Raw genomic sequence first — 792593 nt, forward strand, 5'->3', positions numbered from 1 at the left:
CACCCCGTCGGAAATGATGTGGTGCATATCCATCATCAGCACATGCTCATTGCCACTGTATGTGAGCAGTTCAGCACGGAATAATGGAGCTTCGTTCAGGTTAAACGGCTGGGTAAACTCCGCCATAAACCCTTCTACCTGATCAGCGGTCACCTGTCTGTGAACCAGACGGAAGGTTGCCTGATCCCACACATACTGTCTCATCTGACCATCTGTCCAGTCGAATGAGGTACGCAGACTTTCATGACGATCTACCAGTGTCTGGATAGAAGCTTCCAGACGAACCGGGTCAACCTCGCCACTCAGCTTCACCGCAAACGGCATGTTGTAGGTGAGCTCTGCGCCTTCGAGCTGGGTGAGGATCAGCAGACGTTTTTGCGCGGATGATACCGGATAGAATTCGCGTCGCTCGACCGGCTGGATCGCTGTGAAGGCACTCTTTTGCCCTTGCTGGATGATCTGTGCCAATTCGGCTACGGTCGGATGTTGGAAAATACTGCGGAGTGCGGTCTGCGTGTCGAATTCCTTATGCAGTCTGGAGAGCAATAACGTCGCTTTTAACGAGTGACCACCGAGTGCAAAGAAATCATCGTGCACACTGATGCGCTCAACACCGAGCAGATCTTGCCAGATCGCGACCAGTTTTGCTTCGGTCTCGTTGCGTGGAGCTACATATGCTACGCCTGTATCCATCATGCCGTCTGGTTTTGGCAGGGCACGCTTGTCGATTTTGCCGTTGATCGTGGTTGGCATCTTCTCCAAGGTGACGAAGTAAGCCGGAATCATATAAGCCGGCAGATCTTGACCAAGGTGCTGACGGAGCTCTGTAATCGTCACGTCAGTTTCTGTGACGATGTATGCGCACAGGTCGGTCTGTCCTCTTTCATCGGTGTGTGCGAGGACGATGGCTTCTTTGACCACTTCATGGGTAAGCAGCTTCGCTTCGATCTCACCCAGCTCGATCCGGAATCCACGGACTTTTACCTGATCGTCAAGACGTCCGAGATATTCGATCTGACCGTCTGGGAGCCATCTGACCAAGTCCCCTGTTTTGTACATCTTCTCTCCAGGGACAAATGGATTGTCAACGAACTTCTCAGCGGTCAGCTCTGGACGGTTGAGATAACCACGGGCCAGACCTACCCCGCCGATGCACAATTCGCCTGCTACTCCGATTGGCTGTAATTGATGCTCGGTACCTACCACATAGACTTGGGTATTGTCGATCGGGCGTCCAATCGGCAGTACTCCGTCTGTCCGCGCTTCGCGTGTATTCCATCCGGTTGCTTGGACGGATGCTTCGGTAGGACCGTAGGCATTGATATAGATGACACGGTCTTTCCACGTGTCGACCAGATCGGCTGTGATCGCTGAACCACCAGTGAACAGGAGGCGCAGAGATGTGAGCTTGTCTGGATCAACATGGACAAGGAAGACTGGCGACAGGGCGGTCACACTGATCTGGTGACGGCTCATGTACGCTTCAAACAGGGCTGGGTCTTGTGTCGTTTCCTTGGTTGGGATGTAGAGTGCCGCACCATTGAGCAAGCCCATGAAGATCTCTTTGACCGATACGTCAAAGGAAAAGCTTGCGTTCTGGAGGACACGGTCTTGTTCATTCACACCGTAGTGGTTACGGAAATAAGAGATCAGGTTCGGGATACCATGGTGTTCGACCATGACGCCTTTTGGTTTGCCTGTCGTACCTGACGTGTAGATGACATAAGCCATATCGGTCGTACGAACTGGCAGCAGGAGATTAGAATCGTCTCCCACGTACAGGCTTGGATCAGTCAGATCAAGAACCACACCTGCATACGCTACTGTGTCAGACGAGACGATTGGGCGCAGATGATCCTGAGTCAACACCACTTTTGCCTGACTGTCTTCGAGCATAAAGGCGATACGCTCTGCCGGATGGGCCGGATCGATCGGCACGTACGCTCCGCCTGCTTTGAGCACAGCGAGGATGGCGACGATCATTTCAAGAGAACGGTCGGTCATGATCGCGACGATTTGGTCGGTCACGACACCTTGTGCGACGAGTACCCGCGCCAATTGGTTGGCTTTTTCATTGAGCTGTCGGTAGGTCAGCTGCTCTCCTTCGAAATGGAGGGCCAGATGATCCGGCTGTGTCTTCGCCTGCTGCTCAAAGAGCTGGTGGATCGTCTGATCGGCTGGGTATGCAACCTTGGTCTGGTTGAATCCGTCTACTAATAGAGTTCTCTCTTCGCTTGTGACGACATCGATCTCTCTTAGCTTCACAGATGGGTTAGTAAGAATCGTGCGTACCACTTGGGTCAGGTGTGCCGCGATGTTCTCTACCAGCTGTTGATCATAGACGAGTCCGTTGTACATGAATTTGATAAAGAGCTTGTCACCCGGTCCTACGGCGATGTTGAAATCGTAGTTGGTCTGTTCGAATACTTCTGCCTGCTCGAAGTCCATCTCCAGTCGCTTGTCGAGTACGGCACGGCCATCTTCAGACGGGGTCGGATAGTTCTCAAAAGCGATCAGGTGGTCAAGCAGGCCTTGTCTCAGATCACTTGTCGCCTGAATATCTGCGAGAGACAGATAATCATAGGACGCCGAAGCGAATGCGGCTCCCTGTACCTGCTGCATCAGCTGGGCAAAGTCTTGGTCAGACCCCATCTGAATGCGGATAGGAACCGAGTTGATGAACAGACCTACCATTTGTTCGATGCCTGGGATATTGGCATTGCGGCCGGAGACGACTGCGCCAAATACGACATCATCCACCCGATTATAACGGGCAAGCAGGATTCCCCATACGGCTTGGAACAAGGTGTTCATCGTCGCATGGTGCTGCTTGGCGAGCAGTTCAAGTCCGCTTGTGGTCTCTTCATCCAAGTAGAAGACATGTGTCCGGTGATCGTACTCGCCTTCTTGACCGTGGCGCAGTTTTGGCAGGGTCGCGAGCTGTTCGTAGCCTGCGAGGTACTCGGTCCAGTAGGTGGTTGCTTCCGCTTTGTCCTGTTGCTCCAGCCAGTCGATATAGTCGCTGTACGGATAGACCGGTGCCAGTTCGAGCGGCAGGCCGTTGAGCAGCTGGTGATAGATATGGAAGAACTCTCCGATGATGATCGGGATGCACCAGCCGTCTGCGAGAATGTGATGGAACGTAAAGATCATTTGATACTCGCTGTATCCTGTCTGCAGGATGGCAGCACGGATCAGCATATCTTGGGTCAGATCAAAGCCGCGCTCTTTATCCTGTTGCTTGCAGGCTTCCAGATAAGCGGACTGTCCGTGATGATCTAGATGGCTAATATCTTCAAAAGTAATGCTGGTCGTACGCTCACCGAGGACAATCTGCAATGGACGATGCAGCCCTTCGTGAGCAAAGACCGTACGCAGTACATCATATCGGTCGATCACGGTGTTGAGGCTCTGCTCCAGGAGTCCAAGTTCCAATGTGCCACGAAGCGGTACACGGTATTGCTCCAGATAAGCAAAGGACTCATGATCCATCGAAGCATGGAACAGCATACCTTCCTGCATCGGAGAAAGTGGGTACAGCTTGGCGATCTCTGCTTCCCCTGCTCTTTCCTGGACAAATCGGCGGATGGATTCCCACTCGTCGATGCTGAGCTTGCCATAGCCGAGATCAGACGGAGTGCGTTCACTGGTTGTCTGGCTGACGCAATGCTCTACGACTGCCAGCAGATTCGCTTTGAGCTGGTCGGTGAAGCGCTCCATGTTGCCCGGATCAAACGCATGGTGATTGTACATCACCGAAAGCTTCAGCTGGCCGCCGACTGTCACGCCTGTGATATCGATCAACTGATCGCGCTCCATGTTCGGGCTGACCATCACACCACTGGACATCGGGGAGACACTGAATACACCTGTCTTAGCCTCCTGATCGAATTGACCGAGGTAGTTGAAGCTGATCTGTGGTTGCAGACCAAATGTGATATCTTGCTTCGATTCGGCTGGCGTGAGGTACTTCAGGATGCCGTAGCCAATCCCTTTGTTCGGAATCTGGCGCAGCGTTTCTTTGACATACTTGACGCGGTACGCTGTATCGGTCGCTTTGGACAAATCAAGCACGACAGGGTAGGACGATGTAAACCAGCTGATCGTACGGGTGATGTCGGCATCCTCGATGATGTCTTCGCGTCCATGACCCTCTAAGAGCAACAGCACTTGATCGTCTCCAGTCCAGTCCGTAACGGTCTTGCCGAGCGCTGTCAGGAGGATGTCATTCACCTCGGTACGGTATGCGCGGTGTGCATCTTTTAACAATTGCCCGGTATGCTCACGGGACAGCTCGATGGTCAGCGTGGTTGCTTCCTGCATGCGGTTGTCGCTGATCACATGATCGGTTGGAAGTGGGCGGACTTGAGCCTGTCCGACTTGGTTCCAGTAGCCTTTTTCTTGGAGCAGGGCTTTGCTGGTGGCATAAGCATCCAATTGTTTGGCCCACTCTTGGAACGAAGTGGTCTTCTCAGGGAATGTGATCGCTTCCCCTTGGCTTGCCTGGGTGTACGCGGAGGTGAAATCTTCAAGCAGGATGCGCCAGGATACCCCGTCGATGACCAAGTGATGAATGGCAATCAACAGATGATCTCCCGCACCGGTCTGGAACAGGCCAAGCTTGACCAGTGGACCGTTGAGATCGATGCTCGCTTGGATCCGACTTGCTTCTTGCTCGATTCTTTCTGCTAAGATGGTCTCGTCTGCGACTTGGGTCAGATCGATGACTTCGAGCTGCAAGGCATGTTCGTTGGTGTCACTGATGCCTTTGTTCACTTGTCGGAGGCTGTCCGCATCCATCGTAAAACTCATCCGCAATGCATCGTGATGCTCCACCAGTCGGGCGAAGACCTGACGTAATACATCCGGGTCAAATCCTTCTTGTCGGTACAGCATGTTCGCTTGGTTAAAATGATGCAGATCGGTCTGATGCTCCTCGAAGAACCAGCGCTGGATCGGTGTAAGCAGGACATCCCCCTCGACCGTTCCTTGGTCATGGGTCTGGGTGACGGTCTTGATGTACTTGCTCAGCTCGGCAATCGTCGGATTCTTGAACAGGTCGCTGATCACCATTTTGCAGCCTTGCTTGTTGAGGCGGGCAGAGATCTGAATCGCCTTGATCGAGTCGCCCCCTACTTCAAAGAAGTTGTCGTAAATACTGATGCGGGCTACACCCAGAACCGTTTGCCAGCAGTCTGCAAGCATCGCTTCGATTTCGTTGCGTGGTGCCGTGTATTCGGCGCCGGACGCCATGGCTGCTGCGTCTGGTTTTGGCAGAGCTTTCTTGTCGATTTTGCCGTTGACCGTCAGCGGCATCTGATCCAGCTGGACAAAAAAGGCTGGAATCATGTACGACGGCAGATGCTGTCCGATGTGGCTGCGCAGTTCTGCGACAGGCAGATTGCGGCTGGCCACGAGGTAGGCACATAGCTCGGTCTGGCCGCGCTCATCGGTATGCGCGAGGACAACGGTTTCTCTCACGTCTTCGTGCGTGAGCAGCTGGGCTTCGATCTCACCGAGTTCGATCCGGTAGCCGCGGACTTTTACCTGATCGTCGATACGGCCGAGGTATTCGATGTTGCCATCAGGGAGCCATCTGACCAAGTCACCCGTCTTGTACATGCGTTCGCCTGGGACGAATGGGTTTTGGACAAATGCTTGTTCAGTCAGATCAGGACGGTTGAAGTAGCCGCGTGCAAGACCTGTACCGCTGATGCAAAGCTCGCCTGGGATACCGACTGGCTGTAATTGATTGTCCGTATTCACGATGTAGACCTGCGTATTTGAAATCGGTTGGCCGATTGGGACAACGCCATCCGTACGGTCACGGGCGATCCATGCCGTAGCCATGATGGAGGATTCAGTCGGGCCGTACGCATTCCAATACGTCAGGCGGTCTTTCCACGTCTGGACGATCTCCTTGTTGGACGCGGAGCCGCCTGTGATGAGTAGACGCAGGGACTTGAATTGGTCAGGATCGACACTGGTGATGTAGACCGGCGGAATGAACGAAACGGTAATCTGGTTCGTCTCGACGAACGTACCGAATGCAGCCGGATCTTGTACGATCTCCTGTGTCGGCAGGTACAGTGTCGCACCTGAGAGCAGGCACATCATGATTTCTAATACAGATGCGTCAAAGGAGAAGCTGGCGAATTGAGTGAAACGGTCCTTCTTGCCAAGCTCAAACTGACTTTGCACATACGTGTGCAGGCTGACAATCCCGTGATGCTCCAGCATGACCCCTTTTGGTTTTCCGGTTGTACCGGATGTGTAGATCACATAGGCGAGGTCGGTTGCGAGTGCACCCTGCTCTGGATTGGATGTGTCGCCATGGTACAGGCTGGCATCGTCGAGGTTCATGACGCGGATGTCTGTTGGGACTTTTTCGTTGAGATGGCTTTGGGTGAGCAGCACCTTCGCCTGACTGTCTTCGAGCATGTATTGGATGCGGTCGATTGGATAGACCGGATCGACTGGTACATACGCCCCACCTGCTTTGAGCACAGCCATAATCGCAATGATCATCTCCAGGGAACGGTCAGCCATAATCGCTACGATGTCGTCTCTCTTCACTCCTTCTGCGATGAGAAGGCGGGCCAGTTGGTTGGCTTTTTCATTCAGCTCCTGGTAGCTGAGCTGCTGACCTTGGTAATAGAGAGCCGGATGTGCCGGATGGTTCGCCGCTTGCATCTCAAAGATCTGGTGGATCGTCGCCTCTTGTGGATAGTCCATGCTGTTCAGGTTGAAGGCTGTGATCAGCTGTTCTTTTTCTGCGTCTGTAACCATGTCGATCTCAGAGAGACGGATCTGATGGTTGGACACGATGGAACGAAGCACTTGGGTGTAGTGACCCGCCATTCGTTGCATGGTGTCTGCGCGGAACAGCTTGGTGCAGTAGTTGAGGTAGAAGACCAGCTCGTCATCGCCCTCTTCTGCTGCCAGTGTCAGGTCAAACTTGGCAAGCTGCAGGTCCCCTTCATACGGGGTGGCTGTTACGCCGTCGAGGCTCACGCTTGCCCGACCCATGTTTTGCAGGGTGAACATCACGTCAAACAGTGGATTGCGGCTCATGTCCCGCTTCACATCTAATCGATCCAGCAGTTCCTCGAACGGATAATCTTGATTTTCAAAGGCATGCAGAGCCGTTTCCTTCATCTCTTGCAGGAAGGTGTCAAACGTCTTGTGGCGCGCCGGATAGCCGCGCAGCACGAGTGTGCCGACGAACATTCCCACGATTGACTCCAGATCTGCATGTGGACGGCCAGCAATCGGGCTTCCGACGAGGATTTCCTCTTGACCGCTGTACTTAGCCAGCATCGCTTGGAAAGCACTGAGCAGTACCATGTACAAAGTCGTGCCAGTCTCGGATGCAAGTCGGCGAAGCTCCTGTACCAGTTCCTTGTCGATGGAGAACGGTACGATGTCACCCTCGAAGCTTTGCACAGACGGACGGGCAAAGTCGGTCGGCAGAGTCAAGGACGGGATTTCACCGGACAGTGCTTCTAACCAGTACGCTTCTTGCTGCTTCATCGCATCAGTCTGGTAGAAAGCTTGCTGCCAGGCGGCGAAGTCTTTGTACTGAATGCGCAGTTCTGGAAGCTGTCCGCCCGCATAGAGCTGGGACAGTTCTTCGAAAAGGATATTCAGCGAGACCCCGTCGGAAATGATGTGGTGCATGTCGATCATCAGCGCGTGATCATCCTCTCCGAACGTCACGAGCTCGGCGCGGATCAACGGCGCTTGGCTGAGGTCGAACGGACGGATGAAGCCTTGTACCGCTTGGGACAGCAGTTCGTCACGGGAGACGGTGTCGGATGCGAGATGAGTAAGTGGCATCTCGAAGCGTACTTCTGGATGAATGCGCTGCACAGGCTCACCATCGATCCAGTCAAACGACGTACGCAAGCTCTCATGACGCTGTACCAGCTCTTGGAGGGCAAGCTCCAGACGTGCGGCATCTATCGTACCGTTGAGGGTAAGCACGACTGGCATGTTGTACGCAGTCTCTGCGCCTTCCATCTGTGCGATGATCAGCACTCGTTTTTGTGTGGAGGAGACTGGGTAGTAATCGCGTGTCTCCACTGGTTGGATCGCCGCATAGGATTGCTTCTGAGACTGTCCGATCAGTTCTGCCTGCTGCTCCACGGTGGTATGTGTGAAAATATCACGCAGAGCGATCTTGGTATCGAATTCTTTATGCAGCTTGGAGACGAGTACGGTCGCCTTGAGCGAGTGACCACCAAGGACGAAGAAGTCATCACGCACGCCTACTTGCTCCATGCCGAGCAGTTCTTTCCAGATGGTAACGAGCTTCTCTTCCCGTTCATTACGTGGTGCGATGTACTCGGTGCCGCTGCCGATGAAGCCGTCTGTCGGAAGAGCTTTGCGGTCGATCTTACCGTTGGCTGAGAGTGGCATGCTCTCCAGTTGTACGAAGTGAGACGGGATGAAGTAATTCGGTAATTCTTCACTCAGGAACTCACGCATCTCAGACGCCGTAATCTCTCTGGTAGCGACGATATAGGCGCAGAGGTATTTTTCCCCGGCATGATCTTCGCGGGCGACTACGACGGTTTCTTTCAAGTCTGGATGCGCCAAGATTTGGGTCTCGATCTCGCCAAGCTCAATCCGGTACCCGCGGATTTTCACCTGATGGTCGATCCGGCCGAGGTATTCGATATTGCCGTCCGGCATCCAGCGGGTCAGGTCTCCGGTACGGTACATCCGCTCCCCTGGGACAAAAGGATTCTCAACGAATTTTTCAGCGGTCAGTTCTGGACGGTTCAGATAGCCACGGGCCAGCTGTACTCCTCCGATGCAGAGTTCACCTGCGACTCCGATAGGCTGGAGCTGGTTCTCTGGGCTGACGACGTAGAGCTGAGTATTGTCGATCGGTTTCCCGATTGGTACGGTGTCGAGTGCTTCCCCTGTGGAGCAGTCAAACACAGATACGTCGACGGTCGCCTCGGTTGGGCCGTACAGGTTGATCAGCTTGGTTCCGTGTGCTTCGTGAAGCAGTCGGTTGAACCGTTCGACATGTGCTACCTGCAGGGCTTCCCCTGAAGCGAAGACATGGCGTAGGCTGGCAAGGCGGCTGATTTCACTGCGGTTGATGTCGATATGCTCTAGGAAGGCATGCAGCATCGACGGTACGAAGTGCATCGTCGTCACGCGGCGGCGTTCGATCTCGTTGACGATGGTAGCCGGCTCTTTCTCCCCTTCTGGGATTAGGTAGCTGACTTGTGCCCCGACGAATGACCACCAGAACATCTCCCATACGGATACGTCAAAAGTGAACGGTGTCTTTTGCAGGATTACATCGCTTTCCCCAAGCGGATAAGCCTTGTCCATCCAGAGCAGGCGGTTCAGTACGGACCAGTGCTCGATCATGGCTCCTTTTGGCTTGCCGGTAGAGCCGGAGGTGTAGATGACATAGGCCATATCTGTCGGCTGATTGATATGTTCGAGGTTGGAGCCGTCTTCGTGGTAGGCATCCGGTTGATCCAAGTCGATGACCAGACCGTCAAAAGCAACCACACCGATCAGATGAGACTGTGTCAAGAGAACCTGTGCCTGGCTGTCTTCCAAGGTGAATTCCAGACGGTCCTGCGGATGCTTCGGATCAAGCGGCAGATAGGCACCGCCTGCCTTGATAATCCCCATGATCCCGACGATCATCTCAAGTGAGCGTTCTGCCATAATCCCCACGATGCTGTTGGCCGTCACTCCATTCGCACGAAGGGTACGGGCGACTTGGTTGGCACGGTGGTTCAGCTCGCCGTAGGTCAACTGCTGGTCTTGGAAATAGACCGCTGGCTGATCTGGGATGCGCGCTACTGTCGCTTCCATCAGCTGATGTATCGTCTTGTCACGCGGGAAGTCCGCTTCTGTGTCGTTGAACACCCCTAAGACTTGGTGCTTCTCGGCATCGGTCAGGATGTTGATGGTGCCGATATGGGCCTCAGGATTGGTCACAATAGCTTGGGCGAGTACGCTGAGGTGGCTCGCGATGTTCTCTACCAGCTGCGGATCGTAGACGACCGCATTGTATTTGAAGTTGATATATAACTCATCGTTAGGTGCGACCAATACGGTGAAATCATAGTTGGTCTGCTCGAACGCATCCATCTGAGCAAAATCAAAGCGGAGACGCTCTTCACCAGCTGCTGTCTCCTCTTCGTCCGGTGTCGGATAGTTCTCAAAGACGACGAGGTGGTCGAGCAGGTCTTTTTTCAGGCTGCTCAGTGCCTGGGTCTCTGCGAGGGACAAATAATCATAAGCAGAGGAAGCCAGACTTTGTGCCTGTACGTCCTTGAGCAGATCCACAAAGCTCATCGCTGCATTCGGCTGGACGCGCACAGGGATGGAGTTGATGAACAGACCGACGATTTGTTCAATTCCTTGCACATCCGCGTTACGACCGGATACGACTGCACCGAATACGACATCGGTCACGCCGTTGTAGCGTCCCAAGAGAATGCCCCAGAGGCTTTGGAACACATTGTTGAGTGTGGTCTGGTGCTGCTTCGCCAGACGCTCCAAGCCAGCGGTCGTCGCTTTGTCGAGGAAGAAGATATGACTGCCTTGCACATAGCTGCTGGTCTTCGGTGTGCGCCATTTTGGCAGGGTCGCCAAATGCTCATAACCTGCGAGGTACTGCTGCCAGTAAGCAAGCGCCTCTTCTCTGTCTTGGTTCTCCAGCCAGCCGATGTAGTCGCTGTATGGATACACCACACCAAGCTGAGCCTGTGTCTGATGGAGCGCCGCATGGTAGGTCCGCAACAGCTCATCGAGTACCAGAACGAAGCACCAGCCATCCAGAATGATGTGATGGAAGCTGATCAGCATCCGATACGTATCCACACCTGTCTGGAATACGCTGATCCGCAGCAATACATCACGGGACAGATCGAAGCCGCGCTGTTTATCCTGCTCACGGAATGCAGTAAGACGGGCCTGTTGCTCCTCTTCCCCAAGCGTTGACCAGTCTTCAAAATGAATCGTGGTGGTGCGTTCGCGCAGGACGATCTGGTGCGGACGTGCGAGATGCTCGTGGACAAACACCGTGCGCAACGCATCATAGCGGGCCAAGACAGCATGGAGACTCTGCTCCATCAGCGCAAGGTCAAACCGGCCTGTGAACGGAATGCAGTTTTGCTCAAAATAAGCAGGACTGTCTGGTTCGAGCATCGCGTGGAACAGCATCCCCTCCTGCATCGGGGAAAGCGGATAAGCCTTCGTGATCGCAGCCTCTTTGACCTGTTGTTGTACCGTCGCCTTGATCTGTTCGAATTCGGCAATCGTCAGGGTACGCGCCCCCACATCAGATGGTGTCTGTTCGCTGACCTTCTGTTCGGCACAATGCTCGATGATCGCAATCAGATTGGCTTTGAACTGATCTGCAAGACGCTTCATGGTCGCTTTGCCGAACGCATGGTGGTTGTACGCGAGCGCCATTTGCAGCTTGCCGCCAAAAATACCGCCATTGATCTCCACTTGTTGACCACGGACAAATTGGTCGCTGAGCGCTTCTCCACTAGGCATAGACGATGCGGCGAACACCTCTGTCGCGCTGTCCTGATCGAACTGCCCCAGATAGTTGAAGCTGATCTCCGGCTGCAGAGCAAATGTCAACGACTCACGGTACTCAGCTGGAGTCAGATACTGCAGGATGCCATAGCCGACCCCTTTGTTCGGAATCTGACGCAGGGTTTCCTTGACCTGCTTGATTTGGGCAGCGATGTCAGATTGATTGGTATGGATCACGACTGGATAGGCGGAGGTGAACCAGCCGACTGTCCGGGTGATATCCATGCCTTCCATGATGTCTTCACGTCCATGACCTTCGAGCAGGATAAGCTGGTGATCAGCCCCTGTCCAAGCCGAAAGCGTCATACCCAGTGCGGTGAGCAGCAGATCGTTGATTTCGGTATGGTAAGCGTGATGCACATGTGTTAACAGGCGTTTGGTATGGGCTTTGGAAAGCTGGATTTGCAGGGTAGAGCTGTCTTTTTTGCGGTTTTCTCCGGTATGCTCGTCGCGTGGCAAGGCTTGAATCGGGGTCTGCTCCAGTTGGTTCCAGTATGGGACTTCTTTGAGCAGGGCCTTGCTCGTCGCATACGATTGCAGACGGGTCGCCCATTCCTTGAACGATACGGTCTTCGCCGGGAACACGATCGCTTCCCCGCGCAATGACTGTGCATAGCCCGTAGAGAAATCCTCCAGCAAAATGCGCCAGGATACACCGTCCACAACCAGATGGTGGATGACGATGAGCAGATGGTCACCTTGCACGGTATGGAACAGACCCAGCTGTACCAGCGGCCCCTTCCCTGTCAGGTCGATGCCAGCGTGCAGGCGGTCGGCTTCCTTGGCGATGAGTGCGGCTGTCTCCTTCTCCTCTGTCACATGGGTCAGATCGAATTCTTCCAGATGGAATGGAGCATCTGTCACTCCTTGATTCACCTGTTCGATCACGCCGTCTGTGCCAAACCCATAGCTCATCCGCAGTGCATCATGATGCTCGATGATGCGTCCGAATACCTCGGCTACTTTTTCCCGATCAAATCCTTCTGCACGGAAAATCATATTGGCTTGGTTAAAATGATGACGATCCTGATCCTGTGTCGCAAAGAACCAGTGCTGGATCGGAGTGAGCGGTACCTCCCCTTCGACCATTCCCTGGTCAAATGTGGTGGTGACAGACTTGACGAATTGACTCAGCTCGGCAATCGTCGGGTGCTTGAACAGATCGCGCATCTCCAGCTTGAGCCCTTCTTTGTGCAGGCGGGCTGAGATCTGGATCGCTTTGATCGAGTCGCCCCCGATCTCGAAGAAATTGTCGTTGATCCCGACGCGGTCGATTCCCAGCACACTGCCCCATGCGTCAGCAAGAATCGCTTGTGTATCGGTGACAGGTGCGGTGTATTCCAGACCGGTTGCTTTGGAGCCTTCTGGTTTTGGCAGTGCTTTTTTATCGATCTTGCCGTTGACGGTGAGCGGCATCTCGTCGAGTTGGACGAAGTATGCTGGGATCATATAGCTTGGCAAGTGTTTTCCGATATGTTGACGTAATTCGGTTACGGACAACTCTCTTGTAGCGGTCAGATAAGCGGCCAAGTCGGTGGTGCCATGCTCATCGGTCAATGGGATGACGATGGTCTGAATGATCTCATCGTGAGTCAACAGCTGTGCCTCAATCTCACCCAGCTCAATCCGATAACCACGCACTTTGACCTGATCATCCAAGCGGCCCAGATATTCGATATTGCCATCTGGCATCCAGCGCACGAGGTCACCTGTTTTATACATCAGTTCACCTGGAACGTACGGATTGGTGACAAAAGCAGCAGCGGTCAGTTCCGGACGGTTGAGATATCCGCGGGCCAAGCCTACCCCGCCGATGCACAGCTCACCCGGTACGCCGATTGGCTGCAGCTGATGCGCGCTGTTGACCACATAGAGCTGCACGTTGTCGAGCGGTTTACCGATGGTGATCAGGCCGTCTTCGCGCTCCTCGGCGATCCATCCCGTTGCCTGTACGGATGCTTCGGTTGGGCCGTACGCATTGACGTAGCGTACACGCTTGCTCCAGGTGCGTACCATCTCGATGGTAGTAGCGGAACCACCTGTAAACAGCAGGCGAAGAGATGTCAGTTGATCCGGATTGATATGCACGGCAAAAACAGGTGGCAAAATCGCTGCCGTGATCTGATGCTCTCTCATGTACGCTTCGTAGAGTGCCGGATCTTGCGTGGTCTCTTTGGTCGGCACGTAGAGAGTGGCTCCGTTGAGCAGGGCCATGAAAATCTCTTTTACCGATACGTCAAACGAGGAGCTGGCATACTGCATGACACGGTCCTGCTCAGACATCCCGTAGTGCGTACGGATGTTCTGAATCAGGTTCGGAATCCCGTGGTGCTCGACCATTACCCCTTTTGGTTTCCCGGTTGTACCAGAGGTGTAGATGACATAGGCCAGATCGGTTGTCTGTACCTTATAATCTGGATTAGCAGTCTCTCCGCTATAGAGCGACTCATCATCAACAAGCAGGATATGCCCGTCAAAAGGTACGTTCTCTGCATAGGGACGCTGGGTCAGCAGAATCTGTGCCTGGCTGTCTGTCAGCATGTACCCAATACGTTCAGCAGGATAGATCGGGTCGATCGAGACATAGGCCCCACCTGCTTTGAGGATGGCGAAGATGGAGACGATCATCTCTACAGAACGGTCTGCCATGATCGCGACGAGCTGGTCGGCCTGTACTCCTTTTTCACGGAGATGACGGGCGAGCTGGTTCGCCTTTTCATTCAACTCCCGATAGGTCAGCAGCTGGCCCTCCACATAAAGCGCAGGGTGATCCGGGCGAAGCGATACCTGCTCTTCAAACAGCTGGTGGATGGTCCGATCAGCTGGATATGGGGTTGGGGCCGGATTGTACTCTTGTAACAGAGTCTCTTTCTCGGCGACCGTCAGCATGTCGATCTCAGACAGGCGAACGCTTGGATTGTGCAGAATGGCATGGAGAATCTGGACAAAATGAGCCAGCATGCGCTCAACGGTCTCCTGTTTGAACAGCTTGGTGCAATAGTTGAAAGCAAACTGATAATGATCTTCGTAATCTGCTACCTCAAAGGTCAGATCGAACTTGGCAATGTCAAAGCTGAGTGGATATGGACTCACTGTGGCATCGCCGAAAGCCAGGTCAGATCGCGGAGTATTTTGCAGGACGAACATCACGTCAAACAGCGGATTACGGCTGAGATCGCGCTTGATGCCCAGTTTTTCGATCATCGTTTCGAGCGGATAATCTTGGTTTTCGTTCGCGCGTAAGGAGGCTTCTTTCATCTCCTCTAAGAAGGCAGCAAAGGTCTTCTCTGCTTCTGGATAGCCACGCATCACGAGGGTGCTGACGAACATCCCAATCATCGACTGCAGGTCAGCATGTGGACGGCCGGCGACCGCGGTACCGACGAGGATGTCGTGTTGCCCGCTGTATTTGGACAAGAGTACTTGGAAGGCGGTCAACAGTACCATGTACATGGTTGTTCCTGTCTGTGCAGCCAAGTCACGCAGCGATTGGGTAAGCTTCGCATCTGTGAGGAAGGACACGGTCGCACCGTCGAAGCTTTGCACCGCTGGTCTTGGGAAATCGGTCGGCAGCTGCAGGACTGGAATCTCCCCGTCCATATGACGTAACCAGTACTGCTCTTGGATCTCCATTACATCAGTCTTGAACAGCTCCTCTTGCCATACCGCAAAATCTTTGTATTGCACACGCAATTCTGGCAATTCTTCTCCCACATACAATTTGGACCATTCATCAAACAAGACCGCGATGGAGACCCCGTCCGAAATGATGTGGTGCATATCGAGCATCAGCAAGTGTTTTTTCTCGCCGTACGTGATGAGTTGGGCCCGGAATAACGGGGCTTTTGCCAGTTCAAACGATTGCACAAATTTGCCAACAGTAACTCCAATTTCCTCTTCTGTTGTAACTTGGTGATCCAGTGTAAAATCAATACTTGGCTTGATCTGCTGCACAGGCTCCCCGTCTACCCAGACAAATGAGGTACGGAAGCTGTCGTGGCGGTCGATGAGGATTTGGATCGCGCGCTCCAGACGAGCCGGATCGATCTCACCTTCGATCTTCCACAAATTTGGCATGTTGTACGTAACCGATGCGCCTTCCAGCTGGCTGGTGATCAGCATCCGTCTTTGTGCGGCAGACAGTGGATAGTAGTCGCGTGTCTCCACCGGTTCGATGGAGCTAAAGGTGGTTTTTTCCTCCATTTGCGTGACCGCCGCTTCCTTCATCCCGCTCTCCAGCAGATGAATCATCTCTGCGATGGTTTGGAATTGGAACACATAACGAATCGACAAATGAATTCCGAACGCTTTATGGATCTGGGAAACAAGCACGGTTGCTTTCAGTGAATGTCCGCCTAACTCGAAGAAATTCTCATGGATTCCGATCCGCTCGATCCCCAATACATCCTGCCAGATCTCTGCAAGCTTGGCTTCTGACTCGGTACGTGGGGCGACATATTCCTTGCTTGCGGTCAGGGAAGTGTCAGGTTTTGGCAGAGCACGCTTGTCAATCTTGCCGTTGGTGGTAAGCGGCATCTTGTCCAAGCTGACAAAATGGGTCGGAATCATATAGTGCGGCAGGTCTTGACTCAGATACGCTTTCCAGTCGGATACGTTAGGGAGTTCCTGCTGATCTTGCTCCACGACGACATAGGCACAGAGATAACGGTGACCCGGTTCATCTTCACGGGCGATAACCACCGCTTCTTTGACCGCTTCATGATCGTTCAGCTTGGCTTCGATTTCACCCAGCTCGATACGGAAGCCGCGGATTTTGACCTGCATGTCGATCCGGTCGAGGTATTCGATATTGCCGTCAGGAAGCCACTTCACCAAGTCGCCGGAGCGATACATCACTTTTCCTGGGCGGAACGGATGCGGTACGAATTTTTCTGCGGTAAGATCTTCGCGGTTGAGATAGCCGAGTGCCACCCCGTCCCCTGCGATGCACAATTCACCGGCCACGCCGATCGGCTGGATTTTGTTTTGGGCATCGAGGACATAGAGTTCCGTGTTCGCCAGCGGTTTTCCGATTGGGACGGTAACGGCTTTTTCCGGTACCTCGTTGATCGGGTAATAGGTGGCAAATACGGTCGTTTCGGTAGGTCCATAGACGTGGATCAATACATCTGGCCCGAGGAACTCCAGTGCCTTGCGGATATGACGTACCGAGCAACGCTCCCCGCCGAACAGGATTTTGCGGACTCCCTGCAAGCTCTCAACGGCCACTTCTACCAATGTATTAAACAGAGCTGTCGTACTAAAGAATGCGGTTACACTTTCATCCCGGATGAGAGCCGACAGGGCCACAATATCGGTCACAGTCTCTTTTTTCATCAGAACCAGCTTCGCTCCGTTCAACAGCGCACCGAAAATATCAAAGGTGGAACCGTCGAAGGCGTAGTTGGAGAGCTGCAACAGGGTGTGGTCTTCGTTGATGTCGATGTAGTTGGTGTTCTTCACGACACGGTTGACGTTGGTATGCAAGGTGACGATCCCTTTTGGTTTACCGGTCGTACCAGAGGTGTATATGATATAGCAACGATCTTGTGAGTCGTTCACAAGCACAGGGTTCGTGGTATCGTTTGCATCGATGGCCGGGTCTTCCAGCTTGATGACTTGTCCATGGAAAGATACGAGGTCAGCCATGTGGGACTGGCTGAGCAATACGTTCGCCTGTGTATCTTCGAGCATGAATGAAATCCGCTCAGCCGGGAATTCCGGATCAATCGGCAGGTAGGCTCCGCCCGCTTTCAAAATCCCCATGATGCCAATGATCATCTCAAACGAACGATCGGCGATCAAACCGACGACATCCTTGCGCTTCACTCCCGCTTTACGCAGGTGGTGAGCCACTTGGTTGGCCCGTTCGTTCAGCTCTGCGTATGTCATCGTTTTGGATTCAAATACCAGTGCGGTACGCTCAGGGGTCAATGCCACCTGCTGCTCAAAGCATTCATGGATCGTCTTCTCACGCGGGTAGTCTGTGATCACTTCACTGAATTCCCCTAGGATCAGATCTTTTTCTGCATCTGTCAGCATCTGCAGCTCATCCACGCGCTTGTCCGGATGATGAATCGCATCCTCCATCAGATGGAATAGATGGTCGGTCAATTTATCAATATCAGCTTCTGTGAATACGTCTGTTATGTAGTCAATCTCGATGGTAAGCAGGTCTTTATCATGATGGTCCTGGACGTGAAGCGCGATCTCCTCGGTCAGATGTCCCATGAACAACTGGTCAAAGATATAGCGCACACCATCGATCTGTTCGAACCCAAGCACCTGGAATCCGGCAAAAAGTCGGAACAGACCGTTCACATCTGGGTGCTTCTCACGGACTTCCTGCACGAGTTGGTTGTATGGATATTTCTGATGACGAAATAATTTCGTTTGCTTCTTCGCTACATTGCGGATAAAGGAGAGGATGTCCTGCTCAGGTTCTCCCTGCACGCGGAATGGCATCGTACTTACCAGCATCCCGATCATATCTTTTTCTTTCCGCTGGGTGCGGTTATAACAGGTTGTCCCAATCGTGATATCGGACTGTCCGGTCAAGCGGTAGACATACACATGGAACATGCTCATGAACAAGGTAAAAATACTGATATTGTGCTCTTTGCAGAAGGCCTGTGCCTCGTCACGCAGCGCTTGTGGTACGATGAAGCGCTTGCGTCGTGCTTTTGTGCTGACCGTAAACGCATCCTGTGTCTTCAGTCCTGTAAACTCAGACAGCGTGTCGAACTCCGCATGCCAGAATGCCCGGTCTTTTGCAAAACGTTCGGACTGCTCGTATTCCATCTCACCCTGGATATATTCTGTATAGGGTGCCGGTATCGGATATTGCGTATTCTCTAATACATTCACATTGCGTACCAATTCCGTATAGAGCGTAATGATTTGGTTTACGATCTGGACGAACGCCATACCATCCATCAGGATATGGTGTACTTTGATGAACAGGTGTCCCTTTTGCTCGCTTTCTTTGATGACAGCGAACTCAAACAGATCCTGATCGATCATCGGGAGTGGCTGCTCGAACTGATTCTGTGCCCAAGCATCCAGCTCACTCCTATCTGCTGATCCACTGAAGTCGTAGTACGGAATGTTGACCGGCGTATAAGGTGCGAAATACTGGCGCGGCTCATTCCGTTCCTGATCCCATACGATGCGCAACCGGATGGAGTCATTCAGTTGGAGAAATGCTTGAATCGCTTGTTCCAAAAGCCCAAAATCCAATTGGTCTGCCTCTACATGCGCAAGACCCCCAATGTTCGAGATGCTGGTATTAGGAAAAAATTCCTCCGTAAACCAGATCCGCTTTTGGGGATGAGTTAGTTGATAAGTCTCGCTACTCCTCATTACTACCATTATCCTCCCCGGTTCTCTTTATTCTCTTATGAATATTAATGATGTATTATTCACCATTATAATACATAAGGCTTTAATTTTTGTAAATTCTTTGTTTATATTTTCCTATATTTCAATAATAACAGTGATAAGTTTAAACAAAAAGTCCTATTTTTATATATTTTTATCATAAATAAAAAAATCCTGGGTACAAAGAACGCTTTGTTTCCAGGATTTTATCGGTATGAATTTTCTATGTAGTTAAAAATTTAGTTTGCTGCAAATATAGGATGAACTTGGCCCGATCATTAATCCCTACCTTGCTATACATGTTACTGATATAGTTCTTGATCGTGCCTTCGGTCATCATCAGGGTGTTGGCGATCTGCCTGTTGGTCAGTCCCTGCAGCATCAGGGTCGCGATTTCACGTTCACGCTCGCTCAGCTCGATGCCTTGCTTGCGGATGTTGGTCATCTCAAGCTCACCCGTGGCGATGGCGGAGAGACTGTTCAGCTTTTCAGCCAGTTTTTTGGCTACTGGGACAGGCAGCATGAGCTGTCCGTGATAGGCTTTGCGGACGGAGTCGACCAGATCGCTTGCCCGCATATCCTTGAGCAAGAAGCCGCTCGCTCCATTCAGCAACCCTTCCACTATATAATCGTAATCAGAAAAAGTCGTCAGGATAATGACACACAGGTCAGGAGCAATCGCCTTGCACTGCTTGATGCTCTCAATCCCATTGAGCACAGGCATCTGAATATCCATCAAGACAATATCAGGGGAGAGCGTTCTGACCTGCTCGACCGCTTGCTGACCATCCTCAGCATAGCCGATGACTTCCATATCTTCTTCCAATCCAAAAATAACCTCCAGCCCGTCACGAAACAGTGCCTGGTCATCCACGATCAGTATTCGTTTTACACTCATTGATGAGTTCCTCCCCCCTTTGTCAGCCATCCCCACTCTCATCAGACTGGCAGCGTAATGGATAAGACACAGCCTTCTGTCTCTCCATCCTCGATATGAAACGACCCGTTGCACAGCTCGATCCTCTCTTTCATCGCCGTCAAGCCGAAGCCAAGCGATGAGTCACCGAAGCGGTTTCCATTGCTCTCCAGGCGGAACCGGATCTGTCCGTCCTGCTCCCGGAGCATAAAGGAAAAACGGGTGCTCTGTCCGTGGCGAAAGCCGTTGGTCAGCGCCTCCTGCAAGGCGTGGTACAGAATTTTGTGCTTCACAGCGCCAACCGGTGTCACGATGTCCATCTCGTAGTTGATCACAGCACCGGTATATTGCTCGGTTTCTTTGATCAGCGTTTCCAGTGAAAAAAGGATATCTTCGTCCAGATCCCCCTCTTTTAACATACGGACGGTGCGCCGGACCTCTGTCAGACTCTGGCGGATCAGCTCCTGTAATTTTTCCATCCGCTCTACGGCACGCTCGATATCTTTGTTCAGCAACAGCTTGACCGATTCCATCTGAATATTGGTAACGGTCAAGGTATGCCCGACGATATCATGCACATCGTGAGCAATCCGGTTGCGTTCTTCGAGGATGTTGACATTGGCCATCGCTTTGGCGGTCTCAACCATCGAGTCGCGGAGCTGGTGGTTCACTTCCTCCAGTTCGGCTGTCCGCTCGATGACCTTTTCTTCCAGCTCTTGATTCCAGCGCGCCAGCTGCAAGTGCATGCTGACACGAACCATCAGCTCATCCTTGCCGATCGGCTTGAGCAGATAATCATTGGCCCCGGCGTCGAAGCCTTTGATCAGATCGCTTACTTGGTTATTGGCGGTAAGCATCAGGATCGGCAGCTCGGTCAGGGAATACTGCTGACGAATCCGCTGACAGACCTCGATCCCTGAGAGCTTGGGCATCATCACATCCAGCAGGATCAAATCAGGCTTCATCCCCTCTTTGAGCAGACGGAGTGCTTCTGCGCCGCTTTGGGCCTCGTGTACGACACACGGCTCGTTATATAAATAGCTTTGCATCACCTGAAGATTGACCGGATCGTCGTCTACGATCAGAATCAACGGGGCTTTGGGTTGCAACGATGCGGCAGGATGCTCCAGCTTCTCCAGAGTGGCAGCCAATGGTATGAATGCAGGCGCAGCCTCCCTCAGATACTCCCCGTGCGCATGAGCGTACGTACCTGTACCCGACGATATCTTGGGTTCATGCAGCTCCAGCGTAAAATGAAAGGTGGAGCCTACTCCGACTGCTGATTCTACCCCCAGCTGTCCACCGTGCAATTCGACCAATTCCCTGCACACATGAAGCCCCAGACCACTGCCGATAAAATCCTGCTGCGCCCATACCCCTGCCTGCTCATAGGATTCAAAAATCCGCTCCATATGCTCCGGCTCAATCCCGCTTCCCGTATCACTCACCTGAATCTCGATACGTTCCACCCGATCCACCATCCGTACGGACACACTGCCCGTATCGGTGAATTTGATCGAATTGCCGATTAGGTTATGGAAAATCTGCTGAAGCCGTGCTTCATCCGCATAGACGATCGTGTTGGGCGGGATATGGTGGCGCAGGGTCAGCTGTTTTTTCGAAGCAAGCGGTTGCAGCACCAGCAGGACGAACTCCACCACCTGTGCGAGATCGACGGGAACTTTACGCAGGGTGATCTGTTTTTCCTTGAGCTTGGAGTAGTCGAGGATGTCATTGACCAGCTGGACCAAGCGCCATCCACTGCTGATGATCAGCTGCAGATGATTGTTGGCCGCCGCCGGCAACGACCCGGCTACCCCTGTCCGAAGCGATTCCGCCAAGCCGATCATCCCGTGCAACGGTGTGCGCAGCTCATGGGAGGTCTGGGCAAAAAACTGGTCTTTGGCCTTGTCTAGCTCCAGCAGCCGTTCGGACAGGTCTTCGATCCGGACGAAGGCCTGTGCATATTTTTTGGACAGCATAAAAGATTGCGCCAGCATGAACAAGAACAGTCCATCTCCCGACATGAAGGTTCCCTGCACAATCCCCAGCGTATACAATGCCTCGTTAATAAAGCCCAGGATGAGGAAAGCAAAGCCGATCATAAAGAGATACGTCCCCGGCGACTTCCTAAGCATCGCCTTCACCGCGACCCACACCGAATAGAACAAGACGAACAGGACAAACAGGATCAACACGACCAAAAACCGGTCAAATATTTTATTCGAAGTAAACAAAATCAGCGCGACAAATGGTGCACACGCAACCAAATACCATCGAACCAGCCTAAGCGAGGTCTCTCCTGGAAAGGTATAGCGGATGTACAGCAGCAGTGTCGAGGACGCCAACGGAATCGTCAAATACATCAGCTTGTTCCGAATAAACCAGTCGAACTCGGGGAACGCCAGACCAAGCAGACGGTCTGATCCGGTCATGAAAATACGCAGGGCCACCAGCAGACAGGTCAGACCGAAGTAAAGCCCTGATAAATCTTTTCTGCGTACCAGGAAAAAGGCGATATGCGACATCCCCATGAACAGGATGCCACCGAACAAAAGCCCGTCATAAGCGACTCCCCTCTCCCGCTGGCCGAGCAGATGCTCCTCTGTCCCAAAGACCAGACTGCGGGATTTGGCACTCCGGAAAAAATAATTGGAGACATGCAGGGTGATATGGACGGTATCCTGATCTAGTGTAAAAAACGTCACCTGTGTCAAAAAGCGCGGGACAGCCTCCTCTGCCGTCTTCCCTACCACACCTGCCTGTGACAGCAGCTGATCCTCGACAAAAAGCTGAAAGGACGTAAACATCTCCGTGGAGCGAATCCCATAACGCCCATGCAGCCCCTTGGTCTTGACCAAGAGATGCAGGGTGGCATATCCGTCTTCGGTAAGCTCTTGGCCCTCAACCTTTTTCCCGCGCCAGGCTCCAGGGACAGTAAGCGTTCCCGTTTTTGCCGGGGTGTTGGCGGCAGGGTCAAGGAATTGGGAAGTCGGCAACAGCGAAGACCAATAAAAGTCCCACTCCCCATCCAACGTAATCGGCCCATCCTTGGCAAAATCCCAATCGGTTGCATCCAGCACACCATTGATTGCTTTGGGCGGTTTTTTTGCTTGGGCGGCTGTGGCTGATGATGATGTCTGGGGATTTGATGTACTGCATCCCGAACCGATGAGACCAAGGAGTCCACACAGGATGAGGAGAATGGTTAATCGGTGAAGCACTCTCATCTACGTGGAATGGACGCTCTCAGTTGCAGGTGACAAAGGTGCGGCTACGTAGTGGAATTGGCCCAATGAACCAAAGAGGAGTTTCAAGGTACCTTTTGTATTCGTATCATCATCTGGTGACGCTGGAGTCGTACTGTTGGCAAAATCGTCAGGTGACAGTCCGTTCGGTACGGTAGTGGATGGAAGCAGTCCCATCGCGATGTAAGCCTGAGCGATTAACTTACTGCAAAAATAAGTCTCCATCGAAACGTACAGTCCGATCAGACCGGCCCCGTATTCACCCATCATGCGCACATGGCTCGCCTGTGGCGTCCCGTGTACATAGCTGATGAAGTTGGTTAGGCGGGTAAGCTGTTCGGTTGTCAGATTGGAGGTGTCGCTCGCTGGCTGTCCCACACATTGATAAGGACGATATCCGAATGTTGCTTCATCCAGATCACCAGCCACATCGGTATAGAAACGGTCTTGCAGCGGAACCAGCATGACGCCTGCCTTGTAGGTACCGGTCACGATATCAGGCAGGTTGTCGAGGTCAGTCGACTCCAGTACCAGCAGATCAGGCAGGGAGGCAGATGGAGTGAACCCGGCCAGATGCAAATCAGCTTTGCGGATGATCATTCCAACATGTGACCACTCGCCGTCAGATACGCGCTCGATGATTTTGGAGCCCGGTGATGTCCCATTGGCAAAAATCAGGTCTCCGGTTTTTGCAACTTTTTCTAAGTGGTTGTACTTCCAAGGATGGTGGGAATTGTTTTGATTGGTCACTGTCATCTCACTCCTGTAATTTATTGCATTACAAACATATCGTACCATAGAATATTTCAATTTGTCATGACTTTAGGTATTGGGTTATGGGTACATAGTCACATTCATGGTCTGTCATGGATAGATAGAGGGCCTCCCAAGCCACTCAGAAGACGCGTTCCACATGCAAAAGCCACTGTGCCAGGAATACTCCCAGCCAGTGGCTTTTGTCTGCAATCCGTATGTGTGTTGTGGCTGAACCGATTGGTATGTAGATGCTTACAGGATCGCTGGTACGATGGTGTGCAGGAACAGGTCGGCAGTCGCATGCGAGATGATCGCGTACTCCAAGCCCTTTCTCCAATACAGGTAACCGAACCAGACGCCCAACAGTCCATTGAGGATCAGTGCCCGGATGACCACCAGTGTCGTCAATCCACCCAATGCTGATGCTGTCGTCGGCAGGTGTAACGCGCCAAAAATCAAGGTCGCCGCCAAAATCCCGAACCAGTAGTAGCCAGCCGGCACCTGTTCGTTGGATTTCTTGGTCAGGACAGCCAGCAGCCAGACGAACAGCGTCATCAAAAACAGCCGCACCTGTACCTCTTCCACAATGCCCCCATACAGCAAGGTCAAGAGTCCGGTCCACCAAGGTCCAGTCTCGACTCCAGCCAATTGAGGGATGTTAGGAACGAATACAAACAGATCGAGTAAAGCAATCAGTATGGCCCCTAAAGCACCGAAGAGGATCGAATACCAAATCCATTGTTTGGAAATACTTGGAGAGCGTCTCTCATACAGCCATTCTCTGAGAATCGGTGTACCCAGTCCGACACGAGATGCCATGCGAAGGCCAAGTACGCTTGCAATCAAGACGAGCGCCCCTGTCTGCAGAGCCATCAGTGTATACAACACAGGCAACGGAACGGAAGCGCTTTTCGCGGCATCCCCACCGAGCAGACTTAATTGGTATGGGACAATAGCAAAGGCTGCAATGACACCAAGGATGGTAAAAAACAGGGCGATCCGAAGGTTTCTTTGTTTTGCCATGATAACCTCCTGTTTTTTATTTGCTATTGTACCACATAAAGGTTGATAGATAAAACATTTCCCGTAAAAAAGCTATTTTTCGATTCGATAGTACCTCTCGCCCGTGCGTGGATTGTAGTACACACGACGTTTGACTCGGGAGATTGGATCTATCGACACCTCTTCAGTCCGCTCAAATCCAGGCGGTACCTGTTCATTGTGGTCTTCATGTGAGCGCTTGTCTTTCCATCTGGACAGGAGCAGGAGACCTCCAAGAACGGTTACTTGGAAGATAATGTAAAACAAAATAAAGGTAGACATTCCTTATTCCTTTTCCACGACAACAGCCGTACCGTATGCCACGACTTCGCCCATGTTCCCCATCGTCCCCGAGTCAAAACGGAACATCACGACAGCATTGGCCCCCATCGCGTTCGCGTTTTCAATCAGGCGGTCGAGCGCTTGCATGCGGGCATCCTCGAGCATGACCGTGTATTCCTTGATCTCACCGCCCACGACAGAACGAAGACCGGCCATGATATCTCCGCCGATCCCCCGCGCACGTACAATCAGCCCAAAGGCTGTACCTTTTACCTCTTTGACTTTATAGCCAGGGATATTCTCTGTTGTAACGACCAACATCACGTATGCACCTGCTTTCTCATTATTTTTCGGATAACGACATGGTAAATCAAGTCGGTACTGATATGGCTGATGATTGCTGCCTCCAGCCCATATTCCCAATATAACCAACCGAACATCGCCCCAGCCATCCCGTTCAGAACAAGACCGCGCTGGATGACGATCGGGCTATTGCCGTAATCCTGAAACAGAATCGGCAGATGGGCCGCACCGAATACCAAGGCGGACAAGATGATTCCCAACCAATATGCAAACATGCCAAGACCCGCCAGACCTGCCACCCAGACGATGACAGACATCACCCCAAGCCGCATGAGAATCTCTTCACATACGCCCCCATACAGAGAGGCCCACAATCCGTCCGTGGATTTGGGCTCTTCTGTGTTTCGTTTCCTGGGCAATCTGGGTTGATAATAGAGCTGATCTACACATTCGAGCAACAGACCCATGACGACTCCAAGCAAGGCAGACATCCCCCAAGCTACTGTCATGGACGTAGGTATAGAGGTGCCTGTGTGCCATACATCCAGGAGCTGTACGTCAAGCTGGGTGTCTGGGATGATCCGCAGTCCGACGAAGGTGCTGATCCCAAGAAACACGTACAGCTGGACGAGTGTGATGACCATCATGACTTTGGCTGACATGATCTTGCGTCCGGGAAATGCCATGCGGAATAACTCTGTCTGCTGCTTGAGCTTTGGATACTGGAGGGGTATGACCGACAAGGCGCAAATCATGGAGAAGATCCAGATCAGCCAGAATACTTGCACAGCATTATCCCCCTATGTTTATTTACACTATATTTCTTGCTTTTCGAGCAGATACCATCCCATGAAAAAGAAAATGGCGATCAGCGAAAACACACCAGCCAGGCTGGGAGCGGCCGTAACCGATGCTTCTGTCAAAGCGCTGCCCCGAAGCACGGCCATGGATGCATTGGTCAAAGCATCAGGTGAGACCATGCTCAGGAAGGTGCCCAGAAACGGCGGTACCGTGAAGATGACGATGTTAAACACAAGAGATACCCCTCCGGCAGAGACGGCACTGCTGAAGTAGCTGGATGCACACAGCGTCGTCGTCACGACCAAAAGCAGGTTGGGGATATACATGAGCGTGCCTGTCCATACATGCAGCCAGCTCAGATCACCAAACAGGATTTCGGTGTAATAAGCCGTCACCCCCATCGCAATCAGCATGCTCACGATGGTCAGGATGTAGTAGGTGAAGGCTTTTGCCAGATAGTACTTGGCCCGGCTGATCGGTTTGACGAACACCATGGAGGCGACTCCAGATGCTCTCTCCCCTGCGATGCTTCCCATCACGATCATGATCAGGATGAAGGAGCCCAACGTACTGAATTTACTGACAGCTGTCGCCAATACTTCGGCTGCGGTCGGCGTCGGGATTTCGATGACGGTACCTTCCGGCAGTCCTGTGGCATTCTCCAGCAACGTGGGCAGCATTTTCATCGTGATCGGCTGGGTGATGGTCAAGGCGATAAACACGAGAGGAATGAATAGGATTTTGTAGCTGGTGAACAATTCGCGGAATTCTTTTTTTATCATCGGGAGTGCAGTCATGATTGGTTCACAACCTTTAAGAAAATGTCCTCAAGTGTCATCGCTGATACCTGATAGCTGGACAGAATCGATCCGGATTGGATGATAATCTGGGGCAATTCTGCCTGGGCCTTTTGCATGTCGCTTGACTGGACCTTGTACCGTCCACCGTTGTAGTTGACTTCGGTAACCCATGGGGTATTCTCCAGCATGGTGATAAGATCTCCTGCCTGATGGTCAAGCGTAAACTCGATGACAGGTTCTACATGATTCGCCCGCAAGTCTTCCATCGTAGATGATAGGACGACAGTTCCCTGCCGGATGATGACGATGTGATCCGCCACCCGCTCGATATCATCGAGGATATGCGTGGACATGAACACGGTCATCACTTGTTTTAATTTTTCGATGAGCAACAAGACATCGTATCTTCCCATCGGGTCGAGGGCGGACACTGGCTCGTCGAGGATGATGATCTTCGGTTGGTTGATCAGCGCCTGGGCAATCGCCAGACGCTGCTTCATCCCTCCGCTGTAACCGCCGACTGCGCGATCCTTCACTTCATAGATCCCGCAGAGATGCAAGAGCTCTTCGGTTCTCTCATGGATGGTTTTTTTGTCCAAGCCATACAGGGTACCGACCCAGTGCATCCACTCTGTTGCTGTCATGTAGTTATAAAACGAAGGAATCTGCGGTACATAACCGATTTCACGGCTTACTTTATTGCGGTCTTTGACGGCATCATAACCTGCCACTTTGACCGTGCCTGAGGTGGGTGCAGCCAGACCTGTCAGGATGCGGATCGTGGTCGTTTTACCGGCACCATTCGCCCCGAGAAAGCCGACACACCCGATTCCGTCAATGGAAAAAGAGACGTCCTGCAACACTTGGTTTTTTCCATATGATTTAGTGATTCTCTCGCATTCAAGTATACGCAAAGAAAGCAACCCTTTCTTACATCCTGAATTTTAGTCTTTACGGCCTGCAAAGAAGTAAGTGACTGGTCCCAAGGTGCTGATAAACACAATGACAAGCGCCCAAGGCCATTTTTTGCCGCCGCGTACGCGGGATGCATCACGTCGAATCAGGTCAAACATAGCAAGTACCAGCAAGATTACTTGTAAAATGATCAAAGGTAAAACGATTTGCATATTAGCGTCCATAGTTAAAGTCTCCCATCATCATTATTATTGGTATATTTATCATTATATTATCTACGTTTGGTATAATCTACATTTTTTATAGTCTTTAAATAGAGGGAAACATCTCTGGACAAGTGGTTTCTTGCCCAGAGACACTCCCAGAAACGAGAATCATGTGAGGTTATTTGGTTGTCTGAACAGGTAATTGCAGGTGTCCGGTACGGACGAAGTATTCCAGAATCCGGCGGAATACGGCTGCGTCGATGTCAGGCACCGTAATGGAAGCCTGTTTGAGCATTCTTGCTGTTTTGCGGCCGGAGAAGACGACGCTTCCTTGGCCTGGCTGGGAATCGGCGAAAAGGTCGCCCAGCGGTGCTGCTGCGTTGTCGCCTTGGTGCTTGGCGTTCTCTTGCAGAGCTTCGACCCACTTGGTCATCGATACCCGTTCGATGGTGAAGCCCATCTCTTCGATCGCGGTGATCAAATCCTCGTACTCTACTGCGTTTGGATTGAGCAAGTGGAAGTTTTGGTTGAGGGCTTCTTTTCTCATGGAGAGATTGACGATAGCCCGGCTGGTGTAATCGACAGGCATCATCTCCAGATCACCGAGAGCCTCAGGAGCCAGCTTCATATCGATGCAGCCTTTGGCGATTCGCATGATCAAATCGTCTGTTTGGCATGCGCCTGATTCGGTGTCGCCGGTGATTCGGCCACAACGGTAGATCGATGCTGGAATGCCGCGCTGGCGGGCCAGCTCGACGACATGCTCGGCTACCCATTTGCTCTCGGTATAACCCGTTGTGAGCGTCTTGCTGTTCTCCGGCATGTCGCCTTCGTGGACAGCAATGGTCTCTCCCTCTTCCGAGTTGACGAACGTATAGATCGTCGAGACGAAGTGCACCGGCTTGATTTTGGTGCGGGTAGCGAGGCGCAGGATCTCTTCTGTACCCAGGACATTCGGTTTTTTCAGTGCCGCGTATGGGTAGATGAAGTTGACCAAGGCGCCGTTATGGTAGATCACGTCGATCGTGCTTGCAAGCTGGTCGAATGCTTCGCCTGACAAACCGAGGAACGGTTGGGCCAGATCCCCGATGATTGGCACGATGCGGTGTGCCACGCTCTCATCCCACAGCTCGTACAGCTCCAGCGTCTGACGGATACGCTGTTCGCCTTGCTCGGTGGATGCAGCACGGACGAGGCAGTAGATATCGGCATCGGTCTGTTTCAACAGATCACGCAGCAGGAATGCACCCAAGAATCCGGTCGCCCCTGTCAAAAGAGCCGCGTCAAACGTACCTGGGTCTCCCTCATACGGCTGTTCGAGCTGGATAGCTGGATCGAGCTTGACTTCCTCTTCAAGTCCCTTCTTCGCGGTGTTCTCAGAGACTGCGTCGAGACCGTATTGGAGGATGTCTTCGATTTTTTGTGCCATGCCGGCAATCGTTGGTGTTTCGAAAAGAATCCGCAGCGGCACTTCTACCTGTACTTCTTCCCGCACTTTGAAGATCAACTGGGTCGCGAGCATCGAGTGGCCGCCGACTTCGAAGAAATTCTCATGAACGCCGATTCTCTCCACCCCAAGCAGGCTAGACCAATGCGCGTGCAGCATGAGCTCGGTCGGTGTCTGTGGTGCGACATACTCGACCGTGCTGCGGACATGCTCTGCATCCGGTTTTGGCAGGGCTTTGCGGTCTACTTTGCCGTTCGGTGTCATCGGCAGAGCGTCTAGCTTCATGAAGTGAGACGGGATCATGTAGCTTGGCAGACGGTCTGCGAGGAAACGATTCAGCTCGGATGCTGCGAACTCTGCTTCCGGCTGGCAGATCAGGTAAGCGACGAGGCGCTTGTCTCCCGGCTGGTCTTCGCGGGCCAGTACGATCGCTTCTTTCACATCTGGATGTTGTCTGATCGTTGCTTCGATCTCACCCAGCTCGATGCGGTAGCCGCGTACTTTTACCTGATAATCGTTGCGGCCCATGTACTGAAGCTCGCCATTCGGCAGGTAGCGGGCCAAGTCGCCTGTCTTGTACATGCGTGAGCCTGGTGCACCGTAAGGATTTGGTACAAAACGCTCTGCCGTCAGATCAGGACGTCTCCAGTAGCCACGCGCCAGACCGTCACCTGCGATGCACAACTCACCGATCACTCCTGCCGGTTGCAGATTGTGGGTAGTGTCGACCACAAAGACTTGTGTATTGGCAATCGGTCTGCCGATGGACACATCCTCTGTCGTGACTTCCTTCATGGTGGACCAGATGGTGGTCTCAGTTGGGCCGTACATGTTGAAGATGCGGGCGTTGCTTGCTTTGCGCAAGCCTGCGAGCACGGTCTCTGTGAGGGCTTCCCCCCCCACCAGAATGTCGCTGAGATTCATCAGGCAAGAGGAGAGCTCCTCGTTTTGCAGGATGAGCTGGTAGCGGGATGGTGTGGTTTGCATCATTTTGACGTCGTGCGCGATGATCACTTCTTTTAAGAGCTGTGGATCGTTCTGCTCGTCTTCGGTCGCAAGTACGACACATTGACCTTGGGTGAGCGGCAACAGGCTCTCCAGTACGAAGATGTCAAAAGAGATCGTGGTGACAGACAGGATGTTTTTGTCCGGTGCAAAATCAATCACTTCGGTCATCGCCGTGATGAAGTTGGTCAGGGAACCGTGTTCGAGCATGACCCCTTTTGGCTTGCCTGTGGAACCAGAGGTATAGATCACGTAGGCGAGATTGTCTGCTGTCGCAGTCTTCGGCGGATTCTCGGTGCTTGCCTGTGCGATCATGCTCCAGTCGGAGTCGAGGCAGATCACTTGGGCGGTATGCTCTGGCAGATGTGAAACCAGATGATCCTGTGTCAACAGAAGCGTGACTTGGGAGTCTTCGATGATGTGAGCGATCCGGTCTTGCGGGAAGGCCGGGTCAATCGGCACATAGGCAGCACCTGCTTTGAGAATACCGAGGAGTCCGACGAACATCTCGATGGAACGCTCGGTGGAGAGTCCGACCAGTACCTCTGGACCTGCACCGCGTGCGATCAGGGTATGGGCCAGTTGGTTGGCGCGGGCGTTCAGCTCAGCGTAGGTGATGGACGTATGGTTGACCACAAGTGCTTTATGGTCTGGTGTAGCAGCAGCCTGTGCGCTGAATTGTTCGTAGACGGATGCCTCACGAGTGTAAGGTTTGTCGGTCTGGTTGTACTCGTTGCGCAGGCTTGCGATTTCGTCTGCTTCCATCAGCGGCACGGTGTTGATCGGCTGATCGGCGCGGATCAGCACCTGCTCCAGGAAGGTGTTGAAATGCTTCGCCATCCGCTCGATGGTGGCTTTCTCGAAGAGCGCTGTGTTGTACTCGAAGGTAGCGAGTAATCCGGCATCCGATTCGACCATGGTGAGGGTCAGATCGAACTTGGACATCACTGGGCCTTCGCTTGCCTCCAGTGGAGCGATCACCAGATCGGACTGGTCCTCGGCCTGCATCGGTACGTTCTGCAGGATGAACATCACTTGGAACAGCGGTGAGTAGCTCATGCTTCTTTCGAGGTGCAGCTCATCGACCAGCTTTTCAAATGGGAGATCCTGATGTGCATACGCTCCGAGTGCGGTCTCGCGAGTGCGGGCAAGCAGCTCGGTGAATGTCGGTTGACCGGAAAGATCCGTACGCATCACCAGCGTGTTAATGAAGCAACCGATTAATCCCTCTGTCTCCTGCTTGTTGCGTCCGGCAATCGGGCTGCCGACGAGGATATCTTCCTGTCCGCTGTAGCGGTGCAGCAAGCCTTGGAAAGCGGCGAGCAAGGTCATGAACAGCGTAGAGCCTTGTCTGCGGCTAAGCTCACGCAATTGCTCCTGTAACTCTGTGGAGAAAATGGTGGTGAACTTGTCCCCGTCATAGGTCTGCACGGCTGGGCGCGGACGGTCTGTCGGGAGCTGGAGCAGTGGTTCACTGTCATGCAGTTTTTGTTTCCAGTAGTTCATTTGGTTGTCAAGGATCTCGCCCTGCAGCCAGTCACGTTGCCATACCGCATAGTCGGCGTATTGGATCGGCAATGCTGGCAGCTGTGGTGTCTCATCGGCACGGTAGGCTTGGTAGGCGGTCATCAGTTCGTTGATCAGAATACCGAGTGACCATGCATCCGCGACGATATGGTGGAGGGTCAACAGGAAGACATATTCCTGATCCCCGGTTTGGATCAATTGGGCGCGCAGCAGGTAATCCTGTGTGATCACGAACGGCTTGGCAGCTTCTTCTGCGGCCAGTCGCTGTACCTCTGCTTCCTTCTCATCGGCAGGCAGGTTACGCAGGTCGATCAGCTTCATGCTCCACGCTGATGCGTCGCGGATCACTTGGATTGGCTGACCATCGGCGACGGTGAAGCTGGTACGCAAGGTTTCGTGGCGTTGCATAATCGTATGCAGGCTCTGCTCCCATGCCCGGATATCGAGGTCTCCTGTCATGCGCAATGCATTCGGGATGTTGTAGAGCGTACTGCCATCCATGAATTGCTCGAAGAACCAGAGACGTTGTTGGGCAAACGAAAGCGGTAGGGCCTGATCGCGGGATGCCGGTTGGATCGGTCCACCTGTAAGACCTTGGCCTTGGAGGAGCAATGCAATCTGATCACTCAGCGCAGCTACAGTCGGATACTCAAACAGGGTGCGGAGCTGCAGGTCTACTTGGAATGCTTCACGCATGCGGGATACGGCTTGTGTCGCCAGCAGAGAGTGTCCGCCAAGCGCAAAGAAGTTGTCATGAATTCCCACCTGCTCCACGGATAAGACTTGGGACCAGATCGCAGCAACCATCTCTTCTGTCGGATTGCGCGGAGCGACGTACTCGACTCCTGACAATTGTCCCCAATCCGGTGATGGCAGGGCGCGGCGGTCTACTTTGCCGTTCGGTGTGATCGGCAGGCTGTCCATCCAGACGATGGCAGTCGGGATCATGTATTCCGGCATTTTGGTCTTGAGCCAGCTGGTCAGCTCGGCGGTATCTGCCTCTGTGCCTTCCTCGGAGGTTACATAGGCGACCAGTCGCTTGTCTCCTTGGAGATCACGGGTGATGACGACCGCTTCCCGTACGGCTGGGTATTGTCGGATGACCTCTTCGATCTCGCCAAGCTCGATGCGGAAGCCGCGGATTTTGACTTGTTGGTCGATTCGGCCGATGAACTCGATGTTGCCATCTGGCAGGTAACGCACCAAGTCCCCTGTTTTATACAGACGAGCTTCTGAACCTTCGGCAAATGGATTTGGTACGAAGCGCTCCTCTGTCAGATCTGGACGGTTGAGATAGCCTCGCGCCAGCCCGTCTCCCCCGATGTACAGCTCGCCTGGAACGCCGACTGGAACCGGGTTCATTTCTTTGTCGAGGATGTAGACGGTCGTATTTTTGATCGGGCGGCCAATCGGTAAGGAGAGCATCTGCTCTGGCAGCTCGGTCACTGCATAGCAGCAGGCAAAAGTGGTGCTCTCGGTTGGGCCGTAGCCGTTGACGACTTGCAGACCTTCGAGTGTCATCGCTTTGCGGACATGTGGGACAGAGACGACGTCCCCACCTGCAAGCAGGTAGCGTACGCTTCGCAGAGCGTTCAGATGATTGTCTACCATGACCGTGAACAGAGCGGCGGTGAGCCACAGAATCGTGACTTGATTGGATTCGATCGCCTCTCCCAGCTCAGCCAGTGATGGCAGGTGCGGCGGCATCATGACCAGCTTGGCACCGTTGAGCAGGCTGCCCCAGATCTCGAACGTCGCCGCGTCAAACGACACGGTGGATGCTTGCAGGAAGACATCCTGTTCGGTGATGGTCACGAAGTCATTTTCCTTGACCAGTCGGACGATCCCGCGATGGATGGTGCAGACGCCTTTTGGTGTGCCGGTGGAGCCGGAGGTGTAGATGACGTATGCCATGTGTTCGGCAGTCATCTCGACAGACGGAGCTTCCGTGGACTCCTCTGCGATCTGTGCCCAGTCGCGGTCGAGGCAGACGTGGGTAGATGACGTATTCGGCAGCTTTTCGATCAGATGCTCTTGTGTCAACAGAATCGACAGGTTCGCATCCTCCATCATGAACACGAGGCGTTCTTGCGGATAAGACGGATCTAATGGAACATAGGCCCCGCCTGCTTTGAGAATACCGAGCAGTCCGACGATCAGCTCGACAGAACGCTCTGCGCAGATCCCGACCATCGTGTCCGGCCCGACTCCCTGTTTGCGCAGGTAATGGGCGACTTGGTTGGCGCGTTGATCCAGTTCTGCATAGGTCAGCGACGTATCGCCAGCCACTACCGCAGTATGTGTCGGGAATTCGACTGCCGTACGCTGGAACAGCTCGTGAACAGTCAGCTCGCGTGGATATGGTACCGTGGTCTGATTCCAGTCGACGACCAGCTGCTCACGCTCAGCTTCGGAGATGAAGCTCAAGGTGGCGAGAGTCTGTTCTGGATGTTCTACCATTCCCTTCAGAATCAGGGCCAGCTGTTCGAGTACCCGTGTGATGGCGGCTGGTTCAAAACGGCTGGTATCGTAGATCAGTTTGAGAATCAGCTCTTTGCCCGGTCCTGCGACCAGTGTGAGCGGATAGTTGGTCTGCTCGACCGCATCCACAGTAGCAATCTCCAAGGAAAGACCTGTGCTGGAACCGGCATCTGCTTCACTCATCGCATTCACCGGATAGTTCTCAAACACCATGAGGCTCTCAAACAGCGGTGTGCCGTGCGACATCTCGCTCCACTTCTGAATCTCTACCAATGGAGTGAATTCATACTGGCGGATGGCGATCTGTTTTTGCTGGATGGATTGCAGCCAGTGCAGGATCGTCTCTTCCCGGTTGAGCACAATGCGGGATGGGGTCGTGTTGATAAAGAGACCGACCATCGATTCGACGCCTTGCAGATCAGCCGGACGTCCCGAACCCGTCACCCCGAACATGATATCTTCGAGTCCGCTGTAGCGTCCGAGCAGGATCGCCCATGCCCCTTGCACCATCGTATTGAGTGTGAGTTGGTGTTGGCGGGTGAACTGCTGCATGTTGTCGGTGATGTCTTCGGCTACATATTGGACTTGCTCTTCGTATGCTTTGGCCTGCCAGGTCGCGGTTCCCACTTTGCCCATATCAAGCGGTGTCGGTGTGTGGAAGCCTTGCAGATGCTCGCGCCAGAAGCGTTCGGCCTCTTGCATGTCTTGTTGCTGCAGCCAAGCGATATAGTTGGCAAATGGCTGTGGACTTGCGTCTGCCACCTCTTGTCCGGCGGCAATCGCCATGTAGGAGGAGAACCAATCGTTTAATACCAGTGGAATACTCCAGCCATCGAGCAGGATGTGGTGCATACTCCAGACAAAACGGTACGCGTCTTCACTTACACGGAACAGCACCCAGCGCATGAGTGGAGCTTGTGCGATATCAAAGTTGCGTTGACGGTCTGCTTCCATATAGGCTTCAAACTCAGCTTGTTGCTCATCAGCAGTAAGATGACGCCAGTCGTGTTGCTCGGCAGCCACTTTTACCTGCTTGCGTACCACCTGATGCGGCTGTTCCAGACCTTCCCAGATGAAGTACGTGCGCAGGATCGAGTAGCGGTCCACTACCTTTTGCCAAGCTTGCTCCATTACGTGGACATCGAGATTCTTGAAGGTAACGGCGAATTGTACGACGTAATCGCCGCCTTCTTTGGCATATAACGTATGGAAAAGCATCCCTTGCTGCAACGGTGAGAGGGTATAGACGTTCTCAATGGTGCGGTCTGCGCCGATGTACTGATCGATATGCTTCTGCTCCAGCTTCGCCAGCGGGAAGTCGGATGGCGTGTAGCTGCCGGCTTCTTCTGACGTGCAATGAGCGATAATCTGACGCAATGCCTCCATGTAGAATTGAGCGACGGCTTGGATCGTGCTCTCTCTATGAATCTCTTCATTAAATCGCCAGGTCATATGCAGCTGTTCGCCACTGATAATGCCGTTGACATCAATCAGGTGGTAGCGCAGTGCCTCTTCACTCATCGTCGCACCGCTCGATTCCGCAGCACCGCCGAAGAGTGAATCGCCTCCTACCATCGAGTCGACTTGACCCAGATAGTTGAAGCTGATCTGCGGGCGCAGACCGGAGAGCTTCTCGCGGGTCTCTTCATCTTGGCTGAGGTAACGGAGGATGCCGTATCCGACCCCTTTGTTCGGAATGCTGCGCAGCTCTTCCTTGGTGGTCATCAGGGCTTTGCCGACGGAGTAGGACTCGTCCCACTGGAGGTGTACCGGATACATGCTGGTGAACCAGCCGACTGTGCGGGACAGATCTACCGTCTCTACTAGTTCCTCACGTCCGTGGCCTTCGAGATGGACAAACGTGGAGCGGGAATTGGTCCAGCGTGACAGGGCCATCGCCAGTGCGGTCAGCAGCACGTCATTGATCTGGGTACGGTAGGCTTGCGGTACGGTTTGGAGCAGGTTTTTGGTGTCTTCGGTGTCAAGCGATAGCGTGAACGACTTGGCCGTTGCTTCCTTATTCTCACCGATGGCTTGATAGTCTACTGGCAATGGAGCGGCTTGGACGGCTGTCCGGTTGAGCCAGTAGGCTTTTTCCTGTGCCACCGCTTCTGAATTGGCGTAGTTCGTCAGCTCAAGTGCCCATTGTTTGTAGGAAGTAGATTTGGCTGGTGTCTGTACGTCCTGCCCTTTGGCGATCTGCTCATAGAAGTTCTGTACATCTTCCATCAAGATGCGCCAGGAAACACCGTCTACTGCTAAGTGATGAACGACGATCTGGAATCGGCCTGGCTGGTCTGCTCCCAGATTGTAGTAGACAAAACGGGCGAGGTCGCCTTCTGTGATGTTCAATGTCGTCTGGACGTGTGCTGCGATCTCTTCCACACGGCTGGATTGCTCGGATGCCGCTACCTCAGACAGGTCTTCCACGATAAATGGTACGTTGTCCGTAAGTCCGCCAAGCTCTTGTGTCCAACCCGCTTCGGTCTGGGTAAAACGCAGGCGCAGGGCATCATGCTGAGCCATGACGTGCTGGACGGCTTTTTCCATCGCGGTAGTGTCGATCTGCGGCGGTACGGAAAGCAGTACGGATTGGTTCCAGTGATTGCGGTTTTCCAGTGGCAGACCGAAGAACCATTGTTGGATCGGCAAAAGTGGTGCCTCCCCTGTCACGACTCCCTGTTCGGCGTGAACCGCTGCCTTCACCCCTACGACGAGGGCAAGCTCAGCGATGGTCTGATGCTCAAACAGCTGTTTTGGTGACAGACGCAGACCCGCTTGGTTGGCACGCGCGACGATCTGAATGCTCAGAATCGAGTCACCGCCGAGGGCAAAGAAGTTGTCGTGGATGCCGACGTTCTCGACATTGAGCACGCCTTGCCAGATCTCAGCCAGCTTCTTCTCCATCTCGGTAGCTGGAGCGACGAACTCACCTTCCAGTTCAGCCCGATTGTATTCCGGTACTGGAAGTGCTTTGCGGTCGACTTTTCCGTTCGGGGTCAGTGGCAGCTGTTCCATCACGACAAAAGCGGATGGGATCATGTAATCCGGCAGCTTGGCTTTGAGGTACATGCGCAGCTCGCCGGTCTGGATCTCTGTGCCCGCTTCGCTGACCAGATAAGCAGCTAAGCGCTTGTCGCCTGGTGTATCTTGGCGGACCATCACGATCGCTTCTTGGATGGCTGGATGCTCGTAGAGAGCCGCTTCGATCTCACCCAGCTCGATGCGGAAGCCACGGATTTTGACTTGCTGGTCGATCCGGCCGATGAACTCGATGGTGCCGTCTGGTAGATAGCGCACCGAGTCGCCTGTTTTGTAGAGGCGGGCTTCTGGATCATCACTGAACGGATTCGCTACAAAACGCTCCGCGGTCAGCTCTGGATTGTTCAGATAGCCTAAGGCCAGACCGTCTCCCCCGATATACAGTTCACCCGGCACGCCAAGCGGCACTGGCTTCATGTGTTTGTCGAGGATATATACGGTGGTGTTCTGGATTGGTCGGCCAATCGGCAGGGATGAGACCTGCTCAGGCAAGCTGTCAAATGGATAGCAGCACGCAAAAGTCGTCGTCTCGGTCGGACCGTAGCCGTTGATGAGTCGCAAGCCTTCTAGTGTCAGCGCCTTGCGTACATGCGGTACGGAGACGACATCCCCGCCTACCAGCAGTTGGCGTACGCCACGCAGGTATTCGAGTCGGTGATCTACCATGAGCGTGAACAGACCTGCTGTCAGCCACATGGTCGTGACCTGATGCTTCTGGATCGCCTCTCCCAGCTCATCGAGGGATGGCAGGTGCGGTGGCATCAAGACCAGCTTCGCCCCGTTCAACAGGCTACCCCAGATCTCAAACGTAGCCGCGTCAAACGATACCGTAGAGGCTTGCAGGAATACGTCTTCCTCTGTGATCGTCACGTAGTTGGTCGCGGTGATCAGACGGATAATCGCACGGTGCGGGGTGAGTACCCCTTTTGGCGTACCTGTCGAACCGGATGTGTAGATCACATAAGCAAGCTGATCGGCTGTGCTCTCGGCTTGTGGAGCTTGTTCGCTCTCTTGGGCGATCAGACTCCAGTCACTATCTAAGCTGATGATGGTACGTTCACCGGCAGGCAGCTTTTCGATCAAATGCTGTTGGCTCAATAGGATTGACACCTGTGCGTCTTCCATCATGTAGGAGAGACGGTCTTGCGGATAAGCAGGATCAAGCGGTACATATGCTGCCCCTGCTTTGAGAATCCCGATCAGTCCGACGATCATCTCCAGAGAGCGCTCTGCGCAGATCCCCACGAGTGAGCCTGCTTGCACACCTTGCTTTTGCAGGTAGTTCGCCACTTGGTTGGCACGGCGGTCCAGTTCAGCGTACGTGAGTGACTCATCACCTGTGATTACCGCAAGACGGTCGGCGTACAGTGCTTGGGTCTCATGGAACAGCTGGTGAACCGTCTTCTCACGCGGATAGGAGACAGCGGTCTGGTTCCAGTCGTTCGTGACCAGCTTTTGCTCCGCTTCGTCCAATAACGGGATGCCCGAGATCGACATTGCCGGATTCTCTGTGACGGCTGTAAGCATGTGTTGGAAATGTCCGATCATGCGGCGGATCGTGCTCTCATCGAACAAGGCCGTGTTGTACTCAAATGTCGCCACCAGACCGTTCGGCGCTTCTGCCATCGTGAGAGTCAGGTCGAACTTGGTCATCACCTGGTTCTCGCCAGACTCAAACGGCAATACCTGCAAGTCGGTCAGCGCTTGCCCTTCCATCGGGATATTCTGGAGGACGAACATCACTTGGAACAGCGGGGAATAGCTCAGGCTGCGTTCCAGCTCCAGCTCATCGACTAATTTTTCAAAAGGCAAATCCTGATGCGTATAGGCTCCGAGCGCGGTCTCTCGCACGCGGCCCAGCAGTTCTTTAAACGTCGGGTCTTGCGAAAGATCGGTACGCATCACAAGCGTATTAATGAAGAAACCGATCAAACCTTCTGTCTCTTGGCGGTTCCGTCCCGCTACCGGGCTGCCCACCACGATATCTTCCTGACCAGTATAGCGGTGCATCAGGGCTTGGAAGGCCGCGAGCAAGGTCATGAAAAGGGTAGCACCCTCCCGCTTGCTCAGCGCGAGCAGACGGTTTTTCAACTCTTCTGTGAACATCTCGTGCAGCACGGCACCCTCATAGGTCTGTACGGCTGGACGCGGACGGTCGGTTGGCAGTTGGAGCAGTGGCTCGCTGCCTTGGAGTTTATTTTTCCAGTAGGAGAGCTGTTGTTCCAGAACCTCGCCTTGGAGCCATTCGCGCTGCCATACTGCGAAGTCGGCGTATTGGATCGGCATGTCTGGGAGGGTCGGCTGCTCGCCTTTGCTAAAGCCCTGGTAGTACGTAACCAGCTCGCTTGTCAGAACACCCAGCGACCATCCGTCTGCTACGATGTGGTGCATGTTGAGCAGGAAGACGTATTCCTGCTCCTCCACTTGGATCAGGGAGGCGCGCATCAATGGCCCGTGGGTGAGATCGAATGGCTTGGTCGCGTCTTCCATCGCGAGGCGCTGTACCTCTGCTTCTTTTTCGGTGGCTTCCATGCCGCGTACATCGATAAAAGTAAGCTTCCAGTCGATCTCTGGATGCAGGACTTGTACGGCTTGACCATCCAGATCGGTAAAGGTCGTGCGCAGGCTTTCGTGGCGGTTGATGATCGCTTGGCAGCTCTGTTCCCACGCTTGGACGTTGAGATCGCCTTTGATCCGCATCGCGCTTGGAATGTTGTAGAGTGCGCTGTCTGGCATCAGGCGGTCGAAGAACCAGAGACGCTGCTGGGCAAATGAGAGCGGCAACGGCTTGCTGCGGTCTGCTGTCTCGATGTTGCCCGCTCCGACTCCTGCTTCGTTCTCAAGCAAGGTGGTGACGTATGCACTCATACCGACAACCGTGGAGTGGTCGAACAGCGCACGAAGCGGGATCTCTACGCCGAATGCTTCCCGCAGACGGGAGTTGGTCTGGGTCGCCAGCAGAGAGTGTCCGCCCAGTTCAAAAAAGTCGTCGTAGATGCTGACCTGCTCAACTGACAGAACCTGGGAGTAGATGTTGGCGACGATCTCTTCGGTCGGATTGCGCGGGGCGACATACTCTTTGCCCGCTCCTGTCTGACCCCAGTCTGGTGCCGGCAGGGCACGGCGGTCTACTTTCCCGTTCACTGTCAGCGGAATCGCGTCGAGCCACATAAACCCGCTCGGTATCATGTAAGATGGCAGGGTCTGCTTGAGCCAGTCGGTCAACTCGTCGATGGCTGGGGCTTGCTCGCTTGCCGTAGTCATGTAAGCGGCAAGTCGTTTGTCCCCTGCTCTGTCTTCGCGGGCGATCACAACCGCATCTTTTACCCCTGGATGCAGGCGGAGTGTGGCTTCGATCTCGCCCAGCTCAATGCGGTAACCGCGGACTTTGACCTGATCATCGATCCGTCCGACGAATTCAAGGTTGCCATCCGTCAGGTAACGGACGAGGTCACCTGTGCGGTACAGGCGCTCACCCTCCGCGCCGAATGGATTGGCGATGAAGCGTTCGGCGGTCAGCTCTGGACGGTTCCAGTAGCCACGCGCCAAGCCTACGCCGCCGATATACAGCTCACCCGGTACGCCGACCGGAACTGGCTGGAGGTGCTCGTCTAACACATAGACCTTGGCATTTTGGATCGGGCGTCCGATCGGCGGGGTCTGTGTGCTGTCTGTGCATCGCGCCAGTGTGGTAGTGACGGTCGCTTCTGTCGGGCCGTAGCAGTTGAAGAAAGCACGGTCTTGGGCATAGCGCTCGATCAATTCACGGCTTGGGGCTTCCCCACCGACGATCAGGGTGCGCAGATCAGGGAACTCTTCGAACGGCAAAGCAGCCAGTACGGAGGATGCCATGGAGACGGTGGTGACACGACGCTCACGCAGGATTCGGTTCAGTTCAGGACCCGGCAGGAGAGCATCGCGGTCTTCCATCAGCAGGGTTGCACCTGAGAGCAGTGCCATCGTGATCTCAGAGACCGATACGTCGAAGCTGAACGAGGTGAATTGCAGCACACGGCTGTCAGCGTTCACATCAAAAGCTTGGATCAGCGACTGGGCCATGTTGACCGCGCTGTGATGCTCGATCATAACGCCTTTTGGCTGACCCGTGGAACCGGATGTGTAGATCACATAGGCCAGATGACGGGAGGTGACACCGCTGTCAGGCGTGCTGGACGGCTCCTCTGTGAAGGATTCGCTGTCGAGGCAGATCACTTTTGCTTCTGTAGCTGGTAATATCGGCAACAGGGCGGATTGGGTCAACACCAGCTTGGCTTGGGTATCCTCCAGCATGTAGGCGATACGTTCCTGCGGATGGGCCGGGTCGATTGGGACATAGGCCGCGCCCGCTTTCATCACACCAAGGATACCGACGATCATCTCGATGGAGCGCTCTGTGCAGATCCCGATGAGCTGATCCGAACCAGCACCGTTCTTTTGCAGGTGGTGGGCCAATTGATTGGCTCGAAGGTTCAGCTCTGCATATGTAACAGACTGATCGCCGTGTTCGACCGCAATCGCATCTGGTGTCTCTTGGGCCTGTGTCTCAAACCACTCATGGATGCAACGCTCATGCGGATAATCTGCTTCGGTCTGATTCCACTCGATCAACAGCTGATCGCGTTCGTTCTGGCTGGTCATGGAGAGCTGACTCAGACGTTGGGTCGGTTCTTTGGCGATGCTTTGCAGCAAGTTGCCGAGATGCTTCAAGACTCGTTGGATGCCCTCCCTTTCGTAGTGGGTCTGATCGTATTTGATTTTGAGCACCACTTGATTGCTGGAGGCTGCGACGAGTGTGAGCGGATAGTTGGTCTGCTCTTCGCTCTCTACTTCCAGAATGGAGAGTCCTGTGTCATCTTTGGCCGCAGATTTCTGGATCGGATAGTTCTCGAAGACGAGGATGCTTTCAAAAAGAGACATCCCGCGGGCCACATCGCTCCAGCCTTGGATTTCGACGAGTGGGGTGAATTCATACTGGCGCGACTCGTTTTGCTGTTGTTGAATCGCTTTTAACCAAGTGGTCACAGGTTGTTCAGGGTCGATCTGGATGCGTACCGGCAAGGTATTAATAAACAGACCGATCATCGTCTCGACACCTGGCAGGTCAGCCGGACGCCCGGAGACGGTGGCCCCGAACACGATGTCGTCTTTGCCGCTGTAACGGTTCAAAAGCAATGCCCATGCCCCTTGGACGATGGTATTGACGGTCAGACGGTTCTGGCGTGCCAGTGTCTGCAGTTTCTTGGAGACGGACTCGTCCAGCTCCAGATCAAGTTCGACGTATTGCTTTTCTACTTGATTCTTATTTTTATAGCTTCTCTCAAAAACAAGCGGGGTCGGTTCATAAAACCCTTTTAGTTTTTGGCGCCAGTGTTCTTCGGCGTTCGCTAGATTTTGCTTTTTCAGCCACACGATATAGTCGCGGTAGGCACGTACGGGTGGTAATTGGACAGGCTTGCCGCTTCGGATCATATCATAGGTGCCAAATACTTCACCGAATACCAGCGGCATACTCCAGCCATCTAACAAGACGTGATGGCAGGTCCACATGAATTGACAGACGTCTTTATCAAGCAAAAACAGATTCAGGCGGATCAGCGGTGCCTCTTCGATGTTGAAGCCGCGCTTCCGATCCTCCATGCGGTACTCATGCAGAAAAGCTTCTTGCTCCTCTGTGCTCAGGTGTGTCAGGTCTTGGACGTTGACGCGGGCCTTGACCTCTTTGAGGACGACTTGCACATATTCTTTTACTTTTCCCCCGATAAATCGGGTACGGAAAATGGCGTGGCGGTCAATGACACTCTGCCATGCTTGTTCAAATGCAGGGATGTCCAGCGCGCCTTGCAGCTTCAGGTTCAATTGAACGATATAAGCCCCGGATTCCGGATCTAGCAAACTATGAAAAATGAGCCCCTGTTGCAGCGGAGTCACTGGATAATAGGTTTCGATGTTGTTCATGAATTATCTCCACTTCCTAATCGGATAAGGATGGTTCCAGGAAGGCGCCTTGCGTTATCCATGACGCCTTCTTGGAAGTTGTGTACTTACTTATCTCCCATTAAATCCAGGAGATCAGCAATCTCTGATTCATCCCAGCCGAATTCAGACAGATCATCGGATGGCTTGGAAGCCGTTCCTTCGATTTGGCCGGATTGGCTTTGTTCGATGATGTTGCGCAGGAATGAGGTATAGTGATCAGCCAGCGCCTTCATCGTTTCATGCTTGTAAACTTCTTCACTGAAGCTGATATTGACATGCATCTGACCGCCAGCGACCGAGCAGCCTACGTCGATGAGATGGGCACGCTGGGAGCCGCGGCTGAGGCTGTCCCCTCTCGCTTCGGAGGCAAAGCCAAACATGGATGCTTCACTGATGGTTTGGTCGAGCTGCCCCATGTAGTTGAAGCTGATCTCGGCTTTAGGCAGTGATTTCATGGTCTCTGCCAGTTCAGTGTGGAGATAACGGAGGATGCCGTAGCCGACGCCCTTGTTCGGAATCGCGCGCAGCTGTTCTTTGACAGACTGCAGGGAGTTCACGATGGAGTGAGCTTCGTTCAGATCAAGTCTCACTGGGTACATGCTGGTGAACCAGCCAACCGTGCGGGAATGATCTACTTCCTCGAACAATTCTTCCCGGCCGTGTCCTTCCAGATTGATCAGTACGCTGCGTTGACCGGTCCAGTCATAGACGGCTTCGGCCAGTGCGGTCAGCAATACGTCATTGATCTGGGTCTGGTAGAGGGACGGCAGGTCTTGCAAGAGTGATTTGGTCTCTTCCGGCGTGAGCGAGACGACAATCGAGGTCGCGGATTGCTCACGGTTGAGGCCTGTTGGGTGATCCTTCGGCAAGGCTGGCAGATCGCCTGTGAGCTGTCCGAGCCAGTAGGTGGATTCCTCTTGGAGTTCATCCGAGTACGCATGTGCGGCCAACCGTTCTGCCCAGTATTTGAAGGAAGTTGACTTCATCGGCAGCTGTACCGGCTTGCCTTGGAGCAGCTGTGTGCATGCTTTTTGCAGGTCTTCGAGGATGATGCGCCAGGAGACACCGTCGACAGCCAAGTGGTGCACCACGATCAGCAGGCGGCCTTCTTGCCCTTCGCCCAAATCCATGTAGACGGCTCTGAGCAGCGGCCCTTCTGATAAGTGGAGGCTCTTCTGGGCTTCATCGGACACCTCTTCGATCCGTCGTGCCTGATCATCGACCGGTACGTCGGAGAGATCCACCGTACTGAACGGAATGATGTCAGACCATTCAGCCAGATACGGCTTCCACTCCCCATCCTGTTGGAAGAAGCGCAGACGGAGGGAATCGTGATGTGCGAGCAGATGGTGAATTGCTTCCTGGAGGATCGCAGGCTCGACATCGTTGACCGTCAGCATCACGGATTGATTCCAATGATGCTTGTTGCCGATCGGCTGATCAAAGAACCAGCGCTGAATCGGTGTAAGCGGCAGATCGCCTGTGATGATCTCCTGTTCGGCATGGATGGCGACGGTATCGCCGACCGCTCCTGCCAATTCGGCAATGGTCTGGTATTCAAACATCAGCTTCGGTGACAGGCGGATTCCCGCTTGGTTGCAACGGGCCACGATCTGAATACTGATGATGGAGTCCCCGCCGAGATCGAAGAAGTTGTCGTGGATGCCGACGGTCTCGACACCCAGTACGTCTCTCCAGATCTCAGCCAGTTTTTTCTCGATAAAGGTCTCTGGTGCGACGAATTCGCCGTCCAGTCCAGGCTGTGCGTAATCTGGGACTGGGAGTGCTTTTCGATCCACTTTTCCGTTCGGGGTAAGCGGCAGGCTGTCCATGATCACGTAAGCGGACGGTACCATGTACTCCGGCAGCTTTTCCTTGAGGTAGAGGCGCAGCTCGCTGATCTGTACCTCCAAGCCTTCTTCGAGGACGAGGTAGGCTGCCAGTCGTTTGGTGCCCGGTACGTCTTCGCGTGCGATGACGACGGTCTCGCGGATCGCCGGATATCCATACAGGGCGGTCTCAATCTCGCCCAGCTCTACGCGGAAACCACGGATGCTCACCTGATGGTCAGCACGGCCAATGAACTCGATGTTGCCATCTGGTAGATAGCGGACCAAGTCACCAGCTTTGTAGATGCGTGCAGCCGGATCGCTTGAGAATGGATTTGGCAGGAAGCGCTCAGCTGTCAGGTCTGGACGGTTGAGATAACCGCGGGCCAAGCTGCTGCCGCCGATGTAGAGTTCCCCGGCTACGCCGATTGGGACTGGCTGCATGTTGTCATCGAGCACGTAGATCGATACGTTATCAATCGGTCTGCCGATGTGTGGCGCTGTGAGCTGACCTGCTTGGACAGGGACAGTGCCTGCTGTGGCGACGACCGTATTTTCCGTCGGGCCATAGTGGTTGACGAGTGCAAATGGCAAGTGCTCAGCTGGATAGCTGTGGAGCTTGTCACCGCCTGTCAGCATGTAGCAGAGAGCGGTGTCGGCAGGCCATTGCAGGGAGATCAGGTTCTCAGCCAGTGGTGTTGGGAGGAAGCTGATCGTCACCCCGGATTGAACCAGCCAGTCGCGCAGTTTTTCCGGTGCGAGACGGATGTCTTCGTCTGGGAGGTACATGGCAGCACCTTTGGTCAGGTACGGCCAGATTTCCCAGACAGAGGCGTCAAAGGCGGTACCGGCGATCTGGCTCGCGCGGTCTGCTTCGGTCACGCCGTAGGTGCGCTGGTGCCAATTGACGAGGTTCAAGAGTGAACGGTGCTCGATCTCGACGCCTTTTGGCTGACCGGTAGAACCTGAGGTGTAGATTACGTAGGCCAGCTGATCGGCGGTCGTCTCGACGGCTGGGGCTTGGTCGCTTTCGTCTGCGATCAGATCCCAGTCGACATCGAGGCAGATCAGCATGCTTTCCCCTTCTGGCATCTGGTCTAACAAGCGTTCCTGTGTCAGCACGATCGGCATGCTGGCGTTCTCGATCATGTAGGCCAGGCGTTCCTGCGGATAGGATGGATCCATCGGGACGTAGGCGCCACCAGCTTTGAGAATCCCGAGAAGTCCGACGAACATCTCCACTGAGCGCTCGACGCAGATCCCGACCAGTGTTTCGGTGCCGACTCCCTGTTTTTGCAGGTAGTTCGCCAGTTGGTTGGAGCGGCGGTCTAACTCGCTGTAGGTGAGCGATTGCTCCGAAGCGACGATTGCCAGCTGATCCGGCATCTCGGCTGCTGCTTGGGCAAACAGCTCGTGGACGCAAGCTTCCAGCGAATATGGTGCCTCGGTCTCGTTCCACTCCACCAGAATCTGTTGCTCTTCCTCTTCTTGCAGCATCGGCAGCTGGTTGACAGCACGGTCTGGCTGACGGGCTGCTTCCTCCAGCAAACGGTTGAAGTGGGAGGCCATCCGCTCGATGGTAGCTGGGTCAAAGAGTGCTTTGTTGTATTCAAAGGTTGCGATCAGACCGTCCGGTGACTCGGCCATGGTCAGGGTCAAATCAAACTTGGTCATGATCTCATCCGGCGTGCTTTGGAAAGGCAGGATGCTCAGGTCGGAAAGCTCCTCCACCTGCATCGGCGTATTTTGCAGGACGAACACCACTTGGAACAGTGGTGAGTAGCTGAGGCTGCGTTCTACATCCAGCTCATCCACCAGCTTCTCAAACGGCAGGTCTTGATGAGCATACGCGTTGAGTGCGGTATCGCGGACACGGGCGAGCAATTCGCGGAAGGTCGGTTCGCCGGACAGGTCGGTTCTCATCACCAAGGTATTAATGAAGAAACCGATGAGGCCTTCAGTCTCTTGGCGGTTACGTCCTGCGACCGGGCTGCCCACGAGTATGTCCTCTTTGCCTGTGTAGCGGTTCATCAAGAGCTGGAAGGCAGCAAGCAAGGTCATGAACAGAGTAGAGCCTTCTTCGCGGCTTAATTCCTGCAGTCGGGCTTGCAGCTCTACTGGGAACTGCGTGATGTGAAGCGCGCCGTCAAATGTCTGCTCAGCTGGACGCGGACGGTCGGTCGGCAATGCCCGGATTGGTTCGCTGCCTTGGAGTTTGTCTTTCCAGTAAGCGAGCTGTTGATCCAGTATGTCACCTGTGAGCCATTCGCGTTGCCAGAGGGCAAAGTCGGCATATTGGATCGGCAGGTCAGGCAAGGCTGGGACCTCTCCCTTGCTCACGGCTTGATACAGGGCGGTCAGCTCACCCATCAGAATCCCCATCGACCAGCCGTCAGAGACGATATGGTGCATGTTGAGGGCGAACACATACTCCTGTTCTGCCAGACGGATCAGGCTTGCACGCATCAGCGGGCCTTGGCTTAGGTCAAACGGCTGTGCCGCGTCTTCTGCGATCAGGCATTTCACTTCTGCATCCTGCTGTTCGGCAGGTTGGTCGCGCAGGTCAATCTGGGTCAGTGACCAGTTGATCCGGGAATGGATCACTTGGACGGCTTGTCCCTTGATATCGCTGAAGGTGGTTCGCAGGCTTTCGTGACGGGCGATCAGCATCTGGAGACTTTTCTCCCATGCTTGGATATCGAGATCGCCTTGCAGACGGATCGCCGATGGCATGTTGTACAAGGCGCTGCCCGGCATGAGGCGGTCGAAGAACCACAGACGCTGCTGAGCAAAGGACAATGGCAGATGTTCATCACGGCTGACCGGTACAATCGGTGCTGCCAAGAGCCCTGCTGCATCCTGCAAGACGTGTGTGATATGCTCGCTCATCTCTGCGACTGTCGCGTGTTCGAACAGGTCACGTAGCGGTAGCTCCACCCCGAATGCTTCACGCAGGCGAGAAATCGTCTGTGTCGCAAGCAATGAGTGTCCACCCAGTTCAAAGAAGTTGTCATGAATGCCTACACGGCTCACGGAGAGCACTTGTCCAAAGATGTTGGCAACCATCTCTTCGGCAGGATTGCGTGGTGCTGTGTATGGCGTATCGGTGCCGGTATGGCCCCACTCTGGTGCTGGCAATGCCCGGTAGTTGATTTTTCCGTTGACGGTAAGTGGAATCACGTCGATCCATACATAGCCGCTTGGAACCATGTAGGATGGCAGCGTCTGCTTGAGCCAGCTGCTCAACTCTTCTGCGTCCGGGGTGGTGTGTGTATCGCTGTTGGCGTTGATCATGTACGCAGCAATACGCTTATCGCCCGCTTTATCTTCACGTGCCATGACGACGGCGTCTTTTACCGCTGGATGTTGACACAGGGCTGATCTGATCTCACCCAGCTCGATCCGGTAGCCGCGGACTTTTACCTGATCATCGATCCGGCCGATGAAGTCGAGGTTGCCATTCGGCTGATAGCGAACCAAGTCACCTGTTTTGTACAGGCGATCCCCTTCTGCTCCGAACGGATTCTGGATGAATCGCTCAGCGGTCAGGTCAGGACGCTTCCAGTAGCCGCGTGCCACACCTACGCCGCCGATGTAGAGCTCACCCGGAACTCCGATTGGAGCCGGCTGGAGCTGATCATCGAGTACGTACAGCTTCATATTTGGTAATGGACGTCCGATCGTCGGGGTCTGGCCATTCGGTATGCAACGCTCGAAGGTGGTGGCGATCGTCGCTTCGGTCGGTCCATACGCATTGAGGAAATTACGACCTGGTGCATAGCGGGCAACCAGCTCACGGCTGAGCGCTTCCCCACCGACAACCAGTGTACGAAGATCTGGGAACTCATCCTCTGGCATAGCCGCCACGACAGCAGGAACGGTGAGGATGGTGGTGATGCGGTGCTCACGGATGATCCGATTCAACTCAGGACCCGGCAGGAGAGCATCCCGATGTTCCATGAACAAGGTGGCTCCTGACAGCAGGGTGGTCATGATCTCACCTACGGATACGTCAAAGCTGAAGGAGGTGAGCTGCAGGACACGGCTGGCCGCGTCCACTTCAAACGCCTGTCTCAACGCTTGTGCCGCGTTGACTGCGCTGTGGTGCTCGATCATAACGCCTTTTGGATTACCCGTGGAACCTGATGTGTAGATCACGTAAGCCAGATTACGGGAGGTCACACCGCTCTTCGGCGTATCTGTCGGCTCGGCTGCAAATGTCTCGCTGTCAAGGCAGATGACGGTTGCTCCGGTATCTGGCAAGCAGTCTGCCAGAGCGGATTGGGTCAGTACAATGCCAGTCTGTGTATCCTCGATCATGTACGCGATCCGTTCTTGTGGATGCGCCGGGTCGATTGGCACATAGGCCGCGCCTGCTTTCATCACACCAAGGATGCCGACGATCATCTCGATGGAACGTTCGACGCAGATGCCAACGAGCTTGTCTGGGCCTGCTCCCAGCTTTTGCAGGTGGTGGGCCAGTTGGTTGGCTCGCAGGTTCAACTCGGCATAGGTCAGGGATTGTTCCCCGCCATATACGACGGCTGTCTGATCTGGCGTCTCTTGGGCTTGCAGCTCGAACTTCTCATGCAAGCAGAGCTCGCGTGGATATTCGGCGTCTGTCTGGTTCCACTCCACCAGTACCTGCTCACGTTCGCCAGCGCTAAGGAAGGTGATCTCAGAGAGTTTCTGCTCTGGGTTCTTCGCCATGGACTCAAGCAACAGACCCATTTGATTTAACACGCGTTCAATGGTGTCCGCATCAAAACGGTTCTGTTCATATTGAATCTTGAGCTTGAGCTGTTTACCCGGCCCTGCGACGACGGTGAGTGGGTAGTTGGTTTGTTCGATCGCCTTGACATCTGCGATCTCGATGGAAAGCTCGGAATTGTTCACCGACTCATCGACTGGATAATTCTCAAACACCAGGATGCTCTCAAACAACGCGACACTTCGCGAGATTTCGCTCCAGCCGTGGATATCGACCAGTGGCGTGTACTCGTATTGACGCATGGTGATCTGTTGCTGTTGGAGCCCGCGGAGCCAGTCTTGGAGCACCATCTCGCTTGCGACAGGCACGCGGATCGGCAAGGTGTTGATGAAGAGACCGACCATCGATTCGACTCCGGCCAGATCAGCCGGACGCCCGGAACCGGTTGCCCCGAAGAGTACTTCTTCTTCACGGCTGTATCGGCCCAGAAGCAATGCCCATGCACCCTGTACGAGTGTGTTCATGGTCACCTGCTGATTGCGGGCAAAGGCTTGGAGCTTCTCTGTGATCTCTTCGTTCAGATCGACCGTGCATACGCCATAGGTCTTGGCTTGTTTGCCGGTTTCCAGTCCTTTACCAAAACCAATTGGTGTCGGTGCATGGAAGCCGCGTAGCTCATCACGCCAGTATGCTTTTGCTTCTTGGAGGCTCTGACGCTGAAGCCATGCGATGTAGTTGGCATATGGAGCGGTGGAAGCGAGCTTCGCTTCTTTGCCGCCTGCGATCGCCATGTACGCTTTGAGCCAGTCGGTAAAGACGAGCGGCATGCTCCATCCATCCAGCAAGGCATGGTGCAGACTCCAGACAAAACGGTACGCTTCGTCGCTTACACGGATCAGTACCCAGCGTAAAAGCGGCGGATGAGTCAGATCGAAGCTGCGGGAACGGTCTGCTTCCAAGTAGTCCGCGAATGCTGCTTCTTGTTCATCTGTGGAAATGTCACGCCAATCCAGCTGCTCGACATTGATCTTGACTTGCTTGCGAACCACTTGATGCGGCTGGTCAAGGCCGTCCCAGATGAACGAGGTACGCAGGATGGAGTGATGATTGATCACCTTTTGCCACGAATCTTCAAAGGCTTGCAAATCCAGGCCCCGTGTGAAGGTCAAGGCAAGCTGTACGACGTAGTCGCCGCCTTCTTGGGCATATAACGAGTGGAACAGCATTCCTTCTTGTAATGGGGACAGGGTGTATACATTCTCGATACTGCGCTCTGTGCCGAGGTAACGGTCCAGTGCCTTTTGATCGAGTTTCGCCAGCGGGAAGTCAGATGGCGTGTAGCCGCCTGCCTCTTCGGTACGGCAATGCGCGATGATCTCGCGCAGTGACTCCATGTATTCTTCTGCCACTACCTGAATCGTGCTTGGCTCATGGATGGTTGTGTTATACATCCAAGTCAGATGCAGCTGTTCGCCGGAGATGACACCATTGACGTCCAACAGGTGCTCGCGGAGCGAATCAGCGCTGACATTGGAGCCTCTGGATTCAGGAGCCGCCTCGAATTGAGAAGCTGTGGAGATGGCTTGGTCAAATTGGCCCAGATAGTTGAAGCTGATCTCTGGTTTTGGCTGGGATTTCAGCTGTTCTACCAAAGCCTGATCGCTGCTGAGGTAGCGCAGGATGCCGTAGCCGACCCCTTTGTTCGGGATGCGGCGAAGCTGTTCTTTGACCGACTTGAGCGCTTCTCCCCATGTCTTAGCCTGTCCGATCTCCAGGACGAGCGGATACATGCTGGTGAACCAGCCAACCGTACGGGAGAGGTCTGCTCCCTTGATGATATCTTCGCGGCCATGGCCCTCCAGATGGATCGCGGTCGCATTGGCACCTGTCCAGCGCTGAATCGCTTTGGTCAATGCTGTCAGCAAGACATCATTGATCTGCAGACGGTACGGAGCCAGTGTCTCTTGGAGCAACGCTTTGGTCTCTTCAGCGGTCAATGAGAGCGTGATCTGCCCGGTGTCTGCTTCGCGGTTCACTTCGTATGCGTGATCGGTCGGCAGGCTTGGGACATCTGTCGTCCGGGCTGTCCAGTACGCTTTTTCCTGTTGCATCGCGTCGGAATCGGCATACTGCTGTAGTTGTTGGCCCCACTCGCGGAAGGAGGTCGTTTTGCGTGGCAGCTGCACCTCTTCCCCATTCGCCAGCTGACGGTAGACGTTCTGGATGTCTTCCAACAGAATGCGCCAGGATACCCCGTCGATCGCCAAGTGGTGCACCACGATCAGCAGGCGTCCGTCTTGATCGTCACCGAGATGGAAGTATACCGCTTTGAAAAGCGTTCCTTCTGTCAGATGCAGGCTGGCCTGTACGCTCTGGGCAATCGCTTCGAGCTGTGCCGCTTGCTCGGCTGACGGTACTTGGGACAGGTCTTCGATCGTAATCGGATTCGGATCGATCTCTGCTGCATCACCGTAGTACTGCTCCCATGCTCCGTCTGTGGTGTGGACGTAACGGAGGCGCAGGGCATCGTGATGGGTGAGCAGGTGTGACACTGCTTTTTGCAGGCAGTCGAGGTCGACAGGCTGTTTCACGGCAAGCAGCAAGGATTGGTTCCAGTGATGCGATACTGACTGGTCGCGCTCGAAGAACCATTGTTGGATCGGCGTGAGCGGCAGTGCACCTGTGAGCGTTCCTTGCTCTGCTGCGCTGATCGCCATCTCTTCTGCATCTTGGCCCAGCAGTGTGATCACAGCGGAAAGCTGTGCAATGGTCTGATTTTCAAAGAGCTGTTTTGGCGTCACACGCAATCCTGCTTGATTCGCACGGGAGACGATCTGAATGCTCAGGATCGAATCGCCGCCGAGTTCAAAGAAGTTGTCGTGGATGCCGACTGTCTCAATCCCCAGCACCTGTTGCCAGATGTCGGCCATTTTTTGTTCGACAGCGGTCTCTGGTGCGACGTATTCGCCTTCCAGTTCCGGTTGGGAATACTCTGGTGCTGGCAAGGCTTTGCGGTCTACCTTGCCGTTCGGGGTGAGCGGCAGGCTGTCCATGATGACGAAGGCAAAAGGAACCATGTAATCCGGCAGTTTGTCCTTGAGGTAGGTACGCAGTTCACTTGCTTGTACCGAGTGCTCTGGGTCGGTGACGAGATAAGCTACGAGGCGTTTGACCCCCGGGAGATCCTCGCGGGCGATCACGGTGTTCTCGCGTACCGCTGGATGTCCGTAGAGCGCGGTCTCGATCTCACCCAGCTCGACACGGAAGCCGCGGATGCTCACCTGATGGTCGGCACGTCCGATGAACTCGATGCTGCCATCCGGGAGGTAGCGAACCAGGTCACCTGTACGGTACATGCGTGCACCCGGCTCGGTGGTGAATGGATTCGGCAGGAAACGTTCAGCGGTCAGGTCTGGACGGTGCAGATAACCGCGTGCCAGACTGCCTCCGCCGATATACATCTCCCCTGCGACACCGATTGGGACAGGCTGGAGGTTCTCGTCGAGTACATAGATCTTGACATTATCAATCGGTCGGCCGATCGATGGTGCGGTTGCTTGACCCGCCTGTACAGGGACGATGCCTGCTGTTGCGACGACTGTATTTTCGGTCGGGCCGTAGTGGTTGACGAGCACGAATGGCAGGCTTGCAGACGGATAGTTGTGCAGCTTGTCACCGCCTGTGAGCATGTGGCGCAGTGGTGTGTCTTGCGGCCAGTCGAGTGCCAGCATGTTCTCTGCCAGTGGTGTCGGCAGGAAGCTGGTCGTGATGCCGCAGTCGATCAGCCAATCGCGCAATTGCTCAGGGACGAGGCGGATTTCTTCTGCCGGCAGATAGAGTGTCGCGCCTTTGGTCACGTACGGCCAGATCTCCCAGACAGATGCGTCAAATGCTGTACCCGCGATCTGTGTCGCACGGCTGCTGGCGGTCACGTCATAGGTGCGTTGGTGCCAGCTGATGAGATTGAGCAGGGAACTGTGCTCGATCTCCACCCCTTTTGGCGTTCCAGTGGAGCCGGAGGTGTAGATCACATAGGCCAGATGATCGGCTGTCACGGTGAGTGTTGGAGTCTCTTCGCTTTCTTGGGCGATCAGCTCCCACTCGCTGTCCAGACTGATCAGGGTGCGGGTGCATGGCTCTAAGGCGGAGCGCAGGCGGTCTTGCGTGAGCACCAACGGCATGTTGGCATCTTCCATCATGAAAGCAAGGCGTTCTTGTGGATAGGTAGGGTCCATCGGCACATAAGCCGCTCCTGCCTTCAGAATCCCCAGCAATCCGACCAGCATCTCTACCGAACGCTCGACGCAGATCCCGACGAGAGTCTCTGTGCTGACACCCTGTTTTTGCAGGTAATGCGCCAGTTGGTTGGCCCGGCGGTTCAGTTCTGCGTAAGTGATGGTTTGTTCACCGCTTACGATGGCGATCTGCTCTGGCATTTCGCCGGCTACTGCCGCTACAAGCTCGTGTACGCACAGGTCGCGTGCGACAGGTACATCGGTCTCGTTCCAGTCAGTGACGACCAGTTGGCGCTCTGCATCCCCGAGGAATGGCAGCAACGCAACGGATTGATCCGGTTGTTTGACGATCTCTTCGAGCAGGTTGTGGAAGTGATCCACCAGACGTACGATCGTGCTCTGATCGAACAGATCGGTGCTGTATTCAAATGTAGCCATGATGCCATCCGGCACTTCCGCCATCGTCAGGGTCAAGTCGAACTTCGCCATGACCTGTTCTTGTGTCTGTTCATACGGCAGGACGGTCAATCCGCTGAATTCCTGCGCTGCCAGCGGGATGTTCTGCAGAACGAACATCACTTGGTAAAGCGGTGAGTAGCTCAGGCTTCTTTCCAGCTCCAGCTCGTCTACCAGCTTCTCGAATGGCAGGTCTTGATGCGCATAGGCATTGAGCGCGGTCTCTCGTACGCGTGCCAGCACTTCTCTAAAGCTCGGCTCGCCAGACAGGTCGGTACGCATTACCAGTGTATTAATGAAGAAACCGATCAGACTCTCTGTCTCCTTGCGATTACGGCCTGCTACCGGGCTGCCCACCAAGATATCGTCTTGGCCTGTATAACGCGACAGCAGGAGCTGGAACGCGGCGAGCAAGGTCATGAACAGAGTAGAACCTTCTTCACGGCTCATCGCCTGTAATTTGGTCAAAAGCTCTGTTGGGAAAACAGCGGAGTAAAGCGCACCTTGATACGATTGCTCAGCCGGACGTGGACGATCTGTCGGCAAAGCGAGTAATGGTTCGCTGCCCTGCAGTTTTTCTTTCCAATAAGAGAGCTGTTGGTCCAGTACCTCTCCTTGGAGCCATTCGCGCTGCCAGACGGCAAAATCAGCATATTGGATCGCCATCTCTGGGAGTACCGGCGTCTCATCCTTGATCAAGGCTTCGTAGATCGTGATCAGCTCATCCATCAGAATCCCCATGGACCAACCGTCTGAGACGATGTGGTGCATGTTGAACAAGAAAATAAAGCTGGTCTCTTCTTCTTGGATCAGGCTGGCCCGCATCAACGGTCCTTGGGATAAGTCGAATGGCTGTTGGGCGTCTTGCTTCGCCAGTTTTTCAATCTCGGCCTGCTTCTCTTCTGCTCCAAGATGGCGCAGATCGGTTACAGTCAGACTCCAATCCATCTCTGGATGGATCACCTGTACGGCTTCGCCATGATGATCAGTGAAGATCGTGCGCAGGCTTTCGTGACGGGCGATCAAGGTCTGCAAGCTCTGCTCCCATGCCTGTACATTCAGCTCTCCCTGCAGACGGGTCGCGGATGGAATGTTGTACAAGGCACTGCCTGGCATCAGTCGGTCAAAGAACCAGAGACGCTGCTGGGCAAAGGATAACGGCAGGTGCTCCCCTCGCTCTGCTGCTGTGATCGCTGTAAATGTCAGTTCGGACTGCTCGGCAAGCATGGTAGTGATCTCGGCGCCCATACTGCTGACGGTCGCATTCTCAAACAACGCACGCAATGGCAGTTCGACTCCGAATGCTTCCCGCAGGCGGGAGATCGCTTGGGTCGCTAAGAGAGAATGTCCACCCAGTTCAAAGAAGTGATCATGTGCCCCCACTTTTTCCACGGACAGCACTTGGGAGTAGATGTTGGCGACCATTTCTTCCACTGGATTGCGTGGTGCGACGTACACCTTGTTCGCTGTGGCTTGACCCCACTCTGGGGCTGGCAGTGCACGGCGGTCTACTTTACCGTTGACGGTCAGTGGGATGGTATCCAGCCACTTGTAGCCGGACGGTACCATGTAGGATGGCAAGGTCTGCTTGAGCCAAGCGGTCAGCTCATCGCTTGCCGGGATGGTTGTGCTCTCGGCGGTCATGTAGGCTGCCAGTCGTTTGTCCCCTGCTTGGTCTTCGCGGGCAATGACGACGGCTTCTTTGACAGCCGGGTGTTGTCTGAGGATCGACTCGATCTCACCCAGCTCGATCCGGTAGCCGCGGATTTTGACCTGATCATCGATCCGTCCGATGAATTCGATCTCACCATCCGGCAGATAGCGGACGAGATCGCCTGTACGGTAGAGACGTTCCCCTTCTGCTGCGAATGGGCTTTGGATGAAGCGTTCGGCTGTCAGGTCTGGACGGTTCCAGTACCCACGGGCCAACCCGCTGCCACCGATATACAGCTCGCCTGGTACGCCGACTGGGACTGGCTGCAGCTGGTCGTTGAGGACGTATACCTTGGCGTTTCGGATCGGTCGTCCGATGGTCGGAGTCGCTCCACCTGCGAAGCATTGGGCCATCGTGGTCGTGACGGTCGCTTCGGTCGGACCATAGCAGTTAAAGAACGCACGTCCTGGTGCATAGCGGTCGATCAGCTCCCGGCTTGGTGATTCCCCACCGACGATCAGCGTGCGAAGCTCAGGGAACTCTTCGAACGGCAATGCGGCCAGTACGGAAGATGCCATCGATACGGTGGTGACGCGGCGTTCGCGGATGATGCGTGCCAGTTCTGGACCCGGCAGCAGCGCGTCGCGGTCTTCGATCAGGAGCGCAGCACCTGAGAGCAGGGCCATCGTGATCTCGGAGACGGATACGTCAAAGCTGAAGGATGTGAATTGCAGCACACGGCTCGTCTCGTCCACACCGAATGCTTGAATCAGCGCGATTGCCATGTTGATGGCGCTGTGATGCTCGACCATGACCCCTTTTGGCTGACCAGTGGAGCCGGAGGTGTAGATGACATACGCCAGATGACGGGAAGTGACTCCGCTGTCTGGTGTGTCAATCGGCTCGTCGGACAAACGGTTGAGCGCTTCTTCCCCATCCAGGCAGATGACCATCGCTTCTGTCTCAGGAAGCACGGACAGCAGTGTGGATTGGGTCAGCACAAGGCTTGCCTGCGTGTCTTCGAGCATGTACGCGATTCTCTCCAGCGGATGGGCCGGATCGATTGGCACGTAGGCCGCTCCCGCTTTCATCACACCAAGAATCCCGACGATCATCTCGATAGAACGCTCGACGCAGATGCCGACCAGCTTGTCTGGGCCAGTACCCTGCTTTTGCAGGTAATGGGCCAGTTGGTTGGCTCGCTGGTTGAGCTGTGCGTAGGTCAGAGCTTGCTCGCCATGCTCGACGGCGATCGCATCCGGGGTCTTCTCTGCTTGTTGGGCGAACCATTCATGGATGCAGAGGTCTTGCGGATAGTCCGCTTCTGTCTGGTTCCACTCGTGGAGCACCTGCTCGCGTTCGCTTTCGCTTAGGAACGATACCTCGGACAAAAGCTGCTCTGGACACTCTGCCATAGAGGTCAAAAGGACAGCCATCTGCGAGAGGATTCGCTCGATCGTGTCTGGTTCAAAACGGGTTTGTTCAAATTGTAGGTTCAGCGTGAGACGCTTGCCTGGATCAGCTACCAGTGTAAGCGGGTAGTTGGTCTGCTCGTTGGTCTGTACCTCCGTAATCGTGACGGCGGCTTCGGAGTCTTTGACCGTTTCGTCTACGGGATAGTTCTCGAAGACGAGGATGCTGTCGAACAGAGATTCACTCGCCGGAATCGGGCTCCAGCTGTGAATGTCGACCAACGGGGTGTATTCATACTGGCGGTTATTCAGCTGGATCTGCTGTAATCCGCGCAGCCACTCCATCACGTTCTCTTGGGACTGCAATGGTACACGTACCGGAAGTGTGTTGATGAAGAGACCGACCATGGACTCGACACCTGGCAATTCAGCCGGACGACCAGAGCCTGTCGCACCGAACACGACCTCGTCTTCCCCGCTGTAGCGGCTGAGGATGAGCGCCCACGCACCCAAGACCAGCGTATTTAAGGTCAGATGATGCTTGCGGGCAAAATTCTGCAGCATCTCCGTCGTCTCTTGGGACAGGGAGAGGATCTGCTTGCTGTAGGTTTTTGGCTGGTGCACAGCGATGTTGGCTTTTCCCATTCCCAGTGGAGTCGGGCTGTGGAAGCCTTGCAGCTGCGTACGCCAGTATTGCTTGGCTTCTTGCAGGTCTTGACGTTGCAGCCATGCGATGTATTGGGCAAATGGCTGGGCTGTGGATACGTGAACCTCTTGGCCTTGGTTGAATGCCTGATAGTAATCCAGCCAGTCCTTGAGTACCAGCGGGAAGCTCCAACCGTCGAGCAGAACATGGTGGAAGCTCCAGAGCATCCGGTACGCCCGCTCACCCTGATCGTTGAGGTGGAGGATCGTCCAACGCATCAGCGGCGGCTGTAACAGGTCAAAATTACGTCTCCGGTCTTCTTCTACCCATGCCGCATATGCTGCTTCCTGCTCTTCCGCAGACAGGTGACACCAATCCAGATGCTCCATGGAAATCGCAGCGTGCTTGCGTACCACTTGATGCGGCTGATCCATGCCTTCCCAGATGAAGAAGGTGCGCAGGATCGAATGACGGTCCACTACCTTTTGCCATGCCTGTTCGCATGCTTCAAGGTTCAAGTCATCCGCAAAAGTCAGCCCCAGCTGGACAACATAGTCCCCGCCCTCTTCGGCGTACAGGGAGTGGAACAGCATCCCTTGCTGCAATGGAGACAAGGTGTAGACATTCTCAATCGTGCGGTCTGTACCCAGATATCGGTCGAGATTCTTCTGACTCAACCGGGCCAGTGGGAAATCAGATGGGGTGTATCCGCCTGCTTCCTCTGTCTGGCAGTGTGCCATGATCTCGCGCAGGGCTTGCATATAGTGAGCGGCAATCGTCTGGATTGTCTGCTCGCTGTGAATCTGTTCATTGTAGATCCACGTCATCTGCAGCTGTTCACCGGTGATTGCGCCAGTCACATCCAGCAGATGCTCGCGGATGGCTTGCTGATCGGTATGTGAGCCTCTGGATTCAGAAGCGAGGTTGAAAGTCGAAGTGCCAGAGATCGTCTGGTCGAACTGTCCGAGATAGTTGAAGCTGATCTGTGGCTTCGCCTGATTACGCAAGCGTTCCACGGTTTCTGCATCTTGGCTGAGATAACGCAGGATGCCGTAGCCAATCCCTTTGTTCGGAATCTGGCGAAGCTGTTCCTTGATTGATTTCAGCCCGTCTCCCCATGTCTTGGACGGCTCCAGATGAAGCTGTACCGGATACATGGTGGTGAACCAACCAACCGTACGGGAGATGTCTGCCCCTTCGATGATCTCTTCACGCCCATGACCTTCGAGATGGATGGACAGCGTGTGAGCGCCTGTCCATTGGTTCATCGCTTTGGCCAATGCGGTCAGCAGCACATCGTTCATCTGCAGACGGTATGGGGACAGTGTGTCTTGCAGCAAGGCACGGGTCTCTTCCACCGTCAGGGAAAGCGTGACCTGCTTGGTCGTCTCTTGTGTGTTGGTCTGTGCGTCATAGGCATAATCGGTCGGCAGGTGTGCCGCAGCTGGCTTTTGGCTTAGCCAGTAGGCTTTTTCTTGTTGCAGAGCCTCTGAATCGGCGTACTGCGTGAGTTGTTCTGCCCATGCTTGGAACGCGACGGTTTTTGGCGGCAATACGACTGCTGTACCGCTTGTCAGCTGTTGATACGCGGTCTGCAAATCTTCCAGCAGGATACGCCAGGAGATACCATCGACGGCCAAGTGGTGCACGACCAGCAACAGTCGGGCATCCTGCTCGGCACCAAGATCGAAGTAGACAGCTCTCATCAGCGGGCCTTCTGCCAGATTCAAGCTGGCTTGCACGCCTTCTGCGATCTCTTCGATGTGACTCACCTGCTCGGATGCAGGGATGCTGGACAAGTCTTCGATGAAAAATGGCACTTGCTCCGTCTCTGCATCATGACGGGCACGCCACTCCCCATTCTCTTGGACAAAACGCAGGCGAAGCGCATCGTGATGGGTCAGCAGCTGTGCAATCGCTTGTTCCAAGGCAGCTGCATCGACCGGCTGGCGAATCGACAGGAGCAAGGATTGGTTCCAGTGATGCGGCTGTGGCTGGTTCTGCTCGAAGAACCATTTTTGAATCGGTGTCAGTACGAGCTCGCCAGTCACAAGACCCTGCTCTGCTTCGATCTGCGGGCCTGCCACAGATGCGGTATCCGCGACGATGCGGGCAAGCTCTGCGATGGTCTGATGCTCAAAAATCTGTTTTGGCGACAGGCGAAGTCCGGCTTGGCTGGCCCGTGCGACGATCTGGATACTGAGGATCGAGTCCCCGCCCAGTGCAAAGAAGTTATCATAAAGACCGACCTGTGGAGCGCCCAGCACTTGTTTCCAAATCTCTGCCAAGGTTGTCTCCACATGGGTGGCAGGAGCGACGAACTCTGCTTCCGAACCGGTCTGGCTGTAGGTTGGGACTGGCAGGGCTTTGCGGTCTACCTTGCCGTTAGGGGTCAGCGGCAGGCTGTCCATCATGACGAAGGCAGATGGGATCATGTACTCAGGAAGCGATTCTTTGAGATACATGCGCCATTCGATGGAGTCGATCTCTTGCTTGCTTTCCGTCACGAGGTAGGCGGCCAGACGCTTATCGCCTGGTGCATCTTCACGGACCATGACGACTGCTTCTTGGACATCTTCGTGTTGGAGCAACGCTGTCTCGATCTCACCCAGCTCGATCCGGAAGCCACGGATTTTGACTTGGTTGTCGATCCGTCCGATGAACTCGATCGTGCCGTCTGCCAGATAGCGAACCAAGTCACCTGTTCTGTAGAGGCGTGCCTCTGGGTTATCGCTGAATGGATGCTCCACGAAGCGTTCTTCGGTCAGCTCTGGGTTGTTCAGATAACCAAGCGCCAGACCGTCTCCACCGATGTACAATTCACCCGGTACACCTGTAGGTACTGGCTGTTGCTGTTGGTCGAGGATGTAGACCGTGGTGTTCTGGATCGGACGGCCAATCGGCAAGGAGGACAGCTGCTTCGGCAAGTCGGTAACTGGATAGCAGCAGGCAAAAGTGGTCGTCTCGGTCGGACCGTAACCGTTGATGATCTGCAAGCCGTCGATGGTGAGTGCTTTGCGTACGTGCGGTACGGAGACGACATCACCGCCGACCAGCAATTGACGGACACCTCGCAGGTATTCAACCTGATGGTCAACCAATAGTGTGAACAAGCCCGCGGTCAGCCACATCGTTGTGACTTGATGCTTCTGAATGGTTTCGCCGATCTCCTCAAGCGATGGCAGATGCGGTGGCATCAGCACCAGCTTCGCTCCGTTTAAGAGGGCTCCCCAGATTTCAAAAGTAGCCGCGTCAAACGAAACGGTGGAGGCTTGCAGGAATACGTCATCTTCGCTGATCGTGACGTAGTTCGTATCTGTTACGAGGCGGACGATCCCACAGTGCGGGGTCAGTACCCCTTTTGGCGTACCGGTGGAGCCGGATGTGTAGATCACGTAAGCGAGTCGCTCACCAGCCGCACTGCTGTCGGTTTCGTTGGCAGGTGCTTGATCAGACTCTTGTGTGATTACGCTCCAGTCGCGGTCCAGGCAGATGACGGTGCGCTCTCCGATAGGGAGTTTCTCTACCAGATGAGCCTGGGTTACTAGAATTGATACGTCAGCATCCTCCATCATGTAGGCGAGACGCTCCTGTGGATAAGCCGGGTCAAGCGGTACATAGGCTGCACCTGCTTTGAGAATCCCGATGAGACCCGCGATCATCTCTACTGAACGCTCTGCAGAGATCCCGACGAGTGAGCCTGCAGTGACTCCCTGCTTGCGCAGATAGTTCGCCACTTGATTAGCGCGGCGCTCCAGCTCGGCATAGCTGAGGCTGATCTCACCTGCGACGACAGCCGGACGGTCTTGCCATTTGGATGCTGCTTCGTGGAAGAGTTGGTCTACGGTTTTGTCACGCGGATAGGCGGTTTCTGTTCCGTTCCACTCTACCAACAGCTGCTCGCTCTCCTCTTCTGGGAGAATCGCCAGCAATTCAATCGATTCATCAGGGTCAGCGGTGATCGATTCGAGCAAGGTGCGGAAGTGCTCTACCATACGCTCAATCGTCGCCTGATCGAACAGATTGCGGTTATATTCAAAAGTAGCCATCAAGCCGTCGGTGGTCTCTACCATCGTCAACGTGATGTCGAACTTGGATGTCACCTCATCCTGCTCCGTCTCATAGGAGCTGATGCGGATGCCTGCGGCTTGCTCAGATGCCAGCTGGAAGTTTTGCAGGGCAAACATCACTTGGAACAGCGGCGTATAGCTGAGACTGCGCTCCAGCTGCAGCTCGTCTACCAGCTTTTCGAATGGCAGGTCTTGATGGGCATACGCTTCGAGCGCGGTCTCACGCACACGAGCGAGCAATTCGCGGAAGGTCGGCTCCTCGGACATGTCTGTACGCATGACCAGAGTATTAATGAAGAAACCGATCAGCGATTCTGTCTCTTGGTGACTGCGGCCTGCCACCGGGCTTCCGACGAGGATATCCTGTTGTCCCGTATAGCGGTACAGCAAGGTCTGGAATGCAGCAAGCAAGGTCATGAACAACGTAGCATTCTCTTCACGGCAGAGTGCCTGTAATTGTTCGGACAGATCAGCGGAGAATGTGACGGTATGCCGGCTTCCCTCATAGGTCTGCATCGCTGGACGCGGACGGTCGGTCGGGAGTGCAAGCAGTGGTTCACAGCCGCTTACTTTTTCCTTCCAATAGGACAATTGCTTCTCCAGCACCTCACCTTGGAGCCAATCGCGTTGCCATACGGAGTAGTCCGCGTATTGGATCGGCAAGGCTGGCAGGTCTGCTGTCTCACCGTTCAGGGTCGCCTCGTAGATGGTCAGCAGTTCGTTCATCAGAATGCCCATGGACCATCCGTCTGAGATGATGTGATGAATATTTAATAGGAAGATATGCGTCTCTTCTTCCGTGCGGATGAGGCTGGCGCGAAGCAATGGGCCTTGGCTGAGATTGAATGGCTGGTCGGCATCCATGCTGGCTAAGCGCTGTACCTCTTCCTCTTTATGCTCCGCTGGCAGATGACGCAGGTCGCAGAAGCCCATCTCCCAGTCGATCTGCGGATGGATCACTTGGATCGCTTGTCCGTTGATATCAGAGAAGGTCGTACGCAGGCTTTCGTGACGGGCGATGACCGCTTGCAGACTCGCCTCCCATGCCTGTGCGTCCAATGCCCCGTCCAGACGAATCGCGGTCGGAATGTTATACACGGCACTCTCCGGCATAAAACGGTCGAAGAACCATAGACGCTGCTGGGCGTAGGAGAGTGGCAGATGCTCCGTGCGGGATGCCTGTGTGATCGGCGTGGTCGCAACCCCTGTGTCACCTTGGAGCATCAGCTTAATCTGCTCGCACAGTTCAGCTACTGTCGCCGATTCGAACAGGGTGCGCATCGGCAGATGGATACCGAATACTTCACGCAGACGGGACAGGGTCTGGGTCGCCAAGAGTGAATGACCGCCCAGTTCAAAGAAGTTGCTGTGAATCCCCACTGTCTCGACACCAAGCACCTGCGACCAGATGTTGCAGACGAGTTCTTCCATCGGATTGCGTGGTGCCACGTAAGCTTCGGATGATGAGAGCGTCCCCCAGTCCGGTGCTGGCAGCGCGCGGCGGTCTACTTTTCCGTTCGGGGTGAGTGGCAGTTCGTCCAGGCTTACCACAGCAGCTGGAACCATATAGTCTGGCAGTCGGTCTTTGATCCAGCCAGTCAGCTGGGCTGTGTCTGCCGCTTGCTGTTCGTGTGTGGTCACATAGGCAACCAGACGCTTATCTCCCGGTTTATCTTCACGGGCGATGACGACGGCTTCCCGTACAGCTGGATGCTTGCGGAGCTGTTCTTCGATCTCGCCCAGCTCGATACGGAACCCGCGGATTTTGACTTGTTGGTCGATCCGTCCGATGAACTCGATCACACCATCTGGGAGGTAGCGCACCAAATCCCCTGTCCGATAGAGACGGGCTTCTGGATCAGCCGCGAACGGATTGTGTACAAAACGTTCCTCTGTCAGCTCAGGACGGTTCAGGTAACCGATCGCCAGACCGTCTCCCCCGATGTACAGCTCTCCCGGTACACCTACTGGTACGGGTTGCATCTGTGGATCGAGTACGTATACGGTCGTGTTTTTGATCGGGCGGCCAATCGGCAAGGTGGTCATGCTGTCCGGCACTTGGCTGATTGGATAGCAGCAGGTAAACGTCGTGCTCTCTGTCGGGCCGTAGCCGTTGATCACCTGCAGTCCTTCGAGCTGTAATACTTTTCGCACGTGCGGGACAGATACGACGTCACCGCCGGCGAGCAGATGACGAACCCCGCGCAGGGAATCCAGATGATTGTCCACCATGACGGTGAACAGACCAGCCGTCAGCCAGAGAATCGTGACGCCATAGGTCTGGATCGCTTCGCCCAGTTCGGCGAGGGATGGCAGGTGCGGCGGCATCAGCGCGAGCTGTGCACCGTTGAGCAGGCTGCCCCAGATCTCAAAGGTAGCAGCGTCAAACGATACGGTAGATGCTTGGAGGAACACATCTTGCTCGGTAATCGTGACAAAATCATTATGTTTGACGAGACGTACGATCCCGCGATGTGGAACGAGTGTCCCTTTTGGTGTACCAGTTGAACCAGAGGTATAGATGACGTAGGCGACTTGGCCTGCTGTCGTCTCGTTGGCAGGTGCATCACTATTCTCCTGCTCGATCTCTGACCAATCACGGTCGAGGCAGATCGCCTTGCCTGCTGTAGCTGGCAGCTGCTCCACCAGATGGGATTGGGTCACGAGCACGGAGAGTTGGGCATCCTCCATCATGAAAGCGAGACGCTCTTGCGGATAAGTCGGATCGAGTGGCACATAAGCGCCGCCCGCTTTGAGAATCCCGAGCAGACCGACGATCATCTCGATGGAGCGCTCTACGCAGATCCCCACCAAGGTATCTGCCCCCACTCCCTGCTTGCGCAAATAATGAGCCAATTGGTTGGAGCGCTGATCCAGTTCGGCATAGGTGATCGATTCCTCACCGATCACAACAGCCCGCTGGTTCGGATAGTGGGCTGCCACTTCAGCAAAAAGCTCGTGTACGGTACGCTCGCGCGGATAATCGACAGCGGTCTGATTCCACTCGACCAGCAGCTGTTGACGCTCTGCTTCGCTGATCAGCGAAAGCTCGGACAGGCGCTGCTCTGGCTCTTGTACCATCCCTTCGAGAATCATCGCGAGCTGGCGAAGCAGGAGTTCCATCGCAGAGGTCTCGAATTGACTCTGGTCAAAAATCACCTTCAGCTTCAGCTGTTCACCCGGCATCCCGACGACAGTCAACGGATGATCCATCGTTTGGTAAAAATCAACGTCGGACACGGTGAATCCGAGATTATTTTCGGCCTCGGTCTCGCCTAACGGATAGTTTTCAAAGACGAAAATGCTGTCAAACAGGGAGCTTCCCCGCGGCACTTCACTCCAGCCTTGGATTTGGACAAGGGAGGCGTATTCGTACTGGCGCACTTTGGCCTGCGTATCTTGCAAGTGGGTCAACCACTCTGCGGCAGAGCGCTCAGCTTCTACCTGAACCTTCATCGGCAAGGTGTTGATAAACATCCCGACCATCTGCTCGACGCCCTGCAGATCGCTTGGACGTCCAGAGACGGTTACCCCATACGTCACAGCCTCTTCTCCACTCAGGCGTTGCAATAGGATGGCCCATGCCCCTTGGACGATTGTATTCATCGTCAGCTTATATGTACGCGCCATCCGGTTGAGCGCTTCTGTTGCTTCTATAGATAAAGGCAGATCGCGCTCCAGCGTGCCAGCTGATGTGTTGCTGTGCCCGGCTGACTGCTGTTGATAAGGCAGTGGCGTCGGATGGCTCATTCCTTGCAAAAATTGACGCCAGAACTGCTCGGCACTATTCAGATCCTGCTTGCGGATCCATGAGATGTATTCGCGGAAAGGACGAGGCTGTGGCAGCCTCAGTTCCTTTCCTTGCAAATACGCTTGATAGTAATCAATCACTTCCTGATAAACAATCGGGCTGCTCCAGCCGTCGAGAAGCAGATGGTGGAAGCTCCAGATCAGCTGGTATTGGTTTTCCGCTTTTTTGATCAGGGTGACCCGCATCAGGGGGGCTTCGCTCAAGTCGAAGCCCTTCTCTTTTTCTTCCTGCAGCAATTGCTCCAATTTGGCAGCCTGTACGTCTTGGGGATCGAGTGACCAATCCATGCGCCCAATGGAGAAGGAAACCTTTTCAAAGACAACTTGCAGAGGCTTTTCTACCTCTTCCCAGAGGAAGCCCGTCCGCAGGATTGTGTGACGGGAGATCACTTTTTGCCATGCTTTCTCATATGCATCTATGTCAAGGTGACCCGTGAAGACGGCCAGGTTCTGCACCGTGTAGGCCCCTGCACCTTCTGCATACAGGGAGTGGAAGAGCATCCCTTCCTGCAATGGGGAAAGTGTATAAAGGTCTGTGAAATCACTCATTGGAAAACTACTTCCCCTTTCTTTTCTTTAATTTGGAGAGAACCTTGTTCAGCGAAGCTTGACTCAAGTCAGAGTCTTCGAAATCAGCCGCGCTGAAGGTCTGTTTCTGCGCATCAAAACGAATGATGGAACGCAGTGCCTCCATGTAGCCGGCAGCCAGCTTTTCGATCCTGCTGCTGTCGAGTAGCTGTGTATTGTAGATCCACGAGACGATCAGCTTGCCTTCTTCCACCGCGCTTACCACGTCGATGAGGTGTGGTCGCTTGGCATCTGGGCTGATATTGGCACCTCTGGACTCGGAGGCGAATCCGAAGAGCGCCTTCTCATCATCCATCTGGTTGAATTGGCCCAGATAGTTGAAGCTGATCGGTGCATGCGGGATGGACTTCAATCGGGCTGTGACTTCTGCATCTGGACTCAGATAGCGCAGGAGACCATAGCCAATCCCTTTATTCGGGATGGATTGCAGCTGTTCTTTGATCACCCGCAATGCGTCAACCGGGGATGCTTCCCCCTTATGGTCAAGCAGGACAGGATACATGGAGGTAAACCAGCCTACTGTGCGTGAGAGATCGGTACTCTCCGATAATTCCTCGCGTCCGTGTCCTTCGAGGTGAACGAGGACGCTTGGCTGGCCGCTCCATTCCGCATGAGCCAAGGAGAGTGCTGTCAATAAGACATCATTGATCTGTGTACGGTAGCGGGTCGGGATCGTCTGCAGAAGCTCATTGGTCTCTTCGGCGTCCAGCTCCACCTTCCATGTGTCACTATGGCCTTCGAGGTTGAGTGAGTGATCGTACACAGGTGCTTGATAGGTTGCGAGATCTTCGCATGCCGCAAGCCAGTACGCTTGCTCAGGTAGTACCCGCTCGGATTGCACATAGGCCCGGCATTCTTCTGCCCATTGTTTGTAGGACGTGGTCTTCGGTGCGAGCTGGACCTTGCCTGTCGACTCCGCTTGTTCATAAGCAGCTTGCAGGTCTTCGAGGATGATCCGCCATGATACCCCGTCTACAACCAAGTGATGGATGACGATGAGCAGGCGTCCTTTTTGCTCTGGCCCAAGATCGAAGTGGACGATCCGGAAAATCGGCCCATCCGCCAGATTCAGGCTAGCCTGTGTCTCCTCGGCGATTCTCTCGATCTCTGCAGTCTGTTCGGCAAGTGCAAGCTGCGTCAGATCAACGGTACGCAGTGGAACCTGCTCAGACCATTCTGCGTGTACCTGCTTCCACTCTCCATCTGTCTGGGTAAAGCGCAGTCGTAGCGTGTCATGTTGGGCGGTCAGCTGAGCGATCGCTTTTTCAAGCAAAGAGGTGTTCAGCTGACGGTTGACGCTCACCAGCATGGATTGGTTCCAGTGATGCGGTGTAGGCAGCTCCTGCTCGAAGAACCAAGACTGGATCGGCAAGAAAGCCACTTCCCCGCTCACCAAGCCCTGTTCCCCTTTGCTGGCCATGCTTTGACCGACGACTTTGGCCAATTCTGCGATGGTTTGGTGATCAAACATATGTTTAGGTGTCAGGCGCAATCCGGACTGGTTGGCGCGTGCGACGATTTGGATACTGATGATGGAGTCTCCACCCAGTTCAAAGAAGTTATCATGAATGCCGATGCGGTCCATACGAAGCACCGCGCACCAGATCTCGGTCAGCTTTTGCTCGATTTGGCTGAGTGGCTCTGCGTGGTCTGGATCGGATTCCACACGTTCGATGACAGGTGCTGGCAATGCTTTGCGATCCACCTTGCCATTCGGTGTCAGCGGCAGTGTATCCATGAGGACAAAGGCAGATGGGATCATGTAGTCAGGCAGATGTTCCTTGAAGTAGAGTCGCAGCTCTTGGGTGCGTACTTCTGCTTCGCTCTCGGCCACTACGTACGCGACCAGTTGCTTTTTGGCCCCATCGTCTTGGCGTACGATGACCACGGCATCTTGTACCGCTGGATGCTTGACGAGCAGGGTCTCGATCTCGCCCAGCTCGATACGGAAGCCACGGATTTTGACTTGTTGGTCAATCCGTCCGATGAATTCGATCGTGCCGTCTGGCAGGTAACGTACCAAGTCACCTGTTTTGTAAAGGCGTGCTTGCGGGTTGTCGCTGAACGGATCGGCGACGAAGCGTTCGGCGGTCATGTCTGGATTGTTCAGATAGCCTAGCGCCAGACCCGCTCCCCCGATGTATAGCTCGCCTGGTACACCTGTTGGGACAGGCTGCATGTGCTTGTCGAGGATGTAGACAGACGTGTTCTGGATCGGACGGCCAATCGGCAAGGATGCCATCTGCTCCGGTAATTCGGTGACCGGATAGCAGCAGGCAAATGTGGTCGTTTCCGTCGGGCCGTAGCCGTTGATGATCTGCAAGCCGTCGATGGTGAGCGCTTTGCGTACGTGTGGTACGGAGACGACATCACCGCCGACCAGCAGTTGACGGACACCGCGCAGGTACTCGACTTGGGTGTCGACCAGCAGGGTGAACAATCCGGCGGTCAGCCACATGGTCGTGACTTGATGCTTCTGAACCGCTTCTCCGATCTCTTCAAGCGATGGCAGATGCGGTGGCATCAGCACCAGCTTGGCTCCGTTCAAGAGCGCTCCCCAGATTTCGAAGGTCGCTGCGTCGAATGAAACGGTTGACGCTTGGAGGAACACGTCTTTTTCGCTGATCGTGACGAAATTGGTATTCGTAACCAGTCGGACGATCCCACGATGCGGGGTAAGTACCCCTTTTGGTGTCCCGGTAGATCCGGAGGTGTAGATGACATAGGCGAGTCGGTCTGAAGTCGCGCCCTCGATGGACGGGGCTTCTGTGGACTCTTGCGCGATGGCGTTCCAATCACGGTCCAGGCAGATCACGGTGCGCTCCCCAACCGGCAGCTTCCCGATCAAGTCGGCTTGGGTCAGAAGAATGGATACCTGTGCATCCTCCATCATGTAAGCCAGACGCTCCTGTGGATAAGCTGGATCAAGCGGGACGTATGCGCCGCCTGCTTTGAGGATACCGAGCAGACCTGCGATCATCTCAACCGAACGCTCTGCGGAAATCCCGACCAACGAGCCCGTTCCGACGCCCATCTTGCACAGATAGTTCGCCACCTGATTGGCCCGACGCTCCAACTCTGCATAGCTGATCGTCTCATCACCTGCGGCGATTGCCGGACGGTCATGCCAGTTCGTTGCTGCTTCGTGGAAAAGTTGGTCTACGGTTTTCTCACGCAGTTCGTTTGTGCTTGTCTGACTCCACTCGGTCAACAGGGTCTCGTTCTCTGTGGTTGACAGTAGTGGCAAGCGATCAATGCTTCTCTCTGGATTCACCGCGATTTCGTTAAGCAGTCTGTCAAAATGCGTGGTCATCCGTGTGATCGTCTCTGCGTCAAACAAGGCGGTATTGTATTCAAACATCGCTCTTAAGCCGTCTTCTTCCTCATACATCGTCAGCGTCAGGTCAAATTTGGACGTAACCAAATGTTCACTGTTATCAAACGGAGTGAGGCTCACACCTGCTGTTTCCGGTAAGGCCGCATCGAAGTTCTGCAGGACAAACATCACTTGGAACAGCGGTGAGTAGCTCAGGCTTCTTTCCAATTGAAGCTCATCGACCAGCTTCTCAAACGGCAGGTCTTGATGGGCATAGGCTTCCAGCGAGGTCTCGCGTACACGCGCCAACAGCTCACGGAACGTCGGTTCACCGGACAGGTCGGTACGGAGCACCAGCGTGTTGACGAAGAATCCGATCAGGCCTTCTGTCTCCTGACGGTTGCGGCCGGCGACCGGACTGCCCACCAAGATGTCAGGCTGACCGGAGTAGCGGTACAGCAGGGTCTGATAGGCGGCGAGCAAGGTCATGAACAGGGTAGCGTTTTCGTTGCGGCTTAGGGTCTGGAGACGGTGCAGGAGGTCTTTTGGCAGGAGCACCGTATATTGGGCACCCTCGTAGCTCTGGGCGGCAGGACGCGGACGGTCTGTCGGCAATTGCAGGACAGGTTCACTTCCGCTTAATTTTTGCTTCCAGTAAGCAAGCTGCTGCTCCAGTGTCTCCCCGCTCAGCCATTCGCGCTGCCATGCCGCGAAGTCCGCATATTGGATTGGCAGAGCGGTCAGTGTAGCTTCTTCCCCTTGGCAGAACGCTTCGTAGAGGGCGGTCAGCTCCCGGAGGAATACCCCTATTGACCAGCCGTCTGAGATGATGTGGTGCATGTTGAACAGGAAGATGTATTCTTCTTCGCCGATACGGATCAGGCTGGTGCGAAGCAGTGGGCCATGGCCGAGATCAAATGGACGGCGGGCATCTTCAGCCATCAGGCGTTGTACCTCTGCCTCCTGCTCTTCACTCGCCAGGTCTCGCAGATCAACCAGCTCCAGTGTCCAATCGGTATCAGGGTGAATCACCTGTACGGCATGTCCGTCATGATCGGTAAACGTAGTCCGCAGACTTTCGTGACGGGCGATGATAGCTTCCAGACTTCTTCTCCATGCCTCGATGTTGACATTACCACTGAGGCGAAGCGCTCCCGGAATGTTGTACAGCGCATGTTCCGGCATGAAGCGGTCGAAGAACCAGAGACGCTGCTGGGCAAAAGAGAGCGGCAGCTGTTGCTCACGGGATACAGCTGGAATCGGTGTGAGTGCTGTCTCCTCATCACCTTGGATGAGTGAAGCTACTCTACGGCTCAGTTCGGCTACAGTTGCCTGCTCGAACAGAGTCCGCAGCTGCACATTCACACCGAATGCTTCACGCAGGCGGGAGACGACTTGGGTCGCGAGCAGTGAATGGCCTCCGAGTTCAAAGAAGTTGTCGTGGATTCCGACTTGTGGTACGAGCAGGATGTCCGACCAGATCGTGGCGATCATCTCTTCCATCGGATTGCGTGGAGCGACATATCCCCGCTCTGTCGTGACCGCGCTCCAGTCTGGCTCAGGCAACAGCTTGCGGTCGATTTTGCCGTTCGGGGTCAGTGGCATCGCTTCGAGCCAGACCAACAGCGACGGTACCATGAACTCAGGCAGCTTGGCTTTGAGCCAGCGATTCAATTCCTTGATTTCTTCAGCTGTTTGATCCTCTGAGGCGGTCAGGTAGGCGACCAGACGCTTGTCGCCAGTCGGGTTCTCGCGTGCCATGACGACGGCTTCCTGTACGACTGGATGCTGGCGAAGTACCGCTTCCAGCTCACCCAGCTCGATGCGGTAGCCACGGACTTTTACCTGATGGTCGATCCGTCCGAGGTACTCGATCTGGGTGTCCGGCAGATAGCGAACGAGGTCACCTGTCTTGTACATCCGTGCCTGTGGATCGGTGGAGAACGGATTTGGCAGGAAGCGCTCTGCGGTCAGGTCTGGGCGGTGCAGATAGCCACGTGCGAGACCGTCCCCTGCGATATAGAGCTCACCCGGCAATCCGGCTGGTACCGGCTGCATGTGGGCGTCTAAGATATAGACTTGGGTATTGCTGAGCGGGCGTCCGATTGTCGGTTCAGTATCCGCACCCTTTTGCACCAAGGAATAGGTGGAGTAGGTGGTATCTTCGGACGGGCCGTAGAGGTTGTATACTTTTTCGATATGGTCACGCTCGTACAGCTGTTGGGACAACGTGTTGGACAGTGGTTCCCCTGCGAGGTTGACGACCCGCACCGTTGTCGGGATCGCGTCGATTCGCAATAGCTCACGCGCGGCAGATGGTACGGTGTTGATCAAGGTCACTTCATCAGCGGCAGGCAGGCTGGCGAGGTGCAGCGCATTGTCTGCAAGAATCAATTTGCCGCCTCTGCTCAACGTGGAGAAGATCTCGAAGACGGACAGGTCAAAACAGATTGAAGTGACTGCCAGCACCCCTTGCATCTCCTCGGCTGAGAAGGTCTGTTCGGCCCATGCGAGGAAGGCGATCACACTGCGGTGCTCGATGGCGACCCCTTTTGGATTGCCAGTGGAGCCTGAGGTGTAGATGACATACGCCAGATTGTTGATCTTCGTCTGATTCTCCAGATTATCTGTCGGCTGCAGGGCGATCTGCTCCCAGTCGGTGTCAAGACGGATGATCTGTGCCTGATGCTGTGGCAGACCTGCCACCAGACTTTCCTGTGTGAGTAAGACAGGGGCTTTGGCATCTGCCAGCATGTAGGCGATCCGATCCTGTGGATAAGCCGGGTCAATCGGTACGTAGGCTCCGCCTGCTTTGATGATGGCGAGCAGTCCGACGATCATCTCTACTGTTCGTTCGGTGCAGACACCGACCAGTACTTCCGGCCCGATGCCTTGCTTACGCAGATAATGTGCCAGTTGGTTGGCCCGCTGGTTCAGCTGGTTGTAGGTCAGGCGTTCTTCCCCGACGATCAAGGCGATCTCATCAGGCGTACGCTCGGCCTGACGCTCCACCAGTTGATGCATCATCAGGTCGCGGGAATACTCCTGTGCGGTGTGATTCCACTCGACGAGCAGCTTGTGCTGCTCCTCCTCGCTTACGAGTGTCAGCGAAGAGAGCTTCTGCTGCGGCTCTCTGACCATCTCTTCGAGGGCGATGGACAGATGGGTGAGAACCTTCTCTACCGCAGACGGGTCAAAACGGTTGGTGTCATAGATCAGTTTCAGCAGCGTCTCTGCCCCTGGGCTTGCTACCAGTGTCAGCGGATAGTTGGTCTGCTCGACCGCCTGTACATCGGTGAGATCGAGATCCAGCTCCTGCTGTTCGCCGATCGGACCGACCAGATAGTTTTCGAAGACGAGAATGCTGTCAAAGAGGGACGTCCCGCGTGGCATATCGCTCCAGCCCTGTACATCCACTAAGGAGGTGAATTCATACTGGCGCATCTCCAGCTGATTGTTTTGGAGAGTGGTCAGCCAGTTGAGCACGGTATCTTCTGGATCGAGCCAGACACGCAATGGCAGTGTGTTGATGAACAGACCAATCATGTCTTGAACGCCGGCCAGATCGGTCGGACGGCCTGAGCCTGTCGCCCCGAACAAAATATCCTGCTCCCCGCTGTAGCGGCTGAGGATCAATGCCCATGCACCCTGTACAAGCGTATTGAACGTCACATGATAGGTGCGAGCAAATGACTGCAGTCGGTTGGTCACATCTGCTGGTACATAGATGGATTGCTCCGCGTAGACCTTTTCTTGCAGCGAGGTGCTTCCAGCCCTACCCATGCCAAGCGGTGTCGGAGTGGTGAAGCCACGCAGCTGGGAGTGCCAGTACTCTTGGGCTTCCTGCTGGTCGCGGCCTTGCAGCCATGCGATATAGTGGGCAAACGGTGGAACCGCCCCAAGCCCTGCTTCTCTGCCTTCGACAATGGCACGATAATAGGTCTGCCAATCACCAAGCACTAACGGTGTGCTCCAGCCATCCAGCAGCACGTGGTGGAAGCTCCAGACGAACCGATACTCGTCGTCACCAAAACGGATCAGCGCCCAACGCATCAGTGGTGCTGTGGTGATGTCAAAGCTACGCTTGCGGTCATCCGCCAAGTAAGCTTGCAGCTTCTCTTCCCGCTCTGCTTCCGGTACCCCACGCCAGTCGTGATGCTCGATCACGGCACTAACGTTTTTGCGAACGATCTGATGTGGCTGTTCCAAGCCTTCCCAGATAAAGGAGGTACGCAGGATCGCGTGGCGCTCGACTACCTTTTGCCATGCCTGTTCAAAAGCCTCGACATCAAGCTTGGTGCTGCACTTCATCGCCAGCTGGACGACATAATCGCCACCGTCTTGGGCGTACAGCGAGTGGAACAGCATCCCTTCCTGCAGCGGTGTCAGCGGATAGACATTCTCGATCTGGCGGTCTTGGCCCAGATAACGGTCGATGCTTCGCTGATTCAATCGGGCAAGTGGGAAGTCAGACGCTGTGTAGCCGCCAGCCTCTTCTGTGCGGCAATGCGCGATGATCTCACGCAGGGCTTGCATATATTCGTGTGCCAGCTTCTCCAGTGTGTCGCTCTGGAATGTTGCGCGGCTGTACATCCATGTCACTTGCAGTTGATCGCCCATGATTGAGCTGTTGACATCGATCAGATGGGCCCGTTGCTCTGCGCCGTACACATTGCGATCAGACCAGTTCGGGATCAGCTGGTAAAGAGCGGCTTCGTCTGTGCGTGCTTGGCCGAATTGCCCCAGATAGTTGAAGCTGATCGGCGGTTGCGGCAGGGACTGGTGATCTGCATCTGCGCTTTCAGCTTCCTGCGTTTGATCCCGCAGATAACGGCTGATGCCGTAGGTGATCCCTTTGTCCGGAATCTGGCGAAGCTGTTCCTTCACGGACTTCAGCGTATCGCCCCATGTCTTCGCTGGCTCCATCCGCAAAAGAACTGGATACATGCTGGTAAACCAGCCAACGGTCCGGGAGAGGTCTGCACCTTCGATGATCCCTTCGCGGCCATGCCCTTCCATCGTGAGATAGAGTCGGTTCTGATTGGTCCAGCCGCAGATGACTTTGGTTAATGCGCTGAGCAGCACGTCATTCATCTGTGTGCGGTACTTGGATGGGATCTCCTGCAGCAGTGCCTGCGTCTCTTCTGCATCGAGTGCGAGAGTGATCTGCACGGTATCTGCTTCTGTATTGAAACCCTCTGCATGATCGGCGGTCAGGGTCGGCAAATTGGTTGCATCCAGCTTGTTCCAGTAATCTGGCAGATCAACCGTCTGTGCATACGCGGTCAGCTGCTCCGACCACTGCTTGAACGATGTGGTTTTCGCCGGGAGTCGTACCTCTTGTCCGTTGCTCACCTGCTGATAGGCCAGTTGCAAATCTTCCATAATAATGCGCCAGGACACACCATCTACTGCCATGTGATGAATCGCGATAAACAGACGGTCATCATGTCCTGTACCGGACTGGAAGTATACGGCTCGTACCAGCGGGCCATCGGTCAGATTCAGACTTGCCTGTGCCTCATCTGCGATCTCTCTCATGCGGCTCTCTTGCTCCGTGACCGCGAGATCTGCCAGATTTTCCACCTGTAACGGAACTGTATCGGTAAGCCCGGCATTTACCTGCTCCCACACCCCATTGACTTGCTGGATACGCAGACGCAGTGCATCATGGTGTTGCAAAAGGGCTGCCAACGCCTTCTCCAGCTTCGCCGGATCAAGCGGGTTGTGGATGGCAAGCATCACGGATTGATTCCAGTGATGGATATTGGCATGCTCCTGATCTACGAACCACTTTTGAATCGGTGTAAATGGTACCTCACCCGTCACGACGCTCTGTTCGGCCAGTACCTGTGGTTTTTCTTCCACAGTCTGTACGGTAACAGCAAGCTCGGCGATAGTCTGGTGATCAAACACATGCTTCGGAGTGATCAGCAGGCCGGATTGTTTCGCCTTGGAGACGATCTGGATACACAGGATGGAATCCCCACCCAGTTCAAAAAAGTTATCGTGTACGCCAATCTGCTCGACGCCCAATACCTGCTTCCAGATCTCGGCCATCTGCTTCTCGATCAGGGTCGTAGGCTCGATGAACGCTCCGTCCAAGCCGGGAGTTGAGTAATCCGGTACTGGCAAAGCCTTGCGATCTACTTTGCCATTCGGAGTCAACGGCAGGCTGTCCATGATGACGAAGGCGGACGGAACCATGTAATCCGGCAAGGTTTCTTTGAGTGCGAGACGCAGGCTGCTTCCTTCGATCTCCTGCCCGGCATCCAAGACGATATAGGCAATCAGACGCTTGTTGCCCGGCATATCTTCGCGGACGGTCACGACGGTCTCACGGATGCCTGCCTGTGCGTACAGGGCGGTCTCAATCTCACCCAACTCCACGCGGAAGCCACGGATGCTCACCTGATTGTCAGCACGGCCGATGAACTCGATCGTGCCGTCTGCGAGGTAGCGCACCAGGTCGCCTGTCCGATAGAGGCTTGCACCTGATTTGCCAGCGAACGGATCTGCGACGAACCGCTCTGCTGTCAGGTCGGGACGGTTCAGATAACCGCGGGCCACGCTGCCACCCCCGATATACAGCTCTCCGACCACTCCGATTGGGACAGGCTGCCTATAATCATCGAGGACATACACCTGTACATGATCAATCGGTCTGCCAATCGTAGGCGCTGCCGTCTGACCTGCCTGTACAGGAACGATTCCAGCTGTTGCGACGACCGTATTTTCCGTTGGGCCATAATGGTTGATCAGGGTAAATGGCAGATGTGGCGCCGGGTATTGATGCAGCTTGTCCCCGCCGGTGAGCAGGTAACGCAGTGCGGTGTCAGTCGGCCAATCGAGTGTCAGCATGTTTTCTGCCAGCGCTGTCGGCAGGAAGCTGATCGTCACGTTCTTCTCGACCATCCAGTCGCGCAGCTGTTCTGGTGACAGACGGATTTCCTCTGGCGGCAGATGGATGGCGGCCCCTTTGGTCAGGTACGGCCAGATTTCCCAGACCGATGCGTCAAAAGCAGTCCCGGCCATCTGTGTCGCATGATCGGCTGGCGTCACGTCATATGCACGTTGGTGCCAACGGACGAGATGAAGCAGAGAACCGTGTTCGATTTCTACCCCTTTTGGCAATCCGGTTGAGCCTGAGGTGTAGATCACATAGGCGAGGCTCTCTGGTGTCAGCTTCGTCTCAGGCGCCTGTTCGCTCTCCTCTGCGATGATGGAATAATCACGATCCAGACAGATCAGCTTGGCTGCGCCCTCGGGAAGCTTGTCCAGCAGACGCTCTTGGGTAAGGACGATCTGCATCTGTGCATCCTGCATCATGTAAGCGAGACGGTCTTGCGGATACGCCGGGTCCATCGGGACATAGGCGCCGCCTGCTTTGATGATCCCAAGCAGTCCGACGAACATCTCGACCGAACGCTCGACGCAGATCCCCACCAGTGACTCAGAGCCGATCCCCTGTTTTTGCAGGTAATGGGCCAGCTGATTGGCACGGCGATCAAGCATGTCATAGGTGATCGAACCGCTTCCCTCGAGCACGGCTGGCTGGTTCGGATGCTGGGCGACCACTTTCTGGAACAGCTCGAGAACCGTATTTACACTCGCGTCTGTTGCCCCAGCGGCGGTTGCCACATCGGTATGGTTTAGGGTCTGGAGCAGATGGGCTTTCTCCGACTCCTGCATGATCGGCAAAAGACCGATTTTTTGCTTCGGCTGCTGCACGATTGAGGTAAGTAAGGTGGACATGTGTCCTGCCATCCGCTCAACCGTCGTGGTGTCAAACAGATCGGTACTGTACTCCAGCACACCCTGCATGCCATCCTCGCCTTCGATCATGGTCAGGGACAGATCGAACTTGGAGGTCTGGTTCGCGGTGAATTCCAGAGGTTGAATCGAGATGGTGTCTTGCTCACGTACACCAGTAGAAGCGTTTTGTACGGAGAACATCACTTGGAACAGCGGCGAGTAGCTCAGGCTGCGTTCCAGCTGCAGCTCATCGACCAATTTTTCGAACGGCACATCCTGATTAGAAAACGCATCGAAAGCCGTCTCACGCACGCGGGACATGACATCGAGGAAGGTAGACTCACCAGACATCTGTGTGCGCAAGGCCAGCGTGTTGACGAAGAAACCGATCAGCCCTTCGATATCTTGGCGATTCCGTCCCGCAACAGGAGTACCGACGATGATGTCCTCTGTGGATGTATAGCGGTACAACAAGCTTTTAAATGCTGCTAAAAGCGTCATGTACAGGGTTACGCCCTCTTGACGGCTCAGGGCATGCAGCTTGAGAGCTACCTCACGAGGCACGGTAAAGCGGACTTGCGAGCCCTGATAGCTCTGAACCGGCGGTCGTGGACGGTCTGTCGGCAGAGGCAGGATTGGCTCAGCGCCACCCAACTGCTTCTTCCAGTAACCCAGTTGATTCTCGACGACTTCATTCTGAAGGGTACCGCGCTGCCAAGCTGCGAAGTCCGCGTATTGGATCGGCAGCTCAGATAATGCTGGCTCTTGGCCTTTGGCATAGGAATCGTACAGGGCACCCAGCTCGTCGACGAGGATATCCATCGACCAACCGTCCGAGATGATATGGTGCATGTTCAGAAGCAGGATGAACTCTTCATCCTCCAGCTGGATCAGATGGGCGCGCATCAATGGGCCTTCACTGATATCAAACGGCTTGGCTGCATCTGCCAAAGCCAGCTGTTTCACATGCTCGTCCCGCTCTGCTGGGCTCAAGCCGCGCACATCATCGAATGGCAAGGTCTGCGGCAGATGATCATGGATGAACTGAACAGCGTGTCCATCCTGCTCGCTGAAGGTGGTTCGCAGAGATTCATGACGTCTGACGATCTCATTCAAGCTTTGTTCGATCAGCTTGGCCGAAAGCGCCCCTCTCAGGCGAAAACCAACCGGGATGTTGTACATCGCACTGTTTGGCAGCAGTCGGTCGAAGAACCAGAGGCGCTGCTGTGCGTAGGACAATGGCAAACCCTCATGAGCACCGCGCTCAATTGGCTGAATCGGTGTCGCTTCCACCCGTCCTGCTCCACCGCTGCGCACGTATTGAATCCGCTCAGCCAGCTCAGCCACCGTCGGGCAGGTAAAAATATCCCGCAACGGCAAGTCAATCTGGAAACTCTTCACAATCCGCGACAGCATCTGTGTGGCAAACAGGGAGTGACCACCCAGCTCAAAAAAGTTATCGTGAATCCCAACCCGCTCCACGGACAAAATCTGGGACCAGATTGATGCGACCAGCTCCTCTACCGGATTTCGCGGGGCCGTGTAGCCGACACCGGTCTGTACGCTTCCGTCCGGCTCTGGGAGTGCTTTACGGTCGATCTTTCCACTGGAGGTCAGCGGGAATTGCTCCATCCGTACAAAATAGGCTGGGATCATATATTCAGGCAGTTCATTGCGCAGATATTCACGCAGAGCGCCTACGGTCCAATCCCGGTCGGAGATCAGGTACGCACACAGGTAGGCCTGCTGCTGGTGATCGTTGCGGGCGACGACAATCGCGTCACGGATCGAGTCTGCTTGGATCAGCTTGGTTCTGATCTCATCGAGTTCGATCCGGTAGCCACGGATTTTTACCTGATGGTCGATCCGTCCGAGGTACTCGATCGTGCCATCAGCGGTGTAGCGCGCCAGGTCACCTGTTTTATACAGCTTTTCGCCCGGGTTGAACGGATGCGGCACGAATTTTTCATCGGTGAGGGCTTCATTCTTGAGATAGCCTCTCGCCAAGCCCGCTCCCGCGATACATAATTCACCCGGCACACCCACAGGCTGCAATTGGTCGTGGAAGCTGATGATGTGCATCTGGATGTTTGGCAGCGGCTTCCCGATAGGCACTGGGTTGGTCTGGCCTGTTCTTGGCAACGAATAGTAGGTGGCATAGATGGTAGATTCGGTCGGACCGTAGATGTTTTCCAGTTTTACATCTGGCAACGCTTCATACACTTTATCTACCAGTTCAGCCGGCATCGCTTCGCCCGCTGCGAAGATGTACTTCAAGCGGTTGGCCTGCGGCTGTACTTGTACATAGTCGATAAACGGAATCAGCATAGACGGAACGAAGTTAGTGTGGGTCACTTGCTTTGATGCGATCGTGTCCCACATCTGGCGCGGGTCTTTTTCTGCGCCCGGTGCAAGAATCACCAGTCGTCCATGTCCCATGATCCAGCCAAAAATCTCTGCAACCGATACGTCAAACGTGTAGGTCGTCTTCAGCAGATACGCATCATCCGGGGCAAACGGATACAGCTCCTGCAACGCATAGAGAACATTCGTCAGGCTGGCGTGCTCGATCATGACCCCTTTTGGCTTGCCTGTGGAACCGGATGTATAGATCACATAAGCGAGGTTGTCACGCTGCTGCACGGTCGGCAGGTCTAAGGCATCGCCCTGATACAGTTCAGCCGCCTCCAGATCGATGACCTGATCGCCGAACTCTGCGTGACCGAGGTAGCGGTTCTGGGTAAGCAACAACTTGGCGCCACTGTCGTGCAGGATATATTCCACACGGTCCCGTGGGAATGTCGGATCGATCGGCAAGTAGGCTCCGCCTGCTTTGAAAATAGCTAAGATCGCGATGATCATCTCAGGCGAGCGGTCTGTCAGCATGGCGACGATGCTCTCTGGGCCTACTCCGCGTTCACGCAGGTGGCGGGCCAGCTGGTTGGCTTTTTCATTGACTTCCCGATAGGTCAGTGTCGTATCTTGCATCACCAGCGCGATCTCGTCAGGTGTCTCGCCTGCATACTGGGCGAACTTTTCATGCACCTGTTGATCGGTCGGATAATCCCGGTGAGTATCGTTAAAAGTGTCAAGCAGCGTGCGACTCTCCGCTTCTGTCACGATCTGCAGGTCACGGACAGGCATCTCTGGCGTTGCGATGATCTGTTCCATCATGGCGGTGAGATGCTCGCTGATGCTGGTCAAAAACGCTTCACTTACGGTAGTAGCGTTGTAGATATATTTGATCGTAAGAACCTGACTTGGGATAATCATCACGTTCAGGTCATAGTTGGTCTGTTCAAAAGAATCAAGACCTTCAATCTGATAGCCCAGCTCCAAGTCATTCAGACGGCCTAAGAACTCAGGGCCCATCGGAAAGTTCTGAAACAGCAGGATATGGTCGATCAGGTTCTGGTTTTTCGCCTGAATATCTGCCAAGGAAAGATAATGATAGCTTTCGAGGGACAGCGATGCTTGCTGAACTTGCTGCAGGATATCGGTGAATCTCTGTTCCGGACTCGATTGGACACGTACCGGTACGGTATTGATGAAGAGACCCACGATTTTCTCTACGTTGTTCACCTCAGCAGGACGTCCTGATACGACAGAGCCGAAGACGGCGTCAGGTGTGTTGCTGTAGCGTTGGAGCATGAGTCCCCAGATGGTTTGGAAGAGACTGTTTAAGGTGACTTGGTATTTCTTCGCAACCTCGCTCAAGCCGCCAGTCATTTTCTCATCGATCACAAAAACACGCTCTGCCTGCTGATGCCCCTTGCTCACCCCTGCTGACGGGACAAGCACGGTCGGCTCACAATCGCTTATGTATTCATGCCAGGTGCGCTTGGCTTCGTCCTTGTCCTGTTCCTCCAGCCATTCGATATACGTGCTGTACGGATAGACAGGCTCCGGCCGAAGTGGTGCGCCCTGACGCAGCTGCCCGTAGATCGTGAAAAAATCATTGAGAATGATCGGGATGCACCAGCCATCCATGATGATGTGATGGTGGCTCCAGATCAACAGCCAAGCATCCGCAGACGTCTTCACCGCACTCAGGCGGATGAGGACATCCTTGGACAAGTCAAACCCTTTTTGCCGGTCGAGACGGATGTATTCATCGAGTGCCGACTGTTTCGCCGCTTCATCCAGTGCGGATATATCGTGCACCTGGATCTGCGTCGTTCTTTCCTTGAGCACGATTTGACGCGGCTTCTGCACCTTTTCATGGATGAAGACGGTCCGTAGGCTGTCATAGCGTGCGATCAGCGCATTCAGGCTGGCTTCCAGCACGGTGGTGTCGACGTCCCCTTGGATGTTGATCCGTAATTGTTCAAAATACGCCTCTGTTCCTTTGTCCAAGAGGGAATGAAACAACATCCCCTCCTGCATCGGTGACAGAGGATAAATATTAGCGACTTTGTTGCTTGCCACCAAAGCTCTCCTCCTATCCATTCATTACAGCAGATTACAAATCTCCAATGAGATCAAAAATATCGTCCATTTCTTCCATGGTCAGTTCTTTGTCCGACATATCGCTTGGGGTCAGTTCGGCGCTCTCTTTTCCCATGCAATGTGCGGTGACCGCTGCCAGATGTGCGGCAAATCGGTTGAGCAATTGGTTCATCGTCTGCTCGGCATATTCGTGGCTGTTGTAGTTGACATGGATGGTAAGCTGTCCGCCCACGGTCATAGCATACATGTCCAGCTTATGCATCCGTTCGCAGTTGGAGCCAAACACTGCTCCTGTGGATAACTCTGATCGGCTGAACAGCTCTGTATTCAGGTCTGTATCGAATTGTCCCAGATAGTTAAACACGATCTCAGGCTTCGGTTGTCCGGCAAAATCCCCTGTCCATTCCTGAGAGCTCAGATACTTCAGAATCGAGTAACCAATCCCTTTATGCGGAATCGCGCGAATCGTCTCTTTGACCTGTTTGATCTGATCAGACAGCGGCTGTCCGCTTGCCATATCCAGTGCTACCGGGAACAGAGAGGTGAACCAGCCGATCGTGCGGGCGATGGAGATTCCTTTGATCACATCTTCCCGTCCATGACCCTCCATGAACACCTTGACTGTGGAGCTCCCTGTCCACTCCTTGAACGTTAGACCAAGCGCGACCAGCAAGAGGTCATTGATCTCGGTCTGGTAAGCCTGATGAGCGTGACGCAACAGGTTTTGTGTCTCCTCTGCCGTGAGCTGCACGGTAGCTGTTCGGGTATCCTTCTCCAGATTGGAGGCAGCCGTCTGATCTGTCGGGAGCGGCTCGGTCGGGATCGCCTCGATGTTCTTCCAGTAGTCGAGCTCTTGCTGCATTTTTTTGCTGTTGGCGTATTGTTGCAGCTCTTGGGCCCATGTCTGGAAGGAATGAGTCTTCTCTTGGAAAAGAATCGGCTTGCCTTCCGCAGCCTGCTGGTAGCCCGTACCGAAATCTTCAAACAGAATGCGCCAGGACACACCGTCTACGACAAGGTGGTGAATCGCGATGAGGAGATGATCTCCATCTTGGGTCTGGAAAAGTGCAACCTTGACCAGCGGCCCTTCGTCTAGAGAGATACCAGCTTGTACACGGGTCGCTTCTTCCTCGATCTGTCGTGCTGCATCCAATATATCGCTATGGGTGAGATCATAAACCTGGCACGAGTACAATTCGCCTTCTTTCAATCCGCGGTTGATCTGCACGACTTCGTTCTCATTGACTCGATAAACCATCCGCAGTGCATCATGATGCTCCACGATCTTCTCCATCGTCTGCTTCACAAGCGTCAGATCGAAGCCTTCTTTGCGGTAGATCATCATCGCTTGGTTCCAATGGTGAGCATCTGTCTTCACACGGTCGAAAAAGTATCGCTGGATCGGTGTCAGCAGGACTTCCCCAGTCACAGCCTGTTGATCTATCGTCAATTGGCTGGATACGAGGTGTGGAACCAGCTGACTGATCGTCGGGTATTTGAACAGATCCTTGACAAGCATCTGCAGGTGCAGCTTGTGCAGGCGTGACATGATCTGGAGTCCCTTGATCGAATCTCCGCCGAGTTCAAAGAAATTATCCAGAATCCCGACCTTCTCTAGGCCCAATACATCTGCCCAGATCTGGGCTACCTGTTCCTCTGTTTTGGTTCGCGGAGCGAAATATTCGACACCACGTTGCACACTGTCGTTTGGTTCAGGGAGTGCTTTGCGGTCGATTTTGCCGCTGGACGTTAACGGGAACTGCTCCATCTGTACGAAATGGGCAGGAATCATATAATCTGGAAGCTCTTTGCGCAGAAGCTCCCGTAATTCTCCCACTGTCCACTCCCGGTCTGACAACAGATATCCACAGAGATAAGCTTGACCGTTCTGATCCGTACGGGCCATGACGACCGCATCCCGGATCGAATCTTCTTGAATGAGCTGGTTGCGGATCTCATCGAGCTCGATCCGGTATCCACGGATTTTGACCTGATGATCGATCCGGCCAAGGTACTCGATCTCGCCGTCTTCACGGAATCTGGCGAGGTCTCCGGTTCTGTAAAGCTTTTTGCCCGGTTCAAATGGGTGAGGAACGAATTTTTCATCGGTCAGTGCTTGGTTATTGAGATAGCCTCGTGCCAAGCTGGTCCCGGCGATACAGAGTTCACCCAAAACCCCAATCGGCAGCATCTGATCCTCTTTGCTCAGGATGTACATCTGGATATTGGCTAACGGCTTGCCGATTGGCACTGGATGCTCGACCAGACCTTTTGGCAACGCATATTTGGTGGCATAGATCGTCGACTCTGTCGGGCCATAGATATTTTCCAGCTTGACATCTGGCAGCACCTGATAGACGTTCTGCACCAGATCAGCAGGGATCGCTTCTCCGGCTGCAAAAATATAGCGCAGGCGGCTTCGCTCGGGCCGCTCCACATAATCGACGAACGGAGACAGCATCGACGGGACAAAATTCGTGTGGGTCACTTGATGCTCCACAATCGTCTGCCAGATCTGCATCGGATTCTTCTCAGCACCCGGCTCCAAAATGACCAGTCTGCCATGTCCCATCACCCAACCGAAGATTTCGGCGACCGATACGTCAAAGGTATAGGTGGTTTTCAGCAGATACGCGTCATCTGGCAAGAAAGGATATTCTTCCTGCAGTGCATGCAAGATGTTCATCAAGGAGGCGTGCTCGATCATGACCCCTTTTGGCTTGCCGGTAGAGCCGGATGTATAGATCACATAGGCGAGGTGATTCAGCTGATTGACCGTTGGCAGATTACTTGTCTCTTCTGCATAGGTACGGCTGTCGTTGAGATCGAAGACAGGTACGGTGACCTTCACTTTTGCCATGTGACGGTTCTGCGTGAGCAGGCATTTGCTCTGGGAGTCTTGGACGATATAGGCGATGCGGTCCTCCGGATTTTCCGGGTCAATCGGCAGATAAGCCGCTCCTGCTTTGAGAATCCCGAAAATCCCGACCAGCATCTCTACCGAGCGCTCTACCAAGATGGATACCAAGTCTTCTGGTTGTACACCGAATTCGCGCAGCGTGTGGGCCAATTGGTTCGCTCTCTCGTTGAGCTCACGGTAGGTGACGGTCTGGTTGTCGCAGACGAGTGCGATCCTATCTGGTGTCGTCTCTGCCAGTGATTCAAAAATCTGCTGGACAGTGCGGTCTGTCGGATACGCGCGTGCTGTATCGTTGACCAGCTGGAACAGCTCATCTTGCTGTCCGTCTGTGATCAGGCGCAATTCCTTAACCGGTTGACCTGTACCGCTGATCATCTGCTTCAAGATATGATGGAACTGCTTCATCAGCTGGATCAGCATCTCTTCGCTGAACAGGTTGGTATTGTATTCCCACATGATGTGCAGCTCGTTATGCTTCTCTTCGGCCTCCAGTGTCAGGTCGAACTTGCTGATGCCGTTGTTGATATGCTGCTGACGGTCTTCCAAGCCATAGCCCGGCGTATTTTGCAGGATAAACATCACGTCGAACAGCGGATGGCGGTTGTTCTCGCGTCGGGCCGATGAGACCTCGACGATTTTTTCAAACGGAACATATTGATTCTGCAAGGCTTGCAGGACGATTCTCTTGACCTGCTGCAGGTTTGTGGATAAGTCCCCTTCGTCATCGACTGTGACCAGCATCGGCAGGGTGTTGACGAACATTCCGATGACCGGAAAAATATCAGGATGCTGACGTCCATCCATGACCGTCCCGACCACTACCTGACTTTCATCTCTGCTGTACTTGGACAGCCAGGTCGAAACCATCGTCAGGAGCATCATGTACAGGGTCACATCGTGGGAAGCCGCCAGATCTTTGATTTTTTTCGTGACCTCGGCAGGCAGGATCAGTGTCTTCACCGCTCCGTCATAGGTCATCTCCAACGGCCTCTTTTTCGTCGGCAGTGCGGTGACAGGAAGCTCATCCTGCAGTCGGTTCTGCCAGTAGGTCAGTTGGTTTTGATAATCGTCGCTCTGCTCCCATTCCTGCTGCCAGTAGACAAAATCGGTATAGGTCAAATCGATTGGAGCCAGTTCTTTTTGATCGAGCAGCTCCTGCAATTCACGCAGAAAGATCGATTTGGACAGGCCATCCAGCACGATATGGTGAGAATCGATCCACAGGATGGATTGATGTTCGGTGGTGATCAGGCAGGCCCGCAGCAGTGGCCCCTCAGCCAGATCAAACGGTTGCACTAGTTTCTGCAGAATCGCCGGTACGCCGATGGTGGTGGTCTGCTCCCTCATCAGGGTAAAGTCGCTGTGTGTATTGATTTTCTTGACCACACGGCCATCTGCCAGGTGATATGTACTGCGGAAGCCTTCATGTCTGGCAACGATCTGCTGCAACGCGGCTTCCAGCGCCTCTGGAGTCAGCTCAGACGTCAGCTCCACTTGGAACGTGACATTATAGGCAATCGATTCAGGGTCTTGCAGCTGGATGGCATACATGCGCCGCTCTACCGAAGAGACCTCATAACTGGATTGTTCCAGGGCTTTTGTAATTGGCCGCACATTTTGAGTAACTTGTTGCTGAAGAACAGGTTTGAGCTTGCGAATGGAAGGGTATGTAAATAATTGTTCGTAGGTGAGTTCAAAACCGTTGGCACGCATTTGATGAATCAACTGAATCACCTTGATCGAATCACCGCCGCACTCCAAAAAGCTGTCCGTCACACTTATCTGGGCAACACCCAGTACCGCGCTCCAGATCGCTGCAATCTTCTCTTCCAGCTCATCTGTCGGAGCGATGTATTCTTGAGCCTGTTGGGCAAGCAGCCCTGCATCCACGTCCGGCAATGCCCGGCGATCCACTTTTCCGTTGGGAGTCAGCGGCAGCTCGTCCAACTGGATAAAGAAACGTGGCATCATATAGTCCGGCAGCCCCTCAGCCAGTTCCACCCTCAGCTCAGATGGCGACAACTCTTCATCTGTCACATAATAGCCGACCAGATACTTATGCTTGTTCTCATCCTCCTTCACCCCGACCGCACCGAGCTTCACCTTCGGATGCTGGATCAGGAATGACTCCACTTCTCCCGGCTCGATCCGATATCCACGGATTTTGACCAGATTGTCGATGCGTCCCAAGTACTCGACATTCCCGTCAGGCAGCCAGCGCGCAATATCGCCTGTCCGATACATTCTCTCTCCTGTATACGGGTTGGTGATGAACTTCTCATTCGTCAGTTCAGGACGATTGACATAACCATATCCGACCCCCTCACCTAAGATGAACAGCTCTCCTTCCACGCCGACCGGCTGAATCGCCAGTTTCTCATCCAAGATCAGTACCCGTGCATTATCAATCGGTTTTCCAATCGGTGTGTTCACATACGAACGATCTACATGATAGGTCGTGGTCCCGATCGTACATTCCGTAGGCCCATACCCGTTGTACAGACGATAGCTGCTGTGTTCGTTCCAGCCCTTGAGCGCATCCCCACCTGCGATCACTACCCGCAGGCTGTTATTTTGGAGCAGCAGGAACTGTTCACATACCGCTGTCGGGAAAAAGTTGATCGTGATTCCGTTCTCCTCGAAGTATTGATTCAGCGCCTCCAAGTCATATCTCATCTCAGTCGGGATGATGTAGAGGCAAGCCCCCGCGATCAGATACGGGAACACGTCCCACAAGAACCCATCAAAGCTAAAGCTCGAATACACACCTGTACGGTCCGCTTCTGTCACGTCAAAATAATCCGCATGCCAGCAGCTGAAGTTCACCAGATTGTGATGCTTGATCATGACCCCTTTGGCAAGCCCTGTGGAGCCAGAGGTATAGATCACGTACGCCAGGTCATCCCGCGTAGTGACAGGTGCAGGATTCTCGATCGATTCGGAATAGCTGCTCTCTTCCCACATGTCGATGATCTCACCTGAGAAGGGAGCCTGATTGATCAGCGGAGTCTGTGTCAGCAGCACAGTCGCACCACAATCCCCCAGAATATAGCTGATCCTCTCTTGCGGATATTCAGAGTCAATCGGTACGTAGGCTCCTCCAGCTTTTAAGATCGCCAGAATGCCGACGATGACATCCTGTGAGCGGTCCACCATGATCGCTGCGATTTTTCCCTGCCCGATCCCTTTTGCACGCAGATGATGAGCCAGTCTGTTTGCTTTTTCATTCAGTTGTGAGTATGTAAGGCTTTGATCTTGATAGACAACAGCCGTCGCGTCAGGGGTCCGCTCTGCCTGTTCTTCAATCAGCCGATGGATGGTCTTCTCTCTTGGGTAGTCTTTATCGGTCGATTCCTGGACAATTTGTTTTAAGCGCAACAGATCCTTGACGGTCGTAAGATTCAGATTTTGATAGAAGTCTCTGTCTCTTGAGTAGTGAAAGCTTCCACCTGATTCCTGCTTCGCCGGTTGTATCACACCTGAGATGATGTTTTCCCATTCCCGGATAAACAGCTGTTCGATCGCTTCGTTTGCTTTTTGATAGCAGTCAAGCAATGTCTCATCATCTGCAAAAGAAATCGATTCCTGTACCAAAATCTCCCCGGTGTCTACCGATTCATCGATCAGATGGATGGTGACGCCTTTTGGTGTTTCATCCCAGACGCTCCAAAATACCGGGTCACGCCCTTTATTCCACGGGAGCATGGATGGATGCAGGTTGATGATGCGGCCCTTAAACTGGGACACGATATCGCTGCCCAGGATGTAGCCATAGGCATAGCTGACAATGTAATCGACATCGAGCAGCTCTTCTGACGTAGCCTGCAGCTTGTCCCTGCAAATGTCGACACGATAATTCAAAGACTCTAAATACTGGACAACAGCATTATTCCTGTCGAGAAAAGTCGACAAAAACAAAATCTTCAAAAGGACCCCCACCTATTGACAATTTTTTTGACATAACCCTAGTTAATTTGACAAAAAAATCTAGATATATATATAATTAATATTGTTTCCTGAACGTAAACATATTTCCCATATCCGAAATATCAATAACATTAATATACTTAGCAAAAAATAGAAAGTAAAGATAATCATCTATTAATTTTGTTAGTTTTTTTGAAAAAAGGGTCTTTAAGGGAGGTGTTTTCTGTTACGATAGGACAAGCGGGTTACGATATTATTTAGCAACAAAGGAAAAAAGGAGGTCGTTATGATGGAAACTGTCATCCAAATTGAGAATCTATGTAAATCTTTTGGAGACAATCACGTACTAAACAACATTTCACTATCCATTCCGAAAGGTTCCGTTTTTGGACTGCTTGGTCCCAATGGTGCCGGTAAAACTACGACGATGCGTATCATGTCCTGCCTGATCGAGCCTACATCAGGTGAGATTACCATCCTCGGCAAAAAAATCAGCACCAACAAAGACGATATCCGCAGACTGATCGGCTGTGTCACGGAATCCCCAGGCATTTATGATAAATTGTCAGTCTGGGATAACCTCGATTTTATTGCGGCATGCCATGATATCCCTGAACCGAAGCGCTCGGCCCGCATCGAAGAGCTGCTCCGTCAGTTTGACCTGTGGGAAAAACGCGATGCCCATGCCAGCAGCCTGTCGAAAGGGATGAAGCAAAAGGTGTCGATTATCAGTGCCCTGCTGCATGATCCTGACGTTCTCTTCTTCGACGAGGTAACCGCTAACTTGGACCCTGTGAGCATCCGCAAGCTCAAAGACATGATCCGCAACTGGGCAGCCAACGGGAAAACGATTATTTTCTGTTCCCATGTTCTCTCTGAAATTGACGAGCTGTGCAACGAATTTGCGATCATCCGAAAACATGTCATCAGTCTGACTACCCCGCAGCAATTCAGGGAAGAATGGTCTGTCTATAATGTCGAGCTGGAGCTTGCCTCCCACCATGATCAGGCAGAGCGTATCCTTGCACAGATGCCGGAGGTTCTCTCCCACCAACGTGTGGACAATCGTTTCCAGATCAAAATCGACAATCCGGATACCTCGAATCAGTTGTTGCTCAAGCAGCTTGTAAGTGCAGATATCCCTGTTACGTACATAGAAAAACTATCGGTGTCACTGGAAGATTCATATCTATCCCTTTTACAAAAAGTACAGGAGGGAAAATAGATGCCTACACATGTCATTAAGCGTGAATGGAAAGAAGTCTTCGCTTCTAAATCACTGCTGGTCACCAACTTGTTGGCCCCGCTCATTATTCTGGGACTGGCCATTCTGACCACCAGCTCAGCTCAGAACGCTCAGCTTGAATTCATCCTCAATACGGTCAAGCTGATGAACCCGATGCTCAATGTCCTCGATTCCCAAGGTCCTATCGTGATCGGCCGATTCTACTTCCTGGTCTTCTTGATCGTTCCGGCGATGCTGCCGCTGACACTGGCGACCAGCAGTATTATCACCGAGAAAATGACAGGCTCTCTGGAGACGGTCCTCGTCACCCCGATCTCTACCAAACAGTTTTTGCTCGGAAAAATCCTGGCGTTCTCCATCCCGTCCGTCGTCGTGACATGGGTGATCCAGGCAATCTTCCTGGTGTTCATCTTCACCAGCTATGCTGATGCTGCCCTATTCTTCCCTGTCACGTTCATCGCATCGATGGTGGTACTCGCTCCCCTGCTCTCTCTGATTGCGGTTACGCTGAGTGTCATCGTCTCCTCCCGTGTGAGCAACATCTCTGCTGCTCAACAGTTCGGGATCATCATCGTCCTGCCGATCCTCGGTATGGCGATCAGCCAAGTGATCTTCTTGTCCATGATGTCCAATCCATTGGTCTATATGGCGATCGTGCTGGTCTGTTCTGTCATCGCTATTGTCACCTTCCAAGTGAGTGTCAAGCTGTTCAGCCGCGAAAACATCATCAGCAATTGGAAAGCCTAATCCGCTCCCATTCACTTGTGGTAGTATGATCGAAACAAAAAAAAGCTGGTATCTCGTCGAAGCTTACTCGATTGAGATACCAGCTTTTTTGTTGTGTGTATGTGATGGTTATTGGCTCTAGATGACCTGCTGGAGACGGTCTGTCAGCTTCTGCCACTCTGTCTCGCTCATAGAGAGGTCCAGCGGCTTTCTCAGCTCGGCTAAGACGTCTTCGACATAATTCTCCCTTCTCATCCCTACAAGGGCACAGTGGACCTCTGGAGTGGCTCTGAGAATGCGTACAGCAAGCTGACTCAGTGTCTCTGCGGCACCCCATGCAGGGTCAAGCTGGGCCACCTGTTGCTTGATCTCCTGTACACGCTGATAGTCTTTTGGCATGTAGTAGAAGTTCATCGCCTCAATCGTCTGGACGACTGTAGCCCGATAGAAAGAGATCCATGCCTGGACAGGTGCATCCAGTTTGCCCAGCTCCGCTAAGAGATTCTCCAGCTCATCGACGGCTGGAAGGAAAAAGCTGGTCTCCGTGGTTTTAACATTGAAGCTGGAGTACAGTTTTTTCCAGTATTTACGGATGAGGATACCCGTGGTCACCTTTTGTCTGATCTTCTTCTGTTCCTCTTCTGCTAGTTCGAGGGCAGGCAGCAGCTCTTCGATAAAGACGTCCTCTGCCTCTTCCACTTCCTCGATGCTTGCCATGACGAGCTGGTTGGCCTTCTTGTCATCCAGCTGCTGGGCAGGGTCCCACTTGACCTCGGTGAGGCGGAACGCTTTTTCACGTTGGATGACGTCAAAGGAACGATTGGTGATGACACCCAGCTGTTTCTCTTGGGTAAACTGTAGGACGCCTCGGTTGTCTGTCTGGTTTTTCTCCAGAAATGCCCCTGTTTCAATCAGGTTGAACGGAAATTGAACGATTTTGAAATGGTGGTTCGGCGAAATAGACTCCGCGATCTCCCACAACTTTTCCAGTGGGGTGAATTCGTACTCGGTTGACTTGATCGGGAAGGTGTTGGAGCTGACACCATAGCACTGGATGCGGCCGCGCTCTACTTCCTGCTCCAGATGACGGAAGGCCAGCTCCATGCGACGGAGGAACTCTTGTGAAGCTTCCTGTTCGTCTACCTTGTTCATTTTGGCCCACATCAGATAATATTCGGGATTGTGCAGCAAATAGCCGTCAAGCGTAGACAGCTGGAGACGCTCCAGGCTTCTCGTCAGTTGATCCTCAAGATATTCAGGATGGATACAGAGACTAAAGCCATTCGGAGTGGAGATCCAATCCGGATAGGGTGCCTCCTCGCCTCCTTTTGCGATGGAGAGCTGGTAGTCCTCCCCTTGGACAATCCCCGCTTTGGAGATTACGACTACCTGCTCGCGCGCGATCTTCTCTTCGCTGATCAGCGCAGACAGTACGTTGCCGATCACTTTTTCCGAGCTGCCGTTGGTATACATGGCGCTGGTGTCGATCAGATTGATGCCTTCGAGGATAGACTTGCAAAGTGACTGGTGATGGCGTTCATCGGACTCCTCGATCCGGTACGCACCATAACCGACTTGGCTGATCCAGACGCCAAAGCTTCCCAGCTGATTATAGGTTTGGAGCGGGTTCGCCTGTGCCAGACGAAGCGTTCCCTCCTGTGTAGCGATACCTGTGATCATATGTACCTCCTGATTGATCAATATTTTCGGAGCAAATCCTCCAAGATTGCGCGGATGATTCGCAGCACGTCTTTTTCTTGGCTATGGATGAAGAAGTGATCACCTTCGAGCATATAGGCACGGAAGGCTCCTGTGGTCTGTTCCTTCCACCCCTGAATCTCTTTGACACTGATATCGGGGTCCTGCCATCCGCCAAAAGCGGTGATCGGGCAGGTGAACGGCTCTCCCTGCTGATACACATATTGTTCGGCGAGGGTAAAATCAGCCTTGAGCATCGGCAGCATCAGCTCCATCAGCTCGGCGTGTTCGATCAGCTCCTTGGGAGTTCCATTGAGCTTGGTCAATTCGGCCATAAACTCAGGGTCAGGCAGATGATGGATGATCGGACCCGGGTCTGGCATATGCGGCGCATGAAAACCGGCCATAAGCAGATGTACCGGCTCTAATGCATATAGCTTCCTCACATATCTCGCCAGCTCGAAGCTGATCAAAGCTCCCATGCTATGTCCCATGAAGACAAACGGTCGATCTAAGAGTGGTCGGATCGCCTCTGCGATATCTGGAATCAGCGCATGCAGCTCATGGTACGGAGGCTCGTGAAAACGCGTGCTTCGGCCCGGCAGCTGGATCGGGCAGACCGCCACCTGTGCGGGCAGCTGCTTTAGCCAATCTTTGTACATGCCTGCATTCCCTCCGGCGTAATGGAAGCAAAAGAGAATCAGCTTCGTATCAGGCTGGATGTTGGAAAAGGGCATCCAGCTGTTTTTTTCCGTTTCAGTCGTTCTCATCGTTGTTCACCCCGTGCAGTTGGATTTCGTGTGGTTACATTTACGGTACAATACGGATTTTGGCTTTATCCTTGAGCTGGGACTGGCCTGTGATGACGACTTGGTCACCGGCAGATACACCGGATTGGACGAGAGCTTGGGAGGTTCCTTTGGACTGGATGGTAATCTCCTTCTGCACGACACGCTCCCCTTGTACGACGAATACGACACTCTTGCCAGCTTGATCAAGAATCGCTTCGGTCGGGATCAGAATCCCCTCTTCGCCGCCGTTGATCTGAACCTCGGCTTTGAGACCAGCCAACAGTTCTCCTTTTGGATTGGGCACTTCCAGCTCAACAGGGAACAGCTTGGATTGCTCGGAGGAGCTTAGCCCGATGTATTTCACTTTTCCTTTGATCTTTTTGCCTTTGGAAGCGATATAGATATCCAGCTCCGCACCTGTCTGGAACTTGGAGAGCATCTGCTCGGTCACGTTAATCTTGACAATCGCCGGAGAGAGATTGATCACCGTAGCGATTGCCTTCTGCGAGTGGACGGTATCGCCCTCCTCTACGCTGATGTCGGTGATGATCCCGTCTACCGTTGATTTGATCAGCGTGTTGCTCAGGGCATTTTTGGCTTTGCTCAGTTCCACTTGGGCTTGTTTGAGAGTCGCTTGGGTCACGCGTGAGTTTTTGCTGGCTTGCTGGTATTGGGTCTTCGCTTGAATCAGGGCTGTCTCTGCCTGTTCCCGCTGTGTCTCATACTGGGCCAGTGATTGCAGGTAGATGGTACGGGCCGAATCCAGCTCACCCTTGGAGATGGCTTGCTGGTTATACATCGCCTGCGCACGGTCGTATGTATCCTTGGCCAGACTGCTCAGATGCTTGGTGGAGTTCACGATATTTTGATAATTTTCTTCGGCGATCTGCACCTGCTGTCTCGCCAGTTCAGCAGAGGTGCCAAGACTTTGGCTCTGGTTGACCCGGCTGGATGATTCGATGTTGGCTTGCGCTACGCTTAGCTGGGCCTCTGCCTGCTGGACGGAGAGCAGGGTCTCTGCCTGATCCAGCTGGGCGATGACTTGTCCTTTTTTGACAGTATCTCCCTTTTTCACCAAGAGCGTGGCGATGGTGCCGGGGACTTTGGCATAGAGACTGATGTTGGTATTGGGAAACACTTCACCCAGCAGCTTTTCGGAGTCGCTTAATACCCCTGTTTTGACCTGGGCTACCTTGACGTCAATCGCATTTTCGGCGGTCACGATGGTAGCTTCGGAGCTTGAGGACTTCTCTTCTTTCTGTTGATTGTTGCTTGGATTCACGGCCGCTTCCGAGCACCCTGTCACGACAGTGGCGCAGACCAGAACGGCCAATCCTTTATTCAATAATGTTGGAAATTTCATACCAGGCCCTCCCCCTCATCAGCATTACACTGACTTTTTGTTTTCGCGTAAGGATTTGAGTACATCGATAAAACCGTCTTCTCCCACCTGCTCGGTTTCCTGTTCATGATCAGACGTGAAAAACTCTTTCTTGATCTTATAAAGCAGCTCATAGCCGACCGGCACAATGATCAGGGTCAGCAGGGTAGACGTCGTGATCCCGCCGATGACGACCACCGCCAAGCTCTTGGTCATCAAGGAGCCGCCTGACAGTCCAAGGCTCAATGGAATCAGGGCACCGACTGTGGCAATCGCGGTCATCATGATCGGGCGCAGACGGGTAATCCCTGCCTGAATCACGGCCTCCCGCATCTCTGCTCCTTCACTGCGGCGTTGCTGGATGTTATCCACATAGACGATCGCATTGGTCACGACGATCCCGACCAGCATCAGGAAGCCAATCAGAGCGGTCACATCAAGCACCGAATCCGTCACGAAAATCGCCACGATTCCCCCGATAGCCGCAAGCGGCAGGGAAAGCAGGATGGCAAGCGGTGATGTCGCATTGCCGAACGTAATCAGCATCACGAGGTAGACGATGAAGATCGCAGCCGCAATCGCCAGCATCATATCCTGGAAGCTTTCTTGAATATCAGACGATACCCCTTCGGTGGACAGGGTTACTCCATCTGGCAGCTCGACAGCTTGAAGTGTCGCAAAAACGAAGCTGCTCGCTCCCCCTTTGTTGTCGCTGGTGATATCGGCTGTGATTTTGATGAATTGCTGTTCGTCTTTTCTCATCACCTGGGCTTGTACCTTTTCTTGGTCGATGACGGCCAGATCGGTGAGTCGAACGGCTTGACCGCTCGGGGTCTGGATATAGATATTGTGCAGCTCTTCCAGTGAATGGGATTTGTCACCACTGATTCCGTAGAGCAGGTCATAATCTTGTTCACCCATGTTGATCTTGCCGATTCTCATATCAGAGACAAGCAGGTTCACCTCTGCGGCAATCTGTACCGGGGTGATGCCCCATTCGGCAGCCTTGTCACGGTCGACCTGTACCAGCACCTGATTTTTGATATCGTTCACGTTGTCACGCACATTGGCGAGCAACGGGCTTTGCTTCAGCTTATCCTTGATGGTCTCGCTGGCCTGCTCCAGCTTGTCAAAATCGGAGGCGTACAGGACCACCGTGAATTGATTGTTGGAGCTGCTGCTCGGTTTGGACAACGTAAGCTTCGTCCCGAGCGGCATCAATGGTTTTAGGCTCTCTTCAAACTTCTTCAGGGTAGCATCGACGTCCACATCATTATGCAGACGGATCAGGGTCATCGATTGGTTGGTGTACTTGATATCGGCTTGGTTTTCCGACCCGATGTTGCTTTGGATGTACTCCACGCCCGCTTCTTTACCGAGCTCCTGCTCCATTCTGGTTACGGTATCGTTCATCGTAGTAAGCGGCGTACCCGTCGGCATCTCCAATTGGGCAAAAATATACTTCACCTGAGAATCAGGCAGCATCCCTGTCTTCACATACGGAATCAAAATCATACTGCCGATGAACAGGACAAAAGCAAGCAGGGCAGCTACCGGTTTGCGCTGCAGGGACCACTCCAGCACACGCTTATAGAGCAGTGTGATTTTTCCTGGTTCATATTCTTTGATCGTCTTGTTTTTGAGAATCGTCAGTTTGGCCATGAGTGGGACGATGGTCACAGCCACGATCAGGGAGGCGATCAGGGAGCAGACGACCGTCAAGGCGAATGGCTGGAAGATCTCTCCGATCATCCCACCGACAAATATGATAGGAAGAAACACGGCGATGGTGGTCAATGTCGAGGACGTAATGGCATGGATCATCTCAGAGGTGGCAGCGAGAATCGTGCCTTCTTTGCGCTCTTGATTGAGCTGCAGATGGCGGAAGATATTCTCGATGACAACGATACTGTCATCCACGACCCGTCCGACAGCCACGGCCATCCCAAACAGGGTGATAATATTGAGCGTGATATCCATCCACGACATAAAAATTAAGCTGACCAGAATCGACATCGGAATGGAGATCAGGACGATCAGGGTGGCACTCAGATGGCGCAAAAACAGCCAGATGATCAGCGAAGCCATCACGGCACCGAGCAGACCTTCCTTGACCATACCGTTGATCGAGCTTTTGATGTCAATCGAGGTATCATAGATCGTGTCAAACTGAAGATCCGGATACTGCTTTTGCAGCTCGGCGATCTTTTCGTTGATCAGATCACCCGTCTCAACGGAGTTGGCCTCTTTGGTCTTATAGATGTTGATGGTGACACCTGTTCTTTCATTGAAACGGCTGATGGAATTGGCTTCATGGTCGAATTGGATCTCGGCCAGATCACCCAGTCTTATGTAAGAGAGGCCACTGCCGGATTCACCCTGCAAAAAGATCTTGGTATCCTTGATCTTCTCCAGGTCGGTATACCGGCTGACCACGCGCACGATCTGCTCCTCTCCATTTTCCGAGAGAATCCCGACAGGCACGGCCACATGGTTATCGATCAGCTGTTGCTTCAACTGCAATGGAGAAATGCCGTAATATTGCATCTCGTCCATCTTCGGCAGGATTTTGACCTGTTTGGTCTCTCCCCCGACGGTACTTACTTTTTCGATTCCTTCGATTTCTTTGATATCTTTGATGATGGTTTCATTCAGATCGTAGTTGAACTTGTCCACATCAGCGAGTGGATTCTTCGGTGAGACAAACAGATAATAGACAGGCTGATTGCTGAAGCCCTGAATCGTGACTTTGGGTCTGTTGGCGGTAGACGGCAAGGAGACATTGCCTGCCAGACGCTCTACCTCATCGCGTTTTTCCTGCAGGTCGACTCCTGCCTCCAGATACAGCATCAGAGAGGAGCTGTTATCACTGGAAAACGACTCGATGGCTTTCACGTCGGAGACCTGTGCCAATTCTCTCTCCAAGGGCTTGGTGATATCATCAACGACATCACTGGTGGCTGAGTTGGGGTAGGCTGTGTTCACAATCAGAACAGGAAAGGAGACATCGGGCATATTCTCTATCTTGAGGGATAGGGTTGCCACGATGCCTCCGAATACAAGTAAGATTGAGATAATAATGACAGCCATGGAGTTTTTCAATGAGAAATCTGTGATCCTTCGCAAAAATCATCACCTACACTACTATGTATTTTTAATAGTTGAAACTAATAGCTCACTTTTTTATATTAATCTCTATTATATGTCAATTATAATTAATTTTAGCTTACACTTATATGTTTTTCAAGTAAATATAAACCATATTTTTGATGCTCTCACTTTTGTTTTAGATGAATGGTAAAGGAAACAGCTTTTTGTAAAAAACGAACGAACTGTTACTGTTGTGACCAGCTGTGCTGTAGGGTAAATAAAAAGTGTAAACCCGGCTCATCAGGATTTACACACGAGTACGACTCTATGCTGTTGCCCCCTGCTTTAATGCAATGGATTGGACGTAATCTGGGAATACGTCTCTTTGTTGCAGATGACATACAGTTGGGCATCATCGGGAATCGGATCATTCAGCTTATGATTGATATGCAGGTCTCCCCTGTCGGCTACGAGTGTGGCGCCTTGATCCAGCAGGTCGATGAAGGCATCCCGGTAGGTGATCCACTCCCGTTTTTTCGCCACCTCATACATCCCTTCCTCAAACTGTCTGCTCATCAGCTCCGAGTACATCCGGGTCACTCCGTGGGAATAGATCGAGCGGACGGCGGCATGTGAGATCATCTCTTGGGTCGGGATGAATTCATCCACCTTGACATGCTTGAACAGCCGGATATGCTCTTGATTGATGACCTCGACGGTGACATGGATCGGGGTCTTCATTTTTTCTTCGATGGATGTGATCGCGGTGGCAATCAGCAGGGTTTTGCCGTCGACTAGCAGAGGGTCCTTCATCGCATAGCGCTCCTGGGTCAATTCATCGGCAAACACGATGACCCCTTTGGCTTTTGGCAGGTTGGCCCGGAGTAAGGTCGCCTCATCTGTCGCGTCACCCCGGACATAGAAAAGGCGTTCCTCGTCGATCGGAGATTTTTCCAGCTGATCAATGATCACGATTTCGGTCGTCTTATCCGACTTGATGATTTCCTCCACCGCCAGCCTCGTCTTCTCCCCCCAGCCGATCATGATGATATGGTTTGTTCCGGTATATTTCATCTGTCCGCCCACCCTCCGTTTTTCAATGTGGGATACTGAATCAATCACTTTCCCGATAAACACGCTGACAAGTCCGATCCCGGTGATGTAGAGGCCAATCGTAAATGCCTTGCCTGCATCTGTCACAGGGGAATAATCACCAAAGCCGACGGTAGCAAGGGTAGTCAGTACCCAATAGATCGAGGTTAAGTAGGATTCGAAGGTCTGCGGTTCCAACCAATATGCGATGTAGCTGGCGCTCAAGACATAGAACAGGACAAACGGGATGAAAATCCTACCCCGCAGCTTGATCAGATAGTACAGAAATCTCGTGAACATCATCCACATGGGACTCCCCCCGCACATGTGACTTAGCCTGTTGGCCTGATCATCAGGTACGATTAGATTTCCCCCATTTTCCAGTTTGCATGTGGAATCTGGCAAAGTAATGCTGGATCAACAGCTTTGTTCACCGATGCACTCCATGATGGCGGTACGCAGGATGTCACAGCCTTTTTCCAGCTGGTCGAAGCCAATCGTCAGCCGTGGCATCAGCTTGATCACCGTATACTTGCGTCCCACACAGACAATCACCAAGCCCAGCTCATTACAGCGGGCCGTGATCGATTGGGCGAGCGGCCCGGCATCCTCCCCAAAGCGCGACAGATCAATGCCCCAGATCAGTCCCTTGCCACGGACTTGGATGCAGGGGTGCAGAGGGGCGATCCACTCTGTCAGATATCGGGAGACGAACTGGCCCTTGGCCTTGACCTCTGTGTCGAGTTCCAGTTCATCCCGATATTTGAGCGCCGCGATCGCCCCGGCGAATGCGAGATGGTGAGCCCGGTAGATCGCGCCCGGTTGGACGGCCTGTGAGACATCCAGCTCTGATTTGACCAGCAAAAGCGACATCGGCTGCCCATACCCGCCGATCGAATGAGACAGCACCACCATATCCGGCACGATCGCCGCCTCCTCAAACGAGAAAAAAGCACCCGTACGCCCACAGCCCACATAGGAATCGTCACAGATCAACAGGATATCGTGCCGGTCACACAGCTCACGCAGCCGCCACAGCCACTCGGCAGGTGCGAGATGGATTCCGCCCTCTGTCTGGATCGTCTCGACAATCACTGCAGCAGGCTTGTCCACGCCTGAATATACGTCGCCGAGCATCTGCTCCATATACGCGATCGTATCCCACGGAAAATCGGTCGGATACGGCATGAACGTCACATTCGCAGGCTGTCCCCCTGCCGCCTGCCTACGCTCGCGATGAGCCGTGACAGCCAGACTCCCCTGTGACAGCCCGTGAAATCCGCCGGTGAAAGCAAAAATCCCGTCACGTTTTTTGATTTTTCTGGATATTCCTAGCGCATCTTCTACAGCACTGCTTCCGGTTGGCCCGCAGATCATCACTTGGTAGTCCAGGCTTTTGGCTTGCAGGATGGATGTATGAAAGGTGTGGAGGAACTCATCCTTGGCCACCGTGTAGAGATCCCGGCCGTGACCGATTCCGTTTTTCATGAGGTAGGCCATGATTTCTTTTTGGATGAATGGGTTGCTCTGTCCGTAATTGAGCGCTCCTGTCCCCGCAGCGAAGTTGAGGTATTCACGCTCCATCGTCGGTTTGGCCGCTTTTCCACTTGGGATCAGGTCGGGGAACGGACTGGGCCGTGGCGGGGCATTGGAATCTGCCTGATCGGACAGAGAAGTGGTTATGTTTCTCATTGTGATCCTTCCTTTTTATCAGTTAGGTTAGGAATGGTTAAATAAGGTAAAATGGCATATGTATGTTTATCATATATATCTTAAATCCTATACTATTAATTTATAGTAAAAAATACAAGTTAATTTTGTTACGAATTTACCAAAAACAGCCGACAGGCCCGCTCTGTACGAGGGACTTATCGGCTGTTTCGCTTGCTGTTCCTTGGGACTGCCCGACGAGACGATGCGACAGTCCTTATTCAATGAGACGCGTGATTTTCTTCTTCTGCCAGGACAAGCGGTAGTAGGCATATTGCATGATCAGGTTGGCGATGAAAGCGGCGGGATATCCAAACCAGATCCCTTTTAGACCCAGATCCGTGAAGCTGGACAGATAATAGGCCACAGGGACCTCCACCACCCAGATCGACAGAACGCTGAACACCGTCGGCCACAGCACGGTTCCACTGGCCCGCATGGTAGCGCCGATGATCATCGAATGCCCAAAGATCATGTAGCTCCACAGGGCAATATGCAGCAGCTCCAATGCGGTATCTAGGGTCACGTGATTCGTCAGGAATAGGGAAAGGATCTGCCGGGCGAACACATAGACCAGGGTAATCAATACACCACTGATCACATAGTTAAGCACCACACCTGCCCGGACCACCTGCTTGAGCCGGTCAAAGCGCTTGGCCCCAATCGACTGTGCGGCAAAGACAGAGACCGCAATGCCTAAGCTCATAGCCGGCATCGCTACATAGCTCACGACCTGATTGACCGCCCCATAGGCTGCGGTTGCATCAGAGCCGTACACATTGACAAAGGTGATGACAGCAATCCCCGCCAGCGAGCTGAGAATCATGTTGATACTCGCCGGAATCGCCAGACGAAGCAACAGCTTCAAGAGATCCCAATCCATCCGCAGGTTCTTGCGGACAGTGGCGTCGAACTTGAGCGGATGATTCGTTTTGTGCAGATAAACCAGTGTAAGGATGAAGGTCACGACGGTAGAGATCACGTTGGCATAAGCAGAGCCGTTCACCCCTAATTCCGGGAGACCCAGCCAGCCAAAAATCAACACAGGCAGCAACGCGATATTCAGCGTCGTGCTGACGATCAGAGAGTAAAACGGTGTCTTCGAGTCACCGATCCCCCGCATGAACGTCGTATAGGCAATGTATAAAAACAGGATCGGCATCGCCCAGAACAGGATACGTGCATAATGAACACTTACCTCAAGGATATTATCAGGTGTTCCAATCAGCCTCATAATATCCCACGTAAAAATACCGCCAATCAACGACAGCACGACTCCGAGAATAAACGTAAAGGTCAGGGTCGTACCGACAATCGCTTTGACACGTTCTTGATTCTGTGCACCGTGGGCCTGACCGATCAGGATCGAACTGCCCGATCCCACCCCGATGGTGAAGGAGATCAAGAGAAAGAACAACGGGAAAAAGGACGAAATGGCAGCCAATGCGTCTACCCCGATCCACCGTCCTACCACTACGCTTCCGACAAATTGACCAATCGATTGCAGGGCATTACTGAGAATGAGGGGGATCAGGAAGACAAGCATCATCCGCCAGACCGGTTTTTCAGCTGCTGCCATCCCCTGCATCTGCTTCTCTTCTTGTTTGAACTGCTGTGACGACTCCACTTTGATCATTTCTCCTTTTCACATAAACACAAATTAATATCGTTTGGTTTATTTTTAAACATATTACACTCTTGTTTGTTTTTCTTCAAGTCCTTTTTGTACATTCATCTCTAAAATAGGTATGGATTGGGATGAGCACGAAAAGAGATGTTGACGAGGACATCTCTTTTACGCAAGCACTCATTTGTTACGGAAGCATTTGGGAATTCGCGCCGAGGGCTTTTACCATCTCGGCGATTTCCCTGTAGAAACCGAGGTCACCTGTTACCATGTAATAATCGTTGTAGTCTTCGGATGGGACTTTAGGATCTGTCAGTTGTGTTGCTAGCTGTGCCAGACTGGCGGTGACAATCGTTGTTCCTAGACCGGGCACGGCCTGATTCAGCCCCTCTCTGATCTCGTTGACCGCCTGCTCAAACTTAAAGCTTGCGTCTACTTGATACTTCGCACTTTTCTTGGCACCTGTAGCCAGTTGATCATACCGTTCGGGTTTGATTCGGAAGTGAATGTTACTGGAATTACTATATCCGAGAGGCATGAGATGATCTGCGTTAAGCCTTGTTTTAAATTCCTTGGCAATTTCGTCATTGGCTCCTGCACTGTAGTCTTGATTGACCCAGCCGTATACTTTGTCTAAGCCCCCCTCCTTCGTTATGTAGTGATCATGAAATTGATCCCAATGGTCACTCCCATTGATCTTCAAGAGATTAGCCGTACTTGAACCAGCTTCTCGGTACGCCTGATAGTTGACCGCTTGTAAAAACCGTAAGTTATCCTTGAAATCTTTCATGTTATACTGCCTGGAATTCAGATACATTTTCAGAATATCCGTATTGATGGTGATATGAGTCTCTGCTTTGTTGTTCTGATTGATGGTGAGATGAAAAATGGTCAAGTTGTTGATCGCATGGCTTTGTTCGGCGTTGCCAGTGACGACCGTCAAGCTTCGTTTATAGTTCTCCTCCCAGGCACTGTTTCGTAATTGATCAAATCTTGTTTTGAGATCAGACCGTTTCTGATTTTGTTCTTCGGAACTTGGTGCGGGCTTTTGTTCTGTTTTCAGTTGCTTCTCCCACTTATTCATTTCAAAGTCAAGAACCCTTGTCTCTCCCACAGATGAAAGATTCGGCCTAAAGTTCTCATGGGCAGCATTGACGATGGCTTTGTTGTCGAAACAGTACCCGTTCCTCACCTCGTTTGGGGGAATCTCGATCTTCGGTGTTCCTTCATCCTCAGCGTTATACTTCGTCAGAGTGATTCCGTCGTCACCCACATTGGACACCCAGTAGATGGTTTCCCCCTTCTTTTTTTTGAGTTTGATCATGTCGCCTTTGGTCACAGGAATCCACTTGACGATGTCACCCTTCTCCTCCAGAGAGGTTCCTAATTGTTTGGTTGATTCCGTTTCAGTGTTGGGGGTGACTTTGTATCCGAGCATTCGCTGGATCACGGGTGTGGTGGTTACTGCCTGTGGCGAGGCTGTGGATGCTCTCTTTTGTTGGATTGGAGACTCTGGTGGTTCGCTGATCGACGCCGCCTTTGCCCCCATCTGGTCGGCCTCTTGCTCCAGGGCCGGGTTGTCATTAATCGGCAGGCCTTTATGCTCCAGCGTCGGCTTCACGCGTCCTTGGCGCTGTTGGATGACATGTGCGAGCTCGTGCCCAAGCAGGCTTTGACCGGCGGGGCTGTCGGGGTTGTATTGACCGGGAGCGAAGTGGATGTCATTGCCTTGGGTATACGCAAGTGCCCCGAGTTCTCCTGCTCTTCCGGAGTGGCGGTGGATGTTGACATCGGCAAAATTGTGCCCGAAGACCCCCTCCATCTTCGACTGCACGTAAAGCGGCATCTTGTTGGCTGCAGTCGGGGGCAGACTGGATGGTGGCTGGGACTTCATCAATTGGGCCGTAGCCTTGTTCCCGATGGTTTTCTGCATCTGCATGACCATCTGGGGCGTCATCTGTTCCGGTGAAGAAGCCAAGGCGCGCTGGGTCAATCCGCTTGCAGCTGAAGCTTGGCTGCTGCTCTCGACGTCATGCTTGGTCATGGGAAGGCTCTCACTGGAGGACTTTTTTTGAAAAGCAGAATCTTTTGACATGTAATCTCCCCTAATCAGTCATCTCGGTATGGACAGTCTCCTGTTGGGTTGGGGTTGTTACCTGTTGTGTTTCGGATGGAGTTGGCTTGACTTTTTTGATTAGCGTGCTGGGTAGTGGCTGTTGTTTCCGCTTGCCATCCTCCTCATCCTCATCTGAGTGATCAGGATCTGGCTTCCACGATTGCTTGTGCAAGTCAGCCTCATCGAACTTGCTGCTGCTCACTGATTCCTTGATCTTGATCATATGTGTCCGAATTGCTTCCATCGCTTCCGTCATGTCTGGTTTTTTTAGATAAGTGCCGGACTCTCGTTTTCTCTTCTTCTGTTCTCTGAGGGTTCGTTTTTTCTCCAGCCTGCTTGGCTTGCCAAAGCCGGAAGTCGTGCTGGTGGACGCCGCCATCTCCACATCGGCTTCTTCTTTTTCTTCTTTTTCTTCTTCTGATTCTTCCATCATCACGGTCTTGTCCTCGATTTCTTCCTCTTCCACATCCTCTTTTTCTTCCGCTTGCTGCACCTGCGCTTTTACCGGAAGTTCAATCTCATTGGAAATCCCTCTCAACTGATCCTTCTGATCCTCCCAGATCTGTGGGAAGCCTTCGCGGATGCTTTCCTCCCACTCGTAATAGATCATGGACATATACTTCTTCTTCGTCTCCAGACTATACTTCGTAAAGGGAGTCCACTTGATATCTAAGAGAGTAGCCGCACTAGCGTGGATAAGTTCTGCAATATCACGCTCGCCAGCCGACTTGGCTTCATTGTCCCGTAAATGCTTCATCGCATCTGCTTCCCCGTGCCCACGGGCTTCCCCATCGTTGTAGGTGGCAAGCGGTGATGCTTGATAGATGATGACATATTGGGAGATCATCTCTTGAACAAAATTCTGCCAAGTCAGATCCGTTTTTGCTCCGTTATTCAGCGCCTGCTTGATATTGTCCAGATAGTCGTTGATCTCGGATGGCTCTTCTGACCAGTCTTGATAAGAAAGCAACAGCCATTTGACATACATCGCCTCGAGGAACTGCTTCAGGCTCTTGCCCGCCGCCATGTTGCGCAGTGCATGGAGCATCAGTGTCCACGCGATGGTGTGTGATTTTTGCCCTTTTTTCGCCTTGGTCGGCGGTCGGTCATCAGAGAGCTTGAGTGATTCGATCATATAATCAGCAGCTTGATAGACGGCGCCCCCGTTAGGCTGTACGGCTTCTAATTCAAGCAAGGCTTGGAAATCCTGATTGAGACTGGGAACGGGATCGGTCTGCATCGACGAACTGCTGCTAGAGTTCACTGTGGCTGAATTGTCTTGGGGGAGCTGCCATTCCTCCATAAATGTTTTCAACACATCTTCCCCATACTGCTCCCAAATCGTAGGATAGGTGCGGCAGAATGCTTTGATATACTCTTCCCGCAGGATAGCCAACTGGGCTGGATTACTGATGCCGCCTGTCATCTCGATGCCGGGGTCCCAGTATTTTTTGGCATAGTGAGCGATGAAGCGGATCACTACATATTTGGTTTCATCGTTTGGCAGTTTGTCTTTTCTCAGGTTCATCTGGATTGGTGACGAGTTATCCATTTCGCTGAATGCTTTTAGACCCAGCTTGATAAATGCGCGGTTTTCCAAGTCAAGCTTCGCTTCATAGAGATGGATCAATCCGCTTTTTTTCGTAATATCGCTTTGGATTTTCTGGCCCACTGCCGAATCCGTTTTCAAGCTGCTGTCGTTGGTTTTCAGGTCTTTTTTAAGCCGATCGAGGTTGTCAATATCCGGAAGTACATCTCTGACATTTCGAAGCTCATTTGCAAGAAAATCTGCCTCGTTCTTGATTGGGTTTATGTCATTGACACCTTCGTACTCTTTCAATAATTCTTCAAGCTTTCTGCGAAATCGCTTCACTTGACCGAGATTTTTAACCTGTTTCCACAGCTTTTTGGTCTTATCTTTCGCTTCTTTGACATCTTGATACTTGGAGCCTTTCCATCGCCCGACTGTACTGGATATATACTGAGCATGATGCTTCACTTTCCGCAAATCTGGATGGCTCAGATCGTTTTCACACTCAAGCAGAGCATCGATTTCCAACTGGTCAAACGTATCCGTGTCCGCTCCAAGTACCTGTAGATCAAAATCTAACTTCTCCAGCAGATCGAACTGTCCCTCACCCATGAGCGCAAGATCAAATTGCTTGAACTTTTCCAGTCCGTTATAGCTGTTGTCCAGTTTGATCGGCTGGTTATTCAAGTTGTCGACCTGCGGCTTTTTCGCAAATGCCTTTTTTTCCAGTTGGCGGATTGCGTTAAAACCAAGCACCTGGTTGCCCAGCTTCTCTACAGCGGTCAGGTCATTTAGATCTTGGCTGAAACCGTCGTTGACTGCATTGGGGATCGTATCGGAGTTATTGTTGAGCAAATGCTCCTCGATCTTTTTGAGCACGCGGTTGGTGTCGGCTTCACCGTGCCCGGATGGTTTGGACTCTTGGACGCCGAATTGACCGTTGTCGCCCTTGATCTGGGTGAATCCGGTATGGGTGGAGAGCGGCGCGGCTTGCAGGGCGCAGAACATGTTGGAGATGGAAGCTTGGATTTTGTGGTGCCAGGACAAAGGGTCTGTCTGCTCATTCAGTGTCGATTCAGTGATCTGGTTCTGGCCTAGGTAATGCTGGAGCATTTCTTTCCCGACATTGGGCTTGGAGTATGCGGTCTGCTTTTGCAAAGACTGCCAATCGGTGATGAGGTACTCGCGGATGAACGTATCGAGCTGAAGATCTTTGACCTTTTCATAGGATTGGGTAAGCAAGGTCCATGAGATGGAGTGGGCTTGTTGTTTTTCGCCGAATTGAGTGGGGGGCCGCAGGTGGTGGGGGAGCTTGATCTGTCTGACCTTCAAGCTTGCGGGGGAGACGTCTGAGGTGCTGGGGCTGGAACTGGCGTTGGGACTGGGGCTGCTAGCGTTGGCGTTGGGGCTTGGGGTAGTTCGTCTGAGACGGATCGTGTTGGTGAATGTGCTGAATTTGCCTTGGAGAATCGGTGTCTTATCTGATCCGGCTGAGGATGTGGAGGGAGCTGCTCCTGCTGATGCGATGACCTGCTCCCCTCTGGCCGCCCGTGCGCCCCATTCGTCAGCCTCGCGTTCGAGGTGGGGGTCTGCGTTGATCAATTGATCGCTGGCTTTTCCCAGCCTATGCGTCGGTGCAACCCGTCCTCGCCGCTGCTGGACGACGTGGGCCAGCTCATGTCCGATCAGAGATTTCCCCTGCACCGTACCGGGATTGAACTGACCGGGAGCAAAATGAATCTGGTTCCCCTGAGCAAAAGCCAGCGCCCCCATCCCAACCGCAGCCGAAGAGTTGGGGGTTATGGCAACATCGGAAAAATCGGTTTGAAAAGATTGCTCCATCTGGGCTTGGAGTACAGGGGGCAGACCGTTCGCGTTCGCATTGGGGCTGGTGGACGAGTCTCGGCTTCCGTATTGGTTGCCGTTTTCATTGCTGTGTTCGTTGCTGCTTCCCATGATCTTACCATCGCTGTTGCCTTTCCCCCTCTCCCCATTCCGCATCATCTGCACGAGGGCACGGTTGCCGAGCGTCTTCTGCATATACGGGATCACAGACGAAGGGGCCTTAGCAGGATCTTGAAAAAACTGCTTGATTCCATAGCCGGACACACCCTGCTGAGACTCCTGCCCCTGTTCCGTCAGCTTCGTAAGCGGCTTGGAAGTGGAAGGTTTGTTATGGTGGTCTGGATGCGTCTGATGCTCGTCTCCCATGCGAATCCTCCTCCTTTTTGATATAAGATATTCAGCAGGATGAGGAACATGTAGACAGGAAAAAAGCGTGTAAGCTCCCGTACTTATCGGCACAGGGTTTACACGCTTTTGATGTTTCGTTTGATTAGGCTAGGCTTACTCCTTGCTCAGGTAATCAGCCAGCCCCATCGCTGATACCTCTATGTCTAATGAAAGGATGCCAAAGACTGGATGATCCCCCGGCACACCGCGCTGTCCCAGATACTTACGGACCTGCAGCAGGAGCGAATCGGTAATCTCACTCACCCCTCCGCCTTGGACCAGACAACGCTTGGCGGTCTCCACAAAAATCGGAATCCAATAGCGCAGCTGTTCATCTGCCTCATCCACCTGAGTCGTCATCCCATAGTGGCCAAAATAAATCCGCTCGATGCCAAGAGCACGCATCCGCTCCATCGATTTAAGCATCGCTTCTGGGTTGAACTGGTTGGGCGAGGTGGACGGCAGGTAAAAGGTTGCCAACCCGCAATCCTCTGCCTGATGATACTGCATCCCGTATGTATCCCCGCTGAACACTCCATTGCTGATCGGATCATAAATGCTGAAATGGTGGTTCGCATGACCCGGTGTATCGAGAAAACGAAGCGTACGCCCCGGTCCGATCTGCAGGGTCTCCCCATCCGCTTTGGTCACCAGGCGCTCCTGTGGCACAGGCAGGATCGGATCGAACAGACGGTCAAAATCATCACCGTACACCGCTTTGGCCCCTGCGATTAGGCGTTCTGGATTGGCGAGATGTCTCTCTCCTTTGGGATGGACGATCACCCGTGCATCAGGACACTGCTGGAGCAGCAAGCCAACACCACCAGCATGATCCAAGTGAATATGAGTGACGATGATATTTTTGATTTCATTGGGTTGGATACCGAGCTGCTCCAAGCCTTTTACCAGATGGGGAATGGACGGACTGGCACTCGTCTCCACGATGGTCACATCTTCCTCACGAAATACGAAACAGCCGGTTCTCCCCTCCATCCCCAGATCATACAGGTCTAAGAGAAAAATATTGTGGCCCAAGTCAATCGGTGGTTGAGTAGGTTGCATGATTTCACCTCGATGTGTGTTTTTCGGAAAAAATATCTGCCTCCCTACAAACCTTAAACGGGAAGGCAAGATTTTCCTGCTTCGATTGGGTTAAAAATGAGATGAATAATGACGGGACCCTTGTCGTGGTAGAAAAGGTAGGCTGGGATTGCTTTTTTTGATTACGTTCGAAGTATTTACACAAAAGAGGCTACTAGACCGTTTCATTCACCCAAACAAATACCATTTTTTACAATAAAATACTAGAATGTTGTATTTCATTCGTCTTCTATCGATACAGTTACGAATACGGTATTCAATGAAGCGTTTCACAATGACTTCCGCAAAGTAGATCTAGACTATTTTTTTCATACCCTTCCTGTATACTATTCACCAGGAGGGATTTTCCATGTTCGCAATTCTTACCCGTACTCAATTCGACTCCTTAGAACCGGATGCACTCAGCTGGGCCTGCTTCGAACCCACTGTCTTACAGATCCGGGGCAAAAGCACGACTGTCAAGTCACAGGTGTACGAACAGCTCAACACCGCACAGCAGGCACTCTTCATGTTCCGTGTCCTGTATGATCACGCCCGCGGCTCGGCGGTCGAGTTCTATAGCTGGGTCTCCCACTTGCTGATCGAATCAGGTACCTGGTCCGAAGTGAAGCGTGGACTGCGGTTCTTCGGTGATGCAGAGATGCTGCGGTTTCTTGAAGAGACGGAAGCTTATCTGGAAAGCCGGAATCGTCAGAATGATGGCACATGGCGCGAGGTCCGGCCAAGCGATCTGGAGGCTGATCCTGATCTGTCGGTATCCGTCGATCAGCTCAACACCGAGTTTCACCGATTGGCATCGGCTACGCTTGCGCGGATCGCTGCGTATATCCGAAGCCACCCGGATGAGTTTGTGCAGATCACAGACTAACCGCAGATGAATCACAGACTAGTATCTGGTTCACTCCAACCCACTCCTAATACGAAAAAGTCCCCTTCACACGGAGGGGACTTTCTTTTTATCCGATCCTATTGATTCACGATAGAGCGGGATTCACGATTCGCTCCCTCACTTCCAACACAGACTGAACGCTGGATCAATTGACGACCGACAGCCTGTTTCTGCCCATCTGCTTGGCTTGAAGCAGCAGCTGGTCAGCGCATACATAACCTTTTTCCATGGAGATCGGCTCATCTGCTGTACGGTAGTAAAGCCCAAAAGAGGCAGTATATGCAATAGCAGTCGTGCCCTCACCGTATTCAACGATGACTTGACTCGTAGCTACCGCTCTGCGGATCTGTTCGACCAGTACCGCGCATTGTTCAGCATCTCTGTTTCTCAGGAAAAACGTAAATTCCTCACCGCCCGATCTGACCAGCAGATCATCTTCCCGCAGATGGCTCTTGAGGATGGCGGCAAAGTTCTGGATGACCCTGTCGCCCACGGTGTGATTGTAAGTGTCATTGATTCTTTTGAACTTATCGATATCTGTTACGACAATTCCGACAGATTCTCCCAAACGGTTAAGCTCAGCCATCTGTTTGTCCATATAGGCACGGTTGTGGACGCCTGTGAGATAATCGGTATAGGCCATCTGTTCGTATTTGTCGCGTTCTATCTTATCCTGGATGCTTTGTGCTTTCGCCAGGTAGGATTGGCTGACGAGGTAGTTGAGGATAAAGATACCGATCAGCATATTCCAGTTTTCTTGTTGGAGAAAGTAGATCAGCAAGCCATTGGAAAAGGCTGTTTTGGCTGTATCAAAAATCGTTCGGTTTTTCCTGAAATCGATTGCTTCCTTCCGGGTCTTGATCTCTCCTAAGAAGTACAATGCTGTGATCAGCATGAGATCCGACAGCAATCCCGCAATGACCGCCAATCCAAACACGAGAATCCAGTTACCCGATGGAAATGAAAGCAGGAGTGGCGACAAGGTGTGATAGAGATAATAGCCGATCGAACCACTCAACGTGGCAGAGCCTATATTATAGAAAGTATGCAGTCCTTCATCTGGATCTGCTGTTTTCGTCCATTTTTTATTAAACCAGACCATCACACGGTAGACTGCTTCAAATAAGAAGATCCCGAATGGCCCTGCAAAATAAGCGAAGGAAAGTCCGTAGTTAATTCCGTAGTCTACGGTGGAGTTGCCTTTTTTGCTGGTAAATCGAAGGTGATGATACAGAAAGGAGAATATCAAGTACAATCCATACGCTTTGTAATACGCTGGGCTTGGGTGAAAAGACGAATAGGTCGGTAGGGCCACCGCCATTGAAAGGAAAAAGAGCGTGAAGATGTATACCCTCAGTCCAAGCATATCATTTATTCTCCTTTCTGATGATTTCTGCTGTCAGTCATACAAAAAGATTCTTACCCTTTAATCTAACTTGAAAATCATGACTTGGTCAATAGAATAAAACAACAAAACGAACAAGATTATTACAAGATTATTACAATGAAACGAGAAAAAGTCCCCATCCTGCACACAAGGGGACTTTTATATGTAAACGTTTTTTTTGTCAGATGATATGACAAGCCACATAATGCCCGCCGCCGACATCCCGATAGGCCGGAACCTCCATCCGGCAATGGGGTGTCACATAGGGGCATCTGGTGTGAAACTTACAGCCTGTCGGCGGGTCGGCCGGACTGGGGATATCCCCGGTCAAGACGATCCGCTCCCGCTTGAGCGTCGGGTCAGGGATCGGAACTGCCGATAGCAGTGCCTTGGTATACGGATGAAGCGGCTGGGCGAACAGCTCATCCCGTGTCGCCATCTCGACCAGTGACCCCAGATACATCACCCCGATCCGGTCTGACACATGCTCCACTACGCTCAGATCATGGGAGATGAACAGATAGGTCAGTCCTCTCTCTTCCTGCAGGTCACTGAGCAGATTGATGATCTGGGCTTGGATCGAGACATCGAGCGCTGATACCGGCTCATCGGCAATCACAAAATCAGGATTCAGGATGATCGCTCTGGCAATCCCGATACGCTGTCTCTGCCCGCCTGAGAACTCATGGGGAAAACGGTCATAATGATAGGAAGAAAGACCGCAAAGCGAGAGCACCTCCAGCACCTTTTCACGGATCTCGGCGGGTGTCGCCATCCCGTGATCCAACAGCGCTTCCCCGATTGCATCACCTATGCGCTGGCGCGGATTGAGAGAATGATACGGATTCTGAAAAATAAACTGCATGCTCGGACGGTACTCTCGCAGCTCCTGCTTGGACAGGGAATCCAGATCCACACCTTTGTAGATGATCTCCCCTTCTGTTTTGGGAGTGAGGCGAAGGATCGTTTTGCCGGTGGTGCTTTTGCCGCTTCCCGACTCCCCCACCAGTCCGAAGGTTTCCCCGCGCCGGATCGTAAAGCTGATATCATCGACAGCCTTGACATGGCCGACCGTTCTGCCGAAGATGCCGCCTGTGATCGGGTAGTATTTTTTCAAGTGCCGGACGTCCAGCAGAATCTCCTTGTCATTCTTGCTGTCATGCTTGCTCATGGCCAAATCCCTCCTCATACAGCCAGCAGGCTACCTTGTGTGTATCTCCATCTGTGCGAAGCGGCGGCTGCTTGGTGCGGCAGATCTCCATGCAGGATGCACAGCGCTCGTGAAAATGGCAGGATTCCCCCAGCTGTGCGAGGTTGGGCACTTGACCAGGGATGGAGTAGAGGCGTTTTTGGCGCTGGCCCATCACCGGTTTGGAGCGGAGCAGCCCTTGGGTATAGGGGTGCTTCGGCTCTCGGAACAGCTCGAGCACCGGGGCTTCCTCAATCACCTGGCCTGCATACATGACCACGACATAATCAGCCATCTCCGCTACGACGCCGAGGTCATGAGTGATCAGCATGATTGCCATGCCAAGCTCCCCTTTCAGCTGGCGAAGCAGATCGAGCACCTGTGCCTGAATCGTGACATCGAGTGCGGTGGTCGGTTCATCTGCGATCAACAGCTTGGGATTGCAGCATAGTGCGATGGCGATCATGATACGCTGGAGCATCCCGCCGGAGAGCTCGTGCGGATAGGATTTGGCGATCTTTTCGGGACGCGGGATACCTACTTTTTTGATCCATTCGACCGCTTTGGCCCACGCTTCTTTTTTGGTTAGAAGCAGGTGCTCCTGCAGTGGCTCGACGATCTGCTCGCCCACGGTCAAGACCGGATTGAGCGATGACATCGGCTCCTGAAAAATCATCCCGATCTCATGCCCCCGCAGCTGTCTCATCTGATCCCGGGTCAAGCCGAGCAGATTGCGTCCGTCAAACCAGATCTCCCCATCATTGATCTTGCCCGGAGCGGTGACGAGCTGCATCAGGGAGAGGGCTGTGACACTTTTGCCGCAGCCTGACTCGCCGATCACCCCGACGGTCTCCCCTTCTTTGATCCGAAAGCTGACATCATTGACTGCTTTGAAAATTCCTTCATCTGTATCGAAATGTGTATGTACATGCTTAAATTCTACCAGCGTATTACTCACGAAGTGCTCACCGCCTATTTCATTTTCGGATCTAAGGCATCTCGCAGGCCGTCTCCTAACAGATTGATCGCAATCACCGTGGAAAAAATCGCAAAGCCCGGTGGAATCCAGAGCCACGGTCTTTTCTCAAAATCAAGCAGCGAGTTGGCCGCGTCCATCATATTGCCCCAGGTGGGTGTCGGTGGTACCACGCCAAGTCCGAGGTAGCTGAGTACGGATTCACTCAAGATCGCCCCCGCGATGCTCAGTGTGGATGCCACGAGCAAAAGCGGGATGGTGTTGGGCAGCAGATGGTTGAGAATTTTGCGGCGGTCGCGCAGTCCCAGTACCTCTGCCGCCTGCATGAACTCCTGCTCCCGCAGCGTCAGAATCTGGCTCCGTATCAGTCGGGTCAAGCCCGGCCAGCTGATCAAGGCCAGCATCAGCATGACGATGTAGATGCGATAATCAGACGGTACCTTAAGATCAGACAAAATCGCACCGAGGATAATCAACAGCGGCAATCCCGGAATCGTCATCAGCACATCGGCAAACCGCATGATCACCTGATCCACAAGCCCGCCATAATAACCGGAGATCGCCCCCAACAGTGCCCCGATCACCACGGACAATGCCATCGACGCAATCCCCACCGTCAGTGAGATGCGCCCCGCCAGCATCAAGCGGGTCAAGACGTCCCGCCCCAGATTATCCGTACCAAGCCAGTGCGCCATACTCGGCGGACGGTTCATCATGGCGACATTGGTCTTTTCCGTCAGATAGGGGGAAAAATACGGGCCGATGAAACAGAAGAGAAACATGAACAGCAGATAGATCATGCCGAAAGTGGCTACTTTGTTCTGGAGCAAACGCTTGAGTGACTGTTGCCACAGTGATGTTGGCTTGGTTGGTCTGGTTGGCTTGATCGCCTTGGCTGTTCCGGCTGGTATGCCTTCTACAGTCTGGGTACTCGCTCCCGACTGCTTCTCTGCTTCCGTCAGCTCACTCACTCCGACTCGACTTCCCACATCGATCAGCTCACTCACTCCGTCTCGACTTCCCGCTTCGGTCAGCTCACCTACCTCAGTCTGCTTCCCCGAGTCGGTCGGCTCACTCCCTTCAGCTTGTTTCCCCGCTTCCTCCGACTCACCTACCATTGTCTCATCCTGCGATAACCGGATTTTTGTCTCCATCCTCTATCCCCCCTCTCATTTCAGCCGTACGCGCGGGTCAGCCACACCGTAAAGCACATCGGCAATCAGATTGCCCACCACCGTCAAGATCGCCAGCAGCATCGTCAATCCCATCAGCAACGGGTAATCGCGAAACGCCAACGCTTCCATATGAATCCGTCCAATCCCCGGCCAGTTAAAAATCTTCTCCGTAATAATCGCCCCACCAAACAGCGCAGGCAGCTCGAACCCTAAGAGCGTGATCGCAGGCAACAGAGCGTTGCGCAAGGCATGCTTGTAGACCACCACTTTTTCCTTCAAGCCTTTTGCTCTGGCTGTCCGGACAAAATCCTGCCTGATCACTTCCAGCATATTGGTCCGAAAATAACGGGTCAGTGTACCGACACTCAGCATCGTCAGCACCAGCACCGGCAGGAACATATGCTTCGCCACATCCACCCAATGACCGAAGCCTGCCAGCTCCGAGCCAGTCGTCGTCATCCCGCCGACAGGAAACACCTTCCAGTCCAGTGCAAAATACTTAATCAACAACAGCCCAATGAAAAACGACGGAAACGACATCGCGGCAAACACCCCAAGTGTCACCAGCGTGTCAAACCATGAGTAGCGCTTGATCGCCGAGAATACCCCGACAGCCACCGCGATGCACCATGTCAAGATGGACGAGACAAATGCAATCAAAAACGAATTCCACAAATAATGCTTAATCACATCAGACACCGGCTCCTGATACTTGAACGAAAAACCAAAATCCCCGCGCAGCACATTGCCAATCCAGATGAAATACCGCTCGATAATCGGCTTGTCTAGCCCATACAGCACCCGTAGCTCCTGTGCCCGCTGGGGAGTCAGCTTGAGATTGGTGTCGACGAAATCCCCCGGCGTCAGCGCAAAGACAAAAAAGATCAAAATCGACGCACCGAGCAAGGTCGGGATCATCAGCAAAACCCTGCGAATGATATACTGCCTCATCTGTCCTCCTCCTTTTGTCAAAAAACAGCCCAGCCACAGGAGGGCCGGGCTATGTTGGTCCTAACCACATTACTTTTCAATCTGGATTTGATTCAGGCTTGCGTCAAAGTTGGTGTAGGTGTTCTGCGTAAGCCCGGTGATTCTGGCGCTGTAAGCACTCATGATCTTGCGGTTGTAGAGGAAGATGTATGGCGGATCATCATTGAGTTCCTTGAACAGCTCTACATAGATCGGTTTGCGCTTCTCGATGTCGAGTGTGCTGATGCTGTCTTTGAGCAGCTGATCTACTTTTGGATTGGAGTAGCCGTTGTTATCCGGGTAGGTGGAGGAGAAGCTCTCTACCCCCTCAGACGGGTCGAGCAGCTGCGGCGTCGAGAAGCTGGCGAGGTCATAGTCACCCTTCTGCTGCTTGGCAATCAACGCATTGAAATCAAGGATTTCAGCTTCAAATGAAATGCCCAGCTCTTGGAAGTTCTCCTTGGCGATTGGGATCAGCGCATCGTGCAGCTTGCTTTTGGAGCCGAGGAACCTGATTTTCAGCTTCTGGCCGTCTTTTTCCCGGATGCCGTCTGCGCCGACCTTCCAGCCTGCTTCATCCAGCAACTGCTTCGCTTTTTCCGGGTTGTATTCGTATTTGTTCACATCATCGGTATAGGCCCAGGAGACCGGCGAGGATGGGATATTGGCGACGACGGCATAGCCTTGGTAGACGGCGTCGAGGATCTGTTGGCGGTTGAGACCGTAGATGAAGGCTTGACGCACTTTTTTGTCTTTAAAATAAGGCTTCTGGTGGTTGAAATCGATGAAGCCGTAGGAGCTTGCGGTGTACGTCTCGATGTTGGCAAAACCGAGGGCTTTGAGCTGTTCGAGCGTCTCTCCGTTGGCGGTGAAGCCCGCGTGATCCAGCTCCCCTGCCTGGAACAGCTGGTAGTTGGTGTCACGGTCGGTGACTTTGTAGATCAGGTTTTTCACTTTTGGTTTACCGGCAAAATACTTCTCATTCGCCACAAAGCGGACTTCTTGACCAGGGATGAAGGTATCCAGAATATAAGGGCCGCTCTCCAATGGCTTGCCGTGCAGCTCACGGATATAGGCGAGGTCACCTTGCTTGTAGCTCTTGCCATAGTAGGCTTTGGAGAGCACTGGACCGCCGAGCAGGAGCAGTGATTTCGCGCTTACTTTGTCTGTCGTGATCTGGATGGTCTGTGGATCGATCACCTTGATCCCGGAGATGGAAGTGGCTTTTCCTTCTTTATATTCTTGGCCGCCCTGAATATGCGCCTGACTGATATCAATCTCACCGTCATAGGACTTGTCGTGCAGGATCGTCAGCGTGAACGCGACGTCATCAGCTGTCAGCGGCGAGCCATCCCGGTAGGTCACACCCTTTTTCAGATGGAACGTATAGGTCAGCTGGTCGTCGGAAATATCCCATTTTTCTGCGAGCTGTGGAACCGGCTTGCCCTCTTTATCCACCGAGACGAGGGAAGCAAACAGTACATTGGTGACATTGCCGTCCCAGCCGTTATGGAAAAAATATGGGTTAAAAATCCCCTCCGGAGTGGAAATCGAAGCGATGAATGTATCCGTACGCTTCTTCGCAATCTCCGGCTGCTTGGATTTATCCGAAGCCTGGATCACTTGGTCCTGCACGCTTTGGAGATTGGTCGTAGCTGGTTGAGCCGTCTCTGTCGGTGTCGCCGCCTGCTCGACGCAAGCCGTGAGCAGCAATGCAGAACTAAGTATGGATAGGAAAACGCCTGATGCTTTCTTTTTCATGTGAATCCTCCCTAACACCTCTAATTTGATAATTCCTATCGGTTTACTAGGTATAATATCCAGTATGTAACAGCCTGTCAATCATTTTTCTCGTTAACAAAGAAATTGTCTATTTTGAAATCGCTATCAACATGGACATAATGCGATTTTTGTTGGCTCCCCTATTCTTTATGTGGATTACTTTTCCATCATGCCAACATAGACTCTTCTTAGCAAAAAATAGTTGATGCGAAAAGAAAAGCGGTTGTACATGACGATTTTTTTGGTCAGGAGGAATATGCATTGGGTTATTATGTCGGGGTACGAAACAAACCCGGCCTATAGAAAGGTCCGGGTTAGGAATAAAGTTGTTACATATTCATTGACCTTACGCCTCCCCGTTAGCTGAACAGGCTACCGAGCGGCAGCCTCCAAATTCTTAATAACCATAAAGTCATAAAATACATTTTCTATGCAAATAGAGTCAACTTTGTAAAGTGAAATATTTATTAAAAGGTAGGAGCAGGTGGTTCGTCTATTTTCATACGGAGTAAACTATAAGGCTTCTGCCGCAGGTCATTTCCATAATGAAATCTTGCCTGCCGATGAAGTTGGTTCACGATGAAATATAAGTATTGATCTGGACCAATAGAAAAAGTATCCGGCCATAAAATTCTCGGATCATGTGCGATGGTTTCCATTATTCCATTCGGCAATATCTTTCGAATACTATTGTTTTCATAGTCTCCAGCGTAAACGTTTCCTTTTGCATCGGTGATCATTCCATCTGAAGCACCTTTTTCTCCCCAATACTTCACGTGATACTGTAAATTCATATCCGGTATCGTTCGGTCTCTTAGGGCTTCCGTTGAAATCGAGTACAGATAACGACTGGAGAGAGGACAAAAATACAACATCTTGCCGTCCGGGGAAATCGCTATACCATCGGATGCCAATCTAAAGGGTGAAGTAGATCCGTCTTTGTTTCGATTCATCAGGATTTTACCTTCAACTTTCGGTAAAAGAAAGAGATCGGGCGAAGTTGAATTTGCCCCGTTTAACCGTCTCCAGGCATAACCCGTTTCTAAATCAACGACAATAATGGCTCCTGGTCCTCGGGAAGACGAATCCGTTATATAAGCATAACCTGCTTTACCAACACGAAAATCAAATCGGACATCATTCAGATAAGTGGTTGGCAGGACAACATCTTCCGTAAATGTATAAACACTTCTTATGGTATTTGAATTTAAATCTACAGCGACTAACTTCGCCCCCCCTTTGATGGGTTCTGAGAAATTAGGAGCTCCTGTATCCAGTACCCAAAGCGTACCATTTCCATCAGCAACGACACTTTGGACACTAATGAAGGACGTTGTGATATTCGATGGGCTTACCACATTAGCGTCTAAACTAGGATAAGGCTGTAATGTATCGTGAACGATTTCAGCCACCGTAAATTTAACGTCGTCTCCCCATTTCGGAAAGCAAATGAAAATACGCCCGGTTTCAGAAACAGCAACGCCTGTAGGCATGGCTCCGTAAAATAAAAAAACCGCCTCAAACTTACCGAAATACTTTTCACTCGGTAACATCACTTGTTTAAAATCCTCCTCACAGATTCGAACTGCTATCACCTATTTATATGACTGAATGTGGTTCAAGTGCCTGGATAATAAAATAATTTTACAGGAACCCCGCAAGTTCGTATCTATGACGGACAACGAGTAAACCGTGTTGTGTTTGCCTAAGTATCACCGCCCACGAAAGTATGAATAATAAGAAGTACACTATACATAGGAGCCTCCTTCCTTGTACAAGCTATGGCCATGGACATGGAACGAAATTTATTACTGCTAGTCTGGTTTGTGTGTATAACCACCATCTATTTTCTTGTTCCAAGAGCAAAAGCTCATGAATTTGTGTTGTGCTTTCTTGTGTGTCAGGCTGTTGGATGGATAGTAGATGTGCTGCTCGTTCAATTTGATTTGGTGGCCTACCCGTTACGTGAATTCCCCACAGCCTCGGATTTGAATATCACGTTCAAAGTGTTGTGGACGCCTGTTGCGAGCGGTCTGTATTACATCTATAGACCTCGTGCGAATAAGTTGACAAAGTGTTTTTACTTTGCAGCCTGGATTTCACTGCTCACCTTAATCGACGGGATGCTAGCCGCAAAAACCGAATTGGTGGTTTATGTTCATTTTCACTGGAGTCTGATGGCGATTGTGTACTCGATTATTTTTCTGTCCGTCCGCGGCCTCGCGAGCTGGTTCTTTAGAGACCGCAAAGTTTTCAGGGAGGAAGCGAATGAGCGATGAGTTTGCTGCTGCAATACTGCATTATTGTTTCAGTGTGGATCCTTTCATTGTTATTGATTCTCTTCATCCCGCGGCAGAAACGTCGATTGGCAATGGTCTCTTTTTTGTTCAAACAGTGGATTACGTGTATTTTCGGTCATGCCGTGGTCGAACTCCAACTTCTCGCCTATCCCGTAAGAGAGCTTGCCGACGTTAGCCGGACGAGCTTCACCTATGAATATATGGCTTATCCGATGACATGCGCGGTGTTTAACGCCTATTATCCGTCCCATCGGAGGCGCTGGATTCAATTCGGCTATTATGTATTATTCACTACTGTACTGACGGTGATCGAGGTGCTTATCGAACAATATACCGATCTGATTCGGTATGTTCGTTGGAACTGGTTTTGGTCATGGGCCACGATTTTTCTCACATTCCTGATGACTCGAGTGTTCTGTGTGGTCTACTTCGGAACCATGACACGAGTGGAAGCGGCAAAACAAAAGAACGCAGCCAGTACGACACGTTCCTAAATGTGGGGCTATGCCCCCTAGGAAGCAGAATAAAGAGGGAGGCCCCTTAAAGGCCTCCCTCTCGCTTGTCATGATTCGCTGCGCTGGTCCGGCAAATCAAGCGCCTTCGTCAGTGACTCTCCGTGTCTATGGCAAATACGATCCTCCGAGCGTCAACGCAGGTCATTTGCCCATGCGGAGAGTATCGGCGTAAATTCGGAAAACATCATACGCAGCGTCTACATAGACAGACGACCATACTTCGACATTAGTGAGTTTGACTCCATTTGTATCCGAAAAAGAAGGAGAATCTCTGCCACTACCAAAGCTACCGTTTTATTGTTGGTCTGGCAGACGTAATGCGTTTGCTGAAGTTTGCGCTTGATCTAAAAACTCCTCTGCTTGGGTCAATTGCTGCCGGGCCGTCTCCAAAGCTTGTGAATTTGTTGCCGCATTAGATTCACTTATCGAGCTTATCGCCTGATTTAAAGCCGTTTGCGCCTCAGAAACCGCGTTAGATGCATGCTGCTCCAGCGTATTGCCGCTCGAGTGAAGTGTACCTTCTACCGGTTTTCTTGCATTTTCGGTGGCTAGATCAATTTTGTTTTCATTGGGCAAGGTGAGTCCTCCTTCCGTGAGCAAAGATCAATAACTTTAACAGAAATAAGTATGCGGTTGAGATTTTGTTTATATTCTTACGACTGCATGGGAATATTCGGACCCCACATTTCCGGCAATCCATTTTAGTATAGGATCCAATGCTTAGGAAAATCTAACCTTGATGAAAGAAAGGAGGGGATAATTACCCAATGAATACGCCAACGCTAGCGCCACACGAATCGATGGAACTGCATGAAGCGTTAAACTTCAAAACGCTCTGCCTCGCTAAGTCAAAACTTATGCAAGGCTTGGTCTTTGACCAAGAGCTGAAAGCGTTAATGCAGAAGGACGTCATTCTATCCACGCAACAGATCACCGAGCTCCAGGCGATCTACGCAAGAGCCCCATTCCAAGCGCCTGTTCCGAATAGCCCGACACCTATCACAAATTAAAGGGGAGCGCCAATGAACACCGATTATTTAGACCCGATTAATTCGTTAAATATGCCGGAGATGGCAGATATGACATTTGCAATGGACTTCCTTATTCGTGCCAAGGAGGGTGTGAGAAATTTGTCCATCGCCCTGACGGAAACGGCTTCTCCCGATGTAAGAGCGCTGCTGCGCAATCATCTTATACAGGGGATTGCCCTGCACCAAGAAATCACGGAGCTTATGATTCGCAAAAAATGGTTCCATCCTTACGAGCTGAACGAACAGTACCAACTCGACCAGCTTTCAGCGAAAAATACGGTGATGATCGGGCAGATGAATTTGTTCCCGGATGATACGTCGCGTAAAGGGATGTTTGATCGGACCCCAGATCAACATATTGGAGGACATAAAGCATGAAGGCGGTAACGTATCAAGGGATTAAAAATGTCGTGGTCAAAGAGGTGCCGGATCCGAAGATTGAGAAACCGGACGATATGATCGTAAGAGTCACCAGTACCGCCATTTGCGGTTCGGATCTTCACCTGATTCACGGGATGATCCCTAACCTTCAGGAGAACTATGTCATCGGGCATGAACCGATGGGGATCGTAGAAGAAGTAGGCCCTGAAGTGACCAAGGTAAAGAAAGGCGACCGGGTGATCATCCCTTTCAACATCGCATGCGGACAATGCTTTTATTGTACGAATCAGCTGGAAAGCCAATGCGACAATTCAAACGAACACGGGGATATGGGCGCATATTTCGGCTACACCGGAACGACCGGTGGTTACCCTGGAGGGCAAGCCGAGTATTTACGAGTTCCGTTTGCTAATTTCACCCACTTCAAGATTCCTGAAAACTGCGAGCAACCGGATGAAAAGCTAAGCTTGATCGCCGATGCCATGACGACGGCATTCTGGAGCGTAGATAACGCCGGCGTCAAGAATGGAGATACGGTCATCGTGCTCGGCTGCGGTCCGGTCGGACTTCTTGCCCAGAAATTCTGCTGGCTGAAGGGAGCAAAGCGGGTCATCGCCGTTGACTATGTCGATTACCGCTTACAGCATGCGAAGCGAACAAACAATGTGGAAATCGTAAACTTCGAACAGGATAAGAATATCGGCAACACTCTCAAGGAAATGACCAAAGGCGGCGCCGATGTCGTGATTGATGCGGTAGGAATGGACGGCAAGATGAGCGATCTCGAATTTCTAGCCAGCGGTTTGAAACTGCAAGGCGGCACCATGAGCGCATTTATCATTGCATCTCAGGCTGTCCGCAAAGGCGGGACCATCCAAGTCACTGGGGTATACGGCGGACGCTATAACGGATTCCCGCTCGGCGACATCATGCAACGCAACGTGAATATCCGTTCCGGGCAAGCCCCGGTCATTCACTACATGCCGTATATGTACGAGCTGGTTACGTCGGGCAAAGTAGACCCTGGAGATATTGTTACGCACGTCATTCCGCTTAGCGAGGCCAAGCACGGCTATGAAATGTTCGATACGAAAACGGACAATTGCATCAAGGTCATCTTAAAGCCCTGAATATGGGTAAATACAGGGGAGGACAATCCGAATGAATTCCAATTACGCTTTGCATGAGATGCTGGAGGTTCATGAAATGGCTGCGTTCAAGACCGTTTGCATGACCAAATCCAAAACCATGCAAGCTCTGGTAACCGACCCGGAGCTCAGGCAAATTTTGCAGCAAGACGTGCAATTATCACAGCAGCAGCTTCAGGAGCTCGGTGGAGTGCTGTCTAAAGTGACCCTAACCTAAAGGAGATAGAAACATGAACACCCTATTAGAACACTTGACAGGGCTTCATACGCTGACCGACGACGTGATCGCAATGGATTTTTTGATGAACGCCAAGAGCGGAGTCAGAAACTACGCCATGGCCGTAACCGAATGTGCCACCCCCGAAATCAAGCAAATTTTGATGAAACAGCTCGACGAAGCTATAGACTCCCATGAAAAGATAACAAACTACATGATGCAGCGGGGCCTATACCATCCCTACCATATTCCGGAGCAAATTCAGCTCGATCTGAAAAATATTCAGACCGCTATTAACTTTATGTCCTGACACCGTATTCGTCCCGACAAAACGCGCAAAACCACCATGGTTCAGGCGCGTTTTTTTTGATTTTAGCCGAAGACTATAGAGAATAAAATGTTCCCCGTGTCAAGAATCCAACAATACAATAAGGGCAGACACGCTCCGCACTTTTTTTGGCTTCGTCACAAACACACTTGAATAAGCGTTCCTTCGTTTGTTTTGCTTCTGATTGTCATCGCCACGCACTCTGTGGATCACTGCTCTCACGTCTCCCCTTTTCTATAGGCATTCTTATGTTGCCAATCTGTGCAGATAACCTCTGATTTGTGATTTTAAAATACTAAATCCTCCGGCATTCCGTAGAATTAATTGAACTATTCTGACAATTTTGCACTCACATCATGATCTGGCTTCAGCTGCGCAAGGATACGTTCCACCTCCTTGCGCTTCATAATAGTAGGTGCTTCTGGGAAGTTGGAGGACTCTGCACATTGCTGATATCGAGTATTTGTGTTGATTGTTCCGGATCACATTTACTTTCCTCCTAGTATCAGCGCAGCTTGCTTTAAAATATCATTTTCCATCTGCAATTTTTTCAGTTCTTTTCGCAATTCGATGAGTTCTTGTTGTTCGGGAGTCGGACGGTGTTAGTTCATATTCACGGATAATGTCTTTTCTCGGCTTTCCACTTTTATAGAGCTGAACCATTTGTTCTGTGAACTCGGGCGTGTAAGTTCTTCTTGGTCGTTTTGTCATGTAAATTCTCCTTGGGTAGGTTAGTTGTAGACTACTTGACCTTAAAATTTCTGTCTAGGAAAGTGTAGCCGATCCAATCATATGCATTGAATTCTAAGCCAATAAATGACAAAGAGGGTTCTCCTCTAAGCATAGAACCCCTTCTTTCTACTTCACCTAATGTAAAATAATTAAGTCTGTTGACTGCTATTAACAACACCTATCCGGCCCGCAAATCATCCCCTCTTCGATCCCCCAGCCTTCGCCACTTTCCTACTCTCCACCTCAATCACCTGCTCCAACGCCTCTTTCGACCGAACCCCACGCAACACCGAGTCCCCAATGATAAAAGTCGGCACAGCCGTAATATCCACCTCCGCCGCACGCTCCAGCGCCTTTTTATGCGCATCCCGATACTTCTGCGACACCAACGCCTCACGGTACTCCGACTCATCCAACCCGATCTCCCCGGCCAGCTTAGTCAGCACATCAATATCCCCGATGTCCTGCTCTTCTTGGAAAAACGCTTGGAACATCCGATGATTGTACTCGTTCCCTTTTCCGCGCTCTTTGGCAAATTGGTAGCCCTCAAACGCGAGATGGGTGTGCGGCTGCGGGGAGACGTGCGGAAGCGTGATGTTGACGCCGTAGTGCTCAGCCATTGGGTAGACGGAATCCTTCCAGACGCGCGGGAGGTATTCGTCTTCCACTCTCAGCGTTTCTGCTGGGTAGGATCGCAGCTCGTAGGGCATCCACTCGACTTCGACATCTTTGCCTTGGATAGCTTGTTCGAGCGGCACTTCGGCGATGAAGCAGAATGGACAGACGTAGTCGGAATAAACTTGGACTTTTACGGTCATGTGGGATCGTGCTCCTTTTGGCTTGGAATTTTTACGTTACAAGTGTGGGCAATGCAGGAGCAAATGAATCAAGGGTCGGAGGGCAATTCGTCGCTATCATGGTCTTGGCCTTGATGGAAGAATTTGTGTGCGTTGTTGTGTGGGTTGTCGGTGCGGTTGCTCACTGTTTCAGCAAACTCGGCTGATTCAGCTTCTCCAATTAACCCCGTAACACCCGATACAACGCATCCGCCCCAAAATGCACCGCCTCCACCGGAATACGCTCGTCCGCCGCATGGATCAGTGAGGTGAATTTCATCGATTCAGGCAAATTCATCGGCAGAAAACCATACGTCTGAATACCGATCCGCGAAAAATAGCGCCCATCCGTCCCAGCCGGCAACAGCATCGGGACAGGGATTCCCTCTGGATCAGCCTGTCTCAGCTGGTCAGCCAGCTTGGGAAACAGCCCCATATCCGGCTCGCTTGGAACAGGGTCATAGCGGATCAGCTCGAACTCTATCATCTCCGCCTGTTGGCCGATCACAGCACGGAGCTCGTCATAAAACTGCTCAGGCGTAAATCCAGGCAGAAGGCGTCCATCCATCTCGACGATGATTTCGCTTGGGACGACATTGATTTTTTCTCCTCCACGGATGATGGTCACGGTGACAGTATTGCGCAGGAGCGGCTCAAATGTAGCGCCCTTCTCCCCCATCAGCTTGAGTATGGGATCGGTCAGCGCGGGATTGAGCAGCTGTCTCAGCAGAAAACTGGCTGGAAAAGGCAGATGGGAAGCCATGGATTCGATCATTAGTTTAGCGGCTGGGGTGATATGGACGGGTAGACGTGCTTCGTTCATTTTGGTTAAAAAGGATGCCAGTTGACCGATGCTGCCGTCCTTTTTGCCGAGTGAGCCGTGACCGCCTGTGCCTCTTATTTTGGCGCGAACCCAGCAGAGCTGTTTTTCGGCGATCATGATGGGATAAAAGCGTTGATTGTTCACCTGTAGTGAAAATCCACCAAATTCACCTATGGCATGACGTACCCCTTGGAACAGGTGGGGATGCTCTTCGACCAAATATTTGGCACCGTATTCACCGCCTGCTTCTTCGTCACTGACGATGGCAAGAATGATGTCACCGGACAGAGAGATCTGCTCGGCATGTGCCCGCAGGAACGCTGCCAGCATCATGGCGACGCCGCCTTTCATGTCTAACGCCCCTCTTCCCCAGACGAAGCCGTCATGAATCTCGGCGGCAAAAGGCGGGTGCGTCCACTTCTGATCCTGTGTGCCGACGACGTCGACATGACCGTAGAGCAATAACGGTGGTTGGCTTCCGTTCCCTTTTAATCTGGCAATCAGGTTGGGGCGCTCGGGGTCTTTGGCGACGATGGTGGTTTCGATTCCGGCGTCGTGGAGCAGGCCTTGGATGTATTGGATGCATGCCTTTTCGTGTCCGGGCGGGTTGGTTGTATCGAAGCGAATGAGGTCTTGCAGGATTTGAACGGGGTTTTCATAGATGGGCATAGGCTGTGGTGCTCCTTTCGCGGGTCGTGATTGTGGGTTGTGAATCATCGTGATGGATCGTGACTGTGAATTGAGAATGTGAGTCGTGGTGAATGGTTGTAGACGTGAGTCATGATGGTGAGTCACGGTTGTTCTACGTCACTCGCACGTATTTATGGTTGAGCAGAAATGATAAGGACAAACCCCCTCTGGTGAGAAGGGGTTTGTTTGGTTTGAATATGAACGGTGTAAATGGTCGTGCTGTACGCTTGCTACACTCCCTGTAGCGCAGTAACTAGCTCGCAGTAACTGCTGTGCCTTGGTGTGTATGTTACGGAGTTCGCTACTGTTTTTTCTGCTGGCTATATTGGTTGACCATCAGTTGGATGCATTTGACGTAGAGCTGGACGGTCTCCTTCATTTTTTCCTTGTTCAAGCGCTTGCCGTTGTATTCCCATCGGCATTGGATGCGGGACGGCTGCTCTTCTACCGTGAGGATGACATCGAAGAGCTGGAGCCAGTCTGGGTTGATCGTGAGGCCAGTGAGGTGTCTCGCGTGGTAAAGCGGGAGAATCGCGTCTTGGCTGGCGGTTGAGTTTACCAGCTCTTTCCATGTATATGCCTCTTGTCCGGCACTCTCTCCCTGCTTGTTCACGTAACGGAACAGTTGATCCAGCTGATTAAATGGCGCAAGGTCGATCTCCATTGCCTGCACGGCCTGTTCGTCAGTCATGGAGTAGGCGATCAATTGCGCTTGCTGGCTGATCTGTGACCAGAGGTAGACGTAGGCTGAGTAGCAAATATCGCTGACCAGCACGTTTTCCGCTTGGGCCATTTCCTTCAGCTGGTGGTAGACGGCTTGATCGAGCTGGAATTGATACGACGCCACATTCGACCCGAGCCGCGCTGCTTCTGCGGATGCGTGGAAATAGCCTTTGGGCAACGGCAGATGCGAGAGCGTAACGTTGCGGTTCTGCTGGGTAGTCAAGGTGTCTAAGTGTCCAGCCAGCTTGGAGATGGTCGGGTAGGCGAACAGGTCGGCTACCTTCAGCTGATTCGGGAAGCGTTCTTCCAGCTTCTGATGGGCACGCAGGATCAGCAGGGAATTGCCGCCGACGTCGAAGAAATTGTCGTGGATGCCGATCTCTTTTTTGCCCAACAGTTCTTGCCACAGCTCGGCGAGGAAGCGTTCGGTGTCATTGCTGGCTGCCACGAATTCTACACCTGTACGCAGGTTGTGATCGGGTGCTGGGAGTTGCTTGCGGTCTACCTTGCCGTTGGTGGAGAGCGGTAAGGCTGGCAGTTGCATGAAATGGGCCGGGATCATGTAGTCGGGCAGTTGCTTGGCGAGATGGGCTTTCAGTTCGAGCACGGAAAGCTCCTGTCCCGCCACGATATATGCACACAGATACGTCTCCTGCTGCTGGTCTTTCCGGGCGATCACCACAGCTTCGTTGACAGACGGGTGGAGCATGAGCTGGTGCTCGATCTCGCCGCACTCGATGCGGTAGCCGCGGATTTTGACCTGATGATCCAGCCTGCCGAGGTACTCAATATTGCCGTCCGAAAGCCATCTGGCGAGGTCTCCGGTGCGGTACATGTTGGTTGCGGGATCAAAAGGATTCGGGATGAACTTCTCTGCGGTCAGCTCCGGACGATTCAGGTACTCGCGGGCAAGACCGACACCGGCGATGCAGAGTTCTCCTGCGATACCGATCGGTTGAAGCTGGTTTTGTTCATTGACGATGTACAGCTGGATGTTGTCGATTGGTCTGCCGATCGGGATGACGGTCTCGCCGGAATCGGTGTCGGTGACGCATTCATAATAGGAGACGTCGACGGTTGCTTCCGTCGGGCCGTACAGGTTGATCAGCCTGGTCGGATGCCATGCGCCGATGGTCTGGCGGAATTTGTCCACTTGGCTCAGGTTGAGTGCTTCGCCGCTGGTAAATACGTGCTTCAGGGTGGCCAGCTGCTGTCGGGTCTCCCCTTTTTCCACATACTCAAGGAACAGGTTGAGCATCGACGGGACAAAATGCATCGTCGTCACCTTCTGCTCCGCAATGGTCTGAATCATCTGCTGCGGGTCTTTTTCGCCGCCTGGTGCAAGCATGATGACACGTGCTCCTGTGAAGCTCCACCAGAACAGCTCCCAGACGGATACGTCAAAGGTAAACGGCGTTTTTTGCAGGATCACGTCTTGTTCGGTCAGCGGGTACATCTTCTGCATCCACGCGATCCGGTTGATGACAGAATGGTGTTCGATGACGACGCCTTTAGGCTGGCCGGTTGATCCGGAGGTGTAGATGACGTAGGCACGGTTGCGGGAGTCGTGGACTTTTGGCAAGGTGCTGACGTCTTCATGGTTGTAGCTGCCGTCTTCGAGGTTGATGACCTCTGCACCAAGCTGTGCTGCGGTGGTGAGGTATTTTTCCTGGGTGAGCAGCCAGTGGGAACCGCTGTCCTGCATCAGGTAGCCGATGCGCTCTGCCGGCAGATGAGGCGCGATTGGGACGTAGGCGCCGCCTGCTTTGAGAATCGCCATGACGCAGACGATCATCTCCAGGGAACGGTCGAGCATGATGGCGACGAGGGATTCGCTCTGGACTCCTTTTTGGCGCAGGAGTCTTGCCAGCTGGTTGGACTTCTGATCCAGCTCACGGTAGGTCAGGGACTCACCTTCATAGCTCACGGCGATGTGATCCGGCGTCTGCTGAGCTTGGCGTTCCAGTACGGCATCGAGTGTCAGATGGGCCTCGTAGTCGGCCTGTGTCGCATTGAAGTCGTGCATGATGAGGCGTTCTTCCCCGTCTGTCAGCATCTTGATCTGTGCGAGCGGCGTCTGTGGCTGCATCACGGCCTGCCCGATGATCTGGCAATAATGTGCCACCATGCGAGAAATCGTCTCGGGGGTAAGCAGCTTGGTGCGATACTCCACATTCAGCTGGAGCGTATCCGCCTGCTCGACGAATTCAAAGGTGATGTCTACTTTGGAAGCACGATGGTTCATCTCATATGGGGTGAACTGCATCTCTTCGAGTGTCAGCTCGGGGAGTCCCATGTTTTGCAGGACGAACATCACGTCAAATAGCGGATTGCGGCTCAGATCGCGCGGGATGTCCAGCTGGGCCACCAGCTTTTCGAACGGGTAATCTTGGTGTTCATAGGCAGAGATCGCTGCTTCCTTCACTTCCTCCAGATAGGAGCGGAACGTCTTGTCCCCTGTCGGATGGCTGCGGAACGCGAGCGTATTGACGAACATTCCGACGAGTGGCTGCATGGCTGGATGCGTGCGTCCGCTGACTGGCAGGCCGACGATGATATCATCTTGATTGGTATATCGGTACAGCATGGTGTAAAAGGCGGTCAGCAGGGTCATGTACAGTGTCGTGCCTGATGCTTCGGCGAATTGCTTGATCTGTGTGGTCAGGTCTGCCGGGAGTGTGTAGCTGGATTTGCTGCCGTCGTACTGCTGACTGGTCGGACGTGGGAAATCGAGCGGCAGATTGAGAAGCGGCAGTTCCCCTTTTAGTTGATCAAGCCAGTATTTCTCCTGCTGTTGGAGTTCGGTGCTTTGCAGCCAGTTTTGCTGCCAGACGGCGATATCTTTAAGCTGTAAAGGAAGTGGCTCGACTGTGAGACCTTGGTACAGCTGGATGAATTCTCGGGTGAGGTTCACCATCGAGATGCCGTCGGAGACGATGTGGTGCATGTCGAGCAGCAGGATGTGCCCGTGTCCGCTCGGTTCGATGTGACTGCTTCGTTCCATGTCTGACTGGTCTGGGTGCGGCTGTGTATTCGGATGCTCGGACAGTTGGATGATCCCCGCACGGAAAAGTGGTGCTGTCCGCAGGTCGAACGGCTGGATGAACGTCTCCGCAAGCGCCTCTACCTGCTCTTCTGTCCCAGTCCATGCAGTGAGATGGAGTGTGACATCGTCGTGGATCTGTTGCATCGGTTCGCCGTCTACCATGACGAAGCTGGTACGGAGCGGTTCGTGACGCTGAACGAGTGCGTTGAGCACCTGCTGCAAACGCTCGATGTCCAATTTTCCGGTGATCCGCATCGCGACAGGCAGATTGTAGGTGGTCTGGCTCTCTTCCATTTGTTGAAGGATAAACAATCGGTTCTGAGCTGGAGAGAGCGGATAGTATGGCTGTGGTGCTGCTTGTGGGATCGCTGTCCATTGCTCCTGCTGTTGCCCCGGCTCGGTCTCGCTGATCAGGCCGGCCAGTTGTTCGATCGTTGGCGCGGCAAAAATCTGCTTGAGCGGGATGTGGACGGCGAAGCGTTCTTTGATTTTGCCGGTGAGCTGTGTCGCCTTGAGTGAGTGCCCGCCGAGCAGGAAAAAGCTGTCGCGTACGCTGATGCTGGTGATGCCGAGCAGCTCTTCCCAGATGTGGGCCAGCTGTTGCTCGGTTTCGGTGCGTGGGGCGATGTGTTCTTCGGTGCTGCTTGATTGGATCAGGTCTGGTGCGGGCAGCTGTTTGCGGTCGATTTTTCCGTTGGGGCTGAGTGGGAACTGGTCAAGCTGGACGAAAAAGCTTGGGATCATCACCTCTGGGAGATAACGCAAAAGGTGGTTACGCAGGTCGAGTCGGTCGATTGCTGAATCGATGTCGGCTTCGCTGAGTTGGTTGGTCGCAGTATCGGTAGCGCCTTCACTGATTTGGTTGGTCGCAGTATCGGTGTTGCCAACGCTCTTCTCGTTCGTCGAAACCGCCGTGAAGTATGCAACCAACGCCTGCTCCCCTGCGTGATCCTTGACCGCCGTCACCAAGACCTCTTGGATCGCCTCATGCTGCTGCAGGGCGAATTCGATCTCGCCGCACTCCATCCGCACGCCCCTGATTTTGATCTGGTGGTCGATGCGTCCGAGGTATTGGATATTGCCGTCTTGGGCCCATCTGACGAGGTCTCCGGTGAGGTACATGCGCTCGCCACGAGCAAACGGGTCGGCGACGAATTTTTCTTGGGTGAGCGGTTCGTTATGCAGATAGCCGCGTGCCAAGCCTACACCGCTGATCGCAAGCTGGCCGGGTACACCGATGGGCTGTAGCTGGTGGTTCTCGTTGATCACGTAGAGTCGGATGTTATCAATCGGCTTGCCGATCGGTACGTGGTCGATCTCCGTGTCCGTACACTCGTAGTAGGACACGTCGACGGTAGCTTCGGTCGGGCCGTAGAGGTTCACGAGCTTCAGGTCGGGATGCTGCGGGCTGGTGAACAAGGCTTTGAACCGTCTGACATGCTGGACCTGCAGTGCTTCTCCGCTGGTGAATACATAGCGCAGGCTAGAGAGTGCCTTGGTGTCGCCGGACTCTTGCTCCAGGTACTGTAAAAAGACATGGAGCATGGACGGGACGAAGTGCATCGTCGTGACTTTTTCCTGTGTGATGGTATCTAGGATGCATTGCGGGTCTTTCTCGCCGCCCGGTTCGAGGAAAACGACGGATGCGCCTGTGGTGCTCCACCAGAACAGCTCCCAGACGGAGACGTCGAAGGTGTACGGTGTTTTTTGCAGGATGACGTCTTGCCCAGTGATCGGGTAGGCCCGTTGCATCCAGTGAATCCGGTTGATCGCCGCCTCGTGTTCGATCATCGTGCCTTTTGGCTTGCCTGTGGAGCCGGAGGTGTAGATGACGTAGGCGAGGTTGCGGGAGGTGTGGATCGGCAGCAGATTGGTGGAATCGGCTTGGGATGCATGATGCACTTGGTCATCCAGCAACACCACTTCACCTGTCAAGCTATGCTGCTCCACCCACTTATGGTGTGTGCAGATCAGTACGGCGCGGCTGTCCTCCAGCATGTAGCGAATCCGTTCCTGCGGGTGGTGCGGGTCGATTGGCAGGTAGGCCCCGCCCGCTTTGAGAATGCCCATGATGCCGATGATCATGTCCAGAGATCGCTCCACCATGATCGCGACGATACTATCGGGACCGACGCCTTGGTTGCGAAGGACACGGGCGAGTTGGTTGGCTTTTTCATTGAGTTGGCGGTAGGTGAGTGTCTCTGCACCGAATTTGGCAGCAGGATTGTCTGGTGTCGCCATGACCTGCTGTTCGAACCACTCAGATAAAGTCAGACCAGTTGGGTATGGCTGTTCGGTCTGGTTGAACTGGTGTAGGATTTCTGCCTGCTCATCTGGTTGAATCAGGGACAGCGCCTGATAGGACTCTGTCGGATTGTCTGTGATCTGCCCCATGAGGTGGACAAAATGATGCATGAACCGCTCCATCGTCCCGCGCTGGAACAGGCTGGTGTTATACTCCAGCTCGGCAAGCATCTCGTGGGAATCAGACACGTAGACATCGAGCTTGAAGTCCAGCTTCGCCGACTGCTGGGTCACCTTCTGCGGGATGAGCTGCAGGTGCTCGCCCCGGATGGTGAGGTCTGCGTCCAGCTCGTTATGGACGATCAGCATGGTGTCAAACCAGAGATTGCGGGACAAGTCCGTCTGCGCGGAAGCCGGAACCGCTTGAACCAGTCTGTCATATGCCACATCCTGATGCTCGTAGGCGGCGAGCAGGGTCTGGTGCAGTTCTTTTGCATAGTCGATGACGGTAATCGGTGCTGTCGGCAACTCAGTGCGGATCGGGAGAAAATTATTAAACATTCCGACCATGGTCAAAATATCGGGATGGCTTCTGCCTGCCGTCAGGGAGCCGATGATGAACTCGTGCTGGCCTGTGTATTTGTGCAGGGTGATGGTGTAGATGGCAAACAGCAGGCTGTTGAGCGTGATGCCTTCTTTTTGCGCGATCTGTTCCAGCTTATCGGTGTAGGCTGGGGCGATCTGGAATGGCACGACATCGCCGGTGAACTGACGCTCTTGGGGCCTCACGTGGTCGGTCGGCATATCGAGTACGGGCAGTGGGCCTGCAAGCTGTTTTTTCCAGTAGGCAAGCTGCTCCTCCATGTGTGGGGAGGTGGCTTGGCGGCTGTACCAGACAGCGTAGTCTTTGTACTGGAGCGCCAGTGGTGAGAGTGTTTTTTGATCATAGAGGGAGATGAAGTCGTTCAACAGCACTTTCATCGAAATGCCGTCTGCGATGATGTGGTGCAGATCGACGAACATGTATGGACCTGCTGCGGTGGTGACGAGTTGCACACGGCAGAGTGGTGCTTGGGTCAGGTCGAATGGCTGGACAAATGCGGCAAACGATGAGTGCAAGTCTGCGCTTTGTTCTGGCTGTGCGACTTGTTGTGTGTCTTGTTGTACGTCTTGTTCTGTCTCTTGCCCTGGCTTTTGTACGTGTTCACCTTCACGATAAGCAACCACATCTACGCTCAACTCCACTTGCTCGTGGATGAACTGTACGACCTGCCCATCCTGCCAGCCAAAAGAAGTACGCAGCGGTTCATGGCGCCGGATGAGCTGTTGCCATGCGCTCTGGATCGCGGTGAGATCGGCGTTGCCTTCGAGCTTGATCAGCAGCGGGACGTTGTAGGTTGTACCGACTCCGTCGAATTGGGCTTGGACGAACATGCGCTGTTGGGCAGAGGTGAGCGGGTACGTACGGACGTTTTGGGACGCTTTTGGTTGCACCAGTTTTTGCGAGCCATGAGCTGCTTCTTGAATTGCCCCATGAGTTGCTTCGTCTGCTTCGAACGCTTCGGCTGGTGGTATCGGCTCGTATGTGCTTTTCGCCGCCAGTTCGATCTGCATCGCCTGCTCACGGATGGTCGGATAGCGGAAAATATCTCCGATCGCAAACCGTACGTCGAACTCTTTATGAATCTGCGCGGTCAAGGAAGTCGCTTTCAGCGAATGACCGCCTACCTCAAGGAAATGATCCTCGCGCCCGACCCTTCCGATCTGGAGGAGCTCTTGCCAGATCTGTGCCAAGCGCTGCTCGGTCACGCCAACTGGGGCAACATAGGCATCTGCTGTGACCCACTCTGGCTCGGGAAGCGCTTTTTTGTCGATTTTGCCGTTGCGGGTCAGTGGCATCGTGTCAAGCTGGACGAAGTAGGATGGCATCATGTAGTAAGGAAGTGTTTCGTGCAGGGCGGCTTTCAGTGACGCGATTGTACCGACACCACCGTCCGTATCGCCAGCGTCTGTTCCACTGGCAACAAAATAGGCACACAACACACGCTCACTGCCGCGTTGCTTCACATCCACCACGGCTTCCAGAACACCTGCCACATCCATGATCTTGCTCTCGATTTCTCCAAGCTCGATGCGGTAACCGCGGATTTTCACCTGATTATCAATCCGGTCGAGGAATTCGATATTCCCATCGGACAGCCAGCGGACGAGGTCCCCTGTTTTAAACATCCGTTTAAAAGGATCTTGCGGATGTGGTACGAATTTTTCGTTGGTCAATTCCGGTAAATGCAGGTAACCGTCTGCCACCCCTTCGCCTGCGATACACAACTCACCTGGAATCCCTACTGGAACAGGCTTCATAGCTGCGTCTACGACCAAAAGCTGGGTGTTGCTGATCGGGCGTCCAATCGGGATGGTGTGCTGCTTTTCATCCACCTGATTGATCTCATAGGCGGTGGCAAAAACCGTCGTCTCTGTCGGCCCGTACACATGCATCAACCGACCCGGCCCCATGAATTGCAGGGCTTTTCGCACGTGGGCAAGCGATACCCGCTCACCGCCGAACAGGATTTTGCGCACGGACTGCAAGGCTTCCACATTCACATCGACGAGCGTATTGAACAGAGCGGTCGTGGTGAAAAAGATGCTGACCCGCTCTGTCTGAATCAGGTCGGAGAGCTTTTTCATGTCAAGCATGGTTTCTTTATTCACAAGTACGAGCTTGGCACCGTTCAAAAGAGCGCCATAGATATCAAAGGTAGAGCCGTCAAAGGCATAGTTGGAGAGCTGGAGCAGCGCATCTTCGCCAGTGATGGTGATGTAGTTGGTCTCCTTGACGACGCGGCAGACGTTGGTGTGGGTGGTCAGGATGCCTTTTGGCTTGCCAGTGGAGCCGGAGGTGTACATGATGTAGGCGGTGTCAGATGCGCTTGGACTGGTTGGCAGGTTGGCAGTGCTGTAGGTAGTGAGGTCTGGCAGGATGTCGTCTAGTACATGAATGGAGAGCTTAGGATTCTCTTCTTCCCCTTTTCCTGCAAAACATACGGCACCTGCGATCTCGCTGCCCAATGAGGCATACGCTTTTTGCGTCAAAATAGCCGCTGCCCCTGCATCCTCTACCAAAAGCTGAATCCGCTCCATCGGATACTGCGGATCGATCGGCACATAAGCCGCTCCCGCCTTCAGCACTGCAAGAATGCTTACGATCATTTCAAAAGAGCGATCTACCAGCAATGCAACACGGCTCTGGGATGTGATCCCCTGCTCCTCCAGCCATCTCGCTACTTGATTCGCACGCGCGTTCAACTCGTGGTAGCTGAGCGTCTCCCCGTCCATGACAAGTGCCGAAGCATCTGGCGTCAGTGCCACCTGCTGCTCGAACAGTCGGTTGAGCGGCATATGTTTGGGGAAGGCAGAGGTTGCACTGCTGTATTGCTCCAGCTGTTCTTTTTCTGGTTCCGTCAACAGACGGATGTCCTCTACTGCCATATCAGACTGCGACACGATCTGCTGGAGAATATGTACATAATGACCGACCATTCTCTCCACTGTATTGCGGTGGAACAGGTCTTCCGCGTACTCGACCATCAGCTTCAATTCCTGCCCGGCTTCGTAGCATTCCCAGGTCAGGTCGAATTTGGCCGTATGGTTCTCTACAGGGTAAGGCACAAAGGTCAGCGTCTCCGTGTTCATCGTTGGCAGTTCCATATTTTGCAAGGTGAACATCGTATCGAACAGCGGATTGCGGCCTGGTTCTCTGCGGACTTTTAAGAGATCGAGCATATCCTCAAAAGGAACATCCTGATGCTCCAAGGCTGAATAAAGCCCGGTCTTCACCTTTTGGAGCAGCTCGGCAAAGGTCTTCGACTCACCTGACTGAATCAAGATCGGGAGTGAATTGACAAACAGGCCGACTACTTTTTCGCTCTTCCGCAGGGTGCGCCCAGCAACGGCCGTACCGACCACGGTCTCCTTCTGCCCGCTGTAACGGCTCAGCAGGACGTGATACGCACTAAGCAGGACGCTGTACAAGGTACATTGCTGTTCCTTCGCGATTCGCTTCAGCCCGGAAGCCAGCTCGGCATCGACGAAGGTCTCCAGACGGTCGCCTTGGAAGCTTTGGTTGGTAGGTCGCAGATAATCCGTCGGCAGCTGCAGGACGGGAATCCCATCGGCAAATGTCTCTTGCCAAAAGCTGTAGGATGGCTCAAGGTGGGCATTGGCTCTCTGAATCCGTTGCCACTCTACGAAGTCTTTGTGCTGCAAGTGAAGCGGTTCCAATGATTCACCCTGATAGAGACGGACAAAATCCTGAATCAGAATCCCCATTGATGTCCCGTCTGAGATGATATGGTGCATGTCGAACAGGAACAGGTGGCGATCCTCCGCTACGCGGATCAGTTCCGCTCTGAACAGCGGTGCGGTCTGTAGGTTAAATGGTTGGATGAACGCCTGGACTTTCTTTTGGAGTTTCTGTTCATCCACTCCGGATTCGGCTTCAGCTTCATCGCGGTACAAGACGGTAACATCAATAGACTCGTGGCATCGTTGAACCAGCTGCCCATCTATCATTTCAAAAGAAGTGCGGAACGATTCGTGTCGCTGGATCAGTTGGTTCCAGACCTGCTGGAAGTGTGCGGGGTCTAGCTGCCCTTCTACCAGCATCGCCTGTGGCAGATTGTAGGTTACGTGATCAGGGTTCATCTCTTGCAGTACGTAGAGTCTTTTTTGTCCGGATGAGGCGGGATAGACGTCTTGTTCGCGCTGCTCCTGATCCTTTTCCCATTGCCGCTCAAGGAGCGAAACCGCTGCGATCTCCTGATGCTCGACACGGTTGGCGTGCTCCACATAGGTAGCCAGCTTGCGGATGGTCGCATATTCGAAAATAGTGTGAAGCGGCAGCTTCAACCCGAAATCATCTTCAATCCGGGAGATGACCATCATCGCTTTGAGCGAATTGCCGCCGAGTTCGAGGAAATGATCGTCCAGTCCAATCGCGGTGGAGTCGAGGATTTCACGCCAGATTTGGTAGATTCGCTGCTCTGTTTCGGTCGTAGCGGTATGGGTGGACTGGTATCCCCGCTGTGAAGATGTATCGTCCCATACATGAGTGGTTGAACGAGCTTCTGCTGATACATGTTCCACACCATCCGCATTCCCGACACGCCCTATACCTTGGGCCACCAGCTCCTGCTCAATCTCTTCGATCACCTGTGCGAATTCACCCTGATGAAATCTCTCAACCAGCTTGTAGCGCTGGATTTTGCCAGAGGTCGTCTTCGGGATATGCTTGATTGGCAGAATCCGCTTCACTTCCAGACCAGACTGGCGGTGAATATGCTGACCGATTGTACGCATCAGGGGAACGAATTTTTCGATGGAGCCACGGAACTGGATAAAGGCCCAGATTTCATCGGTGGCTGACTCCGCGTCAGGAATCCCGCATACAGCTGTTTTCCCGGCTTCCACACCGTCCACCTCTTCGGCGAGGCGCTCCAGATCGTACGGATAGATATTTTGACCGTTGACAAAAATAATCTCTTTTCTCCTGCCTACCACGTGCAGACGACCATGTACGACCACGCCGATGTCGCCTGTATCGAGCCAGCCTTCCGCATCAATAGTCGCTTTTGTCACATCCGGACGGCGATAGTAACCGCTCGTGACGTTGCGCCCTCTGATCTGGATGCGGCCGACGAAGCCTTCCTCCAGCACCTCATCATGCTCCCCACAGATCCGCATCTCACAGTCCTGCACGGGATAACCCACGTCGACCAGACTGATGCTGCCGATCTCACCTGGCTGGCTCATCTTGATTGGCTCGCCGACCAGCACCTGTGTGCGGTCGATCTCTATGTAACGAAGGGTCTCCTCCACAGGTGGGAACGTAACGCCAAGACACGCTTCCGCCATGCCGTATACCGGGTACATCGCCGTCTGCTTCACCCCATATGGTTCAAGCAGCTTCAGAAAGCTGTGGCAGACACTCGTCGAGATCGGTTCAGCCCCGTTGAAAATCAAGCGGATGCACGACAGATCCCAATCGACCGCCTTTTCCGGCTTGAAATAACGGGCAAAATGCTGATAACCGAAGTTGGGCGAGGAGGTAATGGTGATGCGGTGCTGATTGACCTTTTGCATCCAGATCATCGGCTGGGTCACGAAGACGCTCGGTGCCATTAAGAATTGCGGGAATCTTGCCATCAGTGGTGTCAGGTGAAACCCGATCAGCCCCATGTCATGTGTCAGCGGCATCCAGCTGAGGGTCGAATCGTTCCCGTCCGTCCCAGCCCCTGCGATGATCGCGCGCAAGTTGGTAAGCAGGTTGTCGTGTGTGAGCATTACGCCTTTTGGGTCGCCGGTGGAGCCGGAGGAAAATTGGATGAAGGCGATATCGTGCGGATCTGCGTCATATGGGGTCGGGAAGGTGGAAGCGTTACTTGTTGCAGTCCCCTCCACCTCGCTTCTTGTCACGCTCGGAACCAGTTCATCCACGATGAACAGCTTACGCTCCATCTCTGCTAGCGTCTCTTGCACATCATGCTGCTCCTGTTTCTCGTAAAAAGCCAGAATCCCGTTCCATTCACTCTGGGTGATCGTGAGGTATGGACTCTCTAAAACCTCCCAAATCTTGATCAGCTTATTGCGCTGCTCATTGCTGCCTACGGTCACCGGCACAGGGATCATTCCGCCGAGGATCGCGGCCCAGAACATATATAAGAACTCTTCATGATCTTCCAGCTGGAGTACGAGCTGGTCTTTGGGCTGCATGCCTTTTGCCTGCAGATGGGCAAGCATCGCCAATGACCGAGTGTACAGCTGAGCATAAGAGATAAACCGTTCCTGTGATTTTTTAACGATGGTCAGACCGAGTGTGTGGTCTGCCTGTTGATGATAGGACGAGAGTAATTGGATTAAGGTTGTATATGTCAAATGAGTTCAGCTCCTTCCGATTCAGGTCGCATAAAAAAGTGGGGGCTTCGTCAGATGTTTCTTGGTCGTCGTTGATGTTGGCCGATTCGCCTGTCTGGTCCTGCGAAGCCCCTCCTGCTCTTTATGCGATCACTTTTCCAAGCAAATGGATCAAGTTAACGAGGTACTGCTGAGTTTTTCCTGAATCATGTTGGCCTGTGCTTGTACCGTTGTTCTCGTGAGGAAGGTCTTGAGTGGGATCTCCTCTTGGAAGACAAGCCGGATGCGGGATTGCAGGGTGAGTAGCAGCATCGAGTTGCCGCCAAGCTCGAAGAAGTCGTCTTCGGTACCGACAGATTCGACTCCCAGCAGCTCCTGCCAGAGTTGTACCAGCTTTTCTTCTATTTCATTGCTTGCCATAACAAAGGTACGGCCTGTTTTGATAGCTCCGTCTGGCTGTGGCAGGGCTTTGCGGTCGATTTTGCCGCTGGTGGTCAGTGGCATCTGCGGCACTCGGATGAAATAAGACGGGATCATGTATGCTGGCAACTGACCGCCTACATGTGCACGAAGATCAGGTACCGTCAAGTCTGTCGCGCTGGTGCTGACATAGTAGGCACACAGATGCTGTGTACCTTGTGCATCCTGATGAGGCACGATGACTGCTTCGCTGATGTCTTCATGTGCCAGCAGTACGGCTTCGATCTCGCCTGGCTCGATGCGGTAGCCCCGGATTTTGACCTGATTGTCGATACGTCCGAGGAACTCGATCTGACCATCAGGGAGCCACATCGCGAGGTCGCCGGTGCGGTACATTTTCTCTCCTGTTACAAACGGGTTCGGGACGAATTTGTCATGGGTCATCTCGGTATTGTTGAGGTAACCGCGTGCCAATCCGATCCCTGCGATGCACAGCTCACCGGGTACTCCGGCAGGCTGGGGCTGGAGGTCGGCATTAACGATATAGATCTGGGTGTTGGTAATTGGTTTGCCGATCGGAACGGTGTTTTTCATGAGAAGTGGCTGGGTTGAAGCGACAGACTCGGACTCAGACGCGATCTCGATTTTGGACGCGGACTCAGTCTCGGACGTGGTCTTAGACGAGGCCCCGACTCCTGCTCCTCCCCCAGCTTCCCAATAGGTGGCGCAGACGGTCGATTCGGTCGGCCCGTAGGCATTGGTGTACACGACATGCGGTCCCCATAGGTTCACCAGGTCTTGTGTCGCCTCTGACCCCGCCGTGATCAGCCTGCGCAGGGATGGTGCCTGCTCTGGCTGCAGATAGATGGCATAGGTCGGTGGCAATGTCGCGATGGTGATGCCGTTCTCTTCCATGTATGCTCCAAAACGGCGGTAGTCATGGATCGTCTCTCTGGAGATCAGATAAAGCGTCGCACCCGTCAGCAGCGCCATGAAGGTCTCCCAGACAGACGCGTCAAAAGACGAGCTGGCGAACTGAACGATCCGATCTTGGGAAGACACTCCCCATTGCTGTTGGAAAAAGGCTTGCAGGTTGGCGATCCCCCGGTGCTCCACCATGACTCCTTTTGGCCGGCCTGTCGAGCCTGAGGTGTAGATGACGTAGGCGAGATCATCCGGCGTGCTGGTGCATGGCAGGTCGTCGGTCTCCTCCTCATGCAGGATCAGATCGTCAAGCAGGATCACCTCTGCCGCAAGCTCCACCTCCTGCTTCGCCAGCTCCAGCAATTTGCCCATGGCGACCTCTCTTTGGGTAAGCAGCCAGCTTGCCTTGCTGTTGTCGAGCATGTAGAGAATCCGCTCGGCTGGATATTCAGGGTCAATCGGCAGGTACGCACCTCCTGCTTTGAGAATCGCAAGGATGCTTACCACCATCTCCACTGAGCGTTCTGCCATCAGGGCGACGAGCGTATTAGGCTGTACGCCTTTTTGCTGTAAGATGCGGGCCAGTTGATTGGCTTCTTCATTCAACTCTGCGTAGGTCAGCTCTTCGTCTTCGAAAACCAGTGCGGTCTGATCAGGCGTGAGTTGTACCTGCTGTTCGAAGAGCTGGGAGATGGTTTTGTCTCTTGTCATGCTGGCTTGCGTCTGGTTGTATTCCACGAGCAGCTGGTGAAGCTCAGTCTCGGTCATCAGCTGTTGCTTGTCGATCGGACGGTCTGGGTCTTGGAGGATCAGCTGGAGACTGCGTCCGAAGTAGTGGATGAAGCGATGGGACAGATGGGTCAAGCGGGTGTCGGCTTGGATATGGATGCCGAATGATTCGGTGTCGGTATGGATGTGCACGTTGAACATGGTGTGGGTGTGCTCGTCGTGGTGTTTGCGCTGTTGGTGGATGAGGTGCCCTCGCTCGGCAGATTCTAGAATTCGGGTGTCACTGAAATCGAACAGGGTGTCAAAGAACGGATTGTCTACACTCGCCGGTTCAAGTTCGGGTACAACCGCTTTTCCTTGGTTGCCGAGGGCTTGACCATCCTTTTCAAGATGTTCACTATGGTCGAACAATGCCACGATCTCCCGCAGCGGCAAGCATCCGAATGTCTCCACGTCCACTACTTTCCGATGCACGGTCTCTACCCACTCGCGCCATGTTGTCCCTTTTTGATGCTTCACTCGGACAGGTAACGTGTAGAGTCGGCTTCCGCATAACTCAGTTCCATCTTCGGACAGGTCATCTGGACGCCCATACTCATTCGCCCCAATCTCCCCAAGCCGCAGACCCGCCAACAGGTCCTCATCCTCATAGACGAACATCCGCAGCGCACTCAGATAAGCGGCGAAGCAGGCAGAACGAATGGTCATACCGTTTTGGCCCGCCCACTCCTCCAACGCTGACAGCAGGTCTGTATCATACGAGTGGCTCACCGTGGTGTTTGTGGACGTTTCCATCCCCTGTATTGCTTTATCTACTGGCAGTTGCAGACGTTTGTACTCCTCCAACTCTTTTTTCCAGAAGGCAGCTGCGGCCGAGTCCCCGTCAAAGACCCCACTTTTCGCTGCGGTTCCCACCTGCTCCACTGCCACTTCGATAGCGGACAGGGTCTGCTCTGGGCGGCTGATCATCTGGCTCATAATCTCCACATAATCCCCCGCCATCCGCTGAATCGTCGCTTCCTCAAACAGTGCCGTACTGTATTCGATCTCCAGCGCGACCTGTTCGTCGTCCTCTGTCGCCTGGAAGGTCAGGTCAAACTTGCTGACCCGGTGCTCATATTCATATGGAGTGAAAATCAGGCTGTCCCTCTTAATCGAAGCACGCTCCATATTTTGCAGGATGAACATAGTGTCAAACAGCGGATTGCGGCTCATGTCGCGGCGAAGCTCAAGCTTTTGGATCAGCTCCTCCAGCGGATAATCTTGATGCTCGAAGGCCGATAGGGTGCAATCCCGTACCTCCCGGATGAACTGCTCCACGGTCTTGTGTCCCTGTGGTTGATTGCGGAGCGCGAGCGAATTGATAAACATCCCAATCAGCCCCTGCACATCCGCATGGCTTCGGCCTGCTGTCGATGTCCCGACGATGATGTCCTCTTGACCGCTGTATTTGCCAAGCAGAATGTTGTAAGCCGTAAGCATCACGGTGAACAGGGTCGTGTCATGTTCTTTGGCAAAATGGCGAATGGCCTGTGTCAATCCGGCAGAGATATCTGTAGTGAGGCGGCTGCCTTCGAAGCTCTGTACCGCTGGCCTTGGATGATCGGTCGGCAGTTGCAGGACAGGCAGGTCCTTGGCAGATTCAGAGCCACCAAAAGTCTCCAGCCAGTATCGCTCCTGCTTCTCATACGCCTCAGACTGCACCCACGCTTTATGCCAGACAGCAAAATCTTTATAGTGAATCCGCAGGGACGGCAACTCTTCCCCCTCATACAGACGGATCAGCTCTTGGGTAAAGGTGCTCATTGATGTCCCGTCAGAAATGATGTGATGCATATCCACCAGCAGCGCGTAGCGCCCCGCATCCAGGACAACCAGTGCGATCCGTATGAGCGGAGCCTTACTCAGATCAAACGGACGGATGAAATCCTGTACGGTCTGCTCCAGCTTGCCCCCCTGCTCCCGTGCATCCAACACGGTAAACGGCAACTCCGCCACTGGATGAACCCGCTGCATCAGCACGTCGCCATTCATCTCAAAAGAGGTACGGAACACCTCGTGCCGCTCGATCATTTGCCCTACAGCGGTGCGGAATTGCTCTGTATCCACTACTCCCTCGATCAGCAGAACGGCTGGGATATTGTAATGGACGGCGGTCGGTTCGATCTGCTGCATGAAGTACATCCGCCGCTGTGCGGGTGATACGGGGTAGACGTCTTGTACGTCCACTGGTTCAATGCTTGTATATTGGCGGGTTTCCTGCGCACGGATCTGTTTTGCCATCCCCTGTAACATAGGCTGTGCAAACACATCTCGCAGGGAATATTCCACTTGAAAATGCTTTTGGATGCGGGTGACCAGCTGCATCGCTCTTAACGAGTGGCCTCCGAGATCGAAGAAGTGGTCATTACGCCCGACACGCTCCACACCCAAAAGTCCGCTCCACAGCTCAGCAAGCTGTGCTTCCACGTCGCCCTCTGGTGCGGCGTATTCGACTCCGCTGTGCAGCTGCCCGCTTGGTTCCGGTAAGGCTTTGCGGTCTACTTTTCCATTGGTAGTCAGTGGGATCTGCTCCAGCTGCACGAGAGCGGCAGGAAGCATGTACTCCGGCAAGCTAATAGCCAGATATGCACGAAGCTCTGACAGGCTCCAGCTGCGGTCCGATACGAGATAGGCGCACAGGATGTGTGTCCCCGTCTCGTCCTGCTTCGCAAGTACGACCGCTTCTGTGATCGAGTCGTGTGCGAGCAGCTGTGCCTCGATCTCGCCAAGCTCGATGCGGTACCCACGGATTTTGACCTGATGATCGATCCGTCCCACATATTCGATGTTTCCGTCTGGTAGCATGCGGGCCAAATCCCCTGTGCGATACAGCCGCTCTCCTGGTGCATATGGATGGTCGACGAATTTTTCGCGGGTCAGATCGGTGTTATTGAGATAGCCTCTGGCGACACCGTCTCCACCCAGATGCAGCTCACCTGTGATGCCGACCGGCAAAAGCTTCTGTCCGGCATCCATGACGTAGGCGGTCGTGTTGGCAATCGGCTTACCGATCGGCACCGGATCAGCCAAAGCCCCGTCGAGATCGTAGTAGGTGGAGAAGGTCGTATTTTCCGTTGGGCCATAGATGTTGACCAGGCGTAAGGACGGGAATTTGGCTCGGACTTGTTCAACATGCTGGGACAGCATCGCTTCCCCGCCGACGAGTAGCGTACTCAATCCGGCGAACATCTCTTCCTGCTGCTGAGACAAGGAGTAAAAGAGTGCCGTGGTCAAGAACATCACCGTAATCCCATGTTTCTCGATAAGCTGTTGCAATTGATGGGCATCCAGCATGATGTCGGTCGGGACCAGTACAACCTGCAGACCGTTGAGCAGAGCACCCCAGACTTCAAAGGTGGTGGCGTCAAAGACGGTTGCGCCTGTCTGAAGAATGGCTTTTTCGGTGGAAAAATCGACGTAGTTGGTATTCTGGACAAGACGTACCACATTGCGGTGTTCGACCATGACGCCTTTTGGACGCCCGGTTGAGCCGGAGGTGTAGATGACGTAGGCAAGATCTTGTGGGGAGGCTGGGGTTGGGCTGGTATGCTGGGCATGTCCAGCTTCCTCCGAGACTCCAGCATGCTCCACGCTCGCGTGTTTGCTAGAACACTGCGGATCATCCAGCAACAACACATCAAGTCTTGCGGTCAGCTCTGACAGCGCCGTCTCCTCCAGCCTTGCCGCCGTAGCTTGATGACACAGCATCCATTTGGCTTGGCTGTCTTCCAGCAGATAGGCGATCCTATCCACTGGGTAATCCGGATCGATCGGCACATAGGCCCCGCCCGCCTTCAAGATCGCCAGCATGCCGACGACCATATCGAGTGACTTCTCGACCATCAGTGCCACGAGTTGGTCACGAGCGACACCTCTGTCACAAAGCGCCTGCGCCATCTGGCTGGAGCGCTCGTCAAGCTCGCGGTAGGTGTACTGCTCCTCGCCCAGAATCACGGCCACCCGCTCTGGTGTCCTCGCCGCCTGTTCTGCAAACAGCTGGTGGATCGTCTTATCCCGTGGATACTCACGTGCCGTCTGGTTCCAATCGTGGAGCAGCATCTGCCCCTCCGCTTCGGTGATGATCTGCGTGTCCGCGATGGACTGCTCTGGACGAGCTGTCATCTGCCGCAGAATCTGCTGATAATGCTCTGCCATCCTGTAGATCGTATCCGGCTTGAACAGCTTCGTCGCATACTCGATGCCCAGCGCAATCTGCTCACCCTCTTCCATCGCTTCAAACGTCAGGTCGAACTTGCTCACCCGATACTCGTATTCAAATGGGCTAAACGTCAGGCCGTCCTGTTGAACCACTGCACGCTCCATATTCGGCATGGCAAACATCGTGTCAAACAGCGGGTTGCGGCTCAGATCGCGGTCGACCCCCAGCTTCTCGATCAGCTCCTCCAACGGATAATCCTGATGCTCAAAAGCCTGTATTGCATTCTCCCGTACTTCTTGCACGAATTCCCGCAGTGATTTTTGCCCCGTCGGTCGGTTGCGAAGCGGCAGGGTGTTAATGAACATCCCGATCAAGCGCTCCACATCTGGATGACTGCGGCCTGCGACCGGTGTGCCGACCACGATATCATCCTGTCCGCTGTATTTACTGAGCAATACGTTGTACGCCGCAAGCAGCACCATGTAGACCGTCGTATCGGTTTCTTTGGCAAAAGTACGGATCGCAGCCGTCAACTCCTCGTCGAGAGTAAGCCCGACCCTGTCGCCTTCGAAGCTTCTGACAGCAGGTCTTGGATAATCCGTCGGGAGCTGCAGGACGGGAAGCTCGTAATCAAAAGCCTGCAGCCAGTACTGCTCCTGCTTTTGATAAGCTTCGCTCTGCACCCAGCCCTCCAGCCATGCTGCATAATCCTTGTATTGAATCCGCAGTGGTGGCTGAGTTTCCCCTGCTTTCCCCGCATAGAACCCGATCAGCTCCTCGGTAAAGACAGCGATGGAAGTCCCGTCGGAGATGATGTGGTGCATGTCGATCAACAGCAGGTGCTTCTGGTCTGCTGTGGCATTTTCCGTGAGGTTGCCCTCTTCCGTAGTCTTGTCCGTGTCCCCAGTCACTTCAACCAGACCGACTCGGATCAACGGAGCCTGTGTCAGGTCGAACGGACGGATGAAGTCCTTCACCACCGCTTCCAGCTCATGCTCCCCTGCCTGTTTCACTTCAATAGAAAGCTCCACCTGCGGATGAATCCGCTGCATCAGCGTCTCCTCCACCATCTCAAACGAGGTACGGAAGCCCTCATGCCGCTCCACCATCATCTGGACGGCGCTCTGGAGCCTGTCCGTATCCAGCCCGCCTTGGATGGTTAAGACGAACGGGATGTTGTACGAAATCGATGCCGGGGTCAGCTCCTGCATCACATACATGCGCTTCTGTGCCGGAGATACCGGATAGACCTCTCTCTCGCTTACTGGCTCAATCATCTGGTAGCGATGCGAGCCGAGTGATCCGATCCGCTCTGCCATTTCGCGCAGGGTCGGCTTCACGAACACATCACGCAACGGGAATTGTACGTCGAGCTGCTTGTGGATTTGGGCCACGAGTTGGATCGCTTTTAACGAATGGCCGCCGAGATCGAAGAAATGATCGTGTCGGCCCACCCTTTCTACGGCTAACAGCTCACTCCAGATTGTCGCCAATACATGCTCGGTGTGGTTGACCGGGGCTTCGTATTCCACGCCGCTTTGCATAATTCCGGTTGGTTCCGGGAGTGCTTTGCGGTTGATCTTGCCGTTAGGGGTCAGCGGCATTTTATCCACTTGGACAAAAGCGGATGGCAGCATGTATTCCGGCAAGGTCTGTGCCATATGATGGCGCAGCTGTGGAAGTGTCCATGTGTCATCTGAAACCAGATAGACGCACAGATAGGTCTGGTTCTGCTCATCCCGCTTAGCCATGACGACAACCTCATGAATGGTCTCGTGTTTGAGCAGCTGTGCTTCGATCTCGCCCAGCTCGATGCGGTAGCCACGGATTTTGACCTGATTGTCCATACGGCCCAGATATTCGATATTCCCATCTGGAAGCAGGCGGGCCAGGTCACCCGTGCGGTAGATTCGTTCACCTGGGATGAACGGATGAGCAATGAATTTCTCTGCGGTCAGCTCTGCTTTATTCAGATAGCCTCTGGCAAGCCCGTCTCCGCCAACACACAGCTCCCCGACCAGCCCGATTGGCAAGAGATTCAAACTCTCGTCCAGCACATAGGCAGTCGACTGCTTGATTGGTCGGCCGATTGGGATCGGATCGGCTACAGGCTCTTCGATCTCATAGGTGGTGGAAAAGACGGTATTTTCCGTCGGGCCGTAGCCGTTGATCAGGCGAAGTGACGGGAACTTCTTCTTCACCCGCTCCATGTGTGGCCGTGATACCGCATCCCCGCCTACCATCAGGGTCTTGAGGTTGGTGAAGAGGTCGATGTTTTGCAGTGACAGCTGGTTAAACAGCGGTGTCGTCAGCCACATCGTAGAGATGTCGTGCTCATCGATCTTCTCTTGCAAAAGCTCGGCATCCATGATCACATGGTCAGGGACGAGTACCAGCTTCAGGCCATTCAACAGCGCGCCCCACACCTCGAACGTGCAGACATCAAAGACGATGGCACACGTCTGCAGCACGCTCTTTTCCTGCTCCAGATCGAGATAGTTCGTGTTCTTGATCAGACGCACAACGCCCCGGTGTTCTACCATGACGCCTTTTGGACGGCCGGTTGAGCCAGAGGTGTAGATGATATTGGCTAGGTCGGTCGCGGTATTGATGCACGGCAGGCGCTTCGCAGATTCTTCGTAGAGGCTCGGATCATCCAGCAAAAGAACTTCCGCGTCAAGCTGGCCGGAGATCACATCGGCGGCTCGGAGCTCATCCATGACCGCTTTTTGGCTGAGCAGAATCGGTGGTCGGCTGTCATCAAGCATGTACTGGATGCGGTCGGCCGGGTATGTCGGATCAATCGGCATGTAGGCCCCGCCTGCTTTCATCGTTGCGAGCATCCCGATGACCATCTCGGTTGATCGTTCCACCAGCAGAGCGACGCTTGTATCTCGCTGTACCCCTTTTCGGCGCAGGAGACGTGCCAGTCGGTTGGATCGCTCATCCAGTTGACGATAGGTCAGCACCTCTTCTCCGTATACGACCGCGACCTCATCTGGCGTCCGCTCCACCTGTTCGGCAAACAGCTCCGTGATGGTCAGGTCACGCGGATAAGGCCCTTTGGTGTCATTGAACCGGGTGAGCAGCAGCTCCTTTTCCTGCTCGGTTACCATGTTGATCTCCCGCAGACGCGCTTGTGGATTACGGCTGATCTCTTGGACGATCTGGACAAAATGCCCCACCATCCGTTGCATGCTCTCAAGAGTAAACAGGTGTGTACTGTATTCCAGCTGGAAAAAGAGCTTCCCCTCGCGCTCGACAGCGGCCAGAGTGAGATCGAATTTGGCCACTTTGGGGTTGAAGGAATACGGTGTTAGCGTGACGTCGGACATCTCGACTGCGTCTTGATCCATGTTTTGCAGGATGAACAACACGTCAAACAGTGGATTGCGGCTCACATCACGCTTGACGTTGAGCTTTTGCAGCAGTTCCTCCAGCGGGTAATCCTGATGCTCCATCGAGCGGATGACCATCTCTTTGACTTCCTGTACATATGTGGAGAAACGTTTCTCCTTGTCCGGGTAGCTCCTGAGTGCCAGTGTATTGACGAACATTCCAATCATCTGCTGGATGTCGGCATGATTGCGGCCTGCGACCGGAGTGCCGACGATGATATCTTCCTGTCCAGAATATTTGTGCAACAAGAGATAATACGCAGTCAGCAAGGTCATGTAGAGCGTGACACCGTGCTCCGCAGATAATTGGTGCAGAGCTTTGGTCTGTGCCTCGTCCAGCTCGAATTCGAGCAGATCCCCGTCGAATTGCTGGATCAGGGACCTGGTGTAGTCGGTCGGCAGTTCCAGCACAGGTGTCTCTTCATGAAATTGTTGCAGCCAGTAAGACTCCTGCTTCTGGTAGGCTTCTGACTGTAACCAGCTTTCAAGCCAGACCGCATAATCGGTGTATTGCAGGCGAAGCTCTGGGAGCTCAGCGCCTTGATACAGCTGGATCAATTCACGGGTAAAGGTGTTGAGCGATGTGCCGTCCGAGATGATGTGGTGCATATCGACGATCAGCAGATGGCTTGTCTCGCTTCTCTCAATCAGTCCGACGCGGATGAGCGGTGCTTGGCTCAGGTCAAATGGTCGGATGAAACCGCGTACGAGCTGCTCGACATCTTTGCCCCCTTGTTGATCTGCTTTCCTCTCGATCAGGGGAACGAGTGCTTCCGCCTCAGGCAACACCCGCTGCATCCATTCGTCGTTGATCTTTTCAAAATAGGTACGGAACGCGTCGTGTCTCTTCACCAACGACTGAATGGCGCCCTGGAGCCGTTCTTTGTCCAGATTCCCTTCGATCTGCAAAAGGGCCGGGATGTTGTAATGGATGGAATCGGGTTCTAACTGTTGCATGACGAACACGCGCTTTTGGGCTGGGGTGACTGGGTATGTATCACGCCAGGCGCGCTCGATGGTCACATATTGGCTGGAATCCAGCTTCATGATCCGCGAAGCCATCTCTTCCAAGGTCGACGCTGTGAAGACATCGCGCAGTGGATACACCACTTCGAATTGCTTCTGGATGCGGGAGACGAGCTGTGTCGCTTTTAACGAATGCCCGCCCAGTGCGAAGAAATCATCGTGCAGGCCGACTTGTTCCACTCCGAGCAGTTCGCTCCAGATCGCTGCCAGCTGCTTCTCCAGTTCGGTTCGCGGTGCGGTATACTCCGTCCCGCTCTGCATATGTCCTGTTGGTTCCGGCAATGCTTTGCGGTCGATTTTGCCGTTGATATTGAGCGGCATCGCTTCGAGCTGGACGAATGCGGCTGGGATCATGTAGTCCGGCAGTGCACTGCCCACCCATGCCCGTAGCTCGGCTAATGTCCAGGTGTGGTCGGATACGAGATAGGCACAGAGGTAGGTCTGATTGGATGCATCTTGCTTAGGGATGACCAGTACTTCGTGAATCGCATCATGACTGAGCAGCTGGGCCTCGATCTCTCCCGGCTCGATGCGGTACCCGCGGACTTTGACCTGCTGATCGATCCGTCCGAGGAATTCAATCGCTCCATCCTTGCGCCAGCGCGCCAGGTCACCGGTACGGTACATCCGCTCACCCGGAACAAATGGATTGGGTACGAATTTGTCCTCGGTCAGCTGCTGGTTGTTCAGATACCCGCGGGCCAGACCGTCACCGCCGACACACAGCTCACCTGCCACGCCTACCGGGAGCAGCCTCATATGACGGTCGACGATATATGCCGTGGAATGCTGAATCGGCCGGCCAATCGGGATCGGGTCGGTCACATCGGCGTCCATCGCAAAATAGGTGGAGAACGTCGTGTTTTCCGTTGGGCCATAAATGTTATGTAAATGAAGGGACGGGCAGTTTTGCTGGACCTGCTCGATCTGCTGCTTGACCAGAACCTCACCGCCGACAAGCAACGTACGAAGCCCCGCGAAGGTCTCAGGATTCTGCTGGGCGAGTTGGGCGAATAGGGCCGTGGTGATGAACATGACAGACACCTGATGGCGCTCGATGGTTTCCTTCACCTGTACCGCATCCAGCATCACATGTTCAGGAACCAGCACCACAGATAGCCCGTTTAGGAGCGCTCCCCAGATCTCGAAGGTGCAGGCATCGAACACGATTGAGCCTGTCTGCAAAATACAGCGTTCCTGCGAAAAGTCCACATAGTTCGTATTCTTGACCAGCCTCACCGCGCCTCGGTGCTCGGCCATGACGCCTTTGGGACGGCCTGTGGAGCCGGAGGTATAGATGACGTAGGCGAGGTCGTTTGGTTGGTTGATGAAGGTGAGACTGTCTGCGTAATCCTGATCATGATTCGCTTCATCCAGCAAAATCATCTCTGCTTTTGCCGAATGCTCAACGACCTGTGGCTCCTGCAGGTACCCGACGAGGTGTTGCTGGCTCAGAATCCATCTCGCCTGACAGTCCTCTAGCATATACGCCATCCGGTCAGCAGGATAGGCCGGGTCGATTGGCACATACGCCCCGCCCGCTTTGACCACAGCCAGCATGGCGACGACCATATCGAGGGAGCGTTCCATCATGATTGCGACGAGCGCATCACGGGTCACGCCTTTTGCCCGCAGTACATGTGCCAGTTGGTTGGAGCGCTTGTCCAGCTCACGGTAGGTCAGCTGCTCGGATTGAAAAATCACCGCTATCTCATCGGGGACGCGCTCCGCCTGCTCGGCGAACAGCTCTGGAATGGTTTTCTCCCGTGGGTACTCCGCTTTTGTATGATTAAAATCAAGCAGGATCTGCTCTTTTTCACTTTGGGTGATCATCTCGATCTCGTGCAGACCGATACCTGGGTGCGCGGTGACAGCCGAGATCACTCGGAGCAGATGCTGCTCGATTTGGGTCACAAGCTCTTCCTCATATGCAAGCGCATTGTAATTGAAGGTGATGCTCATCTGCTCACCCGGCACGATGATCAGGTTAAAATCATAGTTGGTCTGCTCTCCAACGTCCGCATCTTCAATCGTAAAACCGACCGCCCCTGCCTGCTGGAACCAATTGACATCCATCGGGTAGTTCTCGAACACGAACAGATGGTTGAACAAGCCTTGCTTAAGCTCGGTTTGGGACTGGATATCATACAACGGAACGTAATGGTACGGCTCCGATTCGAATGCCTGCTTTTGCAGGGAGGTGACCAGCTCTTGGAAGGTTTGCGGATGCTGGCTCTGGATTCGCACGGGGATCGTGTTGATGGTGAGACCGATCATTTTTTCGATTCCCGCTACTTCTGGTGTGCGGCCTGATACGACCGAACCGAACACGACATCGTGGGTGTTGCTGTAGGTTGTTAGGATCGTGGCCCAGATCGCTTGCATCAGTGTGTTGAGTGTGGCTTGACATCGGATGGCCAGCTCATTGAGGTGCTTAGTCATCTGCTGGTCGAGGGTGAAGGTGTGTTTTTGCTGGTGATACTCGGTTGGGGCGGACGATTTTTTCTTTTGCGGAAGGGTCGCCTGCTGGCTGTAGTCACTCAGTTGGTGACGCCAGAAGTCGAGCGCCTCCTCTTTATCCTGCTTTTTCAGATAATCAATATAATGGCTGTACGGCACAGACGGCTCCAGCTGAAGAGTCTGCTTGCCCAATCGTGCCGCATAGATCTGCAACAGTTCATAGAACAGGATGCCCTGACACCAGCCGTCCATGATGATGTGATGATAGCTGATGAGGATTCGATAGGTTTGTTCCCCTGTCTGTAGAATGCTCATGCGGAACAGGATATCTTTTGCCAGATCAAAGCCCTTCTGACGGTCCTGCTGCTTATAGTTCGCAAGGTAGGCTTCCTGTTCGTCTTGGGGCAGGTGTGTGATGTTTTCGAACAGGATGTTGCCTTTTCGCTCTTTGAGCACGACTTGTCTGAGGTGCTGGATCTGCTGATAGACAAAGACCGTACGCAGGATCTCATGCCGCTCGATCAGCTTGTTCAGGCTCTGCTCCATCAGATCGGCGTCGATGGCCCCACGGACACGCATCTCGGTCTGGGTCAGATAGGCAGCAGATGTCGGTTCCAGCAACACATGGAACAGCATCCCCTCCTGCATGGGAGAGAGTGGGTAGATTTTTTGTACATTGGATGGTTTGGAAGATGGTTTGGACATAGGCTCACCTCAACGCTTCTCTGATTACTTGCAAGATTTCCTCAGGATAATCATGAACGAAGAAATGCCCTCCCGGAAAAGCATGATCTTGGTATCTCTGCGTGGTATATTGCTTCCAGTTCCGTATCTCCGGTGCTACCCCTTTATCGTCAGTGCCATACAACACGGTAATATCACAATCCAGCATAGGTTCGGTACGCTCATGCTGATAGGTCTCCATGAGCTGCACATCGGCCTTCAGCATAGGAAGATACAAGTCTTGCAGCTCACTGCTAAAGAAAAAGGAGGGTGGCAGCAGGCTTTTGGCGACTTTTTTGAACTTCCGCTCGGGTAACAGATGAATCGTAGAGTCAAGTTGAACATGAGGAGGCATCCCTCCCGAGCAGAACAGATGTCTCGGAAGGGGATGTCCTTGTGCTTGGAGATGATGGGCCAGCTCGTAGGAGAGCAGGGCGCCCATGCTGTGACCGAAAATGGCGTAGGGCAGAGTATGAGTCGGACCACTGTCAGCAGGAGAGTCATCACTAGAATCCGAGCCTGCGCTAGAGATGATCTCTACCATTTTCGCTGCCAAGTCTTCTATCATACTGTGCATCTCCGTATAAAGCGGCTCCTCCACCCTTTTCCCATGTCCGGACAGCTCCAGAGGAATCACCTCCAGATCGTCGAACTCCATCCGGCTCCATTTGCCGTACAGCACGGCTGCTGATCCGCCCGCATAGGGAAGGCAGAACAGTTTGGTCTTGATTTTGGTCATCGTCATGATAAATCCCCCAGTAAATCCATCAGTTCATCCAGCTCCTCCATGCTCATCTCGTCTTCACCAAAATCGCTTGGGGTGCTTTCTTTTTCCTCTTGTCCCAGACAGTGGTTGATCACGTGCTGGAGATTGGCTTGATAGCTTGTGAGCAGCGACTCGATCGTCTCGCGGTGGAAGGCCCCCCGATGGTACGATATCTGCATCAGCAGACGCCCGTCGCGGATCAGTCCATTCCATTCCAGCTCACACCATCTCTCCCCATTCGGGCTCATCGCTTGGCCTGAGCCATATGGCGAGATGGTGAACAGGTCGGTCTGGATGTCGGCATCGAACTGACCGAGGTAGTTGAAGCTAAGCTGTGGCTTGAACTCGTTTTGGCCGAGGCCGAAATCTTCATTCGATTCTGTCCCCTGTTGCTGGACCGCCAGACTGCCTGCTTCGACACGAGCCGTTTCTTTTGCCGTCACATGCTTCAAAATTCCGTATCCGACACCCTTGTTCGGTATCTTTTTCAGCTGTTCTTTGATCCCCTTGATCAGTCTCGCGGTGTCTTCGCCTTCCTTGGCTTGCAGCACAACCGGATACTGGCAGGTAAACCAACCAATCGTGCGATAGATGTTGACATTCGGCAGGATCTCTTCGCGTCCGTGTCCTTCCAGCTGTACGACGATCCGCTCCTCCTCTGTCCAATTGCGCATGGTCATGGCCAGCGCCGTCAGCAGGATGTCATTGATCTCAGTGTTATAGGCATAGTGAACACGGGTCAGCAATTCGCTCGTTTCCTCTTGGCTCAGCTGGATGGAGAGTGATTCGCTTGCCCCTTGCTTTTGATCAGTCGGGTTGTACTCACTATCGTTAGGCAGCGGCTTGATTGGTGTCTGCTCGATTTCTTGCCAGTAGGCCCGCTCTTTTTGCATAGCACGGCTGTTGGCATACTCGTGCAGCTGCTTCGCCCATGTCTGGTACGAGTCGGTCTTGATCGGCAGTTCAATCGGCAAGTGGTTGGCCGCTTGTGTGTAAGCTGTCACGAAATCCTCGAACAGGATCCGCCACGACACCGCATCCACCACCAGATGATGAATCACGATCAGCAGATGATCCCCATGGCTTGTCTTGAAGAGCGCCAGCCGGATCGTCGGCCCATTCTCCAGATCAAGACTGCTCTGTACGCGGTTGGCTTCCCGTTCGATCACGCTCTGTTCATCGGCTTCATCGGATATCTCGATCACCTGCAGGGTAAACAGTTCCCCCTGCTCTTCCCGATAATGCGCCATGACGTTGCCATCCTCTGAGTGAAAAGCAAGACGGAATACATCATGATGCTCCACGATTTTCTGAAAAGCCTCACGGAGCAGCTGCTCCTCATAGCCTTGTGGATGATGCAGCATAACCGCCTGATTCCAGTGATGTGCATCGGTGAATCTCTGCTCAAAAAACCACGTCTGAATCGGTGTCAGCAGCTGCTCCCCTACCACCGGAGACTGATCTGTCACGCTCTGCTTCACCGAAATGAGCGGAGCAACCGCCTCGATTGTCGCGTGCTGCAGTAGGTCGCGCACCTGCAGTGTGTACCCCTGTGCCTGAAGCTTGAACAGGATCTGCAATGCCTTGATCGAGTCACCGCCCAGCTCGTAAAAATGATCCTGTATCCCAATCTCCCGAATCCCCAGCACCTCTTGCCAGATCTGCGCCAGCAGCTGCTCCATCTCGTTACGTGGTGCGACATATTCGGTACGGTGAAGCAGGTCGGCAGACGGTGCGGGCAGTGCTTTGCGGTCGATTTTGCCGTTGAGTGTGAGCGGCATCTCGTCGAGTTGGATAAAGAAGGCAGGGATCATGTACTCCGGCAGCTTTTGCAGTAGGAATTTACGGAGTTCAGAAATACTGCATGAGTGGTCAGCTACGTAGTAGGCGACCAGGTCTTTTCTGCGGTTCGGCTGTTGGGCGGATTCACTGGAATCAGCGCTCTCATGGGCAATCACCAGCGCCTCAGATACCCCCTGATACGCCAGCAGCTGTGTCTCAATCTCACCCAGTTCAATCCGATATCCCCTGATCTTGACCTGATGATCCACCCGTCCAAGGAACACGACATTGCCATCCGGCAGCCACTTCGCCATATCACCTGTGCGGTACATCCTCTCACCTGCAACGAACGGATCGGGGACGAATTTTTCTCGGGTCAGTTCAGGCTTCTTCCAATATCCATCCGCAAGCCCAGCCCCTGCGACACACAGCTCGCCAGCCACGCCGACAGGCACAGGCTGATTGCCTTTGTCCAGAATATACACGCGGTTATGATGCAATGGCTTTCCTATCGGCACATTCTGCCCCTTGGCTGATCCCGGTTGATAGACATACATGTTAGAGCAGATCGTGGTTTCCGTCGGGCCGTAGCCATTGACGATCTGTATCGCTGGATTGAGCCGGACGAACTGCTCCAAGGTCTCATCTTTGATCGGCTCGACGCCCACCAGCATTTTATCCAGTGCAACAGGTCTTCCTGTAGCCCGAATCGCCTCGCACACCTCTTTGAGAATCGTCGGCGGGATATAGGCAAATGTAACCGACTCGTCGACGATCACCCCAGCCAATTCCGCACAATCCAGTACCATCGGCGATGGGAACAGAACCAATGTCGCACCGAACATCAGCGGTACGAACAGCTCACACACGCTGACATCAAACGAGATGTTGGTCAGGCTCAGGAAGCGGTCACGCGGCCCGATCTCCCCCCGGTAATGCGCGTGCATGGAATAGGCAAAATTATAAAAAGCCTTGTGTGGAACCATAACGCCTTTAGGCTGACCGGTCGAGCCAGAGGTGTAGATGACATACATCAGCTGGTCTGGAGAAGAACTCCGTTCGGGATGGGAGCACTTCCCAGCCTCGGTTCCGTCTAAATCTCCATCTCTGTCCACCTGTCCATCTTCACTGAGGCCATCGAGATACACCCGCTCATCGGTTAGATCCATCCACTCTCCCGCGAATCCGATCTGCTCCAAGCCAGTCCCGGCCGTCAGCACGATCTGCGCCCCGCTGTCGGTCAGCATATACAAAATCCGCTCCTGTGGATGCGCCGGGTCAATCGGTACATACGCGCCGCCTGCTTTGAGAATCGCAAGCATCCCGATCATCATTTCTATGGAGCGCTCCATCATGATCCCGACGAGACTGCCCGTCTGCACGCCCTTCTTCCGCAGCTGTTTTGCCAGTTGGCTCGCTTTTTCATTCAGCTCACGGTACGTCATGCTGTCACCACGATAGCGGACGGCAACCTGATCAGGATACCTGATTGCCTGCAGCTCGAACTGCTCGGTAATCGTCGTCGCATCTCCGAAATCGGCCACTCTGACGTTAAAATCAACGGTCAGCTGACGTCTTTCTTCATTAGATAGCATCTCAATCTGTGACAGCTCCTGCTCCGGATTCTTGGCAACCTCAGCTAAGATCTGCAGGTAATGACGCATCATCTTCTCGACCGTGCCTGCGTGGAACAGCTTCGTTGCATACTCGACAACCAACCGAATCTGTCCATCCTGCTCCAGTGCCTGGATCATTAGATCAAACTTGGCTGTCCCGTGCTCGTACCGCTGGTGAATACATGTCACCTCACCCAGAGTAAGCGGCGGGATCTCCATGTTCTGCATGATGAACATGGTGTCAAACAACGGATTGCGCCCCTTATCCCCTGCATCCAACAAGGTCACCAGCTCTTCAAACGGATAATCCTGACAGTGGAACGACTGGTACGTATTCTCCCTGACTTCCTGTAAAAATTGCCCGAAGCTCTTATCCGCCTGCGGATAATTGCGCAGTGCCAACGTATTGACGAACATCCCCGCGATTGATTCCAACACTTTATTCGTCCGTCCGGCAATCGGCGTACCCACGATGATATCTTCCTGCCCGGAATACTTGGCGAGCAAAATGTTGTAGCCCGCAAGCAGCACCGTGAAAAGCGTGCTGTTGCTTTGCCGTGCCAGCTGATTCAGCTTTTTCGCCAAATCCGCATCAATCGTCACTTCAAACGTCGCACCCTCGTAGCTCTTCACCAGCGGTCTCGGGTAATCGGTCGGCAGCTGCAGCACCGGCAATTCACCGGCTAACTGCTGGAGCCAGAACGCTTTTTGCCTGTCCAATCCGCCCGCCACTAATTGGCTATGGATCCAGACGGCAAAATCTTTATATTGAACCGGCAATGGCGACAATTCCTTGCCTTCATACAGCGCCATCATTTCACTGAGAATAATCCCGCTGGAGGTCCCATCGAACACAATATGATGCAGGTCGATGAGAAGCAGATGCTTGTGCTCTTGTTGGGAGAGCAGTGTGACACGGATCAACGGAGGTTTCGTCAGATCGAACGGCTTGACGAACTGTTGGATCATCTCTTGTAGCTCATCATCGGCCGTCTGAATGCAATTGATCTGAAAATCGATATTCTCATGCACGATCTGGACAATCTCACCATCGATCACGTCAAAAGAGGTACGCAGAATCTCGTGTCTGTCGATCAACTGGCAAAACACCTGTTCCAGCCGCTCCACATCGACTTGCCCTGTCAGATGCAGCATCTCAGGCAGGTGATAGCTGGTGTTCTGTGGATCGACCTGATGCATGATATACAGTCTGCGCTGTGCTGACGTGATAGGGTAATAGGCATTCGGCGGTGCTGGTACAATGGCTGTAGCGTGCATGTCTGCCTGTGGCGTTTCCAGTGAATCAGCGTAAGCGCTTTTTGGTGTGTTGCTTACGTGATCCAGATAAACAGCCAGCCCCTCGATGGTCGGATAGCGCAGAACATCGGCAATCTCCACAGACGTGTTGAACTGGTCGTTGATTCGGTTGATGATCTTCAGTGCAATGATCGAGTCCCCGCCCAGCTCGTAGTAATTCTGATGCAGCCCGATTTCGGTGTAGCCCAGAACTTCGCCCCAGATCTGAGCGACAGCCAGTTCAACAGTGGTATACTCGCGGGTGGATTCTCCGGTCAAGGTGACTTGATGGCGTTGAGGTTTGGATAATCTGGCGGTATCTACGGCATGGAAGCAGGCATCGGTGGAACCTGTATTCTCCATCATGCTGGTGATGCCATATCCATCCCCTGTCCGATCCTCAATCCAACATCTTTTCCGTTCAAAAGCATACGTCGGCAGCGGTACCCGCCATCTCTGCTGACCGCGATACAATCCATGCCAATCCAACTGTTCGCCTTGGACATAACGGATACAGAAGGCGCGGACGGATTCGAGGTCACTTACAAGCTCCTCCTCGTCCCCGTGTTGGCGATCCCGTAGCACATCTCCCGTCTGTGTCCGTTCCTCCGCACCACCCGTCTGCTTCTGCTCCACAGCATGGCTGTAATACACATCCTCCAGCCCACCCTGCTTCAGCCGTTCCAGATCCAGGCCGCGTATCTTCTTCACGAACTCCTCTTCACTTCCAGCGATCAAGGCCAGCCGGTAACCGAAATGCTCCCGTCCGGTATGCGCCGTATAGCACAGGTCTGCGAGACTCCACGTAGAGTCCAGCTCAACAAATTGCTTATACTTCTCCACCATATTCCAGAGCGACAGCTCAGTTTTCGCGGAAAGACTGAACCAGTGGAGCGGCTTTTCCAGCTCCATTGCCAGTTCCGCACCCTGCACCGTTGTCCATTCTTTTTCCACTTCCGGCGCTTCTTCCAGCACCACATGACAATTCGTCCCGCTCATCCCAAACGCACTGACCCCGCACCGTCTCGGTCCCCCCTCCGCTTCCCAATACGCCAGCTCGTTGTTGACGTATACAGGCGACTGGAGAAAATCAATGTTGCTGTTAGGGTTCTGAAAATGAACGGTCGGCGGCAGCATGCTGTGCTTCAGACAGAGCACCGCTTTGAGCAGACCAGCGATTCCAGCTGCGTGATCGAGATGGCCGATATTGGTTTTCAGCGAGGAGATCGCACAAAACTGGTTTTGCCCGGTATATCTGCGGAACGCCCGCGTAATCCCGTCCAGCTCGATCGGATCACCCAGCGCTGTCCCTGTGCCATGTGCCTCGATATAGCTGACCGTTGTCGGGTCGATTCCCGCATCTTCCCACGCGCGGACGATCACATCTTCCTGTGCCAGTGCATTGGGGGCGGTGATCCCGGCGGAGCTGCCATCTTGATTGACCGCGCTGCCTTTTAGCACGGCATGGATGTGATCCCGGTCTTGCAGGGCTTTATCCAGCGGCTTGAGCAGCAGTGCTACGACACCGTCACCGATCCCCGTACCGTCTGCGGCGTCGTCAAAGGTCTTGGCCCGGCAATCGCTGGACTCAATCCCGATGCGGATGCCCTGATCTGCTGGCAGGAGATTGATCTTCACACTGCCGACCAGCATCATATCGCATTCGCCTCTGCGCAGTGCCTGACTTGCCATATGCACAGCCACCAGAGATGAGGAGCAGGCTGTATCGATGCACAGACTCGGTCCCTTCAGATCCAGCAGATACGCGATCCGTCCGGCGATCATCGAGCTGACATTGCCCGGAGCCGCAAGCGACATAGCCTCAGGGTCGAGCATCTCGATCAGCCGCTTATAATCGTGGACAGCATCCCCGTTATACCCGAGATACACTCCCGTCCTGCTCCCCGCAAGCCTTGCGCTGCTGTATCCCGCATCCTCCATCGCCTGCCATGCCGTCTCTAGAAACAGCCGCTGGTTCGGACTCATATAGCTTGCTTCATTAGGCGACAGCCGGAAAAAGGCATGGTCGAACTTGTCGATCTCATCGAGGTACGCCCCCTCATAAAAGGTGACTCTCGATGGATTCCAATTCAATTTCTTCATATAAGAAGCGAGATCAGCCTTGCGGGCAGCGGGAAATTCTTTGACAAAATCCCTGCCCTCGCACAGCTTCGACCAAAACTCATGTAAATCAGACGAGGCAGGCAAGCGGGCTGCTAACCCGATGATGGCGATGTCTTGCGTGGAGGTCTCTTCGATCTGGACCGTTTCTGTATGTGTTTCTTCATTAAAATTATGATCCATTAAATTGAGATTCAGCATAAGATCCCCTCTTTGCATGGCGGTTTAATGTCCACAGGCAAGCAGACAGCAGAATCACACCGACGGCGAGAAGCGACCCGATGACCGTCTGACTAAGCGATCCACCCTGCACCTGATACAGGACGATCAAGGTAGTCGTACTGACCATATGCGTGATGAGCGAGGCCCACATCGAAGCGCCCCAGACCCGGACGAGACCATAGACCACAGCCCCCAGTGCCGCGAACAGCACCAATGGCAGATTCATCAGCATCAGCCCGAACAGGAGCGCCTGCAATCCGATGGAGACAGCCAGTGAAAACCGTTTGTGAAAGGTCTGAAGCAGAATCCCACGGAACAGAATCTCCTCCAAGAGCGATCCCATCAAGACGCTTCCCAAGATCATCAGCAGCAGATTGCCCCCATTTCCCACCGTCTCCGTCAGCTGCACGATACCGGGAAAATTCGCGCTGACCGCATTCAAATGAGCAACCGCAAAAATACTTACCCCAAGCGACAGTCCAGCCGGAATCACCAGCATCACCGTCTGCCTGTCTGTCTTCACAAAACCCGTAAACGTAAACAGATTCTGCCCGCGCAAACGAAACAGCACACTATAGACAAGCAAAGCCAGACAATTCGCCAGCAACAGCACCACGACCATATTGTCCCGGATGAACTGCTTCATCGCCGGATCATGCACCAAGGCCCTGATCAAAAGCGTCGTCACCGTCATCACCAGCAGATACACCAGCAAATACCCGATGGCTGCACCGACTATTTTGAAGGTCTTCATGCAGAAATCCCCCGCTCCGGAGCCCCCAGATTCTCTTGTGCCGCCAGGTCTGTGCGGATTTTATACGAATAATAGAGACCTACCACGAGCAATACCGCCGAGACTACCATCCCGCTGGTCAATACTGTCATGCTGTTGCTTGCAATCGGTACATTCCAGAACACATACTGAATCCCCTGACAGAAAATCTGTGCCACAATCGGAGCCCAAATCGAGTCAAACCACACATACACCAAGGCAAACACAATCGCCCCTGCCGCCCCGAAAAGTGTCAACGGCGGATTCAGATAGAAGAACAGCGCCCCGTACAAAAATCCCTGCAACAAGAGCGACGCCACCAGCGGGAAGCCTTTTCGCACTTCATTAAAGAGCAAGCCACGGAACAGCAATTCTTTAAACGTATTGCCGACCAGCACAAACCCCAAGAACACATACCAGTTGGTTTCATTGAGCGCCTTGAACAATGCATGGAACTGATACTGATCAGATTGGATCGAAGGCAGCTGGGCGAAGAACGCGGTGAAGACCCCTGCCATCAGCCCGACAAAGATGGATAAATAGAGCGGCCGCTTTTCCATTTTGGTAAACTTGACCTCTTCAAAGAGATTGCTTTTGAACCCATAACGGAACATCAGGTAAAATACGCCAATCGCCACCAGGTCATTGAGGACGATCAGGGCCAGCCTGTTCTCGACAAACCAAGGATGAAGCGGCATCAAGACGAATTTCCACAATGCCGCAGAAGCCTGCAGGATCACAAAGTAAACCGCAATATATAAAAGCAATTTGCCTACCATAACACCATACTTTTTCATGAATAGTCCCCCTCGTATCAGATAGATTTGATCTGACTGTCAGATGTTTTGTCTGTTCTGCCCTGCTTCCAGATATGATAGGTGCCTCCCAGCAGGAACACCAGGCTGGCAATGGTCATCACATACAGAACAGGCTGTCCGAATGAGTAGAAGACCTCATACATCCCGAGTTCATGTGTCAGGTAAAGCAGACTCATCGCCGTGATCTGTACCGTAATCGGTGCCAGGATCGAACCAATCCGAAGATAAATAATGCAGTAGATAATACCAGAGAAGAAGCTGATGACAGAGATGATTGTACTCGGCTGCAGAAGTGCATAGCCAAACGCTTGGAGCAGTACCGCTCCGACGACTGGGACATGCTTGCGCAGCTCGTTGAAGATGATGCCTCGGAACAGGATCTCTTCAAAAGAAGGCATGATCATCCCACCGCCAATCAAGACGAACAGGAACACATCCGAACGGGAAAAATCCTTCACCATCTGAAGCAGCGACGGGAACATCTGTCCAGTCAGATCGATGTCAATCAAGCCGATACTGAACAGGCATCCGGCAATCCCCATCCCTACCAAGAGCAGAACGTTGGAACCACTTAGCTTTTTGACCTGCAGGGTGTTCACGAGTGAGATGCTCGGGTCTTTCTGTCTTTTTGCTTTGATTCTAAAAATCAGGACATAGCAAAGGGTGCTTATTGTAAACATCATGGACGTATAAAGCGTAATATTGCGCTTATGGAACTCCAGATAATCGGTGCCAAGGAACAGCAGGTTATGGACATTCATCACGATGAATAAGGTCCCGATGTACAGCAGGATGTTTCCCAGCAAGAGTGCGTACTTCTTTACCACGGCGATTTTCCCCCTAATCAACAAAATTAGCTCAGATGCCCGGTCAGGCTCTAGAGCTGGGACTTCATTTCCCGCACTCCCTCTTTTGGCGGGATTAAGTCAGAAAAGAATGGCATGGTACGGGTTTCCTGAAGAATCCGTTCCAGCCTGCGTCTCTGTTCCTCCACAGGTGTACGCTTGGTGCGAAACACCGATTGCAGCATCTCCAGCGAGAGCGCCATCTCAGACAGACTCGGCTCTCTACCGTCTGATACCATGATTCGTAATAATGTTTGAATATTCTGATAAGGATGCACAGCACTGCATACATATTCAGCATGATCTTCATTTCTGTTTTTAGTCGCGACTGCATTGGCGAGGCATTGTTGGATCAGATGTAATCCGTCTGGCTGCTTTTGTTGCTTTTGCACGGTGAGCTGCTGTCGGTCTTCCGCCTGATCAAAAGAGAGCGTATGTATGGATGACTCGTGATGCATCAACCGTTTCAATACGGTTTTGGGCCCCATTTCGATGCAGGTGGTGACGTCTTGCTCCCGCAGATACGTCATCGACTGCTCCCACATGACAGGCTCGGTCATCTGGCGGACAAGCAGGTCACGGATCTGTGCGGGCGATTCATACGGCTTGGCAGATACGTTGGAGAGAACGGGAACCTGCGGCATCTCGATACGGTAATGCTTAATCTCTGCCTCCAGCCGCTCTCTGGCATACGTCATCTGTGGACTGTGAAAAGGCGCACTGACCGCAAGTCTGCTGATACTCCCCCCCAGCTCCTCCAATCGGGATTGCACCTGCGAAAAGGCGGCTTCTGTCCCTGCGATGACCGTGTCAGTCGGTGAGTTACAGCAGGAGATCGACAAGCCAAGCTCCGACAAACCGACATTTTCCATCATTTCCCTGGTAATGTTACGGACCGCATACATCTGGCCTAAGCCATGCTGGGCAGACTCCTCCATCCAGATCCCCCTTTGTGAGACCAGGCGCAAGGCGTCGGCAAACCCCATGGCCCCGCTGCAGCAGAGAGCCGTGAATTCTCCCAGACTGTGCCCCGCCATGTACTGGATCGGCAGAGAATACTCCTGCTGATAGACCCGGTAGTACGCGACACTCACCGTAAAGATGGCTGGCTGAGTGTACCTCGTCTGTGTGAGCTTCTCCATCCCCTCTTCCCAACACAAACGGCCCATGTCCCATCCAAGTATATCACTTGCCTCTTGCATGGTTTCACGGGCAGTCTGGTACTGATCGCACAAGCTTTTCCCCATCCCCACATACTGTGAGCCTTGACCGGGAAACAGTATTGCTGTCTTTTCCATGTAAGTCCCCCTTCAATTCTGTGTCATGATCTATATGAACAGGGCATTGGCTGTTGGCTGACTGATGTGTGAACCTGGCCGCTGCCTGCTGTGGGAACCAAGTAAAAAGAACCAGAAAATAATATGTCATTATAACAATTTATTTTACAGATTGTCATTTAATGGTTAGTGAGAGTAAAAAAAAGAAGGGAAAAACCCTAGCAAAAAACACGGAATTGCATCGAAAAAACAGGTGAATTCTCTTACTATTATACAATTTATGATGATTATAGTATTTTTTTGTATATTTACAACTGATTAACCTCATAATAATATTTTATATTTTTAGCGTCAAGTTTATTTTATTAAGATTGTTTTATAAAACCGTAACATTACAGACGAAAAGCACCCTTGCTAACAAGGATGCCTTCTGTTCCTCCTAGTTCTGCGCGGTAATTCTCGCGTATTCCTCCTCGCCCAACAAGCTTTGATCGCCGCGCATCATCCACCAATATACAAGCATCGAGACGACCAAGCCGACCGTCCACGCATTTTCCCACAGGAAGCCAAGACCAGGAATCACCAAACCGATGAGGGAGGCGGCCAGACCGATGATGAGGGCATATACCCCGCTCCAGTTGAACCCGCCGCGGTAGGAGTAGTGCCCGTCTGTTTTGTACAGCTCTGTCAGATGCATTCGACATTTCCTGACCAGCCAATAGTCGGCGATGGCGATCCCGTCGATGGGGCCAAGCAAGGCTCCATATGTCCCAAGCCAGCCAAAGATATAGTTGCCGAAATTTTCTAAAATATACCAAGGCTGCATGGTGATCGCCACCAGCCCCGTAATCACGGCACCCATCCCGAATGTGATCCGTCTCGGCCAGAGATTGGAGATCGCGCGTGCAGGTGCAACGATATTGGCTCCGATATTGATCGTCACAGAGGCAAGCACGATCCCGATCGCACCGATCAGCACGACAATCGGGGGAAACTTGGTCAAAAGCACGACAGGGTCCCAGATCGGTTCACCAAAAATCACCACGGTTGCTGATGTCACCGCCACCCCGATGAAGGAAAATAACGCCATGGTCAGCGGCATCGAGAGAATCTGTGCCCGTGCCTGTGATTTTTGTGAGACAGCATAGCGGCAGAAGTCTGGGATGTTGAGCGCAAGCGTCGCCCAGAAAGCAATAATCCCTGTCAATGCAGGCCAAAAGACCTGCATGAACTCCCCAGTCGTATTGAACTTCGACGGCGCAGACAGCATCGGCCCGAAGCCGCCTGCCTTGACCCCCGCCCAGATCAGGAGTGCCACAGCAAGCACCGCAAGAATCGGTGCGGAGAATGCGCCCAGCTTCTTGATCGCCTGCGGTCCGCGGTAGGCAATGTACATATTCAAGCCCCAGAATAAGATAAAAACGATACCTGTATGCATCGGTACAGCTTGCCATCCGCTCCAAAACGAATGGATCAAAGCATCCAAGGCCGTTCCGCCAAACCATGCGTTGATCCCAAACCAGCCAGCCGCGACAATGGCTCTGGCTAACGCCGGGATGTGCGCCCCTCTGGAACCAAACCATAGCCGGGCAAATACCGGATACGGAATCCCGAACTTGGTACCTGCATGTGCATTCAACAGGATCGGTACCATGACGATCAGGTTGCCCAGAAAAATAGTTCCAATGGCCTGCCACCAGTTCATCCCCAGCGCAATCAATCCAGACGCCAGCATGTACGTCGGGATACAGATACACATGCCAATCCACAGCGCGGCAAAATGATAGCCCCTCCAGTTATGCTCCTCTATGGTGGTGGGCCGCAGGTCATCGTTCCACAGCGGTGAGCCTTCCACTTCCCTCACACCATCTGCGGTGAGGGTGACGATGCTGTTCATTTCCTGTTGGGTTTTCAATGCGAGTTCCTCCCTTCGATGTTCATTCATAGTAAAAATCTGCGGTAAAAAGACAGGGGGAGAAACGACGAAGCGTATTCATCATCTCATCCCCTTTTATGACTGCCGTTTAGGTGATTTATGGTAATAGCTCTACCATTTCCTGATAGGTCTCTGGTCTGCGGTCACGGTAGAACTGCCAGAGATTGCGGACCTCATGAATCTTGTTTTTATCCATCTCCGCCACCAGCACCTCATCCTGATCCCGGCTTGCCACCGCAACGAATTGCCCGCGCGGATCGACGAGATAGGATTGGCCATAGAATTCACCCATGTTCCATGGGGCTTCCACGCCGACACGGTTGATCGCGGCGAGGTAATATCCATTGGCGACGGCATGGGCAGGCTGCTCCAGCTTCCAGAGATATTCCGACAGACCTGCAACCGTTGCCGACGGATTGAATACGATCTCAGCTCCGTTCAATCCGAGTAAACGCGCTCCCTCTGGAAAATGGCGGTCATAGCAGATGTAGACCCCTACCTTGGCAAAAGCTGTATCAAACACGGGGTAACCCAGATTGCCCGGCTTGAAGTAGAATTTTTCCCAGAAGCCGTGGCCGTTCTCGCCTACACCGACATGTGGAATGTGCTGTTTGCGGTAGCGTCCGAGGTAGCTACCATCCGCATCGATGACAACGGCGGTGTTGTAATAGGTACCGATCCCGACCTTTTCATAGATTGGCAGCACGATCACGGTGCCCAGCTCGCGGGCCAGCTCCGAAAAGCGCTGGGTGGTCGGGCCGTTCGGGACCTCTTCGGCGGATTCGTACCATTTGGTGTCTTGCTCGGCACAGAAGTATGGGCCGTAGAAAATCTCTTGGAGACAGATGATCTGCGCGCCTTTGGCAGCAGCTTCACGCACCAGCTTTTCATGCTTGGCGATGGCCTGCTCCTTGTGGACTTGAACCGGCTGATCACCGTGGACATCGTTTTTCGCTTGGATTAAACCGATTTTTACTTTGCTTGGCATGGTGGTTTCCCCCTTTTATGGACGCTTGAACTTCGCTCGCTTGATGAACTGCCCTGCTCCTTTTTGACCGACGAACTGCTTGTCGCGAATGACGAACTCCCCGCGTGAGAGCACGGTGACAGGCTCACCGTGCACCTTCATGCCTTCAAACGGATTGTAGTCTACATTCATATGATGAGACTCGACAGACAGCGTACGCTCGATTCGTGGGTCAAAGATCACGATGTCCGCGTCTGAGCCGATGGCGATGGTGCCTTTTTTCGGGAACATGCCGAACAGCTTGGCGGTCTTGGTGGAGGTGATGTCGACGAACTGGTTGAGGCTGATTCGACCTTGATGGACACCCTCGGAGTACAGTACGGTAAAACGGTCCTCGATCAGCGGGCCACCGTTGGGAATCTTGGTGAAGTCGCCGCGTCCCAGCTCTTTTTGTTCAGCAAAATGGAACGAGCATTGGTCCGAGCCGACGGTTTGCAGAATGCCACTCTTCAGGGCGCTCCAGAGGACTTCTTGGTTCCACTTTTCGCGGAGCGGCGGAGACCAGACGTACTTGGCCCCTTCAAAATCCGGTTTTTCTAAGTACGTGATATCAAGGGCGAGGTATTGCGGGCAGGTCTCGCCGTAGATTTGCCAGCCTTTTTCGCGTGCTTCGGCGATTCTCTGTACCGCCTCGGCGCAGGAGACGTGTACGACATAGAGTTGGGCATCTGCGAGGGCGGTCAGGGCGATGGCGCGGCCTGTCGCTTCCCCCTCTGCGGTCGGCGGGCGGGTTAAGGCGTGGTAGATTGGATCGACGTTGCCTTCTGCCAAGGCTTTTTTGGTCAGGTAGTCGATGACATCACCGTTCTCGGCGTGGACTTGGACGAGTGCGCCCAGCTCTTTGGCCCGGATCAGGGTTTTGAACAGGGTCTCGTCGTCGGCTTGGAAGACGTTTTTGTAGGCCATGAAGACCTTCAGTGACGTGACGCCCTGCTCGACGACATCTTGCAGTTGTTCGAGGATCTGGTCAGTGGTCTCAGCAATCATCAGGTGAAAGCCATAGTCGATACAGGCCTTGCCCTCTGCTTTGGCATGCCAGAGCGTGAGCGCCTCCTGCAGGGACTGGCCCTTGGACGTCAGGCAAAAGTCGATGATCGTCGTCGTCCCGCCGAATGCCGCTGCACGCGTGCCTGTTTCAAAATCGTCTGCTGTGACAGTTCCGCCAAACGGCATGTCGAGATGGGTGTGGGGGTCGATTCCGCCGGGGAACACATAACATCCTGTCGCATCGATTACCTCGACGCCTTGGGCATCAATCGATTCCCCGATGGCGATGACGCGTTCTCCTTCGATCAAAATGTCGGCTTGGTAGGTGTCGGACGCGGTGACGACGGTGCCGCCGCGTATGAGCTTGGTCATGGGGCATAACCTCCGATCTTAGTTTTTTGCCTGACGCTGGTTCCACGTAAGTGACGCCTCATCTGTCGGAATTTCAACCATAGTGATCGCGCCTTCGACCGGGCATACGATGGAACAGAGATTGCAACCGACACAGTCGTCTTCGCGGACAACAGGTACGGTCTTGCCGCTCAGTGTGCTTGTCACGAGGTCGATACTTTGGTGAGACGTATCCTCGCAGGCGATATAGCACTTGTTACAGTTAATACAGATCTCCTCGTTGACACGGGCGGCCACCTTGTAGTTGAGGTTGAGATTGCCCCAGTCGGAGTAGGTGTGAACCGCTTTGCCGACGATGTCCTGGACGGAGGCGATGCCTTTTTGATCGAGGTAGTTGTTGAGACCATCGATCATGTCCTCGACAATGCGGAAGCCATGATGCATCGCGGCTGTGCAGACCTGTACGCCAGATGCGCCCATCAGCAAAAATTCCACGGCATCCTTCCATGTACTGATGCCGCCGATGCCAGAGATCGGGATACCTACCAATGGGTCGCGGGCGCACTCCGCTACCATGTTGAGTGCGATCGGTTTGACAGCAGGGCCGCAGTAACCGCCGTGTGCCCCTTTGCCGTCTACATGTGGGATCGGCAGCCATGCGTCCAGATCGACGCCGATTAGACTGTTGATCGTATTGATCATCGAGACGGCATCTGCACCGCCCTGTCTTGCTGCCCTCGCGGTAAAACGGATGTCGGTGATGTTGGGTGTCAACTTAACGATGACAGGTGTCTGTGCCACCTCTTTGACCCATTCGGTCTGCTGGCGGACCATGTCAGGCTGCTGCCCGACCGCAGAGCCCATGCCCCGCTCGGCCATCCCGTGCGGACAGCCGAAGTTAAGCTCCAGTCCGTCAACACCTGCGGCTTCGGTGGCTTTGACGAGCTCGTGCCATTTCTCCCGGTTGGGCTCCATCATGAGTGAGCCGATGATCGTATGGTTGGGGAAGCGTTTTTTGGTCTCTTCGATCTCGCGCAGGTTCACCTCCAGCGGACGGTCGGTGATCAGCTCGATGTTGTTGAGCCCAAGCACCCGCTGGCTTCCCAGATGAAGCGCGGCATAGCGGGAAGAGACGTTCATGATCGGATCGCCCAGCGTTTTCCAGACGGCACCGCCCCAGCCCGCTTCGAATGCGCGCTGAACCTGATACCCGGAGTTGGTCGGGGGAGCCGATGCCAGCCAAAACGGGTTGGGTGATGTGATTCCTGCCAAATTGATACGCAGATCAGCCATCGCTACTCCTCCTTACCTTTCCTTTTTAGAAGTGACTGCGTGAATCTCGTGTGCGACCCGCTTGCCTTGCTGGGCGGCGTCGACGACCATCGCATCTGTCTTGCCACCGCCAAAGATGAAGTCACCTGCGGCAAATACCTTCGGATGCGAGGTGCGGTATGAATTCTCCGACAGTACGGGGATGCCGTGGTGATGGGCGATGTCGAAGGCTTCGAGCAGCTGGGTGTGGCGCTTCTGCCCGATTGCTTTGATCACATAGTCGACGGGGATGGTGTATTCACTGCCGGGGATCGGGACGGGGCTTTTTCTACCTTTATGATCAGGCTCGCCCAGCTCCATGCGGGTCAGCTCGATGGCAATCACCCGTCCGTTCTCCCCGATGATCCGCTTGGGTGCGACCAGCCAGCGGAATTCTACTCCGTCCTGCTTGGCGAATTCGTACTCGAAATCATAGGCGGTCATCTCTTTGTCCGTGCGGCGGTAGAGCATCTGTACCTGTGCCGCGCCCAGCCGCTTGGAACAGGTGGCCGCGTCGATTGCCGTGTTGCCCGCTCCGATTACGGCGACCGTTTTGCCGAGCAAGGCATCGCTCAAAGGCTTGGTCTTGGTATCCTCGACAAAAGCAATCGCATCCAGCACACCGTCCAGCTCCTCGCCGGGGATGCCCAGCATCGGCACAGACGACATCCCCACCGCAAGCACGACTGAATCATACGTGTCGATCAGCTCTTGTGCGGTGATGTCTTCTCCGACGCGCACGCCATAACGGAACTGCACGCCAAGCGACTCGACCTGCTCCACCTCCCAGAGCGGGATCTCCTGCGGCAGTCGGAATGAGACGATGCCGTAGGTGTTCAGCCCGCCGCCTTTTGGCTTGGCTTCATAGACGGTCACCTCATGTCCGAGACAGGCCAGCTCGCGAGCCGCTGATAATCCGGCTGGGCCTGCGCCGATGATCGCTACTTTGTTGTTGATTTTTTCTGTTTCTGGCGGTGCGGTGAAAAGGCTGACACGGTTGGTGATGGCCCAATCCGTGGCATGGCGCTGCAGTCTGCCGATCATGATCGGCTGGGAGGCCGCCTCTCCGTTGAGCACACATGCCCCCTCGCACAGCTCAGATGTAGGACAGACGCGGGAGCAGCTCGCGCCGACGGGATTGGCGTCCATGATCGTTTTGGCGGAGCCGTACAGATTGCCTGTGGCGATTTTTTGGATAAAAGAAGGGATATCGATTCCGGTCGGACATGCTTTGATACACGGAGCGTCGTAGCAGTATAGACAGCGGTTGGCTTCGTCAATGGCTTCCTTCGGCTTGAGCGCAGGTACGACCTCGGCAAAATGACGGCTCAAGTCTGTGAGCGGGATCGTCCCGCTTTTTTTGTCAGTCATCCGGTTACCCCCTTTGTGCTTTCAAATGTGGTCGCGAGTTGCGGTTAGACCGCCCTACTGCCCAAGCGTATCGAATGCTTCCTTTACAACCCGCAGGATGAATGCCAAGTCTTCCTCCGTGGTCGTTAACGGTGGTGAAAGGGTCAAAATATTCTGATATCCAGGAATGGTATCTCCATTTTTCCCGATGATCAGCCCGCCCTTTTTGCACTCCCCGATGACGTGTGCCACCTTATCCGGCGCGGCAGGCTGTTTGGTCGTCCGGTCTTCTACCATCTCGATGCCGCACAGGAAGCCGAAGCTGCGGATGTCCCCCACGTTCGGATGAGACTCGATCGCTTGCAGTCCTTGGCGAAGTGCTGCGCCCATCTTTTCCGCGCGTTCGATCAAGGCTTCCTCCTCGATCAGCTCCATATTGCGGATCGCCACAGCGCAGGCGGTTGGATTGCCGCCGAAGGTGTTGATATGGCGGAAATGCTGGTTGGTGCCCGGCTCGTTGAATCGGTCGGCGATCTCGGCGCGGACAGCGGTGGCGGAGAGTGGCAGGTAGGCACTGGTAATCCCTTTTGCCATCGTCACGATGTCTGGCTTCACACCAAAATTCTGATGCCCGAATCTGCGCCCGGAGCGGCCCACTCCGCAGATGACCTCGTCGACGATCAAGAGGACACCGTGCTTGTCACAGATTTCCCGGACTTTAGGCAGGTACTCAGGCGGCGGCACGATCACGCCACCCCCGGTGATCGCCGGCTCCATGATCACGCCCGCGACGGTCTCGGCTCCCTCCCAGTTGATCACCTCATCATAGACGCTGGCACATTCGAGCGAACAGCTGCCATAGGTCTTGCCAAACGGACAGCGGTAGCAATAAGGCGGTGCGACATGCTGAAAGCCGGGTGCGAGCGGTTCGTATTTTTGCTTGCGGACGGATTGACCGCTGGCGGCAAGCGAGCCCATCGTATTGCCATGATAGGCGCGGTGACGGGAAATGAATTTGTAGCGTCCCGGCTGCCCGTTCTGATGATGGTACTGGCGGGCGATCTTAAATGCCGTCTCGTTGGCCTCCGAACCGCTGTTGGAGAAGAACACGCGGTACTCATCACCCAGCCACTCGCTGATCTTCTCCGCCAGCTTAATCGCCGGGACATGGCTTTGGGTCAGCGGAAAATAAGCGAGCGACTTCATCTGCTGATACGCCACCTCTGCCAGCTCAACGCGACCGTACCCGATATTGACGCACCACAGTCCTGACATGCCGTCGAGATAGCGGTTGCCGTCGACATCGGTGATCCACGAGCCTTTGGCCTCTTGGACGATCATTGGGTTTGGGTTATACGGGGACATGTGATGCCAGAGATGGGTTCGGTCGGCTTGCAACAGCTCCTCTTTTTCCGAACGGGGGGTCTGCTGGAGCTGTATTTCTTCGTTGCTCATGAAAAGAACCTCCTTTTGAATTGGGAGTGACGTTCACTATTACTTTACAAACTTCTGCTGGGACCCGATATTCAGATCGCCATCGTCAAACCAGCGGGAGGTGACGGTCTTCTTTTTGGTGAAGAATTCGACTCCGTCCCGGCCATTGGCATGCAGGTCGCCGTAGAACGACTCCTTCCAGCCGGAAAAGGCGAAAAAGCCAAGCGGCGCAGGTACACCCACATTGATCCCGACCATCCCTGCCTCAACGCGCTGTGCGAACTCACGCCCCAACCGTCCGTTGCCGGTATAGATGCAGGCTCCATTGCCAAAGCGGGAGCGGCGGATCGTCTCCAGCCCTTCCTCAAAATTAGCCACCCGAACCACACTCAGCACCGGCGCAAAAATCTCCTCCCGCACGATCACCATCTCCGGTGTCGCCCCGTCAAAGATCGTCGGGCCGAGGAAATAACCCTGAGCCTGCTCTGCCGCCGCATCCTGACGACCGTCCCGCACAAGTGATGCTCCGAGTGCGACACCTTGTTCGATGTAGCCATGCACCCGTTCGAGATGGGACGCACGGATCACCGGGCCTAGGTCTACGTTTTGCTCCAGACCGTTGCCGATTTTCAGCAGGTTGGATTCTTCTACCAGATGCTGGATGAAGGTATCTGCCACGTCCTCGACCACTACCGCCACGCTTGCCGCCATACAGCGTTCGCCCGCACAACCGAATGCAGAGGAGACGATGGTTTTCGCGGCCCGGCGCAGGTCGGCGTCGCCCATGACGAGGTGGTGGTTTTTGGCTCCGGCGAGTGCCTGCACCCGTTTGCCGTTGGCGGATGCGGTTTTGTAGACATGCTCTGCCACTGGCTGTGAGCCGACGAACGACACGGCTTTTACATCGGGGTGCTCCAGCAGTCCGTTGACCACATCATGGGCGCCGTTGACCACATTGAACACGCCGTCTGGGAGTCCTGCTTTTTTTAACAGCTCGACAATCCGCAGACAGGAGAGCGGTGTGCGTTCTGACGGTTTGAGCACAAACGTATTGCCTGCCGTAATCGCAATCGGGTACATCCACATCGGCACCATCAGTGGGAAGTTGAACGGCGTGATCCCCGCCACGACGCCAAGCGGAAAACGCAGGACCTGACAATCAATCTCGGTGGCGATATTGGGCAGATTCTCCCCCATCAACAGCGTCGGCATCCCTGCGGCGAACTCCACCATCTCGATCCCGCGCAGCACCTCGGCACGGGCTTCTGGGAGGTTTTTCCCATTTTCCAGCGTGATCATCTCAGCCAATTCATCCTGATGGGCAAACAGAAGATTCTGAAAACGGAACATCACCCGCGCCCGATCGACAACAGGTGTCTGGCTCCAAGCGGGAAAAGCAGCTTTGGCAGCCTGGACAGCGGCATCCACCTCTGCCCTGGTGGAGAGCGGCACGCGGGAGATCACCTCGCCCGTCGCTGGATTGGGAATCTCCTCATAGCGGCTGGTCTCTGAGTCTACCCATGCTCCGCCGATATAATTTTTCAGCTGTTTCGTCACATGGTCGGTTTTCAAGTGTTTCGTTCCCCCTTGCCTAACAAAAATGGTAAGATTCTTCATTCTATTTCGGACAACTGAATATCATTAAGCACGGTCTGTCAGGTTTTTCACGGGAACCCCTGACACATTGTCAAGGCAGAGGGAGGGATCACGGCATGAACAAAGGATGGATGCTGACGGTGGATGATGTGCTGAAGCGGTCTTATTGTGAGCAGGCGGAGGTGGTGGCGGGAGATCGGGGGCTGGGGAAGCCTGTCCGGTGGGTGCATGTGGTGGAGGTGGGTGAGGAGCTGGCTTTTTTGACGGGGGGTGAGTTGGTGTTGGTGGATGGGACGTTGGAGGGGGCATCGGGTGGGTATCGCGCAGGCGGTGATGGTCGGGACGGTGGTCTGGGATTTCTTCGGAATGATGGGCATGGGAATGATCCTATGAATAATCCGGTGAATGACATTGTTTTTGGGTGCGATGCGGATATGAGTCCGATTCTCTACTTTTTACAAAAGCTGATTACGTGCGGGGCTTCGGGTGTCTGTATCCGGCTTGGTGAGCGGGATATGGAATCATCGGTTTTTGCGTCACTTATGCCGGAAGTCATCATCTCCAATGCTGTCCGCGATCTGGCAAACCGCCACCAATTTCCCTTGATTGTTTTACGTGATGGTACCCCATCTCTTTTCTCTACAATCACCCGCGACCTGCACGAAACGCTCCTCCACCTGCACACCCAGCGGCTTCGTGACGCGGAAAGCTACTCTCGCGGCTTACAGCGGCTTGCCCTTGAGGCTCAGGAGCTTTCGCGCTTGCTGCGGTATTTTCAGGAGGCGGTTCATTTGCAGACTTGTTTTTTGCCGTTGGACGGCGCTCCGGTCTATGTGCCGAGTATGCCGCAGACCGTGCAGCACGAGCTGACACAACTCCTCCACTCCCCCCTGCTGACTTCCCCGATCCTTCCCGCCGAACACGGCCGCATCCCGATCTCCGAGCGAAAAGAACTGTTGTACCAGCCGATTCAAGCGATGGGACATGTACTCGGCTATCTCGTCGTCGTGCTGTTCGAGCGTGAACCCGATGAGTTCCTGCACCTGACCCTCGATTCGACTGCATCCGCAATGGCCCATCTGTTGCTCCGCTCTCTTTTGCTAGAGGAACAAACTCTGAGTCAGCAAGACCAGATGCTAGACGAACTGCTGCGGGGTCATGTCCCTGAAGAAGAGACCGCCCGCACGCTGCTTGGTGTGAAGCCTCACGAACTGAATCCGCCTGTTTATGTAGTGGCTGTCATCGAATTGGAGCGCGGACGAGATACAACCCGTTATGAAGGAGAGATCGAGTCACGAAGCGAACAGCTTCTGGCGATGGTGCGGACGGTATTGTCGCGACGCGGGTTCCGTGTGTTTCTGCGCCGTCAGGGTGAGCGGTTGCACCTGCTTTTGCTGGATTCCGATCTTGCATCTGCCAACCATCAGCCATACGATCACAATCATTCCACCGATCATCACCGTCACCGTTTTGAACCGATCCTGACCGAACTGGAACGCACCTTCCACAAAGCGTATGGTCTCGACACCACTGTCCGCTTCGGCATCAGCCGCGCCTCCATCCGCTACACCGAAATCAGCCGCCGCCTGCAAGAAGCAGAACAAGCCCTGCGCTACGGTAACCTCGGCAAAAATCCCGAGCAATCTGAGTACCCAGGTAGTCCGTTTTTTGAAGATTTAGGCTATTTACGTCTGATCCTTGCCACCTCCCCATCCATGGTATTAGAAGAGTTCGTAGAAGACTACCTCGGCCCCCTCCTCCGCTATGAGCAAAAACACAGCCACCATCAGCTCCTCTTGACCCTCCAGACCTTCCTATCCCATATCGATTCCAAGCTCGAAACCGCTGAACGGCTTTATATCAGTAGACAAACCCTCTACCAACGCTTAGAAAAAATCCGTGAGCTGCTCGGCGACGGCTATCTGGAGCCGGAGCGAAGGCTCTGCATCGAAATCGCGCTACGTACCCATCAGTGGTTGAATAACTTCAACTAAGCCCCCCACCATCTTTCTACCTTTTATATGAATAAATCTTTTCATCCCCCATTCCCTCCCCGGCGTCCTTTTTATCTTTTCCTCCCAACCCGGCAGAGAGCGAGAGGATCATCTGTTTGTAAGGCGACCGGCCGAACAAAGTGAGGGAAAGGCAACTGGAAAACAGATGATCCTCTCGCTCTCTCCCCTCCCCCCTCTTCCGAGGGGAAAAAGAAAAAGGCCGCCGATCTCTATCGATCGACAGCCTTTTATTCCTAAACACTCACATACAAAGTCTCCGTAAGCCACGTTCTGTTCTTCCCCGTGCTTCAAGTGGATTATCCATCCTCGCACATGAGAGGAGAATCATCTATCTTACAGCCCCTTTGCCGGCTGTACCGCTCATCCGTTCCGATTTTCCGTCCGAGCGGTTCCCCTACCAAATTTGGGTTTCACGCAGATGGGGTTTACCTCGTTCCACTCTCCCAGTTTCCTGGGAGATTACGTCTCTGTGGCACTTTCAAGGTAGTAGGGACATATCCCGTAGGACGTAGCCCCGTTCCCTGCCGTCAGTCTGATGAACAGACTGCCCGAAGTTATTAGCTTCGGCATCCGAACTCCAAGCATCTCAGCTTGGGCGTGCGTGGACTTTCCTCAAGACCGCCTGGAAGCGATCCTGCGATTCTCTTCGCAACTTTGTATGTGGTTGTTTGTTTGTGTGTTTCAGTGGGTGGACTCTTAATCTATCACAGAGAGATGTGTAAGATCAAATCCAATTTTTGTATTCCGTTCAAAAGAATTAAGGTGTCAGCTTCGGCAGGCTCGGAATCCACTGTCCGCAGTTCCCCGCAAGCGGCAGGTTGTTGCACACATATTGTCCTGCGCTGTTTTCGGTCGCGGCTCCTGCTGGCGCTGGCTGATGGACGCGTTGTTTCCAGAGCTGCCAGAGCATGAAGCCGTCGTTGGCTCTGCCCTTGTTTTTGATATACTTGACCATCGTCTCGACGTTGTAGTACTGGGTCGCCATGTTGTTCTGCCCGGTCAGCATGTCGGCATCATAGACGGTGCCTGCCGGAGCATTGACCTCAAGCACCGCACCGCCTGCCCCCTCGGGAGCGATCTCCATCCCCATGTTGATCGGGCCGTTATAGATCGCGCGGTACGATTCATAGCCTTCACGCGGATCATAGTAATCGCCCGCATCATAGGACATCAGATTGATAAAATCAATTTTGCTGCCGTGATCCTTCACGACCCTATACATCACCCCGCCGAATGGGGAGCCCCACTGCACTTTCCCCTCTTCAAAGGGCGTGCCCTTGACGTAGTAAGCACCCGTCGACCAGCCTGCGATGGAGATTTTGAGAGTAGCCCCGCGTGCCTTGATCTCGTTGTAGAGGCTGGAGATGATGCCCGCGACCTCACCGTCCTTGGAGCAGCTGAACTGCTCGGCTGTCAGCTTGTTACAGCTGTTGCCGTCGGACTCCCAGTCGATGTCGATCCCGCCTGCTCCGAGGTCTAACGCGAGGTCGACCACTCGTGGAGCATTGAAGCTGGCCCATTGACTGCCTTGGCTATAGGCCCAGCCGCCGACCGAGACCCATGTCTCTGTGCCGCGTGCTTTGAGTGTCGCGATGTTGTTGCGCAGATCCTGTGCCTGCTGGGCGGTGAACTTTTTCTGGCCGTTGTTGGTTGTCGCCCCTTCGACGAATTCGAATCCAGCCACCGCTTGGTCAAATGCATACGAGCCTCTCTGATAAGCAGTATCCGGACGGGCAAAAGCAAGATTGACGTTGGTGATATAGGTCGGAATATTCTCTGGCTTCAGATCATAGATGCTGGTATTCCATGTACTTGCATATGTGATATATTTACGCCCGGTAGGTTGTGGTGTCGTTCCACCGCTCTGGGTAGTGACGCTGAGCTGGTTGCTGGCCGCGCTGATATTTCCAGCTGCGTCTTTTGCTTTGACCGTGAAGTTGTACGTCGTGCTGCCAGCCAGGCCGCTGACCGTAGCGGTTGTGCCTGTTACCGTGGTCGCAAGCGCAGAGCCATTGTAGACGTTGTACCCTGCCACTCCCACATTATCTGTTGAAGCATCCCAAGCCAACGAGACACTGGAGGAAGTAAGCCCTGTTGAACGCAGATTAGCCGGTGTACTCGGTGGGAGGGTATCCCCACCTGTGCTGGTGCAGTCGCTGATGAATTTCCAAGCGCCCCATTCCCCGCTCAGGTCTGGACGCTCATTCTGAGTCCACCACTTCGCCTCGTAGATTTTGCCGTTATAATAGACACGATTGCCAGCGGTATAGACCGCAGTCGAGCTCCACACTTGGTAGCCGCAGGTGTCGGCATCTACCGTGACCGTCGTACTGGCTGCTTCTGCCGGACGCGCTCCCTGCTCCACGGCAAAAGCCATCCCTGGCAACAGACTCATCATCATCGTACCGGCAACCGCCATGCTGACCAGCTTCTTGGACGTGCCTGCCTGCTTGGTTCTGAACATGTTCATACCTACCCCTCCTGATATGTAAGCCTTTCCATTATTTTCATATAATCTGATTCGTCTGAAAAGGAAGAAAATTATACAGAGAGGGGATAAAATCTTCTATCTTCCTATAAAAAGAACACAGCTGTATCCAAGCAAGAAAAAAGCTGCCCCGCGCTGGAGCAGCCTTTTTCCTTATGGCTTGTTGCCTTAGCTCTTACTGTGTGCCATGGTCAATCCCTTACCATTTAACGGCAAAACACAGCTTATGCTTCGCAATCAAACCTGCCTCTACATTGAGCTTGATATTTTTCCAAGAAGAGAGGCTTTTGATTTTATCCCATGTTTCTTTTACTTTTTCTTCTTTGATCTCACCCATTTTTTCGGGCTTGAATTCATCCTCCATGGTGGCGAGATCGATCTCTAAAGGCCCAATCGTCAATGGCATCGTAAATTTGGTGTTGGAGCAGACACTGCCGCCATTGCCGATTGCCTTCATGTCGTACACTTCTTTGGCTTCCAGCTCGAGCAGACCGACTCCAGCCTTAAAGCCTGCTTCCGCTGTCCAGCTCTCGTTTTCCGGAAGCTCGCCGAATGGTTCTACTTCCAGCTCGGCTCCAACACCGATACCACCCTCAGCACAACCACCGAAGCCTTCCGTGTTCAGGCACCAGCTACCGCCCACACCGATCACGACAGAAATCCCACCGCCCATGCAGAAACGGCCACAAGGGTCACGGAGCAGGGTTGGGTTGTTGTTGACATAGCCATACAGATTGGCTTGCTCGGAGTCGAACAGAATCAGGTCACGTGCGGTCCAACGTCCGGACGCCGGATCATAATCACGGCCACCGAAGCGGATCAGACCTGTTTTGTCATCGGTAATCCCTCCTGCAAATCCAAGCTCTAGCGCGAACGCTGGGTTGGAATCAGAGAGTTGGACACCGTAGCTGTCATAGCGAAGCTCTTTGACCACTGTGCCATTCTGATCCAAGACCTGCTGCGGTGTGCCGACCACATCTGTGATGATGTAGTAGCGCTTGCCGCCGCGCTCCATACCAGTCAAGAGGTTGCGGTCATTATAGAAGTACGAGGTGACCACACCCTGTGGATCGACGGTATGTGTAATTTCGTAGGCATTGATTGGATTGCCGTAGAGGTATTGGGTCGTACCTGTGCTGTCTTTACGTGCTGTCCGTCGTCCAGCCGCGTCATAGGTGTAGCCGATGGATTCGCCTTGGGCGGTCGCTTCCAGCAGTTCTCCTCTGGCCGCATAGCGGAACGTATCGGCTCCACGCTGCTTCAGATTGCCGTCTTCGTCGAACTTGTAGGAGACATCTCCCACTTGCTCCAGCTGATCAAAATCCACATACGTGCTGATCTCTTTGCCGGAACCGGTCACTTCGCGGCTCTTACGGTTTTTGTTGTCGTCGTACTCATAGGTCTCACTGAATACCTTCCCGTCTGCACCTGTACGTGTCACAGTCTTCAACTGACCATCGTCATCGTACGTGTAGTCGTAGGTCGTGGTGCCCTCTTGATTCACGACGGTTTTCTGTTCGATGAAGCCACGGGTGTCGAACTTGTAGTCCTCACGATACACCTGCACGCCATTGAGCTTGTAGATGTAAGCATCCACGCGGCCGTATTCATCGTACTCCATGCTGACATCGAGCGCTTCGTCGTGATACGAGCCAAGACGGTGCCCCGGACCGTCGTAGACGTAGTGGAATGGGCCGTATTGCTTCAACGTATTGTCGTCATTCCAGTCAAAGGCAATATCCTGCTCAAACGTACCATACACGTCAGATGTCACCGTCGCATGGATGTTTTTCAGCTTCAGGTCATCGTAGTACCCAAAATCAAAGGTACCTTGTGCTTCGCCATACCATTCATGGCTTTTCACGGTCAGGCTGTCATCTTCATAGCCGAACTTGATGCCTTGAAGAGTACCTGATCCGTCTTGCAGCAGACTCTCCACCTTCTCTACACGTCCCATGGTGTTGCCTGGTTCATAGATGTAGCTGCGGTGAATATCTGGGTCATTGACACTGGTAACATTGGAATCGGTCTCATCACGGCCATATTGGATCACGCGGCCGCTTGCCAGCACCGATTTTTCTTTCAGTCCGCCGAGTGTGTACTCCACGGTAGAGCCTGTCGTCGCCTCTCCCAAGAAGAAGCCTTCGAATTGATCATCCTTGTTGAACGTCTGGTGATAGACCGTACCATCCGGCATGATCACTTTGGTCATGTTGCCGTTCTTATCGAATTCACGCAGGTACTGCTTGTTGCCCGGAGTGGTGATGCTGGTGATTCGGTTGGCTTCGTCATACCCCAGCGTTTTCGCACGTCCGGATTCATCTGTGATCGATTCGATGCGGTTGAGGCTGTCATAGGTGTATTCGATGAATTTGGTTCCTTGGCTTACCTTTTTGGTCCGTCCCTTTTCATCATACAGGTAGGAGATCGGAGCGATTACGCCGTTGCCCTCTTCCAGCCTGCTGACGCGGTCCTTTTCATCAAACGTAATAATGCTGACTTCATTGTTGCTGTCTGTTTTGGTCAAGGTGTTGGTGGCGGCATCATAATGCTCTTTCAGCGTTTTTCCATCTACAACTGTGGTTTTGGTCGTTGTTTTCGTGCTGAATGGGTCTTTGATGTCAGCCAGTTCTGCCTTGTACTCTACTTTGAGGTTGGTGACTTTGTTGTCTGCTGTGATGAATTGAACCTCGGAGACGCGTGGGACGGCACTTCCCCAGCGCGGGTCTGTGGTCATTTTAGTGGTTTGCTTGGAGCCGTCTGGATAGCTGATCTCAAGCGTGCCGTCCGGCTTGGTAGTGCTGATGATTTTGTTGCCGGCTGCATCTGTGACCGTGGTGCGCTGTGTACCGCTATCCTGCCAGTATTCATAGACAGACTGCTTGTTGTCCGGATCGGTAAAGGTCACGGTATGGCCTTTTTCCCCTTCCGTACGGTTCAGTCGCTTGATCCCGCCACGAGGCGTTTCCGCGTAGGTCAGATAGCCTTTTTCATCATAGTCATAGTAGCTCGTGTTGTTCTCTGGGTCGGTGAACTCTTTCATCAGACCATTGGTGTCGTATTTCATCTTGTGCATCTCACCCGCTGCATTCTCTACAGCAATCAATTGGCCGTTCTCCACGGTCAGCACCGTGCGTTGACCATACGGGGAGATGATGGCAGTCGGCACTCCAGCCGCATCACGCTCGATTGTAACGGTCAGATCGTTGTCATCCTTTATGCTGATCAGGCGTCCGTTGCTGTCATAGGTGAAGTCCATCAGTGTCTTGCCGTTGATCCCATTGAGGGTCTGGAGATGACGGCCTGTTGCCAGATTGAATACGAATGCCTGGGTACCGTCTGCGCTTGGTACGGTTACGGTGGCGGCAAGTGCTTTTTTGGTCTTTTTGCCAAGTCGGAAATAACGAGGCTCATCATATTGACCACCCGTATGCGTCGCGATGACCATAGAGCCGTCTGCCGCAACGTCGAGAATGTACATCATCGGATATTCGACAATGACCGTATCATCCATACCGCCTGCATTGGATACCTTCGCCAGCTTCGCGAACAGGTCAGGCTCATACATGTGAACAATTCCATCTGCGCTAATCTTGTAGTACTCCTCGGAGAATTTATCCAAGAAATAGATGTTCCCTTGAGCGTCCATATCGAAGGTCAGTGGAGCGAAAAATACTTCGGTCGCTTTGGCTCCATCATGGATATTTTCATCGACGAGTGGATATTCATTCCCCGGTGTATACGGTATGGTATCACCTGCGATTACCTTGATCACACCATCCGGGGTGATTTTTTTGATGACAGAGCTGGTATAGATATAGCCTGTCGGAGAAGCATCATCTGCGATGACTCCTGTTTGAATCGTGTAAATCGAACCATCTGGCCCTATCTCCAGTTCAAAATTCGTGTTACCGATGTTTTTCTTCGTGGCAGGACCGGATACTTTGCCGTTCATACGCAGGTAATCCAAGCGATCCTCTTTTTTAGGCAGAGACAACTGATAGACACGTCCTGCTGTGTCGATCCGTGTGATTACATAATGGAGGTCGACAAAATAAAGACTTCCATCCGGGCCTGCCTCATAGTCGCCGGGATTCGAGAAGCTGACTTTGGTGCCAAGCGTACCATCCGGGATACCATCCTCGGACTTCAGGGTACCGCCTCCGGCAAAGTGCGTCCAAGTAGTCTCATTCGGCTTCTTGCGCCAGATCTTGCCTTCCTTCGCATATAAGCCGCCGATATACATCGTGCCGTCTGCAGCTACTTCGCTGACCCAGCCCGGTGTACGGCCTGCTACCATCTCTTCGGTACCATCTGCTTTGATCCGATAGATACCATATGGGGTACTGGTGCCTACTCCATCCGGATCAGCTTTACTGTAATAGAAGTAACCGTCTTTACCGATCAGGAAGGTACTCCGGTACGAAGGAGCATAGACCCTGCCCATCGTTGACGTCCATTCTTCAAAATTCTGCAAATCGGCATCAGAGAGGAAATCATGGTTGGAGAGTCTCCAGCCCGCAATCCCCATATCGTCAAACGGATTGACCGGACTCTCGATGTCGCCGTCCCATTTGCGCACGCTCTTGATCTCTTGTCTACCGACTTGATACGAATTGTTGCCGGAATCAAAAGGAATCCGCGCCCAGATGCGGGCCAAATCCTCTGGCTCTGACCATGATGTAGGCAAAGTGTCTACGGTATTTTTGTAGTAGTAGTTGATATACGCAACATACGGATGGGTTCCTACCAGAGAACGTCCGTAGGAATCGGTTCCGTCCCATACCACTTCAAATTTCTGATTCGGCAGGTTCGGGAACGATTTTGCGTATTTTTTTCCTGCTACATAGACTTCTGCATCAATTCTCAGCAGGGAACCAGGTACTTCGCGGTCATTGGTAATCGGGACAATGATCGTGTTTTTCGCTTGGTAGCCCTTGTTGGACTTGCTGTCATAGGTGAGATTCAAGCCGGTTCCTTGGATCGGGATCGTCTGACCAAGAGACTGGTCTCCACAACCGATAATGGAACCCGGCTGTTGCTGCTTACACATCGCTTCTTCTGCGGATTCTGTTTTTTCTTTGTCGTCTGAATCCTTGTCTTGGTCTTTCTGGTCTTTATTAGCCGGAGTGTATGGTGGATCTTCGGGTGGATCGATGAAATCTTCCGGCAATGCAGCAGATACGTTCACGTTAAAATCATGTGCGGTAAAATGGTGGGTCGGAACACGCCACACGCTTTGCCCTTCTTTGTAAAGGGTGGCAAGACGGGTACGCTCTTCCACACTCAGTTTGATCCGGTTGAACTTGTCATCACCGTCCGGCTGGTTGTCGCCATCGACGTCAATCTGGGCGACTCCGTCTGTGATTCCGACGATTTTGATCACGACGCCGTTCGGTTCTGCTTCCCAGCTTCCTGTGGTCAGGTTGTAGTAGCCATGCGGCATCGCCATACCTGTCGGGAAATTCATGAAGTTGTCTACATAGATATAGACAGGCTGGTTAAAAGTAACCGAGGTGGCACCGGCAGCGATGGCTTCATCGACAGAGAATTCGGCCGCATAGGTATAGGCCACGAGTGGCGGCAGATTGCCCGGCATCGCTTCTGGTCCGCGATCGCCCACGGTGTACTCGGTTGCACGTACATTCATCGTGCTAAGATTTTGCGTAGAGCCATCTGGCATCTTCATCTGAGCGGTGGTGCCCGGTGTGAAGATGATGGTCGCTTGGCGTGTTCCATCCTGATCGGTGACAGGACTGCCTTGGGCGACCTGATACTCGGTTCCATTCACTTGGACAGGAGTTACGTTGGTGTCGAGCGGCGTCATCACGACATCAGGCAGGACGGTGTAATCTTGTGGATTGGTCTCTGCTTTGCGCTGGATCGTCATGTAGCCTTTCTTTTCATACTGAACGGTGATGGCATTCGAGCCATTGGCCGCGATGTCGAACATCCCGTCAGCACGGCTGTAGGTGCGGCCCACTTCGTTTTGATGCAGGACCGTTACCTTCACTCCCGGCAGTGCTTCTCCAGAAGTGTTCAGAACCTTTCCTTTCAGGACAACAATGCGATCTTCATCAATAGAGCCTGGTTGCATATCCAACTGGATCGGTTCTGCTCCCTCGAAAAGGAAGGATACCGCATCGTAGAAGCTGGTTCTGCTGGTGGTAGGCAGAGCTGGTGCTACCGTAGACGGATCAACCGGAAGATTCCCGAGCGATTCCGGTGTAGCAATCGCCACCTCTGACTTGGCTGATTCGCGTCCGCTCGTATTGACCGCGGTGATGGCGAAGGCGTAGGTGGTTCCATTGTTCAGTGCTTTGACCGTGTAGCGGGTCACTTTGCCTGCTTGAATCGCTGGCTTCCATGTCGTGCCTCCGTTATCGGAGACATACACCTTGTAGCCTGCGAGATCATAATCAGTGATCGCGTTCCAGCTGAGCAGCACTTCCCCGTCTTTTGCCTGTGCAAGAAGTCCGGTTGGAATCTTATAGGCAGATGGGGCAGCGGTAATCAAGCTGGATTTGGCTGACTCGTTGCCATTCTTATCTACAGCGGTCACGGCGAAGGTGTACTTCGTTCCGTTGGTCAGATACGTGACATTGTGAGTCGGTCCGTAGGCATAGTATTCTTTGCTCCACGTCTTACCGTTATCTTCTGACTGATACACCTTGTAGGTAGCCAAATCGCTGTCTGGCACAGGTGTCCAGTTGAGTGTGATGGCAGTATCCTTGGATTCTGCTGTCAGTCCGCTTGGCACTGCAGGTGGGATGCTGTCACCCGTACCTGGCTTGGCGGTGACTGGTGCGGATTTGGCTGATTGGTTGCCGTTCATATCGGTGGCAACAACAGCGAAGGTATAGGTGGTTCCATTGCGCAGGGATGTGAGCGTATATGTATTTTTCTTCCCTGCGTTCGCGGTGTTCTGATACCCGCTCGGCTCAGAAATATAGATGATATAGTTGGCGAGGTCACCGTTGTTGACAGGCTCCCATGTCAGTGTGACAGTGCCGTCCCCTGCTTCTGCCTTCAATCCGGTCGGCACAGCAGGTGGAATCGTGTCGCCGCCCATCACAGGTGTCTGGATCAGACCGCGTGACTTCGGTGATTCATTACCCGCCTTGTCATAGGCCGTGACCGCGAACAGGTACGGCTGGTTCAGCGTCAAGCCGCTTACCGGAAATCCTGTCGCCATCCCTACATTCAGACCTGGATTCCATGTCTGACCATTGTCCGCTGACGCATAGATCCGATAGCCTGCCAAGTCTGCATCGGTGACTCCCTCAAACATCACGACAACCCTTCCGTCAAACAGAGACATCGTCTGTGTGATGTTCGGAGTAGCAGGTGGTGTCTGATCGGTGTTTGGAGCAACCGGTTTCGCTTTGGCCACAGCAGATTTTGCTGATTCGTTGTCACTGTGGTCATACGTACTTACGGCAAACGTATACTCCGTCCCGTTGGTAAGTCCGCTCAGTACATACTCGGTCGCAACCCCAACGTTAAAACGGGAGACCCACGTCTGTCCGCCGTCCTTGGAGACGTAGACCAGATAGCCGGCCAGATCTTTATCCGTCACAGCCGACCACTTCACGGTCGCCTTGGCATCGCCTGCTGTTGCTGTCACATCAGCGGGCACGGCCGGCGGTGTGGTATCAGGGACAGGCACATCATTGGACACTTCAAAAGCACCTGCCTGGGAATTCCAAGCATATTGCTCACCCCAGCCCGGTTTGAAGATTCCGACACGGATAGCATACGTACCGAGTGTCGCATCTTCCGGCACGTTCCATGAAGCCAGATAGTTCGACTGGACATTGCCCGCCAGTGTCTGCTGGTCATAGAACTTTTGGAACACCTTTTTCCCGGCAGGATCGTATACTTCGATATCGATCAGCGCCTGTGAATCAGAAGATGCGGTCACAGGGACGACGATCTCCAACAGACTTCCCGGACGGACCTTTTCAGGAATCGCCACAGCTGCCGTCTGGTATGACTCTGCTCTGGTCTCAGGCGGTACGGTTACCGCTCCATTTACTTGTATAGACAACTTGTTGGTTTCTTTGACATACGTGGTCTTGCGGTCGGCACTCAGGACTTCGGCTCCAACCGTGTAGGCCCCCGCTGGAAGCGTACGTGGCACAGACCAAGTGAGGCCGAATGTCTTTGGTTGACCCGCTGGCAGCACCACTTCGGTATAACGCTGCTGGGCAACGATGAACTGATCCTCATCGTATACGCTTACTTCGACGATTGCATCCGTCAGCTCGGTTGTGCTGGTCGTATTCACGGTCACCTGCACATCTTCCCCGACCTTTGCCGGATTCGGTGCAGCCTCTGCAGCAAGACTCACGCTGGATGGATTCTCCACAATCTTGACTGTGGCTGCTCCCGCATGCCAGTGGAGTTGACTCTCCCAGCCAGCCTTGATAATCCCTAAGCTGACGGTATACGTACCATATGCCTGATCAGCCGGGGTTTCCCAAACGAATGGAAAACGTTTGGTCTCCCCATCATTCATCGGCTGATTATCTACGAATTTTTGAAAGACTTTGACACCATTGGCATCAAAAATCTCCAGGTCAACCAAGATGCTTTGGGTCACCATAGCTGTGACGACCGCCTCGAAGTTGACACTCTCCCCCGGCTTGATGGAGCTCGGGTTGGCGATAACGGATGTAAGATAGCTTGATTCGGCCAGGGCCGTGCTCGGCTGAACCATCGGGATCAGGTTGGCAACCAACACCGCCAAGATCGTGAGCAGCCGAAGCCATTTGCCTTGTATTCGTGAATTCATTGTTGTTAATCACCCCTACTTTTTTCCCGTTTTTTTAACCTGATGTAAAAACATATGCCTCCATCATCATGTCACCCCCTCATAATCAAGTGATTTTAATGCTATTTATTGTAAACGTCAATATAAACATAGGTATCAAGATGCAAAAAAGACCACGCATTTCCATCTACGTGGTCTTTTCCCTGCCCTGTCAGGTTCATTCTACAGAGGTGGTTCTTCTGTTATATTTCCGTTGCTGATATTGTCCCCCTCGACTAAAATCGGCATCTGGGTATACGTTCCAATCAGGGTGTTATACTCGACAAGATTACCTGTGTTATTATCGGTCGTCACCCGGATCCCGAAGTCACCGTAACCGTAGAGCGACTGTATCTGATTGCTGGCAATCCGTGAATTCTGAACATCAAATTCAACGAATACCCCATTGGAATCACTGTTCCAGTCATGGGTTTTTCCCCGCTCCTTCCACAGCCCGAACGTTGAGATTTGATTATCGGCGATCTCCAGATGGTTGGAGCGGATGATATAGATCCCATGAAAATCAGTATCTTGGATATCATTGCGTTGGACGTACACATTGCTTGACATCTGATCGACCTCAATCCCGAAAAAACGGGTGTCGTCGATCGTGTTATCTTGAATATACAGCCCGGTGTAGCGGCTGGTCGTGGGGATCTCGTGCTCGGCATTCCGCGAGATTTTAATTCCTGAATCCGCCGCACCTCTGATCATATTCGTTGCGATGATATTGTCATAGGAAGGCAGCGAATAATAGATGCCCGCGCCCGGTGAATTGATAATCGTATTGCCTGACACTTCTGAATCGCGACAGAGATAGAAGGCCAGCATCGTGTCCTCCAAGCGGTTGTTCCGCACCGTCCCACTTCGCTGCAACGAAAACGAAACACCGTCTCCTGTAAATTCCGAATAGACCTCATTGTTCTCAAACCGATTGTACGCATCCAATTCATTGCTCTCGACCGCTTCGATCGTCGGATCACCCGGTGTATAATGCGGCCCTGCAAAATAGACGGTAAAGATTTTAGGGAGAGCCCAAGAACCGCGAGTCTACGACAGTTACGTAGTTGGCACCAGACTCTACAAAAGCAGCCCATGCCTCATACGTCTGGGTATCCAAGGTCAGATTGGAGATGGTTACATAGTCGGCTTTTACCGCCAACAGGTCTGCCTCTGGATTGTTCTGGCGCAGGATCACCCCATTCTTGGACTCTCCCGTAATCGTCACATTCGGATAGTCGACCAACAAGGTTGTATGTACATCATAAACACCATTCTTGATATAAATATCAGTCTCTCGGGCCGCCAGCGCTGCTTCCAGACTGGTATAATCGCCTGTCCCATTCCCATCTACGATTTTGGTTGTTGTGGATGCTTTAGCAGAGTGCGGAATGACTACCAAAAAGCAAATAAGCGTCAAAAAAAGGCGGGTAAACAGGATCTTTGGCATAGGGAGGGCTCCTTTTCGCTTGTCTAATATTGATGTTCTTTATATATACCCTTGAAATATGGAGATGAAGCTTCAACTTTCAATATTTCTTTTGGCCCATTTATTAGGGCTTGAGCCTGATTCTTTACAGAAAGAATGATTCAGTATAATATGAATACTTATGGTAACATGTATGATTTTTCCACTTACCCATGACAGTCATATGATCGCGCAATGACGCGGTACCAGGAGGATGTTAGTCGATGACAACCGAGTACAAAAATCTGCACAATCCGAAAATGCTCAACCCTGTCGAAGCCCTTCTCGACAAAAAAGTGAAGCTCGACCCATTCGAATATCTCAACCACGCGCGGGAGAACACCCCGATCCGTTTTGACGAAAAGCGTGACTCATGGGAAATCTTCCTCTATGAAGACTGTCAGGCAGTCCTGTTAGACCCGGTTGTCTTCTCATCCCGCCGCTTTCCACCACAGATCCTGATCGCCCAATCGATGCTGTTCCTAGATCCACCCCGCCATACCCAATTGCGCAGTCTCGTGAGCAAAGCGTTCACCCCCAAAATGATCGCCAACCTCGCTCCCCGCATCAAACATCAGGTCAACCTGCTGCTTGATCAGGTGGCTGAGCGTGGTGAGATGGATATCATCGCTGACCTCAGTGATCCGATTCCAGTCACGATCATCGCAGAGATGCTTGGTGTCTCCTCAGGGGATCGCAAGGTGTTCCGCACTTGGGCCTCCCGTTTCCTGCAAAACGTAGAAACCACAGATCCGGATGAAATCTCCCGCCTCCTCGCCGAACAGAAAAAAGCGCAGGAAGAAATGGGTGAATACCTGACTCAGATGATCGCCACCCGCCGCCAAGACCCACAGGACGATGTGCTCAGCGAGTTGACCCAAGCCGAGATCGACGGCAAACGCCTGACCGACATCGAGCTTCTGGCTTTCTGCAACCTGTTGCTTGCAGCGGGCAGTGAATCTACGACCAACCTCGTCGGCAATGCGATGCGCTGCTTCCTCGACTTGCCACAGATTCAGGAGCAAGTAGGCAACGACCTGAGCCTGATCCCGACAGCTCTAGAAGAATCGCTGCGTTACCGTCCGACCGTACCGTTGCTCAACCGCGTCGCTTCTCAGGATGTGGAGTTCAAAGGCCACCAGATCAAGGAAGGCCAAGGTGTGATCGCATGGGTGGCTTCTGCCAACCGTGACCCGCGCAAATTCGATACCCCTGATGAATTCCGTCTCGACCGCGCTACCAACCCACATCTGACACTCGGTCACGGTGTACACTTCTGCATCGGCTCCGCACTCGGGCGGATGGAAGGCCAGCTCATGCTCGAAGGTCTCCTCTCCCGCTTCAAAAACTTCACCTATGCCCCTGGCACAGAGCTTCAACCTGTACCAAGCCACTTGGTACACGGTGTCAAATCTCTGCCCGTGCGTTTTGAAAAACGATAAACACACTCACATAAAAAAGAGACCCGGTTCCTATTCGGACTGGGTCTCTTGCTGTTTTTCGACCGTAATGGTCTGATTCCGACCGTTGCGCTTGGCATTGTAGAGATAGGCATCTGCTTGTTCGAACAGGCTATCCTTGTTCATCCCTTCGCACGCTTCCGCAAGGCCGATACTGACGGTGATCCGTCTTCCCTTCAATTCTTCGATGTCCATCTTGGCAATGTTGAGGCGAATCTGTTCTACCAATCGATAGGTCTGCTTCATCGTTTTGTGGGTGAACACGACCACGAACTCTTCCCCGCCTGCCCGTGCAACAAAATCGTGCAACGATACGGTCTCTTTGATCTGCTGGGCGACATGACGAAGAACGATATCTCCCACCTGATGACCGTAATCGTCATTCACGGTTTTGAAATGGTCGATGTCGATGATCGCCAGTTGGACAGGCTGGCAATCCATCTCCCGCTGTTCCATCAGCTGTTTCAAATAGAGGTGAAAGGTGGCCTGGTTGTTCAATTGGGTAAGCCCGTCTGTCTTGGCCGCCTGCTCCATCATCATACTGTTGACCATCAGTTCATTGAGATGCGTCAGAATTCGCGAACCGCGCCGCATGATCTGAATCGTAATCGAGCTTGCCGCTGCCATCATTCCAATGAAGGTGATAAAGTTGATAATCTCAAAATCCAGCCTGTACGGCTCAAAAAAACATTGAATCCCAACGTATGTCAGCACACTGATAAACATACTGAAATATACTTTTTTCTCATCAAAATAGACACCCGATGCAAAGATCGGGAACACAAACAGGGATTCTACCACCACAACCCTGTGATGAACCGTAGCAACCGTGGTCGCCAGCATGACGATAGCGGTCAGGATAATATAAGGCTGCCACCTTTTGGGAGCAAGCAGATACACCAATTCGGTCAACAGCATAATCCCCGTCATCAGAATCAGGGGACCGACAATCAGATAGTTCCAGAAGTAATCCAGATTTTGTTCCGTATAAAACATATTAATCCTCGCCACAATCGTGGTCAGGATGATCATAAACCAGTTCAGGTTCAAAATTTTACGATTCCAGTTATCCTGCAACGGAAGGGTGTTAGCCGGTAGTTTAGTCATAGTCGTCACTTACCTCTTCTGTCTTATAAATCAATTATTATTTATATACCACATAATTGCAGATTGAAAACGAGAATTTGTGTGAAATTTACACTTTATTCAGAAAAACAGGTTTGGATCACAGGATAATCCGTTGAGCGCGGGGTCTTTTCCTTTTATTCCCTGCATGCATTTGCCATTACAAGCATTTCGAAATCGATTTCGTAAACGTCTAAAACTGACCATCTCCCCTCCTGTTTTCTATGCCTGGACTGACTCCGACAGACAGATAAACTCGTGCCAACTTCCGCCAAAATGCTTGCTTCCCCACTCTTTTTCATTACTTTCACATAAAAAGGGATAAATTCCTATTATTACTTGTAAGAAATCTGAATAATGTGATAACATATGTTTGTAATCGTTTTCAGAAACCGTTTTCGTAAATAAGTTGGTTCGCTTTCATTTCCTGTCATTGATTTTGAATTCAGGGAGGGTTTTTTTGATGAAAACAAACAAAGCAAAGCTAGTCACCGTTCTTTCCTTGTGTGTTGGTCTTCTGTCCCCTGTAGCAGCTCCGATCAGCCAAGTGGCCCATGCTGGTGCAGCAGAGAATACACTGGCTTCTGACCGCGCCTATGCATGGTTGAAGGCACAGCAGGACCTGACAACTGGTCATGCGCTAAGCGGTCTGGTCGACAGCTTCGATGACTGGTGGAACGCGACCGACCGTAAGCAGATCGTCTACACCTACGATCAGGCCGTAGCCGCGATTGCTTTCATGGTCAAAGGAGACCGGGCGCGCGCCGAGCAGGTCCTCAATAAGATGGTGGCGATCCAAGACCCGGACGGCTCGTGGATCAACTCCTATTGGTGGAATGGCTACGGTGAAGAAATCCGCAAGCACGTAGGTCCTGTTGCATGGATGGCGATGGCCTTCATGACCCATGAGAAACTATACGGTGGTACTACATACCGCGCTCCAGCCAAGAAAGCGATGGACTGGATGGTCCAATTCAAAAAGCCGAACGGCGCCATCTCCGGCGGGAAAACCACATGGGACGCGAACGGGGCCTGGACCGATGAAGTCTGGAGCTCCACCGAACACAACCAAGATGTCTACAACATTCTCAAATATTACGCCAATGTCTTCCCTGACCGCACCACCACCTACAATGATGCCGCCAACGGGGTCAAGAGCTTCCTTGACAATGTCGTCTGGGATGACAGCAAAAAGAGATGGCGCGGCGGCTGGAAAAACAATACCAACCTGATCGACCCTGCCGTCCCGCTCGACGTCAATCCATGGGGCGTGCTGGCTCTCGGGTTGACGGGGACCCGCAGCTACAAGGATTCACTCGCCTATGTCGATAACGCCAATGGCAGTGGAACCGTCGACAGCCCCAAATACGTACACTCCCTCACCTATGACGGCTCTGGTCAGCTGCTCACCGCTTATGACTTCGACTGGCAATACGACTGCGCGAACGCCTACGACCAGAACGGCAATCCGATCGGGCAAAAATGCGCAGATGTCTGGTTCGAAGGCTCCGCATTCATGTCGCTTGCCCACTATATGAACGGCAACACAGCGAAAGCGGATTCGATCATCACCGAGATCATGAAAAAGCAAGGTACCAGCGGCTCTCTCTACGGCGGTGTGCCTTACTCGCTCAAAGGCTCCAACAACAGCTATTGGCGCATGGCGATGGAAAACTGCGTATCAAGCACAGGCTGGCTGATCATCGCGGCGCACCGTTTTAACCCATTCACCGGCTCTTATCTGACCGGTGGCGGCGGTGGTGGTGGCACGACTCCTCCTCCGACCACAGCCAATACTCTCTATCTGCGTGACGGTGCCTCTTCCACTGTCCAAGGAACACTGTCTGCCACAGCAGGTAGCTCTGCCAATACCGATACCATCGCCTCTGCGGGTGGCGGCAACTATGACGGAACCGTCCGCAATGCCAATGTCTACGTGATCAGTGGTCTCAACGGCACATACGACAGCACCAAATCCACTCAGTTCAATCTCTTCATCGACTCTGGCAGCGCGATTGCCAACGGCCTGCAAGCGAAAGTTTCGTATGATTTCAACGGGGATAACGTCTATGACCGTGCAGAGACGTTCAATTATTTTGCCACTGATGATGTGACAGGCTGGCAGAACTATTCCCAAGGCTCTGGCTTGAAATCTTCCAGCGGGTCATTCGCCAACCTGTCGAATGGTAAGGTAAAAGTAGAGATCTGGAGCGCCATCGGTAATGCCAACAGCACGGTGAGAACGGATGCGACGAGCACGCAGGGGTCGCAGTCTAAGCTTGTAATCCCGTATAAGTAAGCTGTTGATCATTGAGTTAGCATGAAAAGGGCTTGAGTCATGACAGAAGGTTTACCTCCCTGTCTGCTCAATCCCTTTTTCGTTTTCTTCTTCCATCGCTTTGTAGAGAGTGATTTTCTTCTCGATTTCGTTCATGTTTTTCTGAAGCTCCTGGATTTGTGCATTCACTTTGCTTTGGTGTGCCTCTAACATGTGGCGCCTTGCATGGATCGTCGACGCCCCCAACCGCCGCAAGTCTGAGTACTGCTTGATCTCGCTGATTGGCATCCCCATTCCACGTAGACAGACGATGAACTCAATCCATAGAATATCCGCTTCCGAGTACCGGCGATACCTGTTCTGGTCACGGGTAACACCTTCCAGCAATCCGATTTTTTCATAGTAGCGCAGCGTGTGTACCGTAAGTCCTGTTCGACTGGCAATTTGTTGAATCGTTCGTGTATTTTCCATATTTTGATCATAGCAGATATAAAAAAGGTTTGCTATAGAGTGCACTCTAATGTGTAGGATGATCCTACTCTCATTTATTACGAATGATTAGGAGGAATCAAAATGATAACAGAACGCTACCAACGTGGATGGGAAAAGCTGATGGAAGTGGACGGAACAGGCGGGGAACGTGTGATTGAATCCCTGCAAGACATCGCCCCTGATCTAGGCAGGTATGTGGTGGAGTTTGGCTTTGGAGACATCTACTCCAGAGACGGTCTGGATCTAAAACAACGACAGTTGGTAACCATCGCCTCGCTCACGACCCAAGGCGGTTGCGAACCGCAGTTGACTGTTCATCTTAACGCAGCGCTGAATGTGGGGCTTACTCCGAAAGAAATCATCGAAGCGATCATGCATTGCTGCCCCTATACAGGCTTTCCGCGTGTGTTGAATGCGATGTTGACAGCGAAGTGTGTTTTTCAAGAACGGAATGTATCGGAGTTACAGGGATAAGGTTACGGCCTGATGACACGTGCATCAGGCCTTCTTCTCCACCCCTCTGATATACGCCACCCAATAAATCATCGAGACAAATACAGTCCCGCCAATCGCATTCCCAATCCATACCGGGATAAAATTCGCCAGCCAGTCCCCCCATGTAGCCTGTCCTGCAAAAATCGCCGCCGGAATCAGAAACATATTGGCCACGACGTGCTGAAAGCCGATCGCGACGAAGCCCATGATCGGGAACCAGATGGCTATTATTTTTCCACCAATCGAATCGGCCGCATATGACATCCACACCGCCAAGGCGACCATCCAGTTACAGCCGATACCAGAGATGAGGGACTGGACGAAATTCTCCTCCAGCTTGGCATGGGTGATCGCCGTCGTCTTCGCGAGGAACGGGCCTGTTTCTGTTAGTCCGACGAGATGCCCGAAGAAATACGCGACGAATAACGCCCCGAGAAAATTGGTCAGCGTAATCCAGAACCAGTTGTGCAGCAGACGGCCTACCGTGATTTTTTTCGCCAAAGCGGCCATGCTGACAGCCATCATGTTGCCTGTCAGGAGTTCGCCCCCCGCGATGACCACGAGAATCAGACCTACCGGAAAAACAGCGGCCCCGAGAAAACTGGCGAAGCTCCCCCACTCCTTCGGGACATTCCCGATGACGCGGATGTCCAACAGAAACCCCAGTGCGATAAAAGCGCCTCCCAAAAATCCCAAGACCAGCATCGCCGGTAACGGTAAATGGGCCTTTCGCGTGCCTGCATCGATGGCGATCTCAGCCACCCGCTGCGGTGTATGGTAGGACATGAACGATCCACTCCCTCGTCAGATACAGTTAGGAGTAGGTTTCCAAAGCTTTCCCGGTACTATTCCTGCGTGCGGGCAGGCTATTCATCGTGTATGGCAGGTAGGTATCTGTCAAACGGTTATCTCCAGCAAATCATGGGCGACAATCACTTCACCACTGCGGAACACTTCACTTGCTTCCTGATATACCTGCTCCACATCAATTCCCGGCAAAAAGTGCGTCAAGACCAGCTTCTTCACACCCGCCGATACAGCTGTATGGGCCGCTTGTGCCGGTGTGCAATGCTCTTTCTGGAGGTTATCCCAGATCTTCTTAAAGTTAAAGACGGCAGAATCTTCATGAGGATTCTGCCGTTGCCCTATGTTTGACCTGTCTGCCTTACTTAATCCACTGTACGACTTGATCCATGCTGCGTCTGGTCTTCGGACGTTCCGGATCATTCTCCCGATAGCCGAATGCGACCATGACTGTTGCGTCAAACGCTCCATTCTCGAGCAGTCCCTCTTTTTCCAACAGCTCGTGTACACGGTCAAAATGGTAGCCTTCAATCGGGCAAGAATCAATCCCAATCTGAGCCGCCGCCGTCATCATATTGCCGAGGGCGATGTAGCATTGTTTACCGGCCCAGTCGAACAGAGTGCGGTCACGCTCGAACAAGCGCTGGTCATTTTCCTGGAATTCTCTGTAGCGATCCATCAGAGTTGCGAGTACATCATCTGGTACCTGCTTCACATTCTTTTGCAAATCCAGTACATACTCGGAGTCAAATCTGGCATTGCGTCTGGCGAGAATGATGACAAAATGGCTGGCGGTACGAAGCTGTCCCTGTGCGCCCCATGCTACTTCACGGAGTTTTTCTCTCAGCTCTTGGTTCTGCACCACGAGGAACTTCCATGGTTCATAGCCGACAGAGCTTGGGGAGAGTCTGCCTGTTTCTAAGATGAATTCAAAATCCTCATCGGAGATTTTTTTCGTCGGGTCAAATACCTTGGTGGCATGCCGGAACCTGTAGGCATCCAGAATTTCTTGTTTTTTCGCTGTATGATCCGTCATATTTGCTCATCCTTTTGTGCTGGAGTAGTTGATGTGATTTATTATATCGGTAATTCTAGATATGTCAATTTACCTTTTTGGGTAAAAGTGTCATTCTGGTGTAGTTCCCTTGAAGTATGCTTGTTTGAGTTCCTAACTATGTAAGATCAGGGTGCGTACATAGAAAAACCCCTGCCTGCCATACTGCACAGGAGGGGCTGGGAATCCGCTTTGCTTACCGATTAAAACGGATGATACATCGAGTAAGCGAAGTGATACAGGCTGCTGACGTTCATCGACAGACGTGTGTTACCATAGTAACCGTCAATTGGGATAATATCGTAGTAGTGTGTGCTGGCAGATGCATAGAAGCTGTAGTCACCGCGCGCTGGTGTGATGTTGCTGATTGGGATGCTGAAGTTGCCGTAGCTGTCCGTGATCGCGGTGCCAAGATGGACGGTGTTATTGAGGCGGGCGATGATGCGGATGGTCACTGGTGCGTTGTAGGCAGGCGTACCGGAAGCGGTTTTCGCTTGGCCGGTTACAGTGATATTACGGTAGATTCTCCACATGGAGCCATATCCATAGTTGATATACCCCTCTACGCCACCGTCTGAACTGATTCTGCTGACACTGATCTGGGAAGGAACTGTCGTCTGAGCGCTGGATAAGGTGTATACCTGTGTCGGGCTTACAGATGTAGTAGAGATGACACGGATGAAGAATGTGCCTTGCGGGAAGCCGATGTTATAGCGGGTGTTTTGATTCAGGGTAGCCAGGACATTCAGGTTGGTGTCGAGGATGTCTGTACGATACGCACCGCTTCCGTTGTTGGTGAGCTGCACCGCAAAGTTAGTCGCTGTCGTTACATTGTACTTGATCCAGTCTTCGTCAAAATCATTGTCAATCGTCTGTGATACGCTGAACTTGTCGCTTTTCGCTTTGGCATAATACGCGTTATCATCCGGTTCAGCAGCGTCATATTGGGAAGAATGCTTCACGATAAAAGCAAACGGGTTGGCTGCATCGAAGCCGGAAGCGGAGTTGACGGCGATGAAGTAGTAGCCTGGTGTGGCGATTTTGCTCAGGTTCTCATTCTGACCAGCCAGATACACAGAGGAAACCTGCTCTTCCAATGCGCCTGTCGTCTCGTTGTATTTAAACATATGTAAGTCATAGTCGACAGTCGTTGAGTCTACGGTGTCCATGTAGACGGTTACTTTGCCTGCCTGGTCGTTTCGGAAGAAGAACCATTGCTCCCCGCCTTCTTCGGTGATCACATCGGTGACAACGGTGTCTTTTTGGAAGTAGGTTGCCATCGCAGGTGTGTTGTTGTCGTCTGCGTCAATCGTGATGTAGTCGGCGTCCGAAGCTTTAGGCTTCTTCACTTTCTTTGTGGAAAATTCGGCTGGATCGACGGCTTGTCCATCTGGGAGCGTCAGTTTCCCGCTTTTCTCCTCTGCCCATTTGGCCTTGGTTTTGCTCAGATCGATGGACGTGACATCAATCTCCTTGTTCAGCGGCTTAGCCGAAGCAGATGCCACCGAGATACCACTTACTGCTGTGCTTGCGAACAGCAGGGTGGCTAGGAACAATTTTTTGAACAATGTTACCACTCCTTTAACTAATAGTAAAAATACGACTTCATTATACAAGAGATTAGCAAAATATTACATATATTACACCAAAATTTTCATTATGAAATATTTGTCACAATTCTGATAACAAAAGTTTTGCTACTGACATTTTGTAAGTGTTATGGTACGATCAAGACGGTTCGAAAACCGCCCGCCACAGATGGCTGGTGTATATGGAGGTTCTCTATGAAAGTAGAAATCTGGTCTGATTTTATCTGCCCGTTTTGCTATATTGGAAAACGTCGCTTTGAAGCGGCTCTGGAACAGTTCGCCCATAAACAAGAGATCGAAGTGATCTATCGCAGCTTTGAGCTTGATCCTAATGCCAAGCGTGAGGCGACTCAAGATATCCACAGCATGCTGGCTGGCAAGTACGGCATGAGTCTGGAGCAAGCCAAATCGGCGAATGCAGATGTCGGCAGACAAGCAGAAGGTGTCGGTCTTACCTATGACTTTGACAACATGAAGCCGTCCAACACATTTGACGCACACCGCCTGTCGCATTATGCTGCCAGTCATGGTCGGATGCAGGAGATGACGGAGCGTCTGCTCTATGCTTATTTTACAGAAGGCAAGCATCTGGGTGATCATGAGACACTGACCGCTCTGGCCGCTGAAGTAGGGCTTGATAGGGACGAAGTGGCGAAGATGCTGTCTGGTGAGGACTTCACCCAAGAAGTGCGCTCCGATGAACAGGAAGCTGTCGATCTTGGGATTCGCGGTGTTCCCTTCTTCGTGATCAACCGCCGCTATGCGGTATCTGGTGCACAGCCGAGCGAGGTGTTCCTCGACGCGTTGAAAAAAGCGTGGGACGAGCAAAGTCCGCTGACCATTCTCAACGAGGCCAGTGAGTCTGCGGACGATGCGGCTTGTGTGGACGGGGTATGTGCGACGGATGGTGATAAGCAGAAGCAGTAACAGGTTGCTTCACTTTTCGATTCACGAGCAAAAAGACCTAATCAATTACTGATTAGGTCTTTTTGGCTATCGAGAAAACCCTACTTTCATACCGGGAGTTCATTAACCATCATCCATTTTATACTTTTTATACGCTAATGGTGTCATATTCATCGACTTTCGGAATCTATCAATAAAATAGCTTGTACTATTAAATCCTACTTGATAGGCCACTTCCGTAACATTAGATTCTGCTTGTTGCAGGAGGAGTACGCTTTTTTGAATTCGATAATCCATTACGTAATTCAACGGTGTTGTCCTCAACATTCGTTTGAAATATCGACAGCATTCAGAACGGCTCAATTGACCAACTCTTGCAATATCATCTAACATGATTTTCTCAGCATAATGTTGATGGATCCAATTTAACATTTGCTTCATTCGTTGACTCTTCACTATTTCCGTCTGGTCGTATTCTAATGGAAAGCCATTCATGATTAAGTTTTTCCAAATGAATGTTAGCTGCACGGTGATATCGAATTCATAGTACGGTGATTTCTGTTGAATCCATTGATTAATATTTAGAATGGCATCTAAAATATTTTTCCCCCAAGGCTCATTTGCATCTATGTATAAGTACGGTAAATTAGTCGCTTGAATATAGGGACTTACATAGGTTGAATAAAGTTCTTGGGATAAAACGAAATGTGGAGAAACATTTAAACAAATATAGACACAACCTGATTGATTTTTCTCTTCCGCCATGTGCAGGCAACCACTATTGATAAATAGTCCGTTCCCCTCTCGAACCACTCGTTTTTCTTCATTGATCTGAAAGATTGCTTCCCCTTTTACAATCAGGACAAATTGAATTTCGTCATGCCAATGAAGTGGGATATGTCCATGTATATTTTGGGTAATGGTTGTTTGGTAACATGCAATCGGTAACACGACGGTACGATGTTCGGTTAGCTCTTTCAAGCTTTGGTCAACCATGAAATTTTTTGTTTGCAAATTCCCGCCACCTCAATATCTTTATATTTTTTAGCTAGATATGAGTATTATTAAATCAATTTTCCACTTACTATTACACTATTATTATAATTAAAGGTGGAGAATTAATCATGGATACACAAACGAGACGAACAGGGTTATTTCTCGTGATAACGGGAGCGATATTTTGGGGGATTGGTGGCACTGTTGCACAAAAGCTCTTTCAACAATACGCAATTGATGTAAATTGGCTTGTAACGACACGCTTGCTCATAGCTGGGTTTTTACTTTTAACCGTTCAATTTTTGGTGAAAGACCGTTCACAGATATTTGGTGTCTGGAAAACTAGAAGGACAGCCGTTCATCTGATTATCTTCGCGATACTTGGTATGCTTGCTGTTCAATACACCTATATGGCATCTATTAAACATGGTAATGCTGCTGTTGCAACGCTATTACAATATTTAGCACCTGTCATGATTATCATCTACGAAATCTTACGAAAACAATCCGTGTTAACACGAAGAGATTTGTTGACGGTATTGCTTGCTTTGTTCGGTTGCTTTTTCTTATTAACAAACGGCTCCATCTCTGAACTATCCGTGCCGACACTTGCAATCGTTTGGGGTGTTTTATCTGGGTTAACGTTAGCCTTTTATTCCTTATATGCTGTTCCTCTATTGAAGCAATACGATTCTCTTGTCATTGTTGGCTGGGCTATGATAATCGGTGGTACTTCATTAAGTTTTATCCATCCACCTTGGCAAATGAACACTGCAACCATGACGCTAGAAGCCTATTTATACTTACTATTCGTTATCATATTCGGTACAATGATTGCATTTTGGTTTTATATAGAAAGCTTACAAAGCCTTTCCCCTAAAGAATCAAGCCTCCTTGGTAGCTTAGAGCCACTAGCGGCTGTTTTAACAACGGTCATTTGGTTACAAGAACCTTTTGGATTTTTTCAATGGATTGGTACATCTTGTATCATTGGGATGATTTTATTATTGGCATTGAATAAAACGTCTTCTACACAGAATAACCAACCCCATAAAAATAAAAAGCCCCTCAGAGTGAGTTAATCGCTCGAGAGGCATTACTATGCTAATCTGCCATTACGAATCTACCAGCTCTCCCCCATTCGGGTGCAGGATCTGTCCGGTTATGTAACGAGAATCATCTGATGCGAGGAACACATAGCTGGTCGCCACTTCAAAAGGCTGGCCGGCACGCTTCATCGGGGTATCGGTGCCGAAGGTTTTGACCTGCTCTTCGGGGAAGGTGGCTGGAATCAGTGGAGTCCAGATCGGGCCTGGTGCTACACCGTTGACGCGAATTCCCTGCTTGACGAGTGATTGGGAGAGCGAACGGGTGAAGGCTAAGATCGCACCCTTGGTCGAGGAGTAATCGAGCAGCTGTGGATTGCCTGCATAGGCGGTGACCGATGTCGTATTGATGATCGCACTGCCGCTCTTCAGGTGTGGGAGGACGGCTTTGGTCATGAAGAAAAAGGCGTAGATATTGGTACGGAACGTCAGATCAAGCTGTTCGGCGGTGATGTCGAGGATGCTCTGCTGGACGAATTGGACGGCATGGTTGTTGACCAGAATGTCGATTTTGTCGAAATGCTGGATCGCCTGCCGCACAACCTCCTGTGACATCGCTTCCTGCTGCAAGTCTCCGGGAACCAGCAGGCAGCGTCTACCGTATTGCTCGACCCGCTGCCTCGTCTCCTCTGCATCCTCGTGTTCGTTGAGATAGGCGATCACCACGTCTGCGCCTTCTTTGGCAAACGCATACGCGACTGCTCTGCCGATCCCGCTGTCTCCACCTGTGATGATGGTGACTTTATCCTTTAGCTTTCCGCTTCCCAGTGCTTCGGAATTCTCGGAGATAGGTCGTGGAACCATCAAGGTTTCAAGGCCGGGCTGCTGATTCTGGTGCTGTGTGGGAAATGAGATCGGGACTTCCTCACACTTCTTCTTTTTACCATAGTACTCGTACTCAGGATACATGGGAGGGCATCACCTTTCTGTCACGATCATTATTCTTACAAGTTATATCCACAGTTGGCTAGGCAATATTTCACAGTCCTATGCAGTTTAGCCAAACGGAAAAAGACCTAATCCCCCCGACCAGGTCTGTGATACAAAAAAGAGCAGGGATCTCCCCCTGCTCTTTACTCTTTATGCTTCATTCATTTCATAGATACGTACGGCTTTTTAACTCTTATGAAATGTCACTTTGTTCTTACCCGTCCGCTTCGACACATACAGCGCTTCGTCTGCATATCGGATCACTGCAATCGGCTCTTGGTCATTGGTAGGCCATACTGCTCCCCCGACACTGCATCCCACGTGAAGCTGTTGATTCGCCAGATCGAACGGTTGATTCAGGCTCGCAATGATTTTTTCAGCGGTGACGGCTGCTTCCTGTACAGGATTAGCCGCAGACGTAAACAGCACGACCAAAAACTCGTCACCGCCCAGCCGGAATGCACTCTCGTCAGCACGGATACAGCGTTTGAGCCTGGTTGCCACCTCCTGCAATAACAGATCGCCGGTGTGGTGACCATGGGTGTCATTCACCAGCTTGAATCCATCCAGATCCAGATAGAGGAAGGTGAGGGTTTCGTCCATGGATTGTGCTTTTTTCATCGCAGTTTCCAAAAACGGATCAAGCGCAATCCGGTTCATCAGACCTGTCAGGTTGTCGGTATGAGCAAGATTCTCCATCCGGCCCAGATCAGACACGGTGCGAACCAGTGAGTCTACCAGCTCCCGGAGCGATAATGAGAGGATTTCGATATCTTTAATTCCTGAGTAATAAGGGATTTCTACCCGTTCACCTGCGCGCAGGCGGTTGGCGGTGTGGGAGATGTGCTGCAGTGGTTTGGTGATGAATCCTGCGATCAGCCATCCGATCAGTGCAAATACAACCGATGAGATGACCCCAATGAGCAGAAGCATGTTCTGCAATTCCCTCACAGGTGCATAGGCTGTCTCCTCAGGAATCCGAACCAGAACCGACCATCCCAATCCTGAGTAGTTCTGGTAGCCGTCGCCCAACGCATAGCCGGTCAAATACCGCCCTCCATCCGGCCAAGTCTCCAGTAACCAATTGTTCTGTCCTTTTCGGGCCAGATTGACACTGTCCAGATGCAGGGGCTTGCCGACCATTTTTTCGGGCCCCAAGATGACCGTGTCATTCTGCTTGCTGACGACGAAAATCTCTGCATCCCTACTATCATCCTTCAACGGCTGGACGATATCCTTTTCTACCTGACGGGACCACTCCCAGCTAAGATGGGCAGCCAGTACGCCGACCAGCTCTCCATCATCTCCTACGACTGCCTTGGATATATCGACAAATTGCAGTGGCTCACCAGTCGGATTGGGGAGCAGCTTCGCCAGCAGAACGGCTTCATGCACATCCCCGATAAAGTGTCCTTTGATCCCTTCCTGATAGACAGGGCGCTTGGATATATCCTTGCCTGCCAGGATGCGCTGGGTAGCGGCAAGCACCTTCCCGTCCCGATCGGTCAACCCTACCCACGAGAAGGAAGGAAAGCTTTTTTGCAGCTGGTCTAACAGCTCTTGAACCGAATGCAGATCATCAGGATTTTTGATATCTTTCAGCTGGCTGATTACGTCTATTTCGCCCGCACGCGCCCACATGAAAAAGTCAAGCTTATCGGCCATCTGATAAGCGGTGGTGGAGAGCTGGTTTCCAATCTCCTCTTTCATTTTTTCACCGGATTGCTTGCCGATCGTCAAGACCAGAACGGCAGTTAAGAGAAAAATGACAGCGGCAAAGATCACAGCTACATAGGTGCGGAGTTTCATTTTCAATAGGAACACGACCTCCTTATCTGACAGAAAAACCAAGTAGAATATGAAATGCAGCAGAACCACCAAAATAGATGGGTATAAAAATGAGCGGATGTAGTTTTTAGTACCACTATATTGTAATACTCAAACATGAAAATGTCTTCTGGCTGTTCGCAAGATTCGTTCCCATGGGTATGAAATCTTTTTGCGGAAAATGAATCCTTATCGGAATTTTATCATGAAAAAGCCGGCTCTCCTACTCTGAGAAGTTCCGGCTTCGTTTGTTGATATCGTATGGCCTTCAAGCATGGCCTACACGTCCAAAGTTGATTTCTACTGCAACGAGATCCCTACTTCCGTCCGCAACACGCCCCCGTCAGGCACCATCTGCAGCTGCTCCTTGCGATTCAGCTCATTCCCCAGTGCCATCCACGGCTCCACACAGACAAAATCCTGCCCTTCCTCCGTCCACAGCATGATGAACCGGAACTCCTCCCCGTACTCGATCACGACCCTCTGATTCGTATCCTCTAAGTCAAAAGCAATCTCCTGTGTCACCGCATCAAGCAACGCTACCGATTGTTTGAGATCGCTCAGATCGACGACCCCTTCGAAGGCCCGGATCGTCATATCCCGGTAATTGAGACAACGCTGGGCATCTGTCTCATAACGGATTTCTTTGTCCGCGACACGAAAATACGGATGAAATCCAGCATACATCGGCATGTCGGCCCCGGAGCGATTATGATACTCCTGCTGGATCGTCAGCTTCCCGTCTTGGAGAATGTACGTGAATCTCAGCTCAAAATCAAACGGGTAATACTTCCGCGTATCGTCGTCGCTTGCAAGCACCAGTGTAATCGAAGCCTTCTCTTCTGTGTCCGTAGCCGCTACCGTCCACGGCTTGTTGCGCGCGAAGCCGTGATTGGGCATGGGATAGGCTTGGCCGTTCCACTCGTAGGTGGCATTCTCCATTTGACCGCAAGCAGGAAACAAAATCGGAATGCCGCCTCTGATATTTTTCGTCGGGTCATAAAACGTCTCTTTGTTCAGAAACAACAGCTCCCGACCGCCGATCCCAAGGCTGATGATGATCCCGCCGCGCTCTGGGGCAACCTTCACCCACGAATTCGTGACAGCTTCTGTCAGCTCATAGATTTGATATTGTTGATCCATATAGGTGTTCACTTGATACGTCACGCGATAAACCTCCCGGATAATGGACTCTATCCATTTATTTTACACAGTCCTGTGCGGTTCTCCTAATTGGATTGGATTCTGGAGCGCGTCCCACAGGTTTTCCACCAGTTTTCCACATTGATTTAAAGAAAATCTAAGAATTGGCGTCTAGACTTAAACCTGCAACAACGAGTCACCTATACGGAACAACGAAAGGATGATCAATCATGATGAAAAATATCACGATGCTTTCTGCAATCGGCGCACTCGTAGTGGCTGGCGGTCTCGGAATCGCACACGCTGCAACAGAGACGACCACTTCCGGCACAGGTACAAGCAAAATCGCGCTTCCTTTTGTCAAGGCTGACGGCGACCACATCAAGGTCCGTGGGATCAAAGGCTTCGGGAAGGACAACACCGAGCTGCTCACCCTGCTCAAGCTTGACGAAGAAGGTCTGAAAACCCAGCTCCAAGCTGGCAAATCCCTCGCTGAGATCGCAGAAGCCCAAGGCGTATCCAAGGATTCCGTGATCGAGCTGATCAAAAAGCAAAACAATGAGCGCATCGATCAAGCTGTAACCGATGGCAAGCTGACTGCGGAACAAGCTGCTGAATTGAAAGCTCAATTCGACTCCAAAGTAGCTGAGATGATCGAGAAAACAGGCATCGGTGTTGGCAAAGGCGGCTTCGGCAAAGGTCACCGCGGCTTCTTCCACAGTGAAGAGCTCCACACCCTGCTCAAGCTTGACGAGGAAGGTCTGAAAACCCAGCTCCAAGCTGGCAAATCCCTCGCTGAGATCGCAGAAGCCCAAGGCGTATCCAAGGATTCCGTAATCGAGCTGATTAAAAAGCAAAACAATGAGCGCATCGATCAAGCCGTAACCGATGGCAAGCTGACTGCAGAACAGGCTGCTGAGATGAAAACTCAATTCGACTCCAAAGTAGCTGAGCTGATCGAGCAAAAAGGCTTCGCTGGCGGTAAAGGGAAAGGCGGTTTCGGTAAAGGGAAAGGCGGTTTCGGTAAAGGCCGCGACGGCAAAGGTACAAACAGCACCCAACAGCCACAAGAATCCACCACCACTACCTCTTCTACTACTTTGTAAGATACTCTGTAAAACGAACAGATAGCCACAAGAACACCACACATAGAATCAGCTTCCTACACATAAAAAAAGGAAACGGGCCTGCTCCCCCGTTTCCTTTTTGCGTTCTACACGTTTTCCTCCGCACGCTACACTCTACACGATCCATCTCATGCTCGCAGCAGAATCAATCATACCCGCCAAACATCAACAGCGGCAAATCCTCATCCGTGGTGTTGATCAAGGCATGCAGCTGCCCGCTTTTCAAAAGAACCATGTGTCCAGGGCGCAGGGTACGGATTTCGAGAGCACGTTCACGGTCTGGACGCTGCTCCCAGTCGCCTGTCACCATCAGTGCCTGCCCCTGCATCAGAAAGAACATCTCCTGATTATCCCGGTGGCGGTGCAGTCCGATATGACAGCGCGGTTTCATAATCGACATGTCAATATAGTCAACCGCGAAGAACGGCTCATAGGGATGAGGATGGTCTTTGCTCCCGAAAGCGTCCTGATTCCAAGACTCCAGCGGACGACCCAGCTCCTTGCTGTCCCGGAAGCGGAAGTAGTTGGAGAACAGATTGCGGTACTCCAAGAACCCAAGACCCCCATGCGGATTGGCGCTGACCCCTGCCGCGAGATAGTGATCCCATCCCCGCAGCAGCTGATTGAACTCATAATGATAATTGCGTCCATCTAACGAATCCCAGTAACGCCCCGTGTCATCTCCCACCGCCAGCTCAATCCGAAGCGGCAGGATCGGGTGCAGGGAATGCTCAGGCACGATGGTTCTCACATCTTGCTCATCGAGGGTTTCCCGCCGGAAGTCTTCCAGATGGCCCAGTAACAGGTCAGCACGCACTTGCAGCTCACCGCGCGCCAAGGCAGCTCTCCCCTGCTCATCCAGACATGCTTCCAGCTCTTTTGCCGTGCCGGGAAATCCCCACAGCTCTACTTCATAGCGGTCGGTCTCTTGGTTATACGGTACGGTGATCAGCTGTGTGGCAGCACGGTTGCCGACTTTGAGATAGAGCTGGATGTAGGAGCCCAGCTGGTGGTTGGAAGCTTTGGACAGCTTGGAATCCATACCTCCCCGATAGGAAAACCGCAGGAAGGTACCGCACCAGTTGCCTGCTGATGCGATCCCGCGCACCAGATAGGTGTCGGTTGTGGTGAAGTCTTCGACGTTTTGCTTTTGGAAATCTTCTTTATTTTCCTGCCGGGCAGGGTCTAAGACGTCCTGATTCGGTCTGCTCGGGCCGTATAAGTACAGCTGGTCATACGGAAATAGGTATTGAAGCGTCTCAGGGCGGTAATATTCCAGCTCGGCGGCCAGACGGACCGATTCGACGAGTGCGGTAATCTTTTGAACCGGATTCGCGCGGTTATAGGCAGGCGGCTGTTCGATACGGATGACGTGATCCGTGGTCAGAATGCTCATGCTCTCTCCTCCATCAAGGGGTTCTGGTGATCACGGGTAATCGCGGTCGCGGGTTATCACTGGATATCGCTTACGATCAGTTGCTGTGATACAGGAATGCTACGAACTTGAGCGGTTTGTCGCCAGTGTTGCGGATGCCGTGGATGCCCCCGCTTTTGGTGAAGATCACATTGCCCGGTCTGATGGGAAGCTCCTTCACCTGACGTCTGCCAATCGCAAAAATCTCGGTCTCCACCGTGCGGTACTTCGGCTCCCCGGTGACTGGATCGACCGCATCTGTAGCAGGGTCATCCCCCTCACCCATGTACGCGATTCCCTGCCCCTCTACGATATAATACAGCTCCTCCGAGCCCACATGACGGTGTGTCCCCTCGATCGTGCCGGGTGGGATCGTCACCTCATGGAAAAAGACGACCGACCCGCCCAATTCACGCTGCAACAGCCACCTCATCTCGATGATATTGTCAGGGAACAGTTCTGGATTCTCCCCCTGGATCATCATCGCATTACGGTAGCGCACCGGTTTGACTTCGTTGCTGTCGAGGAACCAGCCGCGCTGAAAGTCAATCCCATAGCTCTCGTCCGCAATCGTATTGGCCTGTGAGCTTGGTTCATCCACTCCCGGCTCTTGATGGGAGCGCAGGTAGTTGTTATCCCACTGCGGATCGTTGATCGTGTAGCCGTATGGTTGATCCTTGTCGTTTTCGCGGAATTTCAGCTCCAGCCGCTTGATTTTTTTCGGCTCAGCCAGCGCCTGACTGAACGGGCGTACACGGGTGATCGCTCCATTCTGCCCCATCTGTCCCAGGATCATATAGTCATGCTTGCTGCCCACAGGCGGGTTGAGACTCTCCCAGATTTCCACCTGATACGCTTTAATCCAGTTGCAATAATGCAGCTTGACTATCGCTTCCTCTTGAGTGCCATCTTCCGGGTGGATTTTGACCCATGCCAGTATCTCGTCACGCAGAAAACGCTGCTTCTCCCGCGCCACCTCGACTAAGCGGCTGGCCCGGTATTCGATCCGCATAAAATGGGTGAGGAACCGGCCGTCCATATAGACCTCACCCTTTAACACGGTCACATCATGCTTGCTTCGTACCTCCTGCACATTGTAACGGTAGCGTCCGCTGCGGGTCGCGTTGAGATACTGTGCATGGTAGATCCGGTCTGGAAAAAAGACCACCTTGAACACACTGTTCTCCGGCTTCGTATGAATATCGGCAAACTTAGGGTCCACTCTATAACCTCCCCAAAAGGTGATGAGCCACACGGAAGGCATTGGCCTCAATCGTATGCGTCGGGTTGGCTCCCCCCGATGTCGGCATGAACGAACCGTCTGTCACATACAGATTGTCAAAATCCCACGCCCGGCAGTTGACATCCAGTACCGAATCCCGACGATCCTTCCCAAAACGCGCTCCGCCCAAAATATGGTTGGCGATCCGTGCCAGACCATTCTCCGCCAGATAGACACCGCCGCCTTGTACCGAGCCTTCTGCCAGATCGCAGCCTTTTTCCAGAATCCTCGCACACTCGCGGGCAATCGTGTCCATCAAGGCGACATCGTGGCTGTGCCAGTCTTTGATAATATAAGCTGACGGCATCCCCCACTTGTCGCGGATGGTCGGATGCAGCTCGATGCGGTTGCTGTACAGCGGTACTTGATTCGCCATAAAAGCAACAGAGAGCGTCGTGCCAAAATCCTCTTTCAGCCACTCCAGCAGTTGATCACCTGTCAGCTCTGTCCGTTCGGTAAACGACTTCCAGATCGTATCCATATCCTGTGCATCAAGCGTCCGAGCAAGCGAGATCGGCAGCGCGGAGTCAGAGGTATTGTTGTAGATCGCCGCACCCGCCCACAAGCCATGGCTCTTGAGGTAATCATCGGTGGCGCAGAATTCAGTGGCCCAGTCGCTGTCTAATGAAAGCGACTTGTCAAACCGCTCCGGTACACGAACCCGCGCCCCACCGAAGCAGTGCGTGAGGAAATACTTGCCGAGCAGATCGTTCTGATGAATCCGACGGTCAAAATCATGGTTGGCGAGCGCAGAGACCTTGAGCAGCCGCACAGATTCGATAGCCGAGCAGGCGACGATCACGACTTTGCCACTGACCGTACGCATCGTGCCGGACGGGTCGCGGTACTGCACGCGGTTGACATTTCCGTAGCCATCTGACTCCAGCTGGGTCACCGTGCAGTTGGCGCGAAGCTCGATGTTGGGCAGATCCTTGATTGGTGCGAGCAGTGACACCCATGTGTTGGACTTGAGGCCGAGTGGATCGCCATAGCGGTTGACATACCCCGTCTTGGCGGTGTCTGGGTCTCTCGGTACTTTTCGTCCGCTTGGCTCATGGTCTTCCGTGATCACGGCAAGCGGGGTACGGAAGCGTTTCATCCCGAGTGCGTCCATGCCTTTGGCGATATAGCCGCTGATCGGATTGGGGTCAAGCGGGGTCTGGTAGTAGTCCGCCCGAAATGGCTTCGCTTGATTTTCGCTCGTTCCGTTGATCCCGATCAGCCTCTCCGTCATCTCATACCACGGGAGAAAATCTTGATAGCTAAGCGGCCAATCGCGCGCTTCCCGCCGTACGTCATCATTGGGGTCGTTCTTCAGATCGGTGCGCTGCTCGTTGTAGGAGTGCAGCTGGAAGTCCGTCTCGGAAAAACGCAGGCTCACCGCCCCGTACAGCTGTGTGCCCCCACCGACGACATGTGCCGTATAGCCCTCGATCGTCGCATAATCACCAGGCGTGCGGCGGTTGAACTTGCCAGTCTCGCGGTAGATGTGTGGTTCATCATTGAGATCTGGCTCGACATGGCTTGCGTAGTAGGATTGCCCCCTGTTGGCGACCGCCAGTGTGATGCGCTTTTCCGCTCCGGTAGCGAGCAGCTCATCCCTTTTGTAATCGCTTACACCACTTGGCGCATGTTGCTGCGGGAGGAATAGCGGGCCTTTTTCCAAGACCAGAACCGTCTTGCCTGCCTTGGCGAGTGTATGGGCGATCGGTGCTCCCCCTGCGCCGCTGCCGATTATCACTGCATCAAAATGGGTCTGCATGTGAAACCACCCTTTCTGTGAGCATCCTCTGTTCCTGCGAGGGCATCAGCCGCGTTGCTGTGGGCATCAGCCACATTTTGTGCGGGCATCAGCCATTGTACTCTTCGTTAAGACCCAGAGGATACTCGATGCTCCGCCGCCAGTCGAATAGAGTCTTGCCTTTGTCATCGCAGAACAGTTCGCCGAGGAACGCCCAGCCCGCCCCGCTGATATTGCCGCCGTACTTCGGATGCGAGAAGGCCCCCGTGATCGTGTGTCTGCGCACAAGCTGGAGAAAATAACGCGGATTCCCGTATTGATGATAATCCCAGCCCACTACATCATTGCAGGCCATCTGGCGGTACAGATCCATGTAGACCTCCCGCGACTGACGGTCAGGCTCCAGCCCGCGCCGACGCTGACGAAGCAGCTGGTCGATGATCGCAAGACAGATTTTATAATCAATCAGATGATGACGTTCTTCACGGGCAAGCACCTTGTCGATATAATTGACGACCCCTACCTGCTCATCGAGACGATAGACCGGTGTGTAGTTCTGCTCCTTGCTGTCCCGGTCGAGGTAGTAATAGTAGTTTTTGAGAAAACGCTCCCCCTCTTCGGTATGAAAAGGCAGGATATGGTCAGTCAGCCGCTCCAGAATCACCCGCTCCCAGCGCTCAAAGGTAAGCGGAACCGCACACGACTGGGTGAAAAAGCGGGACCACGTCACCCCATTATCCAGCTTCGCGGTCTGCGGATTGATCGGATCAAGCTGCCATTCCCCGTCCACGCAGAATTTGTAGGTGTGCACCTGCCCTTTTGGAACCTTGACCGACAGCGCATAGTAGCGGGTAGCCTCCCCGGCAAAGCGAATCTGCTGAAGCGGCAAGCGCTCGTATAGATTGGCAAACGTCCCGACCACACTGATCCGATGCTCCGTCTCCGCATCATCAGCCGCATAGACAAAGGTGACGAGATTGTAATCATAGCAAGCGGGATTTCCCGAACCGTCACCGTAGCTGTCGATGATCGGAAAACGCCATTGATCCGCAATCTTCGCACGCGGGTCACTGTCTGCCAGCTCCCCATTGTAATTGTGCCTTGGCTCCCCTTCTTTTCGGGCCAGGTATTTCGCGCAATGATTCAGTACGTACTGGTCAAAATTGTCCCGTTCGATGATCAAATCGGACTTCTTTGCCTGTTCGAGAATCAATATAGACACGCAAACTCCCCTTCCTTGTCGTTTCTTCGGCCAAACTGTAAGGATCTGGTAACCAAACACAAAACTACTGTAACAGTTATTTTGACGAATCGTGTTTTATTCCGCTGTGTAGGAAAATTGTCTGTCTTTTCACAAGGACTGAAGTGAGTCTATGGTCGTAAAACAAAAGTCAAAAAAACCTCTCTCCATCGGCTAAGGATGGTGAGAGGCTGGTGTAGATGGCCATGTATGCTGGATGTAACTGAGTTTACTGGTTCTATCAGGCTTGCTGATGCTGATTTGCTGATTTTGGCTATGCCTGCTGATCCAAAAAGATGCTTTCTCCGATCTTCATCACGGCCAACTGCTCCTTGGGCAATTGAAGTCTGTTCCATTCTGCATAGAGCCGTTCGAGAGCCTCCGGACCTGTATCATCGGCGAGACGGTAGGCCCCGTAGTGCATCGGGACGAATGTCTTTGCTTTCAGTTCCAGAAAAGCTTTTACCGCATCCTCAGGATTGATATGAGAGACTTTCATAAACCACTCAGGCTCATAGGCTCCGATCGGCATGAAGACCGTATCAAGCCCAAAGCGTGCCCCGATCTCCTGAAAGCCGCGGAAATATCCGGTGTCCCCTACGAAATAATGCGTCTCCTCCCGAGATTGGAACACCCAGCCGCCCCAGTGGGAGGTATTCATATCGGTCAGCGTTCTTCTCGTCCAGTGCTGGGCTGGGACAAAATGCAGCGTGAGTTCCCCATGATCGATACTGTCCCACCAGCTCGCTTCGATTACCTGTTGATAGCCTTTTCGTTGAAAAAGAGATTTCAGGCCAACCGGGACGTAATAGGTGGGGTTGCCTCTCAGTCTCTTAATGGAGCCAAAATCCAGATGATCGTAATGACCATGCGAGATAACCACGATGTCGATCTCCGGCAACTCATCAAAAGTAAGACCTGGTGCTGTCAGGCGTTTTTGAAAGCCCATCCGGTTGGCCCACACCGGGTCGGTCAGGATGTTGAGGCCGTTCATTTGGATGAGAAACGTAGAGTGACCGACCCAGGTATAGGAGGTGGTTTGGCGGTTTTGCCGGATTCTTTCGATCTGCCGGTTGGTCTCGTGCGGGATGTGTACGGTCAGGTCTTTTACCTTGGTCTTGCGTTCCTGTCTCCACTTGTACATGTCTTGAAACGTTTTTTTATTTTCGATTCCATCTAAATTGGTATAGCGTGTGCGCATGGCTTCACCTCTTCGTGAAGGTGGGAGTGGCGGGTAATGGTGTGTACATCTTGAGGTGTACGGCCTCTGCCGTACGGCGTTTATATGATGTAGCGTGTACGGCTTCTGCCCACTCGGGTGGGGCTAATACCGTACGGATCTGTGTTTACCTATCGACCTTTATACCAAGACAGGCTCACGGGACTCTGTGCTGGTGGTGTCCGTATTCTCGGACAACAGCTCTACCATATCCTCTACCGTGAACGGCTGCTCTTGCTTTTGACGCAGAGCGAATTGGGCTACGGTCTTCAGCGTCTCGACGCTTTGCACCGGATACTGGCCTGCGGCGCTTTCGGCAGAGAGCATCACGGCATCAGTGCCATCGAGAACGGCTTGAAAAATATCTGTCACCTCGGCACGGGTCGGCACAGGATGGTCAATCATCGACTGGAGCATCTGTGTCGCGGTGATGACATAGGTGTCTGTGCGGCGACATTCGTTAATCATCGCTTTTTGCAGGACGGGAACCCACTGGTACGGCAGCTCGACCCCGAGATCTCCGCGTGCCACCATGATGCCGTCGGCGGTGTCTCTGATGCCGGTAAAATTGCGGATGCCCTCCATCGTCTCAATCTTGGCGATCAGTCTTGGTGTATGACCGCGTGTGATGCCTGCATAGGAGCGGATTTCGTCGAGATGGGCCGCTTCCCGGATGAAGGAGCAGGCGACCATATCGACCTTTTCGAGCAATAAAAAACGCAGGTCGCTCTGATCCTTTTGGGTCATCGCAGGCAATCCGACACGGGTGTCTGGGAGATTGACGCCCTTGTGGCTGCTGATTGTGCCTCCTACGGTCACTTCGGTCTCGATGTGATCAGCATGAACATGCGTAGCTGTGAGACGTACCTCGCCGTCATTGATCAGGATGCGTGCGCCAAGCTTGACATCGTTGGTGATGCCGGGATAATCGACACTGGCTTCGTTTTGGTTGCCGATCATAGAAGTGGTGCGGATGATGAAGGTCTGTCCGGCCGTGAGTGTGACGGCGTTGGTTGGCGCGTTTTGACCTTTGATTTCACCAAGGCGGATTTTCGGGCCTTGCAGGTCTGCAAGGATTTTGACTGGTTTGCCCATGGATTTGCTCAGCTCGCGGACATGCTGGATCGTCGCCTGATGGGTCGGATGATCGCCGTGTGACATGTTGATCCGTGCGACCGTCATGCCGTGGGTGATCAATTCGCGCAGGACAGCAGGATCGTGGCTGGCCGGTCCGATGGTGCAGATGATGTCAATCGCCATAAGTTTTCCTCCGTTTCCTTGGGGAAGGTTCTTTTCCCAAGTGTGTCACAGGAGCGTTGGCGGTATGCAGACTCTTCACTTCTGTTAGGCTTGCAGCAATGCGAGTGCGTCGAGGGCGATCTCTGCTTCCCGCTTGACCGCTTGCTTCACTGCGTCATTGTGCGGGTCATATTCTTGGGCGAGATCGGCGTCGGCAAAACCGTCAATCGCCATGATCGCGCCAGCCTTGATTCCACGTAGCATCGCGATCACGAACAGCGCAGAGTTTTCCATCTCGACTGCGAGGACACCGGATTTTTTGTAGGTTTTGTGCGGGAACGGAATCGCCCCTTCGTAAAAGACGTCCAGTGTCAGAGTCAGCCCCGTCTGCACCTCTGCCTGTCTAGCTCGGGCGGCACTCTGCAAGGCTTGGACGATACCGATATCTGCTACCGCCGGAAATCCGTCTGGGACGAGCTGGCGGGTCAAGCCGTCTGTACGCACAGATGCGGTCGAGATCACAAGGCTTCCGGACGGCAAATCGGCATGGTAGCTGCCGGCAGTTCCCACACGGATGATGTGGGTCGCTCCCGCACGGATCAATTCTTCAAAACAGACAGCAGCACCTGAAGCACCGACACCATGACTGGTGATTGATACCGGCGTGCCCTGATACGTCCCGGTGAACGTGCGGTATTCACGGTTATACGCCACTTCTCGGGCGTCTTGCAGATGCTTGGCAATCTGTTCGGCGCGGGCTGGGTCTCCGCAGACGATTACGTGTGACGCGAGGTTATCCGGGCCGACGAGCAGGTTAGGGGTATGCATGGGCAATCTTCCTTTTTTCTGTATGGTTTGGTGATTGATAGGATCGTTTGCGGACAGATCGTATCGTGGTGAACGATCATTATGTCGTGGGATTGCGGGTTAGGACCAGTCAGCACGGCGGCGTTGGAGCTGTTGGGCGCGGCGCTTTTTCTTGAGCTTGGCTGCGAAGACGAGGATCATAAAAAGATTGAGCGTCAACCATATTCCGACGATCCCGTAAGAAGACAGACGGCTGTTGGAATCACTGTCCATCGCCCCTTCGAGCGCTCTGCCTGTCTGTGGAGAGATTTTGCGCTGGAGCTGGATTTCACGTACAAGGCCGGACGGGAAGCTGATCTGGAGCTTGCCGTCGGACGTAACTGCCTTGTGATACAGCTCGCCGTGTGGTGCGGTGACGTATAGGTTTTCACCTGTGTAGAACTTGTCCGGTTTGGCAGCTGACGTGATGCCAGAATCGGAGTTGCCTGTGGCTTGTTCGTTAGATGCGGACATTGTACCGGGTTCAGCTGTTGCACCAGTACCGGAATCGGAACCGGATGGATCGGCAGACGCTTCGGTTGGGACTGCTTTTTCTTGTGACGCGGATGCTGTGGTCGGCACGAATTCTTCCCCTGCTTGTCCCACTTGACGGGTCTCAAAGTGAGCAAAAGCATAGTCGAGCATCTTGGTCACGTCTTTGTACGCATAGGAGCTGCTGGCCGCTTTCATCGTGACGGCGATAAATTCGGAGCCGTGACGCTTGGCCGAGACGACCAGTGTATGGCGGGCTTGGTCGGTGAAGCCGTTTTTGATCCCTGTCGCACCTTCGTAGTTGGTCAGCATTTTGTTGTGGTTGACGATTACGGTCTGCCATTCCAAACCGTCCCATTTGAGGCGCTTGGTGGCTACGATCTCGCGGAACACCGGATTGCGCATAGCGTATTGGGCGATCTTGGACATGTCGGCAGCGGTCGTGTAGTGGTTCTCATCATGCAGGCCGTGCGGGTTGGTAAAATTGGTGTTGGTCACGCCTGTTTTTTCTTTGAGGTATTCGGTGACTTTTGCTGCGAAGGCTTCATTGCTGCCTTCGAGGTGCTCCGCGATTGCGGTTGCCGCATCATTGCCGGAATTCATCAACAATCCGTATTCGAGCTTGCGCAGTGGGACCTGCTCTCCTTCTGCCAGGTACACACGCGTACCCTCTTCCCAGCGGGCGCGGCGGGAGACGGTGACGATATCGTCGGGATTGCCTTTTTCAACGGCATAGATGCCTGTGGCAATCTTGGTGATGCTGGCCGGAAACAGCTTGAGGTCAGGATTTTTCTCAAATAAAACGGTTCCGGTTGTTCCATCTATCAAGACGGCAGATTCGCCGCTAATCATCGCTTCAGTAAGGGTGTTGACTGCTTCGCCTTCTGCGAAGACGCTGTGCGGTACAACAAGCTGTACCATCAGAAACAGACTGGCTAGAATGTATCGCATGTGTTTGGGTATCCTTTCTTCTATCATGCATGTCACTATCACTTTACCAATTTTACATACCTAAGGACAAGATGCAAAAGATATGAATGTGTATGAAAGAAAGGGTGAAAAAAGTTGCTGTTTCGAATCAGTCATGACACACTCGGTCAGGTCAAAGTCCCGCAAAGTGCTTATTACGACGCTCAGACGCAGCGTGCCGTCGAGAATTTCCCCATCAGCGGGCTGAGATTGCCGCGTGGATTTATCCGTGCCCAAGGTATTATCAAGGCCTCCGCCGCTACTGCCAATGCTGCTGTCGGTGCCTTGGACAAGCGCATCAGCCAAGCGATCGTCCAAGCTTGCGAAGAGGTGATCGACGGCAAATGGGACGAGCATTTTGTCGTCGATGCCTTCCAAGCCGGTGCGGGCACTTCGCAAAATATGAACGCTAACGAGGTCATCGCCAACCGGGCCAATGAACTGCTCGGCGGCCAGCGCGGCGAATTTTCCCCTGTACACCCCAACGATCATGTCAACATGGCACAGTCGACCAACGATACGATCCATGTGGCCATCAATATCAGTACGGTCGAAGCGATGAAGGAAAAGCTCCTCCCCGCGCTCAACGGCCTAATCAAAAGCCTCTCTGCCAAAGCAGAAGAATTCAATCCGATCATCAAATCAGGCCGCACCCATCTGCAGGACGCTGTACCGATCCGCATGGGCCAGGAATTCGGCGGTTATGCCGCGACACTGGTCACCTGCGAGTTCAACATTCGCTCCACCCTGCACACGCTCTACTCCATCGGACTTGGGGGTAATGCCGTCGGGACGGGTATTAATGCACATCCGCAATACGCCGAACGGGCGATTAATGAGATCGCACTGCGTACAGGCTATCCGTTCAAGAAGCCGCGTAACCGTTTTTCCTTCATGCAAAACACCTTGGGCGCGATTCAAGTCAGCCATACACTCAAAGAACTGGCGATCCACCTGATCAAAATCTCCAGCGACATCCGCCTGCTCGGCTCAGGCCCCCGCACCGGACTCGCTGAACTCACCCTGCCCGCCGTCCAGCCCGGCTCCTCCATCATGCCAGGCAAAGTCAATCCCGTCATCCCCGAGATGCTCTATATGGTCTGCGCCCAAGTGATCGGCAATGACGCGACAATTACCACAAGCGGCTTAGGCAGCCAGTTGGAGATCAACGTGATGATGCCCGTGATTGCCTACAACGTCCTGCAGTCCATCGAGATCCTGGCGAACGGTATGAACATTTTCCGCGAAAAATGCGTGGATGGCTTGGTAGCCAATGAAGAGAATTGCCTATATTACGTAGAAAACAGCCTCGCGCTGGCCACTTCACTGAACCCTGCGATCGGCTATGAAAAAGCGGCACAGGTAGCGAAGAAGGCTTATGCCGAGGGGAAATCGGTCAGAGAAGTGGCTGAAATCGTGACGAATCTGAGTGATGATGAGCTGGAGAAGCTGCTTGATCCGAAGCTGTTGGTGTAGGTGTCGAGGTAGTCATTGTAGTGGTAAGGAGAAAAAGGAGGATTTCTTTTGATGTCATAAGAAATCCTCCTTTCTTTATGGTTTACATCATTTATTTATTTTTAGAATATTCTGCTGTTTCTCGGCAGAGAGGGAGCGGCTGGCAAAGCGCGCGCCTCTTTGAAAATTATGCTCAGCGGAGAAAAAAGCGCTGGCGTATTTGTACATCTTCGATTTAGCTCAGTGGCAAACCCCTTCGCTTGAATACGCTTCATCGAACCTTTTTGACACGGACAAGCCAGCGCTTTTTTCGCAGCGGACACCTCCATCATCCTTGCAGATTTTCAAGAAGGTAAGCTCATTGCCAGCCGCTCCCTCTCCTCCACCACAGCAAAATCCATAAAAAAGAGGCGCTTGCAGCACCTCTTTTTCATTACTCATATACATCACGAAGAACTCCCTTCCGTTCATAATGAAGCTTCTTCGTAATCCATTTGTAAAACAGGATGTCGATGATATATACGACCACATAAACCAAGAAGGACCAAAGAATATGCCATTTGATATAAGTAAACACTCCGAATTGAACCGATACCCACTCCGCCGTCGTACTAAAAACAGCCCAGATCAAGACATGTGCCCAGTCCCGGAGCCGATTAAAGCGATCATAGAAGTGGAAAAACATATACCCATAAAGCGGATAAATCCCGTTGTAGTTAATAAAGTCAAACAGATCATTTTTTCCGGTATCAAAGCTGTCGTAGATGTTAAACGGTGGAATCGCCAGTACAATATCAACAGACCGACCGAAAAAAGAGTTAAACAACAATAAGTGAATCAATAACGCAGGAAAAAACCGTCTGGGCAGATAAATAAACAAGCCTAATAAAAACAAAAAGACAGCCAGCGTGAACATCTCATTACCGTCAAACTTCACAGGCAGCGGCATTATCATAGTTGTATCCCCGCCTTTTTTAACAGGTGCCGATAGCCCTTGCACAGGGCCAGACTAATCAATAGCAGAACGACCCAGTAAATGCAGGACATCCAGGGCTGCCACTGGGCAAACTTGATGATTTCCAAGTGTTCCATGAGCATCACAGACCCACAAAGCACCACATAAAAGAAGAGAAAATATCCGAGTTTCTTCCACATGGATTGGACAGATACGACCATTTTGAGAAACCCTACTATCAGGATTGGCTCAAGGAAAATGACATTGATGATAAAGCTGAGTGCTTTCGGAACTTCCGGCGAAATTTTGATTAATTCTATGTTCAAGGAAAGATCCAATGTACACTCCAAGCCGATGATGGATGTCACCATAAAGTAGAAAAAAGCCTCGGCGGGATGCAGTGGGTTGTACCGATAGATCAACAACAGCATGAGGATCAGCATCACAACTATATACATCCCCAGAATCAAGGGTCAACCCTCCCATCTGGTGTTTGATCGGGTGCTTCCTTCCTCTTAGTGTTTGACTATTGCTTGCAAAATATGCATGTAAACTGTTTCTTCACTATGTAAAAAAGCTGCTTGCCTATTGGTCAGAACAGGTCAAGCAGCTTTTGGTGCTGTTTATGGGGCGTTAAGGGCGTTGTAGGGTATTATGGAGTTGGTGTTGTTGGGGTAGGTACAAGCGTTCCAAGGAGTGCCCGAACAGCTGTCATCACTTGTTCAGCTTGGGCCATCTGCTCCGGGGTTATCGTACCATCTTCCGTAAAGATACGAATGCACAATGGGCAGATTTCCACGTTGAGACCCAGCAGTGTAATGCGGATCCCCCCTGGAATGTTAACGCAAAGGATATCCCCTGGTTGGCAACAGGTTTCACAGTTTGTTTGAAGTGCCATGTAATCATCACCTCTTCGATAGACTTACTGCATTGTATGGAGATGAGGGATAGCCTGTCATGGTTGTTTTCATTATATTTAGTTAAGTTAGGTAGAACGCCGAGTAAATTGATAGGAATTCTCCTGTCTACACGCAGAAAAAATGAGAGCACCCCTTATTAGGCATGCTCCCATCCCTTGTAACCAAGCCCTATTTCTCTTTTCTGGTCGCCAGTTCGATGATCATCACAATGAGCGTAAGCAACTGAATGAACACTTCCAGTGTCAATAAGTTCGCCTCCATGTCATAGATGATGCTCTTCCCCTGGCTTCTCCTCTTAGAAAAAAGGCTTACGTTTCCCGTTATTATGTATAGTAAGAAAACGGGAAACGTAGTACATTGAATTGAATATGGGGGTGTGATTATAGTCCAATACCTACCTGCCAAACCCAAACAATCATTCAGTCTCCTTCATACATTGTACAATCATTTGAAAAAGGAGAATATGAATGAAAATACCTGTGACTGGATTTGTTATGGAATCAAATGATTTCGGTTCTCAACACTCCCACACCCTATTTATCACAACCTGGGATGGCAGACCTGTCCACAGACATGCTTTCTCAGGATGTACTTCGTGTGATGATGGTCATACCCACTATTACGCAGGAATGACGGAGCCAGCTCCCACAGGAGTTCCACACGTTCATCATTATTATACAGTGACCGCGATAAGCCATGGTCATACGCACACAATCAAAGGAACAACAGGTCCTGCAATTCCATTACCAAATGGAGGCCATGTTCATTATTTCGAGGGATACACAACCGTTGACGGAATGAATCCACACTCCCATATGTATCGTGGAACAACGGGAGATGTAGGATAGTTGGAGTCGTTCGTTTCTAGTCAGTTGTCGTATGGCGATGGCAAGAGCTAACACCAAACCAAACAAAAAAGACTGCTGATGAATTCGCTCATCAGCAGTCTTTTGCTATATCAAAATTACTTCACAATCGCGTGGATCGGATGGCCAAGAGCCACTTCCGCTGCTTCCATGACCAACTCACCAAGGGTTGGGTGGGCGTGGATGGTGAGGGCGATATCTTCGAGGGTAGCGCCCATTTCAACAGCGAGACCTACTTCGGCGATCAGGTTGGATGCTTCTGGTCCGACGATTTGGGTACCGAGCACGAGTCCGGTTTCTTTTTCAGCGACGATCTTCACGAAGCCTTCTTTGGCGTCGAGGGAGAGCGCGCGGCCGTTGACAGCGTAGTTGAAGCGGCCGGTAACCACATTGTGGCCTGCTGCTTTCGCTTCTGTTTCGGAGAGACCTACGCTGGATACTTCCGGCTCGGAGAAGACAACCGCTGGGATCGCTTTGTAGTTAACTACAGAGTTCTGACCTGCGATAACTTCTGCTGCCACTTTCCCTTCGTAGGAAGCTTTGTGCGCGAGCGCCGGGCCTTCTACGAGGTCACCGATTGCGTAGACGTTCGGCACGTTGGTGCGGCATTGGTGATCGATTGCGATTTGGCCGCGTTCGGTCAGCTTGACGCCTGCATCTTCGAGCTTGAGGTCTTCGGTGTTTGGACGGCGGCCTACGGTTACGAGTACGTAGTCCGCTGTGATGGTCTTCTCTTCATCCTTGACGGTGTAGGTGACGGTCACGCTGTCGCCGGACTGCTCGGAGGACTTCGCCAGAGCATTGGTGACCACTTCTACGCCGTCTTTTTTGAGTTGACGGCCCACGAGGCGGGTGATGTCTTTCTCAAACAGAGGCAGGATGGAGTCGGAGCCTTCGAGGATGGTTACTTTGGTGCCGAACTTGGCAAAGGTTTGACCAAGCTCTACGCCGATGTAGCCGCCGCCGATGACCACCATGGAGGACGGGATCTCTTCGAGCGCAAGCGCTTCAGTGGAAGAGATGATGCGTCCGCCGAATGGGAACGGTTTGAGCTCGATCGGACGGGAACCGGTTGCGATGATGCAGTGGTTGAATTTATAACGGGCACCTGCTTCATCACTGTAGACACGTACTTCGCTCTCGTTGATGAAGAACGCTTCACCGCTGACGATCTCTACTTTGTTGCCTTTGAGCAGAGTACCTACGCCGCCAGTGAGGGTTTTGACGATGCCGTTTTTCCACTCTTGCACTTTGGCAAAATCCACTTTGACGTTCTCAGCGGTCAAGCCCATGTGGTCAGAGTGTTTCATGTTTTCATAACGGTGTGCCGCAGAAATCAACGCTTTGGATGGGATACATCCACGGTTGAGGCAGACGCCGCCCACTTCGGAACGGTCTACGATCACAACGGATTTGCCCAGTTGTGCCGCACGGATCGCAGCTACATAACCACCAGGACCTGCACCGAGGACGAGGACGTCAATCTCATGAGCCAAATCTCCTACTACCATCGATTACACCTCCATTAAGAACAACTCAGGGTCGGAAAGGAGTTGTTTGATGTAGTTGAGTGCGTTTTGTGCCGTTACACCATCGATGATGCGGTGGTCGAAGCTCAGGGAGAGAGCCATGACATTGCCCACTACGATTTCGCCGTCACGAACTACTGGCTTCTGGTCGATACGGCCTACGCCGAGGATCGCCACTTCTGGGTGGTTGATCACTGGAGTGAAGAACATACCGCCGGCAGAGCCGATGTTGGTGATGGAGACGGTGCTGCCACGCAGCTCATGTGGAGCCAGTTTACCTTCGCGGCCACGGGATGCAAGGTCTTTGATCTCGTTTGCGATGGTGAACATGTTTTTGCGGTCAGCATCGGTTACAACCGGTACGAGCAGACCGTTGTCTGTGTCAGTTGCAATTCCGATGTTAAAGTATTTTTTGTATACGATCTCGCCCGCTTCGTCGTCGATGGACGCGTTGAGCACTGGGAATTGCTTCACAGTAGCGGTGAGTGCTTTTACGATGAATGGCAGATAGGTCAGCTTGACGCCTTTCTTCTCAGCCAGTGGTTTTGCTTTCGCGCGAAGCTCGATCAGGCGGGTTACATCTACTTCGTCCATCAGGGTTACATGTGGAGCGGTGTAGACGGATTTCACCATCGCAGCAGCGATTGCTTTGCGGATCCCTTTGAGTGGTACGCGCTCTTCGAGTTGAACGGTAGCTTGGGCCGGTGCCGCTTTAGTCGCTGCTGGAGCAGCCGCCGCAGGTGCAGTGGTGGTTTCAGCTGCCTGAGCGGTTGGAGCCGCTGCTGGTGCTTCTGCCTGTGCTGCGCCTGGTACGAAGTTGAGTACGTCTTCTTTGGTTACTTGACCATGACGGCCGGTACCTTTGATTTGGGAGATCGCGATGCCTTTGTCTCGCGCTAATTTTCGAACACTTGGGGTTGCGAGCACTTTGCGGTCTGCTGCAACAGTCTGTGCATCGTTGATATCAGCGGTTCCTTGGGCTGCCGGAGCTGCAGTGGTTTGGGCGGTCTCCACCTGCACTTGCTCAGCGCGTGCGGTCAGGCTGTTGCCTTCGTTGACAGCATGCTCAGCTTTTGGTGCTTCAGCGGCTGGAGCAGCGTCTGCTTGTCCTGCGCCTTCCACTTCAAAAGTCACGAGATCTTGGTCAACGATCGCAGTAGCGCCTTCTGCCATGTGGATTTCGAGTACTTTACCATTGACAGGAGATGGGATTTCCATCACTGCTTTTACGTTTTGTACTTCTACGATTACCTGGTCTTCTGTTACGGTATCACCAGGTTTGACATGCCAGGTTACGATTTCACCTTCGTGAATCCCTTCCCCAAGTTCTGGGAGCTTAAATACGTATTTACCCACGACTGGTTCCTCCTTAGAAATCTAAGACTTCGTTCAGTGCTTTAACGACACGTGCAGGGTTTGGTACCCACAGGTCTTCCGCAAGCGGTTGTGCCAGGATGGTATCTGGACCCGCTACGCGCAGGATCGGTGCTTCGAGGTGCAAGATGCCTTTTTCAGCGATTTGCGCCATGATTTCTGGTGCTGCACCAGCTGTTCTTTGCGCTTCTTGTACCACGATGGCACGACCGGTTTTCTGGATGGAAGCCAGGATCGTGTCGGTATCGAGCGGGCTGAGGGTGCGAAGGTCGATGACTTCTACTTTGGCACCGCGTGCTTTTTCGATTTCTTCTGCTGCTTTGAGGGAAGTATGTACCATTGCGCCGTAAGTGATGATGGTCGCATCAGTACCTTCACGTACTACGTTGGCTTTCCCGATTGGAATCGTGTAGTCGCCCTCAGGCACTTCGCCTTTGAGTGCGTAGTAGAGCTTCAGGTGCTCCATGAAAAATACTGGGTCATTGTCGCGGATTGCGGAGAGCAGAAGACCTTTGGCATCTGCCGGGTTGGAAGGACATACCACTTTGATACCAGGGGTCTGCATGATGATCCCTTCCAAGCTGTCTGCGTGAAGCTCAGGTGCTTTTACACCCGCACCAAATGGTGTACGGAAGGTGATCGGGCTGTTGTAAGCGCCGCCGGAACGGAAACGCATACGGGAAGCCTGAACCGCGATGGTGTCGAGTACTTCAAAGATAAAACCGATAAATTGGATTTCTGCTACCGGACGGAAGCCTTGCAGACCAAGACCTACCGCCATACCACCGATACCGGATTCAGCGAGCGGAGTGTCAAATACGCGGTCTTCGCCGAATTTTTCTTGCAGGCCTGCGGTTACACGGAATACGCCACCGTTTACCCCGACGTCCTCACCGAAAATGAGGACGTTCGGATCTGATTCAAGCGAGATGCGAAGTGCATCGGTAATTGCTTGTTGCATCGTCATTACTGCCATGGTTCGTGCCTCCTACTGGGAAAAGTCTTTCTCTTGCTTCAGTGCTTAGGAAAAATCTTTCTTTTGCTCTTCGAGATGCTTCGGTGTGGTCTCGAACATGGTGTCGATCAGACCTGGAATCGTCATTTTTTCATATTCATCCGCTTTTTTGATCGCTTCTGCTACAGCGTTGCGCGCTTCTTCGATCACAGCGTTTTCGTCTTCTTCTGTCCAGAGGTTTTTGCCTTGGAGGTAGTTGCGGAAACGTACGAGTGGATCTTTTGCTTCCCATTCGCCTGTTTCTTCTTGTTTGCGGTAACGGGTTGGGTCATCACCAGACATGGAGTGTGGACCAAAACGGTAGGTCAGGGTCTCGATCAGGGTCGGGATGCCCTGGAGTGCGTATTCACGCGCTTCCTCTACTGCTTTGTAAACAGCGAGTACGTCCATACCGTCTACCTGTACGCCACGGATTCCTGCTGCTACAGCTTTTTGTGCGAGGGTCTGTGCTTTGGTCTGTTTCGCGATTGGAGTGGAGATCGCAAAACGGTTGTTCTGAACGACGAAGATCGCTGGGAGGTTGAATACGCCCGCGAAGTTGAGTGCTTCGTAGAAGTCACCTTGGGAGGAACCGCCGTCACCAGTGTAGGTGATTGCTACGGATTCTGCACCGCGTTTTTTCATACCCATCGCTACACCAATTGTCTGCACGTATTGTGCACCGATGATGATTTGCGGCATGAGTACGTTTACATCTTTCGGGATTTGACCGCCGTGCTGATGACCACGGGAGTACAGGAATGCTTGATAAAGTGGATATCCGTGCCATACGAGCTGTGGCATGTCGCGGTAGCCCGGCAGGATGAAGTCTTCTTTAGTCAGAGCGAATTCGGAACCGAGCATGGAAGCTTCTTGTCCGGATACAGGAGCATAGAAACCAAGGCGGCCTTGGCGTGCGAGGCTGACTGCGCGTTGGTCCCAAATGCGGGTATATACCATACGGCGCATCAGTTCGCGAAGCTGCTCATCGGTAAGTTTTGGCATAGCTTCTTGATTGACTACATTCCCGTCAACATCAAGAATCTGGAGCGGAGTGATTGGTTCAACTCTAGCTTCGTAGCTAGCTTTTACCATCGAAAGTTGTTCTCCCATCATGATCACCTCATGCAATGATTTCCTAACAGGTGTTGCTGTTATAGCGAGAAAAGGAACCTGTTATATATAAGGACGTTACATTTGTACTGTATTAGCGCAGTTTTTCTATGCGCGACGTATAGAACAAGATCCCCTATGTATATAATACAGGTTTTGAAAGGTGTGTCAATAAAGCTGTCAGCAATTTGTCGATTGTCCCAAGCCCAAAATGATTGAACACAAGTAAATCCCTACAACCTTCAATTTTCTCCATGTGTCCATGTTCTATTCATCCTACCAAGCACCCATCCACTCTTGTTCACATACACTACAATGGACTTTTTAAGAAGGAATATGTACCTAGGAGGAATGTCTCGAATGTACCCTTATTTTGGCACCCGGAAACAATGCAAAGAGGTCCCGGTTACCTTTCCCCCGCAGATCCAGCGCGTACATCCCGGCCAGGAATCGATGATGAATCCAAGACCCATAGCAGAAAACAAACGATACAGAGGCAGTGGTAAACTGAGCGGGAAAGTGGCGATCATCACGGGCGGCGACAGCGGGATCGGGCGAGCCGTAGCCTATGCATTCGCCAAGGAAGGCGCTGATGTGGCGATTGTGTATCTCTACGAATGCGGAGATGCCGAGGAGACCAGACAACGGGTGGAGGAGCTGGGTCAGCGGTGTCTGCTGTTGCAGGGTGACATACGGGATGAGGGGTTTTGTCAGCGGGCGGTGAATGAGACGGTACGGGCATATGGGAAGCTGGATATCTTAGTCAATAATGCAGCTGTCCAATACCTGCAAAAAAGCATTCTGGATATCACGGCGGAGCAGCTGGAGCTGACCTTTCAGGTGAATGTGTTTGGGATGTTTCACATGACCAAGGCTGCACTCCCTTATCTCGACCGGGGAAGCTCGATTATCAATACCACCTCGATCGTCGCCTATATCGGCTATGCAGAATTGCTCGATTATTCGGCTACCAAAGGGGCGATCACGGTGTTTACACGCTCGCTGTCCCTCTCCCTGTTGGATCAGGGAATCCGGGTCAATGCGGTTGCGCCAGGGCCGATCTGGACACCGCTGATCCCGTCGAGCTTTACCGCAGAAGGCGTGACAGAATTCGGTCTGCAGGTACCGATGCAGCGGGCGGGGCAGCCATACGAGGTGGCTCCGGCTTATGTCTATCTCGCGTCAGATGATTCGTCCTATGTGAGCGGGCAGGTCATTCATGTGAACGGTGGGATGATCACGGGGTCGTAGCCGTACACCTCCGTTCACACGGAATAAAAAACAACCCTGTGGCACGGGCATGGTGAACGGTCACCATCGTGCGTACAGGGTTGTTTTTTTTACCATTTCTTCTAACTAGCCGGATTGGATGGTTTGTGAATATCCACAAATGACGTGTCTTCCGACTGTGGTTGCTCTACAGGGCTGTCTTGCTTTTTCCGCCCAACGGTGACCAGCAGCACTCCTGCCACAATCAACGCACCGCCGATGAAAAATTGGCTGTCAAGCTGTTCACTGAGCAATAGCCAGCCCAAGACCGAGCCTACCAGCGGCTGGAAAAAGAAAAAGAGTGACCCGATCCCGGCGTCCATCAGTTCCATCCCCTTGTTCCAGAGGAAGAACGCTCCCGCCGTCGCGACGATCCCCATGTAGAGGATGCCCAGCAGGATGAGCGAATCCTGCAGATGAACCGGACTGTCGGTCGTCATGAGTTCCCAGATCATGGTAGGCGTAGTGAATCCCCATGCAAACAGGATCGCATAGGTAGTAATCGTCAGGGATGAGTGTCTTGCTGAGGCGACCTTGACATAGACCGACAGCAAGGCCCATGTGACTGCCGCACCAACCAGCAACAGACTGCCCCAGAAGGATGCGCCCATCTCCGAATCCCAGCCGACGACAATCCCGACGCCTATCGTAGCAAGCAGAAGCGAGATGATTTTGCGGGCATCCCATGCTTCGGACAGGATATAGCGGGCAAAAATCACGATAAATGCGGGTGTCGCCGAGGTGATCAGCGCCCCTGTGTGGGCATCAGACCACTTCGTCCCGATAAACTGAAGGCAGATCGACACGAAGTACCCGATAAAGCCGATCCAGGCGAACATCCACCAGTCTTTTTTCTCGATGTGTACAGATGTTGCGGTCTTTCGCTGGGCCAATTTGACGAGTGCATATAACACACAAAAGGCAACCGCATACCGCAGCCACATCAGCGTAATCGGCGGGACGTAATCCATCACATACTTACTGACTACATACATACCGCCCCAAATACTTGCCGCAAGCGAAAGACAGATCGCCCCTGCCCCTGTACTTTTCATTCCTGTCTGTTTCATCATCTATGACCTCCGTCTCGTTCTTTGAGAGTTGAATGGTGTTCTCAAAAAAATCTCAGACGGGGCTTACTCAGAACGTATCTGTTATTCCCCCCGTCTTAGGAAGCGAGGACTGGGGTATCATTTTCAAACAGAGTCATACCGAACATGCTGCATGCCTCCCTTCTCTTTTTAGCATGTGGTTTCTATTGTAACAGACAGATCGTTTTTGTAGTAGAAAAATTCTGTTTACTTATGAGTCAAGGAAAAAGAGAAGGCTTGTGGGCTTTCTCTTTTTGGGAGGAAGTCTGCTGCTAACGGTACGACAAGGCTTGCTTCCCAAGCGCGTTGTACGAGGCTTCCAGGCGTTGTTTATCTACCTTGACGTTCTTTTTTCCAGACAGTGGATCGTTGAGATAGACATGCTCCGGGTCGTAGCCTGTCAGGACGACGGCATGCAGGTCAAGCGGGGTCTTGATCTGCTCCTGACCATGCTTCCATGCCTCCCATCTGTCGGGGAGCCGGTAGTCGCCAGTGGTCCAGATCACGACGGGTCTGCCTTGCTCCAATTGGGTGAGCAGTGAGTGGAACGGCTGTCCGGTCAGGTTCAGTGTACGATCACCGAGATAGCGGCGCATAAGCTGTTCCATCGGTTGGTTGAAGACAGCGAAGCCAGGGCCGGTTTTGCCTGTCATATCGCCGACGAAGCCGTGGCTGGGATTGCCCCAGCGTGTGATATTGCCGCCTTGTCTGATGACAGGGTCGGGATCTTTGGGGAGCTGCTCGGCCAGTTGCATCTTGGTGACATCCTTGCCTGTGTATTGCATCAGCATGGCGAGACTGGTTACTTCGCAGCCGAATTTGAGCTCGGGGTTTTGGCGGATGAGCGGGACATTGAGCAGGACACCGGATTTGGATGGTGGGGTGTCAGATCGTAAGCCGCTTTGATCTACCCTTGGATGGATAAGAACCGATTGATTGCGGTTCGGCGACCCATCATTGCTCCGATCCGTTCTGGCCGCGCCTTCTGTGTTGGCTGTCGGTTGTCCTTCCAGAACACCGCCTCTGTCTATGTCTTTGTCTGCCGAATGTTCAGCTACATTCCTATTGCCATTGTTTTTAACCGTTGTGGCATTGTTATCTTCATTCCAACTGTTAACCTGCTCACCAGGATGTGCATGTTCACTGCGGACAGCCTGTTGGGTCTGTGCTTGAGAGGGCTTTGTCGCCTTCGCCGCTTGATTCTGTTCGTCACTCCGTCCGGTAGTGGAGCAGGCACTCAGGAGGACGGCCAACAGCAGGAGTCCTGTCTGTCTTTTCATGATGATTCCCTCGTTCCTTATTCGGTTTGACGGCTTTGCTTACATAATCCCTCCAAACCCAGCCTTTATGTTATGGAGTACCATCCAGTTTTTGGTGAAATGGATTTCCCGACAAAAAAAAAGATGACTCCTGATGAATTCAGAAATCATCTTCCGGCTGCATAGCTGCCATGGTTCTGTTTGATATGTATTACACCATATACCTCTGCTGATTCTCTTCCGTATCCATATAGATCAGATAGGTACACCCTTCTGGCCCGGCAACCGACGAATGGACGGTATGCTTGGGCAACAACAGCTGATCCCCGGATCTACAGGTCATCGCCAGCTCCCCCACCATAAACGTGATCGAGCCTTCCACGATCAACAGAATCTCATTGACCGGATGCGTGTGGGTCGGATGCTCCCAGCTTGGCAGGTCGCGCTGAATCTCGATGAAGCCCTGGGTGGGCAAAAGCTTTAGCACCGCCTGCTCCAATGTAATCTTTGTACCACGGATCACCTGCAATTGTTCAACCGTTTGGCGCATCATCATGTTATGCCCCCTTCCCTTCTGCTTTCTTCTCTTTATGCAGTGCGTGAAATGGACACTGTGTGGGGGAGCTGTTGTCATCCTTGAGAAAATACTGCTTCCATTCCAGCTTGTCCTCTTCCCCATACAGCCCCAGCGCCGGATGCGCCCCGACCTTATCATAGGAAGCGAGACGTTGGCGGACAGCCTGCACCGCTCTTAGCCCCCGCTCCCCTGTCAACTCGTCGAACACCCACAACGGCTGAAACGTAATCATGAACGTCTTGCTTTTGCGGCTCTTGCGTATCTCGTGCGCTGGTGTGTTGCACACGACAAAAATCGGCTCCCCGTTGAAACAAAACTCCCACAGATGACTCCCTGTGTCATGCGGAATCTGCCTGGGCCATGCTTGCGGATCGTGCTTATGCAGGAAATGAATCACATCCCAGAAAATTCGCTCATATTGGTCCATGGTCTGTATCTCCTGCATCGGCTGGAAAAAAGCGACCAGCGAGGTATTACGGCCCAACTGCCTGTACCCTTCTGTATAGCGGATCAGTTGATCACGCAACTGAAAAAGGGCCTGCTCCTCTGTCGGTTCGCCGATAAAGCTGTAGCAAAGCGTGTCCGCCCGAAACCCCTCTACCCCAAAAATACAGGGAAACGGACTCTCTTCCCCAAGCATGTCCTGCTTGAGTGCCTCATACGCCCCGACTCCCCAATCCGGTACACCAATTCCCTGTTCGATCTCATGTCTGCGCAGCAAACCCAGTTCGTTCCCTGTCGTCATATGTCCCTGGCTCCTTTTCGATATATAGGTGTTTGGTAATAGAAACAACAGGTGGGAGTCAGGAAGCTATCCATTTTGTCGTGCCACTATCGTCCTGTTTTTACCATTTGTATCACATTATATACGAAAAGAATATAGATTCCAATAATGTTAGAGTGTATTTTATTAATTTTCTGGTCTATTTACACGAATGGTACTAATGTGAATAAAAAAGGAAAGATGTACTATTCTCTTTTTTGGAATCGTGCTTGGAAATCAAGCGTCATGCCCCAGCATTCTTCAATTGGAACCGTCTTTTTGGAACGTGTATTCATGTCCGGCCCCTCCGCCCACAGATAGGGATAAACCGAGAGGGCTTGGTCACCGCCGATATTCTTGACATCCTCTATCCAGTTATCCCAGCGAAACGTCTCGTAAAAGCGATTGAGATCACCAACCAAGGCCCAATGGATAAAGGATGAGTAGCTCATCTCAAGGTTTTCCCACTCTAACGTATCAGGAGCAAGATAAAACACGTGACCGAGTTCCCCAGTCAACGCGCCTCCATTAAGGGCGAAGAATCCACCCAGGACATCGTCCGCGATAAGCAATACGCCGGGAATCCTGTGTGAGGTGATGTCCTCTGTCTCTGTTGAGAAGCCGTTCCATGACGCAAGATCACGCGGCAGACACTGATGTCCTGCACCAAGAATGCGAAGCCATCCATGTTGGATCAAGATTCCACCTGTATAGTAAGCGACAGCACCCAGGAGCGATTTGGTAGTCACCTGAAGTTGTAGGAGGACTTGATCACGGGTATTCCCTTCTGTTGGAAGAATTTCTACTGAGTGTTTGGCTTGGCTGTGCATGTCCAACAGGTTTTGCCAACTGCTGTGTGATGGATCGATTAAGTCTTGTAGAAGTTTCACGATTGCTCCCCCTTTACTCTGAATCTTCTTCTAAAGCTTTTGCATCAAACCAAATATCTGCCTGTTCCTCTGATTGGTAACTTTCTTACAATAATATTTTGATATATATATTTACATTTTTTTATTTTTACCCCAACAATCAGGAATACAATTGACCATCTCTCCACATCCACGTAAAATTAGTTGGTATACCAAATGTTGGGCTCATACATACAGATGCACCCGACGAGATAAAGGGAGTGATGAATGATGGCAGAAACAACGGTGTCGAAGGGCAACTTTTTCCAGAACAAATTTGTCCGCGTCATAATGACATCGGCCATCTTGTTGCAAGTGGGGGTATGGGTGCGAAACTTCGCAATCCTGCTGTTCGTCATGGAGCAGACCAATAATGACCCGTATGCCGTATCGATGATTTCGGTTGCGGAGTTTGCCCCGATTTTCTTGTTTTCGTTTATCGGCGGCACGTTTGCAGACCGCTGGCGTCCAAAGCTGACCATGATCTGGTGTGACATCTTAAGTGCGTTATCCGTCTTCTTCGTCTTGTTCACACTGATGTATGGATCATGGAGAGCGGTCTTTTTTGCGACACTGGTGTCCGCGATTCTGTCCCAATTTTCCCAACCTTCCGCGATGAAGCTGTTCAAGGTGCATATTCCTGCTGAACAGCTGCAGGCGGGGATGGCGATGTTCCAGACCATCATGGCGATCTTCATGATCATCGGTCCGGTGCTTGGGACGTACGTATTCCAGACCTTTGGAATCACGGTTTCGATTGCTGTGATGGGCGTGATGTTCCTGCTGTCGGCGGCGGTATTGTATTTCCTCCCCGCTGATCAGAAGGAGACAACGGATAAGCCTGCTACACAAGTCTGGACAGAGATGGTGGACGGCTTCCGCTATGTTCTCTCCAAAAAAATGCTGCGTCACCTCGGTCTCTGCTTTGCTTTTGCCGGGGTAGCCGTAGGGATTTTGCAGACACTGGGGATTTTTATCGTGGTGGAACGGTTAGGGCTGCCAAAAGAGTATCTCCAATGGATGATGGCCACTTATGGTACAGCAATGCTGATCGGCGGCGGTGTCGTCATGGGTCTCTCCAAACAGGTGGCTCCACAAAAGCTGTTGATGCTCGGTACTCTCTCCTCTGCTTTGACGGTTGCGGGAATTGGTTTGTCAACCAACCTTACCCTGACCCTCGTCCTGCAGTTCATCGCAGGCTTCTTCTTCCCATGTGTGCACATCGGGATCAACACACTGATGCTCAAATCCACCGAGGAAGCCTTCGTCGGTCGTGTCAACGGTGTGTTAAGCCCGCTGTTCATGGGTATGATGGTCATCTCAATGAGCTTGGCAGGATGGATGAAAGAGGTCTTTTCGCTCGTGGCTGTGTATGAAGCTGCCGGATTGTTCTTTTTCCTCGCGATGCTCTCGATGGTTCCGGTATTCCGTCTGAAGCCAGATGTGAAACCAACGGAATCAGAAAAAGGCGAACCGATGCCAGGCGTATAGCTAAAGCTTAAGGTTCACCCCCACCCTCTTCTGGATCTTCGGGCATTTTTGCTCTGGGACTGGAAGGGGGTTTTTTTACTGGCAAAAACAGCGTGACATGATCTCTCCCTAAGTACACACACTATACCTGTTCCTTACACGGACAAACTTCACGTTGGACGATGAGGAGGAGGCACCATATGGCGTACAAATGCTTTCACTGCGAACACGATTCAGAGTCCGGTCACGCAATCACCCTCTACAACACAACAGGGGACGAAGAGCGCTTCGAAGTGTTGTGTGACAACTGCTACGCCGATTGGTTGCTGTCGCTCAAAGGGTAAGGAAAACCGAAGGAGGCCGCCGATTGCAGCGGGCCTCCTTTTGGCTGTACATATGAAGAAAATCATGACAGATACAAAAACCCGTAGCAGGCAGACATCAGCAGAAGCACAAGCCCGACGAGCACAGCGAAGGTGACGGCGAATCCGTAGAAAATTTGCAGGAGCAGCTTTCCCCAATTCAATTTCCGCTCTTGTGGCGCATCGGCGGGGGTGACTTGGGATGGATCTTTCTGTTGAGAATCGTCCAAGCGTGATCTCTCCTTTTTGTCCGAATCCTGTGTTCCCACCCAAAGAACCACTCAACCAGGAAACTCAAAAATTGCCGCTGAAGAACAAGCCGAAGCATGCCGCATTCAACAAGAACGTAATCGCGGCGCCAATTAGAATTCCGTTGAACATATTGGTTCGGCCATTCTTGTAAAAATAGATCGCGAACGGGATGACATACACGAGCTGAGCCAAGCCGATGATGATGTATGCTACTGGAAATAAGAACCAGAAAAGATGGCAGCCAGCGACGATCAGCATCCCTTTTAACGTGCCGAATCTGTCTTCCGGCGGTGGATTGTGCGGGGAGTAGCCATATGGCTCTGATGACCAATTGGAATTTTTGTCATCCATAGGTGTGTTCTCCTTTTAATTGAGAATGCGTGTACATCTATCGGGATTAGATGAATACCTGTCCGGCCCGCTCGTCGCGGATTTTCATCAGTTCCTTTTCCTTGTCATCGCGGTAAAACAGGTTGTAGGTATCAAACGGAATGATCCGGCCGTCTGGATGGGCGATGTGGACGCATGATTTTTTCACGGAGCGGATGTCGAAGTTATGGGCATCTAAGAACTGCATGATGATGACGCGGAACACGTTGTCATAGCCGATCTGTCCCGGTACGACGACCTGTGGCAGACAGCAGAGCAGGTCTTTGAGCGAGAGTGCGGAGGACAGCGGGGAATGATTAAGTGAAAACAGCTTGAAAATCATATCGCGGACATTCTCATCCTGTTCGAACACGATGGTGTTGCGTCCGCCTTCCAAGAGGATTTTCGGGTCGATCAGGCCGGTGAGCGGCTGTACTTTGTCCCCCATCTTCAGTGCGTAGCCCATCGCGAGACAGTCTGGATGACATGGCACAGGGATGATGTCGGCGGCGCTGAACACCTCGGATTGGTCGATGATCATCTGGCGCACTTCGCTCAGGGTCAGACGGTCGGTGGACGGGTCGTAATCCTCCAGTCGGCCCGCTGCCTGGATCGGTTGGAACGTCACACCGCGCACAGCACGCTGCTTGAGTCCATATTGGATAATCTTGCCGACTTCGTGGTCATTGAGACCTTTTTTCAGGGTAACGACAAGGGTGGTCGACAGGTTGAATTCGTTGAGATGCTCAATCGCTTTGCGACGTACCTCGCGCAGATCTACACCACGCAGCTCGCGCAGAGAATCTTCCTCGAAGCTGTCGAATTGCAGGTAAATCTCAAAGCCCGGCGCGTAGCTCGCGAGCCGCTTCGTGAACTCGCGGTCTTGCGCGATCCGCAGGCCGTTGGTGTTGAGCATGATGTGCTTGATCGGCTTGGACTTCGCCATGTCGAGGATTTCGAAAAACTGCGGATGGATCGTCGGCTCTCCCCCGCTGATTTGGACGATGTCCGGCTCTTTTTCATTCTTCACGATGGCGTCAAACATCGCTTCGATCTGTTCGAGCGTGCGGAAGGTTTCTTTTTTCGGGCTGGACTCGGCGTAGCAAATCGGGCATTGCAGATTGCACTTGTCTGTCACCTCGACGAGCGTCAGACAGGAATGCTGCTCGTGATCCGGGCAGATGCCGCAGTCATAGGGACAGCCGTATTTGATCGGGGTGTTCCAGCGATATGGCATCTCGGAAGGCTTGATGAAGTCGCGGCACTGTTTGTAGTACTCGACATCGGTAGAGATCAGCACTTTTTCTCTTCCGTGTGACATGCAGTGCTTGAGCAGGTAGACCCGCTCGTCTTCGATAATGACTTTGGCCTCCACTTTACGCAGACAGGTGGAGCAGATGCTGTTGGTCAGTTCGAGAAACAGGTACGGTCGGTTATGGGGCATATGGCATCTCCTTTGCAACCATGGCTTTGTGCCGGAAAAGTTGGATGTAATAGATGAGACCAAGCACGCAAGCAATCTGGATGTTGTTCATCCCGAAAAAGACGTGCGGGGTCGGCTTGATGAAATCAATCGCAAAGCGGAAAAACAGGTAGCCCAGCATGAACAGCTGGAAGCGGCTTCCTTCCCACGGGTACAGCGCCTTTTTCTTGGCATAGATGAGGAATCCGGTCAACAGCATGAGAAAACCGATCTCATACAGCTGTGTCGGATGACGGTACACCCCATCTCCAAAATCAACGCCCGTCACCCATGTCGTCTCAATGCCGTAGGTGTGATCCGACAGCCCGGTGAGAAAGCAGCCGATGCGCCCAATCGCCATCCCGACAATCACGGGAATCGCGAAGTCGTCGCCGGTGGAGCTTTTGTGTCCGACCAGCTTCTTGGTCAGCTCCACCCCGATCAGTCCGCCGAGCAGACCACCGACAATGGTTTTGCCAGCCATCAGGTAGGGCAGATTGGTCAGGTTCTGCATGGTCTGAACAGGGTCTTCAAACCAGTACAGAATCTTCGAACCCAGTGCCGCTCCCACCGTCATCCCGGCGATGATCGACATGGCTTTGGTGAAGGGAATCTTTTCCTTGCGGCGCGTAAAAAAATACACCCGCGCTCCGATGAAGTAAGCCAATGCTTCAAACAGAAAATGCGGGTGAATTTTCATGAAACCGATGTCAATAAAAACGGGAAAGGTCATGAGCATTCTCCTGGTACATTTTTCTTTCCTCATCATACTAAAAATTCGGGCAATCTGAAATACTATAATCCTTTAAACCCGTGTGAAGTTCCGATCATTACCACGCTATCCTCTGCGCCGATCCATCCACTGGCACTCAACCGCTGTACGGCGGGCAGGACGGTGGCTGACGAGCTTTCGAGGAACAGACCGCTCCGGGCAAAACGACGGATCGCCCCCGCTGCTTCCTCTGCGTCCACCTCGATGGCACAGCCGCCGGACTCTTGCAGCGCCTGTACGGCTTGGTAGGCTACACAGTTGCCGCCGATGGAGAACAGGGTCGTGGAGCCGGGAAACTCGCTTGTGTACTTCATCCCTTCGTCCAACACACGGCTCAGGCGGGCAAATGGTTCGACCGAAACCATCCGAGGCAGACGGTTGATCCGGCCTGTCCGGTGCAGATCCTTGAAGCCCTGCCAGATGCCCCACAGCAGATCACCGCGAGAAGTCGGCACGACGACGACGGATGGCACGTCTCTGCCCCATTGCTCGAACAGCTCGTACGCGATGGTTTTGTAGCCTTGGATGCCATAGAGATTGGAGCCGACGGGCGGAAAAATGAAGTTGGTCGCCGGGTAGTAGCACTGTTCCTCGGCCAGCTGCCTGATCTGATCCCAGCGCTCCCGGTCAGTTTCTGTGATCCTCACCTCGCCGCCTGTCGCCTCGACCGTTTGGCGGATCGTCGGGCTGATCGCCGCTGTCGTAAACAGGATGCAGCGAAGACCCGCATGTGCCGCATAAGCCGCAAGCGACAGCCCTGCATTGCCGCTGGATGCAATCATCACGCCTTGTCGGCCCAGCATCAGCGCGCGGGCGATGACGAATGGGGAAAAACGGTCCTTGTGGGAGCCGGTGGGATTGACCGTCTCATTTTTGAGCCAGAGCTGGGTGAGTCCCGCTTCTTTCGCCAGATCAGGCAGTCTCAACAGCGGCGTGCCCCCCTCGCCTAGCGTAGGGAAGCTCCGGTACGGCAGCCAGTCACGGTAGCGCATCATCCGCTCGGCATCCGGATTGATCTGAAAATGATTCTGGTCATACTGCGGGTGCAGACTAGCTGGAGTCCCCTCAGACAGACAAGCCGGACAGCCTGTGGGAAAATCGCTGGTGGCGTAAGACCTGCCGCAGCGCAGGCAGGTGAGTTGCTGGATATGGTAGTTGATGGAGTACATGATTTGGTTCGACGCTCCTTTGGTCTGTTTCGTGTTTTTTCTGTCATCGCTATCCTTGCTGTCCCAACAGCTCCCAGTATCGGCACAGGGCACGCGTTCCTTTTTCCATATGAGACAACGACATATGCTCGTTCGGACCATGCGCATTGGCGGTGGGCAGAGCAAAGCCGATCAGCACAATCGGCAGGCCGAATTGAGTGGCGAACGTCTCCACGATCGGAATACTCCCGCCCGCGCGGATGAAGGATACCTGGGCCTCAAAAGCCTGCTCCAACGCTTGTGCCGCCAGTTGTACCGCAGGATGATCATGCGGAGTCACATACGGCAGCCCAGCTCCTGTCTGGGTGACGGTGACACGCACGCCTGGCGGGGTATGGCGCTCGATATGTGCCTGAATCATCGAAAAAATGCGGTCGGGATGCTGGTTCGGCACCAGTCTGCATGAGATTTTGGCATGGGCATCGGCGGGGATGATCGTCTTCTCTCCCTCGCCTTGGTAGCCGCCGTAGATGCCGTTGACCTCCAGTGTCGGTCGTACCCAGCGGCGCTCCAGCGTGGTGTAGCCTTTTTCCCCGTAGAGCTGCGGGACACCGAGATGGCTCGCTAACGCGGCATCATCCTGTGGGAGCGAGGCGATGACTTGCCGTTCATCCTCACTAATCTCGTTTACACCATCATAAAAACCTTCAATGGCGACCGCTCCGTCTGGTGTATGCATCGAAGCCACCAACTGTGCGAGGGCATGAACCGGATTGTGCACCGCACCGCCGTAGAAGCCGGATGCGAGGTCTTGCTTGGGCCCATCTACATCCAGCTGGAACGAAAGAAGTCCCCGCAATCCATAGCAGATCGCCGGCTGATCCGCTTCAAGCATCGCTGTGTCGGAGATGACCAGCAGATCGGCTTGGAGCATGTCCTGATGTGAGATGAGAAAAGCAGGCAGATTCGGACTCCCGATCTCCTCCTCACCCTCGATGACGAGCTTGATATTGACCGGCAATTCGCCTGCCGTCTTGAGTAGTGCTTCCATCGCTTGAAGATGCATAAAAATCTGGCCTTTGTTGTCGCTCGAACCGCGTCCGTAGAGCATACCGTCCCGAATTTCCGGTTCAAAAGGCGGGCTTTGCCACAGCTCCAGCGGCTCGGCAGGTTGGACGTCATAGTGTCCGTAGATCAGTACGGTCGGCCGTCCCTGTGCGTGAAGCCAGTCAGCGTAGACGACGGGGTGGGACGTGCTATCCCGGCCCTGTTGCGAAGTTTCAAATCCTGACATGTACTCCTGTTGCTGCGCCGTAGATGTCCGCACGTTCTCCAGCTCCTGCGCCGTACTCATCACCCGCACATGCTCCAATCCCACCCCTCGCAGGTGCTCCGCCAGAAAATGAGCGGCTCTCTCCATATCACCTCGGTGCTCCGACATCGTGCTCACACTGGGAATCCGCAAAAAATCCTTCCATTGTTCCAGATGCTTCGTCTGATTCTCACTCAAATACTGCTTCCACTCTCCCATAATGACTCCCCTTCAACGTGTTTACCGGTTCAGTTGTTACGCGATTCCATCTGCCCATCCACCTGTCCAACATTTGTACTTTTATAGTAATATAGAAACCTACGATGTAAAAATGAAATGAATCTATCGTTATCATCAAAAAAATCGATCATCATTATCCGACAAAGGCAGGCGACCTGATGGAACTGGAACAAATGAGGGCATTCCTCGCTGTCGTACAGACCAAAAACTTCACCCGCGCCGCAGCGCTGCTCCATGTGACACAATCCACAATCACCACCCGCATCAAACAAATGGAGCAGTCGCTTGGCAACCCGCTTTTTGTCCGTACCAACAAACGCGTCGAGCTGACCCCCACCGGACATGTCGTCCACACCTATGTGAAGCGGATTATGGAGCTGGTGCGGGAGTGTGAGGTGACCACCCAGCTGGAGCCGCGCTACCACGAGCGGTTTGTCATCGGCAGCACGCATTCGCTGTGGGATTACCTGCTTGGGCCAATCGTCCATAAGTTTCGCGAAGCACATCCGAAGACCGCTTTTCGCCTCGTCACCGGCCACTCCAATGAGATCATCCAGATGCTGCTCGACGGCATCTGCGACGTCGGCATCGTCTACGTACCACCGCAAAATCCGGGTCTGGAGGTCAATCTGCTCTACAGCGACGAGATGATTCTGGTCGCCCATCCTGATTTGGAGCTTCCCCCCACACCACTGACCGCAGCTGATCTGCACACCCTGCCGATGATGCACCTCGACTGGGGTTCCCCATATACCGAATGGTTTGCGGCGGAGATGGGGCATCCGCATATTCCGAGTATGGAAATCGATCACGCGTCCCTCTTGCTTGATTTTTTGACAAAAGGGAAAGGCATCGGGTTCGTCTCCCGTGCAGTGGGTCAGGAATATGTGGAGAGCGGCAAACTGGTGGTCGTGCCGTATCAGGCACAGCTGACAATGCCAGCACGGGAGCTGTATGTTGTCTACCCTAAGCATAGGCAAAAGGCGCAGGGGTCGCTGTTGCGGGATTGGTTGGATTTTTTGCAGGAGCGGGTCGAAATAGTCCGCAGCAACCAAAACGAAAAGAAGCGTTCCCCGTCTCAGTAGGATGGGAAACGCTTTTTTCGGCTGATTCTGGCCTAGCCGTTCGGATACATCTTCGCAAGTGACTCTCTCTGCTTCGGCTTGATATTAATCTCTGGACGGATCGCTTTCACCTTATCCTCCGCATCGGCAAGGCTGTCTGCCAGCCCGAGATTCAGCAACGTGCCCACCGCTACTGCGCCGGTGCGTCCACGTCCGCCGTTGCAGTGAAAGGCGACTTTTTTCCCGCTTTGGTAGGCATCGATCACTTCTTGAATCGCCCTTTGGAATAGTACATCCTGTGGCTCGGTCGCTTCATCGCCGAGCGGAATCTGCACCCACTCTGCTTTTGCCTCTGGATATGCGCATTCCTTTGCTTCGCCGCGAAGGTCAACGATCACGTCGATCTGCTCGTTCTCCACCATCGCTTGGACGTCGGCTGCTCCGCCGATGAAGATTTTGTTGTCGTGCAGGGCTTGGTATTTCTTTTCTTGTGTCATGGTTGGGTGGCCTCCTTGCTGTCGTTCGATATCCATATTATAGCACCAGAGACGCGGGTCATGGACATGTTCATAATTAGGCGAACGAGACAGGTAACCATTCCATACCATAAATCGAGCAAGATTAGCAAAATAGGAACCTTACGAATCAACCGAAGGAGGAATATCTATGCCAGCATTATGGTGGATGACCAGCCTCGGCAATGAAGGTGTCACCTATGGAGACTTTAACCGATTACAACTGCAAAGACAACGAATTGCAGAGGAATTGACGAGACGAGGCTTTACTAATGTACGTGTAGCTGCAGACATTTCGGGTACCAAAAACGGGTGTTTCATATCCATTGCTCACCTTTCTCATCCTGTCCCTAATCGATGGTGGGAGGTTATCATCGGCACTTGCGACGGTAACAATATTCAAACGGCCCAAACGGTAGTGAATCAAGCTTTTAATGCCATTCGTTTTACATGGTGATAAACGTCAAAAAAGCCCACATATCCAAAGGATAGTGGGCCAGAGTGCTTTTTGTTATACCTGTATTCTCTTTTTTTTAGCCCGTTTCTCTGTACATTTCAAAATCAATCCCTGCCATATCAGCAGTTCAGCAGACTTAAGCCCTTTGCGCTTTGGAGATATCACTGAACATCCCCGCGTAATATTTCACGTCGCCTGCTTCGTCGCGAATCGCACTGATGGTCAACCACTCCAGGAAGAGCTCTTGGTTTTTGCGGCGGTTCCAGATCTGCCCTTCCCAGTAGCCGTTTTCGATCAGTTCCTTCCACATTTGTTCGTAAAACTCTTTTCCTTGCTTGCCGGATTGCATCACACTTGGACGGTTGCCGATCACATCGGTATCTTCAAAGCCGGTGATGCGTTTGAACGCCGGGTTGACGTAGGTGATTACGCCTTGTGTGTCGGTGATGAGGATCGCTTCGCCGGTGTTTTCCATGACGTTGTTGGCGAGCACCAGCTTATCTTGGAAGTACATCCAGATCACGATGATGAAGCAGCAGAGTGCGAATTGGGACAAGGCCATGAAACCGATCGCGTAGTGACCCGTCATTTTAAACAGCGCGGTGAGGACGAGCGGCGGGAAGAAACCACCGAGACCACCCATCGCAGAGACGATTCCGTTGACGATCCCAGCCTGTTTGGAGAAGTAAAGCGGTACAAGCTTGAACACCGCACCGTTCCCAATCCCTGCGCACAGGGCAATCAGCAGACATCCGATCGTATAGAGCGTGATCGCCGGAGAGAACGCGAGCAGGATACCGCCCAAGGTCAGACCTGCGAACACCATCATTAAGACGCGGAACGGGTTCATTTTGTCACCAAGCCAGCCACCGATTGGACGGGCCAGGGTCGCCAGCAGGATGAAACCAGCTGTACGCATACCTGCATCGACTTTATCCAGTTCAAAATGAGTAACAAGGAAGTTCGGCAGATAAACCGTGAAGGCAACGAAAGAACCGAATGTGACGAAATAGAACAGACTCAGGAACCACAGCTTCTGATTTTTATAGACACTTTTGATCTGTTGGCCGAGCGGTGCGGTGACTTTCGGCTCGTTCTTATCACCAAACATCAGGTTGAGTGCACCAAATACCACGACCAGCACCAGATACAGCTGTACGGTTGCGCTCCAGCCGATCTGCTTGGCAATCACCGGGGCAAAAAACGTACTGATCGCCGTACCGATGTTCCCCGCGCCATAAATCCCGTTGATAGCGCCGTGCTTTTCTTTTGGATAATATTTCGGCAAAGAGGTAACACCGACTGAGAAGATCGCGCCGCCAATCCCCAAGAAGAGACCGCCTGCCATCAGCATCAGGGTGGTGTCTGCCTGACTCACGAGAAAAATCGGTATCAGGAGCAAGAAGAAGCTAATGCTAAACACCCGCTTCGCCCCGTATCGGTTGGTCCAGTACCCAATCGGGATACGCAGGATCGAGCCGAGCAGGACAGGGATGGCGGTAATCCAAGCGATATCGCCGGGAGCCAGTCCCAAATCTTCTTTAATAAAAGGCATCAAGGATGATAAAATAACCCAGACCATAAAACCAGCGACAAGACTCATTGTTTGCAGCGGTAATTGTAGCTTGCGTATCATGTATGTTCCTCTCCCTCGGATATTTCACATGGATGTGTTTTTCGTAGTTGTTAGTTTTCATTGTGTTGTTCGGGTGGCCACACTTATATCCTACTTGATCAGCAGAAGTCGTATTGTGATGTTCGTCACTATCAAAAAGCTAAAGGAGTAACAAATCATGGAAACCGAAACACTCACGATCTTTGACCACCAGCATCAGCCCATCGGCGTCGCTAGCCGCGGGGAAGTTCACCGGGTCGGACACTGGCATGAGACCTTCCAATGCTGGCTGACGGGTCAGGAGAATGGCGTCGATATGATTTATTTTCAGATTCGCAGTGCAGGCAAAAAGGACTATCCCAATCTCTTAGACATCACGGCGGCCGGACATCTGCTGTCAGATGAAACCGTGCAGGACGGTGTCAGAGAGGTGCAGGAGGAGCTCGGGATTGACGTGTCGTTTGACGAGCTGGTGTCCTTGGGTGTGATTGAGAATTGTCTGCGCCGAGAAGGATTTATTGATAATGAATTTTCGCATGTATTCTTGTACCCAAGTAAAAATGCGTTCGAGGATTTTTCATTTAAGCTGCAAAAGGAAGAAGTATCGGGTATGGTCCGGGTGGAATTCGGGAGCTTTTATCAGTTCTGCTTCGGGGAAGTGGACGAGCTGGTCGTGGATGGCTTCGAGATTGGGGAAGACGGTGAAAAGATTGCGATTCACCAGACGCTCGGACGGGAGCGGTTCGTGCCACATCAGCGGAGTTATTGGGAACGGGTGGCGACATTGATTCGGGAGCAGTTGGAGTTGTAAAACAAAAAAACCAGTTGTAGCAAACAACCAGTTTTTACGTAAGCTTATGAATTTCGTCTTCGAGCTGACGGGTCCGCTTGGCATTGCCCTCAGCAAAATTGCGCAGGCGGTGCTTCAGCTCCTCATCATGATGGATGCGGTCGGCGACGATCAGGTAGTTGCGCATCAGCTCGTTCTCCTGATCCAGCGAACGCTGCAGGATATCGCGCAGCATCTGTTCGTTGACCACATCTTCGCGGTCGTAGTCACGGTCATAGTCTTTATCGTGATTCATCGGCAGGTATCCCCCTCTTTTGGCCTTTTACCTCCATTGTTCGGCTAGGAGCGGGGTTTTTATACCTGCTTTTCTCACATTCGGTTGCGAGTTGATTCACAGATCCGTCTCCGGGCTCATTCACAGATTTGTCTCCGAGCTGATTCACAGATCCGTCTCCGCTGGCTTTCCTTTTGATACAACGCTGTAACGCTACGGCTCCAACGTGTCCAACAGATAGACCTCCACCTTGGCCCCCCGCTCAAAGCCGCGCGTACCTCCCGGCAAAAGCATCAACGCATTGCAGGAAGCAAGCGATGACATCACATTGGATTTGTCCTTGCCAGATGGCTCCACCATCAGCATGCCGCCTTGAAAAGAGACGTTGGCGCGGACATAGCGGTTGAACGGATTGGCCTTGGGAAAATCGGCAGCGAGGAACGCCTCGACCGCCTGCCAGCGCGGATCTGTGACACCTGTCAGCTTGCGGATCAGCGGGCGGACGAACAGCTCGAAGCCGACATAGCAGGCAGACGGATTGCCGGACAGGCCGATCAACAGCTTATCGCCGAGCCGCGCCGCACTGGTGACACTGCCTGGGCGCATCGCTACTTTGTCGAAGAGAAGCTCAGCCCCCAGCTTTTCATAGATCGTCGGGACGAAATCATAATCTCCGACCGACACACCGCCCGTGGTGATGACGATGTCCACCTCTTCCATCGCTTGTTTGATCTTCGCCGTCACGGCCCCGATCTCATCGTCGGCACGTCCGTAGTTGACCGCGACAGCACCGCTGCGCTTGATCTGCGAGACGATCATCGTGGCATTGCTGTTGCGGATTTTGCCCGCTGGCAGTGGTTCGTCCACGCCGACCAGCTCCGTACCCGTGGCAAGCACACCGACGAGCGGCTGCCGCATCACCGGAACTTGAGCATAGCCAAAAGCGGCGAGCAGTGCTTTGACACCTGGATTGATCACCGTGCCTTGGGTCACGAGCAGAGTCCCGCGCGCACATTCTTCCCCCTGATAGCTGATGTGATCCCCCGGACGAAACGGGCGCTTGATCAGCACATAGCGCTTCCCGTCGCGCTCAACCACCTGTGTCAGCTCCTGCATCACGATTGCATCACACCCCACAGGGAGCTTGGCTCCGGTCATGATGCGGCTTGCCTGTCCGGCTCGCAATGCACGCTGGGCCAGTCGCCCGGCTGGGATCTCCTCGATGATCTCAAGCGTAACCGGATGCTCCTGACTTGCCTCATATGTATCCTCAGCCCGCACGGCATATCCGTCATAAGGGGAGCGGTCAAATGGCGGCAGATCGTACGCAGCACACACATCCTCGCCCAATCGACGGCCATCACAAGCGCCGAGGTCTATTTTTTCTGTGCCAAGCGGTGAGATCGTATGCAAAATACGCTCCAACGCTTCCTCCACCTGTATCGGGGTTCCTCTCTCCTTCATCCCGCCGGTTCACCTCCGTTGAAAATGATACAAAAGCTTCTATCTTTATATGTATTCTACTTACCTCATTCTTCTGCCAGCAGTTTTTGATATTCGGTCTGATCGTTCACATTGCGGAACACGTCTGCGGGTACGCCGAGTTCCTGTTCGGTGACGTACTTCACGCGGCATTGGTTAAGGAATGCCATCATGCGGTAGTCTCCTGCGATGAGACTGGCGCGGATCAGCGGGTACGTGCGGTGGTGGTACAGAGCGGCGAGTGGTTGGTGTTTGCCTGCGATGAGTGGGACGATGGCGTCGTAATGGGTGTGCGTGTTGGGGTTCGTTGTGCCAGCGTTAGTGGTAATGCCAGTCTCCCTCTCGACTGTAAGGACATGCTCAGCCTCTAGTAACATGCCGCAACGACTCTCAGTCTGATTCTCGAACTCCGATATCCCTGTAAACTTTGCTATCCTTGCCATTTCTGCCATCTTGCCCATCACGTCTGCTGTCACCTGCGGCATGTCACAAGCCAGAACCGCGTACCACTCCTGCTTGCTCGCTTCGCCGCTGTTGTCTGTGGCAGGCTCACCACCCACATACCGCATCGCCGAATACAGTCCCGCCAGCGGCCCATTTCCCCGCACGTCAGGCTCGTCTTCGATGACCGTCAACCGTGCATCCCCGTCATACCTCTGTGTCAGCTCCGGCTGGCTTACCAGCAGAATCCTCTCCACATGCGGCTCCAACGCTTCGACCGCATACTCATAAAAAAACTTCCCGTTGTACTCCGCCAGCGCTTTTGGACGGCCAAACCGCCGGGACTGTCCACCCGCGAGAATGATTCCAATCATCTTGTTCCCTCCTTACCCAGCACAAAAACGGAAGCCAGCCCAGTCTATCACAGACCTCTGCCCTGCTTCCGCCGCCTAATCCATTTGGCCTTGCCCGTTCTCTCGCCCTCGCGTAAACATAAACTCCTCAATCGCATCCACATCATTGATGTCATACACTGGCACATCGATCTGATTGGAATAGTCGAACCAGCTCGCTACCGCGACACAGTTGGAGATCATCCGCAGCAGCTCGGTATCCTCCAGGCGGCGCAAGACGGCGATTTTTGGGTAAGTGGCTGTTTTGAAGCCTTCTATTAGAATAATCTCCGCCCCCGCAGCCTCCATCCGTCTGACCAACTGGGGCAGCTCTACCGATTGGCGCTCAATCCATGCTGTCTGGCTCTGCGACTGGATCGCTACCATCGACGCTCCGGCCATCCGGTAGCGATACGTATCTTTGCCCTCGTGATCGATCTCGAACTCGTGCCCGTCATGCTTGATCACGCCGACCTTGAACCCGCGTACCTGCAGGCGTTCGAGTAGCTTGACGATCAGCGTGGTCTTGCCGGAGTTGGAGTAGCCGACGAATTGCAGGATCACGGGTGTGTGGATGGCAGGCTTATGGTACAAATCGAATTTCATACTGTAGTTTCCCTCGCTTATCCTCTGCTGTCAATGTGTGTGTCCCGTCCTCCTGTACGGTCCATTCCACCTGTCCCGCTGCAATCGGCACCGCGATGAACTGATGCGGGTCCATGTAGAGGCGGACATGCTCACCATCCTCGGTCAGCCCCCACTTGACGTATTCGCGCTGGATCACCGGGGCTGGCTGTTGCTCGGCGTCCTCGGCGTGGTCGGAGATTTTGATGATCATCTGACGTGATACCAGTGCGGACAGGTGGCTGGACAGCTGTTGGATCGTGGTAGACTGGTCATGACGGTTGATGCTGTTCATAGCTTGCTTCACCTCCTGCTTCGATGTTCGTCCATTACGTTGATGATTGTTACCGATTATCTATCGGGTTGTGGCAACTTGTCTGCCGCTGTCATCTCACTCCGCCCTGATTTTTTTCCTTCTTATAAATCAACCAGGCAATCGGGAACAGTCCCACATTCCCCAGAGAGAGCAGAATTACGTTGATATATTTCTGCGCGTAAAAGAAATTGACCGCATACTGTGTAAAAATGATATTCATCAAAACCACGAGGCACAACAGCAGCACACCGACATAACTACGCTTCATACGGCTTCACCCCCGTTGCATAGATCACGCCATTTTCTACTTGCACCGTGATTTCTGGCAGCGGGCGGCGAGGTGGGCCTGCTACTGGCTTGCCTGTCATTACGTCGAATTTACCATGGTGGCACGGGCAGAGCAATTCTTTTTCCTCTTTGCCCCAGAAAACCGGACATTTCAGGTGGGTGCAGGCGTTTTGGTAGGCTTTGTACTCGTTTTCGCCGACACGGATGATCAGGGCGCTTTCGTGCTCAGACGGATAGTGGAATTCCATCGCTTCGCCTTTGGCCAGTGTGGCTACATCCGCGATCTTTTTCTTCGGAAACGGATTCTCTTCCTTGGCAAAAAGCTGCTTCGCCGCAAGTCCGCCCCATGGCAGTGTAGAGATGGCGAACAGACCTGCTGCCCCTACCATTGTCTTCATGAAGCCACGGCGGTCAAGACTGCGTTCGTTGAGCCGTACGATGTTGTGTGTATAGTTATCGTCCTGTTCGCGGACGGTTACTCGCTTGTTGTTGTCTTCCATGTTCCTTCCTCCTCTTTCAGCATGTCCGGGCATGGTTGCTGACAGACCTTTTGGATGCCCGGTATCTATTTGTTTCAACACGCATCGATTTGAATTTAGAACAGTTTTGCTTTGCCCTGCAGGATACCAGGCAGGCTGATCTTCACGTTGGTCTCACCTTCGAGCGCAGGCTCCATGCTGGCTGTCCATTTGCCGTTGGCGAGCTTGTGCTGGGCTTGTTTTTCGGCAAGCTCTTCTTCGCTGAGCCATTGCAGCGTGTTGGTCGGACATACAGATGCACACATCGGCGGAATGTCGTCTTTGGTGCGGTCGTAGCAGAGGTCGCATTTGTACATCAGGTTCTGCTCTTCGTCAAACTTCGGAATCCCGTACGGACAAGCGATCGTGCAGTTCTGGCAGCCGATGCATTTCTCCACCAGTGCGGAGAGGACGGCACCTGTGTCTGCGATCTGGATCGCTTGGGCCGGACAGCTGCGGGCGCAGGCCGGATTGACACAGTGCAGGCACATCAGCGGGATCGTCTGGCGGCTGTTGAACGGATCGACTTCATAGACATAGTTACGGTTGCGGTTGTCGTGTCCGCCGCACTGGGTACAGGCGGCGAGACAGCTGCGGCAACCGATGCAATTCTCCATCTCGATATATAAAACGGATTTACCCATTGTGTAGTACCCCTTCCAACTTGATGATCTGTGCCGCGCACGCCTTGAACTCCGGCATGCGGCTGTATGGGTCGAGCGCTGGGTTGGTCAGCAGGTTGACAGACTCCTCTTTGCCCCAGTGATAAGGGACGAACACGGTGTCTGGGCGAATCGCAGCGATGATTTTGACCTTGTAGCGGACTTCACCGCGGCGGGTCTTGAGCAGTACCACTTCGTCATGCTCGATGCCGTATTGCTTCGCGGTCTCTGGGTGTACCTCAAGCAGTGGATCTGGATACATCGCTTTGAGGAACGGGATGCGGCGGGTCTGGTTACCGGACAGATAGTGGAACACGACACGTCCGGTGGTTAAGCGGAGCGGATACTCAGCATCCGGCTCTTCCGCAGGTGGGCGGTATGGCAGTGCACAGATGAGAGCGCGTTGGTCTTTGGTGTAGAATTTTTTATCTAAAAACAGATGCGGTGTGCCTTGGGTGTTCTCATCGGTGCAAGGCCAGAAGACACCGTTCTGCTCATCAATTTTTTCATAGGTGATACCGGAGTAGTCGGCTGTACCGCCTTTGGACATGCGGCGAAGCTCGTCGAAGATGTCGGCTGGATTTTTCAGATGTTCAAAATATTGCCCACGGCCCATCCGCTTCGCGATCTCGATCTGAATCCACCAGTCTGGCTTGGACTCGGCATACCAGTCCTGTGCCTGACGGTGACGGATCACGCGGCCTTCGAGGTTGGTCGTCGTACCATCGTCCTCCGCCCAAGTGGACACAGGCAGTACGACGTCGGCATACTCTGCAGATTCAGAGAGATAAAAGTCGCAGCAGACCATGAAATCAAGGCTCTTGAATGCTTCACGCACATGGTGCTGGTTCGGTGCACTGACCGTCGGGTTGGAGCAGAGCAGATAGTTGGCGCGGATCGTCTTGTCGATCATCAATTGGAACATCTCGTAGGCAGAGACCCCTTTTTGCGGCATCTCTTCTTCTGGAATGCCCCACATGCAAGCGACCTCTCGCACATGATCCGGATTGTCCATCTTGCGGTAGCCTGGGAGCTGGTCGGCTTTTTGCCCGTGCTCACGGCCACCCTGCCCGTTCCCTTGGCCGGTGAAGGTCGCGACACCAGATTTCGGACGACCGATCTTACCGGTGATGAGCGCCATGTTGGTGTAGCCGGATACGTTGTCCGTCCCCTTGGATTGCTGCTCGACACCACGGCAGAACATCACGATGGCTTCTGGTGCGCGGCCGTAGATGTCAGCGGCGCGGATGATTTTATCAGCATCAATACCAGTGATTTCACTCACGTACTCAGGTGTGAATTCCTTCACAAGCTCAGCTGTATCTTCAAAACCATTGGTGTGATTGCGGATGAACGCTTCATCGATATGGCCGTTCTTGATCAGCAGATGCACCATCCCGTTGGCAAGTGCCAGGTCTGTACCCGGACGCAGGTCGAGGTGGATATCAGCACGTCGGGCCAGCGGAGTCTCACGCGGGTCAGCGACGATCAGGTAGCCGCCACGGTTCTGCACTTCCCAGATGCGGAACATGCTCGTCGGATGGCACTCTGCCGCATTGGAACCCGCGATGAACAGGCAATCCGTCTGGTTAATATCTGTCCACGGAACCGTAGAACCACGGTCAATCCCGAGACTGCGGTTAAACCCAGCCGCTGCAGATGACATACAGAAGCGTCCGTTGTAGTCAATATAGCGGGTCTGGAGCGCCACGCGGGCGAATTTACCGGTCAAGTAGCATTTTTCATTGGTCATGGATACGCCGGAATATACGGACAAGGTGTCTTTGCCATATTTGTCCTGCAATTCTTTGAAACGCTTCACGATCAGATCCAGTGCTTCGTCCCAAGATGCTTCGCGGAAACCGTCCGGCGTGCCTTTCAATGAAGCATCATCACGGATCAACGGGCGCTCAATACGGTCTGGGTGGTTCACCTGTTGGTAGGCGGTGACCCCTTTTGGACACATCTTCCCGAGGTTGACCGGGAAATCATAACGCGGCTCCACCCCGATGATTTTATTCTGCGTCGTATCGACACGCAGCTTCATCCCGCACTGCATCCCGCAGTAGGAGCAGTGGGTGCTGACCAGCTTTTCATTCGGGTGCACGACATTGGGAATCTCTTTGAAAAATTTATCCTTTGGCATTTTGGTTAGCCTCCTTCACTTGAACCATGTGGGTCTGAATACCGGTAAAGCGGGCCATGCGGTACTTACGGCGGCACGGGAGACAAAGCTCGGCCAGATGGTAGCCTTCCGGTGTTTTGAAGTTGATGTCATTCTGCTTGAGTACATCGATTACGTCATTGGACTGTTCAACAGAGACAAATGTATTGTTACAGCAACGGCAAGCCTTAGGCGCCTGCTCGGAATAATGTTCGCGGTAGTTGCGGGCCAGCACGCTCATCGGACGGAACGGGATGTGCGCCAGCTTCCCAAACGGCAGATAGATCAAGGTCACGATCACAGAAAACTGGTGAATGATGCTGATCACCGGATGAGCAAACCCATGCAAAAAGATGTTAGAGAAGGTCAGCGCCAAGCCAGTCACGGAGATAAACAGCAGCATATAAAGCGGCATAAAGTCGTAGATCACCGTCTGTTCAGCACGGGCCTGCATGTTCTTGATGCGGCGGTACAGCGCCATGCAGACACCCGCGATCACCATGAAAGCCGTGATGTTAAGCGCATTGTAGAACAGGAACGCGATGAATCCGTCTGCCTTGACTCTCATCAGGTCGATCCCGAAGCCGACGACGTGGTAGTAGCCGTTCTCCTCCATCGTGAAGTACATCCAGCCAAAAACCAGTGGGAAGGTCACCGCTGCGGACAACAGACAGCCCCAGCCGAGGAAAACGTGCTGCAAGGCGCGATACCAGCCGCGGTTCCAGATGAACTTGTACACGGCGAGGTGATCAACCGTTGTCGCTGGAGTGGATTTGCGGAACAGGAGCTTCAAGCCTTTTTTGATGATGATGTTCGTCGGTGGACGCTCGGCCCAGGCGGAGAAACGGTACAGGAAGCCGCCGATGAAGGTCAGGGTCCCGACCATGTAGCCGTAGAGGGCGAGGTCGATGTGGGTGAAGGCTCGGGTGGTGATGTAGGTCAGGATCAATAAGGCGATTACGATATAGAAGGCTCGTCGTGCGAGTTTGGATGCGAATGCTCGATTCATATGGTGTTCCCTCCTGAAAAGGTGTGGTGCGAGGATTTCGGTGAGTTGGTGATTTCACGTTGGTTTGTTCTTTATACGTTCGTTGGTGAAATCACGTCCATTGTTGAAATCTCGCTTCGTTGTGTTTTAAGGAGTGGCCATTTCCTTTTCGATGGGTTAAGTGTAACAGGGGTGAGCGGGTGGGATTGTGATTTTTATCACTGTGGAGTGGTGGGGGTTTTTGGGTGGGGGGGATGAAAAAAGGAGAAAAGCTGGGGGGCTTTTCTCCTTTTAATATTGAATAACCGTTCAGTTATACTGATAACTTAACCCTATTTCGAAACTCTTCTTTATTTTCAAATACATATCTTTCAAACCAGTTAATTTTTTTATTAGCACTGTCTAAAATATGGTTAATACTTAATTGAACTTCTGAACTAGTTAATATCTTTATTTCGCCGCTTCCAAAGCCTGTAATAATTTGATCTTTATACTCACTATAAGTATCCCTATCAAATTTTGCCCCTCTTAAGTCAGTACCATCAAAGTTGACACCCTTTAAGCATACGTTAATAAACGTAGTGTTACGAAGATCGGCGTTCTGTAGATTTGAGTTAGATAAATCAACTTTATAAAAAAATGCGTCTCTAAATGTGGAAAAGCGAAGTCTCGAGTTCCGCATAACTGTCATCCAAAAGATACTCTCATCAAAAGCGACACGATCTCCACTGATTCCAGCCATAATACTATCTCCTGAAATCAAACAATCTACAATAGAAGCACCATGTAGGTAGATCTTTGAAAAATCGGTATTCGTAATAATTGAATTAAAAAATCGTGTCCCATCTAAAGCACTCTCATAAAATACCGTGTCTTCTATCAAACATTCAGAAATCAATCCACCTTCAAAAGAACAATCAATTAATTTTATATTACTCACTAGACCACTAACTAGAGAAAATCTATTTAATTCTTGACCTTCGTATTTCAGACCAAATACATGTTGGTTCGCCCATCTGGGATCAGGGCGGCCCTCAGAAAAACGTTGCCAATTCAAGAACATCTCACGAAAATTGATAGAACTTATTTCAGTCTCTTTTATCGATCTTGAAAGATACTCTAAGGTGACTTTCGTTATCCACCTATCAATGTCAGGAGCCTCTTTATTCCGTTTAGACTTTAATTTCATTCTTATCTTTGTTAATCCAACGATTTCAGATTCACTATCATCATCAATCGATAGATAACTATAATCAGAATTCATTAAATCACGACAAAACTGAATTACTTTTTTTCGTTCGTGATCAGTAAAAAACCATTCACTAAAAAGTAATTTTTGAGGTATGTCTTTAGTCGAATTTTCTCCAATACACGTTATTTTATTAGAATATTCCTGTATCACGAACTGATTTCCGAAAGAGTTAACTCCCAACGACGCCAATATTGGAAACAAAAAACGTCGACATTTTATTACTTGCTCTTCTTTATCATTTTTACAAGATATCGTATTCAAAAGGAGGACAAGCAAACCTTTAAAAAAATCTATCGTTTGGTTGGTTGGTTCCCCAAGATTCAGCTCCGCACGCGCCTTTTCAACATCTCCACTTGGATCTAATGCATGATAAAGAATAACTTTCAGATAGTACTCAGCAAGTAAAATCTCTGCAATAGATTGATGATTAAAGTAGAACTCCTCTTTTTGATGACCAATATAGGAGTGAGCCAGATATTGATATACCGTGCTTGATTCTTGCTCCGTTACCTTAGACTCATAATTCCCTGTAATAATTTTTGGCAAGTTGTGAATAGAAAGGAGCGAATTATCGTTGTGATCTCTCTGACACATCCACAGCACGGCCGAAGCTTGCAATATGACACGGTGTTCCAGTTCTTTACGTAGATAAAACTTTCCGTAGCCTTTCATCTCCTCCCGATACTTGGCCTCTTTCGTCAGCAAATCAAGAAATGATAGATAGACCCCAAGTTTCTCATGATTCGGGAGTCCAACTTCATAGTTATTCGAAATCAATTTGTAAATCATATAGCCAAAAATCGGTCTACGCATCTCGCTAGAACTCAAAATGTTTTTCTCTTGAAAGAATTCAGCAATACTTGTATCCTCATTCTCTTTTACTCTTCGAATCACTTCACGGTTAAACTCATGGAGAATCAGTTCGTTTTCGATATGAATAGACGATAGAGTGTAAGCTAAATACTGATTAAATTGCTCTTTCTTAAACCCATAAAGAGACAGGAAACAAGCCTCTTCGTCTTGATTGATATAGGGTTGACTAGCTTGGATTCGTTCTTCCACTAACTGACCAACATGGATCGGACGTGTTGATATGATGAGACGATCACTGTCCTGACTATGATATTTCAAACCTTTGATCAACATCATATCTTTATATACTTCATCCAGGTCACTCTGCGTTAGTCGTCCTGACTCATCAAGCGAATCGATAAAGAAAACAAATTTCTTCCTTTGATAATATGGTTCATTTAGATCAATCTGTCGTTGTAATAACACCCGACCAATACAACCAAATTTAGATTCTCGATATACTTTAGTATCACTATATTCATTTAAATTAAAATAGACTGGAAACCAATCTGTTTGTTTCGAAAGGTATTGTTCTGCAAGAACCGATGCCCGTTTTCTAAAGTATGAAGATTTTCCCTTACCAAAATCCGATATTACAAAAAGTACCTTTTTTAGATTAAACCGAGGTTTCTCGGAAAAATATTGTTCTACCAAATCATCTAATGGTTGTAGATTCTCTTCATCATCTTTTTCCTGTCCCCCGTATTGGTCTAGTGGCAACCACTGACCAAAGGGTTCAAGGTACGGAATGTTTTCATCTTCCTCATACCCTATTTTCCCCAGTTCTTTCATACCAATTAAGAACTTAAACTCTTCTTCCCGAAACTCCCCATAATCTTCAAACCGAATCCCGGCTTCATCCAACCTTGAGCAACAATTCAACACACTTACTGCCCCAATAGCCCCACCTGGCATCTCATGACTCAGAATCCCTATAACTTTTTCATGTACAAAGATAGGTGAACCAGATGCTCCTTTTGTATCATATTCTGAATCACTGGTCTGCGGTTCAATACAAGTGAGATCAAGGTCTAATTGACCCTTTTCAGTTGCGACAGATATAACCTGTGATACACTGCCCTTAAATACCTGCCCATTTTTTCGTTTGGTCTGTGAAAAGCCAAAACTTGACCAATCGTCAGCATGTTTAATTGACCGGATACACAACGGCAGCGGCTCAGCATGCAAGACTTCCCGCTCCAACTCCAAAACCGCTACATCCACACCCTCTCTCGCTTTCTTCGGAAACAACACCCTCGCCGACATTTTCATCGGAGGATTCAAATTCGGAAACTCTATCTCAATCGGCGTACCTTCCGCCAAATTCTCATCAATCGCATGCCTCGCAGTCAAAGCCATTTTAGACGACACCAAAAAAGCCGTCGCAGGCCCGCCACATTCCAACCGTCCAATTGCCCCCAAATACTCTTCTTTCATCTCCGGCTTCCTCGCTTTACTCTGTCTTTTCCAACGTGATAACGACACTCTTTTCACTCTCAGGTACTACAAGCTCATAAGCAAACTCCTTCTTCCAATCATCCCGATCAACCGCTTTAGCCCCAGTTGTCGGGTAAGTCATATATAAGTTACGCATAAGCACAGCCTCATTCGTCTCCCTAACCACAATCCGCGCCAACGCTTCGGGATCAGGATGCCCATGAATTTTCCCATCAGTAGATACAAAATAGTGCGGAGAATCAATACAAGCTAGTAACTCCCTACTCGTATTGTTCTTACTCCCATGATGCGACACCTTCACCGCATCAAAATGAATCGGAAACTCATCCTCAGGAAAAACCTCCCGCAATTGCTGCTCAATCAACGTTGGCGGTGCATCCCCCAAAAACAACACTTTCATACCCCTATACTCCAAAATAAACGTAATCGAACTCCCATTGATCTCATCAGGGTCTTCAGCAAACTCCGACTCTGCCAATGCTTTTAAGCTACTCACACCCGACACCTTTTTCGCCGCATTTGGAATCCCCTTTGGCTTCATATAGTGAGAAAGAAACTCCACCGCATCGTCAAACACTTCATCCTCAGTCAATGGAATATCCGAAAATATGCTAGTAAGCTCTTTTTTCCACCTTTTCCGCAAAGCAACGAGTTGTGCTTGTGTCGGTGAAAGCACCGTAATCGTCACTTCCCCGATCTTCACAGGCTCGGTCCCAAATCCTACAGCTTTCCCACCAAAACTCTGATTCCACCGATACCCATGCTGATACAGCAACGCCCCAAGCCTTGTCCCTTGTTTACCGCTCACCGTACTGGAACTGGCTTCATCGTCCTTTTCCAGATAGCGGGATTGCCTCTGTACCTGTAACCGTTGATTCTCATCTAACTTTCCCTCGGAGTCCGCAACCCCCAAATGCCGATAACTATTATGCCAAACCTCCCCAATCTCGATTACCGTCGCCTTCCCACTCTCCCCATTCTCACTAAAAAACGTAATCCCACCCTGTATATGATCTTGATCCACATGGGTAAACACCACCAGATCAAGCTTTTCCCCATTGTTATGTAACTCCTGCAGCCTCGGCTTCACATGCTCCCGATACGTACTCGGATAAGCCAAATCCACCAGAATATTCGTATTCGTCTCGCCCAAGCAGCGAATCAAAAAACAATCCCCGTTCTTCGCTGGAAACATCTCAATCCCTATCTGTGAAATAACCGTTCACCTCGACAATATTCGTTCATCTTTTCCAAAATAATACCACATCCTTCTATCTATTAGGATATCTCTAGGTATAAAGCAGCGATTCCTCCAGCTCTTCTATGCTCCCCTCTCTTTTGTATTGAAAGCTGGCTACCCAGCCAGAGCGTGAGGAGCATCTGTTTGTAAGGAGACCGGCTGAACGAAGTGAGGGAAAGGCGACTGGAAAACAGATGCTCCTCACGCTCCTACCGGAGCCACCTCCAAACAAAAGCCCCCTTTATTTCCTACTAATATATACTTGACAACCCATACCTCTTTCTGGCTAAGATAATGTGTGGTGAAAAAATAAAGGGTAGTAGAAAACGAGGTGAAACATCCTAATGGAAGAGATTCGCGCAGTCATTGCAGACGACGATGAACTAAGCCGGGCGATCCTGCATAAGATGCTGCGGAATTGTCCTGGCATCCATATCGTGGGAGAAGCGGCAGACGGTGAGGAGCTGATCCGTCAGGTGATTATGGAGCAGCCGCACCTGATCTATGTGGATATCAGCATGCCCCGGATGGACGGTATGAAAGCGGTGCACGAGTGCATCAAGCTGCAGCCCAAGCTCAAAGTCATCTTCATCACGGCTTATGTCCACTATGCCGTCGATGCCTTTGATATCTCGGCGGTCGATTATGTCGTCAAGCCCGTCGAACAGCCTCGTCTCTTCCGTGCGACAGAGCGGGCGCGGCAGGCGATTCTGTCACAGGGGATGGTTCAGCAGATGGCCTTGGAATCCACAGTGGCACATACGGCCCCGACTGAGAAAGAAAAGGCAAAAGCCAAGCACTTTTTCATCCGCTCAGAAGGGTCTTACCACTTCGTCCCGCAATCCGATATTCTCTATATCGAAAAGCTTGGACGCAAGGCGATGCTGCACACCGCCAATAATATCTATGAGATGAATGAGACGCTTGGATCGATTATCAACAGGCTGGGGCCTGGTTTTCTGCAATGTCACCGGTCGTATATCATCAACTCGGAGCATGTGGAGAAGATCACTCCATTTGGCGAGACCAATACCGTGCATTTCCGCCACTCTGACAAGCATGCCTACATCTCCAAAAATAAACTCAATGAGATCATCGAGCTGATTGATGCCAGCCTCGACACATAAAAACAAGCCCTAAGCGGTACCGTTACCGGACGCTCAAGGCTTGTTTTTATGTGTCGAGGCTTTTTTTGATTGGAGGCTGATCGTGAGCTCTTATTGAATCAGGGCAAGCAAAGCTGTCTTGGTCTGGTCATAGAGTGAATCCAGCTGACGGACGGCTTCCCGCCAACTGAGCTCCTCCCCATCTCTTGCCTCTGCGCCATCTGTCTCCTGCTGCATCTGCAGCTCGATGGTCTCGCTTAGCTTGGCGATCTGGCTGGCACCGAAGTTGAGGCTGGTCCCTTTCAGCTTGTGAGCCTGTTCGCCTACCTGGGTCAGGTCGTTATCGTCGGCGGCCTGCTTGATTTTGTCGATATAGGTGGCGCTGTTCTTGAGATAGAGTTCCATCAGCTCGGCGAATGCTCCCTCATCTTCCTTACTGGTCTCCACCCAGCTTCTCAATTGCTCCAAACGATCCAGGTCTAACACATCTGACATGATGTTCTCCTCCTACGCGTCTAATCCGATGGAATGTTCGTGTGCGGTTCCTGTTGTCTTGGACTTCTTCTTGCTGCCCCTTTTGCGAATCCGTCTGGTCGGCCCCACATAGCGGTACAGCCAGTAGGTGACCGCAAAGCCTGCGAGCAGAACGAGGAATCCGCCGTAGTAAATCTTGCGCAGAACGATGGAGATCTCCCCTGCTCCATCTTGGTTGGTGATATAGCCAGTCGTAACACCGTTGACGACGAGCGTACCGCGTTGTTTATCGCCAAAGGTCATCTCCCACAGTGGATTCGGTGACTCATTGACACTCAGCAGAATGCGCTCTTTTGCAGGGTTTTCTACGGTAAAGACACGTTTCATCGTGTCGACGCGCTCATAGCCAACAGGCATATGCTTACTGGTGGCTGGGAAGAAATCGGAGAGGCCGCCCCCTTCTACCAGTGCCACTTGGTCGATCATGATCATTTCTTTGTATGGAATGAGGCTGTAGTTTTTGATCTCCAGCTTGCCGGATTCACTTTGGTGACCGCGCGCGAGGATATGCACCTGCATCGTCTTAGCTTTTTGCGGGACGCGGATGATCTGCTCGTAGGTGTTCCAGCGGTCTTTGTCCTTTTCCTCTACGTCATTGATATACGTGGTGTCGACGATCTCTTGGTGTTCATTCAAGAAGACGATCTTCATATGACGCTTGCGGATGTTTTGGGAGACGGCATCGGCATGGAACAGGTACTCGTCATCCGGCTGAACCGGAATTTTTTTGGATGCGGTGATGAACCAGTCGCAGGAACAGCTTGGTGGATAGGTGATGGTGAACAGGTCGCCTGCATTGTGCTGACGCAACAGGTTCGGATCATTCTTGACGCATTCACAGCAATCTTGATCGACCGGATCGCCTGTTGCGGGTGCAGGATCTGCTTTGATTTCACTCGGGTCTAAGCGATGCAGGTCGGCAAACGTACTGACTGATGGCACACGGCTGTCCACCGCAATCTCCAGCTGGTAAGCCCCTTTGGTCAAGGGGATGTCCTTGAGCTCAATCGTATTGGTATGGTCAAAATAACCGGGCAATTCCCTGAACTCCTGCGGGAACGTATCACGGAAAAGATTGTAGTCGATCACGACCTGCGAGGTGTCGGCCTTTTGCTTAAACGACTGGGAGGAGATCGGGTACGAGAGCTTCTGTCCGGTCTCTTGGTTGGTTAGCGTCACCTTGATCGAGCCGTTATGTGCAGGAATTGCGTTGGCCTGTAGGGCGAGTGTGTAGCTGGCATCCTTGACGATATCGAGATCACGGGTAAGTGAGCCTTGCTGGAGGCTGATCCCCTTGCCATAGCTCAGCTTAGGGAAGGCACGCTCGGTCTGCAAGCCGCTGCTTTTCTCGAAGTCGTTCTCTGCTTCCAGTACGGCAAATACCTTGGCCGTCTGCACAGCGTCGTCGATCACCTTCATCTGCTTGTCGTATTCATCAACTGGCACAACCGCAAGCAGGTTCACCCCGTTGAAGCCCTCCAGATTCTCTACCGTGATCGGCTGTTCACCCTCAGCGAAAGTATGCACGCCCAGGTCGTCCCAGACGAATTGGTTGAGCGTCTCTTCCTTGGTATCAACCGTGGCGGTCTGGCTGTCGGGAAGCGTCACCTTCAGCTCCCCGCCCTTTTGGCTCTTGAAGGTGCGGATGTAGACGTGCGCCTTGGTTTCTTTTTCGAACTTCTTATACATCGTGAAGGTGTTGGGCTTGCGGTACTTCTCCAGATCGTAGAGCTTCATGTCGTGAATCCACCAGTAGGTCTTCTCCACTGGCTTTTGGTAGGACAAGAGATCGATCCGCATGTACTTGGAGCCTTTTGGCGAGACATATTCGCCGTAGAACTCCAGCGCGTCAAAATTGGATTCTTCTGTCGGCGCCACCACATAACTGGTACCCAGCTCCTTCATCTGCTCATCGAAAAAGATCACTTTGAGGTGGAGCTTGTTGGTTCCGCGCCCCGATACGGTAATCGAGAATTGATACGGGTTGTTTTCCTTGGCGTCAAGCAGACCTGACTTGGCGACCTGCCAGATATTTTTCGGGTCTCCCCGGACGATCTCCCCGTGCAGCGTCGAGATATTATTGGCAGGGCCGCGCGGGTTGGCTTCGACGGTGAATAGCTCCTCGTTGTCAGGCACGAAGAATTTTTCCTTGCGTAACAGGGTATCGAAGTCGACGATCAGATCGCCCTTCATCTCTTTCATCTTGTACGGCAGCACATCTAGCTTGTTCGGGGCGAATGTGACACCCACCCCCGCTCCGTAATCGAAGTCAAACGGGAAATTCTTGATGTTCTGCGAGCTTAAGAACCAGAGCCAATCGCTGTTTTTGACCAGAGTCTTGGACCATTTGAGAAACGGATTGCCGTCCTCGATCGCCTCGAACGGGAGGACGAGGTTGTCTTTTGGCAGATTGGAGAGCAGCAGATCCATCTTGCGGTTCACTTCGATATAGTCAGCCTTGTCTACCAGATGCAGGTAGGGGGTCTCATCCAGCGTGGTGAAGATCACCCCATAGTCGTTGAACTGGTAGTTCGGCAGATTGTTGTAGCTCTCCATCCGCGAATAGCCGTACGGGCTGAAGATCTTGTGCGGAACCTGCTGGATATACGGACGGCGCAGAGATTCCTGTAGTGCATACAGCTGGAAGATCGGGTTCTCGTAGTGCTTGTCCCAGCCGTCTTGGCTGTCGAGCAGCTGCTCGTGGAACTTTTGCCGGATCTCCTGGCCTTTGTATTCCTTGTGATACGAGAGTTCATTGATTCCGAAGGCGCTGAACAGCTCGGCGAGGTTGTTACTCTGTCCTTTGTCCATCAGGTATTGCAGGAAGTTCATATAATATCCAATACTAAGTGAATTCCCCTCATGATGGAAGATCGTATTCTTCTGCGAGGTATAGACATGCACATCGCCTGTCGCTTTGTGGATGCCGTATGGGTCGGGGTTCTGATTCCACGACGGTGTCGCCACCCCGGTGTAGCTCTGGATCATATTATCCGCGATCGGGAAATAGAGTACACGGCTGTCGAAGCGCTCTTTTTCGATCATGTGATCCTGCACGTCGAGATACTCCTCTGGGATCGGCACCGGCTTGTAGAAGCCCGCGATAAAATGCTGATGGAACGGCAGGATGTACATCCAGAAGCAGACGACGATCGCTAAGACCGATGCGTATTTGATCAGGCGGTGATAGATATTGTTCTTGAGCGATTGCAGAAAATGAACCACCCCGAACGACAAGAGCACCCCGAAGTTGACCGCGAGCAACCCGCCGAACTTGTTGGGATCGCGAAATACCGGGCCGATCAGCGGTGTCTTGGTCACGATGAGGACGAACCAGTCTGCTACCGCCGAATAGGTGACCCCTGTCGCAAGCACGATGAAGACAATCGCGGACAAAGTAAAGAACAGGATGATCGGGTTGCGGTACGCACGGAACACCATCGCATACAGAATCGCCAACAGCAGCACCCCACCGCCGATCCAGAAAGTAACGGGCAAGGTATTGAGCTGAAACATCGGCCACCAGTAGCTGATCAGATAGACCACATTTTCAATCGAGCTGTGACGGCTAAACAGTGACAGCGTGTCCACCACATTGATATTGTGCTGGGACGCCTGTGCTTTGAACAGGATACTGCCTGCATACATCGACAGCCAATAGAAGCTGTACAGACCAAACAATAAGCCAAACACCACATAGCGAATGGCAAAATGCTTCATGATTTTCCACACATTGCCCCACTTACGCCCGCTGTCAGTGATCAGCGTCTTGATGATGATCAGCGCACTGAGCAAGACCAGATAGATCATGCCATAGAAGAAATAGTGAATCGCCGCCGCACACAGCGTGAAGACGATACTAAGCAACGCCATATCGACGACATTGCGCCGATACAGCTTCGGCTTCAATACGTCATAGTCGTGGATCAGCTGACGCTGGAACTTCGGGTCGAACGCATTGAAGAAGAACATCAGCACCAGCGGAAACAGACTGTAGCCGCACAGCAGATAAATATGCTGAATTCGATAGATCACCCACGGATTCAGCGCATAGAACAGCGCCCCCGTGATGATCCCAAACAGCGTGATAAATGTAAAATGCTTGGAAAAGTAGATACTCACCAAGCGCTTCGTAAACCAATACATCGAAAAAGCAGACAGCAGCAAAAGCGCCGTGATGAAGCTTTTGATCAGCACAGGCCCGCTGTATCCGAACGCAACTGACAGCAGATAGAACGGCAAAATGAACAAGAGACGCGGCACATTAAACAGCGTCGATGTGCTCCATCTCTCGTTCCATACTCCAAATATCTCTTCCATATACCGCTCAGATGTGAATCCGAACGCCATATCACTAAACACGATATGCCCCGCTGAGAAAAGCGGTCTTACCATCGCCACAATGATGGCAAAAAGAATCAGCAGGGAGGCAATATCATGGCGATACGTATAGAAAAAGTTTTCGCGTTCTACTTTTCTTGGTTCAAAGCTCATGATTTGGTCTCCCCCTCTCTTTTGCGTCATCTGGGCTGTCAGGCTTGGGTCTGTCTCTCTGGTGTTTCCCTTTTTAACCGTCTGGCTTCTTTCAGCGCATCTACGAGCACCTGTCTCGTATCCTCATTGACCATGAACGGCTTGGTCAGATAACGGTACACACCGATCTGATTGATGACCGCCAGAATCGTCTGTACCTGCAGGTAGCCGGACAGGATAATCCGCACCACGAGCGGGTGTCTTTCTTTTACAATCGAAAGCAGCTGGAATCCGTCCATATCCGGCATCCGCATATCACTGATCAGGACGTCGATCGGCAGACGGCTCAGCTTATCAAGCGCCTCTTCTCCGCTCTGGGCGAAATGGCACTCATACTCTTCCTGCTGCAACAATTTTTTCAGCAAAAACAACACGGTTTCATCATCATCAACGAATAAGATATGTCCCTTGCTCATCGTGAACTCACCTTTTGTTCAGTATCGATTTGCCCAATTCAAAGACCCCCACAGAGGTCAATGCTACATACATGAAGAACATGCCACCCGTCAAAAGCGGATGCTTCACATACTCCACGAGATTGCTTGGCCGATACAGCACCGAGCGGAAAAAGTACCAGCGGGAAAGCGCCTTGGTAAAGCCTTGCTTCTCTTCATTTAAGGTCTTGTCCATCACGGAGAAATAGTATCTTTTCTTCTCCAGAATATTTTTAAGCGTTACATACTTTTCATTATGTAGAACGCCTGTAAAAGTCGCTCTCTTGATCACACCGCCCAGCTCCAGATAGCGAATCGTCGGCTGTGTCTCTTCAAAGGCAATCTGCTTTTCGCTGATGCCGCCTGATTTCTCGTATTCGCTCACACGCCAGAAGCGGGCTGCCTCAATCGAGTTGAGCCCTACCTCTTCGCCGCCATTATTGATGATGTTGCGCTCGAATACCTTGACGTGGGAAAAGTAGTTGTCATAGGTGGTATAGGCCTTCTCCGGTATGATCAAGGCACCGACAGACGGGTTCTCGGCGAAATAGCTGAGGCAGTCGCGGATCAGGTTGGGCTGCATCACCATGTCCGAGTCGATCACGTACAGATACTCCGCCGCAAGCTCCTTGGCCAGTGCAATCGCGGTCGCTCTGGCAATCCCGCGTTCTCCATGCGGCAGCGGGATCAGGTGAAAGTTGGTGTAGCCTTGGGCCGCCTGCTGCATCACTTGGATGGTATTGTCTGTGGAGCCGTCATCTGCGACGATCACCACGAGGTCTTGGTCATTTTGTTCCAGACAGCTTCTTAAGCACTCTTCGACATAAGAAGCGCTGTTATAGGTAGAGAATATTACGGCCACTTTCGCCATTATGCACTCACCTCTTTTGTCTCTGGAGTAGAATCTATGGTTGTGGATGCTTCTCCCATCAGCCCGCGCATGAATGCTTCAAAGCTTGCTGACGTGTGATCCCAGTGGAAATTCAGCGAGAATTCATAGGCTTGCTGACGCATCAGCGCATAGCCTTCTGTATCTGTCATGACCTGCTCCATCAGGCGCTTGATCTCCGCCACCGTATTTTCCCGGCAGAGATAGCCAGCGCGCCCCTGATCGACCGCATCGACCAATCCGGCTGAGTGGTAGACGATACTTGGTGTACCGACAGCAGCGGCTTCGGTGATCGTCAGGCCCCAGCCTTCACGCAGGGACGGGAAGACGAGGGCATGGGAGCGGCTCATCAGCTCCAGCTTTTGTTCACTGGTGACGAACCCGTGGAAGCAGACATCTACATCCTCACCAGGCCCGCCGAAGCTGAGCTGATAGCGCTGCATGATCGGGATCAGTACCTTTTGCATGTAGGCTTCGTCTTTTTTGCCGACGATCCACAGGCAGGCGGTCGAGCGGGTCTGTTTGAGCTGGGCGAACGCTTCAATCGTGTCGTCAATCCCTTTGTACTGGGTAAAGCGCCCGACGTACATGAACACCGTCTCCGCTTCTTTGGCGAGGAACTGTTCCGGCTTCCAATGCGTGAACTCGATGCCTTCTGGGAGGATCGTGACCTTCTCCGATGGAAAACCGATGTTTACTAAATCTTGTTTAGTGGAATTAGATACCGTAATGGTAGGATCATGTTTGGAAAGCTGTAACAATGGTGTCTCCGTCCAATATCCAATCGAGTTAATCGGGAATCCGGCATTGCGGTACCAGATCTCACGGGTGAGCTGATGGATGAAAAAGATCCGCTTCTTCGCAGGAACCCATGCTCTGGTGAGGAACCGATGCGTGTTGCACTGATCGACCACGTAATCGATGCGGTCCTGATTCTTCCGGTAGTACTGCATCGCGTGCCAGATCACGGACAAAATACCGCCCCGGCGAAGGTAGGTGATACCGTCGATCACTTCTTGCCCGGCCAGTCCCTCGAATTGTGGAGCAAAATGGATGACCTCATACTTCTCATGGTCGATCCGGCTCAGCATCTCATGGGTAAAGACCTCTGCCCCGCCCTTCTGCGGTGAGCGGATGTCACGCCAAGAGAGGAACAGTAATACCGTGCGTTTTGACCCCGTCTTTTTCATATCGAATCCTCCCAAGTAACGTTTGATGTCGAGCAAGAGTCCCGTCAACAGTACCGCATAGGCAACCATCTGGACATACAGGACGGCCGGTACGCTATGATGATAGACCATGAGCAGCACGGTGATCAGCACAGACACAGCAGACAGATAGATCAGATGACGGGAACGATTGAGAATCATATTAAAGTTGATCAAAAACAGCGACAGAACAAACAGGCTGTATACAATCGCACCAAGGTACAGATACGGCTTCCCGCCGCTGTATGCCTGACCAAACATCCATTCGACCGTATACGGAAGCACCAGACGATACCCCGCCACAGCCACCAGACACAGCGCGAACATCCCGCCGAGTGCAAGCTTGAGACTTCGCTTGAACGAAACCGGATCACTCTTCTTTTCGCTTAACATCGGCACCAGCAGCGTAATGACACTCAGCGAGAAGAACAGCATCAACTGGGAATAGCGTAGGATCACCGCATACGTCCCCGATTCTTGCGGCAGATAATAGTTGACTGCAAGCATATCAACCGAAGTGAAAAAGTAGAAAAAGAACTGAGCCACACAGATCAATCCGATGGCTTTCATCACTTGACCAAGCCCCAATCCTTTGGTCTCGGATTGGAATAGCTTGGGGAGATGCTGACGGTTCTGATAGATTCCGACCGCAAGTGAGACGATCATCCCCACGAGGATAGCGATCAGGCCCTGCTCCACATGCGGGTTCGCTTTGAGCCAGAGCAGGAGCACCAGCATTTTCACCAGCACCTCGGTATACAGGCTGAGATTGATCAGGAGAAACCGTTTCTCTCCCTGAAAAATCCCCCGGTTCACGCACAACAGCAGATGAACTACAAAAATCAGCAATAGCAAGCCCTGTGACATCGCACTCATCCGCGTCAGGTGAACGATCATCGGCTGTGATGCGATAAACAGACCGATCAGGATCACCGCTGCGACCGCACTGACGGTCAACGTGCTCCGCAGCTGATGGACGCCCCCCTCTTCCGCAATCACCCTGGCTGTATAGGTCTGTACCGACAATCCCAACACGAACAGGATCGAGAGTAGCGACAGCACCGTATTGAGCATGCCATAATCGTCTGGCAGCAGCAGCCACGAGGTATAGATATGGAAGAAATAATTGACACCATTAAGCGCAATGTCCAACATCAAAAACAGGGGACGCTGAAACTTTTGCAAGCCATTTTGCAGCACTTTCTTCAATGAAACTGTCCCCTTCCCGGCGATACTCATTTGCTAGAATCATATCAGTTTTTGATTTCAAAAATACCACTATGCCCTGATCCCCTGTTTTTTTGTCATCAAATGTCGTTTTTTGTGCATCAATGTCGGAATCTGCGTATTTTGTCTCTGTTCCTGCATTTGATGACCGTTTCTGGGCCTTTCATGTCATTTCCACTCCTCTCCTTCTGTCTTTTTGCTAGAATCATAGTACCTAGTCATAGAAGAGAAAGGAGGATCACGATGCAATCCAAGGCTCTCGCCGTGAGCGACCATACTCGCCAAATACCTTATCCGTCCATCTTGCACTTTTACCAGCCGGACGTCGTCTCATGGGAGGAGGTGGAGCAGATTTCGGTGGCTCCCTACGCATTGGTGATTATTGATCTGATGGACTCCAAGAAAAGCAAGCAGATCATCAACCGATTGCGCACGGATAAGCCGGGTCTGCCCGTCTTGGTCTTGTTGGACTTTGATCTTCCTTTTCATACGGATTTTTTTACCGAGATTCATGGATATGGGCCGGTGCAGGTGCTGGACTGGAAGATCTCCTATCATGACCGTCTGCTTGAGGCGGTCGAGGGGATTCTGCATCCTGAGTATCCGACCCATCACACACGGATCGCTGTGATCGTGCCTGTATTTAATGAAGAGTCGCGTTTTCATCATGTGGATCACTTTTTGCGTAATCTCCAGATTCTGATGGACAATGGCTACCGCCACATCACCGTCTATCTGATCAATGACGGCAGCAGTGACGATACACAAGGACTTATCGAGCGGTTCGCGCAAGGCTATCTGTCTGGCACCAACATGATTCCGCAGTTCTTGTCCTACTCGTCTATCGTTCTGACGCAGAACACGCGCAAGGCGGGTACCTATATCGAAAGCCTGCGCCAAATCAACGCCGACACCTTTGTATTCGTCGATGCGGACAATTCGTTCTCGATTGAGGATATCTCGACCATGCTCAACATCCTGGGCAAAGGCTACTATGACCTCGTCATCGGCACCAAGGATCATAACGAGGACCGCCGCCTGATCCGCAAGCTCGTCAGCTTCGCCAAGCGCCTGCTAACCAAGCGGTTCCTCCCCGCCGGAGTCAATGATTCTCAGACTGGCTTGAAGGTGATGAACGCGGTTGCGGCACGCCACCTCCTCCCCTATCTGGAAGTGAGCACAGGTCTTGCGATCGACTTGCAGATGCTGTATGTCGCCAAACAATTTCACTTCCGTGTCCTCCAGCTGCCTGTCACGATTGTTGACCGGGAAGGCTCCCATGTGGATCTGTGGAAGGACAGTATTCATTTTCTGAAAAGTATCTACCGCATCAAGAATTCATATCATCAGATGATGAAGAGGAGTAATGAGCATGGAAAACACGATGAAAGCGATTCGGGTCCTGTTCGTTGAAGATGATGAGAGCATCCGGTTTCAGTTCACCCGTTTCCTGCGCAGACGTGTCCAGGAGGTCTATGTCGCGGCTAATGGACAGGACGGGCTGGAGATGTATCGGGAGCATCTGCCTGATGTCGTGATCTCCGATATCCGTATGCCTGTGATGAATGGGCTGGAGCTGGCGAAGGAGATTCGTGCGTTCCACCAGCATGCGCGCCTGCTGTTCATCTCCGCACAGGATGATGATCTGTTTATGGAGCAGATTCGGGCGCTGGGTGAGGATAATTTTATTAAAAAGCCGGTGCATCTGGATGAATTGCTTGCGCGGTTGAATCGGTTTGCCGATGAGATTGTGGCGAGTCGGGCTAGTTAGGTCGTTCATTTTGATAGAAAGAATTTCTCGATTGATAGAAAAAAGGAAGCTTCCGAGTTAGAGGAGGCTTCCTTTTTTGAGTTGGCTTGTAGTCGGTTTATTGAAGTCGTTTTTTGGGTTATAGAGGTCGCTCCGGCAGGAGCGTGAGGATCATCTGTTTTCCAGTCGCCTTTCCCTCACTTCGTTCAGCCGGTCTCCTTACAAACAGATGATCCTCACGCTCTCTGGTTGTGCCAGCTGACTTATAACAAAGCAGAAAAGCTTCTTTCAGTAAAACTCTGCAACTGGAAAACAGGCAAAAGTGATCTTCCTGAAAACGAACCGCTACTTCTACTTTTCTAGCAATCCGTCTCCTCCATCTCAATCTATCTGATCTTTTCTACCAATCATCTCTTCATACATAACAATCTCTTTTCTTCCTCACAAGACTTTCTTCCCCATAACACTCCCTCTAGCCATGCCTGCATTTTGAGATAACGACCCATACATCCGCACCTTAATCTGGATACGACTCAAGATTACGCACGACCCTAACTAGAGATTTTAGCGACACTCTCTCTGGCAACTTCACCTTCACCGTCCGACTCCGGCTGATACATCGGCAAGAATAGCGTCAATAACGCCCCTCGCTCGGTGTTGGTCGCGGCGATCTTCCCTCCAAGGTTTTCTTCGACGATGGTTTTGCACATGTAGAGCCCGATGCCTGTGCCCTCTTGTTTGGTCGTGAAATAAGGGTCAAACACCTTGCCGATGATCTCTTCGGGAATGCCGCCGGCGGTATCCTCAAATTGGATCACGACTTGGCCGCAGTACTCAAAGCCGACGATGTGAATCTCTTTTTCCTGGGTTTTGCGCTCTTGGAAGGCTTGCTTGGAATTCTGGAAAAAGTTGAGCAGGACTTGGTTGAACTCGTTGGGATTGCCTACGATACGCAGGTCGTCCTGGATGTCATAGGTGACATTGATCTCGCCGTGCTTGATCTCAGGGTTAAAGATCGAGACGCCTCGCCGTACCATCTCAGCAGGTGAGAGAACGTATTTTTCTTTATTCGGATTGAAAAAATTGCGGAAATCATCAATCGTATCTGACATATGCTTGATCAGGCGCATGCTTTCCCTGGTCGACTCTTCCAGATACTCTTGATCGATTTCGCCGTATTCATAGGCTTCCTTCACATCCTGGATAATCAGACCGATCGAGTTGAGCGGCTGTCTCCATTGATGGGCGATATGTCCGATCATCTCGCCCACCGCCGCAAAACGGGACTGGTGGATCAGCAGATGGTCTTTTTCCCGGTTCTTCTGGACTTCATCCTGGACACGTTGCTCCAGAATGCCATTGAGGATGGACAGCTCGCGCATCATCGTCTGCATCTTGGCTTCGGTCGCCTTTTCCTTAGTCATATCGGTGTTGATGCCGACAATACGCAGCGGCTTCTGATTCTGGTCACGGATCACTCTCGATTTGGAGTAGATCCATTTGACCTCACCAGCTGGACCGATGATGCGAAAACTAATGTTCAGCCGGTCGGTCTCTTGCAGTTCTGACATAACCGCAAGCACCTTGGCCTCGTCTTCCGGATGAATTTTTTTGAGCCAGCAGGCTGGGTCCAACACGACCTCTTCGGGTGAGATCCCCCATACCGATTCGACGGACGGGCTGATGTAGAGCACCCGGTCAAAATCAGGCGTAACCGACCAGACCACATCGTGCACCGAATCTAGAATCTCGGGAATCAGTTCCTCCAAGCGGGAACGCTCTGACTGGACCTCCTGCATATGCAGTTGGATCGTTTCTGTCATCTGCTTCATATTCCCGATCAAGCTGTGCATCTCATGTACATTGCTCTCTGGCCAGTCGATCTGCTCTTCCTTTTGCACCCGCTCTGGAATATTGGCGGTTGCTGCATGGAGATTGGTGAAGATGCGGCTCATATAACCGCTCAGAAGACCAGCCGCCAGAATCGTGCCGAATGTCCCCATCAGCGACAGCAGCAAAAAGCGGTTATACTTCTGGTAAGTCTCCTCCAGATACGGCCGGATCGAGATTTTGACGAACAGCGTCCACGGGCGTTCGCTTTTCCCTTGGATCGTCTGCTTGCTGTAATAGATTGAATCCGCCCATTTCATCAGAGCAGGGCGGTCGTCATCCGGCATCCAATGATAGATATTCAGGTCAACCTGTTCCACTCGTCCCTGCTCTTCGAACGCCAGCTCCTGCATCCCCTCCATTGAGGTAAGGCGGCTGGTGATCATTTTTCCATGCTCGTCCATCACCACGGCTACCATCTCAGAGGACTTGAGCGGGAGATCTGCCCCATACTGGAAAAACTGAGTCGTCGCCCACGTACTCTGCTGAATCTGATGGATAATCCGCTGCTCGATCAGGCGGTTCTCTTCCCGCCCCTCATACAGAGTGGCAAACATCGAAGGAAAAATCACAAACGACACCATAATGCCAAAAAACACCTGACGCAGCCCAATCCGACCACTGCTACGCACTCGATTTGGAAGCTTCATCCACCTGGTCAAGGGCAGATGATGCATCAACAGGTACGCCACCGTCGCATTCCCGATACTGCCAAGCATATCCTTGAGCATCTGTTGATTGGTGAGTACCCACGGAAATTCCAGTACGTGATAATAGAACAGATAGGCAAGCGGAATCCCCACGATCATCCAAAAGATCGACACCGACACAATCAGGTTGCGCGTCCGCGGGTCACGCATACAGATCCCGACGAACAAGGTCTCACACAGATGGATGAGCGCGGTGTACGGATGCCCGCTTATCAGTGCTGGCCCGATACTAGCCGCTACGGTCACCAATAGCCCCGCCCACAATCCGTAAAAACGCAGAATTAAGAAGACGAACACACTGCCAAAGAAAAAGTCCGCTCCCACACTCATTGACAATCCACTCATATTGCCGAGTACGGCCAAACAGGTTAAGAGCAGGAATCCTGCTGCCTGATGAAATTTCATATCAGTCCACTCCCTGTTTTCTCTCTATTTCGAAAGGATATTCAACTATTATATAGTGTAGTTTATCAGGTTTGTAACTGGTATTTTCAAATAAAAAAAAATCAGGGACGAGTGGTATCCCTGATTGTTCTATCTATTCAAATGGCTGGATGACCCCACGATCCCCGGCAAGACCATCTCCCGAAACATCTGCATCGGCCGCAATGACGCCTCATACATCTCACTCGTCACCACAACCACCATCTGCGCCCGTGGCACGACAATGATATACTGCCCGCCGAACCCCAAGGCAAAATAATACCGATTCTCCTCCGAAACATCCTCTCTCGCCGGATCAATCCAGTTCACCCACCAATGATAGCCATAATGCCCGATCCGCTCATAGGTGAAAAACCGCGCTTGGGTCGACTCTCTCACCCAGTCGCCCGGCACGATCTGCTGACCCTGCCACTTACCACCGTTGAGGTAAAGCGTTCCAAACCGCGCCATCGCCTCTGCCGTCATCACCAGACCGTCGCCGCCGTTGCTGATGCCTTTGCTGTCTTGGTACCAGTGAACCTCGGAGATCCCAAGCGGGGCGAACAGATGCTTCTTGGCATAGGCAGCTGCTGTCATCCCCGTTGATTTCTGCAAAATCGCTGACAACAGGTGCGAACAGCCCGAATTGTAGTTCATCTGCTCCCCCGGATTCACGGTCAGCGGACGCTCCAGCACGAACCGCACCTGGTCACTCGCATATTTCATATGGGAAAACGACTGCCACTCACCAAACTCCGGCCAGTGATAGCCTGGCGTCATCTCGAGCAGATGGCGGATGGTAATGTCCCGCTTGCGGGCATCATCCAACTTGGCATATTGATAGGGAAAATATTGTTTAATCGGTGTATCCAAGTCGGCAATCGCCCCCTGCTCCAAGGCGATCCCGATCAGTGCCGAGATGACACTCTTGGTGCAGGAGTTGAGCTTTTGCAGCTTGGTTTCGATCTTTTTATTTTTGTGGTAGCGAAAAAGGGTCTCACCGTCGCGGATGATCAGGAAGCTCATGATCTTTTCTTTTTGGATGGCCCGCTGCAAGGTGTACAGGACATCAGGGTGAATGGAGCTACCCACGGGATGTTCCCCCTATTTCAACACAAACTCGCTGATTCTCTCCGCCGTTTCCTTCGGATGAGTCAGCATTAAGAGGTGCAAGGAATCCTCCAACCGGACGGCTTCGGCTGTCTCTACCGTTTTCAGATAGGCCTGACGCGCTTCAAGGAAGAATTCGCGCTCCTCATCCCCCGGAATCTTGGTCTCATCGGCGAGCATCAGCAGCACAGGCACTTCTAGCTTCGCGAACAGCTTATCTACATCAAAGGTGGCGTATTCGTTAAAATACGCACGGAACGCATCAACAGGCAGGCGGTAGGAGTAGCTCCCGTCCTCTTTTTGCTCCAGCTCATGCTCGATCACAGGGAAATCGACGTGATAGGCCCCGTAGCGCCCTTGGAAAAACTCCTGCGCGTCCGCCATGCTCGCATACGAAACGGATTGGAAATGCTCAATCGCTCCTTCCAGATGAAAGCCCGGCACGTCACTCAGACGGAAGTAGCCACCGTCGAGCAGTACGATTTTGTCGGTCAGCTTCGGATACGTAACGGCAAACATCTGCGCCGGCACGCAGGAGAACGAGGCCCCGACGACCGTTGCCTTTTCTACCTTTTCATGTTCGAGCAGGCGGCGGATATCATCGGCAATCTGGCGGAACGAATACGGCTTCTGGCGGGAGGTGTTGCCATGCCCGCGCAGGTCGAGTCCGAGAATGCGGAAGTGGTCTGCCAGATGAGGAACAACACCTGCAAAAATCTCTTTGCTGGCACGAATCGAGTGCAGCAGTACAAGCACAGGTGCGTCCGGCTGGGTCGGCTGGTTAAGATCAAAATACTCGGTCGTGAAGCCTTCATAGGTGAACTGCTTGGTAATCGCTGATAGATCAATGGTAGTCATAAAAATTGGGTCTCCTTCTCGTGTTGTCCTATTATCTATTGTGATTCTATTTTGCTAATTCATACATGGCTTGGGCGTAGATTGCCATCGCCGCGACGAGGTCATCGATCTCAGCGTACTCGTCCTTTTGGTGGGCGAGGCATTCCTTGCCGGGGAAAACAGGGCCGTATGCCACGCCGTACTTGAGCGTGCGGGCATAGGTGGAGCCGCCGGAAGAAAGCAAGGTGGCAGGCTGTCCGGTGTGTTGCTCATAGACATTTTGCAGAATACGGATGCTCGGGTGATCCTGTGGGACATAGTGCGGATAAGTCGTGCGCAGGTGGGAGAACGCCCAGCCCAGCTCCGTGGTTTTCGCCTTTAGCATCTGCAGACGCTCGTCGAGAGAGACGGTCGCGGGATAACGGATGTTGAGCTTGATGGTCGCGCCCTCCTCTGGGCTGTAGCGGAACCATCCGGCATTGCTGGTCAGCGGGCCTGTCACATCATCCTCGCAGGCGATCCCAAGCCTCACGCCGTAGTCGTCACCGTGCAGATATTCCGCGACGAACGCAAGGAACGGGCGGGCCTCCCCGGTGAAGGTGACTCCAACTCCAGATAATCCGTGCAAAAAGGCTGCTAGAAACGTACCCGCATTCGTGCCTTTGAACGGCTCCATCCCGTGGGCGGCTTCGCCTTTGAGGTGGAAGGTCAGGGTGTCGTCGGAGGTGCGGTCTGTGTGGTCAATCAGATTGTGACCAGACGTGCGTTCTGCGTGGCCGATCAGATTGTGCTCGGCGAGGAACGAATTGTATGAGGAGATGAGTTGCTTGATGGTTGGAGATGGCTCGGCATCGGCACGCTCTTTTATAGTTGGTGATAGCCCGTCGTCGGCACGATCTTTCATGTCCGAAGACAGCTCGGTGCTCGTGTCCGCTGGTATTCTCACAACAGCCCGCGCCAGATCAGGAACCATGTTGCCCTGATCACCCGAGTAGAATTCAATCAGGGTGAACGCATTGTTGTCGGCTTGAGCTGGAGTGTACGGCAGTTGAACACCCTGCGTCCGATCCTGAACCGTTTGAGCTGTTTGAGTCACAGCAGCCCTCGCATCCTCCGCTCCTGCGATCACCAATGTCGGATTGATCTGCCCCTTCTCCGCATGAATCATCGGAAAATCAGCATCCGGCGAAAAGCCAATCTCAGGCAGCGTCTCAAGCTCCGCATACCGTTTCATACACAGCCAGCCGCTCTCCTCGTCCGTCCCGATGATGAACCGAATCCGCTTTGTGAGGGGCAGACCCGAGTCGCGGAGCATTTTTAAGGCAAAATAGGCGGCAAGCCCCGGCCCTTTGTCATCAATCGCGCCACGGGCATAGATGCGCCCATCGCGGATCGCCGGCTCGAACGGCGGACTCGTCCAGCCTTCGCCTACCGTGACGACGTCCACATGGATCAGCACGCCTACCTCTTCTTGGTCAGCCTCACCGTAATCGATGTAGCCTGCGTAGCCCTCCAGGTTCTTCGTGCGAAACCCATCCTGCTCGCCTTGTCCCAATATGTATTCCAGCGCTTCCGCTACCCCGTCACCGAACGGACGGCCTTCTGTTGCGGTCGTCATGTCTTCGATGCTGTTAATCGCAAGAAACGTCTGCAGCTGTGCCAAAAAAGCCTCTTTATGCGATGCCGCAAGCGCTTTCCAGTCATCCGGCGTCAACGGTTTTGCCGTTGGATGGTTCGTCAATCGGTTCAGCCTCCTTTTATCCGCTCTATGCTATGCCCCAAACGAAAAAGGAGCCTCGGCACGCGGCCATTCGCTCCCTTTTCTTCCCATTCTATTCGTTCATTGCAGGTGCTTGCAAGAGAATTTACATTACGCTCCGAGATACGTACGGATCACCCGCTCGTCATGCAGCAGATCCTGCGAATTCCCCGTCATCTCCACCTGACCGGATGACATCACATACGCCCGGTCTGAGATGGATAGAGCCGCGCCTGCGATCTGCTCGACCAGCAAGATGGTTTTGCCTTCCTGACGCAGCTGGGAGACGGTGTCGAGAATCAGCTTGACGTACAGCGGCGAGAGACCCATCGACGGTTCATCCAAGACGAGATACTGCGGATTCGACATCAGTGCGCGGGATAAGGCGAGCATTTGCTGTTCCCCGCCGGAGAGGGTGCCTGCTTGTTGGTTGCGGCGTTCCTTCAGCCGGGGAAAACGCTCGTATTCGCGCTCCATCTGCTGCTGGACTTGCTTGGGGTTCTTCTTGATCTGGGTGTAGGCGCCGAGCAGCAAATTCTCCTCAACAGTCTGATCCCCAAAAATCTGACGGCCCTGCGGCACGTGGCTGATCCCCTTTTTCATGATTTCATGGGCGGGCTGGCCGATCAGGGATTGACCGAGATAGGTGATCTCCCCTTCTTTTACCTTGACCAGTCCCGTGATAGCTTTGAGCAGGGTGGTCTTGCCTGCGCCGTTGCGGCCGATCAGGGCGACGATCTCCCCTTCGTTGACATGCAGGTCGACACCGCGCAGGGCTTGCGCCATTCCATAATTGACGTGCAGATTATTTACCGACAACAAGTTTGGTGACCTCCTCTCCGCCGAGGTATGCCTCGATGACGTGCGGGTGGTTTTGGATGTGGGCCGGGTCCCCCTCGGCAATCTTTTTCCCGAAGTCGAGCACGGTGATATTGTCGCAGACGTTCATGACGATCTCCATGTGGTGTTCAACCAGGATGATCGAGATGCCGATCTCTTTCAGGTTGCGGATGACCTTCATGATCTTCTCCACCTCGTACTGGCTCGCACCTGCGGCTGGCTCGTCGAGGATGAGCAGCTGCGGCTTAACCGCCATCGCGCGGGCGATTTCGACTAGACGCTGTTCCCCGTAGGAGAGGTTTCCTGCCTGCTCATATGCTTTTTCCGCGAGGCCGACGAAAGAGAGCAGACGCAGTGCCTCTGTCTCGAAGCGTTGTTCCTCCTGGTGGAAGCCACGGGTATGCAGCAGGTTGGCGACGAACCCAGTGCGGTAATGCAGATGGAATCCGACCATGACGTTCTGCACGACGGTCAGCTCTTGGAACAGCTGGAGGTTCTGGAACGTCCGCGTGATACCGGCAGTCGCCATCTGATGCGGGGAGAAGCTGGTCACATCGCGGTCTTTCCACAGGATGTTGCCGGATGTCGGCAGATAGACACCTGTCAGCAGGTTGACCGTGGTACTTTTCCCAGAGCCGTTCGGGCCGATCAGACCGCGTACTTCCGGGCCATTCAGCTGAAAATCTACTTCGTCCACGGCACGGTAGCCACCGAAGTCCATGACTGCTTTTTGCACGTTCAGCACGGTTTGGCTGCGCTCGGCTGCCCAAGTGACTTGGTTGGACGCTTTTTGCAGCTCATTGTCAATGGTGACTTGCTTGACGTTTTTGTTTTTGTGGCGGAGGCGGTTGAAGCCGCCGACGATCCCGTCTGGAAGCAGGATCAGGCTAAGCAGCAGAATCGCACCGAAAATCAGTGAGTGATAATCGTACAGGCTCTGGACCCATTGCGGCAGCAGGAAAATGATAACCGTCCCGATCACCGGGCCAAGACGCGTACCGGAGCCGCCTACGATGACACCGATCAGGAACAGGATCGAGCGGTCCCAGGTAAACGAGTCACTGTTGATATACGCATTCTGGAAGGCGAACAGCGCACCGCCGATCCCCGCAATGACTGCACTGATGGCAAAAGCAAGCACTTTCCAGTTGCGGACATTCACACCAACTGTAGCAGACGCCACTTCACTGTTGCCGATCGCGCGGAACACGCGACCGATGCGGGAGGTGAACAGATTGTCGGTCAGCACGGTGACGAGGATGGTGACCAGTGCGATGAACCAGTAGTACTCGACCACGCCCATCTTGAAGCCGAACAGATTCGGATCACTCAGATACAAGCCCGCAGGCCCGCCTGTCACATCTACCCAGCGGTTGGCGATAATCTCCACCAAGAGACCAAATGCAATCGTTACCATGGCGAGGTACGGCCCTTTTGCCCGCAGAGAGAGCATCGCTACGACTGCACCTGCGATCGCACAGGCCACCATCGCCGCGATCAATCCACCGAGAAAAGGCACACCTGCATTCGTCAACAGCGCGATCGTATAACCACCGATGGCGAGAAACCCAGCATGCCCAAGCGACAGCTGTCCAGACAGACCGACGAGGAAGTTAAGCCCCACCACGACGATATACGTGTAGAGGAAGCCCTGCGCCATGTGAATATAGTAAGAATTCGGAAAAATCCAAGGAACTGCATACAAGGCCAACCCGATTGCGGCGTAGATCATCCACTTTTTCATATCAGAACTTCTCCTTCACTTTTTTGCCCATCAGCCCCTGAGGCATGAAGATCAATACGAGCAAAATCAAAAGGAACGCACTGGCATCCTTATAAGCCGAATCCCCAAGTGCAATCACCTGCTCGATCACCCCAAGCAACAGACCGCCAATCAGGATGCCCATCGGATTGTCCAGACCGCCGATGATTGCGGCAGCAAAGGCTTTGAGCCCCAAGGTCGCTCCCATGTAAAAAGCGGTGTTGGTGATCGGGCCGACCAAGATCCCGCCGATCCCAGCCAGCACGGATGACAGAGCAAATGCGAGAATCGCCATCATGCGCGGGTTAATCCCCATCAGCGAAGCCGCGTCTGGGTTGAACGCTACTGCGGCGAGCGCTTTACCCAGCATGGATTTTTTCAGGAAAATGAACAGACATGCCATGATCAGGATCGCACAGACGGCGACGAACAGCTCATGCATGGTGATTCCCACACCGGCAAAGCGGAGCACTTCATTGCCAAAGGGGGACGGGAAAGGAATCACGTTCCTTCCCCAGATCAGCATGGCGATGTTGCGAAGCATCATAGATACCGCTACGGTGCTGAGAATCCAGGCGATTGACATAAAGTTGTTGTTCAGCGGCCGGATGGCGATGCGCTCCAGACCCCATCCGAGGATCGCGGTCAGTCCACTGATCACGATCATGGTAATGAGTAAGGCAACGAGCGGATTGATTCCCGCAGCCATCATCGTGGTGAGTGAGGTGAGTCCGAGCAGGGAACCCACCATCAGGAAGTCCCCCTGCCCGAAGTTCATCGTCCGGGTCGTAATATACGTAATGTAGTAGCCTTGGGCGATTATCGCATAGATACTGCCTACGATCAGCCCGCTTACAATGGCTTGCAACACGCCATTCCCCTCCTTTGGTCAACACATATCTCTATTGTTGGCTCACAGCTTACCTGTTTGGCTGGCTTATGGTTTTACGATAACCCCGTCTTTGTAAGTAGCGAGGAACATGTTTTCACTGGTGAGTGCATCGTGGTTTTCTTTGGTGAATGGCTTGCTGCCTGCTGCGGTGACTGCTTCGAATCCATCCATGTTTTCGATGGCATCACGTACGGCTTTTGGATCGGTGCCTGCTTTTTTCACACCTTCGAGAATCATACGGGCAGAGTCATAGCCTTGAGCAGTTGCGATCGGGAAGATGTCCTCGCCGAATTTTTGTACCACTTTTTCGTGGAAGGCTTTGGCTTTGTCACTTTGGTCGATGGTAAAGGATTGGACAAAATACACGTCTTTGTTGACCAGATCGCCGACCAGCTCTTTTACCGTTGGGTCACCCATGGTCCAGGAAGCAACAGTCAATGGATTATAGTTTAATTTTTCACGCGATTTGAGGAATTGAGCGCCCTCTGGAGCCAGACCGTAGAAAATCAGTGCTTCGATGTTCGCCGCTTTCATCTTGGTCAGCTGGGATTCCATGTTGGTGTCGCCTACTTGGAAGGAGTCGACCGCGGTCAGCTGGAGGTTGTATTTGTCTTTGAGCACGTTTTCGACGTCGGTTTTACCGCCTTGGCCGTAACCGGTGGTATCGTGCAGAAGACCGATCTTGCTGAATTTTTTCTCCTCGATCATCCATTTGAGCATGGTTTCGACTTGACCACGGTCGTATGGGGTGACGCGGAAGATGTAGTTCTTGTCTTCCTTGGCATATGGTTCGAGGATCGCCGTTGCAGTCGCGACCGGAATCACCTCAGGTACACCTGCTTCTTGGGCAAATTTGACGTGGGCTTTGGCGTTCCCGCTGTTAGCCGGGCCGACGAAGCCGACGACTTTGTCCTGCTGGATCAGGCGTTGGACGATCTCTACGGATTTTTCCGGTTTGGCTTCGTCATCGTAGACGACCAGCTTGGCTTTCGGCCCTTGGCCCGCTTCAGCATTGTACTCATCGACTGCCAACTCTACGCCGCGCTTGACCGCTTCACCGAACTTGGCTGTACCGCCGCTGAGAGAGATGGCGAGACCTACATTGAACTCAGATGCGGTCTGCTGCTGTCCACCGCTTGCCGGTGTGCTGCTGGCCTGCTGGTCAATCTGTGGGCCGCACCCCGCGAAGAAGAGCGATGTCATCATGACGAGCGGAAAAAGAAGATTGCGTTTTTTCATGTCTGGAACCCCCCGTGTTTTAAGAATGAATGATGGCTTACGGTGTGTAACCGCTTTCACACTTTTAATTAAGCAAGTGTCGTGCCAACTTAGAATTCAGGGGAAAATAGACGGATAAATAAGATGTGTCTAACCTGTGAACATAACGACGTGTTTATGTTGTCGCAAAATTGTGACGTTTTCGCTGTTTTACTATCGCGACATGATGCAAAGATGCGACGGTAGAAAAAAAAGGACAAGCCGGGCTGTTTTCCTAGTGCAACCCGTACTTCTCCAGTTTCCGATACAGACTTGCTCTGTGCATGCCTAACAGACTTGCAGCCTTCACCTTGTTGCCTTCGCTCTTTTGCAGGGCCATCTCCAGCACGCGTTTCTCGGTTTTGGCCATCTCTGCCTCCAGATTGAGGGTAAGCGTCTCCCCTTGTGCGAGGATCGGTCTGTCTTGCAGGTATGGCGGCAGATGGTTGGTCTCTAGTACCCCTTTTTCCGCCAGCTGGACAGCGCGTTCGAGGACATTGTGCATCTCGCGGACGTTGCCGGGCCAGCCATGTGAGAGAAAAATCTGCTCGACGCGTTCACTCAGACCGATGACTTGGGTGTAGAGTTCAGCGTTGAGCTTGTGGATCAGGTGGTTGGCGAGTGCGGTGATGGACTTGCCTTGGACGCGGAGTGGCGGGATTGTGATGGTGAAGACATTGAGACGGTAGTAGAGGTCTTCACGGAACCTGCCTTCGCGGATTAGGCTCTCCAGAGAGCGGTGGGTCGCGGCAATCACACGGATGTCCACCATGATCGGACGGGTCGCGCCGATCCGCTCCACCTCACGCTCTTGCAGAACACGGAGGAGCTTGACCTGCATATCCATCGGCATGTCACCGATCTCATCGAGAAACAGGGTACCCCCGTTAGCGAGCTCTACTTTCCCAGGCTTGCCGCCTTTTTTGGCCCCGGTAAAGGCCCCCTCCTCATAGCCGAACAGCTCTGCCTCCATCAAATCCTTGGGGATCGCCGCACAATTGACCCGTACGAACGGACCTTCTGCGCGCGGACTGTGCTCGTGGATCGCGTGGGCGAACAGCTCCTTGCCCGTCCCGCTTTCGCCGAGGATCAGCACCGAGGATTTCGTCTGAGCGACGCGTTTTGCCAGCTGAATCGCTTCCTTGACCAGAAAATGATCGGCAAAAATCGAATCGAACGAATATTTCGCCCCCATGATGCGTTTGAGCTCCTGCCGGTAAAAATCCAGCTTACGCTCCATGATATTGTAGCGGTCGACCAGATTGCGCAGGTCACGCAGGTCGGAGAAGACGACCTTGCCCATCGCCCCGACGATCGATTCGCCTTCGCGCAGCGGCATCCGGCTGACGATAATTTCTCTGTTGTTGATACGCATCAGCTGGCCCAGCTCGGAGCGGCCCGTTTCTAAAATGATGTGCATCCTTGTATTCTCAATCACTTCGGTAACATGCCGTCCGATGGAATTCTCGATGGTCGTCCCGAGAAAATCGCAATAAGCCTGGTTGATCATCGTCACGATTCCATTGGAGTCAATCATGATGATCCCATCGAACAGCTGGTCAACCAGATCTTTGAACTGCCGCAGCTCCTTTTCCTGCACGGATAGCTTCTGAAAGACATTCTCATAGACGGTGACATCCTGAAAGACGGACAATCCCCCGATAATCTCTCCACGCAGCGTTATCGGTGTCCGGTCGACCAAAAACATCTTATCTCCATAGCGAAACTCCCGCCGCAAAGACGGCTTGCCCTCGTTAATCACCTGTGTCATATCGCTGCCTGGAGCGATGCTGGTAATCGGCAATGACGTCATCTCGTCTGCGCGAAGACCGAGGATTTGACATCCCGCATGATTGATGAAAGCCATAATGCCCTCGGTATCCACAACAATCACGCCAGTCTGCATACAGTTGAGCATCTCGGTGTATTCCGGGGTCAGCAGGTGCGACAAAGCACTCTTTTGTTCCAGCATGGGCTTCTCTCCTTTTCTTTTTCATTCTTTTTTATAAAAATTTTAACAAATCATAGGTAAAATCCTCTTTTTTAGAGAAAAAAAGAAGCCCAACAATCCTGTGTAAAAGATTGTTGGGTGGTGGGGTGAGGCTCAGCCAGACGCAGTGGCTCGGTTCGAGGCAACTCGGATGGGGTTCGCCCCCAGCCCCTACATCGCTGTATAGCCCCCGTCGATGACAGCCGCCTGTCCGGTGATGCCCTTGGCCTTATCGCTGGCAAGGTAGACGGCGTAATCGGCAATCTCTTGGACGGCCAGCAGACGTCGTTGGGGAACGAGCGGATAGATGACCTCCTCCATCACGTCTTCGAGCGCGATCTGGCGGGTGCGGGCGAGGTCTTCGAGCTGGTTGCGGACAAGCGGGGTGTCGACATAGCCCGGACACAGGGCGTTGACCGTGATGCCGTGGGGCGCTCCTTCGAGTGCAGCCACCTTGGTCAGACCGATGACACCATGCTTGGCGCTGTTATAGGCTGCTTTTCCGGCAAAACCAACCAGTCCATTGATCGACGCAATATTGATGATGCGGCCTGACTGCTGCTCTTTCATCAACGGAAAGGCGTGCTTGATCGCTGTGAACGGTGCGGTCAGCATGACTTTGAGCATAAATTCGAATTTGTCTGTCGGAAACTCCTCGATCATCGAGACATATTGCAAGCCTGCGTTGTTGACGACGATGTCCAAGCGGCCAAACTGCTCTTGTGTGGCTTGGAGCGCAGCTTTGATCTGCTGCTCATCGGTTACATCACAGCGGATGGCAATCGCGTCAAATCCTTCCGCCCGCAATCCGTCGGCGGCCTGCTGGGCGGCCTGTTCGTTGAGGTCAGAGATGGCGACATGTGCCCCCTCTTTTGCCAATGCGCGGGCGATCTCAAGCCCGATGCCGCTGGCGGCTCCCGTGATCAGTGCGCTCTTGTCTTGTAATAGTTTTCCCATGTATCTCAGCTCCCCATTAGGTCGTTGTCAGACAGCGGCAATCCGCCGCTACAGCAATTTGGGTGGGAGCAAGTCTTGTGCCAAAATTTTTTTTAGGGCTTTTACGAGGCGTTTGCTTATGATTTTTGTTGATAGCGCTTACATTCCAAGGCGATTCGTTTCACAGGATTCATTCTGTTCCAAAACAGATACATGTCGCATTTTCACAACGAAAATTCGTCGCACTTTTGCATCATCCTTTTGAACCATGCCTATCCGATGTGCATATGCTTGACCATCCGTCACTTGGCATAGAAGTTGCTATCACATTTATTACACCAATATGTAAACGCTTACCTATCGAGGAGGAATGACACATGAACCAAAAATGGACGGCAATCGCTCTCACCACTTCCCTGATGCTCCCACTCGCCTCTTTGCCACAGGCTGCAGATGCTGCTTACTCCCCTGTCGTGCCCGGCGCGCACAGTGTCACGGTAACCAAATTTGACGGAGCCAACAATAACTGGCTCACCACCAAAAACCCGGCCCAATACGCGGCCGCCACTGTCTACGGCAACATCGCACTGACTCCATACGGCTGGGGCGAAGCAGACAAAGGCACAGGCTGGTACGAGATGTACAAACCTGCTGAAGTGATTGGCGTGCAGATCAACGGCATGTTCGAGGATGCCAAGTTCGTCATCCGCGTGCCTGAGCAATGGAACGGCAAGCTCGTCGTCGCCGCCGCACCGGCTACCCGCAACGAGACCTCCAACGACCTGCTGTTCAGCGACTATGTCCTAGCAAAAGGCTACGCCTACGCCTCCATCGACAAAGGCACCCAAGGCGAGATTGACCCCAAAGATCCTTTTGCCAAATCCAAAAACGCGCTCATCGCTGAAGAAGATACGATGAAAGAATGGCATCTGCGCTACCGCCAAATCACCAAAGCCGCGCAAAAATACCTGGCCACGAACTACGCCGACCGTCTGATCCAAGCAACGGACAGCAGCAACCCAGCAAGCGACCTCGTGACCAAAGACCACCTGATCCCGACTTATGCCGTAGGGATTTCCAATGGTGGCTATGTCGTGCGCTATGCGGTCGAGCATGACGATCCTAAAGTAACCAAGGAACCTCGCCTCTACGACGGTGCCGTTGACTGGGAAGGTGTCCTCTGGCGCTCCAAGGAAGACAACCTGATCTCTTCCCTGACCAAAGTCGTCAACAATACTGAAAAAGCGGTATATGGCACAGGTGAAGAACAGGCAAAAGCAAAAGAAGCCCTCTATGCTGCCGGTGTACCGAAAGGCTCTGAGAAGCTGTGGGTCTACCACGATCAATTTTACTGGTTCATCACCCTGAATATCTATCGAGACGAATTTGATCCAAAAGCACCAAAACGCCTGCAATGGCAAGATTACCTCAACCTGACCGCCCAAGGTGTGCGTGACCGCCAGTATGATGGCATTTTCAAGACCTATGACTACTTCAAGCGCCCTGCCACGGTGAAAAAAGCGGTGTCCGAAATCGAAAACACCGGTAACTTCAATGTGCCGATGATCTCTGTCTTCGGTTCCTGGGATTCGCTGATCTTCCCTGACCTGCATGCCAAAGGCTACGCGAAGCTGGTCGAAAAAGCCGGCAAGTCCGACCTGCACCGTCTCTATACCGTCGAAAAAGGCAACCACGTAGACGGTCTGGTCTGGAGCAAAGCCGCTGACGCGGACCACGAGCTGCAACCGCTGCTGCCATATGTACACCAGAGTTTTGATCTGGTTGTGAAGTGGGTGGAAGAAGGTCAGGCTGCTCCGGCGAGCAAGGATATCGCTGTTCCGAAAGAGACTGGGAAAGTGGTAGATTTGGTGACGGGTGAGGAGATTGCGCCTTACTAGTGTGGGGCAATCTTTTGAGGAGTTTCGCGTAAAACTTTTTGATAGATTGAAAATTTGTAACTGTTGTGAAGAAGTACAATGATGAATAAACGGGAAGCTGTCATGTGTATGTTTGACAGCTTCTTTTTTTGTATACGTTTTGTTAGATTATGTTGCCAGGTTATCGGTTCATCGCGTCTGAGAGGATCGCAGCTATTCCTTGATAGCCCCTGCTGACGGCGATCTCCATAGCAGTCTTCCCCTCATGAGTTTGGATATCTATTTTGCCCCCGTATTGTAGTAGTAACATCATCATTTCTTTGTTCCCTGCTCTTACTGCCTCAATCAATGCCGTATGACCAAAGTGGGATTCAGTAGCATCTATGTTTTTACAATGAGGCAGTAAGAGTCTGACAATCTCTTTAAAATTGAGGTAGGCGGCGTGGATTAACGGGGTGATTCCCAGATCGTTAGCTTTGTCCGGATCTACTCCTGCCGCCAAAAGAATCGTGACTGCTTGTACATTGTTAAAATGGGTAGCAATAAATAGGAGTGGACAGCCATGTTCCACATATTGATGTGGATCGTTCCCTTGGTTCAGCCAATCTATTAAAGTGCCTGTTTCTCCTCGTTGTAATGCATCGTAGAGAGATTGCTTTTGGTTACGGATTGTGCTTCCTCCTCGAATAAAAAAGAGACCTCCTCGACAGTGGTCTCTTTCACTTAGAATTCTGCAAGTAATATGGCGTTCTTAAAAACCTCAAAATCCGGTAAGTTCTTCCCGATAAACTGCTCGATGAATCCAACATCTATGGGATTGTAATTATGGATCACAATAGCACGGAAGCCAGCAATCACTGCCATCCTATCTCTCAGTTCTTTTGAAATGATCCTCTTATCATATAACATATCGAATGCGTCACGGCTATGCTGGGGTACACCCCATTTTTTCACATCTGCAATATGCATAGACAGATCAATAGAAGCTACACAGGCGCGCTGGATATTCAGGATAATCGACTCTAGTTTCGTCAGATCATGGAGGTGATCGGGGTTGTCCTCATACACCTCATGCACACGTCTTACACAGTGGTCGATCCATTCCAGTTGCTCATTAAGAAACTCACGCATATCGGTTCTCCATAATCATATGGCTCATCGTCCAGCCGATGCATGTTACATATCCCAACGCAGCTGACGTCCACCGATCAAGTGGAAATGCAGGTGGAACACGGTCTGCTGTCCATGCTCGCCTTTGTTGGTGACGATACGGAAGCCGCTCTCGCTGATCCCCATCTCGTCTGCTACTTTTTGCAGGGCGATGTGGATATGGCCGATCAGCTCTTTGTCTTCCGGCTGTGCGTCATAGATGGAGGCAATATGTTTTTTCGGGATTGCCAGCAGATGTACCGGGGCGATTGGGTTGATGTCGTGGAAGACGACGGTGTGCTCGTCCTCATATACTTTTTTCGCTGGGATTTCATTGTTTACGATTTTGCAGAAAATACAGTCCATGATTCATGTCTCCTTTGCCGAAATGGGATAATGGTGTTGGGATGGTTCTTATGTAGAAAACCGGTTTCTGTTGGCATAATATGCCTGTCTGATCCAGTATACCACAGCCTGCTGTCTCTTGTTTAGCACCTGCTGGGTTGGGTGAGGGTGAGGCGGACGCTGGCAAGATGTTCGCCTGTTTGCCTCCCTTCGGAGAAGGAGTGACTAGCCGCTGCGAAAAGAACAAGGCTGGGGCGTGGCAAAAATGTTCGGGGAAGCGGGTTCGAGCGATGGGGTTTGCCCCTGGGATTACTCGGGGAAGGTGGGGCCAGCCTTGTTCTTTCCTTCGCTGGGATGGGAGGCAAAAAAGGCTCGCTTCTTGCCAGCGTCCGCCTCACCCGCCAGCCGTAGTGTGCGTCAGCACGAGACATCAATCATAGTAGGCTAGATAGAAAAAAGAAAGAGATAAAAAAATAAGAGGAAGCCTTGATGCACCCTTTCTGATGGTACGATGAGGCTTCCTCATTCTTTTGTTTTCTCTCCACTCTCAGCCTAAGCCTTTTCTACCAGCTTTATCAGTCTCTCCCCCACATCCGCATCCGGCTCGGTCTCCAACAACTTTTTCATCATTGGTAGCAACTCCTTGCGCCAGACGTCCACTTCCCACTCTTCCAAGACGTGAATTGCCGCGGATCGGTTGCGAACGACCGGGCTCATGAGAGCTGTCTGAATCAGTTGGTGACCAAGACCTAGGAAACGGGAGAGGTGTTGCAGGATAGAACCCAAGCAGTTGTGATGGTTGAATCCTAAGCCCAAACCTAGTTCCCGTGCTGGGCCAGTGGCGATTTTTTCGAGCGGGAGATGAGAAATGGCGAAGGTGACCACTTTTTCGGCTTGATTGCGGTCGGAGGTCTGCATGAGATAGTCATACAGCATGGATTTATCCGGGTTTGTCAGGAGGGCGGCATACAGGTTGTCCCATACATCTACACGGAGGGCATGGGCAGCATTGATGATGATATGGGCATTGTCGTCGCTGATGGTGGCCGCTTCTTGTCGCAGGCGGTCATGCCAGCCCTTCCAATCGACCATCGTCTCGCACTGTTCCAGATGCTGAGCGCGGATGGCAGGTGTCCAGTCGTTGGCGCTCCAGTCCTGTTCACCCTCCGAACGCAGGTAGTTGCAGATCGTCACAAGCCACAGGAAATCGCGCAGTGTCTCCGCACGGTCGTACGCGTGACGGAGGTAGTGGCCGATGACCTCTGCCGCATGGTCGTACCCCGTGATCCCGACAGAAGGGCCTTCATGGATGAGGCTCGCGATGAGACTCCCCGCTGACTGATACAGCTCCTCATCGATGGTCTCTGCAGCCATAGCGGATCTCAAGTCACCTCCGACAGCACAGGTCAATGCCAAATATTCATCCATGATTTCATTTTTAAAACCTTCCCGCAGCATCCAATCCCTGATCTCCTGCGTCTGTGGCTCAAGCCGTTCGACCAGATGAATCCGCCCCCAGCCGTGCACCGATTTTGCCAGCTGGAACAAGGTTTCATTGGGTTCATGCATGCCAGATGTCAACGCAGCAGCGACATAGAGGGTGAATTCCTCATGCTTGCCTAGGGTGAGCAGCAGCTCCCGATCACGCCCGATCTCAAACAGACCCAACAGCGCTATGCCGAACTTCACCACTTCCCGATGCGCCCCGTGATAGATGAACCACAGCGCCTCTTCATACACATCCAACGGTCTGAAGTCCAGACGATTCCGCACCCGGTGCAAAAAATCATCGATCACACTCAGCACACCACGTTCCATCAGCAACACGTAGGTGGCCCGTCTGGTTTTGTTCGACGGATTGCGGAGTTGCTCTGAAAAGGTATCGATCAGGGATCGAAGCTTCCCTTCATCTGCTTCTGCACCCATATGATGTCCGAGGATGCCATCCATCGCACCTGCGGCGAAACGGACAGCTTTCCCCTCCACACCCATCTCGGCTGCATCGGGAAGCTCCTCATATTCACGCGGCATCTCTCCCTTTTCATTGAGATGGCTTCGGATATAGTCAATGATTGGGGTCTTGCCGTACCATGGCAGGACCTCTGATTTGCTTTTAAAAAAGGAAAACATACAAGAGTCACCTCATTCAACAAGAAAAAAGTAACTCTATCTTACTAAATACAGGCAGGGTTGGAAATACGAAAGCAGTGACTTCACACTGCCATTCGTACTTCCACTCCCTGCCCTCATCAGCCTGCCGTTCTCTCTCTTTTCAACAGCGCCACTACAGCACCGGCAATATACGCTGCCATAAGTCCGACGGTAAAGGTGTAGAGATTATAATACAGGAGGAACATCCCTGGATGAAGCCAATCCATGAACAAGCCATCTGCGCCTGGGATCGTGCCAGCCATCATGGAATCGGCCCATCCATTGAGCAGCCGCATCTCCCCTACCAAGGAGACAGCGATCGCCATCAGGCTGACAGGGATGACAGCGAGCGACCAGCTTTTGGTTTTGGCGTGGAGAATCTGGCTGCTTTTGACGGCGGTCATCGTGAGGAAGATAAGGAAGATCGGAACCATCGCGATCCCAGCCGCCATGATCATGCTGGAAAAATCCGTCCAGTGCTCTGGCTTCATGGTCAGTATCCGCGCGATGAGGAACCCGACGACGCTACTAATGAAGAACAGAAACAAAATCCCCCAGTTCGGGCGTCCGGAACCTCGTTGTGCCACTCCTCCCGGCAGACCTACCGCCAATGTCGCGCAGATCGCCACCACGATGATAAACGCATTCAAGTTGATGTTCATATCCATGTCTGTTTCCCCTGCTTTCAAGCTAGAGCTTTTGTTTGTGATACCCCTTCTCCCCGTATGGCTGGAGCTGTTCGAGCCATTTGGCTTCCATGTCCTTGAGCTCTGCCTTGTATTCATCCTGCACATCGTCGCGCGGCTTGACTTTTTCTAACACCTCAAACGCAAACGACTCTGCTCCGAATTGGTTGTAATCTGCTTGCAATTCCTTGTTCGGATGACCGCCGAGCTTGAGCTGGAAGAGGTGACGGTTATAGACCAAGTCGAGATTGGTACTGGTGTTAAGGAAGATTTTTCCGTTGGCGAGATTCTTAATCTGGAACACTCCAGTCGGGCGGTGGGTCATTTTATAATCCATTTTGATTTGTTTTCGTTTTTGCATTTCCATATGGGTGTGGCTCCTTCCTGCCTCGTTTTGGATTTTGTCACTTTTATACCTGTGACGTTTTATACCTGTTACGTTTACACGGTAAGCCAGTAGGCGCTGCCGTCATCTTTGCGGTCCATGAAACCGTATTCGATCAGATAGCGGCGCAGGGTGACATACTCTTCGGTGTGTACGGTTTTGAGGATTTCGTTGACCTCTTTTTCTGTGTACTGCTTGTTGGTCTCGAAGCGTTGGATGATATGGCGCAGAATCGCCACCTTGCGCTTCTCCTTTTTCGGGAACTCGGTGAGATGACCATCCGGCCCTTCCGGAAAATATCGGCGAATCAGGTCAGAGTTCTCTTCCTCGGTGATATTGAAGCGCTCATCTACCACCGTCGCGGTCTTTGGGATCGGGATGAACTTCTGCTTTTTGTGCGGACGGCTGTCCAGCAGCTCCATGATCGCGAGGAACACCTTGGCCTGCTTCTCTTTTTCACGCAGGGTGAAACGGTGGTTGCGGATCGTGGAAGTACTGCCCCCGCCCATCTCCTTGACGATATCGTTATCGCTTCGCCCCTCATAAAAGAACTGGAGCAGGGTCTTTTGCAGATCGGTCAGCCCGGTGAATTTTTTATTGAGGTCGAGCAGGTACTCAAACACGGATGAATGCGCCTGCTCGATATGCACCTGTGTATATTTGTGGGCCTCGTACAAGACACCGTTGTCCGGGTAGATGACTCCCTTGGTAAAACGCTCCCCACAAATCAGGCAAACATATTGCTCATTTGTTTGGTCTTCCATGTAGCCTTGTTTGATTTCTTCTACGGATGCACTCCAAAACAGTTCTGTCAGATCGCTCATTTCCACCAAACGCTCCTCTTTTGTATCTGTTTAATATATAGACATCTTACATTTACGTTTGGTTTTTGTCAACGTTCCCTCAAAAAAACAGACAGCCGCCCGCTCTCCATCGCAGGAGTTCGGGCGGCTTGTATGCCGCAAGCGTATGATTGCTGTCTACTTTTTATGAAAAATGAATTCGCGGAGTGCTCCCAGCTCAGCAATCTTTCGGTGAAGCCGTTTGATCTGATATTCCTGTCCGGGGCCGACGACAGAAAAGTGCTCCATCAGGTTGATCCTATGCTCATAGCTGTTGATGCCCAGGTCAAAGATTTCGTTGATATACGCCTGGGTGCGAGGGGTCAGCTTGGTATGTTCATACGTACGGATGATTTCGATACAGGTATTGCCGATCTCCTCCAGCGAGTTGAGGTACACATGTGGGGACGAGCGTCCATCGTCTGTGCCGCCGGTGATGAACCAGAGCGGGTTTTTCGTCTCAAAGGCCCCCATCTTTTCATAGGTGACGAGCATATCCTTGAGCAGTTGGCGTTTTTTATCGGGATCAGACACTTTTTTCGAGGTGTGGGCATAGCTGTCCCTCAGGTGAAGCAGCATGGTGATATAGATACGGCGAAGCTCGTCGTCATCGACCAGACTAAGGGAATTATTGCTGTTGTCCAGGATCAGCTTGTCGAGATAGACGGAGACGTGTTCATACGAGTTGATCGCTTCCTCATATTTTTCAAACTTAAACCAGCGCTCGCCGTCATGGAAAAGCTCCAGAATCCGCTCCTCGGTTTGCCGCTTTTCCTGCTGGGCGCTCAGTTCATAGGTGCGTTTATCCTGTTCATAAGCGACTATGTTTCCCGAGATGTAGCCGGTTGTCAGTCCAATCATGACACTTAGGGTGATGTTCAGGAGATACGGCAATCTCTTATTCAGGTTTCGCATAGAAGTGTCCTCCAACAGCAGATGGTCTCTCTTCATCCTATGTCGGTTGGGACAGGGTTACGCCAATTCGCGGGAAACACAGCTGTTTTTCCTCCGTACAGGCACATTTGCTTCGAATATGGACATAGCTACACCGAATATTTTAATAATAAATACCCTGTACCACCGGGGTTGCAACCAGCCCAATCCCATCACATCCCACGCTGTCTACTCCAGACATACCCGATCCATGTCCAGACCCCGCTGTATCCTACACATCCAGCCAACAGGACCAGCATCCACCACTGTCCAAAGCCCTGTTCATTCACCTGCATAGGTACAGGAACATCTGCCCCAAACGTCAAAATCACGATTCCTGCCATCAGACATAGCCCCCCGGATATGCTCACACTCCACGGATGCTGCCGGTACACAAGTCCACAGCCGACGACAAGCCCGAGCAATCCGATGGCAAAGTGAAACACCAATGCGGCTTGCGGCTGGAGCATATACAGAATCGGCAGTGTCAACAGGTACGTCATCACCCCGTACCTGATGCCCAGCATCGTACACCCCAGCAGGATCGGCAGTGTGCCAAGCAGCATGAGATAAGTGCCCTTCCCAGGCAAAAGTCCCGCCGCCAGCTGAATTGCCGCCGCGACTACCGCCAGCAAGAGCATCTTGATCACGTCATGCATCTGCGATCATCCTTCCCCTTTTTTTCAGTAATGTTCCTCTTATATTGGTATTCGTGCCGCTTCCCTTTCGATTAATGACACGAACCCTATTCCGAGAAAAGGAGGTCATCTGATGAGCCGTTGGGAAAGACGCGTCAGTATGCCGGATGGGAGTATGGCGTCCTATGAACAGCATTCGGGCGCCAAATATATCAAATTAGTCGTTTCGCCGATCACCCAATCGATTTTACCGGACGTATCGATCGAAGCATTGGGGTATAACGGAGCTACCCCCGGTCCATTGATTGTCGTGAATCAAGGGGAGTGGGTGATCCTCGAGGTGGAAAACCGCTCAGAGGAGCCGACCTCCCTGCATGTGCACGGGTTGACCAAACCCAACGAGCAGGACGGCATCCCCCAGATCGAACCAAGCCCGCCGATCAAGCCGGGTCACTCGCTCACCTACCAGTTTCAGGCATGGCAGGCCGGGACGTTTTTTTACCATGCGGCAGACCCGCTGCAGGTCAATCTCGGGCTGATCGGCGGTTTTATCGTATTGCCGTCAGAAGCCTTTTACAGCCGTCCCTTCGTCCCTGATCACGATTACACCTTGATTTTGCAGGAATGGCAGCTGGAACAAAATGAAATAGGCCAGGTTAGCCCCGGCCTCTACCGCCCGAATCGCTACGGGCTGCAACCTAATTTTTTTACGATCAACGGCAAATGCTTCCCCGCCACCAGTCCGCTCTACACGCACTATGGGAATCGGCTCCGCGTACGGTTTATCAACAAATCCAATGATGCCCATACAATGCATATCCATGGACACGATTTTCAGGTCGTCTCGGTGAACGGCTTCACACGCAAGGGCTGGATGGATGATACGATCAACATCGCATCCGGTCAGCGGTTTGACATCGAGTTCCATGCATCCAACCCCGGTGTCTGGCCGATCAACGGGACTAAAACGTTCCATCAGACCAACAATGGGGTCTCCCCCGGCGGGATGATGACACGGCTTATTTATCTGGAGCGTCTGATGTCTGCCGTCGATAGGCCAACAGGACGATAGCAAGAAACATTGCATAGATCGCCGCAACCGTAACAGCGCTGACCCAATCTGTGAACAGCTGATCCCCGACAAAAGCAAAGACCATCATCACCGGGAGCTTCCCGATCACCGTCGCCGCGCTGAAGGCAGCCAGAGACATCCGGCTCAGCGCGGCGTATATATTGATCATTGCAGCAGGCATCACCGGAATCAATCGGGCGAGCAGCACAGACGAGAAGGCGTTCTGCTCTACCATGCGGGTGAAGCGGTCGATTTTTTCAAAACGGGCCAAATACGCCCTCCCCTGCTCGGCCCACGCATACCGTACCAACAGAAACATCAGCACCGCCGCAAGCGATGATGCAATCAGACTGATCACTCCCCCAAGCAACGAGCCATAGGTCGAGCCGATCACACCAGCCACCACCCCATACGGCACAAGCGGAACCAATGCCAAGAGGGTCGCCGCTCCAATCACGAGCGGAATGTGGACAAGCCTGGCCTGGCCCATCCAGCCTGCGATTTCTTGCTGATATCGATAGACGAGCACAGCGATGATCGCATACAGCAGGATCATTCCCCACTTTTTCACGATGCGCCCACCTCCCCTGCCGGAAAACGTACCGTCACCGTCGTTCCTCTCCCAAGCGTACTTTCAATCGCCACGGTGCCGCCGTGTGCCTCGACAAAGCTTTTGACGATGGTGAGTCCAAGTCCTGAGCCGCCCGTCTCGCGCTGACGTGAACGGTCTCCACGGTAAAAGCGGTCGAATACAAACGGCAGATCCTCCTCGGGAATCCCACTGCCTGTATCCTGTACGGTCAGTACCACAGATGTCTCCTCCCGGCGGACGGTCAGATGGACGCTTCCTTGTGCTAGTCCTTGCCCTGATCCAGCCGTGAACTTCAACGAATTCCCCAACAGATTCGTAATCACCTGTGCGATCCGCTGCGGGTCACCGATGATCACTGCATCACGTTGCAGCTCGCACGCAAGCTCAATCCCATCCCGATAAAAGGAAGGCCTCATCGCAGCTGCCACTTCCCTTGCCACAGCGCTCAGATCCATCGGTACTTTATTCATTTTGGCCGTCCCTGATTCGGTGCGCACGACCTGATCGAGATCCTGTACCAGACGCGACAGCCGCAACACCTCATGCCGTGTCGACTCCAGATGCTCCTCATTGGCGTCCCAGATCCCGTCGATCATCCCCTCGATCTGTGCGAGGATCGTATTGATCGGCGTCCGTAGCTCGTGGGCGATGTCTGAGGTCAGCCGCTTTTTCAAATCTTCCTGCTGCTTGAGCGTGTAGATCAGCTGGTTAAAGGAACGTACCAGCTCCACCAGCTCATCCTGTCTTTTGGGGACCGGAACCTGTACCGTCAGATCCCCCTTCGCCGCTACGACAGATGCCTGCCTGATCTGATCGATCGGACGCACCACCAGCCGGGCCAGATAGATACTGACCAACACACCGAAGACGATCAGAAGCCCCATCGCCGACAGCATCGCACTGGTATGTGCCTCTTGGAAATGCTTTTCCAGTGTGCGCGTGGTCTCTGACTCGTAGTTCTGCACATTCACATAGCCGATGACTTGTCCGTCTGATTCGATCAGCAACAGGGGCTGTCGGTAGTAGTAATGGTGGTTCCCTTCACCGAGCTCCATATTATGTTCAAAATCGTCAAAAGTGGCGATGTGCTTTTTATCCTTATCATACAATTCGATATGCACTTCCAGCACCTTTGCCATCGATTCGGCCAGATGCAAGGTCTGTTCGCTCCATCCTCCGTATGACGCATACGCATCAGCGAGCGCCTCTCCCAGTTCTTTGCTGTGCTTGACCGTCACATCACCCACATATAAGGAAAAGTGATGCGATACCTGTTGAATCGAAAACGCAGTGGAAATCAAAATCCCGCTGATCATCACTCCGATCAGGATCAGAGCGAGCTTGGTCCAAATTTTGCGCATGGCGCCACCTCTACCTGGTTACTTCGACTTCGGATCATCCAGACGGTATCCCAGACCATAAACTGTTTTGACATAGACAGGATTTTTGGAATCTTCCTCAATCTTTTGCCGCAGATTTTTGATATGTGAATCAATCGTGCGGTCACTCCCGCCAAAATCAATCCCGAGCACCTCGCTGATCAGCTCTTCCCGGCTCCAGATGCGTCCCGGATAGCGGGCCAGCGTGATCAACAGACGGTATTCATTGGGGGTCAGATCGATCCATTCGCCTTGACGGGTCACCTTTTTGTCATGCAGGGAAATGATCAGGTCTCCAATCTGGATATCATCACTTAATGTCTCATAATCCCCGGTACGGCGCAAGATCGCCCGCACACGCGCAACAAGCTCACGCGGGCTGAACGGCTTGACCAGATAATCGTCCGCGCCAATGGATAGACCATGAATCCGCTCATCCTCGCCGCTTTTGGCGGTCAGCATCAGGATCGGCACGCGGGATGCCTTGCGTACCTCCCGGCAGATGTCTTCGCCGCTGATATCCGGCAGCATCAAGTCGAGCACGATCAGGCCGAATGGATACGACTGGATGAGCTGCAACGCTTCCCGCCCATTGCCTGCGGTCATCACATGGAACCCGTCTGCCTTTAGATACGAGGAGAGGATCTCCAAGATTTTTGGCTCATCATCAACAATCAGAATCATAGATGACATGTTTACTTTTCCCGCCTTTTTCACTGTTTTACTTGTGGAGGAATCCATCTGCTGAAAATGGAAAGCTCCCCGGGGTCAAAAATCCCCGAGGAGAGTGGTTACTTATTAGTGTGGGTTGTTGCCGGCATTCGGGTCTGGAACGAAGGATTTGTAGCCTTGGTACTTCACTTCGGAGACCATTCCTGCTGCCGCATGGTGCAGGTCGTGGCAGTGGAACATCCAGTCGCCTGGGTTGTCAGCGACGAATGCTACTTCGTAGGATTCGCCCGGTGCGACGTTGAGCGTGTCTTTCATCAGAGGTGCGCCGGTGATCGCTTTGCCGTTTTTGCTGAGAACTTGGAAAAAGTGGCCGTGCAGGTGCATCGGGTGGTTGGAGGTACCGACGTTTTGGAAGGTGACTTTGATTTTGTCGCCTGTTTTCACTTGCAGCGGAGGGATGTTCGGTGCTGTTTGACCATTGATGGTGTATTGGGCTTCCTTGTTTGCCCCTTCTTTTTCGCCAAGCGTCATTTTGTAGGTCAATTGGTATTGGGTGTCAGCAGAGAACAGTGCGTTGCCTGCCTGACCGTAGTTGGTGATGTCGATTGGCAGGGTGCCATGGTCGTGCTCTACTTTTGGTGCTGGTTGGCCGTTGACTTTGACGGGAACCAGCATACCTTTGGCGGCTTCGGTCTCGTCGAGGCTTTCGATCTTCCAGTCGTGATCGACAGAAGCGGTGAATTCGATGTCATAGCGCTCACCCGGTGCAATGATGAACGGAGAATCCTCGATCAGCGCTGGATTGTTGATCGGCTGTCCATCTGTGCTGATGATTTTATATGGTTGTCCGTGCAGACGGATTACATGCTTTTGGAAGCCCGCGTTGACAAAACGGAGTCGGACGGTCTCTCCTTTTTTGATGTCCAGCGGCTCGATGGAGGCACCGGATTTACCGTTAACGGTGTAGATGGAGTACATGTCCCGCATCATCTGATCGTGGATAGCGCCGACACCTGTTGCCGGAGTCGCTGCTTGGCCTTGGGTGCTGTGGTCAGCGTGACCGCCGGATGTGGTGCCAGCCGCTTGGTCATGTCCAGCATGACCGGATTGGGCTGGGGCTGCTGGGGCAGCGCTGCCATGGTTCATGCTGCTGTGATCCATGCCGCCGCTTGTGCTGCTGCCGTGGTTCATTTTGCTATGATCCATGCCACCGCTGTTGCTGTCCGTGCTTTGGCCGCTGCCGTGACCACTGTGGTCCATACCGCCGCCAGAGGAAGCAAACATCGCCGGATTCCACTCGTCGAGCACGAGCGTGTACTCCTTGTCTGTCTTCTTCACGTCTTTTTCCTCGACGATCAGGGTGCCATAAAGACCTCTGTCAGCCTGATTGGCACTGTCTTGGTGGGAGTGATACCAGTATGTGCCCGGTACTTTTGCCTCGAACTCATAAGTGAAGCTCGCACCCGGAGCCACAGCGTCTTGGGTCTGACCAGGGATGCCATCCATGCTGTTCGGCAGTGGATAACCATGCCAGTGGATCGTGGTTGGCACGTCCAGCTCGTTTTTGAGTGTGACACGGATCATGTCACCCTGCTGTACGCGGATCTGGCTGCCAGGTACAGAGCCTCCGTAAGTCATCGCTTTGATTTTGGTCTCATCGTTGAGTTCCCAGTTGACCTCCTTGGCCACCACTTCAAAGCTTTTCACCTGTTTGCCGTTCTCGGTGGTCACAGTCGCTTGGGCTGGTTGGCTGGCCTCGGCTGTCGCATTCATGTTCGTGATATAGTAAGCGCCCGCAGACACCGCTGCCATGACGCTGATCGCGGTCAGAATCAGTACGTTCTTATTCATGGGATAATCTCCTCCTCTGCAAGATTTCTTGCTCGCTTCATTTCTTATGTGCTTAATCTATCAAGAAATGTTGCAGGAAATATGGAGAAAACCACTTTGCTCATACTTTTTTTACCAGACGATACGGGTGAGCCAATCTGCTGTGATGGCCCGAAAAATCACATCTCGCTCCAAATACGCATGATGACTGGCCCCGTCCAGTACCGCATAAGTCGCGTGTGGATATGTATGATGGATCAATTGATAGGCATCATGATAACCTGCGATATCATCCTGTCTGCCCGTGATGATCGCGGTCGGCTTGGCAAAAGGCTGCGGCAGCTGATCCACGTCAAATGTGAAGGGATAGCCCCCTCCTGTGCGTAATCGCGTCAGAAAACCGATATCACGGATGTCGCGCCCAGGCATCACTTCATCACGGAACCGCTCCCAAGTCTCTTGGGTCTGTACCCGAATTTTGGAGTGAAAAAGCTCCGCATCCTCTGAAGACAAGCTGGCAAGGAGCTCCTGATTCGGCACGGTCGCATCCACACGTGGCAATGTCCGTTCATCCGCAAGCACGGCCGGACAGATCATCATCAGCCCCGCGACGTCTGCCATACGCCGATGCACCACGCCGCGTGCGATATAGCTTCCATACGAAAACGCTCCAATCGCATAGGCTTGACCCGGCAACACCTGATCGATAAAGTCCAGCACCACCTGCAGGATCTGATCCGAGCTGTCCATCCACGCTTCTCCCTTGGTATGTCCATGACCAGGTAAGTCGAGATAGATCCGCCGATAACCCGGTATTCCTTCAAAAATCGGTTCACATGCACCCTTCATCTGGCGTAAATCATAGGCAAAACCGTGGAGAAACAAAATCGGCTTCCCCTCACCGATCTCTTCATAATGTACGGTGATCTGATTGAGTTGGCATTTCATAGCTGTCATCTCCCAAAGTGTGTGGTTCGCTCTCTTTTCTTCTATATATAGCCGTTGACAATCCGCTCACAATAACCACTCATATCAACAGCTGATTTACCTCTGCCAGCACCTCACCGATTTTGCGGTCATGAATCACCAGATCGGCGTATTCGTCATAATCGGTCGGCTCCATGTTGACGATCACGAGCTTGGCCCCGTTGCGTTTGGCTTCGATCGGAAAATAGTTCGCAGGCGACACCTGCAGAGATGAGCCCAGCACGATAAACAGATCAGCCTGTGATGACTCCAGCTCAGCCTGATCCACCGCGTCATGCGGCAACGACTCCCCAAACAGCACTACATTGGGCCGGATAAACCCGCCACAGGTACATACCGAACCGTTTTCTTCTATATATTTGGTCAGATCATACGCTTGTCCGCAGTCAATACAATGCAACCGGGCAATCGTACCATGAAGCTCGATCACATGCTGACTGCCTGCCCGCTGGTGAAAGCCGTCCACATTTTGCGTAATGATCGAGTGAATCAGCCCGTCCCGCTCCCACTCCGCTAACAGCTTATGCCCTCTATGCGGCTGGCACGAGATCAGTCCCTTGATTCTTTTCTGATAAAACGCAAAAAACTCATCCCGATTCCGCATCAACGCATACGTGCTCGCAAGCTGCATCGGGTCTTTCTCCTTCCAGATGCCTTTGGCTGAGCGAAAATCAGGAATTCCACTCTCCGTCGACATCCCTGCTCCTGTGAACACAACGGTATGGTTCGCTTGCTTCAGATAAGCTGCCAACTGATTAATAGGCACACACTCCACCTCATTGTTTTGAAATTCTGGGTTCATCGTTTCTACTACTTATATCCTATCATGAAAAAGGAAAGAAAATCCTGTTTGGTATGGTTTTGGGCAAGCAAAAAGAGCGCATTTCAGCGCCCTTTTACGAAACATTCCGAATTCTCTCGTTCACCTTGTCGTGCAGCACATCTACGATTCCCGCAATCGTACTGATTTGGATCAGATCAACCAACGGCAGGCGGACATTCAGCTGTTTCATTGTCATCACCACGACCTCCATCGCGTCAATCGAGTTGACTCCCATGTCGATCAGGCAATCCTCCTGGGTGAATGGCTCGCTTTCCATGTACGGAACCACTTCAAAAATGTTTTCCTTTAATTGTTGGTAAATCTTCTCCTTGTCCATCTCAATCTCTCCCCGTTTGGCTGTGAAATCAGGCTTTTTTCTTCATCTAATCTTTATCTTTTTTAAACAAAAATTAACAATCTAAATAATATTAAAAGTGGTAAATCTATACTTTTTAACTATTATATTATGAATAACAAACGTGTCAATAGATAATTTGTAATAAAATGACATTGGTAGAAAAATATATTTATGGCTATTATTATGTTGGCGCTTTCATAAAAAATACCCACAACACCGGACGGATTCCTCCGAGATGTTGTGGGTGGCTTTCATTATGTACGTCTGCTGACTCTCATGGTGAGACCGTTGCGGATTCGCAGGGAAACGAGCGGTTCTGGTTCGACGGGAGGTTGATCCGGCAACAGTTGGAGCTGATACCTTTTTCCAATGGTCGCTAAGATCAGCACCGCCTCCATCATGGCAAAATGGCTGCCGATACAAGAGCGGGACCCGCCGCCAAACGGGAAGAAGGCGAAGCGTGGGATGTTTTTGATCTCTTCCCCGGCGAAGCGTTCGGGAATGAACGAATCGGGATCAGAAAAATAAGCGGGATTACGGTGAATGGCAAATGGACAGATGATCATCGACGAATGGATGGGAAAATGATATCCGCACATCTCCACATCTTGATTCGCTTCCCGCAGGATGACCCATGCCGCCGGATAGAGGCGAAGGGATTCCTGCACAATCTGCTGGGTATAGGTCAGCTTCTGAAAATCATCAAACTCGGGATCACGGTCTCCCAGTACGTCGTCGAGCTCCTGCCAAAACTTCTGCTCAACCTCTGGATGCTTGGCGAGTAAATACCATGCCCAACTAAGCGCATTGGCAGTCGTCTCGTGACCTGCGATCATGATCGTCAGTACTTGATTGCGGATGGCTTGGTCGGAGAGCGGACGTCCGGTTTCCCCATCGATCGCCTCGATCAGCATGGCGAGCAGATGGTTTTGCTCTGGAATATACTCGTCGCGTGCCTTTTGGATGATCCGATAGATCGCCTGATCGAGCAGCTGGACAGCTTCCTTGTGCTTGCGGTTCCATCGGGTCGGGAGAAAATGCGGAATACTCACCGGCGATAACAGACGGTTGGCACTGAACTCGATGCAGACCTCGACAGCCTTGGCCAGCTCATGGGTGGCATCAGCAGTATCAGTGTTAAACATGGTCTTGTTAATAATCCCAAGCGTCAGGTTCATCATATCATCCGTCATCGAGCGGTTGGCCCCATCTGAGAAGGTATCGACGAGCCGTCTGCTGTACTCCACGACATGTTCCGCATAGCCTGCAATCTGCTGCTTGTGAAACCCCGGCATCATCATCCGGCGTTGCTCTTCGTGCACAGCTCCTTCACTGGTCAACAGACCGTTGTCTAAGGTCATTCCCAAAATCCGGCTTGACCGCCCCTTGCGAAAATAGCTATCTTTGGAGACAAGGATTTCCCGGATCAGTTCTGGAGAGTTAATGACAAATGGCGGTCTTTTTTCCGTATCATATAATTTGACCGCATCTGCCAGGTCACGTACCTGAATCAGAAAATCTATCGGATCACGGCGAAAATGCAAATAGTTCTTCAACCGCGACCCGCCTACTACGGTTACATGGATGTTGTCCAAAAGGATTCACCTGCCTGATCATGGAACATGCTATATGCTTCATTATACATAAAAGAACGATGCGATACAGGCTGTTGTGCCGTCGTTCATTAGATTCGATCTGCAAGGAGGCCATGTTTCGTTATGGACATCACACATAAGGTTCCATCTAAGGTGCTGACACCGACCGGAGGATTTTTGACAGGCTACACCCATACGCTCAATCCGTATGTCGGTTGTTCTTTTGCCTGCTCATTCTGTTATGTACGCCAGATGCCCGTCTCCCTGTTTCGCAAAGCAGAGTGGGGAACCTGGGTGGATGTGAAGCAGCAAGCAGCGGAAAAACTGCGAAAGGAATTGCGCAGTGCGAAGAAAAAAGGGCCTGTCACGATTTTTATGAGCTCGGCAACAGACCCGTATCAACCAGTGGAGTATCGGGAACAGGTGACAAGGGGCCTGCTTGAAGTACTGGTGGAAGAGCCGCCGGCGTTTTTGTTCGTGCAGACGCGTTCGCCATTGGTCGTGCGTGACCTTGATCTGTTGGTTCGGTTGCGTGAGCGGGTCCGGGTCAGCATCACCGTGGAGACCGATTTGGAAGAGATGCGCCGTCAGTTCACTCCAGCCGCCCCACCGCTCGCGGCCCGGATCAAAGCACTCGCTGCATGCCGTAACGCAGGTCTGGACGTACAGGCGGCCGTCTCTCCGCTGCTTCCTTGCTCCGGTTCTTTTGCCCAAAAACTGCGTGGTGTGGTCGATCGGGTCGTACTGGATACCTATCAGATGGGAGACGGGTCTGGCGGCAAGCGGACACAGCGGCTCGGGATTGATAAGCTGTACCAGCAGCTGGGGGCAGAAGAATGGTACACGGGCGAGGCATTTCAACGGGTGCATGCTCAATTCCTGGAGGCGTTTGCTGATGGGACCGTGTTCGTGAGTCAGGAGGGGTTTTTGCCTAATCGGGATGAATGTGGGGGTCAAGCAGAATGATCTCGGTGAGCAGCTGGTCTGGATGCGGCTGTAGAATGGCATTGAGCAGGGAAAGCAGGATGTCCTTGTTCTCCTCTGTACCGAAAATGCGTTTGAAAATGAAGTCTACCTAATGTGAAAAACGGTCGTTTTTAGGATAATGGTTATTCAACTCTCGGGCAGGTTTGTGTAATAACAACTTTACATTTTGATTGTAACAGAAATAAACTAATAAATTTTGGTTAAATTGTTAAGGGGCATTCTAATTCCAAAATTAATTGATACTAAAAATGTAAAGGATGGGAACACATGCCGAAAATATACTGGTACTACGGATTGGTTATCATTGGCTCTATTATGTTAATCTATACGGTTTACAAAAAGAAAAATATACCTGATATTATTTCATTTTTTTCTTTTACTACAGCGGTGTCATGGATGATTGAAGGAGTTATTCTTTTCATTCTGGATGCTTATGCCTATAAACCGGGGCTTTTTCAAGACCCTTTTGCTGAAAATATTATTGGTCATATGATTGCTAATACAGCATTATGGGGTTCAACAGCTATTTTGGTTATGTTCTTTCAGATTTCAAACCCTTGGCTTTGCTTTGTATCTGTTTCTTTTATGTTGATTGAAGAATTTTTTCTTAAAATCGATGCCTACGAACAAAATTGGTGGAAAACCTATATGACAGGTATCGGGGTTTTTCTGTTTATGCTGGTTATGAAAAAGTGGTATTCGAGATTTTATAGAAATGGTCACAAACTCCATCGTGTCATCACATTTTGGATGATTGCATGGTTTTTTATTAAAATACCAACAAGCATACTTACAGTGTTGGGGAAGGTTTTTTATAATGTGGACTGGTACGATAACATCTATCGGTCAAGTGCACTTTATGGCGCGTTTGTTTACGATGCTTTTATGGCTTCCATTTTTACACTCTTTGTTAGTGTATTTAAAAAAACTTATTGGTGCATAGTACCGATTATCATAATAGTTGTAGGGGACATCTTTCTGTACTATATGGATATTTTGACATTTCACAATGGATGGAATTTAATCTACCTAATCATTTTCCAAACACTGTCTCTAGGCTTGTTTATATTATGCGAAAAATTTACGTTGAAACCTCTTCACAATTAACCCCTTTGCTCCTTCATCGGTGCAGTCTTCATACGATCCCAAAAAGCCTCAAACTCATCTTCGCAAAGCCACATGATACTCTCACTCTCTTCATCCGCCGTCCACACTACTTCATTGTCAAGCCAGCGAGCCTACCTTGTTTTCTACAATCACTTTCATGAAGGGTTCTGCCAAGTCTGCCTGATTAGTTAGGTTGTTAATTATTGTTCTTCCATCACAATCTGACCCAACGTATGCGAAATACGCTCCAACTCCCGCACACTCTCCACCATACTCTGCACGCGTTGGTTCTGCTCTTCCGCATTGGCAAGCATCTCTTCCGTCGCAGCGGATGTCTCTTCCGTAATCCCAAAGACCGATTCCACTTCACGCAGTATCGTGGTTGAGAACTGTTCCAGACTGCGTACCAGATCCTCCACAGCATTGGCCTGTTGTACGACCTGCTCGGTATTAACAGAGATCCGTTCAAAAATCGTCTCCACCCGCTTCGTCGCCATGCCGCTCGATTCAACAGCAGTTTGACCTGCATTCACCTGTTCGGCCACCTGCTCGGACTTCGACTTGATGCTCTCCAAGATCGCAGCGATTTCCCGCGTGGACTGTTGCGAGTCTTCTGCCAGCTTACGCACCTCATCTGCTACGACAGCAAAGCCTCTACCCTGTTCGCCTGCACGGGCTGCCTCAATCGCCGCATTGAGCGCCAACAGATTTGCCGATGATCTGGCTCACTTCTCCCATCGAGTCGGACAAGCTGCTCATCTCGCGGTTCCCCTCGTTGGTGATCTGTGCAGTAGACTGGGACAGCTCGCGCATCGAGTCAGACGCGCTTGCTACAGATTGGATGCTTTGATTGATCCCGTGCATGGAATCATTCATGCCGTTGACACTGATCGTCTGGGATTCGATGCCGTGTGCGATCTCATTGAAGGCCGTCGTTACTTCATTCGATATCTTTCCAGTGATAACCGCGTTTTCCCGCAGATGACCGCTCACCTGATTGAGCAAGGTCGCCGATTGTTGTACCTCTGCAAAAATACCGTCCATTTTTTCCTTAGCCTGCTGGGATTCCTTGGCATAATTCACCACATTGCGGAGCATCCCGTGACCGATTCTGCTCTGCATCACCAGAACACCTGTCACCAGAAAAAGAAACGAGTTGATCGTCAACAGCTTGAGATGATCCAATCCGATGAACATCGTGTCATGATGAGTGAAAAAGAAAGTATTGGTCAGGACTAGTGCGATAGTCCCGGACATGATAATCGGTTTTTGATCGTGATAAAGCGTCGAGATCGCCAGGCTGTAATAGACCATCAGATAGGTAGGCATGGTTGCTCCAGTGCCATCATCAGGGCAGTCAGAATCCCCAGCGCTGCTACCACTACATACTTGATCTGGGCAACCATCACTTTTCGCCAGATCAAAGCGTGAACACATAGGCAAATCAAGCTCCCTACGATCAGCAGAGACAAGATAATCTGCATACCCGATTGAGATATGATGTAAGAAACAAGACCAATAACAAGCGAAAACCAAAGGAGTTTGATAAGCAGCCGGTTACGTTGATGAATGAGTTCTAGTTGTTGATCCATGATGTTCTCCTTTGCCAAATAATGGAACAGGATGGTAAGCGCAACAAGTTCCCGAAAAAAACAGGGTAGACCAAAATGCTCATAAAACCTATATCTACATGCAAATCATTAACAGTGTTTCTATTATTTTCACTGCACATATGTCTTTTGATAGAGATGAAAACAAGCCTTTCTGCCTAGGAAAAAAACGGGATTTTTCGTAGAATCGTGGGGATTTATCAAGTAAAATGATAGAATACTAGAACTGACAGATTGGCTGGTGATGATGGTGAAAAAGTGCATGACGACCGCACTGGCTTTCGCCGCCTTGCTCTTCCCTGGGCAGGCTTTCGCATCTACATACGTGGTGGCTCCTGGAGACACTTTATATAAGATTGCTAAAATACATAATGTTTCGGTACAAGTCATTGTCCAACAGAATCAATTGGAGAATGAAACCATCCAAGTGGGACAGACCCTGCAGATCGGTGGAACAGCGGCAGCTACCCCGACGGCTCCGGCTGGTTCTTCTGTACAAACATCTTCCCCGGCTGCCCCTGCCTCAAACCAAGCAAAAACTGCCACCGTAACTTATGGCCAACATGTCTTGGTTCCCTCCCAGCAAGTGACGGCCAAATCCAGCGGGCCGATTCAATTGGTTCCGGCACCTGCCCATGTGTCCGCTGCAAGCAAAAACAAGACGACAGGAAGCACGGCAGCTTCTGCTCCTGCTAAGCAGTCTTCTTCTGCATCGCAGACATCTTCCGGGTCTTCTTCCTCTTCTACTGATGCAGCCTCATCATCGGTTGGCACAGGCACTTCCAACGGCTCTGCTCCATCCGCTCCGGCTACACCTGTCGTTACTCCGTCCACAGTAATCGAAGCAGGCAAACAGGCCCGCGTGTCCGCCAATGTGCTCAACGCCCGCCAATCCCCTTCTGTATCGGCTCCAATCGTGGGCAAGCTTTCAGCCGGGATGCTGGTCAAGGTACTCGAAGGCGGCAGTGAATGGACCAAAATCTCTTATAACAGCGGCGAAGCCTATGTCGCTACCATGTATCTTGACAGCGTAGTCTCGCTTCCTACAGATGGCTACACTGGCGCGGACGGCAATACCGAGCTTCTGGAAAAGCTCAATGAACTGACAAAGCCTCTGCTTGGTATCCCATATATCTACGGCGGCACCACGACAGCAGGTTTTGACTGCAGCGGTTTTACCAGCTATGTGTTCTTGCAGCTGGGGGTTACCCTCCCACGTACCTCTGATGAACAGTTCCGTGTCGGCCAAGAAATACCGATGGAGGAGCTCGTACCGGGCGATCTGCTTTTCTATGATGCGCTTAACAAGGGCAAGGTTTCCCACGTTGCGATCTACATGGGCGATGGGATCATGATTCACGCCAATGGCACCGAAGTCCGTTATGAAAAAGTAGTGAATATGCACAAGCTCTATCCGTTTTATGGTGCGAAGCGCTTGATTCCGTCGAACTAGACGGTTGACGGTTGAGCTAATAGAAAAAGAAGAGCCGAAGATGACCTGCCAAGCTGCGGCAGGATCATTTTTCGGCTCTTTTTTGGTAGTAACATTCCCCTGCTATTCCCGGCGCAGCTGCATGAACGTCCCTGTCGACGTCGCCACCAGGTCGCCTCGATCATTGTGAATCTCACAGCTCATCTGCAAGACGTCTCTGGCCCGGTTCAGCACGCGGGTCGTGGCAATCAGCTGCTTGCCGGTACCTGCGTGATGGTAGTTGATATGCATATCGAGGGTGATGAACTTGTCCCGCTCGGAATCAGCCAGATGCAGCTCCAGCATCCAAGCCATCGCCATGTCTGCCAAGGTCGCCGTGATGCCGCCATACACGATGCGGTACGGATTGAGCAGCTCACGCGTGATCGGCATCGAGCAGATAAATACGGATTTGGGATCGTCACTCGGCTCGATGCTGAGGTTGAGGAAGTTGCCCAGAAACGGATATTTGTTCGTCTTCATATTCTCCAAGGTCTCGACGATCCGCTCGAGTACTTTGGTATCACGGTCAGAGAGAGATTCGATTCTTTGGATAAGGGCTAGTTTGTCCAACGTCACAGCTCCTGTCAGTGTATTAGTCTATCTCATTGTAAAATTCTTTCTTCGGTGTGTAAAGAACAGACGGGCTTGCGAGTTGATCGTAAGCCCGTCTGTCTATGGGTGTGGCCTACTTACAACCAAGTAGATTTTTCGGTAAAAGCTGTGCGCTTCGTCGCAGGAGTCTTACCTTCGGCTGGGTAACCGATGAAGATGGTACCTACCACTTTGCGGTTTTCTGGAGCGCCGATGAACTGATGCAGGCGCTCGTCACGCACCAGCCCGACGCCACGGGTACGCCAGACGAAGCCAAGGTCAAGCTCCTGTGCAGCCAGCCACATGGAGTGAATCGCACAGCAGACGGCGTATTCGTTATCCTCAGAGGAAGCCTCATCGCCTGAGATGACATCTGCCGTTGCAACGATGATCAATGGGGTGTTGTCCAGGACAGCGATCGATTCCTTGACCAGATGCGGCTTGGTCGGAAAACGTTCGTTGAGATAGGCGAGCGCCATGTCGTAATAGCGTTGCTTGGCTTCACCTCGGATGACGTAAAAATGCCACGGCTCGCGCAGTCGGTCATTGGGCGCGAGGGTGGCAGCTTCAAGCAGCTGATGGATCTTGGCTTCCTCTACTTCACGGCCATCGTAGTTACGGACAGCGCGGCGGGTTTGGAGTGATTGCAGAATAGACATGGTGCGGGATCCTCCTTTTGATTAGATGATTATGAGTGAAAAAGGCGGCGGAATTCTTCGATGGTTCTGGGGGCTTTGGCTGGTATACATCTGGAAAATGATGCCGAAGCTGCCCCCGACGTTTCCATAGTTGGTGCTCCTGTTGTTGATGCCCCCACTGTACCAGCCTCTTGCAACGTCTCCCACACCTCATACAACAGCGGCACACCAAGATGTATCTCCTCTAGCACCTCACGCTGGGCGAACACTTCGTGCGGCTCCCCTTCGAGCAACAGCTTGCCCTGATGCATCACCAGCACCCAGTCCGCCCAGGCATAGGCAAGATTGAGGTCATGGGTCGCCATCAGGATGGTGGTTCCGCTCTCGTGAATCTGTTCACATTGGCGTAACAGCAGGTTCGTGTGGTGCTGGTCGAGATAGGCGGTCGGCTCGTCGAGGATCAGCAGCTTGGGAGCAAGCACCATGACTCCTGCGAGCGCCACCTGCTTCTTTTGCCCGAGGCTTAAGTGGTGCACCGGGTTGCGCGCGATGGCGGTCAGGTCAAATCGCTCCAGTGCCTGACAGACGCGCTCTCTGACTTCGGCATCAGACAGACCGAGATTGCACAGACCGTACGAAATGTCCGCCTCCACCGTGCTTGCGACCAGCTGCTGTTCCGGGTCTTGAAACACCAGACCGACTAAGCGGCGCAGCTCCATGAGTGATCGGCGGTCATAGCGAAGCGGCTCTCCCTTCCAGCGCACCTCTCCTCTGTCCGGACGGTGAATCCCGTTGGAATGCAGAAAAAACGTGGATTTCCCAGAGCCGTTTTGCCCGAGCAGGACGGTTTTCTTGCCTTCGGGGATGCGGAGGGTGAGCTGGTCGAGCGCCGGCCGGTCGGTGAGCGGGTATGTATAGGTGATGTCGATCAGTTCTAGTAGATTCTGTGTTGTTGTCATGTTGGTCTAACCTCCAATCCACCACTGTATGAGAAGCAGCACGACGGTACCGCTGCACGCCAGATAAAGAAAGCGGCGGGATGATGTATGCTCGCTTGAGGTCACCACGCGCAGTTCGCCTGTGTAGCCTCTCGCTGTCAGGGCGATGGATAATCCACGGTATCGTTGCATCGAGCGGGTAAAAAGCTGTGCTCCAAGCATTCCGACGTCGCGGATGCGGTGGCGAAGATGCTGATGGCCTCCCCGTGAGGCTTGGGCTACCCACAGCTCGTGTGCGCATCCCCACAGGACGAAGATAAAACGGTACGTAAGCAGGATCAGTTCGGTAAAAATAGCCGGAAGCCGAAGCATCCGCAGCGTATACAGAAGCTCGGTCAGCGGTACGGTTACGAGTAAAAACAGCATACAGGATACGGCAGCAATCGAACGAGTGATGAGATGAAGTGCGTTTTGCAAGCCATCGTAGCTGATGTATAGCGTAGTTGAACTACTGATGGTGAGACTGGCGAAGATGTGACTTGTATCGGCTTCCATCGAAACTGCTGATTGCACGGCGGTTACGGGTTCTGTCCCGCTCCCCCACTCCAGCAGCAGGGCTGGCAGGCTGACGAGTACGAACAGCATCGGCAGCAGCAGCATTTTTAGATAAAAGAGAGTAGGCACACGGGCCCCCCCGACGATCCAATAGCTCACCCAGACGAGTGCGGTGACCTGCACCAACGGACCGCTGACCAGCACGGCCAATAAGGTCAGCAGCGCAAAGGTGATTTTGTGTCCGGCCGTCACATCACGCAGTCCGTTGTTGTGTGAAATCGATTCAAGCGGAAAGGTCATTCGATGCTCCTGTTGGCTTGTGGGTGTGGCTGATGCAGTTGATCTTGCTGCTGGGCTTCTTTATGCGAGCGGCCTTTGTAAAAACCAATCGCATACCCGATCACCCCCGCACCGATGGCGGCTTGGACAGCAAACAGCAGGCTCTCCGTCTCCCCGCCCGGCGGCTCAAGCAATGGCTCAAACCATGCCTGATAGCCCGGTGCGAGTTCGCCGATCGCTTCCTGTGCGGTACCGTCTGATCCGCCAAATTCGGAATCCTTGACCAGAATCAACGGCAGAACCGTAATCACGACAACGGCGAGCAAAAGACAGATGTTGATCCATTTAGATGCGCGTGTCATTGGGTTCCCTCCCGTTTGAACAGTTGGAGCTGCTTGAGTTCAGCGGCATTGTACGTGTGAATCAGGTTCCAGACCAGCACGGTAAGCAGTCCTTCGCTGATCGCCAGCGGAATCTGTGTAATGGCAAAAATACCAGCGAATTTGCCCAGCGATGCAAGCATCCCCCCCTGCTCTGCCGGGAAAGCAAGCGCCAGCTGGAGTGAGGTGACGAGATAGGTGGTCAGGTTGGCAAGCATAGCCGCAAGAAAAACGGCTACGCGCTGTTTCCCGCCGAAGCGCATCGTCCAGCGATATACGCCGTAACCCACGAACGGCCCGACGACCGCCATCGAAAAGGCATTGGCTCCCAGTGTCGTAAGCCCGCCGTGCGCGAGCAGCAACGCTTGGAAAACAAGTACGATGGTACCAAGCACTGTCATCGCCTGCGGGCCAAACAGGATAGCCCCAAGCCCTGTTCCTGTCGGATGTGAGCTGCTGCCTGTCACAGACGGGAGCTTCAGCGCGGACAGGACAAAGGCAAAGGCCCCCGCGAGTCCGAGCAAGAGCTTCAGCTCGGGATTATCACGGACGATTTTTTGCAGGGAACGGATGCCCCAGATGAAGAACGGTACAAACATCGCCCACCAGAACAGCGCCCAGCCTAATGGCAAAAATCCTTCCATAATATGCATGGCGTGTGCGGTCTCTGGTGTGGTGAGTGTGATGTAGAGGGTGAGTGCTGTGATCAGAGTGAACGAGGTCATTGTGAGTTTTCGCATGACCGAACCCTCCTTTTTCATAGTGATAAATTTTTTGGAAAACAGGTTGCTTCTTAGATGGAGCATTCTTATTCGATCGTGCTTTTTACTATTGTTCTTGTTTGGCCTGGGTTTTGCCTGAATGTTGACTCGAGCCATTTTACGATCTAGCGGTTGATCACAGCGCTTGCTGTCGGCATGCCAAGGATTTGATAGAGCTTGTCCATATCAAGATGCTCTTCGACATGGCGGGCCAGCATATTGTAAGCTTCCTCACGGCGGACAGACTCGGGGACTACCTCGTCTGAGAGCGGCTGGAGTCCTTTTTCGACACGGATTTGATTGGTCAGCTGACGTGTCAGGTGGCGGTTGTGGAAGATGCCGTGCAGGTACGTGCCGAGCACACGGCCATCTGCGGAGATGGCGCCGTCTTCCCGACCGTCTTCGAGCAGAACAAAAGGCTTGGCCTGTGTGCGGTCAAGGGTGCTGACGCCGAGGTGGATTTCGTAGCCGGTGAGGGTCGACTCTGTTGGTGTTGGTGCTTCAAAATCCTGATCGGCTGGTGTCAGAAAGGACGGTTGATAGAGACGCCCCGCGATCTGCACGGTTCGTTTGGTAGGATTGAACACGGTTTCGACCGGCAACAATCCGAGTCCGGCATACTCTCCCCCTGTCCCCTCTACCGCATGCGGGTCATAGAGATGGGTTCCGAGCATTTGGTAGCCGCCGCAGATTCCGATGACGCGTTTGCCTTTTTCATGGTGACAAAGGATCGCTTGGTCAAGACCGGTCTGTTGCAGCCAGAGGTAATCCTCCACCGTGTTTTTCGTACCAGGAATGATGATCAGGTCGGGCTGGCCCAGCTCGCGCGCGTTGCTGACATAGCGCACACCAGCGTCCGGCTCGTCGAACAGTGGATCAAAGTCGGTAAAATTGGAGATACGAGGCAGGCGGATCACGGCGATGTCGATGGCAAACTCGCCTTGGCGCGGGCGTTTGAGCCGGAGCGCGGAGAGTGCGAGTGAGTCCTCTGCTTCGATGTCGACGTTCATATAAGGCAGCACCGCGAGCACCGGGATGCCTGTGCGCTCCTCCAGCCATTGGACACCGTCATCGAGCAGGTCGCGGCGTCCACGGAATTTGTTGATGATAAAGCCTTTGATACGCTGGCGCTCGTCTTCGGGCAGCAGCTCAAGCGTACCGATAATGGAGGCAAACACCCCACCGCGCTCGATGTCCGCCACGAGGATGACGGATGCATCAGCCAAATGGGCCATCCGCATGTTGGCAATATCTCGGTCGCGCAGGTTGACTTCGGCTGGGCTTCCCGCCCCTTCAAGGATAAGCAGGTCGTATTCGTTTTGCAGGCGCAAAAGTGCTTCGTGGGCGATCGGAAGCGCTTCCTTGACATAGGTTTCACGGTATTCCTTGGCATCGAGGTCGGCATGGCGGCGTCCGTGGACGATGATCTCGGCTACCATGTCTTGCTTGGGCTTGAGCAATATCGGGTTCATATCCGTCGTCGCCACGACACGGCATGCTTCGGCTTGGACGCCTTGGGCGCGGCCGATCTCGCCGCCATCCTGAGTGACGTAGGAGTTGAGCGCCATATTTTGCGATTTGAACGGGGCGACGCGGACGCCTTTATTGGCAAACATCCGGCACAGGGCGGTACAGATCAGGCTTTTGCCTACATCGGAGGCGGTGCCTTGGATCATCAGGGCGCGGGCTTGTGACGATGGAGTCATCTGCGCTCCCTCCTTTTTTTGGTAGAACGGCTTTGTTGCATAGCCTTATTTAAAACTCCAAGCCCTTCACGGCAGGAATTCCTTCATCGTAATAATGTTTGGTCGCGGCGATCGTGGAGACCAAGTCGGCAATCTCGATCAGCTTCGGCGATGCACTACGCCCAGTCACAACCAGATGCATGTGCGGCGGCCGGTTGCGGATCGCTTCGGCTACTTCGGTAATCGGAAGCACGTCATCGATCGGAAAAGTGGTGATCGCCAGTGCGTTGTTCAACTCATCGAGCACGAGCAGATCCAGCTCTGGGTTGTTGAGGGCTTCTTTTGTGATCGCCCAGGCTTTTTGCAGGGCCTCCCGGTGTTCCTCCGGGGTTTTCGTCCAAGTGAATCCGATGCCGAGCTGGCTGATCTCGACGCCCAGTTTTTGCAGGGCAAGCGCTTCGCCGTAGGTGCGCTGTGGGGATTTGATGAATTGCAGGATTTTGACCTTCATGCCCCGTCCGACAGCTCGCAGGCTGACGCCGAGGGCTGCGGTGGTTTTGCCTTTGCCGTCGCCAGTGTACATGAGGAAAAGCCCGCGGCGGTTGGTACGGTCTGGTTCAGCTGGTGTGGACGCGCCAGTTGGTGCGGATGATACCGATGCGGCTGAAGCCATGCTCTGCTGTTCTTTTTCCATGCTCATGCCTGTACCCTCCTGTTGCGATATTCGCGGCATTGATCAAGCCAACGCGCCACCATCTGTGGATGGGAAGCAAAATGCAGATGGGTGTAGCCTGCCAGCACGTTGCCTGTGGCATAGCCTTCCAGCTTAGTGCCGCGCAAGCCTGTGACTTCATAGGCGTGGTTATCTGACTGTTCGTTCACAAGGGTTGAGTAGTGGAACTCATGGCCGCGTGCGGTTTCACCTTTGTTCAACAGGAGTGAATCGGTCTGAGCGGTTGCTTCGCGGTAGCCGAGGGCGGCCAGTCGATCCTGCATGCGCACTTCATTCGGGATGAGTCCCACCATTTCGTAACGGTTGCCTGCACGGTCATGAATCGCTTCGGTCAGGAACATGAAGCCGCCGCATTCGGCAAAGGTAGGCAGACCTGATTGGATGCGCCGCTTCAGCTCTTGGCGCATGTCTGCGTGCATGGCGAGAGTGGCTGCGAACTCTTCCGGGAAGCCGCCGCCGATGTAGAGAGCGTCTGCCTCTGCCGGCGGGAGTTCACCTGCAAGCGGACTGAAAAAATGCAGGGTCGCGCCGTAGGCTTGCAGCAGTTCGAGGTTTTCCTGGTAGTAGAAGTTGAAAGCGGCGTCACGGGCGACGGCGATGTGGACAGGGTCTGGAGTGTAAGCGATGGACGGCGTGTGAGCCGCATGGGTTTGAACAGCATGTTCTTGGCCAGCATGCGTTTGGCCAGCAGATGCTGTGTCAACTGCCGTAGCACCAACCGCGTCACCCGCGTCACCACTCCAAGCAGCAACAGGAGCAAATAATTTCGCTTCCGGCTCCTCCACTGCCGAGCTGCCACGCGCGATCTCCATGAGCAGATCGAGATCGATTCCCGCCTCCACCTTCTCTGCGAGCTGGTCAAACCACGGCTGCATCTCACCGCGCTCAATCGCAGGGATCAGGCCGAGGTGACGCTCAGGGACGCTCAGGTTTTTATCATGCAAAAGGTAGCCGATCACCGGCACACCGCACATCTGCTCCACGGCGGCTTTGACCAGCTGATAATGCCCGGCACTGCCGCAACGGTTAGCGATGACTCCGGCGATCTTGACGGATGGCTCAAGCGTTTGGAAGCCTTTGACGATGGCGGCTGCACTGCGGGCCATCGCTTTGACATCAACGACGAGGATCACGGGTGCATCAAGGCAAAGGCTGATCTCGGCCGTACTGCCGCGGTTGCTCAGCGGGTCCTTGCCATCGTAGAAGCCCATGACACCTTCGATAACGCTCAGATCAGCGTCCTCACTTCCGCGCCAAAAAATCTCACGCATCATGTCCGGCTCCATCATCCATGTGTCGAGGTTGCGGGAGATGCGCCCGGTTGCGGCGGTGTGATAGGACGGATCGATATAGTCGGGGCCTACCTTGAAGCCTTGGACTTGCAGACCGCGCTTTTTCAAGGCCGCCATGATGCCGATGGTGAGGGTGGTTTTGCCTGCTCCGCTGTTGGTGCCTGTGAGGACGAGACGCGGGCGGTTGCTTGCTGGGGTCATACCAGCACCTCCTCTTTCGGCTGCCAGATCGCGATGGAGATCGTGACGTTGCCGCTTTTTTGTTTATCCAAAAGCGGCTTGTTCACTCCAGCTGACCGGAGTGCTGCCGGTTCACTGACACCGTACGCGCCTGTGTATTTATACACCGTCTCAGACGGTTCGCTAATCGGAATTTCGTTCAGCTCGGCTGGGGTGTAAGTAACTAACTCCCAGCCGTATTTTTCACAGACAGCCAGAAGGCCCTCCTCGTCTTTTTTCAGATCGATGGTGGCGAGGTGGCGGACGCTCTTGATCGAAAGCTTCTGCGTAGCCAGCGTCTCGGTGATGACGGATTCGATCTCCTCTGCGCTCGTCCCACGGTTGCAGCCGATACCGACGACCACGGTGCGTGGGCGATAGACGATGCCGTTGGTGAGGAAGCGCGCCTCTTCTTTTGGTTCGAGCAGACGGTGCGTGATGATTAGAGCCGCGTGAAAAGACTCCTCCCACGCAGCCTGCAAGGAATCATACACACGGATATGGGATGGAATCGGCTTGTCTGGGTACATCCACCAGTTGGGCTCCCCTGCTTCTTGAATGATCGCGATCGGTTCTTCATTGACGACACTGGCACTGACAGGCGTTGCCTTCTCGAAGCTGTCGAGTCTCCAGCCGAAAGATCGGCCAAACAGGTCGACCGGAATCGTCTGCTGTACGTCGGAAGCTGTGGTGATCACAGGCTTGGCACCGATCAGCCGGGCGATTTCGCGGGTCAGTTCATTGGCACCGCCGAGATGACCAGACAAGACGCTGATCGCATGTTCTCCACGGTCATCGACGACGACGACACCAGGGTCTGTCTTTTTATCCTGCAGGACAGGAGCCATCATCCGGACGACAGCGCCGAGCGAGATGAAAGAGATCAACCCTGTATACTGTTTGAAAAAGTCGGGAAACAACAGGCGGACAGAGCCGTTGAACAGGCGGATGCCGCGCTCGGCTTCGTCTCCTGTTGCGAATTTTTCCATGTAATAGAGATGGGAACCGTCGAGCTGTTCATACAGCTTGCGGGCTTTCTCCACGCCGTGCTTGGTGATGGCGACGATGGCGTAGGGGCGCTTGTCTGAGTTGGTGACCACAGATTGGGCCGCTGGGGCTGTTGTGTCGTGATCAGGTTGTGTACCCGTTTGGCTTACCTCGCTCACGGCTGTGACACTCCTTTGCGGAAGCGGTGCGTGAAGCTGGCATCATACAGCTTGGAGCGATGCTCGGAGTGGTCGTGAAGACCCGGATCAAGCGCCCAGCCAGCGAGAATCATCGCATGGCTGCGGATTCCGTTGGCGGCCATGTCGGCGTCGAGATTGGCGAGTGTAGTGCGGACGATTTTTTGATCCGGCCAAGAGGCGCGTTGCACGACAGCGACAGGCGTATCTTCAGTCCAGCCTGCATCGTACAGCTCTTTTACCACTTTTTTGGTCAAGGTCGCGCTGAGGTACAGGGCGATCGTGCTGTGGTGGCTGGCGAGGTCCTTGAGCTTTTCCAGCTCTGGCACAGGGGTACGACCTTCCGCGCGGGTGAGGATCAGGGTCTGGGTCAGTTCAGGGACGGTCAGTTCGGCCTGTACAGCGGCGGCTGCGGCAAACACGGAGCTGACTCCTGGGACGATCGTGTAGGCGATGCCTGCTTTTTTCAGCAATACCATCTGTTCGAGGATCGCGCCATAGACGGACGGGTCACCGGTATGTACACGTGCTACGCTTTTGCCTGCGCGGACGCGGTCGATCATGATGTCAACCATTTCATCGAGGGAGAGTCCAGCGCTCTTGATCACTTCGGCGTCAGGATGGGCTTTGGCGATCAGGTCGTCGTTGACGAGGGAGTCGGTGTACATGACGACGTCTGCGTTGGTCAGGATGTTGAACCCTTTTACCGTGATCAGGTCAGGGTCGCCTGGGCCTGCGCCGACAATATAGACTTGTTTTTCCAGTTGGATGGATGTAGACATGGTGCTATTCCCCTTTCCGTACGACCATCAGGGTGAGATATTCCAGCTCTTCACCGCGCAGCTCTTCTACGTTGCGCCAGATGGTTTCTTCGCCTGAGGTTACTTTGGTCACGACAGATGCCGCGCGGGTGAGACCCAGTTCGTCGAGCAGGTCGATGATCAGGTCAAGCACCTTGGCTACCTTCAAAAAGATCACGGTATCGTGGGACACCAACGCTTGGCGCATCGCTTCGCGGTCGTCGAGCGCCGGGATGATCGCCACCTGCTCATCACCGTCTGCGAGCGGTACGCCGATGCGGGCTGCAGCGCCGAGTACAGACGAGATGCCTGGGACGGTCACGATTGGTACGTCAGGGTGTTTGCTGTTCATTTCACGGGCCATGTGGATGAAGGTGCTGTAGAGATTCGGGTCGCCCTCGGTGACGAAGACGACGTTTTTGCCTTCGGCGAGCTTGGCGTAGACCTGCTCCACGGTTTTGCCCCATTGCTTCTGCAGGACGTTGATGTCGCGGGTCATTGGGAAGATCAGGCCGAGCATCTCTTTTTGCAGGCCGCGGGTGTAGTGCTCAACGATGCTATAGGCGTAGCTTTTGCTGCCGGAGCGTTTGCTTGGGTAGGCGATCACGTCGGCTTCCTTCATCATGCGGAAGGCTTTGATCGTGATCAGCTCAGGATCGCCAGGGCCGATGCCGACGCCGTACAGGGTGCCGACTGTGGTGGCTTGGGTGCTTGCGGATGTATGGGACGGCTGTGTGGAGCCTGTTGTGTTCGCGCTTGTTGGAGCTTGGGTGATGGTGCTTTGGTCGATGGTTGTCATATGGGGTACTCCCTCCCTTGGTTGGGTGCTGTTGCTTCGCTTTGATCTACTGGTGAGGTTATTGCATCGGGTTTTCGTCGCGGTGGCGGTTTATGCGTCCTGCGCTGTCTCTTCCGCCGCTTCTGGCATTGCTTTTTTCATCGTGATGATATAGACCGGATTCAATCCTTCCAATCGGGTCAGGTGCAGAATCGGCTTGCTCCGCGCTACGGATACCATCGTGACGGAGACGTCGAGGCCAAGTGATTTGGCGGCCTGCATCGCTTCGTACAGATTTTCAATCGTGACGGCATTGAGCACGATCCGCCCATTTTCGCGCAGGCGTCCGGCGCATTGGGCCAACAGCTCTGGCAGTTCACCACCGCTGCCGCCGATGAAGACCGCATCCGGGTCAGGGAATGAATCGAGTCCAGCAGGTGCTTTGGCATGGACAAAGGTGATATCGGTGCGGAACTTGTATGCATTGGCACGAGCATTTTCGAGGTCGGCTTCATTCTTCTCTACGGCATAAATCTGACCATACGGAGCCAGCTTCGCCGCTTCAACAGCAATGGAGCCGGTGCATGTCCCGATGTCCCAGACGATGCTGTCTTTTTGCAGGTTCAATTCAGCTAAACTGATGACACGTACCTCTTTTTTCGTGATCAATCCCTTGTCAGGCTTGCGCTGGATGAACTCTTCGTCAGGGATGCCGACCGTCCACGTGCGCGGAACGACTCCCTGCTTTCGGCGCAGGATCACGACATTGAGCGGGTCGATCTCGGTCTCCCGAGCCAGTTCATCCAAGCGAAACCAGCGGCAACGCTCTTCTTTGCTGTCCAAGCGCTCAGCGACGAAGGCATCGTACTCCTCCATGCCATAAGAAAGCAGGTACTTGGCGATCACGGACGGCGTATTTTCGTTGTCGGTCAAAAGCGCTACCTTTTCCTCGCCGTCGATGCGCTGAGCCAAGCCCAGCATCGGTCTGCCGTGTACGCTGTCGATGTGGGCGTCATTGCTGCTTTCCTTCATCCGGGCGAATGCCAGCTGGATGCTGGAAAAGTGCGGGATGATCGTCACGGTTTCTTTGCCCAGCTTGCTTGCAAGAAGTCCACCCACGCCAAAAAACATCGGGTCACCGGAAGCAAGCACCGCGACCTGTTTGCCGTCTTTTGCCGCTTTGCGGATTTTTTCGATGATGGATAATAATCCGCCCTTAAATACCCAGCGCTCGCTGAATACTTCTGGGAAAAATTCAAGATGCCGCTCTCCCCCTACGAGAACATCAGCGGCGTGTATTGCTTCGATCGCGTGCGGATGCAGGCTCGGATGCCCGTCATCCCCGATCCCGATCACGGTTACCGGTGTCTTCGTTGCCATCATATACCGCCCTCCCTAGTATCTCTCCCTGCAAAGTCGTAAGGATCGTCTCGATCTCTACGTCTTTGCCCACATGGTTATATATCTCTTTTCCACAATATATGGCGAGTCTGTCAAAAAACGAATGCAATCCCGCCGCCATCATCAAATCTCCTGCATGAGAGGCGGTATTGGCGGTGCGAATCTGCTCCTGCAGCTCCTCGTCCGCACCAGACTCTGCGGCGACCCGGGCGAGGAAGCCGAAGTCAACCGGGGCGCTTTTGGAGTGCACCATCATGACGCCTTGGGCTACCTTCGACAGCTTGCCCATCATGCCGACGACGGTCATTCGGTGAAAGCCCTGCTTTTTGCCGATCATCGCGCTGAAGCCGACGAAATCGCCCATCTGGATAAAGGCTTCCTCCGGCCAGTCCGGGTAGAGCTCCATCGCCTTCTTCTCGCTGCGTCCCCCAGTGGTGAGCGCGAGTGCTTGGCAACCACCTGCTTTTGCCACCTTGATCGCTTGGGCGACAGAGGCTTTGTAAGCTGCGGTGGAAAAAGGAACGACGATACCGCGCGTGCCGAGGATGGAGATGCCTCCGAGGATGCCGAGCCGTTCGTTGAGCGTCTTTTTGGCGATCTGTTCTCCGTCTGGGACCGAGATGATGACCGATACGCCATGGTTCGGCTCCAGACAGTCGATCTCTTGGTCTCGTAGTACTTCGTCGACCACCTCGGTAATCATCTTGCGCGGGACAGGGTTGATCGCCGCTTCGCCGACTGCTACGGCTAGACCGGGTTTAGTGACACGACCGACACCGATCCCGCCGTCCAGCACGAATCCCGGCTGCTCCTGCCATGCGACACGCGACAGGATCAAGGCTCCGTGCGTAGCGTCCGGGTCGTCCCCGCCGTCTTTGATGATGCCGGATTCGACCCAATCGTCGCCGCGCTCCTGTTGGACGATCTGAAAGGTGACGCGTTCACCAATCGGCAAAAGGATCTCCACCTCGTTGACGGGTGCCCCGGTGCAGAGCGCCAGCAGAGACGCTTTGGTTGCCGCTGTGGCGCATGAGCCTGTGGTGTAGCCGTGACGCAGTGGTTTGTCTGTATTTTCAGGTGCTGAAGCCTTCACTGATGATTGGCCCGCTGGACTGTTTGGATAATCCGGCTGGGTAGGACGGTCTGCACTCGCTTGTTCGTTCTCGTGCGCCTGGGCGTTCGCGGCGCTCTTTTCTTCCTTCATGTTTACTTAGTGCCTGCCAGTTCTTTGGCCATCAGGGACAGCGCATTGACGGAGGCTACGGCTACCGGGCTGCCGCCTTTACGCCCGATGTTGGTGATGAACGGGATGTCGAGCTTCGCCAGCTCTTCCTTGGATTCAGCAGCGCTGACGAATCCGACCGGCACACCGATGACCAGTGATGGCTTGGCGATGCCTTCCTTGACGAGGCGGATCAGCTCAAGCAGAGCGGTCGGAGCGTTCCCGATCGCGTAGATGCCGCCTTGGACTTCACGCACGGCCTTGCGGATGGAGATGATGGCGCGGGTGGTGTTTTCTTTTTTCGCTTCTGCCATGACATCTGCGTCGGAGATGTATACCTTCACATCACCGCCAAAAGACTCCAGGCGCGGCTTGCTGATCCCCACCTGCACCATCTGTACGTCGGCTACGATGGACTCCCCGCGTTGGATTGCTTGAATCCCTGCTTGGATTGCATCCGGGTGAAAAATCATGCTGTGTCCAAACTCGAAGTCAGCGGTCGCATGGATGACACGCTGTGCGACACGGTATTGTTCAGGGGTGTAGGCGTGTTCGCCAAGCTCCTCGGTGATGATCTCGAAGCTTTTTTCCTCGATCTCTTGCGGTTGGATGGTGAGCGGTTGGAATTCGGTGTGGAAAATGGATGACATGGGGGTGGCCTCCTTGGGAAAATGAGTTTTTATGTTTGGTTTTGGTGTTTACATAATGTTTTTATGTTTATCAAATTTATTTAGTAATATTTAAAAATTGATGAACGCTTTTTGGAGATGCTTTTGATGTTTCAGCCGTTTGATGTTTCAGCTTTTCAGTCTCTTCGTTGATCCTTGCGTTCTAAACATTGATTCATTCATTCATTCATGGCCTGGACGTATCCGCTCACAACGTCTTTTAACGGACAGCCTGCGCTTGTTTATTCGCAGCCAACGCCTGCAACACACCGTCAAAATCACTGTACAGCGCACCATACGTAAGCTTCGGACGGTCGATCATGATCGTGAAAATGCCCAGCTCCATCGCCGCCTCCAGCTTCTCGTCGACGGCACCGACCTGACCGCTCTCCTTGGTGATCATCGTGGTGACCCCATAGTGCTGATACAGCGCTGCGTTCATCTCCTTGGAAAAAGGGCCTTGCATGGCAACGATGTTTTTCTGCTCGACACCCAGCTCCTCGCATTTTTCCATGTTGTCCTTGCGCGGCAGCATGCGGGCGACGAGCCTGATGTCTGGGTCCCCAATCAGATGCTTGGCAAAAATCCCGAGTGTTTTGCTGCCCGTGGTCAGCATGACGACGCCTTTGCGTTCTTTGGCGGCGAGTGCTGCGGTCTGGTAGTCCGGAACGATCTGGACGTTAGGGTGATGGATGTAGCTGCGGGTCTCCCGCTCGTAGCGGATATATGGGACACCCAGCTCCTCTGCTGCGGCCATCGCGTTCTTAGAGGCTTCCTCGGCAAACGGATGGGAAGCGTCGACGATGGTGGTCACGCCCTGTTCTTTGGCAAAGGCGACCATCTCCGGCTGCGGCAAACGCCCGACGCGGACTTGGATCTGTTCATCCTGCAGGCTTTTCGCGGCGGAATCGGTGACGACGGTGGCGATCAGCGGATAGCCTTCGTTTTGGAGCAAAACAGCCAATTCGCGGGCATCGCTGGTTCCGGCGAGAAAGAGGATCATACGGAAACCTCCGTTTTTTTGGCTGGGTGGTGATCATGACCGTCTTTGTGATCGTGAGAATGATCGTGACTGTGGTCACAGGAATGGCTGTGCGTATGTTCGTGGCTATGATCATGGGAATGACTGTGGTTATGTTCGTGACTGTGATCACAGGAATGACTGTGCGTATGCTCGTGACTGTGATCATGGGAATGGTCGTGATCATGGTGGTGATCGTGGTCATGGTCGTGATGATGATGGTGATGATCCACAGGCGCCATCTTGCGGAACACGCACATGTCACAGTTCCCAACCGCTCTGCCTTCCAGTGCTTCCATCGCCCGTTCTGCCGTCAGATGGGCCAGCTGCTCATGGAAGCCGAGGAACTCGGTCATCTCAACGGCCACTCCCGGATGCTTTTCACGGAATGCCTCGATGGCATCCCGAAGGCGGTTCATCAGTACACCGGTAAAGAGCAGATACGGCATGACGATCACTTTTTTCATCCCGCCGCGCAAGGAGCGCTCCAAGCCTTCCTCCAGTGTCGGACGGGTCACGCCCATGAACGCCAGCTCCACCTCAGCCACACCAGCGGATTCCCAGAGCAGGCGGCCGATTTTGTACATATCGCTGTTGGCATCCGGGTCACTGCTGCCGCGCCCGACAAGCAGGATCGCCGTTTCTTCTTTGGCGATGTCTGTTGCATTCTCAGCACTTGCTGCCGCAACCTCAGCTTGCACCGCGCTCAGACGGTCCTGCACGATTTCCATCATTTTTTCATGCACACCAAACGGACGACCGTACGTGAAGGTGACATGTGGGTACTTTTCTTTCGCCTCGTCGATCTCATGCGGAATATGGATTTTGGCATGTCCGGCAGAGAACAGCATCAGCGGTACCAATGCTACCCGTGTCGCTCCGCGCTCCACACAGCGGCGAATCCCTGTCGCAATCGTCGGCGTCGTCAGCTCCAAAAAGCACGTCTCATAGATCGGCACATCCGACTGCCCGCGCAAAATCTCCTCCACCTGCTGGGTAAACGCCACCAGCTGCTCATTGCCCGCCTGCTCGCGGCTCCCGTGTCCGACAAACAAAATCGCTTCCATACTCAATTCCTCCCAGATGTCTTTTTTTTACTTACACCGAACCGAATACGCTGCCGGCCTTTAATCCCCACACACCGAATCAATCACCAGCGGCGCTACATAATCCTCATGCTCGAATTCTCCGATGCGGCCCACTCGTTTGAAAAATTTATGGAAACGCTCGTCAATATGTCCGCGCTTTTTAAACTCCATAACCACCTGCTCGACGACCTCGATGATCTGATCAGCCGGTACGCCTTCTGCCACGCGCTGTCCCGGATGTGCGTTACGCCCGATGCGCTTGCCTCCGAGGAACAGATCGTAGGCACCACGGCGATAGACCAGACCGATGTCCTCCATCACCGCGCCATAGCAGGCCATTCCACAGCCGTTGAAGCCGATTTTCAGCTCTTTTGGCATTTCTAATCCATCTAATTTTTGTGCCAATTCCTCGGCGATTGGGATCGATTCATCCTTCTCCAGATCGCAAAAATCGCACGCCTTCACCTGTGCTACCTGACCAATCGGGAAGACGAGGAATCCGACTGCTTCAAGCTGTGCCACCACCTCATCCGGGTTGACCTGCGGGATGCGCAGGATGATCTGGTGTTCGATGGTGTAGTTCATCTCGCCGCCATTCTCAGTCAGATCGGCGAGGACACGCATCTGGTCAGAGGTGAAGCGTTTGGTCGCGACGCCTGGAGAGACGCCCACTTCAAAAATGTCGATGACCCCGTTCACTGCACGTGGGGCGGTTGCCTCGATGTAGCCTGCGGATGCAAGCTCCGGATTGAGGTAGGAAAGAGCCTCCATCGCAGTGCGGAACAAGTCCTGCGGAGCGATAGTATCGGAGAGTGGCTTGGCGGTTGGGACGGATGGAGCTGCCTGTTGGCTAATCCCATTAACTGCGCTCACTACCGAACCCGGCTGTGTAGAAACTGCTGCAGATGCGGCGGATACCGCAGGAGCAGAAGTCACATACGCTCCATACGCTCCAGTTCCAGTTCCAGCTCCCGCACTCGCACCTGCTGCACGCTTTCCGCTTACACTCGGCTCGTATTCCTCCGCGTCATAATCCTCTTCTTGCTCCTCGTCATACCCCTGCGCGTACTTCTGCCCCGCACCTGACGCATCATAGCCTTCCGCACTGTGCAGTGCCCACGGTTCTGCAGCCTCCTGCAATCGCTCGTGCGGCTTCAGCGGCTGCTCTTTGCGCTTCAGCGTGTATTTGCGCTGGTACCCGCGCGGCGTAATCATCAGGTTCTCGTAGAAGAAAGTCGTCGAGTTCCCGATAATCACGGTCGTCAGCATCCCGATATCATGCTCCAGCATCTCCGCCAAGGTGGTCATGATCACACTCTGGCGATCACGGTATGCGCTTTTCACCAAGCCGACAGGGGTATCTGGAGAACGGTACTTCAGAAGAATCCGCTGCGTCTCCACGATCTGACGGGTCCGTCGTCCACTGCGCGGATTGTACAGGGCAATGACAAAATCAGCTTCCGCCGCCGCCTCGACCCGCTTGGCAATCGTCGCCCATGGTGTCAGATGGTCACTCAGACTGATCGTGCAGGCATCATGCATCACCGGAGCACCCAAGAGCGACGCACAGGACTGTATCGCCGAGATTCCCGGAATCACTTCTACCTCGATGCCTGAGCCTGGTTTCCAGCCTTTTTCCACCAGCACCTCGTAGACGAGGCCTGCCATACCGTACACCCCGGCGTCCCCACTGGAGATGACGGCCACTGTGTTGCCCATCTCTGCCTGACGAACCGCCTCCTGTGCCCGGCTGACTTCCTCGGTCATCCCTGTACGTACTATCTCTTGATCAGTCAAAAGGTCGCGGATCAAATCCACATAGGTGTTGTAGCCGATAATCATCTGCGACTCTTCAATTGCCGCCCGCGCCCGATAGGTCAGATGGTCAAAATGCCCCGGCCCAAAGCCGATCAAAAGAATTTTTCCGCGTTTCCCGTTCATGATTTTCCCTCCGCGTTTTTTATTTATGTACAAATAAAAATGCACGTCCCTCCCGTCCCATACGGAAGAGTACGTGCATGTTATGATTCGTTCTGTCACCTGTGAAATGCCTGTCCTGACTGTCATAGGATTGCTCCGACATCCCTTCCTATGAAAGGGCCATCGGTTAAGCAAAACAGGTTCAGCCAGGCAGCGGTCAGTCAGCGTAAGACTCGCTCATAACACCTCCCTATCGTCCGTAGGTCAAGCAGTGCGCCAAAATAAGGAGGATATCCTGACTTATGGTTCATCGCATTATCTCCTAGCCTTCCCAGATCGCTTTATCCAGTGGCGGCGGAGTGCTCCCCAATCACAGTGGCGGGACCGTGCCGGATTCTCACCGGCTTCCCCTTCGAACAGCAAGCATTGCCTGTCTGTTCCCTTATTTCCATGTATTATGAAATTGTTGGTTGTTCAAACAGTTTTGCAGGATCACATTTCCAAGTCATTATAGGTTATTTCAGCAAGCTTGACAAGAGAACCAACTGCAAGAAAAAAAGAACATGCAGCTGACCCGCATGTTCTGTATAGCAGACGATCTATTCGGATGAAGGTTGATTCGGGTTCTGGTTTGGGCGTTGGTAATACTTTTTCACGCAGGCCGAGCAGACTCCCCGGCGGCGTGACATCTCGCCGTACATCTTTTCTGTCCCGCACTTTTTGCAGGTGAGATAGAGCTGGCACGAATCGCCGAAATGATCATCCGGGACATTGGTTTTCAGCTCGATTTTGTCCAAATACTTTTTCAGCACAGCAGCGGTATTGCGGGCATCGTCCAAGGCAGAATGCAGGCGTCCGAGTGTCTCCAGACCTGACATCTCAATCGCCTTGTTGAGCCCCATCTGCTGGCGGTCGACGAGCAGCATCGAGATCGGCGGCTGTACGTCATTGTAGTTGCGAAGCCAGTTGAAGGTCACACCAAAACGGGCGCAATGCTCCATCAGCAAGCGTTTGTCGTCGGGTCCCCAGCTGCATATGTAATAATCCGAGCCCATCCACTCGATAAAATCCGTAAAGGCTTGCCGAAACGTTACGGCACTCGCTACATTCTCATCGGTAATCCCCGCGAATTTGCGCGTCCGGTTGTCAAAATAGCCACGAAGCGGTGGAAACACGAACTTCTGGAACTGCTTCTCCGCGCTGATGTCGAGTTGATCCAGATCAAATTTGACCGCACCGATTTCCACGATCTCCTGTGTCTGCCCTTTTTTATAAATCACCGTTGTTTCCAAGTCGTATACAATGACTTGCATGTATTGGATCTCTCCTCTGTCGTACCTCTATATCCCTGATAGGGTTAGCATGCCCGCAATGTTTCCTGAACAATCCATGAGCCTTTCCGAAGCGGTTAAGCTGTGGTTCTCGGATTGATTTGCTATTCGGCACCAGGACCGGTTAGATGACGCATGATCCCCATCACGTCCAGATCCCCCAGCTCGCTTTCTAAGGCATGCTGGTAGGTGCCATATACGGTTTCGGCGAGTGGTGTTCTCGCTCCGTTCTGGAAGGCCAGACGCAGATCCTTGGCCATGTGCTTCAAAGCAAAGGCCGCCGGGAATTCCCCTGCCAAAATAGCATGTGTCTTGAGGCGGGAGATCGCCGAGCCGCAAGCGCTTTCGTTGATGATCGTCATCATGTCTTCGGTGTCAATGCCTTTGTTTTTGGCAAACATCACAGCTTCGGCAATTCCCTGCACGGTGATGCCTAAGAACAGATTGATCGCGAGCTTCGCATTGCTGCCTGCGCCGTTTTCCCCGAGGTGCAGTGACATTTTGCCCAGAGCCTCAAAAATCGGCTTCGCCATCTCATAATCGCGCTCTTCCCCGCCGACGAGGATGATCAGCGTCCCTTCTGTCGCAGGCTTCACACTGCCCGATACCGGAGCATCCAGGAAGCCGATCCCGCGCTCTGCACAGCGCTTCGCGATATAGCGGGAAGTCTCCGGGGAGACCGTGCTCATATCGATCGCAATCGTGCCATTATCAGCACCTGCGAGGATGCCGTCTTCTTTGGTATAGACCTCACGCACTGCATCGTCATCGCTGAGCATGGTGATGACCACTTCACAGGTGGAAAACAGCTGGGCCGGACTCTCCGCATAGGCTGCGCCAAGCGCCAGAAGCGGTTCTGTTTTATCCAAAGTACGGTTGTATACAGTGACTTGATGTCCTGCTTTGATCAAGTTCGTTGCCATCGGTACACCCATGTTGCCAAGGCCAATCCATCCGATATTCATGTTGGGTACTTTCCTTTCTGTATTGTATTCTTATGTATTCTGCTTTCGTTAGTATAACAAAAAAAGACAGGCAGGGACGAGTTTTGTGGGGAGAAAACTCGTCGGCTGCTTGTCTTAGGACATTTTATAGTCAAATACCCGTATCCGGAGTCAAAGTAAAGTGAACATGTCTGCGGTTGCCAAAGGAGTCAATGAGTACAAGAGAGTAAAAACCCGGATCTGTAAACAGAATTTGATTGGCGATCAAGACATCCTTGATAGGAACTGGAATCAGTTGTCCATCCTTCATTCCAACTATTGTAAAAGGCTCTTTATGATAGAGAATTTCTAAGATATGAAAATGCTCCATTTCCTGAATGCCATTCAGGATATTTGCCCCTGATACTCCTAGAGTAAAGTAGAATTCATTAACCACACCGTTCTGATCTAGTATCGTTAGGATATAAGAACCCGCTTCGGTGATCTTACTTCCCAGCGTGTATCCTTCCAGAACCTCGCCATTCCGGGTTAATGAAACATTGGCAATCGTGGAATCCATGCTGAAAGGAATAACCTGATCCTTATACCCTTGTCCATTCACGATTCCTGTGATCGTTACGGTCTTAGCCGGGATGGCCAGCGCAAAATGAACAGTAGCGACTCGACTAGAACTGTCTGTTACCGTTAATACATACTCCCCATTTTCAAACAAAACATTTCCTAATCTATAGGATGGTACAAGAACTCCATCTTTGTATAGTTCTACACTTTGTAGATCTGTGTAGAGAGCAGTAGGAATAACCAATTTTTCGTATACGTGCCCCTCTTCCACTCCTTGAATGACTGGTGTTGGATCATTGGAGGCGATCATAAAAGTGAGTCTGGTTACATTTCCTTTTCGATCAGACGCAACCAGTTCGTAGTTTCCGTCTTCGCTGATCGTTGTATTAAGAAAATACCCATTGACAGGGACGCCATCCTTATTCAGGGTTACATTGGCGATATCGTCTATATTCCCGTACGGTCTGACCGCAGTTTTATACATCTGACCGTTGGATACCCCATAGATTTCTGGTGCGGTTGTATCTATCCGAATTGAGAACGGATAATAGGTGCGCACCCCTTGTATATCGACAGCAGTTAGGAGATACTGACCATTTTCTTGGATCGTAGTCCCTAATGTATACCCTTCTACCGGAAAACTGTCTCGGGTCAAGGTAACAGAATCAAAATTGTAATTTGTTCTGGTCGGTGTAACTGCACTCTCGTAGACCCCACCCGATTCGATACCAGTCACGGGGCTATACCAGGAAATAATGGAGAAACGGATGACAGTCGTATTCCCTTTGATCCCAGTCGCCGTCAGCACGTATTGACCCTCATCGCTAATGGTGGTTCCCAAGCTAAAACCTTCCACCTCCACACCATCTCGAGTAAGCGTCACACCGGTAAGATTCGGGTCACTACTCGTTGGTGTAACTGGAATCAGATAGATCTTGTCTTGCACACCCTCAATCACCAACGGCGGATGCGCTATATTCACCGTAAACGTTACAGTACTGATATACCCCTTCTCATTCGTTACCTTCAATACATAACTAGCATTTACATCGATGGCTGTTCCCAACTCGTATCCAGGGACAACCACACCGTTACGGGTCAATTCTACTTGAGTGATGTCTGTATCTTCTGTCGCAGGTGTAACCGATTCGGTATACTCACGATCATTCGTTACCCCTGTCAATAACGGGCTTCTCAGAATTGTGAATTCAATCAAGGTACCATTTCCCGCACGGTCAACCGCATAAATCGCATAATTGCCTTCCTCTGTAATCGGCTGTCCAAACGTAAATGGGATTGGCTCGATCCCATTTGTGATTCGAACCAATTCGACGCGGGCGATATCCGTATCAAGACTGACCGGTGTCACCGTATCACGATAGACTTTGAGGTGCTCAACTCCAGTAATAACCGGTGGCAAATCAGGCTGGTCAGGTACTGTAACTGGCGGCATGAAAAGAATCGTAAACGGTTTTGTACGAAGTCCTGCTTCCGCCCCTTCGACCGCTTTTGGATCGATCTGAATCATCACATTACTCACGCTGTCACTTGTATCATGCTTGCTGGCACGGCCCGTAAAGCGAACCATGACGATCTCATCCGAAATCCGCTCCACCTGCGCCTCTAGACCCGCAGGCAGATTTTCGGTGTTGAACCATTGTGCCTGCAATTCATTCGCCCATTTCCCATCGGACAATCGCAGTACAACTGGATCTTGCACACTTCCGTTATCGGCAGACGATTCATATAAAACCGAGCTTTCAAGTGTAATTGTTGGCTGTTTGGTCTCGGATACGGTAATCGGGATGCTTGCTTCCATTCCGTCTACGGCCGCGATGATTGCGGTATTGCCTTCTCCTACTGCTGTGACCCGCCCAGTATCATCGACGGTCGCCACGTCTGTGTCAGTAGAGCGCCATGTTACGGTGGCATCTGCGATCTGCTTGCGGCTTTGATCCGTGACGAATGCCAATAGTCTCAAAGACTCATCCGATGCAGAACCGACTGTCAGCTTCGCATCCGGTGCCGTATTGATGATAGTGACCTTCTCCGCCTTCGCCCCTTCGGCCGCCAAGGTAAAATAAACCGATGACTTCACGGCCCCGCCATAGGACGCACGAATCCGAACTTTCTGCTCCTTCTCCGCCTTCAGCGGTTCATAGGTAAATCGCGCTTCCCGCTTCGCCTGATCCCAGACAAAACCCGTGACCTCGATCCCTTCACTCTTTTTCCCAGACACGATCTGGTGAAAGGTAAAATCCTCTGGCTTGGGCGCTGTCTCTTGTTTGCTGCTCAGACGTACGGAGATATAACCATTGGAAGCGGTTACTTTCGTGATCAACGCTTCTTTGGCACTAGCCTGTTCGGTGATAAGAGCAGCTGTCTGATTGCCATTCATCGATGCAGACACCGGGCTTCCCAATGTAAAGAGCAGACTCGCCGAAGCAAGCGTTGCGATAAACCGCTTGGATTGCGGCTGTTTTTTATCTGATTTCATCTACTATTTCCTCACTTCTCATACTCATATCGTTCTTGGTGGGCGTCATGGAGAGGAATCTTCCGTTTCTCGAACCGTTAAACTCGTTATACTCGATAACTCAGATCCGTCAATCTTTCGAAAATTTTGGTTCCTTCTTCCATAGTTCATTATACCTAAATCTCATTTCCTATTTCTATCCCTATTTTTCCGTTCTTGCGAGAATCCCAGCCTTTTTTTACAATGATACAAGGACTAAGACCGAGCGAGGAGAGTAACAGATGGATAAAAAAGAACTGGAACAGCAGATTATCGCCAACTACCAACGCGACGAGGGAATGATGATTCTCGTTTTTGCTCAATGGTGTGCCAATAACGGAGTGGATGCACAGGAACTCTACCGCCAAGCCTATCCGCAACAGGCGGCCAATCCGCTTTTGCAGCAGATGGTAGATTTGACTGTGCCAAAGGAAGAGTCGGAGGAGATCCCGCACGAGACACTGCTTGCGGTTCTATCGATGTTTGGCAATGATGACCTGGCGTTCGTGGTCAGCGAAGAGATCGAGCGGCTGAAAAAAGCCGGGAAGTAGACTGGTTCATTAAGAGGGTATCGTAAGAACAGGTACCATTCGGATGAACAAATAGAGAGGTATCAAAACTAGGCTGGTGAACCCGATTGTGTTCCCGGCTTTTTTCCGTGTCACTACACAAAAAAACGAGCACAGACACATCGTCTGACTCGTTTTTCTTTCTACTCCTACGCCCGTTCCCGCTCTGTCGGATACCAGCAGATCCCCATCGTGCCTTGACCAGTATGCACACCGATCACCGGCCCCATGTTGGCTGTATCGACAGTCAGGTGCGGATAGACCGACTCGATCTCCTGCTTCCAAGCGGTCGCCTCTTCCTGTGCGTTATTATGCAGGATGCCGACGCGCAGGCGCTGTCCGCTCTTGGCTGCCTCTTCGAAAAATTGCAGCATCCGGGCCTTCGCCTTTTTCAGACCCCGTACCTTGTCGACGGAGACGATTTTGGTCTCTTGGAAGGATACCAATGGCTTGATATTGAGCAAGCTTCCGAGCAGGTATTGTGTCCCGCTGACCCGTCCCCCGCGATGAAGCAGCTCCAAGTCATTGACCATAATATAGGAACGGATTTGCGGTGGAATCGTGCGCAGATACGTGACGATCTCTTCCACGGTCGCTCCTTCCTTTTCCATCTGAATGCCCTCAAACAGCATGCTGGCCATCGGATAAGCGCCCATCCACGAGTCGATCACTTCTACGTTGAATCCCACCATCTCGGCCGCCATTTTGGAGGTCTGGTACGTCCCGCTGATCCCGCTCGATACGTGCAGGGCGATACCCTGTTCGTAGCCTTCTGCTTTGAGTCGTTCATACAGCGCGACGAAATCTCCGATGGCTGGCTGAGAGGTTTTTGGCATTTCTTTACAAGATTTTAATTTATCAAAAAATTCTTCAAACGTAAGGTCTACGCCCTCTTTATACTGCGCATCCGCAAAAATGATCTGCAGGGGAACAACGTGAATGTCGTGCTTTTGAATCTCTTCCGTGCTCAGGTAACAAACGCTATCCGTAATCCATGCTATTTTTTTCAGACATCATCACTCCTGATCATATATAAGCAAAACATAATAACCATTTGGAGTCTCCAATATACTATGAAAAAAGCAGGAGTACAAGCGAGTTCACCATTTCGGCAAATGAAAAAAGAACTGCCCCAGTAAAGGGTCAGTTCTCTTGTTTCGTCCGGGTAAACGGATTAGAGTTTTACCACGTTGGAAGCTTGTGGGCCACGGTTGCCTTCGGTTACTTCGAATTGAACCTTTTGACCTTCTTCAAGCGTCTTGAAGCCGTCACCGGTGATAGCAGAATAGTGAACGAACACGTCGTTGTTAGATTCTGTCTCGATGAAACCATAGCCTTTTTCTGCGTTGAACCATTTTACTGTACCTGTTTGCATAAATATAACCTCCAACTTTCATTCACTTATTAAGAAGAATTACTCACGTGGAATAACTCTTCATAATATTTGAATCATTTTAAACACATGTAGATGGTAAGCCTTTACAAATGTTACACTAACTATATCATTTTTTTACTAGACCGACAAGGAATCCGCCTTGAGAATCGTAGGACAAAATCTTCGAGAATTCGACCAAATATGCTGTTTCATACATAGATATACGTCTTCTGTGCAAAACTTGTTGCAAAATGTTGAAAGCGTAAAAACCCTATTGTTTAGTATCATTTACATTTATTATGAAAATATTACGATCTGATACCCGCTCCCGTATATTTTAAAACCATTAAATTTTTCGTTAAGTGTATTGACGCAGTTTATTCACGTTGATACCATACTACATAGAAACTTGTCACATCCTATTATTTTGAAAAAGATTCAACAAAATTGAAAAGGGGAAGTTAATAGATGAAGTCCACAGGTATTGTTCGTAAAGTTGATGAGCTGGGTCGTATCGTACTGCCGATCGAATTGCGCCGTACGTTGGATATTGAAATCAAAGATCCAATGGAGATTTATGTCGACGGAGAGCGTATTATCTTGAAAAAATATGCACCTTCCTGCATTTTTTGCGCAAATGCCGACAAAATCACCCATTTCAAAGGCAAAATGGTCTGCGTCGATTGTTTGGGCGATATGAACGTCACACAAGGCAACTAAGCTTCTTTTCAGCCAATTACATCGAACCGTTGATGGAAAACCAGGGACACCGCTGAGGCCCTGGTTTTTTTGTGTTTTGCTCCACTGGGTATCTCGTCCCAATCATTTAAAAACAATCTTTAATTATAATTATTATAAAAAAGTATTGATTTTTAACTGAGAGATGTTATCATTTCAATTATCAAAGGTTACATAAACTCGACGAGGTGATCTGAAATGACTCAACACAACAACAGACTTACGACAAGCTGGGGTGCTCCAGTCGGTGACAATCAAAACTCCATGACAGCTGGTATGCGCGGCCCAACCTTGATCCAAGATGTGCATCTCTTAGAAAAATTGGCTCATTTCAATCGCGAGCGTGTGCCTGAGCGCGTGGTTCATGCCAAAGGGGCTGGTGCTCATGGTTATTTTGAAGTGACGAATGATCTGACCAACTATACGAAGGCTGCTTTCTTATCCAAAGTAGGCAAGCGCACTCCGATGTTTATCCGCTTCTCCACCGTGGCTGGGGAAAACGGTTCTGCTGATACCGTGCGTGACCCGCGTGGTTTTGCCGTCAAATTCTATACCGAAGAGGGCAACTATGATCTGGTTGGGAACAACACGCCGATCTTCTTCATCCGCGATGCGATCAAGTTCCCTGACTTCATCCACACCCAAAAACGTCATCCGCAGACCCATCTGAAAAACCCTACAGCGGTCTGGGATTTCTGGTCCCACTCCCCTGAGTCTCTGCACCAAGTCACCTATCTAATGGGCGACCGCGGGATTCCTGCCACCTACCGTCATATGAACGGCTATGGCAGCCATACCTTCAAATGGGTCAATGCTCATGGTGAAGCTGTCTGGGTCAAATACCACTTCAAAACCGAGCAAGGTGTGCAAAACCTCTCTGAAGAGATCGCAGCCCGCATCGCTGGGGAAAATCCGGATTATCATACCGAAGACCTGTTCAATGCGATCGAAAACGGGGAATTCCCTGCCTGGACGCTGTATGTCCAGATCATGCCTCTCGAAGATGCCAATACGTACCGTTTCGATCCGTTCGATGTGACCAAGACTTGGAGCCATAAGGATTATCCGCTGATCGAAGTGGGCCGGATGGTTCTCGACCGTAATCCGGAGAACTATTTTGCTGAAGTAGAGCAGGCTACCTTCTCCCCTGGCACGCTGGTTCCTGGTATTGATGTCTCCCCGGACAAAATGCTGCAAGGCCGTCTGTTCGCCTACTCTGATGCGGCCCGTTACCGTGTCGGTGCGAACCACCAGTCCCTGCCGATCAACCGTCCACATCATGAAGTCAAAAACTATCAACGCGATGGTCAAATGCGTCATGACTCGAACGGTGGCGGCTCTGTCTACTACGAGCCAAACAGTTTCGGCGGGCCAACCGAATCTCCTGAGCATAAACAGGCTCCCTTCCCTGTCTATGGCATGGCTGATAGTGTCGCTTATGACCACGATGACCACTATACACAAGCAGGTGATCTGTACCGTCTGATGAGCGCGGACGAACGTACCCGTCTCGTACAGACGATTGTGAATTCCATGAAGCCTGTGACAAGCGATGAGATCAAGCTCCGTCAGATCCGGCATTTTTACAAGGCAGACGCTGAGTATGGTACACGTATTGCACAAGGTCTTGGTCTGCCGGTGCCGCAAGAGGTCAAATCATCCGAGTAATACAAATCATGTAGAATCAGGTGAACCATCATGACAAAACCAAAAGTGCTCTGCCCCGTCTGCCAGACTGAAATCAAGCAGCTCAAGCATAGCAGCAAGTGTGGTTGTGGCAGCAGATTTATGACGGTGAAACGATCCTTCAACCGATAAGGGAGTGACGCAGCTGCTGCCTTCAGTGCCGACTGGGTCATCCGTACGGAATAAGTAGAATCCATACATGAAAAAGCCCGCCTTTGCTCACGATCGCAAAGGCGGGCTTTCTTGCTGTTCTTGTATTTTCTGGGATGCATCCCGTTTCTTTTATTCTATTCTTTCCACCATGCATCAAATGGGGTCGTCGGGAGATGGCGCTTGTGGCGGGTCATGATGTAACGCGCATCCAGCTTAGCCGCTACTTCGGCTGGGACGGATTTGCCTTCGAGGTAGTCGTCGATCTGCTCATAGGTGATACCGAGTGCCTCTTCGTCTGGGAGGAGCGGCTTATTGTCTTCGAGATCAGCGGTCGGGACTTTCAGGTAGATCCCAGGGTCGGCACCGAGGTGTTGGAGGAGCTGTCTGCCTTGGCGTTTGGAGAGTCCTGTGAGTGGTGTGAGATCGCAGGCTCCGTCGCCATGCTTGGTGAAAAAGCCAGTGATCGCTTCCGCAGCATGGTCGGTACCGATGACCAGGCAGCCATGGTGACCGGCGATGTCGTATTGGACCTTCATGCGCTCACGTGCTTTGCGGTTGCCGCGCAGGAAGTCAGAGAGGGACTCACCGACTTGCTCGTTCCAGACCGTATCAGCGGCGTCGACGGCGGGTTTGATATTGAAGGTATAGGTTTTGTCCGGTTGGATGAAAGCCAGAGCGCGTTGGGCATCTGCTTCGTCTTGCTGTACGCCGTACGGGAGGCGGACTGCGATGAAAATATAGTCCTGCCCTGTCTCAGCGCGGAGCTGTTCGATAGCCAGTTGGGCGAGTCGTCCGGCGAGGGAGGAGTCTTGTCCACCGGAAATGCCGAGGACGTAGCCTTTGGCCTTGGTAGCGAGCAGGTAGTTTTTGAGGAATTGGGTGCGGAATTCTACTTCCTGCTTGGCGTCGATGACGGGCTTGACGTCCAGTTCTTTCATGATTTGCTGTTGGAGGCTCATGTGGGGGTTCTCTCCTTTTCTCTCTATCTTTTTATGTACGTGGGTATGTATTGGTTAGTGTAAGTAGGATGGTGAGGGATTGTCAACATCGGCGGTAGCTTTCGGGGTTTGGTGAGAGAGGCAGCGGCTGGCAGGTGGCGCGCCAGATTTAAACCCCTTCGGAAGAAGGGAAAGCTGGCCGCTGCGGGAAGAGAAAGGGCTTGTCCGCGGCAAAAAGGTTCGAGGAAGCGGGTTCAAGCGAAGGGGTTTGCCTCTGGGTGGTTTCAGGGAAGTATGGACGCCCTTTCTCTTCCCTTCGCTGGGTGGGGGTTTAAAAAAGGCTTGCCACCTGCCAGCCGCCGCCTCTCTGCCAGCCTATCGTGATTGAACCGCATGCGCTCAGTTGTTCCCTACGCTTCCTCTGTTCACTCACAGATTTTTTTAGATTCCGCTTACCTAAATCTGATTGATCGTTCAACCATTCACATAAATCCTATCTCCTACCGCTTCGAATGCTTCTGTATCAAATCCATCTTCATATCCCATACCGCCTGGCTCAGATCGACCGGATACTTCTCGGGGTTCAGCTTGCGCAGGTATTCATCCCAGAACAGGCTGAACTGACCTTTGTGATATTCTTTGATCTCGGCGAGGCTGGGTAATTCATACACTTGTTTACCAGCTTGGAAGACAGGGACGAGCAATTGGACCGCATCATAGTGGACGACGAATTTATGCAGGTAGGTATGGACGGGGTCGAACAGCTTGAGCTTGGGCTGGTTATGTACGTTTTCGTCGCGCAGGGCGATGTAGTCTCCTTCGGCTTTGCCGGTGTCGCGGTTGATGATGCGGTAGACGGTTTTGTTGCCGGGAGTGGTGATTTTCTCGGGGTTGCCGGAGATTTTGATGGTGGGGATGAACTGGCCGTCTTCTTCTTTTGCCACCACTTTGTAGACGCCTCCGAGGGCGGGATTGTCAGCGGCAGTGATCAGCTGAGTACCGACGCCCCATGTGTCTACCTTGGCTCCTTGGGCTTTGAGGTTGAAAATCACATGCTCGTCGAGATCGTTGGAGGCGACGATTTTGACATCAGGCAGTCCTGCTTCATCCAGCATCCGGCGCGCTTGGATGGAGAGATAGGCCATATCGCCGGAGTCGAGGCGGATGCCGTGCAGTTTTTTGCCTGCGGCTTGCAATCTCTTGCCTACCTTGATCGCGTTGGGGATGCCGCTTTTGAGCGTGTCATAGGTGTCGACGAGCAGGGTGACATTGGACGGCAGGGCATCTGCGAAGCGCTGGAATGCCTCCTCCTCGCTCTCGTGATCTTGTACCCATGCATGGGCGTGCGTACCCTTCGACGGGATACCAAACAGCATGCCCGCCCGCATATTCGATGTAGCATCAAAACCAGCAAGATACGCAGCACGGGCGCCCCAGACGGCAGCGTCAGCCTCCTGCGCGCGGCGGGAACCGAATTCAAGCAGGATTTCATTCGGAGCGACCTGGCGGATGCGGGCCGCTTTGGTGGCGACGAGGGTCTGGTAATTCATGAAGTTGAGAATCGCCGTCTCTAAGAGCTGCGCCTCGAACACACGGGCTTCAACCCGGACAAGCGGTTCATTGGGGAACACGAGTGTCCCCTCTTTGACACAATGCAGATCACCCGTGAATTTGAAGGATGTAAGCTCCTCTAAAAATCCCGGATCGTACTGCTCCTCCTGCTCAGCGAGATACTGGATCAGTTCGTCGGAAAAACGCAGGCTGTTGATATAATGCACGATCCGCTCTAACCCGGCAAACACGGCATACCCGTTGCCGAACGGTAGCTTGCGGAAATACGCTTCAAAAATGCGCTTTTTGTTGTGCGTCCCGTTTTTCCAGTGGGCATACATCATATTGATCTGATATTTATCGGTGTGAAGCGTGAGATTGTCGTAATCGGCATTGATGTTCATGGAGGATCCTCCGCCCTGTTTTATTGACCGATGATGGTTGCACCGAGGCTGCCCTTAAAATGAGCGAGTGCCCATGCATGGCCGTCCTGATTGAAGCTTTGCACCGCATCGGCGTGTACCGTGATCGCAAAGCCGCGGTTATACGCATCGACCGCTGTGTGCAGGACGCAGATATCGGTGCAGACGCCGACGAGATGCACTTCATGGATTCCGCGCTCACGCAGGCGGATTTCCAGATCTGTCCCGGCAAACGCACTGTATCTGGTTTTGGACATATAATAAATGTTGTCTTGGTTCGCTTGATAGACATCGTCGAGCTTCCCATACAGATCGCGGCCCGGCGTACCATAGATATTGTGCGGCGGAAACAGCTTGCTCTCCGGATGGTACGGATCGCTCTCCTCATGCCCGTCGACCGCCATCACGACGAACTCGCCTGCCTGCACGAATTCCTCTGTCAGCGCCGCGATCCGCTCCTCGATTGCTTGCCCTGGGGCCCCGCAGGTAAGCCGTCCGTCATCCGCGACGAAATCATATGTATAATCAATCACAATCAGTGCCTTTTTCATGACCAGATCCTCCCCTTTTTTTGTTACCATCATAACACCAAAAAAAATACACCGCTACAGAAGCGGTGCAAACAAACGGGCGAACGACTCCTTGTAACGGCGAACCAGGTTTTTGGATTGCAGCCGCAGCCGGACGCTGTTCGACAGATCCTTTTCGAACTGCTCGATCAGCCTGTGCAATACCGGCGTTCTTCCATATAAGAATACATTGGCCTCAAAATTAAGATTGAAGCTGCGGCGGTCGAGATTCGCTGTACCGACCGAGGCGAGTCGGCCATCGACGATCATCACCTTCGCATGCAGGAAACCCTTGGTATAATGATACACCTCCACGCCCGCATCAATCAGCTCATCAATATAACTTTGGGAGGCATAATAGACGAGGACACTGTCAGAGATGCTCGGCAGGATCATCACTACCTTGATGCCTGATTGAGTGGCCGTGCGCAGCGCGACAAGCAGGGTCTCATCCGGAACAAAATAAGGGGAAGCGATATAGACACTCTCTTCTGCTGTCATGATCATCTGCAAAAAGGTCTGACGGATCAGCTCCCATCTGGCCCGTGGATCTGAGGCGATCACTTGTACATCCTGCTCGCCCTGTTTTTGCTGGTTCAAGACGTCAGGAGCCAGATAGGCGGAGGGTTCCAGCCTCTCCCTGCTGACCATACGCCAATCCGCCAGAAAAATATGCTGGATACTCTCCACCGCAGGCCCCTTGATCTCCAGATGGGTGTCCCGCCAATAGCCGAGTTTCGGGTCCTCCCCCAGATACTCGTGGCCGATGTTGAAGCCTCCGATATAGCCGACTTCCCCATCCACTACGACCACTTTCCGATGATTGCGGTAGTTCACGCGCCAGAACAACAGCGGGTTGGATACAGGTAAAAAGATCCCCACATGACCCCCTGCTGCGCGAAGCTGGGCCAGCCACGGTTCAGGCAAATCCTTGCTGCCCAGCGCATCGACGATCAGCCGTACCTCCACACCTTCTTGGGCCTTTTCCATCAGAAGTTCCATCAGTGCCCGCCCCACATGGTCATTGCCGATGATGTAGAAGAGCACATGAACATGCTTTTTGGCCTGTCGGATGGACTGAAAGATGTGTTTATACAAGCTTTCGCCAATGTCAAAAATCTCTACCAGATTGCCTTGATGAAGCTCAGACTCCACATTTACCTGGATCAGGCGGATCAGCCGTCCAGTCGCCGTATGCTCGTCGTGATGCGGTTCTACGCTGATCTCGTGCGGCTTGGGTCTGTTGCGGTTCTCCCGCTTCCGCCATTTGCTGCCGATCAACAGATACAGGGTGATCCCGATCAGCGGCAAGCCGAAAATGGTCACCACCCATGCAATTGTTTTCTCAGGCAAGCGGTTCTCCAGCACGATCACACAGAGAAACCCAATCGTAAATAGAAAATGAAGGAAAAAAAAGATCATCCACCATGTCTGCATGCCAACCTCCAAAATTGCTACATGCGTTTGAAATGGTAGTATAACCGTAATGAGCCTGATTATACGCGTCCGTTCCAGATCAGGGATTCAACGCCTATTTCAGAAACGGATTGCGCCATTCAAAAATCACACCGTAGTCACAGGACTCAGGATCATCTAAGTAGTTGGGGACGATGCTAACCGGGATATGTCCGCAGCGCAGCAGGAAGGTGACGACAGGGTCATTGAGCTCACCCTTGAGTACCAGATCCATATAATCCTCTGGTGTCATCTGCTCCGCGTGGTGGCAGTACATCGGCATGCGGCAGCCGCCGAAAACCCGTTTTAACCCCATATGAATGACGAGGGAACAGATCGCATCGATCAGGATTTTACCGAAGCCGTATTTGCGGTACTTAGGTCTGACCGATATATCCACGGCATAGACAGAATCCCCTTTGGCATCGTGGTTACGGATGTAGCCATTGTCTGTGACATCCTCCCAGCTCTGGTGTCTGACCCCGCCATCCTCGCTTCCCACCATCAACGTCGTGATCGAGCCGATGATCATCCCATCAAACTCTACACAAAAAGCCCCTTCCGGAAACAGTGTCACATGATTGTGAAGCTGTTCCTTGTTCCAGAGAAGCTCCTCAGGAAATGGCGGTGGAAAACACTCCCGTTGAATCTCGATCAACTCGTCAAAATCAGCTTCTGTGTAATTTCGAACCCGGACCAGAACCGGCCGATTCTCCATAAACACATACATATCTCTCACAAACATTCTACTTCCTCCCTTTTCTATCTGTATTTGTCATATCAAAAGTAACAAAATTAAATATTACAATACACATATCTTACTAAAAATCTTATTCGATGAAAACAAAAAACGGGACGAAAATACTAATGATTTCCGCACTGTTTTGTGAAATTAAATATTTTATGGGAAGTTATAGGATATACCATACCCATATATTAGGTCATTAGGCTCATTTGAATTCGTGTAACAGCTCCAAGTCCAACCATTTTTGTTGGCACAAAAAGAGAAAAACGGAAATTTCCCAGCAAATGATACTGGGAAACTCCGTTTTTTTAGGTTGATTGTTTATTTTTTCTGATAAGAAGCCAGTGCGACCGCCAGTTGGTTCTGCACAGCGGTGAGGTTTGCTGCTTTGTCGGTGTAACCATTCATCATGATGGAGAAGACGAGCTTCTCGCCATCTTTGGTGGTGACATAGCCGGACAGGGAACTGACGCCTGTGAGTGTGCCTGTCTTGGCGTGGACATTGCCAGCGGCTGCCGTATCCTTCATGCGGCTGCTGAGTGTGCCGTCTACACCTGCGATTGGCAGGGAGCTGTAATAGGTCTCAAAGTTGGATTGCTTGGTCATCACTTCGAGTACGCTGTTGATGTGGCGTGGGGAGATCAGGTTGTAGCGGGTCAGACCAGAACCATCAATCATATCAAAAGAGGTGCTTACCCCAAGGGATTGGAGCCAGGTCTGTACAGCGGCTGCCCCTGCATCAGCACTGCCTGGTTTGCCTGGTGCTGCTCCGAGCTTTTTCAGGAGCATTTCTGCGTAGAAGTTATCGCTTTTTTTGTTGAGATAGGTGACGATGTCGCTGAGCGGTTCAGATTCAAGCGTGGTCAGCTTGATCGCGTTTGCCTTGGCTGTGCCCAGCTTGACAGTGCTTTTCGGGCTGACTTGGATGCCTGCAGCCTGCATTTTTTCTTTCAAGACGGTTCCGGTATAGTAGGCTGGCTCCTCTACCGGGACGCGCTCATAGTCTGCGGAAGCGTCGATTGGCAGGTTGCCTTTGATATGGATGATGTTTTTGCCGCGTTCACGCTCGATGGCAAAGGTATTTTCTTCATCAGCCCCAACGGTTTTGGATTCGTTGATGACTTGGACGTATGAGGTTTTTGGGAACAGCTCCACTTTGACTGGTTCGCCTGCTTGGGCTGCAGGTGCATAGTCGATCATAACCGTACCGCGGTTGATCGAGAGTGCGCCGATCAGTGCGTTGTAGTAGTAGCTCTCATCGTCCCACGCCCAGCCGAGGCCAAGTCGTTGGTTGTCAAAATACGTATCGTCCATGATCAGGTTGCCGTTCATGCGCTTGATGCCGTTTTCCTTGAGCACTGCGGCGATCTCTTCGACAGAGATCCCTTCCTGTACCTTGAGGCTGTCTTCGGTGTGCAGGGACGGGTCGCCATAGCCTTTGACGATGACGTCACCGTTGAGTACACCAGCAGAGGTGACCTTTTGAGACAGGTAGATTTCGGTTGGGTAGCGGTAATCCTTGCCCAGCTTTTGCAGTGCGGTTGCGCTGGTGAGCAGCTTGAGGTTGGAGGCTGGGGTCAGCAAGCGGTCAGCATCGCGCTCATACAGCACATTTTCGTTGGCTGCACGGTCGAGTGATTTGACGATGACTCCCGTCGTGACGCCTTTCATCTGAGCTTGATCGATGATTGGATCGAGCAGCTTGGAGAGTTCGTATGTTTTGTCCGCAACAGGCTTATATCCGGCAGGTACCTTCAGCTCCGGATAGGTCGCCATGAGGATTCCCAGTTTATCTTGGAAATCACGAGCGTACTTGGACTTGTAGATGCCGTTGATCAGGATGGAGAACGCCAGCTTGTCGCCGTTTTTCGCGGTTACATAGCCGGAGATGGTGTTGACTCCACCCATGGAGCCTGTTTTGGCGATCAGGTTGTTGGCCGCCGGGGTGTTTTTCATCCGGCTTTTGAGCGTACCGTCCACACCTGCGATGGGCAGGGATTTTTCGAACAGCTCTTTGTATTCTTTGCCCTGTACATGGATCAGGAGCTTCAGCATTTGATCAGGGGAGACAAAGTTCATACGGGACAGACCAGAACCGTCTGCATAACGGAACCCGCCGTTGATTCCTGCCTCCTGCATGAACTCAGCTACCACTTCGCCGCCTTTTTCAAAGCTGCCCTCACCCTTTTCCACAGCGCCAAGGTTTTTGAGCAGGACCTCCGCGAAGAAGTTGTCACTGTCTTTGTTCAGCTCCATGATGATATCAGAGAGTGGCCTGGAGTAGTGAATGTAGAACGGAACCCCTTTGGTCAGCACGGTTTTGCTGATCTTGGCAGTCGGCTGGAGCTTGATGCCTTGGGCGGCCAGTTCCTTTTTCAATACATTTCCGACAAAAAGAGTCGGATCTTCCATCGTGACGTCTTCCTCGTAGGCCCCTGCTGCTTTGCCAAGTGTGCCTTTGATGATGATCACGTTTTGACCGCGCGGACGCTCGATGGTGATATTGTCATCTTCACCTTCCACGATCTTCACTTGGTTGACCACGGTTACATAGTCGTTTTGCGGAGCCATTGTGATACTGGGTTTCTGGCCTACCGCCTGATCTGGATTGATGCTCAGCGTGATAAAATTTTTATGTAGGGCAAGTGCGCTGATCTGTGCGCTGTACCCCCATGGCTCATCGTCCCACATCCAGCTAGGACCCAGGCGTACATCGTCAAAATAGCTTTCGTCGAGCAGCAGATCACCATGAATTTCGTTGATGCCTTGTTCTTTGAGGTGTTTCACCAGCTTGGTCAGATCTTCCGGGGCAAAGCTTGGGTCACCGTAGCCTTTTAGCGTCAGGTTTCCTTTTAATACACCGTCTTCCTTGACTTCACCATCTGTGTACACTTCGGTTTTGAACTGGTAGGTCGGGCCAAGCTGATCCAGCGCGGTAGCCGCGACAAACAGCTTCAGATTGGAAGCCGGGACAAACGTGCGGTCTTGGTGGTGCTTGTACAGATATTTTCCTTGCGTCAAGTTGTAGACGGCAATCCCTGGATTGATCCCGAGACTGTTGACGTCTTTGGCAAGGTCGATTATCGATTGTTCAAACTGTGCCGTCAGCGGATCGATCGCCGTGACAGATGCCAGTAACGCTGATCCTGATGCGGTAGTCGGTTCTGCCGCATAGACCGGTACTGCTACCATGTTGCCAATCAATAGTGTCGATAATAAGAGTTTAAACATAGTACCTTTTGTTTTTACCATCGTATTCCCCCTTTATGCATGATTATTAATGAACGCTATATGTAAATTAAATCACAAAATTCTAAATATTATAAGGGTGTTTTTTTGGTTCGCGGGGGTTTTTTGTCGGTTGGGGTGCTTTCTTTTTTGATTTTGGCGTGGGGAGAGAGGGCGACTTTCAAGCTGCTTGCCTGGTTTGAATCCCTTCGTGTGAGGGGGGGCTGTCCGCTACGGAAAAGTTCATGGCTTGTTCGGGGCAAAACATCTGGGTAGTTCAAAGATGTGAGACTGTTGTCCTGAGCGAATTCGAGGAAGTCTGGACGCCATGAACTTATCCTCCGCTGGGCATGGGATTCAAAAGAGGCGCGCTGCTTGAAAGTCGCCCCCTCTCCTTCCGGCTTGAGTGGAAAAGAAAGCACTCCAAAAGAAAAAAAGACCCGGAAGATGGGTCAGGATGGTGGTGTGGGAGCCTAGTGTCTCGGCTCCACCACATTAGACGAGTCATCATAATCATAGCGGAAACCGTCCAAGGGAAGCTGCGCATTCGCCGACACATTTGCCTGATTTTGCGCCGATGCAGAACCTACAGCATCATAAGCCCCAGTGGTACCCGGGTCGCTTGCGTCGATCTGCATACCGGGATTGGGGTCAGGCTTTCCTTGCAGGCGGTTCAGTACTTCCTGATAGGTCATGATCGCTTGATAATCCGTGCTGTTGTTGATGGCATCGCGAAGCACCTGCTCGATGACGGCAGCATCTTGGTTGTTGACTTGCATGGGGAATCCTCCTCTGCTAGAAGCAATGATGTCTTGTTAGTGTAACCGTAGAAAAATTCCCCATGCTACTCTTTTGAGATCTAGACGGTACGGCGTTGTGCGGCTTCGAGGAGCTTTTGGTTGAACTCGCCTTCGAGTCGCTCCAGTTCTTTTTGTACCTCGATGCGCTGCTGTTTGCCTTGTTCGCGGATTTTCAGGATTTCTTCGAGCGCGAAAATGATATCGTCGTTGGATTTTTTGATCGCTTCGATGCTGACGAGGTCCTTCTCATTTTCCTTAGCGATGTCGATGGAGGTGTTTTTCATCATTTCAGAGGTTTCGGTGATCACTTGGTTCATCGTGTCACGGAAATCCTTTTGCAGCTCGTTGGCTTTTTTCATCCGGAAGTTGACGAGGGCCACGCCCATCTTGGTCTGGAACGCTGGAATACCGATGTCGATGGAGGTTCTGATCTTGTCGGTCAGCTGCATTTGTCCGCCTTGGGCCATGCGGGTCTGGCGAAGGGACTGCTCGTTGACCGTTTTGGCGATGATCAGGTCATGGACACGTTTTTCCAGACGTTCTGCGAAGTTGACGAGGTCATTGAGTTCTTGCAGCTCAATTGGGTTCTGAGTAGCTTCAGCTCTTGCACGGCGCTCTGGAATGATCACTTCGTTAAGCTCCTGTACTTTGAGCTTGCCTGCTTCGATGTGCAGGTTGAGATCTTGCAGGTTTTTCAGGCCCGCACGGTAGAGGTTTTCGAGGTAGGAGTTATCCATGATCAGCTGACGGCAGGCTTCTTCGAGCTTGACGGTGATCGTCTCGATCTGATTCTCCACCTTTTGGTATTTGGCCATCGTGCGTCTTACAGCGTCAAAATAGTTGCCAAAAAACGGAATACTGGCAAGGAAGCCTTTGTTCCCGCTTTGCAGGCTGGAGACATCGACGTCCTTGATTTTGAGCAGCAGGTCAGAGACGATCTCCCCTACCGGTCCTGCGTCTTTGGCACGGATGTGTTCGATGATTTGCCCCGATACCTGCTTCATATCTTTCTGGGCGCTCGTACCAAAAGTCAGGACAGCGGACGGGTTGTTCACGTCGATCATTCGGGCGATCTCGGTTACTTTGGCCTGCTCTTCTGTACTCAGTCCGTTGGTTGGGGCTGGTTTGGATTCTTCAAAGTTAGAAAAAAGGCTGATCTGGGTCATAGGTGAATACCTCCATGAATTCTGTTAGTTGCCATCGCCGTCTACATCATGTCGCGCTCCATCTTCATCACATCTTCGAGCGCCTGAATCCGCATGTTCAGGTTCTGGACTTTGTCTTCCTGTATATCGACGATCTGTTCCTCAATGGTCTGGGTCAGCTTTTGCAAAAAGCTCTCCAAGCCTTGGATGCCCTTCTCGATCTCGGGGCTGGAAACATTGGTATTGATAATGGAAGCGTAGTCGACGAGCAGCTCGGACGCTTCCTGCAGGTAGGAGGTCATCCGTTTGATCACGCTGAGCTTGACTGGTTTATGCTCAATCGACTTAAAAAGCTCTGTGGATTTGCCGCACAGCACGAGAATGCTTTGTTTCACATTAGCGTTTTGGATGTTGAGGCTGCTGCGTTGCAGGCTATGTACGTAGCCGTAGCCTTCCTGGATGGCCTTTTGGAATTCTTCGCGGGAGACACCGACCACTTTTTGATAGTCGATTTCGGTCTGCTGTTGCTGTGGTGTGGTGACGGCTTGGGGTTTTTTGTTGCCGATGATGCGTCCGAGGCCCCAGTAGGCCAAGGCTGCGACACCAAGCCCGATGATAAAGCTTCCGACGCCGCCCAATCCGCTGTCTTTAAAAATATTATAGTAGACGATAAATGCAACCCCACCTGCGACCCCTTGGAGTACTTCTGTTTTTCTTGTCATTTTGTCCTGTTCACTCACCTTCTGTCATTACGTCTGGCAGGTCATTACTTTGATCAACATGAAAAGCCTTCCTATTTATCCTATCAGCAACGCTAGTCCTGCTCAATCATAATTTCGGAAAATCTAGGAAAAAGGGATGATCTCGCAGTATGTTATACGTACAAAAATCGGGGTGGTTTCAAGAAAAACAGAACAAAGGCGGTCCGCTTTTGCAGTGGCCGCCTGTTGATGTCCTTCTATCCAGTTGTGCTAATGGTGCCACAAGCTAGCGGCTTTTTACCAGCAGATTGATCGCTTCATTGACAAGCTCGGAGGTTTCGCGGCCTTGTGCCATCTCTTCGCGGAGGCAGCTGGCAAGGTTGTCCGCTACAACGACAGCGATGGCTTTGTCCAAGGCTGAGCGGATCGCAGAGAGCTGGCTGACGACGTCACGGCAATCCTTGTCCTGTTCCATCATATTGAGCACGCCCCGGATTTGGCCCTCGGCGCGTTTGAGACGGTGTTTTACTTTATCATCGTATTTCATGGGTAGTTTCCTCCCCTTTTCTCTCACGTTTGGAAGGCGGCAACAGATGCGCGCCTGATTTCTTACCCCTGTGGGTATATGATAGGTGGATGGATGCCGTCTTGTCAACGTGAAAAAGAACGTGCGGAGATAGAAGAGATCCCCGCACGCAGCTGATGTGGCTGTAGAGTTGTGTAGGCATTGCTTGATTTACCGCCAAAGCTTCGTCACTGATACCAAGGAGAGCAGGTTGATCTTGCTCTCTTTTCCTTTTGCTTTGATCATCCCGAAGAATTCGCGCAGAAACGTCTCCCATTTCTGTCCGATCTCATTCTTACTGCTGGCATTGTTGGTGATCTGTCCGATGCTGACCTGCAGGGCTTCGCGCAGGTGGGCAAATGCTTGTTGGAGGTGGTAGTCCACTTTTTGTCCTTCCATGGTGAACCTCCTTTGAGGGTATGGTTAGTGCATGATATCGTTGTCGATCTGGTTTTTCATCCGTTCGAACTGGGCCTCGGCGATGATGTCTTCTACCTCTTCGCGGGCCGTCAGTAACGCATGGCGTGCTCCTTCCACCGCTCCGTTGACAGCGCGTCCGCCGACTCGTGCTGCGGTGGTGAGGCTGGTTTTGGCGATGGGCAGCAGGACGGAGGCGCCGAGCACCAGCGCCGTACCGACGACCACCCGTTCGACCAATTTCGTAGCTAGCATGTGATCACTTCCTCTATCCGTCTACATCATGGGTTTATGCGATTTGAGCCTGTATAGGGGCAAAAGCCGTGGTCGGTGCCTGTCGTCCTGTGATGGCAGCTACTAGCGGACGTGATACCAGACTGACCGAGCCGCCGACCAAGAGAACCGGAATCATCTGTGTCAGGCTGAGCGGTGCTGTATGGAACAGCGTGGACAAGGCCGGTATATAGATGACCGCCATGAGCGCAAGCCATGAGACGCCCAGTGCCCCGAGCATGAAACGGTCTTTGACCCAGTTGTTGAATGGCTGTCCGTTTTCCTGACGCCAGGAGAAGGTCTGGATCAGCTGGCCTGCGACAAGGGTAGCAAATGCCATCGTCCGTGCCACCGGAAGTGGTGTACCTGCTGCCATGCTTGCGGCAAACAGTCCGAGTGCGCCAAGACCGAGGATGAGACCACGGATCGCCACTTTTTTGTACAGCTCGCGATCGACGATATCCTGCCGCTCGGTGACCAGCTCCTTGTTGCCTGGATTGACAGCAAGTACGGCAGCTGGGAGCGCGTCGGTCAGCAGATTCATCAAGAGGATCTGGACAGGTACGAGCGGAATCGGCAGACCAGCGATGACAGCAAGACTGCTGACCATGATCTCAGCAAGATTGCCCGTCAACAGACAGCCGATTGCTTTTCGGATGTTGCTGATGATCGTGCGGCCTTCCTTCACCCCGTCGACGATCGAACCGAAGTGATCCTCCTTGAGCACCATGTCAGCTGATTGCTTGGTGACCTCGGTTCCTGTGCGGCCCATGGCGATTCCGACATTGGCCTTTTTGATCGCGGGTGCGTCATTGACACCGTCTCCGGTCATCGCGACGATATGGCCTGCCCGTTGGTATGCTTGGACAATCCGCAGCTTGTGCTCAGGGGTCACGCGAGCAAAGATGGAGATGTGGTTAACCGACTTGACCAGCTCGTCGTCGCTGATGCCATCCAGTTCCACACCTGTGACGACACGGTCGCCTGGCTGATACATCCCCAGCCGCTGCCCGATGGCAATCGCCGTGATCGGATGGTCGCCCGTTATCATGACTGGCTTCACCCCAAGCTGGAAGGCTTCTTGGATCGCCTTGTCCACCTCTGGCTTAGCCGGGTCAATCATGCCGACCATCCCGATGTAGATCAGGTCTTGGTCGTGTACTTGATCGGTGCCTTCGTCTTTTTTCAAGCAACGGTAGGCAAAACCGAGGACACGCAGGGCTTGGGAGGCATACGCCTTGTTTTGGGTGATGATGGTTTGCTTCATTTGGTCTGTCAGCGGGTGTACTTCTCCCCCGGATTGGTAGGAGTTACATTTGTTCAATACTGCTTCAATCGAGCCTTTGGTCATCAGGAAGCACGGATTGGATTCCACACCGTCATGACAGATCACGCTCATCGTACCGTGGTTGGAGTCGAATGGGATTTCATTTTTCCGTGACCAATCCGTCAGCTTCTCTGGATGGTAGCCTGCTTTTTTCGCCAGTGTCAGCAGGGCGCCTTCGGTTGGATCACCTTTGAGCGACCAGTTGTTGTCTCTTTGGGTCAGCTGGCTGTCATTGCAGAGCATGGCGATGTGGATCAGTTTTTTCAGTTCTTTGGAGTCCTGCACCGTTTTGCCGTTCGGGTGCGACATGGTGCCAACTGGTGCGTAGCCTTCGCCGCTTACGTCCCATTCATCATCGATGGTGGCGATTTTGGTCACGGTCATTTCGTTTTTGGTCAGCGTCCCGGTCTTGTCGGAGCAGATGACGGTGACGCGGCCCAGTGTCTCAAGCGACGAAAGCTTGCGCATCACGGCATTTCGCTTGGACATCCGGAATATACCGGCGGACAGGGCAATCGTGATCGTCACAGGCAAGCCCTCTGGAATCGCGGAGGCGATCAACGCGACAGAGGTAGAGATCATCTGGCCGATTGTGTTGCCGCGAAGGAGTCCGACCGCGAATACGACCGTCCCTACTGCCATGGCTCCTTTGACGAAAAATTTACTGATCGCCGTCGCCTTCTGCTGCAGCGGGGTCATCTCGAGTTCATCGTCTTTTAACAACGAGGTGAGGTAGCCGATCTCAGTCGTCATTCCCGTTGCGACGACGACACCGATTCCCTTGCCGCGCGTGATGCTTGTGCCCATATAGAGCATGTTGCTCCGCTCTGCCAACGCGGCTTTGGCGGATGTGACTCCTGTCTGCTTTTTCACGGAGAAGGATTCTCCTGTGAGTGCTGCTTCATTGACCTCCAGACTGTTGTCCTCGATCAGGCGCAGGTCAGCAGGGACACAGTCTCCGGCCTCCATCACCACCAGATCTCCCGGCACCAGATCAGTAGCGGAGACCTCAATCTGCTTGCCGTCCCGGATGACCCGACACTGCGGTGGTTGGAACTGATCGAGCGCCTCGACGATCCGCTCCGCCTTGCGCTCCTGGACGGTGGCAATCACCGCATTCGCTACGAGAACCGCTCCCATCGCCAATCCGTCGAAGATATCACCAGACAAAATCGAGAGCGTCGCCGTACCCAACAGAATCAGCGTCGTGAACTCGCTGAACTGTTTGAGGAAGACCATCGACCAGTGCTGTTTCTTGGCTGGTTGGATCACATTGGGGCCTACTTTGGCGTGGAGTTGCTTGACTTGCCCGGCGGTCAGACCTTGTTGGGTACTCGTGTTAAGCTGCGCGGACAGTTCGTGTTCTGACAGGCTGTGCCAAGCGGTTGCCCCTGTACGACCTGTGAAGCTGGGGGTATCCGTGGTAGTCTGTGATGAACCGATTTTCGTCGATATTGAACCAATATCCGTCTGTTCTGTATCTGTTTGTTCTGAATCAGAGTTTCTCTGCGGTGTAGCGAAATCCCCAGCCGATTCCACACCGGATGGTTGGTCTCTCTTCTCCCCCCATCCACCCAGTTTCCAGCCAAAAAAATCAGGCTCCGCTCCGGCTTCCCGACTGCGGACAGCCCGCTCGGCTCTAGACAGGAAGATCAGCTTCACACCATCCGCAATCAGATTAGTCAGCGGCGGGGAGATGCGGCCCATCATCACGAGCGGGGTCGCGATCACGTTCCACATGGCCGTGAACTTGCGGTGTTGGGTATTGAGCTGTCCCACCTTATGCGCATACTCAATCGTCTTGCTCAATTGGGAAAGCTCGCTTGCATAGATGAACGGTACTTCCGCTTCCAATGCGGATGGTGGACTGTTTTTGCGGATCAGCAGATGATGCTGAGCCTCTGAATGCTTGGTAGCTGACAGCCGATCCAGCTCGGAATTGGTCAAAAGACGCCATTGCGGCCGCTCCACCAATCCATCCCGGGCAATTCCGAGCGAATCTTGCAGGAATGACACCCTGATCCCCGGATAAGCCTCCTGGAGAGCTGCGAGATGCTGTACCTCAGCCTGTTCTGTAACCGGACATTTGTTGGTGAAAAGCGCACGGCACTTGCGGTCTTTGGCAAGATAATAGACCTCGCAGCCTTTTTTCTCATGGCGCTTGGCTTCCCACTCATAATCCTGCAGGCTGATCTGGTTGGCTTGCATCCAAGCTTTGTTGCCAAACAGAACATCATGTCCGCCGATATTGGCACGCACGCCGTCTTGGGTATGTTGTAGTTGAAAAGTTTGGCGTTTTTTCATCCTCATTGATACGGTATGGGTCAAAACCGCTTGCCGCAACGGATGATTGGTCTCCTCCAACAGATTGCGGACCAAGCCCCATGCATGCTCTTCGTCTTGCTTGCTGATACAGGTAAGTCCACCCTCCTGTTTGGTAAACAGCGTGGAGGTATCGTCTACGATCACCTGCTTGAGCTCGGACAGCTGACACAAGGTCATATGGCGGGGGAGCATGCGGCCCCCTTCGCGGGATACGTGCTCGGCTTGTTTCCACGCGTATTCCTCGGCGGCTAGTGCCGGACGTGGATTGGCTGCCAGCAGGATACCTAATGTCATCCATGGATTGCGCGTGTACAGATAGGTAGCCCCGGCCAAGCCAAATCCGAGTGTACTGGCCCGATTGGCATATCGCTTCGTCTCGGTGGCTTGATACAGGGCTGGGTCCATGTTCTTTTCCTGATTCTTGAGGCGTTGCCACTGGAGGAATTGAATCAGGGCGGCTCCGGACAAGGCCAGCAGGTTTTCGCGTACTAGACCCAGAGCAACGGCGGCCGCACCGAGGACCAGGTCGGTAGAGATCTGCCCTTCTCGGAAAAGTCGCTCGGCCCCCTGCTTGAGCATCGGGTAACCGGAGACGATCGACAAGACACCTGCCGCGGCGAACAGCCCTGAATTGGCGGCCAATGCCGATTTACCGGCAAGCAGCTGTTTGACCCCGAGTACGCCCACCCCAGCCACAGCAACCGCTGTCAAGGTCAGTGGTAAGCCCTCTTGCCTCTGGATCGGCTCATGTGGAACGGCTTCAAACGCAGGCGGTATTCCTCGCTCATCAACAGCGGCGGCATAGGCAGTAGCTGCGATCTGTTGTTCCGCGAGCGGTGTGTCTCCTTCGCGGTCTGACTTGATCTCAACGTTACGCCTGCTCTCTTCACCCGCTTCGAGTTGCGAATGCCGCTCTACAAAAACCTGCTCCTCAAACCGCTGGATGAACTGACAGATCATCTCTGCCGTCAACTGCTCTGGCTGATAGTGAATAAGCGCCTTCCCCGTCCCGTCGCATACCCGCACAGACGTGATCCCCGGCTGGCTGCTCAGGCTCTGGGTCAGCTGCCCGGCCCTGCTGCGGTCCCCTTTGATTCCATAGACTTCGACGCGCAGCCGGCCTGGCAATGCATGAATCGCTCTCTGTTTGAATGTGAATGCTTCCATGTCCTCACCCCATTTCTGTTGCCGAAAATAGAACAATTTGATGCTATTATGGGCGCGCCCCAAGCCTTTTATGTAATTCTCAAACGAATAACATTTGCCAATTGGGAGAGGGTAACAGATACAGTACATCTACAGAAACGAGGGATTGATGATGTTGCAAAAATTCCTGCCCCGTACCCCGCTGGGTATCGCTGTCACCGCCGCCACTGTACTCCTGTCCGTCTCACCGGAAGCCCGTAAGCTCACCCGCCGTGCAGCGGTAAAAGGCGTGGCTGCCCTGCTGTCTGTCGCTGACCAAGTCAAAGGCATGGCCTCCACCGCAACCGGCCAGATGAGGGAGCTGGTCGATGAAGCCCGCACCGCAACCACCCAGCAGGATCAAGCGTCCAGCCTGCTGCAGGAAACCGTGCCGCTTACCTATGACACCGGAGCGGCTCCGGAAGAATTTTACGCTGATCATAAGCTGACACCCAATCTGCCGTTTAATGTGATGAATGCCGAGACGATGACCAAAAATCTAGGGATGAATGAACAGCACCCCTCTCATTAGTCATTTCATATGAGAGCGCAACAAAAAACCCGTCCGATACCGTGTGAGCCTCGAACATGAGGTGCACAGCATCTGACGGGTTTTGTTTTTGATTCATTCAGCTTTTAGGGGTTGGTTTTTTCCTCTTCCATCTCGCGCTTCGGCAGTGTCTTCATATACGAATCACTGAGGAAAATCAATTCGACCGCCCGTTGATAATCAGCGGCGTATTTTTGGAAATCACTCACAGGTTCCCCTGTTTTTACATCAAATGCAGTACCATCTTCAAACCGGTTGCCCGGCAGGAAGAGAATATCATCATTAATGAACGTCCCGGTCGGCAGATAAAAACGCTCCCCGATCAGGTTATGCTTGGCATTGAGCAGGTCTTTTCCGAAATGGACGTGGTTGAGCTGATCCAGGTTGATCCCCAGGAGGTTGACCATGGTTGGCATCATGTCGATCTGACCACCAGTGATCTCTACCTTGCGCCCTTCCTTCATCCCTGGTACGTGGATGATGAACGGCACGCCATATACGTCGGTACGGCTGTACTTATGACCGATGCCCGCTTCGAGCAGTGCCTGCTCCTCTTCATTCTTACCATCGAGCGGCAGGCCGTAGTGGTCCCCATACATCGCTACCACCGTGTTATTCCACAAGCCTTTTTTCTTCATTTCCTCGATGAAGATACCCAGCTGCTCATCGACGTAATGCTGGGCCTGCAGGTAGTCACCTGTCATCGTCCCCTGAACTTCTTCAGGGATTGGGAACCGCTCATGACCCTCAGGCAACTGGAACGGATGGTGTCCAGACATCGTAATCAGCTGTGCGTAAAAAGCACGCTTGTTTTTCTGATGATCCTCAAGCACCGGAAGAACTTTGCGATACAGCACGGCATCAGATGAACCCATGCTGATGATATCTTCTACTCCGATGTACTCCTGATCATAATAACGGTCAAAACCAAGTGCCGGATACAGCTCGTCGCGGTTCCAGAAATCCACCTTGTTGGCGTGGAACGTCATCGTCTGGTAACCCCTCGTCTTCAGCAAGCGCGGCAGACTCGGGATCTCACGGTCACCAAATGCAAAAGACATCGCTGAATCCCCCACTGGGTACAGCGAGGTGTTCGCTAAAAATTCGGCATCAGACGTATTCCCTTGACCGATGTTTTGGAACAGGTGCGGGAAATAGATGCTTTCTTTCACCAGTTTGTTTAGGTTCGGCGTCACTTCCCGGCCTTCTACCTCAAGTCCGATCAGGAAACTCTGGAACGCCTCCAATTGAATTAGCAGCAGGTTTTTGCCCGCAGCCTTGCCGAACATCTGCGGTGGGTTGCTGATCTGATCCGCTGCCAGACCTTTGAGTACCTTCAGCCGTTCTGGACTGCTGTTTGCATCCCATTTCGGCTTTTTGCTTTCATCTTCAAACAGGCTGCTGACCTGAAAGCTGATCAGGCCCATCTTTTCTGCCTTTTTCTTTTCATTGAGGATCTCATCGGTATGCTCAGCTTTTACCTTCCCGACAGAGAAAAGCAGCAGGAAGACACAAACCAATGCCATATGCTTTTTCTGAAACGAAATGGCAGTAAATGTCTGATGGCTCAACATGCGCCGGACCACCATGTAGATGGCCAGATCGGCGAACAGGATGAAAAACTTCGGCTTGATCAGAGTCAGGACACTCTCGCCCACGTCTTTAACCTGCCCCACTTGGAACAGCGCCTGGTAGGTCATGATTTTGCCGTAATAGGTGTAGTACACCACTATCGAAAACATCAAAGTGGACAAAATCGCATTGCTGACCACATAGGCTGTCATGGTACGGCGGGAGAAAAACAGAGCCAACAGCGTAACGATCAAGACAACTGTGCTGGCTTCCGCCCACAACAGGTTAATTGGATTTTTATCATCGTACAGGAAAACACGAAACCAGAAAAACTTACTTAGCAGCAACGTTGACATGAGTAAGAAGTTATTTCTCCATTGCATCAGCAGTCGAACCTTTCGTCTTTAACTAATTTTTTCATGTATCCCCCATCTTATCATAAAGCTAAACGGGATTAAAATCGAAAATGTTGCAGAAAATCAAAACTTACTCCCTCAGATGGTGCATCCATATCGTTCGCAGATAGACAAAAGGTAACCCTGCTAAAAACCTCCATGTATAAAGCGGTTTACCTTCCATCAACAGGAAAAAAGACGGCCAACAGCTTATGGCTGTGACCGTCTTTTTTGTCCCGGGATTCACCGGAAGCTTGTATTCATTATTCTTACTTGTCAGTAGAAGAAACAGTTGGGTAACCGAAGCCAGAAGCGATGTCATCGCCAGTAGCTGCGTAGAGACCACCCAGGATGTCGTTTGCTTTTGCACGAGCTTGGAGTTCAGCGCGTACGCCTGCATTGGAGAGGTTCGGGTTGGTTGCCCAGATTTTTGCAGCGAGACCGGAGATGTGTGGAGTCGCCATGGAAGTACCGCTGATGGTGTTGTAGCCGCCATCGGACCAAGTGGACTCAATTGCACGTCCTGGAGCAGATACTTCTACGTCGCCTTCGCCGATTTTGTAGTCGCCAGCGCCGCCGGAGATACCACGGGAGGAGAAGTCAGCTACACGGAGAGTGCCGTTAGCTTGCACGTTCTCAAGAGCTGCAACCGCTACAGCGTCAACGAGTGCGCCTGGGTAACCGATGGTGCCTGGGTTAGGACCGGAGTTACCTGCAGCCGCTACTACCAGTACGCCGTTGTTGTTCGCATAAGTAACAGCGTCAGCGATCAGGCTAGCTTTGCTTGCAGAACCAAGGGACATGGAGATGATTACTTTGGAGCCGGTTGCTTTGCTTTGGTCAGCCGCATGTTTGATCGCATTCGCGATGTCATCGGAGTAGCCAGAACCTTGGTCGTTGAGTACTTTGTAAGCCCACAGGTCTGCTTGTGGAGCTACACCGTAGATACCCAGACCATCGTTACCACCGTGAGCGAGGATCGTACCTGCTACGTGGGAACCGTGACCGTTTTTATCGTTGCAAGTGTTGTATACGATGTTAGCAGAACGTTGGGTGAAGTCATTGCACTGTACAGATTGACCTACGAGGTCGTTGTGGTTGATGTTAACACCGGTGTCAAGAACAGCAACGGTGATACCAGCGCCACCTGTTGTAGCAGTGATTGCGGAGTTTTTGTAGATGGATTCGATACCCCATGGAGTACGGTCAGTTGGCACTGCACGAGTGCTGCCACCGCTTGGAGGTGCATCGATGCTTACGATATCAACCAGAGATACTTCAAGGTTTTTGTTTTGCTTGAGTGCTTCGAATTGTTTGACAGTTACTTCCGTTGTGAAGCCTTTGTCAGCAAAATCGTTACGCGCACCATATTCTTTTTTGAGAGAAGCTTTTTGTGCTTTGTCAGATTTGATCAAAACACGTACTTTCTCCTCGGATGCATTAGCATCAACAGATGCACTTACTACAGATGCAGAGAGAAGAAGGCTTGCGGACAACAAGAGGCTACCCATTACTTTCATGTTTTTCTTTGCCATTACTAGACCCTCCTGACATATTTTTAATTTTCACTCACATTTGTTTATGTGAGTACTTATTTGTAAATTATTATAAAGTTATATTCCACATTTGTCCATGTATTTTGATAATATTGTTATGAATTATTATAAATTAATACTCTTTTCCTAATTGATAAACTATTCGTCAAAAAGGTTATTCATGATTAAAGATTCTGAATAGAAAAAATCCTCCCTTCGACTAACCGTGAAAACAAGTTGATTTGATATCAACCCTTGTTCCTGTTTGTCTAGAGAGGATATTCCTGATTTATCGTTTTTTCTGTTGTGTTGGACGTGAATTTATCTGGTTGAAGTGATTTTTTACTGTAAGCGAAACGTCTCTTTTAGGCGGTCTCTTGTGGTATTTCGCTCTGAAATATAGCTGCTGGATGGAGATTAACCGATTGATATGGAGCAAGCTGTAGGGCCATTATGTCCCGGTCTGTACCTGGTCCATAGTAGTCTTTTTCTGTATGGCTATAAACAAATCCAAATGAGCGGAGCGCGTTGATGGAGGCTGTGTTCGTTGGATTTACGGTCACTAATACTCGCTCTAGAGTGGGATAGTGGCGTAGGGCAGCCAAACGCGCTTCAATCAACCTCTTCCCAAGTCCCCTCCCCTGATAATCAGGTGATACATTGCTGAACAGCAAATATCCTGTTGTCTGATACATATCCACCCCGGCACAGGCAAACCCGATGATTTTGTCTCCGGTTACTGCCTTAAAAACCAGTTGGGGAAACAGTTCAAAATACTTACGAAGCTCATGGACATTCATACGGTTCGGAAATGTGACGGAAGAAAGCTGAATCATTTCGTTTAAATCTGCTTTTGCAGCTAATGTGACGGTTGCCTGTTCACCCATAGCAATCACCATTCCCCGGAAAAAAATGAACGTGAATCAAAATGAACGCGTGAAACGTAGTGGTGCCAGTTCACATCAAGATGCAGCATTTCACACAGATATTAGGATAAGGGTTGAATGTGAAGCTAGGAGTGGGGTTTTTATTAGGGTTTTATTAAGGAATGTTAAACGTGGAGTGGATGGTATTGATCAGGTTTATTGGATGATTTTCAAAATGCACAGCTTGAGGAGAGCAGGCGTGTTGCAAGTGGAAGAGCTCCTTTGAAACCCCAACCCAGCGAAGAGAAAAGCAAGGGCGGCAATAGCTCCCCCGATCTACTCAGGGGCAAACCTCTACGCTTGAACCTTCTTCTGTGAAATTTTTGACCCGGACAAGCCCTTGCTTTTCTCGCAGCGGACAGTCAATCCCCCTTGCAGGGTTTCAACAGAGGTATAACACTGCAACACGCCTGCTCTCCCCTCCACCTAAACTACTGAAACATAGCAAAAAGGAAGCCCGGCTTATCATCCCCAGCCGGACTCCCCTCTTACAAACCTGTAACAAAGCCTATTCAAAGCAAACTACCCTATTGAGCAATCGCCTTATAAGATGTTTCTTTTTCATACACATTGACCAATTCTGCATTCGGATAGTAAGCGCGCAGGATCTGCTCTACTTTCCATCCTTTTGCACCGAGGCTGGATGCGCCGTATTGGCTCATACCTGCGCCGTGGCCGTTACCGCCACCGTAGAAGGTGACTGAAGTGATCGCGTCGTTAGCATCTTTTACGATGTCAAAGGTGGCGAAGGAAGACGGCAGAATGGTGTAGTTCTTCATGGTCGCAGTTGCATCGTAGGTAGTGGAGGCGCCTTTTGCACGATACAAGAGGACATCATTGCCCAGAGTGAATGATTTGCTTGGGCGAATGGTGAAACGGATGTTGTATTCTTTGACGATTTTGTAGGTGCCGGTGGAGCTTTCGATGACGAGTTCCATCATGTTGCCACCTTGGCCGCGTTTGGAGACGTAGAGGTTTTTCAAAGTGCCGATCCCTGCTGCCGGAATTGGCTTGGAGACGAATTGACCGTTGGAATCAAGGGTCAGGACGAATTTCGGATCAGCGGTGTAACGGCCTGCGATATTGGTGTTGATGCTGTTTTCCAGTTCTTGCTTGGAGAACGTCACTTTCCAGCGGAAGTAGAAAGAATCAGAATCGTAGCCGGTATAGCTTACGTTTTTGTAGAAAGCATTGAGTTGTTCTTCATTGGTAGTGTCGATCTGTACCATTTTGCTGTTATCAGCAGGATCGTAGGTATATGGCTGGCCTTGCAGGTAGGCAACTGGAGTGCCTGGGAACGCTCCGTTGGCATCTGCCCATACTTCGTGCTTGGCTGCACCGAAGCCGCCGGAAGTGGAGTAATAGCGGGCATCGACGAGATCACCGTTATGCTCCATGATGATTCCTTTGGTTTCGTTGACTGCTTGTGTGGTCAGGGCATTTTCTGCGCTGTTGTTGTAGACCTGGCTCAGGGTGCTGTCGTCTACGTGGAAGCCTTTGGTAGCATAGCGGTTGCTGTAGTAGTCGCTGAGCGCATAGGTACGGGCTGCTACGCTTTGTGCTTTCAGCGCTTCAATCCCAAAAGATGCTGGCATTTCGCTTGGAACGACTTGGTAGAGGTAATTTTCGAGCAATACTTCGTTGATGACATTGAGTTTGCCTGCGGCAGCGGCTGGGGTTACTTCAAAGAAACCACGGTAGAGTGGATTGCCGTAAGCGCGGGTATAGGACATCACTTGTACGAGGGAGTCTGCCTGTGCCGGCAGAACATAGAGGCGGTTGGCTGTCGTGTAAGCTTCTGTGCCGTTCACAGTCACTTTCAGTTGGCCTGCTGCTGGAGTGATGCTGAGGAGTGTGTTCGGTTCTACGTTGATGGTTTTGTCCGCTTTTTTATCGGTCAATTGGAGGCCGCCTGCGGATTTCACGTCAAATTTGGTGTGGTCAAGGGAAGCAAAGCCTTGGTTCATAATCCCGATGCGCATGGTTTTGGTTGGGGTTGGACCATCAAGAACGACCAAATCAACCTTGCCGTCTGCGGTGTAGTACGTTTTGATATTTTCAGCACCTACATAGACGTCTTGCAGGCTCTTTGCTGTTACTTGGTCGCCTTTTACCTGATAGACCGCGTATGGTTGGTTCAGTGAAACCCAGCCTTTCTTTTCGAGATCGAGCTGTTTTTTCGCGGTATCCTTCGCCATGATTTTTTCTTGGCTGGATGGGACGATTAGCTTTTCTTCGAATTTGACGATCATGTCATCATGGACTTTGGCATTGACGAAGTCGCCTGCATGGACATCTACAGACTTGTTGGCTGTTTTGAAGGTCTGAAGCTGGCCGTCAGTAATCAGTTGATAGGTTTGGAACGCCCCTTCATCTGTTACAGCAGCGACATAAGCGCGTTCGACGGAGTCTGTCTTGTCTGTGCCGACCGCGCCTGCTCCGCTGCCAAACATCATACTGAACAGGAGTGTAGTGATAGGAATGATCCTGTTTATTTTTTTCATCCGTAGTTCTCCTCTCATCTTATCTGTTTAGGATGTGGCGCATGACGCAACGAGGCTTCCCGCTTCCTCGTCGACGAAGATACCTACATTGTCATGCAGCTTGAGAAAAGAGGCCGGAATATCCGTCGTGATGCCTGTATGTATGAGTTTGTGGATAATCTCCGCCTTATCGCGGCCAGTGGCGAGCAATAGGATTCGCTTGGCCTTGAGAATGTTCTGCATGCCCATGGTGATTGCTTGTGTGGGCACTTGTTCGATAGAAGTGAAGAAACGTGCATTCGCTTCAATCGTGGTAGGCTTGAGACGGACGAGATGGGTGCCGGGATGAAGTTCTTTGGCCGGTTCGTTAAAACCGATATGACCATTGTGACCGATCCCGAGAAGCTGCAGGTCGACGCCTCCTGCCCGCTCCATCTCTGCCTCGTATTCGCGGCAGTATGCTTCCACGTCTGCCGGCTGTCCGGATGGGATATGGATGTTGTCCTCTTGGATATTGATGTGGGAGAACAGATGGGTCTGCATGAACTGATAGTAGCTCTGATCGTGGGAACGGTCTAACCCGTAATATTCATCCAGATTGAACGTCCTCACCTGTGAAAAATCGATCCGTCCTGCCTGATGACGGCGAATCAGCTCCTGATAGACAGGAATGGGTGTGCTCCCGGTGGCAAGTCCAAGCACTGCGTCCGGCTTACGCTTAATCAGATTTTCGATCTCATCTGCCACAAGTTGACTGATCTTTTGTTCGTTCTGGGCGATGTTCAATTTCATTCTGTACGTCCTCCTTTTACCCATTGGCCTGCTACCATTACATCCGTACATTCATTATCCCGAAAGATAACGACGTCTGCAATTTTTTCTGGGGCCAGTGTTCCCAACTGATCCTCCACACCAAGAATTCTTGCGGGGTTGGTACTCATCCACTGAAAACGGTCTACGATCGAGAGCGTAAGCTCATCCGCCAAAAAGCGGTACGCAGTCGCCATGTCGAGGCAGCTGCCTGCCAAAGTGCCGTCTGCAAGCACGGCTTTGCGATCTTTGACATAGACGGTCAGCCCGCCGAGATCGGTTACACCATCGCCCAAGCCGACTGCCCGGATGGCGTCAGTCACGATGGCAATCTCCGACTTTTTCTTGGCACGAATCGCCAGCTGCATGATCGCTGGATGTACATGCAGACCGTCCGCAATGAACTCCACCGTCATCCCGTCATGGTTGAGCGCATAGGTGATTGGACCAGGTGATCGGTGATGGATCGGCGGCATGGCATTGCACAGATGCGTGATATGGGTCGCGCCGTGCGAAAATGCCGCGTCCACCTCTTCATAAGTCGCTTCTGTGTGTCCGATGCTGACGACTACCCCATCGTTTTTCAACTGAGTGATCGTGTTCAAGTCGGGCAGACGTTCAGGAGCTAGCGTAATCAGCTTGACGCGGTGCTCGGAGGCTGTCTGGTAGGCATCGAACTCTTCCATAGAAAAAGCCCGGATGTAGTCGGCATTTTGTGCGCCTTTTTTCGCTGGAGCGATATATGGGCCTTCCAGATGGATACCAAGCGGCAATGCACCTGTCAGCGGCTTCCCCGCACGATTGGGGTTCAAATGCTTGCGGTCATGATCGTCACTCAGATCCGCGTCAGAGCCTTGCCCCTGTCCCTGACCGATCCCGAGCTGCCCAAACCATTCACGAGTCGCCTCGCAAACCTTCATTAATGCCTCATGCGAACCTGTCACGGTCGTCAGCAAAAAGCGTGTCGTCCCATACTCAGCGTGCGTTTTGGCCATCTGCTCATACGCTTCCACCGTCGCGTCCATCACATCTGCCCCGCCCCCGCCGTGTACATGCAGGTCGATAAAACCCGGTCCGACAACGGCACCTGTGCAGTCAACCGTCTGATACGTGATGCCCGACCCAGACGCATCGCGGAGATATTGCTCCAGCTCTGCCTGATTACCACTCTCCACGAACGCCTTGATCCGTCCTGCTTCGATCACGAGATGCCCTTCCCGTAGCTCTTCCCCGATCACACATTGTCCATGCTGCAAAATCCAGTGGCTCATCGCTTTCCTCTTCCCCTTTTACAAAGACAATTTCCCTAAGACGCAGGGGTGCGCGGCACCTGTCGCGGACGGTACATTGCTTGGATTGCCCATGATCGTCTCGTGCGCCAGAATGGCAAAGGCAATCGCTTCCTTCGCGTCGCTTGCGTAGCCTTTGTCCTCCTGAGTCGAGACTGGAATCGTCCCAAGCAGCTCGCGCAGACAACCAAGCAAGGTCGGATTGTAGCTTCCCCCGCCGCCTATGATCACTTCATCAATCGTGTCATGATCAAGCAAAAAGCGGCGATACTGATCTGCAATCGTCTCCGCTGTAAAACGGGTAATGGTCGCAACAATATCCGCATCCGAAATCCCGTCTGCCCGCATCTGACTCACGATCTCACGGGTATGCTGTACGCCGAATGTCTCGCGTCCCGTCGATTTTGGAGCCTGCATGGAAAAATACGGATGCGTGAGCCAACGCTCAATATATGCCATCTGAGCTTGTCCTGTCGCGGCGAATTGCCCGCCGTTGTCATAGCTTTCCCGTCCATCGGTGATGATCTGCATCGCTGCATCAATCATCATGTTGCCCGGTCCTGTGTCAAAGGCCATAACCGAATCCATCCTACCACTTTTCGGCAAGAATGTAACGTTCCCTATGCCCCCAATATTCTGGAGTGCAATATTTTTGTCAGGTTGAGCATAGAGAACATATTCAGTATAAGGCACAAGGGGTGCACCTTGTCCACCTGCCGCCATGTCGCGGACACGGAAATCAGAGACAACCGGACAGCCGATCCGTTCCGCGATGACCGAGGCTTCCCCGATCTGCAGGGTGGATGGGACGAGCCCCGTTTGGGAAGTGTCCATGCCTGGGGGAATGTGATACACCGTCTGCCCGTGCGACCCGATCAGATCAACCGCACTCTTGGGCAGACCTGTCTCCGCCAGCAGTTGTTCCACTGCATCTGCAAAATGCATACCGATCACAAAATTCATGCTGCACAAATGATCGACACGGCTTCTCTCTGGCGAAAACAGTTGAAAAATCTCCGCCCGCACAGCTTCCGGGTACGGGCGGCTGACATAATGAAGCAATTGGCACGACGTATCGCGTCCATGTCCGCTGACCTTGACCAAAGCGGCATCAATCGCATCCACAGACGTGCCGGACATCAGCCCGACGATCAGCTTTTCTGGTTTGTCCCACAGGGCTTGCAGTCGCTTCATGACAGGGACCATCCATAGGAAAATTCATCAGAGAGCGTCACCGGAAGCTGACCTAATGCTTGGAGCTGACCCGCAAGAAGCTTCGCTACGGTATCGAGCGCGAGCGGACGGCTTTCGTAAGTGGCGAGGAAGGTTGGGACTTCAGGGAATTGATGGAAGTCGAATGGATTGCGAAGAGCTACTACGATGAGACGCGGGCTTGTCGCGGTATGTTTCAACCCGTTCTGGCTTCCCCGCTCCATCAACCGTTTCACCAGCTCCACCTGTTTGGGATGAAACATCGCATTATACGTTGCCACGATAATCTGCCCCACGTGCTCGGTTTCAATCAAAATCTGCTCGATTTCCTGCTCGGTCGGATTGGTCTCGACGATCTTCTCGGTTACATCTCCGCCAAGATAGCGGGCCAGACGAAGGCCAAGGGTAGCTTTTTGCTCCAGCTGCTCATCCACTTCCGCCGTCACGCCAATCCGCGGGATGACCACATAGGTGGCTTCCGCCTTTTGCAATGGAATGGCTTTGTTCTCATCCTTCACCAGAGTCATACTGCGTTCACTCAGGCTTCTCGCCAAGCTTCTGCTGGCTTCTGTCGAGAGAATCTGCCGGGCTTCGAACCAGTCGGACACGCTTTGATCGATGTGACGGGTTGCTTTTAGACGCAATATTCGCTCTACGGACTGGTTGATCCGCTCTTCGCTGATCCGTCCGCTCTCGACCGCTTGTACCAGTGCTTCAATCGCCCCGACTTGGCGGTCCATCCGATGGCTGATCAGCACTTGGTCAACGCCTGCTTCGACTGCAAGCACAGCGGCACGCTCCGTACCGAAATGATCCGAGATCGCTTTCATCTCCATACAGTCGGTGACGATGACACCGTCATAGCCCATTTTCTCACGCAAAAGCCCTGTGATGATACTCTTCGACAGCGTGGATGGGAGTGGTTTGCCTGTCTCATCCGTCTCCTGATCCAAAGCCGTAAACACCACATGCGCTGTCATAATCGAATCGACACCCTCGTTGATGGCGCGTTGGAACGGCACAAGCTCGACTGCTTGCAGGCGTGACATCTCATGTGGAATCACCGGCAAGTCCAAGTGCGAATCCACCTGTGTATCACCATGACCGGGAAAATGCTTGATCGTTGCCGATACTCCCGCATCCTGATAGCCTTTGACCGCAGCAGCCCCCATCTGTGCGACCAGCTCCGGATTCTCGCCATAGGAGCGCACCCCGATTACTGGATTTTTCGGATTGTTGTTCACGTCCAGGCACGGCGCATAGTTGACATTGATCCCTAATACACGCAGCTCGGTACCGCTCACTTTTGCCGATTCGTATACGCCCTCTACATCACGGGTCGCACCGAGAGCCATATTTCCAGGCATCAGCGTGACGCCCTCTGTAATCCGCGCCACCATGCCGCCTTCTTGGTCAATCGAGATCAAGAGCGGGATGTCCGCCCTCTTTTGCAGGGCTTGGGACAGCTCAAATACCTGCTTGGGATTAGCGATATTGCGGCTAAAGTAAATAACGCCGCCGAGGTGATGCTGCTCGATCAGCTCCACAATCTCAGGCGACGGCTCTGTTCCCTCAAATCCGCAGCAGATCATCTGGCCGATTTTTTGGCGCAATGTCAGGCGGTTGATGTCTATATTCATGCTCGTGAGATCCCCCTTTTCGGTCTGGTCAGGACATCTGTCTATTTTCATACGCATTACTTCCATACACATAACCTTACATATCCACTACTTACACGGGCAAATCGCGGGAACGGTCACTCATCAGCACATTGCGCGTCAGGTTGTTCGTCATCGTCGTGTAGATCGCCGGATACAGGAACAAAAATCCAACCACGGTAAACAACAACGCAGCCGCCAGACACCAGAGCTGCAGGCAAGCCCCCAGCGTATACAGTGGATGACGGATGAACAGCTTGACACTGGCAAACATGCTGTCTTTGAGCGTGTAGCCATACTGGGTCAACAGCGGCATCGTATACAGCTGGCTGATGAAAATCATCCCGACAAAATACGTCTGAAAGCACGCCAGCACAAATGTCCACTGGCTTCCCGTATTGGCATGATACCACCACGCAGAGCCGACGATCAGCGCAAAGAAGCACATCGCACCCCCAAACAGAATGCCTTTTCCAGCGTATTTCGGGATGGTTTTCAAAAAGCCTTTGACCGTTACTTTCTCATAATCATCGAAGTTGCCTGTTTCATAAGTCAAGGCAAGCATCAGCGGCCCAATGAGCAAGATCAGATAAGCGACCGCAACATATACGTGCAGGAGGAGAACCCCAGGACTGAGCAAGATCAGTACCGTCAGATTGAGCAGGATGATGGTCATCAGGTTTTTGTAGGATTCTCGTGCTGTCAATTGCAGGATGTGTGTCAAACTGTTCATCGTGTGTTTCCTCCCCTGTTGCGCCGTAATGATGCGGCCGCATACTGTTGCTTGTAAGCAAGTACCAGACTCGGCTTCGACTTGACGCGTAGACTTGATTCGTTTTTAGATGCGTTGCTCAGTTGTTTTGTCAAAGAGATGCATTTTATCCATGTTAAACACGAAGGTAGGCGTGTCCCCTGTCGTGATCGAGCTTTCGCCAGCTACTTTGGCTGTGATCATGCGCTCGCCGACGCGGAAGTAGACGAGGTTTTCTGCACCCAGATGCTCCACCACTTCCACCTGTACACGGGCTTGGTTGTGGGTCGGGATGTTATAGGCAAAATCAATGTCGTGGATATCTTCCGGACGCAGACCGAGGATGATGTCTTTGCCATTGTAGCCTTGGTAGTCTGCTACGCGGTCAGCTGGAATCTCCAGAAGCATATCACCTACACGCAGCTTATTGCCTTCGAGGACTGCATCGAAAAAGTTCATAGGTGGTGAACCGATAAATCCAGCAACGAACATGTTGGCAGGATTGCGGTACAGTTCACGCGGGCTGGCGATCTGCTGAATGTGACCTTGGTTCATCACCACGATACGTTGGCCCAGTGTCATCGCCTCTACTTGGTCATGGGTGACGTAGACGATGGTCGCGCCGAGGCGCTTGTGCAGTTGCGCAAGCTCAATCCGCATTTGGACGCGCAGCTTGGCGTCGAGGTTGGACAGCGGCTCATCGAACAGGAACACCTTTGGATTGCGCACGATCGCACGACCTACCGCGACACGCTGGCGTTGACCGCCGCTCATCTCTTTTGGCTTGCGGTCGAGCAGATGGGACAGACCGAGGACGTTGGCCGCGTAGTCCACTTTTTCCTTGATCTCGGAGGCTGGACGCCCCATGTTTTTCAGACCGAAGGAGAGGTTGTCTGAAATCGACATATGCGGATAGAGCGCATAGTCCTGAAACACCATCGCGATATCGCGGTCTTTGGGATGGACGGTATTGACCACACGGCCATCGATCAGGATATCCCCGTCTGTCTGCCGCTCCAAGCCTGCGATCATGCGCAGTGACGTGGTTTTGCCACAGCCGGAGGGACCGACGAAGACGACGAATTCTTGGTCCTTGATTTCAAAAGAAGCTCCATGCACAGCGGTAAACATCCCGCCGTTCTTTTCATCGACGAATCGCTTCGTCACATTGTCAAAACGAATGCTTGCCATGTATGTTCACCTAGCCTTTCACAGCACCGATGGTAATCCCTTGGAGGAAGTAACGTTGAAGCGAGAAGAACAGTACGATCATCGGCAGTGCGGCAATTACCGAACCAGCCATCAGACCGCCATAGTCGACCGTCTCCGCGAATTTGAAGGTGGCCAGACCCACTTGGATCGTGCGCATCCCGCTGGAGTTGGTCACGAGGAACGGCCAGAAGAACTCATTCCACGTCGAGACGAAAGTAAAGATCGCAAGCACCGCCACCCCCGGCTTGGAGATCGGCATGATGACCTTGCGGAAGATTTTAAACTCACTGCAGCCGTCAATCCGCGCCGCATCGATCAGCGTGGACGGCAGTGTCGACATGTATTGCTTCATTAAAAAGATATTACCTACCGTCACCAAGAACGGCAGCATCACCGCTATATAGGTATCAGCGAGATTAAACACATTCACAACCATGATATAGATTGGAATCAGGGTCGCCTGCGCGGGAATCATCATCGTGGCAAGCAGCACCCAGAAAATCATATTACGTCCCGGAAAGCGCAGCTTAGCAAAGGCATAACCTGCCAGTGAAGCGAAAAGCACATTGCTCAAGGTGATGACACCTGAGACGAACAAGCTGTTGATCAGCCACTGCACCGCATCCGTTTTGGTGAAAAAGCGGATATAGGTCGCAATCGAAAAGCTGGACGGAAACCACTCCGGTGTAAATGTGGCAGAAAAGCCGATGTCACGAAACGAGGTGACTACCATCCAATACATCGGAATGATCGTGACCAACACCCAGAATGACAGGATCACGTAGCTGATGACGCGCCAGACCGTCCGTTTGCTTTCTCGTTTTTGTAGGGCGGCTGTGCTCATCTGTGTATCTGCTGTGCGGATTTCAGCCATACGGACTCCTCCCCTCCTTAGTACTCCACGTCGCTGGACATGAATTTGAACTGCGCAATCGACGCCAGGATAATGATGAAGCCCAGCACGAACGACTCCGCTGCCGCCAGCCCGAATTTATAGTAGACGAATGCATGCTCATAGATGAGGTACGCAATCGTTGTGGTCGCAAAGTTAGGCCCGCCTTGTGTCATCAAATAGATGCTCATGAAGACTTGGAAGGACAGGATAATGCTTGTTACCAGCAAATAGAGCGTAGTTGGTTTCAAGAGCGGCCACGTGATGTTTTTGAACTTGGACCATTCACTTGCATGGTCGATATCGGCCGCTTCATAAAGCGACTTCGGAATGCCGCCCAGTGCGGCGAGGTAGAGGATGATCCCTGCCCCATGGTTGATAAAATAAGTCATAAACATGATTGAGAATAAGGATGAGTTGCTTTTGCCAAGCCACATCACATTTTCAATGCCAAACAAGCCTAAAAACATGTTGAGCAAGCCTGACTCGGTCGGGTCATAAATCCAGAACCAGACGAGCGCAAGCGTCACCCCAGACATAACGGTTGGCAGGTAAAATGCCGCTTTGAAGAAGGTCTGTGTCCGAGTCGAGCGCGGGAAGATCAAGATAGCCAGTCCCAACGTAATAAACAGGTTGAGTGGTACCGTGCCTACCGTAAAGACAAAGGTGTTCCACATCGCCTTCCAGAACACTTCGTCCTGAAACATCATGCGGTAGTTATCAAACCCGATCCATTTGGGATTGAGGACATGGTACTTCTGAAAGCTCATCACCAGCGCAGCCAACACGGGATATAACGTGAAGACGAGAAAAAGGATGACAGGAACCGCGATGAAGAGGTAGCACCAGCCGTAATCCCGGAAAAATTGTTTCCATTTATCCACGATGTGGCCCCCTTTTGTGAAGGCAGGGGAGATCAGCTCTCCCCTGGTGATCCGACACAATTTTTTGCTGATTGTTATTTACCGAAAATCATTTTGCCTTTGGATTGGAACGTTTCAAGTGCTTGCTCCGGTGTGGTTTCACCGTTGAGAAGCGTCTGCACGGTTGGCAGGATGACTTCTGCTTTGAACTGGTCGTCTGCTGCCCCTGTTTCTACAGAGATCCCTGCAGGTGGGAGTACGTAGCCTGCGAGTACTTTAGCTGCTTCGTCGTTTTCTTTGGAGATGATTGGTTGGTAGGTTTCGCGTGCTTTCTTTTGAACCGGTGGCAGACCAAGTGTGATGGAAGCTTGTGCCGCTTCATCACCTGTCAGATGTTCGAGAACCTTCAGGGAATTTTGCAGATGCGCATCCGTGGTTTCTTTTTGCTTGAACAGCATGTAGCCTTCTGCGCCACCTACTGCGACTTGTTTTTCGCCTTCGTTGTGAGGAATTGGCAACAATACAAATTCTACTTTTTGTCCCTGAACTTTACCAGCATCAATATCGGCATTGCGGGTTTTCATCATTTGATCGAAATAAGGAATGGCGCGGCCCATGAATACGGCTTGATTGTTATAGAAGAGTTCCATACGTTTTTTCGGATCGATCGCCGCTGTTTCTTTTGGCAGGATGCCTGCATCGGACAGCTCGCGGATGTATTTCATGGTATCGAGGATTTTGTCATCATTCCATGTGAATTGGCCGTCTTTGGTGACGCGGTATGGAAGACCGTTATTGAGAGCGAGGTGGTTCAACAGCTCATCGGACGTATTCCCAGAGCCTTGGAACACGAGACCGTATTGATCTTCGCCTTTTTCATTTTTCTTGGTTACTTTTTGGGCGATTTCTTTAAACTCTTTCCATGTCCAGCCTTCTTTTTGGATCTTCACGTAGTCGATGCCCTCTTTTTCCATCAGGGCTTTGTTACCGCCCCAGACGTGGAGGAACATGTAGAGTGGCAGACCATAGAGGCCGTCTTCGTATTTCATATAATCGATGGCTACTGGCTCGTAGTTGTTGGCTTTGTCGCCTATCATGTCTTTGATGTCAACCAAAAGACCGGTGTCTACGTATTTGCCGAGCGGCTTGTCGAAGTAGATATCTGGTGGATTACCTGCGTTGAGGGCGATGTCAAATTTCTTCGGACCTTCTGCCCAAGAGAGTACTTCATACTTGACTTCGATGTTTGGGTTTTTAGATTGGAAGGATTCGAGCAGCTTTTTCAGCTCTGGCTCATAGTCGTTGTGAACCGGATACGTCCAGACGGTTACAACATCCTTCTCCCCGGACGCAGGGTTGGTCGTGGCTGTTGGTTCTTGGCTGCTACAGCCTGCAACCATAACCATTGCCGCTGAGAGCAGCGTCAGTAGTGCTTTTTTCATGATTGTCCCCTCTTTCTTAGATCGTATTTCTTTCTATTTCACAGGCTTGGATAGCCTTATGAACAAATCCTTGTGCTTCGCTGAGGAAGCGGGTCGCCTCGTCTCTATTGATCTGGCAAATATGCATGACGATGGCGGTCTTCGGGTTGCCGTCCGCTTCGGTGAAAAGACGCTCGGCCTCTTCTCGTGTGCAGTTGGCTGCGGTCATAATCATCCGCTTGGCGCGGTCGACCAGCTTGAGATTGAGCGGCTGGAGATCTACCATCAGATTGTCGTAGACCTTGCCCAGCTTGACCATGGAGGCGGTGGTGAGCATGTTGAGCACCAGCTTTTGCGCGGTGCCTGCCTTCATCCGGGTAGAACCGGTGATGACCTCCGGGCCTACCTCGACACTGATCTGGTAGTCGCCATGCTCATGCAGCTTGGCTTGGCGGTTGCAGGTAAAAGATACAGTGGTCGCACCAAGCTCACGTGCCCGCTTCAGTGCGCCGATCACATACGGTGCACCTCCGCTCGCCGTAATGCCGACTACGACATCGACTGGCTTGATCGCTTTGGCCTCGATATCAAGACCGCCTTGGGCCTCGTTATCCTCTGCCCCCTCAACCGCCCGGAACACGGCATCCACGCCGCCTGCGATCATCGCCTGCACCATCTCTGGGTCGGTGCCATAGGTAGGCGGGCATTCGGATGCATCCAAGGTTCCAATGCGGCCGCTTGTGCCTGCGCCTGCGTAGATCAGCCGTCCTCCCTGTGTAAACGCATGTACGATGCGGTCTACAACTTGGGAGATGACCGGGATTTCTTTTTGGATCTGCTCCGCCACGGTCTGGTCTTCAGCGTTGATAATCTCTAGAATCTCCTCCGTGCTTTTGCGATCAATCTGGTAGGAGCGGGCGTTGCGTTGTTCGGTGACGATTTGTTTTGTCTCATCCATTGGCGTATGGTACCCTCATTTCCTTCTGAATTCCTCCTGTATCGCTTTGCGCGTCTTGCGCAGGTAACTGATTGTTTCGTCATAATTTTGGCTGGCTACGCTCATGAACAGGATGTCGATTACATTAAGCTGGGCGATGCGGGATGAGGTGGCGGCACTGCGGATATCTGACTCAGTGGAGGCTGTAGCGAGCCGGATATCGACCAGCCCTGAGAGCGGATTGGCCCCGTACTTGGTGATCCCGATGGTCAGTGCTCCTGACTCCTTGGCCTGCTTGATTGCCGCAAGCACCTGTGTGGTCTCACCAGAATACGAGATGCCGACTGCTACATCGTCTGGCGTCAGTGTCACCGCTGACGTGAGCTGCAGGTGGGTGTCGGAAAACGCATTGCAGAGCTTGTTGATCCTAAGGAACTTCTGCTGGGCATCCTGACAGATCAGCTGGGAAGCCCCTACTCCATACAGGTCAATGCGCTTGGCACGGCTCAAAGCCTGCACGGCCTGCTCGACGGCAACAGGATCGATGATCTTGAGCGTCTCGCGGATAGAGTGAATGTTGTTGGCCGAGATCGACTCGATCAAGGTCGGGATGTCATCGTTGGGCTGAATCTCCTTGTACTCCTCGTCGCCTGAGAGACTGGATTGCAGGTCGGCAGCGATGCGGATTTTCAGCTCCTGATAGCCGTCGAGATCGAGATTTTTGCACAAGCGGATGATAGCCGCCTGGCTGGAGTTGCTTTTTTCCGCCAGCTCTTTGACAGATAAGCGGATGACTTCCTCTGGGTGTTCTAATATATAGTGGGCTGCATTGCGCTCCGCCGGCTTGATCGTAGGCAAGGCCTCACGGATGCGCAGGAGTCCTCCGTTGAGCATGGATTGGGTTCTTCCTCTCTGTTGCGGGTAGGTGTGGTTATATCAATTCTTTGGCAATAATGACAGCTCCGTGGATCGGTTCAGCCTGCGGCTCTTGGTAGAGGCCGAGGGTTTCGGCTTGGAGCTTTTGGATGAAATGTTGTTTCACGATGCGGGAGTGCTGGAAAATAGAACCTGCGACAGTGACGGGAATGGTGGAAGCTGTTTTGTCCAATCTCATCTGGGACAAAATACTTCGTACCAGCAAAACCAATTCGTCAGCAGCCCGCTCTAGGATTTGGATGGCGACAGGATCGCCTGTCTGATTGTGGTGCGAGTGAGATTCGCTCGTTCTCGATGATTCCGTCCTCTGAGGGCCACATGTTCCCATTCTGGATACGAAAACCGGGTATTCACTACTCTTCCACTCCGCAGCGTGTATGACGAGCTTCGCGATGGCTGCGATCTGGGTTTTATCCCTGAGGGAAGGCGTTCGGGTCGAGCGTGTATCTTCGTTGGAGTTTGGATTGATGTTTGAATTTTCGTTACTTTCTGATTTATCAGGTGCACCATAAACCAAATGAATCAGTTCCTTTTCACTCTGCAATCCATAGGCGTCTAGGATGAGTTGTGTCAATGCGGTCTGCGGCCCACGGTATTCTGCCGCACGACATACGGTCTGAAGTGCCTGCATGCCGATCCAATAGCCGCTTCCTTCATCCCCCAGCAGATGTCCCCAGCCGCCTGAGCGATATGCGTGACCATCTGGATCAAGAGCGTAGGCAATAGAGCCAGTCCCTGCGATCACGAGAATACCTGATGCATGGTCGGGTCGCAGCGCTCCACGCAGCGCGATGTGCGCATCGTGGTGGACCGTGTAGGGAAGGTTCGGGTGCAGGTGCAAATCCGTGATGATCTCGCGGACGATCTGCTCGACCCTCTCCCGCTCCGGCTGGCGTCCGACACCAGCGAGACCTACACACATGGCGCAGATTTCATCGGGTGCGATGTCAAAGCGCTTCATACCGTTGTGGATCAGGCTTAGCAGTACGGTCTTCATCTGTCCGTAGCCGACTGATTGAGGATTGCTCGCCGGGCCTGTCAGGTATAGCGGTTCTGCGATGGATGGCCCGTTGTGAGTCGGAACAGCATAGTTGGTGTTGCTCATGGTTGCTGTTTCCGCTTGATCCGTGTCCATTTCTGTTTTTATGTAAGCCCTTTCAAGCTTTGTAAAACAAATCGCGGTCTTACTGCCGCCGCCGTCAATACCGATTACATATGCCAAGGAACTTTTCCTCCAATTGCTAATGCTACCTTTATTATATGAGTTTAAAATAGAATATCAATGGTTTTTGTCGATTTTGAAATAAAAATTCAATATGCCACTTTCATTCTGATTCTTCCTATAATACTTTTATAGTAGAAATCGTCTGGACAAATACCTCCTGCTGCAAAATAATATTACGTACACTCTCTCGAAAAGCGAGCTGATCTCATCATGCCCCTCTGTTTCATCGGCGGTGGTAACCACTTCAATGACGAACTCCAACCCATCTACCAACGCCTCGCCCAATACCTCAAGCCCCACCATAAGGTTCTGATCATCCCCTTCGCCACAGAACCCGCCAAATACGACGGCTGGCACCGTACCGGCATCCAGACCTTTCAGGCGTTCGGCATCGATCATGTCCAGCTCCTCCCCTATGATCTCTCATCCGACGACATGATCGCCCAGATCAACGCACACGATGTCCTCTATCTCATCGGCGGCAGGCCTGACCGGCTGATGGAGCGCCTACATACCAAAGGGCTTGTCCCCGTTCTCCAAAGCTTCCCCGACCTGATGATCGGCTACAGCGCCGGAGCCTTAGCGTTTAGCCGAGACTGCCTCCTCTCTCGCTATGATGACTACCCACAGACCCGTGTCATCCCAGGGCTTGGCTTAGTTCCCTTTAGCGTAGACGTCCATTACCACAGTGAAAAAGATGAGGAACTGATGCCGCTCTCCACCACTACACCACTGTACGCCATTCCAGACGGGGCCGCGATCTTTTGGGACAACGACAAAATGACAACAGTCAATCCCATCACTGCCTTTCACAATGGAAATAAAGAAAGAATGCCATAAGAAAAAGGGGCTTCAAGTTCATCATGAACTTTAGCCCCTTCTCCATTACCAGCTATTCAAATATTAAGCACCAAGCGACTCCACATACTCTTTCGCTTGCTTCTCATCGTAATTCTTTTCCCACTTGGACATAACAACCGCCGCGAGGGAGTTACCCAGTACGTTAACAACCGTACGGGCCATATCAAGAAGACGGTCAATACCCGCGATGAACGCCAGACCTTCAACCGGAATGCCGACAGAACCGAGTGTCGCAAGCAGTACCACGAAGGATACCCCTGGCACACCAGCGATCCCCTTGGAGGTTACCATCAGGACAAGCATCAGCGTGATCTGTGTGCTGATCGGCATGTCAATCCCGTACATCTGCGCGATGAACAGTGCTGCGAGAGCCTGATACAAGGTAGAACCATCCAAGTTAAAAGAGTAACCGGTCGGTACGACGAAAGACGTCACCATCTTCGGACAACCGAACTTCTCCATTTTTTCAATCACTTTTGGCAATACAGCCTCAGAAGACGCGGTGGAGTATGCCAGAACCAGCTCGTCTTTGAGAATTTTGGCGATCGTCATGATGCGGGTACCCGCCAAGCGGGCGATCAGTCCAAGAACGATGAAAACGAAGAAGAACATCGCCCCATACACCGTGATGACCAGTTTGCCAAGCGGCACGAGGGATGCGATACCGAACTTGGATACCGTCACACCGATAAGACCAAATACGCCGATCGGCGCAAACTTCATGATCTGGTTGGTCACCCAGAACATCGCTTCAGAGACACCTTGGAAGAACGAAATGATCGGCTTGCCTTTTTCACCGACCGCTGCCACCCCAAGACCGAAGATCACCGAGAAGAAGATGATCGCCAGCATGTCACCATTCGCAATCGATTCGAAGACGTTCTTCGGTACGATATTGACGAAGGTATCGATGAAGCTGTGGCTAGTCGCGGATTCAGTTGTATCCACGTATTTCTGGATATCACCTTTGGCCAGATTCTCCATGTTGACTCCAGCACCCGGCTGGAACACGTTGGCGAACAGCAGACCGATGACGATCGCAACGGTTGTGACGATCTCGAAATACAGGATGGTCTTCCCGCCCAGTTTCCCGAGCGCCTTCATATCGCCTACCCCAGCTACACCAACGATGAGCGTGGAGATCACAATCGGAATCACGATCATTTTGATCAGACGGATGAAGATATCTCCCAATGGCTGCAGGTAACCTGCGATAGAAGGATTTCCGTAAAAAATCGCTCCCACCAAGATACCGAGAGCTAACCCGATGAGAATTTGGATGGCTAAGCTAGGCTTTTTCACTAGGCCACTCTCCTTTTTTCAAGTTTAATGTGAGGAATACATGAAAAGTATAAATCTATTGTAACATATTTGTCGATAAAGTTTACAGTAAAAAATTAATAAAAATAAAGAATCTTGCATAGTCGCAAGATTCGAAATAAAACGCTTACTTACAAGGTTTTCTAGTAGACCCGTTTTGCCCCAAGGTACTTCGGAGTCCAGTAACTGTTATCAAAAAAACTTTGCACATAAATTCCTTTTGAACTGATAGCGGAGATGAACTTGCCTCCCCCGATATAGAAACCAACATGCTGTACCGCACCCGAAGTCGACAAGGTGAAGAATACCAGGTCACCCGGCATAAGCTTGTCCACACTGATCGGAACACCCATTTTGAAATATTCCGCAGAGGTGGTGCGAATCATCGGAACGCCATGCTTGTTGAACATGAAGTAGACGAAGCCGGAGCAGTCAAAACCCGCTGGTGTGCTGCCTCCCCACAGATATGGCGTGTTCAGATAGTTGTAAGTGTCATCCATCAGGGTCTTCTTGGTTAGGGCATGTGCAATTTCTGTACCTGTCTTGGAGCCGACGATCCCATCCGCGCCAAGGCCATAAGCCGTTTGGAAATCTTTTACCGCTGTCGCCGTCACGGAGCCGAAGTAGTTCGTGTACGACCCATACGTAAAGTAGCCAAGGGTCTGCAAATCAGTCTGAAGCTGTGTCACCTCATTGCTTGTCATCCCTTGATATAACGTGGTGGAATACGGTGCGGCAGAAGCTTCTTGGGCAAGTGGTGCTCCCATTAATAAGGAAGAGATCAGAACAGCCGCCGTGAGAGATTTCATACGTTTTTTCATCTCGGTTGCCTCCTCTAAGATGTCTGAATTACCTCTATTACCTATTTCGGCCATAACAAAAAGGCTCTCCATACGCAAAATATGGCAAGTATGATATGATAAAAATCGCATGAAAAAGGAGTGTGTTCGAAAGATGATCAAAGTCATAGTAAAAATCCCGCATGAGCAGGCAGAAGTGCGTGAAGTCTCTGGAGCAGAAGAGATCGAGGAGATTCTGGAGGGAGATTACGAGGTTATCCAAGATGATACATTGGAAGGCATCAGCCTGTTGGTTAATGAAGATGCCCGTGGTGTCGCCGCCAACAACTTCCCCGTCACGTCTGACGGGTATCTGGATTGGGTGTATGGCCCATGCGTGATGATTGGTGCGAATGGCGGTTCATTGACTGACGCGGATGTGGAGCGGATTACAACATATCTGGCAAAGAGTAAATAAATCAGGCCGAAAACGAAAATGCTTTTGAAAAAGGACATATGTCCTTTTTTTATTTCCAAACGATCCCGTAAGATAGACATGTGTACGCTACTTCTTTGACATGAGGAGACCGAGATGAAAGAAATCGTGGATAAAGACCTGCTGGAATGGTCGGTGAAGAAGTATCAGCTCGGCGACATCTTTGACCGTGGTGTGATCAGCGAGATGAAGCTGATTGAGCTAGAAAAAGGAGAGATTCTCTGTACGAATGGCGACCAGATGAACCACCTCTATATGCTGGTGCAGGGTAAGCTCAAGATCTCTACCTTTCTGCCAAACGGTAAGTCACTCTTACTGAGGTTCAATGATCCGCTGGCCTTGATCGGGGACGTCGAATTCATTCACCAGTTTGAAGTGAAAAACCACGTCGAGGCGGTCAAAAAGTGCCTCCTGATCGGGCTTAGCTACAAGGTGCTGCATGAAACCTGTTCGGACAACCCGGCTTTCCTCACCTTTCTGCTGAAGACGGTCAGCTATAAGCTCTACACCTTCTCCCATTCTACCCGGTTAAATCTGTTAGTTCCGGTTGAAAACCGCTTTGCCAGCTACCTCGTATCCACGTTGCTTGACGAAGGTGCCTCCTCGTTCTCCCATGAAATCAAAACCTCCAAACTCACCGAAATCGCGGAGCTGCTGGGTACGAGCTACCGCCATCTCAACCGGGTCGTGCAAAAATTCTGCTCCGAGGAGATTATCGAGCGCAGAAACAAGAGCCTGTGGGTGAAAAATGGGGAGAAATTAAAAGAATTAGCCGATGGCAGTCTGTATGAGTAACGAGTAACGTAAGTGAAAGGGGATCACAATCCGTATGCAAGGAATCATTTTTTCTCTCGTAGCAGGTGCTTTTATCAGTCTGCAAAGCGTATTTAATACGAAGGTCAGCACCAAAATCGGGCTTTGGGAAACCAATGCCGTCGTCCACGGGGTTGGGTGTCTCACTTCTCTTCTTATTCTTCTGATGATGAGAGAAGGCTATGGTTCTTTTCATAAAATAACCGAGGTCAACAAGCTGTATCTATTAGGCGGTGTGTTTGGTGCAGTGATTGTCTTCTGTGTGATGAAGGGTGTCACCCTGATCGGGCCGGCCTACTCGGTGTCCATCCTGATGATTTCGCAGTTGCTGGTGGCCTTGCTGATTGACACATTCGGCTGGTTTGGGGTAGAAAAGGTTCCTTTTTATTCGAATAAATTGATTGGACTCGCCATGCTGATCGCCGGTGTGATCGTGTTCAAGTGGAAATAAAAAAACAGTCTAAACCGTGATTTTTTCACGAATTTAGACTGGTTTTTGCTTCGAACAGCCCTGCCTTCTCTAGCAGATGCCGCAATACATCGGTGGGAGTTGCTTCTACTCCATTGTACCGCTCTTTGGTATACAGGTCCATTGCACCGGGAAACGTATCATGCACCAACTTCCGAATCTTCTTCCCAGTCGAATCGTTGTCGGTCAGGATATACACATCCCGGTCTCTGGCCTGTTTTTTCAGCTCTTGCAGCTTTTTTTGATTGGGCACACCGTTTGTAAGCAGGATCAGTGTGTCTTCTGGCAGTACTTTTTTCAGCTGGGCACGGTCGTTTTTGCCTTCCACGATGATGACAAGATCATTCATACGCTGGCGGCTATAAGCTTACTGTGTCAGTTGACCCAGCTTGCTCAGTACGAATTCGCGCACTTCTTCTGCGGTCGCAAGTGTCAGTGCTTCTTCTGCCCACACTTTGGCTTCTGCGTAGTTGATCTGTTGCAGTGCTTTGCGTGCTGGGAGGATCGATGGTGCACTCATGGACAGCTCGGTCAGGCCAAGACCGACGAGGAGCGGCATAGCAACTGGGTCACCCGCCATCTCTCCGCACATCCCGGCAAAAATACCGTTGTTCTTCGCCGCGTCTGCAACCGATTTGATCAGGCGCAGAATCGCAGGATGGAACGGCTGATAGAGCGGCGCAATTTTCTCATTCATCCGGTCAACAGCCAAGGTGTATTGTACGAGGTCATTGGTTCCGATGGAGAAGAAATCTACCTCTTTGGCAAAGACATCAGCCAGAATCGCGGCAGATGGGATCTCTACCATCATCCCGACCTTCAGCTCGCTGTCGAAGGCGATATTGGCATCGGACAGCTCTTGGCGTGCTTCATGGAGCAACGCTTTGGCAGCACGAAGCTCTTGCAGATTGGAGATCATCGGGAACATGATCAAAAGTTCACCGAATGCACTCGCACGCAGGATCGCACGCAGCTGACGCTTGAACAGGTCAGTCTGATCCAGGCACAGGCGGATTGCGCGGTACCCGAGGAATGGGTTGGCTTCATGCGGCAGCTGGAGATACGGAAGCTCCTTATCCCCGCCGATATCAAGCGTACGGATGATCACCGGACGACCTTTCATCGTCTGGGCAACAGCACGGTATGCCTCGAATTGTTCCTCTTCGGTCGGCATCTCCGTACGGTCCATGTATAAAAATTCAGTACGATACAAACCGATGGCGTCTGCACCGTTTTCCATCGCTTTGACCGCGTCTTTCGGTGTACCGATATTGGCAGCCAGTTCGATGTGTACGCCGTCTTGGGTATTGGACTCAGCACTGATCAGCTGGCGCAGGGTCTCACGCTCCTGCAGATAAGCATCACGGCGCTCTGTATATGCTCTGAGAGTCTCGTCATTTGGATTGATGATCAAATCACCGGTAAACCCATCGACGATCACGAGGTCACCCTCAGCAACCACTTCGAGAATCGTACCGCCACCTACGACAGCCGGGAGATCCAGACTGCGTGCCATGATCGCAGAGTGCGAGGTACGGCCACCGATTTCTGCGGCGAAACCAAGCACATAGGAGTTGAGCTGGGCGGTATCGGATGGGGTGAGGTCATGGGCGAGTACCACGACCTCCTCTTCGATTTCAGCAAGTGAAACGGTGTTCACCCCTGCTATATTTTTGATCAGACGCGAACCGATGTCGCGGATATCACTTGCACGCTCACGCATATACTCATCATCAAGGCTGGCGAAGATCGCGGCAAACCCCTCTGTGGTATCCTGCACGGCGCTCTCCGCATTTTGATGACTGTCTTTGATCTGGCCCTCAAATCCGCCGATCAACTCCGGGTCTTGGAGCAAGAGCAGGTGAGCGTCAAAAATCTTCGCCTGCTCCTCCCCCATCTTCGCTGCGGTTGATTCACGGAGCTTACGCAGCTGTTCACCGGTTTTGTCGAGTCCCAGACAAAGGCGGCCAAGTTCCGTCTCCACCTGTTCTGCGCTGATGCTTACTCGATTGATAGCGGGCAGCTCGTCACGCAGGACGAATGCTTTCCCGATGGCGATCCCCGGTGAAGCGGCGATCCCCCGTTTTTGTACAGACAGCTTAGTCATGCAGACCACCTTCAATGAATGCTACGAGTTCTTCAACGGCTTTCTCTGCACCTTCACCTTCAGCAGAGACTGTGATGGTCTCACCTTTGCGCACCGCAAGTGCCATTACGCCCATGATGCTTTTGAGGTTTACTTTCTTTTCCCCTTTTTCGATGAACACTTCGCAGTTGAATTGGGAAGCTTTTTGTACGAGCGCAGTCGCCGGACGTGCGTGGATACCTGTTTCGTTCGTTACGGTTGCTTGTTTGGATGCTGTTGCCATGAGTAATTCTCTCCTTTTATGTTTGAGTATGGTTTTATTTTTGCAGGGTCAAAACGGGTTCCCCTGTTGTTACTTCGGTCTGGGTACCGCGAATCAATTGTTCGCTGCCCGGATTGGTGATAATCACAGGTGTGATCGTAGATTTCGCTTTTTCCCGCACGTTTTCAAGGTCAAACGTGAGGAGGAGGGTTCCTGCCTTCACTTGGTCTCCCTCGTTGACATGCGTCTCGAAGCCTTCCCCGTTCATATTGACGGTATCAATACCGACGTGGATGAGCAGCTCGGTTCCGTTTTTGGCTTTCAAACCAAAAGCATGCTTGGTCGGGAAGATCATCAGCACTTCCGCGTCAAACGGAGCGACCACCTTGCCACGGTCAGGATCGATGGCGAAGCCGTCTCCCATCATTTTTTGTGAGAAGACCTGGTCTGGTACCTGTTCGAGCGCAAGCAGCTTACCGCTGAGTGGTGCGTTGATAGTTAAATCCATTGCATCTATGTTAGTTGTTGTTCCCGTTGCTTCCCCTGTCTTATTCGATGGAGCAGGATCGCATGCAACAGGATCGGTATCTTTGACGACGACCTGATCGGCCTGACCGCCTGATGCGATGATCTTCTTGATCTGTTCTTTGAGAGAATCTGACTGGGTACCGAAGATCGCTTGGATGTTGTTACCCACAGTCAATACTCCGGCAGCACCGAGTGATTTGAGCTTATCTTTATCGACTTGGTTCACATCATCAACGGTGACACGCAGTCGGGTGATACAAGCGTCAAGCACTTGGATGTTCTCTGCGCCACCCATCGCAACCAGAATCTGACCTGGCAAGCCGCCCACAGCAGCAGCCGGTTTCCCGTCTTCTGTGACTTTGTTTTGGTTGGTGACCAGTTCGTCTTCGGCTGCATCTGCCTCACGACCCGGTGTCATCAGATTCCATTTACGGATGGCAAAGCGGAAGCCGAAGTAGTACAGTACCGCAGTAGCCAAGCCGATCGGGATGATCATCAGCGGTTTAGTGGACAAGCCGAAGTTGAGAATGTAGTCGATGAAGCCCGCTGAGAACGTGAAGCCGGTTCGAATCCCCATGAAATCGCATACAACCATCAACAAACCAGTGAACAACGCATGGATGACAAACAAGATCGGTGCAACGAACGCAAACGCAAATTCAATCGGCTCCGTGATCCCTGTCAGGAAAGAAGTAAGCGCACCAGAGATCATAATCCCTGCAACCGCTTTACGTTTTTCCGGTCTTGCTTCATGGATCATCGCAAGCGCCGCTGCCGGAAGACCAAACATCAGTACAGGGAACATCCCTGTCATGAAACGTCCTGCCGTCGGGTCACCCGCGAAGAAACGTGCGATATCCCCGTGATGCACATTGCCCGCTGCATCGGTGAACGATCCGAACACAAACCAGAACGGCTGATAAAAAATGTGGTGCAAGCCAAACGGAATCAGAATCCGCTGACCAAAACCAAAGGCGAACGGCCCAATCGGATTGTTCATCGCCCATTGTGCGACGATATCAATACCTGCCTGTATCGGTTGCCATACGAATGAAAAGATAACCCCAAGCACCAACGCCGCCAAAGATGTGATGATGGGTACAAAGCGTTTCCCGGCGAAGAACCCGAGATAAGGCGGCAATTTAATATCGTGAAAGCGCTTATATAACATAGCGGCAACAACACCGATAATGATACCGGCAAAAACCCCCATGTCCAAAGCAGGATCACCATTCACATTTTCCAAGCCAAGGACTGGTCCCATGTCAGTCAGTACGGATTTCAAGACCAGGTAGCCAACGATCGCAGCGACAACCGCTGTCCCTTCACCACCGGCAAAACCGAGCGCCACCCCAGCCGCAAACAATAACGGCAGATTGGTAAAGAGCACACCGCCCGCATCTTTTATGACGGGTTGATTGAGCAAGTCCTTGTCCCCGAACCGGAGCAATATACCTGCCGCAGGTAGTACGGAAACAGGCAGCATTAATGCGCGTCCGACCTGCTGCAACTTCCCGAAAGCTTTCTTCATAGACTCACCTTCCATCCTAAATTATGCATATGGGAGTAAAACATCAAAAAAGGCATAAGTCACCCCTCTCTCGCAGTAGTTTGCTGCTTAGAAAGAGTGCTTATGCCTAATCGAATTAGTAACACGCACTTCACGCTATTCTATTTTGCAGTCTTGATAAATGGATGGTCAGATAGCCAATCTCCGATTCATGCACGGGGAGCTCAAGCACCTGTGTGATTCTGTGGCCAACCTGCTCTGCTAAACTATACCACTTGGCGAAGTCTCTTTTCAAGAGGGAAACTAAATGATTTTCTGTGAATTCACCATTTTCCACACGCTCAATGGTAAAACGCAGGTCGGTCACCAGTCTCGCATAGTCCATACTGGACGGGTCCAGCATGATTCCCAGCCCTTTTTCAATCAGTTTTACCAAGTCAGATACGAGTTCAACCCCACGCAACAATTTGCCCACGGTAGCATTGGCTCTGGCACTGTGAATATGCATCGCGATAAAGCCTTCTTCCGCGCGGGGAAGCTCTGTGCCCAATTGCCGCTTCACCAGTTCTACCGCATGCTCAGCAATGGCGTATTCCTTCGGGTACAGACTACGAATTTCCGTGAGAGTGGTGTTCGTAATCGTCTGCCCCTTGCGAATCCGCTCCAAAGCAAAGGCAATATGGTCAGTCAACGAGATATGAATATGGGCGTGCAGCATCTCTCCCAGCTTCTCCTGCGCATACGCGATAATCTCTTCGCACACGGATACAATCCGTTCGTCCGTCTGAGACAGCAGTTCGCTGTAGCGTGTGGACTGGTTGGAATCTGTCAGCCGGAATTCCTTATCAAATTGACCATGTTCAATCCGTTCCCCTGCTTTTTTACCAAAACCAAGCCCTTTGCCGACGAGTACCACTTCCTGTTTGTCCGGTCCGACGGCAAAGACGACATTATTATTCAGTACCTTACTTACTTTGTATCCAGTACCTTCCATAAAGATCCCCCCACTTTGATTTACCTATTATAGAGAGTCGGGGTGGACTAGACAAGGTGTAAAATACGCTTTTCCTTATGGCAGAGTTACCTCTGCTTTTGTCAGGATGCGCTGGAACTCGGCGTCCGCTTGTGCTTTTTCAGTCAAATCCGGGCAGATGCTCTCTTTTACCGTGATTGTCCAGCCTGCTACCTTGGTTCCGCAGATGACCGCATTTTTCAGAGCTACGCCTCTGATCAGCGCCATAACTGTTCCGGAGAAGAAGGAGTCACCGGCCCCGGAGGAATCGATCAGATCAACCGGGAATACTGGCTGGTGTCCCAGTTCTTGGGTACGGCGGTCATAATAGACAGACCCTTGTTCACCCAGCGTCACCACTACGGATTGCAGACCCACAGACTGATCCACGTAGGTTTTCACCGCGTCAAGCTTGGCTTCCAGCTCCAGACTGGTAAACTCATGACCGAACAGCACATCTGCCTCATAATTGTTAAAAATAAAGCAGTCCAGACCGTCCAGTACGTCTTTATACTTCCCTGCTACATCCAGGTTCCCCGGAATTCCGTATACCGGTTTGTTGTGCTTTTTCGCCACAGCGATCACATGACGGGCGATCTCCACAGTCAGGTCAATTTCAAGCACGACATGGCTCGATTTGCTGATAAACTCCTCTGCGTGCTTGATGATCAATTCTTGCATCGTGTTCACTTGTGGCATTTGGGAGATGGAGCCTGCCAATTCACCGTTTTCATTCAGGATTGCAAGCCACATACCCATACCATTATCCGTTGCCTGTACGAAGGAAGTCTCGATGCTGTTGGCTTGCAGATGATTGATCACTTCAAGCCCCATCCCAGATGAGTCAACGGTAGAAACAAAACCCGTGTTGGTTCCCAGCTTTGCCAGATTTTCCGCAACGTTGCGTCCTACGCCACCATGTACAAATTGGATATTCCCCAGGTTACGTCCTGTCGCTTGGTAGTTTTGATTTGCAAATCCTTTTACATCCATGAAAACCGTTCCGATGACAGTTACAAACGAATTCATTCGATCCTTCTCCTATCATTTACGTAAGTATTTTGAAATTTAGAGTTAAAGTTAATACACCAAACCATCCAACAGTCTATCATTTCATAAGCCATTGATATAGTACCGCACATTGCTCCTTGCAACAATAGGAAATGGAAAAAAAAGACTCACCCGGTTGGATGAGCCTTTTCGGTACGAAAGCATACGGATGCCAGGTTTCAGGAAAATTAGTGCTTAGCTTCCCCTTCGCCAGCCTGTGCTGTCGCTGCAACGCCCAACTTCTCGATTTTCGCGTTTTTCTTCGCTTCTTCGAGCCATGCTGGGATTTTCTCGCTGCGTTTCATGTCCATCAAGATTTGGGTTACTTTTTCTTTAGCTTGGTCAAGGGTTGGAACTGGGTTGCCAAGAGTTTCTTTGTTTTCATCGTAGAACTTTTTGATGTCTGCATCAGTAGGAGTGATTTCTTTTTCAAACATTTTGTCGAGCAGAACGTTGAAAACAAGCTTGTCCTTCAATTTATCCTCAGTCAGGTTCGCTTGTTGCAGGAACGCTTGGAACTGCTCATCGGAACCTACTTGTTTTTTCATAGTATCGAGTGCTTTATTGAGGTCTTCATCGTTTGCACTGATGCCTTTTTTCGCTGCTTCTTGCTTGATGAGGGTCTCAACTACGAGACGGTCAAGAGCTGCCTCGCCGCCTTGTTCTTTCATCGCATCATAGTGTGCGCTCTTGGTGATCGCTTCACCGTTAACAGTCGCTACAGCAACTGGAGTAGCACTGTGACCTTGGTTGAGTCCGAGGAAACCGAGGCCCAAGATGCATACGGAGATCGTAAGTACAGACAGGTCAAACTTTTTCATAACTAGTCCTCCATTATTGAAAGTTTAATGAATTCTTATCATCACGAATGCTAACAACTTGTAGTATACTACGTTTTTGTGTAAAACGTGTGGAATAATGAAAAAATTTTTTCTGGGAAAAGCAGTAAAATTGTAAGAAAATTGCGTTTTCCCTCTTTACAAAACCGTAATATTTTGTTAAAGAGTCCGTAATGTTCGCACGTTATTCTATAGGTGTAAAGGATAACACCCCTACAACATTGGAGGCGTAAAAATGAGAGAATTTCTTGGTTGGCTGTTCGCAAATCGTAAGGAAGATTTGTACCAAGAGAAAAAGTACGTGCAAAACAATGAGGTTACGAATTACCTGATGAGTACCAATTACGTAGAAGCGTTTTATATAACTCAACACGGAGCATAATTAGTTAAACAGAACATTTTGATAAGCAAGAGGCCCCTTTTTTGGAAAAGGGGCTTTTTTGTTTGGAGAGAGCATGATTGTTGGTCGCAGGCTTTCTCCACTTGCTATTCATGCCGTTAGACAGTCGTCATCTTTCTCCACTTGCTTTTCGTTTTGGGCCGATTGTGATCCCGCAGTGAGCGGCGTGGCAGTCTCCAGTTGAAATAGACAGAGACCATACGTAGCGTGACACCAAGCGCAAACAGCAGATAAAGCTGTACCGGCTGGTCGTAGCCAACATTGCCAAGGCTGATGATCAGACCAAGCAGGATCGCCCATGCCGCATAGATCTCGTCACGCAAAACCAAAGGCTTGCGGCGTGCCAATACATCGCGGATAATCCCGCCGCCAATCCCGGTCATCATCGCCGCTACCATGACAGCACTGATCGAGTGATTCATGCTGGTGGCATACAGCGCACCTTGAATGGCAAAAGCAGAAAGACCGATGGCATCAAACAGAGTAAGCCAGCGCTTGCCTGCATGAATCCAATTGACTGGCAGCAGGAAAATAATTAAGATCGAGAAGATTGCCACTTTAAGCAGCAGTCCCTGTTCCCAGATAGTAGATACTGGTACCCCGATCAGCAGGTTCCGTATGATACCGCCGCCAAACGCGGTCACCAGACCTAACACGAGTACTCCCAAGATATCGTATTCTTCCTCCATAGCGACCAGTGCTCCACTGACCGCAAAGGCGATCGTTCCAATGATGGATAAGGCTTCCCAAGTCACGGGTAACATTCCTTCTTTCTTCAACTTTCTCATGAACATACATGTAATCCGTGACTATTATATGAGCAACCAAGAGAAAGTTCAATAACTTTTAATGATTAATATTCATAAAGAGAAAAGAGGGCTTGCGCCGGTTAGACGGAAGCCTCTTGAATTTGCCGTTCGAGTAATCCCAATGCATGAGCCAGCACCTCTTCGGCAGGTACGGTAGCTTGTCCGCCGCCTTGAGCGCTTTCTGGCTTGCCGCCGCCCTTGCCGTCGATTACAGTCAAGGTCTCTTTGAGGAGTGCATTCATTGGGATGCTGACTTCGGTACCACGTGCGAAGACCAGTTGGGTTTTGTCACCGCTGGCTGCGAGCAAAGCGATCGCTTTGGGATCGGCTGCTGTGATGATCTGAGACATTTTTTGCAGTTCTTGCATGGTCAGTCCTGGTTGGACAGTGGAGACGATTCGGTAATCCTGCTTCGCCACAGCACTCGCGACCAGACGTGCGGCTTCCTGCTCCAATAGCTGTCCTTTGGCTTGTTGGAGGGCGTGTGATGTCTCCTTCTGCTCGGTGATGATGCGGTCTAAGCTGTTCAGCATCTCGCTCTCACTGCTGTTGAGCTGGCGGCTCAGTTCACGCAGGGTGCGCTGTTTGTCATAGATGGCACGGATCGCCCGGTTGCCGCAGACGAACTCGATGCGCATACCGCCCTTGTTACGCTCCCAGCCGAGGATCAGAATCGGTCCCACTTCCCCTGTACGCTTAGGATGTGTGCCACCGCATGGATTGTAATCAAAATCCGGAATCGTCACGATACGGATGTTTTCACTCACCGTCGGGGCTTTGCGCAGCGGTAATGTCGCAAGCTCCTGGGGGTCGACGAAACGGGCGGTAATCTCACGGTTATCAAACACGACGGAATTGGCCAGTTCCCCCACACGCTGCACCATCTCGTCGGTGAGCACTTCGGTCATGATGTCAACCGTCACCGTCTCACGTCCCAGATGAAAACCGAATGTCTCTGCCTGATACAGCTCGGCAAAAGCAGCGGAAAGAATATGCTGACCGTTATGCTGTTGCATATGATCAAAACGGCGCTGCCAGTCGATCTGACAGACGGCCTTGCCCTCGCCTGCTGTGAGCGGCTGGGCTAATTTATGTAGGATCTTATCGTCCACTTCTTCTACGTCGATCACTTCAACACCATTGATCGTACCCAGATCGCATGGCTGTCCCCCGCCTGTCGGGTAAAAGACTGTCTCCGCCAGTACGACATAAGGCGTCCCTGCTGCATCTGTCCCGTGTTCCACAATGGTGGTCTCACATGACTGTAGATAAGCATCTCTGTAATATAACTTCTCTGCCGGATGAGTCAGCATGAAAATCATCTCCCACAACATATCCATAATTAGTTCCACTTTCTAGCATACAGAGAGACAGAGCGTTTTGCAAAAAAATCGTATAAAAAAACAGGAAGTGCCCTCGACACCTCCTGCTCTGCTTTTATAGTATTAGATAAGAAGAAGTAGTAGGTGAGAAGACATTGTCAGCAAGATACCTGTCAAATAAAACCCGGCCCGATCAAATGAGATGCGAACGATTGCTGGAAGATGTACTGCGCCCGCCGATTTTCCAGTTTTCAAACGAATACACCGGTTTGCGGTCTTTTTTCTTGCGCTTTTTCCCTCTCCATTTGCCCACGAATGTGAACAGATGTACCATTGGGTGTCCCCTCCATGATTGAGTTTGCACAGCTACTAACAGGTATAACCAGATTATACTCGCTGCATGCTTCCCGTATGTGCTTTTTCTCGATTGATCTTATCATATTTAGATGAAGAAACGATCCCGTAATCATGAATCTTTTGTAAAGCCGATGAATAAATAGGAAGGAAAACGCCTGATTATCTTGAATGTTCATCTTATTCCTTCCTTCCATCTAAAATTGAAAAGGTGCTGAAACCATGCCGCAAACCCAACCTGTCCAACAAGCCTCTGATCCCGGTCGCAAAGGGCTGGCTCTGTATTTCTCCCTCCCCATCTTCTCCTGGGCGATGTACGATTTTGCCAATACGATCTTCTCGTCCAATATCACCACGATCTTCTTTCCTTTTTATATACAAAAAGCGATGGGCGGCGATGCTGTCCTCAACCAGCTGGCGACGACATTTATCAGCTACACCAATGTGCTGGCAAGCGTTCTGCTGGTCATCCTGTCACCACTGTTCGGTGTGCTGATCGACCGTACCGGACAGAAAAAACGCTATCTCGTCCCATTCGCACTCATCTCCATCCTCTGTACGTTGATCATGGGTGCCGCCACCTACTGGCAGACGGAGCAAAGCATCATGGGGCTGCCGTTGTCGATTGCTTTGGTGCTGGTCGCATTTATGCTGGCGAAGCTGTTTTATCAGTCGAGCCTGATTTTCTACGACTCGATGATTACGGACCTCGGCAGCAAGCAGGAGATTCCGTTAATCTCTGGTTTCGGTGTGGCGGTCGGTTATCTGGGGACACTGATGGGGCTGGCGGTCTATCCGTTCATCGGTGGTGATCGGTTCGGGTTGGCATTTTTGCTGACCGGGTTGCTGTATTTGGTCTTTTGTATACCGATGATGGTGCTGTATAAGGAGCCTGCGCGGAGGGGGAACCCTAATACTTCCGACGGCCCAGGGACATCTGCAAGCCACGCATCACTGACTACCTCTCACAGTGACGCTCTTCCCACCTCCCCTGCAAGTGTTGCCAAACCATCCTTTTTCAGCGGATATAAAGAAATCGCGCAAACCTTCCGGGAGATCCGGCAGTATCAATCCCTGTTCTACTTCATGATCGCCTACTTTTTCTTCAATGACGCGGTGGCGACGGCGATTGCGATGATGGCGGTGTATGCCAAGGTCGTGGTTCATTTTTCAACGGGCCAGTTTATCGCGTTGTATCTGGTCTCCACGGTATGCAGCATCATCGGATCGTTCGTGTTCGGGCATATCACCAAGCGGATTGGGGCCAAGCGGGCAATCACATGGGTAGCCATCGTGATGATCACAGCGATTGCAATTGCGGTCGGAACGGTGAATGAAGCGATGTTCTGGGTCGCGGGAGCCTTGTACGGGGTGTCGATGGGTTCGATGTGGGTGACTTCGCGCACCTTGATTGCCCAGATGACGCCTGATGATAAACGCGGCCAGTTTTTCGGTCTGTTCGCCTTCTCCGGCAAGGTCTCAGCCATCGTCGGTCCGCTGCTCTACGGCAGTGTCACCTGGCTGTTGGCCGATTATGGCAACATCGCAAGCCGTGCCGCGCTTGGTTCGCTTGCTTTTTTAACGATTATTGGTCTTGTGTTTCATAAAAAAGTTCAGTTTGAGAAATAATGGGTAATGGCGTGAAATGGCTGTTTGGACCCGTGCATGTCCAAGGTGAAGAGCTGAAAAAAAACCGCTTGGCTCCAGTAGGATCGACGTTAATGTCATCTGCTGGATCGAGCGGTTTTTTTGTTCGGTTATTCGGCGTGGATATCAAGTGGCTGCTGCAGGTTCCAATAACGTCTGGCCCCGCAATATTCCGGTGCATAACGGGAGGTGCTGATCGTGATGATCTCGACGTTCTCCCCAGTCTTCGGGGCGTGGATCATCTGGTCGTCACCATAGTAGATTCCGACGTGGTGGACGCGTCCTTTGCCCTCTTCAAAAGCGAAAAAGACGAGGTCGCCCGGCTGCAGATCCTCCCGCTCGATAAAGGTGGAGAACTTCGCTTGGTTGGAGGCGTCACGCGGGATGGTGATGCCGTATGCCTTATGCATGGAGTGAGCAAAGCCGGAGCAGTCGTAGCCAAAAGCAGATGTCCCGCCCCACAGATATGGCAGTCCGAGGAACTGCTTGCCTGCCTCGACGACATCTTGGCCCGTGATGATTGCCGCCTGTCCGCGCTGCATGATGGTGGCTTCCGAGCGCTTGAGATAGCGAGTGCCGTCTGGGGTAGCGACGGTAAGCCATGTGATGTCGGCTGACGTATCAGAGGAGTCAGACGCATCAGAATCAGATCCAATTCCACCAACAACGGTTCCCTTAGACTCAGCCGCCTCTCCCCCGATCAATGGAAGACGGGTCAAGTAGCTGAGCTCGATGCCTTTGGCTGTTTCATCTTTTGCTTCATATAGGAACGCGGTCGGACGGGCAACCTGTACCAGATGTTCACTTGCAGTAAACAAAGCAACATCGGTCAGCTCTGTCAGCTGGACCTTCGGCATCCAGCCTGGATAACCCCGCTTGCCTTTGATCGATGGCTGCTCAGGGACAGCGACTTTTACCCACTCGCCCTGCTCTTCGGTGACCTCGACGATGGTTCCATAGAGAATCTGGGTCTGGGTCCGGTCTTTTTCCCATAGGTTAATGCGGTCTTCCACGGTCATCGAATCGAGCCATGCGCGGATATCGGTCGGATGAGAGACAGCAGGTGCATCCTGCCCGCGTGGGGATTCTGGGGACGTCCAGATGGTGGCGACTTGTACGTTGACCAGCATCAGACGGTTCGTGTTGTCAGATACAGGGTGGCTCATACGGTTGTTTCACTCTCCAAAATCGTTGTGACCCCAAGGCCCGGCGCATCGGTCAAGGTCATTTTACGGCCGTCATAGACCACGCCGCCCTGGACATAATCCTTGATGAGCATAAGCGGAGCGTCGAAGTCAAAACGGGTGATATTTTTCTTCGCACCAGCCAGATGTGCCGCTGCGGTAATGCCAAGTCGGGATTCGATCATGCTGCCGACCATACATTCTACCCCGCACAGCTCTGCCATGTGATTGATCTGCTGGGCCTGATAGATGCCGCCTGCCTTCATCAGCTTGATGTTGATCAGGTCAGCAGCGCGCAGCTTGAGCACCTCGAACGCTTGCAGCGGGGTAAATACGCTCTCATCTGCCATGATTGGTGTCTCTACGCTGTCCGTTACGGTTTTAAGACCTGCGATGTCGTGTGCTTTGACCGGCTGTTCGATCAGCTCGATGTCGAGCCCCATATCCTCCATTTTGCGGATGGAGCGGACAGCCTCTTTGGCCTCCCAGCCTTGGTTGGCGTCGAGACGGATTTTGATATCGTTGCCGATGCGTCGGCGGATTTCTTGGATACGCTCGATATCTTTTCGGATATCATCTTTCCCCACCTTAATTTTTAGAACATTAAAACCATTTTTGACGTACTCTACAGCGTCCTCACCCATCTCGTCCGGCTCGTTGACGCTGACAGTGTAGTCGGTTTCCAGCTCGTTTTTGTAGCCGCCGAGGAACTGATAGAGCGGCAAGCCCGCATTTTGCGCGATCAGGTCATAGAGAGCCATGTCGAGCGCGGCTTTGGCACTGGTGTTGTTGACCATGCCCTGCTTGAGAATATGGAAGACTTCTTCGTAATTAAGCAGATTTTTGCCTACGAGCTGTGGTTTAAAGGTATAGAGAATAGCACCCTCGATGCTGTGCAGACTGTCCCCTGTGATGACAACGGTTGCAGGAGCCTCGCCCCAGCCTGTGAGTCCATTATTCGTCGTGATTTTGACTAGAATCGATTCTGCGGTGGTAACGGTGCGGAGTGCGGTTTTGAATGGCTTATGGAGTGGGACGGCTTGGCGTCTGACTTCTATGTTCTCGATGATCATTAGGGTTGACCTCCTCTTCACAGTTAGCAAAAAAGGTAGAGTCGCTATTCGCTTCTCTACCTGTGTCTACATATGTATGGTGCGGCCGAAGGGACTTGAACCCCCACGGTGTTGCCACCACTAGTACCTGAAACTAGCGCGTCTGCCAATTCCGCCACGGCCGCATGTTATGGTGTTGCTGACAATTGATATTATAGCAGATGAGATATGGATTAGGCAATAGGAAATTTTGTTTTCTCTGAATAAAAAAACAGGCAAGCCGTATGAAGATGGAGCCTGCCTGTTTTTTCGACCTGTTTGTCTTAACCTGTTGCGCTACCTACCACTTACGGAGTAGCCAAAACCTCTTCAATATCCCGTTCCATATCAATCGGATCAGTGGTCGCTTCAAAACGCTTCACGACGTTCCCCTGACGGTCGATGAGGAATTTGGTAAAGTTCCATTTGATGGAGTCGCCAATCATGTAGTGTGGGAGCTGTTCGTCGATGATCGACTTCAGGATTTTTGCCACTGGGTGGAATGGGTTGAACCCTTCAAACGGCTTGGACGCTGCCAAGTACGTAAACAGCGGATGTGCTCCTTCATCACGTACATTTACTTTTTGGAACATCGGGAAGTTGACGCCGTACGTAAGTGTGCAGAAGGTGTGAACCTGCTCATTGGTTCCCGGTTCTTGTTCAGCAAACTGGTTGCACGGGAAGCCGAGGATTACGAAGTCCTGATCCTTGTATCGGTCGTACAGCTTTTGCAGATCTTCATATTGGAACGTGAAGCCGCATCGGCTGGCTACGTTGACGATCAGGACGACCTTACCTTTGTACTCTTCTAATGATACTTCTTTTCCGTTCATCGCTTTGGCGGAGTAATTATAAATAGTCATTGGGTCATAGCTCCTTAGGGGGATTCTTACACGTACCTACACTGCTTTTCTTCTCAACTGATAATACGTCACAGCCAACGCCGCCATCAATACCGTTCCTTTGACGATATCATGCGCGTAGTACGGCACGTTGAGCATGGTCAGACCGTTGAGCAGTACGCCGATCAGCACAGCGCCGAGGAATGTCCCGATCACATTGGGCTTCCCTGCACCAAACACTGAGTACCCGACGAACGCCGCAGCGACGGCATCCATCAAGAGCGGCGCACCACCGTCTACCTGACCGGTACCAATCCGGGCTGCGAGCAGAATGCCTGCAAGACCGCAGAAAAGACCAGACAGCACGTAAGCAAGCGTACGGTAACGGTTCACCGGAATCCCGGACAGACGCGCTGCCTCGGCGTTACCGCCTGTGATGTAGAGGATCCGGCCATGTCGTGTATAGTTGAGGAAAATATGCACGACGATTACCGCAACGACCATCAAAATAACCGGAACCGGCACGGATGCGATCTGCCCCTGACCGAGCCAGACAAACCATTCGTTGAGTTTACCCGGAGCGGTGGAGCCGTCTTGCATCGCCATGTTCGGATAGATCGAGTAGCCGCTGGTATAGGTCAAGTGAATCCCCTTCACGATGTAGAGCGTCGCAAGGGTCGCGAGCAGGTCGGGAATGCGGATTTTGACGATCATCAGCGCATTGAACAGACCGACCAAGAGACCTAGGATGACCGGGATGAGCAGGGTCAGCAGCAGGTTTTGCTGAAACCAGATCATCATCGAGGCGGACACCACGGTGGAGAGCGATACGGTGGAGCCGACCGACATGTCAAAGCCATTGACGATCAGAGAGAAGGTCACACCGATCGCGACCAGTGTCACGATGGAGATCGCACGAAGGATTTCGGTAAGATTGCTGTAGGTGAAAAAGTACTCATTGATGATGCTGAAAAAGAGGATAACGGCAGCGATCACCATAATCGTTGCATATTTATAGAGAAAATCAAGAACCTGTTCTTTCGAGCTTTTGTTCGTCATGCGCTTGACCTCCACTTGCGTAATACATGATGAGTTCCTGAGTGGCCTCGGCGCGGCTTAGTTCTTTGACGATGCGTCCGTCGCACATCACCAGGATGCGGTCGGCAATGCCCAGCACCTCTTGGAACTCGCAGGAAAAATACAAAATGCCTTTTTGTTCTTCGGCCAGCTTGCCAATCAGCTTGTAGATGTCGCTTTTCGCACCGATATCGACGCCTTTGGTCGGCTCGTCGAACAGGAAAATGTCCGATTCGGTGTTGAGCCACTTGCCGATGACCACCTTTTGCTGGTTGCCTCCGCTCAAGTGTCCGATGGATTGGGTCAGGTTGGCGGTCTTGACTCCGAGGCGCTGCACCAGATCTTGGGCGGCACTCTCTTCTACGCGTCTGCGGATGAAGCCGAAGTTAGTCCATTTGCGCAGCGTGGCGAGGGTCAGGTTGTTTTTGACTGATTCATCGACGACGATCCCCTCTTTGCGGCGCTCCTCTGGGACGAGTACGATGCCGTTGTCTACCACGTGCTTCGGTGATGCGAGATTCACCTTATTGCCACGCAGGGTGACTTTTCCGGCTTCGGCCGTGTCGGCACCAAATAACAGACGGGCTAACTCGGTCTTGCCCGCGCCGACCAGTCCGACAACTCCGACGATTTCTCCTGCGCGTACGGTCAGATCAACACCGCGGACTTTGCGGCCACGGGTGAGGTCTTGTACCTCTAGGAGTGTATCGCCGATCGGTACATCAAGCTTCGGGAATTCCTCGGAAAAGGTCTTGCCCAGCATGTGCGTGATCACTTCATCGATGTTGGATTCGGCGGTCGTCATCGTCGCTACCTTTTGGCCGTCGCGCATGACGGTGATGCGGTCACAGATCTGGAAAATCTCTGGGAGACGGTGCGAGATATAGATGATCCCCACACCCGCCTGCTTGAGATGGGCAATCCGTTCGAACAGCAGGTCACACTCCGTGGTACTGAGTGGTGCGGTCGGCTCGTCAAAAATGATATATTTCGCGTCCTGGGCAATCGCTCGGGCGATCAGCACCAGCTGCTTTTCAGACAGGGTCAGCTCCTCTACCTTTTGGCGGACAGAGAGGGCGAACCCAAGCCGTTTGACGAGTTCTTCTGCTTCGGCATAGAGCTTCGACCAGTTGAGGAAGCCCTTGCCTTTGGTGACGTGACGCTCCATCAGGATGTTTTCGGCGACGCTCAGGTATGGGACGAGCGCGGTGTCCACTTCCTGGTACACACATTGAATCCCGTGGGCTTTGGCGTCTTGTGGTGTTTGGATCGCGGCTTTCTGTCCGTCGATGATAATCTCGCCGCTGTCGCTCGTATAGGCGCCGGTCAGGATCTTCATCAAGGTGCTTTTGCCCGCTCCATTCGCACCAAGCAGGGCGTGCACCTCCCCCGCTTTCACTTCCAAATCGACGGAACGGAGGGCGGGAACGCCGGAAAATTGTTTTTGAATCTGTCTCATCTGTAAGGTTGCCAAGCTGCTTCCCTCCTCGTTTCCTCTTCTATACTCAATCTGCTCCACTTATCCTCTTGCTGTCTGTCTCTCTGCTCTACTCTTTGTTCTCTTGCTTGTTCCTTACTTCTTCGCTTCGGTTTCGGTCATCCATGGCTCCAGTGCCAGCTTGCTTTGGCCCCAGCCTTCGATGAATTTGGAGAGGTCAGTCATTTTCACTTGCTCTTTTGGCAGTGCTTCACGGGTAACGAGGATTGGGTCGAGTGCTACGTTGTCAGGAGTTTCCTCGCCTTTGAACTTTTTATAGAGGTAACGAACTTGCACGCGACCGATGTCAGATGGGTCTACCGCTGCGGATGCGATCCATGGAGAGTTCGGATCTTGGATCATTTGCAGGTCTTCGTCGGAGAGGTCGATCCCGTATACTTTGATCTCGTTGCGGCCTGCTTGCTGGATCGCGCGGGTTGCACCTTTTGCGAACTCATCCCATGCGGCCCATACTGCGGTGATGTCGCCTTTGTTCGGATATTTTTTGAGGATCGCTTCCATCTGAGCTTGAGTGTCAAGCGCGGTGTTGGCTGTTGCAGAACCGAATGCCGCTACCTCTTTGATCTCTGGATATTTCGCTTGGAAAGCCTTGTACGATTCCTGACGGCGTTCCATCGGGGCAAAACCAGCTACCCAGATTTTTACGATGTTCCCTTTGCCACCTGCGTCTGTCGCCAACTTCTCCAGTGTGGACTCGGCCATCTTCTGGTCGCCTTGCTCAAGGACGGTTACACCAGGGATTTTGAGTGCTGCGTCAAAAGCAACCACCGGGATGTTTTGCGCCACTGCTTTTTGTACACCCTGTTGAAGCGCTTCTGCTGTACCATGGTCGATGAGGATACCGTCGAAGTGTTGCACAACCGCTTGATCGAGGTTGGACGCCATTTTGGCAAGGTCGCTGTCAGAGTTGAAGACGACGACTTCACCGCCGAGCTTTTCAGCCTGTTCTTTGACACCTGCGACATATTGGGAGGAGAAGGTTCCGATGTTGAATTGCATAACGAGTGCGATGCGTTTTTTACCGAGTTCGCCATTGGCATGGTTCGCATGGTCACCTGCGGCTGGCTGGCTTCCTGCACCGCAGCCTGTTGTGAGTAGTGCCAAGCTTGTGACAATTGAGAATAGTGCGGATGCTTTGAGACGTTTTTTCATGTGAGAATCCCCCTTGAATCTTTTTGCTTGTGATGTAGTTCATTGGTGTTGGTTTGTGAAAATCAGAAAAGCCTCTTTTCACAATAGAAAAGAGGCACGCAAACACATAGGTACGGGCAGCCTCTTATCTCTCAGGTAAAATACCTGCAGGAGTTAGCACCTTGACACGTACACCGCTGTGTACATCAGGTTGCCGGGCTTCATCGGGCCAGTCCCTCAGCCAGCTCTTGATAAGAAGAGTTGGTATTCAGTTGAATTACTTTCCTGATTCAGAATATTACAGCCCATTTGTTGGACTGTCAATAGTTGAGCCACAAAAATAATTTTGATCAGAAAACGCCCAACGGTCAAAACCTATTGTGGGTTGGTTGTCCAGATTCCTGCTGTCTTGACGAATACGCGCTCTGGAAGCTTCAGAGTAGCCAGTGCCAGCTCTGCTACGTCTTCTGGCTGCATCATCCGGTCTTCATCACCGATCGGCAGTCCTGCTTTGGAAGCCAGCTCGGTGTTGACCGTAGATGGTGCAAGGGTGAATACGCGGATATTGTTCTTGCGCACTTCCTGCATGAGCGCCTCGGTGAAGCCGTTTACCGCGAATTTGGACGCGCAGTAAGCAGAACCAGTAGCAAAACCACGGTCACCTGCGGAGGAAGACACATTGATAATATTACCGCTGTTGGCCGCGATCATGTCTGGCAGGACAGCATGGGTCACGTAGTAGGTACCAAACAGGTTGACTTGGATGATGCGCTCCCACTCTTGCGGGTCCATCTCGGTTACTTTGCCGAAGGTGGCGATGCCTGCGTTGTTGATCAGGATGTTCACCGGGCCAAGCTCGCCCTTAATCTTTGCGTAAGCCGCTTCTACCTGAGCGCGGTCGGAGACATCTGCGACAGCGACAGCGGTCTTGACATCGTATTGTTGGTTGAGTTCTTGTGCCAGTTGTTCCAGATCGGCAGCAGAACGGGCTACGAGGCCAACTTGTACGCCTTCTTTCGCCAGAGCGTGTGCCATTGCGCGGCCGATACCCTTGCCTGCGCCAGTGATGAGTGCTGTTTTTCCAGTAAGATTCATCTCTTATCCCTCCTAGTTCTTTCCATAGGTACTATAGAAAAAATAGCGGGGGAAGTCAAATAAGTTCGGGCCCAAAAGTGTAGCGAGACGCAAAGAAGGAGCGGAGTTCCCCCCGCCCCAAACTTGGCTGTCTATTCGATTTTACCCATGAAGTTGGTTTTGTCCTTGCCGTATTGGTAGATGTATACGTCAGCGAATTGGTTGTCGCCTTTTTCGTCAAAGGTAACTTTGGTGAACTGACCTTGGAAGTCCTTGGTCTTACGTACCGCTTCGGCTACTTGCTCGCGGGTTGGTTTTTTGCCTCCGTTTTCTTTGATCAGCTTCTCGATCGCTTCGAGGATGACGTTAGCGGAGTCGTAGGAGTATACGGAGTAGAGCTCAGGCTTTTTGCCCATCTCTTTTTCGTATGAATCTGCCCACTTCTTACCGTCTTCCGTGGTGCGCACGTCACCTGCTGTAGAAGTGAAGTAGACGCCTTCTACCTTATCACCTGCCAATTTGTACATGTCGGAGGCGTCAAGACCGTCGCCGCCCATGATCACGCCTTTGAAGCCTTTTTCGCGGGCTTGTTTGACGAGGATACCGCCATCAGAGTAAATTGCGCCGAGGTAGATCATGTCAGGGTTGGCTGCAACAGCTTGGTTGAGCACCGCGCTAAAGTCTTTTTCGCCCTGGGTGATGCCCTCGTAGCCGAGTACTTCTACGCCGTCTTTTTCAAATTGCTTCTTCACTTCTTCCGCAAGACCTTGGCCGTATGCGGTTTTGTCGTGAATGAGGAATGCTTTTTTCACGCCGAGTGTATTTTTTGCATATGACGCCGCTTTAGGACCTTGGGAGTCGTCGCGCGCACAGATGCGGTTAACTACTTTTTTGCCTTCTTCGGTCAGCTTCACGCCTGTGTTGGATGGAGTGACCATGACGAGGCTTGCTTCTTCATATTTAACGGACGCCGGGATGGATACACCTGTGTTGAGATGGCCGACGACGCCGAGTACGTCTGGGTTGGAGAGCAGAAGCTCTGCGTTGGCTACGCCTTGTTTCGGGTCAGCCTGGTCGTCCTGTGGGCTGAGCTGGAGCTCAAAGCCGAGTGCTTTGAACGCTTCCTTTTTCTTATTGAGCGCGAATTCAACACCGGTCTTGAGAGAGTCACCGAAGTTGGACTGTGCGCCTGAGAGTGGGCTTTGGGTTGCGATGATGATTTTGCCGCCTTTAGCCCCAGCATCACCACCGCTGGATTCTGGTGTACCGCCAGTGGTTGCTGATTGTCCGCAACCTGCGAGGGCTGCACCTGCCACGAGGACTGCGCTGAGAGCTGTGAGAGTTGTACGCTTTTTCATAAATAAAAACCCCTTTCTCTTACTTTATCTGTGAATGAAAAAGTATCAGTTCTATTCCCTGTAAAGGATATGAGGACTAACATGATCTTAATTGTAAAATAAATTAGAAAATTTTCAAGAAAAATTTTATTTAGAATATATGAAAAAATAAAAGAGGCGCTGCGAGAGCACCTCTTTTTTCCATATAAATCTATCAAAGTGAACGTTACGTAAGCGAAATCCCTACTCCATACTTGCCCACTTGAAATCCACGAATCCGAGCGGGTCCATCACTACGCCCTTCACGTTGTCGTTTTTCACGTAGACATCGGTGAAGTAGTAGATTGGGATGAGCGGCATTTCGTCCATCAGGATGGTTTCCGCTTCGAGCATGAGCTTTTTGCGTTTTTCCGGATCGGTTTCTTTGGCAGATTGGTTCAGGAGTTCTTTGTACTTGGCATTTTCCCAGCGGGTGTCGTTGTTGCCGCCGGCTTTTTCCTTGAATTGCTCGAGGAAGTTGATTGGATCGTTGAAGTCACCGGTCCAGGTGGTGCGGCCGATCATGTAGTTGCCAGTGTGGAGGTCTTCGATGTGGACTTTCCACTCTTTGTTGAGCAGCTCTACTTCTACGCCGAGGTTGGTGCGCCAGAGGTCTTGGATGGCTTCGGCGATTTTTTTGTGCTTCTCGGAGGTGTTGTAGGACAGGGAGATCGGCGGGAGCTTGGTGATGCCGAGCTCTTTCATCCCTTCTGCGAGCAGTTGTTTGGCGGTAGCAGCGTCATTGTCTTTGAAGAAGCCTTCTGTCTGGAGCGCCATGGATGGTGGGACAAAACCAAGAGCTGGTGTTTCATTAGCCTGGGTGATGTTATCCACGAGGGTTTGGCGGTCGAGTGCGTAGGTGAACGCTTTACGGATTTTCGCGTTGTTGAACGGCGGCTGTTCGGTGTTGAATTTGTACATGTAGGTGCCGGCGATTGGTGCGGTTTGCAGGCGGCCTGCGTCTTTGAGCGCGGGGATCGCGTCAGATGGCAATGCGCCGAGCGGTTGACCTGCCCAATCGAGTTCACCTGCGTCAAACATGGAAAGCTCGGTGTTCTCGTCTTCGATCATGGCGAATTCGATGCGGTTCAGTTTAACCGCCTCTTGATCCCAGTAGTTATCGTTTTTTACGAGGACGATTTTGTTTTTATGCTCCCATGTGTCCATTTTGAATGGGCCGTTGCCGACATGGGTTGCAGCTTCGAGTGCCCAGTCTTTGTTGGCTTCGACTACTTTTTTGTTCACAGGGTAGTAGGTATAGAAAGCGGTCAGCTCCAGGAAGAATGGAGTCGGGTTCTCCAGCGTGACTTGCAGGGTCTGGTCGTCAAGCGCTTTGACCCCGATATCTTCGGCTTTGGCTTTGTTTTGATTGTATGCTTCCGCGTTTTTCACGTAGAAAAGCTGGTATGCATAGTTGGAAGCGAATGCTGGGTCGAGTACACGTTTCCATGCATATTCAAAGTCGTGGGCGGTCACTGGATCGCCATTGGACCATTTGGATTCGCGCAGGGTAAAGGTGTAGGTGAGCAGGTCGTCAGAAACTTTTACATCTGTTGCAACGGAGTTGATTGGCTTTGCATCTTTATCCAGACGGGTGAGTCCGTCAAAAGTGGCACGGGCGATGGCACCGGATGTGGAATCCTCAGCAAGACCTGGATCTGCTGTTGGCGGCTCGGAATGCATATTGATCCGCAATGTTTGTTCAGCAGATTTTTGTGAATCGCCTGCATCTGGTTTGGAAGCTTGCTCTCCACAACCAGCCAGCGCTGTACCTACAACCAACAGAGAACTCATCAGGATGAATACGTTCTTTTTCAAAGTGATTTCCCCTTTTCCTTCATTTGCGAATCAAGCATATTACAATTTAACAGGGTAAAGAACCCTTTTCGGGGAAGTTTTATTATGTTTTATCTTAAGTAAAATTCTTTAAACAAAAATGAAAAATGACGGATAATTATGCATGTTGGGAAAACAAAAAACAGATGCGTGGGAAACGAATTTCCGTTGCATCTGTTTGATGGCTCAATGATATTCGATTGGACTTGTTTGCCTTAGAATTGAATCAGACCGAGGGAGTGTGCGAAGATCAGCACAACCATGATCGGTGCCACATAGCGGAGCAGGAACATCCATACGTTGTACCAGAAGCCGCTGATGCCTGTCTCTTCCCCTACGCGTTTCCATGCGTAGCCGGTGAACAGGGTAACGATCAGACCACCAAGCGGAAGCATGATATTAGCGGTGATGAAGTCCATGAAATCGAAGAAGTTTTTGCCGAAGATGGTGAAGTCAGCGAGTGGTCCCATAGCGAGTGCGGATGGCACACCCAAGAGGAATACCGCGATGGTCACTAAAATGGTTGCTTTTTTGCGGTCCACATTCCATCTGTTCATCGCATATGCAACTGGTACTTCCAGCAAAGATACCATGGAGGTGAGTGCTGCGATTGCGAGCAGGATGAAGAACAGGAAGCCGAACAGGTTACCGAATGGCATAGCAGCAAATGCAGCTGGCAGCGCCATGAAGACGAGACCCGCACCTTGGGACGGCTCGATGCCGTAGGAGAAAGCGGTCGGGAAGATGATCAGACCTGCGATGAATGCGTAGAGCAAGTCCCCTGCACCGATCGCAAGCGTCGCTTTGCCAAGAGATTGTTCAGGTCGTACGTAAGCACCGTAAGTCAGCATCGCACCCATACCAAGTGACAGAGAGAAGAAGGCATGTCCAAGTGCAACGAGTGCGGATTCAGCGCCCAGCTTGGAGAAGTCAGGGTTCAAGAAGAAGTCGACACCTTGTGCAGCACCCGGCAAGGTCAGAGAGCGGATCATCAGAACGATCAGGATGATACCAAGACCTGGAATGAGGACTTTGTTGAATTTTTCAATACCGCCGGAGATCCCTTTGACAACGACAAAGCATGTAAGCGCCATGGTAACCACTTGCCAGAACAGCGGCATGTAGCCACTGGCAAAGCCGACAAATGCTTCTGTATAATCTGGTACGTTAAACAGTCCGCCGGTCAGTGAGATCGTCGCGTAATGGAGCGTCCACCCTGCTACGATTGCATAGAACGACAGGATCAGGAATGGTGTCAGGACGGTTAAGAAGCCAAGTTTACCCCAGATTTTGTTTTGGGACAAGGCGTAGAAGGAGCTTACTGCGTTGCCTCGGCCACTGCGACCAATCGCCATCTCAGCAAGCAGAATCGGTAGACCAACGAACAGAAGACAACAGAAAAAGAGCAGGAAGAAAGCAGCTCCACCGTATTGACCCGTAATGTACGGGAATTTCCACATGTTACCTAAACCGACCGCACTCCCGATTGCTGCCAGGATGAAGCCGGACGTCGAAAATTGGTCCGTGGCAGACGCCTTGGCGTTATTTTTTTGTGAACTTGTTTGCACTAAATGTTCCTCCTCAATCATTTCTTAAAAAAGATAAATGATCATGTTTTTATTGCTGTTTATAAATTTACATATTTCGAATTTGTTTGTCAATTCAATTTATGAAAAAACCAAATCAGTTTTTCCATAGCTTCCAGTAGCTTTTAGTAGATATTTATATTTTTTGGATAACCCATGTTGTCATGGAGCGTAATTCATGGACTTGAACGGTTTTGAGCGGCTCCAGCCAGCTTGCCCCCATTGCCTCTGTGATCCGATAAAGCTGTGATGCATCAACTAAATAACGGCTTGTACCGTCTGGCAGCAGACTGCGTCCATCCTTTGATCGATCAATTATTTTTTCCAAACCGATTTGGGAAGCAAGACGGGCCAACAGGAATCCGCCCGGTTTGAGGACGCGCCACAGCTCCCCTACCATCTCCTCGAAGTGAGCATCATCTTGGGCGAAGTGAAGCACTGCATTACAGATCACGGCGTCGAAGGTGGCATCGGAAAAGCTAAGGGTTTCAAGGGATTCTTGCCGGAATTGTTCGGTTACTGCTCGTTGTGCAATAGCGCTCGCCAGCTCCCTGACCTGCCTGATCGCGCTCTCGGACTGATCGACGCCATACACCCGATAGCCTTGCTGTAAAAAATAAACCAGATTGCGACCTGAGCCGCAGCCCGCATCCAGAATCGTCATATCCGGAGTAAAGCGCCCTTTCATGATCTGGTCAAACAGGTAAATGTCGATGTTGCCAAGGTATTCTTTTAACGTTTCGGGCGTTAGCTTAGGTGTTAAGGTCAAGGTGGTTCTCCCCTTTCGGCTGGTTATGAAGATTGGTTTGAATGAACGGTTGAAGCAATGCAACCAGATGCTCGATTGATTTCATCGCATAGACCTGATTGGTGATCTGTCCATTCTGCAGGAAAAGCAGGCATGGGACACTGGTGATTTTCCATGTCTGGACAAGCTTAGGGATGCTGCTGATGTTTACTTTGGCCAGCGGCAGGCCGGGCAGCAGCTCCTCTACGATCGTGAGCATTCGCTCAGTGAGCTTGCATGTACCACAAAGCGGTGTATAAATATACAGTACAAATGGCTTAGAGTTGGTCTGCTCCAGCCTTTGCATCAGTTCTTGCGGTGTCCATTCAACCATATGACTCTCCCCTTCTATGTAATACCTATCGCTTTACCGTATAATTAAACTTATGGAGGTGTGGGATTCAGATGGAGAAAAAAATCTTTACCTTAGATGAAGCCAATGAACTGTTGCCTTATGTAAAAGAAGAGCTTTCTTTTCTAAAGAAATCGAAAAAAGAATTCCAGCAAAAATACCAGGAGCTGCAGGAGTTCCTGCATCAGAACCGCTATCATGAGCATTCGCAAAGCTACAGGGATTATGTATTTGAGGCCGAATGCAGCTTAGAGTTCATTGAGCTGGAATTCAAAATGCACCTAAACAGCGTACAGTCCAAGGGAATTCAGATCAAAGAGATCGATTATGGTCTGGTCGATTTCCCTGCTGTCATCGATGGTGAGGAGGTGCTGCTTTGTTGGCGTGAAGGTGAGGAGGCTGTCAGCTACTACCATGGCTTGTACGACGGCTTCGCCGGGCGTAAATCATTGGACTAGGGGTATACTATGGTGGCGAATCACACGTATTGATGTTGGCAAAGGAGGATTTCTCATGTCTGGAAACAACAATGTGGACAAGCGCCCGACCACTGCATCCAAAGGCTCCCGCGCAACACCACCGAAAACCAATGAGAACACCAAGCATAACATTCGTAAAGACGAATAGCTGAACGGGAATTGGATTTCCCACAGCACCCAAAAGCCCTGAACCGGCAGATTGAGCCGGATACAGGGCTTTTTGTATGTTTATACACGCGGTCAGCTGTTCCAAGCTTTCTGTTCAAGGCTTTCTGTACAGTGCTGCCCCTTCCGAGTGCTCTGCTCAGCTACCGAGCAATTCCCGAAGCTTCTCGTCTCGTGCTGCTCTCTGCTCTGCGTCTGCCAGGTCGTATTTTTTTAATAAATGAAACACTTCGTTGAGTGTGGCCTGCGGCAGATCCTTCTCCAGGTATGCTTTCAGGCTGGTATGTATGTCTGCTGGCAAAAAGGCGGATTGCTCTACGCATTTTTTCTGTACGTCTTCACGGGTGTGGTCTAATTTGCATTCGCTCATCGTGTGTAGCCTCCTTTTGTTTCTTTACCTTACATGATTCACCGTCTCCCGAAAAAAATCCTTTGATCATTGACCAGTCAAATACCTATTTCATATGGATATAAGGTAAAGAGACAAATGAATCATAAAGGAGGAACTTTCTCATGTCCAGTCTGTTCAATGGTAAAGGTTGTGACGACGATTTCTTGCTGATCCTGGTGCTGTTCATCTTGCTGGTGATCATCGCGACTGCCCTTAACAACGACTGCAAAAAATGTTAGAAGATAAAAGACGCCCAGAGCAATCTGGGCGTTTTTCTTATGACTGGAGTTGGGGCTGGGGCTGGGCAATCTCAGGCTGGTTGAGCTCATGGTCGGTCACATAGCGGGCATATTGGATCGGAGTGCGGACTCTCGCTTCGGGAGTGGTGAGATGAAAGACGTCTTGGAATGGGATTTTCCCCGGCTTGATGTTAACTTCGATCAGCCAGATTCTGTGTTTGCGGTCAATGGCGAGATCAAGTCCCAGCTCGGCTTGCCGCCTGCCGTACAGCCTCTCCACGGTCTCGCAAAGATAGTGGGCGAAGCGTTCCAGCTCCCGCTTGATTTTCCGGGCTTTTCTGCGTCCCCATTGCTGTTTGAGATAGGGATCAAGCGGATATGGTGTGCCACGGTCCATCAGATTGGACGTAATCCGCCCCTCCTCTCCTTCGCGTACAGCCATCCCCGTGATCTGCCATTTTCCTGCTGCATTTTTTTGCATCAAGGCACGGACGTCGTGGATTTTGCCTTCCCTGTTGCGGATATCCACCCATTTTTGCAAAAGAAAGTTGCCTTTCGTTCGCAGTTGATCCGTGATCGTATTCCAGTCGCCATAGGTGAAGGAGATGGGCGGCTGGTCATTTTCCTCCAAAATCAGCTGTTCACCGTCACTGCGCAGACGCAGGATTCCTTTGCCCTCTTTTCCGTTGATCGGTTTGACCATCAGACTGCCATGCTGTGTGACCATCGATTCCAGTACAGACGGGTCTGTGAGGTGCTGGGTCGGGATCAGATATCGCTCCATGACGGGGTCTTGCATCAGCGTCTGTTGGATGCGCCATTTGTTCCCGAGACCGTATGTGATGAATGGAAAATCACGGGTTTCCTTGATTTTACGGACCATCTGGGTCATGGCGGGTGTCGTGTAGTAGCCGATGTCATAGGTAATAGAAGGAAATGGAATGCTTTGACGGGACCATCTTGTGCCGTTGTAGACGTAGCCACGGACGAGCTTATTTCTCAAATGAACTGAATGCGGATTAAACACGATGACGCGATCGAACCCTTCTTGGCTTGCTACCTCGGCATATGGCTGAAAACGATTTGGATCGAGGATGGGGTTGGCAACCATAATGCCGAGTGTTTTTATGTTATTCATCATGATCACCTAAGAGATATATGTCCTGATGGTAGCTTATTCAGATGGGGGGGCTGGGGCGCTAGGCAAATGGCGGAGAACACTCGACTGGCATGGGTGGGGCGGATGGGCAACTGCCGGAGAACACTCGACTGGCATGGTTTGAAAACCCACTGGAAGTGGGGGGTGTCCGCTGCGAGAAAAGCAAGGGCTGGGTCGGGGAAAAAATTTCGGGGAAGCGGGTTCAAGCGATGGGGTTTCCCCTGGGTATTTCAATGAAGTAACATGCGCCCTTGCTTTTCTCGCAGCTGGGGCGGTTTTCAAAAGATGCCGGTCGCGTGTTCTCCGCCATTTGCCTTCCGACTTGGGAGGGGTATATAAAATAAAAAAGAAAGAAAAAAAATAATAAAGATAAAATGCGGAAATGAAAATGAAGTTACAACAATGCATTTCTTAAAATAGGCGCGTCCCTATCCTGTGTACCATGGTATCTGTCCGTTGCAGTTGCCCTGATGGTTTCATTTCCTATAAAAAGACCATTGTTCTGATGATGAGGGGCTACTCGCTTGTGGTGCTGTGGTCATGATTGCTTTTGAGGAGGTATCGTGGGATGAGTAATGACAGGAAGGAACATGCGGTCAAGATGTGGGAAGCTCAGCAAAAGAGAGCCCAACAAGCCAGCTCGAACAGCGTCGTCTCGTCTGTCTCCTGTGACACTTGTGATGATACACCCTGTGTGCCTGTTGTGTTTGGTACGAGTCAGGCTGTGCTTCCAGAGGGTTTTGTTTTACTAGGTTCGATTGATGAGCACCACCCGTTATCATATGGATATGACTTATCGTGTCAGGTGGAGAATTGCCGGCTGCCTGCAAAAGTGATCAGTCCCTGTACAGGCATACCCATCGCAAATGCGTTCACAACTGTCAAACGGGTTCGATATGTTGGAAGCATTACTCATATCGCGAATACTCCAATCGTGTTCAGCGGGCTGACTGACTTTTCCTTGTTAGGGGGATATGCCCGAGTATCCAGTACGGACACCACTGAAGTGAACAACGTCATCTGTTATTCGGCGGCAGAGTCCCCCTGCCCCGAGTCATTTGCCGAATCAGTGATGGGATTTGCAACCATCACCGGATTGACGGAGCAAAGTAATGGAGAGACCACCGTCGATCTGAGAAGCACCTTTTTACTGCCACCTTGTAACGGGCAGCCGTTCGGATTCGATATCACCCTGACCAGTGATGGCGTGTTTCTTTGTCAGCCCGGCACCGGGGAGATTTCCAGTACGACGCTTTCCGGGAGAGTGGTTGATTTCAACGGGAATCCGGTACCAGGCTTGCCTGTGGTGATCGCCTTGCCTAATACACTGCGTGGGGACGTGGATCAGCCATTTGTGTTTACAGATGAAGACGGGAATTACAGCTTCACCTATCAGACGAAGGTTTTTGGCAACTTGGTAGCCTGCTTTCAAATTTTTGCGATGACCCCGTTTGCGATCTCTGAACCTCTGGATATCTGTATTGAACCTTGTGGAGCGTAGGAACACATGACATTAGAAGCAAAAAAACGCGGGACGCTGCTCATACACAGGCATCCCGCGTTTTTTCTATTTATTGACGTTTTGTTTTTCCAGCTGGCGCAGCTCGATGCGGCGGATTTTGCCGGAAGTGGTCTTCGGCAGCTCCTCCATGAACTCGATTTTGCGTGGGTATTTGTAAGGCGCGGTCAGGTTTTTCACGTGTTCCTGCAGTTCCTTGACCAGTTCATCTGATGGCGTGAACCCATTTTTGAGCACGACAAATGCTTTTACGATGGCACCACGGTCTGGGTCTGGGCTGGCGACTGCGGCACACTCGGCGACCGCTTGGTGTTTGACCAGCGCGTCTTCGACCTCGAACGGTCCGATGGTATAGCCGGACGAGATGATGATATCGTCGGAGCGGCCTTCGAACCAGATATAGCCGTCTTCGTCCATGCGGCCCTGGTCGCCGGTGACGTACCAGTTGCCACGGAAGGCGCGGGAGGTGCGTTCTGGATCATGCAGATATCCTCGGAAAAGTGCGACCATGTTGCGGTCGACCGCGATATCCCCCACTTCCCCTACCGGCAGCGGATTGCCTTCCTCGTCGATGATCGCGGTATTGACCACAGGGGATGGACGGCCCATGGAGCCTGGACGCGGTTCCATCCCGACAAATGTACCGACCAGAAGCGTATTCTCCGTCTGACCGTAGCCGTCGCGTACAGTCAGGTTGAACACACGGCGGAAGGTGTCAATCACTTCACGGTTGAGCGGTTCACCTGCAGAGCAGGCGGAACGAAGTGCTTGCGGCTGGAACGTCTCCAGATTCGGCAGTTTGGCCAGATAGCGGTATTCAGTCGGTGTCGCGCAAAGCACGCTGACCGGATATTTGGAGAGAATATTCATATAAGAAGCTGCGTCAAACTTGCCCTTGTAGACAAAGGCGGTTGCTCCACGGCCGATGGTGGAGACGAATGGACTCCAGATCCATTTTGCCCAGCCTGGGCCTGCGGTTGCCCACACAAGGTCTTCTTCCTGCACGTCAAGCCAGTAAGTAGCCGCTACAGCGAGATGCGCATACGGCCAGCCGTGGACATGCATGACACCTTTTGGCCCACCGGTTGTCCCGGATGTATAAGAGAGGAAAGCTAATTCTTCAGAGCCTGTCTCAACAGGCGCAGCAATTTCGCTGTCCTCTGTCTGTTCTACCAATTCTTCTAAGGAAAGCCAGCCGTCCTGCTTGGCGCCAACCAGGACGTAATGTTCGACGGTCGGACAAGAGGAGCGGATCGCTTCAACTTCACTGGTTACATGTTCAAAACCGATAATCGCTTTTGCTTCCGCATGCTTAACACGGTACTCGATATCTTTGCCACGCAGCATTTCAGAACCTGGCATGACGACGACACCCATCCGGTTGAGCCCGAGGTAGATCGCATATGCATCCAAGCCGCGCGGTACCAGTACGATGACTTTGTCACCGCGGCCGATCCCCAGTCGATAGAGCGCAGCACTGATCCGGCCTGCATAGCGGGTCAATTCCGCATAGCTGGTGCGTGTCTCCTGACCGGCTTCATCGAGCACCACCAAGGCGGTTTTATCCGGGTTTTGTTTGGCATAAGCCTCTACTTGTGCAGCAAAATTGTACTGTTCTGGCAGTTGCAGTGAAAATGATTGTTCCATCTTTTTCTCTCCCCTTCCATACTGGCTGACAATCTGTTTGCGATTGGGTAAGAACCCACATTTTTGATTATACTATCTTTTTGTATGCGTTTTCACCAAAAAATAAATTAATATTTTGACGATTAACACCATTATTATTTTTCCCTAACAGACATTGCTGATTGACAAGCTTCAACACGCTGATATATTCTAAGCATTGTTGATAGCTCAAAAAAATTGCATATGTTCAAAATCCTCATCCGTATCCAGGTGAGGTAGAGGTTGCGATGGATCAAGAGTACCGGACAGAAGTCTTGTGGGACTAATGAAGTCTACGGGAAAGGGATCATCGCCGAAGCGGTAAGTGCCACAGACGCTTACACGCTGGGTCTGCATCGAACAGGTGCAGGACTGTCACAAGTCTGCGGGCTTGTGAAGCGCTATCGAAGCATGTGGGTACTCGGATGGGTTTCTTTTGTTATAAGAGACGCCGTGCGATCATTCGTTCACTGCGTTTTTTTATTTACCCTTATATTTTCGTATGGTAAAGCATTACCATGATAGGAGGACTTATTCTTATGAATCAAAAATCTTGGGGTTTCTGGCTATTGACCGCATTTGTGGTCGGTAACATGGTGGGTTCGGGGATTTTTATGCTCCCAAGCTCCCTCGCCAACACAGCAAGTCCGCTCGGCGTGACGCTGGCGTGGCTGTTGACTGGTTTTGGTGTATTGATGATCGCGCTGGTGTTTGGTAACCTCTCCGTGCGCCGTCCTGATTTGACCGCCGGGCCGCAAGCTTATGCGAAGGCACTCTTCTCATCGCCTCGCGCCGGAAATGTCTCCGGTTTTAGTATGGTGTGGGGCTACTGGGTAGCCAACTGGGCTGGGAACGTCGCGATTATTACGACCTTTGCCGGCTATCTCTCCACCTTCTTCCCGATCATGAAAAATGAAGCTGTGCTCACCACCATTGGCAGCTTTGATCTGGAAGTCGGCAAATTAACAACCTTCCTCGTCTGCTCTGCCCTGCTCTGGGGTACGCATGCGATTATCAACCAAGGCGTGAGCGGTGCAGGTAAATTGAACTTTATCGCAACTGCTACCAAAGTTATCGGTTTTGCTCTGTTTATCGTAGCGGCTGTCTTTGCCTTTGACTCTGCCAATCTGGTTCCGTTCTACAACGATGTCGAAGTGGATGGTGCTACAGAAGGTCTGTTGAGCCAAGTCAATCTGGCTGCGATCTCTACTCTTTGGGCGTTTGTCGGGATTGAGTCTGCGGTCGTGCTCTCTGGCCGTGCCCGTTCCCAACGCGATGTAAAAATGGCGACCATCGTGGGGCTGTTGGTTGCGCTTGCAATCTATATCGGGATTACGCTTCTGACCATGGGTGTTCTGCCACAGGACGCTTTGAAAGCATCAGACAAACCGCTTGTTGACGCTCTGTCTATGATTATTGGTGATTCCGGTGCGACAATCATGGCGCTCTTGGCGATTACCTCTCTCGTTGGTTCTACCATCGGTTGGATTCTGATGAGTGCGGAAGTACCGTATCAAGCGGCTCTGACTGGTACGTTCCCTGCTTATTTTGGCAAACTCAACAAAAACGGCAGTCCGACCCGTTCCCTGACCGTAACCAACTTCATGTCTCAATTGTTCATCTTCTCCACCATCTCCGGTACGATTGCAGAAGCGTTTGACTTCGTAATCTTCGTCGCTACCTTGGCGTATCTGATCCCGTATTTGGTCTCTGCGGTGTACCAAGTGAAGCTGGTGGCAACCGGTGAGACGTATGCAGGTCAAGGTGCTCAACGTGTGATTGATGGTGTGATTGCTTTGATCGCACTTGGTTACTCGTTGTGGGTCATCAGAACAGGTACGTCTGATATGAAAACGTTCCTGTTCGGTATTGGGTTGTTCCTCGTAGGCTTCGTGCTGTATCCATTTATGGTGAAGCGCAATGCTGATGCGGTGCCTCCTGTGGATTCTGGTGTGGTACCGAAGGCGTAGTCGTTTGCTTACAAAAATAGCTCCCTTCTGGTCGGCCTGATTGGTCGGTTGGAAGGGAGTTTTTTTGTATATCTTAGGGTACTTTTTGGGGGATGAGAGAGAAGGCGACTTTCCATCTGGTCGCCTTGTTAGATTCCCTTCGTGAGAAGAGGGACTGTCCGCTGCGAGAAAAGGCATGGCTAAGTGCGGGGCAAAAACATCTGGGTTACTCAAGGAGTGAGACTGTTTGCCCCTGAGCGGATACAGGGGGGTTATACGCCATGCCTTTTCTCTTCGCTAGGTGGGGGAACCTAAAGAGGCTTCCAGCTGAAAAGTCGCCTTCTCTCTTCCAGCCATAGTGGAGCCCACATACAAAAAAACTTTGTTTTGGACCAACTGATGAGGTCGGTCCAATGTTCATTTAGAGTCTCCCTTTACCACCTCACTCAACTCGGCTGTCATCTGCTCCACTAACTCCGGTCTGCCGTGAAACTGTGCCGGGGTATTCTGAAAAAGCTGGATCTGCCAGCTCCCCTCTTTTTGCACTGCGATGAGGGTCTGGTGGGCGTTGACGTTGGGGTTGAGCTCTGACTGTCCGGGGGGAATCATACCTGCGATGGCCCGTAGCATGACAGCATCTGAACCAATCAGCCGGATTCCTTTTACTTTGGTTACAAAGGGGGCAGTCGGATGGTTTTCAAAGATGGGATGGACGTGTGAAAAGATATCCTCTGGTCCAATCGCCTGACTCCCGTCGAAGCCGATCATCTCGCCATCTGCTGCGAAAAGATCAGCCATGGCACGAGCATTGCGGTTGTTCCATGCATGTATGAGCTGTTGATACAGCGCCTGAACGGCTTTTTCGGCTAAAGCATTCATTCTATTGATCCTCCCTTTTATATACCCTGAGATTTATGGTAAAGTATCCCATGTAGTAGTATACCTGCGAAAAATCTATATGACCACCATACCAAGGAGGCCCTCCCCTATGTCAACCGCCGTATATGCGATCGCTCTATACCGCCCGCACGCTGGGCAGGAACAGGCTTTGATGGAAACCTTGAAGACTCACATCCCGACACTTCGCCGTGAAAATCTCATCACCGACCGCGAAGCCGTCAAGCTTCAGGCGGCAGATGGGACGATAATAGAGATGTTTGAATGGAGGTCTGTCGAAGCCAAGGATGCGGCTCACACGTCCCCTGCAGTGATGGGGATTTGGGAAAAGATGATGGAAGTCGCGGAGATGACCAGTCTGTCGACGTTGGCTGAAGCGGGTAGACCATTCCCTACTTTTACTCCGATTGAATAGTAGTGTGGATACATACTCGTAAAAAGCGAAAACTCCCTTTTTTGCGGTACTTCACATCGAGTACGCATAAGAAGGGAGTTTTTCTCTTTCATTTTATTTTCGGTGTTTTCGGCGATTGATGCTTGTTCTTCTTATAAGCTTCTTGTCCCGTTATTCATCCGGGAACTTCCACTCTGGCGGTTCTTTAATAATCGAAGACTGGTTGTCCGCGCGGTAGTAGGCCGTGTAGGTTTGCCCGTCTTTGGTGTAGTCCACTTTGTAGATGGTATTGCCTTTGCCTGCTTTGTCAAAAGGACTCTCCGGCAGGTCGACGACGGAGATCTGTTGCACGACGCCTTGGTGCTTAGCGATCTCTTCGTGGATCATCTCAGAGTTGTAGTCTTTGGCTGCGCGGATGCCGAAGAAGGCAGCGACCAGCGCGAAGACGACAAATCCGGCGAAGATGAGGATAATTAGCTTTGACTTGCGAGATTCATCCACTTGGATTCCCCATCCCTTGCATCGACGTGAACTTTGTCAATCGTACCGCCACCCAGGCACTCATCCCCTTGGTAGAAGACGACAGCTTGACCCGGCGTAACCGCTTTTTGTATCTCAGCGAAAACGACTTCGTAATTGTCATCGCCGCGATGGATTACAGTGACATCTTGGTCAGGCTGACGATAGCGGAACTTGGCGGTGCAGGTGAATTCCGCAGGCTTCGGCTGGTTGCTCACCCACTTGACTTGTGTCGCCAACAGCTTGCTGGAGTACAGGCGTGGATGGTCTGAGCCTTGTCCGACGATCAGGATGTTGTTCGCAAGGTCTTTGTCAACGACGAAATAAGGGGCGCCGCCGCTGCTTCCACCGATTCCAAGACCTTGACGTTGGCCGAGGGTGTAGTACATCAAGCCGTCATGACGGCCGAGCGGTCTGCCGTCGACATCCACGATCTCGCCCGGTTGTGCCGGGATATAGGATTGGAGGAACTCGCGGAAATTGCGCTCTCCGATGAAGCAGATCCCGGTGCTGTCCTTTTTCTTGGCGGTAGCCAGACCTGCTCTTTGTGCGATCTCACGGACTTGGGCTTTTGGCAGATGACCGATCGGGAACAGCGTTTTGGACAGCGGCTCTTGTCCCAATTGGTTCAAGAAATAGGTCTGATCCTTGTTGTTGTCTACACCGCGCAGTAGCTTGAACTCTCCGTCGCGCTGCTCGACGCGTGCATAGTGACCGGTCGCGACATAGTCTGCACCGAGGTCGAGTACTTTGTTCAGGAACTCGCCGAATTTGATCTCGCGGTTACACATAACGTCAGGGTTAGGTGTACGGCCGCTTTTATATTCATCAAGGAAGTACTGGAAGACTTTATCCATATACTCCTTCTCAAAATTGACGGTGTAATACGGGATACCGATCTGCTCCGCGACACGGCGCACGTCTTGGAAGTCCTCTTCCGCTGTACAGTGGCCGAATTCGTCGGTGTCATCCCAGTTTTTCATGAAGATACCGATGACATCGTATCCTTGTTCTTTTAACAGCAAAGCAGTAACGGAAGAGTCAACTCCACCGGACATGCCGACTACTACGCGTGTTTCTTCAGGTTTTTTCATCTATAAGACCCCTCTCGGATGTAAACATGCGGTTATGCACAACTTCGCCCACTCGCAAAAAAGAAGTGGGCGTAAGAAGTACGACTATTATACTAAAGTTTGCGCGTAAGAGAAAGTCAATATGTCGGCTGGGAGTGTTTACTCGTAGCGAAGGGCGTCGATTGGCTTGAGGCTGGCTGCTTTTCGCGCTGGATAGACTCCGAAGACGACCCCGACCAGCATCGAGGAAAGGAATGCATACAGCATCGGTTCCACGCTAAGCGAAGTGGCAATCCCCGCAAAGCTGGTCAGCAGCTTGGACATCAGGATGCCGATTAAGACCCCGGCGATCCCTCCCAACAAACAGAGTGTCACCGATTCAATTAAAAACTGCTGCATGATATCCCGGCGCGTCGCACCAATCGCTTTGCGAATCCCGATCTCGCGGGTGCGCTCTGTGACGGAGACCAGCATGATGTTCATGATTCCGATCCCGCCGACCACAAGCGAGATGGCGGCGATCCCAGACAGCAGGGTAGTCATCACACTGGTGACCCCTTGGGCGGTACTGAGGATATCGGATTGCGAACGGATCTGGAAGTCATTGTCTTGGCTTGGTTTGAGACCGTGCTCAGCCCGAAGCGTATTCTGTATATCGAATTGGGCCTGGAGCATGTTGTCCGCAGATTTGGCCGAGACATAGATCGTCCCTACATTAGGCCTGCCGATCAGGCGATTCATGGCGGTTGTGATCGGCACGACGATTTTGTCATCGTTATTGGTCATTCCGCTGCTGCCCTGACTTTTCAGCACACCGATGACCTCAAACGGGATTTGGTTGATCTGGATCGTCTCCCCAATCGGATTGGCATAATAGCTGCCGAACAGGCTGTTGACCACCTCAGGACCAACCACAGCCACATTGGACTTGCCCTCCACTTCAAACCGGTTGAAAAACCGTCCTTGCTGTACCTCGACATTGCGTACGTCTGGGTAGGCTTCGGTCGTCCCTTCCAGACTGGTCGAGTAGTTGTTGTTATGCCAGACGACCTGCCCACGAGTATTGACGCTTGGAGCCACACCTGCAACAGAGCTTTGTTGGCTGATCGCAACGGCATCCTCCAGGTTCAATGACTGCATCGAGCCTGCGCCCAGACTGATATTACCCTGCCTCGCCTGCCCGGAGGTGACGATCAACAGGTTACTGCCTAAGCCGTTGATCTGCGAGGCGACATTGGCAGATGCCCCCTCCCCGATCGACACCATCGTAATCACCGCAGAGACCCCGATGATAATCCCCAGCATCGTCAGAAAAGAACGCAAGGTATTGGTCTTGATACTGCGAAATGAGATACGCACACATTCTAAAAAATTCATAGCTCCACTTCCTCTAGCTTCGCGCTTCTTCGGTGAGAAACCGATTCATTGGATACAATCTGCCCGTCGCGGAACATCACGACCCGTTTGGCATATTCCGAAATATCCGGCTCATGGGTGACCAAAATGATCGTTTTCCCCTCTTCGTTCAGCTTTTGAAAAATCCCCATGATCTCGATGCTCGTCTTCGTGTCCAGCGCACCTGTCGGCTCATCCGCCAGCAGAATGACCGGATCATTCACTAGTGCTCTGGCAATCGACACGCGCTGTTGCTGACCGCCTGACAGCTCATTGGGCTTGTTGTGAAGACGCTGTCCGAGTCCTACACTCTCCAAAGCCCGGATCGCCCGCTCCCGACGTTCTTTTGCCGGGATACCAGCGTAGAGCAGTGGCAGCTCGACATTCTCGACCGCACTGGTACGGGGCAGCAGATTAAAGTTTTGAAACACAAAGCCGATCTTACGGTTGCGGATGGCAGCCAGCTCATCGTCGCTTGCCTCGGAGATCGGATGCCCGTCCAGATAAAACTCCCCGGAGCTTGGTTTGTCTAAGCAGCCAATTACATTCATCATCGAAGATTTGCCGGAACCAGACGGACCCATGATCGCGGTGAAATCCCCCTCTTCCATCTCCAGGTTGACACCACGCAGGGCATGAATCTCCTGATCACCGATCTGATAGGTTTTTTTCAGCTCTTGGATGCGGATCACCGATTGTCTCTTCATACGATCAGTTCCCTCTCGTTCCACGGGTCTGACCTGTGCCGCCGAAGCCGCCGCCTGCACCCATTCCCGGTGGCATGCCGCCCATACCTGGCATCATCCCTCCGCCATTCGTTCCGGTTTGGGTGGAACGGTTCGCCATCGAAATGATGATCTGGTCGCCTTCTTTGAGCCCGGAGGTGACCTCTACCACTCTGGAGTTATAGTAGCCGATGGTGATTGGGACAAAACGGCCAGCCGATGCGCCTTGGGCCTGATTTTGACCTTGGCCTGATGCTTGACCTTGTGCTTGACCTTGTCCTTGCGCTTGGCCCTGTGCCTGATCTTGGGCTTCACCCTGACCGTTAGCGACAAAGACCCCGTCCTTGCCGTTTTGACTCTTCAGCGCGGCGGTTGGGATGACGAGCACATTTTTGTGAGTGCCGATCTCAATCGTTACATTGGTGGACATGCCTGATTTTAAGAGACGTTCTGAATTGTTCACCGACAGCAGCACACTATAGGTCGTCACACCAGAGTCGGTGCTCGCTTCCGGATAGATCAGACGGACTTGGCCCCTGAATTCTTTATCCGTATAGGTACTGGTCGTAATCTTGACGTTCTGCCCCACCTTCACTTTGCCGATATCGCTCTCATTTACCTGTGCCATGACTTCAAGGTCGGCTGCGTGAGAGTTATCCATCGTGATGAACGGCTTGTTCGGTACCTCGCCCTCGTGGCCGTCGATGGAGAGGATGACACCGTCCATCGGGGCACGCAGGGTCAGATTAGCCAATGCCAGCTTTTGCTGCTCCACTTCTGCTTTCGCTTTTTCCACATCGGCGGTGGCAGACAGGATGGCAGAGCCTTCCGCAGATGCCTTGGCTTCGTTCATTTGAGCCACGGCGGTATCATAAGAGGCCTGCGCCTGCTCCAGACTGTTTTTGGTCTGACCCACTGTCTGATTGTATTGCAATATGGCATTCTCATAATCCATCTGGGCTTGATCCAGATTGGATTTAGCCTGATCGAACTCGCTTTGGGAGATCACACCCGCCTCAAACAGAGATTGCTGAGAACTAAACGTCTTTTTTGCCTGATCAAGGTCAGCTTTAGCCTGCACCTGCTGGTTATAGGCTTTTTTATCATCATAGGAGTTCTTCGCGGTCTCCAGGGAAGCTTTCGCTTTATTGACGCTGGCCTGAAGGATTTTCAGCTGGTCGGCGCTGACCGATTCTTTTGCCTCCGATAGTTTTGCCTGAGCTGTCAGTAGATTCGCTTCGGCATTTTTCAGCTGGATCTTGGCATCGGCGTCATTGAGCGTCGCCAAGATCTGACCTGCTTTTACCTGATCCCCGATCTTTACTTTGATCGACGTGATATTTTGGGTGGACTCTGAAAAGGACAAGGTGACCTTTTTGGAGGCCTGTACCGTTCCTGAGGCAGATACGCTCTCGGTCACATCGCCCCGTTCTACCTTTCTAAGTTGCACCACAGCAGAGGCCGTCTGTGTTGCCGTCATTTTTTCATAGGCGTAGACACCTGAGCCGCACAATAATAGGCCGGCAAGTGAGAAAATAACGATTTTCTTCGTTTTCCCCTTACCTTTGCGTACTTCCGACATAACCAATACCCTCCATACCATCCATATTTGCTTATCGAGTAAAGCTTGTTAGGTTCGATGATACGTCGGGAATGTGTCGGGAGGATGTCAAAGGAGACGTGAACAGAACAAAAACCCCGCGATTATTTGGGCAATCGCAGGGTAAACGTGGTTCTATTTTCATTACTTTCGGTTAATTGCAGGCTTCCTCCCAATGCGTGGGCCATCAGTCTGCTGAATGGCAGACCGAGTCCTAAGCCTCGGATGCTGTGTTTTTTCTTCTCACCCCGGAAAAATTTCTCGAAGATCAATTGCTGTTCGGCTTCGGGGATGCCTGAGCCGTTGTCGGTGACGTCGATGGTGATCGTCTGGCCGTTGTCTTGGAGCGAGACGAGTATCGTGCCCTGCTCGTTGATCGCGTGCTTGGCATTGTTGAGCAGGTTGTAGATGATCTGCTGGACACGCAGCGGGTCGGTGTCAGTCAGGATCGGGTCGTCTGGTATCTCCAGCACCAGTCTGCACATCTCGCCTTCCTGCTCTTGTGCAAGACGCCACTGCTGGGTGATCTCTTGGAGCAGGTCGTTCATCTCAAGCGATTCTTTGAAAATCGTAATATCTCCGACGGCAAACGAGTTGAACTCCAGCAGGTCTTCCACCATCTTTTGCAGCTTGCTTGTCTCTCTGGTGCAGATGTCCAAAAATTCCTTGGCTTCCTCTCCGGTGACGATATCGTCTTTGACCGCCTGGACAAGTCCGCTGATCGAGGTAAGCGGTGTCTTCAGCTCATGGGTGACCCCTGCCAACAGCTCGGTACGCATCCGCTCCAGCTGTCCGAGCCGGTCTGCCATGTCTTTAAACGAGTGGATCAGCTCAACCAGCTCTTTTTCCCGCACATCGCGTGTGTCCAGCAAGATATTGTAGTTGCCTGCGACGATCTCTTTGGCGGCGTCGGCCACCTCTTTGATCGGCTGGGCCAGCTTGCGGGTCAAGAGATAGATGACGATCCATCCCAACAGACCCAGACTGACTAGCATAATTACAAGCAGCTGGAGCTCGTCTGTTTTCATCGGGTTATCCCGCTCGGGTGACAACAGAACTACCCATCCGACTGTACGCTGGCGGCTTTCGATTTTGCGGCTGACATAGTAGATTTTTTCATTTTGCCGGACGGTGATCTGGTCGACACTGTTGGGCTGTGCGGTCGCGGTCTGTAGCACTGATGGGTTGAGAAAAGGCGGCAGCTTGCCAAAAACGAGTTGCTTGTGTTCATCCAAAATGAAAATCAGTGGCTTGTCCCGCATGTTGAGAAAATCCTGCCGCCTGTCAAAAAAGCGTGGGAGCAAGGGATCAAACTGTAGATTCCCTTCCGCATCCACGACGCGCTCGGAAATCTCGGCGGCGATGAATTTCATGCTGTTGATCTGTCTCTCGCGTTGGTTGTAGGTGATCCACATGGTAGAGACGATGCCGATCACCAGCAGGCCGATACAGAGTGTGATCAGATAACGGGTGGTCCAGGAGCGAAGCAACGTGTTTTTATTCGTATACACAGAATTTATACCCCAATCCTCGATAGGTTCGGATTTCCCCTTCGGATTCCGGCCAGTTCTCCAATGTTTTGCGGATGCGCTTGATCGCCAAATCGACCGCGCGATCACTTCCCTCATAGTCCATGCCCCAGACATTTTCGATCAGGTGCTCACGGCTGAACATCTGGTTCTGGTGCTGGGCCAAAAAAAGAAATAGCGACAGATCTCTCGGCGTAAAAGAAAGCTCCGCCCCGTGTAGCGTGACCGAGTGGGCCTTGAAATCGACCTTGAGACTGCCGAAATATTTGATTTCTTTATTCTCCATGATCTGTGTTGACCTGCGCAGAACCGCGCCCACCCGTGCCACCACCTCATCCCCGATGAATGGCTTGGTCATGTAGTCATCGGCTCCCAGATTGAATCCGTTAATCTTCTGATTGATATGTCCGAGGGCGGTCAGCATGATCACCGGACAGGCGCTGCGCTCACGGATCTGCTGCAGAATCCTCCAGCCATCTGTATCAGGCAGCATCACATCGAGCAGGACGAGCGCGGGTGTCATGGATTCGAATTTTTGCAAGGCTTCTGCACCGGTAAAAGCCTGCTCGACCTGATAGTTGGCTTTTTCCAGATAAGCCTTGAGTACGCGGGAGATCGGCTGTTCATCCTCGACGATTAGAATGGGCTTCATGGGAGTGTCTCCTTTCTTGTGGGGATGATCCGCATGTTTCCCTCTATTTTGAATCCCGTCTTCCCATGGGTCAACCTCTCATTTCTGCCCAATTGGGACAAAAAACGAAAAAAGGATGCCCTGAATCGGACATCCCGCTTATTTTCATCCGTATGAACTTTTTTATCTGAATGCTGATTAGCTGAGTTGGTTGTCGCGTACTTCGTCTTTGATCTCCGCGCGGAAGCCCTGGATGCTCTCTTCACGGCGTTGGTTTTTCGCCTCAATATCCTGGATGTCTTCTTGGCGCATTTCATTGCGGTGTGCATTGACGAAGTCGCGGGATTCGCGGATGTTTTCCATGGTGTTTTCGATCATGTTTTGCAGTTTTTCTACGTTGTCGGAACGGTCATCTGGTTTAGCCATGATGGTTTGCACTCTCCTTTTGTGTGGGAATCGTTTTTCATTGTGTACCGGGCGCGGGTGGTTTATGTATGTGAGGGAGTGCAAACTTTTACAGATAATAGGTTATTGGCACGTATATTTCTGTGCATCGAGCAGACGCCGGGCAATGGTGCGGTTGCGCGTCACAGTCGCTTCGGCCGGGTAGCGGTGCAGTTCTTTTTGTACGAGTGACAGGTAGGTATGAAGGGTCTCGCCTTGGAAAAGTCCGCTGAGAAGCTTGCGGGCGAGCATCTCCACTTCGAGCAAGGCTTCGTCTACATAGGTCAGGGTCAAAAGCTCTTTCATCTGCTCCTGCTCGCGGCCATTGCACGTGATCGCCTTGGCGGTACGCAGGACGGCGGATTCGGCGGCATAGAGGTGGATGGCGATGTCGGAGAGCTTCATGACGGTCTCCTGCTCGGTGTCGAGACGGTCGCCGAGGGTTTCGTTGGCGACTCCAAGTAGGGCGAGGAAAACGCGGCGGATCGAGGCGACGATGGCTTTTTCGCGAGTGAGCGGGGCGGCAGAATCGGCAAAAAGCTTCCCATCGTTGATATACAACTCCTTCACAGCCTGCTTGACCGCCTCCATCACTGGCAGATCCCCCGTCTTAACCTTACGCGCAAGGAAGCTCGGAACGATCAGGCGGTTGATCTCGTTGGTTCCTTCAAAGATCCGGTTGATCCTCCCGTCCCGATACATCCGCTCGATGGCATATTCCTTGATATAACCATAGCCGCCGTGCAGCTGCAGCGCCTCGTCGTTCACCCCGTCCAAGGTCTCAGAGCCAAACACCTTGCACATCGCACACTCAATGGCAAACTCAGCCAGCCGCTGGGTGATCAGCTTATGATCCGTCTCCTCGTACAGATCGCCAAGTGCCTGCTCCAACAGCTGTGCAGTGCGGTACTGCATCGATTCCGAAGCGTAGATGCGACTCGCCATGTTCGCCAGCTTCTCCTGTGTTGCGGGAAAAGCAGCAAGCGGCTTGCCGAACTGCTGACGGGTCAGTGTATAATCGATCGCCAGCTTGAGCGAATATTTCGCCCCGCCCATACAGGCTGAACCGAGATTAAAACGCCCCAAATTGAGCACGTTAAAAGCGATCAGATGTCCGCGCCCGACTTCACCCAGCACGTTTTCTACAGGCACGAGGCAGTCTTCGAGAATAACCGGACGGGTGGACGAGCCTTTGATGCCCATTTTGTTCTCTTCCGGGCCGAGTGAGAGGCCGGGGTAATCTTTTTCCAGCAAAAAGGCGGTGAACTTGTCGCCATCCACTTTGGCGTAGACGATGAAGGTGTCGGCAAATTCAGCATTGGTGATATATTGTTTGGTTCCATGAAATACATAGTGGGTGCCTGCATCGTTGAGCTTAGCAGTTGTCTTCGCTCCGAGGGCGTCAGAACCGGACGATGGCTCGGTGAGGCAGTAGGCGCCGATATATTCACCGGAGGCGAGCTTCGGCAGATACTTGGCTTTTTGCTCCGGCGTGCCAAAATAGGTGATCGGCAGTGTGGCGATACAGGTGTGGTTGGCATGGGCGACACTGTACGCTCCCGCGCGGCCGATCTGTTCTCCGACGATGCTTTTGGTGATCTTATCCATACCAAGACCGCCGTACTGCTCAGGTACACTATGGCCTAACAGCCCCAGTTCTCCTGCCGTATGTAGCAGCTCGACCACTTTGCCAAAATCCTGCTGCTCAATCGCCTCATAGTGGGGTGCCACGTGATGTTCGATGAATTTGTCCGTGGTCTGGGCGATCATGCGGTGCTCTTCGTTACAATCTTCCGGGGTAAAAACATCTTGCTCGTCCGTGGTAGCAACGAGGAATTGACCGCCGCGGATATGCAGGCGTGTGTGTTCCATCTGCTGATCCCTCCTGATTTCATCTCTATTAAAATCAAAGTGCAACGATTCGTCTTCTCGCATGATCCACGTACGGAACAACCGGATAAACCCCCAGCCGTGCCGTATACTCCAGATCCTCCTCCTGCCCGTAGCTGAGGATCATCTGCCCCACCCTAGCATCCTGCAGAATTGCGGCAGCATGAGCATCTGTCGAATGTCCGAGGTACAGATAGAGCGCGGCACGGGCGGCATCAGACAGCTCCCAACTGGGCTCGATCTGCAACAGCGAGTAGACGAAATACCCCGCCCCATAATAATCCTCCAGCGAAAAATGACCGGATGATCCGGAGCAGATCACGATCACACTCTCGTCATCGCGGTCGCGCGCGATATGCTCGGCAACCGCCCGGCCATTGAGCAGAGAGGAGATATAGGTGTGTCTGGCCGACTCTGTCTTGCTGACGGCGACGGTTCCATTGGTGGTGGAGAGGATGACGCTTTTGCCCGCGACCTTTTCGCGAAAAATCGTCGGGCTGGGCATCTCGAAGCCTGGGATCGGGCGTCCGCCGTCTTCGCCCGCTAAGATGTAAGAGGAGCGAAGAGGATGGTTCCCGCCGTCCGCTAACTCCTCCGCCCTCTCCATCCGCTCCCGAAGCACCTCCCGCGCCTCCTCCGCATTCCGCACCGGAATCACTTCCCGCGCCCGATGCTGCAGGCACGTCGTAATCGTCGTGGTCGCCAGCAATACATCGAGTACCACCGCAATCTTCCCAGCTAGCTTCGCCTCATCTACCTCTTCTTTTCGCATGATCACATGGACTTTTCTCATCGCCCGCATCGGTCAGCCTCTTTTCTGCGAGGCTTCACGCGCATGCTCGACCAAGCCACGGACAAACTGGCCCATCTTGGCAAACCGCTCATCCTGCGTCTGCCCCGCGCGGTAGCGGTAGTAGATCTGCTGACAGATCACCGCCAGCTTGAAATACGCGAAAGTCAGGTAAAAATGAATCTGTGACACATCACGTCCACTGCCCTCGGCGTAAGCTTGGATGAACTCGTCACGGGTCATGAAGCCCGGCATCACGGTGACGGTCGGTTTGCCCATGCCGTATTTGAGTATGTCTGGATCATCTGCCTGCATCCAATAGCTCATCGCAGCCCCCACATCGGCCAGAGGGTCCCCGATCGTCGACATCTCCCAGTCGAACATGGCTACCACACGGGTCAGATCATCGGAGGCCAGCATCGTGTTATTAAGCTTATAGTCATAGTGAATCAGTGTCGGTGTAGGTGAAACCGGTATGTTAGCAAGCATCCATTTTTTCAGCTCTTCCACCGCTTCGATGTCATCCGTCTTCGCCCGCTCGTAACGCTCGATCCATCCACTTACCTGCCGCTCCATGAAGCCGTCCGGCCGCGCGATCTCCCGCAGTCCGGTCGACGCCCAGTCCACCTCATGCAGCCTGACCAGCGTATCCACCATCGCCTGCGAGATTCCCCGGCACAGATCAGGCGCAGGCTCTATCCCCTGCGGAAAAACAGTATCGAGCACCACTCCACGCCGCCGTTCCATCACAAAAAAAGGAGCACCGATTATGTCCGTGTTATCACTGAACAGATAAGGCTTTGGAGCCAATGGAAAAATCGCATGAAGCTCGGACAACAGGCGGCACTCCCGTCCCATATCATGGGCTTTTGGCGCGATCTTGCCGAATGGCGGACGACGCAGCACCGCTTCCCACTCGCCAGCCCGCAACAGATACGTCAGATTGGAGTGACCCGCCGGGAACTGCTCGACCTCAAGCGGCTCGTCCGGTATCTCCACAATCTGTCCACGCAAAAAACGCTCCAGCAGCGGAATTGGCAGCTCCTCCCCTTTTCGTACCGGGATCGTATCCATCGCATCCGTCTTGTGTCTCGTCATGCCGTTACCCCCTCCTTATCGCCTATTCCATGCAAAATCAGCTCGGTATACAGCACCGCTAGCGCCTCATCCATCACTTCGCCGCACGGATCGTACCAGGTATAGCTCCAGTTGCACATCCCAAGAATCGCCAAGGTCACCAGATCAGCACGCAGCTCGGATCGGAATTCACCATCCCGCACCCCCGCCTCGATCAACGACTGGAATCGGATGCGGAACAGATCCCGCTTCTCTCCAATCGTCTCCAGATGCTCCGCGCCCAGATGACGCATCTCCCGGAAAAAAATCCGCGCCCGGTCCCCCTCTTCTGCAATGCTCCTGATCAGCATCTGGACAAGTCCTGTCAGCTTTTCGCGGCATGTCTGCTCCTTCTCTTCTACAATATGCTGCTGTTGAACCAGCATGCTCTCGATATAGTCCAGATGAATCTGGCACAGCAGTTCTTCCTTGCTCGTGAAATAGTAGTAAAACGCGCCTTTGGTCACCCCGACGGCATCGACCAGCTCTTGTACCGACGTCTCGCTGAAGCCTTTTCGCTCAAACAGCCGAATGGCATGCTCCATCATTTTTTCACGCATCGAAAATCCCCCCTTAGGAGAACCGCCCGCCCAGACAAGTCAGGACGAGCGGATTCGGGTTACAAGTCGCACAGAAAGACATAAGGGGTTCGCGACGATTACATCGCATGCATACCACCGTCAACGACCAGTACATGTCCGGTCACATAGTTGGAGGCTGGTGCGGCGAGGAAAAGGGCAGCACCCTTGAGATCATGGTCGGAGCCAAGACGCTTGAGCGGAGTCTGCGCGATGATCGTTTGTTCGGCATAGCTGAGTACGCCTTTGGTCAGTTTAGTCGGGAAAAAGCCTGGGGCAATCGCGTTGACATTGATGCCGTGCTTCGCCCATTTCACAGCGAGATCCTTGGTCATAGCGACGACTGCGCCTTTGCTGGCACTGTAGCCGACCGCACTGAGGATCGTCTCAGGAGAGCCGTCGAGACCCGCCACCGACGCGATGTTGATAATCCGGCCACCGCCTTGCCCGATCATCACCCGGCCTGCCGCTTGGGAGAACAGGAACGTACCTGTCGCATTGATCTCCATCACCTGGTGCCATTTTTCCAGCGGCATCTCTTCCGCCAACGCTCCCCATGAGGCACCACTGTTGTTGAAGAGGATATCGACACGGCCGAATCGCGCCACCGTCTCATCCACCACACGCTGCACATCGGCTGGCTTCGTCACGTCACATTCCATGGCGACTGCTTCGACACCCAGCTGCTTGAGACGGTTCGCCACCTCTTCACACGCTTCCAGCTTGCGTGAGCAGATGACCAGATTCGCCCCTGCCTCAGCCAGCGCCTCAGCGATCTGTTCGCCCAGTCCACGACCTCCACCTGTGACGATTGCCGTTTTGCCCCTCAATTGGAACAATTCTGAAATATGCATAGCCGCGTCTACCCCTCTCTATTTCTTGTTCAGTTCATCCCGTAAGGCTCGCTTCAAAAGCTTCCCGACCGCCGACTTCGGCAGCTGCTCGCGGATTTCGATCAGGCGCGGTACTTTGAAGGAGGCCAGATGCTTTTTGCAGTGCTCGATGAGATCAGCCTCAGACGCCGCCGCTACCTCTTTGAGCGCCACATAAGCCGCCACCGACTCCCCGCGATACTCATCTGGTATACCTAAAACGATGCACTCCTGCACAGCCGGATGCTCGTAGATCACTTCCTCGATCTCACGCGGGTAGATATTGAAGCCGCTTGCGATGATCAGATCTTTTTTGCGGTCGACGATATAGAAGTATCCGTCTTCGTCCATCCGGCCCAGATCCCCTGTGTACAGCCAGCCGTCACGCACTGTGATCTTGGTCTCTTCTTCGCGGTTCCAGTAGCCTTTCATCACCTGCGGCCCACGGATTACCAGTTCCCCGATCTCACCCACCGGCACCTCATGCTCCCCTGAGCCGACATCGACGATCTTCGCCTCTGTGCTTGGGAACGGCAGACCGATACTGCCCACTTTGCGCTCGGCAAACATATTGGTAAAATGCGTCACCGGAGCCGCCTCGGACAGTCCATAACCTTCATAGATCGGCGCACCCACCCGCTTTTCAAACAGATGCAATTGCTCCACAGGCATCGCCGCACCGCCAGAGTTGAAAATCCGCGTATTCCCCAGCCCATACTCCTCGATGTTCGGCACCGCATTGAGCGCGATATACATCGTCGGCACGCCGGAGAACTGGAACGGCTGCTCACGACGGAAGGTCTCCAGCACCTCTTTTACATCAAAACGCGGCAGGATAATCTGGTTGTACCCCGCGCGAATCCCGAAGAACGACACACAGGTCAGCCCGAAGATGTGGAACATCGGCAAGACGTTGATCACCTTCGCATTGTCCGGTACGCCCTCTACATCTTTTAGAATTTTGAAAATATAATCGTAAGACTGCTCACAGTTCGCGATGATATTACGATGGGTCAGCATGACACCCTTGGACGCGCCAGTCGTGCCGCCCGAGTATTGCAGCACCGCCACATCATCAGCCGGATCGATCTGAACAGGAGGAGCTTCATCCATTGGATACGCTTTCATAAAATCGTCGAACAAAATATCACCAGGAGCCAGCTCCACAGGTGTTTCGCTCGTGCCAAGGCTGACCACGATGATCTTCTTCAGCGGGGTGTTGGCCTGCACGCTTTTCACACGCGGGTAGAGCATATCCAGCACAACCATCGTCTCTGCACCGGAGTCATTGAGGATATATTCGATCTCGCGCTCTACATACATTGGGTTCACCTGCGTCACGATCCCACCGAGACGGAACGTCCCAAACAGCGCAAACAGATAATGCGGGGTATTCGGCAGCATAATGCCCAGACGGTCACCTTTCTTGAAGCCCGACTGGTGCAGACAGCTGGCAAAACGCTCAGAGATTCCGTACAGCTCCTGAAACGTCCACGAGCGGTTGTAGAACGTAATCGCCTTCCAATCGCCATACTCCCTCACATTTTTCAGTAAAAATTGCGTCAGTGAAAGATTCTCGATGTGTGTCTCTGGTTTGGCCAGCTCGTGGTAATGCTTCAACCATGGTTTGTTTGCGCTGCTCATGCAGAATGCCCCCTTTTATATGGTAAGTGGTGGATGCCTGTTACTTGAGATACTCTTTTAGTTCCAGCTTGGCTACAGCCGTGCGGTGGACTTCATCCGGCCCGTCCGCGAGCCGCAGTGTCCGGGCATTGGCCCAATGCGCCGCCAGCGGAAAATCCTCGCTCACACCTGCCGCCCCCAGCGCCTGAATCGCGCGGTCGACAACCGCCAGCGCCATATTGGGTGCGACGACCTTAATCATCGCAATCTCTTTTTTCGCCACTTTGTTCCCAACCGTGTCCATCATATAGGCCGCCTTGAGGGTCAAAAGTCTCGCCTGTTCAATCTCTATGCGGGAATTGGCGATCCATTCTTGAATCACGCCCTGCTGTGCCAATGCTTTGCCGAATGCTGCCCGCTTGACGACGCGCTTGCACATCTCCTCCAAGGCCCTCTCTGCCACCCCGATCAGCCGCATGCAATGGTGAATCCGCCCCGGCCCAAGCCGTCCCTGCGCGATGGCGAAGCCTTTTCCCTCTTCCCAGATCATGTTGGACGCAGGCACCCGCACGTTGTCGAATACGATCTCGGCGTGTCCGTGTGGCGCATGATCATAGCCGAACACCGGAAGCATCCGCTTGATGGTTACACCCGGCGTATCCAGCGGGACGAGGATCATCGACTGCTGCTCGTGCTTGGGTGCGTCTGGATTGGACTTGCCCATCACGATGGCGATCTTGCAGCGCGGATCACCTGCACCGGATGACCACCATTTGTGCGCATTGATCACATACTCGTCGCCGTCGCGCTCAATGCTGGCTGAGATGTTGGTCGCGTCAGAGGAAGCGACATCCGGTTCGGTCATGGAAAAACAGGAGCGGATCTCGCCGTTGAGCAGCGGAGTGAGCCAGCGTTCTTTTTGCTCGGGGGTACCGTAGCGTTCCAGCACTTCCATGTTGCCGGTGTCGGGAGCGTTGCAGTTGAAGACCTCGGGGGCGATCAGGGAGCGCCCCATGATCTCGCACAACGGTGCGTATTCGAGGTTGGTCAGCCCGGCTCCGAGTTTGCTGTCGGGGAGGAACAGGTTCCAAAGTCCGGCGGCTTTTGCCTTGGATTTGAGTTCTTCCATGATTGGGGGGATGATCCAGCGGGAGTCTGCGGCGTTGAGTTGTTGCTCGTACAGATGTTCATTGGGGTAGATGTGTGCTTCCATGAATGCGGTGAGTTGGGATTGCAGGGATTTGACCTTGTCGGAGTAGTCGAAATGCATGGGGAGCCTCCTTTTTTAGAGGTTAGTAGGTTGGGAGAGTGTCAGTTGGATGTGGGGGTTGTACTTGCTGCGGTGGTTACTAACCAGTCGGTATGTTAGGTACTTTTTAATTTATATGAAAATCCATATTTTTACAAGATAAACTATGTAAGCGCTTTATTTTATAGGGCAGAGCTTGAAATACGCAGACCTACATTTCAAAAACCAGGGCAAAATTCAACGTTTGTTAATCCATTTTTTAACTAAAAATACTTTATTTACTTATTGGTTGAATAGTGTTACATTCAGACTTGTTAATAAAAAATATTTAATCAGGTGGTGTTCTATTCATGAATAAAAAAGGTATGGTCTCCATCCTATCTCTCCTTGTTATTTCTACGTCTCTAGCTGCTCCGATCCAGGCCGCTGAGATCCAAACCGAAACGACTTCTCAGGAAGCATCAAATCTCCAAGAAGATGTATCCAAACAAGAATCCGTCTCCTCTGACTCTGTTGTAACGACTGATGAAACAACCCCTGCCTATGGAACCAGAAAAACAATCACGTTGCCAGGCTACATTCCAGAAGGTTGGGTGGTCGTCAGTTCGTTCAATGGGACCCTGACCATTGTCTATACGGGTGGAGCCAGCTATGGTGCCAGTCTGACTATCTTGAATACTTCACCAATCCCAGAAGGCTGGGTGATCACAGACGGTTATTATGGGAACGGGTTGCGTATCACTTATACCGGTGGCGCCAGTTATGGTGCTAGTCTGACTATCTTAAATACTTCCCCGATCCCGACAAGTTGGGTTGTGACGGACGGTTACTATGGGGACGGGTTGCGTATCACTTATACCGGTGGCGCCAGTTATGGTGCTAGTCTGACCATCTTGAATACTTCCCCGATCCCGACAGGTTGGGTTGTGACAGACGGTTACTATGGGAACGGGTTGCGTATCACTTATACCGGTGGCGCCAGTTATGGTGCTAGTCTGACCATCTTGAATACTTCCCCGATCCCGACAGGTTGGGTGATTACTGACGGCTACTATGGGAACGGTCTGCGCATTACTTGTACCCTCGGTGCTACCGTGGGAAGTACTCTGAACATCTTGACAGCTTCCCCGATCCCGGCAGGTTGGGTTGTGACAAGCTCTCATTATGGTGGCTATACGATTACATATAAGGGCTAGAAGCAAGCTAAGGTAGCAACCATACTGTTAAAATGAATGAAAACACCTGCTCTATCAGAGACGGGTGTTTTCATTTGCACTTGTGATATAGGGTCGCCTTGTCGTTTTTCTGAAGCAGTTTCTTCAATTAGTTGCTTCAATCAGATAGAGGGACTTTGTAAATGTAATACTCATTTATCATTCGGAAGATTAATTAGTGCTTGTTTTGGATATGACTACAAATTCTTCTACACCCTCACCACAAACCTCGTCCCTCTCCCCTCCACACTCTCAACCTCCATCACTCCACCCATCCCCTGCACAATCCTATTACACACCATCAATCCAAGCCCCGTCCCCCGCTCTTTCGTCGAGTTAAACGGCTGCCCGATCCTCATCCTTACCTCCTCCGGCATCCCAATCCCGGTATCCTCTACTTCCATCACGACCTCCTGCCCCACCCGCTCGGCGCGGATCGTCAGCACCCCGCCATCGGGCATCGCTTCCACCGCATTTTTACACAGATTAATAAACACCTGGGTAAATTTATCCGGGTCACCCGTCACATACAGGCCATCCTCCAGCTCTTCCTGGATCTCCACGCCTTGCATCAGGGCGTAGGAGGAAACGACGTTGCTGACATAGCGGAGTTGTTCTTTGACATCGAGGGGGATCTGTTTTTCATCTTGGGGTTTGGCAAAAGAAAGGTAGTCGTTGATAATCACTTGGGCACGATCGAGCTCTTGCAGGATCAGGTCGTGGAAGGCTTCTTTCTTTTCGTCGGGGAGCTTGGTCTGGCTTAAGAGCTGGACGAAGCCGCGGACGACGGTCAGTGGGTTGCGTACTTCGTGGGCCACAGAGGCGGCGAGATGGCTGAGGACTTGGAGCTTTTCGGATTGTTGGATGTGGCGGCGCAGGCGGTATCGTTCGACGGTGCTCTCCAGCAGGTAGACTACTAAGAGCAGGATCAGGATATTGATTACCATGAATTGCAGCAAAAAGGCAAAGTACGTCAGGTCGATCGTCTCTGTCATACCGTAGACTCCCAGATAGGAACCGATCATCACCAAGAGTCCTGTACAGAGACCGAGCAGAGTGGCGATCAGACTTTTTCTGCTCAGACGGCTCGTGAGATAATCTTTGCGGCAGGCCAGCGTGAACATCAGGATAACCAGATTGACCACCAGGACGATCCCAAACCCCTGCACGCCTAAAAACAAGCGGTACAGGGTGATCACGGCAACCTCGATCACACCTACAAACAGACCTCCGTACAGCGTACCGACGATGAGTGGCACGTAACGAAGATCATAGATAAGTCCGTGTGAGTGAATCGGAAAACTCATACAGACGAGAATCGAGAGACTGGCTACAGCAGCGATGACGATACGGATTTGCTGGAAAGTAATGACGCGTTCAGGCAGCACTCTTTCACATAGATAAAGCGGGACGATCATCATCAGGAATTGGATAAACGGGTCTTTTAACGACTCCACGTGATCACCTCTCTACGACAAGCTTTATGTTAACTGGAGCCGAATACTTCGGGATATTTCTACAGGTTTCTACTATGTTCTACTTGTGTTACTTTTTTCCTGCTACGATAGGTGCTTGGAATGTGTAAAAATGGAAAAGCCCATGGTTCCTTTGGAGGAGGAAAACCATGGGCTGGTGGTCTGGTAGGTCGAGATATGTAGTTGATGTTGAGGGGATGTTTGATCGGTATTTGATTGGTGTTGATTGATATAACGTTGCTAGCTTAACTACCAAGCCATACGCTGATCACAAAAAGACTTCGTCGGTACCACCTGCAGTGTGACTTCTTTTGGTGAAGCTTCCTGCAGTGTGACTTCTTTTGGTGAAGCTTCCTGCGGTGCGTCTTCATTCGGTGTGGCCTCTTTCGGAGTGATGGATTCCGATTCCGTACTTGTCTCTACCACTGGGAACGTCTCCTTCTCCGCAGATAACGTTCCTCTTTCTGTTTCTGTTAATAACAATTCCTCCGCCGACACACTCTGCATCTTGATTCCCTTCGGATTATCCATCGTCGTCTCGGTCATCATCTCCGGCGTGGCAAAAAACATCAAAAACATCGTCAGAATATATTTCACCGGGGGTTTCCCTCCTGTATGTACGATATCGTGCGGTTAGGTACGGTTGAGCTGCATGCACAATCGCTTAGACGGAAACCATTCCCATTTTGTTGCAGAACGGACGAAAAAACAGGCAATTGGCCGGATGAATCGGTCACAAGAGCCTGCTTTTTCGCTGTTCATTGTTCCTATACGATCTATCTCTGCTGATTCTTCCCCCTACTCACCTTCACCAAACACCCGCGAGCGGGTCAGAAACCGGACACCCTCTGGGTTTTCCAGCGAAAACATGCCACCGCGGCCCTGTACGACGTCGATGATGAGTTGAGTATGCTTCCAATACTCGTACTGGGAGGCACTCATGTAAAATGGTGCGCCTCCGATCTCACCAAGCTTCACATCGGATTCCCCGATGATCATCTCCCCGTGTGGATAGCACATCGGGGAACTGCCGTCACAGCAGCCGCCAGATTGGTGAAACATCAGCGGGCCGTGCTTGGCGGTAAGCTTCGCGATGAGTTGTAGTGCCTCTTTCGTTGCCAGCACTTTCTCTTTTTTATCTGCCGTTCCCATGAAAAACCCCCTGTTAACCGCCGCCTGACCGTACACAGATCATAGGTGTGCAAAATCTGCCGGGTCAAAAGCAGGTAGCCTTTCCCCGGCAGAATCCAGCTTCATACTTCAGATACCGCTCCTCTTTTAGAAGAAACCCATTTCCTTCGGGCTGTAGCTGACGAGCAGGTTTTTGGTCTGCTGGTAGTGGCCAAGCATCATTTTGTGACCTTCGCGGCCGATACCAGACACCTTGTAGCCGCCGAAAGCGGAGTGAGCCGGGTAGACGTGGTAGCAGTTGGTCCATACACGGCCTGCTTCGATAGCACGACCCATGCGGAACGCAGTGTTCATGTCGCGGGTCCAGACACCGGCACCGAGACCATAAAGCGTATCGTTGGCGAGTGCGAGTGCTTCCTCTTCATCGCGGAAGGTGGTGACACTCACGACCGGACCGAAGATTTCTTCTTGGAAAATACGCATCTTGTTATGGCCTTTGTAGACAGTCGGCTGGATGTAGTAGCCATCCTGCAGTTCACCCTCGAAGTGGACGCGGGCGCCACCGGTGAGGCATTCTGCGCCTTCTTGCTTGGCAATATCAAAATAGGAAAGGATTTTCTCCACCTGCTCAGCAGAGGCTTGTGCGCCAACCATGGTGGTGAGGTCGAGCGGGTTGCCTTGTTTGATCTGAGCGACGCGGGCGAGTGCTTTTTCCATGAACTGGTCATAGATGGATTCGTGGATCAGCGCGCGGGACGGGCAGGTACACACTTCGCCTTGGTTGAGGGCGAACAGGACGAAGCCTTCGACCGCTTTGCTGAGGAAATCGTCATTTTTGGCAGCCACGTCTGGGAAGAAGATGTTTGGCGATTTGCCGCCCAGCTCCAGCGTGACCGGGATGATATTTTGGGAAGCGTATTGCATGATCAGGCGGCCTGTGGTGGTCTCACCGGTGAAGGCGATCTTCGCGATGCGGTCGCTGGTCGCAAGCGGCTTGCCTGCCTCCAGACCAAAACCGTTGACCACGTTGACCACGCCTGGCGGGAGAAGGTCTTGGATCAGCTCGATTAGCACGAGGATGGAGGTAGGTGTCTGCTCGGCTGGCTTGAGCACCACGCAGTTGCCAGTAGCAAGCGCTGGAGCAAGCTTCCAAGTCGCCATCAGGAGCGGGAAGTTCCACGGGATGATCTGACCGACTACGCCAAGCGGCTCATTAAAATGGTAAGCGACAGTATGCTCGTCAACCTGCGAGATGGTTCCTTCATCCGTACGCGCACAACCGGCAAAATAACGGAAGTGATCAATCGCAAGCGGGATATCAGCAGCCAGCGTCTCGCGGATCGGCTTGCCGTTCTCCCAAGTCTCTGCGACAGCGAGCAGCTCCAGGTTGGCTTCCATGCGGTCAGCAATCTTATTCAGAAGATTCGCACGTTCTGCCGCAGAAGTGCGACCCCATGCGTCTTTGGCGCGGTGTGCGGCGTCGAGCGCCAGCTCGATATCTTCCGCCGTACCTCTGGCTACCTCACAGTACGGACGACCAGTGACCGGGGAAACATTTTCGAAGTATTGTCCTTGGATTGGAGCGACCCATTCACCGCCGATAAAGTTGTTATAGCGCTTTTTAAATTGAACTTTGGAACCAGGTTGGTTTGGTTGAGCGTAGATCATCTGTCAGCCTCCCTACAATCTTTTCTATGATTTTCTTCTATGATTGATTGTATGTAAGCGGTTTAAACAATAGAATCGACTCAAAGGAAAAAGCTACCATTATCTTTCGACAAAATGGTAGCCTGTTAATTTAAACGTTGTTGAAGTTGTTGACGCCATCGAAGGCATCCAGTGCGAGTGAATCCTCAGCCAACTGCTTCGGACTGAGTACAACGACCTGCTCGGGAAACTGGTTGTGCATCGCACAGACGCCTAGCTTGTAGGCAGGATCGACATCGTACTGGCGGAAATAACAGTCACGCAGCCGATTCTCGGTCTCCACCCGGATCGCCCCATCCTCCCGAAACTGAATGGTAAAAGACCCCAGCCCCAGTGAGAGACCCTTGCCGTCTGCCTTGATGTAGCTTTCTTTTAGCGACCAGTAGTCAAAAAAGCGGGAATGCCGCAACTCTTCCGGCAACGCAAGCAATTCTGCCACTTCCGCCGGTGAAAAAAAGCGCTGTGCGATCGCCAGCATGTTGCGCTTGTTGGGCTTGATCACCTCGACGTCAATGCCGATTGTCTGACTGTCGATGGCACATACGACCCATTCCCCCGAATGTGAGAGATTAAAATAAAAATCGTCCGCACCGATCAATGAAGGCTTCTCCTGATCATTGTAGGCGAAGCGAATCTCGTTGTTGGTAAGATTCAGCTTGCGCGCAATGATGGTCCGGATCAACAGCTCAGCCGCCAGCGAACGCTGTGCGTCCTCATAGCGTCTATAGCGGCCAAGCTTTGCCTGTTTTTCCGGTGGGACGAGTGAGATTAGCGTTTCGAACAGCTCAGGCTCCCAGTTCTCTGTGAGATGGACGCCGTAGACTTCCATCATAGCTTCTCCTCCATCTGCTGCTTCGCTTTGCGGCTGACTTCACGCAGAAAGGAAGAGAGGAACAGCATCGCTTCCGGCCCCTTTTTCCCCAAAAAGTCGGGCGAGCCCCATGTCAGTGGCAGACTGTCTGGTGCGACCAGCTCCGGATCGAGATTGACCTGGATGTCTGTAAAGATCGGGTTAGCCCTCCAGTAGGTCCCTTGGTCGACAGAGCGGCGCAGGAAGGAGGCGCCGATTTCGATGTCAGGGAGCGGGGTGCGGGTGACTGGAGCGGATGGAGTCGCGCTGGCTGTTGCGTTGGTTTGGACTGGTTCGGTTTGAGCTTGGATGGGCTCGGTTTGATCCGTTTGCGCTTGGGCGGTTTCGGTCAAGGCATGAGTTGCTTCGGCGGTCTGAACTTTTGCATCTGCATCCGCATCCCCGTCAGCTTTTGCTTCGGTTTCGTGCGGGATCGAGTTAGCCAATACCGTCTTACCTGCCGCCTCGGCATTTTCACCCCGGCGACGGACCCCAACGCTCCAGCTCTCCCGAAGCTTCGCCATCACTTCATCCTTATGCAGCCCACGCAGGCCAAACATCAGCATCGGATCATCGGTCATCATCTGTCCGACGGTGATCAGCACAGCGATGACATGCTTGCACGGTACGGCAAAGTCAGGACAGGTGCAGGCCGTGTGCAGCTCGTGCTTATCGCGGGGAAACAGGGAAACCCCTGCTTCCAGATAACGCTGCTCGATCTCCTCCGGCAATTCACCTGCGAGCAGCTTGGCAAGGGACAGCGGGGATTGGACAAGCAAGTCAACCGCTTTCGTCCGTTCATCCTGAGTGAAAACGGGCAGTTGCACCGTCACCTGATACGGCGTATAGCGCGTACCCGTGATGCGGGCATGAATCTCCCCAGGCTGTAGGCTGATCTCGCGTACCGCTCCGTCTTTGGCGTAGCTTTTACCGCGTTGGGAGCGGGCTTGGGCGTCGAAGGACTCGATCACCGCAAGCCAGCGCTGCGTCCACCAGGGCTTGGTTTGGGCGCTCTTGCTCATCTTAACTCAACTCCTCTTCTCCCCCTTGCAGGATATCTTCGCGCAGCTCGAACAGACTGGACAGCTCGCCTACAGAAAGCTCGGTGAGCCACTTCTCGCCTGTATCGATGACCTGATCGGCCAGCTCGCGCTTGGATTCGATCAGCGTGTCGATCCGCTCCTCCAGCGTGCCGGTACAGATGAAGGTGTGAACCTGCACATTTTTCTTCTGTCCGATGCGGAATGCACGGTCGGTCGCCTGATTCTCCACCGCCGGATTCCACCAGCGGTCGAAGTGAATTACGTGGTTGGCACGGGTCAGGGTCAGACCCACGCCACCCGCTTTGAGCGACAGGATAAAGATGCGCGGTCCATTCGGTGACTGGAACGACTCCACCATCTTATCCCGCTCGGTCTTGCTGACACCACCGTATAAAAAGAGCGGCTTCTCTCCCAGCTCTTCCTGCAGATAGCGGACCAGCATATGCCCCATCTCGACATACTGGGTGAAAACCAGCACCGCTTCTTCGTTGGCGATGATCTCCGTGACGATCTCCAGCAAACGTTGCATTTTGCCGGAACGTCCGCCTAAGCGGCTGTTGTCTGATAAAAAGAGGGCTGGATGGTCGCAAATCTGCTTGAGGCTGGTCAGGCTGGACAGTACCAGTCCGCGCCGTTGCATGCCTTCTGCCCCTTGAATCTGTTTGAGCATCTGCTGCACGTTCGCCTGATAGAGCGTCACTTGCTCTTGGGTCAGGCTGCAGTAGGTTTTGGTTTCGATCTTTTCCGGCAGATCGGTGATGATCGCTGGGTCTGTCTTGAGACGGCGCAGGATGAACGGGCGCACCATCTTCTGCAGCGCCCCTGCCCGCTCCGAATCCTTGCTCCGCTCAATCGGCAGTGCGAACTCCGAGCGGAACTGTGTAAGCGACCCGAGATAGCCAGGATTGAGAAAATGAAACAGCGACCACAGCTCAGACAGACGGTTCTCCACAGGCGTACCGGTCATCGCGATCCGGCGGGTAGCTCTAAAGCCCATGATGCTTTTGGTCTGCTTGCTGTTGCTGTTCTTGATATTCTGCGATTCGTCGAGGACGAGATACGACCAGTGGATCTGGTTAAAATCGGCCTCATCGCGCCCCACCAGTGAATAGGACGAGACGATGACATCATGCTCGCTCACCAGCTGGACAAATGCTTCACCGTGTTCACGCTGCACACCATGATGCACCATCACGCGCAGATTCGGGGCAAAACGGTTCAATTCCTTCTGCCAGTTGCCAAGCAGAGAGGTCGGGCAGACGATCAGTGCAGGCTGGTTCAGCTCTTTTGCCAGCAGCAGCGTGATCAGCTGTACTGTTTTCCCCAGACCCATATCATCAGCCAGACAGACCCCAAAGCCCATGTCGGTCATCGCAGTCAGCCAGGCGAAGCCTTTTTCCTGATAAGGGCGCAGGGTGCCGTTGAGCTGCTCGGGAACGTGGATATTCTCCAGATTCAGCTCCATCTTGCCCTCGATCATCTCGCGCAACTCCGTCGGCAGCGTGAAGTCGAGCACAGGCAGGTCGTCAAATCCGTTGGGAGCCTTCCCTTCGGCGATCAGGTGCAGCAACTCACCCAGACGGATCTCACCCTGTGATGCTTTGCTCAGATAATCGATGACGCTGCGCAGTTCATCGCTGTTCACCTCTGTCCACTCCCCGCGGACTTGCACGAGAGGAGCCTTGAGGTTGGCCAGCTGTTCCAGTTCAGCAAGGGATACAGACTCATCGCCCAGTGCGGCTTGGGCATCGAATTCCAATAGTTCTTCCAGACCCAGTGCCGGAGCGGCAGCGATCTGCCCTTCTGTCATCCACTCTGTGGCACGGCGCACCTTGAGCTTGAGTCCGAAGCGGCGGCGGCCTTTTTGTGTCCACCATGCAGGGAGCTGGACTCCGAAGCCGCCAGCTTGCAGGTCCTCAGCCGTCTCACGCAGGAACTGATAGGCATCGCTCACCGCAAGCGTCAGCGCATGTGGTCGCGGCTCCATCAATACCTGCTCCAGATCATTAAAAATCCGGGCAGCACGAGCCAATTGGCCGAGCAATGTCTCCTGTGCCGCCTCGAATCTGCGCTCCACGTACAGCATCTCAGCCCCGGTCTGCTCCCAGACTTCCTCCGCCGGGATCAGCAGGCTCGGATCATCAAGCGGCTGCAGGAAAAAGCGGAGCGTCCAGTCCTGTTCGAGCAGGTCTGGCGTGGTCGGGTCAGCTGACGTCTCCATCCCAGCACGCGGCGGCTCCAGTCGGAAAAACAACCGCAGGCTGTTTGATCCCAGCTTCCCGGCATTCGCCCGTCCACTGGTCCATTCTTTTACCTCATTAGCCAGCTCGGTCCACTCCGTCGCCCTAGCCAGCAGACGGTCTTCCTCATCCCGCTTGACCAGTGACTTGAGCCAGCGCATCGGCAGGGAGAGCTTGCCGCGGAACAACGAGGAATGCTCGCGCAAAAACGCATCATCCGCATACTCGCGCACCAGTGTATCCACCGTCTGCGTCAGATACGACATCACGATATCGCGCGGATCCGTATCGACCCAGCCCTCGCCCATTTTTTTCGTATCATAGGCACGGCAGGCAGGTGGCATCGCGTAGCCTAAGAGATGCAGACGGCGCTCGTCTTCTTCCATCTCCAGATTGGGCTGCCAGATCGCCACTCCTTCGCGGTTGCCGTACGAACTGCTTTTGCGAACCTCAACCGTAGGCGTAATCCGCCCGCGAATCATCAGTTCGAAGCCAAAGTGAGTCACTTTTTGCCAAAATTGAAGGTCGTCAGCGAGCTGCATGCCAGCCCGTTCGGCCTCCTCCTGCGACAGAGACAACAAAAAGGACATGGCAAAGCGAAGGGAGAGCGATACCCCGCTGATATTCTCCAGCGAGAGTTTCGGCTTGTTCGACTCGTAGAATTCCCCACGGTCGATCCAATAAGGGACCTGAAACGAACGCATGCCCACTTTGCCCGCTTCGCTAATGATTGTTCGGTTACGGATGGACAGCTGATCCACCCATTCTGTCACGGGTATCTGTTCCCCACCCCGCAAGCAGAAAAGAAAAAAAGCATCTGGCAGCCAGATACCGTGCAAAGTAATCATCCATGTCCTCCGTCTTTTTCTTTATCTCGGAGCCTGCTTGAGCAGGACGTTCGCTCTCTAGTTGTACAGTTCTTCGCGCAGGCGTTGAATTTCAGGGCTCTCTAGATATTCATCATAGCTCATTTGTTTGTCGATGATGCCTTTTGGTGTGATCTCGATGATCCGGTTCGCGATGGTCTGTACGAACTGGTGGTCATGAGACGTGAAGAGCATCGTGCCGTCGTAGTCGGTCAGACCGTTGTTGAGTGCGGTGATGGACTCGAGATCCAAGTGGTTGGTTGGTTCGTCGAGGATCAGCACGTTCCCGCCGGTCAGCATCATTTTGGACAACATGCAACGCACTTTTTCGCCCCCGGAGAGGACGCTTGCTTTTTTCAGTGCTTCGTCACCGGAGAAGAGCATACGGCCAAGGAAGCCACGGATGAAAGTCTCATCTTGATCCTTGGAGTACTGACGCAGCCAGTCAACCAGTGTCAGGTTGGAGCCTTCGAAGTACGCGGAGTTGTCTTTCGGGAAGTACGCCTGTGTGGTGGTTACGCCCCAGGAGTATTGACCCCCATCTGCTTCGAGTTCACCCATAAGCACTTGGAAAAGAGTGGTTTTTGGCAATTCATTCGGGCCGACGAAAGCAATCTTGTCACCTTTGTTGATGGTGAGGTAGAGATTGTCAATAACCTTCTCGCCTTCCACTGCCTTACTGAGTCCTTCGATAAGCAGGATGTTTTTCCCTGCTTCGCGCTCAGGTTTGAAGTTGATAAATGGATATTTACGATTGGATGGTTTGATGTCATCCAGTGTGATTTTATCAAGCAATTTCTTACGCGACGTCGCCTGCTTGGACTTGGATTTGTTGGCGCTGAAGCGTTGGATGAAGCTTTCCAGCTCTTTGACTTTCTCTTCTTTTTTCTTGTTTTGCTCACGCATGAGCTTCAGAGCAAGCTGGGAGGACTCATACCAGAAGTCATAGTTACCTACATAAACTTGGATTTTACCGAAGTCAATGTCCGCGATGTGCGTACATACCGTGTTGAGGAAGTGACGGTCATGGGATACGACGATAACGGTGTTTTCATAGTTTAAAAGGAAGTTCTCCAGCCAGCGGATTGTCTCGATGTCCAAGTGGTTGGTAGGCTCGTCGAGGAGCAGGATGTGCGGATTGCCAAACAGCGCTTGTGCCAAGAGCACGCGGATTTTTTGGCTGCCGTCGAGATCCTTCATCAGCTTAGAGTGATGCTCGGTACCGATGCCAAGACCGATCAGAAGCTCAGCCGCTTCCGCCTCAGCTACCCAACCGTTGAGCAGCTCGAACTCACCTTCCAGCTCAGACGCACGGATACCGTCTTCTTCGCTGAAATCCGGCTTCATGTACAGCGCGTTTTTCTCTTCCATAATTTCAAAGAGTCTCTTATGACCCATCATTACCGTTTTCAATACTTCTGATTCATCGAACTCGAAATGATTTTGCTTGAGGACAGCGATACGCTCGCCTGGTGTTACATGGACTTCACCGCTGTTTGGCTCGATTTCGCCGGAGAGAATTTTGAGGAAAGTAGACTTCCCTGCCCCGTTCGCCCCGATCAAACCGTAGCAGTTACCTGGTGTGAACTTGATATTAACGTCTTCGAACAATGGTCGTTTGCCGTAGCGCAACGATATTCCGTTTGTACTAATCATTTAATTTAACCCATCCTTTATTAAAAATACCCTGTCAAACTTATATTATAGCATCACTTCTATGAAAAATAACCCCTTCCCTCGTAGATTCAGAGGAAAAAGGGGCATTTTCCAAAAAAACTATTCTTTTGCGAGAATCAGGTTGCTGGCTTCATACGCGCTGGAGAAGGACAGCTCAGAGAGTTGCCCCTGACCTTGGCACCAGTCTCCCGCAAAGAAAAGATTGCGGTAATCCGGGAAAAACAGCGGCATCGGCTGCTGGTTCATCGTCCACTTGATCTCCTGTACGACAGCACGGGTGGAGACACGCGGTACGACCAGCTTGTCGCGCCAGCCTTGGAAGTGCTTATCATACATCTGCTCGATTTTGGCCTTGTACTCGTCAATGACCGCCTTGTTGCCGAGGTCGGAATCGCGCAGATAAGCGGTCGCCTGCAACAATTGGCCACCCTCAGGCACGCATGTTGTATCATAGTGCGAAATGTCTGTGATAAACATATTTTCTGCCTTGTCATAAATGTAGGTGTACGGCGTCTCGATCCGCTCAGACAGACCGATATCATATACGAGTACCACGGTTGGATCATAGCTTGCATAGTGCTTGATCGAGTTCTCTACCTTGGAGCCGGTGAAGATCTTATCCAGCTCTTTTGGCGGGATTGCGAAGACGAACTCGTCTGCTTCGAACACGTTCTCCCCTGCCGTTACAGACACGACACGGGTCTCATCGCAAGTGACGTTCTCAATCTTGGTCTTGGTAAAAATCTCACCGTTGTTGCTCTCGATGATGCGCACGAACTCGTCGATCAATGCCTGCCAGCCGCCCCCGATATACGCTACCGGTTTGTTGGTGGTAAAAATACGCTGATAGTACTTGAAGAATACATCAGACGGGATTTTTTCCGGTTCCTTGGTGAAGAAGTTGGAGGAAGCCAGTGTCAGCATCATTTCTTTGACATCTTCACTGATGTTTTGCTTTTCGAGCCATTTGCCGATGGACAAGTGAGGCTGGCCCGTTTCCATTTTGAGCATCGTTTTTAAAATGTTGAAGGTAAACGTAATTTTGTCGAGACCCTTTACGACTTTTGTGCGGAAAAGTCCTTGGATGTTTGCAGGGACATCTGTTAACGCGTCGCCTAGGTCGTATTTGGCTTTGTTCGGGTTGAAGTCTTGCCAGTCGATTTTGAGATCGAGCAGTTTTTGCAGCATACGCAGGACAGAGGTGTCACGGCCATAGATGGCATGTGCACCGAAGTTAAAATTAAACCCTTTAATTTTGAGCGTTACTGCACGGCCGCCGAGTGCTCCGCGCTCCAAAACAGCTACTTTTTTCCCTTTGTGCGAAAGAAAAGCCGCTGCGGACAGACCCGCCAAACCTCCCCCGACGATAATGACATCATATTTCACTGTTGTCATGACAGAATAGCCCCTTTATGTTTCTTCTTAGTACCAGTATATTACTGTACTTAGTTTACTTTAAGAATCGGTCACATAAGATTGTAACATCATTATCAGGGGTTGAAAAGAGTTTCATGTTTCTACTAAAAAAGCCACCTGCCCCCTCTTTCCCTTTTCATTGGGAAAAGTAGGTTGCAGATGGCTATCGAATGTGATGCGGAAGAAAGAATTACCAGGTTCTAAAGCCGGCAGATGCAGGTGGTGCGTGGTTGATCTGCTGTGCAAGCGGTACGCCGTAAGCAAGGACGATCAGGAATGCAGCGATACCGACCCACAGTCCCCAACGTTCGAGAACCTTCGGAGTTGCTTCTGCATTTTCGCTGGTCTCACCGATTGGGAATTCTTCTTCACCCTTCGGCGCAAAGAACGCGAGGTAGACAACAAGACCGATCAAGAGGATGGAAGAGAAGAACAGGATTTCGCCGCCCATCGCCATGAGTTTTTGATAAGACATCCAGCCGAGTGCTGTCTCATCATTGAAGTAAGTGGTGTAGTCGGTACGGCGTGGTGCACCTTGAAGACCGAGGAAGTGCATCGCACCAGACATCATGCTCATCCCGACAAGCCACAGTACAGTTTGTACGATACCGAGACGGTTAGCGGTTTTGGTCAATTTGCGGCCGGTCAGGTGTGGAATGATCCAGTAAGCCGCTGCGAAGAAGGTCAATGCAACAGAGGTACCGACGGTCAAGTGGAAGTGACCAGTTACCCAGATGGTATTGTGGATCACTTGGTTCAATTGGTTGGAAGCGTTGATGATACCGCCTGCACCAGCCGGGATGAAGTAGAGCATCCCCATGAATGGTGCGAAGAAGCGGACATCTCCCCAAGGAAGAGTTTTGAACCAGCCGAACAAGCTTTTTGCGCCCTTGGCACGGCCCGTGGTTTCAAAGGTAGCAAACATAGAGAACGCGGTCATCAGGGATGGAACAACAACCATGAGTGTCAGGATGACGTGGATCATTTTCCAAGAAGCACTGATACCAGGCTCCATCAGCTGGTGGTGGAAACCGACCGGCATGGACAAGAGAATGAAGAGGACAAAAGAAGTACGTGCGAGTGAATCAGAGAATACTTTCCCGCCGATGATTTTCGGGATGGAGACATACCAGACAGCGTAGGCTGGCATCAACCAGAAGTATACGAGCGGGTGACCGAAGAACCAGAACAGGGAACGGCTCAAGAGGATGTCAACACCATCGACCCAACCGAAGGACCATGGGATCAATTGGAAGACTACTTCGACAGCGACACCGAGTGTTGCGATCTGCCACAGAATCATGGTAGAGACAGCCATGTATTGGAACAGTGGAGACGTTTTGCCACGGTTGGCTTTTTTCCAAGCGGCATAGTTGGCAAAGATCGCATATCCGCCAAACCAGCTACCTACCACAAGCAATGCAGCACCTACGTAGAACCAAGGGGAAGCTTTCATCGGAGCATAGAAGGTATAAAGGACAGAAGCATCATTCATCAGGATGGTAACAGTCGCCATGCCTGTACCAATCGTCATCATCCACCAGCCGATCCAGCCAAGCTTACTTGCAGCAGGTGAGAGTTTTCCGTCCGAGGTGCGTGCAGCCCCCGCGAGGAACAGTCCGATAATAAAGAATGTTGTGAAAACCAGACCCATCATAACACCGTGGGTGGTGAGGAGTTGATAATAACCAAGCCATTTAGGCAGTGTAACGATACCACCGCGTACCAGACCCTGCAACAGACCGCAGAGTGCCGCGATTGCAAAACCGATGAAGGCGACATAGATGTGGGCGAGACTTAGCTTCGCTGCCGCACGATCCACCCTCACGTTATCTTCTCTATTCATACACTTTCACACCTTTCTGATTCCTGCAGCGGTCTACTTGACGATGACGTGTGTCGCCATGATTTGGTGACCGGCACCGCAATATTCGTTACATAAGATGAGGAATTTACCTGGTTCATCGAATGTGTGGGTAATCTTACTGACGTGACCTGGAAGCACCATGGTGTTGACGTTGGTACCTGGGATTTGGAAGCCGTGAACGACGTCTTTGGATGTGGTGATGAAGGTGACCTTCGCTCCTTTTGGAACCTCGACGTTACCCGGCTGATAACCGAAGGCGAAGGAGACCATCACCAGCTCATATTCGTTAGGTCCGATCTTTTTCAGCCCCGGCTTGTCAAAGGGTGCTGTCTGATCTACCTTTTTCGGATCGATCATTTCCATGTGGCTCGGCGGGGTCATCCCCATCGCGAACGCGTTCACTGACAGGATGACGATGAATAGGGCCAGTGCACCCGTTCCGAGCATCAACCAAATTTTTTCATAACGATGCAAATGCATAAGTCTTTCCTCCGTTCCGCAAACCGCTTCAATTGGTTAGCCTCTGTTTATGAAAAGATTAAACACTCCAAACCATGTGGCAACGATGAATGCCCCCAGCAAAAGAACCGAGATAAACGTACCTTTCAAGGATGGTTCTTGATTTGGCTGTGTTTTGGGTTGCGTTTTTTTCACTTTTTGTTGAGTTTGATGTTGAGATTGAAGATTCATGATTCTTCCTCCCTTCGTGTTCCGCATCACATTTTGTATGTTTTATTAGGACACTTTGATTAAACCATGCGGGCTAAATTTCCGAAGTGATTAAAATCACACCAGTTCCCCAATTGAAGCAGTGTTCAAGGTTCTGACAAAAAACAGCAAAAAAAGACCCTTACCACCCTTTTTGGACATGGTAAGAGCCTTCGTATCTGTAATCCTTTATGTATAGATCTGAAAACAGTTGCGTCCCCTGTTCTTCGCTTGATACAGCGCGATATCTGCCTTGCTCAGCAGTTCTGACATCGTAGTCGCATGCAAGGGACAGAGTGCAATCCCGATGCTTGCGGTCGTGGCAAACTTATGCTCCCGGAACTTCCACGGCTGCTGCATCACGTCAACGACCCGCTGTGCAATCCGCTCGATCTCCGAAATACTTGTCATATCGGTGAGGAGCACAATAAACTCATCTCCACCAAGACGAGCCACCGTATCCACCTCTCGCACACAATTGCTCAGACGCTTCGCAACACCCTGCAGCAGTTCATCCCCGATATCATGACCACGTGAGTCATTAACCGACTTGAACTTGTCGCAATCCACATACATCAGTGCAGCCAGCGTTCCTCCCTCGATCGCCAGCTCAATCGCCTGCTCGATGCGCTCCTGCAGCAGACGGCGGTTAGGCAGCCCCGTCAGGATATCATGATAGGCCATATAATGAAGCTTCTCTTCTGTCCGCTTCCGTTCCGTAATATCGCGGGTAACGGAAAAGACATGGGTACACTCGCCTTCCGCATTAAAAATCGGCGTCAGGATCGATTCCTCATATCCATCAAAGCCCTCGATGAATGACACTGGCTTCCCCACAAGCACAGCCTCACGATACTTACTGTTCAACAGCGCTGCCTTTTCCCCTGAATAGATATCGTCAATACGCTTGCCATAAGCCTCTTCGCGCAGCCCTGCTGTCCTCATCGCAGCCGGATTGACGATCACATAAGTAAAGGTTAAATCTTCTTCCACTTTCATTAAAAAAACCATATCTGAGACATGCTCAAAAAAATGAGACAGAATCGGGCCATACTGTTCGATCACAGTTGTGATATCTCTTCCTATCATCATCCAAAACCCCTCTTAGAACCACTGCTCTTTTTTTAACCAGAGCTTTCTCTATCTACAAACCTGTTTATCTCTAACATGGAACTTACCACTAAAACGAATTTTTTATCAAAAGACTTCTCTTACTACTATAAATTCAAATTTTATCGGAAACAAGGGAAAAAAAACAAATTTCCGACTTGTTCTGGAAAATACACAGTAGTCCCATTATCAGAATCGTGTTACCCTTTGAATAAGGGGGGATTTATATTCACGATAGATAGAACACAGTTACACCAGGATGGATTCATCCCATCCCTCATAGCTTACCTTCACTGAAAGCAGGAGTTTTGAAAGGAGTCACAGACCACATGACCTTTGGAGTTAGACTCGCGCGTGGTATTATGCTTGCCATCTTTTATGGAATCATCGGTTATATCATTTCCCTGTTTCTTTTTGCGGATGATACCCGGAGCACATGGGGAATCACTAATGCGGAGGGCTTGTGCTACGGCATGATGGCATACGGCTTTCTCAAGGGGCTGCTGAGCAAGTCTGCTAAGTCTGCACATACAGGCAACACAGGCAGCAGCCGCAGTAATTCAGGGCATCGATCTGTACATAAAAAAAGAAAATCCTCAGCGAAGTATGTTGCTGCAACGTCCGGCGGTGCAACTCATGGTACCCGTCATAAACATGATGATGACGACGACGACGACGATGATTATGATTATGATGATGACGAGTACGAATACGATGATGACGATTATGATGATGAATATGAAGAAGAATATACATACAGTAACTCCAACTCCAGCAATTCATCCTCCTATTCAAACTCTAGCAGCTATAGCAGCGGTTCCAGTTACAGTTCCAGCAGCAGTTCAGACTATGACTCCTCCAGCAGCTACAGCTCAAGCAGCAGTTCAGACTATGACTCTTCCAGCAGTTCTAGCTCTAGCAGCAGTTCCAGCTACGACTCTTCGAGCAGCTATAGTTCTGGCAGCAGTGACGATTAAGGATAAGCCCGCGTAGGCACAAAAAGAACCGTCTTCCTTCCCTGTTATGGTTAGGAAACAGACGGTTCTTTTTTCGTTCTCTATGTATGATGCATGTTGATCCTTGTAGGTCAATCCAGATGACTAATTGAGGATCTTCCCGATTAGCACAGCAGACACCGTTACCGGCGGATATCAACATGCAGCACGCCCTCCACTTTTAACCAATTTCATAGCGGTATGAGAGATCATTCAAGCGTTAACAAGGAAATCGAGTATTCGATTAACTCACACGATCGTTTATCTGCATACCGAACAGGGGTCGTGCAAACTAGAGACATTTATCATTTGCAATGCAGACAAAATACCCCATCCGATTCATCACTTACCCAATAATAATTACCATTTGCATTTAATACGAATGAACGACTAGTACTCTGAAGCTCATACCGAAACTTCCTATTCCCCCGAATCATCCTTCTATGATCAAAACCCATGAAACGATCAAAATAATAAAAAATCCCTTGAATGCCCTCAAGGGATTGTCTCTTAATTATGTATGGAGCGGGTGATGGGAATCGAACCCACGCTACTAGCTTGGGAAGCTAGAGTTCTACCATTGAACTACACCCGCAAATGGTTGGTGCCGGTAGAGGGACTTGAACCCCCACGGTTTCCCTCACGATTTTGAGTCGCGCGCGTCTGCCAATTCCGCCATACCGGCACATATGATGGCTGGGGTACTAGGATTTGAACCTAGGAATGACGGAGTCAAAGTCCGTTGCCTTACCGCTTGGCTATACCCCAACAATATGTAAGTTAGTTGATCGTAAAATAAGTGGTGGGGAGAGACGGATTCGAACCGCCGAACCCAGAGGGAGCAGATTTACAGTCTGCCGCGTTTAGCCACTTCGCTATCTCCCCACTATGAATATAACATGGCGGAGCTGACGGGACTCGAACCCGCGACCTCCGGTGTGACAGACCGGCGTGAACTCCAACTTCACCACAGCTCCATGTTATTATAACTGTCTGCCGTCTAGCGGCGACTTCTATACTATAGCATAGTGAACTTTCAGAAGTCAATATCTTTTGTAAAAAAGAAAGAGAGCTGTCAAAGGCTGTGTTGCTTCACAATCTTTGACCACTCTCTCTTTTTTCACCTTGGTTCAGGCGTTCACTTACCTGCAACCGCTTACTGATACTTTTTGAACAGGGAATGAAGCTTGAGTGCCAGGGAGATGTCGCCTTTTACCTTCAATTTGCCCATCATGAATGCGGTGGTCGGGTTGAGATCGTCGTTGACCAGCTTGATGAAGTTCTGATCGGAAAGCTGGAGTGTGCAGACTGGTTCGTATGGTGTGCCTTCTGCATACTCTACCTGCCCGTCAGCGATACGGATTTGCAGAGTGCCGCCATCGTCACCGGAAAGATCAAATTGATAGTTCAAGGAAAGACCTTGGATTGGTTCTGGGTTGGCGTTGATTTTTTCGATTAGTGCATGGAGTACTTCTCTGACTGCCATATGTAACACCTCTTCATGAAAGGATGCCCGGTCCGATGTAGACTAGCTCAAACGTAATTATATACAGGAAAGTCTGATGATTCAATCACCTTGAACGAATTGTGTCACAAGCGCAAGCTCCCGCTCCATCTGCTTAAGCTGCCGGTTTTTCTCGCGGGCATCCCAGCCGAGGAGCTCTCCCATCAGCCGGACGACACGATGTGTGATACGCTCCGCCTGTGGACGGTCGAAGTAGACCATTCCAGTGCGGCGGACGAGAAAATCAGCGGCGGTGACGGTCATCTCATGCGTGATACAGTATTGCAGCTGGGCTTTGAGCAGGCGGATCTCGGGGTCGCGCTCTGCGTTCTCTTTATAAAGCTGGTAGATCCTATTGGTATGGTCGCCAAACAGGGAAAAGAGCTTCTCACAGTCGGTCTTGGATATGCCCTGTCTGCTGCCTTCGCTTAAAATTTGCTGTCTCCAGCGTTTTACCTGTGCGCGTTGCGGTGGCCCGCTGGTGATCGGGGCTTGGGCTGTGGTGCAGGGCGGATATTTCTCGTCTTCGATTTTTTGCAGGCGTGCGGCGACGAGGTCGACGGTCTTCTCCGCCATTTTGCGAAAACCGGTCAGCTTGCCGCCTGCGATGGTGATCAGGCCGTTGTCAGCGAGGATAATCTCGTCTTTGCGGGACAGCTCAGACGGCCCCTTCCCCTCTTCATAGATCAGTGGACGCAAGCCGGTCCAGGAGGATACGATGTCGCTTGCTCCCAGTTGAAAGTCGGGAAACATCGTATTGACCGCATCCAGCAGGTAATCCCGATCGGCTATGGTAGCACGTGGCTCCTCCAACGAGGCTTCGTAAGCGGTATCCGTCGTGCCCACGTAAGTGATCTGATCGCGCGGAATCACAAAAATCATCCGGCCATCCGATGCGTCAAAATAGGCAGCTTGTTGGACAGGCAGCTTATCATAGGGGAAGACGAGATGAATCCCTTTGGTGATAAACAGCCGCTTGCCTTGCAAGGAACGGTTCGTCTCACGGACACGGTCTACCCAAGGGCCTGCTGCATTGACGATCGTGGTGGCATAAATCCGTTCGCTATCCCCTGTCAGCGTGTCCGTCACGATGACGCCATTCACATAGCCATAGCCATCGTATAAAAATTCAGTGACTTGTGCATAATTGCAGATGGTTGCACCGTTCAAGGCAGCGGTTTTGATCAGTTCGGTGGTCAGGCGTGCGTCATCGGTGCGGTATTCATAGTAGTAGCCGGAGCCTTTCAGCCCGTCGTCATGGAGATTCGGTTCTCGGCGCAGGGTCTCTTTTGCACTCAGCATCTTACGCCGTTCGTGGCGCTTGACTCCGGCGAGCAGATCGTAGACATACAGGCCGACAGAGGTGGATAGGTACCCCAACGACCCATGACGGTAGATCGGCAGGATCATCGGTGCGGGGATGACCAGATGGGGTAGTTTCTGATGCAGCAGCTCGCGTTCGCGGCCTACCTCCATGACCAGCTTGACCTCGCCTTGCTTGAGATAGCGGAGTCCTCCGTGGATCAGCTTGGTGGAGCGGCTGCTCGTACCGGAGGCAAAATCCCGCATCTCCACCAGCCCCACCCGTATCCCTCGCAGACTGGCATCCCAAGCGATCCCGGCTCCGGTGATGCCGCCGCCGATGACCAGCAGATCAAGCCTTTTGGCAGACATGGATTTGAGATAGGTTTTGCGTAAGCGTGCGTCACACCCTCGTTGCACCGTGAATCCCCCCGTTTTTCCGTTTTCCAATCAGTCGGTCACAACAGATTATGTATAAACAGCCCTATCCATTCGTCTCATCAGGGAAATAATTGAATTCAAGCAAACCATCGTTCTATAATGAAGAAAAAATAGAATGGGAGCCTGTCATGATCATTGACCAACAAGAATACCACGTAAATGGATTGGATTATATCATCCGCTCTGCCGTCGAAGCAGATGCAGAAGCATTGTCTGCCTTACGGTTACAGATTGACGGAGAGACCGAGAATTTAGACAGGGAACCGGGCGAAGCGTTCATTGATGCAGCAGGCTTTGCACAATTGATCCGCACTGATACAGAAAGCAGTAGAAACCTATTTTTAGTGGCGGCCGCAGGTGATCGGATCGTCGCCTTTTCCAGATGTGCGGGGACTTATTTGAAGCGATCCGCTCATAAAACCGAATTCGGCGTGGGTGTCTTACAAAAGTTCTGGGGATACGGCATCGGCAAGCATCTATTACAAGAATCGATCGCGTGGGCTGACTCCACCGGGATCCAAAAAATGACGCTGAATGTGTTAGAAACGAACGAAAAAGCGATTGCCCTCTATCAGAAGCTTGGCTTTGAAATCGAAGGAAGATTGAAAAAAGATAAAATCCTCTCTGACGGGAACTACTATGACACCATCTTGATGGGAAGATTTCGTGAATAAACATTCAAGAATAAAAAGCAAAAAGCAGATCAGTGAATGAATCGGTTCATCACGGATCTGCTTCATTTTTGTACGAAAACAGCTGTCTCTTCGGTGGATTCTGTGCCTTTTTCCTTGACCGGGTTCGGCATGGTCTCTGCCTTGCTCACCCTATTCTGTGGATTGCCGACGAACACGGCGAGGCAGAACAGAAGAAACGCTGCGATTTTGAGAAACTCCATGGCCTACTCCCCTTTCCCTAGTACATGCTCTCCATACATTAGACGTGGGAAAGGAGATTTCGTTGCGGCATTTGCCTACTCTTTTTGCTCGTTTTCTGATTTTTCTTTCGCAGCGAGTTCGGCCATCTTTTTCATCAAAATGTGTGGTGGCATGTGCATGAGCTGTTCGAGGGGAACGCCCAGCTGCTGGGACAATTTGACGGCTGTATCGGGTGAGATTTGCAGTGGTCTCATGGTGGGTGGGGACAACTCCTTGTCAGGTGGTGGTTGGGTCAGAATGGCTTGGGAGTCCTTCGGTGAAAGGTATACAGCCTAGAGAGCGCTGAGCACCCCGCGCAGCTCTTCGGTGATGACATGCTGGGCGTTGGTCTCGCCGTATTTGGCCAGCATTTCGCTGCGGGCTACTTGGATCTTGTCGTTGTAGTCTGGTGCGTTGCGGTCAGGGTTTTCTTGTTTGAAGGCGATCATCACCGCTTGGACATGCGCCGGGCGCGGGCCCCATTGTGCGAGTACTTCGCCTTCTGCATTGGTGAAGATGGCGATTGGGATCGCGCGTCCACCCATCGTGAGGAACTGATCCATCGTCTCTAGATGCTGCTCCATCACCAGCACTTCGGTCGGAATCCCTGTTTCATCCAGAACGCGGAACAGGACAGGCACATTGCGCACCACGTCACCACACCAGTCCGCCATCAGGATCAGGCAGCGCAGGTCATCACGGGACGTAAGACCAGTAAAAAATGCACGGGTCTCTTCGCTGTCCCATGTGAAGCTTTCGTACCAGTTGAGAAAGGCTTCTTTGTTCTTTTCCATGCCGTCGATGAATTGCTTTGGTGTGATGCCTTGGCCCAGTTTTTCTGCAAGGTTTTTGCTCATGTGGGTAATCCCCTTCCGTATCTTGTTATCAAGCAAATTATAGCTTTATTGCTTACCCAAATCTACCCATCTCTGCGCTTCGGCCTGCTTGGAAGTGTCATGGAGCAGCCAGTATTCAAAGAACGCACGGGAGTCAGCACCTGTCGCTTCGGTAAAAGCCTGCACGACCTCTACTCCGGTGGCAATGCGGTATTTGTGCCGGTCAAAATAGGCTTTGAGCACACGGTTCACCTTTTCTTCGCCCCATGCTGTACGCAGCTCCCAAAGCATCGTGGCCCCTCTGGAGTAGACATTTTGGCCATAGGTGGTCATATCGGGAAAATCACTGAGCGATTCGCTCCAGATATTCCACTTGCGCTGTGGATTTTTGCCGGATGTAAGGCGGCTTTCATTGCGGGCACGGTATGCTCCACCCTCGTAGCTGTCGAGAAATGACATAGTGACGTATGTGGTCAGGCTCTCGTCTACCCATGGCTCATCCACCTCATCATTGCCGATCAGACCATAGAACCATTGGTGGGCGGTCTCGTGGGCAATCGATTCGACGGTAAATGGCTGGAACGAGTCAAACAGCGTGGAGTCAAAATAAACCACTCCGGGATACTCCATGCCACCTGCGTTCATGCCTGTTTTGACTACATCGTATTCGCGATACGGATAGGTCCCATATGCTTTGCTAAAATACTCAAACGAACGAACTGCGGTATCATGCACTTTTTTCAGGGTCTCGCGGTCGTCTGATCGTTTCACCCAGGTACGGACGATGGTATTGCCGACCGGAGTCGTAACTGGCTCAAAGGTGTCGTTCATCACGATCATGGCAAAATCGCGCATATTGGGCGCCTTAATCGTGTACTCCAGCTGTTTGGTCGCGGGCAATTCCTTTTTCTCGGCGCGGGCATCATCACCGCTCGAAGCGATCTGGTAGTCATGCGGAATACGGGCTTTGACCTCATAATTAGCCGTCTCACTGTAGAACGGGTCGCCGATCGGCAGGTATGGGTCCAGATTCCAGCCTGTCTCGTCTTTTACGGCTAGGATCGGCAGCCAGTTGCCCAGCCAGAGCATGTCTGCATCGCCTGACATTCGGCCTTCGTTCATCGGCAGGGTCATGCCGAATTCGATCCGCACCTCTGCTTCTTTGGCGTTCGGGTCGGGCAGCGGTACTGCGAGGATCGTGTCTTGGAGGGTGAACGGGACTGGCTTGCCCGCCACTGTTACTTTTTTGACCGCTACCTCTTCGGTATGACCGTCCCCTGAGCCGAAGATCCATTCCCATTCGGGTGTTTCATGGCTTTTCTTTTTGTCGGCACGGAATTCATTGGGGTAAAAATGAAAATACGCCTTGTCGTCCTGCGGGGCAAATCTGGCGGTGAGACTTCCGTCGACTCTCATCTCAGATGGCTTAATCTCGACGTCGGCGAGATAAGTGGCGGGTTGCAGCGGCTTTTGATCCTTTGGCTGGTAGGCTGGTATAGCGTGGGAGGTGCTTCCTTCGCCTGTGGCTGGCGCTGGTGCAGATGTGTTTTCTTGGTTGGACGGCTGACTCTGTCCGGCTTCTGGTGTGGAACATCCGGCACTGAAAAGTACGGCACTGATCGTCAGACCGTGCAGAATCATTGGGATCTTCATTTTGCTGACTCCCCCTTTTGCCTTTTTTCTCTAGTTATGTAGGTTGTATGGAATTATAGCATTTCGGAATGTTCGCAGTAAAGAAAGTTCAATGGGTTTGAAGTTAAATGAGAAAAAGCCGATATTCCCCATCGTAGGAAATATCGGCTTTGTGTTTGTCGAAAAAGTGTTGCTGATTACTAGATTAGTTAACACCTACAGCGGAGTAAGCTGCTTTAACAGCTGCCACTTGAGTGGAGGTGGCGCCGTAGAGGTCAGTAGCCGCTTGGATTGCTGCTTGACGCATGTTCGCATAGTTGGAGGAAGCAGTCAGGTAGAGGGTCAGAGCGCGGTAGTAGATTTTACCGGTTGCTTCACGGCCCACACCGTTAACGGTTACGCCATAGAACGTGCCGCCTTCAGAGAGAAGGTATGCAGCTTTGTTGTTGATCCCAGAGTTGATGTGTACGCCACCGTTGTCTTGTGTACCGGTGTAACGTTTGCTGTAGTGGTCTGGGTCGCCGTAGAGAGCTGGGTTGGACATGGAACGCAGAGCGTCACCAGCAGTGCCAGGCGTGTAGATGTCTTCGCCTACTTCCCAGTTTTTGCCTTCTACGAGGTTACCGAAGATATCGGACATGGACTCGTTGAGTGCACCGGATTCGTTTTGGTAGATGAGGTCAGCGGAAGTGTCTGTTACCGCGTGAGTCAGCTCATGTGCTACTACGTCAAGAGCGCCGGAGAGTGGGATGAAGGTAGTGCCGTCGCCATCACCGTATACCATTTGAGTACCGTTCCAGAATGCGTTGTTATAAGCGCGGCCATAGTGTACGGTAGAGGTCAGTTTACCGCCATTGCCGTCGTAGCTGTTGCGGCCATGTACGTTGAGGTAGTAGTCATACGTCAGGGAAGCGTTTTTGTGTGCGCTTACTGCTGCTTTATCGGTCCATACGTTGTCAGCATCAGTCATAAGTGTACCAGGAAGCTTTTGACGGTTCGCTGCGTTGTAGGTTTCGATGCCTTGACCGCGAGTTGTGTCCTTCAGGTAGTAAGTACCGTTTTGGTAAGTAGTTTCGAATGTTTGGTCAACGCCGTTCATGTCAACGCCATGACCTGTTACGTGTTCGATTTTGTTGAATTTGTTAAGTACCTCGCCTGTTACAGCATCAATTACATACTCCCAACGGCCTGCTTCTGGAGAGAGGAAGCTGATTTCGGTTTTATAAGCAAGGTTAGCTTCGCCGTCTTGTGTGAAGATGACGAGTTGCGCCTCTTGTTTGCCTTGGAGATCGCTGATTTTGCCAACGTTAGCTTCTACGTCAGCGACTGCGATGTCAACTGCTTCGTTTTTCTTGATTTTTGCTGCTTTTTTCAGGTTTGCTTTGGTATCGAGGTCAGCTACCACTTCACCGAGGAACGCTTTTACGTTGCCTGCTTGGTCCAAGTGTACGGTTTGGGTTGCACCGTATACAGGAACGCCGTTGTAAGTTGCTTGCAGACGGAAGTGGGTGGTGCCAGTTGCTTTATCGTCTGTCTTTTTGGTGATTTGGAAGCTGTCTTTTGCTTTGCCGGAGAATTTGAATTTATCTTTTTGGGAATCGAGGAAAGCAAACACGGTATCTTCAGCAGAACCTGTTGCTTGGAAAGATTCACCTACATATTGAGAGTTCAGGCCACCGTTTTCTTTTGCGAAAGCTGGTGCTGCGCTGAGTACGCCTGTTGCGCCAAGTACTACGGAGAGAGTAAGAGCTGCTTTTTTGTTCATTTTCATTGATGTGTCCCCCTAGATAAATAGTCTGAATCTACTGATGTTTTTGAATCTGCTGATCTTTTTAAATATTTCTGATTGATTGATTTTTATTATAGGCATATATATTATTTTTGACAACATATTTTTTAATAAATCTAACTTATTTTTTTAAACTAATTAACGTTACGACAAAATAAACAAAAACAGAACGAGCGACCTTAATGTCACTCGTTCTGTTCTCTGCCAGCGTATTCTGTTCGTCAGGTAAGAAAGCATCACGTCGATGTTGTTTTGCCTGTGACGGCGTTGTACAGTCGGCGCAAGATCCACAACGGCCCGATGAGTAGGAAAATCGGATTTTTTAAAAAGGAGGGCGGATTGCCTTCGAAATAATGGCCCACGAATTGAAAGATCCAGCCAACGACAAACAGGACGAGCGCCCAGAACCACGACCAGAAGAACAGCGGAATGGAAACGACGATCATCGGAATTCCAATCGCGTGTGTCGCCTTGTTGACCGGATGCTGGTGATCACGCTTGTAACGCTCCATAAACGAAAGCTGCTCCTGTGCCATCCTCTCACCTCTTTTTGTTGGAATATTCTAAATCATAAACAAAAATGGATGTGGTGTAAAGGGTGGTGTGTGGGCGGCGCAGAGCGAGAAGATGACCTGTTTTCCAGTCGCCTTTCCCTCACTGGCGTTCAGCCGGTCTCCTTACAAACAGGTCATCTTCTCGCTCTCGGTCCGGGTAGCACCATCCTTTCGTGAGAAAGGAAAGAAAAAACCTTCAAAACCCGAGAGCGGCGGAGAAAGTGCCGCTCCAAGGAGCAAGAGAGTGAGAGATAACTGTTTGTAAGGAGACCGGCTGAACGAAGTGAGGGAAAGGCGACTGGAAAACAGTTATCTCTCGCTCTCTTGCTCTCCTCCGGAGAGGCAACCTAATTCTCCGCCGGTCTCGGCCCCGCCTCCATGCCAGATTCGCTGACGGTCATGAGGGGCTTGATCACCAGATCGTCATGGACAAAGCATTGACAGGAAAGACGGATGTGTTCGTCGGTGACGCCTTTGGCTTGGCGGGCGGTCTGCTCCAGTTCGTTGACGACACCAGGGTAGCCAGAGATTACTTCGACACGGCAAGTGGTGCATTTGGCTACGCCACCGCAGCGGTGCAGGATGTCAACACCGTTGTCTTCTAGTGCGAGAACCAGTTTGGTGCCAGAGGCTACTTCGAATGTTCCTTTGCCTGGGACTTCGATTTTGGGCATTAAAAAGCACTCCTTTTATCCATTGATAGCTATATCATATGGACATGGGAGCAGTAACATTCTTATCTTAATGCTTGTCAGGATAAAAGATGTGCTGAAGCTTGATCGTATCACCCAGTTCCATGATCCCATATGAGAATTGCGGCTGGCGGCGTTTATCGGTGGGAGAGCCTGGGTTGAACAGCAGGATACCGTGATGCTCTTCCTGATAAGGAATGTGCGAATGACCGAAAATGATGACGTCAGGCTTTACGGCTGGCTTGTCTCCATCACCCGTTGTCTGGTCTGCCGTGCCCAAGCCTGTCACAAAGGCTTCAATGGCTCGCTCGGGAGTCGATTTCTTTTTGCCGAGGTGTCCGTGGACGAGACCGATGTGAAAGCCTTTCAGGGTTAGCAATTGGCTGGCGGGAAAACGGGCTTGCATGTCAGGGCCATCGTTGTTGCCATATACGCCGTGGAGCGGGGCGATCTGTTGGAGTGCCTCGACCACATCAAATGTAACGAAATCACCGGCGTGCAGAATCAGGTCTACTCCGGCAAGGCCGTCACGCAGGGCTTGGGGCAGTTGTTTGGCGGCACGCGGCATGTGAGTGTCCGCAACGATACCGATCCGCATGAGGTCTTTCCTCCTTTTTTTGTCAGATGTCTTCCTATTATGGATGCATGGAGTCTATACACTCTGGGAAACAGTAAGAGAAGAGGTGAAATGTGACGATGAATGCATACCAAGCCAATCAAATCGAACAACTGCAACAAACGCTGACTCAGTGGGAAGGCTCCCAAGTGCTGATTGAAAAGGATGAGGTGAATGACCGCGACCGTGTCACGATCAACCTACAGCAGTCCATCATCCATGATCGTGCCCGTTCGATCGATGATTATGTATCCTCTCTCTCCATTCAGCTGCAAGGCACGGGGACGATTACAACCGACAATGCGAGTACGGCTCCCCTCCCCTACGACCGTTATGAGATCGCGGTGAATCAGGTAAAGAGTACGACAATCGGGGCCAACGAGATTCATCTGGAAACAGACCGCGGGCATTATACGCTGACACGTTCGTAATCAGGTTGAAATTTGTTTAGGAAAAGAGGACATCTCCCACCTTACGTGTAAGTACATAAGGAAGAACGTATATAAGTTAGAAGTAAGGTGGGGCGATTGTTCACATGAATCTGGTTCCAATCGGTAAAATCTTAATCCTCTGCGCCGCTCTGTTGCAGATCGTTGTTGTGAGTGAAGCATTTTCGAAAGAAGTGACACGATACAGTCAAACCGGCGCCTTGGTACTCATACTGGGGTCGCTTTATTTTTTGAAGGATGCAGGACAAGGGAAAAAAGGACGGAAACGCAGATCCCAAGCGAAGAGCAAGGGGTCTGGCGGGAGTTCAGGAAGCAAGTCTGGTACTGGTAATACCGCTGGCTCGGACAAAAAGACACGCACAGGTGGCGATCATGGGTCGGGAAGCTCCAGTGCAGGGAAGTCATCCAAGAGCAATAAGTCTGGAGGTTCTGAAGCTGGGTCTGCGGGTCGGGCTGATGAACGTTCCAATTCCGGTATACAGACGCGGAGGAAAGGTTCGGAGGATACAAAGGGATCGGCATCTACAGGAGTTTCAGGCTCTATGGCTTCTGGCTCAATATCTTCCGCTACATCTGGGCAGGCCATCTCTGGTGCAGGATCCTCCCCCTCTCCGACGGGTTCCGGTCGCCGGCCTAAAGAGGTAGATCTGCTATTGACTCGTGCCCAAGAAAAGTAGAGTGCAGATTGTCTGCACTACCCCCTATCCCTCGCTTGCGCGGATTAGCGTACATCCCCTATAATAACAGAATATGGTTTTGATTGGAGAGTGATGGACACATGTATTCCTAACCGCTTGTACCGTACGGAAACGTATATGTAACAAGTGCCTCTGCTTCGTGCGGAGATGTTGGGATACGTGTGTCTTTTTTGGTTGGTTCGTGCAGTGACTTCAGCTATGCTATGAAGTTATGTCCGGGACGTGACAGTGGGGGTGGACTGTCTGGTTCGTCTCAAGACGCAATGAACATGAATCCGATACACGAATGGAAAATGGATTGGTTAATCTAATCTGACAGATGCGATACAGCTGGGATTCACCACAAGGAGGCTTTGGCAGTCTGCGCCTCTCGCCCGTCCAGGTATCAACCTTTCCGCAAACCATACTCCTCAACATCCCGGACATACGAAGCACAGGCATGGACGATCCGCCTGTGTTTTTTTGCATTGTTTCACGTTACCTGCGTAATCCCTCACATTATTCAATAGGAGCTGATCTATCCATGAACCAACCTATGAATCTCTCCCTCTCCGGTCGCATCGCTGTCGTTACCGGGGCAAGCCGGGCAAAAGGCATCGGAACAGCCATCTGCCGGATGCTCGCTGCACAGGGGGCTGACATCTTTTTCACCTATTACTCGCCTTATGATGCGACGATGCCATGGGGGGCCAATCAGGAGGAGGCCGTCCAACTGCAACACGAGCTGGAGCAGATGGGTGTCCGCTGCGGGCGGCTGGAGTTGGATCTGTCCCAACCGGATGCTTACGTGCAGGTGCTCGATGCCGTGGAGCGTCAATTGGGTAAGCCTTCGATCCTTGTTAACAATGCTTGTCACTCGGTCAATCATGACTATGACCAAATGGATGCGACTCTGCTGGATGCCCACTATGCCATCAATTTGCGGGCTACGGCGCTGTTAAGTGTAGAGTTTGCCCGTCGGTTTGAACTGGGCAGAGGCGGTCGGATTATCAACCTGACCTCTGGGCAGTCTCAGGGACCCATGCTGGGAGAGCTGGCGTATGTGGCTACCAAAGCGGCTGTCGAGGGGATGACGATGTCACTGGCTGCTGAGGTTGCGCCAAAAGGGATTACGGTTAATGCGGTGAATCCAGGACCAACCGATACGGGCTGGATGACCGAAGAGTTAAAACAGGAGCTTCTCCCCCGCTTCCCGTTTGGCCGTGTCGGTGAGCCGCGTGATATGGCGAGGCTGATTGCTTTTTTGGCGAGTGAGGAAGCAGAGTGGATTACCGGACAGGTGATTCATTCGGAAGGTGGATTTATGCGAGGGTAAGGGACTGATATAACCTAAAGAAAAAGCCGATGAACCGCATTGCTTTCGTGCACGGTTGATCGGCTTATTTCGTCTACTCCTACTACTCCTCCAACAGCTTCTCGAACATCTCCCCAAATGCCTTCGCATCTGCACCGCCCATCAGCTTGTGGCGGATCACACCGTTTTTATCAATAAAAAACGTGGTCGGGATCGCAAGGATGCGGTATTGGTCGGCTACATCGGAGTTGCTGTCAAACAGGATCGGCATGGTCATCCCGTGTTTTTGCACGAAGCCGCCTACCGCGTCCATGTCGTCGCTGGCAAGCAGATTGACCGCCCAGATGTCTACTTTGTCCTTATATTGCTCGTAGGCTTTTTGCAGCTCCGGTGCTTCCTCTTCACAAGGGCCGCACCAAGACGCCCAGAAGTTGACTACGAGTGGTTTGTCGCGTTTGCCTTTGAATTCGTAGATTTTTTGATCGGCACCGTGGAGGGAAAATGATGGTGCATAGTGGCCCACTTCAGCTAATGGCTTGGTTGGGTCTGCTTTTGCGGCGATGCCTGCCATACCCGCTGCACTGTCGCCGGAACTCTCGCCAGATACCTGTTCGGTCGTCACACCATCCACTTGATTGGAGCCATCGACGACCTGCACACTCTCTTGCCCTGCGTATACGCCCGGTGCTTCCACCTGCTGGGCATCTGCGGCCTGCTGCTTGCTCATATTGGAGTAAACCGTGAATCCTACCATAGCGAGTACAAAAAGGGCAAGTATGGCGTTTTTCATGGACACTCTCCTTTTTCCATCAGGATGAATTAGAAGCCGGTGTAGTTAAACAAGTTGTTGAGATAGATACTGATCCAGCTGAGCTGGTCGGTGTACACCAGAATCCCGAACAGAATCATGATCGCTCCGCCGATTTTCATCAGGCGCTCGGAGTATTTCATGATCCAGCCGATTTTACTGATGAAGAAGGTCATGATGAAGAATGGTACGGCAAATCCGAACGTATAGGCGAGGGTATAGATCAGCGCCTGATCCGGGTTGCTGACGCCAAGCACGATGATCGCAGACAGAATCGGCCCCACGCACGGAGTCCAGCCCGCTGCATACGTCATCCCTACCAATACAGAACCAGTATAACCAAGCGGACGGCTTTTTAAATCAATTTTCCAAGTGCGTTGCAGCCAGTCCATCTGAAAAACGCCGGTGATCACCAGACCAATCACGACGAGCAGGATGCCCCCCAGCTGACGGATCAGGTCTTTTTTCTCGACGAAGAAGTGGCCCAGCCATGATGTAGAGACCCCAAGCGCGATGAAGATGAGCGAGAAGCCCAGAATGAAAAAAAGCGTATGAAGCAACGCTTGACGCTGAAAAACGGTTTTGCCCTTGCGTACCTCGTCTACGGTAACCCCTGTGATATAGGAGAGAAACGACGGGTAGAGCGGCAGACAGCAAGGTGAGATAAAAGAGAGAAAGCCCGCGGCCAAAGCCAGCCAGACGTTAATATTCGTAGCCATAATGTCCTCCAATCTGGTGTTGCAAGGTTTGCGTATCATACGTGCTTTTCCTATTGTAAGGGATAACAATGGGACAATAAAACCTCATTTGTGACCAAAGTGTAAAAACGTAAGAAAAGACGTACATCCGCTTTTGGCAGGATGCACGTCTTTGTGGGATTATCTGGTATCTATTCTATGCAGATACTTGGTCAAGTAGACCCAGTCCATTCAAAATTAATTCACGGTTATCATCTTGTTGAGAAGCAAGAGTCTGCAGGGTGCTGCGCAGCTCTGTTTGCTTGTCAGCAAGCAGCTGGTTCGTGATGAACAGCTCCAGGATCTCAAGGCGCAGGAGCCAGTCGTTTTGGTACTCCGCATCCAGTGTGGCCAGAACCTCGGTCAGCTTGGTCTGGAGTTCTTCGCCTTTGACTGCCTGTTCACGCAGGTCGCGTACAGTCTGATACAGTCCCTGCAGCTTGATCATTTGCGGGCTGTAGGTTGGGCGCTTGGTCTTCGTGTCAGATGGATTGTGGGTTCCGCTCTCGAAGTGCTCACGGTCAGCCGCACCCGCGAAGACGGACACGACCTTCTCCCCTACTGCCATATCATAGGTGCCCCACTCTGCCTGGAACAGGCTCTGATCACCACGGGTCACGGTGCAGTTGTCGAAACCGATCAGTACGATCTTATCATTTTCCCGGTGGATATACGCGACTTTCCCGGTCACAACGACGCCAGATGCAAAGGTAAGGGTCGTCTCTTGATCCACGACCAGACCCAGTGCCGCCAATTGCTCGTCATTCATCAGCTCAAGCGGTGTGGACTCACCTTGGAGCAGACCGATAGGAGAGCCGAAGCCTTCGTGGTGGTACGTTTTTCCGTGACCCGGCAACTCTTGGTTGTTGATTGCCAATGCAGTCGGACCGGTCGTGTTGAGGTAGATGGCTTCGTTGTTATCATCATATACCAGTCTAGTCACCATGCCGCTCACTTGCAGGCCGGAGCTGTAGACGGTGGTGGAGGTTTGACCCATGTTGAGCGCTTTGATCAGGCTTTCTGTGCCGCCGATATTGATCGCCATGCGCTTCGCGTACTCTTGCACCGCTTCGATCAGCTGGTCAAAATCACGGCAGACGAACAATTGTGGCTGTTGCTTGGTGATGTCAAAGTCGGTGGAGATGCAGGCTTCGAGGGAGAACGGGATCTTTTTCACCTCTGGCTTGAGGCAGTTCATGCTCTCCCCTACAGAAGAAAGCAGGCCCGCGCCGTAGATCTGTGGATTGTCGACGTCACCGATGAGGCCGTATTCAACCGTCCACCAGTAGAGGCGGGACAGCTCGGTTGCTTCGGAAATCTCTGTTACGGCCTTGGATTTGGCATCGAGATTCTCCTCGGCTGCCTTGATCTCTTCTTCGGTCGCATTCGGATCTTCTTTGACGATGGACAAAAGACGAATCGCTTCATATAATTCATAATCTTGGCGGGATGAGACCGCTTTGGAGCCGATATCACCGAAGATTTTCAGGTATTCACGGTATTTTTCATCCAGAATGATCGGCGCATGACCTGCCGCCTCGTGGATGATATCTGGTGCCGGAGTATAGGCAATATGATCATACGTACGGATATCGCAAGCGATCGGCAGGATGCCGTGCGCCTGGAAGTCAAAAAAGGCAACAGCCGGAATGAAGCCGTCGATGGTGACTGCGCCCCAACCGATTTGCGCCAGTGCTTTACTCATGTCCTCAGCAACGTTTGGGATTTTTTCAACGCCAATGCCGGATGCGCGAAGACCGCCAACGTACGCTTCGTGCGCCCGCTTGCCGAGGAAGTTGTAATTTTGACGCATGACATAGCGCCAAACAGCTTGGTCAATCGCCGTATATTTACCGTAATCCTGGTCAACAACGAATTGATGGAGATGAACAGGTACCCTTACAAGAGAAAATTCGGATTCAACGTTTTGCATCTTACATGGCCTCCCATAGTCAATAATTCAGTAATGAAAGCGTTTACTATACATTAGTTTCATAATAACATGAATGATCATAATTTTGTGCAATAAAAGTTGATTGAGCAAGAAATTAGGTAAAAAATAGTGCTCCGCAACATAGGCAAAGCACTGTCCGTCTTCATCTAGTCCCGTTTTCGGTTGGTCTGCTGCTCTAACATAATATCCATTAGCATAAAATCCTGCAACTTGTCCCGCGGATCGTTGGTCAAGAGTGCGGACACAGCCGCAATCGCCGCCCTGACAGTGGAATACGAGTAGAAGTTCTCCCACTCAGCCGCCGTCGAGTTGGACAGATCAGAACCATCCTCGAATGGATAAGGAAATTCCGTCTCCAATCCGGCCCGATCGAGTACAATCAAGGCTTGTTTGATCGCAAGGATAGCGGCACTGACACTGATCCCGTAGTCCGTACGCAGCTTGTCCCACACCTGAAAGGCGGTGCGCTCGATCCGCTCCCCATTGGGCCGGTTGATCACGCCGCGCTTGCGCCCTTCCTTGAGCAGCCAGTCCACTAGAATATCGGGACGGGGCGGAAAGGCGTAGTACTGCAGCTTCAGCTCCAATTCGGTAGGAAAATCCCTCGCAAATCTCGCATGTGTCAATGACATCTCATAGCGGCGCGACGGGTGCCCTGGTACGATCACGAACACGGTATCCTGACGAATCGCGCTGATCTCAAGCTTCGTGCGGGCCGGAATGCGGGCTTGCGGTGCCTTTTCCCTGCGGTAGTTGCCCAGAATCAATTCGTTGCCAAACAAATGATAGTCAATCGGCGAATCCAACCACGGAATCGGTTCGCGGCGGATGATCTGATAAGTACCTGAAAAGGTAATCCATTCGCTGGGACGCTGCTGATGGCGTACCAGGATGGAGTGCCGTTCTTTTTCCGGCGGCAGGTCTTCTTGCCCCTGATCGTCCGGTTCTTGGATAGATCGATGTTCGGCGAGATAACAGTCGGTTAGTCCGAGTCGTTCCAATAGTTCCCGCTTGCTGACCCGTTCGTAGCCGATTTTGTAGATGCGATTTTTCAACTCCTGTCACCCCCTCATCTATAGTAATCAGTTTGGAGGGGTTTGGCAAATCGGTGTGCCCTGATTGGAACAAAAAAGCAAAGCTCCCTGACCTGACAACAGCCGGGAGCTCCGCCTTGAACCCTTTTTTGGATGAATTACTCTACAACGTTCTTCATTACCTCATCCACCACTACATCCTTGCCGATCAGCTGCTTCTCTTTCATCCACTTGATCAGCTGTTCCCAATCTTCCTTCTTCTGATAGCCAAACGCCTTATCCCCCGCATCCATCAACGGAATCAGGATGTCCAGGCTCTGCTTTTCGATGTCGGCTTCGAGCGGGAATTCGCTGGATTGCTTGTCAAGCAGACTTTTGAGGGCTGCTTCTTTGTTCTGTTCTACATAGTCCTGGCCTTTGGCTGCGGCACGGACGAAGGCTTGCAGAGCGTCTTTCTTTTTCTCCAGAGTCGCATCGCTGGTCGCGAGGACGAGCTCATAGTAGTTCGGTACGCCAAAATCACTTGGCTTAAACACGTTCACAGGGATACCGTTCTTCTCCAAAATCAGCTTCTCGTGGTTGATGTAGCCGCCTACGACAGCGTCTACCTTTTTACCGGTGAGCGCAGGTACGATGTCAAATCCGATATCGGTAAAAGTCAGCTTGCCCGCGTCACCGCCGTCTGCTTTGACGACTTCGCGTACCTTTTGCTCGTCGATTGGTACGGATGGGTAGCCGATGTTTTTGCCTTCGAGCTGTTTGGGTGAGGTGAGACCGCTGTCTTCGCGGGTCATGATGATGTTGAGCGGTTCGCGGACGAGTGCGGCAATCGAGACAACCGGCACACTTTCAGAGCGAGCTTGCACCATGGTCGTCTGGTAGCTGATGGCGAGGTCTACCTGTCCGGCTGCGACCATCTTCAGCGGGTCATTGGCGTCAGATGGCATCTGCAGGTTGACTTTGAGATTCTCTTCTTTAAAATAGCCCTGCTCCTCGGCGGCATAGAGGAAAGAGTGAACCGCGTTCGGATACCAGTCGAGGGCGACGGTCAGCTCGGTCGGTGTCTGGCTGGATGCGGCAGGCTCAGCAGCAGAGCCTTGTTCCGGCGTTCCTGTGCTGGTCGTGCTGGTGCCTGCACCGCAAGCCGTCAAGCCGAGGGCCAGCGTTGAGGTCAGGAGGATGTTGCTGAGGCGTTTCCATGTAGGTTTCATGAGGTTGTGTTCTCCTTTTTTGCTATGGTTTCGTGCTGCGCTGATAGGTAAACCGGCGCTCCAGCCAGCTGGTCAGCATAAACAGGGCGACGCCCATAAAGACCAAGAGCAGGATCGTGGCAAACATCGTGTCCGCCCGGAAGTAACCCGAAGCACGGCGGGCAAAATAGCCAAGCCCCGCACTCGCCCCAAGCCACTCCCCGATGATCGCGCCTGATACGCTGTAGGTGGCCGCTACTTTTAGGCCGCTGAAAAAAGACGGGAGGGCGGCGGGAATCTGTGCCTTGAGAAAAATCTGGCGTCGCGTTGCCCCCATCGTGCGCAGCAGGTTGATCATCTCGGAATCGGCAGCACGCAGACCGTCGAAGGTGTTGACGACGATCGGGAAAAAGATAAACAGGATCGTAATCGCGATTTTTCCGGTGAGACTGTAGCCGAACCAATAGATAAAAATCGGGGATAAGGCCATGTAAGGAATTGTCTGCGAGATGACGACGTACGGGTAAAACAGCCGCTCGATCGGTCTGCTGACACTCATCGCCAATGCGACAGCGACACCGCAGATGATCGAGGCGGTGAGTCCGAGGATGACTTCGCTCGTCGTCACCCAGAGGTGCTTGCCGAAAAGCAGCTCGCGCTCGGTCCACATGGCAAGAAAAGCGGCGGACGGCGGCGGCAGGATGAACGGCGGGACGGCGAACAGGCGGCAGACCAGCTCCCAGATGAGGAAAAAGGCGATGATCGAAGCGGTGAACCAGAGTGCTTTGGAGCGGGACTCTGGATGAGGTATGGCACTCATGCTGTCCCACCTGCTTTCCATCCGGCTGGCTGCTGGTCGGAGACACCGTACAAAACCGCTGTCCCCTGCTCTCGTTCTTTTAACAGCTTCCACATCTGTTCCCGAATCACGGTAAATGACGGCTCATACCGCAACGCGGCACTGCGCGGATGTGGAAACGGGACTGGAATCTCGACCGGCTGTTGGATCGGCATCCTTTGCAAGACAAGGACTCGGTCAGCCAACAGCGCCGCTTCGTCCAGATCATGGGTGATCAGGATGACGGTCTTCCCGAGCTTTTGCCACAGGTCTAACAGCCATTCCTGCATTTCCATGCGCGTGATGCCGTCCAGTGCGCTGAATGGTTCATCTAATAATAGAAGGTCTGCCCCCGTCAGTATGGCACGCAACAGAGAGACACGCTGCCTCATCCCGCCTGAGAGCTTGTCGATGGTGGCGTCTGCATACGCGGCAAGGCCAAAACGGGGCAGTTCCTCCCGCACGCGGGCTAGCGCTGCTTTTTTCGGTACGCCTTGGATCTCCAGCGGCAGTGCAGCATTCTCTGCGACGGTGCGCCATGGCATGAGCAGGTCTTTTTGCGGCATATAGCCGACCCGTCCAAGCCTTGGCTTCACGGCGTCACCGTCCAGCGATATCGTGCCGCCTGTTGGTTCCAGCAAGCCCGAAGCGAGCTGGAACAGCGTGCTTTTTCCCACACCACTCGGGCCGATGATGCTGACGAACTCGCCCTGGCGGATCGTCAGGTGAAAATCCTGTAGAATCCGCTGCTCTCCGTAGGAAAAGTCCACTTGCGAAAAAACTAGCTTTGACATGCCGGCCACAGTTCCTTCCGATATGCCATCTCCCAGAAGAGAACCTCCATTTTGGAGGTGGTCAGGAAATGCTCTTCGAAGCGTGCCAGTTCCCGCTCGTTTTTGCCATCGGCGAGATCATCCATGACACCGATCAGCCATTGGGCCAACTCTCCGAATTCGTCTCCGCTGTAAGTGCTCACCCAGTCGCCGTACAGCTCGTGAGCGGTGGCTCCGGGGATCTCTGCGAGGCGTTTGCCGATCTCCCAGTAGCTCCACATGCATGGAAGCAGGGCACTGACCAGCTCAGCCAGTGAGCCTTGGTGTGCCACCTTGAGCATGTAGCTGGTATAAGCCAGCATGACAAAAGACGACTCTGTCGCCTCCAGCTCCTCGCGGGAAATGCCGAAGCGCTCCGCATACGCACGGTGCAGGGCCATCTCGGAGTTGAGCGTCGCTTCCTGCAGGGCGGCGAACTTGGCGCTGGTGTCGAGATCGTACGCTTTGGTGCTGGCGATGGCGAAAAGCTTGGCATAGTCGATCAGGAACACATAGTCTTGCTTCATATAGAAGGCGAACGTCTCGACCGGAAGCGTCCCGTCACCCAGTCCAGTGACGAACGGGTGCTGATGGGTGCGCTCCCAGATCGGTTTTACTCGGTCAAAAAGACGGGCGGTGAACGCACCTAGCTGTGTAGGCTGTGCAGGGGCTTTACTTGCTGAAGCCACAACGATTTGTAACAGCTCCACAGCCGCCTGTTCGGGATCTTCTGCTCTGGTAATCGCAGAGATCACGGCAAGTCCGTCTGCTCCCGCCTCCACTACAGGACGGCAGTTGGCAATAGAGATCCCACCGATACCTACCATTGGATATGACTCGCCAACCGCTTGACGGATCGCGCGCAGTCCTGCCGGGCCAATCGGTTCACCTGCATCTGCTTTCGAAGACGTCGCATACATCGCGCCGACACCTATGTAGTCCGCTCCTCCGTCCTGTGCGATACGGGCTTCCTCCGGCGTACCTGCAGAGATGCCGATCAGCATACCTGATGGCACCAGCTTCTGCACCTCTACGAGCGGCAGATCATCCTGTCCGACATGAATCCCATCTACTGTGAGACGGATCGCTAGCTCTACATCGTCATTGATGAAAAACATCGCTCCATACTCTCGGCACAGCTTTTGCATCTCACGAGCGAGCTGTTCCCGTTCGCCCTCGGTCAGCTTGCTGTTCTTATCACGCAATTGGACCGTACCCACACCGCCCGCGAGTGCTTGCCGGACGATAGTAAGTGTTCTTTCTATAGAAAAGTCGCAATCCTGACTGCCGATGACCAGATAGACGCGCAATTTTTCTTTAAGCTGTTCACCCGTGAGCTTTACTAAGGTTGTCATTATTCGATCATTCCTTCGACCGGGCTGCTGGCAGACGCGTAGCGTTTTTTCGGGATGCGGCCTGCGAGGAAGCCTTTGCGTCCTGCTTCGATCGCGAGTTTCATCGCTTCTGCCATCAGGACTGGATCATCAGCGAGTGCGACCGCTGTGTTGAGCAGTACGCCGTCAGCGCCCAATTCCATCGCTTTGGCTGCGTCGGCAGGAGAGCCGATACCAGCGTCGACGATGATCGGTACTTTTGCCTCTTCGATAATGAAGCGCAGGTTGTTTTCATTATTGATGCCTTGGCCGGAGCCGATTGGGGAGGCACCTGGCATGACTGCATGTACGCCGACTTCCTGCAGACGTCTTGCAAGGATCGGGTCGTCGTTGGTATAGGTGAGAACAGTGAAGCCCTCTTCCACGAGGATACGGGAAGCTTCGAGCGTGCCGATCGGGTCTGGGAGCAGGGTGCGCTGGTCGCCGATTACTTCTACCTTGATCATGTCGCACAGACCGCTTGCTTTTGCCAGACGAGCGATGCGTACTGCTTCTTCGGCGGTGTAGGCGCCTGCGGTGTTCGGCAGGAGCGTGTATGTTTTCAGGTCTAATTTTTCGAGGAAATTAGGCTCATCCGGGTTATCTAGATTCAGACGTCTCACGGCAAACGTCAGGATTTCTGCCTCAGACACCTCTACCGCTCTGCTTTGGGTATCGAGATCTGCGAATTTGCCTGTGCCAAGCAACAGTCTGGATGTAAACTCATAAGTACCGATTTTCAATGTATTCATCATTATCCGCCTCCTACAAAATGTACGATTTCGATACGGTCGCCATCCATGATCGGGGTGTCCGCATAGTTGCTTCGGTCGATGATCTCGCCGTTGCGCTCGACGACGAGGATTTTTTTCTCCAATTGATAAAAGGCTAGAAGCCCGGAAATATTGGTCACGTCGGTCAGCGTAATCGTTTTGCCGTTTACTTGAAGTGTCATGCTGTCCCTCCTTTGTCTAATGCCTCACGATAAGCGCGGGTGGCCGCTTCCGGGTCAGGGGCGTGGGTGATGCCGCTCAGCACGGCGATGCCTGCACAGCCTGCCGCCAGTGCCATGTCCACGTTGTCTGGGCGAATCCCACCGATGGCGATCACCGGAACCGACACCTGTGCCGTGATGCGTGCCAGCTCTTCTGTCCCCCGCGGCGAAAGCCCCGGCTTGGAGTTGCTTACAAAAAGGTGACCGTAGATCAGATAGTCAGCCCCTTCGGCCACCGCCGCTTCAGCCTCTGCCATCGAGTGAACAGAGCGTCCGGCCAGTTGTGAGTCGCTGAGCACCCGTCTTGCCAGTGGTACCGCCAGACTGTGATACGCCAGATGACTTCCCCTGACCCCCCACGCTGCTGCGACGTCTACGCGGTCATTTAGGAAGATTCGCTCTAGCGGGAATATTTCGCCGATGGCACGAACCCACTCGCTGATTTCGCGTGCGGTTCTTGTTTTCTCACGGATATGCAGGAAGTCAAGACCTCCACGAGCCGCTGCGGATACGATTGCCAAGACTTCATAAAGCGACTGACTGCCGCTGGTGATGAGATGCAGCTGTCTACGCCATCGCTCATTGTCTGTGCCGCTGCTCGACCTCACGGGTTCTGTCCCTATGTGTATCTGCTCTCGCGCCGCCTCTGTTCTTGTTCCCATTCCCCTTCACCCCCTGTTCCCGTAGCAAAATAAAAAAACCACCCGCCACCGGATGGTTTTGTACGTATTCCGCATGCACGACACCCACAACCATGCCACGCCACATGTAAAAATGGCACGACATCAGGTATCGCTTGCTCCTACTGCTACCTCTCCCTCCGCTGGTATGACCCAGATCAGGTTAGACGGTTAGTAACGCCTTCGTTACACTCTCAGCCGATAATCGCTCGGCTCCCGTTTGGTAATCATTATCAAGTTGTTTCGATTCATACAATAACACTTGTCAGCCCGTTTGTAAACGAGTCAGTTGCAAATTATTTCATCGCCTCGTCAAACGCGTGCTGGCACTCCTCCAGCCAGCCGATCATCTTTTCCTGACCGACGGCCTCTCTCATCACGCGCAGCATCTCAGCGACAATCTTTTGCAGGAAAAAGACCTGTTGAAAGGAAAGCTCAACCGTCACACTCTCAGGCGGTGTCTCCTGCTCGTGCAGGTATGCCACCCCTTTCAACAGCTCTTGGGCGGTATCCTCGACCACTTGTTCGAGCTTGGACTGCTGCTTGAGATCATCGTAGCAGCCGTCGAACAGGCGGCACAGAATTAAAAAGGCTTGGGCAGATAATGTAATCGTCAATCACAATTCCTCCACTCTTACATGCTCATGTCATTATAGCATGACTGCCCACATTTTGGGTTGTTTCTTTCTTGCGCGGGAATGTGATGTGAAACGAGGTGATACCATCAGCCGAGTGAATGTCGACTTGGCCTTGGTATTGATCGATCACCTTTTTGACGATGGCAAGACCTGTCCCTCCATCTCCGGAAGGCTTGGTGCTGTACCCCAGATCCCAGACACGATCTAGCTTTTCGGGCGGAATCGTCGCCCCGTTGTTCTCGATATAGAGCGAGTGCTTCTGCTCGGTTTCCTGCCAGATCAGCTTGACGTATGGCTGATCGGTGGCTTGCTGGGAGGCGCGGATCGCGTTATCCAGCAAGTTGCCAAGCACCTTGATCACATCATACGTCTTGATAAAATCAAGCTGCGTCTCAGTCCGCACTTGCAGATGAAACGAGATTCCAGCCGTATCACAGGCTGTCAGCTTCGCCTGCAAAAGAGCCGAGATTGCCGGATTTTTGATCCCGGACAAGAGCTTTTGGCTGGCGGTCGCATCCCGCAGCAGCTGATGGACATAGTCGCCCATCACCTCGTAGTCTTTCTTATCTAATAACTGATCCAACGTGCGGTAATGGCGTAATGCATCATCTTTGGTCAGGTTAATCTGCTTGATCAGCTCACGGATATTTTTCTCGTAAAAGAGTTGGGACATCTCCTCCACCTCATGCACCCGAACTTTCAGATGCTTGACGAACAGCGACATCATCAAAAGGAAAAAGATCAAGATCAGCCAGTATACCAGCGGCACACCGCCGACCATAACGAACTCATGGGACAAGTAATATTGCATAAAATTGTTCATCCACGCGAGGCACATCAGGAACAGTTCAATCCCACCCACGAGGATCACCAGAGACAGATAGCCGCTCGTTTTTTTGCGGGGCATGATACGGCGGATATCAAACCGATACCGGCGCATAATAGCACCCAAGCCCAGGCAGATCAGCAGATACAATGCCATTCCTGTGTAGCGAGTTACCGGATTCTGCGTCATCTGTTCGTAGGTGAAGCCCATCCATTCAAACGACAGAATCAGCAGCAATTCCATCAAGGTAATCAGCACAAACGTACTGATTGAGATCAGCAGGGCCATCCCCCACTTTTCTTTCAATAGAAAGGTAATCAACAAAAACACACAACTGAATAAGAAGAGCATCTTACTTTCATGATCGATATGGAAGAGATAAGCCACTTGGAAAGCCACGCCAAACAATACACTGACCGTGACGCCACGCTTCCAGTTGTACATCAGCGACCGGTTAAAGACCGCCATCCCAATGAATAAAGCCACATTGGCCTGCGGGATTCGTACCAGGATAAAATCAAGGATGGCTTGCATAAGTTGCTTCCTTTCTTTGGCATTCACTAACAGCAATCTTAAAATTCCTAGGTACCATTGTCAATCCAAAGCGTCAGAAAAAACCGCCTAAAAGCCCAATGTAACAGGCTTTTCAAGCGGTTTTTGCCTACTTGCTGTGATTTGCCGTTAGCCAGAGTTAACTAGCGGTCATTGTTATTGCTGTTGTATTCACGGATGTTTTTGTTTTCATCGGACTTGTCCTGTTGTTGGCCACGATTTTTACCGCGGTCTGCGGATTTATCGTTTTTACCCATGCGTTGACACCTCCTTTGAGATTCTGTTGTTAGATTGTGCATTGCGGGACATCTCTACTCATCGGCCTGCCGATTTCACTTATTTTGGCTGGAAGGTGATTCCCTTATTTCCAATCCGCTGGTTCCGAATTCCATTGGAAAAACCTTCTGCGCCCCTGATCGCCTCTTCTGCCCCATGCGATCCCCACGTTTCCCATAACCTGCCACAAAAAAAGCGTTGTGAACGGTGTTATGATTGTAATCGTTGAACGGCACACACCACACACAAACACATTCGAGGAGGATGAACAAGATTATGAAAAAGCTCAACATGTTTAAGAAAGCTACCGCAACTTTGATGATCGCGACGTCTCTCTTCGCATTTGGGAACGTCGGTATGGCCGCAAGTGCAGATGAGTACGATGCAGTTGGTCAAAAAATCGTAGACGCCGGTGAAAAATATTTGGGTACACCATATAAATACGCATCAAGCCGTGATACCAAAACCACGATGGATTGCTCCGAATTTACCATGTGGGCCTATATGGAAGGTGCAGGCATCGAGCTTGGCCGTAGTGGCGCACGCAGTCAATATAAGAAAGGTGAGTATGTGAAGCGTTCCGATCTGAAAGTCGGTGACCTGGTCTTCTTCTCCACGAAGAAAACGATGAAATACTCTTCTGACTCCATCAAGCGTATCGGTCACGTCGGAATCTATGCAGGTGACGGCAAAGTGCTTCACACGTATGGGAAAGGCGGCGTGAAATACAGTGACATGAACGATGGCGGCTGGTGGGATGACCACTATGTCAAAGCGGTGCGTATCCGCTAGTTTGATTCGCGTCAATTGATTTTGATAACAAAAGGCGCTTGCTGGCTACTGGCCCTTTTGAACCGTACTATCCCCCTTTTGACTTAACGATTGCCGTATATGGTATGTAAGAACGAGTATGTAAGAACGATATAGAAAGCAGAAGTAGGACAGAATCGCTGTGATGCGGTTCTGTCCTTTTTGCTGTGAACAATCAGCCGATTCACTCTTGACAGTTCCCCTCTTTCGCATTATCCTTGGAAAAATTTCTAGATACTGTTCTGTTTTGAACCAACAGCATAACAGTCGAGAGGAGAACCCACATGTTACACATCCAACCCGTCACCCTTGAAGGAAAACTCGTCCGCTTGGAGCCGCTGTCAGAGGCACATGCCGCTGGGATTTTGGAAGCGGCCCAGGTGGAGAGCATCTGGGACTACATGACATTTATCATCCGTGATGCCGATGATGTGCAGCAATATATCCAAAATGCGTTTGCCGCACAGGAAAAAGGCACCGATCTGGTCTTCTCGATTTTTGACAAGGAGAGTGGCAAGCTGGTCGGCGGCACGCGCTTCATGGCGATCTCGTCCAAAGACGGCGGCCTTGAGATCGGCACCACCTGGCTCAACCCTTCTGTGCAAAAAACCGGGATCAACACCGAGTGCAAATACCTGCTGCTTCAGTATTGTTTTGAAGTGCTGGGCTGTCTGCGGGTACAGCTTAAGACAGATGGCCGCAATCTCAACTCCCAGCGTGCGATCGCTCGGATCGGTGCTCAAAAAGAAGGCGTACTTCGCAAGCATATGGTCGTCCGTGATGGTTTTGTCCGCGATACGGTGATGTTCAGTGTCATTGATACCGAATGGCCACAGGTAAAAACCAATCTGGAAGCCAAAATGCAGGCATCTTACGCATAAAAAACTAGTACAGAAGAGGTTGTTCGTGTACAGTAGTAAAGGTAGACAGAGTGTTTAAACGAGGTGACCTCTTTTTTATGCATACGAACTTACGATCCTTCCTGCAACAGTTGCGCCAGAGCGGGCAACTCGTCGAAATCGATGCCCCGGTCGATCCGTATCTGGAGCTGCCGGAGATTCATCGCCGTGTGATTGACGAGCAAGGCCCGGTGCTTCTGTTTAACAATGTAAAAGGTAAAGATTTTCCCGTTGTAACGAACCTGTTTGGGACAGCGGCGCGTGTAGATATGGCATTCGGTCCGAAGCCGGAAAATATCGTCCAGCAGCTCGTCGGCAGTATCGACAAGCTGCTCCCGCCGAAGCTCTCCGCCCTGTGGGAGCTGCGTAATCCACTCCTCGGCGTGATGAAAACAGGCACGCGCACCGTACCGATGAGCCAAGCTCCTGTCACAGGTGTCCATGCGATCGGTGACGATGTCGACATCACCAAGCTGCCTGCACTGACCGGCTGGCACCTGGACGGCGGCCCCTTCGTGACCCTGCCGCTCGTATACACCGAGCATCCAGAGACCAAGGAGCACAATCTCGGGATGTACCGCATCCAGATCTATGATAAAAACACGACCGGGATGCACTGGCAGATTCAGAAGGGGGGCGGCTTCCACCACCACGAAGCAGAGCTGCGCAATCAGGCGCTCCCGACGACACTGACCATCGGCGGCCCGCCTGCGATGATTATCTCCGCGATTGCCCCGCTGCCTGAGATGGTACCGGAGCTGATTTTTGCTTCGCTGTTGATGGGTGACAAGCTGTCGATGACCGAGATTCCGAACCATCCACACCGGATTGTGTCTGAGGCAGAGTTTGTTTTTGCGGGTGAAGTGCCTGCCCATGTCCGCCGACCAGAAGGCCCGTTCGGTGACCACTTCGGCTATTATTCGTGGACACATGATTTCCCGGTGTTTAACATCAAGCAGAGCTTCCGCCGCAAAGACGCGATCTATCCGGCGACTGTCGTGGGCAAGCCGCGTCAAGAAGACTACTTCATCGGGGAGTATCTGCAACGTCTGCTCTCCCCGCTCTTCCCTGTGGTAATGCCTGGGGTAAAATCGCTGTTCACTTACGGCGAGACTGGCTTCCACGCGCTGGCTGGTGCTGTTGTGCGTGAGAGCTATTATAAAGAAGCGATCAGTCACGCTTTCCGAATCTTGGGTGAGGGTCAGTTGACGCTGACCAAGTTCTTGATGGTGACGGATGTGCCGGTTGATCTCGCTGATTTTACCACGTTCCTTGAGACCGTCTTGGCCAGATTCCAGCCAGAACGCGACCTGCTGATCGTCAATGATACTTCCAATGACACGTTGGATTACACAGGTCGCAAGTTCAACGCAGGCAGCAAAGGCGTCATGCTCGGCATCGGACAGCCGATTCGCGAACTGCCACGCACCTATGCAGGCGGCTCGATTCCAGAGATTAGCCAAGCGGAAGTCTTCTGCGGCGGTTGCCTGGTCATCTCCGGCCCGACCTTCGAGCAAGAGCCTGAGCTTGCCGAGCGTCTCATCGCGTATGCCAACGAGAATCTGAAACAATGGCCGATGATTGTGCTGACCGATGACGCGTCTATCGCAAAAAGTGAGCGCAGCTTCCTCTGGAGCGTGTATACGCGCTTCGACCCGGCGCATGATATTTATGCAAAAGGTACGATTGTCCGCAATAAGATCCGTTATGAAGGTCCAATCATTATCGATGCCCGCATGAAGCCGTTCTATCCGGATGTGGTGGAGACGCTGCCAGAGATCGATAAGCTGGTGACTGATCGTTGGAATGAGTATTTTGGTAAGAAAGTGTATTAAAAAGTTACTTGATTAAAAAATATAGCTGTTTTTGGAAGCTCGAGAGCTGTTTTAATCTCTCGAGCTTCTTTTTTGTTGATTTTTATCTACGGCAGGTCGGAGAGGCGGTGGCTGGCAAGTCGCAAGCCCCTTGAATCCCATCCCAGCTCCGGAAAAAGCAAGGGCGTCCCCACTTCTCCGATTCCACCCAGGGGGAACAGTCTCACTTCCTTGAAACGCCCAGATGTTTTCCCCCGCCCTCAGCCCTTGCTTTTTCCGGAGCGGACAGTCCCACCTTCTCCCGAAGGGGATTCTACAGGGCGCGCGACTTGCCAGCCACCGCCTCTCCCCACCACACGCAACAAAAAAACCAGAGACACCCTGTCCCTGATTTTCCTCTAACCCGTATGCGATTTTAACAGAGATACTTGCGCTCCATACATCTCGCGGAACATCCCCTCTTCTTGCAACAGTACATATGGATTGCCCGACTGAACAATCCTTCCATGATCCATCACCATCACCCGGTCGCAATTCATCACGGCACTGACACGGTGAGCCACGACCAGTACCGCTGCCCCTTCGTCTGATCGGGCATGGCGGACGACTTGGGTCATCAATTGTTCCTCGGTGATGGCATCCATCGCTGCGGTTGGCTCATCCAAGATGACCAAGCTGCTCCCACCGGAGAATGCACGGGCCACAGCAATCCGCTGCCACGTTCCGCCAGACAACTCTGTACCATCGGAATAACCGATCCCCAAGCGTTTTGTCCTCGTGCGTTCCAAGATATCCCCCGCAACCTGTTCAGCTATATCGGTCAGGTTATGGTGCAGGGTCACATTTTCTTCTGCACTCAGCGGATATTGACTATAGTCCGCATAGGTGACATGAACAGCACCGAGCCGGTCTGCACAGACAGATGGCTGACCATCTACGAATACCGCACCATGCTTCGGTTCGAGCAGACCTGCGATGATGTGACACAGCGTCGTTTTGCCTGCGCCATTGCGTCCGATGAGACCGATGACTTCTCCCCGGTGGATGGATAAGCTGATGCCGTCGAGGATGTTGGTCGTTTGGTTAGGATAGCGATACGTCACGTTTTGCAGCTGGAGTTCACTGGACATGACTTTGGGCGCAGGAGCGGTACTCATTGGGTATGGCCCGCTTGACCCACGTGTAGCGCCGGGAGCTGCTTCATTCCCATCATTCCCTCGCAAAAAAGCCGTCAGATTAGACGTAGCCAGCCATTCCTGATACGTAAGACGCACGTCTTGGATGAAGGAATTGGATTTTCCCAGCATCTCATTCACCAGCTGGAACGATATCAGCATCTCCCCCACCGTCGAAGACCCAGACATGATCACGAACAGATAGACGCCCGTGACCAAAAGCAACTGCCCAATCTGTAGCAACGCCGTGATCTTCTGCGATCGGGACAACAGCTTCAACCTCTCCTGATTCATCGCCTGGAAACATTCCTGCCACAGCTTCACCATGTATGGAGTGAAATTGAACAGCTTCCGCTCGTGTGCCACATCGAATTGGGACAGAATCCCACGGTAATACTCCTCTTTCACCCTCATCAATGCCTGCTGGTTGCTTAATTGGTGCAGGTTGGTTCCGATCCTAAGCTCCCGCCAGAAGATCAACAGTGAGGTAATCAGCATCACGATACTCCCCAGCTTTGTCACCGACCACAGCACAGCGAGATAGCCGATCAAAGTACTGGCAGAATAGATGATTCGAAAAGCATTGGTAAATAAGCGATGCCCATTCTCTACGGAAGCAGCCGCTTTTTGGTGCGCTTCGGTAAAAGTGGGCGATAATAACTCTTCATAAGCCGCGGACGTCACCCGTTGCATAACCGCCAGCTTAGCCTGCCGTATAATGGCGTACGTAAGGCCTTTTGACACCCACGAATAGATTGGCAACAATCCTTTTTCGAGCAACGTGATGGCGACAAATACGAGAGCCGTCGTCATAATCACGTCCACCGTTTTTTGCTCGACCGTCACTTGTACAGCCTGACCAAACCAATAAATAGCCAGACCCGGCAACGCACCAAGCCCCAAGGCGAGGAGCAAAAGCGGCACCGCCCAAGGCAATACGCTTTTGAGCCTATGAAAGCGGAACAGCCACATCAGCTTCCCCCCTGTTCTGATTCATAAAAGAAGCAGACGCACTCCACATCTGCTGATAGAGCTCACACGTTTGGATCAACTGTTCGTGGGTGCCGTAAGCGATCATCTGACCTTGGTCGATCACCATCACCCAATCAGCGAATGTACAGCCGACCAAGCGATGCACGACGAAAAAGACGGTCTGCTCCTGCAACTCATCCATGACTTGTTGCAGCAAGGCAAGCTCCGTTTCCGGGTCGAGCGCTGATGTCGGTTCATCCATGATGAACACAGAACCCTCCTGCTGCATCGTACGGAACAGCCCACGGGCAATCGCCAGCTTCTGCCACTGACCCTCGGAGAGATTGACACCGCCAAGCTCCGGCCAGAGGATCGTCTGCTCCCGCTCCGGCATCCCGGCGACAAAATCAGCTGCGGCCTTCTCTAAAGCGAATCGGACGGCTGTATGGTCATCCTGCCGTGTGATGTCGCCTAGATAGACATTTTCTGCGATTGTCATTTTATAGCGTCCGTATTTTTGGAAGCTGGCGCTTGTAGGTTGTGTGATGACACAGGTTCCCTGAGTAGGGGTGAACAGACCTGTGAGGATATTCATCAAGGTCGTTTTTCCAGCACCATTCGGTCCGACGACGGCTACCTTGGCCCCGTGGGGGATGCGGAAGCTGACGTGTTGCAGGACAGGGGCTGCTGTAGAGTCGTAAGCAAAGGAGACATCTGATAGCTCCACGGCATACAAAGACTCTGCTGCATGACTCAGAGACGGTGTTGGCTTCATCTCGATCTCCCCTAACACCGGTTCCAAGAAAAACCTTCGTCCCAACCAATACTTTCCTTGCTGTACCATCATCGCAAGCAAACTGTCCAGAAACAGTCCACCCATTAACAGCGCCGCCATGTCTCCCGGCTTCATCTCACCAAGCCAAAGCCCGCGAAGCCCAAGCATCAGCACCAGCGTGATTGCAATCCGGCTGCTTATACTTGCAGCCATCTGAATCATCGATGTTTGGATCGTATGCTTCATCGTCTTGTCATAATTGTATTGAAAATGCCCCTCCCACTTTTGCAAAAGCCAAGAGAAATGGCCGAACACCCGCAGCTCCTTCGCTGATTCCAGCTTGGTCAAGTGATTGAACAAGTTTTTTTCCAAACGGGTATCCTCCGAAGTCGCCTGCAAATAGCTCCTCTCCATCTCAGCCCCTTTTTGGCTGAAGTACACGTTTAGCATCACTCCGCCCATGATGATCAAGGGTGTCACGGGATGGATCATAAACAGCGGCACACACAAAATAAGGGCTGTCACCGCCGTCTGCAACAGAGTCAGCCCGCCATCCAGTCCCGTTGCGTACATATCCTTCAACGAGCGGAAGGTATTTTCGATGTGGTTCCGTTCGTTTGGGCGCATCAGCTCTTCCAAGCTTTTCTCTTCCATCACTCCAAACATTCGGGTAAGAAGAATGCGGTGGATTCGATCCTTTGCCTTCTGCATCAGATATGGCATCAAGACAAATAAAATGATAACGGCCGTCCCCACCGAAAACATCAGGAGGACGGTTTTAATTGCATCGGCAGTTCTGCCGTCATATAACGTATTAACAGCCTGTTGGATAAACGAAATCTCAATTCCGGGCCAGATCCCCAGAAGCAACGTCAACCCGACGATTTTGGCAAAGTCACTGCCGCCTGCACGGGCGATTGAGGTGATGATTCGGATGATTGCATTAATCGTTGCCAATCAGGATGTCACCCGCGGCTTCCTTTTTGGCTTCAAAAAAGGCCCGGTTCAGCTCAATATAGTGTTTCCACTGTTTCGGCACCATATCTTCCGGGAAGATCGCAGCGGCAGGACAGGTCAGGTCACAGAGACGGCACTCTGTACATTTGTCCGGATTAATGAAATATTGGTTGGCATGTTCATCTGTCTCAATTGCATTTTCTGGACAAACGCTGACGCAACGTGCGTATTTTTCATTGACGCAAGGCTGGGTGATAACAAAAGCCATGCTGCTCCCCCCTCTTTCTTCTATGTAATGTTTTCCGTAATGTTTTCCGTACAGGTAGTCGTAACGACTATACCTATATCTGTCAACTGTTTTAAAAATTCAATCAAATCTTCCCGGATCGGCTCATCGCCAGTCAGCGTAAAAATCTGACGGATCTGCTGTTCCAATTCATCGAGTGATTTGGTGCCTGCTGCAAGCTGCTCCCAGATCGTTCTAGAAACGGCATCGGTCAGGCGGTAGCTCTCGCCGTCAGTACCCATTACGAGAATCCCCTCGGCATTTTTGTCGAAAAAGATATCATCTGCTAATTTGTAACGGACTTCTGTACTCATTTGCTGCCCACTCCTTCTGCTCGGAAGTACGCCCACATTCTCTTACGATAGGATCGGCGGATAAACCCGCATTCCTGATAATGGGTGCCGTCCACTTTGCCTGTTGCCCCCCATTGAGCGCCACGACAGCCGCCGCCACACCATTCGCGGAACGTACAAACCTTACAATCCGGCAGGGTATGAACCGTTCTGCGGCGTGAGCTTGTGAAGACTGGGGAGTTTTCCCAGATTTCGCGCAGAGGTGTTTCGCGGATCGAGCCTGCGTGGAACAGCTCTGAGTGCATCAGTTTGCATGGGAACACGTTGCCTTTTCCATCGATAGAGAATTCGGATGTGCCGTGACCGCATTGCCATGTACGGTTAAACTGTTTGAGTTGGACCGGGGAACAGCCACCTGTGCCGCACGACGACTCGATCTCTTCCATTTCCAATTCCATGCGCCGTTCTTCGATGACTCTGCGTTCGAACAGGTCTAACCCGTGGGAGTTCTCATCTCCACGTCCCAGTGTTGTGACTGGCATGACATTAACCGAAATGCCTTTTTCACGGGCAAAATCGAACATCGGGTTCACCGAATCTTTGTTCCGATTGGTCACCGTTTGGTTAATTTTCATCGGGGCACCTAATTCAAGCAGCATGTCGATTGCCTTTTTGGCCTTTTCCCACGTATTAAGGCCGCGGTTTACCTCATGGCTTTCTTTATCCAGGGAATCGAAGCTGACCGTGATAAAGCTACATACGTCAGCCAGCCGCTTTGCTTTTTCCATGTTATTGATCAAGGTACCGTTGGTGATGATGTTGACACGCAGTCCCAGTTCTTTGCTGTATTCCATCAGTTCAAAGATATCCGGACGCAGCAGTGGCTCGCCGCCTGTAAAGATGATCGTTCTAGCACCCAATTCTTTGATCTGGCGGATCATGTCCAATGCTTCTTCGGTACTAAGGTCACCCTTGACGGAACGTTCGGGACTACTTTCTGCGTAACAGTAGATACAGCTTAGGTTGCATCGATAGGAAGTGACAAAATAGACTGAGTTGGGAATAATTTTGCCCAATCCGCCTTCTGTCATTCTTTCGTAATTCTCGTATTCGGCGGGCTTGTCTCCTTGGTACCCGATCTTGTACATCAAAAGCTTACCAAGCAGTCCTTTGACGAGGTTAGCAGGAACTCCCTCCTCGATCAGTTGATTCGGCGTACGGTGTTCATAGATAAAATCGGACACCACTTCGTACTCCTCAGGGGAAAATACAACCCAACTGTTTAGGGTGTGGTTATGTACGATGTAATCCCCACTTTCGGCGTAGACGGCAACACTTGGAAAATGCAGAGGCTGATTCAGATTCATCTAATCAACTCCATTAGAGGATTTATTTCCTGATAAATTTAGAATACTCGCCTGGTCGGCGACAAGGCGAGTATTCCGATGTAAAAAATGTTTAATTATTCCGGCTTATCTTCGCCGCCGCCACCGCCGCTGCCAGCGAGTGCTCCGCATGCGCATGAGCATCCTGCCATTAATGCTTGGACTGGGTCAATCAAACTCATGCTTGGTTTTACGTATGCCATAGTCTACACCTCCTTTCAAAAGAAGATCTACTATCTATTTACATTATATATCAATATATACCTATCATGTCAAACTATTTTAAATAGAAACATTAATGTTAATATATAATTGATTGGCTATATTATCTTTTTTCAGGCAATTGATGTAACGTTTTTCCACTCATGCCGTCTCATGAAATGAACCTATATAGGCAAAAAAAGGGAGTGTTTCCTTACATGTCGACTCTCAAAAAAGCATGGCTCCTCGCAACAAGTGCCATTCTGCTGGTCGGTACGGCTGCGGTCGGGCCTGCTGATGCAGCAAAAATGGCTGCCGTGAAAAAGCCAGTGTATACGTTTACATATAAGCTGCCGACCTATCAGGAGCTGGAGGAGACGTATTCGTTCCAGCTGTTTACGCATGGGATGGCAGAGCAGCAGCCGACTGAGTCGCACAAGGTGATCGATGGGGCGACCATCGTCTATGATATTTTGGAGCTGGAGTCGGAGACGGCACCGATGCAGGCGTTGATTGATCCGTTCGCGTTTTCGAAGAACGGTTTTTTGTTGGAGGTGTCCAATCTGCTCTCTTTTCTGCCTCCTGCCTATCCGGCTGGATATGACCCGACGATCCTCTCAAAACGGGAGCGCGGGATTACGGAGCTGAAGGCACGGATGCAAGCCTTGGTCCATGCGGGTTATCTGATGCCGGAGGAGCTTGATCTCGGCGGGTTCGGGGCCGAGACCATAGCAAGTGAGGAAGCGAGCAAAGAGTTTGCCGCTGAAGTGCTGTACCGGATTTTTAAAGAGGCACGCCCGTACAAAGGCAGTGGTGCGCCGAAGGATTCAACGAATGAAGCGGTTCGCTGGGCTGTTGAGGTAGGGCTGCCTGGGTTTGTGCCGGACAAACTGGGCAATGTCTATCCTGCCAGCGGCTACCACCCCTCTGATTATCAGAAGGCGATGGATTACATCCGGTATTTCCTGCCGAGCAAGAAGACCATAAGCGGCTGGGAGTACTACTCATTCGCACCGTCTGACCTCAACCAGACCGTCCAATTCTCAGGTGGCTGGCATATCTATGTGAACGGCTATCAGCTCAACTCAAGTCCGTACCACGCAGACATCTACAAGCTGCCAGCCCTCGCTACTACCCAATCCCAGCTGGCCTCTGCCCTGCAGCCGTATTTGCCTAAAGCACTGGAGCATATCCGCTCCGAGTTGAAAAAGCCGCGTGTATTTGACTGGCGCACGGATGTAATCCAGCATCCAACTTTTCAACAGGTCGTAGCCAACTACCGCAAGACCAAGAGCAAAAAGGCGCTCGATGAGGCATATGCAGCCATCCGGAATACCTACAACCTGACACTGATCCAGGATAATATCAACGGAATTAAAAGTGTGTTGGATAACATCAAATAATGGGATACAATACCAATAGCAATGGGGAGAGCGGTTGCCTCCCCTTTTCCGTATGCAAAACTCCCCGGAGGTCGATCTATCCATGAAACGTTTCCAAAACCAAGTGGTCATCGTCACAGGTGCAGGCAAAGGCATCGGCCGAACGGTTGCCTTGATGTACGCTGAGCAAGGGGCATCCGTCGTCGTGGCTGAACGCAACGAAAGCGATGGACAAGCAACCGTGCAAGCGATTCAGTCTGCCGGTGGTCAAGCCGCACTTGTCCCGACCGATGTGAGCCGTCCCGATGAGATCGTGCATCTGATGAATGAAACCAAGCGGCTGTACGGACGGCTGGATATCCTGATCAACAATGCGGGACTTGGTGCCTGGACTTCTCCCTATGATCTTACGCTTGAGGATTGGGATTACGTGATCCATACCAATCTGCGCGGTACGTTCCTCTGCTCCCGCGAAGCCGCCAAGCTGATGCGGGAAAACGGCGGTGGCGCGATCATCAACATGGCCTCCACCCGTGCGCACATGTCTGAACCCAACAGCGAAGCCTATGCCGCATCCAAAGGCGGGATCGTCTCCCTCACCCACGCACTGGCTGTCTCTCTCGGCGGTGACGGCATCCGCGTCAATGTGATCAGCCCCGGCTGGATTGAGACTGGAGATTACGACGCCCTCCGTGAGATCGATCATGATCAGCACCCGGCCCGCCGCGTAGGCAAACCCGATGATATCGGCAGAGCCTGCCTGTACTTGACCGATCCGGCCAATGATTTCGTCACGGGAGCGGAGATCGTCATCGACGGTGGGATGACTCGGAAAATGATTTACGTGGAGTAAACCATGGATAAGCAAAAACCCGACCAAGGCATGTGACTCAAGCCTGGTCGGGTTTTTTAGCTGTTCTTTTCTCAATCCTTTTAGAGCAGCACCGGATATACCTGCTTGCCGCCACCCTGTTGAGATGCTTCTACGTACACCACGTCATAGGTGACCGTACGTTCTTTCATAGAAAAGGTCAGCTGGAAGGTGCCGTCCGTTGAAATCTTCACTGGTTTTTTCGCCGATCCGATTCGGATATACACCTTTGTCTTGTCTGCTTTCTCTTTCACTTTTCCGCTCACTTTGTATTCAAAATAGCCGTCGCCAAGTGATGTCTTGCTGACCTTGACACTGCCATTTTCAAGGATTTGTGTCTGGGCCGCTTGAATATCTGCGGAGATCTGATTCGGTTCGCGTCCATAGGAGCTGTACAGCTGAACCTGCCATTTGCCGTCTTGATAGGCAAAGGATGGATAGTAAGGCTGGGCGAGTGCCTCTTCATAGCTTTTTTTATCGGTTTCGGTCCATTTGCCATTACGATAGACATAGTACTTGCCTTTGGTCACTTTGGCAATGCGGACGCCAGTGTGCGCATACATCCAGCGGCTGACGGCTGGTTGGAGCTTCGCCAGCGCTTCTGCCTGCTGTGGCGTGAGCATCGGTTGACCCTCGACGCGCTTGACACTGGCTGGCTTGACCTCAACCCATTTGCTTTCCCCATCGATATCGAGTGTCAGACCCGCAGTGATCTGGTAGGTCCCCAATGGAGCAATAGACAGGTTGGTCTCGCCGGAGCCGTGCATGGTGACAGGGTAGAACGTTTCGGTACGGGACACGCTTTCGCCCGGTGCCAGCTTGGCGTATTCGATCACCGGCGGGCATGGGGTCTGCATCTCATTCGTTAGCAGGTGAATCCCCTTGTCATTTTCCATGCGGATCGAAATCGGACTGCACGCGTACGTGTAGCTGATTTCCTTACCGGAGATATTGGTGACTTTCTCCTCCACCTGATAGTTGAGGTGCGCCGGATATTCTTCACCATGGAGCGTGGTTGTAAAACGCAATCCGTCTTTTTCGACTTCGATCACGTTCGCTTCGGACTGGCTTGGCGTCTCTGCCTGTGCGGCACTGGCGTCTACTGTCAATCCGCTCGTGCTGCCCAGCAAGGAGACGCTCAGCAGAGCTGGAAGCAGCCATTTTTTCATGTTCATCGCTCTGAATTCCTCCCTTAACTCTTTCTTTTTGTCTCTGTTTTCTGGTTGTAATTATAGCGTAAATATACAGATCATTCCAGTTAATTTGTCATAGATCGGTCTCTATCTGTCTGTAAAAATAGTGGAAGCCAGCTCTTCCTGTATGTTGGATGCATGCAGGTCTTCGCCGATGAGGACGAGGACAGGCTGGTATGCTTTTTCCGTCTGGTAGGGAGTAAAGCTCGCCTGACCGTAAGAGTATTGGAAAAGGTAGAGTTGGGATGGTGCTTCCAAATTAGATGCAGGCCCAGTCAGAGTGAGGAATCCTTTCGCTCGGTGAATCGTGAACGGTGTGGTTTGGAGCCATGATTCCAAGGCATCGCGGTCGACAGGCTTGTTGAGCGGGATCGTGACGGAGCGCAGATGGAGGTGGTCGTGGACATGGGCTGTGGTGTGCGTTTGGCTACTGGTATAGCTTGGCGTGGTTCTTGGCTCGGTTCTTGGCTCGTTCCCTGCCGTGTTGCCATTCGTGCTCCCTGTCGTGGTTTCATTCGGACTCCCCGCCTCGCTTCCCTTCTGCCCCTCCCCGGCCAACTCTGCCGGATCGATCTGAGCTTGAGTCGTGATGAACAGCCTCGCTTTAGCATTGAGCTGTTCAACGCTGTTGATCACATCCTGCTGTTGCTCTTCACTCACTCTGTCTGCTTTATTGAGCAAAATTACATCTGCGTACGTCACTTGTGCTTCCAATAGCTTTCTCACTGGACGCTTCAGTCTGTCACGCTCAAGCCACTGCCTGCTATCCACGGTTGTAGCGATGTAGCGCAGATTGACCAGCGGGGCAAAAGCCAGATTCGTCACCGCATCGACGATCTCCATCGGGTGGGCGACTCCTGTTGCTTCTATATAAACACCATCCAGCTCTTGCTCATGCAGCATATCGTGGAGTTGGGTCGCCAGCTCCCCTTGGATACTGCAACAGATGCAGCCGTTCAGCAACTCGCGGATTGGGCATTCCTCTGGGACAAACGACGAATCGATGCTCACCTCGCCCAGTTCGTTCATGATCACACCGATTCGTCTGCCTTGGGCCAGTTCGTGGCGCAGAAGATGGGCAAGCAGCGTACTTTTGCCACTGCCAAGAAAGCCAGTGAGGATATAGATATCAACGGTTGATTTCACCATGGTTGATGACGTTCCTTTCTTGTTGAAAAATTCGGAGGTGTTTCAGAAGCGTAGTGGTTGCTCTATTGAACAGGTTCGCCGTTATCAACGTGTTTCCCTTTGTTGAAAAGACAGTTCGGGGCTGGGGGGTGCAAGGAGAAAACAAGTAAAAGCAAAGCCCCATAACACGGTCCGCTACACAGGAACCAGTGCTTGGGGCTTTTTATTGGAGTATTGTATTACCCTTTACAACTGGTAAATACGCGCCTCATGCGGACGAAGCGTAACAGACTGGATCGGCTCCGCTCCCTCCACATCGGTGTAATTGGCGATGAGCAGACGTTTGCCTGCTTCGTCTACCTCCACACCTGCTGGCAGTGTAAAGCGGCTCTCATGGTCAGCATGGTTTAGCATCACAAGCCAGCGCACCCCGTCCAACTCGCGGGTGTAGACATACAGAAGCTCGTCCCCTTCAGTCAGGTCGTCGTAGGTCCCGTAGACCATGACCGGATTTTCTTTGCGCAGGCGAATCAGCTTCTGGTAGTAATAATAGACGGAATCCGGATCGGCCAGCGCCTGCTCCACGTTAATCCCCTTGTAATTCGGGTTAACCGCAATCCAAGGTTTACCTGTGCTAAAACCACCGTTCGGCTGGTCGTTCCATTGCATCGGGGTGCGGGAGTTGTCGCGGCTCAAAGCACGCAGGCTGGCGAGGACTTCATCAGGATTGCCGCCTTTTTCCACCAGCTCGTGGTACTTGTTCTTCATCGCGATGTCGCGGTAATCATCGATGGAATCATAATAGACGCCTGTCATCCCAATCTCCTCACCCTGGTAGACGTACGGGATGCCCGGCAAGGTGTGGACCATCGTCGCCAGCAGCTTGGCAGATTGGACGCGGTATTCTCGGTCGTTGCCATAGCGGGTGACTTGACGGGTATGGTCGTGGTTGTTGAGGAACTGCGAGTTGGTGCCTTTGCCGTACAGGCCCTCGTACCAGGTTTTTTGGATCTCCTTGTAGCGGAGCATATCCCAAGACGGCATGTCATCGGCCACTTGGAAATGGAACAGGGTGTGCAGCTCGTTGCGCCCCTCTCCCACGTACAGCAGGCCATCCTCTGGAGTAACGAACGGAATTTCACCTACTGTGAAAATATCATAGTGGCGAAGTACTTTTTCGTTCATCTCCTGCAGGTAATCGTGGATGCCTGGATTGTTGCCGAGGTAGTTGATTTTGTCCGGTTCATCGGAGTCTGGGAAGCCTTCGATTTTGGCCAGCAGATTGATGACATCCATGCGGAAACCATCGATCCCTTTGTCCAGCCAGAAGTGCATCATGGAAAAGATCGCTTCGCGCACCTCGGGATTCTGCCAGTTGAGGTCGGGCTGCTCAGTGGCAAACGAGTGGAAATAGTACTGCCCTGTCCGCTCGTCGTACTCCCATGTCGACGGGGTAAAATACGAGCGCCAGTTGTTCGGCGGTGCACCGTCTTTGCCGTCGCGCCAGATGTACCAGTCGCGTTTGGGGTTGTTTTTGGAAGAGCTGGACTCGATGAACCATGGGTGCTGGTCAGAGGTGTGGTTGACGACCAAGTCCATGATCAGCTTCATGCCGCGCGCGTGGACTTCGTGCAGGAGGGTTTCCCAGATGTCCATCGTGCCGGCCTTCTCCATGATGGAGCAGTAGTCGGAGATGTCATAGCCGTTGTCGCGGTCGGGTGATTCGTATGGCGGGTTGAGCCAGATGACGTCAACGCCGAGGTTTTTGATATAGTCTAGCTTTTGGATCAGGCCGTTGAGATCGCCGTAGCCGTCACCGTTCGTATCGTAGAAGCTGCGCCAGTAGACTTGATAGACGACGGCTTCTTTCCACCAGGTTCGGTTCATGGGGGGTGGCTCCTTTCGGGGTTAGGGAAGAGATTTTTCATCCTAACGATGTTGTTATAGATAAGTATAGAGCAGATGGGATCATATGACCAAGTTTTAATATATAAAGGGAGATTTTCATTTTTTTATGCTACTTACTTTAATTCTTCCTTTGTGTCAATCACACTTTGTTTTGATCAGGAGTCCGATAAAGTTATATTAAACAAAATAAAATAAGTAATTTAATGGTTATATTTATGTTAATATCCAAAAATATGAAATAGTTGATATATTAGGAGGAAAACCATACCATGAAAACCAACCATATGTTAGCTACTCTTGGATTAATTGGCGGATTAGTGGCTACAACTTCAGCACAAGCTTCTGAGCCTGCATTTCATTCGACTCAAAAACAGATTCCTCATGCTGAAAAAACAGAAGCATCTGTTACTGAATCCGCTATTTCTGCCATTGAAAATCAAGAATTAGATACTCTTAATCAAAAACTAAAGAGGTATGTCGCAGAAGCCATCCAAGGGAAACAGCATCTGACTAAGGAAGAGAAAGAAGTTATCAAACAACATGTGAAGCATTTAAAGGACGAATACAAACAATCATTGAAAAATAAGCTTAGAGATTTCCATAAAAAGAATGGCTGGGTCGAAGTTACTCAGGAATCGTTCGTTACCCCCGATTCTTCCAGTTCAGATCTTGACCTAACTGACACAACTATGTACTACAGTTCTTCAACTGGTCAATACAAATATACGGGCGAGTTCGACTTCAGTGATTATCAGGCTTGGGATCTGCAAATGGATACCCGAGATCTCATGGCTGTTCGCTCTCTGAACAAAGTTACAGTTGTCAGCTCATACGCCAAAACCTATCAGGAAGTGTACAATGAATTTACTGGTGAAACCATTGAGGTAAACGTCAGTGGATATGATGACAATGGCTCTGTCAGCGGGTTTGCCGTTACCAAGCGATTTGAAAACCAAAACGGGGTTGTTTGGAATATCGAGGATGATAGCTCTCTATATGGAATCCCGGGTGGTTTTGAATATACCTACGACACCGACCACGGCAGGGGTACGCTTTATTTTAAAAAGACTTCCGGTACAACCAGCAATAAAATGTTTTTAGATTTTGAGCATAACTGGAAAGAAGGAACTTGGAGTGGATCAGCGTCGTTCAGCGGAGTTAACCTCTCTGGAAGTTCATTAAGTGTCAGTTACACTTCCGAAAATGATCGCTATCAAAGAACGTCTACAGGAAAAACATTCTAGTTCTTTCTAACCTATCCTCAAAGAAGAAACTCCTTTATAATCAAAGGAGTTTTTTACATTTTGAACCATAAAATACTAGGAGGCAACTATACTCATGGATAATGGGATTAAATACGGGCTATTCTCTCTGGCCGCATCTATTCTGATCTGCTCTCTCCTCATATCTTATCCCTTACATCAGATTTCGAAAAGAAATTACATTGACAGTGGGTACTTGGGCAATATGATTTTAGAGTTGGCAAATGCCGTAAAGAGCAATGATGTAACCATTTCGCAGACCAATTCGTTAACATTAGCGGAAGCCTCCACTTACCTGAGAATTCCTGAAACGAACCTAATTGACTTGGTTAATCGTAAAGAATCAAAAATACCCTATTTCAAAGTTGGGAACGAGATATATTTTAGCAAAAAAGAACTTTCGGCGTGGGTAGATTATCTTGCGGCTAACCGTATTTCTTGGTAAGTCAATCTTGGAATTAATAGTAAGCCACCTTTGTTCAAAGAATAAAAGCTCTCTTTTTCCGCCTTACCATAGTGGAAAAGAGAGCTTTCATTTTTTATTCTGCACTACACTTTTTCACTTACCCTACTGAATCACCCGTACCGCTCTCACATAATGATCATCCCACCATCCCTTAGCCAGTGTGCTGTATCTCACGCCACCCTCGCCGTAGGTATGGAGAACTTTGTTATCCCCCGCATAGACCCCTACGTGACCGACACGATTCACAGAATCAGCCGCGTATTTCATCGTAGCCTTGGTGGAGAAGAACACCAGGTCACCGATTTGCAGGTCTTCACGGGCAACAGGCGTACCGATCTTGGATTGAGGACGGGCGGTACGTGGGATTTTGATGCCGTTTTGCTTGAAGATATATTGAGTAAAAGATGAACAGTCGAAGCGCCCGGAGGTCTCGTACTCCGCACCGAATTTGTACGGAATGCCCTTGAACTCCTCCCCTGTCGCGATGATTTTTTTCGCCAGGGCGATCTGTGCTGCGTTGTCGCCTGTCTCGACCGGAGCAGGAGTCGGGGTCGGGTCAACAGGCTCATCCACGACTGGGCCGCCCGGTGTCACCGGAACGGTACCAAGGATGCGGCGCACACCGACGAGATTGGTGCTGTAGCTGCCGGTGAGGCTTCTCTCCACCACTTCGTCACCGCCTTGATACGCATAGACAAAACGGTTGTCGCCTACATAAATCCCGGCGTAGCTTGGGTTGCCGTACTGGGATTTGAAGAACAGAATGTCACCCTGATGCATCTGGTTGCGATCGACCGCTGTTCCTGTCGTATTGAGCTGCTTGATGCTGTCTGGGAGCGAGATGTCCGCTTCGCTGTAGACATAGGAGATCAGTCCGGCTGCGTCGAAGCCGTCTGGGCCATTGCCGCCAGAAGTATAGTCTTTGCCAATCAGAGCGCGGGCTGCATTGGCGATGGCAGACGGTTCGATCTCGCTACCGCCGTCTGGTGCCGGTTGCTCAGTCGGTGGTGTGGTTGGGGTTGGATCTGGTGTAGGTGTAGGTATTGGAACAGGTTGCGGCGTTGGAGCCGGGGTTTCTGCCTGAACCAATGGATAACGGCGCGCCCCGATGTATTTGCCCCACAATTCGGACAGGTTGCGTTCGACCACCTGACCTTTGGACTGGGAGGCATACAGGAACTTCCCGCCGCCTACATAGACACCCGCGAAGTTGATCGGGCTGGTCTCAGAACGGAAGAATACGACGTCACCCGCTTGAAGCGCATCTGCTGCGATCGGTTCCCCGCCGCCGAAGAGCTTGGCGAGGTCGCTTTCAGCTTGTACACCAAAATGAGACAGCACGTAGCTGACATATCCTGCAGAGTCAAAAGAAGTCGGGCCATCCGCATTGGCACGGTATGGTTTGCCCACCAAATCAGTTGCAAAGGAAGCAACACTGGACGCATCCGCCTGTGCTGCCAAGACTTGTCCCGCTTCACCGAACATCATCAAAGAAGAGCTGAGAAGAACAGCCACTGAGGACTTCTTCAGCCAATCACGTTTCTTCATAAGTCCCTCCTGTTAGTCTTGTTGTATGTTTCGAGCTTACTGCCACTTTCTATGATAAAACAGGGTTCCGTCGCAGATAAGGGTTAAAAAATTACCAGTGAATTGGAGTGTAGATCTATTTCGAAAGCCGAAACGTAACACCTATCAACTGGATGAAGCCAGAGTTGCTGGGGATTCTCCCCCCGTTATTACATGACCCGGCCTACGGGATTTCGTGCTGCACAGCTGGTGGTTCCATTCCATTTTTGGAGACAGGTTACGGGGATAAATGTGCTTCTTAATGAAGACTTTTCTAGCCCGTCACCCTCTTTTCACCCCTTATTGTTTGCAAAAACGGCAGGAACATGAACCCTCGCCAAGTGCTGACGCATGGAAAATACACACATCTGCACAAGCCCGTCCATCCCGCCGCCTATCGCATCCTTTTTCAATGGATCGGGAAAACCAATAGGGACGTCATGTCATTTTTGCGAGGCAGGAGGAGTGAATGGTTCCGATCTATGCTGTCTATAAAGGGAAAGGTAGCACGATCAGTGATATCAAATGCGAAACCATCCGGCGTCGCGGCCAGCCCTTGGACGATGAAATAAAGTGTAAGTACGACCGTGGACTCACCCCCCACTACCAATTCCGCATCAGCACGGGGTCGAATAACCCGACGGAAAAAATCAAAGTGCTGATCAATGTGCGCTCCACGATCGAACCGTATCCGCTGTTTTGCTATTTTGCAGATGATTTCAAGCTTCCCGCTGACAGCCGCTTTTCTCTGGAGACGCTCAAAGCGCTGGAATATGGCGTGAAGGTCTTCGACTACGGGCAAAAGGAGAATGTGGGAAGCACGATTGCCATCGATTATCTCCGCAGTCATCTGTTCGAGCTGGATCAGTTCAAACCCGTTGTGGCCCCCGGCGAAGAGACGACCCCCGAGGAGGTCAATCTAAACGAAGCGCTGCATGAATACATCACCGAGGCGAAGGCCAAGAAGGGGGATGTCTATATTTTTGGGGATCTTATGCCCAAACAGTCGAAAGACATCTCCTATGTGGATAACGAGCGGGAACGGCGGGAGAAATTAGAGCTTTTGCAGGAAAAGGGCATCGAGGGGATTCATGATATCCATATGAATCAAGGAAACAGCGACACCAAAGAGGAATGGCTGACCGACAACGGGGTGTATCAGGACGGCGGGCTGCTTTTGCATTTTACAGAGGAGGACAGATGGGTCGGCATCTTCTTGCGCTTTCAGTCGCAGTGTACACTCACCGATCATGAAACAGGCTATTGTACCCAGGCGGCTGATACATAGAAAAACCAGTTTTGGTTACGTTATCTACTAGAAGACTTTGAAGTGACCACCATAACGCAGGTACAGAAAGGACATGGGTATGACACAAGTAAAATGTATAATCAATTCCTGTACGCACTACCTGTATGGCGACCGTTGCGGCGCACGTAACATCGACATCATGCATGAGCAGGAAACCGCGATGTCCCAGAACGTGGAGCAGACGATGTGCAAATCGTTCTCCCACAACGACCATCTGATGAACTACCTCGGCTCTGCTGACAATGTCAACTGGGGCGGAACCGCGATGGGCTTGGTCGATCCGGCTTACATGGTCTCCCCGTCCATCAGCTGCACCGTCTCCTCCTGCAAATATTGGGGCGAAGGCTCGCTCTGTGTTGCTAATGCGATTGAGGTCAACGGTCTGTCCAACAGTAACGAATGCCAAGACACCAACTGCGGCACTTATGAAAGGAGGAGCTGACACAGATGGAAAAGATCGAATACCGCATGAAGGTAAAAGAGCTGGATGACTATACGGATTATCCGGTGAACGTGCTGTCTGGGATGACCGGGCTTGGCGAGCATACGATCCGCAAGCTGGCGGGTGAGCAGAAGTTCGGGATTCAGGAGAAAAATGGCGAGGACGTTGTGAATGGGAAGGACTTTTTGCAGTGGGCGAATTCGGTGGGGAATATGGTGATGGTGGAAAAGGGGCAAGGGCATTAAAATACGGAAAGCCCACAGTAAGTAGGAAATTGGTCCTACTTGGTGGGCTTTCGTCCTTGTCAGCATGTGCCTTAACCCCATTGTTCTGCATCCTTTTGCATAAGTCACACCGCCTTTTCTTTGGTATGACCCTAGTATAGTGGTATTTTTATCCAAACATAGTGATTTCAATCATATTTTACAATAATTTTTGCAGCGTCTCCAACTCCGCCGCCAAGCTGCTCTTACACACCTCTTTATGCCCTTCCTCGGTTACCTCCCGCACCTCAAACGCCTCTTTCGTCTGCCAAAAGTGCTTCAGCTTCAGATAAGCCGTCAGTGGGAAGTCTTGACGGTACCACGTATCCCGATACCCCACCAACCCATGGTTTTTCAACAGCTGATCCAACTCCGTAACCACCGCTTCTACAAAATCAAACACATCCACCTCATTATCGATCTTAACCCTCGACTCGCCCGGATCTTTTTTATCCATATCATCAAACAGCACTACCTTAACCCGCAACCGGTCATTCCCTGCATAACTCAGATGCCACTGGGCCCCAGCCGGATCGAGATTCCAGTCAAAGGTCACGGAAGATTCTTGCTCATCTTGCTCATCCTCATGCATCAGCCCCGGTATCACCCGCAAAAGCCCATGACATAGATCATGCAACGGCTCATTCAAATAGCTGACAGCCGCATAGAACCGATTCTCCCCGATATCCAGCATGACATCTGCCCAGCCTGTCCCGATCAGCTCAAAGGTGAATTTCATCTGACCTTCCCTCCTCTACGTCAACTCCATCTCTTCCCGCAATACCGCAATGAACAGCTCCATCGCTTTCGTCTGAAACGGCATCGCCTGCGTCACCAGCGAAAACTGACGGATCATCGGCAAACCTTCGATCTCAAGCATGGTGAGCGATCCAAGTGTCCGTTCTTTGCGTACCACCCACTCTGACAGCAGGGTGATGCCAAGCCCTGCTTCGACCGACTCTTTAATAATCTGCGTACTGCCGAACTCCATGATTTTAGCGGGGGTAAACTCCAGTCTGGCAAAGAGCTTTTCCGTCGTCTCCCTCGTACCCGAACCCCGCTCCCGCACGATCCACGTCGCCTGCTCCAAGTCAGCCGCAGTGATCGGTTCGTCTTTCCGTGCCAGCGGATGATGCGGAGCGGCAATCACGTACATCCTATCTGTCGCAAACGGATCAATCGTCAGCTTTTCATGGGCAAAATCACCTTCGATCACGCCGACATCGAGCTGGTTGTGAATCACAGCCTCTGCGATCTCCCTGGAATTGCCGATGGTGATCGTCGGATTGATCAGCGGATAGCGCTGCTGCATGCTCGCTATAATCCTCGGGAGCACATACTCGCCATATGTATAACTGGCTCCAATAGATAGCTCCCCACTTGCTTTGTGCATCAGATCATCGACGAGACACTGCATACGGGTGTAGAGGCCGAGGATTTCTTTGGCGTGGTGATAGGTGATCTCCCCTGCTTTGGTCAGGCGGACGAACTTATTGGAACGTTCGAACAGCCTCGCTCCAATCGTGCGCTCCAAGGCTTGAATATATTGACTGACAGCCGGCTGGGACATGTGCAGCTCCTCGGCCGCACGCGAAAAATTCTCCTTGTCCGCCACTGTCACAAATACGAGTAAGGATTGATCCATGTCGGTACGTGCACCCCATCTTTTTATAACGTTCCACTCTGTAGGGTTTATTATATCAGTTTACTTATGGTAGTTATCAGAATGATTTATTTTTCTTATCCTATGATTTGCTTTATTCTGAAAGCACGAACAGCTGGTGAAAAAACGGCGGGCTACCTCGCCATGAAGTTCCGGATTCGGACGTCTGACGCTGACTTCGGAAATCTTATGACGGCTTCGGGCTTCAGTGCCCGGTACTTTTCCTTGGAGGGAATCAAACATGGAAACTCACATGACTGGAACAGATAAATTGATAGCAGCGACACCAGATCACACGTCAAAGCCGCTTTGGATATGGACAAAAGGGATTTTACTCCCGCTCCTGCTCGCTTTCACTGGAATCGGCTTGGCTTACGTACCAGGGTTCGCTGAGGCGGGGCCGCTGGCATGTGCGATCGTGATTGCGGTAGGTTATCGGCAGGTTTTTGGCTATCCGGAGGAGCTTCGCCCGGGAATTCAGTTCGTCGGAAAAAAGCTGCTGCGGGTGGCGATTGTGCTGTTTGGCTTGAAGCTGAACGTGGCGGTGATTTTTGACCAAGGCTTGGGACTGCTATTGCGGGATGCGGCGGTGATTGGCTTCTCCATCGGCGTGATGATGATCATCTCCAGATGGTTGCAAGCTGACAGAGGGCTTTCTCTTTTGCTTGGCATCGGTACTGGAGTGTGCGGAGCAGCAGCCATTGCAGCGGTCTCCCCGATTCTTAAGGCCAAACGCGAAGAAACCGCTATGGCTATCGGTTTGATCGCATTGGTCGGGACAGTGTTTGCCGTAGGCTACACACTCCTGCGCCCGTATCTTGGACTCTCTGCCGAAGCATACGGCATGTGGGCGGGGCTGAGCCTGCATGAGATTGCACATGTCGCACTGGCGGGCGCACCTGCTGGTCAAGACGGATTGGCGATGGCACTGTTGGCAAAATTGGGCCGTGTGATGCTCTTGGTTCCACTGTGCTTCATCCTGATGTGGTGGATGAGACGGCGGGAAGGAGCCGACAGCGGGAGCAAGGTGGATTTTCCGTGGTTTTTGCTCGGATTTATCGCCATGAGTCTCTTCGGGAGCTTCGTGCTTGGCAACCTCATCGTGATCCCGAGTGTCGTGCTTGATCATGTCTCTGTCGTGACCTCGTTCCTGCTGACGATGGCGATGGCGGCGATGGGCTTGGAGGTGAATCTGCGCGACCTGCGGACAAAAGCGATGCGGCCGCTTGTGGCGATGGTGATGACATCAGTGCTTTTAACAGGGTTGACATATTGGATGGTTTAGTGGGAGCCAGAGACACGCAGACGATGGAACCCCAATCCGTCCTACCTCCCCACGCTTGTCTGGCTGGGTATCCCTTCTTCATGAAAAAAGTCAGCCGGAGTAAAATCTGGCTGACTTTTTTACTGCCTTAGCCTTTTCGCCTTCTCTTCCCCTACTCATCAGAGCGGCGCCTTGCTCCCAGCAGCCGCCACTTTGTTTTCATCGCTTCTTCATACCCGGTTTCTTTGCACAAGACCGCTTCTTCTACCCGGATTCGTTCGCGCAGCACGAAGATATTGAGGACGGAAAACACCGCCGCTGTGATCACCGCGCCAAAAGCCATCGGCAAGGCCAACAGCTCCAGCACCACCACCATGTAATTGGGATGGCGCATATATCGATATGGCCCGTGCACGACAGGCTCACTCCCCGGCAGGACGATAATCCGCGTGTTCCAGAATTTCCCGAGCGAAAGCAGGCACCAAGCACGAATGAACTGCACGACAAGAAAAACCGTCAGCGGTGCGGCACTGGGCAATGCATTCTGCAGACCCCGCGCGTATACCTCGGCAAACAGACTGAGAAAAAAGCCCATATGTACGGCGACGATGTAAGGATAATGCTCGGACCCCACCTCGTATCCGCCGATGGAGCGCATAAAGGCGGCGTTACGCTTGGCAATGACCTGCTCAAAGAGCCGTTGCAGAATGACAAAAGCAAGGACGGCATGGAACCATGTCAGGGATAGAACGGATGGGACAAGTTCAGTTAACGTGTTGGACAAAACGGTCATGATGTGTAACACCTCCTTGGTTGGATATAGATCACCTGTTTGAATTGTCGGCTACGTACCACCTGACTTACCACCTGATAAGCACCTGCTCGCATGAGAACCCCGGCCCAAGGGACAGCACAAGTCCGTAATCCCCTTCTCTGTGTGCCGCCCCTGTCAGCTCCTTTTCCATCACGTACAACACAGTGCAGGACGACATATTTCCCCGCGTACGCAGGACTTCACGAGCATGGGTCAGCATCTCAGACGGAAGGCCCAGCGACTCTTCATAGGCCATCAGTACCTTCATGCCACCCGGATGAGCGATCACACTTGACAATTCACTGGCACAGAGTCCCTGATCAGCGAGAAAGCGGTGAATCTCCGGTTGAATCATCGTGCCGATGAGCGTCGGAATATCTTTGGAAAAAATCACTTTCAGCCCGTCGTCCCTAATGTCCCAGCCCATCACATCCATGGTGTCGGGAAATAACGTCGAGCGTGTAGCGATGATCGTCGGCTGTCCCTGTGGTTCTTGGTTCTGAGCAGTTGGCACCTCATCCCCTGTCACCAGTACAGCCGCCGCTCCGTCCGCGAACAGACCGGTGGCGATCAGGTTGCTTTTGCTCCGATCCTGCTGCATAAACGTAAGCCCGCAAAGCTCCACACAACAGATCAGCACCCGCTCGTGCGGATGAGCTTTGGCGAGATCATAGCCGCGGGCAAGTCCTGCCACACCACCCGCGCAGCCAAGACCGAAGATGGGTGTCCGCTTCACGTTGCTTTTCATCCCCAGCTCGTTAATCAGATGCGCGTCGATGCTGGGCGTCGAGATCCCCGTCGTCGACACATACACGAGATGGTCGATATCCTGCGGGGTTAGACCCGCTTTTTGCAGACAGTTCTGGATCGCCTGTTTGCTCATCGTGATGGCATGCCGGATATAGAGGCTGTTCTTCTCCTCCCAGCTGTGCGACTCAGCAAACCATTCGATCGGCTGGCAAAAATAGCGGGTATCAATCTGGGAAGAAGCAAAGATCGGCATCAGCCGCTCAATGTCGCGGAAGTCTTGCTGGAACAGGTTTTGGACGAAATCCCGTGCGGTATTCTGAGAAACCTGGTGAGGCGGCGTGACCACTCCGACCGAAGCAATCGCTGGCATAGTTCCCCTCCTTTTTTGCATCCGTACAGGTCTACCTATGATTAGCAAGCTTAGGCTTGCCATTTTTTAGGACGACTATGTATGATCAGTGGTAGAGCTTTTCACAGGTTTGTACGCAGGATTGTCGATATTTTGAGCAAAAAAGCAACGGAAATCGGTTATAGTAGGTAGAAGTACAGAATGTTGAAGACTGACAGAGGTGTGTACGGAACATGTTTATCATCGGAGTGTTGGTCGTTGTGGCCATCGTGATGGAGGTTTTCGACCGGTTGAACCCTTTCAAAAAGCCGGAGCCCAGTTATCAAGAGCTGGTCGACCGGATCAAGGCGGCGGCTTGGTACCAGGAGCTGTACCAAGAGGAGCGCTACCGCCGTGTGCTGGAGGAAGATCCACATGTGGTGGCCTTCTACAGCGGGCCGTATGAAGCGAAGCGGCTTTTGGAAAATGAGGGGTATCAGCTTGGGTTGATTGATTATGTGAAAGAACAAGCGGGACGGGGTTAGACCGGGCCGTTGTGCTTGAGCTGACAGCAATCACTGGGTGTTAGATTGCATGAATAGAAAAAGGCTTCCCTGTTCCATTTGGATAGAGGGGAAGCCTTTTTGATATTTGCGCCCAATGCCTACCATCGCAGCTCCTCGATGGCTTGGCATATTCAGAACCTTGGCTCGTTGAGACAACTTGACTCTGGCAGGCATCTTCTTTTTCTACTTTTCAAACAACCGTTTAAAATCATCCCAAACCAACTCGCTCAGCCGATCCCCGTCCAGCTGCTCCATCGGCAGCTCCGACAGTCGTAGCGCCTGCTCTTGAATCGCCTCGTGAACGAGGTTATAGGCCAAGCGTCCATTCCCCTGCAACCCTCGCGCCTCCTGCCAACGGTGCAGCTCCTCCGCAAGCCGCTCTTCTACGCCTGAATCCATCCGATATCCTGCGTCTGCCACCGCTTTTTGCATAATCGCCAGCAGTTCCTCCACGGTATAGTCAGGGAAATCAACATACTTCTTAAACCGCGACGCCAACCCCGGATTGCTCAGAATGAACTGCTCCATCTCGTACGGATAGCCTGCCAGCACCACGACCAGATTCTCACCGTGCCTGCTGATCTCATCTACGAGTGTCGTAACCGCTTCTTTGCCATAATCCTGACCGCCCATGCTCTGAGTGAGCGAGTATGCTTCGTCGATGAAGAGCACACCGCCCAAGGCTTCACGGATTTTGCGCTTCGTTTTACTAGCAGTCTGTCCTACATAGTCCGCGACGAGATCAGCCCGGCTCGCGGTGACGAGATGTCCGCGTTTGAGATAGCCTGTCTCGCGCAGAATCCCGGCGTAGAGCTTCGCGACCGTCGTCTTCCCCGTCCCCGGATGGCCGGTAAAAACAGCGTGGAGCTCAACTGGAACAGACGGCAACCCCTGTTCTTGACGGCGGCACTGGATGGTGAGGAAGGCGGCGATTTTTTTCATCTCTGCCTTGAGATTGGACAGACCGATCATCTGCTCAAGCTTGGCCGTGGCGGATAATTGGTCTCCTGTTGCTTCCCCGCGTCTTCCCCCCTGCATCACGTCCTCCGCTTCGATTACGGTAAAATCCCCAATCGTCAGCTGCCCTTCCCCCGCCTCAACCCGTCTGCCTTTTGCAAAAATCGCTTCCATCACAATCTGCTTGACCGCGCGAGCATTGCCGAAGGTCTCGTCAACCCGCTCCTGGCCGACACGCTGGCGAATGGCATACAAGGCGTCCGGCGTAATCGTATAGTCATTATACGCTGCCACCTTCACTGCAATCTGAAGAAGTTCATCGTCAGTAAAATCAGGCAGCTCATACTGTCCACTCTCAGGAAAACGGCTGCGCAATCCAGGATTGGCCTGCAAGAAATGGCGCATTTCCTCAGGATAACCTGCGAGAATGACAACGAATGTCCCGGCATATTCCCCGCCGGTCATCGCCGCTACCAACGTATCGACAGCCACTTGCCCATAATCACTGCCCGAGCTGTCCGCCCGCTTGAGACTGTATGCTTCATCAATAAAAAGTACGCCCCCTGCCGCACGTCGGATCACTTCCATCGTGCGTTGCTCGGTCTGCCCGACATAGGCCCCGACCAGATGAGAGCGGTCTACCTCAACCACCTCATCCCGCTCCAGCAGGCCCAGCTCGTGATAAAGACGGGCGATCAGGCGAGCCAAAGTGGTTTTTCCTGTACCGGGATTGCCCATCAGCACGAGATGCAGAGATGGCTGGTCTTGCAGCATCCAACCTTTTTCACTGCGGATCTGCTGATAGGTAAGATAGTGGGAAAGCTGGCGAATACGCTCTTTGATGTCGTGCAGGCCGATGAGTTCTTCGATGGCGTCCAGAGCGGAAGGGGGCGGTTCGATGTGATCCCAGTCGGCGAACGATTCATCCTCCATCTGTGCTGTGAGCAGCTCTGTAATCTTGTTCTCAGTCTCAGCTACGCTCTCTAATGCAGTCTGTAACCTGTCCATCAGCTCTGACGAATAGAAAATTCCCTGCAACGAATCGGAATAAGCCCTCGCCCGTCCGATCACTTCTTGGAGAAGCTCTACGGCTTGTACGGTGAGCTGGCGGAGATGGTGATAGCTTTGCTCCCGAGCTGTATCAGCCGCCAGTGAAGCCTCTTCCCCAGCCGCAATCAGATCCAAAAACCGCTCCCCTTCAGCCAACCTCCCCTCCGCTATGCTGATCAACGCCTCCACCTGCTTCTTCCGGTTGGCAGCGTTGTCCGTCTCGCGGATGGTGGGAAACGCTTGTTGGGCCCTACGAGATCGTACCAGCATGTGCAAATTGAGTTCACCGTACAACTCTGCCGCTTGTGGATAGCTCGGATCAAGCTGGCGCGCTCGGTGTGTCCACTCCTTGACCAGCGCCATTCCATCCGCGCCCGTCTTCCGCTTTCGTCCGTCCTCTGTCTGCTGACGCCCGTCCTTTGTCTGCATTCGTCCGTCCTTTGCCAACTTTCGCCCTTCCTCTATCTGCCTCTGTCCGTTTTTCCTCCGCACTTGCTCGTTCTTCCCCTGCTTGTGCCATCTCGCCTCTGCCAAAATCGTCAGCAACACAGCTTCCGCACGGTCCAACTGCGCCTCATCCACACTCCCCTGCTTCCGCGCCCGCTCCACGAACGGCAACAGCCGCAAAGCCTCTGCCTCCAGTTCCACCGCCTGTGTGCTCAGGTGATTTCGTAACCCTTCTATATCAGAAAGCCAATCCAGCTCCCGTGTCTGCATATCCATACCTCCGTGCTTACGTCCATGATGCCATTCAAGCTGCTTGTGGTTAATCAGTTCTCCCCTCAGTATATACGATTTGCACAGAGAAACAGGAAGTTTGATTGTATGTAGACGGCAAAAAAACCACCCTGTTCACCGAGGTGGTCATTCCCAATTCCAGCCTATCTTTTCTCAGTCCAACCCACATAAAAAAAGCGACCCGTCACGAGTCGCCATTCTTACAGCTTCAGATTACCCAGTTCGATATTCGCCTTAACCTCTGCAAGCGCTTCTTCGTACACATCGCTTTCGTGGTCGGCTGACACTTTGAACTGAGTGATCAGTTTTTCCCCGCTGCGCACCTGCACATTGTATTGGGAGTCACCATCATAGGTTGTTGCAAAATTGAGCTGACGTCCATTTACTTCCATCGTTTTTTCCATTCGCTCATCACCTCCACGCTTAGTTTTACCAATCGCGGGAAAAAAAATCGGGAAATGCGGCGAATTTTGCGCTTGCCGGGGAAATAACGCGGCAGGACAGACAGGTAAAACAACGAAAAAACCCGTTGCCCGCTTACGAACTGCCGGATCAACGGGTTTTCTGCAGCAACTACGGCTTACACCTCAGAAAAATCCGCGAGCACGGTTTCCTGTGTCACTTGCTTGCCATCAGGCAGAGTAACACGCACGAAGCCTTTTTCCTGAGCGGTGGCTTGCCCCTCGTTCATCCAGTCAAAGCAGAACGTATAGCGCTTTTTCTCAAACGCCTGCTCTTCACTCAAAGTGTCGAGGATCTCGCGCAGGGTGGAGGACAGTAGCGGAACACTGATCCGCTCGCCGTCTACGCTTGGCAGAGCGAGGTATTTAGGGGCATCTTCAAAATATTGAACGGTGTCAAGCAACAAGGAAACCTGTTGCCAGTTAAGCTCACTCACAAACTCTTCAAACGGCTTAGCCATCGGGAATCATTCCTTTATTGTTTGTCGGCAGTATCTGTATCCTCAAGCGGAATCGTCGCTTCTAACGAGATATCCTGTACACCATCGTCGATCACTTTGAGTCCGATTGAACCCGGATCATTGATTGGCACTTTACCGGCATCAAGCAACACTTCGTCACCTTTTGCCGTGAGGATATAGACCACTTCAGACGTCATTTGTTCGAGCTGGGCAAAGCGGACGACGTGTGCTTTGGTTTTGCGGCGGCGGATTAGAAGTTGCCCCTTGCCGCTGCGGGCCTGCAGGTTGAGTTCGCCCACGAAATTGCGTTTGACCACACCCTCTTCGGTGATGATACGCAGGACTGTGTCGTCGTTTTCTTCGCCTTTGGTGACGAACATGTGGATCACTTCATCACCAGCCGACAGGGTAATCGCCTTGACCCCGCTGGTAGCACGTCCGGTCGGTGAGACTTCTTCCTGTTTGAAACGGATGCTCATACCATCGCGGGTCACCACGAGGAAGGCTCCTGTGTCATCGACTAGTTCAACCGTAATGAACTCGTCCTCGTCGTTTTTCAGCTTGGCTGCTACGAAGGAACCAGAACGGCTGGTGGCGTAGTCAGTCAACGCTGATTTTTTGATCAGACCGGATTTGGTCATGTGAGTGACGAAGAGCGGCGTCTGCGGTGCAAAATTCTCCACGATACGCATCGCGATAATCCGCTGTCCTTTTTCGAGCGGGATGACGTTGACAAGTGCGGTACCGATATCCTTCCACTTGGCGTCCGGGATGGTATCGACAAGCACCGCGAAGTATTTCCCGTCTTGGGTAAAGAACAGGGCGGTGTGGGCCGTATTCGTCGAGACGAACTGCTTGACGCGGTCGCCTTCTTTGACCCCGCAGGAATCGATATCTCCGCCTGCTGACTTGAAGGAGCGCGGGCTTGTCCGCTTGATATAGCCTTGATTGGTCAGCGTAATGATGCAATCCTCTGCATTGATCTGCATCGCAAGGTCTATCTTAATCTCTTCGATTTCGCCTTGGATTTCGCTGAGGCGCGGTTCGGCGTACTTTTTCTTGATGTCGGAGAGCTCGCCGACGATGACGCTGATCAGCTTTTTCTCGCTGGCGAGGATCGCTTCCAGCTCGGTGATCTCTTTGCCGAGTGCTTCGAGTTCCTTTTCCAGCTTGACGATGTCGATACGGGTCAGGGACGCCAGCTGGATCGCAAGAATCGCGTCGGCCTGCACATCAGAGAAGCCGAACTTCTCGGTGATGTTCTTCTTCGCATCGGCACGGTCTTCGGAATCCATGATCGTATCGACGATTTCACGCAGGATGGAGCGGGCTTTGATCAAGCCTTCGACGACTTCCTGTCGGTGTTTTTTGCGTTCCAGATCATAAGCAGAACGGCGGGTAACGACTTCCTTCTGGTGCGTGATGTAGGCGTTGAGCAACTGTTTGAGCCCCATCTGCTTGATCGTACCCTCGTGAATCGCGTTCATGTTGTAGTTGTAGAAGATCTGCAGATCGGTGTTTTTGTACAGGTAGTTGAGGATCTGTTGTGGGTCAGCTTCTTTGCGGATGTCGATGACGATGCGGACTTTTTTCAGCTCCGCCTCTTTACGTCCGGTCTCGTCGCGAATGGTGAGTGCGCCTTCGACTTTACGCTCCATCAGGAGTTCATCGATCTGAGCGACCAGCTTGGACTTGACGACATCGTACGGAATCTCGCTGATGACGATGCGCTTGACCTTACCGCCTTTTGGCTCATCCACATCGGCACGGGCACGGATGATGAATTGACCGCGTCCTGTCTCAAATGCTTTCCTGATCCCGGACACACCCTGGATGATCCCTCCTGTCGGGAAGTCTGGGCCTTTGACATGGGTCATCAGCTCATCGAGGGTGATCTCCGGATTTTTCATCTGGGCAATCGTCGCATCGATCACTTCGCCCAGGTTATGGGTCGGGATATCCGTGGCAAAACCTACGGCGATCCCGGATGCACCATTCACCAGCAGGTTCGGAAAACGCGCTGGCAGCACAGATGGCTGCTGTGTGGAGTTATCATAGTTCGGAATGAACGTAACGGTATCTTTTTCAATGTCGCGCAGCATTTCATTGGCCAGCGCAGACAGCTTCGCCTCGGTATAACGCATCGCCGCAGGCGGGTCGGCGTCCAAGCTACCGAAGTTCCCTTGGCCTTGGATCAAGACATGGCGCATCTTCCACCATTGGGCCATACGCACCATGGTTTCGTAGATCGCGCTGTCGCCGTGCGGGTGATACGTACCCATCACCGTACCGACCGTTTTGGCCGATTTACGGTAGGCTTTGTCAAACGTATTGCCCTCTTCATACATCGCGTACAGAATACGACGCTGTACCGGCTTGAGGCCGTCACGGGCATCAGGAATCGCGCGTGAGAGGATAACCAGGTTGGCATAATCCCCAAAGCGCTTCCCCATGATTTCGGTGAAGCTTTGCTTAATAATCTGGTTGGAGTACATCCTTACTCATCCTCTCCCATCTCAAAGGTGACATGGTTCTCAATCCATTCACGGCGCGGCGGAACTTTATCGCCCATGAGAGTGGTGATGAGCTTCTCGCTGGCTGGCAGGTTTTCATCCAGCGCGATTTGGATCAGCTTGCGGTTTTCCGGGTCCATCGTGGTCTCCCACAGCTGCTCAGGGTTCATCTCACCGAGACCTTTATAACGGGTGATTTTCGCCCCGCGGCCTACTTTCTTAAGAGCAGCCTCCAGCTCGTAGTCATCCCAGCAATAGATCACGTCAGACTTCTTGCCTTCCTTGGTGACCGAGTAGAGCGGCGGCTGGGCGATATAGAGACGGCCTGCCTTGACCAGCTCCTGCATGTAGCGGAAGAAGAACGTGAGAAGCAGAGTCTGGATGTGTGATCCGTCGACGTCCGCGTCCGACATGATGATGATTTTGTCAAAAGCGCAGTTCTCCACATTCATCTCATCGCCGAGGTCGGTCTCGAGTACCTCCAGAATCGTGCGGAACTCTTCGTTGGCCAGCACTTCGGACAGCTTCGCCTTCTCGGTGTTGAGCGGTTTTCCCTTCAGGCTGAAAATCGCTTGGAATTCCGCGCTGCGCGCCTGCTTGGCAGAACCGCCCGCAGAGTCACCCTCGACGAGGAACAGTTCATTACGGCTCTTGTCCTTGTTTTGAGGTGGCGTATATTTTTCCGAGATGGATTTGCGCTTCTTGGCACCTTTGCCTTTTTTGTCGCCGCGCAGGGCTTCCCGCTGTTTGCGGAGCTCTTCACGGATTTGGGCGGATTTGACCGCTTTTTCGACGAGCAGCTTGGCGATTTCCGGGTTTTCCTCGAGGAAAAAGCCCAGCTTCTCACCGACGATCTGCTCTACTGTCGCACGCGCTTCTTCGTTCCCCAGCTTATCCTTGGTCTGGGACTCGAACTGCACGTCTGACATCTGCAGCGACAGCACGCCGAGGAAGCCTTCGCGCAGATCGTTCCCGGTCAGATTGGCGTCTTTTTCCTTGAGCAGCCCTTTTTTCCGGGCAAAATCGTTGAATACGCGTGTCGTCGCATTGCGAAAGCCAGTGACATGCGTACCGCCGTCGACGGTTGGAATGGAGTTGACATAAGAGACAAGTGTCTCGGTATAGCCATCGTTATATTGGAACGCCAGCTCAGCGTAAACGTTATCTTTTTCACCTTCAAAATAAACCGTAGGGTGCAGGGCGGCCTTGCCTTCGTTGAGATATTCCACATAAGTGCGGATGCCCTCTGGGTAGTGGAATTCGTCACGCTTGATTTCGCTGCCGCGTCTGTCTACCAGTACCATGCGGATGCCTTTGAGCAAAAAGGCGGTCTCGCGCATACGCTCACAGATCAGTTCATAATCAAATTTGGTCGTGGTAAAAACAGCTTCATCTGGCTTAAAGCTGACCGTGGTACCTGTTCGCTTGGTGGTACCGACGATATCAAGCCCGGTGACCGGTTTTCCGACGTGCTCTAGGCCGTTTTCATCGACCACATATTCATATCGTTGCTTGTAGATATTGCCTTCGCGGTGGATCTCCACCTCAAGCCATTTGGACAGGGCTACGACGACACTTGAACCTACGCCGTGCAGACCACCTGATTTTTTATAACCGCCGCCGCCAAATTTTCCCCCGGCATGCAGCGTGGTAAAAATAACTTCCGGCACAGGGCGTCCTGTCTTGTGCATCCCGGTCGGTATCCCCCGCCCGTGGTCCTCGACGCTGACGCTGCCGTCTTTGTATAACGTGACGATGATGGTGTCGTTGTAGCCGGCGAGACTTTCGTCTTTGGCATTGTCAACGATCTCCCAGACAAGATGATGAAGACCTCGGGTTCCTGTCGAACCTATGTACATCCCAGGGCGTTTCCGGACGGCAATAAGGCCTTCTAACACCTGAATGTCGTCTTCTGTATATGTCAGTGCTTGCTTTTCCGTCATTCGCTTCTCCCCTCTAAATCGTGTTACTGTTGTGAGCGAACACTTAATCGCTATTGTAAACCATTTGGCGGAGTAAAAAAACACGTTCGACAAAAAAAACGGGCCATCCCGCATGAGCAAGATGGCTTTGGATTGGCGTTCCGGCCTCTTTATCCCTGGATTTTTGCCAGTTCTTCTTCGTCGATTTCGTAGTTGGCGTAGACGTTTTGCACATCGTCGTTATCTTCGAAGGCGTCCATCATTTTCACCATTTTGACCGCATCTTCCCCTGTGATGCGAACGGTGTTTTGTGGAATCCACTGTACTTCCGCTTGGGCAAACTTGTAGCCTTCAGCTTCGAGCGCGCCTTTGACTTGGTCTAGTTCATGCGGGTGGGTCAGGATTTGGTAGTGGTCTTCGGTGGTTTCCATATCTTCCGCACCTGCTTCCACCGCTTGCATCAGCATGGTGTCTTCGTCGACTTCGAATTCTTCACGGTCGATCACGATGACGCCTTTTTTGTCAAACATAAAGCTGACGGAACCGGTCTCACCCATGTTGCCGCCGCGCTTGTTGAAGATCGCACGTACGTCTGCTGCGGTACGGTTGCGGTTGTCGGAGAGGCATTCGACAATAATCGCGCAGCCGCCTGGGCCGTAGCCTTCATAACGGATTTCTTCGTAGTTGTCTGCGTTGCCTTGATCGGTTGCTTTTTTGATCGCACGGTCGATGTTATCGACAGGCATATTGATGGCACGCGCATTGGCGATGACGGCTTTCAGCGCGAGGTTGGCGTTCGGGTCTGGACCGCCTTGTTTGGCTGTTACGTAGATTTGACGGGCAAGCTTAACGAATTGGTTGTTCTTCTTTTGGTCAGCTGCACCTTTTCTTCCGGCGAATAATTTAAACTTTGGCATGATGGATTCTCCTTACCATAGTGAATAAAGATGGTGAAAAACTAAAACTTTCGTCCAATCATATATTTTAGCAAAGACTATGGAACAGAAACAATATGGCTGGGAAAAAATTATCAGCAGCCGTTTGCCGTTAATCCCAAGTGAATCGGGCAAACTATCGGTTGTAGTTCACTACACGCAAAAGGGGGATTCTACGGTGCTTAGTGCGACGAAACCGTTTATCAAGCTGCATAAATACGACCAGAACCTCGTGTCCGACATTCAGGCGCTCAACTCTTCCGGTTACCACAAGGACGATATCTGGGTGATCAAGTGGAACCCGACGAAGAATCACTCTAACCAACGTAACAACTATTATAAATACAGCACCCATTTTGAGAGCGCGGTCGGCGATATTGACAGCAAAGCGCACTTCTTTGACAACGGTGGGGAAGAAATCCGCACCCGTCTGGAAAAGCTGGGTCTGACCAAGGACGAGGCTTCTGCGCTGTTCCGTGAGCTTCAGGAGACCGAAGCGACCTGCATTTTGGCGGTGCGTGATCTGAAGGATAACATCATCGAGATGAATACGCGGATTGCAGCACGATAACCAGCAGGGATGCCGGGCAGACTGTCAGTGGATTGGCGCTGACAGCCTGTCCCTTTTAGCGTTTCAACCAGTTTTTCACCTCATCTGCGACACGCTCAGGCGCATCCCAGTGGACCATATGGCCCGTGTTTTCGATGGCTACACAGACTGCGTCTGGATGATGGCTTTTCAAAAGATTCACACCATTCTCCCGTGCCAACTCCATCGTCGGAGGCATCGTTCCCCGCACAAGCAGGATCGGTGCGCTCACCCGATCATATACACGACGGAACGGTTCCTGGTAGAACGATTTCATGATCGCAAGCAGCGTCTCTTTGGTCACAATCAGCTGAATCCCTTCTGCTGTCTCCTGCATCGAATCACGGGTCATGTCATCCAGACGGTCGTTCCACCGGAAGGAAAATGCGCTGTAACGCGCAATTGCTTCTTTCCACGTGGCACAGCGAAAACTGCCGAGATACTCGTCCCACTCGCGCAGGCTCCGCTCCAAGCTGTCATGCGGGCGGTCCTGTGGTGCGACAAAGCCGCCGTCGAGCATGATCAGCCCTGTCACCTTATCTGGATAGGCAGCGGCGTAAAACAGGGAAAGGGCAGCCCCCCACGAGTGGCCCATCAGGGTAAACTGCGTCAGCCCAAGCACGGTCACGACGCCATCCAACCAAGCGGCGAGCGTAGTAAATAAGTATGAATTTTCAGTGGAGAAGCCAGGGGTGAGACCGTGCCCCGGCATATCTAACGCAACGAGATGATACTCGTCTTGGAGCAGCTCTGCCAATTCAAAAAAGCTGGCGGCACTGCCTGTAAGCCCATGGATGCAGAGGATGACAGGCTTATCGGGATTGCTCCAGAGATAGCCGTTAACGGTTTGGTCACCCAGCGTTAGGTTGATTTGTTGCATAGGACTTTACTCCCTTCTTTTGGTGATGGACATGCTTGTGAGAAGCCTATCGATCCAGTTACATATAGACGCAAAAACTCCCCAGAAGGTCAGGGGAGTTTTCACATGATGATGGTGGTTCTATTCTTCTTTCAGGTCAACGAGCTCGATGCCTTCGAGTACTTCGTTGAGTTTTGCGTGTGCTGCTTCTTCTTCGGATTCTTCGAGCTGAACGAGTTCGCCACCTTCGATTTTGAATACGAAAATGTCGATTTCGCCTTCTTCATCCATATCCTCTTCATCGATTGCTTCAGTCAGCGCCATGTATTGCTTGTTGTTGAGTTCGAACTTCGCGATTACTTCGAAGTCGCCGAGCTCGTCGCCGTTTTCATCGTCAAGGGAGATCAGGTCGCCCAATTCCAAGTCTTCGTATTTCATTTCATCTGTCATGTGTGTCCACTGCCTTTCTATTGTTGTTCTTTTTTATGTGAGATTTTCCCATCTGCAGCCAGACGACTGTCCCGGCGCGAAGCAGGACGTGAGTGTGTCCCAAGCGCAAAAGCGCCTCTTCGCCCTCGATGGTGCACTCGCCGTACATCAGGGTATGTACGATCTGCTTGACTTGCTTATAGGACAGACGTCCCAGGATCTGATCCTCCCCACGCAGAGAGTTCCGCAGCTTTTCGCGGCTGCGCAGATCCAATTGGTATGTAGAGAAATAGCGGAGCTTCCAAGCAAACTCCAGGTCGGTGGCATTTTTCTTCAGATGATTACAGCGGCTGCAGGCGTAATCGGTGTTCTCCGGTGAAGAAGTCCCGATGCCCTTGAGCCCGTATCGGTCCCGAAAGCTGGCCTGACGCATCTTGGTCTTGGGAATCAGATGCTCGATGGTCACTTCCTCCTGCTTGAGCGGACGGTGCCTACCCATGCAGACCGGGCTGATTTCACGATACCGACAGTATATCATATGAGCCACCACCTTTTTGGGTAAAGCGGGTTAGAACAAGGGGAGATTGTCCAGATTGTTCTCCTTGATGCCGTCTGGCTCACTGCGCAGGATGTCGCGTCCGTATTTGTGGAACACGTCAACATGGGCGAGTCTGCCTGCTTTGGCATCGGCGAGCGCGGTCTGGTAGTCCAGCTCCCTGCCTGTGTTGGTCCTAAAGGCGGTCAAGTTTCCGTCCTCGTTTTTGCGGACAGCGATTATCTGCTCTTGGGTGGATGGCTGCGGCTGTCCGAAACTTACCATAGCTTGATTGCTGTACGCATCGGGCTGGTACGGGGCACCGTAGCCCTGATAGACTTCACGGGCCATCTGAGCAAATCCGAGACCGGGGCGCGCTTGATTCATCCCTGCATATGGCTGACCCAATGCGGGATTCGGCATCGCTTGACCATACGCGTACGCCTGCGGCTGGTAGCTTTGAAAAGCTTGCATGTTCGCCTGCAGATTCGGCTGATAAACCTGTCCTTGTGGATAACCCATCCCCTGCTGCCCTTGATCACCTTGCCCAGCAGCTTGCGTATACGCCTGCGGCTGCAATGGTTGCTGCTGGCTCATCTGCTGCGTGTAGGACACCTGCTCTTGGGTCGGCATCATACTATACAGTGGGTCGACTCCCAAGGACTGCTGAGTGGACATGCCTTGATCAGCCTGTCGGTTAAACTTGTTGAAGACGTCGATAAAACCTGACTCATACATGTGGAATCCCCTCCTGTCAGGATTAGGATTCCTTGAAAGCTAGTCAATCATACACTTTCCATAAGAGAAAGTAAAGAAAGCCACCTAAAAAAAGATCCCGGAATTCGGGATCATCCACCTTTCCTATCCACCCTGTCTAAAAATAGACCGTTGTCCTCACCAAATCCTGAATACTGCCATCTTTCGCACTCCTTGTATATACCCACAGCTCCCCCGTATTGGCTGTAGGGGTCCGATCAAATGGCAGCGTTCCATAGGCAGGCGCCCCGATATCAGCGGTTGTGAAGCGTTCGTTCGATACAACCACACCGTTCGCATCCCGAAGCTGGTGCAATACGTTGGCCTCAAATGCCCTTGCCTGCCCTTCTATTCGTTGTCCTCTGCCCACTCTCGTACCCGGAAGTGGAGTCCACACCACGATATTGCGGGAAGTGGGCAACGGGAGGATGACATGATACCCCGGCCAGATCACATCTCCTTGAAAACCCGGCCGGCCTTCGTTGGCTTCCGAGATCCTTGCAGGCGGGATGCCGAACCTGCGTGAGACCGCGGCCAATGAATCCCCCTCCTGAATTTCGTAAATAAAGGCAGGAACCGTCAATGGTTGTGCCGGATTAATCAGATTCGGATTTTCGATCTGGTTAATCCCCGCCACTAAGTCAGGAGAGGCACCAAACCGAAGCGCTATACGAAAGAGTGTATCTCCAGATGCTACGATATAAGAAACCCGTCCTGTCTGCAAAAGAGTCGGTACAACCAGTACATCACCCGGGAAAATCAGGCCGGGGTCTGTCACTGGGGGATATAAATGATTGACCCGCAATATTTCTTCCGCCGAACTGTTGAACCGTTGGGCGATGGAGTACAGGGTATCTCCCTGACGTACGGTATAGATGCTGCTTTTCCTCAATACAATGGGCACAGTTCTCCCTCCGTTCTTTGTGTATGGGAAACGGACGATTCATGTATATGCGTATGAACAACCCGATTATTTATGCTCCCCTGCACCGGAGATGAACTTGAGCAAAAAAGCCTAGAGGAATCAGATCCTCTAGGCTCCATGGTCTCACTTTTCTACGATTTATTCCTCAATCACTAATTCCTCAATAATCCCCTTCTCTATCAAAAACGCCTCTTCTGCCTGGATGATCGTGATGATCTCATCGCGGCCTACTTTCATGCCTGCTTTGGCAAGACGGGCTTCGACGAATTGGAGCATCTCTTCGAAATCAACGACTTGTACGTCTTTGTTGTCTGGTGTGTTTGCCATGGGTTGTTCCCTCCTGGTTTTTTGGTTCGATTGTTGTTCCATCGACTTATCATACCATACCGAGGGCTATTTTTTCCAAGCAAACCAAGTGCGGCGGACAGGACGCAGCAGATACGCACTGCCTGCGATCAAGATCAGACTCAGCACCCCATAAATAATCGAAAAGTACGCCCAGACCGGCATGAACCAATCCAGCTTAGGTCCGATGTTCTCACCCAGAATCTCAGACAAGACATACGGCGGGTTCATCCCAGCCAAAAGCTTGATCCCAAGCAGGTTCCACACCGTCTCATCCACGTACACCTCTGGATACATCTGCTGAATCAGCATTCCCAGAAAAATGAAGACCAGACCCGTCCCCACCACGAGGAAAAAGGACAGACCATACGCCGTAATCGTACTGACACCTGTGCGCTTCATCCACGTGGAGCAGAATAGCCCGATCGAACCGAAGCAGATGATATTCACAGAGAAAAAGAGAAGCAGAAGCAACAATTGCGTCGGAGAAATCCCGCCGTACAGGATGACGAAGCTGTACAGAGGCAACGACGTAACCACCAGCAGGAAAATAAACGCAAGCGAGGTCACGATCTTGCTCATAATGATTTTGGCCGGGCTCAGATGGGTCGTCAACAGAATATTGAGTGTCTGACGCTCACGCTCGCCGCTGATCGCGCCTGCGGACAGTGCCGGAGCGATGAAACAGATCATTCCGTATTGGATCACCGCAAGCATGACGAACAGTTCGCTGTTGTCGCCCGGTGAGATGTAGCTGTTCATCTGCTGGATAAAAATAAACCCAAGCAGAATCGCCCCCATCACGAGCAGATAGAGACCAAGAATCCAAAAAGTTTTGGGGGTACGGAATCTCTCCCGCATTTCTTTGACGATCAGCGGGTTGGTAAAAAAGTCCGTCATTAGTTGCCCACTCCTTCCGTGATCGCTAAGAAGACATCTTCGAGGTTCTCTTTGGAATCGCCGAAGTGAAGCACCGGGATGCCTTCCTGTACCAGCTTCATCAGCAGACCAGCTTTGTCACTGTCATTGCCTGTGAAATGAAAACGGAAATGACTCCCCTTATTATCCAGTCGCTTGACCAATGGCGAGGCAGCGAGGATTCGCTCGGTCTCTTCAAGCTTGTCGAGGGTCTTCAATTGCATGACCGCAATGCCACGTGTCTCGACACTTACTTCATCGACAGAGCCGCAGGCGATCAGATTGCCTTTTTCGATCACACCGATATCGTCACACAGCTCAGCCAATTCAGGCAGGATGTGCGAGCTGATGATGATGGTTTTGCCCATGCTGCGCAGTTTTTTGAGGATCTCCCGCATTTCGATCCGGGCACGCGGGTCAAGACCAGAGGCAGGCTCGTCGAGGATCAGGACTTCCGGGCTGTGGACGAGGCAACGGGCCAGACCGAGGCGCTGCTTCATCCCGCGGGAGAGTGAATCGACATAAGCGTCTGCTTTGTTAGACAGATTGACCAGTTCGAGCAGATCGGCAATCAGATTGGATCTCTTGCTGTGCGGGATGTTGTACGCCCCCGCGTAGAAGTCCAGATATTCCGTCGCCTTCAGGTTATCGTAGACCCCGAAGAAGTCCGGCATATAGCCAAGCACCTGCCGTACATCCTTTGGTTCTTTGATCACATCATATCCGGCCACATAGGCGCGGCCGCTGGTTGGGCCAAGCAGTGTGGAGAGGATCATCATCGTGGTGGATTTGCCTGCGCCATTGGGTCCGATGAAGCCGAAGACCTTGCCTTTGCCGATCTCTAGGTTCAGGTCGTTGAGCGCGTGCAGTTTGCCATAATGTTTGGTGAGATTTTCTGTGCGAATCATCTTATTTCTCCTCTCCTTCCAAGCGGAAAGACGGTTCTGGCACGTTCAGACGCTGGTCGCTGCTGTTCGTGATGCGCAGACGCAGATGGCCTGCTGATGTGAGATACTGTTTTAGCTCCGCCCCTTCGAGCACGATGTGGGCCTTCTCATTTGGCACCTCGATCCACTGATTGGAGCTGGCGTGGAAGAGTTCTTTTTTGAACAGCAGGTAGGAACTTGCCTCCAGTGGGATCTCCAGCTTTTGCGCCTCGACCTGATCATCTGAGACAGCCAATCCAAATGTCACACTGCCCCGACCGATCTGCCATTGACCAGTATGAAGCGGATAGGCTTCTCCCTCCTGTGCGATGACATAAGGAGTGTGGATTCCGAATGGATAGACGCTGCGCTTGGTCTCTGTGTCCTTGAGCGTAATCTTTTGTTTGATCACTTGGAGGTGGTGCGCTTGGGTATCAGAGAGATCCATCGTCACGACCGGCATTGGCTGTGAGGACAGACCCACCAACCGGATGCTGTTATCCCCGTAAAAGGTGGTAAGGTCACGCTTGGAAATCTCCACCAGCTGATCTCGATCCATGACGGCATCTCGGTTCATCTCTTGTGGGGCAAAGAACGGTTGCAGGGTGAGATCCACCTGCTTTTCTTCTCCTTTTTTGATGGCACCGAGTGGGATTCGCTGCATTCCCATCACCAAGAATAATTCATCCAGATCAAAAGAGGTATGATTCTTCACTGTTCCACGTACTTGCTGTCCTTCCATGTTCAATTGGGCTTCAAAAGAACCGATATCTGTTTTTTCTCCAGAAGCGATCGCTTGACGGAGGGTCAGATAGGGAACGTGTTGGTAGTGAAACGTCAGTTGGCCCGCCTCATTCTGTTCCGTAGACGCATTCGTCAGCCATGTATTGTGGCTGGTTAACGCAATTGGTAAAGCCGTATACCCTTTCTCGATATGGACGGTATATTCCCCACCTGCCGTCGCGAGGAAGGAGGCCGCTGTCTGTACATCAGCCAGCTTGTGATCAATGATGTTGATCTCAGAGACACTGTAGCTCGAATTGCCGTCTGTCACCATCGATTTACCAATCACATAGACACCGATCATCAAAACCAGTGCAGACGCCGGAATGATCCCCCATGCCCATTCACGACGATCTTTTCGTTTTAGGATCACATACAAAAGCGGTGCGATCACAAGGATATAAACCAGCCAGATGACGGCCAGCCATTCTACCCGTGGCAGATTGACACCCGGAATTAATTTACTGAACTCTGGAAGCACCCCATTCACTGCTACTCCCTGATTCCCTGCTGTGAACAATTGATACTTGGTAGCAAGCTGTGACCACAGATCACGGTTGTACTGCCAGGAAGCGAGTGGCTCTGCGCTGACATCATAGTTAGCCAGCAGCACTTTCCCCCGCCCTACTTTTTTCAAGACGAACAGGGATTCGTCACGATTGTAGACTCCAAGAGAGGTCACTGGGGATGAAGTCTGCTTGGTCAGAAATTTTAATTCTTCTACGTTCTGGGTCGCGCCCGGATTCTTCTTCACCTGGATCCATTCAGCGAGATTGGCTGCGGCACCACTGGCTTTATCCCCGGTGGAGAGGAGTAAGACCCCGCCTCCCTGCACCCAACTCTTCACCGCTTCTACTTGTGCTGGACGGATTGCATCAGCAGCCAGATTCCCGATCGCCAGAATATTCATATGCCGCAGCATCAGAGAATCATCTGGCAGCTCGCTCGGGCTCAAGTGCACAGTCTTTGCTTCATTCCAGCTGCTGTCATAGCGGTATGCGACACCCTCATTGAGTAAGTTCATAAAGTGAAACGCGTTGCGGTTCTGATCCAGCACGACTACCGTTCTCGGGTCGCTTGTTCCTACCGTTTCCAATTTTTCTGTGGCCAGAACCTTGTTCCCCTCTACCACTTGGATGCGAAGCGGTCCCCTCATCAGATACACCGCAGGGAGGGTAAACTGGTAGGTCTTGGTCTGCCCCTTGCTTAGCGTGACCGCTTGTGCCAGTACGCCTGATTTCGCATTTGCATGATCATCGCTCTCCAACTGTAACATCCCAGAAATATCCTGCGTCTCACTGGTAAGTGTTACATCGAGCTTCGCCCACTGATTCTGCTTCAAAATCTCACTCAGCGGGATATCTACCTCTATCTCAACCTCATTATCCGCCCATGCCATCTGTGCGGGGAGCCCCGCAAACAGCAGGGCCAGGACTACGATCCATTTCCACATGAGTCTACTCTCTCCTCTATCTGTTAATCTCGCTTGGCAATCTTGAATTCGGTCCCTGTCTCCCCTTTGACAGCGAGCAACATCAGGTCACTGTGACTGGCCCAGTTGGCCCCTACTGGCATTTTCCCGGCAATCGCCGAACCATCGATCACCTCTTGATCCAATGGTGTCTGGTTTGGATTGACGCTCACGAGCTCACCGTTGGAATTGATATAGCTCAGATGCTCCTGATCCACCCACGACGGGGAATCCCCAGTTCCGATCCCCTGTTTTTTCCCGGTCGCAAGCGTCAGGACGAAGATCTGGTCATCCTGCATGTACGCAAGCTGTTTGCCATCTGGTGACCAAGCCGGGTAGCTCCCCTCAGCTACTTTTTGGTTCTCAAAGGCATTTAGCCGGATCAGCCAGATTTCATCTTGGTCTCCAACGGTTTTACTATAGGCGATCCGCTGGTCATTCGGCTCCCAGCTTACCGAATTGATCACCGCGCCCGCCTCTTGATGCAGCAGCATACTTCCGCCGCCAATTTTTTGATCGTGTTCAGAGGTAGTGGCATCAATGATCCACAGCCTCGCCTGATCATCGCTATTGTCGAGCAGGGCCAGGCGGTTGCTGTTGTTCGCCCAGCTGATTGCGTCATAGGTACCGTCTGTCTTCGGCAGTCGAATCGGTGTTTCCTGACGACTTTCTTCTATTAAATAAGTTTGCAGTCGCGAATCAGACGTGATCGTGGCAACCCGCTCACCTGAGTTGGAGATCGCCACCTGCTGCACCTTCGGCTGATGGTCAAAAGTCAGGGTCTGCTGATCCTCAATCGTGATCCCATCCCCATTCCAGAGGGCCAAGAGTGACCCAAGTCCCAGTGCGATCACTCCGCCTGCCAGCCACCCTATTGACTTGCGGGTCTTTTTCTGTGTAGGAACGGCTTGCAGGGCGCCGTGTCCCTGTGCCTGCTGGGCTTTCATCTGTTCCAGCAGCTTTTTCTTCAAATCCGCTTTTAGTTGATAATTGACAGGCACCGCCTTGCGCATGTGCTGTAAGTGCGACAAAAGCTCGGATACCGTGGAGTCATGGAGTTCATCTGTGAAGCGTGGCTCATCCTTCATGGCGGTCTGCCTCCTTGTACAGTTTTTGCAATTGCTGCAGGCCACGGTGGGTGATCATCTTGACGCTCGAATCGGTCTTGCCCAACACCTCTGCCACCTGTGAGATTTTCAGATCGGCAAAATACCGCAGGGTCAGCACGTCGCGTTGATCGGTCGACAGCTTATCCATCATCTCGCCAAGCAGGCGGACCTGTTCATTGCTCAGTGCCTGTTGCTCCGGCTGCCACGTATCATCTGTCTCTTGCCCAAAAAGCAGGTCCTCGTTCTCTGTCGGCAGCTCCCGATTCTTGCGGACGAAATCAACGAACGTATTATGGGCGATCCGAAAAATCCACGAAGCAAACGGACTCGTGCGGCTGTACTGGTCAAACTTTTCCAAAGCTTTGAGAAAAACGGTCGTCGTCAGATCATCGGCATCCCACGAATTATACACCCGACAGCGCAGATAACGGTTGACCCGGTCAAAAAACTCATCATATAGTTCAGGGAAGTCTCTTGTTTCGATCATCCCAGTCGTCCTCTCTTGCACAACCGGAGATGACTCTTGTTCATCCCCATATTTGATTGCCATCTTCATCACACATCCCCCAACCTCACGTTCTATCCCTTTTGACGGCTTGAACGAAAAAAAGGTCACGAACCAGCGAAAAAAAAAATCAAGCACCCGTACCTCCCCACTGTCCAAAAAGGGGAAACGAGTGCCGCAACACCTTGCTGTTATTGGTTTTGTAGCAGGTACCGCCATTCTGTAAGATTATGACTTGGCTCCGAGTCCCTGCTCCAGATCCGCGATGATATCACGGGCAGTCTCGATGCCGACCGATAGACGTACAAGTCCCTTTGTGATGCCCGTCGCCTGCCGCTGCTCCTCGGTAAAAGCACGGTGCGAGGTGGTCACAGGATGGGAGACACTGGTTTCCACTCCGGCAAGCGATGGAGCCAGCTTGATCCAAGACAATGCCCGGTAAAACTCATAAATCTTCTCCTCATCTGCCAGACAGAAGGAGATCATCGCCCCCTGTTTATGATGATGGAAGAATGCAGTCTCTTGTTCAGTCGGGTAGTATACCGCTTTTACCTTTGGATGGCTCCGCAAGAATTCAGCCACTTCTTTGGCGTTGTCACACTGTTTTTCCATACGAAGCGCCAGTGTCTTCAGACCACGTGCGGTCAGCCATGCTTCAAACGGACTGAGCGATGCCCCATAGGTCTCGACGATCTGCTTGGCCCGTGCCACCAGATCCTGACGCCCGACCAGCACACCAGATGTCACGTCACTGTGTCCACCGATATACTTCGTCCCGCTGTGTACAACCAGCTCCGCCCCATAGGTGATTGGACGCACCAGATACGGCGTCGCAAACGTATTGTCAATCATCGTCACCAGACCATGTGCCTTAGCCTGTGTAATCCAATGCGGCATATCTACGACAGACAACAGCGGATTGGTGATCGTCTCGAAAAAGAGCATCTTCGTCTTCGGCGTCACGAAAGCGTCCAGCGTCTTTTCTTCATTGAGGTTGATGCTGGTCATCTCAATGCCAAAACGGGAAAGCTCATTGTGCAACAGCCCATACGTCCCGCCATAGATCTCATGGGAGACCAGGATATGATCGCCAGGCCCAAGCACAGCCAGAAGCCCTGCCATGATCGCACCCATCCCGGATGCAGCACTGACGCCTTTTTCCGCTTCTTCCAAGGTGGCTACAGCATCTGCCAGCTCCGTCTGGTTCGGATTTCCATTGCGTGTATAGAGGTAACCGCGTTCGCCCGCGTAATATTGTTCCACTTCCTCCAAGCCCGGAAAGGCAAATACAGAGGTTTGATAAATCGGAGTTGCCTTGCTCACGTCTTCTTGTATGTGCGGATGACGGATATGAACTGTTTTGGTCTCAAATTGTTTCGTCATGTGTTTTCCGCTCCTGTCAGGTTTTCTTCCATCATATCATAAAAATTTTTTTTAGGTAAATGAATGCAAATAATAAACGTTAGTTTCGTCTTACGGGTGGTATAATGTGAATAAGAAAAACCGTGAGTGTTGGTAGCACCCACGGTTGATCAACAGTAAGAGTTCCCTTATAGGGTGCGGCTCACAACGTCAAGCGGGAATAGACCTCCAGCCTCGTCAGCTTAAGGGAGGTCTACTTCTTTTTATGAGACAGGATTGCTACGATGAGTGACCCGAAACCGAGCATCAACGAAATCGCTTCATACACTGTCATATAGCATCACCCCCTGATCGTATGACATAGGGAGTGAGCCGACCGCCCTTAAGGGAGCCAATCTTCTGTTGTACCAAAATCATAAGCGTGAATAATAGGTTTACAAGTTTATAAATTAGCTTTATTTTTACATATTTCTACATCGATCACGTTTTGGAGGCCCCGTCAGATGCTTGCTCTTTTCTCCTTTGCCCAGTTCTTGATCATGCAGGTCTGGTTCAGCTTCTCGGCTGTGTTGCCGCAACTTTCGGAAGAATGGCAGCTTAGCTCCACGCAAGCTGGACTGATCGTCTCTGTCTTTCATCTGGGCTATATTGTTTCCGTTTTCATTAATAGTTTTTTAAGCGATAAGCAAAATCCGCGGCGGCTGTTCATCTTCGGGGCGATTGTTGCCGGACTGGCCAGCCTGCTGTTTGCCTATGCGGCACAGGGATTTGTCTCGGCAATGCTGCTCCGGTTTCTCGCGGGGCTTGGGATCGGCGGGATATATGTACCGGGGATGAAGCTCCTGTCGGGAATCTATCCGCCTGAGCAGCGTGGACGGGCGCTTGGCATCTTTGTCGGTTCACTTGTGCTTGGTTCGGGTATGTCTCTTTTACTGGCGGGGATGTTCGTCTCAATGATCAGCTGGCAAGGTGTCATTATCATCACCGGGATCTCGTCGCTCGTCGGTGCGGCCGTCGTATCACTGGCTAAGATCCCGCCCATGACTGTCTCCAACCACCATTTTTCCCTTGCACTAATCAAGCGGGTCTTTACCAAAAGCAATGTGCTGATGAACCTGAGCTACGGTGGTCATATGTGGGAGCTTTATGCGATGTGGGCGTGGATCGGGCCGTTTTTCGTTGAGGTGCTGAAGCTGACCGGGTACCAGTCAGATCAGGCCGCATCCATCGGCAATATGATCGGAGCGCTGGTCATCATGATCGGGGCGATTGCCACCAGTTACGGCGGTCACCTGTCAGATCGGGTGGGCCGGAGCAAAGCGATCCTCAGCTTTATCCTGATCAGTATGGTCTGCTCGTTTGTCATGGGCTGGCTGATGTACGCGCCGCTTTGGATTTTGGTTGGGGTGGCTGTGATCTACGGCTTTACAATCATCGGTGATTCGCCGATCTACTCTACCGCTCTGACCGAGCTGTCTGATCCAGACGTGGTGGGGCTTGCGTTGGGTGTGCAGTCTGTGATTGGCTTTGGCATCACGGTCATATCCCCTGCCCTGTTCGGTCTGATCCTCGAAATCTTCGCCGGCAATCCCCTCTATCAATGGGGAATGGCCTTTACCTGCCTTGGTTTTGGCGCGGCTGTCACCCCGCTGTGTCTCGCACGTCTGCGCCGTCTTCCGGACAGCTATCAGATGGCGAATGGCAAACGATAACGTTTTGTGCTATAATCCGTCATTAGAACAAGACATGGCAACATCAGGAAGGAGAGTAGAGATGAAAAAATATGCACTTACACTGACCAGCCTGTTGCTTACAGCAAGCCTCGTGACGGGTTGCGGCGGCGGTAACCAGACCGACGAACACGCCAACCACAACGATTCTACCCAGACCGGGCAGCCGGCCGATCAAGCCACACAACCTGACCAAGCCAACCAGACTCCGCCTGCGGGCGATGTCGGCCCAACCGGTGAGAAAAAATGGGACAAGCCGCCTGCGATGCAGATCGACCCGAACAAATCCTACACAGCGACGATCACCACCACTATGGGCGACATCAAAATCGAGCTGTTCGCCAAGGACGCTCCGAAGACCGTCAACAACTTCGTCTTCCTGGCCAAAGAGGACTTTTATGACGGCATCATTTTCCACCGCGTCATGAAAACCTTCATGATCCAGACCGGCGATCCGCTCGGCAACGGGATGGGTGGCCCAGGATATCGCTTTGAGGACGAGCTGAACAATGGTCACAAATACGAAGTGGGTGTCGTCGCGATGGCCAACGCCGGCCCGAACACCAACGGCAGCCAGTTCTTCATCGGTTCCGGTGATGACATTACAGGTCTGGAGTTCTCCCCAGACTACACCATTTTCGGGAAAGTCATCGAAGGCCAAGACGTGGTCAACAAAATCGCTTCCGTCCCTGTCAAAGCAGGTGCAAGCGGTGAGGCCAGCTCCCCTGTGACACCGGTTTCCATGAAAGACGTCAAGATCGAAGAAAAGTAAATCAAGCATGCCAAAAACACCTGTTTCCCGCTATTTTCCGGCGGTGGGACAGGTGTTTTCCATTCATCCCCTGTTGCTTTTTCTCCTGTTCATCCCCTACACTTGGGTGACCGATCCGCTTTCACAGCCACAAGCCAAAAAAGCGAAAAGGAGACCGATATGAATATGATTTCTTGGTTGCGCAAGATGCTCACGGTCACTACAGGCATCTATTGCGCATTATTATTGTTTACGAATCCGACCGCAGCATCTGCTCCGGTTCACATATATACAGGCAGCACAGGTAATGACATTACGTATTTGCAGCAAAAGCTTCAACAGCTGGGTCTGTATCAAGGCACACTGGACGGCGTTGTCACAGAAGACATGATCGATGCCGTCAACATGTTTCAGCGGCTCTATGGACTCCCAGTCACAAGTGAACTGGATCAGGCAACCGTCCAACAGATAAAAGCCGCTCAGGTTACCACAAAAGAAATCGACCTGCTCGAACGGCTGGTCTATGCCGAGGGACGCGGCGAATCCTTGCAGGGGCAGACGGCCATCGCTGCCGTCGTACTCAACCGGATGAAGTCATCCCAATTCCCCAAAACGGTGCATGAAGTGATTTTTGAGAAAAACTCCTTCTCAACCGTCCAAGACGGTGCCCTGCCGAAGGAAAAGAATGAAATGGCGCAAAAGGCAGTTCGGGCCGCATTAGCAGGCAAAGACCCATCGAAGGGTGCGATTTTCTTTTTTAATCCCAAAAAGGTTACCTCTTCTTGGATGTGGTCACGTCCCCGTGCGGTGTTGATCGGAAATCACATTTTTGCCCACTAATGTTCACACCATCCTGTATATTTCATCTATTTTTATTTTTGCTTAATACCATCTTAATAAATAGCTGTTAGGATAATAACTGTAATCAACGTTTAACTTTTTGAGAAAAGTTCAAGGCTGACGCCTTTGGTAAGTATTCGAGATGTGTTCGACTACAGAGTACGCATAATCATGTCACAACCGACGTGATTGTCCATACTCTGTAGTACCTCTCAAGCGTAGCGGTAAGACCGGGTGAGAGCGGTTTTATCGCAGGAGATATTTACGCTTTTCTCAGCAAACCCCCATACTTGAGCATCCTACTTCTAAGTGGGGTGCTATTTTTTTGTGTTTTATGGGGGTTGTTGCTCGTGTCGGTGGATGGGAGAGCAGGCGGTGGGCAGGAGGCTTGCCTTGTTTGAAAAACCCGAAGGGGTTGGGACTGGCCGCTCCGGGAAAAGAAAGGGCTTGTTAGGGTCAAAAATTCCGAAGAAGCCCTTTCAAACGTAGAGTTTGCCCCTGGGAGGATTCGGAGAAGTATGGGACGCCCTTTCTTTCCCCTCCGCTGGGTGTGTTTTTCAAAAGAGGCGTGCCTCCTGCCCACCGCCTTCTCTCCTCCAGCCTTGGAGTAGCAAAGACCGCCATTAAAACATAAAGGGATTATGGAATAATAAAAAGATAAAAGAGGAAAAGGACTTTCCTCGCGATGAATCGCGGTGGGAAAGTCCTTTTGGTATGTTGTCATGCTAGATGATGGGAATACTCTTCCGTAACGACTTTACTTACATCCGATTAAAAACCGACTTAAAACCCGTAAATCGACATACCGCCATCCACCGAAATCGTCTGTCCCGTGATATAAGCAGCAGCATCCGAAGCGAGGAAGATCGTCGGCCCGACCAGATCCTCCAAGTCTCCGATTCGTCCCATCGGTGTATGATCCAGCACCTCTGCTACGAACGCCGGGTCATCCAAGAGCTTCTCGGTTAATGGCGTGCGGAAGTACCACGGTGCAATCGAGTTGATACAGACGCCGAATTTGCTCCATTCTAATGAAAGAACACGCGTCATGTGGATGATTCCGGCTTTGCTGGCACCATAGGCAACTCCGGTGCGGAGCGCGACTTGGCCTGCGACGGATGCGATGTTGACGATGCGGCCGTATTTTTGCTCAGTCATGACTTTTCCGGCGGCTTGGGCCATGAAAAAGTTGGCCTTGAGGTCGAGGTCGACGACGCGGTCCCATTCTTCCTGGGTGACATCGAGGGCTTTGGTACGGATGTTCATGCCTGCGTTGTTGATGAGGATATGCAGTCCGCCCAGTTCACACAGGGTGTCTTCGACGATGCGTTGTGGTGATTCTGGATCGGTCAGGTCGGCTACGATGCCGTGGGCACGGCGGCCAAGTGCCTGGATGTCGATGACCAGCTGTTCCAGCTCAGATGCGGTGCGGGAAACGACAGCCACATCTGCGCCTGCTTCTGCGAGACCGATCGCAAGCGCACGGCCAATCCCTCTGCCTGCTCCTGTGACAATTGCCGTTTTTCCGGTCAGATCAAAACGTTGTTTCATATCGATCCCCTCTTTTCGTTTCATTGGTGTTATAATAAAAGGCGTTATTTTACATAGGAGGCTTGTCATATGCGTTTATACAGTCAGTTTACGCTCGCTGAATTACAGGAAGAGATGGAGAAGCTTCGCAAAGCGATCGAAGAGAAGCGCGAGATTGGAGACATGGTAAGTGTCGGGATCTTCGAGCAGAAGTTCTTTTTGGCGAAGTCGTACTATATCGGCACCAGCGAGTTTTTTATCGGTAAAAGCTACAAGGTGCATGGGTTTGACGCACCGTTTACGATTGACTACTTCAATGGCGTATTTGCTTGGGGCCGTTTTGAAGGTTCTGAGGAGCAGACAGGCTATCCGGTCGGAATGTTGGAGAGCCTGTTCTAGTCAAAATAGGCACTCCCCTACGGCAGACGCTCGCCGCGACCAGCCACCCAGAGCTTGTACCAGTCTTCCCGTGAGAGCTGGATGCGGCATGCTTCTGCCCCTTCACGGATATTTTCCGGACGGTTGCTGCCTAAGAGCGGGATGATCTGAGCCGGATGGTGCATCAGCCAGGCGAGACTGAGCTGTGATGGGGTTGCATCATATTTGGCGCCCAGTTCAGCGAAGCACGCGGTCAGTGTACCATAGCGGTGGGCATCTTGGCCCTCCAGCTTGGATGGATCAGCTTTACCCGTCAACAGACCTCCGCCAAGCGGGCTGTACGCCAGTGGACGAATGTCGAACTGAGTAGCTTGATCCAGTACACCGTTATGAAGCGCTTCCATATTCCACAAGCTGATCGACGGCTGAGTCGTAACGATCGGCACATCGAGATAGGCCTGCAGGGCCGATACCTGTGACGGGAAATAATTGCTTACCCCGATCATGCGGACTCGACCATCGGCAACAATCTGGTTCAGCGCACGGGCTGTCTCACGTGGATGTGTCAACGGATCTGGACGGTGGATTTGGTACAGATCGATATAGGTGGTTTGCAGACGGTGCAGTGAACCCTCAAGGCTTGTCGTTATGTAATCATAAGTGAGATTGTAGCGTTGCGGCCCATGCTCATCCTCGAACAGAATTCCACATTTGGTCGCGATGAAGATTTTTTCACGCAGACCCGCATTGGCAGCGAGAAATTGACCAAAAATATCCTCACACGAACGGTTGCCGTAGATGTCCGCGTGATCAAACATCGTAATGCCAGCACCAAGCGCCGTATTCAACGCCGTAAACGCTGCTTCGATATTCTGAGGCCCTACTTCTGCCGGATTCCATGTACCGGACAAGCCCATGCATCCAAGGCCGATTGCGCTGACCGGCACTCGATCAGGCCCCAGCGTCACTTGTGGTAGTCGCTTCTCAGTCATGTTCACATCTCCTAACTATCATAGAAAGTGAGTCTTACTATGGATTGGACCAATCTTATTTTATTAGCACTGCTCACACTCGGAATCGTCAGCAACAACCCAGCCGTCTCCATCTCGGTCGGGCTGTTGCTGATGATTCGCCTGTTGCATGTGGAGCGGATCTTTCCTTTTTTGGAGCAGTATGGGTTGCAGGTGGGAATCATCATTCTCACCATTGGTGTGCTTGCCCCTGTCGCCAGCGGACGGATTCAGCCGGAGGCGATGGGACAGGCGTTTTTGCATTGGCAGTCGCTCTTGGCGATTGCGGTCGGGATCTTCGTCGCGTACCTCGGTGGGCGTGGTGCTGCCCTGATGGCTAGCAATCCGCTCATCGTCACCGGGCTGCTGATCGGAACAATCCTTGGTGTCGCCTTTTTCCGGGGCGTTCCTGTGGGGCCGTTGATCGCGGCTGGTATCATGTCCGTTCTGCTGAGCGGTTTGCCGAAATAACCACAGGCATGCCCCGACCAGCCTCTACCAGCGGTCTTTGAGCCGCAGACCGTACGCGATGATCTGTGCCGGCGTTGTCAGACGGTAGCCCTGATTATCGTAATACTCCAGCTTCACGCCAGATGTGTCCATGTACCCTTCAGTCTCTGGGTCAATCGCGAGGGTAAAGCCCTCCCCTTCGATCAGGCGGTCATTGGCCGCAGGCTCGTCCCACACCAGAGAATACTCGACCGTCATACCGCAGCCTCCGACGATTTCGCCAAGGATGCGGACAATTTTATCTTCAGATGGTTTCGCCGCCGCCTTCAGCTTGAGGGCGGCGCTTTCTTTGATCTCGATGTTCATAGGTCTCACTCCTTTACCTCTCTACTCTACATGAATGCACAAAAACAGGCAATCAACCAGGCATCAACCTCTCCGCTTTTGCATAGAATAAAAAAAGCAAAAGAAAGGCAGGGATCACCTATGACCATTTATGAACAAGACGGACTTTTTGTTGCAGAGATGGAGTACCAATCTGAAAAAATCGTAAAAACCGGCAAAACACGAGAAGAAGCCAAGGAACGTCTCCTGACCACCCTGATGGTACGTGAAATGATTGGATAAGTTGAGGCAGGCCGTATTCGGACCTGCTTTCATTATTCACTATCCAAAAAGGAGTGTTTGCGACCTTGTCACTCAAAACGGCTCCGGCCTCACTTGATCTGATCCACCACATCCGACAGACAACCAATCAGCTGAACCGAAACAATGTGACACGGACGCAAGCCTATCTGGACTTTTATCTCAGACATCCCGAAATCGAGTGGGCGCTGCTGGCGCACATGGTATCCCGAAATGGCGGCTATGGTATGACCGACCTGCGTGGCGACTGGCTTCCCCGCTTGATGCCGGAGCATGAGCTTCAGGCTTTTTTTGCTTTTCTGGAACGCTGCAACTGGCTGATCTTCCACGATGCCTATGCCCAGCTGCTGTTGTACGAGCAGATGAAAAAGACAGGTGAAGATCTAAGCTTCCTCATCCCCAGTCTGCATGTCTCTTGCTTCATGGAGCCGATCTGGCGCGACTTCTGGCAGACACGCGACAGCCGTAAGCTGACTTGGGCCCTGATTATCAACGAGCAGCAGTATATTGAACAACGCGTGGTCCAGCATCCTTTTTACCAGGAGGAAGTGCTCTCGACTTTTGCGTTTCAGGCGCAAGCAGTATTGTCGCTCAATCAAGTGTTCTTCCCCTACCGTGATCATCCAGACGATCCCTATCTCAAGCTCATCGGCTTGGATGTTCACCATTTCCGCTCCCTACCCAAGCGGATTCAAGTCGGGAAAACGCTTTATCATATCTTATTCACAGATAAACCGAGACTTGCCAAAATTGTGCAATTCGCCCGTACCACTCCACACACCGGTTCCCGTGCCGATTACTGGCCACACCTGTTCAGCAAAATCCGCCGTCCAAGAAAAGAAGGGTCACGGCTCGAAGATTACATCGAACGCTTCGACGGGGACAAGCTCATCCCCGGACGGGACAAGGTGTACAGTCCGATTCTTACATTTGCCTGGAAAGACACGCAACAAGCGCCCGCTGACGGCGTAGATTGGTTTCGTGACGACAAGTGGTTCGACGCCCTCAAAGATGACCCGCACCTGTCCACAATCACAGAGGAAAATGTAGTGGACGCGCTGAATTTAGTAGAAACGGGTTTGAAACTGGTGAACGTGTTCACGTAAGTCTGGAGTGCTGTCAATGGAAGAACCACAGCTTTTGCATGCCCAAGCGGCGTACATCTTGAAATGCCAACTGCCCAGCGGAGCTTTTCGCCTCTCTCCCAAAAGTGATGTGATCAATCCGTACTTTACCAACCTCGCCCTCGTCCCGCTTGTGCGGCTGGGTGAGACCGCTGCCGTCAAAAGGTGGATGGACTGGTTCGTCAACCACCTGACCCCGCAAGGCTTCATCAACGATCATCGCCTGAGCCAAGGCTTGGAGACCGACACCGGCAAAGCGGACAGTGAGGACTCCTATGTCACGACGTTTTTCACTCTGGTGCGCGAGTATATGGCAGTGACCGGGGATACCACCTGTCTCAAGTCGCTGTATCCGGCGCTGCGCCAGATGTTCTACGCGCTCTTGACGATCCAACAGGCTGACGGGCTGACCTGGGCGAAGAATTCATACCGGGTCAAATACCTGATGGACAACTGTGAAGTGCTGCGGGGTCTGGAGGATGCCACCGCCTTGTTCACCCTCGCGGAGGATCTCGACACCGCAACACTGTCTGCTGAGCTTGCGGTAAAGTGTCGCAACGGAATTCTCGGGATGTATGATTCACGGAAAAAATGCTTCGCGATGTACGACCGTGTCTACCCCAAGTGGACCAAATGGTATCCCGATGCGACCAGCCAAGCGTTTCCGATCCTCTATGACGTAGTAAGTCCCACTGATCCGCGAGCCCAATCGCTGTATCAGCAGATTACCGCGCGCTTTCCCCGCTTTGACATGTTTCAGACGGGTGACTTCTACCCGTGGATGTCGCTTGGATACTGTGCTTATCTGATGGGCGACCACCAACGGGCCAAGCGGATGCTGGATATGGCGGCCACGGTCTATATTTATGGGCCACGGTTGAAGTATTGGCTGATCCATGAGACGGGTTGGTTTATGCTGACGTATATGAAGGTGCATGGGTTGTGAAAAACAACGGATCTCTGCTCTCGTTTCATTTCGGGAGTGGGGATTCGTTGTTTTTGTGTTAATGGTTTTGTTGATCTATTCGCATCCACTTATGGCTCGAACCCAACAGGGAGTATTTGCCTATCAAATACTTCGTGACGCGAATAATTCTGAGATTTTTGTGATATTTATCACATTTTATATTGAAATATTTGTATTTTTATATAAAATAATGATCTATAGCCATAATAAACTACTGATGAGGTGACCCATTCATGAAACGATTCCTCCCTGTCCTCAGCGCACTTGCACTTCTATTAAGTGCAGGTACAACTGTATCTGCAGCAGAACCTGGCAATACTTGTGTCTACGTATTAGGCCATATCGATGGAAAAACGGTCACTACTCCAGCGAAAGCCGTTGTAATTCCTGACAGTGCGTTCTCTGTCTCACCTGCCAAAGTTCATGTGGACGAGACCCTGCAAAAAATCCTCGGCTACTCCCTTAACGTCCCAGGCGGCGATGTAGAGACTCCACCACTTGACGGGATCATCGTTCCTGGCTATTCCACCGAAATTCCTTCCTACACCTTCAAGATCCAAGATCTCAACATCGATGAATGCTTCTGCTACTCGAACGGGGTGGAGACTCCCGCTGTCCCAGTTCACATTCCTGAATCCGCCCTCACCGTGCCGGGGACGAAAACACTTTTACCTACCATTTCTATGAATATTCTCGGTCAACAAAAGCTCCTGAGCGGCTATCTCTTAGAAACGGAAGACGAGCAAATCGTCGTGCCTGAAGTTGATCTGGGTCTTCCGCCTCTCAACCTTGCAACACCAGATTCTACGATCATGCTCAACCTCAATGGTGGCTGGGAAACGGTCAAGTTTCTGCCGCATAACCAATAAGCTGATGAGATTACCATAGAAAAGAGGCTACCCTCTCTGTGCAGATTACTGCCATGAGGGTAGCCTCTTTGTTATCTTATTTCGGCTGACGCAGCCCCAGCTTCCGCGTGATATTCACAAACGTCTGATACGTCGCGTTCATCTCTTCTCCCGGCTTGGTCATGCGCTTGTAATCGGCAAAATCCTCGTACATGTCATCCAGCAGCTCTTCTAGCAGTTCTCGCTCCTGTCTGCTCAACACTTGGGATGCTTGCCCGGCGTGGTCACCATCACGGGATGGACGGCCTCCGCCGAAGGATTGGTTGCCGTTGCGGTTGCCGCCCAGATTTTGTGGACGGCTTTCATTTTGATAGCGGCCCTGCCCTTGTGGCTTACCGCCTCCATTGGACTGACGCCCATGATCCTGTTGACGCCCCTGTCCCTGCTGTCCGCCACCGCCTGATTTATAAGAACCGGCTGGTCTTCCAGAAGCCCCTTTTGCTTGATTCTGTCTCGAATTCGGATTCGATCTCTGTTGCATCTTTAGTGGTCATCCTTTCGCTTGCTGTTGCATGATAAAATACGTCTCCAACGCCCCATCCTGATAAAGAAACGGCAGCGGGCAGATCGGTACGCTTCCCTTGCTGGCGAAATCAAAGGTCAGCCGAGCCAAGAGCTGTGCCCCTGTTTCATTGTGAATGTCGACGAGCACCAGCACATCCTGATGCGGGATTGCGACACCGAGCGCCTTGCCGCTTTTGCTCTGGTTGTACTGCTCCAATAGCCCCGGCACAAAAATCCGGCTGGCTGCATACCCGTCACGCGGGCTGATAAAATGAACCGTGTTCTCGCCCACCTTCTCCGATTTCAGCGGGACAGGCAGCTTCTGCACATTGGCGATGGCACACTCATGCAGCTTCTCCACCGTCCAGCCTGCGGCATCCAGCATACTCTGGCTGATCAGCTTGTAGCCTTCTTCGCGGTCGAGCGCATAGACCATCACCGTCTCGGCCGTATGCGGGGCGGTGATGAGATCGGCAGCACCTGCATAGAGTGGGTTGGCTACGATGGATTTGTGGCGGGCGATGGGGTAAACAGCGTGTTCCTGGTCTGTCAGATCACCTGTGTCATTCATCCCGCGCACCAGCCCAAGGATATGGGCCGCGTAGCTATGTACCAGCTCCTGACGAAGTTCCGTTTTTTGTTCCACCTGCGCCTGAAGCTTCTCAAGAGATAGCAGTTGGGAAAAAGGCTTAGGGGCAGGCGCATCCCCACTGCCCGCCTCTTCCTTCGTCTGATAGCGAACCAGCCGGATGCCCTCTCCCTCCGCCTGACAGCTCCAGCCTCTCGGCAAATCGCGTTTGATTCGTTCCACAAGCTCATTCTGCACGGCTTCACGCTCTCGGTTGCGTGAGTCTGTCATAGACGTCCCCTCTTTCTTTTACAGGTTCCCCATTACCACGGCGGGGTATCATCATCTGGCACGGTCTGCGGTACAAAATCTTGTCGGCCCGGCTGCTGTTCATAGCCTGCAGAAGGCTGTGCCGGGGCCGGGGTCGTCAGCGTCTCATAATAATCATGCAGAGAACGCTCCTCGATTTCTTTTACCAGCTCCTCCAGTCCCTTGGGCTTGAGGAATTCGATCGGAGAGTGGCCTCTCTCGAATTGCAGGTAGTCGCCTTCAAGCACCACGACATAGCGGTTGTTCACCTTGGCGATATGCAGCTGGCTTCCGTAGTCGGCGAGCAGGGCGCGGACTTGCAGGTGGTCCAGCTTGAACTTCAGCTCGATCTCGGGCTGACGCTCGGTGAGGATCTGCATCGCTTCCATGACCGTCTCATGCTCCCATTTTTCCGTCAGCTCACGCTTCGGACTGGCGGCGATCAGCTCGATCTCCTCTTCGGCGCGAATCCGCTCTTGGGAATCTGCCTCTGGATAGACATACTCGATATGCTGACGGGCCAGATTGATCACTTCGTCTGAGATCAGCTGGGTGATCGTCTGCGGATACTCGATGAATTTGAGGAACTCTTCAAAATAGCGCGCATGGGAGAACTGATGGATTTTCACATGATAGGCATCCACCATCCCCTCTTCGATCAGATGCGGGTACATCACCGACTTCATATTCTTGGAGTTAATCGCCATCTCCACATTGCTGATCAGGCTGTTTTCATCCGTGATAATCGCTGTATTTTGCTCAAAATCACATTTGAGAATGAACAGGAACTTGTCATCAAACTTGTCCAGCTTGGCCCGCACCAGCAACAGCACGCCGCCGCGCACCTGCGGAGTCTTCAGATAGGATTGCACCAGTGGCATCGCATTGTGAAAGACTTCCTCTTTGCCGGTAGCATTGAGCAGCTTTTGAAACATCGCATAGTTTGGATTGGATTCCAGCGGGTGGCCCGGCTCGACGATGAACTGTCCGAGCTTCGTCGGTGCGCCTTCTGTCGCAGGGTTCAACTCTGCTTTACGCTTGGCAATCTTGGTGAATTCACCTTCTAAGAAGTATTTCAGTTCGCTTTTTTCATAGTCATGATAAGACAGGTAGCGGGACATCCGCACTTGTTTGCTTTGGTCGTCACTAAGCTGTTCGATCAGGTAAAACGCCAGCCAATCAACCTCAAAATTCATAGACCTTGTTTCCCCCAAGCTATACTTGATTATCCCATACACTTCCACTACATTTGTGATATAGGGTGTGAAACTCTATTGTAACATGTTCGTATAATTGCATGAATACGTTTCTTGTCGACGGAGGTACGCGAATTATGGCTATTTCAGGCTGGATTGCCGCAGTTGTTCTTGTTGGTTCAATTATTTGGTTATTTTACATGCTGACCTATTCCGGTCGAAGTCGTAAGTAGATGAGAATGGCTTACATGTGGGCACGCCTCCGTGCATGGTATCACAGTGTCTGGACAGACCGCCCATTGCAGGTAGGTCAGCACGTCCACGGCTATCGGATTGACACCATCCTTGGGGTTGGCAGCTATGGAATCGCCTACCTCGCCACAAAGATTTCTTCTGGCGAACGTGTCGTACTCAAACAGGTAAAGCCCAGCCGCGCACATGACGCCAAAGGGCTGCCTATGCAACAATATGAGATGAATGTGCTACTGTCTCTTCATCATCCCCGCATTCCGCGCGTGCTGGATCATTTTGTCTGGGAAGATCATTCGTTCATGGCGATGTCCTATATCCAAGGTCAGACGGTCGAAGATTATCTGTTCGAACAAGGTGGGACGTTCACCGAAGTGGATGCGGTACGCTTGGTGCGAAAAATTGCCATAATCGTACAAGAATTACACCAGCAGGGCATCATCCACCGCGATGTGCGGATTCCCAACGTGATCCTGCAGGACGGGGAGCCGTATCTGATCGACTTCGGGCTCGCCCGCTTCCTCGGTGACCCGCCTACCTATATCGCGGACAACCTCGATGACTACCCCGAAGAGAAGCAGCTCAAACGGCAGGTTCACGTCGAAAGTGACCTGTATGCGCTGGGGCATTTTCTATTGTTTCTATTGTATTCGACCTATGAGCCGACCGGTGAGGCGGAGAAGAGCTGGGAAGAGGAATTGACACTCACCCCAGAGATTCGCGGAATGCTGCACCGACTCCTGCAAATCGGGCAGGCTTATGAGAGTGTCGGAGGGTTTTTGCAGGATATGGATGCGTATTTGGCCGTCTATGATGCATAGGATTCGGTCGAAACATAAGGTCAGCCAGAACACTCTGGTTGGCCTTTTTGGCGTGGGATTCTGTAGGTATTGCCCAGCCGGCCACCGTCTGTCATCGCGCATAAATGTAACCTCTAATGGAAATAAATACGTTGAGAAAACAAGAGAACTGATTTGGCATCCAGGGGGTTAGGTCGTGATAGATTTTGGCTCGCAAAGAGACCTCGAAGACTACATCAAAGCCACCTTGACTACCGACGATTTATTGACCAAGCACCTGACCATTGACCAGTTGAATTTGACCATTTATTATATCGACACGCTCACCGATATCGACAAACTGAATCAACAGATCCTCTCTCCCCTTCTCCAAGAAAAAGGAGAGAATCTGTTAAATACGATCCATTCCATTGCCTCAAAGCAGATGGATTCCGCCGATCAGGCCGTTAAGTATCTTCTGCGCGGAAGCTCTGTCATCAGCCTCGAAGAGCAGGACGGACAACTCTCCTTATGGAACTTGGACACGGGCTCCGCTTTTCACCGCTCGATATCCGAACCGGTTGGGGAAAAAATTATTGAGGGTGGTCATGAAGGTCTGGTCGAGCGGCTGTCGATCAACCTGCACCTCATTCGGAAAAAAATAACAAACAAAGATCTCATCGTCCGATATTACCGTCTCGGAACCCATACCGATACCGAAGTGGCTCTGGTCTATATTCAGTCATTGGTGGATCAAGACGTGTTAGATGAAGTGACGGAGCGATTAGCCAACATCGAAACGGATTCGGTCATCAGCCAAGCCGTACTGGAAGAAATCATAGAAGACAATCCGCTCTCCCTGTTTCCGATGATGCTCAATACAGAGCGGGTAGACCGGGTTGCAGCCAATCTGGCAGAAGGCCGGTTCGCCATCCTAATCGATGGGTTGGCGTCGGTAATCATTCTGCCAGTGACGTTTTTTTCGTTGTACCAATCACCAGATGATTATAATGCACGGTGGATCAACGGCAGCTTCATCCGGCTGATCCGGATCGCGGGCTTTTTGATCGCTACGACTCTCCCGGCGTTTTATATCTCTGTGATTTCGTTTCATTTTGAACTGATTCCCAACGAACTGATTACATCCATCCATGAATCCGTACAGCATATCCCCTATCCCCCACTGATTGAAGCATTCATCATGGAGCTGACCATCGAGCTGCTCAGGGAAGCGGGTATCCGGTTGCATACAGCGATTGGCCAATCAATCGGGATCGTCGGCGGTCTCGTTATTGGGGATGCTGTCGTCCGGGCAGGACTCGTATCCAACATCATGATCATTGTCGTTGCATTGACCGCCATCTCCTCGTTCGTGGTTCCGTCCAATGAGCTACGGTTGTCTGTCCGGATTCTGCGTTTCCCGCTGATGGTTTTGTCCTCGATCTTCGGTCTGTTGGGAATCACTTTTGGCTTTACGATTTTGCTGATCTATCTTTGCAAGCTGGAGAGCTTTGGAAAACCGTTTTTCTATCCGGTTTCACCCCTTCGCCTCCGCAAGCTGAAAGATTCACTGGCTCGTTCCAGCTTCACGTTCAAACGATATCCCAAAGGATAAAACAGCCAGGTGCTCTCACAATCAGGCAGGGGGGGGAAACAGGTGGGGACCAGACAAGCTGACAAGATTAGTCGATTGGAGCTGTTTTTCTTTATCCTGCAGAGCGTCATAGGGATCGGCATATTGTCTCTCCCCTATACGGTTTTCTCTGAATCCAAGACAGATGCATGGATTGCTGTTCTATTGGCTGGAATAGCGATCACCATCAATATGATGATCAACTGGAAGCTGTCCAGCCATTTCCCATCAGCCAACCTGTTTGATTTTCTGCCGACACTGTTGGGCAAATATCTGTCAAAAGCAGTGTCGGTCGGTTATATCGTATATTTTCTCGCTGTCGCCTATCTGGTTCTGCTTCTCTTCGGAGATATCATAACGAGATGGGTGCTGCCCAGAACCCCGGTGCTGGCTATCTATTTTCTACTGGTGTCAACCAGCATTTATCTCGCTAGAGAAAGTCTGTCGGTTATCACCCGGTTCTGTGTGATTGTCTCTATTTTTCTGCCTGTGCTGTTAATCCTGATGCTCGTCCCCTTGAATAGCTCTCACTTCATCTATATCTTCCCAATCGGTCAAACTGGGCTGGAAGCCATCTTTAAAGGTGCCAAAGAAACCTCCTTCTCCATCATCGGCTACGAACTTTTGCTAGTCATCTATCCTTTTGTAAAAGGCAACCATACCCAAATCCGTAAAGTCATCCTTTTGTCCAGTGCGTTTCTCACCTTGTTTTATACCTTTTTAGTTTTTAACTGTGTGATCTTCTTTTCCAGTGAGGAGCTGGAGCAGATTCCTGAACCGATCCTCTATATGCTCAAATCCTTTTCCTTTCGGGTCATCGAGCGGATTGACCTCTTGTTCTTATCGATCTGGATTGTTACGGTGTTGACGACATTTGTAAATTACCTGTTCGCCGCTTCGATTGGGATTAAACAATTGTTCCACCAGAATGATCATAGACATTTCACGTTAGCCGCAGGGTTTTTGTGCCTGCTCTGTGCGGAATTTACCGGAGACCGGTTTTTGGTACAAAAAATCAGTGATTTCCTCGCCAAAGCTTCGTTTTTGTTCGTGGCCGGGATTCCACTGCTTCTTCTATTGATCATCTACATGAAAAAATTAAGGTGGCATGGAAGATGAAAAAATCGTACATCACCGCCATCCTACTCGTAGTATTCCTTCTAACCGGATGCTGGGATCAACGGCTATTAAAAGACGTCAGACTCCTTCTGGGTGTTGGAATTGATTACCAAAAAGGCAATAAGGTCATAATGTCGTCCGTGGTCACCCGAAATCTGGAAAAAAAGCCACCCGAACTGATCTCTACGACCGGAAGCACACCACGTGATGCCAGAATCAATCTGCAGCGCAAGCTCATCTATGTACCAGACGCATCCAAAAACCGAATTGTCATGCTCAGTGAAGCGTTAGCCAGAAAAGGCTCCATTTTGGAAGTGCTTGATGTATTTTATCGGGACCCCAGAAGTGCCCTGAATGCTAAAATCGCGATCGTGAAAGGGAAAGCAAAGGATTTTCTGGAAACCCAGTCAAAAGACAATCCGGACTTAACCGCCTTTCTTGACCGGCAAATCGTCACCTCAGAGGCAGCCACCATCGTACCCGATGTAGATTTGCAATCGATCCGTACCGGGATTCTCGATCCTGGTGAGGATATTATGATGCCTTATATGGGACTGAACAAGTCTAATGTGGAGATTCTCGGGGGAGCCTTGTTCCATGGCCAAAAGCTGACAGGCACCCTGACACCGGGAGAAACAACCGTCGCCCTCTTATTAGCCAACCAAAAAAACAAGCAAACCACCCTAACCTTGCCGATCGAAAAGGGAGTTCAGATGACCGTGAATATCTTACAATCAAAGCGAAAGCTGACCATTCAGCCCACAGGCCAAAGCCTGAAGGTAAGCATCGATTTGCAGATGAACGCGGAAGCGATTGAGATGCCATTCGGTGATTTCAGTGACCAGAAAACGGTAGCCAAGTTTAACCATACTCTCTCCGAGGAAATCAACAAGGAGGCGGACAAGGTGATCAAAAAGCTCCAAGCCGCCAATTGTGATGTACTCGGGATCGGAAGACAATTGATCGCCCATCACAGTTCCTATTGGAATCAAATCGATTGGAATAAAGAATATCCCAAAATCAATATCACATCGTCCACCACCATCAATCTGACCAGAAACGGAATACTGGAGTAAGGTGCGTGTTGCCCCCAAGTATGGCAAGCGATCAAAAGCTCCCCCGTCATGAAAAAAAAGCGGCACTCACGCCGCTTTCCTAATTGCTTCAAATTACTCTGCTATATCTTCCTTCTTCGCTGCTTCGATCCGCGCATCCAGCTCACGGGCTTGACTGCGAAGAGTGGAACGCTCATGCTTGGACAGTCGTTCACCACCGACATGGCCGTTTACAAACAGTTCTTCATGGGCCAGACGACCTTCTTTTCGTGCCATAGTCAAAAACCTTCCTTTCGTATAGCAGGAATGTGAGTGCACAAGATGACTCATTTCTACTATGCGCTTCGGAAGGTTTTTTGATGTCTGGAGCTTAGAGGGAATCAGCGTCTGCCGGATGGTCCCCGGGAGCCACGGCGGTCCCCTGCGTTACGGGGCTTGTCATAGCTGCCTTGACCTGCTCTGTCCGTACGCGGTCTGTACTCACGGTCACCGTTGCCCTCAGACCGGGCGTTTCCAGACGGACGAGCCGCATCAGAACGGCCGCCTGCCGGACGAGCCCCGCCTGCCTGTTTCGGTGCTCCACCACGCGGGCTGCGCGGACGGCGGTCTTCTTTTGGATCGAGCAGTGCTCCATGTGACATGTAGCGCTCCTCGATTGGAATGCCGGTTGCTCTCATGAATTTATCCACAATGAACTTCTCCTGCGGCACGATGATGGAGAACACCAGACCCGCCGCACCCATCCGCCCTGTACGTCCACTGCGGTGGATATAGCTTTCTGCATCTGTCGCCGGGTCGAAGTGAACGATCATCTCCACCTCAGGGATATCCAATCCGCGCGCGGCGACATCGGTTACGACCAGCACAGGGAATTTGCCGTCGCGGAAGCCCTGGATGGCATGGGCGCGGTCTTCCTTGGTCGTCTCACGGTGCAACAGGCGGGAATCGAGGTGATGATAAGTCAGCTTGTCCTGAATCTCGTCCACACGCTCGATGGAGTTGACGAACACGATCGTCTTCTTCGCCTCCACAAGACGGATCAGACGGCGAAGTGTGTCCACCTTTTTACGCCCTTCCGAGACCATATAAAAATGAAACACTTCGTTCTCACTCGCAGGCTTCTCTGCCTTGATCAACTGTGCGTCTTTGGTTAGAGATTGCAGCATGCCGAGCACCTGCTGCGGCACGGTTGCCGAGAAAAACAGGCGTTGTGTGTCGCGCAAGAGGCGCTTGAGCACGTCCTGGGTCGGACCGGCAAAGCCTTTGTCCACCATACGGTCCGCTTCGTCGATCACGACGCTTTTGACATTATGTACTTTCAGCTTGCGGGCTTCCAGAAGCTCTTTGGCACGCCCTGGAGTTGCTACCGCCAAGACCGGGTTGGTCTTGAGCTTGTCGAGCTGGCGCTTCACATCAGCACCGCCGATCAGCGCTACCGCTTTGCCGCCCAGCTTGGTGAGCAAATCTTCGGCCACACGGTAAATCTGCATCGCCAGCTCATGCGTCGGGGCCAAGACGAGCACTTGCAGGTCTTTGGACTCAATATCGATCTTGTCCAAGAGCGGGAGCAGGTACGCAAGCGTCTTCCCTGAACCAGTCGGTGATTCAGCGATCACATCTCGTCCACTCTGCACAGCGGGGATTGACTTGGCCTGCACCGGGGTAGGCTGTTTGAACTTGGAGTCTTGTATCCAATCAAGGACGGCTTGCCTTGTGAGCAGCTCGTTAAACGTGGTTTCCACTCAATAAATCCTCCTGACACGAGAAAAATGAAAAAAGTTCCGTAACGACTAGCTTATCACAGAAAAGGCGAACTCTCTACTTCGAGTTTCGCCTTTTCTTGGTGTTGCTATGCGTTTAACGGTTGTTGGTATCCAAACGCGTCTCGTTTTTTTCCATTTTATCGTGACGGTCTACCTGTGTGCGCTGGTGCAGGGTTCCCGGCGGATCTTGGCGGTACTCCTCAACTTGATTCTGGAACTCAGCGTCGTATTGACGTCCTTGTTTGCTCATGAGTCCTCACCTCCTTGGGATAGTCTGCCCCTGCGTTAGCAAAACATGCTTGCCCCACTTGACGGAAAACGGCGTTTTTTGACGAAACTTTTTGGTAGGTCATTCGTCTTATTGTACAGAGAGAAAAGCAGTGACGACAATGATTATGGGGATGAGAAAATGGCTGATACCAATCTAAATAGGAACCGAACCCGAAGGCGCAACCAGTCCTCTGGTCCTGTAGACCAAAGCGACTCGCCCAAGCGTACCCGACGCTCCAAAATCCGCAAGCAAAAAAGCAAACGCCGTCTGTTATGGACAAGCCTCCTTACAGCAGCAGTGCTGTATGGCGGTTTTGTCTTATCCTATGATGCACGCCTCTGGCTGGCCGGCTCTCTCCTAGTGACACAGCACTCCGACTGGGCCAAGTACACCCTCGTCGGTGACGAAGCGATCAACAAGCTGAAGGCACAGATCGCCCAGCCTGACATCGTCAATTCCCAACCCGCCATCGCGACCGCTTCTGCAGAGGAGCAAGACCCAGCCCATGAAGACACAACCAAACCGGCAGCAGATGTCCCGCTCATCCAGGTCGAACCGGTTGAGCGCCGTCACAGCGCCGTTCATTATTTTAAGGGACACGTGATGAAGGTATCCGATCCAAGCCGTGTCCACCTCGTGCAGACCATCGTCAAGACCAACCGGGGCAAACCGCGCGGCGAGTGGATCAGCGAGTTCAGTGAACGCACTCAGGCCCTCGGCGGGATCAATGCCAGCGGTTTTTACGACCCGAACTATATGGGCTATGCAAGCGAGGCAGCCGGACTGATCATCGTCGACGGCAAAATGCTGCAGGATTACAATCACACAGGCGGCGACACCGCGCTTGGCATCACCTACGACGGCAAGCTGGTGACGGGCAACTACTCCGGCCAACAGCTGCTCGACATGGGTGTGCGCGACGCGATGTCCTTCCGTCCACAGCTGATCGTCAACGGAAAAAATATGTTCGAAGGTCAAGAAGCCACCAGCTGGGGGATCGCTCCCCGCACCGCAGTCGGCCAGACCGAAGACGGCACGATCCTGTTCATCGTCATCGACGGACGCCGCGCCGGCCACTCCCTCGGTGCCTCGATGAAGGATATGGCTGACCTGATGCAGGAATACGGCGCCGTCAACGCAATGGCGATGGATGGCGGTACATCTGCGATGATGGTGCATGAAGGGAAGATTTTAACGAAGTCGAGTATTGATGACGAGCGCGGTCGTTGGATTCCGAATGCGTGGATGGTGTATTAACTAGCAAAACAGCCCCGACTCTACGGTTACATGTAGGTTCGGGGCTATGTTGTATAAGCATTTTATTTCTTGCAGTCCTCTTTCAAGCCCATCAATTTTTGAAGTGCTGTACTCTGCAGCAGACACGGATTGATCGTCCTGATTTCTTCAAGGAAACCTTCTGTTTGATCTATGATTTCACGTAAAAACTGTTCACGCTTGATTCTGACACCGCTCCAATCCGACTTCTGAAACTCCCCCAACGGCTCCACGATAAAATGATTGGTGATCTCCTCTCTCGGAACATCTTCCACCAAGCTCACGATCAGATCGTCTCCACTCCGCTTAAACTCCAGCCAAATTCGGCTCGCTTCCGGAAGTTTATACGCTACATAATCATGAGATAACAGGTATAGGGAGACGGTCAACAAATCTCGAAACCAAACAACCAGCCACTCTGGTATCGCTGGGAAATCGTCATCCAAAAATCCAACCGTTTTATCATGGAAACATAACTCTAATGAGCCTTCGATATCCCCGTGATTCGTTTCAAAATCACAGAGGTCTATCGTTCTGTAATCGACAAATTCGTCATGGATGATTTTATATCTGATGGTAAACAAGTTTTTTCCCTCACCCCTACCTGCAACACCCCGTCCGCTCGTACCCGCTCTCCCGATACAAATCAAAAAACCCCAGCCCCCGATACAGCGAATACCCCATCTCCGTCGATTGCAGTGTCGCATACTGATACCCCATCGCATGAACCCGGGACAAAAGCTGGCGCATCATCATGGTGGCGAAGCCCCTTCCCCTCGCCTGCGGAACCGTAGAGACCCAATAAATCCCCGCCACACCGGCTGCCTCCAGCACACTGACAGCACAGACCGGCTTATCGTTCCAATACCCGATATATACATGGGTGGGGAAACGGGCATGCTCCACAGACGAGTGCAGCAGGGTCATATACTCGGAGAGCTGGTGCTTTTGTACGTGGAAGCCCGCACAGGTCAGCTGGCACCAATGCTCCAAGCCAATCGCGCTGTTCACCTGTACGAGGGAAAAAGCCGGGCTGATCGGATCAAAAGAACTCATGGTACTCCCCTCACCCTTGTGGTCCAGCCATCCCAGTCGCTCCCACTCTTTGAGGTCAACCGCCATCGCCGGAAACTCGAATACCTGTGTAAATCCCAGACTCTCCAGCTTTTTTTCCAACTTCATCCGCTCAATCCCAGCCTCGTCCTGCGGATTCACCAGCCAGGTGGGGCATACGTGCCGCTGATCATAAAAAGACATGATCTCCTCCACACGCTGCTCCATTCCCTCCCCTGACAGATGCACAGCAAATACACAATTTAAGTAATTAAGACCTGTATATACCCATTTGACATCTTCCCCGCTGTAATAAGCGCTGCCAATCCCAGTCCCAAAGCTGAGCACATACTCAGCCCGATTGGCGATACAGGCGGCTGTAATCTCCTCCTTCGTAGCATTGCTGACGATTCCCCGCATGGTTGTTCCTCTCCTTTATGTGCGTGACGCTTGCTTGAGCTCCCGCAATCTGGCCAGCAGCTCCTGATACCTTGCCTCCAGCTGTTCCTTCACGTCCCCTTTGCGCGGAACGGACAGACGGCCAATCAGTTCCGCCAGTTCATTTTCACATTTGAGGATCGCTTCCTCGTGATCTTGTGTCTTGGTTGCCGCCTGCTTACGTGCCTGTTGGTGTTCGAGATATGCCTCATAGTTGCCTGCGAAAAAAGTACTACGCCCCTCATCGATGACCAGCACATGATCGGCCAGCTGGTTCATCAGACGGCGGTCATGGGTCGCAAACACGATCGTCCCTGGATAGGCTCCGAGCACATCCTCCAGCTCTTCCCGTGTGAAAATATCGAGATAGTTCGTCGGTTCATCTAACAGCAGCACGTTATAATCGCCAAGAAAAACCTTCGCCAGCGCCACCTTGACCATCTCACCCCCGCTTAACACGCCCACCTGTTTGTAGACGTCTTCCCGCTTGAACAGCAGCCGGGCCAAAACCGTGCGGACAAACATTTCTGGGTACGGGCTGGTCGCCATAATATTGGCAAGGATCGTTTTCTCGTCATCGAGGATCGAGAGGCTTTGGCTGAAATAACCGAGCTTCGCACTCTCCGCTACACGCACGCCGGATACACGGTTGAGAATCATTTGGAGCAATGTAGACTTACCTGTCCCGTTCGCCCCGACCAACGCTACCTTCATGCCCGGCTTGATCGTAGCGGACAGCTCGGTAAACAGTGTCCGTTCCCCGAAGCTCTTGCTGACCCGCTCCAATTGGATGGCGTGCTTGCTGGTCATCGGCGTATAGCCATTGACATCGAACTGTACGCTTGGCGGGGTCTTCGGCTTTTCTTTCACCTCCAGCTGCTCGATACGCGTCTCAATCGATTTGACCGACTTCTCCATCTTCGCTTGAAGCTTGGCATAATGCGGTTTAAACTCACGGCTCTCCGAGTTACTCATTCCTTTTGGCGGCTTGCCTACGCCTCTCGCTTTTTGCGTTTTTTCGATGGCAGCTTCGGTGAGGCGGGCTTTTTCTTTGGTGTATTGCTCGTATTCGAACTGGGCGCGGTTGAATTCGCGATCCTTCTGCTCCCGGAAGGCGGTGTAGTTGCCCTTGTACTCGCGGATCGTGCCGTTCTCCACCTCGATGATCCGCGTGCAGACCGCATCCAGCAAGGCACGGTCATGTGAGATCAGTACCACGGTGCCGTCATAGTCGCGTAGCGCGTCCTCCACCGCCATAATTCCGTCGAGGTCAAGATGGGACGTCGGCTCGTCAGCGAACAGCAGCTGCGCTTCCTGCTCCAAGGCATGTGCCATACGCAATCGGGTCCGCTCGCCGCCGCTCATGGTGGAATAATCCCGGCTAGTGGTGTCGATATGCCACTTGGATTGCATCTTCAGTAACGATGCCGAGTACGCAGAACGGCCCTCCATCTGCAGACCATCCCCATCCGGATCGCCTGCGTTCAGCCCAGCATCATCCTCCATCTGCTGCTCCTCATCAAACTGCCGCACCACCGCCATGCTCCCGTACCGCTTGACAATGCCCGCATCCGCCACATCCTCCCCGGTCAAAATCCGAAGCAGCGTGGTCTTCCCCGCTCCATTGAGACCCACAATCCCGATGCGTTCCTGCGAGTGGATATGCAACCCGGCAAACGCGAGGATGATTCGTTCTTTGTACTGTTTTTCAATATGATTCGCTTCGATCAATAGCATATAAAAAAACCTCCCTGTGTCCAGAGAGGATGTCGTGTGCCTATGGTGTCGGTGGTTATGTAAAGTGAATCTGCAAGTCAGGGACATCAAAAATGATAAGACGGACCAATCCAAGCACAGCTTTACTCGATCCGCACTTCTTCCCTGTTCTTCTTCACCATACAAAAAGGCACCGTAAACCGATTTTTGGGCAGACGTATCCTATCTCTGGAAAATAAATTTCTACACGATAAAACGTGAAATTTGATTTTCGCATGTGAGAATAGGATCTTACTCCATCGGCCTGTGTACCTTACCTTTCGTTATGGTGATCAAGATGTTCTCTATTGTAAAAGCGTACGGGGTAAAATGTCAAGGGGCAGAGGCGGACCCTCCACCCTTTCCACCCTTACCTTGGCCCTAACGGAAATGGCCAAACCTCAAGCAGATTCACCTGCGTGTACATGGGGACAAAAATATCAGGAAGAAAATACCAGATGATCAACGCGACAAAAGCTGCTTTCCGCTTTTCTCCCCCCCATCTTATGAATACGCAGCCTGCGCTCTTCAGGATCGTCGATCGACGGTATTGCTGCAATCTTTTTCTGAGCAAAACGATAGTAAAGATAAGAACCAAATACAGCGACAGGCACGCTCATCACGAACCTTTCAGCCCATAACATCCACGCTTCATGCAAACCCAATCCAAAGTGGACGACCGCCAATATCACGCTAAATGTAACAACCGACCGTACGAAATAACAAATGAGTGCATACCCATACATTCCCCGATTCACCAGCCAGATGAACGGGAAAAATAAGGCTACCCAGTTCCAGGCGAAGATTTTTCCCTCTGAAAAACGGCGGAAATGCTTGACGTAAAAGAGGCGGCCCTCCGTCTGTTGAAAATGACGTTGGACTCACCTCTTTTTGGTTACCGCGCATAGGAACTGGTATGTATGAACTTGCTTGTGAGGCTATGCTATCAAGTTAATCTGCACGACTAACTAGTGCTGGTACAGGGTGTAAGAAATATTAGTAGATGACAGCATCCCAGTACAGAGTGTAAGGAACATCAGTAGCAAGGGATGTGCTCAATTTGATGTAATAAGCCTTACCTTGAACCACGTTAAAGGTAACGGATTCAACACTAGTTCCAGAGCTAGAACCGATACCGGTCAGAGAAGAGTAGGAAGTTTGCTCGTAGATATTGATTTGACCACTATTTGCACCGAAACCAGCAGCTGAACGGATCTGACCGGTAATGGGTGAAATGAAGAAGAACCAATCACGATCGGTTGAACCTGCTGTGAGTACGCCATTCATAGTAATTTCAGGGCTCTTGATGTAGTCTGCATAACGGAACACATCGTTAGATTCTACCTCGGTCACATTGGCATAATCTGCCTCTACGACGGAATCTACTGCTACGTTAGCCTCATCTGTGACCGTTTCAGCAGCAAATGCGGATGACGCTCCGAATACCATGCTCAAAGCAAGAAGACCAGAAACTGCTTTTTTCATAAAACAACACTCCTATCAAAATAATAATTTATAGCATATTTTTACATTATTATAAATGTTAGTATATTTCAACCATTTTAAATATATTAGTGTAAATAAATATATTTTTTCAATAAAATTACATTTAAACAAGCTAGCAATTACACAAATACTAAAAAACCACTGAGTATGGGGGCTGATCCCAAACTCAGTGGCTTCTCTTGTAAAACGGAATAAAGAATCTTCAATATGAACGGCAAATCAAGCTTTGTTTCCTGATCAACAACTACGAACGAATCGAGCTGTTCGCTGCCTTATTCGCCCACTCTTCCACGTTCCATACCTTGGTGACCCAGCCTTCGTAGAACTCAGGCTCATGGCATACCAAAAGGATCGTGCCTTTGTACGCTTTCAGTGCGCGCTGGAGCTCTTCTTTGGCGACGACGTCCAAGTGGTTGGTCGGCTCGTCGAAAAGAAGCCAGTTGCTTTCGCGCTGGAGCAGCTTGCACAGACGTACCTTCGCCTGCTCACCACCGGAGAGTCCGGCCATGGAGCGGTTGATGTGGTCGTTGGACAGACCGCAACGGGCGAGCGCACCGCGTACTTCGTGGTTGTTGAGATGCGGGAACTCGTTCCATACTTCATCGAGGGCAGTGTGACGCTGTGCTTTTACCTCTTGCTCGAAGTAAGACGGGAAGAGGAAATCACCGCGCTCCACTTTACCGCCAAGAGCCGGTACGACGCCCAGGATGGTTTTGAGCAGGGTGGATTTACCCACACCGTTCATCCCGACAATCGCTACTTTATCACCGCGCTCCAGGCTCAAAGAGAGCTTCGGCATAAGCGCATGCGTGTAGCCGATCTCCAGATCCTCCGCTTGGAATACATAGCGGCCGGATGCACGGGATTCTTTGAAGTTGAATTGCGGCTTTGGTGCATTTTCCGGCTTGTCGATGCGGTCGATTTTGTCGAGCTGCTTCTGACGGGATTTTGCACGGCCGGAGGTAGACGCACGCGCCTTGTTGCGCGCGATGAAGTCTTCCATTTTGGAGATCTCTTCCTTCTGGGTCTCGTACGCGTCGATGTGCTGCTTGCGCTTCATCGCGGACTGTTCGAGGAAGGACTCGTAGTTCCCGGTGTAACGGGTCATTTTTTGGAATTCGAGATGGTAGATCACGTTGACGACATCGTTCATGAAGTGCGTGTCATGCGAGATCAGGATGAAGGAATACGGATAATCCTTGAGATAAGTGCGGAGCCAGTTGATGTGCTCGTCGTCGAGATAGTTGGTCGGCTCGTCGAGGAGCAGGACGGTCGGCTGCTCAAGCAACAGCTTCGCCAAGAGAACCTTGGTACGCTGACCACCGGAGAGAGCCGCTACGTCACGGTCCAGACCGACCGCAGTCAGACCCAGTGCACCTGCGATCTCTTCGACTTTGGCGTCGATCAGGTAGAAACCGCTGTTATCCAGACGGTCTTGAATCTCCCCCATGCGCTCCAGCAGCTGCTCCAGCTCCTCTGGGGAAGCTTCGGCCATCTGGTTGGCGATCTCCATGTTTTCCTTTTCCAGCTCCAAAAGCGGCAGGAATGCGTCTTTGAGTACGTCGCGGATGGTTTTACCCGCTTCCAGCTTGGTGTGCTGATCGAGGTAGCCGTATTGGATTTTTGGCATCCATTCGACTTTACCGTCGTCAGCCATCAGCTGCTTGGTAAGGATCCCCATCATGGTGGATTTCCCCGTACCATTCGCACCGACGAGACCAACACGCTCGCCTGGCTGCAGACGGAAGTTTACTTCTTTAAAAAGCACACGGTCAGCAAAACCGTGGCTGAGATTTTCTACGATTAGAACGCTCATGTTGTCCTCCCAATTTCTTAAAAGGCATATCTACTTTATTCTAGTAGATAACGCTCCATTTTGAAACTGGTAATTGATAAAAAAAGTTAGGGTTTTGATTCCATAGGGACAAAAAAGTCCGGCTGATAGACTTCTGGATAGCTTTTTCCACTTAGAACCAGCTCATCTAGCCGCTCGCGCATGTCTTGGACACTGACCCCTTCTGTGTACATATTGATCAGGGTGGCCCGTACGATTCGGCGCAGTATGGCGATCTCTTCTTTGAGCTTGGAGCCGAGGATTTTGCCGCTGTGGGCGATCTCGGAGCGGTGGTTGTAGGAGGTTTTGATGAAGGCAGCCAGCTTCTTACGCTCATCCGGGGTGGCACCGAAATAATAGGCAAGACGAAGGCGCACCTTGTAGGTAATCTCCCCTTTTTTCCCGTCTGGCACAAAAAGAGACTCCAGCGCGATCCACAGGTCAAGCAGCTGGTCTTCGTAGCTTTCTTTTTCCAGAGACAGCGCGTAGCGGCGGTATGGGACAGGAGGAAACGTATTTTCTGTGCGAAGCAGCCCTTCAAAAATCTCACGGGTGCTTCCGGTGTAGGTCAGCTTGTCCCCGTCCAGGGAGCGCTTGAGATAGGTGATGGCGTACTTGGTCTTGGATTCATCGATGTGGAGCAGATAGGGAATCGAGCCGACGCCATGGGTGGAGGCGACGTTGAGCCTGTTTTCGATCTCGCTGACGAACCCGCGGTGCTCATCGGTCACTTTCATCTCGGGATAATCAGCGAGCAGAAACAGACTGTTGGGCTTGATTTTATTTTCAAAATGCAGCTTGTTCTCGTTCATCGCGGTACGCAGATAGCGGCGGCAGAATTGGTACAGCCGCTCATTGCCGGAGATCATCTGAAAGCCCTGACCCAGATCGATCTGTACCGGTTCTTCTGTCAGGGAATTAAACACTGGGGCGAGCAATAATGGCATACGGACAGCCTCCCATACGGTGCATGAAATGAAGAGACCGACCAGGGAGATCGCCCCCTTAGTCGGTCTTGTGATGCCGGTTTATTTTTGGGCCGCCAATTCTTTGATGGCGTCTTCGTGTGCCTGCAGGTCAGTCGGATTGCCTGCATAGAGCAGATCATACTTGGTGACGCGGGCGACAACCTTGCCTTTTTTATCCTTGGTGACCGTCATGGTGATATTATTCTGGAAGTCATAGTATTCCAGACCCTCTGCAGATTCACGGTTCGGTTTTCCATAGGCTTTTTTCACGTCTTCAAAAGTGATAGTGGTGCCGCCGGCCAGCTTCTCCCGGAGATCGCCACGGGTCAGCAGGATGGAGGAAGATACCAGCGTCTTTTTATCCGGGGTGAAAAACATCGGAACGACTGACTTGATCTTCTCTCCGGTCAACGGGTTGAATTGGAACATCGCCACTACTTCTTCGATCTGCGGTGGATTCTCAGCACCTTTTGCGAGACCGGTGCGGAATGGAGACTTCACGTTTTTCTCAAAAACCGGTTTTCCATATTTTTTTACCATCTCATCATAGGTGGTTTTGCCCACGGTCAGGGATGGATTGATGATGAGCTCGCGGCGCAGATCCATCTCGGCAGTCTGTCCTGGCTTGGCAGGGGCTGGAGCCGGAGTAGTCTTGGCTGGTGTCTGATTGGCTGGCTGATTTTGTCCAGGTGCTGGTGTGGTTGTCCCAGGAGTGGTTGTCGCAGGTTTCTCGGTGGCAGGAGTGCCTGCCGCTGGATTCTCTGGTGTGGTCGTGGTTGGCGCAGGGGTTGTTGTGCCACCAGCCGGTTGCTGGGTATCTGCCGGCTGTGTCGCCTCTGGAGCCGGTGTTGCCTGCTCTTGGTTACAGCCCGTAAGCAGCATGAACCCGAGAATCACACCTGCGATCCGTGTTGTTTGTTTGTTCATTCTTATCTAACTCTCCCCTCTTTATCACACTAGCATACCAGTAGTATCGCTCACGACTCAACCCCTCATACGGTTTTTCCATCGGTTTTACACAAGATTTGGCTCGTATGACAGGCGTCTTGGGTCACATACTACTCGTGAAGGGAGGCGATCTTGAAGATGAAAGCAGAATCCCGTGAACACGCAACCATCGCGGAAAACCCACATTACACGTACAACAACCATGAAATGAAACCGTTGAAACAATCCGGGGAACCAGGTGAACCGATTACCGGCTCCAAGCGCATGAAGGATGAAAACCACACGCGCAAAATTGCAACACGCGAAGGCTAGGGACAAAATCCCTGGCTTTTTTATTTGAATTCTCCCTAATTCCTGCGTATGATGGAAGAAGTAACCTCAAGGAGGATTTCATAGATGATAACCATCGGACTCGCTCCGGGATACGAACTGGGACAGATGTGCCGCTTCAGCGTATCCCCGCTGTTTGAAATGGCGGCCAGCCTGCATACGCTTGCACAGCGCGTGCCGCACGCACTGCACCAGCAGTGGTGCCAAGAGACACGCGACAAGATGCAAAAGCAAGACATCCACACTGAATGGCTGTATTTTGCACCTGTGTTTGCCGAGAGCATCCCGACTATCTGTCTGCCGCTTGGCATTGAGGACGTCTTGGAGATGGAATTGTCCATCGAGACCGTGTATGATCAGGTTGGAATGATTCCCGATGATGTCTTCATCGAATCCGTCACCGAAAGCGTCAACCTGTACAAATGGGAGCGCCAACTCACCGTTTTGCCTATCGAGATCGACCTCGAACAGAACCCCGCCGCTGTCAAAAGCCGCTTCACTCTGTTCATCTCCTCTTATCTCCGTCTCATCTTTCACCCGCTCTGGGAAGAATTCGCCCACACGATCTCCACCGAATTGGGACAAGCTAAAAAGCGCACGGATCATCCAGAGGAGCTTGCCGTGTTTTTGCAGAATTTTGCACCTACTGTACGTTATCTCGAAGAAAGCAAATCATTTCGGTTGGCCGGCCACGGTGAAGAGCTGCAGGTGGATGCCCAGGAAGTGGTTCTATATGTCAGCTGGTTTCTGTCCCAGCGCGTGATTTATTACATGTCGCATGACGCCTTTTTTATTTTGTACAACACATTGCTGTTGCCAACTTCCGAACAGCAGGCAGAGTAAACCTCTGTCCGCTGGTCTTGTACCGGCAGATGATCTGCTGATGCCCCGATCCGTACGGGAAATAAAAAAACGACCCCTCTCAAGGTCGTTTCATCGTCTGCATATGAGCTACCATTAATTGGTCAAGCTGCTGGCTTACCTCTATCATGTACGGATCGAGAAAGTTATAACCCGCTTCCCGTGCTGCACTCTCCAGGTGGCGGCGCAACTCCTCAATTCTCTTCTCAATCGGTTTCCTCTCCATTGATGCAGACCTCCACAGCTGGATACCACTATTTTACAAGAAGTTGGTCGAATTTGTGAAGTATCAACTATTCCTATTATGTTTCAAGTGAAAAGTATGATAAAATGAGGCAACTTATTCTGTGGTAAAGGACTGAAGCGAAACGATGGCAGAACATTATCTTATCGATGAATTTCATCCCAGATTAGAACCCGTATTGCGTGAGCTGTATGACAATCACAAAGAACGGGCAGCAAAAATCGATTGGAGCTACCATGATTTCATTCCATGGGAAAAAGGTCGCTCTTTCAAAACAGAACCATGGGATATCAGCCAACGCACCCTATCCGATGGCCTGTATACCGCGGTAGAGACTGCACTCTTAACTGAGGTCAACCTGCCATGGTTCACCACCCACCTTGCTGTCACCTTCAAAAAATCCATCTCGGTCCTGACTGAATTCGTTCATACATGGACGGCCGAGGAAGATCAGCACTCCTCCCTCTTGGAGACGTACCTGATCATTACCCGCAACGCCAATCCGACTGAATTGAAGCAAATCCGCAAATTCGTCGTCGAGCAAGGGTACGAGCCTGATCTGGAGAACGCTCTGGAGACGATGGTGTATACCGCGATTCAAGAATTGGCTACCATGGTCTTTTACAATAATGTTGCCAAAATCGCCACGGATCATGACCCTGATCTGGCTGCACTGCTCCGCCGTCTGTCCAAAGACGAATCACTTCACTTCGCCTTCTACCGTGATGCGTGCCGTGAATATCTGGGTGTGGATCACAACTTCATTTATTACATCGAAAAAGTCATGACCAACTTCCGTATGCCAGGCGTGCAGATGCCAAACTTCGATGAGCGCATGAGCACAGCTTCCAAAGAAGCCAACTACGGTCCGGTCGCCTACTTCCGTCAGGTGTATGAATACTTGATCAACTACTGGGGTGTCAAGGATCTCCAACCTAGCCGCCCAGAAGCCCAAGAAGCGAAGATCCGCCTGCTGACCCACTACGATAAAATGAAGCGAATCACCGAACGCCTCGCAGCCAAAGGCAGCAGTTAAGTTAAATCATAGCGAAAAATAGACCATTTTCGATACGGAAATGGTCTTCTGTTTTCATTCTATTTGTTTCGGATAGACTATGGTAGGGTAATCTTGTACAACAACATCAAAGAAGGTGGTAGACTCATGAACAATTTGACAGATGTATTGAATAAACAAATTGCAAACTGGAGCGTCTTGTACATCAAGCTTCACAACTATCATTGGTATGTCACCGGTCCACAATTTTTTACCCTCCACACGAAGTTCGAAGAATTCTACAATGAAGCGGCCCTGCATATTGACGAATTGGCCGAGCGTCTCCTCGCATTGGGCGTGAAGCCAGTCGCTACGATGAAAGAAATCCTTCAGCTCTCCTCTGTCCAAGAAGCAGAAGGCAACGAAAATGCCGAACAGATGGTACAATCTACCATCAACGATTTTGCAACTGTGATCAAGGAACTCAAGGAAGGCATGGAAATCGCCGAACAAGCAAACGACGAGACGACCGGTGACATGCTCCTCGCGATCCACTCCAGCTTGGAGAAGCATGTATGGATGCTCAATTCGTTCTTGGGTAAATAATTACATAGGGTTCTGTACAAAAAAACCTTACTTCGGGGTTGTTAACCGAAATAAGGTTTTTCATGTGGCTGAAGTTATACAGCGACAGCTTACCAATTCTTCACTTTCAGTTGATCCATGCTCTTGAATTCGTACCCCTGCTTCCGCGCATCGTCGATGATCTGGCCCAGTGCCTCTGCATTATCCTTGGATACGGAGTGCAGCAGGATCACCGCGCCCGGATGGAGCTGGCTCATCACCTTGTCGTAAGCGTACTGCCTGCCCTTTTGCTTATCGACCATCCAGTCCATATAGGCGACCGACCAGAAGACATTGGTGTATCCCAGCTCACGGCTTTTGGCGAGTGTCTGTTCGCTGAAAATCCCGCGCGGCGGGCGCAGCCAGCGCATCTCTTTTTGCCCGGTGATCGTGGCTACTTCGGTCTTCACCTTCTCCAGCTCTTCTTTTAAGCGGACGTCATTGACCTTGGTCAGGTCGGGATGATGCCAGGAGTGGTTACCGATCAAGTGCCCCTCTTGTACCATGCGTTTTAACAGTTCCGGCTGGTCCTTGATGTACTGTCCGGTCACGAAGAAGATGGCTGGCACCTTTTTTTGCTTGAGGACATCCAGCACCTGGCTGGTATAGCCGTTCTCATAGCCGTTGTCAAAGGTGAGGTACAGCTCCTTCTTGGAGGTATCCCCCAGAAAGACCGCTTCTTGCTTCTTCACAATCGCATAGAATGGCTCTTGCGCGATGGATGCCAGTTTGCCGTTTTTACCCTTTTTGAATCCAAAGTGGTACGCGTCATTGGGCGCCGCCATCGTGTGGAACGGCAGCAGCATGACGAGCAATGCCAGACAAGCCGAAAGCAGCGTGTAGCGTTTCACCTGTGTCATCACTCCTTGCTTTTGGTGTACATAGCTGTTGTGTTTCGCGCTTCATTAGTGAGTAATGTCCCACCATCAGCGGAAAGTTATGTATGCAAGGAGCGTGGACTAGTGTTGACCCTTCGATGTTGGTATGCTATTGCGCGACCCGTCTACTGCTGTCCTTCGATAATCGTCTTCACCCGACCGACTTGTCCGTCTGTCAGGCGCACCTTGATGCCGTGCGGGTGGTTCGGGGAGTTGGTGAGGATGTCTTTGACGATGCCACGGGTGGTCTTGCCTGTGCGTTGGTCAGCCTTGAGTACGATATCGACGGCGAGACCGGGGCGGATATCTTTGCGGGTTTGTCCATTTTTGTTCATGGTTGTATGGGGTGCTCCCTTCGTTATTGGCGGTGGGTATTTTTTTGCCGTTCTTTTATCATACATTACTTTGCAGGAAGGAAAAATAGGAGCAGGACGGAATTGCGCCTGATGTGGTATAATGTACAACTGGCACAATTCACCAAAAAACTTTGAAATGTGAAATGCGGAGGACTTTACACGATGCTGACTTTTGATGAAAAACTGGCGATTCTCGAATCATTTCCGGAGCTGACCCGCAACAACGTATCTCTCGGGCGTGTCAACTTCCACTATGAGGACAGCTTGTACGAGAAAAAAACCGTAGCGTACCACCTGCATCCCAACGGTAATGGCTTCGTCTACGCTGGCTTGATAAAAGGCTACAAGAAGGACGACAAAGGGATGGTCAACATCCGCGACTTCCAAGCAGACGAGCTGCGTGAGATCGTGGAGAAGTCGATTCAGGCCCTCTCCACCCCACCGAAGGAAAAAACAGCGGCTGAGGCAGCGATCATCGGTGATGCAGTAGAAGAACGCTGGGTAGACAGGGATGGTCATACGCTGATTCTGATTCAAGAGGATGACCTGTGGAATGTGTATTCGGGGTTGAATCTGGATGGTGCGTTTGAGAGCTATGTGGAGGCCGAAGCTTATCTGAAGGAAGAAGGATTTCGGAAAGAGTAGGAAAAGAAGTGAGTTCAAAGGCTGTCGAGGCGATCGGCAGCTTTTTTCGTTTGAGGCGCTCGCTGGGAACTGCCCGCCGATTGTTTGTTACGATTCTTCTGATATCACAAATGCATCTAATTCCAACAATTGTTTGATCCCATTTCCTAAATTTGAATTGATCTCATTTCTTATAAATGATAAAATAATTATATATTAATTGAATACGTGCACACTTGGAGGAGCCTGTCAAACACGGGTGATTTCTGTGCTTTTTTAAGAGCCTGTGTTTCGCAGGCTCTTTTTTGCATGTTCAGAGAGATTGTTACAAAAACAGACGAAGGGTGGAAAAGAGATGCTTATTCTGCAACTGGCTTTAATTTTGTTGGCTTCTAAGATTGCCGGGGACATTAGTGTCCGGCTGGGGCAACCATCTGTACTGGGTAAATTATTGATTGGGATTGTGCTGGGTCCTGCTGTCTTAGGGCTGATCAACGATACCGATATTCTGCAGCAGATCAGTCAAATCGGGGTGATCCTGCTGATGTTTATCGCGGGGCTTGAAACCGATGTCGATGAGTTCAAACGCACAGGAAAAGCCTCTGCATTCGTTGGAGTGGCAGGTATTATCTTACCTTTGGCACTGGGATACCTGGCTGGCATATTCATGGGTCTTCCCGCTATCCACTCTATTTTCCTCGGCCTGTTATTGTCAGCCACAAGTGTAAGCATCTCGGTGCAAGCCTTAAAAGAGATGGGCAAACTGAATACGAGAGAAGGAGCTACCATCCTCGGGGCCGCTGTTATTGATGATGTGCTCGTGATCATCATTCTGGCTTTTCTGATGAGTCTGGCTGGTGGAGATGTCAACTTAGGCGTGGTTATTGTGAAAAAAGTGGTCTTCTTCGCGGTAGCGATTCTCCTCGGCTGGAGGGTGGTTCCTTGGGTTTTGCAAAAGTTCTCTACCCTTCGTGTGACTGAATCTGTCTTATCCGCAGGGTTAATCATTTGCTTTGTTTTTGCCTATATGGCTGAATATGCAGGTGTTGCCGATATTATCGGTGCCTATATCGCAGGTGTAGCGATCAGTGTCACGAAATTCAAGCATAAGATCAGTGAGAGTGTGGAGACGGTCAGCTACTCCATTTTTGTACCTGTTTTCTTCACTTCCATCGGTCTTTCGGTAGAGTTTGCCGGTCTGGGGAGTCAAGTATGGCTGATTGTTGGGCTGAGCTTGGTAGCGATCGTCACGAAGCTGATTGGTGGGGCACTTGGAGCCAAACTGGCTGGTTTTAACTGGAAGAGTTCCATGGGGATTGGTTCCGCGATGATTTCTCGCGGGGAAGTCGCCTTGATTATTGCGGGGATTGGATTAGGGGCGAACCTGCTGGACAAGGAGCTGTTCTCGATCCTCGTGGTAGTTGTCCTGATTACCACCATTGTTACGCCACCGATGATGAAATGGTTCTTTGCGGATCGGGAAGGCATGAGACAGAAATCATAGAATAGGAAGCAAAAAACCAAGCCGACCAGATGTGCAGGTGGCTTGGTTTTTTCATGCTTTCCAAATTACAGAGTAGCAATATCAATGACGAATCGATAACGCACATCACTGCGGAGTATACGCTCATAGGCTTCGTCTACTTGGTCAGCACGGATCACTTCGATTTTAGGGGCAACACCGTGTTCGGCAGCGAAATCGAGCATCTCTTGGGTTTCCCGGATTCCACCCACGAGGGAACCGGCAATACTGCGGCGTTTCATGATGAGGGAAAATACATGGTACTGATCCGGCTCAGCTGGTGCGCCCACATTGACAAGCGTTCCATCGACACGGAGCAAGGACAGATACGCATTCACGTCAAGATTGGCAGAGACGGTGTTTAAAATGAGGTCAAACTGATTTGCCAGCTCCGTGAAGGTAGCGGGGTCACTGGTTGCATAGTAATGATCTGCACCCAACTCCATGGCTTCGCTTTTCTTATTCATCGATTGACTCAAGACCGTTACTTCAGCACCCATGGCATGGGCAAATTGAACCGCCAGATGGCCAAGGCCTCCCATCCCCACAATGGCAACTCTCTTCCCTGGGCCGGCGTTCCAGTGTTTCAAAGGAGAGTACGTCGTGATGCCTGCACACAACAGCGGGCTTGCCACATCCAGTTGCAGAGCGTCCGGAATACGGACAACGAAGCCTTCTGTTACCACGATTTTTTGACTGTATCCACCGTAAGTCGGATTGCCATCATAGTCTAATGAATTATAGGTGGAGACCACGCCTCTCGTGCAATACTGCTCCTCGCCACTGCGGCAGTATTCGCATTCTCCACAGGAATCCACAAAACAACCAACACCGACGCGATCACCAACAGCATATTTGGTCACTTCTGTTCCGACTGCTTCCACGACTCCCGCGATTTCGTGACCAGGAACCATTGGGAAAATTCCGCCATCCCATTCACCATGGGCACTGTGAATATCAGAGTGGCAAATACCGCTAAACTTAATATCGATTAAAACATCGTGTGGTCGTAATTCTCTGCGCTCAATCGTGGTCTTTTCAAATGGTGCTCTGGCGCTTGCAACACTTAGAACATGGGTTTTACACATAGTTTTTCTCTACTCCTTCGCATTCATATGTGAGGCCGCTGGTTACACATTACTTTCGCAGCCATCAGCACTATTAGACATTGATGAATTATTAAACAGCTGTCTATAATTATAAGCAGATACAACATGTATTCAATTGTTAGATCAGCACGATCTGTTAAGTAATGAACAGATACTAGAACATTGTTAATTATTTCAGAAAGATTGGTGACCCCGCTCATGCCTAAAGTGGATCGACGAATACTCAAAACGCAAGAAGCGCTAAAGAAAGCCGTCATTGAACTGATGTATGAAAAAAATTTTGATGATATTACCATCCAAGACATTTCAGACAGGGCCAATGTGAGCCGGGGAACGATCTACCTTCATTACATGGACAAATATGATCTGCTCGATAAGCTGATCGAAAATCATATCCATGAACTTCGGAACATTTGCGTCTCGACAGCGGACATGGATTTTATCAATGGGACATTGGTCTGTACCGAATACCTCGAACATAATTATTCATTCTTCTCTATGATGTTAGCCAGTAAAGGAGCCCCTTATTTCCGCAATCGATTCCTAGACTTTCTGATCGAAGAGTTTCGTAATGAGATCGATGTAACCAAGGGAAAAAATCAGGGGTTGGATGAAGATGTGATCGTCAGGTTTGTTGCGTCGTCTTATGTAGGGGTAGTGGAATGGTGGTGCAAAAATGATAAGCCCATCCCCCACCATGTCTTGGCAGAGCAATTGGGGATCTTGTTAGAGCGGAATTTGTAGCCCACCGAAAAATGTTCATCCGGGCTACACCTATTACTGTTGCATCTGAGCACCCAGAGATAATGAAAAGCCCTTCTGGCGGAATCCGCAGAAGGGCTCTCTCTATTCTCGAACAGCATCAAACACAGAAACATATTCGCTTCTGGATTCAGCCGATCCATCTATATAAACCGTGGAGAAGGCTTGGGGAACCGCCGCCCGCCCACCGGACGGTACGAAAACGGTGCCAAGAGGGTGGCGGTTCAACCCCTCATGCTGCCCGAACCTCACACAACAATTAATTTACATCGCCGTGATTCATGAACTTAACTCCTTCCACTCTTACTGACATTTCTCCAGAAGGAATCACAAGCTGATATTGCTCTTTGGTCTGGGCCATCAGCAGCTGAAATCCTAGAGGAGACAGGAAAGAGATTAAGCTTCGATCGGGGTTAGCCCGATGCGGAAATACAATCGTAAAGGATTCTGTCGAGCCATCATCCAGATAGAGCAAGTCTACTTGGCTCCCTATTAATACAATCGATTCTAGACGCTCTTCGGTCAGATCGTTCATGATCCCCTCAAGCGTTGAACAATAGGCAGATATTTTCTTATCAACCGTATTGCGTTTTTGGCAGTGATCAGGGAAATACTGATCTAAAAAATGTATCTTTTCTTCGTCAAAATGAACCAGTTGACTAACCAGCTGCACCCGGGAACCTTGAAAAATTGGACTATGGCTCATAGTAGATCTCCCCTCCTCTCCGAAGCACTCCACGACCATCAAAAGTAAAACCACTTACCATGAAAATCCCTCCCATGTAAATATAGGCCTCCCGGAGGAGACCTACTATAATTTTACCAAATATTACTGGCAAATCAAATATTCTATTCTAGTTCATCAAGCTCGATAAAATAATGGTCCTTCCGATAGGATACAGCCTCCATGGTCGCGATCAGATTCTGCTCATGGAAGACGTCAATCCGATAGAATCCGGTACGAAAATTTCGTTTGATTTCGGTTGCCCGTACGACGATTCTGTCTCCTGGTTTCGCCGATTCCATAAACTGGATGGTTGTAGAGAGTCCCAAGGATGTTTTTCCATAGGCATTACAGGCTACGGAAAACGCGTGGTCTGCTAACGCATAGATCACTGCACCATGAACAGTCCCGTATGCATTGACCATATGGCTTCCCACTTCCAGCGTGGCTTCTGCCAAACCGGCCTCAAATTTGGTTAACTGAATCCCTAATGATTGGGCATACGGATCGTTCTTTACTTTTTGCAAGATTTCTTCGTAGTGCTTTTCATAGATTTGTGTTTCATCGATTTTCTTTTTCATGATGGATGCCTCCCTTATCATTCTGACTAAGCTAACACTCGGATCAAAAGCATATAGAGCAGGGTGCCGCTCGCCAGAGAAAGAAGCATCTTTCTCTTCCAAATATGCAAAAACGCGACTACCCCAATCGAAACAAACTCAGGTATTCCATGGGTACCAGAAACTAAGCTCACATCCCTGATACAATAGACAACAAGCATCCCCAATGTCGCTGCTGGCAATACCTTGCCGAGGTAACTCACATACGGGGGCGCAGCCCTACCTGGGGGAAACACAAGAAAAGGAACAAATCTCGTAGCCATCGTTCCCAGAACGACCATTCCGATCGTGATCATTTGCTCGAACAACGTCATTGACATACACTCTCACCTGTCTTCCCCAGCTGTTTTTTCAGCAATGTAAGGATGCAAAGAATCAGCAGCATAGACGGGATCATGAACTGATCGCCCCCAAACATCACCAGACATAAAAGAGATAATCCCAATCCCAATACCGCGCTGTGATGCTCATCCTCCTTCATCCACTGCTCAATAAAGATGACAACGAATAAAGCGGTCATCACAAAATCAAGTCCTTCCATGTCAAATTTCAAGAATGTTCCGAAAAAACCGCCGATTGTAGCTCCAATGACCCAATAGCTGTGATTAAGCAGGGTGACAAAGAACATGAACCACCCCTTGTCCACGCCTTTTGGCACTTCAGTCGTATAGTTAATCGAGAACGATTCATCGCAAAGACCAAAAATCAAATAGATTTTTTTGAGTCCGGTACCCCTGTACTTATCCAGCATGGAGATCCCATAAAACAGATGGCGAGCGTTTACCATAAGAGTCAGCATCAGAGCGCCTACTGGGTCAAATGCACCGAGCAGCAACGTGACCGCTACGAATTCCATTGATCCAGCAAAAATCGTGAGAGCCATGAGAGCCGCATACACCACATCGAAACCCGATGCGTCCATGTAGATTCCATAGGCAATCCCCAAAAATAGAAACCCGGCTAAGATGGGAATGGTATGGGGAAATGCTGCCCAAAGAGCAGGTAGTCCCTTTTGATCTGTTGTCATAGTTGCTTGCATCTCTCCTCGTTTCAATTGATTTACATACAATCCTACCAACACATATCCATACAATCAATGATATAATTGTATGGATTACAATTTTCCGACGAGGTGCAGCATGCCGATTAATTCGTTCACCCATTATCCCATGTCGTGGAAACCAGACCGACATGCATTAAAACGCCCGCTCTATCTCTCCATCGCCCTGTTGTTGGAGCATGACATTACGAACGGATTTTTAGCTCCCGGCACCAAACTTCCACCACAACGGGAGCTTGCCGATTTTTTAGATGTGAATTTTACAACGATTACACGTGCTTATAAGCTGTGCGAAATGAAAGGATTCATCTACGCCGTCACCGGAAGTGGTACATTTGTTTCACCCAATGCCGCACGTTCCATCACGATTTCAAAAGACAACATCTCCCGTGATGTGATTGACCTTGGCTTTGTTGCATCATTTGAGCAAAGCAATCATATCGTTGCGGATGTGGCCAAACAAGTCATGGAGAAAACATATGTAGAACAGCTTTTTAACTACCATGATCCCACTGGAATGCCACACCACAAAATGGCTGGCCTGAATTGGATGATGGCATTTGGTATCCATGCCGATCCAGATCATATGGCTATCGTTTCGGGGGCGCAGAACGCGCTGGCGATTACGTTGTTGGCTCTGTTTGAACCAGGAAACCGTATCGCTGTTGACTTGTACACCTATTCGAATTTTATTGAGCTGGCCAAAATGTACCGGATTCAATTGGTTCCGATCCCTGGTGATGATGACGGAATGTTGCCGGGTGAGCTTGAAAATCAATGCCGTCTGGTAGACATACAGGGCATTTTCCTGATGCCTTCCTGTTCGAATCCCACGGCTGTCATGATGTCAGACGCCCGCAAAAAAGAATTGGCTGCTATCATCACCAAGTACAGTCTGATCCTCATTGAGGATGACATCCACGCCTTTTTAACGGCTAGAGTGATCGATGATTATAAGCAGCCGATGTATCAGCTTTTGCCCGAACAAACGGTCTATATCTGTGGCACGTCCAAGTCCATCTGTTCCGGGCTTCGTGTGGCCTACATGGTGTTCGGAGCTTCTTTTAAAGAGAGCATTGAAAAAGCGATTTTTAATATCAATGTCAAGACTTCTTCATTGGATGCCGAGATTATCACTGAACTGATTTTATCCGGAAAAGCAAATGAAATTGTTGAGGAAAAAAAGCAGTTGGCTCAGTCTGCCAATTCTATTTTTGCTGAGTATTTTCCTGAAGCTTCAAGTATTGGTCATCCGCTAAGCTTTTATAGGTGGCTCCCCATAGCGAAGGATGCGAACGCGCCAGAGATGGAAACTCTCCTACAGCAGCAAGGTATTCGCGTTTTTCATTCCAATCGCTTTCTCAGTGGTGCCAGAATGCAGGACAAGTTTTTACGGATAGCACTGGCATCTACGAATTCATGGCAGGAGTTACAAACAGGGTTGGAAATCTTGAAACAAAACCTTTAATACAAGGTACCCTCGCCGATCTTTCCTAAAAATAAATGGTTCGACTGAACTGGTTGGTGATTGAGCAAAATATGTTCCGGGAGTGAGCTGGCTAAGTAACCGCGCTTCCCTAACACCAACGAGGGAGTGAGATGGATGACTGAAAACAACAATCGCAATCAAAACGGTGCACTTGGACAAAACAACAATCGTAATCAAAACAATGCAGGTGGAGGCAACCTCACCAACATGGGTGGAGGGGACACTGCTGAGGCGGTAGGAACAGTGGGCGGTGGTGTTGTAGGAGCTGCCGTTGGTTCCATGTTAGGACCGCTTGGCACTGTTGCAGGTGCGATCGCAGGCGGTGCGTTGGGCAACCAGATGGGTGAGAATGCCGGGGATGACAACAATAACGCGCAACAACAACAGCAACAACAGCGTTAACGATTGTGTTTCATCATAATCAACACCTGATTGGCTAAAATGGTGAACAACAACAGCTGATCGAACCATAAAAAGGCCGGTTTCCCCTTCGTATGGTGGAAACCGGCTACTTTTTGCTTGGACAGCTTCACTACCCTCGGACAGAACATCTAAGAAAGAGCACCCATGGTGTGATGAACTCACTTTTTGGAGCCTAACGTTCCATAATCGGTAATGGTCAATTTCACGTTGTACTTGATCGGAACCTTGCTGAATATTTGATCCCAATCTGCTTTCACCTTTTCCCATAGTTTCGGATGCTCGATTCTCAATTGGTTTCCGAAGCCGGCCACATCTGTTATGTATTCGTTTTGCATTTTTTTCGTTACATGATGTACCAAACGATTCACTTCTTCTTCGGCGGCTTTTTCTGCCCTTTTTAGAAATTCATTATCAAAAGGGTCCCCCGATTCCACCCAATCTTCGGAGAGACGTCCCTCTGATTCGATATTCACATCAAAAGAGATATTACTTCCATTAACACGAGGTGTGATTTTGCTCTTCATCGACTTGATCTCGTATACGATCAGCTGCTCTGTCTGTTTATCAAAGCTTTTCACCACGCCTCCTTTGCTCCCTTTGCCGGTTATCCACATGATGCCTTCTAATTCCGTTTCATTTAAAAAACCAATCAGCTTATTCGTCCGTCCTTTGATCACGGCTGCTCCTGCAAATTTTATCTCCCTATTCGCCGCGATCACATTTTGCAACATAAAACTTGATCCTGATTGTATCTTGCCTTCTAATTTAGCCAGCGACATAGGAGGCATGATCCTCGTTGACCGATATTGATTATCTACGATTCCATGCAGACGAAACGCTGGAACTTCTCCACCTTTCTTGGTTTCGAGTGTCTCACTGGCTCGACCCTTGCTGATCAATATAAGACTGCTTGGCCTAATTTGATTGTCACGAAGCATTTGATCAGTCAATGGTTCCAAACTAATCCTGCGTACAAGATCCTCACCGAAAACAATCACTTTTAAATGCTGGCTGACAAAGGGCCGGTCCGTTCTCAATGAAAATTCACGAACAATTTGATGGACGGAATCTCCGGTTTCAGAAACATTAAGGTAAGGTTTTTGTTGCGCCGCCCCCCCACCTCTCGTCCCTGCGCCTGATGCTTGTGGGTTAATGATTTGAAAGGTTGTCGTAATCAGGTCTTTTTTGGGATAACCGCCGCCTTTCTCCCTCAGCTCCCTCTCCACTTTTGACTCCATGCCTTTATCAAATGCCAGGCCCACACCTAAACTCACCTCTTCAATCTCGTTGCTGCTCCAACATCCTGCAAGAGACAGGGACAACAGAACAAACAGGGACAACAAGAAGCACCGTACCTGGCTATAGCTTTGCTTCATGCTTTCCCTCCTTCAACCTGGAGACAATGAGCAGGATCAGTGGTAATAAGCCAAATAAATACAACGCGGTATCACCGACCAGATCAGCGAATGTAAACAGGTCATTGATATTTTTCGGAGTCATGGCAATGATGTAAATAACCGGAAGCAAGTAAAACATACATCGATGGATATCCTTTTGGAAGAGTTGAGCAAGTCCCAAAGCAGCTGCATAGTAGGTAATCGTAAAAGTAGAAAAAATTTGCATGATCCATATCACCAGGAAAAAAGATTCAAACCGTTCGAATAACAAACCGGTGATTTCCAAACTTCGTATCAGGTCAATCGTCGGCCATGTTCGCGTGATCACCCCATCGATGGATAACGCTCCGATGACTATCACTACTGTCATCACATAGAAGAGCATGGGAACGGCCGTACCAATCAGAACGGCTTGTACTGCTTTATTTGGCTGTTTCATAAACGCCAAAATGATCAACATGATTTCTACACCTGTATACGCAAGAACCGTAGACTTTGTCCCTTGTAGTACCGGCGCTACTCCCAACCCCAGTACCGGGCGCAGATTATCCACCTCAAAAATTTGGAAGCTGATAAAGAAAACCAAAGTAAAAATGACGAGCGTAATGGGAAATATGATTTCATACAGACGGGCGATCGGGTTAATGCCCCCCATAATCAGATAGAGACCTACCCACATAAATGGCATGAGAAGGGCCCATGAGGGAGTTCCTTCCAGCAAAAAATAACTGGTTACTTCCACCAGCATTCTGGCATCATATGCGGAACTTGAGAAAAAATAAATGATCGTAAAGAGACTAAGCAGCCCGCCCACCCATTTTCCTGCAATCTCTTGACTGTATTGGTAGAACGTTTTTTCGGGATACCGTTGGCTTAATTTCACCATGATCACCCCTGCAATCATCGTGATCAGTCCACCTAAAATAACGGTGATCCAGACATCTGGTGTTTTTACCGCCTCCACAGTTACCCGGGGCAAGGTGAGGAACGTAACACCCAGAATATAATTGATGACGATGACAGCTGCTTGCGGAGTCGTAATCCGTTCTTCTGGTCTGGCGATCATCGCTGCCCCCACCTCTCAGTCATAGTAAGCTATCCTTTGCGTATAGAATCTTTCGTATGCATCATCTTCGGCCGGCGTTTCATCATCAGGAGCGGCATACGAACCAAAAAGTCTTTCCAGTCACTTAATCGATAAGGAACAGCAGGACTGGCGTAAGGTACACCAAAACTCTTCATTTTCACCAAATGACTGCCAAGCAAGAGAAAAAACAGAATGACCCCATATAATCCAAACACAGCAGCGCAAAACATGGACGCAAAGCGAAGGATACGCAATGGAATCCCTAAATTATACGACGGAATGGTGAAGGAAGAGATCGCGGTTATCGCCACTACGATCACCATGATCGGGCTGACAATTCCCGCTTGTACGGCAGCTTCACCAATGATCAGTCCGCCGACAATCCCCATCGCAGGACCAATTGGCTTAGGCAAGCGAAGCCCTGCTTCCCGCAAAATTTCGATGGCAACTTCCATAATCAGCGCTTCGATCAGTGCAGGAAACGGAACCCCTTCCCGCGTTCCAGCAACAGAAATGGCCAACTTGGTCGGGATCAACCCGGGATGAAAAGAGATAAAAGAAATATACAAGGCAGGTACGAACAACGAAATAAGCGCTGTGAAAAAACGCAATAGGCGGACAAGCGTGCCGGGAATCCAGCGCTCATAATAATCTTCAGGCGATTGCATCAGCATGCTGAATGTAACCGGAACGATCAAAGCGAAAGGCGTCCCATCCAACAGGATCGCCACCCGTCCTTCCATCAATGCACTCATGACGCGGTCAGACCGCTCCGTACTCTGTACCTGCGGAAACGGACTGAGATAATTATCTTCGATGAGCTGCTCTACATAGCCTGATTCCGGCACATCATCCATATCGATTTTCTTGATTCTATTCTTGACCTCTTCCACCAGCTCCGGGTTGGCAATCTCCTTGATGTAGGCGATGACCAATTCTTTTTTTGCTCGCTTTCCTACCTGGAATTTGATGAAGGTCAAGTCCTCATTTTCCCCATGTCTTCGCAATAGGGCCGTATTATCGCTTAATGCTTCTGTGAAACCGATCCGCGGACCTCTGACCAATGCCTCTGACGTTGGTTCATCCACATTCCGCGTTTTTGCTTTCGTTGTGCTAAGGATCAATACTTCCGACGATCCATCGATCAATAGAGCGGTCGAACCCCGCAATACTTGCGGCACCAAATCTTTTAAGTCACACGCTTCTTTTATTCCACTTATGGGAAGGACGTGATTTTTAAGAAATTCATTGGGGATAGCTGGTTTTACTTCCAATTGTCCCCTTCCATACTTTGGGGAGAAATCTGCCATCAGTGACTTCATAATATGTTTATCAATGAGGTCTTTATCCGACAACCCGTCCACAAAGATGATCGCCGCCCTGATGTCTGTCCCTCCTATGTAAAACTCCCGGAAACGAACATCCGAGTTATGGCCGATTTCGTTCCTGACAAGCTGCATATCCACGGTAAAATCGCCTGAAAAATGGTCTGCCGAAACTTCTGAAGGCTTTATTTCCTGCTGGTCCTCATGATCAACCGCTTTTATGTTAGTTGTCTCACGTTCCCCCGCTGACCGGATCCATCTAAACGTGAAAGCAATGACATACGGAACGCAAAACACAACAATCGCTTGCACAAAAACTTGCCAGTCTGCCAGATAGGAAACCATCGCTTGCCACATGTGAATCACCTTTTTCATTTCTCATAGCTGCCACTGATACCTAGAAGAACGTCCCCAATACCTCGGTTACCACCCCATTATTTCCCTCAAGATGAACGGCTAAACCAATCGAATACATTGAGGTACCATGAAAAAACACCATATTTGGGCGAAATCGATTCGGTACCATGATTTGCAGAGATCACACACAAAAAAACGACCGCTCTTCGTTACAGAGCGGTCGTTACTTCTATCGCTACATTCGTTGATTAGGAAATCTCACGTACAAGCTGACCCAGAGCTTCGTTAATCGGTGTTACCGGTCGGCCGAGCAGCTTTTCGAAATCGTTGCTCTCGATCTCCAAGGAACCTTCCCGAATACCTTGCTGGATAGCTACGAGAATCGGGATCACAAAGTCTGGTACGCCGGCCCCTTTCATGACGTCTGCATAGGTAGCGTCGTCAACCTGCTGCACGGAAACTTCCTTACCCAAAACCGTACCGAGAGCAGACGCCAGTTCTTCCTGTGTCAACAGCGGGCCGGACAACTCATAGGTCGTATTCTCATGTCCGTCGCCAGCGAGTACGGCTGCAGCCGCTTCGGCATAATCTTGGCGCGGGGCCCAGCCCACTTTTCCAGAGCCTGCTGATGTCAGCCAAGGTGCACCTGCCATCACAGCTTGAATGCTCGCGGTCTCGTTCTCCAGGTACCAGTTATTACGCAGGAAGGAATATGGGATACCGGTTTTCAAGATGGCTGCTTCGGTAGCTTGGTGTGTTGCTGCCAGGAACAGCTGGCTTTCCGTTGCATTTCCCAGACTTGTGTAAGCGATGAAGCCTACTTTTGCACGGGCTGCTGCTTCTACTGCATGGGTATGCTGACGAATTCTGGTTTCATTGTCTCCGTCGGCAGAAATGATCAATAGGCGGTCAATCCCTGCAAAGGCCGCATCCAAGGTTTCTGGATGGTCGAAGTCTCCATGACGAACCTCGACTCCTTGAGCACGGAGGTGTTCTGCTTTCTCCGGGTTGCGGACACTTACAGCCAGTTGGCTTGTCGGGACTGTTTTTAACAGTGCCTCGACCACTTTGCTGCCGAGCTTGCCTGTTGCACCTGTTACTAATAATTTCATGATCGATTCCTCCAAATTGGTTGTAATTTATTTTGTTATAACAATAATAGTTACAACTTGTGTATAAAATAAGAGCTCTATAAAAAGAGCTTTTATTTATTGAAACTTATGGATCAGCTGGTCGAGCGTCGTCTGTGCGAGCCTCTGTTCCATAGCGGATTGGGCATCTCTTAGCTCCGCTTGAAGAACCTGCTCGATATTGCGGCCGACCGGACAGGCTATATTGGGGTTTTCGTGAATGCGGAACAGTTGGTTCTCCTCTGTCACATTCACAGCCCGATAGACATCAAGGAGGGTAATCTCGCTGGGATCCTTGAGCAAGGAAGCACCTCCCACCCCTGGACGAACGTCTACTAGCCCCGCCTTCTTTAACATACCCATCATTCTCCGGATTACAACGGGATTGGTATTGACGCTGCCTGCGATGAAGTCTCCTGTACACTCATTCGGAGAAAAAGCAATGAGGGACAGGGTATGCACAGCCATGGAAAAGCGCGTACTGATTTGGCCCAATTGTATCACCACCGTTGTAACCATTATAGTTATAACCATTCAGTAAAGTCAAGCTCGTCTTCTGCCCCCGTACCTATCACCAATCAGGAATGTTTTGCTCCTGCTACAGCCCGGACATAAACCCGCTTTTGATGTTTTTCTACCGCCACAGGCGCATCAAAAAACTGGCTTAACGTCTCCTCATCCAGAAGTTGTTCGGTTTCCCCACTCTGGAAAACCTCCCCGTTACGCAACAGCAAGGTGTGGCTAAACACGGGAAGGATCTCCTCCGTATGGTGGGTCACATAAATCAATGTCGGAGCATCCTCCTGCTGTGCAAGCTCGTTAATGCTGTCCAGCAGCTTTTCGCGCGAGAGCAGATCAAGTCCGTTGCAGGGTTCATCGAGAATCAAGATACGCGGATTCGCCATCAGTGCCCGGGCAATCAGCACCTTTTGCTTTTCGCCCTGTGAGCAGGTCTTGAATTCCCGGTTCCACAGATGCTTGCATCCGAGTGTCTGCATCAACTGATGGGCACGGCTCCAATCGGCCTCGGACGGTTGTTCGTACAGACCGATGCTGGCGTATTTCCCACTGGCCACGATGGATTGCGCATAATCGTTGACATGCAGCTTTTCCTGCAGGGATTGGCTGACCCAGCCGATGGATCGGCGAAGTTCCCGCAGATCAATCTCTCCAAAGCGATGCCCCAATACGGACACCTCGCCACTTGTGGGCCAGAGATAGCCGGTTATCATGTTAAGCAGGGTTGTTTTTCCCGAACCATTCAGACCGAGCATGGCCCAATGCTCCTTGGGCTTGACTTGCCAGCTGACGTTATGGAGCAGTGTCGTGGTATCTCTTATCCAGGTAATTCCCTGTAGATCGATTACGTATTGCATACTCTTCACCCTCTCTGACATCTCTCTTTCGAATCAAATACGTCTATGATTTCTATCATAAGAGAAAGGTCATCGATTGTCGTTGTGAAAAGTGTCAGAAATATAGAATTTTTGAGAGTCAGATCCATTTTATTTCAGCTTGCGTACGTACTCAGATACTTTTTCAAGACCCTCCCGCAACACTGGGCTACTGCATGCATAGCCAATCCGTACATAGCCTTCCATGTCAAAGCAGGCACCCGGTGTGAGAAATGCCCCTGTATTAGCCAATAATCCAGTACAGAATGTAACAGACGGTACAGGCACATCCACTTTCAATAAAGCCGTTGTTCCGGCACGCGGTTTGACATAGGAGAAGTCAGGTTCTTTGTTCACCCAATCATCCAAAATAGCAAGGTTGTCTCTCACAATGGTACGGTTACGCTGTAGGATTTTGTCATAGTTCTTGAGAGCATGCACGGCAAGAATATCGTCCAGCATCCCGCAGCTGATCGTGGTGTAATCCCGGTGCTTCATACATTCGGCGATTACTTCTTGCGGTGCGGCAATCCAGCCAAGTCGCAGGCCTGCAAGCGAGAGGGCTTTGGAGACACTTGATGTGCTGATCCCTTTTTCATATAGATCGACGATAGAAGGCACATCGGCATCGTCAGCCTGCAGCAGATTTCTGTAGACTTCATCGCAAAGCACGTAAGCCCCGCAGGAACGCGCAATCTCAACGATACGCTCCAACATATCCCGCTCCATCACAGCACCGGAAGGATTGTTCGGATTGTTGATGCAGATACATTTGGTATTGGACTTCACAAGGGATTTCAACTCGTCAAGATCGGGAAGGAAGTTATTTTCTGGACGCAACGGGAGCAGATCGACTGTGGCCCCAAACGACTTAGGCACTTCATAAATCTGCTGATAGGTAGGATGCACAGAGATCACATGATCCCCCGGTTGAACCAGCGAGTAAAAAACCAAAAAGTTGGCACCGATCCCCCCGTTCGTGACGAGAACGTTATGCGGTTCAATCGATGAATATAGGTTCGCAGCCACCAGCTGTCTGAACTCGGGAGAGCCTTCGATGTGACCATACGTAAGTTTTACGTCATACAGGGAACGAAAAAATTCGTCCGGATTGGTGCCATCTAACGTGACCAGCTCCTCTAATGTGAGGGAGTCCACACACGTCTCTGCAATATTGTACACAGCGCTTGTTTCATATGCATTCATCCATTCTTCTACGGAAAATGCCTTGATTTCCATATGACAACCTCCTATGTTACAGGTGAGCGACGATGCCGAGCCCTTTCGCTTTCGCCTGCTTTAATATGTAGTCCGCTGTAATGATATCCTGAAGGGCAATGCCCGTGCTGTCAAAAATCGTGATGTCTTCATCCGACAGTCGTCCCGGTGTCTGACCAAGGATCACACTGCCGATTTCTGCGATAATCTCATTTTTGTTGAATCCCCCTTTTTTAACAGGGATTTCTGTTTCTCCTACGTGGATAGCTTGGGTGACGTCATCGACAAATACACGGGCTGATGAAAAAATGCTTTCATCAATTTCTTGCTTTCCTACCATATCCGCACCCACACAAGAAAGATGGGTACCCGGTTTGATCCAATCTTTTTGGATGATAGGTTGTCGGGAAGGGGTTGCGGTCATAATAATGTCTGCTTCCTCTGTTGCGGTTTGAATCTGGTCGGTTGCGACAACTTCGACCATCTCGATACGCCGGAGGTAGGTCTGGTAGATCTCCTCATCGGCCTGATATGGGGACAGGAACTTTTCCTTCAGCTTGGCCTTCATGGACGTGCAGAAGTGTGCAGCCTTTTCGTATGAGCGGGGGTTGATCACCGTCACCTTCTTGATCTGTTCCATGATCATCAGCGTGGACATGATCAGAAAAGGAGCCAGGTGGCCTGAGCCTATTAACAGCAGATTCTCTGACTCTTTTCTCGCCAGATATTTCGCGCCGATCCCCCCTGCTGCTCCTGTCCGCATCAACGTTACCGCATCCCCGCCCATCATACCGATCGGGACGCCTGTTCTGCTGTCGAGTACCAGGACAAAGCCGACGAGCGGCGGAAGATTTTTCGCTGGATTCTCTCCATACCACGACACGAGCTTTAATCCGAATATATCGGCCCCCATCAAGTGACCTGATTTGATGTCCATGTCTGCCACTCCGGGAGAAAATTCATGGAATACCATCGGGAACAGTGCAGCTTCTTTTTGCGCCTTCAGGGTATAAGCGCGCTCAACCAGTTCGATCACATGTTTCATATCAAGCAATTGTTCTACATCTTCCTGATGAATGACTCTGAAAGGAAACACGTTTTCCCCTCCTCCAAAATGATTGAAATGCCTTGGCTTTGACTTTACCATAGAGTCTATTGGCAAGAACAATTGATGGTTCTTATCGTTACTATCACAATTTTTTAGAGGCGGATAAGGGGGGAAAACACATGGAGCTTCGGACGCTGAAAACCTTTCAAGTAGTCGCTACCCATCTCAATCAGACGAAAGCTGCCGAGATCCTCGGATATACGCAACCGACCATTACCATGCAGATTCGGAATCTGGAGATGGAGATTGGTCATTCGTTATTTCATCGGGTCGGGAAAAAAACCTATTTGACACCAGCCGGAAAAGTATTAAAACAGCATGTCGATCAGATTTTGGACCGTGTGGATGAGATGAATAAAGCGATGAATCTATTGCATGGACCGTATGGCAATCTCGTCATCGCTGCACCTGAGTACTATTGGACCCATTTTCTCACGCTGCTCATCCATACGTATGTAGGGCTTCATCCACAGGTAAAGCTCAAGCTGGTTTCCTGTAACAGTGGCGACGTGATTCGTCTGATTACGGCAAACGAAGCAGATGTGGGAATCATTGCAGGTCATCATCATAGCGATGATGTACAAGCCACCAGACTGGACGAAGAAGAACTGGTGCTGGCAGGAAGAAGAGAGCTTTGTGAACAAGGTGAACTGCCTGCGATTTTCCGACATGCTCCGCTTCTCTATAAAGAAAGCTATCATCTGGATGGACTCTATGACCGCTGCATGGAGGAGCTTCCCACCAGACCAGTGTCTGTGATCGAAAGCAGCAGTGAAGAGGCGATCAAGCAAGCGGTCTTAAATGGCACAGGTGTCGGTCTCATCAGTGTAGATCTGATCAAGGATCAACTGGAAAAAGGAGAAGTTGTCTCGTTACACCGCTTTTCGCAGCCATTAGAAACCTTTATTATCACGCTAAAGGACCGTTCTGATGAGATTACTCTTCAATCGTTTACCGAACTGGTCGTGGAAGGCTGGGACGAAGCTGGTGAAGAACGATAACGCCGTACGACCTCACACATACAACAAACTCCCTCGCTGGTTGATGCGTTGCGTAACCAACAGGGAGTTTGTTTCCTTTCAGCAATCCAAGCCTCTTTTACATAAAAAACAGACCGTGCCCCGAAAGAACGGTTCCTTCGTAGACACAGCCTGTTACTGTCATCAAACAATCGGCTATGACACGTTACGGTCAGGGCCAATGTCTTGCCGCTTGTATTCTTTTTCCCAGAAATCCGCGCCTTTAATGCCCAGCTTGACCGGATCAAATACAGGGTCTTTGCCTTCTTTCCTCTGGGTATCGTAATCCTTGAGGACGCGAAGTGCCGGTTTGGTAAGAAGCAGGATCGCGATGATGTTGAGCCATGCCATGGAGCCTACCCCAATATCACCAAGCGTCCACGCGAGCGATGCTGTTTTGATACTTCCGTAGAACGTCACAGCGAGAATCCCGAATTTAAGCAGGTAATCCATCCATGGACGTTTCACCTTTTGGTTGATGTACGCAAGGTTCGTCTCTGCCATATAGTAGTACGCCATAATGGTGGTAAATGCGAAGAACAGAAGCGCAATCGCAACGAATGGGCCGCCATAACCTGGGAGCACAGTCTCCACCGCTTGCTGGGTATACATCGGGCCTGGTTCGATATCCCCGAGGTTGTTGACGATGGCTGGTGCCCCGTCTGGTTTGACATTGTACATACCCGTGATCAGAATCATGAATGCCGTAGCCGAGCAGACCAGCAACGTATCCACATATACCGAGAACGCCTGCACCAAGCCCTGCTTGGCTGGATGCGATACTTCCGCAGCCGCTGCCGCATGTGCACCCGTACCTTGACCTGCTTCATTGGAGTAGATCCCCCGTTTGACACCCCAAGAGATGGCTGCACCGAGAATCCCACCAAATGCAGCATCTACCCCGAAAGCACTCGTGAAAATCAGTGAAATGACTCCCGGCAATTTATCAATGTTTACCGCTACAATGAAAAGCGCCAGCAGAATATAGCCAAGAGCCATAAAAGGTACCACAATTTCCGCAACACCAGCAATACGCTTGACACCACCAAAAATAATAGCTGAAAGCAAAATAACAAGCCCAATACCGGTGATATAAGGACTAACCCCTAAGCCATTCTCCATCCCGGCAGCAATACTGTTTGCCTGAACTCCCGGAAGCAAAAGCCCGGTAGCGACCACCGTCACGATGGAAAACAAGACAGCATACCACTTGATGTTCAATCCTTTTTCAATATAAAAGGCTGGGCCACCGCGGAATTGGCCGTCTTGCTTGCTTTTGTATACCTGACCCAGTGTCGATTCCACGAAAGCCGAGCTGGCCCCGAGGAACGCCATCGCCCACATCCAGAAGACTGCACCCGGTCCCCCATAGGCAATCGCGGTTGCAACACCAGCGATGTTCCCTGTACCGACACGTCCGGACAGAGCCAGAGAGAGCGCTTGGAACGAAGAAACGCCTGCTTCTGAGCTTTTCCCTTCGAAAATCAGCTTCACCATATCCTTGATGTGACGGACTTGGAGAAAGCGGGTCGCGATGGAGTAGAACAATCCTGTTCCCAGACACAGATAGATCAGGGCCTGGCTCCAAATTAAGTCATTTAATCCGTTAACAAAAGCTTCCAAATAAACTCCCCCTTTTCTGTTCCTATGTTATGTACCACTAATAACTAATTATAGGATATTTATTTTCTTTTATAAACCTTTTTATTTTATTATTATCATTATTTTAGCTCGAGTGACTAAAAAAAAGAACCAAACGCATACATTTCATGCGTTTGGTCCTACTTTTGTACGGCTATTCTATTGGATCAGCTCCATCAGCTCACCAAGCTCCTTTGGCGTCAGATTGCGCCAATGTCCTACTTTTAATCCACCGAGCTGGATATTCATAATCCGTACACGCTGGAGCCGTTCGACCCGATAGCCGAACGCTTCACACATGCGGCGGATCTGGCGGTTGAGTCCTTGTGTGAGAATGATGCGGAACACGCGGTCACTCACCCGGCTGACTTTGCAAGGTTTGGTTTTGGTTCCTAAGATATGTACGCCACCAGACATCCCTTTGACAAACTCGGGGGTGATCTGCTTGTTGACGGTCACGATATACTCTTTCTCATGATTGTTCTCCGCCCGCAGGATTTTGTTGACGATGTCGCCGTCGTTGGTCAAGAGGATCAGACCATCGGAATCCTTATCCAACCGGCCGATCGGAAAAATCCGTTCCGGGTGATTGATGAAATCGACGATATTGCCTGCGATATGCTGCTCAGTGGTCGAGGTGATGCCGACCGGCTTGTTCAGGGCGATATAAACCGGTTTTTTCTTCGCTCCAATCTGCTTGCCGTCGATCTTAACCACATCGCCTGGCTCAGCGGTACTGCCCAGCTCAGCCAATTTGCCGTTGATGGTGACCCGCTTGGCCTCGACCAGTTTGTCCGCTTCGCGTCTGGAGCAGAAGCCTGTTTCGCTGATGAATTTATTGATGCGCATTCGTTCGAATCCCTTCCCTGCCAATGATCCTGTATCGATCATGTACTTGAATAGGCATCATTGTACCATATCTGGGCGCGGGAAGCACATCTATGCCAGCAAGAAATGGGGAATCGCTATTCCGCCTTCGCCGCCAAATGATACCCCTCGATAAAGCAATCGATCCACTTCAGCTCATCCTCGGGGCACTCCGCAAGCTTCATCAGACGGGCCAGATCATGCGCAATCTTGTCACGGTCACCACGGTGCTCCCGGGTAGAGCAAGCCACCCCACGGAATATCTCCAGCTCGAATTGCATCTCACTCTTGGTCAGCGGACCCCCATGCGAGGTGACGAAATACTCGGCATCGTATGCTTCAATCCGATCCAAAAGCGGCAGAAGCTGCTCATCCGTATAATATCTGTTCGGGCAATAGATGGCAGGCCCGATCGCATCGCCTAAGAACAGTACCTTGTCTTCTTTTACATAGATCAGGCAGGAATCGTGGGCATGATCGCCTCCCACATGCTCGATCGTGACCGTAATTCCACCCAGATCGATCTTAAGCTTTTCTTCAAAAAGAATCGTCGGAAGCTTGATCTTGATGTCGCGGTCACGCCCGGCAAACTCCTTTTTGATATATTCAGCACAGAATGGTATCTCGATCCCCTGCTTCACCCGCTCGTCAATCGCTTCGTCTGTCCACTCCCATGCCTGCATGATTTCGAGCTGTCTACGGGTCTCCACATGCGCGATGGAAGGCAGATTCAACCGGTCCATGCCAAATACATGGTCCCAGTGCCAATGCGTCAGCGCCACGAGTTCGGCTGGCGGCAGCTCGTGCTCGGATACTTGCTCCAGAAAAAGCGCAGCATGGGCGGACGAATTGCCTGCATCCATGATGAGAGAGCGCTCACAGCCGGAAATCATCGCGAGGACAGGCCGATCCACGGAGCCGTCAGGTGGCAGATAGAGAATATGATCCGTTAATCTGGTTAGTTGCAAATTCATAGAGTACTCCCCCTTTTACTTCATTATAGGTAGAGCGGTGGGGTCTGCCTACTCTCATCTGGAGATCTCTGATACTCATTTTTATGATAAGATAGTGATTATGGAAGGTTCTTACAGATCATCCCGAATGGAGAGGAAACTCCACTATGAAATATACCGTCGGTGCGTGATGACGGTCTCCCCTTCGATCCATGGCTTCGCACACATGTCCGCTGCGGTGGAACCCTGCTCAAAGCCTGCCACCGTGCCATGTATGTGCCTGCCAGTGTCACCGACTGGCAAGAGTGGACAGGGCTGATGTTCCCCGAGTCTGGCGAATACGTCATCGAGGGTGCGCTCACCCCGATCCGCATCGATCTGGAAAAAGACCTCGGCGAATACATCGAGCCGAATGTCTGGGTTACCTATCACCTGTAAGGAGGGAGCTTTTTTTGACAGAACTCTCACAAGTACTCGATCACATGCGCGAATTCTCTGACCCCCGCGCCGTCGCCATCTGGGCCAAGGTAGGGATGCCGACCGATACCTACATCGGTGTCAGCTTGACGAATCTCAAGACAATAGCCAAGACGATCAAGAAAAACCACGACCTCGCCCTTACGCTCTGGCAGACCGGTATCCACGATGCCCGCCTGCTCGCCACCATGATCGAAGAGCCGAAACAAGTCACCCTAGATCAGATCATCCACCAATCCGACGACTTCGACTTCTGGGACCTAGCCGATAAATACTGCAAAAATGTCATCGGCAAAACAACCATGTCCTCTCACTTCATCGACTTGTGGAAGGACAGCGACATCGAAATGAAAAAACGCTCCGCCTACATCCTGCTCTCCGGCTACGCAGGGCAGAAGAAAACCGGCATCGACGACTCCTACTTCGAATCCTTCCTGCGCGTGATCCAAGACTCGATCACCACCGAAAAAAACTGGGTCAAGGAAGCGATGATCTACGCCCTGATCGGCATCGGCAGCCGCAATCCCCATCTGCATGAGCAGGCCCTCTCCGTCGCCCGGCACGTAGGTACAATCGAGGTAGATTATGGTGACACCTCCTGCCAGACACCTGATCCCATCAAAATCCTGACCAGCGACCGTACGAAAAAGAAACTCGAGGCATGAAAAAATCCCTTTCTGTAGAGGCACAGCGGTGCACTTGAAACCAGCCTGCCATTCAGAAAGGGATTTTTCGTTCGTATCATCTATAGGGAGCGGGTCACGCTAGACTTCTGCGTTGGCCTTCTTCTCCACACGACCTGCTTCTACATCAGCTGCACGATAGCTCACCTGTTCTGGATGCTCCGTATCGAGACCATAACCGATGGTCGGATACAGATTGCCAGGGATCGGGTCAACCAGATCTTCATGGGTTTTATAGATACGCGGTGTCTTCCAGAGAGCCAGCATCGCTTTGCCGAACGACATCGAGTGATAGCGTTCCGGCCACATTTTGAGGATGTGCTCCTTCACCAGCGGATAGTACTTAGGGCTGATGCCTGGGAAAAGGTGATGCTCAGCGTGGTAAGAGAAGTTGAAGTGAAGGACATCCACCCATTTTGGTACGCGGACAGAGAGGCTGTTCGCAAGTGGGTCATTCACTGCGGTAAGTGGGTTTAAGTTATGGTTGGTCGCGATATAGGCGCTGAGGATGAAGTTCGCGATCAACGCTGGGATCAGGTATGCAAAGATCCATTTTTCCAGTCCTACCATGAAAAGGAGTCCAATCCACGTTCCCCACGGAATCAAAAACTGCATCCACAGCAACGGGCGTTTTTTGGCTTCGAAATTCTTCAGGTTCACGAAGAAGTTGCGGGTAGCGACGAAGGAAAAGTTGATTGTCAAAAAGCTGAAGTACCCGGTGGAACGGACAAAACGCGGCAGACGGTACATATGGCTCAGAAGTGGACGTTTCATCAGCTGCTCCAGTGTGGACCATGCGTCCGGGTCGTTCACGTCATGCTGGGTATGCACGTGGTGGGTGACATTGTGCCACTTGCGCCACAAGCCTGGGCCTGTGCTCATCGGGAAGAACGCAATCGCACCAAGAAAATCTCGAAGCCATGGTCTACGGACGACCGTACCATGCAGAATTTCGTGACCCAGAAAGCATTTACCTGCGAAACTGAGTCCCAGGACAAGGGCGATCAGCAGGTTAAGACCTGGGTGCAGATCTAACAAGCCAATGGTCAGAATCCCAGCCAATGAAACCAACAGGTAGGCCAGTCCTCCCCATAGTCGTGCGGGTACAGGTTGAAACACTTGTGCTGGGAGATGTGGAGAGATACGCGCAGCGTACCATCCGAAGGTGTGGAGATCTTTCATCGAATTGCTCCTTTGATAGTCCGGCTTTTTGAATAAGTCTGTCATTTACAAAACACATTACTGTTATCGTAACAAGACATAAGAGGTAATGCAATGTTTTTTTATTACCTGGTACTAACAATTGGTTCTATATGGAAAAAGCGCGTCGTTACAGGAATATTATGGCGTTGGAAGAGCTTTGTTATAAGTGGTTCACAAAAATGACAAAAATCTTTTTTGGGAAGCAACTTAGCTATCATATGCAGGGTTTATTCAAGTCGTTCCCTATTTTTGGATAAAAAATGTCCCTTCCAAGAACAGGATAGTGCTTGTATCTACCTGCCTGTAAGAAGGGACATTTTATCTAGCTGATTTATATACGTTTTGTGAATTAATACATCAATTTAAGCGCCAACATCGCAAACGCCACAACCGTAGCCACCGTACTCATGGTGATGAACTTGCTGATGCTTGGCTGGTAAGGCTGATTGCTCTCCGCCTGGCTGATGAGGACGCGCAGGGATTTCATCGTGATTCCGAGTGTCGCTGCGATCGCGAGGAACAGGATGAATACCGTGATGATCCACCAGTTGAATTCAAAACGGCCCCATTGGAGTACCCCGGTGATCAGGGAAATGATGAGGAACAGGTTTTGAATGCGGACGAAGGTGAAGGTCTTACGTGCGCGGGAGATGAGCTGCTGTTTGTTCAGCTTGGCGAACGTCATCCCGATGATCGGAAGAATGATGCTCAGGAGCGCGAAAAGCGCGGCGAGTGTATGTACGTGTTTCATGTGACAACTCCTTCGATATGGAATTACGTGGATAGAACATCCAACTCTTATCATACCGTTGGACTTGCCGATTTACAATAGCTGTCCGAGAGTTTCGGGCATTCTATCACTTCGATGTCACAATCATTTCGGTTTTGGCGATCTGATCATGCAAAAGCTGTCTTCTTTCGGTGACATCCAGTACGGTGACCATGTGCAAAAGTCCCACTGGCAAAAGCATGACGCGTACGAGAATCCGCCAAGCGGTAACCGGCTGTGTCTCGTCGGTTGATACCAGCTTCATCTTGAACAAGCGGTCGCCTACACTTTGACCATATACAAACAGTGTGAGGAACAAGCCGACAGCAAATACCACCCACACCACATTAGCTTTCACTAAGAGCGAAACTCCTACGCCCAGAATTAAAAATAAAATACCATCTACCATTCTTGCAAACAGTCTTCTCAATAAGGTAGGTCTGTCATTCGTTGTCATCATACGGATCAACCCCCATCAATAAAGGATAACAAAAGGTTTGGAAAAAAATAATATATCGTTATGTAATAATATATACCTTTTCACCTACCGATTGAAACTCTTTTCTGATAAAAAAGTACTAAAAACTTTTCGACAAATCCATATATTGGATGTTTTTTGATAGAATGATAGTTCTTGAGTCACGGTTTCCTTCTCTATTTCCTAGGCAATTATAGCCAACACAAAAAGCCCGCGTTTGCAGCTTACGCGAGCTTTTTACCGTTTCATGCAGGTTTGTTCCCATTTCATCCGGTTATGGTCGGACATACTTACGGCAAATCAATCAACATAAAAGTAGAACCAGTGCCTGACTGTATCTCAAGCTGGGTCAGATCGGTGATTCTTGCAGCATCCCGCCTGCGAAGCTGGGTCTCTTGGTTCAGGGTAAGCTCACCTTCGATCACGAACAGGTAGGTTCTGCGATCCTGTTGCTGGGTGAAGGTCAGGGCTTTGCCTGCTTCGAGCTCGGACAGATACATCGTCAAGTCTTGGTGGATCGATACGACACGCTCAGAAGGCGCTTGACCGGATACCACGGGCAGCAGATTATTTTTCATCGCTGTGGGGTCATATGCTTTTTGCTCATAGGATGGGGCTAAGCCTCGCTCGTTTGGCATAAACCACAGCTGCAAAAAGCTCAGTTCTTCGGTCGCGGAGGAGTTAAATTCGGAGTGAATGATACCAGTTCCGGCGGTCATACGCTGGATTTCACCCGGACGCAGGATTTCGGAGTTGCCTGTGCTGTCCTCATGCTTGATCTCACCGCTCAGCACGACAGAGACGATCTCCATCTCGCGGTGTGGATGGGCACCGAAGCCTTTTTGCGGGGCCACGGTGTCATCATTGAACACGCGGAGCGGGCCGAAGTTCAAATTTTTTGGATCATGATACTCGCCGAAAGAGAAACTAAAGTTGCTTTTCAGCCAGCCATGATCCGCTGAGAAGCGGGATTCTGCCGGATAGACCTTGATCATGTGGACGTCCTCCAATCGAAGTGCTTTATGGATGCATGATACTGTGATATACTTACTTTTGTCAAGTAACCATCAAAAGATAACCCGATCTTGATCATTCTGAATTGGAGTGTTACGAATATGTCTATGCAACGAAATCTAATGATAAAGCATATGGTTGGCAGCCGGTCTTTTTTGGATGCGGTGAAACAAGGGATTGCCTATGAGCTGCATGAGGTGACGGGCGGCTGGGAGTTTCTGATCCATACCGACCAGCGGGAGATTGTCGATGAGCTGGTAAGCAATCGGCATGAGCTGAACCTGTTCGTGGTAGAAGAAACCCCAGGCCAGCCTACACAAAAATGGTGGTACTACTCCAAAGACGGGGATGTCACCTATGATGAAGCTTCCCATGTCGTGCGGATCTTCGCGGATTCGAAAATGGGGTATCAATCTTAATCCCCCTTCCTGCATAATGGAAGGACAAGTTTTTTGTTATACTTCCCCAATAGGAGGCGCTTACGCTTGTCTGAATATCTGAAACGCACGATTAACAAAGAAGAGGTTCCCAGCGTGTATCTGGATGCACCACGCTCTGTGAAGGTGTATCTGCCGCCTGGATATAATGAAATGCTCTCATACCCGGTGGTGTACTGCCAGGACGGGAATGACTTTTTTACCATGGGCCGGGTTGCGACCCTGACGAACCATCTGATCCTTGAGGAAGGCATGGAGCCTGTCATCATCGTCGGTGTGTCGGTGGAGCGCAGCAAACGCACGAGCGAGTACTCCCCGATCGGTTCGCTCAATCCGGGGTATAAAAAGTTTTTTGCGGAGGAATTGATCCCGTATATCGAAGAACGCTACCCTGTCCGCCGTACGCCACAAGAACGTGTTCTGGCCGGTGATTCGCTGGGCGGTACGGTTTCCCTGCATCTCGCGTTGGATTATCCAGAGATGTTCCCCAATGTACTGGCGCTCTCCGGTGCGTTTTTTGAAGCGACACAGGAGCAGCTGAAGGCAGCCGAAGACTTGTCCTGGCTCAATCTGTGGATGGTTGTGGGCTTGGAGGAGACGGCGGTGGAGACGCACATCGGGACATTTGATTTTGTGACCTATAACCGGGATACGAAAGCCATTTTGGAGGAAAAAGGAGTCAAGCTGTCCTATCAGGAGGATCATGGGGATCATCTGTGGGGCTTCTGGCAACGGATGCTGCCGGATGGGCTGAAGCACTTTTTCCCGACGGCTGGGTTTTAGGGGCTTAGGGTACCTTGGGTTGACGGTTGATGAAATGGCAGATTGCAGGCATAAAAAAGTTGTGTGGGATGGAACGCCACACAACTTTTTTTGTTGGATATTCAGTTCTTGGGGACTTACAGGCCGTTGATCTCCTGAATGTCTTCATACGGGTAGTGACGTCCATCTGTCAGAAAGATACCTTCGCTCGTCGCCTTGTCGATCTCGCCGGCTACTTGGTCGTCGTCCTTGAGCACGATGTTGACGATCTTGCTTTCGTCGCTGCGCATTTTGTTGCGGACTTGCTCACGCTGTTTGGCAGATAGCATGGTCAAACACCTCGTTTTCCTCGAAATGGTCAGGTGTTAGTATCTTCCGAGTGCGGGTGATTTAGTCGTAAAATGTGTATTTATGTTTCAATCATATACAATCTGTGACGAACGATGGATAACAGGTGAAACGGTATGGGTATAGTAAGGAAAAAAGATTTCGGAGGATTTATGGATACGCAGAAACCCAGTGAAAAGTCGATCAATATTCAATTTACCTGTACGGAAATCGGTGGACTTTGGGGTGTTTATTTTCAAGAAAGTATGTCCACTTGTTTTCTGACCTACCTCCTGCAACACCTACAGGATGCGGATATCATCCCGTTAGCGAAAGAAGCGCTGGACATTTCTCAGGGCCGTATGGACAAAATCAAACAATTTTTCCGTGCAGAAAATTTCCCGATTCCCGCCGCTTTCTCGGAAGGTGATGTGAATACCGCTGCTCCCCAGCTTTTTCATGATTCGTTTACTCTCAGCTACATCTATATGATGAATCGGTTATCGATCATCAATCTCGGGTTTACCGCCTCCAACAACGTTCGACTGGATGTGCTTGACTTCTTCAATGAATGTATACATACATCCACCGAGATGTTCGGTAAAGCCGTCAAGATGATGTTGGAAAAAGGGATCTATGACCGTCCGCCCAAAATGAACTATCCGAACAAAATCGAGTATGTGCAGAAAGAGTCTTTCTTGACGGGTATGTTCGGAAAGAAGCGCCCATTGAATGCGGTTGAGTTATCCGAAATCTTTTTCAACATCGAGCGCAATTACTTCTCCGTGATTCTGATGCTCGGGTTTGCCCAAGTGCTGGAAGAGAAGAAATTGAGAGACTTCGTCCTGCGGGGAAAACAATTGAGCGAATCCCAAATCTCCTTTTTCAACAAATTGCTACTGGAAGAAGACCTGTTAGGCACCGTGACGACCAGCATGGAAGTGACCGCTTCTACGGTTTCTCCGTTTTCTGACAAGCTGATCCTGTGCATGATTCATGTGTTGAATTCGGTTGATATCACGTTACTTTCACATGCCTTGTCGCTTACCATGCGAACCGATCTCGTTGCCAATTACAGCAATATCATTGCCGGAGTGATGGTCTATGCAAAAGACACCTTTGACCTTTTAGTCGACCGAAATTGGCTGGAGCAGCCCCCTCTTGTGACAGATCGGCACCAGTTGATTTATTCGTAGGGGGTAAGGCTTAGATGTACATCATCGGACCGTTCGCTGCTCTGGGAAGGTAGCCGGTTTCGCCGGTTTCGAGGATCTGCACATAGTCAAAAAATTGATACCCCATCGCTTCTTCTTCATTTGGAACGGATATCCACCATCTGAGTATGATGATCGGGGTGCCTTCCGGGATATTGGTACTCGAAGCATTCGGAACCGGGTTATTATACAATCTCATAGGATTCATAGTGATATGAACTCTTTTGCCCCATCTCTGGACAAGTTGGTACCGTTTTAGTGCCAATCGCGCTTTTTGTACAACCAGGTCGTCTTGATCCAGCAGGGCCTGCTGTAAAGCAGAAGCGACGCCCCTCCCTCTTGCGATCCGACCCAGACTGGTGACTGCCGAGCTGCGCACAGTATCACATGGATGTTTCAGCAGAAGACGAAGGTAAGGCACGGCCTTTTCACCCAGCGCTTCCCATTGAAATGAACCGCGATAATAGATCGCCTCGTTCCAAGCCATATTGATCAGATCACATTGATCGATCGTGACATCAGCCCATCTCTTCAGCAGTTCTTGGGGATCGGGCATCTCCTGTTTGACCAGCAGTTCCATACCGGGAGTTAGACGGTTTGGGTGACTAATCTGATTGGTCTGGATAAGCGATTCCACACTCTGTGAAAATTGTCTGGCCAAACACAAGAGGGTATCCCCTTGGTTGACGACATAGTAGGGAGAGCCGCCTGCCTTTATCGTAACTCGTTGCGAATCAGGTGGTGCTGTGGGATTGGGCTCAGGGATGACAAGCGGTTGCCCGACAGGAAGATAATTGGGATTGCAGATCACATTGGCCGCCATGATGGACTCTGTCGTGACTCCATATTGATTGGCGATAGATTGCAATGTATCATTTGGCTTTACTTGGTGAACCGCCATAAAATCTCTCCTCCAGCCATAGTCTCATTTTCCTGTTCAGGGACGTTCCTACAGCAGCAGCGGCGCAGCAAATTGATAGCCCTCCCTGACCAGATACCCCCGCTGTCCCGTCTCAGCCACCTGAACGAGGTCATAAATATGCGGTTCAGAAAAGCCCCTCCCTTCATTCGTCGGGCTTGGAATATACCAGCGTATCGCAAAGACAGGCGTGCCTTTTTTAAGCGGTATCGAGTCAGAAGACAAATTCGGCTGTGACAACAGCTTCTGATCGGTTGTAAGCACATGGTATCGTTTCGTTTGATTCGCAGCTACGATCCGAAAACGCTGCAGTCCGAGTTGAGCCAAACTGCTCACTGACTGATCCCGGTCCTGCGAAGCCATCTGCAGTGCAAAAGCGGCCGCGCGCCCCTTCCCGATCCTCCCCAGGCTCATCACGGCGTAATAGCGGACATCGGGACATGGATTTCGCAACAGTCGTTCGAGATACGGCACAGCTTCTTCCCCAAACGATTCCCATGTAAAGCTTTCATACGTAAAGGTTCCCGGCAGATATCGAAGCGTCCTGAAACCGTCACACATGTCCGCAGGCAGATTCCATTCCTCAAATAACTGCTGCGGGGTTGTATTGGTCCGGTAACTGACATTCAGTTCCAGTCCTGAAGCAAGCTGATTGGGATCAGCGATCTGATTGGCTCTCGCCAATGAAGCGACACTTCTGGAAAATTGCGAGCCCAAACATTCCAGAGTGTCCCCGGTGAACGTGACATAGTAGGGAGTTCCCCCCGCTTTTGCTCCTGACCAATCCCGCCCTGGAATAATCAGGGGTTGCCCGATAAAAAGATAATTAGGGTTGCAGATCACATTGGCATTCATAATCGATTGGACTGTGGTTCTGTACTGATTGGCGATTTTGGTCAAGGTATCATCTGGTTTTACCACATGCAGCATAATAAAAACCCCTCCTCATTTGCCTATAGGTTATGCAGGCAAAAATAGGAGGGTTCGGCCCGATCCAGGTTATTCTTTATGTGGCTCATCGTCGTCCATCATCAAAACAGCTCTAGCCATTTCTACGATCTGTTCGCGCAGCTCCTGCGGCTGTATCGCCCTGACTTGGTCAGCAAATCCTAACAGATAGCCTGCCGCTTCCTCCCTTGTCTCAAAGCATAGGGTCATCGGGGTCCAACCATCCATGCATGGCTCATCCTTATGAATCATCTGCACAAAACGTCCGGTAAACGTCATTCTCGGCACGGCAGAAGGCGAAACCTCTACTTTCGCCTCATAGGTCGGCAGATGCTCCAAGAATTGCCGGGTCGAGTTCTCCCAGTATGCGGCTAACTGAAAGCCAACAGGTCGCAAAAAGGTATCCTCGGTCATGATAATCGACTTGATCCGAGTGACGCGGTATGTACGATATTCGTTGCTTTTCTCAGCTTGATCACCGACAGCCTCTGTTTCTCGTCTTCGCGATGCCACCACATACCATGTACTCCCCTTCGCCACCAGCCCGAGCGGCTCCACAATCCGCTCCACCATCTCCCCATCCGCCCGCTCGTATGTCATCTTGACTCTGCGCTCCATCCATACCGCCTGCTGCAACGCTTGAAACACCTCGCCCCCGACCTTCTCCCCAGACTGCCGCCAGGTGCGGGTGTCCACATGAAGCCGTTCCCAGACGTCCTTTGCCTGCTTTTGATAAAGACGCGGAAGCGATGCCAACAGCTTATGACGGGCGAGTTCCGCTCCCTTTTCCATGCCGAGGTCGGCGAGCAGATGGCTGGATGGTGAGATGAACAGCGCGTGGATTTCCTCTTCCTTAAGCCCTGTCAGATTGGTGCGGTAGTCGTCCATGAGCCGCCACCCACCGTGCTTTCCCCGCTCGGCCACCACGGGGATACCTGCCTGACCGAGTGCTTCGAGGTCGCGGAGGATGGTGCGTTCGGTGACCTCCAGCTCAGTGGCTAATTCTTTGGCGGTCTGTTTGCCGCGGTTTTGGAGCAAGAGCAGAATCTGCAGTAACCGGTCGGCTCTCATGTTTGGCTCCTCCTGCTTCTTTTTTAACATGACAATGGATGTCATATATAGGGATTATACTATGGGTATCAACGGATTGATAAGGAGTGTTGGAGATGACACAGGAAAAATGCAGCGGGCACTACATGGGAGAGCCAGATCAGAGCCAAGCACGAGGGGACAAGACGCATCCCGATCAGAGATCTCGCCTGCCTTTGCACGGAAAAGTAGCCGTCGTAGCAGGCGCGACACGGGGCGCAGGTCGCGGAATCGCCATGATGCTGGGTGAAGCCGGGGCGACCGTATACGTCACGGGCAGAAGCACACGTAACGGCGGCCCATCCCCCATGGGCCGGAGCGAAACCATCGAGGAGACAGCCGAGCTGGTCAATCAGTGCGGTGGTGTTGGGATTCCTGTGCGCGTAGATCACACGGTCGAAGCAGATGTGAAAGCCTTGTTCGAGCAGGTCAAGCGCGAGCAGAACGGACAGCTCGATCTATTGGTCAACGATGTCTGGGGCGGCGATCCTCTGACCAAGTGGGGCCAACCGTTTTGGGAGCACGATCTGCACAACGGTCTTTTGATCCAAAAAAACGCGGTGCAATCCCACATGCTGACCAGCTACTACGGTGCACCGCTGATGGTGGAGCGCGGTCAGGGGCTGATCATCGAGATCACAGACGGCGTGGACTACAAGTATCGCGGGAATCTGTATTACAGTCTGGCAAAAATCTCGGCTATGCATCTGGCGATGGCGATGGCGGAAGATTTGAAACCTCACAACGTTACAGCCGTGGCGCTGACTCCGGGGTTTCTGCGTTCGGAAGCGATGCTTACCCATTTTGGCGTAACAGAGGAGAACTGGCGGGATGCGACGAAGCAGGAGCCGCATTTTATCGCATCCGAGACTCCTTATTATATCGGTCGGGCTGTTGCGGCGTTGGCGGGGGATCCAGAGGTGGCTCGGAAGTCGGGACAGACGCTGAGTACGTGGGGGTTGTCGGAGGAGTATCCGTTTGTGGATCAAGACGGGAGCCGTCCGCATTGGGGGAACTATTTTGCCGAGCTACAAATTAACTAGGTTAGCTTGCACAACAAAGGTTCCCATAACAGAATGGAACCTTTGTGTCCTATTATTTAATTAAATTTAGCTCTCGAAGATATTTAAGATAAATAGGTTTGATACGCATCCGACTTCCATTATTCTCAAGCCATTCAAATACGTCTAACTGTTCATAGTTAGACACTTTCTTAAATTCTCTGAGTACTCTTATTGCCACACTTCTGGTAACACCAGCTGATATCAACTGAATTGCTATGGGTTCCATAGTTCCTAATTCAAGCATTATTGGCAAGGACAAAGTTAATTTATATTTTTCTTTTTCAGCTTCAGACATGATGAAATCTAAAATATCTGTTAATAACTTGTAATATTTAACAAGCAAAAACGTAACAATTTTTGAATGAACATTAACTACTTCGTTAATTTTTTTGTTTATTAACCGTTCATTGTCTAGTTCAATATTTGAAAAAGAGATTTCTTCATCAATAATCTCACGATAACTGTTGCTCTGGAGCCATCTAATACTAAAAAACGCAAAACGTCTAAGAGAATGCTTTATGTCATGCTTTCTAAAGGCCTCATTTTTAATACTAAAAATAGAATCCAACTTTTCAATTGTATTAACCAACTGCCAGTAAAAAGGTAATTCGTGATACTTCAAATCTTGAATTTTATCTTTATTCATTCTCTTATTAAAATTAGAGTTGGGTATAATTACCCATTTACTTAGACCATCCTTTAATATCTCTTTATACAACCTATCTTGTAGCATTGGGTCTATTGATGGATTTAATGATATTACCTTACTGTTAAGAGTAATATTTGAAAGTGTATCTTTAAATTTTTCTATGATCTTAGTTTTATCCTTAATATGAACCCCCTTCTTTTGTAAATATTGATTAAATTCCTTTTCTGAACTGATAAATTTATGTCTTAACAGGGATATCGTAAATCCATCACAAGCATTATTAATCTCTGTGGTTGGCTTATCTATGTTATTTAATATACTCTCTATATTTGACAACGACTTATTTGATGCAGGTATTACCTCTTTCTCGTATGCCCTATTAAGATATTCATCAGCCCATTCATTTTTTTCTATACAATAAATTGTGCCATATAAAGAATCTTTAATTCTTCCTGCTCTCCCCATTAGATTACCAAATTCAAATAAGGATAGATTCTCGGTTTTCTTTTTAGGCGAGACAACAAAAAGATTATTAGCAGGAAGATTGACACCCTGTATTAGTGTTGAGGTACAACATAAATACTTAATAAGCCCACGACTAAATTGATTTTCAATCTCTCTCCGAACAATATCAGGTAGTTTGCTATGATGAAAAGCAACTCCCGCTTTAAGACATTTTATTAAAAAGTACTTTGGATGTATTTCTTCAGTTAAGTATTCAATTAGTTCATCTATCTCGCTATTTCCATTAATTGTATCAATCTCCCCTGATAGTTCCATTGCCCAACGCTCGGCATAGTCAGCTCTAGCAGCATATACTATACTTTGCCCAACATTCCCCAAAACCTTAACTGATTTAGTTACAGATTTATAAACATGAGAATCAAACTCTTTCTTGACATTAAAATTCGCAGGTATATTTATATTCAGTTTCGAATTTTTTTCTGTGAGAGATTTATAAAACAGACAAATTTGATTTTTTTCAATATCTGGTTTTACAATGCATCTTATTTGGAAAACAGGAGATAATGTAGTTTGGACTTCCACACTATCTGTACCAAATAGATTAACAAATAATGCGTTATTACGTTTAATATATGGACCTGCGGTTACAATTTTGGAACTTCTCCATTTTTTTGATATCTCATCTAAAACAAATTCCATCAAAATGCCCCTACCATTTTCATCTTCTACATTTTGTATTTCATCAACAAAAACAAAATCTGGAACTATCGAATATTGATCTGCATTTTGAAGTAACTTCAAGCATCTTTCTGGCGTCAAAATAAAAATATTTTTTAAACTATTATTTTTTAGAAACTCTTTGTCTATAAATGCCGTTCTAACATTTACATCTCTATCAAGTGTACTTCTAAACTCTTCACTAACTTGATTTAATAAGGCTTTCGTAGGAGCTATATAAAGCACTGAATAACTTTGTTTCTTTGCAAAATTCATATTTATGAAACTTTTAATAACGAACGATTTACCACTTGAAGTAGGCGCTGATATAGAAATTTTATTATTTTCAAATAATATATCCCATAACATTCTTTGAAAATCGGTTGCCAATATACTCAATCGATTATTGAGCAAAATTGTATTGACATGTCTCTTATATCCTAATTCAATATCAAGTACCGCTCCAAAGTTATATCTAAATTTAGATGATGCAATATCACTACTATCAGATTCAAATAATGAATCTAAAAACTTAGTAGCAACTAAATTTCCAGTTCTTGAAAATATAATATAACTTAACTGATTACAGTTGATATCTTCTTTAAAGACGAGGTACAACAACGCAGCGAATATTTGTGCTTTTTGCTTGTGACTTTCATTGTCACTATCCGCAAGTATGGTAGCTAACCATCCTGCTTTTTGTATTTCTTCTTTAAAAGACATCTGTAAATTCAAATGCTTGTTAAGTTGAGTTTTATACAAATACCCCTTTTGTAATTCATTGATTACTCGATTTAAAGTTGGATGATTGTATATATTTTCATATGCCTGTTCCATATCTCATTCCTCTTAGGGTTCTGTTCCGTGTATTTGAAAGTAGACAGCGTTTCGAAACTTTGTTACATCATTAACTGGAATTATGAAAAAATCCAAACAAACACTTCTTAACCCACTATATATTTTTAACTTTTCCTGTATTGATTTAAGAAATACTTTCCCCTTCTCTTCTAAGTATTCCTTTATCATCTCTTCTGCTTCAGTTTTAAGATATGCGCTTTGTTCAATCACACCAATATGTTTTGTGTTATACATTAGGAAAACTGGATGGACTAATATATTGTTGTTGAATTCTTCTGTACCAGGCTTTAGAGAATTATACAAATATTCGATATCTATATCTTCGAGTATTAAATTATTTCTTGCCACATTAAACTCGAATGTACTAAATCTTGCAGAATTCAAATGATCGTGAAATCGATCTAAAGACTCTAGCGCATCGTCAACACATTTTGAAAAACCATCCATAATCTTCGATTCTCCAATTAAGCATGCTGTATTACTCTTTCCCGGTAAATATTCATAGTTTCCTAAAAAGATTCCGTCCCCACCCTTAACTTGATCAACCGGATTAGTCAAAGTAATAAGTTTTGTTGCAACCATAGGACATTTTAATACGCTCTCTACAAATAAAAACAACAACAATTCACCATATTTACCATCAGTTTTCGGATCCTTTTTTCCAAAATATTTTGATGCCTCTCTATAAGCCTTGACACTTCCTAATTCTTTTATTTTTCTCGGTCCAAAAACAAACTCTGCAATTTGACTTGCCGCAAAATCAGCTAGTGAATCAAATTTGTATAAATTACCCGAAAATTTAATACTGTATCCTCTAACTTTTAGCTTAGTGTCATTTAATACAATTTGGTTTACTAGGTGCTCATCAATCCATTTATCATCAATTTGTACCAATTTATCCCAGTCCAATTCTATCACCTTAAAAGATATTATTAACTATCAAGTTATTATTTATTTTCCTTTTATTATATCTTTTAAACCATAAGTTACAACATTTGGTTATCATTCTAAATAAATCTCTATAAAAAAGACCGCCTGAGCCTCCAGCTTCTGCACCGCCGTGGCCCACGTGGTCTTCTTTTTCACTCCTTACCTTCACGCAAACGGTACGTTTCACACATACGGCGCTTCCCACGCCTTTTTCCTCCAGCCAAACGAGCACTTCACTACACGCAGGTTCTTATCCAGCCGCACATCCACGCCGAACGGCAACTTGCGGTTGTGCCAAAAGCGCACATCGCTCCAGATCACCTCATAGCCGTCGTGCAGCTCTTTGTACGTCACATGGATCAGCTGCGCGATATGCAGGAACGCCCGCACACCATCTGTCTGAAGCGTCGCGTAGACGATCGGATCGGAGCTGGTCTTCCCGTAGGAGTCACGCACCAGCACCTGCTGATTGGCGACTTCCCCCGTGTAGTAGCAGTCCTCCCCCTCAGCGACAAACGACCAGCGGAACCAATGAAAGGTCGGCTGCACCTGACATGTACCTTTGATCACGTCGCCGAGGTGCTGCTCCACTCGTTTCACCACAAGGCGGTGCTGCCAGATCCGCATCCCGATATAGGCGAACGTGGCGAGATAGATTGTCGTAAAAATCGCTCCCGCCTCCCACACCCCAGACAGCCAGAGAACCACCCCGGCCAGATGCAGCACAAACAACAGCGGCTCAAAAATCGCCAGGATGTCGTAGTGAATCCACTTTTTCGTAACCGGGCGGTAACACTGCACGCCATAGGTATTGAGCGCATCGAGGAAGATGTGAAACACAACCGCGAGAAATGCCCACAAATACAGGGTCCAGATATACGACTCCAGATGCATGAAAAACGCAATCGGCAGCGCAATCACGGCAGGCCAGATGAACCACGCAGGGATCGAGTGGGTGATGCCGCGATGATACCGCACATAGGAAGCGTAGCCCTTGACCCGAACCACCGTGTCAAGATCGGGTGCGTTCGAGCCGATCAGGGTACACATCGCAACTGCTGTGACCAGCTCAGGATTTTGTGCTACGACGGGGTCTACACAAGCAAGACCGGCCAGACTGCAACCAAACAACAGATGACTTCCCGTATCCATCCTCGTTAATGCCTCCTGTTTTGCGTTTCATTTTTACATATAGGAACCTGCCCACCCTCCCGCCAGCACATAAAGGCTGACCCATGCGACGGCGCCAAGTGCTGAACTGACGAGGAAGGAGTGCAGGGGGAATCGTAATAATCCGGCCCCGTAGGAAATCCCGATGCGAACACCCGGAATAAAGTAGGAAAATGGAATCGACCAGAATCCGTATCGTCTCAGCCAGCGGATCGGCCGCTTATATCGCCTGACGGGAAACCGCCACCTTTTGGCGAGCCGCATCAGCTTGAGCGTTCCTAATCGGGAGGCGATCCAATAGTTGAACAGACTGCCGACCCAGACGGCCGCAAGACTGACCAAAAAGGTGGGGATTAGCGCCATCAGCCCTTTGACGACCAGCACACCGGCAAAGACAAGCACCGCTTCATCGGGTATGGGAAACCCGATAATTCCCGCGACCAAGACCACAAACAACAGCCACAGTCCATGCTCCTGGATCAGCGGGAATAGAGATTCAACCACCGCACACACCTCCAGCCTCATCCTCCACTGATGCTTGCTCCTGCCACCGTTCCTCTACGTTGAACCAATAGAACCAGTCCGTCGGCACACGCCGCACGATCTGTTCTAGAATCCCGTTCAGTTCATTGAGCGCTTCCGACAATCTCGACTTATCATATCGGGCATGTAGGTATAAGGGTGACTCAAACACCAATTTATGCTGAAAGCCCTTTTTACGAAACCCATAGAATGGAATAATGGGCGCTTGATTCTCCATCGCCAGCACCGCTGTACCGCTCGGCGTATTTGTCTTGCGGTTGAAAAAAGTGGCGGTAGGAAAGCTGGGCCGATAAAAGTCCCCAAATAAAAGCACAACCCCGTTCTTTTGCAAGTGCCGACGAATCTGGCGAAACAGCGTCAGCGGCGGTGTGGAGTCATAATCCAAGCCCTTGCAGCCCATGTCCTGAAACGCCAGATAAATCGGGCGCAGCTCTGCACTCCCGGCGGTAGCTACGGTCAGGCAATCATATTTTTGTGACAGGTACCAATAATACATAAAAAAATTCCCCATATGCGGTGCAAACAGGATCGCTCCTCTGCCCTTAGCCAGCTCGTTCTGCAGGTATTCCTCGCCTTCGAGCCAATAGGGACAATCTTCGGCCTGCTTACAACGTTTAGACTCAACCATCAGTTCATAAAGGATCATGAAAAAATTACGAAAATACCGCTGGGTTACCTGTTGAACCTGCTGTCGGCTGTATTCGGGCATGAGCTCTTGCATGTTTTGCTGTACGTTGTTGCGAAATAGGACGGCACGACTGTAGATGAGTCGCCCGCCGATCCAGCAGAACAGGAGAATAACAGGCTTAGGGATCCAGCCAAGATAGCGAACTAGTCTCTCCATCTTGCCTGGATCGGTGGTGACTTTTTCAATCCACTGGTACAAAACGCTTCCCCCTCTCGTTGTTGTGCCGATTCTGTCCAAGGGTACAACTACGGATTGCTCCTCTTTTCTCTCTGTAGGCAGGTTTCTCTCCAAGGCTTTACCTGCGCCCAACGCTAGTACTTTTTGAGGAAGTGTTTTTTGTACTTTTTCGAGATGTGTTCCCGATCCAGCAGAATGAAAAAGTCAGTCGTGCGAAACACCGGGTCATAGGCAGGCTCACCCGCAATCTGTGCGCCAAGCCAGTAGTAGCCCTTCATCAAGGGAGGCAGCCTGCGGAACAGTTCCTTTTCTTCGCCCGCTAATTCGATAGCCTGCAAGCCGTCGATGCGGTTTTTCGGTAGCGGCCGGATGCCATAGGTTTCGGTGATCGCGTCCTTCCTGCAAAGCATCGAGTACAGTTCGTTAAGCTCGGCAAGGGTGGGTGTCGGAATGCTGGCACAGCCGATCAGGTAGGACTGACCATGCTCACTAATATACTGCGCAATGCCTTCCCACAGCAGTTGAATCGCTTTGCCGCCGCGATACTCCTCGGCAATACAGCTTCTCCCCAGCTCCAGTGCCTGTTTTTTGCATGCCTCAAAGCCTGTGAGGTCAAACTCGGTCTCGGAGTAAAACCCGTTGTGCAAGATGGCCCGCTCGCCCGGCAACAGCCGATAGGTGCCGATCACTTGACTGGTTGCTTGATCCTTGATGATGAGGTGGTCGCAATAGACGTCGTATTCATCGGTTTCGATGCCGTGATCATTGATGAGATTGGGGTTCTGTTCCTCAACGACAAACACTTGATACCGCAGCCGCAGTGCCTGCTCGATCTCCTCACTGGTTTTTGCCAAAGAGACGGTCAGCTCCGGGTTCTGCATGTTCCAAGCGGGTGAAGATTGACTCATAGTCATCACACCTTCCGTTGAATGTCAAACCAACCCTGATTGATTCTCCAACTGATGGAATGTCTTCCCTTCCCATTGTACGAGGCAGGGTCGAAACTTAGTTGGGGGAGGGATTAATTTTTTTGTAAAACATTGAATGCATCGGGGAAGCGCTGTCATGGTTGCTGTTGTGCTATTTCTGACTATATGCTTTAAAAATTCCTTTATTTTTCTCCAAATCGACTCCATCTTTATGTACCTCCCTCCATCTCTGCGAGCTGCTTCTCCCCTCTTCTTTTGAATTCCCAACTCCCCATTCGTGCACCTCCAGCCCCATGATTCTTCACCCCATTGATCCCCTGCTGCCACACATGTTTTCCCGTGAATGGGGCAGACTACGGAAGAAAAAGGAGGGGATTGGAAATGTCTTTGCAACAATACGATCCAAACCGACTGGTCGAACCATCGGACGCGCTGCTGCAGGATCTGTATGAAATGTCTTATCCTCCGCGCGACGAGGAATATTATTACGACCTGATCGACTGGAGCGCCTGGTCTGACCCGATGTGATCTGTAGGCATGGATCGGTAAGCAGTGATCCCAAAGCGAAAGCTATAAAAAAAGAGTGCCCGATTTTCACCAAGGATGAATTTCCTCAGGAGAAATGGCACTCTTTTTTATCTGTCTATTTATTTCACCACGGTAGTCAGGATGTGCTCCACCGCTTCCACTGTACGGCGGATATCCGCTTCCCCGATGTGACGATGGGTCACGAAGCGCACCAGATAGTCGTCAAATCGGACAGCGCGGATGCCACGCTCCTCTAATTTTGCCAAAAAGTCGACCGCTGCAATCCCAGTCTTCGCGGTATCCATCAACACGATATTGGTCTCAACCGGCATCACCTCAAGGGAAAGAGCTTGCAGTCCTGCCGCGAGCAGCTTCGCGTGTGCATGGTCTTCTGCCAGTCGGTCCACCATCTCAATCAAGGCAAGGATTCCCGGCGCAGCGATAAAACCGGCCTGACGCATCCCGCCACCCAGCTTTTTACGCCACCAACGCGCATTTTCAATAAAATCGCGGGAACCCGCAAGGATCGAGCCAACCGGGGCGCTAAGGCCTTTGGACAGGCAGATCTGTACTGTATCGGTATATTGCGTAAAAGCAGTCACATCCACACCAAGCGCAACCGCTGCATTGAACAGACGAGCCCCATCCACATGCACAGGAACCCCACGGGAATACGCCACATCGTAAACATCTTTCATCTGCTCAGGCGTTACTACTGCTCCACCTGCGCGGTTGTGCGTATTTTCGAGACACACCAGACCGGTACGCGGTGCATGGATGTCTTTGGCACGAATCGCCTTGGCGACCTGTTGACCCGTCAGAGCACCGCGAACCCCTTGGAGCGTTCTCGTCTGTACACCCGCAAGCGCCGCAACGGCTCCTCCTTCGTAATAGAAAATGTGGGAATCCTCTTCCAAAATGATCTCTTCCCCGTTTTGACAATGAGACAGTACCGCGATCTGGTTGCCCTGGGTACCGCTGGTGACAAGCAACGCCGCTTCTTTGCCCAACAACTCGGCTGCCACTTGTTCTAAGCGGTTCACCGTTGGGTCTTCACCATACACATCATCGCCCACTTCGGCATTGGTCATCGCCTGAATCATTGCTTCTGTCGGTTTGGTTACGGTGTCACTTCGCAAATCAATTGTCATGAGGTACACTCCTTTTTTCTCTATCGGTAAGCCTTCAATTAAGCATTCGCTCTCTCATCAGGCATCATTTCTGCCAATCATTTCATCAATACAACAAAGGATCTATCAACTGAATTGCCAAGCTCATCTGACAACTCACCCGTTTTCCTATCATAGCAGATTTTTTCGCACTTGCGCGAGTGGCTCTGATTGCCAACTGCTTTTCAACTCTGGTATAGTGGGAATAACCTTTTTACACAGTAAAGGAGAATAAGACGATGAAATGCAAAATCACCCGCAACGCTGCTAAAAAATTAAGCGAAATCTTGGCCCAAGAAGAAGATAAAGATCTGAAACTTCGCGTCTACGTAACCCACAGCCACGGCAGCCATGCTCACTACGGCCTTGCTCTGGACAAACCAACCGACAATGACGAAGTAGTTTCTACCGATAAAGAAATCGACGTTGTTCTCGCAAAAGACAACGAGTTCCTCGACGGCGTTGTAGTTGATTATCTGTACGTTCCAGAAGAAGGCTTTGTCATCACCAACCCTTCTAAAGGTAACCACGGCGATCACTAAGAGTAAGTACATAACCATCTACGAAAAAAGCGTGGAGCGCCTGCTGGCATTCCACGCTTTTTTTATCTGTTACAATCCTAGGCGCTTTCCTTGGTCTCGTTTACGCTTCGATCCGTCTATGCTTCGACCTCGTATACGCTTTGACCTCGTTTATGCCTCGATCTCGTTTACAGCTCGATCTCCTGCACGCTCTCCCCTGCCAACAATGGTGTATGCTCACCTGTCACATAGATAAAGAGCTTGTGAACAGGACGAGTCATAGCAACATAGAGCAGCTTCGCGTCCATCTCATTGATCGTATAGTTCTCTGCGTCAACATCAAGTAGGATCACGACGTCAAACTGTAATCCCTTCGTCAAGTATGCTGGCATAACCGTGACTCCACCCGGATATTCCGTGTCCTTGACGCCGAGCAAGGCGAGGTCTTGGAGTTTGTCTTTCAGAGATTTGTGGATTTTCTTGCTTTGCTCAATGGTTTTAGTCACGATGGCGATGGAGGAAAGCTTCTGGCTCAGTTCTTCCACGCGTCTGACCACGTCAGCAAGCATCTCAGCACGACTTGTGCATGTGAACAGTTTCGGCTCCTCGCCATGGCGGACTACAGGTTTGGCAAACGTGAGACCTTCGATGTCAGTCTCCGCCTGTGCCCTCTCTAGCATTCGGTTGGACCAACGCATGATCTCAATGGTGGAACGATAGCTCTGCTCCAATGTATAGAAATCAACCCGCTGCCGCTTAAATACTCCCTCAATGATCTCTTCCCATGTATGCAGACCGCGATACGCATGGATTCCTTGTGCAATATCGCCCACAATCGTTACTGAGTTGCTTTTGGTCACAAGTGACACCACAGCGATCTCCATCACGCTCAAGTCCTGGGCTTCGTCCACGATGGTATGGTCAAACTGATCGGTCTCGATCCCGATGATCAGATTTTTCAAGTAGATCAATGCTGCCAAGTCCTCGACTTCCAGACGCTCCTGCTCATAGATCTCGGTGGACGAGGTGACTGTGTCAGCTACCACCTGATCTGCTACCTCAGCAGGAGTCAATTTGCGGAGCAACTCCTGATTGGTGACGATCTCACGGTACGTCGTGAACACTTCCATGGTCGGCCATTTTTCCAGATATCTGTCGAGTACCTGTTCGATCTGCTTTTCAAACTTGATCAGTCCGTTTTTATCCAGATCGATCTTGTTCTCGCGCAAATGCGTGTAGAACTGCTTGGTCATGACCTGCTTCAAATGCTTGCGCAAAGCATCCAACCGCTTTTGGAATGGAAGATGGGCAAACTCTTCGAGAAACAGCTGCTTGATCTCGGCACCCTTGATCTCAAATACATGCTCTGTTTTCTTATAGATGAAACGGAGTGATTTGTACTGGATCAGTTCTTCTAACAGATAGCGGGTGTACGCTTCCAACGTATCGCGGAAGGCGCGCGAACCTTTAAAATGCATGCGATTCCACGCGATCTCTTTTTCGCGGTCCTGATTGGATTTGTTTTCAAAGAACAGGTGCAATGGCTTACTCGGGTCAAGAATCCGCCAGCCTTTAGGCAGTTCGGACTTGATCTGTTTGGCCGCCCACTCGGTAAAAGTGGATTGCTGTACATCGTCTACACCCAGTTCTGGCAGTACGTCTGATATGTAATTCAGAAACAGTTTATTCGGGGCAAACACCATAAACCGCTTGGAAGCAATCTGTTGATAGTTGTAGATCAAATAGGAGAGACGATGCAAAGCGATCGTCGTCTTACCACTGCCCGCTACCCCCTGCACAACGACGGCACGATCTTTGTCAGCGCGGATGATTTCGTTTTGCTCACTTTGGATGGTGGCGACGATATCCTTGAGTCGGCTGTCATTGGTTTCATTGAGGCTTGATGCGAGGAATTCATCGATAAAGCCCTCATCGAGAAACTCGTCTGGGTCGCCCATCTCACGGTTAATCGTTTCTTTGAGCGCACCGTCGTAGATGCCTTTGATCTCGCCGTCCTCAATGGCGAAGTTGCGCTTTAATCTGACCTCTCCGCGCACAATGCCTTGGGGAGTACGGTAAAAAGCATCTTTGCTCTCACCGGTGTAGTAAAGACCTGCAATCGGCGCACGCCAGTCGATCACAACAGCGTCAATGGTGTCGCTGTCGACCACACCGCGCTTTCCGATGTAGACACTGTCTAACTCATATGTCTCATCTTTTAAAAAGTCGATTCGGCCAAAATACGGCTTCTGACGAGAACCCTCCAGATGAAACAGGTCTCTGGCTTTGGTCGCATTCACCATCTGTTTTACCGTATCATCGGTGGCTTCCTGCAGATCTGCCCGCAATTGGGTGATTTCCTTATCAATAATCTGCATGGTTTTGTCTAATCGCTGTTGTTCTTCCTCAAACGCCGCATGACGAATGGTCACGATTCACCCCTCCTAATGACGGCAATCCATCTTGTAGTCAGTCTTACTATGTTACCAGATGAGGGAGGATAAGCCAAGAGAATGCGGGAGTTATCAGCATGGATCAATGAACAGCCCCATCAAGACCGCATCATAAAAGACACCGTCGATCACCATGTCGCGGGTTAATACCCCTTCCCGCTGAAACCCGAACCGTTCGTAAATCGCGATCCCCCGCACATTATCCGGTCGCACACGAAGATTAATTTTGCGGATCAGTCCGGAGGCTTTGGCCCACTCAATCATTTGCTCCATCAAAATAGGGCCGATTCTGTGCCCCCAGTATTCTTTTAACACGCTGACACCGAATTCACCCACATGTGCGGTACGTGGACGATGCCCTCCGCGAAAAGTCAAATTCGCAACAATCTGACCATCCACAAGAGCCATCAGAGAAAGATGATTACGCACCGTACTCATGGCCGCGATGGAATCCCTGACATCCTCAGGCGTGTCGGTCAGCTCCCCCACTCCAAAAGACAGATAGTCACTCTCTCCCGAAATCATATGAAGATATCGCAAATATTCAGCACCATCGGCCGGGACTGCTGGACGAATCAAACAAGTCCTGCCATCTTTGAGTCGGATGATCTTATGTATCTTGTCCATCGGCTACACTCCCTATTGAATTATAGAACCTGACGTCCCGCTAAAACGCCTGCATAGGCCGCAAGCAGGCCGACGATGACGCTTCCTGTGGCATACAGGATTGCTTTTAACACGTTGCCTTGCATGGTCATAGTTACCACTTCGAGTGAAAACGTAGAAAAGGTAGTGAATCCGCCCATCATACCCGTGGTCAACAGGATGTACAGTTCAGGTGATATCCCTGCCTTTTCCTTACCCCATACGAAGAAAAAACCGATCAAAAACGAGCCAAGTACATTGGCGAGCCATGTGCCGTACGGCCAAGACGGTACATTCAAAGTCAAGCCCAGTGCGTAGCGTAAGAGTGAGCCTGCTGCACCTCCCACAGCTACCATCATCCAGTTCATCAGACAGCCTCCCTTTTTCCAATCAAAAAGGCAGAGAGATCGTGAACATCGACCTTCTGCCTTCTATGATGTCTGAAACTATTAGTGCTTCGGCTTGTTGTCTTCTTCGTCTACAAACTTGATATTATCCAAGTTGGCTCTGAGAGAAGTCTTCACAGCGTCGATATATTTTTGGCGGAGTGCCTGTTGTTCTTCCTTTTCACTGGCGGTTAAACCAGATTCTTTGGCTTTCTTGGCCAATTCGTTGATTCGTTTGATTTCAGCATCTGTTACCATCATGGTTCCCCCTGTCTTGCGGTGTTCAATCATTGTAGCATAGATTGGGGTTAGGGGAAATGGAAATGGGCCGTTATGATTCTACGGGGATGCGCAGATTCTTCCCTGGATAGATGAGGGCTCCGCTCAGTTCATTATGCTCCATGATGGCATCGGCCAGTTCTGACACACTCATCCCTGCTTTTTCGTGATAACGGCTGGCCAAATGCCAGATCGTATCGCCTCTCTGTACGGTTACTTCATGGTAGGAGAGTGCCTGCTCTGCCTTGGCCTCACCTGTGGCAAACAAGGAAATCACCCCTATATAAACCAACGCCATCACCAATACCAACAACAGAGCTTGACCGCGTGTCATACCTAAACGAATCATCATACAGCACCTCTCCAAACGTTTGTTCTCATCTCTTTTTTCTATCTTAATACGAACAAATGTTCAAGTCAAGCCCAACCACGAACTAATGTTTGTCGAACGCAAATTCCCATGCTATAATGGAGGAAATAATAGGTTCCGAGCAAATGAGGTGTCGATATGTCAAAACTATCAAATCGCCAGCAAGCTATCATTGATTTTATACGTAAAGAAGTAAAAGACAAAGGCTATCCGCCATCTGTACGCGAGATCGGAGAGGCGGTTGGACTTGCTTCCAGCTCCACTGTGCACGGACATCTGGCCCGCCTGGAGAAAAAGGGACTGATTCGACGCGACCCAACCAAACCACGCGCCATCGAACTGCTCGACGAAACCAGAATCCCAGAAGAACTGGAAGACCGCATCATACGCGTCCCTGTATTGGGGAAAGTAACTGCGGGTCTGCCGATTACGGCGATTGAATCGGTCGAAGAGTACTTCCCGCTACCTGAAAATATCGTCAGTTCCGACAATGTGTTCATGCTGCGTGTATCGGGTGAATCGATGATTGAAGCCGGTATTTTGGACGGAGACTATGTGATCGTACGTCAGCAAAACGTCGCGAACAATGGCGATATCGTTGTTGCTATGACCGAAGAAGACGAGGCAACCGTCAAACGTTTCTTTAAAGAAAAGACTCATTTCCGTCTGCAGCCGGAAAATTCTCAGATGGAACCGATTATTCTAGATCATGTGATGATTCTGGGTAAAGTCATTGGTGTCTATCGTCTGGTTCACTAGAATAAGAGATTCATAGAATCATAGAACGCTCAGGAAGAAGCTCATCAGCAGCTTCTTCTTTTTTTGTCCCCCTTTTTGTTTACTTGAATCAAACCCTGACCTGTTAAGCTAGCCTGTTATTGAAAAGAATTTAAAATGATAAAAAAAATTACATAAAGTGGTTGACGCCCCATTTTAACTTGATATAATCATAGCAAATCGGTGGGGATAGTTGGATTTGCTGCCGATCAAAAAAAGAACGCCCCGATTCACGTAATCGAGACGTTCTGAAACCTAGTCACATACATTGGGAGGTCTTATCATGAGTGAAGATGTGTTGTACAAGAAGTCCTATATCGGCAAGTTTTCGCAAGCGATCAAGGAAGCTCCTCAATTTGGACCTGCTTTCGTGACCTACGACCATGCCGTGTTTAAAGCTGGCAGCCTTGACTTGAAGACAAAAGAATTGATCGCGCTGGCTGTCGCCCATGTAACCGGATGCCCGTATTGTATCGAGGTTCACGTGGAGCGCTTCAAGAAAATGGGCGGCAGCTACGAAGAACTGATGGAAGCCGTCTCCGTCGGTGCAGCAGTCACCGCAGGCGGGGTCATAGGCCACGCGATCAACTCTTACAACGCGTTCAAAAGCCAGGAAGCACCGGTTGACCCACTCAGATAACCTGCTTTTATGTGACTACTGACAGTGGCCCCCTCCCCTCACTACGCCACTGCGATAAAGAACCAAATGATCATAATGATCTGCAAGATAACCTTCACTACGGCGCTGCTTAAAAAAGCAACGAGCGTACCCAGCGCCACTTTTACAGCCTGATCGGCCGAGCGCTTTTGACCCCCCATCTCAATTGCCAGGACGATCAAAAACGGGAAGATCAGCATACCAAACGGCGGGAACAAGAACACCCCCAAAATGATACCGGCCATTGCCCCGATGGACGACCACTTGGACCCGCCGTACTTCTTCACGAAATACATATTGGTCAACAGATCAGCTCCATACAGCAGGATACTGATGATCACCATTCCCCACCAAAAACTCCCCGGCAATCCCATTCCCGGTTCGGCCACGAGGAAATGGTACAGCAAAAACCCTACCCACAACAAAATCGTGTCCGGTATCACCGGTAAAAAGATCCCCGCAATACTCAGCAGAAATGCGAGTACGATAACTCCCCATAAAATCATTTCCATTGTAAATCCTCCTACTAACATGCTTGTAATCATTATTGTTCGAAAGTCACATTGGATAATACGAAGCAAGTCTGGTTAGGTTTCATTCATCTTCGGCTGGTGGGAGAGCAGGCGGCTGGCAAGATGCAAGCCTCTTAGATTCCCCCTGCTCAGCGGAGAAAAAATCAAGGATGGCATGCATCTCTGATTCGGCTAAGGGGCAAACCCCATCGCTTGACTATGCTTCCCCGAGCCTTTTTGACCCGTCCCCTCCTTGATTTTTACGGAGCGGACAGTCTTTTCTTCTCACGAAGGGGAATGTAGAAGGCGAGCAGATTGCCAGCCGCCAGCTCTCCCCTCACCAAAAAACATACAAAAAAACCGAGGTCAAAAATAACCCCGGTTTCTTCCAAACAATAACGTTTAAAGAGCTGTTTCCTATTAGTACGTGCTGAAATATTGGTCGCGCTCCCAGTTGTGAACACGGGTACGGAACATATCCCACTCGATTTCTTTTGCTTCTACGAAGTGAACCAATGCGTGCTCACCAAGTGCTTCGCAGATGATTGGGTCTGCTTTGAGGCACTCAATCGCTTCTTTGAGGCTGGACGGCAGGCTTTCGATCCCTACTGCTTCGCGCTCTGGTTCAGTCATCACGTAGATGTTACGGTCAACTGCTGCAGGCAGTGGAAGTTGTTTTTTGATACCGTCGAGACCAGCTTTGAGCATAACAGCCAGTGCGAGGTATGGGTTAGCTGCCGGGTCTGGGTTACGAACTTCGATACGGGTACCCATACCGCGGGAAGCTGGAATACGAACCAGTGGAGAACGGTTTTTCGCGGACCATGCTACGTAGCAAGGAGCTTCGTAACCAGGTACGAGACGCTTATAGGAGTTCACAAGCGGGTTGGTGATCGCAGCGAAACCGCGTGCGTGAGCCAAGATACCTGCGAGGTAGTGCTTCGCTGTTTGGGACAGACCCAGTTCGTCGCTCTCATCGTAGAACGCATTTTCTTTGCCTTTGAAGAGAGATTGGTGTGCGTGCATACCGGAGCCGTTTACGCCGAAGAGCGGTTTTGGCATGAAGGTTGCGTGCAGACCATGTTGACGAGCAACGGTTTTAACTACCAGTTTGAAGGTAAGGATTTGGTCAGCTGCGTGGAGTGCGTTGGCATATTTAAAGTCGATTTCGTGTTGGCCTGGAGCTACCTCATGGTGAGATGCCTCGATTTCGAAGCCCATTTTTTCCAGTGTGAGTACGATATCGCGGCGGCAGTTTTCGCCGAGGTCAAGTGGAGCGAAGTCGAAGTAACCACCTTGGTCGTTGAGGTCAAGGGATGGTTCGCCTTTTTCATCCAGTTTGAAGAGGAAGAATTCTGGTTCTGGACCAACGTTGAAGTCGGTGTAGCCCATATCTTCTGCTTCTTTCATTACTTTTTTGAGGATGGAGCGCGGGTCGCCTTCGAATGGTGAACCGTCTGGCATATAGATGTCGCAGATCAGACGAGCAACTTTACCAAACTCAGTACCCCATGGGAATACTACCCATGTATCCAAGTCTGGGAACAGGTACATGTCAGATTCTTCGATACGTACGAAACCTTCGATAGAAGAACCGTCAAACATCATTTTGTTATCCAATGCTTTTTCAAGCTGGGATACCGGAATTTCTACGTTTTTGATTACACCCAACAGGTCTGTAAATTGCAGACGGATGTATTTTACGTTTTCTTCTTGGGCAAAGCGCATAATGTCTTCTTTTGTGTAACGGCTCACGATTTCTTCTCCTCCTTGAACGTATCTCTCTTCTTCATTGGCAGACCCTATTTATTTAGTGGAAAAAGCGGGAAAGCTCTCCACGTAACAGCACGTTTTCGCCATGGCGAAACGCACCGGGGTTGGTGATTTGTTGCTTGAGCAGTTGATGCAGCTCTTTGTCAGTCAGTTCTTTACGTGTTTTCTCGGAAGTCTCGGTGATCTCTGTCTCCATGGTGATCGGAGCTTTCAGATCAAATACCTGCTTGATGCCGGCAATGTTCAGCCCTTTTTCGATCAGTTCTTTAATCTCTAACAGACGGTCTACGTCGTTAAATGAGAACAGTCGCTGCTTACCTTCCGTACGTGCTGGCTGAATAAGATCATTCTGTTCATAGTAGCGAATCTGTCTGGCTGTCAGATCAGTCAGCTTCATCACGATCCCAATGGGAAAGAGGGCCATGTTGCGACGGATTTCATTACTCATCATCCAGTCCCCCTTGCGTGCAATAATAGTGGGTTTAGCTTTCATTGTTCATGTAAGGAAACCTCACTTGCCCTTATTGTAAAACGAACACAACGCGTCTGTCAATGGACGTCAGAAAATATTACATACTTTAATTTCCGAATGTTTATGCCATCAACATGGTGGATCATCTGTAATCACTTGAACTTGCATGTGTATTTTCCAACTGAATCCACATTCGGCAACAATAAATAATCGTTATTGTTAAAATATTTTTTATGTACTGTTGCACGCAGGGCGATTTTTGTTATAATCCAATTAATTTTTTTCTCGGGGTGGTGGAAAAACCAATAAAAACGAAGGATGTACCGTATTTTTTAGTTTTTGGATATAGGAGTTTTTGTAAAAGGGGATGTTTTTGTGGAAAGTCAGACAAAAAAAGAAACCGTACTGATCAGCTTTATGCTCTTTTCCTTATTTTTTGGCGCAGGCAATCTGATTTTCCCTCCGTTTCTTGGATTTCAGGCAGGTGAGCATGTCTGGGTCTCCCTTCTTGGGTTTATTCTGACAGCTGTAGCGATGCCGATCATGGGCGTTGTCGTGTTGGCGAAGCTCGGAGATGTACAATCGCTGGCCAGCCGTGTGCATCCATGGTTTTCCTTCGTCTTCTTCTTGCTGATTTATTTGGCGATTGGGCCGTTTTTGGCGATTCCGCGTGCGGGAAGCCTGGCTTATGAGGTAGGGCTAAGCAAGTTTTTACCTGCTGAGCTGGCTGTGAGTCCGTTCTCGTTATTGCTTTATACCGTAGTCTTTTTCTCGATCGTTTATTGGTTGAGTCTGCAACCTTCCAAATTGGTGAGCCGCTTCGGTAAAGTCTTGACGCCTCTGCTGTTGATTCTGGTGCTGATCGTCTTTATCAAACGAATCATGATGCCAATCGGTGAGCTTCCGGCGGCACAGGGCAACTATGCTGCTTCACCGTTCTTCCAAGGATTTTTGGACGGCTATATGACGATGGACGGTCTGGGCTCTCCGATTATCGGGCTGGTGCTGGTGAGTGCACTGCGCTTGCGTGGGATTACGGAGCCGAAGCAATTGATGTCCCAAACGTTACGGGCTGGCGTCGGTGCTGCGATTCTCTTGACCTCTGTCTACTTTATCCTCGGGTTCCTGGGGGCGACTAGCCACATCTCAACTCCGATTGAAAATGGGGCACAAATCTTGAGTATCGTAGCTGACCAGCTGTTTGGGCAGGCTGGTGCGATTGTGCTGGGGGTTATTTTTACTGTTGCTTGCCTGTGTGTATCCATTGGTTTGGTCATTTCGTGCAGCCAGTATTTCTTCACGATGTTCCCGCGTCTTTCTTATCAGGTATGGGTCTCTGTCTTCTGCCTGGTCAGCATGATGATGTCCAATCTGGGCTTGACGCAAATCCTGAAAGTCTCTGTGCCGATTCTGGGTCTGCTTTATCCGGCGACGATTATGCTGATTCTGATGGGCTTGATGGATCACCGTCTGCGCCGATATCCGTACATCTATGTGAGCACGATTTCACTGGTCGTGATCTACGGTCTGGTTGAGTTGGCTCTGACCTCTCTGGCAGGTGAAAATGGCAAGGCGCTTCTCGCTGTCGTGCCGCTGTACGATGTCGGACTGGGCTGGGTGATACCTGCATTGGTTGGGTTCATCTCTGGGCTGCTGTTTGTACCGAAAAGACCAATGAAGACCGATTCAAGCGTCTCCACCACACCATCTGTTCAGTAAGCTGTTATGGTTGACCAATCAGTATCTAAGCCACTAGGCATATGAATAGGAAAACGAAAAATACCTCCGCTGAATGAGACTTATGTCCGTCATTTAGGGAGGTATTTTTTATGCCTATGCGCTTACTCGCTTATTCGGCAGGGAGCTCCAGCAAGCCTTTTGCCAGAAGACCGTCCAGTGCGGTGAGAATGCCTACTTTTACATGGCTATAGGTCAGACCGCCTTGGACAAAACCGAGGTATGGCGGGCGGATCGGGCCGTCTGCGGAGAACTCGATGCTCGCCCCTTGGATGAAGGTTCCTGCCGCCATGATCACCGCGTCGGCGTAGCCCGGCATGTCGCTTGGGTACGGGGTGACGTGTGAATCAACCGGGGCGGATTTTTGGATACCTTGGCAGAACGTGATCAGACGCTCGGCTGAACCGAATTCGATCGATTGAATCAGGTCGGTGCGTGGCTCGTGCCAGAGTGGATCGGTACGAAAGCCCAGGCGCTCCAGCATCGCGGAGGAAAAGACAGCGCCTTTGAGCGCTTCTCCGACAACGTGAGGTGCGAGGAAAAATCCTTGGAACATCTCCAGAAGCGAATACAGAGAGGCCCCCCCTTCTCCACCGATCCCTGGAGCAGCCATGCGGTAGGAAGCCAGCTCGACCAGTTCCTTTTTGCCGACGATGTAGCCGCCGGTTTTGACAATCCCGCCGCCTGGGTTTTTAATCAGGGAGCCTGCCATGATGTCAGCGCCCACTTGCAACGGTTCTTTATCTTCGGTGAATTCGCCGTAGCAGTTATCAACGAAAACGATTAAGTTCGGATTGATCTCCTTGACAAAACGGATCATCTCTTCCAGCTTGGCGATCGGGAATGATGGACGGTCCGCATAGCCACGGGAGCGCTGGATGCCGATGACTTTGGTGTTCGGCTTGATCGCTGCTTGAACCGCCGGGAAATCAATCTCGCCGGATTCGGTCAACGGAACGAAGTTATAGCCGATGTTGTAGTCTTTGAGCGAGCCTTGACCGTTGCCACGGACGCCGACGACTTCTTCAAGGGTATCATATGGTTTGCCGGTGATATAAAGAAGCTCATCTCCTGGACGCAACAGACCGAACAAGCAGATCGCAATCGCGTGCGTACCTGAGATGATGTGGTTTCGCACGAGTGCGGCTTCCCCGCCGAATACGTCAGCATAGATGGATTCAAGGGTAGCTCGTCCGGTATCGTCATAGCCATAGCCTGTGGATGGGGAGAAGTGGAAATCACTCACCTCATGCTTTTGGAACGAACGCAGTACTTTGAGCTGGTTGTAGTCGACCATCTGGGCGATCTCTCGGTGGCGGCTTTGGATCATTTCTTCGACTTGTTCGACGATTGGTTTTAGCTTGTCGCCGTGGGAAAAGAGTTGGAACATAGTTGAAAACTCACCTTTCTAATGAACAATGTAATCAAACGCAAAAAATTCACCTGCAGCGAACCACACAAGACGGTGGGGGCCGCAGGTGAAGGTCGGATCAAAGCTGTGAGTCAGTGAATCAGCGAAGTCAGGCTATTGTTAGGCTATCCTACCACAGTTCTTCTTGTCGCTCAGGCTTATCCTGGAGGAACGGGTAGATGCGTCCGTACAGAGGATCGTCGTTGTTGAGGCGCGTTTTGACGATATATTCACCTGCGTCCTCATCGAATTCCTGTGACATCTCCACTCCCGCACGATACAGCATGGAAATGATATCTCCGCGGTCTGATGGGATGCGAAGGGTCATTTCTTTGTACGCCTGCATGACGTAGCCTTCCATTCGTTCCATCAGGGACTGCAGGTCACGGTCACTCAATGCAGAGATGTGGATCGCGTTTTCGACACGCGGCAGGTATGTGCCTGGACGGACCAAGTCTTTCTTATTAAAGACGGTCAACTGCGGGATGTCGTCTGCCTTGAGGTCTTTGAGCACACGGTCGACTACTTCCATGTGAATTTCGAGGTCTGGATGATGACTGTCTACCACATGCAGGATCAAGTCAGCTTCCTGCACTCCTTCGAGTGTGGAACGGAATGCGGCGACAAGTGCGGTCGGCAGCTCTTGGATAAACCCAACCGTGTCCGTCAACAGGACATCCACTCCGGCTGGAAGCTTAAGCTGACGGGTCGTCGGATCGAGTGTAGCGAACAACTTGTCCTCTTGGAGTGTCTCGGCTTGGGTCAGGCGGTTGAGCAGTGTGGACTTGCCTGCGTTGGTGTAGCCTACCAGCGCGATCTGGAACACCTTGTTCTTTTTGCGGCGCTCACGGTGCAGGGCGCGGGTGCGTACGACGTCTTCGAGATGGGACTTCAGCTCGCTGATCCGGCGGCGGATATGACGGCGGTCGCTCTCCAGCTTGGTTTCACCCGGACCGCGTGTCCCGATCCCCCCGCCAAGACGGGAGAGCTGCTTGCCCTGTCCGGCGAGACGTGGAAGGATATAGTTGTACTGTGCCAGCTCGACCTGGATTTTACCTTCGCGGGAGTGTGCACGCCCCGCGAAGATGTCCAAGATCAGCTGTGTACGGTCGATCACTTTGCAGTCAAACAGGTTATCGAGGTTGCGGGTCTGACCAGGCGTCAGCTCTCCGTTAAAAATGACCACATCTACGCCCAGGTCATGTGCGCGGTGGGCTACCTCGTCGATTTTACCGGTCCCCAGAAACCATGCATTGTCGAGACGGTCGCGGTTCTGGATGATGACGTCGAGTACCTCTACATCTGCCGTTCTGGCCAGCTCGTGCAATTCCTCCAGAGACAGACGCTGACGTTCTTCGTCTTTATTATCGAGTACAGCTGCCACGAGGATGGCAGTCTCTCTCTTTTTGATGTCAGTCATATCGTGCATATGTTCACGCCCTTTCACGGTACTGCTTCCTATAGTATAGCCATTTTCGCTCGTCAGAATTGAATCTGTGAAAAGACGAAATCATCGGCACGCAGGGTCATCAAGTCTTCACGGCTCGGCTGCCCCGTCTGCAAGAGCCGAACCGCTTGCACGCGAATCGCCTGCTCAATCATATTGCGTATGTAGCGTGCATTGCTGAAGCCGTCGAGGAACGGGTCGCTTTTTTGCTTGTGCAGATGAACGCGGATTTTGTCCTTGGCGGCAGTTGACATCTGGTACTGCTTGACTGCAATCATCTGTTCAGCGATCTGCATCAGCTCTTCGACATCATAGTCATTGAAATAGATCTGGATCGGAAAGCGCGACGGCAGCCCCGGATTCAACATCAGGAAATCATCCATCTCATCGGTGTATCCGGCGAGAATGCAGATGAATTCATTTTTGTGGTCCTCCATCGCTTTGGTCAGCACATCGACCGCTTCTTTGCCAAAATCCTTTTCCCCACCGCGCGCCAGCGAATAGGCTTCGTCGACAAACAGAATACCACCTAGCGCTTTTTTTATCAATTCCCGTGTTTTTTGGGCGGTGTGACCGATGAACTCCCCGACCAAGTCAGCCCGCTCCGCTTCGATCAGATGACCCTTGCTCAAAATGCCCATTTCTTTGAGAATTCGGCCAAAAATACGGGCTACTGTGGTTTTCCCTGTTCCCGGACTCCCCTTGAAAACCATGTGGTATACCTGCTGTTCTATTTTGAGCTGGTGCTTGGCGCGTTCCTGGTTGACCCGCAATAGGGCATAGATTTCATACATGACTCGCTTCGCTTCCGCAAGTCCGATCATCGCCTCCAGCTCGTCGATGATCAGCCGAAGCGGGTCGCTTGCTGTCGTCCGTACCGTCTCCCCCAGTGATTCGGGTGCTTTATCTTTGATAATGGGTGTCGTCGGATGATGAAACACCACCTGAATTCGATTCGGCGATTCAACGGGATCGCGCACGAGCGTCGTAGCTGCACTTGCTTGTTGTTTCACACAGGTCACCTGCCTTCTGCTTGATGATCCACCCTGTTCATACAATCAATATACGCTTGGGCAGGGAAAAACCTGTATAATTTGTGCGTTTTCAAAACGACTTTTTTTGTCCCACGCACTGGTGGTATGATCATGAAAAAATTAAGACCTTTATGAAACGGAGATGATTCTTCATGCATGCTAAGATGGGAGCAGGGAGCGTGGGACATATGAGTGAAACGATTTTACTGGAACTTGTTAACAGCATTAAAAAATTGGACGAGAAGATGGATCAAGGCTTTCGTGAGGTGAGGGCGGAAATGAAGGCCATGAAGCAAGAGATGGCAGGCCTCCAGACAGCTGTCCATAGCCTGACGGATCGGGTAACCAATCTCGAAACACAGATGAGTACCGCCAATCAAAACATTCTTACACTGCAGATCGACCTACTCGGCGCAAAAGGCCCGATCGAAGAACTTCGCACCAAAAACCGCGAACACAGCGAAGAGTTCCACAAAATTCACCGCAGACTCGACGCCATCTCGAAGCAGACAGCCTACTTGGTGGAGCAGCATGCGTTTACGAAAAAATATCATAAAAAAGTGATTGAACACGACATGGATATTAAGATGATGAAGGTATGGATTACTTGTTAAGCTAAGATGTAAATCTTTCTTTTCCACTCCTCCATAATAGTTAGAGTGTGAGGATGAACTATTTGTAAGGAGACCGGCCCCTCTCCAAGGGGGAAAGGCGACTGGAAAACAGTTCATCCTCACACTGTCATCCCCAAAAGCAAAACCGTCCCCTTTACGGAGACGGTCGCATCAGGCTCAGCTATAGGGTATTACCGAACATTCTCTTTGGCACATCTACCTCCATGAAGAAGTTAGATACTCAAAGTGAACTGGTATTTCCACTGAGGTGAATCACTAAAGCATCGAAGGCACATCAACCTCCTAAAAGGTATCATCCTGTATGACCTTTGTGATCACCGAGCCCGATGATAATAGTATGGACAGATCGGCACGTTCTATACATCTAACTAAAAAATTGTTGACGGTACTCGCTTGCGCTGGCTCCGTATTTCTTTTTAAAAGCACGTTGGAATGCACTCAAGCTGCCAAAGCCCACTTCAAACGCAATCGCAGTAATATCCATCATCGAGTGAACCAAGAGCCACTCCGCCCGCTCCAAGCGTACATGATTGACGAATTGACTTGGTGTGACCCCCACCTGCTCACGGAATAGATGAATCAGATGAAATTTGCTCACGTTGACTTCCATCGCCAGGCGGTCCAGTGAGAGATCCGTGGTGTAGTCATCATAAATCATCTCGATGGCACGCTTGAGCGCCGGATGCTGTACATATGGCAATGAGCGATGGTAGCGCTCTGTCTGATTGCCTCTTTGCAGGGAGAGGAACAGATGAGCCACCTCCAGTTCAAGCTCCTGCAGTTTTAGCAGGTCTCCTCCTCCGTACATCGTCGTGGCAAAGGCAGCCTCGGCAAGCTTGCGGAATGGATCGATCGTTCCTTCATCCCAGCGGGCAAAATCAATCGTCCCCTGCTGGATTCCCAACTGCTCTGCCGCCACCTGTTCGATAAAGGGACGGTCGATCCCCACCAACATAATCTGAACAGTCTGGCCGGTTGCAATATGGCGGTGACGGTCGTGGGGACAGACCATCAGCCGGTCTCCAATATCGACGGGACGGATTTTATCATTTAATTGCATCAAGAGCCTGCCGGATAGTGGGAGGCTGATTTGGTATTCGTTATCATGGCCGTGCAGTTCGTCTGCCTGATCGGACTGTAATTGAAAGATCCGAAGACCCGCCCGGCCCAAATCCATATTGATTTCCATTGCGAATCATCACATCCACTTTCCTCTGCGCAAAAATTGTGGGTCGGTTTCGCAATTTTCGCAAGGTAAAATGTTTCCTTTTCTATAATTATAAAGAAGAACGGCTGGACTGGAAATAGCCTGGCACGACAAAGTATTGAGAGGAGCATCTTCCATGAGCGATCAAACCAAAAACGGCCTCATCCCCAAACAAGGTCTGTCTCCCGAGGATTTGGCTGAAATCAAAGCATTACGGGACATTTGCAATACATATGAAGATTTGACGATCAAGCTAAACTGGGATATGCTGTCCAACCGCCCGGCTGATCAGACGAATGACTTTTTGTTCTATCAAGATAATCAGTTGATTGGCTTCTTGGGTACGTATACCTTTGGCCGGCAGGAAGCAGAGATCAGCGGGATGGTTCATCCTGATTACCGCCGCCAAGGGATCTTCCGCCAACTGACAGATGCGGCCCGTGAAGAATACAAGCGCCTTGGCATCCCCAAGTTTCTTTTCATTGTACAAAGCAACTCGGTCGGTGGTAAAGCTTTTGCCGAAAGCTACGGAGCGACCTATACCTTTTCTGAGCATCGGATGAAATTAACACAGGATGTACCTGAGTTTGCCAAATACGACCTGGATATGCGTATTGCTACCGAAGAGGATCTTCCCATCCTGTCAAGGCTCAATGCAATCGGGTTTGATATGCCGGAAGCGGATGGTCAGGATTATGCAAAAGATGTGATGGCAAATGCCCACGACCGGACATGGATCGTATCGGAAGATGGCCAACCATTGGCGAAAATCAGTGCGATGGTCAGTGAGCCTGGCAAAGGGTTTATTTTCGGCTTCTGTGTAGATCCGGATTATCGCGGTCGTGGATATGGCAGACAAATCCTAAGCAAAACCATACGCGACCTGATCGCTGAGGAGCGTACGTTTATCGAGCTGGAAGTAGCCTGCGAAAATGCACGGGCCCTTACGCTGTATGAGTCCTGTGGGTTCGTAGTCACGAAAGCGGACGATTACTATGAAATCGGTGTGTAAGAAAACAGCGCACAAAGAAAAAAGTCAGGAATGTCGCGTACATTCCTGACTTCATTTTTTTCCGAACCGAAATTATTGATTGTTCTGTTGGTTATCGGAAGGCATCAAAGATACCGGACGTTGTGGGGTGAAGGTAGAGATGGCATGTTTGTATACCAGCTGCTGCTTGCCTTCGCTGTCAATTACAATAGTGAAGTTGTCAAATGCTTTGATGTAGCCGCGTAATTGAAAGCCATTCACCAGATAGATGGTGACCGCGATATTTTCTTTGCGAAGATGGTTCAAGAACGTATCTTGAATATTGATCGTCTGTTTCATGGACAATACCCCCTAAAAGGACTTGTAGTTTATATATTCGGCGTTTGGTGAAACTTTCCTTCCAGCAATTCGGTAATTGTTGCAATTACCTGTGGATAGTCATTCGGGTCTGTCAAATCGAACCACTGGATTTCCTCCATGCGGCGGAACCAGGAAAGCTGACGTTTGGCAAAATGGCGGGTACGCTGCTTGATGTCGTTGACCGCCTTTTCCAACGTGATTTCACCATAAAGATAGGGAATGAGTTCCTTATAACCTAAGCCCTGCATGGACACAAGTGCTGGATCATAGCCTTTGTCCAGCAGCTGGCGGACTTCTTCGATCAGACCTGCCTCGATCATCAGGTCGACGCGATGGTTGATGCGTTCATATAATTTGGCCCGGTCCATCGTCAGACCGATCATCACCAGATCGAAAGGCGAGGTAGCGGCACGGTTTTGGTGATCGGACATGCGCATACCGGTTTTCTCGTAGATCTCAATCGCCCGGATCAAGCGCTTGGTATCATTGGGATGAAGCCGTTCTGCCGTGATCGGGTCAAAATCGGCGAGACGCTTGTGCAAAACCTCGCTTCCCTCCAGATCGGCGAGACGCTGTAAGCGGTCTCTTAATTCTGAGTCTTGACTGGCTTCGGAAAACTCATAACGATGTGTCACAGATTGTATGTATAGGCCGGTCCCTCCGACGATAAATGGGATGTTCCCGCGCTGGTTGATTTCCGTGATCAACCGGCTTGCTTCCGCTTGAAAATGGGCTACGGAAAATTCTTCGTCTGGCTCCAAGATATCAATCATGTAATGAGGAACGATGCGTTGCTCCTCTTCAGATGCTTTGGCGGTGCCGATGTCCATCTGGCGATAGACCTGCATCGAATCACCAGAGATAATCTCCCCATGAAAACGCTTCGCAAGCGTCAGGCTGAGCGCTGTTTTTCCCACGGAGGTCGGCCCGATGATGACGACTAGCTTTTCTTTTGGCGGCACTTCACTCCCCTCCCCTTGCTTCTCTATAACTGTAGGTGACTTGGCCCATACGCCGGCGATAGGGCGTAAAACCAAACCGTTGGGACAGATTTCCTTCCTGTCCTTCTTTGAGCACGACACGGCGTCTTGCTACGCGCATTGCTTGCTCCACAGCCTCGTATGTCAATTCTGATTCGTTGGCGAACTGACGCAACGGCTGAATCCCGCTCGAAGCCTCCACGGTAGCCGTGAACATCGGGTCGAAATAAACGACATCAAACGATCCGTCCGGCAATTCGCGCAACACATCCAGATGGTGGCGACTGATCACTTCCACACGGCGCATGGCGGATTGCAGGTTGGTCTGTTCGATCTCATAGTGGCGCAGTCCGTCTGCGGTCAGGGCAGCCACCAACGGTTTAGACTCACATCCGACGACACGACCGGACTCACCGACACCATGGGCAAACACAATCGCGTCCGCACCAAGGCCCAGTGTAGCATCCAGCACTTCGTCTCCTGGCTGAATTTGGCAAGCTGAAAGCATAGTATCATTATCGCCGCGTTCCAGTCTCTTTATACGAAAGGCCGCTGTGTTGGGATGAAAAAAGAACGGCGGGGCGCCTGTTGTTTCGAGCCGGGCGCCCTTTGCCGAGACGACGATGATCCCGTCTGTCTGGTGGCGTTGCCGTAAGGTTGTCAGATTCTCTTCCTTGCGTGGAACGAGTGGCAGTCCCAGAGTCCGCGCCAGCTCTTCGGCGTGCGCCTGGGTAGCGGAAGATGGTTCGTAGCCGGTTGTTACGATCATTACATCACTCGCTTAAACATTTTTTCTAAATCATACGTCGTAAAATGGATCACAATCGGTCGCCCATGTGGACAGGTAAACGGACTGGTCGTCAGGCGCAAGCGGTTCAACAGCGCCTCCATCTCGGCATGGGTAAGATAACGGTTGGCTTTGATGGATGCTTTGCACGACATCATGATGGCTGCTTTTTCCCGCATGTTGATCAGGTCAACCGTCTCGCTCTCGCTGGCTTCGAGGACGAATTGGACCAGTTCATCGATGACCTCGATCTCACTGCCCTCTGGGAACCAGTGTGGATGGGCGCGGACGATGAAGCTGCGGTTGCCGAACCATTCGATTTCGAGGCCAAATGATTGCAGCATGTCCAACCGTTTGATCAGCTTGCCTTCTTCTTGTGTGGTGCATTCAATCGTATGCGGGAAAAGGAGCATCTGGCTGGTGACGTCCTGCTCGCTTAGTTTTTGCATGAAAAACTCATAGAAAATCCGTTCCTGTGCCGCGTGCTGGTCAACCAGATACATGCCTGTATCGTTCTGGGCGATGATGTAGGTGCCGTGGACTTGTCCGACGGGGTAGAAGATAGGGACGCCGTTGGATGATTGATCGGAAGATGTCTCGGCCGTGGTGGATGATGACGTGTCCGCAGAGCTTTGGGATGGATCGGCGGGCATGGTTGATACGTCCGCATGGTCTTGGAATTGAGCCGTGGGTGTGGATGAACCGACAAACGTAGATTCGGGCAGGTTTTCAACCTTAGGTACTCCATCCATCGTTGACCCAGAAGGCTTTTCCTTCAAGGCTGAACCTTCTAACAGAGAATCAGATGAAACCTGATTTCCAGCTTGTTCGAAGCCTGCTGACCCCGTTGATCCAATCCGGTCATGGTTGTCATCTAGCTGAAACCGTTGACTTTGCAGTTCATCCGGATGAACCAGTGCAACCGTTCCATTGTCGGAAGGCACCTTTGCCATAGACGCTGGCAACAGATGATCTTCTGTTGAACCTGCACTTGTCCCAACTGAACCCGCTTCGGTTTTTAATAAGGAAGAGATTCGTCCTTCTTCATCCTCTGCTGCCATCGATGGTGTAAGGTACGAAGGAGCATCCCACAGCTCGCGGACACGGGCGCTTGCGGAGGTTGACTGACCGATGCCCGGCTTGCCGTATACTGGGGACTGACCTATACTCGGCTTGCCATATATGGGTGCAGGTGACGGCTCCATCTGCATCTGTCCCGATACCGTCCCCAGATCAAACTGCGGCTGCTCCACGCGCTGAAGCGTGATTTTGGGGCGTTTTTCTGCATGAAGCGGTTGGATCACCTTAAGCCCTTGGCGAAGAGCGGTTTTAACCGACTCTTCGATCGCTTGGCACAGCTCCTGCTCCTTGGAGAATCGCACCTCCAGCTTGGCCGGATGTACGTTGACATCCACGAGAATCGGGTCCATCTCCACATGCAGGGCGACGATCGGGAAGCGTCCGACTGGCAAAAACGTATGATAACCGCGCATCACTGCATTAGTCAGGGCATAGTGCCTGACATAACGGCCATTGATCAGCGTGGAAATATAAGTGCGGTTGGCACGTGTCACCTCGGTTTTGGACAGGAAGCCGCTCCATTTGAAATCAAGCGTCTCCCCTTCAAACGGGATCAACAGCTTCGCTACCTGAACACCGTAAATCGCCGCAATTACATGAAGAAGTTTACCATCCCCCGAGGTTTGAAGCAAATTTTTACTATTGTGAGTGAGAGTAAACGCAATCTGCGGGTAGGTCAGGGCCAGACGGTTGACGTAATCCGAGACATGTCCCACTTCCGTGGAGATCGACTTCATATATTTGAGACGGGCTGGTGTATTGAAAAACAGGTCGCTGACCGTGATTTCCGTTCCTTGGACGGTGGCGAGATCTTCGACGCTTTTGATTTTGCCGCCTTCGATGAGGACCCGTGTCCCCACCTCACCGCTTGATTCGGAGCTTTTCAGTTCCATGCGGGAGACAGATGCGATGGACGGCAGGGCCTCTCCGCGAAAACCGAGCGTGCGGATGTGGAACAGGTCGCGGGCCATGCGGATTTTGCTGGTGGCGTGGCGTTCGAATGCGTTGACACAATCCTCGCGATCCATCCCGTAACCGTTGTCAACGATGCGGATTGAGTTGAGTCCGCCTTCTTCGATGTGAATCTCGACTTTGGTTGCACCTGCGTCAACCGCATTCTCCACCAGCTCCTTGACGACCGAGGCAGGGCGTTCGACTACCTCACCCGCGGCGATCATATTGCTCAGGTGGTCATCGAGGATTTGGATTTTTCCCATGGTGCCCCCTCCTTTCGTCCAAAATCATCAAGAAAGACGTTGTTTCCACTCCGAAAGTTTCATGAGGGCGTGAAGTGGTGTCGTCATGTTGAGGTCAAGCCTGCGAAGCTCTTCGAGGATTTCCTCCTCGGTTGGGTCTTTGATCACGATCGGTTCTTGGGCCTGTGCCGGGTAGGCTGCCGCCGCTGCTTCTGCGACCATAAGCGGTTCAGGTTCTGGTGCATCCCAGAGCATGTCGAGCGAGAGCTGTTCGCCTTTGGCAGGTGTCTTCTGCTCACTCTCTAAGCCTTGCAGGATTTGGCGGGCACGCAAGATCACCTGCTTCGGCATCTCAGCCAGCTCGGCGACGTGAATCCCGTAGCTTTTGTCGGCGCGGCCTTCGGCGATTTTGTGCAGGAATAACAGCTTGCCGTCGCGCTCTTCGCATCGGGCGTTCACATTCACCACACCTGGGATATGCTCCTGTAGATGGGTCAGCTCGTGATAGTGAGTGGAAAAGAGCGTCTTGGCACCGATATGCTCGTTGATGTACTCGATCACCGCTTGGGCGAGCGCCATCCCGTCATAAGTGGATGTACCGCGGCCGATCTCATCGAGCAGGATCAGACTGCGTGAGGTAGCTTTGGTCAGGGCGTTTTTGGTCTCCAGCATCTCGACCATGAACGTGGAGTAACCGCCGACAAGGTCATCTGCTGCCCCGATGCGGGTAAAAATCTGATCAATCAGCGACAGTCTCGCTTCCTTAGCCGGGACATAGCAGCCGATCTGGGCCATGACAGACATCAGGGCCATCTGGCGCATGTAGGTACTCTTACCTGCCATGTTCGGACCTGTGATCAAAAGAATTTGGCGGTCCTTTTGGTTCATCTCGACATCGTTGGCAACATATTTTTCCCGATCAAGGACAGCCTCCACAACCGCATGGCGGCCTTCGCGGACGACGAACTCGCCGTCGGTCGTAAACTGTGGACGGACATAGCCGCGCTCTTCACTCACAGTTGCAAAGGATTGCAGGACGTCGATATTCGCCACCTGCTCGGCTAACAGCTGCAGGCGCGGGATATGCTTGGCCACTTCATTGCGGACTTGGACAAAAAGCTGGTACTCCAGCTCCACCATTTTTTCCTCGGCTTCAAGGATGAGCGATTCTTTTTCCTTCAGGTCTGGCGTGATGAACCGCTCGGCATTGGCGAGGGTCTGCTTACGCTCGTAGCGTCCTGGTGGGATGTTAGCGAGGTTGGCTTTGGAGATCTCGATGTAGTAGCCAAACACCTTGTTAAACCCGACCTTGAGCGAGCGGATACCGGTCGCTTCACGCTCCGCCTGTTCAAGCTGGGCGATCCAGGTCTTGCCTTCGCGGCTGGCGACACGAAGCTTGTCCAGATAGTCGTCATAGCCTTGGCGGATCAATCCGCCTTCACGAACAGAGATCGGCGGTTCATCCACCAGTGTCTCACTGAGAAAATCGGCGATATCGCTGCACTCGTCCATGATCTCCGCCAGTTCAGCGAGGATCGGGGAGCCGCTTGCAATCAGCTGATATTTGAGATGTGGGATGGCTTCGAGCGAGTGGCGCATGTTGACCATGTCGCGTCCGTTGGCATTGCCGTAGGCGATCCGGCCTGCGAGCCGCTCCAGATCGTACACCTTATCGAGCGATTCGCGCACATCGGAGCGGAGTAGCAGGTCGCCTTTGAACGCTTCCAGTGCTTCCAGACGCTTCTCGATCTCGCTCTGATTCAAGAGCGGACGCTCAATCCAACGGCGCAGCATCCGGCCGCCCATCGCTGTCTCGGTTTTATCAAGGAGCCAGAGGAGCGAGCCTTTTTTGCTCTTGTCGCGGATCGTCTCAGTCAGCTCCAGATTGCGGCGGGAGAAGCCATCCATCTGCAAATATTCGCGCGCTTCGTATTGTTTTAACACCCGCATGTGGGACAGGCTTCGTTTTTGGGTCAGGCCGATATAGTGAAGCAGACAGTTGATCGCCGTGCGCATCGCAGAGTTCAGCGTCTCCGCCTGCTCGCCGTATTGTTGATTCACAGCCAGCTGGTCGAAGTCCCCTGCCATGATCACTGTCAGCGGCACATCGGTAGCGATTCCACGTGTGTCTTTTTGCTCATAGAATAAAAGTTCACTTGGACGGTACTGCAGTGCTTCTTCCATCACCGCCTGAGATCTGCCGAAAAACGACGTAACGTACATCTCACCTGTACTCATATCACAGGCCGCTACCGCGTCTTTGCCGTCTACATGGGCAATCGCCGTCATGTAGTTGTTCTCTTTATCCGTCAGAAAACGGCTTTCGATCATCGTCCCCGGTGTGACGACGCGGACGACCTCACGGCGGACGACTCCTTTGGCTTCTTTGGGGTCTTCCACCTGTTCGCAGACCGCGACTTTGTAGCCTTTTTGCACCAGGTCTGCGATATAGCCCTCGGCTGCATGGTAAGGCACGCCACACATCGGAACCTTCTCTTCTACCCCGGCATTTTTACCGGTCAGGGTAATCTCTAATTCACGGGACGCCTTGATCGCATCCTCGAAAAACAATTCATAAAAGTCACCTAATCGGAAAAACAGAAAAGCATCAGGATATTGACGCTTGATCTCTAAGTACTGCTGCATCATGGGTGTGTATGTTTGGGTCATGGTTCTACTCCTACATCCGCTTTTTGTACGCCCATCATTATAACATGGTTTTCTCGGTATTGTTTAGGTGAAAAGGCGGGACTCGCCATGCTTGACGTATATCACTTTTTGCCAACCATATCTCGCCCGAGAAGAGGGTGGAGAAGAACGGCTGGAGATCCTTTTTATAGGAAGCAAAAAGGGGTAAACGGTTGATTTCACGGTACACTCTGCGGGCAAAGGGAAGCAGGATGGATCGATCGGAATCGTAGTAGGCTTTTTGAATATTCAGGGGGAGTGTATCAATCGTCAGCAGTTCGTGATGCGTCGCGATGATCTTGGTCAAGGCGAGTACGGCTTTGGTGATGCGCGGGGAGACGAGCCAGCTGGGCAGTGTGCGGTATTCGAAGCCGCCATGATCTTGGGTGCGGAAATCACCGAGGAAGCCGTAGCGGGGACGGCGCGCCTGACAGCCTTCGTCTTCGATCAGGGCGAGCGGAAGACACAGATACGCGTCCAATTTGCGGATCAGCTGGAACGTCAGCGGAATCCCGCTCAGATGGATATGACCTCCGATCGGATAGCCGTCAAAAGGCATGCCACCTGCCACCCACTCCAGTGTATCGTCCGTGATTTTGCGGCTGGCGAACCGGAGCGCTTTGGCGATATGCAGAAAAAGCTCGTGCGGGTCTGTGGTGGGCTGCGGACGTACCTCCACCAATGGCCGCTGCTGGCTGAATCGGCCTTCTTCCCGCAGTCGGGCGGCGTCACAGCCGATCACACCCATTTTGCCGAGGAAGTCGGACGCAATCCCCATCGTGCCATCCGGCCGACGCAGGGCGAACTCAGGGTCTGCTCCAAGCATCACATTGCGTACGGTGCGGCGCGCTGCCTGAAACTCCGCGACAAAATCCCCTACCATCCCAGCAAAATCAATCCCGCTCTCTTGCGGCAGCACAGGGTCTGGATGCACATCCAGCACTCGCATCCGGGTCGGGGAAGCAGCCCCAATCGAGACAGAGCCAAAGTCCAGACCCATCGCATACAGACTGCGTACCGCATAATGGTGAATCCGTCTCGCTTCGGCCTCATCGAGCTCTTCGGTCACGTCCTCATAGACGGTCTCAGTCGGTGCATCGAGGGTATTGTTCAGCCAGACGGTCTGTTCCTCTACTTTGTAAATTTTCAGAATCTGGTGCTGAAATAAAAACACCTGGTACTTGCGCACAGCCTGTGCCGTGTCCTCACGCCACACCGGAATCCCGTGCATACGCAGAATCGCCCGCAGCTTCGGCATGTCGGCTGTCAAGGCAGCGGCCTGTGGCGGGTTGAGTATGGGAATCAAGTCGGTCTTTGCTTGGGGGCGATCTATCAGGTCAGATGACATGAACGTTCCCTCCCCTTCACCATTTTTCCTATAGGCTATGCACCTGTTGGGCGTTTGGTGAGGGGGAGGATAAACGTTATTGTGTTAACGTGAAAGCCGTGGTTCAAGCTGATCCATCAGCGTCTGCAACAGTTGGGCGTCCTGCTTACAGGAATGCTTGTCATTTTTATTTTTACTTGTGACCGCCGCGAGCTCCAGATCCACCTGATATTGTTTGAGGCTCAGGTACGCAAGCTGCATGAGGTCTTGTGGCGAGGAAGAGGACTGGTTAGGGTGCTGGGATGGTTGAGCCTGCTGGTTCTGTTGTCCTGGTTGGGACGGTTTCGCTGATTGTATCGACTGTTGCTGCTGTGACTGCTGTTGTTGCTGTGACTGCGTTTGCTGCCCCTGATATCCCGCTTTCAGTTTATCGTCATACATATCGAGCACGAGCTTTCCCTGGTCCGCCTGCCCAAAAAAGACTTCTTCCACGCTTACTCCCGCACTCTCCAGCTGGGCTTGCAGCCACTGTCGGTTGAATCCGGCTTTCGCCAATTCTTTGTCAATGATCGCACCATCGGTAATGACCGAATGTGTCTGTGTCGCAGCGGGAACCTGAATGCCCAGAATTTTTGGGGTGATGGGCTGTTGTTCACTCTTGAGCATCAGACTTAGGTCGCCGCTCGTCTCCAGTGCTGCGAATTCCACATCAGCCACTCGGAATACCTGTTGGACACGCAATTGTTCCATCAGATCATCTGCGGTGAGGCGCACTTTTTTCAGGTTATCTTCGAGGATTTTGCCATTTTCAATCAGAATCGTCTGTTTTCCCTCAAAAAAATCACGTGCGGTCTTACTTTTCATCGATAAAAAGTCCATCGTAATCGGAAATAATCCGAAGACCGTCATCGCCGCAATTCCATACCAGATCGGCTCCCCCTGCTCCATGATGGATTCCCCGGCAACCGACCCCAGTGTGATCCCGACAATGTATTCGATATAGGTAAGTTGTCTGATTTGTCGTTTCCCGATCATTTTCGTCAAGATAAACAAATAAATAAGTGCCACAATCGCTTTTAAAAAGTAAACCGCCCACGCCGGCATGTGCTGATTCCTCCCTGCTGACTGCTTCGTTTGCCTTCCCCCTGTAATGTCAACCAAACCAATCCCTGTTATGCATAGGCCAGCGAACCGTGAATCCCCTTACAACGGGAAAAAGAAAAAGAGAGGAACATCGTCCTCTCTTTTAGTCAAGATCATCCAGCAGGTCAGCAGAGTCAAAATCGTCGAAATCGTCATGGCTTTCGTCGTAGTCACCGGAGAAGTCTTCTTTGTGGTCATGGCAGCTGTCGCATACCACGACACAGATTTTGGTCTCCCCGATGATTTCGACTGCATATTCCTGTTCTACGCGGACACGAACATCCCCGCCCACAATCTCTGCTCTGACGCATTTTGGCTGTTCTACAGAGTGTGCGTGCACATCCAGGTCACCACGGCAGTTTTTGTCAAAGAAGGAAAGCGGCACAACCACCGTATAGTTGACTCTTTCTCTGGTGACTTCTGTCTGTGTGTTATCGGCAAAGGAGTACCACAAGTTGACATCATACGAACCACGGACTTCGACGGTGCTGCCAACCTTTTCTGCTTGGAATGTATTATTAATGATCCAGCATCCAAGGATGGTCGAAGGAGTGTTTGCTGGTGTAATGGTGTGTGTCATTTGGGAGAATTTATGTCCTCTACCGCAGACGGCTTTTGCTATGAGTTCCCGGCATTGCATATCTTTATCTGTACCCGACATTCTCTATTACCTCCTCCATACAACGTTTCAGTACATTTGTATGCAGGGTATTCGTCTAGGGTGCAAGAAAACGTGTCGGCTCATGTCCACCATTACAGGCAAATGGGTCGCTTAGGAGCAGCAGCCATCTCCGCAATCGCTTGATTTCTCTGGGCCGCCGCCTGTTTCGCCGGTCAGTGGATTGCCGCCGGTATCCAAAATAATTCTTTCAGAAACCGTGTTGGTAATCACCTGTGTGACCATCTGAAGCAGGTCATTGACATCCACTTGGGACTGTTTGAACTCGCCCACGATTGGAATCTGATCCAGCTCTTCGTTTAATGCATCGTATTCCGCTTCCACTTTTTTCAGCAACTCGGATTTGCCGGCAGACTCATACATCACGAGTTGTTTTTGTTTGGTTTTGAGCTGGGAAATCAGTTCCTGCACGTTATCGTTGTGCTTGATTTGGTTTTCCGCGCGTTTGTAGAAGTCCACTTCTTTGGTGCGGGCGATCATCGCAGCGAGATCGCGTGCTTTTTCAAGAATTTCTTTTTGTGTGTAGGTTGTGTTGGTATCGGACATGTTTTTACACCTCAACTGTTGTTTTTACAAGGTCTCCATACAGGGTATGGGTTTTGGCATCATGAATGGTTACGTGAACGAAGGTACCCACCAAAGACTGGTCGCCTTTGAAGTGAACCAGCTTACCTGTGCGGGTACGGCCGGAGAGCACCTCTGGGTTCTTTTTGGATTCGCCTTCAACGAGCAGCTCCACGGTCTGCCCCAGAAGCTCTTGGTTCTTCTCAAGGGAGATGCGGTTCTGTACGTCAAGGAGACGGTGCAGGCGGTTCTTCTTCACGTCTTCCGGCACGCTGTCTTCCATCACAGCGGCTGGTGTGCCCTCGCGTGGAGAGTACATGAAGGTGTAAGCGGAATCATAACGCACTTCTTCCATAAGAGAAAGCGTCTCTTGGAACTGCTCCTCGGTCTCGCCTGGGAAGCCGACGATGATGTCTGTCGTGAGTGCGACATTCGGGATCGCTGCTTTGATTTTGTTGACGAGTTCGAGGTATTGCTCACGGGTATATTTACGCGCCATACGCTTCAGGACCTCGGTGCTGCCTGATTGGGATGGCAGATGGATCATTTCCACCAGGTTGCCGCCCTTCGCAAGCACTTCGATCAGATGATCATCAAAGTCGCGCGGGTGGCTGGTGGTGAAGCGTATGCGGGGGATATCAATTTTACGGATTTCATCCATCAGGTCGCCTAAGCCGTATTCCATATCTTCGAAGTCTTTCCCGTAGGCGTTGACGTTCTGGCCGAGCAGCATGATTTCTTTGAAGCCTTGACGGGCGATGTCACGCACTTCTGCGATGACGTCTTCCGGACGGCGGCTGCGCTCCTTGCCTCGTGTGTATGGAACGATACAGTAGGTACAGAACTTATCGCAACCATACATGATATTGACCCATGCCTTAATGTTGCCTTCGCGCTTGCTTGGCATGTTTTCGATGATGTCGCCCTCTTTGGACCACACCTCGATGACCATCTCTTTGGAGAACATCGCTTCTTGCAAAAGAACCGGCAAGCGGTGGATATTGTGTGTACCAAAAATGAGGTCTACCTGTTGATACGTCTGAAGAATCCGATTGACAACCTTTTCTTCCTGGGACATACAACCACATACGCCCAAGATCAGGTTCGGGTTGTTGCGCTTGATCCGCTTGAAGTGGCCCAATTCACCAAACACCTTGTCCTCCGCACCTTCACGGATGGCACAGGTATTAAACAGCACCACATCAGCAGTCTCTTCGTCATCGGTAGACGTAAAGCCCATCATCTCGAGGATACCGGCGATGGTCTCGGAATCATGTTCGTTCATTTGGCAACCATAAGTACGAAGCAAATAATGGCGACCCTTCCCGATCTCCTTCATCTCTTCTGGGATAATGAAGTCATCGTAATGAACCTTGATCTCCTCTTTCCCGCGCTTCTTGGCATCCTTTAGACTCGGCGCCTGGAAGTACTGGGAGAAGTCTTTTTCAGGTTTGACTGTGGCAGACGTGGCGGATTTTAAGTCCGCTGCCTTGTTATCTGTTGTCATGATTTATTTCACCTCGAATTGCTGTAGATATGTGTAGGTTTACATCCATTGATTATAGCACATCTAACCCTGCTTGCTAAAAGAAAAACGATGTCTAAATTTAGGACAAAACAGCACAAAGGGAGCGATCACTCTTGAATCTCAAATCCGGAACCCTGCTCTGGCACGAAACCCTCCCCACTCCGCCGCAATATCCTGTGCTTGAGGAGGATATCACCTGCGATGTCCTCGTGATCGGTGGCGGTGAAGCCGGGACGACGTGCAGTTATCTGCTGACAGAGAACGGTGTCGATACGGTATTGGTGGAGAGGCGGCATATCGGATATGGCAGCACCAGTGCCAATACGGGACTGCTTCAGTTCGCCAATGACAAAACGCTGACGGCTTGTATCCACTCGTTTGGCGTGGAGGGTGGCGTACGTTTTTATCAGTTGTGCAAGGATGCGGTGGATGATTTGGAGACCATCACCTCCAAGCTTGATTTTTCATCCGATTTCATCCGCCGCGACAGCCTGTATTATGCAAGCACTCCAGATGATCTAGCTTCGCTTCGGACCGAGTACGATAACTTAAAAACGCACGGCTTCCCCGTCACCTGGATGGATGCCAATGCCATCGGCAAGTCCTTCTCCTTCAGTCGCCCAGGGGCGATCTACTCGACAGGAGATGCAGAGATCAATCCATACAAGCTGGCTAACGCCCTCGTCTCCACCGCATCCAAAAAAGGTCTGCGTGTCTATCAGGATACAGAGGTGCGCCACCATATCAAGGAAGGCGATGAACTCGTTTTTCACACCTCCACCGGCAAACAAATCCGCTGCAAGACCGCAGTGTTTGCGACAGGCTATGAGACACAGGAGATACATACCAATAAAAATGCTGTACTGACCAGCTCCTATGCGATTGCGACCCAGCCGCTTGCCGATTTTCCCGGATGGCCTAACCGCTGCCTGATCTGGGAGACAGCCCGGCCTTATCTCTATCTGCGTACGACCGCCGATAACCGGATTGTCGTCGGGGGTCTGGATGAGCCCTCCCCGCTGGCCGAAGCACGCGATGCCAAGCTGGTCAGCAAAACCCAGCAGCTTCTGGACAAGGTGGAGCAGCTGTTTCCGGGCGTGGGTAAGCTGCGTGCTGATTTTGCCTGGTCGGCTGCTTTTGGCGGAACTCATGATGGATTGCCGATGTTTGGAGTGCAGGATGAATTCCCCGGATGCTATTTTTTGCTGGGCTACGGTGGTAATGGCACGGTCTACAGTGCCATCGGAGGCCGGATCATTTGCGATCTGATTGTAAAAGGAAAGCATCCGGACGCCGACCTCTTTGCCTTTAACCGACGCAAATCTCCAACCTTCGTGTAAAGCCCTAGGCATTGGCGCTTCACAAAAGCCAGTGCCTTTTTGCTGTTTTCGCAGGCGATCAGCCGTCTGTATGAGAACCGGGGGATGACATGGAAGCATAGGCATAAAGTAGAAAATCATTTGGCACAATATAACTACTCTATCATTCGAAAGGAAGGGCGGGGGTGATCTGATGAGTTCTGAACATGATTCATACTTACTCCCACTCTCCGACTCGACCGAAGAGCTATACGAAAGCATCCGAGGGGAAATCCGTAACAGTGAATTGACGCGTAAACAGATCGGTACCGAAGGAATTGTGCTATCCCTGATTTATTTGCGGACGATGATCGACAATGACCTGCTGCAACGGGATATTCTCGCCCCTCTGCTGCACCTTTTAAATGAGATGACTGACTTAGAGAAGATTCCCGATGTGCTTCCTGTCAGCCAGCTGGATACGATCGAGACCATAGATACGGCGGTGGCGCGGATTCTGCAGGGCTGGGTGCTGATTCATATGGATGGTTTCACCGATGGGTATGCGGTCAATATCATGAAGTACCATCACCGCGGTCTGAGTCAGGCAGAGACGGAAAGCCAGATTTTCGGTCCACAGGTGGCCTTTACCGAGTCTCTTGACATCAATCTCGGCTTAATCCGCCAGACGATCATGACGCCTAATCTGGTGACAGAATCCATGCAGGTGGGCCTGCGGACACAGACCTCTATCTCCTTGATCTATATTGATGGACTCGCCTTCGAACAAAATATTAATACCTTTAAGCAGCGGCTGAATTCTCTTCAGATTGACGGTGTCTTTGATACATCTACCATCGGGCAATTAATTGATGACAACTCCTATTCACTGTTTCCGCATCTGATCTTGACGGAGCGGCCTGACCGTGTCACTGCTTCCCTGCTGGAAGGAAAAATCGTCATGATGGCAGCAGGCAGTCCCTACGCCTTGGTGGGTCCGGCAACCTTTTTTGATTTTTTTAAAGCGACCGAGGATCACTATGTACGCTGGGGGATGGCCTCGTTCATCCGAATGCTGCGTCTGGTGTCCCTGGCCTTCTCGACGCTGTTTACCCCTGTTTATGTCGCAGCTCTGACCCATCACTATGCGGTGATTCCTTCCGCTCTGCTCGTTTCTATCGTAGAATCCCGCTCCAAGGTTCCGTTCCCTCCGATCTTCGAGGCTCTTTTGCTGGAATTCATCATTGAGCTGTTGCGAGAAGCCGGGGCCCGTCTGCCGACCAAGGTAGGTCAGACCATGGGTATCGTGGGCGGTATCGTTATCGGACAAGCGGCAGTACAAGCAGGATTTACCAGCAATATCCTGATCATGATCGTTGCGCTGGGGGCGCTGTCCTCCTTCACCGCCCCGAGCTATATGATGGGCTCTGCGATCCGCATCGTCCGGTTCCCGATGATTATCCTCGCCGGCTTGTGGGGAGGAGTCGGGATTATGGCAGGGGTCTGCTTTTTAATCTTGCATCTCTTACGCCAGACCAGTCTGGACAATCCTTATCTATATCCGATCTATCCGCCGCGGATATCTGACATGAAAGACAGCATGATCCGCCTGCCCTTCTCCTTTTTCGCCAAACGTACCCAATTTACACGCGGGGCAGACCAGAACCGGTTTTTCTCGAAACGTTATCCACAGCACACAGAAATCGACGAGTAACATATTTTCTCAGACAGTCGGGTGAGGCATACCTATGAACCAACCAAGACCGCAGTGGATGTTTAGTTCGTTCCTCGTGTTCTTTGTCGTACATACCATACAGGTCGGGGTGGGTTTGCCCGGCTTTCAACGCTATGTCTATGAGCCCGCCGGTAACGATGCATGGATCTCTGTCATACTGGCGGGGATCAGCTCCCATATCAGCGCCTTTTTTATGGTCAAAATTCTGCAACGGTATCATTCCTGCGATCTGTACGAGATTCATGAGCATCTGTTTGGCAAATGGCTCGGAAAAGCAGCCAATGCGCTCTACACCGCGTACCTGGCAATGGCTTGTTTCATCATTGTCATTAACTACATTGACATCATACAGACTTGGCTGTTCCCTACCTTCACCTCTACCTCACTCTCCCTGATCCTGCTTGCGGTAGCCGTCTATGGAGTACTGGGCGGTATCCGTGTGATTGCCGGCTTTGGATTTATCAGCATTGTATTAACCGCTTGGATGGCTCTGCTCGTCTATTTCGCCAAGCCTTATATACAGTGGGATCAGTTGTTTCCCATCATGGATCACAAGCTGACAGACATACTGGAAGGTGCGCGGGTGATGTCCTATACACTGGCTGGATTTGAGATTGTCTTCTTCATCTATCCCTATGTCAAGGAAAAAGAAAAAACCATGCGCTACACACACCTCGGCTTGCTTGCGACGACGCTGATCTCGTTGGAGCTGATGGTGGTCGCGCTTCTTTACTTTGAGGGCGAGCAGCTGATGAAAACCGCCTGGGCTACCTTTACCATGTATAAGATCATTCAGTTTCCATTTCTGGAGCGTTTCGAGTTCCTCGCCGTCTCGCTCTGGATGCTGATCATCATGCCGAATATCCTGCTGTATATGTGGGCATCGATTCGTGGTTTCCGTCGTTTGACAGGACGAAGTCAACGGATGGGGATCATCCTGGTCTGTATCCTGATACTTGGCTTGTCCAATGTGTTTACGACTCGCATGAGGATTGATCAGCTTGATAGCGTGTTTAATCAAATCACCTTTTTCATCGCATTCCTCTACCCGATCCTTCTCTATCCGCTGGTTCTTTTCAAAACGAGAACCAAACCCGACCAATCTGCCACCGTGCCGGCTGCCCAAGGAGGCGAAGCAGACTGATGACAAGCAGATCCCGGTTATTTCGACTCACCGCTGTATTCTTGACCATCCCTCTGCTCTGTGCCTGTGTACGCGGCGTGCCGATCGAAAAAATGGGATTGATTGTCGCGGTAGGCTATGACTATCTGCCCAACCACAAAATTATGGGGACAACTACCCTATACCAGATCGATCCCAATGCCAAAGAAAAAGTAACCGTCCTCTCCAATACCGCTTATACGAGCAAGGGATCACGCAACAAGATGAACCAAGAGTCCTCGGTAACGCTCGTCTCCGGTCAGCTGCGCGTCGCTCTCTACGATGAAAAGCTGGCGAGACAAGGCATCTTAAATCTCGTTGACACCCTTGCCCGTGATAAGGATATCGGATCAGGCGTCTATATTAACATCGCCAAAGGACGTGCCCTGGGTATCCTCAGTCACCGCTATCCCGAGATCGGCAACATCGGCACCTTTTTGTATAACCAGAATGAACAGAATATCACCGGCGAACAGATCATCTCTTCCACCCTGCACGATTTCCTGCATGATTACTATGCACCCGGACAAGACCCGGCCGTCCCCTGTGTCACACGAGTTGATAATGAGGTTCATTTAGACGAGATTGCCTTGTTTCAGGGGGATCGGATGGTGACGAAGATCCCCAGCCGGAGCAGCTTTTTTCTAAAACTGTTACGAGGACGCTTTCACGCAGGAATGATTGAGTTGGCGGTTGACCTAGATGGACTGGAGGCCCAACAAAAGAGAAAAGGCGAAAGCAAACACACTCATTCGGTCATCGATAATATCAGCAGCAAGACGAAGATCAGGTTGAAGGGTCAGAATCCACCCCGGTTTCATATCCAAGTCGATATGTATGCCCGTCTTCAGGAGATCACCTCTGAGATTGAACTGTCCAAACCGGAACAAGTAAAAAAACTGGAAGTCCAGCTTGCCAAATCGATCACGAACGAAATCGAGAATCTGATCCGTACCATACAAAAATATAATGTGGATCCAGCCGGCTTCGGGCAAAAGTACAAGGCCAGCGTGCGCGGGTCCAATCTAACCAAAGACAAATGGCGTAAGATGTTCCCAAAGGCTCAATTTCAGACAGACGTCAAGCTCACCTTGGTTCGTACGGGTGTAACCGATTAATCCACATGGTCGCTCTGATGGCATGACAAAAGCCCGCAATCGCAATGATTACGGGCTTTTTCGCATGGTTTTGCGTTAGATTGAATATGAATTAGAAGCGTTTCGCTACGTCGCGGGCATTGTCAATCGCACGGGATTTGATGTTCTCAGCGTCTTGTGGAGCCGCTGCCATACCTTCTACCGCGATGGTTTCTACATCTGTGATACCGATGAAACCGAGGACCGCACGAAGGTGCTTGTCACCGAATTCCAGATCGCTGCCTGGAGGCTCGGAGTAAATACCGCCACGAGCTTGGATGTGAACTGCTTTTTTGCCTGCGAGCAGACCTACAGGACCATTTTCGGTGTATTTGAAGGTTTTGCCTGCGATCAGGAAGGTGTCGATGTATGCTTTGAGCAATGGGGTATAAGAAAGGTTCCACATTGGAGAAACAAATACGTATTTGTCAGCCGCTGCGAATTGATCAGTCAACTCACCGATGCGGGATACTTTTTGTTGTTGAGCCGCGGAGAGAGCGGTGAACTCTGTGCCTTGACGCAGTGCGCCCCAAGCGGTGAGGACATCCTTGTCGATCAGTGGGAGATCGATGTTGTAAAGGTCAACGGTTACTACTTCGTCTTGTGGATTCGCTTCACGGTATGCGGAGACGAATTCCTTACCTACTTGCAGACCAAAGGAGTACTCTTCTACTTGCGGGTTCGCGATAATGTACAAAACTTGTGCCATTATGAATTCAACCTGCCTTTCATTATATACAAATTAGTTAAAAAATCGTTTGTTACTTACCATATGTAAGTATCATAATTTGATAACTTACTTTTGTCAAGTAACTTTGTTGTTATTTGCTCCCTCTTTTTTGCAAGTTGCTTCTCAGACTTCTAGAAAGGGAGCTGACCTGCATATAATGTTTGCATTTCATGCTCGATTTAGCCATGAAAGTGAGGCGAAAGATGCATGCTTGTATGGAAAGATATCCCCATTACCATTCTCAACAAGGTACAGCGGTTGCGGCAGCGTCCGTTTGAACGGCTGGCGAACTTGTTTGAAGCAATCACCGGTCAGGAGGTGACGTATCACATCCGTACGTCTTCGCTGTGCTGGTTCATCTCGTACCGCAACGACCATTTTCGGCTGAGCCTGCAGGCAGATGACGCAGATGTGCTCAAGCTGCTTGATTTTGGCGTGACCAATCGGGGCCAAGGCATGGGAACCAAGCTGATCACCGCGATGCAAGTCGAGCTGGAGGCCCTCCCCTTTCACTCGGTTGCACTCTGGGCCGCCAACGATGCCGCAGCCCGGTTTTGGCGCAAAATCGGCTTTCTCGATATTTACGACGAACGGATGCCGGACGGGAGTATGCTCCTGATGCTCAAGGCCGACAAGATCCGTGTTACCTTTGCCCCGCGTGAAGATACTCAGCTATTTGCCGGTGCAAAAAGAAGGCACGGCTCTGCGTGAAAAAATCACGGCCCAACATGCCGCAACCTGAGCAGCCTCAACCTGCGTGAACGCAAAAAACACCCGAGAGTCCACACTCCTGGGTGTTTTCGTATAAACAATGCTTTTTATCTACTTCTTACACATCCCGCGTCGAAAAATTCCTCATCGCAAGCCCCAGCGCCACGAGACCATAGACAGCGATGTAAGCCAGCATCATGTTGCTGGGTGTCGATAGGCTCCCAAAAATCCCCTGTGCGGCAAAGGAAAACGGATCATCTGCACTGTCAAACAGATAGACCGTCATTTTCCGGAACAACGAATCGATGGGAAATAAGAGACTTGAGACAATACCGATATTTTGCAGCGCTACTTTTCCCATCGCGGCGCCGAGCTGTTCGATGAATCCTCCGATGAAGCCAATCCCATACAGGATAATGAGGACAATTCCACCGTTGATGGTGCTCATCAGGCTGCTGAGCAGAAGCCCGATGATGATAATGATAAGTGGCTGCAGCAAAAATACAGACAATGCCTTCACTACTTGTCCCATGCTCACATCCACGCGCAGAAAGGTGCCCCCCAGCCACTGATTCAAGAGAATAATCCCTACAAACAGGACAGCCGCATACACCAGCATCAGCATACTTTGTCCAATGAATTTTCCCATGACAAAAGAAGAGCGTGACAGCGGGCGGGCCAGCCACGTATCGATCTGATGGCTCTCGATCTCACTGGAGATACTGCTGACACTGCTTAAGATGGCGAGCAGAGAGACGATGAATGAGGAAAAATAAAGTCCCATGCCTAAGAGCTGCGTGGAGAAGAAGCTCTGCTCCAGCACATCCTGCATACCATTCTCGCCCGCTTCTTTGGCCGCATAGAACGTCGCGGTACCATACAGCAGCAGGAAGGCGATGGTCATGAAAATCGTGATGAGAAAAATACGTTTGGACAGGATCTCTCTAAACGACATTTTGGCGATGGTCCACATGTGCCCAAGCCTCCTTTTGACTGATGTAGTGGAAAAATACATCCTCCAGCCGCTGCTGTCTTTGGGTAACCCCGTAGATGGAAAGGCCGCGGGCGCTAAGCAGGTGAACCAGATCAGGGATGCTGTCTTCGTCGGCAAGTGTGATGAGCCATGTCTCGCGCTCACCTGTGGCAGACAACCGCTCCGACTCTCTGACCAATGCGGATGTGTCAGCCCACGGGTTGCCTCCTGGGCTTGAGCCGACTGTGATCTCGACCTGCGTCTTGACGGCTGAGAGCTTGCGCCATTCGCCTTGTGCGACCATTTCCCCTTTATGGATGATGGCCACATGATCGCATACATCCTCCACTTCGCTCAGCAGATGGCTGTTGAGAAAAACGGTTTTTCCCTGATTGCGCAGCTCCCTCATCAGCTCACGCACTTGCTTACGGCCAATCGGGTCCAGCGCCGAGGTAGGTTCATCGAAGAATACCAGTTGGGGATCAGACACAAGCGCACAGGCAATGCCAATCCGCTGCTGCATCCCCTTGGAGTAGCCGCGGATTTTTTCATCCCCGCGTCCGTATAACCCGACCAGCTCGATCAAATCGTTGCATCTTTTTTTGCGTTCGGAGCGTCCGAGGCCGCATAGCTCTGCATGGGACTCAAGCAATTGGGTTCCGGTCAGCCAGTCCGGGTATCGGAACAGCTCTGGCAGATAGCCGACCGATTGACGGGATTCAATCGTTCCGATGGGGGCGCCCAGCATTTCTGCCCGACCGGATGTGGGATGGATCAGTCCCATCATGGTGCGGACAAACGTACTTTTGCCAGCGCCATTGGGACCGAGAAATCCAAAAACGACACCCCGTGGTACCTGCAAGGTGATCTCCCGACAGCCTGCTTTGCCATCGTATTGTTTGGTTAAATTCCAGGTTTGGATGATGGTATCGGTCACATGAATCCTCCTTTTCTAGGGACAAACGCCAAGAGAGCCTCCCGTCTGCAGGGATGCTCTTTGGAACTCTTCTTCTACTTCTTACAGTTCTTTGGCGATCTCGATCAATTGATTGGTGTTAATGGATTGGCCATTCATATGGAGCTTATGAAGCTTGCCGTCCTTTTGCCAGACGAGCGAAGCGTCATGTTCGTTCTGATAGAGGATCGCTTGGGTACCATTGATCTTGATCTCTTTCAGGTGGTCCCCATTTCCTTCCATGTATGGGATCGGCAAGGTATGTTTCCAATCCTCGATGTCACCCAGCTGTCTTTTTACGTTTTCCGGGATGAATGGCAGTGAGAGGACGGTGTCCCGGAGTGAGTTCAGATCGACGTCTTTTGGTGCTTGGATCTCAGGTGCATTGATGACGTCATAGGAGATATGGGTCGTTGGAGCCTGATCTGCTTTGGTCAGCATCATTCCGATCGATTGGGGAACGGTGAGCGAGAATTCTTTTCCATTCAGCTTGTCGTCAAATTGGGTGTCTGCCTTGAGCTGGCGCAGGAGCTTGTTGGCCTTCTCGGTGTCTAGTTGGGCATAAACCGTGAAGGCTTGTGAGATAGAGAAGCTTCGGCCCTGATATCCCGCTGGAACGGCTGGAAGCGTATAGCCTGCTTTTTTCGCCTGTTCTGCGGTATCAAAGAATTGCGGCTCACGGTTCTTGGCTTCCTTCGTCCAGATCTTGCCAATGCCCTTGATCTCTTGTTCGCCGGCGGCATTGTTATCGAACCAGCTTGCGATATCATGCATATCTGATTCGGTCAGCTTGATGAACTCTACTTGATTGACGCGGAAAATGGAAAGGACGTCACTGGCAACCGCCTGCACCTGTGGAATGCTGAATGCACCAAACAATACAGCAGCGGCAGATGTACCGACGATCCAGTTTTTATAGGTCTTTTTCATTGTGTTCCAACTCCTGTTCATATGTTGATCTGTTTCATAGGCGGCACCTGATCCCTTATGGGTGTGGGCCAAGCTTGCCTGAAATCTCTCCCAGGCCGCTTTGGTGTCAATCTCTTGGGCAGACGGCTGATCATAGCGGCTCTCTTTGATCGCCATCTGTGTCCATTTTTCCAGCTGATCCAATTCACCCACCAGCTTTTGGCAGGACGGGCAGCGCTCCAGATGCCGGGCAAATTCCTTCCGTTCGTCGCGGCTCAACTCTCCGTCCATATAGGCCTGCACAAATCCGATCTCTTGGCATGTCATGCGTCATCCCCCCTCCATCCTTTATACAGGTTGCGAAATTTGGTTTTTGCCCGGGCCAGCAGGGTACCCACCGAGCTTTTTTCGACACCGGTTGCCTTCGCCAATTCGTGGTAGGGGAAGCCGGAATACTTCATCAAAAGCAAGGTCCGGTCGCGTTCGTCCATTTCCTGCAAGACTTCGCGTACAACTGATATTTCCTCTTGTTCCAACCATTTTTGTTCTGTAGACGGTGTAGTCACCATCTGTTGCGAAGACTCTTTTTCATCCCGTGCCTGTCTTCTCTTCTCGGCACGGATGTGGTTATAAGCAGCATACATCGCTGTTTTGGTCAGCCATGCGGGCAGATGCTCGATCACGGTGCGGTCTGCGTGGTAAAACTGCAGGAACACTTCCTGGGCCAAATCTTCAGCAATGGCCTGATCCTTGACGATCCCCATGATATATCTGGTGACATGGGGGTAGTAGGTGATAAAGAGCGCCTGAAAATCTTCGGTGCTTTGCCGATCGCGTGTCAGATCTTCCATCCGAATTGCCTGCACCTCCATTTTCGTCCCCCTTTCTGTCTGTTTATCTGATAGAAACCGCAGAGACGATTTTTGTGACAGGGAAACGAAAAAAAATAAAAAAAATCTCCTCTCGCACAAACAGGTAGTCAGAGTCATGATACCATGAACCCGTCAGTGCCTGTCTGTTTTGAGTGGAGATTTTCCCTGTTATTTATTGGTTGCCCAATGTGATGGGCTGATGCGATTGGTCTGATCCCATTGGTCTATGTCAACCACGTGATTTGTGCTTTGGTTCACCGTGTCTATTGCAATCGCGCGCTTCTGCTTCGCTTGATCTGATCTACCTTGAGCCGCAGATAGATCAGGAATCCGAGGAAGATTACGCCCTGCACCACGATCGCGCCTGAGATGGACAACTGCATAAAGGTGACGGCATAGTAGATCGCGGAACCGATGAGCATCAGCCCGTTTTCCACGAAATTCTGCACCGCGATGGTCTTACCCGCACCGACGAGCTTCATCCCCTCTTCTTGGAGCACCGTATTCATCGGCACGATATACGCTCCGCCCATAAACCCGACCGCAAGCAGGAACAGCACGGTCAGCCAGGTCACATGCACCCACGGGAAGATGAAGATTAAGACCATCATCAGCAAGCCATACCAGGACGAACGGTAAAAATACCGGAGCGGCACCAGCTTCGGAGCAAGCAACGCCCCTGCGATGATTCCGATGGAGGTGGTGGCCAAGATTAGAGAGACGGCAAAATCCTTCGGGTTAAACCCGAGTGCCACGGGAATCCACGCCAAGACCGCGATCCGAAGCACCGCCGAGCTCATCCAGAACGACCCGGTCCCCACCAGTGAGAAGTTGGTGGACGGGTGTTGCATCAGTACCTTGACACTGGTGAAAAACTGTCTGGCCTCGCTTCGGTAATCCATCGTCAGCGTCTGGCTGCGCGTCCGTGGAATCCAGAAGGTCATCAAGAAGGAGAGTCCGAACAACACCAGACACATGATCGACGAGGTAACCGTCGTGGTCGCTGCCGCAATCGCTCCACCCCCACCGATCCCAGCCAGTATCGCCAGAATAGTGAAGCCTTCGATCCGAGCATTGGCTTGGAACAGCTCCTCCTCATTCTCGGTCAGCTCAGGCAAAATCCCATATTTGGCCGGGGAGTAGACGACCGCGCCTACCCCCACCGTGAAGTAAGCCAGCATCAGCATGAGGATGCTGTTATGCGGCACGATCAAAAGCAGGACAACGCCGAGTGCTTTGATCAAGTTGCCGATCATCAGCACGACCGACTTGGGATGTTTGTCGGCAAACGGGCCAACCCATGGAGCGAGCAGCAGATACGGGATGAAAAATGCCATCGAGACCAATGCCAGCGCCCCTGCAGAAAAGCCGTTTTCCCCGAGCAGATTGGCGATCACGAAGAGGATCATGTTATCGGCAAATGCAGATAAAAACTGTGTCGTATAGAGAGCGGGCAATGGCTGCAAACGCATCATGACTGTTCCTCCGCCCACGCTTTGAGTGTGACATAGTCGGTTTTTCCGCTGCCCAAGAGCGGCAGATCCTTGACCGCCACCAGCTTATACGGGATCAGAAGCGGGCTGTAGCCTTTTTCCCGAATATAGTCCTTCAACTGGGTCAGGGTCGCTTCCGTGTTGCTCGTGTAGAGAATCACCCGTTCGCCGCGACGGGCATCCGGCAGGTTGACAGCAGCGAAGTTGGGATCATCGAAGCGCTGGCCAGCCAATTGCTCGATCAGATTGAGCGGGATCATCTCACCGGCGATCTTGGCGAAGCGCTTTTTGCGTCCTACGATCGTGATGAACTCTTCGTCGTCGATATGGACGATATCTCCTGTGTCATAGTACTCCCCTGCCGGTACGAAGCCTTTCTCGTGCAACAGGTAGCCTTTCATGACATTCGGGCCTTTCACTTGCAGATTGCCGCCCTGATCGATTCCTGGGATCTGTTCCAGATGATAATCGATGCCGGGGAGGAACTGTCCGACTGTACCGCGCTTGGTACTCAGAGGTGAGTTAAGCGACAGGATCGGCCCGGTCTCCGTCGCACCATACCCCTCTAGGATACGGATACCGAATTTGTCCATGTAGAGCTGGCGGACTTCATCTTTTAATTTTTCCGCCCCTGCCAAGACGTAGCGCATGGAGTAAAAATCATACGGCTTCGCCATCCGGGCATAGCCGGCGAGGAAGGTGGAGGTACCGCAGAGGACCGTACAGTTGCGGTCGTACGCGATCTCCGGGATCACCTTGTAATGAAGCGGTGACGGATAGGTAAAGACAGGTAAGCCGCCGATGACTGGCAAAAACGTGCCGACCGTCAGACCGAAGCTGTGGAACATCGGCAGGACATTGAGCAATTTGTCCTTGGCGGTGACATCGATCATGGTGCGTACCTGTAAGATGTTGTTATAAATGTTGGCGTGGGACAAAACCACGCCTTTTGCTTTTGCCTCACTGCCGGAGGTGAACAGGATGACCTCGTTGTCGGTGGATGTTGATTTTTTCTTGAACAGGTAGTTGGTCAAGGCGGTAAGCTTATCACCTGTGCCAACCGTGGCGCGGATATCTTCGAGATACAGTACCTGGGTCGTGGTCTGAAGTGCTTCGATGAGCGGCTCCATCTTTCCTTTTTCGACGAATTCACGTGAGGTTAGTACGGTCTTGATACCTGCTGTCTCACAAGCATCCAACAGGTTTTGCGGCCCCATCGTGAAGTTGAGGACGACCGGAGTCTTGCCGACATAGAACAGGCCAAACAGTGTGGCGATATGCCCGATGGCACTCGGGAGCAGTGTCCCGACGTTTTTTTCCGGGCCAAGCATGGAGGCGAACTTGCCGCCCAGCACATAGGAGGCGAGGATCAGGTTTTTGTAATTCACCTTTGACGAGATGTCCTCGACGATCTGCATCTTGGGCCCGTTGAGCTTGGCTGCTTCGAGCATTTCATTAAAAAGGTTCACTTCATTCTTTTGGCGGGCGGCAAACAGTTCGCGCTGCATCGTGCGGAGGATCTGTTGGGTCGCCTGCTCTTTGAGAATCCGCTTGGGGACATCTTCTTTTCGCTCGATCAGGTAGGGATCTCCGATCGTGATGCCGACTTGGGGGAACCAGTGGGTCTTCCATTTGTCACTCATATACGACAGCTTGGAGCGCTCTAAGCCCGTGATGGAGATCGGATAGATTTTGGCCCCAGTGCGCATCGCGATGTAGCCGAGACCGCTGTATATTTTCATAATCGTGCCTGTTGTGGTGATCCGTCCTTCTGGGAAGATCAGCAGGGGCTTCCCTCTTTTGACCTCCCGCAGAATCTTACGCATCGAATAGGAGTTGAGTGGGTCGATGGTAATATGCTTGCGGATGTTGAGGATAGAACCAAGCTGCTTGGCAATCTCCGTGTTGACGACGAAGACCACGTCATCCGGCAGATTGATGCCTAACAGCACGGCATCCCATAATGAAACATGATTGGGAGCAAGTATCACCGGACCGGAAAAATCAAGCTTTTCCAGACCTTTTATGCGGGTTCGGAACAACCCGTTCAAGATGTTACCTGCAAGTTTTTCTAGTATAGACACCTTGCTCCACCTCTCTGACCATAATAACCTCATTTTGAACATTCTTACTATTTTAGTCAACCAAAAATCGTTATAGGCTCGTCTAACTTTCCCATAGTATGCCAATTGTTGCTGATCCCCATACCTACATATTAGTATGTGCTTATGGGTCATATTCCCCAATTTCGCTCATGCCCGCAACATTCCAAATTTGTCCACCGTCTCTATCAGTGACTCAAACAAATGAACCCAACAACCAAAGGAGGAAGACCCTTGAAGAAACTAGTCAGTTCAATGCTGGCGACGATGACCTTGTTCACCATCGTACCGTCTCTACCAGCAGCCCAAGCCAGTCAATCGTTCCGCGATGTTCCAAAAAGTCACTGGGCTTACGAGGCGATCATGGAGATGGCGGAGCAGGATGTGATTGACGGTTATTCTGATGGCACGTTTCGCCCGAACAACCGGATCACCCGCTCGGAATTTGCCAAAATCATGATTGCCGCCGCCGACGTGGATATGGATGATGCGAGCCGCCTCACTCAGACCTTCCGCGATGTGCCGCGCAGTCACTGGGCATTCCGCTATGTGGAATATGCCAAACCTTATCTGACCGGCTACAAAACCGGCTCTACCTATACGTATAAGCCAGCAGAAGACGCGGTGCGCGAGGATATCGCCGTCGCTCTGGTACGTCTGCTCCGTTTTGACCAGACGCAAAAGGCAGACACAGACCTGCTCGACGATTTTACCGATGAATACCGCATCTCGAACAACCTGCGTCCTTATATTGCCTTGGCACTTACAAACAAGCTGATTTACGGCTTCAACGACAACACCTTCCGTCCACAGGCGGCGATCACCCGCGCAGAAGCGGCTGCCCTCCTGTATCGGGCCAAACTGGATGAGAGCGACAAAGTCGTCTTCCCACCCGCACCCAAGCCAGAGGAGCCGAAGCTGCCAACCGCTGTCACCGACACCTTCAGCGATGACAAACTGAGAAACTGGCTCACCAGCCAAAGCGCCGTCTCCTGGGGTGTCTACAGCAACCGCGTAAGCGCCTACTCCAACAACACTGACATCGATCACTATCTGCTCCCGCTCCGCTGGGATGAAGCCCGCAAGCCGAAAAACTACGAGCTGCAGACAGATGTCATCGCCACCGACACAGACGGTCTCGGCGGCCTCTATTTCAACGGAAAAAACGGCAAAGCCACCCTCGTCTACCTCAGTAAAAATGCGGTCAACATCCGCAAAATGCAAGACGTCAAGGAGCGCGACACCACAGCAGTAGCGACCGTCTCCTACACCCTGCAAAAGACCAACAAGCTCAAGGTTACGGTCAAGGGTGACAACTACTATGTCTATGTCAATGACAAACTCGTCTACGGCCAGCAGGACCGCGACCTGACCGGCACGTCTCTTGGCCTGTATCTGAACAAGGACGCAACCAAAGATCTGCCTGATAAAGCCACCTATTTTGACAACTTCTCGTTTAAAGTACTGCCTTAGATGGTTGGATGAAAAGAACTGGAGGCGGCCTCCCTCTCTGTCTTACTACCATCAGGCGATTTCCGCTGGGCCACAGCGTTTATATAGATTGAAAAGAGCAGGTGACCTCCTCTCCCCTGCTCTTTTCCGTGTGTTTACTTGTGTTTTCGTGTGTTTTCGTGTGTTTCTCGTGTATGTCTGTTTATCTCGTTACTCTAAACGCACTAGCTCGTTTTGTTGCGTCTGATCTCGCTGTCGATATCCGATTCCAACAGGCGGAAATGGCGTTCCAAATGGTCAAAACGTTTGTCCGATGAGTCGAAGCGGGCGTTCATTTCTTTGCGGAGGGCGCGGATTTCGTTGCGGTTCATGAGGCTTTCATCTTTGAGGATGGTTATGTCATACTTCATCTCTCGCATATCCTGCCTGATGCCTGCAATCTCTTGCTTCATCCCCGCGATCTCCTGCTTGATGCCCCCAATCTCCTGCTTCATCCCCACAATTTCATGCTGGATCCCCGCAATCTCTTGCTTCATCCCCACAATTTCATGCTGTATCCCTGCAATCTCTTGCTTCATCCCCGCGATCTCCTGCTTAATGCCTCCAATCTCCTGCTTAATGCCCCCAATCTCCTGCTTAATGCCCCCAATCTCCTGCTTCATCTCCACAATTTCCTGCTGTATATCCAACATCCCTTGCTTGATCTCCTTGGTCTCCCGATTATTCTCGGCCACCATCTTGATCAGCTGCTGAAGCAATTCTTCACTCATCGTCCCACCACTCCTTGGATTCCTGTTCTATTCTCTATCATAAAACACATAAAAAACTTTTCAGCGAATAAAATTCATCAAATGATTACCAAGGTTTAACAGAAAATTCCTACCTTTTCTATTATAATGGATCACGAATGTCATCATCCTGTTATCAGGCCTTTTTCTATTTATCATAAACAGCTAAATTCTGAACCTACGGAGGTTTCCCGATGAAAAAAAGCAAGATCGCTCTCGCATCCATCCTTAGTACAGCATTCCTACTCAGCACCATTCCAGCCATCCCAAGTGCGACCGCCGCACCGGATGAGTCCCACGCCACCAAGCCTTTTCACTCCAACATCAAAATTGCCGTGTTCTCTGACCCACACTACTATGCTCCTGAGCTGGGTACATCCGGCCAAGCCTACGAAGATTATCTGGCACAGGACCGCAAGCTTCTCTCCGAGAGCGAGCCAATCCTGCAAGAAATGGTAGACAAGCTGAAAAACTCAGATGTTGACGTCGTCCTCGTGTCCGGCGACCTGACCAAAGATGGCGAAAAAGTAAGCCATCTGGGCTTTGCCAACTACCTTCAAGAGCTTGAGGACGCAGGCAAAAAAGTCTACGTCATCGAAGGCAACCATGATCTCAACAACCCACATGCGGTTCGTTTTGACGGTGATAAAACGTATCCGGTCGATCAGATAACTCCTGAGCAATTCAAAGAAATCTACGCCGATTTCGGCTATGACGAGGCGATTGCCAAAGACCCGAACTCGATGAGCTATGTTGTCGAGCCAGTCGAGGGACTCTATATCGTCGTGATGGACTCAGCCCTCTATGCTGACAATCACGAACAGCATGCTCCCGAGACGGCAGGCGAGTACAGCCGTGACCGCATGAACTGGATCAAATACCAGCTCCGTAAAGCCAAGGCAAAAGGCAAGCTCGTCATCGGGATGACCCATCACGGTATCGTCGAGCATTATGCAGCCCAAGATGAGTTCTTCCCGGAATATGTCGTCCGTAACTGGGACAAAGTCTCCACCGATCTGGCCGACCTTGGCATGAAAGCGGTCTTCACTGGTCACTACCACTCCCACGACATCGCGAAAAAAGCAACGAAGAAAAACAACTTCATCTATGACATCGAAACCGGATCACTCGTCACCTATCCAATCCCGTACCGTCTCGTGGAGATCAACAAAAATCAGGAGATGACGATCACAAGCGTAACCATTCAGAACATTGATTTTGACACAGATGGAAAAGAGTTTCCGACATACGCTCACGAGTTTCTCGTCAATGGTCTGGCCGGTCTCGTCCCCCGCATTCTTTCCTACGAGCTAATCAAGCGCGGTGTTCCTGCTGATCAAGCCCTTCCTGCTGCAGAACGGTATACCAAAACCGAAATCGTCCCAGGTCTCACCGTCGGCCAACTGATGATCAACGCCATGGTCGCCCACTACCAAGGCGATGAAAAAATGGATGCCCAGACCGCGCAAATCATCCAAGGCATGCTCAACTCCCCTGATGAAATGGTCAAAATGCTCGGCGGCGCAGCCTACTCCCTCTTAACCGACTCCGAAGGCTCTGACAATCATCTGAAAATCGACCTCAAAACCGGAGAGGCGATTACCGACTAAACCGTTATTTTATTGATGAACCAAAATGAAACTGCGACAGAAGGCAGGCCGGCACGGTTGCCATTTGTCGTAGTTTTTTATTGGGAACAGGTGTATAATGAAATCCGATTCTGGCAAGTGGAAGGAGAAATACCCGTTGTCTACGTCTGAACCTTTTTCCCTGTTTCAATGGATCGATACAGGTATCTATACAGCTAAACCGATGCATCCCCTCGCCGTTGACGAAGCCCTGGTCAATGCTATGAGCAGACCAGACGCCAAGCCGGTGATTCACCTCTGGGTCTATGATCAGGCCTTCTACCTCGGCCGCCGTGACGCCAAGCTGCCGCATCTGGCTCATGCACTCCAGACATTCAGCAGGCCTGTTGCTCCACAGACGAAAGGCTATGGCTGTGTCCTGCGCTCCTCCGGTGGTGCTTGTGTGCCACTGGACGCCGGTGTGTTGAATATGGCGATCCAGCTTCCCACCACGGATATCTCGATTGATGGATTTTTCAAAATGGCTTCAGACATGCTCACCGTCGGCCTGCGGGACTATGGGACGATTGAGTTTGGAGAAGTGACGGATTCCTATTGTGTGGGGGATTATGACTTCGCCCTCTCCGGCAAAAAAATCGGTGGCATGGCCCAGCGCCGCACCCGCCACGGCTCTGTCCTGCAGCTCTGCATCAATATCGAAGGCAGCGGACAAGCCCGTGGAGAACTGATGGAGCAATTCTATCTCCACGCAGGACTGCACGAGATGGAGCCACAGCAAAAACCTATTCCAGGGATCAAAGCCGAGACCATCGGGAGTCTGACCCAGCATCATGGAAAGTTCGTTACCGTTGAGGAGGTAAAAGAACGGCTTTTCCGTTCATTTACGAGTGTTTGGGATGCGGAGCGCGCGCCATTGATTGTGAACGCTGATGAGGTCGGGGCCGCCAATGAGCACCTGACTGAGCGATTGCGATTGTTTTCATTTACGGCAGATGAGATTAGAAATCCGGAGTGGAAGCTTCCATTATAGTGGGGCCGGGGCATCAGGTGACTTGCCTTTTGCTTGCCTTCTTACATTTCTTCGATGAGGATTCACTGGCCGCTACGAAACAAGCAAGCGTGGGTCGGGCAAAAAGGTTCGGGGAAGCTGATTCAAACGAAGGGGTTTGCCCTGGGAGAATTCATAGATGCTGGCTACGCTTGCTTGTTTCGTAGCTGGGATGAAATGTAAAGAGGCTTGCAAACGGCAAGTCACCTGATGCCCGCAAGCTTGAGATGTTTTAAAAGATTTTTAAAATGATTTTAAAAACAAAAAGAGACAAAAACTTCAGCGCACCAGCCACCTGAAGCTTTTGTCTCTTCTTCTTTCTTCTTTATATCTTTTATCCTTTTTCTTTTCCTCCCATCCCCGTCAGAGAGAAGGCGATTGATCGGGGGTAAGCCTCCTTGACTCCCCTGCCCAGCTAGGGAAAAAGCAAGTGTGACCCGCTTCCCCGAATCCCCCAGGGGCAAACCCCTTCGCTTGAATCCTCTTCCTCGAACCTTTTTGCCCCGCCTCACACTTGTTTTTTCCTAAGCGGACACTCCTTCCCTCTTCGAGGGGGTGTCAAAAAGGCGCACCCCCGATCAATCGCCTTCTCTCTGCCCCGCCATCAATCGCCTTCTCTCTTACCCTACCAATTCGTACTTCCGCGTTTTTTCATTATATACTAGCACCTGATACGAGCTTTTTTCCGCCAAAATCGTTCCCGCAGCATCCATCGTCCGCTTTAATTGAAAATAGATCAGTTCATTTCGCTGCTCATCATACACAATCGTACCATCAACCGACTGGATCATCTCCCTCGCTTCATGTGAATGGGCGATGTCGCTCCACACCTCCGCATAGCCCTCCGGCGTATGCCGAATCACATGCAGCTTATTCTCCTGCACCCCCGTACCGCCCAGACCAGAAGTGAACGCAATCTGCTGAACCCCTCCACCAAGCACCTGCACTCCATATACGGGTTCCTCGAGCACATACACCTCTTTATATCCACCCTCCACTTGTTCATAAATGGCAAACAGGCCGTTCAGATGATCCAAAGCAACACTGACCGCCAGCTGTGGGACAAAGGAGGAACTCCCCTCAGGCCGATCCTTTAGATTCACCTGCAGCATCGTAATGTTATCCTTTGTGATATGCTCCTGTGTCTCCGCTGGGAAATGGTTTTTGATGCGGTGTAGGATCTCATCAGGCACGACACTGGGCCGATCTGCCTGAGTGCGTTCCGCCGCCATTGCATTGGCATGCTCCGGTGATTTTGGCGGCATATCCATCGTCAAAGAGCCAATCCCTGCCATTACCAGGCAAATAAACGGAATCAGCACCCACGTTTTGATCTTCATGCTGGTCACTCCCATGCAGAAAAGTTACGAACTCCATTAGGTAAGACGCAACCATCCCAAAAAGGTTACACAATTTTCTAACTTTACTTCCTGTAACCTCCTAATGTAATGCGTCCAAAAACATTGCATACTAAGGACAGGGACATTTGTTCCACACCTCGATTTTCTCTTGCCTGGCTCAATTGGTCAGGCCTTTTTCTTTTGCCAAGATAATATTTCCTTCCTTTATGAAATATAGTACGATGAAAAGGAAGTGACAACTGCATGGCAATTGTGCCATCTTACGCCAAAACGTAAAGAAGGAGACCCCCTTGCTGAATCCCCAAAAACACCAATTCCTCGAAGAAAAAATAAAGGATCTCATCGTACCTGCACACAAGGTCGCCCATGTGCAATTGGGAAATTCACTTGAGCATGCCCTGCTCGTCCTCATCAAATCACGCTATTCGGCTGTGCCTGTTCTGGACCTCTCGTATAAAATACACGGACAAATCAGCAAAACCATGATCCTCGAAAAAATCCTCGGCATCGAACGAATCGAATACGAAAAGCTCGACCAATACAAAGTCGAAGACACCATGGACCCGCAAATCCCCCGCCTCAAAGAAACCGACGACCTCTTCCGTGCCCTCGAACTGTCCATTAACCATCCGTACGTCTGCATCGAAGACAACGACGGCGTCTTCGTCGGCATCCTCACCCGCCGCGCCATCCTCGCAGCGGTGTATCAGTATTTGCGCACAGAGACGTAGGAAGGACAACAGACACGTATCATCAGCTTCATTACGTAACCATACAAAACGGAATCCTACCGCAAAAGAAGCCTGTTTCCCAAGACATGACGTCAGGAAACAGGCTTCTTTTTCTTTCCTCTTTTTTCTTTTCCCCATTCCTTCCCACCTTCGCCGGAAGAGATGTGGCGGCTGACCAGCCGTGAGCCTCTTAGAATCCCTTCCCAGCGAAGGAACAAGACATGGCGTTCTTACTTCCCTGAATTCACCCAGGGCAAAACAGTCTCACTTCTCCGAAGGATTCTACAAGGCATCACGGATGGTCAGTCGCCACATCTCCCACGCGTATTACCTTTTTTCGATCACCAACACAAACGGAGCTTGATTCTTCTGGTTCAAATACTGATACTTCAACACAAAATACTGTCCCAAATCAAGCTGCTCACAATAAGCTTCCACCGCTTCTTTTTCCACTACACCTGCCTGATGACCGACATAAATCACAATCGTCATCATCCCACCTGGTCGAAGCAAGGTAAGCCCGGCCTCAATCGCCTGAACCGTGGTCTCTGCCTGTGTCGATAACGCTTCATCCCCACCCGGCAAATACCCCAGGTTAAACATCACCGCCGCCACAGGACCCGCCAGCTGCCCCATCTCCACATGGCTTTCCAAGCGCAGCTCTACCCGATCGAGCATGCCTTCCTCTTCCAGACGCTGACGTGTTTTCTCAACCGCCTGAGCCTGCACATCATAGGCGATGACACGCCCCGTCTCCCCGGTCAGCTGGGCCAAAAACAAGGTATCATTCCCGTTCCCCATCGTAGCGTCGATCAACGTCTCGCCAGGCTTGGCACTTTCCCGGATATAGCGGCGAACCACTTCTAATACATTTGGCATCAAACTCATGGTGTTCTCTCCTCTTCTATGATACTGCTCTATCTAAAATTCCTTGCTTAACCCAATCTGCGCCACACGGCAGGTTCCCGACCGGTATGCCTTCGCTTCCGCAAGCACACGCTCTTCTGTATAGGCGGGCCAGAGGTGCGTAATCCAGAATTCTTTTGCCTCCAGCTGCTCAGCAGCCTCCGCAGCCAGCCCGACCGTCATATGGCCCATCACGGACAGATCGGCCGGTTTGTTTGATTCCAGATAGGTCCCCTCGCAGATGAACAGGTCAGCCCCCTTCGCATACGACGGCCATTTGACATTCGGCCCAGTGTCTGCTCCGTAGATAATTGTCTTACCATTATGCTCGATTCTCATGCCATAGCACTCTACCGGATGATCCGTGCAAAAAAAGCGTACCACCACATCTCCGATCACGATCTCATCGTTTTCATCAATCACATGATGCATTGTCGCGGATTTATAAGTGATCCCGACAGCCTGATTCTGCGTCTCTGCCGGTGCGTATACCGCAAGCGGTGCATCTTTGGCACGGTCGCCCATGCTTTGATGGGCCATCAGACCATACTGCAGCACACCCAAGTCAGCCACATGATCATGATGATAATGTGACAGCAAGAGCGCATCCAACTCAAAGGCCGGCACCAGCTTTGTCAGCTGGCTGATCACACCGCTCCCGCAGTCGATCAGAATATTCACCAAATCCGTCTGTAATAAATATCCGGCTGTCGCACCCCCAGGGCCTGGATAGGGCGACTGAAATCCAAGTACAGTCAAGCGCATGAAACCACTCTCCGTTTCATAGGATGGAAGTAAGTTGGGACAGGAGGTCAAAGATGCAAAAGTCGTGGAAGCATAGTCTGCAAATCGCCTTTACGTATATCGGTACAGTCGTAGGCGCTGGATTTGCCTCAGGGCGCGAGATCTTGGAGTTCTTCGTCCAGTACGGCACACAAGGCTTAATCGGAGTGATTCTATCCGCTTTTCTTTTTGTCTGGGCCGGTGTACAAGTCATGCTTGTCGCCCACCGGATTCAAGCCACATCCTACCAGGAAATGAGCGTCTACCTGTTTGGCAAAACCATCGGCTCTCTCTTCAACATCGTACTGCTGCTGGTCTTGCTTGGAACCACCTCGGTGATGCTCGCCTTTACCGGTTCCCTCACACACGAGACTTTCCACCTGCCGGCACAGATCGGAATCTGGGTGAGCATGATATGTATTTACATCGTGACCGCGCGGGGGTTGGATGCCATTCACTCGGTCAACAGTATTTTTGTCCCGATTCTGATTGGCTTTACGTTTTTGGTCTTCTTCTACACCAAGCCATGGGGAGCCGTTGCATCCACCAGCATGATGATGGTCGAGCCGATCAAGCAAGGTGCCTGGATCAGTTCCCCACTGTACTATGTCGCTCTCAATATTTCCCTGACGCAAGCCGTCCTGATCCCCATTGGACGCGAGAGCAGAAGTGAAAAACCATTAGTACTCGGCGGCATCCTCGGCGGACTCGGGATCAGCCTGCTGCTGCTGCTCTCTTACCTGTCACTGAACAGCAATATGCCACAGATCCAGCTCGTGGATGCCCCGATGATCCATATGCTCTCCGGTCTTGGAAAAGGAATCACCATCCTGTTCGCCATGCTCGTCTTTGGTGAAGTCTTCTCTTCCTTGGTAGCCAACGTCTTTGGTCTGGCCGAACAAGTAAAAAAATACGTGCCGGTACCGTCCACCCTGATTATCTCGTCCATCCTGTTGATCAGCTATGCGATCAGCTTCGTCGGTTTTTCGTCCTTACTCTCTTTATTGTACCCGCTTTTTGGACAGATCGTCGTCTTTTTCCTCTTCATGCTTTTGTACAGGCAGATCAGTGATCCATCCAGCCGACGTATCGGATCATAGAATCCTCTTCCCTAATGAAAAAGGATAAAAGAAAACCTCTCGCTAAGGAGAGGTTTTTCTTTCTGCATATCGGGGCTTTGTCGCTTACGCGAATTCTGCCACGAGTTTTTGGAAGTCTTCTTCAGAGATAGTGAGGTCAGCTTTTGCGAGACCTTCTTCTTTGAAGCCTTGTACGAGTGCCTCGTAAGACTTTCTAGTGGTATCTTGATAGATCAGACCAGTCAAGAGACCATTGTTTTGCATGGAGTAGGACATCGCTTTGATACGGTCGTGTGGGTCATAGCCCTCGATAGAATCAACAGATACGATGTGCTCTTTGAACCAGTCGTAGGTGTTTACTTTGTTAAAGGTTACACATGGGCTGAATACGTTGATCAGGGAGAAACCTTCGTGTTTGATCCCTTTTTCGATCAGATCAGTGAGACCTTTGAGGTCGTTGGAAGAAGATTGAGCAACAAAGGTCGCGCCAGCGGAGAGAGCTACCTCTACTGGAGAGAGGGATTGCTCGATAGAACCAGATGGAGTAGACTTCGTCACGAAACCAGCAGCGGAACGTGGGGAAGTTTGACCTTTGGTAAGACCGTAGATTTGGTTGTCCATAACGATGTAAGTGATGTTCATGTTACGACGGATGGAGTGAACAGTGTGACCCATACCGATCGCAAAACCGTCACCGTCACCACCGGACGCGATTACAGTCAGTTCGCGGTTAGCCATTTTCACGCCTTGTGCGATTGGAAGCGCACGGCCGTGGATACCATGGAGACCGTAGCAGTTGATATAGCCGGAGATACGGCCGGAACAACCGATACCAGAGATAACAGCGAGATTTTCTGGCTCAAGACCTACGTTTGCTGCTGCGCGTTGAATCGCTGCTTGAACGGAGAAGTCGCCGCAACCTGGACACCAGTTCGGTTTAATATTATTGCGAAATTCTTTGAACGTCGCCATGTTTAATCAGCCCCTTGACTTCGGTATAAACTTCGTTAGGAAGGAATGGGTTACCATCATATTTGAGTACGGATTCGATCTTATCTGCGTGACCAACGTTCAGTTTGAGAAGGTTGGTGATTTGACCGGTCGCATTGTTTTCTACCACAACTACTTTACGTGCTTTTTCAACGTAAGGCAGGATTTGTTCCACTGGGAATGGGTGGAGCAGACGAACTTGTGCACGGCTTACTTTTACGCCGTCTTGTTCGAGCAAACCTTTCGCCTCTTCGGTAGTACCACCAAGGGAGTTGATGGTTACGAGCAGTACGTCGGACTCTTCTGCTGGACCGTCAACAAGCACTGGGTTCGGGAAGTTTTTCGCCAGTACGTCGAGCTTGCGGAGACGTTTGTCCATTTGAGCAATACGGTTGGTTGGGCTCTCAGAAGGACGGCCTGTTTGGTCATGCTCAACACCAGTTACGTGGTGCAGACCATATTTTTGACCTGGGATGGTACGTGGAGATACGCCATCTTCGGTAACTTCGTAGCGTTTGAATTGGTCGTTTTGTTCCATCTCAGGCAGTTCTTGACCTGCGAGGAGTTTACCACGACGGATTTGGATTTTGCTGTAGTCGAAAGGCTCAACAGTTGCTTTACCGAGGGAGAGAGCCAGGTCAGTTGCGATGATAACTGGAACTTGGTATTCTTCCGCGATGTTGAACGCTTCGATGGTGTCGTAGAAGCACTCTTCAACAGTGGTTGGTGCCATTACCACTTTAGGGATTTCACCGTGGGTACCGTAGATCAGAGCGTTGATATCGGATTGTTCTTGTTTGGTAGGAAGACCAGTGGATGGACCGCCACGTTGGGTGTCAACGATTACAACTGGAGTTTCAGTCATACCCGCAAGACCGATTGCTTCCATCATGAGCGCAAGACCAGGACCTGCAGATGCAGTCATCGTGCGCACGCCACCGTAGTTACCGCCGATCGCCATGGTGATTGCTGCGATCTCGTCTTCGGTTTGGATTACAGTACCGCCGAATTTAGGCAGTTTTTTGATCAGGTATTCCATGATCTCGGAAGCTGGTGTGATTGGGTAAGCTGGCATGAAGCGGCAGCCTGCTGCTACTGCACCAAGAGCGATTGCATCGTTACCAATCATGAACAGACGTTTGGTACCATCTGCTTTTTCGAGTTGGAATTCAGGAAGTTGTCCGCCGGTTTGTTCGTTAACGAATGCAAAACCACGGGTAATCGCTTCCATATTTTTCTCAACCACTTTTTCACCTTTGCGGAGGAACATGTCTTCCACGATGTTGCGGAAGCCTTCCACCGGAATACCGAGGATTGCAGAAGTTGCACCGATAGACACCATGTTTTTCATGAGGGAGGTGCCGAGTTCTTCCGCGATCTCAGTCAAAGGTACTGCGAGAAGGCGTACAGGTTGCAGACCTTCTGGCAAGGTTGGATTGAATTTCGCATCAGCGATGATGACACCGCCATCACGAAGCTCGTGTGCGTTGAGATCGATTGTCTCTTGGTCAAACGCTACCAGAATATCCAGTACGTCAGAGATTGCACGCAGAGGCTTAGTGCTTACGCGAATTTTGTTGTTGGTATGTCCCCCTTTAATACGGGAGGAGAAGTGGCGGTATCCATACAGGAAATACCCCATTCGGTTCATCGCAATAGAAAAGATCTCACCAGTAGACTCGATCCCTTCACCTTGCTGTCCTCCAACTTTCCAAGAAAGTTGACTAATCATTACAATTCCACCCCTTCAGTGACTGTGAGAAAGTGTCTCCACCTGTCATCCATCCACCAATCCACTAACGATTCCGATACGGTTATCGACACAGAACGTGCAATGTGCACGGATGATATGTGAACAAAATGTGTACAAGCTGAGACAATTGTAGTCCTAGCCTTTCAAAATTGCAAGTGTTTTTTAACCAAAATTACTAATGGATTGGTTCGATGAATGAACCAAGTACATTAATTGCTTTAAGACTATTGTAGCACGGTTCTAAAAACACGCAACCAGTTTTTCGATAAAAATTTATCAACTTCCGCTAATGTGTACCTTTTGTGCAGTTCATCCACCAAAATCGTGTATTTCTTGGCGCTGGTCAGGTCTTGGAAGGTTGTCTCAATCCCATCAAAGTCCGAGCCAAATGCCACATGGTCAACACCGCCCAGCGAACATACATAGTCCAGATGACGCAGCACATCGTCTACCGTGACATCGCGGCGCTCCCTTGTATAGAAGAAATCCACGAAAGACAGACCGATCACACCACCGCTCTGGATCAGCGCCTTGATCTGCTCATCCCGCAGGTTACGGGGATGGTCATGCAGAGCACGGACATTGGAGTGGGAGGCGATTACAGGTGTTTTGGACAGCTCCAGTGTATCCCAGAAGCCTGGCTCGGCTACATGGGAGACATCAATCATCATGCCCAGCTGGTTCATCTCCTTGATCACCTTGCGCCCAAACAAAGATAAGCCGCTTGGGTTCGGCTCTTCACACCCGTCGGCCACTTCATTGCGAAAGTTCCATGTAAGCCCCATCCCACGTACGCCAAGGCGGTACAACGTCCGTAAGTTGGTCAAAGATTCTTCTAGAGGGTGCGCTCCTTCTACAAACAGAATAGCCCCTTTCTTTCCCTTTAATACGCATTCATCCAAATCATTTCGCGTATAGATCGGCATAAGATCAGGGCTTATCACCTTGTCATGGAAAATATCAATCATCTCAAGTGCGGCTTGAAACTTCTGACCGTACCGAATCCGTGTCGGTACATAGGAGGCAAATACCTGTATCCCGATTTTTGCCTGTTCCATCTCCGGAAAGCTTACCTGCAGCCGCTCATCCTCCTGATAAAACGACAACTCCTTATGCTCCCACAGCTTAGAGAGGGCATCACAATGCGCATCAAAAATGTTCATCTATGTACCTCCATCCTACTCTATTGACCTCATAGGTCCCCTATTGAATCGTATCCGTAAAAATGGACATGAAAAAACCTGTTTATTCTTCGTGGAACAAACAGGTAGGAATTCCGTGGTTTACATCTATCATCTGGGTTCTACAATCAACTTGATCGCTGTGCGCTCTTCTCCGTCAATTACGATATCGGTAAAGGCAGGAATGCAGATGAGATCAACACCACTCGGCGCTACAAACCCTCGTGCGATCGCTACTGCCTTCACTGCTTGGTTAAGCGCCCCCGCACCAATTGCTTGAATTTCAGCTGCTCCTCGTTCACGAAGGACTCCAGCCAGGGCACCAGCGACAGAGTTGGGGTTAGACTTTGCTGAAACTTTTAATACTTCCATCCTTTTGTACCTCCCGTCTGATAGATAGAATATCTGCTATCTCTAGAATGATATTCGCATAACCCCGAAAAATTCCTGCATTTTACGTTTAAAATTCAAAAAATTCCGATCTGTTTCCATTATTCCATAAAAGGAGAGTGTGCGTCAATTCTAATACGTTGAATCTTGACAGTTTTGCCAGAAGTTTTATCAAAAGTAAACAAGACGGCATTCAGTTGGGTCGGGCCTTCTGCCACTTCGAACCGGACTGGAAGTTGTGTCAGGAATTTCTTGATCACAGCGCCTCTCTCCATCCCCAGGATCCCGTCGCTTGGACCGCACATCCCGGCATCTGTGAGATAACCTGTGCCACCCGGCAAAATACGCTCATCCCCGGTCTGAACGTGGGTATGTGTCCCAACCATACCGCTGATGCGACCATCGAGATACCATCCCATCGCCTGCTTCTCGGAGGTGGCCTCAGCATGGAAATCTACAAAAATGAACTTCGTGCGCTTCCGTGCTTCCTCCACCAGCTCGTCCGCTACCGTGAACGGACAATCCAACGGCGGTAAGAAGGTACGACCCTGCAGGTTGATCACAGCTAATTCGCCTTCCGATGTCTTCACGTATGTAATGCCGTTGCCCGGTGTCCCCACAGGAAAGTTGGCCGGACGGATCAAACGGGTCTCACGGTCAATAAAATCGAAGATATCTCTATTATCCCACGTATGATTTCCCATCGTAAGGGCTTGAACTCCTGCTTCAAATAGTTCTTTGGTAATTTTTTCAGTAATCCCACGACCATTCGCAGAGTTCTCTCCGTTCGCTACGATCCAGGTCGGCTGGTATTTGCTTTTGAGACGTTTCAAGTATTCTTTTACCATGTCACGTCCCTGCGAACCTACGATATCTCCTAAAAACAACAAACGCATCTATTGGTCACCTCAATGTTTGATATCAAGTCTTTCTTACGTAAGCATAGCATAGTTATAAGTATGTCTCCAAAAATGGAGGAAAAAAAATAAAGTGGCAGGTTCGCCACTTTATTTTGCATACTCAACGGCACGAGTCTCGCGGATAACAGTCACGCGGATATGACCCGGATAGTCGAGTTCATTTTCGATCCGTTTGGTAATTTCACGAGCCAATCGTACGGCTTCCACATCGTCAATCTTCTCTGGCTGTACCATGACGCGTACTTCACGACCTGCTTGAATCGCGTAGGACTTCTCGACTCCTTCAAAGGACTCAGAGATTTCCTCCAGCTTTTCAAGACGCTTGATGTATGTCTCAAGCGTTTCGCGGCGTGCGCCTGGACGAGCAGCAGACAATGCATCAGCTGCACCTACGAGCATCGCGATCACAGAAGTTGGTTCAGTATCCCCGTGGTGGGATGCAATACTGTTGATCACTACTGGGTGCTCACCGTATTTTTTCGCTAATTCTACGCCGATTTCGACGTGGGAACCTTCGACTTCGTGGTCGATCGCTTTCCCGATATCGTGGAGAAGACCTGCGCGTTTTGCGAGTTTGACGTCTTCTTTCATCTCGGCTGCCATGAGGCCTGCGAGATGCGCCACTTCCATCGAGTGCTTCAATACGTTTTGACCATAGCTTGTACGGTAACGCAGACGACCCAAAATCTTGATCAGGTCTGGATGCAAACCATGTACATCTGTCTCAAACGTAGCTTGTTCCCCGTATTCACGAATACGCTCATCCACTTCACGACGTGCTTTCTCCACCATCTCTTCAATACGAGCTGGATGGATACGACCATCTGCAACAAGCTTATCAAGCGCTGTCTTCGCGATTTCACGGCGAATCGGGTCAAAACCTGAGAGAATAACTGCTTCTGGCGTATCGTCAATGATCAAGTCAATACCTGTCAGCGTTTCAAGAGCACGAATGTTACGTCCTTCACGACCAATGATGCGACCTTTCATCTCATCGTTTGGCAGTGTGACTACAGATACAGTCGTCTCAGCAACGTGGTCAGCTGCACAGCGTTGGATCGCTGTCGTGATGATCTCACGCGCTTTCTTATCGGCATCTTCTTTCGCTTGGGTCTCAATTTCTTTAATCATGATTGCCATATCGTGACGAACTTCATTCTCTACGTTAGAGAGGATGATATTCTTCGCTTCTTCCTCAGTCATACCAGAAATTCGTTCAAGCTCAGCCACTTGCTGTTTATATAATTGCTCAACTTTGGCCTCTACATCAGCGATAGCGCGTTCCCGGTCATTCAGATCGTTATCTCTGCGTTCCAATTGTTCCATTTTGCGGTCGAGAGATTCTTCTTTTTGAAGGACACGTCGTTCCTGACGTTGAATCTCGTTACGTCGTTCCTTCAATTCGTGCTCAGCATCAGAGCGAAGCTTGTACACCTCGTCTTTCGCCTCAAGCACTTTCTCCTTTTTCACAGCTTCCGCATCACGCTTTGCTTCTTCTACGATCTGCTTCGCTGCTTCCTCCGCGCTGGAAATCTTGGCTTCCGCAATTGATTTACGTAAGAAGTAACCTACACCAAAACCAATACCAAGTGCCACAATGAGCAAGAGAATCGTCAATAGATCCATAACCTTTTCTTACACCTCCCCTTTTTGAGACATCTCCCCGCTTTCCAAGCATTTGTTTTCCCTGTTAGTGTACTCTCTGAATTCTAGATGTGGTATGTCTAGGCTGCATTCAGCAGGTAAACAAGGTCTTCCATGTCGTAGGGAAGCCTAAAAAACAAGACCGATGCTACTCGGTCAGGCTGAATCCGTGTAAATGCTGAACACGGTCGTCCAGTTGTTGATTACGAATTAGCGAAAATATATGAAACACCACGTAATACAAACCTATTTTATTATTTGTTTGCAAGGGTTGTCAAGAAGATAGGGTTGGGTTTTAGTTGGGATGAACTGTAGGTGGGTGGTGGGATGAGAGGCTGCGGTCCGAGTGTTCGCCTTGTTTGACAATCTTTCGAAGATGATTAGACTGCCCGCTCCGAAAGGAACATGGGGGAACGGGGCAAAACATCTGGGTAATACAGGGAAGTGAGACTATTGCCCCTAAAAGCATTCCCCCATGCTCCTTTCTCCGCTGGGTAGATTGTCAAAAGAGGCTGTCACTCGGACCGCACCCTCTCATCCCCGCCAGCTACTGTGGTTCATCCCAGCTAAAAGATTGAAAGGGATAAAAAAAGATCGAAAAAACTTTAGAAGGACAAAATCGAGAAGAGTTTAATATGAGTGAAATACTATTTGAGCCGAACTGGTACAGGATTGTTTATTAATAGAATATATCATTTCCAAACAAAGGAAGCGTTTCCATCCGTGCTCCTTATAGTTCTCGGTTCATTTGAACTCATTTTATATTTTTTTAAAACCTTCCTCGAATTAGCTAACATCATTCTCTCTCCCTAGAACAACTGTTGGCAGAGAAGCAGGGTTCCGATGCGAACCTTTTTGAAAACCCTCCCAGCTGCGAAAAAAACGATGGCGCCCCATCTTCCTCGATTCCGCTCAGGGTCAACCCCATCGCTTGAATCCGCTTCCCCGAACATTTTGGCCCGGACAAGCCATTGTTTCTTTCGCAGCGGACAGTCACTCACCCTGCGGGTTTTCAATCAGGTTCGCATCGGAACCCTGCTTCTCTCTCACCCACACAGTTATTCCCCCCTTCGTAACTCACTACGTAGCTTTTGGATAATCGACAGGTTAAACCCCTTCCGCTGAAGCATCGCCAGCAGCTTCTGTTCCTCTTTTGCATCAAGCGGCAAGGTTTTTCTTCTCAGTTTCCCCTCCAGCAGCTGGCGGGCTGCATTCAGCTCTTCCTCGTATTCGATGTTGCCGATCGCTTGATCAATATGCTTTTTGCTGATGCCCTTTTGCATGAGCTCCTGCTTCAAGGCAAAAGACCCGCGTGGTCGTAGCCTCAGACGCTCCTCTACCCACTTTTGTGCGAAGGTGGCATCATTGATATAGCCTTGCTCCTCACAGCGCTCACGGATGCTTCTGGCAAGCTCAGGCGTGTATCCTTTTTCGATCAGGTGCTTCTCGGTTTGAAAGGCAGTACGTGGGCGGTAGCTGAGGTAGTTGATTGCCTGCATGTAGGCTTTGTTCTGTTCTTCCGCGAGAATGATCTCAGCAAACAGGTTGGGATCGAGCTCTGTTCCTTTGTACAGTTGATATTTGATGAAGATGTCTTCATGGACATCAAAAGCAAGCTCATCCTCTATATAAATCAGGTAGCGGTTTTTATGTTTCGGGTCTTTGTGTACGGAAGTGATCGTTCCGGTCTGCACTGAGGATTCCCTCCCGTATGTATTGGTTGTCTATGAAAGAATAGATAAAAGCAAGCAGAAAGCCTGTCGATGGGCGACAGGCTGTTTCCGCTTATATAGGGGTAAGCACTACTTATAGATGAATCTTATTCGAGCTCGAATTCTGGCTCCAGATCTTCCTCTGGATCGACCACAGCTTCGGTAGCAGGTACAGCACTTGGGTTGAGGCTGTAGTATTCACGGATTTTGTCTTCGACTTGCTGACGGATGTGTGGGTTTTCTTTCAGGAAGAGCTTCGCATTCTCACGGCCTTGGCCAAGGCGCTCATCGTTGAACGCATACCAAGCACCGGATTTGGATACCACATCGAGTTCTGCACCGATGTCGAGGATGCTTGCTTCTTTGGAGATCCCCTCACCGTACATGATATCGACTTCTGCTACTTTGAACGGTGGAGCTACTTTGTTCTTCACCACTTTGATTTTGGTCTTGCTGCCCACTACGTCATTGCCGGCTTTGATAGACTCGGCTTTACGGACATCGAGACGTACAGACGCGTAGAACTTGAGGGCGCGACCACCTGGAGTGGTTTCTGGGTTACCGAACATGACACCCACTTTTTCACGCAATTGGTTGATGAAGATCGCGATGGTTTTGGACTTATTGATAGCACCGGAAAGCTTACGGAGAGCTTGGGACATGAGGCGGGCTTGGAGACCCACGTGGGAGTCACCCATCTCACCCTCGATCTCGGCTTTCGGTACGAGAGCAGCAACGGAGTCAACTACGATGATGTCGACCGCACCGGAACGAACGAGCGCTTCTGCGATTTCGAGCGCTTGCTCCCCTGTGTCTGGCTGGGAAAGAAGAAGTTCTTCAATATTAACGCCAAGCTTGGCAGCATAGACTGGGTCAAGTGCGTGCTCAGCGTCGATGAATGCGGCTTGTCCGCCTTGTTTTTGTACTTCTGCGATTGCATGGAGCGCTACTGTGGTTTTACCGGAGGATTCTGGACCATATACCTCAATGATACGGCCGCGTGGGAAACCGCCAACTCCAAGTGCAATATCCAGAGCGAGAGCACCGGTGGAAACTGTGGATACCTGCATGGCTGCCATATCCCCAAGCTTCATAATGGAGCCTTTACCAAATTGTTTTTCGATTTGACGTAATGCACTCTCAAGTGCAGCGCGACGATCGGTCAAAACCGACACTCCCTTTCACATAACGATTCATTGTGTTTTCTATATTCACTATACAAGAAGATAAAGACGATTGCCAACCTTTTTTTACGAACAAACATTCGCTTAGGACAAAAAGACCATCCAAACCCTTATGGGGCGTGGATGGTCTGTGTTTTGCCAATTATTTGCGTCCGCGCGGCTTCGCTGGTTCGAGGTTGATGCGCTTGCCGTTGATCCGGGTCTGGCGCAGAGATTCGTAGACGAATGGGGCAACCTCTTCTGGTACCTCCACGAATGTGAAGCTCTCAAAAATGTCGATGCGGCCCACGGCTTTGCCTGGGATTCCGACGCTTTCGGAGATTTCACGGACGAGGTCCTGCGGCTTGATGTTGGCGTTGCGGCCTACGTTGAGGAAGAAACGCACCATGCCTTTGGCAGCGCCTGTTTCACCGAAGTTATAAGACTCGGCTTCACCATCTTCACCTGATTCGCTGTGGAAAGCGAGGTGGAGTGCGGCAGCAGCCACTTTTTCAGCAGGATACGTCGCAGTGAGATCCGCCGCTACCTTCAGATACATCTCTGCCATCGCGTCGTTGTCGAGCAGGGAGATGAGCTGTTCGCGCAGCTGCTCCTGCTTGCGCTCTGCCACTTCTTCAAGGGTCGGCACATTGCGGGAGAGCATCGCTGCTTTGGTTTGCTTTTGGATGACAACCATTTGACGCATTTCACGCGGGGTGACGAGTGTCATCGCAATCCCTTTGCGTCCAGCACGACCGGTACGGCCAATGCGGTGCACGTAGCTTTCCGGATCTTGCGGGATATCGTAGTTGATTACGTGGGAGACGTTGCTCACGTCAATCCCGCGCGCGGCTACGTCGGTTGCGATCAGGAACTCGATGCTGCCTTCACGGAACGCTTTCATAACCTTGTCGCGCTGTGCCTGGGACAAGTCACCATGCAGACCGTCTGCAAGATAACCACGGGCTTGCAGAACCTCTGTCAGCTCATCTACGCCACGCTTGGTGCGGCAGAAGATGATCCCAAGTTCCACATCCTCACTGTCCAAGATCCGGCAGAGAGAGTCCAGCTTGTTGCGGTCAAATACTTTGTAGTACACCTGTTCGATCAGCGGTGCGGTTACTTCTTCGCGGCTGACTGCTACCGTACTAGGGTTGTTCATATAACGCTGTGCGAGGCGCTTGATCTCTGGCGGCATGGTCGCAGAGAACAGGAGGGTCTGACGCTCGGCATTGAGATGGCTGATAATTGTCTCAATATCTTCGATAAAGCCCATGTCCAGCATCTCGTCTGCTTCGTCGAGCACCAGCATGTTGACGTTCTCTAAGCGCAGGGTTTTGCGGCGCAGGTGGTCCAGTACACGACCTGGGGTCCCAATCACCACTTGTACGCCTTGTTTGAGGGCACGGATTTGGTGGGAGATGGATTGACCACCATAGATCGGCAGCGTACGGATGCGCTTGTATTTGGAGATGCGGCGCAGCTCGCCCGCTACTTGGATTGCCAGCTCACGGGTCGGCGTGAGGACAATCGCTTGAATTTTGTTGGCTGGAGTGAGACGCTCGATCAGCGGAATCCCAAACGCGGCTGTTTTACCTGTACCGGTCTGAGCCTGCCCGATCAGGTCTCCCCCTTCCAAAATCTTAGGAATGCAGGCAGCCTGAATCGGTGATGGCTCTTCAAAGCCCATATCTTGAATGGCATCAAGGACGCTCTTATGCAGTGGAAAATCAGTAAATACGGTCATTCTTGTCACCTTTCTTTTAGACGTTGCAACATGTAGAATACAGCGAATTTGGATGTGCGGCCGATGATCGCTTTGCGTTGACCGGCCAATTGAATTTGGTGAACGGTGGTGGGCTGGCCTTCTGCTGCCAGACCTATGTAAACCAAGCCGACAGGTTTCCCTTCAGACGGATCGGGTCCAGCCACACCTGTTACGGAAATACCGTAGGTGGCCCCCAGCTTCTGACGGACATTCTCAGCCAAAAGTTTCGCTGTCTGTTCGCTGACAGCTCCATCGGTGTCAAGCACCTCTTGCGGTACACCAAGCAAATCGCGCTTGGCTTCATTCGTATACACGACCGTACCGCCACGATAAACCGACGAAGCGCCAGGGATGGAGGTCAGCAAGGCAGAGAGTGAGCCGCCTGTGCAGCTTTCAGCAAAAGCGATCGTCTCCCCCCGCTCCTTCAGCTGTTCGAACAGACATTCGTGCAGAGAGGTTTCGCCTGTGGCGTAAATATATGTACCCAGCCGATTACGGATCTCGGCTTCTACCGGTGCGAGCAGACGTTCTGCTTCTTCAACCGTTGCTGCACGGGCAGTGATGCGTAAGGTTACTTCAAACTCTTTGGCATATGGAGCGATGGTCGGGTTGCTCTGGGCCTCAATCAGATCGATGAGTCTTTCCTCCAAAGCGGATTCGCCAATCCCGAAGAACCGCAAGACACGGGAATGAAAGATCTGACTCTCCGGCATCAGGGAAGCCAGATGCGGCATCACATACTGATTGACCATCGGATAAAGTTCACTTGGCGGCCCCGGCAACAATACATAGGTCGTACCGTCAACGGTAATCCCCATCCCCGGTGCCATGCCATAGTCATTGGCAAAAACCGTTGAGCCTTCGATTACAAGTGCCTGCTTGCGGTTGTTCTCCGTCATCACAATGCCGCGCTGGACGAAAAACTGACTGATGCGGTCCATCGCCGGTTGATCGGTTACCAATGCACGCTTGAGATGTTCGGCCACAACATCCTTGGTGATATCGTCTTGCGTGGGACCCAATCCGCCTGTAAAAATCAGCAGGTCGGCTCGTTCCGATGCCTCCTGGATCACTTGCAAAAGACGTTTCCAGTTATCTCCCACCGTGGTATGAAAATAAACATGAATGCCCAATTCTGCGAGCTTTTGAGATAAAAACTGCGCATTGGTGTTGGCGATTTGGCCCAGCAATAATTCGGTCCCTACAGCTACGATTTCCGCTCTCATCCCTATTTCATCCCATCTTCATCAAGAATATTCAATGACATTACGGTTTTTCGCAAAATAGTCATAGCCTGAGTAAAGGGTGATGATAACCATGGCCCACATAGCGATGGTGGAGAAAGGAATCCCTACGTGCTCGAATGGTACGTTGCGAATCATCAAAGCGACGGTTGCGACGATCTGAACCCAGGTTTTGACTTTTCCCATCGCACTGGCTGCGATGACTTTTCCCTCTGCCGCGGCAACAAGCCGAAGACCTGTCACGGCAAACTCGCGACTGATGATGATAATGGCAATCCACGCCTCCAGCCGCTGCATCTCCACAAGGGAGATGAGCGCGGCGGAGATGAGGAGTTTGTCTGCGAGCGGGTCGAGGAATTTGCCCAGATTGGTTACGATTTTGCGTTTACGGGCAATGTACCCATCCAGACCATCTGTGCTGGCTGCCAAGATGAATACCAAAGCCGCAATCAGCTCGTTATAAGTCATCGTTATACCGCCAATATTGAACGAACCAAATTGGTAACGAACAAGCATGAAAAACATAACGACAGGAACTAGGAAAATCCTAGCCAGCGTGATGCGGTTGGCTAAATTCACCTACACTACCTCCCCGGCGAGATCGTATTCATAGGAGTGTGTGATCTTCACATTGACTACTTTACCCAGTTCACCTTTATAGCCAGTCACGAATACTTCCCCGTCAATCTCTGGGGCATCGTATTGGGTACGGGCTACGTAAATGTCATTGCGGCCTTCGTAGCGCTCGATCAGAACTGGAAGCACTTGTCCGACAAAACGACCATTGCGCTCAGCGGCGATCTCACGCTGGATTTCCATCAGGATGTTGGCGCGTTTTTCTTTTACGTCATCATCAATCTGGTCTGGCAGACGGGAGGCCGGGGTATCGTCTTCATTGGAATACGTGAACACGCCCAGGCGGTCAAATCGGATATCTTTGATAAATTCGCAAAGTGCCTCGAACTCTTCTTCCGTCTCACCTGGGAAGCCGACGATGAGAGAGGTACGCAGGGCTACATCCGGTACTTGTGCACGGATTTTGCCTACCAGCTCACGGATGTCGCGTTGGCGGCCAGGACGGCGCATGCGCTTGAGAATCGCATCGGATGAGTGCTGCAGCGGCATATCGATGTATTTGCAGACCTTTTTATTGGTCGCAAACTCTTCGATCAGTTCATCAGAGAAGAAGCCTGGGTACGCGTAGTGGAGACGAATCCACTCGATACCTTCCACTTTTTCTAATTCATGCAACAGGGTTGGCAGCATCATCTTGCCATCATAGAGATCGGTACCATAGTTGGTGGAATCCTGTGCGATCAGGCTGATCTCGACAATTCCCTGTGAGGCAAGGTGCTTGGCCTCTTCGACGATGGATTCAATCGTACGGCTGCGGAATCCACCGCGCATGATTGGAATGGAGCAGAAGGTACAGGCGTTGTCGCATCCTTCTGCGATCTTGATGTAGGCGGAGTATGTGCCTTCTTTCACTTTGCGCTTGATGACTTGTTCATAGTTAAACACCGGATTGCCGATCATGGCGGTACGGGTCCCGATCAGGGTGTCTTCGATCACCTTGGTGATGCTCATGAAGTCACCGGTACCTACAACACCGTCTACCTCCGGAATTTCGTTGAGAATATCATCTTTATAACGCTGTGTCAGACAGCCAGACACAATGAGAGATTTCAGCTTGCCGGTCTCTTTCAACTCAGCCATGTCCAAAATTTTATTAACGGATTCTTCTTTGGCTGCATCAATAAAGCCACAAGTGTTAACGATAACAACGGTTGCTTCTTCAGGATTATCGACCAGCTCATAGCCTTTTTCATCGATCAGGTGAGCCATCATATCCGAGTCTACAAGGTTTTTTTCGCAACCCAGGGTTACAATCGCGACCTTTTCACGCGATGTTACTTTCTCGGTCATTTCTTTTCCTCCAATATCGCTTTCAACAGCCCAGATTACACCTACTCAGTATAATATATGGTCTATAGTGTGTCAAAAAAGAAGTGGCTTGTGAGTTTTGCCAGCCATAAGAAAAACCGACTGAGTGGATCAGTCGGTTTATTGCACTTGCGTCGGAGTTGATGCGCCGATTTTGATGTCAAGATTGGCTGGCATCGACTTGATATCTGCAAGTGGGATATTCGCATTATTCACGGTAAATTCCACAACGCGCGGTGCTCCGAGACGGATATACGCGGTGGTACCTGCTTCAAAGACCTTCTCATCGCCTTTTTTCAGCGTGATTTCACCGATTTTTTTGCCGCCCTTGGCTTCGCGTACCTGTACCCAGCAATTGCCGCTGGTCGCTTTGACCTTGATCGTCATCTTGCTTCCAGCATCAAGGGTGTAGAGGTAAGTGGAGCCTTGTTGCTCAACGAATTTGATCTGGCCTGCCGCTTGCTCTGCAGCAAGATCAGGTGCTTCGGCCCCGATGTCAGGGGTCGTGGTGCCAGGTGTGACTGGCGTAACCGGGGTGACTGGTGTAACCGGAGTCACAGGGGTATTGGCCTTGGCTGGAGGAGTTTTCACAGCCGCTGGTTGTTGGTTGGGTTGAATCACATTGGTGTTATCCAGCACTTGGTTGCCAGGGATTGGCTGTGCCGGCTGGGCGTCTTGGTTGTTGACGACCGCCATGTAGATCACACCGATTACGAGGAAAACGAACAGAACCAAAAGTGTCTGAGTCACCCAACGTCCAGCCTGCAATGGTGTGCGGGCCTGTGCGACACGGCGGCGGCGAAGTCTTTCCAGCTGTTCCTGCGGGGGCTGGGCCGGCAAATCACCTTGGAAATGTTCGAGTATATGATTCGGATCTAATCCGACTGCTTCTGCATAGCTTTTGATAAATGCCCGCGCATAGAAGTGACCTGGGAGCACATGAAAATGCCCTCTTTCAATCGCTTCTAAGTAGCGTCTTTGAATCTTTGTGGTTTTCTGGATGTCATCGAGCGAGATTCCTTTTTCTTCTCGGGCTCTCTGAAGCACTTGGCCGAGCTCTGACACTGTTTACCCTCCTTACGTCACGTCAAAATCAGTTAGTCCGCGATTGATCAGTTCGTACGTAATCTCTTCTTCCGGATGATGGCGAAGCTCAATAATATAATGGAAGTCTGATAGTTCATATTCAGATTCGCGCACAAATATGTCCGGATGCTCAATTACCTTGGTCGCGGGGAAGTTCATCATCTCGCGTAACAAGCTGTGATGGCGTTCGGTTGAGCGCATAGTAGAGACGATCCCATCAATTAAATATACATGATCGGAGGACATCTCATCAACAGCGAGCGAGTTACGAACTGTCTGGCGCAGAAGGGTGGATGAGAGGAACGTCCAACGCTTGTTGGCGGAGACGCTTGCGGCGATCATCGACTCCGTCTTCCCTACGCGAGGCATCCCCCGAATCCCGATCAGCTGGTTCCCTTCCTTCTTGAAGATCTCCGCCATGAAGTCGACGAGAATCCCCAATTCATCGCGGATAAAACGGAACGTCTTTTTATCTTCGCTGTCGCGCTCAATATACCGCCCATGTCGTACCGCGAGCCGGTCGAGGAGCGTTGGCGGACGGAATTTATTGATGGTGATGTTGTTTACTTTTAACAGCATATTTCGGAGTACTTCAATCTTATCATTATCATCTGTGCTCAAGAGCATTCCTCGCGTGCTGTCATGGACGCCATTGATCGTGATGATATTAATGTTTAGCATACCCAACATGGAGGCAACATCACCCAAAAGACCTGGTCGGTTCTTATGGATTTTGTATTCCATGTACCATTCGTGACAAACTTTTTCTTCAGTCTGCATACGGTTGATCCCCTATCCCGATTCTTTTTCATCAGTATACCACTCAGACGCGATTCGACAAAGGACTAAAAATGAAAAAATGCCAAAACAAAAACAGCACCCGAAAAAAGGTGCTGTTTTGCTGATCCATTCTACTTGCTGTCATCTTTTACGAGCTTCACCATCATGTTGGCGAGAGCGTGTTGCTCTTCTTCATTTCCGTTTTTCCAAAGTTGAAGGAGAAGACGCTCTTGCTCGTTTTGTGGGTCAACTTGCTCAGCAAGATATCCACCGATTTGGTATGCAACGTTTTTGATAATGTCGGTGTCCATACCTGCTTGCTCTGCTTGTTGCACACGGTCGTGCAAGAATGTTTTCCAATCACCAAAGTTGTCAAGTACTGACATCTCCAATTCCCTCCTTGTGATAGCAACCGGACTAGGTGTCCGTATAGGGTTAGAGTGCCTTCAAATCCACAACTTTATGCATGCAAACGTGAAAATCAGGTGTACCAGCCACCGTTCAGACTGATCACCTGACCCGTGATGTAGCCAGCCTCTGGAGAGAGCAAGTAAGCGACGGCAGAAGCGACCTCCTCTGGCTTGCCCAGACGCCCGAGCGGTATTTCCTCGCTGATCGATTGGATATCCTCTGGGGAAAATTTGTTCATCATCCCTCCTGCCACTGCACCTGGAGCGACGGCGTTGACGGTAATATGGCTTGGCCCAAGCTCCTTGGCAAGTGCCTTGGTGAAGGACAGGATGGCGCCTTTGGTCAGTGAATACAACACTTCACAGGAGCTACCCGTCTGCCCCCAGATTGAGGAGATGTTGACGATTCGGCCAAAGCCTTCGCGGATCATCGCTTGACTGGCGGCTTGGCTTATGAAAAAGGCGGAACGGACGTTGACATTGACCAGATGATCAAACAACTGCGGGGATACATCGGTAATCAGGCCGAAATGATCCACGGAGGCATTGTTCACCACCAGAAGCGGCTTGACAGGCATCGCCTCGAACAGCTGATAGATGGCTTGGACATCAGACAGATCTGCCTGCAGCGCAAACGCAGGAAGGCCGCTTTCGCGACAATACGCGAGAAGCGGCTCCAGCTTATCCCCGGCCGAGTTGTAGTGCAGGTAAAGCGGAATTCCTCTTTGGGCAAGTGCAAAGCCGATTGCCTGCCCGATTTCTCCGGATGCTCCGGTAATCAAAGCCCATGGCGTGTGTGACGGTGCGATCATACAGTCTTACTCTCCTACTCCTTGTTGGCCGCTGCGGAACGGACGATGGATACGGCCATCTGGTCAAAGTTAAAATGCTCGCGCAGACGCTGGTCCACGTCTTGCTGCTTGATGCTCTCCAGTGTTGGAACAATCTGGAACAGGTCAATATCGTTGAATTTGTAGTTGGTGAACTGGTTGGCGATGAATTCAATCGAGTTGAGCGAACGCAGGAACTGACCGATCTTTTTGCGTTTGCTCCGCTCGAAATCCTCTTTTTGCACACCCTTGTTGATCGTGTCTTGGATTGCCTGTTGGATGCTCTCGATGTATTTGTCCGGATCTGGTGTATCACCGCCCACGATGGAGTAAGCATAATCCTTTTCACTGCTGTAGTCATAATCGAATGACTCGGTGATGATCCCTGCTTCGTAGAGCTTCTGGTACGTCTCTGAGCTGCTGCTGAACAGGACGTCCATAGCGATCTTGGTAGACAGCTCCCGCTTGAGCAGATCGGTTCCTGTCTGACCCAGCTTGGTTTCCTTGAAGCCGATGTAGCATTTTGGAATCCCGACAGAAAGCTTTTCTTCGATGCGCTTTTCTTTTACCGGAACGGGCTCCTGCGGGAAGATGCGCTCAATGTTTTCAGCTGGCTTGAACGTCTTCTTCCCCTGGTTGTCGCGGATCACCTGGAGCATCTTCTCCGGCTCAAATGGACCTACCACGAACAGCATCATATTCGCCGGGTGGTAAAAGGTCTCATAGCACTGGTACAGGTTTTCCTTGGTAATCTTGGAGATGGATTCGATCGTACCGGCAATCTCGATGCGTACCGGATGCTCTTGGAACAGGGCTTTGATCAGATTCATGTACACTTTCCAGTCTGGGTTGTCATTGTACATCTCGATCTCTTGCCCGATGATGCCCTTCTCCTTCTCTACGCTCTTGTCGGAGAACCAAGGCTCTTGGACGAAGTTGAGCAGAATATCAAGGTTCGCTTCTACTTTGTCCGTGGAAGAGAACAGATACGCGGTACGGTTGAAGCTGGTAAAGGCATTATAGGAAGCACCGTTTTGAGAAAACTGCTGGAACACATCCCGGTCTTCCTTTTCAAACATCTTGTGCTCCAAAAAGTGTGCGATGCCGTCTGGTACGTGGACCTCTTGGCCTCCGGCAACCTTAAAATGGCTGTCGATGGAGCCATAGCGTGTGGTAAACACGGCATACGTTTTGCTAAAGCCTGCTTTGGGCAGGAGATAGATATTCAGGCCGTTTTCGAGTTTTTCGTGGTACAGGGTTTCGTTGAGTTGTTCGAACGCGGTTGCTTGCATGTGTTAGGCTCCTCCCTTGTTATCTCGCAGCAGGTAGATGGTATCGAGCTGTACTTTAGCGGCCACACGCTTGACATCGTCTACGGTCACTTGGTTGAGCTGGTTGATCAGCTCTTCGAGTTCGCGTTTTTTGCCGGTTAGAAGACCGTTGTAGGTGAAGTCGATCATCAGACGGCTGGAGTCGAGGATTTCTTTGAACTGGTTGTTGAGCGTCGCCTTGGTCTGATTCATCTCGGTCTCGCTGATATTGCCTTGGCGCATATCCTCTACCTGTTCCTTGATAATGGTGACGGCCTTGTCGTAGTTGTTGGCGTCGATTCCGGACATCATCATCAGGACACCTTTGTGGCTTTCCAGACGGGAGACGGCATAGTAAGCAAGGCTTGCTTTTTCACGCACATTGATAAACAGCTTGGAGTGCGGGAAGCCGCCGAGAATTCCGTTCATCACGATCATCGCTGGGTAGTCGTCATCTTTGTAAGTGGTATTGGTGCGTGCCCCGATGTTGAGCTTCGCTTGGTTGACGTCGATGCGTTCCACCACTTCACGGATTTCCTGCACCTGTTTGCTTTCATTGGCCACGGGAAGCTTCTTCACGGCTTTGCGCTCTGGTGTGATATGAGTTTTGACATAGTTCTCAATCCGGGTGCGGTCAACGTCCCCGACGACAAAAATGTCGATTGGGTTCTCGGAGATCAGCTCTTTGTAATAATCGGTCAGTGACTGTGCGGTAATGCCCGCCAGATCTTCCACTTTTCCGTTGACAGAGATCGCGTACGGCTCCCCTTTAAACATCTCTTCGGTGACCCGTTGGTTGGCGTAGCGCATTTTATCATTCATGACGCTTTCGATGCGTTGACGGAGGGATTCTTTTTCAGTGGTCAGGAACTTCTCAGCAAAGACCCCATTCTCCAGATACGGACGGGCCATCACATCCCCGACGAATTGAAATGCCTGCTCTTCGACCGAGGAGGATTCTGAGAGGTACTTTTCATTCGGCACTTCCATGAAGATCTGGAGCAGCTGACGCTCCCCTTTTTTGGCTACATCGGCATCAAAAACAGCACCATAGAGGAAGTCGAGGTGTTCACGAAGCTTTTTTGATTCAGGGAAACGTGCAGTGGCGCGCTTCAACATCAGAGACAGCAACGCGGTCTTCGTCGCATACTGCAACGACAGCTCCTGTTCGATCAACACCACGATGGTCGTGGTTTTAAACTTATTAGTCTGCAAAATATGTAAATTCATCCCATTGACGTGAGACGTTTCAAAGGCAATTTCTTTCACCAAAGCCGCCATACCATCAATCCCTTCATCAAAATGTAGTGGAAAGCTCGTTTCAGGAAAGTCCTGTGAATATCCTTTCTTTATTTTAACCATAAAACAGCAGTTTCAGCAAAAACAAAGCACACTTACACTATTTTTCATGTGGGTATTATTAGCCATCATATGCAGGGGTGTGCATGGTTAGGTGTGGTGTGGTGCTTGAGAGGGTTCGGCTTTCCACTTCCTCGCCTTCTTTGAAAACCCGGAGGGGTATGACTGTCCGCTGCGAGGAAAACAAGGGCTTGGACAGGTCAAAAAATTTCGGGGAAGTGAATTCAAGCGGTGAGTTTGCCCCTGAGCTGAATCAGGAAGCAAATGTCGCCCTTGTTTTCCTCTTCGCTGGGTGTGTTTTCAAAAGAGGCTCGGCTGCGGAAAGCCGAACCCTCTCAAACAGCTATGGTGGGGAATAAAAGAGAAAGGGAAAACAGTAAAAATATAAAAAATACAAAGCTGATACATAAAAGCATGAGGGCAGGGCATCTTGTATTTACCTGTGGCGATATTCCTAATATCACAGTTTCAGGAACCTTTTCTTTTCTCATTTTTCTTTTCTCTTTTTTCTTTTCTCTTTTTATTGTCACTGTACCTTGCTCCCCACCAGAGCATGAGATGCATCTGTTTGTAAGGAGACCGGCTGAACGACAGTGAGGGAAAGGCGACTGGAAAACAGATGCATCTCATGCTCCTGCCGGAGCAACTACCATGACACAAAAAGAAAAAGAGCCGCCATGGTGGCAGCTCCCCTATCACAGATCAGATGAGTCAAAATCTGATGCCGTATTTTCGATTTCATGAGTCTCATCGAACCGTCCGCACTCTTGATTCAGACAGAGTACACCGTTCAATTGATTGTCTGAAAACACATGACCGCGGTCGTGACCGCAGTACGGGCATTTCCACATGGTATCGTCCCCCTTACCTTGTGTGACGCTACCGTTAGTGTACCCTGTTTAGACAACCTTATTTGATTCGATGTACTTCAAATAGTTGTATGGATTGACAGGTCTGTCATTTTTCGCGTAGTAAAGACCAAAATGCAGATGTGATACAAATTTTCCTTCTGTCCCTTTGACACCATAACCGCTGTCACCGACGAAGCCGATCAACTGACCTGCTTTGACATAGGTGCCGGTACGCAGAGCAGGGGCGTAGGCATCAAGATGGGCGTAGTAAAATTTATAGTTACCTGTATGATCGGTTATGTTGATACGCCATCCGCCGAATTGATTCCAGCCGATTCGATTGATTCGACCGGAAGCAGCGGCATAGACCGGGGTTCCTTTTTTGGCAACGATATCGATACCTTCATGTTGACGGGCTGCTGTACTGTTACCGTTGTAGGAGCGACCGTCGCCATAGGTGTTGTAGAACGGCTCGTACCAGCTATCGGCCGCAATGGGGAAATAGCTTTTTTGCGATTTTAGCTTCGGAGCAAGGGTGGCACCGTACTTCGCCACCTCCGCGCTGGCTGTAGGAGATTGGGTCGACTGAATTTTGCTCTCAGACGATTCTGACGCACCGCCTAATACGGGGATGACGAGGTTGCTGCCAACCATAATCATATCATCGGTAAGCCCGTTTTCCTGTTTGATCAATTCGACTGGCACACCATATTGCTTGCTGATCAGCGAAAGCGTCTCCCCCGCCGCAACCAGATGTTTGTCTGTTTTTGTACGGGTATAGATACTCGCCACTCGGGATATGTTGTCCCACTCGACCTGATAACCGAGAGTCTCCGACACAAATCGAATCGGCAGATAAGTGCGGTTGTAAAGAAGGATCGGCGCTGCTTCAAGCGTTACGGACTCGCCGTTTACCTTCGCTGTTTTATCATTGATGGTCAGAATGATCTCTTGATCCTTGGTTTCGATCGTGACCTGATCGGTCTCACTGTCGTAGGCGATCTGGTCCCCTGTGTTCTCCGAAATCGCCCGGATGGGGACGAGCATACGGCTGTTACGGATCACAGGCTGTGTATCGGTTGCGATTCCTTTTCTATCTATCATGAACGAGATGACTGGCCCTGGTGCCACAGTTGCAGCAGATGCAACCTCGCCAGATGCCATTCCCAAAAGTGTTGACGTTACCAGCACCCCGAACAATTTTGAAACGAAATGGTAGGGCTTGTTTCCCTTGCCTCCTGCCATTTGTATCCCTCCTTGTTGGTGTGTTTTCTACTGGATATTATCACATACTTATGAAACGTAAATCTATAGAAAATAACTGGTAAAAAAAGACCGCTCCTCTCTGTACGAAAGGAACGGTCCAGCCCGATTAACGGGAACCTGTATCGTATGGCTTACCGGAAGCTGCTGGAGCGCTGGAGCGGCCCACAAAACCGGCAAGAACGAAAATGGTCAGGATATATGGAAGCATGTAAATAAATTCAATCGGTACATACTTGGTAAGACCAAACACCTGCACCAGGGACTTGACCGCTTGTGCAACCCCGAAGAAGAGCGCCGCGCCCATTGCCCCTACCGGATGCCATTTACCGAAGATCATCGCAGCGATTGCGATAAAGCCTTGGCCGGATACGGTATTGTGCGAGAAGTTGGAGGTTGTGGTCAACGCAATGGTTGCACCACCCATAGCCGCCAGAGCACCGGAGAGAATCACGGCGATGTAACGGGTACGGTTAACGTTGATCCCCACGGTATCTGCTGCACGCGGGTGTTCACCTACGGCACGAATGCGCAGACCGAATGGAGTTTTGTAGATCACATACCAAGCAACGAAGACGAGGATAAACGCGATATAACTGGTTGGATACGCTTCAAAGATAGCGTGACCCAGAACTGGAATATCAGAGAGAACAGGAATTTCCCATTTGGAGAATACCACTTTAAGCGTTTCCGTCTGACCTGCACCGTTAAAGATGATTTTGGTCAGATAAACAGCCAGACCTACAGCGAGGAAGTTCAGCGCCACACCACTTACGGTTTGGTCGGATTTGAAGGTGATCGATGCAACCGCGTGTGGAAGAGAGAAAATCGCACCCGCGATGACCGCTGCCAAGAGACCAAACCAAGGAGCCAGCTCAGATGGTTGCATGAAGTAGGTAACGACCGCTCCCGCGAAAGCACCGATAACCATCATCCCCTCCAGCGCGATGTTAACCACGCCGGAACGCTCAGAGAAAACCCCACCCAGTGCCGCAAAAATGAGCGCTGTCGAGAACACGATTGTGTCATGAATCAAGTTACTGATAATCATTCCCCAGTCCATGGACTAGACCGCCTCCTTTTTCTTGCGGTTAAGCACAGGTTTGAGGAAAAGACGAACGATACCGTGTGCAGCAACGAAGAAGATAACAGAAGCGATTACGACACGGATCAATTCAACTGGTACCCCAGCACCGAATTTCATACCGGTTGCACCAAATGTCAGGATACCGAACAGTATCGCACCGAGTACGACACCAAACGGAGTATTACCACCGATCAGCGCCACCGCGATCCCGTCGAAGCCATACCCCGGAAGTGCAGCCATAACAGCTTGGTAATGGAAGACACCGAGTACTTCACACGCACCGCCAAGACCTGCGAACAAACCACCGATGAACATCGCTTTTACAACGTTTCGGTTAACGTTCATCCCTGCATACTCAGATGCATGCGGGTTAAGACCTACTGCACGAAGCTCAAAACCGGTTTTGGTTTTCCACAGGATGACGAAGAACGCAACCGCTCCCAAGAGAGCAATCGCAGTACCCCAGTGGAGACGCGCACTGTCAAACATTTGGGAGAGCCAGCCAATGGTCAGCACGGCAGAGTCCTTGATGTTTTCAGAGCGTTGTTGTCCTTCTGGAACGAGGAAGGTTTGCAGAACCCAGTTGGCAAAATACAGAGCAATCCAGTTCATCATAATGGACGTAATAACTTCGTGAACGCCACGGGTTGCTTTGAGCCAACCAACGAATGCACCCCACAGACCACCTGCGATACCGCCGATCAAAAGAGCGACAACCGCGTGGATTCCAGGAGGCAGATCGAACACCACGCCTGCGTAGACGGATGCGATCATACCGATAACTAACTGACCTTCTGCCCCGATGTTAAACAGACCGGTACGGAAAGCGAACGCAACAGACAAACCTGTAAAAATCAACGGTGTAATCTGTCTAATTGTTTCACCGAAGTTGTAGACATCACCAAATACTTTTTCGAGAAGCGATTGGTACGCCAAGATCGGGTCGAACCCGCCGGCGAGCATAGCAATCGCTCCACAAATCAGTCCAAGGAGAATGGCTACAAGCGGGACTAGAAACGAGTCCTTCGTAAAAATGCCAATCACCTTATTCAACGCTTGTCCCTCCTTGTGTACGTTTACTACCCGCCATCATCAGACCCAGCTCTTGCTCGTTGGTCTGTTTCGGATCAACGATACCTACGATCTGGCCCTCATAAATAACAGCGATGCGGTCGGAGACATTGAGGATCTCATCAAGCTCGAAGGATACGAGCAGAACCGCTTTTCCTTTATCACGTTGTTCCACCAGACGTTTGTGGATGAACTCAATCGCCCCTACGTCAAGACCACGAGTCGGCTGTGCTGCAATCAACAGTTCAGGATCCTTGTGAACCTCACGGGCAATGATCGCTTTCTGCTGGTTACCACCAGAGAGTGCGCGTGCCGGTGTGTGAATGCTTGGTGTACGAACGTCAAACTCTTGAATCAGCTTGGCTGCATGGCTCTCGATCGCGTTGTAATCCAGGAAGCCGCCTTTGTTGAATTCTTTATGGAAGTAGGTCTCCAACACCATGTTCTCACTCATGGTAAAATCGAGTACCAGACCGCGCTTATGACGGTCTTCTGGAATGTTAGAAAGACCAGACTCAGAGATTTCACGTGGTAATTTGTTCGTGATATCTTTATCGCGAAGCTTGATCGTACCGCCTTGTGACTTACGCAGACCGGTAAGTACCTCGATCAATTCACTTTGACCGTTACCGTCTACGCCGGCGATCCCGAGAATCTCACCTGCACGTACATCCAGGCTGATGCCTTTGAGTGCATTGACGCCACGGTTGCCCATTGCGGTCACATTTTGTACAGAGAGAATGACTTCTTTTGGCTTGGCTTCTGTTTTCTCAACGTGGAAATTGACTTCACGTCCGACCATTTTGGCCGCCAGTTCGTCAGGATTTGTATTTGCAACCGATAATGTATCGATGGTTTTTCCGCGTCGAATGATGGTAACGCTATCACAAACCGCCATGATCTCTTTCAGTTTGTGGGTAATCAAGATGATGGTTTTGCCTTCTTTCACGAGATTATGCATGATCTCAATAAGTTCGTGAATCTCTTGAGGCGTCAATACTGCGGTCGGTTCGTCGAAAATGATAATTTCTGCACCACGATAAAGGGTTTTGAGGATTTCTACACGCTGCTGCATCCCGACAGAGATGTCCTCAATCTTCGCGTGGGGGTCTACCATCAAGCCATACTGTTTCGAAAGATTCTCAACATCTTTTGCTGCTTTGGCAATGTCAATACTCATGCCTTTTTTGGGTTCTTTACCAAGTACAATGTTTTCAGTGACTGTAAACGGTTCAACAAGCATGAAGTGTTGATGCACCATCCCGATGCCAAGTTCGTTGGCTACGTTAGGGCTGGTGATATTGACTTTTTGGCCGTTGATGAGGATGTCCCCTTCTTCCGGCTGATAGAGACCGAACAAAACGTTCATCAGCGTTGATTTACCTGCACCGTTTTCACCCAGCAGGGCATGGATTTCACCCTTTTTTACTTTCAACTGAATGTTGTCGTTTGCGATAATCCCTGGGAACCGCTTCGTGATCCCGCGCATTTCTACTACGATATTTTCCTGAGTCAAGTGATTCACCCCGATTTGTGTGGGTTAGTAAACTACATAGGTTTTGAGGAAAAAACAAGGCTAGTTCGCAAACTAGCCTTGTCTCTTCTCGTCTGACAATGTGCTGCGGCTTACTTCTTTTCTGGTGCTTCTGGTACAGTGATTTCGCCTTTGATGATTTTTTCTTTGAACTCATCAACTTTTTTCAGAACTTCAGCAGGAACTGTGTCTTTAGAAGTTTCAGGGAGACCTACACCGTTTTCAGCAAGACCAAGACGTACGATTTTACCGCCTTCGAATTTACCTTCAGCATAGTCTTTGGATACACGGTATACCGCTTCGTCAACACGTTTCATCATAGAAGTAAGGGTGATTTCTTTACCAAAAGTAAGGGATTGGTCTTTGTCAACACCGATTACCCATACGTTTTCGCCTTTAGCTTTACGGTCTTTTGCTTCGTTGAACACACCGTCACCGGTAGCACCAGCGGCGTGGAACACGATGTCAGCGCCTTGGCCGTAGAGAGTGGATGCAGTAGATTTACCAAGGTCAGGCTTGTCAAATGCACCTGTGTAGATTGGTACTACTTGCACTTCTGGCTTCGCAGCTTTTACACCTGCGATGAAACCTGCTTCGAAACGGGAGATAACTGGGATATCCATACCGCCGACGAAACCTACTTTACCGGTTTTGGTCATTTCCGCAGCTACTACACCTACGAGGAACGCGCCTTCTTGCTCTTTGAAGAGTACGCTTTCAACGTTTGGTGCTTGTACTTCTGCGTCGATGATCGCCAATTTCGCGTCAGGGTTTTGCTCAGCTACTTGTTTCAAGTGGTCGCCCATGATGAAGCCAATACCCCAAGTGAGATCCCATTTGTCTTTAACAAATTGGTTGAGGTTAGGTACGTAGTCAGCATCACCAGCGGACTGGATGTATTGAACTTCGTGACCTGTATCGTTTTTGAGCTTGGTCAGACCTTCCCATGCGGATTGGTTGAAGGAGTTGTCGTTAACACCGCCAACGTCAGTAACCATACCAACACGGATTTTCTTTTGTTCGCCGCCTGCTTGACCTTGTTCTGCATTTCCACCGGCTTGGTTTGGTTGTTCTGCTTTACCACAACCAGCGAGAGCAAGGGAAAGGCTCAGGGTTGCAACAGAAAGAACGGAAAAGACCTTTTTCATTTTTCTTATACCCCCAGTATTAATATTTCAAGCTAGAAATAATTGGTCGTTATACTAATAGGATGTATAGTCATCTTTTTTGTCGAACGACCACGAATTTCCGCTAGTCCGTAGAAATTTTACCCTATGAAAGTAGATATATGCAAGCAAATATTTTTTGCTGATTTTTATTACACTGTATTTTAGGTAGTATGGTTGAAATTAGCCAGGGATCGAATTCTCCGGTGTCGGCCGTGGAATCCGCACCTCACGCGGTTTGCTGCCTTCATACGGCCCTACTACGCCCTGTGATTCCATCATATCTATCAACCTGGCGGCGCGGGTATATCCGACACGCAGACGGCGCTGTAAAAGCGATGCTGATGCGGTCTGAGCCTCTGCCACACACTGGACAGCCTGGTCGTACATATCGTCGTCGATCACAGGTCCGTTGTCTCCTCCGACTTCTTCTGGGATCATCTCTTCGTTGTACTTGGCTTCCTGCTGTTCCTTGACGAAGTTGACGACTTCCTCGACTTCTTTATCGGATACAAACGCACCTTGAACACGCACAGGCTTGGAAGCACCCATCGGTAAAAACAGCATGTCACCGCGTCCTAACAGCTTCTCGGCCCCTGCCATATCCAAAATTGTACGGGAGTCAGCCATCGCAGATACCCCGAATGCAATCCGGGACGGAATATTGGCCTTGATCACCCCTGTGATTACATCAACAGACGGGCGCTGGGTAGCGATGATCAAGTGAATTCCTGCCGCACGGGCCATCTGTGCGAGACGGCAGATCGCATCCTCTACCTCGCCTGGTGCGACCATCATCAAGTCGGCCAGTTCGTCGACGATGACGACGATATAAGGGAGCGGCGTGCCTTTTGCTCCTTGCTCGTTTTGGTCGCGGATCATCTGGTTGTACATCTCGATGTTGCGGCTGCCCGTCTTGGAGAACAGCGTGTAGCGGCGTTCCATCTCTACAACTACCTTTTTGAGCGCAACAGAAGCACGGCGCGGGTCTGTCACGACAGGAGCCAGCAGATGTGGAATGCCGTTGTAGACGTTCAATTCTACCATTTTCGGGTCAATCATCATCAGCTTGACTTCATTCGGCTTCGCGTTAAACAGGATACTCATAATCAGACCGTTGACACAGACGGATTTCCCGCTCCCTGTCGCACCGGCTACCAGCAAGTGCGGCATCTTGGCCAAGTCTGCCACAATCGGCTCACCGGAGATGTCACGGCCTAAGCCGACAGTCAGCTTGGAGCTGGCGTCTGCATATTTGCTGGTCTCTAGTACCTCGCGCAGCGATACTACGGCTACCTCTGTGTTGGGTACCTCAATCCCGATCGCGGATTTGCCTGGGATCGGTGCTTCGATCCGGATGTCCTTGGCAGCGAGGGCCAGTGCCAGGTCATCGGTCAGACTGACAATCCGGCTTACCTTGACCCCGACAGCAGGCTGCACTTCATAGCGGGTCACGGCCGGACCACGGTGTACCTCAGAGACCGTTGCACTTACACCGAAGCTTTTTAAGGTATTGACCAGCTTAATCGCGTTAGACGTATGGTCAACGTCCTTGCCTGATGGACTGGCTTTGGGACGGGCCAGCATCTTGATGTCTGGGATGACATAGGTATCGATGACTTCTTCCTCATCTTCCCCAAGGCTCAGATTGACAGAGACGTCCCCTTCCTCTCCTGCAGTGGCGGTCTTACGCTGTGCCACCTGAACGGTAATCTGCGGCGAAGCCTCTTGCGGAATCGGAGAAAACGGCAACTCGTCCTCTTCCCGATGAATCCGCTCGGTAAAGTCACGGATGACCGGCGGAGGTACCACCTCATCCTCCTCGTCATCGGTAAACACCGGACGCTGATGGTCCACGATGACCGGTGCTACCACAGCAGGCTTGACCTGTGCCTGCTGCATCGCCTGCTCCTCCTGCTGTGCTTCCTGTTCTTGACGGCGCCTCTCCCCCTCTTCATGGAGTAAGACAATGGATTCCTTCACCGAAGATTTGACACGCGTATAGCTATTACCTATCTTATTTCGGATAAACAAAAATACGTCAACATACGAAAAATTAAATAGAAACATGAGTCCAATCAGCATTAACAGTACGATAATCAGCCCGGTACCGATTGTTCCTACCAGCATATTGGTAAAAGCAAAACAAATGGCGCCTACCATCCCGCCGCCAAGACTGGTTGGCAAAACCTTTTGACTTTGGCCGGCCAAGATTCTGTCCCAAGTCACCCGGATAATCGACTGGTCAGCGAACCTGCCGTCCGCCGTAATCAGCTTGTACATCAAGAGATGATCCCAGATCAGCACAGCCACAAAAAACAAGAGACAGCCGATCACTTGCGGTGTCAGACGCGGCACTTGACGGGTAAACATCATCACAAGCGATAAAATGATCAATAAGAGCGGAATCATAAAGTCCCAGGAACCGGCAATAAACCGAAATAAAAACGTAAGGACTTCCTTGCCCAGCCAGCCGCTTTCCAACAGTCCGATCAAGCTGATGGCAATCACGATCAGCCCGGCCAGTTCAAGCTTTATCGTCTGCGCCCATGCTGCTTGTGAGCTCGCTTTTCTGTCTTTTCTGCCCATGGGCTTACCGCCTCCTGTGGATAAGAATGAAAAGGCAGCCGATGAAGTCTCGGCTGCATGTTCGCACATATCCTTATTATACCACAGGAAAATAGAAGAAATACAGAACCTATACCTACTACGACATGCTCGGACGGAAAAAAATCTTTTGCCCTGGCGCATAGCTGGGATTGAGATAATCCTGCGGGTTCGGGCTGATCAGCCGCACAATTCTACCCTCATATGCCCCTGTCGGCTCAACCAGCATGGTCATTCCACCCTGCTGAATCTCTTGAATCTCTTGCTTTTCTACCTGCTCCATGTTGGCAAAGATCAGCTCCATCGGCATCGCAGAGTAGATGATCATTGCAGCACACCCTCTTTTTTGGTACGTGCCTGTTCCATCAGCTGATTCAATTTTTTCAGAGCAGGTCCAAGTCCGCCTACTTCATCAATGAGACCGTACTTCACCGCATCATGCCCGATGACATTGGTCCCGATATCACGGGTCAACTCGCCGGTACGGGTCATCAGGTCACGGAACTGCTCCTCGGTAATCTTGGAGTTGCGGGCAACGAACTGAACCACGCGGTCTTGCATTTTGTCGAGGTACTCGAAGGTCTGCGGGACACCGATGACAAGACCAGTCAGACGGATCGGGTGAATCGTCATCGTCGCCGTCTCTGCAATGAAGGAATAGCTGCCAGACACTGCAATCGGCACACCGATACTGTGACCGCCGCCGAGCACGAGGGTGACAACCGGCTTGGAGAGCGAGGCGATCATCTCCGCGATGGCAAGACCTGCTTCTACGTCACCGCCCACGGTATTGAGAATGACCAGGACGCCTTCAATCTTGTCATTCTGTTCGGCTGCTACGAGCTGCGGGATGAGGTGCTCGTACTTGGTCGTCTTGTTCTGCGGCGGCAGCTGGATATGCCCCTCCACCTGACCGATGATCGACATGCAGTAGATGTTGTTTTCCATCGACGGCACATTGGTCTGGCCGAACTGGGTAATGGTATCCATAATGCGCTTTTTCGGGTCATCAGAAGCACCAGGTTCGGTTGCCGGAGCGGCCTGTGGCGCCACAGATGGTGCCTGCGGCTCTGGAGACATCGGCGGCTGCTGTGGAGGCTGCTCCTGATTGCGATCTTGGTTATTTGTTGTGTTGAATGGTGGCTTATTTAAAAATTCGTTTAGCGGCATATGTAGTACCTCCTGTTTGGACTCCCGCTTAGTATTGTTCGCCCAAGGGAGATTCATGCACGGTTGGTAGAGATTTCGGTATACCAAAAAGACATCGATCATGATGAACGATGCCTTATCTTTCAAAATAGAATTGTATACTTTATTTCGTTACAAACCACAAAATCAGAAAAACCATAGCAACACCAAGCCATATAAACGGCTCTATCTTGGTCCAAATTTTCAAACCACCATCTCTCCCTCATTCAATTAACATGCAGAATACCATTTTGTAGGTACATACATGATACAATCAAGATAAACACCACAGCCTTTGTCTTGATTGATAAATGACCACATACTGTAACCTGCTGTAGCTGTAATAAAGCTCCCTAACCATGATGGAGGAGTAATTGCAAAGTGTTTTAGTGATGCTAAAAGTGCTGCGTTAAATCCAGCAACACCAACTCCATATAAGTAAAGAAGAGCCAAAAACCTTGAATAACAAGGTTTTTGGCTCTTTGTACAAACAAATCAAACTACACTTCCATGATAATCGGCAAGATCATCGGACGGCGGCGCGTCTGCTCGTAGAGGAAACGGCCCAGTGTATCTTTGACGTTATTTTTGAGGGATGACCACTCGTTGACGTTTTCATCCATACATTTTTGCAGTGTTTGGGAGACAATACGATTCGCTTCATCCAGGAGCTCCTCGGATTCGCGTACATAGACGAAGCCACGGGAGATGATATCTGGACCAGAGAGGATCGTACCGTTTTGTTTGCTAAGCGTAACCACAACTACCAGAATTCCATCTTGGGAAAGCAATTTGCGGTCGCGCAATACGATGTTACCTACGTCACCAACACCCAGACCATCGATGAGGACATTGCCTGCTGGCACTTTCGGACCGTAGCGTGCTCTGCCACCCTGGATCTCGACGGTATCCCCGTTGTCTAAGAGGAAGATGTTTTCCGGTGCTACCCCTACCTGCTCAGCCAGAATGCCATGCATACGAAGCATACGGTACTCCCCGTGAATCGGGATGAAGTACTTCGGTCTGATCAGGTTGAGCATGAGGCGAAGCTCTTCTTGGCTGCCGTGACCGGATACGTGAACAGTTCCACTCGGACCATGACCGCCATAATAGACATCTGCGCCTGCTCGGGCAAGGGCGTCAATCGTACGCGCCACATATTTTTCGTTACCAGGAATTGGTGTAGCTGCGATAATCACTGTATCTCCAGGCATCATTTCAATTTTCCGATGGGCGGATCGGGCAATACGGGTAAGCGCTGACATTGGCTCCCCTTGACTTCCTGTAGATAAGATGCAGGCTTTATCAGCCGGTAATTTATTAATTTCATCGATATCAACAATGAGACCTTCAGGCACTGTGAGGTAACCCAAATCAATACTGATATTAATCACGTTGACCATGCTGCGTCCGACCAGGGCCACTTTACGGTCGTACTCCATGGCTGCTTCTAGTACAGTCTGGATACGGTGTACGTTGGAAGCGAAGGTGGAGACGATGATACGTCCTTCCGCCTTGTTGAATACATCACGAATCGCTGTGCCAACAGAACGTTCGGAGCCAGTAAAGCCCGGACGCTCAGCATTGGTGGAATCCGAAAGAAGCGCGAGTACGCCACGCTCACCGATCTCAGCCATTTTGGCGATATCGGCAGGCTCATTGTTCACAGGTGTCTGGTCAAACTTAAAGTCACCGGTGTGGACAACATACCCTTCTGGAGTGTCCAAGCATACCCCGACAGAATCAGGGATACTGTGGTTGACCCGGAAGAACGTCGCTTTCATGCAACCCAGCTTGATTTCGGAGTCTGCGTTGATGAGGTGTCGCGTCGTTGTGTTTAGTATGCCCGCTTCCTTCAATTTTGCATCAATCAAACCGAGAGTAAGTTTGGTAGCGTAGACAGGAACATTCAGGTGACGCAAAACATAGCTGAGTCCACCGATATGGTCTTCATGTCCATGCGTAATAATGATGCCTCGTACCTTGTCGCGGTTTTCCTCAAGGTAGGTGATATCCGGAATCACCATATCGATGCCAAGCATCTCCTCCTCAGGGAACTTCAAACCTGCGTCGATTACGACGATGTCATCGTCGCTTTGTACCACGTACATGTTCTTCCCAATCTCGCCAACTCCGCCCAGTGCGAAAATGAGAACACGATGATTTGACTTGGACAATGAATAAACCTCCTATATTTAGTTGTCGTTACACTTAAACAACCGCCCCAAATCACTTGGATTTATTATACTCTATGGGGTAGGAGGAATACAAGTAAGATGTGGAAAAAGCCTAATTCTCTTTTAACATCCAAACTGGAATGTTAAAGGTTTCCTTGCCTGCAAATTCAAATCTTTTTCTGAAACCAATACCATCAGGATCAGAAATAATACTGTGTTTGTCAAATAAACCTATAATTAAATGTCCCTCTGGATCATCTTCTCTAACTAATTTCAACCACCAATTCAAAACAATTTCCTTATCTTCAGATAACTTAATCCGTTTAATTAACTCATTTGCCTCTTTCCAATCATTATTTTGACTGATAATCAGCAGGGCTTTATTTACAATCGCAAATGGGTCTCCTTCCTCTAATCCTTGACGAAGAAGTATATCATATTCTGGAATATCGGATTCGTCCACGATCTCATTTCTTCTTTTTAAGTAACAAAGGTTAATTCCAGCACCAGAATGACCTAATTTAAAACTTTTTAATAGGGGACTCTTAGCCAATTTCTTATTTCCAATGTTTACAAAATTATATGCGATTGCATTATAAGCCTGAGATACAAAATATGTTAAAGAAGCATCTTTTTCACATAAACTCACTATTTCCTCATACAGAGTTATGGCCTCTTGATAATAAGATCTATTAGACAAATGGGAAGCTAATTCGATAAGAGAAGATGCAACTATTTTCTTAATATTACTATCTTCTTCATCTTTATTATTAGTTATTAGGTTTCTATATTCATTTATCCCCTCTGTTTGACATCCCATTTCTAATAATAAACTGGCTTTATGAAAGGAAGCTTTAATATTAACAATTTTTATATCAGAACTAAAATGATTTCCAAATTCAATTGTTATCTTCTCAAATATGGCTAATGCAGCATCTTTTTCTCCAATTTCCTCCAATATTAATCCTTTAGTTAACAGTGCCTCCGCTTTACATTGCACAAAATCTTCACTATTTTCATTTATAAGTCGATTTAATAAGTCTTCGTATGTTTCTAAAGCATTTGTATTTTCACCTAACTTATGATGTGCAATTCCTTTATTCATCAATCCTTGAGCTACAATTATCTTAATTGTAGGTTCTATGCTATCTTTATACAACATGTCCAAGAAACTTAACGTTTCAACAGCTCCTTGCATCTGATCATTCTCAAAATGTACTTGAGCTTTTTTAATTAATGAACTGGCAACGATTTCCCTAATTCCTACATCGTTTTCCTTGTTGAATTTGTCCACTAAATTATCAATAACTTCAAACATCTCTTCATTTCGACCGTCAGCTGATAGAACTATTGCTTGATTATGCATAGCTGCTGTAACATATTTTTTTAAATGTTCTTGTTCGGTATTTGAATAATTATTACTTATCTCCATATAAACATCAATTGAACTTTGATAATGCGCCATTTCATTAAACAATAATAAAGCTTTATTTACCATGGCTCTTAGCATCATCTCTTCTGTATACGAAGTGAAATTCGTTTTACAGTATAATATAAATGAATTAAATGTTTCGAGCGCAACTTCGTGATTTCCTAAACTTATATGTACCAAACCTTTAGAATTATATGCATTACAAACTGCTTGAACAGTGGTTTGGTCTTCATAATGTTGATTTTCTAAAATAAACAGCTCGTAAGCTTCAACTGCTTCTTTTTTATATCCCGTTATTTCCAATAGAGTCGCTTTATGCAAGTTGATATCGTTGATTAATTCTCTAAATGTGTACTTTGACATCTTAGGTAATATTACTTCAATTCTTTCGTAGACTTGTAATGCATCTCCAAACTGTTCTAGTCCTTGTAATGCAATTGATTTTCCATACAATAAACTAATATCAAAAAGAACGTTAGAACTATCAGTATATTCATGCTTTCCCAACAATTCATCGTAATAATTAATAGCTTCTTCATATCTTTTTGCCCGATTTAAACCATTCCCTTTTTCAATTAACGCTAATTCACTTACTGCTGTAATCTCTTGATATCCATTAATTACTTCATCCAAAGATTGCAGTGCCTCATCATGAAAACCTTGCTCCCCCATAGTTGTTGCTTTATATACCAAAGCTTTAGCAGCTTGCTCCTGAAGAGAAGGTACCTTAGAGTCTCCAAACTTATTAAATATGTTCTCATAAATCTCTATTGCTTCCGAATGTCTAGATAGTATATGCAAAGATAACCCTTTATTTCGCAATGCATTCGCTACTGTTTCCTCTAGCTTAGTGTCTTGTTCATTTTGATATCTGTCTATTAATGTTTCATAAATTAAAATAGCTTGTTCAGGAAGATGATTCCCATTTAATATTGAACCTTTAAATAACATAGCTTTAGCTACTTGTCTTTTCACTTCTATCTGATCTACTTCAATGTATGTTTGGATCATCTTATCTAATACTTCAAGAGATTCATCTGTCTTTTGAAAATCGAATAAAGTCATCGCTTTATTGTAATATGCTTTAGCAACATTCTTTACAATAGCACGTTCTTCTTCCTTATTGTAATTATTTATCATTACTTCGTACACTAACATTTCTTCAGTATGTTTTAAATTTTTATCCAGTGTCAAAGCTTTATTTAGTAACGCTTCGACAACAAGCACTTTTATAGTAATAATATTACTACTTGAAAACTGGTTAATTACTTCATCAAAAAGCATAATCCCTTCATCATAAACCTTCTTATACACAAGTATTCTTCCTTTACCGATTAAAGCCGCTGCTAAAAACTCATATAGAGTAACATCATTTGCTTCATGCAAATGCAATCTTAATCCGTTTATTATATCTATAACTAGATCGTACCCTGCATAATCTTCTTTTAATTCTTCACAAGCTGCTAATAATACCTCAATTAATTCTTTTTGATCTTGAATTGGTAAAGAAATATGATAGATGCCCTTCGCTTCATTAATGGCATTTTTATATTTTGACTGCCTAACCATCTCCCTTAGCTCTTCAATTAAAGGATTGGTATTATAATCTTTACTTTCCTTTGCTTTTTCTAGTCGGAGTATAGCTTGTTTCAAAAAGTATTTAGTCTCCTCTGGTTCATTACTATCTTTAATATCAAAAGCTTTAATTAGTTTTTTAACAAAGAAGTTAATAGGGTCTCTAGTGATTTCAGGAGACGAAATATTAAACTTTTTTATTAAAGCCTCAAACACTGTACGCGCGTCCAGAACGATTTCTTTATCCTCTTTATTTTTTACCTTATCACTTTGTTTTTGCAACTCGGCTTCTAAAACATTGTACTTACTATCTTTTAAAACATCTTTTTGCATTATCATATTTGGCAATTGCGATTTTAACGCAGGTATAACAAAATACACATCCGGATGTTCGATTAGCCATCCTGGTAATTGATTAATGTCAGATTGTTTATAACACATCCAATACACATTATATGGCAACGAACTCTCTAATCTCCGTTTTAATGAACTCATAATTACATCGTTTTCCCAACCACTATAGCCGACGACTATTGGAGACCTCCTGTAGAGAAGTGATTCAACAAAAAAGGACATAGTTTTATTACTCTGTAATTTTTTCTCTGCACGCTGAACAATCTCTCCCTTTAAATTACAGCAATCATAAAACCAATATGTTCCATGAACATGGACTATTTGTATGTCTTCACTTTCTGTATTAATTTTTTCAACCGTATGAGGGTGATCCGATACAACATGACTAATTCCAAATTCATTAAGGGCTCTTGATAAAAAATCATCAAAGTTGGGTGTGATAACTAAATTTGTTACAACTTTTTCAGATAACAAATGTGCCAGCTTAAAATTAGCAGTAGAAATAGGCTTTCCTATTATTAGATCTTTTAAGTATTTTTGTCTTTGGTATCTATTCGGATAAGCTAACTCAAACCAATCTGAATATGAATCCTCTGTAGACTTATCATCTGGTTCTTTAGTCTTATCAACCCGCCCCAAATGCCTTGCTTTTTCTTTACAATGATTGATAATATCTTTTGCCAATGGCGTAGATGGAACTGATATGCCAGCCCCAACCAGAAAAAAAAAGGGGGATTTTTCACCACTTCCAGTATCAATACAAGCTTGATAAATTTGGTTAATCGCAACGTCTAATTCAATACATTTTGCTAAATCGGTCTTTTCATTTTTACTCACAAGATCACCTCATAGTAACTACTGATTATGACTATTATACTGTTATCCTAGAAGAAAATGGTAGAGCGTTTGTTGTTATTCGATAAAAAGTGTATTCTCATATTCAGTTAAAAACCATAATTACATACCATGGAGTTGCATTGCGAACTTGAAGTACTAAATAAATATAGATAGTTCCACTCTTCCCCTCCTCCATCCGTCCAATCCCCTCACCCCTCCCCTACATACTCTGTAAAGTACTACGCAACCAAACCGAAAACCAATCAGGAGGGGATTGTACATGTCTCAATTCGAAGACAAAGTGTTTGAAGCCGCTAAGGCCAGCATGAAAAAGGTGAATGTTCCATCTGGATTAAAACCAGAGCCGTTCATCCGTGAAGACGGTGTGCTGTATAGCATGTGGCGCGGTGAGTCGAAAGCAGACGGCTCCAAAGACGTGTACTACCGCGAGATATACCGTCAGTCTTAACTGATCGGTATCGGGTAAGGTAAGGAACAACAAAGCGCTGTATGTACGCTCCGTAGTGCCTGGTCAGGCATCTCTGCGATAGTTTGCGAACGCAAAGGAAATGTAGGGCGGGGGCGATCATTGCTCCGTCCTCTTTTCTTTTTAGCTGCAATCTGGTTCCATTCGTTGTTCCGTGCATCCAACAACCACTTACACCGCTTGCCAAACTTCCCCTAGAAAACGCAAAAAAGAGCCTGTCATTATAACAGACTCTTTTCCATATACGATTACATCTTTTAAGGTACGTATGCTTCTTATCCGTACCTACTGCTTAATCAAAGAGAAAAGCAATACGGCAGGATTCCCCCACCATACTTATCCCAACAGGGAGTATACAAACGCCTTCTCTTCATCATTCAGCTCAACCAATGGCAGACGTACACCGCCAACATCCACGCCCATTTTGTTAAGCGCAGCTTTGACAGGTGTCGGAGATGGATACTTAAACATCCCTTCAAATACCGGTACGAGCTTGCGGTGGATATCCGCTGCTTTGCGTACTTCGCCGTTGAAGAAAGCGTTTACCATCTCTGTCATTTCTTTCCCAATCACGTGGCTGGTTACAGAGACGACACCAGCACCGCCGATTGCGAGGATTGGCAGAGTGAGGCCATCGTCGCCGGAGTATACTTCGAAGCCTTCTGGGGCGTGCTCGATGATCTGGGAGATCTGTGTGAGGTTGCCGGAAGCTTCTTTGGTGCAGACCACGTTCGGGAGCTCTGCGAGGCGCAGAGTGGTCTCAGCGGTCATGTTGACGACGCTGCGGCCTGGTACGTTGTAGAGCATGACCGGCAGCATAGTGGACTCCGCTACCGCCTTAAAGTGTTGATACAGACCTTCTTGAGAGGTCTTGCTGTAATACGGGGAGACGATCATGATCGCGTCTACACCTGTCTGGGATGCAGCTTGCGTGAACTCGATCGTCTGCTGGGTGTTGTTGCTGCCTGTACCTGCGACGACTTTGGCACGACCGCCGACGTATTGAGCGACGTGGCGGAAGAGCTTCAGCTTTTCTTCGCCAGTGAGGGTAGGCGATTCACCCGTGGTCCCGCTGACCACGAGTGATTCGCTTCCGGTTTCGAGGAGATGATCGATAAGTCGCTCTGTTTTATCGAAATCGATCTCCAATTGATCGTTAAACGGTGTAACCATAGCTGTTGATAAACGTCCGAACATTGCCACTGCCAATCATTCCTTTCCATACAGTTGACCCTGATTCCTGCTGTCTTTCAGTATTACCTTGTGAGATGGAGTGCAAACTGCTGGTGGAGGGCACGAACGGCATTCACCATATCTTTTGCATGCACCAATACCCAAATCGTCGTGTGCGAGTCAGCAGACTGGAGAATCTGAATATCCTGACTCGTCAAAGCTTCCACGATTTGCGCCATGACGCCTGGTACACCAGCGATACCTGCACCAATCACAGATACTTTTGCACAATGGGGCAGTAGTTGTGGTTCGTATTCCATATCAGTCAGGATCTTGGCTGCCTTTTGCGCCATGTGGTCATGAACTGTATATGCGACGCCGAGTGGATTCACATTGATAAAATCAACCGAGATTCCGTTGTTGGCCATTGCTTTGAATACTTGCAACTGTGTGTCATATTGCCCTTCTTTGGCAAATACTTTAATTTGCGTAATGTTTGGCACATGCGCGATCCCCATGACCAGTCGGTCGCGGACAGCGTCCATGACCTTGCCTGCTTCGTGCAGACTGGTCACAAGCGTGCCTGGCTCCTCGGTAAAGGTGGATCTGACACGGATCGGGACATTCCCCTGCATGGCAATCTCCACGGCGCGGGGATGGATCACCTTGGCTCCCAGATGCGCCATATTGCAAATTTCGGTATAGGTAACCGTAGACAGCGGTTGTGCTTCTTCTACAATGCGGGGATCGGCGGTCATAATGCCGTCTACGTCGGTAAAAATATCGACGATCTCCGCTTGTAAGGCCACACCAAGCGCAGTAGCAGAGGTGTCACTGCCGCCGCGTCCCAATGTGGTAATCTCCCAGTTATCGGTACGGCCTTGAAAACCGGGAACGATGACGACACGCCCTTGGGACAGCTCTTCTTTGATACGAGACGGATCGATGTGTTGGATCTGTGCGTTATTGAAATCGTCGGTAGTCACGATGTTGGCCTGACCACCTGTAAGTATAGTCGATTCGATGCCTTCCGCACCGAGCATGCTCGACATCACGCAGGCTGAGATTATCTCGCCTGTGTGAAGGAGCATGTCGTGTTCGCGGGGGTTTAGCGCATCGCCGTTTTGTTTGATCAGTTGCAGAAGCGTGTCAGTCGCATAAGGGTCACCTTTGCGCCCCATGGCGGAAACGACGACAACGAGGGCGTACCCTTCGGCAAGTGCCTTTTTGATATGTGTGATTGCCCTCATTCGGCAATCTTCTGTGGTGAGAGATGAGCCGCCGAACTTCTGAACAAGTATCTTCATGGTACTTCTCTCCTATTGGTTGGCCTTGATGAGTTCCTCCGCGATTTGCACTGTGTTCCAAGCCGCACCTTTGAGAAGGTTGTCGGAGACGATCCACATATGGAGGCCGCGTGGGTGTGTCAGGTCGCGGCGCACACGTCCGACGAAGACATCAAGTTTGCCTACGCAATCAGCCGCAAGCGGGTATTTTTGTTCATCGAGGTTGTCGACGAGCACAATGCCCGGTGCATTTGCGATCAGAGACTTCACTTCATCGAGATCGTAGTCTTCTTTGAGCTCCACATAAACGGATTCGCTGTGACCGCTCATGACAGGGATGCGGACGCAGGTTGCTGCTACTTGGATGGACTCGTCACCCATGATTTTTTTGGTCTCGTTGACCATTTTCATTTCTTCAAATGTAAAGCCATTGTCAGTAAACACATCGATTTGTGGAATCGCGTTGAAGGCGATTGGATAGTGAACCGGGAGTTTACCTACTGGCAGGATATTCGCTTGTGGCTCTTTACCGTCGAGGATGTCACGGGTCTGGTCAACCAGTTCGTTGATCGCAGATTGACCTGCTCCAGATACAGCCTGATAGGTAGATACGATGATACGGTCGATACCGTAACGGTCGTACAGAGGTTTCAAAGCGGCAACCATCTGAATGGTCGAGCAGTTTGGGTTCGCAATAATCCCTTTATGCTGATGAGCAGCATCCATGTTGACTTCAGGTACAACGAGTGGCACGCCTTCTTCCATGCGGAACGCACTGGTGTTGTCGATACATACAGCACCGCGTTTGGCCGCTTCTGGTGCCAATTGCTTGGAGATCGCGCCGCCTGCGCTGAACAGGGCGTAGTGGATGCCTTCAAAGCTTTCTGGTTTCGCTTCTTCGATCACAACTTCCTGGCCATTAAACGTAACGGTTTTCCCTGCGGAACGGCCGGAAGCGAGCAGTTTCAATTGGGCAATTGGGAAGTTACGCTCCTCCAACAAACGAATGATTTGCTGTCCTACTGCTCCTGTCGCACCAACTACGGCGACATTTACCTTCATCTGGTTCTCCATCTTCGTCTCCTCCTAAAATCGTGCTTCTAGCGTTAGTAGTTAAATCGTTCAATCAGCACAGGTTGCAATTGACGCCCCTCGAGAGCCGCTTCAATGGTCTCCTGGATGAGGTCCATGCGCGCCACGAGTGAGTTGGGCTTTTTCACTGGATCATCCTGACCATATGGAACGAAGTAGATATTCTTAGTGGCCATCAGTTTTGCAATATTAGCTGCGTTTAATCCTAAACCATCATTAGTAGAAATAGCAAGTACCACGGGTCTCAAATTGCGCATTGTCGCTTTTGTCGCCATCAACACGGCACTGTCTGTGATGGCATTGGCCAGGCGGCTGGTGGTATTCCCCGTGCAGGGGGCAATCACCATGACATCAAACAGCTTCGATGGGCCGAGGGGTTCTGCTTCCGGAATCGTCGAGATGATCTTCTCCCCGGTGATCTCCAGCAGCTGCTTCTGCCAGCCTTCCGATGTCCCAAAGCGCGTATCTGTCGTCATAATCGTATTCGTCACAACCGGAACCACCCGTGCGCCTGCATCGACGAGGCGCTGGATTTGCGGCATCGTCTCTTCAAAGGTGCAGTGTGAACCAGTCAACCCGAATCCAATGGTTTTGCCTGTAAGATCGCTCATTTTGATTCCCCCTGGTTATTATTTTGGGCCGCAAGCAAACGGGACAGGGTGTTGGCGATGATCTGTCCTGCGGTCTTCGGTGCTACGATTCCAGGTAAGCCGGGAGCCAAGAGTGCCTTCATCCCCCGTCGTTCCGCATAGCGGAAGTCCGTACCGCCTGGCTTGGAGGCCAGATCGATGATCAGGGTGGATTGTGGCATCTGCGCGATGATTTCAGCAGTTATCACTAGATGCGGTATTGTGTTAAAAATCATGTCAACATTTGAAACGTTCTGCTTTAAGTCTTGAAGGTGGAAGGCCGTTAAGCCCATCTCGTGAATGCGAGCGATATGTTCCGGACTTCTCGCCCCTACTCTTACACGCGCTCCTAATGCATGCAGGGCGCGTGCCATAGACATCCCCACACGACCCAGTCCGAGAACCATGCATTCGGAACCGTGAATCGTAATGTCGGTATTCTGAATCGCCATCATCAATGCGCCTTCCACGGTCGGAATGGAATTGTAGATGGCTACATCATCCCGCTCCAGCAGTTCGACGAAAGGTACTCGTTGGTTCGTGAGCATTGATTTGAGGTATGGTTTTGCGATTCCTGTATAAACGACGCACCCTTTTCGAAGGGAAGCGAAGTGCTCTTCTTCTAATTGGATTGGTTTTGAACAGAAGATGCTCTCAACAAAACCTCTGTCATCTGTACCGACGATGGGGAGGATCAGGGCGTTCACGTCCTTTAACGCTTCGCATGTCAAAGGTTTCTTCGTTGCCCCTGTAAAGCTGCTTTCGAGGTTATCGAAGCCAAACAGGGTAACGGTGGCGTCGAGCTGGATGCATTTTTTAATGACCTCCAACTGGCGCGCATCGCCTCCGACGAAGGCAACATGGATTCCCGTTAGCATGCTGTGTTCCCCTTTCCAAACATTTTACTGCAAGCAAACCTCGAAACGCAAAGGTTTTTCCAATCATCATGACCTACCCACATCGTATTCGACGCCCCATCGTTCGGTGACACACGGCTATTTCAGTGTTGCCTCATTGTTTTGGCCGTTCAGCTCGACGATGATCATCTCCGGCCCAATTTTTACGATAGATGACCACGGGATGACGATATCATCTCTTCTCTTGCCGAAGCCAAAAAAAGAGCCTCCAGGCAGGATAATCGAGCGGATCTCCCCTGTCTGTGGATTGATTTCCATATCAGATTGTCCAATCTGACCGCGTCGCTCCCCATTATCAAGATCAATGATTTCTTTTCCGCTAAATTCACTCAGCCGCATCGGATCGTCCTCCTTAGTTGTACTCGCTATGATATACGCAAAAAAATCCGGGCTATGCCGGATTTTTTCATTAAGAGAGCGTGAAGCGGGCTGTCGCTTCCTGAAGCTTTTGAGAGAGTTCGGACAGATACGCAGCAGATTGTTGAACGTTTTGCAGCGCACGCATCTGATCCTCAGTAGAAGCCGTTACTTCTTCGGCTGCTGCGGCTGCTTCCTGAGATACAGCGGAGATGTGCTGGATCGCAAGGAGAGCACCATCTTTGGCATGGCTGACGAAATCGACTTCACGGGTGAAGACAGAGACTTGCTCGACGATCTCTTGGATGGTGTCCTTGATATCGGCAAAAGCCTTTTCTGTGTCTTCTACCGAAACGTACTGAGTCTCTGCGATCGCGCGCCCTTTGGTCGACATCTCGCTTGCGGCACGGTCTGCTTCCTGCTGGATCGCCTCGATGCGGTGGCGGATATCTTCGGCGGCGCTGTTGGATTGGGCGGCAAGCTTCTGCACCTCACCTGCTACGACCGCGAAGCCTTTTCCGTGTTCACCTGCACGCGCCGCCTCAATCGCTGCGTTGAGGGCGAGCAGGCTTGTCTGGTTGGCGATATCGGTGATGACATTGATGATCACGCTGATTTCTTTGGCACGGGAGTCGAGCGAGTTGATTGCCTGACCGATCGATGCCATGACATCCATGTTCTCGTTGGTTTTTTGTTTGAGATTAGCGACTTGGCGCATCCCCTCCGTGTTGGCTTGGGTAACGCTTTGGCTCAGATCGCTCATTTTTTTGCTGGCTTCATGGAAATGCTCGATGGCTTCAGCCAACTGATTCATCTTCTCATGCCCAACCTCTGACTGCTCGGCCTGATTGACTGAGCCTGCTGCCACTTGACCGATTGTCCGGGTCACTTCTTCGCTCGTATTGACCGCTTGATTGGAGGAGACGGAGAGTTGAGCCGCTGAGGAGGAGACATCCGTAGCCGTAACCACTACCTGTTGGATGAGACCGCTCATCTGATCGGTCATCTGATTGAAGTAATTACCCAGTTGGGCCACTTCATCTTTGCCTTTGACGGATGCTTTGACAGTCAGGTCACCAGAGGCGACACGTCCCATCAGCTTGGTCAGCTGTACGAGTGGGTTGGTGACTCGGGTGGCCCCGAAATAGCTGATCACGATAGAGGCAATCAGCGTGATACCGAATACGAGCAGCACCAGATTGCGGATCTCGTAGAGTTTGGCATAGATCGCATCTGCTTCATAGGCAAAACCGATGATCCAATTCAGCCCGTCAATTTTATGATAGGCCAAAACCTTGTCCGCGTTGTCCAATTGGTACGAAACCATGCCTTCTTTTTCATTGGCATCATAAATTTGTTTGATAAAGTCGTACTTCTCATTCAGGTTTTCACCAACCAACGTTGGGTGAACGAGTGCCACCCCTTTTGGATCCAACAAGAAGACATAGCCGCCAAAGCCTGCTTGAATATTTTTAAAATCAGCCATTAAAGCGTCCAGACTGATGTCTGCACCAAGTACACCGGTTGGTTTTTGGGTAGCAGGGTCAATGACTGCTTTTGCTACGGTAATGATCATTTTTTTGCTGCCGTCTGCGGTGATGTATGGATCGGTCCAGATGGCTTCATCCGGATTTTCCAAGGCACGCTTGTACCACTCACGCTGGCGAGGATCAAAATCTGCTGGAAGGTCTGCCTTTGGCTCGGTAAACATCTTGCCGCTTTCCGTTCCTACATATAGCATCTCGGTGGAAGGATTGACGGTACGGTAGTCCTTGAATTTGTTGTTGAGAAACTGCCAGTTGATCGCTTTTTCTTCAATCTTATAGGCATCATAGTTCAACGCCCAAAGCTTAACCCCTTTAGCATAGTTGTCCAGATAGGTGATAACTGTGTTGCTGGTGGCTTGAAGATTGTCATTGGTTGAATCCATTACGTCACTTTCAATGAAGGTCTTCATTTCGTAGTAATATACAGAACCACTGATGGAAAATGACAGTACCAGGATGATTGCAATATTTAGCAACATTTTGAAACGGATCGAAGTGAATTTCACGGCGCCGTCGCCCTCCCTTTCTTGCTTGTATAACCATTACATTCCTCTGTTTTGATAGTATTAAACTTCTTTTTGTTTTGTAGTTTTTTACAGAAAAAAAGAGGGATTCTTCACAAGGAAGAATGTCCCTCTTTTTCCATTACTTGATCGTGTGGAGACCAGTGGAGCCAAAGCCGCCGCTGCCGCGCTCTGTTTCATCCAAATCGTTTACGACGCTCAGCTCGGCGCGTAGAACGGGCATGAACAGAAGCTGGGCGATCCGATCCCCTTTTTTCACCGTGAAGGATTCGGTCGGATCGAGATTCTGCAGGAGAACCTGTATCTCACCGGTGTAGTCGGAGTCGATCACGCCGACGGCATTGGTCAGCGAAATTCCGTATTTCCAAGCGTTGCCGCTGCGGGGAAAGACGAGTCCGACCACTTCTGGCGTGGGCATCTGAATGGCGATACCAGTCGGGATTTTGACCCGTTCACCAGGTGCAATCACGACCTCCTCCTCGATGGCTGCTGCCAAGTCGAGTCCTGCAGAGCCTGCAGTGGCATAGTACGGGATAGGCAGGTCGGTGCCGATCAGCGGCGAGACCGGTTTGATTTTGATGGATAGCATGGGAACCGTTCTCCTTCTGACTAGACTAGACAAGTACGTCGGTTTTCATATTGGCAGGGAAAGCTTCGAGCGGGCTAACCATGGAGAGGGCCAGTTGGTTTTTGAAGATGGATTGGGCGACCCGATGAACGCTCTCGTTGGTCACATCATCGATTCTGGCGGTGATTTCGTCTAAGGTGAGATGGTGTCCAAGAAGCAGTTCGTTTTTGCCGAGTCGGTTCATCCGGCTGTTGGTGCTCTCTAAACTCAGCATCAGGCTGCCTTTGAGCTGCTCTTTACCTTTATTCAGTTCGCGTGGGGTAATGCCGTTGTTGGTGACATCATGCAGCACCTGAGTGACGATATCAAACACTTGGCTGGCATGCTCAGGCGCCGTACCGGTATAGATGTTGAATGTACCTGCTTCTTTGTAGGAAGAGTGGTAGGAGTAGACAGAGTATGCCAGACCGCGCTCTTCACGCACTTCTTGGAACAGGCGGGAGCTCATAGAGCCACCCAAAATATTGTTTAAGATAATCAAAGAGTAGATATCCTTATGTCCCACTTGAAAGCCAGGGAATGCCATGCACAGGTGGGCCTGCTCGGTCGCTTTGTGATGGAGGATGGTTTTGCCGGCGAACTCCGGCTTGCCGACTTCTACAGGCTGACCGGCACGGGTATAGGTGGAGAACTTTTGTTTGATCGCTTCGATGAGTGCTTCGTCGAAGTTACCTGCTACGGTGATGACCGTATTGGATGGCAGGTAACGTTGGTCTATGTATGTAAGCAGGTCTTGACGGGTAAGGCTTCTGAGGACTTCTTCCGTTCCGAGGATCGTATAGCCCAGCGGATGGTTGCCGTAGGAGGCTTCTGCGATCAGATCATGCACGAGATCATCTGGTGTGTCTTGATACATGCTGATCTCTTCGATGACGACATTCTTCTCTTTTTCCAGTTCGTCACTGTCAAAGGTAGAGTTAAAATACATGTCGCTTAAGATATCCAGCGCGAGATCTGCATGCTGATCAAGAACGCGTGCGTAATAACAGGTGTACTCTTTGGATGTGAACGCATTCACATTGCCGCCGATTTCGTCAAAGGACTCCGCGATTTCTTTTGCGGAACGACTGGTCGTGCCTTTGAAAAACATATGCTCAAGGAAATGGGAAATCCCGTTGATCCGGTCATTCTCAAACTTGGAGCCGGTGCCGACCCAGACGCCTAAGGCGACGGAACGGACGGTTGGAATTTTTTCGGTGACGATCCGCAGACCGTTTGGGCAAGTATATCGTTGAATCACAAGGATCATATCCTCCTCTATCGAACAGCCTATCCTAATAAAAAATAACACTGTCTACTATAGCAAAAAATACCCCCTACTACAATAAGAGCGACTGTATCAATTCCCAGGGGGTTGGTCAAGCCTGCGTGTGCTCAGGACTTCCGACACGGTTGTCGGGGTGAGTCCACGCTGTTTCGCCATTTGGAGCATCTGTTTCAAGCCTACTGCCGATGATTCAGTCGGGTGCATCAGGATGAGCGTGCCGTTGCCGATCCGGGTGCGGATACGCTCCACCATCTGATCGACTGGCGGGTTGCGCCAATCTACGGTGTCTGCTGTCCACAGAATCGTCTTCATCTTAAATTCAGCATGGGCGATATCCACGGTGCTTTGGTTAAAGGAGCCGGATGGCGGGGCAAACAGGGTCGGTTTGATGCCGGTTGTCTTTTCGATCACGGATTGGGTCTTGCCAATCTGCATACGGATCGCTCCAGGCCCCAGTTTGCTCATATCCGGATGGGAATAGGCGTGATTGCCGATCTCATGTCCGCGGTTGGCAATTTCTTTGGCCAGCTCCGGGTATTTTTTGACCCATGAGCCATCGAGGAAAAAGGTTGTCTTCACCCCTTCTTTGTCCAGGATGTCAAGGATCTGTCCAAGCTCTTTATTTCCCCAGGCGACATTGACCATGAACGATACGACAGGTTTGCTCTGGTTGCCGCGATAGATCGGATGGGCACCGAGCGATTCCAGCTTCACATTCGGCTCCACCTCGCGCCAGACAATCTGTTCTTTCCCCTCCTTCCCCGTCTTCTCCATATTGTTCAGGGTCTCTTCCACGTCTATTACCCAGCCGTTGTAGCCGGGGGTTGCTTTCCAGACGGGATCGAGATAGGCATCCTGTGGCTTTTGATCCATCGTCTTCTTCCATTCCTCTACCTGTTTGCGTAAGTCTTCGTCCTGGTCGAGAGGGCGGTCTACCATCGCACTGTCGTGTTTGACCACGCTGATATACTTGTCGACGGGCTGAGATGTGACTACGTTCATCAGTACAAACACCCATCCCATGCTTACGACCAAAAACAGGCCTCTGTTCTTCTTACGTCTCACTCTTCCAATCACCCTTTGCGTGAATGCTTATCCCTATGATTATGCCCGAACCGGGATATTTTTTGCATGTGTCCGGCATTTCGTCCTTTGTCCCATGTTATGTACAAACCGTGCCCGTTAGAAGTAAGGCTTGTAAAGCCAGTCACATGTATGCAATTCGGCACGTATGCATGAGTGATTAGTTCCATCATCCACGAAAGGAGTTGGCTTCTCGTGCAACAGGAATGGGAGACAACAGGACTGTCGGTGCAACTTGAGCCTGTAGGTCCGAACGAGGAAACCTTTCAGAAGTTGCTTCGTACGATCAATAATCATCCCTTGGTGCAAAAATATCTGAGGGGAACACGTCATCTGCTGCTTTCTTTTGATTGGTTGGATGAGGAAAAAAAGGATGATAGAGGGCACGAATGGGGTTGGGAATGGGACTGGAATGAAAAAGGGCTTTTGTTTGAGGCATTTCGTGCTATCTATTATGACTATACCCATAATCGAAGTGTAATCGTGACGGGTAATCTGAGACAACCATACTTGCTCAGGGTGGAGACGTCCAGTATACAGCCGTTGCCCACTGATGAGGAGTTCGCGATGGCTGTGGAGATACTCGAACAAGATGAGGTATTCGGGAGCCTGCTTCAGCAAAATCTCCTGCGCCCGTATCGGCCGATGCCGCCGCTGATCGAAACGGAGTTACCTGACGGCAGGGTCGAACGAATTCTGGCGGTCGGTCTGCTTCCTTTGTCTGCAGAAGAGGTTCGGCATGAAATTGTCGGCGTGGACATGGTTCGAGCAACCGTGATCCGTTTTGAAGATGGCGCGCCACCAGGTGCCATTGCCTCAGATATTGTCTGTGAACCACCCGCGAGCGCTGTACAATCCACTACCAATAAAGGAATCACCGGGCAAGTCAATGTCACCTTCCGATCAGGCGGACAAGTGATTTGGCAATTCACTGCCATTCGTCCTTCTGCTTCTTCGGGTACCCGTGGCTCGGGAATCGAACTGCGTAATGTCCGCTATCGTGGCCGACTGGTTCTCGCTCGCGCCCATGCTCCCATCCTCAACGTCCGCTATCAAAACGATGTATGCGGTCCGTACCGTGACTGGCAATACGAGGAAGGGATGATTGAAGCGGGTCCAGCGCTCCAAGAAGTCAATTCGTTTCGTGTCACCGCCACCCCTCCCCGCACCATCTTGGATTCGGGGAGAGACGTAGGGAATTTTCGGGGCACGGTTATCTACGTTCAGGGCTCAGATCTGGTTTTAGTCAACGAAATGGAAGCAGGCTGGTATCGTTATATCAGCGAATGGCGCCTTTCAGCAGATGGCACGATTCGCCCACGCTTTGGCTTCAGTGCAGTCGCCAACTCTTGTACCTGTAACCGGCACTTTCATCATGTGTATTGGCGGTTCGACTTTGATATCGGTTCGGCTGGCAACAACATGGTGTGGGAATACAATAGTCCGCCCATCTTCCCGAATCAACCTTGGCATCGTAAATTCTACGAGATCAGACGACAACGCGACCGCCAGAGCAATCGCCAGTGGCTCGTGATGAACCGTTCAACGCGGAATGGTTATCGCCTCGTCCCAGGTGTTAATGACGGAACGGCGGACGAAGAATTCGGTGTCGGGGATGTGTGGATTCTCCGCTTTCATTCCGGCGAGTTTGATGACGGTGTTAACAGAACCTCAGGAAGTCCGGAACAGGTAAAAGCCCAGCTGGATCGCTTCCTCAACCGTGAATCCGTACTCGGTGAAGACGTCGTTCTGTGGTATGCAGCCCACTTCGACCATGCCCCCGGTGGTGAGGGCTCCGCGATCGTGGGCCCCACCTTGCGTCCATTCAACTGGTAAATTCATCTTACCTGCCATTTTTTTCACAAACCTACTTCTACGAAAAAGAAAAAAAGCTTGTGCACTCGAAGAATATCTTCGTGTTGCACAGCTTTTTTCGTTGTTGGTGCGTCCCGAACCGGGATATTCTTTTGTACGTGTCCTGCCTTTCGTCCTTTGTCCGATGTGATTAGAAGGAAAACAAACGGCAACCAATAGGCACCCGTACAGGACTATATGCGTACTAATGGAAGCAAATGGATCAGTATATAGCGAAAGGTGGTATTCTCGTGCAACGTGATACGGCTTTCGGAGAGCTGTCGATAGAGATCCGGCCAATCGGACCTAGTGAGCAGGATTTGGAGCAGCTGATTCGTATCATCGAAGAAAATCCCATGGTGCAATCCTATTTGCGCGGTACGCGGCATCTATTGCTTTCATTTGAATGGCTGGATGCAGGAAAAATAGAAGGTGAGACCGGGCCAGACACCGAGAATGGGAATGCGCCATATCCACCGGACAATGGCCGTGAGTATGGGTATATGGATGGCAGGGATGACCTATACGCGGAAGATGAGGATGAGGAGCTGTTCGTCGCATTCCGTGCGATCTATTATGACTATACGAATAACCGTAGCGTTGTGGTGACAGGCGATCTGCGCCAGCCTGACCTCTTGCGGGTGGAGACATCAAGCATACAACCGCTTCCCAATGCTGAGGAGTTCGCGCTCGCGGTGCGGATGCTGGAGCAGGACCCAGTGATTGGGCGGCAACTGCGGGAAAATCAGATCCGACCATATCGGCCGATGCCGCCTCTGATTGAGCAGCAACTGCCGGATGGTCAGACAGAGCGGATCTTGGCAGTGGGATTGTTTCCATTAGTTGAAGGAATCAGACATGAGATCGTTGGTGTGAACATGGTGCGTTCGGTACTGATTCGGTATCGGGATGGTGCGCCACCCCATGCGGTCGCTGGCGAACTGCTTTGTAATCCTCCTTTGCCTGAACGGCAGTCTACCACAAACCGTGGCATACCTGGGCAGGTGCAGATTATCTTTCGCATCGGGACAGAAGATATATGGAGATTTCTCGCCGTCCGCCCTTCCGCCTCTTCCGGAACCAACGGCTCAGGGATCGAGCTTCGCAATGTCCGTTTTCGTGGCAAAAAAGTACTCGCCCGCGCACATGTTCCCATCCTCATCGTCCGCTACGACCGGGATATCTGCGGTCCATTCCGCGACTGGCAATGGGAAGAAGGCATGATCGAAGCAGGCCCTGCTTTGCAGGAGGTCAACTCGTTCCGCGTGACAGCGACGGCCCCGCGCACGATTTTGGAGTCAGACAGTGATTTTGGGAATTTTCTTGGTACGGTTATTCATGTGGAGGGCGGAGACGTCATCCTGACCAATGAGATGGAAGCAGGCTGGTACCGCTACATCAGCCAATGGCGCCTGTCTGCTGACGGCATCATCCGTCCTAGGTTTGGCTTTAGTGCGGTTGCCAACTCCTGTACGTGTAACACCCATCATCATCATGTGTACTGGCGGTTTGATTTTGACATCCGTAATGCTGACAGCAACATGGTATTCGAGTTTAACGACCCGCCGATCATGGGTGACCGCCACTGGCATCTCATCCGCAATGAGGTCAGGCGCCCCCGAGATCCCGCTCTGAACCGTCAATGGATCGTGATGAACCGCGACTCCAGAGAAGGCTATTTTCTCATCCCAGGGCCCAATGACGGTACAGAGGATGAGTTCGGCGTAGGTGATGTCTGGGTGCTGCGCTATCACGGCAATGAAATCGATGACGGGCAGGGCTTCACCACTGATCCGAATAAAGCAAGAGCGAATCTGGACAAATTCCTCACAGGCGAGAATGTGTTTGATAAAGACGTCGTCCTCTGGTATGCGGCTCACTTCAGTCATGGCCCTGAGACGGGCGGGAGTCATATCGTCGGCCCGACCCTGCGCCCTTCCCGTTGGTAACTGCGTAAATACACTCGAATCGATTTTTCTCGATAAAAGTAAAAAAAGCTTGTGCACTCGAAGTTATCCTTCGTGTTGCAAAGCTTTTTGCTTGTTCTGCGTATATGGCTTCTGAGAAAAAATTACTCAGTCGCTTTGGTAGCTGCTTCCGCTGCTTGTGCCTGTTCTTTGAGCACCGCTTTACGGGACAGGTTGACACGGCCTTGCTCGTCGATCTCGGTTACTTTTACCATGATCTTGTCGCCGACTGCTACCACGTCTTCGGTCTTCGCTACGCGCTCTTCAGCAAGCTGGGAGATGTGGCAGAGACCTTCTTTGCCTTGGAAAATCTCGATGAACGCGCCGTATTTTTCCACGCGCTTAACGGTACCAAGGTAGGTCTGTCCAACAGCCACTTCACGTACGAGGTCTTCGATAATCTGCTTGGCACGCAGGTTAGCTTCATGGTTGACAGAAGCGATGAAGATACGGCCATCTTGCTCGATGTCGATCTTAACACCGGTTTCTTCGATGATTTTGTTGATGATACGTCCAGATGGTCCGATAACATCGCGGATTTTCTCTGGATTGATCTGCATGGAAAGAATTTTTGGAGCGTGTGGAGAGAGCTCTTTACGAGGCTCGGAGATGGCTGTGAGCATCTTGTCGAGGATGTGCATACGGCCCGATTTTGCCTGGGTCAATGCTTGCTCAAGAATCTCACGGTTGATCCCCTCGATCTTGATGTCCATCTGCAGGGCGGTTACACCTTGTGCGGTACCCGCTACCTTGAAGTCCATGTCGCCGAGGTGGTCTTCCATACCTTGGATGTCTGTCAGGATGGAGAAGTGCTCGCCCTCTTCACTCATGATCAGACCCATCGCAATCCCTGCTACCGGAGCTTTGATCGGTACACCAGCGTCCATCAGAGCGAGTACGCTTGCGCAGATTGATGCTTGAGAAGTAGAACCATTGGATTCCACAACTTCGGATACGAGGCGGATGGTATATGGGAAATCTTTTTCAGACGGGATGATTGGTTCAATCGCACGCTCACCCAATGCACCGTGACCGATTTCACGACGGCCTGGAGGACGCAGTGGACGTGCTTCCCCTACGCTGTACGGCGGGAAGTTGTAGTGGTGCATAAAACGCTTGGATTCTTCGAGACCAAGACCATCGAGGATCTGTACGTCACCGAGCGCACCAAGAGTACATACGCTGAGCGCCTGTGTCTGACCACGGGTGAAGAGACCGGAACCATGTGTACGGGACAGAATCGCAACTTCGCTTGAAATCGGACGGATTTCGTCGAGTGCCCGTCCATCTGGGCGGATTTTTTCGTGGGTGATCAGGCGGCGTACTTCTTCCTTCACGATGTTGTAAAGGATTTCGTCTACCACTTTCATCTGCTCTGCATAGGTTTCTGCAAAATGCTCGCGGGTCTCTGCTTTGACAGCATCGATCGCTTCTGCACGAGCATGCTTTTCTTCGATCCGAACAGCTTCACGGATTTTCGCATCTGCGAATTGACGGACAGCTGTATCGATCTCAGGATCTACACTGTGCAGAATCACTTCCATTTTTTCTTTGCCGATCTCTGCTACGATTTGGTTTTGGAAATCGACGATTTGTTGGATGATGCTGTGACCATACATGATCGCTTCAAGCATCACTTCTTCTGGTACTTCGTTCGCGCCTGCTTCAACCATGTTGATTGCATCACGGGTACCAGCCACGACGAGGTGGATGTCACTCTTCTCTTGCTGTTCAACGGTTGGGTTGGCGATCAGCTGACCGTCTACACGGCCTACGATGATCCCGCCGATTGGACCGTTAAACGGAATCTCAGACGTGCAAAGTGCCGCTGATACCCCGATCATCGCTGCCATCTCTGGAGAGCAATCCTGATCAACGGAAAGTACAGTCGCGACGACTTGTACATCGTTACGGAAGCCTTCAGAGAAAAGCGGGCGAATCGGACGGTCGATCAGACGGCTCGCAAGGATTGCCTTTTCGCTTGGACGGCCTTCACGCTTGATGAAGCCGCCTGGGATTTTCCCTACCGCATAGAGGCGTTCTTCGTAGTTGACGGTGAGCGGGAAGAAGTCTAAGTCCTTCGGCTCTTTGGAGACGGTTACGGCAGCCAGTACTGCTGTCTCACCGTAGCGAACCAGTACCGATCCTGCTGCTTGCTTCGCGATTTTACCGAATTCAAGCGTCAGGGGACGGCCTGCCCAATCAAAAGTGTATGTACGGAATTGTTGCTCCATGTGTTAGCAGTCCTCCTTTACTGATATGATGCCCTTAAGTTGATTTTCTTCTACTTCTATGTATTATTTCCTGCAAATCAGAAAATAAAAATGAATAACAGAAAAAGCGGGATGAACCCGCTTTTTTCTGTGACAGTACGCCTGCTATTATCGACGAAGGCCGAGCTTGTCGACAGTAGTACGATAACGAGCAACGTCTGTTTCTTTCAAGTAGTTTAACAAGTTGCGGCGTTGACCTACCATTTTCAAGAGACCACGACGGCTGTGGTGATCTTTCTTGTGTGTGCGCAGGTGTGCGTTCAAATTGTTAATGTTTTCGGTAAGGATAGCGATTTGAACTTCTGGGGATCCGGTATCGTTGTCGTGTACACGGAATTCAGAGATCAATTGAGTTTTGCGCTCTTGAGTAAGTGCCATCCTACTCACCTCCATAATTGTAGTTTGTCCATCAGCCGAGTACGCCGTCGGTGAGAATCGGTCAACCAAGCTGTGGCGGTGTTGTACGAGACAACAATCGGATTATAGCATATCTTTCTTTGAGAAGTAAAGGCGAATCTCCTAGATTAAGAAGGATTGCCACTAAATCGCTCTTTGGCATACAGCACGTCTTTTTGAATCTGGGCGATCAGGGCATCTACGCCGGCGAACTTCTGCTCTTCGCGGATAAAGAAGAGGAATTCTACTTCCATCTCCTGATCATAGATTTCCTGGGCAAAATCAAACAGGTGAACTTCCAGCGACTTTGCCTTCTTCTCCAGCTCAAAGGTCGGCTTGATGCCGATATTGATAACGCCATTATATGTATGCCCATTAATGGAACATTTTACACCATAGACGCCATTTTTTCCGATGAGATAGGGACGGACGGGAGACAGATTGGCTGTCGGGAAGCCGATGGTGCGCCCTCGCTTGTCACCGTGGACGACCGTGCCTTTGATCTTGTATGGACGTCCGAGCAGATGACGGACCTGCTCTACATCGCCGTGGTGAAGGTATTCACGGATAATCGTGCTGCTGACCTTCTCCCCGAGACGATTCACAGGGCCTACGATATCAAGCGTATAGCGCTCACCTGCCAACTCCTGCAGGGTCTGTGCGGTCCCTGATCCACGGTAGCCAAACGTATAATCAAACCCGACCACGACGTGTCTGGCTTGCAGCTTCATCAGGACCTCATCGACAAAATCTTCTGGGTAAACAGACGAAAAAGCGATGTCGAACGTCATCACGTAGACGAAGTCAACATCCAATTTTTCCATCTGTTCCAATTTGTCCGCAAGCGGTGTGAGATAGCTGGTATAGCCAGTCTGCCCCAACACTTCGCGCGGGTGCGGATCAAAGGTCATCACGGCGCTTTTGATCCCATGGGCTTTGGCGTGATCGACCGCTTTTTGGATGACGCGGCGATGTCCGAGATGGACACCGTCAAAGTAGCCGATTGCCACAGCGCATGGGTCAAGCTCCAGATCATCCAGCAGCGGATATTTCAGATGGATCGTTTTCATGTTCCCACCTCAAGTGTGAAAAACTTTTTCAGGCTTGGCAAATGGTCCTTTTGGGCCGAAGTGAACACGGTGGAGTCCGATCAGTCTGCCCGATGCCATGATCCGCACAAGGCTCCCCTCTTCTCCGGTAAAGCCAGGCAGTGCTGTGGTCAGCCCGTTAAGCACGGCTTTGGCACGGTCAGGCGGGATATCATAGCGCGGCAGATGACCAAGGGAGTCCTCAACCGGGATCAAAAGAGCTCCGAGGTCTTCCCCCTCTTGTGCCATCTCCTCCAGCTTGGCAAGCGGAATCGCCTGATCAAGGCCGAACGGTCCACTCTCGACACGAACCAATGATGCCATATGTGCCGGATACCCAAGCTCTTGGCCGAGATCGACACAGAGAGTGCGTACATACGTTCCTTTGGAGCATTTTACGTAAAAAGCGACCTGTACATCCTTGTCCGTCTTCTCGATGCGATGAAGCTTCAGCTCATAGATCGTTACGCGGCGGGATTGGCGCTCAATGGTCTTGCCTTCGCGGGCGAGGTCATAGAGGCGCTGTCCGTTGATCTTGACAGCGGAATACATCGGTGGTACCTGATCGATTTCCCCGAGAAATTTTTGAATGGCGGCAAGCACGGTTTCCTCGGTGATCGTGGATGGATCAACCGTCTTGGACTCGATCACTTCTCCGGAAGCGTCCTCCGTGGTAGTGGAAGTCCCGATGCTCATCACCGCTTCATACGCTTTCGGCAATTCTTGCAGGTACTCAACGATGCGGGTTGCATGTCCTACACAAATGGGCAGAACACCGGTCACATCTGGATCGAGTGTGCCGGTGTGGCCAACTTTTTTGGTCTGATAGAGGCGGCGGATACGGGCTACACAATCGTGGGAGGTCATCCCGGCGGGTTTGTGCAGAACGATCACACCTGATGCTGTTGTCATGTTATCGGTTCACTCCAAGCGCTTCGCCAAGCATACCGAGCAGACGGTCTTCCACTTCACTGATACTGCCTTTGACGGTGCAGCCGGATGCCCGTGCGTGTCCGCCCCCGCCAATCGACTTGGCGATCTGGGAGACGTCTACCTTGCTGCGGGATCTCAGGCTTACTTTGATCACATCAGGCTCTACCTCAGTGAACAACAGGCCGACTTCGACGCCTTCAATGTTGCGGCCGTAATTGACAAGACCGCTGACATCTTCGCCGGTTGCTCCTGTTTCGCGGATATCCTGCAGGGTGACTTTCAGCGATGCGACAAGATTGTTATGGGTAATGGAGAGAGATTGCAGGGCACGGCGAAGCAGCTGCACATGCTCCTTGGTAATCGCTTCTAGACAGCGTTCTGCGATTTCGGCAGGCTTCACACCGTATTCGAGCAGCTTGGATGCGATCTTCATCACATTAGATGTGGTGTTGGAGTAGCGGAAACCGCCTGTATCCGTCATCAATCCGGTATAGATGCAGGTCGCAATCTCAGGTGTCAGCTCGAATTCGCCGGCTTCCACCAGCTCATACATCATCTCAGCGGTCGCTGCTGCATCGGTACGGATGACATTGTACGTGCCGAACTTGTCGTTGGTGGGGTGGTGGTCAATGTTGAGGAGCTGAACATCTGGTGCAAACAGGTGCTGCACATCCCCCATCCGGTAGGAATCAGCCGCATCGACAGCGATCACACGGGAAAAGGTTTCATTCAGCTTAGTCTGAGACAAGTCGACGATTTCTTTGGCCTTTGGCAAAAAATCAAACTTGTCAGGAGTTTCCCCTTCATTGACAATCACATAGCTCTTGCCCAGCTGATCTAAGATCAAAGCAGTCGCGCAGGCGGAGCTTGTGGTGTCGCCGTCAGGACTGACGTGAGAAATAACGAGGAAGCGCTCGTTATCACGAATGAAACGAGCAGCCTCCTTCAAAGATTCTAGATATTGACTCATACTTGCTTTTCTCCTTGTGGAGTGGAGATATCGCGAAGGATGGTTTCGATCTTGTTGCCGTAGTCGATTGACTCGTCCAATTTAAAAACGAGGTCGGGGATATGGCGCAATTTGATGCGACGGCCAATTTCCGTACGCAAAAAGCCTTTTGCTTTGGTGAGACCAGCCAGTGTACCTTCACGCTTATCGGCATCGCCAAATACGCTGATGTAGACCTTGGCTTGCTGCAGATCGCTTGTTACCTCTACACCTGTAACGGTGACAAAGCCAATGCGTGGGTCCTTCATCTCACGTTGTAACAGGATGCTCAGTTCTTTTTTGATTTCTTCATTAACGCGGCTCATGCGTGTTTTGTTCATGCTCATAAATACGTCACCTCCAAAATTCCCGCCTCAATCGTAGTATTCCGCATTGACGGAGATCAACTCTGCATCAGGGGTGATTTCCACAAAGCGGACAATCGTGTCAAGTTCTCTCTGTAAAAATGACATTTCATTGGCAACGGCAGCGATACCTAGACCGGTACGCTGCCATTGTTCCAGATAATCCATTTCGGATACAGAGACGTTGAACTTGTTACGGATTTGCTTGGTTAAGCTTTTTACGATCGAACGCTTTTCCTTCAGACTATGACAGGAAGGTAGAAAAAGTTCAATACGCAAAACTCCAACCATTACGCTTTCACTTCAACCATGATGAAGGCTTCGATCAGGTCGCCTTCTTTGACATCGCTGTAGCGTTCGAGCGTGATACCGCACTCGTAACCAGTTGCCACTTCTTTGACATCGTCTTTGAAGCGCTTGAGGGTATCGAGCTTGCCTTCGTGGATGACGACGCCATCACGGATCAGGCGGGCACCAGCATCACGGGAGATTTTACCTTCGGTGACGTAGCAACCTGCGATATTACCCACTTTGGATACTTTGAAGACTTGACGGATCTCGGCTGTACCGATGATCTGTTCTTTAAATACAGGATCGAGCATCCCTTTGAGAGCAGCTTCGATCTCTTCGATTACTTTGTAGATGATGCTGTGCAGACGGATGTCGATTTTCTCTTGTTCCGCCATGCTGCGTGCATTCGGTTCAGGACGTACGTTGAAGCCGATGATGATCGCATTGGATGCGTTCGCGAGGGTTACGTCGGACTCGGTGATCGCACCTGCACCTGTGTGGATGACTTTTACGCGGGTACCGTTGACATCGATTTTCTCCAAAGAACCACGGAGTGCTTCGACAGAACCTTGTACGTCCGCTTTGAGGATGAGGTTGAGTTCCTTGATATCGCCTTCTTGGATTTGTTGGAACAAATCGTCAAGGGATACCTTGGAGTTGGCACGACGCTCGGATTCACGCTGCTTGCTTGCACGCGCTTCCCCGATGGCACGGGCTTTCTTCTCGTCCTCGAACACCATGAACTGATCGCCCGCTTGTGGGACATCGTTCAGACCGGTGATCTCGATTGGTGTAGATGGGCCTGCTTCTTTCACACGACGGCCTTTGTCGTTGACCATCGCACGGATACGGCCAAAGGTCGCACCTACTACGATTGGGTCACCGATTTTGAGCGTACCGGATTGAACGAGTACACGTGCAACCGGACCGCGACCTTTATCCAGCTCTGCTTCGACAACCGTACCACGGGCACGTTTGTTGCCATTGGCTTTGAGCTCTTGTACCTCTGCTACGAGCAGGATGTACTCGAGGAGCTCTTCGAGACCGATGCGTTGTTTTGCAGAGATTGGGCAGAAGATGGTCTCGCCGCCCCACTCCTCTGCTACGAGGCCGTAAGCCATGAGCTCTTGCTTGATGCGGTCGAGGTTCGCTTCTGGTTTGTCGATTTTGTTGACAGCTACGATGATTGGTACGTTCGCAGCTTTCGCGTGGCTGATCGCTTCGATGGTCTGTGGCATAACGCCGTCATCTGCTGCCACCACGAGGATAGTGATGTCGGTGATCTGTGCACCACGGGAACGCATGGTCGTGAACGCCGCGTGACCAGGGGTATCCAAGAAGGTGATCTTTTTGTTCTTGATCTCAACTTGGTACGCACCGATGTGCTGGGTGATACCGCCTGCTTCGCCTGCTACTACGTTGGTAGAGCGGATCGCGTCAAGCAGGGTGGTTTTACCGTGGTCAACGTGACCCATGATGGTAACAACCGGTGGACGTTCAGACAGATCGTCCGGTTCGTCAGTTTCTGCGATGGTTTCGAAGTTGGTTTCATCGATGATGATTTTCTCTTCAACCTCGACACCATAATCTGAACAAATCAACTCGATGGTATCCTTGTCGAGATCTTGGTTGATCGTCGCCATCGTACCGAGCATGAAGAGCTTTTTGATGATCTCAGCTGGCTCTTTGCGCAGTTTTTTCGCGAGTTCACCAACGGTCAGAGACTCGGTGAAGGTGATTTTGCTTGGTGGTTCCAGTTGTGGGCGTGGCTGTTGTTGAGGGAACGGACGACGGCCTTGTTGTCCGCCGCGGTTGTTGTTGCCGCCACGGTTGAGACCTGGGCCTTTTTTGTTGTCTTCAAAGGTTTTTTTCACTTGTGGGCCCTTCTTGATCTTTTCACGTTTTTCCAACCCAGCTTTGTTGTTAGGCAGTTTTACTTTGTCTTCGTAGTCTGGGGTGGTTGTTTCTGTTGATTCCACTGGCGTTGTTTCCGGCTTGGCTGCTTGAGGTGTGGTTTGATTTTGATTCTTTTTGGTCATATCGTTTGCTTTTCGCTCCTGATTCTTCCCCTGATTTTGGTGCGAGCGCGGGTCTTGTGATTTGGAAGCTGATTGTCCTTGCTGTTGCTCGCTTGTTTGCTTCCCTTTATCTTGAACCACCGGTTGTTGACCGGAGGCGTTTGATTTCAATTTGGCGAGATGCTGTTCCAGCTTCTCTATGGTTTCTGGTTCCATGATGCTCATGTGATTTGCCACTTCTATATTAATACGCTTTAAGAGGTTTAAAATTTCTTTACTGCTCATGTTATGCGTTTTTGCGTATTCATATACGCGTGTCTTCATGCAATCACCCCTGATTTAGAAATTAGGCGTGAGGAGTTCTTGGATATTTTTGGCGAAGTTCCCATCCGTGATGGCAATGGAAACCCGCGCCTCTTTTCCAATGGCTTGCCCAAGTTCGTATCGGGTTAAAAGCGCGTAGCATGGTACCTGATAATGCTGGCACTTATCCGTCACTTTCTTGGCGGTGTTTGCGGAAGCGTCGGTAGCCAGGAGCACGATCTTTGCTTGCCCCTTGCGAACCGCATCGACGACGAGCCCCTCACCTGTTACGATTTTGCGAGCGCGCATGGCGAGACCCAGCAGGTTGGAGACTTTTGGATTCATCGGCCCATCATCTCCATCCATGTAGTACGGAACTCTTCATACTGCTCTTGTGAAATGGAGGTGTTCAAGGCACGCTCAAGCACCTTTTTCCATTTCCCCGCTGCAAACGTGTCCGGCGTCAGGCAACTCTCTTGCCGGCATACATAGGTGCCGCGTCCGGCGGCCCGCCCGCTCTGGTCAATCAGGATCTGATCGTCAGGCGTACGGACAACCCGCAGCAATTCTTTCTTGGGGTACATGTTTTGGCAAACGATACATTTGCGCAAGGGTACCTTTTTTACTTTCATTGGAAGTCCACATCCGCAGAGCCTTCATGTGCGTCAGCATCGGTGTCCATGTCGGCCACCTCAGAAGTCTTTGGATATTCGATTCCTTCTTGCTCGGCTTGGGATTCGCTCTTGATGTCGATTTTCCAGCCGGTCAGCTTCGCTGCTAATCGAGCGTTCTGACCGCGTTTGCCGATGGCGAGGGAGAGCTGGTAATCCGGTACGATGACACGGGTTACTTTTTCTGCCTCGTTGACATCCACGTAGAGAACCTTGGATGGGGAGAGTGCGTTCGCCACGTATTCAGCCGGATCTTCGGACCAGCGGACGATATCGATCTTCTCACCTTTGAGTTCGCTGACGATGGTCTGTACGCGCATGCCTTTCGGGCCTACACAAGCACCGACCGGATCAACTTCTGGATTGATGGAATGAACAGCGATCTTGGAGCGGTCGCCTGCTTCACGTGCGACAGACTTGATCTCTACTACGCCGTCGTAGATCTCTGGCACTTCGAGTTCGAAGAGGCGCTTCAAGAGGCCTGGATGTGTGCGGGAGACGACGATCTGCGGGCCTTTTGTGGTTTTTTCCACCTTGATGATGTAGGCCTTGATGCGGTCTTGGGTCTTGAATTCATCGACAGGCATTTTTTCGGTGAGCGGCATGATCGCTTCTACCTTGCCAAGGTCGATGTAGTAAAAACGTGCATCTTGGCGTTGGACGATACCCGTTACGATATCTTCTTCACGCTCGATGAATTCGCTGTAGATGAGACCACGCTCTGCTTCGCGGATGCGCTGGGTAACCACTTGCTTCGCGGTCTGTGCAGCGATCCGTCCGAAGTCACGCGGGGTAACCTCGATCTCAACGATATCCTCTAAGCGGAAGTTCGGGTCGATCTCTTGTGCAGCCTCAAGGGAAATCTCAAGGCGCGGGTCAAATACTTCCTCCACGACTTCTTTGCGTGCAAATACGCGAACCTGACCGGAGTGGCGGTTTACGTCTACACGGACGTTTTGTGCGGAGTTAAAGTTGCGTTTATAACCTGAAATCAAAGCAGCCTCGATGGCTTCGATCAGCACCTCTTTGTCAATGCCCTTCTCACGTTCCAAATCGTGAAGTGCGTCAATAAATTCTGCGTTCATGGCTGAACTGTAGCCTCCTTTCAACTAAAAAACGATAGCCGTACGGGCCTCGTTGATTTGCCCCATCTCAATGGTGTAGGTCTTCTTCGCTTCTTGGACGGTCAGCTTGCCGTCCTCGAATGTGGTGAGTAATCCTTCGATGGTGCTCTCGCCGTCAACAGGCTCGGTAGTGGTGATATGTACATTCTTGCCGACCGCTTTGCGATAATCCTTTTCGTTACGCAACGGGCGCTCTGCACCCGGTGAAGACACTTCAAGGAAATACGCAGTTGGAATCGGGTCAAGTTCGTCCAGACGCTGACCAAGCTTTTCGCTGACCAGACCGCAATCGTCAATATCTACGTTGCCAGTCTCATTATCAATAAAGACGCGAAGGAACCAGTTGGACCCTTCCTTCTTGTATTCGATATCTACCAGTTCCAATCCTGTTTCTTCCATGATCGGTGCCAATAGGTCCGCTACAATTTCTGTTACCTTGCTCAAGCAAGTACCTCCTTTAAATCCTTCGCTGTGCGTTTTCGAATTGAGTTCAAGAAGAAAGAGTGGGTTTCCCCACTCTTAATCGATGTATCACCAGTATTTCCAAAAGAATTATATCATAGAACCCTTTGGTTTGACAACCTTTGGGGAATTTGGCTCACGTGACCGTGAATGCCCGAGTCTGCATTAGAATAGGGACAACTGATTGGATTCAGGCAGTCCGGTGAGTGCCCCCTGCTGCTCTAACAGCTCCAGATTGGTTTTGGAAATCTTCGCACGGGAGAGCAGGTCTTCTTTGGAGAGGAACTCGCCGTCTTCGCGTGCTTTGACCAAGCTCAACGCCGCGTTGTCGCCAAGACCGGCCAACGCATTGAATGGGGCCAGTAGGGAATCGTCTTCGATCAGGAACTTGGTCGCGTCCGAGCGGTAGAGGTCGACGTTTTTGAACTTGTAGCCGCGCTCCACCATCTCCAATGCGATCTCGAGTACGGTGAGCAGCGCTTTTTCTTTTGGCTGGGCGTCGTGACCCTTGTCCTCGATCTCTTCGATTTTTTGACGGATCGCGGCGGAGCCTTTGACCATCAGCGGGATATCGAAGTCGTCAGCACGGACAGAGAAATAGGTCGCATAGTACTCCAGCGGGTAATGCACCTTGAACCAGGCGATCCGTACCGCCATCATAACGTATGCGGTCGCATGCGCTTTTGGGAACATGTACTTGATCTGTTTGCAGGACCAGATGTACCAGTCTGGAACGTTGTGCTTTTTCATCTCTTCTTCCATCTCTTCGGTCAGACCCTTACCCTTACGCACGCTCTCCATGATTTTGAAGGCGAAGGATGGTTCTAGTCCGGCATAGATGAGATAGACCATGATGTCGTCACGACAACCGATTACGTCTGCCAGCTTACAAGTCCCTTGGCGGATCAGCTCCTGGGCGTTGTTGAGCCATACGTCCGTACCATGGGAAAGTCCGGAGATCTGCACAAGCTCGGAGAAGGTGCTTGGCTTGGTATCTTCTAACATCTGGCGTACGAATTTGGTACCAAACTCTGGGATACCAAGTGTCCCCATGTTGGAGCGGATCTTATCAGGGGTAACACCGAGGGCTTCCGTGCTGGAGAAGATAGACATCGTTTTCGGGTCATCCAGTGGAATCTTTTTCGGGTCAAGACCAGTCAAGTCTTGGAGCATCCGGATCGCGGTCGGATCATCGTGCCCCAGAATATCGAGCTTGAGCAAGTTATCGTGGATCGAGTGGAAGTCGAAGTGTGTGGTCTTCCACTCAGCAGATTGGTCGTCGGCTGGGAACTGGATCGGGCAGAAGTCCTCGATCTCCATGTAGTCCGGTACTACGATGATCCCGCCCGGGTGCTGACCCGTGGTGCGTTTGACCCCGGTACAGCCGTTGACAATCCGTGCGATCTCAGCACCGCGCAGCATCATTTTGCGCTCGTCTGCAAACTTGCGGACATACCCGTAGGCAGTCTTCTCCGCTACCGTACCGATTGTACCTGCACGGTATACATATTCTTCTCCGAAAAGTACTTTGGTGTAGTTATGCGCTTGTGGCTGATACTCCCCGGAGAAGTTCAAGTCGATATCGGGAACCTTGTCCCCTTTAAAGCCAAGGAACGTCTCGAACGGGATGTCTTGTCCGTCTTTATCATAGGCCGTGCCACATTTTTCACAGTTTTTATCAGGCAAGTCAAAGCCAGAACCGATCGATCCATCGAGGATGAACTCGCTGTGCTTGCAATTCGGGCACAGGTAGTGCGGCGGCAGTGGGTTAACCTCAGTGATGTCGGACATCGTGGCGACGATAGACGAACCTACGGAACCACGTGAACCGACGAGATAGCCGTCATTGAGCGACTTGGTTACGAGGCGCTGGGAGATCAGATAGATAACGCCAAAACCGTGCTTGATGATCGAGGTCAGTTCTTTTTCCAGACGGGCCTCAACCAGCTCAGGCAACGGATCGCCATAGAGACGCTTCGCCTTGGCGTAGCACATCTCGCGCAGCTCATCGTCTGCCCCTTCGATAATCGGGGTGTACAGCTTGTCTGGGATCGGGCTGACGTCCTCGATCATATCAGCAATCGCATTGGTGTTGGTGATGACGATTTCTTTGGCGATGTGCTCGTCAAAATGGTTAAAGGCATGGAGCATCTCGTCTGTCGACATGAAATAGAGCGGCGGCTGGTCGTTGGCATCCTGATCGCCTTTGGACAACAGGAAGACTTCGCGGAACAGGTGGTCTTCCGGATTGAGGAAGTGCACGTCCCCAGTCGCTACGACCGGTTTGCCCAGCTCTTTCCCGATCTCATAGATGGTTTTATGGTAGCCGCGCACGATATCGAGGTTCTCGATCGTCTCGTTGCGCATCAAGCCACGGTAATGCTCTGGAGGCTGCAGCTCGATATAGTCATAGAAGCGGGCGACATCCTTGAGCTCTTCACGGTTTTTCCCGCGCAGGATCGCTTGAAAGACTTCGCCCTCTTTGCAGGCTGTACCGATGAGCAGACCTTCTCGGTACTTGGTCAGGACACTGCGCATAATCCGTGGTACACGGTAGTAAGTCTGGGTATGCGAATGACTGACCAGCTTGTACATGTTCTTGAGTCCTGTCTGGTTCTGAACGAGAATGGTCGCGTGGAACGGACGGGAGCTCTTGTAGTCCGCTCTGGCATTGCTTCGTTCGTTTAACTCCGTCATAGAAGTGATTTCTGCTTCTTTGATGTCTTTGAGCATCTGTTGGAACAAGTGTGCAAGCGCGACGGTATCGTCTAACGCACGGTGAGCATTGACCAGATCGATATTAAAGCGCTTCGCCAGTGTACCCAGACGATAGTTACGCATGTCAGGATACAGCATACGGGCAAGCGGCAGGGTATCGAGTACAGCATTGGTCCAACGCTCCATGCCGATCCGCTGACCGCAGGCATTCAAGAAGCCCAAGTCAAACTCGGCATTGTGCGCAACCAGAACCGCATCACCGGCAAACTCGCGGAACTGACGCAGCACGACATCCAGCTTCGGCTGACCGCGCAGCATTTCATTGGTAATCCCGGTGATCTCCGTTGTCTTCGGTCCGACATCAAAACCAGGGTCGATCAGCTCGGTCCACTGGTCGATGATCTCGGAGCCTTTCATTTTGACAGCGGCGATCTCGATGATCGTATGCTCGTTGGCATTGAGACCCGTCGTCTCCGTGTCAAATACGATGTATGGGGTATTCTCATCAATCGGCAGGTTATTCGAGCCGTCTTGCATCAGGTTGTAGACGACATCGATTCCGTCCTCGACGACATAGGCTTCCATCCCCAGCAGGCACTTCATATTGTTTTTCTTACAAAGGCTGTAGGCTTCCGGGAACGCCTGTACGACACCATGGTCGGTGACGGCAATCGCTTTGTGTCCCCATTTGGCAGCAGTGGAGATGAGCGATTTGAGGTTGATCACGCCATCGAGCATACTCATCGGTGTATGGGCGTGCAGCTCGACGCGCTTCTCCCCTTCTGCACGATCTTTACGTCCGCGCTGTTCGATCTGGTTGAGGTCGTTGGCCATCATGCACAACTCGCGCATGAAGGTGTCATGCTGTACACTGCCTCGGACTTTTAACCACATGCCGTCCTTGACTGCTTCGAGCATTTTGACGTCTTCTTTGTCGCGGGAGAAAATCTTGATAGTGAGGGAATCCGTGTAGTCGGTGATATGGAACGTCAGGATATGGCGTCCACTCTTCAGCTCGCGGATCTCGGCGTTAAACACCTGACCTTGGATTGTGATGCGTCGTTCTTCCTCGGTAATCTCACAGATCGGTACAGGCTCGTCCTTGATGTCATAGCCGATAACCAGATTGGTAATCGCTTCGGTTGCGCCTTTATCAGATGCAGCCTGTGCTTGTGACTGTTGTGCCTGCACTCTGGCTGCTTCGAGCAGGGCGCGCTCCTCTTCCTTGCGCTGCTCCATAAATGCCTGGAAGGCCTCGTCCGATTCTTCCGCGACAAACGTAAAGCGTGGACGCACCTCGGCCACTTTATGAAACGCATCGGAGAGAATCTGATCCGCACGCTTTTGCTTGAGAATCTCAATCGACATCTCGGTCGGCATGTGCAGCTTTACTTCATCCCCTGCAACCGATTTGCGTCCGGCGCGGATGGTTCCCGCCATCGAACTGATTTTATTTTCCAAATCTCCGATGATCAGATCCCAATACTCTTCCACCAAGAACTCAACCGGTGGAGTCTGTGCATAACGAAAAAAAGCATCTACTTTGGCAATGTGCGCAAATGTCTGTGTCAGCTTCGCCATAAAGGCTCGGTGTACATCCACAGGCACGAGCGATTTCATCGTAAAGTGAAATACCCATTCCTTGGTTTGTTTATAGACTTCCAGCTTGTCGATCTGTCCGTCATGAAAATAGCTATTGATCATATCTGCAGGCACTTCCATCTGCTTTAGGAGCAGTTGAAAACGCTGTTTCTGTTCATTGATTGTATCCACAGTTCTCCATCACCCCATCTTGCTTACAAGAAAAAGGTACCCCTGATTTGGAGTACCTTTAGAAATTCGACAAGTTTTGCTGTGATTCCTGCTTGATTGACGAATTGGTTGGGTGGGGAGTGTTGGCAGCCTACCCAGTTCCGATTCATCCCACTTCACGGATTCTTACAGCTTCGCGATCAGCTCTTGGACAAAGCCAGTCAGCTTGTCCAGCTCTACGTTGAAGGTTTCGCCGGTACGGCGTACGCGCACTTCTACTTGGCCTTCTGGGAGGAGCTTGTCAGAGACAGTGATACGAAGCGGCAGACCGATCAAATCCGCATCCTTGAACTTGACACCTGCACGCTCTGGACGGTCATCGAACAGAACCTCCAGACCTGCTTGGGTCAATTCTTGAGTGATGCGCTCACTCACGGCATACTGCTCTTCTACCTTGGCATTGATTGGAATCACATGCACATGGTATGGAGCGATAGAAGCCGGCCAGATGATTCCGTTCTCATCGTTGTTTTGCTCGATTGCTGCAGCCAGTGTACGGGATACCCCGATACCATAGCAACCCATGATGACGGTCTGTTCACGGCCGTTTTCATCGAGGAACTTCGTGCCCATCGCTTTGGAATATTTCGTGCCGAGCTTGAAGACGTGACCTACTTCTACCCCGCGGGCAAATTGGATGCGTCCGTTGTCGCGTGGAGATTTGTCCCCTTCTACGACATTGCGCAGATCGGTGAAGGTCTTCACTTGGAAATCACGGCCGTATTGTACATTCTTCAGGTGGTAGTCTGCTTCATTGCCGCCGACAACCGCACTGGAGATTTCTTGGATAAAGTTGTCCGCTACGATATCCACTTTTTCTGGATCGAGACCGACTGGACCGATAAAGCCAGGTACGGCACCGATTGCGAGGATATCTGCTTCACTTGCCATATCGACAAATGTAGCATCGTAGAGGTTTTTCAGCTTCACTTCGTTGAGCTCATGATCGCCGCGTACCAGTACGAGGACGATTTTGTCATCTACTTTGTACACCAGGCTCTTGAAGATGTCGCGAGCTTCCACGTTGAGCGCTTCAACCAGCTGATCGATGGTGCGAACGCCTGGGGTGTGTACCTTTTCAGCAGCCGCTACATCGCCTGTTGGTGCGGTTGGGCCTTCGTAGACGGTTTCTGCTTTTTCGAGGTTGGCAGCATAGTCGCTTTGGTCGGAGTAAGCGATGGTATCTTCCCCGATCTCACACAGCGCCATGAATTCGTAGGTGCCAGTACCGCCGATGGAGCCAGCATCTGCTTCTACCGCACGGAAGTTGAGACCGACGCGGGTAAAGATGCGCTGATACGCGTCAAACATCGCATCAAAGCTCTTATCCAGACCTTCCTGTGTCGTGTCAAAGGAGTAAGCATCCTTCATGATGAACTCGCGGCAACGGATCAGACCGAAGCGAGGGCGTACTTCATCGCGGAATTTGGTTTGGATTTGGTAGAGATTGATCGGCAGTTTTTTGTAGGAGTTGATCTCGTCTGCCACGAGGGAGCTGACGACTTCCTCATGGGTTGGACCAAGTGCGAACGGACGATCGTGACGGTCAGAGAGACGCATCAGCTCCGGTCCGTATACATCCCAGCGTCCGCTTTTTTGCCAGAGCTCTGCTGGTTGGATCGCTGGCATGAGGATTTCTTGTGCGCCTGCACGGTTCATCTCATCACGCACGATCGCTTGGATCTTGTGGAGTACACGAAGCGCAAGCGGCAGGAACGTGTACACCCCGGAAGCGATTGGACGGGCCATACCTGCACGGAGCAACAGCTTGTGGCTGGCGATCTCCGCGTCGGAAGGTACTTCCCGTAAAGTAGGAATCAGGATTTGACTTTGCTTCAACACAACACGACACTCCCCACGTTATTCAACCATTGAATGGATTTCTTTCATCAACTCTTCAAAGAGTTCGGTTTCCTTCACCTTACGTACGATTTCACCGTTACGGAAGATCAGGCCCTCACCGTTACCACCAGCTACACCTACGTCTGCTTCACGTGCTTCGCCAGGGCCGTTAACCGCGCAGCCCATAACCGCGATCTTGAGTGGTGTTTTCAGGTTGGAAACCGCATCTTCTACCTTGGTCGCCAAGCCGATCAAATCAATCGCACAACGGCCGCAGGACGGGCACGCGATGACGACTGGTTCGTTGTTGACGATATCGAGGCTCTTGAGGATCTGCTTACCAACCTTGATCTCTTCTACCGGATCAGCGGTCAGAGAGACACGGATGGTGTCACCGATGCCCATGGAGAGTACGGTACCGATCCCGACAGAGGATTTGACTGTACCGGAGAACAGTGTCCCCGCTTCGGTAACCCCTACGTGCAATGGATACTTGCGCTTCTCGGCCATCAGAGAATAGGTCTGGATCATCGTCGGTACGTCCGATGATTTAAGTGAGATCACGATGTTGTCGAAGTTGAGATCTTCGAGAATCTCCACGTGGCTCATCGCGCTCTCTACGATTGCTTCTGGGCTTGGATAGCCGTATTTATCAAGCAGACGCTTTTCTACAGAACCGGAGTTAACCCCGATACGGATTGGGATATTGCGCTCACGGCATGCTTCTACGACCGCTTTGGTTTTTTCTTTGGAACCGATGTTACCCGGATTGATACGGATCTTGTCGATACCGCTCTCCGCTGCGATCAGTGCCAATTTATGATCAAAGTGAATATCCGCCACGAGTGGCAGCGGAGAACGTTCCTTGATGGATTTAATCGCTCTGGCCGCATCTTCGTTGATAACTGCCAGACGAACGATTTGGCAACCTGCTTCATGAAGAGCATTGATCTGTGCCAGTGTTGCTTCCACGTCACGGGTATCTGCTGTGGTCATCGATTGGATCACAACACCCTTTTGTCCGCCAATTTGTACGTCACCCACGAATACCGGTTTCGTCTCCTCGCGCTTAAACAAGGTAAGCACTCTCCTTTAAGTAAGTTATCTGTGTATTAGTTTTGGAAAAACAACCGTTGAATGTCGTTCCAAGTCACGACGACGATCAAAAGCATCAGGAAGGCAAAGCCCACGAAGTGAACCAGACCTTCTTTGTTCGGATCAACAGGGCGTCCACGCAAGGCCTCGATCCCGAGGAACACCAGACGTCCACCATCGAGTGCAGGCAACGGCAGCAGGTTAAACAGCCCCAAGTTGACACTCAGTACTGCTGTCCAACGAATCAGCACTTCAAATCCTTTGGTTGCAAAATGACCTGTCATCTGCAAAATACCAGCAGGACCGCTCAGTTCGTTGAGACCGACTCCGCCCGTCACCAGTTTCCCCAAACCGGTAAGGATCATCATCGTAAAATCGTAGGTGGCCATCCCACCGTATTTAATAGATTCGACAAACGAATACTCAATGACCTGCGTCATTTTGATTTTCCCAACATTATCCTCTGTAACAGGTGTGACCGGAATCTTCAGTTCTTCACCGTTACGCGAAACGACGAGGTTAAGCTGCTTGCCTGGTGACTGGTTGATCGTCACCGCAACCTGTTCCCATGTAGATACTGGACTGCCATTGATGGAAAGCACACGGTCACCAGTACGTAGTCCCGCCTGTGCCGCAGGTCCACCCGCTACCACTTCACCGATAATCGGCTCGTTGGACGGAATCCCATACGCCATCGCAGCACCTGTCAAAAGAACAAAAGCAAGCAGGAAGTTAGCTGCAGGTCCGGCAAAGATCGCCCAGAAACGCTGGGAGACGGTTTTACCGCGGAATTGACGGTTCAGTGGAGCAATCTGTGCCTCTTGTCCGTTATTGACAAGCATGGCCTGTGGGTCGACGTGGTATGTACGACTCTCCCCTTCCTGCTCAAGCAGGATCGTCAGCTGCTTCTCCAGATCAAACGAAATGAGAGTACCGTATACCACGCGGCTTGATGTGGAGCGCGGTTCATTGACCAGAATCCGTTTCACCCGGTCGTGCTCTCCCAGCTCCAGTCCGACCTCCATGTGTGGCTTCAATACATCCATCTCCGGGTCTTCCCCCGCCATGCGGACAAGACCACCGATCGGGAGCAGACGAAGCGTGTACTCGGTCTCTCCCCGTTTTACACTAAAAATACGCGGCCCCATACCCAATGCGAATTCTCGGCAAAGGATACCGGCTCGTCTCGCTAATAAAAAGTGTCCCAGCTCGTGCACAAAGACAAGCACGCCGAATACAACAATCATCGCGATGATAGATCCAGGTCCGAATGAGCTGATAGCAGGCAATGAACTAGCCACCTTTCACTTCAAGTATCGTATTCCTTGCCCTTACTGGGCCTCCCGACGCGCCCACGCATCTGCTTCGATGATCTCGGCAAGCGTCGGGTTGGTACGGATGTGGTGCTTGTCGCACACGGAATGCACGACGTTCTCAATCTCAATGAATGAGATCTCACCGCGCAAAAAGCGGGAAACGGCAATTTCATTGGCTGCGTTCATCACGGTCGGTAAGGTGCCGCCTGCTCTTCCACATTCATACGCTAACTGTAACATGGGATATCGTTCAAAATCCATCTTACGGAAGTTGAGCGTACCAAACTTAACGAGGTCCAAAGGCTCTGTAGCCAGCGGCAGTCGTGCAGGATAGCTGAGCGCATACTGGATCGGTACCTTCATATCTGGTGTTCCCAGCTGTGCCATGACTGCCCTGTCCTTGTATTCTACCATAGAATGGATGATACTTTCATGGTGCAGGATGCACTCAATCTGCTCGTACGGCATTTGGAACAGCCAGTGGGCCTCCAACACTTCCAGACCCTTGTTCATCATCGTCGCTGAATCAATCGTGATTTTGGCTCCCATACTCCAGTTGGGATGGGCCAGCGCGTCCTGAACCGTCACGTTAGCGAGCTGCTCCCGTGTCAGGTGGCGAAATGATCCACCCGATGCGGTCAAGATGATCTTGGATACATCTTCACGACGCTCCCCTTGCATGCACTGAAAGATCGCGGAGTGTTCACTGTCTACTGGAATAATTGCGACATTGTTCTTTTTCGCCGCTTCCATCACGATGTGACCGGCACTCACCAGTGTCTCTTTGTTGGCAAGCCCGATCGTTTTGCCTGCTTCAATCGCAGCCAGTGTAGGTGCGACCCCCACACTGCCGACGATGGCGGTCATCACGAAGTTGGCTGACGGATGACTGGCTGCCGCTAACAGTCCTTCCTCTCCGTATACGATTTCACCGCGCCATTGGTTACCATCGAGCCGCACTTTTAATTCCTTGGCAGCGGCTTCAGTGGCTACGGATACCAATTCCGGCTGAAATTCGTTCACTTGTGCCACCAGCAGATCGATATTGGCACCAGCCGCCATGCTGACGACTTGGTAATCTTCGGGATGCTGTCGGACTACTTCTAGTGTACTAGTGCCGATTGAACCTGTAGAACCAAGCAATGCGATTCTTTTCAACTGCTTCACCTCAACCCATCTTTACACGATTCCGATGTTCTGCCTTCTACGAAAGTCCAAGCAGATACAAGGTCGGAAATACGATTAATAAACTGTCAAAGCGGTCAAGCACCCCGCCGTGTCCGGGAATGATCTGACCAGAGTCTTTTACGCCAAAATGACGCTTCATCCCCGACTCGACCAAATCACCCATCTGTGCCACAATCCCGGTCACAAAAGCAATCCCGAGCGCTTGGACAAAAGGCAGTGCCCCGCTTACATGATTCCAGATCAAAAGCTGGTTGACCCCGACCACGATCAGCATCGCAATGAACAGACCGCCAATGGAGCCTTCCACCGTTTTATTGGGGGAAATCGCGGGCCACAGTTTGGTTTTCCCCATGGAACGACCGACGAAATAAGCTCCGGAGTCTGTCGACCAGATGCCCAACAGAATCAGCATCGTCAGCCAAAAACTGCCTCCGGTCGCTTCCTGCCGCATCGCCGCCATGTACTGAAAGCCGTATCCTATGTATAACGCCCCAAGGATCGTTAGGGCGACATGTTCAATGTGAAACTCGTTTTTACGTAAAACCGAGTAAAACAACAGAAGAAGCAAAATGGACATAAGCAAACTGCTAAAATTGATTGGTACTTGTGCTCCGAAAAACAGGTAGGGCCAGAGAGTTCCTCCCATCAGCAAATAACTGAGTAAACCAGGTACAGAGAATGGCGGTATCTTCGCCATCCGCAAAAATTCGAAAAGGCCAATCAAGGCCAATAAAAAAATCAAGCCAGAATACCAAATATCCCCCAAATAGACGAGGGTAATAAAGATGATTCCGCCTATGACGCCTGTTATGATTCGTTGCTTCACGACATTTCCACCTCTTTGGCTCTATACCGCGCCATAGCGACGCGCCCGCCCTTGGTATTCGGCGATTGCTTGGTAAAAATGCTCTTTGTTGAAATCAGGCCAAAGCACATCGGTAAACCATAGTTCCGTATAGGCCAGCTGCCAAAGCATGAAATTGCTCAAACGGATCTCACCGCTCGTACGAATCAGCAGATCCGGGTCAGGTAAATCTCTTGTGTACAGATGGTCATTCACAAGGGCATCATTGATCTCGTCCGGACGCAGTTTACCGTCTGCAACCAGCTGCGCGATCTCTGTAACCGCATTGGTGATCTCTGTACGTCCGCCATAGTTTAAGGCGAAGTTTAGAATCAGTCCGGTGTTGTTTTTGGTTCTTTCTTCTCCAGCCAGTAACGCCTTCAGCGTAAAGTCCGGAAGACCTTGTTGAATCCCCAGCATCCGGATGCGGATATTGCGTTCAATCAATTCGTCCAATTCTGTCGTCAAGAATTCCTGCGGCAGTTTCATCAAAAAGTCGACCTCATCGCGTGGACGCTTCCAGTTCTCTGTGGAAAACGCGTACATCGTCAAGGCCTCTACTCCAATGTCATCTGCGGCTTTTACGATTTCTTTGACGGTTTTCATTCCCTGGCGGTGACCTGCGATGCGCGGCAGACTGCGGGATTTCGCCCAGCGTCCATTGCCGTCCATGATGACCGCGATATGTTTCGGGATTGCTCCGTTTTCATCAAATACATGTGTTTTGTCTGTTTGTTCGGCTTTATTGCCCAACATCTTCTGAATTCGCTCTAGCATAAAGGTTGCCCCCAAAACGAGAGATATAGACATTGCCCCCCTCACGAAGAGGGGGAATGCTTACTCTCATTATACTTCCAAGATGTCTTTTTCTTTCTCTTTTACTACTTTATCCACTTCAGCAATGTACTTGTCCGTTGTTTTTTGCACGGTTTCTTGATGGCGGCGGGATTCGTCTTCGGAGATCGTACCGTCTTTTTCAAGCTTTTTCAGTTCGTCATTGGCATCGCGGCGGATGTTGCGGATCGCCACTTTGGACTCTTCACCGGATTTGCCGGCTACTTTTACCAGTTCTTTACGGCGCTCTTCTGTAAGTGCTGGAATCACGATACGGATGATGTTACCGTCATTGCTTGGGTTGAGGCCAAGATCAGACTGTTGAATGGCTTTGTCGATATCTTTGAGCGCGGATTTGTCCCATGGTTGGATGGTCAACAGACGCGGCTCAGGTACGCTCACGTTCGCCAATTGAGCAATCGGAGTCGGTGTGCCGTAGTAGTCCACTACGATTTTATCCAGCATCGCTGGGTTGGCACGGCCTGCGCGAAGTGTTGCGAGATCGCGCTTTAGGTTGGTAATCGCTTTTTGCATGCGGTCTTCTGCATCTTTTAAAATAGACTGTGGCATTTAGGCTTCCCCCTTCACAAGTGTACCAATCTTATCGCCCATCACGGTACGGCGGATGTTGCCCTCTTCCGTGATATTGAAGACGATAAGTGGAATGTTGTTATCCATACAAAGGCTCGACGCAGTGGAATCCATGACACCCAAACCTTTGTTCAACACCTCAAGGAACGTGAGCGTGTCGTATTTCACCGCATTTGGATCAAGCTTCGGATCTGCGGAGTAGACACCGTCCACTTTGTTTTTCGCCATGAGAATCACTTCTGCTTCGATCTCAGCGGCGCGCAACGCAGCCGTGGTATCAGTCGAGAAGAACGGGTTACCGGTACCTGCCGCGAAGATCACAACGCGGTTCTTCTCCAGATGACGGATCGCTTTTCGGCGTATGTATGGCTCTGCGACCTGACGCATCTCGATAGAAGTCTGTACACGTGTCGGCACATTCACTTTTTCCAGGCCGTCTTGCAGGGCCAAAGAGTTCATGATGGTTGCAAGCATTCCCATGTAATCGGCAGTGGCACGATCCATCCCTTTGGAGCTGCCTGACAGTCCGCGCCAGATGTTACCGCCACCTACGACGATAGCAACCTGTACGCCCATCTCAACGATATCTTTGATCTGATTGGCGATGGAAAAAATCACTTTTGGGTCGATCCCGTAGCCAAGGTCACCAGCCAGCGCTTCTCCACTTAACTTTAACACGACTCGTTTATATGCAGGAAGTGGCATGTGTAAAAAGTCCTCCATTCAAATCCATTTGTTTTTACCCTTTTGCTTTTAAAAATAGGGAACACAGCGGTGTTCCCTATTGGTAAATTATTGCTTATTCACTTGCGCCATTACTTCTGCCGCGAAGTCTTCTTGTTTCTTCTCGATACCTTCACCTACTTGGTAACGTACGAAACCTTTGAGAGTAGCGCCTGCTTCTTTGAGGAGAGCAGATACTTTCTTGTCTGGGTCTTTAACGAATGGTTGTTCAACAAGAACGTACTCTTCGAAGTACTTGGAGAGGCGGCCTTCTACCATTTTTTCTACGATGTTTTCTGGTTTGCCTTCAGCCAGAGCTTGAGCTTTCAGAACTTCGCGCTCGCGTTCGATCTCATCAGCGGAAACCTCTTCACGGTTAGCAAAACGAGGAGCTGCTGCAGCTGCGTGCATAGCGAGGTCTTTTGCAAGAGATTCGTCAGTAGTGCCTTCGAGAACAGTCAGAACGCCGATGCGGCCACCTTGGTGGAGGTAAGCGCCGAAAGCACCGTTGTCAGCTTTCTCGAAGAGGGAGAAACGACGGAAGGTGATGTTTTCACCAATAGTCGCGATTTTTTCGGAGATGTGTTTTTCAAGAGTGTTTTCGCCTTGGAAAGTTGCAGCAAGAGCAGCGTCAACGGACTCAGGGCGGTTCGCTACTACGAAGTTAGCGATATCGGAAACGAGTGCTTGGAACTCAGGGTTTTTCGCTACGAAGTCAGTTTCGCAGTTTACTTCTACGATTGCGCCGAAGTTACCGGAAGTAGCTACGCCAGTGAGACCTTCAGCTGCGATACGGTCAGCTTTTTTCGCTGCTTTGATGGTACCGCGTTCGCGGAGCAGGTCAATCGCTTTTTCGATGTCGCCCTCTGTTTCTTGAAGAGCTTTTTTACATTCCATCATACCTGCACCGGTTCTGTCACGAAGATCTTTAACGAGAGCTGCACTAATGTTAGACATTGATAATTTCCTCCCAAAGGTTTTATGATGACACTTCTTAACATATGTAATGAGAGAAACGAAGTCTCCCCCACTAATATACCCTTGTTACGTGCGTGTTAAAAAAGGGTGGACGAGAGGTTCTGAAACCCTCAGTCCACCCTCATACTTACGCTGTGGTCGTTGCTTGTTCTGCACCTTGTTGGCCTTGGTTGCCTTCGAGAATAGCATCAGCCATTTTACCGGTGAGGAGTTTAACCGCGCGGATTGCATCGTCGTTACCAGGGATAACGTAGTCGATTTCGTCCGGATCGCAGTTAGTATCTACGATCGCTACAATTGGGATACCCAATTTGCGAGCTTCAGCTACCGCGATACGCTCTTTGCGTGGGTCGATCACGAAGAGTGCATCTGGCAGTTCGTTCATAGTAGCGATACCGCCGAGGAATTTCTCGAGACGGTCCATTTCTTTACGGAGAACGATAACTTCTTTTTTAGGAAGTACGGAGAAAGTACCGTCGTTTTCCATACGCTTGAGTTCAGCCAAGCGAGAAGTACGTTTTTGGATTGTAGTGAAGTTAGTGAGGGTACCACCCAACCAGCGTTGGTTGATGAAGTAGTGACCTGTGCGTTCTGCTTCTTCCTTCACTGCTTCTTGAGCTTGTTTCTTAGTACCTACGAAGAGGATTTTGCCGCCGTTAGAAGCGAGTTCACGTACGAAGTTGTACGCTTCTTCAACTTTCTTTACGGTTTTTTGCAAATCGATGATGTAGATACCGTTACGTTCTGTGAAAATATAGCGATCCATTTTTGGGTTCCAGCGACGAGTTTGGTGACCGAAGTGTACACCAGCCTCGAGAAGCTGTTTCATAGAGATTACCGCCATATTTACACCTCCTTAAAAGTGGTTTTTTTGTGTCTTACCTCCGCTTGCCGCATTTCCCTATAAAACTACAACTGTAGCACCCTTATAGAGATTGGCTCGCGTGCGTATTCAACACCGTAGAAAACTATAACACATGGTAAGGACAAATGCAAGGAATCATTAAAAAGAAAAATCCCGCCGTTATTTTTTCGGCGGGGTGGTCAAAATCGCGATCACCTGGTCAACGGTTGCGCCCTTCGGAATCTGATAGGTTCCGGTGCGGAGACGGTTGAGCTTATTGGTATCTCGCAGGGTACGGACGAAATTGTTGTTTTGCGGAAGCACTCCTGCCGCTACCAGCTCACGCGCTACCGCAGCGCTGGTCATACCAGGTCTAACCACAATCGTGGCTGTCTGGACAGGCTGTGTCGGGGCTGGTTGCGTAGCTGGTGCCGGTGTCGTGGTTGTCGGTGGCGGTGTGACTTTGGGTTGTGCCGGTGTCGTGGCAGCGGGTGGTGTCGTGGTCTTAGGCGGTGTCGTGGCAGCTGGAGCTTTTGGGGTGGGAACAGGCGTGGTCGGTTTTGCCGGCTGCTCTTTTTTGGCCTGTTCTTCTTTTTGCTTACTCCACTCGTCGTATTCCTTTTTGGGAACGATAGCTAACCCCTGTGCCTGGGCCAGCTCCTGCAACTGCTCCTGGGTTACTTGTGCAGGCACACCTGCGGAAGCTGGCGGATAGACGAGCATATAGAGTGCGGCAAAAATGATCCCCAGTCCAAGACCCATCAAAAAGTTGCGGTTAGCCATTATTCTGGCCTCCCTGCAGAGGTTCAGCAAGCGAGAAGATCAATTCGATCTCTCCCCGTCCTGCTCCGAGCCGCTTGGCGATCTCCGCGATATCCAGACCCTCTTTTTTCAACTCAAACACACGGCGGTACCGCTCTTTTAACAACAGCGTATCCGCATGATTATGTACCCGCTCATCGGCGGTTGGTTCTTGATTGGGAGTGGTGTGCTGCGGCTGTGCCGGAACAGTGGAAAGACTGGTCAGCTTACCTGATACTCGGCTCAGCTCCTCTTCTAGTGCAGCTACACGTGTATGCATCTGGGACAATTCGGACTGCAGCCGTTCCTGGTCGTGCCGTACCGAAGTCATCACCTGTTCATTTTCTTGTTTTACCTGTTTGACGAAGCGTTTGAGGGTCTGCTCCATGCCTGTCAGATCCACTTGCTTTTGAGCAAGATGTTGGGTGGCATCTGATTCTGCTTGCGCAGGCTTTTTCAGCAAGAACGATAATATAACGATGAGTACCCCTGCTCCTAGAAGTAGATAGTGTGGTTGATCCATCCATTTCACCTTAACCTTGCTGTCTTACAGCGAGATATCAATATGACGGCCTCGCATGGGATCGAATCCTTCCGTCTTCTTACTGGAAGCGGAGCGTGACTCTTGCTTAACCGGAGCCGTCTGGTTCTCTTTTTCTTTCTTGGTATGTTCGCGTTCCTGTTTCTCTTTAATCTGTCCGTTTGCCTTTTGATTTATGTCTTGCGGACGGATTCGCGCTTTTTCATCCAGCTCTTTGCGGTCCCGGATCAAAGCTTGCTGGTCAACATTGTGCCGTTGTTGCTGCTGTTCTTGGATTCGTCCGATTTCTTGGGTACGGGGTATTGCTATTTGGAGTTCTACTGCTTTCAAACTCATACACCATCAGTCCCCTTTTAACGGATTGGCGACGCGGTGATCTCTCCATCCAGAACGAGGAAGCGGGAACGGGAATGCTCTTGCTTGATAAAGCGAACCCACTTGCCAAACACAAGCTTCACGCCGGGGAATGTGATCTGATACACTTCCACCACGGCTGGGTAATCGCCTTCAATGCTCTCTTCCAGTTCTCTTTTTCGCTGTTCCAGCTTCTTAATATCTTTGTCTAAAATGATGCGGGTATTGGTCAGCTTGATCTGCATGATCTTCTTGTCGGCAGGCAGCTCCCCTGAGACCTTGAGCAGTTGATCAAGCACCCCTAAGCCTTGATCGGTTTTGCGCAGGTTCTCATACAGAGTCGTCAGTTCCTTGGTCACATTGGCCAGTTCATTACGCAATTCCGGCTTGACACCCACTTCGAGGCAGGTTGGCGTAGCCGTCGAGTTGCCTACAACCATTGCCGTGATCTTGTCGCCTGCTTGGATGGTTCCTCCGATGATGATCCCTTTGGTACCTTTGCAGATGACATCTTTTCCGGCGCGGATCGTGGAGAACATGATGCTTTGGGTGACATAGACAGAGCCTCTCGCGGTCACATTACCGTTCTGTATATAAGAAGCTTTGACGTCAGCACCTGCCAGCACATGACCTTTGTCTTGCGCGACGATCCCGTTTTTGATCTCGACGGACCCCTGCGCTTCGAGTTCGGCCCCTTCCACACTGCCTAAGACACGAATATCCCCGGCAGCTTTGATACGGAATCCCGTAGGCACATTGCCACGGATGACGACCGTTCCAACAAAGTCGATATTACCGACACGGAAGTCAACATCTCCATTTACTTCAAAGACGGGGAATACATTTATCTTATCTTTATCGGTAATTGACACTTGCCCGTCAATTGCAGCATAAAGGAGTGTTCGATCCTCATTTAACACGACATTTTTGCCTGGTTTGATGTGGACTTCTTTACCTGCTTTGGCGACGACTCTGTCGCCTGTGACGCTAGTGCCGTCGATCCCTGGTTCAGACGGAATTTTTCTGGCCAACAGCTGACCACGCATGACATTGGCGATATTGAGTACGGAGTAAAAATCAACACGGCCATCTTCTAATTCAAGTGGCTTGCGTTCCTGTGAATTGGATTGCTGTGTAAATTCGATGCGGGCATCTTTCCCCGGAGTAGCTTCTAGCCCGACTGCAACAGTGACGGGAATATTGATATACTGCGTCGGATTTTTACATACTTTATCAATTACGTCGTCCAAAATCCCAAAATGAACGCCGCCGTCGCGCAGTGCAGCCTTGATATCGAGAACGGTCACTCTCCAGTTCTCCTGATCTGCGGGTTGCAGCAACAACTCTGCAGCCATTTTGTCTTTTGAGATTTTGATATTGATTCCTAGTTGTTCAGACATACATGCTCCCCCTTTCCTCCATCATGGTCTCTTACTCCCAATTACCTGCTGATTATTTCTCTCTGGTTAGTTTAGTTTCCTGCTGCTACATCAGTTGTGTCTTAAATCGGGTCAATGAAGAGCGCAGGCGAAAAATGGCTTTGGAATGCAACTGAGAGATACGTGAAGGTGACAAGCTCATGACCTCCGCGATCTCGGAGAGCGTCAGTTCCTCGAAATAAAACAGGGATACGACCAGACGCTCTTTTTCAGGCAGTTTGTCGATGGAATGCGTCAGCACTTCTTTGAGGCTTTGCGATTCAGCCACAGCTTCCGGGCGTGGTGTCACTTCGTCGATGATGTAGGAATGGCGTGCGGTTTTCTGTTCATCCTCATCCCCTACCGCTTCATCTATAGAGACAAAGGTAGAGAGCGACGTATCATAAATCACCTGCTGGAATTCCTTTTCCGTGATGCCAAGATACTGACACACCTCTTCATCAGTCGGTGTGCGAAGTGTACGCTGCTCTAGAATATTATATGCTTCCTCGATTTTTTTTGCTTTATCGCGGACCGTTCGAGGGATCCAGTCATTTTCGCGCAAGCCGTCAATCATGGCCCCACGAATCCGCCACATCGCATATGTCTCAAACTGCAGACCGCGTGTATGGTCAAATTTATTCAAGGCGTCCAACAAACCAAAACGACCATAGCTGATCAGATCGTCTTTATCTACGTTGTTCGGCAGTCCGATGGCAAGACGATTTGCTACCTTGGTGACAAGGGGTAAAAACCTTTCGACAAGTTCTGCTTCTGCCTCTTTGCAACCCTCTTCTTTCCAAGAGATCCACTTATCAAATTCTTTCACTCTGTCGTGATTGTTTGTTCGAGCCATGAATCAACCACCAACCTTTTAATCATCAGTTAACCGTCTTATGATATTGGCAATGTCTGCTGGATCTTGAGTTACTTCGGGTTGTCGTTCAATTTTCGGTAAAACCAATGGGGTAAATTCATCATCATCTCTTGTCTGGTCATGCTTTTGCCTGCGATCATGATCATCCTCATCATACAGATCGGCCCGGTCATCATACGTCCCTGTTTCATCATCTGATGGAGTCACCAGATTGATATGCTGTCCTGTTGCCGAAGGAGCCTCTGTTGCTTCTGCAACTTCTGACTTCTTCGCTCCGTCTGTAGAGGTAACGAGCCCCAACACGAAGCGGATCACGTACGCACCCAAGAAAAAAATGACAAAGGTAGAGACGGCACGTTCCAGAGAAACGAAAAAGGTGTTCCCGAAAAGTGCCGCAAGAAAGGTTATCAGGGAGGCAGCAACGCCTATCCAAAGATTTATTTTCCAAGTCCCAATCATGTCTATACTTCCTTAACCCCTTGATTTACGGTGCGAATGTTTAAGATGCCGGTCGTTGCATCAAACTCGATGGTTCTTCCACAGTTACCTCCCGTATCTTCCGCAACGATGCGAATCCCTGCTTTAGCGAGAAACATTTTACATGCCTCAACATTACGGGGACCTATTCTCATCGTATCATTTCCCGAGAGGAACGAAAACATTTGGGCACCACCTGCCAACTTGGCTACCATATTCCGGCAGTTGGCACCTTCTTGCTCCATCTGTTTGATCAGCGTCGGAATCGCTGTATCAGCGTATTTGCCGATATTGACTTCCGCGCTTTTGCCAAGTGAAGAATCAGGTAGCATCACATGTGCCATGCCACCGATTTTTTTACCTGAATCATACAACACAACCCCGACACATGAACCCAGCCCTGTGGTGCGCAAACGATTCGGTGGTTTAGCAACTCCTAAATCAGCCATTCCTATTTTAATAATTTCCATCGAAAGGAACCCCTAGTGACGAGAATAGTTTTTCAAACGACTCAGGATCAGGGATGAAGAAATAGTGCCCCTGCACCTGTTCGTTTCCTTCAAAGAACGCTGTATCAATCGTGAGCGCGTAGTCACCATTTTGTCCAAGGGCAATCAGTCCATAGCTGAGGATTGCTCCCGCCATGTCAATCGCTAAAGCCGGCACCGACGGCTGAAGGTTGAGATTTGTAAAATCGGCCAAAGATGATAGATAGGAGCCTGTGAGGATGTTGCCGATCTCATGGAGAGCAGAAAGCTCCATTTCGGTAAAGCCTTCCTGTTCCTCATCCACTTTCATGCCTAACAATTGTTCAAGCAGGTTGCGGGCGGAGCTGAAATCGAGGATGAAGAACATATTCCCCGGGCAATCCCCTTCAACCCGCAGGAACACGGTGATGACCACTACTTCATCGCCGCCCAAAAAGTCTGCAATCTCATCGAAATGGATGATTTTGACCTGCGGAACTTTCATATCGATCTCTTTTTGCAAAAGCTTGGAGAGGGCCGTTGTTGCATGGCCCGCTCCTATATTGCCCACTTCACGGAGAACATCCAGCTGAAAATCGCCGAACTTAAAGAACTCTCCCATATCTAAACCTCAAATGAATCAAGTTGTTTGATTTCATCGGTATTCAATACCTTGTCAAGGTTCAGAAGAATCAGGAGACGCTTCTCCAGCTTCGCCACACCGCGCAGGTAAGCAGCCTCTACCCCACCGACAACTTCTGGTGGCGGTTCGATTGCATTGACAGGAATGTCGATCACGTCATTTGCAGAATCTACAATCAGACCCACTTCGAGTTCGCCCACAGCCACGATGATGACGCGGGTGGTTTCGGTATGTGTCGCTTCTGTCAGGTTGAAGCGGCTGCGCAGATCGATGATTGGAGTAACAACACCGCGGAGATTGATGACACCTTTGACAAATCGCGGAGTGCGGGGTACACGGGTGATGTGCTCCAGCTTCTCGATTGATTTCACTTGGTTTACTTCCACACCGTATTCCTCTTCACCAAGGCGGAAAACGATGACTTTTACTTCACCGACGATTTCTTTGTTTTGATCCAACATGAGTGTGACCTCCTTACTTAATGAGAGCGTTGCAGTCGATAATAAGGGCGACTTGACCATCACCGAGGATTGTTGCGCCAGAGATAGCAAAGACATTCACGAGGTATTTACCCAGGGATTTCAACACGATCTCTTGTTGACCGATGAAGGAGTCTACTACCAGACCCGCCATCTTCTCGCCTTTGCGTACGATCACGACCGCTACATCGTCCCCTTTTTGCACTCCATTGTCTGGGATGCCGAAGATTTCTTTGAGGGAGACAAGCGGTACGACACGGCCGCGGAAGTCGATGACTTTTTGGCGGTGAGCAAGCATGATCTCGTCTTGGCGGAATACCGCTGTTTCGATGATTGAGCTGAGTGGCACCGCAAACTTTTCATTTTCCACCTGCACGAGCATCGCAGAGATGATGGAGAGAGTAAGTGGAAGCTGAATGAGGAAGGTTGTGCCTTTGCCTTGACTGGAGTCAACCGCGACAGAACCGCCGAGGGATTCGATTTTGGTTTTTACCACATCAAGACCTACACCACGGCCTGACAAGTCAGAAATTTTCTCTGCCGTACTCAAGCCGGAAGCAAACAACAATTCAAAAATTTGTTTATCGGTCATATTGTCAGCCGTTGCCGGGTTGACGATACCGCGTTCGATTGCTTTTTTCAGTACTTTATCCTTGTTGATGCCGGCACCATCGTCGGTTACCTCGATAAATACGTGGTTACCACTGTGGTAGGCTTTCAGTTGGATCATGCCTTCTTCGGATTTACCGGAGCGGCGGCGTACATCTGGTGACTCAAGACCGTGGTCCATGGAGTTGCGGAGCAAGTGAACAAGTGGATCACCGATCTCGTCGATAACAGTACGATCCAATTCTGTCTCAGCACCTTGGATTTCGAGGTTTACTTTTTTGTTCAGTTCTTTTGCTGTATCGCGAACCATACGAGGGAAGCGGTTGAATACCTGCTCCACAGGAACCATGCGCATGGTCAGGATGATGTTTTGCAGATCACCGCTGATTCGGCTCATGTGCTCCACCGTCTCCTGCAATTCGCTCTTGCCGATTTCGCGGGCCAACTGCTCCAGACGGCCACGATCGATGACAAGCTCACTGAACAGGTTCATCAGCACATCCAGACGCTCGATATCGACACGGATGGTTTTGCTCGCAGACGGTTTTTTGACTGCATCTGCTGCGGCAGGAGCTTTCGCTTCAGCCACTGGTGCTTTTGGTGCAGCCGCTTGCGGTTTTACTTCTGGTGCTTGTGCCTGCTCGGATTTGAGGTTGACGTTTTCGATGAGGACTTGGTCTACCTCGGAAACGTTGCTGACCGCCTTGTGGATTTCTTCCTGGGACTTCTCGGTCACAAATACGACTTCGAAGGAAAGATCAAAACGCTCGTTTTCGATCTCTTCTACCGTTGGCGTTGATTTGATCACTTCACCTGCGTTCTCCAAGGCGTCAAATACCATGTAAGCACGGGCTGCTTTGAGGATGCAGTCTTCGCGAAGAGATACTTTGATCCAGAACAGATTATGACCAGACTCCTGTGATTGCCTCATGACCGTAAGAGAATATTCATCCAGTTCATGCTCTCGGCCTGCTTCTTCTGTTGTTTCTGCCTGCTCATCTGCTTGCGCAATTGCATCTGCTGCCGCGCTTCCTGCTGCAGGTTTGCTTGGAGCCGGAGTGAGATCGCCGGATACGATTGCACGCAGTCGGCCTACGAGTGCGGATACATCAGCAGAACCGTCGCCACCCTCGATGATGTTGTATACCATGCCTTCCATCAAGTCCACACTCTGGAAAATAACGTCCATGATGTCGGAATTAATTTGCAATTTGTTGTTGCGAATCAGGTCAAGCACGTTTTCTGCTTCGTGTGTCAGGCTCGCCATATCTTCGAAGCCCATGGTCGCTGCCATGCCTTTGAGCGTGTGGGCGGAACGGAAGATTTCATTGACAATACCAATGTTGGTTGGATCGTTTTCGAGTAAGAGCAGATTAGAGTTGATTGATTGCAAATGTTCTTTAGATTCTTCAATAAACATGTCTAGATATTGATTCATGTCCATAGTTGATCCACCTCCCAATCAGTTCACCAGTCGAACAAGAGTTTCTGCTATGTGTTCTAAGGGTACAATGTTGTCAGCAAGACCGGCATTCACCGCCGCACGCGGCATTCCATACACCACGCAGCTTGATTCATGCTCGATGACACTGGTGACGGTGCCTGATGCTTTCAATTGCTTCAAGCCATTGGTTCCGTCGCTTCCCATTCCCGTCATGATCACGGCCCATTTGTTTACTTTGGTCAACTTGCTGACTGATTCAAACAGTACGTCTACAGATGGACGGTGACCACCACGCGGAGCATCCTGCTGCAACTTAATTTTCAGTCGTCCGTTACTTTGCTGAGCGACTTCCATATGATAGCCGCCTGGGGCTATATAGGCTGTGCCATTCTCAACGGTTTGTCCGTCCTCTGCCTCACATACACGGATCGGGCTTTGCGTATCCAGGCGTTGTGCCAAGGATTTGGTAAAGCCCGGCGGCATATGCTGCACGATCAAGATCGGTGCGTTGAAGTCAGCAGGTATTTTGGATAATACGACTTGCAGTGCTTTCGGTCCCCCTGTGGAGGTACCGAGTGCCACGATCTTGGTGGTTCGGCCCCCAATATCAGATGACATAGACACTGGCGTCGGAGGATTATCTGCTGGCGTCTCCATTTTCCGGGAAAACCCCGGCACTGTCGGCTTCTGGATCGAAGGTCTCGGCTGTGGAGCAGGAGCTGGTGCAGGTGTGTTCGTGACACTGCTGCCTCCCAGCCCTCTTCCGATTCGACGCTTCGATTTGGCAGCCTGTTTGACAATGTCGACAATGGTATCGCCAACTTTATGAATATCAAGGGAGATCGGTCCGGAAGTTTTGGTTACGAAATCAAACGCACCTAATTCCAAAGCACGGATGGTTGCTTCGGCCCCTTCCATGGTCAGGCTGCTTAACATCACAACCGGAACCGGGTGGTGCTTCATCAGATATTCCAAAGCCTCAAGCCCGTTCATCTCAGGCATCTCAATATCGAGAGTGACAACGTCGGGTTGCAGGTTTTTGACTTTTTCAATCGCCTCTTTGCCATTCTTGGCTTTGTCAATCACCTCAACCTCAGCGTCGGCTGACAATATATCACTGATTACCTTACGCATGAACGCGGAGTCATCAACGACAAGAACTCGTATTTTACTCATCTTACGGCCGCACCCTTTCTCTAAACCTCGTGCAGTGTCCTACAACCACTTCTTCATCTTAGCCAGCAAACCTCTCATGCCTGTCGGCTCAGGGGTTGATCCGTGATCGAAAGCGCTGTGCTTTCCTATGTACGCATCCACCAAGCTGCGGATTCCAATCGATGCTCGGGTCTGCGGATACGCTAACAGGAAGGGACGTTGACGCTTGACGGCATTGGAAACATTGGTATCGTCAGACACAAACCCAAGTGTGGACACCTCCAAGCCCAAAAAGCGCTTGGCAACCATACTCAGTTTATCTGCCGTTTGTTTGCCTTCCTTCGGAGAGGAAACCCGATTGATCACCAATTGAATCGGCATGTGCGGATTACGGGAATGAATCATTTTGATTACCGCATAAGCATCGGTGATGGCGGTCGGTTCTGGAGTCGTCACGAGAAGTACTTCATCACATGATAGGATAAAAGTAAGAGACTCCTTGGATATTCCTGCTCCTGTATCAAAAATAATCGTATCTGCATAGCCCTGCAGAGCTTGAAGTTCATCATACAGATGGAAAAGTTGAGCGTCATCAAGATCCAGGATTTGGGTAAAACCCGAACCCCCTGCAATGAATTCCAGATCATTTGGACCTTTTTCAATAATATCCCATATAGAGTTGTTTGTCTCCAATAGATTCAAAAGATGTCTTTTAGGAGAAACCCCCATCAGTACATCCATATTGGCCAATCCGATATCCATATCGAATATGACGACTTTCTGACCCTTTTCCATCAGGCCCAAGGCAAAGTTAAGCGAGAAGTTGGACTTGCCGACGCCCCCTTTGCCACTGGTCACTGCAACTAACCGGGTTCTTTTGCCACCTAACAGCGGATTCTGTTGAAAACGTGCCCGTAATTTTTCCGCCTGATCATGCATATAATTTGTCCCCTAAAATCAGATGAACAATCTTCTCGGTCGTCGCAATGGCGATGTCGTCTGGAACATTCTGCCCGGTAGTCAGATAGGATAAATTGAGTCCAAATTCTGAGATGACGTTGAGAATCGAGCCATAGGTCTCGGTCTCATCTGCTTTCGTGAAAATCACTTTGGTAATCGAAAAGGCACCGAAGTTGTTGATAATTGCTTTCATATCGTCGTACTTGGAGGTTAGGCTGAGCACGAGGTAATTCTCACTTGCCTCCCCTGGTCGGAAGAACTCCTTGATACCGGCTACATATTCATCATTGCGGTAATTGCGACCTGCTGTATCAATCAGGATGAGGTCGCAGTCCGCCAAACGTTCCATCGCCTGCTCGATTTCTTTTGAGGAAAAGACAACTTCGAGCGGTACGTTGAGGATATTCCCATAGGTCTTGAGCTGCTCAACAGCAGCGATCCGATAGGTGTCTGATGTGATAAAACCAACTCTGCGCTTTTCTTTGATCATCGTTTCGGCTGCCAGCTTGGCGATGGTAGTCGTCTTGCCTACCCCTGTCGGTCCGAAGAAAAAGGCGTATTTGACAGTGCTTGGGATGCGGGGCGGGATGCTGACTGCTTTTTCCACCATGCCGCTGAGGATGCCTCTGGCACATGCCATGACTTCCTCTTCCGTCATCTTCGAAGGATCATCGGTCTGAAACAGAATCTCCTTGAGCACGTTGGCGACAATCTCCTCCTCCACCTCCTGGAAGATCAGACGGTCACGAAGCGCGATGAAGGCTGGCGGCAGGTTTTCGCTGTTCTGTTTGAGCAAAAGCAGCTTACGGAACATCTCACGCATATCCTTCAGTTCGCTTGCAATCGCATTGAACTCTCCGGATGAGCGTGGCGTCGTTTCTCTTGTGCGGATCGGTGCGTTCTGGAGAACAGCTTCTGTCCGAGGTGCTTCCGCTGAAGGTGCTGGTTGTGCCACTGGGGCTTGTGCAACATTCACATCCAGCTCTTGGGGCGCCTGTACCATCGTCTGTTGAATCGGGGGGCTCGCTACCGCAGTAGATGCTCCCCGCTCCTGTACGGAGACCGTCTGTGTCGCAAGGGCCTGTTCAAAACCTTGCCCCTGCACAGTACCAGGCTCAACGGTACGTGCCACCGGTGCTTGTTGATACGCTTTTTTCACTGCTGAGCTTGGAGCCACCTTAGGCCGTTGCGGCGCGATGGTAGGTTCAGCAGGAGGCGCTTCACTTGCTTTGGGGTCAACCGCTGCGATTACCTCGATCTTCTGCTTGCTGAAGAGTCCAAGGAATCCACCTGTTTTCACAGACTTGGTATTCAGGATGATTGCATCTTTCCCCAATTCGAGCCTGATTTTTTCGAGTGCATCCGGCATCGAATCGACAACATATCGCTTGACTCTCATTAGAGATTCACCACCCCTACACTTTGCACTTCAACATGTGGTTCTAGTTCACTGTAAGACAGAACGGGTACATCCGGCATCATGCGTTCCATGAGTTGACGAAGGTACATGCGGATCGCAGGTGACGACAGGACGACAGGCTGTTGTCCAAGGGTCACCATTCTGTTGACTTGCTCAGACATGCTTTCAAAGATCAGCTGCGAAGTTTCCGGGTCCATCGCCAGATAGCTTCCCTGCTCAGACTGCTCAATGCGTTCGGAGATTGCTTTTTCTAATCCTGGACCTGCGGTGATGACGCGCAACGGCTGACCCGGTTCGGTGTATTGCAACGTAATCTGACGGGCAAGACCGGCACGCACATACTCGGTCAGGATATCGGGGTCTTTGGTGAAGACCGCGTGATCGGCAAGGGACTCCAAGATGACTTGCAGATTGCGCACAGATACTTTTTCCTTGAGCAGCTTCTGCAAGACTTTTTGTACATCACCAATGGAGAGAGTCGATGGAATCAGCTCGTCGACGAGGACTGGCGCTACCTCACGGACATTGTCGATCAGTGCACGTGTCTCTTGGCGGCCCAATAGCTCGTGTGCGTGACGCTTGATCACTTCGGTCAAGTGCGTAGCCACGACAGACGGCGGATCGACGACGGTATATCCAGACAACTCTGCGATCTCCTTATTATCTTCTGATACCCATAATGCAGGTAATCCAAACGCAGGTTCTGTGGTCGGAATCCCAACAACCGTATCATCTTCAAACCCCGGACTCATCGCCAGGTAATGATCTAAGAGAATCTCACCTTTGGCGACTTGGTTGCCGCGGATTTTGATGACGTATTCGTTCGGACGAAGCTGGATGTTATCGCGGATGCGAATAACAGGTACAACCAGCCCCAATTCAAGCGCACATTGTCTGCGGATCATGATGACACGGTCGAGCAGGTCTCCACCCTGCTTCACGTCAGCCAGCGGAATCAAGCCATAACCGAACTCGAATTCGATCGGGTCGACCTGCAACAGATTGACCACGCTCTCTGGACTGCGTACTTCCTCGATCTGTTGCTCCTCTTCCTGCTCCATCGTAACAGCCAGTTCGGACTTCTGCTTCTGGAGCATTCTCCATGCGGCATAAGCGAGAAGCAGTGCTACAGGCACGGTCGCGAAAAAGCCGATTGGTGTCAGGATCCCAAGCAGAGCCATGGCAATCGCTACGACATAGAGCAATTTTGGGAACAGCATAATCTGATCGGTAATATCTTTCCCCAAACCGCCTTCCGAGTTCGCACGGGTCACAATAATACCGGTCGCTGTCGAGATCAGCAGGGCCGGAACCTGGCTCACCAGTGCGTCACCGATGGATAACAGGGTAAAACGGGAAAGAGCTTCCATAAAACCGAGATCATGAATCGCGACCCCGATAATAAAACCACCAATGATGTTGACGATAAAAATAATGATACCGGCGATCGCGTCACCTTTTACGAATTTACTCGCACCGTCCATCGCCCCGTAGAAGTCAGCTTCACGTTCGATCTTTTGACGACGTTGACGTGCCTCTTGGTCGGTGATCATCCCCGCATTGAGGTCTGCGTCGATACTCATCTGTTTACCTGGCATCGCATCGAGGGTAAAGCGTGCTGCCACCTCTGCGACACGCTCTGAACCTTTGGTGATGACGATGAACTGGATGATGATGAGAATCAGGAAAACGACAAAACCAACGACAGGGCTGCCCCCTACCACGAAGTTACCGAATGCCTCGATTACCTTACCACCTTCCCCGTGTGAGAGGATGTTACGTGTGGTCGATACGTTTAGTGCAAGCCTAAACAGGGTAGTAATCAACAGCAACGTTGGAAAGATCGAGAACTGCAAGGCTTCCTTTGTATTCATCGAGACAAGCAGGATTGTCAAAGAAAGGGAGATATTAAGCACGAGTAAAATGTCAAGGAGTGCAGGTGGCATGGGAATAACCATGGTGACGATAATGCTGAGAACGAATAAGATGACGCCTAATTCTCTTCCTCCCACTTTGACTCCTCCTTCTCGTTATTTCACCTTACCGCGAAGCTTGTAGACATATGCCAAGACTTCTGCGACGGCTTTAAACATTTCTTCGGGGACGGACTGGCCAATTTCAACTTGACTATATAAAGCCCGTGCCAAAGGCTTATTTTCCATGGTTACGATATGATGCTGTTTGGCAATCTCCCTGATCTTTAGAGCAATAAAATCCTGCCCTTTGGCGATAACCATCGGTGCCGCCATCTCCCCGGCTACATAGCGGATGGCAACCGCATAGTGCGTCGGGTTGGTGATTACCACGTCAGCTTTGGGAATTTCTTGCATCATGCGTCGCATCGCCATGGCGCGTTGACGCTCTTTGATCTTACTTTTAATGAGGGGGTCACCCTCCATTTTTTTATACTCGTCTTTAATATCTTGCTTTGACATGCGGAGGTTTTTTTCGTACTCATAGCGTTGATAGAGATAGTCCAAAATACCAAGCACAATCAGAACGACACCGATGGCGATCCCCACTTTTACAATCAGCCAGCCGGCAAATGACAGGATCTCTGCGACTGACATCAGCGCCAGACTCGGAATCTGATCCTTGGCACTCCAGAGCACCTGATACGCTACGATACAGCACGTCGAAATCTTCAGTATGGATTTGAACAGCTCCGCAATCGAGCGCATGGAGAAAATCCGCTTGAAGCCTTCAATCGGGTTGATCTTTTCCAGCTTCATCATCAAGGGCTCCGTGGAGAACAGTACGCCCACCTGCATGTAGTTGGCAAACAACGCGATCAGGAAGCTTACTCCCAGAATCGGACCAACGATCTTTAAGGCCGCTACGCTTAATTGTAATGTCAACCGGCCAAGGTTCTCGGGATTAACTTCCCACAAGGTATAGGTGCTCAGCGATTCACGCATGATCGCAAGCATTGATTCGAACATCCACGAGCCACCGATCAATAACAGTAAAAAGATCAGGGTTACGACAAACGCCGGAGCGATATCCGCGCTTCTGGCCACCTGACCTTTTTTACGGGATTCCTGACGTTTATGTGGGGTCGCTTTTTCGGTCTTTTCACCATTGAAGTATTGCAGGTCTACTGGGAATAAAAAACGTTGTTGGTTCATCTCTAGCCTCCCAGAAGCTTCATCATCTCCGACATGGCGAGGAACATTTTTTCGAACAATCCACTGATCACCACGAAGAAGACAGGCATCACGACAATCAGCATGACAAAACTGGCAAATATTTTAATCGGTAAACCTACTACAAAAATATTAAACTGTGGCACTGTTTTGGCGATAATACCTAAAGAGAGGTCTACGAGAAACAAAGCCACAACGATTGGTGCTGCAATCAGGAAGGCACTCAGGAACATGTGAGAAAAGGCTTGCGTCACGAATGCGAAGACTTCTCCGCTCTCGATCGGCACCCACATCTTATCGACTGCGATCGTCTGGTAGCTCATGAGAATCCCTTTGATCATCAGATGATGCCCATTGATGCTAAAAAAATAGAGCGTCGCGAGAATATCCTTGAAACGTCCGGTAATCGGTACATAGGCCCCTGTTGCCGGGTCCATCACGTTTGCCATTGCGAAGCCCATCTGCATATCCATAAGTCCACCCGCTACGCGGACGGTGTTGAAAAACATGGTGATTAGAAATCCGAGCATCAGTCCAATCAGCGCTTCTTTGATCACATATACGGTAAACATGAGATCGAGAGGAATCGCTGTCTGCACCTTTACATAAGAGAAACTGATGATTGCCATCATGAACGCAAAGCCAATTTTGAACTGGTTCGGCACTCCGCGCATCGAAAAGATCGGCGCCGAGACGATAAACGTAGAAAGTCTCACAAACACCAACAGAAACACTGGAAGATAGGCTTGGATCAACTGTAACATCGCCTACCCCACAAACTTGTGAAGATTACCAAAGATCTCAGCAGTGAACTCAACCACTGTCTGCAGCATCCACGGTCCGAAAAATAAGAGACCGAGAAAAATAGCAACAATCTTCGGAATAAATGCCAGTGTCTGTTCTTGGATTTGTGTGGTCGCCTGAAAGATACTGACTAACAGACCGACCAAAAGACCGATGCCGAGCACAGGTGCTGTGACAATCAAAATCGTATAAACCGTTCCCTGGGCAATCTGTAAAACTAGATCTGAAGTCATAAAAACCCTCCTAGAAGCTTAGTAAGAGCGACTTCACGATGAGATACCAGCCGTCAACCATGATGAACAGGAGGATCTTAAACGGCAATGAAATCATAACAGGCGGCAGCATCATCATACCCATACCCATCAGAACACTTGATACGATCATGTCGATCACAAGGAATGGTATAAAGATCATAAAGCCAATCTGAAAAGCGGTCTTCAGCTCACTAATGGCATAGGCCGGAACCAAGGCCAGAAGTGATACGTCTTCGATTTTCTTTGGCTTTTCTGCTTTCATATAGCCAAGAAACAGAGCCAAATCCTTTTCCCGCGTCTGCTTGAGCATGAAGGTTTTCAAAGGGACAACCCCTTTATCAAACGCCTGCTCCTGGGTGATCTTGCCTGCCATATACGGCTGTATGGCTACGGTGTTCACTTGAGTGAACGTCGGAGCCATAATAAAGAATGACATGAACAAGGCAATCCCAATCAACACTTGGTTCGGCGGCATCTGCTGTGTGGCCAACGCAGTTCTGACAAATGAAAGAACGACAATAATCCGGGTAAAACATGTCATCAACAAAAGAATGGCTGGGGCAATCGATAAAACGGTGAAGAGGAGAAGAAGTTGAACCGAACTGGATGCCTGTTCTGGGTTGCTTTCTCCTCCGCCGCCAATCTGGATGTCGATGTTAGGTATCAGGTCGTTGGCTCCTGCTGTGCTTGGAGCGGCGTGGACAAATGTCGGAATCATCAGTAGAACGGCAACCATGAGTAGAGTTTTCAGCAGCGTCTTTTTCATGATTTCGCTCCTTTGTTGCGGTCTTGCCCATTATCCCATCGACCATCTGGATTATCCGTAAGCTTTACCTCGTCCCATTGCTTTTCCAGCAATTCTTCGAAAGAACCGCTCGCTTCCTCACGCAGGGTAAACTCCGTAGTCTCCTGCGTTTTTTTGCCCCGCAACATGCCAAGCAAGCCCTCCAACGGGTTTTCGTTGTCCGGCTTGATTTCGGCATCGGCAAGGATCAGATCGACCTCATCGCCAGCAGGGATATGTCGCAGAAGCTGAATGTTTTCCCCTACACCGAGGACGTACAAGGCTTCTCCAATTTTGACGATTTGGACTGATTTGTTATTCCCAAGCGGAGCACCACCGATCATCTTGAATGGACCGCTTTGGCGAAGTCCACCACCCATCTGACGTTTGGATAAGAAACGCAGTACCAGATAGATGAGGAGAATCACAATTCCCAAGGAGAATACAACCTGGAGCAAGAAGCCCCACATGCTGGGTGTATTACTCCCTGGCAACTTAACTGATTCCGCAGGAGCATTTTCGGTCACAGTGGATTTTGTCTGATCGGCTGCCGGTGTCTGTGGCGAGTTCTGCATAATGGCGTCATAGGCTGAGCCTTGGCTGTTAGATCCGACTTGTGCATAGCTCTTCATAGGAGTTAATCCAACAAGAAGCATGATGGCGCAAAAAATCCAGACGTACTTGACTCCTGCTTTATGAAATGTCATGGATGGAATTATCCCAATGTTTTCTTAATCGCTTCGATTACGCGATCAGCTTGGAATGGTTTTACGATGAAGTCTTTTGCGCCAGCTTGGATTGCGTCGATAACCATCGCTTGTTGGCCCATCGCGGAGCACATGATTACACGGGCATTAGCATCAAGCTTCTTGATTTCTTTCAGAGCGGTGATCCCGTCCATTTCAGGCATGGTGATGTCCATAGTCACCAAGTCCGGACCCAATTCTTTGTACTTCTCAACAGCTTGTGCACCGTCGCTTGCTTCGCCTACCACGGTGTAACCGTTTTTGGTCAGGATTTCTTTGATCATCATACGCATGAATGCAGCGTCATCTACGATTAGTACTTTGTTGGACATGGGGTGGTTCCTCCCTTAACAAAATAGATACATAATGATGTTTGGTTTTATTGCAGTTTTTGTACGCGATCCCACTGGCTGATGATGTCAGTGACACGAACCCCGAAGTTCTCATCGATGACGACTACCTCGCCTTTTGCAACGAGCTTGTTGTTAACGAGAATATCGACAGGCTCACCTGCCAGTTTGTCAAGCTGAATGATGGAACCTGCGGAAAGTTCCAGGATCTCTTTAATAAGTTTCTTGGTGCGGCCCAATTCTACCGTTACTTGAAGCGGGATATCGAGCAGCAGACCAAGGTTTTGTTCGTCACCAGCAGACAAGCTACCTGCACCTAATGGAGAGAACTGAGCAGGTTTGACGCTTGCTTGGTTCGGTTGGGAACCGTAACCGCCAAAATGCTGTGGTGCCTGTTGGACAGGCGGCTGTTGATATTGTGGCGGGTATGGATACGGTGGATATGGATACGGCGGGTATGGTGGATAGCCTGCCGGTTGACCTTGTGGAGGATAACCTGCTGGTGGCTGACCATATGGATCATATCCGGCCGGTGGAGCCATCTGTGGCTGAGCCTGTTGCGGTTGAGCGGCTGCTGGCTGGTGTTGCGGTACAGGAGCCGGTTCTGGAATGGAAGCTGAAGCTTGTGGAATCGGTTCTTCATACATCTGAGCAGAATCATGGGTAGCGTCAGAAGAACCTGTGCCCATCAGCATATCGATCATCTGCTTCGCAAACTCTACAGGAAGAAGCTGCATGATTTGAGAGTCAATCAACTCTCCATGCTCCCCTACCTTGAGCTGGAAGGAGATCTTCACCAGAATGTCTCCATCTGGGATATTGTGCTCACCCTGCCCTGATGCGAGATCCATCATATCGATACCAGGTGGTGAGATATTTACGAATTGGTTGAAGATCGTAGACATGGAAGTCGCAGCAGAACCCATCATTTGGTTCATCGCTTCTTGTACCGCACTCAGGTGCAGTTCAGAAAGGTCTGTGGTCTCTGGTTTCCCTGTTCCCCCCATCATCAGGTCGGCGATGACAGCAGCATCGTCAACACGGATGACCAAGAGGTTGATCCCCTGAAAGCCGTCCGTATACTCAACGTGAATCGCTACGTGAGGACGTGGAAACTCGGATTCCAGCTGGGCGCGGCTTACGATCGATACTTTCGGTGTGGTGATATCTACCTTTTGGCTAAGCAACGTGGACAAAGCGGTTGCTGCACTGCCGAATGTGATATTTCCGATTTCACCGAGGGCATCTTGTTCAAATGGCGAGAGGTAGCTGGAGACATCTAAGTCTACTTCTTGCTCGTCATCGCCAGACAGATTATTCGCTCGAAGCAATGCATCTATTTCGTCTTGAGATAACATATCCCTACTCATTGTTCTCCTCTCCTTCCTCAACGATCTGGTCAACCTGAACCGAGACTCGGCCTTTCATTGTGCCCGGCTGACCCAAGAATTTGAGCCGGTCACCCACTTTGACCTTCAACATGTTGTCGATTCCTTGGTCGAGTTGGATGACATCACCTTGTGTCAAACTCAAGAACTCACCGACGGTAATCGTACCCGTCCCCAGTTCAGCAACGATTGGCAATTTGGCTGTCTTGACTCGTTCTTCCAAGCGAAGTCGTTCACTGGCATCCCTCACTTTTCGTTGTGAAGCGAACCAGTATTGACCAGATAATTTTGGCATGATCGGTTCGAGTACGACGTGTGGCAGACACAGGTTGATCATACCGGTCGTCTCACCGATTTTTGTACTGAATGAGATAACTGCTACGATTTCATTGGGAGAGACGATCTGCATGAATTGTGGATTCATCTCTAGAACTTCCAGCAGTGGATCAAGCTCAATCACTTGTTTCCAGGCTTCATGAAAACTGTCAAGCGCTTTACTGAAAACACGTTCCATTACGGTCGTTTCGATTTCCGTTAAAGCTCCCATTTTTTCTGGGATTGTGCCTTGTCCCCCTAGCAATCGATCCAACATCGCATATGCAATGTTCGGATTCACTTCCAGTACCATTCGGCCTTCCAAAGGGGGCGCTTCAAATATATTGAGGATCGTCATCTTTGGAATCGAGCGGATAAACTCGTCATATGGCAACTGGTCAACAGAGGCGACAGTGATCTGCACGAAGGTTCGAAGCTGAGCTGAAAAGTACGTGGTCAGTAGTCGGGCGTAGTTTTCATGAATCCGTGTCAAGCCTCGTATTTGGTCCTTGGAGAACCGCAGCGCTCGTTTGAAGTCGTATACTTTTACTTTCTTTTCGGTGTCTTCTTTCTTCAGCTCGTTAGCGTCCATCTCACCAGATGATAGTGCCGCTAACAAGGCATCGATCTCACTTTGTGAGAGTACCTCGGCCATTTCGGTCACCTCCCCCTACTATGTAATTAAAAACGGAAATGACTCTCGGAACAATACTCGAAATGTGGTAAAACGATTTCAAACATTTCCCTCACACTTTACATGCGCGTCCCAGCGCACTTTTCTACCCTTTTGTAAACTTGGTCGTGATGACCTGAACGATTTTACCATCTTCTAAAATTGCGCTAATTTCGTTCATGATCTTCGCTTCCAGCTTATTAATCCCTTCCGTCCCTTTTATATCTTCTGAGGTCAGGCCGGCAAGGGTCTTAATAATGATTTGGTTGACTTGTGGAAGTCGTTTGGTCAGCTCTTCTTTGGTGTCTGCGTTGTCAGCAGTGATACTGTAACGCACAATGATATAGCTGTTAGACATGAGGTTGGTGGTGATCTCACCCGTATCTACGGTGTATTCAGCCATTTCCTCTGCGGTAAGCACAGGAACCTCTTTTTCCACTTCATGTCCTGCGGAGGATTGATCCATGTAATTCCACAGGAAGAAAGCGACCACACCTAATAAGGAGATGGCAATGATGATAATGAGTGCCATGTTGAAAAGTTTATTTTTAAACATCGTAAGCCTCCCGCTATTCTTTGGATTCGCCAGACGGACGTGGAATGACAGTAGCTACATTTAACGTTTGATAGAAAGTGGCAACGCGTCCAGCTACCTCTTGGGCATTCTCTTTCACGATGTATTTCTTTCCGTTTGTCAGCGTGATAATCGTGTCCGGAGTCGCTTCGACCAACTCGATATGTGCAGCATTCAAAAATATTTTTCCACCATTAAAACGAGTTACTTCAATCATCCGCTACTCCTTCCGGGATTTGGGAGGGGGAGTGATGGATGTACCCACCATCCCCCAGCCGTTATCCGCGATTATTATCGTTTCAGATTCACGAGTTCTTCAAGAATGCTGTCAGAAGTGGTGATAATACGAGAATTTGCTTGGAAACCGCGTTGTGCTACGATCATTTCGGTAAATTCTTCAGTCAGATCTACGTTGGACATTTCCAATGTACCGGAAACAATGGTGCTGGAAGCTGTTGTCGGGTCAGTTGGTTCTACTTCTGTCGCGCCGCCTGGGTTGGCGTTGGTCGTCATCTCAAACAGGGAACCGCCGATTTTTTTCAGACCGCCTGGGTTAGATACGGTGAACATCCCGATTGTCTGGTCAACCGTGGTTACACCTGCAGCATCGGTTTTGTTGATCGAACCGTTACGGCCGATGGAGTAAGAAACGAACTCTTCACGGGAGATTTGGATTGGCGCCCCGCCACTGTCCAAAACATACATCCCTTGTGCATTTACAAGGAAACCGTCAGCGTCGCGGGTGAAGTTACCTGCACGGGTGAGGTATCTTGCTTCACCATCTTGGGATGGGCTGACGATGAAGAAACCGTCACCTTCGATCGAAAGGTCAGAGATGAGGTTGGTCGTCATCGGGCTACCCGGAGAGTGTACGACGTCGATGGATGCGGTCTGTACGCCAAGACCTACTTGTTTCGGGTTCACACCACCGATTCCGTCACCAGTAGGAGCGGAAGCACCAGAGATGTTTTGGTTCAGGATGTCTTGGAACATCACGCGGCTCTTTTTGAAGCCTACGGTGTTCACGTTAGCGATATTGTTACCGATTACGTCAAGCTTGGTTTGGAAACCTTTCATACCCGAAATACCAGAGTACATAGAACGTAACATGGATGAAATCCCCCTCGATCATTTTGTTGTTGATTACGTCAATCGGTCAGTAATCAAAGGGCTTCCTCAATGGAGGTCCGGCCCATTACACAAATACGGCGCTGTCAATGTTAGTAAAAACGTTGTCCTTCATGTTGGCATCATCCACCGCGGTGATCACTTTGCGGTTGGTAATGCTGACAACATAAGCGACATTGTCCATCAAGATGAGAGATTCCCGAGCGCCTTTGCCTGCAGCCTTCTTGACTCCGCCTTCCAATCGTGCGAGTTCAGCTTCACCCAGCTGAATTCCACGTTCTTTGAGACGGTTTAATGCATGTTGGCTAAAGCTGATCGCTTGGGTCTTGGCCGGATTCGTTTTTAGAGATTCATGCAACCAGTCATCAAACGGCTTTTGTACCGTCTGGGGATTCTGAGGCTGCTTGGTTACGCCGTGTGGTCGTGAAGGAAAGTAAGTCTGGCCCACCCGAAACTGTTGATTCATCAGGGTCCTCCTTTCCTGTCCGCCGCTTACAGAGTGACGTCAATGTTGCCGCGGGATGTGGCGGTAACTTGTGTCGTTTGCATGACGGCATCAAAAGAGTTGTCTGTTGTTTCATCTTGTTGACGTTGGTTCTGCTGTTGTTGGGCTTGATCACGTGTCTGCTCTCGTTGGCCGTTCATATCGAATGGCTGCTGTTGCTGCTGGTTTTGCGGTTGATGTGATACTTCCAGCTTATCAACCGTCAGACCTTGCTGTACGAGCGCTGTACGGAGTTGGGACAGTTGGTTGTCAATGATGTCCTTGGACGATGCGTTATCCGCGACGAAGTGAGCGGTAATCACGCCGTTCTCAGCGGTAATCTTGACATGTACCTGACCAAGTGCCTGTGGATGCAGGATCAGCTTCGTTTCGGTTACACCAGAGAGTCCATTCACTTTCATCTGACGGACGAATACATCTGATACTTCTTGCCCAAACTGATCAGCCCGCACGTTGTATCCTTGTGCTGCCTGCTGTACAGTGGCATTGGTCTGCTGATTCGCCACAGACAGATTCGTCACCGTGTTGGCTTGGCCTTGATTGTTGCCTTCGATGCCTTCCAATCCAGTGGCGGTCTGAGCAGTCAGATCCACTTGGTTGGTAAGCGTCTGCTTGACGGTCAGTGTCTCCGCCTGGTACATGGAAAGTGCACGGTTGACTCGCATGGATTGTACAGGTGTGATATCCTGTTTGGAATCCACTGCTGCGGTCTGGACTTGCTGTGGGTTCACGACGGCAAATGCCTTCGCACCCCATGGCGCCTGGATCTTGTTTTCTTTGGTCACAGTAGTCTCCACTTCATCTACTACCGCACCGAACTGAGCCAGAAAATCAGTCGCTTGCTTGACGAGCTTGACGCCTTGTTCTGTTTTGTCTGTTGCCGTGTTTTGCACCAGTTCGTTGAATGCACGGGCCAGTTCAGCCGCTTGTGCATGCTGTGGAGTATCCTGCTTGAGTGAGCCGAGTAATTGTGTCAGTTTACCGACAAAATTCTGACTAACCTCTTCAACAGAAAGTGTCTTCCCATTCTCCTGAACCTGTACCTGCTCAACCTGGGTCTCCTGCATAGTGCCAGCCAACATCGCTCCAAGCAACGCCAGCAGATCACCCATCTCCTGAATGTCTTCCGGATTCACTCCTTGTGGGAGCTCTTGAATCAGTTCCGGTTGCGCCTCAAGAGTGAGCAGTGCATTCCCCATCGTCAAAGCGAAGAGTCCTGCCGGTGTTCCTTGACCGACTGTGGCTTGTGTGCCTGCACCAGTCGTAACGAGTCCTGGTTGTGCCTGGACTTGCCCCATCAGATTAGATACGTTCATGTCGTCACCTCCTCATGGCTATCGATTTGTTGCTATAAAAAACGGTAAGCAGTTGTTACCACTTACCGGGGCAACACACTCGTCAGACGAGCAGCAATCTCAGGCTTTTCTTTGGAAATGGCAGAAAGAATTTGTGCTCTTTTATCATTTCCCAATCCTGCAAGAATTGAAACTGCTCTTTGTTGATTCGTCTCTGTCAGCGTGGTAATAATTTTCCCAGCATCTTCAGGAGCCATTTGTCCGAAGGTGTCTACCAAGTTGTTTGTGCCAGTTGAGGAGCTGGAGCGCGTATCGCTGAGTGCTTTGGATAAGATTTGTACACGTTGTTGAAGGGCGGCAATATCGTCGTCCTTGTCTACGGTGGTATCCTTAATCAAGATGGAGATATCCGCCGCTTTTTTCGGGTCCATCTTCTCGAGGATCAGTGCGCGCTGGTCCAGCTTCATCTTGGACATCACGGCTACCGCTTCTTCATTAGACAAGTTCGATACGATGGCGGCAGCGTTCTTCGCTGACATCGAGCCATACATTTTGGCAAGGTCTGCGTACTGCTTCTGGCGCTCTTCATCACCGGTGCGCTTCTCTTCCATCATTTTTTGCAGTTCACTGATCTGCTTCTGCATCGCAATGATCGTAGATTCTTTCTTCGCTACTTCTTCCTGCAGGTCGGATGCGGCCTGCTTGCTCTTGATCACATCGCTTTGTGCTTTCGCCAGTTCGTTTTGGACGTTTTTCGCTTCGTCCGCACCATTCTCGGCTGAGCGGTCAGGCAGTACTTTTTCTACAAAAGGAATCGAGTTGCCGATATCGAGAGCTTTACCGATCACATCAATACCGAGTAGGCTAAGCAGCACCCCCGCCAAGAGGCTTGCGAAAAGTGCCGGTATCAAAATCATGTAAAAAAACCATTCTAGCTTGCTATATTCCCTTTCCTCTTGGACCTCTTCCATAGGTGAGCCTCCTTTCATCCCCGGTTCTCCTTGCGCCAGTAACGCGTAATCCCGATTTCGTCCAACTCTTTTTGCTCACGACTTTTTTGGTTTTCTTCAAAAGTCTCTTGGGCTTTATCCTTGAGCTTCTGCCAGAGCTGTGACTCTTGCATATGAGAATGGAGCTTCGTCTGGCAACGCTCCACCTCTTGTTCACATCCGACCAACGTGATTTTCTGGCTGTGGATTTGACGGTCAACAGCCAGACGGTAGCGGTTGAGTTCGAGAAGTTGTGCAGCACTGATCGGTTGAGCCTGGACCTGAACCATGGATTCGGTTATCTTCTCACGATGCTCCGCCAGCTCATAGAGTCTGTTTTCTTCCTCTACTTTGCGTTGGACTGATTTACCAAACGCCCATTGTGCCTGTTCAGTCTCTTTTTCTTTCAAATCCAAGACCTTTTGCAAATGAAAACGAAAGCTTTTCATTCTTATTGGACACCTCCGAAGTGGGCGGTTAAGGCTTTCACCGTGGTAACAATCTCAGACGGTTCGTGAGTTCCTTGCGCAGTGAACTCGCGGATGAGTTCACGGTAGCGGATTGCTGTATCAATCTCGCGGTTAGAGCCCATCTTATAAGCTCCGATGTTGATTAAATCTTCAGCTTCCTTAAAGGTAGCCATATATCGTTTGAGAGTACGGGCCGCATCCAGATGCTGATCACTGCTGATCTCATTCATGACACGGCTAACGCTTTGCAGGATATCAATCGCTGGGAAATGTCCCTTTTGTGCGATTTTCCGGTCGAGGACAATATGCCCGTCGAGAATACCACGCACCGCATCGGCGATCGGGTCATTCATGTCATCAGAGTCAACCAGCACGGTATAGAATGCGGTGATACTTCCTTTGTCTGCTGTACCTGCACGCTCCAGAAGCTTTGGCAACAGGGCAAATACGGATGGCGTGTAACCACGGGTCGCAGGCGGTTCACCAATCGCCAATCCCACTTCACGCTGTGCCATGGCAAAACGGGTCACCGAGTCCATCATCAGCATCACGTTGAGACCACGGTCACGGAAATACTCCGCAATCGAAGTGGCGATCATGGATGCTTTGATCCGGATCATCGCAGGCTGGTCTGAAGTGGCCACGATTACAACGGAGCGCTTCAGTCCTTCTTCCCCTAAATCCTTCTCGATAAACTCCATGACCTCACGCCCACGCTCCCCAATCAGCGCAATCACGTTGATATCTGCCTTGGTGTTCCGGGCAACCATCCCAAGCAGGGTGGACTTACCTACACCAGAACCGGCAAAGATACCGACACGCTGCCCTTTCCCGATGGTGAGCAGACCGTCAATCGCGCGAACACCTACGCTGAGTGGCTCGACAATCCGGGGACGTAAGAGCGGATTAGGCGGCATATTGTTGGTTGGATATTCCGTCAAACCAAAAGGAACAGGAGCACCTGTCAACGGCCTTCCCAGCCCATCGAGCACACTGCCGAGAATTTCCGGTCCTACCTTGACTGTAAGCGGTTTGCCTGTCGCCACCACATCACAACCCGGTCCGATGAATGATAATTCCCCCAGCGGCATCAAGAGCACCTTGTTATCACGAAAGCCGACGACCTCCGCCATAATCGGCTCTTGATTATGCTGGGAGTAGATCAGACATACTTCGCCCAGTTTCGCTTCCGGTCCCTGTGACTCAACAGTAAGTCCAACTACTTGTGTCACTTTTCCGTTGATGCGCACAGGGTCCATCGTTTGCAGGGTTTGCAAATATTTCTCGATATTAAGAGAGGCCATTTGCTTCACTTCCTCGCGCAAGATCGAGCAAGACCTGTTTGATCTCACTGAGCTGCGTATCAATTCGCGCGTCAACACTGCCGAGCAGTGTCCGAATCACACAGCCTTCATCAGCCACGCCATAGTCCGGGTAAATGGACAATTCGGCCTGACCATCAAGCAAAGCCAGCAATTGTTCACGATGCTCTTCTATAAAAGAGAAGTAACGATGATTGACGCAAAGGGTAATCTGTCCATGAAGACGGGAACGCCGCAACACATTTCGCGCCATTTCCAGAACTTTATCAGGTGCTTGTGAAATCTCATCACCGATAATTTTCTTAGCAATTTGAGTACTTAGTTCCACTAAAAAAGGTTCACCCTGAGCAATAATTCTTTCCTTTTCGACATATGCTCTTTGAAGAACCTCTCTCGCCTCTGTCACATGTTGCATCTGTTCTTCAATCGCAGCTTGGCGGCCAAGCTCTATGCCGTGCGCCATTCCTTGCTCCTGTGCTTCTGCAAAGATCTCTTGGGCGGCTTGCTCCGCCTCCTGACGTGCTTGCTCCTGCCAGGCCTCGATCTCGCGCATCGCCTGTTGTCTCAGTTCTTCCGCCTGCCGGCCTGCTTCTTCCATGATCCGTTGTGCCATCTCTTCAGCATCTTGCAAAATGGTCTGCGCCTCGGCTTCTGCACTTTCTACAGCTGGATGCACATTTTCTTGCAACTTATTGAAACCTGCACCCGTCTGTATAGGTGAAGCTTTCACCTGAAGAACAACCTTCTCTTCTGACTGTGAATAAGAAGAAGCTTTGAAGACTCTAGACAATGATATCATCTCCTCCGCCGCGGGCGATGATGATCTCACCAGCCTCTTCTAGACGACGAATGGTGGCAACAATGCGGGACTGTGCTTCCTCAACATCACGCAAACGAACCGGTCCCATGAATTCCATCTCTTCACGGAAGGTTTCCGCCATACGTTTGGACATATTACGGAAGATCGTTTCGCGTACTTCTTCACTCGCCACTTTAAGCGAGAGCATAAGGTCTGCATTCTCGACATCGCGGATGACACGCTGAATGGAACGGTTGTCGAGCGTAGCAATATCTTCGAATACGAACATACGCTTTTTGATTTCTTCGGCAAGCTCTGGGTCTTGAATTTCGAGAGAGTCCAAAATAGTGCGCTCTGTACTGCGGTCAACACCGTTGAGGACATTCACGATTGCTTCAATACCACCTGCTTGCGTATAGTCTTGCGTCACAGTAGCAGAGAGCTTCTGCTCGAGAACCTGTTCTACCTGTGCGATCACTTCTGGAGACGTACTGTCCATCATAGCGATCCGCTTTGCGACGTCAGCCTGACGGTCCTGTGGTAATGCTGAGAGGATCATCGCAGCCTGAGTCGGTTCCAAATAAGCGAGTACCAGCGCAATCGTCTGAGAGTGCTCGTTTTGAATAAAGTTTAAAATTTGGCTTGGGTCTGCCTTACGTGCAAAGTCAAACGGGCGGACTTGCAGGTTGGCAGTCAGGCGATTGATGATATCCATCGCTTTGGTCGCACCAAGCGCTTTTTCAAGGATATCCTTGGCGTAGGTGATACCGCCTTGTGCGATAACTTCTTTCGCTACCGCAATCTGATGGAATTCAGACAGAACTTTACCCTTCTCCTCATGATCGACCTTTCTGACGTTGGCGATCTCCAGAGTCATCTGCTCGATCTCATCTTCGCGCAGATGCTTAAATACCTGGGCCGAAACGTCGGGGCCTAGCGAGATAAGGAGAATCGCAGCCTTCTGCCGGCCCGTTAATTCTTTAGCACGAGCCATCTATCCTCACTCCTTAATCTTCTGCTAGCCACGTGCGTAACAGCACAACAAATTCATCAGGATTTGTACGGGCTAGCTTCTCTAATTGTTTGCGAACAATGACATCGTCTGTATTTTCATCGGATTCAAGTTCTGGTATTTCAAATGGTCGCGGAGCTGGTAGATCGGGAATCTCTTCTTCCAATTCCTGTTGTTGACGACGACGGCGCATCAGAACAAAAGCAACCGCACCAATCGCAAGCAATGCCAATGCACCCGCACCGTACAGCAAGGTTGGGCTCAAACCAGTCTGCTCTTCGGCAACAACTTTACCGGAGAATGGTCGTGCAAATACAGTAATACGTTGATCCAGTTCTTCTGGTGTTACTTCTTTATCACTCAGAGTGACACGGACGACGTTACGCAGCACATTTTTGATGTTTTCACTAGTTGCATCATCAAGTGTGGCGCCGTTAACCGGCTCTACCCCTACGCTAATGGAAATATCTTTGATTTGATACGGACTTTCTGTAACGTTTCTGGTAATACGGTTCACTTCACGGTTTACACGGTCCGTAAGCTCCTCATATTGGCTGTTGGTGCCACCTTCCTCAGTGCCTGGATAACCCGGAACCTGATTGTCGCCGGTTCCCGCAGCCCCTCCTGGAACAGCCCCTTGGCCGGAAAACGTTTTAGACAGTTTTTCCGCACTGATAATGATCCCCTCGTTATTCTCCTTATCTACAGGTTCAACAAGGTTCTCTACGCGGTTTTCTTTCGCGAAGTTCATCTCTACGGTAGCAAGAACTTGTACTTTATCCCGCCCCATGATGGTTCCAAGAAGATTGTAAAGGTTCTGTTGAATCTTCTTTTCCACTTCGGATTTGATTTTTGCCTGCTGTTCGTAAGCATTAAGCGTACCGCCGGATTCTGACCCACTGTCGGACAGCTCAAGCGGGTTGGAATATTGGTCTGTAATCGTGATGTTCTCAATCGGGAGCTTCTCTGCACTTCTTGATACGATATAGTACAAGGCCCGGATTTGTTGTTCATTGAGACGCATGCCCGGTTCGATATCTACGATAACAGAAGCGGTTGATTCTTGTTTCTCATCGGTGACAAAGATGCCTTCTTCCGGTTGGGTCAGGATTACTTGTGCGTTGGTTACGCCACGCACCCGCTCCAGCATCTTTTTGATTTCTGTCTGTAATGCGTCTTTTTTGATGACATCGAACTGACGGTCCGTAATTCCGAATCCACTGCTGTTACTGAATATTTCGGAACTGATGCCCGCTTCTTTCGGGATGCCTTGGGAAGCAAGATCAACGATAATATCCTGTGCCTGAACTTGCGGTACTTCAATGCCTGTACCGTTGCCAGTGATCCGATACGGGATTTGCTGGGCATCCAGCTCTGCTTTAATTGACCCGATCTCCTGCTCACTCAACCTTTGATCATACAGAGGAACGTACACAGGTTGAGAGGCGAAGTATATGTAGAGACCCAGGGCAATCGTAACGAAAGCTGCAATGGCACCGATCATCATCTTTTGTCTGGTTGTAAAACGGTCCCAAAAACCTCTTATCTGGTCTCTATATAAGGCTAGACGTTCGTTCATGTTTCACCTCGCCGAGGAATACCAAAATCATTATACCTGCATACGCATGATTTCTTGGTAGGATTCGATTACTTTATTTCGTACCTGCATCGTCATTGACAGCATGAGCGAAGCTTTTTGACTTGCCACCATTACTTGATGCACATCTTCCACTTGCCCTGCCGCAAACTTTTTGCCGAGTGTCTCGGACTCTGCTTGTGACGCATTCAGGTTATCAACTGCTTCTGACAAAAACTTAGAGAAGGACTCTGCTGTCTGTGCCGGAGTAGCTGTAGGAGTGGCCAATGGTTGTGGAACGGCAATTTTTCCAAGACGGCTAATTTCCATGTGGGATTACTCCTTATCTACCATTGATTTCAAGTGCTTTCATCATCATTGCCTTCGATGCATTCATGACGGTTACGTTGGCCTCGTAGGCACGGGATGCAGAGATCATGTCGACCATCTCTTTCATCACATCTACGTTAGGCAAGTATACATAACCTTCGCCGTCTGCGTCTGGATGATCAGGATCAAACACCCGTTTAAACGGGGTGTTGTCTTCCTTGATTCCTGTTACGCGTACACCCTGCTCAGGTTTCGTTTGCGCGACATTTCCGATCGCTGCCTGCAGTACGCTGTCAAATGAATCATTGGATTTTGGAGAAATTTCTACCATTTTACGGCGATAAGGCTGCCAAACACCATCCACCATCTTGGCACGGGTCGAATTGGCATTGGCAATGTTAGCTGCAATCGTATCCAATCGAAGGCGGTTGGCTGTTAACGCTGACGTGCTCGTATCAATCCCTCGAAACAAACTCATCTTTTACTACCTCCCTCCACCTTCAATTACACTCTTCAGCTTGGTGAAATAGCCGTTCGTCATTTGAACGAGACCATTGTACCAAATTTGGTTTTTTGCCTGCTGACTCATCTCATATTCGATATCGACGTTATTCTCGTTGTTTTGCATCATCGTACTGGGATTCGATACGATTTGAGGCGATAGGACTGATTGGCCAGTACCTTTACCCATCTGCAAGTGTCTGCTATCTGTCGTATATGGAACGAATTTACTAGCAGTCCCGTTCATCTCTTGCTGCAGGAGGTCTTCAAACACGACCTGCTTGCTCTTGAAATGAGGGGTGTCTGCATTAGCAATGTTATTTGCTATCGTTCTTTGTCGAAGCGTGGCAACGTCCAAAGAACGTTCTAATAATCGCAATTGATTGGTATTAAGCAACGTTTCTCCCCCCCACTTTGCACATCTCTTTCTTCAATCGCATATGCTTTTCCTGCTTATTCGACACTTAACACGATTAATCATAACAGAAACATTTTCACGAATAAAGCCCTATCTTATGGAACTAGGTAAATTGTTACAAAAGTCTTAAGTCCTCTGAAACCGCATAACTACAGGCTTAGTTCCACTTTGGAAAATGCTTCCTCAGAGCCATAAGCGGAAGTAAATATTACCGTTGAATTAGAAAACGTAATATATTCATCAATTTGTTAATAAATCCAATAATAAAATAGGGCAAAGCTATCGCTTCACCCTATCTATGTTATGGTGGCGTACGGCGAAAATGCCTGCCTATGAGGTTTTTAATTTTTCTAGTTCTGGTAATAATTTTTCATTAAGAACTTTAATGAATGTACCCTTCATCCCAAGTGAACGGGACTCAATTACACCTGCACTTTCCAATTTACGGAGTGCGTTCACTATTACTGATCTGGTAATTCCTACACGGTCAGCGATTTTGGATGCTACGAGTAGGCCTTCTTTCCCTTCTAACTCTTGGAAGATGTGCTCAACTGCTTCCAATTCACTATAAGAAAGTGAGCCGATAGCCATTTGTACAACCGCTTTGCTGCGTGCTTCTTCTTCAATCGCTTCAGAGCGCTCACGGAGGATCTCCATACCGACTACGGTTGCACCTACTTCAGCGAGGATCAGGTCATCTTCTACGAACTGATTGTTGACACGGGCGAGGATCAATGTACCAAGACGATCCCCACCCCCGATAATGGGAACAATGGTGGTCCAACCGGTACGGAATACCTCTTTCATCTCGATTGGGAATGCGGTGTATGGGCTGTCTACGTCAAGGTTGGCAGAAGTCTCGTCAACCTTGAGCAGGTTGCTGGAATACTCTTCTGGAAAACGGCGTTCTTCGAGCATTTTGCGGATGCGTTCGTTATCGATCTCTTGGTGAATCGCATAACCGAGAAGCTTACCTTTACGGCTGAGGATAAAAATGTTTGCCTCAATTACGTCGCTGAGGACTTGGGACATTTCTGTAAAGTTAACCGCATGACCGGCTGACTTCTGCAGCATTCGGTTAATTCGTCTTGTTTTGTTAAGTAAATCCATGGTTTTCTTTCCTCCTGACAATCCAGTCATTTCTATCGATGCTCTATAAAATATATTGGCTTAAATCGCGGTTCTTAACGATTCCACCTAGTTTATCTGATACATATTCAGGCGTGATATTTACAACCTCCAGGTGAATGTCCGGAGCCTCAAAAGAGAGTTCCTCCAGCAGCTTCTCAAGGAGCGTATGCAAGCGTCTGGCCCCGATATTGTCTGTCGATTGGTTCACCTCTTCAGCGAGGCGGGCAATCTCGTGGATCGCTTCATTCGTAAAATCGACCTTCACGCCTTCTGTTTCAAGCAGCATGACATATTGCTTGATCAGCGCGTTTTTCGGCTCTGTCAAAATTCGGACAAAATCTTCCACCTTCAAGCTGGTCAACTCGACACGGATTGGGAAGCGCCCCTGTAATTCCGGGATCAAGTCAGACGGCTTCGCGATATGAAACGCACCTGCTGCGATAAACAGCATGTAGTCTGTTTTGATCGGACCGTATTTGGTCATAACCGTGGAGCCTTCTACGATCGGAAGGATATCGCGTTGCACCCCTTCGCGCGATACGTCTGGACCGCGGTTATCTTTACCGGCAATCTTGTCGATCTCATCAATAAAGATGATACCGTATTGCTCCGCTCTGGAGATGGATTCCGAAATAACCTCATCCATATCTACCAGTTTTTGTGCTTCTTGTTGAATTAATACCTTACGAGCTTCCTTGATCGCCAATTTTCTTTTCTTGGTGCGCTTCGGCAACAGGTTACCCAGCATATCCTGCATTTGGTTGCCCATCTGCTCTGCACCAGGAATCTGGAACATATCTAGCATCGGCTGTGCCTGATCATCCACATCGATCTCAATCTGCTGATCTTCAAGTGAGCCGGAAGCAAGCTGGAAGGCTACTTGTCTGCGTTTCTGTTCGATGTTGGTGTCTTCTGGCTCATAGTTGTTGTTTGGTTGCTGTTGATTGCCTGAGAACAGCATTTCAAACGGGTTCTTGAACGCATTGTTGTTTTGCTTTTTCGACGGAACCAAGATCTCAACGATCGCTTCCTCGGCCAGCTTTTCAGCACGGTCTTGGACTTTTTCCATCTTTTCGGTCTTCACCATACGGATTGCGGTTTCGATCAGGTCGCGGACCATGGATTCCACATCTCGGCCTACATAGCCCACTTCGGTGAATTTGGTTGCTTCTACCTTGATGAAAGGAGCACCGGTCAGCTTTGCAATGCGGCGGGCAATTTCGGTTTTACCGACACCAGTCGGTCCAATCATCAGAATATTTTTTGGGATCACATCTTCTCTGACACTCTCAGGTAAAAGTGAGCGGCGGTAGCGGTTGCGCAGGGCAACGGCAATCGCCTTTTTGGCTTGATGCTGTCCCACAATATATTTATCGAGGTGTTCGACGATCATTCGGGGTGTTAAACGGTCCAAGCTAAGCATGGCATACCCTCCTACCCTTTGATTTCTTCCACAACAATATTGGAATTGGTAAATACACAAATCTCAGCAGCCGTTTTCAGTGCCGCTTCGGCAATCTCCTTCGCGCTCAGATGTGACGCGTAGTTCTTCAGAGAGCGTCCAGCTGCAAGTGCAAAGCTTCCGCCGGAGCCAATCGCGAGAATTCCGTCATCTGGCTCGATGATTTCCCCGTTACCGGAGATCAGGAGCAGATGTTCACGGTTCATGACGATCATCATGGCTTCGAGCTGACGGAGGATTTTATCTCCGCGCCATTCTTTCGCAAGCTCTACCGCTGCACGTTGCAGGTTGCCGTGGTATTCTTCGAGCTTGCCTTCGAATTTTTCAAACAGCGTAATCGCATCAGCGACAGACCCGGCAAAACCGGCGACCACCTCGCCACGATAGAGACGCCGTACTTTTTTCGCGCCGTTCTTCATGACCATGCTGTTGCCAAAGGTCACTTGCCCGTCACCAGCCATCGCTGCCTCACCTTTATGATGAACACCAAATATCGTAGTTGCATGAAACTTTTCCATGTAAGAGGTCACCTCCCAGTATTGTGTGAACGTGGATGTGCGTGATTGTACACCTCTCGCAACCGTTCCTTCGTAACATGCGTGTAGATCTGAGTTGTGGAAAGATTGACGTGACCAAGAAGTTCCTGTACCGTGCGCAAATCCGCGCCTCCATTTAACAAATGTGTTGCAAATGTATGTCGAAAGGTATGTGGTGAAATATGTAGATGCATGGAGGCCTCCGTAACGTACTTATCGACGACCCGCCGTACGCTCCGGTCTGACAGTGGTTCCCCCCGGTAATTCAGAATCAAATGTCCGGGATCATCCTTGCCGCGCAATAATTCTTTTCGCCCTTGCTCTAAATATCTCCAAATTGCATCAATGGCATAACTGCCGATCGGTACATATCTCTCTTTTGAACCTTTCCCATACACAAGTGCAACGCCCGTATATAAATCAAGCGAGTTAACCGTAAGTGTCGTCAGCTCTGATACACGCATCCCACTCGCGTACAGAAGCTCAAAAATGACACGGTCCCTCTCTCCAAGCGCATTCTCTGCCTGTGCGGTCAGATCCAGCAGTGTCTGAATCTCTTGCGGGTACATAAATGAAGGCAGCTTCTTCTCCAGCTTCGGAGTCGAAACCAGCTGAAATGGATTGTGATCGATGTGTTTTTCTCGCATTAAAAAGCCGAAAAACGTACGCAGACTGGATAACTTTCGTGCCATGCTTCTTTTCGCGATATTCTTTTTGACCAAGTAAGTCAGAAAAGATCTTCCGTGCAAAGAAGAAACAGCAGCAAATACGGAGATTTGGTGCTGTTCCATGAAAGTAACAAATTCATTAATATCAGCTACGTAACTTCGTAAGGTATGCGGGGAAGCATTCTTCTCCACTTTCAAATAGCGGATGAAATTTTCAACCCAGGTAGATAATTCTTCGGTTTTGTCCATCTCAGGCGAACACCCCTCAAATCACCTATATAGTAACACAGTAATTTTACCGATATCAACTAAAATTGTGTCTGATTTGTGTAAAATTCTGAATTGTCTCCAGCGCTCTCTCAGCCAGTTTTTCATTTTTTTCTTTTTTATTGCGAATCTTGACAGGCAGGCTTGGGAGCAGTCCGAAGTTGGCATTCATCGGCTGGAAATGCTTCGCATCCGTGTGTGTGATGTAGTGTGCCATACTTCCGATTACGGTCTCCTGCGGGAAGACAAGCAGCTCTTCGCCTTTTGCGAGGCGTGCTGCATTGAGTCCGGCTACCAGGCCCGCTGCTGCTGATTCCACATAGCCCTCTACCCCTGTCATCTGACCGGCGAAGAACAGAGTCTCGCGGTTGCGGAACTGGTAGGTTGGGTTTAAGAGTTTTGGTGAGTTGATAAAGGTGTTGCGGTGCATTACGCCGTAGCGGACGATCTCGCAGTTTTCAAGACCCGGGATGAGCTGGAACACGCGTTTTTGCTCAGGCCATTTGAGATGGGTCTGGAAGCCTACGATATTGTACAGGGTAGCTGCGCTGTTGTCCTGGCGAAGCTGAACCACTGCATATGGATACTTGCCGGTGCGGGGGTCTGTGAGACCTACCGGCTTGAGTGGACCAAACAGCATGGTTTGGCGTCCACGGGAGGCCATGACCTCGATTGGCATGCAGCCCTCGAAGAAGATTTCTTTTTCGAATTCTTTGACCGGCACTGCTTCTGCGGCGATCAGTTCTTCGTAAAAGCGGTTGAACTCTTCTTCATTCATCGGGCAGTTGATGTAGGCTGCTTCCCCTTTGTCATAGCGGGAAGCGATGAAGACTTTGTCCATGTTGATGGAGTCTTTTTCGATGATCGGAGCCGCTGCATCGTAGAAGTAGAGATACTCTTCACCAGTCAGTTCTTTCAGATGAGCGGACAGGTCAGGTGATGTGAGCGGGCCGGTCGCCATGACGACGATGCCTTCTGGGATTTGGGTTATTTCTTCATTAATAACTTCGATCAGCGGATGATTGCGGACGTTGTTGGTGACATGCTCGGCAAACTCGTGACGGTCTACCGCAAGCGCTCCACCTGCCGGTACTGCGCACGTGTCCGCAGATTCGATGATGACAGAGCCAAGTCGGCGCATTTCTTCTTTTAATACCCCGACTGCGTTGGTCAGTGTGTTGGCGCGGAGTGAGTTGGAGCAGACCAGCTCCGCAAACTTATCGGTGTGATGCGCTGGTGTCTGACGGATTGGGCGCATCTCGTAGAGTCTGACGCGGACTCCGGCTTGAGCGATCTGCCACGCAGCTTCGCTACCGGCAAGCCCTGCGCCTACGACTGTTACGTATGGTTGTGTCATTGGGTACATCCTCCCGTGCTGTGTGTGCTTCTGCTAGTGTGTTATTGCTGCTGCCGTGTGTTCTATAAAGTTTCTAGGAATCTACTTCTTCTTGGTAGTCACAAGCCGTACATGTATTGCTGACGCCTTGCTTCTTGCGTTTTTTCTCGACCATCATGCTGTTGCACTTTGGACAGTTGCGCGGGATTGGTTTGTCCCAGCTGATCCATTCGCATTCTGGGTAGTTGTTGCATCCAAAGAAAACCCGGCTCTTCTTACTTTTACGTTCGACAATCTGTCCGGTTTCACATGTTGGACATTTTACGCCGACATCTTTGACGATCGGCTTGGTGTTGCGGCAGTCTGGGAAGCCGGAACAAGCGAGGAACTTACCGTAGCGTCCCATCTTGTAGACGAGATGCTTACCGCAGAGCTCGCAGATCTCATCGGAGACTTCGTCCTTAATCTCGATCTCTTGCATCTGCTCTTCGGCTACTTCGATCCGTTTGGCAAAATCGCCGTAGAAGTGATCGAGGATCTTGGCCCATTCGGACATGCCTTCTTCGACTTTATCTAGGTTACTCTCCATTTGAGAGGTGAATTCGATATCAAGGATTTCTGGGAAAAACTCTTCGATCAGGGAGATGACAATCTGTCCCAGTTCGGTTGGAACGAAGCGTTTTTCTTCGAGTGCGACATAGCCGCGTTTTTGGATGGTTTCAAGGGTAGGTGCATAGGTGGATGGACGGCCGATGCCGTTTTCCTCCAGCGTCTTGACCAGACGTGCCTCTGTATAGCGTGGCGGCGGCTGGGTGAAGTGCTGCTTCGGTTCGATATTCTGCACTTCGAGCGTCTGTCCCTCTTCGATCGGCGGCAGGAAGCTGTCTTCCTCTTTGCCTCCATCGTCAGTACTCTCCACATAAACCTTCATAAAGCCTGGGAACTTAACCTTAGAACCGGTGGCACGGAAGAAGATTCCGTTCACTTTGATATCGACGGTCATGGTGTCGAGTACGGCAGAGGCCATCTGGCTTGCAAGGAAACGCTCCCAAATCAGCCGGTACAGCTTCAATTGGTCACGGCTCAGGAATTCCTTGAGCTCGTCTGGTGTACGCATAACAGATGTCGGACGAATCGCCTCATGGGCATCCTGTGCATTCTCTTTTTCCTTCTTGGATTGCGGACGCTGCTCTGTGATGATGTACTCTTGTCCAAATTGTTCCAGAATGTAGGTCTTGGCTTCTTCCTGTGCGGTCTGTGAAATCCGGGTGGAGTCGGTACGCATATACGTGATCAAACCGACTGTGCCTTCTTTGCCAAGATCAATCCCCTCGTACAGCTGCTGGGCAACCATCATCGTCTTAGCCGTACGGAAGTTCAGCTTACGGGCTGCTTCCTGCTGCAGGGAACTGGTAATGAACGGTGCCGCTGGATTGCGCTTACGTTCACGCTTGAGGACTTTTTGCACCACGTAGGGCTGGTCCTTGATCCGTTCGAGAATTTCGTTTACTTCTGCTTCGGATTTGATCTCTGCTTTTTCTTCCCCGTATCCATGGAAACGAGCTTCGAATGCTTTTCCCGCGCTCAGCATCGCATTGGTAATGGTCCAGTACTCTTCTGGTTCAAATGCATTGATTTCTTTTTCACGGTCATTAATCATCTTAACCGTTACAGATTGTACGCGTCCTGCACTTAACCCTTTGCGGACTTTTTTCCATAGGATTGGTGAAATATTGTAACCCACCAAGCGGTCAAGGATGCGGCGCGCTTGCTGGGCGTTAACCAGATCCATATTAATGTGGCGTGGATGCTTAAAAGCGTCTTTGATCGCATCCTTGGTAATTTCATTGAACACCACACGGAGCGGTTGGCTTAGATCCAGATTCAGATATTGCGCAAGATGCCAGGCAATCGCTTCCCCTTCCCTGTCCGGGTCGGCTGCGAGATAGACTTTTTTTACTTTTTTCACGGAATCCTTCAGACTCTTCAGGATGTCGCCCTTCCCACGAATGGTTATGTATTTGGGCTCAAATTTATTCGTTACGTCTACACCCATCTGACTCTTTGGGAGATCACGGACATGGCCCATAGATGCTTTCACGATATATTTGCTACCCAAGTATTTACCAATAGTTTTAGCTTTCGCCGGGGACTCGACGATCACAAGCGTATCCGCCATATATTTCCTCCCCCTTCATTACATGAATCTCCCCTAATATTACATATGCTTTTTCATTTGTCAAACGGCTATCCGTTGATTTTTATTCATCACGATGTTTAACATAATAGCCGCCGGGGAGGGATTGGATCAAATTTTTAGTTTCCAGACGTACTAAATCACGGTCCAAACACGGCCTGTATTCTATGGAAATTCTGGTAAAAATCTCATCCCAATGAAGCGGTTCTGTCGTCAAGACACCAAGCAAATACCGCTCTTCCTCAGGTAAATCTGGTGAGATGATTTTTTGTCCGGACAGAGGTGAAAACAGGCTGCTCAGGTGCGCGTATTCCTCCAAAATTTCCTTAGAATCTGTTACTAGCTTTGCACCTTGCTTGATCAAGTTATTCGTCCCTGTGCTGCCTTTTGCAAAAATCGGTCCGGGGATCGCAAACACATCACGCCCCTGTTCATTCGCACAATCTGCGGTGATCAGTGAACCGCTGCGCTCAGCTGCCTCGACGATCAAGACACCGAGAGAAAGCCCGCTGATCAGACGGTTTCGCTCCGGGAAAAATCCAGGATGTGGCTTCGTGCCGGGATGGTATTCGGAGAGAATCAATCCACTCTCAGCCATGCGAAGGTACAGCGGACGGTTATGAGTCGGGTAGATCTGATCGATGCCACAGCCCAGTACGCCGATGGTGCCAGCACCTTGTTCAAGGGCGGTGCGATGAGCTTCGGCATCGATCCCCTGAGCCAGACCGGAGACGATCATAAAGCCTGCATTCGACAAGTCTTTCGCGAAAGTTTGACAAACATGTCTGCCATATGTCGAAGGAGTGCGTGTCCCGACGATCCCCAGCATGGGCCGTTGCAGCAGGGTGATGTCCCCTCTGTAAAAGAGCAAAACAGGAGGGTCAGGAATCTCTATTAATATAGAAGGAAAAATTTCGTCGAGGAAGCAAATGAACTCCAAACCTGCCTGTAGACGGGCATTTTTGCGTGCTGTCACACGATCAGGATTGATCTCGAACAGCACTTGTTGCCGTACACTTGGAGGTAGTCTTAAAGTCTCATACCAAGATTCCTCATTTGGTAATAAATGTGTCAATGAGGATAATGAACCATATTTGTTATACAAGTGATGAATCGTACGCCGTCCAACTCCTTCGATACAGGTAAGTGCGTAGAGATAATCCCTTTCCTCCAACGGTTGGTGAAATAATGATGTGGATGGTGCTGATTTCATGCGGTCGCCTCCCATACGTTTTCCCTCCTTTTATCATAGAAAAAGACAGAGCGATGTTCAAAAAATTTTCGATTTTCAGACAAAAATAGGTCAGGAATAGAACCAGTGGAGCATACGAAAGACGGACACAGCATGAAAAAATAAAAAAAGACGCCCCAAAAGGACGTCTTTTCTGCTCACTCCCCGCTTACATGATCAGCAGAAAGCAAGTTGATCCGTAAAGCTTATGCTTTTACCGTTACTTTGTCGAGCATGCCTTTTTCAGTGAGAACTTCTACGAGTGTCTCGCCGATGACAGCTGGAGTTTTGGCTACGCGGATACCGCAAGACTCAAGCTTCGCGATTTTCTCAGCTGCAGTACCTTTACCGCCGGAGATGATCGCACCTGCGTGACCCATGCGTTTGCCTGGAGGCGCAGTTTGACCGCCGATGAAACCGATAACTGGTTTCTTCATGTTAGCTGCTACCCACTCAGCTGCTTCCTCTTCTGCAGTACCACCGATTTCACCGATCATGATAACTGCTTCGGTGTCTGGGTCTTCGTTGAAGAGTTGGAGTACGTCGATGAAGTTAGTACCGTTTACAGGGTCGCCACCGATACCAACGGCAGTGGATTGACCGATGCCGCGGGTAGATGTTTGGTGAACCGCTTCATATGTGAGGGTACCAGAGCGGGATACGATCCCTACTTTACCAGGAGTGTGGATGTAGCCTGGCATGATACCGATTTTACACTCGCCTGGAGTGATTACGCCTGGGCAGTTTGGACCGATGAGACGAGTCTTTTTGCCTTCCATGTAACGGCGTACTTTTACCATGTCAAGAACTGGGATACCTTCTGTGATACAAATCACGAGGTCGAGTTCTGCGTCTACTGCTTCCATGATGGAGTCAGCAGCGAATGCTGGTGGTACGTAGATGACAGATGCATTCGCACCGGTTGCTGCTACAGCTTCTTTAACAGTGTTGAAGATTGGCAGACCGTCGATTTCAGTACCGCCTTTACCTGGTGTTACACCGCCAACCATTTTTGTTCCGTACTCAACTGCTTGACGAGTATGGAAAAGACCTGTCGCGCCTGTAATACCTTGTGTAATAACTTTGGTATCTTTATTAATAAGAATACTCATCGCGTAAGTTTCCCACCTTTAATTCTGATTTCGTCGTACGCTTGTGTAGACAGATTGTTGCAGGGCTTGTCTTATTTTACAAGTGCAACGATTTTTTCTGCACCGTCAGCCATGGATTCAGCCGCAACGATGTTGAGACCGGATTCGCTGAGGATTTTTTTACCTTGCTCTACGTTCGTACCTTCGAGACGTACTACGAGTGGCTTGTCGAGTTTCACTTGTTTCGCTGCACCGACTACACCGTTCGCGATTACGTCACACTTCATGATGCCGCCGAAGATGTTAACGAAGATGCCTTTTACTTTGTCATCGGAGAGGATGATTTTGAAGGCTTCGGTTACTTTCTCTTCAGTTGCCCCGCCCCCTACATCGAGGAAGTTCGCAGGGTTGCCGCCGTAGAAGTTGATGATGTCCATCGTTGCCATCGCAAGACCTGCACCATTAACCATGCAACCGATGTTACCGTCGAGTGCGATGTAAGCGAGGTCGTATTTGGATGCTTCGATTTCTTTTTCGTCTTCTTCGGTGAGGTCACGAAGTTCTTGGATGTTTTTGTGACGGAAAAGAGCGTTGGAGTCGAAGTTGAGCTTCGCGTCGAGAGCCATCACTTCGCCGTCGCCGGTTACTACGAGTGGGTTGATCTCAGCGATGGAGCAGTCGTTTGCTACGAATGCTTCATAGAGACCGAGCATGAATTTCGCTGCTTTGTTCACGAGTTCAGCAGGAATGTTGATCGCGAACGCAAGACGGCGTGCTTGGAAAGGAGTCAGACCTACTACAGGGTCAACTACTTCTTTGATGATTTTTTCAGGGCTGTGTTCTGCTACTTCTTCGATCTCAGTACCGCCCTCTTCAGATGCCATCATAACTACGCGGTTAGTCGCACGGTCTACGACGATCCCTACATAGTATTCTTTCTTGATATCGCAACCTTGTTCGATCAGAAGGCGTCTTACTTCTTTACCTTCTGGGCCGGTTTGGTGGGTCACCAAAACTTTACCAAGAATATCGGTAGCATATGTACGCACTTCTTCAAGATTTTTTGCAACTTTTACGCCGCCCGCTTTACCGCGACCACCAGCGTGGATTTGTGCTTTTACTACTACTACTTGTGTACCCAGCTCTTCAGCCGCTTTAACAGCCTCGTCTACGGTGAACGCTACGCGACCTTCAGGTACTTTCACACCGTACTTCTTCAGTATCTCTTTACCTTGATACTCATGAATGTTCATTACCCATCCTCCTATGGCAGTTTGGATTCGATTGACAGGTTAGCTATGACCCATTGAAGGGATTCTCTATCTGTCGAGAAACTCCTGCCAATTGATCATGACGTTCCTATTTTACGACACTATTCGATAAAAGTCACTCAAAACGATACTCTTATCCTCACCAATTCTTCAAATTCTCATGAAGGAATTGGATAAATTCTTTTGTAGATAACAGATTTTGAATGTTTTGTCCGATCATTGGTCGGTGAAAGAGCTTATCATCTACCGCAAAATGGTTGGCGTATATCGTAATCCTCCGTTCGGTGGTATCCGCGATCCAAAAGGTCAGGACGGCTGCGGCTGGCCCCACCCCTTCTGCTGGTACCGTAACTTCCGGGGCTTGATGCAGAATGCGGACAAGCTGTTGGATCGCGCCTTGCTTGCTGATCGATTCGTCTGCTTCCCATGTGGTATGCAGCTTGGCGTCGGTCGTGGAGCGGATGCTTAGCTTAGAAGCCTTATAAAGTGTCTCAAGTACCTCGGATGCCGGACGGACGGGCAGCCATTCGGTCGTCTGGGAAAACAGCTCTTGATTGATCTGATAATACAAGGTGTCATTGCCGAGCGTTACGGCCAACAGGCTTGGAGTGACGATCACGGCATCGGCTACTCCGTCAGCAAAGGCAAGCTTGAGTCTGTAATGGGGATAGAGGGGAAACGGAACTTGTGGTGGCTGTGGCTCGTACCCTGCTTTACTCATCGCAGCAAGTACGAGCGCGTTCTCCTTGTCGGTCAGCTTCTTATAGGTATACTGATCATCCGCATGCAGCTCGACTGCTGTTGGTTTCTTGCTGCGAAAGAGTGCCTCCCCTGCCAACTGTCGGATAAATCCGTAAAACTGCTGCGCTCCCACTCCCCGATAGGTCACCTGATTGTACTGGACGGCATCCTCACCGATCTCCATCACAAGCGGGGCTTCGCTAGAGCGGTAGGCAATCAGTGTGTACCGGATTTCGCTTTTGGACAAAGAGCCTTCGGTACGAGAGAGCTGGGCGGTACCGTGAATATCGAGACCTTTGCTAAAAGCTGCCAGGTTCAGCGAGATTTCCTGACCATTAGTAGCCAATACGGTGACACGGTCGACAGCTTCTATGCTTTGGGTGATTTGATTTCGCTTTCCATCCTCTTGCTGTTGGGTCCCCAAAGTACAGCCGGTAACCATCCATGCGGTGATTACCGCGGTCAACATGGAGAGCAAGCTTTTTTTCATCCATCCATCCTCCTCCAACAGTCTCAACCTGCTTTGACGAAAGGTCTGGCTTAGAGAAGTCCCAGACGACGGCTTACTTCACTGCCAAGCCTGCGCTTGACATAGACCTCGCCGATTTGATGCGGGTCCCTGACGATGACAGACTGGTTATTGGTGCGGATTGCGACGTATTTGTCTCCGTTTTTGTCCAATCCACAGATGAGATCAGAGTTGACTTCGGTAAAGATGGCGACGACGTATTTGTCTTGGATTTTTTTCAGTGTGATCTTAGGGAATGGGCTTAACATCGGGGTGGTTTTGGCTTGTATGTATTGGGTAATAGCCAGCAGGTAGCGGTCGATGGCGCTGGAGGAGATTTCATCTGGGGCGGCTTTGGCTTGTTGGGCCGATTCGTACATCTTCAATTCTTCATTGATACCGATGATCTTCCCGTCGTCATCAATACCAAGAAACAGATTGCCGTTGTTGCTGTTGGCGAAGGCGATGACTGCTTTGATGATGGCATGCTTGGAGTTGAGAAAATCACGCTTGAACTCGATCATATCATTTTCGCCGAGTTCGGTAGCTACCAGAGGATCTTCGACACGGCCCAGATAACGGAAGCGACTCAATGCGCCAAGGCGGTACACGTACTCTTCAAACAGATCAGCGGACAGTGCAATCTCTTCGATCATCGCGTCGGTATTTTGCCATAGCTTATAGGTCTGGGGTGAGAAGCACATATCAAACAGCACGGTAGCTCCAAGCGACTTGATATTCATGCCGATTGCCACCCGCTTCACCTGTCTTGGCTTGTACGGTTCTGCTCCGGCTCCCTGCACCTGAAGGGCTCCGTTATGTACGAGGAAATCGAAATATTGGCGCGGCAACGAAACACCGGTGCGGAGCAGGTCGCGCTGCTTTTGGACCGGCTGAAGAGTGTCTGATACATATTCGTGGTACAGGTCAAAAACGATACGTTCGTCATCTGCTTGATGAATGACAGCTTGAAAATGGCATTGGATTCGCATAGTTCACCTGACTTTTCGCATAGCGCTTTTTTCATTATTGTAGGTTTTTGTAGAGCATATTTCCAGTCCTGTCTATTGATGATGAGTGCTTTCCTAGTATATGGCTTGTATTTCCAGTTATTTCTCACTAAATAATATATGAAGAATTTCCGACAATATAAATAGACGTTCGTTTTTTTTCTCATTCGTTTGGCCTGATCAGAAGTAGGGATCAGGTCTTTTTTTGCGCGAAAAAAGAAGGGTAGCCAGTTACCCTTCTTGATGCAGTGTCCATCTTTATCATTGTCAATCACATTCTCCTTGTTGCTACGTAATCATGATCGCCTTTTCAGGATCTGCCCGATGCTCCTGGTAATAGCCTACAATCGCAGGCAGATAGCTAGACAGATCCGGACATGTAATCCCTGCCTCTGTCAGATCGGCCTGTGCCTGTGTGTTGTCATAATCGCCTTCAACGTTAAAGTAGATCAAGGTTTCTCTTTCAATCCCGATCCATTGACGCAGTGCGGGGATGCTGAGTGCGGCGGAGGCCATGCTGGTTGGAAGCATCCATGTGGGCTCCTTTTGCAAAAGCTGCTTGGCGATCAGTTCATAAGCTCGTTTGGCCCGGTATGGATTGGGGTCGGTGAGATGATAGACATTGTCCACCGATTGGCGTGAGTGTGCAAGATGGATCGTGGCATCGATAATATAGGTGACCGGGACGATATTGAAGAGTCCATTGCCTTCCCCTACATAAGGAATCGGGAAGCGGCTGAAAAAATCGAGGAATCGCATGATAAAATACGGGCCGTCGAATTTGACCGTCTCCCCCGTATTGGCATCCCCGACGACGATCCCCGGACGGATGATGGTAGTCGGTGCTTTGGCTCGGATGGATTGAACGAGCACCTCGGCCTCGTATTTGGTAGATTCGTAATGATTCTTAAATGCCTGCCCCATCGTAAGCTCGTGCTCATAGATTTTGCCGACACGGTCACCGGAGACATAGGCGGTGCTGAAATAGATATAGCGCTCCAGCTTCTTTAGCGTGAGCACCCAGTTGTTAACGTTTTGGGTACCGATCACATTGACCTGATAAGCGAGGTCCTTTGGTACGGCGAGGTCATAGATGGCGGCCAGGTGAAAGACGTGTGTGATACGGTTTTGCAGCAGGGTATGAACATCTGGGGGAATCGCCAGATACGGCTGGGTGATGTCGCCTGCGATCAGTTCAAATTGCTCTGGTGTTCCATGACCTTTATTTGTAAGCGCTTGCAGTTCTCTTTTTGCCTTGTCCATCTGGCTAGGATGTACCAATAGGGCAAAAGAGGCGTGCCGGTTGCGGATCAGCAATGCTTTGATCAGACGAGTCGCTATAAAACCGGGAAATCCGGTGAAAAAGTAAAATGGCTGCATACGCTCTCCTCCTTTTGTTGCCATCATATGTCTGTCCAAATTTCATAAGAACAAAAACCTTCGGAATCGAAGCACCCCGAAGGCTTTTGCGGTTTCATCGTTGTTATTTTTGCACGGTAATCGTCTTCTTGGTCTGGATTTTAACCGGCTGGGTCAGCACCCATTCCAGTGAGTACGTGCCTGCCAATGCTTTTTTCGGAAGTGGGAACGAAAAGGTCTCCCAGTTGCTGGCGAATTGGTTGTTCAAAAGCACCTGTTTTCCCTGAACCAAACGAAGTGCTGGCTTGAAATCCTGCACGACGATCGGCCAAAATTCACGGCGCTCTGCGTCATAGGCGTGAAGCACTTGGTGACCAGAGGAATTGGTACGAAGGCGAAACGGTGTGCTCAAGTGGTGGAGCGGATTTTCGGTGACCTGCAGGAGACTGACCAACCGGTTGCCATTGTGATCCGTGATGGTTACCTTGCCTTCCACCTGTTCATTTGGCTTGAGGGTGTCTTTGGTAGTGATGAGTTGAACGTTGAATGACTCATCCGGTTGGAACAGATACCCTTCCGCATCCCGTATTGGGGTTGTGTCGTAGACATAGAGCAGATTGGAGTCCCCCTGCTGCTTCATGCCAATCGCGTAGAAATCATAGTTCCCCTCTGCGATGTAGACTGGGTGCTCCGGCTTGAGTGAGAAGACCGCGAAATCATCCTGCACGGAGGCATTCTGCTCGCGCAAGGCTATGTTCCACGTCATGTTTTTACTCTTGGAGGTCAGCTTGATCGGCTTCATACGGCTGAAATCAGGCTGTATCATCACAGTCTGGCGGTCTGTGCTGATCGTAATCTCGCTCTGGTACAGGTATGGCTTCGTCCCGTTGGTTTTGGTAGCGATGATGCGGTAGACACCTTTTTCCAGCAGGGCGGTCTTGTTCGTCTCCGCCGTCCCAAAGACAAGCAACGGCTGGTTGCCCTTCATCACCTGCAGCACGGTATCGGCTTCGGCTTGGAAATGGACTTCACTTGGCCGCTCCTGCTTTTTCCGCAGGTCAACGGTAAACGAATTGGACGGGAGCGTGACGGTCCGCTCTACAAAAATCCCCTTCCAGTCGGTCTGAAAAGCGGTCATCTGGATGATGTAGGTCTGGCCCGCACTCAAGCCTGCCAGCTGAATTGGCACTTCGCGGAGATTCTGCTCCTCCTCCTCTTCTGCAAAATCGTGAAAATAGGTGTAATTGGCCACCACTTGTCTGGTCGTCGGATGAAGGGCGTGTACATCGACATACAACAAGCCTTTTGCGTTCGGGGAGATCAGTCTCATCTGGATCGAATCGAGCGGCTCGAATGCAATGTCTTTGAGCTTGAGCGTCGAAATCGAAGCATACGGTAATGGCACAGAGCCAAAGTCCACCCAGACTTCGTAGAATCCGCTGGTGATCTGGCTGGCATCCGGAAGCGTGAAGCTGTCTACATCTGCAGGGCCTCGCCATACCTCTGTTCCTTTTTCATTTTTTACAACAGCGTGAAAACCTGCATTGGTATTGTCATCGACCGTAACCTCTTCGTTGTTGATCGCGAGCAGCCTCTGGTTTTTACTTGGAGTGATCCATTGATTCGTGAGTGAATTGCGGAATCGAATGGTCTGTCTGTCCCAGCCCGTTGACTCTCCGGGATTGAGCAGCTGCATATCGCGCAACACGAACTCTTTGCCAAAATGAAGTTCTACATTAAGAAAGACGCGATCCCCTTGATGAACCATCACCTTCTCATCCTCATCCGGCAGTACACGCAGATTGGCTTCAGTTGGAACCGTGATCCGGTTGAGGCGGCTTCCGTCCAGCTTTCGGGTGGAGTCAATGGTATAGCTCCACTTCCTAGAGCCTTCCGACTGGAGCAGCTGGAGAGAGTATCCGCTCATCATCAGCGAATTAGTTCGGATCGTTGTGCCGTTTTTGACAGGGATGGCCGGGTCGATTCCACTGCTGAATTCATGCGGATACCAGTAACCCTCTTCCGCCCAGCCCGGCAGCGAAAAGGTGAGCGGCTGTGCATCAGTCAGACTAAAATGCAGATCATTCTGCCCCTCCCTGACGGTAAACGGCTGACGCAAGAAAAAATTCTGTCCATCGGTTCGCATCCGCACCGCATAGCCGACATATTGCCCAGGCGGAAGCTGAAGCCGTGCCTTACTCTCGTCTTCATTATTCACGTACACAATGAAAGAGGTGGCTTCTTTTCCATGCAAAACAGGTGAAAAGGCGAACACCACATCTTCATAGGCACGCCCGTGTTCGGTCACATCTACTGTAACTGGCTTGGTATGAGAGGCGTTCAGGGTGATCAATCCGATGTTGCCATTGACCTCTTGGTAGCTGAGATAGGTCCGGTCTTCCTGGCTACTGTCAAACTCCGCGACGACTACATAGCGCTCATCCGGAAGAAAAACAGAAGACGGAAAATAGACCAAGCCTTGGTCATTGGTATAGTCGCTACCGATCAGGTTGTAAGAGCCTTGTGATTGTGCTGTGTCATCCGATGCTGATTCATCATAGCGAAGCACCGAGACGGACGCTCCATGTTCTGCGTATCCATACTCGTCCAGCACGCGGACGCTCACACCTGTCGTATTTTGATTGCGTACCATCAGTTGCAGGTTGAGCGGATTACCGATCGGACGGTTGGTTGCATCCATGGCTTGCAGCAAAAAGCTCTGTTCTCCATCTGCCACCTGTGCTGAGTTCCAGACGAACGAAGCTTCTCCATTGTACACAGATGCGCTCGCGAGCACTTGTCCCGCTACGGTGCTGAGGCGAACGATCGGGGCATTCTGTGACATTCGTACACGGAACGAGACATGTCCCGTCACCTGTTCCCGCGGGTTGGGACTGATCAGTTGGATCGGCGATGTCTGTACGTAGCTGATCGCCTCTGCGATCTGAACTAAGCCATACCCGGTGTTTTGGTCGGCTCCGGCCTGATCGATGTCCTTCGCGGTCTGTTCCAGAGCGGTGCGTACCTGTTGGGCTGTCCAGTTGGGATGGGAGAGCTTGACTAGAGCAGCCGCCCCAGAGACATAGGGTGCCGCCATCGACGTACCCGATTCGTATCCATAATCGTCTTCCGTCAGGGTTGAGAGGATCTGCTCCCCCGGTGCGGCCAAATCAATCGGACTTCCATAGTTGCTAAAGACAGATCGGCGTTGCTGCTTATCTATAGAAGCAACTGCAACAACCTCGGGAAATTTGGCTGGGTAGTAACCGTCTGTGTGGACTCCTTCGTTGCCTGCTGCCGCGATGACCAGCACACCCTTGTCGGTAGCACTGCGGATCGATTCTTGGATCAGCCGGCTGTTTCCGCTGCCGCCAAGGCTCAGGTTGATCACATCAGCACCCTTTTCCACCGCCTTATCAATGCCGGTGGCGATGGAATAACTGCTGCCGTAACCCGAATCATCCAGCACTTTGATTGGCAAAATTCGGACATCTTCCTCGCCGGCCACACCTGCGATTCCAACTCCATTGTCAGCCTGTGCGGCGATAATCCCGGCTACATGTGTTCCATGTCCTTGTTCATCTAATGTATCGTAATTATCATCCACGGTATTATATCCGTCCAACACACGTTCGCTCAGGTCGGGATGGGTAAAATCCACACCCGTATCGGCTACGGCGACAATCACGTGCTCTTTGGGGTTGCTCCAGGAGGCGAGCTTCTGCCAAGCCTGCAGAGCACATACAGCGGTATGCCCCCATTGCTGATCCAGCCTCGGATCGTCTGTTGGGCGGGCAGTCGTGTAGGTATCTGCGGTCTTGTAGGTATAGTTTGGCTCGACAAAAGCGATGGACGGATCCTTCGCCAATTCATCGGCGACCTGTTGGCTTTTGGCCGGGGATACCTTGAGCAGCATGGTTTGCTTATGACGCTTCACAATCCGCAGAGTCGCGTCATAGGAGGAGGTGATACGGTCAGGGAGTGGTTTGGAAGGTTTATATTGAACGATCAGCTCGCCTGAACGGGCGGCTAGGTTCGAGTTTGTGCTGTTCGCCGTATTTGCAGTTCCGCTTATGAGCCCAGATGCTGCGTATGTTGTGTCTGCACGGTTCGTAAAGTCCGCTATTGCGTCTGCTGAGTTACTAAAAAACAACGACTCCATGTATGGTGATGGTGCCACAGTCTGGCTGGTTGTTGTGTCTGTCGTGTTGTAATTGGCATGCGCGTAGCCGGGGAATGCAGTTCCCGCAAGCAATAGCGGTATCATGATCGCCTTGACCAGACCTAGTTGGAATATTCTCATGAGTGGCACTTCCCTCTGGATTGGTAAAAAAATGCGGACTACTAGTAAATTTTACACGGTTCTGCATTTTCAACAATAATTCGTTAGTCCTAGTTACTTTGACTAAAAAACCGCCTTGCCATGGCAAAACGGCTTAGAAATATCCGACCAACAGTCTATCCACCCACTCTGGAATTCGGGCATCTTCAATCCGGTCAAACTGCGGAAAGTAGGGCTTGATATCCAATACGGGCGTTCCCATGACCGCGTCCAGCCCTTTTACCTTGAGTACGTTGCCCTTGATTGCGATCATCTTGACTGCTGTCAGTCCAATCGGATTCGGATGATGCTTCGGGCGCCGGGCAAACCTATCAATCATAAGCATGTTTCGTTCTACTACGTTACAACATTCGGTTCATCATCGGGAAAACCCTGCTCGATCTCATCATTAATATAAATGAAATGACTACAGATAAAAACGCCGCCTGCCTGCATCACTCGTTGCAAACGGACGGCGTTCCTTCTATTTATCCTACTACCTGTAAACGATCCTACTTGTTCCCAATCGCATAAAGTCGGCCGCTTTTCGACGCGACATACATGACCCCGTTGGCACCGATTGCCGGAGATGCAACAGACATGTCACGCACGGAGAAGACCCAGTTGCGGCTTCCTGAAGGTGTCAGTGCATGAACCCGTCCGTCCCCTGCAACGACATAGATCAGACCGTTCGCGCCGATAATCGGAGAGGCCGCGATGTGATGACCAGTGGTAAATACCCAAAGCTGCTTGCCTGTTGAGCTGATCGCATGGAAGGTTCCTTTTGCTGTTCCTACATAAATCGTTCCGTTGGCTGCCAGTGCAGGGGCTTGCGTGATGATCGTACCTGTTGGATGCGACCATTTTTTCACACCTTTATTGGTCAAGGCATGCAGGTTACCGTCTTGGGAGCTGAAATAAATCGTTCCGTCTGAAGCGATGACAGATGACGTGTTAACCGGAGATTTAACATCATATACCCATTTTGGTCGGCCTGCTGCTGTCAAGGCGTGAAACTTGCCGTCTACCGAACCGAAATAGACAGTACCGTCCGCGCTGATCGCCGGAGATGCGGTGATCTGTCCGTTGGTTGGATAGTTCCATTTTTTCTTACCATAGCGGTCAAATGAATATAAAAGGCGGTCGCCTGTACCTACATAAATCGTTCCATCTGCTGCGATGGATGGCGAGGATGTGATCTCTCCCTGCAATGTTACCGTCCATTTGAGCGTACCGTTCGGGTTGATTGCGTACAGCTTCTTATTGGAAGTTCCTACATAAATCGTACCGTCCGCACCCAAGACCGGGGATGATTTGATATCACCATCTACAGGGAACACCCATTTTTGCGTGCCGTTGGCTTTGACTGCATACAGCTCGCCGCCCCACGCCCCTGTTCCGAGATAGATGGTACCGTCACGACCGACGACCGGTGCTGCGATCACTTCCCGACCAGTCAGGAATGCCCATTTTTCTACTGGATTGGCTGGTGCTACATAACGGGATTGACGTGTCCAGTTAAAGGAAGATGGTTGGGCAGCCGATTTGTCATAGGCCCCTGCTTGAAACCCAGCCCCCTGGCTAAACGCAGCCTGAGGGGAAGCGGCATGTACGTTGGCCGTCGGGAATGAGGCCAGTTCAGGAGTTACCAATCCGCCCGTAACAAGTAAAGCACTGACTGTCAGAGTACGAATGATTTTTGCAGAATGATTTTTCAGGTTGTTTTTCTGGTTTGTTTTCATATTCATCTTCTTAATCCCTCCGTTGTGCTTCTTGACGCTGTCTAGACGGAATATATGCCCAATAAGTTGCAAATAAACCAGAAATTTTTGTTCCATCAAGCACATTTTCCCATAAAGAAAAAGCCTCTTCATAGAGAAGAGACTGCTGAAATCAGCGGTAATCGGACTTCCACCTTGGTACCTCGGTTGATCAGGGACTCGATTGCAATCGTCCCTTTCATCTCTTCCACCAACCGTTTACAGATGGACATGCCCATACCCGTTCCTTTTTCTGTTGTATTAAAGAAAGGTTCAAAAATATGTTTGAGACGCCCTTCAGGAATCCCACGCCCATTGTCCCGGAACATAATAACCATCTGTTCATTGGAATGATCCATCACCGTCTCCACAAACAGATGCCCGCCCTCGTCCACGGCATCAATGGCATTCTTGATCAGATTGAGACAGATCTGCTCGACGTAAGAGGACACTCCGTTAATCCAACACTGATCTTGCGGATAGTAAAAATGCATATATACATTTTTCTCATAGACAAAAGACTTCGCAATCTCATAGACCCGATGAAGGGTGGAGGTCAAGTTGACGGGGCCCAGCTCTTTTTTTATCGTGTCATTCTTGTTCGACAAGATTAAAAAGTTTTTGACTAATCCCTCTAGAGAGGCAATCTCCTCTTTGCAGACCTGTATGTAGTGTAAAAACATCGTCGGATCAACGTTTCTCTGCTCCACGCTTTTCTCCATCAGTTGCAAAAAGCCTTGAAAAGAGGTAATCGGATTGCGGATCTCATGGGCGACCCCAGCCGCCATATGTCCCATGATATTCTGTGTCTGCATGCTGAGACGATGGATCTGGTACTCACGCGCATCCAGATAACCTAGCACGATCCCATTGAGCTGGGTTCCCGACAGGTCAAACTGCCGCTCAATTAAGAAGTCTTTGATCGCCGAGTCTACAGAACTGACCCCAAGACTATCCATGACACGGTACATGTTGCTGATCACATGCATACGCAGGTTATGTGACAACTTCAAGATCAATTCCTTGCTGATCTGTTTTCCCTCGGCATAAGCATGTCCTCTTTCATAACACTTGGCTTCCATTTCCATCTTATACTGCTGATAATCCGTCTCTTCAAAAAAGAGTGCATGAAAATTCTTCTCTACACCCTCTTTGATCAGATCACAATAAATCTGCTCAATACCTTCCAATCCCTGAGACACCCTGACGTCCAGCTCGATTTCTGCCAAATGAGTTTCCAAGGCTGTCTCCAGTTGCTTGAGGAACAGGGGCAACAATTTTTCTTTCCATTCAATTAGGTTCATAGTTCCGACTCCTAGACCTTTGATCAGGCACAAACATCCGTTGCACTCAAGTTCTTTTTGTAAAGAATATGCATAGCTTTAGTAAAATTCTATACAAAATTTAGGAGTTAGCGCAAGCAAATCATGTCAAATTTTTCTAAAACTTTATGAAGTAGTGGATTCTGTTCAACATGATAGAAGAAAAGTCGTTTTTGAGCAAGGAAATGGAGTGTGGGACCATTCTTCCAGCCCGGGAGAATGGTCCTTTTTTGCTATTTGCTGCTCTCAATCTCTTCGACCAGCTCAGCCAACTCCGTCCAACGCTCCATCGTACGTTCCAATTCTGCATTTACTTGCTGCTCTTCATCGAATAATTTCTGTGCCTTTTCAAAGTCGCTGCCAGCCTCGGTGATCTCGCGGCGGATTTGGGTCAGACGCTCTTCCAGACCCGCAATCTTTTCTTCGATTCCGTCCCATTCTTTCTGGTCTTTGTAGGAAAGCTTTTTGGTACGGTTACCACGGTTGGCTGATTGCTTGGCTTCATCGGCTTGCTTCTGTTCTTTTTCCAGTTTGCGTTCAAGCGCTGCTTCGGCTTCTTTTTCGATGCGGCTCTCTTCGAGGTATTCGGAGTAGTTGCAGTTGTAATGGTGAATCTGTCCCATGCCCTCAAATGCAAGCAGATGATCCACGGTCCGGTCCAAGAAGTAGCGGTCATGAGAGACTGTCACAACGGTTCCAGGGAAATTCTCCAGATAATCTTCGAGAATCGTCAACGTCTGGATGTCGAGATCGTTGGTCGGCTCGTCCAAGAAGAGTACATTCGGTTCACCCATCAAGGTACGGAGCAAATAGAGACGGCGGCGTTCTCCACCGGAAAGCTTACCGATTGGAGTCCACTGGGCACTCGGAGTAAACAGGAAACGCTCCAGCATCTGGGACGCGGTAACGGTAAAGCCATCGGCCAGCTGGACACGTTCTGCTACTTCTTTGATATAGTCGATCACACGCATCTGCTCATCCATCTCAACGGATTCCTGCGTATAGTAAGCCAGCTTAACGGTCTGGCCTACCTCAATGACACCTGAATCAGGCTGGATACGTCCCGCAAGCATGTTCAGCAGTGTGGATTTGCCGCTGCCGTTCGGTCCGATAATCCCGATACGGTCTCCCGGAATAAAAATGTAGCTGAAATCCTTCACCAGCTGTCTGCCGTCGTAAGACTTGCTGATATTCTCTACTTCCATCACTTTTTTACCGAGTCGGCTTGCACCCAGTGCGATATCCATGCTGCTTTGCTGCCCGTCCACTTTGCGGTCGCGGAGCTCTTCGGCACGTTGGACACGGGCTTTTTGCTTGGTGGTACGTGCTTTGGCACCACGTCGCAGCCATGCCAGCTCACGGCGCAGGAGATTTTGCCGCTTGCTCTCTGCAGCTGCCTCATGCTCCTCCCGCTCTGCTTTCTTTTCTAAAAAGGTTCCGTAGTTGCCCTCATAGCTGTAGAGCTTGCCACGATCCAATTCCAGAATACGGTTGGTCACACGATCCAGGAAGTAACGGTCATGGGTGATCAACAGGAGCGCACCCTTGAACTTGGACAGATAACTCTCCAGCCATTCAACCGTATCGTTATCAATATGGTTGGTCGGCTCGTCAAGAATCAGCAAGTCTGCCGGTTGGATCAGCGCACGCGCCATCGCTACCCGCTTGCGCTGTCCCCCGGAGAGTTGACCGACGGGCTGAGTAAAATTAGTGATCCCAAGCTTGGTCAAGACCGTCTTGGCATTGGTGCTCGCATCCCATGCATTCAGTGCGTCCATGCGTTGTTGCGATGACAACAGGCGTGCTTGCTTCTTCTCATCGTCTGCATGATCTTGCAGGTCGGAGAGCGCCTGCTCGTAATCACGAAGGGCCTGCATCAATGGTGTGTCACCGTAGAAGACCTGCTCCAGCACCGTAGAAGCGGGATCAAACTGCGGATTCTGCGGCAGATATTCGATCTGAAAACGGTTGGCGTGAAGAACCTTGCCCGTGTCGGCAGTCTCTACTCCCGCAATAATCTTGAGCAAGGTGGATTTTCCCGTCCCGTTGACGCCGATGATCCCGATTCGTTGCTGCTCGGATATGGTAAATGAGATATTTTCAAACAATACTTTTTCTCCAAAGCTCTTGGAGATATTTTCAGCGGTTAAGATATTCACAAATAATCAGCCCTTACATTCTAGTCGTAGCATCACCTACCATTGTACTGAATCAAGGGCCATAAGAAAACCATAATTACCGATTAACTCACATGACGATTCCGAACTGGTGCGATTGCCAGAATATGATCGGTATTAAACTGACGAATTGCTTGCCGTGTAAAACAAAAAGCCTTAACCTTGTTGCCTTCGATTGATGCAAGCTTTAGTTTGCGTTGACTGGTTTTTCCCGTACGATCCAGATAAATGATCTCAACCAACTGTCCCGAAGCTAAGTAACGATTCAACTCACGCACCATTGCAGATTCCTCCGTTCGCGTTTTGTTCTTATAATCAGAACGTTTGTTCTCATTATATGCGAACAACATGCGCACACGCAATCGGTTTCTTGCTGTTTTTTTATAAAAAAAGACGACATGGGCTGTGGTCGTCTCTTTGCTGTAAGCATGGTTTATACGGTTGTCCGGCCAGGTTCTTCTTTGACTGTGCTTGGTTCACTTGGTTGCCCTGCTTGTTCGGTTGAGCGCCAGTCTGTCTGTTCCCCTGTCCGTTCGTCTGGCAACGCTTTTGGCAGGCTGAGACGAAAAATCGCACCTGTCTGGCTTGGTACAAGCTCGATTTTGCCATGATTTTTCTCGATGATCTGTTTGCAGATGGCAAGCCCTAAGCCTGTGCCGCTTTTTTTGCTGCTGACAAATGGGTCGAACAGGCGGTCTTGCAGCTCAGCGGGAATACCTGTGCCGTTGTCAGCGACAAAAAGCCAGAGATGGGTCTCATCCTCATAGCTGTTCACGGTAATCCGTTTCGGATAGGCGGCATGCTCCAGAGCTTCTATACTGTTGCTGATCAGGTTAAACAATACCTGCTGGATTGCCGTCTTCTGTGCCTCAATGAGCGACTCTGAATTAATCTCTACCTGTATATCCACCTGTTCATTCAGCAGACGCGGATGGATCAGGCGCATGACGTTGTCAATGATGTCCTGCGTGGTACAGATCACCGTGACCTCCTCCACCTCGTTATTTTTGGAGAAGCTTAAAAAACCTGAGATATGGCCATACAAGCCATTAAACTCATGCTGAATAATATCCAGATAGGTTTCCACGCTGGCCAAGCCTTCTGGTGAAAGGGTACCGCGGATCATTTTTAGAAATCCCTCAATGGCAAACAGCGGGTTCCTCAATTCGTGAACCATGCTGGCGGCCATTTTGCCCAACAGACTTAAGCGGTCTTTATGAAGCTCATGTATAGTCTGGTCGCGCTCCTCGAGCAGGTGCTTGCTGTAATCCGAGTAGCTCTCACAGATCATCTGTTGGATCTTATCAATCCGTCTATGTATCTCGCGGCTGGCAGACAGGATATCAGCCCCTGACAAATCGGTCTCCATGGAATGCTTCTCGATGCAATCCAAAATAGCCTCGCGCCACATATGTGAGCTATGCAACAGATAGGTCAATGGGGTCTGTTGCTGGGCGTGGTACTTGCATAACATGGGGATGAATTCAAATGACGAGTGCTCCCCCTCGGGAATGTCTAATTCGGTCAGCATCTGGAAGTATGCCAAGCCATTGTTGCGCAGAATCGATGTATGATAACGGCCGGGTAGTTCCTGTTCGACTCGGTTTAGCCAATTCTCAATAATTTGATCTTTGTTCGTTTGGAGAAAAGATTGAAACCACGGCATTTCGTTCATAACCATGTGCACCACTTCCCTAGATATACATGCAGGCTGCGGGTGTCCCAAAACCTTTTCTCCCATTATATCAATTTTTTTCTAGTAAGAGTAGGTACCATTGACTCCCCCACGGTCAAGGGCACGGTACCGGATCGCCTCCGCCACATGAGTGGACTCGACTTGTTCTGTCCCCTGCAAATCGGCAATCGTACGCGCTACTTTGATGATGCGGTCATATCCGCGAGCACTCAGCCCCATTTTTTCAAAAGCAAGCTTCATCAGCTCCTGTCCGTCTCTATCAATCGGAACGTACTTGCGAAGATCACTGCCTGTCATGCCGCTGTTGTAGCAGAACCCCTTGCGTCCCTGAAATCTCTCCGCCTGCATCAGCCGCGCCCGCTCGACACGCTCTCGGATCGACTCCGATGACTCTTCCACCTGCCGCTCCCCTAACAAGTCGACTGCGACACGCGGGACCTCCAAGTGAATATCAATCCGATCCAATATCGGTCCGGAGATCCGAGAGCGGTAACGGTGAATCTGCTGGGGGGAACAGGTGCATTCCTGCTGGGCACGTGTTCCGTAAAAGCCGCATGGACACGGATTCATCGAACCAACCAGTAAAAACTGTGCAGGAAATACATAACCCTGTTTGGCCCTCCCGATGGTGATCTGTCCTGCTTCCAGCGGCTGGCGCAGCACCTCGATGACATGACGGGAAAACTCGGGGATCTCGTCCAAAAATAAAATGCCGCCATGAGCGAGACTACACTCACCGGGACGCGGGATCTGTGCCCCTCCCCCGGCTAATGCGGCGGATGTAATCGTGTGGTGCGGAGAGCGTATGGGACGCTCTTGGATCAGGCCGCTACGGTGGGTGAGATAACCTGCGATACTGTAGATTTTGGTCACTTCAAAGGATTCGTCCCGCGTCATCTGCGGCATGATGGTAGGCAGACAGTTGGCTAACAATGTCTTGCCAGAACCCGGCGGGCCGACTAACAGGACGTTGTGAAAACCAGCGGCTGCTACCTCCAAGCCTCGTTTGACAAAGGTCTGACCAATCACGTCTGAGAAGTTGTATTTGGAATGGTGAGGCGGCTGGAATGGGGCTGAAGATGATGGTTGTAAATCATCGGCGCGTGGATGATATTGGGCATCAGGGTCAGGTTGGTTGGTAATGTGGATGGTAGGCGGGGTGTTCGTTGTAAAATCTGAACAGTCGTCTATTCCGTTGTCCTTATTTTCTTTTGCAGGCTTCCAGTAACTCACAGCTTCCTTTAAATTATGTGCCGGCATCACCTGCAGCTCAACCAACCTTGCTTCTTGAGCATTACCAGCTGGAAGCAGGGCGTGTGTGAAGCCTTGTTTTTTGGCTTCTAATAAAATAGGCAGTACGCCGGGGATTGGACGTAATGACCCATCCAGGGCGAGTTCTCCCAGAATCATCGTGCGTTCGTTGCGCAAAGGAAGCTGTTCGGAGGAAAGCAGGATTCCCAGAGCAATCGCCAGGTCAAAGGCAGAACCCTCTTTTCGCAGATCAGCAGGAGCCAGATTGACCGTAATCCGCTTCATTGGGAATTCAAAGCCGCCATTGCGGAGTGCGGCTCTTACGCGGTCGCGGGATTCTTTGACGGCTGAACCGCCAAGGCCGACGATATCAAACTGGGGCAGGCCATTCGCGAGATCCACTTCGACTGCAACGGTGATGCCATCTATACCATGAACGGTTCCTGAGAAAGTGCGTGCGTACATATGCTACTCCCCTTTTTATCTATTATGCTAGAAAAAGACAAAGGGGTTTGCAAGAAAAGTTGCGGGGAACTGGCACCAGAATTCACTGTACAAGATTCGCCAAAAGGGAATGGGGCAAGCCGGATTTATCTTAGCTCTATTGATGACTTGTACAAGCTTGAGCAACTGATTGTAACCGCTTATGAAGAGGCGGATCATAAAGAATAGAAGTAAAAAACGAGGCCGTTTCCCCACATCCAAAGGGAAAACGGTCTCGTCCTCTTTTAAGCCATTATTCTATCTTTTTTTACTCAGGCTTCACGCGCTCATTCACCTTTTTGCCTTCCAGCTCAAACGTGGATTCGCCTTTGTTCACATTCACTTTCAATTTCTCACCTTTTTTCACTTTCAAAGGCTCCAAGAACTTGCGCTTGGTTTTCTCGCCTTCGTTGGTGCTGGTTTGATAGAGCTTGCGGGAGAACTCGGCGTCAGCTTTGCCGGAAATAAGCTCGATATCATAATCCTTAGCCGAGTCGACGACGATCTGAATACCAAGCAGGGAAGCTTCGCCTTTGTCGCTGTTGAGCAGGTTGGCATAGCCGAGGGCATCTGTGGCATCGCCTTCGCGTTGGATGACAGCGCCGCCTTTTTCTGTGACGGTGATGGTGAATTTGTCTTGGTTTCCGGTCTTTTTGTCTGTCACAGAGATGACGTATTCGCCGTCAAGCTGCTGGGTGACGAAAGACAGGGCGTCACGGGTCATATTTTTCAGAGCCGCTTTGCTGTCCTTGCTCACACCACGCTCATCCATAGCTTGTGGCGCTTGGGCGTCCGCTTTTTGCTCATCGCTCACCAAAGAAGAAGCGGTTGGAGCGTATGCACCTTTGCCATTGATAAAGTTCATGATATGTGGAAGGGCGTAGATCGCTGTATTGGAGCCTGGGTCAAGCATGTCGACGTGGATACCGTCACCGCTTGTGTCTGTGATATAGGTAGCCGTAATATTGGTTGAGTGTGTAAAGCTCGGGTTGGAGCTGTACGCCGGAACCGTACCGTCACCGTCTGCATAGCGGTACTCGATGTCCGTGTAGTCGCCATTCCAGAATGAATGGGTTTTGACTACCGCATAGCTCACCTCGGTCGAAGCACCTGTTCCGATGATGCTGTGGAACGGTACGGGAACAGCCGCTTGGGAATCCCATGTGACGTACGCGCTGTCTGCTTCACTCTCAAGTGCATTGTTGTATTGATAGGTCTTGGCAAGTGTGTGAGCTGCCTCTGGTGTACGGGATGGTGCCAGATAGGTTTCCTTGGTCACACTGCCCCAGCCGTCGATCCAGACTTCTTTTTCGATTACCGTTCCTGCGTAGGCGGTTGTGCGCTGCAGTTCGGATTCGCCCTTGAGCGGTGGGCTCATCATGTAGAGAGACGGGCTGTTTTTGCTGATTTCGTATCCGGTCATCGGGCTGATTCCCAGACCAAAATAGTAAGCGTCCATGTCATAGCCGCCAAGCGTGCTAGAAGAAGCACGTACCGCTTTGGCTGCCCCAAGGTTAGGCGCACCGACGAAGACAGCGCCTGCCACTTTGCCTTGATAGGTCGGGTTCATTTCGAGGAAGTGCTTAATGATTTGCGTCCCTTGGCTGTGACCGATCAGGTAGACTTTATCGGAGCCAGATTGAGAGAGTGCGTAGTCGATCCGGCTTTTCATCATCGCAAAATGATCACTGTAGCGCAGACGCCAGTCATATGCGACACCAAACAGTGTGCGGCCCGCCACGTAGCCTTTTGCCTGAAGGTCTGTGATGAATTTTTCGTAGATCGGCTGATCCCCTACTTCACGGATGCCTTGCAGGTGGTCTTGATAGGCACTGATATTGCCCCGGTGTACATATGTACCTGCCGCGCTGTTAAGCAGTGTTCGGCCATCTGGTTGCAATTGAAGATGGTAGAGAAGCTCATCATCATCAATATAGGTGCCATACCAACGATCTACCCATACTTGTGTCTCATCGTAGTTATAGCTGTTGCTGCTGCCGTTGAACTGAACACCGCCGGTACCTGGGACAAATACGATCGGACGGAGTGCCCCATCAACCGATACTTCAGCAGATGGAATTTGTTCATTGGTTACGCTTTCACTTGCATACGCTTTGCTCGTTGCCACAGGTGTCGAAGTCACGGAGAATACACTGGCAAACGTAGCGGCAGAGAGCAGATAGAAAACCGCTTTGTTCTTCATCATTTCCCTTCCTCCATTCATGTTTTCATACATAAATAAATAACAAACCAGAATCTATCATAAATATAATATAAATGTTAGGATAATGAAAGAATATTTTCAATGATATGGTAATTGGAACAATAGAATAAGAGCCTTTCTCTCTGTGAAAGTTTGACAAGAAATGCTAATATAATAGTAATAACGAACGAATTTAGGGGATATTATGAGGCTCGAAGATATGAACAAAGAATTATTAGATGTCTTAATATGTAGTATTCCGTCGATAGTCGAGCATCATTTTCATGACATGCTAGAGTTGCAGGGCGAATATGCGCTCTACTATTCCAATAACCATGAGGCCTTGAAGCGGAGTTTGGAAGGTCTTATTTTTAATTGCATCCAGAGTCTCTTGCTTGATGACGATGGTTTTGAACGATTTGCGGAAGCGCTTGCCGAAGAATCCTACCAGGAGGGTCTGCAGGCCGCACTCAATCAGGATTTTGTTCCCCATGTTATTTTGGAGTCGAATCATAATCTTCGGATTCATATCTTTGACCATCTCTTCCCGATCATTGATAAAATGATTCCCGACCCGGCTGTACGGATGATTATGACGGGACGGATCAACAATATGGCGAGCACCCGTTTTAAAAACTACTATCTGGGTTTTATCCCGATGAAAGACAAGCAGATTACCAGCCTGCATCAGCAGAAGCTCTCGATCATCGGACAGATGTCAGCCGGGATGGCACATGAGATCCGCAATCCGCTGACCACCGTACAGGGATTTTTGCAGTTTATGAAGGAACTGTTCAACAAAGATACGGTGAACAAGGACGACATCCTTTTTTACCTGGACCTTTGCAAAAATGAGCTGGATCAGATCGAAAGTCTGGTCAATGACTTCCTGCTGCTGGCCCGCAAAAGCGAAGCCGTCAAAAAAGAGATCACTACACTCCACATCTCAGACATCCTCCACCGCGTACAGGAATTATCGCGCTATTATGCCGTGGAAAAATCGATCTCGCTGGATTTTGAATACCATCATGGTGAAGTGGAGATTCTCGGTGTCCCGACCTATATCGAGCAGATCTTTTTAAACATCATTAAAAACGGGATTGATGCAAGTCCGAACAACAGCCTGTTTAAAGTCAAAACCGGCATCAATGAAGAGAATCAGACCATGGTAACGAGCTTTATCGACTTCGGGCCTGGGATTCCTGAATCAGAGCTGGTCAATATTTTTGAACCTTTTTTCACCACAAAAGAAACAGGCACAGGCATGGGGTTAGCGATCTGTAAGGAACTGGTCGACTTCATGGGTGGCAGCATCGAGGTCGAATCCACCATCGATGTGGGTACAGTGTTTCATGTACAGTTGCCACTGGCCCATACATAAGAAAAGCCATAAGGATGGATCTCCTTGTGGCTTTTTTTATTGGGGCTGGATGTGGCCTCCTTCTACTTGGTATGTATCTATGTGAACGTCCACTGGCTCCACGCCTGGTCGCCGTACATCCCTACGCTATTTCCAGCCTTCCCGCTCTTTTAATGTCGTGATATGAGCAATATGATGCTCGCTGTGCCAAGCGTACAAGGCCAACGCTTTTTTCAAATCAAACAGGGCGTTGTGCTCGGGATGGCGGAACTCGCGCTGGAATTGTTCCTCGGTAAGGGATGTGAGCAATATGGTCCAACGCTGGTGCAGGGCATCGAGCAGGGCAAGCGACATCTCGATTGGTGTCTCGCGTGAGTCGCCAAGCTCTGCCCAACGCGCTTCCTCATAAGGCCGAATGGTAGGTGTCTCCTCTGTCAGCGTCAGTTTAAACCGGATGAAACTGTTCATGTGACTGTCTGCCATATGATGAACCACTTGTCGAACCGTCCAGCCCTCAGGTCGATAAGGTGTGTCAAGCTGGTCATCTGTCAGCCCCGCAACCGCCTGACGCAGTTTGGCTGGTGTGTCTTGGATGGTTTGAATCCATTCTTGGATTTGCTCCGGTGCAGCTGGTCCCTCATAGCGGAATGGACCGATCGGAAAACGCAGGTCGTTCATGCGGGAATCCTCCTCTTGTTTCACGTTCTTCTGGATTTTTCTGCTCTTTCTATAGTTTAGACAGTTATCTAGATAGAAGAAAGGGGAAAAAACAGATCAGATGCATCACTTTTTTCGATTGCACCACTCCGCGATCGTAATCGCCATCACCTTGGCAAACTGAATTAACTGCTCCACACTTACCTTCTCATCCACGGCATGTGCATCCTCCAGTTTCCCCGGCCCAAACAAAACGGTCGGAATCCCCGCTCTGCCTAACCAGCCCGCATCGGTAACCGTGGTCGTCATCCCGATGGTCGCTCTCTCTTCACTCACCTGCTCACAAACCGATGCCAACAGCTGTGTCCCCGGATGGTCCGGATCGATCTCCAACGATGGAAAAATCTCTCCCCGCTCCTCAATCATCGACTTGCCGCCCCAGCGAAACACAGGTGGATTCTCCCGCAGCCACGGATCAGCATCAGCCACGCGACAGATGTGTGATTCAATCTCTTCTATAATTGATTCATAATTTTCATTCGGATAGAAATGCACGGTGATCCATAACGCGCAACGATCCGCCACAAAAGCCGCATGACGACCGCCTTCAATCACGGCCGGATTAATCGTATTCGTACCCGCCGGAAAACCTGGATAGCTTTTCGTCACCGCCCAATGACGCTCCAGCTCTTGCAGGCCCGCGATGATTTTCATCATTTTTTCAATGGCACTCGCGCCTTTGACCCCTCCGCCGGCATGGATCATTTTAGCCCGGATGCCGTCGTGGTAGGTTTCTTTACTCTGAATCGTAATCCAGCCGGTAATCACTCCTCCCTGCCCCTGAATATGCAGGTCACTCGTATCGACAACGATGGCAAAATCCGCATGGTAGCCTTTTTCCATGCAAGACAACGTCCCTGCCTCACCTGCCTCCTCTCCGATCACCGACTGAAATTGCAGATCACCTTTTAACTCAATTCCAAGATCACACAGCACTTTGATGGCGAACAATGCGCCTGCCAAGCCGCCCTTCATGTCTGCCGTCCCTCGGCCATAGAGATATCCGTCACGAACGACAGCATCAAACGGTGAATGCGTCCACTCCGAGTCATCCCCCACTTCGGCCACATCCATATGCCCGTTGATGATCAAGCTCTGATAACTGTCCGATTGTGTGCCGGTAAGGATACCGACGACATTGGGGTCATTAGGGTATACGTCCCAACTGGTTGTCTCAAAACCCAGGTTGTCCAGATACTGCTGCAGAAAGGCCTGAGCCTCAACCGTATTGCGGGCTGGTGGACTGACTGTTGGATAAGAAATCAGTTTTTTAACCAGTGCAAGGTATTCGTCCTGACGGCGGTTTATTTCCTGGGTGATACGTGATAAGAGATTGGGGTCGGTATGGGTTAGCTGGTTGGTTGGAGTTGAATCGTTAGTCCGAGTTGCGCGGTCTGTCTGACTGATTTTCTGATCCTTTTCATGTTGGTTAATCATGCAGTTCCTCTCTCCTCCTGTTTTCGCTTGTTTCACATATCTTGTTGGAGTCACGCGAAAAGTTCCCTTTACGGAAAAACGATATGAGCGTTCATTACCCTCTCTTCTTTTTTGTTTCATACGATCGAGAAGCTCTCCGTATTAATAAATATCAATACGACCAAATTTTGTTCATACCATAATAAAAAACCGCTCCCCGTGAAAAGAGGAGCGGCAGTAAAAACAGGAAATCATCAGCTGTTTTTTCAATCGTCATCCGCTTTCCTACGCTGGTATCATCCAGATCAGGTGGTCAAGACCCTATTTTGTAGACAGTAAGAAAAACCCCGGCCGTTAGGCCGCAAGCTGACGCCTGTATTCTATAGGGGTCAGCTTGTTTAATTTGATTTGCAGACGCTCTTCATTGTAAAAACGGA

At 51.2% G+C, this 792593-nt stretch carries 626 protein-coding genes, 6 tRNA genes, 1 other RNA gene, 7 pseudogenes and 4 riboswitches (1 of these 644 only partly in view); of the genes and pseudogenes, 116 read left to right on the top strand and 524 right to left on the bottom strand.

All coding sequences use genetic code 11. From position 1 onward, the window contains the following. From FGI41_RS02835 to FGI41_RS02905, 15 genes are all read right to left on the bottom strand, one after another. Positions 1 to 18954 carry the 5' portion of a non-ribosomal peptide synthase/polyketide synthase gene (locus tag FGI41_RS02835; RefSeq protein WP_176560096.1) on the bottom strand. Its footprint begins 3360 nt before the window's first position, so 18954 of the gene's 22314 nt are visible here — the first part of the coding sequence; its start codon is at positions 18952 to 18954; its stop codon lies beyond the left edge, outside the window. A 241-nt stretch (positions 18955 to 19195) separates the two neighbouring features. Further along, on the bottom strand, positions 19196 to 19870 hold the full coding sequence (locus FGI41_RS02840) for a response regulator transcription factor (protein ID WP_139488436.1): 675 nt from the start codon (positions 19868 to 19870) through the stop codon (positions 19196 to 19198). 41 nt (positions 19871 to 19911) lie between these two features. Then, entirely contained in the window at positions 19912 to 23112 is a 3201-nt protein-coding gene (locus FGI41_RS02845) for an ATP-binding protein (protein ID WP_176560097.1), read from the bottom strand. Positions 23113 to 23118: 6 nt separating this feature from the next. Further along, positions 23119 to 23886, bottom strand: a complete 768-nt coding sequence (locus FGI41_RS02850; RefSeq protein WP_139488441.1) for a hypothetical protein — start codon at positions 23884 to 23886, stop codon at positions 23119 to 23121. Between the two features lie 258 nt (positions 23887 to 24144). Beyond that, positions 24145 to 24915, bottom strand: a complete 771-nt coding sequence (locus FGI41_RS02855; RefSeq protein WP_139488443.1) for a CPBP family intramembrane glutamic endopeptidase — start codon at positions 24913 to 24915, stop codon at positions 24145 to 24147. 72 nt (positions 24916 to 24987) lie between these two features. Beyond that, positions 24988 to 25215, bottom strand: a complete 228-nt coding sequence (locus FGI41_RS02860) for a hypothetical protein (RefSeq protein WP_139488445.1) — start codon at positions 25213 to 25215, stop codon at positions 24988 to 24990. 3 nt (positions 25216 to 25218) lie between these two features. Continuing rightward, positions 25219 to 25536 (bottom strand): heavy metal-binding domain-containing protein, encoded by a 318-nt coding sequence (locus FGI41_RS02865; protein WP_139488447.1) that lies wholly within the window; start codon positions 25534 to 25536, stop codon positions 25219 to 25221. Continuing rightward, positions 25536 to 26306 (bottom strand): CPBP family intramembrane glutamic endopeptidase, encoded by a 771-nt coding sequence (locus FGI41_RS02870; RefSeq protein ID WP_139488449.1) that lies wholly within the window; start codon positions 26304 to 26306, stop codon positions 25536 to 25538. The genes FGI41_RS02865 and FGI41_RS02870 overlap by 1 nt, the downstream gene beginning before the upstream one ends. A gap of 27 nt (positions 26307 to 26333) precedes the next feature. Further along, positions 26334 to 27116: an ABC transporter permease gene (locus FGI41_RS02875; protein ID WP_139488451.1), complete on the bottom strand. Its 783-nt coding sequence runs from the start codon at positions 27114 to 27116 to the stop codon at positions 26334 to 26336. Then, positions 27113 to 27982 carry an ABC transporter ATP-binding protein gene (locus FGI41_RS02880; protein WP_255298294.1) on the bottom strand — a complete coding sequence of 290 codons (870 nt, stop codon included), beginning with the start codon at positions 27980 to 27982 and terminating at the stop codon, positions 27113 to 27115. Before FGI41_RS02880 ends, FGI41_RS02875 begins: the two co-directional genes overlap by 4 nt. Before the next feature lie 81 nt (positions 27983 to 28063). Then, a complete protein-coding gene (locus FGI41_RS02885) occupies positions 28064 to 28258 on the bottom strand; it encodes a PLD nuclease N-terminal domain-containing protein (RefSeq protein ID WP_139488455.1) in 195 nt (64 codons plus the stop codon). Positions 28259 to 28418: 160 nt separating this feature from the next. Next, positions 28419 to 43697 (bottom strand): non-ribosomal peptide synthetase, encoded by a 15279-nt coding sequence (locus FGI41_RS02890; protein WP_139488457.1) that lies wholly within the window; start codon positions 43695 to 43697, stop codon positions 28419 to 28421. 86 nt (positions 43698 to 43783) lie between these two features. Then, positions 43784 to 67090, bottom strand: a complete 23307-nt coding sequence (locus FGI41_RS02895) for a non-ribosomal peptide synthase/polyketide synthase (RefSeq protein ID WP_139488459.1) — start codon at positions 67088 to 67090, stop codon at positions 43784 to 43786. A 7-nt stretch (positions 67091 to 67097) separates the two neighbouring features. Then, positions 67098 to 82628: a non-ribosomal peptide synthetase gene (locus tag FGI41_RS02900; protein ID WP_176560098.1), complete on the bottom strand. Its 15531-nt coding sequence runs from the start codon at positions 82626 to 82628 to the stop codon at positions 67098 to 67100. A gap of 34 nt (positions 82629 to 82662) precedes the next feature. Next, positions 82663 to 89496 (bottom strand): non-ribosomal peptide synthetase, encoded by a 6834-nt coding sequence (locus FGI41_RS02905; RefSeq protein WP_139488463.1) that lies wholly within the window; start codon positions 89494 to 89496, stop codon positions 82663 to 82665. Between the two features lie 286 nt (positions 89497 to 89782). Between FGI41_RS02905 and FGI41_RS02910 the strand changes: the two genes are divergently transcribed. Together FGI41_RS02910 and FGI41_RS02915 are read left to right on the top strand one after the other, a co-directional pair. Further along, positions 89783 to 90721: an ABC transporter ATP-binding protein gene (locus FGI41_RS02910; RefSeq protein ID WP_255298295.1), complete on the top strand. Its 939-nt coding sequence runs from the start codon at positions 89783 to 89785 to the stop codon at positions 90719 to 90721. Further along, positions 90722 to 91489, top strand: a complete 768-nt coding sequence (locus FGI41_RS02915) for an ABC transporter permease (protein ID WP_139488465.1) — start codon at positions 90722 to 90724, stop codon at positions 91487 to 91489. A gap of 117 nt (positions 91490 to 91606) precedes the next feature. Here FGI41_RS02915 and FGI41_RS02920 read toward each other — a convergent pair whose 3' ends face one another. The 10 genes from FGI41_RS02920 to FGI41_RS02965 all read right to left on the bottom strand — a co-directional run bounded on the left by FGI41_RS02920 (position 91607) and on the right by FGI41_RS02965 (position 109798). Then, entirely contained in the window at positions 91607 to 93148 is a 1542-nt protein-coding gene (locus FGI41_RS02920; RefSeq protein WP_139488466.1) for an aldo/keto reductase, read from the bottom strand. Positions 93149 to 93165: 17 nt separating this feature from the next. After that, on the bottom strand, positions 93166 to 93936 hold the full coding sequence (locus FGI41_RS02925; protein WP_139488467.1) for a thioesterase II family protein: 771 nt from the start codon (positions 93934 to 93936) through the stop codon (positions 93166 to 93168). Positions 93937 to 93976: 40 nt separating this feature from the next. Further along, positions 93977 to 95320, bottom strand: coding sequence for an efflux RND transporter periplasmic adaptor subunit (locus tag FGI41_RS02930; protein WP_139488468.1), 1344 nt, complete (start codon positions 95318 to 95320; stop codon positions 93977 to 93979). A gap of 24 nt (positions 95321 to 95344) precedes the next feature. Beyond that, entirely contained in the window at positions 95345 to 98464 is a 3120-nt protein-coding gene (locus FGI41_RS02935) for an efflux RND transporter permease subunit (RefSeq protein ID WP_139488469.1), read from the bottom strand. A gap of 309 nt (positions 98465 to 98773) precedes the next feature. After that, positions 98774 to 99823 (bottom strand): potassium channel family protein, encoded by a 1050-nt coding sequence (locus tag FGI41_RS02940; protein WP_176560099.1) that lies wholly within the window; start codon positions 99821 to 99823, stop codon positions 98774 to 98776. A 114-nt stretch (positions 99824 to 99937) separates the two neighbouring features. Beyond that, positions 99938 to 101212 carry an aminotransferase class III-fold pyridoxal phosphate-dependent enzyme gene (locus FGI41_RS02945; RefSeq protein WP_139488471.1) on the bottom strand — a complete coding sequence of 425 codons (1275 nt, stop codon included), beginning with the start codon at positions 101210 to 101212 and terminating at the stop codon, positions 99938 to 99940. Between the two features lie 235 nt (positions 101213 to 101447). Further along, positions 101448 to 102818 carry an MATE family efflux transporter gene (locus FGI41_RS02950; RefSeq protein ID WP_176560138.1) on the bottom strand — a complete coding sequence of 457 codons (1371 nt, stop codon included), beginning with the start codon at positions 102816 to 102818 and terminating at the stop codon, positions 101448 to 101450. 226 nt (positions 102819 to 103044) lie between these two features. Further along, a complete protein-coding gene (locus FGI41_RS02955; protein WP_139488473.1) occupies positions 103045 to 104901 on the bottom strand; it encodes an eCIS core domain-containing protein in 1857 nt (618 codons plus the stop codon). A gap of 61 nt (positions 104902 to 104962) precedes the next feature. Further along, a complete protein-coding gene (locus FGI41_RS02960; RefSeq protein WP_139488474.1) occupies positions 104963 to 108715 on the bottom strand; it encodes an eCIS core domain-containing protein in 3753 nt (1250 codons plus the stop codon). 135 nt (positions 108716 to 108850) lie between these two features. Next, on the bottom strand, positions 108851 to 109798 hold the full coding sequence (locus tag FGI41_RS02965; protein ID WP_139488475.1) for an MBL fold metallo-hydrolase: 948 nt from the start codon (positions 109796 to 109798) through the stop codon (positions 108851 to 108853). 388 nt (positions 109799 to 110186) lie between these two features. On the opposite strand from FGI41_RS02965, the gene FGI41_RS02970 reads away from it, so the two are divergent. Next, positions 110187 to 110705 (top strand): DMP19 family protein, encoded by a 519-nt coding sequence (locus tag FGI41_RS02970; protein WP_139488476.1) that lies wholly within the window; start codon positions 110187 to 110189, stop codon positions 110703 to 110705. A gap of 166 nt (positions 110706 to 110871) precedes the next feature. Here the strand turns inward: FGI41_RS02970 and FGI41_RS02975 are convergent, their stop codons facing one another. The 7 genes from FGI41_RS02975 to FGI41_RS03005 form a co-directional block, all read right to left on the bottom strand. After that, a complete protein-coding gene (locus FGI41_RS02975) occupies positions 110872 to 112092 on the bottom strand; it encodes a GGDEF domain-containing protein (protein WP_139488477.1) in 1221 nt (406 codons plus the stop codon). A gap of 202 nt (positions 112093 to 112294) precedes the next feature. After that, positions 112295 to 113284 carry an ABC transporter ATP-binding protein gene (locus tag FGI41_RS02980; RefSeq protein ID WP_139488478.1) on the bottom strand — a complete coding sequence of 330 codons (990 nt, stop codon included), beginning with the start codon at positions 113282 to 113284 and terminating at the stop codon, positions 112295 to 112297. Next, entirely contained in the window at positions 113271 to 114260 is a 990-nt protein-coding gene (locus FGI41_RS02985; RefSeq protein ID WP_139488479.1) for an ABC transporter ATP-binding protein, read from the bottom strand. The genes FGI41_RS02980 and FGI41_RS02985 overlap by 14 nt, the downstream gene beginning before the upstream one ends. 14 nt (positions 114261 to 114274) lie before the next feature. Further along, a complete protein-coding gene (gene opp4C, locus FGI41_RS02990) occupies positions 114275 to 115189 on the bottom strand; it encodes an oligopeptide ABC transporter permease (RefSeq protein ID WP_255298339.1) in 915 nt (304 codons plus the stop codon). A gap of 258 nt (positions 115190 to 115447) precedes the next feature. Then, positions 115448 to 116404, bottom strand: coding sequence for an ABC transporter permease (locus tag FGI41_RS02995; RefSeq protein ID WP_139488480.1), 957 nt, complete (start codon positions 116402 to 116404; stop codon positions 115448 to 115450). A gap of 69 nt (positions 116405 to 116473) precedes the next feature. Then, positions 116474 to 118183 carry an ABC transporter substrate-binding protein gene (locus FGI41_RS03000; RefSeq protein WP_139488481.1) on the bottom strand — a complete coding sequence of 570 codons (1710 nt, stop codon included), beginning with the start codon at positions 118181 to 118183 and terminating at the stop codon, positions 116474 to 116476. A 488-nt stretch (positions 118184 to 118671) separates the two neighbouring features. After that, positions 118672 to 119784 carry an L-dopachrome tautomerase-related protein gene (locus FGI41_RS03005; RefSeq protein WP_176560139.1) on the bottom strand — a complete coding sequence of 371 codons (1113 nt, stop codon included), beginning with the start codon at positions 119782 to 119784 and terminating at the stop codon, positions 118672 to 118674. A 213-nt stretch (positions 119785 to 119997) separates the two neighbouring features. Between FGI41_RS03005 and FGI41_RS25620 the strand changes: the two genes are divergently transcribed. After that, a complete protein-coding gene (locus tag FGI41_RS25620; protein ID WP_304364764.1) occupies positions 119998 to 120483 on the top strand; it encodes a CBO0543 family protein in 486 nt (161 codons plus the stop codon). Continuing rightward, positions 120480 to 120998, top strand: coding sequence for a CBO0543 family protein (locus FGI41_RS03015; protein WP_139488484.1), 519 nt, complete (start codon positions 120480 to 120482; stop codon positions 120996 to 120998). The genes FGI41_RS25620 and FGI41_RS03015 overlap by 4 nt, the downstream gene beginning before the upstream one ends. A 315-nt stretch (positions 120999 to 121313) precedes the next feature. Here the strand turns inward: FGI41_RS03015 and FGI41_RS03020 are convergent, their stop codons facing one another. After that, positions 121314 to 121595, bottom strand: coding sequence for a hypothetical protein (locus tag FGI41_RS03020; protein ID WP_139488485.1), 282 nt, complete (start codon positions 121593 to 121595; stop codon positions 121314 to 121316). A 191-nt stretch (positions 121596 to 121786) separates the two neighbouring features. Here FGI41_RS03020 and FGI41_RS03025 point away from each other — a divergent pair, with 191 nt between their 5' ends. From FGI41_RS03025 to FGI41_RS03045, 5 genes are read left to right on the top strand one after another with little or no spacing between them, the layout of a single operon-like run. Continuing rightward, positions 121787 to 122029, top strand: a complete 243-nt coding sequence (locus FGI41_RS03025; RefSeq protein WP_139488486.1) for a spore gernimation protein GerQ — start codon at positions 121787 to 121789, stop codon at positions 122027 to 122029. 12 nt (positions 122030 to 122041) lie between these two features. Next, the gene (locus FGI41_RS03030; RefSeq protein ID WP_139488487.1) at positions 122042 to 122428 is read left to right on the top strand and encodes a spore coat protein; all 387 of its coding nucleotides are present in this window, start codon (positions 122042 to 122044) and stop codon (positions 122426 to 122428) included. Further along, a complete protein-coding gene (locus FGI41_RS03035) occupies positions 122425 to 123561 on the top strand; it encodes a zinc-dependent alcohol dehydrogenase (protein WP_139488488.1) in 1137 nt (378 codons plus the stop codon). The genes FGI41_RS03030 and FGI41_RS03035 overlap by 4 nt, the downstream gene beginning before the upstream one ends. 31 nt (positions 123562 to 123592) lie before the next feature. Beyond that, positions 123593 to 123796: a hypothetical protein gene (locus tag FGI41_RS03040; RefSeq protein WP_120749738.1), complete on the top strand. Its 204-nt coding sequence runs from the start codon at positions 123593 to 123595 to the stop codon at positions 123794 to 123796. Between the two features lie 13 nt (positions 123797 to 123809). Beyond that, on the top strand, positions 123810 to 124106 hold the full coding sequence (locus tag FGI41_RS03045) for a spore coat protein (protein WP_139488489.1): 297 nt from the start codon (positions 123810 to 123812) through the stop codon (positions 124104 to 124106). A gap of 414 nt (positions 124107 to 124520) precedes the next feature. On the opposite strand, the pseudogene FGI41_RS03050 reads toward FGI41_RS03045, so the two are convergent. The 18 genes and pseudogenes from FGI41_RS03050 to FGI41_RS03135 all read right to left on the bottom strand — a co-directional run. Beyond that, positions 124521 to 124835: pseudogene (locus FGI41_RS03050) on the bottom strand (IS3-like element IS655 family transposase); the annotation flags it as partial. 215 nt (positions 124836 to 125050) lie between these two features. After that, positions 125051 to 125674 (bottom strand): DsbA family oxidoreductase, encoded by a 624-nt coding sequence (locus FGI41_RS03055; RefSeq protein WP_139488490.1) that lies wholly within the window; start codon positions 125672 to 125674, stop codon positions 125051 to 125053. A 199-nt stretch (positions 125675 to 125873) separates the two neighbouring features. Further along, on the bottom strand, positions 125874 to 127184 hold the full coding sequence (locus FGI41_RS03060; protein ID WP_255298297.1) for a M20/M25/M40 family metallo-hydrolase: 1311 nt from the start codon (positions 127182 to 127184) through the stop codon (positions 125874 to 125876). 322 nt (positions 127185 to 127506) lie between these two features. Beyond that, on the bottom strand, positions 127507 to 140151 hold the full coding sequence (locus tag FGI41_RS03065) for a non-ribosomal peptide synthetase (protein WP_139488492.1): 12645 nt from the start codon (positions 140149 to 140151) through the stop codon (positions 127507 to 127509). A 150-nt stretch (positions 140152 to 140301) separates the two neighbouring features. Beyond that, complete coding sequence (locus tag FGI41_RS03070; RefSeq protein WP_139488493.1) at positions 140302 to 153993, bottom strand: non-ribosomal peptide synthetase; 13692 nt, start codon at positions 153991 to 153993, stop codon at positions 140302 to 140304. A gap of 4 nt (positions 153994 to 153997) precedes the next feature. Next, positions 153998 to 154756, bottom strand: a complete 759-nt coding sequence (locus tag FGI41_RS03075; RefSeq protein ID WP_139488494.1) for a thioesterase II family protein — start codon at positions 154754 to 154756, stop codon at positions 153998 to 154000. Then, on the bottom strand, positions 154753 to 161793 hold the full coding sequence (locus FGI41_RS03080; protein ID WP_176560100.1) for a non-ribosomal peptide synthetase: 7041 nt from the start codon (positions 161791 to 161793) through the stop codon (positions 154753 to 154755). The genes FGI41_RS03075 and FGI41_RS03080 overlap by 4 nt, the downstream gene beginning before the upstream one ends. Then, on the bottom strand, positions 161765 to 162568 hold the full coding sequence (locus FGI41_RS03085) for a CPBP family intramembrane glutamic endopeptidase (protein WP_139488496.1): 804 nt from the start codon (positions 162566 to 162568) through the stop codon (positions 161765 to 161767). The genes FGI41_RS03080 and FGI41_RS03085 overlap by 29 nt, the downstream gene beginning before the upstream one ends. Continuing rightward, positions 162565 to 163383, bottom strand: coding sequence for a CPBP family intramembrane glutamic endopeptidase (locus tag FGI41_RS03090; protein ID WP_139488497.1), 819 nt, complete (start codon positions 163381 to 163383; stop codon positions 162565 to 162567). The genes FGI41_RS03085 and FGI41_RS03090 overlap by 4 nt, the downstream gene beginning before the upstream one ends. A gap of 17 nt (positions 163384 to 163400) precedes the next feature. Further along, positions 163401 to 164231, bottom strand: a complete 831-nt coding sequence (locus FGI41_RS03095) for a CPBP family intramembrane glutamic endopeptidase (protein ID WP_139488498.1) — start codon at positions 164229 to 164231, stop codon at positions 163401 to 163403. A 50-nt stretch (positions 164232 to 164281) separates the two neighbouring features. Next, entirely contained in the window at positions 164282 to 165547 is a 1266-nt protein-coding gene (fabD, locus tag FGI41_RS03100; protein ID WP_139488499.1) for an ACP S-malonyltransferase, read from the bottom strand. A 418-nt stretch (positions 165548 to 165965) separates the two neighbouring features. Further along, complete coding sequence (locus tag FGI41_RS03105; RefSeq protein WP_139488500.1) at positions 165966 to 167441, bottom strand: NCS1 family nucleobase:cation symporter-1; 1476 nt, start codon at positions 167439 to 167441, stop codon at positions 165966 to 165968. 118 nt (positions 167442 to 167559) lie between these two features. Continuing rightward, positions 167560 to 168450: a nitrilase-related carbon-nitrogen hydrolase gene (locus tag FGI41_RS03110; protein WP_139488501.1), complete on the bottom strand. Its 891-nt coding sequence runs from the start codon at positions 168448 to 168450 to the stop codon at positions 167560 to 167562. A gap of 15 nt (positions 168451 to 168465) precedes the next feature. Beyond that, positions 168466 to 169848: a dihydropyrimidinase gene (gene hydA / locus FGI41_RS03115; protein ID WP_139488502.1), complete on the bottom strand. Its 1383-nt coding sequence runs from the start codon at positions 169846 to 169848 to the stop codon at positions 168466 to 168468. An 18-nt stretch (positions 169849 to 169866) separates the two neighbouring features. Further along, positions 169867 to 171120, bottom strand: a complete 1254-nt coding sequence (preA, locus tag FGI41_RS03120) for an NAD-dependent dihydropyrimidine dehydrogenase subunit PreA (RefSeq protein ID WP_139488503.1) — start codon at positions 171118 to 171120, stop codon at positions 169867 to 169869. 12 nt (positions 171121 to 171132) lie between these two features. Further along, a complete protein-coding gene (locus tag FGI41_RS03125; RefSeq protein WP_139488504.1) occupies positions 171133 to 172509 on the bottom strand; it encodes an NAD(P)-dependent oxidoreductase in 1377 nt (458 codons plus the stop codon). Positions 172510 to 172563: 54 nt separating this feature from the next. Next, complete coding sequence (locus FGI41_RS03130; protein WP_139488505.1) at positions 172564 to 173943, bottom strand: aspartate aminotransferase family protein; 1380 nt, start codon at positions 173941 to 173943, stop codon at positions 172564 to 172566. Positions 173944 to 173982: 39 nt separating this feature from the next. Continuing rightward, positions 173983 to 175494, bottom strand: coding sequence for a CoA-acylating methylmalonate-semialdehyde dehydrogenase (locus tag FGI41_RS03135; RefSeq protein ID WP_255298298.1), 1512 nt, complete (start codon positions 175492 to 175494; stop codon positions 173983 to 173985). Between the two features lie 140 nt (positions 175495 to 175634). On the opposite strand from FGI41_RS03135, the gene FGI41_RS03140 reads away from it, so the two are divergent. After that, a complete protein-coding gene (locus FGI41_RS03140; RefSeq protein ID WP_139488507.1) occupies positions 175635 to 177512 on the top strand; it encodes a PucR family transcriptional regulator in 1878 nt (625 codons plus the stop codon). 275 nt (positions 177513 to 177787) lie between these two features. Here FGI41_RS03140 and rnpB read toward each other — a convergent pair. The 5 genes from rnpB to FGI41_RS03165 form a co-directional block, all read right to left on the bottom strand. Beyond that, positions 177788 to 178185: RNase P RNA component class B (gene rnpB, locus FGI41_RS03145), an RNA gene on the bottom strand. 105 nt (positions 178186 to 178290) lie between these two features. Continuing rightward, positions 178291 to 180003, bottom strand: coding sequence for a glycosyl hydrolase family 18 protein (locus FGI41_RS03150; RefSeq protein ID WP_255298299.1), 1713 nt, complete (start codon positions 180001 to 180003; stop codon positions 178291 to 178293). A 217-nt stretch (positions 180004 to 180220) separates the two neighbouring features. After that, complete coding sequence (locus tag FGI41_RS03155; protein ID WP_139488508.1) at positions 180221 to 188818, bottom strand: fibronectin type III domain-containing protein; 8598 nt, start codon at positions 188816 to 188818, stop codon at positions 180221 to 180223. A 201-nt stretch (positions 188819 to 189019) separates the two neighbouring features. Continuing rightward, on the bottom strand, positions 189020 to 189784 hold the full coding sequence (locus FGI41_RS03160) for a NosD domain-containing protein (protein ID WP_176560101.1): 765 nt from the start codon (positions 189782 to 189784) through the stop codon (positions 189020 to 189022). A gap of 76 nt (positions 189785 to 189860) precedes the next feature. Continuing rightward, positions 189861 to 190286 (bottom strand): pectinesterase, encoded by a 426-nt coding sequence (locus FGI41_RS03165; RefSeq protein ID WP_139488510.1) that lies wholly within the window; start codon positions 190284 to 190286, stop codon positions 189861 to 189863. Between the two features lie 242 nt (positions 190287 to 190528). Between FGI41_RS03165 and FGI41_RS03170 the strand changes: the two genes are divergently transcribed. Beyond that, complete coding sequence (locus FGI41_RS03170) at positions 190529 to 191746, top strand: cytochrome P450 (RefSeq protein WP_139488511.1); 1218 nt, start codon at positions 190529 to 190531, stop codon at positions 191744 to 191746. A gap of 30 nt (positions 191747 to 191776) precedes the next feature. Here the strand turns inward: FGI41_RS03170 and FGI41_RS03175 are convergent, their stop codons facing one another. Beyond that, positions 191777 to 192871, bottom strand: a complete 1095-nt coding sequence (locus FGI41_RS03175; RefSeq protein WP_139488512.1) for a GGDEF domain-containing protein — start codon at positions 192869 to 192871, stop codon at positions 191777 to 191779. A 481-nt stretch (positions 192872 to 193352) separates the two neighbouring features. Here FGI41_RS03175 and FGI41_RS03180 point away from each other — a divergent pair, with 481 nt between their 5' ends. Further along, positions 193353 to 195188, top strand: a complete 1836-nt coding sequence (locus tag FGI41_RS03180; RefSeq protein ID WP_139488513.1) for a prenyltransferase/squalene oxidase repeat-containing protein — start codon at positions 193353 to 193355, stop codon at positions 195186 to 195188. Positions 195189 to 195239: 51 nt separating this feature from the next. Here the strand turns inward: FGI41_RS03180 and FGI41_RS03185 are convergent, their stop codons facing one another. After that, positions 195240 to 195638 (bottom strand): MerR family transcriptional regulator, encoded by a 399-nt coding sequence (locus tag FGI41_RS03185; RefSeq protein ID WP_139488514.1) that lies wholly within the window; start codon positions 195636 to 195638, stop codon positions 195240 to 195242. A gap of 102 nt (positions 195639 to 195740) precedes the next feature. Here FGI41_RS03185 and FGI41_RS03190 point away from each other — a divergent pair, with 102 nt between their 5' ends. Next, positions 195741 to 196133 (top strand): carboxymuconolactone decarboxylase family protein, encoded by a 393-nt coding sequence (locus tag FGI41_RS03190; protein WP_176560102.1) that lies wholly within the window; start codon positions 195741 to 195743, stop codon positions 196131 to 196133. Positions 196134 to 196157: 24 nt separating this feature from the next. On the opposite strand, the gene FGI41_RS03195 is transcribed toward FGI41_RS03190, so the two are convergent. The 4 genes from FGI41_RS03195 to FGI41_RS03210 all read right to left on the bottom strand — a co-directional run bounded on the left by FGI41_RS03195 (position 196158) and on the right by FGI41_RS03210 (position 199580). Next, complete coding sequence (locus FGI41_RS03195) at positions 196158 to 196940, bottom strand: formate/nitrite transporter family protein (RefSeq protein WP_139488515.1); 783 nt, start codon at positions 196938 to 196940, stop codon at positions 196158 to 196160. A gap of 111 nt (positions 196941 to 197051) precedes the next feature. Then, entirely contained in the window at positions 197052 to 197381 is a 330-nt protein-coding gene (locus FGI41_RS03200) for an MBL fold metallo-hydrolase (protein WP_139488516.1), read from the bottom strand. Then, complete coding sequence (locus tag FGI41_RS03205; protein ID WP_139488517.1) at positions 197320 to 197994, bottom strand: NAD(P)H-dependent oxidoreductase; 675 nt, start codon at positions 197992 to 197994, stop codon at positions 197320 to 197322. The genes FGI41_RS03200 and FGI41_RS03205 overlap by 62 nt, the downstream gene beginning before the upstream one ends. Positions 197995 to 198215: 221 nt before the next feature. Then, complete coding sequence (locus FGI41_RS03210; RefSeq protein ID WP_139488518.1) at positions 198216 to 199580, bottom strand: peptidase; 1365 nt, start codon at positions 199578 to 199580, stop codon at positions 198216 to 198218. A gap of 216 nt (positions 199581 to 199796) precedes the next feature. On the opposite strand from FGI41_RS03210, the gene FGI41_RS03215 reads away from it, so the two are divergent. Then, a complete protein-coding gene (locus FGI41_RS03215; protein ID WP_139488519.1) occupies positions 199797 to 200528 on the top strand; it encodes a DsbA family oxidoreductase in 732 nt (243 codons plus the stop codon). A 102-nt stretch (positions 200529 to 200630) separates the two neighbouring features. Here FGI41_RS03215 and FGI41_RS03220 read toward each other — a convergent pair whose 3' ends face one another. Then, a complete protein-coding gene (locus tag FGI41_RS03220; protein WP_139488520.1) occupies positions 200631 to 201521 on the bottom strand; it encodes an AraC family transcriptional regulator in 891 nt (296 codons plus the stop codon). Between the two features lie 110 nt (positions 201522 to 201631). On the opposite strand from FGI41_RS03220, the gene FGI41_RS03225 reads away from it, so the two are divergent. Then, a complete protein-coding gene (locus FGI41_RS03225; protein WP_139488521.1) occupies positions 201632 to 202585 on the top strand; it encodes an EamA family transporter in 954 nt (317 codons plus the stop codon). 33 nt (positions 202586 to 202618) lie between these two features. Here the strand turns inward: FGI41_RS03225 and FGI41_RS03230 are convergent, their stop codons facing one another. The 3 genes from FGI41_RS03230 to FGI41_RS03240 all read right to left on the bottom strand — a co-directional run bounded on the left by FGI41_RS03230 (position 202619) and on the right by FGI41_RS03240 (position 206533). Continuing rightward, positions 202619 to 203518 (bottom strand): SDR family oxidoreductase, encoded by a 900-nt coding sequence (locus FGI41_RS03230; RefSeq protein ID WP_139488522.1) that lies wholly within the window; start codon positions 203516 to 203518, stop codon positions 202619 to 202621. A gap of 207 nt (positions 203519 to 203725) precedes the next feature. Next, a complete protein-coding gene (locus FGI41_RS03235; protein WP_255298341.1) occupies positions 203726 to 205348 on the bottom strand; it encodes a diguanylate cyclase domain-containing protein in 1623 nt (540 codons plus the stop codon). A gap of 318 nt (positions 205349 to 205666) precedes the next feature. Further along, positions 205667 to 206533 carry an aldose epimerase family protein gene (locus FGI41_RS03240; RefSeq protein ID WP_255298302.1) on the bottom strand — a complete coding sequence of 289 codons (867 nt, stop codon included), beginning with the start codon at positions 206531 to 206533 and terminating at the stop codon, positions 205667 to 205669. A gap of 206 nt (positions 206534 to 206739) precedes the next feature. On the opposite strand from FGI41_RS03240, the gene FGI41_RS03245 reads away from it, so the two are divergent. Continuing rightward, a complete protein-coding gene (locus FGI41_RS03245; RefSeq protein ID WP_139488524.1) occupies positions 206740 to 207615 on the top strand; it encodes a hypothetical protein in 876 nt (291 codons plus the stop codon). A 166-nt stretch (positions 207616 to 207781) separates the two neighbouring features. Here the strand turns inward: FGI41_RS03245 and FGI41_RS03250 are convergent, their stop codons facing one another. The 8 genes from FGI41_RS03250 to FGI41_RS03285 form a co-directional block, all read right to left on the bottom strand. Next, positions 207782 to 209032 carry a cupin domain-containing protein gene (locus FGI41_RS03250; protein WP_139488525.1) on the bottom strand — a complete coding sequence of 417 codons (1251 nt, stop codon included), beginning with the start codon at positions 209030 to 209032 and terminating at the stop codon, positions 207782 to 207784. 76 nt (positions 209033 to 209108) lie between these two features. After that, positions 209109 to 210272: a cupin domain-containing protein gene (locus FGI41_RS03255; RefSeq protein ID WP_139488526.1), complete on the bottom strand. Its 1164-nt coding sequence runs from the start codon at positions 210270 to 210272 to the stop codon at positions 209109 to 209111. Between the two features lies 1 nt (position 210273). Further along, positions 210274 to 212094, bottom strand: coding sequence for a GMC oxidoreductase (locus FGI41_RS03260; protein WP_139488527.1), 1821 nt, complete (start codon positions 212092 to 212094; stop codon positions 210274 to 210276). Positions 212095 to 212182: 88 nt separating this feature from the next. Beyond that, positions 212183 to 213295 (bottom strand): gluconate 2-dehydrogenase subunit 3 family protein, encoded by a 1113-nt coding sequence (locus FGI41_RS03265; protein ID WP_218015216.1) that lies wholly within the window; start codon positions 213293 to 213295, stop codon positions 212183 to 212185. A 292-nt stretch (positions 213296 to 213587) separates the two neighbouring features. Next, positions 213588 to 214514 carry an MBL fold metallo-hydrolase gene (locus FGI41_RS03270; RefSeq protein ID WP_139488528.1) on the bottom strand — a complete coding sequence of 309 codons (927 nt, stop codon included), beginning with the start codon at positions 214512 to 214514 and terminating at the stop codon, positions 213588 to 213590. 159 nt (positions 214515 to 214673) lie between these two features. Further along, positions 214674 to 215792, bottom strand: a complete 1119-nt coding sequence (pyk, locus tag FGI41_RS03275; RefSeq protein WP_139488529.1) for a pyruvate kinase — start codon at positions 215790 to 215792, stop codon at positions 214674 to 214676. An 84-nt stretch (positions 215793 to 215876) separates the two neighbouring features. Continuing rightward, positions 215877 to 216599 (bottom strand): nucleoside phosphorylase, encoded by a 723-nt coding sequence (locus tag FGI41_RS03280; protein ID WP_139488530.1) that lies wholly within the window; start codon positions 216597 to 216599, stop codon positions 215877 to 215879. A gap of 99 nt (positions 216600 to 216698) precedes the next feature. Then, entirely contained in the window at positions 216699 to 218060 is a 1362-nt protein-coding gene (locus FGI41_RS03285) for a D-alanyl-D-alanine carboxypeptidase family protein (RefSeq protein WP_139488531.1), read from the bottom strand. A 114-nt stretch (positions 218061 to 218174) separates the two neighbouring features. Between FGI41_RS03285 and FGI41_RS03290 the strand changes: the two genes are divergently transcribed. Further along, positions 218175 to 219554 (top strand): class II fumarate hydratase, encoded by a 1380-nt coding sequence (locus FGI41_RS03290; protein WP_139488532.1) that lies wholly within the window; start codon positions 218175 to 218177, stop codon positions 219552 to 219554. A 219-nt stretch (positions 219555 to 219773) separates the two neighbouring features. On the opposite strand, the gene FGI41_RS03295 is transcribed toward FGI41_RS03290, so the two are convergent. The 4 genes from FGI41_RS03295 to FGI41_RS03310 all read right to left on the bottom strand — a co-directional run bounded on the left by FGI41_RS03295 (position 219774) and on the right by FGI41_RS03310 (position 221386). After that, positions 219774 to 219980 (bottom strand): hypothetical protein, encoded by a 207-nt coding sequence (locus FGI41_RS03295; protein WP_139488533.1) that lies wholly within the window; start codon positions 219978 to 219980, stop codon positions 219774 to 219776. Continuing rightward, complete coding sequence (locus FGI41_RS03300; protein ID WP_139488534.1) at positions 219967 to 220488, bottom strand: hypothetical protein; 522 nt, start codon at positions 220486 to 220488, stop codon at positions 219967 to 219969. The genes FGI41_RS03295 and FGI41_RS03300 overlap by 14 nt, the downstream gene beginning before the upstream one ends. Further along, on the bottom strand, positions 220485 to 220958 hold the full coding sequence (locus FGI41_RS03305; RefSeq protein WP_139488535.1) for a hypothetical protein: 474 nt from the start codon (positions 220956 to 220958) through the stop codon (positions 220485 to 220487). Before FGI41_RS03305 ends, FGI41_RS03300 begins: the two co-directional genes overlap by 4 nt. Positions 220959 to 221140: 182 nt before the next feature. Continuing rightward, a complete protein-coding gene (locus FGI41_RS03310; protein ID WP_139488536.1) occupies positions 221141 to 221386 on the bottom strand; it encodes a hypothetical protein in 246 nt (81 codons plus the stop codon). Between the two features lie 489 nt (positions 221387 to 221875). Between FGI41_RS03310 and FGI41_RS03315 the strand changes: the two genes are divergently transcribed. Then, positions 221876 to 222256 carry a YmaF family protein gene (locus tag FGI41_RS03315; protein ID WP_139488537.1) on the top strand — a complete coding sequence of 127 codons (381 nt, stop codon included), beginning with the start codon at positions 221876 to 221878 and terminating at the stop codon, positions 222254 to 222256. 116 nt (positions 222257 to 222372) lie between these two features. Here the strand turns inward: FGI41_RS03315 and lpdA are convergent, their stop codons facing one another. From lpdA to pdhA, 4 genes are read right to left on the bottom strand one after another with little or no spacing between them, the layout of a single operon-like run. Beyond that, positions 222373 to 223785, bottom strand: coding sequence for a dihydrolipoyl dehydrogenase (lpdA, locus tag FGI41_RS03320; RefSeq protein WP_139488538.1), 1413 nt, complete (start codon positions 223783 to 223785; stop codon positions 222373 to 222375). A gap of 3 nt (positions 223786 to 223788) precedes the next feature. Next, complete coding sequence (locus tag FGI41_RS03325) at positions 223789 to 225159, bottom strand: dihydrolipoamide acetyltransferase family protein (protein WP_139488539.1); 1371 nt, start codon at positions 225157 to 225159, stop codon at positions 223789 to 223791. 13 nt (positions 225160 to 225172) lie between these two features. Then, positions 225173 to 226153 (bottom strand): alpha-ketoacid dehydrogenase subunit beta, encoded by a 981-nt coding sequence (locus FGI41_RS03330; RefSeq protein ID WP_139488540.1) that lies wholly within the window; start codon positions 226151 to 226153, stop codon positions 225173 to 225175. Positions 226154 to 226198: 45 nt separating this feature from the next. Then, positions 226199 to 227266, bottom strand: a complete 1068-nt coding sequence (pdhA, locus tag FGI41_RS03335; protein ID WP_139488541.1) for a pyruvate dehydrogenase (acetyl-transferring) E1 component subunit alpha — start codon at positions 227264 to 227266, stop codon at positions 226199 to 226201. Positions 227267 to 227635: 369 nt separating this feature from the next. On the opposite strand from pdhA, the gene FGI41_RS03340 reads away from it, so the two are divergent. Next, positions 227636 to 228535: an SDR family oxidoreductase gene (locus FGI41_RS03340; protein ID WP_139488542.1), complete on the top strand. Its 900-nt coding sequence runs from the start codon at positions 227636 to 227638 to the stop codon at positions 228533 to 228535. A gap of 101 nt (positions 228536 to 228636) precedes the next feature. Here FGI41_RS03340 and FGI41_RS03345 read toward each other — a convergent pair whose 3' ends face one another. The 5 genes from FGI41_RS03345 to FGI41_RS03365 all read right to left on the bottom strand — a co-directional run bounded on the left by FGI41_RS03345 (position 228637) and on the right by FGI41_RS03365 (position 233133). Beyond that, positions 228637 to 229608, bottom strand: coding sequence for a DMT family transporter (locus FGI41_RS03345; RefSeq protein WP_139489028.1), 972 nt, complete (start codon positions 229606 to 229608; stop codon positions 228637 to 228639). Positions 229609 to 229916: 308 nt separating this feature from the next. Then, entirely contained in the window at positions 229917 to 230924 is a 1008-nt protein-coding gene (locus FGI41_RS03350) for a C39 family peptidase (protein WP_139488543.1), read from the bottom strand. 190 nt (positions 230925 to 231114) lie between these two features. Beyond that, positions 231115 to 231459, bottom strand: a complete 345-nt coding sequence (locus FGI41_RS03355) for a cupin domain-containing protein (RefSeq protein WP_255298303.1) — start codon at positions 231457 to 231459, stop codon at positions 231115 to 231117. A 1-nt stretch (position 231460) separates the two neighbouring features. After that, a complete protein-coding gene (locus tag FGI41_RS03360; protein ID WP_139488544.1) occupies positions 231461 to 232225 on the bottom strand; it encodes a YqcI/YcgG family protein in 765 nt (254 codons plus the stop codon). 224 nt (positions 232226 to 232449) lie between these two features. Then, positions 232450 to 233133 (bottom strand): DUF2625 family protein, encoded by a 684-nt coding sequence (locus FGI41_RS03365; protein WP_139488545.1) that lies wholly within the window; start codon positions 233131 to 233133, stop codon positions 232450 to 232452. A 249-nt stretch (positions 233134 to 233382) separates the two neighbouring features. On the opposite strand from FGI41_RS03365, the gene FGI41_RS03370 reads away from it, so the two are divergent. Next, on the top strand, positions 233383 to 234642 hold the full coding sequence (locus tag FGI41_RS03370; protein ID WP_139489030.1) for an MFS transporter: 1260 nt from the start codon (positions 233383 to 233385) through the stop codon (positions 234640 to 234642). A 179-nt stretch (positions 234643 to 234821) separates the two neighbouring features. Then, complete coding sequence (locus FGI41_RS24730) at positions 234822 to 234965, top strand: hypothetical protein (protein ID WP_176560103.1); 144 nt, start codon at positions 234822 to 234824, stop codon at positions 234963 to 234965. Positions 234966 to 235027: 62 nt separating this feature from the next. Here the strand turns inward: FGI41_RS24730 and FGI41_RS03375 are convergent, their stop codons facing one another. From FGI41_RS03375 to FGI41_RS03400, 6 genes are all read right to left on the bottom strand, one after another. Then, positions 235028 to 235213 carry a hypothetical protein gene (locus tag FGI41_RS03375; protein ID WP_139488546.1) on the bottom strand — a complete coding sequence of 62 codons (186 nt, stop codon included), beginning with the start codon at positions 235211 to 235213 and terminating at the stop codon, positions 235028 to 235030. Positions 235214 to 235277: 64 nt separating this feature from the next. After that, positions 235278 to 235586: a hypothetical protein gene (locus FGI41_RS03380; RefSeq protein WP_139488547.1), complete on the bottom strand. Its 309-nt coding sequence runs from the start codon at positions 235584 to 235586 to the stop codon at positions 235278 to 235280. Between the two features lie 46 nt (positions 235587 to 235632). Then, on the bottom strand, positions 235633 to 237048 hold the full coding sequence (locus FGI41_RS03385) for a radical SAM protein (protein WP_139488548.1): 1416 nt from the start codon (positions 237046 to 237048) through the stop codon (positions 235633 to 235635). Next, positions 237038 to 237799 carry a prolipoprotein diacylglyceryl transferase gene (locus FGI41_RS03390; protein ID WP_139488549.1) on the bottom strand — a complete coding sequence of 254 codons (762 nt, stop codon included), beginning with the start codon at positions 237797 to 237799 and terminating at the stop codon, positions 237038 to 237040. The genes FGI41_RS03385 and FGI41_RS03390 overlap by 11 nt, the downstream gene beginning before the upstream one ends. 62 nt (positions 237800 to 237861) lie before the next feature. Further along, a complete protein-coding gene (locus tag FGI41_RS03395; protein ID WP_139488550.1) occupies positions 237862 to 239007 on the bottom strand; it encodes a threonine synthase in 1146 nt (381 codons plus the stop codon). Between the two features lie 49 nt (positions 239008 to 239056). Further along, positions 239057 to 240517: a dipeptidase gene (locus FGI41_RS03400; RefSeq protein WP_139488551.1), complete on the bottom strand. Its 1461-nt coding sequence runs from the start codon at positions 240515 to 240517 to the stop codon at positions 239057 to 239059. 179 nt (positions 240518 to 240696) lie between these two features. Here FGI41_RS03400 and FGI41_RS03405 point away from each other — a divergent pair, with 179 nt between their 5' ends. Further along, positions 240697 to 241623, top strand: coding sequence for a LysR family transcriptional regulator (locus FGI41_RS03405; RefSeq protein ID WP_139488552.1), 927 nt, complete (start codon positions 240697 to 240699; stop codon positions 241621 to 241623). A gap of 32 nt (positions 241624 to 241655) precedes the next feature. Here the strand turns inward: FGI41_RS03405 and FGI41_RS03410 are convergent, their stop codons facing one another. After that, positions 241656 to 242099, bottom strand: coding sequence for a protein-tyrosine phosphatase family protein (locus FGI41_RS03410; protein ID WP_139488553.1), 444 nt, complete (start codon positions 242097 to 242099; stop codon positions 241656 to 241658). A 169-nt stretch (positions 242100 to 242268) separates the two neighbouring features. On the opposite strand from FGI41_RS03410, the gene FGI41_RS03415 reads away from it, so the two are divergent. Then, entirely contained in the window at positions 242269 to 242574 is a 306-nt protein-coding gene (locus FGI41_RS03415; protein ID WP_139488554.1) for a hypothetical protein, read from the top strand. A 136-nt stretch (positions 242575 to 242710) separates the two neighbouring features. Here the strand turns inward: FGI41_RS03415 and FGI41_RS03420 are convergent, their stop codons facing one another. Beyond that, positions 242711 to 244210 carry a nitrate/nitrite transporter gene (locus FGI41_RS03420; protein ID WP_139488555.1) on the bottom strand — a complete coding sequence of 500 codons (1500 nt, stop codon included), beginning with the start codon at positions 244208 to 244210 and terminating at the stop codon, positions 242711 to 242713. A 157-nt stretch (positions 244211 to 244367) separates the two neighbouring features. On the opposite strand from FGI41_RS03420, the gene FGI41_RS03425 reads away from it, so the two are divergent. Beyond that, a complete protein-coding gene (locus FGI41_RS03425; RefSeq protein WP_139488556.1) occupies positions 244368 to 245000 on the top strand; it encodes an NUDIX hydrolase in 633 nt (210 codons plus the stop codon). A 34-nt stretch (positions 245001 to 245034) separates the two neighbouring features. On the opposite strand, the gene FGI41_RS03430 is transcribed toward FGI41_RS03425, so the two are convergent. The 12 genes from FGI41_RS03430 to FGI41_RS03485 form a co-directional block, all read right to left on the bottom strand. Further along, a complete protein-coding gene (locus FGI41_RS03430) occupies positions 245035 to 245274 on the bottom strand; it encodes a hypothetical protein (protein WP_139488557.1) in 240 nt (79 codons plus the stop codon). A gap of 192 nt (positions 245275 to 245466) precedes the next feature. Further along, entirely contained in the window at positions 245467 to 246717 is a 1251-nt protein-coding gene (locus FGI41_RS03435) for a molybdopterin molybdotransferase MoeA (RefSeq protein ID WP_139488558.1), read from the bottom strand. A 65-nt stretch (positions 246718 to 246782) separates the two neighbouring features. Continuing rightward, positions 246783 to 247550 carry a molybdenum cofactor guanylyltransferase gene (mobA, locus tag FGI41_RS03440; protein WP_139488559.1) on the bottom strand — a complete coding sequence of 256 codons (768 nt, stop codon included), beginning with the start codon at positions 247548 to 247550 and terminating at the stop codon, positions 246783 to 246785. A gap of 75 nt (positions 247551 to 247625) precedes the next feature. After that, the gene (gene mobB / locus FGI41_RS03445; protein ID WP_139488560.1) at positions 247626 to 248174 is read right to left on the bottom strand and encodes a molybdopterin-guanine dinucleotide biosynthesis protein B; all 549 of its coding nucleotides are present in this window, start codon (positions 248172 to 248174) and stop codon (positions 247626 to 247628) included. Continuing rightward, positions 248152 to 248487 (bottom strand): hypothetical protein, encoded by a 336-nt coding sequence (locus FGI41_RS03450; protein WP_139488561.1) that lies wholly within the window; start codon positions 248485 to 248487, stop codon positions 248152 to 248154. Before FGI41_RS03450 ends, mobB begins: the two co-directional genes overlap by 23 nt. Before the next feature lie 91 nt (positions 248488 to 248578). After that, positions 248579 to 248776, bottom strand: coding sequence for a hypothetical protein (locus tag FGI41_RS03455; protein WP_139488562.1), 198 nt, complete (start codon positions 248774 to 248776; stop codon positions 248579 to 248581). Beyond that, on the bottom strand, positions 248766 to 249296 hold the full coding sequence (locus tag FGI41_RS03460; protein ID WP_139488563.1) for a Rieske (2Fe-2S) protein: 531 nt from the start codon (positions 249294 to 249296) through the stop codon (positions 248766 to 248768). The genes FGI41_RS03455 and FGI41_RS03460 overlap by 11 nt, the downstream gene beginning before the upstream one ends. A 95-nt stretch (positions 249297 to 249391) precedes the next feature. After that, positions 249392 to 249958 carry a 4Fe-4S dicluster domain-containing protein gene (locus FGI41_RS03465; RefSeq protein WP_139488564.1) on the bottom strand — a complete coding sequence of 189 codons (567 nt, stop codon included), beginning with the start codon at positions 249956 to 249958 and terminating at the stop codon, positions 249392 to 249394. Continuing rightward, on the bottom strand, positions 249951 to 252122 hold the full coding sequence (locus FGI41_RS03470) for a molybdopterin oxidoreductase family protein (RefSeq protein WP_139488565.1): 2172 nt from the start codon (positions 252120 to 252122) through the stop codon (positions 249951 to 249953). Before FGI41_RS03470 ends, FGI41_RS03465 begins: the two co-directional genes overlap by 8 nt. Beyond that, on the bottom strand, positions 252109 to 253149 hold the full coding sequence (locus FGI41_RS03475; protein ID WP_139488566.1) for a hypothetical protein: 1041 nt from the start codon (positions 253147 to 253149) through the stop codon (positions 252109 to 252111). The genes FGI41_RS03470 and FGI41_RS03475 overlap by 14 nt, the downstream gene beginning before the upstream one ends. Before the next feature lie 292 nt (positions 253150 to 253441). Beyond that, complete coding sequence (locus FGI41_RS03480; RefSeq protein ID WP_139488567.1) at positions 253442 to 256669, bottom strand: pentapeptide repeat-containing protein; 3228 nt, start codon at positions 256667 to 256669, stop codon at positions 253442 to 253444. A 16-nt stretch (positions 256670 to 256685) separates the two neighbouring features. After that, positions 256686 to 257885, bottom strand: a complete 1200-nt coding sequence (locus FGI41_RS03485; RefSeq protein WP_368656550.1) for an MBL fold metallo-hydrolase — start codon at positions 257883 to 257885, stop codon at positions 256686 to 256688. A 389-nt stretch (positions 257886 to 258274) separates the two neighbouring features. On the opposite strand from FGI41_RS03485, the gene FGI41_RS03490 reads away from it, so the two are divergent. Then, a complete protein-coding gene (locus tag FGI41_RS03490) occupies positions 258275 to 259057 on the top strand; it encodes a LytR/AlgR family response regulator transcription factor (RefSeq protein ID WP_139488569.1) in 783 nt (260 codons plus the stop codon). A gap of 90 nt (positions 259058 to 259147) precedes the next feature. Here the strand turns inward: FGI41_RS03490 and FGI41_RS03495 are convergent, their stop codons facing one another. The 5 genes from FGI41_RS03495 to FGI41_RS25360 are packed head-to-tail and all read right to left on the bottom strand — an operon-like array spanning position 259148 to position 267834. After that, complete coding sequence (locus tag FGI41_RS03495; protein WP_139488570.1) at positions 259148 to 259531, bottom strand: Hpt domain-containing protein; 384 nt, start codon at positions 259529 to 259531, stop codon at positions 259148 to 259150. Positions 259532 to 259543: 12 nt separating this feature from the next. Next, entirely contained in the window at positions 259544 to 264064 is a 4521-nt protein-coding gene (locus FGI41_RS03500; protein WP_176560104.1) for a putative glycosyltransferase family protein, read from the bottom strand. Between the two features lie 38 nt (positions 264065 to 264102). Further along, positions 264103 to 264519, bottom strand: coding sequence for a response regulator (locus tag FGI41_RS03505; RefSeq protein WP_139488571.1), 417 nt, complete (start codon positions 264517 to 264519; stop codon positions 264103 to 264105). Positions 264520 to 264526: 7 nt separating this feature from the next. Beyond that, a complete protein-coding gene (locus FGI41_RS03510) occupies positions 264527 to 265408 on the bottom strand; it encodes a glycosyltransferase family 2 protein (RefSeq protein ID WP_218015217.1) in 882 nt (293 codons plus the stop codon). Then, positions 265408 to 267834, bottom strand: a complete 2427-nt coding sequence (locus FGI41_RS25360; protein WP_255298342.1) for a glycosyltransferase — start codon at positions 267832 to 267834, stop codon at positions 265408 to 265410. The genes FGI41_RS03510 and FGI41_RS25360 overlap by 1 nt, the downstream gene beginning before the upstream one ends. A gap of 270 nt (positions 267835 to 268104) precedes the next feature. Between FGI41_RS25360 and FGI41_RS03520 the strand changes: the two genes are divergently transcribed. Beyond that, positions 268105 to 269274, top strand: a complete 1170-nt coding sequence (locus tag FGI41_RS03520) for a glycosyltransferase (protein WP_176560105.1) — start codon at positions 268105 to 268107, stop codon at positions 269272 to 269274. Then, the gene (locus FGI41_RS03525; RefSeq protein ID WP_176560106.1) at positions 269234 to 269632 is read left to right on the top strand and encodes a response regulator transcription factor; all 399 of its coding nucleotides are present in this window, start codon (positions 269234 to 269236) and stop codon (positions 269630 to 269632) included. Before FGI41_RS03520 ends, FGI41_RS03525 begins: the two co-directional genes overlap by 41 nt. A gap of 530 nt (positions 269633 to 270162) precedes the next feature. On the opposite strand, the gene FGI41_RS03530 is transcribed toward FGI41_RS03525, so the two are convergent. The 10 genes from FGI41_RS03530 to FGI41_RS03575 form a co-directional block, all read right to left on the bottom strand. Then, the gene (locus FGI41_RS03530; RefSeq protein ID WP_139488575.1) at positions 270163 to 272616 is read right to left on the bottom strand and encodes a PAS domain-containing sensor histidine kinase; all 2454 of its coding nucleotides are present in this window, start codon (positions 272614 to 272616) and stop codon (positions 270163 to 270165) included. 129 nt (positions 272617 to 272745) lie between these two features. Further along, a complete protein-coding gene (locus FGI41_RS03535) occupies positions 272746 to 273726 on the bottom strand; it encodes a serine hydrolase domain-containing protein (RefSeq protein WP_255298304.1) in 981 nt (326 codons plus the stop codon). A gap of 12 nt (positions 273727 to 273738) precedes the next feature. Continuing rightward, the gene (locus FGI41_RS03540) at positions 273739 to 274602 is read right to left on the bottom strand and encodes an alpha/beta fold hydrolase (RefSeq protein WP_139488576.1); all 864 of its coding nucleotides are present in this window, start codon (positions 274600 to 274602) and stop codon (positions 273739 to 273741) included. A gap of 46 nt (positions 274603 to 274648) precedes the next feature. Then, positions 274649 to 276322 carry a Sapep family Mn(2+)-dependent dipeptidase gene (locus tag FGI41_RS03545; RefSeq protein WP_255298305.1) on the bottom strand — a complete coding sequence of 558 codons (1674 nt, stop codon included), beginning with the start codon at positions 276320 to 276322 and terminating at the stop codon, positions 274649 to 274651. A gap of 129 nt (positions 276323 to 276451) precedes the next feature. After that, entirely contained in the window at positions 276452 to 277162 is a 711-nt protein-coding gene (locus FGI41_RS03550) for an ABC transporter ATP-binding protein (protein WP_218015218.1), read from the bottom strand. After that, the gene (locus FGI41_RS03555; RefSeq protein WP_139488577.1) at positions 277146 to 278924 is read right to left on the bottom strand and encodes a branched-chain amino acid ABC transporter ATP-binding protein/permease; all 1779 of its coding nucleotides are present in this window, start codon (positions 278922 to 278924) and stop codon (positions 277146 to 277148) included. The genes FGI41_RS03550 and FGI41_RS03555 overlap by 17 nt, the downstream gene beginning before the upstream one ends. 1 nt (position 278925) lies before the next feature. Next, positions 278926 to 279813, bottom strand: a complete 888-nt coding sequence (locus FGI41_RS03560) for a branched-chain amino acid ABC transporter permease (protein WP_139488578.1) — start codon at positions 279811 to 279813, stop codon at positions 278926 to 278928. 66 nt (positions 279814 to 279879) lie between these two features. Beyond that, entirely contained in the window at positions 279880 to 281073 is a 1194-nt protein-coding gene (locus tag FGI41_RS03565) for an ABC transporter substrate-binding protein (protein WP_139488579.1), read from the bottom strand. Positions 281074 to 281326: 253 nt separating this feature from the next. Then, a complete protein-coding gene (locus FGI41_RS03570) occupies positions 281327 to 283063 on the bottom strand; it encodes a sigma 54-interacting transcriptional regulator (RefSeq protein ID WP_139488580.1) in 1737 nt (578 codons plus the stop codon). Positions 283064 to 283252: 189 nt separating this feature from the next. After that, positions 283253 to 284038, bottom strand: a complete 786-nt coding sequence (locus FGI41_RS03575) for a 3-hydroxybutyrate dehydrogenase (protein ID WP_139488581.1) — start codon at positions 284036 to 284038, stop codon at positions 283253 to 283255. A 356-nt stretch (positions 284039 to 284394) separates the two neighbouring features. Between FGI41_RS03575 and FGI41_RS03580 the strand changes: the two genes are divergently transcribed. Then, the gene (locus FGI41_RS03580; RefSeq protein WP_438358004.1) at positions 284395 to 285915 is read left to right on the top strand and encodes an alpha/beta hydrolase; all 1521 of its coding nucleotides are present in this window, start codon (positions 284395 to 284397) and stop codon (positions 285913 to 285915) included. Between the two features lie 160 nt (positions 285916 to 286075). Here the strand turns inward: FGI41_RS03580 and FGI41_RS03585 are convergent, their stop codons facing one another. From FGI41_RS03585 to FGI41_RS03625, 9 genes are all read right to left on the bottom strand, one after another. Beyond that, the gene (locus tag FGI41_RS03585; RefSeq protein ID WP_139488582.1) at positions 286076 to 286636 is read right to left on the bottom strand and encodes an ankyrin repeat domain-containing protein; all 561 of its coding nucleotides are present in this window, start codon (positions 286634 to 286636) and stop codon (positions 286076 to 286078) included. Further along, on the bottom strand, positions 286618 to 287025 hold the full coding sequence (gene hepT / locus FGI41_RS03590; RefSeq protein ID WP_139488583.1) for a type VII toxin-antitoxin system HepT family RNase toxin: 408 nt from the start codon (positions 287023 to 287025) through the stop codon (positions 286618 to 286620). The genes FGI41_RS03585 and hepT overlap by 19 nt, the downstream gene beginning before the upstream one ends. A 45-nt stretch (positions 287026 to 287070) precedes the next feature. After that, on the bottom strand, positions 287071 to 287409 hold the full coding sequence (locus FGI41_RS03595; protein WP_139488584.1) for a histidine triad nucleotide-binding protein: 339 nt from the start codon (positions 287407 to 287409) through the stop codon (positions 287071 to 287073). Positions 287410 to 287940: 531 nt separating this feature from the next. Beyond that, on the bottom strand, positions 287941 to 289518 hold the full coding sequence (locus tag FGI41_RS03600) for a limonene hydroxylase (protein ID WP_139488585.1): 1578 nt from the start codon (positions 289516 to 289518) through the stop codon (positions 287941 to 287943). A 119-nt stretch (positions 289519 to 289637) separates the two neighbouring features. Then, on the bottom strand, positions 289638 to 290207 hold the full coding sequence (locus tag FGI41_RS03605; RefSeq protein ID WP_139488586.1) for a hypothetical protein: 570 nt from the start codon (positions 290205 to 290207) through the stop codon (positions 289638 to 289640). Between the two features lie 22 nt (positions 290208 to 290229). Beyond that, positions 290230 to 290592, bottom strand: coding sequence for a GIY-YIG nuclease family protein (locus FGI41_RS03610; protein ID WP_139488587.1), 363 nt, complete (start codon positions 290590 to 290592; stop codon positions 290230 to 290232). A 74-nt stretch (positions 290593 to 290666) separates the two neighbouring features. Then, positions 290667 to 291434 carry a DUF2087 domain-containing protein gene (locus FGI41_RS03615; protein WP_139488588.1) on the bottom strand — a complete coding sequence of 256 codons (768 nt, stop codon included), beginning with the start codon at positions 291432 to 291434 and terminating at the stop codon, positions 290667 to 290669. Between the two features lie 156 nt (positions 291435 to 291590). Next, a complete protein-coding gene (locus tag FGI41_RS03620) occupies positions 291591 to 292367 on the bottom strand; it encodes a hypothetical protein (protein WP_139488589.1) in 777 nt (258 codons plus the stop codon). Positions 292368 to 292558: 191 nt separating this feature from the next. Beyond that, the gene (locus FGI41_RS03625) at positions 292559 to 293044 is read right to left on the bottom strand and encodes a YybS family protein (RefSeq protein WP_139488590.1); all 486 of its coding nucleotides are present in this window, start codon (positions 293042 to 293044) and stop codon (positions 292559 to 292561) included. A gap of 112 nt (positions 293045 to 293156) precedes the next feature. On the opposite strand from FGI41_RS03625, the gene FGI41_RS03630 reads away from it, so the two are divergent. Continuing rightward, positions 293157 to 294095, top strand: a complete 939-nt coding sequence (locus FGI41_RS03630) for a multicopper oxidase family protein (RefSeq protein ID WP_139488591.1) — start codon at positions 293157 to 293159, stop codon at positions 294093 to 294095. On the opposite strand, the gene FGI41_RS03635 is transcribed toward FGI41_RS03630, so the two are convergent. From FGI41_RS03635 to FGI41_RS03670, 8 genes are all read right to left on the bottom strand, one after another. Beyond that, positions 294043 to 294666 (bottom strand): TVP38/TMEM64 family protein, encoded by a 624-nt coding sequence (locus tag FGI41_RS03635; protein ID WP_139488592.1) that lies wholly within the window; start codon positions 294664 to 294666, stop codon positions 294043 to 294045. The genes FGI41_RS03630 and FGI41_RS03635 overlap by 53 nt on opposite strands. Continuing rightward, positions 294663 to 296048 carry a sensor histidine kinase gene (locus FGI41_RS03640; RefSeq protein ID WP_139488593.1) on the bottom strand — a complete coding sequence of 462 codons (1386 nt, stop codon included), beginning with the start codon at positions 296046 to 296048 and terminating at the stop codon, positions 294663 to 294665. The genes FGI41_RS03635 and FGI41_RS03640 overlap by 4 nt, the downstream gene beginning before the upstream one ends. Positions 296049 to 296066: 18 nt before the next feature. Further along, a complete protein-coding gene (locus FGI41_RS03645) occupies positions 296067 to 296759 on the bottom strand; it encodes a response regulator transcription factor (RefSeq protein ID WP_139488594.1) in 693 nt (230 codons plus the stop codon). 105 nt (positions 296760 to 296864) lie between these two features. Next, positions 296865 to 298589, bottom strand: a complete 1725-nt coding sequence (locus FGI41_RS03650; protein ID WP_139488595.1) for a multicopper oxidase family protein — start codon at positions 298587 to 298589, stop codon at positions 296865 to 296867. Between the two features lie 111 nt (positions 298590 to 298700). Then, entirely contained in the window at positions 298701 to 299516 is an 816-nt protein-coding gene (locus FGI41_RS03655; protein WP_176560107.1) for an alpha/beta fold hydrolase, read from the bottom strand. Positions 299517 to 299595: 79 nt separating this feature from the next. Continuing rightward, entirely contained in the window at positions 299596 to 300315 is a 720-nt protein-coding gene (locus FGI41_RS03660) for an NAD-dependent protein deacylase (RefSeq protein ID WP_139489036.1), read from the bottom strand. Between the two features lie 136 nt (positions 300316 to 300451). Next, the gene (locus tag FGI41_RS03665) at positions 300452 to 300715 is read right to left on the bottom strand and encodes a phosphopantetheine-binding protein (RefSeq protein WP_139488597.1); all 264 of its coding nucleotides are present in this window, start codon (positions 300713 to 300715) and stop codon (positions 300452 to 300454) included. Between the two features lie 275 nt (positions 300716 to 300990). Beyond that, positions 300991 to 302331 carry a cytochrome P450 gene (locus FGI41_RS03670; RefSeq protein WP_176560109.1) on the bottom strand — a complete coding sequence of 447 codons (1341 nt, stop codon included), beginning with the start codon at positions 302329 to 302331 and terminating at the stop codon, positions 300991 to 300993. Between the two features lie 123 nt (positions 302332 to 302454). Here FGI41_RS03670 and FGI41_RS03675 point away from each other — a divergent pair, with 123 nt between their 5' ends. Further along, positions 302455 to 303297, top strand: coding sequence for an SPL family radical SAM protein (locus tag FGI41_RS03675; protein WP_139488599.1), 843 nt, complete (start codon positions 302455 to 302457; stop codon positions 303295 to 303297). On the opposite strand, the gene FGI41_RS25680 is transcribed toward FGI41_RS03675, so the two are convergent. Then, positions 303263 to 303397: a PD-(D/E)XK nuclease family transposase gene (locus FGI41_RS25680; RefSeq protein WP_139489037.1), complete on the bottom strand. Its 135-nt coding sequence runs from the start codon at positions 303395 to 303397 to the stop codon at positions 303263 to 303265. The genes FGI41_RS03675 and FGI41_RS25680 overlap by 35 nt on opposite strands. Before the next feature lie 188 nt (positions 303398 to 303585). Here FGI41_RS25680 and FGI41_RS03685 point away from each other — a divergent pair, with 188 nt between their 5' ends. Then, positions 303586 to 304425: a hypothetical protein gene (locus FGI41_RS03685; RefSeq protein ID WP_139488600.1), complete on the top strand. Its 840-nt coding sequence runs from the start codon at positions 303586 to 303588 to the stop codon at positions 304423 to 304425. 200 nt (positions 304426 to 304625) lie between these two features. On the opposite strand, the pseudogene FGI41_RS03690 reads toward FGI41_RS03685, so the two are convergent. The 3 genes and pseudogenes from FGI41_RS03690 to FGI41_RS03700 form a co-directional block, all read right to left on the bottom strand. Continuing rightward, a pseudogene (locus tag FGI41_RS03690) lies at positions 304626 to 305135 on the bottom strand (methyl-accepting chemotaxis protein); the annotation flags it as partial. After that, complete coding sequence (locus FGI41_RS03695) at positions 305107 to 305754, bottom strand: methyl-accepting chemotaxis protein (RefSeq protein ID WP_139488602.1); 648 nt, start codon at positions 305752 to 305754, stop codon at positions 305107 to 305109. The gene FGI41_RS03695 and the pseudogene FGI41_RS03690, both read right to left, overlap by 29 nt. Beyond that, a complete protein-coding gene (locus FGI41_RS03700) occupies positions 305739 to 306017 on the bottom strand; it encodes a hypothetical protein (protein ID WP_139488603.1) in 279 nt (92 codons plus the stop codon). The genes FGI41_RS03695 and FGI41_RS03700 overlap by 16 nt, the downstream gene beginning before the upstream one ends. Before the next feature lie 280 nt (positions 306018 to 306297). On the opposite strand from FGI41_RS03700, the gene FGI41_RS03705 reads away from it, so the two are divergent. Then, positions 306298 to 307488 carry a C40 family peptidase gene (locus FGI41_RS03705; RefSeq protein WP_176560110.1) on the top strand — a complete coding sequence of 397 codons (1191 nt, stop codon included), beginning with the start codon at positions 306298 to 306300 and terminating at the stop codon, positions 307486 to 307488. A 102-nt stretch (positions 307489 to 307590) separates the two neighbouring features. Here FGI41_RS03705 and FGI41_RS03710 read toward each other — a convergent pair whose 3' ends face one another. The 22 genes and pseudogenes from FGI41_RS03710 to FGI41_RS03810 all read right to left on the bottom strand — a co-directional run bounded on the left by FGI41_RS03710 (position 307591) and on the right by FGI41_RS03810 (position 330995). Then, positions 307591 to 308085, bottom strand: coding sequence for a PaaI family thioesterase (locus FGI41_RS03710; protein WP_255298310.1), 495 nt, complete (start codon positions 308083 to 308085; stop codon positions 307591 to 307593). 113 nt (positions 308086 to 308198) lie between these two features. Beyond that, positions 308199 to 308759: a nitroreductase family protein gene (locus FGI41_RS03715; RefSeq protein ID WP_139488606.1), complete on the bottom strand. Its 561-nt coding sequence runs from the start codon at positions 308757 to 308759 to the stop codon at positions 308199 to 308201. A gap of 29 nt (positions 308760 to 308788) precedes the next feature. Then, a complete protein-coding gene (locus tag FGI41_RS03720) occupies positions 308789 to 309697 on the bottom strand; it encodes an energy-coupling factor ABC transporter ATP-binding protein (RefSeq protein ID WP_139488607.1) in 909 nt (302 codons plus the stop codon). A gap of 6 nt (positions 309698 to 309703) precedes the next feature. Then, on the bottom strand, positions 309704 to 310531 hold the full coding sequence (cbiQ, locus tag FGI41_RS03725) for a cobalt ECF transporter T component CbiQ (RefSeq protein WP_139488608.1): 828 nt from the start codon (positions 310529 to 310531) through the stop codon (positions 309704 to 309706). Then, complete coding sequence (locus FGI41_RS03730; RefSeq protein ID WP_139488609.1) at positions 310528 to 310872, bottom strand: energy-coupling factor ABC transporter substrate-binding protein; 345 nt, start codon at positions 310870 to 310872, stop codon at positions 310528 to 310530. Before FGI41_RS03730 ends, cbiQ begins: the two co-directional genes overlap by 4 nt. Continuing rightward, positions 310869 to 311630 (bottom strand): energy-coupling factor ABC transporter permease, encoded by a 762-nt coding sequence (locus FGI41_RS03735; RefSeq protein WP_139488610.1) that lies wholly within the window; start codon positions 311628 to 311630, stop codon positions 310869 to 310871. The genes FGI41_RS03730 and FGI41_RS03735 overlap by 4 nt, the downstream gene beginning before the upstream one ends. A gap of 146 nt (positions 311631 to 311776) precedes the next feature. Next, on the bottom strand, positions 311777 to 313357 hold the full coding sequence (locus FGI41_RS03740; RefSeq protein WP_139488611.1) for a cobyric acid synthase: 1581 nt from the start codon (positions 313355 to 313357) through the stop codon (positions 311777 to 311779). A gap of 49 nt (positions 313358 to 313406) precedes the next feature. Further along, a complete protein-coding gene (locus tag FGI41_RS03745) occupies positions 313407 to 314036 on the bottom strand; it encodes a cob(I)yrinic acid a,c-diamide adenosyltransferase (protein ID WP_255298311.1) in 630 nt (209 codons plus the stop codon). After that, the gene (locus FGI41_RS03750) at positions 314033 to 315562 is read right to left on the bottom strand and encodes a cobyrinic acid a,c-diamide synthase CobB (protein ID WP_139488612.1); all 1530 of its coding nucleotides are present in this window, start codon (positions 315560 to 315562) and stop codon (positions 314033 to 314035) included. Before FGI41_RS03750 ends, FGI41_RS03745 begins: the two co-directional genes overlap by 4 nt. After that, entirely contained in the window at positions 315559 to 316680 is a 1122-nt protein-coding gene (locus FGI41_RS03755) for a cobalt-precorrin 5A hydrolase (RefSeq protein WP_255298345.1), read from the bottom strand. Before FGI41_RS03755 ends, FGI41_RS03750 begins: the two co-directional genes overlap by 4 nt. A gap of 62 nt (positions 316681 to 316742) precedes the next feature. Next, on the bottom strand, positions 316743 to 317546 hold the full coding sequence (gene cobM, locus FGI41_RS03760; RefSeq protein WP_139488614.1) for a precorrin-4 C(11)-methyltransferase: 804 nt from the start codon (positions 317544 to 317546) through the stop codon (positions 316743 to 316745). Between the two features lie 4 nt (positions 317547 to 317550). Next, positions 317551 to 318363, bottom strand: a complete 813-nt coding sequence (gene cobI, locus FGI41_RS03765; RefSeq protein WP_139488615.1) for a precorrin-2 C(20)-methyltransferase — start codon at positions 318361 to 318363, stop codon at positions 317551 to 317553. 90 nt (positions 318364 to 318453) lie between these two features. Further along, entirely contained in the window at positions 318454 to 319722 is a 1269-nt protein-coding gene (cbiE, locus tag FGI41_RS03770) for a precorrin-6y C5,15-methyltransferase (decarboxylating) subunit CbiE (protein WP_139489039.1), read from the bottom strand. Then, positions 319679 to 320947 (bottom strand): cobalt-precorrin-5B (C(1))-methyltransferase, encoded by a 1269-nt coding sequence (locus FGI41_RS03775; protein WP_139488616.1) that lies wholly within the window; start codon positions 320945 to 320947, stop codon positions 319679 to 319681. The genes cbiE and FGI41_RS03775 overlap by 44 nt, the downstream gene beginning before the upstream one ends. Positions 320948 to 320949: 2 nt before the next feature. Continuing rightward, positions 320950 to 321615 carry a precorrin-8X methylmutase gene (locus FGI41_RS03780; protein WP_139488617.1) on the bottom strand — a complete coding sequence of 222 codons (666 nt, stop codon included), beginning with the start codon at positions 321613 to 321615 and terminating at the stop codon, positions 320950 to 320952. A gap of 238 nt (positions 321616 to 321853) precedes the next feature. Continuing rightward, positions 321854 to 322636, bottom strand: coding sequence for a precorrin-6A reductase (gene cobK, locus FGI41_RS03785; RefSeq protein ID WP_139488618.1), 783 nt, complete (start codon positions 322634 to 322636; stop codon positions 321854 to 321856). Continuing rightward, positions 322633 to 323721, bottom strand: a complete 1089-nt coding sequence (locus FGI41_RS03790; RefSeq protein ID WP_139488619.1) for a sirohydrochlorin chelatase — start codon at positions 323719 to 323721, stop codon at positions 322633 to 322635. The genes cobK and FGI41_RS03790 overlap by 4 nt, the downstream gene beginning before the upstream one ends. 60 nt (positions 323722 to 323781) lie before the next feature. Further along, positions 323782 to 325683 (bottom strand): precorrin-3B C(17)-methyltransferase, encoded by a 1902-nt coding sequence (gene cobJ / locus FGI41_RS03795; RefSeq protein WP_139488620.1) that lies wholly within the window; start codon positions 325681 to 325683, stop codon positions 323782 to 323784. Positions 325684 to 325930: 247 nt separating this feature from the next. Beyond that, positions 325931 to 326122, bottom strand: a riboswitch (cobalamin riboswitch). Between the two features lie 139 nt (positions 326123 to 326261). After that, positions 326262 to 326975, bottom strand: a complete 714-nt coding sequence (locus FGI41_RS03800) for a 3'-5' exonuclease (RefSeq protein ID WP_139488621.1) — start codon at positions 326973 to 326975, stop codon at positions 326262 to 326264. A gap of 122 nt (positions 326976 to 327097) precedes the next feature. Then, positions 327098 to 327493 (bottom strand): NAD-binding protein, encoded by a 396-nt coding sequence (locus FGI41_RS25685; protein WP_368656568.1) that lies wholly within the window; start codon positions 327491 to 327493, stop codon positions 327098 to 327100. After that, a pseudogene (locus FGI41_RS25690) lies at positions 327488 to 327961 on the bottom strand (NAD(P)-dependent oxidoreductase); the annotation flags it as partial. The gene FGI41_RS25685 and the pseudogene FGI41_RS25690, both read right to left, overlap by 6 nt. A gap of 127 nt (positions 327962 to 328088) precedes the next feature. Continuing rightward, positions 328089 to 330995, bottom strand: coding sequence for an Ig-like domain-containing protein (locus FGI41_RS03810; protein ID WP_139488623.1), 2907 nt, complete (start codon positions 330993 to 330995; stop codon positions 328089 to 328091). Positions 330996 to 331255: 260 nt separating this feature from the next. On the opposite strand from FGI41_RS03810, the gene yxiS reads away from it, so the two are divergent. After that, positions 331256 to 331564 (top strand): protein YxiS, encoded by a 309-nt coding sequence (gene yxiS, locus FGI41_RS03815; RefSeq protein ID WP_139488624.1) that lies wholly within the window; start codon positions 331256 to 331258, stop codon positions 331562 to 331564. Positions 331565 to 331731: 167 nt separating this feature from the next. On the opposite strand, the gene FGI41_RS03820 is transcribed toward yxiS, so the two are convergent. Together FGI41_RS03820 and FGI41_RS03825 are read right to left on the bottom strand one after the other, a co-directional pair. Next, on the bottom strand, positions 331732 to 332592 hold the full coding sequence (locus tag FGI41_RS03820; RefSeq protein ID WP_139488625.1) for a DegV family protein: 861 nt from the start codon (positions 332590 to 332592) through the stop codon (positions 331732 to 331734). A gap of 164 nt (positions 332593 to 332756) precedes the next feature. Beyond that, a complete protein-coding gene (locus tag FGI41_RS03825; RefSeq protein ID WP_139488626.1) occupies positions 332757 to 332957 on the bottom strand; it encodes a cold-shock protein in 201 nt (66 codons plus the stop codon). Between the two features lie 468 nt (positions 332958 to 333425). Here FGI41_RS03825 and FGI41_RS03830 point away from each other — a divergent pair, with 468 nt between their 5' ends. Both FGI41_RS03830 and katA read left to right on the top strand, forming a co-directional pair. Further along, positions 333426 to 333677 (top strand): AbrB/MazE/SpoVT family DNA-binding domain-containing protein, encoded by a 252-nt coding sequence (locus tag FGI41_RS03830; RefSeq protein ID WP_139488627.1) that lies wholly within the window; start codon positions 333426 to 333428, stop codon positions 333675 to 333677. A gap of 216 nt (positions 333678 to 333893) precedes the next feature. Beyond that, complete coding sequence (gene katA / locus FGI41_RS03835; protein ID WP_139488628.1) at positions 333894 to 335363, top strand: catalase KatA; 1470 nt, start codon at positions 333894 to 333896, stop codon at positions 335361 to 335363. A 6-nt stretch (positions 335364 to 335369) separates the two neighbouring features. On the opposite strand, the gene FGI41_RS24735 is transcribed toward katA, so the two are convergent. The 14 genes from FGI41_RS24735 to FGI41_RS03900 all read right to left on the bottom strand — a co-directional run bounded on the left by FGI41_RS24735 (position 335370) and on the right by FGI41_RS03900 (position 353162). Next, positions 335370 to 335582 carry a hypothetical protein gene (locus tag FGI41_RS24735; protein WP_176560111.1) on the bottom strand — a complete coding sequence of 71 codons (213 nt, stop codon included), beginning with the start codon at positions 335580 to 335582 and terminating at the stop codon, positions 335370 to 335372. An 86-nt stretch (positions 335583 to 335668) separates the two neighbouring features. Then, a complete protein-coding gene (nadE, locus tag FGI41_RS03840; RefSeq protein ID WP_139488629.1) occupies positions 335669 to 336493 on the bottom strand; it encodes an NAD(+) synthase in 825 nt (274 codons plus the stop codon). 479 nt (positions 336494 to 336972) lie between these two features. Continuing rightward, on the bottom strand, positions 336973 to 338427 hold the full coding sequence (locus FGI41_RS03845; protein ID WP_139488630.1) for a nicotinate phosphoribosyltransferase: 1455 nt from the start codon (positions 338425 to 338427) through the stop codon (positions 336973 to 336975). Between the two features lie 20 nt (positions 338428 to 338447). Further along, a complete protein-coding gene (locus tag FGI41_RS03850; RefSeq protein WP_139488631.1) occupies positions 338448 to 338996 on the bottom strand; it encodes a cysteine hydrolase family protein in 549 nt (182 codons plus the stop codon). 54 nt (positions 338997 to 339050) lie between these two features. After that, the gene (cls, locus tag FGI41_RS03855; RefSeq protein WP_139488632.1) at positions 339051 to 340451 is read right to left on the bottom strand and encodes a cardiolipin synthase; all 1401 of its coding nucleotides are present in this window, start codon (positions 340449 to 340451) and stop codon (positions 339051 to 339053) included. A gap of 94 nt (positions 340452 to 340545) precedes the next feature. Beyond that, entirely contained in the window at positions 340546 to 341214 is a 669-nt protein-coding gene (locus FGI41_RS03860; RefSeq protein ID WP_139488633.1) for a GNAT family N-acetyltransferase, read from the bottom strand. A 321-nt stretch (positions 341215 to 341535) separates the two neighbouring features. Beyond that, positions 341536 to 344466 carry a D-alanyl-D-alanine carboxypeptidase/D-alanyl-D-alanine endopeptidase gene (gene dacB / locus FGI41_RS03865; RefSeq protein ID WP_139488634.1) on the bottom strand — a complete coding sequence of 977 codons (2931 nt, stop codon included), beginning with the start codon at positions 344464 to 344466 and terminating at the stop codon, positions 341536 to 341538. A gap of 449 nt (positions 344467 to 344915) precedes the next feature. Next, positions 344916 to 345221 (bottom strand): hypothetical protein, encoded by a 306-nt coding sequence (locus FGI41_RS03870; RefSeq protein WP_139488635.1) that lies wholly within the window; start codon positions 345219 to 345221, stop codon positions 344916 to 344918. 80 nt (positions 345222 to 345301) lie between these two features. Beyond that, a complete protein-coding gene (locus FGI41_RS03875; RefSeq protein ID WP_139488636.1) occupies positions 345302 to 346408 on the bottom strand; it encodes a toxic anion resistance protein in 1107 nt (368 codons plus the stop codon). Between the two features lie 41 nt (positions 346409 to 346449). Further along, positions 346450 to 347109, bottom strand: a complete 660-nt coding sequence (locus tag FGI41_RS03880) for a 5-bromo-4-chloroindolyl phosphate hydrolysis family protein (RefSeq protein WP_139488637.1) — start codon at positions 347107 to 347109, stop codon at positions 346450 to 346452. A 265-nt stretch (positions 347110 to 347374) separates the two neighbouring features. Then, complete coding sequence (locus tag FGI41_RS03885) at positions 347375 to 347635, bottom strand: metal-sensitive transcriptional regulator (RefSeq protein WP_139488638.1); 261 nt, start codon at positions 347633 to 347635, stop codon at positions 347375 to 347377. Positions 347636 to 347824: 189 nt separating this feature from the next. Beyond that, a complete protein-coding gene (locus tag FGI41_RS03890; RefSeq protein ID WP_139488639.1) occupies positions 347825 to 348052 on the bottom strand; it encodes a hypothetical protein in 228 nt (75 codons plus the stop codon). 24 nt (positions 348053 to 348076) lie between these two features. Further along, the gene (locus FGI41_RS03895) at positions 348077 to 348325 is read right to left on the bottom strand and encodes a DUF5132 domain-containing protein (protein ID WP_139488640.1); all 249 of its coding nucleotides are present in this window, start codon (positions 348323 to 348325) and stop codon (positions 348077 to 348079) included. 34 nt (positions 348326 to 348359) lie between these two features. Beyond that, complete coding sequence (locus FGI41_RS03900) at positions 348360 to 353162, bottom strand: cation-translocating P-type ATPase (protein ID WP_255298312.1); 4803 nt, start codon at positions 353160 to 353162, stop codon at positions 348360 to 348362. A 148-nt stretch (positions 353163 to 353310) separates the two neighbouring features. Here FGI41_RS03900 and FGI41_RS03905 point away from each other — a divergent pair, with 148 nt between their 5' ends. Then, on the top strand, positions 353311 to 353712 hold the full coding sequence (locus FGI41_RS03905; RefSeq protein ID WP_139488641.1) for a hypothetical protein: 402 nt from the start codon (positions 353311 to 353313) through the stop codon (positions 353710 to 353712). Positions 353713 to 353816: 104 nt separating this feature from the next. On the opposite strand, the gene FGI41_RS03910 is transcribed toward FGI41_RS03905, so the two are convergent. The 16 genes from FGI41_RS03910 to FGI41_RS03985 all read right to left on the bottom strand — a co-directional run bounded on the left by FGI41_RS03910 (position 353817) and on the right by FGI41_RS03985 (position 373844). Continuing rightward, on the bottom strand, positions 353817 to 355658 hold the full coding sequence (locus FGI41_RS03910) for an LTA synthase family protein (protein WP_255298313.1): 1842 nt from the start codon (positions 355656 to 355658) through the stop codon (positions 353817 to 353819). A 308-nt stretch (positions 355659 to 355966) separates the two neighbouring features. Further along, on the bottom strand, positions 355967 to 357232 hold the full coding sequence (locus FGI41_RS03915) for a S8 family peptidase (RefSeq protein WP_255298314.1): 1266 nt from the start codon (positions 357230 to 357232) through the stop codon (positions 355967 to 355969). Positions 357233 to 357597: 365 nt separating this feature from the next. Next, on the bottom strand, positions 357598 to 358119 hold the full coding sequence (locus FGI41_RS03920) for a GNAT family N-acetyltransferase (RefSeq protein ID WP_139488643.1): 522 nt from the start codon (positions 358117 to 358119) through the stop codon (positions 357598 to 357600). Positions 358120 to 358685: 566 nt separating this feature from the next. After that, on the bottom strand, positions 358686 to 360662 hold the full coding sequence (locus FGI41_RS03925; protein ID WP_176560113.1) for a SpoIID/LytB domain-containing protein: 1977 nt from the start codon (positions 360660 to 360662) through the stop codon (positions 358686 to 358688). 27 nt (positions 360663 to 360689) lie between these two features. Beyond that, positions 360690 to 361433 (bottom strand): glucosamine-6-phosphate deaminase, encoded by a 744-nt coding sequence (gene nagB / locus FGI41_RS03930; protein ID WP_139488645.1) that lies wholly within the window; start codon positions 361431 to 361433, stop codon positions 360690 to 360692. Further along, positions 361430 to 362722 carry an N-acetylglucosamine-6-phosphate deacetylase gene (gene nagA / locus FGI41_RS03935; RefSeq protein WP_139488646.1) on the bottom strand — a complete coding sequence of 431 codons (1293 nt, stop codon included), beginning with the start codon at positions 362720 to 362722 and terminating at the stop codon, positions 361430 to 361432. Before nagA ends, nagB begins: the two co-directional genes overlap by 4 nt. 18 nt (positions 362723 to 362740) lie before the next feature. Continuing rightward, positions 362741 to 363934 carry an anhydro-N-acetylmuramic acid kinase gene (locus FGI41_RS03940; protein WP_139488647.1) on the bottom strand — a complete coding sequence of 398 codons (1194 nt, stop codon included), beginning with the start codon at positions 363932 to 363934 and terminating at the stop codon, positions 362741 to 362743. Continuing rightward, on the bottom strand, positions 363931 to 365592 hold the full coding sequence (gene nagZ / locus FGI41_RS03945) for a beta-N-acetylhexosaminidase (protein WP_139488648.1): 1662 nt from the start codon (positions 365590 to 365592) through the stop codon (positions 363931 to 363933). Before nagZ ends, FGI41_RS03940 begins: the two co-directional genes overlap by 4 nt. 91 nt (positions 365593 to 365683) lie before the next feature. Next, the gene (locus FGI41_RS03950) at positions 365684 to 366343 is read right to left on the bottom strand and encodes a hypothetical protein (RefSeq protein WP_139488649.1); all 660 of its coding nucleotides are present in this window, start codon (positions 366341 to 366343) and stop codon (positions 365684 to 365686) included. Between the two features lie 105 nt (positions 366344 to 366448). Continuing rightward, complete coding sequence (locus tag FGI41_RS03955) at positions 366449 to 367552, bottom strand: ABC transporter ATP-binding protein (RefSeq protein ID WP_139488650.1); 1104 nt, start codon at positions 367550 to 367552, stop codon at positions 366449 to 366451. A gap of 10 nt (positions 367553 to 367562) precedes the next feature. Further along, on the bottom strand, positions 367563 to 368447 hold the full coding sequence (locus FGI41_RS03960; RefSeq protein WP_438358005.1) for a carbohydrate ABC transporter permease: 885 nt from the start codon (positions 368445 to 368447) through the stop codon (positions 367563 to 367565). 17 nt (positions 368448 to 368464) lie between these two features. After that, positions 368465 to 369349 (bottom strand): carbohydrate ABC transporter permease, encoded by an 885-nt coding sequence (locus tag FGI41_RS03965; protein WP_255298315.1) that lies wholly within the window; start codon positions 369347 to 369349, stop codon positions 368465 to 368467. 74 nt (positions 369350 to 369423) lie between these two features. Further along, positions 369424 to 370770 (bottom strand): ABC transporter substrate-binding protein, encoded by a 1347-nt coding sequence (locus FGI41_RS03970; RefSeq protein ID WP_139488651.1) that lies wholly within the window; start codon positions 370768 to 370770, stop codon positions 369424 to 369426. A gap of 16 nt (positions 370771 to 370786) precedes the next feature. Then, positions 370787 to 371707: an N-acetylmuramic acid 6-phosphate etherase gene (gene murQ, locus FGI41_RS03975; RefSeq protein WP_139488652.1), complete on the bottom strand. Its 921-nt coding sequence runs from the start codon at positions 371705 to 371707 to the stop codon at positions 370787 to 370789. Between the two features lie 15 nt (positions 371708 to 371722). After that, positions 371723 to 372580: a MurR/RpiR family transcriptional regulator gene (locus FGI41_RS03980; protein ID WP_139488653.1), complete on the bottom strand. Its 858-nt coding sequence runs from the start codon at positions 372578 to 372580 to the stop codon at positions 371723 to 371725. A gap of 37 nt (positions 372581 to 372617) precedes the next feature. Further along, positions 372618 to 373844, bottom strand: a complete 1227-nt coding sequence (locus FGI41_RS03985; RefSeq protein WP_176560114.1) for an N-acetylglucosamine kinase — start codon at positions 373842 to 373844, stop codon at positions 372618 to 372620. A 213-nt stretch (positions 373845 to 374057) separates the two neighbouring features. Here FGI41_RS03985 and FGI41_RS03990 point away from each other — a divergent pair, with 213 nt between their 5' ends. Further along, positions 374058 to 374687, top strand: coding sequence for a Type 1 glutamine amidotransferase-like domain-containing protein (locus tag FGI41_RS03990; protein WP_139488655.1), 630 nt, complete (start codon positions 374058 to 374060; stop codon positions 374685 to 374687). 63 nt (positions 374688 to 374750) lie between these two features. Here the strand turns inward: FGI41_RS03990 and FGI41_RS03995 are convergent, their stop codons facing one another. Both FGI41_RS03995 and FGI41_RS04000 read right to left on the bottom strand, forming a co-directional pair. Next, a complete protein-coding gene (locus FGI41_RS03995) occupies positions 374751 to 376010 on the bottom strand; it encodes a cation:dicarboxylate symporter family transporter (RefSeq protein ID WP_139488656.1) in 1260 nt (419 codons plus the stop codon). A 161-nt stretch (positions 376011 to 376171) separates the two neighbouring features. Continuing rightward, complete coding sequence (locus tag FGI41_RS04000) at positions 376172 to 376849, bottom strand: C40 family peptidase (protein ID WP_139488657.1); 678 nt, start codon at positions 376847 to 376849, stop codon at positions 376172 to 376174. Between the two features lie 133 nt (positions 376850 to 376982). Here FGI41_RS04000 and FGI41_RS04005 point away from each other — a divergent pair, with 133 nt between their 5' ends. From FGI41_RS04005 to FGI41_RS04015, 3 genes are all read left to right on the top strand, one after another. Continuing rightward, positions 376983 to 377285, top strand: a complete 303-nt coding sequence (locus FGI41_RS04005) for a DUF3846 domain-containing protein (protein WP_139488658.1) — start codon at positions 376983 to 376985, stop codon at positions 377283 to 377285. A 114-nt stretch (positions 377286 to 377399) separates the two neighbouring features. Then, positions 377400 to 378098 (top strand): Crp/Fnr family transcriptional regulator, encoded by a 699-nt coding sequence (locus FGI41_RS04010; RefSeq protein ID WP_139488659.1) that lies wholly within the window; start codon positions 377400 to 377402, stop codon positions 378096 to 378098. 34 nt (positions 378099 to 378132) lie between these two features. Continuing rightward, positions 378133 to 378567, top strand: a complete 435-nt coding sequence (locus tag FGI41_RS04015) for a DMT family transporter (RefSeq protein ID WP_139488660.1) — start codon at positions 378133 to 378135, stop codon at positions 378565 to 378567. A gap of 25 nt (positions 378568 to 378592) precedes the next feature. Here FGI41_RS04015 and FGI41_RS04020 read toward each other — a convergent pair whose 3' ends face one another. The 10 genes from FGI41_RS04020 to FGI41_RS24740 form a co-directional block, all read right to left on the bottom strand. Beyond that, on the bottom strand, positions 378593 to 378934 hold the full coding sequence (locus tag FGI41_RS04020) for a toprim domain-containing protein (protein WP_139488661.1): 342 nt from the start codon (positions 378932 to 378934) through the stop codon (positions 378593 to 378595). 18 nt (positions 378935 to 378952) lie between these two features. After that, positions 378953 to 380692 (bottom strand): phosphoenolpyruvate--protein phosphotransferase, encoded by a 1740-nt coding sequence (gene ptsP, locus FGI41_RS04025; protein WP_139488662.1) that lies wholly within the window; start codon positions 380690 to 380692, stop codon positions 378953 to 378955. Beyond that, on the bottom strand, positions 380685 to 380954 hold the full coding sequence (locus FGI41_RS04030; protein ID WP_139488663.1) for an HPr family phosphocarrier protein: 270 nt from the start codon (positions 380952 to 380954) through the stop codon (positions 380685 to 380687). The genes ptsP and FGI41_RS04030 overlap by 8 nt, the downstream gene beginning before the upstream one ends. A 34-nt stretch (positions 380955 to 380988) precedes the next feature. Next, positions 380989 to 382992: a glucose-specific PTS transporter subunit IIBC gene (gene ptsG / locus FGI41_RS04035; protein ID WP_139488664.1), complete on the bottom strand. Its 2004-nt coding sequence runs from the start codon at positions 382990 to 382992 to the stop codon at positions 380989 to 380991. Positions 382993 to 383122: 130 nt separating this feature from the next. After that, positions 383123 to 383965 carry a PRD domain-containing protein gene (locus FGI41_RS04040; RefSeq protein WP_139488665.1) on the bottom strand — a complete coding sequence of 281 codons (843 nt, stop codon included), beginning with the start codon at positions 383963 to 383965 and terminating at the stop codon, positions 383123 to 383125. Positions 383966 to 384040: 75 nt separating this feature from the next. Continuing rightward, positions 384041 to 385012, bottom strand: coding sequence for a PfkB family carbohydrate kinase (locus FGI41_RS04045; protein WP_139488666.1), 972 nt, complete (start codon positions 385010 to 385012; stop codon positions 384041 to 384043). Between the two features lie 209 nt (positions 385013 to 385221). Continuing rightward, entirely contained in the window at positions 385222 to 385854 is a 633-nt protein-coding gene (locus FGI41_RS04050) for a SurA N-terminal domain-containing protein (protein WP_139488667.1), read from the bottom strand. Between the two features lie 516 nt (positions 385855 to 386370). Beyond that, positions 386371 to 387027: a trimeric intracellular cation channel family protein gene (locus tag FGI41_RS04055; RefSeq protein WP_255298316.1), complete on the bottom strand. Its 657-nt coding sequence runs from the start codon at positions 387025 to 387027 to the stop codon at positions 386371 to 386373. A gap of 134 nt (positions 387028 to 387161) precedes the next feature. After that, complete coding sequence (locus FGI41_RS04060) at positions 387162 to 388421, bottom strand: alanyl-tRNA editing protein (protein ID WP_255298317.1); 1260 nt, start codon at positions 388419 to 388421, stop codon at positions 387162 to 387164. A gap of 175 nt (positions 388422 to 388596) precedes the next feature. Then, positions 388597 to 388737: a hypothetical protein gene (locus FGI41_RS24740; RefSeq protein WP_176560115.1), complete on the bottom strand. Its 141-nt coding sequence runs from the start codon at positions 388735 to 388737 to the stop codon at positions 388597 to 388599. Positions 388738 to 388979: 242 nt separating this feature from the next. Between FGI41_RS24740 and FGI41_RS04065 the strand changes: the two genes are divergently transcribed. Then, positions 388980 to 390386, top strand: coding sequence for an MFS transporter (locus FGI41_RS04065; protein WP_139488668.1), 1407 nt, complete (start codon positions 388980 to 388982; stop codon positions 390384 to 390386). A 128-nt stretch (positions 390387 to 390514) separates the two neighbouring features. On the opposite strand, the gene FGI41_RS04070 is transcribed toward FGI41_RS04065, so the two are convergent. From FGI41_RS04070 to FGI41_RS04130, 13 genes are all read right to left on the bottom strand, one after another. Further along, positions 390515 to 391570 carry a C40 family peptidase gene (locus FGI41_RS04070; protein ID WP_176560116.1) on the bottom strand — a complete coding sequence of 352 codons (1056 nt, stop codon included), beginning with the start codon at positions 391568 to 391570 and terminating at the stop codon, positions 390515 to 390517. Further along, on the bottom strand, positions 391567 to 392661 hold the full coding sequence (locus FGI41_RS04075; protein WP_139488669.1) for a dipeptide epimerase: 1095 nt from the start codon (positions 392659 to 392661) through the stop codon (positions 391567 to 391569). The genes FGI41_RS04070 and FGI41_RS04075 overlap by 4 nt, the downstream gene beginning before the upstream one ends. 77 nt (positions 392662 to 392738) lie before the next feature. Beyond that, positions 392739 to 392825 (bottom strand) — tRNA-Leu (locus FGI41_RS04080). A 162-nt stretch (positions 392826 to 392987) separates the two neighbouring features. Next, entirely contained in the window at positions 392988 to 393542 is a 555-nt protein-coding gene (locus FGI41_RS04085) for a glutathione peroxidase (RefSeq protein WP_139488670.1), read from the bottom strand. A gap of 36 nt (positions 393543 to 393578) precedes the next feature. Further along, positions 393579 to 394580 carry an ABC transporter permease gene (locus tag FGI41_RS04090; RefSeq protein ID WP_139488671.1) on the bottom strand — a complete coding sequence of 334 codons (1002 nt, stop codon included), beginning with the start codon at positions 394578 to 394580 and terminating at the stop codon, positions 393579 to 393581. Beyond that, the gene (locus FGI41_RS04095; RefSeq protein ID WP_139488672.1) at positions 394546 to 396072 is read right to left on the bottom strand and encodes a sugar ABC transporter ATP-binding protein; all 1527 of its coding nucleotides are present in this window, start codon (positions 396070 to 396072) and stop codon (positions 394546 to 394548) included. Before FGI41_RS04095 ends, FGI41_RS04090 begins: the two co-directional genes overlap by 35 nt. Positions 396073 to 396171: 99 nt before the next feature. Continuing rightward, a complete protein-coding gene (locus tag FGI41_RS04100; protein WP_139488673.1) occupies positions 396172 to 397248 on the bottom strand; it encodes a sugar ABC transporter substrate-binding protein in 1077 nt (358 codons plus the stop codon). 121 nt (positions 397249 to 397369) lie between these two features. Then, positions 397370 to 397485: riboswitch (SAM riboswitch) on the bottom strand. A gap of 117 nt (positions 397486 to 397602) precedes the next feature. Then, on the bottom strand, positions 397603 to 398322 hold the full coding sequence (locus tag FGI41_RS04105) for a 3-ketoacyl-ACP reductase (protein WP_139488674.1): 720 nt from the start codon (positions 398320 to 398322) through the stop codon (positions 397603 to 397605). Between the two features lie 131 nt (positions 398323 to 398453). Further along, entirely contained in the window at positions 398454 to 399659 is a 1206-nt protein-coding gene (locus tag FGI41_RS04110; RefSeq protein WP_139488675.1) for a branched-chain amino acid ABC transporter substrate-binding protein, read from the bottom strand. Positions 399660 to 399881: 222 nt separating this feature from the next. Continuing rightward, positions 399882 to 401495 (bottom strand): peptide ABC transporter substrate-binding protein, encoded by a 1614-nt coding sequence (locus tag FGI41_RS04115; RefSeq protein WP_139488676.1) that lies wholly within the window; start codon positions 401493 to 401495, stop codon positions 399882 to 399884. Positions 401496 to 401728: 233 nt separating this feature from the next. Next, a complete protein-coding gene (locus FGI41_RS04120) occupies positions 401729 to 403102 on the bottom strand; it encodes a sodium-dependent transporter (RefSeq protein ID WP_139488677.1) in 1374 nt (457 codons plus the stop codon). A gap of 133 nt (positions 403103 to 403235) precedes the next feature. After that, positions 403236 to 403868: a class I SAM-dependent methyltransferase gene (locus FGI41_RS04125; RefSeq protein ID WP_255298319.1), complete on the bottom strand. Its 633-nt coding sequence runs from the start codon at positions 403866 to 403868 to the stop codon at positions 403236 to 403238. Then, positions 403852 to 404220: a thioredoxin family protein gene (locus FGI41_RS04130; protein WP_176560117.1), complete on the bottom strand. Its 369-nt coding sequence runs from the start codon at positions 404218 to 404220 to the stop codon at positions 403852 to 403854. Before FGI41_RS04130 ends, FGI41_RS04125 begins: the two co-directional genes overlap by 17 nt. A gap of 71 nt (positions 404221 to 404291) precedes the next feature. On the opposite strand from FGI41_RS04130, the gene FGI41_RS04135 reads away from it, so the two are divergent. Then, positions 404292 to 404696 (top strand): DUF2203 domain-containing protein, encoded by a 405-nt coding sequence (locus tag FGI41_RS04135; protein ID WP_139488678.1) that lies wholly within the window; start codon positions 404292 to 404294, stop codon positions 404694 to 404696. A 325-nt stretch (positions 404697 to 405021) separates the two neighbouring features. Here FGI41_RS04135 and FGI41_RS04140 read toward each other — a convergent pair whose 3' ends face one another. Beyond that, the gene (locus FGI41_RS04140) at positions 405022 to 405252 is read right to left on the bottom strand and encodes a group-specific protein (RefSeq protein ID WP_139488679.1); all 231 of its coding nucleotides are present in this window, start codon (positions 405250 to 405252) and stop codon (positions 405022 to 405024) included. Positions 405253 to 405395: 143 nt separating this feature from the next. Between FGI41_RS04140 and FGI41_RS04145 the strand changes: the two genes are divergently transcribed. Further along, entirely contained in the window at positions 405396 to 405512 is a 117-nt protein-coding gene (locus FGI41_RS04145; RefSeq protein WP_139488680.1) for a YjcZ family sporulation protein, read from the top strand. Positions 405513 to 405549: 37 nt separating this feature from the next. Here the strand turns inward: FGI41_RS04145 and FGI41_RS04150 are convergent, their stop codons facing one another. Next, positions 405550 to 406650, bottom strand: a complete 1101-nt coding sequence (locus tag FGI41_RS04150; protein ID WP_176560118.1) for a YheC/YheD family endospore coat-associated protein — start codon at positions 406648 to 406650, stop codon at positions 405550 to 405552. Positions 406651 to 407239: 589 nt separating this feature from the next. Here FGI41_RS04150 and FGI41_RS04155 point away from each other — a divergent pair. Continuing rightward, the gene (locus FGI41_RS04155) at positions 407240 to 408172 is read left to right on the top strand and encodes an Ig-like domain-containing protein (protein WP_139488682.1); all 933 of its coding nucleotides are present in this window, start codon (positions 407240 to 407242) and stop codon (positions 408170 to 408172) included. 66 nt (positions 408173 to 408238) lie between these two features. Here the strand turns inward: FGI41_RS04155 and FGI41_RS04160 are convergent, their stop codons facing one another. Next, positions 408239 to 409837 (bottom strand): acetate--CoA ligase, encoded by a 1599-nt coding sequence (locus tag FGI41_RS04160; RefSeq protein WP_139488683.1) that lies wholly within the window; start codon positions 409835 to 409837, stop codon positions 408239 to 408241. A 247-nt stretch (positions 409838 to 410084) separates the two neighbouring features. Beyond that, a riboswitch (Lysine riboswitch) is annotated at positions 410085 to 410267 on the top strand. Positions 410268 to 410394: 127 nt separating this feature from the next. On the opposite strand from FGI41_RS04160, the gene FGI41_RS04165 reads away from it, so the two are divergent. Continuing rightward, entirely contained in the window at positions 410395 to 411825 is a 1431-nt protein-coding gene (locus FGI41_RS04165; RefSeq protein WP_139488684.1) for an amino acid permease, read from the top strand. 396 nt (positions 411826 to 412221) lie between these two features. Here the strand turns inward: FGI41_RS04165 and FGI41_RS04170 are convergent, their stop codons facing one another. Then, positions 412222 to 412683, bottom strand: a complete 462-nt coding sequence (locus FGI41_RS04170) for an SgcJ/EcaC family oxidoreductase (RefSeq protein ID WP_139488685.1) — start codon at positions 412681 to 412683, stop codon at positions 412222 to 412224. A 109-nt stretch (positions 412684 to 412792) separates the two neighbouring features. On the opposite strand from FGI41_RS04170, the gene FGI41_RS04175 reads away from it, so the two are divergent. After that, on the top strand, positions 412793 to 413116 hold the full coding sequence (locus FGI41_RS04175; protein WP_139488686.1) for a hypothetical protein: 324 nt from the start codon (positions 412793 to 412795) through the stop codon (positions 413114 to 413116). A gap of 150 nt (positions 413117 to 413266) precedes the next feature. Here FGI41_RS04175 and FGI41_RS04180 read toward each other — a convergent pair whose 3' ends face one another. The 15 genes from FGI41_RS04180 to FGI41_RS04250 form a co-directional block, all read right to left on the bottom strand. Beyond that, entirely contained in the window at positions 413267 to 413596 is a 330-nt protein-coding gene (locus tag FGI41_RS04180) for a hypothetical protein (RefSeq protein ID WP_139488687.1), read from the bottom strand. After that, positions 413569 to 414708: a tRNA 2-thiouridine(34) synthase MnmA gene (gene mnmA, locus FGI41_RS04185; protein WP_139488688.1), complete on the bottom strand. Its 1140-nt coding sequence runs from the start codon at positions 414706 to 414708 to the stop codon at positions 413569 to 413571. The genes FGI41_RS04180 and mnmA overlap by 28 nt, the downstream gene beginning before the upstream one ends. 138 nt (positions 414709 to 414846) lie before the next feature. Continuing rightward, positions 414847 to 416064, bottom strand: coding sequence for an ABC transporter permease (locus FGI41_RS04190; RefSeq protein WP_139488689.1), 1218 nt, complete (start codon positions 416062 to 416064; stop codon positions 414847 to 414849). Next, positions 416061 to 416789, bottom strand: a complete 729-nt coding sequence (locus FGI41_RS04195; RefSeq protein WP_139488690.1) for an ABC transporter ATP-binding protein — start codon at positions 416787 to 416789, stop codon at positions 416061 to 416063. The genes FGI41_RS04190 and FGI41_RS04195 overlap by 4 nt, the downstream gene beginning before the upstream one ends. 4 nt (positions 416790 to 416793) lie before the next feature. Next, entirely contained in the window at positions 416794 to 418389 is a 1596-nt protein-coding gene (locus FGI41_RS04200) for an efflux RND transporter periplasmic adaptor subunit (protein ID WP_255298320.1), read from the bottom strand. Positions 418390 to 418511: 122 nt separating this feature from the next. Beyond that, positions 418512 to 419918 carry a HAMP domain-containing sensor histidine kinase gene (locus FGI41_RS04205; protein ID WP_255298321.1) on the bottom strand — a complete coding sequence of 469 codons (1407 nt, stop codon included), beginning with the start codon at positions 419916 to 419918 and terminating at the stop codon, positions 418512 to 418514. After that, on the bottom strand, positions 419905 to 420588 hold the full coding sequence (locus FGI41_RS04210) for a response regulator transcription factor (protein ID WP_139488692.1): 684 nt from the start codon (positions 420586 to 420588) through the stop codon (positions 419905 to 419907). Before FGI41_RS04210 ends, FGI41_RS04205 begins: the two co-directional genes overlap by 14 nt. Positions 420589 to 420765: 177 nt before the next feature. Continuing rightward, a complete protein-coding gene (gene tlp, locus FGI41_RS04215; protein ID WP_139488693.1) occupies positions 420766 to 420993 on the bottom strand; it encodes a small acid-soluble spore protein Tlp in 228 nt (75 codons plus the stop codon). A 102-nt stretch (positions 420994 to 421095) separates the two neighbouring features. Then, complete coding sequence (locus FGI41_RS04220) at positions 421096 to 422883, bottom strand: acyl-CoA dehydrogenase FadE (RefSeq protein WP_139488694.1); 1788 nt, start codon at positions 422881 to 422883, stop codon at positions 421096 to 421098. A 34-nt stretch (positions 422884 to 422917) separates the two neighbouring features. Next, on the bottom strand, positions 422918 to 423703 hold the full coding sequence (locus tag FGI41_RS04225; RefSeq protein WP_255298322.1) for a 2-phosphosulfolactate phosphatase: 786 nt from the start codon (positions 423701 to 423703) through the stop codon (positions 422918 to 422920). 3 nt (positions 423704 to 423706) lie between these two features. After that, positions 423707 to 424789 carry a phosphotransferase family protein gene (locus FGI41_RS04230; RefSeq protein ID WP_255298323.1) on the bottom strand — a complete coding sequence of 361 codons (1083 nt, stop codon included), beginning with the start codon at positions 424787 to 424789 and terminating at the stop codon, positions 423707 to 423709. Beyond that, complete coding sequence (locus FGI41_RS04235) at positions 424786 to 425367, bottom strand: TetR/AcrR family transcriptional regulator (RefSeq protein WP_139488695.1); 582 nt, start codon at positions 425365 to 425367, stop codon at positions 424786 to 424788. The genes FGI41_RS04230 and FGI41_RS04235 overlap by 4 nt, the downstream gene beginning before the upstream one ends. Positions 425368 to 425465: 98 nt before the next feature. Then, positions 425466 to 426239, bottom strand: coding sequence for an SDR family oxidoreductase (locus FGI41_RS04240; protein ID WP_139488696.1), 774 nt, complete (start codon positions 426237 to 426239; stop codon positions 425466 to 425468). Between the two features lie 18 nt (positions 426240 to 426257). After that, positions 426258 to 427901 (bottom strand): long-chain-fatty-acid--CoA ligase, encoded by a 1644-nt coding sequence (locus FGI41_RS04245; protein WP_139488697.1) that lies wholly within the window; start codon positions 427899 to 427901, stop codon positions 426258 to 426260. Between the two features lie 40 nt (positions 427902 to 427941). Then, positions 427942 to 429150, bottom strand: a complete 1209-nt coding sequence (locus tag FGI41_RS04250) for an acyl-CoA dehydrogenase family protein (protein WP_139488698.1) — start codon at positions 429148 to 429150, stop codon at positions 427942 to 427944. A 329-nt stretch (positions 429151 to 429479) separates the two neighbouring features. Here FGI41_RS04250 and FGI41_RS04255 point away from each other — a divergent pair, with 329 nt between their 5' ends. Then, positions 429480 to 430325, top strand: coding sequence for a hypothetical protein (locus FGI41_RS04255; protein WP_139488699.1), 846 nt, complete (start codon positions 429480 to 429482; stop codon positions 430323 to 430325). A 227-nt stretch (positions 430326 to 430552) separates the two neighbouring features. On the opposite strand, the gene FGI41_RS04260 is transcribed toward FGI41_RS04255, so the two are convergent. The 13 genes from FGI41_RS04260 to FGI41_RS04320 form a co-directional block, all read right to left on the bottom strand. Further along, the gene (locus FGI41_RS04260) at positions 430553 to 431800 is read right to left on the bottom strand and encodes an ATP-binding protein (protein WP_139488700.1); all 1248 of its coding nucleotides are present in this window, start codon (positions 431798 to 431800) and stop codon (positions 430553 to 430555) included. A gap of 267 nt (positions 431801 to 432067) precedes the next feature. Beyond that, positions 432068 to 432415 carry a hypothetical protein gene (locus tag FGI41_RS04265; protein ID WP_139488701.1) on the bottom strand — a complete coding sequence of 116 codons (348 nt, stop codon included), beginning with the start codon at positions 432413 to 432415 and terminating at the stop codon, positions 432068 to 432070. A 201-nt stretch (positions 432416 to 432616) separates the two neighbouring features. Further along, positions 432617 to 432970: a DUF779 domain-containing protein gene (locus tag FGI41_RS04270; RefSeq protein WP_139488702.1), complete on the bottom strand. Its 354-nt coding sequence runs from the start codon at positions 432968 to 432970 to the stop codon at positions 432617 to 432619. A 126-nt stretch (positions 432971 to 433096) separates the two neighbouring features. Continuing rightward, positions 433097 to 434617 (bottom strand): aldehyde dehydrogenase, encoded by a 1521-nt coding sequence (gene adh, locus FGI41_RS04275; RefSeq protein ID WP_139488703.1) that lies wholly within the window; start codon positions 434615 to 434617, stop codon positions 433097 to 433099. A gap of 130 nt (positions 434618 to 434747) precedes the next feature. After that, complete coding sequence (locus FGI41_RS04280) at positions 434748 to 435488, bottom strand: 4'-phosphopantetheinyl transferase family protein (protein ID WP_139488704.1); 741 nt, start codon at positions 435486 to 435488, stop codon at positions 434748 to 434750. Next, positions 435485 to 436528, bottom strand: coding sequence for an SWIM zinc finger family protein (locus tag FGI41_RS04285; protein WP_139488705.1), 1044 nt, complete (start codon positions 436526 to 436528; stop codon positions 435485 to 435487). Before FGI41_RS04285 ends, FGI41_RS04280 begins: the two co-directional genes overlap by 4 nt. 1 nt (position 436529) lies before the next feature. Next, complete coding sequence (locus FGI41_RS04290) at positions 436530 to 439637, bottom strand: DEAD/DEAH box helicase (protein ID WP_139488706.1); 3108 nt, start codon at positions 439635 to 439637, stop codon at positions 436530 to 436532. A 57-nt stretch (positions 439638 to 439694) separates the two neighbouring features. Next, positions 439695 to 441311 carry an ABC-F family ATP-binding cassette domain-containing protein gene (locus FGI41_RS04295; RefSeq protein WP_139488707.1) on the bottom strand — a complete coding sequence of 539 codons (1617 nt, stop codon included), beginning with the start codon at positions 441309 to 441311 and terminating at the stop codon, positions 439695 to 439697. A gap of 120 nt (positions 441312 to 441431) precedes the next feature. Continuing rightward, positions 441432 to 442727 (bottom strand): phytoene desaturase family protein, encoded by a 1296-nt coding sequence (locus tag FGI41_RS04300; RefSeq protein WP_139488708.1) that lies wholly within the window; start codon positions 442725 to 442727, stop codon positions 441432 to 441434. A 211-nt stretch (positions 442728 to 442938) separates the two neighbouring features. After that, positions 442939 to 444594, bottom strand: coding sequence for a b(o/a)3-type cytochrome-c oxidase subunit 1 (locus FGI41_RS04305; RefSeq protein WP_139488709.1), 1656 nt, complete (start codon positions 444592 to 444594; stop codon positions 442939 to 442941). A 33-nt stretch (positions 444595 to 444627) separates the two neighbouring features. Next, a complete protein-coding gene (locus FGI41_RS04310) occupies positions 444628 to 445095 on the bottom strand; it encodes a cytochrome c oxidase subunit II (protein ID WP_139488710.1) in 468 nt (155 codons plus the stop codon). 36 nt (positions 445096 to 445131) lie between these two features. Further along, positions 445132 to 445305 (bottom strand): cytochrome c oxidase subunit 2A, encoded by a 174-nt coding sequence (locus FGI41_RS04315; protein WP_139488711.1) that lies wholly within the window; start codon positions 445303 to 445305, stop codon positions 445132 to 445134. Positions 445306 to 445512: 207 nt separating this feature from the next. Further along, positions 445513 to 446415, bottom strand: coding sequence for a diguanylate cyclase domain-containing protein (locus tag FGI41_RS04320; protein ID WP_255298324.1), 903 nt, complete (start codon positions 446413 to 446415; stop codon positions 445513 to 445515). 347 nt (positions 446416 to 446762) lie between these two features. Here FGI41_RS04320 and FGI41_RS04325 point away from each other — a divergent pair, with 347 nt between their 5' ends. After that, the gene (locus FGI41_RS04325; protein WP_139488712.1) at positions 446763 to 447410 is read left to right on the top strand and encodes a hypothetical protein; all 648 of its coding nucleotides are present in this window, start codon (positions 446763 to 446765) and stop codon (positions 447408 to 447410) included. Positions 447411 to 447949: 539 nt separating this feature from the next. On the opposite strand, the gene FGI41_RS04330 is transcribed toward FGI41_RS04325, so the two are convergent. The 7 genes from FGI41_RS04330 to FGI41_RS04360 all read right to left on the bottom strand — a co-directional run bounded on the left by FGI41_RS04330 (position 447950) and on the right by FGI41_RS04360 (position 450654). Continuing rightward, positions 447950 to 448023: transfer RNA gene (locus tag FGI41_RS04330), tRNA-Gly, on the bottom strand. Positions 448024 to 448030: 7 nt separating this feature from the next. Continuing rightward, positions 448031 to 448113 (bottom strand) — tRNA-Leu (locus FGI41_RS04335). Positions 448114 to 448121: 8 nt separating this feature from the next. Next, a tRNA-Gln gene (locus FGI41_RS04340) sits at positions 448122 to 448196 on the bottom strand. Between the two features lie 32 nt (positions 448197 to 448228). Continuing rightward, a tRNA-Tyr gene (locus FGI41_RS04345) sits at positions 448229 to 448313 on the bottom strand. Between the two features lie 15 nt (positions 448314 to 448328). Next, positions 448329 to 448405 (bottom strand) — tRNA-Asp (locus FGI41_RS04350). Positions 448406 to 448584: 179 nt separating this feature from the next. Beyond that, positions 448585 to 448914: an SCP2 sterol-binding domain-containing protein gene (locus tag FGI41_RS04355; RefSeq protein ID WP_139488713.1), complete on the bottom strand. Its 330-nt coding sequence runs from the start codon at positions 448912 to 448914 to the stop codon at positions 448585 to 448587. 81 nt (positions 448915 to 448995) lie between these two features. After that, complete coding sequence (locus FGI41_RS04360) at positions 448996 to 450654, bottom strand: glycerol-3-phosphate dehydrogenase/oxidase (protein ID WP_255298325.1); 1659 nt, start codon at positions 450652 to 450654, stop codon at positions 448996 to 448998. Positions 450655 to 450803: 149 nt separating this feature from the next. Here FGI41_RS04360 and FGI41_RS04365 point away from each other — a divergent pair, with 149 nt between their 5' ends. Then, positions 450804 to 451349 (top strand): GNAT family N-acetyltransferase, encoded by a 546-nt coding sequence (locus FGI41_RS04365; RefSeq protein ID WP_139488714.1) that lies wholly within the window; start codon positions 450804 to 450806, stop codon positions 451347 to 451349. A 62-nt stretch (positions 451350 to 451411) separates the two neighbouring features. Here the strand turns inward: FGI41_RS04365 and FGI41_RS24745 are convergent, their stop codons facing one another. The 8 genes from FGI41_RS24745 to FGI41_RS04400 all read right to left on the bottom strand — a co-directional run bounded on the left by FGI41_RS24745 (position 451412) and on the right by FGI41_RS04400 (position 457690). Further along, positions 451412 to 451570: a hypothetical protein gene (locus FGI41_RS24745; protein ID WP_176560119.1), complete on the bottom strand. Its 159-nt coding sequence runs from the start codon at positions 451568 to 451570 to the stop codon at positions 451412 to 451414. A 75-nt stretch (positions 451571 to 451645) separates the two neighbouring features. Continuing rightward, positions 451646 to 451804, bottom strand: a complete 159-nt coding sequence (locus FGI41_RS04370; RefSeq protein ID WP_139488715.1) for a YycC family protein — start codon at positions 451802 to 451804, stop codon at positions 451646 to 451648. Positions 451805 to 451882: 78 nt separating this feature from the next. Next, entirely contained in the window at positions 451883 to 452446 is a 564-nt protein-coding gene (locus tag FGI41_RS04375) for a thioredoxin family protein (protein WP_139488716.1), read from the bottom strand. A gap of 45 nt (positions 452447 to 452491) precedes the next feature. Beyond that, on the bottom strand, positions 452492 to 454078 hold the full coding sequence (locus FGI41_RS04380) for a M1 family metallopeptidase (protein WP_139488717.1): 1587 nt from the start codon (positions 454076 to 454078) through the stop codon (positions 452492 to 452494). A gap of 184 nt (positions 454079 to 454262) precedes the next feature. Further along, positions 454263 to 455822, bottom strand: a complete 1560-nt coding sequence (locus FGI41_RS04385; protein ID WP_176560142.1) for a M4 family metallopeptidase — start codon at positions 455820 to 455822, stop codon at positions 454263 to 454265. Between the two features lie 260 nt (positions 455823 to 456082). After that, complete coding sequence (locus FGI41_RS04390) at positions 456083 to 456382, bottom strand: Mpo1-like protein (RefSeq protein WP_139488719.1); 300 nt, start codon at positions 456380 to 456382, stop codon at positions 456083 to 456085. A 365-nt stretch (positions 456383 to 456747) separates the two neighbouring features. After that, positions 456748 to 457074 carry a 2Fe-2S iron-sulfur cluster-binding protein gene (locus FGI41_RS04395; protein ID WP_139488720.1) on the bottom strand — a complete coding sequence of 109 codons (327 nt, stop codon included), beginning with the start codon at positions 457072 to 457074 and terminating at the stop codon, positions 456748 to 456750. Between the two features lie 67 nt (positions 457075 to 457141). Continuing rightward, positions 457142 to 457690: a metallophosphoesterase family protein gene (locus FGI41_RS04400; protein ID WP_139488721.1), complete on the bottom strand. Its 549-nt coding sequence runs from the start codon at positions 457688 to 457690 to the stop codon at positions 457142 to 457144. 98 nt (positions 457691 to 457788) lie between these two features. Between FGI41_RS04400 and ymzB the strand changes: the two genes are divergently transcribed. Both ymzB and FGI41_RS04410 read left to right on the top strand, forming a co-directional pair. Beyond that, positions 457789 to 458139, top strand: coding sequence for a protein YmzB (gene ymzB, locus FGI41_RS04405; protein WP_139488722.1), 351 nt, complete (start codon positions 457789 to 457791; stop codon positions 458137 to 458139). A 1251-nt stretch (positions 458140 to 459390) separates the two neighbouring features. Beyond that, a complete protein-coding gene (locus tag FGI41_RS04410; RefSeq protein WP_139489054.1) occupies positions 459391 to 460170 on the top strand; it encodes an SDR family oxidoreductase in 780 nt (259 codons plus the stop codon). Positions 460171 to 460252: 82 nt separating this feature from the next. Here the strand turns inward: FGI41_RS04410 and FGI41_RS04415 are convergent, their stop codons facing one another. The 14 genes and pseudogenes from FGI41_RS04415 to FGI41_RS04480 form a co-directional block, all read right to left on the bottom strand. Continuing rightward, on the bottom strand, positions 460253 to 460939 hold the full coding sequence (locus FGI41_RS04415; RefSeq protein ID WP_139488723.1) for a TlpA family protein disulfide reductase: 687 nt from the start codon (positions 460937 to 460939) through the stop codon (positions 460253 to 460255). Between the two features lie 29 nt (positions 460940 to 460968). Next, on the bottom strand, positions 460969 to 461676 hold the full coding sequence (locus FGI41_RS04420; protein WP_139488724.1) for a cytochrome c biogenesis CcdA family protein: 708 nt from the start codon (positions 461674 to 461676) through the stop codon (positions 460969 to 460971). 175 nt (positions 461677 to 461851) lie between these two features. Continuing rightward, a complete protein-coding gene (locus tag FGI41_RS04425) occupies positions 461852 to 463627 on the bottom strand; it encodes an aromatic amino acid hydroxylase (RefSeq protein ID WP_139488725.1) in 1776 nt (591 codons plus the stop codon). 167 nt (positions 463628 to 463794) lie between these two features. Continuing rightward, on the bottom strand, positions 463795 to 464703 hold the full coding sequence (locus FGI41_RS04430) for a hypothetical protein (RefSeq protein ID WP_139488726.1): 909 nt from the start codon (positions 464701 to 464703) through the stop codon (positions 463795 to 463797). 137 nt (positions 464704 to 464840) lie between these two features. Next, the gene (locus FGI41_RS04435; protein WP_139488727.1) at positions 464841 to 465893 is read right to left on the bottom strand and encodes an ABC transporter substrate-binding protein; all 1053 of its coding nucleotides are present in this window, start codon (positions 465891 to 465893) and stop codon (positions 464841 to 464843) included. Positions 465894 to 465915: 22 nt separating this feature from the next. After that, on the bottom strand, positions 465916 to 466692 hold the full coding sequence (locus FGI41_RS04440; protein WP_139488728.1) for an ABC transporter permease: 777 nt from the start codon (positions 466690 to 466692) through the stop codon (positions 465916 to 465918). Beyond that, positions 466689 to 467504: an ABC transporter ATP-binding protein gene (locus tag FGI41_RS04445; RefSeq protein ID WP_139488729.1), complete on the bottom strand. Its 816-nt coding sequence runs from the start codon at positions 467502 to 467504 to the stop codon at positions 466689 to 466691. The genes FGI41_RS04440 and FGI41_RS04445 overlap by 4 nt, the downstream gene beginning before the upstream one ends. Continuing rightward, entirely contained in the window at positions 467492 to 468211 is a 720-nt protein-coding gene (gene tenA, locus FGI41_RS04450; RefSeq protein WP_139489055.1) for a thiaminase II, read from the bottom strand. The genes FGI41_RS04445 and tenA overlap by 13 nt, the downstream gene beginning before the upstream one ends. Before the next feature lie 27 nt (positions 468212 to 468238). Further along, positions 468239 to 468877, bottom strand: a pseudogene (gene thiE / locus FGI41_RS04455) (thiamine phosphate synthase); the annotation flags it as partial. Further along, entirely contained in the window at positions 468877 to 469650 is a 774-nt protein-coding gene (locus FGI41_RS04460; RefSeq protein WP_304364763.1) for a thiazole synthase, read from the bottom strand. The pseudogene thiE and the gene FGI41_RS04460, both read right to left, overlap by 1 nt. Next, positions 469650 to 469850, bottom strand: coding sequence for a sulfur carrier protein ThiS (gene thiS, locus FGI41_RS04465; protein WP_139488730.1), 201 nt, complete (start codon positions 469848 to 469850; stop codon positions 469650 to 469652). The genes FGI41_RS04460 and thiS overlap by 1 nt, the downstream gene beginning before the upstream one ends. Continuing rightward, the gene (locus FGI41_RS04470; RefSeq protein WP_139488731.1) at positions 469847 to 470551 is read right to left on the bottom strand and encodes a thiamine phosphate synthase; all 705 of its coding nucleotides are present in this window, start codon (positions 470549 to 470551) and stop codon (positions 469847 to 469849) included. The genes thiS and FGI41_RS04470 overlap by 4 nt, the downstream gene beginning before the upstream one ends. 136 nt (positions 470552 to 470687) lie before the next feature. Beyond that, a riboswitch (TPP riboswitch) is annotated at positions 470688 to 470799 on the bottom strand. 66 nt (positions 470800 to 470865) lie between these two features. Further along, on the bottom strand, positions 470866 to 471186 hold the full coding sequence (locus tag FGI41_RS04475) for a hypothetical protein (protein WP_139488732.1): 321 nt from the start codon (positions 471184 to 471186) through the stop codon (positions 470866 to 470868). 25 nt (positions 471187 to 471211) lie between these two features. Then, positions 471212 to 472567, bottom strand: coding sequence for a sensor histidine kinase (locus FGI41_RS04480; protein ID WP_139488733.1), 1356 nt, complete (start codon positions 472565 to 472567; stop codon positions 471212 to 471214). Between the two features lie 570 nt (positions 472568 to 473137). Between FGI41_RS04480 and FGI41_RS04485 the strand changes: the two genes are divergently transcribed. The 3 genes from FGI41_RS04485 (at position 473138) to FGI41_RS04495 (ending at position 476405) form a co-directional block, all read left to right on the top strand. Beyond that, the gene (locus tag FGI41_RS04485; RefSeq protein WP_255298327.1) at positions 473138 to 473653 is read left to right on the top strand and encodes a C40 family peptidase; all 516 of its coding nucleotides are present in this window, start codon (positions 473138 to 473140) and stop codon (positions 473651 to 473653) included. Between the two features lie 302 nt (positions 473654 to 473955). After that, complete coding sequence (locus tag FGI41_RS04490; RefSeq protein ID WP_139488735.1) at positions 473956 to 474552, top strand: GNAT family N-acetyltransferase; 597 nt, start codon at positions 473956 to 473958, stop codon at positions 474550 to 474552. A gap of 77 nt (positions 474553 to 474629) precedes the next feature. Next, entirely contained in the window at positions 474630 to 476405 is a 1776-nt protein-coding gene (locus tag FGI41_RS04495) for a UbiD family decarboxylase (protein ID WP_139488736.1), read from the top strand. A 377-nt stretch (positions 476406 to 476782) separates the two neighbouring features. Here FGI41_RS04495 and FGI41_RS04500 read toward each other — a convergent pair whose 3' ends face one another. From FGI41_RS04500 to FGI41_RS25365, 6 genes are all read right to left on the bottom strand, one after another. Beyond that, positions 476783 to 478531, bottom strand: a complete 1749-nt coding sequence (locus tag FGI41_RS04500) for an ATP-binding cassette domain-containing protein (RefSeq protein ID WP_139488737.1) — start codon at positions 478529 to 478531, stop codon at positions 476783 to 476785. Next, complete coding sequence (locus FGI41_RS04505; protein ID WP_139488738.1) at positions 478509 to 480263, bottom strand: ATP-binding cassette domain-containing protein; 1755 nt, start codon at positions 480261 to 480263, stop codon at positions 478509 to 478511. Before FGI41_RS04505 ends, FGI41_RS04500 begins: the two co-directional genes overlap by 23 nt. After that, on the bottom strand, positions 480250 to 480531 hold the full coding sequence (locus tag FGI41_RS04510) for a 4Fe-4S dicluster domain-containing protein (RefSeq protein WP_139488739.1): 282 nt from the start codon (positions 480529 to 480531) through the stop codon (positions 480250 to 480252). The genes FGI41_RS04505 and FGI41_RS04510 overlap by 14 nt, the downstream gene beginning before the upstream one ends. 20 nt (positions 480532 to 480551) lie before the next feature. After that, positions 480552 to 480863 (bottom strand): PqqD family protein, encoded by a 312-nt coding sequence (locus FGI41_RS04515; RefSeq protein WP_139488740.1) that lies wholly within the window; start codon positions 480861 to 480863, stop codon positions 480552 to 480554. Further along, positions 480860 to 482209 (bottom strand): radical SAM/SPASM domain-containing protein, encoded by a 1350-nt coding sequence (locus tag FGI41_RS04520; RefSeq protein ID WP_139488741.1) that lies wholly within the window; start codon positions 482207 to 482209, stop codon positions 480860 to 480862. The genes FGI41_RS04515 and FGI41_RS04520 overlap by 4 nt, the downstream gene beginning before the upstream one ends. A gap of 95 nt (positions 482210 to 482304) precedes the next feature. Continuing rightward, a complete protein-coding gene (locus tag FGI41_RS25365; protein WP_255298328.1) occupies positions 482305 to 482430 on the bottom strand; it encodes a hypothetical protein in 126 nt (41 codons plus the stop codon). 216 nt (positions 482431 to 482646) lie between these two features. Here FGI41_RS25365 and FGI41_RS04525 point away from each other — a divergent pair, with 216 nt between their 5' ends. Both FGI41_RS04525 and FGI41_RS04530 read left to right on the top strand, forming a co-directional pair. Beyond that, positions 482647 to 483831 (top strand): hypothetical protein, encoded by a 1185-nt coding sequence (locus tag FGI41_RS04525; protein WP_139488742.1) that lies wholly within the window; start codon positions 482647 to 482649, stop codon positions 483829 to 483831. An 82-nt stretch (positions 483832 to 483913) separates the two neighbouring features. Beyond that, a complete protein-coding gene (locus FGI41_RS04530; RefSeq protein ID WP_139488743.1) occupies positions 483914 to 484663 on the top strand; it encodes an SDR family NAD(P)-dependent oxidoreductase in 750 nt (249 codons plus the stop codon). Positions 484664 to 484743: 80 nt separating this feature from the next. Here the strand turns inward: FGI41_RS04530 and FGI41_RS04535 are convergent, their stop codons facing one another. The 3 genes from FGI41_RS04535 to FGI41_RS04545 form a co-directional block, all read right to left on the bottom strand. Next, complete coding sequence (locus FGI41_RS04535; RefSeq protein WP_139488744.1) at positions 484744 to 485856, bottom strand: hypothetical protein; 1113 nt, start codon at positions 485854 to 485856, stop codon at positions 484744 to 484746. A gap of 105 nt (positions 485857 to 485961) precedes the next feature. Then, complete coding sequence (locus FGI41_RS04540) at positions 485962 to 487023, bottom strand: CobW family GTP-binding protein (protein WP_139488745.1); 1062 nt, start codon at positions 487021 to 487023, stop codon at positions 485962 to 485964. 225 nt (positions 487024 to 487248) lie between these two features. Continuing rightward, on the bottom strand, positions 487249 to 488889 hold the full coding sequence (locus FGI41_RS04545) for a glycoside hydrolase family 13 protein (RefSeq protein WP_139488746.1): 1641 nt from the start codon (positions 488887 to 488889) through the stop codon (positions 487249 to 487251). Between the two features lie 290 nt (positions 488890 to 489179). Here FGI41_RS04545 and FGI41_RS04550 point away from each other — a divergent pair, with 290 nt between their 5' ends. Next, complete coding sequence (locus FGI41_RS04550; RefSeq protein WP_139488747.1) at positions 489180 to 490154, top strand: hypothetical protein; 975 nt, start codon at positions 489180 to 489182, stop codon at positions 490152 to 490154. Between the two features lie 94 nt (positions 490155 to 490248). Further along, positions 490249 to 490617 (top strand): helix-turn-helix domain-containing protein, encoded by a 369-nt coding sequence (locus FGI41_RS04555; RefSeq protein ID WP_139488748.1) that lies wholly within the window; start codon positions 490249 to 490251, stop codon positions 490615 to 490617. A 123-nt stretch (positions 490618 to 490740) separates the two neighbouring features. Here FGI41_RS04555 and FGI41_RS04560 read toward each other — a convergent pair whose 3' ends face one another. Continuing rightward, positions 490741 to 492186: a C40 family peptidase gene (locus FGI41_RS04560; RefSeq protein WP_139488749.1), complete on the bottom strand. Its 1446-nt coding sequence runs from the start codon at positions 492184 to 492186 to the stop codon at positions 490741 to 490743. A 487-nt stretch (positions 492187 to 492673) separates the two neighbouring features. On the opposite strand from FGI41_RS04560, the gene FGI41_RS04565 reads away from it, so the two are divergent. The 3 genes from FGI41_RS04565 to FGI41_RS04575 all read left to right on the top strand — a co-directional run bounded on the left by FGI41_RS04565 (position 492674) and on the right by FGI41_RS04575 (position 494200). Beyond that, positions 492674 to 493492: a DUF2278 family protein gene (locus tag FGI41_RS04565; protein ID WP_139488750.1), complete on the top strand. Its 819-nt coding sequence runs from the start codon at positions 492674 to 492676 to the stop codon at positions 493490 to 493492. 79 nt (positions 493493 to 493571) lie between these two features. Beyond that, positions 493572 to 493955: a DUF1540 domain-containing protein gene (locus tag FGI41_RS04570; protein ID WP_255298329.1), complete on the top strand. Its 384-nt coding sequence runs from the start codon at positions 493572 to 493574 to the stop codon at positions 493953 to 493955. A 5-nt stretch (positions 493956 to 493960) separates the two neighbouring features. Next, positions 493961 to 494200, top strand: a complete 240-nt coding sequence (locus FGI41_RS04575; protein WP_139488752.1) for a hypothetical protein — start codon at positions 493961 to 493963, stop codon at positions 494198 to 494200. Positions 494201 to 494378: 178 nt separating this feature from the next. Here FGI41_RS04575 and FGI41_RS04580 read toward each other — a convergent pair whose 3' ends face one another. Continuing rightward, complete coding sequence (locus tag FGI41_RS04580; protein WP_139488753.1) at positions 494379 to 494957, bottom strand: hypothetical protein; 579 nt, start codon at positions 494955 to 494957, stop codon at positions 494379 to 494381. Between the two features lie 15 nt (positions 494958 to 494972). Next, the gene (locus FGI41_RS04585) at positions 494973 to 495863 is read right to left on the bottom strand and encodes a LysR family transcriptional regulator (RefSeq protein WP_139488754.1); all 891 of its coding nucleotides are present in this window, start codon (positions 495861 to 495863) and stop codon (positions 494973 to 494975) included. A gap of 271 nt (positions 495864 to 496134) precedes the next feature. On the opposite strand from FGI41_RS04585, the gene FGI41_RS04590 reads away from it, so the two are divergent. Beyond that, complete coding sequence (locus FGI41_RS04590) at positions 496135 to 497166, top strand: YeiH family protein (protein ID WP_438358006.1); 1032 nt, start codon at positions 496135 to 496137, stop codon at positions 497164 to 497166. A gap of 151 nt (positions 497167 to 497317) precedes the next feature. Here the strand turns inward: FGI41_RS04590 and FGI41_RS04595 are convergent, their stop codons facing one another. Further along, positions 497318 to 497938 (bottom strand): isoprenylcysteine carboxyl methyltransferase family protein, encoded by a 621-nt coding sequence (locus tag FGI41_RS04595; RefSeq protein ID WP_139488756.1) that lies wholly within the window; start codon positions 497936 to 497938, stop codon positions 497318 to 497320. A 67-nt stretch (positions 497939 to 498005) separates the two neighbouring features. Further along, a complete protein-coding gene (locus FGI41_RS04600; RefSeq protein ID WP_368656557.1) occupies positions 498006 to 499142 on the bottom strand; it encodes a type III polyketide synthase in 1137 nt (378 codons plus the stop codon). A 149-nt stretch (positions 499143 to 499291) separates the two neighbouring features. On the opposite strand from FGI41_RS04600, the gene FGI41_RS04605 reads away from it, so the two are divergent. Next, on the top strand, positions 499292 to 499582 hold the full coding sequence (locus tag FGI41_RS04605) for a hypothetical protein (RefSeq protein WP_139488758.1): 291 nt from the start codon (positions 499292 to 499294) through the stop codon (positions 499580 to 499582). Between the two features lie 204 nt (positions 499583 to 499786). Here the strand turns inward: FGI41_RS04605 and FGI41_RS04610 are convergent, their stop codons facing one another. The 6 genes from FGI41_RS04610 to FGI41_RS04635 all read right to left on the bottom strand — a co-directional run bounded on the left by FGI41_RS04610 (position 499787) and on the right by FGI41_RS04635 (position 508622). Beyond that, entirely contained in the window at positions 499787 to 502333 is a 2547-nt protein-coding gene (locus tag FGI41_RS04610; protein ID WP_139488759.1) for an AAA family ATPase, read from the bottom strand. Between the two features lie 215 nt (positions 502334 to 502548). Next, a complete protein-coding gene (locus FGI41_RS04615; RefSeq protein ID WP_139488760.1) occupies positions 502549 to 502752 on the bottom strand; it encodes a hypothetical protein in 204 nt (67 codons plus the stop codon). Positions 502753 to 502928: 176 nt separating this feature from the next. After that, positions 502929 to 503270, bottom strand: a complete 342-nt coding sequence (locus FGI41_RS04620) for a hypothetical protein (RefSeq protein ID WP_139488761.1) — start codon at positions 503268 to 503270, stop codon at positions 502929 to 502931. Positions 503271 to 503284: 14 nt separating this feature from the next. Then, the gene (locus tag FGI41_RS04625) at positions 503285 to 505765 is read right to left on the bottom strand and encodes a DNA gyrase/topoisomerase IV subunit A (protein WP_139488762.1); all 2481 of its coding nucleotides are present in this window, start codon (positions 505763 to 505765) and stop codon (positions 503285 to 503287) included. A gap of 2 nt (positions 505766 to 505767) precedes the next feature. Beyond that, entirely contained in the window at positions 505768 to 507726 is a 1959-nt protein-coding gene (locus FGI41_RS04630; protein ID WP_139488763.1) for a DNA gyrase/topoisomerase IV subunit B, read from the bottom strand. Positions 507727 to 507875: 149 nt separating this feature from the next. Next, complete coding sequence (locus FGI41_RS04635) at positions 507876 to 508622, bottom strand: YebC/PmpR family DNA-binding transcriptional regulator (protein WP_139488764.1); 747 nt, start codon at positions 508620 to 508622, stop codon at positions 507876 to 507878. Between the two features lie 196 nt (positions 508623 to 508818). Here FGI41_RS04635 and FGI41_RS04640 point away from each other — a divergent pair, with 196 nt between their 5' ends. Next, positions 508819 to 509211 (top strand): YflT domain-containing protein, encoded by a 393-nt coding sequence (locus FGI41_RS04640; RefSeq protein ID WP_139488765.1) that lies wholly within the window; start codon positions 508819 to 508821, stop codon positions 509209 to 509211. Between the two features lie 55 nt (positions 509212 to 509266). Here FGI41_RS04640 and FGI41_RS04645 read toward each other — a convergent pair whose 3' ends face one another. From FGI41_RS04645 to FGI41_RS25695, 13 genes are all read right to left on the bottom strand, one after another. Further along, positions 509267 to 510109, bottom strand: a complete 843-nt coding sequence (locus FGI41_RS04645) for an alpha/beta fold hydrolase (protein WP_139488766.1) — start codon at positions 510107 to 510109, stop codon at positions 509267 to 509269. 120 nt (positions 510110 to 510229) lie between these two features. Next, the gene (locus FGI41_RS04650; protein ID WP_139488767.1) at positions 510230 to 510538 is read right to left on the bottom strand and encodes a DUF1292 domain-containing protein; all 309 of its coding nucleotides are present in this window, start codon (positions 510536 to 510538) and stop codon (positions 510230 to 510232) included. Further along, entirely contained in the window at positions 510528 to 511055 is a 528-nt protein-coding gene (locus FGI41_RS04655) for a hypothetical protein (protein WP_139488768.1), read from the bottom strand. The genes FGI41_RS04650 and FGI41_RS04655 overlap by 11 nt, the downstream gene beginning before the upstream one ends. A 30-nt stretch (positions 511056 to 511085) precedes the next feature. Further along, positions 511086 to 511337: a DUF3892 domain-containing protein gene (locus tag FGI41_RS04660; protein ID WP_176560144.1), complete on the bottom strand. Its 252-nt coding sequence runs from the start codon at positions 511335 to 511337 to the stop codon at positions 511086 to 511088. A 589-nt stretch (positions 511338 to 511926) separates the two neighbouring features. Beyond that, positions 511927 to 512712 carry a LysM peptidoglycan-binding domain-containing protein gene (locus FGI41_RS04665; RefSeq protein ID WP_139488769.1) on the bottom strand — a complete coding sequence of 262 codons (786 nt, stop codon included), beginning with the start codon at positions 512710 to 512712 and terminating at the stop codon, positions 511927 to 511929. Positions 512713 to 512871: 159 nt separating this feature from the next. Continuing rightward, entirely contained in the window at positions 512872 to 513060 is a 189-nt protein-coding gene (locus tag FGI41_RS04670; RefSeq protein ID WP_139488770.1) for a hypothetical protein, read from the bottom strand. Between the two features lie 66 nt (positions 513061 to 513126). Continuing rightward, positions 513127 to 513978 (bottom strand): ABC transporter permease, encoded by an 852-nt coding sequence (locus FGI41_RS04675; RefSeq protein ID WP_139488771.1) that lies wholly within the window; start codon positions 513976 to 513978, stop codon positions 513127 to 513129. After that, positions 513978 to 514904, bottom strand: coding sequence for an ABC transporter ATP-binding protein (locus tag FGI41_RS04680; RefSeq protein WP_139488772.1), 927 nt, complete (start codon positions 514902 to 514904; stop codon positions 513978 to 513980). The genes FGI41_RS04675 and FGI41_RS04680 overlap by 1 nt, the downstream gene beginning before the upstream one ends. A 1-nt stretch (position 514905) precedes the next feature. Further along, positions 514906 to 517158, bottom strand: a complete 2253-nt coding sequence (locus FGI41_RS04685) for a DUF8725 domain-containing protein (protein WP_139488773.1) — start codon at positions 517156 to 517158, stop codon at positions 514906 to 514908. A gap of 23 nt (positions 517159 to 517181) precedes the next feature. Beyond that, positions 517182 to 518264: a TolB family protein gene (locus tag FGI41_RS04690; RefSeq protein ID WP_139488774.1), complete on the bottom strand. Its 1083-nt coding sequence runs from the start codon at positions 518262 to 518264 to the stop codon at positions 517182 to 517184. Then, positions 518254 to 518841 (bottom strand): RNA polymerase sigma factor, encoded by a 588-nt coding sequence (locus tag FGI41_RS04695; RefSeq protein WP_139488775.1) that lies wholly within the window; start codon positions 518839 to 518841, stop codon positions 518254 to 518256. The genes FGI41_RS04690 and FGI41_RS04695 overlap by 11 nt, the downstream gene beginning before the upstream one ends. A 177-nt stretch (positions 518842 to 519018) precedes the next feature. Continuing rightward, complete coding sequence (locus FGI41_RS04700; protein ID WP_139488776.1) at positions 519019 to 520173, bottom strand: trans-sulfuration enzyme family protein; 1155 nt, start codon at positions 520171 to 520173, stop codon at positions 519019 to 519021. A gap of 232 nt (positions 520174 to 520405) precedes the next feature. Beyond that, positions 520406 to 520486: a putative holin-like toxin gene (locus tag FGI41_RS25695; RefSeq protein WP_368656569.1), complete on the bottom strand. Its 81-nt coding sequence runs from the start codon at positions 520484 to 520486 to the stop codon at positions 520406 to 520408. A 169-nt stretch (positions 520487 to 520655) separates the two neighbouring features. On the opposite strand from FGI41_RS25695, the gene FGI41_RS04705 reads away from it, so the two are divergent. The 3 genes from FGI41_RS04705 (at position 520656) to FGI41_RS04715 (ending at position 523473) form a co-directional block, all read left to right on the top strand. After that, complete coding sequence (locus tag FGI41_RS04705) at positions 520656 to 521864, top strand: MFS transporter (RefSeq protein WP_139488777.1); 1209 nt, start codon at positions 520656 to 520658, stop codon at positions 521862 to 521864. Between the two features lie 61 nt (positions 521865 to 521925). Then, positions 521926 to 522654, top strand: a complete 729-nt coding sequence (locus tag FGI41_RS04710) for a peptidylprolyl isomerase (RefSeq protein WP_139488778.1) — start codon at positions 521926 to 521928, stop codon at positions 522652 to 522654. Between the two features lie 159 nt (positions 522655 to 522813). Beyond that, a complete protein-coding gene (locus FGI41_RS04715; protein ID WP_139488779.1) occupies positions 522814 to 523473 on the top strand; it encodes a cell wall hydrolase in 660 nt (219 codons plus the stop codon). Between the two features lie 783 nt (positions 523474 to 524256). Here FGI41_RS04715 and FGI41_RS04720 read toward each other — a convergent pair. Continuing rightward, positions 524257 to 525024 carry an SDR family NAD(P)-dependent oxidoreductase gene (locus FGI41_RS04720; protein ID WP_139488780.1) on the bottom strand — a complete coding sequence of 256 codons (768 nt, stop codon included), beginning with the start codon at positions 525022 to 525024 and terminating at the stop codon, positions 524257 to 524259. Between the two features lie 69 nt (positions 525025 to 525093). Between FGI41_RS04720 and FGI41_RS04725 the strand changes: the two genes are divergently transcribed. Further along, on the top strand, positions 525094 to 525402 hold the full coding sequence (locus tag FGI41_RS04725; RefSeq protein WP_139488781.1) for a DUF1811 family protein: 309 nt from the start codon (positions 525094 to 525096) through the stop codon (positions 525400 to 525402). A 17-nt stretch (positions 525403 to 525419) separates the two neighbouring features. On the opposite strand, the gene FGI41_RS04730 is transcribed toward FGI41_RS04725, so the two are convergent. Beyond that, positions 525420 to 526373: an aldo/keto reductase gene (locus tag FGI41_RS04730; protein WP_139488782.1), complete on the bottom strand. Its 954-nt coding sequence runs from the start codon at positions 526371 to 526373 to the stop codon at positions 525420 to 525422. Between the two features lie 39 nt (positions 526374 to 526412). Here FGI41_RS04730 and FGI41_RS04735 point away from each other — a divergent pair, with 39 nt between their 5' ends. Beyond that, the gene (locus FGI41_RS04735; protein WP_139488783.1) at positions 526413 to 526862 is read left to right on the top strand and encodes a DUF441 domain-containing protein; all 450 of its coding nucleotides are present in this window, start codon (positions 526413 to 526415) and stop codon (positions 526860 to 526862) included. Positions 526863 to 526886: 24 nt separating this feature from the next. On the opposite strand, the gene FGI41_RS04740 is transcribed toward FGI41_RS04735, so the two are convergent. Beyond that, positions 526887 to 527207, bottom strand: a complete 321-nt coding sequence (locus tag FGI41_RS04740) for an iron-sulfur cluster biosynthesis family protein (RefSeq protein ID WP_139488784.1) — start codon at positions 527205 to 527207, stop codon at positions 526887 to 526889. 120 nt (positions 527208 to 527327) lie between these two features. On the opposite strand from FGI41_RS04740, the gene FGI41_RS24750 reads away from it, so the two are divergent. The 4 genes from FGI41_RS24750 to FGI41_RS04755 all read left to right on the top strand — a co-directional run bounded on the left by FGI41_RS24750 (position 527328) and on the right by FGI41_RS04755 (position 530446). Beyond that, the gene (locus FGI41_RS24750; RefSeq protein ID WP_176560120.1) at positions 527328 to 527468 is read left to right on the top strand and encodes a hypothetical protein; all 141 of its coding nucleotides are present in this window, start codon (positions 527328 to 527330) and stop codon (positions 527466 to 527468) included. A 65-nt stretch (positions 527469 to 527533) separates the two neighbouring features. Continuing rightward, positions 527534 to 528592 (top strand): DUF2515 family protein, encoded by a 1059-nt coding sequence (locus FGI41_RS04745; protein WP_139488785.1) that lies wholly within the window; start codon positions 527534 to 527536, stop codon positions 528590 to 528592. 16 nt (positions 528593 to 528608) lie between these two features. Further along, positions 528609 to 529556 carry a hypothetical protein gene (locus tag FGI41_RS04750; protein WP_139488786.1) on the top strand — a complete coding sequence of 316 codons (948 nt, stop codon included), beginning with the start codon at positions 528609 to 528611 and terminating at the stop codon, positions 529554 to 529556. Between the two features lie 254 nt (positions 529557 to 529810). Further along, a complete protein-coding gene (locus FGI41_RS04755) occupies positions 529811 to 530446 on the top strand; it encodes a hypothetical protein (RefSeq protein WP_139488787.1) in 636 nt (211 codons plus the stop codon). A 76-nt stretch (positions 530447 to 530522) separates the two neighbouring features. Here FGI41_RS04755 and FGI41_RS04760 read toward each other — a convergent pair whose 3' ends face one another. The 3 genes from FGI41_RS04760 to FGI41_RS04770 are packed head-to-tail and all read right to left on the bottom strand — an operon-like array spanning position 530523 to position 533062. Continuing rightward, positions 530523 to 530966: a hypothetical protein gene (locus FGI41_RS04760; protein ID WP_139488788.1), complete on the bottom strand. Its 444-nt coding sequence runs from the start codon at positions 530964 to 530966 to the stop codon at positions 530523 to 530525. Between the two features lie 9 nt (positions 530967 to 530975). Continuing rightward, positions 530976 to 531848, bottom strand: a complete 873-nt coding sequence (locus FGI41_RS04765; RefSeq protein WP_139488789.1) for a DUF1444 family protein — start codon at positions 531846 to 531848, stop codon at positions 530976 to 530978. Positions 531849 to 531880: 32 nt separating this feature from the next. Beyond that, positions 531881 to 533062 (bottom strand): DUF3900 domain-containing protein, encoded by a 1182-nt coding sequence (locus FGI41_RS04770; RefSeq protein ID WP_139488790.1) that lies wholly within the window; start codon positions 533060 to 533062, stop codon positions 531881 to 531883. Between the two features lie 248 nt (positions 533063 to 533310). Between FGI41_RS04770 and FGI41_RS04775 the strand changes: the two genes are divergently transcribed. The 4 genes from FGI41_RS04775 to FGI41_RS04790 all read left to right on the top strand — a co-directional run bounded on the left by FGI41_RS04775 (position 533311) and on the right by FGI41_RS04790 (position 537918). Further along, the gene (locus FGI41_RS04775; RefSeq protein ID WP_139488791.1) at positions 533311 to 534132 is read left to right on the top strand and encodes a serine/threonine protein kinase; all 822 of its coding nucleotides are present in this window, start codon (positions 533311 to 533313) and stop codon (positions 534130 to 534132) included. 175 nt (positions 534133 to 534307) lie between these two features. After that, positions 534308 to 535705, top strand: a complete 1398-nt coding sequence (locus FGI41_RS04780) for a spore germination protein (protein ID WP_139488792.1) — start codon at positions 534308 to 534310, stop codon at positions 535703 to 535705. A 42-nt stretch (positions 535706 to 535747) separates the two neighbouring features. Continuing rightward, complete coding sequence (locus FGI41_RS04785; RefSeq protein ID WP_176560121.1) at positions 535748 to 536842, top strand: GerAB/ArcD/ProY family transporter; 1095 nt, start codon at positions 535748 to 535750, stop codon at positions 536840 to 536842. Then, on the top strand, positions 536839 to 537918 hold the full coding sequence (locus FGI41_RS04790; protein WP_139488794.1) for a Ger(x)C family spore germination protein: 1080 nt from the start codon (positions 536839 to 536841) through the stop codon (positions 537916 to 537918). Before FGI41_RS04785 ends, FGI41_RS04790 begins: the two co-directional genes overlap by 4 nt. Positions 537919 to 538011: 93 nt before the next feature. Here FGI41_RS04790 and FGI41_RS24755 read toward each other — a convergent pair whose 3' ends face one another. The 3 genes from FGI41_RS24755 to FGI41_RS24760 form a co-directional block, all read right to left on the bottom strand. Next, entirely contained in the window at positions 538012 to 538173 is a 162-nt protein-coding gene (locus tag FGI41_RS24755; protein WP_176560122.1) for a hypothetical protein, read from the bottom strand. A 104-nt stretch (positions 538174 to 538277) separates the two neighbouring features. Further along, entirely contained in the window at positions 538278 to 539639 is a 1362-nt protein-coding gene (locus FGI41_RS04795; RefSeq protein WP_139488795.1) for a DEAD/DEAH box helicase, read from the bottom strand. 115 nt (positions 539640 to 539754) lie between these two features. Further along, entirely contained in the window at positions 539755 to 539910 is a 156-nt protein-coding gene (locus tag FGI41_RS24760) for a hypothetical protein (protein WP_176560123.1), read from the bottom strand. A gap of 159 nt (positions 539911 to 540069) precedes the next feature. Here FGI41_RS24760 and FGI41_RS04800 point away from each other — a divergent pair, with 159 nt between their 5' ends. Further along, entirely contained in the window at positions 540070 to 541188 is a 1119-nt protein-coding gene (locus FGI41_RS04800) for a phosphodiester glycosidase family protein (protein WP_139488796.1), read from the top strand. Between the two features lie 62 nt (positions 541189 to 541250). Here the strand turns inward: FGI41_RS04800 and FGI41_RS04805 are convergent, their stop codons facing one another. The 8 genes and pseudogenes from FGI41_RS04805 to FGI41_RS04840 form a co-directional block, all read right to left on the bottom strand. Continuing rightward, positions 541251 to 541790: a hypothetical protein gene (locus tag FGI41_RS04805; protein ID WP_139488797.1), complete on the bottom strand. Its 540-nt coding sequence runs from the start codon at positions 541788 to 541790 to the stop codon at positions 541251 to 541253. Between the two features lie 16 nt (positions 541791 to 541806). After that, positions 541807 to 542679, bottom strand: a complete 873-nt coding sequence (locus FGI41_RS04810; protein ID WP_139488798.1) for a GNAT family N-acetyltransferase — start codon at positions 542677 to 542679, stop codon at positions 541807 to 541809. A gap of 15 nt (positions 542680 to 542694) precedes the next feature. Next, the gene (gene abc-f, locus FGI41_RS04815) at positions 542695 to 544434 is read right to left on the bottom strand and encodes a ribosomal protection-like ABC-F family protein (RefSeq protein ID WP_139488799.1); all 1740 of its coding nucleotides are present in this window, start codon (positions 544432 to 544434) and stop codon (positions 542695 to 542697) included. Positions 544435 to 544892: 458 nt separating this feature from the next. Then, positions 544893 to 545270: pseudogene (locus FGI41_RS04820) on the bottom strand (DUF2628 domain-containing protein); the annotation flags it as partial. Between the two features lie 178 nt (positions 545271 to 545448). After that, complete coding sequence (locus FGI41_RS04825) at positions 545449 to 545937, bottom strand: hypothetical protein (protein WP_139488801.1); 489 nt, start codon at positions 545935 to 545937, stop codon at positions 545449 to 545451. Between the two features lie 265 nt (positions 545938 to 546202). After that, positions 546203 to 547774, bottom strand: coding sequence for an ABC-F family ATP-binding cassette domain-containing protein (locus FGI41_RS04830; RefSeq protein ID WP_139488802.1), 1572 nt, complete (start codon positions 547772 to 547774; stop codon positions 546203 to 546205). A gap of 86 nt (positions 547775 to 547860) precedes the next feature. Beyond that, positions 547861 to 548739, bottom strand: coding sequence for a HEPN domain-containing protein (locus tag FGI41_RS04835; protein ID WP_139488803.1), 879 nt, complete (start codon positions 548737 to 548739; stop codon positions 547861 to 547863). Positions 548740 to 548820: 81 nt separating this feature from the next. Then, on the bottom strand, positions 548821 to 549687 hold the full coding sequence (locus tag FGI41_RS04840) for a hypothetical protein (RefSeq protein WP_139488804.1): 867 nt from the start codon (positions 549685 to 549687) through the stop codon (positions 548821 to 548823). Between the two features lie 159 nt (positions 549688 to 549846). Between FGI41_RS04840 and FGI41_RS04845 the strand changes: the two genes are divergently transcribed. Both FGI41_RS04845 and FGI41_RS04850 read left to right on the top strand, forming a co-directional pair. After that, entirely contained in the window at positions 549847 to 550020 is a 174-nt protein-coding gene (locus tag FGI41_RS04845) for a small acid-soluble spore protein P (RefSeq protein WP_139488805.1), read from the top strand. Between the two features lie 84 nt (positions 550021 to 550104). Continuing rightward, positions 550105 to 550881 (top strand): DUF5937 family protein, encoded by a 777-nt coding sequence (locus FGI41_RS04850; protein ID WP_139488806.1) that lies wholly within the window; start codon positions 550105 to 550107, stop codon positions 550879 to 550881. Positions 550882 to 550960: 79 nt separating this feature from the next. Here the strand turns inward: FGI41_RS04850 and FGI41_RS04855 are convergent, their stop codons facing one another. Next, positions 550961 to 551125: an aspartyl-phosphate phosphatase Spo0E family protein gene (locus FGI41_RS04855; RefSeq protein ID WP_139488807.1), complete on the bottom strand. Its 165-nt coding sequence runs from the start codon at positions 551123 to 551125 to the stop codon at positions 550961 to 550963. 145 nt (positions 551126 to 551270) lie between these two features. On the opposite strand from FGI41_RS04855, the gene FGI41_RS04860 reads away from it, so the two are divergent. Beyond that, positions 551271 to 552179 carry an acyl-ACP desaturase gene (locus FGI41_RS04860; protein ID WP_139488808.1) on the top strand — a complete coding sequence of 303 codons (909 nt, stop codon included), beginning with the start codon at positions 551271 to 551273 and terminating at the stop codon, positions 552177 to 552179. Positions 552180 to 552305: 126 nt separating this feature from the next. Continuing rightward, positions 552306 to 552743 carry a Dps family protein gene (locus FGI41_RS04865; RefSeq protein ID WP_139488809.1) on the top strand — a complete coding sequence of 146 codons (438 nt, stop codon included), beginning with the start codon at positions 552306 to 552308 and terminating at the stop codon, positions 552741 to 552743. A gap of 89 nt (positions 552744 to 552832) precedes the next feature. On the opposite strand, the gene pdaA is transcribed toward FGI41_RS04865, so the two are convergent. After that, positions 552833 to 553621 carry a delta-lactam-biosynthetic de-N-acetylase gene (pdaA, locus tag FGI41_RS04870; protein WP_139488810.1) on the bottom strand — a complete coding sequence of 263 codons (789 nt, stop codon included), beginning with the start codon at positions 553619 to 553621 and terminating at the stop codon, positions 552833 to 552835. A gap of 143 nt (positions 553622 to 553764) precedes the next feature. Further along, positions 553765 to 553974 carry a YwbE family protein gene (locus FGI41_RS04875; RefSeq protein WP_139488811.1) on the bottom strand — a complete coding sequence of 70 codons (210 nt, stop codon included), beginning with the start codon at positions 553972 to 553974 and terminating at the stop codon, positions 553765 to 553767. 183 nt (positions 553975 to 554157) lie between these two features. On the opposite strand from FGI41_RS04875, the gene FGI41_RS04880 reads away from it, so the two are divergent. Both FGI41_RS04880 and FGI41_RS04885 read left to right on the top strand, forming a co-directional pair. Beyond that, positions 554158 to 554640, top strand: a complete 483-nt coding sequence (locus FGI41_RS04880) for a hypothetical protein (protein ID WP_139488812.1) — start codon at positions 554158 to 554160, stop codon at positions 554638 to 554640. Between the two features lie 334 nt (positions 554641 to 554974). Further along, positions 554975 to 556123, top strand: coding sequence for a cation:proton antiporter (locus FGI41_RS04885; protein WP_139488813.1), 1149 nt, complete (start codon positions 554975 to 554977; stop codon positions 556121 to 556123). A 65-nt stretch (positions 556124 to 556188) separates the two neighbouring features. On the opposite strand, the gene FGI41_RS04890 is transcribed toward FGI41_RS04885, so the two are convergent. After that, the gene (locus FGI41_RS04890) at positions 556189 to 557229 is read right to left on the bottom strand and encodes an NAD(P)-dependent alcohol dehydrogenase (RefSeq protein WP_139488814.1); all 1041 of its coding nucleotides are present in this window, start codon (positions 557227 to 557229) and stop codon (positions 556189 to 556191) included. A gap of 219 nt (positions 557230 to 557448) precedes the next feature. Between FGI41_RS04890 and FGI41_RS04895 the strand changes: the two genes are divergently transcribed. Beyond that, positions 557449 to 557994 carry a TetR/AcrR family transcriptional regulator gene (locus tag FGI41_RS04895; protein ID WP_139488815.1) on the top strand — a complete coding sequence of 182 codons (546 nt, stop codon included), beginning with the start codon at positions 557449 to 557451 and terminating at the stop codon, positions 557992 to 557994. Positions 557995 to 558271: 277 nt separating this feature from the next. Here FGI41_RS04895 and FGI41_RS04900 read toward each other — a convergent pair whose 3' ends face one another. The 4 genes from FGI41_RS04900 to azlC all read right to left on the bottom strand — a co-directional run bounded on the left by FGI41_RS04900 (position 558272) and on the right by azlC (position 560383). Next, positions 558272 to 558718 (bottom strand): GreA/GreB family elongation factor, encoded by a 447-nt coding sequence (locus FGI41_RS04900; protein WP_176560124.1) that lies wholly within the window; start codon positions 558716 to 558718, stop codon positions 558272 to 558274. Between the two features lie 143 nt (positions 558719 to 558861). Beyond that, positions 558862 to 559317 carry a PaaI family thioesterase gene (locus FGI41_RS04905; protein WP_139488817.1) on the bottom strand — a complete coding sequence of 152 codons (456 nt, stop codon included), beginning with the start codon at positions 559315 to 559317 and terminating at the stop codon, positions 558862 to 558864. Positions 559318 to 559343: 26 nt separating this feature from the next. After that, entirely contained in the window at positions 559344 to 559676 is a 333-nt protein-coding gene (locus FGI41_RS04910; RefSeq protein WP_139488818.1) for a branched-chain amino acid transporter permease, read from the bottom strand. Continuing rightward, on the bottom strand, positions 559667 to 560383 hold the full coding sequence (gene azlC, locus FGI41_RS04915; RefSeq protein WP_139489058.1) for an azaleucine resistance protein AzlC: 717 nt from the start codon (positions 560381 to 560383) through the stop codon (positions 559667 to 559669). Before azlC ends, FGI41_RS04910 begins: the two co-directional genes overlap by 10 nt. A gap of 112 nt (positions 560384 to 560495) precedes the next feature. Between azlC and FGI41_RS04920 the strand changes: the two genes are divergently transcribed. Both FGI41_RS04920 and FGI41_RS04925 read left to right on the top strand, forming a co-directional pair. After that, positions 560496 to 561884 (top strand): aminotransferase-like domain-containing protein, encoded by a 1389-nt coding sequence (locus FGI41_RS04920; RefSeq protein ID WP_139488819.1) that lies wholly within the window; start codon positions 560496 to 560498, stop codon positions 561882 to 561884. A 135-nt stretch (positions 561885 to 562019) separates the two neighbouring features. Continuing rightward, positions 562020 to 562307 carry a glycine zipper domain-containing protein gene (locus FGI41_RS04925; protein WP_139488820.1) on the top strand — a complete coding sequence of 96 codons (288 nt, stop codon included), beginning with the start codon at positions 562020 to 562022 and terminating at the stop codon, positions 562305 to 562307. On the opposite strand, the gene FGI41_RS24765 is transcribed toward FGI41_RS04925, so the two are convergent. From FGI41_RS24765 to FGI41_RS04965, 9 genes are all read right to left on the bottom strand, one after another. After that, complete coding sequence (locus tag FGI41_RS24765; RefSeq protein WP_176560125.1) at positions 562304 to 562456, bottom strand: hypothetical protein; 153 nt, start codon at positions 562454 to 562456, stop codon at positions 562304 to 562306. The genes FGI41_RS04925 and FGI41_RS24765 overlap by 4 nt on opposite strands. Before the next feature lie 30 nt (positions 562457 to 562486). After that, a complete protein-coding gene (locus FGI41_RS04930) occupies positions 562487 to 563704 on the bottom strand; it encodes a Ger(x)C family spore germination protein (RefSeq protein WP_139488821.1) in 1218 nt (405 codons plus the stop codon). After that, positions 563688 to 564791 carry a spore germination protein gene (locus FGI41_RS04935; RefSeq protein ID WP_139488822.1) on the bottom strand — a complete coding sequence of 368 codons (1104 nt, stop codon included), beginning with the start codon at positions 564789 to 564791 and terminating at the stop codon, positions 563688 to 563690. Before FGI41_RS04935 ends, FGI41_RS04930 begins: the two co-directional genes overlap by 17 nt. Before the next feature lie 29 nt (positions 564792 to 564820). Next, positions 564821 to 566494, bottom strand: a complete 1674-nt coding sequence (locus FGI41_RS04940; protein WP_139488823.1) for a spore germination protein — start codon at positions 566492 to 566494, stop codon at positions 564821 to 564823. A 248-nt stretch (positions 566495 to 566742) separates the two neighbouring features. Then, complete coding sequence (locus FGI41_RS04945) at positions 566743 to 567606, bottom strand: SDR family oxidoreductase (protein ID WP_139488824.1); 864 nt, start codon at positions 567604 to 567606, stop codon at positions 566743 to 566745. A 96-nt stretch (positions 567607 to 567702) separates the two neighbouring features. Further along, positions 567703 to 568143, bottom strand: coding sequence for an Rrf2 family transcriptional regulator (locus tag FGI41_RS04950; protein ID WP_139488825.1), 441 nt, complete (start codon positions 568141 to 568143; stop codon positions 567703 to 567705). A gap of 59 nt (positions 568144 to 568202) precedes the next feature. Then, complete coding sequence (locus FGI41_RS04955) at positions 568203 to 569000, bottom strand: ABC transporter ATP-binding protein (RefSeq protein ID WP_139488826.1); 798 nt, start codon at positions 568998 to 569000, stop codon at positions 568203 to 568205. Between the two features lie 129 nt (positions 569001 to 569129). After that, on the bottom strand, positions 569130 to 570257 hold the full coding sequence (locus FGI41_RS04960; RefSeq protein WP_139488827.1) for an aminotransferase: 1128 nt from the start codon (positions 570255 to 570257) through the stop codon (positions 569130 to 569132). Between the two features lie 16 nt (positions 570258 to 570273). Next, positions 570274 to 571332, bottom strand: coding sequence for an ornithine cyclodeaminase family protein (locus FGI41_RS04965; protein ID WP_139488828.1), 1059 nt, complete (start codon positions 571330 to 571332; stop codon positions 570274 to 570276). Positions 571333 to 571463: 131 nt separating this feature from the next. Between FGI41_RS04965 and FGI41_RS04970 the strand changes: the two genes are divergently transcribed. After that, positions 571464 to 572345, top strand: a complete 882-nt coding sequence (locus FGI41_RS04970; protein WP_139488829.1) for a LysR family transcriptional regulator — start codon at positions 571464 to 571466, stop codon at positions 572343 to 572345. A 174-nt stretch (positions 572346 to 572519) separates the two neighbouring features. On the opposite strand, the gene FGI41_RS04975 is transcribed toward FGI41_RS04970, so the two are convergent. The 3 genes from FGI41_RS04975 to FGI41_RS04985 form a co-directional block, all read right to left on the bottom strand. Next, entirely contained in the window at positions 572520 to 573986 is a 1467-nt protein-coding gene (locus FGI41_RS04975) for an alanine/glycine:cation symporter family protein (protein ID WP_139488830.1), read from the bottom strand. A 177-nt stretch (positions 573987 to 574163) separates the two neighbouring features. Continuing rightward, entirely contained in the window at positions 574164 to 574853 is a 690-nt protein-coding gene (gene rluF / locus FGI41_RS04980) for a 23S rRNA pseudouridine(2604) synthase RluF (protein ID WP_139488831.1), read from the bottom strand. A gap of 116 nt (positions 574854 to 574969) precedes the next feature. Further along, positions 574970 to 575845 (bottom strand): MBL fold metallo-hydrolase, encoded by an 876-nt coding sequence (locus tag FGI41_RS04985; protein WP_139488832.1) that lies wholly within the window; start codon positions 575843 to 575845, stop codon positions 574970 to 574972. 162 nt (positions 575846 to 576007) lie between these two features. Here FGI41_RS04985 and FGI41_RS04990 point away from each other — a divergent pair, with 162 nt between their 5' ends. Both FGI41_RS04990 and FGI41_RS04995 read left to right on the top strand, forming a co-directional pair. Beyond that, positions 576008 to 576262 carry a hypothetical protein gene (locus tag FGI41_RS04990; protein ID WP_139488833.1) on the top strand — a complete coding sequence of 85 codons (255 nt, stop codon included), beginning with the start codon at positions 576008 to 576010 and terminating at the stop codon, positions 576260 to 576262. 14 nt (positions 576263 to 576276) lie between these two features. Beyond that, positions 576277 to 576966 (top strand): DNA alkylation repair protein, encoded by a 690-nt coding sequence (locus tag FGI41_RS04995; protein WP_139488834.1) that lies wholly within the window; start codon positions 576277 to 576279, stop codon positions 576964 to 576966. A gap of 99 nt (positions 576967 to 577065) precedes the next feature. Here FGI41_RS04995 and desB read toward each other — a convergent pair whose 3' ends face one another. The 4 genes from desB to FGI41_RS05015 all read right to left on the bottom strand — a co-directional run bounded on the left by desB (position 577066) and on the right by FGI41_RS05015 (position 580429). Continuing rightward, positions 577066 to 578166: a Delta(10) desaturase DesB gene (gene desB / locus FGI41_RS05000; RefSeq protein ID WP_139488835.1), complete on the bottom strand. Its 1101-nt coding sequence runs from the start codon at positions 578164 to 578166 to the stop codon at positions 577066 to 577068. A gap of 370 nt (positions 578167 to 578536) precedes the next feature. Next, a complete protein-coding gene (locus tag FGI41_RS05005; RefSeq protein WP_139488836.1) occupies positions 578537 to 578938 on the bottom strand; it encodes a hypothetical protein in 402 nt (133 codons plus the stop codon). 106 nt (positions 578939 to 579044) lie between these two features. Further along, complete coding sequence (locus FGI41_RS05010) at positions 579045 to 579416, bottom strand: RDD family protein (RefSeq protein WP_139488837.1); 372 nt, start codon at positions 579414 to 579416, stop codon at positions 579045 to 579047. A gap of 308 nt (positions 579417 to 579724) precedes the next feature. After that, positions 579725 to 580429, bottom strand: coding sequence for a pirin family protein (locus FGI41_RS05015; RefSeq protein WP_139488838.1), 705 nt, complete (start codon positions 580427 to 580429; stop codon positions 579725 to 579727). A gap of 120 nt (positions 580430 to 580549) precedes the next feature. On the opposite strand from FGI41_RS05015, the gene FGI41_RS05020 reads away from it, so the two are divergent. Then, positions 580550 to 580867 carry a hypothetical protein gene (locus FGI41_RS05020; protein WP_139488839.1) on the top strand — a complete coding sequence of 106 codons (318 nt, stop codon included), beginning with the start codon at positions 580550 to 580552 and terminating at the stop codon, positions 580865 to 580867. A 66-nt stretch (positions 580868 to 580933) separates the two neighbouring features. Continuing rightward, entirely contained in the window at positions 580934 to 581668 is a 735-nt protein-coding gene (locus FGI41_RS05025; RefSeq protein WP_139488840.1) for an alpha/beta hydrolase, read from the top strand. A gap of 116 nt (positions 581669 to 581784) precedes the next feature. On the opposite strand, the gene FGI41_RS05030 is transcribed toward FGI41_RS05025, so the two are convergent. After that, the gene (locus FGI41_RS05030; protein WP_176560126.1) at positions 581785 to 581976 is read right to left on the bottom strand and encodes a hypothetical protein; all 192 of its coding nucleotides are present in this window, start codon (positions 581974 to 581976) and stop codon (positions 581785 to 581787) included. Positions 581977 to 582147: 171 nt separating this feature from the next. On the opposite strand from FGI41_RS05030, the gene FGI41_RS05035 reads away from it, so the two are divergent. Further along, positions 582148 to 583170 (top strand): DUF3231 family protein, encoded by a 1023-nt coding sequence (locus tag FGI41_RS05035; RefSeq protein WP_139488842.1) that lies wholly within the window; start codon positions 582148 to 582150, stop codon positions 583168 to 583170. A 10-nt stretch (positions 583171 to 583180) separates the two neighbouring features. On the opposite strand, the gene FGI41_RS05040 is transcribed toward FGI41_RS05035, so the two are convergent. From FGI41_RS05040 to FGI41_RS05050, 3 genes are all read right to left on the bottom strand, one after another. Continuing rightward, on the bottom strand, positions 583181 to 584089 hold the full coding sequence (locus FGI41_RS05040; protein ID WP_139488843.1) for a LysM peptidoglycan-binding domain-containing protein: 909 nt from the start codon (positions 584087 to 584089) through the stop codon (positions 583181 to 583183). A 48-nt stretch (positions 584090 to 584137) separates the two neighbouring features. Continuing rightward, positions 584138 to 585037 carry a LysM peptidoglycan-binding domain-containing protein gene (locus FGI41_RS05045; RefSeq protein ID WP_139488844.1) on the bottom strand — a complete coding sequence of 300 codons (900 nt, stop codon included), beginning with the start codon at positions 585035 to 585037 and terminating at the stop codon, positions 584138 to 584140. A gap of 69 nt (positions 585038 to 585106) precedes the next feature. Beyond that, positions 585107 to 586126: a helix-turn-helix transcriptional regulator gene (locus tag FGI41_RS05050; protein WP_139488845.1), complete on the bottom strand. Its 1020-nt coding sequence runs from the start codon at positions 586124 to 586126 to the stop codon at positions 585107 to 585109. 95 nt (positions 586127 to 586221) lie between these two features. Between FGI41_RS05050 and FGI41_RS05055 the strand changes: the two genes are divergently transcribed. After that, a complete protein-coding gene (locus FGI41_RS05055) occupies positions 586222 to 587187 on the top strand; it encodes an SDR family oxidoreductase (RefSeq protein WP_255298330.1) in 966 nt (321 codons plus the stop codon). A gap of 52 nt (positions 587188 to 587239) precedes the next feature. Here the strand turns inward: FGI41_RS05055 and FGI41_RS05060 are convergent, their stop codons facing one another. The 6 genes from FGI41_RS05060 to FGI41_RS05085 all read right to left on the bottom strand — a co-directional run bounded on the left by FGI41_RS05060 (position 587240) and on the right by FGI41_RS05085 (position 594313). After that, a complete protein-coding gene (locus FGI41_RS05060; RefSeq protein WP_139488846.1) occupies positions 587240 to 589876 on the bottom strand; it encodes a DEAD/DEAH box helicase in 2637 nt (878 codons plus the stop codon). A 12-nt stretch (positions 589877 to 589888) separates the two neighbouring features. Further along, positions 589889 to 590806, bottom strand: a complete 918-nt coding sequence (locus FGI41_RS05065; RefSeq protein WP_176560127.1) for a HamA C-terminal domain-containing protein — start codon at positions 590804 to 590806, stop codon at positions 589889 to 589891. A 204-nt stretch (positions 590807 to 591010) separates the two neighbouring features. After that, positions 591011 to 591979: a metal-dependent hydrolase gene (locus FGI41_RS05070; protein ID WP_139488848.1), complete on the bottom strand. Its 969-nt coding sequence runs from the start codon at positions 591977 to 591979 to the stop codon at positions 591011 to 591013. A gap of 33 nt (positions 591980 to 592012) precedes the next feature. Continuing rightward, positions 592013 to 592501: a DedA family protein gene (locus FGI41_RS05075; RefSeq protein WP_176560128.1), complete on the bottom strand. Its 489-nt coding sequence runs from the start codon at positions 592499 to 592501 to the stop codon at positions 592013 to 592015. Beyond that, entirely contained in the window at positions 592494 to 593426 is a 933-nt protein-coding gene (locus tag FGI41_RS05080) for a lysophospholipid acyltransferase family protein (RefSeq protein WP_139488850.1), read from the bottom strand. The genes FGI41_RS05075 and FGI41_RS05080 overlap by 8 nt, the downstream gene beginning before the upstream one ends. Before the next feature lie 113 nt (positions 593427 to 593539). After that, a complete protein-coding gene (locus FGI41_RS05085) occupies positions 593540 to 594313 on the bottom strand; it encodes a GNAT family N-acetyltransferase (protein WP_139488851.1) in 774 nt (257 codons plus the stop codon). A 402-nt stretch (positions 594314 to 594715) separates the two neighbouring features. Between FGI41_RS05085 and FGI41_RS24770 the strand changes: the two genes are divergently transcribed. After that, entirely contained in the window at positions 594716 to 594862 is a 147-nt protein-coding gene (locus FGI41_RS24770) for a hypothetical protein (protein WP_176560129.1), read from the top strand. A 119-nt stretch (positions 594863 to 594981) separates the two neighbouring features. On the opposite strand, the gene ltaE is transcribed toward FGI41_RS24770, so the two are convergent. Further along, complete coding sequence (ltaE, locus tag FGI41_RS05090) at positions 594982 to 596013, bottom strand: low-specificity L-threonine aldolase (protein WP_139488852.1); 1032 nt, start codon at positions 596011 to 596013, stop codon at positions 594982 to 594984. 257 nt (positions 596014 to 596270) lie between these two features. On the opposite strand from ltaE, the gene FGI41_RS05095 reads away from it, so the two are divergent. Next, complete coding sequence (locus FGI41_RS05095) at positions 596271 to 596573, top strand: HesB/IscA family protein (protein ID WP_139488853.1); 303 nt, start codon at positions 596271 to 596273, stop codon at positions 596571 to 596573. 167 nt (positions 596574 to 596740) lie between these two features. Here FGI41_RS05095 and FGI41_RS05100 read toward each other — a convergent pair whose 3' ends face one another. The 5 genes from FGI41_RS05100 to yneA form a co-directional block, all read right to left on the bottom strand. Further along, on the bottom strand, positions 596741 to 598984 hold the full coding sequence (locus FGI41_RS05100; protein ID WP_139488854.1) for a HelD family protein: 2244 nt from the start codon (positions 598982 to 598984) through the stop codon (positions 596741 to 596743). A 93-nt stretch (positions 598985 to 599077) separates the two neighbouring features. Next, positions 599078 to 599632: a GNAT family N-acetyltransferase gene (locus FGI41_RS05105; RefSeq protein ID WP_139488855.1), complete on the bottom strand. Its 555-nt coding sequence runs from the start codon at positions 599630 to 599632 to the stop codon at positions 599078 to 599080. A 20-nt stretch (positions 599633 to 599652) separates the two neighbouring features. After that, complete coding sequence (gene crcB / locus FGI41_RS05110; protein ID WP_139488856.1) at positions 599653 to 600018, bottom strand: fluoride efflux transporter CrcB; 366 nt, start codon at positions 600016 to 600018, stop codon at positions 599653 to 599655. An 81-nt stretch (positions 600019 to 600099) separates the two neighbouring features. Further along, positions 600100 to 600294 (bottom strand): DUF896 domain-containing protein, encoded by a 195-nt coding sequence (locus FGI41_RS05115; protein WP_139489060.1) that lies wholly within the window; start codon positions 600292 to 600294, stop codon positions 600100 to 600102. A gap of 73 nt (positions 600295 to 600367) precedes the next feature. Then, positions 600368 to 600667, bottom strand: a complete 300-nt coding sequence (gene yneA, locus FGI41_RS05120; RefSeq protein ID WP_139488857.1) for a cell division suppressor protein YneA — start codon at positions 600665 to 600667, stop codon at positions 600368 to 600370. Between the two features lie 156 nt (positions 600668 to 600823). Between yneA and lexA the strand changes: the two genes are divergently transcribed. Continuing rightward, positions 600824 to 601444 carry a transcriptional repressor LexA gene (gene lexA, locus FGI41_RS05125; protein WP_139488858.1) on the top strand — a complete coding sequence of 207 codons (621 nt, stop codon included), beginning with the start codon at positions 600824 to 600826 and terminating at the stop codon, positions 601442 to 601444. Between the two features lie 301 nt (positions 601445 to 601745). Next, entirely contained in the window at positions 601746 to 602102 is a 357-nt protein-coding gene (locus FGI41_RS05130) for a carboxymuconolactone decarboxylase family protein (RefSeq protein WP_139488859.1), read from the top strand. A gap of 41 nt (positions 602103 to 602143) precedes the next feature. On the opposite strand, the gene FGI41_RS05135 is transcribed toward FGI41_RS05130, so the two are convergent. From FGI41_RS05135 to FGI41_RS05145, 3 genes are all read right to left on the bottom strand, one after another. Then, positions 602144 to 602632 (bottom strand): DUF456 domain-containing protein, encoded by a 489-nt coding sequence (locus FGI41_RS05135; RefSeq protein WP_139488860.1) that lies wholly within the window; start codon positions 602630 to 602632, stop codon positions 602144 to 602146. A 420-nt stretch (positions 602633 to 603052) separates the two neighbouring features. Next, the gene (glnA, locus tag FGI41_RS05140) at positions 603053 to 604387 is read right to left on the bottom strand and encodes a type I glutamate--ammonia ligase (protein WP_139488861.1); all 1335 of its coding nucleotides are present in this window, start codon (positions 604385 to 604387) and stop codon (positions 603053 to 603055) included. Positions 604388 to 604442: 55 nt separating this feature from the next. Further along, positions 604443 to 604853: a MerR family transcriptional regulator gene (locus tag FGI41_RS05145; protein ID WP_139488862.1), complete on the bottom strand. Its 411-nt coding sequence runs from the start codon at positions 604851 to 604853 to the stop codon at positions 604443 to 604445. A gap of 399 nt (positions 604854 to 605252) precedes the next feature. On the opposite strand from FGI41_RS05145, the gene brnQ reads away from it, so the two are divergent. Further along, on the top strand, positions 605253 to 606596 hold the full coding sequence (brnQ, locus tag FGI41_RS05150; protein ID WP_139488863.1) for a branched-chain amino acid transport system II carrier protein: 1344 nt from the start codon (positions 605253 to 605255) through the stop codon (positions 606594 to 606596). A gap of 130 nt (positions 606597 to 606726) precedes the next feature. Here brnQ and FGI41_RS05155 read toward each other — a convergent pair whose 3' ends face one another. From FGI41_RS05155 to FGI41_RS05165, 3 genes are all read right to left on the bottom strand, one after another. Then, positions 606727 to 608004 (bottom strand): methionine gamma-lyase family protein, encoded by a 1278-nt coding sequence (locus tag FGI41_RS05155; protein ID WP_139488864.1) that lies wholly within the window; start codon positions 608002 to 608004, stop codon positions 606727 to 606729. Between the two features lie 151 nt (positions 608005 to 608155). Beyond that, the gene (hflX, locus tag FGI41_RS05160; protein WP_139489061.1) at positions 608156 to 609454 is read right to left on the bottom strand and encodes a GTPase HflX; all 1299 of its coding nucleotides are present in this window, start codon (positions 609452 to 609454) and stop codon (positions 608156 to 608158) included. Positions 609455 to 609507: 53 nt separating this feature from the next. Then, the gene (locus tag FGI41_RS05165) at positions 609508 to 610485 is read right to left on the bottom strand and encodes an AAA family ATPase (RefSeq protein WP_139488865.1); all 978 of its coding nucleotides are present in this window, start codon (positions 610483 to 610485) and stop codon (positions 609508 to 609510) included. A 209-nt stretch (positions 610486 to 610694) separates the two neighbouring features. Between FGI41_RS05165 and FGI41_RS05170 the strand changes: the two genes are divergently transcribed. Further along, a complete protein-coding gene (locus FGI41_RS05170; RefSeq protein WP_139488866.1) occupies positions 610695 to 611120 on the top strand; it encodes a hypothetical protein in 426 nt (141 codons plus the stop codon). A 385-nt stretch (positions 611121 to 611505) separates the two neighbouring features. On the opposite strand, the gene FGI41_RS05175 is transcribed toward FGI41_RS05170, so the two are convergent. Then, entirely contained in the window at positions 611506 to 612330 is an 825-nt protein-coding gene (locus FGI41_RS05175) for an AraC family transcriptional regulator (protein ID WP_139488867.1), read from the bottom strand. Positions 612331 to 612484: 154 nt separating this feature from the next. Here FGI41_RS05175 and FGI41_RS05180 point away from each other — a divergent pair, with 154 nt between their 5' ends. Next, positions 612485 to 613360 (top strand): GNAT family N-acetyltransferase, encoded by an 876-nt coding sequence (locus FGI41_RS05180; RefSeq protein WP_139488868.1) that lies wholly within the window; start codon positions 612485 to 612487, stop codon positions 613358 to 613360. Positions 613361 to 613432: 72 nt separating this feature from the next. Here FGI41_RS05180 and hfq read toward each other — a convergent pair whose 3' ends face one another. The 10 genes from hfq to miaB form a co-directional block, all read right to left on the bottom strand. Further along, the gene (gene hfq, locus FGI41_RS05185; protein WP_139488869.1) at positions 613433 to 613678 is read right to left on the bottom strand and encodes an RNA chaperone Hfq; all 246 of its coding nucleotides are present in this window, start codon (positions 613676 to 613678) and stop codon (positions 613433 to 613435) included. A gap of 29 nt (positions 613679 to 613707) precedes the next feature. Further along, positions 613708 to 614661 carry a tRNA (adenosine(37)-N6)-dimethylallyltransferase MiaA gene (miaA, locus tag FGI41_RS05190; protein ID WP_139488870.1) on the bottom strand — a complete coding sequence of 318 codons (954 nt, stop codon included), beginning with the start codon at positions 614659 to 614661 and terminating at the stop codon, positions 613708 to 613710. A gap of 1 nt (position 614662) precedes the next feature. Continuing rightward, positions 614663 to 615448, bottom strand: a complete 786-nt coding sequence (locus tag FGI41_RS05195; protein WP_139488871.1) for a class I SAM-dependent methyltransferase — start codon at positions 615446 to 615448, stop codon at positions 614663 to 614665. Then, positions 615448 to 617763 carry a DNA mismatch repair endonuclease MutL gene (gene mutL / locus FGI41_RS05200; RefSeq protein WP_139488872.1) on the bottom strand — a complete coding sequence of 772 codons (2316 nt, stop codon included), beginning with the start codon at positions 617761 to 617763 and terminating at the stop codon, positions 615448 to 615450. The genes FGI41_RS05195 and mutL overlap by 1 nt, the downstream gene beginning before the upstream one ends. 27 nt (positions 617764 to 617790) lie before the next feature. Next, positions 617791 to 620412: a DNA mismatch repair protein MutS gene (mutS, locus tag FGI41_RS05205; protein ID WP_139488873.1), complete on the bottom strand. Its 2622-nt coding sequence runs from the start codon at positions 620410 to 620412 to the stop codon at positions 617791 to 617793. Positions 620413 to 620449: 37 nt separating this feature from the next. Next, entirely contained in the window at positions 620450 to 621778 is a 1329-nt protein-coding gene (locus FGI41_RS05210) for a putative amidoligase domain-containing protein (protein ID WP_139488874.1), read from the bottom strand. Positions 621779 to 621862: 84 nt separating this feature from the next. Next, positions 621863 to 622861 carry a DUF421 domain-containing protein gene (locus FGI41_RS05215; protein WP_139488875.1) on the bottom strand — a complete coding sequence of 333 codons (999 nt, stop codon included), beginning with the start codon at positions 622859 to 622861 and terminating at the stop codon, positions 621863 to 621865. Between the two features lie 142 nt (positions 622862 to 623003). After that, entirely contained in the window at positions 623004 to 623561 is a 558-nt protein-coding gene (gene cotE, locus FGI41_RS05220) for an outer spore coat protein CotE (RefSeq protein ID WP_139488876.1), read from the bottom strand. 111 nt (positions 623562 to 623672) lie between these two features. Then, the gene (locus FGI41_RS05225) at positions 623673 to 624125 is read right to left on the bottom strand and encodes a YlbF/YmcA family competence regulator (protein ID WP_139488877.1); all 453 of its coding nucleotides are present in this window, start codon (positions 624123 to 624125) and stop codon (positions 623673 to 623675) included. Positions 624126 to 624129: 4 nt separating this feature from the next. Continuing rightward, positions 624130 to 625650, bottom strand: coding sequence for a tRNA (N6-isopentenyl adenosine(37)-C2)-methylthiotransferase MiaB (miaB, locus tag FGI41_RS05230; RefSeq protein ID WP_139488878.1), 1521 nt, complete (start codon positions 625648 to 625650; stop codon positions 624130 to 624132). Positions 625651 to 625784: 134 nt separating this feature from the next. On the opposite strand from miaB, the gene FGI41_RS05235 reads away from it, so the two are divergent. From FGI41_RS05235 to FGI41_RS05250, 4 genes are all read left to right on the top strand, one after another. Then, a complete protein-coding gene (locus FGI41_RS05235; protein ID WP_139488879.1) occupies positions 625785 to 627011 on the top strand; it encodes an NAD(P)/FAD-dependent oxidoreductase in 1227 nt (408 codons plus the stop codon). Positions 627012 to 627183: 172 nt separating this feature from the next. Next, entirely contained in the window at positions 627184 to 628683 is a 1500-nt protein-coding gene (locus FGI41_RS05240; RefSeq protein WP_139488880.1) for a spore germination protein, read from the top strand. Positions 628684 to 628717: 34 nt separating this feature from the next. Beyond that, positions 628718 to 629848: a GerAB/ArcD/ProY family transporter gene (locus tag FGI41_RS05245; protein ID WP_139488881.1), complete on the top strand. Its 1131-nt coding sequence runs from the start codon at positions 628718 to 628720 to the stop codon at positions 629846 to 629848. Further along, positions 629848 to 630984, top strand: a complete 1137-nt coding sequence (locus FGI41_RS05250) for a Ger(x)C family spore germination protein (protein ID WP_139488882.1) — start codon at positions 629848 to 629850, stop codon at positions 630982 to 630984. Before FGI41_RS05245 ends, FGI41_RS05250 begins: the two co-directional genes overlap by 1 nt. Positions 630985 to 631075: 91 nt before the next feature. Here the strand turns inward: FGI41_RS05250 and FGI41_RS05255 are convergent, their stop codons facing one another. Continuing rightward, complete coding sequence (locus FGI41_RS05255; protein ID WP_139488883.1) at positions 631076 to 631711, bottom strand: FMN-dependent NADH-azoreductase; 636 nt, start codon at positions 631709 to 631711, stop codon at positions 631076 to 631078. A 228-nt stretch (positions 631712 to 631939) separates the two neighbouring features. Here FGI41_RS05255 and FGI41_RS05260 point away from each other — a divergent pair, with 228 nt between their 5' ends. After that, positions 631940 to 632443, top strand: a complete 504-nt coding sequence (locus FGI41_RS05260) for a GNAT family N-acetyltransferase (RefSeq protein WP_139488884.1) — start codon at positions 631940 to 631942, stop codon at positions 632441 to 632443. 118 nt (positions 632444 to 632561) lie between these two features. Here the strand turns inward: FGI41_RS05260 and FGI41_RS05265 are convergent, their stop codons facing one another. The 7 genes and pseudogenes from FGI41_RS05265 to FGI41_RS05290 all read right to left on the bottom strand — a co-directional run bounded on the left by FGI41_RS05265 (position 632562) and on the right by FGI41_RS05290 (position 639729). Continuing rightward, complete coding sequence (locus tag FGI41_RS05265; protein WP_139488885.1) at positions 632562 to 633416, bottom strand: ABC transporter permease subunit; 855 nt, start codon at positions 633414 to 633416, stop codon at positions 632562 to 632564. Beyond that, a pseudogene (locus tag FGI41_RS25805) lies at positions 633388 to 633915 on the bottom strand (ATP-binding cassette domain-containing protein); the annotation flags it as partial. The gene FGI41_RS05265 and the pseudogene FGI41_RS25805, both read right to left, overlap by 29 nt. Positions 633916 to 633924: 9 nt before the next feature. After that, positions 633925 to 634353, bottom strand: a pseudogene (locus FGI41_RS25810) (ATP-binding cassette domain-containing protein); the annotation flags it as partial. Between the two features lie 81 nt (positions 634354 to 634434). Continuing rightward, positions 634435 to 635607: a zf-HC2 domain-containing protein gene (locus FGI41_RS05275; RefSeq protein ID WP_139488887.1), complete on the bottom strand. Its 1173-nt coding sequence runs from the start codon at positions 635605 to 635607 to the stop codon at positions 634435 to 634437. Next, complete coding sequence (locus FGI41_RS05280; RefSeq protein ID WP_139488888.1) at positions 635604 to 636152, bottom strand: RNA polymerase sigma factor SigX; 549 nt, start codon at positions 636150 to 636152, stop codon at positions 635604 to 635606. The genes FGI41_RS05275 and FGI41_RS05280 overlap by 4 nt, the downstream gene beginning before the upstream one ends. A 263-nt stretch (positions 636153 to 636415) precedes the next feature. Beyond that, the gene (gene lplT, locus FGI41_RS05285) at positions 636416 to 637627 is read right to left on the bottom strand and encodes a lysophospholipid transporter LplT (protein ID WP_255298332.1); all 1212 of its coding nucleotides are present in this window, start codon (positions 637625 to 637627) and stop codon (positions 636416 to 636418) included. After that, positions 637624 to 639729 carry an AMP-binding protein gene (locus FGI41_RS05290; RefSeq protein WP_255298333.1) on the bottom strand — a complete coding sequence of 702 codons (2106 nt, stop codon included), beginning with the start codon at positions 639727 to 639729 and terminating at the stop codon, positions 637624 to 637626. The genes lplT and FGI41_RS05290 overlap by 4 nt, the downstream gene beginning before the upstream one ends. Before the next feature lie 252 nt (positions 639730 to 639981). On the opposite strand from FGI41_RS05290, the gene FGI41_RS05295 reads away from it, so the two are divergent. Next, positions 639982 to 641220, top strand: coding sequence for an S-layer homology domain-containing protein (locus FGI41_RS05295; protein WP_139488890.1), 1239 nt, complete (start codon positions 639982 to 639984; stop codon positions 641218 to 641220). Positions 641221 to 641423: 203 nt separating this feature from the next. Here FGI41_RS05295 and FGI41_RS05300 read toward each other — a convergent pair whose 3' ends face one another. After that, complete coding sequence (locus FGI41_RS05300) at positions 641424 to 641969, bottom strand: coiled-coil domain-containing protein (protein WP_139488891.1); 546 nt, start codon at positions 641967 to 641969, stop codon at positions 641424 to 641426. 212 nt (positions 641970 to 642181) lie between these two features. Here FGI41_RS05300 and FGI41_RS05305 point away from each other — a divergent pair, with 212 nt between their 5' ends. Next, complete coding sequence (locus FGI41_RS05305) at positions 642182 to 643597, top strand: metallophosphoesterase family protein (protein WP_139488892.1); 1416 nt, start codon at positions 642182 to 642184, stop codon at positions 643595 to 643597. Positions 643598 to 643733: 136 nt separating this feature from the next. Then, positions 643734 to 644606: a lipoate--protein ligase family protein gene (locus tag FGI41_RS05310; protein ID WP_255298334.1), complete on the top strand. Its 873-nt coding sequence runs from the start codon at positions 643734 to 643736 to the stop codon at positions 644604 to 644606. 638 nt (positions 644607 to 645244) lie between these two features. Here FGI41_RS05310 and FGI41_RS05315 read toward each other — a convergent pair. Next, positions 645245 to 645964, bottom strand: coding sequence for a hypothetical protein (locus tag FGI41_RS05315; protein WP_139488894.1), 720 nt, complete (start codon positions 645962 to 645964; stop codon positions 645245 to 645247). A 311-nt stretch (positions 645965 to 646275) separates the two neighbouring features. On the opposite strand from FGI41_RS05315, the gene cbpB reads away from it, so the two are divergent. Beyond that, positions 646276 to 646716: a cyclic-di-AMP-binding protein CbpB gene (gene cbpB / locus FGI41_RS05320; protein WP_139488895.1), complete on the top strand. Its 441-nt coding sequence runs from the start codon at positions 646276 to 646278 to the stop codon at positions 646714 to 646716. Positions 646717 to 647043: 327 nt separating this feature from the next. Here the strand turns inward: cbpB and mnmM are convergent, their stop codons facing one another. Next, positions 647044 to 647598, bottom strand: coding sequence for a tRNA 5-(aminomethyl)-2-thiouridylate-methyltransferase MnmM (mnmM, locus tag FGI41_RS05325; RefSeq protein WP_139489063.1), 555 nt, complete (start codon positions 647596 to 647598; stop codon positions 647044 to 647046). Positions 647599 to 647637: 39 nt separating this feature from the next. Beyond that, entirely contained in the window at positions 647638 to 648387 is a 750-nt protein-coding gene (locus FGI41_RS05330) for an MBL fold metallo-hydrolase (protein WP_139488896.1), read from the bottom strand. Positions 648388 to 648440: 53 nt separating this feature from the next. Here FGI41_RS05330 and FGI41_RS05335 point away from each other — a divergent pair, with 53 nt between their 5' ends. After that, positions 648441 to 649505, top strand: coding sequence for a YkvI family membrane protein (locus FGI41_RS05335; protein WP_139488897.1), 1065 nt, complete (start codon positions 648441 to 648443; stop codon positions 649503 to 649505). 84 nt (positions 649506 to 649589) lie between these two features. Here the strand turns inward: FGI41_RS05335 and FGI41_RS05340 are convergent, their stop codons facing one another. From FGI41_RS05340 to FGI41_RS05480, 30 genes are all read right to left on the bottom strand, one after another. Next, the gene (locus FGI41_RS05340) at positions 649590 to 650456 is read right to left on the bottom strand and encodes a 2-oxoacid:ferredoxin oxidoreductase subunit beta (protein ID WP_139488898.1); all 867 of its coding nucleotides are present in this window, start codon (positions 650454 to 650456) and stop codon (positions 649590 to 649592) included. Next, entirely contained in the window at positions 650428 to 652206 is a 1779-nt protein-coding gene (locus tag FGI41_RS05345) for a 2-oxoacid:acceptor oxidoreductase subunit alpha (protein ID WP_139488899.1), read from the bottom strand. The genes FGI41_RS05340 and FGI41_RS05345 overlap by 29 nt, the downstream gene beginning before the upstream one ends. Before the next feature lie 245 nt (positions 652207 to 652451). Further along, a complete protein-coding gene (locus FGI41_RS05350; protein ID WP_139488900.1) occupies positions 652452 to 653390 on the bottom strand; it encodes a dipeptidase in 939 nt (312 codons plus the stop codon). Positions 653391 to 653519: 129 nt separating this feature from the next. Continuing rightward, entirely contained in the window at positions 653520 to 653780 is a 261-nt protein-coding gene (spoVS, locus tag FGI41_RS05355; RefSeq protein WP_003385776.1) for a stage V sporulation protein SpoVS, read from the bottom strand. 119 nt (positions 653781 to 653899) lie between these two features. After that, positions 653900 to 654694, bottom strand: coding sequence for a TIGR00282 family metallophosphoesterase (locus FGI41_RS05360; RefSeq protein ID WP_139488901.1), 795 nt, complete (start codon positions 654692 to 654694; stop codon positions 653900 to 653902). Between the two features lie 111 nt (positions 654695 to 654805). Then, entirely contained in the window at positions 654806 to 656344 is a 1539-nt protein-coding gene (gene rny, locus FGI41_RS05365) for a ribonuclease Y (protein WP_139488902.1), read from the bottom strand. Positions 656345 to 657420: 1076 nt separating this feature from the next. Further along, positions 657421 to 658056 (bottom strand): RecX family transcriptional regulator, encoded by a 636-nt coding sequence (locus FGI41_RS05370; protein ID WP_139488903.1) that lies wholly within the window; start codon positions 658054 to 658056, stop codon positions 657421 to 657423. A 125-nt stretch (positions 658057 to 658181) separates the two neighbouring features. Then, positions 658182 to 659240: a recombinase RecA gene (gene recA, locus FGI41_RS05375; RefSeq protein WP_139488904.1), complete on the bottom strand. Its 1059-nt coding sequence runs from the start codon at positions 659238 to 659240 to the stop codon at positions 658182 to 658184. A gap of 160 nt (positions 659241 to 659400) precedes the next feature. Next, positions 659401 to 660984: a DEAD/DEAH box helicase gene (locus tag FGI41_RS05380; RefSeq protein WP_139488905.1), complete on the bottom strand. Its 1584-nt coding sequence runs from the start codon at positions 660982 to 660984 to the stop codon at positions 659401 to 659403. A gap of 5 nt (positions 660985 to 660989) precedes the next feature. Further along, the gene (locus FGI41_RS05385; RefSeq protein ID WP_139488906.1) at positions 660990 to 662231 is read right to left on the bottom strand and encodes a competence/damage-inducible protein A; all 1242 of its coding nucleotides are present in this window, start codon (positions 662229 to 662231) and stop codon (positions 660990 to 660992) included. A 21-nt stretch (positions 662232 to 662252) separates the two neighbouring features. Continuing rightward, the gene (gene pgsA, locus FGI41_RS05390) at positions 662253 to 662828 is read right to left on the bottom strand and encodes a CDP-diacylglycerol--glycerol-3-phosphate 3-phosphatidyltransferase (protein WP_139488907.1); all 576 of its coding nucleotides are present in this window, start codon (positions 662826 to 662828) and stop codon (positions 662253 to 662255) included. Further along, a complete protein-coding gene (gene rimO / locus FGI41_RS05395) occupies positions 662829 to 664175 on the bottom strand; it encodes a 30S ribosomal protein S12 methylthiotransferase RimO (protein ID WP_139488908.1) in 1347 nt (448 codons plus the stop codon). A 138-nt stretch (positions 664176 to 664313) separates the two neighbouring features. Next, entirely contained in the window at positions 664314 to 665258 is a 945-nt protein-coding gene (locus FGI41_RS05400) for a helix-turn-helix domain-containing protein (protein WP_139488909.1), read from the bottom strand. A gap of 12 nt (positions 665259 to 665270) precedes the next feature. Continuing rightward, a complete protein-coding gene (locus FGI41_RS05405; protein ID WP_139488910.1) occupies positions 665271 to 666059 on the bottom strand; it encodes a DUF3388 domain-containing protein in 789 nt (262 codons plus the stop codon). Between the two features lie 131 nt (positions 666060 to 666190). After that, a complete protein-coding gene (locus FGI41_RS05410; RefSeq protein ID WP_139488911.1) occupies positions 666191 to 666445 on the bottom strand; it encodes a DUF3243 domain-containing protein in 255 nt (84 codons plus the stop codon). Positions 666446 to 666540: 95 nt separating this feature from the next. Then, complete coding sequence (ymfI, locus tag FGI41_RS05415) at positions 666541 to 667281, bottom strand: elongation factor P 5-aminopentanone reductase (protein ID WP_139488912.1); 741 nt, start codon at positions 667279 to 667281, stop codon at positions 666541 to 666543. Positions 667282 to 667295: 14 nt separating this feature from the next. Further along, complete coding sequence (yfmH, locus tag FGI41_RS05420) at positions 667296 to 668591, bottom strand: EF-P 5-aminopentanol modification-associated protein YfmH (RefSeq protein WP_139488913.1); 1296 nt, start codon at positions 668589 to 668591, stop codon at positions 667296 to 667298. Between the two features lie 3 nt (positions 668592 to 668594). Continuing rightward, positions 668595 to 669890, bottom strand: a complete 1296-nt coding sequence (yfmF, locus tag FGI41_RS05425; protein WP_139488914.1) for an EF-P 5-aminopentanol modification-associated protein YfmF — start codon at positions 669888 to 669890, stop codon at positions 668595 to 668597. 413 nt (positions 669891 to 670303) lie between these two features. Next, a complete protein-coding gene (locus tag FGI41_RS05430) occupies positions 670304 to 670498 on the bottom strand; it encodes a hypothetical protein (RefSeq protein WP_139488915.1) in 195 nt (64 codons plus the stop codon). Positions 670499 to 670663: 165 nt separating this feature from the next. After that, complete coding sequence (locus FGI41_RS24775; RefSeq protein ID WP_176560130.1) at positions 670664 to 670819, bottom strand: hypothetical protein; 156 nt, start codon at positions 670817 to 670819, stop codon at positions 670664 to 670666. A gap of 48 nt (positions 670820 to 670867) precedes the next feature. Further along, the gene (locus FGI41_RS05435; protein ID WP_139488916.1) at positions 670868 to 672064 is read right to left on the bottom strand and encodes a stalk domain-containing protein; all 1197 of its coding nucleotides are present in this window, start codon (positions 672062 to 672064) and stop codon (positions 670868 to 670870) included. Positions 672065 to 672191: 127 nt separating this feature from the next. Next, complete coding sequence (locus FGI41_RS05440) at positions 672192 to 673145, bottom strand: ABC transporter permease (protein ID WP_139488917.1); 954 nt, start codon at positions 673143 to 673145, stop codon at positions 672192 to 672194. A gap of 3 nt (positions 673146 to 673148) precedes the next feature. Continuing rightward, on the bottom strand, positions 673149 to 674222 hold the full coding sequence (locus FGI41_RS05445) for an ABC transporter permease (protein WP_139488918.1): 1074 nt from the start codon (positions 674220 to 674222) through the stop codon (positions 673149 to 673151). Next, positions 674215 to 675729, bottom strand: coding sequence for an ABC transporter ATP-binding protein (locus FGI41_RS05450; protein WP_139489064.1), 1515 nt, complete (start codon positions 675727 to 675729; stop codon positions 674215 to 674217). The genes FGI41_RS05445 and FGI41_RS05450 overlap by 8 nt, the downstream gene beginning before the upstream one ends. A 137-nt stretch (positions 675730 to 675866) precedes the next feature. Continuing rightward, positions 675867 to 676922 carry a BMP family lipoprotein gene (locus FGI41_RS05455; protein WP_139488919.1) on the bottom strand — a complete coding sequence of 352 codons (1056 nt, stop codon included), beginning with the start codon at positions 676920 to 676922 and terminating at the stop codon, positions 675867 to 675869. A 201-nt stretch (positions 676923 to 677123) separates the two neighbouring features. Next, positions 677124 to 679529 carry an FtsK/SpoIIIE family DNA translocase gene (locus tag FGI41_RS05460; protein WP_139488920.1) on the bottom strand — a complete coding sequence of 802 codons (2406 nt, stop codon included), beginning with the start codon at positions 679527 to 679529 and terminating at the stop codon, positions 677124 to 677126. Between the two features lie 118 nt (positions 679530 to 679647). Further along, complete coding sequence (locus FGI41_RS05465) at positions 679648 to 679875, bottom strand: YlzJ-like family protein (RefSeq protein WP_139488921.1); 228 nt, start codon at positions 679873 to 679875, stop codon at positions 679648 to 679650. Continuing rightward, a complete protein-coding gene (locus tag FGI41_RS05470) occupies positions 679872 to 680717 on the bottom strand; it encodes a ClpP family protease (protein ID WP_139488922.1) in 846 nt (281 codons plus the stop codon). The genes FGI41_RS05465 and FGI41_RS05470 overlap by 4 nt, the downstream gene beginning before the upstream one ends. Positions 680718 to 681235: 518 nt before the next feature. Next, entirely contained in the window at positions 681236 to 682912 is a 1677-nt protein-coding gene (locus FGI41_RS05475) for a ribonuclease J (RefSeq protein WP_139488923.1), read from the bottom strand. 112 nt (positions 682913 to 683024) lie between these two features. Continuing rightward, entirely contained in the window at positions 683025 to 687110 is a 4086-nt protein-coding gene (locus FGI41_RS05480; protein ID WP_139488924.1) for an SIR2 family protein, read from the bottom strand. 280 nt (positions 687111 to 687390) lie between these two features. Between FGI41_RS05480 and FGI41_RS05485 the strand changes: the two genes are divergently transcribed. Beyond that, complete coding sequence (locus FGI41_RS05485) at positions 687391 to 687579, top strand: hypothetical protein (RefSeq protein ID WP_139488925.1); 189 nt, start codon at positions 687391 to 687393, stop codon at positions 687577 to 687579. 354 nt (positions 687580 to 687933) lie between these two features. Here FGI41_RS05485 and dapA read toward each other — a convergent pair whose 3' ends face one another. The 10 genes from dapA to FGI41_RS05535 form a co-directional block, all read right to left on the bottom strand. Beyond that, complete coding sequence (dapA, locus tag FGI41_RS05490) at positions 687934 to 688800, bottom strand: 4-hydroxy-tetrahydrodipicolinate synthase (RefSeq protein ID WP_139488926.1); 867 nt, start codon at positions 688798 to 688800, stop codon at positions 687934 to 687936. A gap of 53 nt (positions 688801 to 688853) precedes the next feature. Next, a complete protein-coding gene (dapG, locus tag FGI41_RS05495) occupies positions 688854 to 690077 on the bottom strand; it encodes an aspartate kinase (protein ID WP_139488927.1) in 1224 nt (407 codons plus the stop codon). Between the two features lie 12 nt (positions 690078 to 690089). Continuing rightward, entirely contained in the window at positions 690090 to 691130 is a 1041-nt protein-coding gene (locus tag FGI41_RS05500; protein ID WP_139488928.1) for an aspartate-semialdehyde dehydrogenase, read from the bottom strand. A gap of 32 nt (positions 691131 to 691162) precedes the next feature. Next, a complete protein-coding gene (locus FGI41_RS05505) occupies positions 691163 to 691759 on the bottom strand; it encodes a dipicolinate synthase subunit B (protein WP_139488929.1) in 597 nt (198 codons plus the stop codon). Beyond that, positions 691756 to 692655, bottom strand: coding sequence for a dipicolinate synthase subunit DpsA (gene dpsA, locus FGI41_RS05510; RefSeq protein ID WP_139488930.1), 900 nt, complete (start codon positions 692653 to 692655; stop codon positions 691756 to 691758). The genes FGI41_RS05505 and dpsA overlap by 4 nt, the downstream gene beginning before the upstream one ends. A gap of 117 nt (positions 692656 to 692772) precedes the next feature. Next, positions 692773 to 693033: a YlmC/YmxH family sporulation protein gene (locus FGI41_RS05515; protein ID WP_139488931.1), complete on the bottom strand. Its 261-nt coding sequence runs from the start codon at positions 693031 to 693033 to the stop codon at positions 692773 to 692775. A 70-nt stretch (positions 693034 to 693103) separates the two neighbouring features. Beyond that, positions 693104 to 695104, bottom strand: coding sequence for a methyl-accepting chemotaxis protein (locus FGI41_RS05520; protein WP_139488932.1), 2001 nt, complete (start codon positions 695102 to 695104; stop codon positions 693104 to 693106). A gap of 139 nt (positions 695105 to 695243) precedes the next feature. Beyond that, on the bottom strand, positions 695244 to 695711 hold the full coding sequence (dut, locus tag FGI41_RS05525) for a dUTP diphosphatase (RefSeq protein WP_139488933.1): 468 nt from the start codon (positions 695709 to 695711) through the stop codon (positions 695244 to 695246). A 25-nt stretch (positions 695712 to 695736) separates the two neighbouring features. After that, on the bottom strand, positions 695737 to 696990 hold the full coding sequence (locus FGI41_RS05530; RefSeq protein ID WP_139488934.1) for a M16 family metallopeptidase: 1254 nt from the start codon (positions 696988 to 696990) through the stop codon (positions 695737 to 695739). Between the two features lie 99 nt (positions 696991 to 697089). Further along, a complete protein-coding gene (locus tag FGI41_RS05535; protein ID WP_255298336.1) occupies positions 697090 to 698019 on the bottom strand; it encodes a polysaccharide deacetylase family protein in 930 nt (309 codons plus the stop codon). A 276-nt stretch (positions 698020 to 698295) separates the two neighbouring features. Here FGI41_RS05535 and FGI41_RS05540 point away from each other — a divergent pair, with 276 nt between their 5' ends. Together FGI41_RS05540 and FGI41_RS05545 are read left to right on the top strand one after the other, a co-directional pair. Next, positions 698296 to 699936, top strand: coding sequence for a copper amine oxidase (locus FGI41_RS05540; protein ID WP_139488935.1), 1641 nt, complete (start codon positions 698296 to 698298; stop codon positions 699934 to 699936). 269 nt (positions 699937 to 700205) lie between these two features. After that, positions 700206 to 701903, top strand: coding sequence for a copper amine oxidase (locus FGI41_RS05545; protein ID WP_176560131.1), 1698 nt, complete (start codon positions 700206 to 700208; stop codon positions 701901 to 701903). Positions 701904 to 702025: 122 nt separating this feature from the next. On the opposite strand, the gene FGI41_RS05550 is transcribed toward FGI41_RS05545, so the two are convergent. From FGI41_RS05550 to FGI41_RS05945, 80 genes are all read right to left on the bottom strand, one after another. Continuing rightward, positions 702026 to 704155, bottom strand: a complete 2130-nt coding sequence (locus FGI41_RS05550; protein ID WP_139488937.1) for a polyribonucleotide nucleotidyltransferase — start codon at positions 704153 to 704155, stop codon at positions 702026 to 702028. A 147-nt stretch (positions 704156 to 704302) separates the two neighbouring features. Further along, positions 704303 to 704572, bottom strand: coding sequence for a 30S ribosomal protein S15 (rpsO, locus tag FGI41_RS05555; RefSeq protein ID WP_139488938.1), 270 nt, complete (start codon positions 704570 to 704572; stop codon positions 704303 to 704305). A 146-nt stretch (positions 704573 to 704718) separates the two neighbouring features. After that, a complete protein-coding gene (locus tag FGI41_RS05560; RefSeq protein WP_139488939.1) occupies positions 704719 to 705660 on the bottom strand; it encodes a bifunctional riboflavin kinase/FAD synthetase in 942 nt (313 codons plus the stop codon). Between the two features lie 9 nt (positions 705661 to 705669). Next, positions 705670 to 706590, bottom strand: coding sequence for a tRNA pseudouridine(55) synthase TruB (truB, locus tag FGI41_RS05565; protein ID WP_139488940.1), 921 nt, complete (start codon positions 706588 to 706590; stop codon positions 705670 to 705672). Position 706591: 1 nt separating this feature from the next. Then, complete coding sequence (locus FGI41_RS05570) at positions 706592 to 707581, bottom strand: DHH family phosphoesterase (RefSeq protein ID WP_139488941.1); 990 nt, start codon at positions 707579 to 707581, stop codon at positions 706592 to 706594. Next, positions 707578 to 707940 carry a 30S ribosome-binding factor RbfA gene (rbfA, locus tag FGI41_RS05575; RefSeq protein WP_139489066.1) on the bottom strand — a complete coding sequence of 121 codons (363 nt, stop codon included), beginning with the start codon at positions 707938 to 707940 and terminating at the stop codon, positions 707578 to 707580. Before rbfA ends, FGI41_RS05570 begins: the two co-directional genes overlap by 4 nt. Before the next feature lie 33 nt (positions 707941 to 707973). Next, on the bottom strand, positions 707974 to 708255 hold the full coding sequence (locus FGI41_RS05580; protein ID WP_139488942.1) for a DUF503 domain-containing protein: 282 nt from the start codon (positions 708253 to 708255) through the stop codon (positions 707974 to 707976). After that, complete coding sequence (infB, locus tag FGI41_RS05585) at positions 708255 to 710597, bottom strand: translation initiation factor IF-2 (protein WP_139488943.1); 2343 nt, start codon at positions 710595 to 710597, stop codon at positions 708255 to 708257. The genes FGI41_RS05580 and infB overlap by 1 nt, the downstream gene beginning before the upstream one ends. A gap of 15 nt (positions 710598 to 710612) precedes the next feature. Continuing rightward, positions 710613 to 710921 carry a YlxQ family RNA-binding protein gene (locus FGI41_RS05590; RefSeq protein WP_139488944.1) on the bottom strand — a complete coding sequence of 103 codons (309 nt, stop codon included), beginning with the start codon at positions 710919 to 710921 and terminating at the stop codon, positions 710613 to 710615. Then, the gene (gene rnpM / locus FGI41_RS05595; RefSeq protein WP_139488945.1) at positions 710918 to 711208 is read right to left on the bottom strand and encodes an RNase P modulator RnpM; all 291 of its coding nucleotides are present in this window, start codon (positions 711206 to 711208) and stop codon (positions 710918 to 710920) included. The genes FGI41_RS05590 and rnpM overlap by 4 nt, the downstream gene beginning before the upstream one ends. Further along, entirely contained in the window at positions 711205 to 712332 is a 1128-nt protein-coding gene (nusA, locus tag FGI41_RS05600; RefSeq protein WP_139488946.1) for a transcription termination factor NusA, read from the bottom strand. Before nusA ends, rnpM begins: the two co-directional genes overlap by 4 nt. Positions 712333 to 712356: 24 nt before the next feature. Then, positions 712357 to 712815, bottom strand: coding sequence for a ribosome maturation factor RimP (gene rimP, locus FGI41_RS05605; RefSeq protein WP_139488947.1), 459 nt, complete (start codon positions 712813 to 712815; stop codon positions 712357 to 712359). Positions 712816 to 712998: 183 nt separating this feature from the next. Next, the gene (locus FGI41_RS05610) at positions 712999 to 717324 is read right to left on the bottom strand and encodes a PolC-type DNA polymerase III (RefSeq protein ID WP_139488948.1); all 4326 of its coding nucleotides are present in this window, start codon (positions 717322 to 717324) and stop codon (positions 712999 to 713001) included. Positions 717325 to 717489: 165 nt separating this feature from the next. Beyond that, positions 717490 to 719202 (bottom strand): proline--tRNA ligase, encoded by a 1713-nt coding sequence (locus tag FGI41_RS05615; protein ID WP_176560148.1) that lies wholly within the window; start codon positions 719200 to 719202, stop codon positions 717490 to 717492. Between the two features lie 21 nt (positions 719203 to 719223). Next, positions 719224 to 720282 (bottom strand): flavodoxin-dependent (E)-4-hydroxy-3-methylbut-2-enyl-diphosphate synthase, encoded by a 1059-nt coding sequence (ispG, locus tag FGI41_RS05620; RefSeq protein ID WP_139488950.1) that lies wholly within the window; start codon positions 720280 to 720282, stop codon positions 719224 to 719226. Between the two features lie 35 nt (positions 720283 to 720317). Further along, positions 720318 to 721547 (bottom strand): RIP metalloprotease RseP, encoded by a 1230-nt coding sequence (rseP, locus tag FGI41_RS05625; protein ID WP_139489067.1) that lies wholly within the window; start codon positions 721545 to 721547, stop codon positions 720318 to 720320. Positions 721548 to 721631: 84 nt separating this feature from the next. Beyond that, positions 721632 to 722774 (bottom strand): 1-deoxy-D-xylulose-5-phosphate reductoisomerase, encoded by a 1143-nt coding sequence (locus tag FGI41_RS05630; protein WP_139488951.1) that lies wholly within the window; start codon positions 722772 to 722774, stop codon positions 721632 to 721634. Positions 722775 to 722820: 46 nt separating this feature from the next. After that, entirely contained in the window at positions 722821 to 723630 is an 810-nt protein-coding gene (locus FGI41_RS05635) for a phosphatidate cytidylyltransferase (RefSeq protein WP_139488952.1), read from the bottom strand. A 21-nt stretch (positions 723631 to 723651) separates the two neighbouring features. Next, on the bottom strand, positions 723652 to 724425 hold the full coding sequence (gene uppS / locus FGI41_RS05640) for an undecaprenyl pyrophosphate synthase (protein ID WP_139488953.1): 774 nt from the start codon (positions 724423 to 724425) through the stop codon (positions 723652 to 723654). A 69-nt stretch (positions 724426 to 724494) separates the two neighbouring features. Beyond that, positions 724495 to 725052 (bottom strand): ribosome recycling factor, encoded by a 558-nt coding sequence (gene frr, locus FGI41_RS05645; RefSeq protein WP_139488954.1) that lies wholly within the window; start codon positions 725050 to 725052, stop codon positions 724495 to 724497. Further along, positions 725053 to 725778, bottom strand: coding sequence for a UMP kinase (gene pyrH / locus FGI41_RS05650; RefSeq protein WP_139488955.1), 726 nt, complete (start codon positions 725776 to 725778; stop codon positions 725053 to 725055). A gap of 87 nt (positions 725779 to 725865) precedes the next feature. Then, complete coding sequence (gene tsf, locus FGI41_RS05655) at positions 725866 to 726753, bottom strand: translation elongation factor Ts (protein ID WP_139488956.1); 888 nt, start codon at positions 726751 to 726753, stop codon at positions 725866 to 725868. Positions 726754 to 726901: 148 nt separating this feature from the next. Further along, positions 726902 to 727618 carry a 30S ribosomal protein S2 gene (gene rpsB / locus FGI41_RS05660; protein ID WP_139488957.1) on the bottom strand — a complete coding sequence of 239 codons (717 nt, stop codon included), beginning with the start codon at positions 727616 to 727618 and terminating at the stop codon, positions 726902 to 726904. A gap of 180 nt (positions 727619 to 727798) precedes the next feature. Beyond that, on the bottom strand, positions 727799 to 728401 hold the full coding sequence (locus FGI41_RS05665; RefSeq protein ID WP_139488958.1) for an endolytic transglycosylase MltG: 603 nt from the start codon (positions 728399 to 728401) through the stop codon (positions 727799 to 727801). Continuing rightward, complete coding sequence (locus FGI41_RS05670; RefSeq protein ID WP_139488959.1) at positions 728394 to 728942, bottom strand: RNA polymerase sigma factor; 549 nt, start codon at positions 728940 to 728942, stop codon at positions 728394 to 728396. The genes FGI41_RS05665 and FGI41_RS05670 overlap by 8 nt, the downstream gene beginning before the upstream one ends. Positions 728943 to 728966: 24 nt before the next feature. Continuing rightward, positions 728967 to 729296 carry a hypothetical protein gene (locus FGI41_RS05675; protein WP_139488960.1) on the bottom strand — a complete coding sequence of 110 codons (330 nt, stop codon included), beginning with the start codon at positions 729294 to 729296 and terminating at the stop codon, positions 728967 to 728969. Between the two features lie 17 nt (positions 729297 to 729313). Then, positions 729314 to 730714 (bottom strand): flagellar assembly protein A, encoded by a 1401-nt coding sequence (locus FGI41_RS05680; protein ID WP_139488961.1) that lies wholly within the window; start codon positions 730712 to 730714, stop codon positions 729314 to 729316. Between the two features lie 85 nt (positions 730715 to 730799). Further along, complete coding sequence (locus FGI41_RS05685) at positions 730800 to 731588, bottom strand: FliA/WhiG family RNA polymerase sigma factor (RefSeq protein ID WP_139488962.1); 789 nt, start codon at positions 731586 to 731588, stop codon at positions 730800 to 730802. A gap of 18 nt (positions 731589 to 731606) precedes the next feature. Continuing rightward, on the bottom strand, positions 731607 to 732068 hold the full coding sequence (locus FGI41_RS05690; protein WP_139488963.1) for a hypothetical protein: 462 nt from the start codon (positions 732066 to 732068) through the stop codon (positions 731607 to 731609). A 2-nt stretch (positions 732069 to 732070) separates the two neighbouring features. Further along, on the bottom strand, positions 732071 to 732556 hold the full coding sequence (locus FGI41_RS05695) for a chemotaxis protein CheD (RefSeq protein ID WP_139488964.1): 486 nt from the start codon (positions 732554 to 732556) through the stop codon (positions 732071 to 732073). After that, a complete protein-coding gene (locus tag FGI41_RS05700) occupies positions 732543 to 733175 on the bottom strand; it encodes a chemotaxis protein CheC (protein ID WP_139488965.1) in 633 nt (210 codons plus the stop codon). The genes FGI41_RS05695 and FGI41_RS05700 overlap by 14 nt, the downstream gene beginning before the upstream one ends. A 2-nt stretch (positions 733176 to 733177) precedes the next feature. After that, complete coding sequence (locus FGI41_RS05705; RefSeq protein WP_139488966.1) at positions 733178 to 733657, bottom strand: chemotaxis protein CheW; 480 nt, start codon at positions 733655 to 733657, stop codon at positions 733178 to 733180. Positions 733658 to 733670: 13 nt separating this feature from the next. Further along, complete coding sequence (locus FGI41_RS05710) at positions 733671 to 735728, bottom strand: chemotaxis protein CheA (RefSeq protein ID WP_139488967.1); 2058 nt, start codon at positions 735726 to 735728, stop codon at positions 733671 to 733673. An 18-nt stretch (positions 735729 to 735746) separates the two neighbouring features. After that, positions 735747 to 736904, bottom strand: coding sequence for a protein-glutamate methylesterase/protein-glutamine glutaminase (locus tag FGI41_RS05715; RefSeq protein ID WP_139488968.1), 1158 nt, complete (start codon positions 736902 to 736904; stop codon positions 735747 to 735749). A 39-nt stretch (positions 736905 to 736943) separates the two neighbouring features. Then, positions 736944 to 737822 carry a MinD/ParA family protein gene (locus FGI41_RS05720; protein ID WP_139488969.1) on the bottom strand — a complete coding sequence of 293 codons (879 nt, stop codon included), beginning with the start codon at positions 737820 to 737822 and terminating at the stop codon, positions 736944 to 736946. Further along, positions 737815 to 739242: a flagellar biosynthesis GTPase FlhF gene (gene flhF, locus FGI41_RS05725; RefSeq protein WP_139488970.1), complete on the bottom strand. Its 1428-nt coding sequence runs from the start codon at positions 739240 to 739242 to the stop codon at positions 737815 to 737817. Before flhF ends, FGI41_RS05720 begins: the two co-directional genes overlap by 8 nt. Continuing rightward, the gene (flhA, locus tag FGI41_RS05730; RefSeq protein ID WP_139488971.1) at positions 739242 to 741275 is read right to left on the bottom strand and encodes a flagellar biosynthesis protein FlhA; all 2034 of its coding nucleotides are present in this window, start codon (positions 741273 to 741275) and stop codon (positions 739242 to 739244) included. Before flhA ends, flhF begins: the two co-directional genes overlap by 1 nt. 18 nt (positions 741276 to 741293) lie before the next feature. Continuing rightward, positions 741294 to 742391, bottom strand: coding sequence for a flagellar biosynthesis protein FlhB (gene flhB / locus FGI41_RS05735; RefSeq protein WP_139488972.1), 1098 nt, complete (start codon positions 742389 to 742391; stop codon positions 741294 to 741296). Positions 742392 to 742393: 2 nt separating this feature from the next. After that, positions 742394 to 743173: a flagellar biosynthetic protein FliR gene (fliR, locus tag FGI41_RS05740; RefSeq protein ID WP_139488973.1), complete on the bottom strand. Its 780-nt coding sequence runs from the start codon at positions 743171 to 743173 to the stop codon at positions 742394 to 742396. A 3-nt stretch (positions 743174 to 743176) separates the two neighbouring features. Further along, positions 743177 to 743446 (bottom strand): flagellar biosynthesis protein FliQ, encoded by a 270-nt coding sequence (fliQ, locus tag FGI41_RS05745; protein ID WP_139488974.1) that lies wholly within the window; start codon positions 743444 to 743446, stop codon positions 743177 to 743179. 10 nt (positions 743447 to 743456) lie between these two features. Next, complete coding sequence (gene fliP, locus FGI41_RS05750) at positions 743457 to 744233, bottom strand: flagellar type III secretion system pore protein FliP (protein ID WP_139488975.1); 777 nt, start codon at positions 744231 to 744233, stop codon at positions 743457 to 743459. Then, positions 744230 to 744958, bottom strand: a complete 729-nt coding sequence (locus tag FGI41_RS05755) for a flagellar biosynthetic protein FliO (RefSeq protein ID WP_139488976.1) — start codon at positions 744956 to 744958, stop codon at positions 744230 to 744232. The genes fliP and FGI41_RS05755 overlap by 4 nt, the downstream gene beginning before the upstream one ends. Positions 744959 to 744966: 8 nt before the next feature. Then, on the bottom strand, positions 744967 to 745329 hold the full coding sequence (locus tag FGI41_RS05760) for a response regulator (protein WP_139488977.1): 363 nt from the start codon (positions 745327 to 745329) through the stop codon (positions 744967 to 744969). Between the two features lie 47 nt (positions 745330 to 745376). After that, positions 745377 to 746717: a flagellar motor switch phosphatase FliY gene (gene fliY / locus FGI41_RS05765; protein WP_139488978.1), complete on the bottom strand. Its 1341-nt coding sequence runs from the start codon at positions 746715 to 746717 to the stop codon at positions 745377 to 745379. After that, positions 746710 to 747705, bottom strand: coding sequence for a flagellar motor switch protein FliM (gene fliM, locus FGI41_RS05770; RefSeq protein WP_139488979.1), 996 nt, complete (start codon positions 747703 to 747705; stop codon positions 746710 to 746712). The genes fliY and fliM overlap by 8 nt, the downstream gene beginning before the upstream one ends. Before the next feature lie 124 nt (positions 747706 to 747829). After that, on the bottom strand, positions 747830 to 748279 hold the full coding sequence (locus tag FGI41_RS05775) for a flagellar basal body-associated FliL family protein (RefSeq protein ID WP_139488980.1): 450 nt from the start codon (positions 748277 to 748279) through the stop codon (positions 747830 to 747832). Between the two features lie 13 nt (positions 748280 to 748292). Then, positions 748293 to 748514 carry a flagellar FlbD family protein gene (locus FGI41_RS05780; protein WP_139488981.1) on the bottom strand — a complete coding sequence of 74 codons (222 nt, stop codon included), beginning with the start codon at positions 748512 to 748514 and terminating at the stop codon, positions 748293 to 748295. Positions 748515 to 748588: 74 nt separating this feature from the next. Further along, positions 748589 to 749407: a flagellar basal body rod protein FlgG gene (flgG, locus tag FGI41_RS05785; RefSeq protein WP_139488982.1), complete on the bottom strand. Its 819-nt coding sequence runs from the start codon at positions 749405 to 749407 to the stop codon at positions 748589 to 748591. 85 nt (positions 749408 to 749492) lie between these two features. After that, entirely contained in the window at positions 749493 to 749891 is a 399-nt protein-coding gene (locus FGI41_RS05790; RefSeq protein WP_139488983.1) for a TIGR02530 family flagellar biosynthesis protein, read from the bottom strand. A 26-nt stretch (positions 749892 to 749917) separates the two neighbouring features. Beyond that, positions 749918 to 751246, bottom strand: a complete 1329-nt coding sequence (locus FGI41_RS05795) for a flagellar hook-length control protein FliK (protein WP_139488984.1) — start codon at positions 751244 to 751246, stop codon at positions 749918 to 749920. 62 nt (positions 751247 to 751308) lie between these two features. Next, a complete protein-coding gene (locus FGI41_RS05800) occupies positions 751309 to 752196 on the bottom strand; it encodes a MotE family protein (RefSeq protein ID WP_139488985.1) in 888 nt (295 codons plus the stop codon). 14 nt (positions 752197 to 752210) lie between these two features. Then, positions 752211 to 752663 (bottom strand): flagellar export protein FliJ, encoded by a 453-nt coding sequence (gene fliJ / locus FGI41_RS05805; RefSeq protein WP_139488986.1) that lies wholly within the window; start codon positions 752661 to 752663, stop codon positions 752211 to 752213. Between the two features lie 2 nt (positions 752664 to 752665). Further along, complete coding sequence (fliI, locus tag FGI41_RS05810) at positions 752666 to 753988, bottom strand: flagellar protein export ATPase FliI (protein WP_139488987.1); 1323 nt, start codon at positions 753986 to 753988, stop codon at positions 752666 to 752668. Then, entirely contained in the window at positions 753975 to 754805 is an 831-nt protein-coding gene (locus FGI41_RS05815; protein WP_139488988.1) for a FliH/SctL family protein, read from the bottom strand. Before FGI41_RS05815 ends, fliI begins: the two co-directional genes overlap by 14 nt. Continuing rightward, positions 754789 to 755799 (bottom strand): flagellar motor switch protein FliG, encoded by a 1011-nt coding sequence (gene fliG, locus FGI41_RS05820; protein ID WP_139488989.1) that lies wholly within the window; start codon positions 755797 to 755799, stop codon positions 754789 to 754791. Before fliG ends, FGI41_RS05815 begins: the two co-directional genes overlap by 17 nt. Before the next feature lie 13 nt (positions 755800 to 755812). Beyond that, positions 755813 to 757396, bottom strand: a complete 1584-nt coding sequence (gene fliF, locus FGI41_RS05825) for a flagellar basal-body MS-ring/collar protein FliF (RefSeq protein WP_139488990.1) — start codon at positions 757394 to 757396, stop codon at positions 755813 to 755815. A 30-nt stretch (positions 757397 to 757426) separates the two neighbouring features. After that, positions 757427 to 757723: a flagellar hook-basal body complex protein FliE gene (fliE, locus tag FGI41_RS05830; RefSeq protein ID WP_139488991.1), complete on the bottom strand. Its 297-nt coding sequence runs from the start codon at positions 757721 to 757723 to the stop codon at positions 757427 to 757429. Positions 757724 to 757736: 13 nt separating this feature from the next. Next, positions 757737 to 758201 (bottom strand): flagellar basal body rod protein FlgC, encoded by a 465-nt coding sequence (flgC, locus tag FGI41_RS05835; protein WP_139488992.1) that lies wholly within the window; start codon positions 758199 to 758201, stop codon positions 757737 to 757739. Positions 758202 to 758207: 6 nt separating this feature from the next. Next, positions 758208 to 758621 carry a flagellar basal body rod protein FlgB gene (flgB, locus tag FGI41_RS05840; RefSeq protein ID WP_139488993.1) on the bottom strand — a complete coding sequence of 138 codons (414 nt, stop codon included), beginning with the start codon at positions 758619 to 758621 and terminating at the stop codon, positions 758208 to 758210. A 351-nt stretch (positions 758622 to 758972) separates the two neighbouring features. Further along, positions 758973 to 759752, bottom strand: a complete 780-nt coding sequence (gene codY, locus FGI41_RS05845; protein ID WP_139488994.1) for a GTP-sensing pleiotropic transcriptional regulator CodY — start codon at positions 759750 to 759752, stop codon at positions 758973 to 758975. Positions 759753 to 759795: 43 nt separating this feature from the next. After that, positions 759796 to 761196, bottom strand: a complete 1401-nt coding sequence (gene hslU / locus FGI41_RS05850) for an ATP-dependent protease ATPase subunit HslU (RefSeq protein WP_139488995.1) — start codon at positions 761194 to 761196, stop codon at positions 759796 to 759798. 11 nt (positions 761197 to 761207) lie between these two features. Then, entirely contained in the window at positions 761208 to 761753 is a 546-nt protein-coding gene (gene hslV, locus FGI41_RS05855; RefSeq protein ID WP_139488996.1) for an ATP-dependent protease subunit HslV, read from the bottom strand. An 8-nt stretch (positions 761754 to 761761) separates the two neighbouring features. After that, positions 761762 to 762688, bottom strand: coding sequence for a tyrosine recombinase XerC (xerC, locus tag FGI41_RS05860; RefSeq protein ID WP_139488997.1), 927 nt, complete (start codon positions 762686 to 762688; stop codon positions 761762 to 761764). 55 nt (positions 762689 to 762743) lie between these two features. Then, positions 762744 to 764063 carry an FADH(2)-oxidizing methylenetetrahydrofolate--tRNA-(uracil(54)-C(5))-methyltransferase TrmFO gene (gene trmFO / locus FGI41_RS05865; RefSeq protein WP_139488998.1) on the bottom strand — a complete coding sequence of 440 codons (1320 nt, stop codon included), beginning with the start codon at positions 764061 to 764063 and terminating at the stop codon, positions 762744 to 762746. 73 nt (positions 764064 to 764136) lie between these two features. Next, entirely contained in the window at positions 764137 to 766221 is a 2085-nt protein-coding gene (gene topA, locus FGI41_RS05870; protein ID WP_139488999.1) for a type I DNA topoisomerase, read from the bottom strand. A gap of 82 nt (positions 766222 to 766303) precedes the next feature. Then, positions 766304 to 767452 (bottom strand): DNA-processing protein DprA, encoded by a 1149-nt coding sequence (gene dprA, locus FGI41_RS05875; RefSeq protein WP_176560132.1) that lies wholly within the window; start codon positions 767450 to 767452, stop codon positions 766304 to 766306. A 224-nt stretch (positions 767453 to 767676) separates the two neighbouring features. Further along, positions 767677 to 768582: a succinate--CoA ligase subunit alpha gene (gene sucD, locus FGI41_RS05880; RefSeq protein WP_139489001.1), complete on the bottom strand. Its 906-nt coding sequence runs from the start codon at positions 768580 to 768582 to the stop codon at positions 767677 to 767679. Between the two features lie 71 nt (positions 768583 to 768653). Next, positions 768654 to 769814 (bottom strand): ADP-forming succinate--CoA ligase subunit beta, encoded by a 1161-nt coding sequence (sucC, locus tag FGI41_RS05885; protein ID WP_139489002.1) that lies wholly within the window; start codon positions 769812 to 769814, stop codon positions 768654 to 768656. 157 nt (positions 769815 to 769971) lie between these two features. After that, positions 769972 to 771063 (bottom strand): hypothetical protein, encoded by a 1092-nt coding sequence (locus FGI41_RS05890; protein ID WP_139489003.1) that lies wholly within the window; start codon positions 771061 to 771063, stop codon positions 769972 to 769974. 50 nt (positions 771064 to 771113) lie between these two features. After that, a complete protein-coding gene (locus FGI41_RS05895) occupies positions 771114 to 772073 on the bottom strand; it encodes an AlbA family DNA-binding domain-containing protein (RefSeq protein ID WP_139489004.1) in 960 nt (319 codons plus the stop codon). Between the two features lie 306 nt (positions 772074 to 772379). Next, on the bottom strand, positions 772380 to 773471 hold the full coding sequence (locus FGI41_RS05900) for an SDR family oxidoreductase (RefSeq protein ID WP_139489005.1): 1092 nt from the start codon (positions 773469 to 773471) through the stop codon (positions 772380 to 772382). Between the two features lie 103 nt (positions 773472 to 773574). Continuing rightward, positions 773575 to 777753: a S8 family peptidase gene (locus FGI41_RS05905; RefSeq protein WP_139489006.1), complete on the bottom strand. Its 4179-nt coding sequence runs from the start codon at positions 777751 to 777753 to the stop codon at positions 773575 to 773577. 133 nt (positions 777754 to 777886) lie between these two features. Next, positions 777887 to 778117 carry a TrmO family methyltransferase domain-containing protein gene (locus FGI41_RS05910; RefSeq protein WP_139489007.1) on the bottom strand — a complete coding sequence of 77 codons (231 nt, stop codon included), beginning with the start codon at positions 778115 to 778117 and terminating at the stop codon, positions 777887 to 777889. A gap of 166 nt (positions 778118 to 778283) precedes the next feature. Then, a complete protein-coding gene (locus tag FGI41_RS05915; RefSeq protein ID WP_176560133.1) occupies positions 778284 to 779519 on the bottom strand; it encodes an outer membrane protein assembly factor BamB family protein in 1236 nt (411 codons plus the stop codon). Positions 779520 to 779641: 122 nt separating this feature from the next. Then, positions 779642 to 780835, bottom strand: coding sequence for a two-component system sensor histidine kinase NtrB (locus FGI41_RS05920; RefSeq protein WP_139489009.1), 1194 nt, complete (start codon positions 780833 to 780835; stop codon positions 779642 to 779644). 251 nt (positions 780836 to 781086) lie between these two features. Then, a complete protein-coding gene (locus FGI41_RS05925; RefSeq protein ID WP_139489010.1) occupies positions 781087 to 783012 on the bottom strand; it encodes an ABC-F family ATP-binding cassette domain-containing protein in 1926 nt (641 codons plus the stop codon). An 83-nt stretch (positions 783013 to 783095) separates the two neighbouring features. Continuing rightward, a complete protein-coding gene (locus FGI41_RS05930; protein WP_139489011.1) occupies positions 783096 to 783311 on the bottom strand; it encodes a WYL domain-containing protein in 216 nt (71 codons plus the stop codon). A gap of 152 nt (positions 783312 to 783463) precedes the next feature. Further along, on the bottom strand, positions 783464 to 784711 hold the full coding sequence (locus FGI41_RS05935; RefSeq protein ID WP_176560134.1) for a sensor histidine kinase: 1248 nt from the start codon (positions 784709 to 784711) through the stop codon (positions 783464 to 783466). Between the two features lie 75 nt (positions 784712 to 784786). Beyond that, the gene (locus FGI41_RS05940) at positions 784787 to 786442 is read right to left on the bottom strand and encodes a YifB family Mg chelatase-like AAA ATPase (protein WP_139489013.1); all 1656 of its coding nucleotides are present in this window, start codon (positions 786440 to 786442) and stop codon (positions 784787 to 784789) included. A gap of 286 nt (positions 786443 to 786728) precedes the next feature. Further along, a complete protein-coding gene (locus tag FGI41_RS05945) occupies positions 786729 to 788666 on the bottom strand; it encodes an alpha/beta fold hydrolase (RefSeq protein ID WP_176560135.1) in 1938 nt (645 codons plus the stop codon). 217 nt (positions 788667 to 788883) lie between these two features. Here FGI41_RS05945 and FGI41_RS05950 point away from each other — a divergent pair, with 217 nt between their 5' ends. After that, positions 788884 to 790044 (top strand): sensor histidine kinase, encoded by a 1161-nt coding sequence (locus tag FGI41_RS05950; RefSeq protein ID WP_176560136.1) that lies wholly within the window; start codon positions 788884 to 788886, stop codon positions 790042 to 790044. Positions 790045 to 790170: 126 nt separating this feature from the next. Here FGI41_RS05950 and FGI41_RS05955 read toward each other — a convergent pair whose 3' ends face one another. Further along, on the bottom strand, positions 790171 to 790701 hold the full coding sequence (locus FGI41_RS05955) for a YfiT family bacillithiol transferase (protein ID WP_139489016.1): 531 nt from the start codon (positions 790699 to 790701) through the stop codon (positions 790171 to 790173). 105 nt (positions 790702 to 790806) lie between these two features. Further along, positions 790807 to 792177, bottom strand: coding sequence for an acetylornithine deacetylase (locus tag FGI41_RS05960; RefSeq protein ID WP_139489017.1), 1371 nt, complete (start codon positions 792175 to 792177; stop codon positions 790807 to 790809). Positions 792178 to 792593: the final 416 nt, after the last annotated feature.

The organism is Brevibacillus dissolubilis (assembly GCF_006170445.1).
Taxonomy (GTDB): domain Bacteria; phylum Bacillota; class Bacilli; order Brevibacillales; family Brevibacillaceae; genus Brevibacillus_B; species Brevibacillus_B dissolubilis.

What these genes read in the sequence shown, in the direction of transcription:
- FGI41_RS04445 (WP_139488729.1), bottom strand. Translation starts at nt 467,504, where the DNA reads ATGTCAAAGCTAGTTTTTTCGCAAGTGGACTTTTCCTACGGAGAGCAG.
- FGI41_RS04235 (WP_139488695.1), bottom strand. Translation starts at nt 425,367, where the DNA reads ATGCGTGAAAAAATGATGGAGCATGCCATTCGGCTGTTTGAGCGAAAA.
- FGI41_RS04750 (WP_139488786.1), top strand. Translation starts at nt 528,609, where the DNA reads ATGGAAGAACCACAGCTTTTGCATGCCCAAGCGGCGTACATCTTGAAA.
- FGI41_RS03880 (WP_139488637.1), bottom strand. Translation starts at nt 347,109, where the DNA reads ATGACAAGAAAAACAGAAGTACTCCAAGGGGTCGCAGGTGGGGTTGCA.
- hflX (WP_139489061.1), bottom strand. Translation starts at nt 609,454, where the DNA reads ATGCACGATATGACTGACATCAAAAAGAGAGAGACTGCCATCCTCGTG.
- FGI41_RS02960 (WP_139488474.1), bottom strand. Translation starts at nt 108,715, where the DNA reads ATGGGAGACGAGCATCAGACGCATCCAGACCACCATAACAAACCTTCC.
- adh (WP_139488703.1), bottom strand. Translation starts at nt 434,617, where the DNA reads ATGATCTACGCTCAACCAAACCAACCTGGTTCCAAAGTTCAATTTAAA.
- FGI41_RS04600 (WP_368656557.1), bottom strand. Translation starts at nt 499,142, where the DNA reads ATGGCAAGCCTAAGCTTGCTAATCATAGGTAGACCTGTACGGATGCAA.
- frr (WP_139488954.1), bottom strand. Translation starts at nt 725,052, where the DNA reads ATGCCACAGTCTATTTTAAAAGATGCAGAAGACCGCATGCAAAAAGCG.
- FGI41_RS04140 (WP_139488679.1), bottom strand. Translation starts at nt 405,252, where the DNA reads ATGAGCGAATGCAAATTAGACCACACCCGTGAAGACGTACAGAAAAAA.
- FGI41_RS03025 (WP_139488486.1), top strand. Translation starts at nt 121,787, where the DNA reads ATGAATACGCCAACGCTAGCGCCACACGAATCGATGGAACTGCATGAA.
- ymzB (WP_139488722.1), top strand. Translation starts at nt 457,789, where the DNA reads ATGAATGCATACCAAGCCAATCAAATCGAACAACTGCAACAAACGCTG.
- FGI41_RS04800 (WP_139488796.1), top strand. Translation starts at nt 540,070, where the DNA reads ATGGCTGATACCAATCTAAATAGGAACCGAACCCGAAGGCGCAACCAG.
- FGI41_RS04355 (WP_139488713.1), bottom strand. Translation starts at nt 448,914, where the DNA reads ATGGCAGTCAGAGAAGTACTCCATGCACTAATCGAAAAAATCAACGCC.
- dacB (WP_139488634.1), bottom strand. Translation starts at nt 344,466, where the DNA reads ATGGTAAAAACAAAAGGTACTATGTTTAAACTCTTATTATCGACACTA.
- FGI41_RS04590 (WP_438358006.1), top strand. Translation starts at nt 496,135, where the DNA reads ATGACTGGAACAGATAAATTGATAGCAGCGACACCAGATCACACGTCA.
- FGI41_RS03245 (WP_139488524.1), top strand. Translation starts at nt 206,740, where the DNA reads ATGATGAAAAATATCACGATGCTTTCTGCAATCGGCGCACTCGTAGTG.
- FGI41_RS03605 (WP_139488586.1), bottom strand. Translation starts at nt 290,207, where the DNA reads ATGGATATGAACATCAACTTGAATGCGTTTATCATCGTGGTGGCGATC.
- FGI41_RS04530 (WP_139488743.1), top strand. Translation starts at nt 483,914, where the DNA reads ATGAAACGTTTCCAAAACCAAGTGGTCATCGTCACAGGTGCAGGCAAA.
- FGI41_RS04015 (WP_139488660.1), top strand. Translation starts at nt 378,133, where the DNA reads ATGCAAGGAATCATTTTTTCTCTCGTAGCAGGTGCTTTTATCAGTCTG.
- FGI41_RS04420 (WP_139488724.1), bottom strand. Translation starts at nt 461,676, where the DNA reads ATGGCTACGAATATTAACGTCTGGCTGGCTTTGGCCGCGGGCTTTCTC.
- FGI41_RS02915 (WP_139488465.1), top strand. Translation starts at nt 90,722, where the DNA reads ATGCCTACACATGTCATTAAGCGTGAATGGAAAGAAGTCTTCGCTTCT.
- FGI41_RS05905 (WP_139489006.1), bottom strand. Translation starts at nt 777,753, where the DNA reads ATGAGAATATTCCAACTAGGTCTGGTCAAGGCGATCATGATACCGCTA.
- FGI41_RS04630 (WP_139488763.1), bottom strand. Translation starts at nt 507,726, where the DNA reads ATGACGGAAAAGCAAGCACTGACATATACAGAAGACGACATTCAGGTG.
- FGI41_RS03705 (WP_176560110.1), top strand. Translation starts at nt 306,298, where the DNA reads ATGACGACCGCACTGGCTTTCGCCGCCTTGCTCTTCCCTGGGCAGGCT.
- FGI41_RS03505 (WP_139488571.1), bottom strand. Translation starts at nt 264,519, where the DNA reads ATGAGCAAGGGACATATCTTATTCGTTGATGATGATGAAACCGTGTTG.
- FGI41_RS04290 (WP_139488706.1), bottom strand. Translation starts at nt 439,637, where the DNA reads ATGATTACTTTGCACGGTATCTGGCTGCCAGATGCTTTTTTTCTTTTC.
- rpsO (WP_139488938.1), bottom strand. Translation starts at nt 704,572, where the DNA reads ATGGCACTTACTCAAGAGCGCAAAACTCAATTGATCTCTGAATTCCGT.
- miaB (WP_139488878.1), bottom strand. Translation starts at nt 625,650, where the DNA reads ATGACAACAGATAACAAGGCAGCGGACTTAAAATCCGCCACGTCTGCC.
- FGI41_RS05030 (WP_176560126.1), bottom strand. Translation starts at nt 581,976, where the DNA reads ATGCTATCTGCCAAACAGCGTGAGCAAGTCCGCAACAAAATGCGCAGC.
- FGI41_RS04400 (WP_139488721.1), bottom strand. Translation starts at nt 457,690, where the DNA reads ATGCGGATCGGTATCGTTGCGGACACTCACATGCCGCGTGCCGCCAAA.
- FGI41_RS04675 (WP_139488771.1), bottom strand. Translation starts at nt 513,978, where the DNA reads ATGACGGACTTTTTTACCAACCCGCTGATCGTCAAAGAAATGCGGGAG.
- FGI41_RS03530 (WP_139488575.1), bottom strand. Translation starts at nt 272,616, where the DNA reads ATGAAATTTCATCAGGCAGCAGGATTCCTGCTCTTAACCTGTTTGGCC.
- FGI41_RS03665 (WP_139488597.1), bottom strand. Translation starts at nt 300,715, where the DNA reads ATGGACAAGGAGAAGATTTACCAACAATTAAAGGAAAACATTTTTGAA.
- FGI41_RS04725 (WP_139488781.1), top strand. Translation starts at nt 525,094, where the DNA reads ATGCGTTTATACAGTCAGTTTACGCTCGCTGAATTACAGGAAGAGATG.
- rbfA (WP_139489066.1), bottom strand. Translation starts at nt 707,940, where the DNA reads ATGAACAAAACACGCATGAGCCGCGTTAATGAAGAAATCAAAAAAGAA.
- FGI41_RS04610 (WP_139488759.1), bottom strand. Translation starts at nt 502,333, where the DNA reads ATGGATATGCAGACACGGGAGCTGGATTGGCTTTCTGATATAGAAGGG.
- FGI41_RS02930 (WP_139488468.1), bottom strand. Translation starts at nt 95,320, where the DNA reads ATGAAATTTCCAACATTATTGAATAAAGGATTGGCCGTTCTGGTCTGC.
- FGI41_RS04255 (WP_139488699.1), top strand. Translation starts at nt 429,480, where the DNA reads ATGAATAAAAAAGGTATGGTCTCCATCCTATCTCTCCTTGTTATTTCT.
- FGI41_RS04110 (WP_139488675.1), bottom strand. Translation starts at nt 399,659, where the DNA reads ATGAAAAAGCGTACAACTCTCACAGCTCTCAGCGCAGTCCTCGTGGCA.
- FGI41_RS05950 (WP_176560136.1), top strand. Translation starts at nt 788,884, where the DNA reads ATGAACAAAGAATTATTAGATGTCTTAATATGTAGTATTCCGTCGATA.
- FGI41_RS04540 (WP_139488745.1), bottom strand. Translation starts at nt 487,023, where the DNA reads ATGGTGAAATCAACCGTTGATATCTATATCCTCACTGGCTTTCTTGGC.
- FGI41_RS03310 (WP_139488536.1), bottom strand. Translation starts at nt 221,386, where the DNA reads ATGGCACTTCAAACAAACTGTGAAACCTGTTGCCAACCAGGGGATATC.
- fliI (WP_139488987.1), bottom strand. Translation starts at nt 753,988, where the DNA reads ATGGCCTCTCTTAATATCGAGAAATATTTGCAAACCCTGCAAACGATG.
- FGI41_RS04320 (WP_255298324.1), bottom strand. Translation starts at nt 446,415, where the DNA reads ATGATGATAGGAAGAGATATCACAACTGTGATCGAACAGTATGGCCCG.
- sucD (WP_139489001.1), bottom strand. Translation starts at nt 768,582, where the DNA reads ATGAGTATTCTTATTAATAAAGATACCAAAGTTATTACACAAGGTATT.
- FGI41_RS03685 (WP_139488600.1), top strand. Translation starts at nt 303,586, where the DNA reads ATGCCGAAAATATACTGGTACTACGGATTGGTTATCATTGGCTCTATT.
- FGI41_RS05780 (WP_139488981.1), bottom strand. Translation starts at nt 748,514, where the DNA reads ATGATTGAAGTAACTCGTTTTAATGGTGGAAAAATATTTTTGAATGCT.
- FGI41_RS04810 (WP_139488798.1), bottom strand. Translation starts at nt 542,679, where the DNA reads ATGCGGGGAATCGTCAGCAATGCTACGAAGGAGGAGATTACAGCCGCC.
- FGI41_RS03980 (WP_139488653.1), bottom strand. Translation starts at nt 372,580, where the DNA reads ATGCTCAACGGAGGACTCCTGCGCATCCGTGAGGCCTTGCCTACGATC.
- FGI41_RS05935 (WP_176560134.1), bottom strand. Translation starts at nt 784,711, where the DNA reads ATGGTTATGAACGAAATGCCGTGGTTTCAATCTTTTCTCCAAACGAAC.
- FGI41_RS04620 (WP_139488761.1), bottom strand. Translation starts at nt 503,270, where the DNA reads ATGGCTAAGCCGTTTGAAGAGTTTGTGAGTGAGCTTAACTGGCAACAG.
- fliG (WP_139488989.1), bottom strand. Translation starts at nt 755,799, where the DNA reads ATGGCTCGTGCTAAAGAATTAACGGGCCGGCAGAAGGCTGCGATTCTC.
- FGI41_RS05710 (WP_139488967.1), bottom strand. Translation starts at nt 735,728, where the DNA reads ATGGACATGAATCAATATCTAGACATGTTTATTGAAGAATCTAAAGAA.
- cobK (WP_139488618.1), bottom strand. Translation starts at nt 322,636, where the DNA reads ATGATCCTCTTTCTCGCCGGAACCAGCGATGCCCGCGAATTGGCTGTT.
- FGI41_RS03780 (WP_139488617.1), bottom strand. Translation starts at nt 321,615, where the DNA reads ATGTCATCCATTTTCCACACCGAATTCCAACCGCTCACCATCCAACCG.
- FGI41_RS04220 (WP_139488694.1), bottom strand. Translation starts at nt 422,883, where the DNA reads ATGGAACACACACGCCTGCATATCCGCGGCGGTCAATTCCTCGTTGCT.
- FGI41_RS05115 (WP_139489060.1), bottom strand. Translation starts at nt 600,294, where the DNA reads ATGGTAACAGATGCTGAAATCAAACGAATCAACGAATTGGCCAAGAAA.
- FGI41_RS03450 (WP_139488561.1), bottom strand. Translation starts at nt 248,487, where the DNA reads ATGAACAGCATCAACCGTCATGACCAGTCTACCACGATCCAACAGCTG.
- nadE (WP_139488629.1), bottom strand. Translation starts at nt 336,493, where the DNA reads ATGAGCCTCCAACAGCAAATCATGAAAGAACTGGACGTCAAGCCCGTC.
- FGI41_RS03475 (WP_139488566.1), bottom strand. Translation starts at nt 253,149, where the DNA reads ATGAATCGAGCATTCGCATCCAAACTCGCACGACGAGCCTTCTATATC.
- FGI41_RS03155 (WP_139488508.1), bottom strand. Translation starts at nt 188,818, where the DNA reads ATGAATTCACGAATACAAGGCAAATGGCTTCGGCTGCTCACGATCTTG.
- FGI41_RS03235 (WP_255298341.1), bottom strand. Translation starts at nt 205,348, where the DNA reads ATGAAACTCCGCACCTATGTAGCTGTGATCTTTGCCGCTGTCATTTTT.
- FGI41_RS04105 (WP_139488674.1), bottom strand. Translation starts at nt 398,322, where the DNA reads ATGAATCTTACTGGAAAAACAGCACTCATCACTGGCGCAGGCAAGGGT.
- hfq (WP_139488869.1), bottom strand. Translation starts at nt 613,678, where the DNA reads ATGAAACAGACGATCAATATTCAAGATACGTTCTTGAACCATCTTCGC.
- FGI41_RS05890 (WP_139489003.1), bottom strand. Translation starts at nt 771,063, where the DNA reads ATGAAAAAAAGCTTGCTCTCCATGTTGACCGCGGTAATCACCGCATGG.
- FGI41_RS04435 (WP_139488727.1), bottom strand. Translation starts at nt 465,893, where the DNA reads ATGAAACCTACATGGAAACGCCTCAGCAACATCCTCCTGACCTCAACG.
- rseP (WP_139489067.1), bottom strand. Translation starts at nt 721,547, where the DNA reads ATGATTGTTGTATTCGGCGTGCTTGTCTTTGTGCACGAGCTGGGACAC.
- FGI41_RS05945 (WP_176560135.1), bottom strand. Translation starts at nt 788,666, where the DNA reads ATGATGAAGAACAAAGCGGTTTTCTATCTGCTCTCTGCCGCTACGTTT.
- FGI41_RS04230 (WP_255298323.1), bottom strand. Translation starts at nt 424,789, where the DNA reads ATGACGAGACACAAGACGGATGCGATGGATACGATCCCGGTACGAAAA.
- FGI41_RS04685 (WP_139488773.1), bottom strand. Translation starts at nt 517,158, where the DNA reads ATGTGGAAATGGATCGTAGTCCTGGCCCTGCTGTTTGCGGGGCTCCCC.
- thiS (WP_139488730.1), bottom strand. Translation starts at nt 469,850, where the DNA reads ATGACACTTCAAGTAAACGGCAAAACGATTACGCTGACCGACGTGACC.
- FGI41_RS02885 (WP_139488455.1), bottom strand. Translation starts at nt 28,258, where the DNA reads ATGGACGCTAATATGCAAATCGTTTTACCTTTGATCATTTTACAAGTA.
- FGI41_RS03300 (WP_139488534.1), bottom strand. Translation starts at nt 220,488, where the DNA reads ATGATAATGCCGCTGCCTGTGAAGTTTGACGGTAATGAGATGTTCACG.
- FGI41_RS03895 (WP_139488640.1), bottom strand. Translation starts at nt 348,325, where the DNA reads ATGCTAGCTACGAAATTGGTCGAACGGGTGGTCGTCGGTACGGCGCTG.
- FGI41_RS04490 (WP_139488735.1), top strand. Translation starts at nt 473,956, where the DNA reads ATGTTACACATCCAACCCGTCACCCTTGAAGGAAAACTCGTCCGCTTG.
- nagZ (WP_139488648.1), bottom strand. Translation starts at nt 365,592, where the DNA reads ATGAATATAGACATCAACCGCCTGACATTGCGCCAAAAAATCGGCCAG.
- FGI41_RS04425 (WP_139488725.1), bottom strand. Translation starts at nt 463,627, where the DNA reads ATGCAAAACGTTGAATCCGAATTTTCTCTTGTAAGGGTACCTGTTCAT.
- FGI41_RS04910 (WP_139488818.1), bottom strand. Translation starts at nt 559,676, where the DNA reads ATGTCAATGACGTTGTTCGAGCAAATGATCACGATCGGAATGGTCGTT.
- FGI41_RS03130 (WP_139488505.1), bottom strand. Translation starts at nt 173,943, where the DNA reads ATGAGCAACGAAGAAATACAGCTCCAGCAGACCCCCCGTTCGGAAAAA.
- FGI41_RS05240 (WP_139488880.1), top strand. Translation starts at nt 627,184, where the DNA reads ATGAGTTCTGAACATGATTCATACTTACTCCCACTCTCCGACTCGACC.
- FGI41_RS04315 (WP_139488711.1), bottom strand. Translation starts at nt 445,305, where the DNA reads ATGAATCTTCAATCTCAACATCAAACTCAACAAAAAGTGAAAAAAACG.
- ymfI (WP_139488912.1), bottom strand. Translation starts at nt 667,281, where the DNA reads ATGATCGCACCGTCACACACGCCATGGGCTTTGATTACCGGAGCATCC.
- FGI41_RS02995 (WP_139488480.1), bottom strand. Translation starts at nt 116,404, where the DNA reads ATGAGGCAGTATATCATTCGCAGGGTTTTGCTGATGATCCCGACCTTG.
- mutS (WP_139488873.1), bottom strand. Translation starts at nt 620,412, where the DNA reads ATGACCCAAACATACACACCCATGATGCAGCAGTACTTAGAGATCAAG.
- FGI41_RS05020 (WP_139488839.1), top strand. Translation starts at nt 580,550, where the DNA reads ATGTCTATGCAACGAAATCTAATGATAAAGCATATGGTTGGCAGCCGG.
- cls (WP_139488632.1), bottom strand. Translation starts at nt 340,451, where the DNA reads ATGCAGACATGGTGGATGATCTTTTTTTTCCTTCATTTTCTATTTACG.
- FGI41_RS04135 (WP_139488678.1), top strand. Translation starts at nt 404,292, where the DNA reads ATGGAGAAAAAAATCTTTACCTTAGATGAAGCCAATGAACTGTTGCCT.
- FGI41_RS04660 (WP_176560144.1), bottom strand. Translation starts at nt 511,337, where the DNA reads ATGGTAAGTTTCGGACAGCCGCAGCCATCCACCCAAGAGCAGATAATC.
- FGI41_RS04150 (WP_176560118.1), bottom strand. Translation starts at nt 406,650, where the DNA reads ATGAATAACATAAAAACACTCGGCATTATGGTTGCCAACCCCATCCTC.
- FGI41_RS03125 (WP_139488504.1), bottom strand. Translation starts at nt 172,509, where the DNA reads ATGACTGACAAAAAAAGCGGGACGATCCCGCTCACAGACTTGAGCCGT.
- FGI41_RS05500 (WP_139488928.1), bottom strand. Translation starts at nt 691,130, where the DNA reads ATGGAGAACCAGATGAAGGTAAATGTCGCCGTAGTTGGTGCGACAGGA.
- FGI41_RS03650 (WP_139488595.1), bottom strand. Translation starts at nt 298,589, where the DNA reads ATGAATAAGAACGTACTGATTCTGACCGCGATCAGCGTCATGGCAGCG.
- FGI41_RS03060 (WP_255298297.1), bottom strand. Translation starts at nt 127,184, where the DNA reads ATGCCCATCTATGAAAACCCCGTTCAAATCCTGCAAGACCTCATTCGC.
- cobM (WP_139488614.1), bottom strand. Translation starts at nt 317,546, where the DNA reads ATGTCTACATCCATCCAACTGGAAAAACAAGTCTATATTGTCGGCGCA.
- FGI41_RS05580 (WP_139488942.1), bottom strand. Translation starts at nt 708,255, where the DNA reads ATGGTTGGAGTTTTGCGTATTGAACTTTTTCTACCTTCCTGTCATAGT.
- FGI41_RS03200 (WP_139488516.1), bottom strand. Translation starts at nt 197,381, where the DNA reads ATGATCCGGAACGTCCGAAGACCAGACGCAGCATGGATCAAGTCGTAC.
- FGI41_RS05800 (WP_139488985.1), bottom strand. Translation starts at nt 752,196, where the DNA reads ATGGAAGAGGTCCAAGAGGAAAGGGAATATAGCAAGCTAGAATGGTTT.
- FGI41_RS05015 (WP_139488838.1), bottom strand. Translation starts at nt 580,429, where the DNA reads ATGATCAAGGTCTATCCGGCAGAATCCCGCTTCTCAGCGGATCATGGC.
- flhB (WP_139488972.1), bottom strand. Translation starts at nt 742,391, where the DNA reads ATGAACCAACAACGTTTTTTATTCCCAGTAGACCTGCAATACTTCAAT.
- FGI41_RS03960 (WP_438358005.1), bottom strand. Translation starts at nt 368,447, where the DNA reads ATGGCTGAAATCCGCACAGCAGATACACAGATGAGCACAGCCGCCCTA.
- FGI41_RS24760 (WP_176560123.1), bottom strand. Translation starts at nt 539,910, where the DNA reads ATGAGCAAACAAGGACGTCAATACGACGCTGAGTTCCAGAATCAAGTT.
- rimO (WP_139488908.1), bottom strand. Translation starts at nt 664,175, where the DNA reads ATGACCGAGAAAGTAACATCGCGTGAAAAGGTCGCGATTGTAACCCTG.
- FGI41_RS05180 (WP_139488868.1), top strand. Translation starts at nt 612,485, where the DNA reads ATGAGCGATCAAACCAAAAACGGCCTCATCCCCAAACAAGGTCTGTCT.
- FGI41_RS05470 (WP_139488922.1), bottom strand. Translation starts at nt 680,717, where the DNA reads ATGCCGCTAAACGAATTTTTAAATAAGCCACCATTCAACACAACAAAT.
- FGI41_RS05670 (WP_139488959.1), bottom strand. Translation starts at nt 728,942, where the DNA reads ATGGATCAACCACACTATCTACTTCTAGGAGCAGGGGTACTCATCGTT.
- FGI41_RS03860 (WP_139488633.1), bottom strand. Translation starts at nt 341,214, where the DNA reads ATGTTTGTGAGAGATATGTATGTGTTTATGGAGAATCGGCCGGTTCTG.
- FGI41_RS05055 (WP_255298330.1), top strand. Translation starts at nt 586,222, where the DNA reads ATGACACAGGAAAAATGCAGCGGGCACTACATGGGAGAGCCAGATCAG.
- trmFO (WP_139488998.1), bottom strand. Translation starts at nt 764,063, where the DNA reads ATGACACAACCATACGTAACAGTCGTAGGCGCAGGGCTTGCCGGTAGC.
- hslV (WP_139488996.1), bottom strand. Translation starts at nt 761,753, where the DNA reads ATGGAAAAGTTTCATGCAACTACGATATTTGGTGTTCATCATAAAGGT.
- FGI41_RS05305 (WP_139488892.1), top strand. Translation starts at nt 642,182, where the DNA reads ATGAAAAAAAGCAAGATCGCTCTCGCATCCATCCTTAGTACAGCATTC.
- lplT (WP_255298332.1), bottom strand. Translation starts at nt 637,627, where the DNA reads ATGATGCGTTTGCAGCCATTGCCCGCTCTCTATACGACACAGTTTTTA.
- FGI41_RS02945 (WP_139488471.1), bottom strand. Translation starts at nt 101,212, where the DNA reads ATGAGAAACATAACCACTTCTCTGTCCGATCAGGCAGATTCCAATGCC.
- FGI41_RS04090 (WP_139488671.1), bottom strand. Translation starts at nt 394,580, where the DNA reads ATGACGAACAAAAGCTCGAAAGAACAGGTTCTTGATTTTCTCTATAAA.
- FGI41_RS03520 (WP_176560105.1), top strand. Translation starts at nt 268,105, where the DNA reads ATGCAATCCAAGGCTCTCGCCGTGAGCGACCATACTCGCCAAATACCT.
- fliM (WP_139488979.1), bottom strand. Translation starts at nt 747,705, where the DNA reads ATGGCCGAGGTACTCTCACAAAGTGAGATCGATGCCTTGTTAGCGGCA.
- FGI41_RS04680 (WP_139488772.1), bottom strand. Translation starts at nt 514,904, where the DNA reads ATGATTCGCACAGAAAATCTCACCAAACATTATGGCAAACTGCACGCG.
- FGI41_RS05455 (WP_139488919.1), bottom strand. Translation starts at nt 676,922, where the DNA reads ATGAAAAAGGTCTTTTCCGTTCTTTCTGTTGCAACCCTGAGCCTTTCC.
- FGI41_RS04645 (WP_139488766.1), bottom strand. Translation starts at nt 510,109, where the DNA reads ATGCAACAAATCAACCTAACGCTGGGTGACCAAACCGTTAACGGCTAT.
- lpdA (WP_139488538.1), bottom strand. Translation starts at nt 223,785, where the DNA reads ATGGTAGTAGGAGATTTGGCTCATGAGATTGACGTCCTCGTCCTCGGT.
- FGI41_RS03400 (WP_139488551.1), bottom strand. Translation starts at nt 240,517, where the DNA reads ATGGGAGAGTGGAAGCAGTATTTGAGTGAGAATCAGACGAAGCATCTG.
- FGI41_RS04195 (WP_139488690.1), bottom strand. Translation starts at nt 416,789, where the DNA reads ATGAAGAGACAATCGGTGATCCGCATCCAAGAGCTGAAAAAAACCTAT.
- FGI41_RS05195 (WP_139488871.1), bottom strand. Translation starts at nt 615,448, where the DNA reads ATGATCGTAACAACCGGCTACGAACCATCTTCCGCTACCCAGGCGCAC.
- FGI41_RS04770 (WP_139488790.1), bottom strand. Translation starts at nt 533,062, where the DNA reads ATGAATTTTGAGGTTGATTGGCTGGCGTTTTACCTGATCGAACAGCTT.
- FGI41_RS05105 (WP_139488855.1), bottom strand. Translation starts at nt 599,632, where the DNA reads ATGGACAAGATACATAAGATCATCCGACTCAAAGATGGCAGGACTTGT.
- dapG (WP_139488927.1), bottom strand. Translation starts at nt 690,077, where the DNA reads ATGAAGATACTTGTTCAGAAGTTCGGCGGCTCATCTCTCACCACAGAA.
- FGI41_RS03470 (WP_139488565.1), bottom strand. Translation starts at nt 252,122, where the DNA reads ATGCCAAAGGATAAATTTTTCAAAGAGATTCCCAATGTCGTGCACCCG.
- hslU (WP_139488995.1), bottom strand. Translation starts at nt 761,196, where the DNA reads ATGCTTAGCTTGGACCGTTTAACACCCCGAATGATCGTCGAACACCTC.
- FGI41_RS04615 (WP_139488760.1), bottom strand. Translation starts at nt 502,752, where the DNA reads ATGGAAAAAACGATGGAAGTAAATGGACGTCAGCTCAATTTTGCAACA.
- FGI41_RS04565 (WP_139488750.1), top strand. Translation starts at nt 492,674, where the DNA reads ATGGTTCCGATCTATGCTGTCTATAAAGGGAAAGGTAGCACGATCAGT.
- FGI41_RS04700 (WP_139488776.1), bottom strand. Translation starts at nt 520,173, where the DNA reads ATGACGAAACAATTTGAGACCAAAACAGTTCATATCCGTCATCCGCAC.
- FGI41_RS05330 (WP_139488896.1), bottom strand. Translation starts at nt 648,387, where the DNA reads ATGCGCTTGACTGTACTTGGATTTCAGTCGCCCTATCCAGGCCCTGGG.
- FGI41_RS04550 (WP_139488747.1), top strand. Translation starts at nt 489,180, where the DNA reads ATGAAAACCAACCATATGTTAGCTACTCTTGGATTAATTGGCGGATTA.
- FGI41_RS03870 (WP_139488635.1), bottom strand. Translation starts at nt 345,221, where the DNA reads ATGCAAGTCAACAACCAAGATGCTGCCGTCATCGAGCAGGTGCTTCGC.
- FGI41_RS04380 (WP_139488717.1), bottom strand. Translation starts at nt 454,078, where the DNA reads ATGAAGATCCCAATGATTCTGCACGGTCTGACGATCAGTGCCGTACTT.
- mobB (WP_139488560.1), bottom strand. Translation starts at nt 248,174, where the DNA reads ATGAAATTCGATTTGTACCATAAGCCTGCCATCCACACACCCGTGATC.
- FGI41_RS04325 (WP_139488712.1), top strand. Translation starts at nt 446,763, where the DNA reads ATGACCTTTGGAGTTAGACTCGCGCGTGGTATTATGCTTGCCATCTTT.
- FGI41_RS05175 (WP_139488867.1), bottom strand. Translation starts at nt 612,330, where the DNA reads ATGGAAATCAATATGGATTTGGGCCGGGCGGGTCTTCGGATCTTTCAA.
- FGI41_RS04960 (WP_139488827.1), bottom strand. Translation starts at nt 570,257, where the DNA reads ATGGAAATCAAGGCATTTTCCGTAGAAGAATGGATGAATGCATATGAA.
- FGI41_RS04880 (WP_139488812.1), top strand. Translation starts at nt 554,158, where the DNA reads ATGCTGACTTTTGATGAAAAACTGGCGATTCTCGAATCATTTCCGGAG.
- FGI41_RS03000 (WP_139488481.1), bottom strand. Translation starts at nt 118,183, where the DNA reads ATGAAAAAGAAAGCATCAGGCGTTTTCCTATCCATACTTAGTTCTGCA.
- FGI41_RS04240 (WP_139488696.1), bottom strand. Translation starts at nt 426,239, where the DNA reads ATGCATATTTCAGAATTGTTCCAATTGAGGGGCAAAACGGCAATCGTC.
- FGI41_RS02895 (WP_139488459.1), bottom strand. Translation starts at nt 67,090, where the DNA reads ATGAGTGATTTCACAGACCTTTATACACTTTCCCCATTGCAGGAAGGG.
- tlp (WP_139488693.1), bottom strand. Translation starts at nt 420,993, where the DNA reads ATGGCTAAACCAGATGACCGTTCCGACAACGTAGAAAAACTGCAAAAC.
- FGI41_RS25620 (WP_304364764.1), top strand. Translation starts at nt 119,998, where the DNA reads ATGGAACGAAATTTATTACTGCTAGTCTGGTTTGTGTGTATAACCACC.
- FGI41_RS05260 (WP_139488884.1), top strand. Translation starts at nt 631,940, where the DNA reads ATGCTTGTATGGAAAGATATCCCCATTACCATTCTCAACAAGGTACAG.
- FGI41_RS04130 (WP_176560117.1), bottom strand. Translation starts at nt 404,220, where the DNA reads ATGGTTGAATGGACACCGCAAGAACTGATGCAAAGGCTGGAGCAGACC.
- FGI41_RS02975 (WP_139488477.1), bottom strand. Translation starts at nt 112,092, where the DNA reads ATGCTTGGACTGAGGGTATACATCTTCACGCTCTTTTTCCTTTCAATG.
- FGI41_RS24755 (WP_176560122.1), bottom strand. Translation starts at nt 538,173, where the DNA reads ATGGCACGAAAAGAAGGTCGTCTGGCCCATGAAGAACTGTTTGTAAAC.
- FGI41_RS04175 (WP_139488686.1), top strand. Translation starts at nt 412,793, where the DNA reads ATGTCAACCGCCGTATATGCGATCGCTCTATACCGCCCGCACGCTGGG.
- FGI41_RS05010 (WP_139488837.1), bottom strand. Translation starts at nt 579,416, where the DNA reads ATGATGACAACGAATGACAGACCTACCTTATTGAGAAGACTGTTTGCA.
- FGI41_RS04985 (WP_139488832.1), bottom strand. Translation starts at nt 575,845, where the DNA reads ATGAATTTGCAACTAACCAGATTAACGGATCATATTCTCTATCTGCCA.
- FGI41_RS03395 (WP_139488550.1), bottom strand. Translation starts at nt 239,007, where the DNA reads ATGTACTCCATCAACTACCATATCCAGCAACTCACCTGCCTGCGCTGC.
- FGI41_RS03735 (WP_139488610.1), bottom strand. Translation starts at nt 311,630, where the DNA reads ATGCGAAAACTCACAATGACCTCGTTCACTCTGATCACAGCACTCACC.
- FGI41_RS04545 (WP_139488746.1), bottom strand. Translation starts at nt 488,889, where the DNA reads ATGAACCGAACCTGGTGGAAAGAAGCCGTCGTCTATCAAGTCTACTGG.
- FGI41_RS03370 (WP_139489030.1), top strand. Translation starts at nt 233,383, where the DNA reads ATGGCAGAAACAACGGTGTCGAAGGGCAACTTTTTCCAGAACAAATTT.
- FGI41_RS04005 (WP_139488658.1), top strand. Translation starts at nt 376,983, where the DNA reads ATGATCAAAGTCATAGTAAAAATCCCGCATGAGCAGGCAGAAGTGCGT.
- FGI41_RS05350 (WP_139488900.1), bottom strand. Translation starts at nt 653,390, where the DNA reads ATGAACATTTTTGATGCGCATTGTGATGCCCTCTCTAAGCTGTGGGAG.
- FGI41_RS04720 (WP_139488780.1), bottom strand. Translation starts at nt 525,024, where the DNA reads ATGAAACAACGTTTTGATCTGACCGGAAAAACGGCAATTGTCACAGGA.
- FGI41_RS04040 (WP_139488665.1), bottom strand. Translation starts at nt 383,965, where the DNA reads ATGGAAGGTACTGGATACAAAGTAAGTAAGGTACTGAATAATAATGTC.
- FGI41_RS03955 (WP_139488650.1), bottom strand. Translation starts at nt 367,552, where the DNA reads ATGGCAAGCATTCGTTTTGACAATGTGACGAAGCGATTCGTCGATGAA.
- FGI41_RS04570 (WP_255298329.1), top strand. Translation starts at nt 493,572, where the DNA reads ATGACACAAGTAAAATGTATAATCAATTCCTGTACGCACTACCTGTAT.
- FGI41_RS03070 (WP_139488493.1), bottom strand. Translation starts at nt 153,993, where the DNA reads ATGTCCAAACCATCTTCCAAACCATCCAATGTACAAAAAATCTACCCA.
- FGI41_RS04440 (WP_139488728.1), bottom strand. Translation starts at nt 466,692, where the DNA reads ATGAGTGCCATACCTCATCCAGAGTCCCGCTCCAAAGCACTCTGGTTC.
- rluF (WP_139488831.1), bottom strand. Translation starts at nt 574,853, where the DNA reads ATGCGCATCAATAAATTCATCAGCGAAACAGGCTTCTGCTCCAGACGC.
- FGI41_RS05485 (WP_139488925.1), top strand. Translation starts at nt 687,391, where the DNA reads ATGTCTCAATTCGAAGACAAAGTGTTTGAAGCCGCTAAGGCCAGCATG.
- FGI41_RS05085 (WP_139488851.1), bottom strand. Translation starts at nt 594,313, where the DNA reads ATGAGTCAATCTTCACCCGCTTGGAACATGCAGAACCCGGAGCTGACC.
- abc-f (WP_139488799.1), bottom strand. Translation starts at nt 544,434, where the DNA reads ATGCTATTGATCGAAGCGAATCATATTGAAAAACAGTACAAAGAACGA.
- infB (WP_139488943.1), bottom strand. Translation starts at nt 710,597, where the DNA reads ATGAAGACACGCGTATATGAATACGCAAAAACGCATAACATGAGCAGT.
- FGI41_RS05380 (WP_139488905.1), bottom strand. Translation starts at nt 660,984, where the DNA reads ATGACCGTATTTACTGATTTTCCACTGCATAAGAGCGTCCTTGATGCC.
- FGI41_RS04310 (WP_139488710.1), bottom strand. Translation starts at nt 445,095, where the DNA reads ATGCATTTGCATCGTTATGAAAAAATTTGGTTGATGCTCGGAACGGGT.
- FGI41_RS03885 (WP_139488638.1), bottom strand. Translation starts at nt 347,635, where the DNA reads ATGAAATACGATGATAAAGTAAAACACCGTCTCAAACGCGCCGAGGGC.
- FGI41_RS04375 (WP_139488716.1), bottom strand. Translation starts at nt 452,446, where the DNA reads ATGAGCAAAAACCTTGCAGAAAAACTGGGCCAAGGCATCACACCAAAG.
- FGI41_RS04890 (WP_139488814.1), bottom strand. Translation starts at nt 557,229, where the DNA reads ATGTGTAAAACCCATGTTCTAAGTGTTGCAAGCGCCAGAGCACCATTT.
- FGI41_RS03825 (WP_139488626.1), bottom strand. Translation starts at nt 332,957, where the DNA reads ATGCAAACAGGTACAGTAAAATGGTTCAACGCAGAAAAAGGCTATGGT.
- FGI41_RS03575 (WP_139488581.1), bottom strand. Translation starts at nt 284,038, where the DNA reads ATGGGAAAACTATTACAAGACAAGAGCGCACTGATCACGGGAGCCGCC.
- FGI41_RS05720 (WP_139488969.1), bottom strand. Translation starts at nt 737,822, where the DNA reads ATGCATGATCAGGCGGAAAAATTACGGGCACGTTTTCAACAGAATCCG.
- cobJ (WP_139488620.1), bottom strand. Translation starts at nt 325,683, where the DNA reads ATGAACGGGAAACGCGGAAAAATTCTTTTGATCGGCTTTGGGCCGGGG.
- FGI41_RS04850 (WP_139488806.1), top strand. Translation starts at nt 550,105, where the DNA reads ATGATAACCATCGGACTCGCTCCGGGATACGAACTGGGACAGATGTGC.
- FGI41_RS03595 (WP_139488584.1), bottom strand. Translation starts at nt 287,409, where the DNA reads ATGGACTGTATTTTCTGCAAAATCGTAAACAATGAAATCCCAGCGAAA.
- FGI41_RS03920 (WP_139488643.1), bottom strand. Translation starts at nt 358,119, where the DNA reads ATGGGTGAACAGGCAACCGTCACATTAGCTGCAAAAGCAGATTTAAAC.
- FGI41_RS05920 (WP_139489009.1), bottom strand. Translation starts at nt 780,835, where the DNA reads ATGAACCTAATTGAATGGAAAGAAAAATTGTTGCCCCTGTTCCTCAAG.
- yfmF (WP_139488914.1), bottom strand. Translation starts at nt 669,890, where the DNA reads ATGGCGGCTTTGGTGAAAGAAATTGCCTTTGAAACGTCTCACGTCAAT.
- FGI41_RS05095 (WP_139488853.1), top strand. Translation starts at nt 596,271, where the DNA reads ATGAAATGCAAAATCACCCGCAACGCTGCTAAAAAATTAAGCGAAATC.
- FGI41_RS04655 (WP_139488768.1), bottom strand. Translation starts at nt 511,055, where the DNA reads ATGATATACTGTCGGTATCGTGAAATCAGCCCGGTCTGCATGGGTAGG.
- yneA (WP_139488857.1), bottom strand. Translation starts at nt 600,667, where the DNA reads ATGATGATTCGTTTAGGTATGACACGCGGTCAAGCTCTGTTGTTGGTA.
- FGI41_RS03390 (WP_139488549.1), bottom strand. Translation starts at nt 237,799, where the DNA reads ATGACCTTTCCCGTTTTTATTGACATCGGTTTCATGAAAATTCACCCG.
- FGI41_RS05360 (WP_139488901.1), bottom strand. Translation starts at nt 654,694, where the DNA reads ATGCGTTTGTTGTTTTTAGGAGATATCGTAGGTTCGCAGGGACGTGAC.
- cotE (WP_139488876.1), bottom strand. Translation starts at nt 623,561, where the DNA reads ATGTCGGGTACAGATAAAGATATGCAATGCCGGGAACTCATAGCAAAA.
- FGI41_RS02910 (WP_255298295.1), top strand. Translation starts at nt 89,783, where the DNA reads ATGATGGAAACTGTCATCCAAATTGAGAATCTATGTAAATCTTTTGGA.
- FGI41_RS04845 (WP_139488805.1), top strand. Translation starts at nt 549,847, where the DNA reads ATGAAAGCAGAATCCCGTGAACACGCAACCATCGCGGAAAACCCACAT.
- FGI41_RS03280 (WP_139488530.1), bottom strand. Translation starts at nt 216,599, where the DNA reads ATGCATACCCCTAACCTGCTCGTCGGCCCGGATAACCTCGCGTCACAC.
- FGI41_RS03645 (WP_139488594.1), bottom strand. Translation starts at nt 296,759, where the DNA reads ATGTCATCTATGATTCTGATTGTTGATGATGAGCCAAAAATCTTGGAG.
- FGI41_RS03525 (WP_176560106.1), top strand. Translation starts at nt 269,234, where the DNA reads ATGGAAAACACGATGAAAGCGATTCGGGTCCTGTTCGTTGAAGATGAT.
- FGI41_RS03610 (WP_139488587.1), bottom strand. Translation starts at nt 290,592, where the DNA reads ATGGAAATGCAAAAACGAAAACAAATCAAAATGGATTATAAAATGACC.
- FGI41_RS04715 (WP_139488779.1), top strand. Translation starts at nt 522,814, where the DNA reads ATGAATATGATTTCTTGGTTGCGCAAGATGCTCACGGTCACTACAGGC.
- FGI41_RS05225 (WP_139488877.1), bottom strand. Translation starts at nt 624,125, where the DNA reads ATGTCCGATACCAACACAACCTACACACAAAAAGAAATTCTTGAAAAA.
- FGI41_RS05435 (WP_139488916.1), bottom strand. Translation starts at nt 672,064, where the DNA reads ATGGCAGGAGGCAAGGGAAACAAGCCCTACCATTTCGTTTCAAAATTG.
- FGI41_RS03355 (WP_255298303.1), bottom strand. Translation starts at nt 231,459, where the DNA reads ATGATGATGCGCCAAACGGTTGAACAATTGCAGGTGATCCGTGGTACA.
- FGI41_RS03225 (WP_139488521.1), top strand. Translation starts at nt 201,632, where the DNA reads ATGGATACACAAACGAGACGAACAGGGTTATTTCTCGTGATAACGGGA.
- fliJ (WP_139488986.1), bottom strand. Translation starts at nt 752,663, where the DNA reads ATGAAAAGCTTTCGTTTTCATTTGCAAAAGGTCTTGGATTTGAAAGAA.
- FGI41_RS04065 (WP_139488668.1), top strand. Translation starts at nt 388,980, where the DNA reads ATGCCGCAAACCCAACCTGTCCAACAAGCCTCTGATCCCGGTCGCAAA.
- FGI41_RS04950 (WP_139488825.1), bottom strand. Translation starts at nt 568,143, where the DNA reads ATGGTTACAACGGTGGTGATACAATTGGGCCAAATCAGTACGCGCTTT.
- FGI41_RS04580 (WP_139488753.1), bottom strand. Translation starts at nt 494,957, where the DNA reads ATGAAATTCACCTTTGAGCTGATCGGGACAGGCTGGGCAGATGTCATG.
- FGI41_RS04020 (WP_139488661.1), bottom strand. Translation starts at nt 378,934, where the DNA reads ATGAATGATCTTGTCATCATCGTGGAAGGCAAAAACGACCGTGCCCAG.
- FGI41_RS05045 (WP_139488844.1), bottom strand. Translation starts at nt 585,037, where the DNA reads ATGCTGCATGTGGTAAAACCAGATGATACCTTGACCAAAATCGCCAAT.
- FGI41_RS02980 (WP_139488478.1), bottom strand. Translation starts at nt 113,284, where the DNA reads ATGAGCAAGCATGACAGCAAGAATGACAAGGAGATTCTGCTGGACGTC.
- katA (WP_139488628.1), top strand. Translation starts at nt 333,894, where the DNA reads ATGACTCAACACAACAACAGACTTACGACAAGCTGGGGTGCTCCAGTC.
- FGI41_RS04560 (WP_139488749.1), bottom strand. Translation starts at nt 492,186, where the DNA reads ATGAAGAAACGTGATTGGCTGAAGAAGTCCTCAGTGGCTGTTCTTCTC.
- FGI41_RS05560 (WP_139488939.1), bottom strand. Translation starts at nt 705,660, where the DNA reads ATGAAAACGATCCATCTGAAATATCCGCTGCTGGATGATCTGGAGCTT.
- FGI41_RS04925 (WP_139488820.1), top strand. Translation starts at nt 562,020, where the DNA reads ATGACTGAAAACAACAATCGCAATCAAAACGGTGCACTTGGACAAAAC.
- FGI41_RS04145 (WP_139488680.1), top strand. Translation starts at nt 405,396, where the DNA reads ATGTCCAGTCTGTTCAATGGTAAAGGTTGTGACGACGATTTCTTGCTG.
- fliF (WP_139488990.1), bottom strand. Translation starts at nt 757,396, where the DNA reads ATGAACGAACGTCTAGCCTTATATAGAGACCAGATAAGAGGTTTTTGG.
- FGI41_RS04690 (WP_139488774.1), bottom strand. Translation starts at nt 518,264, where the DNA reads ATGAAGGATGAGCCACGCTTCACAGATGAACTCCATGACTCCACGGTA.
- FGI41_RS04500 (WP_139488737.1), bottom strand. Translation starts at nt 478,531, where the DNA reads ATGTGGCTGTTCCGCTTTCATAGGCTCAAAAGCGTATTGCCTTGGGCG.
- FGI41_RS04190 (WP_139488689.1), bottom strand. Translation starts at nt 416,064, where the DNA reads ATGAATTTTTTAGAATGTGTGCGTATCTCATTTCGCAGTATCAAGACC.
- FGI41_RS24775 (WP_176560130.1), bottom strand. Translation starts at nt 670,819, where the DNA reads ATGTGGAAATGCCCGTACTGCGGTCACGACCGCGGTCATGTGTTTTCA.
- FGI41_RS03640 (WP_139488593.1), bottom strand. Translation starts at nt 296,048, where the DNA reads ATGCGCAAAATTTGGACCAAGCTCGCTCTGATCCTGATCGGAGTGATG.
- FGI41_RS03460 (WP_139488563.1), bottom strand. Translation starts at nt 249,296, where the DNA reads ATGGAAGACAACAACAAGCGAGTAACCGTCCGCGAACAGGACGATAAC.
- FGI41_RS04305 (WP_139488709.1), bottom strand. Translation starts at nt 444,594, where the DNA reads ATGAATAGAGAAGATAACGTGAGGGTGGATCGTGCGGCAGCGAAGCTA.
- FGI41_RS04050 (WP_139488667.1), bottom strand. Translation starts at nt 385,854, where the DNA reads ATGAAAAAGTTTGACCTGTCTGTACTTACGATCTCCGTATGCATCTTG.
- FGI41_RS25365 (WP_255298328.1), bottom strand. Translation starts at nt 482,430, where the DNA reads ATGGCATACGTAAAACCAAGCATGAGTTTGATTGACCCAGTCCAAGCA.
- codY (WP_139488994.1), bottom strand. Translation starts at nt 759,752, where the DNA reads ATGGATTTACTTAACAAAACAAGACGAATTAACCGAATGCTGCAGAAG.
- FGI41_RS03260 (WP_139488527.1), bottom strand. Translation starts at nt 212,094, where the DNA reads ATGCAGACCCATTTTGATGCAGTGATAATCGGCAGCGGCGCAGGGGGA.
- FGI41_RS05410 (WP_139488911.1), bottom strand. Translation starts at nt 666,445, where the DNA reads ATGTCAGTACTTGACAACTTTGGTGATTGGAAAACATTCTTGCACGAC.
- azlC (WP_139489058.1), bottom strand. Translation starts at nt 560,383, where the DNA reads ATGACAACAGATCAAAAGGGACTACCTGCTCTTTGGGCAGCATTTCCC.
- FGI41_RS03500 (WP_176560104.1), bottom strand. Translation starts at nt 264,064, where the DNA reads ATGAGCTTTGAACCAAGAAAAGTAGAACGCGAAAACTTTTTCTATACG.
- FGI41_RS03910 (WP_255298313.1), bottom strand. Translation starts at nt 355,658, where the DNA reads ATGTCAACGTTGCTGCTAAGTAAGTTTTTCTGGTTTCGTGTTTTCCTG.
- FGI41_RS03140 (WP_139488507.1), top strand. Translation starts at nt 175,635, where the DNA reads ATGAACAAAGGATGGATGCTGACGGTGGATGATGTGCTGAAGCGGTCT.
- FGI41_RS04760 (WP_139488788.1), bottom strand. Translation starts at nt 530,966, where the DNA reads ATGCAACAGAGATCGAATCCGAATTCGAGACAGAATCAAGCAAAAGGG.
- FGI41_RS25695 (WP_368656569.1), bottom strand. Translation starts at nt 520,486, where the DNA reads ATGACAGTGTATGAAGCGATTTCGTTGATGCTCGGTTTCGGGTCACTC.
- FGI41_RS03430 (WP_139488557.1), bottom strand. Translation starts at nt 245,274, where the DNA reads ATGAATCACGATAAAGACTATGACCGTGACTACGACCGCGAAGATGTG.
- FGI41_RS03745 (WP_255298311.1), bottom strand. Translation starts at nt 314,036, where the DNA reads ATGAGCATGGAAAAAGAACAGCAGAGCATGGCTTCAGCCGCATCGGTA.
- FGI41_RS04515 (WP_139488740.1), bottom strand. Translation starts at nt 480,863, where the DNA reads ATGAGTACAGAAGTCCGTTACAAATTAGCAGATGATATCTTTTTCGAC.
- FGI41_RS03455 (WP_139488562.1), bottom strand. Translation starts at nt 248,776, where the DNA reads ATGAAGCGTAGTTATGTCGGTGTGCTGCTGTTGTGCCTCGTGGTTTTG.
- FGI41_RS03675 (WP_139488599.1), top strand. Translation starts at nt 302,455, where the DNA reads ATGGACATCACACATAAGGTTCCATCTAAGGTGCTGACACCGACCGGA.
- FGI41_RS05930 (WP_139489011.1), bottom strand. Translation starts at nt 783,311, where the DNA reads ATGGTGCGTGAGTTGAATCGTTACTTAGCTTCGGGACAGTTGGTTGAG.
- FGI41_RS03845 (WP_139488630.1), bottom strand. Translation starts at nt 338,427, where the DNA reads ATGAACATCAATGCCGATTACGACAATCTCACGCTTCACACCGATAAA.
- FGI41_RS24730 (WP_176560103.1), top strand. Translation starts at nt 234,822, where the DNA reads ATGGCGTACAAATGCTTTCACTGCGAACACGATTCAGAGTCCGGTCAC.
- FGI41_RS05570 (WP_139488941.1), bottom strand. Translation starts at nt 707,581, where the DNA reads ATGAGTCAATATCTAGAATCTTTGAAGGAGGCTGCTCGTTTCATTCGT.
- hydA (WP_139488502.1), bottom strand. Translation starts at nt 169,848, where the DNA reads ATGACCAAGCTCATACGCGGCGGCACCGTCGTCACCGCGTCCGACACC.
- cobI (WP_139488615.1), bottom strand. Translation starts at nt 318,363, where the DNA reads ATGACAACCATCGACCAAAGCACCATCACCCAAGCTCCAACAAGCGCG.
- FGI41_RS05405 (WP_139488910.1), bottom strand. Translation starts at nt 666,059, where the DNA reads ATGCAGACTGAAGAAAAAGTTTGTCACGAATGGTACATGGAATACAAA.
- FGI41_RS02970 (WP_139488476.1), top strand. Translation starts at nt 110,187, where the DNA reads ATGTTCGCAATTCTTACCCGTACTCAATTCGACTCCTTAGAACCGGAT.
- FGI41_RS05700 (WP_139488965.1), bottom strand. Translation starts at nt 733,175, where the DNA reads ATGGGAGAGTTCTTTAAGTTCGGCGATTTTCAGCTGGATGTTCTCCGT.
- FGI41_RS04280 (WP_139488704.1), bottom strand. Translation starts at nt 435,488, where the DNA reads ATGATGGAAGTCTACGGCGTCCATCTCACAGAGAACTGGGAGCCTGAG.
- FGI41_RS04075 (WP_139488669.1), bottom strand. Translation starts at nt 392,661, where the DNA reads ATGATCATCGAGAACATAGAAGTCAGACGCCAAGCCGTCCCACTCCAT.
- FGI41_RS03330 (WP_139488540.1), bottom strand. Translation starts at nt 226,153, where the DNA reads ATGGCAGTAATGACGATGCAACAAGCAATTACCGATGCACTTCGCATC.
- FGI41_RS03490 (WP_139488569.1), top strand. Translation starts at nt 258,275, where the DNA reads ATGGAAGAGATTCGCGCAGTCATTGCAGACGACGATGAACTAAGCCGG.
- FGI41_RS04160 (WP_139488683.1), bottom strand. Translation starts at nt 409,837, where the DNA reads ATGGAACAATCATTTTCACTGCAACTGCCAGAACAGTACAATTTTGCT.
- FGI41_RS04535 (WP_139488744.1), bottom strand. Translation starts at nt 485,856, where the DNA reads ATGAACATGAAAAAATGGCTGCTTCCAGCTCTGCTGAGCGTCTCCTTG.
- FGI41_RS03915 (WP_255298314.1), bottom strand. Translation starts at nt 357,232, where the DNA reads ATGGCAAAGAAAAACATGAAAGTAATGGGTAGCCTCTTGTTGTCCGCA.
- lexA (WP_139488858.1), top strand. Translation starts at nt 600,824, where the DNA reads ATGTCAAAACTATCAAATCGCCAGCAAGCTATCATTGATTTTATACGT.
- FGI41_RS05960 (WP_139489017.1), bottom strand. Translation starts at nt 792,177, where the DNA reads ATGATTAACCAACATGAAAAGGATCAGAAAATCAGTCAGACAGACCGC.
- FGI41_RS02875 (WP_139488451.1), bottom strand. Translation starts at nt 27,116, where the DNA reads ATGACTGCACTCCCGATGATAAAAAAAGAATTCCGCGAATTGTTCACC.
- FGI41_RS03175 (WP_139488512.1), bottom strand. Translation starts at nt 192,871, where the DNA reads ATGACTAAACTACCGGCTAACACCCTTCCGTTGCAGGATAACTGGAAT.
- FGI41_RS04295 (WP_139488707.1), bottom strand. Translation starts at nt 441,311, where the DNA reads ATGATTAGTACAAACGGAATATCGTTGCGCTACGGCAAACGACCATTG.
- FGI41_RS03695 (WP_139488602.1), bottom strand. Translation starts at nt 305,754, where the DNA reads ATGCCTACCTATCTGATGGTCTATTACAGCCTGGCGATCTCGACGCTT.
- pyrH (WP_139488955.1), bottom strand. Translation starts at nt 725,778, where the DNA reads ATGCCACTTCCTGCATATAAACGAGTCGTGTTAAAGTTAAGTGGAGAA.
- ptsP (WP_139488662.1), bottom strand. Translation starts at nt 380,692, where the DNA reads ATGACTAAGCTGTCTGTACAAAAACGGGGGATCGCCGCTTCACCGGGG.
- topA (WP_139488999.1), bottom strand. Translation starts at nt 766,221, where the DNA reads ATGGCGGATACGCTTGTGATCGTCGAGTCCCCGGCGAAAGCTAAAACT.
- FGI41_RS04970 (WP_139488829.1), top strand. Translation starts at nt 571,464, where the DNA reads ATGGAGCTTCGGACGCTGAAAACCTTTCAAGTAGTCGCTACCCATCTC.
- FGI41_RS03830 (WP_139488627.1), top strand. Translation starts at nt 333,426, where the DNA reads ATGAAGTCCACAGGTATTGTTCGTAAAGTTGATGAGCTGGGTCGTATC.
- flhF (WP_139488970.1), bottom strand. Translation starts at nt 739,242, where the DNA reads ATGAGAGTCAAGCGATATGTTGTCGATTCGATGCCGGATGCACTCGAA.
- FGI41_RS03790 (WP_139488619.1), bottom strand. Translation starts at nt 323,721, where the DNA reads ATGGAAGCGATTTTGTTTGTCGGACACGGGAGCCGCGAGCAGGCGGGC.
- FGI41_RS05340 (WP_139488898.1), bottom strand. Translation starts at nt 650,456, where the DNA reads ATGGCGACGTTCAAAGAATTTCGCAATAATATTAAACCGAACTGGTGT.
- FGI41_RS05315 (WP_139488894.1), bottom strand. Translation starts at nt 645,964, where the DNA reads ATGAAGATCAAAACGTGGGTGCTGATTCCGTTTATTTGCCTGGTAATG.
- FGI41_RS04575 (WP_139488752.1), top strand. Translation starts at nt 493,961, where the DNA reads ATGGAAAAGATCGAATACCGCATGAAGGTAAAAGAGCTGGATGACTAT.
- dpsA (WP_139488930.1), bottom strand. Translation starts at nt 692,655, where the DNA reads ATGCTAACGGGAATCCATGTTGCCTTCGTCGGAGGCGATGCGCGCCAG.
- FGI41_RS05335 (WP_139488897.1), top strand. Translation starts at nt 648,441, where the DNA reads ATGCAAAAGTCGTGGAAGCATAGTCTGCAAATCGCCTTTACGTATATC.
- FGI41_RS02950 (WP_176560138.1), bottom strand. Translation starts at nt 102,818, where the DNA reads ATGCAGGGGATGGCAGCAGCTGAAAAACCGGTCTGGCGGATGATGCTT.
- FGI41_RS05515 (WP_139488931.1), bottom strand. Translation starts at nt 693,033, where the DNA reads ATGCGGCTGAGTGAATTTAGCGGAAAAGAAATCATTGATCTTGATAAT.
- FGI41_RS03480 (WP_139488567.1), bottom strand. Translation starts at nt 256,669, where the DNA reads ATGAAAGAAGAGTATTTGGGGGCAATTGGACGGTTGGAATGTGGCGGG.
- FGI41_RS03085 (WP_139488496.1), bottom strand. Translation starts at nt 162,568, where the DNA reads ATGAAGACCTTCAAAATAGTCGGTGCAGCCATCGGGTATTTGCTGGTG.
- mutL (WP_139488872.1), bottom strand. Translation starts at nt 617,763, where the DNA reads ATGGGAAAAATCCAAATCCTCGATGACCACCTGAGCAATATGATCGCC.
- FGI41_RS05690 (WP_139488963.1), bottom strand. Translation starts at nt 732,068, where the DNA reads ATGATTGGGACTTGGAAAATAAATCTTTGGATAGGCGTTGCTGCCTCC.
- FGI41_RS03715 (WP_139488606.1), bottom strand. Translation starts at nt 308,759, where the DNA reads ATGTCTATTCTGCAATCACTCCAAACCCGCCGCGCTGTCCGTAACTAC.
- FGI41_RS04730 (WP_139488782.1), bottom strand. Translation starts at nt 526,373, where the DNA reads ATGACTGAGAAGCGACTACCACAAGTGACGCTGGGGCCTGATCGAGTG.
- FGI41_RS05755 (WP_139488976.1), bottom strand. Translation starts at nt 744,958, where the DNA reads ATGACATTTCATAAAGCAGGAGTCAAGTACGTCTGGATTTTTTGCGCC.
- FGI41_RS04705 (WP_139488777.1), top strand. Translation starts at nt 520,656, where the DNA reads ATGCTTGCTCTTTTCTCCTTTGCCCAGTTCTTGATCATGCAGGTCTGG.
- FGI41_RS04585 (WP_139488754.1), bottom strand. Translation starts at nt 495,863, where the DNA reads ATGGATCAATCCTTACTCGTATTTGTGACAGTGGCGGACAAGGAGAAT.
- FGI41_RS04085 (WP_139488670.1), bottom strand. Translation starts at nt 393,542, where the DNA reads ATGACTATTTATAATTACTCCGCCAAAGCGATGAACGGAAAAGAAGTA.
- dut (WP_139488933.1), bottom strand. Translation starts at nt 695,711, where the DNA reads ATGCTATCCATCAAAATCAAACCGGTCTCGCCGCTGATCGGCACCGAC.
- nagA (WP_139488646.1), bottom strand. Translation starts at nt 362,722, where the DNA reads ATGAGCCACTGGATTTTGCAGCATGGACAATGTGTGATCGGGGAAGAG.
- pdaA (WP_139488810.1), bottom strand. Translation starts at nt 553,621, where the DNA reads ATGACACAGGTGAAACGCTACACGCTGCTTTCGGCTTGTCTGGCATTG.
- FGI41_RS05685 (WP_139488962.1), bottom strand. Translation starts at nt 731,588, where the DNA reads ATGGCTCGAACAAACAATCACGACAGAGTGAAAGAATTTGATAAGTGG.
- FGI41_RS03615 (WP_139488588.1), bottom strand. Translation starts at nt 291,434, where the DNA reads ATGAGCGATCTGACAGAACTGTTTTGGAGTGCATCCGTAGAAGAAATC.
- FGI41_RS05790 (WP_139488983.1), bottom strand. Translation starts at nt 749,891, where the DNA reads ATGAATCAACAGTTTCGGGTGGGCCAGACTTACTTTCCTTCACGACCA.
- FGI41_RS05215 (WP_139488875.1), bottom strand. Translation starts at nt 622,861, where the DNA reads ATGCCGGCGTGGGCGGTTTACTTTTTAAAAGCGATTGTGGCACTTATT.
- FGI41_RS05050 (WP_139488845.1), bottom strand. Translation starts at nt 586,126, where the DNA reads ATGAGAGCCGACCGGTTACTGCAGATTCTGCTCTTGCTCCAAAACCGC.
- FGI41_RS03285 (WP_139488531.1), bottom strand. Translation starts at nt 218,060, where the DNA reads ATGCGATACATTCTAGCCAGTCTGTTTCTGATGGTACAGCTTGTTGTA.
- FGI41_RS04740 (WP_139488784.1), bottom strand. Translation starts at nt 527,207, where the DNA reads ATGAACATCGAGATCAAAGAAAGCGCCGCCCTCAAGCTGAAGGCGGCG.
- FGI41_RS03800 (WP_139488621.1), bottom strand. Translation starts at nt 326,975, where the DNA reads ATGCAAGTCATTGTATACGACTTGGAAACAACGGTGATTTATAAAAAA.
- FGI41_RS04605 (WP_139488758.1), top strand. Translation starts at nt 499,292, where the DNA reads ATGTTTATCATCGGAGTGTTGGTCGTTGTGGCCATCGTGATGGAGGTT.
- nagB (WP_139488645.1), bottom strand. Translation starts at nt 361,433, where the DNA reads ATGAAATTGAACATCGCCCAGAACGAACAAAAGATCAGTCAACTTGTG.
- FGI41_RS04945 (WP_139488824.1), bottom strand. Translation starts at nt 567,606, where the DNA reads ATGAAATTATTAGTAACAGGTGCAACAGGCAAGCTCGGCAGCAAAGTG.
- FGI41_RS05005 (WP_139488836.1), bottom strand. Translation starts at nt 578,938, where the DNA reads ATGAAACACGTACATACACTCGCCGCGCTTTTCGCGCTCCTGAGCATC.
- FGI41_RS03170 (WP_139488511.1), top strand. Translation starts at nt 190,529, where the DNA reads ATGACAACCGAGTACAAAAATCTGCACAATCCGAAAATGCTCAACCCT.
- FGI41_RS24750 (WP_176560120.1), top strand. Translation starts at nt 527,328, where the DNA reads ATGACCATTTATGAACAAGACGGACTTTTTGTTGCAGAGATGGAGTAC.
- FGI41_RS03410 (WP_139488553.1), bottom strand. Translation starts at nt 242,099, where the DNA reads ATGACACAAGAAAAGAAATACCAAGCCCTGCACGACAACAAAATCTTC.
- FGI41_RS05775 (WP_139488980.1), bottom strand. Translation starts at nt 748,279, where the DNA reads ATGTTTAAAAATAAACTTTTCAACATGGCACTCATTATCATCATTGCC.
- FGI41_RS04920 (WP_139488819.1), top strand. Translation starts at nt 560,496, where the DNA reads ATGCCGATTAATTCGTTCACCCATTATCCCATGTCGTGGAAACCAGAC.
- FGI41_RS25685 (WP_368656568.1), bottom strand. Translation starts at nt 327,493, where the DNA reads ATGTCACTGCACCTCGGGGAAAACGGCGCAGGCAGCAATGCGAAGCTC.
- FGI41_RS04460 (WP_304364763.1), bottom strand. Translation starts at nt 469,650, where the DNA reads ATGATGAATACATTGAAAATCGGTACTTATGAGTTTACATCCAGACTG.
- FGI41_RS05910 (WP_139489007.1), bottom strand. Translation starts at nt 778,117, where the DNA reads ATGCTTATGATTGATAGGTTTGCCCGGCGCCCGAAGCATCATCCGAAT.
- FGI41_RS03810 (WP_139488623.1), bottom strand. Translation starts at nt 330,995, where the DNA reads ATGAAATCAGATAAAAAACAGCCGCAATCCAAGCGGTTTATCGCAACG.
- pdhA (WP_139488541.1), bottom strand. Translation starts at nt 227,266, where the DNA reads ATGGTAAAAGCTAGCTACGAAGCTAGAGTTGAACCAATCACTCCGCTC.
- FGI41_RS05210 (WP_139488874.1), bottom strand. Translation starts at nt 621,778, where the DNA reads ATGTCATCTGACCTGATAGATCGCCCCCAAGCAAAGACCGACTTGATT.
- ltaE (WP_139488852.1), bottom strand. Translation starts at nt 596,013, where the DNA reads ATGACAATTGATTTGCGAAGTGACACCGTAACCAAACCGACAGAAGCA.
- FGI41_RS03875 (WP_139488636.1), bottom strand. Translation starts at nt 346,408, where the DNA reads ATGACCCAGATCAGCCTTTTTTCTAACTTTGAAGAATCCAAACCAGCC.
- FGI41_RS03270 (WP_139488528.1), bottom strand. Translation starts at nt 214,514, where the DNA reads ATGCGCACACGCTATACCAATTTAGATGGAATCGAAAATAAAAAAACG.
- FGI41_RS04170 (WP_139488685.1), bottom strand. Translation starts at nt 412,683, where the DNA reads ATGAATGCTTTAGCCGAAAAAGCCGTTCAGGCGCTGTATCAACAGCTC.
- FGI41_RS04225 (WP_255298322.1), bottom strand. Translation starts at nt 423,703, where the DNA reads ATGCGGGCGATGAGAAAAGTCCATGTGATCATGCGAAAAGAAGAGGTA.
- FGI41_RS04070 (WP_176560116.1), bottom strand. Translation starts at nt 391,570, where the DNA reads ATGAGCCACCCTGTATCTGACAACACGAACCGTCTGATGCTGGTCAAC.
- sucC (WP_139489002.1), bottom strand. Translation starts at nt 769,814, where the DNA reads ATGAACATTCATGAGTATCAAGGTAAAGAGATACTGAAGAAGTACGGT.
- FGI41_RS03465 (WP_139488564.1), bottom strand. Translation starts at nt 249,958, where the DNA reads ATGGGTAAATCCGTTTTATATATCGAGATGGAGAATTGCATCGGTTGC.
- crcB (WP_139488856.1), bottom strand. Translation starts at nt 600,018, where the DNA reads ATGAACTGGATGATGGTAGCTGTGGGAGGTGCAGCAGGCTCACTCTTA.
- FGI41_RS04650 (WP_139488767.1), bottom strand. Translation starts at nt 510,538, where the DNA reads ATGACAGATGAAATGAAATACGAAGACTTGGAATTGGGCGACCTGATC.
- FGI41_RS04485 (WP_255298327.1), top strand. Translation starts at nt 473,138, where the DNA reads ATGAAAAAGCTCAACATGTTTAAGAAAGCTACCGCAACTTTGATGATC.
- FGI41_RS05250 (WP_139488882.1), top strand. Translation starts at nt 629,848, where the DNA reads ATGACAAGCAGATCCCGGTTATTTCGACTCACCGCTGTATTCTTGACC.
- FGI41_RS04670 (WP_139488770.1), bottom strand. Translation starts at nt 513,060, where the DNA reads ATGGCAAACACACCAGACAACAAAGACGTACAAGTCGTTGATTTCGAA.
- FGI41_RS03990 (WP_139488655.1), top strand. Translation starts at nt 374,058, where the DNA reads ATGCCCCTCTGTTTCATCGGCGGTGGTAACCACTTCAATGACGAACTC.
- FGI41_RS05665 (WP_139488958.1), bottom strand. Translation starts at nt 728,401, where the DNA reads ATGGCTAACCGCAACTTTTTGATGGGTCTTGGACTGGGGATCATTTTT.
- rny (WP_139488902.1), bottom strand. Translation starts at nt 656,344, where the DNA reads ATGGATCTATTGACGATTCTCTTGCTCATTGTGGCACTTGGTATTGGT.
- FGI41_RS05795 (WP_139488984.1), bottom strand. Translation starts at nt 751,246, where the DNA reads ATGAACGTATCTAATCTGATGGGGCAAGTCCAGGCACAACCAGGACTC.
- FGI41_RS05460 (WP_139488920.1), bottom strand. Translation starts at nt 679,529, where the DNA reads ATGGGCAGAAAAGACAGAAAAGCGAGCTCACAAGCAGCATGGGCGCAG.
- FGI41_RS03385 (WP_139488548.1), bottom strand. Translation starts at nt 237,048, where the DNA reads ATGCCCCATAACCGACCGTACCTGTTTCTCGAACTGACCAACAGCATC.
- FGI41_RS05385 (WP_139488906.1), bottom strand. Translation starts at nt 662,231, where the DNA reads ATGAGAGCGGAAATCGTAGCTGTAGGGACCGAATTATTGCTGGGCCAA.
- FGI41_RS03180 (WP_139488513.1), top strand. Translation starts at nt 193,353, where the DNA reads ATGAAAACAAACAAAGCAAAGCTAGTCACCGTTCTTTCCTTGTGTGTT.
- FGI41_RS04300 (WP_139488708.1), bottom strand. Translation starts at nt 442,727, where the DNA reads ATGACAACAGTGAAATATGATGTCATTATCGTCGGGGGAGGTTTGGCG.
- FGI41_RS03205 (WP_139488517.1), bottom strand. Translation starts at nt 197,994, where the DNA reads ATGACGGATCATACAGCGAAAAAACAAGAAATTCTGGATGCCTACAGG.
- FGI41_RS04480 (WP_139488733.1), bottom strand. Translation starts at nt 472,567, where the DNA reads ATGCAAGCCATCCTTGATTTTATCCTGGTACGAATCCCGCAGGCCAAT.
- FGI41_RS03110 (WP_139488501.1), bottom strand. Translation starts at nt 168,450, where the DNA reads ATGCCAAGCAAAGTAAAAATCGGTTTAATCCAAGCGAAAAACGATGTC.
- FGI41_RS05255 (WP_139488883.1), bottom strand. Translation starts at nt 631,711, where the DNA reads ATGGCACAAGTTTTGTACATTATCGCGAACCCGCAAGTAGAAGAGTAC.
- FGI41_RS02925 (WP_139488467.1), bottom strand. Translation starts at nt 93,936, where the DNA reads ATGAGAACGACTGAAACGGAAAAAAACAGCTGGATGCCCTTTTCCAAC.
- FGI41_RS05450 (WP_139489064.1), bottom strand. Translation starts at nt 675,729, where the DNA reads ATGCGCGGGATCACGAAGCGGTTCCCAGGGATTATCGCAAACGACAAC.
- FGI41_RS04510 (WP_139488739.1), bottom strand. Translation starts at nt 480,531, where the DNA reads ATGGCTTTTGTTATCACCCAGCCTTGCGTCAATGAAAAATACGCACGT.
- FGI41_RS04495 (WP_139488736.1), top strand. Translation starts at nt 474,630, where the DNA reads ATGCATACGAACTTACGATCCTTCCTGCAACAGTTGCGCCAGAGCGGG.
- FGI41_RS02840 (WP_139488436.1), bottom strand. Translation starts at nt 19,870, where the DNA reads ATGAGTGTAAAACGAATACTGATCGTGGATGACCAGGCACTGTTTCGT.
- pyk (WP_139488529.1), bottom strand. Translation starts at nt 215,792, where the DNA reads ATGGCGATTGACATCATCTGCACCATCGGACCGGCCAGCCACGATCCT.
- FGI41_RS05465 (WP_139488921.1), bottom strand. Translation starts at nt 679,875, where the DNA reads ATGATCATCTACTCTGCGATGCCGATGGAGCTGATCTTTGCCAACATG.
- FGI41_RS04200 (WP_255298320.1), bottom strand. Translation starts at nt 418,389, where the DNA reads ATGTCGGAAGTACGCAAAGGTAAGGGGAAAACGAAGAAAATCGTTATT.
- FGI41_RS05705 (WP_139488966.1), bottom strand. Translation starts at nt 733,657, where the DNA reads ATGTTGGATCAAAACAAAGAAATCGTCGGTGAAGTAAAAGTCATCGTT.
- fliR (WP_139488973.1), bottom strand. Translation starts at nt 743,173, where the DNA reads ATGTTACAGTTGATCCAAGCCTATCTTCCAGTGTTTCTGTTGGTGTTT.
- FGI41_RS03485 (WP_368656550.1), bottom strand. Translation starts at nt 257,885, where the DNA reads ATGTTTCCAGCGAAGAACGGGGATTGTTTTTTGATTCGCTGCTTGGGC.
- FGI41_RS04955 (WP_139488826.1), bottom strand. Translation starts at nt 569,000, where the DNA reads ATGCAATACGTAATCGATCTACAGGGAATTACCTGGATAAGAGATACC.
- FGI41_RS03435 (WP_139488558.1), bottom strand. Translation starts at nt 246,717, where the DNA reads ATGAAGGAGAGAGGAACCCCGATACAGGTGGAGGAAGCGTTGGAGCGT.
- FGI41_RS04365 (WP_139488714.1), top strand. Translation starts at nt 450,804, where the DNA reads ATGATCATTGACCAACAAGAATACCACGTAAATGGATTGGATTATATC.
- FGI41_RS04635 (WP_139488764.1), bottom strand. Translation starts at nt 508,622, where the DNA reads ATGCCAAAGTTTAAATTATTCGCCGGAAGAAAAGGTGCAGCTGACCAA.
- FGI41_RS24735 (WP_176560111.1), bottom strand. Translation starts at nt 335,582, where the DNA reads ATGTATGGATTCTACTTATTCCGTACGGATGACCCAGTCGGCACTGAA.
- FGI41_RS04860 (WP_139488808.1), top strand. Translation starts at nt 551,271, where the DNA reads ATGGCAGAACATTATCTTATCGATGAATTTCATCCCAGATTAGAACCC.
- FGI41_RS02860 (WP_139488445.1), bottom strand. Translation starts at nt 25,215, where the DNA reads ATGTCTACCTTTATTTTGTTTTACATTATCTTCCAAGTAACCGTTCTT.
- dprA (WP_176560132.1), bottom strand. Translation starts at nt 767,452, where the DNA reads ATGAAATCAGCACCATCCACATCATTATTTCACCAACCGTTGGAGGAA.
- fliY (WP_139488978.1), bottom strand. Translation starts at nt 746,717, where the DNA reads ATGAGTAGGGATATGTTATCTCAAGACGAAATAGATGCATTGCTTCGA.
- FGI41_RS03620 (WP_139488589.1), bottom strand. Translation starts at nt 292,367, where the DNA reads ATGCGAAACCTGAATAAGAGATTGCCGTATCTCCTGAACATCACCCTA.
- FGI41_RS03015 (WP_139488484.1), top strand. Translation starts at nt 120,480, where the DNA reads ATGAGTTTGCTGCTGCAATACTGCATTATTGTTTCAGTGTGGATCCTT.
- desB (WP_139488835.1), bottom strand. Translation starts at nt 578,166, where the DNA reads ATGAAAGATCTCCACACCTTCGGATGGTACGCTGCGCGTATCTCTCCA.
- FGI41_RS04155 (WP_139488682.1), top strand. Translation starts at nt 407,240, where the DNA reads ATGAGTAATGACAGGAAGGAACATGCGGTCAAGATGTGGGAAGCTCAG.
- FGI41_RS04930 (WP_139488821.1), bottom strand. Translation starts at nt 563,704, where the DNA reads ATGAAGCAAAGCTATAGCCAGGTACGGTGCTTCTTGTTGTCCCTGTTT.
- FGI41_RS04935 (WP_139488822.1), bottom strand. Translation starts at nt 564,791, where the DNA reads ATGATCGCCAGACCAGAAGAACGGATTACGACTCCGCAAGCAGCTGTC.
- FGI41_RS05345 (WP_139488899.1), bottom strand. Translation starts at nt 652,206, where the DNA reads ATGATTAGTCAACTTTCTTGGAAAGTTGGAGGACAGCAAGGTGAAGGG.
- FGI41_RS03580 (WP_438358004.1), top strand. Translation starts at nt 284,395, where the DNA reads ATGAACCAAAAATGGACGGCAATCGCTCTCACCACTTCCCTGATGCTC.
- FGI41_RS03340 (WP_139488542.1), top strand. Translation starts at nt 227,636, where the DNA reads ATGTCTCGAATGTACCCTTATTTTGGCACCCGGAAACAATGCAAAGAG.
- FGI41_RS03040 (WP_120749738.1), top strand. Translation starts at nt 123,593, where the DNA reads ATGAATTCCAATTACGCTTTGCATGAGATGCTGGAGGTTCATGAAATG.
- FGI41_RS03720 (WP_139488607.1), bottom strand. Translation starts at nt 309,697, where the DNA reads ATGACAACAACACAGAATCTACTAGAACTGATCGACATCACCTATACA.
- FGI41_RS05675 (WP_139488960.1), bottom strand. Translation starts at nt 729,296, where the DNA reads ATGAGTTTGAAAGCAGTAGAACTCCAAATAGCAATACCCCGTACCCAA.
- FGI41_RS04250 (WP_139488698.1), bottom strand. Translation starts at nt 429,150, where the DNA reads ATGCATTTCGACTACTCCGACAAGGTCAAATCCCTGCAATCCCAACTC.
- FGI41_RS04270 (WP_139488702.1), bottom strand. Translation starts at nt 432,970, where the DNA reads ATGGGAACGGCAGATAAAAAAGAGAAAGTGCTGGCAACGAAAGAGGCA.
- FGI41_RS03925 (WP_176560113.1), bottom strand. Translation starts at nt 360,662, where the DNA reads ATGAAAAAAATAAACAGGATCATTCCTATCACTACACTCCTGTTCAGT.
- FGI41_RS04840 (WP_139488804.1), bottom strand. Translation starts at nt 549,687, where the DNA reads ATGAACAAACAAACAACACGGATCGCAGGTGTGATTCTCGGGTTCATG.
- FGI41_RS03630 (WP_139488591.1), top strand. Translation starts at nt 293,157, where the DNA reads ATGAGCCGTTGGGAAAGACGCGTCAGTATGCCGGATGGGAGTATGGCG.
- FGI41_RS05695 (WP_139488964.1), bottom strand. Translation starts at nt 732,556, where the DNA reads ATGGAAATTATTAAAATAGGAATGGCTGATTTAGGAGTTGCTAAACCA.
- FGI41_RS04710 (WP_139488778.1), top strand. Translation starts at nt 521,926, where the DNA reads ATGAAAAAATATGCACTTACACTGACCAGCCTGTTGCTTACAGCAAGC.
- fliQ (WP_139488974.1), bottom strand. Translation starts at nt 743,446, where the DNA reads ATGACTTCAGATCTAGTTTTACAGATTGCCCAGGGAACGGTTTATACG.
- FGI41_RS04735 (WP_139488783.1), top strand. Translation starts at nt 526,413, where the DNA reads ATGGATTGGACCAATCTTATTTTATTAGCACTGCTCACACTCGGAATC.
- FGI41_RS04395 (WP_139488720.1), bottom strand. Translation starts at nt 457,074, where the DNA reads ATGCCCAAAATCGAAGTCCCAGGCAAAGGAACATTCGAAGTAGCCTCT.
- FGI41_RS03230 (WP_139488522.1), bottom strand. Translation starts at nt 203,518, where the DNA reads ATGTATCCTGAGTACGAGTACTATGGTAAAAAGAAGAAGTGTGAGGAA.
- flgC (WP_139488992.1), bottom strand. Translation starts at nt 758,201, where the DNA reads ATGAGTTTGTTTCGAGGGATTGATACGAGCACGTCAGCGTTAACAGCC.
- truB (WP_139488940.1), bottom strand. Translation starts at nt 706,590, where the DNA reads ATGACAACAGCATCAGGTGTGATCGTTCTGCACAAACCCGCCGGGATG.
- FGI41_RS24770 (WP_176560129.1), top strand. Translation starts at nt 594,716, where the DNA reads ATGTCTTTGCAACAATACGATCCAAACCGACTGGTCGAACCATCGGAC.
- FGI41_RS04555 (WP_139488748.1), top strand. Translation starts at nt 490,249, where the DNA reads ATGGATAATGGGATTAAATACGGGCTATTCTCTCTGGCCGCATCTATT.
- FGI41_RS04410 (WP_139489054.1), top strand. Translation starts at nt 459,391, where the DNA reads ATGAATCTCTCCCTCTCCGGTCGCATCGCTGTCGTTACCGGGGCAAGC.
- FGI41_RS04755 (WP_139488787.1), top strand. Translation starts at nt 529,811, where the DNA reads ATGAAACGATTCCTCCCTGTCCTCAGCGCACTTGCACTTCTATTAAGT.
- nusA (WP_139488946.1), bottom strand. Translation starts at nt 712,332, where the DNA reads ATGAACGCAGAATTTATTGACGCACTTCACGATTTGGAACGTGAGAAG.
- cbiQ (WP_139488608.1), bottom strand. Translation starts at nt 310,531, where the DNA reads ATGACCTTTCCGCTTGAATCGATTTCACACAACAACGGACTGCGTGAT.
- FGI41_RS05535 (WP_255298336.1), bottom strand. Translation starts at nt 698,019, where the DNA reads ATGAACGTAGTCACATCTCAGCCCGTCGACAAGTATATCAGCGTGGTC.
- murQ (WP_139488652.1), bottom strand. Translation starts at nt 371,707, where the DNA reads ATGGATGAGACAAAACAAATCGTCACCGAACAACGCAACGCCCGCTCC.
- FGI41_RS02865 (WP_139488447.1), bottom strand. Translation starts at nt 25,536, where the DNA reads ATGTTGGTCGTTACAACAGAGAATATCCCTGGCTATAAAGTCAAAGAG.
- fabD (WP_139488499.1), bottom strand. Translation starts at nt 165,547, where the DNA reads ATGGAAAAGACAGCAATACTGTTTCCCGGTCAAGGCTCACAGTATGTG.
- fliE (WP_139488991.1), bottom strand. Translation starts at nt 757,723, where the DNA reads ATGGAAATTAGCCGTCTTGGAAAAATTGCCGTTCCACAACCATTGGCC.
- FGI41_RS04120 (WP_139488677.1), bottom strand. Translation starts at nt 403,102, where the DNA reads ATGATTGAGGAGGAACATTTAGTGCAAACAAGTTCACAAAAAAATAAC.
- yfmH (WP_139488913.1), bottom strand. Translation starts at nt 668,591, where the DNA reads ATGCAAGCAACCGCGTTCGAACAACTCAACGAAACCCTGTACCACGAA.
- FGI41_RS03090 (WP_139488497.1), bottom strand. Translation starts at nt 163,383, where the DNA reads ATGAAAAAGTATGGTGTTATGGTAGGCAAATTGCTTTTATATATTGCG.
- FGI41_RS04865 (WP_139488809.1), top strand. Translation starts at nt 552,306, where the DNA reads ATGAACAATTTGACAGATGTATTGAATAAACAAATTGCAAACTGGAGC.
- FGI41_RS05895 (WP_139489004.1), bottom strand. Translation starts at nt 772,073, where the DNA reads ATGCGAATCCAATGCCATTTTCAAGCTGTCATTCATCAAGCAGATGAC.
- fliP (WP_139488975.1), bottom strand. Translation starts at nt 744,233, where the DNA reads ATGAAAAAGACGCTGCTGAAAACTCTACTCATGGTTGCCGTTCTACTG.
- FGI41_RS05440 (WP_139488917.1), bottom strand. Translation starts at nt 673,145, where the DNA reads ATGGACTGGGGAATGATTATCAGTAACTTGATTCATGACACAATCGTG.
- FGI41_RS03750 (WP_139488612.1), bottom strand. Translation starts at nt 315,562, where the DNA reads ATGACCCCAGCAAGCAACCGCCCGCGTCTCGTCCTCACAGGCACCAAC.
- FGI41_RS05715 (WP_139488968.1), bottom strand. Translation starts at nt 736,904, where the DNA reads ATGAGTAAAATACGAGTTCTTGTCGTTGATGACTCCGCGTTCATGCGT.
- FGI41_RS24765 (WP_176560125.1), bottom strand. Translation starts at nt 562,456, where the DNA reads ATGTTCTGTCCGAGGGTAGTGAAGCTGTCCAAGCAAAAAGTAGCCGGT.
- FGI41_RS03360 (WP_139488544.1), bottom strand. Translation starts at nt 232,225, where the DNA reads ATGACGACAGGGAACGAACTGGGTTTGCTGCGCAGACATGAGATCGAA.
- FGI41_RS03250 (WP_139488525.1), bottom strand. Translation starts at nt 209,032, where the DNA reads ATGAGCATTCTGACCACGGATCACGTCATCCGTATCGAACAGCCGCCT.
- FGI41_RS05590 (WP_139488944.1), bottom strand. Translation starts at nt 710,921, where the DNA reads ATGAATCCAAAAGTCTCCAACCTGCTGGGTCTCGCCATGCGCGCTCGC.
- FGI41_RS04390 (WP_139488719.1), bottom strand. Translation starts at nt 456,382, where the DNA reads ATGGCACAGGAGCAGCTTTCGTTTATGGAGCGTTACAAGCGTGATCAC.
- FGI41_RS03045 (WP_139488489.1), top strand. Translation starts at nt 123,810, where the DNA reads ATGAACACCCTATTAGAACACTTGACAGGGCTTCATACGCTGACCGAC.
- tsf (WP_139488956.1), bottom strand. Translation starts at nt 726,753, where the DNA reads ATGTCTAACATTAGTGCAGCTCTCGTTAAAGATCTTCGTGACAGAACC.
- FGI41_RS03700 (WP_139488603.1), bottom strand. Translation starts at nt 306,017, where the DNA reads ATGGATCAACAACTAGAACTCATTCATCAACGTAACCGGCTGCTTATC.
- preA (WP_139488503.1), bottom strand. Translation starts at nt 171,120, where the DNA reads ATGGCTGATCTGCGTATCAATTTGGCAGGAATCACATCACCCAACCCG.
- FGI41_RS05760 (WP_139488977.1), bottom strand. Translation starts at nt 745,329, where the DNA reads ATGTCCAACAAAGTACTAATCGTAGATGACGCTGCATTCATGCGTATG.
- FGI41_RS04285 (WP_139488705.1), bottom strand. Translation starts at nt 436,528, where the DNA reads ATGAGCAAGAGCGCCCAAACCAAGCCCTGGTGGACGCAGCGCTGGCTT.
- FGI41_RS03420 (WP_139488555.1), bottom strand. Translation starts at nt 244,210, where the DNA reads ATGATACGCAAGCTACAATTACCGCTGCAAACAATGAGTCTTGTCGCT.
- FGI41_RS03510 (WP_218015217.1), bottom strand. Translation starts at nt 265,408, where the DNA reads ATGGCGAAAGTGGCCGTAATATTCTCTACCTATAACAGCGCTTCTTAT.
- FGI41_RS03775 (WP_139488616.1), bottom strand. Translation starts at nt 320,947, where the DNA reads ATGAAGGAAGAAAAGAGCGCCGCGAACGCCCAGGCGCACGAGAACGAA.
- FGI41_RS03900 (WP_255298312.1), bottom strand. Translation starts at nt 353,162, where the DNA reads ATGGAAGCATTCACATTCAAACAGAGAGCGATTCATGCATTGCCAGGC.
- FGI41_RS05300 (WP_139488891.1), bottom strand. Translation starts at nt 641,969, where the DNA reads ATGAGTGAAGAATTGCTTCAGCAGCTGATCAAGATGGTGGCCGAGAAT.
- FGI41_RS04765 (WP_139488789.1), bottom strand. Translation starts at nt 531,848, where the DNA reads ATGACAGACTCACGCAACCGAGAGCGTGAAGCCGTGCAGAATGAGCTT.
- FGI41_RS04775 (WP_139488791.1), top strand. Translation starts at nt 533,311, where the DNA reads ATGTGGGCACGCCTCCGTGCATGGTATCACAGTGTCTGGACAGACCGC.
- FGI41_RS05915 (WP_176560133.1), bottom strand. Translation starts at nt 779,519, where the DNA reads ATGAATATGAAAACAAACCAGAAAAACAACCTGAAAAATCATTCTGCA.
- FGI41_RS05280 (WP_139488888.1), bottom strand. Translation starts at nt 636,152, where the DNA reads ATGGAGGTGCAGGCAATTCGGATGGAAGATCTGACACGCGATCGGCAA.
- FGI41_RS03215 (WP_139488519.1), top strand. Translation starts at nt 199,797, where the DNA reads ATGAAAGTAGAAATCTGGTCTGATTTTATCTGCCCGTTTTGCTATATT.
- FGI41_RS03970 (WP_139488651.1), bottom strand. Translation starts at nt 370,770, where the DNA reads ATGAAAAAAGCACTACTGACGCTGCTCTCAGCGGCAATGGTTATGGTT.
- FGI41_RS03950 (WP_139488649.1), bottom strand. Translation starts at nt 366,343, where the DNA reads ATGAACAGTTTGACACACATCCTGCAATTGACAGCACGAGAATCCTAC.
- FGI41_RS03405 (WP_139488552.1), top strand. Translation starts at nt 240,697, where the DNA reads ATGGAACTGGAACAAATGAGGGCATTCCTCGCTGTCGTACAGACCAAA.
- FGI41_RS02920 (WP_139488466.1), bottom strand. Translation starts at nt 93,148, where the DNA reads ATGATCACAGGTATCGCTACACAGGAGGGAACGCTTCGTCTGGCACAG.
- FGI41_RS04855 (WP_139488807.1), bottom strand. Translation starts at nt 551,125, where the DNA reads ATGGAGAGGAAACCGATTGAGAAGAGAATTGAGGAGTTGCGCCGCCAC.
- FGI41_RS24745 (WP_176560119.1), bottom strand. Translation starts at nt 451,570, where the DNA reads ATGGAGTTTCTCAAAATCGCAGCGTTTCTTCTGTTCTGCCTCGCCGTG.
- rnpM (WP_139488945.1), bottom strand. Translation starts at nt 711,208, where the DNA reads ATGAAAGTAAAAAAGGTACCCTTGCGCAAATGTATCGTTTGCCAAAAC.
- cbiE (WP_139489039.1), bottom strand. Translation starts at nt 319,722, where the DNA reads ATGGCAACGAAGACACCGGTAACCGTGATCGGGATCGGGGATGACGGG.
- FGI41_RS03380 (WP_139488547.1), bottom strand. Translation starts at nt 235,586, where the DNA reads ATGGATGACAAAAATTCCAATTGGTCATCAGAGCCATATGGCTACTCC.
- FGI41_RS04905 (WP_139488817.1), bottom strand. Translation starts at nt 559,317, where the DNA reads ATGAAAAAGAAAATCGATGAAACACAAATCTATGAAAAGCACTACGAA.
- FGI41_RS03075 (WP_139488494.1), bottom strand. Translation starts at nt 154,756, where the DNA reads ATGACGATGACCAAAATCAAGACCAAACTGTTCTGCCTTCCCTATGCG.
- FGI41_RS05505 (WP_139488929.1), bottom strand. Translation starts at nt 691,759, where the DNA reads ATGAGCGATCTTACAGGCAAAACCATTGGATTCGGGTTGACTGGTTCA.
- FGI41_RS03570 (WP_139488580.1), bottom strand. Translation starts at nt 283,063, where the DNA reads ATGCTGGAACAAAAGAGTGCTTTGTCGCACCTGCTGACCCCGGAATAC.
- FGI41_RS05245 (WP_139488881.1), top strand. Translation starts at nt 628,718, where the DNA reads ATGAACCAACCAAGACCGCAGTGGATGTTTAGTTCGTTCCTCGTGTTC.
- FGI41_RS03345 (WP_139489028.1), bottom strand. Translation starts at nt 229,608, where the DNA reads ATGAAAAGTACAGGGGCAGGGGCGATCTGTCTTTCGCTTGCGGCAAGT.
- FGI41_RS04100 (WP_139488673.1), bottom strand. Translation starts at nt 397,248, where the DNA reads ATGAAAAAACGTCTCAAAGCATCCGCACTATTCTCAATTGTCACAAGC.
- FGI41_RS04825 (WP_139488801.1), bottom strand. Translation starts at nt 545,937, where the DNA reads ATGAAAAAAGCAGTTTCTGGTCTTCTTGCTTTGAGCATGGTATTCGGA.
- FGI41_RS05170 (WP_139488866.1), top strand. Translation starts at nt 610,695, where the DNA reads ATGAGTGAAACGATTTTACTGGAACTTGTTAACAGCATTAAAAAATTG.
- FGI41_RS03415 (WP_139488554.1), top strand. Translation starts at nt 242,269, where the DNA reads ATGCCAGCATTATGGTGGATGACCAGCCTCGGCAATGAAGGTGTCACC.
- FGI41_RS03565 (WP_139488579.1), bottom strand. Translation starts at nt 281,073, where the DNA reads ATGAAAAAACGCAATCTTCTTTTTCCGCTCGTCATGATGACATCGCTC.
- FGI41_RS05135 (WP_139488860.1), bottom strand. Translation starts at nt 602,632, where the DNA reads ATGGAAATGATTTTATGGGGAGTTATCGTACTCGCATTTCTGCTGAGT.
- FGI41_RS03600 (WP_139488585.1), bottom strand. Translation starts at nt 289,518, where the DNA reads ATGTTTTCCTTTTTTAAAAGCAAATCAGAGGTCCTGCCATGGTACGGC.
- FGI41_RS03055 (WP_139488490.1), bottom strand. Translation starts at nt 125,674, where the DNA reads ATGACCGTAAAAGTCCAAGTTTATTCCGACTACGTCTGTCCATTCTGC.
- FGI41_RS03425 (WP_139488556.1), top strand. Translation starts at nt 244,368, where the DNA reads ATGGAAACCGAAACACTCACGATCTTTGACCACCAGCATCAGCCCATC.
- FGI41_RS03035 (WP_139488488.1), top strand. Translation starts at nt 122,425, where the DNA reads ATGAAGGCGGTAACGTATCAAGGGATTAAAAATGTCGTGGTCAAAGAG.
- FGI41_RS04385 (WP_176560142.1), bottom strand. Translation starts at nt 455,822, where the DNA reads ATGAACAAAAAAGCAGCTCTTACTCTCTCCGTAGTACTTGGCGCAACA.
- FGI41_RS05955 (WP_139489016.1), bottom strand. Translation starts at nt 790,701, where the DNA reads ATGAACGACCTGCGTTTTCCGATCGGTCCATTCCGCTATGAGGGACCA.
- FGI41_RS04000 (WP_139488657.1), bottom strand. Translation starts at nt 376,849, where the DNA reads ATGAAAAAACGTATGAAATCTCTCACGGCGGCTGTTCTGATCTCTTCC.
- FGI41_RS03080 (WP_176560100.1), bottom strand. Translation starts at nt 161,793, where the DNA reads ATGCTGAATCTCAATTTAATGGATCATAATTTTAATGAAGAAACACAT.
- FGI41_RS03905 (WP_139488641.1), top strand. Translation starts at nt 353,311, where the DNA reads ATGATGTTGCAAAAATTCCTGCCCCGTACCCCGCTGGGTATCGCTGTC.
- FGI41_RS04885 (WP_139488813.1), top strand. Translation starts at nt 554,975, where the DNA reads ATGCTTATTCTGCAACTGGCTTTAATTTTGTTGGCTTCTAAGATTGCC.
- FGI41_RS04830 (WP_139488802.1), bottom strand. Translation starts at nt 547,774, where the DNA reads ATGAGCGTTCTAATCGTAGAAAATCTCAGCCACGGTTTTGCTGACCGT.
- FGI41_RS04695 (WP_139488775.1), bottom strand. Translation starts at nt 518,841, where the DNA reads ATGAAGATGGCAATCAAATATGGGGATGAACAAGAGTCATCTCCGGTT.
- FGI41_RS05035 (WP_139488842.1), top strand. Translation starts at nt 582,148, where the DNA reads ATGGATACGCAGAAACCCAGTGAAAAGTCGATCAATATTCAATTTACC.
- FGI41_RS03740 (WP_139488611.1), bottom strand. Translation starts at nt 313,357, where the DNA reads ATGACTCCATCGTCACAAGCCCGCGCCCTGATGATCCAAGGCACCGCC.
- FGI41_RS03295 (WP_139488533.1), bottom strand. Translation starts at nt 219,980, where the DNA reads ATGTATATGAGTAATGAAAAAGAGGTGCTGCAAGCGCCTCTTTTTTAT.
- FGI41_RS03890 (WP_139488639.1), bottom strand. Translation starts at nt 348,052, where the DNA reads ATGGAAGGACAAAAAGTGGACTACCACCTCCAACAAGCATTTGCCCAC.
- FGI41_RS04895 (WP_139488815.1), top strand. Translation starts at nt 557,449, where the DNA reads ATGCCTAAAGTGGATCGACGAATACTCAAAACGCAAGAAGCGCTAAAG.
- FGI41_RS03940 (WP_139488647.1), bottom strand. Translation starts at nt 363,934, where the DNA reads ATGAAGCGACTGCAAGCCCTGTGGGACAAACCAGAAAAGCTGATCGTC.
- FGI41_RS04595 (WP_139488756.1), bottom strand. Translation starts at nt 497,938, where the DNA reads ATGACCGTTTTGTCCAACACGTTAACTGAACTTGTCCCATCCGTTCTA.
- FGI41_RS04415 (WP_139488723.1), bottom strand. Translation starts at nt 460,939, where the DNA reads ATGAAAAACGCCATACTTGCCCTTTTTGTACTCGCTATGGTAGGATTC.
- mobA (WP_139488559.1), bottom strand. Translation starts at nt 247,550, where the DNA reads ATGATTGGAATCATTCTCGCGGGTGGACAGTCCCGGCGGTTTGGCCGT.
- spoVS (WP_003385776.1), bottom strand. Translation starts at nt 653,780, where the DNA reads ATGGAAGTATTAAAAGTTTCAGCAAAGTCTAACCCCAACTCTGTCGCT.
- uppS (WP_139488953.1), bottom strand. Translation starts at nt 724,425, where the DNA reads ATGCTAGAGCGAATTCAGAAGATGTTGGGCAATAAAGCCGAACAAACA.
- FGI41_RS04470 (WP_139488731.1), bottom strand. Translation starts at nt 470,551, where the DNA reads ATGGGAACAAGAACAGAGGCGGCGCGAGAGCAGATACACATAGGGACA.
- FGI41_RS04060 (WP_255298317.1), bottom strand. Translation starts at nt 388,421, where the DNA reads ATGGATATGTTGTGGGAGATGATTTTCATGCTGACTCATCCGGCAGAG.
- FGI41_RS03165 (WP_139488510.1), bottom strand. Translation starts at nt 190,286, where the DNA reads ATGCCAAAGATCCTGTTTACCCGCCTTTTTTTGACGCTTATTTGCTTT.
- FGI41_RS02890 (WP_139488457.1), bottom strand. Translation starts at nt 43,697, where the DNA reads ATGAACAACATCGAAACCTATTATCCAGTGACTCCGCTGCAACAGGGG.
- FGI41_RS04030 (WP_139488663.1), bottom strand. Translation starts at nt 380,954, where the DNA reads ATGGCAACAGCATCCAAACAAGCAACCGTAACGAACGAAACAGGTATC.
- rpsB (WP_139488957.1), bottom strand. Translation starts at nt 727,618, where the DNA reads ATGGCGGTAATCTCTATGAAACAGCTTCTCGAGGCTGGTGTACACTTC.
- FGI41_RS05550 (WP_139488937.1), bottom strand. Translation starts at nt 704,155, where the DNA reads ATGGAGCAACAATTCCGTACATACACTTTTGATTGGGCAGGCCGTCCC.
- FGI41_RS03030 (WP_139488487.1), top strand. Translation starts at nt 122,042, where the DNA reads ATGAACACCGATTATTTAGACCCGATTAATTCGTTAAATATGCCGGAG.
- FGI41_RS05940 (WP_139489013.1), bottom strand. Translation starts at nt 786,442, where the DNA reads ATGTACGCACGCACTTTCTCAGGAACCGTTCATGGTATAGATGGCATC.
- FGI41_RS05060 (WP_139488846.1), bottom strand. Translation starts at nt 589,876, where the DNA reads ATGGAACAGGCATATGAAAATATATACAATCATCCAACTTTAAATCGA.
- FGI41_RS03150 (WP_255298299.1), bottom strand. Translation starts at nt 180,003, where the DNA reads ATGAACATGTTCAGAACCAAGCAGGCAGGCACGTCCAAGAAGCTGGTC.
- FGI41_RS04245 (WP_139488697.1), bottom strand. Translation starts at nt 427,901, where the DNA reads ATGAGCAGCGCAAACAAACCATGGTTGAAGCATTACCACGAGCTGGCC.
- xerC (WP_139488997.1), bottom strand. Translation starts at nt 762,688, where the DNA reads ATGGACAAAACCGAAGAATTATCTACCTGGGTTGAAAATTTCATCCGC.
- FGI41_RS03850 (WP_139488631.1), bottom strand. Translation starts at nt 338,996, where the DNA reads ATGAAAAAGGCACTGATTGTGATTGATTATACATATGATTTCGTCGCG.
- mnmA (WP_139488688.1), bottom strand. Translation starts at nt 414,708, where the DNA reads ATGAAAAAACCTGAAGAAACACGCGTAGTAGTCGGCATGTCCGGTGGA.
- FGI41_RS03495 (WP_139488570.1), bottom strand. Translation starts at nt 259,531, where the DNA reads ATGTCAGATGTGTTAGACCTGGATCGTTTGGAGCAATTGAGAAGCTGG.
- flgG (WP_139488982.1), bottom strand. Translation starts at nt 749,407, where the DNA reads ATGTTACGTTCTATGTACTCTGGTATTTCGGGTATGAAAGGTTTCCAA.
- FGI41_RS03315 (WP_139488537.1), top strand. Translation starts at nt 221,876, where the DNA reads ATGAAAATACCTGTGACTGGATTTGTTATGGAATCAAATGATTTCGGT.
- FGI41_RS03730 (WP_139488609.1), bottom strand. Translation starts at nt 310,872, where the DNA reads ATGACACGCGCATCTAAATGGATCAACATCTGTCTTTTGCTCGCCGTT.
- FGI41_RS03195 (WP_139488515.1), bottom strand. Translation starts at nt 196,940, where the DNA reads ATGTCCTACCATACACCGCAGCGGGTGGCTGAGATCGCCATCGATGCA.
- FGI41_RS03655 (WP_176560107.1), bottom strand. Translation starts at nt 299,516, where the DNA reads ATGAAATGCCAACTCAATCAGATCACCGTACATTATGAAGAGATCGGT.
- FGI41_RS05680 (WP_139488961.1), bottom strand. Translation starts at nt 730,714, where the DNA reads ATGTCTGAACAACTAGGAATCAATATCAAAATCTCAAAAGACAAAATG.
- FGI41_RS05265 (WP_139488885.1), bottom strand. Translation starts at nt 633,416, where the DNA reads ATGTGGACCATCGCCAAAATGTCGTTTAGAGAGATCCTGTCCAAACGT.
- FGI41_RS04625 (WP_139488762.1), bottom strand. Translation starts at nt 505,765, where the DNA reads ATGTACTCCAACCAGATTATTAAGCAAAGCTTCACCGAAATCATGGGG.
- FGI41_RS05145 (WP_139488862.1), bottom strand. Translation starts at nt 604,853, where the DNA reads ATGAGTAATGAAATCCGTCGCAACATGGCCCTCTTTCCCATTGGGATC.
- hepT (WP_139488583.1), bottom strand. Translation starts at nt 287,025, where the DNA reads ATGCGTGAGTTTCTTAATGAGCAACTGGAATGGATCGACCACTGTGTA.
- FGI41_RS04790 (WP_139488794.1), top strand. Translation starts at nt 536,839, where the DNA reads ATGAAAAAATCGTACATCACCGCCATCCTACTCGTAGTATTCCTTCTA.
- ptsG (WP_139488664.1), bottom strand. Translation starts at nt 382,992, where the DNA reads ATGAAGAAAGCTTTCGGGAAGTTGCAGCAGGTCGGACGCGCATTAATG.
- FGI41_RS03190 (WP_176560102.1), top strand. Translation starts at nt 195,741, where the DNA reads ATGATAACAGAACGCTACCAACGTGGATGGGAAAAGCTGATGGAAGTG.
- FGI41_RS03350 (WP_139488543.1), bottom strand. Translation starts at nt 230,924, where the DNA reads ATGAAAAGACAGACAGGACTCCTGCTGTTGGCCGTCCTCCTGAGTGCC.
- FGI41_RS03185 (WP_139488514.1), bottom strand. Translation starts at nt 195,638, where the DNA reads ATGGAAAATACACGAACGATTCAACAAATTGCCAGTCGAACAGGACTT.
- FGI41_RS04525 (WP_139488742.1), top strand. Translation starts at nt 482,647, where the DNA reads ATGTCGACTCTCAAAAAAGCATGGCTCCTCGCAACAAGTGCCATTCTG.
- FGI41_RS05275 (WP_139488887.1), bottom strand. Translation starts at nt 635,607, where the DNA reads ATGACATGCCAAGAGATCGGATTTGTGCAGGCCTATATGGACGGAGAG.
- FGI41_RS05815 (WP_139488988.1), bottom strand. Translation starts at nt 754,805, where the DNA reads ATGATATCATTGTCTAGAGTCTTCAAAGCTTCTTCTTATTCACAGTCA.
- yxiS (WP_139488624.1), top strand. Translation starts at nt 331,256, where the DNA reads ATGGATAAAAAAGAACTGGAACAGCAGATTATCGCCAACTACCAACGC.
- FGI41_RS02955 (WP_139488473.1), bottom strand. Translation starts at nt 104,901, where the DNA reads ATGACCAAGCATGACGTCGAGAGCAGCAGCCAAGCTTCAGCTGCAAGC.
- FGI41_RS04520 (WP_139488741.1), bottom strand. Translation starts at nt 482,209, where the DNA reads ATGAATCTGAATCAGCCTCTGCATTTTCCAAGTGTTGCCGTCTACGCC.
- FGI41_RS05900 (WP_139489005.1), bottom strand. Translation starts at nt 773,471, where the DNA reads ATGCAGCCATTTTACTTTTTCACCGGATTTCCCGGTTTTATAGCGACT.
- FGI41_RS05155 (WP_139488864.1), bottom strand. Translation starts at nt 608,004, where the DNA reads ATGTTCCAACTCTTTTCCCACGGCGACAAGCTAAAACCAATCGTCGAA.
- FGI41_RS04370 (WP_139488715.1), bottom strand. Translation starts at nt 451,804, where the DNA reads ATGAGACCACTGCAAATCTCACCCGATACAGCCGTCAAATTGTCCCAG.
- FGI41_RS05130 (WP_139488859.1), top strand. Translation starts at nt 601,746, where the DNA reads ATGAGTGAAGATGTGTTGTACAAGAAGTCCTATATCGGCAAGTTTTCG.
- FGI41_RS04940 (WP_139488823.1), bottom strand. Translation starts at nt 566,494, where the DNA reads ATGTGGCAAGCGATGGTTTCCTATCTGGCAGACTGGCAAGTTTTTGTG.
- FGI41_RS04165 (WP_139488684.1), top strand. Translation starts at nt 410,395, where the DNA reads ATGAATCAAAAATCTTGGGGTTTCTGGCTATTGACCGCATTTGTGGTC.
- FGI41_RS05070 (WP_139488848.1), bottom strand. Translation starts at nt 591,979, where the DNA reads ATGGATACGGGAAGTCATCTGTTGTTTGGTTGCAGTCTGGCCGGTCTT.
- FGI41_RS04210 (WP_139488692.1), bottom strand. Translation starts at nt 420,588, where the DNA reads ATGAAGCCCATTCTAATCGTCGAGGATGAACAGCCGATCTCCCGCGTA.
- FGI41_RS04045 (WP_139488666.1), bottom strand. Translation starts at nt 385,012, where the DNA reads ATGAATTCGTTTGTAACTGTCATCGGAACGGTTTTCATGGATGTAAAA.
- FGI41_RS02965 (WP_139488475.1), bottom strand. Translation starts at nt 109,798, where the DNA reads ATGCAACCTACTCAACCACCGATTGACTTGGGCCACAATATTTTTCTC.
- FGI41_RS04900 (WP_176560124.1), bottom strand. Translation starts at nt 558,718, where the DNA reads ATGAGCCATAGTCCAATTTTTCAAGGTTCCCGGGTGCAGCTGGTTAGT.
- FGI41_RS03540 (WP_139488576.1), bottom strand. Translation starts at nt 274,602, where the DNA reads ATGACTACCATTGATCTATCAGCGATTACCAAGCAGTTCACCTATGAA.
- FGI41_RS03555 (WP_139488577.1), bottom strand. Translation starts at nt 278,924, where the DNA reads ATGAAAAAGTGGATGATCTACGCCGCAATCGGGTTGGCCTTGTATGCA.
- FGI41_RS03625 (WP_139488590.1), bottom strand. Translation starts at nt 293,044, where the DNA reads ATGCATGACGTGATCAAGATGCTCTTGCTGGCGGTAGTCGCGGCGGCA.
- FGI41_RS05040 (WP_139488843.1), bottom strand. Translation starts at nt 584,089, where the DNA reads ATGGCGGTTCACCAAGTAAAGCCAAATGATACATTGCAATCTATCGCC.
- FGI41_RS02940 (WP_176560099.1), bottom strand. Translation starts at nt 99,823, where the DNA reads ATGATGTTCACGAGATTTCTGTACTATCTGATCAAGCTGCGGGGTAGG.
- FGI41_RS04835 (WP_139488803.1), bottom strand. Translation starts at nt 548,739, where the DNA reads ATGCCATTATTGCTCGCCCCAGTGTTTAATTCCCTGACAGAAGAACCG.
- FGI41_RS04875 (WP_139488811.1), bottom strand. Translation starts at nt 553,974, where the DNA reads ATGAACAAAAATGGACAAACCCGCAAAGATATCCGCCCCGGTCTCGCC.
- FGI41_RS24740 (WP_176560115.1), bottom strand. Translation starts at nt 388,737, where the DNA reads ATGGTACATCTGTTCACATTCGTGGGCAAATGGAGAGGGAAAAAGCGC.
- FGI41_RS04010 (WP_139488659.1), top strand. Translation starts at nt 377,400, where the DNA reads ATGAAAGAAATCGTGGATAAAGACCTGCTGGAATGGTCGGTGAAGAAG.
- FGI41_RS02855 (WP_139488443.1), bottom strand. Translation starts at nt 24,915, where the DNA reads ATGGCAAAACAAAGAAACCTTCGGATCGCCCTGTTTTTTACCATCCTT.